The organism is Altererythrobacter sp. H2, from assembly GCF_035319885.1.
Taxonomy (GTDB): domain Bacteria; phylum Pseudomonadota; class Alphaproteobacteria; order Sphingomonadales; family Sphingomonadaceae; genus 34-65-8.
Genome location: NZ_CP141285.1, coordinates 1,907,953 through 2,817,129 on the forward strand (window position 1 = coordinate 1,907,953; position 909,177 = coordinate 2,817,129).

The 909,177-nt window shown below is 64.1% G+C and carries 866 protein-coding genes, 14 tRNA genes, 1 other RNA gene, 3 pseudogenes and 1 riboswitch (2 of these 885 cut by a window edge); of the genes and pseudogenes, 377 read left to right on the plus strand and 507 right to left on the minus strand.

From position 1 onward, the window contains the following. Positions 1–260, plus strand: the end of a protein-coding gene (locus U4960_RS09585) for an urea carboxylase-associated family protein (protein ID WP_324260426.1). It extends 328 nt beyond the left edge of the window; the window shows 260 of its 588 coding nt (coding positions 329–588); its start codon lies off the left edge, out of view; the stop codon is at positions 258–260. Positions 261–350: 90 nt separating this feature from the next. On the opposite strand, the gene U4960_RS09590 is transcribed toward U4960_RS09585, so the two are convergent. Then, positions 351–2,660, minus strand: a complete 2,310-nt coding sequence (locus tag U4960_RS09590) for a putative bifunctional diguanylate cyclase/phosphodiesterase (protein ID WP_324260427.1) — start codon at positions 2,658–2,660, stop codon at positions 351–353. Beyond that, a complete protein-coding gene (locus tag U4960_RS09595; RefSeq protein WP_324260428.1) occupies positions 2,657–3,268 on the minus strand; it encodes a cupredoxin domain-containing protein in 612 nt (203 codons plus the stop codon). Before U4960_RS09595 ends, U4960_RS09590 begins: the two co-directional genes overlap by 4 nt. 86 nt (positions 3,269–3,354) lie before the next feature. Here U4960_RS09595 and U4960_RS09600 point away from each other — a divergent pair, with 86 nt between their 5' ends. Together U4960_RS09600 and U4960_RS09605 are read left to right on the plus strand one after the other, a co-directional pair. Beyond that, positions 3,355–4,230, plus strand: coding sequence for a DUF3034 family protein (locus U4960_RS09600; RefSeq protein ID WP_324260429.1), 876 nt, complete (start codon positions 3,355–3,357; stop codon positions 4,228–4,230). Between the two features lie 12 nt (positions 4,231–4,242). Further along, a complete protein-coding gene (locus tag U4960_RS09605) occupies positions 4,243–4,770 on the plus strand; it encodes a group I truncated hemoglobin (protein WP_324260430.1) in 528 nt (175 codons plus the stop codon). Between the two features lie 55 nt (positions 4,771–4,825). Here the strand turns inward: U4960_RS09605 and U4960_RS09610 are convergent, their stop codons facing one another. Continuing rightward, positions 4,826–5,485, minus strand: coding sequence for a hypothetical protein (locus tag U4960_RS09610; protein WP_324260431.1), 660 nt, complete (start codon positions 5,483–5,485; stop codon positions 4,826–4,828). 687 nt (positions 5,486–6,172) lie between these two features. Between U4960_RS09610 and U4960_RS09615 the strand changes: the two genes are divergently transcribed. Both U4960_RS09615 and U4960_RS09620 read left to right on the plus strand, forming a co-directional pair. Continuing rightward, positions 6,173–6,547 (plus strand): hypothetical protein, encoded by a 375-nt coding sequence (locus U4960_RS09615; RefSeq protein ID WP_160727658.1) that lies wholly within the window; start codon positions 6,173–6,175, stop codon positions 6,545–6,547. Positions 6,548–6,753: 206 nt separating this feature from the next. Further along, the gene (locus U4960_RS09620; RefSeq protein WP_324260432.1) at positions 6,754–7,254 is read left to right on the plus strand and encodes an MgtC/SapB family protein; all 501 of its coding nucleotides are present in this window, start codon (positions 6,754–6,756) and stop codon (positions 7,252–7,254) included. A gap of 57 nt (positions 7,255–7,311) precedes the next feature. Here the strand turns inward: U4960_RS09620 and U4960_RS09625 are convergent, their stop codons facing one another. Both U4960_RS09625 and U4960_RS09630 read right to left on the minus strand, forming a co-directional pair. Continuing rightward, a complete protein-coding gene (locus tag U4960_RS09625; protein WP_324260433.1) occupies positions 7,312–8,199 on the minus strand; it encodes a DUF6929 family protein in 888 nt (295 codons plus the stop codon). 302 nt (positions 8,200–8,501) lie between these two features. Then, positions 8,502–9,923 (minus strand): NarK family nitrate/nitrite MFS transporter, encoded by a 1,422-nt coding sequence (locus U4960_RS09630; protein WP_324260434.1) that lies wholly within the window; start codon positions 9,921–9,923, stop codon positions 8,502–8,504. A 98-nt stretch (positions 9,924–10,021) separates the two neighbouring features. Between U4960_RS09630 and U4960_RS09635 the strand changes: the two genes are divergently transcribed. The 8 genes from U4960_RS09635 (at position 10,022) to cobA (ending at position 19,855) form a co-directional block, all read left to right on the plus strand. Continuing rightward, positions 10,022–10,600: an ANTAR domain-containing response regulator gene (locus U4960_RS09635; RefSeq protein WP_324260435.1), complete on the plus strand. Its 579-nt coding sequence runs from the start codon at positions 10,022–10,024 to the stop codon at positions 10,598–10,600. Positions 10,601–10,602: 2 nt separating this feature from the next. Next, positions 10,603–11,814: an ABC transporter substrate-binding protein gene (locus tag U4960_RS09640; RefSeq protein WP_324260436.1), complete on the plus strand. Its 1,212-nt coding sequence runs from the start codon at positions 10,603–10,605 to the stop codon at positions 11,812–11,814. A 285-nt stretch (positions 11,815–12,099) separates the two neighbouring features. Next, on the plus strand, positions 12,100–13,311 hold the full coding sequence (locus U4960_RS09645) for an alginate export family protein (RefSeq protein WP_324260437.1): 1,212 nt from the start codon (positions 12,100–12,102) through the stop codon (positions 13,309–13,311). 17 nt (positions 13,312–13,328) lie between these two features. Further along, entirely contained in the window at positions 13,329–14,159 is an 831-nt protein-coding gene (locus U4960_RS09650; protein WP_222554654.1) for a formate/nitrite transporter family protein, read from the plus strand. Then, positions 14,149–15,942, plus strand: a complete 1,794-nt coding sequence (locus U4960_RS09655) for a bifunctional protein-serine/threonine kinase/phosphatase (RefSeq protein WP_324260438.1) — start codon at positions 14,149–14,151, stop codon at positions 15,940–15,942. Before U4960_RS09650 ends, U4960_RS09655 begins: the two co-directional genes overlap by 11 nt. A 189-nt stretch (positions 15,943–16,131) precedes the next feature. Next, complete coding sequence (nirB, locus tag U4960_RS09660) at positions 16,132–18,642, plus strand: nitrite reductase large subunit NirB (protein ID WP_324260439.1); 2,511 nt, start codon at positions 16,132–16,134, stop codon at positions 18,640–18,642. After that, positions 18,639–19,028, plus strand: a complete 390-nt coding sequence (nirD, locus tag U4960_RS09665) for a nitrite reductase small subunit NirD (RefSeq protein WP_222554651.1) — start codon at positions 18,639–18,641, stop codon at positions 19,026–19,028. Before nirB ends, nirD begins: the two co-directional genes overlap by 4 nt. Then, positions 19,025–19,855 carry a uroporphyrinogen-III C-methyltransferase gene (cobA, locus tag U4960_RS09670; protein ID WP_324263090.1) on the plus strand — a complete coding sequence of 277 codons (831 nt, stop codon included), beginning with the start codon at positions 19,025–19,027 and terminating at the stop codon, positions 19,853–19,855. Before nirD ends, cobA begins: the two co-directional genes overlap by 4 nt. Here the strand turns inward: cobA and U4960_RS09675 are convergent. From U4960_RS09675 to U4960_RS09690, 4 genes are all read right to left on the minus strand, one after another. Continuing rightward, entirely contained in the window at positions 19,824–20,045 is a 222-nt protein-coding gene (locus U4960_RS09675; RefSeq protein ID WP_324260440.1) for a hypothetical protein, read from the minus strand. The genes cobA and U4960_RS09675 overlap by 32 nt on opposite strands. Before the next feature lie 407 nt (positions 20,046–20,452). Then, positions 20,453–21,181 (minus strand): superoxide dismutase, encoded by a 729-nt coding sequence (locus tag U4960_RS09680; RefSeq protein ID WP_324260441.1) that lies wholly within the window; start codon positions 21,179–21,181, stop codon positions 20,453–20,455. Between the two features lie 10 nt (positions 21,182–21,191). Further along, entirely contained in the window at positions 21,192–22,502 is a 1,311-nt protein-coding gene (gene chrA, locus U4960_RS09685; protein WP_324260442.1) for a chromate efflux transporter, read from the minus strand. A 244-nt stretch (positions 22,503–22,746) separates the two neighbouring features. Next, complete coding sequence (locus tag U4960_RS09690; RefSeq protein WP_324260443.1) at positions 22,747–23,379, minus strand: tyrosine-type recombinase/integrase; 633 nt, start codon at positions 23,377–23,379, stop codon at positions 22,747–22,749. A 270-nt stretch (positions 23,380–23,649) separates the two neighbouring features. Here U4960_RS09690 and U4960_RS09695 point away from each other — a divergent pair, with 270 nt between their 5' ends. Genes U4960_RS09695 through U4960_RS09710 form a run of 4 tightly spaced genes read left to right on the plus strand, consistent with a single transcriptional unit; the run spans position 23,650 to position 27,480 of the window. Then, positions 23,650–24,015, plus strand: a complete 366-nt coding sequence (locus U4960_RS09695) for a response regulator transcription factor (protein WP_324260444.1) — start codon at positions 23,650–23,652, stop codon at positions 24,013–24,015. Positions 24,016–24,056: 41 nt separating this feature from the next. Further along, entirely contained in the window at positions 24,057–25,025 is a 969-nt protein-coding gene (locus U4960_RS09700) for a YaiO family outer membrane beta-barrel protein (RefSeq protein WP_324260445.1), read from the plus strand. Next, positions 25,022–26,047 carry a HEAT repeat domain-containing protein gene (locus U4960_RS09705; protein ID WP_324260446.1) on the plus strand — a complete coding sequence of 342 codons (1,026 nt, stop codon included), beginning with the start codon at positions 25,022–25,024 and terminating at the stop codon, positions 26,045–26,047. The genes U4960_RS09700 and U4960_RS09705 overlap by 4 nt, the downstream gene beginning before the upstream one ends. Beyond that, a complete protein-coding gene (locus tag U4960_RS09710; protein ID WP_324260447.1) occupies positions 26,044–27,480 on the plus strand; it encodes a glycosyltransferase family 2 protein in 1,437 nt (478 codons plus the stop codon). The genes U4960_RS09705 and U4960_RS09710 overlap by 4 nt, the downstream gene beginning before the upstream one ends. Here the strand turns inward: U4960_RS09710 and U4960_RS09715 are convergent. The 9 genes from U4960_RS09715 to U4960_RS09755 form a co-directional block, all read right to left on the minus strand. Continuing rightward, complete coding sequence (locus tag U4960_RS09715) at positions 27,477–27,719, minus strand: Hpt domain-containing protein (protein ID WP_324260448.1); 243 nt, start codon at positions 27,717–27,719, stop codon at positions 27,477–27,479. The two genes, U4960_RS09710 and U4960_RS09715, sit on opposite strands and share 4 nt — an antisense overlap. Before the next feature lie 29 nt (positions 27,720–27,748). Further along, positions 27,749–28,111: a response regulator gene (locus U4960_RS09720; RefSeq protein WP_324260449.1), complete on the minus strand. Its 363-nt coding sequence runs from the start codon at positions 28,109–28,111 to the stop codon at positions 27,749–27,751. Beyond that, a complete protein-coding gene (locus U4960_RS09725) occupies positions 28,108–28,464 on the minus strand; it encodes a hypothetical protein (RefSeq protein WP_324260450.1) in 357 nt (118 codons plus the stop codon). Before U4960_RS09725 ends, U4960_RS09720 begins: the two co-directional genes overlap by 4 nt. An 84-nt stretch (positions 28,465–28,548) precedes the next feature. Further along, positions 28,549–29,900, minus strand: a protein-coding gene (locus U4960_RS09730) for an IS3 family transposase (RefSeq protein WP_149036422.1) whose coding sequence is annotated in 2 segments (ribosomal slippage) — positions 28,549–29,562 and positions 29,565–29,900 — 1,350 coding nt in all. Because the reading frame shifts where the segments join, the coding sequence is not laid out codon by codon here. 39 nt (positions 29,901–29,939) lie between these two features. Further along, the gene (locus U4960_RS09735) at positions 29,940–31,043 is read right to left on the minus strand and encodes an MFS transporter (protein ID WP_324260451.1); all 1,104 of its coding nucleotides are present in this window, start codon (positions 31,041–31,043) and stop codon (positions 29,940–29,942) included. Positions 31,044–31,371: 328 nt separating this feature from the next. Further along, a complete protein-coding gene (locus U4960_RS09740; protein ID WP_324260452.1) occupies positions 31,372–32,295 on the minus strand; it encodes a fatty acid desaturase in 924 nt (307 codons plus the stop codon). Between the two features lie 229 nt (positions 32,296–32,524). Beyond that, complete coding sequence (locus U4960_RS09745; protein WP_324260453.1) at positions 32,525–33,022, minus strand: aromatic-ring-hydroxylating dioxygenase subunit beta; 498 nt, start codon at positions 33,020–33,022, stop codon at positions 32,525–32,527. Next, positions 33,019–34,194 carry an aromatic ring-hydroxylating oxygenase subunit alpha gene (locus tag U4960_RS09750; RefSeq protein WP_324260454.1) on the minus strand — a complete coding sequence of 392 codons (1,176 nt, stop codon included), beginning with the start codon at positions 34,192–34,194 and terminating at the stop codon, positions 33,019–33,021. The genes U4960_RS09745 and U4960_RS09750 overlap by 4 nt, the downstream gene beginning before the upstream one ends. A gap of 28 nt (positions 34,195–34,222) precedes the next feature. Next, positions 34,223–35,209 (minus strand): dihydrodipicolinate synthase family protein, encoded by a 987-nt coding sequence (locus U4960_RS09755; RefSeq protein WP_324260455.1) that lies wholly within the window; start codon positions 35,207–35,209, stop codon positions 34,223–34,225. Positions 35,210–35,375: 166 nt separating this feature from the next. Here U4960_RS09755 and U4960_RS09760 point away from each other — a divergent pair, with 166 nt between their 5' ends. After that, on the plus strand, positions 35,376–36,161 hold the full coding sequence (locus tag U4960_RS09760; RefSeq protein WP_324260456.1) for a 1,6-dihydroxycyclohexa-2,4-diene-1-carboxylate dehydrogenase: 786 nt from the start codon (positions 35,376–35,378) through the stop codon (positions 36,159–36,161). 27 nt (positions 36,162–36,188) lie between these two features. On the opposite strand, the gene U4960_RS09765 is transcribed toward U4960_RS09760, so the two are convergent. Both U4960_RS09765 and U4960_RS09770 read right to left on the minus strand, forming a co-directional pair. Then, a complete protein-coding gene (locus tag U4960_RS09765; RefSeq protein ID WP_324260457.1) occupies positions 36,189–37,415 on the minus strand; it encodes an NAD(P)/FAD-dependent oxidoreductase in 1,227 nt (408 codons plus the stop codon). 112 nt (positions 37,416–37,527) lie between these two features. Beyond that, positions 37,528–39,168 (minus strand): sigma 54-interacting transcriptional regulator, encoded by a 1,641-nt coding sequence (locus U4960_RS09770; RefSeq protein ID WP_324260458.1) that lies wholly within the window; start codon positions 39,166–39,168, stop codon positions 37,528–37,530. 211 nt (positions 39,169–39,379) lie between these two features. Between U4960_RS09770 and U4960_RS09775 the strand changes: the two genes are divergently transcribed. The 8 genes from U4960_RS09775 (at position 39,380) to U4960_RS09810 (ending at position 46,409) form a co-directional block, all read left to right on the plus strand. Next, positions 39,380–40,726, plus strand: a complete 1,347-nt coding sequence (locus U4960_RS09775) for an SRPBCC family protein (protein ID WP_072673746.1) — start codon at positions 39,380–39,382, stop codon at positions 40,724–40,726. Continuing rightward, a complete protein-coding gene (locus tag U4960_RS09780) occupies positions 40,719–41,246 on the plus strand; it encodes an aromatic-ring-hydroxylating dioxygenase subunit beta (RefSeq protein ID WP_324260459.1) in 528 nt (175 codons plus the stop codon). The genes U4960_RS09775 and U4960_RS09780 overlap by 8 nt, the downstream gene beginning before the upstream one ends. Then, entirely contained in the window at positions 41,158–42,639 is a 1,482-nt protein-coding gene (locus U4960_RS09785; RefSeq protein WP_324260460.1) for an aromatic ring-hydroxylating dioxygenase subunit alpha, read from the plus strand. The genes U4960_RS09780 and U4960_RS09785 overlap by 89 nt, the downstream gene beginning before the upstream one ends. Positions 42,640–42,653: 14 nt before the next feature. Continuing rightward, on the plus strand, positions 42,654–43,205 hold the full coding sequence (locus U4960_RS09790) for a 3-phenylpropionate/cinnamic acid dioxygenase subunit beta (RefSeq protein WP_072673749.1): 552 nt from the start codon (positions 42,654–42,656) through the stop codon (positions 43,203–43,205). A 162-nt stretch (positions 43,206–43,367) separates the two neighbouring features. Then, positions 43,368–44,441, plus strand: coding sequence for an alkane 1-monooxygenase (locus U4960_RS09795; RefSeq protein ID WP_324260461.1), 1,074 nt, complete (start codon positions 43,368–43,370; stop codon positions 44,439–44,441). 130 nt (positions 44,442–44,571) lie between these two features. Further along, positions 44,572–45,612 (plus strand): 2Fe-2S iron-sulfur cluster-binding protein, encoded by a 1,041-nt coding sequence (locus tag U4960_RS09800; protein WP_072673751.1) that lies wholly within the window; start codon positions 44,572–44,574, stop codon positions 45,610–45,612. Positions 45,613–45,732: 120 nt separating this feature from the next. Next, positions 45,733–46,020: a DUF1330 domain-containing protein gene (locus U4960_RS09805; RefSeq protein WP_072673752.1), complete on the plus strand. Its 288-nt coding sequence runs from the start codon at positions 45,733–45,735 to the stop codon at positions 46,018–46,020. A 23-nt stretch (positions 46,021–46,043) separates the two neighbouring features. After that, positions 46,044–46,409 carry a DUF2834 domain-containing protein gene (locus tag U4960_RS09810; protein ID WP_072673753.1) on the plus strand — a complete coding sequence of 122 codons (366 nt, stop codon included), beginning with the start codon at positions 46,044–46,046 and terminating at the stop codon, positions 46,407–46,409. An 80-nt stretch (positions 46,410–46,489) separates the two neighbouring features. Here the strand turns inward: U4960_RS09810 and U4960_RS09815 are convergent, their stop codons facing one another. The 9 genes from U4960_RS09815 to U4960_RS09855 are packed head-to-tail and all read right to left on the minus strand — an operon-like array spanning position 46,490 to position 56,603. After that, complete coding sequence (locus U4960_RS09815; RefSeq protein ID WP_324260462.1) at positions 46,490–47,485, minus strand: alpha/beta fold hydrolase; 996 nt, start codon at positions 47,483–47,485, stop codon at positions 46,490–46,492. An 8-nt stretch (positions 47,486–47,493) separates the two neighbouring features. After that, a complete protein-coding gene (locus tag U4960_RS09820) occupies positions 47,494–49,086 on the minus strand; it encodes a flavin-containing monooxygenase (protein ID WP_324260463.1) in 1,593 nt (530 codons plus the stop codon). A gap of 29 nt (positions 49,087–49,115) precedes the next feature. After that, positions 49,116–50,729 carry an acyl-CoA synthetase gene (locus tag U4960_RS09825; protein WP_324260464.1) on the minus strand — a complete coding sequence of 538 codons (1,614 nt, stop codon included), beginning with the start codon at positions 50,727–50,729 and terminating at the stop codon, positions 49,116–49,118. Between the two features lie 59 nt (positions 50,730–50,788). Further along, positions 50,789–51,880 (minus strand): acyl-CoA dehydrogenase family protein, encoded by a 1,092-nt coding sequence (locus U4960_RS09830; protein ID WP_324260465.1) that lies wholly within the window; start codon positions 51,878–51,880, stop codon positions 50,789–50,791. Further along, positions 51,880–53,100: an acyl-CoA dehydrogenase family protein gene (locus U4960_RS09835; RefSeq protein ID WP_324260466.1), complete on the minus strand. Its 1,221-nt coding sequence runs from the start codon at positions 53,098–53,100 to the stop codon at positions 51,880–51,882. The genes U4960_RS09830 and U4960_RS09835 overlap by 1 nt, the downstream gene beginning before the upstream one ends. A 7-nt stretch (positions 53,101–53,107) precedes the next feature. Further along, positions 53,108–53,569 carry a Zn-ribbon domain-containing OB-fold protein gene (locus tag U4960_RS09840; RefSeq protein WP_324260467.1) on the minus strand — a complete coding sequence of 154 codons (462 nt, stop codon included), beginning with the start codon at positions 53,567–53,569 and terminating at the stop codon, positions 53,108–53,110. Then, a complete protein-coding gene (locus U4960_RS09845) occupies positions 53,566–54,756 on the minus strand; it encodes a thiolase C-terminal domain-containing protein (protein ID WP_324260468.1) in 1,191 nt (396 codons plus the stop codon). Before U4960_RS09845 ends, U4960_RS09840 begins: the two co-directional genes overlap by 4 nt. A gap of 24 nt (positions 54,757–54,780) precedes the next feature. Then, positions 54,781–55,923, minus strand: coding sequence for an NAD(P)H-dependent flavin oxidoreductase (locus tag U4960_RS09850; RefSeq protein WP_324260469.1), 1,143 nt, complete (start codon positions 55,921–55,923; stop codon positions 54,781–54,783). A gap of 44 nt (positions 55,924–55,967) precedes the next feature. Continuing rightward, the gene (locus U4960_RS09855) at positions 55,968–56,603 is read right to left on the minus strand and encodes a FadR/GntR family transcriptional regulator (RefSeq protein ID WP_235588053.1); all 636 of its coding nucleotides are present in this window, start codon (positions 56,601–56,603) and stop codon (positions 55,968–55,970) included. On the opposite strand from U4960_RS09855, the gene U4960_RS09860 reads away from it, so the two are divergent. The 5 genes from U4960_RS09860 to U4960_RS09880 all read left to right on the plus strand — a co-directional run bounded on the left by U4960_RS09860 (position 56,520) and on the right by U4960_RS09880 (position 60,886). Then, the gene (locus U4960_RS09860) at positions 56,520–56,729 is read left to right on the plus strand and encodes a hypothetical protein (protein WP_324263175.1); all 210 of its coding nucleotides are present in this window, start codon (positions 56,520–56,522) and stop codon (positions 56,727–56,729) included. The genes U4960_RS09855 and U4960_RS09860 overlap by 84 nt on opposite strands. A 169-nt stretch (positions 56,730–56,898) precedes the next feature. After that, on the plus strand, positions 56,899–58,161 hold the full coding sequence (locus U4960_RS09865) for a cytochrome P450 (protein WP_324260470.1): 1,263 nt from the start codon (positions 56,899–56,901) through the stop codon (positions 58,159–58,161). Between the two features lie 26 nt (positions 58,162–58,187). Continuing rightward, the gene (locus U4960_RS09870) at positions 58,188–58,517 is read left to right on the plus strand and encodes a 2Fe-2S iron-sulfur cluster-binding protein (protein WP_324260471.1); all 330 of its coding nucleotides are present in this window, start codon (positions 58,188–58,190) and stop codon (positions 58,515–58,517) included. 68 nt (positions 58,518–58,585) lie between these two features. After that, complete coding sequence (locus tag U4960_RS09875; protein WP_324260472.1) at positions 58,586–59,797, plus strand: acyl-CoA dehydrogenase family protein; 1,212 nt, start codon at positions 58,586–58,588, stop codon at positions 59,795–59,797. A gap of 18 nt (positions 59,798–59,815) precedes the next feature. Then, the gene (locus U4960_RS09880) at positions 59,816–60,886 is read left to right on the plus strand and encodes an acyl-CoA dehydrogenase family protein (protein WP_324260473.1); all 1,071 of its coding nucleotides are present in this window, start codon (positions 59,816–59,818) and stop codon (positions 60,884–60,886) included. Positions 60,887–60,919: 33 nt separating this feature from the next. Here the strand turns inward: U4960_RS09880 and U4960_RS09885 are convergent, their stop codons facing one another. Both U4960_RS09885 and U4960_RS09890 read right to left on the minus strand, forming a co-directional pair. Then, the gene (locus U4960_RS09885) at positions 60,920–61,690 is read right to left on the minus strand and encodes an NUDIX hydrolase (protein ID WP_324260474.1); all 771 of its coding nucleotides are present in this window, start codon (positions 61,688–61,690) and stop codon (positions 60,920–60,922) included. A 187-nt stretch (positions 61,691–61,877) separates the two neighbouring features. Further along, the gene (locus U4960_RS09890; RefSeq protein ID WP_324260475.1) at positions 61,878–62,096 is read right to left on the minus strand and encodes an alpha/beta fold hydrolase; all 219 of its coding nucleotides are present in this window, start codon (positions 62,094–62,096) and stop codon (positions 61,878–61,880) included. Positions 62,097–62,170: 74 nt separating this feature from the next. On the opposite strand from U4960_RS09890, the gene U4960_RS09895 reads away from it, so the two are divergent. Then, entirely contained in the window at positions 62,171–62,623 is a 453-nt protein-coding gene (locus tag U4960_RS09895) for a MarR family winged helix-turn-helix transcriptional regulator (protein WP_324260476.1), read from the plus strand. Between the two features lie 434 nt (positions 62,624–63,057). On the opposite strand, the gene U4960_RS09905 is transcribed toward U4960_RS09895, so the two are convergent. Continuing rightward, the gene (locus U4960_RS09905) at positions 63,058–64,032 is read right to left on the minus strand and encodes an alpha/beta fold hydrolase (RefSeq protein ID WP_245790108.1); all 975 of its coding nucleotides are present in this window, start codon (positions 64,030–64,032) and stop codon (positions 63,058–63,060) included. Positions 64,033–64,057: 25 nt separating this feature from the next. Here U4960_RS09905 and hpaH point away from each other — a divergent pair, with 25 nt between their 5' ends. From hpaH to U4960_RS09920, 3 genes are read left to right on the plus strand one after another with little or no spacing between them, the layout of a single operon-like run. Further along, entirely contained in the window at positions 64,058–64,900 is an 843-nt protein-coding gene (hpaH, locus tag U4960_RS09910) for a 2-oxo-hept-4-ene-1,7-dioate hydratase (protein ID WP_324260477.1), read from the plus strand. A gap of 8 nt (positions 64,901–64,908) precedes the next feature. Next, positions 64,909–65,706 (plus strand): HpcH/HpaI aldolase family protein, encoded by a 798-nt coding sequence (locus U4960_RS09915; RefSeq protein ID WP_324260478.1) that lies wholly within the window; start codon positions 64,909–64,911, stop codon positions 65,704–65,706. Continuing rightward, entirely contained in the window at positions 65,703–66,875 is a 1,173-nt protein-coding gene (locus U4960_RS09920) for a CaiB/BaiF CoA transferase family protein (RefSeq protein WP_324260479.1), read from the plus strand. Before U4960_RS09915 ends, U4960_RS09920 begins: the two co-directional genes overlap by 4 nt. Positions 66,876–67,018: 143 nt before the next feature. On the opposite strand, the gene U4960_RS09925 is transcribed toward U4960_RS09920, so the two are convergent. From U4960_RS09925 to U4960_RS10015, 19 genes are all read right to left on the minus strand, one after another. Then, positions 67,019–67,399 (minus strand): hypothetical protein, encoded by a 381-nt coding sequence (locus U4960_RS09925; protein ID WP_324260480.1) that lies wholly within the window; start codon positions 67,397–67,399, stop codon positions 67,019–67,021. Positions 67,400–67,457: 58 nt separating this feature from the next. After that, positions 67,458–68,258 (minus strand): 3-(cis-5,6-dihydroxycyclohexa-1,3-dien-1-yl)propanoate dehydrogenase, encoded by an 801-nt coding sequence (gene hcaB, locus U4960_RS09930; RefSeq protein WP_324260481.1) that lies wholly within the window; start codon positions 68,256–68,258, stop codon positions 67,458–67,460. A gap of 39 nt (positions 68,259–68,297) precedes the next feature. After that, positions 68,298–69,797: an aldehyde dehydrogenase family protein gene (locus U4960_RS09935; protein WP_324260482.1), complete on the minus strand. Its 1,500-nt coding sequence runs from the start codon at positions 69,795–69,797 to the stop codon at positions 68,298–68,300. Positions 69,798–69,815: 18 nt separating this feature from the next. Further along, positions 69,816–70,097: a 2Fe-2S iron-sulfur cluster-binding protein gene (locus U4960_RS09940; RefSeq protein ID WP_324260483.1), complete on the minus strand. Its 282-nt coding sequence runs from the start codon at positions 70,095–70,097 to the stop codon at positions 69,816–69,818. Position 70,098: 1 nt separating this feature from the next. Next, complete coding sequence (locus U4960_RS09945) at positions 70,099–70,311, minus strand: 2-hydroxymuconate tautomerase (RefSeq protein ID WP_324260484.1); 213 nt, start codon at positions 70,309–70,311, stop codon at positions 70,099–70,101. After that, on the minus strand, positions 70,312–71,082 hold the full coding sequence (locus U4960_RS09950; protein ID WP_324260485.1) for a 2-keto-4-pentenoate hydratase: 771 nt from the start codon (positions 71,080–71,082) through the stop codon (positions 70,312–70,314). A gap of 9 nt (positions 71,083–71,091) precedes the next feature. Next, on the minus strand, positions 71,092–72,123 hold the full coding sequence (gene dmpG / locus U4960_RS09955; protein WP_088443855.1) for a 4-hydroxy-2-oxovalerate aldolase: 1,032 nt from the start codon (positions 72,121–72,123) through the stop codon (positions 71,092–71,094). Continuing rightward, on the minus strand, positions 72,120–73,058 hold the full coding sequence (locus U4960_RS09960) for an acetaldehyde dehydrogenase (acetylating) (RefSeq protein WP_088443924.1): 939 nt from the start codon (positions 73,056–73,058) through the stop codon (positions 72,120–72,122). The genes dmpG (U4960_RS09955) and U4960_RS09960 overlap by 4 nt, the downstream gene beginning before the upstream one ends. Positions 73,059–73,080: 22 nt before the next feature. After that, entirely contained in the window at positions 73,081–73,893 is an 813-nt protein-coding gene (locus U4960_RS09965; RefSeq protein WP_088443857.1) for a 2-keto-4-pentenoate hydratase, read from the minus strand. Positions 73,894–73,897: 4 nt separating this feature from the next. Continuing rightward, positions 73,898–75,382: a 2-hydroxymuconic semialdehyde dehydrogenase gene (locus tag U4960_RS09970; protein WP_324260486.1), complete on the minus strand. Its 1,485-nt coding sequence runs from the start codon at positions 75,380–75,382 to the stop codon at positions 73,898–73,900. Between the two features lie 39 nt (positions 75,383–75,421). Next, positions 75,422–75,841 (minus strand): GlcG/HbpS family heme-binding protein, encoded by a 420-nt coding sequence (locus tag U4960_RS09975; RefSeq protein ID WP_324260487.1) that lies wholly within the window; start codon positions 75,839–75,841, stop codon positions 75,422–75,424. Positions 75,842–75,855: 14 nt separating this feature from the next. Next, on the minus strand, positions 75,856–76,779 hold the full coding sequence (locus U4960_RS09980; RefSeq protein ID WP_324260488.1) for a catechol 2,3-dioxygenase: 924 nt from the start codon (positions 76,777–76,779) through the stop codon (positions 75,856–75,858). Positions 76,780–76,799: 20 nt separating this feature from the next. Further along, positions 76,800–77,651, minus strand: a complete 852-nt coding sequence (locus U4960_RS09985; protein ID WP_324260489.1) for an alpha/beta fold hydrolase — start codon at positions 77,649–77,651, stop codon at positions 76,800–76,802. A 179-nt stretch (positions 77,652–77,830) separates the two neighbouring features. After that, on the minus strand, positions 77,831–78,436 hold the full coding sequence (gene gstA / locus U4960_RS09990; protein WP_324260490.1) for a glutathione transferase GstA: 606 nt from the start codon (positions 78,434–78,436) through the stop codon (positions 77,831–77,833). A 42-nt stretch (positions 78,437–78,478) separates the two neighbouring features. Further along, positions 78,479–78,958 carry an aromatic-ring-hydroxylating dioxygenase subunit beta gene (locus U4960_RS09995; protein ID WP_072673781.1) on the minus strand — a complete coding sequence of 160 codons (480 nt, stop codon included), beginning with the start codon at positions 78,956–78,958 and terminating at the stop codon, positions 78,479–78,481. After that, entirely contained in the window at positions 78,955–80,235 is a 1,281-nt protein-coding gene (locus U4960_RS10000; protein ID WP_324260491.1) for an aromatic ring-hydroxylating dioxygenase subunit alpha, read from the minus strand. The genes U4960_RS09995 and U4960_RS10000 overlap by 4 nt, the downstream gene beginning before the upstream one ends. Further along, on the minus strand, positions 80,232–81,254 hold the full coding sequence (locus tag U4960_RS10005; protein ID WP_324260492.1) for a PdxA family dehydrogenase: 1,023 nt from the start codon (positions 81,252–81,254) through the stop codon (positions 80,232–80,234). The genes U4960_RS10000 and U4960_RS10005 overlap by 4 nt, the downstream gene beginning before the upstream one ends. Next, on the minus strand, positions 81,238–81,732 hold the full coding sequence (locus tag U4960_RS10010; protein ID WP_324260493.1) for an aromatic-ring-hydroxylating dioxygenase subunit beta: 495 nt from the start codon (positions 81,730–81,732) through the stop codon (positions 81,238–81,240). Before U4960_RS10010 ends, U4960_RS10005 begins: the two co-directional genes overlap by 17 nt. Continuing rightward, positions 81,729–83,141 carry a Rieske 2Fe-2S domain-containing protein gene (locus U4960_RS10015; RefSeq protein WP_324260494.1) on the minus strand — a complete coding sequence of 471 codons (1,413 nt, stop codon included), beginning with the start codon at positions 83,139–83,141 and terminating at the stop codon, positions 81,729–81,731. Before U4960_RS10015 ends, U4960_RS10010 begins: the two co-directional genes overlap by 4 nt. Before the next feature lie 303 nt (positions 83,142–83,444). Here U4960_RS10015 and bphC point away from each other — a divergent pair, with 303 nt between their 5' ends. From bphC to U4960_RS10085, 14 genes are all read left to right on the plus strand, one after another. Then, the gene (gene bphC / locus U4960_RS10020; protein WP_324260495.1) at positions 83,445–84,344 is read left to right on the plus strand and encodes a biphenyl-2,3-diol 1,2-dioxygenase; all 900 of its coding nucleotides are present in this window, start codon (positions 83,445–83,447) and stop codon (positions 84,342–84,344) included. Between the two features lie 53 nt (positions 84,345–84,397). After that, entirely contained in the window at positions 84,398–84,724 is a 327-nt protein-coding gene (locus U4960_RS10025; protein WP_088443878.1) for a non-heme iron oxygenase ferredoxin subunit, read from the plus strand. Position 84,725: 1 nt separating this feature from the next. Further along, positions 84,726–85,214: an aromatic-ring-hydroxylating dioxygenase subunit beta gene (locus U4960_RS10030; protein WP_324260496.1), complete on the plus strand. Its 489-nt coding sequence runs from the start codon at positions 84,726–84,728 to the stop codon at positions 85,212–85,214. 21 nt (positions 85,215–85,235) lie between these two features. Beyond that, positions 85,236–86,498, plus strand: a complete 1,263-nt coding sequence (locus U4960_RS10035) for an aromatic ring-hydroxylating dioxygenase subunit alpha (RefSeq protein ID WP_324260497.1) — start codon at positions 85,236–85,238, stop codon at positions 86,496–86,498. Next, on the plus strand, positions 86,495–87,082 hold the full coding sequence (locus U4960_RS10040; protein ID WP_324260498.1) for a 2-hydroxychromene-2-carboxylate isomerase: 588 nt from the start codon (positions 86,495–86,497) through the stop codon (positions 87,080–87,082). The genes U4960_RS10035 and U4960_RS10040 overlap by 4 nt, the downstream gene beginning before the upstream one ends. Before the next feature lie 347 nt (positions 87,083–87,429). Then, entirely contained in the window at positions 87,430–89,886 is a 2,457-nt protein-coding gene (locus tag U4960_RS10045) for a TonB-dependent receptor (protein ID WP_324260499.1), read from the plus strand. Positions 89,887–90,023: 137 nt separating this feature from the next. Beyond that, positions 90,024–90,641, plus strand: coding sequence for a UbiX family flavin prenyltransferase (locus tag U4960_RS10050; RefSeq protein WP_324260500.1), 618 nt, complete (start codon positions 90,024–90,026; stop codon positions 90,639–90,641). 131 nt (positions 90,642–90,772) lie between these two features. Further along, positions 90,773–91,210, plus strand: a complete 438-nt coding sequence (locus U4960_RS10055) for a hypothetical protein (RefSeq protein ID WP_324260501.1) — start codon at positions 90,773–90,775, stop codon at positions 91,208–91,210. Next, positions 91,207–92,766, plus strand: coding sequence for an FAD-binding oxidoreductase (locus U4960_RS10060; RefSeq protein ID WP_324260502.1), 1,560 nt, complete (start codon positions 91,207–91,209; stop codon positions 92,764–92,766). Before U4960_RS10055 ends, U4960_RS10060 begins: the two co-directional genes overlap by 4 nt. 43 nt (positions 92,767–92,809) lie before the next feature. Then, on the plus strand, positions 92,810–94,255 hold the full coding sequence (locus tag U4960_RS10065) for an aldehyde dehydrogenase family protein (RefSeq protein WP_324260503.1): 1,446 nt from the start codon (positions 92,810–92,812) through the stop codon (positions 94,253–94,255). A gap of 24 nt (positions 94,256–94,279) precedes the next feature. After that, complete coding sequence (locus U4960_RS10070; protein WP_324260504.1) at positions 94,280–95,734, plus strand: non-oxidative hydroxyarylic acid decarboxylases subunit C; 1,455 nt, start codon at positions 94,280–94,282, stop codon at positions 95,732–95,734. Further along, positions 95,731–95,955: a non-oxidative hydroxyarylic acid decarboxylases subunit D gene (locus tag U4960_RS10075; RefSeq protein ID WP_324260505.1), complete on the plus strand. Its 225-nt coding sequence runs from the start codon at positions 95,731–95,733 to the stop codon at positions 95,953–95,955. Before U4960_RS10070 ends, U4960_RS10075 begins: the two co-directional genes overlap by 4 nt. 18 nt (positions 95,956–95,973) lie before the next feature. Next, on the plus strand, positions 95,974–97,440 hold the full coding sequence (locus tag U4960_RS10080) for an FAD-binding oxidoreductase (RefSeq protein WP_324260506.1): 1,467 nt from the start codon (positions 95,974–95,976) through the stop codon (positions 97,438–97,440). A gap of 32 nt (positions 97,441–97,472) precedes the next feature. Then, on the plus strand, positions 97,473–97,829 hold the full coding sequence (locus tag U4960_RS10085; protein ID WP_324260507.1) for a c-type cytochrome: 357 nt from the start codon (positions 97,473–97,475) through the stop codon (positions 97,827–97,829). Here U4960_RS10085 and U4960_RS10090 read toward each other — a convergent pair. The 5 genes from U4960_RS10090 to U4960_RS10110 all read right to left on the minus strand — a co-directional run bounded on the left by U4960_RS10090 (position 97,822) and on the right by U4960_RS10110 (position 103,852). Beyond that, on the minus strand, positions 97,822–98,373 hold the full coding sequence (locus U4960_RS10090) for a TIGR02444 family protein (protein ID WP_324260508.1): 552 nt from the start codon (positions 98,371–98,373) through the stop codon (positions 97,822–97,824). The two genes, U4960_RS10085 and U4960_RS10090, sit on opposite strands and share 8 nt — an antisense overlap. Positions 98,374–98,414: 41 nt before the next feature. Next, positions 98,415–99,737 (minus strand): LLM class flavin-dependent oxidoreductase, encoded by a 1,323-nt coding sequence (locus tag U4960_RS10095; protein WP_324260509.1) that lies wholly within the window; start codon positions 99,735–99,737, stop codon positions 98,415–98,417. A gap of 220 nt (positions 99,738–99,957) precedes the next feature. After that, positions 99,958–100,761: an IclR family transcriptional regulator gene (locus tag U4960_RS10100; RefSeq protein WP_324260510.1), complete on the minus strand. Its 804-nt coding sequence runs from the start codon at positions 100,759–100,761 to the stop codon at positions 99,958–99,960. 238 nt (positions 100,762–100,999) lie between these two features. Then, the gene (locus U4960_RS10105) at positions 101,000–102,901 is read right to left on the minus strand and encodes an AMP-binding protein (RefSeq protein ID WP_324260511.1); all 1,902 of its coding nucleotides are present in this window, start codon (positions 102,899–102,901) and stop codon (positions 101,000–101,002) included. Positions 102,902–102,931: 30 nt separating this feature from the next. Beyond that, positions 102,932–103,852 carry a DMT family transporter gene (locus tag U4960_RS10110; RefSeq protein ID WP_324260512.1) on the minus strand — a complete coding sequence of 307 codons (921 nt, stop codon included), beginning with the start codon at positions 103,850–103,852 and terminating at the stop codon, positions 102,932–102,934. A 124-nt stretch (positions 103,853–103,976) separates the two neighbouring features. Between U4960_RS10110 and U4960_RS10115 the strand changes: the two genes are divergently transcribed. The 4 genes from U4960_RS10115 to U4960_RS10130 all read left to right on the plus strand — a co-directional run bounded on the left by U4960_RS10115 (position 103,977) and on the right by U4960_RS10130 (position 108,766). Continuing rightward, complete coding sequence (locus U4960_RS10115) at positions 103,977–105,341, plus strand: aromatic ring-hydroxylating oxygenase subunit alpha (RefSeq protein ID WP_324260513.1); 1,365 nt, start codon at positions 103,977–103,979, stop codon at positions 105,339–105,341. A 40-nt stretch (positions 105,342–105,381) separates the two neighbouring features. Further along, on the plus strand, positions 105,382–105,906 hold the full coding sequence (locus tag U4960_RS10120) for an aromatic-ring-hydroxylating dioxygenase subunit beta (RefSeq protein WP_324260514.1): 525 nt from the start codon (positions 105,382–105,384) through the stop codon (positions 105,904–105,906). Between the two features lie 36 nt (positions 105,907–105,942). After that, the gene (locus U4960_RS10125) at positions 105,943–107,040 is read left to right on the plus strand and encodes an NAD(P)-dependent alcohol dehydrogenase (protein WP_324260515.1); all 1,098 of its coding nucleotides are present in this window, start codon (positions 105,943–105,945) and stop codon (positions 107,038–107,040) included. Positions 107,041–107,347: 307 nt separating this feature from the next. Continuing rightward, positions 107,348–108,766: an MFS transporter gene (locus tag U4960_RS10130; RefSeq protein WP_324260516.1), complete on the plus strand. Its 1,419-nt coding sequence runs from the start codon at positions 107,348–107,350 to the stop codon at positions 108,764–108,766. 375 nt (positions 108,767–109,141) lie between these two features. Here the strand turns inward: U4960_RS10130 and ppdK are convergent, their stop codons facing one another. Together ppdK and U4960_RS10140 are read right to left on the minus strand one after the other, a co-directional pair. Continuing rightward, positions 109,142–111,808, minus strand: a complete 2,667-nt coding sequence (gene ppdK / locus U4960_RS10135) for a pyruvate, phosphate dikinase (protein WP_324260517.1) — start codon at positions 111,806–111,808, stop codon at positions 109,142–109,144. A 168-nt stretch (positions 111,809–111,976) separates the two neighbouring features. Next, positions 111,977–112,374 (minus strand): annotated as a pseudogene (locus U4960_RS10140) (transposase); the annotation flags it as partial. 401 nt (positions 112,375–112,775) lie between these two features. Between U4960_RS10140 and U4960_RS10145 the strand changes: the two are divergent. Beyond that, a complete protein-coding gene (locus tag U4960_RS10145) occupies positions 112,776–113,435 on the plus strand; it encodes a TetR/AcrR family transcriptional regulator (protein ID WP_324260518.1) in 660 nt (219 codons plus the stop codon). Between the two features lie 154 nt (positions 113,436–113,589). Here U4960_RS10145 and U4960_RS10150 read toward each other — a convergent pair whose 3' ends face one another. From U4960_RS10150 to U4960_RS10160, 3 genes are read right to left on the minus strand one after another with little or no spacing between them, the layout of a single operon-like run. Continuing rightward, positions 113,590–113,862, minus strand: a complete 273-nt coding sequence (locus U4960_RS10150) for a helix-turn-helix transcriptional regulator (protein WP_324260519.1) — start codon at positions 113,860–113,862, stop codon at positions 113,590–113,592. Continuing rightward, the gene (locus tag U4960_RS10155) at positions 113,852–114,274 is read right to left on the minus strand and encodes a hypothetical protein (protein ID WP_324260520.1); all 423 of its coding nucleotides are present in this window, start codon (positions 114,272–114,274) and stop codon (positions 113,852–113,854) included. Before U4960_RS10155 ends, U4960_RS10150 begins: the two co-directional genes overlap by 11 nt. Then, entirely contained in the window at positions 114,186–114,740 is a 555-nt protein-coding gene (locus U4960_RS10160; protein WP_324260521.1) for an Arm DNA-binding domain-containing protein, read from the minus strand. The genes U4960_RS10155 and U4960_RS10160 overlap by 89 nt, the downstream gene beginning before the upstream one ends. A 272-nt stretch (positions 114,741–115,012) precedes the next feature. Between U4960_RS10160 and U4960_RS10165 the strand changes: the two genes are divergently transcribed. Continuing rightward, on the plus strand, positions 115,013–116,209 hold the full coding sequence (locus tag U4960_RS10165) for a tyrosine-type recombinase/integrase (protein WP_324260522.1): 1,197 nt from the start codon (positions 115,013–115,015) through the stop codon (positions 116,207–116,209). Here the strand turns inward: U4960_RS10165 and U4960_RS10170 are convergent. Together U4960_RS10170 and U4960_RS10175 are read right to left on the minus strand one after the other, a co-directional pair. After that, a complete protein-coding gene (locus tag U4960_RS10170) occupies positions 116,184–116,378 on the minus strand; it encodes a helix-turn-helix domain-containing protein (RefSeq protein ID WP_324260523.1) in 195 nt (64 codons plus the stop codon). The two genes, U4960_RS10165 and U4960_RS10170, sit on opposite strands and share 26 nt — an antisense overlap. After that, a complete protein-coding gene (locus tag U4960_RS10175) occupies positions 116,375–116,581 on the minus strand; it encodes a helix-turn-helix transcriptional regulator (protein WP_324260524.1) in 207 nt (68 codons plus the stop codon). The genes U4960_RS10170 and U4960_RS10175 overlap by 4 nt, the downstream gene beginning before the upstream one ends. Before the next feature lie 652 nt (positions 116,582–117,233). Between U4960_RS10175 and U4960_RS10180 the strand changes: the two genes are divergently transcribed. Continuing rightward, entirely contained in the window at positions 117,234–120,152 is a 2,919-nt protein-coding gene (locus U4960_RS10180; protein ID WP_324260525.1) for a class I SAM-dependent DNA methyltransferase, read from the plus strand. Positions 120,153–120,259: 107 nt separating this feature from the next. Further along, positions 120,260–120,538, plus strand: coding sequence for a zf-TFIIB domain-containing protein (locus U4960_RS10185; protein WP_324260526.1), 279 nt, complete (start codon positions 120,260–120,262; stop codon positions 120,536–120,538). Positions 120,539–120,722: 184 nt separating this feature from the next. Here U4960_RS10185 and corA read toward each other — a convergent pair whose 3' ends face one another. The 4 genes from corA to U4960_RS10205 form a co-directional block, all read right to left on the minus strand. Beyond that, positions 120,723–121,700, minus strand: a complete 978-nt coding sequence (corA, locus tag U4960_RS10190) for a magnesium/cobalt transporter CorA (RefSeq protein WP_324260527.1) — start codon at positions 121,698–121,700, stop codon at positions 120,723–120,725. Beyond that, positions 121,678–122,445, minus strand: a complete 768-nt coding sequence (locus U4960_RS10195) for a class I SAM-dependent methyltransferase (protein WP_324260528.1) — start codon at positions 122,443–122,445, stop codon at positions 121,678–121,680. Before U4960_RS10195 ends, corA begins: the two co-directional genes overlap by 23 nt. Before the next feature lie 85 nt (positions 122,446–122,530). Next, positions 122,531–122,752 carry a conjugal transfer protein TraD gene (locus U4960_RS10200; RefSeq protein ID WP_324260529.1) on the minus strand — a complete coding sequence of 74 codons (222 nt, stop codon included), beginning with the start codon at positions 122,750–122,752 and terminating at the stop codon, positions 122,531–122,533. A gap of 22 nt (positions 122,753–122,774) precedes the next feature. Further along, complete coding sequence (locus tag U4960_RS10205; protein WP_324260530.1) at positions 122,775–123,080, minus strand: conjugal transfer protein TraD; 306 nt, start codon at positions 123,078–123,080, stop codon at positions 122,775–122,777. Between the two features lie 172 nt (positions 123,081–123,252). On the opposite strand from U4960_RS10205, the gene traA reads away from it, so the two are divergent. Continuing rightward, positions 123,253–126,138, plus strand: a complete 2,886-nt coding sequence (traA, locus tag U4960_RS10210) for a Ti-type conjugative transfer relaxase TraA (RefSeq protein ID WP_324260531.1) — start codon at positions 123,253–123,255, stop codon at positions 126,136–126,138. Positions 126,139–126,148: 10 nt separating this feature from the next. After that, the gene (locus U4960_RS10215) at positions 126,149–126,967 is read left to right on the plus strand and encodes a DUF6118 family protein (protein WP_324260532.1); all 819 of its coding nucleotides are present in this window, start codon (positions 126,149–126,151) and stop codon (positions 126,965–126,967) included. Positions 126,968–127,067: 100 nt separating this feature from the next. Here the strand turns inward: U4960_RS10215 and U4960_RS10220 are convergent. Next, positions 127,068–127,144: transfer RNA gene (locus tag U4960_RS10220), tRNA-Met, on the minus strand. 167 nt (positions 127,145–127,311) lie between these two features. Then, on the minus strand, positions 127,312–127,836 hold the full coding sequence (locus U4960_RS10225; protein WP_324260533.1) for a 2'-5' RNA ligase family protein: 525 nt from the start codon (positions 127,834–127,836) through the stop codon (positions 127,312–127,314). Between the two features lie 99 nt (positions 127,837–127,935). Here U4960_RS10225 and U4960_RS10230 point away from each other — a divergent pair, with 99 nt between their 5' ends. Then, a complete protein-coding gene (locus U4960_RS10230; RefSeq protein WP_324260534.1) occupies positions 127,936–129,894 on the plus strand; it encodes an alkyl/aryl-sulfatase in 1,959 nt (652 codons plus the stop codon). A gap of 6 nt (positions 129,895–129,900) precedes the next feature. On the opposite strand, the gene mltG is transcribed toward U4960_RS10230, so the two are convergent. From mltG to aspS, 8 genes are all read right to left on the minus strand, one after another. After that, entirely contained in the window at positions 129,901–130,872 is a 972-nt protein-coding gene (gene mltG / locus U4960_RS10235) for an endolytic transglycosylase MltG (protein ID WP_324260535.1), read from the minus strand. 1 nt (position 130,873) lies between these two features. Beyond that, positions 130,874–132,133 (minus strand): beta-ketoacyl-ACP synthase II, encoded by a 1,260-nt coding sequence (gene fabF / locus U4960_RS10240; protein WP_324260536.1) that lies wholly within the window; start codon positions 132,131–132,133, stop codon positions 130,874–130,876. A gap of 110 nt (positions 132,134–132,243) precedes the next feature. Beyond that, positions 132,244–132,480, minus strand: coding sequence for an acyl carrier protein (locus U4960_RS10245; protein WP_160610148.1), 237 nt, complete (start codon positions 132,478–132,480; stop codon positions 132,244–132,246). Positions 132,481–132,586: 106 nt separating this feature from the next. After that, on the minus strand, positions 132,587–133,099 hold the full coding sequence (locus U4960_RS10250) for an OmpA family protein (RefSeq protein ID WP_324260537.1): 513 nt from the start codon (positions 133,097–133,099) through the stop codon (positions 132,587–132,589). Beyond that, positions 133,080–133,808 carry a GGDEF domain-containing protein gene (locus U4960_RS10255; protein WP_324260538.1) on the minus strand — a complete coding sequence of 243 codons (729 nt, stop codon included), beginning with the start codon at positions 133,806–133,808 and terminating at the stop codon, positions 133,080–133,082. The genes U4960_RS10250 and U4960_RS10255 overlap by 20 nt, the downstream gene beginning before the upstream one ends. Before the next feature lie 29 nt (positions 133,809–133,837). Next, complete coding sequence (locus U4960_RS10260; protein WP_324260539.1) at positions 133,838–134,311, minus strand: CHASE sensor domain-containing protein; 474 nt, start codon at positions 134,309–134,311, stop codon at positions 133,838–133,840. Further along, entirely contained in the window at positions 134,308–134,808 is a 501-nt protein-coding gene (locus tag U4960_RS10265) for a YfiR family protein (RefSeq protein ID WP_324260540.1), read from the minus strand. The genes U4960_RS10260 and U4960_RS10265 overlap by 4 nt, the downstream gene beginning before the upstream one ends. A gap of 119 nt (positions 134,809–134,927) precedes the next feature. Then, positions 134,928–136,724, minus strand: coding sequence for an aspartate--tRNA ligase (aspS, locus tag U4960_RS10270; RefSeq protein WP_324260541.1), 1,797 nt, complete (start codon positions 136,722–136,724; stop codon positions 134,928–134,930). Positions 136,725–136,891: 167 nt separating this feature from the next. Here aspS and rnd point away from each other — a divergent pair, with 167 nt between their 5' ends. The 3 genes from rnd (at position 136,892) to U4960_RS10285 (ending at position 140,088) form a co-directional block, all read left to right on the plus strand. Continuing rightward, the gene (gene rnd, locus U4960_RS10275; protein ID WP_324260542.1) at positions 136,892–138,100 is read left to right on the plus strand and encodes a ribonuclease D; all 1,209 of its coding nucleotides are present in this window, start codon (positions 136,892–136,894) and stop codon (positions 138,098–138,100) included. Positions 138,101–138,732: 632 nt separating this feature from the next. Further along, positions 138,733–139,641, plus strand: coding sequence for a hydrogen peroxide-inducible genes activator (locus U4960_RS10280; protein WP_324260543.1), 909 nt, complete (start codon positions 138,733–138,735; stop codon positions 139,639–139,641). Positions 139,642–139,728: 87 nt separating this feature from the next. Next, positions 139,729–140,088, plus strand: coding sequence for a PilZ domain-containing protein (locus tag U4960_RS10285; RefSeq protein ID WP_324260544.1), 360 nt, complete (start codon positions 139,729–139,731; stop codon positions 140,086–140,088). A gap of 4 nt (positions 140,089–140,092) precedes the next feature. Here the strand turns inward: U4960_RS10285 and pgsA are convergent, their stop codons facing one another. Beyond that, positions 140,093–140,686: a CDP-diacylglycerol--glycerol-3-phosphate 3-phosphatidyltransferase gene (pgsA, locus tag U4960_RS10290; RefSeq protein WP_324260545.1), complete on the minus strand. Its 594-nt coding sequence runs from the start codon at positions 140,684–140,686 to the stop codon at positions 140,093–140,095. Positions 140,687–140,800: 114 nt separating this feature from the next. Between pgsA and U4960_RS10295 the strand changes: the two genes are divergently transcribed. Beyond that, positions 140,801–142,117 carry an MFS transporter gene (locus tag U4960_RS10295; RefSeq protein ID WP_324260546.1) on the plus strand — a complete coding sequence of 439 codons (1,317 nt, stop codon included), beginning with the start codon at positions 140,801–140,803 and terminating at the stop codon, positions 142,115–142,117. Between the two features lie 9 nt (positions 142,118–142,126). On the opposite strand, the gene U4960_RS10300 is transcribed toward U4960_RS10295, so the two are convergent. Both U4960_RS10300 and U4960_RS10305 read right to left on the minus strand, forming a co-directional pair. Next, on the minus strand, positions 142,127–142,318 hold the full coding sequence (locus U4960_RS10300; RefSeq protein ID WP_324260547.1) for a hypothetical protein: 192 nt from the start codon (positions 142,316–142,318) through the stop codon (positions 142,127–142,129). 88 nt (positions 142,319–142,406) lie between these two features. Next, entirely contained in the window at positions 142,407–142,799 is a 393-nt protein-coding gene (locus U4960_RS10305; protein ID WP_324260548.1) for an EVE domain-containing protein, read from the minus strand. A gap of 173 nt (positions 142,800–142,972) precedes the next feature. Here U4960_RS10305 and U4960_RS10310 point away from each other — a divergent pair, with 173 nt between their 5' ends. Genes U4960_RS10310 through U4960_RS10330 form a run of 5 tightly spaced genes read left to right on the plus strand, consistent with a single transcriptional unit; the run spans position 142,973 to position 148,180 of the window. Continuing rightward, positions 142,973–144,577: a putative bifunctional diguanylate cyclase/phosphodiesterase gene (locus tag U4960_RS10310; RefSeq protein WP_324260549.1), complete on the plus strand. Its 1,605-nt coding sequence runs from the start codon at positions 142,973–142,975 to the stop codon at positions 144,575–144,577. A gap of 54 nt (positions 144,578–144,631) precedes the next feature. Next, positions 144,632–145,438, plus strand: coding sequence for a diaminopimelate epimerase (gene dapF / locus U4960_RS10315; RefSeq protein WP_324260550.1), 807 nt, complete (start codon positions 144,632–144,634; stop codon positions 145,436–145,438). Beyond that, positions 145,438–146,616: a MiaB/RimO family radical SAM methylthiotransferase gene (locus U4960_RS10320; RefSeq protein ID WP_324260551.1), complete on the plus strand. Its 1,179-nt coding sequence runs from the start codon at positions 145,438–145,440 to the stop codon at positions 146,614–146,616. The genes dapF and U4960_RS10320 overlap by 1 nt, the downstream gene beginning before the upstream one ends. Next, positions 146,613–147,539 carry a signal recognition particle-docking protein FtsY gene (gene ftsY / locus U4960_RS10325; RefSeq protein WP_324260552.1) on the plus strand — a complete coding sequence of 309 codons (927 nt, stop codon included), beginning with the start codon at positions 146,613–146,615 and terminating at the stop codon, positions 147,537–147,539. The genes U4960_RS10320 and ftsY overlap by 4 nt, the downstream gene beginning before the upstream one ends. Then, positions 147,539–148,180: an inner membrane-spanning protein YciB gene (locus U4960_RS10330; RefSeq protein WP_324260553.1), complete on the plus strand. Its 642-nt coding sequence runs from the start codon at positions 147,539–147,541 to the stop codon at positions 148,178–148,180. The genes ftsY and U4960_RS10330 overlap by 1 nt, the downstream gene beginning before the upstream one ends. Before the next feature lie 14 nt (positions 148,181–148,194). Here U4960_RS10330 and U4960_RS10335 read toward each other — a convergent pair whose 3' ends face one another. The 10 genes from U4960_RS10335 to U4960_RS10380 form a co-directional block, all read right to left on the minus strand. Beyond that, positions 148,195–150,126: a potassium transporter Kup gene (locus U4960_RS10335; RefSeq protein WP_324260554.1), complete on the minus strand. Its 1,932-nt coding sequence runs from the start codon at positions 150,124–150,126 to the stop codon at positions 148,195–148,197. Positions 150,127–150,225: 99 nt separating this feature from the next. Next, positions 150,226–150,876, minus strand: a complete 651-nt coding sequence (locus tag U4960_RS10340; protein ID WP_324260555.1) for a tetratricopeptide repeat protein — start codon at positions 150,874–150,876, stop codon at positions 150,226–150,228. After that, positions 150,873–151,283: a cytochrome c-type biogenesis protein gene (locus tag U4960_RS10345; RefSeq protein ID WP_324260556.1), complete on the minus strand. Its 411-nt coding sequence runs from the start codon at positions 151,281–151,283 to the stop codon at positions 150,873–150,875. The genes U4960_RS10340 and U4960_RS10345 overlap by 4 nt, the downstream gene beginning before the upstream one ends. Beyond that, positions 151,280–151,804, minus strand: coding sequence for a DsbE family thiol:disulfide interchange protein (locus U4960_RS10350; protein WP_324260557.1), 525 nt, complete (start codon positions 151,802–151,804; stop codon positions 151,280–151,282). Before U4960_RS10350 ends, U4960_RS10345 begins: the two co-directional genes overlap by 4 nt. After that, on the minus strand, positions 151,804–153,750 hold the full coding sequence (locus tag U4960_RS10355) for a heme lyase CcmF/NrfE family subunit (protein ID WP_324260558.1): 1,947 nt from the start codon (positions 153,748–153,750) through the stop codon (positions 151,804–151,806). Before U4960_RS10355 ends, U4960_RS10350 begins: the two co-directional genes overlap by 1 nt. After that, positions 153,747–154,208, minus strand: coding sequence for a cytochrome c maturation protein CcmE (ccmE, locus tag U4960_RS10360; protein ID WP_324260559.1), 462 nt, complete (start codon positions 154,206–154,208; stop codon positions 153,747–153,749). Before ccmE ends, U4960_RS10355 begins: the two co-directional genes overlap by 4 nt. Next, positions 154,205–154,345, minus strand: a complete 141-nt coding sequence (locus tag U4960_RS10365) for a heme exporter protein CcmD (protein WP_324260560.1) — start codon at positions 154,343–154,345, stop codon at positions 154,205–154,207. Before U4960_RS10365 ends, ccmE begins: the two co-directional genes overlap by 4 nt. After that, complete coding sequence (gene ccmC, locus U4960_RS10370) at positions 154,345–155,067, minus strand: heme ABC transporter permease CcmC (RefSeq protein ID WP_324260561.1); 723 nt, start codon at positions 155,065–155,067, stop codon at positions 154,345–154,347. The genes U4960_RS10365 and ccmC overlap by 1 nt, the downstream gene beginning before the upstream one ends. A gap of 54 nt (positions 155,068–155,121) precedes the next feature. After that, entirely contained in the window at positions 155,122–156,183 is a 1,062-nt protein-coding gene (locus U4960_RS10375) for a Leu/Phe/Val dehydrogenase (protein ID WP_324260562.1), read from the minus strand. Positions 156,184–156,224: 41 nt separating this feature from the next. Continuing rightward, positions 156,225–156,301: transfer RNA gene (locus U4960_RS10380), tRNA-His, on the minus strand. A gap of 310 nt (positions 156,302–156,611) precedes the next feature. Between U4960_RS10380 and U4960_RS10385 the strand changes: the two genes are divergently transcribed. Then, entirely contained in the window at positions 156,612–156,929 is a 318-nt protein-coding gene (locus U4960_RS10385; protein WP_324260563.1) for a TraR/DksA family transcriptional regulator, read from the plus strand. 67 nt (positions 156,930–156,996) lie between these two features. Here the strand turns inward: U4960_RS10385 and rpmE are convergent, their stop codons facing one another. The 10 genes from rpmE to U4960_RS10435 form a co-directional block, all read right to left on the minus strand. Continuing rightward, a complete protein-coding gene (rpmE, locus tag U4960_RS10390; protein ID WP_324260564.1) occupies positions 156,997–157,224 on the minus strand; it encodes a 50S ribosomal protein L31 in 228 nt (75 codons plus the stop codon). Between the two features lie 97 nt (positions 157,225–157,321). Beyond that, complete coding sequence (locus U4960_RS10395) at positions 157,322–158,260, minus strand: D-2-hydroxyacid dehydrogenase (RefSeq protein ID WP_324260565.1); 939 nt, start codon at positions 158,258–158,260, stop codon at positions 157,322–157,324. Beyond that, positions 158,257–159,774 carry a cysteine--tRNA ligase gene (cysS, locus tag U4960_RS10400; RefSeq protein WP_324260566.1) on the minus strand — a complete coding sequence of 506 codons (1,518 nt, stop codon included), beginning with the start codon at positions 159,772–159,774 and terminating at the stop codon, positions 158,257–158,259. The genes U4960_RS10395 and cysS overlap by 4 nt, the downstream gene beginning before the upstream one ends. A 58-nt stretch (positions 159,775–159,832) precedes the next feature. After that, positions 159,833–174,652 (minus strand): beta strand repeat-containing protein, encoded by a 14,820-nt coding sequence (locus U4960_RS10405; RefSeq protein WP_324260567.1) that lies wholly within the window; start codon positions 174,650–174,652, stop codon positions 159,833–159,835. A 13-nt stretch (positions 174,653–174,665) separates the two neighbouring features. Continuing rightward, the gene (locus tag U4960_RS10410; RefSeq protein WP_324260568.1) at positions 174,666–176,441 is read right to left on the minus strand and encodes a ShlB/FhaC/HecB family hemolysin secretion/activation protein; all 1,776 of its coding nucleotides are present in this window, start codon (positions 176,439–176,441) and stop codon (positions 174,666–174,668) included. 56 nt (positions 176,442–176,497) lie between these two features. Further along, a complete protein-coding gene (locus U4960_RS10415) occupies positions 176,498–179,566 on the minus strand; it encodes a CHAT domain-containing protein (protein ID WP_324260569.1) in 3,069 nt (1,022 codons plus the stop codon). Between the two features lie 148 nt (positions 179,567–179,714). Continuing rightward, positions 179,715–180,392 (minus strand): nitroreductase, encoded by a 678-nt coding sequence (locus tag U4960_RS10420; protein WP_324260570.1) that lies wholly within the window; start codon positions 180,390–180,392, stop codon positions 179,715–179,717. After that, on the minus strand, positions 180,389–182,206 hold the full coding sequence (gene cobT, locus U4960_RS10425; protein ID WP_324260571.1) for a cobaltochelatase subunit CobT: 1,818 nt from the start codon (positions 182,204–182,206) through the stop codon (positions 180,389–180,391). Before cobT ends, U4960_RS10420 begins: the two co-directional genes overlap by 4 nt. Before the next feature lie 3 nt (positions 182,207–182,209). Then, the gene (gene fsa, locus U4960_RS10430; RefSeq protein ID WP_324260572.1) at positions 182,210–182,863 is read right to left on the minus strand and encodes a fructose-6-phosphate aldolase; all 654 of its coding nucleotides are present in this window, start codon (positions 182,861–182,863) and stop codon (positions 182,210–182,212) included. A 97-nt stretch (positions 182,864–182,960) separates the two neighbouring features. Continuing rightward, complete coding sequence (locus U4960_RS10435) at positions 182,961–183,653, minus strand: DUF4197 domain-containing protein (protein ID WP_324260573.1); 693 nt, start codon at positions 183,651–183,653, stop codon at positions 182,961–182,963. Between the two features lie 57 nt (positions 183,654–183,710). On the opposite strand from U4960_RS10435, the gene U4960_RS10440 reads away from it, so the two are divergent. The 3 genes from U4960_RS10440 (at position 183,711) to U4960_RS10450 (ending at position 188,184) form a co-directional block, all read left to right on the plus strand. Continuing rightward, a complete protein-coding gene (locus U4960_RS10440) occupies positions 183,711–185,876 on the plus strand; it encodes a primosomal protein N' (RefSeq protein WP_324260574.1) in 2,166 nt (721 codons plus the stop codon). 99 nt (positions 185,877–185,975) lie between these two features. Then, positions 185,976–186,614 (plus strand): glutathione S-transferase family protein, encoded by a 639-nt coding sequence (locus tag U4960_RS10445; RefSeq protein ID WP_324260575.1) that lies wholly within the window; start codon positions 185,976–185,978, stop codon positions 186,612–186,614. A gap of 7 nt (positions 186,615–186,621) precedes the next feature. Beyond that, positions 186,622–188,184: a cryptochrome/photolyase family protein gene (locus U4960_RS10450; protein ID WP_324260576.1), complete on the plus strand. Its 1,563-nt coding sequence runs from the start codon at positions 186,622–186,624 to the stop codon at positions 188,182–188,184. Here the strand turns inward: U4960_RS10450 and U4960_RS10455 are convergent. The 4 genes from U4960_RS10455 to rsmI form a co-directional block, all read right to left on the minus strand. Continuing rightward, positions 188,181–189,062, minus strand: a complete 882-nt coding sequence (locus tag U4960_RS10455) for a CPBP family intramembrane glutamic endopeptidase (RefSeq protein ID WP_324260577.1) — start codon at positions 189,060–189,062, stop codon at positions 188,181–188,183. The two genes, U4960_RS10450 and U4960_RS10455, sit on opposite strands and share 4 nt — an antisense overlap. Before the next feature lie 155 nt (positions 189,063–189,217). Next, a complete protein-coding gene (gene gshB, locus U4960_RS10460; RefSeq protein WP_324260578.1) occupies positions 189,218–190,168 on the minus strand; it encodes a glutathione synthase in 951 nt (316 codons plus the stop codon). Between the two features lie 10 nt (positions 190,169–190,178). Beyond that, positions 190,179–190,529, minus strand: a complete 351-nt coding sequence (locus U4960_RS10465; protein ID WP_324260579.1) for a YraN family protein — start codon at positions 190,527–190,529, stop codon at positions 190,179–190,181. Beyond that, entirely contained in the window at positions 190,526–191,380 is an 855-nt protein-coding gene (gene rsmI, locus U4960_RS10470) for a 16S rRNA (cytidine(1402)-2'-O)-methyltransferase (protein WP_416379064.1), read from the minus strand. The genes U4960_RS10465 and rsmI overlap by 4 nt, the downstream gene beginning before the upstream one ends. 32 nt (positions 191,381–191,412) lie before the next feature. Here rsmI and U4960_RS10475 point away from each other — a divergent pair, with 32 nt between their 5' ends. From U4960_RS10475 to U4960_RS10490, 4 genes are all read left to right on the plus strand, one after another. Further along, positions 191,413–192,588 (plus strand): penicillin-binding protein activator, encoded by a 1,176-nt coding sequence (locus U4960_RS10475; RefSeq protein WP_324260581.1) that lies wholly within the window; start codon positions 191,413–191,415, stop codon positions 192,586–192,588. 56 nt (positions 192,589–192,644) lie between these two features. Beyond that, positions 192,645–194,636 carry a DNA topoisomerase IV subunit B gene (gene parE, locus U4960_RS10480; protein WP_324260582.1) on the plus strand — a complete coding sequence of 664 codons (1,992 nt, stop codon included), beginning with the start codon at positions 192,645–192,647 and terminating at the stop codon, positions 194,634–194,636. 149 nt (positions 194,637–194,785) lie between these two features. Beyond that, positions 194,786–195,163, plus strand: coding sequence for a hypothetical protein (locus U4960_RS10485; protein WP_324260583.1), 378 nt, complete (start codon positions 194,786–194,788; stop codon positions 195,161–195,163). A gap of 143 nt (positions 195,164–195,306) precedes the next feature. Further along, a complete protein-coding gene (locus U4960_RS10490; RefSeq protein ID WP_324260584.1) occupies positions 195,307–196,161 on the plus strand; it encodes an AAA family ATPase in 855 nt (284 codons plus the stop codon). Between the two features lie 12 nt (positions 196,162–196,173). Here the strand turns inward: U4960_RS10490 and U4960_RS10495 are convergent, their stop codons facing one another. Next, complete coding sequence (locus U4960_RS10495; protein ID WP_324260585.1) at positions 196,174–197,580, minus strand: methyl-accepting chemotaxis protein; 1,407 nt, start codon at positions 197,578–197,580, stop codon at positions 196,174–196,176. 127 nt (positions 197,581–197,707) lie between these two features. Here U4960_RS10495 and U4960_RS10500 point away from each other — a divergent pair, with 127 nt between their 5' ends. After that, positions 197,708–198,892, plus strand: coding sequence for a vWA domain-containing protein (locus U4960_RS10500; RefSeq protein WP_324260586.1), 1,185 nt, complete (start codon positions 197,708–197,710; stop codon positions 198,890–198,892). 205 nt (positions 198,893–199,097) lie between these two features. Beyond that, on the plus strand, positions 199,098–199,943 hold the full coding sequence (locus tag U4960_RS10505; protein ID WP_324260587.1) for a DUF817 domain-containing protein: 846 nt from the start codon (positions 199,098–199,100) through the stop codon (positions 199,941–199,943). Here the strand turns inward: U4960_RS10505 and U4960_RS10510 are convergent. Further along, positions 199,940–200,410: an SH3 domain-containing protein gene (locus U4960_RS10510; protein WP_324260588.1), complete on the minus strand. Its 471-nt coding sequence runs from the start codon at positions 200,408–200,410 to the stop codon at positions 199,940–199,942. The two genes, U4960_RS10505 and U4960_RS10510, sit on opposite strands and share 4 nt — an antisense overlap. A 102-nt stretch (positions 200,411–200,512) precedes the next feature. Between U4960_RS10510 and U4960_RS10515 the strand changes: the two genes are divergently transcribed. After that, entirely contained in the window at positions 200,513–201,529 is a 1,017-nt protein-coding gene (locus U4960_RS10515; RefSeq protein ID WP_324260589.1) for a 2-hydroxyacid dehydrogenase, read from the plus strand. A gap of 3 nt (positions 201,530–201,532) precedes the next feature. Here U4960_RS10515 and U4960_RS10520 read toward each other — a convergent pair whose 3' ends face one another. From U4960_RS10520 to U4960_RS10540, 5 genes are all read right to left on the minus strand, one after another. Beyond that, on the minus strand, positions 201,533–202,939 hold the full coding sequence (locus tag U4960_RS10520; protein WP_324260590.1) for an NAD(P)H-dependent flavin oxidoreductase: 1,407 nt from the start codon (positions 202,937–202,939) through the stop codon (positions 201,533–201,535). Positions 202,940–202,963: 24 nt separating this feature from the next. Beyond that, positions 202,964–203,707 carry a class I SAM-dependent methyltransferase gene (locus U4960_RS10525; protein WP_324260591.1) on the minus strand — a complete coding sequence of 248 codons (744 nt, stop codon included), beginning with the start codon at positions 203,705–203,707 and terminating at the stop codon, positions 202,964–202,966. 49 nt (positions 203,708–203,756) lie between these two features. Continuing rightward, positions 203,757–204,884: a peptide chain release factor 2 gene (gene prfB / locus U4960_RS10530; protein ID WP_324260592.1), complete on the minus strand. Its 1,128-nt coding sequence runs from the start codon at positions 204,882–204,884 to the stop codon at positions 203,757–203,759. A gap of 85 nt (positions 204,885–204,969) precedes the next feature. Continuing rightward, entirely contained in the window at positions 204,970–207,483 is a 2,514-nt protein-coding gene (locus U4960_RS10535; protein ID WP_324260593.1) for a penicillin-binding protein 1A, read from the minus strand. 111 nt (positions 207,484–207,594) lie between these two features. Beyond that, positions 207,595–208,464 carry an N-acetylmuramoyl-L-alanine amidase family protein gene (locus U4960_RS10540; protein WP_416379065.1) on the minus strand — a complete coding sequence of 290 codons (870 nt, stop codon included), beginning with the start codon at positions 208,462–208,464 and terminating at the stop codon, positions 207,595–207,597. 435 nt (positions 208,465–208,899) lie between these two features. Between U4960_RS10540 and U4960_RS10545 the strand changes: the two genes are divergently transcribed. After that, positions 208,900–211,704, plus strand: a complete 2,805-nt coding sequence (locus U4960_RS10545) for an Rne/Rng family ribonuclease (RefSeq protein WP_324260595.1) — start codon at positions 208,900–208,902, stop codon at positions 211,702–211,704. A gap of 85 nt (positions 211,705–211,789) precedes the next feature. On the opposite strand, the gene U4960_RS10550 is transcribed toward U4960_RS10545, so the two are convergent. Then, on the minus strand, positions 211,790–212,425 hold the full coding sequence (locus U4960_RS10550; protein ID WP_324260596.1) for a class I SAM-dependent methyltransferase: 636 nt from the start codon (positions 212,423–212,425) through the stop codon (positions 211,790–211,792). Between the two features lie 61 nt (positions 212,426–212,486). Between U4960_RS10550 and U4960_RS10555 the strand changes: the two genes are divergently transcribed. Further along, a complete protein-coding gene (locus tag U4960_RS10555; RefSeq protein WP_324260597.1) occupies positions 212,487–213,383 on the plus strand; it encodes a haloalkane dehalogenase in 897 nt (298 codons plus the stop codon). 9 nt (positions 213,384–213,392) lie between these two features. Here U4960_RS10555 and U4960_RS10560 read toward each other — a convergent pair whose 3' ends face one another. Continuing rightward, positions 213,393–214,142, minus strand: a complete 750-nt coding sequence (locus tag U4960_RS10560; RefSeq protein WP_324260598.1) for a nucleotidyltransferase family protein — start codon at positions 214,140–214,142, stop codon at positions 213,393–213,395. Then, positions 214,139–215,476, minus strand: coding sequence for a lipopolysaccharide biosynthesis protein (locus U4960_RS10565; RefSeq protein WP_324260599.1), 1,338 nt, complete (start codon positions 215,474–215,476; stop codon positions 214,139–214,141). The genes U4960_RS10560 and U4960_RS10565 overlap by 4 nt, the downstream gene beginning before the upstream one ends. A gap of 139 nt (positions 215,477–215,615) precedes the next feature. Here U4960_RS10565 and U4960_RS10570 point away from each other — a divergent pair, with 139 nt between their 5' ends. Together U4960_RS10570 and U4960_RS10575 are read left to right on the plus strand one after the other, a co-directional pair. Continuing rightward, the gene (locus U4960_RS10570; RefSeq protein WP_324260600.1) at positions 215,616–216,824 is read left to right on the plus strand and encodes a CDP-glycerol glycerophosphotransferase family protein; all 1,209 of its coding nucleotides are present in this window, start codon (positions 215,616–215,618) and stop codon (positions 216,822–216,824) included. Next, positions 216,821–217,882, plus strand: a complete 1,062-nt coding sequence (locus U4960_RS10575) for a glycosyltransferase family 2 protein (protein WP_324260601.1) — start codon at positions 216,821–216,823, stop codon at positions 217,880–217,882. The genes U4960_RS10570 and U4960_RS10575 overlap by 4 nt, the downstream gene beginning before the upstream one ends. On the opposite strand, the gene U4960_RS10580 is transcribed toward U4960_RS10575, so the two are convergent. Further along, entirely contained in the window at positions 217,869–218,513 is a 645-nt protein-coding gene (locus tag U4960_RS10580; RefSeq protein ID WP_324260602.1) for an HAD family hydrolase, read from the minus strand. The two genes, U4960_RS10575 and U4960_RS10580, sit on opposite strands and share 14 nt — an antisense overlap. Positions 218,514–218,756: 243 nt before the next feature. On the opposite strand from U4960_RS10580, the gene U4960_RS10585 reads away from it, so the two are divergent. Beyond that, positions 218,757–220,907, plus strand: a complete 2,151-nt coding sequence (locus U4960_RS10585) for a TonB-dependent receptor plug domain-containing protein (RefSeq protein ID WP_324260603.1) — start codon at positions 218,757–218,759, stop codon at positions 220,905–220,907. Here U4960_RS10585 and U4960_RS10590 read toward each other — a convergent pair. Continuing rightward, positions 220,904–221,644, minus strand: a complete 741-nt coding sequence (locus U4960_RS10590; protein ID WP_324263091.1) for an SDR family NAD(P)-dependent oxidoreductase — start codon at positions 221,642–221,644, stop codon at positions 220,904–220,906. The two genes, U4960_RS10585 and U4960_RS10590, sit on opposite strands and share 4 nt — an antisense overlap. A 64-nt stretch (positions 221,645–221,708) precedes the next feature. On the opposite strand from U4960_RS10590, the gene U4960_RS10595 reads away from it, so the two are divergent. From U4960_RS10595 to U4960_RS10620, 6 genes are all read left to right on the plus strand, one after another. Continuing rightward, the gene (locus U4960_RS10595; protein ID WP_324260604.1) at positions 221,709–222,491 is read left to right on the plus strand and encodes a succinate dehydrogenase iron-sulfur subunit; all 783 of its coding nucleotides are present in this window, start codon (positions 221,709–221,711) and stop codon (positions 222,489–222,491) included. Then, on the plus strand, positions 222,488–222,943 hold the full coding sequence (locus U4960_RS10600; protein ID WP_324263092.1) for a PaaI family thioesterase: 456 nt from the start codon (positions 222,488–222,490) through the stop codon (positions 222,941–222,943). The genes U4960_RS10595 and U4960_RS10600 overlap by 4 nt, the downstream gene beginning before the upstream one ends. Further along, entirely contained in the window at positions 222,940–224,061 is a 1,122-nt protein-coding gene (gene zapE / locus U4960_RS10605) for a cell division protein ZapE (RefSeq protein WP_324260605.1), read from the plus strand. Before U4960_RS10600 ends, zapE begins: the two co-directional genes overlap by 4 nt. A gap of 100 nt (positions 224,062–224,161) precedes the next feature. Then, positions 224,162–225,145: a GNAT family N-acetyltransferase gene (locus U4960_RS10610; protein WP_324260606.1), complete on the plus strand. Its 984-nt coding sequence runs from the start codon at positions 224,162–224,164 to the stop codon at positions 225,143–225,145. A 196-nt stretch (positions 225,146–225,341) separates the two neighbouring features. Then, a complete protein-coding gene (locus U4960_RS10615) occupies positions 225,342–226,340 on the plus strand; it encodes a GNAT family N-acetyltransferase (protein ID WP_324260607.1) in 999 nt (332 codons plus the stop codon). 9 nt (positions 226,341–226,349) lie between these two features. After that, positions 226,350–227,822, plus strand: coding sequence for a lipopolysaccharide biosynthesis protein (locus U4960_RS10620; protein WP_324260608.1), 1,473 nt, complete (start codon positions 226,350–226,352; stop codon positions 227,820–227,822). A gap of 3 nt (positions 227,823–227,825) precedes the next feature. Here U4960_RS10620 and U4960_RS10625 read toward each other — a convergent pair whose 3' ends face one another. From U4960_RS10625 to U4960_RS10685, 13 genes are all read right to left on the minus strand, one after another. Continuing rightward, complete coding sequence (locus U4960_RS10625; RefSeq protein WP_324260609.1) at positions 227,826–228,785, minus strand: crotonase/enoyl-CoA hydratase family protein; 960 nt, start codon at positions 228,783–228,785, stop codon at positions 227,826–227,828. Between the two features lie 172 nt (positions 228,786–228,957). Continuing rightward, complete coding sequence (locus tag U4960_RS10630) at positions 228,958–230,850, minus strand: XrtA/PEP-CTERM system amidotransferase (protein ID WP_324260610.1); 1,893 nt, start codon at positions 230,848–230,850, stop codon at positions 228,958–228,960. Between the two features lie 10 nt (positions 230,851–230,860). Continuing rightward, positions 230,861–232,423 (minus strand): exosortase A, encoded by a 1,563-nt coding sequence (gene xrtA / locus U4960_RS10635; RefSeq protein ID WP_324260611.1) that lies wholly within the window; start codon positions 232,421–232,423, stop codon positions 230,861–230,863. Next, on the minus strand, positions 232,413–233,639 hold the full coding sequence (locus tag U4960_RS10640) for a TIGR03087 family PEP-CTERM/XrtA system glycosyltransferase (RefSeq protein ID WP_324260612.1): 1,227 nt from the start codon (positions 233,637–233,639) through the stop codon (positions 232,413–232,415). Before U4960_RS10640 ends, xrtA begins: the two co-directional genes overlap by 11 nt. Further along, complete coding sequence (locus tag U4960_RS10645; RefSeq protein WP_324260613.1) at positions 233,639–234,703, minus strand: FemAB family XrtA/PEP-CTERM system-associated protein; 1,065 nt, start codon at positions 234,701–234,703, stop codon at positions 233,639–233,641. The genes U4960_RS10640 and U4960_RS10645 overlap by 1 nt, the downstream gene beginning before the upstream one ends. Then, entirely contained in the window at positions 234,700–235,584 is an 885-nt protein-coding gene (locus U4960_RS10650; protein WP_324260614.1) for an XrtA system polysaccharide deacetylase, read from the minus strand. Before U4960_RS10650 ends, U4960_RS10645 begins: the two co-directional genes overlap by 4 nt. After that, positions 235,581–236,738, minus strand: a complete 1,158-nt coding sequence (locus U4960_RS10655; protein WP_324260615.1) for an XrtA/PEP-CTERM system-associated ATPase — start codon at positions 236,736–236,738, stop codon at positions 235,581–235,583. Before U4960_RS10655 ends, U4960_RS10650 begins: the two co-directional genes overlap by 4 nt. A 12-nt stretch (positions 236,739–236,750) precedes the next feature. Continuing rightward, complete coding sequence (locus U4960_RS10660; protein WP_324260616.1) at positions 236,751–238,406, minus strand: preprotein translocase subunit YajC; 1,656 nt, start codon at positions 238,404–238,406, stop codon at positions 236,751–236,753. A 4-nt stretch (positions 238,407–238,410) separates the two neighbouring features. After that, positions 238,411–239,490 (minus strand): capsular biosynthesis protein, encoded by a 1,080-nt coding sequence (locus U4960_RS10665; protein WP_324260617.1) that lies wholly within the window; start codon positions 239,488–239,490, stop codon positions 238,411–238,413. Positions 239,491–239,500: 10 nt separating this feature from the next. After that, complete coding sequence (locus U4960_RS10670) at positions 239,501–241,018, minus strand: XrtA system polysaccharide chain length determinant (protein ID WP_324260618.1); 1,518 nt, start codon at positions 241,016–241,018, stop codon at positions 239,501–239,503. Between the two features lie 19 nt (positions 241,019–241,037). After that, positions 241,038–241,682 carry an XrtA/PEP-CTERM system exopolysaccharide export protein gene (locus U4960_RS10675; protein WP_324260619.1) on the minus strand — a complete coding sequence of 215 codons (645 nt, stop codon included), beginning with the start codon at positions 241,680–241,682 and terminating at the stop codon, positions 241,038–241,040. Between the two features lie 169 nt (positions 241,683–241,851). Next, on the minus strand, positions 241,852–243,078 hold the full coding sequence (locus U4960_RS10680) for a pyridoxal-dependent decarboxylase, exosortase A system-associated (protein WP_324260620.1): 1,227 nt from the start codon (positions 243,076–243,078) through the stop codon (positions 241,852–241,854). Beyond that, entirely contained in the window at positions 243,075–244,601 is a 1,527-nt protein-coding gene (locus U4960_RS10685; protein ID WP_324260621.1) for an acyl-CoA ligase (AMP-forming), exosortase A system-associated, read from the minus strand. The genes U4960_RS10680 and U4960_RS10685 overlap by 4 nt, the downstream gene beginning before the upstream one ends. A 28-nt stretch (positions 244,602–244,629) precedes the next feature. Here U4960_RS10685 and U4960_RS10690 point away from each other — a divergent pair, with 28 nt between their 5' ends. The 4 genes from U4960_RS10690 to U4960_RS10705 are packed head-to-tail and all read left to right on the plus strand — an operon-like array spanning position 244,630 to position 247,386. After that, positions 244,630–245,577, plus strand: a complete 948-nt coding sequence (locus U4960_RS10690) for a GNAT family N-acetyltransferase (RefSeq protein WP_324260622.1) — start codon at positions 244,630–244,632, stop codon at positions 245,575–245,577. 50 nt (positions 245,578–245,627) lie between these two features. Further along, positions 245,628–245,897 (plus strand): phosphopantetheine-binding protein, encoded by a 270-nt coding sequence (locus U4960_RS10695; protein ID WP_324260623.1) that lies wholly within the window; start codon positions 245,628–245,630, stop codon positions 245,895–245,897. 53 nt (positions 245,898–245,950) lie between these two features. After that, positions 245,951–246,586, plus strand: coding sequence for a hypothetical protein (locus U4960_RS10700; protein WP_324260624.1), 636 nt, complete (start codon positions 245,951–245,953; stop codon positions 246,584–246,586). Beyond that, the gene (locus tag U4960_RS10705; RefSeq protein WP_324260625.1) at positions 246,583–247,386 is read left to right on the plus strand and encodes a hydrolase 1, exosortase A system-associated; all 804 of its coding nucleotides are present in this window, start codon (positions 246,583–246,585) and stop codon (positions 247,384–247,386) included. Before U4960_RS10700 ends, U4960_RS10705 begins: the two co-directional genes overlap by 4 nt. Here the strand turns inward: U4960_RS10705 and U4960_RS10710 are convergent. The 6 genes from U4960_RS10710 to U4960_RS10735 all read right to left on the minus strand — a co-directional run bounded on the left by U4960_RS10710 (position 247,383) and on the right by U4960_RS10735 (position 253,772). Further along, a complete protein-coding gene (locus U4960_RS10710) occupies positions 247,383–248,594 on the minus strand; it encodes a class I SAM-dependent RNA methyltransferase (RefSeq protein WP_324260626.1) in 1,212 nt (403 codons plus the stop codon). The genes U4960_RS10705 and U4960_RS10710 overlap by 4 nt on opposite strands. Then, the gene (locus U4960_RS10715; RefSeq protein WP_324260627.1) at positions 248,591–250,024 is read right to left on the minus strand and encodes an NAD(P)H-hydrate dehydratase; all 1,434 of its coding nucleotides are present in this window, start codon (positions 250,022–250,024) and stop codon (positions 248,591–248,593) included. Before U4960_RS10715 ends, U4960_RS10710 begins: the two co-directional genes overlap by 4 nt. Continuing rightward, positions 250,008–250,379: a hypothetical protein gene (locus U4960_RS10720; protein WP_324260628.1), complete on the minus strand. Its 372-nt coding sequence runs from the start codon at positions 250,377–250,379 to the stop codon at positions 250,008–250,010. Before U4960_RS10720 ends, U4960_RS10715 begins: the two co-directional genes overlap by 17 nt. Further along, positions 250,360–252,081, minus strand: a complete 1,722-nt coding sequence (ilvD, locus tag U4960_RS10725) for a dihydroxy-acid dehydratase (RefSeq protein ID WP_324260629.1) — start codon at positions 252,079–252,081, stop codon at positions 250,360–250,362. Before ilvD ends, U4960_RS10720 begins: the two co-directional genes overlap by 20 nt. A 75-nt stretch (positions 252,082–252,156) precedes the next feature. Further along, positions 252,157–252,885 carry an N-formylglutamate amidohydrolase gene (locus U4960_RS10730; protein ID WP_324260630.1) on the minus strand — a complete coding sequence of 243 codons (729 nt, stop codon included), beginning with the start codon at positions 252,883–252,885 and terminating at the stop codon, positions 252,157–252,159. Continuing rightward, positions 252,882–253,772, minus strand: coding sequence for a 4-(cytidine 5'-diphospho)-2-C-methyl-D-erythritol kinase (locus U4960_RS10735; RefSeq protein WP_324260631.1), 891 nt, complete (start codon positions 253,770–253,772; stop codon positions 252,882–252,884). The genes U4960_RS10730 and U4960_RS10735 overlap by 4 nt, the downstream gene beginning before the upstream one ends. Positions 253,773–253,926: 154 nt before the next feature. On the opposite strand from U4960_RS10735, the gene U4960_RS10740 reads away from it, so the two are divergent. Further along, positions 253,927–254,319, plus strand: coding sequence for a hypothetical protein (locus U4960_RS10740; RefSeq protein WP_324260632.1), 393 nt, complete (start codon positions 253,927–253,929; stop codon positions 254,317–254,319). A gap of 10 nt (positions 254,320–254,329) precedes the next feature. On the opposite strand, the gene U4960_RS10745 is transcribed toward U4960_RS10740, so the two are convergent. After that, complete coding sequence (locus tag U4960_RS10745; RefSeq protein ID WP_324260633.1) at positions 254,330–255,979, minus strand: electron transfer flavoprotein-ubiquinone oxidoreductase; 1,650 nt, start codon at positions 255,977–255,979, stop codon at positions 254,330–254,332. 89 nt (positions 255,980–256,068) lie between these two features. Between U4960_RS10745 and U4960_RS10750 the strand changes: the two genes are divergently transcribed. The 4 genes from U4960_RS10750 to U4960_RS10765 are packed head-to-tail and all read left to right on the plus strand — an operon-like array spanning position 256,069 to position 260,293. Beyond that, complete coding sequence (locus U4960_RS10750; RefSeq protein ID WP_324260634.1) at positions 256,069–256,845, plus strand: hypothetical protein; 777 nt, start codon at positions 256,069–256,071, stop codon at positions 256,843–256,845. Between the two features lie 16 nt (positions 256,846–256,861). Then, positions 256,862–258,622, plus strand: a complete 1,761-nt coding sequence (locus tag U4960_RS10755) for a lytic transglycosylase domain-containing protein (protein ID WP_324260635.1) — start codon at positions 256,862–256,864, stop codon at positions 258,620–258,622. A 13-nt stretch (positions 258,623–258,635) separates the two neighbouring features. Next, positions 258,636–259,175, plus strand: a complete 540-nt coding sequence (moaB, locus tag U4960_RS10760) for a molybdenum cofactor biosynthesis protein B (RefSeq protein ID WP_324260636.1) — start codon at positions 258,636–258,638, stop codon at positions 259,173–259,175. Between the two features lie 44 nt (positions 259,176–259,219). Further along, positions 259,220–260,293 (plus strand): PA0069 family radical SAM protein, encoded by a 1,074-nt coding sequence (locus U4960_RS10765; RefSeq protein WP_324260637.1) that lies wholly within the window; start codon positions 259,220–259,222, stop codon positions 260,291–260,293. 10 nt (positions 260,294–260,303) lie between these two features. Here U4960_RS10765 and U4960_RS10770 read toward each other — a convergent pair whose 3' ends face one another. The 3 genes from U4960_RS10770 to U4960_RS10780 are packed head-to-tail and all read right to left on the minus strand — an operon-like array spanning position 260,304 to position 262,838. Further along, on the minus strand, positions 260,304–260,735 hold the full coding sequence (locus U4960_RS10770; protein WP_324260638.1) for a DUF1330 domain-containing protein: 432 nt from the start codon (positions 260,733–260,735) through the stop codon (positions 260,304–260,306). Continuing rightward, positions 260,732–261,250, minus strand: a complete 519-nt coding sequence (locus U4960_RS10775) for a GNAT family N-acetyltransferase (RefSeq protein WP_324260639.1) — start codon at positions 261,248–261,250, stop codon at positions 260,732–260,734. The genes U4960_RS10770 and U4960_RS10775 overlap by 4 nt, the downstream gene beginning before the upstream one ends. Then, positions 261,243–262,838 carry a long-chain fatty acid--CoA ligase gene (locus tag U4960_RS10780; RefSeq protein ID WP_324260640.1) on the minus strand — a complete coding sequence of 532 codons (1,596 nt, stop codon included), beginning with the start codon at positions 262,836–262,838 and terminating at the stop codon, positions 261,243–261,245. Before U4960_RS10780 ends, U4960_RS10775 begins: the two co-directional genes overlap by 8 nt. 83 nt (positions 262,839–262,921) lie before the next feature. Here U4960_RS10780 and U4960_RS10785 point away from each other — a divergent pair, with 83 nt between their 5' ends. Continuing rightward, complete coding sequence (locus U4960_RS10785) at positions 262,922–263,314, plus strand: hypothetical protein (protein WP_324260641.1); 393 nt, start codon at positions 262,922–262,924, stop codon at positions 263,312–263,314. Here U4960_RS10785 and dnaE read toward each other — a convergent pair. From dnaE to U4960_RS10810, 5 genes are all read right to left on the minus strand, one after another. After that, complete coding sequence (dnaE, locus tag U4960_RS10790) at positions 263,243–266,722, minus strand: DNA polymerase III subunit alpha (protein ID WP_324260642.1); 3,480 nt, start codon at positions 266,720–266,722, stop codon at positions 263,243–263,245. The genes U4960_RS10785 and dnaE overlap by 72 nt on opposite strands. An 88-nt stretch (positions 266,723–266,810) precedes the next feature. Continuing rightward, positions 266,811–267,146 carry a hypothetical protein gene (locus U4960_RS10795; RefSeq protein WP_324260643.1) on the minus strand — a complete coding sequence of 112 codons (336 nt, stop codon included), beginning with the start codon at positions 267,144–267,146 and terminating at the stop codon, positions 266,811–266,813. A gap of 32 nt (positions 267,147–267,178) precedes the next feature. Next, positions 267,179–267,658 carry a glutathione peroxidase gene (locus tag U4960_RS10800; protein ID WP_324260644.1) on the minus strand — a complete coding sequence of 160 codons (480 nt, stop codon included), beginning with the start codon at positions 267,656–267,658 and terminating at the stop codon, positions 267,179–267,181. Positions 267,659–267,660: 2 nt separating this feature from the next. Beyond that, positions 267,661–268,356: an ABC transporter ATP-binding protein gene (locus tag U4960_RS10805; RefSeq protein WP_324260645.1), complete on the minus strand. Its 696-nt coding sequence runs from the start codon at positions 268,354–268,356 to the stop codon at positions 267,661–267,663. Next, positions 268,349–269,590: a lipoprotein-releasing ABC transporter permease subunit gene (locus tag U4960_RS10810; RefSeq protein WP_324260646.1), complete on the minus strand. Its 1,242-nt coding sequence runs from the start codon at positions 269,588–269,590 to the stop codon at positions 268,349–268,351. The genes U4960_RS10805 and U4960_RS10810 overlap by 8 nt, the downstream gene beginning before the upstream one ends. 177 nt (positions 269,591–269,767) lie before the next feature. Between U4960_RS10810 and purF the strand changes: the two genes are divergently transcribed. From purF to U4960_RS10825, 3 genes are all read left to right on the plus strand, one after another. Beyond that, the gene (gene purF / locus U4960_RS10815) at positions 269,768–271,234 is read left to right on the plus strand and encodes an amidophosphoribosyltransferase (protein WP_324260647.1); all 1,467 of its coding nucleotides are present in this window, start codon (positions 269,768–269,770) and stop codon (positions 271,232–271,234) included. Then, complete coding sequence (locus U4960_RS10820) at positions 271,234–271,947, plus strand: SDR family NAD(P)-dependent oxidoreductase (RefSeq protein WP_324260648.1); 714 nt, start codon at positions 271,234–271,236, stop codon at positions 271,945–271,947. Before purF ends, U4960_RS10820 begins: the two co-directional genes overlap by 1 nt. A 109-nt stretch (positions 271,948–272,056) precedes the next feature. Further along, entirely contained in the window at positions 272,057–272,407 is a 351-nt protein-coding gene (locus tag U4960_RS10825; RefSeq protein WP_324260649.1) for a PilZ domain-containing protein, read from the plus strand. On the opposite strand, the gene U4960_RS10830 is transcribed toward U4960_RS10825, so the two are convergent. The 7 genes from U4960_RS10830 to U4960_RS10860 form a co-directional block, all read right to left on the minus strand. After that, the gene (locus U4960_RS10830) at positions 272,404–273,597 is read right to left on the minus strand and encodes a serine hydrolase domain-containing protein (protein WP_324260650.1); all 1,194 of its coding nucleotides are present in this window, start codon (positions 273,595–273,597) and stop codon (positions 272,404–272,406) included. The genes U4960_RS10825 and U4960_RS10830 overlap by 4 nt on opposite strands. 21 nt (positions 273,598–273,618) lie before the next feature. After that, a complete protein-coding gene (locus U4960_RS10835; protein WP_324260651.1) occupies positions 273,619–274,884 on the minus strand; it encodes a cyclopropane-fatty-acyl-phospholipid synthase family protein in 1,266 nt (421 codons plus the stop codon). 41 nt (positions 274,885–274,925) lie between these two features. Beyond that, complete coding sequence (locus tag U4960_RS10840) at positions 274,926–276,299, minus strand: cryptochrome/photolyase family protein (protein ID WP_324260652.1); 1,374 nt, start codon at positions 276,297–276,299, stop codon at positions 274,926–274,928. A 114-nt stretch (positions 276,300–276,413) separates the two neighbouring features. Next, positions 276,414–277,328 carry a metal-dependent hydrolase gene (locus U4960_RS10845; protein WP_324260653.1) on the minus strand — a complete coding sequence of 305 codons (915 nt, stop codon included), beginning with the start codon at positions 277,326–277,328 and terminating at the stop codon, positions 276,414–276,416. Between the two features lie 89 nt (positions 277,329–277,417). After that, entirely contained in the window at positions 277,418–278,047 is a 630-nt protein-coding gene (locus U4960_RS10850) for a hypothetical protein (RefSeq protein WP_324260654.1), read from the minus strand. A gap of 120 nt (positions 278,048–278,167) precedes the next feature. Beyond that, positions 278,168–279,199, minus strand: a complete 1,032-nt coding sequence (locus tag U4960_RS10855; RefSeq protein ID WP_324260655.1) for a 2-oxoacid:ferredoxin oxidoreductase subunit beta — start codon at positions 279,197–279,199, stop codon at positions 278,168–278,170. Then, positions 279,196–281,154: a 2-oxoacid:acceptor oxidoreductase subunit alpha gene (locus U4960_RS10860; protein ID WP_324260656.1), complete on the minus strand. Its 1,959-nt coding sequence runs from the start codon at positions 281,152–281,154 to the stop codon at positions 279,196–279,198. Before U4960_RS10860 ends, U4960_RS10855 begins: the two co-directional genes overlap by 4 nt. A 175-nt stretch (positions 281,155–281,329) precedes the next feature. On the opposite strand from U4960_RS10860, the gene U4960_RS10865 reads away from it, so the two are divergent. Then, on the plus strand, positions 281,330–282,283 hold the full coding sequence (locus U4960_RS10865; protein WP_324260657.1) for an alpha/beta hydrolase: 954 nt from the start codon (positions 281,330–281,332) through the stop codon (positions 282,281–282,283). Then, positions 282,280–282,768, plus strand: a complete 489-nt coding sequence (locus tag U4960_RS10870) for an RNA pyrophosphohydrolase (RefSeq protein ID WP_324260658.1) — start codon at positions 282,280–282,282, stop codon at positions 282,766–282,768. Before U4960_RS10865 ends, U4960_RS10870 begins: the two co-directional genes overlap by 4 nt. Before the next feature lie 8 nt (positions 282,769–282,776). On the opposite strand, the gene U4960_RS10875 is transcribed toward U4960_RS10870, so the two are convergent. Genes U4960_RS10875 through U4960_RS10895 form a run of 5 tightly spaced genes read right to left on the minus strand, consistent with a single transcriptional unit; the run spans position 282,777 to position 288,320 of the window. Continuing rightward, positions 282,777–283,331, minus strand: coding sequence for a tetratricopeptide repeat protein (locus tag U4960_RS10875; RefSeq protein WP_324260659.1), 555 nt, complete (start codon positions 283,329–283,331; stop codon positions 282,777–282,779). 11 nt (positions 283,332–283,342) lie between these two features. Then, a complete protein-coding gene (locus U4960_RS10880) occupies positions 283,343–284,524 on the minus strand; it encodes an RsmB/NOP family class I SAM-dependent RNA methyltransferase (RefSeq protein WP_324260660.1) in 1,182 nt (393 codons plus the stop codon). After that, positions 284,521–286,020, minus strand: coding sequence for an IMP dehydrogenase (gene guaB, locus U4960_RS10885; protein ID WP_416379066.1), 1,500 nt, complete (start codon positions 286,018–286,020; stop codon positions 284,521–284,523). Before guaB ends, U4960_RS10880 begins: the two co-directional genes overlap by 4 nt. A gap of 40 nt (positions 286,021–286,060) precedes the next feature. Continuing rightward, the gene (locus tag U4960_RS10890; protein ID WP_324260662.1) at positions 286,061–287,533 is read right to left on the minus strand and encodes a M28 family metallopeptidase; all 1,473 of its coding nucleotides are present in this window, start codon (positions 287,531–287,533) and stop codon (positions 286,061–286,063) included. Positions 287,534–287,564: 31 nt separating this feature from the next. Beyond that, complete coding sequence (locus U4960_RS10895) at positions 287,565–288,320, minus strand: 3-hydroxybutyrate dehydrogenase (RefSeq protein ID WP_324260663.1); 756 nt, start codon at positions 288,318–288,320, stop codon at positions 287,565–287,567. Between the two features lie 117 nt (positions 288,321–288,437). Between U4960_RS10895 and ypfJ the strand changes: the two genes are divergently transcribed. Beyond that, positions 288,438–289,310 carry a KPN_02809 family neutral zinc metallopeptidase gene (gene ypfJ / locus U4960_RS10900; protein WP_324260664.1) on the plus strand — a complete coding sequence of 291 codons (873 nt, stop codon included), beginning with the start codon at positions 288,438–288,440 and terminating at the stop codon, positions 289,308–289,310. A gap of 16 nt (positions 289,311–289,326) precedes the next feature. Continuing rightward, positions 289,327–289,935 carry a hypothetical protein gene (locus tag U4960_RS10905; protein WP_324260665.1) on the plus strand — a complete coding sequence of 203 codons (609 nt, stop codon included), beginning with the start codon at positions 289,327–289,329 and terminating at the stop codon, positions 289,933–289,935. A gap of 8 nt (positions 289,936–289,943) precedes the next feature. On the opposite strand, the gene U4960_RS10910 is transcribed toward U4960_RS10905, so the two are convergent. Further along, positions 289,944–291,482: a M56 family metallopeptidase gene (locus U4960_RS10910; protein ID WP_324260666.1), complete on the minus strand. Its 1,539-nt coding sequence runs from the start codon at positions 291,480–291,482 to the stop codon at positions 289,944–289,946. Continuing rightward, positions 291,479–291,847 carry a BlaI/MecI/CopY family transcriptional regulator gene (locus U4960_RS10915; protein WP_324260667.1) on the minus strand — a complete coding sequence of 123 codons (369 nt, stop codon included), beginning with the start codon at positions 291,845–291,847 and terminating at the stop codon, positions 291,479–291,481. Before U4960_RS10915 ends, U4960_RS10910 begins: the two co-directional genes overlap by 4 nt. Positions 291,848–291,958: 111 nt before the next feature. On the opposite strand from U4960_RS10915, the gene U4960_RS10920 reads away from it, so the two are divergent. Genes U4960_RS10920 through U4960_RS10945 form a run of 6 tightly spaced genes read left to right on the plus strand, consistent with a single transcriptional unit; the run spans position 291,959 to position 296,778 of the window. Next, the gene (locus U4960_RS10920) at positions 291,959–293,113 is read left to right on the plus strand and encodes an alpha-hydroxy acid oxidase (protein ID WP_324260668.1); all 1,155 of its coding nucleotides are present in this window, start codon (positions 291,959–291,961) and stop codon (positions 293,111–293,113) included. A gap of 26 nt (positions 293,114–293,139) precedes the next feature. After that, positions 293,140–293,760 carry a peptidylprolyl isomerase gene (locus U4960_RS10925; protein WP_324260669.1) on the plus strand — a complete coding sequence of 207 codons (621 nt, stop codon included), beginning with the start codon at positions 293,140–293,142 and terminating at the stop codon, positions 293,758–293,760. Positions 293,761–293,817: 57 nt separating this feature from the next. Beyond that, entirely contained in the window at positions 293,818–294,255 is a 438-nt protein-coding gene (rpiB, locus tag U4960_RS10930; protein WP_324260670.1) for a ribose 5-phosphate isomerase B, read from the plus strand. An 11-nt stretch (positions 294,256–294,266) separates the two neighbouring features. Then, complete coding sequence (glyA, locus tag U4960_RS10935; protein WP_324260671.1) at positions 294,267–295,577, plus strand: serine hydroxymethyltransferase; 1,311 nt, start codon at positions 294,267–294,269, stop codon at positions 295,575–295,577. Continuing rightward, positions 295,578–296,057, plus strand: coding sequence for a transcriptional regulator NrdR (nrdR, locus tag U4960_RS10940; protein ID WP_324260672.1), 480 nt, complete (start codon positions 295,578–295,580; stop codon positions 296,055–296,057). A 7-nt stretch (positions 296,058–296,064) separates the two neighbouring features. Next, positions 296,065–296,778 carry an RNA methyltransferase gene (locus tag U4960_RS10945; RefSeq protein ID WP_324260673.1) on the plus strand — a complete coding sequence of 238 codons (714 nt, stop codon included), beginning with the start codon at positions 296,065–296,067 and terminating at the stop codon, positions 296,776–296,778. Here the strand turns inward: U4960_RS10945 and U4960_RS10950 are convergent. Further along, a complete protein-coding gene (locus tag U4960_RS10950; RefSeq protein ID WP_324260674.1) occupies positions 296,768–297,079 on the minus strand; it encodes a chorismate mutase in 312 nt (103 codons plus the stop codon). The genes U4960_RS10945 and U4960_RS10950 overlap by 11 nt on opposite strands. 237 nt (positions 297,080–297,316) lie before the next feature. On the opposite strand from U4960_RS10950, the gene rpsD reads away from it, so the two are divergent. Both rpsD and U4960_RS10960 read left to right on the plus strand, forming a co-directional pair. Continuing rightward, positions 297,317–297,931 carry a 30S ribosomal protein S4 gene (gene rpsD, locus U4960_RS10955; RefSeq protein ID WP_324260675.1) on the plus strand — a complete coding sequence of 205 codons (615 nt, stop codon included), beginning with the start codon at positions 297,317–297,319 and terminating at the stop codon, positions 297,929–297,931. A 99-nt stretch (positions 297,932–298,030) separates the two neighbouring features. Next, positions 298,031–298,663, plus strand: coding sequence for an NAD(P)H-dependent oxidoreductase (locus U4960_RS10960; protein WP_324260676.1), 633 nt, complete (start codon positions 298,031–298,033; stop codon positions 298,661–298,663). On the opposite strand, the gene tgt is transcribed toward U4960_RS10960, so the two are convergent. The 4 genes from tgt to U4960_RS10980 are packed head-to-tail and all read right to left on the minus strand — an operon-like array spanning position 298,660 to position 302,945. Then, on the minus strand, positions 298,660–299,793 hold the full coding sequence (tgt, locus tag U4960_RS10965; RefSeq protein ID WP_324260677.1) for a tRNA guanosine(34) transglycosylase Tgt: 1,134 nt from the start codon (positions 299,791–299,793) through the stop codon (positions 298,660–298,662). The genes U4960_RS10960 and tgt overlap by 4 nt on opposite strands. Positions 299,794–299,812: 19 nt before the next feature. Continuing rightward, positions 299,813–300,580: an ABC transporter permease gene (locus U4960_RS10970; protein ID WP_324260678.1), complete on the minus strand. Its 768-nt coding sequence runs from the start codon at positions 300,578–300,580 to the stop codon at positions 299,813–299,815. Next, complete coding sequence (locus tag U4960_RS10975; protein WP_324260679.1) at positions 300,577–301,515, minus strand: ABC transporter ATP-binding protein; 939 nt, start codon at positions 301,513–301,515, stop codon at positions 300,577–300,579. Before U4960_RS10975 ends, U4960_RS10970 begins: the two co-directional genes overlap by 4 nt. A gap of 5 nt (positions 301,516–301,520) precedes the next feature. Then, entirely contained in the window at positions 301,521–302,945 is a 1,425-nt protein-coding gene (locus U4960_RS10980) for a carotenoid oxygenase family protein (RefSeq protein ID WP_324260680.1), read from the minus strand. Between the two features lie 56 nt (positions 302,946–303,001). Between U4960_RS10980 and U4960_RS10985 the strand changes: the two genes are divergently transcribed. Then, complete coding sequence (locus tag U4960_RS10985) at positions 303,002–303,568, plus strand: TetR/AcrR family transcriptional regulator (protein ID WP_324260681.1); 567 nt, start codon at positions 303,002–303,004, stop codon at positions 303,566–303,568. A gap of 5 nt (positions 303,569–303,573) precedes the next feature. Here U4960_RS10985 and queA read toward each other — a convergent pair whose 3' ends face one another. The 5 genes from queA to U4960_RS11010 all read right to left on the minus strand — a co-directional run bounded on the left by queA (position 303,574) and on the right by U4960_RS11010 (position 307,036). Next, positions 303,574–304,602: a tRNA preQ1(34) S-adenosylmethionine ribosyltransferase-isomerase QueA gene (queA, locus tag U4960_RS10990; RefSeq protein WP_324260682.1), complete on the minus strand. Its 1,029-nt coding sequence runs from the start codon at positions 304,600–304,602 to the stop codon at positions 303,574–303,576. Positions 304,603–304,611: 9 nt separating this feature from the next. Next, positions 304,612–305,280: a peptidylprolyl isomerase gene (locus tag U4960_RS10995; RefSeq protein ID WP_324260683.1), complete on the minus strand. Its 669-nt coding sequence runs from the start codon at positions 305,278–305,280 to the stop codon at positions 304,612–304,614. Between the two features lie 88 nt (positions 305,281–305,368). Continuing rightward, a complete protein-coding gene (coaD, locus tag U4960_RS11000) occupies positions 305,369–305,881 on the minus strand; it encodes a pantetheine-phosphate adenylyltransferase (protein ID WP_324260684.1) in 513 nt (170 codons plus the stop codon). After that, positions 305,881–306,798, minus strand: coding sequence for a polyprenyl synthetase family protein (locus tag U4960_RS11005; RefSeq protein ID WP_324260685.1), 918 nt, complete (start codon positions 306,796–306,798; stop codon positions 305,881–305,883). Before U4960_RS11005 ends, coaD begins: the two co-directional genes overlap by 1 nt. Continuing rightward, the gene (locus U4960_RS11010; RefSeq protein WP_324260686.1) at positions 306,785–307,036 is read right to left on the minus strand and encodes an exodeoxyribonuclease VII small subunit; all 252 of its coding nucleotides are present in this window, start codon (positions 307,034–307,036) and stop codon (positions 306,785–306,787) included. The genes U4960_RS11005 and U4960_RS11010 overlap by 14 nt, the downstream gene beginning before the upstream one ends. Before the next feature lie 61 nt (positions 307,037–307,097). On the opposite strand from U4960_RS11010, the gene U4960_RS11015 reads away from it, so the two are divergent. The 4 genes from U4960_RS11015 to U4960_RS11030 are packed head-to-tail and all read left to right on the plus strand — an operon-like array spanning position 307,098 to position 310,807. Then, the gene (locus U4960_RS11015; protein ID WP_324260687.1) at positions 307,098–307,499 is read left to right on the plus strand and encodes a DUF2177 family protein; all 402 of its coding nucleotides are present in this window, start codon (positions 307,098–307,100) and stop codon (positions 307,497–307,499) included. A gap of 4 nt (positions 307,500–307,503) precedes the next feature. Then, positions 307,504–308,160 carry a hypothetical protein gene (locus U4960_RS11020; RefSeq protein WP_324260688.1) on the plus strand — a complete coding sequence of 219 codons (657 nt, stop codon included), beginning with the start codon at positions 307,504–307,506 and terminating at the stop codon, positions 308,158–308,160. Between the two features lie 32 nt (positions 308,161–308,192). Beyond that, positions 308,193–310,433 (plus strand): phosphoribosylformylglycinamidine synthase subunit PurL, encoded by a 2,241-nt coding sequence (gene purL / locus U4960_RS11025; RefSeq protein WP_324260689.1) that lies wholly within the window; start codon positions 308,193–308,195, stop codon positions 310,431–310,433. Positions 310,434–310,477: 44 nt separating this feature from the next. Next, positions 310,478–310,807 carry a DUF6122 family protein gene (locus tag U4960_RS11030; protein WP_324260690.1) on the plus strand — a complete coding sequence of 110 codons (330 nt, stop codon included), beginning with the start codon at positions 310,478–310,480 and terminating at the stop codon, positions 310,805–310,807. Here the strand turns inward: U4960_RS11030 and U4960_RS11035 are convergent. Continuing rightward, positions 310,804–311,607: a Coq4 family protein gene (locus tag U4960_RS11035; RefSeq protein WP_324260691.1), complete on the minus strand. Its 804-nt coding sequence runs from the start codon at positions 311,605–311,607 to the stop codon at positions 310,804–310,806. The two genes, U4960_RS11030 and U4960_RS11035, sit on opposite strands and share 4 nt — an antisense overlap. A 94-nt stretch (positions 311,608–311,701) precedes the next feature. On the opposite strand from U4960_RS11035, the gene U4960_RS11040 reads away from it, so the two are divergent. Beyond that, positions 311,702–312,373, plus strand: a complete 672-nt coding sequence (locus tag U4960_RS11040; RefSeq protein ID WP_324260692.1) for a nitroreductase family protein — start codon at positions 311,702–311,704, stop codon at positions 312,371–312,373. On the opposite strand, the gene serB is transcribed toward U4960_RS11040, so the two are convergent. After that, complete coding sequence (gene serB, locus U4960_RS11045) at positions 312,370–313,254, minus strand: phosphoserine phosphatase SerB (RefSeq protein ID WP_324260693.1); 885 nt, start codon at positions 313,252–313,254, stop codon at positions 312,370–312,372. The genes U4960_RS11040 and serB overlap by 4 nt on opposite strands. Between serB and miaA the strand changes: the two genes are divergently transcribed. The 5 genes and pseudogenes from miaA to ilvC all read left to right on the plus strand — a co-directional run bounded on the left by miaA (position 313,247) and on the right by ilvC (position 317,962). Continuing rightward, positions 313,247–314,194, plus strand: coding sequence for a tRNA (adenosine(37)-N6)-dimethylallyltransferase MiaA (miaA, locus tag U4960_RS11050; RefSeq protein WP_324260694.1), 948 nt, complete (start codon positions 313,247–313,249; stop codon positions 314,192–314,194). The genes serB and miaA overlap by 8 nt on opposite strands. An 86-nt stretch (positions 314,195–314,280) precedes the next feature. Then, entirely contained in the window at positions 314,281–316,041 is a 1,761-nt protein-coding gene (gene ilvB, locus U4960_RS11055; protein WP_324260695.1) for a biosynthetic-type acetolactate synthase large subunit, read from the plus strand. A 13-nt stretch (positions 316,042–316,054) separates the two neighbouring features. After that, positions 316,055–316,567: pseudogene (gene ilvN / locus U4960_RS11060) on the plus strand (acetolactate synthase small subunit); the annotation flags it as partial. Next, positions 316,547–316,933, plus strand: coding sequence for a winged helix-turn-helix domain-containing protein (locus tag U4960_RS11065; protein ID WP_324263093.1), 387 nt, complete (start codon positions 316,547–316,549; stop codon positions 316,931–316,933). The pseudogene ilvN and the gene U4960_RS11065, both read left to right, overlap by 21 nt. A 9-nt stretch (positions 316,934–316,942) precedes the next feature. Continuing rightward, a complete protein-coding gene (gene ilvC / locus U4960_RS11070; protein ID WP_324260696.1) occupies positions 316,943–317,962 on the plus strand; it encodes a ketol-acid reductoisomerase in 1,020 nt (339 codons plus the stop codon). A 34-nt stretch (positions 317,963–317,996) separates the two neighbouring features. Here ilvC and U4960_RS11075 read toward each other — a convergent pair whose 3' ends face one another. Together U4960_RS11075 and U4960_RS11080 are read right to left on the minus strand one after the other, a co-directional pair. After that, complete coding sequence (locus U4960_RS11075) at positions 317,997–319,118, minus strand: epoxide hydrolase family protein (protein WP_324260697.1); 1,122 nt, start codon at positions 319,116–319,118, stop codon at positions 317,997–317,999. Continuing rightward, positions 319,115–319,555, minus strand: coding sequence for a PaaI family thioesterase (locus U4960_RS11080; RefSeq protein ID WP_324260698.1), 441 nt, complete (start codon positions 319,553–319,555; stop codon positions 319,115–319,117). Before U4960_RS11080 ends, U4960_RS11075 begins: the two co-directional genes overlap by 4 nt. A 236-nt stretch (positions 319,556–319,791) precedes the next feature. Between U4960_RS11080 and leuA the strand changes: the two genes are divergently transcribed. The 3 genes from leuA (at position 319,792) to U4960_RS11095 (ending at position 323,690) form a co-directional block, all read left to right on the plus strand. Next, positions 319,792–321,471 carry a 2-isopropylmalate synthase gene (leuA, locus tag U4960_RS11085; protein ID WP_324260699.1) on the plus strand — a complete coding sequence of 560 codons (1,680 nt, stop codon included), beginning with the start codon at positions 319,792–319,794 and terminating at the stop codon, positions 321,469–321,471. 121 nt (positions 321,472–321,592) lie between these two features. Further along, positions 321,593–322,642 (plus strand): amidohydrolase family protein, encoded by a 1,050-nt coding sequence (locus U4960_RS11090; protein WP_324260700.1) that lies wholly within the window; start codon positions 321,593–321,595, stop codon positions 322,640–322,642. Positions 322,643–322,718: 76 nt separating this feature from the next. After that, positions 322,719–323,690, plus strand: a complete 972-nt coding sequence (locus tag U4960_RS11095; RefSeq protein ID WP_324260701.1) for an NAD(P)H-dependent flavin oxidoreductase — start codon at positions 322,719–322,721, stop codon at positions 323,688–323,690. A 14-nt stretch (positions 323,691–323,704) separates the two neighbouring features. On the opposite strand, the gene U4960_RS11100 is transcribed toward U4960_RS11095, so the two are convergent. Both U4960_RS11100 and U4960_RS11105 read right to left on the minus strand, forming a co-directional pair. Continuing rightward, on the minus strand, positions 323,705–324,535 hold the full coding sequence (locus U4960_RS11100; RefSeq protein WP_324260702.1) for a hypothetical protein: 831 nt from the start codon (positions 324,533–324,535) through the stop codon (positions 323,705–323,707). Between the two features lie 52 nt (positions 324,536–324,587). Further along, positions 324,588–325,079: a flavodoxin family protein gene (locus U4960_RS11105; protein WP_324260703.1), complete on the minus strand. Its 492-nt coding sequence runs from the start codon at positions 325,077–325,079 to the stop codon at positions 324,588–324,590. 80 nt (positions 325,080–325,159) lie between these two features. Here U4960_RS11105 and recJ point away from each other — a divergent pair, with 80 nt between their 5' ends. The 8 genes from recJ to phoB all read left to right on the plus strand — a co-directional run bounded on the left by recJ (position 325,160) and on the right by phoB (position 333,385). After that, positions 325,160–326,947 (plus strand): single-stranded-DNA-specific exonuclease RecJ, encoded by a 1,788-nt coding sequence (gene recJ / locus U4960_RS11110; protein WP_324260704.1) that lies wholly within the window; start codon positions 325,160–325,162, stop codon positions 326,945–326,947. 92 nt (positions 326,948–327,039) lie between these two features. Next, positions 327,040–327,114, plus strand: a tRNA-Glu gene (locus tag U4960_RS11115). A 93-nt stretch (positions 327,115–327,207) separates the two neighbouring features. Next, complete coding sequence (locus U4960_RS11120; RefSeq protein WP_324263094.1) at positions 327,208–328,404, plus strand: sensor histidine kinase; 1,197 nt, start codon at positions 327,208–327,210, stop codon at positions 328,402–328,404. 150 nt (positions 328,405–328,554) lie between these two features. Next, on the plus strand, positions 328,555–329,940 hold the full coding sequence (pstC, locus tag U4960_RS11125; protein WP_324260705.1) for a phosphate ABC transporter permease subunit PstC: 1,386 nt from the start codon (positions 328,555–328,557) through the stop codon (positions 329,938–329,940). Continuing rightward, entirely contained in the window at positions 329,933–331,183 is a 1,251-nt protein-coding gene (gene pstA, locus U4960_RS11130) for a phosphate ABC transporter permease PstA (RefSeq protein ID WP_324260706.1), read from the plus strand. The genes pstC and pstA overlap by 8 nt, the downstream gene beginning before the upstream one ends. Positions 331,184–331,221: 38 nt before the next feature. After that, a complete protein-coding gene (gene pstB / locus U4960_RS11135; RefSeq protein WP_324263095.1) occupies positions 331,222–331,968 on the plus strand; it encodes a phosphate ABC transporter ATP-binding protein PstB in 747 nt (248 codons plus the stop codon). 13 nt (positions 331,969–331,981) lie between these two features. Then, positions 331,982–332,650, plus strand: a complete 669-nt coding sequence (phoU, locus tag U4960_RS11140; RefSeq protein ID WP_324260707.1) for a phosphate signaling complex protein PhoU — start codon at positions 331,982–331,984, stop codon at positions 332,648–332,650. Between the two features lie 48 nt (positions 332,651–332,698). Continuing rightward, positions 332,699–333,385 carry a phosphate regulon transcriptional regulator PhoB gene (gene phoB / locus U4960_RS11145; protein ID WP_324260708.1) on the plus strand — a complete coding sequence of 229 codons (687 nt, stop codon included), beginning with the start codon at positions 332,699–332,701 and terminating at the stop codon, positions 333,383–333,385. Between the two features lie 28 nt (positions 333,386–333,413). Here phoB and U4960_RS11150 read toward each other — a convergent pair whose 3' ends face one another. Genes U4960_RS11150 through U4960_RS11165 form a run of 4 tightly spaced genes read right to left on the minus strand, consistent with a single transcriptional unit; the run spans position 333,414 to position 340,612 of the window. After that, on the minus strand, positions 333,414–334,136 hold the full coding sequence (locus tag U4960_RS11150; protein ID WP_324260709.1) for an extensin family protein: 723 nt from the start codon (positions 334,134–334,136) through the stop codon (positions 333,414–333,416). Positions 334,137–334,138: 2 nt separating this feature from the next. After that, the gene (locus U4960_RS11155) at positions 334,139–337,888 is read right to left on the minus strand and encodes an error-prone DNA polymerase (protein WP_324260710.1); all 3,750 of its coding nucleotides are present in this window, start codon (positions 337,886–337,888) and stop codon (positions 334,139–334,141) included. Position 337,889: 1 nt separating this feature from the next. Continuing rightward, positions 337,890–339,371: a UdgX family uracil-DNA binding protein gene (locus tag U4960_RS11160; protein WP_324260711.1), complete on the minus strand. Its 1,482-nt coding sequence runs from the start codon at positions 339,369–339,371 to the stop codon at positions 337,890–337,892. Further along, on the minus strand, positions 339,368–340,612 hold the full coding sequence (locus U4960_RS11165; protein ID WP_324260712.1) for a putative DNA modification/repair radical SAM protein: 1,245 nt from the start codon (positions 340,610–340,612) through the stop codon (positions 339,368–339,370). The genes U4960_RS11160 and U4960_RS11165 overlap by 4 nt, the downstream gene beginning before the upstream one ends. An 87-nt stretch (positions 340,613–340,699) precedes the next feature. Here U4960_RS11165 and U4960_RS11170 point away from each other — a divergent pair, with 87 nt between their 5' ends. Then, the gene (locus U4960_RS11170) at positions 340,700–341,014 is read left to right on the plus strand and encodes a hypothetical protein (protein ID WP_324260713.1); all 315 of its coding nucleotides are present in this window, start codon (positions 340,700–340,702) and stop codon (positions 341,012–341,014) included. Positions 341,015–341,018: 4 nt separating this feature from the next. On the opposite strand, the gene U4960_RS11175 is transcribed toward U4960_RS11170, so the two are convergent. After that, entirely contained in the window at positions 341,019–342,482 is a 1,464-nt protein-coding gene (locus U4960_RS11175) for a DUF6504 family protein (protein ID WP_324260714.1), read from the minus strand. 22 nt (positions 342,483–342,504) lie between these two features. Next, positions 342,505–343,293, minus strand: a complete 789-nt coding sequence (locus U4960_RS11180; protein WP_324260715.1) for an ImuA family protein — start codon at positions 343,291–343,293, stop codon at positions 342,505–342,507. 124 nt (positions 343,294–343,417) lie between these two features. Here U4960_RS11180 and U4960_RS11185 point away from each other — a divergent pair, with 124 nt between their 5' ends. Further along, positions 343,418–343,912, plus strand: coding sequence for a pyridoxamine 5'-phosphate oxidase family protein (locus U4960_RS11185; RefSeq protein ID WP_324260716.1), 495 nt, complete (start codon positions 343,418–343,420; stop codon positions 343,910–343,912). Between the two features lie 66 nt (positions 343,913–343,978). Here the strand turns inward: U4960_RS11185 and U4960_RS11190 are convergent, their stop codons facing one another. Beyond that, the gene (locus U4960_RS11190) at positions 343,979–345,550 is read right to left on the minus strand and encodes an amino acid permease (protein ID WP_324260717.1); all 1,572 of its coding nucleotides are present in this window, start codon (positions 345,548–345,550) and stop codon (positions 343,979–343,981) included. 153 nt (positions 345,551–345,703) lie between these two features. Between U4960_RS11190 and panB the strand changes: the two genes are divergently transcribed. After that, positions 345,704–346,573: a 3-methyl-2-oxobutanoate hydroxymethyltransferase gene (gene panB / locus U4960_RS11195; RefSeq protein ID WP_324260718.1), complete on the plus strand. Its 870-nt coding sequence runs from the start codon at positions 345,704–345,706 to the stop codon at positions 346,571–346,573. A 4-nt stretch (positions 346,574–346,577) separates the two neighbouring features. Here the strand turns inward: panB and U4960_RS11200 are convergent, their stop codons facing one another. The 7 genes from U4960_RS11200 to U4960_RS11230 form a co-directional block, all read right to left on the minus strand. After that, a complete protein-coding gene (locus U4960_RS11200) occupies positions 346,578–347,537 on the minus strand; it encodes a bile acid:sodium symporter family protein (RefSeq protein ID WP_324260719.1) in 960 nt (319 codons plus the stop codon). 49 nt (positions 347,538–347,586) lie between these two features. After that, the gene (locus U4960_RS11205; protein WP_324263096.1) at positions 347,587–349,311 is read right to left on the minus strand and encodes a tetratricopeptide repeat protein; all 1,725 of its coding nucleotides are present in this window, start codon (positions 349,309–349,311) and stop codon (positions 347,587–347,589) included. A gap of 34 nt (positions 349,312–349,345) precedes the next feature. Beyond that, a complete protein-coding gene (gene prsR / locus U4960_RS11210; protein WP_324260720.1) occupies positions 349,346–350,710 on the minus strand; it encodes a PEP-CTERM-box response regulator transcription factor in 1,365 nt (454 codons plus the stop codon). Then, positions 350,710–352,806 carry an XrtA/PEP-CTERM system histidine kinase PrsK gene (gene prsK / locus U4960_RS11215; RefSeq protein ID WP_324260721.1) on the minus strand — a complete coding sequence of 699 codons (2,097 nt, stop codon included), beginning with the start codon at positions 352,804–352,806 and terminating at the stop codon, positions 350,710–350,712. The genes prsR and prsK overlap by 1 nt, the downstream gene beginning before the upstream one ends. Beyond that, a complete protein-coding gene (locus U4960_RS11220) occupies positions 352,803–354,188 on the minus strand; it encodes a TIGR03013 family XrtA/PEP-CTERM system glycosyltransferase (protein ID WP_324260722.1) in 1,386 nt (461 codons plus the stop codon). Before U4960_RS11220 ends, prsK begins: the two co-directional genes overlap by 4 nt. 106 nt (positions 354,189–354,294) lie before the next feature. Beyond that, positions 354,295–354,579, minus strand: a complete 285-nt coding sequence (locus U4960_RS11225; protein WP_324260723.1) for a type II secretion system protein — start codon at positions 354,577–354,579, stop codon at positions 354,295–354,297. A 39-nt stretch (positions 354,580–354,618) separates the two neighbouring features. Next, a complete protein-coding gene (locus U4960_RS11230; RefSeq protein ID WP_416379119.1) occupies positions 354,619–356,007 on the minus strand; it encodes a helix-turn-helix domain-containing protein in 1,389 nt (462 codons plus the stop codon). A 149-nt stretch (positions 356,008–356,156) separates the two neighbouring features. Here U4960_RS11230 and U4960_RS11235 point away from each other — a divergent pair, with 149 nt between their 5' ends. The 3 genes from U4960_RS11235 to U4960_RS11245 all read left to right on the plus strand — a co-directional run bounded on the left by U4960_RS11235 (position 356,157) and on the right by U4960_RS11245 (position 358,618). Next, complete coding sequence (locus U4960_RS11235) at positions 356,157–357,755, plus strand: isocitrate lyase (RefSeq protein WP_324260725.1); 1,599 nt, start codon at positions 356,157–356,159, stop codon at positions 357,753–357,755. Between the two features lie 34 nt (positions 357,756–357,789). Next, positions 357,790–357,960, plus strand: coding sequence for a hypothetical protein (locus U4960_RS11240; RefSeq protein WP_324260726.1), 171 nt, complete (start codon positions 357,790–357,792; stop codon positions 357,958–357,960). A gap of 127 nt (positions 357,961–358,087) precedes the next feature. After that, positions 358,088–358,618 carry a hypothetical protein gene (locus tag U4960_RS11245; protein WP_324260727.1) on the plus strand — a complete coding sequence of 177 codons (531 nt, stop codon included), beginning with the start codon at positions 358,088–358,090 and terminating at the stop codon, positions 358,616–358,618. 10 nt (positions 358,619–358,628) lie between these two features. On the opposite strand, the gene U4960_RS11250 is transcribed toward U4960_RS11245, so the two are convergent. Further along, positions 358,629–359,966, minus strand: coding sequence for an amidohydrolase (locus tag U4960_RS11250; RefSeq protein ID WP_324260728.1), 1,338 nt, complete (start codon positions 359,964–359,966; stop codon positions 358,629–358,631). 320 nt (positions 359,967–360,286) lie between these two features. Here U4960_RS11250 and U4960_RS11255 point away from each other — a divergent pair, with 320 nt between their 5' ends. After that, positions 360,287–361,078, plus strand: coding sequence for an alpha/beta fold hydrolase (locus tag U4960_RS11255; protein ID WP_324260729.1), 792 nt, complete (start codon positions 360,287–360,289; stop codon positions 361,076–361,078). Positions 361,079–361,244: 166 nt separating this feature from the next. Here U4960_RS11255 and U4960_RS11260 read toward each other — a convergent pair whose 3' ends face one another. The 9 genes from U4960_RS11260 to U4960_RS11300 all read right to left on the minus strand — a co-directional run bounded on the left by U4960_RS11260 (position 361,245) and on the right by U4960_RS11300 (position 375,765). Further along, the gene (locus U4960_RS11260) at positions 361,245–361,544 is read right to left on the minus strand and encodes a hypothetical protein (protein WP_324260730.1); all 300 of its coding nucleotides are present in this window, start codon (positions 361,542–361,544) and stop codon (positions 361,245–361,247) included. 364 nt (positions 361,545–361,908) lie between these two features. Then, on the minus strand, positions 361,909–364,914 hold the full coding sequence (locus U4960_RS11265) for a type I restriction endonuclease subunit R (RefSeq protein WP_324260731.1): 3,006 nt from the start codon (positions 364,912–364,914) through the stop codon (positions 361,909–361,911). Next, entirely contained in the window at positions 364,911–366,737 is a 1,827-nt protein-coding gene (locus U4960_RS11270) for a DUF262 domain-containing protein (RefSeq protein WP_324260732.1), read from the minus strand. Before U4960_RS11270 ends, U4960_RS11265 begins: the two co-directional genes overlap by 4 nt. After that, positions 366,734–367,603: an abortive infection family protein gene (locus U4960_RS11275; RefSeq protein ID WP_324260733.1), complete on the minus strand. Its 870-nt coding sequence runs from the start codon at positions 367,601–367,603 to the stop codon at positions 366,734–366,736. The genes U4960_RS11270 and U4960_RS11275 overlap by 4 nt, the downstream gene beginning before the upstream one ends. Beyond that, positions 367,600–368,664 carry a restriction endonuclease subunit S gene (locus tag U4960_RS11280; protein ID WP_324260734.1) on the minus strand — a complete coding sequence of 355 codons (1,065 nt, stop codon included), beginning with the start codon at positions 368,662–368,664 and terminating at the stop codon, positions 367,600–367,602. Before U4960_RS11280 ends, U4960_RS11275 begins: the two co-directional genes overlap by 4 nt. A gap of 146 nt (positions 368,665–368,810) precedes the next feature. Further along, entirely contained in the window at positions 368,811–370,829 is a 2,019-nt protein-coding gene (locus tag U4960_RS11285; protein ID WP_324260735.1) for a type I restriction-modification system subunit M, read from the minus strand. Between the two features lie 657 nt (positions 370,830–371,486). After that, a complete protein-coding gene (locus tag U4960_RS11290; protein ID WP_324260736.1) occupies positions 371,487–372,341 on the minus strand; it encodes a hypothetical protein in 855 nt (284 codons plus the stop codon). Positions 372,342–372,517: 176 nt separating this feature from the next. Beyond that, complete coding sequence (locus tag U4960_RS11295) at positions 372,518–375,115, minus strand: type IV secretion system DNA-binding domain-containing protein (RefSeq protein ID WP_324260737.1); 2,598 nt, start codon at positions 375,113–375,115, stop codon at positions 372,518–372,520. After that, entirely contained in the window at positions 375,112–375,765 is a 654-nt protein-coding gene (locus U4960_RS11300; protein ID WP_324260738.1) for a hypothetical protein, read from the minus strand. Before U4960_RS11300 ends, U4960_RS11295 begins: the two co-directional genes overlap by 4 nt. 337 nt (positions 375,766–376,102) lie before the next feature. Between U4960_RS11300 and U4960_RS11305 the strand changes: the two genes are divergently transcribed. The 4 genes from U4960_RS11305 to U4960_RS11320 all read left to right on the plus strand — a co-directional run bounded on the left by U4960_RS11305 (position 376,103) and on the right by U4960_RS11320 (position 377,557). Then, the gene (locus tag U4960_RS11305) at positions 376,103–376,357 is read left to right on the plus strand and encodes a hypothetical protein (RefSeq protein WP_324260739.1); all 255 of its coding nucleotides are present in this window, start codon (positions 376,103–376,105) and stop codon (positions 376,355–376,357) included. A 122-nt stretch (positions 376,358–376,479) separates the two neighbouring features. Further along, entirely contained in the window at positions 376,480–376,776 is a 297-nt protein-coding gene (locus tag U4960_RS11310) for a nucleotidyltransferase family protein (protein ID WP_324260740.1), read from the plus strand. Continuing rightward, on the plus strand, positions 376,776–377,144 hold the full coding sequence (locus tag U4960_RS11315; protein ID WP_324260741.1) for a HepT-like ribonuclease domain-containing protein: 369 nt from the start codon (positions 376,776–376,778) through the stop codon (positions 377,142–377,144). The genes U4960_RS11310 and U4960_RS11315 overlap by 1 nt, the downstream gene beginning before the upstream one ends. 41 nt (positions 377,145–377,185) lie before the next feature. After that, entirely contained in the window at positions 377,186–377,557 is a 372-nt protein-coding gene (locus U4960_RS11320; protein ID WP_324260742.1) for a hypothetical protein, read from the plus strand. A gap of 146 nt (positions 377,558–377,703) precedes the next feature. On the opposite strand, the gene U4960_RS11325 is transcribed toward U4960_RS11320, so the two are convergent. From U4960_RS11325 to efp, 4 genes are all read right to left on the minus strand, one after another. Beyond that, positions 377,704–377,788 (minus strand) — tRNA-Leu (locus tag U4960_RS11325). A gap of 93 nt (positions 377,789–377,881) precedes the next feature. Next, a complete protein-coding gene (locus U4960_RS11330; protein ID WP_324260743.1) occupies positions 377,882–379,042 on the minus strand; it encodes a tyrosine-type recombinase/integrase in 1,161 nt (386 codons plus the stop codon). A gap of 199 nt (positions 379,043–379,241) precedes the next feature. Beyond that, positions 379,242–380,063 carry an inositol monophosphatase family protein gene (locus tag U4960_RS11335; RefSeq protein WP_324260744.1) on the minus strand — a complete coding sequence of 274 codons (822 nt, stop codon included), beginning with the start codon at positions 380,061–380,063 and terminating at the stop codon, positions 379,242–379,244. A 99-nt stretch (positions 380,064–380,162) separates the two neighbouring features. After that, on the minus strand, positions 380,163–380,726 hold the full coding sequence (gene efp, locus U4960_RS11340) for an elongation factor P (protein ID WP_324260745.1): 564 nt from the start codon (positions 380,724–380,726) through the stop codon (positions 380,163–380,165). A 142-nt stretch (positions 380,727–380,868) separates the two neighbouring features. Between efp and U4960_RS11345 the strand changes: the two genes are divergently transcribed. Further along, positions 380,869–381,228 carry an elongation factor P gene (locus U4960_RS11345; protein ID WP_324260746.1) on the plus strand — a complete coding sequence of 120 codons (360 nt, stop codon included), beginning with the start codon at positions 380,869–380,871 and terminating at the stop codon, positions 381,226–381,228. On the opposite strand, the gene thiE is transcribed toward U4960_RS11345, so the two are convergent. Together thiE and U4960_RS11355 are read right to left on the minus strand one after the other, a co-directional pair. Beyond that, the gene (gene thiE, locus U4960_RS11350; RefSeq protein WP_324260747.1) at positions 381,225–381,836 is read right to left on the minus strand and encodes a thiamine phosphate synthase; all 612 of its coding nucleotides are present in this window, start codon (positions 381,834–381,836) and stop codon (positions 381,225–381,227) included. The genes U4960_RS11345 and thiE overlap by 4 nt on opposite strands. A gap of 34 nt (positions 381,837–381,870) precedes the next feature. Further along, positions 381,871–382,758, minus strand: a complete 888-nt coding sequence (locus U4960_RS11355) for a fructose bisphosphate aldolase (protein ID WP_324260748.1) — start codon at positions 382,756–382,758, stop codon at positions 381,871–381,873. Between the two features lie 134 nt (positions 382,759–382,892). On the opposite strand from U4960_RS11355, the gene U4960_RS11360 reads away from it, so the two are divergent. Continuing rightward, positions 382,893–383,651 (plus strand): flavodoxin family protein, encoded by a 759-nt coding sequence (locus U4960_RS11360; RefSeq protein ID WP_324260749.1) that lies wholly within the window; start codon positions 382,893–382,895, stop codon positions 383,649–383,651. A gap of 23 nt (positions 383,652–383,674) precedes the next feature. Here U4960_RS11360 and U4960_RS11365 read toward each other — a convergent pair whose 3' ends face one another. The 4 genes from U4960_RS11365 to tkt all read right to left on the minus strand — a co-directional run bounded on the left by U4960_RS11365 (position 383,675) and on the right by tkt (position 388,489). Continuing rightward, a complete protein-coding gene (locus U4960_RS11365; RefSeq protein WP_324260750.1) occupies positions 383,675–384,127 on the minus strand; it encodes a PaaI family thioesterase in 453 nt (150 codons plus the stop codon). Then, positions 384,124–385,323 carry a phosphoglycerate kinase gene (locus U4960_RS11370; RefSeq protein WP_324260751.1) on the minus strand — a complete coding sequence of 400 codons (1,200 nt, stop codon included), beginning with the start codon at positions 385,321–385,323 and terminating at the stop codon, positions 384,124–384,126. Before U4960_RS11370 ends, U4960_RS11365 begins: the two co-directional genes overlap by 4 nt. A 145-nt stretch (positions 385,324–385,468) precedes the next feature. Next, positions 385,469–386,476 carry a type I glyceraldehyde-3-phosphate dehydrogenase gene (gene gap, locus U4960_RS11375; protein ID WP_324260752.1) on the minus strand — a complete coding sequence of 336 codons (1,008 nt, stop codon included), beginning with the start codon at positions 386,474–386,476 and terminating at the stop codon, positions 385,469–385,471. Positions 386,477–386,491: 15 nt separating this feature from the next. Further along, a complete protein-coding gene (gene tkt, locus U4960_RS11380; RefSeq protein WP_324260753.1) occupies positions 386,492–388,489 on the minus strand; it encodes a transketolase in 1,998 nt (665 codons plus the stop codon). A gap of 185 nt (positions 388,490–388,674) precedes the next feature. Between tkt and U4960_RS11385 the strand changes: the two genes are divergently transcribed. The 6 genes from U4960_RS11385 to U4960_RS11405 all read left to right on the plus strand — a co-directional run bounded on the left by U4960_RS11385 (position 388,675) and on the right by U4960_RS11405 (position 391,627). Next, complete coding sequence (locus tag U4960_RS11385; protein WP_324260754.1) at positions 388,675–388,869, plus strand: hypothetical protein; 195 nt, start codon at positions 388,675–388,677, stop codon at positions 388,867–388,869. Continuing rightward, on the plus strand, positions 388,866–389,510 hold the full coding sequence (zapA, locus tag U4960_RS11390; RefSeq protein WP_324260755.1) for a cell division protein ZapA: 645 nt from the start codon (positions 388,866–388,868) through the stop codon (positions 389,508–389,510). Before U4960_RS11385 ends, zapA begins: the two co-directional genes overlap by 4 nt. A 10-nt stretch (positions 389,511–389,520) precedes the next feature. After that, a non-coding RNA gene (ssrS, locus tag U4960_RS16105) (6S RNA) lies at positions 389,521–389,689 on the plus strand. A gap of 36 nt (positions 389,690–389,725) precedes the next feature. Beyond that, entirely contained in the window at positions 389,726–390,280 is a 555-nt protein-coding gene (locus U4960_RS11395) for a 5-formyltetrahydrofolate cyclo-ligase (protein WP_416379067.1), read from the plus strand. After that, positions 390,280–390,495: a DUF2842 domain-containing protein gene (locus U4960_RS11400; RefSeq protein ID WP_324260757.1), complete on the plus strand. Its 216-nt coding sequence runs from the start codon at positions 390,280–390,282 to the stop codon at positions 390,493–390,495. Before U4960_RS11395 ends, U4960_RS11400 begins: the two co-directional genes overlap by 1 nt. A 55-nt stretch (positions 390,496–390,550) precedes the next feature. Further along, on the plus strand, positions 390,551–391,627 hold the full coding sequence (locus U4960_RS11405) for an MBL fold metallo-hydrolase (protein ID WP_324260758.1): 1,077 nt from the start codon (positions 390,551–390,553) through the stop codon (positions 391,625–391,627). A gap of 16 nt (positions 391,628–391,643) precedes the next feature. On the opposite strand, the gene U4960_RS11410 is transcribed toward U4960_RS11405, so the two are convergent. Continuing rightward, positions 391,644–391,720 (minus strand) — tRNA-Asp (locus tag U4960_RS11410). A 211-nt stretch (positions 391,721–391,931) separates the two neighbouring features. Between U4960_RS11410 and U4960_RS11415 the strand changes: the two genes are divergently transcribed. After that, positions 391,932–392,378, plus strand: a complete 447-nt coding sequence (locus U4960_RS11415) for a hypothetical protein (RefSeq protein WP_324260759.1) — start codon at positions 391,932–391,934, stop codon at positions 392,376–392,378. 4 nt (positions 392,379–392,382) lie between these two features. On the opposite strand, the gene U4960_RS11420 is transcribed toward U4960_RS11415, so the two are convergent. The 4 genes from U4960_RS11420 to thyA all read right to left on the minus strand — a co-directional run bounded on the left by U4960_RS11420 (position 392,383) and on the right by thyA (position 397,091). Further along, positions 392,383–393,687: a dihydrolipoamide acetyltransferase family protein gene (locus U4960_RS11420; RefSeq protein ID WP_324260760.1), complete on the minus strand. Its 1,305-nt coding sequence runs from the start codon at positions 393,685–393,687 to the stop codon at positions 392,383–392,385. 5 nt (positions 393,688–393,692) lie between these two features. After that, the gene (locus U4960_RS11425) at positions 393,693–394,691 is read right to left on the minus strand and encodes an alpha-ketoacid dehydrogenase subunit beta (protein WP_324263097.1); all 999 of its coding nucleotides are present in this window, start codon (positions 394,689–394,691) and stop codon (positions 393,693–393,695) included. 65 nt (positions 394,692–394,756) lie between these two features. After that, on the minus strand, positions 394,757–396,058 hold the full coding sequence (locus U4960_RS11430) for a 3-methyl-2-oxobutanoate dehydrogenase (2-methylpropanoyl-transferring) subunit alpha (RefSeq protein WP_324260761.1): 1,302 nt from the start codon (positions 396,056–396,058) through the stop codon (positions 394,757–394,759). 76 nt (positions 396,059–396,134) lie between these two features. Continuing rightward, positions 396,135–397,091 (minus strand): thymidylate synthase, encoded by a 957-nt coding sequence (gene thyA, locus U4960_RS11435; protein WP_324260762.1) that lies wholly within the window; start codon positions 397,089–397,091, stop codon positions 396,135–396,137. A 110-nt stretch (positions 397,092–397,201) separates the two neighbouring features. Here thyA and U4960_RS11440 point away from each other — a divergent pair. Continuing rightward, positions 397,202–397,278, plus strand: a tRNA-Pro gene (locus U4960_RS11440). A 34-nt stretch (positions 397,279–397,312) separates the two neighbouring features. On the opposite strand, the gene recG is transcribed toward U4960_RS11440, so the two are convergent. Further along, positions 397,313–399,373 (minus strand): ATP-dependent DNA helicase RecG, encoded by a 2,061-nt coding sequence (recG, locus tag U4960_RS11445; protein WP_324260763.1) that lies wholly within the window; start codon positions 399,371–399,373, stop codon positions 397,313–397,315. Positions 399,374–399,429: 56 nt separating this feature from the next. Here recG and U4960_RS11450 point away from each other — a divergent pair, with 56 nt between their 5' ends. Then, a complete protein-coding gene (locus U4960_RS11450; protein WP_324260764.1) occupies positions 399,430–399,696 on the plus strand; it encodes a succinate dehydrogenase assembly factor 2 in 267 nt (88 codons plus the stop codon). Positions 399,697–399,698: 2 nt separating this feature from the next. Then, on the plus strand, positions 399,699–403,187 hold the full coding sequence (gene mfd, locus U4960_RS11455; RefSeq protein WP_324260765.1) for a transcription-repair coupling factor: 3,489 nt from the start codon (positions 399,699–399,701) through the stop codon (positions 403,185–403,187). Here mfd and U4960_RS11460 read toward each other — a convergent pair. Continuing rightward, complete coding sequence (locus U4960_RS11460) at positions 403,173–403,994, minus strand: EAL domain-containing protein (RefSeq protein WP_324260766.1); 822 nt, start codon at positions 403,992–403,994, stop codon at positions 403,173–403,175. The genes mfd and U4960_RS11460 overlap by 15 nt on opposite strands. 117 nt (positions 403,995–404,111) lie before the next feature. On the opposite strand from U4960_RS11460, the gene U4960_RS11465 reads away from it, so the two are divergent. Together U4960_RS11465 and U4960_RS11470 are read left to right on the plus strand one after the other, a co-directional pair. After that, complete coding sequence (locus U4960_RS11465) at positions 404,112–404,900, plus strand: NAD kinase (RefSeq protein ID WP_324260767.1); 789 nt, start codon at positions 404,112–404,114, stop codon at positions 404,898–404,900. Between the two features lie 67 nt (positions 404,901–404,967). Next, a tRNA-Asn gene (locus U4960_RS11470) sits at positions 404,968–405,042 on the plus strand. A 552-nt stretch (positions 405,043–405,594) separates the two neighbouring features. Here U4960_RS11470 and U4960_RS11475 read toward each other — a convergent pair. Genes U4960_RS11475 through U4960_RS11485 form a run of 3 tightly spaced genes read right to left on the minus strand, consistent with a single transcriptional unit; the run spans position 405,595 to position 406,405 of the window. Beyond that, complete coding sequence (locus U4960_RS11475; RefSeq protein WP_324260768.1) at positions 405,595–405,795, minus strand: hypothetical protein; 201 nt, start codon at positions 405,793–405,795, stop codon at positions 405,595–405,597. Further along, entirely contained in the window at positions 405,780–405,977 is a 198-nt protein-coding gene (locus U4960_RS11480; protein WP_324260769.1) for a hypothetical protein, read from the minus strand. The genes U4960_RS11475 and U4960_RS11480 overlap by 16 nt, the downstream gene beginning before the upstream one ends. Continuing rightward, on the minus strand, positions 405,974–406,405 hold the full coding sequence (locus U4960_RS11485; protein ID WP_324260770.1) for a hypothetical protein: 432 nt from the start codon (positions 406,403–406,405) through the stop codon (positions 405,974–405,976). The genes U4960_RS11480 and U4960_RS11485 overlap by 4 nt, the downstream gene beginning before the upstream one ends. A gap of 234 nt (positions 406,406–406,639) precedes the next feature. On the opposite strand from U4960_RS11485, the gene U4960_RS11490 reads away from it, so the two are divergent. After that, positions 406,640–407,224, plus strand: a complete 585-nt coding sequence (locus tag U4960_RS11490; RefSeq protein ID WP_324260771.1) for an acetyltransferase — start codon at positions 406,640–406,642, stop codon at positions 407,222–407,224. 218 nt (positions 407,225–407,442) lie between these two features. Here the strand turns inward: U4960_RS11490 and U4960_RS11495 are convergent, their stop codons facing one another. The 10 genes from U4960_RS11495 to U4960_RS11535 all read right to left on the minus strand — a co-directional run bounded on the left by U4960_RS11495 (position 407,443) and on the right by U4960_RS11535 (position 415,408). Beyond that, positions 407,443–407,733 (minus strand): hypothetical protein, encoded by a 291-nt coding sequence (locus U4960_RS11495; RefSeq protein ID WP_324260772.1) that lies wholly within the window; start codon positions 407,731–407,733, stop codon positions 407,443–407,445. Next, positions 407,733–407,867 carry a plasmid mobilization protein gene (locus U4960_RS16090; RefSeq protein ID WP_416379068.1) on the minus strand — a complete coding sequence of 45 codons (135 nt, stop codon included), beginning with the start codon at positions 407,865–407,867 and terminating at the stop codon, positions 407,733–407,735. Before U4960_RS16090 ends, U4960_RS11495 begins: the two co-directional genes overlap by 1 nt. Positions 407,868–408,181: 314 nt before the next feature. Continuing rightward, positions 408,182–408,691 (minus strand): hypothetical protein, encoded by a 510-nt coding sequence (locus U4960_RS11500; protein ID WP_324260773.1) that lies wholly within the window; start codon positions 408,689–408,691, stop codon positions 408,182–408,184. A gap of 840 nt (positions 408,692–409,531) precedes the next feature. Next, positions 409,532–409,888, minus strand: a complete 357-nt coding sequence (locus tag U4960_RS11505; protein WP_324260774.1) for a hypothetical protein — start codon at positions 409,886–409,888, stop codon at positions 409,532–409,534. Then, positions 409,875–410,084 carry a hypothetical protein gene (locus U4960_RS11510; protein ID WP_324260775.1) on the minus strand — a complete coding sequence of 70 codons (210 nt, stop codon included), beginning with the start codon at positions 410,082–410,084 and terminating at the stop codon, positions 409,875–409,877. Before U4960_RS11510 ends, U4960_RS11505 begins: the two co-directional genes overlap by 14 nt. Next, a complete protein-coding gene (locus U4960_RS11515) occupies positions 410,077–410,274 on the minus strand; it encodes a hypothetical protein (RefSeq protein WP_324260776.1) in 198 nt (65 codons plus the stop codon). Before U4960_RS11515 ends, U4960_RS11510 begins: the two co-directional genes overlap by 8 nt. A 171-nt stretch (positions 410,275–410,445) precedes the next feature. After that, positions 410,446–410,673 (minus strand): hypothetical protein, encoded by a 228-nt coding sequence (locus U4960_RS11520; protein WP_324260777.1) that lies wholly within the window; start codon positions 410,671–410,673, stop codon positions 410,446–410,448. A 187-nt stretch (positions 410,674–410,860) separates the two neighbouring features. Further along, entirely contained in the window at positions 410,861–412,048 is a 1,188-nt protein-coding gene (locus U4960_RS11525) for a tyrosine-type recombinase/integrase (protein WP_324260778.1), read from the minus strand. 239 nt (positions 412,049–412,287) lie between these two features. Then, the gene (gene secA / locus U4960_RS11530; RefSeq protein ID WP_324260779.1) at positions 412,288–415,041 is read right to left on the minus strand and encodes a preprotein translocase subunit SecA; all 2,754 of its coding nucleotides are present in this window, start codon (positions 415,039–415,041) and stop codon (positions 412,288–412,290) included. A gap of 94 nt (positions 415,042–415,135) precedes the next feature. Next, complete coding sequence (locus U4960_RS11535; RefSeq protein ID WP_324260780.1) at positions 415,136–415,408, minus strand: hypothetical protein; 273 nt, start codon at positions 415,406–415,408, stop codon at positions 415,136–415,138. A 140-nt stretch (positions 415,409–415,548) separates the two neighbouring features. On the opposite strand from U4960_RS11535, the gene argJ reads away from it, so the two are divergent. Both argJ and U4960_RS11545 read left to right on the plus strand, forming a co-directional pair. Beyond that, positions 415,549–416,775: a bifunctional glutamate N-acetyltransferase/amino-acid acetyltransferase ArgJ gene (gene argJ / locus U4960_RS11540; protein ID WP_324260781.1), complete on the plus strand. Its 1,227-nt coding sequence runs from the start codon at positions 415,549–415,551 to the stop codon at positions 416,773–416,775. After that, entirely contained in the window at positions 416,772–417,575 is an 804-nt protein-coding gene (locus U4960_RS11545) for an inositol monophosphatase family protein (protein WP_324260782.1), read from the plus strand. Before argJ ends, U4960_RS11545 begins: the two co-directional genes overlap by 4 nt. On the opposite strand, the gene trxA is transcribed toward U4960_RS11545, so the two are convergent. From trxA to ahcY, 8 genes are all read right to left on the minus strand, one after another. Beyond that, the gene (gene trxA / locus U4960_RS11550) at positions 417,572–417,892 is read right to left on the minus strand and encodes a thioredoxin (protein ID WP_324260783.1); all 321 of its coding nucleotides are present in this window, start codon (positions 417,890–417,892) and stop codon (positions 417,572–417,574) included. The genes U4960_RS11545 and trxA overlap by 4 nt on opposite strands. A 47-nt stretch (positions 417,893–417,939) precedes the next feature. Next, a complete protein-coding gene (addA, locus tag U4960_RS11555) occupies positions 417,940–421,443 on the minus strand; it encodes a double-strand break repair helicase AddA (protein ID WP_324260784.1) in 3,504 nt (1,167 codons plus the stop codon). After that, positions 421,440–424,412, minus strand: coding sequence for a PD-(D/E)XK nuclease family protein (locus tag U4960_RS11560; RefSeq protein ID WP_324260785.1), 2,973 nt, complete (start codon positions 424,410–424,412; stop codon positions 421,440–421,442). Before U4960_RS11560 ends, addA begins: the two co-directional genes overlap by 4 nt. Further along, positions 424,405–425,121, minus strand: coding sequence for a nucleotidyltransferase family protein (locus tag U4960_RS11565; protein WP_324260786.1), 717 nt, complete (start codon positions 425,119–425,121; stop codon positions 424,405–424,407). Before U4960_RS11565 ends, U4960_RS11560 begins: the two co-directional genes overlap by 8 nt. Then, complete coding sequence (locus tag U4960_RS11570; RefSeq protein WP_324260787.1) at positions 425,118–426,107, minus strand: aminoglycoside phosphotransferase family protein; 990 nt, start codon at positions 426,105–426,107, stop codon at positions 425,118–425,120. Before U4960_RS11570 ends, U4960_RS11565 begins: the two co-directional genes overlap by 4 nt. Next, positions 426,104–426,541 (minus strand): tRNA (adenosine(37)-N6)-threonylcarbamoyltransferase complex ATPase subunit type 1 TsaE, encoded by a 438-nt coding sequence (gene tsaE / locus U4960_RS11575; RefSeq protein ID WP_324260788.1) that lies wholly within the window; start codon positions 426,539–426,541, stop codon positions 426,104–426,106. The genes U4960_RS11570 and tsaE overlap by 4 nt, the downstream gene beginning before the upstream one ends. After that, positions 426,538–428,868, minus strand: coding sequence for a PAS domain-containing sensor histidine kinase (locus U4960_RS11580; protein WP_324260789.1), 2,331 nt, complete (start codon positions 428,866–428,868; stop codon positions 426,538–426,540). Before U4960_RS11580 ends, tsaE begins: the two co-directional genes overlap by 4 nt. A 111-nt stretch (positions 428,869–428,979) precedes the next feature. After that, complete coding sequence (ahcY, locus tag U4960_RS11585) at positions 428,980–430,386, minus strand: adenosylhomocysteinase (RefSeq protein WP_324260790.1); 1,407 nt, start codon at positions 430,384–430,386, stop codon at positions 428,980–428,982. 183 nt (positions 430,387–430,569) lie between these two features. On the opposite strand from ahcY, the gene U4960_RS11590 reads away from it, so the two are divergent. Next, positions 430,570–431,049 (plus strand): peroxiredoxin, encoded by a 480-nt coding sequence (locus U4960_RS11590; protein WP_324260791.1) that lies wholly within the window; start codon positions 430,570–430,572, stop codon positions 431,047–431,049. 73 nt (positions 431,050–431,122) lie between these two features. Here the strand turns inward: U4960_RS11590 and folE are convergent, their stop codons facing one another. Genes folE through U4960_RS11605 form a run of 3 tightly spaced genes read right to left on the minus strand, consistent with a single transcriptional unit; the run spans position 431,123 to position 433,777 of the window. Next, the gene (folE, locus tag U4960_RS11595; protein ID WP_324260792.1) at positions 431,123–431,734 is read right to left on the minus strand and encodes a GTP cyclohydrolase I FolE; all 612 of its coding nucleotides are present in this window, start codon (positions 431,732–431,734) and stop codon (positions 431,123–431,125) included. Beyond that, on the minus strand, positions 431,731–433,260 hold the full coding sequence (locus tag U4960_RS11600) for a phospholipase D-like domain-containing protein (protein ID WP_324260793.1): 1,530 nt from the start codon (positions 433,258–433,260) through the stop codon (positions 431,731–431,733). Before U4960_RS11600 ends, folE begins: the two co-directional genes overlap by 4 nt. Before the next feature lie 25 nt (positions 433,261–433,285). Then, the gene (locus tag U4960_RS11605) at positions 433,286–433,777 is read right to left on the minus strand and encodes a hemerythrin domain-containing protein (RefSeq protein ID WP_324260794.1); all 492 of its coding nucleotides are present in this window, start codon (positions 433,775–433,777) and stop codon (positions 433,286–433,288) included. 166 nt (positions 433,778–433,943) lie between these two features. Here U4960_RS11605 and U4960_RS11610 point away from each other — a divergent pair, with 166 nt between their 5' ends. Next, a complete protein-coding gene (locus U4960_RS11610) occupies positions 433,944–434,303 on the plus strand; it encodes a metallopeptidase family protein (protein WP_324260795.1) in 360 nt (119 codons plus the stop codon). Here U4960_RS11610 and U4960_RS11615 read toward each other — a convergent pair. From U4960_RS11615 to U4960_RS11625, 3 genes are all read right to left on the minus strand, one after another. After that, entirely contained in the window at positions 434,300–434,605 is a 306-nt protein-coding gene (locus U4960_RS11615) for a PilZ domain-containing protein (RefSeq protein WP_324260796.1), read from the minus strand. The genes U4960_RS11610 and U4960_RS11615 overlap by 4 nt on opposite strands. 96 nt (positions 434,606–434,701) lie before the next feature. Then, positions 434,702–434,778: transfer RNA gene (locus U4960_RS11620), tRNA-Arg, on the minus strand. A 48-nt stretch (positions 434,779–434,826) separates the two neighbouring features. Further along, positions 434,827–435,336 carry a (deoxy)nucleoside triphosphate pyrophosphohydrolase gene (locus U4960_RS11625; RefSeq protein ID WP_324260797.1) on the minus strand — a complete coding sequence of 170 codons (510 nt, stop codon included), beginning with the start codon at positions 435,334–435,336 and terminating at the stop codon, positions 434,827–434,829. Between U4960_RS11625 and U4960_RS11630 the strand changes: the two genes are divergently transcribed. Together U4960_RS11630 and U4960_RS11635 are read left to right on the plus strand one after the other, a co-directional pair. Next, on the plus strand, positions 435,330–435,509 hold the full coding sequence (locus tag U4960_RS11630) for a Flp family type IVb pilin (RefSeq protein WP_324260798.1): 180 nt from the start codon (positions 435,330–435,332) through the stop codon (positions 435,507–435,509). The two genes, U4960_RS11625 and U4960_RS11630, sit on opposite strands and share 7 nt — an antisense overlap. Positions 435,510–435,633: 124 nt before the next feature. After that, positions 435,634–435,810, plus strand: a complete 177-nt coding sequence (locus U4960_RS11635; RefSeq protein WP_324260799.1) for a Flp family type IVb pilin — start codon at positions 435,634–435,636, stop codon at positions 435,808–435,810. Positions 435,811–435,891: 81 nt separating this feature from the next. Here U4960_RS11635 and U4960_RS11640 read toward each other — a convergent pair whose 3' ends face one another. The 5 genes from U4960_RS11640 to U4960_RS11660 form a co-directional block, all read right to left on the minus strand. After that, positions 435,892–437,361 (minus strand): M48 family metalloprotease, encoded by a 1,470-nt coding sequence (locus U4960_RS11640; RefSeq protein WP_324260800.1) that lies wholly within the window; start codon positions 437,359–437,361, stop codon positions 435,892–435,894. Positions 437,362–437,448: 87 nt separating this feature from the next. Next, positions 437,449–438,396: an acetyl-CoA carboxylase carboxyltransferase subunit alpha gene (locus tag U4960_RS11645; RefSeq protein ID WP_324260801.1), complete on the minus strand. Its 948-nt coding sequence runs from the start codon at positions 438,394–438,396 to the stop codon at positions 437,449–437,451. 9 nt (positions 438,397–438,405) lie between these two features. Next, entirely contained in the window at positions 438,406–439,284 is an 879-nt protein-coding gene (locus tag U4960_RS11650) for a tyrosine recombinase (RefSeq protein ID WP_324260802.1), read from the minus strand. Between the two features lie 13 nt (positions 439,285–439,297). Continuing rightward, positions 439,298–441,136, minus strand: a complete 1,839-nt coding sequence (locus tag U4960_RS11655; protein WP_324260803.1) for a hypothetical protein — start codon at positions 441,134–441,136, stop codon at positions 439,298–439,300. Continuing rightward, on the minus strand, positions 441,133–441,270 hold the full coding sequence (locus U4960_RS11660) for a hypothetical protein (RefSeq protein ID WP_324260804.1): 138 nt from the start codon (positions 441,268–441,270) through the stop codon (positions 441,133–441,135). Before U4960_RS11660 ends, U4960_RS11655 begins: the two co-directional genes overlap by 4 nt. Positions 441,271–441,355: 85 nt before the next feature. Here U4960_RS11660 and U4960_RS11665 point away from each other — a divergent pair, with 85 nt between their 5' ends. The 3 genes from U4960_RS11665 to U4960_RS11675 are packed head-to-tail and all read left to right on the plus strand — an operon-like array spanning position 441,356 to position 443,797. Further along, positions 441,356–441,925 carry a shikimate kinase gene (locus tag U4960_RS11665; RefSeq protein WP_324260805.1) on the plus strand — a complete coding sequence of 190 codons (570 nt, stop codon included), beginning with the start codon at positions 441,356–441,358 and terminating at the stop codon, positions 441,923–441,925. Further along, positions 441,916–443,022, plus strand: a complete 1,107-nt coding sequence (aroB, locus tag U4960_RS11670) for a 3-dehydroquinate synthase (protein WP_324260806.1) — start codon at positions 441,916–441,918, stop codon at positions 443,020–443,022. Before U4960_RS11665 ends, aroB begins: the two co-directional genes overlap by 10 nt. Before the next feature lie 4 nt (positions 443,023–443,026). Beyond that, positions 443,027–443,797 carry a cyclase family protein gene (locus U4960_RS11675; protein ID WP_324260807.1) on the plus strand — a complete coding sequence of 257 codons (771 nt, stop codon included), beginning with the start codon at positions 443,027–443,029 and terminating at the stop codon, positions 443,795–443,797. 265 nt (positions 443,798–444,062) lie between these two features. Here the strand turns inward: U4960_RS11675 and U4960_RS11680 are convergent, their stop codons facing one another. The 11 genes from U4960_RS11680 to U4960_RS11730 form a co-directional block, all read right to left on the minus strand. After that, complete coding sequence (locus tag U4960_RS11680; RefSeq protein ID WP_324260808.1) at positions 444,063–444,434, minus strand: tRNA-binding protein; 372 nt, start codon at positions 444,432–444,434, stop codon at positions 444,063–444,065. Next, complete coding sequence (locus tag U4960_RS11685; protein WP_324260809.1) at positions 444,434–446,455, minus strand: acetyl/propionyl/methylcrotonyl-CoA carboxylase subunit alpha; 2,022 nt, start codon at positions 446,453–446,455, stop codon at positions 444,434–444,436. The genes U4960_RS11680 and U4960_RS11685 overlap by 1 nt, the downstream gene beginning before the upstream one ends. Next, positions 446,455–446,856: a lysozyme inhibitor LprI family protein gene (locus U4960_RS11690; protein WP_324260810.1), complete on the minus strand. Its 402-nt coding sequence runs from the start codon at positions 446,854–446,856 to the stop codon at positions 446,455–446,457. Before U4960_RS11690 ends, U4960_RS11685 begins: the two co-directional genes overlap by 1 nt. Continuing rightward, entirely contained in the window at positions 446,853–447,878 is a 1,026-nt protein-coding gene (bioB, locus tag U4960_RS11695) for a biotin synthase BioB (protein WP_324260811.1), read from the minus strand. The genes U4960_RS11690 and bioB overlap by 4 nt, the downstream gene beginning before the upstream one ends. Next, positions 447,875–448,336, minus strand: a complete 462-nt coding sequence (locus U4960_RS11700) for a DMT family transporter (protein ID WP_324260812.1) — start codon at positions 448,334–448,336, stop codon at positions 447,875–447,877. Before U4960_RS11700 ends, bioB begins: the two co-directional genes overlap by 4 nt. After that, the gene (gene scpA, locus U4960_RS11705) at positions 448,333–450,474 is read right to left on the minus strand and encodes a methylmalonyl-CoA mutase (protein WP_324260813.1); all 2,142 of its coding nucleotides are present in this window, start codon (positions 450,472–450,474) and stop codon (positions 448,333–448,335) included. The genes U4960_RS11700 and scpA overlap by 4 nt, the downstream gene beginning before the upstream one ends. Before the next feature lie 138 nt (positions 450,475–450,612). Next, on the minus strand, positions 450,613–451,398 hold the full coding sequence (locus tag U4960_RS11710; RefSeq protein ID WP_324260814.1) for an enoyl-CoA hydratase-related protein: 786 nt from the start codon (positions 451,396–451,398) through the stop codon (positions 450,613–450,615). Next, a complete protein-coding gene (mce, locus tag U4960_RS11715; protein WP_324260815.1) occupies positions 451,398–451,835 on the minus strand; it encodes a methylmalonyl-CoA epimerase in 438 nt (145 codons plus the stop codon). The genes U4960_RS11710 and mce overlap by 1 nt, the downstream gene beginning before the upstream one ends. Continuing rightward, positions 451,832–452,308, minus strand: a complete 477-nt coding sequence (locus U4960_RS11720) for a hypothetical protein (protein WP_324260816.1) — start codon at positions 452,306–452,308, stop codon at positions 451,832–451,834. The genes mce and U4960_RS11720 overlap by 4 nt, the downstream gene beginning before the upstream one ends. Positions 452,309–452,315: 7 nt before the next feature. Next, positions 452,316–453,842 (minus strand): acyl-CoA carboxylase subunit beta, encoded by a 1,527-nt coding sequence (locus tag U4960_RS11725; RefSeq protein ID WP_324260817.1) that lies wholly within the window; start codon positions 453,840–453,842, stop codon positions 452,316–452,318. A gap of 111 nt (positions 453,843–453,953) precedes the next feature. Next, positions 453,954–454,676 carry an SDR family oxidoreductase gene (locus U4960_RS11730; protein ID WP_324260818.1) on the minus strand — a complete coding sequence of 241 codons (723 nt, stop codon included), beginning with the start codon at positions 454,674–454,676 and terminating at the stop codon, positions 453,954–453,956. Positions 454,677–454,750: 74 nt separating this feature from the next. Between U4960_RS11730 and U4960_RS11735 the strand changes: the two genes are divergently transcribed. Continuing rightward, complete coding sequence (locus U4960_RS11735) at positions 454,751–455,848, plus strand: NAD(P)/FAD-dependent oxidoreductase (RefSeq protein WP_324260819.1); 1,098 nt, start codon at positions 454,751–454,753, stop codon at positions 455,846–455,848. 1 nt (position 455,849) lies between these two features. Here the strand turns inward: U4960_RS11735 and gorA are convergent, their stop codons facing one another. The 5 genes from gorA to pgi form a co-directional block, all read right to left on the minus strand. Further along, entirely contained in the window at positions 455,850–457,199 is a 1,350-nt protein-coding gene (gene gorA, locus U4960_RS11740) for a glutathione-disulfide reductase (RefSeq protein WP_324260820.1), read from the minus strand. Between the two features lie 107 nt (positions 457,200–457,306). After that, positions 457,307–458,686, minus strand: coding sequence for a DEAD/DEAH box helicase (locus U4960_RS11745; protein ID WP_324260821.1), 1,380 nt, complete (start codon positions 458,684–458,686; stop codon positions 457,307–457,309). A 204-nt stretch (positions 458,687–458,890) separates the two neighbouring features. Then, a complete protein-coding gene (locus U4960_RS11750; RefSeq protein ID WP_324260822.1) occupies positions 458,891–459,616 on the minus strand; it encodes a CDP-alcohol phosphatidyltransferase family protein in 726 nt (241 codons plus the stop codon). Between the two features lie 105 nt (positions 459,617–459,721). Next, positions 459,722–460,546, minus strand: a complete 825-nt coding sequence (locus tag U4960_RS11755) for a universal stress protein (RefSeq protein WP_324260823.1) — start codon at positions 460,544–460,546, stop codon at positions 459,722–459,724. 115 nt (positions 460,547–460,661) lie between these two features. Beyond that, a complete protein-coding gene (gene pgi / locus U4960_RS11760) occupies positions 460,662–462,215 on the minus strand; it encodes a glucose-6-phosphate isomerase (protein WP_324260824.1) in 1,554 nt (517 codons plus the stop codon). Between the two features lie 125 nt (positions 462,216–462,340). Here pgi and lepB point away from each other — a divergent pair, with 125 nt between their 5' ends. From lepB to U4960_RS11780, 4 genes are read left to right on the plus strand one after another with little or no spacing between them, the layout of a single operon-like run. Beyond that, complete coding sequence (gene lepB / locus U4960_RS11765) at positions 462,341–463,195, plus strand: signal peptidase I (RefSeq protein ID WP_324260825.1); 855 nt, start codon at positions 462,341–462,343, stop codon at positions 463,193–463,195. Further along, positions 463,192–463,863: a ribonuclease III gene (gene rnc, locus U4960_RS11770; RefSeq protein ID WP_324260826.1), complete on the plus strand. Its 672-nt coding sequence runs from the start codon at positions 463,192–463,194 to the stop codon at positions 463,861–463,863. The genes lepB and rnc overlap by 4 nt, the downstream gene beginning before the upstream one ends. Next, a complete protein-coding gene (era, locus tag U4960_RS11775; protein ID WP_324260827.1) occupies positions 463,860–464,762 on the plus strand; it encodes a GTPase Era in 903 nt (300 codons plus the stop codon). The genes rnc and era overlap by 4 nt, the downstream gene beginning before the upstream one ends. A 28-nt stretch (positions 464,763–464,790) precedes the next feature. Next, positions 464,791–466,044, plus strand: a complete 1,254-nt coding sequence (locus U4960_RS11780; protein ID WP_324260828.1) for an MgtC/SapB family protein — start codon at positions 464,791–464,793, stop codon at positions 466,042–466,044. A 3-nt stretch (positions 466,045–466,047) separates the two neighbouring features. Here the strand turns inward: U4960_RS11780 and U4960_RS11785 are convergent, their stop codons facing one another. The 5 genes from U4960_RS11785 to plsY all read right to left on the minus strand — a co-directional run bounded on the left by U4960_RS11785 (position 466,048) and on the right by plsY (position 471,397). Next, positions 466,048–466,230, minus strand: coding sequence for a hypothetical protein (locus tag U4960_RS11785; protein WP_324260829.1), 183 nt, complete (start codon positions 466,228–466,230; stop codon positions 466,048–466,050). Then, positions 466,230–468,845 carry a type I DNA topoisomerase gene (topA, locus tag U4960_RS11790; RefSeq protein WP_324260830.1) on the minus strand — a complete coding sequence of 872 codons (2,616 nt, stop codon included), beginning with the start codon at positions 468,843–468,845 and terminating at the stop codon, positions 466,230–466,232. The genes U4960_RS11785 and topA overlap by 1 nt, the downstream gene beginning before the upstream one ends. A 116-nt stretch (positions 468,846–468,961) precedes the next feature. After that, positions 468,962–469,675 (minus strand): hypothetical protein, encoded by a 714-nt coding sequence (locus tag U4960_RS11795; protein ID WP_324260831.1) that lies wholly within the window; start codon positions 469,673–469,675, stop codon positions 468,962–468,964. Between the two features lie 25 nt (positions 469,676–469,700). Continuing rightward, complete coding sequence (gene dprA / locus U4960_RS11800) at positions 469,701–470,810, minus strand: DNA-processing protein DprA (RefSeq protein WP_324260832.1); 1,110 nt, start codon at positions 470,808–470,810, stop codon at positions 469,701–469,703. Further along, a complete protein-coding gene (gene plsY / locus U4960_RS11805) occupies positions 470,807–471,397 on the minus strand; it encodes a glycerol-3-phosphate 1-O-acyltransferase PlsY (protein ID WP_324260833.1) in 591 nt (196 codons plus the stop codon). The genes dprA and plsY overlap by 4 nt, the downstream gene beginning before the upstream one ends. Positions 471,398–471,501: 104 nt before the next feature. Between plsY and murI the strand changes: the two genes are divergently transcribed. The 6 genes from murI to U4960_RS11835 all read left to right on the plus strand — a co-directional run bounded on the left by murI (position 471,502) and on the right by U4960_RS11835 (position 479,105). Further along, positions 471,502–472,308, plus strand: coding sequence for a glutamate racemase (murI, locus tag U4960_RS11810; protein ID WP_324260834.1), 807 nt, complete (start codon positions 471,502–471,504; stop codon positions 472,306–472,308). Positions 472,309–472,409: 101 nt separating this feature from the next. Continuing rightward, entirely contained in the window at positions 472,410–473,630 is a 1,221-nt protein-coding gene (gene hemA / locus U4960_RS11815; protein ID WP_324260835.1) for a 5-aminolevulinate synthase, read from the plus strand. Between the two features lie 71 nt (positions 473,631–473,701). Beyond that, positions 473,702–475,915, plus strand: a complete 2,214-nt coding sequence (locus U4960_RS11820; RefSeq protein ID WP_324260836.1) for a putative bifunctional diguanylate cyclase/phosphodiesterase — start codon at positions 473,702–473,704, stop codon at positions 475,913–475,915. Between the two features lie 68 nt (positions 475,916–475,983). Then, positions 475,984–476,682, plus strand: a complete 699-nt coding sequence (locus U4960_RS11825) for a nitroreductase (RefSeq protein ID WP_324260837.1) — start codon at positions 475,984–475,986, stop codon at positions 476,680–476,682. Positions 476,683–476,799: 117 nt separating this feature from the next. Next, a complete protein-coding gene (locus U4960_RS11830) occupies positions 476,800–477,792 on the plus strand; it encodes a hypothetical protein (RefSeq protein WP_324260838.1) in 993 nt (330 codons plus the stop codon). A gap of 536 nt (positions 477,793–478,328) precedes the next feature. After that, positions 478,329–479,105 carry a hypothetical protein gene (locus tag U4960_RS11835; protein ID WP_324260839.1) on the plus strand — a complete coding sequence of 259 codons (777 nt, stop codon included), beginning with the start codon at positions 478,329–478,331 and terminating at the stop codon, positions 479,103–479,105. Between the two features lie 47 nt (positions 479,106–479,152). Here U4960_RS11835 and U4960_RS11840 read toward each other — a convergent pair whose 3' ends face one another. The 4 genes from U4960_RS11840 to U4960_RS11855 all read right to left on the minus strand — a co-directional run bounded on the left by U4960_RS11840 (position 479,153) and on the right by U4960_RS11855 (position 483,408). Then, entirely contained in the window at positions 479,153–480,355 is a 1,203-nt protein-coding gene (locus tag U4960_RS11840; protein ID WP_324260840.1) for a type III PLP-dependent enzyme, read from the minus strand. A gap of 146 nt (positions 480,356–480,501) precedes the next feature. Further along, positions 480,502–481,674: a carboxynorspermidine decarboxylase gene (locus U4960_RS11845; RefSeq protein WP_324260841.1), complete on the minus strand. Its 1,173-nt coding sequence runs from the start codon at positions 481,672–481,674 to the stop codon at positions 480,502–480,504. 59 nt (positions 481,675–481,733) lie between these two features. Beyond that, positions 481,734–482,120: a GxxExxY protein gene (locus U4960_RS11850; protein ID WP_324260842.1), complete on the minus strand. Its 387-nt coding sequence runs from the start codon at positions 482,118–482,120 to the stop codon at positions 481,734–481,736. 52 nt (positions 482,121–482,172) lie between these two features. Then, positions 482,173–483,408, minus strand: a complete 1,236-nt coding sequence (locus U4960_RS11855) for a saccharopine dehydrogenase family protein (protein WP_324260843.1) — start codon at positions 483,406–483,408, stop codon at positions 482,173–482,175. A 232-nt stretch (positions 483,409–483,640) separates the two neighbouring features. Between U4960_RS11855 and U4960_RS11860 the strand changes: the two genes are divergently transcribed. From U4960_RS11860 to U4960_RS11870, 3 genes are all read left to right on the plus strand, one after another. Then, positions 483,641–484,597: a threonine ammonia-lyase gene (locus tag U4960_RS11860; protein ID WP_324260844.1), complete on the plus strand. Its 957-nt coding sequence runs from the start codon at positions 483,641–483,643 to the stop codon at positions 484,595–484,597. Between the two features lie 66 nt (positions 484,598–484,663). Beyond that, the gene (locus tag U4960_RS11865; RefSeq protein ID WP_324260845.1) at positions 484,664–485,113 is read left to right on the plus strand and encodes an MAPEG family protein; all 450 of its coding nucleotides are present in this window, start codon (positions 484,664–484,666) and stop codon (positions 485,111–485,113) included. Beyond that, positions 485,110–485,541, plus strand: a complete 432-nt coding sequence (locus U4960_RS11870) for an MAPEG family protein (RefSeq protein WP_324260846.1) — start codon at positions 485,110–485,112, stop codon at positions 485,539–485,541. Before U4960_RS11865 ends, U4960_RS11870 begins: the two co-directional genes overlap by 4 nt. Before the next feature lie 9 nt (positions 485,542–485,550). On the opposite strand, the gene trxB is transcribed toward U4960_RS11870, so the two are convergent. From trxB to U4960_RS11900, 6 genes are read right to left on the minus strand one after another with little or no spacing between them, the layout of a single operon-like run. Beyond that, the gene (gene trxB, locus U4960_RS11875; protein WP_324260847.1) at positions 485,551–486,531 is read right to left on the minus strand and encodes a thioredoxin-disulfide reductase; all 981 of its coding nucleotides are present in this window, start codon (positions 486,529–486,531) and stop codon (positions 485,551–485,553) included. A gap of 35 nt (positions 486,532–486,566) precedes the next feature. Further along, positions 486,567–487,346: a tyrosine-protein phosphatase gene (locus U4960_RS11880; RefSeq protein WP_324260848.1), complete on the minus strand. Its 780-nt coding sequence runs from the start codon at positions 487,344–487,346 to the stop codon at positions 486,567–486,569. Positions 487,347–487,395: 49 nt separating this feature from the next. Beyond that, positions 487,396–488,490, minus strand: a complete 1,095-nt coding sequence (locus U4960_RS11885; RefSeq protein ID WP_324260849.1) for an LLM class flavin-dependent oxidoreductase — start codon at positions 488,488–488,490, stop codon at positions 487,396–487,398. Beyond that, positions 488,490–489,404: an aldo/keto reductase gene (locus U4960_RS11890; protein WP_324260850.1), complete on the minus strand. Its 915-nt coding sequence runs from the start codon at positions 489,402–489,404 to the stop codon at positions 488,490–488,492. Before U4960_RS11890 ends, U4960_RS11885 begins: the two co-directional genes overlap by 1 nt. Further along, positions 489,401–490,414 (minus strand): LacI family DNA-binding transcriptional regulator, encoded by a 1,014-nt coding sequence (locus tag U4960_RS11895; RefSeq protein WP_324260851.1) that lies wholly within the window; start codon positions 490,412–490,414, stop codon positions 489,401–489,403. Before U4960_RS11895 ends, U4960_RS11890 begins: the two co-directional genes overlap by 4 nt. Next, on the minus strand, positions 490,411–492,456 hold the full coding sequence (locus U4960_RS11900; protein WP_324260852.1) for an alpha-glucosidase: 2,046 nt from the start codon (positions 492,454–492,456) through the stop codon (positions 490,411–490,413). The genes U4960_RS11895 and U4960_RS11900 overlap by 4 nt, the downstream gene beginning before the upstream one ends. A gap of 106 nt (positions 492,457–492,562) precedes the next feature. Here U4960_RS11900 and U4960_RS11905 point away from each other — a divergent pair, with 106 nt between their 5' ends. The 6 genes from U4960_RS11905 (at position 492,563) to U4960_RS11930 (ending at position 500,154) form a co-directional block, all read left to right on the plus strand. Next, a complete protein-coding gene (locus U4960_RS11905; protein WP_324260853.1) occupies positions 492,563–494,872 on the plus strand; it encodes a TonB-dependent receptor in 2,310 nt (769 codons plus the stop codon). Between the two features lie 99 nt (positions 494,873–494,971). Beyond that, complete coding sequence (locus tag U4960_RS11910; protein WP_324260854.1) at positions 494,972–496,237, plus strand: MFS transporter; 1,266 nt, start codon at positions 494,972–494,974, stop codon at positions 496,235–496,237. A gap of 164 nt (positions 496,238–496,401) precedes the next feature. Further along, positions 496,402–497,484, plus strand: a complete 1,083-nt coding sequence (locus tag U4960_RS11915; protein ID WP_324260855.1) for a YeiH family protein — start codon at positions 496,402–496,404, stop codon at positions 497,482–497,484. Then, the gene (locus U4960_RS11920) at positions 497,484–498,971 is read left to right on the plus strand and encodes a glycerol-3-phosphate dehydrogenase (RefSeq protein ID WP_324260856.1); all 1,488 of its coding nucleotides are present in this window, start codon (positions 497,484–497,486) and stop codon (positions 498,969–498,971) included. Before U4960_RS11915 ends, U4960_RS11920 begins: the two co-directional genes overlap by 1 nt. After that, the gene (locus tag U4960_RS11925) at positions 498,968–499,540 is read left to right on the plus strand and encodes an NADPH-dependent FMN reductase (protein ID WP_324260857.1); all 573 of its coding nucleotides are present in this window, start codon (positions 498,968–498,970) and stop codon (positions 499,538–499,540) included. The genes U4960_RS11920 and U4960_RS11925 overlap by 4 nt, the downstream gene beginning before the upstream one ends. After that, on the plus strand, positions 499,537–500,154 hold the full coding sequence (locus U4960_RS11930; protein ID WP_324260858.1) for a 3,4-dihydroxy-2-butanone-4-phosphate synthase: 618 nt from the start codon (positions 499,537–499,539) through the stop codon (positions 500,152–500,154). Before U4960_RS11925 ends, U4960_RS11930 begins: the two co-directional genes overlap by 4 nt. Here U4960_RS11930 and U4960_RS11935 read toward each other — a convergent pair. The 7 genes from U4960_RS11935 to U4960_RS11965 form a co-directional block, all read right to left on the minus strand. Then, positions 500,151–500,894, minus strand: coding sequence for a peptidase (locus tag U4960_RS11935; RefSeq protein ID WP_324260859.1), 744 nt, complete (start codon positions 500,892–500,894; stop codon positions 500,151–500,153). The two genes, U4960_RS11930 and U4960_RS11935, sit on opposite strands and share 4 nt — an antisense overlap. Position 500,895: 1 nt before the next feature. Next, positions 500,896–501,711, minus strand: a complete 816-nt coding sequence (locus U4960_RS11940) for a transglutaminase family protein (protein WP_324260860.1) — start codon at positions 501,709–501,711, stop codon at positions 500,896–500,898. Continuing rightward, positions 501,711–502,655, minus strand: coding sequence for an alpha-E domain-containing protein (locus tag U4960_RS11945; RefSeq protein WP_324260861.1), 945 nt, complete (start codon positions 502,653–502,655; stop codon positions 501,711–501,713). The genes U4960_RS11940 and U4960_RS11945 overlap by 1 nt, the downstream gene beginning before the upstream one ends. Positions 502,656–502,662: 7 nt before the next feature. Beyond that, the gene (locus U4960_RS11950; RefSeq protein WP_324260862.1) at positions 502,663–504,090 is read right to left on the minus strand and encodes a circularly permuted type 2 ATP-grasp protein; all 1,428 of its coding nucleotides are present in this window, start codon (positions 504,088–504,090) and stop codon (positions 502,663–502,665) included. A 101-nt stretch (positions 504,091–504,191) separates the two neighbouring features. Continuing rightward, positions 504,192–504,968: an esterase/lipase family protein gene (locus U4960_RS11955; protein ID WP_324260863.1), complete on the minus strand. Its 777-nt coding sequence runs from the start codon at positions 504,966–504,968 to the stop codon at positions 504,192–504,194. Between the two features lie 106 nt (positions 504,969–505,074). Beyond that, positions 505,075–505,374, minus strand: coding sequence for a DUF3617 domain-containing protein (locus tag U4960_RS11960; RefSeq protein ID WP_324260864.1), 300 nt, complete (start codon positions 505,372–505,374; stop codon positions 505,075–505,077). Continuing rightward, positions 505,299–505,616 carry a hypothetical protein gene (locus U4960_RS11965; protein ID WP_324260865.1) on the minus strand — a complete coding sequence of 106 codons (318 nt, stop codon included), beginning with the start codon at positions 505,614–505,616 and terminating at the stop codon, positions 505,299–505,301. The genes U4960_RS11960 and U4960_RS11965 overlap by 76 nt, the downstream gene beginning before the upstream one ends. Positions 505,617–505,745: 129 nt before the next feature. Between U4960_RS11965 and uvrB the strand changes: the two genes are divergently transcribed. The 3 genes from uvrB to U4960_RS11980 all read left to right on the plus strand — a co-directional run bounded on the left by uvrB (position 505,746) and on the right by U4960_RS11980 (position 510,219). Then, positions 505,746–507,932, plus strand: a complete 2,187-nt coding sequence (gene uvrB / locus U4960_RS11970) for an excinuclease ABC subunit UvrB (protein WP_324260866.1) — start codon at positions 505,746–505,748, stop codon at positions 507,930–507,932. Positions 507,933–508,163: 231 nt separating this feature from the next. Continuing rightward, complete coding sequence (locus tag U4960_RS11975; protein ID WP_324260867.1) at positions 508,164–509,654, plus strand: S10 family peptidase; 1,491 nt, start codon at positions 508,164–508,166, stop codon at positions 509,652–509,654. 28 nt (positions 509,655–509,682) lie between these two features. Next, a complete protein-coding gene (locus tag U4960_RS11980) occupies positions 509,683–510,219 on the plus strand; it encodes a hypothetical protein (protein ID WP_324260868.1) in 537 nt (178 codons plus the stop codon). Here U4960_RS11980 and U4960_RS11985 read toward each other — a convergent pair. Next, entirely contained in the window at positions 510,128–512,284 is a 2,157-nt protein-coding gene (locus tag U4960_RS11985) for a protein-disulfide reductase DsbD family protein (RefSeq protein WP_324260869.1), read from the minus strand. The genes U4960_RS11980 and U4960_RS11985 overlap by 92 nt on opposite strands. Before the next feature lie 46 nt (positions 512,285–512,330). On the opposite strand from U4960_RS11985, the gene U4960_RS11990 reads away from it, so the two are divergent. Further along, a complete protein-coding gene (locus U4960_RS11990) occupies positions 512,331–513,560 on the plus strand; it encodes an FAD-dependent monooxygenase (protein WP_324260870.1) in 1,230 nt (409 codons plus the stop codon). Positions 513,561–513,569: 9 nt separating this feature from the next. On the opposite strand, the gene U4960_RS11995 is transcribed toward U4960_RS11990, so the two are convergent. The 3 genes from U4960_RS11995 to hemC are packed head-to-tail and all read right to left on the minus strand — an operon-like array spanning position 513,570 to position 516,152. After that, on the minus strand, positions 513,570–514,478 hold the full coding sequence (locus U4960_RS11995) for a hypothetical protein (protein ID WP_324260871.1): 909 nt from the start codon (positions 514,476–514,478) through the stop codon (positions 513,570–513,572). 49 nt (positions 514,479–514,527) lie between these two features. Continuing rightward, positions 514,528–515,211: a uroporphyrinogen-III synthase gene (locus U4960_RS12000; RefSeq protein WP_324260872.1), complete on the minus strand. Its 684-nt coding sequence runs from the start codon at positions 515,209–515,211 to the stop codon at positions 514,528–514,530. Further along, positions 515,208–516,152 (minus strand): hydroxymethylbilane synthase, encoded by a 945-nt coding sequence (gene hemC, locus U4960_RS12005; RefSeq protein ID WP_324260873.1) that lies wholly within the window; start codon positions 516,150–516,152, stop codon positions 515,208–515,210. Before hemC ends, U4960_RS12000 begins: the two co-directional genes overlap by 4 nt. Before the next feature lie 46 nt (positions 516,153–516,198). Between hemC and tsaD the strand changes: the two genes are divergently transcribed. The 8 genes from tsaD to U4960_RS12045 all read left to right on the plus strand — a co-directional run bounded on the left by tsaD (position 516,199) and on the right by U4960_RS12045 (position 524,205). After that, on the plus strand, positions 516,199–517,239 hold the full coding sequence (gene tsaD, locus U4960_RS12010) for a tRNA (adenosine(37)-N6)-threonylcarbamoyltransferase complex transferase subunit TsaD (protein WP_324260874.1): 1,041 nt from the start codon (positions 516,199–516,201) through the stop codon (positions 517,237–517,239). Continuing rightward, a complete protein-coding gene (locus U4960_RS12015; RefSeq protein ID WP_324260875.1) occupies positions 517,236–518,240 on the plus strand; it encodes an NAD(P)H-dependent glycerol-3-phosphate dehydrogenase in 1,005 nt (334 codons plus the stop codon). Before tsaD ends, U4960_RS12015 begins: the two co-directional genes overlap by 4 nt. After that, positions 518,237–519,733 carry a lipopolysaccharide biosynthesis protein gene (locus tag U4960_RS12020; RefSeq protein WP_324260876.1) on the plus strand — a complete coding sequence of 499 codons (1,497 nt, stop codon included), beginning with the start codon at positions 518,237–518,239 and terminating at the stop codon, positions 519,731–519,733. The genes U4960_RS12015 and U4960_RS12020 overlap by 4 nt, the downstream gene beginning before the upstream one ends. 49 nt (positions 519,734–519,782) lie before the next feature. After that, entirely contained in the window at positions 519,783–520,523 is a 741-nt protein-coding gene (locus U4960_RS12025) for an OmpA family protein (RefSeq protein WP_324260877.1), read from the plus strand. Between the two features lie 126 nt (positions 520,524–520,649). Beyond that, a complete protein-coding gene (locus tag U4960_RS12030) occupies positions 520,650–521,129 on the plus strand; it encodes a hypothetical protein (protein ID WP_324260878.1) in 480 nt (159 codons plus the stop codon). 68 nt (positions 521,130–521,197) lie between these two features. Then, positions 521,198–522,373: an acyl-CoA dehydrogenase gene (locus U4960_RS12035; RefSeq protein WP_324263098.1), complete on the plus strand. Its 1,176-nt coding sequence runs from the start codon at positions 521,198–521,200 to the stop codon at positions 522,371–522,373. Positions 522,374–522,550: 177 nt separating this feature from the next. Continuing rightward, positions 522,551–523,198 carry a maleylacetoacetate isomerase gene (gene maiA / locus U4960_RS12040; protein ID WP_324263099.1) on the plus strand — a complete coding sequence of 216 codons (648 nt, stop codon included), beginning with the start codon at positions 522,551–522,553 and terminating at the stop codon, positions 523,196–523,198. Then, positions 523,195–524,205: a fumarylacetoacetate hydrolase family protein gene (locus U4960_RS12045; RefSeq protein ID WP_324260879.1), complete on the plus strand. Its 1,011-nt coding sequence runs from the start codon at positions 523,195–523,197 to the stop codon at positions 524,203–524,205. The genes maiA and U4960_RS12045 overlap by 4 nt, the downstream gene beginning before the upstream one ends. Positions 524,206–524,215: 10 nt before the next feature. Here U4960_RS12045 and U4960_RS12050 read toward each other — a convergent pair whose 3' ends face one another. Continuing rightward, positions 524,216–524,452, minus strand: coding sequence for a DUF6356 family protein (locus U4960_RS12050; RefSeq protein WP_324260880.1), 237 nt, complete (start codon positions 524,450–524,452; stop codon positions 524,216–524,218). A gap of 108 nt (positions 524,453–524,560) precedes the next feature. Between U4960_RS12050 and U4960_RS12055 the strand changes: the two genes are divergently transcribed. Continuing rightward, entirely contained in the window at positions 524,561–525,031 is a 471-nt protein-coding gene (locus tag U4960_RS12055) for an Lrp/AsnC family transcriptional regulator (RefSeq protein ID WP_324263100.1), read from the plus strand. Positions 525,032–525,075: 44 nt separating this feature from the next. Beyond that, entirely contained in the window at positions 525,076–526,053 is a 978-nt protein-coding gene (locus U4960_RS12060) for a quinone oxidoreductase family protein (RefSeq protein ID WP_324260881.1), read from the plus strand. 4 nt (positions 526,054–526,057) lie between these two features. On the opposite strand, the gene U4960_RS12065 is transcribed toward U4960_RS12060, so the two are convergent. From U4960_RS12065 to U4960_RS12090, 6 genes are all read right to left on the minus strand, one after another. Then, positions 526,058–527,899 (minus strand): SulP family inorganic anion transporter, encoded by a 1,842-nt coding sequence (locus tag U4960_RS12065; RefSeq protein ID WP_324260882.1) that lies wholly within the window; start codon positions 527,897–527,899, stop codon positions 526,058–526,060. Beyond that, positions 527,896–529,137, minus strand: coding sequence for an NAD(P)/FAD-dependent oxidoreductase (locus tag U4960_RS12070; RefSeq protein ID WP_324260883.1), 1,242 nt, complete (start codon positions 529,135–529,137; stop codon positions 527,896–527,898). Before U4960_RS12070 ends, U4960_RS12065 begins: the two co-directional genes overlap by 4 nt. A 76-nt stretch (positions 529,138–529,213) precedes the next feature. After that, positions 529,214–529,627 (minus strand): DUF6691 family protein, encoded by a 414-nt coding sequence (locus U4960_RS12075; RefSeq protein ID WP_324260884.1) that lies wholly within the window; start codon positions 529,625–529,627, stop codon positions 529,214–529,216. Further along, a complete protein-coding gene (locus U4960_RS12080; RefSeq protein WP_324260885.1) occupies positions 529,624–529,827 on the minus strand; it encodes a YgaP family membrane protein in 204 nt (67 codons plus the stop codon). The genes U4960_RS12075 and U4960_RS12080 overlap by 4 nt, the downstream gene beginning before the upstream one ends. Continuing rightward, a complete protein-coding gene (locus U4960_RS12085) occupies positions 529,824–530,273 on the minus strand; it encodes a YeeE/YedE family protein (RefSeq protein WP_324260886.1) in 450 nt (149 codons plus the stop codon). Before U4960_RS12085 ends, U4960_RS12080 begins: the two co-directional genes overlap by 4 nt. Continuing rightward, on the minus strand, positions 530,270–531,202 hold the full coding sequence (locus tag U4960_RS12090; RefSeq protein WP_324260887.1) for an MBL fold metallo-hydrolase: 933 nt from the start codon (positions 531,200–531,202) through the stop codon (positions 530,270–530,272). Before U4960_RS12090 ends, U4960_RS12085 begins: the two co-directional genes overlap by 4 nt. 75 nt (positions 531,203–531,277) lie before the next feature. Between U4960_RS12090 and U4960_RS12095 the strand changes: the two genes are divergently transcribed. After that, the gene (locus U4960_RS12095; protein ID WP_324260888.1) at positions 531,278–531,934 is read left to right on the plus strand and encodes a peroxiredoxin; all 657 of its coding nucleotides are present in this window, start codon (positions 531,278–531,280) and stop codon (positions 531,932–531,934) included. Further along, positions 531,931–532,263, plus strand: a complete 333-nt coding sequence (locus U4960_RS12100; RefSeq protein ID WP_324260889.1) for an ArsR/SmtB family transcription factor — start codon at positions 531,931–531,933, stop codon at positions 532,261–532,263. Before U4960_RS12095 ends, U4960_RS12100 begins: the two co-directional genes overlap by 4 nt. Positions 532,264–532,265: 2 nt before the next feature. Here the strand turns inward: U4960_RS12100 and U4960_RS12105 are convergent, their stop codons facing one another. Genes U4960_RS12105 through U4960_RS12120 form a run of 4 tightly spaced genes read right to left on the minus strand, consistent with a single transcriptional unit; the run spans position 532,266 to position 536,430 of the window. After that, positions 532,266–532,703: a response regulator gene (locus U4960_RS12105; protein WP_324260890.1), complete on the minus strand. Its 438-nt coding sequence runs from the start codon at positions 532,701–532,703 to the stop codon at positions 532,266–532,268. Next, entirely contained in the window at positions 532,688–534,667 is a 1,980-nt protein-coding gene (locus U4960_RS12110; RefSeq protein ID WP_324260891.1) for a sensor histidine kinase, read from the minus strand. Before U4960_RS12110 ends, U4960_RS12105 begins: the two co-directional genes overlap by 16 nt. Before the next feature lie 3 nt (positions 534,668–534,670). Beyond that, positions 534,671–535,321, minus strand: coding sequence for a response regulator transcription factor (locus U4960_RS12115; protein WP_324260892.1), 651 nt, complete (start codon positions 535,319–535,321; stop codon positions 534,671–534,673). 2 nt (positions 535,322–535,323) lie between these two features. Continuing rightward, positions 535,324–536,430 carry a sensor histidine kinase gene (locus tag U4960_RS12120; RefSeq protein WP_324260893.1) on the minus strand — a complete coding sequence of 369 codons (1,107 nt, stop codon included), beginning with the start codon at positions 536,428–536,430 and terminating at the stop codon, positions 535,324–535,326. Between the two features lie 190 nt (positions 536,431–536,620). On the opposite strand from U4960_RS12120, the gene U4960_RS12125 reads away from it, so the two are divergent. The 6 genes from U4960_RS12125 to accC all read left to right on the plus strand — a co-directional run bounded on the left by U4960_RS12125 (position 536,621) and on the right by accC (position 541,192). After that, positions 536,621–537,220 carry a hypothetical protein gene (locus tag U4960_RS12125; RefSeq protein WP_324260894.1) on the plus strand — a complete coding sequence of 200 codons (600 nt, stop codon included), beginning with the start codon at positions 536,621–536,623 and terminating at the stop codon, positions 537,218–537,220. Positions 537,221–537,350: 130 nt separating this feature from the next. Continuing rightward, entirely contained in the window at positions 537,351–538,028 is a 678-nt protein-coding gene (locus tag U4960_RS12130; protein ID WP_324260895.1) for an OmpW/AlkL family protein, read from the plus strand. An 88-nt stretch (positions 538,029–538,116) separates the two neighbouring features. Then, the gene (locus U4960_RS12135; protein ID WP_324260896.1) at positions 538,117–538,773 is read left to right on the plus strand and encodes a DUF2490 domain-containing protein; all 657 of its coding nucleotides are present in this window, start codon (positions 538,117–538,119) and stop codon (positions 538,771–538,773) included. 69 nt (positions 538,774–538,842) lie between these two features. After that, positions 538,843–539,277, plus strand: a complete 435-nt coding sequence (locus tag U4960_RS12140; RefSeq protein ID WP_324260897.1) for a type II 3-dehydroquinate dehydratase — start codon at positions 538,843–538,845, stop codon at positions 539,275–539,277. A gap of 75 nt (positions 539,278–539,352) precedes the next feature. Further along, positions 539,353–539,838 (plus strand): acetyl-CoA carboxylase biotin carboxyl carrier protein, encoded by a 486-nt coding sequence (gene accB, locus U4960_RS12145; RefSeq protein WP_324260898.1) that lies wholly within the window; start codon positions 539,353–539,355, stop codon positions 539,836–539,838. 4 nt (positions 539,839–539,842) lie between these two features. Further along, positions 539,843–541,192: an acetyl-CoA carboxylase biotin carboxylase subunit gene (accC, locus tag U4960_RS12150; RefSeq protein WP_324260899.1), complete on the plus strand. Its 1,350-nt coding sequence runs from the start codon at positions 539,843–539,845 to the stop codon at positions 541,190–541,192. Here accC and U4960_RS12155 read toward each other — a convergent pair. Together U4960_RS12155 and U4960_RS12160 are read right to left on the minus strand one after the other, a co-directional pair. Further along, positions 541,189–541,542, minus strand: coding sequence for a hypothetical protein (locus U4960_RS12155; RefSeq protein WP_324260900.1), 354 nt, complete (start codon positions 541,540–541,542; stop codon positions 541,189–541,191). The two genes, accC and U4960_RS12155, sit on opposite strands and share 4 nt — an antisense overlap. A 17-nt stretch (positions 541,543–541,559) precedes the next feature. Then, a complete protein-coding gene (locus U4960_RS12160; protein WP_324260901.1) occupies positions 541,560–542,024 on the minus strand; it encodes an Lrp/AsnC family transcriptional regulator in 465 nt (154 codons plus the stop codon). A 230-nt stretch (positions 542,025–542,254) separates the two neighbouring features. On the opposite strand from U4960_RS12160, the gene U4960_RS12165 reads away from it, so the two are divergent. The 4 genes from U4960_RS12165 to U4960_RS12180 all read left to right on the plus strand — a co-directional run bounded on the left by U4960_RS12165 (position 542,255) and on the right by U4960_RS12180 (position 545,356). Next, on the plus strand, positions 542,255–543,952 hold the full coding sequence (locus U4960_RS12165) for a sensor histidine kinase (RefSeq protein WP_324260902.1): 1,698 nt from the start codon (positions 542,255–542,257) through the stop codon (positions 543,950–543,952). A gap of 40 nt (positions 543,953–543,992) precedes the next feature. After that, entirely contained in the window at positions 543,993–544,991 is a 999-nt protein-coding gene (locus U4960_RS12170) for a polysaccharide deacetylase family protein (RefSeq protein WP_324260903.1), read from the plus strand. A gap of 106 nt (positions 544,992–545,097) precedes the next feature. Further along, positions 545,098–545,171 (plus strand) — tRNA-Ile (locus U4960_RS12175). 108 nt (positions 545,172–545,279) lie between these two features. Beyond that, positions 545,280–545,356: transfer RNA gene (locus tag U4960_RS12180), tRNA-Pro, on the plus strand. 54 nt (positions 545,357–545,410) lie between these two features. On the opposite strand, the gene copC is transcribed toward U4960_RS12180, so the two are convergent. Genes copC through U4960_RS12195 form a run of 3 tightly spaced genes read right to left on the minus strand, consistent with a single transcriptional unit; the run spans position 545,411 to position 548,631 of the window. Continuing rightward, positions 545,411–545,800 (minus strand): copper homeostasis periplasmic binding protein CopC, encoded by a 390-nt coding sequence (gene copC, locus U4960_RS12185; RefSeq protein WP_324260904.1) that lies wholly within the window; start codon positions 545,798–545,800, stop codon positions 545,411–545,413. 30 nt (positions 545,801–545,830) lie between these two features. After that, the gene (locus tag U4960_RS12190) at positions 545,831–546,844 is read right to left on the minus strand and encodes a copper resistance protein B (RefSeq protein WP_324260905.1); all 1,014 of its coding nucleotides are present in this window, start codon (positions 546,842–546,844) and stop codon (positions 545,831–545,833) included. Further along, positions 546,841–548,631 carry a copper resistance system multicopper oxidase gene (locus tag U4960_RS12195; RefSeq protein ID WP_324260906.1) on the minus strand — a complete coding sequence of 597 codons (1,791 nt, stop codon included), beginning with the start codon at positions 548,629–548,631 and terminating at the stop codon, positions 546,841–546,843. The genes U4960_RS12190 and U4960_RS12195 overlap by 4 nt, the downstream gene beginning before the upstream one ends. Positions 548,632–548,703: 72 nt before the next feature. Here U4960_RS12195 and U4960_RS12200 point away from each other — a divergent pair, with 72 nt between their 5' ends. From U4960_RS12200 to U4960_RS12210, 3 genes are all read left to right on the plus strand, one after another. Next, the gene (locus tag U4960_RS12200; protein ID WP_324260907.1) at positions 548,704–548,976 is read left to right on the plus strand and encodes a metal-sensitive transcriptional regulator; all 273 of its coding nucleotides are present in this window, start codon (positions 548,704–548,706) and stop codon (positions 548,974–548,976) included. A gap of 27 nt (positions 548,977–549,003) precedes the next feature. Further along, positions 549,004–549,747: a glutaredoxin family protein gene (locus U4960_RS12205; protein WP_324260908.1), complete on the plus strand. Its 744-nt coding sequence runs from the start codon at positions 549,004–549,006 to the stop codon at positions 549,745–549,747. Between the two features lie 74 nt (positions 549,748–549,821). Then, positions 549,822–550,076, plus strand: coding sequence for a hypothetical protein (locus U4960_RS12210; RefSeq protein ID WP_324260909.1), 255 nt, complete (start codon positions 549,822–549,824; stop codon positions 550,074–550,076). A gap of 102 nt (positions 550,077–550,178) precedes the next feature. On the opposite strand, the gene U4960_RS12215 is transcribed toward U4960_RS12210, so the two are convergent. Then, positions 550,179–551,549: a M28 family peptidase gene (locus tag U4960_RS12215; protein WP_324260910.1), complete on the minus strand. Its 1,371-nt coding sequence runs from the start codon at positions 551,547–551,549 to the stop codon at positions 550,179–550,181. 113 nt (positions 551,550–551,662) lie between these two features. Here U4960_RS12215 and ettA point away from each other — a divergent pair, with 113 nt between their 5' ends. Beyond that, positions 551,663–553,336 carry an energy-dependent translational throttle protein EttA gene (gene ettA, locus U4960_RS12220; RefSeq protein ID WP_324260911.1) on the plus strand — a complete coding sequence of 558 codons (1,674 nt, stop codon included), beginning with the start codon at positions 551,663–551,665 and terminating at the stop codon, positions 553,334–553,336. 51 nt (positions 553,337–553,387) lie between these two features. Here ettA and U4960_RS12225 read toward each other — a convergent pair whose 3' ends face one another. From U4960_RS12225 to dapA, 3 genes are read right to left on the minus strand one after another with little or no spacing between them, the layout of a single operon-like run. After that, on the minus strand, positions 553,388–554,677 hold the full coding sequence (locus tag U4960_RS12225; RefSeq protein WP_324260912.1) for a hypothetical protein: 1,290 nt from the start codon (positions 554,675–554,677) through the stop codon (positions 553,388–553,390). Beyond that, entirely contained in the window at positions 554,677–555,192 is a 516-nt protein-coding gene (locus tag U4960_RS12230; RefSeq protein WP_324260913.1) for a hypothetical protein, read from the minus strand. The genes U4960_RS12225 and U4960_RS12230 overlap by 1 nt, the downstream gene beginning before the upstream one ends. A gap of 11 nt (positions 555,193–555,203) precedes the next feature. Continuing rightward, on the minus strand, positions 555,204–556,085 hold the full coding sequence (gene dapA, locus U4960_RS12235; RefSeq protein ID WP_324260914.1) for a 4-hydroxy-tetrahydrodipicolinate synthase: 882 nt from the start codon (positions 556,083–556,085) through the stop codon (positions 555,204–555,206). A gap of 101 nt (positions 556,086–556,186) precedes the next feature. Here dapA and U4960_RS12240 point away from each other — a divergent pair, with 101 nt between their 5' ends. From U4960_RS12240 to U4960_RS12250, 3 genes are read left to right on the plus strand one after another with little or no spacing between them, the layout of a single operon-like run. Then, positions 556,187–558,145 carry a lytic transglycosylase domain-containing protein gene (locus U4960_RS12240; RefSeq protein ID WP_324260915.1) on the plus strand — a complete coding sequence of 653 codons (1,959 nt, stop codon included), beginning with the start codon at positions 556,187–556,189 and terminating at the stop codon, positions 558,143–558,145. A gap of 24 nt (positions 558,146–558,169) precedes the next feature. Then, positions 558,170–558,646, plus strand: a complete 477-nt coding sequence (locus U4960_RS12245; protein WP_324260916.1) for a GreA/GreB family elongation factor — start codon at positions 558,170–558,172, stop codon at positions 558,644–558,646. Between the two features lie 28 nt (positions 558,647–558,674). Beyond that, positions 558,675–559,130 (plus strand): hypothetical protein, encoded by a 456-nt coding sequence (locus U4960_RS12250; protein WP_324260917.1) that lies wholly within the window; start codon positions 558,675–558,677, stop codon positions 559,128–559,130. 57 nt (positions 559,131–559,187) lie between these two features. Here the strand turns inward: U4960_RS12250 and U4960_RS12255 are convergent, their stop codons facing one another. Then, complete coding sequence (locus tag U4960_RS12255) at positions 559,188–559,856, minus strand: outer membrane protein (RefSeq protein ID WP_324260918.1); 669 nt, start codon at positions 559,854–559,856, stop codon at positions 559,188–559,190. A gap of 223 nt (positions 559,857–560,079) precedes the next feature. Here U4960_RS12255 and rlmN point away from each other — a divergent pair, with 223 nt between their 5' ends. From rlmN to U4960_RS12285, 6 genes are all read left to right on the plus strand, one after another. Continuing rightward, a complete protein-coding gene (rlmN, locus tag U4960_RS12260; protein ID WP_324260919.1) occupies positions 560,080–561,327 on the plus strand; it encodes a 23S rRNA (adenine(2503)-C(2))-methyltransferase RlmN in 1,248 nt (415 codons plus the stop codon). Then, positions 561,324–561,974 (plus strand): MOSC domain-containing protein, encoded by a 651-nt coding sequence (locus tag U4960_RS12265; RefSeq protein ID WP_324260920.1) that lies wholly within the window; start codon positions 561,324–561,326, stop codon positions 561,972–561,974. The genes rlmN and U4960_RS12265 overlap by 4 nt, the downstream gene beginning before the upstream one ends. A gap of 127 nt (positions 561,975–562,101) precedes the next feature. Continuing rightward, positions 562,102–562,473 (plus strand): glycine zipper 2TM domain-containing protein, encoded by a 372-nt coding sequence (locus tag U4960_RS12270; RefSeq protein WP_324260921.1) that lies wholly within the window; start codon positions 562,102–562,104, stop codon positions 562,471–562,473. Positions 562,474–562,553: 80 nt separating this feature from the next. After that, a complete protein-coding gene (locus U4960_RS12275; RefSeq protein ID WP_324260922.1) occupies positions 562,554–563,315 on the plus strand; it encodes an SDR family oxidoreductase in 762 nt (253 codons plus the stop codon). Beyond that, positions 563,312–563,974, plus strand: coding sequence for a cytochrome b/b6 domain-containing protein (locus U4960_RS12280; RefSeq protein WP_324260923.1), 663 nt, complete (start codon positions 563,312–563,314; stop codon positions 563,972–563,974). The genes U4960_RS12275 and U4960_RS12280 overlap by 4 nt, the downstream gene beginning before the upstream one ends. Further along, the gene (locus U4960_RS12285; protein WP_324260924.1) at positions 563,971–564,711 is read left to right on the plus strand and encodes a molybdopterin-dependent oxidoreductase; all 741 of its coding nucleotides are present in this window, start codon (positions 563,971–563,973) and stop codon (positions 564,709–564,711) included. Before U4960_RS12280 ends, U4960_RS12285 begins: the two co-directional genes overlap by 4 nt. Here U4960_RS12285 and U4960_RS12290 read toward each other — a convergent pair. From U4960_RS12290 to U4960_RS12310, 5 genes are all read right to left on the minus strand, one after another. Continuing rightward, positions 564,708–565,145 carry a DUF1801 domain-containing protein gene (locus U4960_RS12290; protein ID WP_416379069.1) on the minus strand — a complete coding sequence of 146 codons (438 nt, stop codon included), beginning with the start codon at positions 565,143–565,145 and terminating at the stop codon, positions 564,708–564,710. The genes U4960_RS12285 and U4960_RS12290 overlap by 4 nt on opposite strands. Before the next feature lie 41 nt (positions 565,146–565,186). After that, the gene (locus tag U4960_RS12295; protein ID WP_324260925.1) at positions 565,187–566,227 is read right to left on the minus strand and encodes a hypothetical protein; all 1,041 of its coding nucleotides are present in this window, start codon (positions 566,225–566,227) and stop codon (positions 565,187–565,189) included. Then, positions 566,208–566,486 (minus strand): ETC complex I subunit, encoded by a 279-nt coding sequence (locus tag U4960_RS12300; protein WP_324260926.1) that lies wholly within the window; start codon positions 566,484–566,486, stop codon positions 566,208–566,210. The genes U4960_RS12295 and U4960_RS12300 overlap by 20 nt, the downstream gene beginning before the upstream one ends. Before the next feature lie 15 nt (positions 566,487–566,501). Then, positions 566,502–568,919 carry an ATP-dependent helicase HrpB gene (gene hrpB, locus U4960_RS12305; protein ID WP_324263102.1) on the minus strand — a complete coding sequence of 806 codons (2,418 nt, stop codon included), beginning with the start codon at positions 568,917–568,919 and terminating at the stop codon, positions 566,502–566,504. 110 nt (positions 568,920–569,029) lie between these two features. Continuing rightward, complete coding sequence (locus U4960_RS12310) at positions 569,030–570,040, minus strand: polyprenyl synthetase family protein (protein WP_324260927.1); 1,011 nt, start codon at positions 570,038–570,040, stop codon at positions 569,030–569,032. 86 nt (positions 570,041–570,126) lie between these two features. Here U4960_RS12310 and U4960_RS12315 point away from each other — a divergent pair, with 86 nt between their 5' ends. Both U4960_RS12315 and U4960_RS12320 read left to right on the plus strand, forming a co-directional pair. Beyond that, a complete protein-coding gene (locus U4960_RS12315; RefSeq protein WP_324260928.1) occupies positions 570,127–570,420 on the plus strand; it encodes a chorismate mutase in 294 nt (97 codons plus the stop codon). A 102-nt stretch (positions 570,421–570,522) separates the two neighbouring features. After that, entirely contained in the window at positions 570,523–570,879 is a 357-nt protein-coding gene (locus tag U4960_RS12320) for a PilZ domain-containing protein (protein WP_324260929.1), read from the plus strand. A gap of 10 nt (positions 570,880–570,889) precedes the next feature. On the opposite strand, the gene U4960_RS12325 is transcribed toward U4960_RS12320, so the two are convergent. The 4 genes from U4960_RS12325 to U4960_RS12340 form a co-directional block, all read right to left on the minus strand. Then, on the minus strand, positions 570,890–572,203 hold the full coding sequence (locus U4960_RS12325) for a sensor histidine kinase (RefSeq protein ID WP_324263103.1): 1,314 nt from the start codon (positions 572,201–572,203) through the stop codon (positions 570,890–570,892). A gap of 94 nt (positions 572,204–572,297) precedes the next feature. After that, positions 572,298–572,975 (minus strand): response regulator transcription factor, encoded by a 678-nt coding sequence (locus tag U4960_RS12330; RefSeq protein WP_324260930.1) that lies wholly within the window; start codon positions 572,973–572,975, stop codon positions 572,298–572,300. Between the two features lie 108 nt (positions 572,976–573,083). Then, positions 573,084–573,386, minus strand: coding sequence for a hypothetical protein (locus U4960_RS12335; RefSeq protein WP_416379120.1), 303 nt, complete (start codon positions 573,384–573,386; stop codon positions 573,084–573,086). Between the two features lie 83 nt (positions 573,387–573,469). Then, positions 573,470–574,174 (minus strand): SIMPL domain-containing protein, encoded by a 705-nt coding sequence (locus tag U4960_RS12340; protein ID WP_324260932.1) that lies wholly within the window; start codon positions 574,172–574,174, stop codon positions 573,470–573,472. 97 nt (positions 574,175–574,271) lie between these two features. On the opposite strand from U4960_RS12340, the gene U4960_RS12345 reads away from it, so the two are divergent. Further along, positions 574,272–576,080 (plus strand): ABC-F family ATP-binding cassette domain-containing protein, encoded by a 1,809-nt coding sequence (locus tag U4960_RS12345; protein ID WP_324260933.1) that lies wholly within the window; start codon positions 574,272–574,274, stop codon positions 576,078–576,080. Position 576,081: 1 nt separating this feature from the next. Here the strand turns inward: U4960_RS12345 and U4960_RS12350 are convergent, their stop codons facing one another. Then, positions 576,082–576,555 carry a DUF6456 domain-containing protein gene (locus U4960_RS12350; RefSeq protein WP_324260934.1) on the minus strand — a complete coding sequence of 158 codons (474 nt, stop codon included), beginning with the start codon at positions 576,553–576,555 and terminating at the stop codon, positions 576,082–576,084. Between the two features lie 110 nt (positions 576,556–576,665). Here U4960_RS12350 and U4960_RS12355 point away from each other — a divergent pair, with 110 nt between their 5' ends. Both U4960_RS12355 and U4960_RS12360 read left to right on the plus strand, forming a co-directional pair. After that, a complete protein-coding gene (locus U4960_RS12355; protein WP_324260935.1) occupies positions 576,666–577,238 on the plus strand; it encodes a helix-turn-helix domain-containing protein in 573 nt (190 codons plus the stop codon). 62 nt (positions 577,239–577,300) lie between these two features. Further along, positions 577,301–578,422, plus strand: a complete 1,122-nt coding sequence (locus U4960_RS12360) for a glycosyltransferase (RefSeq protein WP_324260936.1) — start codon at positions 577,301–577,303, stop codon at positions 578,420–578,422. On the opposite strand, the gene secF is transcribed toward U4960_RS12360, so the two are convergent. The 3 genes from secF to yajC are packed head-to-tail and all read right to left on the minus strand — an operon-like array spanning position 578,415 to position 581,359. Then, a complete protein-coding gene (gene secF / locus U4960_RS12365; protein ID WP_324260937.1) occupies positions 578,415–579,392 on the minus strand; it encodes a protein translocase subunit SecF in 978 nt (325 codons plus the stop codon). The two genes, U4960_RS12360 and secF, sit on opposite strands and share 8 nt — an antisense overlap. Before the next feature lie 12 nt (positions 579,393–579,404). After that, positions 579,405–581,003 (minus strand): protein translocase subunit SecD, encoded by a 1,599-nt coding sequence (gene secD, locus U4960_RS12370; RefSeq protein ID WP_324260938.1) that lies wholly within the window; start codon positions 581,001–581,003, stop codon positions 579,405–579,407. Between the two features lie 29 nt (positions 581,004–581,032). After that, positions 581,033–581,359, minus strand: a complete 327-nt coding sequence (gene yajC, locus U4960_RS12375; protein ID WP_324263104.1) for a preprotein translocase subunit YajC — start codon at positions 581,357–581,359, stop codon at positions 581,033–581,035. Between the two features lie 204 nt (positions 581,360–581,563). On the opposite strand from yajC, the gene U4960_RS12380 reads away from it, so the two are divergent. The 3 genes from U4960_RS12380 (at position 581,564) to U4960_RS12390 (ending at position 583,136) form a co-directional block, all read left to right on the plus strand. Further along, positions 581,564–581,640: transfer RNA gene (locus tag U4960_RS12380), tRNA-Pro, on the plus strand. Between the two features lie 83 nt (positions 581,641–581,723). After that, positions 581,724–582,650, plus strand: coding sequence for an HpcH/HpaI aldolase/citrate lyase family protein (locus U4960_RS12385; protein ID WP_324260939.1), 927 nt, complete (start codon positions 581,724–581,726; stop codon positions 582,648–582,650). Positions 582,651–582,722: 72 nt separating this feature from the next. Then, positions 582,723–583,136 (plus strand): holin family protein, encoded by a 414-nt coding sequence (locus tag U4960_RS12390; protein WP_324260940.1) that lies wholly within the window; start codon positions 582,723–582,725, stop codon positions 583,134–583,136. 23 nt (positions 583,137–583,159) lie between these two features. Here U4960_RS12390 and U4960_RS12395 read toward each other — a convergent pair whose 3' ends face one another. Both U4960_RS12395 and U4960_RS12400 read right to left on the minus strand, forming a co-directional pair. Next, complete coding sequence (locus U4960_RS12395) at positions 583,160–584,593, minus strand: DEAD/DEAH box helicase (RefSeq protein WP_324260941.1); 1,434 nt, start codon at positions 584,591–584,593, stop codon at positions 583,160–583,162. 132 nt (positions 584,594–584,725) lie between these two features. Further along, the gene (locus tag U4960_RS12400; protein ID WP_324260942.1) at positions 584,726–585,283 is read right to left on the minus strand and encodes a hypothetical protein; all 558 of its coding nucleotides are present in this window, start codon (positions 585,281–585,283) and stop codon (positions 584,726–584,728) included. A gap of 152 nt (positions 585,284–585,435) precedes the next feature. Between U4960_RS12400 and U4960_RS12405 the strand changes: the two genes are divergently transcribed. Together U4960_RS12405 and U4960_RS12410 are read left to right on the plus strand one after the other, a co-directional pair. Beyond that, on the plus strand, positions 585,436–586,884 hold the full coding sequence (locus U4960_RS12405) for an FAD-binding oxidoreductase (protein WP_324260943.1): 1,449 nt from the start codon (positions 585,436–585,438) through the stop codon (positions 586,882–586,884). A gap of 64 nt (positions 586,885–586,948) precedes the next feature. Further along, entirely contained in the window at positions 586,949–587,743 is a 795-nt protein-coding gene (locus U4960_RS12410) for a SapC family protein (RefSeq protein WP_324260944.1), read from the plus strand. Positions 587,744–587,933: 190 nt separating this feature from the next. Here the strand turns inward: U4960_RS12410 and U4960_RS12415 are convergent, their stop codons facing one another. Next, positions 587,934–588,893 carry an N-formylglutamate amidohydrolase gene (locus U4960_RS12415; protein ID WP_324260945.1) on the minus strand — a complete coding sequence of 320 codons (960 nt, stop codon included), beginning with the start codon at positions 588,891–588,893 and terminating at the stop codon, positions 587,934–587,936. Positions 588,894–589,043: 150 nt separating this feature from the next. Here U4960_RS12415 and cpdR point away from each other — a divergent pair, with 150 nt between their 5' ends. Together cpdR and U4960_RS12425 are read left to right on the plus strand one after the other, a co-directional pair. Next, positions 589,044–589,424, plus strand: coding sequence for a cell cycle two-component system response regulator CpdR (cpdR, locus tag U4960_RS12420; protein ID WP_324260946.1), 381 nt, complete (start codon positions 589,044–589,046; stop codon positions 589,422–589,424). A 73-nt stretch (positions 589,425–589,497) separates the two neighbouring features. After that, positions 589,498–589,572, plus strand: a tRNA-Val gene (locus tag U4960_RS12425). A gap of 89 nt (positions 589,573–589,661) precedes the next feature. Here the strand turns inward: U4960_RS12425 and U4960_RS12430 are convergent. Beyond that, entirely contained in the window at positions 589,662–591,050 is a 1,389-nt protein-coding gene (locus tag U4960_RS12430; protein WP_324260947.1) for a DcaP family trimeric outer membrane transporter, read from the minus strand. Between the two features lie 145 nt (positions 591,051–591,195). Here U4960_RS12430 and acs point away from each other — a divergent pair, with 145 nt between their 5' ends. Together acs and U4960_RS12440 are read left to right on the plus strand one after the other, a co-directional pair. Continuing rightward, on the plus strand, positions 591,196–593,121 hold the full coding sequence (gene acs, locus U4960_RS12435) for an acetate--CoA ligase (RefSeq protein ID WP_324260948.1): 1,926 nt from the start codon (positions 591,196–591,198) through the stop codon (positions 593,119–593,121). A 4-nt stretch (positions 593,122–593,125) separates the two neighbouring features. Then, entirely contained in the window at positions 593,126–593,761 is a 636-nt protein-coding gene (locus tag U4960_RS12440; RefSeq protein WP_324260949.1) for a response regulator transcription factor, read from the plus strand. 133 nt (positions 593,762–593,894) lie between these two features. Here U4960_RS12440 and U4960_RS12445 read toward each other — a convergent pair whose 3' ends face one another. The 5 genes from U4960_RS12445 to U4960_RS12465 all read right to left on the minus strand — a co-directional run bounded on the left by U4960_RS12445 (position 593,895) and on the right by U4960_RS12465 (position 601,958). Beyond that, positions 593,895–597,098, minus strand: a complete 3,204-nt coding sequence (locus tag U4960_RS12445) for a hybrid sensor histidine kinase/response regulator (protein ID WP_324260950.1) — start codon at positions 597,096–597,098, stop codon at positions 593,895–593,897. Between the two features lie 145 nt (positions 597,099–597,243). Next, a complete protein-coding gene (locus U4960_RS12450) occupies positions 597,244–599,022 on the minus strand; it encodes a sodium:solute symporter family protein (RefSeq protein WP_324260951.1) in 1,779 nt (592 codons plus the stop codon). 13 nt (positions 599,023–599,035) lie between these two features. Next, positions 599,036–599,314, minus strand: coding sequence for a DUF4212 domain-containing protein (locus tag U4960_RS12455; protein ID WP_324260952.1), 279 nt, complete (start codon positions 599,312–599,314; stop codon positions 599,036–599,038). Between the two features lie 103 nt (positions 599,315–599,417). Next, positions 599,418–600,095 (minus strand): exonuclease domain-containing protein, encoded by a 678-nt coding sequence (locus tag U4960_RS12460; protein ID WP_324260953.1) that lies wholly within the window; start codon positions 600,093–600,095, stop codon positions 599,418–599,420. Next, a complete protein-coding gene (locus U4960_RS12465; protein ID WP_324260954.1) occupies positions 600,096–601,958 on the minus strand; it encodes a DUF294 nucleotidyltransferase-like domain-containing protein in 1,863 nt (620 codons plus the stop codon). Between the two features lie 117 nt (positions 601,959–602,075). On the opposite strand from U4960_RS12465, the gene U4960_RS12470 reads away from it, so the two are divergent. Next, complete coding sequence (locus U4960_RS12470) at positions 602,076–603,194, plus strand: NAD(P)H-dependent flavin oxidoreductase (RefSeq protein WP_324260955.1); 1,119 nt, start codon at positions 602,076–602,078, stop codon at positions 603,192–603,194. 67 nt (positions 603,195–603,261) lie between these two features. Further along, positions 603,262–604,596 carry a cyclopropane-fatty-acyl-phospholipid synthase family protein gene (locus U4960_RS12475; RefSeq protein ID WP_324260956.1) on the plus strand — a complete coding sequence of 445 codons (1,335 nt, stop codon included), beginning with the start codon at positions 603,262–603,264 and terminating at the stop codon, positions 604,594–604,596. On the opposite strand, the gene U4960_RS12480 is transcribed toward U4960_RS12475, so the two are convergent. Both U4960_RS12480 and U4960_RS12485 read right to left on the minus strand, forming a co-directional pair. Further along, positions 604,597–605,532: a hypothetical protein gene (locus U4960_RS12480; protein WP_324260957.1), complete on the minus strand. Its 936-nt coding sequence runs from the start codon at positions 605,530–605,532 to the stop codon at positions 604,597–604,599. A gap of 84 nt (positions 605,533–605,616) precedes the next feature. After that, positions 605,617–607,116, minus strand: a complete 1,500-nt coding sequence (locus tag U4960_RS12485; RefSeq protein ID WP_324260958.1) for an alkaline phosphatase — start codon at positions 607,114–607,116, stop codon at positions 605,617–605,619. Positions 607,117–607,294: 178 nt separating this feature from the next. Here U4960_RS12485 and U4960_RS12490 point away from each other — a divergent pair, with 178 nt between their 5' ends. The 3 genes from U4960_RS12490 to U4960_RS12500 all read left to right on the plus strand — a co-directional run bounded on the left by U4960_RS12490 (position 607,295) and on the right by U4960_RS12500 (position 611,538). Continuing rightward, on the plus strand, positions 607,295–608,848 hold the full coding sequence (locus U4960_RS12490; protein ID WP_324260959.1) for a cation:proton antiporter family protein: 1,554 nt from the start codon (positions 607,295–607,297) through the stop codon (positions 608,846–608,848). 94 nt (positions 608,849–608,942) lie between these two features. Then, the gene (locus U4960_RS12495) at positions 608,943–610,157 is read left to right on the plus strand and encodes an argininosuccinate synthase (protein ID WP_324260960.1); all 1,215 of its coding nucleotides are present in this window, start codon (positions 608,943–608,945) and stop codon (positions 610,155–610,157) included. Positions 610,158–611,022: 865 nt separating this feature from the next. Then, on the plus strand, positions 611,023–611,538 hold the full coding sequence (locus U4960_RS12500; RefSeq protein ID WP_324260961.1) for a septal ring lytic transglycosylase RlpA family protein: 516 nt from the start codon (positions 611,023–611,025) through the stop codon (positions 611,536–611,538). A 50-nt stretch (positions 611,539–611,588) separates the two neighbouring features. Here U4960_RS12500 and U4960_RS12505 read toward each other — a convergent pair whose 3' ends face one another. Further along, a complete protein-coding gene (locus U4960_RS12505) occupies positions 611,589–612,563 on the minus strand; it encodes a hypothetical protein (protein WP_324260962.1) in 975 nt (324 codons plus the stop codon). A gap of 286 nt (positions 612,564–612,849) precedes the next feature. Here U4960_RS12505 and U4960_RS12510 point away from each other — a divergent pair, with 286 nt between their 5' ends. Both U4960_RS12510 and U4960_RS12515 read left to right on the plus strand, forming a co-directional pair. Then, complete coding sequence (locus U4960_RS12510) at positions 612,850–613,938, plus strand: ParB N-terminal domain-containing protein (RefSeq protein WP_324260963.1); 1,089 nt, start codon at positions 612,850–612,852, stop codon at positions 613,936–613,938. Positions 613,939–613,943: 5 nt separating this feature from the next. Beyond that, positions 613,944–614,810, plus strand: coding sequence for a restriction endonuclease (locus U4960_RS12515; RefSeq protein WP_324260964.1), 867 nt, complete (start codon positions 613,944–613,946; stop codon positions 614,808–614,810). 659 nt (positions 614,811–615,469) lie between these two features. Here U4960_RS12515 and uvrA read toward each other — a convergent pair. Next, positions 615,470–618,397: an excinuclease ABC subunit UvrA gene (gene uvrA, locus U4960_RS12520; protein ID WP_324260965.1), complete on the minus strand. Its 2,928-nt coding sequence runs from the start codon at positions 618,395–618,397 to the stop codon at positions 615,470–615,472. Between the two features lie 144 nt (positions 618,398–618,541). Here uvrA and U4960_RS12525 point away from each other — a divergent pair, with 144 nt between their 5' ends. The 5 genes from U4960_RS12525 (at position 618,542) to U4960_RS12545 (ending at position 624,306) form a co-directional block, all read left to right on the plus strand. Then, positions 618,542–619,543 (plus strand): hypothetical protein, encoded by a 1,002-nt coding sequence (locus U4960_RS12525; protein WP_324260966.1) that lies wholly within the window; start codon positions 618,542–618,544, stop codon positions 619,541–619,543. A gap of 110 nt (positions 619,544–619,653) precedes the next feature. Then, positions 619,654–621,900, plus strand: a complete 2,247-nt coding sequence (locus tag U4960_RS12530) for a M3 family metallopeptidase (RefSeq protein ID WP_324260967.1) — start codon at positions 619,654–619,656, stop codon at positions 621,898–621,900. Between the two features lie 250 nt (positions 621,901–622,150). After that, positions 622,151–622,555 (plus strand): hypothetical protein, encoded by a 405-nt coding sequence (locus tag U4960_RS12535; RefSeq protein ID WP_324260968.1) that lies wholly within the window; start codon positions 622,151–622,153, stop codon positions 622,553–622,555. Beyond that, a complete protein-coding gene (locus U4960_RS12540) occupies positions 622,555–622,836 on the plus strand; it encodes a hypothetical protein (protein ID WP_324260969.1) in 282 nt (93 codons plus the stop codon). Before U4960_RS12535 ends, U4960_RS12540 begins: the two co-directional genes overlap by 1 nt. A 316-nt stretch (positions 622,837–623,152) precedes the next feature. Then, positions 623,153–624,306 (plus strand): IS3 family transposase gene (locus U4960_RS12545; RefSeq protein ID WP_324260970.1). Its coding sequence is split into 2 segments (ribosomal slippage): positions 623,153–623,411 and positions 623,411–624,306, totalling 1,155 coding nucleotides; the frame shifts between segments, so codons are not numbered across the junction. A gap of 208 nt (positions 624,307–624,514) precedes the next feature. Here the strand turns inward: U4960_RS12545 and U4960_RS12550 are convergent. The 4 genes from U4960_RS12550 to U4960_RS12565 are packed head-to-tail and all read right to left on the minus strand — an operon-like array spanning position 624,515 to position 628,929. Beyond that, positions 624,515–625,237 carry an ABC transporter ATP-binding protein gene (locus U4960_RS12550; protein WP_324260971.1) on the minus strand — a complete coding sequence of 241 codons (723 nt, stop codon included), beginning with the start codon at positions 625,235–625,237 and terminating at the stop codon, positions 624,515–624,517. Further along, the gene (locus tag U4960_RS12555; RefSeq protein WP_324260972.1) at positions 625,237–626,202 is read right to left on the minus strand and encodes a FecCD family ABC transporter permease; all 966 of its coding nucleotides are present in this window, start codon (positions 626,200–626,202) and stop codon (positions 625,237–625,239) included. The genes U4960_RS12550 and U4960_RS12555 overlap by 1 nt, the downstream gene beginning before the upstream one ends. Beyond that, positions 626,199–627,011, minus strand: coding sequence for an ABC transporter substrate-binding protein (locus U4960_RS12560; protein ID WP_324260973.1), 813 nt, complete (start codon positions 627,009–627,011; stop codon positions 626,199–626,201). The genes U4960_RS12555 and U4960_RS12560 overlap by 4 nt, the downstream gene beginning before the upstream one ends. Before the next feature lie 40 nt (positions 627,012–627,051). Continuing rightward, positions 627,052–628,929: a TonB-dependent receptor plug domain-containing protein gene (locus tag U4960_RS12565; RefSeq protein ID WP_324260974.1), complete on the minus strand. Its 1,878-nt coding sequence runs from the start codon at positions 628,927–628,929 to the stop codon at positions 627,052–627,054. A gap of 121 nt (positions 628,930–629,050) precedes the next feature. Then, positions 629,051–629,237: riboswitch (cobalamin riboswitch) on the minus strand. A gap of 258 nt (positions 629,238–629,495) precedes the next feature. Between U4960_RS12565 and U4960_RS12570 the strand changes: the two genes are divergently transcribed. The 14 genes from U4960_RS12570 to U4960_RS12635 all read left to right on the plus strand — a co-directional run bounded on the left by U4960_RS12570 (position 629,496) and on the right by U4960_RS12635 (position 645,132). Next, positions 629,496–630,587: a cell wall hydrolase gene (locus U4960_RS12570; protein WP_324260975.1), complete on the plus strand. Its 1,092-nt coding sequence runs from the start codon at positions 629,496–629,498 to the stop codon at positions 630,585–630,587. A 106-nt stretch (positions 630,588–630,693) separates the two neighbouring features. Next, positions 630,694–631,011: a hypothetical protein gene (locus tag U4960_RS12575; protein WP_324260976.1), complete on the plus strand. Its 318-nt coding sequence runs from the start codon at positions 630,694–630,696 to the stop codon at positions 631,009–631,011. Between the two features lie 102 nt (positions 631,012–631,113). Beyond that, on the plus strand, positions 631,114–633,075 hold the full coding sequence (locus tag U4960_RS12580) for a putative bifunctional diguanylate cyclase/phosphodiesterase (RefSeq protein ID WP_324260977.1): 1,962 nt from the start codon (positions 631,114–631,116) through the stop codon (positions 633,073–633,075). Positions 633,076–633,283: 208 nt separating this feature from the next. Continuing rightward, positions 633,284–634,246 carry a malate dehydrogenase gene (gene mdh / locus U4960_RS12585; RefSeq protein WP_324260978.1) on the plus strand — a complete coding sequence of 321 codons (963 nt, stop codon included), beginning with the start codon at positions 633,284–633,286 and terminating at the stop codon, positions 634,244–634,246. Beyond that, on the plus strand, positions 634,239–634,742 hold the full coding sequence (locus U4960_RS12590; protein ID WP_324260979.1) for a hypothetical protein: 504 nt from the start codon (positions 634,239–634,241) through the stop codon (positions 634,740–634,742). Before mdh ends, U4960_RS12590 begins: the two co-directional genes overlap by 8 nt. Continuing rightward, positions 634,726–635,616 carry a succinate--CoA ligase subunit alpha gene (sucD, locus tag U4960_RS12595; protein WP_324260980.1) on the plus strand — a complete coding sequence of 297 codons (891 nt, stop codon included), beginning with the start codon at positions 634,726–634,728 and terminating at the stop codon, positions 635,614–635,616. Before U4960_RS12590 ends, sucD begins: the two co-directional genes overlap by 17 nt. A 32-nt stretch (positions 635,617–635,648) precedes the next feature. Next, a complete protein-coding gene (locus tag U4960_RS12600) occupies positions 635,649–638,492 on the plus strand; it encodes a 2-oxoglutarate dehydrogenase E1 component (RefSeq protein ID WP_324260981.1) in 2,844 nt (947 codons plus the stop codon). 12 nt (positions 638,493–638,504) lie between these two features. After that, positions 638,505–639,743, plus strand: a complete 1,239-nt coding sequence (gene odhB, locus U4960_RS12605; protein WP_324260982.1) for a 2-oxoglutarate dehydrogenase complex dihydrolipoyllysine-residue succinyltransferase — start codon at positions 638,505–638,507, stop codon at positions 639,741–639,743. A 38-nt stretch (positions 639,744–639,781) separates the two neighbouring features. Then, positions 639,782–640,111 (plus strand): hypothetical protein, encoded by a 330-nt coding sequence (locus U4960_RS12610; RefSeq protein ID WP_324260983.1) that lies wholly within the window; start codon positions 639,782–639,784, stop codon positions 640,109–640,111. A 53-nt stretch (positions 640,112–640,164) separates the two neighbouring features. After that, on the plus strand, positions 640,165–641,562 hold the full coding sequence (gene lpdA, locus U4960_RS12615) for a dihydrolipoyl dehydrogenase (protein WP_324260984.1): 1,398 nt from the start codon (positions 640,165–640,167) through the stop codon (positions 641,560–641,562). Next, positions 641,562–642,416: a hypothetical protein gene (locus U4960_RS12620; RefSeq protein WP_324260985.1), complete on the plus strand. Its 855-nt coding sequence runs from the start codon at positions 641,562–641,564 to the stop codon at positions 642,414–642,416. Before lpdA ends, U4960_RS12620 begins: the two co-directional genes overlap by 1 nt. A gap of 67 nt (positions 642,417–642,483) precedes the next feature. Next, positions 642,484–643,818: an amidase family protein gene (locus tag U4960_RS12625; protein ID WP_324260986.1), complete on the plus strand. Its 1,335-nt coding sequence runs from the start codon at positions 642,484–642,486 to the stop codon at positions 643,816–643,818. Next, positions 643,811–644,506, plus strand: coding sequence for a PepSY domain-containing protein (locus U4960_RS12630; RefSeq protein WP_324260987.1), 696 nt, complete (start codon positions 643,811–643,813; stop codon positions 644,504–644,506). Before U4960_RS12625 ends, U4960_RS12630 begins: the two co-directional genes overlap by 8 nt. After that, the gene (locus U4960_RS12635; protein WP_324260988.1) at positions 644,503–645,132 is read left to right on the plus strand and encodes a trimeric intracellular cation channel family protein; all 630 of its coding nucleotides are present in this window, start codon (positions 644,503–644,505) and stop codon (positions 645,130–645,132) included. The genes U4960_RS12630 and U4960_RS12635 overlap by 4 nt, the downstream gene beginning before the upstream one ends. On the opposite strand, the gene U4960_RS12640 is transcribed toward U4960_RS12635, so the two are convergent. From U4960_RS12640 to U4960_RS12685, 10 genes are all read right to left on the minus strand, one after another. Beyond that, a complete protein-coding gene (locus tag U4960_RS12640; RefSeq protein WP_324260989.1) occupies positions 645,129–645,860 on the minus strand; it encodes a hypothetical protein in 732 nt (243 codons plus the stop codon). The genes U4960_RS12635 and U4960_RS12640 overlap by 4 nt on opposite strands. 111 nt (positions 645,861–645,971) lie before the next feature. Continuing rightward, on the minus strand, positions 645,972–646,547 hold the full coding sequence (locus U4960_RS12645; protein WP_324260990.1) for a hypothetical protein: 576 nt from the start codon (positions 646,545–646,547) through the stop codon (positions 645,972–645,974). A gap of 133 nt (positions 646,548–646,680) precedes the next feature. Beyond that, a complete protein-coding gene (locus tag U4960_RS12650; RefSeq protein ID WP_324260991.1) occupies positions 646,681–648,033 on the minus strand; it encodes a serine hydrolase domain-containing protein in 1,353 nt (450 codons plus the stop codon). A gap of 86 nt (positions 648,034–648,119) precedes the next feature. Further along, positions 648,120–648,539, minus strand: a complete 420-nt coding sequence (gene rplQ / locus U4960_RS12655; protein WP_324260992.1) for a 50S ribosomal protein L17 — start codon at positions 648,537–648,539, stop codon at positions 648,120–648,122. Positions 648,540–648,626: 87 nt separating this feature from the next. Next, positions 648,627–649,682 carry a DNA-directed RNA polymerase subunit alpha gene (locus tag U4960_RS12660; protein ID WP_324263105.1) on the minus strand — a complete coding sequence of 352 codons (1,056 nt, stop codon included), beginning with the start codon at positions 649,680–649,682 and terminating at the stop codon, positions 648,627–648,629. A gap of 103 nt (positions 649,683–649,785) precedes the next feature. Then, positions 649,786–650,175: a 30S ribosomal protein S11 gene (gene rpsK, locus U4960_RS12665; protein WP_324260993.1), complete on the minus strand. Its 390-nt coding sequence runs from the start codon at positions 650,173–650,175 to the stop codon at positions 649,786–649,788. A 62-nt stretch (positions 650,176–650,237) separates the two neighbouring features. Next, positions 650,238–650,606 (minus strand): 30S ribosomal protein S13, encoded by a 369-nt coding sequence (gene rpsM / locus U4960_RS12670; protein ID WP_324260994.1) that lies wholly within the window; start codon positions 650,604–650,606, stop codon positions 650,238–650,240. Between the two features lie 338 nt (positions 650,607–650,944). Beyond that, positions 650,945–652,300 carry an NADP-specific glutamate dehydrogenase gene (gene gdhA / locus U4960_RS12675; RefSeq protein ID WP_324260995.1) on the minus strand — a complete coding sequence of 452 codons (1,356 nt, stop codon included), beginning with the start codon at positions 652,298–652,300 and terminating at the stop codon, positions 650,945–650,947. Between the two features lie 196 nt (positions 652,301–652,496). After that, on the minus strand, positions 652,497–653,495 hold the full coding sequence (locus tag U4960_RS12680) for a 5'/3'-nucleotidase SurE (protein WP_324260996.1): 999 nt from the start codon (positions 653,493–653,495) through the stop codon (positions 652,497–652,499). Positions 653,496–653,515: 20 nt separating this feature from the next. Continuing rightward, the gene (locus U4960_RS12685; protein WP_324260997.1) at positions 653,516–656,116 is read right to left on the minus strand and encodes a TonB-dependent receptor; all 2,601 of its coding nucleotides are present in this window, start codon (positions 656,114–656,116) and stop codon (positions 653,516–653,518) included. 220 nt (positions 656,117–656,336) lie between these two features. Between U4960_RS12685 and U4960_RS12690 the strand changes: the two genes are divergently transcribed. Both U4960_RS12690 and U4960_RS12695 read left to right on the plus strand, forming a co-directional pair. Continuing rightward, complete coding sequence (locus U4960_RS12690; RefSeq protein ID WP_324260998.1) at positions 656,337–657,443, plus strand: TetR family transcriptional regulator; 1,107 nt, start codon at positions 656,337–656,339, stop codon at positions 657,441–657,443. A gap of 148 nt (positions 657,444–657,591) precedes the next feature. Next, positions 657,592–658,941, plus strand: coding sequence for a sensor histidine kinase (locus U4960_RS12695; RefSeq protein WP_324260999.1), 1,350 nt, complete (start codon positions 657,592–657,594; stop codon positions 658,939–658,941). Positions 658,942–659,059: 118 nt separating this feature from the next. On the opposite strand, the gene U4960_RS12700 is transcribed toward U4960_RS12695, so the two are convergent. After that, on the minus strand, positions 659,060–660,784 hold the full coding sequence (locus U4960_RS12700; RefSeq protein ID WP_416379121.1) for an N-acyl-D-amino-acid deacylase family protein: 1,725 nt from the start codon (positions 660,782–660,784) through the stop codon (positions 659,060–659,062). Between the two features lie 125 nt (positions 660,785–660,909). Between U4960_RS12700 and U4960_RS12705 the strand changes: the two genes are divergently transcribed. Continuing rightward, positions 660,910–662,082 carry an acyl-CoA dehydrogenase family protein gene (locus U4960_RS12705; RefSeq protein ID WP_324261000.1) on the plus strand — a complete coding sequence of 391 codons (1,173 nt, stop codon included), beginning with the start codon at positions 660,910–660,912 and terminating at the stop codon, positions 662,080–662,082. Here U4960_RS12705 and U4960_RS12710 read toward each other — a convergent pair. From U4960_RS12710 to otsB, 4 genes are read right to left on the minus strand one after another with little or no spacing between them, the layout of a single operon-like run. Next, positions 662,079–663,041, minus strand: a complete 963-nt coding sequence (locus U4960_RS12710; RefSeq protein WP_324263107.1) for an NAD(P)H-binding protein — start codon at positions 663,039–663,041, stop codon at positions 662,079–662,081. The genes U4960_RS12705 and U4960_RS12710 overlap by 4 nt on opposite strands. Before the next feature lie 50 nt (positions 663,042–663,091). Further along, positions 663,092–664,477 (minus strand): alpha,alpha-trehalose-phosphate synthase (UDP-forming), encoded by a 1,386-nt coding sequence (locus U4960_RS12715; RefSeq protein WP_324261001.1) that lies wholly within the window; start codon positions 664,475–664,477, stop codon positions 663,092–663,094. Positions 664,478–664,484: 7 nt separating this feature from the next. Further along, positions 664,485–666,311, minus strand: a complete 1,827-nt coding sequence (locus U4960_RS12720) for a glycoside hydrolase family 15 protein (RefSeq protein ID WP_324261002.1) — start codon at positions 666,309–666,311, stop codon at positions 664,485–664,487. A 2-nt stretch (positions 666,312–666,313) separates the two neighbouring features. Then, the gene (gene otsB / locus U4960_RS12725; protein WP_324261003.1) at positions 666,314–667,057 is read right to left on the minus strand and encodes a trehalose-phosphatase; all 744 of its coding nucleotides are present in this window, start codon (positions 667,055–667,057) and stop codon (positions 666,314–666,316) included. Between the two features lie 104 nt (positions 667,058–667,161). Between otsB and U4960_RS12730 the strand changes: the two genes are divergently transcribed. Together U4960_RS12730 and U4960_RS12735 are read left to right on the plus strand one after the other, a co-directional pair. Beyond that, positions 667,162–667,521 (plus strand): hypothetical protein, encoded by a 360-nt coding sequence (locus U4960_RS12730; protein ID WP_324261004.1) that lies wholly within the window; start codon positions 667,162–667,164, stop codon positions 667,519–667,521. Positions 667,522–667,601: 80 nt separating this feature from the next. Then, a complete protein-coding gene (locus U4960_RS12735) occupies positions 667,602–669,473 on the plus strand; it encodes an ABC-F family ATP-binding cassette domain-containing protein (RefSeq protein ID WP_324261005.1) in 1,872 nt (623 codons plus the stop codon). Between the two features lie 267 nt (positions 669,474–669,740). On the opposite strand, the gene U4960_RS12740 is transcribed toward U4960_RS12735, so the two are convergent. From U4960_RS12740 to U4960_RS12790, 11 genes are all read right to left on the minus strand, one after another. Then, positions 669,741–671,570 carry an alpha/beta hydrolase gene (locus U4960_RS12740; protein ID WP_324261006.1) on the minus strand — a complete coding sequence of 610 codons (1,830 nt, stop codon included), beginning with the start codon at positions 671,568–671,570 and terminating at the stop codon, positions 669,741–669,743. A gap of 416 nt (positions 671,571–671,986) precedes the next feature. Beyond that, positions 671,987–673,015: a 4-hydroxy-2-oxovalerate aldolase gene (gene dmpG, locus U4960_RS12745; protein WP_324261007.1), complete on the minus strand. Its 1,029-nt coding sequence runs from the start codon at positions 673,013–673,015 to the stop codon at positions 671,987–671,989. After that, positions 673,012–673,953, minus strand: a complete 942-nt coding sequence (locus U4960_RS12750) for an acetaldehyde dehydrogenase (acetylating) (protein ID WP_431193971.1) — start codon at positions 673,951–673,953, stop codon at positions 673,012–673,014. Before U4960_RS12750 ends, dmpG (U4960_RS12745) begins: the two co-directional genes overlap by 4 nt. 2 nt (positions 673,954–673,955) lie before the next feature. Continuing rightward, complete coding sequence (locus tag U4960_RS12755) at positions 673,956–674,741, minus strand: 2-keto-4-pentenoate hydratase (protein WP_324261008.1); 786 nt, start codon at positions 674,739–674,741, stop codon at positions 673,956–673,958. Positions 674,742–674,779: 38 nt separating this feature from the next. Next, complete coding sequence (locus U4960_RS12760; RefSeq protein WP_324261009.1) at positions 674,780–675,547, minus strand: FAD-binding protein; 768 nt, start codon at positions 675,545–675,547, stop codon at positions 674,780–674,782. Next, positions 675,544–676,287: an electron transfer flavoprotein subunit beta/FixA family protein gene (locus U4960_RS12765; protein WP_324261010.1), complete on the minus strand. Its 744-nt coding sequence runs from the start codon at positions 676,285–676,287 to the stop codon at positions 675,544–675,546. The genes U4960_RS12760 and U4960_RS12765 overlap by 4 nt, the downstream gene beginning before the upstream one ends. After that, positions 676,284–677,642 (minus strand): FAD-dependent oxidoreductase, encoded by a 1,359-nt coding sequence (locus U4960_RS12770; protein WP_324261011.1) that lies wholly within the window; start codon positions 677,640–677,642, stop codon positions 676,284–676,286. The genes U4960_RS12765 and U4960_RS12770 overlap by 4 nt, the downstream gene beginning before the upstream one ends. Then, positions 677,642–678,442 (minus strand): aspartate/glutamate racemase family protein, encoded by an 801-nt coding sequence (locus U4960_RS12775; protein WP_324261012.1) that lies wholly within the window; start codon positions 678,440–678,442, stop codon positions 677,642–677,644. The genes U4960_RS12770 and U4960_RS12775 overlap by 1 nt, the downstream gene beginning before the upstream one ends. 5 nt (positions 678,443–678,447) lie before the next feature. Further along, a complete protein-coding gene (locus U4960_RS12780) occupies positions 678,448–679,650 on the minus strand; it encodes an acyl-CoA dehydrogenase family protein (protein WP_324261013.1) in 1,203 nt (400 codons plus the stop codon). Positions 679,651–679,669: 19 nt separating this feature from the next. After that, positions 679,670–680,242 (minus strand): flavin reductase, encoded by a 573-nt coding sequence (locus tag U4960_RS12785; RefSeq protein WP_324261014.1) that lies wholly within the window; start codon positions 680,240–680,242, stop codon positions 679,670–679,672. 1 nt (position 680,243) lies between these two features. Further along, positions 680,244–681,143, minus strand: a complete 900-nt coding sequence (locus tag U4960_RS12790) for a VOC family protein (protein WP_324261015.1) — start codon at positions 681,141–681,143, stop codon at positions 680,244–680,246. A 116-nt stretch (positions 681,144–681,259) separates the two neighbouring features. Between U4960_RS12790 and U4960_RS12795 the strand changes: the two genes are divergently transcribed. Continuing rightward, positions 681,260–682,162 (plus strand): LysR family transcriptional regulator, encoded by a 903-nt coding sequence (locus U4960_RS12795; protein ID WP_324261016.1) that lies wholly within the window; start codon positions 681,260–681,262, stop codon positions 682,160–682,162. Between the two features lie 15 nt (positions 682,163–682,177). Here the strand turns inward: U4960_RS12795 and tcuA are convergent, their stop codons facing one another. Then, entirely contained in the window at positions 682,178–683,638 is a 1,461-nt protein-coding gene (gene tcuA / locus U4960_RS12800) for an FAD-dependent tricarballylate dehydrogenase TcuA (protein ID WP_324261017.1), read from the minus strand. A gap of 137 nt (positions 683,639–683,775) precedes the next feature. On the opposite strand from tcuA, the gene U4960_RS12805 reads away from it, so the two are divergent. The 6 genes from U4960_RS12805 to U4960_RS12830 are packed head-to-tail and all read left to right on the plus strand — an operon-like array spanning position 683,776 to position 692,041. Further along, positions 683,776–686,100, plus strand: a complete 2,325-nt coding sequence (locus tag U4960_RS12805; protein WP_324261018.1) for a TonB-dependent receptor — start codon at positions 683,776–683,778, stop codon at positions 686,098–686,100. 43 nt (positions 686,101–686,143) lie between these two features. Further along, positions 686,144–686,737, plus strand: a complete 594-nt coding sequence (locus U4960_RS12810) for an isochorismatase family cysteine hydrolase (protein ID WP_324261019.1) — start codon at positions 686,144–686,146, stop codon at positions 686,735–686,737. Between the two features lie 3 nt (positions 686,738–686,740). Then, complete coding sequence (locus U4960_RS12815) at positions 686,741–689,020, plus strand: FAD-dependent oxidoreductase (RefSeq protein WP_324261020.1); 2,280 nt, start codon at positions 686,741–686,743, stop codon at positions 689,018–689,020. Then, positions 689,017–689,769, plus strand: a complete 753-nt coding sequence (locus U4960_RS12820) for an SDR family NAD(P)-dependent oxidoreductase (protein WP_324261021.1) — start codon at positions 689,017–689,019, stop codon at positions 689,767–689,769. The genes U4960_RS12815 and U4960_RS12820 overlap by 4 nt, the downstream gene beginning before the upstream one ends. A 29-nt stretch (positions 689,770–689,798) precedes the next feature. Next, a complete protein-coding gene (locus U4960_RS12825; protein ID WP_324261022.1) occupies positions 689,799–690,641 on the plus strand; it encodes an alpha/beta fold hydrolase in 843 nt (280 codons plus the stop codon). Positions 690,642–690,652: 11 nt separating this feature from the next. Then, positions 690,653–692,041 carry a sulfatase family protein gene (locus U4960_RS12830; protein ID WP_324261023.1) on the plus strand — a complete coding sequence of 463 codons (1,389 nt, stop codon included), beginning with the start codon at positions 690,653–690,655 and terminating at the stop codon, positions 692,039–692,041. Positions 692,042–692,050: 9 nt separating this feature from the next. Here the strand turns inward: U4960_RS12830 and U4960_RS12835 are convergent, their stop codons facing one another. Then, positions 692,051–692,929, minus strand: a complete 879-nt coding sequence (locus tag U4960_RS12835; protein ID WP_324261024.1) for an SMP-30/gluconolactonase/LRE family protein — start codon at positions 692,927–692,929, stop codon at positions 692,051–692,053. Between the two features lie 2 nt (positions 692,930–692,931). Beyond that, complete coding sequence (locus U4960_RS12840; protein WP_324261025.1) at positions 692,932–695,310, minus strand: TonB-dependent receptor; 2,379 nt, start codon at positions 695,308–695,310, stop codon at positions 692,932–692,934. 595 nt (positions 695,311–695,905) lie between these two features. On the opposite strand from U4960_RS12840, the gene U4960_RS12845 reads away from it, so the two are divergent. After that, on the plus strand, positions 695,906–698,473 hold the full coding sequence (locus U4960_RS12845; RefSeq protein ID WP_324261026.1) for a TonB-dependent receptor: 2,568 nt from the start codon (positions 695,906–695,908) through the stop codon (positions 698,471–698,473). An 81-nt stretch (positions 698,474–698,554) separates the two neighbouring features. Here the strand turns inward: U4960_RS12845 and U4960_RS12850 are convergent, their stop codons facing one another. Both U4960_RS12850 and U4960_RS12855 read right to left on the minus strand, forming a co-directional pair. Further along, positions 698,555–700,690, minus strand: coding sequence for an FAD-dependent oxidoreductase (locus U4960_RS12850; protein ID WP_324261027.1), 2,136 nt, complete (start codon positions 700,688–700,690; stop codon positions 698,555–698,557). After that, positions 700,687–701,766 (minus strand): alkene reductase, encoded by a 1,080-nt coding sequence (locus U4960_RS12855; protein WP_324261028.1) that lies wholly within the window; start codon positions 701,764–701,766, stop codon positions 700,687–700,689. Before U4960_RS12855 ends, U4960_RS12850 begins: the two co-directional genes overlap by 4 nt. Before the next feature lie 84 nt (positions 701,767–701,850). Between U4960_RS12855 and U4960_RS12860 the strand changes: the two genes are divergently transcribed. After that, positions 701,851–702,603: a glucose 1-dehydrogenase gene (locus U4960_RS12860; RefSeq protein WP_324261029.1), complete on the plus strand. Its 753-nt coding sequence runs from the start codon at positions 701,851–701,853 to the stop codon at positions 702,601–702,603. Between the two features lie 81 nt (positions 702,604–702,684). Here U4960_RS12860 and U4960_RS12865 read toward each other — a convergent pair whose 3' ends face one another. From U4960_RS12865 to U4960_RS12935, 15 genes are all read right to left on the minus strand, one after another. Further along, positions 702,685–703,767, minus strand: coding sequence for a Rieske 2Fe-2S domain-containing protein (locus U4960_RS12865; RefSeq protein WP_324261030.1), 1,083 nt, complete (start codon positions 703,765–703,767; stop codon positions 702,685–702,687). 123 nt (positions 703,768–703,890) lie between these two features. Further along, on the minus strand, positions 703,891–704,394 hold the full coding sequence (locus U4960_RS12870; protein ID WP_324261031.1) for an Lrp/AsnC family transcriptional regulator: 504 nt from the start codon (positions 704,392–704,394) through the stop codon (positions 703,891–703,893). Beyond that, on the minus strand, positions 704,391–704,870 hold the full coding sequence (locus tag U4960_RS12875; protein WP_324261032.1) for an Lrp/AsnC family transcriptional regulator: 480 nt from the start codon (positions 704,868–704,870) through the stop codon (positions 704,391–704,393). The genes U4960_RS12870 and U4960_RS12875 overlap by 4 nt, the downstream gene beginning before the upstream one ends. Positions 704,871–704,941: 71 nt before the next feature. Further along, complete coding sequence (locus tag U4960_RS12880; RefSeq protein ID WP_324261033.1) at positions 704,942–705,418, minus strand: nuclear transport factor 2 family protein; 477 nt, start codon at positions 705,416–705,418, stop codon at positions 704,942–704,944. Beyond that, positions 705,418–706,686: a spinster family MFS transporter gene (locus U4960_RS12885; protein WP_324261034.1), complete on the minus strand. Its 1,269-nt coding sequence runs from the start codon at positions 706,684–706,686 to the stop codon at positions 705,418–705,420. Before U4960_RS12885 ends, U4960_RS12880 begins: the two co-directional genes overlap by 1 nt. Beyond that, on the minus strand, positions 706,686–707,444 hold the full coding sequence (locus U4960_RS12890) for an SDR family NAD(P)-dependent oxidoreductase (protein ID WP_324261035.1): 759 nt from the start codon (positions 707,442–707,444) through the stop codon (positions 706,686–706,688). The genes U4960_RS12885 and U4960_RS12890 overlap by 1 nt, the downstream gene beginning before the upstream one ends. Positions 707,445–707,456: 12 nt before the next feature. Next, a complete protein-coding gene (locus tag U4960_RS12895; protein WP_324261036.1) occupies positions 707,457–707,750 on the minus strand; it encodes a hypothetical protein in 294 nt (97 codons plus the stop codon). Then, complete coding sequence (locus U4960_RS12900; protein WP_324261037.1) at positions 707,747–709,189, minus strand: amidase; 1,443 nt, start codon at positions 709,187–709,189, stop codon at positions 707,747–707,749. Before U4960_RS12900 ends, U4960_RS12895 begins: the two co-directional genes overlap by 4 nt. A 77-nt stretch (positions 709,190–709,266) precedes the next feature. Continuing rightward, positions 709,267–710,373: a Rieske 2Fe-2S domain-containing protein gene (locus U4960_RS12905; protein ID WP_324261038.1), complete on the minus strand. Its 1,107-nt coding sequence runs from the start codon at positions 710,371–710,373 to the stop codon at positions 709,267–709,269. A gap of 49 nt (positions 710,374–710,422) precedes the next feature. Then, a complete protein-coding gene (locus U4960_RS12910) occupies positions 710,423–711,289 on the minus strand; it encodes an amidohydrolase family protein (protein ID WP_324261039.1) in 867 nt (288 codons plus the stop codon). A 1-nt stretch (position 711,290) separates the two neighbouring features. Next, the gene (locus U4960_RS12915) at positions 711,291–712,958 is read right to left on the minus strand and encodes a class I adenylate-forming enzyme family protein (protein WP_324261040.1); all 1,668 of its coding nucleotides are present in this window, start codon (positions 712,956–712,958) and stop codon (positions 711,291–711,293) included. Further along, positions 712,955–714,544, minus strand: a complete 1,590-nt coding sequence (locus tag U4960_RS12920; protein WP_324261041.1) for an AMP-binding protein — start codon at positions 714,542–714,544, stop codon at positions 712,955–712,957. Before U4960_RS12920 ends, U4960_RS12915 begins: the two co-directional genes overlap by 4 nt. Before the next feature lies 1 nt (position 714,545). Then, complete coding sequence (locus U4960_RS12925) at positions 714,546–715,415, minus strand: SDR family NAD(P)-dependent oxidoreductase (protein WP_324261042.1); 870 nt, start codon at positions 715,413–715,415, stop codon at positions 714,546–714,548. Between the two features lie 138 nt (positions 715,416–715,553). Continuing rightward, the gene (locus U4960_RS12930) at positions 715,554–716,255 is read right to left on the minus strand and encodes an EthD domain-containing protein (protein WP_324261043.1); all 702 of its coding nucleotides are present in this window, start codon (positions 716,253–716,255) and stop codon (positions 715,554–715,556) included. Further along, positions 716,255–717,016, minus strand: a complete 762-nt coding sequence (locus U4960_RS12935) for an SDR family NAD(P)-dependent oxidoreductase (protein ID WP_324261044.1) — start codon at positions 717,014–717,016, stop codon at positions 716,255–716,257. The genes U4960_RS12930 and U4960_RS12935 overlap by 1 nt, the downstream gene beginning before the upstream one ends. Positions 717,017–717,160: 144 nt before the next feature. On the opposite strand from U4960_RS12935, the gene U4960_RS12940 reads away from it, so the two are divergent. The 3 genes from U4960_RS12940 to U4960_RS12950 are packed head-to-tail and all read left to right on the plus strand — an operon-like array spanning position 717,161 to position 720,455. Beyond that, the gene (locus U4960_RS12940) at positions 717,161–717,934 is read left to right on the plus strand and encodes an SDR family NAD(P)-dependent oxidoreductase (protein ID WP_324261045.1); all 774 of its coding nucleotides are present in this window, start codon (positions 717,161–717,163) and stop codon (positions 717,932–717,934) included. Between the two features lie 17 nt (positions 717,935–717,951). Continuing rightward, entirely contained in the window at positions 717,952–719,646 is a 1,695-nt protein-coding gene (locus U4960_RS12945; RefSeq protein ID WP_324261046.1) for an FAD-dependent oxidoreductase, read from the plus strand. After that, a complete protein-coding gene (locus U4960_RS12950; RefSeq protein WP_324261047.1) occupies positions 719,643–720,455 on the plus strand; it encodes an SDR family NAD(P)-dependent oxidoreductase in 813 nt (270 codons plus the stop codon). The genes U4960_RS12945 and U4960_RS12950 overlap by 4 nt, the downstream gene beginning before the upstream one ends. Here U4960_RS12950 and U4960_RS12955 read toward each other — a convergent pair. The 3 genes from U4960_RS12955 to U4960_RS12965 are packed head-to-tail and all read right to left on the minus strand — an operon-like array spanning position 720,452 to position 723,671. After that, positions 720,452–721,096, minus strand: a complete 645-nt coding sequence (locus U4960_RS12955) for a nuclear transport factor 2 family protein (RefSeq protein ID WP_324261048.1) — start codon at positions 721,094–721,096, stop codon at positions 720,452–720,454. The genes U4960_RS12950 and U4960_RS12955 overlap by 4 nt on opposite strands. Next, positions 721,093–722,337 carry a cytochrome P450 gene (locus tag U4960_RS12960; RefSeq protein ID WP_324261049.1) on the minus strand — a complete coding sequence of 415 codons (1,245 nt, stop codon included), beginning with the start codon at positions 722,335–722,337 and terminating at the stop codon, positions 721,093–721,095. Before U4960_RS12960 ends, U4960_RS12955 begins: the two co-directional genes overlap by 4 nt. Continuing rightward, positions 722,334–723,671, minus strand: a complete 1,338-nt coding sequence (locus U4960_RS12965) for a DUF1254 domain-containing protein (protein ID WP_324261050.1) — start codon at positions 723,669–723,671, stop codon at positions 722,334–722,336. Before U4960_RS12965 ends, U4960_RS12960 begins: the two co-directional genes overlap by 4 nt. 146 nt (positions 723,672–723,817) lie before the next feature. Here U4960_RS12965 and U4960_RS12970 point away from each other — a divergent pair, with 146 nt between their 5' ends. Genes U4960_RS12970 through U4960_RS12985 form a run of 4 tightly spaced genes read left to right on the plus strand, consistent with a single transcriptional unit; the run spans position 723,818 to position 728,263 of the window. After that, positions 723,818–726,142 carry a TonB-dependent receptor gene (locus U4960_RS12970; protein ID WP_324261051.1) on the plus strand — a complete coding sequence of 775 codons (2,325 nt, stop codon included), beginning with the start codon at positions 723,818–723,820 and terminating at the stop codon, positions 726,140–726,142. A 3-nt stretch (positions 726,143–726,145) separates the two neighbouring features. After that, positions 726,146–726,646 (plus strand): nuclear transport factor 2 family protein, encoded by a 501-nt coding sequence (locus tag U4960_RS12975; protein WP_324261052.1) that lies wholly within the window; start codon positions 726,146–726,148, stop codon positions 726,644–726,646. 13 nt (positions 726,647–726,659) lie between these two features. Then, complete coding sequence (locus U4960_RS12980) at positions 726,660–727,400, plus strand: SDR family NAD(P)-dependent oxidoreductase (protein ID WP_324261053.1); 741 nt, start codon at positions 726,660–726,662, stop codon at positions 727,398–727,400. 29 nt (positions 727,401–727,429) lie between these two features. Beyond that, entirely contained in the window at positions 727,430–728,263 is an 834-nt protein-coding gene (locus U4960_RS12985) for a TauD/TfdA dioxygenase family protein (RefSeq protein ID WP_324261054.1), read from the plus strand. On the opposite strand, the gene U4960_RS12990 is transcribed toward U4960_RS12985, so the two are convergent. From U4960_RS12990 to U4960_RS13025, 8 genes are read right to left on the minus strand one after another with little or no spacing between them, the layout of a single operon-like run. Next, positions 728,235–728,714, minus strand: coding sequence for a nuclear transport factor 2 family protein (locus U4960_RS12990; protein ID WP_324261055.1), 480 nt, complete (start codon positions 728,712–728,714; stop codon positions 728,235–728,237). The genes U4960_RS12985 and U4960_RS12990 overlap by 29 nt on opposite strands. Continuing rightward, positions 728,707–730,167: an FAD-dependent oxidoreductase gene (locus U4960_RS12995; RefSeq protein ID WP_324261056.1), complete on the minus strand. Its 1,461-nt coding sequence runs from the start codon at positions 730,165–730,167 to the stop codon at positions 728,707–728,709. The genes U4960_RS12990 and U4960_RS12995 overlap by 8 nt, the downstream gene beginning before the upstream one ends. After that, on the minus strand, positions 730,160–731,200 hold the full coding sequence (dmpG, locus tag U4960_RS13000; RefSeq protein WP_324261057.1) for a 4-hydroxy-2-oxovalerate aldolase: 1,041 nt from the start codon (positions 731,198–731,200) through the stop codon (positions 730,160–730,162). Before dmpG (U4960_RS13000) ends, U4960_RS12995 begins: the two co-directional genes overlap by 8 nt. Next, a complete protein-coding gene (locus U4960_RS13005; RefSeq protein WP_324261058.1) occupies positions 731,197–732,123 on the minus strand; it encodes an acetaldehyde dehydrogenase (acetylating) in 927 nt (308 codons plus the stop codon). Before U4960_RS13005 ends, dmpG (U4960_RS13000) begins: the two co-directional genes overlap by 4 nt. 8 nt (positions 732,124–732,131) lie before the next feature. Next, positions 732,132–732,917, minus strand: coding sequence for a fumarylacetoacetate hydrolase family protein (locus tag U4960_RS13010; RefSeq protein WP_324261059.1), 786 nt, complete (start codon positions 732,915–732,917; stop codon positions 732,132–732,134). Continuing rightward, positions 732,914–733,408, minus strand: coding sequence for a flavin reductase family protein (locus U4960_RS13015; RefSeq protein WP_324261060.1), 495 nt, complete (start codon positions 733,406–733,408; stop codon positions 732,914–732,916). The genes U4960_RS13010 and U4960_RS13015 overlap by 4 nt, the downstream gene beginning before the upstream one ends. Further along, the gene (locus U4960_RS13020; protein WP_324261061.1) at positions 733,401–734,219 is read right to left on the minus strand and encodes an alpha/beta fold hydrolase; all 819 of its coding nucleotides are present in this window, start codon (positions 734,217–734,219) and stop codon (positions 733,401–733,403) included. The genes U4960_RS13015 and U4960_RS13020 overlap by 8 nt, the downstream gene beginning before the upstream one ends. A gap of 11 nt (positions 734,220–734,230) precedes the next feature. Then, positions 734,231–735,445, minus strand: coding sequence for an acyl-CoA dehydrogenase family protein (locus U4960_RS13025; RefSeq protein WP_324261062.1), 1,215 nt, complete (start codon positions 735,443–735,445; stop codon positions 734,231–734,233). 192 nt (positions 735,446–735,637) lie between these two features. Here U4960_RS13025 and U4960_RS13030 point away from each other — a divergent pair, with 192 nt between their 5' ends. Genes U4960_RS13030 through U4960_RS13110 form a run of 17 tightly spaced genes read left to right on the plus strand, consistent with a single transcriptional unit; the run spans position 735,638 to position 751,295 of the window. After that, a complete protein-coding gene (locus U4960_RS13030; RefSeq protein WP_324261063.1) occupies positions 735,638–736,411 on the plus strand; it encodes an SDR family oxidoreductase in 774 nt (257 codons plus the stop codon). Next, positions 736,411–737,331, plus strand: coding sequence for a VOC family protein (locus U4960_RS13035; protein WP_324261064.1), 921 nt, complete (start codon positions 736,411–736,413; stop codon positions 737,329–737,331). Before U4960_RS13030 ends, U4960_RS13035 begins: the two co-directional genes overlap by 1 nt. After that, positions 737,331–738,215: a CoA transferase subunit A gene (locus tag U4960_RS13040; protein ID WP_324261065.1), complete on the plus strand. Its 885-nt coding sequence runs from the start codon at positions 737,331–737,333 to the stop codon at positions 738,213–738,215. Before U4960_RS13035 ends, U4960_RS13040 begins: the two co-directional genes overlap by 1 nt. Further along, positions 738,215–739,003 carry a CoA-transferase subunit beta gene (locus U4960_RS13045; protein ID WP_324261066.1) on the plus strand — a complete coding sequence of 263 codons (789 nt, stop codon included), beginning with the start codon at positions 738,215–738,217 and terminating at the stop codon, positions 739,001–739,003. Before U4960_RS13040 ends, U4960_RS13045 begins: the two co-directional genes overlap by 1 nt. Then, complete coding sequence (locus U4960_RS13050) at positions 739,000–739,902, plus strand: enoyl-CoA hydratase (RefSeq protein WP_324261067.1); 903 nt, start codon at positions 739,000–739,002, stop codon at positions 739,900–739,902. The genes U4960_RS13045 and U4960_RS13050 overlap by 4 nt, the downstream gene beginning before the upstream one ends. Positions 739,903–739,904: 2 nt before the next feature. After that, positions 739,905–741,005, plus strand: a complete 1,101-nt coding sequence (locus U4960_RS13055; RefSeq protein ID WP_324261068.1) for an NAD(P)H-dependent flavin oxidoreductase — start codon at positions 739,905–739,907, stop codon at positions 741,003–741,005. Then, positions 741,005–741,760, plus strand: coding sequence for an enoyl-CoA hydratase family protein (locus tag U4960_RS13060; RefSeq protein ID WP_324261069.1), 756 nt, complete (start codon positions 741,005–741,007; stop codon positions 741,758–741,760). The genes U4960_RS13055 and U4960_RS13060 overlap by 1 nt, the downstream gene beginning before the upstream one ends. Before the next feature lie 2 nt (positions 741,761–741,762). Continuing rightward, positions 741,763–742,926, plus strand: coding sequence for an acyl-CoA dehydrogenase family protein (locus U4960_RS13065; RefSeq protein ID WP_324261070.1), 1,164 nt, complete (start codon positions 741,763–741,765; stop codon positions 742,924–742,926). Further along, positions 742,926–743,858 (plus strand): acyl-CoA dehydrogenase family protein, encoded by a 933-nt coding sequence (locus tag U4960_RS13070; protein ID WP_324261071.1) that lies wholly within the window; start codon positions 742,926–742,928, stop codon positions 743,856–743,858. The genes U4960_RS13065 and U4960_RS13070 overlap by 1 nt, the downstream gene beginning before the upstream one ends. Further along, positions 743,851–745,002, plus strand: coding sequence for an acetyl-CoA C-acetyltransferase (locus U4960_RS13075; protein ID WP_324261072.1), 1,152 nt, complete (start codon positions 743,851–743,853; stop codon positions 745,000–745,002). The genes U4960_RS13070 and U4960_RS13075 overlap by 8 nt, the downstream gene beginning before the upstream one ends. A 2-nt stretch (positions 745,003–745,004) precedes the next feature. Beyond that, the gene (locus U4960_RS13080; protein ID WP_324261073.1) at positions 745,005–745,910 is read left to right on the plus strand and encodes an SDR family oxidoreductase; all 906 of its coding nucleotides are present in this window, start codon (positions 745,005–745,007) and stop codon (positions 745,908–745,910) included. Beyond that, a complete protein-coding gene (locus U4960_RS13085; RefSeq protein ID WP_324261074.1) occupies positions 745,910–746,968 on the plus strand; it encodes an acyl-CoA dehydrogenase family protein in 1,059 nt (352 codons plus the stop codon). The genes U4960_RS13080 and U4960_RS13085 overlap by 1 nt, the downstream gene beginning before the upstream one ends. After that, complete coding sequence (locus tag U4960_RS13090; protein WP_324261075.1) at positions 746,965–748,143, plus strand: acyl-CoA dehydrogenase family protein; 1,179 nt, start codon at positions 746,965–746,967, stop codon at positions 748,141–748,143. The genes U4960_RS13085 and U4960_RS13090 overlap by 4 nt, the downstream gene beginning before the upstream one ends. After that, on the plus strand, positions 748,140–748,922 hold the full coding sequence (locus tag U4960_RS13095) for an SDR family oxidoreductase (RefSeq protein ID WP_324261076.1): 783 nt from the start codon (positions 748,140–748,142) through the stop codon (positions 748,920–748,922). The genes U4960_RS13090 and U4960_RS13095 overlap by 4 nt, the downstream gene beginning before the upstream one ends. 2 nt (positions 748,923–748,924) lie before the next feature. After that, the gene (locus U4960_RS13100) at positions 748,925–749,386 is read left to right on the plus strand and encodes a MaoC family dehydratase (protein WP_324261077.1); all 462 of its coding nucleotides are present in this window, start codon (positions 748,925–748,927) and stop codon (positions 749,384–749,386) included. Further along, positions 749,383–749,763 carry a nuclear transport factor 2 family protein gene (locus U4960_RS13105; protein WP_324261078.1) on the plus strand — a complete coding sequence of 127 codons (381 nt, stop codon included), beginning with the start codon at positions 749,383–749,385 and terminating at the stop codon, positions 749,761–749,763. Before U4960_RS13100 ends, U4960_RS13105 begins: the two co-directional genes overlap by 4 nt. Continuing rightward, a complete protein-coding gene (locus tag U4960_RS13110) occupies positions 749,760–751,295 on the plus strand; it encodes a FadD3 family acyl-CoA ligase (RefSeq protein ID WP_324261079.1) in 1,536 nt (511 codons plus the stop codon). Before U4960_RS13105 ends, U4960_RS13110 begins: the two co-directional genes overlap by 4 nt. Positions 751,296–751,435: 140 nt before the next feature. Here U4960_RS13110 and U4960_RS13115 read toward each other — a convergent pair whose 3' ends face one another. The 8 genes from U4960_RS13115 to U4960_RS13150 all read right to left on the minus strand — a co-directional run bounded on the left by U4960_RS13115 (position 751,436) and on the right by U4960_RS13150 (position 760,912). After that, complete coding sequence (locus U4960_RS13115) at positions 751,436–753,781, minus strand: TonB-dependent receptor (RefSeq protein WP_324261080.1); 2,346 nt, start codon at positions 753,779–753,781, stop codon at positions 751,436–751,438. Between the two features lie 106 nt (positions 753,782–753,887). Next, positions 753,888–754,937, minus strand: a complete 1,050-nt coding sequence (locus tag U4960_RS13120) for a helix-turn-helix domain-containing protein (protein WP_324261081.1) — start codon at positions 754,935–754,937, stop codon at positions 753,888–753,890. A gap of 42 nt (positions 754,938–754,979) precedes the next feature. After that, complete coding sequence (gene dld / locus U4960_RS13125; RefSeq protein WP_324261082.1) at positions 754,980–756,725, minus strand: D-lactate dehydrogenase; 1,746 nt, start codon at positions 756,723–756,725, stop codon at positions 754,980–754,982. Then, the gene (locus tag U4960_RS13130) at positions 756,625–757,080 is read right to left on the minus strand and encodes a cupin domain-containing protein (RefSeq protein WP_324261083.1); all 456 of its coding nucleotides are present in this window, start codon (positions 757,078–757,080) and stop codon (positions 756,625–756,627) included. The genes dld and U4960_RS13130 overlap by 101 nt, the downstream gene beginning before the upstream one ends. 25 nt (positions 757,081–757,105) lie before the next feature. Then, entirely contained in the window at positions 757,106–757,645 is a 540-nt protein-coding gene (gene gloA / locus U4960_RS13135; protein WP_324261084.1) for a lactoylglutathione lyase, read from the minus strand. 215 nt (positions 757,646–757,860) lie between these two features. After that, positions 757,861–758,907 carry a glutathione synthetase gene (locus U4960_RS13140; protein WP_324261085.1) on the minus strand — a complete coding sequence of 349 codons (1,047 nt, stop codon included), beginning with the start codon at positions 758,905–758,907 and terminating at the stop codon, positions 757,861–757,863. A gap of 8 nt (positions 758,908–758,915) precedes the next feature. Continuing rightward, positions 758,916–760,124 (minus strand): flavohemoglobin expression-modulating QEGLA motif protein, encoded by a 1,209-nt coding sequence (locus tag U4960_RS13145; protein WP_324261086.1) that lies wholly within the window; start codon positions 760,122–760,124, stop codon positions 758,916–758,918. Next, positions 760,121–760,912, minus strand: coding sequence for an N-formylglutamate amidohydrolase (locus U4960_RS13150; RefSeq protein WP_324261087.1), 792 nt, complete (start codon positions 760,910–760,912; stop codon positions 760,121–760,123). The genes U4960_RS13145 and U4960_RS13150 overlap by 4 nt, the downstream gene beginning before the upstream one ends. A gap of 313 nt (positions 760,913–761,225) precedes the next feature. Between U4960_RS13150 and U4960_RS13155 the strand changes: the two genes are divergently transcribed. The 7 genes from U4960_RS13155 (at position 761,226) to U4960_RS13185 (ending at position 766,203) form a co-directional block, all read left to right on the plus strand. Next, a complete protein-coding gene (locus U4960_RS13155) occupies positions 761,226–761,840 on the plus strand; it encodes a hypothetical protein (protein WP_324261088.1) in 615 nt (204 codons plus the stop codon). A 691-nt stretch (positions 761,841–762,531) separates the two neighbouring features. Next, positions 762,532–763,308 (plus strand): ZIP family metal transporter, encoded by a 777-nt coding sequence (locus U4960_RS13160; RefSeq protein ID WP_324261089.1) that lies wholly within the window; start codon positions 762,532–762,534, stop codon positions 763,306–763,308. A gap of 117 nt (positions 763,309–763,425) precedes the next feature. Continuing rightward, positions 763,426–763,734 carry a DUF1778 domain-containing protein gene (locus U4960_RS13165; RefSeq protein WP_324261090.1) on the plus strand — a complete coding sequence of 103 codons (309 nt, stop codon included), beginning with the start codon at positions 763,426–763,428 and terminating at the stop codon, positions 763,732–763,734. Beyond that, positions 763,724–764,269: a GNAT family N-acetyltransferase gene (locus U4960_RS13170; protein ID WP_324261091.1), complete on the plus strand. Its 546-nt coding sequence runs from the start codon at positions 763,724–763,726 to the stop codon at positions 764,267–764,269. The genes U4960_RS13165 and U4960_RS13170 overlap by 11 nt, the downstream gene beginning before the upstream one ends. A 17-nt stretch (positions 764,270–764,286) precedes the next feature. Continuing rightward, entirely contained in the window at positions 764,287–765,006 is a 720-nt protein-coding gene (locus tag U4960_RS13175) for a hypothetical protein (protein WP_324261092.1), read from the plus strand. A gap of 176 nt (positions 765,007–765,182) precedes the next feature. Continuing rightward, positions 765,183–765,632, plus strand: coding sequence for a helix-turn-helix domain-containing protein (locus U4960_RS13180; RefSeq protein ID WP_324261093.1), 450 nt, complete (start codon positions 765,183–765,185; stop codon positions 765,630–765,632). Beyond that, the gene (locus tag U4960_RS13185; RefSeq protein ID WP_324261094.1) at positions 765,577–766,203 is read left to right on the plus strand and encodes a PIN domain-containing protein; all 627 of its coding nucleotides are present in this window, start codon (positions 765,577–765,579) and stop codon (positions 766,201–766,203) included. Before U4960_RS13180 ends, U4960_RS13185 begins: the two co-directional genes overlap by 56 nt. A gap of 26 nt (positions 766,204–766,229) precedes the next feature. Here U4960_RS13185 and U4960_RS13190 read toward each other — a convergent pair whose 3' ends face one another. Further along, entirely contained in the window at positions 766,230–766,856 is a 627-nt protein-coding gene (locus U4960_RS13190) for a DeoR family transcriptional regulator (protein WP_324261095.1), read from the minus strand. A gap of 177 nt (positions 766,857–767,033) precedes the next feature. Here U4960_RS13190 and U4960_RS13195 point away from each other — a divergent pair, with 177 nt between their 5' ends. From U4960_RS13195 to U4960_RS13205, 3 genes are read left to right on the plus strand one after another with little or no spacing between them, the layout of a single operon-like run. After that, positions 767,034–768,551, plus strand: a complete 1,518-nt coding sequence (locus U4960_RS13195) for a recombinase family protein (protein ID WP_324261096.1) — start codon at positions 767,034–767,036, stop codon at positions 768,549–768,551. After that, positions 768,551–769,450 (plus strand): plasmid partitioning protein RepB C-terminal domain-containing protein, encoded by a 900-nt coding sequence (locus U4960_RS13200; RefSeq protein WP_324261097.1) that lies wholly within the window; start codon positions 768,551–768,553, stop codon positions 769,448–769,450. The genes U4960_RS13195 and U4960_RS13200 overlap by 1 nt, the downstream gene beginning before the upstream one ends. Next, positions 769,447–770,397: a plasmid partitioning protein RepB C-terminal domain-containing protein gene (locus U4960_RS13205; RefSeq protein ID WP_324261098.1), complete on the plus strand. Its 951-nt coding sequence runs from the start codon at positions 769,447–769,449 to the stop codon at positions 770,395–770,397. Before U4960_RS13200 ends, U4960_RS13205 begins: the two co-directional genes overlap by 4 nt. A gap of 224 nt (positions 770,398–770,621) precedes the next feature. Here the strand turns inward: U4960_RS13205 and U4960_RS13210 are convergent, their stop codons facing one another. The 5 genes from U4960_RS13210 to U4960_RS13230 form a co-directional block, all read right to left on the minus strand. Beyond that, positions 770,622–770,858 carry a hypothetical protein gene (locus tag U4960_RS13210; RefSeq protein WP_324261099.1) on the minus strand — a complete coding sequence of 79 codons (237 nt, stop codon included), beginning with the start codon at positions 770,856–770,858 and terminating at the stop codon, positions 770,622–770,624. Positions 770,859–770,888: 30 nt separating this feature from the next. Beyond that, positions 770,889–771,299 (minus strand): DUF302 domain-containing protein, encoded by a 411-nt coding sequence (locus U4960_RS13215; RefSeq protein ID WP_324261100.1) that lies wholly within the window; start codon positions 771,297–771,299, stop codon positions 770,889–770,891. A gap of 24 nt (positions 771,300–771,323) precedes the next feature. Next, positions 771,324–771,749 carry an OsmC family protein gene (locus U4960_RS13220; protein ID WP_324261101.1) on the minus strand — a complete coding sequence of 142 codons (426 nt, stop codon included), beginning with the start codon at positions 771,747–771,749 and terminating at the stop codon, positions 771,324–771,326. A gap of 125 nt (positions 771,750–771,874) precedes the next feature. Further along, entirely contained in the window at positions 771,875–772,531 is a 657-nt protein-coding gene (locus tag U4960_RS13225; protein ID WP_324263109.1) for a DUF924 family protein, read from the minus strand. A gap of 19 nt (positions 772,532–772,550) precedes the next feature. After that, positions 772,551–772,877 carry a TraR/DksA family transcriptional regulator gene (locus tag U4960_RS13230; RefSeq protein ID WP_324261102.1) on the minus strand — a complete coding sequence of 109 codons (327 nt, stop codon included), beginning with the start codon at positions 772,875–772,877 and terminating at the stop codon, positions 772,551–772,553. 259 nt (positions 772,878–773,136) lie between these two features. On the opposite strand from U4960_RS13230, the gene U4960_RS13235 reads away from it, so the two are divergent. Further along, complete coding sequence (locus U4960_RS13235) at positions 773,137–773,379, plus strand: YdcH family protein (protein WP_324261103.1); 243 nt, start codon at positions 773,137–773,139, stop codon at positions 773,377–773,379. Between the two features lie 210 nt (positions 773,380–773,589). Here the strand turns inward: U4960_RS13235 and U4960_RS13240 are convergent, their stop codons facing one another. After that, positions 773,590–774,090, minus strand: a complete 501-nt coding sequence (locus tag U4960_RS13240) for a S1 RNA-binding domain-containing protein (protein ID WP_324261104.1) — start codon at positions 774,088–774,090, stop codon at positions 773,590–773,592. Between the two features lie 60 nt (positions 774,091–774,150). Continuing rightward, on the minus strand, positions 774,151–774,576 hold the full coding sequence (locus U4960_RS13245; RefSeq protein WP_324261105.1) for an RrF2 family transcriptional regulator: 426 nt from the start codon (positions 774,574–774,576) through the stop codon (positions 774,151–774,153). An 86-nt stretch (positions 774,577–774,662) separates the two neighbouring features. Here U4960_RS13245 and U4960_RS13250 point away from each other — a divergent pair, with 86 nt between their 5' ends. The 8 genes from U4960_RS13250 to U4960_RS13285 all read left to right on the plus strand — a co-directional run bounded on the left by U4960_RS13250 (position 774,663) and on the right by U4960_RS13285 (position 779,667). Continuing rightward, on the plus strand, positions 774,663–775,073 hold the full coding sequence (locus tag U4960_RS13250; protein WP_324261106.1) for a group III truncated hemoglobin: 411 nt from the start codon (positions 774,663–774,665) through the stop codon (positions 775,071–775,073). Between the two features lie 2 nt (positions 775,074–775,075). Further along, positions 775,076–775,348, plus strand: coding sequence for a DUF1971 domain-containing protein (locus U4960_RS13255; protein ID WP_324261107.1), 273 nt, complete (start codon positions 775,076–775,078; stop codon positions 775,346–775,348). A 42-nt stretch (positions 775,349–775,390) separates the two neighbouring features. Beyond that, on the plus strand, positions 775,391–776,602 hold the full coding sequence (gene hmpA, locus U4960_RS13260; RefSeq protein WP_324261108.1) for an NO-inducible flavohemoprotein: 1,212 nt from the start codon (positions 775,391–775,393) through the stop codon (positions 776,600–776,602). A gap of 132 nt (positions 776,603–776,734) precedes the next feature. Next, complete coding sequence (locus tag U4960_RS13265) at positions 776,735–777,391, plus strand: HPP family protein (protein ID WP_324261109.1); 657 nt, start codon at positions 776,735–776,737, stop codon at positions 777,389–777,391. A 78-nt stretch (positions 777,392–777,469) separates the two neighbouring features. Further along, the gene (locus U4960_RS13270) at positions 777,470–778,399 is read left to right on the plus strand and encodes a DMT family transporter (RefSeq protein WP_324261110.1); all 930 of its coding nucleotides are present in this window, start codon (positions 777,470–777,472) and stop codon (positions 778,397–778,399) included. 133 nt (positions 778,400–778,532) lie between these two features. Next, on the plus strand, positions 778,533–778,832 hold the full coding sequence (locus U4960_RS13275; RefSeq protein WP_324261111.1) for a DUF1153 domain-containing protein: 300 nt from the start codon (positions 778,533–778,535) through the stop codon (positions 778,830–778,832). A gap of 75 nt (positions 778,833–778,907) precedes the next feature. Next, positions 778,908–779,318 (plus strand): DUF4332 domain-containing protein, encoded by a 411-nt coding sequence (locus U4960_RS13280; RefSeq protein WP_324261112.1) that lies wholly within the window; start codon positions 778,908–778,910, stop codon positions 779,316–779,318. Between the two features lie 43 nt (positions 779,319–779,361). Further along, the gene (locus U4960_RS13285; protein WP_324261113.1) at positions 779,362–779,667 is read left to right on the plus strand and encodes a hypothetical protein; all 306 of its coding nucleotides are present in this window, start codon (positions 779,362–779,364) and stop codon (positions 779,665–779,667) included. Between the two features lie 132 nt (positions 779,668–779,799). Here the strand turns inward: U4960_RS13285 and U4960_RS13290 are convergent, their stop codons facing one another. After that, entirely contained in the window at positions 779,800–780,000 is a 201-nt protein-coding gene (locus U4960_RS13290) for a dodecin family protein (protein ID WP_324261114.1), read from the minus strand. Positions 780,001–780,048: 48 nt separating this feature from the next. After that, positions 780,049–780,432, minus strand: coding sequence for a DUF3597 domain-containing protein (locus U4960_RS13295; protein ID WP_037474711.1), 384 nt, complete (start codon positions 780,430–780,432; stop codon positions 780,049–780,051). 131 nt (positions 780,433–780,563) lie between these two features. Between U4960_RS13295 and U4960_RS13300 the strand changes: the two genes are divergently transcribed. From U4960_RS13300 to U4960_RS13330, 7 genes are all read left to right on the plus strand, one after another. Then, positions 780,564–781,166 (plus strand): DUF937 domain-containing protein, encoded by a 603-nt coding sequence (locus U4960_RS13300; RefSeq protein WP_324261115.1) that lies wholly within the window; start codon positions 780,564–780,566, stop codon positions 781,164–781,166. 56 nt (positions 781,167–781,222) lie between these two features. Beyond that, a complete protein-coding gene (gene aqpZ / locus U4960_RS13305) occupies positions 781,223–781,978 on the plus strand; it encodes an aquaporin Z (RefSeq protein WP_324261116.1) in 756 nt (251 codons plus the stop codon). A 13-nt stretch (positions 781,979–781,991) separates the two neighbouring features. Then, positions 781,992–782,258, plus strand: coding sequence for a GlsB/YeaQ/YmgE family stress response membrane protein (locus U4960_RS13310; protein WP_324261117.1), 267 nt, complete (start codon positions 781,992–781,994; stop codon positions 782,256–782,258). 148 nt (positions 782,259–782,406) lie between these two features. Next, positions 782,407–782,874 carry a hypothetical protein gene (locus U4960_RS13315; protein ID WP_324261118.1) on the plus strand — a complete coding sequence of 156 codons (468 nt, stop codon included), beginning with the start codon at positions 782,407–782,409 and terminating at the stop codon, positions 782,872–782,874. A 51-nt stretch (positions 782,875–782,925) separates the two neighbouring features. Then, a complete protein-coding gene (locus U4960_RS13320; protein WP_324261119.1) occupies positions 782,926–783,369 on the plus strand; it encodes a hypothetical protein in 444 nt (147 codons plus the stop codon). 66 nt (positions 783,370–783,435) lie between these two features. Further along, complete coding sequence (locus tag U4960_RS13325) at positions 783,436–784,014, plus strand: hypothetical protein (RefSeq protein ID WP_324261120.1); 579 nt, start codon at positions 783,436–783,438, stop codon at positions 784,012–784,014. Between the two features lie 145 nt (positions 784,015–784,159). Further along, on the plus strand, positions 784,160–784,621 hold the full coding sequence (locus tag U4960_RS13330) for a hypothetical protein (protein ID WP_324261121.1): 462 nt from the start codon (positions 784,160–784,162) through the stop codon (positions 784,619–784,621). 361 nt (positions 784,622–784,982) lie between these two features. Here the strand turns inward: U4960_RS13330 and rnk are convergent, their stop codons facing one another. The 3 genes from rnk to U4960_RS13345 all read right to left on the minus strand — a co-directional run bounded on the left by rnk (position 784,983) and on the right by U4960_RS13345 (position 788,418). Beyond that, positions 784,983–785,387 (minus strand): nucleoside diphosphate kinase regulator, encoded by a 405-nt coding sequence (gene rnk, locus U4960_RS13335; protein WP_324261122.1) that lies wholly within the window; start codon positions 785,385–785,387, stop codon positions 784,983–784,985. 235 nt (positions 785,388–785,622) lie between these two features. After that, a complete protein-coding gene (locus tag U4960_RS13340; RefSeq protein WP_324261123.1) occupies positions 785,623–786,627 on the minus strand; it encodes a rod shape-determining protein in 1,005 nt (334 codons plus the stop codon). 201 nt (positions 786,628–786,828) lie between these two features. Further along, a complete protein-coding gene (locus U4960_RS13345) occupies positions 786,829–788,418 on the minus strand; it encodes an FMN-binding glutamate synthase family protein (protein WP_324261124.1) in 1,590 nt (529 codons plus the stop codon). Between the two features lie 128 nt (positions 788,419–788,546). On the opposite strand from U4960_RS13345, the pseudogene gdhA (U4960_RS13350) reads away from it, so the two are divergent. The 5 genes and pseudogenes from gdhA (U4960_RS13350) to U4960_RS13370 form a co-directional block, all read left to right on the plus strand. Beyond that, a pseudogene (gene gdhA, locus U4960_RS13350) lies at positions 788,547–789,764 on the plus strand (NADP-specific glutamate dehydrogenase); the annotation flags it as partial. Between the two features lie 13 nt (positions 789,765–789,777). Next, entirely contained in the window at positions 789,778–790,746 is a 969-nt protein-coding gene (locus U4960_RS13355; protein WP_324261125.1) for a class I SAM-dependent DNA methyltransferase, read from the plus strand. After that, entirely contained in the window at positions 790,739–791,761 is a 1,023-nt protein-coding gene (locus U4960_RS13360; protein WP_324261126.1) for a virulence RhuM family protein, read from the plus strand. Before U4960_RS13355 ends, U4960_RS13360 begins: the two co-directional genes overlap by 8 nt. Further along, positions 791,748–792,977 carry a restriction endonuclease subunit S gene (locus U4960_RS13365; RefSeq protein ID WP_324261127.1) on the plus strand — a complete coding sequence of 410 codons (1,230 nt, stop codon included), beginning with the start codon at positions 791,748–791,750 and terminating at the stop codon, positions 792,975–792,977. Before U4960_RS13360 ends, U4960_RS13365 begins: the two co-directional genes overlap by 14 nt. Then, the gene (locus U4960_RS13370; protein ID WP_324261128.1) at positions 792,974–794,053 is read left to right on the plus strand and encodes a type I restriction endonuclease; all 1,080 of its coding nucleotides are present in this window, start codon (positions 792,974–792,976) and stop codon (positions 794,051–794,053) included. Before U4960_RS13365 ends, U4960_RS13370 begins: the two co-directional genes overlap by 4 nt. A gap of 69 nt (positions 794,054–794,122) precedes the next feature. On the opposite strand, the gene U4960_RS13375 is transcribed toward U4960_RS13370, so the two are convergent. From U4960_RS13375 to U4960_RS13385, 3 genes are all read right to left on the minus strand, one after another. Next, a complete protein-coding gene (locus tag U4960_RS13375; protein WP_324261129.1) occupies positions 794,123–794,488 on the minus strand; it encodes a hypothetical protein in 366 nt (121 codons plus the stop codon). Between the two features lie 192 nt (positions 794,489–794,680). Next, positions 794,681–797,872 (minus strand): toprim domain-containing protein, encoded by a 3,192-nt coding sequence (locus U4960_RS13380; protein WP_324261130.1) that lies wholly within the window; start codon positions 797,870–797,872, stop codon positions 794,681–794,683. A gap of 217 nt (positions 797,873–798,089) precedes the next feature. Then, the gene (locus tag U4960_RS13385; protein ID WP_324261131.1) at positions 798,090–798,779 is read right to left on the minus strand and encodes a hypothetical protein; all 690 of its coding nucleotides are present in this window, start codon (positions 798,777–798,779) and stop codon (positions 798,090–798,092) included. Positions 798,780–799,218: 439 nt separating this feature from the next. Between U4960_RS13385 and U4960_RS13390 the strand changes: the two genes are divergently transcribed. The 3 genes from U4960_RS13390 to U4960_RS13400 are packed head-to-tail and all read left to right on the plus strand — an operon-like array spanning position 799,219 to position 801,358. Beyond that, a complete protein-coding gene (locus U4960_RS13390; RefSeq protein WP_324261132.1) occupies positions 799,219–799,671 on the plus strand; it encodes a DUF2924 domain-containing protein in 453 nt (150 codons plus the stop codon). Further along, a complete protein-coding gene (locus U4960_RS13395; protein ID WP_324261133.1) occupies positions 799,668–800,963 on the plus strand; it encodes a recombinase family protein in 1,296 nt (431 codons plus the stop codon). Before U4960_RS13390 ends, U4960_RS13395 begins: the two co-directional genes overlap by 4 nt. Further along, on the plus strand, positions 800,960–801,358 hold the full coding sequence (locus tag U4960_RS13400) for a hypothetical protein (protein ID WP_324261134.1): 399 nt from the start codon (positions 800,960–800,962) through the stop codon (positions 801,356–801,358). Before U4960_RS13395 ends, U4960_RS13400 begins: the two co-directional genes overlap by 4 nt. Positions 801,359–801,591: 233 nt before the next feature. Here U4960_RS13400 and U4960_RS13405 read toward each other — a convergent pair. Beyond that, positions 801,592–801,682: transfer RNA gene (locus tag U4960_RS13405), tRNA-Ser, on the minus strand. 106 nt (positions 801,683–801,788) lie between these two features. Between U4960_RS13405 and U4960_RS13410 the strand changes: the two genes are divergently transcribed. Both U4960_RS13410 and U4960_RS13415 read left to right on the plus strand, forming a co-directional pair. Continuing rightward, a complete protein-coding gene (locus U4960_RS13410; RefSeq protein ID WP_324261135.1) occupies positions 801,789–802,907 on the plus strand; it encodes a peptidylprolyl isomerase in 1,119 nt (372 codons plus the stop codon). 217 nt (positions 802,908–803,124) lie between these two features. After that, the gene (locus U4960_RS13415; protein WP_324261136.1) at positions 803,125–803,478 is read left to right on the plus strand and encodes a DUF1905 domain-containing protein; all 354 of its coding nucleotides are present in this window, start codon (positions 803,125–803,127) and stop codon (positions 803,476–803,478) included. On the opposite strand, the gene U4960_RS13420 is transcribed toward U4960_RS13415, so the two are convergent. The 3 genes from U4960_RS13420 to U4960_RS13430 all read right to left on the minus strand — a co-directional run bounded on the left by U4960_RS13420 (position 803,475) and on the right by U4960_RS13430 (position 808,317). Continuing rightward, positions 803,475–805,565 (minus strand): RelA/SpoT family protein, encoded by a 2,091-nt coding sequence (locus U4960_RS13420; protein ID WP_324261137.1) that lies wholly within the window; start codon positions 805,563–805,565, stop codon positions 803,475–803,477. The two genes, U4960_RS13415 and U4960_RS13420, sit on opposite strands and share 4 nt — an antisense overlap. 92 nt (positions 805,566–805,657) lie before the next feature. Next, on the minus strand, positions 805,658–806,035 hold the full coding sequence (locus U4960_RS13425) for a hypothetical protein (protein ID WP_324261138.1): 378 nt from the start codon (positions 806,033–806,035) through the stop codon (positions 805,658–805,660). A 272-nt stretch (positions 806,036–806,307) separates the two neighbouring features. Beyond that, on the minus strand, positions 806,308–808,317 hold the full coding sequence (locus U4960_RS13430; RefSeq protein ID WP_324261139.1) for a YadA C-terminal domain-containing protein: 2,010 nt from the start codon (positions 808,315–808,317) through the stop codon (positions 806,308–806,310). 337 nt (positions 808,318–808,654) lie between these two features. Here U4960_RS13430 and U4960_RS13435 point away from each other — a divergent pair, with 337 nt between their 5' ends. Further along, a complete protein-coding gene (locus U4960_RS13435; RefSeq protein ID WP_324261140.1) occupies positions 808,655–808,957 on the plus strand; it encodes a hypothetical protein in 303 nt (100 codons plus the stop codon). 245 nt (positions 808,958–809,202) lie between these two features. On the opposite strand, the gene U4960_RS13440 is transcribed toward U4960_RS13435, so the two are convergent. From U4960_RS13440 to hemF, 3 genes are all read right to left on the minus strand, one after another. Then, complete coding sequence (locus U4960_RS13440; protein WP_324261141.1) at positions 809,203–811,023, minus strand: M1 family metallopeptidase; 1,821 nt, start codon at positions 811,021–811,023, stop codon at positions 809,203–809,205. Between the two features lie 74 nt (positions 811,024–811,097). Next, entirely contained in the window at positions 811,098–811,985 is an 888-nt protein-coding gene (locus tag U4960_RS13445; RefSeq protein WP_324261142.1) for a Rieske (2Fe-2S) protein, read from the minus strand. Continuing rightward, complete coding sequence (gene hemF / locus U4960_RS13450) at positions 811,976–812,833, minus strand: oxygen-dependent coproporphyrinogen oxidase (RefSeq protein WP_324261143.1); 858 nt, start codon at positions 812,831–812,833, stop codon at positions 811,976–811,978. The genes U4960_RS13445 and hemF overlap by 10 nt, the downstream gene beginning before the upstream one ends. 44 nt (positions 812,834–812,877) lie before the next feature. Between hemF and pdeM the strand changes: the two genes are divergently transcribed. The 6 genes from pdeM (at position 812,878) to U4960_RS13480 (ending at position 819,024) form a co-directional block, all read left to right on the plus strand. Further along, a complete protein-coding gene (gene pdeM / locus U4960_RS13455) occupies positions 812,878–813,570 on the plus strand; it encodes a ligase-associated DNA damage response endonuclease PdeM (RefSeq protein WP_324261144.1) in 693 nt (230 codons plus the stop codon). 97 nt (positions 813,571–813,667) lie between these two features. Next, positions 813,668–814,189 (plus strand): translation initiation factor IF-3, encoded by a 522-nt coding sequence (gene infC / locus U4960_RS13460; RefSeq protein WP_324261145.1) that lies wholly within the window; start codon positions 813,668–813,670, stop codon positions 814,187–814,189. Between the two features lie 38 nt (positions 814,190–814,227). Beyond that, a complete protein-coding gene (locus tag U4960_RS13465; protein ID WP_324261146.1) occupies positions 814,228–815,643 on the plus strand; it encodes an SLC13 family permease in 1,416 nt (471 codons plus the stop codon). 156 nt (positions 815,644–815,799) lie between these two features. Continuing rightward, a complete protein-coding gene (locus U4960_RS13470) occupies positions 815,800–817,119 on the plus strand; it encodes a cystathionine gamma-synthase family protein (protein ID WP_324261147.1) in 1,320 nt (439 codons plus the stop codon). Between the two features lie 4 nt (positions 817,120–817,123). Further along, positions 817,124–818,008, plus strand: coding sequence for an ATP-grasp domain-containing protein (locus U4960_RS13475; RefSeq protein ID WP_324261148.1), 885 nt, complete (start codon positions 817,124–817,126; stop codon positions 818,006–818,008). Between the two features lie 224 nt (positions 818,009–818,232). Continuing rightward, positions 818,233–819,024, plus strand: a complete 792-nt coding sequence (locus tag U4960_RS13480) for an SDR family NAD(P)-dependent oxidoreductase (protein ID WP_324261149.1) — start codon at positions 818,233–818,235, stop codon at positions 819,022–819,024. 6 nt (positions 819,025–819,030) lie between these two features. Here the strand turns inward: U4960_RS13480 and U4960_RS13485 are convergent, their stop codons facing one another. From U4960_RS13485 to hisB, 15 genes are all read right to left on the minus strand, one after another. Further along, complete coding sequence (locus tag U4960_RS13485; RefSeq protein WP_324261150.1) at positions 819,031–819,564, minus strand: J domain-containing protein; 534 nt, start codon at positions 819,562–819,564, stop codon at positions 819,031–819,033. Between the two features lie 46 nt (positions 819,565–819,610). After that, positions 819,611–819,793 carry a hypothetical protein gene (locus U4960_RS13490; RefSeq protein ID WP_324261151.1) on the minus strand — a complete coding sequence of 61 codons (183 nt, stop codon included), beginning with the start codon at positions 819,791–819,793 and terminating at the stop codon, positions 819,611–819,613. Between the two features lie 136 nt (positions 819,794–819,929). Next, complete coding sequence (gene pal, locus U4960_RS13495) at positions 819,930–820,445, minus strand: peptidoglycan-associated lipoprotein Pal (RefSeq protein ID WP_324261152.1); 516 nt, start codon at positions 820,443–820,445, stop codon at positions 819,930–819,932. 60 nt (positions 820,446–820,505) lie between these two features. Beyond that, entirely contained in the window at positions 820,506–821,897 is a 1,392-nt protein-coding gene (gene tolB, locus U4960_RS13500) for a Tol-Pal system beta propeller repeat protein TolB (protein WP_324261153.1), read from the minus strand. After that, positions 821,894–822,763: an energy transducer TonB gene (locus tag U4960_RS13505; RefSeq protein WP_324261154.1), complete on the minus strand. Its 870-nt coding sequence runs from the start codon at positions 822,761–822,763 to the stop codon at positions 821,894–821,896. The genes tolB and U4960_RS13505 overlap by 4 nt, the downstream gene beginning before the upstream one ends. A gap of 12 nt (positions 822,764–822,775) precedes the next feature. Further along, positions 822,776–823,216: an ExbD/TolR family protein gene (locus U4960_RS13510; protein ID WP_324261155.1), complete on the minus strand. Its 441-nt coding sequence runs from the start codon at positions 823,214–823,216 to the stop codon at positions 822,776–822,778. Between the two features lies 1 nt (position 823,217). Further along, positions 823,218–823,919, minus strand: coding sequence for a protein TolQ (gene tolQ, locus U4960_RS13515; protein ID WP_324261156.1), 702 nt, complete (start codon positions 823,917–823,919; stop codon positions 823,218–823,220). Next, positions 823,916–824,377 carry a YbgC/FadM family acyl-CoA thioesterase gene (locus U4960_RS13520; RefSeq protein ID WP_324261157.1) on the minus strand — a complete coding sequence of 154 codons (462 nt, stop codon included), beginning with the start codon at positions 824,375–824,377 and terminating at the stop codon, positions 823,916–823,918. The genes tolQ and U4960_RS13520 overlap by 4 nt, the downstream gene beginning before the upstream one ends. A 103-nt stretch (positions 824,378–824,480) precedes the next feature. Beyond that, positions 824,481–824,861 carry an HIT domain-containing protein gene (locus U4960_RS13525; protein WP_324263110.1) on the minus strand — a complete coding sequence of 127 codons (381 nt, stop codon included), beginning with the start codon at positions 824,859–824,861 and terminating at the stop codon, positions 824,481–824,483. Beyond that, on the minus strand, positions 824,861–825,175 hold the full coding sequence (locus U4960_RS13530; protein WP_324261158.1) for a phosphoribosyl-ATP diphosphatase: 315 nt from the start codon (positions 825,173–825,175) through the stop codon (positions 824,861–824,863). Before U4960_RS13530 ends, U4960_RS13525 begins: the two co-directional genes overlap by 1 nt. 53 nt (positions 825,176–825,228) lie before the next feature. Further along, the gene (locus tag U4960_RS13535) at positions 825,229–825,402 is read right to left on the minus strand and encodes a PEP-CTERM sorting domain-containing protein (RefSeq protein WP_324261159.1); all 174 of its coding nucleotides are present in this window, start codon (positions 825,400–825,402) and stop codon (positions 825,229–825,231) included. A 75-nt stretch (positions 825,403–825,477) separates the two neighbouring features. Next, on the minus strand, positions 825,478–826,245 hold the full coding sequence (gene hisF, locus U4960_RS13540; protein ID WP_324261160.1) for an imidazole glycerol phosphate synthase subunit HisF: 768 nt from the start codon (positions 826,243–826,245) through the stop codon (positions 825,478–825,480). Then, positions 826,242–826,976: a 1-(5-phosphoribosyl)-5-[(5-phosphoribosylamino)methylideneamino]imidazole-4-carboxamide isomerase gene (gene hisA, locus U4960_RS13545; protein WP_324261161.1), complete on the minus strand. Its 735-nt coding sequence runs from the start codon at positions 826,974–826,976 to the stop codon at positions 826,242–826,244. Before hisA ends, hisF begins: the two co-directional genes overlap by 4 nt. Positions 826,977–826,986: 10 nt before the next feature. Then, positions 826,987–827,613 (minus strand): imidazole glycerol phosphate synthase subunit HisH, encoded by a 627-nt coding sequence (gene hisH, locus U4960_RS13550; protein WP_324261162.1) that lies wholly within the window; start codon positions 827,611–827,613, stop codon positions 826,987–826,989. Then, complete coding sequence (gene hisB, locus U4960_RS13555; RefSeq protein ID WP_324261163.1) at positions 827,606–828,199, minus strand: imidazoleglycerol-phosphate dehydratase HisB; 594 nt, start codon at positions 828,197–828,199, stop codon at positions 827,606–827,608. Before hisB ends, hisH begins: the two co-directional genes overlap by 8 nt. Before the next feature lie 84 nt (positions 828,200–828,283). Here hisB and U4960_RS13560 point away from each other — a divergent pair, with 84 nt between their 5' ends. Further along, positions 828,284–828,769 (plus strand): SspB family protein, encoded by a 486-nt coding sequence (locus U4960_RS13560; protein ID WP_324261164.1) that lies wholly within the window; start codon positions 828,284–828,286, stop codon positions 828,767–828,769. A 7-nt stretch (positions 828,770–828,776) separates the two neighbouring features. Then, positions 828,777–829,076, plus strand: a complete 300-nt coding sequence (locus U4960_RS13565) for a hypothetical protein (protein ID WP_324261165.1) — start codon at positions 828,777–828,779, stop codon at positions 829,074–829,076. On the opposite strand, the gene U4960_RS13570 is transcribed toward U4960_RS13565, so the two are convergent. From U4960_RS13570 to flgB, 13 genes are read right to left on the minus strand one after another with little or no spacing between them, the layout of a single operon-like run. Beyond that, positions 829,073–829,912 carry a flagellar motor protein MotB gene (locus U4960_RS13570; RefSeq protein WP_324263111.1) on the minus strand — a complete coding sequence of 280 codons (840 nt, stop codon included), beginning with the start codon at positions 829,910–829,912 and terminating at the stop codon, positions 829,073–829,075. The genes U4960_RS13565 and U4960_RS13570 overlap by 4 nt on opposite strands. Before the next feature lie 58 nt (positions 829,913–829,970). Then, positions 829,971–830,834, minus strand: coding sequence for a flagellar motor stator protein MotA (gene motA, locus U4960_RS13575; protein ID WP_324261166.1), 864 nt, complete (start codon positions 830,832–830,834; stop codon positions 829,971–829,973). A gap of 19 nt (positions 830,835–830,853) precedes the next feature. Then, on the minus strand, positions 830,854–831,783 hold the full coding sequence (locus tag U4960_RS13580; RefSeq protein ID WP_324261167.1) for a flagellar biosynthesis protein FlgL: 930 nt from the start codon (positions 831,781–831,783) through the stop codon (positions 830,854–830,856). After that, positions 831,783–833,120, minus strand: a complete 1,338-nt coding sequence (gene flgK / locus U4960_RS13585; RefSeq protein WP_324261168.1) for a flagellar hook-associated protein FlgK — start codon at positions 833,118–833,120, stop codon at positions 831,783–831,785. Before flgK ends, U4960_RS13580 begins: the two co-directional genes overlap by 1 nt. Positions 833,121–833,126: 6 nt before the next feature. Beyond that, positions 833,127–833,411 (minus strand): rod-binding protein, encoded by a 285-nt coding sequence (locus tag U4960_RS13590; RefSeq protein ID WP_324261169.1) that lies wholly within the window; start codon positions 833,409–833,411, stop codon positions 833,127–833,129. Further along, entirely contained in the window at positions 833,408–834,505 is a 1,098-nt protein-coding gene (locus U4960_RS13595) for a flagellar basal body P-ring protein FlgI (protein ID WP_416379122.1), read from the minus strand. The genes U4960_RS13590 and U4960_RS13595 overlap by 4 nt, the downstream gene beginning before the upstream one ends. An 11-nt stretch (positions 834,506–834,516) precedes the next feature. After that, positions 834,517–835,176 carry a flagellar basal body L-ring protein FlgH gene (locus U4960_RS13600; protein WP_324261171.1) on the minus strand — a complete coding sequence of 220 codons (660 nt, stop codon included), beginning with the start codon at positions 835,174–835,176 and terminating at the stop codon, positions 834,517–834,519. 26 nt (positions 835,177–835,202) lie between these two features. After that, positions 835,203–835,991: a flagellar basal-body rod protein FlgG gene (gene flgG, locus U4960_RS13605; RefSeq protein ID WP_324261172.1), complete on the minus strand. Its 789-nt coding sequence runs from the start codon at positions 835,989–835,991 to the stop codon at positions 835,203–835,205. 26 nt (positions 835,992–836,017) lie between these two features. Further along, the gene (locus U4960_RS13610; RefSeq protein WP_324261173.1) at positions 836,018–836,761 is read right to left on the minus strand and encodes a flagellar basal body rod protein FlgF; all 744 of its coding nucleotides are present in this window, start codon (positions 836,759–836,761) and stop codon (positions 836,018–836,020) included. A gap of 5 nt (positions 836,762–836,766) precedes the next feature. Beyond that, on the minus strand, positions 836,767–837,585 hold the full coding sequence (locus tag U4960_RS13615; protein WP_324261174.1) for a flagellar hook-basal body protein: 819 nt from the start codon (positions 837,583–837,585) through the stop codon (positions 836,767–836,769). Between the two features lie 10 nt (positions 837,586–837,595). Continuing rightward, positions 837,596–837,916 carry a flagellar hook assembly protein FlgD gene (locus tag U4960_RS13620; RefSeq protein ID WP_324261175.1) on the minus strand — a complete coding sequence of 107 codons (321 nt, stop codon included), beginning with the start codon at positions 837,914–837,916 and terminating at the stop codon, positions 837,596–837,598. A gap of 2 nt (positions 837,917–837,918) precedes the next feature. Then, positions 837,919–838,323 carry a flagellar basal body rod protein FlgC gene (flgC, locus tag U4960_RS13625; protein ID WP_324261176.1) on the minus strand — a complete coding sequence of 135 codons (405 nt, stop codon included), beginning with the start codon at positions 838,321–838,323 and terminating at the stop codon, positions 837,919–837,921. A gap of 2 nt (positions 838,324–838,325) precedes the next feature. Further along, positions 838,326–838,673 carry a flagellar basal body rod protein FlgB gene (flgB, locus tag U4960_RS13630; protein ID WP_324261177.1) on the minus strand — a complete coding sequence of 116 codons (348 nt, stop codon included), beginning with the start codon at positions 838,671–838,673 and terminating at the stop codon, positions 838,326–838,328. A gap of 218 nt (positions 838,674–838,891) precedes the next feature. Here flgB and U4960_RS13635 point away from each other — a divergent pair, with 218 nt between their 5' ends. Both U4960_RS13635 and U4960_RS13640 read left to right on the plus strand, forming a co-directional pair. After that, complete coding sequence (locus U4960_RS13635) at positions 838,892–839,554, plus strand: MotA/TolQ/ExbB proton channel family protein (RefSeq protein ID WP_324261178.1); 663 nt, start codon at positions 838,892–838,894, stop codon at positions 839,552–839,554. Then, positions 839,551–839,988, plus strand: coding sequence for a hypothetical protein (locus U4960_RS13640; RefSeq protein WP_324261179.1), 438 nt, complete (start codon positions 839,551–839,553; stop codon positions 839,986–839,988). The genes U4960_RS13635 and U4960_RS13640 overlap by 4 nt, the downstream gene beginning before the upstream one ends. Here U4960_RS13640 and U4960_RS13645 read toward each other — a convergent pair. Beyond that, entirely contained in the window at positions 839,922–840,761 is an 840-nt protein-coding gene (locus U4960_RS13645) for a GGDEF domain-containing protein (RefSeq protein ID WP_324261180.1), read from the minus strand. The two genes, U4960_RS13640 and U4960_RS13645, sit on opposite strands and share 67 nt — an antisense overlap. Positions 840,762–840,935: 174 nt before the next feature. Here U4960_RS13645 and U4960_RS13650 point away from each other — a divergent pair, with 174 nt between their 5' ends. After that, positions 840,936–841,445, plus strand: coding sequence for a flagella basal body P-ring formation protein FlgA (locus U4960_RS13650; RefSeq protein WP_324261181.1), 510 nt, complete (start codon positions 840,936–840,938; stop codon positions 841,443–841,445). Between the two features lie 21 nt (positions 841,446–841,466). On the opposite strand, the gene U4960_RS13655 is transcribed toward U4960_RS13650, so the two are convergent. From U4960_RS13655 to U4960_RS13795, 29 genes are all read right to left on the minus strand, one after another. Continuing rightward, entirely contained in the window at positions 841,467–842,381 is a 915-nt protein-coding gene (locus U4960_RS13655; protein WP_324261182.1) for an NAD-dependent epimerase/dehydratase family protein, read from the minus strand. Continuing rightward, the gene (gene proB, locus U4960_RS13660; protein ID WP_324261183.1) at positions 842,378–843,511 is read right to left on the minus strand and encodes a glutamate 5-kinase; all 1,134 of its coding nucleotides are present in this window, start codon (positions 843,509–843,511) and stop codon (positions 842,378–842,380) included. The genes U4960_RS13655 and proB overlap by 4 nt, the downstream gene beginning before the upstream one ends. Positions 843,512–843,553: 42 nt before the next feature. Next, positions 843,554–844,612, minus strand: a complete 1,059-nt coding sequence (gene obgE, locus U4960_RS13665; RefSeq protein ID WP_324261184.1) for a GTPase ObgE — start codon at positions 844,610–844,612, stop codon at positions 843,554–843,556. An 80-nt stretch (positions 844,613–844,692) separates the two neighbouring features. Beyond that, positions 844,693–844,768, minus strand: a tRNA-Ala gene (locus U4960_RS13670). 106 nt (positions 844,769–844,874) lie between these two features. Continuing rightward, positions 844,875–845,771, minus strand: a complete 897-nt coding sequence (locus U4960_RS13675) for a hypothetical protein (RefSeq protein ID WP_324261185.1) — start codon at positions 845,769–845,771, stop codon at positions 844,875–844,877. A 149-nt stretch (positions 845,772–845,920) separates the two neighbouring features. Then, positions 845,921–846,667, minus strand: a complete 747-nt coding sequence (locus U4960_RS13680) for a Bax inhibitor-1/YccA family protein (RefSeq protein WP_324261186.1) — start codon at positions 846,665–846,667, stop codon at positions 845,921–845,923. A gap of 114 nt (positions 846,668–846,781) precedes the next feature. Next, a complete protein-coding gene (locus U4960_RS13685) occupies positions 846,782–847,603 on the minus strand; it encodes a pyrroline-5-carboxylate reductase family protein (protein WP_324261187.1) in 822 nt (273 codons plus the stop codon). Positions 847,604–847,612: 9 nt separating this feature from the next. After that, the gene (locus tag U4960_RS13690; RefSeq protein WP_324261188.1) at positions 847,613–848,119 is read right to left on the minus strand and encodes a YbjN domain-containing protein; all 507 of its coding nucleotides are present in this window, start codon (positions 848,117–848,119) and stop codon (positions 847,613–847,615) included. 144 nt (positions 848,120–848,263) lie between these two features. Then, positions 848,264–850,084, minus strand: coding sequence for a tetratricopeptide repeat protein (locus U4960_RS13695; RefSeq protein ID WP_324261189.1), 1,821 nt, complete (start codon positions 850,082–850,084; stop codon positions 848,264–848,266). Positions 850,085–850,220: 136 nt separating this feature from the next. After that, a complete protein-coding gene (gene ftsZ / locus U4960_RS13700; RefSeq protein ID WP_324261190.1) occupies positions 850,221–851,930 on the minus strand; it encodes a cell division protein FtsZ in 1,710 nt (569 codons plus the stop codon). Between the two features lie 127 nt (positions 851,931–852,057). Then, positions 852,058–853,359: a cell division protein FtsA gene (gene ftsA / locus U4960_RS13705; protein ID WP_324261191.1), complete on the minus strand. Its 1,302-nt coding sequence runs from the start codon at positions 853,357–853,359 to the stop codon at positions 852,058–852,060. Beyond that, positions 853,359–854,264 (minus strand): cell division protein FtsQ/DivIB, encoded by a 906-nt coding sequence (locus tag U4960_RS13710; RefSeq protein ID WP_324261192.1) that lies wholly within the window; start codon positions 854,262–854,264, stop codon positions 853,359–853,361. The genes ftsA and U4960_RS13710 overlap by 1 nt, the downstream gene beginning before the upstream one ends. Beyond that, positions 854,257–855,228 (minus strand): D-alanine--D-alanine ligase, encoded by a 972-nt coding sequence (locus U4960_RS13715; protein WP_324261193.1) that lies wholly within the window; start codon positions 855,226–855,228, stop codon positions 854,257–854,259. The genes U4960_RS13710 and U4960_RS13715 overlap by 8 nt, the downstream gene beginning before the upstream one ends. Then, positions 855,225–856,133 (minus strand): UDP-N-acetylmuramate dehydrogenase, encoded by a 909-nt coding sequence (murB, locus tag U4960_RS13720; RefSeq protein ID WP_416379070.1) that lies wholly within the window; start codon positions 856,131–856,133, stop codon positions 855,225–855,227. The genes U4960_RS13715 and murB overlap by 4 nt, the downstream gene beginning before the upstream one ends. Continuing rightward, positions 856,130–857,551 carry a UDP-N-acetylmuramate--L-alanine ligase gene (murC, locus tag U4960_RS13725; protein ID WP_324261194.1) on the minus strand — a complete coding sequence of 474 codons (1,422 nt, stop codon included), beginning with the start codon at positions 857,549–857,551 and terminating at the stop codon, positions 856,130–856,132. Before murC ends, murB begins: the two co-directional genes overlap by 4 nt. After that, a complete protein-coding gene (murG, locus tag U4960_RS13730) occupies positions 857,548–858,729 on the minus strand; it encodes an undecaprenyldiphospho-muramoylpentapeptide beta-N-acetylglucosaminyltransferase (protein WP_324261195.1) in 1,182 nt (393 codons plus the stop codon). The genes murC and murG overlap by 4 nt, the downstream gene beginning before the upstream one ends. Beyond that, positions 858,726–859,967, minus strand: a complete 1,242-nt coding sequence (locus U4960_RS13735) for an FtsW/RodA/SpoVE family cell cycle protein (protein WP_324261196.1) — start codon at positions 859,965–859,967, stop codon at positions 858,726–858,728. Before U4960_RS13735 ends, murG begins: the two co-directional genes overlap by 4 nt. After that, positions 859,964–861,295 carry a UDP-N-acetylmuramoyl-L-alanine--D-glutamate ligase gene (murD, locus tag U4960_RS13740; protein WP_324261197.1) on the minus strand — a complete coding sequence of 444 codons (1,332 nt, stop codon included), beginning with the start codon at positions 861,293–861,295 and terminating at the stop codon, positions 859,964–859,966. The genes U4960_RS13735 and murD overlap by 4 nt, the downstream gene beginning before the upstream one ends. Beyond that, positions 861,292–862,362, minus strand: coding sequence for a phospho-N-acetylmuramoyl-pentapeptide-transferase (gene mraY / locus U4960_RS13745; RefSeq protein WP_324261198.1), 1,071 nt, complete (start codon positions 862,360–862,362; stop codon positions 861,292–861,294). The genes murD and mraY overlap by 4 nt, the downstream gene beginning before the upstream one ends. Then, the gene (locus tag U4960_RS13750) at positions 862,363–863,820 is read right to left on the minus strand and encodes a UDP-N-acetylmuramoyl-tripeptide--D-alanyl-D-alanine ligase (protein WP_324261199.1); all 1,458 of its coding nucleotides are present in this window, start codon (positions 863,818–863,820) and stop codon (positions 862,363–862,365) included. It lies immediately after the preceding gene. Next, positions 863,817–865,304: a UDP-N-acetylmuramoyl-L-alanyl-D-glutamate--2,6-diaminopimelate ligase gene (locus tag U4960_RS13755; RefSeq protein WP_324261200.1), complete on the minus strand. Its 1,488-nt coding sequence runs from the start codon at positions 865,302–865,304 to the stop codon at positions 863,817–863,819. Before U4960_RS13755 ends, U4960_RS13750 begins: the two co-directional genes overlap by 4 nt. Beyond that, a complete protein-coding gene (locus U4960_RS13760) occupies positions 865,301–867,025 on the minus strand; it encodes a peptidoglycan D,D-transpeptidase FtsI family protein (protein ID WP_324261201.1) in 1,725 nt (574 codons plus the stop codon). The genes U4960_RS13755 and U4960_RS13760 overlap by 4 nt, the downstream gene beginning before the upstream one ends. Next, entirely contained in the window at positions 867,022–867,543 is a 522-nt protein-coding gene (locus tag U4960_RS13765; RefSeq protein ID WP_324263113.1) for a hypothetical protein, read from the minus strand. The genes U4960_RS13760 and U4960_RS13765 overlap by 4 nt, the downstream gene beginning before the upstream one ends. After that, positions 867,543–868,475 (minus strand): 16S rRNA (cytosine(1402)-N(4))-methyltransferase RsmH, encoded by a 933-nt coding sequence (gene rsmH / locus U4960_RS13770; RefSeq protein WP_324261202.1) that lies wholly within the window; start codon positions 868,473–868,475, stop codon positions 867,543–867,545. Before rsmH ends, U4960_RS13765 begins: the two co-directional genes overlap by 1 nt. Next, positions 868,472–868,978: a division/cell wall cluster transcriptional repressor MraZ gene (locus U4960_RS13775; RefSeq protein WP_324261203.1), complete on the minus strand. Its 507-nt coding sequence runs from the start codon at positions 868,976–868,978 to the stop codon at positions 868,472–868,474. The genes rsmH and U4960_RS13775 overlap by 4 nt, the downstream gene beginning before the upstream one ends. Positions 868,979–869,167: 189 nt before the next feature. Further along, on the minus strand, positions 869,168–869,938 hold the full coding sequence (locus U4960_RS13780) for a DUF4350 domain-containing protein (RefSeq protein WP_324261204.1): 771 nt from the start codon (positions 869,936–869,938) through the stop codon (positions 869,168–869,170). Positions 869,939–870,032: 94 nt separating this feature from the next. After that, entirely contained in the window at positions 870,033–870,452 is a 420-nt protein-coding gene (locus U4960_RS13785; protein WP_324261205.1) for a hypothetical protein, read from the minus strand. Beyond that, positions 870,430–871,431, minus strand: a complete 1,002-nt coding sequence (locus tag U4960_RS13790; protein WP_324261206.1) for a cysteine synthase A — start codon at positions 871,429–871,431, stop codon at positions 870,430–870,432. The genes U4960_RS13785 and U4960_RS13790 overlap by 23 nt, the downstream gene beginning before the upstream one ends. Positions 871,432–871,473: 42 nt before the next feature. Next, positions 871,474–871,791: a 2Fe-2S iron-sulfur cluster-binding protein gene (locus U4960_RS13795; RefSeq protein WP_324261207.1), complete on the minus strand. Its 318-nt coding sequence runs from the start codon at positions 871,789–871,791 to the stop codon at positions 871,474–871,476. Positions 871,792–871,921: 130 nt separating this feature from the next. Here U4960_RS13795 and U4960_RS13800 point away from each other — a divergent pair, with 130 nt between their 5' ends. From U4960_RS13800 to U4960_RS13810, 3 genes are all read left to right on the plus strand, one after another. Continuing rightward, positions 871,922–872,539, plus strand: coding sequence for a DNA-3-methyladenine glycosylase family protein (locus tag U4960_RS13800; RefSeq protein ID WP_324261208.1), 618 nt, complete (start codon positions 871,922–871,924; stop codon positions 872,537–872,539). Positions 872,540–872,628: 89 nt separating this feature from the next. Next, on the plus strand, positions 872,629–874,683 hold the full coding sequence (locus U4960_RS13805; protein WP_324261209.1) for a S9 family peptidase: 2,055 nt from the start codon (positions 872,629–872,631) through the stop codon (positions 874,681–874,683). Positions 874,684–874,796: 113 nt separating this feature from the next. Beyond that, the gene (locus U4960_RS13810) at positions 874,797–875,603 is read left to right on the plus strand and encodes an SDR family oxidoreductase (protein ID WP_324261210.1); all 807 of its coding nucleotides are present in this window, start codon (positions 874,797–874,799) and stop codon (positions 875,601–875,603) included. Here U4960_RS13810 and U4960_RS13815 read toward each other — a convergent pair. Both U4960_RS13815 and U4960_RS13820 read right to left on the minus strand, forming a co-directional pair. Continuing rightward, the gene (locus tag U4960_RS13815; RefSeq protein WP_324261211.1) at positions 875,600–876,706 is read right to left on the minus strand and encodes a hypothetical protein; all 1,107 of its coding nucleotides are present in this window, start codon (positions 876,704–876,706) and stop codon (positions 875,600–875,602) included. The genes U4960_RS13810 and U4960_RS13815 overlap by 4 nt on opposite strands. Next, positions 876,703–877,005: a 4a-hydroxytetrahydrobiopterin dehydratase gene (locus U4960_RS13820; RefSeq protein ID WP_324261212.1), complete on the minus strand. Its 303-nt coding sequence runs from the start codon at positions 877,003–877,005 to the stop codon at positions 876,703–876,705. The genes U4960_RS13815 and U4960_RS13820 overlap by 4 nt, the downstream gene beginning before the upstream one ends. 50 nt (positions 877,006–877,055) lie before the next feature. Between U4960_RS13820 and ccmA the strand changes: the two genes are divergently transcribed. The 3 genes from ccmA (at position 877,056) to U4960_RS13835 (ending at position 879,143) form a co-directional block, all read left to right on the plus strand. Then, the gene (ccmA, locus tag U4960_RS13825; protein WP_324261213.1) at positions 877,056–877,640 is read left to right on the plus strand and encodes a heme ABC exporter ATP-binding protein CcmA; all 585 of its coding nucleotides are present in this window, start codon (positions 877,056–877,058) and stop codon (positions 877,638–877,640) included. Continuing rightward, positions 877,637–878,299, plus strand: a complete 663-nt coding sequence (locus U4960_RS13830) for a heme exporter protein CcmB (RefSeq protein WP_324261214.1) — start codon at positions 877,637–877,639, stop codon at positions 878,297–878,299. Before ccmA ends, U4960_RS13830 begins: the two co-directional genes overlap by 4 nt. Positions 878,300–878,369: 70 nt before the next feature. Continuing rightward, the gene (locus U4960_RS13835; RefSeq protein WP_324261215.1) at positions 878,370–879,143 is read left to right on the plus strand and encodes a DUF2189 domain-containing protein; all 774 of its coding nucleotides are present in this window, start codon (positions 878,370–878,372) and stop codon (positions 879,141–879,143) included. A gap of 24 nt (positions 879,144–879,167) precedes the next feature. Here U4960_RS13835 and map read toward each other — a convergent pair whose 3' ends face one another. After that, positions 879,168–879,995 (minus strand): type I methionyl aminopeptidase, encoded by an 828-nt coding sequence (gene map, locus U4960_RS13840; RefSeq protein ID WP_324261216.1) that lies wholly within the window; start codon positions 879,993–879,995, stop codon positions 879,168–879,170. A gap of 146 nt (positions 879,996–880,141) precedes the next feature. On the opposite strand from map, the gene U4960_RS13845 reads away from it, so the two are divergent. The 6 genes from U4960_RS13845 to U4960_RS13870 all read left to right on the plus strand — a co-directional run bounded on the left by U4960_RS13845 (position 880,142) and on the right by U4960_RS13870 (position 885,974). Continuing rightward, the gene (locus U4960_RS13845; protein WP_416379123.1) at positions 880,142–881,527 is read left to right on the plus strand and encodes a leucyl aminopeptidase family protein; all 1,386 of its coding nucleotides are present in this window, start codon (positions 880,142–880,144) and stop codon (positions 881,525–881,527) included. A gap of 65 nt (positions 881,528–881,592) precedes the next feature. Then, entirely contained in the window at positions 881,593–881,931 is a 339-nt protein-coding gene (locus U4960_RS13850) for a hypothetical protein (protein ID WP_324261218.1), read from the plus strand. Beyond that, positions 881,928–882,857 (plus strand): N-acetyl-gamma-glutamyl-phosphate reductase, encoded by a 930-nt coding sequence (gene argC, locus U4960_RS13855; protein ID WP_324261219.1) that lies wholly within the window; start codon positions 881,928–881,930, stop codon positions 882,855–882,857. The genes U4960_RS13850 and argC overlap by 4 nt, the downstream gene beginning before the upstream one ends. A gap of 184 nt (positions 882,858–883,041) precedes the next feature. Beyond that, a complete protein-coding gene (locus tag U4960_RS13860) occupies positions 883,042–883,380 on the plus strand; it encodes a P-II family nitrogen regulator (RefSeq protein WP_324261220.1) in 339 nt (112 codons plus the stop codon). Positions 883,381–883,455: 75 nt separating this feature from the next. Continuing rightward, the gene (gene glnA / locus U4960_RS13865) at positions 883,456–884,865 is read left to right on the plus strand and encodes a type I glutamate--ammonia ligase (protein WP_324261221.1); all 1,410 of its coding nucleotides are present in this window, start codon (positions 883,456–883,458) and stop codon (positions 884,863–884,865) included. 155 nt (positions 884,866–885,020) lie between these two features. Further along, complete coding sequence (locus tag U4960_RS13870; protein WP_324261222.1) at positions 885,021–885,974, plus strand: calcium/sodium antiporter; 954 nt, start codon at positions 885,021–885,023, stop codon at positions 885,972–885,974. 6 nt (positions 885,975–885,980) lie between these two features. On the opposite strand, the gene U4960_RS13875 is transcribed toward U4960_RS13870, so the two are convergent. Both U4960_RS13875 and U4960_RS13880 read right to left on the minus strand, forming a co-directional pair. Then, positions 885,981–886,640, minus strand: a complete 660-nt coding sequence (locus U4960_RS13875) for a hypothetical protein (protein ID WP_324261223.1) — start codon at positions 886,638–886,640, stop codon at positions 885,981–885,983. Continuing rightward, on the minus strand, positions 886,637–886,879 hold the full coding sequence (locus U4960_RS13880) for a helix-turn-helix transcriptional regulator (protein WP_416379071.1): 243 nt from the start codon (positions 886,877–886,879) through the stop codon (positions 886,637–886,639). The genes U4960_RS13875 and U4960_RS13880 overlap by 4 nt, the downstream gene beginning before the upstream one ends. Positions 886,880–886,920: 41 nt before the next feature. Between U4960_RS13880 and U4960_RS13885 the strand changes: the two genes are divergently transcribed. Further along, positions 886,921–887,877 (plus strand): IS1595 family transposase, encoded by a 957-nt coding sequence (locus U4960_RS13885; protein ID WP_324261225.1) that lies wholly within the window; start codon positions 886,921–886,923, stop codon positions 887,875–887,877. Between the two features lie 485 nt (positions 887,878–888,362). Here U4960_RS13885 and U4960_RS13890 read toward each other — a convergent pair whose 3' ends face one another. Continuing rightward, positions 888,363–888,491, minus strand: coding sequence for a hypothetical protein (locus U4960_RS13890; protein ID WP_324261226.1), 129 nt, complete (start codon positions 888,489–888,491; stop codon positions 888,363–888,365). Between the two features lie 380 nt (positions 888,492–888,871). Here U4960_RS13890 and U4960_RS13895 point away from each other — a divergent pair. Then, positions 888,872–890,223 (plus strand): IS3 family transposase gene (locus tag U4960_RS13895; RefSeq protein WP_149036422.1). Its coding sequence is split into 2 segments (ribosomal slippage): positions 888,872–889,207 and positions 889,210–890,223, totalling 1,350 coding nucleotides; the frame shifts between segments, so codons are not numbered across the junction. Between the two features lie 35 nt (positions 890,224–890,258). Here U4960_RS13895 and U4960_RS13900 read toward each other — a convergent pair. From U4960_RS13900 to U4960_RS13915, 4 genes are all read right to left on the minus strand, one after another. After that, a complete protein-coding gene (locus U4960_RS13900) occupies positions 890,259–891,653 on the minus strand; it encodes a hypothetical protein (protein ID WP_324261227.1) in 1,395 nt (464 codons plus the stop codon). Next, on the minus strand, positions 891,653–893,764 hold the full coding sequence (locus U4960_RS13905) for an autotransporter assembly complex protein TamA (protein WP_324261228.1): 2,112 nt from the start codon (positions 893,762–893,764) through the stop codon (positions 891,653–891,655). The genes U4960_RS13900 and U4960_RS13905 overlap by 1 nt, the downstream gene beginning before the upstream one ends. Before the next feature lie 19 nt (positions 893,765–893,783). Beyond that, complete coding sequence (locus U4960_RS13910) at positions 893,784–894,629, minus strand: arginyltransferase (protein WP_324261229.1); 846 nt, start codon at positions 894,627–894,629, stop codon at positions 893,784–893,786. Between the two features lie 175 nt (positions 894,630–894,804). After that, positions 894,805–896,061 (minus strand): threonine ammonia-lyase, encoded by a 1,257-nt coding sequence (locus U4960_RS13915; RefSeq protein WP_324261230.1) that lies wholly within the window; start codon positions 896,059–896,061, stop codon positions 894,805–894,807. Between the two features lie 133 nt (positions 896,062–896,194). Here U4960_RS13915 and U4960_RS13920 point away from each other — a divergent pair, with 133 nt between their 5' ends. Together U4960_RS13920 and U4960_RS13925 are read left to right on the plus strand one after the other, a co-directional pair. Continuing rightward, a complete protein-coding gene (locus U4960_RS13920) occupies positions 896,195–897,856 on the plus strand; it encodes an amidohydrolase (protein WP_324261231.1) in 1,662 nt (553 codons plus the stop codon). 359 nt (positions 897,857–898,215) lie between these two features. Next, positions 898,216–898,455, plus strand: a complete 240-nt coding sequence (locus tag U4960_RS13925) for a hypothetical protein (RefSeq protein ID WP_324261232.1) — start codon at positions 898,216–898,218, stop codon at positions 898,453–898,455. Between the two features lie 150 nt (positions 898,456–898,605). On the opposite strand, the gene tatC is transcribed toward U4960_RS13925, so the two are convergent. The 9 genes from tatC to U4960_RS13970 form a co-directional block, all read right to left on the minus strand. Beyond that, positions 898,606–899,397: a twin-arginine translocase subunit TatC gene (tatC, locus tag U4960_RS13930; RefSeq protein ID WP_324261233.1), complete on the minus strand. Its 792-nt coding sequence runs from the start codon at positions 899,395–899,397 to the stop codon at positions 898,606–898,608. A gap of 9 nt (positions 899,398–899,406) precedes the next feature. Further along, complete coding sequence (gene tatB, locus U4960_RS13935; protein WP_324261234.1) at positions 899,407–899,751, minus strand: Sec-independent protein translocase protein TatB; 345 nt, start codon at positions 899,749–899,751, stop codon at positions 899,407–899,409. Between the two features lie 23 nt (positions 899,752–899,774). Further along, positions 899,775–900,005, minus strand: a complete 231-nt coding sequence (gene tatA / locus U4960_RS13940; RefSeq protein ID WP_324263114.1) for a twin-arginine translocase TatA/TatE family subunit — start codon at positions 900,003–900,005, stop codon at positions 899,775–899,777. 71 nt (positions 900,006–900,076) lie between these two features. Continuing rightward, positions 900,077–900,676 (minus strand): SMC-Scp complex subunit ScpB, encoded by a 600-nt coding sequence (gene scpB / locus U4960_RS13945; RefSeq protein WP_324261235.1) that lies wholly within the window; start codon positions 900,674–900,676, stop codon positions 900,077–900,079. Continuing rightward, a complete protein-coding gene (locus tag U4960_RS13950; protein ID WP_416379072.1) occupies positions 900,673–901,479 on the minus strand; it encodes a segregation and condensation protein A in 807 nt (268 codons plus the stop codon). The genes scpB and U4960_RS13950 overlap by 4 nt, the downstream gene beginning before the upstream one ends. Next, complete coding sequence (gene nagZ, locus U4960_RS13955; protein ID WP_324261236.1) at positions 901,476–902,495, minus strand: beta-N-acetylhexosaminidase; 1,020 nt, start codon at positions 902,493–902,495, stop codon at positions 901,476–901,478. The genes U4960_RS13950 and nagZ overlap by 4 nt, the downstream gene beginning before the upstream one ends. Before the next feature lie 67 nt (positions 902,496–902,562). Next, complete coding sequence (locus U4960_RS13960) at positions 902,563–903,306, minus strand: SPOR domain-containing protein (protein ID WP_324261237.1); 744 nt, start codon at positions 903,304–903,306, stop codon at positions 902,563–902,565. Between the two features lie 2 nt (positions 903,307–903,308). Further along, entirely contained in the window at positions 903,309–905,066 is a 1,758-nt protein-coding gene (argS, locus tag U4960_RS13965; RefSeq protein ID WP_324261238.1) for an arginine--tRNA ligase, read from the minus strand. Between the two features lie 65 nt (positions 905,067–905,131). Continuing rightward, on the minus strand, positions 905,132–905,782 hold the full coding sequence (locus U4960_RS13970; protein WP_324261239.1) for a hypothetical protein: 651 nt from the start codon (positions 905,780–905,782) through the stop codon (positions 905,132–905,134). A gap of 72 nt (positions 905,783–905,854) precedes the next feature. Between U4960_RS13970 and ispH the strand changes: the two genes are divergently transcribed. Genes ispH through rnhA form a run of 3 tightly spaced genes read left to right on the plus strand, consistent with a single transcriptional unit; the run spans position 905,855 to position 908,281 of the window. After that, positions 905,855–906,847 carry a 4-hydroxy-3-methylbut-2-enyl diphosphate reductase gene (ispH, locus tag U4960_RS13975; protein WP_324261240.1) on the plus strand — a complete coding sequence of 331 codons (993 nt, stop codon included), beginning with the start codon at positions 905,855–905,857 and terminating at the stop codon, positions 906,845–906,847. A gap of 7 nt (positions 906,848–906,854) precedes the next feature. After that, positions 906,855–907,835: a homoserine kinase gene (thrB, locus tag U4960_RS13980; RefSeq protein WP_324261241.1), complete on the plus strand. Its 981-nt coding sequence runs from the start codon at positions 906,855–906,857 to the stop codon at positions 907,833–907,835. Further along, positions 907,832–908,281, plus strand: coding sequence for a ribonuclease HI (rnhA, locus tag U4960_RS13985; RefSeq protein ID WP_324261242.1), 450 nt, complete (start codon positions 907,832–907,834; stop codon positions 908,279–908,281). Before thrB ends, rnhA begins: the two co-directional genes overlap by 4 nt. Positions 908,282–908,307: 26 nt before the next feature. On the opposite strand, the gene U4960_RS13990 is transcribed toward rnhA, so the two are convergent. Together U4960_RS13990 and U4960_RS13995 are read right to left on the minus strand one after the other, a co-directional pair. Further along, positions 908,308–908,484 (minus strand): YegP family protein, encoded by a 177-nt coding sequence (locus U4960_RS13990; protein WP_324263116.1) that lies wholly within the window; start codon positions 908,482–908,484, stop codon positions 908,308–908,310. Positions 908,485–908,553: 69 nt separating this feature from the next. Then, positions 908,554–909,177: the 3' portion of an NAD(P)/FAD-dependent oxidoreductase gene (locus tag U4960_RS13995; RefSeq protein WP_324261243.1), read on the minus strand. It continues 471 nt past the right edge of the window; the window shows 624 of its 1,095 coding nt (coding positions 472–1,095); its start codon lies beyond the right edge, outside the window; its stop codon occupies positions 908,554–908,556.

The window sequence follows — 909,177 nt, forward strand, 5'->3', positions numbered from 1 at the left end:
GCTTCGGCAACCTTGCCGCAGCTCTCCGCCCCTACGGAATTGACGAGGATGCCATCCCGACCGCGTTCAATATTTTCATGAACGTGCCCGTTTCGCCCGAAGGAAAGGTCTCGGTCCTTCCACCCACAACCAACCCCGGCAGTCTCATCCGGTTGCGGGCCTGCCTGCCGCTGATCGTGGGAGTTACGGCCTGTTCCGCCTATGCATCGAATGGCGGCACATTCAAACCCATCGACATTTCGGTCGAGAGAGTAAGCTGAGGATTTGGGAGAACGGCCCCGGCAAGGGCGGCGCCGGATTTCATCGCCGCCTTGCTCAGTGCCGCGGCAACACCGGGATGACCTGTCTGGTCAGGCGACCCGCGCAAAGTTTCCGATCTGGCCGAATGACAGCAGGTTTTGCACTTCAGCCACTGTCAGCGGTTTGCTGAACAGGTATCCCTGGATATTCCCGCAGCCTTCGCGCTTGAGCACTTCGAGCTGGCCGGTTTCTTCGACCCCTTCGGCCAGTGTTTCCATCCCCAAAGCGTCCGCCAGCGTCGTGATCGCCCGGATGACGGCGTGGGCGTTCGAGCTGCTGTTCAGGTCCTGAACAAAGCTGCGATCGATTTTCACTTTGTCGAACGGGAAAGAGCGCAGGTAGCTGAGCGAAGAATAGCCCGTTCCGAAGTCGTCCAGGGCGATCCGGACGCCGAGGGCACGCAGGCCATGCAAGGCAGCCAGGGTCTTTTCGACATTGGCAATGAAAATGCTTTCCGTGATTTCCAGCTCAAGCCGCTCAGGTGCAACGCCGCTGGTAAGCAGCGCCTGCATGATGCACTTTGACAAACCCGCCGCCGTAAACTGCTTCGGGGAGATGTTGACTGCAACGCCCATGTTGTCGGGCCAGGCCGAGGCCTGCCGACATGCTTCCCGGATAACCCATTCTCCGATCGGAATGATGAGACCGGTCTCTTCAGCGAGAGGGATAAACTCGGCCGGGCTGATCATGCCCAGCGTCGGGTGGGGCCAGCGCAGCAGCGCCTCGAAGCCTTTGAAGCGATCTTCTGCAAAATTGTAGAGCGGCTGAAAATGCAACTCGAACCCGCCGTCCCGCAAGGCCGTGCGCAAGTCGAGTTCCATCTGCCGCCTGCGGCGGGCTTCCTCGTCCATGCCTGGCTCGAAAAAGTGGTAGGTGGATTTGCCGTCTTTCTTGGCGCGATAGAGCGCAAGATCGGCATGTTTCATGAGGGCAATGCCGTCGCCCCCGTCGCCGGGCCCAACCGCCACGCCCAGACTGGCAGCAGAGGATGCTTGCTGGCCGTCAAGGATAACCGTCCTTGCGAAACAGGCATGAACCTTCTCGGCAAGGGCAGACATCCGGTGCTGGTCCTCGATATCCTCGATGAGAATGGCGAACTCGTCCCCGCCAAGCCTTGCTACCAGGGCGTCAGGCAGTTCCTCCCGCAGATGCGCCGCCACGGTGCGTAGGAGCGCGTCGCCTGCAGGATGTCCAAGCGTATCGTTAACAACCTTGAAATCGTCGAGGTCGGCATAAATGACCATCAGCTGCCGCGCCCCGCGCAGCCGACCGACCGCCTGGTCGAGCTGCTCCACGAAGAGCTTGCGATTGGGCAGGCCCGTCAGGCCGTCGTGCAGCCCGACATGGACGATCCGGCGTTCGCGCTCTTCGATGGCGCTGACCATCTGGTTGAAGCTCCTCGCAAGGCGGCCAATCTCGTCATCGGTTTCCACCCTCAGCTCGATATCGCGCCCTTCCCCGATCAGCCGGGTCGCTTCATCGAGCCTGCTCAGCGGCGCAGAAATGGTGCGGGCAACCCGCCAGCTGAGGGCAACGACAAAGGCTACAGCCGCAAGCGCCAGAGCGATCAGCAGCCAGCGGAGCGACTGATACTGCTCCAGCGATTTCGTGAGGGAGTGATGCAGGACAAGGCGGGGTTCCAATCCTTCTTCAAGGGCCGCAATCCGGGAGAGGTGGTAGAGGAAGTGATCGCCATCATGGCGCGATACCACTTCGCCTTCCCTGACAGTCTTCATCCAGGGAGCTATGGTTGTCGACGTTTCCACCTTTGCTTCGAGGTCGACCGCTGCAAGCTGCTTCAGACGCTCCATCTCGGTAGAATCAAGCCGCTGCGCGAGAACCAGCCAGCCGATCAGGTCAGGTGTCTCGATCGGTGAAGCCGCTGCCAGAGCGAGCTCTCCTCCGAGGCGGATCATCCCGCGCTGCTGCCCTTCGTCCAGCGGGCCCCACAAAGCCTCAGGGGAGTCCACCTTGGCCGCACCACTGGTGACCAGAGCGCCATCCATTCCGACCACAAATGCGGCGCTTACGCGGGACCGCCCTTTCAGGCTTTCCAGCGCGCTGTTGATGGTTGCCGCGTCATTGGTGGCAACGGCTTCCCGAAAACCGAAGTCCCGCGACAGGACGTCTGCCGAGCCACGCAACTGGCGCGCCCGCAGTTCCAGCAACTCGTCGAATACGCGGGCGTTTGCTGCCAGATCGCGCGATGCGCTTGCTTCGGCGAAGCGGGCAAGGCCCCCACCGGCGATCAGCAGGATGGCAGACAGGACAACGGCAAAAAGTCCGGCATACAGTACCGCAATCCGCATTCGCAGAGAGCCGAACCGGAACAGGTCCGCGTTGACCAGACTGTTCGTCATCGCAGCTTGACCGTGATCTTGCGAGCCTGCTTGCCGGACGCAATCTGAAGTGCTTGCACAAGCTCGTTGGCCGGCGATCGCAGGCGTGGATGCCAGACGGTCAGACGGGCTGCCCCCACCGGCACGGCATTCAGATCGACGTAGCCGTTCAGATCCGTCCTGGCAGCGTGGGGTGTGTCAGTGACCCTGATGTAGCCCCGCATATTGTCATGGATGTTGCAGCCGAGCGAAACGGACCCGGGCACATTGAACGTATGCGTTCGCGTCTGATCGCGGCCATAGAGATCGATCTTGAATCTGGCCGGCTTGGAGAAGCTGTAGATCGAATGGCGGACCTGATCGAGATTGGGAAACGCAACGGTTGAACCCTTCGCCACCACGATCGTGCCCGGTGTGAACTCAAGGTTCCTCTGCGCCATTGCGGCGCGGGCCGCCGGGCGAAGCGCCACGTCCTTGCCGGAAGAATGAAGCTCGATGATGGCATCCCGCAGCGGCATGCCCCGCTCATCCACCACCTGCACGCGCAGCGAAGTTCCGGCCTGGGCATGGACATAGCTGGCGATACTGGCCAGCAAAACCGCCATTGCGAAGGTGATCTGCTTGCCCATCAGGGGGCGCTTAACAGCGGGCCCCTTAAGATTTGGTCGTGCAGCGCTTAACCTGAATTTTACCGTAACCACGCCATAGGGTGATCATGCGCTGGTTACTCATCGGAAGCCTGTGGGCGACCTTCCTCACCAGCGCACATTCTGCGTCCGCTGAAGAACTCGACTGGTTTTCCGGCGACAAGCTGGTCCTGACCAATGGCGTTTCGACAATAGAAGGCACCAGCGGCGGCGGCCTCGCCACCTGGGCCACCATCGCCGGGCGGGCAACAGATGCCGGCGTGGGTATATCCGGGCACGTTACCGCGATTGAGCTGGCTGACTTCCGCTGGCAGAGCCACGGCATCGCCATCGGCATCGCCAACCGGATCGAGCTGTCTTACGCCCGGCAGAACTTCGACACGCTCGACGCAGGCACCACGCTTGGGCTGGGGCGCGGATACACTCTCAATCAGGATGTGTTCGGCGCCAAGGTGCGGATCGCCGGTGATCTGGTCTATGGCAGTCCTGCCCTGCCGCAGATTGCCATCGGGCTTCAGCACAAGCGCAACCTCGATTCCCCGGTGACGCAGGCGGTTGGTGCTGCCACGCACCAGAGCACCGACGTGACCATAAGCGCGACCAAGCTGATCCTTTCACGAAGCCTGCTGGTCAATGCAACCTTGCGCCTGACGGAAGCCAATGAAGGCGGCCTGCTCGGCTTCGGCAGCACCACCGGGAAGGGTCACTCGGTGCAGATCGAAGGATCACTGGGCTATCAGTTGTCCCGCCGCGCCCTGATCGGCGCCGAGTTGCGGACCAAGCCGGACAATCTGGGTCTCGGCGAAAGCAACTGGTTCGACCTGTTTGCGGCCTATGCCGTGACCGACAATGTCACGGTGACGGCAGCTTATGTCGATCTGGGCAAGGTTGCGACGTTCGAAAAGCAGCACGGCGCATTCCTTTCCGCGCAAGTGGCATTCTAGGGGCCAACCACCATGTCATGGATCATCCTTGCGTTACTGGCCGGGCAGCCTGCGGCCGTGCCGGAAATCGACTGGGACAAGGAATTCGGCGTCGAAGCCAGGGTGCCGGATCCTGTCACCGGTGAACTGCCGGTCGATCCCTATGTCCGGTCAAACGATAACGCAGGTTCAGCCCCGTTCAGGGGTGACCGGATGGCGGCCGCCTTCAAGGGCAAAGACGGCATCCGCCGCATTGTCGAACGCACTGTTGAGCTGAGTACGGCCGATCCGCGGATTGCTGACATCTTTGCAGCGCATGACATGATCCGCTTGCGCAGAACGCTCTTCGAGCAGTTCTGCTTCGTGCTGAACGCGGGGTGCGACTATACCGGGCGTTCCATGAAATCTGCACACACCGGCATGGGTCTGCGCATGGCAGACATGAATGCACTCGTAAAAAACCTGCAAGTGGCGATGAAGGAAGAGGGCGTGCCGTTTGCTGCGCAGAACCGTTTTCTCGCCAAGCTCGCGCCCATGTCCCGGGATCTGGTGGAACGCTGACAGGCTTGGATTGCCGACAACGTAGCCCCGGTCAATCGGCCTCCCGCTCTTTTCGCTACGCATCCGCAACACCCTCATGACCGGCAACGTCTCGGGCCCTGAGCCATCCCGCCTTGATGGCCTCCAGGCGCCTTGCTCTGCCAGGATGCGTGGCTGTGTCTTGCTGCTGCGCCAGGGCAGCGGTCGATCTCTGCGCCTCTTCGAGCGTGGCACCCATGCGGTACAACACGAACCCGGAAAACTCGTCAGCTTCGATTTCGAACTGATGATAGTCTATGTCGACGCCTCTGAAAATGTGGCCCTGGAGATGATGACCGATCTCATGGGCTGTAATGTCCATAATGCCCCAGTCCTTGCAGACATTATCAAAAACGTCTTCCATGAACATCGGGTTGTACAGCAGCAGTCGACTTCCATCCCGCCCGATATAGGCCAGGGCATTGGCCACATTGGCCGGCGCCACGGTGAAGTTTGACTTTATTCCCGTATGGCTGACGATTTCATCCGCGGCTTGCTGAACCCTCACATCCAGCATACTCGGAATATTCTGTAGCAGCGAAGCCGGTTCGTAGCGCTCGTCAAACTTTTCGGACTTATCGCCTGACAGCCAGGGAGTTCCGATCGTTCCAGTACAAATCGGCCCAGACTGAAGTAATATGGCCGCATAGATCAAACCTGAAGAAGTCATTTTTGATCCCCAGCCAAGTTTTTTCATCGTCGGTCAAGTTATCCTATTAGAAATCCCTAACCATACGGGAATCCAACCAAGATTTATTGACATATATCAAATATCATCATGAAGCCTTCCGGTCAACGATATTGGTCGCGAAAAATCGGGCCTGTTTGAGCTGGAGAACCCCGCCTGATTGGATAAAAAATCGGCGCAGCTGGCCACGATTGGGAGCCACGCACCGCCGCGTTTATCGAAGTTTCTCATGGGCTTGCTCTGCGAGCATGCGAACCTGGCAAACGCCGGACATCATCCCTTACCGCCCCCGCACGTCAGCCCAAGGCTGTGCAAAAGTGTGCCGCACAGATGTGGGGGGCACGCTGAACGCAGTGGCTGCGATGGATGGACCAAGCGTTGGTAGCGGAGGAGGAACATATAGCGAACATATAACGTTCTGACATTACTCGTTTTTTCCGCCCAACTCTTGGAAAATACCCCCACCGATACCCCCAGAATCCCGAATTTGCGCCAAACCGTTACAAGGGTGCGATCGGCCGACTAATGTTCGAAAATTGGCAGTTCAACCGCCTCATTGAACGGCGGAAGTTGGGCCGTAAGCGGTCAGTCCGCTCCCAGGTGCCGCGACGACCAAGGCCGACGTTCCGCAAACGACGCCGTTGCGGACGTCGGACTTCGATGGAATAGTCGAAGGATGCAGTTAAGATTAGAAATATGAATCCGCGTAAATTGATCGGCGGAACAGCCTTCTGCATGCTCCTGCTTTGGGGCTGGGCCGCCAGTTACATTGGAGGAATTTCCCAAGACGATTGGGGACTCCTCTGGCGATTAGCATATGTCATTTGGTTATGCGTGACCTTTGTCATGGCATTCTATGACCGGAAGAACCTTCCAGAGAAAGCATGGGATTTTAACCCGAAGCGAGGCGTTCTATATTTCTTTCTGGGTTGGATCATCTTCCCGGTGCTTATTGGAGTGGAGGCGCTATCTGGAGCCGACTTCACACTAAGTCGAATGTTGGTAGGCACGCTTGCGATGTCGGTGCTGATTGGCATCCTAGGCATCTTCACGGAAAACGTTGGGGTTTAAGCAACGAATGTCTGTTTCCCACCCCCTTCTTGCCTCTAATGGCGAGTGCGGTTCGTACCAAAAGCAGACTGACCGAGAGCGACGCCATTGCAGACTTTGAGCCGTCTGCTAGGGCGAATTGTGTGAATTCAGGGCCAAGACGCGTCTAACTATCTGTAAAGCCCACCCTCCTCGAACCACGATCGCGAATCTGGGAAAACCGAAAAATGTTCGATCAATTTCTCGCCCAGGATCGCTTCGATTTGGTGCCCCATCTTGTCGCCATCAGCATCGCCTACATTCTAGCATTACCGATAGGTTGGAACCGAGAGAAAGCGGAGCGAAGTGCGGGTCTGCGAACTTTCCCCTTGGTCGCTGTGGCAAGCTGCGGTTTCATCCAAGCTGCGGAGGGGATCACCGCTGACTCACCGGAAGCAATGGCGCGAATAGTGGAGGGATTGATCACGGGTATGGGCTTCATCGGTGGCGGGGCAATCCTGCGGAGGAATGACTCGGTCAAAGGTACTGCCACTGCTGCCAGCCTCTGGATCACAGGCGCCATTGGCGTCTCGGTAGCGTTGGGGAGCCTAGATGTTGCAGTGATGTTGTCTCTTATTACTGTGGGAACGCTATGGTTCATGGCACCATTGAAACACGGCAAATCAGATCGCACTACGGCTAATGAAGTCGACGCTAGCGGCGGAATTGACGCCGACGTTGGGCCCTAAAGTCATATATCCCGAAACCGGCTTTGGTGGACGTCGAATGCTACTGTGTGCGGCTCGTCAGCCGCGCATAGGGAAACCTCCACCATACAAAGCCGACGCCCGCGCGGGATCGTCGGAATCCGTCACGCACAGCAGGTGCAAACCGTCCTCGGCAGCCTGAGCGGCAATGCCCTCTACTTTAATTGGTGGGTCGAGCGGTTGGACCGCGAGCAAGTTGAAATGCCAGTCCAACTCCGCAATTGCCGCGCCCAGCAACGCGCCGTCGGTGTAGCTGTCGGCGGTCGCCTCGGCGACGGCAGAGAGCAGGATATGACCGTTGTCCAGTGCGCAGGCATCGGTGACGGAGAGCGGAACGCCCGACACCATTGGCAGCGACAGTTCCGCACGGAGCGATACTGTGACCGGCCCACCTTCGACCACGGCCGCGAGCGATACCTCCAGGATATGCGACGCCGGGAATTGCATGTTGCCACGATTGAACAGCAGCAGCCGGTCGCCCCACAGCACCGCGCCCTCGAGGTTGATCTCGGCCACCAAGGGGGCGAGCGAAGCAAACAGGGGTCGCAGGTCTAGATGGCGAACGCCAGGCGCTTCGCCTAAAGCGGATAGATCGACGATCGCCCCGCGCATTCGCGTTGACGTCGATCCCGAGCCCAATACCAGCAGTCGGCCCACGCCCGCGCCGGGGAGCGCCACCAGTATTTCGAAATCGGGCTTCGCCCTTTTGCGCTGCGCAGCGTCCCTTGGCAGGTCGCCCTCGATCAGTCTGACCAGCTTGCCGGGCGCCGAATCGTCGAGCGCGAACAAGGCGAGGCAATTCACATCATCGCCGATCACGAACAGCTGATCGCCGCGCACCACCAAGCCGCTTGCCGCCGACAAGAAGGTGTGCCCCGATGCGAGCGCTGTTTCGACTGCCAGGTCGCGAATGTGAATCAGTCGCATCGGCCCCCTCGCTTTATCTGACCGCCGGGCCACTGCGAACGTGATCGTTGACGCGGTGCGCTCCAACGGCCGAAATCGAGCACGTGCGCGCACCTAGCCGCGAGCACAACGAGATTCACATGTTGGAATGGGAATGACAGCTTTCCACCCTCTCTGCGGTCATAAGCGGGAACGCACCGCGATCCTGACACCTGCCGGGCCGCTTCGACGGATTTCTCGCCAGAAGCGGAAATTCGCAAACCGACCCCCTTTTGGCCAGAGGACTTGGTCGATCCTGCCGGGCAGTCGCCTTTGTATCACGATCATGACGCGTGGCCCGCTCCGCGTTCGATGTCGTGGAGCAGACCGCCGCGGCGGTTGTAGACGAACCACGTCAGCGCGGCGCAGCTGGCGTAGAAGATCAGGAAGCCCCACAAGGCCGCCATCGGCGATCCGGTCGCCGCAATAGCGCTGCCAAAGCTCTTGGGGATGAAGAAGGCGCCGTAGGCCGCAATCGCCGAGATGAAGCCGATGATCGCCGCCAATTCCCGCTCGGCCTGCCGCAGCGCGGCATCAGGGGCGAGCTCGGGCATCAGGTGCGGAACTTCCTGCCGCATGATGTTGGGGATCATCTGGAAGGTGGAGGCATTGCCCACCCCGGTCATGAAGAACATCAAGATGAACATGCCCAGGAAGCCCCACCAGCTGGCAGCTTCAAGGAAATACATCACCCCCAGCACGCCCAGCATCATCAGCACGAACACCCAGAAGGTCACTCGCGCACCGCCCCACTTGTCCGACACCCAGCCGGTCGCCGCCCGGCTCAGCGCGCCCACCAGCGGGCCGAGGAACACGAATTGCAGCACGTCCACTTGCGGAAACTGCTGCTTGGCGAGCAGCGGCAGGCCGGCGGAAAAGCCGATGAAGCTGCCGAATGTGCCGGTATAAAGCCAGCACATAAGCCAGTTGTGCTTGCGCTGGAAGATCACCGCCTGGTCGGCAAAGCTGGCCTTGGCATCGGCAATGTCGTTCATCCCGAACCATGCGAGCAGGGTGCTGGCGATGATGAACGGCACCCACACAAAGCCTGCGTTCTGCAGCCACAGCGGGCCGCCATCTGCCGTCTGCTGTGCAGCCCCGCCGAGCGCGCCGAACACGCCTGCGGTGATGATCAGCGGCACGGCGAACTGCATCACCGACACGCCCAGATTGCCCAGCCCGGCGTTGAGCGCCAGCGCGTTGCCCTTCTGCGCCTTGGGGAAGAAGAAGCTGATGTTCGACATCGACGAGGCGAAATTGCCCCCGCCAAGCCCGCACAGCAGGGCTACCACCACCAAGGTGGTGTAGGGCGTATCAGGGCTGCGCACCGCATAGCCGATGCCGATGGCCGGGATCAGCAGGGACGCGGTGGATATTGTGGTCCACAGCCGCCCGCCGAAGATCGGCACCATGAAGCTATAGACGATGCGGAAGGTCGCCCCCGAAAGGCCGGGCAAGGCCGCCAGCCAGAACAGCTGATCAGTGCTATAGGCAAACCCGACCTGCGGCAGTTTGGCCACCACCACCGACCACACCATCCACACCGCAAAGGCCAGCAGCAGGGCGGGGATCGAGATATAGAGGTTGCGCCGCGCGATGCGTTCGCCCTGGGCCTGCCAGAAAGCGGGATCTTCGGGTCGCCATTGCGTGAGGCGATGTCGATCGCTGCTGTGTTCACCTGGTTGCAAAAGCCTTGCCCCGATCATGTCCGGCACAGTGCCGACCGCGATACCACAGGCGTAACCGGCTTCTGACTATCGGCAAAGCTGCTTGTTTTCGCGCAATCGGGGTGCAATGTGGCCGTATGAAGATCGCCATCGTCGATGAAAGCTCCATACGCGCTTCGATCATCGAAGAAGGTCTGGGCCAGCTCGAAAATGCCGAAATCTTCACGCTCACGCAGCGCCACGGGCTGCTCGCCGCGATTGAACGGATCGCGCCGGATGTGGTGCTGATCGACCTCGGCAACCCGTCGCGCGATGTGCTGGAGGAATATTTTGCGGTCAGCCGCGCTTTGTCGCGCCCGATTGCCATGTTCGTCGATGAAAGCGACGATGCCTCCATCGCCGCCTCGATCGATGCGGGGGTTTCGGCCTATGTGGTTGATGGCCTCGCCAGTCACCGGATCAAGCCGCTGCTCGATCTGTGCATCAAGCGGTTCCACGCCTTTGCCCGGCTGCAATCCGATCTGGCCGACGCGCAGGGCAAGCTGGCCGAGCGCGACCATATCGACCGTGCCAAGCGGATCCTGATGCGCAGCCGCAGTATCACCGAGCCGGAAGCCTATGCCGAATTGCGGCGCAAGGCGATGTCTTCGAACAAGCGGATCGCCGAAATCGCCGAAGCGGTCGTGACCGCGCATGATCTGCTGGGAGGGGACTGACCATGGCCGACGCGACGCTTACCATCGGGTTTCTGCCGCTGGTCGATGCCTGCCTGCCGATTTTGGCTCACGAACATGGCTTTGCCGCTGACGAGGGCGTGGCGCTGACCTTCGTGCGCGATGTGAGCTGGGCCACCGTGCTAGACCGGCTGCTCTACGGCCATACCGACGGCGCGCACATGCTGGCGCCGCTGACGATTGCCACCACGCTGGGGCTGGGCCGCCCGGCGCAGCCGCTGGCCGCGCCCTTTGTGCTGGGTCTGAACGGCAATGCGATCACCTTGAGCAAACCACTGGCCGCGATGGTCGCATCGCCGGGCGAATATGGCGATCCGGCGGCTGTCGGCGCGCGGTTGCGCGAAGCGGCGATGGCGGCCAAGGCGCAGGGGCGGCGGCTGCGGTTCGGGGTGGTGCACCGCTTTTCCAGCCACAATTACAAGCTGCGTTACTGGCTCGCCGCCTGCGGTATCCGGCCTGATCACGATGTCGAGATCGTCACCATCGCCCCGCCGTTTGTCCCCGATGCGCTGGCCAGCGGGGAGATCGACGGGTCTTGCGTGGGCGAACCGTGGAGTTCAGTCTGTGTCGAGCGTGATGTCGGCACAATCGTGCTGGCTTCCGCGCAAATCTGGCGGCGCGGGGTGGAAAAGGTGCTCGCGGTGCGCGAGCCGGTGCTGGCCGACAAGGCCGAAGCCTTTGCTGCACTGATCCGGGCCATGCGCCGGGCGGGCCGCCATTTCATCGACCCGGCCAATTTCGCCGAGAATGCCCGCATCCTTGCCTCGCCCCCCTATCTCGATGCCAACCCTGCGCTGGTGCTGCGGGCGATATCGGACCGCTTGGTTCTGGCCCACGGCGCTGCGCCGGTGCACCTGCCTGATCTGATGTTCCAGCACAGCGAGGCGGCCAATTTCCCGTGGATGAGCCAGGCCGCGTGGCTCTATTCGCAGATGGCGCGCTGGGGCCATACCGCCTTCGATCCGGCCGATGCGGCGCGGGCGATGCGGGTGTTCCGGCCCGATATCTACCGCGCTGCGCTGATCGATACCGGCGATGATCTGCCCAATGCCAGTTCCAAGGTCGAAGGCAGCGTCACGCAGATGACACAGGTCGGCGCGCAGCAGGGCACGCTGACGCTGTCGGCCAACCGTTTTTTCGATGGGCTGACCTTCGATCCTGACCAGATTGAAGCCTATCTCGCCAGCTTGCCCTGAGTTGAAAAATTTGCTGCGCTGCAAAAAAGGCCTTTACGAGGCTGCACAAGCTGGCGTAGTCTTCGCGATGTTGCTGCTGGGTGATCCAATGTCGGACCCGCAATACGAGCAGCCACCCACGAATTCTTAAGGCAACGACGCCGCCCGAGCCGCTTCTGAAAGGTAGCGAATCGTGGCGGCTTTTTTGATTTCCGGCGTCGGCCCTGGCTGATGCTTCATCCGGCGGGCAACGGCGCTCGCCTCTCGTGGCCGGTCATGGTCCGGCTTTAGCCAGAGAGGTGATCCATGCGCGCATTTGCCTACTGCCTGTTTGCCCTGTCAGCATCCGCCACCAGCGTCCCGGCGCTGGCCACTCCCGGCGACCCGATTACCCTCGCCGAAGGCGTGACGCTCGACCCGATCCTCGCCCTAAAGGTGCGCCGCGAGACGGTTGACGAGGACAAGCCGATTGAGCCCGCCAATGCACTTACTGCGCGCCTTCATGCAGGGTTTGAAATCGCCAGCGGTGCGGTCTCGCTGCTGATCGAGGGCGAGGCAACAACGGAGCTGACCGACAATTTCAACAACACCATCCCCGGCAATGGCCGGACGCGCTTTTCGGTGGTGGCCGATCCTGAGAACCTCGAACTCAACCGCGCACAGATCGCCTGGCGCGATGGCGCAAGCAGCGTCACGCTGGGTCGTCAGCGGATCATTCTTGATGATGCCCGCTTCGTCGGCAATGTCGTGTGGCGACAGAACGAGCAGACCTTTGATGCCGTGCGCGGGCAGACCGCGCTCGGCCCGGTCCGCGTGGATGCAACCTATGCCAGCGCGGTGCAGACCGTGTTTGGCGCGGACAGCCCCAATTTCCGCTATGACGGCGATCTGGTGTTCCTCAACGCCGGGGTGAAGCTGGCCCGCGGCGAGATCACTGGCTTTGCCTATCTTCTCGATTTCGACACCCGCCTGAACGCGTCAAGCAACACCTTCGGCGCCAAGGCTGCGTTCAAACTGCCTGTCGGCCCGGCGACCCTGACCGCCAGGGCGACGCTGGCCACCCAGTCCGATACCGGTGGCAACCCGGTCGCCTATACCGCCCATTACCTGCAAGGCGAGCTGGGTGCGACTTGGGCCGGATTTTCGCTGGGGGCCGGGGTAGAACAGCTCGGCAGTGATGGCGGGCGCGGCGCGTTCCAGACCCCGCTGGCCACGCTGTTTGCCTTTAATGGCTGGGCCGACCTGTTCCTGCGCACGCCCGATGCCGGGCTGACCGACACTTTCGCCCGCGCGGGCAAGAAATTTGCCGTGAAGGGCCTCGGCACGGTCGATCTGCTGGCCGTTTACCACCGCTTCGACAGCGATTTCGGCAGTCGGCATTACGGCGACGAGATCGATCTGTCCGCCGGCCTTGCGGTGGGCCGCGCATCCTTCCTCGCCCGCTTTGCCAGCTACCGGGCCGACGGCTTTGCCGCCGACACCCGCAAATTCTGGCTCCAGACCGAAATCGCATTCTGACCTCAAGGAGACGCAATATGGCCTATCTTGCCCCAAGTGAATTCGTGCCCAAGCTGATTGAAGCGGGCGAATCCAAGATCATGATGTCGACCAAGGACACGCTGATCCGCGCCTTCATGGCAGGCGCAATTCTGGCGCTGGCGGCGGCGTTTGCGGTGACGATCAATGTTCAGACCGGCCAGCCACTGGCGGGCGCGGTGCTGTTTCCGGTGGGGTTCTGCCTGCTCTATCTGCTGGGCTATGATCTGCTCACCGGCGTGTTCGTGCTCGCCCCGCTGGCGGTGTGGGCCAAGCGGCCCGGCTGCACCTGGGGCGGCGTGCTGCGCAACTGGGGACTGGTGTTCGTCGGCAATTTTGCCGGTGCGCTGGTGACAGCGGTGATGATGGCGATCTACTGGACCTATGGCTTTGCCGCAGAGGTTGATCCGGTCGGCCAGGCGATGGCGATCACCGGGGAAAAGCGCACGCTGGGCTATGCCGAATATGGCGCGGCAGGGTGGCTGACGATCTTTGTGCGCGCGGTGATGTGCAACTGGATGGTATCGACCGGCGTGGTCGGCGCCAGCATGTCGAGCACGGTCAGCGGCAAGGTGATTGCGATGTGGATGCCGATCATGCTGTTCTTCTACATGGTGTTTGAACATTCGATCGTGAACATGTTTCTGTTCCCCACCGGACTGATGCTGGGCGGCGAATTCACCATCGCCGATTACCTGTTGTGGAATGAAGTGCCGGTGGTGCTGGGCAATCTGGTTGGCGGGCTGACGTTCACCGGGCTGATGCTCTATTCGACCCACTACCGCACTTCGCCCAAGCGCAATGCGGCGGAGTTGAAGATTGCCGCCTGAACGGGCTGAACCTGTGGGGGCGGCGCAAGGCAATGCGCCGCTCGAAAGGCTCACCGTGACGGTGGGGCAATATTCCTGTGCCGGGGCCAAGCTGGCCAATCAGGATTTTTACGGCTGCATCCTCCCCGATGGCGATCTGCTCATCTACAAGGGCATGGCCTTTGTGGTGGCCGACGGGATCAGCACCAGTCGCCGCGGGCGCGAGGCGGCGGAAACGGCGGTGGCGGGCTTTCTCACCGATTACTATGCCACCCCCGATGCCTGGTCGCCCCAGACCAGCGCCCAGCGGGTGATTGCAGCGATCAACAGCTGGATGCACGGCCAGAACGCCGCGCTCGGCGGAATGGCTGCCGGTTACGCCGACAGTGACCGGGCGCGTGAGGCCGAGGGTCTCATCACCACCTTTACCGCGCTGATCCTGCGCGATGCCGCCGCGCACATCCTGCATCTGGGTGACGGGGTGGCAGCGCGGGTGAACGCGGGCGGCCTCGAACGGCTGACCGAGGCGCACCGTGTGCCCGCTGGTGGCGGCACGCATCTGCTCGCCCGCGCCTTGGGCATGGGCCGCCATGTCGAGATCGATCACAGCCGCATCTTCGTCCAGCCTGGCGATATCCTGCTGCTGGCGACTGACGGGCTTGGCGACGGCCTGACAGACCGCGAGATTGCGCAGATCGTCCACGCCAACCCGGATATGAGCGCTGCCGCCCGCCAGATGTGCGAGGCTGCACTGGCGGCAGGGGCCGAGGACAACCTCACCGTGCAGCTGGTGCAGGTGGACAGCGTTCGTCAGGGCGCGGCGGATGATCTGCTCGCGGCCGAAGCCCGGCTGCCCGATCCGCCGGAATGGCAGGCCGGGCTGGACTGCGATGGCTACACCCTGCTGCGCCCGCTCCATATCGGTGGCCGCAGCCACGTATGGCTCGCCCGCGACAATTCCACCGGGGCTGCGGCGGCGATCAAGCGGCTCTCGGCCGAACGCGCGGGCGATCCGCAGGCGCGCAGCGAGCTGCTGCTGGAGGAATGGGCGCTTGGCCGGGTGCGCAGCCCGCACGTGCTGAGCGTCCCGCCGCGCGCCCGCCCGCGCCGGTTCCTTTATGCTGTCAGCGGCTATTGCAATGGCATCACGCTGGAACAATGGCAGCGCGATCACCCCCGCGCTGATATTGCTGCTGTGCGCGCAATCATCACTCAGGTGGCGCGCGGGCTGTATGCGCTGCACCGCCGCCAGATCATCCACCGCGATCTGCGCCCGGCCAATGTGATGATCGATGCCAATGGCACGGCGAACATCATTGATCTGGGGTCGGCCCGGATTGATGGCATGACCGAACACGCGCCGAGGGCGGGCGAGGATGCCTTTGCCGGAACCCTGCAATTTTCCGCACCCGAACTCTATCGCGGCCTGCCCGCCAGCGAGCAGAGCGACCTCTATTCGCTCGCCGCGATGGCCTATTTCCTGCTGACCGGGCACCTGCCTTATGGCCCGCGCGCGGGCGCGGCTGACACCCTGTCGCGCCAGCGCCGCATGCGGTATGTGCCGGTCGCGACATATCGCGATGACGTGCCTGACTGGGCCGATGCCGCCATTGCCCATGCGCTGCACGTGGAACCGCATCTGCGTTACCAGCACGTCAGCGCCTTTGTGCATGATCTCAGCGTCCCCAACACCGCGCTGACCCATCCCCAGCCTGCGCCGCTTCTGATTCGCAATCCGGTTGTGCTGTGGCAAGTGGTCAGCGCAGTGCTGGCGGCGGCGCTGATGATCGCGCTGATCCGGTGATTATGCTGCAATGCAAAAAGGAGGTTGGCAAGCCGGTGCGACTCAGGTAGTTTCCAACTCGTCAGCGTTCCAACGAAGGAACGCGCCTGACCTTACCTTCTCCCCATCACAACGTGGCAATGGCGCCGCCGGTCTTTCGGATGACCTGGCGGCTTTTTTGCGTGCGTTGTCGGCACAGGATCACAGCGCATGAACGCGATTTTTCCCTTTCCCGATACGCCCGGCAGCCGCGAAAAGCTGGTGGTGATCGGCAATGGCATGGCCGGGTGCCGCACGGTTGAAGAGGTGCTGGCCCGCGCGCCCGGCCGGTTCGACATCACGATCATCGGGGCCGAACCGCGGGTCAATTACAACCGCATCATGCTGTCACCCGTGCTGGCGGGCGAGAAGGCGTTTGACGACATCATCATCAATGGCCCGCAGTGGTATGCGGACAATGCCATCGCGCTCATCAGCGGTGATCCGGCAGAGATGATCGACCGCGAGGCGCACACTGTCGTCACGCGTGGGGGCTTGGTGCTGCCGTATGACAGGCTGGTAATCGCCACCGGCTCTGATCCCTTCATCATCCCGGTGCCGGGGCATGATCTGGTCGGCGTCGTCACCTTCCGCGATCTGGATGATGTGGACCGCATGATCGCCGCTGCCGAAGCGGGCGAGACCGAAGGCAGCAACGCCGCTGTGGTCATCGGCGGGGGCCTCTTGGGGCTGGAGGCAGCGCACGGTCTTGCCCTGCGCGGAATGCAGGTGACCGTGGTGCACCTGATGTCCACCCTGATGGAGCGTCAGCTGGATGAAGCGGCCGGATGGCTGCTGCGGCAGGAACTCGAACGGCGCGGGCACACCATTCTTACGAGCGCCAACACCAAGGCGATCCTTGGCGCGGCGGGCCGGGTGGCAGGCATCGTGCTGGAGGACGGCACCCGCATCCGCGCCGACCTGGTGGTGATGGCGGCCGGGATCAAGCCTTCCGTGGTGCTGGCGAAAGCGGCGGGCCTTGCCTGCGAGCGCGGCATTGTCGTGGATGATCACATGGTCACCAGCGATCCCGCGATCCTCGCCGTGGGCGAATGCGTGCAGCATCGCGGGGCGTGCTATGGTCTGGTCGCTCCAATCTGGGAGATGTGCCGGGCGCTGGCCGACTGCCTCACCGGCGTCGGCAGCGGGCGCGGCTTTGAAGGCTCGGTCACCTCAACGAAGCTCAAGGTTTCCGGCATCGATGTTTTCTCTGCGGGCGATTTTTCGGGCGGCGAGGGGAGCGAGGATGTGGTGATGCGCGATGCGGCGCATGGCATCTACAAACGGCTCGTTATCAAGGACAACCGGCTGATCGGCGCAGTGCTTTATGGCGATACGGCGGACGGCAACTGGTATTTCGATCTTCTGCGCCGGCAAGAGGACATCGCCGCCATCCGCCAGTCGCTGATCTTCGGGCAGGCCTATGCCGCAGGCGGCGCGGGCGGCGATCCCCATGCCGCTGTCGCAGCGCTCTCCGATGATGCCGAGGTGTGCGGCTGCAATGGCGTCTCCAAGGGCGCCGTCATCAGCGCAATCAACGAAGGCGCGCACAGCGTCGCTGCCCTCCGTTCGACTTGCAAGGCTTCGGCGAGCTGTGGATCGTGCACCAACATCGTCGAAAGCCTGCTCGCACTGACGCTCGGCGCTGAGGTCGAAGCCGGACCTAAAACCCTGTGCGGCTGCACCAGCTTCACCCATGATGACGTGCGCCGCCTGATCCTTGAGCGTAATCTCAAATCAATCCCGCAGGTGATGCAGGAGCTGCACTGGTCCACCCCCGAAGGCTGTGCATCCTGCCGCCCGGCGCTCAATTACTACCTGCTGTGCGCCTGGCCGGGCGAATATGCGGATGACGAGACCAGCCGCTTCGTCAACGAACGGCTCCACGCCAATATCCAGAAGGATGGCACATATTCCGTCGTCCCGCGCATGTGGGGCGGCATAACCTCTCCGCGCGAATTGCGGGCGATTGCCGACGTGGTGGAAAAATACAACGCGCCGATGGTGAAGGTCACCGGCGGCCAGCGGCTCGATATCTTCGGCATCAGGAAAGAGGATCTGCCCGCCGTCTGGGCCGACCTGAACGCCGCAGGGATGGTATCGGGCCACGCCTATGGCAAGGCGCTGCGCACAGTGAAGACCTGCGTGGGCAGCGAATGGTGTCGGTTCGGCACGCAGGATTCGACCGGGCTCGGCGTCAAGATCGAACAGGCCACCTGGGGCAGTTACATGCCGCACAAGTTCAAGATCGCCGTCAGCGGCTGCCCGCGCAACTGTGCCGAGGCGACAATCAAGGACTTCGGCATCGTCTGTGTCGACAGCGGCTATGAACTCCATGTCGGCGGCAATGGCGGGATCAAGGTGCGGGTCACCGATCTTTTGTGCAAGGTCGAGACCGAAGCCGAGGCGATGGAGCACTGCCTCGCCTTTATCCAGCTCTACCGCGAGGAAGCGCACTATCTCGAACGCACCGCGCCTTGGATCGAACGCAAGGGGCTGGAATGGCTGAAAGCGCAGCTGTTCACTGATCCTGACCGCATCAGCAGGCTGGCTGCGCGGTTCCGGCTGTCGCAGAAATATTGGCAGATCGACCCCTGGGCAGGCCGCGCGGCCGGAGCGCATCGCGATCTGCACCAGAACCTCGCCGAAGTCCGCCCGCTTGCTTTGGAGAAGGCGCAATGAACAGCGATACTGTGGGCCAATGGCTCGATATCGGCCCCGTCACCCAGATCAAGGCTGGCACTGGGCGCACGCTTCCCGTGCTGGGAGGCGAGGAAATCGCGGTGTTCCTCACCACCCGCGGGGAATATTTCGCGCTTGTCAACAAATGCCCACACAAGCATGGGCCCTTGAGCGAGGGACTGGTTCACGGCGACAGCGTCACCTGCCCGCTGCACAACTGGCGCATCTCGCTTCGCACGGGCGAGGCGCTGGGGGATGATCGCGGCTGCACGCCGACGATCCCCTTGAAAGTGGAGAGCGGGCGCCTGTTCCTGCTGCGCGAAGCGGTGCTGGCGCCGCGCCGTCAGGCTGAGGCAGGCACGTGCGCCTTGGATACCGCCGCATGATCGTGCCGGGCGAGGTGTGGCTGGTGGGCGCTGGCCCAGGCGATCCCGATCTGCTGACGGTCAAGGCGGCGCGCCTGATCGCATCGGCCAGCGTGGTGTTCCACGATGCGCTGGTAGGCCCCGGCGTGCTCGATCTGATCCCAGCGGGCGTGCGCCGGGTGTCGGTGGGCAAGCGGTCAGGCCGCCATTCCAAACCTCAGGAAGCGATCGACGCGCTGCTGGTCGCCGCCGCGCTGGCGGGCGAGCGGGTGGTGCGGTTGAAGGGCGGCGATCCCGCCATCTTCGGGCGGGCAGCAGAAGAGCTCACCGCCTGCCGGGCCGCAGGCGTGCGGACGCACATCTGCCCCGGTGTGACCGCCGCCAGCGCGGCGGCCGCCAGCCTTGGCACGTCGTTGACCCTGCGCGGGCTGGCCCGGCGCCTGACCTTCGTAACCGCCCATGCGCGCGGCACCGAACCGCTCGATCTCGATTGGAGCGCGCTCGCCGATCCTGCCGCGACCCTGGCGATCTACATGGGCAAAGCGGCAGCCCCGCTGGTCGCCCGCGAATTGCAGCGCGCTGGCCTAGATTGCGATACGCCGGTGGCGATGGTCGAAAACGCCAGCCTGCCGGAGGAACGGATCTTCACCACCTGCCTCGAACTGCTGCCGCTCGCCGCACGGACTGCGCTGGGGGATGGTCCGGCGCTGATTCTGGTGGGAGCCGCGATGTCGCTTGCGCGCGCACCTGCTGCACAGGACAACCGAATCGAAGGAACCGCAGTCTGCGTCCCGGCAGAGCGCCTTGCGAGAGGGGCTATGCCTCTCGCCGGAACGCGCACCAGCTGAATTTCTGCGCGGCGCCCCACGGGGTGAGGTGTTCCTCGCGCCAGTCGCCCAGCAATGTGAACGCACTCCCGAGCGCAGCGGCAAGGCTTGCCGCATCGTGGCGCTGCACCGGCAGGCCGCTGCATTTTTCTGGCCCATCAGGCGCAAAGGTGGCGATGATGACGAGCGCATCGGACGCGGTTCCGGCCACCAGCGCACGGCGATAGGCGTCCCGCTGCTCCGGCTCTGTGAGAAGTGGAACACGGCCCGGTCATGCCACACCCCATAGCGGCGCGGCGGGTTCCAGCGGGTTATGTCAGCGATCTCCCAGTGGACGCCCGCTGCCGCCTCTCCCAGTCGGGCCTGTGCCGCCGCCAGAGCCGGGGCGGCAATATCGACCACCGTCACATCGCGCCATCCACCCGCCAGCAGGGCATCAACGGGATTGGAGGCGCCCCCTCCGATATCGACGAAAGGGGCCCTGTGGGGCACATCAAAGCTTACCAGCGCGGCAAGCGAAGGGCGCGGTTCGCTCTGGAACCAGCTGACCTCGCCGGGTGCCTTGTCGGAATAGACCCGGTCCCAGTGCCGCTGGGGTTCTTCTGTCATCGTGCCCTCCTACGCCATCGCCGCCTGATACCGTGCCTCCACCACCTCCCAATCGAGGTTGGCCAGGAAGGAATCGACATATTTCGCTGCCGCCGCACCGTAGTCCATGTGAAAGCTGTGCTCATACATATCGAGCGCGATCAGCGGCGCGCCGGTAGCTGCACCATGCATGTGATCGAAGGCCCAGTAATTACGCAGCGACCGGGTGTGGCGGTTGTAGCTGAGGATGCACCAGCCCGATCCACCCGCGAGTGACATTGCGGTGCGGCGGAATTCGGCTTCCCATGCGGCGAAGCTGCCAAACCAGCCATCGAGCGCCTCGTAGATCGAGCCTGCCGGATTGCCGTTGCCGCCCAGCGCATCGAAGTAATATTCGTGCAGCACCACCGATCCGGCGCGGTGCAGTTCCTCGCGCTTCAGCCCGGCATAAGCAACCGGCGGAAAGTCGGGATCGGCCATGGCGGCGGCGAGGCGGGTCTCGATGGTGTTGAGCCCGCGCACTGAGCCCTGATAATTGTTCTCCCAGTGCGAGGTAATCAGCCGCTCGGACAGGCCGGTGAGCTTGGCGGGGTTGAACCGCAGCCGCTTCGGCGTGTGCTTGCCGGCAAAGGCAGCGGCACGGGAACCGGCTGCGGCAGGGTCTTGCGCCGCCGCTGCGCTTGCCGTTCCTGCCAGCGCGATACCCGTGGCCGAAAGGGCTGCTGTGCCGATGGCTTGCCTGCGTGTGATGATGCTCATGTCGTCCTCCTCAGATTGCCAAGACCAGAACCATGCCGCCCAGCGCGGCGGCCATCAGAACCCGCAGCACTGACCATTTCAGCCCGAACACCATTGCGCAGGCGATTGCCGCCAGCACGCCTGCGCGCCATTCGAAGCTCGCCGGGTCCGGCCAATATAACCGCAGCGGGCCGAATTGGCGCTGGCCCACCTCAGCAAACAGCACATGCAGCGCAAACCATGCGGTCAGGTTGGCGATGACGCCCACAACCGCCGCCGTCACTGCTGCGAGCCCGCCCTTCAACCGCACGGCGTTACCCAGTCGGTCGATCCACGGCGCGAAGGCAAAGATCCACATGAAGCACGGCGCGAACGTCACCCACGTGGTCAGCCCCGCCCCCAGCAATCCCGCGACGAAAGGCGTGAACGGCTCCGGCGCACGGAAGGCCGCGAGGTAACCGACGAATTGTGTCACCAGGATCAGCGGCCCAGGCGTGGTTTCCGCAAGGCCCAGCCCATCGGCCATTTCGCCGGGTTTCAGCCACCCGAACCCCTGCACCGCTTCCTGCGCCATGTAGGCGAGCACTGCATAAGCCCCGCCAAAGGTGACGATGGCGAGCTGCGAGAAGAATGCGCCGATCTCCCACAGAACGTGTTCGCGGCCCAGCGTCAGCGCGATCAGCGCCATTGGCGCAGCCCAGACCGCTCCCCAAAGGACGATCGACAGGATTGTGGTGCGCCACGGTCGTTCGGGTAAAGCACCGCCAGTTGTAGTGGGTTTCAGCGCCAACAGGTCAGGACGCCAGGCCGCAATTGCCATTCCAATCACCCCGGAACCCAAAACGATTAGCGGAAACGGCAGGTCGAATAGGAACAGCCCGATGAACGCGGCCACCGCCAGCGCACGCTTCAACACCGTATCCAGCGCACGTCCGGCAATTCGCAACAAGGCCTGCACCACAATCGCCAGCACCGCCGCTTTCACGCCGAGGAACAGTGCTTCGACCCATGCGAGATTGGCGGCAATGGCATACAGGACCGACAGCGCCAGAATGATGGCCGCGCCCGGAATGACGAACAGCAACCCCGCTGCCAGACCGCCGCGCCAGCCATGCAACCGCCAACCGATCCACGTGGCAAGCTGCTGCGCTTCGGGGCCCGGCAGCAGGTGACAGAAATTGAGCGCGTGGAGAAAATCTTCCTCCTCGACCCACTTGCGTTCATCCACCAGCTCGCGGTGCATCAGCGCAATCTGCCCAGCAGGCCCGCCAAAGCTGAGCAGGCCGATGCGGGTGAACGCCCGGAGAAGTTCGGTGAAGGTGATAGGAGGGGTGAGAGCCAAGGACGCCAAGTGAACCTCGCACAATGCACCTTGCCAACAAGGACAAGGCTACGAGGCAACGCTTGGGCTTTTCTCAGCCTGAGCGGGAGGTTGCTTTGCCCCGCTGAACAACGGGATAACGGCTCAGACTCGCGAGATCAAGCGATCTCATGGATATCTGGAATCCACCCCATTGCAGCCAACTGCACCTTTCCAGGCGCAACCCGAAAGCGGTCGACCAGGTGAGGTCGACCGCCCGAAGGTGTCAGATTTCCGTGCGCTCCGCCAGTAGTAGTGCGTCTTCGACATCGACCCCAAGATAGCGAACGGTGTTCTCGATCTTGGTGTGACCTAGAAGTATCTGAATTGCGCGGATGTTGCCCGTAGCGCGGTAGATCATCGCGGCCTTCGTCCGTCGAAGCGAGTGCGTCCCGTACTCAGATTTCCGTAGGCCAATCGCAGTAACCCACTCATCCACCAAGCGCGCATACTGGCGCGTGCTCATGTGTCCGGCGTGGTCGATCCTGCTTGGAAAGAGGTACTCGCTGGTCGAGCCGCCCCGACGTTCTAACCAGGAAAGCAGGGTTGAACGGACATCGGCTGTGAGCTCGAACTGAACTGGCCGATTGGTCTTCTGCTGGACGACAATTGCCCTAGTGCGGATGTCGGTCCCAGCTATGACGTCGCCGATCTTTATCTTGACCAAGTCGCATCCGCGCAACTTGCTATCGATTGCTAGGTCGAATAGCGCCTTATCCCGTAGCCGACCTTCACGATCCAGATGGAAGCGTATTGCCCAAATCTGTTTTTGTGTCAGTGGTCGCTTTGTGCCGACGGTCTTGCCAGCATTCCACACTGCACGCGCCTGTATGGCAGGATCAAATCTCGAATAGCCCATTGTCGTTCTCCTCGGCCATGATTGGCCACAAAGAGAACGGTTGCAGCTTGGCGGGAGGTGGGCCGGCTACGGACTGTCCGCTTGTTGCGATTAGGGCTCGGAAGCGGACCTTTGGCTAGCAACCAACTGCGGACATTGTGGGATGGAATGCCGTGAACTATCCCAGAAAAGCCGAAGCTCCGTCGTAACTCTCTACCAACTCGTCGTGTTAGGGCAGAATTAACCATGTGGACGGTATCGCATTCGAGGGATTTTTCTATCTAGGCTGCCATGAACACGATACTAGTCGCCGACGACGAACCCCTGATGAGGGAGCTTCTGGAATTCCGCTTGGCGCAGCGGGATTATCACCCGGTCACTGCTGCTGACGGTCGCGAAGCGCTTGCTCGTCTCGAGGATTCATCGCCCGATGCGGTGGTCCTTGATGCCATGATGCCGGTGCACGATGGGTTCGAGGTGCTAAGGCGCATGCGCGCTTCATGCCAACACGCACATACGCCGGTAATCATGTTGACCGCCCGGCGGGGCGAGAAGGATATTGTTGAGGCGCTGGAAATCGGTGCCAGCGACTATCTCGTAAAGCCATTTATGCCCGAAGAACTACTCGCTCGTCTCGCGCGCTTGTTAAAGGATTAGTGACTTTGCGCACGCTCTTGGCAGGAATGCTTTTCGTTTCCTTGGCGAACGTTTCGGCATCAGCTCAGGACAGTCTCTATGATCGCGCTGTCACTGCGCGACTGGCGGACGATCCGGCGCTCGCGGCATCGCTTCTCGAAGACTGGCTTGCGGAGAAGCCCGAAGATGTCGATGCGCTCGTCCAGTACGGCTTCGCACTGCTGGCGTTAGGCAAGCTCGAAGACGCGGAATTCGCTTTCCAGAAAGTACTCCGACTGGCTCCGGAATACGCTGACGCTTCGCAGGGCTTGGCGCTGGTCGCGGAGCGCCGAGAGACCGAGCGCGCTGCGCGGGGCGGCTTCGTCCTCGTCGAGGGGGCCGTGAGCAATCCCGGCGGTGGGCAGGATGACTGGCAGGAGCTTGGCGTACTTGCGTCCCTCCCGGTCGGCACACGCACAACTCTCGACCTTGGCGGGACTTGGCATCGGCGCGTCGGTACTGAAGATGTGGAGCTTGGCGCACTCGCCACCCACATGGCGACGGAGAACCTATGGCTAAGGGCCGGAGCATCTGTGACCCCGAATGCGGATTTCCGCCCGGCTACGGGTATTTCGGCAGGCTTCGATTACAGGATCGCTCCTAGCACCGTCGCCAGTCTCGATAGCAGTTGGCAAAGCTACTCTCTGCAAGAGGTCTGGACCGTGCGGCCCGGCATCACACAGTATTTCGGCGGCGGTCGCTTCGCTACGTCCCTGCATGGTCGCATCGTCGCAGCGGATGGTGAAGATCTGCAGATCGGTGCCAGCTTGCGTACAGACTATTTGCCAATCGCCCGTACCCGTTTGTTTATCGGTGCAGCGACTGGGCCAGACACCGAACTCGGGGTGGTTCGCGAAACTACCAGCATATTCGCAGGCGGAGAATTTCCGCTTACACAAGACCTCTCGCTAACCGGCAGTATCGCGCAAGAATGGCGCGAGAATGGATTCGACCGCATTGAGGGGCGTATCGGGGTCAAGCTTTCGCTGTGACGACATTGCGTGCTCTCTGGGAGGTTTCTCTCGCGCTTTGCCTGCTGGCCATGCTCGCGTTGCTGACTCTGCTACTGGCGCGGGTGCTATCTGCTCGGCTATTCGACCGCACCAGCGCGGCGCGACAGCGACTCCTACCACTTCTGCTTGACGGCGATCCTGCAGAATTAGCGCCGCTCAGGAAGCGCGAGCTGCAGGCGGCTGCCGACCTAGCGGTTGAGATCGCAGAGATGACGAGGGGCAGCGAGCGTGAAGCCTTGCTTGCCCGCGCAACAGCGCTTGGTGTGACAGATCTGCTAATTGTCCGGCTGCGTTCGCGCAAAGCCCAATCACGGCTCAACGCGGTCGAAGCGCTTTCGATGTTCGAGGGTTCGCATCAGCATGTGATCGGCGCTCTGGACGACCGTAATCCGGATGTCAGGCTCGGTGCTGCCTTGGCTTTGGCCCAGCACGCAAATGCACCGGCACCGATCGATATCGTAAACAAGCTGAACGTAGGAACAGAGGAAAATTCCCTGCTGTTGGTTTCGTTGATGGTTGATCTTGCCGAAACAGATTCGGAAGCTGTTGCTGGCCTATTGTTCGAGAAAAACCTGTCCCACCGCGTCAAGGTTGCCGCGATGGATGCCCTTTCGCAGCGCGGCGGCGAATATGCCCCGCTGCTAGCGCACATGGCACGCGATTCCGGCAACGAACCGGAACTGCAACCCCGCATCTTTAGGGCCCTGGGCCGCACCGGTCATCCTGCGGGGGCGGAGGCCATCATGGAGGGGCTTACGAGCGCCAACTGGACGGTGCGCGCTGCCGCAGCCGAAGCGGTTGGCAATACACGTCTCGTCGTCGCCGCGGATAGGTTGTCCACACTGCTCAATGATCCTCAATATTGGGTGCGGTACCGGGCCAGCGAGGCCTTGCTGCGCATAGGAACGCGCGGCCATTCTGTACTTCGAGAAGCGAGCCGGAACGAGGACCCGGTCGTCCGTTCGGCCGCGTTGAAGATGCTGGCGGAGGGCCGCGCTTGATCTTCGATTTCGCCATTCCCGAACCCGCAGAGTGGATGGTCGCGTCGGCCGAAGCGATTGCTCTGGTGGCGATCGTTGCGGGACTGTTGCAGATCGTCTTCTACTTCGTGCTGCTGCTTTATGCAGGCGCAGCACTCGGAACGCGGCCGCCTGTGCCTCGCAGTGCAACGTTATGGCGTCGTTATTCCGAGCAGGCTCCAGCCATTTCGGTACTGGCCCCTGCCTTCAACGAAGAACTCACTATCGTAGAAAGCACGCGCAGCCTGCTGGCGCTGCAATATCCCGATTTCGAAGTGATCGTCATCAACGACGGGTCGAAAGACGGTACACTGGCCCGCCTTATCGCGGAATTCGGCCTGGAGCAGGTGGACCGCTTCGTCGATCGCAGCGTCGAGCACGTCCCGATCCGCGGTTTTTACGCGTCGTCGCGTCTGCCTCGCCTGCTGGTTGTGGACAAGGAAAACGGCGGGAAAGCCGATGCCCTCAATGCTGGGATAAATTGCAGCCGCACCGCGCTCTTCTGCGCCATCGACGCAGATTCCATACTCGAATCCGATGCCCTACTGCGGGTTGTCCGGCCCTTCATCGACGAGCCTGACCTCACCATAGCGGCGGGAGGCACGATCCGTATTGCCAACGGTTGCAAGGTCGATTCTGGGCGCATCAGCGATATCAAGCTACCCCGCAACTTTCTGGCCCTGGTGCAGATCGTTGAATACCTGCGCGCCTTCCTCATGGCGCGGGTCGGTCTTGCCAAGATGCAGGCGCTCACAGTCATTTCAGGCGCTTTTGGCCTGTTCCGCCGCCGTCAGGTTGTCGAGGTCGGTGGCTATAGCCACGGCACGGTGGGCGAGGATATGGAACTGGTGCTCAAGCTCCATCGCCTGATGCGCGAAGCGAAGCGAGATTACCGCATCAATTTCATTGCTGAACCGGTTTGCTGGACCGAATGTCCCGACACGCTGTCCGTGCTTGGGCGTCAACGCGCCCGGTGGCAACGTGGTGCGCTTGAATGCTTCGTCAAGCACAAGGACATGCTGTTCAATCCGCGCTACGGCCGGATCGGCATCGTCGGCTTCGGTCATATCCTCCTCATTGATGTTCTCGGGCCGTTGTTGGAAGTGCTGGGCTATATTCTCGTGCCACTGCTCTGGGCTCTTGGACTGCTGGCGCTGCCCTGGTTGCTCGCCTTCCTCGCGGTAACTTTCATGTTCGGCGTATCTCTCTCGATCGCAACGCTTGTGCTGGAGGAGATACAGCTGCGCCGCTTTCCCAAGGCACGCGAATTGGCCGTGCTGGCGGTAATCGCAGTGCTGGAGAACTTTGGCTACCGCCAGCTCTCGAATCTCTGGCGTCTCCAGGGCTGGTGGCAATTCATTCGCAAGCAGCAAAGTTGGGGAACGATGACCCGCAAGGGTTTCTCCGCAACCTAATTTTGCAGATCGCGGAGCAAGGCTGATAGCCGCTCTGCCGCGGCGAGGTAGTCTCCATTGGCCTCGAAAATGTCTTCAAGCTCTGCAGCGGCTTCGCCGATCTGTGGCTGCCCGAACATTCCCGCGATACCTGCCAGCCTGTGCGCTTGGCTAGCGATTGCCTCCCGGTTGTCGGCGTCAATTGCGGCTTGCAACGCAGCTTCGTGTTCGCCGGCACGGGCCGCAAAGCGCGCAGCCATTTGCGCCATCCTGCTTTCCAGTTCTGAACTCATCCGATCAACTCGCGAACCTTGGACGAGAGCGTCATCGGATCGAACGGCTTGGCGATGACGCCTACGGCATCCATCATGGAAAAGTTCTGCAATTCGCTGCGCTGGGCCCGCGCGGTCACAAAAATTACTGGCAGGTTGGAAAAGCGAGCGTCCTGCCTGAGGTGCGTCAGCAAGGTCGGCCCGTCCATCTCCGGCATCATCACATCGAGCAGCGCCACATCGGGCATCCAGTCCTCGATCAGCGCCAGCGCTGCCGAACCCGACGCCGCAGTTTGCACATGAAACTGGGGGTCGAGCTCCAGCGCCATCTCGGCGATCTCGCGAATGTCGGGTTCATCGTCGACATAAAGGATATTCATCGCTGGGCCTCCTGCCGGCGCCTGATGACGAGATCGAGCGTTGCTTCGACAAGGTCGTCAACCGAGGCGCGGCTCTTGATCAAAGCCCTGTCAGCAACGCCGGTGTGGGCACTCTCGTCGAACGCCGTGAAGAACAACAAGGGCAATGCGGGGAATTTCTCACGCAGTTCCCTGGCGAAATCGGCGCAGCTCTCTTCACCCAGAGAGACATCGATAATCGCCGCCACCAAATCCTGGGAAGCAATCGCGGCGCGGGCATCGGCAACACTTTGGACGGATATGACCCGTGCCTTGCCAGCAAACGTGCTGGCGACGACAGTCAGTGTATCGTCGTCATCATCCAGATGCAGCACAAGTGGCAGGTGTCCGTCGTCAGAACATTTGGCACAACTCGCGGCGTAGATCAGCGGAGTGTGGGCCTCGTCTCGGATTGATGTTTAGGCGGCGAGCTTGCAGTGTTGCAAGCGCCGATGTTCGAGTGTCTTTCGCTTGATCCTTTCTCTTCGTTTGATGATGGCGGCAGCCCTGCCGAAGTAGGCATCGGCGGGTGTCACATTGTCCAGGCTCTCGTGGTAGCGCTGGTGGTTATAGTGCTCGACGAAGGCCTCGATCTGCTGTTGGAGATCGCCGGGCAGGAAGTAGTTTTCCAGCAGCACGCGGTTCTTCAGGGTCTGGTGCCAGCGTTCGATCTTGCCCTGCGTCTGCGGATGGAAGGGAGCGCCGCGCACATGGCTCATCCTGTTTGCCTCGATGTATTCGGCTAGTTCCCCGGCAATGTAGCTGGGGCCATTGTCCGACAGCAGGCGGGGCCTGTGCAGCACGTTGGCGTGGTTGCAGCCTGAAGCTGCCAGCGCCATATCGAGCGTGTCAGTGACGTCCTCGGCTCGCATGGTGGTGCAGAGCTTCCAGGCGATGATGTAGCGTGAGTAATCGTCGAGCACGGTCGAGAGATAGACCCAGCCCCATCCGATGATCTTGAAGTAGGTAAAATCCGTCTGCCACATCTCATTGGGTCGAGAGGTCTGCGTGTGGAACGCCTCTGCCGCCTTGATCACCGTGTAGGCCGGGCTGGTGATCAGATCATGGGCCTTCAGCAGCCGGTAAACCGTGGCTTCGGACACGAAGTAGCGCTTCTCGTCGGTGAAGCGCACCGCCAGCTCGCGGGGACTGAGATCGGTCTGCTCCAGAGCCATCTCGACGATCTGGTCCTGCACCTCGGGCCCAATACGGTTCCACACCCGGCTCGGCGCTGAAGGACGGTCCTGGAGCGCCTCCGGCCCACCTTCGAGGTAGCGGTCATACCAGCGATAGAAGGTCCGCCGTGCCACGCCGAGCTGGTCCAGCGTACGCTTGGCGGGCAGGTGCGACTGCTCGACGATCCTGATGATCTCCAGCTTCTCGGATGCGGGATACCTCATTCGTCGTCTCCCCCATCCGCGATCATGCTTTTTTTGAGCAGACGGTTCTCCAGCGTCAGGTCCGCCACGCATTCCTTCAGATCGCGCGCTTCACGGCGCAGATCCTTTACCTCGTCGGTGGTAGCAGCACGGGCTGTATCGCCAGCAAGCCTGCGCTTGCCGGCCTCCATGAACTCCTTGGACCAGGTGTAATACAGGCTCTGTGCGATCCCTTCACGGCGGCACAGCTCGGCAATGGAGTCATCGCCGCGTAGGCCATCGAGCACGATGCGGATCTTGTCTTCAGCAGAGAAATGCCGACGGGTCTTGCGGCGGATGTCCTTCACCACCTGCTCGGCAGGCAATTTGGGCTTTGAGGATTTGGGCTTCATCTTCGTTCCTTCGTCACTACGACGAAGCCCAAATCCTCCTTAAATCACAACCTCTAATCTGTGCCATAGGTGCTGACGGGGGACAAACGCCAAGGCTCCCCCGGCACCGCCAAGCGCCATAATCAGCATTGGCAACCGCGACCCGGTGAAAAGGATTATCCAGGATACCAGGACCGCAGCCACAATCGCCCCCACATTAAACGTCAGCAGGCCGCGGCTCGATGTCGGAAGGTCGAAGCCGGCGTCGGCGAGCATGGTCGGAAGCCAGTTAAACGACATGAACACCGCCAGCAGGCAGCCAAAGAATGCCAACCACAAGAGCAATGTATCGCGCAAGTAAGGAGGGCGGAGAAGGGTTGCCGTCGATATCTTGTCGACTCCCGATTCGGCGCGATCGACAAACACTGCGTCCGACGGCACGTCTAGCCGCATCCGTTCGCATATCCGGCGCAATTCGTTCGACCGTTCCGGCCGGGTCACCAGAAATCGCGGAGATTCCGGCAGCAACAGAAACAGCGCCACTGCCAGCACCAGCGGCAAGACGCCGGCCACAGCGAACAATCCCCGCCAGCCCAATGCCGGAAGCGCTTCAGCAGATACGAACCCGCCGATCACTCCGCCGACCGCCATGCAAATCAAACTAAGCGTAACCGCAAAACTCCTACGGTGTTGGGGCGTATACTCTGCGACCAGTGCGGTGACATTCGGGAGCGCGCCGCCCAGACCGATACCCGCAATAAAGCGGAATAGTCCCAGTGTCGGCAGGTCATTGGCGAAAGCGATTGCGCCCGTCATAGATCCGAAGATGATTGTGCTGGCCAACAGGGCTATCTTGCGTCCAAACTTGTCGCCGAGGATCCCGCCGATTGTGGCACCTATGGTCATGCCGATCAGGCCGATCGCCAGCACCGGCGCAAGTTCTTCCTTGGTAAGGTTAAGGTCGGGCAGCATCGCCGGGGCGGCAAACCCGAGTGCCAGTGCATCGAAACCATCGAGCACTATCACCAAAGAGCACAGCAGCAGCACCAGTTTCTGATAGGGCGTCCACGACGATGTGTCTGAAGCAAACCCGACGTCGAATTCGGGGCGACTCGCCGGGATGGCATTAGATGGCACACCGCCCCCAATCTCTTTGGTACTCATAATGGACATCCTCGCCGTTGCCATTTTCGGTGGCCTACATAATTGAGCAAAGTTGCACCGTCCTGCCTAACGCTCCTTTGCGTGGCACCCAATTACTCTTCGTCGGCCGACTTGCTTCGTTCTAGCTTCCTGGGGATGATGCTCGGCCCCGTCGATTGTGCCAACACCTTAACCCGCCGGGGCTGCTGATTGCTGGCTTGTGCCTAGCGATCGGCGCAGTGGGGCGGCGGGAACTCGCGCAGAATTGCGCCCGCCCACGATTCGCCCGGCCTTAGCCGGTCACGGCGACGACAGCAGTGATCTTATCGAGCAGCGTGCGAGCCACCTATTATTCAGCTGGCTGCAATGCCGTGTCCTTTTCCTTGCGGTAGGCCAGATGGGATTCCATGTTCTCCGGTTTGAGCCCAAAGGCTGTCTGCCTGCTGATGTTCTCACGGTTGATCTCATCGAACTTGACGAAATAGGCCTTGTGCATCCTGTAAAAGGGGATCTCTGGATAGAGATGATGGATGAGATGGTAGTTCTGATAGACCAGCAACGGTGTCAGCAGCCATTCCCATCCGTAGCGCATCGTCGTCGCCATATAGGGCTCTTCATCTTGGGCGACCATTGCCGGATAGTGGGGCAGGATTACGAAAACGACGGCAATCATGAAAAGCGTGATCCTCGAGGGAAGGAACCACAACATGAAGAGTTCAAAACCGAACCCAAAATAAAGGGCCGCTACAAACAGCGCAAGCAAGCCTGAGTAAAAGGCGACGAGTTCCCTGCCGTGCCTTTTTCGAACATTCTGGCCGTACTTGATGAAATAATAAATGTAGGCGCCGTCAAACAGAGTCCAGCGAAACGGTACCTGCCACCATGGCGATTCGTGTTCAAAGAGATCAGGGTCTAGCGGTCCGTTGGCATAGCTGTGGTGTTTGTTGTGCACCCAACGCAGAAGTACCATCGGCGCATAGGGAAACAAAAAGAAAAGGCCGATCGCCCCGATCGTCTCGTTTAACCACTTGACCCTTGAAAGGGACATATGGGCCGCATCATGTATTACGCTGAAAAGCAGATAAGTGATCAGGCCGTTGGCGATGGTTCCGGACCAGATCGGCATTTGCCCCGTCATTACGAGATACCAGACAATTCCGATGCCACCCATCGAGGCAACGAAAAGCAAGGCGGTCGGCAGCGCCAGTAACGGTGCCCTTCGCAACTGCTCGAAATACTCTTCCTGGTTTTTTGGAAAAACACTCGCCGCCATATAATCTCTCCCAGAATCTGGCCCAGCCATGGCCGCCAATTCGTTTTACCTGTCCATGATAAGCCATCGCTCGCCAAGCGCGCTCAGGACTCGAATGATAGCCGTTTGTTGGACAATATGCAATTCTTATCCCGCAGTGCCCGCGCAATCGAGTAGGCCATTGGACCCCCGATTGTCCTGTACTCAAACAGTCGTTCTGGAAACGAGCGATGAACCTTTGGTGGCTCCGTCAGATTGGATAAACGAGGTATCGCGGCAATACCGAGGTATCGAGTTCAGCGCGCCGAGATAGCAGCTTGAGTTCACCATTCTTACCTTGGCGCACCGTATCGAGGTACTGTCCCGCAGCCAGGACCTGGGTGATCCCGCTGTCCGTAGGCGTCATGAACACCGAAAAGTTGGATCGCATTTCCAGGGTGGTTGCATCGATGCGATCAAAGCTGGTGAGCTGGACGAAATGACGGGTGCGATAGTCCTGAAAGGTTCCGACCCAGATGTCGTTCACGAAGGTAACGCGATCCTCGAGCCTGGAGCGGCAATCGTCGTACATGAAGCCGATCGCTAACCCGTGCTCCGAATTCTCTGCCGAACGACAGTAGTATGAGGCAGCCTCCTCTTCCGCATAATTACCCAGCCATCCCAGCATATCCTTGCCGTCGAGTGCGCGCGCATCAGCCAGCAGCAAGGCGTTGAGCGCCGCTTCGAGCGATATATCTGTCTGCGTCATGCCGCCGCCCTTTCGAAACCCATGACCGAACGGTAATATTCCCAGCGCGGCAGGTTGCCGCTCTCATCATTCTGAAGAAATTCAGATTCCAACTTCAGAGGGTCGTGCACGCCCTTCTGGAAAATAGCCGAGCCGGGGGTGTGGTTTCCGATGTGGATGCGGTGAAAGACCGAAGCATCCTCCATGCTGATCAAGCCGCACGGGCCGAGAAGGTTGGAACTTTGCCGCAGGCGATGGCGGACCATTTCCTCGTCGTCATCCTGATGGGCGAAATAGGCATAGTGGACTTCAACCGTCTCCGCATCGATCGGTGTCGCGAAGCGCAAGTTAATGACGTCAAGATGCTTCGTCGAAACGAAGGTTGGAAACAGCGAGACGATCCGGGATCCGACCGCCGGGTCCTGCCCTTTGAACTCGATCAGCGACGGGTCCTTGAGCACGGAAGGCCCGGTTGCCACAGAAAGGGCCGATTCGAAGCAGATGTGGCCGCGGTGCGTTGCCGTGTACTGGCGACCCTTGCCGCCTTGCCAGTTGAGCATCTTGAACGCCTGATGCAGCAACGGAGCATGATAGCCATCGTTATCGGTATACGACTTCCAGTTCGTATCATAACGGACCTTCTGGTAGCCAAGTAGCTTGAGCCGCCCGTCGCCCGCAAGCAGCTCGCGCAAGCAATTCTGCGAGTCGCCCAGAAATTCAAGCAGCGGCTCGGTTTCCGCCGAAAGCGTCACGAAGATCAGGCCAAAATAGATGTCGAACCGCGGCTGGGCCAGCGGATAGTCAGCTTTGTTGAAGCCGGGCAGAAATTCCCGTGGGTTAGGACACCCAACCAGGTCACCCTTCGAATCGAAGAGCCAGCGGTGGTAAGGGCATTCGAATTCGGTCTTGTTGCCCATGACCGCCGTCTCGAGCTGATTGCCGCGGTGCGAGCAAGCGTTGTAGAACACCCGCACCACGCCCTCAACGTCGCGCCCGATAAGCAAAGGCACGCCGGCCAACCGGAAAGTCTTGAAATCTCCGGGGTTGGGCAATTCGCTTTCATGGGCGACCGGGTGCCATTCGGTGCCATGAAAAATGCGCTTGACCTCTTCCGCATAGATGTCTTCGCGAACGAAGGCTTCCTTAGGAACTTCATTATAGTTCTTCGGCCAAGACAGTTTGATGTCCGTCACCCGCTCTCTCCCAATTTTCATGCTTATTCTATTTTTCGGCCGCAAGCGCCTTGCCAAGTTCAGCCCACATTTTGCCCGACTTGCGTGCCCCCTCGAGATACGGTTCCGGGCAAAGATGGTACGGCGGCCGAACCGGGCCGGCATTCATCCACCCGCCAGCATTCATCCGCGCCTTTTCAAGCGCGATGTTGTAGGTCGAGAATTCCCTGAAGCTGCCGTTAGGGAACAGCGGCGCTGCCGTTGGGCCGAGCCGGCCCATAAAGGCCCGCGCCGCGCTCCACTCACCGGTCGCGCGCGCTTGCGATACAAGGTCACGCAATGTCGTGGTCACCAGCGGGTCACACACGGCACCGCTCGACCAAAAGGCGTCGATCGAGTCGTCCATACGGGCTGCGCCGTAGTAATCGAAATCGATCGGCAGCAGCTTGATACGGCCCCGAATCGCGGCAAGGTCTGGCAACAGGTTGCCGACGCCGATATACTTTGCAGTAACGACCTGCGGAAGCTCAGCCACCTGGGCCCAGAATGAACGCGGGAAATCGAACTTGAATGCCTCGGGATTGGCGTAAATGGCAATGTTCATCTCAGGCACGGCTTCAGCGACATCCTTGTAGAACTGCACCGCAACATCAACGCTTGGCGCGCACCACATCGGAACGCCCAGCATCGTGCCATCGGCGCCAATATCAAGCGCTTGCTGGGTCAACGCGACCGTGTCGCGCGTGTTGAGGCAGGTGGTACCAACGAAAATCGGCACCCTGCCGGCTGCTGCATCGACCAGCGACTTCATGAAATCGAGCTTTTCGTCGTGGGTCATGGTCGCCGCTTCGCCAAGCGTCCCCATGCTGAGAATTCCGTTGATCCCTGCATCGATCAGGCCGTTAACCACGCGCGCGGTCTCATCGAGATCCACCGTTTTTGTCGCGCGCCAATCCGAGGCGTTATCCTTCGCCGGGGTGGGAATAATCGCCCACGCACCTTTCACGTCGTTGGGATCAATAAGTGTACGGGCCATTTCGTTTCTCTCCTCAAATCCTGTCCGGTGATCGCCACTGCAACGCCCGATCATTCGCCATCGCGCAACGCATTTCCTTGCGCGGCATAGAACAAGAATATAGGCAAGGCAACCACCCAGCCTTGCGTTTCGTTGCAGGAATGAGGGCTAACGGAGGAGCAGGATTATGACTTTTGCCAAGCGGTTCGACAACCAGATCGCGGTTGTGACCGGTGGAGCTCAAGGCATCGGGTTAGCCACGGCCCAGCGTCTGGCTGAAGAAGGCGCGATCGTCATCATTGCCGACCGAGCGGCTGACGCCACGCAGGCTACGGTCGATCGCCTGCGGGACAAGGGCTGCGATGTTCACGCCGCCATCTTCGACCTCGAGAAATGCGAGGGAGCGACCGAACTTTACCGGACGGTTGCCGATCAGTTCGGCCGCATCGACGTGGCAGTCCACAATGTCGGCGGGACGATCTGGGCCAAACCCTTTTGGGACTATACCCCAGACGAGATCGTGGCTGAAATCAACCGTTCGTTGTGGCCGACACTTTGGTGCTGCCACGCGGTGTTGCCGTACATGCTCGCGGCCGGGCGCGGTTCTATCGTAAATATCGGTTCAGTGGCCACGCGCGGCGTGAACCGGGTTCCCTATGCCGCTGCCAAAGGCGGGGTTGCCGCGCTGACCGCAGCCTTGTCGCTGGAACTGGAAGCCAGCGGCGTGCGCGTGAACTGCGTTGCGCCGGGCGGAGTCAACGTCACCCGGGTCACTCCGCGCGATCCTGCACCGATGAGCGAAACCGTCAAGGCAGGTTTTGCAGGCGTGATGGAGCAGACCTTGCGCGACACCCCTATGGCCCGCTTCGGCGAGCCTGAGGAACTGGCCGCTGCAATTTGTTTTCTGGCCTCTCAGGAGGCTTCCTACGTCACCGGGCAGACACTCTTCGTCGCGGGCGGCGGGATCGGATAAGACCGCTCCCGCGCCGCCAACGCACCGTCAGGCAGACTGCTTGAGCAGTTCGCGCAGAGACACGTCCGCATCAGCAAGCCGATCCGCGCTCGCGCTAACCCGCCGTTCGACCAGCCGCTTGCCAATCCCCATATCGGGCGCGCGGTTGACTGTCAGCACGCCGTCAATTGTATCGCCGGACAGAAAGAAAGCGACGAAAGCGTTGCTTTCGATATCGCCGCGAAGGACAACCTCGGCCTGCACCGGAATTTGCCCACAGAACTGGATGTTCAGATCGAACTGGTCGCTCCAGTACCACATCGGTTTGCAGTAATCGACTTCGTGACCAAGCATCGCCAAGGCCGCCGCCTGGGCCTGGTCGGCGGCGTTCTGATAGGTTTCCTGCCGCAAGCGTCCGCCAAAAAAACTGTCCTGCTCGGCCACGTCACCGGCGGCAAACACCGCCGGATTGCTGGTCTGGCATCGACGGTCGACGATGATCCCATTGTTTACAGCCAACCCGGCATCGACCGCCAGCGAGGTTGCCGGAATGATGCCCACCCCAACAACGACGGCATCACAAGGGATGATGGTGCCGTCGTCGATCTCGACCGCGGATACGCGGCCGTCCGCGAACTTGAAACCCGTTACGCCCCGGCTGAAATGGGTCTTGACCCCGCGCTTGCGGTGTTCCTCACCCAGCCACTGACCGAAACGTTTGCCCAGTGCACGTTCCATCGGAGCCGCCAGCGGTTCTACCGCCGTCACATCGCAGCCCAGCTTGATCGCGCTGGCAGCCACTTCGGCCCCGATCACGCCCATGCCAACGATCACCACCCGTGCGCCTGGACGAAGGTCGAGGGCCATTCTGGCGGCATCGTCCTGGGTGCGCAGATAATGCACGTTGGCGCAGTCGGCTCCGGCCAGATTGAGCTTTCGGGCGTGTCCGCCGGTCGCCAGCAAAACCTTGTCGGCGGCGACCAATTGGCCGCCCGAGAGGCGCACGCCGCTCGCAGCTAAATCGATCGCTTCGGCCCGGGTGTTGAGCAGCAAGTCGATCCGGTTGTCGGAGTACCAGCTTTCATCCTGCAGGAAAAAATTGTCCGGCACTTCGGCTGGATTCCACAGGAACTCCTTGGACAGCGGCGGGCGCTCATAGGGCCTCCAGGGTTCTTCACCGATCAGAGTGATCCTACCGTCGAATCCTGCTTGCCGCAGCGTTTCCGCCGCTCGCCCACCTGCTAGATTTGCGCCTACGATTGCAACTGAACGCATTCTAAAGTCTCCCAAATTTCCGGCCCCGCCCTGCCCTTCCTTCCCTCTCGCGAAAATCGCAGGTCATTGCAAATTATCCAATGCGTCGTAGAATCATCAACGCCCGGCTGGTCTAGTCGCAACTTTGCATTTTCTCAACTTTGTAAGAGAGCTGTCGACGCGTCAGTCCCAATTCCCGGGCCGCTTGTGCAACATTGCCGCCAGCAGCATCGATCGCAGACCGTACAATCGCATCTTCTATCGTCGTAAGCGTTGCTCCGTTTTGGCGAAGTAGTCCCACCATGTGAGAAAGCGAGAAGGGCTCTCCGTCTACGGGTTGCTCTTCGGCGACGCGACCGTCGCAGGTCAGCGTAAGACCGCGACGCACATGCACATTATTTGTCCCGATAAAGAGATGACGCAAATCGATGGCCCCGGATTCGTCGGCAAGAAGCACGGCACGCTCGACCATCCGTTCCAACTCCCTGACGTTCCCAGGATAATCATGCAATAACAGCGCATTGATTGAACGTGCTGTGAAGCCTTCTACCGCTCGTCCATGACGCTTTGCATATTTTCGCCGGAAGTGCTCCATCAAACCCGGGATGTCCTCACGCCGCTCTCGCAGCGGCGGAACCCGGATAGGAAGAGTTGAAAGCCGGAAATACAAGTCAGCACGAAAGGTCCCTTCGTCCATCGCAGCCTCGAGATCGACGTTGGATGCCGCGATCAGGCGGACGTTCACCTGGATGGTCCTGGTGTCACCCACACGCTCAAACTCGCCTTCCTGTATGGCCCGGAGGACTTTGCTTTGCGCCAGCGGCGAAAGCATCGAAATTTCGTCGAGAAACAGCGTGCCGCCGTCGGCGAGTTCGAATCGTCCCGGCCGGTCTGCTCCAGCTCCGGTAAAAGCGCCCTTGGCCACGCCGAACAGCTCGGCTTCGATGAGGCCTTCGGGAATGGCCGCACAATTGAGCGCGACAAACGGCGCATCATTGCGAAGGCTCAGCCGGTGCGCCAGCTTGGCAAACACCTCCTTGCCGACACCCGTCTCTCCGAGAAACAACAGGCTGGCATCGGTTCGTGCCGTGCGTTCTATCAGGTTGCGTACTGCGTTGAAGCCTGCCGATACCCCGGCGACGAAATGTTTGTCTTGGTGCCTGGACACTGCCGGATCGAGTGGAACCGCATTGGTTTCGACATCGTCCAGGTTTGGCCACTCGGCTTCAGGCTTGCCATGGAGCAGGCAGGCCCGATGCCCCATTCCCTGGCACTCTATTTCACGCATGATTATGGGCTGACCTGCGAATGTGCTCGCAAAGCCGCTGGCAAAACCGGTTTGCAACCAGCACACCGGATCTGTGTGGACGCCTTCGGTGGCGAGATGAATCCCAGCCTCGATAGAATCGTGTACCAGGAACCGACCTTCAAAATGTCCGTTCTCAGTATCGGTCTCCAGGGTTTCGATTTCTGTCCAGCCAAACCCGGTCACTGCGTGGGCTTGTGGGCCAACTGCGAAGGCATCTAGGAAACTGCTGCCTGGCCGCAAATGTTTTGCTTCAACCGCGCAACGCGCGCCTTCTGCGAAGCCCAGTTCCCAAAACAGCCGACGCGCTTTGACAAGGCCCAGTTGGACGACCAGTTCGTTGCGCAACATGGTCAGCGCGGAATTGCTCAACAATACGCAGCGCTCGCTGTCACGCCAAATGCGTCCTTGCTCAGGCGAAAACCGTAGTCGGCTGGTAAGGTCGGTATAGGCCGGAAGATGCTTCATGCCGAACCATAACAAATATGTGAACCCAGCGCTATATCATCTCCCCAGACTTGACAGATATGTCAATCATGGGGAGGGCGAACAGACGGGTCGTCAGTTACAATGATGAAAACAAACTGATTTTCGAGACTGGCACATTCCGTGCTCGGGAGGTTATAACTCAAGATAGACTGACCAAAAAAACAGCGGCAGCGAGTGAGTGGAGAGAGCAATGGATGTTTCCGACCTGGTCGATACGACGACAGGCCGTCAAAAGCGGACGATCTACTCGAACGAGGAGCTCTACAAGCAAGAGCTTGAACGCATTTTCGGTCGCTGCTGGCTGTTCCTCGTTCACACCAGCCAGATCCCCAAAGCTGGTGACTATTTCCGCACCTTCATGGGCGAGGACGACGTCATCGTCATTCGCCAGAAAGACGGGTCGATCAAGGCCTTCCTCAACAGCTGCACCCACCGCGGGAACCGCATTTGCCGCGCCGATCGCGGCAATGCCAAGGCCTTTACCTGCAATTATCATGGCTGGTCGTTCGCGCCAGACGGGTCGCTCGCCGGGGTTCCGCTGGAAAACGAGGCCTATTTTGGCGAACTGGACCGCAGCAAGCTGGGCCTGGTTCAGGTAACCCATGTTGCCGAATACAAGGGCCTGGTCTTCGGCTGCTTCGATCCAGATGCGCCCTCGCTCGAGGATTACCTTGGCGATGCAAAATTCTTCCTCGATGTCTGGCTGGATGCGATGCCAGGCGGAACTTCGCTTCTCGGCGAAACCCAGAAGATGGAGCTGGGCAGCAACTGGAAGCTGCCGGTTGAGAATGTCTGCGGCGATGGCTACCATCTGGGTTGGGCGCATGCCGGAGCGATGTCGGCCGTCCAGTCGATGGACCTTGCTGGTCTCAGCGTCGGCAATTCGAGTACCAACCTCGAAGGCGGGCTTTCCGTCGCAGGAATGAACGGCCACATGGCGCTGACCTCGCTCGACGGGGTTTCGGGCTACGCCTTCTACCCCGAACCGAAGCCCATGATGGATTATCTGGAGGCCAATCGTCCCACGGCGATCGAGCGGTTGGGCAAGGTGCGCGGCGAACAGCTGTGGGGTTCGCAGATCAACATCACGATTTTCCCCAACCTCCAGTTCCTGCCAGGCCTGAACTGGTTTCGGGTCTATCATCCCAAGGGTCCGGGCAAGCTCGAGCAATGGACCTGGGCGATGGTGGAAAACGACATGCCCGAAGAAATGCAGGCAACGATCCTCGACAATCAGTGCCTAACCTTCGGTCTCGCTGGTCTGTTCGACAATGACGATGGAGACAATCTCGCTGCCTGCACCGAACAGTCGCGTGGCTGGCGGACGGCGCAGATGGACGTGTTCACTAACATGGCGCTCGGCCGTTCTGGGCCGCGCGATGGCTTTCCTGGCGACATCGCAGCCGGATTGGTGAGCGAGCACAACCAGCGCTATTTCTATCGCCGCTGGCAAGAACACATGCAGGCTGAAAGCTGGGCCGAGGTTCCCACCTACAACATTAACTCGCTCTCCGTTGAGGAGCCTGAGAATGCCTGAAATGAACCCTGCCCCGGTCCCGGTAGAGGACATGATCGCTCTGACGCAGCGACTGTATCACGAAGCGCGTCTCCTCGATGCCGAACGCTTCGAGGACTGGCTGGAGCTGCTGTGCGACGATGTTACCTACCGAATGGACCTCAAACGGCGGCGCTTCCGGGCGGATCGGTCGCCGCCGGCGCCAGTCGGCGCTGGCGTTGTTTTTAACGAGAACATCGCGCGCCTTAAACTCAGGATCGATCGCCTGCGCTCGGGATATGCCTGGGCCGAGGATCCGCCCAATTTCGTGCGCCGCGTCATATCGAACGTCGAAATCGAACCTGCGGATGCCGAAAACGAGATGATCGTACACTCGGTAATCGTCATTCATCGCAACCGCATCGACGGCTTGGCGCGTCAATTTACTGCGGGGCGCACCGACCGGTGGCGCCATGGAACGCAGGGCTGGTGCCTCGCTGCGCGTGACATCGCGCTTGACCATACGGTGCTGCCAGACAGCAACATCAACGTGTTTTTCTAGAAGAAATTATCGGGAGAAGAATGACATGCGAATCGAACGGATCGGCCGTGAACCAGATTTTTCGCGTTACATGGACCTCAAGGAAGGCTGGCTCGACCGCCGGATCTTCAGCGATGCCGAGATTTACGAGGAAGAACTGTACCGCATCTTCGCGCGGTCCTGGCTGTTCGTGGCCCACGAAAGCCAGCTGCCCAAGGCAGGCGATTTTCTAACCACCCACATGGGCGAAGACGCCGTGATCGTCGCGCGTCAGCCTGATGGCTCAATCAGGGTCTTCCTGAATTCCTGTCCGCATCGCGGCAACAAGGTGTGCTTTGCCGACGCCGGAAACACCCGCCGGTTTGTCTGCAATTACCACGGCTGGGCCTTTGATACCGGCGGTGAACTGAAAGGCATGCACGAGGAATATTGCTACGACGAAAACGATATCGATCGGAAAAAGAACGGCTTGAAGCAGGTAGCCCGGGTTGCCAGTTACAAGGGGCTGGTTTTTGCGACCTTCGCCGAAGACGGCCCGAGCCTCGATGCCTGGCTGGGCGACTTCCGCTGGTACCTCGACATGCTGCTCGACAACGAAGAAGGCGGCACCGAATTGATCGGCGGCTGCATCAAGTCGGTGATGAACGCCAACTGGAAGTTCGGCGTCGAGAACTTCATCGGCGATGCCTACCATGCTGGCTGGACCCATGATTCCGGCTGCCGTTCGATGAACAACGGTGAGCCCTTCCCGCCGATCGACATGGAAAATTCCTACCATGCCAGCGTTAACGGCCACGGGTGGGAATTCGGCACCGAAGGGGTGGGCGATCTCTTCCTCCTCGGCCGGCCAAAAGTTCTCGAATATTATGAGAAGATCCGCCCCAAGATGGCCCAACGGCTAGGCGAGATGCGCTCGAAGATTTTCGGATCGGTCGCCTCCGCGTCGATTTTCCCCAACGTGTCGTTCCTTCCAGGCATTTCGACCTTCCGTCAGTGGCAGCCCAAGGGACCGATGGAATTCGAACTCAAGACCTGGGTGATCGTCAACAAGGCGATGCCAGATGACATCAAGGATGAAATTACTAAAGGGGTCATGCAGACCTTTGGCCCAGGAGGCACGTTCGAGATGGACGATGGCGAGAACTGGAGTAACTGCACCACAGTCAACCGCGGTGTGGTCACCCGCCACGAACGCCTGCACTACCGTTGCGGCATATCGCGCCAGATCGAGCACGATACCCTGCCGGGCATCGTCTACCGCGGCCAGTACAATGACGCCAACCAGCGCGGCTTCTACCAGCGTTGGCTCGACATGATGCAAGCCGACAAGCTGGAGGCTATGCCAGACCGGCCGGAATCACGCCTTTCCGGCGTTGGCGAGACGCGCAACCTCCCCGGCCTGTTCGCGCTCTGAAAGGGATCATTACTATGACACAGAACGCCACGTTGGAACGCCCCCAGACGGGCCAGAGCGCCTCGCTCGAACTGACGCACGCCTTGACCCAGACGGTCTACCGCGAAGCGCGCATGCTCGACGATGAGAACTATGTCGATTGGGTCAAAATGCTGGCCGACGATTTGCTCTATCATATGCCCGGTATTGAAACACGCTATCGCCGCGACAAGACCGACCAGGTCAACGACCTGACCCGGATGGCCTATTACAACGACAATCTGGAGGAGATCAAAAAACGGCTTACGCGGCTGGAAACCGGAACGGCATGGTCAGAGGATCCGGCCACGCGCTACACGCACATCATCACCAATGTTGAGGTAGAGCTGACTGAAAAGGCCGGAGAATACCGGGTCTATTCCAACTTCTACGCCTATCGCAATCGCAATGAGCGTGAGGAAGATTCACTTATCGGCAACCGTGTCGATATCTGGCGCGAAGCGGGAGCTTCCTTTCAGCTGGTCAAACGGCGGATCATACTCAAGCATAATGTCCTTCTCAGCAAGAACCTGAACATCTTCCTTTAGGGATGCGGCGGCACGAAATGCGGAGCCAGTCGCATTACGTGCCGCTAACCATGCGCTCCTTGGCGCGGGGCATTCCTGCACACGAACAACAATAGAGCTGGCCTGCGGACCGGACGGATCGGAGAGAATAAGGTGGACGCATTACGGTATTATCTTGTGCCGATGATGACTCTGACGGGCATCGCTGGGTTTGTCCTCGGCGGCCCGTTCGTGTGGCTCGGTTTTGGCACCTTCCCTGTTCTGATGCTGCTGGATATTGCCCTTCCCAGTGACAGCAAAATGCGCGCACGCGGCATTTCGTCCGTCGCCGATTTCGCGATCTATCTGCAGCTACCTCTGATGATCGCACTCTATCTGGTTTTCGCCGACTCGGTAAACTCCGGCACAAATTCGATATTGGGTGATGCGGCTTCAGGTTGGCAGATCGCAGGATCGATCGCCAGCCTTGCCTGGCTTTCCGCGGTTCCGACCCTGCCCGTCGCGCACGAGTTGATGCATCGCCGGCACTGGCTCCCGCGCGCGGTCGCAAAGGGGTTGAGCGCCTTCTATGGCGATCCCAATCGCGATATTGCACACATTGTCACCCATCATGTGCATCTCGACACAGCGAAAGATAGTGACACCCCCTTGAGAGGGCAGACCATCTACAGCTTCGTATTTTCAGCCACCTGGGGTTCGTACAAGGACACCTGGGACAAGCAGGCGGAGATCCTTTCGCGTCTGGGTCATTCGAAATGGAGCTGGCGCAATGCGATGTGGTTGCAACTGGTGCTGGTTGGCGCAATTATCGGTGCGATGGTCGTTCTCGCGAGCCCGGTTGCTGGCCTGATGACGGTAGCCGCGATGTTCTTCGCCAAAATGCTGGTTGAAGGCTTCAATTACTTTCAACATTATGGCCTGCTGCGGATCGAGGGAGAGCCGATCGCCAAGCATCACGCATGGAACCATCTTGGCATGATCGTGCGTCCGATCGGGGTCGAGATCACCAATCACATCAACCACCACCTCGACGGGCACACCCCATTCTACGAACTGCGGCCCGAGCCCGAGGCGCCGCAGATGCCGTCGTTGTTTCTGTGTTTCCTGTGCGGACTGGTCCCGCCAGTCTGGAACCGGTTCATCGCCCAGCCGCGCCTCAAAGACTGGGACCAGAGGTTTGCATCACCTGACGAGCGCAAACTTGCACAAGCCGCCAACGCGAGGGCCGGTTGGCCGCAGTGGCTCGCCATCGAATGACACAGTCCACCAACATGACGATGTATCCGTCCGGTCATCTGCATGTTACTCGAGCGTCGTCCCTCCGGGGATGACGCTTCCTTTTTCTTTCATCCCACTTGCCGCAGATCGAACAGAATAGATCGCATTCATGTTTTCCTTCCTGAAAAAACCCAAGCCCAGCAAGGTGACTGTGACCTCCGAAGCGCGGGAGTTGTTTGTCGCCCAAGACAAAACCCTGCTCGAAGCAATGCTCGCCGAGGGCATGGCCATGCCGCACGATTGCAAAGTCGGTTCGTGCGGAACCTGCAAATTCAAGCTTCTGGACGGCAAGATACGGGAATTAAGTCCCTCCGCGCTGGTTCTGGAGCGCGACGAACTGTCGGCTGGATACAGGCTTGCTTGTCAGGCCCTACCTCGCTCGGACTTGACGATTGCACTCGACGCTCCCTTGTTGAGCCAGCAAGCGGTCAAAAACTATCCGGCAACGATTGTCGCAGCCACCCGGCTTTGCCCGGACATCGTAAACCTCATTGTCGAGCTTGACCGACCGCTGTCCTTTACCCCAGGCCAGTACGCCGATCTGAGCCTGACTGGCATCGACGGTCCCCGAAGCTACTCCTTCGCATTCGCACCCAAAAACGGGTCGGCAAAGCAGTTGCAATTCCATGTCCGCCATGTTCCGGGAGGCGCTTTCACCGACTGGTTGTTTGGCGGTGAACGCATCGGAACGCAGCTGGAGGTGGCGGCGCCCTATGGCGCGTTCCACCTCAAGCCAAGCAAGGCGCCAATGCTCTGCATTGCGGGTGGCAGCGGCCTCGCTCCGATCATGGCGATTTTGCAGGAGGCCCATGCGCTTGGCGCCAATCGGCCGGTTATCCTGTTGTATGGTGCCAGGACCAAGGCGCATCTTTATTGCCTTGATGAAATCAGCGCACTCGCCGCCGACTGGAATGCGCCGTTCGAATTTATACCGGTCTTGTCCGAAGAGACACCGGATAGCCCCTGGCAAGGCGCGCGGGGGTTGGTGACGCAGCAGATCGCCGCCATACCGGACAAGGCGCAATGTGAGGCCTATCTCTGCGGTCCGCCCGCGATGGTCGACCACGCCGAAACAGAGTTACTCAGCGCGGGCGTGCCTCGCGATGCGATATCAGCAGATCGTTTCCTCGACCGCAGCAGCGCGCGGTAATGTTTGTATACGTTCCTGCACCTGCCATGCTTCCATGGCCTGCCTGCAACGACAGGTTTCGACCAATACGCCCGCAAAATTTGGCATTCAGCCAAGCACCTTCAACCAGGAAAGAATGACATGGCAGCTTACGTCATCATTGTAACACAAACGGTTTCAGATCCGGCCCTGTTGAACCAGTACAAGGAACAGGCAAGAGAGCATCTTCGGGCGCAGGGCATCTCTTTCACCGCGGGTCCAGTTGTGGCCGAAACGCTGGAAGGAACGGCTCCGCATGGAGCGGTCGTGCTCAAATTCGGAGACCTCAAGCAAGCACAGGACTGGTACAGATCCGACGATTATCAGAAACTTTTGGAAATGCGGCTTTCGGCTACTTCCAGCACGGCGATTATCGTCGAAGGACCCTGAATAAAATAGCAAGAGAAGCCGAAATGAAAAACCTTTTGCCAAGACATGCCCTGTTCGTGGCGGCAGCTGCAATTTCCCTGGTCTGGGTATGGACCAAGGGATTCGGCTGGCCGGCTGAGGGCGGCAATCTGATCAACCTGCCAGGATTCTTCATGGATGCCTACAACAGCGGCAACGCGGCTGCATTTCTGACGATAGGCAACCTATTTGTCTGGGGCGTATTCTTGGTCTGGGTCATCGCCGACGCCAAGCGCATCGGCCTGGGAACCGGTACCGGCGTGACATTTGCCATGCTTTCACTGCTTGGCATGTGTTTCGCCTTCCCGCTCCATCTGGTGCGGCGCGAACGATGGCTTGAACGCCGCAACGGTTTAGCCGACGCACGGTGAGCGGCAGTACTTGTTTTCCGACAAACAATGTCTGGCGAGCACCGCACCTGCGGGAACTCCGGGACAAGATACCACTAGCATCAGCCTGCGAATGGCGGTGCAGTGTGCGTTCCCCAAAGAGCCAGAACAGAGCGCAACGCGGTTACGAATGCCAATGGCTGGTCGAGCATCAGATGGTGTCGCGCCTCAGGAACGGCAATTATCGGAATGTCACCTCCACCCAGTTCGCGAACATATTCGGCTGATTCCGGTGTGAAAAGCAGGCTCAAGCCGCCGTGTACGATAGCCTTTCGGCCCGGTGCCTGCACCAGGCGCTCGCCCATGGTGAGCCATTCGTCGGGCTTGTTGCTCCTCCGAAAGACCTCGGTCGAGAACTTCCAAGTCCACTCGTCTCCATCCTGCCGCAGGGAGTGATAGGCCATGTAGTCCAGCAGGAATGGCTCGCCGACCGGCTGGGGCGGGGAAAGGATGTACCGCCCGCGCGCCGCTTCATAGCTGGAATAGCGCTTGCTGGGCCTGTCCGGATCGCCAGAACCTGGGCTTGATCGCCTGAGGTTCCAGTACTCGTTCAGGAGAGCAGGACGCATGATCATGAGATCGCAAACCACCACTCCGGCAAAGGTCCCGGGCGATTGGGTCACGGCTGTCAGGGCCGCTCCCGATCCGAAGCTGTGCGCGATAATCGTCGGCTTTTGGCCATCGGCAAACATATTCAGCGCCTCGGCAATCTCGCGAAACTCGCCCCCTCTTGCCAAGAGGTCGGCGCGCCCGCGCATCTCGCTGTCGCCCATGCCGGCCAGATCGAACGCCACCACGTCGTAGTCTTCGGCAAGAAACGGTGCAATGAAGGCGAAGCAGCGCGCATGGGCGAGAAAGCCATGGGTCATAAGCACCTTGGGCTTGCCAGGGTCACCCCAGCGAAAATAGTGCGCCTTGGCCCCATCGATTTCCACATAACCCTCTTCGCGCGGCACCTTGAGGGCCGACACGAACCATTCGGGCAGATGCGAACCGTCACCAGCCCAGAGAGGATCGATGTCGGCCGGAAAATCCTCTATTCTCACCATCTCGTTCATCAGGTTACTCAGTCCTTGTTCGCTGGTGTGCTGGCGGTGAAGCCTCGGTAGGCATCGAGCGCCACTTGGTCGCAAATCGCGGCATAGGCCGACACGCTTGGGAAATTGATGAGCTGACGTTTCTTGCCCGGGATGTTCGCGCCCATGTACCAGGAGTCCGCTTCGGGAAAGAGCGTCATCGCGCCAGCTTGGGCGACCATTTCGGTCCAGCCCGCCTCGGCTTGCGGTTCAGCGTCGAAAAGGTCGAAACCGTTGCTTCGCAGCCAGACCATGAAGTCGCAGATCCAGTCGCCCTGCATTTCCGCGCTTGTCGGCCCGTTGGAAAAGCCCGAGGGGCTGAGGGGGCCGTGAGTGAACAACATATTGGGGAAACCCGATACCGCCATTCCTAGATAGGCGCGCAAGCCGTCTTGCCAGGCTTGCGAAAGTGATTGGCCGCCTCTGCCGGTGATGTTCATGTCGATCAACCCGCCCCGCCCGGCGTCGAAGCCGGTGGCAAAAACGATGAGATCGCATTCGACCTCGCCGTCTTCGGTCGTGATTGCGTACGGCCCGACACGGGTGATCGGGTTCGCCTTCAGATCAACCAGCGCAACATTGTCCTGCGCGAAAATCTCGTAATATCCCTGTTCGAGCGAAGGGCGCTTCGTGCCGAACGGATGTGGCGGTTCGGATGGGGCGAGTTTCTCGGCCAGATCGGGATCGGCGATCCTCGCGCGAACCTTGTCGCGCCAGAAATCGTAGGCGTAACGGTTGGCTTCACGATTGGTAAGAATGTCGGCGAAATTGTGATACCAGAACCTCAATCCGCCCCGCTGCCACAGATCTTCGAAGTGTGCATTGCGCTCTTCTTCGCTGACTTCGAGCGCCGACACCTCAAGCGACTGGCATTCAAACCCAGCACTCGTCTGCCGACGCTGTTCGAAACAGGCGGGATAGCCATGCTTTTCGCGCTCCTGAGCTTCCCTCGTCAGCGGCTCCTGACGCATCGGCAGGGCCAGGATCGGGGTTCTTTGGAACAGGGTCAGCGCCTCCGCACGTTTGGCTGCTTCCTGGGCGACCTGCACTCCACTCGCTCCGGTTCCGATCAGGGCAACTTTGCGCCCATCCAGATCAATACCCTCCTGCGGCCAGCGCGCCGTGTGGCACCATTCGCCCTCGAAAACCTCAATGCCCGGAATGTCGGGGATATATGGCTTCGACGCGAAACCGAGGGCTGGGAGCAGGAAGCGCGTCTTTATGGTTTCACCGCCCTCAAGCTGTAGAGTCCATAGTCCCGGCCCTGTTTCAAAATCGGCGCTTTCGACCCTCGAGCCCATCCGCATCAGCGGCCAAAGGTTCAGCGTATCGCAGACATGGCGGAAATAGGCCCTGAGTTCTGCCCAGCCTGGAAAGCGCTCACTCCAGGTCCATGGCCGCCACACTTCGGGGATCGAGAATTCATATAGCGGAATCTGCGAATCCACGCGTGCGCCGGGATAGCAATTCCAGTGCCAGATGCCGCCCGGATCGGCCGCCGCATCGACCAGCAGCACGTTGAACCCGGCGTCACGCAACTTGTGGAGCAGGTAGATCCCGCTGAAGCCGGCACCGACGATCACCGCGTCGTAATCGGGCGAAGTCTGGGTCGTCATGATGCGGCAGTCAGGCTCTCGGCAATTGCCTTCGCCGTTGCGTAGTCGGCCTTGCCGTTCGATGCGCGCAGGGGTGTATCCGTTGGATATATGGCCTTCGGCGTCTTGTATCCTGCCAACTGCCCCCGCACATGATCCTTGACGGCTTGCTCGTCGAACGGAGCGTCGCCGCTGAGGTGGACAACAGCGGTGACGGCTTGGCCCCATTTCTCGTTCGGCACGCCCACGACCAGCGCGTCACCAATGGCGGGATGGGTCTTGAGAATCTCCTCGACTTCCTCGGGGTAAACTTTCTCGCCAGCAGTGTTGATGCAAACGCTGCCACGGCCCAGCAAGGTCAGGCTGCCATCGGCCTCGACCGTGCACCAGTCGCCCGGAATCGAATAGCGGACCCCATCGATTGTGCGGAACGTCTTGGCGGATTTCTCGGGATCCTTGTAATAACCTGCGGGAATCGCACCCATGAGAGCGATAAATCCCGGTACGCCGCTTCCCGGCGTCACTTTCTGGTCGTTTTCGTCAAAGACATCGCAGAATTCGCCAATCGCAAATTTCGCGGTGTTGGTGCCCCCTTGCGCGGTTGTGATGGAGCGGCCGAAGCCGAGCCCTTCGGAAGCGCCGAAGCTGTCCATCAGCACCACCTGGGGGATATGCTTGCACAGCCCAGCCTTGACTTCCTTGCTCCACATCACGCCGGATGAAACGATGGTAACGAGGCTGCTGGTATCCCAGCGGCCGGGATTCTCGTCCAGCGCTTGCAGCATCGGCTTGGCAAATGCATCGCCCACAATTGCGATGCTTTGCACCTTGTGCTTATCGACTGTTTCCCACAATTCCGTCGCATCGAAGGACGGGTCTGCAAGTGTAACGATGGCGCCGCCCGACATAAGTGTGCCGATCGCGGTGATGAAGCCGGTCCCGTGCATCATCGGGCAGGAGGGCAGAGTGCGGTTGCCGGGCCCTTGACTTGTGATCAGCGCGACGTGCTCTTCGAGTGTCTTAGGAACGGGGGCGAGCAGCTTCTGGGCCTCGAGCTGTGCTTTGCGCATTTGGTCGTGATGCCACATCACGCCCTTGGGCATGCCGGTCGTGCCGCCGGTATAGATGAAGAGCTGATCTTCGGGTGAGCGCACGATGCCGAGCGCCGATCCGTCGCCTTCTTGCGCGAGTGTCTCGTAAGGGATCGCAAAAGGCGCGATTTGCGACGCCTCGCCAATTTCCACGAAGGTGTGAACCTTCCCGAGCCGATCCTTGAGCTCGACGATACAGTCGCGGAATTCCGAGCTGTAGACGATCACTTCGCTGTCGGAATCGTCGAAGATGTAGAAGACCTCCTCGGCGACATAGCGGTAATTGATGTTCACATGGATCAGGCGCCCCTTGAAGCAGGCTGCCATCAACTCGCCGTATTCGGGTCGGTTGCGCATATAGAAGGCAACCTTGGCCCCATTGCCGGCTCCGCGTTGACGCAGCGCGCGGGCGACATTGTTCGAACGCGCGGACAATTCGGGCCAGGTAATGATCCGGTCACCGTGGATCAGGGCCGGCGCATCCTTTGGCATGGCAGGCTCGAAAGCGTCGAGAATGTCGCCGAGATTCCAGTCGGTCACATCAGTTCTCCTCTCCGAACGGGCGGCTGCTTTAGCGCGCGCGTCTCCCGGTAGAAACATCAAGCAGCCTTGGCCCAGCCCTGAAGTGCCGCAGCCTCTGCCCGTACCGCTTCTGGCCCACCCAGGACCTGCCGGTCGAATCCGATCCGTTTGAACCAGTAGTGCAGGCCAAGCAGGTCGGTGAATCCCATTCCGCCATGCACTTCGGTGGAAGTGCGTGCGACAAATCGATGGACCTCGGCCGTGTGCGATTTGACATGGCAGGCAACCAGCGATGCCTCATTCGGCACCGCGTCGAAGGCGTGGGCGGCGTACCAGACGAGCGAACGGCACGGTTCATGCCGCGCGGCCATCTCGGCGCACATATGCTTTACGGCCTGGAAGCTGCCGATCAGGCGGCCGAACTGTTCGCGCTGGCCAGCATAATCGACAGCCTTTTCGATCATGGCCTGACCAGCGCCAAGACTGTCGGCGGCGAGGATAACACGACCCGCAGCGCGCAACCGGGCCGTTGCAACTCCGCCATCGTCAGCCAATGGTTCCGCCGCGGTTCCATCAAAACGCAATTCCCCGACGCTGCGGGTGCGATCGATGGTAGTCAACGCGATAGCCTCCAGGCCCGACGCCTTGGCACCGACAAGGTGCAGCCTGCCACCGGAATCGGCGACGATGTAGGCATCGGCTCCTTCGAAATCGAGCGCGAACAGGGCGGTGCCGTTGAGCTTCCCGGCGGCAGAGGTAACCCCCGCGCCGTCGCGCGCCTCGACCGTCTCGGAAATCGCGATACCGATACGCGCCTCTCCACTCGCGATCTTTGGCAGCCAGTGGGCCTTTTGCTCCTCGTTGCCCGCATCGCGCAAGGCGATCGGTGCGAGAACCTGACTGGCGAGAAACGGCACCGGGGCGACCGCATAGCCAAGCTGTTCCGCCACCACCGCCGCGTCGAGCAGGGTCATGCCGAGCCCGCCATGCTCTTCGGGGACCAGCATTCCGGCAACGCCCAGATCGTTGAGGGCCCGCAGCACCTGGTCGCTCAACGGATTGTCCCGCTCCGCACATTCGCGGACGTGACTGAGCGGGCTGGTATCGGCAAGGCACCGCGAAACCGCGTCACGCAACATTTGCTGGTCCTGCGAAAGTCCAAAGTCCATCAGACTGCTCCCTGCTTCTGACGCGCCATGTCCGCGGTTTTCGGCTCACGTGGCATTTCAAGGCCGCGTTCGGCGATGATGTTCTTCTGGATCTGAGCGGTCCCACCGCCGATGATGAGACCGAGCTGGAACATATAGTTCCATTGCCAAGCCCCGCCGTCCCGCTCACGCGGACTGTTGTGATAGAGAATGCCCAGTTCGCCCATGGCGTCGATTGCCAGCGCGGATATCTGGTGAGCGAGTTCACAGCTTTGCAACTTGACGATCATTTTCGCCATGCCACCCGGCTCGCCCCTAAGGCTGTTCGAAAGGATCCGCATCCCATTGTATTTCATCGCCGCCACTTCGGCCTGAAGTGCCACCAACCGGTCGCGCAGTACCGGATTGTCGATCGCGCGACCCTGACCCAAACGCTCTTCCTGCATCAGTGCGATCAGCGCCTGCAGCCGGTTTTCGAGCGCGTCGGGATCGCCCAGCATTCCGCGCTCATGGCCAAGGGTTGCATTCGCGACGAACCAGCCCTGGCCCCGCTGGCCGACGATCTGGTGCATCGGGACCCGCACATCGGTGAAGAACGTCTCGTTGAACTCGGCGTGACCGGTCATCGTCTTCAAGGGGCGAACCTCGATGCCCGGCGTGTCCATCGAAAAGATCAGGTAGGAAATGCCGCCATGCTTGGGTGCGTCAGGCTCGGTCCTGACCAGGCAAAAGATCATGTCTGCCTGCTTGGCGGTGCTGGTCCAGATCTTCTGGCCATTGATAACAAACTCGCCGTTTTCGATGTGCGCGCTGGTCTTGAGGTTGGCGAGGTCCGACCCGGCACCGGGTTCGGAATAGCCCTGGCACCAGACAATATCGCCTTTCAACGTGGGTTCGATCCAGCGCCGTTTCTGTTCCTCGGTGCCGAGTTCGAGCAGGGTCGGCACGAACATCGAGATTCCCTGGTTAGCAAGCCCGCCCGCCACCCTGGCCCGCGCAAATTCCTCTGCGATGATGCGCGATTGGAGAATGTCCGGCTCGGCTCCATAGCCGCCATACTCCCGCGGGATCGTTCGCGCGGTATACCCATGCTCGATCAACAGCCTCTGCCATTCGACCGCCTCGGGCGAAGGGCGGGCCGCCCGGTCAGAAGAAGGCGGAGCGAGATGGCTATGCGCTTCGATGAAAGCCCGCACTTGCTTGCGGAAGACATCGTATTCGGGCCCGTAATCAAGATCCATGGTGCTTCTAACTTTCACGCAGGCGAAAAACAGGAAGGCGGAAGTCCTCACCGATAAGTTCGAACTCCACTTCCACCGGAAGATCGAGCGCCAGGCGCTCGTGATCGCAACCAATCAGGCGCGTGGCCATGCGCACGCCCTCTTCCAATTCCACCACCGCCGCCACGAAGGGAATTTCGGCGGCAAAAGCCGGGTGGAGGGCCTGGTGGGTAACGGTCCAGGAAAACAGTGTGCCCTTGCCGCTGCTGCGTCCCCAGGAAAACTCCGGCGAGCCGCACTTTGCGCACATATAGCGCGGCAGGTGGCGGAAGCAGCCGCAACCACTGCAGCGCTGGAAATAGAGATTGCCGTCCTGGCACCGCTTCCAGAATTCCTGCTCAACCGGGTCTTGCGGGCGAGGTCGCGGTTTGGGTGGTACATCCTGCGCGGAGGGCCGCATTTTGGGGGGCAGATCGCTCTCGCTGCTCATGCAAACCTCCTGAGAATGGCAATGCTTCCGTCGCCGAGGTCACCCCAGCCGGTCACCAGGCCGGTCTGGGCTCCTAGCACCTGGCGCTCGCCGCAGTCGTGACGAAGCTGGCGCACTGCCTCGACCACGTGGTTGAGTCCCCAGACATGCGCCTCGCTGAGCAAACCGCCATGGGTGTTGATCGGATAGCGGCCACCCAGCTCAATCTGGCCATTGGCTACGAATTCGGCCTGTGCACCCGGTTCGCAATAGCCCATCGCTTCCAGTTGCAGCAAAACGACATAGGTAAAGCAGTCGTAGATCTGCAGGAAATCCATGTCCTCGCGCTTGACGCCTGCCATATCGAAAGCGCGCGGGGCGGCATAGCTGAGGCCGATCTTGAAGGGATCGGGCCGCGAAGGGATGTCGTCGGCGGGATAGGGGTGGCCTTCTGCGGCACCGGCGATGCTCACAGGCACATGCGGCATATCCTTGGCCCGATCCATTCGCGATATGACTACCGCGCAAGCCCCATCGGTTTCAAGGCAGCAATCGTAAAGGCGGAAGGGCTCGGATATCCAGCGCGCCGAATGATAGGTTTCCGCGTCGAGTTCGCGCCCATAGGTAAAGGCCTGCGGATTCAACTGCGCATGACGACGGCAGGCTAGCGCTACCGCTGCCATCGCATCCGCGCCCACGCCGTAAAGCTTCGAGTTACGGGTCGCCAGCCAAGCATACATCTGCACCGGCAGGAACACACCATAGGGGATGTAATAGCCCTGGATGGTATTGGTCAGCGTGTTCATGTTCATCGCCCGAGTGGGCGGGGCACCCGGCTTGGGCCTGAGGGCCGAATAGCCGTTCCAACCGAGCGTCACCAGCACGTGATCGCAAAGCCCGCTGGCGATCGCCATTGCCGCGTTCTGCAGCGCCGTCGTCGGGCTGGCGCCGCCCATGTGAACGGTGGCCGCATAGCGCAGCACATCAATGCCGAGATTGGCGGCCATTTCCTCCGAGGTCGTATAGATCGGCGGCGGCACCATGCCGTCGATGTCGGAAGGTTTCAGCCCGGCATCTGCGATTGCGCGGCGCGAGGCTTCCAGCATCATGTCCACCGCGGTCCGTTCGGTGCCCTTGACGAATGCGGTTTCGCCCACACCGGTTATGGCCGCCTTGTCGGCAAAGGATAAGGTCTGCGAAGCGTTCATACAGCGTACCCGTGTTGCCGCAATTCAGGAATAGAATCTGGCATCGGCCAGCGCCCTTTCGGCCCCATCGACAAGATCGCGCATGACCTCTGCCGCCGGACGGATCGAATGGATCAATCCAATTCCCTGCCCCGCGAAGCCGGGCATGATATCCTTGCGCTGAGCCTTTATGCCCGAAGCCATGACCGGCCCTGAAATCATCGACTGGTAAGGCATGGGAAGCGGCTCCTTGCCCGCCGCAACCCAGGCATCGGCCCATTTGTTGCGGATCATCCGCGCAGGCTTGCCGGTCAACGAACGGCTAACGACGGTATCTGCATCGCCGCCGTCGGTTATTGCTTCCTTCTGGAACCGTTCAATCCCTGCCTCTTCGGTTGCTAGGAACGCCGTTCCGACCCACGCGCCCAGAGCGCCAAGCATCATCGCTGCGGCGACTCCGCGGCCATCGGAGATTCCACCTGCTCCGATCACGGGAACCCGATCGCCCACCGCGTCGACTACCTGCGGAATCAGCGAGAAGGTTCCGATCGGGGAGTTGTGCCCGCCGCCATCGTGGCCCTGCGCCACAATCATGTCGATGCCGGAATCGACCACCTGCTGGGCGTGCTTGACCTTGCCGATCACCGCCATGACCCTGGTGCCATTGGAATGAAGGCGGTCCATCCACGGTCCGGGATTGCCGAGGCCGGCGGCATAGACTGGCACCTTTTCCTCGATTACCACTTCCATCTGCGCCTCGAAAAACTCCCGTGTGAACAGCTGCGGACCGCCCTTGCCCATTTCCGGCGCGCCAGCCGCGCGCATGGCCATTGCGGCATCCACTTCGGGCAGATCCTCGCGTTCCATGAAATCGCGGGTGAACTGCTGATATTCGCCAAGCAGTGCCATCGGGTTTTCGGGCGAGGCGCCGCTCTGCGGTGCCGAACCGCGCCTGACGGAGGCAGGCAGAAGGGTGTCGACCCCAAATGGCTGATCGGTCAGTTCGCGGGTCTGGCGGATCCAGCTGCGCAACTGGTCTGGCGAGCAGGCCGCAGCGCCAAGAACGCCAAGTCCCCCGGCATTCGATACTGCGGCCGCGAGCGCGGGGACACTCGCCCCGCCCATTCCGGCCAGAAGGATCGGGTATTCGATCCCGAGAATTTCGCATATGCGGCTCTTGAGTGCCATCGTAATACCCTCTCCATCCAGCGCCACCCACCGGCGCCCGTTTTTTACGTCTGTCCCCACCTGACCTTCTGGGACACAAGCTCAGGGCTTCTCTGTGCGAGATAGGAGGCGGAGCCCGCCACGAGACGCGCCATAGCCTGCCGCGCTCCTTCGGCATCGCCTTTGCGCACAGCTTCAAGGACGCGGCGCAAGAAACGCAACTGGACCGCACGCTCTTGGGCCGAATACCCCAGCGAGAGCGAGAATTCGCGGGTAAGCATGTGCAACGCGGAAGTCAGAAGGCCGAAAAGCGGATTGCCGCTGGCCCAGCCGAGCATATCGTGAAAACGGCGATTCAGTTCCTCGAACTGGCTGCTCGCTTCGTTTCGCTCCAGCTCTTTGAGGCAATCGGCAAGTGCGCTCAAATCACCCGTGGTCGCGCGCTGGGCGGCATAGGCTGCAACATCCGCCGCAATCGCTTCGCGCAATTCGAGCAAGCCCCTCAAGTCCGCCTCCATGAAATGCAGGATCAGCGAGAGGCTGTTTGCGAAATCGCCAGTCTGCGGGCGGGCGACCACCGGCCCGCCACCGCGACCTAGTTGAAGATGGATAACGCCTTGGAGTTCAAGGAAGCGAAGCGCTTCGCGCAAGGTCGCTCGGGCGACATCGTATCGCGCAAGCATTTCGTCCTCGCGCGCCAACCTGTCGCCCGCAACATGCGCCCCGGCTTCGATATCGCGTACGATGTCCTGCGCAAGCGTGAGCGCACGCTTGGCCTTCCTCGAATCATCGACCTTCGGTTGCATCTCTGGGAATCGCTCCTCTGATAAAACCTTATAAGAGTTTATCGGATGACATGTCCAGCATCAGTCTATGAAGTTTGCAGTGCGGGCAAATGTCGCAACAATCCTTATAAGCTTTATTGACCACACCCTGCGAAACATCTACCTGTTTGAAAGTGAGGCGAGCCTGCTTGCCTGTGATGGAGGACGAGACATGAGCTTCGACACGATGGAGCTGGATACTGCCGGAAAAGTTGCAGCCATTCCGATCGACGAAATTGATGTCGCACGGCCGAGTCTTTTTCAGCAGGACACGATCGGCCTGTATTTCGACCGGCTGCGCAAGGAGGAGCCGGTCCACTATTGCCGCGAAAGCTATGTTGGGCCTTACTGGTCGATCACCAAGTTCGACGACATCATGGCTGTCGACACCAACCACAAAGTCTTTTCGTCGGAGGCAAAGCTCGGCGGTATCGCCATTCAGGACATGCATTCGGTGGAAGGCGCGCTCGAACTTGAAATGTTCATCGCCATGGATCCTCCAAAGCACGACCAGCAACGCAAGGCCGTCACCCCCGCTGTAGCGCCGTCCAACTTGCTGTTGCTCGAACCGACAATCCGCGAACGAGCGTGTCAGATTCTCGATGATTTGCCGATAGGCGAGGAATTCGATTGGGTTGACAAGGTCTCGGTTGAATTGACCACGATGACCCTTGCCACCCTATTCGACTTCCCGTGGGAAGAACGCCGCAAGCTCACGCGCTGGTCCGATGTCACCACCGCCGCTCCTGAAACCGGCATTGTCGAATCGTACGAAGCGAGGCGTGAAGAACTCATCGAGTGCGCGATGTATTTCAAAGGCCTGTGGGAGCAGCGCATCAACGAAGAACCGAAGAACGATCTGATTTCCATAATGGCGCATTCCCCGGCGACACGGGATATGCCCTTCCTCGAATTTCTGGGTAACCTGCTGCTGCTGATCGTGGGCGGCAACGACACCACACGCAATTCAATCAGCGGCGGGGTGCTGGCGCTCAATCAGAACCCCGACGAATATCGCAAACTGAATGACGACCCATCGTTGATCACCAGCATGGTGCCGGAAATCATCCGCTGGCAGACGCCGCTGACTCACATGCGCCGCACTGCGCTGCAGGACTGGGAGATTGGCGGCAAGCAGATCAAGAAGGGCGACAAAGTCGTGATGTGGTACCTGTCGGGCAACCGCGACGACACGGTTATCGACCAGGCCGACCGCTTCATCATTGACCGCAAGAATCCGCGCCATCACCTGTCATTCGGTTATGGCATCCACCGCTGCATGGGCAACAGGCTTGCAGAACTGCAACTACGGATCATCTGGGAAGAGATTCACAGGCGGTTCGCCAAGGTCGAAGTGACCGGCGAACCCGAGCGCCTTTTCTCAAACCTTGTGCGCGGGATCACCAAGCTGCCGGTGCGGCTGTACGCGCGCTGATTTGCTGAAGCAGACATACGGAGTTTATGATGGTCAAAGTGACGTTCGTATCCAGCGATGGAACGCGGCGGGAAGTCGAAACGGCTGAGGGCGAAACCGCGCGCGAGGCGGCGCTCTTCAACGATGTACCGGGCATCGACGGCGATTGCGGCGGTGTCTGCGCCTGTGCGACCTGCCATGTCCATGTCGATCCGGGCTGGATCGACAGGGTTGGTCGTCTGAAGGAAGGCGAAGCGGAGGCCGAACTCCTGCAGTTTGCAGAAGGGGCCAACGAATACAGTCGCCTCGCCTGCCAGATACCCATCGAGGCTGGAGTGGAAGGTTTGGTTTTGCACGTTCCCGAGCAGCAATACTGACCAGCCAGAGCGCGGCCTTATCATTCGTCTGGGGCACCACGAATTCAGTTTTTTGAACGGAGGTTTCCGTGCCAACTCATCTAGAATCCGATGTCCAGGCGAGCGAAGACGCATTTCGCACCGAAGTGCACCACTTCCTCGCCGCCCATTTCCCTGACGAACTCAGGGGCACGGGCAATATGCTGGCCGGGCTCGACGGTCCGACCAACGAGACCCCTGTGCAGAAGAAATGGCGCGAAGCCGTGGGCGAGCGTGGCTGGGGTACACCGACCTGGCCCAAGGAATATGGCGGCGGCGGACTGACCAAAGGCCAGGCCAGGCTCATCGAGCACGAGTTCGCCAAGGTCGGTGCCTACAATCCGATCGGCGGAATGGGTGTGATGATGTTCGGCCCGACCCTGCTCGAATACGGCGATGAAAAGCAGAAGCTGGAGCATATCCCGCCAATCTGCCGTGGCGAAATTCGCTGGTGTCAGGGTTACTCGGAACCGAATGCCGGATCAGACCTCGCGAACCTGCAGACCTTCGCCGTCGACAAGGGCGATCACTACCTCGTTAACGGCCAGAAGACCTGGACCAGCGGTGGCCAGTGGGCGGACAAGTGCTTTGCCATCGTCCGCACCGACCGGTCAGACAAGCACAAGGGCATCAGCTTCATGCTGATCGACATGGATGCACCGGGCGTTGAAGTCCGCCCGATCACCATGATCAGCGGAACGAGTCCGTTCTGCGAGACCTTCTTCACCGATGTAAAGGTGCCGAAGGAAAATCTCGTGGGCAGGGAAGGCCAAGGCTGGACTATCGGCAAACGCCTCCTTCAGCACGAGCGCACGAACATCTCAGGCGGCGGGCGCCTTGCCGGCATGATGGGCCAGAGCCTTGCCGATGTCGCCAAGAAATACTGCGAAACCGGCGGTGATGGCGCGCTCGTCAACAAGGTCCTGCGCGACAAGATCGCCGATTTCGAGATCCGATGGAACAGCTTCCTGCTCACCGCGCGTCGTGCGGTCGAGGAAAGCAAAGCGCAAGGCGGCGTTTCAGAGATCAGCTCGGTGCTGAAAAAGGTCGGCACCAAGTTGGCCCAGGAACGCAGCGAGTTGCTGATCGAAATCCGTGGCCTTCAGGGCCTCGGCTGGGAAGGCGACGAATTTGGCGATGACGAACTCGAGGATGTGCGCGGCTGGCTCTTCGGCAAGGCAGCGACGATTTATGGCGGTTCGACCGAAGTCCAGAACAACATCATTGCCAAGCGGGTGCTCGGCATGCTCGACCACCAGTAAGCGAGGGGAGCAAGGACAATGGCAGTTCTCAGCGAAGAACAGGAAATGCTGCGCGACATGGCGCGAGACTGGGCGACCAAGGAAAGCCCGGTATCCGAATTCCGCAAAGTCCGTGCAGCAGGCCAACCGCAGGCCTACAACTCCAGCGCCTATGCCGCGATGACCGAAATGGGTTGGGCCGGGATCATCATTCCCGAGGCTCATGGTGGATCGGATTTCGGCTTCATGTCGGCCGGCCTCGTGGTCGAGGAACTCGGCAAAACGCTGACCGCAAGTCCGTTGGTGGCCACAACTATCGCGGCTAGTGCAATCCTGCTGGGCGGAAGCGACGAGCAGAAGGCCAAATGGCTACCCAGGCTTGCCAGCGGCGAAACCGTGGCAACGCTGGCTGTCGACGAAGGCGCGCATTGCGATCCCTCGGCAATCGAGACAAGCGTTGCGGGCGGCAAGTTGACCGGCAAAAAGGCATTCGTTCACGAAGCGCATGGCGCGAACCTCTTCGTTGTCGCAGCCAAAGACGGCCTTTACCTGGTCGAGAAGGGCGATGGCGTTTCACTGACCACGCGCAAGCTCACCGACCAGCGCAGCCACGCCGATGTCTCTTTCGCTGGCGCTGCCGCCGAGAAGCTCGAGGGCGGAAGCGACAGTCTGCTTGACGACGTGCTCGACCGGGCGCGCGTACTTTCGGCGGCCGAAATGCTCGGCATGGCGCAAGCCGTGTTCGACACGACCCTCGACTATCTGAAGCAGCGCGTACAATTTAATCAGGTGCTCGCCACCTTCCAGGCGCTGCAGCACCGCATGGCGGACCTGTTCGCCGACCTTGCGCAGATGCGCTCCGCAGTCGAGGCGGGATTACAGGCAGTCGACAGCGGCTTTGGTATCGCGCGTGCAGCGACCATCGCCAAGGCCGAGGCAAATCGCGTTCTGCACGCGATCAGTAATCAGGGTATCCAGCTGCATGGCGGCATCGGGATGACCGATGAATTCAATGTCGGCTTCTACCTCAAGCGTGCTCGCGTGCTCGAGGCGAGTTGGGGGTCGTCGAGCTACCTCAAGGACCGTTTTGCGCAGCTATCCGGCTACTGACGACAAAGTTTCCTCGCCGCTGGCAGCTTGCTCTCAGCCCATGATTTCGTGGGCTGGGCCGTATCCGGCATCAGCTGGGATCGTAAGGACGTTTTTGCCGTCTCTCTGAATGATTTCCGGCAGAACCGTTACGATATCGCGGGCTTCAGCCTGCGCCACGCAGTCCGCTGCGCTTGCGGCTTTGGCCAGCAATTGCAGGTTCAAGCGCGTAGGAAAGATAATGGTTCGCTCGCCAGTTGCTTCCATTTCCAATGCCTTATGCGGCGAAAGCCATTCCGCATCGACGGTTTCGTATCCATCGCATGCGGCAATCTGGCGTTCGGGCGCGCGAACAACGAAGAAATGGGTGTCGAAGCGCTTGGGCATGAAGGTGGGCGTTATCCACCTTGCGAATATGCTGAGCTGATCGAGGCGCAAGTGCACACCGGCCTCGCGAACGACGTCAAGAAATTCACGCTCGCCTCGCTCCACCGCTTTGCGGCTTTCAAGATCACATGTATCTTCAAACGCGCCGCCGTCACGATGATCAGCCAGCAAGATCCCGGCTTCCTCGTACGCTTCGCGGATCGCGGCGATCCGCAAAGTGCGCTGTGTAGCGTCGAAAGTGCCCCAGCCCCTGCAATGATCGGCCCATTCAACAATTTCATCCCCGGACGAAGGCTTTCCTCCGGGAAATACCAGCGCGCCGGAGGCAAAGTCGATCTGGTGATGGCGTTTGACCATCAGAACCTGAAACTCCGGCGCGTCGCGAAGCAAGAGCATGGTGGCCGCGGGGACCGGATCGACGGGCTGCTGTATGGTCATCGGTTTCTCCAGTAGTCTTGGCTCAGACCCATACGAAATGTTGGGGTACGGATGCCGACAAGCACAGAAGTTGGCGGCGAAGCTTCTTCAGATTGAGCAAAGCATTTGCCAAGGGGAAATCCATCCGCGAACGGCGCTAACAAAGCCGAAGGGATCTTTTGGGCAATCTTGTGATTGGGTGCTATACTCATATCAATGCCCGTTCGCTGTTCCCGTGAACTCGCAGGTCCAATGCAATCGCGTGAAAGACATGACTTGCGAGAAGCATTGAAATCCTCTTCCAGGCAAGGTGGGTTTGTCCCCCGCCATGCGCGAGGATGACCGGCATTTCATCGCTTGCGCCTTCGACACTGGCGGAAATGGCAAGAGCAGATTGACCGGCCAGTTTGATCGATTCTTTCGCCATGATGGCAGCTTACTGTAATATATCTTACAGTAAAGTCTTTTCAATCCTCTGCCCGTCGCGTAAGGCACAGACCAATGCCGGACGAAATCAGCCAAGATAGCTATGTGACCGAGGCCGACGAGATCGTTTTTCTCGTCGAGGAAGTTCCGCGCAAACTGCGCAGGCTGTTTGATGCGTCCACGGCAAAATTCGGCCTGACTCGCACTCAATGGCGCGCCCTTGCCTATATATTCCGCTCACCGGGACTCACCCAGACCGAACTTGCAAGACACCTCGATCTTGAACGCGCGAGTGTGGGTCATGTGATCGATCAGCTGGAAAAGGCCCATTTTGTCGAGCGGCGCTCAATCGAAGGGAATCGCCGCGTCTGGAGCCTGCACCTGCTTCCCAAGGCTATCGAGATACTTCCATCGCTCAGGCTAGAGGCCGACGCGATATACACTCAACTGCTGGCCGGGATTTCCGCAACTGAGTATAACACAGTCAAGACCCTGCTGGGGAAAATGTCTGGCAACATTGCTGACTAAACCAGGTTGGACTCGTTATTACTTTAGAGCGAGATTGCATCGTTTATCTGAGGCAGAAGGCATCGGCAGAGTGATTTGCTTCAAACCGTGGATTCTGAGACGAAGCAGGTGAAGCGCATCGCAAGTTCGCGGGGGCTCGTTTCGGTCTCTTCCAGCGCCATTTCGACGAGCTGGCTTTGGATTTTTCCGCCATCTCGGAGACACACCCGGCTCGGCGCCAGTGCCCGTTATCCCAGCGCTTCCGGCCCGCATTCAAGATAACGGGCATGCCAGCTTTAGAACGTCCGGCAAAGCGTGCCAATCTGGTCCAGTGAAAACTGCCAAAGCACCGAGGCTGTAGTCTGATACATGCTGGTCGTTCACACGCCGGACCGGGCTAACAGATGCAGTTGACTGCGTCCGTCAGGACCCGAACCGTCAAAGCCCAAGGAGCGTCAGAAGCTACGCGCGCCGAAATGGATTTCCATCATCGGCCGCATGACGTCCCAACGCTCAAGCTGCGACCAATGGCCCGACCGATCGAGCACGTAAAGCTCGGCGTGTTTCAGATGCTCGATCAGATAGAGGCTGGTATCAAGCGGTACGATGCGATCCTGCCGGCCGTGGAAGATCAGCACCTTGTGCGGCATCTTGCACAGGATAGAAGGCGGCATGTTGAGCCCGTCCATCCCCTGTTTCATCGAATCGATCATCTTGACCGCAGTTTTCATGATCTCGGGGTCGGTGGCGATCTTGAAGCGATTGTTGACGATCTCTTCCATGCCTTCGAACTTGTCGGCGTCATAAGCGAAACTGTGCATCAACTGGCGGTAACGTGAGTGCCGCGGATCGGAATAGAACGACAGCAGGCGGATAAGCTCAGGAGTTTTGGGGCCAGGGGCACCGATCGAACCCATCAGCACCACCCGATCAAGCCGGTCAGGCTCTTCGCTCATCATCTGCAGGGTAAGCGCGCCGCCCATCGAATTGCCGACTACATGGGCCTTCTCAATCCCCAGCGCGTCGAGCACGCCAAAGCATTGTTCGACCCGAGTGCCGATCCATCCCATCACATTGTCTGGCCATGGGTCGGGGATAACCGACTGCCCGAAGCCGATCAGGTCGGGCGCGATCACGAAGAAGTTTTCTGCCAGATCCGGCATCAGGTGCAGCCAGTTGGAAGCGGCATGCGCCCCTGGCCCTGCACCGTGCAACAGAAGAATGGCGGGCTTGCTCGGGTCACCTGCAAGCAAGGTGTGGGAAGTCAGCCCACGGCCAGTAATTTTTTCTTCTCTTACGCTCGTATCGCCTGGCATCCTGCTCTCCTCTGTTAAGTGTTTGTTGCGGCCGTTTACGGGCTGTTGTGCAGCGAGGATGTAGACGAGCGTTTCCAATTGTGCAATGCATTTACCCAGAAGCGGCAGAGCCAAAATCGCAAGGGACGAGGAGCAATTTATGGACCGCAATGGAAGCCGACCCGACGCTGCAGCGACGATCCTCAGCGAGGCAGAGATCGCGGCGTTTGCGGCCGAGCTCGATCAGGCCGAACAATCGCGCCAGCAGATTCGCCAGTTCACGGCGCGCCACCCGGAAATGTCGATCGCAGATGGCTACAGCATCAGCAAGCGGTGGGTTGACCTTAAACTCGCCTCGGGCAGGAAAATCGTCGGCCACAAGATCGGCCTGACTTCGCGGGCCATGCAGCAGGCCGCCGGGATTACCGAACCTGATTACGGCACCCTGCTCGATGATATGGTGTTCGAGCAGGGGGGTGACGTGCCAATCGGCCGGTTCATCACTCCCAAGGTCGAGGTCGAGCTGGCTTTCGTCCTGGGAAAGCGCATCGAAGGCCCCGGTGCGACCATGTTCGACGTGCTACGGGCGACCGAATATGTAATCCCAGCGGTCGAGATCATCGACAGCCGCACCTTTCCCGTCGATCCTGAAACCGGCGCGCGCCGCAAGGTGCAGGACACTATCAGCGACAATGCTGCCAATGCCGGGATCATCGTCGGCGGATTGCCGATGCGGCCCGACAAGATCGACATGCGATGGGTTAGTGCCCTGCTCAGCCGCAACGGTGTGATCGAGGAATCCGGCGTTGCCGCAGGCGTGCTCAACAATCCGGCAATCGGCGTGGCATGGCTCGCCAACCGGCTCTCGCCCTGGGGCCAGACTCTAGAACCGGGCGAGATCGTGCTGGGCGGATCATTCACCCGGCCGGTTGAAGCCCATGCGGGCGATGTGTTCAACGCCGATTTCGGGCCGTTGGGCGCCATCGGTTTTCGGTTCGTTTAAGGCAGGGAATGATGCAGACACCGCAAAACTGCTTCAAGGATCGTCTTGGCGACGGTCCGCCACAACTTGGTTTCTGGCTGGCGCTCGCCAATCCGGACATCGCTGAAATTTGCTCTGGCCAGGGCTATGACTGGGTTCTTATCGATGGCGAGCACGCCGCCCAGACCCTGCCCGGGATGGCCAACCAGCTACGCGCGGTCGATACCGTTCCTACCTGCTCTGCCATCGTGCGCGTGCCCGGCCACGATCCGGTGACGATCCGCCAGATCCTCGATCTTGGTGCCCAGACAATCATGGTCCCGATGGTTGACACCGCACAACAGGCGGAGGCTATCGTCAAGGCCTCGCGCTATCCGCCGACGGGTGATCGCGGGATCGGCGGCGCGCGCGCCGCACGTTGGGGCCGCTACCCTGCTTACGTAGCTGAGGCCAACGAGCGCCTGTGCATCATCGCCCAGATCGAGACCGTCGAAGCGCTCAACAATCTGGAAGCTATCGCAGCAGTCGATGGCATTGACGCCCTGTTTGTCGGACCGGCTGACCTGGCTGCATCGCTCGGCCTGCTTGGTTCCGCCAATGCAACAGCTCTCGCTCAAGTGACCGGCGAAGCCCTAGCCCGCATTCGCGCTACCGGCACTCCCTGTGGTATCCTTTCACGCGACGAACGGCTGGTGCAGCAATATCTGGACGGCGGCGCCCGGTTCCTCGCGGTGGGGATAGACTCTTTCACCCTGGCCAAAGCAGCCGGCGATATGGCGCGAGACTGGCGCAAGCGCATTGCTTCGGCAGTGGCAGGTGCGCAATGACGGGGTGTGGCTGGGCCGCAACGCCAACAGAGGCATCCACAAAACCGCTAAGCGGCATCAGGGTTCTCGAACTCGCGCGCATTCTTGCCGGCCCGTGGTGCGGACAGTTGCTCGCCGATCTCGGTGCCGAGGTTATCAAGATCGAGCGCCCCGGCAGTGGCGACGACACTCGCCACTGGGGGCCTCCGTTTGTGATGTCGGACGCGGGCGAAAATCTGGGTGCCGCCTATTATCATTCGGCCAACCGGGGAAAGCGGTCCATCGCGGTTGATATCGCGACGCCAGCAGGTCAGGATATCATTCGTGGCCTTGCGGCAAACGCCGACATCATAATCGAGAATTACAAGGTGGGTGGGCTCGCCAAGTATGGGCTTGATCACGCGGCATTATCGCAGATCAATCCGCGCCTCATCACCTGTTCGATCACCGGCTTCGGACAAACCGGGCCCTATGCCAACCGACCGGGATACGACTATATCGCCCAGGCCATGGGCGGGCTTATGTCCATGACTGGAGAGCCGCAGCGCGAGCCTCAGAAGGCCGGTATCGCGGCCGCCGACTTGTTCACCGGGGTCTACAGCGCGGTTGCGGTCCTGGCGGCGCTTAACCGGCGGAACGAAACGCAGGTCGGCGCGCACATCGACATGGCGCTGCTCGATACCCAAGTCAGTGTCATGGGCAATCAGGCACTGAACTGGATGACCTCGGGGGTGGTGCCGCGCCGGGTCGGCAATGGGCATGCCAATCTGGTACCCTATCAGGCATTCCCCACTCGCGATGGCGATCTGATCATCGCGGTCGGCAATGACGGCCAGTTTGCCGCCCTCTGCCGCGTGCTGGATATTGCACTCGACCGGGACGAGCGCTTTATCACCAATCCTCAACGGATCCGCAATCGGGCAGACTTGATTGAAGCGCTCGAAGTGATCACGGTGCAATGGGGCCGGGAAGAGCTTTTCGAACAACTCGAACAGGCAGGAATTCCCGCAGGCCCGATCAACGAATTGGACCAGGTCTTTGCCAACCCACAGGTCATCGCACGGGGCATGGCGATTGAACGCCACGGCCGCCCCGGAGTAGCCAGCCCGATCGTCATCGATGGTGTCCGAATGGCATCGGACCGTCCCGCGCCCGGGCTTCCAGAAGAGATCGAGCCGGATTTTCAGTAGTTTCGGGTCAAGGTTGCAGTGAGGATCCAAAAGGTATCGTTGACCTTATTGGGCAGCGATCTACTGGGTAAGGGTGGGATGAAGGTTCCCTCGCTCCCCATCCCCAACCCTTCAATACCAGCGAAGGGGGAAACGAGCCCGCGTCAGTTATCGACCCGGATCATTTTGCTGACCATTTCCTGAATATCCACCTTTTCGGCATTGTCGAGCAGAACTGCCACGCGGTTCATGGTCGCAATGACCGACGTGTATTGACCATGCGCGTAATAGGCGTCGATCGGATAGACGACCGTCTTGTCAACCGGCGCGCGATGGTAGCTGAGTTGCCCGATGCCATAAATTGCGAGCCCCCCGGCTTCAGCGTGAGCCATCATCCGTTCCGCACGATCTCTTGTGAGATTACCATCGAATTCAACCAGTTGGGGAGGGGCAACAGTGCGTCCAAGATACGTTGGCTTCCATCGTGCAGCTCCGATGACTCCCGAAATGACGAGCAAGTCGGAAAATTGAAATCTCTCAGCCATGGCCTCTATCCTCCTGTCATGCGCTTGCTTCTAACGACCCTGGCTCAATGCAGAGTACTCACCCTTCCGGACGTTTGCCGATACCGATACCGCCATCGCTGAGCAGAACCGTGCCAGTCATATACGAAGAGTCCCGCCGCGAAGCCAAAAGCGTGTAGAGACCAGCATGGTCGGCCGGTTCGGCTATCCGCCCGAGCGGGGTCATGCTGGAAATCATTTCGTCAAGCCCTGGCATCTGTTCCATCTTCGTCTCTGCAAAGCCACCCGTCTGAGTGCCGCTAAGCGGGGTCCGTGTCCCTCCCGGTGCAACGCCGTTAACCCGGATGTCCGGCGTCAGTTCCCAGGCCAGTTGCTTGATCAGCCCGAGTACCGCGTGCTTGGAGGCGACGTATAGCGTGCCGCCGCCTCCGGTATAATAACTCGAGGTCGAGGCCGTGAAAATGATGCTTCCCTTAACCTTCCTGAGTTCGGGGATGGCGGCGCGGGCACCAAGGAAATAACCCTTCAGGTTGACGTCGAAGATTTCGTCGAAGACCTTGCCGAGTTGCTCGGGATCCTGCTGTTCGAGCGGGACCATAAAATCCCAGATCCCAACGTTCCCGACAAATACATCAAGCTTGCCGAAAGCCGCCACGGTTTCCGCCACGGCGCGGGCATTGTCTGCATAGGAACGCACGTCTCCCGCCACGGCCACCACGCTGTCCCCATGCCGCGAACGCACGAGTTCTACCTGCTCATCGTCCTTGACCAGGACGCCAACCTTGGCGCCCTCCTCAATATAACGCGCGACTACCGCCGCCCCGATCCCGGTGGCGCCACCGGTAAGTAGCGCCACCTGTCCATCAAGCCTGTTAGACAATTTTCTCTCCTCCGTCTCCGGTTATCGATCAGTCTGGGATTACTGATCGAACATCCCGGTGCGACCTTCTTGCAAGTTCACCACGACCGACTTGGTCTGGGTGTAGTGGTTGAGCACTTCATGGCTGAATTCACGGCCAAACCCGCTCTGCTTGTACCCGCCGAGTGGCATGTTGGCCTTCAGATTGTAGTAGCGGTTGATCCACACCGTGCCGGTTTCGAGCTTGCGTGCCATGCGGTGCGCGCGCGCAATGTCGCGGGTCCAGATGCCGCCGGCGAGGCCGTAATTGGTATCGTTCGCCACCTTCATCATGTCGTCTTCGTCCTTCCAGCTAATCACGCTGGTAACGGGGCCGAAGATCTCTTCACGCGCAATACGCATCGAGTTGTTGACGTTGGTAAAGACCGTCGGGCTGATGAAGTGCCCATCGGCAAGATTGTTGTTGCGGCTGCCGCCTGTCAGAACGTTGGCGCCTTCTTCAGTCGCCAGTTCGAGATAGCTTACGACCTTGTCCATCTGCATCTGCGACGCCTGCGCGCCGAGCTGTGTGGCGAAGTCGAGCGGGTCGCCCTGGCGAATGCCTTCGAGCGCGACCTTGAACTTGGCGAGGAACTCATCCTGGATCGACTCGTGCAGGAACAGTCGCGATCCGGCCAGGCAAACCTCGCCCTTGTTGAGCACTGTCGACATCGTGGCGCTTTCGACCGCGGCATCGATATCAGCATCAGCGCAAACGATGTGCGCGGACTTGCCACCCAGTTCGAGTGTCTGCGGGATGATATTGGCGGATGCATACTGCATAACCCGGCGGGCCGTCGCCACCGACCCGGTGAAGGCGACCTTACGGACGTCCTCATGAGTCACAAGCGCCTCACCGACGTCAGGACCGTAGCCGGTGACCACGTTGATCACGCCTGGGGGCAAAAGATCCGCCATTTCCACGAAGAATTCGATCACCGAAAGGCAGACCGTCTCGGCGGGTTTAAGCACAACTGTGTTACCCGAAGCGAGCGCGGGCGCGATCTTGCAGGCCATCATCAGCATCGGCACGTTCCACGGGATAATCTGGGCGCACACGCCCAGCGGCTCGCGGTGAACGATGCCGACAGCATCGGGGAAATCCAACGTCTGACCATGAAGGCCATACGCCGCGCCGGCAAACAGCTCGAACTGGCCGATGGCCTGGGGCATGTCGAAATGCATCGATTCGCGGATTGGCTTACCGTTGTTCAGGGTCTCAAGCGTAGCGTAATGCTGATGGCGCGCCTTGAGCCGACGCGCGACCTCGATCAAAATTTCCTGACGTTCGGCAGGCGAGCTTTCGGACCACTTGGGGAAGGCAGCCTTGGCAGCTGCCACTGCACGCTGGATATCCTTAGCATTGCCAGCCTGGATTTTGGTCAGCACCGCCCCGGTGGCAGGGTTAATCAGGTCGATCGTCTTTCCGCTATCACTGGAAATCCACTCGCCGCCGATAAAGTGACCGTATTCGCTCTTGATTCCGTACTCGTTGGTACCACTTTTCAACTGTGTAGCCATTGCTTCTCTCCTTAGAATTCATCCAACTTCGATCAAAAGGTCGCTCACCGGAAACACTCTGCAGGCTAGGACAAAGCCCGCTGCGCGCTCGGTCTCCGAAATCTTCGCCGCGCTCATCTTACCGGTCGTGTAATCTCCGCCGACCACCCTGACCCGGCAAATTCCGCACCCGCCGCCGCGGCAACCAACGCCGATATCGCTCGATCCGCATCGCTCCATGGCGAGCAAGATCCGCTCGTCCTCACCGCAGCTGAACTCTCCGCCGCCGACAATCCGGATCCTGTGCAGCCCGGTTGTCATGCTATTGCTTCCCGGCGGCCTTTGCAGCCGCTTTCGCCGCAAAGGACTGTCCGCCGATCGCGAAATGCCCGGGCGGCATTTCGCGCAAGATAATGCGAACCGATTCACGCGGTGCCCCGATCGAAGTGATGGCAGCATCGGTCAGGGCTTGGATAAGCCGTTCTTTGTCGTCCGGCGATCTCCCCTCGAGCATGTTGACCTCGATGATTGGCATTTACGCCTCCACCTGAAACATGACCGAGCCAAGCCCCTGAATCGTCGTGCGGACGGTTTGACCGGGCGCGAGATTGGGAGCGGCGGTGATGCCACCTGCCATGACGATGTCGCCTGCTGAGATTTCTTCTCCGCCTTCAGCGACAAGTCGCGCTGCGGCGACCAACGACCGCAAGGGATGGCCGAGAATAGCTGCAGTCGAACCGACCTCGATCACATGGCCGTCGATTTCGAGAATAACCCCGAGGTTCGAGAAATCCTTGGCCGGATCGTTCCATTGTCCGATCACAAGGCCAGAGGACGAGGTGTTGTCAGCAATAACATCAGACAAAGCGAACTTGAAGTTCTCGTACCGGCTATCAATGATCTCCATTGCCGGAGCAATCGCTTCGACCGCCGCCAGCGCCTCCATCGCTGTGACCTTTCCGGAAAGCGGCGCCTTCATAAGAAAGGCCACTTCCGGTTCAACCCGTGGGTGAACGAAACGTGCGCGAGACATCGACGCGCCTTCCTCGATCAGCATCGCGTCGGTCAGGCGGCCCCATGCCACCTCGTCGACTCCGACCTGCAGCATCTTGGCCCGGCTCGTCAGACCCATCTTGACTCCGATTCGGCGTTCACCGCGGCTGAGGCGACGATCGACCGACAGCTTCTGCACCAGATAGGCATCTGCCACGCTCAGGTCGGGGTCGGTATGCGTCAGTTGGGGTGTTGCGCGCGCATGAAGCGCCGCGCTGTCCAGAGTTTCCGCGTAACGTTCAATCTTGTCCATTGCCATCGCCTATGCTGCCCGCGCGGAAACGAGGTCGAGCGCAACATCGACAATCATGTCTTCCTGCCCGCCAACCATACGCCGTTTACCCAGTTCGATCAGAATTTCGCGGGTGTCGAGGCCGTATTGTTCGGCCGCCTTTTCCGCGTGACGAAGGAAGCTTGAATAGACCCCGGCATAACCCAGGCTCAGCGTCTCGCGGTCGACCCGCACCGGGCGATCCTGAAGTGGACGGACCAGATCTTCCGCTGCGTCCATTAGTGCCATCACGTCGCATCCATGGTTCCAGCCCTTTCGGTCGGCCGCAGCAACGAACACTTCGAGCGGGGCGTTGCCCGCCCCTGCCCCCATACCTGCAAGGCTGGCATCGATCCGTACTGCGCCTTCCTGAGCGGCAACGATCGAATTCGCGACACCGAGCGACAAATTGTGGTGGGCATGCATGCCGCGCTGGGTTTCTGGCTTGAGAACGCGGTCGTAAGCCCGCAGCCGATCGCGCACACCGTCCATGTCGAGCGCGCCGCCGCTGTCGGTCACATAAACACAGTGCGCGCCGTAGCTTTCCATAAGCAAGGCCTGCTGGGCCAGCGCCTCGGCGTCGATCATGTGGCTCATCATCAGAAAGCCCGATACATCCATACCAAGATCGCGGGCGATACCGATGTGCTGCTTGGCAACGTCTGCTTCGGTGCAATGGGTTGCGACTCGTACCGAGCGAACACCCAATGCGTAAGCGCGGCGAAGCTCTTCGACAGTGCCGATGCCGGGCACCAGCAGTGTGGTCAACACCGCCCGTTTGATCACGTCAGCTGCCGCCTCGATCCACTCCCAGTCAGTGTGGCAGCCAAAGCCATAATTGAAAGACGTGCCGTTAAGACCATCGCCGTGTGAGACTTCGATGGCGTCGACACCGGCATCGTCCAAGGCCTTGGCGATCGTGCGGACGCTGTCGGTGCCGTACATGTGGAGGATGGCGTGCATCCCGTCACGCAGGGTGACGTCCTGGATGTAAAGCTTGCCGGTTTCAGGGTTGAAGGTCATGCTGCCACCTTTTCTAGGTTCTGCAGTGCAAGCCGCTCGCCGGCCGCCTTGGCCGCAGCGGTCATAATGTCGAGGTTGCCGGAATATTTGGGCAGGTAGTCGCCCGCCCCCTCTACCTCGAGGAAAACACTGGTTTTGAGACCGGCGAACTCGCCATAACCAGGGATTTCGAGGGGCCGGTTCGAGCCGAACCGTTCGAACTGCACTTCCTGCTTGAGGCGATAGCCGGGGACGTATGACTGGACGGTCTGCACCATGTCCTGCACCGACTGGCGGATAAGATCCTCGTCAACCTGATCGGTCAACGTGAAGATCGTATCGCGCATGATCATCGGCGGTTCAGCCGGATTGAGGATGATAATCGCGCGTCCGCGGCCCGCACCGCCGACGACCTCGATCGCCTTTGCTGTGGTCCGGGTAAATTCGTCGATATTGGCGCGGGTGCCCGGCCCTGCCGAACGCGATGATACCGATGCGACAATTTCTGCGTAATGGACAGGACTCACGCGCGATACGGCGGCAACGATCGGGATGGTAGCCTGGCCTCCGCAGGTGACCATGTTCACGTTGCGGACGCTGCTGTCGAGCACATTTCCTACCGGGGGCACGAAAAACGGCCCTAAAGCAGCAGGCGTCAGGTCAACGACCAGCTTGCCGTCCTGCTGTAGCGCGGCATCATGCACTTTGTGGGCGTAAGCCGAGGTTGCATCGAAGACGATTCCGATCTCCGGATAAACCGGCAGCTTGCGCAGCCCGTCCATCCCTTCATGGGTGGTCGTCACACCGCGCTCGCGGGCCATCGCCAGCCCTTCCGATGCTGGGTCGATGCCGACCACCGCAGCGAGTTCGAGCACATCCGAACCCTTGAGCATCTTGATCATCAGGTCAGTACCAATATTGCCTGAGCCGATGATCGCACATTTCATCTTGGGCATACGCTTGCCTTTCATCAAATCTTCAGTTGCCGTCCGCGGCGAATTCTGCGCGAACTGTTCCAACTCCGTTGATTCTCGCCTCGACGACATCGCCGCGTTTTACCCCGGCCATCGGGCCGAGCGCACCGGACAGGATCACATCGCCTTCGAGTAGCGGCCGGCCGACCCGCGCCATGACCCGCGCCAGCCACAACGATGCGGTGATCGGGCTGCCCAAGCAGGCGATACCAGCGCCGACCGAAATGGGTTCGCCCTTGATCTCCATCACCATTCCGCATTCACGCAGATCGAGCCCATCGAGCTTGCGCGGAACCGCGCCCAGCACGAACAGCCCGCTCGAGGCGTTATCGGCCACGGTGTCCCAGATGCGGATGTCCCAGTTGGCCACCCGGCTGTCGACGATCTCGATCGCCGGCACGACATATTCAACCGCGCGGATCATTTCTGCGGTCGTCAGATCGGGATGCGGCAGGTCGCGACCGATGACAATCGCGATCTCGGCTTCGACCTTGGGCTGAATCACCTGATCAAGCGAAACCGGTATGCCTTCAGGCACGTCCATGTCGGCAAACAGCATGCCGTAATCGGGCTGGTCGACGCCAAGCTGCCGCTGGACCGCAAGCGAAGTGAGGCCGATCTTGCGGCCTACCAGTCTTCGTCCGCTGTCGACATAGTGCCGGGTATTGACCTCCTGCACGGCATAGGCAGCATCAACCCCGCCCGCCGAAATGAGATCGCGAACTGGCGCCACGGGTGTTCCGCTTGTCGCAGCTCCACGCAGCATTTCGGCGGCTTGTTGAATGACCCGAGGGTCTATCGTGGTTTCCATGGTCATAATCTCAGAGCTTCACGCAAATGTTTGCGGTTTCGGTGTAGAATTCGAGGCTGTGGACACCGCCCTCCCGGCCGATCCCGGAATGGCCAGACCCGCCAAACGCCGTGCGCAGATCGCGCAGGAACCAGCAATTGACCCAGCACACACCGACCTGCATCGCCGCTGCCACCCGGTGCGCGCGCGAAAGGTTTTCGGTCCACACGGTCGCGCACAATCCGTAGTCGGTGTCATTGGCCAGCGCGATAACCTCGTCTTCGGAGTCGAACGGGATTACCCCGCAGCACGGACCGAAGATTTCCTCGCGCATCACCGTGGCGTCGTGCGCAAGTCCGGTCCACAGCGTCGGCTCCACGTAGAAGCCGCGCGCCTGATCGCCATCGACTTTCGGAACGCCGCCGCCGGTGACAACCGTCGCCCCTTCTTCGACCGCTTTCGCGTAATAGCCGAGCACCTTATCGCGGTGCTCTGCGCTGCTCAGTGGCCCAAGGTAGGCCGGATCCTCTATGGCACCGGGCTTGAATGCCTGCGCCGCCAGCGTCATCCGCCGGACGAACTCATCAAACAGCGGCCGCTCAACATAGACCCTCTCTGTGCCGAGACAGACCTGCCCGGTGTTGAGGAAGACCGAGCGTGACAGGCCCTCTATCGCCTTGTCGAGATCAGCGTCGGCGAAGACGATCGCCGCGTTCTTGCCGCCGAGCTCGAAAGAAACGTCGCGGACCCCGACTGCAGCCTTTTGCATGATCGCCTGCCCGGTTCCGGTCTCGCCGGTAAAAGTGATCGCATCGACATCCTTGTTGGAGGTCAGAAACTCGCCTGCCGAGTCGCCGCCGAAACCATGGACGACGTTGTAGACGCCTTCGGGCATCCCGACCGCGTTCATGACTTCGCCCAGAAGCGCTGCTGTTCGGGGGGTTTCCTCCGAAGGCTTGACTACCACTGTGTTTCCGCAGGCTAGCGCCGGTCCGACCTTCCAGGTCATTAGCAGCAACGGGAAGTTCCACGGGCAGATCACCGCGATCACGCCCTTGGGCTTGCGCACGGCATAATTGATCGCCTGCCCACCATCGGGCGTCGGTGTGGTGAAGGATTCACCTGGCATCGTCGCGATAACGTCGGCGAACATGCGGAAATTCGCCGCGCCGCGAGGAATGTCGATGTGCGAAGCCACCTGACGGGGCTTGCCGGTATCGGCCACCTCGGCATCGAGAAAATCATCCGCACGGCGCTCGATTTCGGTGGCCACCGCGACGATCAACTTGACCCTCTCGGCAGTCGTCATCTTTCCCCACGGTCCGTTGAGCGCCGCCCTCGCCGCCGCCACTGCATCGGCGACATCGGCTTCGCTTGCCTCATGAACCGTGCCGATCGTTTGTCCGGTTGCAGGATTGACGTTGTCAAAGGTCTTTCCCTGGCTGCCCTTGCGAAAGGAGCCCCCAATGAAATTGAGTATGGTGTCGGTTACAGGTCGAGGCGGATTGGTAGTCATTTGATTTCTATCGTTCCAATGTATTGAGGCACCGGCCGCTCACTGCTGCTCTGCGCCGATCGCAGAGAGGCCGGCATTGGCGCAGGAAATATCGAGTTCTTCAGATCCGCCAGATACGCCGATTGCGCCGACGAATTCGCCATCGATAACGATCGGCAGCCCCCCGCCAAACATCACGATGCCCGGTCGCGCGGTAATTCCGGTGCACAGCGCCGGATTGCCCGAAACCATCTGGTACACGTCAGGCGTCGCAACCCGAAAGCTGGCGGCGGTATTGGCCTTGTCCTGGGCAATTTGTGACGAGGGAAAGGGTGTGCCGCTCGCACGCAGCAAAGCCACCAGTTCGCCCCCTCCCCCGATGACGGCGGCAACGACCGGGCAACCGGCTTCCTCGCCCTTGGCGACGGCGGCCGAAACCGCTTGTGCGGCCAAGCCGTGTCCGATTGTCCGGATTGTCACCAAACCGTCCATGATCAGGTGTTCACCGTCATGAAACGGTCGGTCAGCGCTTTCTCGTAATAGAAAATCGCCTTGCCCGCGTTTTCTGCCTGCCACATGCGGCGCGGGTTGTCGGGGTAGTAGAAATAGCCGCCGCTGAACGTCTCGTTGCGGTTGCCTGACGGATCGAAGAAATAGATCGTCTGGCCGCGAGTGATCCCGTGGCGCGTCGGGCCGATGTCGAGCGAGATATCGTAGCGACTGATAATGTCAGCCGCGTGCCCAACATCGTGCCAGGATTCGAGGTTGAACGAAGTGTGGTGGATCCGGCCATCTTCCGGATAGCCCAGAAAGGCGACATCATGGGCCTTGTTGCTGCATGAAAGGAAAATACCGAGACGTGCCCCCGTACTTTCGTCGACCAGTTCCTCGGTGACTGAGAAGTCGAGAACTTCCACGAAGATCTTGGCGCTCGCCGAGATGTCCACGCCGTTGAGCGCGCAGTGATCAAAGCGGATTGCCCGCATGCCACGCGGTTCGGCTATCCAGACATCAGGATTGCGGACCGCCGGCCCGGTTTCGGACAGCTCCATTTCTGCGTATAGGTCAAACACATGCGAGGTCGGCGTGTTGAAGCGGATTTTGCGTCCGACACCCGGATCTTCGCCAGCGGGAATGACATCGACGTGCACTCCCGCGTCGAGCAGGCGTTCGGCAAAATGATCAAGATCGGAGTCTTTCGCGACCTTGAACGCCATCCGGTCAAGCCCAGCGGTATCGGCTTCGCGCAGGATAATGCTGTGGCGGTCGAATTCGTCGAACGCCTGGAAGAAGGCACGCCCATCCTCGACGCTGACGAGATTGAGACCAATTCGGTCACGATAATGAACAATAGCCTCGTCGAGATCGAGGACCCGCAGTTGCACATATCCAGGGCGAATTACACCGGTCAAAGCCATTTCAGTTCTCCTTGTATGCGTCAGCCCTTGAGGCCGTTGGTGAAAAATTCAGACACAACTCGGTTAAAGCTGGCCATGCGCTCAATCTGAACCCAGTGCCCGCATTCGCCGAACACGTTCAGGTCAGCACGAGGCAGCAGCGTTGCCAAGCGTACGCTCGACTCCAGTGGAATAACCTGATCGAACCGGCCATGCAGCACCAGCATTTCGTGTTGCAGCGCAGCAATGTCTTCTTCGCGGCTTGCCAGCATCGCGATATTGGCTTGACGGTTCGCGCCGCCAAACGTCGCATGATACGGTTCCTGTGCACCAGGACGCATACTTGCTTCGTATCGCGACTTGATCAGATCGTCGGTCAGCCTGCTGTGATCCCAGGCAAGATATTCGAGCGACGAGCGCATGGCCTCGACCGAGGGAACATAGCCCCAGACCTCATCGAGCGCAGGCGTGATCGGGAACTCAAGACCGGCCGGCCCCATCAGTACCGCCCGATCGACTCGATCCGGATGCGCGATCGTGAAAGCCAGCGCAATGCCGCCACCGAACGAATTGCCCACCATCGACACCTTGTCGATGCCAAGCCCGTCGAGCAGGCCGGCAATCTGGTCGACCCAGATCTGCTTGTCTTCGATACGGCCCTTGGAATCGGAATAACCAAATCCGTACATGTCCGGCGCAATCACCCGGAACTGTTTCGCAAGAGCTGGCATATTGAGCCGCCAGTTAGCCCATGCCGTGACACCTGGTCCCGATCCATGGATAAGCAGGACCGGCGGACCTTCGCCCACATCATGGTAGTTGGTAACACTGCCATCGACCACCAGCGACTTGCCGATCTCGGGGCGTGCATCTTCTTTCGTTGCGGTGGCCATATCTCTCCCGATCGCGCCTTTACCGCCTTCAATCCTAAGCGCCTCCCGTCGTCTTTACGGAAGACATTATAGGCGGGCGCTAGAATCGCTTTCCCAATGTATTGCACAAAACAGAACGCATTGGCAATTAGTGAATGTGCTTTACTCGCCGTATGTCCGCGAGCGGTTCACGCGCTGCCTCATGCCAGACCTTCGGCTTTTAGCGCTGCACCCACAGCGGGACGCTGCGCGATCTTGCCGGCATAAGCGCCGAGCGCGGGATATGCAGACATATCGATGCCCACATGTCCAGGCCATCCGAGCATCACGAAAAGGTAGATATCGGCGACGCTGAACGAATCGCCGGCGAAATGATCCCGCCCGGTCAGTTCCTTGTCGAGCGCTGCCAGGTGATTCTCGACCGCCACTGCGGCCGCCGCCTTGGCTTCATCGGATGCTCCGGGAGCAAACAAAGGCACAAAGGCCTTGTGGAATTCCGAGCCGAGGAAGCTGAGGCGGCTCAACAGCTGATAACGCTCAAAGCTGCCCTCGGCTGGCGCTAGGCCGACTTTGGGATTTTGATCGGCGATATAGAGCAGAATAGCTGGGTTCTCGGTCAGGCTCTGACCGTTGTCCAGGGTCAGCGCCGGGACCTTGCCGGATGGATTAACGGCCAGAAAATCGTCGCCTGCTTCGGTTTTGCGGGTTGCGAGATCGACCTTGACCGCCTCGAAAACCGCGCCGGCTTCGCGCAGGGCAATATGCGGTGCAAGCGAACAGGCGCCGGGACTGATGAACAATTGCATTGTGTTTCTCCTCTTGTCTCTTGTCGGTAAAAATTACGGCCGTCAGATCGGGGTCGCCAGCAGGGTCGCGATCCGGTGGGTGTCGTAGACGCAAGTCCGGCTGACCAACCTTGCCGCGCCGTCCTTGACCAGCAACCTGTCGATATACTTCCCGGCATTATAGATGCGCGTTTCACCGTCGTTGCGGGTTTGCAGCACGGCATAGCTGGCCTCCGCCGTGACCGTGTTCCCCTCGCTACCGGTCACAACCGCCCGAGAGATTAGATGACGACTGAAATGTTCGGGGAACACGTTGGCATGGCGCAGGGCCACCACGCGATCCACCAGCATCCCCTTGCTATCACAATACATCACTGCGGCAGGCAGGCCATTGTCGACATTCTCGCGAGCGATCACCTGATAGAGGCAATCTTCAACAAAGAACTCGGGCCAATCTTCAAGACGCCCGTCATCGAGGCATAGGCCGTAAGCGGCGTTCAGGGAATCGATCAGACCTTGCAGAACGGGATCGGCGATCGTCATGCCGGCACCTCCGCTGTCGAGGCCGACAAGGCATCACCCATCAATTCCAGATACCCTTTCCAGAATCCACGCACGGCGTTCTCATCCATGCCCATCGGCGCGTAGTATTCGCGCACATCGTCGCCACCCATTTCGATGAAATTAAACTTGCCTTCCGCCCCGATGGTCCCCTGCTGGCAAAGCTCGACTGCTTCGCCGTCCTCCATCGATATCAGCCCGGAAGGCCCAACAAGATTCAGGTTGCGCAGGCGGTGCCGCGTTGTTTCCTCATCATCGTCGGCATAGCCAAAATAGGTCCAGACCAGCTCTGTCTTGTCAGGGCCAAGCGTCACGATCTGACGGGTCGCCAGCGTGTTCTGGATTTGCTGCAGCACCACGTTGGGGAACAGCGACTGGATGTGCAGCCCCACATCGTCGTCAATTTCGGGCCGGAATTGCAACAGTCTTTCATCCTGCAATTTCGTCGCCCCTTGCATCTCCCGATTGGCTTCGTCGCCGAACGACGTGTAATCGATGTCGCCCTTGGGCTTGGACACCGTAAAGACATTATGGAAGCCCTGCTCCGTAAGCTCTCCGGCGCTGTCCTGGCTTTGGCGGTAAATGCCGAAGGTGGGGTAGAACAGATGCAGCAAGGCGCCGTGATAGCTATCCCGGCTGTTTTCGGAATAGAGCTTCCAATTGCCCGCCATATACTGCCGCGAATAGCCCAACACTTTGATCGGACGATGGAAAACCCGGTCGATATATTTGCGCATCACGGGGCCTAGAAAATCCTCGAGCGGCTCTATCTCGGACGAAAACGTGCCGAAAACCATGCCCTTGTAGCTCTCAACCCGCAGCTTCTCGAGCGAGTGATTGGCCGGATCGAAATCCTTGTCATAGCCGCCGACGCCCTTCATGCCGCGCCGGAACGGCACGCCAACCAGCGTTCCTTCGGAATCGTAAGCCCACTGGTGATAGACGCAGACAAAAGCGCCATCGGCCTGGTTACCGCGCAGCGAGCGGCACACGGTCGCCCCCTTGTGTGCGCAGCGGTTTACCCAGGCGAAGATCTTGCCGTCCTGACCGCGCACCAGTACCACCGGTGTTTCACCGACATGGCTCGTCCGAAAATCGCCTGCATTGGCAATTTCGGCTTCTAGTCCAAGGTAACACCATGTGCGCCCTTTGAAGACGTTGCTCTGTTCCGCAGCGAAGATTTCGGGATCGTGATAGACCTTATAGTCGATCGCCGTGGGGATTGATCGCTGGGCCTCAACCCGCACTTGAGTGTTCATTTCGCTTCTCCTTCAAGTTCAAATCCCTGCCCAGATGCGAGCCGCCCACAGGTGCGCATCGCACTGAGCATCATCGCTGCGTCCGCTATGCCTGAACCGACAATGTCGTAGGCGGTGCCATGGGCGACCGACATGTGGAGATAGGGCGGCCCCATTATGATTACGCAGTTGCCCGAAAATCCCCAGGTCTTGACAGCAATATGGCCCTGATCGTGGAACATCGCGAGAACCATGTCGTAGCGGCCCTCGATGCACTGGCGGAAGACCGAATCCGGCGCGACCGGCCCTTCTACGGCAATCCCCATGGCCTTGGCCCGCTCGACACCCGGCGCGATGGCCAGCCGCTCCTCATCGCCCATAGCGTGCGGATTAAGCCCGGCAACCGCAATGCGCGGTTTGGCAATGCCCCAAGACCGCATGGCATCATTCATCTGACCGATGGCCTTGGCCACCAGATCAGCGGAAATGACATCGATCACCTGACGCAAGGACATATGATCAGTCAGATGCGCAACCCGCAAGGGGCCGGTCAGCAAAACGAGATAGCTCTCGCCGGGCGTGGGGCTGATAACCTTGTCCAGCTTGCCGGCCATCTTCAGCGAACCGGTACTGATCGGTCCCATGATCGTCGCCGCAAAGGATCCGTCCCGCGCCAGCGCATCAAGCTCATCAAGCCACTGCGCCGTCGCGTGCCCCGCCGCCTCAGTGTCTTCGCCCAGCGGCAGAACCCCGGCAGGCAAGGCACCCGTGTCGATCACATCAATCACGCCCGGATCGTCACTGGGCGTCTCGAGCGACTTCATGGCACGCACGCGCGCTTTGACCCCAGTCATGTCGATGGCCCGTTCGACGGCCGCAGACGACCCGACCAGAACCGGGACCGACACCTCGTGAACCTGCCCGCTCGCAAGCGCCTTGACCGCAACCTGCGGACCGATCCCGGCAGGGTCGCCGATCAGCGTTCCAACGACCGGCCGTGCGCCAAGCGAACCCATTGGCCGGTCAGATACTGTAGACATCGAGCATGGTCTTGGCGACGTCGTTGATCACGATCGTCTTCTTGCGCTTGATCACAAAGGAATTGCCTGCTGGCGCAAGGTCGTAGTGCGCGGATCCGCTATAAATGGTGACATCTCCTTCAAGCACCGAAGTGACAGTCCAGGAGGTTCGCACCTGCAAACCAGCAGCGGTATCCTCGACCGACAGCAGCGTGAACATATGCTGCGTCCGCGGAGCAGGCGTACTGGATGAGGACCGGCCGGTTCGGATGCGAAACACCCGGTCTTCCAGCCCACCCCTGTTATGATAATAGATGAGCGAGATTTCGCGCTTCGGATCGGCGGTCAGGCGTTCGCTATCATCCCAGGCAGGCACCCAATATTCAGCCTCCTCGTCGTACAGCGCCAACCAGGAATCCCAGTCCTTCTCGTCCAGCGCGTCGGCCTCTCGTCCAAGGAAGCGCAACACCGACAGCCATTTTGCATCTAAGTCAGTCACAAAACCGGCTCCTTGTCCCCAAACGCCATCAGTTCAGCGCTTTCGCGATCGATCGCCGAATTCATGCGGTTCACCCACTCATCATGGATCGCAACATAAAGGCCTTCGTCGGCCACGGCGGGACTGCTGAGGACGGCGTCTACATCCAGTCCTGCACCGAAACGCCCAGCGCCCTTCTCCCATCTGGGAGCGCCGCGCGACATGTCGTTCACCCGGCCTTCGCCGGCAGCGAAAGCTATCTGACAATTGTTGAACTCGGTCAGGTCATCGGGTGTCGCCATGCCGCTGGCGTTGAAGAAGTCTTCATACTGCCGAATCCGCAAGGCCCGGGCCTCAGCACTCTCACCAACAGGCGCGATGCAATAGGTCGTGACTTCCGTTTCATCGACCGAAATCGGGTGAATGATTCTGATCTGGCTGCTGGTCTGGTCCATCAGGAATACATTGGGGAAAAGCTGGAGGTTGCGGATCCGTTTGTTCATCCACAATACCTTCTCTTCCCCGTGGTTGGCAGTCAGCCAATCGATCCACTGAAAGTTCGGTCGGTCCTTGAAATTGGCATAGTCAGCCCACAGGACCGTATGGCCATTCTTGAAAGAGAACGACCCGCCATCCTGCTGATTGAAATTGGCAAAATCGATCGCCTTGGTATCGTTTTTCGATTCGCCCAGAACACGCCGCTGAACGGTCATGAAGTAGTTGGCGTGGACAGTGCTGACGTGATATCCGTCCAGACCGTTTTCAACCTGCATCTTCCAGTTGCCCTGATAACGATATCGGGTGGCACCAGGGATTACCTCAAGCTCTCCGGTCTGGGATTGATCGACAAGCAGATCAATGAACGTTTTCGACCCTGCCAGATAATCCTCAAGCGGCAAGACGTCGTCGGAAAGGCTTGCGAATATGAAACCGCGATAGCTTTCAAGGCGCGCAATTTTCGGCAGACCAAAATCAGCCTTGTCGAAGCCCGGCGCATAGCCGCCAGCCGCTTCTTCGGTGACGTCCAGCAAATCGCCTGCCGATGAATAGGTCCATCCATGAAACGGGCACATGAAATTCTTTTTATTTCCAGCCTTTTCACGGCAGACGCGCGCGCCCCGATGCGCGCAGGCATTGATCATGCCACGAAGGCTCCCGGCCCTGTCTCGCGTAATAAGGACAGGCACCCTGCCGATTTTTGTTGTGATGAAATCGTTGGGCTTAGCGACCTGACTTTCATGCGCAACGAACACCCAGTTGCGTTCAAAAACGTACTTTACCTCAAGCTCAAACATTTCCGGGTCGGTAAAAGCGGCACGATCTACCTGATAGATGCCGCGCGTTTTATCCTTGGCCAACCAGGATTGCAGTCGCCCCCGCAGGACCTGCAGGTTGGCAATACGCCCCACCAGTTGTTCTTTCGCGTTCATTATCTGTCTCTCCCGCATCTTCCTCTTGGCCCGACGTCGCTTCTGCGATCACTTGGCCCCGCTGCCGTTACTGAAACCGGTCGTTGAACGGTTACCTGTACGCCAATCGCCTATCGGCGAATCGACCAGCCAATCGCAGAGAGCCGAGTCCTACCGCTAAAAATAATTTTGTGCAACGTATTGCACCCTGAGAAACATTCGACTAGAAAATATCTCGAATCTGGTAGCCGAAGCCGCATGTTTAGCGTCGTCGAGCATGCCTTACAGAGCGCCAAAAGGCGGCAATTTTGGGAGAATCAGGTAATGTCATCGGTCACCGAACTTGGATATCTGGGCATGTCAGTGACAGATCTCGATGCGTGGCGAGCCTACGCAGCCGAGGTTGCCGGAATGGAAGTCGTCGACGAGGGTGAGGGCGATCGGATCTATCTCCGGATGGATCTGTGGCATCATCGCATTGCACTTATCAAAGGCGACACTGACGATCTGGCCTACATGGGCTGGCGGCTTGGTGATCCGACCGAGTTCGAGGCAATGGTTGAAAAGCTGACCAACGCCGGGGTAGCAGTGACTGTGGCGAGCGAAGCCGAAGCCCGCGAGCGCCGCGTGCTCGGCCTGGCCAAGTTGACCGATCCCGGTGGAAACCCCACCGAAATCTTCTACGGCCCGCAAGTGGATGCCCACAAGCCGTTCCACCCCGGACGCCCCATGTTCGGCAAATTCGTCACCGGATCAGAAGGGATCGGTCACTGCATCCTGCGCCAAGACGATGTCGAAGCAGCAGCCGCGTTTTACCGCCTGTTAGGGCTGCGCGGATCGGTTGAATACCAGTTGCACCTGCCCAACGGCATGGTGGCCATGCCGTACTTCATGCATTGCAATGATCGGCAGCACTCGGTCGCCTTCGGCCTCGGCCCGATGGAAAAGCGCATCAACCATCTGATGTTTGAATATACCGAACTGGACGACCTCGGGCTCGCCCACGACATCGTGCGCGAGCGGCAGATTGATGTCGCGCTTCAGCTCGGCAAGCATGCCAACGATTTGGCCCTCACCTTCTACTGCGCCAACCCTTCTGGCTGGTTGTGGGAATTTGGTTGGGGTGCTCGCAAGGCGCCCGCCCAGCAGGAATTCTACACCCGCGACATTTTCGGTCACGGCAATGAGGCCCAGGGGTACGGCATGGATATTCCTCTCCAGTAAGCCGCCCCCAGAATCGCTGTTATATCAAATACATCAAAGGATTACGAAGCGCGATGACAAGTAAGGTGCGTCTTTGCCCGGTTGCTGACGTCAAGGATGGCGAACCGGTCGGCGTGTTTGTGGAGCAACTGCCGGCGCTGGCTGTCTACAACGTCGATGGTGACATCTTCGTGACCGACAACATGTGCACCCATGGAAACGCAATGCTGACTGATGGGTACCAAGATGGCGGCATCATCGAATGCCCTTTTCATGGTGGATCGTTCGATATCGCCACTGGGGCGGCGAAGGCCTTTCCATGTCAGGTTCCGGTCAAGACCTACCCCGTCACGATCGACGACGAGTGGGTTTGCATCGATCAACCAGACGGAGTTGCCTGAGATGGATCTCGCCATCTTCGAGCGCCTTCGCTTGCAGCATCTCGCAACCGAACTCAACGCCATCCACGCCGAGTGGATAGATGATGATCGACTTGAGGAATGGCCAGACCTGTTCACGGACGATTGCATTTACAAGGTTATTGCGCGCGAGAACCATGAGCGCAATCTGAGCCTCTCGGCGATATTCTGTGATAGCAAAGGCATGCTGGTCGACCGCATCATATCGCTGCGCAAAGCAAATATCTTTCCGGTGCACAGCTATCGGCATATTCTTGGGCCTACTCGCATCGTGTCAGAACACGAGTTAAAAATCACGGCACAAACAAATTACACCGTATTCATGACGCGAGCGGACGGCCGTACGGAAATATACAATTCCGGGAAATATATCGATGAGATCGACTGTAGCGGAGAGAAACCGCTTTTTACATCGAAAGTCGCTGTATTTGATACGAATGTCATAGATACAATGATGGTACGCCCAATCTAAGCCAATTTTGAGATTTTACTTATGCCAGAAACAACGCTTAGGGACAGTCAGAATTCCGATGCATCGGAAGTCGCGGGATGCCGCGTGCCGTATCGCGTATTCACCGATCCTGAATATTATCGGCGAGAGCAGGAGAACATCTTCCAGGGTGAAACGTGGTCTTTTGTTGCCCTGGAAGCGGAAGTGCCCGAACCGGGAGACTTCAAGTCAACCTTCGTCGGCGAGACTCCGGTCATAGTGACCCGTGCCAGTGACGGTAAAGTGCACGCCGTGGTCAATCGCTGCGCGCACCGCGGTGCGCTGGTTTGCCGCGAAGTGCGCGGCAACCGCCCGAATCTGGAATGCGTATACCATCAGTGGGCCTATGATCTGGAAGGCAACCTGATCGGAGTCCCATTCCGGCGCGGCCTCAAGGGTCAGGGCGGCATGCCCGGTGACTTCGACATGAAGCAACACGGTTTGAAAAAGCTCCGCGCGGAAAGCATTGGCGGTCTGGTTTTCGCCAGTTTCTCTGAAACCGTTGAGCCGCTGCGCGATTTCCTGGGGCCGATCGTGATCGAGCACATCGAACGCATCATGTGCAAGCCAATCAAGGTGCTGGGCGACCAGCGTCAGCATGTGCACGGCAACTGGAAGCTTTACGCGGAGAACACGCGCGACCCTTATCACGCAAGTCTGCTGCACCTGTTCCACAACACTTTCGGACTGTACCGTTCAACACAGACGGGCAAAAGCGTGATGGACGCGAACAAGCGTCATTCGCTGCTCTACTCAATCGCTGCCAGCAACGACGATGCTGCGGATAAGCAGGCCTATGGGGATTCTCGCACCTTTGACACCGAATTCAAGCTGCAGGACATGTCGCTCCTTAAAGGTCGGCAGGAATTCGATGATGGCATAACCCTCGTTATCCTCGCAGTGTTCCCGAACCTGGTGCTCCAGCAGATTCAGAACACCCTGGCGGTGCGGCAGACCGTAACCAAGGGCACCGACGGCTTCGAGCTTGTCTGGACCCATTTCGGCTACGCTGATGATGATGCAGAGATGCAGGCTATCCGGCAAAAGCAAACCAACCTGATCGGTCCGGCCGGGCTGGTATCCATGGAAGATGGTGAAGCTGTCGAAATCGTCCAAAGGGCCATCATCGGCGAAATGGAAGCAGAATCGTACATCGCCATGGGCGGAGGCCGTGCGGAGGATGCAGATCACCTGGTCACCGAGGGTTCAATCGTTGGATTCTGGGAAAACTACGAAAAGCTAGTGGGTTACGGAACCACGTCATGACGAAAACGATCGATTTCTATTTCGATTTCATCAGTCCGTTCAGCTATCTCGCGCAGCTGAAACTGCCGGACCTGGCCCGCAGGACCGACAGCGTTATCGAATATTGGCCGATCGACATTCCGGAGGCGAAGATTGCTGCCGGAAACTATGGCCCGTCCAACCGCGAAGTTGCTCCAAAGATAAAGGTCCTGATGGCCGATCTGGAGCGCTGGGCGGCCAAGTACGAGGTGCCTTTGACCTTTCCTGCGAGCTTCGCCTGCGCAGATTGGAACTGTGCCGCGCTTTATGCCCGCAGCCAAGGGCGGGCCGAAGCATTTGTTACAGCGGCATACCACCTGATCTGGGGACTCGGGATCGATCCGCGCGATCCAAGTGAGTTGCGCGGCTGTGCCGAAGACGTTGGCCTCGATGCCGATGCACTGTGTGAATTCGTCGCTTCACCCGCGGGCCAGGGCGAATATCGCAAGGTGCGTACGCAAGCCTACCAGCGGGGCGTATTCGGCGCACCGATGATGTTTATCGATGACCAGATATTCTGGGGCAACGATCGCCTCGATTTTCTTGAAAGTTATCTTCTTTCTTAAATTGCAAAGTATAACGTTTACAAAAGAATAATGCGGTTGGGAGGGCTTTAGGGTGTGGGTGCAAAAAATATCGTCACTCTCAACAGCACGGCGTCTGGCTGCGCGCGATGCAAAGCCGCACGTATTTAGCATCGTAATAACTGCTTTCGGAGAGAAGGTGTTGAGGGCAATGAATCAATCTTTCCTTAACAATTTCAAGAAACGTGTTGCCCGACTTTTGGCAGCGATAGTGTGGTCAACAGGAGAAATCCTTCTAACAAAACCGCTCCTAAAAGACAGGATATTTTCTAACTGAATTTCTCACAACATAAACATAATTTTAGAACAATATTTCACGGGAGATAGTAATGACTAAAATTAGGCGCACAACTAACAGAGCATTGATGCTAGCAGGCAGCGGCTTGGCTATGGTCATGTCATCGGCCCCCGCTTGGGGGCAGGATGCGGCAATTGACGAAACAGCTGTTGAGCAGAGCAGTGGCGGTCTCGACGTCATTGTGGTGACCGCACGCAAACGCGAAGAAGACAATCAGGAAACCCCGATCGCAATTACCGCGATGACCGGTGACATGATTGAAAACCGGCAGATCACCAACGTCGCTCAGGTTGCGTCCTATGCGCCGAACGTCAATATCCAGCCGGTTGGGAATATCTCCGGATCAAGCGCCTCGCTCACCGCTTTCATCCGAGGCGTTGGCCAGACTGACTTCAATATCACGGTCGACCCTGGCGTGGGCATCTATGTTGATGGTGTCTATGTGGCGCGGTCGGTTGGCGGTCTCCTGGAAATGGCAGACATCCAAAGTGTACAAGTCCTTCGCGGCCCCCAGGGTACGCTGTTCGGCAAGAACACCATTGGCGGCGCGATCATTGTCAACAGCCGCGAACCTTCAAACGAATTTGAGCTCAAGCTCGAGGCTGCTACCGGTCGGTTCAACCGGGCAGACTTCAAGGGGATCATTAATGTTCCCATCAGCGACACGCTCGCCATGCGAGCGGTCGCATCCTATGAAACGCGCGACGGCTATCAGTTGCGGCTGGTTGACGGTGACCGGCAGGGTGACAAGGACAGTTTCTCAGGACGCGTAGCCTTCAAATGGGAACCAAGCGCTGATTTCACCGCGACACTGGCAGGCGACGTTAACATCCGTCGCGAAGGGACCGCAGCAAGCACTCTTCTCGAGAACCGGGATTCGCCCGATCTGCTGCAAATCGTCACGCTTCCTGACGGCAGGACAGTCGCATTCCCAAGTTCAAATTTTGGCTACAACAAGCTCGGCGGCGGTGCCGGGCAATGCGGCCTGCCTGGAGAACTGGCCCCGGTCAGCAATCCCAATTGTGTCTCCTCTCGCTGGGTTACCGGCGACATCGACACGACATGGGCGGGCGGACCCAACCAATCCGATTTCGACCTATGGGGCGCGAATCTGACGATGGAGTATGATCTAGGGAATGTAACCCTGAAATCGATCAGCGCCTATCGTGATCAGAAATCGACCATCGAATTCGACTTTGACGCCACCCCTCATGAAGTGTTGGGGCTCACCAACAATATCGACCTGTGGCAAGCTTCACAGGAACTTCAGCTGGTCGGAAGCGTGCTCGACGACAGGCTGAAGTTTACATTAGGCGCTTTTTACTTGAAGGAAAAAGGCGAGGATATCGAGCCATTGCGGTTCGGATTCGCCAATTTCTTCAGCGGCGGCAAGATCAACAACGACAGCTACGCCGCTTTCGCTCAGCTGACATTTGATGTGACGGACCGGCTATCGATCACCCCGGGAATTCGCTACACGGACGAAACAAAGCGCTTCGATCCGTCGGCGCAGGTCATTACCCGCGACTTTACCGCCGGCCTACTGCCGCCATACCCCGATGGTGTGTTCATCCAGTTTGCTCGCTGTATCACCGGACAGGCTGCTCCGCAGCTCGTGCCTGGTGGGTTTCCTGATCCGGCCTGCGTTCCCTCGGCAACCAATCCGGGCGGTAACCACCTTCTCCCGGCGGTAGAGGTTTCCGCAAAAGCCAAAGAGTGGACCCCGGCGATATCGGCAAACTACTCGTTCAGCGACGATATCCTGGGCTATATCTCTTATTCGAAAGGCTTTAAGAACGGCGGCTTCACCCAGCGCATCTTCCCGGGCGAACTGGTAACCCCCGCCTTCACGCCCGAATTCGTCGAATCCTACGAACTCGGCCTCAAGACCGAGCTGCTCGATCGCCGTCTGCGGTTGAACCTGGCGGTGTTCCAGTCTGATTATTCCGATATCCAGATCGTCGTGAACGAGGGCATTGCCCCCAAGGTTCGCAACGGTGGTGTCGGACGGATCAAGGGCTTTGAAATCGAGGGGCAGGCTGCCCCGACCGATTGGCTGCGGATTGACTATGGCATGGGCTATCTGGATGCCGGCTATCGCGCGGTGGATCCGAGCGCGTTTCCTGTTAACCTCAACTCCAAGTTCGCTTTCGTGCCTGAATGGACAGGAACCGTTGCAGTAAATGCGACTGCATTCGACGATGAAAACGGCAAGCTGGTACTCCGTGGCGATTGGTATCATCAGAGCGGCAGTTTCAAGGACGCTGCGAACAACCCGCAGCTTTTCCAGCCCGCTTACAGCGTGTTTGGCGCGAACGCTTCGTACACCCTCCCGGGAGATCAGATCACGATCACCGCAGGCGTTACCAATCTGACTGATGAGCGGTACATCCAAGGTGGCTATGTAGATCTGGATGTTGGCGGCGTTGCATTGGCGACTTATTCCCGCCCACGGGAATGGTTCCTCAGGATCGGTTATGAATTCTAAAACTTAGGGTCGGGGGGCGGCTTAACTTGCCGCCCCCTTTTAACTCGGACGAAGCGGAAGGGTGACAGATTGATGACAAGTGTATCTTGCCCATTCGTTGAAGTTTCAGAACCAACCTTTGTTGCCGCTGTGCGCGCGTGAAACGGATCGTCGTTGCCATAACCGGAGCGACCGGTGCGATCTACGGGTTGCGCCTGTTGACAATGCTGAAAGATCAAGCTGGCTGGGAAACGCATCTGGTCATGTCGCAGGCTGCCTTGCTCAACATCCGCGAAGAGCTTGTCGATGGGCGGCAGCAATTCCAGGATGCTGCAAACGTCGTGCACAGCAGCCGCAATGTAGGGGCTAGCATCGCGAGCGGTTCGTTCCTGTGCGAAGGCATGGTGATCGCGCCATGCTCCATGCGGACATTGGCTGCAGTCGCCAATGGTCTGTCCGACAATTTGATCACCCGCGCGGCGGACGTCATGCTCAAGGAACGGCGCAAACTGGTGCTGATGACGCGAGAAACGCCGCTTAATCTGGCGCACCTTCGCAATATGACTGCGTGCACAGAAATGGGCGCGGTGATCTTCCCTCCCGTCCCAGCGTTTTACAATCGCCCACTCAACATCGAAGAAATTATCGATCACAGTTGCATGCGGGTGCTCGATCAGTTCGGACTTCATCGCAACCTGGAGGATCGCTGGCAGGGATTGAATGGCGAAAACCCCGATCCGGCATTGCCACTCAAGAAAATCGAAAGGCAGGCATGATGGCTTGGAATCTAAGGCGTAGGGATGTTTTAGGAGCCGGAGCGCTCGGCACCGCTGCCGTTGGGCTTGGCACCCTTGTGCGGTCTGAACCGGGCCGGAGCCGCACTGTCACCCTGGTTGAGGAAAGTGGCGTGCCTGAAAGCCGCCAGTTCGCTTCCGCTCTGATCGACAGCGGCTTTGCAAGCGAAGTGATCCGCATCGACCAATCCCTCAATGGCTTGCTGCACGAACTTGAAGCAACCACCGGGACGATCATCGGGATGACATCTGATCCCGTCGCGATGATCGCAGGGCAGTTGCTGGGCGAACGCGGCGCCCTTGCGCGGCAGTTCTGGCAGCATCACTTTGCGGGCGGCAGATGGCGTCATCGGACCGAAGGAAGCGTACGCCTGATTGAGAACACGACACACGCCTGGCCGGTGGCAGTTGCTCACCAGTTGCAGAGCGCAATTGGCAACAGATCACCTCAAGTCTCAAACGACTGCACCTCCGGGTCCTGCGCGTTACTTGCCAGCAGTCCTGGTATGCTGGTGTCGTGGGTTTATGAATTTGAAGGATATCAATCGTGAGCAGCAGTGTTCCCCAAGGGGTTGCCGCCGCCGATTTCTCCAATGCGCTCAAAGAGTTCGCAGGAGTCGTCGGCAAAGACCGTGTTTATGTCGATGAACAACCGCTGTCGAGCTACAGGGATGCTTATTCTCCCCTTGCCGACGGTGAATTTATGCCTTCAGCGGCCGTTGCCCCTGACGGTGTCGAACAGATTCAGAAAATCCTCAAGATCGCCAACGCTTACAAGATTCCGCTCTGGACAATCGGCACCGGGCGCAACTTCGCTTATGGCGGCCCTGCCCCGCGCAAGTCCGGCTATGTGATGCTTGACCTGCGCCGGATGAACCGGATTATCGAAGTCAACGAAAAATACGGGTATGCTCTTGTCGAGCCCGGCGTTTCGTACATGCAGCTTTACCGGCATCTGCGTGCGATCGGCAGCAAGCTCTGGATCGATCCCGCGGCGCCAGCATGGGGCGGCGTGATGGGCAACGCGCTGGAACATGGTGCAGGCTACACCCCTTATGGCGATCATTTCATCATGCAATGCGGCATGGAAGTGGTCCTGGCTGACGGTGAAGTCGTGCGGACCGGCCAGGGCGCACTCGCGGGATCGAAGCACTGGCAGGTAACCAAACACGCCGCCGGTCCGCAATTTGACGGCATGTTTACCCAGTCGAATTTCGGCGTTGTCACGAAAATGGGCATCTGGCTGATGCCCGAACCTCCCGGCTACAAACCCTTCATGATAACCTACGAGCGTGAGGAGGATCTCGAGGCGATCTTCGAGATCACCCGGCCGCTGAAGGTTAACCAGATCATCCCGAACGCCGCCGTTGCGGTCGATCTTCTGTGGGAAGCATCGGCGAAGGTCACACGTCGCCATTACTTCGATGGCAAGGGCCCGCTCCCGCAGTCGGCCCGCACGCGGATCGCCTCGGACCTCAAGCTGGGGATGTGGAACTACTACGGTGCGCTCTACGGACCACCCCCTATTATCGAGAACAACTGGAAGATCGTCGAGGAAGCCTTGATGAGCATCCCCGGCGCGAAGCTGTACCTCGACCGGGAGAATGACCCTGCCTGGGATTACCGCGTGCGGCTGATGCGCGGCGAGCCGAATATGACCGAATTCAGCATTATGAACTGGATCGGTGGTGGCGGGCACGTCAATTTCTCGCCGATCTCAGCGCCAAGCGGCGCGGAAGCGCTCGCTCAGTACAACATGATAAAGCGGCGCTGCCACGAGTTCGGTTTCGACTACATAGGGGAGTTCCTTGTCGGTTGGCGGGACATGCATCACATCCTGATGATCATGTATGACCGGGCCGACGAGGCGATGCGCAATAGAGCCTACGATCTCTTCGGTCTGTTGGTCGATGAGGCGGCAGAAATTGGGTTCGGCGAATACCGCACCCACCTCGCCTTCATGGACCAGATTGCCAAAACCTATAAGCACAACGATGGAGCATTGTGGGACCTTCACCACCGCATCAAGGACGTGATGGACCCCAACGGCATTCTTTCACCGGGCAAGCAGGGCATCTGGCCCAAAGCGATGCGAGAAACATCGTGAGCGAAACGGCAGCTTGGACCCCTAAGTCAAGGATGGAAGAAGTATGAAGAATATAGACCACTGGATAGGTGGAGCCCGGGTAGCGCCAGGCAGTGGTGCCTATTTTGACGACCTCAATCCAGTCGATGACAGTGTCTACGCAAGGGCCGCTGCAGGCACCGCCGATGATGTCAACCGCGCGGTTGAAGCTGGCTTGGCAGCATTCCGCATGCACCGCAACCTACCTGCCGCAGTTCGTGAGGGCTGGATGTTCAAGGCGGCGGAGATCATGGAACGCGACGTCGCCAAGTTCCAGGAAGTGGTGATCGATGAGGTCGGCTCGCCGGTTGCCAAAGCAGGCTTCGAGACCCGGTTCGCGATCGGGTTCCTGCGTGCTGCCGCCGGGGTTCCGCGCCGGGTCCGAGGCGAAACCATTCCTTCGGACACACCGGGCCGTTTCAGCATGAGCCTGCGCCAGCCGGTTGGTGTCGTTGCCGGCATAACGCCGTTCAATGTTCCGCTGATCAAGGGGATCAAGCAGTCCGCCATGGCGCTTGCAACCGGCAACGCCTTCGTTCTGCTCCCCTCCGAAGCCGCACCGCGCCTGGCTGACTTGCTCGCAGATCTGTGGCGTGAGGCGGGCGTTCCTGATGGCCTGTTCAACATCGTCTACGGCAATGGTGCCGAAATCGGCGATGCGCTCACCGGTCATGCCAATGTCGCTGCGATTACTTTCACTGGCTCCTCGCGCGTCGGCAAGCACATTGCCGGGATCGCAGCCAGGAACCTCAAGAAATATACGCTTGAGCTTGGCGGCAAGAGCCCGCTGATCGTCTGCGCCGATGCCGACCTGGAAAAAGCGGTTGGAGCGGCACTCTTCAGCATTTTCATGTTCCAGGGCCAAGTCTGCATGGGCGCGTCGCGCATCTATGTCGAACGCTCCATTTTTGATGATTTTGCGAAGGCCTTCGCCGCCGCAGCTTCCAAAGCCAAGATGGGCGACTTGCGCGAACCCACCACCATGCTTGGCCCCATCATCTCCGAACGCCAACGCGATCGGGTGCGCAGCCACGTCGATGATGCCCGCGCAAAAGGGGCCGAAGTGCTGGCCGGTGCGGAGTGGACTGGCAACTGCTGCTCCGCGACGGTGCTGCGCGGCGTTACTGCCGACATGACTGTCTGCTACGAAGAAACCTTTGGGCCGGTCACCTCGCTCTATCCGTTCGACACGCTCGAAGAGGCGATCGAACTGGCGAACGATACCGAGTACGGCCTATCCGCCTCGATCTTCACCCGTGATCTGGACAAGGCCTTGCGCTTTGCTCACGAGGCCGAAAGCGGGATGGTCCATATCAACGCCCCGACCCTTCATGACGAGCCGCACGTACCGTTTGGGGGGACCAAAGCTTCCGGCTTCGGACGCGAGGGCACCGAAGCCGACCTCGAGATCATGACCGAGTGGAAATGGGTTACGATCCAGTCCGCCACGGCCAATCCCAGTGGTCACTAATCCCGCTCGCGTTAGGAACCGAATATGAACGACTTGGCCAATAAAGCGCGCGGCATTTCCTCGTTGCGGGACTTTCTTGAACTTCTTGAAGGCGAAGGCCAGGCGATCACCTGGAGCGAACGGGTGCTGCCGGAACCCGACCTGCGCAATGTCGCGGTCGCGGCTTCGCGCGATGCCAATGGTGCGCCCGCGATCTTGTTCGACAACATCGCCGGCTATCCCGGCAAGCGTACCGTCGTAGGCGTCCACGGTTCATGGGACAATATCGCGTTGCTGCTGGGCCGGCCCAAGGGCACGACAATCCGCGAGCTGTTCTTCGAGATCGCCGGTCGCTGGGGCGATGCCGAGGCTCAGATCAGTTACGTTCCCGAAGGCCAGGCTCCGGTCCATGAGTGCCGGGTCGAAAGCGGAATCAATCTCTACGACATCCTCCCGGTTTATCGCATCAACGAATACGACGGCGGGTTCTTCATGGGCAAGGCTTCGGTCGCGTCACGCGATCCCGAAGATCCCGACAATTTCGGCAAGCAGAATGTCGGCATCTACCGGCTGCAAGTACAGGGCCCGGATAGCTTCAGCCTGATGACTATTCCGTCGCACGACATGGGTCGGCAGATCATGGCGGCCGAACGCAACGGCCTGCCGCTGAAGATCGCGGTCATGCTCGGCAACCACCCGGGACTTGCGGTCTTCGCCGCCACGCCGATCGGTTACGAGGAATCTGAGTACGCCTACGCCTCGGCGATGATGGGCGCGCCGATCAGACTTACCAAATCTGGCAATGGCGTAGATATTCTCGCCGACAGCGAGATCGTGATCGAAGCGGAAATGCAGCTGGGCGAGCGTGTGCTGGAAGGTCCGTTCGGCGAATTCCCCGGTTCTTACAGCGGGGTCCGCAAGGCGCCGATTTTCAAGGTTACGGCGGTATCGCATCGCCGAGATCCGATCTTCGAGAATATCTACATCGGCCGTGGCTGGACCGAACACGACACGCTGATCGGGTTGCACACCTCCGCGCCTATATATGCCCAGTTGCGCAAGGACTTTCCCGAAGTCACGGCTGTCAACGCGCTCTACCAACACGGTTTGACCGGGATCATCTCGGTCAAAAACCGGATGGCCGGCTTCGCCAAGACCGTTGCTCTGCGTGCGCTGAGCACGCCGCACGGCGTAATGTATCTCAAGAACCTGATCATGGTCGATGCCGATGTCGACCCCTTCGACCTCAACCAGGTGATGTGGGCGCTGTCGACGCGTACCCGCGCCGACGATATAATCGTACTCCCAAATATGCCTGCCGTGCCGATCGACCCGTCTGCGGTCGTGCCTGGCAAGGGCCACCGGCTGATCATTGACGCGACAAGCTACCTGCGGCCCGATCCCATCGGCGAGGCGCATCTCGTTAGTCCACCGACTGGCCCGGACCTTGATGCGTTGAGCAACGCAATCCGGTTACTTCAGCAAGGAGTTGCAAAATGAGCGAGACGCTCTGTCCGCGCTGTTCGAGTACAGGCGCAATCGAAGACTATCAGGGGCGCGAGGACAACACCGTTGTCTGGACGATCTATCGCTGCGTGACTTGCTGCTTTTCATGGCGTGACAGCGAACCGGCCAGCACCATCGGGGCCGGGGTCCGCTCGGCAGACTTCGCCGTCGATGCGGGAAATCTCGATCGCTATCCCAAAATACTTCAGCAATAGGCAAATGAGGAAACAAGGATGATAGATCAGGCTCGCCAGGCGGCTGCACTGACAGCAATTGAAGCAGCTCTGGGCGCCGGAGCGGTCGACCAATCGCCCGCTGCGCTGGCCCGCTACGCCACACCCCTCGCCATTCCGGTCGGTGTTGTCCTGCCCGCAAATGAAGCGCAGCTGGCAGTTGCGCTAAGTGCGGCGAAAGGCGCTGGCGGGGTATTGCAGCCTGTTTGTAATGGCGCGCATGGTCTTGAGAAAACCGGGCTGGACAAGGTTATCGTGCTCGATTTGCAGCGCATGAACCAGGTCCTCGAGGTGAACGAGGAACTGGCTTACTGCCTGGTCGAACCCGGCGTCACCTTCCGCGAGCTCGATGCCTATATCAAAAGCAAGAATATCAAGCTTTGGGTGGATTTCCCCGGCAATCCCGATGCGAGCGTGGCCGCCAGCTTCGTGGAACGGAGCGCGGGCTACACACCCTATTCGGATCATAGTCTGATGCAATGCGGCCTTGAAGTCATGCTCGCCGATGGCAGGCTGGTCCGCACCGGCATGGGCGCCATGCCCAAAAGCACCTGCTGGCAATTGTTCAAGTTCGGGTACGGCCCGTGGGTCGACGGACTGTTCTCACAATCCGATTTCGCCGTGCCAACCAAGGTCGGCACGTGGCTGATGCCGGAACCGCCTGCTTTCAAGACATTCATGGTTACCGTGGAAAACGAGGACGGGCTGGCTCCGCTGCTCGATGTGCTCGGCCCCCTCAAACTGAACATGGTTGTGGCAAATGGCGTTGCCGTAAGTAATGCGCTTCACGAAGCCGCCTTGCTCGGCAAGAAGCGTAGCGACTACGCCGGTCAGGGCCCGATGGCGGCCAGCGCGGTCAAAGCGGCTGGTAAGGCGATGGGTTTGGGTTACTGGAATCTCTACGGTTCGCTCTACGGTCTGCCAGACAACGTCCCGATCCTGTGGGATCTGGTCAACGGCGCCTTCGGATCGGTCCCCGGGGCGAAAGTCATCGCAGACGGTCGTGGCGTCGATCCCCGGCTCTGGTCATGGCGAATGGGGACTATGACAGGGGCTGTGGCCAGCCCTCCGGCACCAATCGCACAGTGGAACGGCAACCAGGCGCTGACGGTCAACCCGGTTAGCCCGGTCGATGGTGAAGACGCGATGCGTCTTTACGAGCTTTCACGCGATACCTGCGCAGAGCATGGTTTCGATATGGTCAGTGAAGCTGTCGCCATATGGCGTTCAGCCAACCACCGCCAGTTCCTCCCAAGCACTGGGTCGGACCAGCGCAGCGGAGCGCGCGCTCGCGCCTGCGCCGAAGCCTTGATCGAGGCACAGGCGGAGGCCGGTTTCGGGCAAGTATTCACCGAACCGGGCCTGAGCGCCACGGTCGATAAGACATTCGCTTCGGGCGGACTTTCGACACTCCACTCGAGGGTCAAAAAGGCCCTTGACCCAACTGCGCTGTTCGCGTCCGCCTGATCTGCCCTGCAATCAATCGAGTTAGAGGCATAATGAAAAAACTGATCGCCATTTCGCTCCTTGGCATATTGAGCGCCTGCAACAGCGACCCGACGGTCGAAAAACCCGACGGCGCAGAGAATTATGCTTTGATGTGCGCGGGATGCCATGACCCCGGCCCGGGTCACCCTGGAACCATGCTACTTGAACAAGCAGGACGACCGGTGGCATCGCTGTTCGGCAGAGACGACCTTGATCGGGAATATTTGCGCACGATCGTGCGTCAGGGGCTTATCGAAATGCCGCCATTCCGCCCAACTGAGCTGAGCGACGCAGAGATCGATGAGATTTACGCTCACATCATGAGCGCAGAACCGCCCGTGACGACACCGGCGATGCCGGTTAAATAAGGGCCTTGAGGGCCAACCGCGTCAGCAGTGCGGCAGTATCTTTCGGAGCCGCAATTGCCGCGCGATAAGCTTCCAGGCTCAATCGCGCGGCGGATTGTGCGGACAAGTCCAGTGGTTGGCCCTGTTGCTGGCCATCATAGGCAAGAAATCGGACCAGTTCGATCTGGATCTGGCGCTCCATCTGAAGTTCGCTCGCCTTCAGGCTGGTGTAAAGCTTGTCTCTTGCAGCTTCCGCTTGCAGGTCCGGTGCCTGCTGGAGCCACGACTTGGCCCACCGCCGCGCACCGCGCACCGGCCAGACCATGTTTTCGTTCAATGCAGCAACACCACCCAGCAGGTCACCGATCTCGAATTGGCTGAGAGTCCTGCCCTCGCCTTGCGCCAACCATAGACATAACAGCAAAACGTTGACATCGAATCCATGCTCGTCCTGCAGGGCCAGACACAGGTCAGCGACTTGCGGCTTCGCATAGACTTCCAGCGAAAATTGCCAGAATTCGTCAGCAGCGTCCTTGCTTGTCATCTTCCCCATTGCCGTGACCAACTTTCATCCTGCGTTGCCCATCCGCTTGCGGACAAGCGGAATTAGAAGAAGCGATTTTCGGGCCGTGGAAGTCCGAAATGGTGGCGCAATGTCGTACCTTCGTATTCTTTGCGGAAAATGCCCCTGCGCTGCAATTCGGGCACGACCATATCGACAAAGTCGTTCAGTCCTTCCGGGAGATAGGGGAACATGACGACGAACCCGTCTGACCCACGCTCCTCCAGCCAAATTTCCATTTCGTCGGCGATTGATGCCGCCGTGCCGACAAAGGCGAGCCCCCCATAGCTGCCGGCCTTTGCGGCGAGCTGGCGGATCGTCAGATTGTGCGCCCGCGCATCCTCGATAACCTTTTCCCGCGCAGTCTTGCTGGCGTTGGTTTCGGGAATTTCCGGAAGCGGGCCATCGGGATCAAAGCCCGACACGTCAAACCCGAGCATGCCGCAAAGCGATTGAATGCCGCTTTCGTAATGGACCAGACTGTCAAGCTGGGCGCGCTTGGCCTGGGCCTGTTCGACCGTTTCGCCGACGACGACGAATGCTGCGGGCAGAATTTTCAGATGATCGGGATTCCGCCCGACCTGCGCCATGCGCCCCTTCACATCGGCATAGAAACGCTTGCCACCATCGAGATTCGATTCTGCAGCGAAGACAACCTCAGCCGTTTCGGCGGCGAGCTGACGCCCCGCCTCCGAGGCCCCGGCCTGAAAAATGACCGGCCATCCCTGGACCGGGCGAGCAATGTTGAGCGGGCCGCGAACTGAAAAATGCGGTCCCTTGTGATCGAGCACGTGCATCCGTTGAGGATCGAAATATATTCCGCTCTCGGCATCGCAGACGAAAGCATCCTCCGCAAAGCTGTCCCACAGGCCGGTCACCACATCGTAGAATTCGCGGGCGCGCAGATAGCGGCCTTCATGTTCCGGCTGCACTTCGTAACCAAAATTTTTGGCATTGTCAGGGTTTGCAGTGGTAACGACGTTCCAGCCAGCTCGCCCGCCGCTGAGATGATCAAGCGAAGCAAACCGACGCGCGACATGAAAGGGTTCTTCAAAGGTGGTCGATGCAGTCGCAACCAGGCCGATCCGTTCGGTAGCGCCCGCCAGGGCTGACAGCAGGGTAAGAGGTTCGAACGAGGTGACGGTGTGGCTGCGCCGCAGAGCATCGACCGACATGTTCAGCACGCCGAGATGATCGGCCATGAAGAAGGCATCGAACTTTCCCTCCTCCAGTTTGCGCGCAAATTGCCTTATGGCCGGGAAATTGAAATTGGCGTCGTGGATTGCTCCGGGATAGCGCCAGGCGCCGGTGTGGATGCTGACCGGTCGCATGAACGCACCGAGGTGAAGTTGGCGCTGACGAGACATCAAATTTCGCTCCTATGGCTTTGCAAATGCGATACCCGACACTCGTTTGTCCAGAATTGGCCTGATCTGGCTAACGGAGCTGCTGCTACCGGGGTTTGGGTCAGGCGGGGCTCTTCGGCTCGGCGTTCGGTACGTCGCAATGGCCCAATGCTGCGTGCATACGCCTTGCCCTCAACTATTTTACTTCTCACCCTGACAGTCTGAGTGATCTGGTGTCGGCCTAACCCTGCCAACCGATGGCCCTGCTTGCACTGCGCGCCACACCAGTGATCCTATCGATTTTGGCCTTGCTGAAAAACGTCTTTTGTTCCGCACGAGCCAAGACACTCATCGTCGCGACCAAGCGATCTTGTGAATCCAGAACCGGCACCGACGTCGCCGATAGTCCCGGTACGACAGTTCCGTAAGTCCTGGTAAAACCCACCCGCCTGGCCTCCTCAATTTGCGCGGCAAGTTCGAGGTCATCGACGACAATACCCTCAGCCCGCTCGCGTTCGACCCGTTCCCTGGTCTGTTCAGGAGGGCAATGCGTCAGAAAGAGGATCCCGGTCGACGATGTCTGCAATGGCAAGACCGATCCCGTGTGCAGAGTTGTAAACAGCGGCATTCCACCATCGATCCAGCGAATGACAGTTGGGCCGTAATCGCCCCACACGGAAAGCAAGCCGGTAGTTTTCATTTCTGCCAAAAGATCTTCCAAATGCTGCGCGGCTATGCGCACAGTGTCCAGCCGTGCCATTGCCGCCAGGCCAAGACGGACCGTGAGGCCGCCTAAATAATACCGCCCGCTCCTTTCGTCCTGTTCGGCCACCCCGGTATTTACAAAGGAAAGCAAATACCGGTGGGCTTGGCTGCGGGACAGACCTGAATGTTCTGCCACTTCGCGGAGAAAGGCCCCTTCATCTCCTCCTGTCTCCACTAAAGCCAATAAAACGCGCACACCAAGTTCAACTGACTGAATAGATTTCCTCTTATCATTATTTTCATTGATCCCATTATCAAATTCTTCACTAGTTTTCTTCATGTCTTGGTCCAATATTTCAAATTTATCAAATATGGTGATGATGAGTGAGATGCCAGGCGCTTTCCCTCAAATGTGGAACGGCGTCGAGCAAAATTCGGTGCACGGATTCGTCTGAAAAGATGATCAGCGACGTGTAGTGGGTTCATCTGCTGCCACAACCTCCTTGAGCCGGAATGTCGCGCGGAGGACTTCGGTAGGTATGGTCGATAGCGACTTTCAAGACTGGCCTGGCTGAGGATCAATGTTCATCAAACTGCGCGGCGATAGCTTTGGGTATGGCCGGGTCATCGATCGTTGGCGGCACACTGAAAGGTTCGCGATCAACGATCTTGCGCAGCAGATTGCGAAGGATCTTTCCCGATCGGGTCTTCGGCAATTGATCAACCACATACACGGTCTTTAATGCCGCGACGGCACCCAGTTCAGCGCGCACGGCCGAGATTGCAAGTCCGGCAATCGCGCCTTCATCCGCTGCCCCAGACTGTGCGGTTATGAAGGCGACCGGCGCCATGCCCTTGACGGCGTCTTTTGCGCCCACCACCGCGCATTCGCTGACCTCCGCAAGGCGCGCCACAATTTCCTCCATCTGACCGGTAGAAAGTCGGTGGCCTGCGACATTGATGATGTCATCGGTCCGCCCCATGATGTGGAGAAACCCGACGCCGTCACAATAGCCAGAATCGCCCGTTTCGTAATAGCCTGGAAAACTGGCGAAGTTTTTCGCAAAGCCAGCTTGGTTGTTCCACAGCGTCCGAAAGGCTCCAGGCGGCAGGGGTGTCTGAATGACAACGTTGCCGCTTTCGCCCTCGTCCACCGCGGTGCCATCGTCGCGCAGAATTGCAAATTTGTAGCCGGGCACTGCAAGCCCCGCGCTGCCTGGTTTGCGCCGCAAATCGCCCATCGCGAAACATGAGGCGATGGCCGGCCAACCCAGCTCGGTCTGCCACCAGTGATCAAACACTGGCAGCCCGCTTTCCTGCTCAAGCCATTCAATGGTTGCGGGGTCCGCGCGCTCACCTGCGAGGAAGATCGCGCGGCATTCGCCCGTGCCGATCTCTTTCAAGGATCTTGCTTCGGGATCTTCCTTGCGGATCGCCCGGATCGCAGTGGGTGCAGTAAAGAAGGTTCTGACCTTGTTGCGTGTAATCGTCCGCCAGAAAGTGCCAGCATCGGGCGTGCCAACCGGTTTCCCCTCGAACAAGACAGAGGTTCCTCCCACCAGCAACGGCCCATAGACGATGTAACTGTGGCCAACGACCCAGCCAACGTCCGATGCCGCCCAGAACGCGTCACCCGAACCAATGCCATAGATATTCTCCATGGACCACGAAAGCGCAACAGCATGGCCTCCATTGTCGCGCACGACACCCTTGGGAATGCCGGTAGTTCCCGAGGTGTAGAGGATATAGAGCGGGTCCCCCGAAACGAGCGACACACAGGCTGGCATTGGATCGCTTGCGGTGCGGTTGCGCAGTTCCTGCCAATCAATATCCCGCTCATGGCCAAGGTCGGCCGTCAGCCGCTCGCGCTGCAGAAGGACGACATGTTCAACGCTGTGCAACGAAAGTTCGACCGCCTCATCAACCAAAGGTTTGTAGGCAATGACCCTCGCCCCTTCGAGCCCGCACGAAGCGGTCAGGATTACCTTGGGTTTGGCATCATCAATCCGCTTGGCAAGTTCCGGTGCGGCGAATCCGCCGAAAACCACCGAATGGATCGCGCCCAATCGTGCGCAAGCCAGCATCGCGAAGGCCGTCTCGGGCACCATCGGCATGAAGATGACGACCCGGTCGCCCTTCGACACACCCAGGCTGGCAAGCATCGCCGCCACCCGTCCCGTTTCCATCAGCAGCTGTGAATAGGTGAAGCTGCGAAAGGCACCTGTAGAAGGGCTGTCGTAGTTCAGTGCAACTGCATCGCCGCGTCCTGCCAGGACATGCCTGTCCAGGCAATTGTGGCAGGTGTTGAGAATCCCGTCGGAAAACCAGCCCTTATCTTCGTCATAGGTCAGCCGGGGCTCCGAAAACCAGTCCAACGTCTGCGCGGCGTCCGCCCAAAAGCCTTCAGGGTCTTCGGCAGCGTGACGAAACGCTTCGGCATATGACTGATTGTGCTGTTTTTCGGTCACGGCTTCATGCATCCTGGGTTGCGCATTCGAAGAGTCTCGGGGCTATCGACGTGAAATGGCGATCGCGGCGATGATCATGATCGCGCCCACAAAATGATATGAAGATAAATATTCATCAAGGAGCGGTATGGCGAGTCCGACCCCGAACACCGTCGGCAAGTTCATGTAAACCCCTGCGCGAACCGATCCGATCAACACTACCGAACGGTTGAACAAGCCATAGGCGGCAAGCGAGGGAAATATCCCAACATACAGAACGGTAGCCACGACTTCGACCGACGGCAACGACAGGCCTTCGCTGGCCAGCATGGCGAAATAGGGTGTTGCCAACGACGCCGCGCCGATCGCAAAAAGGGCGGCGAGCAAGCTGAGGTGATGCACGGCCGGCGCCTTGCGAAGGAAGGTGGCGTAGGCCGAATAAAGGAATACAGCCGTCACCGCGAGCAAATCCCCGCGGTTGAGTGCGCCCCATTGCAGGGCAAGCGGATGCCCTTGAGTGACGATCCACACGACCCCCGCAAACGATAGTCCGGCGCCGAGAGCAAGAAGTGGACGCAACCGCTCCCCGAACACAACCGCAGGTATCACCATCGTCATGATCGGCATGATGGCTTGCAGCATCAGGCTGTTGGTTGCAGTAGTATACTGTAGACCCGCATAGACGAGGTAGCTGAACAGCCCGACACCAAAAAAACCGAGCGGCATAAGCACTGGCCATGACTCGCGCAGAGTTTGCCTATCGTCCCTGATATGTCGCCAGGCGAAAGGAAGCACGAACAGAAAAGCAACCACCCACCTCCAGAATGCAAGCGACATTGGTGAGACCAAGTCACGCGCTGCGCGGGCGACAATCGGATTCAAAGCCCAGAAAAAGGATGCCAGGCAAAGCAGCAAGGTTGGCGAGTTCCAGACTGCCGATCGCGCGTCTCGCCAGACAGAGAGGCCACGGGCAAGCGTGCTCAAAACCAGGGCCCAAACAGGCCAAACAGCACTTGCGCAAGCGCAGTTTTTTGCATATCGTGCATCGCATTGCCTATAGTGTTTGAATTTTTTAGATTCAAGCCAAGAGAGCCGTACGGAGAGAAGTATGCCTGGAACCACCAACCTTGTCGACAATGTCGAATTGAATCAGTCGCGCGAGATTTTCTGGGACAAGGACGTATACAACCTTGAGTTGGAGCGCATTTTTGGACGTTCGTGGCTGTTTCTGGGCCACGAGTCGCTCCTTCCCAAGCCCGGCGATTTCATCACCACCTATATGGCTGAAGACAAGGTCATCCTGTCGCATCAGCAAGATGGCTCGTTCCGGGCGTTCATCAATTCGTGCACCCATCGCGGCAACCAGATTTGCCATGCCGACAGCGGTAATGCCAAGGCGTTCGTCTGCAACTACCACGGCTGGGTTTTTGGTCAGGACGGCAGTCTGGTTGATGTCCCGCTCGAAACGCGGTGCTATCATGGCCAGCTCGACAAGGCGAAGCTGGGTGCCAAGCACGTTCGGGTAGAGACGTACAAGGGCTTCATTTTCGGCTGCGGCGATGCCGACGCTCCAGGCCTGGAGGAATATCTGGGCGAATTCCGTTGGTACCTCGATACGATCTGGGAGGGTGCCGGTGGCGGGATGGAGCTGCTGGGTCCGCCGATGAAAAGTCTTCTGGCCTGCAATTGGAAGGTGCCGACAGAGAATTTCGTCGGCGATGGCTACCATGTCGGCTGGACCCACGCCGGCGCCTTGGCCCAGATCGGCGGCGAACTTGCCGGTCTGTCCGGGAACCGGGCGGACCTGCCCTTTGAAAGTCTGGGCTATCAGTTCACAACCCGGCACGGGCATGGCTTCGGAGTGATCAACAACGCCGCCCCGGCGATCCACGTAAAGCGCGATGGCTGGGCAAAATTCCTTGCCGACACCCGCGCTGAAGTTGGCCGAAAGTTCGGACCGGAGCGTGAAGAACTTTATGTTGGCCACTGGAACTGCTCGATCTTCCCGAGCTGCTCGTTCCTTTACGGAACCAATACGTTCAAGGTCTGGCATCCGCGTGGCCCGCACGAGATTGAAGTGTGGACCTACACGATGGTGCCGCGTGACGCCGACGCGGAAACGAAGAGCATGATCCAGCGCGAAGCCACCCGGAGTTTCGGCACTGCCGGAACGCTGGAAAGCGACGATGGCGAGAACATGTCGTCGTCCACCTTTGTCAACCGCGGAACCATCACCCGCGACGGCCGGATCAACTCCAGCATGGGTGCCGGCTTCGAAGGTCCGCACCCCGTTTTTCCGGGGATTGTTGGATCCAGCTTCATCGGCGAAACATCCCATCGCGGTTTTTATCGCTTCTGGAAGGAAATGCTGGACGCGCCCGATTGGAAAGCGGTGAAGGCAAACGACGACACCTGGGATTCGATTTTCACCAATCGTAATTACTGGAACGACAAAGCCGACGCAGCCGAGTAATTCACAAACTTTTTCAAACGTATCGAATGCCGGAGAGTTTATGTCGGGTAAACAGACCTTAGCGGGATTGGATGTCCAATCCGCGATTGAAATGCATTATCGTGCCGAAGTCCGGATGCTGCAGAACGGGCAATACCGAGAATGGTTAGCGGACATGGTCGCCGAAGACATCCATTACTGGATGCCGATTTATGAACAACGCTTGATCCGCGACCGTCGCCCCGACCCGACACCCGACGATGCTGCAATTTATAATGACGATTATGGCGAGCTCAAGCAACGCGTAGAGCGGCTTTATTCCGGCACCGTCTGGATGGAGGATCCGCCGTCCAAGATCCGGTACATGGTAAGCAACGTCGAAGCTTTCGATGCAGGCAATGGCGAGTTCGACGTTTATTCAAACGTGGTCGTCTATCGCAACCGCCGCCAACTTGAAGTGACCGTTCATACGCTGGGGCGTGAGGATAAGCTGCGCCGGGTTGGTAATGGTTTCCAGGTGTTCCGGCGCAAACTGCTGATCGATGCGCGCGTGACGCAAGACAAGAACCTGTACTTTTTCTGCTAATAAAGCGCCCAAGAGCGCAATAAGAGGAGAGCCTTTATGCAAGCCTATGCCGCAATCATTGAAAGCCAGGGCGGGAAATTTGTCCTCGATAACGTCGATATCGAAGAGCCCCGTGACGGTGAAGTACTCGTCAAGATTGCGGCGGCTGGGATGTGCCACACCGATCTTACCGTCCGCGACCAGTATTACCCGACCCCTCTTCCCGCCGTTCTGGGCCATGAAGGTTCTGGCGTTGTCGAAAAGGTAGGGCGCGGTGTCACCACGGTCAAGCCGGGCGACAAGGTGGTGCTATCGTTCAGCTATTGCGGGACTTGCCCTTCGTGCATGAAGGGTCACCAAGCCTATTGCCCAAGCCTTTTTCCGCTCAATTTCATGGGCCGTCGGCTTGACGGATCGACCCCGATCACCCGCAACGGGGAAGATGTGAATGCCTGCTTCTTCGGACAGTCTTCATTCGCGACCTACTCGATCGCAACTGAAAACAACTGCGTCAAGGTTGCCGACAACGCACCGATTGAACTTCTCGGCCCATTAGGCTGCGGAATTCAGACCGGCGCAGGCACCGTCCTCAACGCGCTGCAGCCTGCCCCCGGCTCGTCGATTGCAATCTTCGGCGTCGGCTCGGTTGGTCTCAGCGCGGTGATGGCTGCAAAGGCTTCCGGTTGCCTCAAGATTATCGCGGTCGACCGCAATCCAACGCGTCTGCAGTTGGCCCGTGAACTTGGTGCGACCGATATTATCGACGCAACAACCACCAATGCTCAGGAAACGATCATTGCCATGACGGGGGGCGGCGCGGACTATGCGATTGATACTACCGCCATTCCGCAGGTTCTGCGCAGCGCGGTAGACAGTACCCATACCATGGGTGAAACTGCCGTGGTTGGTGGGGCAAAACTGGGCACTGAATTCTCGCTCGACATGAACAACATGCTTTTCGGCCGCAAATTGCGCGGGGTGGTCGAAGGTTCGAGCACGCCGCAAGTCTTCATCCCGCAACTGATTGCGATGCGCGAGGCCGGTCTGTTTCCGTTCGAACGGCTCTGCACGTTCTACGATTTCGACCAGATCAATCAAGCCGTCGAGGAAACGGAAGTTTCCGGCAACGCGATCAAGGCCATTCTCAAGATGTAATGCGGCCTTTGCGCCCACTCTGCGGTCGATCACCGCAACAGAGTGCGGCGCAGGGCTAGACCGATTAGGGGCCGATCGACCAGCAGGGCCACAAAATGGGAGCGAACGGACAGGAGCATCGCCTGCCGTTCGCTCTTAGTGTTCCATGCGGCAAGCCGCACGTCGATGACCAAGGTTGGGCTTATAATTCTGAAGTCGAATAGAGACCTGCAAACCGCGTGCCTCGCACTTGGCGGATGACGCTAAGGACCGTCATAATGTTTGGGAAGTGCAAAAAGATGGGCCAAAAGCCCCAAGCCGCGGCGTCATGAGCTCGATCGACGGAGCGCCCCAAGTCGGGACGTCAACTATTGCGGACGGATCCCAACCTACAACCGGGCTTCCAGTTCCTCGTCGGTTCTGGGCGGCACTCTCGATCTGGAGTGCAATATTTCTTACCATTATGGACGTATCAATTGCTAACGTAGCCCTGCCTTTCATCTCGAAAGGTTTGGCCATAACTGCGGCAAAATCGGTATGGGCAATCAACGCCTATCAGATCGCCATCGTGATGGCGCTTTTGCCGATGGCAAAGGCCGCCGAAATCCTTGGCTACAAGAAAGTCTATCTGGGCGGCCTCTTGCTTTTCATGCTTGCAGCCTTTGGCAGTATCAACGCAAGCAGTTTGGCAGTTCTGGCGTCGTCGCGCTTTGTGCAAGGTATCGGTGCCGCGGCAGTAATGGTGGTCAGCGGGGCATTGGTTCGGACAATCTACCCTCCTGCATTGGTCCCGCGCGGCATAGGATACAATACCATCGCCGTTTCGATTGCTTCGGCCGCCGGACCGGCGGTCGGTGCGCTCGTCCTTTCGATTGCGGGATGGCACGCCATTTTTGCAGTGGGGCTTCCGTTCGGCTTGCTTGCGCTTGCGCTCGGATTCTGGGCAATCCCTTCGACCGGGTCGCAAAAAAAGGCATTCGATTACCGTTCGGCCTTGTTGTGTTGTGCGGGCTTTGCGGCCTTATTCCTCTTCCTCAATGATCTGGCTCAAGATTCCGCTTCTCGGTGGACTTTGCTTTCAATCAGCATCGCGATCCCGGCCATATGGTTCCTCGGTAAACGCACGACAGCCAACCAGGACTCGATGGTACCGCTCGATTTGCTGAAGCTGGACTCGCTGCGCACAGCTTATGCTATGTCTGCAACAGCCTATGCTGTCATGATGCTGATCACATTGTCATTCCCATTCATTCTGCAACAACGGTTTCACTTCAAACCTGAGACTATTGGCCTTTTCATGGTGCCACTGCCGCTCGGCATCGTGATTGCAGCGTTCGTTTCCGGGCGTCTGGTCAATCGCTATGCGTCAGCCTGGCTGTGCGCTTCGGGGTTGATCGTCCTAACCGGTGGCGCAATTTGGCTGTCATTGTTGCAACCGGGCGTTTCGACGTTCCAGCTCGTCGCAGCGGCAGCGATTTGCGGCATCGGCTTCGGCATTTTCCAGGTTCCCAACAACCATAGTATGATCGCTATTGCTCCACACGCCCGCGCTGGAGCGGCTTCGGCAATGCTGTCGTTGTCAAGGCTGATTGGTCAAACGTTAGGGGCCATTCTGGCCGCATTGATGTTTCGCAAATTTGGCGCGCAGAGTGACGCGCCAATCGTAGCTGCGGCCTTGATTGCTCTGGCGGTGGCTAGCGCAACCCTGCTGCGAAAAGATCGGAGCAGGACCACAATGGTTGAGTGACCCCTAGCCGCCTGCAACCGTTCGATCATCGCGCACGTAGGCCCGCAAATATGCAGCATCAGTCTCAAAATTTGTCATAATCGGCACAGCCATATCGTCCCATGCTACCGCACTGAGGCCATTACCTAGCTGGTCGATTGGCATCAGTGCTAAGCGCTCGGTCTGGGCGGCCTTCCTAACACCAAGGATCGCCTCCAACGCTTCTATGGAGTTCTCGCTAGGTCCGGACGCGAATTCGACCTTAGACTATGACGATGTCTTTAGGCAAAAAAGGTCTGATCGAACTGATCGAGCAAAAGGCTGATGGTGATTTTGTAACCGAGAAACTTTTGATGGACAGTGTAAGAATATTCACCGGCGTAAGGAGCCTGTCCTTCATTTCTGCAAAATTGCCTGGGCTGCGGCCAGCCTCGCGATCGGTACCCGGAAGGGCGAAGCGCTGACATAGTCCAGCCGGACCTCCTCACAGAAGGCAATGCTGTCCGGATCGCCGCCATGCTCGCCGCAGATCCCCAGCTTGATGTCGGGCCGCGTCGACCGCCCGCGTTCGGCCGCCAGCCGGACCAGCTGGCCGACCCCTTCGATATCCAGGCTGACGAACGGATCGCGCGGGAAGATTCCCTTTTCGACATAAGCGCCAAGGAACCGCGCGGCATCATCGCGGCTGACGCCCAGCGTAGTCTGGGTCAGATCGTTGGTCCCGAACGAGAAGAATTCACCAACTTCGGCAATCTCGCCAGCCATCAGCGCCGCGCGCGGCAGTTCGATCATCGTGCCAACCTGATAGGCCATTGTCCGGCCCTGTTCTGCGAACACCGCCGCCGCGGTCCGATCGACCAGGGCCTTGAGGATTTCCAGCTCCTTGCGGGTGGCGACCAGCGGGATCATCACCTCGGGCACCACGGCCTGGCCGTGCTGGGCTTCCACCTCGCAGGCGGCTTCGAAAATCGCCCGGGCCTGCATCTCGTAGATCTCGGGAAAGGTGATCCCCAGGCGGCAGCCGCGATGGCCCAGCATCGGGTTGAATTCGTGCAGTTCGTTGGCCCGGCGGCGCAGGGTTGCCGCCCCTACTCCGATCATCTCGGCCAGATCCTCGAACTCGGCATCTTCGTGCGGCAGAAACTCGTGCAGCGGCGGATCGAGCAGGCGGATCGTCACGGGAAGGCCCGCCATGACCTCAAAAATCGCGTGAAAATCGGCGCGCTGTTCGGGCAACAGCTTGGCCAAGGCGGCGCGTCGCTGGCCATCGTCTTCAGCTAAGATCATCTGGCGTACCGAGGCGATCCGCTTGGCGTCAAAGAACATATGCTCGGTCCGGCACAGGCCGACCCCTTCGGCGCCAAACTGACGCGCGGTATGGCAATCGGCCGGGGTTTCGGCATTGGTGCGAACCTTCATCCGGCGGTGCCGGTCGGCCCATTCCATCAGGACGCCGAAATCGCCGACCAGTTCGGGCTCGATCGTCTTTACCAGCCCGGCCATAACCTCGCCGCTGGCACCGTCCAGGGTGATGACATCGCCTTCCTTCAACTCGCGGTTGCCGATCCGCAGTGACCGGCTGGCGAGGTCGATCGAGACGGCCGAGGCGCCAGAAACGCAGGGCCGCCCCATGCCACGCGCCACCACCGCGGCGTGGCTGGTCATGCCCCCGCGCGCGGTCAGAATGCCCTTGGCGGCGTGCATGCCGTGAATATCTTCCGGACTGGTTTCCACCCGCACCAGGATTACCGCCTCGCCCATCGCCGAACGCTTTTCAGCGCTGTCGGAATCGAGCACGATCGCGCCCGATGCCGCCCCGGGCGATGCCGGCAGGCCGTGCGTCAAGACGTCACGCGGGGCCTGGGGATCGAGCGTTGGGTGCAGCAGCTGATCAAGCGCCATCGGATCGACCCGCAGGATCGCGGTCTTTTCGTCGATCAGCCCTTCGTGGACCATGTCGACCGCCATCTTCAGCGCGGCCTTGGCGGTGCGCTTGCCGCTGCGGGTCTGGAGCATCCACAGCTGCCCGCGTTCAACCGTGAATTCGATGTCCTGCATGTCGCGGTAGTGTTTTTCAAGCAGCTCGAAAACCGCAGCCAGTTTGCCGTAAGCTGCCGGCATTGCCTCTTCCATCGATAGCGGCTTGGCCTTGGCCCGCTCGCGCGCGGCCTTGGTCAGGTATTGCGGGGTACGCATCCCGGCGACCACGTCTTCGCCCTGGGCATTGACCAGCCATTCGCCATAGAACGCCCGCTCACCAGTGGCTGGATCGCGGGTAAAAGCCACACCTGTGGCGCTGGTATCGCCCATATTGCCGAAGACCATTGCCTGGACGTTGACCGCGGTGCCCCAGTCGCCCGGGATGTTATTTAGCCGGCGATAGACCTTGGCCCGGTCGGCATCCCAGCTGTCAAACACCGCTCGAATCGCTCCCCACAACTGTTCGTGGACATCCTGAGGGAACGGGCGGCCCAGCTCAGCCTCGACAATCTCTTCGTATTCCTTGACCAGCGCCTGCCAATGCTGCACCTCCATCTCAACATCGGAGTAAAAGCCGTTGTTCTCCTTGACGATTTCCAGTGCGCCTTCAAACAGGTGGTGGTCCACACCCAGCACCACATCGGAATACATCTGGATGAAGCGGCGATAGGAGTCCCAGGCAAAGCGCGGATCGCCCGAAGTTTGCGCCAGCCCCGCAACGGTGGCGTGATTGAGCCCTAGATTGAGCACGGTATCCATCATCCCGGGCATCGACACGCGTGCGCCCGAACGGACCGAAACCAGCAAGGGATCGGCCGGATTGCCAAAGCTTTTGCCAACCGCAGCCTCGATATGGGCCAGCGCTACGGCCACTTCGGCCTTCAGACTGTCGGAAAAGTCATTTCCTTCCGCCAGATAAAACACGCATTGTTCGGTGGTGATGGTAAAGCCCGGGGGAACTGGCAGGCCGATTCCGGCCATTTCCGCCAGGTTTGCGCCCTTGCCGCCGACAATCGTCTTGTCGCGGCTGCGCGGATCCTGGCTGTTGGCGCCGCCGCCGAAGGCGTAGACTTGATTGTTCATAATGAAGCTGGTTTCCTTGAACGTGACAAGATTTGCCCGTTAGCCTTCGAATCGCAAGAAGGTCCGCCACATAGTGCAACGCATTGCACAAAGGCGCAAGTGACCTGAGGCGGAATGGGCGTCTCTGAGCTTCGGCATCATTGACGGTCGTCCGTCGTCAGTGCACTGCTACCCAACCTCGGTCCACTCGGGTCTGGAGTATTCCGCCTTGCTCATGTCCGATGGGCTGGTTGCACCGGCTGAGTTTGCCAGCATGATCGGGGGGATATTCCCGATCGCGCTGTGCGGTCGCTCTTCGTTGTAATGTTTGCGCCACGCCTCCAGCGTTTCGCAAGCATCTTCCAGCGATAAGAACGAGTGCGCGTTCAGGCATTCGCTGCGCAGCTTGCTGTTGAATGCTTTGATGAATGTCCCTTCGACAGGCTCAGGGCAGGATTATCTGTGGGCTTACCAGGACGGGAGAAGTCAAGGGTCACCCCGCGTTGGTAAGCCCATAGGTCCATGTCCCGAGAGATGAACTCGCTGCCATTGTCCACCCTGATCGCCTTCGGGTACGATGGTGATCGATGCGTCTGGCTGGGTCGTGCGGATTTGCGGACTGCTACCAACGAAGCCGACGAACGCAACTGTGTCCTTCATGGGGCAGGACAATCAAGGTACTATCGTCAACACCAATGACGCTGACCCCTCGAGGTTCCCCTCAGGCGCGTGGATGGTAGTGCCGGATTACAAATGGTTTGCTGCCCATTCGACACCCTTCACCCCGCGCACCCGTACGGGCGCCTTTGATGGTATGGGAAAGACAACATCGGTGGTGCGAGATGCCGGATCCATCACCGACAAATCGACCGTACCGATATTTTGTACGGCAGAGGCGCCGCGCCGGATCAGGTTGACAAAAATAGCTACCTGCTGGGTGGCCTTCCGCCCTACTTGTCGATATTAGATAATAGACGCATGCGTCAAATTGAACGCCTGCGCTCATAATGCAAGGCAGCAAGATGTGAATGCAGGAAAATGGCCAAGGCACCGCCCCATCGACCTTGCCAAGCGTGAGGCGATTTTGGACGCGGCGCGCGACGAATTTTTCATGCATGGCTTTGCTGGTGCCTCAATCGAAACCATCGCCAGCCGCAGCGCTGTTTCAAAAGTCACGGTGTACAACAGGTTTAAGACCAAGGAGGCCCTGTTCACAGCCATGGTACAACGCGAATGCGTCATGATGGGAGCGGATTTTGTCTCACCTGAAGAAGCCGGTGGCGACCTCAGGGACACACTGATGACTTTTGGACAAGCGGTGATCCACTTCCTTACCCAGCCCCACATAATTAGTTTTGGGCGCCGAATCGGTGCCGAAGCGGAATTGCGGCCAGAAGTCGGCGAATTGTTCCTGAATACCGGACCGCGGCGGATGCAGCGCGAATTGACCGCGCTGTTGGAGGCGTCAGTCGCAAACGGAAAAATCCGCTGCCATGACTGCCGCCTCGCGGCAGGCCATCTTTTTGGACTACTGTGCGGCTTCGACATGTGCATGGCGCGCTTTTCAACCGAAGAGCCCGACCGGGAAAAACTGTGCGCGAACGTGAGTGATGCCGTAGACCGGTTTCTAAAGGCCTATGGCGTTTAAAGACATGCCCCCCGCTTTCCCCCGGCTGGGATTAGAGCAGGGCGGTGGTTGTGCACTGCTACCCAACCTCGGACCACTAGGGTCTGGAGTTTTCCGCCTTGCCCAGATCCGGTGGGCTGGTTTCACCGGCTGAGTTTGCCAGCATGATCAGCGGCTACAGATCTATGGTTCGGACGGCTTGAATCCATTCGTCGACTTCGGATTCGACCCACACCGTACACCTGGTTCCCAGTGATCGAGGCTTTGGAAAGCGCCCCTCTTTTGCTCGCTGGTAAATTGCGGTGCGTTTGAGGCCGACACGCTCGATAACATCTGGCAGGCGAAGCAGACGTTCCGGCTGAGCAAAGCCTCCCGGAATCGGCTTGTCATGCGCTTCACTTGCGATCGTGCGACATTCGTTGGGCAGTGGATCGGGCTCATTTCGCATAGAGCGTGTCCCGTCGCTCGAGTTCGTCGATATGCTCGGCCAGAAGGCTCGCCACCCGGTGCGCCGCGCCCTTGGCCCATCGAGGCCTGACCTCGTGTAGTTGATTGCCCAGACTTCGCTCGAGTGCTTCCGGGAGCTCTTGCAGGAATATCTCGAGGAAATATCCGAGATCGGTATCCATCCAGTCTGTAGCCTTGCCGCTTTTCCCGAGCAGCTGAAGCGCCAGAGCCGCATGCGGCTTGGCGCCGCTGGCAGACAGAATACGGATGGCCTCGTCAAGCGTGGCAGCGCGCTTACCTTCGAGAATCCGGCGAAGCGCATCCTTATGGATGCGCGCCTCTTGTGCAATGTCCTGGCGCGCCCTCCCGCTTGCGATCACAGCGGAGACAATCGTCCAGCAAGCGAGCCGCATGGAGATCGATAGCGACAAGTTGGCGGCATCTTGCCACCATTTCGTTGAGGCTTTGCCCTGACGAAGCACTCTCGTCCAATCGAACATTTGCAAGGTAGAGTATCGAATGGGGCGCTTCTCTACCTTCGACAAGAGTCGCCTTCGCGAGCTTCTTCAGTTCGCGAGCTGCCGCGATACCAATGTCGGGGTAAGGACCAAACGAGAGAAGCTTCTCTTTGCCCCTGAAGCGATACTTCAGGCGCCAAAGCTTCGAACCATTTCGCTGAACCAGAAGGTACAATCCCTCCCCGTCCGCCAGCTTGTAGGGTCGATCGGTGGCTTTTGCCTTTCTGATTTGAATCTCGCTCAGGGCCATTGGGGGTATCGCTCCTTTTCGGTACCCCCGGAAAATACCCCCAAAATACCCCCACGCCAAATCCGGCTTCAAGCGAATGCAAGCGGACGCATGCGGACGCGAATCACGCATATCATTCTGAATTAATTAGATTTTACGGACGCATGCGGCAGCAAACGAACCCATGCGGATTCGAGATTGGTAGCGGAGGAGGCGCTATAACTTTCGTCTCAGGCAATTTCAGAGCGTCCCCAACTACTCTGTAAAATCAGCGATTTATCTTGTAACGTGTTCGCGGTCGGTCGCCCTGAATCGCCTGAATTCCCGCTGAAATGTGGGAACGATTGTGGGACCAAATACCACCGTTTTTGGCGGTATGAATCCCTGACAGGGGCTCGAACCTGATGGCGTTGACAGTATTGAAAGTGAAGAACGCAAAGCCCGGTCGCCATGTCGATGGCAGGGGCTTGTGCCTCGTCGTAAAGCCCAGCGGCGCGCGCACCTGGGTGCTGCGCATGCAGTTAAAAGGCCGCCGCCGCGACTATGGGCTGGGATCGGCGCATGATGTTTCGCTATCCGATGCCAGAACAGCGGCAGCAGAATTGCGCCGCCGAGTTCGTGAAGGCTTCGATCCTGTCGCCGAACGGCGAAAGGCGCGCAAGGTCATTCCGACCTTTGAGGCCGCAACCCGCACATGCCATGAGACATTGGGCGACGGGTGGAAGGATGGCCATCATGCCCGGTGGCTGTCTGGTTTCGAGCGGCACCTCTTTCCGCGCATCGGCAAAAAGCCGGTCGACAAGGTGGACAGCGCCTGCGTCGTCGAGGCGCTTTCCCCGATATGGCTGGAGATACCGGAAACAGCGCGGCGCTTGCTCCAGCGCATCGGCGTAGTGCTCGATTTCGCGCATGTGAAAGGCTGGGTGCCAGAAGAAGTGTCGTTGCGTTCGGTGCGCAAGGGCTTGCCGCGTCAGAACGACAAACGCGGGCACATGGAGGCCATGCCCTATGCCGACGTTCCGGCGCTGATGCAGAAGCTTGCCAGCGCCGCCCCGACGACCGGGCGCGACGCCTTGCGCTTCACGATTTACAACGCCGTGCGGTCCAACGAGACGCGCCTTGCGGTATGGGCCGAGTTCGATCTCGAAAAGGCGGTATGGACCATTCCGGCTGAACGGATGAAAGCGGGCGAAACCCACGTCGTGCCGCTTTCGACACCGGTTGTGGCACTGCTGCGCAAACGCTGGGATGAGCGGACCAGCGATACAGGCTTGGTCTTTTCCAACGACGGCAAGAAGCCGATCAGTGACATGACCATGACCAAGCTTCTGCGCGACGATGGCTTCGCCAGCATCACGGTGCACGGCTTCCGATCCACCTTCACCGACTGGGCCGCCGAATGCACCGACTTCCCCAAAGAAGTCGCTGACAAGGCCCTCGCCCACAAGCTGCCTAACAAGGTCGAAGCCGCCTACCGCCGAACCGATTTCTTCGAGAAGCGCCGCAGACTGATGAAGCAATGGGCGGATTATCTGAGCAATCGCACACGAGCAGCGAATACGGCGGCAGCCGAGCCTACTTCGGCTCGCGCTGCCGCATGACCAGTTCGTGCAGACTGGCAGTCGTGATACGGGTCGATTTGCCGAGCTTGATGACCTCAATTTCGCCAGACGCAATCAGTTCGTAGAGCTTGGTGCGGCCGACGCCGATCATGCGCGCAGCGTCATTTACCTTCACGCAGATCGGCTCGACCGGAGGCGGCGCTATCACCGCGCAGCGCTCTCATTCCGATACGACACCGGATCATCGATCCAGCGGTTCACGGCGGATTCCCGCCAGCCCGCGCCGTGGACGCTAATCTTCACCTGGGACGGGAAAGTCCCCTCTGCGATCTTGCGATACATGGTGGAGCGGGACAGGCCGGTGCGGGCGAGAACGGTTTTGAGGCGGATGATCTTGTCGGTGTTGGGCATGGGACGTGCTTCCATTCATTGGCAGTTACTGGTGCCCCCTGATCCAAGAATTTCGTTTCGGGTCATCGAGTGCAATGGAATTCGCAACCACTGTGCCCGTGTTCGCAAACGCGGATAGAATAACTTGCGGAGGGACAGGAACGGTTATGGAAGAGTAGAGAAGGGGGCGGACGCAAGTTCCGGGTGGCTTGATGCGGCACCATGCAGCCTGCTCGACTGGCCAATTTCTCGAAACGCGCATCTGATTTTCATCAGAGCCGGAAATCCGCGCCGAGATTGACGAAGATTGCGTGCGAATCAGCGCAAATTCATCGCCTCTGATTGATGCGCTCACGCGATGACGTGTGCTAAGACCATGCCATGGCAAATCACTCGATCACTTCTGAGAAAGCCGGAACGTCCTCTCCATCGCCTGCTTCACAGCCACATGAGGCGTTGACCTACGTCGTCAGCAATCCCTTGCCGCCATCAAGGATTTCCTGGCTCAGACAGCAGTCAAAGCATGTGGCCGAGGTTTTTCGACAGCGATTGAACCAAACGACTGACTGAGAAACCATTTCGTGGAAAGCGTCCCTTCAGCCTGCTAGGCGTTAACAATGCTTTCGATTGCCTATTCCCCCTGCGCGCCCCACGTTTCGAGCACCCGCGCTGTATGACGCCCGCCCAATTCATCGCCAAATGGCGCAGTGCCGAGTTGAAGGAACGTTCCGCATCACAGGAACACTTCCTTGACCTGTGCGAACTGCTCGACATTGAAAAGCCCGCCAGCGCCGATCCGAAAGGCGATTGGTTCACCTTCGAAAAAGGCGCATCCAAGACAGGCGGCGGCGAAGGCTGGGCCGATGTCTGGCGCAAGCATTGCTTTGCGTGGGAATACAAAGGCCGCAAGAAGGACCTCGACCGCGCCTTCGCCCAGCTCCAGCAATATGCCATCGCACTGGATAACCCGCCACTGCTGATAGTCAGCGACATGGACCGGTTCCGCATCCACACCAACTGGACCAATACGGTGCAGGAGGTGCACGAATTCGCGCTCGATGATCTGCTGGACGGGGCGAAGCGCGATGTGCTGCGCGCCTGCTTCCTCGACCCCGAACGGCTGAAGCCGGCCAAGACCCGCCAGATGCTGACCGAAGAGGCAGCGGAAGAATTCTCGCAGCTGGCACAGCGCCTGCGCGCACGCGGGCATGCTCCCCACTTGGTCGCACATTTCGTCAACCGGCTCGTGTTCTGCATGTTCGCCGAGGATGTCGGCCTGCTGCCCGATCACATGTTCACCGCCATGCTCAAGGCGAGCGCGCCCAAGCCTGACACCTTTGCCACCAACGCGGCGATCCTGTTCGGGGCGATGAAGTCGGGCGGGCTGGTCGGCTTCACCAAGGTCGAGTGGTTCAACGGCGGGCTGTTCGACGATGACAGCGCCCTGCCGCTGGAACGCGCGGACATCGACAATCTGATCGCCGCCGCCGCGCTTGACTGGTCGGAAATTGACCCATCGATCCTCGGCACGCTGTTCGAACGCGGGCTGGACCCGGACAAGCGCAGCCAGCTGGGCGCGCACTACACTGATCGCGACAAGATCATGCAGATCGTCGAGCCGGTCATCATCCGTCCCCTCCTCACCGAGTGGGAAGCGATCCGGGCCGAGATCGAGGATCTGATCGCCAACGCCCCGCAACAGACTGCGGAAAAGCTGCTCAAGGGGGCCGAGCGGACCAAGCGCGACCGGGCCTTTGCCAAGGCGCAGGAGCTGCTGCGCGGGTTTCTTGAGCGGCTGCGCAATTTCCGCGTGCTCGATCCCGCCTGCGGATCGGGCAATTTCCTCTACCTCTCGCTGCTCGCGCTCAAGGACATCGAGCACCGCGCCAATCTTGAGGCAGAGGCGCTGGGCTGCACGCGCGAGTTTCCCGCTGTCGGGCCGGAATGCGTGCTGGGGATCGAGCTGAACCCCTATGCCGCCGAACTGGCGCGCGTGTCGGTATGGATCGGCGAAATCCAGTGGATGCGCCGCAACGGGTTTGAGGCGGCGAAGAACCCGATCCTGCGCAGCCTCGGCAATATCGAAAACCGCGATGCCGTGCTGGTGACGGATGGGCATGGGAACCCTGTGCTGGATGCCAATGGCAAGCCCCGGCGTGCGTCATGGCCAGATGCGGATGTGGTGGTGGGCAACCCGCCGTTCCTTGGAAACAAGAAGATGATCGCCGAGCTTGGCGAGAGCTATACTCTCGCTCTGCGCAAAGCATGGCCGCAGGTGCCGGGCGGGGCTGAACTTGTTTGCTATTGGTTCGCGGGTGCATGGGACCGGATGATCGCGGGTAAATTGAGCCGCGCCGGGTTGGTCGCCACCAATTCCATTCGCGGCGGCGCGAACCGCGCAGTGCTCAAGCCAATCGTCGAACATGGCCGGATTTTCGAGGCTTGGAGCGATGAGTCTTGGACCGTCGATGGCGCGGCGGTCAGGGTATCCCTTGTCTGTTTTAGCTCTGAAAAAGAGGGCCTGACGAGGCTTGAAGGCATCGCCGTTGAGAGCATCAGCGCTGATCTCGAAAACTCGTCTGCCAGCATTGACCTAACAAAGTCGCATCGTTTGCCAGAGACTTTTGGCCGTAGCTTCATTGGACGCCAGAAGGACGGGCCACTCGATATTGAGGGTGATTTGGCGCGCCATATGATCACCGAGAGTCACAATCCACACGGTCGGAGCAATGCCGAAATTGTAAGGCCTTGGCGGAACGGAATGGATCTGACGCGGCGCCCAAGCGACAAATGGCTTATCGACTTCATGGCGATGGAAGAGGCCGAAGCCGCGCTCTTTGAGCTGCCCTTCGAATTTGCTCGCACTCATCTGAAGCCGATCCGTGACCAAAATCGAGACCCTAAGCGACGGTCACATTGGTGGAGGCCTGGTCGGACTGGCGATGACATTCGGAACGGCTTGAAAGGTTTCCCAAGATTCATCGGAACCCCCCGAGTTTCTAAACACCGTCTATTCGTCTGGTTGCATTCATCGGTAAATCCGGACTCTGCGACCGTGGCCATTGGTCGGGATGACGATACCAGTTTCGGCATCCTGCATAGCCGGTTCCATGAAATCTGGTCGCTTCGGATGGGCACATTTCTCGGTGTGGGCAATGACCCGCGCTACACCCCCTCAACTACCTTCGAGACGTTCCCCTTCCCCGAAGGCCTGACGCCCGACATCCCCGCCAGCGATTACGCCGCTGACCCTCGCGCGCAGGCCATCGCCACTGCCGCCGAGCGCCTCAACACCTTGCGCGAGAACTGGCTCAACCCGCCCGATCTGGTCAAGCGCGTGCCGGAAGTCGTCCCCGGCTATCCCGACCGCATCCTGCCGAAGGACGAAGCCGCCGTGCAGGAACTCAAGAAGCGCACGCTCACCAACCTCTACAACGCCCGCCCCGCCTGGCTCGACCACGCCCACCGCGCGCTCAATGAAGCGGTCGCCGATGCCTATGGCTGGGGCGAAGACTACCGCACCGGCACCCTGACCGACGACGAAATCCTCGCCCGGCTGTTCCGGCTCAATCAGGAGCGCGCTGCGCGTTGATCTGCGCCGCAGCGCCTCTGCCTGGCCGATCATGCAACGGCAGGTATTGGTTTTTGGCCTGCGCGGCTTATCTCGACGTGGTCAAACGAGGTAGGAGATCAAGCAGGATGAGCAGCAATCACGGCCCCATGGCGTGCCCCTTGGACGGAACCACTCTGGTGATGAGCGAAAGATCGGGGATCGAGATTGATTATTGCCCAACCTGCCGCGGCGTGTGGCTCGACCGCGGGGAGCTGGACAAAATCATTGAGCGCAGCATTCAGCCAACTCCAGCGCCGACGCAGCCAGCCCCCGCACAGCCCGGCTATGACCGTGGCCATCAGCAGGGCCACAGCTATCCGCCGCGCAAGCGCAAGAAATCATTTCTGGAAGAACTGTTCGACTGATTAGCTGCTCCGAATGGCCAAGGTGATCCATGAGCCGCCGACAAGCCCGATGAAGCTCCGGTCTGGAGCGCCGTGATCAGGCCGCTGTATCCGTCCGGATGTTCGTACCGGTGCACAGGGCGCGCGTTATCGCTCTGCTTCTAAGGAATTGGCAGGTGCATTTCGGAAATGACAAAGTGCGGCGTCAGAGCCAGCCCGATTTCCTGAACCGGAGGTATAACAGGACACAAATCGCAGCGATTACGCCAAGCACCACGAAATAGGCATATTCCATTCGCAGTTCAGGCATGTTGTCGAAATTCATGCCGTAAATCCCGGCAATTGCTGTCGGAACGGCGAGGATCGCCGCCCATGCTGCCAGTTGCCGGGTGATATCACCCTGCCGCTGCTGCTCGATCAGGGCGCTGGTTTCCATCACCGAATTGAGCATTTCGCGATGCAGCGCAGCCAGCGACGCGACCCGCCGGACATGATCGAGCACATCGCGGAAATAAGGCCGCACATCCGCATCGACATTAGGCAGATCGAGACTTGCCAGCTTGGCGCAGACATCCTCCATCGGTATCAGCATGCGTTGCAGTAGCAGCAAATCCCGGCGCAGGTTGAACAACTCGCGCATTTCGGTGCGCGTGAGCGCGGATTCGAGCGCGCTCTGTTCAAGCCGCTGTACGATTTCTCCCGCCGCGTCGATGACGGGAAAATAATTGTCGGCGATCATGTCGAGCAGGGCATGCAGAACATAGTCCGTTCCATGCGCAAGTTGCGCGGGGCGGGCTTCCAGCTTCTGGCGAAGTGCAGAATGGCCCTGATCGGAGCCATGCCGGACAGTGACAATGTGATGGCGGCCTACAAAGAAAGCTGTTTCGCCATAGGCAATGTGACCCCCTTCCATCTTGGCGGTGCGCGCCGCGACAAAGAGCTGTTCTCCATAAATCTCGAGCTTCGGGAGTTGATGGGCATGAAGCGCATCTTCCACAGCAAGCGGATGCAGGCCGAACGCCTTTGCGCAAGCGTCCATCTCCTCGAGCGTGGGGTCAAACAGCCCCACCCAGGAAAATGTGCCTTGTGGGCTTTCCTGCGAAATCGGGGAATCGCTGGCTGCGAGGGTTACCTCGCCAATCGGGAAGCCTGCGTGATATTCACGCGCCGCAATGATCGTCACTCGTCCTCCTCCTCCGACCCACCAGCAACCCCTTGGTTCCAGCGCCCTCGTAGGCGAATTCGAAACTGGTCCATTTGCGTCGCCAACGCCGGGCGACGATCCTTTCGCCGGGACGCGCGGCATCATCCAGAAAAACCACTCCACCCGGTGCCACACGGGAAAAAAGGCGTTCCGCGATACCCCTCGCAAAGGGGTGAATAGCCCAGGGCGGCCCATCGATCACCAGCATGTCGATCACCGGCGGAACCTCAGGAAGCGAATACCACAACCCCGGCCATGCCGGATCACGCTGAGTTAGCGGGGCATGATGGAACTGCGCCGACAAATCATGTTCGCCCAGCCACTCGCGCATATGCGAGACGAAGGGATCGTACTGATCGAAGCTGTGCAGGCATCCGCCGCCGTTGAGCGAGAGGGCCTGCGCTATCACAAGTGAAGTCGCTCCCGATCCCAACTCCACCACGTGTTGAGGTCGCCGCTGTTCGATTTCATCAACAAGGCGGTGCAGGAGGTAGGTATCGGCCTTCCAACTACCCAAATGGGGCAGCGCATCTTGCGGCAAGCTGAGCCGTTCCAGAAGTGCAAACTTCTCGGCTTTGGTTCCGCCATACAGGCTCTTGAGCAACCAGGGCCATTGCACCAGAGAGAAGGCAAGCTGAAACAGTCTCTCGCCCAAAGTCCGCGATGCATCACCAGATTGAGGCATTTCCTTGGCCAGCAGGCCGGTCAGGTATTTTGTGGTCAAAGCTGATCATTCCAATCGCGGTTTGCGGCCTCTTAGGAGAATAAGCCTCGATTGGCGAAGCCTAATTGACCGCAACAGGCTGCGGTTATTGATTACGTTCAAACGCCCGCTTGCCTTTCCGCTTCCACAACACCAGTGCCTGTTCGCGTTCATCGCCGCCCAGCTTGGCCGCGACGGTAAGGAACGCGCCGTAGAGCGTAGCGCGATCATCGTCGGCGAGTTCGACCAGCCCGGCCTTCACCACCAGGCCGCCCAGTTCGATCAGTTGTCGCGTGCGTTCGCGTCGTTTGACTTGCCATTCACGCATGTCGGTTCGCGCCTTTCGTGCCTCAAGCCGATGCCGCGCCGCCGTCAAGCGGGAGAGTGCCGTCCGGCTGGCCTCGAGGTCCATCGCCACGCTTGCGCGCCTTGCTTTGAAAGAAGGCCGCGCCCCGCTTGCGCCACGCCTCCTTCTTTTGGGCATCGCTGCTTTCCGCAATGACGAGCAGCGCACCGGCCAACGTTTCCGCATCGGTCGCATCGGCCCCGGTGGCGATCACCAGTTCGCCAAGCTGTTGCACGCGGCGTTCCTTCAGTTGCTTCGCCTTGTCGGCGAGCGCCTTCAGTTCCGAATCAAAGTCACGGGGTTTGCGCATCGAAGTTCTCCATTGAGAGGTGATGCGCTGATGATAATACCTATTTCCCCCCAATGCTGTAGAGTCGTCGGGACGGCCTGATACTGAATAGTCCCGAGCAGGATTTTATCATGGGAGGGCGCGCTTATACGTCGTGCCGACGTGCGCTTGGTGGCGTAGATGGATTGCCGTCATGGCGATCTTCCACCTCTCCGTCAAAGTCATCAGCCGGTCGAGCGGGCGCAGCGCCGTGGCCGCCGCAGCCTATCGCGGGGCTGAGCGGCTGCACGACGAACGGCTCGACCGCGATCATGATTTCACCAACAAGGACGGGGTCGTCCATTCCGAAGTGCTGCTGCCGGAAGGCGCGCCGGAGGAATTCGCCGACCGCGAAAAACTCTGGAACGCGGTCGAAGCCGCCGAGAAACGCAAGGACGCGCAGCTTTCCCGCGAGGTCGAATTCGCCATTCCGCGTGAGCTTACCAAGGAACAGGGCGTCGAGCTGGCGCGGGAGTTTGCCGAGGCAGAATTCGTCGAAAAGGGCATGATCGCCGATCTCAACGTCCATTGGGATATTGGCGCAGACGGCCAGCCCAAGCCCCATGCCCATGTCATGCTCACCATGCGCGAAGTCGGCAAAGATGGCTTCGGCGCGAAGGTGCGCGAGTGGAACAAGGCGGAGTTGGTCGAGCAATGGCGCGAACGCTGGGCCGATCACGTCAACCAGCGTCTTGCCGAACTCGATATCGATGCGCGGATCGATCACCGCAGCCTGGAGGCGCAGGGCATTGGGCTGGAGCCGCAGGACAAGATCGGCCCCGCCGCTTCACGCATGAGCGTGCGCGGGCTTGAGGCAGAGCGGATCGAAGAACACCGCGCCGTCGCGCAGCGAAATGGCGAGCGGATCATCGCCAACCCCGCTGTCGCGCTCGACGCGATCACGCACAGCCAAGCCACGTTCACGGGCCGTGACCTATCGATGTTCGTGCACCGGCACAGCGACGGGAAAGAGCAGTTCGATCAGGCGATGAGCGCGGTGCGCGGATCGTCTGACCTGATTGCGCTGGGTAAGGACGGACGCGGCGAAGACCGGTTCACATCGCGCCAGATGATCGAGACCGAACAGAGGCTTGGGCGCGCATCGGAATTGCTGGCCGAACGCGAGCGGCATCAGGTCGAAGATCGTGGCCGGGAAGGAGCGCTGGCGCGCGCGGCGGAGCGCGGGCTGGTGCTATCCGGCGAGCAGCGCGCGGCGTTCGATCATGTGACCGATAATCGCGGCCTCAGTGTTGTCGTCGGCTATGCCGGGACCGGCAAGAGCGCGATGCTGGGCGTTGCGCGCGAGGCTTGGGAAAGCGCGGGCTATACAGTTCGCGGCGCAGCACTATCCGGCATTGCAGCCGAGGGCTTGGAACACGGTTCGTGTATTGCATCACGCACGATAGCCAGCCTTGAGCACCAGTGGAGCCAGGGCCGCGAACAGCTCACTTCGCGCGACGTTCTGGTGATCGACGAGGCAGGCATGGTCGGCACGCGCCAGATGGAGCGCGTGCTCTCCCATGCCGCCGATGCTGGCGCAAAAGTGGTGTTAGTTGGCGACCCGCAGCAGCTTCAGGCCATCGAAGCCGGAGCAGCCTTTCGCGCGATCCATGAACGGCACGGCGGCGTCGAAATCAGCGAAGTGCGCCGCCAGCACGAAGGCTGGCAGCAGGATGCCACGCGGCACCTTGCCACGGGGCGCACCGGACTTGCCATTCAGGACTATGGCGAACGCGGTATGATCCACGCAGGTGAGACGCGAGAAGCTGCACGCGGCGAGCTGATCGAGCGCTGGGATCGGGACCGGCAGGCCAGCCCCGGCGATACGCGCATCATCCTCACCCATACCAATGACGAAGTGCGCGAACTCAATGACGCGGCACGCGGAAAGCTGCGCGCTAATGGCGAGTTGGGCAATGAAGTGACCATCCGCGCCGAGCGCGGCGAGCGTCTGTTCGCCAGCGGCGACCGCATCATGTTCCTGCGCAATGAGCGGGGCCTGGGCGTCAAGAATGGCACACTGGGCACCATTGAGCAGGTGACGCCGCAGCGCGTGGCCGTGCGCACCGACGATGGCCGCAACGTCGCCTTCGACACAAAAGACTATGCTCACCTCGATCATGGCTACGCCGCGACGATCCACAAGGCGCAGGGCATAACAGTGGACCGCACACATGTGCTGGCAACGCCGGGGATGGACAGCCACGGGGCCTATGTCGCGATGTCCCGCCACCGTGATGGCCTTGCCCTGCATTATGGGCGCGAAGACTTCGCCGATCAGTCCAAACTTGTCCGCACGCTCAGCCGCGAACGCGGCAAGGACATGGCGAGCGATTACAAGCCCGAGCAGCAGTTTGCCGAACGGCGCGGCATCACTTTCCGCGAGCGGATCGTGGAGCTCGCCCGGCAATTGCCGGAACGGGCGAAGTCGATCTTCGCTGGCTTCCGTCCGCAGGCCAACCGGCTCGAACCCCTGCCGACCGATCAGGCTGGCCTGTCCGACCAGCGCCGGGCGGTCGAGCGCTATGTACGTGCTGCCAACGACATCGGGCAGATGCGCGAACAGGGATTGCCCGTCCTGCCCCACCAGCGCGACGCGCTGGAGAAGGCAGGAAAGGCACTCGACGCGATCCGGCCCCATGGCACAGCCGACCTTGCCAGCGCCTTGCAGCGCCAACCCTCGCTCGCCCGTGAGGCCGCCGATGGTCGCAGCCAGGGTGCAATCCGCGCCATGCAGCTTGAGGCCGAAATCCGCGTCGATCCCGCGCAGCGTGCAGACCGCTTTGTGAGCGACTGGCAGCGGCTGGGACAAGCACGGCAAGCGATGCAGCGCGATGGCGACAGCAACGGTGCGCAGCGGCTCACGGGCCGCATGACGGACATGGCGAAGGGGCTGGAGCGCGATGCGCAGGTCGAATCCCTTCTGCGCAGCCGCACCCGCGAGCTTGGCATCAAGACAGAACTCGGTCGCGATCTGGCCCGCGACCTTGCCGCCTCCATCTCGATGGAGCGGAGCCGGTCAATCGGCATGGGCCTTTAGGAGAAACACAATGGATACCGACACGGATGACGTGGAATTGACCCTGGACCTTGAGCCGGAACCCGACCCTGATCCGCTCACCCCGGATACCGCAGGCGATCCCGCCGCCGAGGCGTTTGCCCGCCTTGAGGGCGAGATGGCCCTGATGCGCCGGGCGGTGCAGCACCTTGCCGCCGAACGCGCAGACATTGTCATCCCCGACTACGGTGCGACCCTGACCGACTTATTCAAGCGGATGGGCGCGATCAGCGAGAGCCTGAAGGGCATGGCGCGCCATCCAGCATTGCAGATGACACCTGAGAGCATTGGTCAGCGGATCGCCGCAACAGCAGAATCAGCGCGGCGCAGCGATCAGGACAGGATCAGTCAGGCCCGGAGCGACTTGATCCACGCCGCTCAGGAGATGCGCAGCGTCACGGCCCATGCGCGCACTGCCGCCGAGCAGCAGCATCAACTCTACCAGGTAGCAGGCGGAGCCGTGCTCGCTGGTATCTTGCTCTGGTCTTTCCTTCCCGGCACCATTGCTCGCGCGATGCCGGATAACTGGCACTGGCCAGAGCGCATGGCGGCGCGGGTCGTGGGCGCGCCCTCACGCTGGGATGCAGGCGCGCGGCTGATGCAGAGCGACAGCCCTGAGGCATGGAATGCACTGGTGCAGGCCTCTGACATCCAGCGCGACAACAGAGATACCATTGACGCTTGCCGGAAGACCGCTGCAACATCGCAGCAGCCAGTGCGATGCACCCTCAAGATTCGTCCGGACAGCTCAGAGAGCAAGACAGCAACAACGCGAGAGGGGGCCGCGCAACGATCCCACAGAGGAGCATAACAGCCCATTCCGACCCGCACAAAATGTGGGAACAAATGTGGTTTCGATTTTCCGGAAAAGTCATTTTGTCTTTTGAAAACAAACCGATAAATGACTTGAATGGTAGCGGAGGAGGGACTCGAACCCCCGACACGCGGATTATGATTCCGCTGCTCTAACCGGCTGAGCTACTCCGCCCCGTGGGCAGGCCGTGCGTTGAGCAGGGCCCCGGTTGGTCTGCACCCGATGAGTGCAGGCGGCGCATTTAGGGCCGGGATCGGGTCCGGTCAACTGGCCAGAAGACGATTTTCAAGCAGGCTGGCAAAGCAGGAGGGCAATCCGCCAGAAGGCTCAGGAACGTGACCTCATGCGCCCTGCCCTTTGCCTCTGAACGGAAACTCCCCAGCAGCCTCCCACGGACCGCCCCGGTAAAGGTGGAGCCCCAGGCCCCGGAAGGCAAAAGCACGCGGTTCAATGACCGGTTCGAGCTGCTCTTTCAACGTGCGCGCTTCGGCAGGGGTGACCTTGTTCTGGATCGTGACGTGCAGGCGCGGCCGATGGCTGTCCTGAGGTGTCAGGATGCCGTGAAACCGCTCTGCCAACCGGTCCCGCAGGGAAAGCATGGCCGGGCTTTCGATCCGCAAGGCTGTGCCCCGGCCGAGAGAGATCAGGCCGCTCAGCCGCGCCTGGACGGGAGCCAGCGCAGACGCCTCCCCGGCCAGCGCCGCCCTGACTTCGCGTTCGCTCGACGGAGGCAGCGCATGAAACAGGGTGACGTGGGCTTCCAGATAGTTGCGCTCGGGCGGGAAATGCTGCGTTCGCAATGCGGTGGCCCAGCGATGCAGATCCGCCGGAAGCAAGGCTGTCACGATCAGGGGCGGCAGGACCATGGGGCGAGCTTAGTGCGAATTTGCCCGCTCGCCCAGCCGCACCCTTGTAAGAAATACTTAGGGTTGGCAGAAACGGCGCAACAATAAGGGGAGAGGGTCATGAAAAAGGAATGGCGCCGGGCAGGCGCAGGGTTGGCAGCGCTCGCTTTTGCGACAACGGCGAGCGCCGCACAGGCCGAGGTCAAGCCCGCATCGGGCACAACCACGGCCGCGCAGGAAGCAGCTGCGGGCATCCTGCCGCCGGATGGTACCCGCGATGCCGCGTTCTCGACCCAGGGCTTCCTTGCCACCCGCAGCGACCCGATCATCCGCAATGCGCAGGGCCAGCCAGTCTGGAACCTGGCCGGCTATGCCTTTGTCGAGGGCGAGGCTCCGGCAACCGTCCATCCCAGCCTGTGGCGGCATATGCGCCATCTGAAGCACCACGGGCTGTACCAGGTGTCCGACAACGTCTGGCAGGTGCGCGGGTTCGACCTGTCCAACATGACCGTGGTGCGCGGCCATAATGGCTGGATCGTGATCGATCCGCTCACCGGTGTGGAGGTCGCAAAGGCCGCGATGGAGCTGGTCAATGCGACGCTGGGGCAACGCCCGGTCAGCGCCGTGATCTATTCGCACAGCCATGCCGACCATTTCGGCGGGGTGCGCGGGGTGATTGATCCGGCAGATGTCGCCGCGGGCAAGGTTGCGGTGATCGCGCCTGAAGGCTTCATGGAAGAAGCGACCTCGGAAAATGTCATGGCCGGCGGCGCGATGATGCGGCGGGCCGCTTATCAGTTCGGCACCGGGCTCACGCCAGGCGCGACCGGGACGATGGGCAGCGGGATCGGCATGGCGGTATCGGGCGGCACACTGTCGCTCATCGCGCCGACCGAGACCGTTGCCCGCACCGGCGAGACCCGCGTGGTGGACGGAGGGGAGCTGGAGTTCCAGATCGTTTCGGGCAGCGAGGCTCCGGCCGAATTCAACGTGTTCGTGGCGCCCGAGCGGATCTTCCTCGCCGCCGAAATCGCCACCTGCACCATGCACAACATCCTGACCCCGCGCGGGGCCAAGGTGCGCGACACGCGGGCCTGGGCACATTTCCTTGACGAGGCGGCGACGCGTTATGCGCCGCGCAGCGAGGCGGTAATTTCCAGCCACTGCTGGCCCATCTTCGGGCAGGACGAAGGCACGGCGTGGCTGGCCGCCCAGCGCGACAACTACCGCTATCTCCACGACCAGACCGTGCGGCGGATGAACCGGGGCGAGACCATGGCGGAGATCGCCGAGGCGCTCGCCCTGCCCCCGCAGCTGGCGGGCGAATGGGCCAACCGCGGCTATTACGGCACCTACAGCCACAACGCGAAGGCGATCTACCAGTTCTACCTTGGCTGGTACGACGCGGTGCCGGCCCACCTTCACCCCCACCCGCCGGTGGAGCGGGCACGGCGGATGATCGAGGCGATCGGCGGCGCAGACCGTGCGCTGGCACTGGCCCGCACCGCCATGGCGCGAGGGGATTACCGCTGGTCATCGGACCTGCTCCAGAACCTGGTGTTCGCACAAGCCGATCATGCCGAAGCGAAGGCGCTGCTGGCGGACAGTTACGAACAGCAAGGCTACCAGTCGGAAAGCGCAATCTGGCGTAACCAGTTCCTCGCCGCCGCCAGTGACTTGCGCGGTGGCCCGCGCCAGGTGTCCAATTCCCAAAGCGCAGATCTGATCGGGGCCATTTCGACAGCGGAGTTGCTCGATTCGGCCGCCACCCGGTTCGCGCCGGAGCGGTTCGGAATGCGCAAGCTGATCGTCGCGCTCGACCTTACAGACCGAAAGGAGCTCGCCGCATTGGAAGCCAACGGCAGCGTGCTGATCGGGCGGGTCGGGCAGGCCCCGTCCCGGCCCGATGTCACTGTGCGCGGCCCGCGCGCCCTGGTGCTGGCAATGCTGTTCCTGAAGCAGCCGGTTGCCGCGATGCAGGCAGCGGGCCTGCAGGTGGAAGGCGATGCCGCGGCCCTGCAGGGCCTGATCGATGCGCTCGACCCGGTTCCGTCTGGCTTCGCGATCGTCGAACCCTGAGCGGGGCTACATCTCGCCCCGTTCACGGCGCAAGGCATACCACTTGTCCACCGCACGCTGGTGGGCGGCATAGTCAGCATTGAATTCGTGCCCGCCGCTGCCGTCAGCGACCATGTAGAGCGCGTCTGTCTTGGCTGGATCGAGCACGGCGGCAATGCTTTCGCGCCCGGGGTTGGTGATCGGCCCCTTTGGCAGGCCGGCCATCGAGTATGTGTTGTAATCGTTTATCGCGGCAATTTCCGACTTGCGGATACGCCGCCCCAGCGGCTTGCCCTTGGTAATGGGGTAGATGATCGTGGGGTCAGCCTGCAGGAACATGCCCTTTTTGACGCGGTTGGAATAGAGGCCCGCGACCATGCGCCGCTCGCTGGGCGTGCCGGTTTCCTTCTCGACGATCGAGGCAAGGATCACCGCGTCCCTGACATTGTCGACCGCGATGCCAGGGGCACGCTTGGGCCAGGCTTCGGCAAGGTAGTTCTGCATCGCCGCCTGCATCCGGGCGAGCACGGCCGTCCGCTCCTCGCCGGACTCAAAGTCATAGGTATCGGGCAGGACCGAGCCTTCCACCGGCACCGGGATCTCTCCGGTCAGCTTCTCTTCCGCCATCAGCCGCTCCCAGACGAGGATCGAGGGGATTCCTTCGGGGATGGTGATGAACCGGCGAATTACGTCGCCGCTCTGGAAAGCAGACAGGATCTCGCCTTGCCCCATGCCCGGCGTCAGCAGGAACTCGCCCGCCTGAATCGGGCGGGAACCGCCCAGCAGCTTCGCCCGGAGCAGGAAACCCCGGCCGGACGAAACCAGCCCTTCATTCTCCAGCTTGCCCGCGACCGAGGTCAGGGTCGAGCCCTGGGGGATGATGAACGAGGTTTCCTTGTCGATCGTGGCCGAACCAAAGGCGAATGTGCCGGCCAGAACGGCCAGCACCAGCGCCACAGCTGCCAGGATCGCGCCGCCTTTCCAGCCGATCCGGCGCATGTCAGTCGACCTTCTTCAACACCAGCGAGGCATTGGTGCCGCCAAAGCCGAAGCTGTTGTTGAGCACGGCGCGCACGGTGCGCTTCTTGGCTGTGTGCGGAACCAGGTCAACGCCCTCGGTGCCCTCATCCGGATTGTCGAGGTTGAGCGTGGGCGGCACGATCTGGTCGCGAATGGCAAGGATGCAGAAGATTGCCTCCACCGCGCCGGCACCGCCCAGCAGGTGGCCGATGGCCGACTTGGTGCTGCTCATCGATGCGCCGGTCAGGTCGTCACCCAGCACCCGCTTGACTGCGGCCAGTTCGATCGTGTCGGCCATGGTGCTGGTGCCGTGGGCATTGACGTAGTCGATGTCGCCCGGGGTCATGCCGGCCTTCTTCAGGGCCATGCGCATGGCAAGCTCAGCACCCTTGCCCTCAGGGTGAGGGGCGGTGACATGGTAGGCATCGCCCGACAGGCCATAACCGACCACTTCGGCATAGATCTTCGCGCCGCGCGCCTTGGCGTGCTCGTAATCCTCCAGCACCACCACGCCTGCACCTTCGCCCATGACGAAGCCATCACGGTCCTTGTCATAGGGGCGGCTGGCCTGCTCGGGCCGGTCATTCATGCTCATGTTGAGCGCGCGTGCCTGCGCAAAACCGGCCACGCCAAGCGGGTTGATCGTGCCTTCCGCCCCGCCCGCCAGCATCACGTCGGCATCGCCATCGCGGATCATCCGGGCGGCATCGCCAATAGAGTGTGCGCCCGTGGAACAGGCGGTCACCACGGCATGGTTCGGCCCCATCAGGCCATACTTGATCGAGACCTGACCGGAGATCAGGTTGATCAGGCGGCCATGGACGAAGTGCGGGCTGACCCTTCCCGGGCCCTTTTCAGCCAGCACCAGCGATTCGCTTTCGATCCCGGGAAGGCCGCCGATGCCCGATCCGATCGAGCATCCGGTACGCTCTTTCAGATCATCGCTCATGACTGAAAGACCGGCGTCTTCGAGCGCCTGCCCTGCTGCATCGATCCCGTAGATAATGAACGGATCGACCTGGCGCTGGACCTTGTGGTCAACGCGCTTGTCCGGATCGAAGCCCCAGGGATGATCCTTCGGCTTGACCTCGCAGGCAATGGTGCACTTCTGGTTCGAGGCATCGAACCGGGTGATTGGCCCGGCTCCGCTCTTGCCGGCGATCAGGTTCGCCCAGGTCGTCTCGACATCGCCGCCAAGGGGAGTGACGAGTCCCAGACCGGTTACGACCACACGACGCATGTTGTTCTCCGCCAAAGGGAAATTCTCCGCTAAATGACAACAGGCCCGGCCCGCGGAGGGGTCGGGCCTGTCAGGTCCTGCCCGTCAGGGCAGGTGAAGCGCAAGGACTATCAGCCCTTGTGCTCTTCGATGTACTTGGTCGCGTCACCAACGGTGGTGATCTTCTCGGCCGCATCGTCAGGGATTTCGACGCCGAATTCCTCTTCGAACGCCATCACCAGCTCGACGATGTCGAGGCTGTCTGCACCCAGATCGTCGATGAAGCTGGCTTCCTGGGTCACCTTGTCGGCTTCCACGCCGAGATGCTCGACAACAATCTTCTGCACGCGTTCAGCGGTGTCGCTCATGTACGAATTCCCTTTTGGAGCTGTTGGTTTCTTTGCTGTCGCCCTAATGAACGCCGGGGCCGCTGGCAAGTGCCGAGCCTTGGCAATTCACACGCCTCGCCAAACCCTATTTCAGCGCCATCGCATCGGCGGGGGTGACGACGATCACCACCCGGCGATTTTGCGAGCGGCCTTCCTCGCTGTCGTTCGGCGCCACCGGATCGAGCGCGCCCATTCCGCGCACGCGCATGGCCGTGCCGATGAGCCCGCCATCCACCAGGGCACGGCTTACCGCCTCGGCGCGCCGCTGGGACAGGAGCAGGTTGTATTCCGCCCCGCCCTCGGCGGAGGCATGGCCTTCCACCCCGGCGCTGCGGATGCCGACGCCCGCCAGCTCGCGGCCCAGTTCACCCAGCATGGCGCTTGTCTCTCCCTGAAGCTCGCTGCTGTCGAACCCGAACAGCACCCTGTTCTGCAGGCCGAGCAGGTAATTGCCGCCCTGCTCGCGGAACCCCTTACTCTCCAGCACGGCAACCTGCTGCGCCGAGAACGGCGCAGGCGGCACGGTCTGGCACGCCGTCAGGATTGCCGAGGCCAGGACGGACAGGATCAGCGCCCTCCTAGGAAACTTCGCACTCATCCGATTTCTCTCCCCGTTTTTCCTGGTACATCCGCTTGTCGGCCGCCCGCACCAAGGCGCGGGGTGTGGTGCCATCGAGCGGGTAGGTGGCAACGCCAATGCTGAGTTGCAGCGTCCGCTCGACCTGCAAGGCAATGCTGACCGGCTCTTCCATCATCGCGCGAACCCGGGCCGTCACCCGGCTGATCGCTTCGGTCGACACCAGATTGTCGAGCACGATGGCGAACTCGTCTCCGCCCAAACGGAAAACACGGTCTTTCTCGCGAATGCTCCGCCGCAACCGTTCGGCGATGGTACAGATGACCGCATCGCCGACATCGTGCCCGTGGCTGTCATTGATCGCCTTGAAATCGTTGCAATCGAGATAGAGCAGCGCGACCTGGCGGCCTGACAACTGGGCAATCTTGAGCGCCGCTTCCAGCATCCGTTCGAACCGGGCGCGGTTGCCCAGGCCTGTCAGCGGGTCATGATCGGCGCGTATCGCCAGTTCCGCATTCTCGCTCGCCAGGCTGTCATACCAGCTCTCAAGTTCCTCCAGCAGGGCATTGAAGTCACCGGCGAACCGGTCGATCTCGACCACGCCGGATTGTTCGAGACGGCGGGAAAAACGCCGCTCGTTGCGCACTTCGTGGGCGATCAGGGCCACACGTTCCAGCGGCGCGGCAATGCTTTCCTCCAGCCGGCGCGCCAGGATGCGCGTTGCCAGCACGGTAATCCCCAGGCAGCACAGGGCGATGATCAGGGCCGAAAGCGCGTGAGCATGGTCTTGAGGCTGCCCGTCACGGTCACGCTGCCGATCCGCTGGCCCTTGAAGGAAATGTCCTGGGTGACCGGGCCGAGCCAGAGCGCGCTGGCCCACGAGGGCCTTGTCTCGATCGGGCTGGTGCCCGGGCGCTGCCAGCGGGCGAAGCTCTGCCCCTCGCCATTGCGGACTTCCACCAGCGCGAGATTGTCGCTCTTGCCGAGGTGGTCGATCAGTGTCTGGGCCGCCTTGCGGTCACCGAACACCAGTGCCGGCTCGACCGAATAGGCCAAAGAGCGGGCAGAGAGCATCACGTTTTCGGCCGCATAACCCCGGATCGCATAAATCCCGCTGACCATCAGCGACACCGAAGCGAGGAACACGGCCAGCAGGACCAGCCGCAGGTGCCCCCTTGAGAGGATAGCCCTCAGTGTCTGGGTCCTGCTCTCTCTTGCCGACAACCTGTTCATCGCGACACTCCCGCCCCAAGCCGCAGCACCCGTGGATCAATCCGCACCTGCGAATTGGCCACGGCATCGATATCCAGCCGGAACGACAGCGCGTCGGCCTCGAACAGCAGGCAGAACATCGCCCGGCTGCGGCAGGCCGGGTCGTTCTCGGCGATGGTCAGGACAGCCGACCCCCGCATACGGGCGGTAACTGCGCGCTGCTGCTCCAGCGAAAGGCGCCCGAGATAGACGATTTCGCAACCGGCCGGCCCGGCTGCCTCGGCGCTGACTTCGCTGGCCCGGATTCCGGCAGCGCGAAGAGCCGCCCCGGAGAGAAGGTCGCCCGCATGGTCCGCCGGCCCCACCACACAAGCGCGGAGGCTGGCACGGTCGCCCGGCCAGCGGGTGTATTCCACCACCGAACGCACCAGCCGGGCCACAGCCGGGCTGTACGGGTCAGCCTCGTTGCCCAGCGGCAAGCCGACTTCAGTCGGTGCCGGTGCCGCAGCGAGCGACAAGGGCAGCAGCCAGCCTGACAAGGATGATGCAATCGCGACCAGTTTTCCCCCCAACCTGCCGAGACGATGGCGCCCGGCTTTCCGGTGCGCCCCGCCAAGGCTGGCTCATTCCTGCAAGTCTAGCCCTGCCCCGTGCCGCTCCCGGCGGGCTGCACGACCCGCATGTGGAGTTCGCGCAACTGCTTGGGTTCGGCCACGCTTGGCGCGCCCATCAGCAGGTCTTCCGCCTTCTGGTTCATCGGGAACAGCGTGATCTCGCGCAGGTTCTTGGCATCGCACAGCAGCATCACCACCCGGTCCACGCCTGCCGCCATCCCGCCGTGCGGCGGAGCGCCATAGCGGAACGCGCGATAGAGACCGCCGAAGCGCTCCTCCACGTCCGCCTGGCTGAGCCCGGTGATCTCGAACGCCTTGACCATGGTTTCCGGCTTGTGGTTCCGGATGGAGCCGGAGGCGATTTCATAGCCGTTGCAGACCAGGTCGTACTGGTAGGCCTTGATTGTCAGCGGGTCCTGCGTTTCCAGTGCTTCGAGTTCGCCTTGCGGCATCGAGAACGGGTTGTGGCTGAATTCGACCGACTTCGTTTCCTCGTCATATTCGTAGAACGGGAAGTCGATGATCCACGCCAGTTCGAACCGGCTACGGTCGATCAGGTCGAGCTCCTCACCCACCCGGATGCGCGCCGCACCGGCCAACTTGGCGGCATCGGCTTCCTTGCCGGCAGCAAAGAACAGGCCGTCATCATCGCCCAGTCCCAGTTCGGCATAGAGCTGCGCCATGCGCTCAGGCCCGTGGTTCTTGGCAATCGGCCCGCCGAACTCGCCCTGCTTGCGGGTGACGTAGCCGAGCCCAGCGAAGCCTTCCTTGCGGGCCCAGTCGTTCATGTCGTCGAAGAACTTGCGGCTCTTGTCGGCAGTGTTGGGCGCAGGGATCACGCGCACCACCCCGCCCCCGCCGACGATCTTCTCGAACAGGCCGAAGCCCGACTGTTCGAAATGCTGCGACACATCAGAGATGACCAGCGGGTTGCGCAGATCAGGCTTGTCGGTGCCGTACTTGAGCATCGACTCGGCGTGCGGAATGCGCGGAAAGCTTCCCGCCGGGGTCACGTAACGCCCTTCGGCAAAGGCTTCGAAGGTTCCGGCCATGACCGGCTCCATCGTGTCCCACACCTCTTCCTGGGTGACGAAACTCATTTCGAGGTCGAGCTGGTAGAACTCCCCCGGCAGCCGGTCGGCGCGCGGATCTTCATCGCGGAAACAGGGGGCGATCTGGAAATAGCGGTCAAACCCGGCCACCATCAGCAGCTGCTTGTACTGCTGCGGCGCCTGCGGCAGCGCGTAGAACTTGCCCGCATGGATGCGGCTCGGCACCAGGAAGTCGCGCGCGCCTTCCGGGCTGGAGGCGGTCAGGATCGGGGTCGAGAACTCGGTAAAGCCCGCCGCGCCCATCCGCGCCCGCATGTCGGCAATGATCTGCGTGCGCTTCATGATATTGGCGTGGAGCGTCTCGCGCCGCAGGTCGAGGAAGCGGTACCTGAGGCGGATGTCCTCCGGATACTCCTGCTCGCCTGCCACCGGCAGCGGCAGCTCGTCGGCCGCGCTCTGGATCACGGCGGCGCGGGCAAATACCTCGATCGCGCCGGTCGAGAGACTGGCGTTGACCGTGCCCTCGCTGCGCGCCTTCACCACACCATCGATGGTGACGACGCTCTCCAGCCGCAGCCCTTCCAGCAGCGGCAGGGCCGGGCTGTCCGCATCGGCGACGATCTGGGTCATGCCGTAATGATCGCGCAGGTCGACAAACAGGACCCCGCCATGATCGCGCTTCTTGTGGACCCAGCCCGACAGGCGGACTTCTTCGCCGACATGGCTCTGGCCGAGCTGGGCGCAGGTATGGGTGCGGTAGGCGTGCATCGAAAGTCTTTCCAATTTCGCGAGTGTGCGGCTAAGGCCGCGCGCTAGGCGCGAGGCGGCCGTTATGCTGCGCGCGCTAACAGGGGATGCGGGGGGTTTTGTCAAGCCGCGCGCGCCCGTGGGACCAAACCCGAGTGGCGGCACTCCGCCCGCAGACAGACAGAACCATGAAAATCCACGACCTGATTACCGAAACCGCCCCGCTCGCCGAGCTGTGCACCCGCCTCGCCCAATCCGATTTTGTCTGCGTCGACACCGAGTTCATGCGCGAGAACACGTTCTGGCCGGAACTCTGCCTGATCCAGATCGGCAACGAGGAAGAAGCCGCCGCGATCGACCCGATGGCACCCGGCATCGACCTCGCTCCGCTGCTCGACCTGATGTGCAACAACGAGGACGTGCTCAAGATCTTCCACGCCGGCGGGCAGGATGTCGAAATCATCTTCAACCTCACCGGCAAGACCCCTCATCCGATCTTCGACACCCAGATCGCGATGATGGCCATCAGCCAGAACGAGCAGATCGGCTATGCCAACCTGGTCGAATCATGGCTGGGACTGACCATCGACAAGGGCGCACGTTTCACAGACTGGGGCCGCCGCCCCCTGTCCGAGCGGCAGATCGAATATGCCATCGGCGACGTTACCCACCTCGCCAAGATCTTCCCCAAGATCCTCAAGCGCCTGATCAAGACCGGGCGCGGCGAATGGCTCGATGCGGAAATGGAAAAGCTGGCTGATCCCGCCAACTACCGGACCGATCCGGACACGGCGTGGCAGCGCATCCGCTCCGCCGGGCGCAACCCGCAGGTGCTCGGCCGGCTGAAGGCACTGGCCGCCTGGCGCGAGCAGGAAGCCCAGCACAAGAACATCCCGCGCGGCCGGATCATGCGTGACGAAACCCTGGCCGATATTGCCAGCCACCCCCCCAAGAGCCAGGCCGACCTCGCCAAGGTGCGCGGCCTGAGCAATGCGTGGAAAGACAACGATATCGGCAAGCGCCTGCTCAAGGTGCTGGAAAAAGCCGAACCGATGCCCGCCGACGAGCTGCCCGCGCGCGAACGGCGCGGCGCCCCGCTGGGCAAGGAAGGTGCGCTGGTGGCCGACCTGCTCAAGCTGCTGCTCAAGATCCGCAGCCGCGAAATCGACGTCGCCTCCCGCCTGCTGACCCGCACCGACGAGCTGGAATTGCTCGCCGCCGGGGTCCGCGACCTGCCGATGCTGCAAGGCTGGCGCTTCGAGGTATTCGGGCGCGAGGCGCTGGAACTGGTCGAAGGCAAACTCGCCTTCGCGGTCCAGCGCGGCAAGCTGCTGATGACGCACATCGACACCGTCCACGCCCAGATGCGGGAAGCACAGGGCGAAGCAGCGGAGTAGCGAGCAGTTCGGGCGTGGCGAAAGTCACACCCTCCGCCCCCATATTCGTCACCCCGGCCCCCGAGCCGGGGTCCCGCTGTTCTTCGATCCGCACGCGGCTGCGCTCCACCCCAAAGCGGGTAATCAGGCCGTCATTGCGAGCCACCGCAGGTGGCGCGGCAATCCAGAGCCCAACGCGATACGGCACTGGATTGCCGCGGCCTTCGGCCTCGCAATGACGATGAGGGTCTGGTGGAGTGAGCGGTTTGGACGTGGCGAAGACCCGCCCTGTATCCCTCCCTTACGTTATCCCGGCCCCCGATCCGAGGCTGTGCGTTTCTTCGATCCTGCGCGCTGGCGCAAAGTAGCGGGGCCCCGGATCAAGTCCAGGGTGACGATGCGGAGTGCCGGGCCTCTTTCCTGCTCGGGCCCATGCTGCCAGCATCCCCCATTTTCCTACAACCGGCAGGTGGTGTATGCTGCCCGCTTCAAAGCCGCCATAAACCACTTGGATGCCAATTTTTCTCTTTCGCCACCTTGTCCGTCCGCCGCGTCATACAGAAATAAAAGCCGATAAAGCAGTGAGTTCCAACCCGTACCGAAGGTGACACCGTGTCACCTTTGTCACCCTCCCCGGAAGCCAGCAGCCGCCCATGTCCACCTATCTCCCCACCATCAAGCAGTTGCAGTATCTCGTCATGCTGCACGAGCACGGGCATTTCGGGCGCGCGGCGGAGGCTTCGTTCGTGTCGCAATCGACCCTCTCGGCAGGCATCCGCGAGCTGGAGACGCTGCTGGGCGTGACGCTGGTCGAGCGCAGCCGCCGGGTGGTGCGCTTCACCCCGCTGGGCAACCAGGTGGTGGCCAAGGCGCACCGGCTGCTGCGCGAGGCGGAGGAACTGGCCGACCTCGTTCAGGCCAGCGGCAAGCCGCTGACCGGCACGGTGCGGATGAGCGTGATCCCCACCATTGCCCCGTTCATGCTGCCGCGCATCCTGCCCCGCCTGAAGCGCGAGCGGCCTGACCTCAAGCTGTTCCTGCGCGAGGAGACCAGCCACGACGCGGTCGAAAGCCTGCACCACGGGCGGGTCGATTGCGTGCTGCTTGCCCTGCCCTATGCCATCGGCGAGGTCGAGACGGCGCACATTGCGGACGATCCGCTGCTGGTTGCCTTCCCCAAGGACGATCCGCGCGATCCGCCCGCCAGTATCCCCCCGTCAATGATCGACGCCATGGGCCAAGGCGGGCGCCTGCTGCTGCTGGAAGACGGGCATTGCCTGAAGGAACACGCGCTGGCGGCGTGCAACCGGCCTGAGCTGCGGGCCTCGGCCACGATGATCGCCACCTCGCTCCACACGCTGGTGCAGATGGTCGACAATGACCTGGGCCTGACCATGCTGCCGCAGATGGCGCTCGATGCAGGCATTCTGGAGGGCACCAATGTGGTGGCGCGGCCACTGAAATCGACCGTGGCGAGCCGCCAGATTACCCTGATCTGGCGCAAGAACTCGCCCCGCTCGGCCGAATTCGAGCTGCTGGCGGAGGAGCTGCGGGCCGGGTGAACCGGGAGGGAAAATAGGCAGGTTTCATGATTTGTTGGTGAATTTGGCCGTAACCGTTGGCCGGGTTAGCAGACAAGGAACACGGCGATGCGCGCCTTCAACCGGTTCAAGACAGACGAGATGATCGATTGCGCGGTCAGCGGCAAACGCGGCAAGGTTGCGCTCTACAACCTCTCGTGCGGCGGCTGTATGATTGAAAGCGGCAGCAAACTGCTCAAGCAGGGCGCGAGCGTGTCGCTGGTCATGCGCGAGAAGATCGAGGTCAGCGGGCGGGTTGCCTGGCGGATCGGCAAGAACGCCGGGATCAAGTTCGACCAGACGCTGCACCCCAGGGTGGTCGAGCAGTTCGGTTACACCGAGGAGGAGTTCGACCGGAATGACCCGCGCGACCGGTTCGGCATTCCGCTGGTCGAGATGCTCCACGCCAGCGCGGGGCGGCTCGACTGAGGCTTCAGTCCATGTGCCTGAGGCCGACGCGGAGGTAGTCCCACCCGGTCACCAGCGTCAGGATCGCGGCGGCCCAAAGCGTGGTCAGACCCACCGTGTGGGGGACATTGGCCTCGATCGAGCCCAGCGTCATGGTCCACTCCGGCAGACCCTTGCCCAGGATCAGCGCGCCGAGGCAGACCAGCTGGAAGGTCGTCTTCCACTTGGCCAGCCGCGAAACCGGCACGGAGACCTGTATGCCGCCGAGGAACTCGCGCAGACCGGACACCGCAATCTCGCGCACCAGGATGATCAGACCCGCGATCACGTGCAGGTCACCCACATAGGGCCCGCGCAGCACACCCTGCGCGGTCAGCACCAGGATCACGGCGGCGACCATGATCTTGTCGGCAATCGGGTCGAGGAACACCCCCAGCCGCGACACTGCCCCGCTGCTTCGGGCGAGGTACCCGTCAAAATAGTCCGTAATCCCCATCGCGCAGTACAGCACGAAGGCCACCAGATAACCCGTCGTCCAGTCCGGCCACCACAGCAGCGCAACCAGGAAGGGCAGCGCCACAATGCGCGACAGGGTGAGGAGGTTCGGCAGGCTCAGCATGGTGACTTTCCCCCTAGCGTCTTTGCCCGTCCGGCAAAAGCGACCATCCGCCCTTGTTCCCCAAGCCGATGCCGCTAAACCGGCTGCACCACAGGGAGGGGCTGCGGCACCGGCATGACCACATCGACGCATCTGCTGCGACAGCGCCGCTTCCTGCCGCTGTTCATCACCCAGCTTTTCAACGCCTTCAACGACAATCTTTACAAGAACGCGATGGTGCTGTTCGTCGTTTACAGCGTCTACAATTCCGAAGAGGCGGAAGGCATGTTCAGCGCCGTCGCGTCTGGGCTGTTCATCCTGCCGTTCTTCCTGCTGTCAGCCATTGCCGGGCAACTGGCCGACATGCGCGACAAAGCCGCAGTGATCCGCGCGGTCAAGCTGCTCGAAATCGCCTTGATGCTGATCGGTGCGGCGGGCCTGTTCCTTGCCTGGCGGGGCGTTGCAGTCGAGGCCTTTGCGATCCCGCTGATGCTGCTGGCGCTGTTCCTGACCGGAGTCCAGTCGACATTTCTCGGGCCGATCAAGTACGCCATCCTGCCCCAGCACCTGAAGCGGGATGAAGTGCTGGCCGGGACAGGGCTGGTCGAAGCGGGCACCTACATTGCCATTCTGGCGGGCACCATTCTGGCGGGCTGGATTCCGGTTCAGTGGGCCGCGGCGGCAATCATCGGCATCAGCGTGCTGGGCTACATTTCAAGCCGCCAGATTCCCGCCGCCCCCCCTCTCGCCCCGCCGGAAAAGCTCGACTGGCATATCCTGCGTGCCTCGATCGGGCTGGTGCGCGAAACAATGCACAACCGCGAAGTGTTCTACGCAATCCTGTCGATCAGCTTCTTCTGGACCATCGGTGCAGTGCTGTTCATCCAGTTCCCGCCTCTGGCCAAGAACGTGATCATGGCGAGCAAGGAAGTGGCGAGCCTGTTCCTGGTGGTCTTTTCGGTGGGGGTGGCGATCGGCTCGGTTGCGGTCAACGCCCTGCTCAAGGGGACGGTATCAGCCCGCTACGCCCCTGCCTCGGTGCTCGTCATGGGGTTGTTTGTGGTGGCCTTCTATGCCGTCTGCAGGCTGTGGCAGGCCGACCAGCCGGCCGAGTTGCTGGACGTCGCCGACTTCATCTCCTGGCCCATGGCCAGTGTCCTGATGCTATGCCTGCTGGGCATTGCCGTGTCAGGCGGAATGTTCGTCGTACCGCTCTATGCCTTCCTGACGACCCGGGTGGCACCCGAGCGCGCCTCACGCACGATCGCGGCGAACAATATCGTCAACTCGGGGGCCATGGTCGGCGGATCGCTCCTGGCAATGGGCCTGAGCGCAGTCGGCGTGGCAATCAGCGAGCAGGTGCTGCTGAGCGCCGCCATGTGCCTGGTGTCAGCCTGGCTGGGGCAGCGGCTGCTGACCGCAGAGCGCGCGGCGACGCCGACGACATACTGAACAGGCTGTTCAGGCGATGAATACGCCGAATACCACCAGGCTGGCAATGTAAGTCGCGAAGAATCCGCGAAGATCCTCTGCCGAAAGGCGCCAGCCTGCCCGTGCCTTGCGCGGCATGGTGCCCCCGCGAACACGCGGTGGCAGGGACGCCAGGAACGGATGCCGGGCGGTTTCGTCGGTCAGGACCAGGGATCGTCTCATCCCCGGTCATTAACCCGATCCTAACCATGATGCGCGGCTGCAATAGCCCATGTCGCAAGATGGGACACCTAGCGCAGCGCCGGGGTTTTCAACTGTCTGCAAGCTTCAGGATGTGCGCCCACTCCCCCGGCCTCACCTCGCTGACTGACAGACGCGACAGCTTGACCAGCTCCATCTCCGACAGAGCGGGATCCGCCTTGACCTCCTTCAGGGTCACAGGCCGCCCCAGCTTGCGGACCGGCTTGACCTTGACCGCCGCCCACTTGCCATCGGGGTCAGTCGGGTCGGCTATCCCGGAAACGGACACTTCGGCAATGCCGACGATCTCCAGCCCGATGTTCGAATGGTAGAAAAAGGCCTGTTCGCCCACCTGCATGGCAGCCAGGTTGTTCTTAGCGCGGTGGTTACGCACCCCGTCCCAGGTCCCTTCGCCTTCGGCCACAAGATCATCCCAACTGTAAACATCGGGTTCGGACTTCATCAGCCAGTATCGCGGCACAGGGGTCTCCGGGTCGGGTTGATTTACGATTGTCCCTTGGCAGCATCTTAACCGGTTGTTCAAGCCACTGTGCGATGTTTCCGCTGATACAGAAAGGTGGGCAAGGCTGCGACGTCAGCCAGCGGGACATGGCAAACCCAACTGAGAACAGGGATGTGAGCAAAGTCCGCGCGGACCGCGACGTGGTGGCGCTTGGCATCGCTGCGTCTGCCATAATCATGTTTGTCGGCACGGGCGGCGCCATCATGCCGCAGATCCTGCGCAGCTGGATGGGCGTTGGCAACGGCCCCAGCGCTCTTCTGATCAATGCCGTTCTGCTCAACATTGCTCTGATCATCTTCGGCTGGCGTCGCTATCGCGAATTGCTGGCCGAAATCGAAGAACGCCGCCGGGCCGAAACCAAGGCCAGGGAGCTGGCAGAAACAGACGCTCTGACCGGATGCCTCAACCGGCGCAGCATAGGTCCGGCGACCGACCGTCTGATTGCCGAGCAGGCCGCAAGCGGGGGCCAGGTGGCTTTCCTGATGATCGATCTCGACAACTTCAAGCAGGTCAATGACTACCACGGCCATGCCAGCGGAGACCGGATGCTGGTGACCGCGGCACAGCGCATCCGCGACTTGCTGCCGCCCGGCGGCATTGTCGCGCGGATCGGCGGAGATGAATTCGCCTGCGTCGTGCCGTCGAACCCTTGCGAGCCTGACAAAGTATCGGGATTTGCTGCGCGCCTGGTCGACGCTGTCTCGGCTCCGGTCCGGTTCGAGGAGCACCCGGTCGAAATTACCGTTTCGGTGGGCGTGGCCATCAGCGAAGAGGGCAATGAAAACGCCTCTACCTTGATGCATTTCGCAGACGTCGCGATGTACCATGCGAAGAAATCGGGGAAAAACCGCTGCTGCTGGTTCGAGCCATCGCTCGAAAATGCCCTGCGGCAGCGCCAGCGGCTGGAACAGGGCATCCGCCGGGGGATCGAGCGCAGCCAGTTTGTGCCGTTTTACGAACAGCAGGTGGATATCAAGAGCGGCCGCCTGACCGGGTTCGAGATGCTGGCCCGGTGGGAAAGCCCCGAAATGCACGGGACAGGGCCGGATGTCTTCATCCCTGTTGCCGAAGAAATGGGCCTGATTGCCGACCTGTCATTCATGGTCATCGGCAAGGCGCTTGACGATGCCATGGAGTGGGACCCATCACTGACGTTATCGGTCAATGTCTCGCCCTTTCAGCTGCGCGATCCGTGGTTCTCCCAGAAGCTCCTCAAGCTCATGATCGAGCACAATTTTCCGCCCGAGCGGCTCGACGTGGAGATCACCGAGAACGCCCTGCTGGAGAACGTCGGCCTTGTCCGGTCAATGATCACCAGTCTGCGCAACCAGGGGGTGAAGATCAGCCTGGATGACTTTGGCACCGGTTATTCGAGCCTGGCCCAGTTGCGCAGCCTGCCGTTCGACCGGCTGAAGATCGACCGCAGCTTCGTCAGCGAGCTGCGCGAAAGCGGATCGGGCGCGAAGATCGTCGATGCCATCATCCGCCTCGGCGACGGTCTCGACATGCCCGTCACCGCAGAGGGTGTGGAGGATGAGGCCATTCTCGCGGCCCTGAACCGGTTTGAAAACCTGAAGGCACAGGGGCATCACTTCGGAAAGCCCGAAAGTGCCGCAGCGGTGCGAAAACGCCTGTCCGATCTGGGATTGCTGGTCCAGCCTGTTCGCAGTCTCGCCGTCGCCCGATCTTTCGATCCTGACGCCCGCAAACTCGGCTGATTGCCGGCTCCCGACTGGACGCCGCTGCCCCTGCTCCCTAGATGCGCTGACACAATGCGTGTCCCGTTTGTCAAAATGCATGGCCTCGGCAACGACTTCGTCGTGCTGGATGCCCGCGCCAGTGCCGTGCCGGCGCTCGACCATACTATCGCCGCTCGCCTCGCAGATCGCCATACCGGCATTGGCTGCGACCAGCTTATCCTGCTGGAGCCTTCCGCCATTGCCGACTTCAGGATGCGGATATTCAACGCGGACGGGGGCGAGGTCGAAGCCTGCGGCAATGCCAGCCGGGCTATTGCCCTGCTGCACGGCGCGCCGGCAAGGGTCGAGACCAGCGGCGGGATCATCGCACTCCAGCCGGTCAGCGGCGGCGCCCGGGTGGATATGGGTGTGCCGCGATTTGACTGGGACGCCATTCCGCTCGCCTATCCGATGGACACGCTGTCCATGCCGGTCGGTTGGGAGGACCTCTCCGCGCCCGCGGCGGTGAACGTCGGCAATCCCCATGTCATTTTCTTCGTAGCCGACCCGGCCCGGGTGGATCTTGCCCGCCTCGGCCCCCTGATCGAACGCGACGCGCTGTTTCCCGAGCGGGTCAACGTCAATGTCGCCTCGGTTGACGATGGTCGCATCGCGCTGAGGGTATGGGAACGGGGCGCAGGCCTGACCCGTGCGTGCGGCACCGGGGCCTGTGCCACCGCTGTCGCAGCAATCCGGCGCAAACTGGTCGCTTCGCCGGTCACCGTCTCCCTGCCCGGCGGAGAACTGGTGATCGAATGGGATGGCGCCGGCCCGGTCTTGATGACCGGCCCCGCCAGCGAAAGTTTCCGTGGTTCGTTCGAATGGGGCGATTTCTCCTGATGACGGCGCGCGCAGAGGTCATCTCGCTCGGTTGCCGGCTCAATCTGGCCGAAAGCGCGCAAATGCGCGAGCTGCTGGCGGGCGAGCCGGACATCGTCGTGGTCAACAGTTGCGCCGTGACTGCCGAAGCCGTCCGGCAGACGCGACAGGCCATCCGCCGTGCCCGCCGCAGCCGGCCGAACGCTCGGTTGCTGGTAACTGGCTGCGCCGCCGAAACCGAGCGCGAGACGTTGGCCGCCATGCCGGAGGTCGATGGGCTGGTTGCCAATGCGGACAAGCTCGATCCCCGGGCCTGGAACGTTCCTGCAGCAGCATACCCAGCCCCACGGCAGCATACCCGCGCCTTCGTCGGGGTCCAGAATGGCTGCGACCATGCCTGCACCTTCTGCGTGATACCGCAGGGGCGCGGCGCAAGCCGCTCCCGGCCGATTGCCGAGGTGCTGGGGGCGATTGCGCGCGACCTCGAACAGGGTGTGGCCGAAGTGGTGCTGACCGGGGTAGATCTCACCAGCTGGGGCCAGGATCTGCCGGATGCGCCGAAGCTGGGGCATCTGGTCGAGGCGATCCTGGGCGCCTTTCCGGCCCTCCCGCGGCTCAGGCTGTCCTCGGTGGACGGAATCGAGGTAGACCCTCTGCTGTTCGATCTGCTGGCCTGCGAAGAGCGGCTGATGCCGCATCTTCACCTGTCCCTCCAGCACGGGGCAGACCTGATCCTCAAGCGGATGAAGCGGCGGCACTTGCGGGCAGATGCGCTTGATCTGGTCCGCCGCCTGCGCGCAGCCCGGCCGGAACTTGCCGTCGGCGCCGACCTGATCGCCGGATTCCCGACCGAAACCGCCGATCACCATCGCGCAAACCTGTCGATCATCCGCGAGCTGGATATCGTCCATGGCCATGTCTTTCCCTATTCGCCCCGCGGCGGAACGCCCGCCGCGCGGATGCCGCAGCTGGACCACACCCTGATTCGCGACCGCGCCGCCGAGCTTCGTCAGGCAGTCGCAAACCAGCGTGACAGGTGGCTCGGCACCCTTGTGGGCAAGCCCCATCCGGTCCTCGCGGAAAAGGACGGCACCGGCTACACCCCGCATTACGCGCGGGTCGTCCTGCCCACGGGCACGGCGGCCGGCACCATTGTCACGGTCACCCCCGGCCAGGTCCAACAGGGCATTCTCGGATGAACGACAAGCAAAGCTGGGCCCAGCGCCTGTTCGGCGGTTTCCGCAAGACTTCGGAGCGGCTCAGCGAGAACCTCACCGCGGTGGTCTCCACCGCCAAGCTCGACGATGCCACGCTTGACGAGGTCGAGGATGCACTCATCATGTCCGATCTGGGGCCCAGTGCAGCCCGGCGCATCCGTGAACGGCTGCGGGAAAAGCGGTTCGGGCTGGAAATCAGCCAGCAGGAACTGAAGGAAGCCGTGGCCGAAGAGATCGCAGCCATCCTGCGCCCGGTCGCCAAGCCGCTTGAGGTCACCGCCTTTCCCCGCCCGCAGGTCGTGCTGGTGATCGGCGTCAACGGCAGCGGCAAGACCACCACCATCGCCAAGCTCGCGCACCTGTTCAAGGAAGACGACTATGCTGTGATGCTGGCGGCAGGCGACACCTTCCGGGCCGCCGCCATCGGCCAGCTGGCAACCTGGGCGGAGCGCGCGGGTGTCCCCATCATTCGTGGTGCCGAAGGCGGCGACCCGGCCAGCATCGTATTCGATGCGGTCAAGGCCGCAACTGACATCGGCACCGACGTGCTGATCGTCGACACCGCAGGGCGCCTGCAGAACAAGCGCGAGCTGATGGACGAGCTGGCCAAGATCCGCAAAGTGCTCGGCCGCCTCAACCCCGAAGCGCCGCACGACGTGGTGCTGGTGCTCGATGCCACCAACGGCCAGAACGCGCTCAGCCAGATCGACGTGTTCAAGGAAGTCGCCGGCGTTACCGGCCTGATCATGACCAAGCTCGACGGCACCGCCCGGGGCGGGGTGCTGGTGGCAGCGGCAGAGCAGTACGGGCTGCCGATCCATGCCATCGGCGTGGGCGAGAAGATGGACGACCTGCGCCCGTTCGACCCGGATCTGGTGGCGCGCGTGATTGCAGGAGTAGCCTGATGGCAGACGAAGCGAAGAAGCCCTCCGGCTGGCTCAACATCCTGGTCGACTACGGCCCGCTGCTGGTCTTTCTCGGCGTCTACAAGCTGACCTCGCCGGAAGAGCCCGGTCCGCTGGGGGAGATCGCAGCCGTAATCCAGGGCACGATCGCCTTCATGATTGCCGCAGTGATCGCACTGGTCTTTTCCAAATGGAAATTCGGCCGGGTTTCACCGATGCTGATCCTATCCACTTCGCTGATTGTCGGCTTCGGCGCGCTGACGATCTGGCTGCAGGACGAAAGCTTCATCCAGCTGAAGCCGACCGTGATCTATCTGTTCTTCGGCGTGGTGCTCCTGATCGGCTGGCTGCGCGGCAAGGCGCTGCTTCAGATCTTGCTTGAGGCAGCATTCGAGGGGCTCAGCCGCGAAGGCTGGCTCAAACTGTCGCGCAACTGGGCGGTGTTCTTCTTCGCCCTTGCCGGTCTCAACGAGGGCCTGCGCGCCACGCTTACCTTCGAAAGCTGGCTCTGGGCCAAGTTCTGGGTATTCATGCCGCTGACCTTCCTGTTCACCTTCAGCCAGATACCCATGCTGCTCAAGCATGGTCTGTCACTGAATGAGGGAGAAAAGGAAGCGGAGGTCCCTCCCCCCACTTCCTGAGCGCGCTTTCCAGGTCAGATCTCGACCTGGCTGCCCAGCTCCACCACGCGGTTGGTCGGCAGGCGGAAGAATTCCATCGCCGTGGCAGCGTTACGCAGCATCCAGGCGAAGATCTTCTCCCGCCACAATGCCATGCCCGGGTTGGCCGATGGCAGCAGCGTCTGACGGCTGAGGAAGAAGCTGGTCTGCATCATGTCGAACTCGCCGCCGCAGCGTTCCATCTTCTTGAGGCCAAGCGGAACGTCGGTTTCCTCCATGAAGCCATAGTGCAGCACGGCGCGATAGAAGCCGTCACCGAGCTCGTGATATTCGCACCGGGCTTCGGGATCGACATAGGGCACATCAGCGATCAGCACGGTCAGGATCACCACCCGCTCGTGGATCACCTTGTTGTGTTTGATGTTGTGCAGCAGGGCCGAGGGCACCCCGCCGGTGGTCGATGCCATGAAGATCGCCGTGCCCGGCACACGGGTGGCGCTGTTCTTGGCGGACTTAGCGAAGATCTCCATCGGCAGGGCCACCTCGGTCATCCGCTCGCGCATCAGGCGGCGGCCCTTGGCCCAGGTGGTCAGCAGGGTAAAGGCGATGGCTCCGATCAGCAGCGGGAACCAGCCACCGTCAGGCACCTTGACCAGATTGGCGAGGAAATAGGCTCCGTCGACCACGAGGAACAGGATCACGACCGGGGCGGCGTACCACCACTTCCACTTCCACACCCCGATCAGCAGCACGGCCATCAGCAGCGTATCGAGCGTGACGGCACCGGTCACGGCGATCCCGTAGGCCGATGCGAGATTGGACGAGTTCTGGAAGGTCAGGACCAGAACGATGACGGCGATCATCAGGGCCCAGTTGATCGTCGGAATATAGATCTGTCCGCCCTCGGTTTCGCTGGTGTGCCGGATCGAAAGCCGCGGGATATAGCCCATCTGGATCGCCTGGTGGGTGATCGAGAACGCTCCCGAAATGACCGCCTGGCTGGCGATGAAGGTCGCCATGGTCGCCAGGATGACCAGCGGCAGCCGCCACTCCTCGCTGGCGAGGAAGAAGAAGGGATTGCGGATAGCCTCAGCCGCCTCCGCCGTGGGCAAGGCGATGATCATCGCCCCTTGCCCGAAGTAGTTGAGCAGCAGGCACGGCATCACGAACCCGAACCACGACAGACGCATCGGGCCGCGCCCGAAGTGGCCCATGTCGGAATAGAGCGCCTCCGAGCCGGTCACTGCCAGCACTACCGAGCCGAGCGCCAGGAATGCGAGCCATTTGTCGACCAGGAAAAACTGGACTGCATACCAGGGATTGAGCGCCCAGAGAATTTCCGGATGCTGGACGATCTGGACCGAACCGAGCGCTGCAATGACGCAGAAATAGACGATCATCACCGGCGCAAACAACGCACCGACCTTGGCCGTGCCACGCTTCTGCAGAATGAACAGAAAAATCAGCAACGTCAGGGCAATGGGAATTACGAAGGGATCAAGCCGGTGATCCACCACTGTCAGGCCTTCGACGGCTGAAAGCACGGAAATCGCCGGAGTAATCATGCTGTCGCCATAAAACAGCGCAGTCGCAAAAACCCCCAGCAGCACCGCGAGCCAGCCATAGCGCGAGGTACTGATATGGCTGGAGATGAGCGCCACCAGCGCGAGACTGCCGCCCTGCCCCTTGTTGTCGGCCCGCATCAGGATGGTGACATACTGGATCGAAACCACCAGCGTCATCGACCAGAAGATCAGGCTGACCACGCCGAGAATATGCAACTGGTCAATAGCCAGTGGGTTGGGCCCGACAAACGTTTCGCGAAATGCGTAGAGCGGGCTGGTCCCGATGTCGCCGAAAACCACACCGATTGCGCCGAAGGCCAGAGCGGCTTTCGTCGCCCCCTGCTTGCCATGCGTTCCATGCGCCGGCGGCGCTACTCCGGATGCGGGGGTGGTTTCGCTCATGGTCGCGAACGTCCAGTTGCGCCCCGCAGAAATCGCGGAGCAAAGGCAGGGGCGCTTAGCAGCATGATTTGTGCGCTGCAATAACGCGCTAAATTGACGCTACTGCGGCCCCGGCGCTGCCTGCGGCATGGGTTGGGCCAGCATGGCATCGAGCTGGGCGAGGCGTTGTTGCATGGCGGGCAACCATTCGGCCCCTTCCGGCGCGCGTTCGATCATCTGCGCCCAGACGCCGCGCGCGTCAGCGAACCGTTCCGACCGCAGCAGAGCAACCCCCAGGAAATAGGGTGCTGCCGGGTGATCGGGATCGGCCGCCTCAGCGCGTGAATAGGCAAACATGGCCGCTGCCGTCGGGACGCCCTCGGCATGTTCCACCAGAGCATTGCCGAGAGCGATCCATGCCTCGGCGTCGTCCGGGTTTTCCCGCACCGAGACGCGCAGGATACCGGCCGCATCGTCAAATTGCCCTTTGCGGGCGAACCCGTCAGACAAGGTGATATCGGCGGAGGGCGGCTGCGAGGGATCGAACAGCAGGCGCCGCGCCTCGATCATTGCCGGCCCTGCCTCGGTCGGCGTCGGGACAGCGTCTTTCGGCGCTCCGGCGAGCTGCGGGTTACCCTGCGTGGCATAGCCCGTCAGGCCAAACAGCAGGCCCGCCCCGAACAGGGTCCAGCCCGTCCGCGGCAGCTTTGCCAGGAAGGCAGCAACCAGGAACGCCGCCAGTGCCAGGGCAAGAATCGGCAACCAGTTCATTGCGATTTCCTCAGACGCAGGCGGCGCCACAGAATGATAACCGCCACCAGCACCAGCATCAGCGGCATCACGAACAGAGGCCATGTCGTGCTGCTCATGGTAGGCTCGTAGCTGACGTAATCCCCGTAGCGTTCCACCAGCCAGGCCCGGATATCCTCGGGTTCCTCACCCGCCAGGATGCGGGTGCGGACCTGATGGCGCATGTCGCCTGCCATGGGTGCATCGCTGTCGGCAATCGACTGGCTCTGGCATTTGAGGCAGCGCAGTGCGTGCATCAGCTTCACGGCGGCTTCCTCCTGCGCCGGATCGTCGAGCTGGCGATAGGCATAGGGCGCCGGCGGGAGGGTCTGCTGCGCGACCACCGGAACGGCGAAGATTGCCGCGACCAGGATCAGCAGCGCCCTCATGCCCCGGCCTTGCGCAGCTCTTCGAGCAGGACAGGCACGTCGCTCGCCCGGATATCGCCCATATGCTGGTAAGTGATCGTTCCCTTGCCGTCGATCACGAAGGTTTCGGGCACACCTTGCGAGCCGATGCCGAGCATGACTTCAGACAGGTCGTCGGCACCGATACGGGTATAGGGATTGCCATGGCGCGCAAGGAATTCCGCAACATCTTCAGGCCGGTCCCGAATGGCGATCCCGACGATTTCCACGCCCGAAGCGCGCAGCTGCTCCAGATAGGGAGCTTCGGCAATACACGGCAGGCACCAGCTCGCCCACACGTTGAGCAGACGCGGCTTGCCATCGCGCAGGTCGGCATCGCTTGCACCGGGTAACCCATCGAACGCCGGCTCCAGCGCAAAAGCGGGCAAGGTCTTGCCGATCATGGTGCTGCGGACGAACTCTTCCTTCGGCTGGCTGAGCTGGTAGCCCGCCAGGCCAACGAACAGAGCGAACAGGCCCAGGGGAATCCACCACCAGCGCATCAGGCCCGGGCCTCCCGCCGGCGCTCAGCCATGCGTGTGCGCACGCGGCGGCGCTTGAGGTCTTCCAGCACCCGGCCAACCAGGGCCAGGGTACCGCCCAATGCGACCAGCAGGCCGCCATACCAGATCAGGGTGACCCAGGGCTTCCACCACAGCCGCAGCTGCCAGCGCCCGTCTTCGCCCTGGTTGCCGATCACTGCGTAGAGCTGGCCATTCCACCGGGTCGCGAGCACACTCTCGTTGGTTTCCTGGATCGGGGCCCAGAAACTGCGGGCTTGCGGGCCGAGCACGATCGGCTCGCCTCCGTCATAGCTGGCCAGCAGACGTGCCTCGATCGCAGTCCAGTTCGGCCCGGCAACCGGCTCGACCCCGGCCAGGGTGACGGACCACGGCCCGACATCGGTGGTTCCGCCCGCCTGGACAGCAGCCAACCGCTCCTTGTTGAAGGCCGTTTCGCTGGCCATGCCGAACAGAGCCACCGCGATGCCGAAATGGGCCACGACCATGCCCCACGTCGCAACCGGGACCAACCGCAGGTTCCGGCCGCGCAAGGGCAGGAAACTGGCAATTGCGAGACCGGCTGCGAACGCCAGGCCGAGCAGCGGCAGGATGCCCGTGTCATACAACGCGAGGACCAGCACCAGCACTGTCAGGGTCACCAGACCCACCAGTATCAGCGGCGTGCGTACCCGCGCCAGCTTGTCGCGCCGCCAGTGCAGCAGGGGGCCGACCGCCATCACCGCCAGCATCGGGAACGTGAAGATCGCTCCGACGGGGTTGAAATAGGGCGGCCCGACCGAAACGCGGACGTCGAAAGCCTCGGTCACCAGCGGATAAAGCGTGCCCATCAGAACCACGCCGAGGATGGCGCAGAGCATGACGTTGTTGAACACCAGTGCGCCTTCACGGCTGGCCGTGGTGAAACGCTCGCCCTCAGCCACGCTGCCCGCCCGCAAGGCGAACAGCGCCAGCGCACCGCCAATGTAGATCGTCAGCAGGATCAGGATGAACGAGCCGCGCTGCGGATCGACAGCGAAAGCGTGGACGCTGGTCAGGATGCCCGAGCGGACGAGAAACGTGCCCAGCATGCTCATCGAGAAGGCGATCACGCCCAGCATGATCGTCCAGGCCCGCAGGGCATCGCGCGCCGCCAGCACGCTGGCCGAATGGAGCAGTGCCGTTGCCGCAAGCCACGGCATCAGCGAGGCGTTCTCGACCGGGTCCCAGAACCACCAGCCGCCCCAGCCCAGTTCGTAATAAGCCCAATAGGAACCGGCCGTGATGCCGACAGTCAGGAACACCCAGGCACCCAGCACCCACGGGCGCATGGCGCGGGCAAATTCAGGGGTGACCTGCCGGGTCAGCATCGCCCCGACGGCAAAACTGAACGCGACCGACAGCCCGACGTAGCCGAAGTAGAGCGTCGGCGGATGGAAGGCGAGGCCGATGTCCTGCAACAGCGGATTGAGGCCCAGCCCCTCCGTCGCGGGCATCGGCAGGCGCTCGAACGGGTTGGAGCTGAGCAGCAGGAAGGCATAGAACCCCAGCCCGACGAAAGCCTGGGCGCCCAGCGTCGCCAGCATGGTCTTCTCCGGCAGGCGGCGCTCAACCAGCGCGATCAGGCCGCCGGCCATGGCCATGACGGTGATCCACAGCAGCATTGAGCCTTCGTGGTTGCCCCAGGCACCCGAGAGCTTGAAGATCATCGGCTTCATCGAGTGCGAATTGGTCGCAACCAGTTTCACCGAAAGGTCAGTGACCGCGAACAGCCACAGCAGCACGCCGAACGCAAAAGCGCACAGCACCCCCTGCACAATGGCCGCAGGGCGGACCAGTTGCGCCAGTTCCCCGGTTGGATGACGGATCGACAGGAACCCTGCGATCAACTGGAGGGCGGCCAGCGCCGCCGCCAGCCACAGTGCGGCCAGCCCGAGTTCTGCGATCACTCGGCTGTCTCCTGGATGAGAGCGGCCTGCTGGTGCTGGCTCATCTCCTGCAATTCGCGCGGCACGTAATTCTCGTCATGCTTGGCAAGCAGGTTGTCCGCTATGAACACCCCGTCGGGCCCGAGTTTGCCTTCCGCTACCACGCCAGACCCTTCTACGAACAGGTCGGGAAGGATACCAGTGAAGCGAACCGGCACCATCGCCGCGTCCTGGTCTGTAACCCTGAAGGCCACTGTGACTCCGTCCGGCAAGGTCTTGATGCTGCCCTGCTCGACCATCCCGCCCAGGCGGACCGCCTGCCCTACTTCGGGCGGATCAGACACCATCTGCCCGGGAAGATAGAAATAATTGGCCTGGCTGCGCAGCGCCCATGCCGCAAGCAGCCCCGCCCCGACCAGCGCAACCAACGCCACCACGATCAGGATCAATCGCTGATGTTTTGCCTTGAGCGCAGTCATTTCCGCCTCGTTTCCTCGCGCAGTCGCTCTGCCCGCCGCATTGCGTACCAGCTCCACGCGATCATCGCCAATGTTGCAACGATCGTGACGGCGTAGGCCGCTATCACGAATGGCCAGTGATCGAGCCCTTCGCGCATCAGACCGCTTCCATCGCCTTGCGCCGCAAACGCGCTTCGGCCTGCGTTTCCGCAAGCAATGCCCGCATCCGCGCCAGCACCACGCCGCCGAACATCAGCGAGAAGCCGAGCACGGCAACCAATAGCGGAACAAGAAATTCGGGATCGATCGCGCTTTTGCCCACGGTGATGCTGGGCGGTTGATGCAGCGAGTTCCACCACACCACCGACCGGTTGATGATCGGGATGTTGATCGCCCCGACCAGGCCGAAAATCGCCGGAATCCGGGGAGAAATCCCCTCCCGCTCGGCCGCCTGAGTCAGGGCCATATAGCCGAAATACAGGAACAGCAGCACCAGCATGCTGGTCAGCCGGCCATCCCATTCCCACCAGGTCCCCCAGGTCGGGCGCCCCCAGATCGAACCGGTCGCAAGGCAGACGGCGGTAAAAACGGCGCCCGGCAGCGCTGTGGCGCGGGCAGCCAGCGCCGCCAGCGGATGGCGCCAGATCAGGTAAACCGCGCTGGAAATCGCAATCGCGCTCCACCCCCCCATGCCCAGCCAGGCAGTCGGCACGTGGACAAACAGGATGCGGACAGTTTCGCCCATCAGCCGATCCGGCGGAACGACGGCCAGGCCCCACGCCAGCGCCCCCCCGGTAAGCACCAGCCCGCTGACCAGCAGCAGGGGGGTGAGCCAGGTTGCGAGCGCAAGGAAGCGCTTGGGGTTGGCGTAGCCGTGCATGAAACCGTCCGGGGATGGTGTGGCAGTGACGCGCCAGTCCCGCAAGAGCGCGAATCAGCGGCCGATGAGTTTTTGCGCCATCCGGTCCGCCACGAGGTCAGGCGAGATACCGGTTTGCTCGCTTTCCTGCCAGATCTGCTCCAGCCGTACCGGGATCTGGGCGATCCGCTTGCGCACCTCGTTGATGTCGCAGGGCTGGCCATCGCGGCGGCACAGGTACTCGAGCGCGACGCTGATAATCCCGCCCGCATTGATCACATAATCGGGTGCGTAAAGGATGCCCCGGGCCGCCAGCTGCGCGCCGTGATGCGCGCGGGCCAGCTGGTTGTTCGCGCCTCCCGCCACGATCGGCGCCTCAAGCCGGGCAATGCCTTCATCATCAAGGATGGCGCCAAGGGCATTGGGGCTGAACACATCGCAGGCCACACTCATGATGGCGTCGCTGGAGACTGCTTCGCCGCCCAGTTCCTCGGCCAGTGCGGCAGCCCGGTCCTGGTTGATGTCAGCCAGGGTCAGCCGCGCGCCATCTCGCGCCAGCAGCCGGGCCAACCCGCCACCGACGCTGCCGGTGCCCTGCACTGCCACATGGACGCCTGCCATGTCGCCCCGGCCCAGCTTGTGCCGAACCGCCGCCTTGATACCGTGGAAAATGCCCATTGCGGTGAACGGGCCGGGATCGCCGCCTGCCGCCCCGTCGGCGACCGGCAAGCCGGAGACATGCGCCGTTCGTGCCGAGACCGCCACCATGTCCGCCTCGGAAATGCCCACGTCTTCAGCCGTGACGTACCGCCCGCCAAGTGCATCGACCGCGTCACCAAAGGCCGCCAGCAATTCCGGCGTCTTGCTGCGCGCAGCATCCGCCAGGATCACCGCCTTGCCGCCGCCCATAGGCAGGCCGGCCATGGCATTCTTGTAGCTCATGCCGCGGCTGAGGCGCAGGGCATCGCGCAAGGCATCGCCCGGCTGGGCATAGTGCCAGAAACGCGTACCGCCCGCACCGGGCCCGAGATGGGTCGAATGAAGGGCGATAATCGCGGTCAGGCCCGATTTCGGGTCACGCACGAGCTGGACCAGCTCGTGATCGTCATAGTCCGGCTCGGTCCAGAAAGCGGTCATGATGAAAGCCCCGTCCTCGGAGCGGCGCCGCAGGAGCATGATGGGGCGATCGACGGGGTTTGAACCCGCGACCTCCGGTACCACAAACCGGCGCTCTAACCAGCTGAGCTACGATCGCCACATGCTCCTGCAATGGGCGGTTGCCCGGCCGCAGGAAGGGGCCTGTTACGCCACGTCGCGCCCCGGTCAAGGGGTGGCAGCAGCGGGAGCGGCCTGTTGCACAAGGCACCGCATTTGGGAAGCGAAAAACCACAGGGCAGGTTACGCCCCGCAATATTCTTGCGATCTCGTCCAGTGGCATCTGCTTGCGAGTTGCCAGTCAGGCGCGAATCCGTAAAATTCCAGCCAGAGTAATTTTGACGCACATCAAGGAAACGGCGCGCGCTGCTGCTAGTTGTAAGGCTGTTCAACCCCGGAAAGGAAATGCGATGCCTGATTTCAGCGAACTCGAGAAAGACCTGAAAGCGCGCCTTGCCGATCTCAATGAGCGCGTCGAGGACATCGAGGATGACATGCACCAGCCCCTCGACCGTGACCTTGAAGACCAGGCCATCGAAATCGCGGACGATGACTCGCAAGTGGGCGTCGAACTGGTGCTGGAACAGGAAATCGCGCAGGTCCAGGCCGCCCTGCATCGCATTGCGCAAGGCACATATGGCTTCTGCACAGTGTGCGGGGAAGAGATCGGATACGAACGTCTGAAGGCCCGCCCGATCGCAACGCGCTGCATCGAACACGCCGCCTGAATGCTCGGCCCAAAACAAAAGGGCGGCCCTTGCGGGGCCGCCCTTGCTGTCCTCTGGCCGGGGCCGATCACCCCTTCTTGAGGGTGAGCCCGCCGAACCGCTTGTTGAAGGCTGCCACGCGGCCACCTTCCTGGATCTGCTGCTTGCCGCCGGTCCACGCCGGGTGGCTGAGGGGGTCGATTTCAAGCGACATCACATCGCCTTCCTTGCCCCAGGTCGACCGGGTCTGGTATTCGGTGCCATCGGTCATCTTGACCGTGATCATGTGGTAATCGGGGTGACCTTCGGCCTTCATGATGTCTGTCCTTCGTAGCTGGTGCCCGGTTCCGACCGGACTCGCTGTGATCTTGGAAAGGCGCGCCCCTACAAAGAGCCGGGGCAAATGGCAAGGATTAGTATCCTCTGGTCGGGTCGAATACCGGCCCGACCGGTTCGCCGCGCAGATACCGCTCCAGATTGTCGAGGAAACGCTGGGCGGACCGCTGAAACATCTTGTCCTGCGCCCGGCCTGACAGGTGCATGGTGATGTGCGCGTTGTCGAGCGCCCAGAGCGGATGATCAGCCGGCAAAGGCTCAGGCGTGGTGACATCAAGGAATGCCCCGCCGATGCGCTTCGCCTGCAGGGCCTCTACCAGCGCCGGCTGGTCCACCACCGCCCCGCGCGCGATATTGACCAGCACGGCATCGCTTTTCATCGAAGCGAGTTCTGTCGCGCCGATCATGCCGTCGGTTTCGGGGGTCGCGGGCACGGCCAGGATAACCCAGTCGAACTCACCCAGCTTGCCGCGCCACTGATCGGGGGTGAGGACGCCTTCGCCGCCGGACCGGCGAACCACCGTTACCTCGACTTCGAACGCCTCCAGCCGCGGCTTGATCAGCTGTCCGATCGCTCCGTAACCGAGCAGCAGGGCCTTGCTGCCCGCCAGCTCGCGTTTGCCGGGGCTGTCGAGCAGCCATTCGCGCCGGTCCTGTGCGCGAACAACATCGCGGTATCCCTTCGCCGTGGTCAGCATCCCCATCACCACATATTCGGCAATGGTTAGCGCATTGATCCCAGCCCCGTTGGTGACGGTGATGCCGCGTTCGATCAGCACATCCATCGGCATGAAATCGAGCCCGGCATAGATCGAGTTCAGCCATTTCAGATTTGTCGCCGCCCGCAGGGTTTCGGCCATGGCCTGCTGATCATGCATGTCGAACCAGCCGATCTCGGCCTCCGGCACGATCTCCAGCGCGTCTTCTTTCGTCATGAACCAGCGCACGTCGAGCCCCTGCGGCAGGCGCGGCTCAAGCAGCGGGCGGATCAGGCCGGACAGCGCAAGTATCGTCATAGTTTCCACTCCCAACCCAGCGGGTCGCCATCCATCACGTCCACGCCCTGCGCGGCCAGTTCATCGCGGATCGCATCCGACGCGGCGAAGTCCCTGGCGGCGCGCGCCTCCGTGCGGCGGGCAAGCGCCGCGTCAATTTCAGCCTCGGTGATGGTTGCAGTGACCGGTCGCAGACGCAGGTCCGCGCGGGTGAGGTTGAGGAGGTCAAGGCCGAGGACCGATGCCATCGCCGCGGCCAGATCAGCCTTCGTACCAACATCAACTTTCTTGGCCGCCAACACATCATCAAGCGCGGTGAGCGCGACGGCAGTGTTGAGATCGTCGGCAATGGCAGCATCGAACTTGTCGAGCATCGGCTGCAGCTTGCCCCAGGCGCCACCCTGAATCTGTTTCAGGGTCCATTCCGCTTTCTGCTCCAACGGCGCATCTAGATCGGTGGATGCCGCCGCAAGTTCAGCATGACGGGCTTTCAGCGCCTCTACCGCCATTACCATCCGCTTCAGCCGCGTCAGCGCCGCGCCCAGCCCTTCCCAGCTGAACTCCAGCTCACTGCGGTAATGCGCTTGGAGGCACATCAGGCGGTAGGCGAGCGGGTGGTAACCCTTGTCGATCAGCAGTTGCAGCCGCAGGAATTCGCCCGCGCTCTTGCTCATCTTGCCGCTGCGCTCGACCAGGAAATTGTTGTGCATCCAGATGCGGGCGCCGCTGTTTTCAGCCCGGTCCAGCCCGTTGGTGCAGCAATGCGCCTGGTTCTGCGCGATCTCGTTCGGGTGGTGGATTTCGCGGTGGTCGATGCCGCCGGTGTGGATATCGAACGGGAAGCCGAGCACCTCTCCGCTCATCACCGAGCACTCCAGATGCCAGCCGGGCGCGCCCTTGCCCCACGGCGAGTCCCACTCCATCTGCCGCGTCTCGCCCGCGGGGGTCCTGCGCCAGATGGCGAAGTCGGCGGCGTTGCGCTTGCCCTCCACGCTCTCGATCCGGCCCTCTCCGTCTTCGGTAACAGCACGCGCCAAACGCCCGTAATCGGCCACGGTGGACACATCGAAATAGAGCCCGCTCTCCAACTCGTAGCAGTGCTTGTCCGCTATCCCCTTGGCAAATTCGATCATCTGCTCGACGTAATCGGTGGCCACCGTCCACTGCGCCGGCTGGCGGATATTCAGCGCCCGCACGTCGGCCCAATAGGCCTGCTTGTAATGCTCGGCGATGCCCCAGATAGACTGCGCTTTCTCCGCAGCCATCTTCTCCATCTTGTCCTCGCCCGCATCGGCATCGTCCGTCAGGTGGCCGACATCGGTGATGTTGATCACGTGGGTGAGCTTATACCCCTTCCATGACAGCGCGCGCCCCAGCACATCGGCAAAAACATAGGCGCGCATGTTGCCGATGTGCGGGTAGTTGTAGACCGTCGGCCCGCAGGTGTAGACCCGTGCCTCGCCGGGGTGGACGGGCTCGAGCGGCTCGATCTGGCGGGTCAGGCTGTTGAACAGCTTGAGAGGGGTCTCGGTCATGGCCGGTGCGCTCTGCCCGCACAGGGCGAGCGAGGTCAAGCGTTCCCGCTCGCCGCGCTCACTCTGCTGGCTCCGCGCACAGGGCGGATTCCGCCGCTTCGCCTTCGCATTCACCGACCCACAGATCCTCGTTACCAGCCCCGGTGACCGGATCGTCGATGAGCGGATCGTTCCGGCCATCTGCCGCCTCGCGCAGTTCGAACAGCGGAGTGTCGAGCAATCCCCCCCCGATGGTTTCGTCGGGGTTGGTGGTGTTCTCGGCCAGTTGCTCCTCGATCAGATCCTGCACGGGGAACGACCCTTCGCCCAGGAATTCGGGGATTTCGATGCATCCGGCCGGGTTGGCAATCAGGCATCCGTTGATGGTCGCGCCCGGATCGAAGGCACTGCTGATCTGGGCCAGTGGCACCGCATTCACTCCGGTCACCCCGGCGATGATCCCGTTGATTACGATCGGCTGGTTGGTGCCGGACGGATCGGAAATCAGCAACACATCGACGGTAAATCCGCGCCGCTCGCCAAAGCGCCTGCCCGGGGCGGTGTTCTGGATGAAGACCTCGCTGCTGACCGTAGTGATGTCGAGCGTACCGGTGCGGATGACGCCATCGGGATTGTCGATCCCGTCATTTCGCGCCAGCCGATCATTGATCGCGGCGATGCCAGACGCCCCCTCCACGTCCGCCAGGGCCTGTTCAGTCAGAGCGTAGAAGTTCGACGCCACCACCGCGATGGCGCCGAGGAAAGTGCCCGAGCCGTCATTCACTTCCAGCAGGCCGGTAGCGGCATTGAGGAAAACGTTGCCACCCGTTTCAAGCCCGAGTGCATTGTCGGCCGTGGCCCCGGTCATCACCACTTCGCCGACCACCTCGATCCCTTCGGCGGCACGGAAATCCACCCGTCCTTCGCCGCGCAGATTGCCGTTCGCGCTGGTGCCCGATGCGACCCGGATGTCGAGATCGTCGAGCATGATCGCGGTGCTGGCGCTGATGGCGATGCTCTGGCTGGCAGCGATCCGGGAGAACTCGTCGTTGTCGATGGTGAACCCGCTGGCGCTGCCCGCCTCTCCGCCTATCCGCGCGATGCCGCCGCCGGATATGTCGATTGTCTCCGTCGCATCGAGGCTGCCCAGCGACCCGGCTGAACTGATCGCCAGATCGGCTGCCTGCAGAACGATGTCACGTCCGACCGCTGCGGCCCGAAGATCCGCCCGCTCGCCAGCACGCATCGTGAGATCGGCCGCCGCGTCAACCTCACCGGAGACTGCCAGATTTTCGCCTGCTTCGATCAGCACGTTGCCGCCGGTCCCGGGGCTGGATTCCCGGGCGCGGACATTGGCCAACGTGGCGTTCCCGCCGCTGCTGACCAGCCGCACATCCCCGGCAACAGCTTGAGCACCGCTCATGTCGAGATCGCCCGAAGTCTCGATATCGATGTCGCCAGAGGATGCATTGGCAAGCGCCGCCAGGTTGCCAGTGGACCGCAAGAACACACTCTGGCCGGAAGCGTCGACGAGCCCGCTCATGTCGATATCGACATTGACCCGAACCGCACCGCCAGACGCCGCGAGCAGCGCGGTATTGCCGACCAGCGTATTCAGGGTGATGCCGGTAACCGCGGCGATGTCGACCACTCCGGTGCCGGACTGGCTCGCCGTCACGCTGTCAGCCATGAAGCTGCCGTCGGTTGCGATAGTGACGTCTGCACCCGCTGTGATGGTTGTGGCGGCGATATCTCCAGCACCGCTGGAGGAAAGCCCGACCGACGCGCCAGCTGCAACGCTGTCGAAGGCTATCCCGGCTGCGGAAGCGACGGTCAGCGCGCCATCCGCGACCAGCGTGGTCCCGCTGAACCCGCCGGTTCCGGCATCGATCGCGATGGCGTTCCCGGCCACCAATGCGCCGCTGACAATCCCGTCGCCGAGGCCGCTCGCAAGCGTGACAGACCCGCCTGCGGTTCCGGTGCCGAGGTCGATCGCGCCGCCAGTAACCGCCAGATCGGTCGCAGCAGCAAGCGAGTCCGCCGTCACCGCTGTTGCACCCTGCAGGTCGATCGCGCCGCCGGTCGAGGTTATGCCGCCGGCCGAGAACGCACCGCTCCCGGCGATTCCGGACACCTCGCCTGCAGCGGCAATCAAGGCGAGGGTGACGGCCTCGCCGTCCACCGTCACGCCGGCACCCGAGGCAATGTTGCCGCCGACAATCTCGCCAGTCTCGGCCAGCAGCGAAACCGGTCCTGCACTGTCGATACCGGCGAAGTCCACACTGCCGTCGGCCGTGACTGACACACCGGCACCATCGGCCCCGGACACGTTCCGCACCGCGATATCACCGCCGGAAACCAGGCTTGCGCCGCCGCCCGACAGGATCACATCGCGCAGGGCCATGTCAGCCGCCGAAATGGCCGAGACTCCGGCGCCAGCGACCAGGTCGCGCGCGGCAATTGCGCCCGTCTGCGCCCGCAGCGCCACCGTTCCACCGGCATCGAGGTCGCCTGCAAGGCTGATCGACTGGCCGGCGTTCAGGCTCGCGTCGCCACTGGCCGAACCGGTCCCGATCGAAATGTCACCGCCCGCGCTGGCAAGGAGATTGCCGCCCAGGACATTGACGGTACCCAAGGCAATGTCGGCATCGGCGACGACCGACAGACCGCCACCGACGGTCGTATCTCCCGCGATCGTGACCGAACCGAAGGTGGAGGCGATCGAACTTGCGCCCGCCCCTGCGGTCAGGCTGTCGCCGGTCACATTGCCATTGCCGAAGGCCGTCTGGCTGGAGGATTCCGTCAGCAGGGTTACGATCTCGCCCGCCACCAGCGCGGCGAAGTCGATCTGGCTGCCGGTTACGGCGATCAGCCCGCCAGCACTGGAATTGCCCAGCGTGACCGGTCCGCCCGCATTGATCACGATATCGCCGCCGGTGATGATGGAGTCGGGTCCGGTGACGAAGGCTGCCGCCGCCGCCGCGGTGAAGTTTCCGCCTGCTTCGGCAAGGCTGACATCGATCCCGCCCGCACTGTCGAGAGCAATATTGCTGCCCACTTCCAGCCTGGCAAAGCTCATGTCGCCCGCCGTGGTTTCCGCCGTGACTGAACCTGCTGCATCGACCAGCCCGAGGGCGATGGACTGCGCCACCAAGCTTACATCGGCATCAGTCACAATGTCACCCGCACCGGTATTGGCACCGATCCGGCCATTGCTGGCCGTTAGCGAAACCGCGTCATTCGAGCGGATCAGGTTGAACAGGATGTCGCTCCCGCTGCTCAGATTGACGGTGCCCGCAAGCACATCGCCCAGCAGCACCCGGCTGCCGGTCACAGAGACCGAACCGGGCGAGGACAGGTTTCCACCGGCAACTTCACCAGCTGCCACAAAGGCAAGCGCTCCGCTTGCGGTGGCCTGGTCGAAGGTGAGCCCGCCTCCGGCATCCACGGTAAACGCCCCGCCCTGCGCGGCGATCGTGCCGAGCCCGATATTTCCGGCGGCCTCAAGATCGATGGCGCCGCCAACCGTGATTGCACCGGTCGCGGCGATATCGCCCGCCGTCGCCCGCAGGCCGAGATTGCCGCCGACCGAACCGTTGGCCAGCGACACCGAACCGCCAGACATTGTGGTGCTCCCGCCGCTGGCAAGGCTGGCCGTCGTTGCCGTTCCGGCTGCGGTAATCGCGATCGCGCTGACTGCATCGAGAGCGCCGAATGCCGCATCCGCGAGCGTCGCCGTGGCATTAATCGAACCGTCCGACGTCACGTCGCCCAACGCAATGGCCTGCGCGAGCAAGGTCACATCGGCACCACTCACAATGTCGCCCGCGCCGGTGTTGGCTGCAATGGTGCCGGCACTTGCGGCAAGATTGATCGCGCCGCCGGATTGGAGCCTGTCGAACACGATGTCGCTGCCGCTGGCAAAGGCGAAGGCGCCTGCCTTGCCGTTACCGATCGCAATGCTGGCTGCCTCCAGCGTAACCTCGCCAGGCGCTTCAAGATCGCCGCCCGCGATGCTGCCGCCTGCCGCCATCGTGATGCTGTCGCTGCTTTCGGCAGCGTCGAAGGCGATGGTCCCTCCGGCATTGACCGCGAAGCCGCCTCCTGCCGCTGACAACGCGCCAAACGTCACGTGATCGCTCGCCGCAAACGCAATTGCGCCGCCTACTCTGGCTACTTCGGTTGCATCGATGCTGCCGGCGCTCGCCGTCAAGCCCAGGTTGCCGCCGATCTCGAGTGCGCTGAGGCCGATCTCCCGGGCAGAAAAGGCAAGGTTGCCTCCGGCCAGGCTTGGGCCGCCCGACCCGGGCAGCAGGGTGATGGTGCCATCGGCGGCTGCAACCCTCACATTGCGTCCGGCAGTGATGCCAGCGCCAAACATCACGCTGCCTGCCACCGGGTCATCGGCCAGCCCGGTCAGGTCGCGGCCGGCAGTGATTGCGCCATCGAACAGGAAATCGCCCGAGCCGCTGAAGACCACGTCATTGCCCGCGCTGGTCGTGCCAAGCACCCGCGTCACCCCGCCGCCCGCGTTGAAGATGGTCACGTCACCAACAGTGGCGAGCGCGCCGACCGTTATATCGCCGCCAAAGGCGCTGAGATCGATGACCGTCGGCAGGCCGAAAGCCAGCACCGGATCGAAGGCGGTGAGTGTCCCGGCGACCAGATTGCCGCCTTCCGAAACGATCGTCATCCCCGGTGCGGTGACATCGCCGATCTGCACAGAGCCACTGGTTGAATTGACGGTGACAAAGCCTGACAGACGGCCCGCTGGAGCAGGCGTTACGCCGGTGACCTCCACGTCTGCCAGTGTCACATTGGCGCCCAGCAGGTTGAGGTTGCGGACGGCGCTGGCGAGGCCAGTCAGCACCAGATCGCCCGCGCCGCTGCCGTCCCGGTCCGCCTGGAGATCGCCATCGCGCCCGGCGTCGAACGAGAAGCCCGTAACCTCACCTGCCGCCGAGACCGATGCATCGCGGCCAGCTGTGAGACTGCCGAACCCCATCCCGCCCGCGACAGCGAGCAAACGGACGTCATTGGCAGCCGTGATATCAGCAACAGCAATGCCTCGCGCGGCATCTGCCACCACATCGCCCGTCGCGCTGGCGAGATCGCCGGCAGCAATCGTTGTCCCCGCAGCAAGGCTCAGCAGACCGCCCGCGGAAGTCTGACCGCCCAGAGTGATCGCGCCGCCATTGGCTGTGAGGAACAGGTCACCGTCTGCGCCCGCATCACCGGACAGGGTGATGTCCCCGGCCGTTGTGACAAGGCTGCTCACCCCTTCCCCCGCCTGCACTGCCCCGCCCGTAATATCGCCCGTGCCGCCCGCAGTGATGCCGGGCGCGACGGTCGAAAGCTCTATCGTCGTGCCTGCCACCAGGCTGGCGAAGTCGATCTGGCTGCCCCTGACGTCGATCAGGCCGCCGGCGCTCGAATTTCCCAGCGCAGCCGGACCGCCCGCATCGATCACGATGTCGCCCCCGGTGATGATCGAATTGAGCGAAGTGGTGAACGAAAGGCCTGCGATGGCGGTAAAGTCCGTCGCCGTCTCGGCATGGTCGACCAGAATGTCGCCTGCACTCCGCAGGCTGACGGAATTGGCCAGCACCTCGCCCAGCACGATCCGGGATCCTTCGACCCGAAGGTCCGCGCCGGTGTCGACCGCATCGAGCTGCGCCAGACCGCCAGCCGTGAACGCAGCGAGTCCACCCGGTGCGGAGAATGCGCCGAGGACGATGTCTCCGCCCGCGCGATAGTCGATCCCGCCCGACCCGGCGCGGACCTGCCCGACCAGGAAATCACCGGGAGTTTCGAACAGGCCCTCAAGCGCGCCGCCGACCCCGGCAGCACTGGTCAGCTCGCCTCCTGCAGAAATCTCGGTCGCGATGACATCCTGACCGACCGTGATTCCGATATCGCCGGTGCTGGTGAGTGAAGCACTGCCGAGCAGGCTGCCGGCAGCCTCGATCACGATCTGGCTGCTGGCAATCCCGGCGTCCCGCAGATCGACATCACCCGTGCGGCTGACGGCGCTGAACAGTTCGCTGGCATCAAGCGTGGTCGCAATGCCGTTGCTGCCCATGACGATGTCGTTGCGGGTGGTGATGCGGATTGCGCGCGCATTGACCGTGCCCTGCTCGATAGTCAGGGCAATGACATCGTTCGCGCTGGCCTGTCCGATGTCGATCACGTTGTCCGCAGCGATACTGCCAAGGCAGATGTTGCCTTCGAGGCAGGGCGCGGTCAGCAGCCCGTTGTCGTCCGAACCGGCAACGCCGGAAGCCGGGGCATTGTCGATATCGAACGAGAGCGAGCTGGCGGCGAAACTACCGTCAAGCCCGTCGATTGCAGCGGCGCGGGCGATCACCGCACCACGTCCGCCGTCCAGCCTGCCGTCCACCACCAGCGACGCGATCGGGGTGGCCGGGGTGCTGAACAGGTTGGTCAGCCCGCCAGCGTGGAGATCAATCGAACCGGCCCCGTCAAAGGGGTTCGCCGGATCAATCGCGAGTGCTGCATCGCGGGCAGATTGCAGCAAAGCGCCGGTGTCGATGATGATATCATCACCCGTTCGAACAACAATCGCGTCACCAGTCAGTGCCTGCGACCCGGTGGCGAACCGTGCGCTGCCACCGGCGTTGACTGCGATCGAGGCATAGGAATCGACCGTGCCGGTAATCAGCACATCGGCCAGATTATCGTAGGCCGAGCCGCCAAAAGGGTCGAGCCCGGCATCGATCCGGATGCCGGAAGCGTTGCTCGCCCCCTGCGGGCCGGTCACCCGGGCATTGCCCAGCGTCACATCGCCCCCGGCGGCGATCACCAGCGCCGGTATCGCTCTGACATCGGCCAGATCGACCGCGCCGCCGGCGAGCAGGACGACTTCGTTACCGGACAGGATTGTCCCCGCGGCCGCTGTGATCGCGCCGCCTGCCTGCGCCAGCACGTTGCCGGTGCTGCCGAGAGAGACGAGCCCGCCCGTGTTGCCGCTATGGCTCAGCAGGATGTCACCACTGGCATCGAGGCTGGTGTTGCCGCCAACCCGGATCTGCCCCGCCCCGTCGAGGACCAAAGCGATATCGCCTGCCGTTGCAGTGACTGACAGGTTACCGCCCACATCCGCCGCTCCGAGTGTCACCCCGGCCCCTGTAATGCTGGTATCGGTGCCGCTTGTCAGGCTGGCAAACGACGGCGTCCCGGCCGCAGCAATCGTGATCGCATTTGCGGCATCGAGCGCGCCAAAGGCTGCATCACCAACCGTGGTCGTGGCGCCAATCGAACCGCCCGAGGTCACATCACCGACGGCAATGCTCTGCGCCAGCAATGTAACGCTGCCGTCACTCTCGATATCGCCTGTGCCGACGTGCGCGCTGATCAGGCCGCTGCTGGCGGTGAGTGTGACCGGGCTGGTCGCGCGGATCAGGTCGAAAAGGATGTCGCTCCCGCTGGTCAGAGTGACGGCGCCCGCGATCACATCGCCCAGCACAATCCGGGTTCCGGTTACGAAAACCGCGCCGGGCGAGGACAGGTTGCCGCCCGACACTGCGCTGCCTGCGACAAAGGTAAGCGCGCCAGTCGCACTGGCCGCATCGAACGTAATCCCGCCCCCGGCATCGGCCGTGAACCCGCCGCCTTGTGCAGCCAGCGTGCCGAACCCGATACTGCCGGTAGCGTCGAGATCGATCGAGGTGGCGACCGTTACGGTGCCGGTCCCGGCGATATCGCCTGCGATTGCATTAAGACGCAGCGCGCGTCCGACCGATCCTGAGTCAAGGCGCACTGACCGGGCAGTGATGGTGGTGTCGAGGCCGGAATCGGACGATCCGACTACCGCGTCACCACCAAGGGCTGTCACCCGCACACTCAAGGCTGCCGAAGCCTCGCCGATCAAGGCGTCGCCGGTTGTGGCGACGGCAGTGGCGTCAAGGAAGGTGGAGGTGAAGCTGTCGATCTCGATCGATGCGGCATCGATGGTCGGCGCTGCCCCCTGGAAGGCGCCGCCGGTCAGGGCGCCACCCACATCCAGGTCAAGGCCATTACTGCTCAGCAGCGACGCAATATCGGCATCACCCGCAACATCGACAATCACAGTCTGGTTGGTCGTACCCGAAGCCAGGGCGCCGGCGGCCAGGTTGCCGCCCGCCTGTATCGTCAGCACGGCCCCGGCCGAGAGATCGGCCAGCAGCATGTCACCGGCGGAAACGAGGTCCACCCGGCCGACTGCGCTTACGCCACCCAGCGAAAGGGCATCGGCTGACGTGACCGCGAACCCGAGCGCGGAATCGACCGTGCCGACTGCAATCGAGCCAGTCGTCGAGATCAGGGTGGAATTGGCCCCCGTCCCGGTCTGTTCCAGCGTACCGATCTCCATCGACCCCGCCTCAGCCAGTATCCGGCCTCGTGACAGGAGCGCGTCGGCGGCAAACGCACCGCCGACAGTGATATCGGTAATGTTGTTGCTGGTGAGCGAGGTGATGGTGGCATCGCCGCCAACCGACAGGCTGGCCGCCTGAGTGAATGTACCGGCGACCAGGTCGAGCGCCGTCAGGTCGCCGCCTGCCGTGAGAGCAAAGGCCGCCCCGGCTGACAGATCGCCCAGCGCCATATTGGTGCCGGACGTGAGATTCACATTTCCAGCAGCGGTGACTGCACCTGTTGCCACAGCACCGGCGCTGTTCACCGTGATCCCTGACAGGGACGCAACAAGCTCTTCAGCAGTCAGATCGCCGCTGGTTGATTCAAGGTCAATAAATCCGGCTGACGAAGTGACTCGACCAAGCAGGATCGAACCGGCCGTCACATTGATGTTCGAACCTGCGAGAATCGATCCGCCAGTGATCGACCCGCCGGTCAGGCTGACCAGTCGGGCGCTGTCTATGCCGGTGAAGCCGATATCGCCGGCCGCCTCCACTGTTACATCCGACGAGGCCCCGGTCGTGGTCAGTTGGCCAACGGTAAAGTCGCCGCCCGCATTTGCGGTAAAGGCGAGGCTGTTGACCGTTGTCAGCGAGATGGCAGCAGCACTGGTCAGGCTGACGGCACCGGTGGTTGCCATGATGCCGACAATGAGATCGCCAGCCGAAGTTGTCAGCGTGGTCTGCGCGGTGGCTCCGACTGCACCGATTTCCATGGCCGTGGCGTCGGCGGTTATGATCCGCCCGTCGATGCCCGCAGCGTCAAGGCGTCCGCCAGCATCGAGCAACACATCGAGACCGGAGCGGGCCAGGCCCAGGCCGATCGAGCCGCCTGCCGCAGCATCGATGGTGCCGGTGGTGGTCGTCAGATTACCGGTGGAGATCGCACCGACTGCGTCGAGGTCGATGGTGCGCGTCGCCACAATGTCGGCATCACCCCCACCGGTGATGTCGCCCGCAATGGCATTGAGCACCACATCGCGGCTGGACCTGATCGCGGTAAAGGCAATGTTCTGCGCCGTGATGACGACATCGGGGCCCGCGCCGATCAATGCGCCGGGTCCGGCGCTGAAATCGCCGCCTGCAGTGGCAGTCAGCGTACCGCCGAGGTCGAGCGACGCAAGGTTGCCCACATTGCCCGTGTGGGTGACGTCGATATCGCCGCCCGCCTGAAGGATCGTGTCGCCACCGACCGCGAACTGGCCGCTGGCGGTGAACTGAAACGCAATGTCCCCCGCCACATTGGCATCGACGGCCCCCGTAACGGTAATGGGCCCGCTGCCACCCGCAATCGTGAGGGACGGCGTGCCGGGAGCCGTGCCGGGTCCGCCGGCGGTCACGGCAAGTGACCCCATGGTAATGAGCCCGGCGGGATCTGCCGAGGCATCGGTGATAGTGATCCGGCCCCCAGCCGTGGACCCGGCGACGGTGCCGCCACCGCCAATGCCGCTTGCATCGATCACGACCGTTCCCAGCGAAAGAACTCCGGGACTGCCATCAAGCGTTTCGAGCAAGGGGGTTCCACCAGTGCCGAGGCCGCCATTTCCGCTCGCACCGAAGACGCCTGTTCCCTCGTCTCCGCCCAGGCCGCCGGCACCACCTGTGCCAGTTGCCAGGATCCGGAGGTCCGGTGCGACAATGGTTCCGCCCACCGCTCGCAAGGTCGGTGAACCGCCGGTGCCACGGCCCCCGTTGCCGCCCGCACCGGGGCTGCCGCCGCTGACCATGTCCACGCTGCCGCCCTGGCCGCCGGCGCCCCCGGTCGCGCCCACGGCAAGGATGAAGGTGCTTCCGGAAATGCCCTCCAGCGTCAGCGTTGCCCCGCTGCCGGCTTCCAGAGCAAGGGTGCCGCCCGTGGCGTCGCCGCCGGTGCCGCCGTTCCCTACCGGGCCGCCAATATCGTTACCCCCGCCAATCCCGCCAGCCCCGCCTGTAGCGATCGCGCTGGCGGTGACCAGCGACGGATCCAGTGTCAGCATGGCTCCCTCGCCACTGATCCGGAAACGCGAAGTGCCACCAATCGCCGCACCGCCAGTGCCGCCCAGACCGCCGGGCGTTACCGAATCACCGGATCCGCCGATCCCGCCGCTGCCTCCGGTTGCGTCCGCATCAAGGGCAAGATTGCCCAGCGCAAGCGTGATCGTCGGCCCGTCGGCAACGTCGAGCGCGGCAGTGCCGCCTGTGCCAACCCCGCCGGAGCCGCCTTGACCACCCGAAGCACCTGTGCCTCCAATCCCGCCAATCCCGCGCGCACGGGCAATCAGGCTGTTGAGCGTCAGATCGCCCCGGGCAACAAGCTCGATGGTGCCGCCAGTGCCATCGCCGCCGGGACCGCCGCTGCCGCTGGACGCACCGTTCCCACCGATTCCCCCGGTGCCAATCGACGTGAAGAACGCATCGTTGATGGTCAGGCCCGAAGCCGCGTCGGACGTGATCCGGATGTCTCCGGCCAGTCCGGACCCGCCTGCCGCACCAGCGCCGCCCTCCCCGCCCCGGGCATCGAGCACAATGCTGGCGTCACCGACATCGACCTGAGAGCCGATAACGGTCAGACTGAAATCGGGTGCTGTCACATCCGCCCCGGCAAAGCCGAATGCCGCAGTGTCCGTGGAAGCTTCGTAGCTAACGTCAAAGACCGGGATATCGACCGTGCTGTTTTCGATCCGCAGCGCGATGCTCCCGCCCCGGACACTGCCGAGCGGGCCAGTCGGTTCAGTATTGTAGAAACTGCCGAGGAAGGACGACAGAGCAATGTCGCCCGCAAAGCTTGATCCGTTCAGTATCGAGATGCTCTGATTGCCGCCAAGCGCAAGTCCGGCCGCTCCTCCCGCCCCGTCACCGCCGACCGCTTCGCCGAACGCAAACAGTCCTATGTTGCCAGTATGGGTTGAGCCATCGAGCAGATAGGTCAGATCGCCCGACCGGGAAGAGCCGCCTGCCAGGGCAAACCCGCCACCGGCAAAGGTATCCATGGTCAGGTTGCCATCAATAGCCGACCCGTTGCGCGCAAGCAGGCCGATGCTGCCACCGGTCACGGGGCCGCCGGTGCTGTTGGGCACGATGCTGGTAAAGAAAATGTCCGACGTGATCGAGGAGCTGTCCAGTCCCACCCGCACGTTGCCGGTCGTCACGGGCGTGGCCGATGGCCCGTGCAGGTATTCAGCATAGAGCGCGGTGAAACCTGCCGTCAGGCTTGAACCGTTGATGAGGTCAATGACGATAGCATCGGACAGGCTGTTGGTTGTCGCCCCGACAACGGTTGTGGAAAACGAGAAACCCGCACCGGCGTCCAGCGTGGCATTGTCCAACATGACCCGGATCGTGCCATCGGTCGCGTCGCCGCCAGGCGCGTACGTTTCCAGGGTGGCGTCGAAGGAGCCCCACTGGTGGGTGCTGTTCGCCAGAGTGACGGTAATCGAGCCGCCAGTGGCGGTGGCATCCCCGGGAAACAGGTTCGGTGACGGTGGGCCGGCGCTGGCCGGATTGTCCCTGCCCGCGCCCGCCAGCAACTGCGACTGGCTGGCAATCGTCGACGAACCGCCCGTAAAGGCGAGGTTGATCTCGCCGCCAAAGGTGTCACCCCCTGTCAGCGTCTGGAGCAGCGGGTTGCCGGACTGGGGCTCATAGGCTCTCGCATCAACAAACAGGCTCCGCTGGCGCGGCCCCACCGGGAACCCGGCAATGGGGAACTGGCCCTCGATGTCGAAGCTCGACCCGGTTCCGCTCATCAGGAGATCGACCGTGCCGCCGCGTCCGGCGCCGGCATTGAGCTCACCGATCGCCGCCTTTGCGCTGGCATCAATCCACAGACCGCCCGTGATTGTGAGAGCTCCGGCGCTGGCGACATCGACCAATGCCGTGCCTCCGGTCGCATCTGCGCCAGTGGCTCCGCCTCTCAAATCGGCATGGCCGGCCGCATTGACGTACGCGACGAGGTTGCCGAAGATATTGAGGGCGCCGCCGGACGCGAGCAGGCTGGCTGTTCCGCCAGAGGAGGCGCCGTTGCCGCCGGGCGCGCCGAACACACTTGGCCCGCCCCCCCCGTCACCGCCGACGCCCCCGCGCCCACCGGCGTCAAGGCGCACCGTTCCGGTAAGGTCAGTGATGCCCAGCGACCCTGCGTTCAAGGCGGCAACGGTGATTGCGCCACCCTGGGCATTGCCGCCAGACCCTCCATTGCCGGGGGCGAAGAAGGGGGCTGCACCCCCGACGCCACCGGTCCCGCCAGTGCCGGTTGCAAGAACGGCGCTGGCAAGGCTCACAGATGTCGCTGCGCCATCGGCTACAAGATTGACACTGCCGCCAACCCCTGCGCCACCGGCGCCGCCATTGGCCGCAGGGTCAAAATCATTGGGGGTCGCACCGCCCGTCCCGCCGTCGCCGCCGGTTCCGGCGGCCGCCAGGGCAAGCACGGGGTTGCCGGTAAGCGTACCGCGGTTGGCGATGCTGATCGAACCGCCCGTGCCTATGCCTCCGCCTCCGCCCGCCACCAGATCAGAACCGTTGCCACCTGCCCCGCCGGAACCGGAGACGTCGACACTGAGCGTCGCCAGATCGAGGGAGCCGCCAGCCAGATTGCTGATCGACACAGTCCCCCCGATACCGCCACCACCGGCGTCGCTTGTCGCCAGTGCCGCACCACCACCACCGCCCAGCCCGATCGCACTGATCGACAGCCCGTTGCCACTCAGGCGTGCGCTATTGTTGACCGTGACCGTCCCGCCTTGCGCGCCGTTTGCCCGCCCCGTGGCAGCGAGGGAATCGTCTGCATCGGCGTCGGCTCTCAGAATCAAATTGCCGAAGGTCAGCGCGCCGGAGGCCAGGGTGAGATCGACCGTACCACCGGTCACCGTGGTGCCGGACGTCACCGGGCCCGGGGCAGACCGGTTCCCGGACACATCGATCAGCATGTCACCAAGGTTGATCCGGCTGTTGTTGCCCGACAGGCCGATATTGATACCACCGCCCGTCGCGGTGCCGGACCGCAGGCTGCCAAAACCCGCGGTAGCCCCGGCTGTCAGCGTGGTGTTCCCGTTGACCAGCAGTTCGCCACCCTGCGAGACATCGATGTTGATCGAGCCACCGATGCCGTCGCCGCCGAACGTCGGGCCCACGGAAACGCCGATCGGACTCACCGGGATATTGTCCACCCCGTTGCCGAATGCCGAAAGAAACAGGTTCCCGCCAACGATCAGACCGGACAAGCTTGCGTCGTCGTTCCTGCCCGCATCATCGACAATTACCGAAAGGGTGCCGCCCTGCCCCGGGACAGCGGCCTGGGCAGTGAAATTGTCGAACGCGAGAACCGAAGCACCTGAAGTGGCCCGGATGGTCAGCTCGTCCCCGGCCAGACCGATGAAGTCGGCCCCGTTCGTGGCACTGCCAATGGTCAGGTTGTTGCCGATACCGTCAAGATCGATGATCAGGTCACCGCTGGCCTGTGCGATAGTCGAGGAATTGAGTGTCGCCGGACCCAGTGTGATATTGCCGGAACGGGCCAGCGCCCCATCGCCCGCGCTCAGGACGATGATCCCGTTGCCGGCAGTGGCGACCGAGGCATCGGCGTAGCCGACATTACCCCCGACCAGCAGGTTGACGAAGTCATTCTTGGCGACGGTGGCCAGCGTGAATGCCCGGCTTGGGTTGTCAGCGGGCGTGGCACCGGTGGTGGTCCCGGTATGGACGACGCCGTTAGGATCATCGGTGCCGACATCGATCACCATGTCGAACAGGCCGCCGGTCACCGTCAGCGTGCCGCTTTCGGCGCCCACGTACGACACGTTGCCGCCGGAGATGACCGTTCCACCCTGCACCACCCGCGGGGCCCACATGACCATATAGTTGGTGGCAAGAAGCTGCGCCCCCGGAAGCACGGTTACCCCGCTCCCGGGCTGGCTCACGCCCAGGAAGTCCATCCCTGTCCCGGCACCACCGATGCCGGTCAGGTTGCTTGAGGTGAGCACCAGCCCGCCCACGGCAAACACGGAAGTCGGCCCGGCAATGATCCCCCCGGGGCTGTAGAACCAGACGTTGCCCCCGACCGCGCCCCCCACGAGGCTGACGACACCGCCGTTGAACTGGATCGCGCGGCTCGGATCGTCCGGGATGATCCGGTTGAGCACTGTATAAGTGCCATCCCCCGTAAACCCGAGGATGTTCCCTGCCGGCAGGATATCGATCACGTTCGTGCTTGTGGCGATATCATCCGGCCGCCAGGTGATGATCGCCTGAGGTGAATTTACCTGCACGACATCGCTGGTCGCGCTCCGGCTGATGTTGACCGTGCCGGTAACGGCGACCGGATCGGCCTTGAACGCTTTCACTCCCGGTGCGACCTGCGCCTGGGCCGACGGGGGGTTGAGCAGCATGGCCACGGCCGCAGCGACAACCGAGGCACTGCCCAGCAGCCCCGTCCGCCGCTGAAGGCGTGTGCGGCGAAGGGCGGAAGGCGAAATCTGGGGCGGGCGTCCGGGGGAATGCTTCATCGCGCGTACTCCCTCAACGCCGCCACGGCGCGAGCTGTATGGTTAGGTTGACGAGCAGGCGGGCATCGCCCCGGCTGGCCTGGAACGGGCCTCGCTCCAGCGGCACCGCACCGGTCACGTCGAGGAAGGCGCGCTGGCCGAGCATGGCGCGAAGGCCGCCGCCGACCGCAGTGATGGTGCGCGGATCGCCGGGCAGGTTCTTCGTCCCGGTCGCCAGCAGATCAAAGAAAACATAGGGCTGAAACGCAACGCCGCGCGGTGTTTTCGGGATCAGTGACCCATAAGCCAGCTCTACTGTCCCGCCGATCCCGCTGTCGCCAATGGTGGCACCGGGGTCGTATCCGCGCCCGATCGTGTAATTGCCGCCCGAAACCTGTTCGTAGCTGTAGAGCGCGTCGGGCGACCATTGCGCCCGCGGCTGGAACGAGATCGCCAGCAGCGGATGGGGGCGCACGTCCAGCCGCGCCTCGGCCCTTACCACAAACGCCGTCGGATCAGCATCAAGCCGTGCCGGGGGGACGACCCCCGGGCCGACGCAGTTAGCGAAAGTCGGGCCGCAATCCCGGCTGGCCCCGAGTACCGAAATGCCCTGCCGAAGCTCAAGCAAGGCAGCGAAAGCCAGTTTCGGTTCGACGGCGGAATAGCCACCCGCACCGCGCAGACTTCCCGCATCGATGCTATCATATTGCAGCCGTGCGAAGGCGACACGCAGGCGGTCGCGGCTCAGCGGCAGCGAACCGAAATCGGTGTCCTGATCAATCAGGTCGAACCCGGCAGTGGCGGACAGGTTACGGGTCTGGCTGCGCAGGACCGGGTAACGCGCCCAGAGACTGGCCACCAGCGTTTCGGAACTGAACGGGTCCGGCCCGGGCAGGTCCGGCGTGGTCCAGGCATATGTGAAGTCGCCGCCGAGCGTCAGCCCCTCGCTGCCGACGCGGAATTCATGGCCCAGCTGGGCGAGGTGCTGCTCATCCCAATCAGCCGTTGTAAACAGACCGAGCGTTGTCCGGTCACCCAGCCCCGTCAGCCCGTTTAACGTCACGCGGCCGAACGCGCCAATCCGGCCCACGCTTTTCGACCCGTAGTTCTGGACGTTCAGATCAGCGGTTACCGGGGTGCGCTCCACATCGAACACCCCGACCACATCACCCGGCGTGCCACCTTCGCCCACCGGCTGGAGCGACAGGCGAACATCCAGCCCGGGTATGTCCCGCGCCAGCAAAAGATACCGTTCCGCTTCGGCGATGTTGAACAGCGGCTGGCCTGAAAGCCGGTCGATATAGCGTTGCAGGACCCTTGCCGAAGGGCCGGCCTCTCCCCGTATCTGGACTTGCGCAAGGCGGGCGACGATCACGTCGAAATCGACCCGCCCGTCATCGATTTCCTGCACCGGAACCCGGACTGCTGCAAGGTAGCCTGACTGGCGCAGGATAGTGGCTGCCCGGTCGCGAATTTCGCAGATTGCAGCCACGGGCAGCTCCTGCCCCACGTATGGCTGCCACGCACCGGCCAGCATGCCCGGATCGATTTCACCAAGCCCGCTGAATTCCGCTCCGGAAAACGTGAAGCGCAGGTCGGCAAAGCGGGGGTCCGCCAGCGGGCAAGCGGCCCGTTCGACAGCATCGCCAACCGCTACGGGATCGCCGTCGAGACGCAGGCGCTGGTCGAGTTGCTCGCGGCGAATTTCCTCCCGCGTCGGCGGCGCAGGCGGGGCAATCTGTGCCTGTGCCGCCGAAGCCAGTCCCGAACCAAGTACGAGCGCGAACAGGAATTGCCTCACCAGTATCACGCCTCGCTCATGTCTGGCTGTTCCGGCCATGGCAGCACATGAGTTCCGGGGGCGGCTCATTGTCCCATGCCCGAGGTCAGGTCAGAAGCCAGCGCAGTGTCCAATCGCACCTCCCGAAGCAGCGGGCGGGCGGCGTCGCCGATGAGCGAGAAACCACCCCAATAGTAAGGATGCGAGGTGAGCGGATCGTCCATCAATGCCAGGCGGGATCGGCCAAGCGCATCGCCGATCGTGGAGCCGGGCCCTTCCCGGAACATCTGCGAGATCAGCCGTTCAGTTGCGCTGTAGTCGTCCGGAGCGGGCCAGTGACTGGCCATGACCGCTCTGCCGCCGGCCCCGATGAATGACCGGACCAGGCCATCGAGCGCGGTTCCGCCGCCACTGCCCACCCCGGCAGCCCTTGTGGCCTCGATGCTGGCTTCACCGGCCGTGTCGCAGGCAGACAGGATTACGATATCGGCGTCGAGATCGAGATCGAAGATTTCCTCGAACGAAAGCAGGCCGTCGGACGTGCCTGAGCCGAACGAAGTCAGCAGCGCAGGCCGCGCCGGACACCCTGGTTCGGGCGGAGTGACCAGCCCATGGGTCGCGAAATGGAGCACGCGGAACTCATCCAGATCGCTACGCGCGGAGATGGCGCTATCCGTGAATTCGGCGCGGGTGAGTATCTCCGAACCGGCATCGCCGATCAGCCCTCGGGCGATCCTCAATTCCGCATCGTCGATCGGCTGGTTCCAGATGCCCGCGCTCCAGCCGCACCGGTTGCTGCCTCCGGCAATGACGGCACGGGCCTGCGGCGGCGGATCGACCCCGATGGGTTCGTTGCGACCAAGGCCGAGGTATTCGTGGGCGGCCTGCGAAACGCTGGCCTTGCGCGCATCGACAAAGGCCTGCGCCGATACGGCGGTGCTGATCTGCCGGCCCCGGCCAAGCCAGGCAACGCCGGTAAAGTCGTATTCGTCGCCCCCGGCAGCAACCCGTGCATCATAGCGGGAGACCGAAGCGGGATCGGTCACCAGAATATCCACGGGCAGCCGCAGGAAGGCACCGTCCGGCTCGAAGATCAGGTGGCGCACGGCGCCCAGATCGTCCGCTACAGGCGCGAACAGCCGATTGAACAATCGGTGTGCGCCGGAAATGTCATAAGGGTAGGTGACGAACTGCCCGCTTTCGAACAGCGAAATCGAGGCACGCAGCATATCGACTTCGAAGTCGAGGTCGCGCTCTTCCAGCATGACCTGCCAGGCGCGCGGGCCGCTGCGGTCGAGCCAGAAGACATAAATATCGGAGCCGACCAGTGCGAGCTTGGCGTAAGCTTCGCCCTCGCCCAGCGCGTCGCGGAAATCGGTCAGCGACAGCGCACGGGGTGCCACGACGCGATATTCGGGATAGTCGTTGAGCTGCACCTGGGTGCGCTGCTGCTGCTGTTCGAGCAAGGCGATCTGCTGCGCCATTTCGGCGACCATCGCCTCTGTGCCCGCGGCCGGTTCGGCCCGGCCAAGAGCTTCGTAACGAATCCGTGCGCGCTCGATGTCGCGCCCGAGGTCGGTCGACTGCCGGAACAGGCGTGCACCTTCGTCGGAACGGGCGCTGAGCTGACGGGCCAGCACTGCCTGCGTCTCCGCTACGCCAGGGCGAACCAGGATCTGGGTCGCCTTGAAGAAGTCTTCCGCCGCGACCGGATCTGTCGCCACGCGCCCCGCCAGCAAGCGGAAATAGGGGGCAAGACGGTTAGCAAATCCGGTCGCCGCGTTGCGGGTGCCGACAGTGCGGTTCACCAACCCGCGATAAAGCCCGAGAGCTTCCTCCTCCCGACCGGAATCTAGCAGGAGTTCGCCCAGCCGGGCTTCCATGGCGCTCACCGCGCGCCGCTCGGGATATTGGGCCTGCAGGATGGCCAAGCCGTTGCGCAGGTAGGTTTCAGCCAGTGCGAGGTCACCCTCTGCCTCGGCCATTGTCGCCAGCTCGCCCAGCACCTGGGCGCGCAGGCGGGTTATCGATGTGACCCGCCCGTCCCGCACGGCAGTCGCCCGGCTATAGGCATCAAGCAGCGATCTGCGCGCACCGGCGAAATCCCCACCCATCCGCTGGGCCGTACCGCGCAGTTGCAGGGCCTGCGCGTCGATGATTTCGGCGCGTTCCTCGGGCGAAAGCTGCAGCTCGTCCACGAAGCCGAGCGCGCCAGCCGTATCGCCGTTGAGACGGGCCGCGAGCGGGCGGTTGATCGCCAGTCGCCCTTCCAGTTCTTCGGCCCCCGCCAGCCTGCCGCTCAACCCGCGTTCAAGACGGGCCAGCGCAGAATCGTATTGCCCCTGATTGAGCAGGTGGATCGCTTCAAAATTGCGCTGAAGCCGTTCGGCAACGGGATCCCCTGCGGTCTGGCCCTCCGCCTCGGCAAACAGGCGATCGGCCTCCGCCGCTTCGCCCAGATTGCTCTTCTGCAAGGCCCGGTTGACCAGGAACTCGCCCGGATTGATGCCGCTGTCAGCCTCGCCCTCAAGCCTTTGTTGAAGGGTTTCGAAATAGGCTGCTGCCTCGGCATATTCTCCGCCCAGATTGCGGCGGTATCCTTCGGCCAGGGCCTGCGCGGGTTTGAGGGTTTCCGCCTGCACGCGGGCAAAAGCCAGCGGGTCAGCCACGGAAGTCGAGGCCACGTCGATCGCTCCACTGGCAACCGCGTTGTCGATGACCGAGCGCAGCGCGAGGCTCGTCGCGCTGTCATAGGCGGAAAAGCCGTCGGCCACCCACGTGGTGATGCCGCTGCGTTCAATCCGGGTGGTCCAGCCCAGTTCGGTGCCTGCAACCTTGCATGTGCCACCGGAACATTCGACCGCTTCCCGACGATGAGGCGCAATTCTTGCCGCGGGATCGCCCTCGAAGTTCCTGAAGGCGTAGACATTGGCAACCGGCAGCGCGGAATCCCGGCACACCACGGCCCAGCGCCGATCAAACGGAGACTGTCGCGCCGGGTTGCCGACGCTGCGGTCCTGCACCTGGCACAGGATTCCATCGCCGCTGCCGATCGCAAAACTGTCGCGCAGCAAGACAGGTCGCTCCTGCGCGGCAAGCGGCGCGGCAAGCGCGCTGGCCAGCATAAGGACGGCGTAGGATCCGCGTCGGACCATGCCAGGCAACCCTTCATTCCCGTCCGCGCCGCAGCGGCGCGAACCTCAGGTTGCGACCAAGTTTCTGTTTATCGTGCGAGCGAGCCTAGATAGCGCGTCGATTCGCACCTAGGACGTTTCGGACAATCGCAGGGGTCAGACCCGAATACTAGCTCCAACCGCCCCATCTGACGGATTCGTCCAGCGGAGCACGCGCCACTGGAAAGGCGTTGACCGGTGCTTGAGGATCACGGTAGCCGATTGCGACCCCGCAGAAAAAGATGTGATCCTCCGGGATGTCGACGACTTCCCGGATCTGCGGCGCATAGACCGCCCAGGCTTCCTGGTAGCAGGTGTCCAGCCCCGCCTCCCGGCAGAGCAGGCCGATGGTCTGGAGCCACATGCCAATGTCCGACCACTGCGGCGGGCCCATGTACTTCGGCGTGTGAACCAGCATCAGCACCGGTGCACCGAAGGCCTGGAAATTGCGCGCGAACCACATCAGGCGGCCGGTCTTGTTGTCCTTGGGGATGTCGAGCGCGCCATACATGGCTTCACCCACACCGCGCCGACGCACTTCATAGGCACCGTCAAGCTCGGGCGGGTAGACGTTGTATTCGGGCGCAAAAGCATCGCGACCTCTGGGCAATTCCAGCGCCACCCGGGCGAACAGGCTCTGGAGCGGTTCGCCCGTCAGCACGATCCCGTGCCAGGGCTGGGTGTTCCCGCCCGAGGGGGATCGACGGGCCTTTTCGAGGATAGCGGCCAGCACTTCGCGCTCGACCGGCTGGTCGAGGAAAGCGCGGACGGAGCGGCGTGTCTGGACAGCTTCGGTTACGTTCATCATTCCACCTCGAACAATCCGGCCAGCTGCTCGATGATCGTGCCGCCAAGCTGCTCCACGTCCATGATCGTGACCGATTTCTTGTAATAGCGCGTCACATCATGGCCAATGCCGATCGCGGCGAGCTGCACGGGCGAGCTCTTCTCGATCCATTCGATCACCCGGCGCAGGTGCTGTTCGAGGTATCCGGCGTTGTTGACGCTGAGCGTCGAGTCATCGACCGGCGCACCATCAGAAATCACCATCAGGATGCGGCGGTCTTCGGTCCGGCCCAGCAGGCGTTGGTGCGCCCACAGCAGCGCCTCGCCGTCGATGTTTTCCTTCAGCAGCCCCTCGCGCATCATCAGCCCGAGGTTGCGGCGCGCGCGGCGCCAGGGTTCGTCGGCCTTCTTGTAGATGATGTGGCGGAGGTCGTTGAGGCGCCCGGGGTGCGGTGGTTTGCCATCGGCAAGCCAGGCTTCGCGGCTCTGCCCGCCTTTCCACGCACGGGTGGTGAAGCCGAGTATCTCGGTCTTGACCCCGCACCGCTCAAGGGTGCGGGCCAGGATGTCGGCGCTGATCGCGGCAATGCTGATCGGCCGGCCCCGCATAGAGCCGGAATTGTCGATCAGCAGCGTAACGATCGTATCCTTGAACTCCTGGTCGCGCTCGACCTTGTAGCTCAGCGACTGGCCAGGGCTGATGACGACGCGGGCGAGCCGTGCCGCATCGAGCAGGCCCTCTTCCTGGTCGAAATCCCAGCTCCGGTTCTGCTGCGCCATCAGGCGGCGCTGGAGACGATTGGCGAGCCGGGTCACGATCGACTGCAGGCCGGTCAGTTGGCTGTCGAGGTAGGCACGCAGGCGGTCCAGCTCCTCGCTGTCGCACAGCTCGGGCGCTTCGACCACTTCATCGAACCGGTCGGTGAAGTACTTGTATTCGAAATCGTTCGGAATGTCGGTCCAGGGGCGGTTCGGGCGGACCGGCAACATGCCTTCCTCGCCATCCTCGCCCTGCTCGCCTTCGGCCATGTCCGAAGACGATTCCATCTCGGTCTGACTGTCACTATCCCCGTCGCCTTCAGCCATCTCCCCGGCCATTTCGGTGGTCTGGGGTTCATTGCCGTCGGACTGGTCCTCACCCTCGTCCTGCTGCTCGTCCTGGCCCTCATCCTCGTCGCCATCGTCCTCGTCGGCGGAGCCATCATCATCAGGACGGGTCAGCTCGAGATGCTGCAACATGTCGAGGGCAAGCGACTGGAATGCCTTCTGGTTGTCGATTGACAGGGCCAGCGCCTCGAAGTCCCCACCTGTCCTGGCCTCGATGAATTCGCGGACCATTTCCACACCGGCCCGCGCCCGTTGCGGCACCGGCGCACCGGTCAGCGCCTCGCGCAACATCAGCGCCAGCGCGGTCTGGAGCGGAACCTCCCCTTCGCCCTGCGCACGGGTAATCGGATCGGTCGCCGTGCGCAGCTCGACTGCGGCATCAAGATTGCCGCGCATCCCGCTGAAATTGTTGGCACCCAATGCTTCATAGCGGACTTGCTCGACCGCATCGTAGCAGGCCCGCGCGACCGGTTCGCTCGGCGCGTTGCGGTCATGCAGCCCGGCGTTGTGGTGCCGCAGCCGCAGGGCGAAGCTGTCGGCAAAGCCGCGTGCCTCGGTCGCCTGTTCCGGCGGCAGGGCGCGCCCCGGCAAAGGCACGCGGAAATTGTTTCCCGCAGCGCTCGGCGCGTCGGCGCTCCAGGCGACCTCGACCTCAGGTTCGCGCGCGACGGCACGTGCCGTAACGGTCAGCGCCTGCTTGAACAGCTCGAGAGGTGTCTTGTCGGCCACGAGCTAGAGAATGCTCTGCCCGGTCTTGGCCCAGTCGGCGAGGAAGCCTTCGATGCCTTTGTCGGTCAGCACGTGCTTGAACAGGCTCTTGATGACGGCAGGGGGTGCGGTCATAACGTCCGCACCGATCCGCGCGCTTTCCAGCACGTGGACGACATGGCGCACGCTGGCGACGAGGATTTCGGTTCGGAAATCGTAGTTGTCATAGATCAGGCGGATATCGCGGATCAGGTCCATCCCGTCGAACCCGTTGTCATCATGCCGGCCTACGAACGGGCTGATGAAGGTAGCCCCCGCCTTCGCCGCCAGCAGCGCCTGGTTGGCGGAGAAGCAGAGCGTGACGTTGACCATCGTGCCCTCGCCCGTCAGCGCCTTGCAGGTCTTCAGCCCGTCAATCGTCAGCGGCACCTTTATGCAGACGTTGTCCGCGATCTTGCGCAGGACTTCAGCTTCTTTCATCATCGTTTCGTGGTCGAGCGCAACGACCTCGGCGGAGACCGGCCCATCCACGATGCCGCAGATTTCCCTCGTCACTTCCATGAAATCCCGCCCGGACTTGGCGATCAGGCTGGGATTGGTGGTGACGCCATCAAGCAGGCCAGTGGCGGCCAGATCCTTGATGTCAGCGATTTCGGCGGTGTCGACGAAGAATTTCATGGCGCGGCAGGCTCCGGGAGAGATCGATTCCCCCGATGCTCTAACGAAGCCATGGCAGAGCCGCTAGCCCCGAGGGCCAATCAAAAAGCGCAGGTCCTCAAATGCGGGCGGCGAGTGCGAACACCCCGATCAGCAGGGGATCGTTAGTCGCGCGCGGGTTGCGGCGGATGGCGGCTTCCTCCGCGCCAATCTCGCTCCAGATCGCCTCGTTGACCGTATTCGAGAATCGCGCAGCCACCGCCGGCACGTCGATACCTGACAGGCGGGCAATGGCATCGCCGATCACCGGATCGCGGGCGACACGGATCGCCTGCCCAAGTTCGGGCACCATGGCCTCAACCAGAGTGCCGCCCATCTCTCCGCGCAGGAATGCCGTTGCTGCAGTCGGCCCGCCGCGCACCAGCGCCTCGGCCGCATCAATGCCCACCACGCGAACTGCGTCCGCCACAAGCGGAGCGGCCCGTTCTGCACCTTCGATGGCAAGATCGGCGAAAGCATCCTCCAGCCGGTCCTTGAACAGGGTCGAGGTCAGGATCGAAGAGAGGATGTCTCCGCGCGTACCCATGATGTTGCCGAGACCCACCTGCGCGACCTGCGCGTCCCAGAACCCGCCCGGGGCGACGAGCCGGGCAAAGGCGCGCTCGCTGGAGAGGAACAGCAGGCGGCGAATGGCCTCGGTCAGGCTGTAGCCGCCCGTGCTGGCACAGCCGCTGACGAGCAGCGCGCCACTCGCCAGGGTGCCCGCGATAAATGCCCGCCGCCCGGCCCTGCCATTCTGCAATCCAGTCATTTCCTCACTCCTTGCCTTGCCGCCACCGGCATCCACTGGCCATATGGCGCGCATATCATGAACCGTGTCCGACTCCTTGTCCTCAATGCAGCGCTTGGCGTGCTCGACTACCGGGTGCCGCAAGGGATGACGGTGGAACCGGGCAGCGTGGTGGTCGCGCCGCTCGGTCCGCGTCAGATTATCGGCATTGTCTGGGAGGCGGAACGCCTGCCGGGCGCGGAAGTGCCCGAGGCAAAGCTGCGCCCCCTGCTGGAGGCCTTGCCGGTTCCGCCGCTCAAGGCCCCCTTGCGCCGTCTGGTTGAATGGACGGCTGACTATTATTGCGCCCCGATTAGCGCGGTTGCGCGGATGGTCATTGGCTCGGGCAGTGCCCTGCGCGGCCCCGCCACCACCACGGAGTATCGCCTCACCGGCCGGGAACCTGATCGCATGACGCCCAAGCGTGCCCAGGCGCTCGATGCGCTGCAAGGCGAACAGGCCACCATGCGCGAACTTGCCGAGCTGACGGGCGTTTCCGAGGCCGTTCTGCGCGGGCTCGCCTCGATGGGCGTGCTGGAGCCGGTCACGGTGGATTGCGACCGGCCCTATCCGCAAGCGGACCCAGCGCACACCGATGTCACGCTGAGCGCCGTGCAGGCCGAGGTTGCGGCCGAATTGGTCGACGCGGTCGAGGCCGGCGCCTTTGCCCCGTTCCTGCTCGACGGCGTCACCGGATCGGGCAAGACCGAGGTTTATGGAGAGGCCGTGGCCGCAGCGTTGCGGGCAGGTCGGCAGGTGCTGGTCCTGCTGCCCGAAATCGCGCTGACCGAGGCTTTCCTGCGCCGGTTCGAGGACCGCTTCGGTGCGCCGCCGGTGACCTGGCATTCCTCGCTCAAGTCATCGGAACGCCGCCGCGCCTGGCGCGCGATTGCGGGGGGCACTGCGCAGGTCGTGGTGGGCGCCCGCTCGTCGCTGTTCCTGCCTTATGCAAACCTGGGCCTGATCGTAGTCGATGAGGCGCACGAGGTAAGTTTCAAGCAGGATGACGGCGTGCGCTACAACGCCCGCGACGTGGCCGTGATGCGCGCCCGGTTCGAACGCATCCCGGTGGTGCTCGCCAGCGCCACGCCTGCGCTGGAAAGCCTGCAGATGGCCGAAGCGGGGATCTACCGCAAGCTGGACCTGCCCGCCCGCTTTGGCGGTGCGCAGCTGCCGGAAATCGAATTGGTCAACCTGACCGAAGAGCCGCCCGAGCGCGGCCACTGGCTCTCGCCCAGACTGGCGGCCGCGCTGGCGGACCGGCTTGAGCGTGGGGAGCAGTCGCTGCTGTTCCTCAACCGGCGCGGCTATGCCCCGCTGACCCTGTGCCGCAAGTGCGGATACCGGTTCCAGTGTGCCAATTGTTCGGCCTGGCTGGTCGAGCACCGGTTCAGCCAGCGGCTCGCCTGCCATCACTGCGGGCATGAGGAAAAGCCGCCGCTGGCCTGCCCAGAATGCGGCGAACCGGACTGCATGGTCGCCTGCGGCCCAGGGGTGGAACGGATCGCGGACGAGGTCTCAGGCTTACTGCCCCAGGCCCGGATCGCGGTGGTTACCAGCGACACCCTTGGTTCGCCGGAAAAGGCCGCTGCCTTTGTCGCCGAAGCCGAAAGCGGCGCAATCGACGTGATCGTCGGCACCCAGCTGGTCACCAAAGGCTTCCACTTCCCAGAGCTGACTCTGGTCGGCGTGGTCGATGCCGACCTCGGCCTCGAAGGAGGGGACTTGCGCGCAGCGGAGCGCACATACCAGCAGATCGCCCAGGTGGCCGGGCGGGCCGGGCGCGGCACCAAGCCGGGCGAGGTCCTGATCCAGACCCGCCATCCCGAAGCCGCCGTGATCGCCGCCCTCGCCGCCGGGGACCGCGACGCCTTCTATGCCGCCGAAACCGAGGCCCGCCGCCATGCCGGTGCGCCGCCATTCGGCCGATGGGCTGCGATCATCGTGTCGAGCGAGGAAGAAGCCGAGGCCCGCGTGGCGGCCAACCGGCTCGGCGCAAGCAGGCCCGTCCTGCCCGATATCGCCGTGCTCGGCCCCGCCCCGGCTCCGATGGCACTGCTGCGCGGACGATACCGTTATCGCCTGCTCCTCAATGCCCGCCGCAGCGCGCAGGTGCAGGACGTGATCCGCGCATGGCTTGCCCGCCTGGAGTTTCCGCGCGGGGTGCGGGTGAGCGTTGACATCGATCCCTACAGTTTTGTCTGACCGTGCACGGACGGACTATCGACATTCCCCCTTGCAGCACGATAAGCAAAGCGGCGGCCGCCGAGAGGATCTGTGCCGCGCAGCTTTCGGGAGAATGCCATGCTCACTGTCCACCATCTCGGGATTTCGCAGTCCGAACGCATTGTCTGGCTCTGCGAGGAGCTGGAGCTAGACTACACGTTCAAACGCTATGACCGCCGCGCCGACAACCGGCTCGCACCTGATGAATACAAGGCGCTTCACCCCGCCGGCATGGCTCCGGTGGTGGAGGATGACGGCATGGTGCTCGCCGAGAGCGGGGCGATTTGCGAATATATCGACCGCAAATACGGCGGCGGCAAGCACTCGCCGGGTCCGGAGCATCCCGATTTCGCCCAGCATTTGTTCTGGTTCCATTATGCCAACGGCACCTTCATGACCAACGGCATGATGCAGCTGATGCTGGCCATGGCTGAGCCGCAGAACCCGATGCCCGCCGGATTCGTCGCAGACCGGACCGCCAAGGCATGGGCTCAGGTCGAGGAACGGCTGGGCGAGGCTGAATTCCTCGGCGGCGGTCAACTGACTCTGGCGGACATCATGATGGTCTATTGCCTGACCACGGCGCGGATGTTCCGCGAATCCACGCTGGATGGCCTGCCCAACACTGCCGCCTATCTCCAGCGGATCGCCGCGCGGCCCGCCTACCAGCGCGCCTGGGCCAAGTGCGAGCCGGGCGTAGCGCCCAACCTGACCTGACCGCAAAGTGAGCCCCCGCCCCGTCCTCGTTCCCTTGCTGGGGGACCAACTCAGTCACGGGCTGGCGTCGCTGCTAGATTGCGCTCCGGACAGTACCGTGATCCTGATGATGGAGGTGTGGGACGAGGCGACCTACGTGCGCCATCACCAGCAGAAGATCGCGCTGGTGTTTTCTGCCATGCGCCATTTTGCACAGGAGTTGCAGCAGGCCGGGTGGACAGTCGATTACATCCCGCTGGATGCCGCCGGCAATTGCGGCAGCCTGATCGGTGAGGTCACCCGGGCCATCGAACGCCACAATCCACGTCTGGTGCGTGTGGTCGAGGCGGCTGAATGGCGGGTGCAGCAGGCGATCGGCGAATGGGCCGACAAGTTCCCCTGCCCGGTCGAAGTGCTGGCCGATGACCGGTTCGTCTGCGCGATTCCCGAATTCGCCCGCTGGGCCGAGGGGCGCAAGGCGCTGCGGATGGAGTTCTTCTACCGCGAGATGCGCCGCAAGACCGGTCTGCTGATGGACGGGAAGGAACCTGCTGGCGGACAATGGAACTATGATGCGGACAACCGCAAGCCGCCCAAGGCCGGGCTGGCCTTTCCCGCCCGACCCCGGTTCGCACCCGACGCCATCACGCGCGAGGTGATGGCACTGGTCGCGGAGCGCTTCGGCGAGCACTTTGGCACGCTCGACACTTTCAACTGGCCTGTCACCCGCGCCGAAGCGTCAGCCGCGGCCGAGGTGTTCTTCACCCAGTGCCTGCCCCGCTTCGGCGACTATCAGGACGCCATGGTCGATGGGGAGGACGCGTTGTTCCACGCCCTGCTCTCCACCAGCCTCAACCTTGGCCTGCTCGATCCGCTGGAACTGTGCCAGAGGGCGGAAGCGGAATACCGCAGCGGCCGGGCACCGCTCAACGCGGCCGAGGGGTTCATCCGCCAGATCATCGGCTGGCGGGAATATGTGCGCGGGTTCTACTGGCTCAACATGCCGGGGCTGGCCGAAGCCAACGAACTGGCCGCCACCCGCCCGCTGCCCGAGTTCTGGTGGACCGGCGAGACCGACATGCGCTGCCTGTCGGAAGCAATCCGCAACACCCGCGACAATGCCTATGCCCACCACATCCAGCGTCTGATGGTGTTGGGCAACTTCGCCCTGATCGCCGGGATCGCCCCGCGCGCGGTGCAGGACTGGTTCCTGGCAGTCTATGCCGACGCCTACGAATGGGTCGAACTGCCCAACGTCGCGGCGATGGCGCTCTATGCCGATGGCGGGACCCTGGCGAGCAAGCCCTATGCGGCGAGCGGCAACTACATCAACCAGATGAGCGACCATTGCCGCCGCTGCACCTACTCACCGGCGATAAAGACCGGCGACGGGGCCTGCCCGTTCAACCCGCTTTACTGGCACTTCATGGTCCGCAACCGCCAGCGGCTGGAAGCCAACCCGCGGATCGGCCGGATCTTCGCCACCTGGGACCGGATGGCCGAGGCCAGGCGCGACGAGTATTTCGCAAGCGCCGAGGCATTCCTTGACCGCCTCGAACCGGCCCGGCCCGGCTGGGCGCGCCAGCCCTAGCCCCGCCGCCACATCGGCGGCACCACATTGCCCTGCTTGTGCGCCTGCCACACCATCCACAGGCCCGCCCCGGTCGCCACCACCAGCGCGAAGACCGAGGCTTCCAGCCCGAAGGCCCCGCCGGTCAGCAGGTCGACGCCCCTCATCCCAGCTTCGACCAGCCCGTCAACCTCGATGCCCGACACGCTGACATCGAACACCAGCCCCTGAGTCAGGTTCCACCCGGCGTGAATGCCGATCGCCAGCCACAGCGAGCGGGTCAGCATATAGGCCCCGCCGAGCAGGATGCCCGCCTCCAGCGCGATCGCGAAGGATGAGAACGCCGTCGCCCCCGGATTGGCCCAGTGGCCCAGACCGAACAGCGCGGAGCTGAACGCGAGTGCAATCCAGCTCCCGGCCAGTTCCTCGACAAAGCGGAACAGGATGCCGCGGAAGATCACCTCCTCCACGAACCCGGCAAAAACGCCGCCAGCCATCAGGAACGGCAGCCAGCCCTCCAGCGTACCCCAGCCGAACACGCGATAGACGCCGAACACCGCTGCGGCCCCGACCACTACCGCGAAGATTGCCGCCCCGGCGCCAAGGCCCAATGCCGTGTCGCCCAGCGCCCCGGCCATCGGCAGGTCGTCCTTGGGGTGGCGGCCCAGCCGGGCAACCACCAGCTTGTAAGCGAGGAACACTGCGCCCACCGCCACCAGCCCGCGCAGCACCGCGTCCGACCCTTCGCTCAGGCCCGGCGGCAAGGCGAAGTAGAGCGCCCATTGCGCCGCCCACAGCGACAGACCGACAGCCATCAGCCCCACCACCATGGCGACCAGCGGGAATTCCCAGATCTTGCGCCACAGCGGGCGGTCATCGGTGGCAACGGTAGCGGTCATGCGATCCCTCATGGTACAATTTGGCGCGAGGGAACGCATATCGCGCTTCCTGTCAATCCGCCCGGGCGGGATGTCCCGTTTCCGTGCGCTGACGGGGGCGATCCTTGCTGCCGGGTAGCCAGGATGGGACTTGCGCCCCCTTCCCTGTCATCGTCTCAGTTCAGGCGCGCCTCGATCGCATCCCAGATCATACCCGGAGTGTCGGTGCCGTTGAAGCGGTCGATGGCAATGATGCCGGTTGGCGAGGTCACGTTGATTTCGGTCAGGTATTTCCCGCCGATCACGTCGATCCCGACAAAGATCAGGCCGAGCCGCTTCAGCTCCGGCCCCATGGCCGCGCAGATTTCCTCTTCGACCGCGGTCAGGGTCGTCGCCTCGGCATAGCCGCCGACAGCCAGGTTGGAGCGGAATTCACCCTCCCCGGGTTTGCGGTTGATCGCACCCGCCACTTCGCCGTCGATCAGCACGATCCGCTTGTCGCCCTGGGCCACTTCCGGGAGGAACGGTTGCACCATGTGCGGCTCAGGCCAGGTCAGGTTGAACACCTCGAACAGGGCGGAAAGGTTATCGCCCGATTCCGGCACCCGGAAGATGGCCTTGCCGCCGTTGCCGTGGATCGGCTTGACCACCACCGCACCGTGCCGTTTCATGAATTCGCGCACTTCGTCGGCCGACCGGGTGACCAGCGTTGGCGGCATGAACCGGCGGTAGTCCAGCACCATGACCTTTTCCGGCGCGTTACGGACGCTGCGCGGGTTGTTGACCACCAGGGTTTCCTGCTCGATGCGCTCGAGCAGGTGCGTGGCCGTGATATAGCCCATGTGGAACGGCGGATCCTGCCGCATCAGCACCACATCGACATCGCGCCCCAGATCGAGCCGCCGGGCCTCGCCTTTCTCGAAATGATCGCCGGCCACCGGCCGGACCGTTACCGGGTGGGCCAGTGCATGCAGCCGGTCGTTCTCATCGAGCGTCAGCGCGCCGACATCGTAATGGAACACCTCGTGCCCCCGCTTCTGCGCCGCAAGCATCAGCGCGAACGAGGAATCCCCGGCGATGTTGATCGATTCGATGGGGTCCATCTGGACCGCGACGCGCAATGTCATTCGGATTTCCTCAAGGCTGCCAGGCGTTGACGATGTGGCGCGGGAACAAGTTCGGCGCAAGCAGCAGCACGTCGATCCGGATGTCCTCGCCATCTTTCGCATATTCGTGAGCGACCGCTTCGGCTGCCGCCGCCACCCGCGCAAGGCGGCGTTCGTCGATGGCGAGGTCCAGTTCGGCTGCGGTCGCTCGCCACTTCACTTCGACGAAGGCCACGACATTGCCGCGCTTGGCCACGAGGTCGATTTCACCGAGTGGGGTCTTGCGCCGCCGATCCAGGATGCGCCAGCCCTTGACCTGGAGCCACAGAGCGGCTCGTCCCTCACCCGCACGGCCCTGTTTCTCCGCCCGCTGGCGCTTCACGGGCGGCCCAGTTCCAGCGCACGGGCATAGAGCACCTTGCGATCAAGCCGCGTCGCCTTTGCCACCTGCGCTGCTGCCTGCGACGGCTTCAGCGTAGCCAGGGCCTCGCGCAGCAGAGTGTCGGGATCAAGATCACCGGGCGGTGCCGAAGATGGCGGGCCGACCAGCAGCACAATCTCGCCCCTTGGCGGATGCGCCGTGTAATGCGCGGCCAATTCTTCCGGAGAGCCCGTGCGGCATTCCTCATGCAATTTGGTCAGCTCGCGCGCCACGCTCACTTCACGGCCAGGCAATGCAGCAGCAAGGGCAACGAGCGTTTTGACCAGCCTCGGCCCCGTCTCATAGAATACCAGCGTGGCAGGAACCGATGCGAGGCCGGCGAGCACATCGGCCCGCGCCTTCTCCTTGGTCGGAAGGAAACCGGCAAACAGGAACCGGTCATTGGGCAGGCCGGACAGGGTCAGCGCCGTGATCGCCGCGCAGGCACCGGGCAGGCTGGTGACAGCAATCCCTGCTTCGCGCGCATCGCGGACCAGGCGGTAGCCCGGATCGGAGACCAGCGGCGTGCCGGCATCGCTCACCAGAGCGACCGCCGAATCCTGCATCAGGGCCAGCAGCCTGGCCCGGGCAGTTTCATCGCTGTAGTCGTCATAGCGCCACAACCGTTTCGAAAAGCCCAGATGTTTGAGAAGCTTGCCGGTCACGCGCGTATCTTCGCAGGCGACCAGATCGCACCGCTGCAAGACCTCGATCGCCCGCACGGTCATGTCACCAAGATTGCCAATCGGGGTGGCGACAATATAGAGGCCCGGTGAAAGCCGCTGGTCGGATAGATTGTGCGCCACGCGCATTGTCTTGGCGGTGCAATCAGGGAGTCGCAAGCATGAACATAAGCCAGAGCTTCTGGAAAACAGGCCGCCGCGCCATGATTCTGGCCGGGGCGACAGCGCTGCTGTCGGCCTGTCAGGTCATTCCCAAGACCGGTCCTACTGTCGCCGGTCCGGCGCCCGACACCTCCGGGCCGAGCGCCGATGCGCTGCCGCAGGATGAAACCCGCCACCGCATTGCCCTGCTGGTGCCGATGAGCGGCGACAATGGTGCGGTCGGCCAGTCGATTGCCAATGCCTCGACCATGGCGCTGCTCGATACCAATGCCGACAATCTGCGGATTACTACCTACGATACCACCCAAGGCGCACGCGCGGCGGCGCGCAGGGCCGTGGCTGACGGTAACAAGCTGATCCTCGGCCCGCTGATGGCGGACGAGGTTGGGCAGGTTCTGACGGAAACGCGGGCGGCCAAGATTCCGCTGATCTCGTTCTCCAACGATCCCTCGGTCGTATCGCCGGATGTGTTTGTCATTGGCCATGTGCCGGACCAGTCGGTCGAGCGGACTGTGGCCTATGCCCGCCAGCGCGGCTCGGCGCGGTTTGCCGCCATTCTGCCCACCGGGGAATATGGCCGCCGGGCGGAAGCAGCCCTGCGGGCCTCGCTCGCTGCCAGCGGCGGGACGCTGGTAACGATCGAAACCTACGACCGTGGCAACACCTCGATCGTCAGCGCAGCCCAGCGCCTGCGCCAGGCGGGCGGCTTTGACACGGTCCTGATTGCTGACAGCGCCCGGCTTGCTGCACTTGCTGCAGGCGAGCTGAAACCGCGCGGCGCAGGGGCAACCCAGTTGCTCGGCACCGAACTGCTGAGCGGTGATTCCGCCGTGACCCGCTCCGCTGCGCTGCGGGGAACGTGGTTCTCTGCCGTTTCCGACAGCCGCTACAAGCGCTTCTCGGACAGCTACAGCCAGCGCTTCGGGGGCCAGCCCTATCGCATCTCCACCCTTGGCTATGATGCTGTCCTGCTGACTTTGCGGGTGGCGCGTGACTGGCGGGTAGGCCGCAGCTTCCCGACCGCGCAACTGCGCGACGAAGGCGGATTTCTCGGCCTTGATGGTGCTTTCCGGTTCCGCCCGAGCGGAGTGGTGGAGCGGGCGCTGGAGGTGCGCGAGGTGCGCAATGGCGAGGTGGTCATCGTCAACCCCGCGCCCGAGGCTTTCGGCAACTGACGAAAACGCCCGCGCGCCGCTTGTAGGCCGCGCGCGGGCCCCTATAGCCTTGCATCATGTCTGATGACCTGTTTGCCGGAACGCCCGCGTCGAGCGGTGATTACAATGCTTCCTCGATCGAGGTGCTGGAGGGGCTTGAACCCGTCCGCCGCCGCCCCGGCATGTACATCGGCGGGACCGACGACCGCGCGCTGCATCATCTGGCGGCCGAAGTGCTCGACAACGCGATGGACGAGGCGGTCGCCGGCCATGCCACCCGGATCGAGGTCAGCCTTGATGTCGGCAACCGGCTGACCATTGCCGACAACGGCCGCGGCATTCCGGTTGACGAACACCCCAAGTTTCCCGGCAAATCGACGCTCGAGGTCATCCTGTCCACGCTCCATTCCGGCGGCAAGTTCTCGGGCAAGGCTTATGCCACCAGCGGCGGCCTGCACGGAGTCGGCGTCAGCGTGGTCAATGCATTGTCCAGCCATACGCGGGTGGAAGTGGCGCGTGACCGGCAGCTCTACGCGCAGCAGTTCGCCCGCGGGCAGACACTTGGCCCGATCGAGCCGCTCGGCCCCACTCCGAACCGGCGCGGCACCACTGTCGCCTTTACGCCTGATACAGAGATATTCGGGGACCGGCAGTTCAGCCCCAAGCGCCTGTTCCGGCTGGCCCGGTCCAAAGCCTATTTGTTCGCCGGAGTGGAAATCCGCTGGAAGTGCGCCGCCCCCCTGACCAGCGACGATGTGCCACCCGAAGCCGTGTTCAGGTTTCCGGGCGGCCTGGCGGATCATCTGGCCGAGCAGGTTGGCACGCGCGAATGCGTCACCACCCAGCCTTTCGCCGGACGGCAGGATTTTCCTGCCAATGACCTGGGCGAGATCCAGGGCAGCGTCGAATGGGCGATTGCCTGGCCGTTATGGTCGGATGGTTCGACCAGCTGGTATTGCAATACCGTGCCCAACCCCGATGGCGGCACCCACGAACAGGGCCTTCGCGCGGCACTGACCAAGGGCTTGCGCGCGTTCGGCGATCTGGTGGGCCAGAAGAAGGCCAAGGACATCTCGGCCGACGACGTGCTCACCGGCGCGGAAATCATGCTCAGCGTGTTCATCCGCGAACCGCAGTTCCAGAGCCAGACCAAGGACCGGCTGACCAGCCCGGAAGCGACCCGCCTGGTGGAGAACGCCGTTCGCGATCACTTCGACCATTTCCTGTCCGACAACATGGAGCGCGGCAAGGCCCTGCTCGGCAACGTCATGGAGCGGATGGACGAGCGCCTGCGCCGCAAGCAGGAACGCGAGATCAAGCGCAAGACCGCCACCAGCGCGAAGAAGCTGCGCCTGCCCGGCAAGCTGACCGACTGCTCCGGCGAAGGGCCCGGCGAAACCGAACTGTTCATCGTCGAAGGGGATTCGGCCGGCGGCAGCGCGAAGCAGGCCCGCGACCGCAAGACCCAGGCCATCCTGCCGATCCGGGGCAAGATCCTCAACGTCGCCAGCGCCACGGCGGACAAGATCCGTGCCAACTCCGAAATCGCCGATCTCGCCCTCGCGCTCGGCTGCGGGATGCGCAAGGACTGCGATCCGGAAAACCTGCGCTATGACCGCATCATCATCATGACCGATGCCGATGTCGACGGCGCGCATATCGCCACCCTGCTGATGACCTTCTTCTTCCAGGAGATGCCCGAGCTGGTCCGCCGCGGGCACCTGTTCCTGGCCCAGCCCCCGCTCTACCGGCTCACCGCCGGCAAGGAGAGCCGCTACGCCCGTGATGACGCGCACCGGGCGGAGCTGGAGGAAACGGTGTTCAAGGGCCGCAAGGTAGAGGTCAGCCGCTTCAAGGGCCTGGGCGAAATGAACCCCGGGCAGCTGCGCGAGACGACCATGAGTCCTGCCTCCCGCAGTCTCGTGCGGATCACCCTCCCGCCCGAATTCGAACAGCGCGCGGCGGTGAAGGAACTGGTTGACCAGCTGATGGGCCGGAACCCCGAGCACCGCTTTAATTTCATCCAGAACCGCGCAGGCGAAATCGACCGCGACCTGATCGACGCCTAGGTTCTCCACCACAATCGAAGGCCTGCCCTGCCCGGCGATGACGATTGGGGATTGTGGAAAAAACCGTCCGGTGCAAGCAACGCACACAAGAGCGCCGCAAGGCCCCGGGGTCGCGCAGGGTTCCCGAATTCGGAGGAGGAGAAACGACAATGAAGCATTACCTGATTCCAGCCAGCCTGGTGCTGGCCCTGGCCATCCCGGCTGCTGCAAATGCCCAGCAGGTGGGCGACTGGGTCCTGTCCCCGTGGCAGGACAGCTCGATGGATTTCCCGGGCGTGATCGTGGCGCGTGGTGGTGACAGTGTGACCATCCGCTTTGACGACGGTACCCGTGAAACGCGGCACGTCAGCGAAGTTCGCCCGTTCGATTGGCAGCGCGGCAGCCGGATTGCCTGCCAGTGGAGCGATGGGGAGTGGTACAAGGCGACCATCCAGCGCATCGATTCTGACGGCTACACCATGCAGATCCGGTATGACGACGATGGCACGGTGGAAAACACCAACACCGGGAAGTGCCATTCGCGCTGATTGCTTGACGGGGAGCGGAACCTGCGTGGCCGGAGGACGCCCGGCCCCGGACGCTCCCCCAATTCGATAGCTGTGGGCTCTGCCCCCTTGCGCCGCGCGCCGGCTCCCCTTAACGCGCACGTAAAGTTGCAAGGGACCACCGGATGACCGACAAGACACGTTTCGAGGGCACCAGCTCGTACATCGCCACCGAGGACCTGAAGGTCGCGGTCAACGCAGCCGTAACTCTGCGCCGTCCGCTGCTGGTCAAGGGTGAGCCCGGCACCGGCAAGACAGTGCTGGCCCACGAAATCGCCAAGGCGATCGGCGCGCCGATCATCGAATGGAACGTCAAGTCGACCACCAAGGCCCAGCAGGGCCTGTATGAATATGACGCGGTGGCCCGCCTGCGTGATGGCCAGCTGGGCGACGAGCGCGTCCATGACATCAGCAACTACATCCGCAAAGGCAAGCTGTGGGAGGCCTTCACCGCCCCCGAACTGCCCGTGCTGCTGATCGACGAGATCGACAAGGCCGACATCGAGTTCCCGAACGACCTGCTCCAGGAACTCGACCGGATGAGCTTCGACGTTTACGAAACGCACGAGCGGATCGAGGCGAAAGAACGTCCGATCGTCGTCATCACTTCGAACAACGAGAAAGAGCTGCCCGACGCATTCCTGCGCCGCTGTTTCTTCCACTACATCAAGTTCCCTGACCGGGAGACGATGCGCGAGATCATCGAGGTCCACTTCCCCGGCATCCAGAAGACGCTGGTGAGCAAGGCCATGGATGTCTTCTACGACCTGCGTGACGTGCCTGGCCTGAAGAAAAAGCCCTCCACCAGCGAATTGCTGGACTGGCTCAAGCTGCTGCTGAATGAAGACATGCCTCTGGATGTCCTGCAGAACCAGGATCCGACCAAGGCAATCCCGCCACTGCATGGCGCGCTGCTCAAGAACGAACAGGACGTGATGCTGTTCGAACGCCTCGCTTTCATGGCGCGGCGCAATCCCTGACCACTTACGGGCTCAGCTTCCGTCGAAGCTGTAGGCCAGTTCCGAATCGCCCCAGCGGCGGCCGTTAATCACCAGCGGCACATAGACGTTGCGGACGATCTCGTACGACTGGCCGTCGCCTTCCTGCCGGTACACCGCCATCATGTAGGGCGCGGTGCTCTGCTTGGCCTTCCGGTCAATCGGGTCGAGCAGGATGCGGCCGTTGCGGCAATACTTAGTGTCGTGGGCGATATCCCCGGTCGGCGCGCGGGAGCGGTCAGTGACGTGGGTCGGCAGGAAGCCTTTCATGTCGGCCGGCGAGCACATCCTGACTGCCCCGCCCTCGGCCACCACCGCGTCGATGACCGGGCGCCAGTGGGCGTCTGCCCAGTCTGACAGGCGGGTGCGATAGCGCGGCGGATTGCTGCCGGGAACCGGGCGGTAATCCTGGTCGAACAGGGCCTCCATCGTCAGCGTTCCCGCTGCAATCGCCCGCTCCGCCACATCGGCAAGGTTGCGGGCGTGCTGGAGCGCGCGCTCCACCACCAGGCTATCCTCGGGCGAGAGGCCAGCCTTGACGATGCCGTCGAACATTTCGCTGGCGGTCAGTTCAAGCGCCTCCATCCGGCGGTTGGCGACCTGAAGCTTGCCCTCATTCTCCAGCGCGGCGGCATCGAAGCTGTGCAGCACGTCCTGCACAGCGTGAACATGGCCGCTGATGGTGCCGGTGGCGCGGGCGATCTGGTCGTTCTGGCGGTCGACTTCCTCCACCAGTTGGGCCACTCCGGTAATGGTTTCCTCGATCCGTGCGACCGAGCTCTTGGCCTCACCGCTGGCGCGCGCGCCGCTTTCGATCCGCTCGATCACCTGCTGGGCTTCCAGACCCAGGGCGTCGATAGTGCGGGTGATCTCGATGGTTGCCTTGCGGGTGTCGGCCGCAAGGCCCTTCACCTCGTTGGCGACCACGGCGAACGTCCGGCCCGCCTCGCCTGCACGCATCGCCTCGATGGTGGCGTTGAGGGCGAGGATGTTGGTTGTCTCGGCGATCTGTTCGATGTCCTGCGAGCAGGTGCGGACCTGCTCCATGGCGGCAGCAAAACCGGTCACGTGCTGGGTCAGCGTCTCGACCAGCTCCAGCAGGCCGGTAATCTGGCCGAGCGAGGAATGAATGAGGTCCGTTCCCTGTGACAGCCGGTCAATCGCGCGCTCCGACAATTGCCGTGCCTCGTCGCTGGCGTCGGAGACCTTGCGCTGATCCATTTCCAGCGCCTCAACCGTGCCGCGCAGGGCGTTGTGCTCGGCCCGCAACCGTTCGGAGGAGTTGATCACCGCCTGCACAATCCCGGCAACGTCAGTGCAGCCAACGGTGACCTCGCCGCATTTTTCGGAGATGCGGCCGATCGCTTCGCTGCCTTCGGTGTCGATTACCAGATGCTTCATGCGCGTGTGCCCCTCGGGTGATGCGGGAGGGTCTAACCGGGCATGGTTAGCAAGCACTTAAAGCGGCTGGCTGGCCTGCCCAAATTACGCACTTGGCGCGGGGCCGCCGGTGCGGCAAAGGTGGGCCATGTTCTTCAACTTCATCGACGAGCTCAGGGCTGCCGGCATCGGGGCCAGTTTCAAGGAGCACCTCACCCTGCTTGAGGCGCTCGACAAGGACGTGATCGAGCAGACGCCGGAGGCGTTCTACTACCTCAGCCGCGCGACCTTCGTGAAGGATGAGGGCCTGCTCGACCGGTTCGATCAGGTGTTCAACAAGGTCTTCAAAGGCCTGCTCACCGATTACGGCCAGAACCCGGTCGATATCCCGGAGGACTGGCTGAAAGCGGTGGCGGAGAAGTTCCTCACCCCGGAAGAGATGGAAAAGATCAAGGCCCTGGGTGACTGGGACGAGATCATGGAGACGCTCAAGAAGCGGCTCGAGGAACAGCAGAATCGCCACCAGGGCGGCAACAAGTGGATCGGCACCGGCGGCACCAGCCCGTTCGGCAATTCCGGCTACAACCCGGAAGGCGTGCGGATCGGCGGCGAAAGCAAGCACAAGCGCGCGATCAAGGTGTGGGAAAAGCGCGAGTTCCAGAACCTCGACAACACCAAGGAACTGGGCACCCGCAACATCAAGATGGCGCTGCGCCGGCTGCGCAAGTTCGCCCGCGAAGGCGCGGCGGACGAGCTCGATATTCCCGGCACGATTGACGGCACCGCACGGCAGGGCTGGCTCGACATCAAGATGCGGCCCGAGCGGCGCAATGCGGTGAAACTGCTGCTGTTCCTCGATGTCGGCGGGTCGATGGACCCGTTCATCAAGCTGGTGGAGGAGCTGTTCAGCGCCGCCACGGCGGAGTTCAAGAACCTCGAATTCTTCTACTTCCACAACTGCCTGTATGAAGGCGTGTGGAAGGACAACAAGCGCCGCTGGCAGGAACGGACCAAGACCTGGGACGTGCTCCACAAGTTCGGGCACGACTACAAGATCGTGTTCGTCGGCGATGCGGCGATGAGCCCCTACGAGATCACCCATCCGGGCGGCAGCGTCGAGCATATGAACGAGGAAGCCGGCGCGATCTGGCTCAAGCGCGTGACTGATACCTACCCCGCGACCGTGTGGCTCAATCCCGTGCCGGAAAAGCAGTGGAGCTATTCGCAAAGCACCAAGCTGATCAAGCAGCTGGTGGGTGACCGGATGTATCCGCTGACGCTGGACGGACTGGACGATGCAATGCGGGAACTGAGCCGGAAGCACGGGGCCTGAACGCTTGACACCTGCTTGACGAACTTGACACCCCGTCAAGCAAGTACAATTGTTCTATTATTCTGTTTTATAACCTTTTTTCGGAACCCCGTCTAGCCCCTTGCCACCACCCGCCCCCGGGGCCGGGCGCATATCCGGCCCATACCCAACGCGATGTCCAGATCATGTTTTGCCCGAGTAGGAAAGTGATTACGGTCCCCCGGCGATGACCCGTGCCGTCCACACCCGCTTCGAGGCCGTCCGCCTCCGGCTCGAAGCCTTCGATCCCGGCACCGGCTGGCGGCTGTGGCTGTATGAATTCCTGCTGTTCGGGTTCAAGCAGGCCTGGGCCTGCCTGTTCGGCGCCTTGCTGCTGGCGCTGCTGCTGGGGACGCACCTGTTCTACCCGGATGACACCCCGCTCCACCGCTACGATTTCCTCACCCTCGCCGCCATCGCCATTCAGGCCGCCATGCTCGCCTTCCGTCTGGAAACCTGGCGCGAGGCGCGGGTGATCCTGATCTTCCACGTCGTCGGCACCGTGATGGAGCTGTTCAAGACCGCCGCCGGATCATGGACCTATCCTGAGGCGAGCGGGCTCCACATCGGCGCGGTGCCGCTGTTTTCCGGCTTCATGTATGCCGCGGTGGGCAGCTATATCGCGCGGGTATGGCGGATTTTCGATTTCCGCTTCAGCCACTATCCGCCCGCGTGGGCGACCTGGCTGCTGGCAGCCGCGATCTACGTCAACTTCTTCGCCCATCACTGGACGGTCGATATCCGCCTCGGCCTGTTCGCGGCCACGGCGCTGCTGTTCTGGAACACCCGCGTCCATTTCCGCAACTGGCGCGCGCACCGCTGGATGCCGCTGCTGCTCGGCTTCGGACTGGTCGCCCTGTTCATCTGGTTTGCCGAGAACATCGCCACCTTCGCCAACGCCTGGCACTATCCCGGGCAGGAGGACGGGTGGGAGCCGGTCTCGATTACCAAACTGGGCAGCTGGTACCTGCTGATGCTGATCAGCTTCGTACTGGTGGCGCTGGTGCAGCCGGTGCGGCAACCGGACCGTTAAAGGTCGCTCGACCCCCACAGCCGCTCCGCGCGGACCCAGCCCACCCGGCCGCCGACATCGAACTTACACCAGCCATATTCGCATTTGCCGAGCTTGCCGATCACGCCGGGTTCGGCATTCCAGCGCAGCTTGGCGCTATCATCCGGCCCGGCCCGCAGGGCGGCCAGCCCTTCCCCGATCACCACGGCACCGCGATCAGGGCTGAGCAGGCTGGCCGAAACCCACCCCTGCTCCCCTTCCGGATCGACCACCAGGCGCCAACCCTGCGACACCCGCACCACCTTGAGCGGCAAACCCGGCCGCTTGTAGACCCAAGCGATCTTGTAGTCCGGGCTCGGCCCGACGCGCATGTAAAGCTCGGGCGCGCGGATGGTGGCCCAATAGGGCACCTCGCGCTGCTGCGCCGCCAGCGGCGCCCCCATGATCAGGGCAAGAAGGGCGAACAGCGAAAGAATGCGTGGGGCCATACATGAAACACTAGCGCCCGGCGCAGGGCCGTAACAAGCGATTCGGCATCCCCAAGCCAGCCTTGCTTGACCAGTCCGCCCCGGACCGCCTAGCGAACGGGCATGACCGACCACTCTTTCCCCCCGACCCGGCGACTCGAAGGCAAGCCCCGCGTGGTCGTGACCCGTCACCTGATGCCTTCGGTCGAGGCCCGCCTGGCCGAGCTGTTCGATACCTCACTCAACACCGATGACGTGCCGTTCTCGCGCGAGCAGCTGGCCGATGCCATGCAAAGCGCCCACGTGCTGGTGCCGACCGTGACCGACCGGATCGATGCCGCGCTGATCCAGGGCGCCGGGCCGCAGCTCGGGCTGATCGCCAGCTTCGGGGCAGGCACCGATCACATCGATCTGGCCGCAGCCCATGCCCGCAAGATCATCGTGACCAACACTCCGGGCGTGTTTACTGACGATACCGCGGACATCGCGATGGAAATGATCATCGGCATCCCTCGCCGCGTGCGCGAAGGCGTGGCGATGGTGCGCCGGGGCGAATGGACCGGCTGGACCCCCACCGCCCTGCTCGGCCGCAAGCTGGCCGGCAAGGTGCTCGGCATTGTCGGGATGGGCCGGATCGGGCAGGCCGTGGCCCACCGCGCCCGCGCCTTCGGGCTGGAGATCGCCTACCACAACCGCAAGCGGCTGCCCGAGGCGCTGGAGCGGATGCTGGGCGCACGCTATGTGGAATCGCTCGATCTGCTGGTGGCTGAGGCGGATATTCTCTCGCTGCACTGCCCCGCCACGCCGGGCACGCAGCACCTGATGGATGCCCGGCGGTTCGGCCTGATGAAGCCCGGCGCCTGCCTGATCAACACCGCGCGCGGAGACCTGGTGGACCAGCAGGCGATGATCGCAGCCCTCGCCTCGGGCCAGCTCTCCGGCGCCGGGCTGGACGTCTATCCCGACGAACCCAACGTTGATCCGCGCCTGCTCGATCTGCCCAACGTCATGACCCTGCCCCACATCGGCAGCGCCACCCGCGAAGGACGCGAAGCATCGGGCGAGAAGGTGATTGCCAACATCCGGTTCTGGGCTGACGGCCACCGCCCGCCCGACCAGGTGCTGGAAGGGCTCGTCTGAGCCTCAATCCCCTGTCAGGATGCGGTCCACCAGTTCCTTCACTGTCGGCGTGTAGTTGTTGGAATAGAACGGGTCCTGCTTGAAGCGGTAGGCCGCGTGGCCGGCGAAGGCCAGGTTGTTGTCCGGATCTCCGCCGTGGGCGATGTCCTGCAGGGTCTTCTGGATGCAGAAGCTGCGCGGATCGGCAAGGCGGCCGGTGGTGTGATCGTCATGGTCCTTCCAGCTGGAAAAACCGCAATGGCTGAGGCAGCCCATGCAGCCCTGCTGGTCGGCGCGGATCTGCTCGGCGCTTTCGGGCGTGACGAACACCACGGTGTTGTCCGGCGTCTTCAGGGCTTCGGTGAAGCCTTCCGCGATCCACGCCAGTGCCTTGCGCTGGTCACCCGGATGGACCCAGAAATACTTGGCCTTGCCGTGATCGGAAAGGGGCACGGTGCCCTCTTCCTCGTCGCGCTTGAAGATCGGGATCTGCCGTTCGCTGCGGTGCATCAGATCATAGAGGAAGGGCGTCTTCACCGCGCTGGAATAGAACCCCGTGGGTGAGAACTTGTGCAGCAGCACGTCGCCCGGTTCGACCGTGCGGAGCATGTCCTTCCACACCTGGGGGATCGGGCTCTCCTGCGTCAGCAGGGGCCGGGTGCCGAACTGGAACAGGATCTTGCCCAGTTCCGGATTGTCGATCCAGTTTTCCCATTCGCGCAGGAACCAGACGCCGCCGGCCATGACGATCCCGGTATCTTCGCTCACGCCCTCTGCCCGCATGGTATCGCGCAGCGCCTTGACCCGGGGGTACGGGTCTTCCGGCACCAGCGGATCCTCGGCGTTGGACAGGCCATTGTGCCCGCCGGCCAGCCACGGGTCTTCATAGACCACCGCCGCCATCAGTTCAGGAACCTTGGAATAGCTGCGCTTCCACAGCGCGCGGAACGCGCGGGCGGAGCTGACGATCGGCAGGTAGTGGACGTTGTGGCGGGCGGCGATCTCGGCCAGCTTGTAGGGCATCCCTGCACCGCAGGTAACGCCCGTTACCAGGCCGGGGCAGTTCTCCAGCACCCCTTCAAGGACCTGCTGCGCCCCGCCCATTTCCCACAGGACGTTGATGTTGATCGCGCCCTTGCCGCCGGAGATTTCATGCGCGCGCCGCACTTGCTCGGTCGCTCCGTCGATGCCGTAGCGGACCAGCTGCTCGAACCGTTCCTTGCGGGTGGCCTGGGGATAGACCTGCGGGATCGGGACGCCGTCCTCGTCGTAACTGTCAGCGTTGACCGCGCTGACCGTGCCGATGCCGCCAGCGGCGGCCCAGGCGCCCGAGCTCATGTGGTTGGTCGCCGATACGCCCTTACCGCCTTCGACCAGCGGCCACACTTCCCGGCCACCATAGACAATCGGCTGCAAACCCTTGAAATTCATTATATTTCCGATCTCACTCTAAATTCACTTGCGCCCGTTGCTGGCGCTACTGGCGATCCCGCGGCAGGGCTTGATCGCGCCCGGCTCGGGCCTGTTAGCGGCTGCTTCGAACTGTGCATAGTAACCTGCCAGCTCCGGCGCGTCACGGAAAGCGACCAGGCGGAACCCCGCCGCCTTGAATTCGCAGGCGAGCAGGAGGGGCGCAATGCCGTGCTGGTCGGTCGGCCGGTCAACATCGACCACGCTCACCTGCCCGCCCTCACGCAGCGCTGGCCAGAGGCGCCAGAGGAAGGCGTAGGGTTCGCGCACCTCGTGGTACATATGGACCAGGAATATCCGGTCAAAGCTGTCCGCAGGCAGCTTCGGATCATCCCCCTCGCCCAGCTTGATCGAGACATTGTCGAGCCGCTCGCGCTCGACCCGGTTGCCGAGCCGGTCGAGCACCTCGCGATCGATGTCCTGCGCCAGCACGCGGCCCCCGGCCCCGACCCGCTCGGCCAGCCGCACGGTGTAATAGCCTTCGCCTGCCCCGATGTCGGCCACCGTCATGCCCGGTTCGATCCCGGCCAGGTCCATCACGGTTTCAGCCTCGCCCCGGTTGTCCCGCGCGGTCTCGGTCGAGAACTGGTTGGAACCGAGGTCGGAAACGGGCCGGTCAGCCTTGGGAAAATCGCGCGCACTGTCCGGCCGGTCGCTCTCACCCGGCTGGCAGCCGGCGAGCGCCAGCGACGCGGCCAGGCAAAGAAGGGCGAGCGGACGAACCAACATAGTTCGCGCCTTAGCGGGCGGCATGGGCGTTGGCAAAAGGTCGGTCGCCCTATTCGACGTCTTCCACCGCCACCGCCTCGCCGGTTACGCGCTGCGCCAGGGCGGCAGAAATGAAGATGTCGATCGCGCCGTCAAGCACGTCATCCGGGGCGGTCGAGGTGGCACCGGTTCGAAGGTCTTTCACCAGCTGGTACGGCTGGAGCACGTAGGAGCGGATCTGGTGGCCCCAGCCGATGTCGGTCTTGCTGGCGTGTTCGGCACTGGCCGCTTCCTCGCGCTTGCGGATCTCCGCTTCGTAGAGCCGCGCTTTGAGCATGTTCATCGCGATTTCGCGGTTCTTGTGCTGGCTGCGGTCCTGCTGGCTGGCGACAATCACCCCACTGGGCACGTGGGTGATGCGGACGGCGGAATCGGTGGTGTTGACGTGCTGGCCGCCGGCGCCGCTGGCGCGGTAGGTATCGATCTTGAGATCGGCCGGGTTGATGTCGATGTCGATGTTGTCATCGATCACCGGGTAGACCCAGATCGAGCTGAACGATGTGTGGCGGCGGGCCGAGCTGTCGTAGGGGCTGATGCGGACCAGGCGGTGGACACCGCTTTCGGTCTTGGCATAGCCGTAGGCGTTTTCGCCCTTGATCAGCAGGGTGGCCGACTTGATGCCGGCCTGTTCGCCCGCGTGGTAATCGACCAGATCGACCTTGAACCCGCGCCGCTCCGCCCAGCGGGTGTACATCCGCTGAAGCATCTCGGCCCAGTCCTGGCTCTCGGTGCCGCCTGCCCCGGCATGGATTTCGAGATAGGTGTCGTTGCCGTCCGCCTCGCCCGACAGCAGGGCCTGAACCTTGTCGTTATCGGCGCGCTCGGCCAACGCTGCGAGCGAAGCGAGCCCGTCGCTGACCACGGCCTGATCGCCTTCCATCTCGCCCAGTTCGACGAATTCGATCGCATCGGCCATTTCCTGCTCGATCGCGCGGACCGTTTCCACCGCCGACTTCAGTTGCTTCTGTTCACGGGTGATGACCTGTGCCTGCTTGGGATTATCCCACAGCGTCGGGTCCTGAACCCGGGCGTCAAGCTCGTCGAGCCGACGCAAGGCGCGCTCCCAGTCCAGCGACTGGCGGACCAGTGCCAGTGCGGCTTCGATCCGGGCGATGTGGGCCTGCCCTTCGGCACGCATGGTCAGTCTCCGTCAGGTTACCGGTCAGTCGGGTGGCCCGCTTAGCGGACCCGAACCGGTTGTAAAGCCGCGGCGCGGCGAGCAGTCAGTAGAGCCCGCCCTGCTCCTCGACAAAGCCCTCAGGCGGGGTTTCGTCGTTCTCGCGGCTGGACTGGGTGACAGCGGTGCGCCCGCGGCGGATCAGTGCCAGGATCTCGGCACGCCGTTTTTCAACCTCGTCCGCCCGCGTAATCCGCGGCGGCTCAGTGTCAGGCTTGAAAGCTTCCCAGATGACCGCAGCCTTGGGATCGCTGCTGCCCCCGCCATCCAGCACCCGCTTGCCGCTGGCGCGGTCAATCCGCACCATGCGGATACCCGCCGGGGCAACGAACGGATCGGGGCGCCAGCGATCCTTGGTTTCGACCACGAACTGGCGGAATATCGGCACGGCGGTGTTCCCGCCCTGGACATAGCCGCCCAGGTTCTTCGGCTGGTCGAAGCCGAGATAGAGCCCGGCCACGAATTCCGGCGTCCCGCCCACGAACCAGGCATTGGTCGGCCCGCTGCTGGTGCCGGTCTTGCCGAACATCGGCAGATCGAGGTCGCGCAGGCGGGTCGCGGTTCCGCGCTCCACCACGCCGGTCAGCATGTGCAGCACCTGGAAGGCAGTGCGCGCATCCATCACCTGCTTTCCATCCGGCTTGATACGCGGCATCGGCTGACCGTCCCAGTCGGCCATGTTGCAGCCCGTGCACTCGCGCTTGTCCGCTTTCCAGATAACCTTGCCGCGCCGGTCCTGCACATAGTCGATCAGGCTCGGCTCATGCTGGCGGCCATGGTTGGCAAGCGCGCTATAGGCATTGACCATCTTGAGGACGGTGGTGTCTCCGGCACCCAGCGCGAAGGCTGGATAGGGGTCGTACGAGCCGATTCCGACCCGTTCGAACGCCTTGATCACGTTGGGCATCCCGGCGTCCATCGCGATGTGAACGGTCATCAGGTTCTTGGACTGCTCCAGCCCGTAGCGCATGGGATGAACCCCGCCGCCGCGCGATCCGCCGAAGTTGGTGAAGCATTTCTCGCCCAACTTGGCGCCCTGGTAGAAGCAATATTGCTGGTCAGGCACGGCGCTGGCCGGGGTCATGCCGTGGTCAAGGCCGGCAGCATAGACAAACGGCTTGATCGTGGAACCCGGCTGGCGTTCCGCCTGGGTGGCGCGATTGAACGAACCGAGCCGGTCGTCGAAGCCGCCCTGGATGGCAAACACGCGCCCGGTCTGCGGGTCTTGCGCCACGAAGCCGCCGGACACGCCCGGCACGGTGCGGACGCGCCAGCCATTGCCTTGCGGGGAAACGGCGATCACGTCGCCTGCCTTCAATGCATCAGGCATGCCGGACAGCGGCGCCGTGCTGCCATCGGCGAAACCGACCTGGCCACTGGCGCCGGCGCGCTCTGTCACCACCCCGATCCGCCAGTCCTTGTAACCGATGCCGAGGTAGGAGCTCTGCAACTGCGTCGCCCAGTCTCCGTCACCGAAATCGATCGTGGCAATCGGCCCGCTCCAGCCCCGGTTGCCGTGGTAACGCATGATGCCATCGCGCAGCGCATTGCGGGCGGCATCCTGCAGGTCCGTGTCGAGCGAGGTCCGCACCCACAACCCGCCAGCATAGACGCTGGTTTCGCCGTCATCGGCGGTTTCGCCAAACCGGGCAATCAGCTGCCGGCGCACTTCCTCGAGGAAATAGCCGGCATCGGCCGAACGCTGGCTGCGCTGCGTGACAAGGCCGAGCGGGCGCGCCTTGGCCTCGGCCGCTTCTGCGGCGGAAACGAACCCGTCTTCGACCATCCGGTCGAGCACGAAGTTGCGGCGCTCCATCGCGCGCTCAGCGTTCTTGGCCCGGCCGTAGGTCTCAGGTGCCTTGGGCAGGATCGAAAGGAAGGCCACCTCGTGCAGGGCCAGGTCGCCCACGTCCTTGTCGAAATAGGCGCGTGCTGCCGCCTGGACCCCGAAACTGCGCCGGCCGAGCGGAATTTCGTTGAGGTAGAGCGTGAGGATTTCCTCCTTGCTCAGGACCCCTTCGATGCGGCGGGCAAGGATCATTTCCTTGAGCTTGCGGGTGACGGAGTATTCATCACCGAGCAGCAGGTTCTTGGCCACCTGCTGCGTGATGGTGGAGCCGCCAATCGCCCGCTCGCCCGAGCCGAGCTTGCTGGCATAATCGAACACGGCATTGGCCGTGCCAGTCAGATCGACCCCGCCATGGCTGAAGAAGGTCTTGTCTTCGGCTGACAGGAACGCCTCGATCAGCGGCTGGGGGAAATCGGCATATTGCAGCTGCACGCGCCGTTCGCGCGCATAGGAGTGGACGATCTCGCCATCGATCCCGCGCACAACCGTGGGCAGCGGGGTTTCGTAATCGGCCAGCTTTTCTGCATCGGGCAGGCCCCAGGCCAGCACGGTCCACAGGATGATGGCCAGGAACAGGCCGATACCCGCCGCGGAAGAGAGCCAGCGAAACCAGCGCTTCTCTTCCCAGTTGGTACGGAACCAGGAAATGGCACCGCTCGCGTCGCGGCGGATGCGATAGCGGATATGTTCGATCGTCAATTGTTCGGCCATGGTCGGGGGCGCTTTAGCATGAGCGCCGCGCCTCGCACCAGCCGGATTTGCCCGAAAACGCCCGGCCCCGCCAGCACACTCTCCTGCGCGCTTGCCTGCGCACCCGGCTGCTCAGGGGCGCGATTGCCGCGCCAGGAAAACCCGGATTGCCTGCGCCATGGAATCCGCGAACGCAGTCTTGCCCTCTTCCGAGGTCAGCCGCCGCGCTTCGTCGGGATTGGTGATGAAACCGGATTCGAACAGCACCGCCGGCACGTCCGGCGCGCGCAGCACGGCCAGCGATGCCGAGCGCCTTGCCTGGGGATGGAAGTTCAGGCTGTCGGCCCCCTCACGCACGATCAGCCCGGAAAATTCGGACGAGGTTTCCTGCACCCGGCGCTGGGCCAATTCGATCAGGATGGTCCCGACAGAATCGGACTGGTCGGCAATCACCACGCCATTGACGCGGTCGGCAGCATTTTCCCGCTCGGCAAACCGCGCAGCGGCCTCGCTCGAGGCCTGGTCTGACAGGGTGTAGATGCTCGCCCCGCGCACCCCCTCCACTTCGCCGGCCGAATCGGCGTGGAGGGAAATGAACAGGTCAGCCCCCATCCGGCGGGCGATTTCGGGCCGCTCGCCCAGCACCAGAAAACGGTCGTCCTCCCGCGTCAGCGCAACCCGGATTCCGCCCTGTTCAACCAGCCGGTCACGCAGGGCCAGCGCCAGACCCAGGACGACGTCCTTCTCCTTGAAGCCGAACCCGCTCGCCCCCGGGTCCTTGCCGCCGTGCCCGGGGTCGATCACCACCAGCGGGCGGGACCGGTCATCAGGGCCATAAATGGTGGGCAGGTCAACCGGCGCACCGGGTTCCGGCAGCTGGATGCGCACCACGTAATCGCGGCCCAGCACCGGAACGGGAATCGTCAGCCCGAGCGCGAACAGCCCGGCCAGCACCACCACCGGAGCAAGAAAAATCAGCCATAACTGGGCGCGCATCGGCATAGGAGGAACGTGTTAGGGGTTTGTCGCTACACCATGCAATATAGTTGCGGCGCTTAACCCACGGTGCTAGCCCTGTGACAGCGGGTTCCTTGCTTTGTCATGGAGCATTCCGGCATTCATGCAGGAACCGACTGAAATCCGCAGACCGCGCGGCCAATCAACCGCGCAAATGACAACAGGTTGATGCACGAATGAGAATCTGCCCCCTGCCCCGGCCAAGCGTGACGGATAGTCGCGTGTTGGCCCACGCAGGCCGGTGTGCGCCCTCAGCGCGCTTTCTCGTTCGCGCAGACACATCACGCCGGGCCGTTGCACTTCAGCAACCGGCCCGGTTCGAACTTGCCGCCGGTGGCCTATCCCATGGCGGCTTCCACCATAATTGGCGCAGATTCCCGGCGGGCAATGCCCCGCCCGGTCGCGCCTGGAGACTATACGATGTCCACGCGCATGCTTATCGATGCGCGCCACCCGGAAGAAACACGGGTGGCGGTGCTCAAGGGAAACCGGATTGAGGAATTCGATTTCGAATCTGCTGAACACAAGCAGATCAAGGGCAATATCTATCTCGCAAAAGTAACCCGGGTCGAACCGTCGCTGCAGGCGGCATTTGTCGATTTCGGCGGCAACCGCCACGGGTTCCTCGCCTTCAGCGAGATCCATCCTGACTATTACCAGATCCCCAAGGAGGACCGCGAGGCCCTGCTCGCGGAGGAAGCTGACGCGGCCGAAGAAGAGGCCCGCCTGCGCGCCGAAGAAGAAGACAGCGGCGACATGCCCGGCGACGAATATGACGCCGACGATGAAACCGGCGAATCGCTGGTCGAAGAGTTTGCCGAAGACGGGGTCGAGGAAATCGACACGTCCGAAAAGGACGACGTCTCGACCATCGAGGAAGGCCAGCTCGACGACAACGATGACGATGATGACGACGACAGCGAGGACAGCGAAGGCGGCGATAATCGCAACCGTCGCGGCCGTGGTCGCCGCCAGGGCAAGGGCCGCGGCAGCCGCGCCAAGGAAGTGGACGAAGTCCGCGCCCGCCGCCAGGCTTTGCGCCGTCGCTACAAGATCCAGGACGTCATCCAGCGCCGCCAGGTCCTGCTCGTCCAGGTCGTCAAGGAAGAACGGGGCAACAAGGGCGCTGCCCTCACCTCCTACCTCAGCCTGGCCGGCCGCTACACCGTGCTCATGCCCAACAGCAGCCACGGTGGCGGGATCAGCCGCAAGATTTCCAGCGCCGCCGATCGCAAGCGGCTGAAATCGATTGTCGGCGATCTCTCGCTGCCGCGCTCGATGGGCCTGATTGTCCGCACCGCCGGGCTCCAGCGCAACAAGACCGAGATCAAGCGTGACTTCGATTATCTCGCCCGCCTGTGGGACGAGATCCGCGAAAAGACCCTCGCTTCCTCCGCCCCGGCGCTGATCCATTCGGACAGCGACCTGATCAAGCGCGCAATCCGCGACATCTACAACCGCGATATCGAGGAAGTGGTGGTCGAGGGTGAGGACGGGTTCCGTTCGGCCCGCGAATTCATGAAGCTGCTCATGCCCAGCCATGTGCGGCGGATCAAAGCCTATTCCGATCCCGTTCCGCTGTTCCAGCGCTATGGCGCGGAAGACCAGCTGCGCGCAATGTACGAGCCGATGGTGCAGCTCAAGAGTGGCGGCTATCTCGTGATCAACCCGACCGAGGCCCTGGTCTCGATCGACATCAACTCCGGTCGCTCGACCAAGGAACACGGGATCGAGGCGACGGCGCTCAACACCAACCTCGAAGCGGCGCGCGAGATCGCCCGCCAGCTGCGCCTGCGCGACATGGCCGGGCTGGTGGTGATCGACTTCATCGACATGGAATATTCGTCGAATATCCGCAAAGTCGAAAAGGCGATGAAGGACGCGCTCAAGAACGACCGGGCGCGCATCCAGGTCGGGCGGATTTCCGGCTTCGGCCTGATGGAGATGAGCCGCCAGCGGCTGCGCACCGGCGTGCTTGAGGCAACCACCCGCGAATGCCCGCATTGCGACGGCACCGGGCTGGTCCGCACCGCCTCCAGCGCGGCGCTGTCTGCCCTGCGCCTGATCGAGGACGAAGCCGCTCGCGGCAAGGGCTCGATCATCCGCCTCGCAGCCAGCACCGAGGCTGCCATCTACCTGCTCAACGCCAAGCGCGGTGACCTGGTCGAGATCGAGGACCGCTACGGCGTGTCGGTCGAGATCGTGCCGGAGGGCGAGCAGGAAGGGGCCAAGATGCACGTGTCGAGCGCCGGTCCGCGCCCGACCCAGGCACCCAAGTTCGAACCGATCGTGATCGAGGACGACGACGAAGACCTGCCGGAGGAGGACTTCGACGACGAAGCCGAAGACAACGGCGACGACCGTGACCGCGGCGACCGCCAGGAAAGCGACGCTGAAGAGCGCGCGCGCAAGAAGCGTCGCCGCCGCCGGGGTGGCCGGGGCCGCAAGCCCGGGGATGCCGAAGATTCGGGCGAGAACGGCAACTCGGACGAGAACGGTGATGACGACCGTGACGACCGTGACGAAGGCAGCGAACCCGCCGAAGATGCAGACGCGGCTCCGCGGGCCGAGGGTGAGGACGATGACCGTCCGCGCAAGAAGCGCCGCCGCCGTGGCGGTCGCGGTCGCCGCGGCCGTGACCGGGATGAGAACGGTGCATCGGACGACGAAACCGGCGAAAGCGACACCGGCGAGTCTTCCGAAGAACCGGCGCCGGAAGCTGCACCTGCGGCAGAGGCGGAAGCCGAAGAACCGGCCAAGCCCAAGCGCCGCTCGCGCAGCAGGAAGGTAGTCGCCGAGCCGGAAACGGAAACGGAAACGACCGAACCGGCCGCTGACGTTGCGGCAGAAGAGGTTGCCGCCGAGGAAGCCCCGCAGCCGAAAAAGCGCACCCGTCGCAAGAAGGCCGAGGTCGTGACCGAAACAGCGCCAGAGCCTGCGGAAGCCGTGGCTGAGACGGCTGTGCCAGAAGCGCCTGCCGTGCCGGAAGCGGACGCCAAGCCCAAGCGTACCCGTCGCAAGAAAGCTGAACCGGTAGCAGCCGAAGCGCCCGCACAGGCGCAAGCCACCGTGGCTGAAGCCGCAGCAGAGCCGGTGGCAGAAGCCCCGGCAGCGGCTGAGGCGGCCGAGGCCAGCGCACCTGATGCTCCGGCTGCGGAAGGCGCTGCCGGGCAAGGGTCCGGCACCTCGCGCCGTGGCTGGTGGCAGCGCACCTTCGGCGCCTGACCCAACCACATGACAGGAAAGAAAGGCCCCCGCCGGATCACACCGGCGGGGGCCTTCTTCGTTTCAGGCCCCAGCGGGGTGCGGACTAGGCGCCCTGCCTGATCCCCACGCCCCATTCGTTCCAGCCGACCGGGCGCGGCGTCTTGGGCAGGTAACGTGCGCCCAGCGGCTCAATCGCAAACCCGCCTGCCCGCACCGCTTCGGTAATCGGACGGGTCAGGTGGCAGCCGCCGGCCACCGGTTTCCACCAGGGCTCGATCCGCTCCTGCCAGCGCAGGACGTCAGCATCGGGCGCCCGGCCATGCTCGAGGAACAGCAGGCGGCCGCCTGGACGAAGCACCCGGTGCATCTCGCGCACGACCTGCGCCTGATCCTGCACCGAGCACAGGGTATAGGTACACACCACCGTGTCGAAGCTGCTGTCGGCAAACGGAATGGCTTCGCCGATCCCCTCCCGGATATCGGCACGCCAGCCCTTCTTGCCGGCTTCGGCCCGGGCGTATTCGAGCAGCTTGCCGCCCGGGTCGATCCCGGCGAAGCTGGTGATGGCGCCGGCATTGTAGAACTGCTGGTTGATCCCGCCGCCGCAGCCGAGTTCGAACACGTCACCGCTGGCGAGCGGGATGACCTGGCTGCGCAGCTTCATGATCGCAGGTGCCCCGCAGGCAAGCTTGATCACCCGCGGCACGCCATGCCGGTCCCACCAATTGCCCAGCCCCATCGGTTTACCCTTCCCTTTCGTGTTTCCCACGCCATGCTAGCGGGCACGAGGGAGGCTGACCATGTCCAAGGTTCATCGCACACCGGATGCCCGCTTCGCGGCCATTCCCGATTATCCGTTCGCGCCGCATTATCACGATCTCGCCGGGGGCTTGCGGCTGCATTACGTCGATGAGGGTCCGCGCGACGCCACGCCGGTCCTGATGCTCCATGGCGAGCCGAGCTGGAGTTTCCTCTACCGCAAGATGATCGGCCCGGTGGTGGGTGCCGGATACCGGGTTCTGGTTCCGGACCTGATCGGCTTCGGCAAGTCTGACAAGCTGACCGACAAGAGTGCCTATACCTATGCGCGCCATGTCGCCTGGATGCGCGAATGGTTCGAAGCACTGGCGCTGGACCGGGTCGTGCTGGCCTGCCAGGACTGGGGTTCGCTGGTGGGCTTGCGGCTCGTCACGGCCATGCCCAACCGTTTTTCAGCCGTCGTCCTGTCCAACGGGGGGCTGCCGGAGGGACAGGACGCCCCGCCCGCATTTTCCGCATGGCGCAGTTTCTCGAAATACAGCCCGGTCTTCCCGGTCGGCCGCATTCTCCAGCGGGCCACGACCAGCGCATTGCCCCCCGAGGTCGTCGCTGCCTACGACGCCCCCTTTGATACCCGGGCGAGCAAGGCCGGCGCCCGGATCTTTCCCAGCCTCGTGCCGCTCGGACCGAACGAAGCCGTGCCCGACCAGAAGGCGGCGTGGGCGGTGCTGGAGCAATTCGACAAACCCTTCACCTGCTGCTTCTCCGACGGTGATCCGATCACGCGCGGCGGGGATGCCCTGTTTCTCGACCGGGTTCCCGGCGCGCGCGGCAACCCCCTGCACCGCACGCTGAAGGGCGGTCACTTCATCCAGGAAGACGATCCGGCAGGTTTCGTCGCCGCCATTCTCGACACGGCGGGCATGGCGGGAGTTTAGGGCAGGGGTTTAGGGCGCGAGCAGTCTGCGCACGTCTTCCAGATCGCTGACCTTGTCGACATCGACCGCCGCCAGCCCGTCAGCCGCGGCGACGAGGCTGACACTGATGCCGATCCTCTTGCCGAGGCGGGCCAGCCCTTCGGCCAGGCTCAGGCGGCCCCGACCGTAGGCAAGCAAGGTGCTGAACCCCAGGCCGATCACGATCCGCCATGGCCGCTTGCGGTTGGCTTCGATGCCCTGCCACATGTCGATCGCCTTGCTGGCCCCGCCCCGGTTGAGATAGAACAGGTTGCAACCGGACCATTGCCCGTCGGCAAAGCGCAGCCAGGTGCGCTTGCTTCCCGGCAGGGCGGCCTCGACCTTCACCCGTTCCGCCAGCATCAGGGCCACATCGGCATCGGCAGGTGTCTCGTCGACCAGCTGGCGAACCCATTCCGGCTTCAGCAGGGCGTGGTCAACCGTGGTGACGACCAGCGGCGCCCCGCAGGCCTCGAAAGCGTCGCGAACACTGGCGCTGGGCCCTGACCGGTTTGCCAGGCTGACCGTGCAACCGTGCGCCCGCGCAAGCTCTGCCACCGGCCCTTCATCGCAGGCGACCAGCACCTGCGCTGCACCGGCTGCGCGCAACCCCTGCGCCACCCGGACCAGCAGCGGCACACCATGGACCATGATCAGGCCCTTGTGCGCCACCCCCAGTTCACGCGCCAGCGGATCGCCGCCCGGCCGTGTGCCCGCGAGAATCAGGGCGCAGAAGCTCATCGATCACTGCTCCCGTCACTCCGGGCCCGTCCCAGACGGCGCATTGCCAGCCACACCAGAAGGCTCAGGACCAGGTATTCGAACGCCTGCACATAGGCCACCACCCAGCCCACACCCAGCGAGTTTTCCGGGATGGTGAAGACAGCAGTCAACAGCAGCGCGACCGCCGCAATCCGGGTCCACAGCAGGTAATGCGCCTTGCTGACGGAATGCAGCACCGGCTCATAGGCTACACTCGCCAGTTCGAGCGATGCAGCCATGACCAGCGGGACGAGGATCAGGCCGCCGGCCTCGAACCCCGGTCCGGATATCAGCATCAGCAGGTCGGACCCGAACGCCACCGAGAGACCCGCTATCATCGCGGCCATCGGGATCACCGCCAGGTTGACCCGGCGCACGACCGTGCGGAAATCTTCCACCCGGGGGGCGTGGCGCTGGCGGTTCACCTCGGGATAGACCGCGTCGGAAATGAGCAGGGCGAACTTGCCCAGCCCCTTCGCCAGCTGATCCGCGATGCGATAGATACCGGCGGCGCTGGTTCCGAACAGGTATCCGACGGCCAGCAGCGGCCCCTGCTGGACCACTGCCTGAAGCGAGGTGTTCCAGTACGTCACCCACAGGAAGCCGCGGATGCCTTCGTTTTCCGCCACCGCTGTGCGCCATTCGCGCACCCGTGACAGGCGCATCCATTCCGGGCCCAGCCGCCAGGCGGTGAACCACATGGCAATGGCGGTAATCAGTTCGACAATTGCCCAGGCCAGCAGGAACCGTCCGACACTCGGCCCGGTCAGCCAGATACCGATGGCCGCGAGCAATCGCCCGGCCGGGGTAATGGCGCCCACCCAGACGGACAGCTCGAACCGGTTGAGCGCGCGGATGATGCCATATGGCGCTGAGACCCGGGTCAGAAGCATGGCGCAGATGAAGGCGAGGGCCATCTCGTCGTAGGCCGGATTGAGCTCCAGAGCCTCTCCGAACGTCAGGATTATGGTGGTTACCGCCAGGCAGCCGAACAGTGCAGCCACGCCATCCACCACGCCGCCAAGGACTGAGAGCCGCGAAAAGGCGTCCCGGTCGCCCCGGGCAAGGTGCGGGATGCCGAACTTGACGATGGCCTGCCAGGTCTGGAACCCTGCCAGCGATACAAACGCTTGTGAAAGCCCGAAAATCAGCGCGAAGTGGCCGAAGTCCTTTACGCCGAGCGAGCGGGAGAGAATGGCGAGATAAATCAGGCTGCTGACCGCGCCGAAGCCCTTGCCGCCAAGCAGCCAGCCGAAATTGCTGAGAATGCGCCGCAAGGCCAGACGGCTGTCGTGTTCTGCGCTTGCGGGCATGGTGCGGCCTTGCCGCAATCCAGTCACCATCGCAAGCCAGCAGTCTGCGGCCCGGTCCAAGGGCAAGCCCGCTTCCAAGTTGCGGATTTTCCATCTAGACGCGCGGGCATTCTGCATAACGCCCGCAGGTTGATGTCCAATGCCCCCTTCGATGCGGCCGCGCGCGGTCTTCCTGTTCAATCACGACGCCGCGCATCAGGCCGCCCACATTGCCGGAATCATGGCTTCGCTCGCGCTGAAGGAATCCGGGGTGGAGTGCATTGCCGCCTATGGCACGCCCCGGATTGCCGAGGAGCTGCGCCGCCTGGTCTCGCCGGAGGCAGCGGCGCGGATCACCTGGCATGACCTGTCGCTCCCTCCGCTGCTTGACGCTGCGCTTGCCTTGCCCAATGCCGTGCTGCCCGCTCGGCGGCTTGCCCGGCTGCGGGCCTCTCGGAGCTTCTTCGCTTCGGCCGACCTGGTGGTCTCGACTGAGCGGACCTGCCTGCGCGTGCGCCGCCGGCTGCGCGCTGCGCTTGGCGAAGCGGCCCCGCGCTTCGTCTATGTTCCGCACGGTTCGGGCGATCGCAACGTGGCCTACCACCCGGAACTGGCACAGTTCGATCATATGCTGCTGAGCGGCCAGAAGCTGGTCGACGAAATGGTCGCGCGCGGAATTGCCACCGCTGACCGGTGCCATCTGATCGGCTATCCCAAGTTTGACGCGATTGACCGCAACCGGCGGCAACGGTTCTTTGCCAACGATCGCCCGACCTTCGTCTATAACCCGCACTTCGACCCCAGGCTGTCATCCTGGTACGACCATGGCCCCGACCTGTTGCGGCGCGCAGCGGCGAGCGACCAATACAACCTGATCTTCGCCCCGCATGTCATGCTGTTCCGCAAGACGCTGCATATCTCGCCGGAATACCGCACGGCGCGGCGGCGGCCCGAGATCCCGGCCGAGGCCCTGGCGGCGGCAAACGTTTTGATCGATATCGACGGCCCGAACCTGTTCAACATGACCTATACCCTGTCTGCCGATGGCTATATCGGCGACATGTCTAGTCAGGTTTACGAGTTCCTGATCAGGCGGCGGCCGGTGTTCTTCATCGACACGCACTCAGCCGATTATCCGCACGAGGCGGCCAACCGGGCGTTCTGGGCAAACGGGCCGGTGGTTACTTCGGTGGACGAGCTGGTGCCGCTGCTGGAGGATTACCAACGGGTGGGCGAGGAATACCGCCCGGTGCAGGACCGGCTGTTCGCCTATACCATCGATGACCGCCCCCGCGAACGCTCGGTCGATCGCGCCGCCGGGGTTCTCGCGCGCCTCGCGCATTCCCGCCACACCGAAAGTTCCCGATGACCCAAGCGCCCGCTTTCACGGCACCCGATCACGCCGCCGGCCACCGCTTCTGGCTCAGTGTGCTGGTGCCGGTCTACCAGGTCGAAGCCTACCTCGAGGAATGCCTTCAATCGATCCTCGACCAGGCTGACCCGGGGGTAGAGGTCGTCATCTGCGACGATTGCTCGCCTGACGGATCGGCGGCCATCGCGCAGCAATTCGTCGCGCGATACCCGCAGCAGGTGCGCATGATCCGGCATGAGGCGAACCGGGGCCTTTCAGCCGCGCGCAATTCGCTGCTGGAGGCATCGCACGGCGATTATGTGTGGTTTCTGGATTCCGATGACTGGCTGCGACCGGGCGCAATCGCCGCGGTTTCCCGGGAGGTGCGCCGCCATGTGCCTGACCTGATCGGCTGTGACTATCGCAAGCGCCGCATCCACAAGCTCGCGTTCTCCGGCCCTTATGGACGGTTGCTGACAGACCGCGACCGGATCGCCGGCGGCATCTGCGCTTCGCGCAAGATGTATGCCTGGATCAGGATTTCGCGGCGGGACCTTTGGGCACAAGGGCTGCGCTTTCCCGAAGGGCGGGTGTTCGAGGACGCTGCCGTCACGCCCTGGCTCGGCCTGCAGGCGCGCAGCTATGTCCATATAGGCCGCGCTCTGGTGCAATACCGCATCCGGGCCGACAGCATCCTGTCCGGCATCACCCGGACACCGGGGCGCTTCAACGTCGACAAGCACCGCGACCTCGCCCGCGCCCTGACGGGTTTTGCCGCAGCGCTGGATCGGGAAAAAGAACCCTTCCCCCGCACCCGCTTGGCTGCAAGCCACTTCGTTGCGATGGAATTTGCCAAGATTGCCAGGCGCATCGAACGGGCTGGTCCGCAAGGGACGGGCGTGGCCGATACCATGGCCCTGATCCGGGAGTTTCGCGAGATCATGGAGCCTACTTCCCCGATCCCCTTCAGCGACTTGCTCCGGCGCTATCTCGGCCGTGGGCGCTTCATTGCCTGGCATCAGCTCCGCAAGGCGCTGGCGCTGAGCGAACGCCAGGGCCGCGTCATGGCTGCATGACCGCCCAGCCGCGCTTCGCGGCGCGGGCGGCCTGACTGCGCGACGCGGTTACGAACACCGGCTCGTCCGCCAGTTCGAACAGGGGCGCATCGGCGAAGCTGTCACTTACGAAGCGAAACCGGGCCGTGGCGGGATCGATGCCCTGGTCTGCGAACCAGGCGAGAACCCGGTCCCGCTTGGCTGCGCCATAGCAATTGCCCCCGGGAATGGCCCCGCTTTCCCACCGGGTTCCGATCACCGTATCGACCCTCAGGAGCCGGGCGAACTCCACGGCGTAAAGCTCGAAGGCAGCGGTCGCGATCAGCACTGCCCGTCCGGCTGCCCGATCCTGCTCCAGCATTGCGAGCACCGGTGCGTTGAAGCCCGAGCGTTCCGCCCGCCGCTTCGCAAACCGGTTCGCCACCTCAAGCAGTTGCCCGGCGGGGACCGGGCCGATCATCAGCCCCATCCCGAAACGCTTGAGCTGAGTGCGATTGCACAGGCCCGCGCGGTAAGCTGCCATCGCTGCCACCCACACCGGCAGCAGCGCAAGGCGCCACGGCGCAAGCTGGCGCGCGGCAAAGCACAGGAACGGCGTGAAGGTGGGCTTGCGCGTCAATGTCCGGTCAAGGTCGTAGATGGCGAACTGCATAGTTCGGCCCTGCCAGCCTGCCGTGCGGTTTGCAAACCCGGCCCGGTGCACATCCAGCAGTGGCCGATTGCCGGTGCCGGACAAAGTCGCTGGCCAGCCAAAATGCCGTTGGTCGATTGGTGAAGGCGTTGGTCGGCTGCGCATCCGGCTGGTCGAATGCTGTTCATTTTTGAAAGAAGATTGCGCACGGAAAGAGGCCCGCACTGGCAGGGCGGCCTTGTCGAGACGGGAGCGGCACAGAGCATGACATCGGCATTGCATATCCGGCGCCTGGCCGCCTCGAGCGCACTCGCTGCGGCTCTGGCGCAGGCCGTGCCCATAACGGCAGTCGCGCAAGAATCGGTTGATGGCGCCGCACTCGATGAATCCGCAGCCTCTCCGGCTGCCCCGGCCGCACCCGCAGCCATAGCCAGTGACCGCCGCGTATACGGCCCGGGCGATTTTGCCCGGTTTGCCCCGCGCAACGCGCTGGACATGCTGCAACGGGTGCCCGGTTTCAACATCCGTGGCAGCAGCCAGCAGCGCGGCCTGGGCCAGGCGACCGGCAATGTGCTGTTCAACGGCGCCCGCCCCTCTTCCAAGTCTGACGATATCGGTGACCAGCTGACCAGGATTTCGGCCGACGCTGTGACCCGGATCGAAATCCTCGATGGTGCCGGGCTGGGTATTCCCGGCCTCTCCGGCGAGGTGGCCAATGTCATCTACGAAGGGGCCAGCGGCTGGTCTGGCCAGTTCAGCTGGATTCCCGAGGCCCGGCCGCACAACACCGACCCCCTGCTCTGGCGCGGTGACATCTCCGCGAGCAGGACGAGCGGCGCAACCACCCTGGAAGTGGCGCTGAGCAACGCGGACGCGGGCCGCGGCGGGGCGGACGGGCCGACCCGGATCGTTGGCGGAGACGGCACACTGCGCCAGTTGCGCCAGGAGCGTGTGACGTCGGATTACGATTCCCCCAAGCTGTCGGCCAAGCTGACCTGGGACCCGGATGGTGCGCAGGCGCTCAACCTGACCGGGCAATACCAGCGGATTTACGACCGGTTCCGGGAGGACAGCTTCCGCACCGGGCCAGGGCAGGCAGACGAATTGCGCACCGTGCGCCAGAACGAGGACCGCTGGAACTATGAGGTCGGCGGCGATTATGCCTTCCCGCTGGCGGGCGGCACGTTCAAGGCCATCGGCCTGCTGCGCCGAAGCCACGAGCCGTACACTGTCGACGTTATCAGCCAGTCCGGCACCGCCACCGGCACCGGCACGCCTGCGACCGGCGAGCGATTCACCCAGACAGGGGATCTCGACGAGAAGGTCGCCCGGGGCGAATTCGGCTGGTCCATGCTCGGCGGGGAGTGGCAGGTGGCTGGCGAAGCGGCGTTCAATGCGCTCGACAATGTCGCCGCGCTGTTCACGCTCGATCCGGCAGGCGAGTTCGTCGAGGTGCCCTTCCCGTTCGGCACCGGAGGCGTCAGCGAGGACCGGTATGAAGGGTCATTAAGCCACAGCCGCAGCCTTGCTTCCAACTTGTCGGTACAGCTGAACCTTGCCGCAGAACATTCGACCATCGTGCAGGACGGCGCGAACGGGCTGGAGCGCAGTTTCCTGAGGCCCAAGGGCAAGCTCAGCCTTGCCTGGAAGGCAGCAAGCGATCTTGATTTTGCGCTCAGCGTTGAGCGGCGCGTCCTGCAACTGTCGTTCTACGATTTCCTGGCCCGCGCCTTCATTGACGACGGAAACCAGAATGCGGGCAACAACGATCTGCGTCCGCAGCAGGACTGGAGCTTCGAAGGCGAGGTCAACAAGGCCCTCGGCCCCTGGGGCAAGACACAGCTCAGATTCATCTATCGCGACGTGTCCGATTATGTCGATATCATCCCGGTCGGCGGGGGCGGCGAGTCGGTCGGGAACGTGGCCAAGGCGAGCGCGGCTGCGGTCATCTCCACCAGCACCCTGACGTTCGACCCGATCGGCCTGAAGGGCGTGCGGCTCGACGGGACGTTTGTCCTCCAGCGCTCGCGGCTGGTCGATCCGTTTACTGGCGTGGCGCGGCAGTGGAGCGGGTTTACCAACAGGCAGGCCAACCTCAACCTGCGGCATGACATCCCCGCCAGCCAGTGGGCATGGGGCATGGGGGCCAGTCACAACCACAACCTGCCCCGCTATCGCAGCAACCAGACCGACCGCAACTGGGAGGGCCCGTGGTTCGTGTCCGCCTTCATCGAGCACAAGGATGTGCTGGGCCTGACCGTGCGGGCCCGGGTCGGCAACATCCTGGGTGCCCGCCAGTATCGCGAGCGAATCGTCTATTCCGGCCTGCGCGGTGAAAGCCCGGTCGATTTTGCCGAACTGCGCGATCGGCGGGTCGGGCCGATCTTCACGCTGACCGTGCGGGGCAACTTCTAGGGATCGATCCGCTCCCCCCGCCAGTCAAACACGCCGCCGCTGTCAGCGGCCGAAAGCGCCCGGCACACATTGAGCAGGTGCGCGGCGCTGGCGGCAGTGCTGGTCAGCTGCCCTTCGGGCAAGCCGCGCTGGAACGGGGCGCTGAGGCCGGTATCGACCGTGCCGGGATGCAGGCCCGCTACCACCGCCAAGGGATGGGTCCGGCCAAGCTCAATCGCGAAATTGCGCAGCAGCATGTTCAGCGCGGCCTTGCTCGCCCGATAGGAATGCCACCCGCCGATGCGGTTGTCGCCAATCGAGCCGACCCGGGCAGACAGGGCCGCAAACAGCGCCCGCCGGTCACGGGGAAAGAGCGGCAGCATATGCTTGGCCACCAGTGCAGGGCCAATCGTGTTGAGGCGAAACACCTGTTCCATCGCCGCTCCGTCAATCGCCTTGTAGCTGCGTTCGGGCCCGGTCCCGTCGGGCAGGGTCAGCACCCCGGTGGCGACGATGACCAGATCTGGCGGCGCGTCGCGCATGGTGGCGGCCGCTGCGGCAAGAGTGCGTTCGTCCTCAAGGTCGAATGCGAACTGTCGGGCACCGGCCAGTCCGGCCACGGCCCCGCTGCGCGATCCCGCCCAGACCTCGCAGCCCTCAGCCGCAAGCTGGGCGCACAAGGCCCCGCCTATGCCGCCGCCTGCGCCGAACACGGCGGCCACGCCGGGCCACAGCGAACTATCGCTTTTCTCCTGCATCACTCACCTTGCCCTCTCGAAACCAGACGCTAGATAGGTGGCGCAAAGCAACAGGAATACGGCGATGGCAACCTTCACCCTCCCCAAGAACTCGACAATCCGCAAGGAAGGCAAAGTCCACAAGGCGGACGGGGCCAAGCGGGTCAAGAACTTCAAGGTCTATCGCTACGATCCCGACAGCGGCCAGAACCCGCGCTATGACACGTTCGAGATCGATCTCGACGCCTGCGGACCGATGGTGCTGGACGCGATCATCAAGATCAAGAACGACATCGATCCGACCCTGACCTTCCGCCGCTCCTGCCGCGAAGGCATCTGCGGTTCGTGCTCGATGAACATCAACGGCAAGAATGGCCTCGCCTGCACCACGGCGATCGAGGATCTGTCGGGCGATATCCGCATCACCCCGCTGCCGCACATGGAAGTGATCAAGGACCTGGTCCCCGATTTCACCCACTTCTATGCCCAATACGCCTCCATCCGCCCCTGGCTGCAGACTGTCACTACCACCCCCAGCGGCAAGGAGCGGCTCCAGTCGCCCGAACAGCGCGAGAAGCTGGACGGGCTGTATGAGTGCATCCTGTGCGCCTGCTGCTCGACCGCCTGCCCCAGCTACTGGTGGAACAGCGACAAGTTCCTGGGCCCGGCCATCCTGCTCCAGGCCTATCGCTGGCTGGCTGACAGCCGCGACGAGATGACCGGCGAACGACTCGACCAGCTGGAAGATCCGTTCCGGCTCTACCGCTGCCATACGATCATGAACTGCGCCAACGTCTGCCCCAAGGGCCTGAACCCGGCCAAGGCGATTGCCGAAACCAAGAAGATGATCGCAGAACGCGCGATCTGAGCGTGGACGAGCAGTTTTTCGAGTATCGCGAGCATCCCGGCCATCCGGGATGGCACATGTGGCGCCTGCGGGACGAAACCCGCTTCAATGGTGTCGTCATGGGCGAGTTGATCACGCGGGTGGAAGGCAGCAGGTGCCGCCTGCGGATGTTTCCGGAGCGCAAGCACACCAACCTGCAGGAAATGATCCACGGGGCCGTCACTCTGGCCCTGATCGACATTTCGCTGTTTTCGGCCATGCGCACGCTGACCACCGGCGATCCCGGCCCGGCCGTGACACTGGAACTGTCGACCCAGTTCATCGGTGCAGGCAAGCCGGGCCAGCCACTCGATTCGGTGGTCGAGATCGTCCGGGAGACCGGGCGACTGCTGTTCCTGCGCGGTGACGTGGTCCAGGGCGATCACGTGGTCGCGGCTTTTTCGGGGATGGTGCGCAAAGCCAACCGCCGATGAGCGGGCTGGCCGCGCGTTACGCAGGCCTGGTCGAGGCCGGTGAACTGCGGCCCGATGCAGAGCAGGCGGCAGCGGTCGAGCATCTGACAGCACTGCAATCGGCACTGGAGCGGGAACCTGACCGGCCCGGGTTGTTCAGCCGTCTGTTCGGCGCGAAGGAAGCGCCCGAGCCGCGCGGGGTCTACATGTGGGGCGGCGTAGGGCGCGGCAAGTCCATGCTGATGGACCTGTTCCACGACACGCTGGCAATCGCCGACAAGCGCCGCGCACATTTCCACGCCTTCATGCAGGAGGTTCACGCCCTGCTGCGCGAGGAGCGGGCCAAGAAGCTGGGCGACCCGATCCCGCCGGTGGCGGCCCGCCTTGCCGAAGGTGTGCGTTGCCTGTGCTTTGACGAGATGGTCGTCAACAACACTGCCGACGCGGCGATCATGAGCCGCCTGTTCCGCGCGCTGATGGTCGATCTTGGCGTGACCGTGGTCACCACGTCCAACCGCCCGCCCGATGACCTCTACAAGGATGGCCTCAACCGCGAGCACTTCCTGCCGTTCATCGCGCTGGTCAAGGAACGGCTCGACGTGCTGCCGCTCAATGGCCCGGTCGATTACCGGCTGGAGCGCATGGCCGGGCTGGACACCTGGCATTGCCCGCTGGGTGACGAAGCCACCGCCAAAGTGCGCGAAGCCTTCTTCCGTCTAACCGACTATGCGCCGGAAGATGCAGCGCATGTCCCCTCCGCCGAACTGGACGTGGGGGGCAAGCGCACACTGCACGTGCCCAAGAGCCTCAAGGGCGTGGCGGTGTTCAGCTTCAAAAAGCTGTGCGCCGATGCCCGCGGCGCGCCCGATTATCTGGCCATTGCGCGCACTTATCACACCGTCATCCTGGTCGGCATTCCGCAGATGGGGCCGGAAAACCGCAACGAGGCGGCCCGGTTCGTGACGCTGGTCGACGCGCTTTATGAGCACAAAGTCAAGCTGTTCGCCACAGCGGCCGCCGCTCCGCAGGACCTCTATCCGGCCGGCGACGGGGCGTTCGACTTCGAGCGGACCGTCAGCCGCCTGATGGAAATGCAGAGCGCCGATTACCTCGCGCTGGGGCATGGCAGCGAAGGCTGAATGGCCTAGGCCGAATCATGTTCGCCGCACGACAACATGGCTAACCGAAACTTTACGCCGCTGAGCGATATTCCTGCGCATGTCGGCGCTTCCCCCACCGATGGCCCGGTCAGTCTGGACCGGTGCGCCGCCCGCTGCGACCCGCTCGCAGGCCGGGCCGGTGGCCGCTGCCGGAAACGACTTCATTCTCGCCGATGTAATCATCGCTTTCGACGTCTCCGGGCGCAGGCTGGGGCGGATTGTCCTGCCGCTGTGGCGCCATTCGATGACCCTGGCCGAAGCCATGGCGGAACATTGCCCCACCCTGCCCCGGCTGGTTGACACCGCCCAGGGCTACAAGCTCAGGGCCTTGCCAGAACAGCACGCAGCCGAACTGCTATCCGATAGCCATTATCTGCCCCTGCTGCGGCAGCGCTACGAGCGCAGCTACGTAGATCTGCAAGCGGGATACGACGCCTGGCTGGCCGGCCTGTCCGGCAACACGCGGCAGGCCCTGCGGCGCAAGCACCGCAAGCTGGCGCAATATTCCGGCGGTGCGGTGGATGTCCGGGTTTATCGCACCCCGGCGGAAATGGCCGCGTTCTTTCCCCATGCCCGGGCAATTTCGGCGGCCAGCTATCAGGAGCGTCTGCTCGACTCGGGCTTGCCGGAGAACAGCCTGCCCGTGATGACTGCGCTGGCCGAGCAGGACATGGCGCGCGGGTTCCTGCTGTGGCTTGACGGGCGCCCGGCAGCCTATCTCTATGCCCCGGCGCAAGGCGATACCCTGCTCTATGCCCACCTCGGCTACGACGATACGCAGGCCAGCCATTCCCCCGGAAGCGTGCTGCAGATGGAAGCCCTGCGGCTGCTGATGGAAGAAGAGCGGTTCCGCTGGTTCGATTTTGCCGAGGGGGGCGGCCAGCACAAGCAGTCGTTCGCCAGTGGCACGATCCCGAGCGTGGACCTGCTGCTGCTCCGGCCGACGATGCGCAACCGGATGACCCTGTGGTCACTTTCCGCGTTCGACCGCACCGTTGCCACGGTCAAGGGGCTGGTGAACCGCCTCGGCCTGCGCGGTCTGCGCAAGCTGATCCGGCGATAGGCGGCCCGGCATGAAGCACTGCCTGATCACCCCTGCTGCGCTGACTGCCACCCTGCACCCGGGGTTTCCCGGCGCAATCGACCACCTTGCAGGTCTGGCCGACCAACCGCACCCGTTCCTGCGTTGAGCGTGGTATCGCGCTGGGGCACAGTGCGGCGGGCAGACCCTGACCGGAGCCCGGGCTGACGGCGCAATCGTGGCCGCCATCCCTTTGACCCGCATGGGGCCGGACCTGCTCGGCGCGAAAGGTGTACCCGGCAGTTACTGGCCCTGTCGCTCCCCCCTGTTCAGCCCCGATCTGCACCGTGAGGAACTGGCTGACTTGCTGGCCGATCCGCTGGCAGCCACAGCCCTCGCCCCGCTCTGGCGCATCGGCCCGGCCAATGCAGCGGACCGGGCCACCCGGATGGTGATGGAAGCCTCTGCCCTGGCCGGATGGACGGTGCTGGTGCGCGAACTGGGCGAGACCTGGCTATTTGATCTCGCCGGGGCAGCACAGGAAAACGGCGGGAACTGGCCGCGAAAGTCCACCCGCAAGCGGCTGACCGGCTACGAACGCCGGTTGGCGCAAGAGGGCGAGGTCAGCTGGCTCCAGATAAGCGGGGCCGACTGGTCTGCCAAAGTGCTCGAACAGCTCGGCAGGATCGAGGCTGATAGCTGGGTCGGCAAGACAACTGACGGTTCGGGCGCCAAGTTCCTCACCCCGGCGCAGCGCGCAAGATGGCAGACCGCTCTCTCCGACCCGGTCATTGCGGATGCGCTCTCAGCGACCATCCTGCTATTGCACGCACGTCCGATCGCCTTTTCCTTCGATCTGCGGTCCGGCGACAAGCAATACGCGATTGCCGGAAGCTATGCCGAGGATATGGCTGGCTTCCGCGTCGGCAAGATCGTCACCTGCCGCCAGCTCGAAGGCGCACTGGCACAGGGTGTCAGGCTGGTCGATCTCGGCTCAGGCGACAGCGGATACAAGCGCGAGATGGGGGCTGTGTGTGGCCCGGCGCTGTTCGACCTGCTGATCGTCCGGCAACGCAAGGCGGCTCTGCTGCTTGCCCGCAACTGGGGCCACGAACCGGCCGACCTGCGCCAGATGACGCTGGCCTCGCCCCACCGGGTCGACCTGCCCTTGCCGAGCCTGAAGCACATTGCCGCTGCCGCCGCCCTGGCCGGAACGGCCGTGGTGGTGGCCGAATAGAGGCCCTGAATGGCAACCACCGATACGACAGATATGAGCCGCAAGGTGCGCTCGGCTGTCATCTGGCGCTCAGGCAGCCAGATTGTTGCACAGGCGATCGCCTGGCTGTCGACCTTTCTCGTCATCCGCCTCCTTGCGCCGGAGGATTATGGCCTGTTTGCCATGACTCAGGTCATGCTGGTGTTCCTCAACACCATGAACGGTTATGGCATCGCCAGCGCCCTGATCCGCGAACAGGACGTGAGCGATCATCGCCTGCGGCAGGCGCTGGGCTTGCTGCTGATGCTGAACGGCGCGCTGGGGGCGATCCAGTTCCTCGCTGCGCCGCTGGTCGCCAGCTACTTCGCACAGCCGATGGTGGCAGACCTGCTGCGGGTTCAGGCGGTCATGTACCTGCTTACCCCGTGGCTGGCGCTGCCCCACGCCATGCTGAGCCGCAAGATGGACTTCCGCCGCCCGGCGCAAATCCGGTTGCTGGCATCGCTTGCAGGGGCCGGAACCGCGCTCGCCTGCGCCCTGGGTGGGGCAGGCGTTTGGACACTGGTGGCAGCCCCGATGGCCCTGTTCCTGACCGAGGCAGTCGGCATGACCATCGCCGCGCGCGCGCCGCTGCGGCCCAACTTCGATTTCACGGGGCTGGGAGGAATTGCCGGATTCGGCGGCCTGATGACAGCCACCCAGTTCTTCTGGTTCGTCCAGAGCCAGGCTGACGTGATCATCGCCGGGCGCGTGCTCGATGTCCGCAGCTTGGGCATCTACACCACCGGCCTGTTCCTGGCCCAGTTGCTGGCGACCAAGTTCGTGCCGCCGGTCAACGAGGTCGCCTACGCCGCCTATGCACGGATGCAGGGAGCCGGAGGCGAGGCCTTGCTGGCCACCGTCAGGCTGGTCCTGCTGGTGGCACTGCCAGCCTACGCCGGGATGGCCGTGATTGCTGATCCGCTGGTGCTGGTGCTGCTGGGCAAACAATGGACCGGCATCGCCGCGATCCTGCCGATCCTGTCACTGGCCATGGCCATGCTGACCCTGCAGATCCTGTTTGCCCCGGCCACCAACGCCCTCGGCAAGCCTGGCATCGCGCTCAAGGTCTCGATGATCGGCAGCGTGGCCATGCCGCTGGTGTTCCTCGCCGCCATCCCGTTCGGGCTGACCGGCTTCGCCTGGGCCTGGGTGGGCGGCGTGGCAGTGATGCTGGCAGTGACCATCGCACTGTCTGTCCGCACCCTGGGGCTATCCCTGAGGAAGCTGGCGGGTGCGGTGTTGCCGCCGGGGCTTGCGGCAGGTGCGATGGCAGCAGGTGTTGCGGCGATAGCGCAAGTCCTGCCGCCGATGCCGGCCATGGGCCAACTTGGCTTGCTGATACCGCTGGGCGCGGCCTTCTATGGCGCAGTGCTCTGGCTTATCGCACGTGACCGGCTGGTGGAGGCCTACCGGTTCGCCGTGGGAACCGCAGCGGGAAGCGCCGCACCGGCCAGCGGCTAGCCCTCAGGCCGCATCCGCCAGACGAACCTGCGCCGAAACAAGCCGGCTCATGACCTTGAGGTCCTGCTCGCGCAGTTGCAGCGCCGCGTCGGCCCACAGTTCAGTGATGCGGTTCAGTTCGTCGAGTTCGAGATGCCAGGAAATCTTCATCGCCCTGCGCGCGTTGACCAGCCCGGCATGACGTCGCTCAGCCTTGCGGATGAAGTCACGGCACGCCTCCAGCCCCTCGCCCGCTTCGGCCAGCTGGTGGACCAGGCCAAGGTCGTACATTTCCTCGGCCGTATAGGTCTGGTTCGAGGTGATCAGCCGGTCTGCCATCGCGCTGCCGATCTTGCGGCTGAGCAGGGCATGGGCGCCCATGCCCGGGAACAGTCCGAACATGATCTCGGGCAAGCCGAAGGTCGCGCCCCGCTCGGCCACGATATAGTCGAACGACAGCAGTGCCTCGAACCCGCCGCCTAGCGCGGCCCCTTCAACCAGGCCAATGGTCAGCATCGGAATGTCGAGGGTCTGGATGTTGCGGTGGAGGATTGCGCAGCAGCGGTGCCCGTAATGGACCAGCCCGTCGCGATCACGCGTCTCGATCAGATGTTTGAACAGTTTGAGATCGCCGCCGAAGCAGAACACACCGGGCGAGCGGCTGCCGAGCACGAGGTAGCGCAGCGGCACGCGGTCAGGCCCGAACCCTTCCGCGATCAGCCGCTGCCAGGCCTCGAAGTCCGCCAGCATGGCAGGCGTGAAACTGGGGCGACCCTCAGGCCGCATATAGCTCCACAAGGTCTGGTGCTCGATTTCGTAGAACACGTCGAGCTCGCGCAGGGCGAACAGCTCTTCCGGGATTGCCAGCCGGACTTCGCTTTGGGCGAGCAGCTGATCGCCTCCATCGCCCAGAGCAAATGCCGAGCCTTCGGACCGGTCCATCCCGCCCTGTTCCTTTACCACCTGGGTACTCATCCGATCCATCGCGACCCCCGAAAGTCCTGTAGTTTTGCGATCGACAGCACCAATTCCAAGGAAAGCTAGGCCACAGCAGACTCGCTTGGCAATCGATTATTTTCCCCGGGGGATTTATTGCAGTCCCGAAACGGGCCATCGCGATATTTTGTTACTGCACTGTGGCTAACGGGACTCAGGTCTAGACTCCAAGTCCGCGCATCGACTTGTCGAGCATGAGCAACTGCCACAGCACGCGCGAATTATCGCGCCGACCGGCGATGTGATCCTCCGCGATGGCGGCCAGCGCCTGCGGGTTGAACCAGCCGGTCCGGGCGAGGCCACCCGCCGAGACAATCGTCCGCGCGGTTGCGGCGAGCGGGCCGCGAAACCACTCCGCCAAGGGGGTCACAAACCCCTGCTTGGGCCGGTAGAGGATGTCCTGCGGGAGATAACGCTCCATCGTGTGCTTGAGCAGCCACTTGCCCTGCTTGCCGCGCACCCGCTCGCGGTGGGGCAGGCGGGCGGCAAATTCGATCAGCCGGTGATCGAGCAGAGGCTCGCGCGCCTCAAGGCTCACGTTCATGCTGGTCCGGTCAACCTTGGTCAGGATATCGCCGGGCAGCCAGAACTTGAGATCGGCGTATTGTGCCCGGTCCAGCCCGCTGCGTGCAGGCGCCGCGCGCATCATCTCCACCAGGGGCGTTTCCGCGCGATACTCGCCGAGCCCTCTGGCAAAAGACGTGCTGTAGAGGGCAAACCGGCCCTCGGGCGGGATCACTGACAGAGCCCGGGCATAGCCGGTGGCACCGTCCTCGGCCAGGGACAGCAGGGTCGCCTTCGCCCGCAGAGGGCGCGGGGCCCAGTCAGCCTTGGGCCAGACCCGGCCGAGCGCACCGAAAACCGGACCGCGCAAGGCCTGCGGCAAGGCAGAACGGGCCTGTTCCTCCCGCAGATGGAACACCTGCCGCCGATAACCGGCAAAGGCCTCGTCCGCGCCGTCACCCGACAAGGCCACCGTCACTGTCTCGCGGGCCAGCTGGCATACCCGCCAGGTCGGCAGGGCCGAGGCATCGGCGAAAGGCTCGTCGAACATTCCGGCCAACTGATCGACGAGCTGGAAATCATCGGGGGCCACCATGCGGCTGCGGTGCTCGGTCCCGAACCGCTCGGCCACCTGCTGCGCATAGGCGGTCTCGTCGAGCGCGGCGACGTCAAAGCCGATGGAGCAGGTGCGGACCGGATCCCGGCTGATCTCGGCCATCAGGGCGACCACGCTGGAGCTGTCTACCCCGCCCGACAGGAACGCACCCAGCGGCACGTCTGACACCATCCGAGAGGACACGGCTTCCCGCATGTGGTGGAGCAATTGCGCCGACAGGTCCGCCGTCTTGCCCTGATCGCGGTCGGCAAAGCTGACGTCCCACCACTGGCGCGGCGCGGCAGGCGGGTTATCATGCCGGAGAAGGCGGAAATGCCCGGCCGGCAGTTTCTCGACACCTTTGAGGAAACTGCGGTGATCGGGGACATAGCCCCAGGCGAGATAGTCCTCCACCGCCAGCGGATCGACCTCGCGCCGCAGCAGCGGGTGGGCCAGCAAGCCCTTCAGTTCAGAGGCAAATGCCATGCTGCCATCGCTCAGCATGGCGGTGAACAGCGGCTTCACCCCCAGGCGGTCGCGGGCAAGGAACAGCTCCCGCCGGTCCAGATCGTAGAGCGCGAAGGCGAACATGCCGTGCAGGCGGGGCAGACAGTCGACGCCCCAGCGCTGCCATGCGGCCAGGATCACCTCGGTATCGCCATCGGTGCGGAAGCGGGCACCCTCGTCCTCCAGCTCGCGGCGCAGCTCCCGGAAGTTGTAGATTTCGCCGTTGAAGACGATCACGGCCCGCCCGTCTGGCGAATGCATCGGCTGGGGCGACCCGGCCACGTCGATGATCGACAGGCGGCGATGGCCCAGCCCCACGCCCGGGGCAGTCCACACCCCTCCCCCGTCCGGCCCGCGATGGACCAGGGCATCGGTCATCGCCTCCACCCTATGCGGATCGACCGGCTTGATCGTGCCGCAATGGAAAATGCCCGCAATCCCGCACATGGCGCGCGCCCTAACGCAAGCCTGCCGCGCGGTCCATCCATGCGTCCCGGTCGCCCATGGCAGCAGTGAACCGGGCGAGCCGGGCAGCGATCGCGTGGGCATCGTCGCCCTCGGCAGAGACGATCAGGGTGGCAACCGGGCGCGCCCGCATCAACGTGCGGTCGCGCATCACGGCCAGCTTCAGCGCCATGGAACTGGCGGTGGAAAGATCGCCGCTGCGCCACTGGGTATAGGCGACACGCTTGATTGCTCCTTGCGCGAACAGCGCGTCGCCGGTCATCCCGGCGGGGGCCGGGGCCGGGGCGAGCCAGCGCCAGTCGGTATCCGGCGGCAGCGCGCCTTCGCCAAAGCCAGTCGCATCGGCACGGTCATTCTGGCTGGCATAGAGCGCGAGGAACACCTCGACCCGCTCGCCATTTTCGTCTGCGAACTGCATCAGGAGGCGGCGGTCTGCCCCGCGTGCGCGCGGTTCCCAATGGAGCAGGTTCTCCACCGGCGCCGGTTGCCAGCCGGGAATAGCCGGGGCCTCGATGACAGCCGGCAAGTCGGCACTCTGGCGCGACGCGGCCGCTTGCCATGCTCCGGCCAACAGCACCATGCCCAGCATGGTCAGGACCGCGCGGCGTCCCGACATGGCATTCCTCTCCAGTGCCGCCAGCACGGGCGAAGCCAGGATCACACGGCCGTCGATCTGCGGCGCGTCAGGATCGCGGTCGAACCAACGCCAGGCCACGCCCAGCAGCACCGCGATCACGATCCCGAAGAACACCCAGCCATAGACGATGTGATCGAACCCGACCGCAAACTCGATCCCCTGCGACTGGGCGATGAAGATCGTACCCCAGGCGCGCACGCCATTGGCCAGGATCGGCATGGCCACCGCGGCCACCATGAACAGCGTCCGCCGTTTCCAACTGGTGAAACAGCACTGCGCCACCAGCACGCCGAGCGCGATCATCGCGATCAGGAACTTCACGCCGGAGCATTCCTCGGCCACTTCGAACAGGCCTGCGGGGGTGTCGATGAACACCCCGTCGACCACCGCCGGCACCCCGCTCCACAGCGTCAAAGCGATGGTCATCTTCGCGGTGATCATCTGCAGCGCGGGCACCAGTTCGTCTCCGAACGGGACCAGGAACAGCGCGTAGGTGAGCGGGAACAGCAGGGCATAGCCCACCCGCGGGCCGAGCACGGCGAGCAGCGCCATCTGCATCGCCAGCACCGCGCCAAGCTGGCTGCCGATGTCGAGCCCGCCCAGCCGCGCCACCAGCCACAGCAGCAGCGCCCCGGCCAGGGGGACGAGCGCTGGCCACCACGGGCCCGGCGTCAGGCGCGCCAGTTCCCCGCGCCGGTGCCACACCAGCCAGCCAATGATAACCGGCACGAACAGAATGTGGTTGTAGGTCGAGACATCCCACCATAGCCGCGCCATGGCTGCCCAGTCCCGCGCGGTCAGGGCAACCAGCGCCGCCCAGACCAGCGCAAGCCGTAGCAGGGGCTGGCGCCAGCTGGCCGGTATCCGCCCCAGCCATTCGTCAATCCGGGAACGGGACAGGACGAGTTCAGGCCGCATCGCGGCACCCCTGCGGCGCGCTCAGCATCCCGGCGAGCGGAGCCAGCATGGCCTCCCACCCCTGATTACGGACCACGAAATCGCGGGCCGACTGGCCCATTGCCTGCGCGGCGGAAGGATTGCTAAGCAAGGCAAGCGCGTGCCTCACCAGCGCGGCATCATCCTGGCCGACAGCAAAATGTTCTCCGTCGCGCGCATCGATACCGGTCGCGGCGTCTGTGCTCAGCACCACTGGACGGGCCATGGCCATCGCCTCCAGCACCTTGTTCTGGACCCCGCGCGCAATGGTGAGCGGGGCCACGACCAGATCGGCCGAGGCGAGGAAAGGCTTTACGTCCGGCACTTCACCCCACACCCGCACCCCGCCCTGCCCGTCCAGGTTGCGGACCTCTGCCGCCGGGGCACGGCCCACCACATGGAACTGCGCCGTCGGGTGCTGGAGGCGGATGTGCGGCAGAATCGTGCTTGCCATGCGGGCCACGGCAGCCACGTTCGGCGGGTAATCCATCTGGCCCGTGAACACGAGGTGCGGGCCGGTATCGGGCGCAAGCTCCGGATGCCGATCGACCCGTGCCGGGTCATAGCCGTCGGTATCGATCCCGTTGCGGAGCGCGCGGACATCTGCCCGATCAGGCGCTTGCAAACGCGAACGGAACAGCGTCGCCTCGGCCTCGGTCACCAGCAGGGTAACATCGGCGCGCTGCGCCAGCCGCTCTTCCTCACGCGCCAGCAGCCGCGCCTCGCGCCGGTCCAGAGTGGCGCGAGGCCAGCTGTGATCCCTGGCATAGGCTTCGAACTTGGCGGAATCGACATCACACAGGTCGATCACCACCGGCCCGTCGAAACCGGCTGGCACATACTGGCCCATCTGGCCGGAGAACACGACGATCCGGTCTATGGTATAGCGGGCAAGCGTCTCGGCCACCCAGCCGTGCAGCCGGGGCGACGCGAACGCCGTCAGGCTCACCGGTTTGCCGCTCGCCAGCGCCTCCAGCCCGGCTTGCGGCAGGGGCTTGGTGCGGCGGACAAGGCAGTGCGAGCGTGCCACGCCAGCCAGTTCCACCTCGCAGGCCATGTCCTCGTCGGTTTCGCCGAAGGTGCCCAGGTGCACCGGCCCCAGCGCCGCCACCGCCTTGAGCAGGTGATGCGAGCGGATCTTGTCCCCCCGGTTGGGTGGGAACGGCACCCGGTGCGCCAGGAACAGGGTTTCGCCCATCAGGCGAGCCCGCGCGCGATTGGAGGCCCCAGCAGATTGGCCAGCGGCAGCGGCAGCTTCTTCCACAGTTCGATCCGGGCGGAATAGGTATCGCTGGTCGGGTCGATATTGCGCGGCCTCAACCCCGGCGCCGTCCAGCTGGCATAGCTCAGCGGCTCGGGCACGAAGCCCCAGTTCTTCTTGTAGCTGTATGGCCCGCTGCCGGTCTTGGAGCGGCCAAAGTCGAACCGGTCATACCCGCGCCGCCGGGCATGAAGCATCAGTTCGTAATACATCCGCTCGTTCGCCCGCAGCGCGCGTGCGGCAAAAGTGCCGCCGCCCCAGTAGGGCATCACCGCGCCGCCATGGTAGAGCGACAGCACGCTGGCCACGGGCACGCCCTGATAACGCACCGTCAGGATATCGGCCTGGTCGCCGAACTGGTCCAGCACCGCATCGAACAGGCTGCGGGGGAATACCGGAGTGCCCAGGTTGCGGACACTCTGCGCATAGACCGAATAATGCGCCGCGCGGTCCTCTTCCGAGGTTCCGACGGAAACGGCCAGATCAAGCTCCAGGCTCTTGCGCACTTCGGCCCGCTGCTTGCGCGGAATGGCGAGCAGCTGCGCCTCGTCCGTATCGGCGAGGTCAGCCACGAAACCGCAATGTTTGTCGCGCGTGACGGCCCAGTCAGGCGGTGCATCGCCGCCGCGTAGCTCCACGCTGGCGCACGTGTTCCGCGCTGCCAGTTCCGCGGCAAGGCGGCACAGCGCGCGCGAGGTCTTTTCCGTTTCCGCCAGCGGCCCGCCGGCAACGGCGAAACCGCTGGACACGAGCGCGCGGCCAAACAGCGGAGAATGGACCTCGGTGAGCGGAAGCCAGCCGGTCAGGATGCCGCACTTTTCGGCCACCAGCCCCAGCCCCCGCTGGCCGGTGCCGCCTTCGACGGCCCTGAGCCAGGCCGGCCGGTGGAAAGCCGTGCCGTCCAGCTCGGCGACGAATCCCTCGATCCGCGCGACCTCCCCGGGATCGCGCAAGTCGACCAGGCTCACCTGCTCACTGCTCAAAGGAAACGGCGCATTCACGCAGCCAGGTCCTCCGCCCGCATCGCCTCGCGATGGGCCAGGATGTCCATTCGGCCCCACTGGAATTCATGGACCAGTTCGCGCAGCTTGTCCGCCATCACCGACAGGTTGGTATAATGCCGCAGACGCGACCTGACCGGTGCATGGCCGACCCGCGGCTGGTCGGGGTCGATTTCCCACGGGTGGAAATAGAATACTGCCGGGCGCCCCTCGCGCCGGTTAACCTGGCGGATGGCCCAGCGGGAAAAAGCATAGGGCAGCACGCGGAAGAACCCGCCCCCGCCCGCAGCCACCCGGCGCCCCCCGAGCAGCGCGGTGGTCACAGGAATCTCGACCAGGCCGGACCACGGCAGCGGCTTGAAGGCAAACCGGGGCGCTTCGCGCCAGCCGTAATGGTCATGCGCCACCGGAGCCACGCTCGAGGAATAGGCATAGCCCTGCTCGGCCAGCTCCATGTAAGCCCAGGGGGTGCGCTGGTCGATCGAGAAGCTCGGCGCGCGGTAGCCTGTCACCGCCACCCCGGCTGCATCTTCCAGGATCGTCCGCGCCTTGCGGATATCCTCGGCGAACTGGACGCGATCGAAGTTGAACACGCGGGCATGGTCGTACCCGTGGCTGGCAACCTCGTGCCCCGCATCGGCAATGCGCCGCATCAGCGCCGGATTGCGCCGGGCGACCCAGCCCAGCGTGAAGAAGGTGGCTTTGACCTGTGCTTCGTCAAACAGGTCGAGAATGCGCAGGACATTGTCTTCGACCCGCAGGGAAAGCCCGTCCCAGTCGGCGCGATCGATCACGTTCTCGAACGCACCAACCTGGAACCAGTCTTCCACATCGACCGACAGGCCGTTGGTAATCACGGGATGATCCACCGGGCGCGTCATGCGACGGCGCGGGGCGGCTGCCCGGTCTCGACCCACTCGATCAGCATGGTCAGCACATGGCGCACGGTCCGCTCCTGGTCCTCCAGGCGATGTTCCAGCGCGGCCATGCGCTGCATGACGTCGGCCGGTGGCTGCCCGTCGCCGACCCGGCGCGACAGCTCGAGCACGGCCTGCTGCAACTCTGCAACCTGCGCGTCCCGCTGGGCCAGGGCCGCCTCGATATCGACAGACAGGGCGGCGGGCGCTTCGGCTGGCTGCTGGTAAGCCGCGTGCTTGACCGGACCGGGCGCAGGGGCGTGATCGATCCGAGGCATCGGGCTGGGCGCAGCTTCGGGAAAGGCATTGTCGCTGCGCATTTCCTTGAGGACGGCGCTGAGCATGGCGGCATCGATCCGGGTACGCTGCTCGACCGCGCCAAGCAGCAGCAGGCGGGTCGCCACCTGGTTGATCCGGCGGGGAATGCCGCCAGTGGCCTGGTACATTTCGGCAAAGACGCGCTGGTCGAATTCGGGATTGCCCTTCCATCCGACACAGGCGAGGCGGTGCCTGATGTAAGGCTCAAGTTCGCCGGGCTCCATCGGCTCAAGGTGGTGCGCCGCGATCACCCGCTGGCGCAGCTGCTCAAGCGACTGGTGCTCGGCCAGCACTTTCTTGAACTCCGGCTGGCCCAGCAGCAGCACCTGCAGCAGCGGATGCGCGCCGAGTTGGAAGTTGGACAGCATCCGCAGCTCTTCCAGCGCCTCGACTGAAAGGTTCTGCGATTCATCGACGATCAGCAGGCACCGGCGGCCCTCGCGCGCTTCCTCGTGGAGGAAATTCTCGATCTCGCCGAGTGCGCTGGCCTTGTCGTGCCCCTCGATATCGAGGCCGAAGCTCTGCGCGGCGAGATGGACCAGTTCCCCGCCATCGAGGTTGCTGGTGACAATCTGGCCGACCGTGATCCGCTCGCGATCAATCCGCTGCATCAGATGTGCAACCAGGGTGGACTTGCCCGCCCCCACTTCGCCAGTGATGACAATGAAGCCTTCGGACTGCGCCAGGCCATAGCCCAGGTACGACAGCGCCTTGCGATGCGTGCCGCTCTCGAAGAAGAAGTTCGGATCAGGCGTGAGCTGGAACGGGCGTCCGGTCAGGCCATAGAAATCGTCGAACATGCGTCAGTCCCCTTAGAAATCGTAGCGCAGGCCGAGCAGCGCGGATGCTGCGGTCAGGTCCTGGTCGGCAATGTCGCTGTCGAGATGATCGAGCGCGACTGCGGCGCGGGCCGAGAGCCCGCTGACGATGCGGCGGCTGTAGGAAGCCGATCCGCCGGTGGCAAACACATCGCCCGCGTTGGCGAAGCCGCTTTCGAGCCAGTTGGCATAGGCATTGGCGGAGAACCCGCCGCTACGCCCCAGCTCCCCGCTCAGATAAGCGGCAAGATAGTAGCTCTCGTCGGTCACGCCGTTGGCGGCTGCCAGGATCGTGCCGGGTGCAGCGATGAACCGGCGGCGATCATACCCTGCCCCGATCCCGGCGCTCATCCGGCCAAGCTGCATGGCATAGCTCGCCGCGACCCCGCGCGAGCGGAACACGCCTGAACGGATCGAGCCGAGCGCGCCGGTAAGGCAATTGTTGCCTTCCAGGCTGGCGACGCAGCCCGACAGGTCACCGGTCAGCGCATTGCGGGTGGCGGTGAATTCGGTCGGGAGGTTGGCCAGGGCATTGGTCAACTGGTTGCCGAAGCCGGAAATGGCATCGTAAACGTTGACGTTGAAACTGCTGCGCGCGTTCGGCGCGTAGGACAGGCTGCCGTAGTATGTGGTCGAATCGTAGCGGCGCCCCACGGCTGCCTGCAGCGTGGTGCGGCTGCTCGGCCGCCACATCACGCCCACATCCCAGATCAGCCCGTCGGTCTCGTAGGCAATCCGGCGCGGCTGGCTGGTGTCGGTCACCAGGCGGCCATCCGGGCCGACCACCGGAAGACCGTTGGCATCGCGCACCGCATCCCGGGCCGAAACCTGTACGTCCTCATAGCCGACCCCGCCGATCACGGCGAGCGACTGGCTGACCGGGACAGTCACGTCAGCACGCACGTTGAGATCGCGGACTCGCTGGTCGAGGTTCGAAACATCCTCCTGCAGCCAGCCCGCCCCGATCCCGACGCCGATTGGCAGGGATTCACCCGGACGGGTACCGAGGCGCACCGCGGCGCTTTGCACCAGACTGTCGTCGAACACGTCAACGGGCTCTGCACCAGGCGCGGTCACCAGCGCATCGGGTGATTCCACCTTGGTGTAGCCCACGCGGTAGTTGGCCGAGACATCGACGTCTCCGGCGCGGGTCGCCAGGTTTGGCCCGGCGTAGACGGAATAGACCCGGCTGTCCGAGCCTTGGTCGATCAACGGGTTGGGTGTCACCGCCCCGCTGCCATCGACCCGCGTCCGGGCGGCGAGCGCGCCAGCCTCGACCGTCAGGACTTGCGGGACGACCGAGGCATAGCCCCGGGCCACACCGCTGACAGTGTTCGAGTCCACCGCGTCGCCGTAGCCGACGTTGTACTCATAACGGATCGAGACCGAGCCGCCGGTATTGCGGCCGGTTACGCTGGCATCGACCCCGGCAGCCAGCTGGGTGAAGGTCACCACATCGTCACCGGGTGACAATTCGGCAACGACCAGCTGCGAAGCCTCGATATAGGGGCTGACCCGCACATTGCGCGATCCGCTCTGGCGGTCGCTGCGCTCGGCGCTTTCGGCTCCGTCCCGGCTCTGGGCCATCGCGGGTGCCGATACAGCGAGCGCGGCAATCGCGCCGAAGCTGGCAAAAACGATGCGTTTCATCGGTTTACTCCCCGTAGCCATAGTAATTGCCGAAGCGGCGACCACTGGGGCTGAAATTGACCGCGTTGAGCAGCAGCTTGATATCGGGGCAGGCCGAGAGCAGTTGATAGGAGTCTTCCAGCGCGGTCTGGCCCGTCCGGTCGGCCCGCGCCACCAGCATGGCCTGGCCCACGTGCTTGGCCAGTTCCGCAGCAGGCGAAGCAGCCAGTGCGGGCGGCGTGTCGAAGATCACGATCCGGTTGGGCGTACCCAGCGTCAGGCGGTCGAGCACCTCGACCGTGCGGGACGACCCCAGAAACTCGCTGTCTGCATCGGTGCGGTTGCCCGCTGGCAGGACCCACAGGCCGGGCACATCGGTGCCCATGACAAGGTCTTCAACCTGCAATGCGGGGTCTGCAAGACAGTCCATGAAACCCGGGCGCTTGGGCAGGCCGAGGGTCGAGAGGATTGACGGCTTGGCGAAATCGGCATCGACCAGCAGCACTTCGGTCTCGCGCTCGTTCGCCATCGACAGGGCCAGGTTGACCGAGCAGAAGGTCTTGCCCTCGCCGGGCAGCGGTGAGCATACCAGAACCCGGCGCGATGCTGCCGTTCCCCGCTCCCGTGCAGTCGAGAGGATCTGCCGCTTGACGATGCGGAACTCTTCCAGCAGCCGGCTGACCGGGGCGCCCGGCACAATCATGCCCTGTTCGCGCAAGCCGTCACGATCGACCTTGTGTTTGCGGCCGGAGAACCGGACCGGCTCGAACCCCTGGGTCAGGGTCATTTCGGCGGGCACGGCGGGTAAAGTAACCGGCAGCGAATCAGCCACCGCCGCTACGATCGGGGCGGCGACGTGCTGCGGGGCAGCTGCCGGCGCTTCGGAAACCACGGCCGGTTCAGCCGGAGCAGCGTTTTCTGCCGACGCTGAATCCTTGCGCTTGCTGCGCACCTTGGCCCGCTTCATCGGTTCCTCGGGCAGCCGCACCGGCAAGGGCGCCGGTTTGAATGCGTCGAACCCGAAGGCGCCGCTGGCGCGCTCGAACAGCGAGCTTTCATTCTTGTCCGGTTCGCCGGGGAGCGGGATCTTGGTGTGTTCGGTCATGTCCCTCTCCTCAGGCCACCGTGCCGCGCTGGAAGATGTCCACCGCAAGCAGGATCACGCACAGTCCGGCCAGCGCCGCACTGGCACCGTAGAACTGGCGCTGGCGACGGCGCCGCAACTCGCGGCCCGCATCGTTGACGACCTGCGAAATGGCACCCAGCACAGGCAGGTCCATCGCGCGTTCAAGCTTGATCGTGGTCGCAAATGTGGAGCGTAGCTGCCCCATCGCGAACGCAGTCCCGGCCCCGGCAGCAAGCCCGGCCAGCAGCACGCCGATCAGCAGGATCGGCCGGTTCGGCGCAGCCGGTGCATTGGGCACGGTCGGCGGGTCGATCACTTCGAAACGGAACGAACTGCGCTCGTTCTCGACCTGGCCGCGCAGGCGCATTTCCTCGCGGTTTTGCAGGATTTCGTCGTACTTTTCCTTGAGCACTTCGTAATCGCGGCTGATGCGGTTGGCTTCGGCGGCGACAGCAGGCTCGCTGGCCTGGCTGGCCATCACGCCTGACAGTTCGGACTGGAGCGCCGCCTTGCGCGCCATCAGCGCCTGGACATTGGCTTCCCGCTCTGCCCGGATCGAGACCAGCGAGGTATAGGCCGGGTTGGCCACCCCGCCGCCGCCGCCTTCGCGCGCTGCCTGCGGTTCGAGCAGGCCGATCCGCTTTTTCGTTGCGACCACGTCCGGGTGGCTGTCAGTCAGGCCGCGTGCCTGCAGGCCTGCCAGTTCCGATCGGGCCTGGGCCAGCGCCCCGCTGGCGCCTCCCGCACCCGCCCCGCCCGCTACCGTGCGCGGCGTACCGGAGAGCTGGCCATTGATCGCTGCCAGCGCGCTCTGTGCCGCGGCAAGATCGGCCTCGACCCCGCGCACTTCGGTCCGCATGGCAGTAAGCCGCCCGGAAAGGGCAGCACTGCCGCCGATCAGCTCGGGATTTTCGGCTTCGAAAGCGAGGCGGCGCTGCTCGGCTTCCTCAAGCTCTTTCTTGCGCTCTTCGAGTTGCTGGTCGAGAAACACCACCGTTTCCGCCACTTCGCCCCGGTTGCCGGCAATGTTCTCCTCGCGGAAGATGTCGATCAGCTTCTGAACGACTTCCTGCGAAAGCTTGGCGTTCTCGGCATCCGAGAGGTCACCCCGACCGGCGGTGGCGGACAGCTCGAACAGGCTGCCTTCCTCGCTGGTGACGGAGACCTTCTCGGTCAGCCCGGCAATGGCCTTTTCCATGTCCCGCTGGGACTGGACGGTCTCGCCCAGCTTGGTCGAGCGGATGACCTTCTCCAGGTTGACCGCGCTCACCAGCGTCTGGCGAACCCGCTCGATTTCCTTCTGCCCGCTGTTGGCAATACCGATCTGTTCGGACAGCACGTCATCGAGCTGGACGAAGATGCGCGCCTTGGCCTCGTAGGTATTGGGGATCATTGCGACCACCAGCCAGCCGACCACGCAGACAGCCCAGGCCACTGCCAGCGCCAGCCAGCGACGGTGCCAGACCGAGTGGATCGCCGAGCGGAATTCGTCGAAAACTTCGTTCATGCTTCACGCCGATCCTGGTTCAGAACATGCTTTCGGGGATGATGATCACGTCGCCCGGCTGGAGCATGACGTTGGCGCGGCTGTCGCCCTTGCGCAGGAGGTCGGCCAGCCGCAGGGCGAATTCGCGCTGGCGGCCCGCCTGCTTGTCGAACCGGATCAGGCGCGCACGATTGCCGGCCGCAAATTCGCTGAGACCGCCCACCGCGATCATTGCATCGAGCACAGTCATGTTCGCGCGGAACGGTATCGAGGCCGGTTTCTCTGTCGCGCCGACGATCCGCACCTGCTGGCTGAAGGTCCCGGCGAACTCGGTGACGATCACCGAAACGAGCGGTTCCTCGATGTACTGCGACAGCTGCAGGCGGATATCCTCCGCCAGCATCGAAGGGGTCTTGCCCACCGCCGGCATGTCGGTCACCAGCGGGGTGGTGATGCGTCCGTCCGGACGGACCTGGATCTTCTCCGCGCCCAGTTCGGGATTGCGCCAGACGTGAATGGTAAGCTGGTCAAGCGGGCCGATCACGTATTCTTCGCCCGGCCCCTCCTGCATGGAGACAAAGGCAGCAGCGGGCAACTCGGCGCCGCCAGTGCTGGCGCAGCCTGAGAGGGCAAGCGCCGCCAGGGCGCTTCCTGCGAGCAGCTTGGAAAACCGGTATTCGGGCATCGACGCGCATCCTTGCCTTGCTGCGGGCATTCAGGCGCAAGGGAGGAGCGACCTCACCTTCCGCACCCGCGGTTCAGACAGGCTTCCTCGCCAAAATAGGTGAATATACCGTTAGCTTTCCGGTATTTCGGAGGCGCAGTCCCGCTGCGGGACAGGCTGGTTGTAAAGGTTAAACCAGCATTTGCCTTGCCGGACCCTGGCCGAGAAACTCCATCGGCGAGGCGCTGGCACCATAGGCCCCGGCACAGAACACCGCCACCAGATCGCCCACTTCGGCCCGGGGCAGCAAGGCCTGGTCTGCGAGACGGTCAAGCGGCGTGCACAGGCAGCCGACCACACTGGCTTCCTCGGTTGCAGGCTCGGCGAACCGGCTGGCGATGGCGAGCGGGTAATTGCGCCGCACCACCGTGCCGAAATTGCCAGATGCTGCCAGCTGGTGGTGCAGGCCTCCGTCAGTCACCAGGAACACCTGGCCGTGGCTCTCCTTGCGATCGACAATCCGGGTGAGATAGACCCCGGCCTCGCCCACCAGATAGCGGCCAAGTTCGATGCAGATGTCGGTATCCGCGAGCAATTCGGGCAAACGGGCGAAGCGGTCTGACAGGGCCTGCCCGATTGTCCCGATGTCGACCGGCTGGTCGCCATGGAAATAGGGAATGCCGAACCCGCCGCCCATGTTGAGCTTGGGCACTGGCTGGCCGACCTCCCCGGCCAGCCTGTCTGCCAGTTCGAGGACGTTGCCCTGGGTTTCGACCAGTGCCGCGGCATCCAGCGCCTGACTGCCGGCGAAGATGTGCCACCCGCGCCATTCTGCCCCTGCGGCGATGATGGTCCGGGCAAGCGCGGCTGCATGGCTTTCATCGACCCCGAATTGCTTGGCCCCGCCCCCCATTTTCATGCCCGAGCCGCGCAGTTCGAACGACGGGTTGACCCGGATCGCAATGCGCGGGGTCATCCCCAGCCTTTCGCCAGTCGCGAGAGAGCGGCGGGCTTCGCCTTCGGATTCGCAATTGAGTGTGACCCCGGCCCGGATGGCCGCTTCCAGTTCCCGGTCGCGCTTGCCCGGCCCGGCAAAACTGATCCGTGACCCGGCGATTCCGGCCTGTTCCAGCAGGCGAAGCTCACCGTCAGAGGCGATGTCGAACCCGTCCACCAGCCCTGCCATGTGGCCAATGACCGGAGCAAAGGGGTTGGCCTTCACGGCGTAGTTGAGCCCCAGGCGGGCAGGCATGGCTGCGCGGAGCATGGCCACCCGCGCATCGAGCCGTGCCCTGGAATAGACGAACAGCGGTGTATCACCCGCTTCAGCCACAAGGCTGGACGCCGTACGGCCGTCAACGGCGAGTTCGCCAGCAATCACTTCGAACCCATCCGGGATCGGCCCCAGCGGCTTCATGCCCCGTACTCCTGTGCCAGTGCGGTGCGGTCCAGCTTGCCGTTCGGGTTGAGCGGCATGGCATCGCGCCAGTGGATGACCTGCGGCTGCATGAAATTGGGCAGCTCCTGCATCAGCGCCTTGGGGAGCAGGACGGCAGCATCGGATGCTGCCGCATGGGCCCGCACCACCAGATGGACCGCCTGCCCGAGCCGCGCATCGGCCACGCCGAAAGCCACAGCCTCAGCCACCAGTCCGGTCGCAAGGGCGGCGTCCTCGATTTCCTGCGGGCTGATCCGGTTGCCCGCGCTCTTGATCATCGCATCGCGCCGTCCGGCGAAATAGAGCAATCCCCCGGCATCGCGGCGAACCCGGTCTCCGCTCCACACGGCCATGCCGCCATAGAGCGACATGGGCGGGGCGGGCCGGAACCGCTCGGCCGTGCGCTCTGCATCCCTCCAATACCCCTGCGCCACCAGTGGGCCGCAATGGACCAGTTCACCCTCTTCCCCGTCAGCAGCCAGGTCACCAGCATCATTGATCACCAGGATCTCGGCAAAGGGAATGGCCTTGCCCATCGAGGTCGGGTGCGAATCCACCAGTGAAGGGTCAAGATACGTCGAGCGGAACGCCTCGGTCAGGCCGTACATCGGGAACAGGCGCGCCTGCGGAAATTGCCCGCGCAATCGCCGCACGAGATCTTCGGTCAGCGCCCCGCCGCTGTTGGTCAGGCGGCGCAAGGGCGCAGCCGCCTCGGGCGGCCAGTCCAGCTCGGTCAGCTGCACCCATAGCGGGGGAACAGCCGCCAGTGTGGTCACCCCGTGGCGGGCGCAGGCTTTGGCCACGTCGCGCGGAAACAGGTAGTCAAGCGGCACCACGCAGCCCCCGGCGCGCCAGGTGCTCAGCAACTGGTTCTGGCCGTAGTCGAAGGACAGCGGCAAGACCGCCAGCGTCACGTCCTCCCGCTCAAGCCCAAGGTAGTCGGCCACGCTGACCGCGCCGAGCCACATGTTGGCATGGCTCAGCATCACACCCTTGGGCCGGCCGGTGGAACCACTGGTGTAGAGGATCGCCGCCAGCTCGTCCGGATCGGCCATTGACGGACCCAGCCCTTCGGGCGCGGACATGGCCTCGCCGATGGCAGCGGCTTCTTCCCACACGGCGCAATCGTGCGGGACATCGCCTTGCGCCAGCGTATCGAGCCGGCTGCCGGTAGCGATGAGCAGGCTTGCCCCGCTGTCGGCAAGAATATGCGCCACTTGTGCACGCTTGAGCAGGGGGTTGACCGGAACATGCACCGATCCCGCGCGGGCCGCCGCAAGCGGAAGCAGACAGGTCAGTTCGCCCTTGGCCGCCCAGCTGGCGACCCGTGCGCCGGGTGCCGGGGCGCGATGTCTTAACCAGGCGCTAAGGCGGCCCAAACGCTCCCTTAATTCCCGGAAGCTAAGGGTGCCCGAGCGAAGCACCAGTGCCGGATCGCCGTCTGCCCCGAATTCGGCGCAATGGTCGAGCGGGCGCGGGGCAAAATGAGGGGCAACGGACATCGGGGCTCCGACGAAAACGGACAGGCGAATGACGGCCAGCTATCACGACAGGGTTAACGTCTTGCAAGGCACAACGGCAAGCTCGCCGTTTGACCGGGCGGACTGGTTTGCCCTGCTCGCTGCGAGCGGTATCGCTCCGCTGGTCGTCTCCGCGGGTGCTGGCGATGGGGCGGCGGCTCTCGCTCTGACCGCAACCAACGGGCGGATCGAGCCCTTGCGCAACTGGTACAGTTTCACCTGGCGGCCGCACGGCGAAAGCCCGGCCGCCCTGGCCGAGATTGCCCGCTCCCTGAAATCCCGCTCGCACCGGGTCACGCTGTGGCCCGTGCCGGACGAAGATGGTTCGGCAACGCGGCTGGAACAGGCCTTCCGCAAGGCGGGATGGTCAGTGGCACGCGAGGCCTGCGATCATAACCACGTCCTGCCGGTGGGCGGCCGCAGCTTCGCCGAGTACTGGCAGGGCCGCCCCGGGCAAATGCGCACCACCTTCAAGCGCAAGGCGAAGAAAGTCGCCGTCGAACTGTTTACCCGGTTCGATCCCGGCGCGTGGGCGGAGTACGAGGCGATCTACGGCGAAAGCTGGAAGCCTGAGGAAGGGAACCCGGGCCTGCTGCGCCGCTTCGCGGAACAAGAGGGCGCGGCGGGCCGCATCCGGCTCGGGATCGCCCGCGCTGAAGGCCGGGCGGTCGCGGCACAGTTCTGGACCGTCGAGCACGGCACCGCGCATATTCACAAGCTGGCGCACCGGGAGGACGCTAAACCGCTTTCAGCGGGCACGACACTGTCTGCGGCCCTGTTCGAGCACGTGATCGACATCGACAAGGTGGAACTGGTGGATTTCGGCACCGGTGACGATCCCTACAAGCGCGACTGGATGGAACTGGACCGGCCCCGCTTCCGGATCGACTGCCTCGACCCGCGCCAGCCCCGGGCATGGCCCGCCCTGGCACGACGTACTTTGGGGCGGGTTGCCTGAATTGTGCACCGGCGCTAGGGCGCGGCTCGAAACGGGGGGAGTTCAAAAAGATGACTGACCGCAGCCAGACCGATGCAACCCTCCGCGCGATCCTGTGCGATGTGCTGGGGCTCGATATCGACCATGTCGACACTTTCGAGGCCGGGACCGGCCTGTTCGGCCATCTGCCCGAACTCGATTCGATGGCGGTGGCCGGGTTGCTGACCGAAATCGAGGACCGGTTCGACATCGTGATCGACGATGAAGACGTCGACGGCGAAATGCTGGAAACTTACGGCGGTCTGCTGGCCTTCGCCGAAGCAAAGGTGGCGGTGCGCTGAGCAACCGGGGCTACACCCAATGGCCCTGCCCGACGATCGGCGGCGGCGTCCATATGGAAAGCGCGCTCAGCTTCCTGGCTGACCGTCCGCGCCGCCTGCTCGTCCTGCCTGCGCTGTTCGATGAAGCCAACAAGCTGCGCCGACAGACGGCCGAGGTGATGCACCGGCTCGACCTCTCGGGCATCGACAGTGTCCTGCCGGACTTGCCGGGCTGCAACGAAAGCCTCCAGCCGCTCGAGCAGCAGACTCTCGAGCACTGGTGCGAATCCGCCATCACCGCGATGGAACATTTCCGGCCCACCCACGTGCTTGCCATCCGCGGCGGGGCGCTGCTCGATACCGGCAACCTGCCCGGCTGGCGCTTTGCCCCGGTCAACGGCCGCTCGGTCCTGCGCTCGATGCTTCGGGCGCGCACCATCGCTGCAAAAGAATCGGGCCGTGAGGAAACGCTGGAGGCGCTGCAAGCCACCGCGCGCAGACACGGGATTGAACTGGCGGGTTGGCGGATGGGGGCGGAATTCTTCCGCGAACTGGAACAGGCCAGCCCGCCCGAAGTCACCCGCCTGACCGACCTCGGGCTGGCGGATACCGGCGGCAGCGGCTTGTGGCTGCGGGCCGAGCCGGATCAGGACAGGGCGCAGGCCGATGCGCTGGCGGCCATAATCGCCATCGGGATGCGCCCGGCATGAACCGCCTGCCGCTGACGTTCGACAACGGGGCGACCCGGCTCGCGGGCACACTGGATGCAGCTCCCGGCTCGACCGGGCTGCTGCTGGTTACCGGCGGCAACGAGATCCGCGCCGGGGCATTCTCGGGTCAGGCCCTGCTCAGCGCAAGAATCGCCCAAGCAGGCTATCCGGTGTTCCGCTTTGATCGCAGCGGCACCGGAGACAGCGACGGCGCCAACGCCGGCTTTGAGGCAAGCAAAGCCGATATCGAGGCCGCCCTTGCTACATTCCGGGCCATGTGCCCGGCCATCACCCGGGTTATCGGCTTCGGCAATTGCGATGCAGCCAGTGCGCTCATGCTGGCAGGCGGGGCGGGCTGCGAGGCCCTGCTGCTCTCGAACCCATGGACCATCGACGGGAAGGCCGAAAGCGGCACCGGCGAGTGCGAAACGGCTGAGGCACCGCCGCCCGAAGCGATCCGCGCCCGCTATCTCGAAAAGCTCAGGAACCCGAGGGAAGTCCTGCGGCTGCTGCGGGGCGGAGTGGACTTGCGCAAGCTGTTCGGCGGGCTGAAGCAGGCCGCGCGCGCCGCTCCCCCCCCCAGCTCGCTGGCGGAAGCCATGCGGCTGGGGATCGACAACTTTGCTGGAGAGGTGACTTTCCTCGTCGCCACGGCTGACCGCACCGGCCAGCTCTTCGAAAGCCGATGGGGCAAGGACGATCCCCGCATTCGCCGCTGCGAGGGCGCGAGCCATGCCTATGTCGAACCGCATGCGCGGGACTGGCTGTTTACGCAGGTACTGGAAGCCTTGAAACGCTAACGCACGAACAGGCTGGTCAGCTCGACATGGGTCGACCAGCGGAACTGCCCGACCGCGCGGACCTGATCGAGCCGAAAGCCAGCCTCTACCAGCCGCGCTGCATCACGTGCCCAGCTCGCCGGATTGCAGCTCACATAGACCACCCGCGCAACCGGACTCGCGGCAATCTGCTCCACCTGCTCGCGCGCGCCCGCGCGGGGCGGATCGAGCAGCACGGCATCGAACCGCGCCAGTTCCTCCGGGCGCAGGGGATTGCGGAACAGGTCGCGGTGGACCGCTTCGACCGGCAGGCGCGCCCTGGCGGCAGCACTGCGGCAGGCAAGGTGTGCATCGCGCGCCGCCTCGACAGCCACAACCGCAGATGTCCGGGCCAGCGCAAACGCGAACGTCCCCAGCCCTGCGAACAGATCGGCCACCATGGCGCTGCCGACCAGCCAGTCGCGGGCGTCCCCCGCCAGCCGCGCTTCGCCGTCTGCCGTCGCCTGCAGGAACCCACCTGAGGGAAACGCTACCGGCTGGCCCGACAGGGTGACGGTCACCGGCTCCGGTTCCCACATCGATTCCGAGCCATAGCCCTGATCGAGCGACAGGCGGGCCAGCCCCTGATCGCGGGCAAAGTCGATCACCCCCTCGGTCTGGGCCAGGCCGTCAAGCTCCAGCCCTTTGACTGCGCAATCGACACCCTGATCGGTCAGCGCCAGTGCCACGTCGACCGAATGCTTGCCCCGCCACAGCCCGAGCAGGCGGCGCAGCGGCTCGACCAGCGCCCAAAGTTCGGGCGCCAGCACCGGGCATTCCGCCAGCGCAACAATCCGGTGCGAGCGTTCCTCGCGATAACCGAGCAGGGGCCGCTTACCGCCGGTCTGCGCGTGAAGCGTGGCACGGCGGCGACTGCGCGGGGAAGAGAGATGGGTCGGCAGCAGATGGCCTATCGCCAGCCCCTGCCCTTCCGCCGCATTGGTCACCCGTTCAGTGACGAAGCGTGCCAGTTCCTGCTCGTCGACCTGCTGCAACTGGCACCCGCCGCAAATGCCGAAGTGGCGGCAAGGGGGCGCAACATGATGCGGGCCGTGCAACAGGCTGCCGTCAGGCGTCATGACGTCACCCGGTGCGGAGCGGGCGACAAAGCGTCCATCCGCCGTGACGCCATCGCCCTTTGCAGCAAGGCGGACCACGCGGCCGGGATCGTTTAGAGGGAGGTCATTCACAGGCAGGCCGCGTAGGCCTCGGCTATCCGCTCTGCAAGCCCGGAGGCGGTGAAGACCGGCCCGGCCAGCCGCGCGGCTTCGCCATGGAGCCACAATGCCTCGCCGGCAGCGGCAACCGGGTCTCTTCCGGTGGCGAGACGACTGGCGATCAGTCCCGCCAGCACATCGCCTGTCCCGGCGGTCGAGAGCCAGCTTGATGCGGCAGGAGCCAGCACCATCCCCAGGTCGCGCTGGAACACCACGGTGTCCGGCCCCTTGGCCACGACTGTAGCATTGGTCTGCCCGTCAAGTTCGATCGCCTGATGCACTTTGTCGGCAAACGGCCTCTTGTTTGGTGAGGAGCCAAAAACTTGCGCCATATTGGCGAGTTCCCCGCCATGCGGGGTGACGACGATGGTCCGGTCGCTCGGAGCAGGCCAGCGATCCGGCCCGATCAGCATGAGAGCATCGGCATCGAGCACCGTGGGCACATCGCGACCGAGGCTGAGTACTTCCTCCAGCCGGGAGGCCGCCGTAGCATCGCGCCCCAGCCCGGGCCCGATCAGGATGACGGCGATGCGCGGGTCAGCCAGCGCCTCACCAAGAGGCCGCCGGTCCACCACCAGATCAGCAGGCGCGTCCACCTCGCCCTCGTCGGTCAGCAGCTTGACGTAGCCCGCCCCGCTATGTTGCGCGGCTTGTGCGGCCAGCAGGGCAGCGCCCGGCATGGCTCCTGCCACCACGGCCACGAGCCCGCGGGTGTACTTGTGTGCGCTGCGCGGAGGCACGGACAAAGTCGGCTTCGTCAGCACGCGCGCCGTGGTGAAATCGCGCTGCGCCGCTGCATCGACCCCGATCCCGACCAGCCGCAGCGCGCCCATGTGCTGCGCGGCGGGCATCAAGTAGTGCGCCCATTTCCACGCTCCGAGCGCCAGCGTCAGGTCATAACGCGGCAGCGGGGAAAGCACCGCGCCGCTGTCGCTCTGCACACCGCTCGGCAGATCCACCGCGATGCACTGGTGATGGCGGCTGGCAAGGCCGATCAGCAGATCACAGAGTTCATCCGACAAACCCCGCGTCAGCCCGCTGCCGAACAGGCAATCGACCAGCACTGCGGCTGAAATGCCGTTTCCCTCGGTGCTGATGTCGCCCTGGTACCGGGCGCGGGCATTGCGGGCGGCATTGGTCTTCGGCTCCATCGGTGCAATGACACGCACCGCGAGCCCGCGCGCAAGCAAAGCCTCCGCGATCACATAGCCATCGCCGCCATTGTTGCCGGGGCCGCACAGCACGGTCACTGCCCTGCCCGCCGCCATGCGCCAGACATATTCCGCCGCCCCGCGCCCGGCCCGCTCCATCAGTTCGTCGACCGACACACCGGCATGGAATACCGCCTGCTCCGCCGCCTGCATCTGAGCGACGGTCAGGACGAGGTCACTCCCCTGCGGCATTGTCTTTCGGACGGGCCGGGAACCGGTAACGGTCACCGCCGACTTCCACCACCAGCGTCTCGTCCTCAAGCGATTGCGCTACCGGATCGGCCCCGTCGAACGCGGCAAGGCCCGCGCCGTCGGGCAGCTGCTCGAACCGGCGGAAACCGCCGTTGGCATGGCGCACCACCAGCACCTGGGCATCGCCATCGGTGGTGCGCTCGACCAGGCAGTCCGGCCCGAAGTCGGAACCGGGCCCGATGGCACATTCGATCGTATCGGCACCTGCTTCCGCCTGCGCCTGCACTTCCTCGCCCTGGGAGCAGGCCGACGCGACCAGCGCGATGCCGAGAGCGCTAGATATCCGCAAAGACATGTTTCTCCGCTTTCGCTCCCGGATGGGTCACAGCCCCCTTGCTGGCAGGGCCAACATTCTGGGCAAAGCGCCACAGGGCACCGGACTGGTAGTCGTTCTCGCGCGGGCGCCAGTTCTTGCGGCGCTCATCGAGCGTGGCTGGATCGACGTTGAGATCGATCACGCCCTCGACCGCGTCGATGATGATCTCGTCACCGTCCTCGACCAGCGCAATCGGGCCGCCATCGGCGGCTTCCGGCCCGACATGGCCGATGCAGAAGCCACGCGTCGCGCCGGAGAACCGTCCGTCAGTGATCAGCGCCACCTTTTCACCCATGCCCAGGCCATAGAGCGCAGCGGTGGTGGACAGCATCTCGCGCATCCCGGGGCCGCCCTTGGGCCCTTCGTAGCGGATCACCACCACGCAGCCTTCGGCAATATCGCGCGCCTCGACCGCGGCAAAGGCGTCTTCCTCGCAATCGAACACCCGCGCCGGGCCGGTGAAGCGCAGCCGCTCCATCCCAGCCACCTTGACGATGGCCCCATCGGGCGCAAGCGAGCCGCGCAGGCCGACCACGCCGCCGGTGGGAGTGATCGGCGTCTTCACATCGTAGAACACCTTCTGGTCAGGGTTCCAGGTGACTTCCTCGATGTTCTCACCCAGCGTCTTGCCGGTCACCGTCATCGGCTCAGGATCGATGAACCCGCCATCCAGCAGCGTCTTCATCGCCATGTAGACCCCGCCCGCCTCATGCATGTCTTTGGCAACGTACTTCCCGCCAGGCTTGAGGTCTGCGATGTAAGGCGTTGATTTGAATATCTCGGCTACATCGAATAGGTCGAATTCAATCCCGCACTCGCTCGCCATGGCGGGCAGATGGAGCGCAGCGTTGGTCGAGCCGCCGGTGGCCGCGACCACGCGTGCGGCATTCTCGAACGCAGCGCGGGTGCAGATATCGCGCGGGCGCAAGTTCCGCTCGATCAGTGCCATGACCTGCCGGCCAGCCGCGACCGCGATTTCCTCGCGCGTCCTGTAAGGAGCAGGCGTCATGTTGCTGTTGGGAAGGGATAATCCGATTGCCTCGCCGACACAGGCCATGGTGTTGGCGGTGAACTGGCCGCCGCAGGCACCGTGCCCGGGGCAGGCCACTTTCTCCAGTGCGATCAGTTCCTGCAAGGGGCAGTTGCCCGCCGCGTGCTGGCCGACCGCCTCAAACACGTCGACCACGGTCACGTCCTTGCCGTGGAACGTGCCCGGCAGGATCGAGCCGCCGTAGACGAAGATCGACGGCACATTAAGCCGCAGCATCGCCATCATCATCCCGGGCAGGCTCTTGTCGCACCCGGCAAAGCCGACCAGCGCGTCATAGCAGTGCCCGCGCACCGACAGTTCGACCGAATCCGCAATCACTTCGCGGCTGACCAGCGAGCTTTTCATCCCCTGGTGGCCCATGGCGATGCCGTCGGTCACGGTGATGGTGTTGAACCGGCGCGGCATCCCGCCCGCCTCGTTCACGCCCCGGCGGCAGATATCCGCCTGCGCATCGAGCGTGGTGTTGCAGGGCGCACTGTCGTTGCCGGCACTGGCAATGCCGACGAAGGGGCGGCCAATCTCCTCCTCGGTCAGCCCCATCGCATAGTAATAGGAACGGTGCGGCGCGCGCTCCGGTCCGACCGACACATGGCGGCTGGGCAGGCGGGATTTGTCGAACTTTGCGGTCATGGGCCCCTCGTTGTCTCTGCTGTTTCCATCGCGGGCTTGGCGCGCCCGGTCAAGCGAGACGAACTAGGGCGCGCCCTAGCCCTGCTGCAGGCGGCGCACCACTTCCGCCAGCACCGGCGCGAGCAGCGCGGCCCAGCGCGCCTGCCCCTCGCTGCCGGCGATCAGGTCCTGCCGGATCTCCAGCCCGAAATAGGGATGGCCGTTTGCCTCGGCATGGCGGTTCATGGTCGCGTTGAGCAGCTTGCCCGAATAGGGCTGCTGGTCGCCGACGATCACGCCGGTCTCCGCCAGCAACGGGATCGCCAGCCGCGCCCCCCGCTCATCCGCATTGTAGAGCACGCCGCAATGCCACGGGCGCGGCTCGTCGCTGCTGGCAAGCTGCGGGGTGAAGCTGTGCAGCGACAGGATCAGCGCCGGGGGATGGTCCTCCAGCAGGGCTTCGAGCGCATCGTGATAGGGCCGGAAGAACCGCATGAGCCGCGCCTCGTTCGCCTCATGGTCCAGCGCATTGCCGGGGATGGCATGGCCGTCGCTGGCGATCGGGATGACGGCGGGCTGGTGCTCGTCACGGTTGAAGTCGCACACCAGGCGGCTGACATGGCCGAGGAAGGCCGCGCACCCGGTGTCGCGCACCAGCAGTTCCGCCACTTCGGCCACCCCGATATCGACCGCGATATGCTGGCCGAGCAGCGCCGGGTCGATGCCCAGATCGATGTCGGCAGGCACCCGATTGGAGGCGTGGTCGGATACGATCAGCACCCCGCCCGCGCGCGGCGTGCCGAGGATGCGACAGGCTTCGCTCATCGCAGCGCCCCTGCCATGGTCCACCAGTCGGACGGCATGGCGGCCTGCGCTGCGTCACGCTGCTCTGCACTGTCATAGAGCGCAAAACAGGTCGCGCCGGAGCCGGACATCCGTGCGAGCCATGGGCTGGTTGCGCTGAGGGCGGCGAGCACTTCAGCGATCACCGGGCAGAGCGAAATGGCGGGCGCTTCGAGGTCGTTGCGCCCTTCCTGCGCGATCTTGCTGGCAGGGCCTTTGGGCAGCGCCCCCCTGTCCGCGCCGTCCCACGCCTGGAACACCGGACCGGTCGAAAGCGGCACGCGCGGGTTGACCAGCAGCACCGGGGTACCGGCGAGGTCGTCCTCGACCTCAACCTGCTCGGTGCCGGTGCCGAGACCGATATGCGTCTTACTCAGGACGCAGGCGGGCACATCCGCGCCGAGCTTTGCCGCCCGCGCTGGCCAGTCATCGGGCAAGCCATGGAGTGCCTCAACCATCCGGAACACCGCCCCTGCATCCGCCGACCCGCCGCCGAGACCAGCCGCGACGGGAAGGTTCTTCTCCAGCGTCACCGCAAGGCCCTGCGCGCGCGGGAGGGCATTGAGCGCGCGGGCAACGAGGTTGTCACTCCCTCCCCCTTGAGGGGGAGGGTCGGGGTGGGGGTGTTCTGCCGCCGATAGGGCAGAGCCCCCACCCCCAACCCCTCCCCCAAGGGAGGGGGGTGAAGGAGCGAGCAATCCGGAGAATTCACCCACAACGTACAGGCTATCTTGCGCGGCCGGCTTCGCCGTCAGCACATCGCCCGCATCGACGAAGGCGAACAGGGTTTCGAGCTCGTGATACCCGTCCTCACGCCGCCTGCGGACATGCAGCGCAAGGTTGATCTTGGCGTAAGCGGTTTCGTTCATGTGCACAATTTCTTGAGGTTCGATCGAACTAACACGGGACCCTTGGTCCAGCGCCGCCTTTAGATAAACTTAAGCAATCGCAGCTAAAAAACACAGCTTAGGCTTTCCTGACGGTAACTCCATGCGCGTTGAACGATGGTCACTCTATGGCTTCATGATCGGCGCTATCTCCGGATTTTTCGCCGTTCTTACTGCCGATGAATTCCTGACAGGCCTCCTTGTAGGATTATTCTGGCTATTCCTAATTCCCGGATTTTTCGCAGTTGCAGCCATGTTCTTCGATTATGTCGTTCTCGATCAGCCAAGCAGTCCTACGAAGAAGATTCAAGAGTTCCATTTTCATTCGAAAGACTTTGAGGTTTACACACTGAATCAATATCAGGAACTGGAACGTGTTATTGCCCGAACAAATCCAGATGAACTTGAAAATATTTCAGCGCAAATATCACGAAAAATAGGGCGAAATACCCCGAACGATCCCCAATCTTTCCTAATGTCTTACTACATTCAGTTCCGTGCCTACTTACTCGCGGTTGGTAAGCTCTAAAGCTTTCGTCTCACATATTCGGATAGTTCGGCCCGCCGCCGCCTTCCGGCGTCACCCAGTTGATGTTCTGGTTGGGGTCCTTGATGTCACAGGTCTTGCAGTGGACGCAGTTCTGGCTGTTGATCTGGAACTTCCGCGCGCCGGTCGCTTCGTCCACCAACCACTCGTACACACCTGCCGGGCAGTAGCGGGCCGAGGGTCCGGCAAACACGCCCAGCTCGCTCACCTTCTGCAGCTCCAGGTCCTTGACCTGCAAGTGCACCGGCTGGTCCTCCGCATGGTTGGTGTAGCTGAACGCGACCGAGGTGAGCCGGTCGAAGCTGATCACCCCGTCAGGCTTGGGATAGGCGATCGGGCGGAACAGGTCGGCGCGGCCGGTGTAGCTGTAGTCCGGATGGTGCTTCATCGTGATCGGCAGGCCGATCTTGAGCGTGCGCATCCACATATCGATCCCGGCAATCACCGTGCCGAGATCGCCGCCGAACTTGGCGACGGCGGGCTGGGCGTTCTGGACCAGCTTCAGCTCCTTGGCGATCCAGCTCTCGCGCACGGCGGCGTCGTAATCCGCCAGCTCGGTCTTTTCCTGGCCTGCTCCGATGGCCGCCGCAATGCTATCCGCCGCCAGCATCCCGCTCTTCATCGCGGTGTGGCTGCCCTTGATCCGGGGCACGTTCACGAACCCGGCCGAGCACCCGATCAGCGCCCCGCCCGGGAACGCCAGCTTCGGCACGCTCTGCCAGCCGCCTTCGTTGATCGCCCGCGCGCCGTAGGCCACCCGCTTGCCCCCTTCGAGGTACTCGCGGATCGCCGGGTGCTGCTTCCAGCGCTGGAATTCCTGGAACGGCGAGACGTAGGGGTTCTTGTAGTCGAGCGCGGTGACAAATCCGACCGCCACCTGACCGTTGGCCTGGTGATAGAGGAACCCCCCGCCCCAGCTGTCACTCTCGGTCAGCGGCCACCCCTGCGTATGGATCACGCGGCCGGGCACGTGCTTTTCGGGATCGATATCCCACAGTTCCTTGATGCCAAGGCCATAGACCTGCGGCTGGCAGTTCGCCTCCAGGTCGAACAGGGCCTTCATCCGCTTGGTCAGGTGGCCGCGCGCGCCCTCGGCAAACAGGGTGTACTTGGCGTGGATTTCCATCCCCGGCTGGTAATCGCCCTTGTGGCTGCCATCGGCGGCCACGCCCATGTCCTGCGTGATCACCCCGGCGACAGCGCCGTTCTCGTCGATCATGACCTCAGCCGCCGGGAAGCCCGGGAACACCATCACGCCCAGGCCCTCGGCCTGTTCGGCCAGCCAGCGGCACATATTGCCGAGCGAGCCGGTGTAGTTGCCATCGTTCGACATGAACGGCGGCATCATCAGGTGCGGCATGGACGTCTTGCCAGAGGCGGAAAGCACCCAGTGCCAGTTATCCGTCACCGGAACCTCTGCCATCGGGCACCCTTGCGTGCGCCATTCCGGCAGCAGTTCATCAAGCGCCTTGGGATCGACCACCGCACCCGACAGGATATGCGCGCCGATTTCGGAGCCCTTCTCCAGCACGATCACTTCGAGATCGGCGTTGATCTGCTTCAGGCGGATCGCGGCGGCGAGGCCGGCCGGGCCGCCTCCCACGATCACCACATCGCACGGCATGGATTCGCGTTCGCTCATCTCGGGGTCTTGTCCTTCGCTGGCACGGGGTAGTAATTGCCGGATTTCCTTGATTGCTGGAACGGGGCAGGTCAAGACCCGCAAACGCGATGACCGAACCTTGCCGCCTGCCCGATCGAGACGAATTCGCTGCTGCGCTGGCCTGGTGGCGCTCGGCAGGCGTCGATCACGACTTCGCCGATGACGCCACGGACTGGCTGGCAGAGCCGGACCAGCCCGCCGCAGCAGCCACCGCGAGTGTGGGCGGCAGCGGGCCGGCCAGTGCAGCCCGCCCCCCGGCGCCTCCTGTCGAAATCAGGAGCGCGCCGGTGCTCGGCGGCGAACAAGGCGGCTGGCCGGAAGACCTCGCCACCTTCCATCACTGGTGGCTCACCGAGCCTCTGCTCGAAGCAGGCGGGACGGGTCCGCGCATCGTGCCGCGCGGCGCGCAGGGTGCCGCACTGATGGTGATCGTGGCCCACCCGGAGGAGGAGGATCGCGAGGCGCTGCTGTCCGGGCCCCAGGGCCGACTGCTCACCGGGTTCCTCCGCGCAACCGGCATCGGGGCCGAACAGGCTTACCTCGCCAGTGTCGTGCCGCGTTTCACGGCCGCGCCGGACTGGGCCAGTCTTGGCGCAAGCGGGGCCGGACGACTGCTGGCCCACCACATCGGGCTGGTCCAGCCGGACCGGATCGTTTTCCTCGGGCGGAACATTCTGCCGCTTCTTGGCCACGATACAGCGCAAGAGGGTAAAACTTTACGTCGCTTTAACCACAAGGGTCGCAACTTCCCCTTTGTGGAAGGCCAGGGCCTCGCCCGGCTGCTGCGATCGGCAGCTGCGCGGCGGGATCTGTGGCAAAGCTGGCTTGACGGGACCGATGGCTGAAACGAAGAAACCCTTTATGAGACCTGTCCTCGCGGCACTGGCAGTAGCCGGGGCCACGCTGGGACTGGGGCTGGCGATGCCGGCGCAAGCCAACAGCAGCGCTGCCGACTATTTCCGCGCCCGCGCCGTCACCAGCAAAGTTCCCGATCTTCTCACCCGTCCCGATCGCGAATATTACCGCGATCTGTTCGGCGCGATTGACCGGCAGGACTGGGCCCGCGTCGATGCCATGTTCGCCGAGCGGGCCGAGGGTCCGCTCCATGCCGTGGCTCGGGCCGAATACTATCTCCACGCCAATAGCCCGCGGGTCGAGCTCCCGCAGATCCAGGCCTGGCTGGCCGAAGGCACAGTCCTGCCCCATGCCGACCGCATCGCCGCGCTGGGCAGCAAGCGCGGCCTGATGGCGGCGCCGTATCTGCCGCAGCTACAGTCGTTCGTCAGCCAGCCCTATGCCAGCAAGCGGCTGCGCCCTCGCTCGGTCGACGATGGGACGATGCCGGGCTCGGTCAGCGATGCCATTCTCGAACGGATCAAGAATGACGATCCCGATGGTGCACGGTTGCTGCTCGACGGGATCGATGCGGGCCTCAGCGCTGAGGCCCGTGCCGAGTGGCGCCAGCGCGTGGCCTGGAGCTATTACATCGAGAACAACGATCCGGCCGCTCTCGCCATCGCCATCTCGGCGCGCCAGGGCGCAGGCGCCTGGGTGGCTGAAGGCGATTGGGTCGCCGGGCTCGCCGCCTGGCGCCTGGGCGATTGCGAGACCGCCGCTGACACTTTCCAGCGCGCTGCCCGCGGCGCGCACAACGTCGAACTGGTCGCAGCCGGGCATTACTGGGCCAGCCGCGCGCTGATCCGTTGCCGCGAACCGGAAAAAGCCACCGAGGAGCTGCGCGGGGCCGCCCGGCTCGACGAGACGCTCTACGGGATGCTGGCGCGCGAACAGCTGGGGCAGCACCTGCCGCAGGATCATGCCCGGGCCGACTTCTCCCCGGCCGACTGGCAGCGCTTGCGGGACAATGCCAACATCCGCGCAGCCGTGGCACTGGCCGAAATCGGGCGTGACGAACTGGCTGACGAAGTGCTGCGCCACCAGGCGCGGATTGGCGATCCGGGCCAGTACGATTCGCTGTCGCGCCTGGCACGGGAAATGGGCCTTCCCTCCACCCAGCTGTGGATGGCGCACAACGCCCCGCGCGGCGCACAGGCCGAGCCTGCGCTGCGCTATCCCGCGCCGCGCTGGCAACCGGTCAACGGATGGAAGGTCGACCCCGCGCTGGCCTATGCCCACACCCTGCAGGAATCGGTGTTCCGCGCCAGCGCCGTCAGCCCGGCAGGGGCACGCGGATTGATGCAGATCATGCCGGCTGCGGCGAAGGATCACGCGGGCAAGCTCGGCGTGTCCGGCAATGCCAGCGAGCTCAACCGACCTGACGTCAACCTCGCCTTCGGGCAGGAGCATCTTGCCATGCTGCGAGACAGCCGCGCCACCCAGGGCCTGCTGCCGAAGATCATGGCCGCCTACAACGCCGGCCTCAGCCCGATCACCCGCTGGAACAGCGAAGTGCGCGACCAGGGCGATGCCCTGCTCTACATGGAGAGCATCCCTTATTGGGAGACACGCGGCTATGTCTCCATCGTGATGCGCAATTACTGGATGTACGAACGGCAAGCAGGCGGACGCTCTGAAAGCCGCGAGGCGCTGGCCCAGGGCCAATGGCCGACCTTCCCAGAATTGGGAGGGGGCGGCGGCGTTTACCTGACCCGCGCGGACTGATACCCACCTGCGCATGGCCATCGATCCAGAGCGCACCTTCAAGCCGATCAACATTGCGGTCCTGACCGTGTCGGACACCCGCACCCCTGCTGACGATACCTCCGGCGATATCCTCGCCGAGCGGGTCAAAGCAGCGGGCCATAAGCTCGCCGCGCGCGCCATCGTGCGCGACGATGCGTCCCTGCTGGCGGGCAAGCTCAATGACTGGATTGACGATCCCGCAATCGACGCGGTGGTTTCGACCGGCGGCACCGGGCTGACCGGGCGAGACGTGACCCCCGAAGCACTCGACCGGCTCAAGGCGGGCGGCAATGTGCGCGACATTCCGGGGTTTGGCGAACTGTTCCGCATGATCAGCTACCGCTCGATCGGCACTAGCACGGTGCAAAGCCGGGCCTGCGCAGTGGTGGCGCGGGGCACCTACATCTTCGCCCTGCCCGGCTCCAACGGCGCAGTGAAGGACGGATGGGACTGGATCCTCGCCGAACAGCTCGACAGCCGCAACCGGCCCTGCAATTTCGTGGAACTGATGCCTCGGCTGAGAGAAAAGTAGGCGGCATCTGGCGGACGACCTTTTTGTTCGCTATATGTTCCGATATGAGTAATCCCATCCACGGCCGCGGCGCGCAGTCCAGCGCGGTGACGACGCGCTTCGGCCTCGCCACTCGCGAGGCCGATGGGGATTGGCGGGATCATGTGCAGAGCCTCGATGGCCCCCCGGTCAAACTCCGCACCACAGTGACCCAGGAACGCCCGAAGTCGATCCTTACCTTCAACCAGTCACCCGATGTGCCGTTTGACCGCTCGGTCAACGCCTATCGTGGGTGCGAGCATGGCTGCGTTTATTGCTATGCCCGCCCGACCCATGCCTACCATGACCTCTCCCCCGGCCTCGATTTCGAGACGCGGCTCTTCGCCAAGCCCGATGCGGCGCGGCTGCTGCGGGCGACGCTGGCGAAAAAAGGCTATGTACCGCAGCCGATTGCGATGGGGACCAACACCGACCCCTACCAGCCGATCGAGCGAACCTATCGCCTGACCCGGCAGATGCTGGAGCTGTGCCTGGAGGTGCGCCATCCGGTGACGATCACCACCAAGTCCGACCGGGTGCTCGACGACCTCGACCTGCTGGTGGAGCTAGCGCGCGAGCGGCTGACGGCGGTGGCAATTTCCGTAACCAGCCTCGATCCGGTGCTGTCAGGCAAGCTCGAGCCGCGCGCAGCCTCGCCTGCCAAGCGGCTGGCGGCGCTGGAGAAGCTGGCGGCGGCGGGCGTCCCGGCGCATTGCTCGGTCAGCCCGGTGATCCCGGCGATCACCGATGAATTCATGGAAAGCATCCTCGCACGCGCAGGCGCGGCGGGCGTGCGCTCTGCCAACTGGATTCCGCTGCGCCTGCCGCATGAAGTCGCCCCGCTGTTCCGCGAATGGCTCGCCGTTCATTTCCCGGACCGGGCGGGCAAAGTGATGAGCGTGGTGCAGGATATGCGGGGCGGGCGGGACAACGACCCCCGCTTCGGCACCCGCTTCAAGGCGCAAGGCCCCTGGGCCGACCTCTTCCGCACCCGCTTCCGCCTCGCCCGCAAGCGCGCCGGAATCGGGAATGAGGCTTATGAGCTGGATTGTTCGGGGTTTGTTGCGCCGGAGGTAGGCGGGCAGATGCGGTTGTTGTGAGGTCTCTGGCCTAAAACCCTTCCCCCGAACTCCCCGGCTGGAACCGAATCAGCCGGCTGTCCACCAGCGCAGCGGTGCGGTTGACTACGGCGAGCTGATAGTCCGGGTCCTTGATCATTTCGAAGAAGGCGGCACTGCTCGGATACTGCGCCACGAACCCGTCGTGCCACGCGCGCTCTTCCGGCCCTGTCACCATCGTCTGGAACGCGCCGCGCCACACGATGCTGCCGCCCACCCGGCGGAAGATCGGGCCGCTGGTCTTGCCATATTCCTCGTAGGCGCGTCGCCCGCTCCAGCCCTTGGCGTGGTGCTCGTGCCCCTCGGGATACTCGGCCAGATCGCGGTAGAGCAGCAGGTTGAGCATGTGCATCGGCTCGTCGCGCGGCAGGGCCTTGAAGGCGGCGAAGTTGGCGGGGCTGGGATCGATAAAGACATCGCTCATGCAGATGGGTCCTCTCCGGTCAGGTCGCGCTGCATGTAGACCGTATCGAGTTTGCGGCCGAACTTGAAGCCGACATTGCGCAGGCGCCCGGCATGGAAAAATTCGCATTTGGCGTGAAGCGCGACCGAGGCCGGCTCGCCGCCGCCGATCACCGCGATCATCTGCTCGAACCCGCTGGCCCGCGCGGCGTCGATCAGGCTGCCGAGCAGCGCCGAGCCGACACCCATGCCCCGCGCCGCATCGGCGACGTAGATGCTGTTCTCGCAGGTGCGCGCATAGGCCGCACGCGGTCGGAACACAATGGCGTAGGCATAGGCCAGCATTTCGCTGTCCTTCTCGGCGACAAGGAAAGGCCAGCCGCTCGACCGGATTGCGGCCATTTTCTCAAGCCATTCGGCTGCGCTCGGCCCCGTGCTGTCGAACGAGGCCGTGCCGTGGGCCACGTGGTAATCGTAGATCGCCTGGATGGCCCGCGCATCGCTGTCACGCGCGGGCCTGATCCGCAGGTCAGGCAAGCCTATAGTCCTTGAACCGCTCGCGCAGGTCCTTCTTGCTGATCTTGCCGGTCGCGGTGTGGGGGATGTCGTCGACGAACTCGATCGCATCGGGCAGCCACCACTTGGCCACCAGCGGCTTGAGATGCTCCAGCACCTCGTCCGCCGTCACCTCCGCCCCGGCCTTCTTCACGCAGAAGAGCACCGGGCGTTCGTCCCACTTGGGGTGAGCAATGCCGACTGCCGCCGCTTCGGCCAGGGCCGGGTGCCCGACTGCGGCATTTTCCAGCTCGACCGAGCTGATCCATTCGCCGCCGGACTTGATCACGTCCTTGGTACGGTCGGTCAGCTGCAATGTGCCATCGGGATGGAGGATGCCGACATCGCCGGTATCGAACCAACCTTCGTTGCTGGCGGCATCCTGTTCCGCCTTGAAGTAGCGGCGGATGATCCAGGGGCCGCGGATCTGCAGCGCCCCGCTGGTCTTGCCGTCACGCGGCAGCTCGGTGGCCATGTCATCGAGGTCGACCGTGCGCAGCTGCACCCCGAAGATCGGGCGGCCCTGCATCGCAGTGCGCTCCACCTTTTCCTCGAAGCTGAGCTGGTCCCAGTCCCAGGTCGGCGCGCCGACCGTGCCGATGGGCGAAGTCTCGGTCATGCCCCAGGCGTGCTGTACCCGGGTACCGTTCTTCATCAGCCGCTCGATCATGAACTTGGGGGCCGCCGAACCGCCGATCGTGGCCGCCTTGAGCGGCGGCAAGTCGAACCCGTTGGCGTCGCAATACTGGAAGTGCGCCAGCCATACGGTCGGCACTCCGGCGCTGTCGGTCACCCCTTCGCGCAGCATCAGTTCGTGCAGCACCGCCGGATCGTTGACCGCGCTGAGCACGAACTTGATCCCCGCCATCGCCCCGGCATAGGGCAGACCCCAGCTTGCGGCATGGAACATCGGCACGACCGGCAGCATGACCGAGGAGGGGCTGAAATTGAACGCGCTTGGCTGGAGCCCGGCCAGCGCATGCATCATGGTAGAGCGGTGCTCGTACTGCACGCCCTTGGGATTGCCGATGGTGCCGCTGGTATAACACAGCATGCAGGGGTCACGCTCGCTGCCCTCGACCCATTCGAAATCGCCGTCCTGCTCGGCGATCCAGTCCTCGAACGCACGCGAATGGGCGCCGGAATCGTAGCAGACGTAATGCTCCACCGTGGGCCAGCGGCTCTTCATCCGGTCGACGATCGGCTGGAACGCCGCGTCATAGCAGAGCACGCGGTCTTCGGCGTGATTGACAATATATTCGAGCTGGTCGTCGAACAGGCGCGGGTTCACGGTGTGGAGTACGCCGCCCATGCCCGCGACTCCATACCAGCTGACCAAGTGGCGCGAGTGGTTCATGGCGAGGCTGGCGACCCGCTCGCCCTTCTTCAGCCCCAGCGCCTGCAGCGCCTGCGCCATCTTCAGCGCGTCGCGGCGGATCCCGGCCCAGTCGGTCCGCGTTTCGCTGCCATCCGCCCAGCGGGTGACAATCTCGCGCGCGCCGGCCTCGCGCGCCGCGTGATCGATCACCGCGGTAATGCGCATGGTCCAGTCCTGCATCGCTCCAAGCATTATTGTGTCCTCTCCAGTCGAATCCTCGTGCCGGTTCATGCCCATGCTTGCGCCTGTTGGCAATCGCCGCCACAGGCAGCGCGATGAGCTCCTTCCAGTCCGCCAAGTCGTTTCTTGTCGACCATACGCACCTCGCCCACGATGCCCTGCACGTCTATGTCGGGCTTGGCGTATTCCTGGGAAGCTGCCTGCTGTTCCGGTGGAAGGTGGTGGATTGGAAGCCGTGGCTTGTGGTGCTGCTGGCAGCCCTCGCCGGCGAGGGCTGGGACTATCGGGACAGTGTCCTGCAAAACAACCCGCATGACCGGGCCGAAGCGATCAAGGACCTTGTGAACACGGTTCTGGTGCCCAGCGCCTTGCTGGTGCTCGCCCGGTTCACGACCGTGTTCGAACGCCGGAGCCGCTCAGGCAACAAGGCGCAGGTTGCCAACCCCGCGGCGGGTGCCCAGGGCAACGTTGCTGAGCCCAGGGACTGAGGCGAGCAGTTCGGCCAGATCGCCATCGAGCGCATAGTCGCGGCCCAGCCTCAGCAGTGGCTCGTGCTCGGCGCCGGTCCGCAGACGCACCAGCACTTCGCCATGCCCCGGCGTGCCGGGCGCGAGCGCCATCCGCAGCTCCTGCAAGGCCCCGGCGTCGTGCGCGTCAAGCGTCAGGAGCATCCGCGCAGAGCCGCGCACATCGTCGAGCGGGCGCGCGCCGCGCACCGTGATGCGCGGGGGCTCGTCAGGGCTCGGAGCGTCGAGCTCCACCGTAAGCAGGACGCAGGTGGCATCTGCCGCCCAGCGGGTGAAATTCTCCACCATGCTTTCCTCGAAGCAGGCGGCGCTGAACTGGCCTGTGTGGTCCGAAAAATCGGCGCGGATAAAATCCTTGCCCTTGCGCGTCTGCCCCTTGCGCGCACTCTCGATCATCGCCGCCATCACGGCTTGCGTGCGGCCACCGGCTGCACCAGCGCCGCCGCCCTGCATCAGGCTCTGATACGTCCGCGCGCCGTTGGCGGAGGCGACCTGCCAGTGCTGCTGGACCGGGTGTGCGGAGAAGTAGAAGCCGAAGTTCTCTCGCTCCTGCGCCATCCGCTCGGGCCGGGTCCAGGGCTTCGCGTCCCGCAGGCGCAGGTCTTCATTGGCGGCATCCTCGCCGCCGAACAGGCCTGCCTGTCCGCTTTCCCGTTCGCGGCTTGCAGCGTCAGCCACGGCCAGCAGCAGGTCCACATTGCCATGGAGCCGCGCCCGGTCCGGATCGAGCGCATCAAGCGCACCGGCGCAGACCAGCCCTTCCAGCTGGCGGCTGTTCATCGACCCCTTGGGGACGCGTTCGAACAGGTCTTTCAGGCTGGCAAAGGCCCCGCGCGCCTGCCGTTCTTCCACCAGCGCTTCCATCGCCTTTTCGCCGACGTTGCGGATGCCGGCCAGCGCATAGCGGACAGCATAGCCTTCATCGGTCTGCTCGACCGTGAACTCCGCCTCGGACGCATTGACACAGGGCGGCAGCACCGCAATCCCGTTGCGCCGCGCATCGTCCACGAACAGCGCCAGCTTTTCCGACTGGTGCATGTCGAAACACATCGATGCGGCGTAAAACTCCTCCGGGTAGTGCGCCTTGAGCCAGCCGGTCTGGTAAGCGAGCAAGGCATAGGCTGCCGCGTGCGACTTGTTGAAGCCATAGCCGGCAAACTTGTCGATCAAGTCGAACAGCTCGGACGCTTTCCTTGCCTCGATGCCGGAAACCTCGGCGCTGCCAGCGATGAAGCGGGCGCGCTGCTGGTCCATTTCAGCCTGATTCTTCTTGCCCATCGCGCGCCGCAGCAAGTCCGCTTCGCCAAGCGAATAACCGGCCAGGATCTGCGCCGCCTGCATTACCTGTTCCTGGTAGACGAAAATGCCATATGTCTCGGCCAGGATGGTTTCGAGCTTGGGGTGCGGGTACTCGATCGGCACCTCGCCCGCCTTGCGCTTGCCGAACAGCGGGATGTTGTCCATCGGGCCGGGTCGGTAGAGCGAAACGAGTGCGATGATATCTTCGAACTTGGTTGGCTTCACAGCAGTGAGGGTGCGCCGCATTCCTTCGGATTCCAGCTGGAACACCCCCACCGTGTCGCCTCGCTTGAGCAGGTCGTACACAGCCGGATCGTCCCATTCGAGCGCGCCCAGGTCGACCTCGATACCCCGCAGCGCGAGCAGGTCCACCGCCTTGCGCAGCACCGACAGGGTCTTGAGACCGAGGAAGTCGAACTTGACCAGCCCGCTGCTCTCGACATTCTTCATGTCGTACTGGGTCACCGGCATGTCCGAACGCGGGTCGCGGTAGAGCGGCAGCAGTTGCGCCAGCGGCCTGTCACCGATCACCACGCCCGCCGCATGGGTGGAGCTGTTGCGGGGAAAACCTTCGAGCTGCATCGCCAGGTCGACCAGCCGTTTGACCTCGTTGTCGTTCTGGTACTCTCGGCGGAAATCGGCGGCGCCGTTGAGGGTGCGGGGCAAGGTCCACGGGTCGGTCGGGTGGTTGGGCACCATCTTGCAGAGGCGATCGACCTGGCCATAGCTCATCTGCAGGATACGGCCGGTATCGCGCAGCACCGCGCGGGCCTTCAGCTTGCCGAAGGTGATGATCTGGGCGACGTGGTCGTGCCCGTATTTCTGCTGCACATAGCGGATCACCTCGCCCCGCCGCGTTTCGCAGAAGTCGATATCGAAGTCCGGCATCGAAACGCGTTCGGGGTTAAGGAAGCGCTCGAACAGCAGGCCCAGGCGGATCGGATCGAGATCGGTGATGGTCAGCGCCCAGGCGACCAGCGAGCCCGCGCCCGAACCGCGCCCCGGCCCCACTGGAATGCCCTGCTCCTTGGCCCACTTGATGAAGTCGGCCACGATCAGAAAGTAGCCGGGAAAGCCCATGCCGACGATGACTTCGACTTCGAAGTCGAGCCGGTCAAAGTAGGTCTTGCGCTCCTCCTCAGGCAGGTCGCCATAAGGTGCCAGCCGTGCTTCCAGCCCGCGACGTGCGTCGTCCGCCAGCATCCGCGCCTCGCCCGAGAGATCGCCGGCAAGGCTTGGCAAAATCGGCTTGCGGTCAGGCGGAGCAACAGCGCAGCGCTGCGCGATCACCAGCGTGTTGGCAGTGGCTTCAGGCAGGTCGGCAAACAGCTCCTCCATCATCGGAGCGGACTTGACGAAGGCCTGCCGGTTGGAGCGGCGGCGTTCTTCCGCCTCGATGTGGGTCGAGCCGGCAATGCAGAGCATGGCATCGTGTGCGGCATGCATGTGCGGCTCGGCGAAACAGGCCGGGTTCGTGGCGACCAGCGGCAGGTCACGCTCGTAGGCCAGATCGACAAGCGCCGCTTCTGCCGCTTCTTCGACCGGGTTGCCCTGGCGGGAAAGCTCGACATAGAGGCGGCCGGAAAACAGTGCCTCCAGCCTGCCCAGCAAGTCCAGCGCATGATCCCGCTGGCCTTCGGCCAGCAGCCGCGCCAGTGCACCCTCGCCCGATCCGGTCAGCGCCAGCAGGCCATCGGCATGGCCAGCGAGATCGCCCAGCGTGACGTGCGGCGCCAGTTCCAGCGGGCGGTCAAGATGCGCCCGGCTGGTCAGGTAGCAGAGGTTGTCATAGCCCGCTTCATCCTGGGCATAGAGCGGAATGTAGTCGATCGCCGCCTCGGGCCCTTCGCGGGCCACGCCAAGCAGTGCGCCGATGATCGGCTGGACACCTTCGGCCAGGCACGCCTGCGCGAACATGACCGCCCCGTAGAGCCCGTTCCGGTCACAGATCGCGATGGCCGGAAAGCCGCGTTCTTTGGCCAGTTTGGCCATGGCCTTGGGCTCCACCGCGCCTTCAAGCAGCGAGTAGGAGGACAGGACACGGAGGGGGACGAAGGGGGCGAATGCCATGCCCACGTTATGCGGCGGAGGAAGGGATTCGCCAAGGCCGGACAGCCAGCTTTGCCCGGCCAGCTTTACTCATCCGCGTGATCAGGGTTCAATCAGCCTGACGGGCAGCGGCAATCTTGCGGCGTGTGTCGCGCACGGTCGAAACGGCCCCGTAGATCACCAGTGCCGCGAGGAATATCCAGACCCACAGGGGAATGTTCTCTCCCACAACGGCCAGGTAGAGATAGGCGGAAACAAAGCAGAACCCCGCGCACAGGGTTGGCACCACGGTAGAACGATGGGCCCGCGCCCGCTTTACCAGCCAGCCGATCGAAAGCAGGAAAAACGGGATTGCACCCACGTAAATGGCACCGAACACATAAGGGTTGACCCCGTATTCCGCGCCAAGCGCGAGAAACCACTGGTTGAAGGATTCGATCATCATGCTCGTCCGTTTCGCCTGGTTAGGCGGGGAAGTTACAGCAGGGCTTCGACATCCTTGGCGATCCGCTCGGGCGTATCCTGCGGCGCATAGCGTTTCACCACATTGCCCTGACGGTCGATCAGGAACTTGGTGAAGTTCCATTTGATCCCCTTGGAGCCCATCAGACCGGGTGCCTCGGCCTTCATCCAGTCAAACAGCGGGCTGGCGTTCGCGCCGTTGACATCCACTTTGGCCATCAGCGGAAATGTGACCCCGAAGTTGAGCTTGCAGAATTCGGCGATTTCATCCGCGTCGCCCGGTTCCTGGCCGCCGAACTGGTTGCAGGGGAATCCCAGCACCTCGAACCCGCGATCCTTGTAGCCTTCGAACAGCTTTTCCAGGCCATCATACTGCGGGGTGAAACCGCATTTGCTGGCGGTGTTGACCACCAGCAGCACCTTGCCGAGCTTTTCCGAAAGGTCGAGCGGCTCGCCTCGGTTGGTGGTGACGGTGAAATCGGCAATGGTCGTCATCGTTACAATCCCTGTTCCAGCAGGCCGTCATGCAGCCGCACTACCCGGTCCATCCGCGCTGCGAGCCGTTCGTTGTGCGTGGCGACGAGGGCTGCGCTGCCTTCCTCACGAACGAGTTCGAGAAACTGGGCCAGAACCTTGTCGGCGGTGTGTTCATCAAGGTTGCCGGTCGGTTCATCCGCCAGCACCAGGGTGGGCTTGTTGGCAAGCGCACGCGCCACCGCAACCCGTTGCTGCTCCCCGCCAGAAAGCTGGCTGGGCCGGTGAGTCAGCCGGTGTTCCAGCCCCAGCGCCGCCAAAAGTTCACGCGCCCGCGCGTCGCATTCCGCACGGGGGCGCCCGGCCACCAACTGCGGCAGGACGACATTCTCCTGCGCGGTGAAATCGGGCAGCAGGTGATGGAACTGGTAGACGAAACCCAGATGATCGCGGCGCAGGGTGGTCCGCGCGTCGCTGGCCACTTCGTGTGCGGGCGTACCGGCGATCTCGATCTGGCCGCCGAAGCCGCCTTCCAGCAAGCCGACCGCCTGCAGCATGGTCGACTTGCCTGAACCCGACGGCCCAAGCAGTGCGACAATCTCGCCCGGCTGGATGTCGAGATCGACACCGCGCAGCACGTCGATCCGTTCGCCACCCTGCTCGAAGCTGCGGGTCAGGCCGCGCAGGCGCACAATTGGCGCGGCACCAGTTCTATTCATAGCGCAGCACCTGTACCGGATCGGTGTTCGCCGCCTTGTAGGCGGGGTAAAGCGTGGCAAGGAAACTGAGGCCGAGCGCGAGCGCGGCGATGCCGAGGATCTCCATCGGATCAACCCGCGCCGGCAGTTCGGTCAGGAACCGGACCTGCGGATCCCAGATGTTTCCGCCGGTCACGAATTCGATCGCAGTCACGATCGGCTGGCGGAAGGCCAGCACCAGGAACCCCAGCGCCAGCCCTGCCATGGTGCCGATCATCCCCACGGTGAAACCGGTCGTGACGAATATCTTGACCAGGTTGCGCCGCGTCGCCCCCATTGTTCGCAGGATGGCAATGTCCCGCGTCTTGGAGCGGACCAGCATGACCAGCGAGGACAGGATGTTGAACGCGGCCACCACCACGATGATGGAGAGCGCAAAGAACATGGCCACCCGCTCCACCTCCAGCGCTTCAAAGATGGATGCGTTGATGCGCTTCCAGCTGTTGACCTCTGCCCGCCCGGCAAGGCTCTGCGAAACCGGCGCGAGGATTTCGTCGACCCGGTCTGCATCCACTGTGACGACCTCGATCATGCCGATGGTGTCGCCCGTCAGCAGCAGGGTCTGCGCGTCAGGGATCGGCATGATGACAAAGGCTTTGTCGAAATCGTAGACGCCGGTTTCGAACACGGCGGCCACGCGATAGCCGATCTGGCGCGGCACAGTGCCGAACGGGGTCGATCGTCCGGCCGGATTGATGATCGTGATCGTATCGCCCACGCTGGCGCCGATGTTCATCGCCAGCCGCGCCCCGATCGCCACGTTCCCGTCGTTGGCGCGCACTTCGGCAAGGTTGCCCATCACCAGCTTGTCTGCCAGCCCGGCGATATCCTCGGCGGTGTTGCCGCGCACCACGACGCCCTCGACCCGCCCATTGGCCGTGCCGAGAAGCGGCTGTTCGATCAGGGGCGAGGCACTGACCACGCCTTCGGTTGCCTGGGTCCGCTCCAGCACGTCCTGCCAGTCATCCAGCCGGCCACCATAAGCCTGGATGATCGCGTGGCCATTCAGCCCGACAATCCGGTCAAGCAGTTCACCGCGAAAGCCGTTCATCACGCTCATCACGATCACCAGCATCGCGACCGAGAGCATGACCACCACCACGCTGATACCGGCGACGAGCGCAATAAATGCCTCGCTGCGGCCGGGCAGCAGGTAACGCCGGGCGATAGTCCATTCAAAAGGGTTGAGGATCAAGGGAGCGCCGCTTCCGCTGGTTATGGTTTACGCCTGCGCCGCATGTAAGCAGGCTTGCCCCACCGCGCAACGAATTCCCTCGAACCGCGCACAACCTGCCCCAGCCCGTGCTTGTAATTGACCCGTAACATCGCCAAAGAGCCCGCGAGACGCGCCACGCCCAGCCCGGAAACCGTCATGAACCTCACCCACCCTTTTCTGGACCTCGACGGCGACAAGCTGCGCGAGGAATGCGGCGTATTCGGCGTCATCGGCAATCCCGAGGCCGCCGCCGTTACCGCGCTTGGTCTCCACGCCCTGCAACATCGCGGACAGGAAGCCTGCGGCATCGTCAGCTGGGACGGGCACGAGTTCTTTGCGCGGCGCGGGCTGGGGCATGTGGCGCAGGTCTTTTCGGACCAGGTCATGCTATCGGAGTTGCCGGGCCACATGGCTTCAGGCCACGTGCGCTATTCGACCACCGGCGGACAGGGCCTGCGCAACGTCCAGCCGCTCCACGCCGACTTGGCGCGCGGCGGGTTCTCGATTGCCCACAACGGCAACATTTCCAACGCCATGCACCTGCGGCAGGAACTGGTGGAAAAGGGCGCGATCTTCCAGTCGTCCTCGGATACCGAGGTGATCATCCACCTGGTCGCGACCAGCCGTTATCCCACGTTGCTGGACCGGTTCGTCGATGCCCTGCGCATGGTCGAAGGCGCCTATTCGCTGATCTGCATGACGCCCAAGCGGATGATCGCCTGCCGCGATCCGCTCGGCATCCGCCCGCTGGTGATGGGCCGGATCGGCGATGCAGTGGTCTTTGCGAGCGAAACAGTGGCGCTCGACGTGGTCGGCGCAACCTTCGAACGCGAGATCGAACCGGGCGAGATCGTCGAAGTGCGGCAGGACGGGCGCGTCACCAGCCACCGGCCCTTTACCCCGCAAGGGGCCCGGCCCTGCATTTTCGAACACGTCTATTTCAGCCGCCCGGATTCGCTGTTCGCGGGCCGCAGCGTCTATGAAGCCCGCAAGGCGATCGGCGCGCAACTTGCCATCGAAAGCCCGGTCGAGGCCGATCTGGTGGTGCCGGTGCCGGACAGCGGCGTGCCCGCGGCCATCGGTTATTCCCAGCAGTCCGGCGTGCCGTTCGAGCTGGGAATCATCCGCAGCCACTATGTCGGCCGGACCTTTATCCAGCCATCGGACGGTGCCCGCCATTCCGGGGTCAAACGCAAACACAACGCCAACCGTGCACTGGTGGAAGGCAAGCGGATCGTGCTGATCGACGATTCGATCGTGCGCGGCACCACCAGCATGAAGATCGTCGAGATGATGCGCGATGCCGGTGCCAGCGAGGTCCATTTCCGCGTCGCCAGCCCGCCCACGGCGCACAGCTGTTTCTACGGCGTCGATACGCCGGAGCGGTCCAAGCTGCTCGCCGCGCGAATGGAGCTGGAACCGATGCGCGAGTTCATCAAGGCAGACAGCCTCGCCTTCGTCTCGATCGAAGGCCTCTATCGCGCAGTTGGCGGCATCGAACGCAGCGCAACGGCCCCGCAGTTCTGCGATGCCTGTTTCAGCGGTGATTATCCCACTTCGCTGACCGATCTTGCCCAGCGCACTCAGCGCGAATCCCAGCTTTCTTTCGACAAGGTAGCCTGATGTCCGAGAACCGACCGCTCGAAGGGCGCGTAGCGCTCGTTACCGGTGCGAGTGAGGGTATTGGAGCGGCGACCGCGCTGGCACTGGCCAAGGCCGGTGCCCACGTGGTTCTGACGGCGCGGACGGTGAAAAAGCTCGAAGCGGTCGAAGATGCCATCCATGCGGTGGGCGGCACCTCCACCATTGCCCCGGTCGACCTGACCGAAAGCGAAGGCGTTTCGCGGCTCGCCAGCGCCATGGCGTCGCGCTGGGACAAGCTCGATGTCCTGGTGATTTCGGCGGCATATTTGCCGACGCTCACGCCCGTGACGCAAATTGACGCCAAGCAGTTCGGCCAGGCCGTCACCATCAACCTGCTGGCGACCCAGGCCCTGCTGGCCGCGTTCGACCCCATGCTCAAGCGCAGCGGTCAGGGCCGGGTCATCGGGCTGACCAGCTCGGTCGGCTCAAACCCGCGCCCCTTCTGGGCCGCCTATGGCGCGACCAAGGCGGCGTTCGAATCGCTGCTCGAAAGCTACGCTCAGGAAGTCGAGAAAATCGGCGGAGTGCGGGTGGCCCTGCTCGATCCCGGTGCCACGCGCACGGCGATGCGGGCCAAGGCTTATCCGGGAGAAGATCCGGCCACAGTCAAGGAACCTGCTGTGGTCGCGGACCGGATCGTGGCTCTGCTGGCCGAGGACTTCCCGACCGGCCATCGCGAGCGGGTTGGTTAAAACCCCTTAACGGTCGATCCTTACCGGCAGGTAATCAGGCTCTGTGACAGTGCTGGTCGCTCGCTCCCTTCGGGGCGGGCCAAACCAGTGCTGCAAAGGTATGCCAGTCATGATCGTGAACTCGCAAGACCGCTACGAATTCGCTGCGCAGGAAGACCGCTGCTCGCCGCGCACGCGCCTGACAATCCCCGCGCAGCTGCGCGCATCGGGCGGTCGGGCGTTCCAGACTGTGGTCCACGACCTGTCCATCTCAGGCTTCAGCGCCGCTGCGATCAGCCGGATGCACCCGGGCCAGCTGTGCTGGATCACCCTCCCCGGCCTCGAGTCCCTCCAGGCTGAGGTCGTCTGGTGGGACAACTCGATCGTGGGCTGCGCCTTCGAGCAGCTCCTCAGCCCGATCGTGCACGATAATATCCTGGCGCGATATGCGCCCAGCACGGTCTATCGCTACACCGGCTAGTCGGTCGAGGGCTGGCGCGCATCGATGGCCGCCTGCACCTGCTTGTAGAACGCCTCCCGCGCCTTGCCTTCCGGGCCCATGCTGGCGCGCGGCCAGTTGCTGTTGGACGCAATCACCAGCTTGCGGGCCGGGTCGATGAAGATGCCCTGCCCGAAGATCCCCTGGGCAGCATAAGTGCCATCATCGTAAGTCCACCACTGGTAGCCATAGGCCTTGCCCGGTGCGCCGATATCCGCCTGCCGGGTGGTTGCCTCGGCAATCCAGCCCTCCGGCAGAACTTCCTCGCCTCCGGCCACACCGCCGCCCAGCATGAACAGGCCGAAGCGGGCCATGTCGCGGGTGGCGGCCTGAACGCAGCAGCCGCTGATTTCGCGTCCCGTGGAGCCGAGCAGCCAGGTAGCGTCCTGCTCCATCCCGAAGGGTGCCCAGACCTTTTCCGAAAGGTACTGCGCCAGCGGCTTGCCAGTGGCCTCGCTCACCAGCACCCCGATGAGGTTGGTCTCGCCAGTCTTGTAGACCCACTTTTCCCCCGCCGGGGCTTCGCGCCCGAGCGTGCGCATGTAGCTGACCGTCACATCGAGCCCGTCTTCTGCCTGATGCTCGTTGAACCGGGCGACATCGGACTTCGGGTCTTCGTAGTCCTCGTTCCAGCGCACCCCGCTGGTCATGGTAAGCAGCTGGCGCACGGTCACGTTGTCGTATTCCGAGCCTTCCAGCCCCTTGATGTACTGCGAGACCTTGTCGTCGAGGCTCTTGATATGCCCGTCCTTCACCGCCGCGCCGACCATGGTCGAGGTCAGGCTCTTGGCGACGGAGAAGCTGGTCCACTTGCCTTCCGGCCCGAAATCGAGCCCGTATTCCTCCAGCACCACCTTGCCGTCATGGACGATCACCAGCGCGGCCGTGCGCTGGCTCCTCATATAGTCGGCGACATCGAGATCGAGCGGCTCGCCCTGGGGCAGCGGATAGACCGTATCCCCGGCTTCGATCACCCGCGCCTTGGCGAGAATGGGGATGGCATCAAGCGTACGGAAGGCAGCATCGCGCTGATCCTGCGACCAGAACAGCACGTTCCGGTCGGTCGGCATGTGTGCCAGCAGGTTGCGCTCGTCCTTGCTGAGCGAGAACCAGAACAGCCCGCCCCCCACCAGCGCCACCAGCAGCACCGCGATCAATGTCCGCTTGAGCATCCTCTTTCCCCCTTGAATCCTCTATCGTTTGACCAGCGTAACCTGGTGCACGTCAATCCCGCCGCCGCGAAAGCCGCCTTCGCAATACATCAGGTAGTAACGCCACAGGCGGATGAAGCGCCCGTCGAACCCGGCCGGCAGGTGGCCAGTGGAGACGGCAAGATCGAAGTTCTCCCGCCACAACCTGAGTGTCTCGGCATAGTCGAGCCCGAAATCGTCCTGATCACACCAGCGCAGGCCCCGCTCTTCGGCCAATTGCCGGAACTCGCTGGTGCGGATCAACAGTCCGCCGGGAAAGATATAGGCCTGGATGAAATCGGCGCTGGCAGCATAGGCATCGAACAGGTCGTCGCGCATGGAGATATACTGGATCGCCGCCCGCCCGCCCGGTTTGAGGTTGCGCGCGACGCAGTCCATGAAATCGGGCCAGTATTCGCGCCCGAGGGCCTCGACCATCTCGACGCTGTAGATCCCGTCGTACTGGCCGTGAACATCGCGGTAGTCCTGCTTGCGGAACTCCAGGTTGGGCAGGCCGGCGTGACGTTCGCGTGCCCAGGCCAGCTGCTCGTCCGAGATGCTGATGGCAGTCACACCAACCTCGAACTGGTAAGCGAATGCCCACGACAGGGTGCCCCAGCCGCAGCCGATTTCCAGCAGCTGCTTGCCCGGATCAGGCATGATCCGTTCCGAAATCGCGCTCATCTTGAACTGCTGGCCAGCTTCGAGATCGGGCGAGATGCGCGGCGGTTCGAGGAAGCGCGCGCTTGAATAGGTCATCGTCAGGTCGAGCCACGCAGCGTAGAAATCATTGCCGAGGTCGTAGTGCGCATGGATATTGCGCTGCGCCCCGGCCTTCGAATTGCGGTTGAGCCAATGCGCCGCCTTCGCCATCACCCGCCACGGCCCCTGTGCCCGCGCCGTGCCGCCGAGAGTTGCCGCATTGGCCATGAACAGCGCAAATAGTGAAACCGGGTCTTCGCTCGACCACTCGCCCGCTTCCCACGCCTGATACCAGCCGATCGAGCCGTTGGTGGCGAGCCGCAGCAGCGCGCGCCAGTCGTGGATCGTGACCGTGACCTCGAACCCGGGCGCGCGGCCACCCATGCGGCGGGTCGTGCCATCGGGCAGCACGCCGGTCAGCGTCCCGGTGGCGAGCCCGGCATCGATCCGGTCGAGCACTTTGTGAAAGCCGGGCGCGAAGGCCCGCGCGATCAGCCCCGGCTGGCGCTCGAACCGCGCCGCGCTGCGCAGCAGGCTACCCCCGCGAATATCCGCTCCCCTCGACATGGCCTTGCTATGGCGTTGCACCCGAAACGGGGCAAGCGCGATCAGCCTGCTTTCACCGCCTTGTAGGCAGACAATGCCCGCTCGCGCGCTTCGCGGTGCTCGATGATCCGGCGCGGATAGCGCCCGCGGCGATTGTCGGCCGGATCGTGGATCTCGCTGTCGGGCAGGTGCTTCAGTTCAGGCACATAGGCGCGGATATAGCCTGCGGCATCGAACTTCTCGCTCTGGCTGAGGGGCGCCATGATCCGCACGAACATGTTGGAATCAACGCCCGTGCCCGCGACCCACTGCCAGTTGCAGGCGTTGCTGGCATAGTCGGCATCGACCAGCGTGTCCCAGAACCACTTCTCGCCCACGCGCCAGTCGATCAGCAGGTGCTTGATCAGGAAGCTGGCGGCGATCATCCGCACCCGGTTGTGCATCCACCCGGTCTGCCACAGCTGGCGCATCCCGGCATCTACGATGGGGTATCCGGTCATGCCCTGCTGCCATGCCGCAAGGTCTGCGGCGGCCTCGCCGGTATGATCGCGCCACTGGAGCTTGTCGAATTCCTCGCGATAGCTCTGGGTGGCATAGGCCGGGAACTGGCAGATCGCGTTCTGGGCATAGTCGCGCCAGATCAGTTCCTTCTCGAAGGTTTTCCACCCGGCCGAGCGCCGGTCCTTCAGTGCGTGCCAGATCTGCACCGGGCTGACCTCGCCAAAGTGCAGGTGCGGCGAAAGCTGGCTGGTCTTGTCGACCAAGGGGAAATTGCGGCCTTCGTCGTAGTCGGCGACGTGATCGGCCCACCAGTCGAGCCGCTCGTGCGCCGCCGCCTCGCCAACCTGCCAGAAATCGCGCATCCCACCCGCCCAGTCGGGTCTGGTCGGGAGCAGGCTCCAGTCTTCCAGCGCATCGCTCGCGGGCCATGTCTCGGGCGAGGACAGCGTCTCCAGCTCGGGCAGCGCATCGCGCGGCGGGAGTTGCTCCAGCGTCGCTTTCGAGAACGGGGTGTAGATCTTGTACGGCGTGCCGGAGCCCGTCGTCACCGCGCCGGGCGGGAGCAGGTAATTGGCGTCGTGCAGCTGGAGGTCGAGCCGTTCCTTCAGTTCGCTCTGCGCCTTGCGCCACCATGGTTCATAATGCCGGTTGGCGTGGACCGTGGTTGCGCCGACTTCCGCCGCGACCTTCGTCAGTTCCTCCACCGCATCGCCGCGGCGCAGGATCAGGCGGCTGCCCTTTGCTTCCAGCGACCGGGCGAGGCTCTCAAGCGAATGGTGCAACCACCAGCGGCTGGCGCCGCCATAGGCGTGCCCCTTCGCGCGGGCATCGTCGAGCACATAGACGCACACCACCGGCCCGGCCTTGGCCGCATGATGCAGTGCGGGGTTGTCGCCCAAGCGCAAATCGCGCCGCAGCCAGACGATTTGGATCATCACATTCCTCGGTTGGTTCGTCATTGTGAGGCGACGCAGTCGCCGCGGCAATCCAGAGCCTCTCGCCCCAAACTCTGGATTGCCGCGCGGCTGCGCCGCTCGCAATGACGGGGACTATTGTAATGGCTCACACTTCAGATCCGGCAGCGCGACCGAGAACCGGTCCCGCGCGCGCGGGTCGTAGAACCGTGCATCGAACAGGCGATAGATACCGTCTTCCCCCGGCTCGATCATCGGAGCGCGTGCCCAGAACATGAAAGCACCTACCTGCGTGTCCCTCTCTGCCAGTTCGACCAGATTGCAAGCCGAAATGGGCACTCCGGGCAAGGCCGTACCGTTGATTGCGTACAGGCCATCCGATCCGGTGATTACTTCCCGGCGCGCAGGAAACAGCGGCACAGGGCTGGCGATCACCATGCTCGATCCGGTCGGAGCATAGGAATATGTGGTAGCCGCTACGTGACTGATCGCCCCATTGAAACCGATATACCCCAACGCCGCCACCATCGCGATCCGCGCCGGCTTTATCCACTCCCCGCCCCGCTTCTCCCGCCGCAGCGAGAACCACGTCGCCACGCCCAGCAGCGCCCACAACCACACGTCGATGATGAACAGCGTATCGCCATAGAACCACTGGCTGGAAAAGGGCTCCAGCAGGCGGATGCCGTAGACGTTGAGCCAGTCGAGCGCAGGGTGAGTCAGGCAGCCGAGTGAGGCGAGGCCGTAAAGCCAGCCGAAATGGACCGGCAACCGCCCTTCCGGCCGTTTCCCGCGCCTGGCCTGCCAGCGGTCGAAACCCCACAGCACCCCCGCGAGAATCAGCGGCAGCAGCACCAGCGCGGGCGGGCCATGGGTAATCCCCCTCCGGAAGCCGAGATGCTCGACTCCGTCCAGCCAGAAGAAGCATGCCGCATCGACATCGGGCAGGTTCGCCCCGATGATCAGCGCCGGCATTGCCAGCCCCGTCTTCCGCTTGAGCCCCGCCTGTCCGATCAGTGCGCCGACGAGGCTGTGGGTGAGATTGTCCATCGCCGCACCATGGCGGGAACAGGCTACATTTCAACGAAAAAGGGGCGGCAGGTCATACCCGCCGCCCCTCTTGCGCGCCGTGACGAGGATCAGTTCACGTCACCGCCGCGGCGGGCGTTGTTGAACTCGACCTGCGACAGATAGCCGTCTCCGTCCTGATCATAATAGAAGAACGAATCCGCCGCCCGATTGGCCTGGTCTGCGGTTACATAGGGAGTGGTATCATCGTTCGGCCGGGGCGCATTCGGGTCCATCGGAATGGCCCAGATCGCATATTCCGCCACCGACAGACGGCCGTCGGAATTGCGGTCAAGATAGCTCCAGTTCATGGCGCTGCGCTCCATCAACCCGCTGCCCGTTCCCATCTGGCCGGTCGTGGTGGTGGTGGAACCGGGGCTGGTTGTCGTCGTGGTCCCGCCGGTCGTTGTCGTGCCAGTGGCGCTCCCCGACTGCGCGAGCTCATTATGCAGTTCGCGAAATTGGCTGTTGAATTCGTCCACGTCGAATTCGGCGCGGCGTTCCTGCGCCTCGGCTGACAGGGTATAGTCCCGCTCAAGCGGATTGAACTCATCCGAACTGACGGTGCTGTCAGCCACAGTGGTATCGGTCACTGCGGTGTCTGACTCGAGCGTGTCTGCATTGTCGGGTTCATTGCCGCAGGCGGCCAGCGACAGGGCAAGCCCGGTCGCGGCGGCAAGGGTGATCTTGAGGTTTCGCATAGTAATCTCCGTGCGTTGAGGCATTGCTGCCCCCCTCCGTCCCCGAAGGAACGCACGGAGCCCAAATCTGTTCAAAAAAAGGCGCGAAAGTTTCCGGCTGCGCGGCGCACCGTGCCCTGTCTAGGCTGGGTGCCCATCTGGCTCGACCTTCCACGTCTGCCCCTTGGCGAGCAGTGCGGCGAGGTTGGGCTCCTTGCCTTCCGACAGGCGCTTGTTCTCGGCCACCACTTCGCTCTCGAAGCTCGGGCGCGGGTCATCGTAAAGCACACCGAGCGCCATCGGGAACGGGCCGAACGGCAGTTCCACCAGCATATGCGCGATCGAGCGGTTGGTGACGTTATGGACGATCACCTTGGCCGCCTGCCAGTCACCGTCCACGACATCGACCACTTCCAGCGACAGGGTCTCGTGGTTGAGGGTGATGCCCTTGGTCCCGCCAGCGAACAGCATCGGCTGGCCGTCTTCCAGCCACAGCTGGTTCTCCTCCGCCCCCTTGGGCGCGGCGAAATCGTTGAACACGTCCTTGTTGTAGACGATGCAGTTCTGGAAGATCTCGATGAAAGCCGCGCCCTGGTGGGCGTGAGCAGCCTTGAGCACGTCGGGCAGGTTCTTCGACACGTCGAACCCGCGTGCCACGAACCGCGCCCCGGCGCCCAGTGCAAAGGCACAGGCCTGAGCCGGCCGGTCAATCGAGCCGCCGGGGGTCGAGGGGCTCAGCGTGCCGGGGCGGCTGGTGGGCGAGTATTGCCCCTTGGTCAGGCCGTAGATCTCGTTGTTGAACAGCATGATCTGCATGTTCACGTTGCGTCGCAGAACATGCATCATGTGGTTGCCGCCAATCGAAAGGCCGTCGCCGTCACCGGTCACCAGCCAGACGTCGAGTTCCGGATTGGCCAGCTTCACTCCGGTCGCCACCGCCGGTGCGCGGCCATGGATGGTGTGGAAGCCATAGCTTTCGATATAGTACGGGAAGCGGCTGGAGCAGCCGATCCCGCTGATGAACACCGTCTTGGCCGGATCGCAACCGAGCTGCGGCAGCGTGCGCTGCACGGCCTTGAGGATCGCGTAGTCCCCGCACCCCGGGCACCAGCGCACTTCCTGGTCGGTTTCCCAGTCCTTGAGCGTGGTTTCGAACTTCACCGGCGCGTTCATTGATCGACTCCGATCGGGTTGGGCAGTTGCTGGTCGTTGGGCTCGACGTTTTCGCCCCCGGCATCACCCGGAATGCCGTCAAAATAGGTTACGATCGCTGCTTCCAGTTCGGCAATGGTGAACGGCTGACCGCTCGTCTTGGTCAGCGGCTGCGCGTCGATCAGGTACTGGTCGCGCAGGATCGTCTTGAACTGGCCGGTGTTCATTTCCGGCACCAGCACCTTGTCGAAACCGCGCAGCAGGTCGCCGAGGTTGGCCGGGAGCGGCCAGATGTGGCGGACGTGGATGTGGCTGACGTCGTGCCCGGCCTTGCGGGCCCGGGCCACGGCCTGGTGGATCGGGCCATAAGTGCTGCCCCAGCCGACCACCGCCAGCCTGCCAGTCTTTTCGCCCAGCGCAACCTGCTGGTCCCGCACCTTGATGTTGGCGATCTTGCCCATGCGCGCATCGGTCATCGCCTGGTGGTTGCCCGGCGAATAGTCGATGTGCCCGGTGTCGACCTGCTTCTCGATCCCGCCGATGCGGTGCATCAGGCCCGGCGTGCCCGGCTTGATCCACGGACGGCCGCCCAGCTCATTGCGCTTGTAGGGCAGCAGCGCGGCCTTGCCGTTTTCGTCGGCGGGCCCGTTGGGTTCGGTCAGGAACTGCGCCGGGAAGCGCTCGAAGTGGTCGGGATCGGGCACCTTCCACGGCTCGCTGGCGTTGGCGATATAGCCGTCGGTCAGCAGCATGACCGGAGTCATGTACTGCACCGCAATCCGGCACGCCTCGATCGCGCATTCGAACGAATCGGTCGGGCTGCGCGCGGCGATCACCGGCATCGGCGCATCGCCGTTGCGGCCGTAGACAGCCTGGTAGAGGTCGCTCTGCTCGGTCTTGGTCGGAAGGCCAGTGGAGGGCCCGCCGCGCTGGCTGTTGACGATCACCAGCGGCAGCTCGGTCATGATTGCCAGCCCCATCGCTTCGCCCTTCAGCGCAATGCCCGGGCCGGAGGAGGAGGTTACGCCGAGGCTGCCGGCATAGCTCGCCCCGATGGCGGCGCAAATCGCGGCGATCTCGTCTTCCGCCTGGAAGGTAGTGACGTTGAATTCCTTCAGCCGCGCCAGGTGGTGCAGGATCGCGCTGGCGGGCGTGATCGGATAGCCGCCGAAGAACATCGGCAGGCGCAGCAGCCGCGCGCCCGCAACCAGGCCGAGCGAGACCGCCTCAGCCCCGGTGACGGTGCGATAAAGCCCCGGGTTGGTCGGCACCGGATCGAGATGGACCTGCCGCAGGGGCCCGGCCAGCTCGGCCGTTTCGCCATAGGCATGGCCGGCGTCGAGCGCGGCAATATTGGCTTCCGCCAGTTCGGGCTTGTTCCGGAACTTGCCCTTGAGCCATTCATGCAGAGGCGCGCGTTCGCGGTCGAACATCCACAGGGCCAGGCCCAGCGTCCACATGTTCTTGCAGCGCAGGGCATCCTTGTTGCCGAGGCCGAACGGCTTGACCGCCTCGATCGTCATGGCGGAAATATCGAGCTTCAGCACATCGTGCCGGGCCAGCGTGTCATCCTCCAGCGGGTTGACCTCGTACTTGGCCTTTTCGAGGTTGCGCTTGGTGAATTCGCCAGTGTCGATAATCACCAGACCGCCGGGTTTGAGCGCAGGCAGGTTGGTCTTGAGCGCGGCCGGGTTCATCGCCACCAGCACGTCTGGCGCATCGCCTGCGGTGCTGATTTCCCTGCTGCCGAAGTTGATCTGGAAGGCCGAGACACCAAACAGCGTGCCTTGCGGCGCGCGAATTTCAGCCGGGAAATCCGGGAACGTGGCAAAATCATTGCCCGCCAGCGCACTGGAGAGGGTGAACTGCCCGCCGGTCAGCTGCATCCCGTCGCCGGAATCCCCGGCGAAGCGAACAACAACGGATTCGGGTGAAGCGGCAGTCTGGTGCGGCCTTTCGGCGGCTGTCGTAGCCATTGGCTTTCCTTGTCGCGCGCCGTGAGCCGGCGCATCATGTGCATCGAGCGCGGCACCTATGTACCCCGCCCCGCTCCCGCAATGAAGTTTTTCTCCCATGGTTGCAAAATGTCGAGTGGAAAAGCGCAGCGGTGCGGCCTAACCTGCCGAAAAGAACAGGATGGGAGAACGACCAATGGCCGAAGCCGAACATTACGTGCGCGAGGATGTGCGCGCCTTTCTGACGATGCTGGAGCAGATCGGCGGCAAGGGGGTGGACGAGGTCGGGCACATCGAAGGCCGCCTGCAGATGCGGGCCATGTCCGGCATGGCAGAGGCTGACGCTGTGCACCTGCCGGTAGTCCGTGACCTCACCTGCCCCGGCCCGGCTGGCCCGATTCCGCTGCGGCTCTACGATACGCAGGAAACGCGTGCCCCCGGTCCGGTGGTGGTGTTCCTACACGGCGGCGGGTTCGTGATCGGCGATCTGGAAGTCTACAACAGCCTGTGCACCGAGATCAGCCACCAGCTCGACCTGCCGGTGGTCTCGGTCGATTACCGGCTAGCGCCGGAGCACCCCTTCCCGGCTGCGCCAGACGATTGCGAGGCTGCGGCGCGGTGGATTGCGTCCTCGCCCGCCGAACTGGGCCGCCAGGTCACCGGCCTCGTCATCACGGGTGACAGCGCCGGCGGCAACCTGACCATCGTCACCACCAACCAGCTGGTCAACGAACCTGCGGCGGTGCCGGTGCTGGTGCAGGCGCCGATCTATCCGGTCGCCGACGACGTCAGCAAGCACCAGAGCCTGAAGGACTTCTTCGAAGGCTTCCTGCTGACCGGTGCGGCAATGGCCTGGTTTACCCAGCAATATGGCGGCGATCCCAGCGATCCGCGCCACACCCCGATGGTCGGGGATTGCGCCAACACCCCGCCAACAGTGATCTGCACGGCCGGGCTCGACCCGCTGCGCGATTCCGGCCGCGCCTATGCCGCGCACCTGATCCGGCAAGGCACCGAGGTGGCCTACTTCGAGTTTCCCGGCATCATCCACGGCTTCGTCACACTGCGCAAAGCGGTGCCCAGCGGGCAGGCAGACCTCACCGCATTCCTTGGCGCGATCAAGTCCAAGCTGGCGCGCATCGCACAATGAGCAGGGCAGACATCGAAGATCTGGGCTATCGCTTGTGCGTGGGCGTGATGCTGGTGAACTGTGACGGAAAGGCGTTCGTCGGTCGCCGGATCGACACCAAGGAAGGCGACTGGTGGCAGATGCCCCAGGGCGGTGTCGATGACGGGGAAGACCTCAACGGGGCGGCGCTGCGCGAACTGGCCGAAGAGACAGGCGTTCAGGCTGACCGGGTCAGCATCATCAAGGCCATGACGGAACCGGTGCGGTACGATCTGCCGGAGGAACTGCAAGGCAAGCTTTGGGGGGGCAAGTATCGCGGGCAGGAGCAGGTCTGGTTCCTCGCCCGCTTCAACGGGACCGATGCGGACATCGATCTTGAAGCGCACGATCCGCCGGAGTTTTGCGACTGGCGCTGGGTCGAGCCGGAGCAGCTGCCCGAGCTGATCATTCCCTTCAAGAAGCGCGTCTACCGCACTGTGCTGGAAGCCTTTAGCGACCTGATTTAGCTTGCGCCTTAATTGGCCTGGGTGACCTGCGCATCGGGCATGACCGCTTCAGCGGCAATCATGCGCGGTTGCGGGCCACGAGCAATGACGGCCGACAGGGCCCGGGCTTCGGGGCAGTTACTGCCGCACATCTTCTGCAGCCGGGCAAGGTTCGCCTTGGCCTTTTCGACTGCGCCCTTCTCCAACAGTGCAGCCCCTTCGCCCGAAATTGCCGCCAGGTTCTCCGGCTCGCGGTTGAGAGCCTCCCGGTAGTACCGGATCGCCTTGCCCTGCAGCCCTTCGCGGCGGGCTGCCTCGGCCAGGTCGAGGAAAATCGGCGTATGGCCGGGATCGACTGCGAGCGCCGCTTCGTAGGCATCAATCGCCTGCTGCGGCTGCCCGGCTTCGAGCGCGGCGCGGCCTTCCATGATCAGCACCGCCGCGCGGGGATCGACCGCCCGGTCCGCAGCAGAACCGATACTCGCGCTGACAGCAAGGACCAGCGACAGGGCAGCGGCAGGAGCAGCAAAGCGCATCACGATCTCCTTGAGCGCATCAAGACGAAAAGACTCGGACAGAGCCATAGTCCCAAGGGTTAACACGGCGAAGTGAAACGGGCGATGAAAAATCCGTCCGTGTCGTCATGGAACGGTGTCAGGCGGATTCCTTCCCCATGCGCACGGCCAAGCGGCAGGTCGGGTCGATCGGCGCACCAGCCGGGATGTCGCTCAAGAAAGGCGGATGCCTGCTGTGCGCCTTCACGATCGAGCAGCGAACAGGTCACGAAGACCAGCCGTCCGCCGGGGCGGACCAGCGTGGCGGCCAGATCGAGCAAGTGGACCTGCAAGGCAACCAGCCGGTCGAGCATGGCGGGCGTAAGCCGCCAGCGTGCCTCCGGATTGCGGCGCCAGGTGCCGGTGCCGGAGCAGGGCGCATCGACCAGCACCGCGTCCGCATTGCCTTGCCATGCAGACAGTGCCGCAAGTTCCTGACCAGGGTCGAGCAACAGGGTTTCGATTAGCCCTGCACCGGCGCGATGGGCGCGGGGCGGCAGATTGCCCAGCCGTCGCTTGTCCGTATCGCACCCGATCAGGATACCTGCGTTCTCCATGGCTGCCGCCAGAGCAAGCGTCTTCCCCCCTGCCCCGGCACACAGGTCGATGACTGTTTCCCCGGGTTGTGCCCCCACGGCCAGACAGGCAAGCTGGCTGCCGTGGTCCTGCACCTCCACCTGGCCGTCGCGGTAGGCGTCCCACTGCTCGACCGGGGTGCCCGATGGCAGGCGAAGGCCCTGGGGTGCCGCGAGCGGTTCAGCGGCCCGCGGCAAGTCGAGCGTCACGCGGTCAGCTTTCAGCGTGTTGACCCGCAGGTCAAGCGGTGCCCGGCCCAGCAGTGCCGCCGCTTCATCGCCCGCCAGTCCGGAACTCGCCAGCGCGCTTTCGATCCACTGCGGAGCGAGGCCACCCCGGGCTGCCGTTTCCCCCGCCACCACAGGCGCAGGTCCATGACCGGTGCCATCGAACAAGGCCGATATCGCCGGGTCGGCTTCGGCCAGTCGCAGCATTGCGGCGCGTCCGCTGGCGGGGACCGGCCCACACGCACGGATTGCGTCATAGACCAGCTCGCGCACTGCGCGGCGGTCCTTGCTCCCGGCATAACGGCGGGCACGGAAATACTCGCTAATCAGGCGGTCAGCCGGTGCGCCCTGCCCCTGTGCCGCCTCGATCACCGCGTCAAGCAGCTCGATCGCAGCCTGTACCCGCGCGGCGGGGGTCATCGGGTCGGGTAATTCGGCGCCTCGCGGGTGATCGCCACGTCGTGAACATGGCTCTCGGCAAGGCCTGCATTGGTGATGCGCACGAATTCGGCCCGTTCCTGCAAATCGGCAATCGTGGCGCTGCCGGTATAGCCCATCGCCGCCTTCACCCCGCCGACCAGCTGGTGGATCACGTCGGCTGCCGGACCCTTGTAGGGTACCTGCCCTTCGATTCCCTCAGGCACCAGCTTCATCGCCGAAACATCCTGCTGGAAATAGCGGTCCGCACTGCCGCGCGCCATCGCGCCGACGCTGCCCATGCCGCGATAGCTCTTGTAGGCACGGCCCTGGTAAAGGAAGGTCTCGCCCGGCGCTTCCTCGGTTCCAGCCAGCAGCGAGCCGACCATGACGCACGATGCGCCTGCGGCCAGCGCCTTGGCTGCGTCGCCGCTGGTGCGAAGGCCACCATCCGCGATAATCGGCACGCCTGACTTGGCCGCTTCCTCGGCGCTGTCCATGATCGCTGTCAGCTGCGGCACGCCAACCCCGGCAACCACGCGCGTGGTGCAGATCGAGCCCGGCCCGATACCCACCTTGACCGCGTCCGCTCCGGCGGAAATCAGCGCGCGGGTGGCCTCGGCTGTGGCGACGTTGCCGGCAATGACCTGGACGGAATTCGACAGCGTCTTGGCCCGTTCGACCGCCCGTGCAACGTCACGGTTGTGGCCGTGGGCGGTGTCGATGATGATGACATCGACTTCCGCCTCGACCAGCGCCCTGGTCCGCTCGAAGCCCTTGTCACCCACTGTGGTGGCCGCAGCCACCCGCAAGCGGCCCGCCGCGTCCTTGGTGGCGCTGGGATAGTTGACCGCCTTTTCAATGTCCTTGACCGTGATCAGGCCGATGCATTTGTAGGCATCGTCCACCACCAGCAGCTTTTCGATCCGGCGGCCATGCAGAAGGCGGCGGGCGGCCTCCTGGTTGGTCCCGAGCGGCACAGTGGCCAGATTCTCGGTGGTCATCAGCTCGCGCACCGGCTGCGCCGGGTTTTCGGCAAAGCGCACGTCGCGGTTGGTAAGAATGCCCAGCAGCTTGCCGTCCCGGTCGGTCACCGGGATGCCGCTGATGCGGTGCTGCTGCATCAGGGCCTGGGCATCGCCCAAAGTCGCGTCGGGCGAAATGGTGATCGGGTTGATCACCATGCCGCTTTCGAACCGCTTGACGACGCGGACCGCCGCGCACTGCACGTCAATATCAAGGTTGCGGTGAAGCACGCCCATCCCGCCGAGCTGGGCCATGACAATCGCCATGTCGGCTTCGGTGACGGTGTCCATTGCGGCGGAGATGACCGGGATATTCAGGCCGATTTCCCGCGTCAGGCGGGTGCGGGTGTCGGCCATGCTGGGCAGGACATCGCTTTCACCCGGGCGCAGCAGCACGTCGTCAAAGGTAAGGCCGAGGGGGATATCCTTGTATGCCACTGTCTGTCTTTCACCGGAAGATTCGTGGCGGCCCATGTAACCGCGCTTGGGGGCAGCGGCTAGAGGCGGCGCCGAATTATTCGGCGGCGGGTGTGAAGCGTTCACGATCGGCGAAGTGACGCACCAGCGCAAGGTGGAGCAAAACGTCCTCCGCCGCCCCGCCCAGTTCCAGCCCGTCGGCCGTGTCGCCCGGCTGGTGATAGCGGGTCTGGATGAACCTATCGAGCAGATCGGCATCGGCGTAGCTGCCCGACACGAGCACCGTCGGCACATCGGCCTGGAGCAGCGCCCAACCATCCTGCCGCCGGAGATACTGCGCCGCAACGTCCTGCCCGGCTACCGCGCGGCCGGTCGCCGCGATCACCCGCAAGACTTCCGCATCGAACGGGGCCAGCCCCTGCATCACGACTGCCACCGGCTTGCCCCGCGGGGCCAGGGCCCCGGTATCGAGGTTGAACGCGCCCACCACGCTGGAGAGCGGCACCGGCGGCTCCGCCACAAAGGCCGAAGCACCCAGGAGCCCCCATTCTTCCGCCGTGGTCGCCAGAAAATAGACATCACGGTCCAGCCGCGGTCCGTCGGCCAGAAGGCGCGCCAGCTCGGTCATCATCGCCAGCCCGCTGGCATTGTCGACCGCACCATTGCAGATGCGGTCAGGCTCACCTTCCGGGCGGCACACACCGAAATGGTCCCAGTGCGACAGGATCAGCACGGCCCCCAGCTGCGGATCGCGACCCGGCAGGCGCGCGATCAGGTTGTGAGTCCGCACGTCCGCCAGCTGTGCCCGCGTATCGAGCGACAGGGTAACAGGCAGCGCGGTGGGGCGAAAATCCTCCCGGTCGGCGTCCCGGAACCGGCCGGAAAACGGCTGAACCCCGGGCTGCGCCAACGCCGCATCCCGATCAACCAGGACAATCGGAGCCAGCGGCCGATCATCCGATGCGAGCCGGTAGGCACCATGGCTTCGCGCTTCGATGAGCGGGGCCAGTTCCGCCCTTGTGCCCAGCACCATGACAGCCGCAGCGCCCGACGCTGCCAGTTGCTCGATCCGGTCCATGCTCTGCGGCCCGGCAAAGTTCAGCGTGGGCACCCGGCCAACCAATTCGATCGGCTGGACTTTCGCCACATTGCCCACGAACAGCAGCGGCGCGCCCTTGACCAGATCCCGCCGCTGGGTGCCGAAGACCGTCACGGCTTGTTCCGGAAGATCCACCGTCCGGCCCGCCGATGTGAATGACACCACTCCAGCCGAGGGCATGGCCATCACCAGGTCCACCGGAGCGTACCAGGGGTTGGCCGGATCATTCGTCCCCGATTCGAGCCCGATGGCTTGCCATTCGCGCGCGAGGTACCGCAAGGTCAGGGCTTCGCCCTGGGTTCCGGGCCGCCGTCCTTCGTATTCATCGCTGGCGAGCACGCCGATGTGCCGGCCCAGCGCAGCCTCGATCGCATCCAGTTCGGCCCGTGGAGCAGAATTGGGGCCACTCATCGGGGCGCACGCACTGCCCAGCAGCGCGAGTAGCCCTGCGAGCCATGCCTTGCGTGTCACCCTGTGTGCCCCTGCTTTCCTGCCGCGCTGGCTATCCGGCGGTCCACCCGCCGTCGATACTCCAGTTGGCACCCGTCACATTGCCAGCTTCCGCGCGGCAGAGGAAGGCGGCAAGTGCGCCAACTTCTTCCGGCTGGACGAATTTCTTGGTCGGTTGTTTTGCCAGCAACACATCGTTGATGACCTGCTCGCGAGTCATCCCGCGCGCCTTCATCGTATCGGGGATCTGCCCCTCGATCAGCGGGGTCCAGACATAACCGGGGCTGATGCAGTTGGCAGTAACCCCGCTCTGCGCCAGTTCCAGAGCGATCGTCTTGGTAAAGCCCGCTATTCCGTGCTTGCTGGCATTATAGGCGCTCTTGAACGGGGACGCGGTGAGCGAATGGGCACTGGCGGTGTTGATGATCCGGCCCCAGCCCTTGGCCTTCATGCCCGGCACGGCCAGCCGCACGGTGTGGAAAGCGGCAGTCAGGTTGAGGCCGATAATCGCGTTCCACTTGTCGACCGGGAACTCCTCGACCGGGCTGACATACTGCATCCCGGCATTGTTGACGAGAATATCGACCGGGCCGAACTTTGCCATCATGGCCTCGATCTCGGCTACATCCAGCAGGTTTGCAGGGCTGTGAAGCGCGCCAAGTTCGCTGCACAGCGCGTCGATCTCGGATGCCTCGCCAAAGCCGTTGAGGATCACGTCCGCGCCGTCCGCTCGCAAGGCGCGCGCAATGGCAAGGCCAATGCCCGATGTGGAACCGGTTACGAGGGCGCGCTTTCCTACTAGGGTCATTGTCGACTCCGGTGCTTGTGTGGAGAGGGTTGTCCCGCCATGCTTTTGCCGCGAAGGGGCACACTGTCCAGCGATATCAAAGGCAAGCCATGGCCATTATGCGTGGGAGGGACTGCAATGAGACTGAACCGGTTTGACCCGAACAATATCCGTGTCGGCACCACCAGCGGCGGTGGCAGCTTTCCCGGCGGAGGGGGTGGCAAGCTGGGCTGCGGCACCGTGCTAATCGCCATTATCGGGGCCCTGGTGTTCGGGCTGGACCCGGCGCAGACAATCGGTGCCCTTGGCGGCGGGGAACCCGCAGAGGTCCAGCAGCAGGCGGACACCGAAGGGCAGAGCACCGAAGAGCTATGCACCTCGAACCAGTATTCGCTCGAGACGTGCAATGCGCTCAGCTCGCTCAACCAGACGTGGGAGCGAATTTTCCAGGAACAGAACGCGGCGTTCAGCCAGCCGACCCTCAAGTTCGTCGCCAGCAACCAGTTCAACAGCGGCTGCGGACCTGCTTCGACCGGCATGGGGCCGTTCTACTGCCCCGCCGACCAGGGCATCTACATCGATACCGGCTTCTACGAGCAGCTGGCGCAGATGGCCGGAGAGCGCGGCGACTTTGCCCGATACTATGTGGTCGCTCACGAATATGGCCACCATGTGCAGACGATAACCGGGGTGGCGGAGCAGATCCGCAGCGCCCAGCAGCAGAACCCGCGCGCAGCCAATCGTCTCCAGACCCTGATGGAATTGCACGCCGATTGCTATGCCGGCGTCTGGGCCGGCCGCAACCGCAACCTGATCGAACCGGGCGACATGGAAGAAGGCATGAACGCCGCCGCGTCGATCGGCGATGACACCTTGCAACGAAATTCCGGCCAGCGCGTTGATCCCGAAAGCTTCACGCACGGGTCCAGCGCACAACGCATGCAGGCCCTGCGGCTCGGATTGGAAACAGGTGATGATCGCAGGTGTGACGGGATTTTCGAAACGGGCTAGCGCCTGCCTGCTGTTGATGGCGACCGCTGCCCCCGTTTTCGCGCAGGAAGCACCGGAAAATGTGCGCGATCGCGAACCGGACGTGCAGAACATCGCCACTACCCCGATCCGGGACCTGAACCTGACCCGCGACCCGATCCCCCAGGTGCTCCTCAGGGCGAGCGAAGCGGCCTACGATACTGTAGGGCTGGCGCGGTGCGAAGATATTGGCATGGCCATTGCCGAGCTGGACGCCGTACTGGGGCCGGACATCGATATCGCGGCCGAAGATCGCGACCGGCTGTCATTCGGGCGAATCGCCAAGAGTGCAGTGGGTTCGCTCATCCCTTTCCGCGGCATCGTGCGCGAGATTTCGGGAGCAGCCGACAACGAACGGGCGTTTGAGGCGGCGATCTATGCCGGATCGGTCAGGCGCGGATTTCTGAAGGGGCTGGGCCAGCAGCGTGACTGCGCCTATCCGGCCCGGCCGGCCTTCGCCAGGGTGCAGGTTACCAAGGCGGATCGGATCGACACCGCGGAAGAACGCAGGCCCGCCGACAACAAGCCCGCCGACAACAAGGAAGAGCGCGCCGCGGACGGCACGCTCTTCATGTCCGAACCGGTGGTTCAACCGGTCGGGGACTAATCGCCCGGCTACTCCGGTGCGGACATTTTCGCGATCTGATCGTCGAGCGCCTTGAGTACTTCGGCGCGCACTTCTCCGGTAAGGTTCTGGTCACGGGCAAGCGCCTCGCGTGCCTCGCGCAGGCCCGACAAGGCAGAGGCAGAGGCGGTCACGTTGGTCCGGCACAGGACCATGACCTTTCTGCCATCCTTTTCCTGCCAGCCGCCTTGGCCGGCGGCATCCTTGCAGTCCACATCGATGCGGCTCATTTCCTCGCCCACCGAACGGCGCATCTCGATCATCGCAATGCGCCGGTCCTTTCGGGCTTCGGCAAGGTCGCCTTCCATTTTCAGCATCTTGCCATCGAGCTCTGCGTGCAGTCGGGCTCGCTCCTCTTCGCTCAGGCCCTTGCCATCAAGGATGATGATCCGACGGTTCTCGTCAAGGGAGACGCCGGGTGCGCGCTGGCTGTCGCTCTCGCCATCCTTGCGCTTGATGACAATGACCTTGCGCTCGACTCGCTCGCTGTCTTCGGGTGCCTCCGCCGCGATCTCGCCCCCAGCCTGCAACAACAGCGGGGCCGCCGGCGCGTCGGACGCAACCGGCGCTGCAGGGACAAGTTCGACAAGCGGCGCAGCGGGAGCCTGATTGCCTTCGGCATAGCTGATCGAGGCCGTCAGCGGCAGAGCCAGCAGCCCCCCGGCCAGAAGCAGGCGACCCAGCAGGCGACGGCGCGGGGAAATATCGGTCATGGTCAGGCTCCTCAAACGTTGAATGATGCTTTTCTCGCCCAGCACCGGGCACGCCATCGGCGCGGCAAGGGCAATGTTTGGTCCGGCGGCAAGACCGGCGATCAGGGTGGCATAGGCCGCGCGCTCCGCGCGTTCGCAATGCTCGACCACCCGGGCATCGCAGGCTGCCTCCTGGTCGCGGCGCATCGCTGCCCATCCTGTCCAGCCGAGCGGGTTGAACCAGTGCAGCGCGAACAGCGGCTGCACAGCGAAGTTGGCCAGCAGATCGCGGCCGCGATGGTGCGCCAGTTCATGCGCCAGCGCGAGATCGCGAGCCGTGCGGTCCGGCCATGCCATGAAGCCCGGCGGAAGTGCGATGACCTTGTCGATCACGCCGAAGGCCACAGGTGAGGTGGCGACCGGGGTTTCCACCAGCCTTATGGCGCCGGACTGGCCAACCGGCCGGGCATCAGCCAGCAGGACCCTCCGCATCCGCGCATAGAGCACAAACCGGCGAAACAGGAACAGCCCCGCCCCGCCCAGCCACAATGCCAGCAGCAGCGCGCTCCAGTCGACCGGCTCGGCCGCCACCGGCACAGATAACGCCAATGCGGTGACGTCGCCAGTCAGCACGAAGATTGTTTCCGGCGGTTGCGGTGCAGGAGCCAGCATCGCTGGCAGCTCGATCGGTGGCAGCACCATCCGCGCGAACGGCAACAGCCACAGCGCATAGGCTGCCCGGGCCCCGAGCCGGGCCGCGACCGGTCGACGCAAGACCAGCACCAGTGCGATCAGCACGCCGGTCCACACCAGCGTGTCGGTAAGCCAGCCCGTCATGGCTTCAACTCCCTGAGCAAGGCCTCGATCTCGGCGATGTCCTGCGGCGTCAGAGCCTCCGCTTCGGCGAGGTGGGCGAAAAGCGGCGCCGCCCGTCCGCCGAAAAGCCGGTCAACCAGCCGCTGCGATTCCTCGCCGACATAATCGGCCCGCTCAAGCAGCGGCGAATAGAGGAAACGCCGACCGTCAGGCCGGGTCTCGATCGCACCTTTCTGAACCAGCCGCGAGAGCAGCGTCTTGACCGTAGGCAAGCTCCAGTCCCGCTCGCGGCAGACCTGCTCGCACACTTCGGTCGCCGTCTGGGGGCTGCGTTCCCACAGCGCCTCCATCACGGCATGTTCCGCTTCGCTGATCCGTTCCGCCAAGACGCCCTCCCGACACTTCAATTACGTGTGTAAGCGTATCGATTACGTCTGTAAACCTGAAGCCTGCATGAATGGATTGGTTCGCGCTCGCGGGGCTGTTAGAGCCGCCGGATGCGCCTGTCCGACTGCCACAACATCGCCGATCTCCGCATCCTCGCCAAGCGGCGCCTGCCGTGGCCGGTGTTCGACTATATCGACGGCGCTGCCGATGATGAACTCACCAGGCGCCGAAATACCGCCGCGTTCGATGATGTGGACCTCGTCCCCAACGTGCTCGCCGGGGTCGAACAGATCGATACCCGCTGTACGATCATGGGACGGCAAAGCGCCCTGCCCCTTGTCCTCAGCCCCACCGCGCTCCAGCGCGTGTTCCACTGGCAGGGTGAGCGCGCGGTGGCCCGTGCGGCAGAGAAGTTCGGCCTGTGGTTCGGCATCTCCAGCCTGGCGACCGTCAGCATCGAGGAGATCGCGGCACTAACCAGCGGACCGAAGATGTTCCAGCTCTACGTCCATAAGGACAAGGGGCTCAACACCTCGATGATCGAGCGGTGCAAGGCGAGCGGGTTTGACGCCATCGCACTCACCGTCGACACCATCGTTTCGGGCAAGCGGGAACGGTGCCAGCGGTCCGGCTTCACCACCCCGCCCAGGTTCACCCCGCGCGCCGTCTGGTCCTATGCCACCCGCCCGCGCTGGGCGCTCGACTACATGTTCCACGAGAAGTTCCGCCTGCCCAACCTCGATAGCCACGTCAGCGAAGGCACCGGCAAGGCGGTGAGTATCGCGGAGTATTTCAACACCATGCTCGATACCAGCATGGACTGGGATACCGCGGCGCGTATCCGGCAGGACTGGGGCGGAACCTTCTGCCTCAAGGGCGTGATGAGCGTGGCCGACGCCCGCCGTGCCGTGGAGATCGGCGCGAATGCGATCATGGTCTCCAACCACGGCGGGCGCCAGCTCGATGGCAGCCGCGCCCCGTTCGACCAGCTCGAGGAGATCATCGACGCGGTTGGCGGGCAGATCGAGGTGATCTGCGACGGCGGCGTCCGACGCGGCACCCACGTGCTCAAGGCGCTCGCTACCGGAGCCACTGCGGCATCGGGCGGGCGGCTCTATCTCTACGCCCTCGCCGCAGCCGGGCAGGACGGGGTGGAGCGCGCGCTGACCCTGCTGAAGGACGAGATCGAACGCGGAATGCGGTTGATGGGGGTGACCGAAGTCCGCCAGTTGAACCGCGAAATGCTGCGCCGCCGCTCGCAATGACGGGATAAGCGAGTAGACTTGCACCCATGCTCCGCCGAATCATCCTCGTAATCGCCGCCTTCCTGACCGCTCCCCTTGCCGCGCAGGAAACTCCACCGCCGCGCACCGACCTGGTCGCGCTGGAAACAACCCTCGGCACGATTACCGTGCGGATCGAAACCGAACGCGCGCCGATCACCGCGGCCAACTTCCTGCGCTATGTCGATGAGAAGCGGTTTGACGGAATCGTGTTTTACCGCGCCATGCACCTTGACCGGGAGCCCAAGCCAAATGGCCTGATTCAGGGCGGCACCCAGTGGGATCCCAAACGCATTCTGCCCGGCATCCCGCATGAGCCGACCTCGGTCACCGGCCTCAGCCACACCAACGGCGCGCTGTCGATGGCGATGGAAGAGCCGGGCACTGCCAACGGCGACTTCTCGATCATGGTGCAGGACCAGACCGGCCTTGATGCCGACCCTGCCTCGGACGATCCCGTCTGGCGCAACGGTTATGCCGTGTTCGGATATGTCGTCGAGGGAATGGACGTGGTCCAGGCGATCCACGCTCTGCCGCCAGATCCCGACAAGGGCGAAGGCTGGCTGAAAGGGCAAATGCTGGCCCAGCCGGTCAAGGTGCTGCGGGCCAGGCGAATCCTGCCGAACTAGTCTAAAACCCGCGCGTCCGGGGTGGCGGAACGTCGCCTGAGCCACTATGGGGCCGCCATGCGTATCGCCATAGCCTCAGACCATGCTGCCATCGCCCTCAAGGCTGAACTGCGCGACTGGTTGATCGAGCACGGTCACGAAGTGGCCGACCTTGGGCCGGACAGTGCTGAAAGCGTCGATTATCCGGACTACGGCTACACCCTCGCTTCGGTGATTGCAGACGGCACGGCGACGCGCGGCATTGCCCTGTGCGGCAGCGGGATCGGCATTTCCATTGCGGTGAATCGCAACCCGGCAGTGCGCTGCGCGCTGGTGTCCGAACCGCTTTCGGCGGCTCTTGCCCGCGAACACAACGACGCCAATGTCCTTGCCATGGGCGCGCGCCTGACTGGGATCGACATGGCCAAGGCCTGCGTCACCGCCTTCCTCGAGACACCGTTTGCCGGAGGCCGGCACCAGCGCCGCGTCGACAAGCTTTCCACCCCCAGCTGCTGAGGCATTTTCCGATGACCACCGCTGAAATGAGCACCGCCGACCTGATGACCCGCTTCTGGCAGGATGACCTCGCCACGGCCGATCCGGAAATTGCCGCTGCGGTGCAGAACGAACTCAAACGCCAGCAGAACAAGATCGAGCTGATCGCGAGCGAAAACATCGCCAGCCGCGCGGTGCTTGAAGCGACCGGCAGCGTGTTTACCAACAAGTATGCCGAAGGTTATCCCGGCAAGCGTTACTACGGCGGATGCGAATATGCCGACGTGGTCGAAACGCTGGCCATCGAGCGGGCGAAGGAGCTGTTCGGCTGCAACTTTGCCAACGTCCAGCCCAACAGCGGTAGCCAGATGAACCAGGCGGTGTTCCTCGCCCTGCTCAATCCGGGCGACACGTTCATGGGGCTGGATCTCAATTCGGGTGGCCACCTGACCCACGGATCGCCGGTCAACATGAGCGGCAAGTGGTTCAACCCCGTCGCCTATGGCGTGCGCAAGGACGACGAGCAGATCGACATGGATCAGGTCGCTGCCACCGCCCGCGAGCACAAGCCGAAGCTGATCATCTGCGGCGGCACCGCCTATTCGCGCACCTGGGACTTCAAGCGGTTCCGCGAAATCGCCGACGAAGTCGGTGCCTACCTGCTGTGCGACATGAGCCACATCTCGGGGCTGGTGGCTGGGGGCGCGCACCCCTCGCCCTTCCCCCATGCCCACATCGTCACCAGCACGACCCACAAGTCCCTGCGGGGGCCACGCTCGGGCGTGATCCTGTGGAACGACGAGGCGCTGACCAAGCCGCTCAACATGGCGGTCTTCCCCGGCTTGCAGGGCGGCCCGCTGATGCATGTGGTCGCGGCCAAGGCAGTTGCCTTCCGCGAGGCGCTGCGCCCCGAATTCAAGGCCTATGCCCGCGCCGTGGTCGAGAATGCGCGCGCACTTGCCGCCAGCCTCGAAGAGCATGGCCTTCGGATCGTCTCGGGCGGGACTGACAACCACTCGATGCTGGTCGATCTCACGGCAAAGAACGTGACCGGCAAGGACGCCGAAAAGGGCCTCGACCGGGCCTGGCTGACCTGCAACAAGAACGGCATCCCCTACGACACGCGCAGCCCGTTCGTGACCAGCGGCGTGCGGCTCGGCACCCCGGCGGGCACGACCCGCGGGTTCGGGGTCGAGGAGTTCCGCGAAGTCGGCAAGCTGATCGCTGAGGTGGTTGACGGCCTCGCCAAGAATGGCCCCGAAGGCGATGCCCAGGTGGAGGAAAGCGTTCGCGGCCGGGTCGAGGCACTCTGCACCCGCTTCCCCGTCTATCCGGGACGATAAATGCGCTGCCCGTTCTGTGCCCATGACGACAGCCAGGTAAAGGACAGCCGCCCGACCGAGGACAACACCTCGATCCGGCGGCGGCGGCAGTGCGACAGCTGCGGCGCACGCTTCACCACATTTGAACGGGTGCAATTGCGCGAAGTGGTGGTGGTCAAGAGCGGCGCCGAGGAAAACGAAGGGCGCCGCGAGGCATTCGACCGGCGCAAACTGGAACAATCGGTCGCCCTCGCCTGCCGCAAGCGCGGGGTGGCGCAGGAACGGATCGACCAGCTCGTCTCCGGCATCCAGCGCCAGCTCGAAGTGTCCGGCGAGAGCGAAGTGCCGTCTTCCCGCATCGGCGAGCTGGTGATGGAAGGGCTGCGCCAGATCGACAGCGTCGCCTACATCCGCTTCGCCAGCGTCTATCGCGATTTCAGCGAGGCAAAGGATTTCGAGGAATTCGCCAGCACTGTGCAGGAAGCAGCGGGCAAAGGTTGATGTCAGCGTGAACGCGCCCGTGATCGTCCTCGTCCGCCCGCAGCTGGGCGAGAATATCGGCAAGGCGGCGCGGGCCATGCTCAATTTCGGATTGACCGAAATGCGGCTGGTCTCACCGCGCGATGGCTGGCCCAACCCATCAGCCGGGCCGGCCGCGGCGGGTGCAGATGCGGTGCTGGCCCAGGCAAAGGTCTATGAGACCACGGCCGAGGCCGTGGCCGACTGCGCCCATGTCTATGCCACAACCGTGCGCAAGCGCGGCGTGACCAAGCCCGTCGTGACCCCAGAGTTAGCTGCGCAGCAAATCCACGCGCAGCCAGGGCGCAATGCCATTCTATTCGGGGCCGAACGCTCCGGGTTGGAAACCGAGGATGTCGCTCTCGCCCGCACCATCGTGACCGTGCCGATCAACCCGGACTTCGGCTCGCTCAACCTAGCCCAGGCGGTCGTCCTGTGTGCCTATGAATGGTCCAAATCACTGGATCTGGCTTCACCGCCGGAAGAGGAAATTCTGCCGCCGGCACCGCAGGAAGAGCTGGAAGGCCTGATCGCCCACTTCGAAGCCTTGCTGGAGCCGCGCGGCTATTTCCTCCCCGAAGGAAGGGCCGAAGCGACCCGCCGCACCTTGCGCGGGGTGCTGACCAAGCCGGGCTGGAACCACTTCGAAGTCCGCACCCTGCGCGGGGTGCTGACGACGCTGGGGCGCAGCGTCAGGTCCTGATCCGGTCCCACTCGACCAGTTCATAGGCAATCGAAGCCTCGACCAGCTGCTCCCAGATGGCTGCCAGTGCATCCGCAGGAAGGCCCCGCACGGCGGCATCGGCGCGGGCATTTCCGATAACCTGTGCTTTACGCGCCTCATCGCGAACCACGCCGCGATCGGCTTTGATCCGGGCGGCGGCGCGCATGTAGCCGAACCTGCGGTCGAGCAGGTCCATCAGTGCGCGATCGGTTGCATCGACCCCGGCCCGCACTTCGGCCATGGTCGCGCAGTCCTCGGGGGCTTTCGACTGTTCGTTCATGGTCGCGCGCCCTGCCCCGCGCACGGCCATTTGTCGAGTGCCGGATTGGCTTGCCCCCCAACCACCTTGACGGGGGCGGCAATCCTGCTAGGGCGCGCGCTCGCAATTGGCCCCGCACCCCGGTGAAGCGGTGGCCGCGCATGACAGCAAGTCAGGTGGTGCGATGCCGGGTTGAATGGCCAGCTCCAGTTCAAAGTGGATTGGGGGGATGGTTCAGCAAATCGAAGGATGCGACACATGTCGAAGCGCAAAAGCGCCAAGTACAAACTCGACCGCCGGATGGGAGAAAACATCTGGGGTCGTCCCAATTCTCCGGTTAACAAGCGTTCCTATGGCCCCGGCCAGCATGGCCAGCGCCGCAAGGGCAAGGTCAGCGACTTCGGCCTGCAGTTGCGCGCCAAGCAGAAGCTCAAGGGCTACTACGGCGATGTGACCGAGAAGCAGTTCAAGCGCACCTACCAGGAAGCGTCGCGGATGAAGGGCGATACTTCGCAGAACCTGATCGGCCTGCTCGAGCGCCGCCTTGACATGGTGGTCTACCGCGCCAAGTTCGCACCGACCATTTTCGCTGCGCGCCAGATCGTCAGCCACGGCCACATCCACGTCAACGGCGTGAAGTGCAACATTGCGAGCCGCCGGATCGACGTGGGCGACGTGATCAGCCTCGGCAAGAAGGCCCAGGAAATGGTGCTGGTGATCGAAGCGCAGAGCCTGCCCGAGCGTGACATTCCCGATTATGTTGCGCCTGACGGCACCGACAAGATCACCTTTACCCGCGTTCCCAAGCTGGACGAGGTGCCTTACCCCGTCACCATGGAACCGAACCTGGTGGTCGAATTCTACTCGCGCTGATCCTGAGGGACAGCGACGAAACAAGAGGGCGGTCCTGCGGGGCCGCCCTTTTTCGTTCAGCAGATATGCGATAACCCTCCTCCGAAAGGGGGGTGCACTATGCGGGTACTGATGATTGACGGACATCCCGACAGAGATCGGTTGTCCGCCCACCTGCTCGATACTTACGCTGCGGCTTTGCCAGCCTCGGTATCGGTGGTGCGGTTCTCACTGGCTGATCTCGTTTTCGATCCGGTTCTCAAGCATGGATACGCAAAGCGGACGGAATGGGAGCCGGACCTGCATCGCTTTGCCGAAGCACTTGACGCCTGTGACCATCTCGTCCTGGCATTCCCGATGTGGTGGGGCGCCGAACCGGCCCTGCTCAAGGGATTGATCGACCGGCTGCTGCTGCCCGGCTTCGCGTTTTCCTATCACGCCGACGACCCCTGGTGGGACAGGCTACTTGCAGGGCGATCTGCCGATGCACTCATCACGATGGACACCCCGCCACTCTTCCTGCGGCTGAGTTACGGCAACGCCGTGATCAAGCGATGGCGCAAGCAGGTGCTGGAATTCTGCGGCTTCCGGCCAGTGCGCATTCTCGCGCTCGGGCCAGTCCGCAAGGGTGCAGCGGAAAAATCACTGCCCGGCTGGGAGGCGCGGATTGCGAAGCTGGCACGATCCATCCGGCCGAAGGAGCCGGGCAAGAAGTCACCGCGGCTCGCGGCATTCCTGGGCCGCAACCCTTAGCCTGTCCCCAGATACCCGCGCCGGAACTCGCTCGCGAACGGAGCGAACCGCCCTGCTGCTATCGCCTCGCGCATCGATTGCATCAGGTGCTGGTAGAACGCGAGGTTGTGCTCGGTCACCAGCATCGCACCAAGGATTTCACCTGATTTCTGCAGGTGATGAAGGTAGGCGCGGCTGTAGCTGGCACAGGTCGGGCACGGGCAGCGCTCATCCAGCGGGCCGGTATCCTCTGCGTGGCGGGCGTTCCTCAGGTTGCGCGGGCCGTTCCAGGTGAAGGCCTGCCCGTTGCGCCCGGAGCGGGTCGGAAGCACACAATCGAACATGTCGATCCCGCGCTCGACCGCGCCGACCAGATCGTCAGGTTTCCCCACCCCCATGAGATAGCGCGGGCGGTCTGTGGGAAGCATATCGGGCGCGAAATCGAGCGTGGCGAACATCGCCTCTTGCCCCTCGCCCACGGCGAGGCCGCCGACGGCATAGCCATCGAAGCCGATCTCGCGCAGCTTTTCGGCCGAAATGCGCCGGAGGTCCTCGTCGAGCGCGCCCTGCTGGATGCCGAACAGCGCTGCACCTTCCGCATGTTCGCCGCCTGCATCAAAGCCATCGCGGCTGCGCCGTGCCCAGCGCATCGACAGTTCCATGCTCGCGGCGATTTCGTCACGCGGGCGGTCCGCGCGCGGGCATTCGTCGAAGGCCATGACGATATCGCTGCCGAGCAAGCGCTGGATTTCCATGCTCCGCTCCGGCGTCAGCATGTGTTTCGAGCCGTCGAGATGGCTGCGGAACTCCACCCCCTGCTCGGTCAGCTTGCGCAGGTCGCTGAGGCTCATCACCTGATAGCCGCCGCTGTCGGTCAGGATCGGGCGGTCCCAGTTCATGAACCGGTGGAGGCCGCCGAGCCGCGCCACCCGCTCTGCCCCCGGCCTCAGCATCAGGTGGTAGGTGTTGCCGAGGATGATATCGGCACCGGTCGCGCGCACGCTTTCAGGCTTCATCGCCTTGACCGTCGCCGCAGTGCCGACCGGCATGAACGCGGGCGTGCGGATCTCGCCCCGACGCATCCGGATCAGGCCGGTGCGGGCCTTCCCGTCAGTGGCATGGAGTTCGAAAGCAAAGCGCGGGCTGGTCATGGTCCGCGCCCCTAGCGCGTCAGGCCCGCAGCCGCCAGCCGGTGCGGAAAATCACCGCAATGATGGTCGTGCACAGCGCCAGAAAGCCGAGCGTGATGCCCAGCGACACGGCAAAAGACACGTCCGAGCTGCCGTAGAAGGTCCACCGCAATCCGTTGACGAGGTAGACGATCGGATTGGCCAGCGCGAGCATGTCCCACGGCTTGGGCAGCATCTCGATTGAATAGAACGTTCCGCCGAGGAAGGTCAGCGGCGTGAGGATCAGCATGGGAATTATGCCCAGCTTCTCGAAATTGTCCGCCCAGATACCGAGAATGAACCCGAACAGGCTGAAGGCGGCGGCAACCAGCATGATGTAGAGCACCGCCCACAGGGGGTGGGCGATGGTGTAGTCGACGAACAGCGTTGCCGTGGCGAGGATGATCGCGGCGAGGATCAGGCTCTTTGTGGCGGCGGCCCCGACGAAACCGACCAGGGTTTCAGCCACACCGACCGGCGCGCTGAGCAGTTCGTAAATCGTGCCGGTGAACCGCGGCATATAGATCCCGAAGCTCGAATTGCTGGTGGTTTCCCCCAGCAGGGTCAGCATCAGCAGGCCGGGGATGATGAAGGCGGCATACTCGACCCCGCCAAGGTCCGGCATCCGTCCGCCAATCGCCGCTCCGAAAACGATGAAATAGAGCGAGGTCGTCAGCACCGGCGAGAGGATCGACTGGAATGCCGTGCGCAGGAACCGCAGCAGCTCGCGCTGGTAGATCGCCCAGGTGCCGCGCCAGTTGAAGCTCATGCCGCCTGCCCCTCTGACAGAAGGCCGACGAAAATGTCCTCCAGCGAAGATTCGTGGATGTCGATCCCGGCAAAGTCGATCCCGGCCGCCACCAGCGCCTTGACCAGCGCGGCTATCTCCGCCTTGCCCTTGCCGGTCCCGTCCCCACCGCGATAGCACAATCGGTGGCCATCCTGCTCCAGATGGACCGGGAACCCCTGCAAGGCCTCGGGAAGCGAAGCGAGTGGCTGAACCAGATCGATGATCGCTTCAGTCCGCCCGAGTCGGGCCATCATGGCCGCCTTGTCGTCCACCATCAGGATCCGGCCGCCGCGAATGATTCCCACGCGGTCCGCCATTTCTTCGGCTTCCTCGATGTAGTGGGTGGTGAGCACGATGGTCACCCCGCGCGCGCGCATGGCATCGATCTGGCGCCACATGTCGCGCCGCAGTTCTACGTCGACGCCGGCGGTCGGCTCGTCGAGGAACAGCAGGTCAGGCTCGTGCGCCATAGCCTTGGCAATCAGCACCCGCCGCTTCATCCCGCCTGACAGCGCCATGATCCGCTCGTCACGCTTGTCCCACAGGCTGAGCGAGCGGAGGATTTCTTCGATCCGGGCCTTATCGGGCGGCAGGCCGAACAGCCCGCGCGAATAGCTAACCGCGCGGATGACCGGCTCGAACATATCAGTGGCGAGTTCCTGCGGTACCAGCCCGATCCGGGCCCGCGCGCGGCGCCAGTCGGTCGCGAGGTCATGCCCGAAGGCGCGCATCGTTCCGGCCGTGGGCCGCACCAAGCCGCAGACCGCACCGATCAGCGTGGTCTTGCCCGCACCGTTGGGGCCGAGCAGCGCGAAGATTTCGCCCTTGTGGACAGTCAGGTCGACCGAATCGAGCGCCTTCAACCCACCCGGGTAGGTCTTGCTGAGCCCTTCGAGTTCGAGAATCGCATCCACCTGCCTCAGCTAGCGGCAATCCAGTTGCCGTGGAACCCCGGCGGAACGAGATGGGGGATAGCGACTGAGGCAACCGGGCCCAGCGTCATGGCATCAAGGATTTCCAGCACGCTGGTGCGGGCGTTGCGGTCGATCACATAGCCCATAACCCAGCCATCGCCTTCAGGGGCACTTTCGTTGCGCGGGACGAAGACGAACTCGCCAGGAATGCGGCCCTCGCCGAAATCATGCGCGATCCGCTCGCCGGTTACGAGGTCGTGGCGATAAAGCGGCATCGGCGCGACGAATTCCAGATCCCCATCCTCCGGGAGGCCCATCGACCAGAGGTAGCGATAGGGCTTGGTGAAGTAGCGTTCGTCCGGACGCGGGAACTCCTGCCCGGCCCGGTCCAGCGTCATCCGGGAAACCGTGCCGGTTTGTGGGTCGATGGTCCACCGCTCGAGCCCAAGGGGGCGGCCGTAGGGCCCCGGCATATCGCCATCGAAAATCGTCTCGTAAGCGCACAGGTCGATCACGACCCGGCCAGAATCATCCTCGAAGCTGTTGCCAACGTGGAAAACGTAGCAGGGATCAACCTCGCACCAGATCGGCTCACCGCCCTGGCGCGGCACCAGCCCGACGCGTGCCTTGTGGTCCGCGTTCCAGCGGTATGGGAACTGGTAACCGTTGATCACCGCCTTAATCGAGAAGGTCACCGGCAGATCCAGCACCACCGCGTAGTTTGCGGTCAGCGCGCAGTCATGAATCGAGGGGCCGTTGACCACTGTGACAGGCGTTTCCCGCAGGACCTTGCCCGCACGATCAAGGACTACGTGGCGGATCGTGTCATGGACCATCCCGTCATAGCAGATCGCATGGAATTCGCCTGTGTCAGGGCACTGGTGCGGATGGGCCGTAAAGCTGCCGGTCAGGCCGCCGCCGAAGTCGGAATAGGCCACCGATTCGAGATTATCGTCCAGTTCGACCGGAAACGATCCGGCCTCGACCAGGGCCATGATCTTGCCGCCCACGCCCAGTACATTGGTGTTGACCGTGTCAGCCCGCCCCCGTCGCGGACCGGGAACGGCCGCCGGACCACCCTTGCCCTCCAGTTCCTGCGAACGGATGTAGCGGTTGCGATACCACTCAGCCTTCCCGGCGCGCAGCCGGACGCCGTGAACCATCCCGTCGCCCAGGAACCAGTGATGGCCCTTGCCGGGATCACGAAACGGGTTCGGACCGATCCGCACATAGCGACCATCCAGTTCAGCGGGGATTGTACCAGTCACCGTCAAAGCGTCGAGCGTCAATTCGTCGGCCATCGGTGTGTGGACGCCGTTGACGAAGGGATTGCGGTCGGCCCCATCGAGCCGGGTGCGGTTCATTCCTGCAACGGCCATGATGGCCGGGGTAACCGCCTTGCGGATGGTTCTCTCGATGACACTTGCCATGACCGACTCGCCTTCCCTATAAAGTGAACGACGTTAACATAGCCGCAAAGATAACAGTGTCAACATCGCCTGAAACCTACCACCACGGCGCCCTGCGCGAAGCCCTGATCGAGGCGGGACTGGCTGCGCTTGAGAAGGATGCTGGGGACGTCGACATCTCGCTGCGGGCGCTGGCCCGCTCGGTCGGCGTCTCGCCAACCGCAGTCTATCGCCACTTTCCCAACAAGAGCGCCCTGCTTGCTGCCCTCGCCGCCGAAGGGCTGGACCGGCTTGCATCTGCGCAACAGAGGGCGGCCGAAGAAGCTGGCGGCGGCGCGGCCGGTTTCAGTGCCTCTGGGCGGACCTACGTCCGCTTTGCCCTGGCCCATCCCGCCCTGTTCCGTCTGATGTTCTCGCATGGAGTCCCGGAAAGTCACGCCGGTCACAAGGAAGACCGCGCCTGGCTGCTGCTGGTACAGATGACTCGGAGCCTCACACCCGATGAAGACAGTGCGGAACGCATGGCCCTGCAAGCCTGGGCGATCGCCCACGGCATCGCCATGCTCATGCTCGATGGACGATTTCCTGCCGATGACGCCCTGATTGACCGGCTACTCGACACCGAGGGGCTGTTTCTCCGCTGATCGGATCAGGGAATCAGCAGACTGGAATCCCCGTAGCTGTAGAAGCGATATCCATCGCGGATAGCGTGGGCATAGGCCGCCATCATCCGCTCGCGGCCCATCAGCGCACTGACAAGCATCATCAATGTTGATTTCGGCAGGTGGAAATTGGTCATCAGTCCGTCGACCGCGCGGAAGCTGTAACCGGGCGTGATGAAGATGTCGGTGTCGCCCGCGAACGGGCGGATGACGCCGTCCTCTCCGGTCGCGCTTTCAAGCAGGCGCAGGCTGGTGGTGCCAACCGCGATCACCCGGCCACCTGCCGCGCGCGCTGCGTTGAGGCGATCAGCGGTGGCAGCCTCGATCCGGCCCCACTCGCTGTGCATCTGGTGGTCGGCCGTGTCCTGCGCCTTCACGGGAAGGAACGTACCTGCGCCAACATGCAGGGTGAGCGTCTCGCGTCTGAACCCGCGCGCATCGAGGGCCGCCAACAGCCCGGGTGTAAAATGAAGCGCGGCCGTAGGCGCAGCAACCGCCCCATCCTCGCGCGCGAACATGGTCTGGTAATCCTCGCGATCACGCTCGTCGATCGCGCGCTTCCCCGCGATATAGGGCGGCAGCGGAACCTGCCCTGCCCTTTCCAGCAGCACCTCCACCGGCTCGTCGCCCTCAAACCGAAGGGTGAAGCTGCCATCAGCGAGCCGAGCCTCGGCAATCGCGCAAACTCCGGCAGGAAATTCGATCCTGTCCCCTTCGCGCAGGCGCTTGGCATTGCGGATGAAGGCCTGCCAGCGGCGCAGGTCGAGCCGCTTGTGCAGCGTTGCGCCAATCCTGGCCTCTCCCCGCAGCCCCTCCAGTTGCGCCGGGATCACGCGGGTATCGTTGAACACCAGCACGTCGCCCGGCTGTAGCAGGTCGGGCAGGTCACGCACGGTTCGATCAGTGAACGGTCCGTCTGCGGTGACATGGAGCAACCGCGCGGCATCGCGCGGCACGGCCGGCCTCAGGGCGATCAGCTCCTGCGGCAGGTCGAAGTCGAACAGGTCGACCTTCATGGCTGAATCTTACTGGCTGATCGGGGCGTTGAGATCGTCGACCGAGATCGCCTCCGGCGCCGCCGGCGGCGGGGCAAGGCGTGGCGGCTTGTTGTCTGCGGCGATCGAGGCCTGCAGGATCGTGGTCGGGTTGGCGGGCGGCTCGCCGCGCTGGATCGCGTCAACCGCATCCATCCCCGCTATCACCCGGCCGAAGTTGGTGTACTTCTTGTCGAGGCTGAAGCGCGGGTAAAAGACGATGAAAAACTGGCTGTTGGCACTGTCATCCGACGCCGCACGGGCCATCGACACAGTGCCGCGCAAGTGCGGCATCGGATTGAATTCAGCAGTGAGGTCCGGCAATTCCGATCCGCCACGGCCGGTTCCGGTCGGGTCGCCGGTCTGCGCCATGAATCCGTCGATCACGCGGTGAAAAATCACCCCGTCATAGAAGCCCTGCCGGGCGAGAGTCTTGACCCGGTCGATATGGGCAGGTGCCCAGTCCGGCATTAGGCGGATCGCCACCCGCTTGCCGTTGGACAGGTCGAGCAGGAGAATGTTCTCCCGGTCCTCTTCGATGTTGAAGTTGATCGGCTGGTATACGCGCGGCGCAGCCGGCGCTTCCTCCTGGGCACGGGCAACGGCGGGTGTGGCAACCAGCGCGGCAAGCGCACCAGCAGCAATCAGGGCTTTGAGCATGGAAATCCCGTACTGTCCTTCGGTATCGAGGATGCGGTCTAGCCGCGCGCGGCTGTCACTTCAATGAATAGCTGACGGGCAATGGCGTTCAGTAGTCCCCGAGCTGGCCCAGGGTTTCCACCCGGGCGATCACATCGTCACACACGACCTTGCTGACGAACGGCGTTATGTCACCGCCAAACAGAGCGATTTCCTTGACCAGTTTCGACGCGATCGGCTGGAGCGAGACGTCGGCCATAAGAAAGACCGTCTCGATCGAATGGTCGAGCTGCTGATTCATGCCCGCCATCTGGTACTCGTATTCGAAGTCAGCCACCGCCCGCAGGCCCCGCACCAGAACATTGGCACCCTTTGCCCGCGCGAACTTGACCAGGAGCGCGTTGAAGCCGACCACCTCGACGTTATCGAGGCCGAGCGCAGCCACCTCGCGCTCGACCATGGCGAGGCGCTCCTCGGTCGAAAACATCGGGTTCTTGCTGGGATTGGTAGTGACGCCAATGATCAGCGTGTCGACCAGCTTGCTGCCGCGCCGGATAATGTCGGCGTGGCCCAGCGTGATCGGGTCGAATGTGCCCGGATAGATGCCGATGCGTTGGCTCATCAGTGGTCCCTCTCCACAATATAACGGGCAAGTGCGCGCAAAAGGTCCGCCTCGCGGCCATGCGCGGCGAGATGGCCCACTGCCTGCTCGACCAGAGCATTCGCCTGCGCCCGCGCCCCCGCGACTCCCATCAGGGTGACGAAGGTCTGCTTGCCCTGTTCCTCGTCCTTGCGCAGCGCCTTGCCGGCCTTGTCTGCGTCGCCCTCAACGTCGAGCAGATCGTCGGCGATCTGGAAAGCGAGGCCGATGTCACGGGCATAGGCGCGCAGGTGCCCGCGCCCCTCGGGCGACAGATGGCCCAGGATTGCCCCCATCTCGACCGAGGCGGCAAGCAGTGCGCCGGTCTTGAGCTGTTGCAGGCGGGTGATGGTGTGGAGGTCATAGTCCGCCCCGTCTGCCATCATGTCCATCATCTGGCCGCCGGCCATGCCGTTCATCCCGCTCGCCGTCGCCAGCGTGGAGACCAGTTGTGCCCGCGTAAAGGGATCGCCGCTGAGCATGGGATCGGCCAGGATCTCGAACGCCAGCGCATGGAGCGAATCCCCGGCCAGCACCGCGGTTGCCTCGTCGAACGCCTTGTGCAGCGTCGGTTTGCCGTGGCGCAGGTCGTCATCGTCCATACACGGCAGGTCATCGTGGATCAGCGAATAGACGTGGATCGCCTCGACCGCGCAGCCCGCCCGGACCGCGATATTGCGCTCGACCCCGTACATGCCGGCAACTGTGGCCACCAGCAACGGGCGGACCCTCTTGCCGCCGCCAATTACGGCATAACGCATGGCCTCCACCAGCCGTGCACGGGTATCCGGCGGCACTGGGAGCATGGAGTCAAAAGTTCCGTCGACCTCGCTCTGAATGGCCGTCAGCGCTTCGGACAGGATGGTCGGAGCGGCACCCACCGCGTCAGCCGTCGGCATCGAACGGCACCGCCCCGCGCGCTTCGCCATTGGCGCCGGTGACGATCTTTTCGATCCGGGCCTGAGCCGCGTCGAGCCGCGCCTGGCAGTGCTTGCGCAGCGCCTCGCCGCGTTCGTAGAGATCGATCGACTGGTCGAGCGGCACTTCGCCGCTTTCGAGCTTGCGCACGACTTCTTCGAGCGCACGCAGCGCATCCTCGAAGCTCAGCCCTGCGATATCCGGGGAACCCTCTGCCATGTGCAGGAGCATTGACCGGCGGCCCGCGCTTGGTCAAGCTGCGCAAAACGGGGAAAGCCAAATGAAGTGGATTATCGCCTATCTTGCCGCCGCCATTTCGTTCGGCATTCTTGACGCCTTCTGGCTGCGCTGGGCCGCGCCCAATCTCTATCGTCCGGTGATCGGCGCGATCATGGCGAGCGAGGTGCGCTGGGGCGCGGCCATAGCATTTTACCTGATCTACGTTGCCGGGATGGTCTGGTTCGCGATCAAACCTGGCATCGCCAGCGGACAGGTATCCATCGCAGTCCTCAATGGCGCGCTGCTGGGCGCCCTGTGCTACGCCACATTCGACCTGACCAGCCAAGCGGTGCTCAAGGTGTGGTCGACCCAGATCAGCGTGATGGACATCGCCTGGGGCGCATTCGCCACGGCGGTTGCCTCCGGCGTCGCCTGCTGGGCCACGCTGAAATTCGCCAGCTAGCCGCGTGTTCATCGGTCACTGGGCCCCTGCCCTCGCCGCTGCGGCGGTCAGCAAGAAGTCACCCGGCCTAGGCACGCTGTTCGTCGCCGCGCAACTGGTCGACTGGGGATTCTTTGCCCTCGCCTGGGCTGGCATGGAGCACATGCGGGTGGTGCCCGGTCTGACGGTGATGAACCCGATTGATTTCTATCACATGCCCTATACCCATAGCCTGCTGGGGAGCGCGGTATGGGCTGCCGGCTTTGCTGGTCTGCTGTGGGTGATCGTGCGTGACCGCACTGCGGCAATGATTGGCGGCGCGGTGGTGCTAGCTCACTGGTTCCTTGATCTGCTGGTGCACGCGCCTGATCTGACACTGGCGGGCAGCCCGCCGCCGCTGGGTTTGGCGCTGTGGGATCACCCGATGATCGCCATGCCATTGGAACTGGTGCTGACCTTCGGCGCGCTCGCCTGGTATGTGAAAGTGCGGCGCGGGCCGTTACTGCCGGTTATGGCGCTCGGCGGCGTGCTCGCGCTCATCCAGGCCGTAAACTGGTTCGGTCCGCCCCCGACCGAGGCCGGGCCGGAGCTCTACGGCACCGCGCTGATTGCCTACGCACTGGTTACGGCGCTCGCCTGGTGGGTGGGGAGAACCCGCACGCAGGCGTCTGCGCGGGGCTAGCGGGAAAGCCCGCCGCCCGCTAAGGGCGCGCCATGAGCCAGATCACGCCCGAAATCGTCGAGTCCCACGGCCTCTCCCCGGAAGAATACGAGCGCGTCCTGCATGCGCTGGGGCGCGAGCCCAATACGGTGGAGCTCGGCATCTTCTCGGTCATGTGGTCGGAGCATTGCTCGTACAAGTCGAGCCGCCTGCACCTCAAGAAACTGCCGACCGAGGCCCCGTGGGTCATTTGCGGCCCGGGCGAGAACGCGGGCGTGATCGACATCGGCGATGGTCAGGCGGCGATCTTCAAGATGGAGAGCCACAACCACCCCAGCTACATCGAGCCCTATCAGGGCGCGGCAACCGGTGTGGGCGGCATCCTGCGCGACGTGTTTACCATGGGCGCGCGCCCCATCGCCAACGCCAACGCGCTGCGCTTCGGCCGGCCAGAGCACCCCAAGATGCAGCATCTGGTCAAGGGCGTGGTCGCGGGGATCGGCGGCTACGGCAATTGCGTGGGCGTGCCGACTGTGGCGGGCGAGACCAATTTCCACCCCGCCTATGACGGCAATATCCTCGTCAACGCGATGACCGTCGGCGTCGCGGATGCGGACAAGATTTTCTACAGCGCCGCCACCGGGGTCGGCAATCCGATCGTCTATGTCGGCTCCAAGACCGGGCGTGACGGCATCCACGGAGCAACCATGGCCAGCGCGGATTTCGGCGAGGATGCCGATGCCAAGCGCCCCACGGTGCAGGTGGGCGATCCCTTCACCGAGAAGCTGCTGATCGAGGCCTGCCTCGAACTGATGGCCACGGATGCCATCGTCGCGATCCAGGATATGGGCGCGGCGGGGCTGACCAGCTCCAGCGTCGAAATGGCGACCAACGGCAAGGCCGGCATCCGGCTCGACATGAACATGGTCCCCTGCCGCGAAGAAGGCATGACGCCCTACGAGATGATGCTGAGCGAGAGCCAGGAGCGGATGCTCATGGTCCTCAAGCCCGGCAAGGAGCCGATGGCGGAAGCGATCTTCAGGAAGTGGGAACTCGACTTCGCGGTGATCGGCGAAGTGACCGATACCGGGCATATGGTGCTGGAATGGAACGGCGAGGTCGTGTGCGACATTCCGCTGGGGCCCTTGGCCGCCGACGCGCCGCTCTATGACCGGCCCTATCTTTCCAAGGAAGAATACAAGGCCTGGGCGCAGATCAAGCCGCTCGGCGAGGTGCCCGAAAGCACCGATATCGGCGCGGATCTGCTCAAGCTGATGGCCACGCCCAACCTCGCCAGCAAGCGATGGATTTACGAACAGTATGACAGCCAGGTCGGGGCCGACACGCTCCAGACCGGCGGTGATGCGGGCGTGGTGCGGGTGCATGGCACCAGGAAGGCGCTGGCAATCACCACCGACTGCACCCCGCGCTATGTCTATGCTGACCCCTACGAAGGCGGCAAGCAGGCGATTGCCGAGGCTTACCGCAACCTCTGCGCGGTGGGCGCGCGGCCGCTGGCGGTGACCAACTGCCTCAACTTCGCCAACCCGCAGCGGCCCGAAATCATGGCGCAGCTGGTCCATGCGCTTGAAGGCATGGGCGACGCCTGCCGCGCGCTCGACTTTCCGATCGTGAGCGGCAACGTCAGCCTCTACAACGAGAGCAAGGCGACCGGCGGCGGCTCGGCCATCCTACCCACCCCCGCGATCGGCGGGGTCGGCATCATCGATGACTATTCCAGGATGATGACGATGGGGTTCAAGAACGACGGGGATGCGATCTATCTGGTCGCGCCCGACTTCTGGGCCAAGCCCGACCCGACCCGCTCTCACCTCGGTAAGTCGCGCTGGCTGCTCGACGTCATGGGCCGCGATGAAGGCCGCGCACCTCCGGTCGACCTGCAAGCGGAACTGGGCGTCGGTTTGATCGTACGCAACTTGATCGCCGCCGGGCTGGTCAATGCGGTGCATGACATCTCAGATGGCGGTCTGGCAGTGGCGCTGGCAGAAATGGCCCTCAAGGGCGGTATCGGTGCGACCGTCATGCAAGACAAAGCCTACACCCCAGCACAGTGGTGGTTTGGCGAGGATCAGGCCCGTTATGTGGTGACGGTTTCTGACACCGATATCGACGCCTTCAACGCCATTCTTGCCGAAGGGCCGGAGTCCGAGGCGGCCTCTCTGATCGGTTTCCAGCGCATCGGGACAGTCGGCGGAGAGGCTGTGCTAGACGTTGCGCTATCTGACCTGCGAGCCGCGAATGATCACTTCTTTGCGGAGTGGATGGAGGGGTGAGGCCCCCGCGCAGGCGGGAACTTACGGACTGACGGTGCGTGACCATGCCTGACCTCCTCCCAGCCCTGGTCCACTACTCCGGCCATTTCCTCGCGCCGTTCGCACTTGGCTGGCTGTTCTGGCGGGAGAACTGGCAGCGCGCGGGGCTGGTGATCCTCGCCGCCAACCTGATCGATTTAGACCACTTGCTGGCCACCCCGATGTTCGATCCGGACCGCTGCTCGATCGGCTTCCACCCGCTGCACACGATCTGGGCTGCCGTGATCTACGGCCTGTTGCTGCTGGTGCCGAAATGGTGGGCTCGCGCGCTTGGGCTCGGTGCGCTGTGGCACCTTGCGGTCGACTGGGGCGATTGCCGGATGATGGGGCTTTAGGCCGCCCTGGCTTGCGATTCGGGCAACTGCACCTGCCACCCGCCCTCGCGCGTCGGCAGGTCCTCGAACAGGCGCAGGCACTGGCGATAGGCCTCCGGCTTGCCGATCTTAAGCCGCGCACGCACTGCATCGATATCATCAGGCAGCGTGGTGAGCAGGTCAGCATGGGCCAGCTTGTCGGCCTCGCGCCCCAGCCTGCGCCCTTCGGCCAGCGCCTCCATGACCGGCGCCCTCATGCCCGTTTCCTTCGCCATCTGCCGTGCGCCCATCCAGGCAATGAACAGCACGCCGGGCGAATGGTTCTGCTCGTAACTGAAGCCGAGCAGGCACAGTTCGCCCAGCGGATCGCGGCCATAGCCGGTCAGCACGTGAAAGAGGTCATGCGTATCGCGCAGCCGCTCGATGTACCATTCGTAGAGGTCCTCGAACCGCTCGTCCTTCGGCTTGAACTTGTGGCTTTCCGCCACCAGCCCGGCCGCGGTCAGCCCTTCGCGCTCCATGAATTCGACATAACGGCGGGCGAGCGAATTGGGCGCGCATTTGGCCCAGCGGGCATGATCGTCGAGCAGCGGCGGCAGCGCCTCGCCCCGCTCCAGCAGCATCCTGGCCTGCGGGGTGGCGATGAAATCAGCCATCTGCCACACACTCTTGCGCCCCTTGAGCGCATCGATGATCTGGAACACCTGCTCGGTGTCTTCCTTGTCCGCCACCAGCTTGCCGAAATGGCGCATCGCCTTGATCGGGCGAAAGCCAGTGACCTTGCGGCGGGGGTGTACGAGCGGGCGGTCGATCAGTTCCATCGGGCACTCCATGCACGGGTGTACTTACAATACTGTCAATAGTGCTCCGTAACAAGACCCTCGCGGCGGGCGAACAGGCGGGATAGAAAGCCCCATGCGACCGCACCAGACCCTGCCCTACACCCTGCCCGACCTGACCGATGCCGAGCGCATTGCCCGCGCCACGGCAATGCGAGAGCGGCTGGCAACCCGGCGCAGCTGCCGTTATTTCGCCGATGCCCCGGTGCCGCGCCAAGTGATCGAACACGCGATCCTTGCGGCTGGCAGCGCACCCAACGGCGCCAACCACCAACCGTGGCACTTTGCGGTCATCTCCTCGCCTGAAACCAGGCGCGCAATCCGCGAAGCAGCAGAGGCGGAAGAGCGCGCCTTCTATGCAGGCAAGGCAAGCGATGAATGGCTCGATGCGCTCAAGGATCTCGGCACCGATGCCGACAAGCCGTTCCTCGAAACCGCGCCCTGGCTGATCGTCGTGTTCGCCCAACGCAAGGGCGGGATCGAGGAAGACGGCAAGACGCAGAACTACTATATCAACGAGAGCGTCGGGATCGCCTGCGGGCTGCTGCTGGCGACCCTGCACGAAGCGGGCTGCGCGACACTGACCCACACGCCCTCCCCGATGGGTTTCCTGCGGAAGATCTGCGGCCGGCCGGAGCACGAAAAGCCTCTGATGATCGTGGTTACAGGCCTGCCCGCCCCCGACGCGACCGTGCCCGCCCATGCCGTGCGCAAGAAGCCGCTGGAGCAGATCACCAGCTGGCTCTAGGCCGCCGTCCAGTCGCTGCGCGGGATGCCGAGCAGCTTCAAGACGCTGGTCAGGTCGCCCCGGTCAATGCGGCCGTTGGCGGCGAGGCGGGCCTTGGGCTTGGCCCGGTAGGCAACGCCATAGGTCGCCGCCTCGATCATCGGGATGTCGTTGGCCCCGTCGCCGGTCGCCAGGGTGACGACATTCTCCCCAAGTTGCGCCGCTTCATCCTGTAATACCCGCAGCTTGGTCCCACTGTCGGCGACATCGCCGAGCAGCCCGCCGGTCAGCTGGCCCGCGCCCACTTCCAGCCGGTTGCCGACCACTCGCTCAAACCCCAGCAACTCGGCCACCGGGTCGGCAAAGTGGTGAAAGCCGCCGGTCACCAGCACTGTCCGCACCCCATGCGCCCGCAGGGTGGCAACGAGGGTGCGCGCGCCTTCCATCGGGCGAATCCGGTCGGTCAGGCATTGATCAATCGCCTCCTCACCCAAGCCCGCAAGCAGGCCGACCCGTTCGCGCAAGGCGCTTTCAAAATCGAGTTCCCCCTGCATGGCCCGCTCGGTGATTCCGGCGATCTGATCCTTCAGCCCGGCATAATCGGCCAGCTCGTCAATGCATTCCTGCCCGATCATGGTCGAATCCATGTCGGAGACGAACAGGCGCGGCAGGGTGATCAGATCCTGCGCGGCCAGCATGTCGGCGGAATCGAAATGGCTGTCCAGCACCGCCAGCAGCGCCGCAGGATCGCCTTCCGGCAAAGTCAGTTCAACCACGCCTTCAACTCGTTCGAGCAGCGCGGCCGAGGCCACCCGCAGACTATTTTCCTCCAGCGCAGCAATTGCCGCGTCGAGGCGCGTTTCAAGTGTGGCCGGGTCTGCTATCAGCCGGGCGATGAGCACTGCCTGTTCTCCTGAGCGAAATCCGGTCGCGCTCATCGCAGGGCCGACCGCCAGCGGCAAGAGCGCATTGGCCGTCGCGCTGGCTCAGCGGCTGGAGCAGGCCGGCCGGCGAGCGGTGATTCTCAACGCCGACAGCGCCCAGGTTTATGCTGACCTTGCCGTACTGAGCGCGCGGCCCACGCCGGAGGAAATGGGCTGCATCGAGCATCGCCTGTTCGGTGCATGGGATGGGGCCAGCGCCTGTTCCGCCGCAGACTGGGCCGCAGCGGCGAAGCGCGAGATTGGGGTTCTCCATACCGAGGGTGCCGTGCCAGTGCTGGTCGGCGGGACCGGGCTTTACCTGCGCACCCTGCTGGACGGGATCGCGCCAATCCCGGCAATCGAGCCGGAAGTGCGCACCGCCGTTCGTGCCCTACCGGTCGAGCAGGCCTATGCGGCACTTCAGACAGAAGATCCCGAACGCGCTGCGCGGCTCGCCCCGGCTGACAGTCAGCGAATCGCCCGGGCGCTGGAGGTGGTCCGCTCCACCGGGCGGCCGCTCGGTGAATGGCAGGGCCGGATCGAGGGCGGGATCGCCAGCCAGATTGCGCTCCACCCGCTCGTTCTCCTGCCCCCGCGAGAATGGCTGTTCGCACGGTGCGACCGGCGGTTTGCACAGATGCTCGAACAAGGCGCGTTGGCGGAAGTAGAGGCCCTGCTGGGGCGAGCACTTGATCCCGCCCTGCCCGTCATGCGCGCCATTGGCGTTCCCGAAATCTCGGCGCTGCTGAAAGGCGAGGTTTCGCCGGAGCAAGCCTTGGCTGCTGGACAGCTTGCCACCCGTCAGTATGCCAAACGGCAGTATACCTGGTTCCGCAACCAGCCACCCCGGGAATGGCCCCGCATCGAGTTACAAAATGATTCGATTGAGCGGCATTTCGCATCATTGTTTCATTTTTAGACGTTGACAGGATATTTTTCGTCTCCTAGAGGCACCCACCTACCCGGTGCGGCCTCGCGCCGGGTTATGTTTATGTGGAGGTTGCAATGTCGGCTGGAGAGCAGCGACAGGAAAGATGCGGAGCGGCGCTGCTGGTCGATTGCCTGGCAGCGCAAGGCGTGGAGTTCGTGTTCGGCTATCCCGGCGGGGCAGTGCTGCCGATCTATGACGAGCTGTTCTCTGATCAGCGCATCCGCCACATCCTCGTCCGGCACGAAGCAGGTGCAGCCCATGCCGCCGAAGGCTATGCCCGCTCCACTGGCAAGCCGGGCGTCGTCCTCGTCACCTCCGGCCCGGGCGCAACCAATGCGGTGACCGGCATCGCCGACGCCTTCATGGACTCGATCCCGATGGTGGTCATCACCGGCCAGGTACCGACTGCGCTGATCGGGACCGATGCGTTCCAGGAAGCCGATACGATCGGAATCACGCGCCACTGCACCAAGCACAACTATCTGGTCAAAGATCCGGACGAACTGCAGTCCGTGATTGAAGAGGCGTTTCGCATCGCCACCACCGGCCGCCCCGGCCCGGTGCTGATCGACATTCCCAAGGATGTGCAGATTGCGATGGCCGCATCCGGCCGCGGCAAGGTCGTGCCGGCCACCGCGCGCTATCAGCCGCAGATGGCGGGCGCAGAGGCACGCATTGCTGAAGCGATCGAACTGCTCGTCCGTGCGGAGCGGCCAATCCTGTACACTGGTGGCGGCGTGATCAATTCCGGCCCGCGCGCCAGCGAGCTGCTGCGCCAGTTGCAGGCGCTGACCGGCGCGCCGGTGACCTCCACCTTGATGGGCCTTGGCGCGTTCCCGGCCGACCATCCCGACTGGCTCGGGATGCTGGGCATGCACGGGACCTTTGAAGCGAACATGGCGATGAACCGGTGCGACGTTATGCTGTGCGTCGGCGCGCGCTTCGATGACCGGGTCACTGGAAGGCTCGACGCATTCAGCCCGGATTCGAAGAAGATCCACATCGATATTGACCGGTCTTCGATCAACAAGACGGTGGCGGTGGACGTGCCGATCGTGGGCGATTGCGCCACGGTGCTGGAACAGCTGATCGCCGCGTGGGGTGGCCGCAAGGCGCAGGACCTGGGCGAATGGAAAGCGCGCGTCGCAGGATGGCGGGCCCGCGAAAGCCTCGCCTATCCTGACCGCAAAGGCGAATTGATGCCGCAAAGGGCGGTCGAGCGCCTGTTCGCGCTCACCCGCACGGCTGATCCGGTCATCACCACCGAAGTCGGCCAGCACCAGATGTGGGCGGCGCAGTATTTCGGCTTCTTCGGCCCCAACCGCTGGCTCACCAGCGGCGGGCTTGGCACCATGGGCTATGGCCTGCCCGCCGCAATCGGCGCGCAGCTCGGCAATCCGGGGCGGCTGGTGATCGACATTGCGGGTGAAGCGAGCATCCAGATGAACATCCAGGAACTCGGCACCGCCAGCCAGTATCGCCTGCCGGTCAAGGTGTTCATCCTCAACAACGAATACATGGGCATGGTCCGCCAATGGCAGGAACTGACCTATGAGAGCCGTTATTCCAATTCCTACAGCGACAGCCTGCCCGATTTCGTCAAGCTGGCTGAAGCCTACGGCTGGAAGGGCATCCGGATCGAGGACGAAAGCCAGCTCGATGCCGGAATCGAGGCGATGCTGGCGCACGATGGCCCGGTGATCGTCGATTGCATGGTGTCGAAAAGCGCCAACTGCTTCCCGATGATCCCCAGCGGCGCGGCCCACACCGACATGCTGCTCTATGGCGACCATGTCGAAGGGACGATGGACGACGAAGCGAAGGCTTTGGTTTAGGGGCTCTGGTCTAATGAAAATCAAGCAACAGAGTGCCGAGCGCCACGTGCTCGCCATCACGGTCGATAACGAGGCGGGTATCCTGGCCAAGATCGCCGGGCTGTTCACCGCGCGCGGCTACAACATCGACAGCCTGACCGTGGCCGACATCTCCGATGACCATGCGGTAAGCCGGATCACCATCGTCACCAACGGGCCGCCGGCGGTGATCGACCAGATCCAGGCCCAGCTCGAACGACTGGTGCCGGTACACAAGGTGGTGGACCTGACCGAGGAAGGCCCGCACGTCGAGCGCGAGCTTGCGCTGGTCAAGGTCGCCGGCACGGGAGAGAAGCGGGTCGAGGCGCTGCGGCTGGCAGACATCTTCCGCGCCCGACCGGTCGACACCACCACCGAAAGCTTCATCTTCGAAATCACCGGACCGCCGGACAAGCTCGACAGCTTCATCGCCCTGATGCGGCAGTTGGGGCTGGTCGAGGTGGGCCGGACCGGGATCGTGGGCATGATGCGCGGGGCGCAGGGGGCCGATACTCCCAGGTTCAACTCGCAAAGTCCGATTAGCGAAACGCCAAAGCAACCCGATGAGGTCACTGTCTCACCGTTGGCGGGGCGAACGCACGGCAGACCCCTCGATGACGTAGGACTACCAGGACAAAGTGATGTCACCGATGCCCTACTCGCCTTTCTTTATCGTCAAAACGACTGGATCAAACCAAGTGTGACCTACTCCGCACTGTCAGATCATTTCGGACTAACGTCCGCGGCTCTGTCTGCCGCAATGAATGACGGTCGGAACCATTGGGAAAATCGCGTTCAGTGGGCGCGGAAAGAACTTGTTGACCGTGGCTTGCTGGACAACAGCCGTCACGGATTTTGGAAGCTTTTCAAGTAGGATAGAGCAATGAAAGTTTACTACGACGCCGATGCCGACCTGAACCTGATCACCGGCAAGAACATCGCCATCCTCGGCTATGGCAGCCAGGGCCATGCCCATGCGCAGAACCTGCGTGACAGCGGCGTGGCCAATGTCGCCATCGCGCTGCGCCAAGGCTCGGCCACCGCGAAGAAGGCCGAAGCCGCCGGATTCAAGGTCCTGAGCAACAAGGCCGCCGCCGAATGGGCAGACGTCCTCATGATCCTCGCGCCGGACGAGCATCAGGCGGCGATCTGGGAAAACGACCTAAAGGGCAACATGAAGCCGGGCGCCGCGCTTGCCTTCGCTCACGGGCTCAACGTCCACTTCGGCCTGATCGAACCGCCCGCCGATATCGACGTCATCATGATCGCGCCCAAGGGTCCGGGCCACACCGTCCGCAGCGAATACCAGAAGGGCGGCGGCGTGCCCTGCCTGATCGCGATCCACCAAGATGCGACCGGCAACGCGCATGACGTGGCGCTGGCCTATGCCAGCGGCGTCGGCGGCGGCCGCTCGGGCGTGATCGAGACCAACTTCAAGGAAGAGTGCGAGACCGACCTGTTCGGTGAGCAGGCCGTGCTGTGCGGAGGGATCACCCACCTGATCCAGGCCGGGTTCGAAACCCTGGTCGAGGCCGGTTACGCGCCAGAAATGGCCTATTTCGAGTGCTTGCACGAAACCAAGCTGATCGTGGACCTGCTTTACGAAGGCGGCATCGCCAACATGCGCTATTCGATCAGCAACACCGCCGAATATGGCGACATTACGACCGGCCCGCGGATCATCACGGACGAGACCAAGGCGGAAATGAAGCGCGTGCTGGCCGACATCCAGTCAGGCCGGTTCGTGAAGAACTTCGTGCTCGACAACCGCGCCGGCCAGCCGGAGCTGAAGGCCGCCCGCAAGGCCGCCGAAGCGCACCCGATCGAGCAGACCGGGGCCAAACTGCGCGCGATGATGCCGTGGATCGGCAAGAACGCGCTGGTCGACAAGTCGAAGAACTGAGCTGCATCTGGCCTCTCCCCATCCGGGGAGAGGCTCATAGCATTTTGCCGAAGCACGCCCGAAGTTCAGCTGCGAACACTTCCGGTTGCTCCCAAGCGGCGAAGTGCCCGCCCTTGTCGAGGTCGTTCCAGTAGATGAGATTGGGCATCCCCCGCTCCGCCCACGCGCGCGGGGCGGGGATGACTTCCCGGGGAAACGCGCTCGCCCCGGCAGGAAGCTGCACCACCCCTTCGCCAACCTTGCTGAAGCTCTCCCAGTAAAGCCGCGCTGCCGAGGCGCCGGTGGCAGGCAGCCAGTAAAGCATCAGGTTGTCGCAGATCTGGTCCTTGGACAGGGCATCGAACGGCGAGCCGTCGTTGTCGGTCCAGGCATGGATTTTCTCGAGGATCCAGCCGGCCAGCCCGACCGGTGAATCGACCAGCGAATAGCCGATCGTCTGCGGCCGGGTGCCCTGCTGCTTGGAGTAGCCGGAATCCCATTCCTGATAATGACCGAGCCGCTGCAAGGCCGACAGCACGGCCGGGTCATTGCTCTGCATATCTTCCGGGGTCGGGCGGCCAAGCGGCATGTTGACATGGATACCTGCGCAACCCGCCGGGGCTTGCCGCCCGATCATGGTGGTGACGACCGAGCCCCAGTCCCCGCCTTGCGCCACCCAGCGGTCATACCCAAGCCGCGCCATCAGCTTGCCCCAGGCAGCGCCGATCTTTTCCACGCCCCATCCGGCCTTTGCCGGCTTTCCGGAAAACCCGTACCCCGGCAGCGACGGTGCGACGACGTGGAACGCCATGCCTTCTTCAGGCTCGGTCAGCAGCGGGATCGCCTCGAGAAACTCGATCACCGAGCCGGGCCAGCCATGGGTCATCACCAGCGGCACAGCATCCGCGCGCGGAGAGCGGACGTGGAGGAAGTGAATGTCGAGCCCGTCAATCTCGGTCACATACTGGCCGAATGCGTTGAGCCGCGCCTCGCACGCACGCCAGTCATAATGGTTGCGCCAGTGGTCAACCAGTTCACGCAAGGTGGCCAGCGGCGTGCCCTGGCTCCAGTCGTCCACCGGCTCCTTTTCCGGCCAGCGCGCCGTGTCGAGGCGGCGATGGAGGTCGTTGATCTCCGCTTGCGGAATATCGAGGTAGAAGGGCCGGACCTCGCTCATGCCTGTTCTCCTGTTGCAGCCTGCGCCGCCGCCTCAACCTTGCGCCGGTCGGCCAGCATGATCGTGCTGCTGGCCTTGGCGAGAACGGTTCCGTCCGCGCTACGCAGTTCGCCTTCGTAAAAGCAGGTGCGGCGCCCGTGGCGCACCACCCAACCTTCCGCGATCACCGGGCCTGGGCGGGTCGGGGCAAAGAAGCTGACCTTGAGTTCAAGCGACATCGGGGTCACGTCAGGGCCGTTCAGCGCAATCGCGGCGTGGGCCATGGCCGCATCAATCCACCCGGTGACGAAGCCGCCCTGCACCACCCCGCCGGAATGGCACATATGTGGCCCGGCTTTGTACTCGATCACTGCCCGGCCCGCCGGGTCCATGCTGACGATCCGTTCCAACCCCATCGTTTCGTACAAAACGTCTGCTGGCACTGCCGCTTCGGCCATATTCCTCCCCTTTTGCACCGTATTCGCGCAATTTTCCGAGCGATGCCGCGCGCGGCGGGGCTTTACAAGCTGCGATTGTGCCAGCATAGGCTTGAGCCATGATCACCGGTCCGGCCCTGCTTCTGCGACTTACACGCCCTTGGGCGTGACCTGCGGCGTGGCCTGAGCGGCGCGCCGGTCGCCCAAGGGAACCGAGCCGCCAATCCTGACCTGACCTGATCCGAAGACCATCACCCATGACCATGCTCAAGCACCCGGCGTCGAAGTACTGCGCCTTTCCGCAAGTGCCGCTGGAAAACCGCCAGTGGCCTGCCCGCACCATCACCACCCCACCGCGCTGGCTCAGCACCGATCTGCGCGATGGCAACCAGTCGATCATCGATCCGATGGACGCAGTGAAGAAGAACCGGTTCTTCGACCTGCTGGTGGAAGTGGGGCTCAAGGAGATCGAAGTCGGCTTCCCCAGTGCCGGGGCGACCGAATTCGATTTCATCCAGGGGCTGGTCCGCTCTGGCCGTATTCCCGACGATGTTATGGTGCAGGTCCTCACCCAGAGCCGTGAGGATCTGATCCGCACCAGCTTTGCCAGCCTCGAAGGAGCACGGGCGGCAATCGTTCACCTTTACAATGCTGTAAGCCCGGCCTGGCGCGATATCGTGTTCCGCATGAGCAAGGCCGAGGTGATCGAGATCGCCCGCACCGGGGCAAAGGTGATGCGCGACGAGGCCGGTAAACGGCCCGGCACGGACTGGCATTTCCAGTACAGCCCGGAAACCTTTTCGACTGCCGAACTCGACTTCAGCATCGAGGTCTGTGAAGCGGTGATGTCGATTTTGCAGCCCACCCCCGAGCATCCGATCATCCTCAACCTGCCGGCAACGGTGGAGGCGGCAACGCCCAACATTTACGCCGACCAGATCGAGTACTTCATCCGCCACTTGCCGAACCGCGAAAGCGCGGTGATTTCGCTCCACACCCACAACGATCGCGGCACGGGCGTGGCGGCGGCGGAACTGGGGCTGATGGCCGGCGCAGACCGGGTGGAAGGTTGCCTGTTCGGCAATGGCGAACGGACCGGCAACTGCTGTCTCGTCACCATGGCTCTCAACATGTACACTCAAGGCGTTGATCCGGGTCTGGATTTCTCCGACATCGACCGGGTGATCGAGACGGTGGAGTATTGCAACCAGATCCCCGTCCACCAGCGCCACCCCTATGGCGGCGAGCTGGTCTACACCGCCTTTTCAGGCAGCCATCAGGATGCGATCAAGAAGGGCTTCGAGGCTGGCGCCACCCAGAACGACGAGATCTGGCGCGTCCCCTACCTGCCGATCGACCCGGCTGACCTTGGCCGCAGCTACGAAGCGGTCATCCGGGTCAACTCCCAATCCGGCAAGGGCGGGTTTGCCTGGGTGCTGGAGCAGGACCAGGGCCTGAAACTGCCCAAGAAGCTGCAGGCCGATTTTTCGCGCCATGTCCAGCGGGTGGCGGACGAACTGGGCCGGGAGCTCAACGCTGCCGACATCTGGGAAACCTTCAAGCGCACCTATCACGTGCAGACCTATCCCAAGCACTTCCAGCTGGTCGAGTACGAGGAAAGCCGGGCCTCTGACGGCACCCGGGTGTTCGCCGGCAAGATCGAAGTCGAGGGCAAGGCGCAGAGCGTCTCAGGGCGCGGCAACGGCCTGATTTCATCGGTTGTCGGCACGATCCGCGAGCACTTCGGGGTCGATCTGGAGGTGCTCGACTACACCGAGCACGCGCTCGGCACAGGCACGGATGCGCGTGCCGCTGCCTATCTCGAATGCCGTGACGGAGAGGGACGCGCCGTGTGGGGTGTCGGCATTGACGAGGACGTTGCCACCGCCAGCGTTCGTGCGGTGCTGAGCGCGGCGAACGGAGCAGTTGCCCGGTAGTGAGGTTGGCCAGCGATGGCGGGGCCATCTGGTCCTGCAATCGCGGCAACCATTTTCCTTGCCAGAACCGGCCCCTGTGTGTTCCACCTTCCCGCAACGTCAGTGGGGAGGCTGAATACAGATGACCGAAGAGATCCTCGAACCGCAATTGCCGATCATCGATCCGCACCACCACCTGTGGGATCTGCGGCCACTGATTCCCCACTTTCCCGAGCCCCGGCACCACTTCATCGCCGCGATTGCTCAGAAGCCCTACTACACGTTCAATGAGCTTCAGGCTGACGTGACGACCGGCCACAACGTGATCGGCACCGTGTTCATGGAATGCGGCGCGTTCTATAATGCGGATCGCGGCGAAGACCTGAAGGTTACGGGCGAGGTCGAGTATGTGAACGGCGTCGCCGCACAATCGGCCAGCGGTCTCTATGGCGACTTGCGCGCCTGCGCCGGGATTGTCGGCCATGCGAACCTGCTGCTGGGGGACCGCGTCGGCCACGTGCTTGAGGCGCTGGAAGCCGCCGGAAACGGTCGCTTCAAAGGTATCCGCCACCAGGGGGCGTGGGATGCCGACCCAGAGGTGCTCGGCCCGCCGTTCCATGCACCGGGCGAGCTCTACCGTGATGCCACGTTCCGCCAGGGGTTCGCCGAACTCGGCAAGCGCGGGCTCACCTTCGATGCCTGGGTGCTGGAGCCCCAAATCGGTGACGTGATCGATCTCGCCCGGGCTTTTCCCGACCAGCCGATCTGTCTCGACCACTGCGGCACCCCGCTCAATGTAGCCTGCTACCACGGCAAGCTGCATGAGCGGTTCGACCTCTGGCGCCATGCCATCCGTGAACTGGCGCAGTGCGAAAACGTGACGGTGAAGCTGGGCGGCCTGGCCATGGCCTTTTGCGGGATGCCCGAACAGGGCCCGGCCGCCGGGCTTGGCTCGGAAACGCTGGCCGCCATGTGGCGTCCCTATATCGAGACCTGCATCGATGCCTTCGGTCCGGAGCGGGCGATGTTCGAAAGCAACTACCCGGTCGATCACTGGGGGGCGAGTTACCCGGTGCTGTGGAACGCCTTCAAGCGCCTCGCCCACGCCCATTCGGCGGACGAGAAGCGTGCGCTGTTCGCTGGCACGGCGGCACGGTTCTACGGGATCGAAGATATCCTTCCCCCCGCCTAACATTTGTGCCCCCTCGACAGCGGCGCAAGGGCATCATATGCGGCTTGCCGATAACGTAAACGTCAAGGAGACCGCGATGCCCCTCCCCGCCCCGTTCGACCGCCTGCGCCTCCCGCTGATCGGCAGCCCGCTGTTCATCGTGTCCGGCCCGGAACTGGTGATCGCGCAGTGCAAGGCGGGGATTATCGGCAGCTTCCCGGCCCTGAACGCGCGGCCCCAGTCGCAGCTCGATGAGTGGCTCCACCAGATCACCGAAGAACTGGCCCAGCATAATCGCGACAATCCGGATCGCCCTGCGGCTCCGTTCGCCGTGAACCAGATCATCCACAAGACCAACGACCGCGTGGATGCCGATATGGCGACTTGCGAGAAGTGGCAGGTGCCGATGATCATCACCTCGCTCGGCGCGCGCGAGGAAATCTTCCAGGCTGTGCGCAAATGGGGCGGGATCACGATGCACGACGTGATCAACAACCGCTTTGCCCGCAAGGCAATCGAGAAGGGTGCGGACGGGCTTATTCCGGTCGCGGCGGGTGCTGGTGGCCACGCCGGGGCGCAGTCTCCGTTCGCGCTGATGGCAGAAATCCGTGAATGGTTCAGCGGCCTGGTTGCCCTGTCGGGCTCGATTGCCAACGGTTATTCGATCCTTGCAGCGCAAGCCTTGCGCGCCGACTTTGCCTATGCCGGAAGCGCCTTCATCGCGACGAAGGAAGCCAACGCTGATGAACGCTACAAGCAGGCGATCGTGGAGAGCAGCGCGGAAGGCATCGTCTACACCAACCTGTTCACCGGAGTGCACGGCAACTACCTGCGCAACTCGATCGAGGCAGCAGGGATGGACCCGGACAACCTGCCGGTCAGCGATCCCAGCAAGATGAACTTCGGCAGCGGCGGCAACACCAAGGCCAAGGCGTGGAAAGACATCTGGGGCTCGGGCCAGGGAATTGGTGCCATCAAGCAGGTCGGCACGGTGGCCGACATGGTCGACCGGTTCGAGCGTGAATATCGGGACGGCCTTGCCCAGCTCAAGGCCCGCACCGGCGGCTGATCAGGCTGCCTCAGTCAGTTTGACCAGGCCCGGACGAACCGCCCGTTCGCGGACGGTTCGATCCGCACCTGTTCCCCTGATGGACCGGTGAACAGCTCCGCTTCGAACACGCGCCCCCGGTGGATCAGCATTTCGGCCAGCCGCAAGCCAAGGCGCGCGGCGTAGCCGGGATCGGTCACCAGATCAGCCTCGATCCGCAGCTCCTGGCCGGTAAAAAACGCCAGCCCGCGGCTCTGGAGGGCGTGCCCCATCGCGCTCCGGAAAGTGACAAGGCCCGGGGAGGGAATCGGGCCACCTTTCTCCCATCCCGCCACCAGGGCGCAGAAAGCCTCCCGGCTGACAAGCGAAGCCGATGGGCCCCACCCGGCGGCCAGAACGCCCGGAAGCACAGTGCACAGGCGCATGGCCAGACGGAACTGCCCACGCACGACCGGCAGGCTGTGCGGGGCACCGTCGAGATGCGGGCCGGGAACCAGCCTTAAGGCCACTGCCGACATATCGCGGGGCAGGATGTCCGGCCGGGACTCGTACACCGGCCCGCCTTTCGTTCGTTTCACATGGGTCAGACAGGCGTCATACGTCAAACCATCGAGCAGGAGCTCAAAGGCGGGCCGCAGCTCGCCCGATTGATCGGAAATGCCGGTAACCGGCCCGAAGTCGTGACTCAGCAATTCTGGCCCGTGCCTCGCAAACGCCTGCCGCAATGTCTCGTGACCGGCATCAGTCCCGGCCATGAAATGAAGCCAGAGTCCGGACTTGGGGTCAGATCCGTCCGATGTTCCCCCGCTGGCGATGATGGTGCACCCCTCGTGCTCGATAACCGGGGTTTTCTTGCCGCGATTCAATGCCCCCGTCGAGTCCTGCGGCCGACGAAACCTCCGAAATCGAGGCGATTTTTCAAAAGATTCCCTGTTCCAGAGCCGCCGCGAAACCTGCCCCGAGATCACGTGCGTGGGCCAGATCGCGGGGCGGCACGATTTTCCGCGCCAGAATGGCTTCCGGCGTTTGCGCGGCGAGATTGACAATGGCCGGCTCGGCAATCCGCCTCAGGCGCCAGCCTGTTGCGATGCGGTCGATCTGGCGCTGTGCGCCCTCGCCGTCCGACCCGGCGGCGATGATCGTGGCATAGCCCCGCCCCTCGATCCGGCCCAGCACCGGGTAATAGCACCGGTCGAACATGTCCTTCATCAAGCCGCTCATCGTGCCCAGGTTTTCGGGGCAGACGAACAGGTATCCGGACGCGGCGAGGAAATCGTCAAACGCGACCCGGTCGCAGGCAATCAGGCGCGCCCTCTCCCCGGCACCGCTGGCAGCAGCCTGAGCCAGCGCCTGCGATGCACCGGTCCGGCTGTGCCATGCGATCAGGAGGTGCGGATCGGTCTTTCCCATCCGCCGAGCTTCGTTCGATGCTACCACTTGTCAACCGCCCCGCGTTTGCCCGTTGGCGCAAGCCGGGCTAGAGGGTCGCCATGGCCTCTCGCTCCATCGCCCCTGTTTTCGGTGTCTCGCGCTCGATCACGGGCAAGGCCTGGCACTGGCGGGGCGGTAACATGGAACTGGGCGCCGACGCCCGGGACCTCGGCAATGACATCGTGCGCCAGCTGCTGCTTTCGCGCGGGGTGGCGCCGGACGATATCGAGCGGCACCGCAATCCCACCTTGCGCGATTTCCTGCCTGACCCTTCGCTGTTCCGCGACATGGACTCCGCCGCCGAGCGCCTCGCACAGGCTGTTCTCACCGGCGAAACCGTCACCGTCTATGGTGATTACGATGTCGATGGCGCAACCAGCGCCGCGCTGATGATCCGCCTGCTGCGGATGCTGGGCCACGACGCCCGCTACTACATCCCCGACCGCCTGCTGGAGGGATACGGCCCCTCAGGCGAGGCGCTGGTCCGCATTGCACAGGACGGCAGCAGCCTGATCGTCACGGTCGATTGCGGCGCAATGGCGCACGAGGCACTGCAGATGGCGCATGACGCCGGGGTCGACGTGATCGTGGTCGATCACCACAAATGCTCGCCTGAGCTCCCGCGCGCTGCGGCTCTGGTCAATCCCAACCGGCTCGATGAGTGCGACGAAGGTGCCGCGCATGGCCATCTGGCGGCTGTGGGCGTCGCTTTCCTGCTGGCGGTGGCGCTGGTGAGGACGCTGCGCCAGCGCGGATATTTCAGCGAACGCAAGGAACCGTCGCTGATGGGCCTGCTCGATCTGGTGGCGCTGGGCACGGTAGCGGATGTCGCGGCCCTGCACGGCTTGAACCGCGCTTTCGTGGCCCAGGGCCTCAAGGTGATGGCCCGCCGCGAAGGCACCGGGATGGCGGCACTGATTGACGCCAGCCGCCTGACCCGCGCGCCCAAGTGTAGCGATCTGGGCTTTGCCCTGGGCCCCCGAATCAACGCCGGCGGACGGGTTGGCGAATCGACCCTGGGGGTGCGCCTGCTGACCACTGAAGATCCCGGCGAGGCGCAGGCCATCGCGGCCCAGCTCTCCGTCCTGAACGAGGAACGCCGGATGATCGAAGCGGCTGTGCAGGAAGCGGCCGAGGCGCAGCTGACGGGCCAGCACAATCGAGCCGTGCATCTGGTATCCGGGCGCGGCTGGCACCCCGGGGTGATCGGGATCGTGGCCGGAAGGATCAAGGAGAAAACCGGCAAGCCATCGCTGGTGATCGCGCTCGATGATGACGGCAAACTCGGCAAAGGCTCCGGTCGTTCCATATCCGGCGTCGACCTTGGCGCAGCCATCATCGCCGCGCGCGAGCAAGGCCTGCTGGTGGCTGGCGGCGGACATGCCATGGCAGCCGGACTTACCATTTCAGCCGAGCGTCTCGGCGAATTCACGGACTGGATCGATTCGCACCTGTCCCGCGCGGTCGAACGGGCAGTGGCAGAACAGATCGTCGCGTGCGACCTTGCCCTTGCCCCGGGTGGGTTGACGCCCGAGCTGGTCGAATCGCTGGAAAGCGCGGGGCCGTATGGTGTTGGCTGGCCCGGCCCGCGCGTTGCCGTGGGGCCGGTGCGGCTGATCAAGGCCGACATCGTCGGGACAGATCATCTCCGCCTGATCGCCGGCGGCAAGGACGGGCGCTCGTTCAAGGCGATTGCCTTTCGCGCGGCTGAAACCGAACTGGGCCAGACATTGCTGCATGGTGCCCGCAACCGGCCGCTGTGGCTGGCCGGACGGGTCAAGCTGGACGATTGGGGCAGCCGCCCGGCAGCGGAGCTTCATCTGGAAGACGCGGCCTGGGCCGATTGAGACGACTTTGTGAAGAGCGGCGGCAATGCGGGGTTGACCGGTGCGCGCCGCATGCTAATGGCCCCGCCACGCCACCGGCCGATATCGGCACTGGCCCCTTCGTCTAGCGGTTAGGACGCGGCCCTTTCACGGCTGAAACACGGGTTCGATTCCCGTAGGGGTCACCACGGTGGCGCAAATCCCGGCATTTCTGCAACTGACAAGAGCCAAGGCGATTCTGTCTTGGCGCAGTCATGTTCCAATGGCTAAAGCGCCCCGTGATGGAGCCCCGCTCGCCCCTTCCCCTGGCAGGCCTGCTGATTGCGCTGCTGACCGCGGTTTCCATCTGGGCCGCCGGGGTCGGGCTGTGGCTGAGCGCGGTGATCCTGCTGGTCTGGCTGGGCACGCTGTGGCTGGCCGGCAGCAATCCCCCGCCCGCGCGCGAACGGACCGACGATCCCCCCATCAGCCGTGACCGGATGAGCGGGCTGATCGAGAACTCCAGCGCGCCTGTCCTGCTGGTCGAAAAAGGCCGGGTCACGGTGGCCAACCGCAGTGCCCGCGAAGCACTGGGGCAGCATATCCTGGGCCAGGATGCACGTGTGGTGTTCCGCCAGCCTGCCGCGATCAAACTGCTCGACCGTGCGAAGAACGGCTCTGCCACCGTCCGGGGGCTGGTCCGCCGCCGCGACATCTGGCGGCTCAACCTGCAGCTCCTGTCCGAGACCCTGAGCGTGGTGGAGCTGGTCAACATGACCGGCGAGGCGGATATCAGCCGCGCCCACACGGATTTCGTCGCCAATGCCAGCCACGAACTGCGCACCCCGCTGGCTTCGATCATCGGCTATGTCGAGACGCTGATGGAAGATGATGGCGATCTTTCTTCCGATACGCGTGCGCGTTTTCTCAAGACGATCCTGTCCGAAGCCAACCGCCTGCAAAGCCTGGTCAGCGACCTTATGTCCCTCTCCCGCGTCGAAGCGGAAAAACACGATGCGCCGGGGCAGACGATTGCGCTTCGCCAGCACGTGGTGCGGGCTGCAAAGGACGCCGCCGGGCCTGACCGGCAGCACCGCCTGCTGATCGAGGGGGAGCAGGATTTCTCCATCGAAGGTGACCCGCGCCAGATCGAGCAGCTGGTGCGCAATCTGGTCGATAACGCCTTGAAGTATGGCGCGGACAGCGAATCGGTGGTGGTCACGCTCGACGAAGCCCCGAGCGGCGATGCCCGTCTGACCGTGCGCGATTTCGGTGATGGCATTGCGCCCGAACACCTGCCCCACCTTACCCGGCGCTTCTATCGCACCGATCCTGGCCGGAGCCGTGCCTCGGGCGGGACGGGTCTGGGCCTTGCCATCGTGAAGCATATCGCGGAGCGGCATCGCGCACGATTGGACATTGCAAGTGTCCTCGGTGACGGAACCAGTGTGACGGTTCGCTTTCCGGTGGTAAAGGCGGATGCGGAACCCTTGTCATGATAGTGTCATCCACTATCAGCACGGACGAGTGGGCGGATTCGCTCCCGTCGCAGCAATCGTGAGCCTGATGACCTTTTCCGAATTTCGCCTCACCAGCACGACAGCCACCGCCTGCGCAACCCGGGTTGCGCAAGGGATAACCATCGCCTGATGTCTGTGACCCTCCTCCTTCTGCTGGTACTGGGGCTTGCCCTGGCCGCCTGGCTGGCTGCACGCGCCCGGGCATGGTCGTTCCAGCGCGAACACGGCGCCCGCGCGCTGAAGTCCCTGCCCAATTACCACGCATGGTACGTTGCCCTGTGGGTGGCCGTGCCTGCGCTGGTGTTTCTGACGATCTGGTCGAATGTCGCGCCGCAACTGGTGCTCCAGTCAGTGCTGGCGAGCGATGCAGCCAACCTGCTGCCCGAGTTCGGCTTCAAGCGCGACTCGATCCTGGCCGAGGCCCGCGCCGTGGCGACAGGTGCCGCCCCGGCCGTCTTCAATCCCGAAGCGCAGGGTCTGATCGAACCTTTTCGCGAGGCGATCGGGCAGTTTAATCTGATCGGCATGGCTGTGACCGTGCTGATCGCCTTTGCCGCCGGTGCCTGGGCATTCCTGCGCCTCAACCCGGGTTTTACGGCACGGACACGGGTCGAACGTGCGGTGATGGTGCTCCTGCTGGTGGCCTCGCTGGTGGCGATCCTGACCACGCTGGGCATCTTCGCCAGCCTTGTGTTCGAAACGGCGCGTTTCTTCGGCATGGTCAGCCCGATCGATTTCCTGTTCGGCACCCATTGGGCCCCGGACCCGATGGCCAATGCTGAAAGTCCCGACGGATCGCGTTACGGCGCCATCCCGCTGTTTTGGGGCACCATCTTCATCGGCGCGATCATCGCCATGATCGTCGCCATTCCGCTCGGCCTGATGAGCGCAATCTATCTCACCCAATATGCCGATCCGCGGGTCCGCGCCTGGGTCAAGCCGATGCTGGAAATCCTCGCCGGCGTACCCACTGTCGTCTACGGCTATTTCGCCGCACTGACCGTTGCGCCGGCCATCCGCGATCTCGCGCTGGCAGCGGGCATGTCCAACCCGTCGAGCGAAAGCGCACTGGCGGCCGGCGTTGTGATGGGGGTGATGATCATCCCGTTCGTCTCCTCGATGGCTGACGATTCGATTACCGCCGTGCCCCAGGCCATGCGAGATGGCAGCCTCGCGATGGGCGCGACGACGTCCGAAACAATCCGCCGGGTGCTGATCCCGGCAGCGCTGCCGGGGATCGTCGCGGGCGTCATGCTCGCCATCAGCCGGGCGATTGGCGAAACCATGATCGTGGTCATGGCGGCGTCGACCGCCGCCAACCTCAGCGCCAACCCGCTGGAAGCGATGACCACCGTGACGGTACAGATCGTCGCGATGCTGACCGGCGAAGGCAGTTTCGACCATCCGGCCACGCTCAGCGCCTTTGCGCTGGGCTTCGTCCTGTTCATGGTCACGCTCGCACTCAATTTCATCGCCTTGCGCGTCGTCAAGAGGTTCCGCGAAGCATATGACTGAGCGTGTCGCCCATACCCGCACTCCGGCCTTCGAGGCGCGCCTCAAGCAGCGCTACGCGGCTGAGCGCCGGTTCCGCGTCATCGGCCTGTCCGCCATTGTCTTCTCACTGGCCGTGCTGGCTTTCCTACTGGTATCAATGACGATCAACGGCATCGGCGGTTTCCAGCGGTCCGAACTGACCGTGCCGATCAACTTTGCCGAAGCCGGAATCGCCGGGGATGCCACCACCCTGTCGGGCCGCGCCGGGGTCAGCGCGCTCGAGACGCAGGGTCTGCCCCAGGTGGTCGATTTCTATGCCGAGCAGGCGCTTGGATCAGACGGAGCGGAGGAACTGGCGGCCAACGCCTGGCGCGAGGTGGCCGAAGCCGTGGTGGCTGATCCGGAGCTTCTGCGCGGAACCACCACCTTCAACCTGCCCGCAAGCTCGGCTCTCGCTGCCGCGATGCGTGGGGAGGGAAGTCCTGAGGACAGCCAGCTGGCCAGCCGGCTGGAAAGCGAAGGCAAGCTCGCACGCAATTTCGACTTCGGATTTCTCCAGCGTTCCGACGCGACCGACCCGCAACAGGTCGGCATCTGGGGGGCGCTCCAGGGCTCGATGCTGACCATGTTCGTCACGCTGCTGCTGGCGTTTCCGATCGGGGTCATGGCCGCGCTGTACCTTGAGGAATATGCCCCCAAGAACCGCTGGACCGACCTGATCGAGGTATCGATCAACAACCTGGCGGCTGTGCCATCGATCATCTTCGGCCTGCTCGGTCTGGCGGTATTCCTGTGGATTTTCCCGACCTACCGCTCGGCACCTCTGATCGGCGGCCTGACCCTGGCGCTGATGACCATGCCGGTGATCGTGATTTCCGGCCGCAATGCCATCAAGGCGGTGCCGCCATCGATCCGCGATGGTGCGCTCGCAATTGGCGCGTCTCCCGTGCAGGTGGTGTTCCACCATGTCCTGCCGCTTGCCTTGCCCGGCATCCTGACCGGGACCATCATCGGCATGGCGCGCGCCCTGGGCGAAACCGCCCCGCTGCTGATGATCGGGATGCGCGCCTTCATCGCCACCCCGCCGGACGGTTTCACTTCGCCGGCCACTGTTCTTCCGGTACAGATCTTCCTGTGGTCGGACGAGGTCAACCAGGGCTTCGTCGAACGCACTTCGGCTGCTATCATCGTACTGCTGGTGTTCCTGCTGCTGATGAACGGCCTCGCCATCTACCTCCGCAACCGATTCGAGAAAAAGTGGTGACAGTAGTCCATCCCAATCTGGAAGATTCCGACGCCAAGATGAGCGCCCGCAACGTCTCCATCTATTATGGGGACAAGAAGGCGATCGACGAGGTGTCGATCAACATTCCGACCAAGTACGTCACCGCCTTCATCGGCCCGTCAGGCTGCGGCAAATCCACCTTCCTGCGCGCGCTCAACCGGATGAACGACACGATCGCCTCGGCCCGCGTGGAAGGCGAGATCACGCTCGACGGAGAGGACATCTACCGCTCTGGCATGGACGTGGTGCAACTGCGCGCCCGGGTGGGGATGGTGTTCCAGAAGCCCAACCCCTTCCCCAAGTCGATCTATGACAACATAGCCTATGGCCCGGGCATCCACGGACTGGCGGAAAACAAGGCCAAGCTTGACGAAATCGTCGAGACCTCGCTCCGCCGCGCCGGCCTGTGGGAAGAGGTGAAGGACCGGCTGTCGGATAGCGGCACCGCCCTGTCTGGCGGGCAGCAGCAGCGCCTGTGCATTGCCCGCGCCATTGCGGTCGATCCCGAGGTGATCCTGATGGACGAACCCTGTTCTGCGCTCGATCCGATCGCCACCGCGAAAATCGAGGAACTGATCGACGAACTCAGCGGTAGATACGCTATCGTGATCGTGACCCACTCGATGCAGCAAGCGGCGCGGGTTTCGCAACGAACCGCCTTTTTCCATCTCGGGAAGATGGTAGAGTATGGTCGTACTACGGACATATTCACCAACCCGCTGGAAGAGCGGACCAAGGACTACATCACCGGCCGATACGGCTAAGATACGGATTTTTATGGCAGAACACACCGTCAAGGCGTTCGATGAGGACATTACCCGGCTGCGTGGCCTGATCGCCGAAATGGGCGGTCTGGCCGAAGTCGCGCTGCAGGAGGCGATGGACGCACTCGTCAAGGGTGACGACGAACTGGCGGAAAAGGTCATTCGCGGCGACAAGAAGATCGACGCACTCGAGAGCGAGGTCGACAAGCTTTCGGTCAGGATCATCGCTCTGCGCGCGCCAATGGCGGATGACCTGCGTGAAGTGATCGCGGCACTCAAGATTGCCGGCGTGGTGGAGCGGATCGGCGACTATTCGAAGAATATCGCCAAGGCGAGCCGGGTCATCGGGGATCGCAAGAAGTTCGAGCCGCTCACCCTGCTTCCGGCCATGGCTGACGTTGCGGGCGAAATGGTGCACGATGTGCTGACCGCCTATGCGGCCCGCGATGCCTCCCTCGCGCGCGAAGTGATCGCCACCGACGAAAAGGTCGATGCCTTCTACAACTCGATCTTCCGCAATGTCGTGACTCACATGGTCGAAAACCCGGCAACGATTTCAGCCGGTGCACAGCTGCTGTTCGTGGCCCGCAACATCGAGCGGATCGGCGACCATGCGACCAATGTGGCCGAGATGGTTCACTTTGCCGCCACCGGGAATTATCCCACTGACGAGGACGCCTGACACGCTTTTGTCGTGAAGGTGTAATATTGCGGGGGTTAAGACGACATCATGACCGCCGCCAAGCTGCTCCTGGTCGAGGACGACCCCTCCCTTGCCGAATTGCTCGAATTCCGGTTCGAGAAAGAAGGCTATGACGTGCGCGTGACCGCCGATGGCGATGAAGCGCTGGTCATGGTGGCAGAAGACACGCCCGATCTCATCATCCTTGACTGGATGATCGAGGGCACCAGCGGCATCGAGGTCTGCCGCCGCCTGCGCCGCGACAAGCAGGCCGCCCATGTCCCGATCATCATGCTGACCGCGCGCGAATCCGAAGATGACCGGGTGCGCGGGCTGGAGACCGGCGCCGACGATTACCTGACCAAGCCCTTCAGTCCGCGTGAACTGCTTGCGCGCGTGGCCGCAGTGATGCGCCGCATCCGACCCGCGCTTGCAGGCGAATCGATCACCGTCGGCGACATCGTTCTCGACCCGGTGGCGCACAAGGTCGAGCGGCGCGGCCGTACCCTGCGGATGGGGCCGACCGAATACCGTCTGCTCAAGTTCCTGATGGAAAACCCGGGCCGGGTGTTCAGCCGGAACCAGTTGCTGGACGGGGTCTGGGGCACCGGAAGCGATATCGAGCTGCGCACGGTTGACGTGCACATCCGCCGTTTGCGCAAGGCGCTGGAGATCGAGGGCGCGAAAGACCCGGTCCGCACCGTCCGGTCCGCCGGCTATTCGATCGAAGCCTGACTTGCGCCCAGCTTGCCGGTCAGGGTGCCTATCGGCACACGCCGCCGATCATCCGCTCGGCCTGATCGAAGTGGAAGTGATCGGCGTGGGCAGCGTTGTAATCCGGCGATAGTACGGTCGCGAAGCTGCCGCAGGCGCCGTCCCGCACCTGGCGCAGGAAGGCCTGCTCTTCCGGGCTCCCGCCCCAGTCCGCCAGCACACTGATCCGGCGCCCGTCTTCGAGCACGAACGCGGCAATATCGATCGCATTGCCGGTGGCATGTTCGCTCCAGTTGCCCTGCTCGCCGCCGCCGATCCGGCGGCAGCTCCAGGTGCCGAGGTGCTCGATCCTGCGGACGGGGGAGCCCAGGATGTTCTCGGCCGCCGGGTTGACCGAATGGCGCAGCCACAAGGCCAGGCCGGTTGCGACCGGGCAGGTCATCTGCGGGCCCGACGGGGCGAGTGAAAGGCCGGTCAGCGCGGTTCTGTCGAAGCGCGCGCATTGGCCTTCGCCAGCCGGAGGCAGTGCCGTAAACGCCACCTCGCCGCGTTCGAGCACAGCGCGGCAAGCCGACAGGTCGCTGCGCAGGGCGCTGATCTTGGTGGCGGTTGCCCAGCCCGGCGGATGATCAATCTCCAGCGGCGCCCAGGGGTTGTGCTGAGGATGGTCGTGCAGCCACCCCCGCGCCGCCAGGGCGAATGCGGCCAGAACAAGCAGCCCGATCAGGCGGCGGTCGAGCACAAACCTGCCGATGGTGGTGCGCAGCTTCATACTCAATGGAAGTCGCGGGAGGGCGGAATGATCCGCACATCGCGGGGATGCCCGCCAGAACGTGTGCCGGTGCGGCCTTCCAGCGGCCGGTTCACCTCGTCGGCGCGGGCAAGCGAAGCGGGCAGAAGGTCGTCTGCGAGCGCGTGGAGCGCAGCTGTGGCATCGGTCAGGTGCTGGGCGATGACGTGGATCACCTCATCATCGTACTCCACCCGCCCGCGCACTTCCATCAGCCGCGCGCCCATGATGACCTTGCGCTGCTTCTCCATCAGGTCCGGCCAGATCACCAGATTGACCACCCCGGTCTCGTCCTCCAGCGTGATGAAGCACACCCCCTTGGCCGATCCCGGGCGCTGACGGATCAGCACCACGCCCGCCACCTGCACCATCGCCCGATGCTTGCGCGCGCGCAGGTCAGCCGCTTTCACGAACCCGCGCTCGGCCAGGATGGGGCGCAGGAACGCCAGCGGATGGGCCTTCAGGCTGAGGCGAGTGGTCTGGTAATCGGCCACCACTTCCTCACTCGGCGCCATGGTGGGCAGCCGGGTTACCGCACGCTCTGCCCCCTCATCGCGCGCACGGGCATGAGCGAACAGCGGCAGGTCTGGCGCAGCGATCAGGCTGCGCGCGTCCCACAGCGCCTGCCGCCGGGTAAGGCCGAGCGACCCGAAGGCATCGGCACTGGCCAGCCGCTCGATATGCGCCGGTGACAGCCCTGCCCGGTCACGCAGCTCCGTGACGTCAGAGAACGGCCCATTGACGTCACGCTCAGCCACGAGCCGTGCGGCGACATGCTCCGGGAGACCATCGATCTGCCGCAAGCCGAGACGAAGGGCGATTTTTGTTTCTCGCAGAGAGGCAGAGGAGAAGGGAGACGCGGAGATGTCGCACGTGCCGAAGGCACAGTCAGTATCAGCAAGCGTTCGGTCCGGCGCACAGTGATAAGTGGAATGCCGCTTTGCCGCAGGAGCCAAGCTTTTTTCTGTCTCTCTTTCCTCTGCGTCTCTGCGAGAAACCAATTCCTCCAGGGAGCAGTCCCAGGCCGAACAGTTCACATCCACCGGCAGCACCGGCACCCCGTGCTCCGCCGCGTCGCGCACGATCTGCGCGGGCGCGTAAAACCCCATCGGCTGCGAATTAAGCAGCGCCGCCGCGAACGCCGCTGGGAAATGGCATTTGAGCCAGCTCGACACGTAGACGAGGTGCGCGAAACTGGCCGCGTGGCTTTCCGGGAAGCCATATTCGCCGAATCCCCGGATCTGGTTGAAGCACCTCTGGGCAAAGTCGCGGTCATAGCCGCGGGCCACCATGCGTTCGACCATCATGTCCTGCAGTTCATCGACCATGCCGCGGCTGCGGAAGGTGGCCATTGCTTTCCTCAGCCGGTTGGCCTCGCGGCTGGAGAACTTCGCCGCGTCGAGCGCGATCTTCATCGCCTGCTCCTGGAAGATCGGCACCCCCAGGGTGCGGCCCAGGATGCTGGTCAGCTCGTCCGGCGGGCCGTGCTCGGGCGCGGGTGCCGGGATCTGGACGGCCTCCGCCCCGCGCCGCCGCTTGAGATAGGGGTGGACCATATCCCCCTGTATCGGCCCTGGCCGCACGATGGCCACCTGGATGACCAGGTCATAGAACTCGCGTGGTTTAAGGCGCGGCAGCATGTTCATCTGCGCCCGGCTTTCGACCTGGAACACGCCGAGCGAATCTCCCTTGCGCAGCATGGCGTAGGTGACGGGATCCTCGCGCGGGACCGTGGCCAGCGTCAGCGCCTTTCCATGATGCTTTTCAAGCAGATCGAGGCATTTCCTGATACAGGTCAGCATCCCCAATGCCAGCACGTCGACCTTGAGGATGCCCAGCGCCTCGATATCGTCCTTGTCCCATTCGATGAAACTGCGGTCCGCCATGGCACCGTTGCCGATCGGCACGGTCTCGGTCAGCGCCCCTTCGGTGAGGATAAACCCGCCGACATGCTGGGAAAGGTGCCTTGGCATTCCAATAAGTTGCTCAGTCAGCTTGAGAACACGCCGCAAGTAAGGATCATTGAGATCAAGCCCGGCCTCGGCAACATGCTTCTCCCCAATCTCGCGCCCCCACCCGCCCCAGACGGTGCGCGCGAGAGCGCTGGTGACATCCTCGCTCAGCCCCATCGCCTTGCCGACCTCACGGACGGCCATGCGCGGGCGGTAGTGGATCACCGTCGCGCACAGCCCGGCGCGGTGGCGGCCGTACTTGCGGTAGATGTGCTGGATCACTTCCTCGCGCCGCTCATGCTCGAAATCGACGTCGATATCGGGCGGCTCCTTGCGCTCTTCGGAGATGAACCGGTCAAACAGCAGTTGGTGCCTGGCCGGATCGACCGATGTGATGCCGAGGCAGTAACACACCGCCGAATTGGCCGCACTGCCCCGCCCCTGGCACAGGATCGGTGGATCGACCCCGCGCGCGTAGTCCACGATATCGCGGATGGTCAGGAAGTAGCGGGCCAGGTCGAGCTTATCGATCAGTGCCAGTTCGCGCTCCAGCGTGTTCCGCACAGCCTCCGGCACGCCCTCTGGCCAGCGCCAGTCTGCACCCTCAAAAGTCGATTTTTCAAGGTATTGCTGTGGCGTCATGCCGCCGGGCCAGGCTTCCTGCGGGTATTCATAGCGCAGTTCATCGAGGCTGAAGGTGCAGGCATCCGCCACCTGCCGCGCCGCTGCGATGGCATGGGACCAGCGCGCGAACAGGCGGGCCATCTCGGCAGGCGATTTCAGGTGCCGCTCGGCATTGGCGAGCAACAGATGCCCGGCCTGAGCCACGGTCGTCTTGTGGCGGATCGCGGTCATCACGTCATGCAGCGGGCGGCGGTCCGGGGTGGCATAGCGCACATCGTTGGTTGCCAGCAGACCGAGGCCGTGCGCCCGCGCCAGCGCATCGAGCCGGTCGATCCGGGCCATGTCATCGCCGGAGTAGAGATAGCTCGCCGCAAGGTGGCGCAAGCTGGGAAGCTGGCGGGCGATATGGGGAATAAGCTCTGCGAATGAAGCGGTTAGAGAAGTGGTTTCACGCAGAGGCCGCAGGGAAGAAGAGAGACGCAGAGAGGCCGCGCTTGCGGCGCAGCCGCTCTCCTCTTCAAACGGCTCCGACAGAGGCAACGATGCGGCCAGCGAAGGTGCCTTCGGCACGAAGGATGTCTCCGCGTCTCCCTTCTCCTCTGCGTCTCTGCGAGAAACAGGAAAGGGTACGACATTGCTCGGCACGGCGATGGTAAACTGCCCGTCGAGATCGTCCGGCGGCAGGAGCACCAGTTGAACATGCCCCTCACCTTCCTTGGCCGAATGCTCTGCCAGCATCGCGAGCGAAATGTCGCACGCACCCTTGGCCTGCCATTCTCCACCGAGTGTACGCATCCGCCCGGCGCTGATCAGGCGGCACAGGCGGCCATAGGCGGTGCGGTCCACCGGATAGGCGAGGAAGGCCAGCCCCTCGACCGTCTCGATCCGGCACCCGATCACCGGGCGCAGCCGCAGGGTCCTGGCCTCGCCATGCAGCCGCACCACTCCGGCCATCGAATTGGCATCGGCAATCCCGATCGCATCATAGCCGAGCGTGCGCGCCGCTGTGACCAGATCGACCGCGTCCGACGCGCCGCGCAGGAAGCTAAAGCACGATACCAGCCCCAGCTCCACAAACGGGCTGGGGGATGGCGGCGCTATGGAGTCAGGATCAACCTCGATCCGGCGCTTGTCTGGAGTGAGCGGGGCGTCGGGCACGTCACCCCTCCAGCTCCGCCAGCCGCGCGGCCACTTGCGCGAGATCCCCGGCAAAATGCCGCTCCTGCTCGGCCTGCGCCTCCCCCTCGAGCCGGAGGAGGTAGGACGGGTGGACCGTCAGCCACAGCTCGCTGCCGTCCTCCAGCGGGATCGCCTGGCCACGCTCACGCCCGACGCTGACCGTGCGCCCCAGCAGCGCCCGCGCCGCACTGGCCCCCAGCGCCAGCACCAGCCGGGGCCGCACCAGCGCGCGCTCACTCTCCAGCCACCAGCGGCAGGTGTCGATTTCCTTTGCGGTGGGCGACTGGTGCAGCCGCCGCTTGCCGCGCCCAGAACCCCGCACCACATACTTGAAATGCTTGACCGCGTTGGTGACATAAGCCGCGCTCCGGTCGATCCCGGCTGCAGCGAGATGCCGGTCCAGCACCTGCCCCGCCGGGCCAACGAACGGGCGCCCGGCCTCATCCTCCTGGTCGCCCGGCTGTTCGCCGACGATCATCAGCCCGGAAAATCCATGATCGTTACCGCGCGCCCCCTCGCCTGCCACTGCCCGGTTTTCGAGCGCCCCGATCGGGCAGGCGCGGCAGGCGTGAATCCCCTCTCCCAGCGCCGCCAGGGTGGCAGGCCGTTCGCCAAACTCGCTGCTTCCGGCTGCCACCATGCGCGATTCCCGGGCCTGCGCCCCGGCGATCAGCTCAGGGATGAGCGCAGCCTCGGGCATATTCTTCCAGTACTTGCGGGGCATTTCCTTCAGCATGGCCCCGATCTTCAAACGTGCCGGGTTGAAAATCGATGCATAGTACGTGCGCCACAGATCCTCTGCCGGATCGCCTTCCGGGGCATCGCTATGCTGGGCCGGTGGCCCCTCTTCCAGCACCGCGCCATCCCAGTGCAGGCAGCCTTGCGGGGTCAGGATCGACCAGCGCATCGAGGCGAAACGGCGGACAAAGAAGGCCGCATTGGCGCGCAGGATATGATGCTCCGGCTCGAACCAGGCGACATAGTGTTCACCCACTTCGGCTTCGTCTGATTCCACCAGCCTGAAACGCAGGAAGGCGCGCATCTTGTGAATGTCGCGCCGCACGGCCTTGGCCAGATCCTCGGCCCGCCGCACGTCAAGGTCTGCCTTGTCCTCCATGATCCCCGGACTGCGCTGGAGCCGCCATAGCAGACGGTAGAGCAGGCCGAAGCGCGCGGGGTCCTTGTGCAGCACCACGTTCTTCGCCAGCTCGACAAACCGGCGGCTGGCGCGCACCGGCGAGGCGTCGCGAGGGGGAGCGGGCAGGCGCAGCGCGGCATTGGCCGGTCCCTCGTACGCGAACAGGTCCCCCACCCCGCCCGGCTCGGCCCACATGACCCGATCGGGTGGGACGTCGGCCTGCACCAGCGCCCGCGCCCGTTCCCGCCACAGGTCGAAATCGTCCGGCTCAGGCAGGTGCACGGCATAGTGGCTGCCGGCAGCGAGATGCTGAAGCGCGGTCATGCCGCGAACAGTTCCAGCTGTTCCTGCCTGGGTGCCAGCAGCGCGCGCAGGTCGGCGCGGTCGGTCAGCGTGACCGGGCGCCAGTCAAGCGTACAGATGAACGGGCGGACCTTGGCAATCGACTGGGTCAGCCGCGCCACGTCGTCCAGCCGCAAGGTACGGTGGCGGCGACTGGCGAGGATCCGCTGGACCGCCTTGACGCCCAGCCCCGGCACCCGCAGCAGCTGCTCGCGCCCCGCGCGGTTGACATCGACCGGGAAAGCCTCGCGGAATTTCAGCGCCCAGGCCAGCTTGGGATCGATATCGAGCGGCAGCATCCCGTCGGCCTCGGTCGCCTGCATTACCTCGGCGGGCTGGTAACCATAGAACCGCATCAGCCAGTCCGACTGGTAGAGCCGGTGCTCGCGGATCAGCGGCGGGCGCTTCAGCGGCAATACGGCGCTGGCATCGGGAATGGGGCTGAAGGCACTGTAATAGACCCGGCGCAGGCGGAAATTGTCATAGAGGCGGCTGGCCTTGCCGACGATATCGGCATCGGTCGCAGCATCGGCACCGACGATCATCTGGGTCGACTGGCCCGCGGGGGCAAATCGCGGGGCGTGGCGAAAGCGTTTGCGCGCATCCTTGGCCTCGACGATGTCGCTCCTGAGCTTGCCCATCGCCCCTTCGATCTGGCGCGCGCTCTTGTCCGGCGCCAGGCGGACCAGCCCGGCATCGGTCGGCAGCTCGACATTGATCGACACCCGGTCAGCATAGAGGCCCGCCTGGTGGACCAGCTGCGGGTCTGCCTCGGGAATAGTCTTCAAGTGGATGTAGCCGCGAAAGTCGTGCTCCTCCCGCAGGATACGGGCCACTTCTACCAGCTGCTCCATGGTGTGGCTGGAGCTCTTCACGATGCCGGAGGAGAGGAACAGCCCCTCGATATAGTTGCGGCGGTAGAAGCTCAGCGTCAGGTCGACCACTTCCTGCGGAGTGAAGCGCGCGCGGCGCACGTTGCTGCTCTTGCGGTTGACGCAGTAATGGCAGTCGAACACGCAGTGGTTGGTCAGCAGGATCTTGAGCAGCGAGATGCACCGGCCATCGGGTGCATAGGCATGGCAGATGCCCATCCCCTCGGTCGAGCCAATCCCTTTTCCGCCCAGGGAGTTGCGCTTGGCCGTGCCGGACGAGGCGCAAGAGGCATCGTATTTCGCCGCATCGGCGAGGATTTCGAGCTTCTGGAGAGTGGTGAGAGACGACATTTGTTCTTTATATGTTCCGATGCTGAATTCGCCAACAGGATTGTGCAGCCGGGCAAATCGGCGCATGGTTGAGAGGAGGAGATTGCCGTGCACACCGCCCCTGCCCCCCAGTCACGGCCCAATGCCGCGCTGCGCCGCCTGATCTGGGCCGGGGCCATCGCGCTGCTCGTTCTGCCCGCCATCGCCATGCTGTTTACCAGCGAAGTGAACTGGGGGCCGGAGGATTTCGTGGTCGGCGGCGTGCTGCTGCTGGGCACCGCCTTCGTGCTCGACCGCGTGATCGGCAGTGGCTGGAGCAGGCGCACCATTGTGCTTACCGGAGGCGCTGTGGTGTTCGTGCTGGTGTTCGTATGGGCCGAACTTGCGGTCGGCCTGATCGGCTCGCCCTGGGCAGGCAGTTAAACGCTCAGGCACCCAGCCCCTGCAGGAACCATTCGGGCGGGCCGCCGCGCCCGTCGCCGGCAAGGCCGAGGCGATAGATCCAGTAGCGCCGCCCGGCATCGTCCTCGACCCGATAGTAATCGCGCAGCCGCGCCGCGCCGCGTTCGCGCCACCATTCCGGTGCGATCCGCTCCGGCCCTTCGACCCGGGCGACTTCGTGCACCTGCCCGCGCCAGCGGAACGAGCGCGGGTGCCCGTCCGGGCTGGCGTAGAGCACCGCGATCGGTTCCGCCCGGTCGAGCAGCTTCAGCGGCCGGGCATGGAAACGCAGCTGTTCCTGCGTGGCGGGTTCGGGCGCGAGCGGCGGCTGCCAGCGCTGAGCGCGCTCAGGCACATGGCTGGCGTGGAGCACCGGGCGGCTGACAGCCTTGTCCCCCAGCCGCACCCGCAGCCGGTCAACCATGGCGGCAAGCGAGGTGCCATGCCGCTCCGCCGCAGCCTCGATATCGCCCTGGGTCATGGCGACAGGCTCGCACCAGCTGGCGCGCAGGCGGGCCAGCTCGATCCCCAGCCCGGCGTCGACATCGTCCAGGCGGCTGGCGAACAGGCGGGTGAGGTGCGCCGCATCGCGGCTCGCCGCCGCCAGTTCCAGCTGGCGCACCACCACCATCCCGTCGACCCGCCACAGGCCCAGTTCCAGCCGCCGCACACCCTGCCCGCGCCGCTCCAGCTCGCGCACCATGTCACCCGCCAGGTCGGTCATGACCTGGTCCAGCAGCGGGCGATGCCGGATCGGCTCCATCAGCCGCCGCTGGACCAGCGGCAGATCCTGCGCCGCCACCGGCAGCAGAGGCTCCGGCACCCGGCCCAGCAGCTGGTCGAGCCGCACCAGCGGGTTGGCGGAAGGCGACGTGCGGTTGCGAAACCGCCGCACCAGCGCATCGCGCCCGATACCCCACAGGTCGCCCAGCCGCTTGAGGCCGAGGCGGCGCAGCACCGTCAGCACATCGTCATCAAGCCGCAGCGCGGCAACGGGCAGATCGGCCAGCGGGCGCGACCAGTTCTCGTCCGCCCCCAGGACCGCCCGCGCTGGCCCGTAATGCGCCAGCGCCCAGGCTGCCCCCGCCGTGGGCGCAATGGCGCAGCGCGCAGCCAGCCCGCGTCTGGCAAAGGCGGCCTGGACATCGGCCAGCAACCGCGCCTCGCCGCCGAACAGGTGGGCAACGCCGGTAACATCGACGAGCAGGCCATCCGGCGGGTCGAGTGTGCTCCAAGGCCCCCAGCGCTGCCCCCACAGCGCCAGCTTCTCCAGCGCATCGCGGTCCCCTGCGGGATCGGTCGGCACGGCCCTGATGTGCGGACACAGGGCGCGGGCATCGGCCAGCCGCATCCCGCCGCGCGCACCCGCTTCGCGCGCGGCACGGTTGACGGCGTCGATCCGGGGGCCGTGGGCAGTGTCGGTAATGAGCACGACCGGCGCCGCATCCACGCCCTCGCCCGGCGTGCAACCCTCAGCCAGCCGCCAGCGATCGAGCGCCAGACGCGAAAGCCAAACCGAGAGGATACGGCGCCCCCGATTGTGCGGCGGGGGTTGCACCTGGCTTTGCGGGGCGGACAGCAAGGCTTTGCCCGTCATCATCGAGGGTCCATTCACCGGGGGGATGGTTGCGGGCACGGAATAACGTGGCGCGCCAGGCTGGGGGCCCCGGCGCGCGCGCATCCCAGGGCGACGCGGCTGAGGGGGCGGCGCGCACCTCCCATCGCATCCGGGCCGATGACAGGTCACGCGCGGCGTCCATCCGCACCAGCCATAGCGGCACGCCATGCTTTTCAGCAGCGAGGCTGAGCCGGCGCGAGGCGGTGAAATCGAGCGCGCGCGGATTTCCGCCCAGCTCTCCCACCACACAGGCCAGATCACGACAGCGCAGCCCCTCTTCCAGCGCGAACAGCGCATCCTCCGGCTTGTCGGCCGCGACATGGATCAGGCGGCCCTGCAGCCATGGCGGCAGGCCGGGGCGGTAGGGCCGCCCGCCCAGACGGATTGCAGTGCGATCCTGCACCCACAACACGCAGCGGCGGTCCTCGGCCTCCTGCACCGCGTTGCCTGGGGCATGGCTCAGCGCATCGCGCGCCAGGGCCAGCGCCAGCCCCGCCCCGCTTGCCGCGCGTGAGCACGCGAAAATCTCGTTATGCAGCGCACCCTCCGCCAGGCCCGGCCTCCAGCCGGAGGCCTGCACGAAAGACAGACCAAGGCTGCGGGAGGGGCCGGGAAGGCCAAAAGAGGAAGCGGAACAGTCCATATGTTCCACTTATGTTCTATTTCGGACCGATTCGCAATTCGTCCGGTCCAACGCCTGTTCACAGCCTGCCCGGAACGGCAAGGCGGGCCATGGGTTGCCATCCCATAACCAGAAGGAGCAACCGATGAAGCACACCACCACCGATACCGCAGCCAAGGCCGATGAACTGAAGCAGGCGTTCTGGCGCGAACTGGCCGGTTCCCCCTACCTTTTCCTGCAACGGCAGGGGGACAGCACCAGCGCGGTGCCGATGAGCCCGCAGCTCGACAAGGATGCCGACAGCGCGATCTGGTTCTTCACTCACAAGCACAGCGCGTTCGCCGCACTCGGCCCGGTCACCGCTACCTTCGTCTCCAAGGGCCACGACATGTTCGCGCGCTTCGACGGCACACTGACAGTTGAACCGGACCGCGCCCGCTTCGAACAGTTCTGGAACAACTTCGTCGCCGCCTGGTACGATCAGGGCAAGGATGACCCCGACCTCCTGTTCCTGCGCATGGACCTGGGCCGGGCGGAAATCTGGAGCGGCGAGATGGGCCTGCTCGATACCGCGAAAATGGCCCTGGGCATGAACGTCCACGACAGCGCGGAAGAGCGCCACGTCCAGACCGCGCTCTGACCGAAACCATCTCCCAATGAAAAAGGGCCGCCCGATGGGGCGGCCCCTTTGATCATCTACCGGAAATCAATTCTTCGGCGGGTCGATCGGAACCATGGTTTCCTGGCCGCCGATATCGTCCACCACCTCGATGATACCCTTGCCCAGATGGCTCCTGCTCCGGCTGTAGCCGAAATAGATCGCCAGGCCGATCCCGGCCCAGATCGGCAGCACGAGCTGGGCATCGAGCGGCAGGTTCACGAACAGGAAGATGCACCCGGCCACCGTCGCCGGCCCGACGAACCACAGCGCCGGAGTGCGGAACACCCGCTTCCGGTTCGGCTCTTTCTTGCGCAGCATCATGACCGCAATCCCGACCATCATGAAGGCATAGAGCGTGCCGGCATTGGCGATATCGGCCAGTCGGCCCACCGGCAGGAAGGCTGCCGCCACAGCCACCACCACCCCGGTGATCGCGGTCACGACGTAGGGCGTCTTCCACTTGGGGTGAATCTTCGACAAACCTTCCGGCAGCAGGCCGTCCCGCGACATCACGAAGAAGATGCGGGTCTGCGCAAACAGCAGCACCAGAATGACCGACGGCAGCGCCACGAAGGCAGCAATGCCGAGCATGTTGCCCACGCTTGACCAGCCAATCTGGCGCAGGACATGCGCCAGCGCCTCATCCGAACAGACCAGCGGCAGGTTCGCTGCGGCATAGGTGGCGCACTGGCGCGCCAGCTCTTCGGAACCAGCCGGGAAAGGAACGCCGTTGGGGCCCATGATCGGCTGGCCACCAATCGTGCCGATCGCTCCTGCGGCAACCAGAATGTAGAACACGGTGCAGAAGAGCAGCGATCCGATCAGGCCAATCGGCACATTCCTCTGCGGGTTCTTGGTCTCCTCCGCCGCTGTGGAAACAGCGTCGAACCCGACATAGGCAAAGAAGATCGTGGCAGCCGCACCGACAGCACCCAGCCCCGTGCCAAGCCCGCCGAACACTCCGGCCGGCAGGAAGGGATTGAACTTCTCGATCTCCACCTCCGGCAGCGTAAGCACGATGAACGCGGTCAAGGCACTGACCTTGATGGTAACCAGCACCGCGTTGACCTTGGCACTTTCAGACGTGCCGACGATCAGCAAGGCCGTGACCAGAAGGGCAATGAATACCGCTGGCAGGTTGACGAAGCCGCCCTCCACCCCGCCCAGTGCCAGCGGTGCGCCAGCCAGATAGGCAGGCAAGCCGGTGCCGGTAAATTCCGTGATCAACCCGTTGAGATAGCCCGACCAGCCGACCGACACTGCACTGGCTGCCACGGCATATTCCAGCACCAGCGCCCATCCCACGGTCCAGGCCAGCAATTCGCCCATGACCGAATAGGTATAGGTGTAGGCAGATCCCGCCACCGGTATCATCGATGCAATTTCGGCATAGCAGAGCGCGGCCACGATGCAGATCGCACCGGCGATGGCAAAAGCCAGCATCAGCCCCGGCCCGGCCTTTTGCGCACCAGCGGCAGTCAGCACGAAAATTCCGGTGCCGATAATGCAGCCGATGCCGAACAGCATCAGCTGGAAGCCGCTCAACGTGGGATGCAACGACTTTTTTGCCGCCGTTGCCAGAATCGCATCAAGCGGCTTGATCCTGTCTAGGAACATGTGATTTTGTCCTCCCGCTGGCTCTCGAATGCCTGACCTTGCCGGCCGGGCCCGAAGCCCGTCAATGAGGCGCGAAACTAGCGGAAGCCCTTACCAATACAAGGCGCAACTTGCGGGGTTTCCCCCGCCGGTTCGGCGGACTAGAACGGCCCCATGTCCACAACCTTCCAGCTCGACACCGCGACCAGCCGCGCCAATCCCACCCCTTCGCCGATGAAGCGCCTGACGGTGCCGAAAATCCGCGCCCACAAGACCGGCGGCACCACGGCCGAGCCGCTGGTGATGCTGACCGCCTACACCGCCCGGCAGGCACAGCTGCTCGATGCCCATTGCGACATCCTGCTGGTCGGCGACTCGCTCGGCCAGGTTATTTACGGCCTGCCTTCGACCGTGCCGGTCACGCTGGAAATGATGGCCAACCATGGCGCTGCCGTGGTCCGGGGCAGCTATCATGCGGTGGTCGTGGTCGACATGCCGTTCGGCAGCTACGAAGCCTCGAAAGAGAAGGCCTTCGAAAGTGCATCCTGGCTGCTCAAGCAGACCGGCGCAGCGGCGGTGAAGCTGGAAGGCGGCGCGGCGATGGCCGAAACGGTCGCCTTCCTCAACCAGCGCGGCATCCCGGTGATGGGCCACGTCGGGCTGACCCCGCAAGCGGTTAACGTCCTTGGCGGCTACATGGCGCGCGGCCGCAGCGATGCCGAAGCGGACAAGATCGTCAGCGATGCCAAGTCGCTCGACGAAGCAGGAGCCTTCGCCATCGTGGTGGAGGGCGTGGTCGAACCGATCGCGATTGCGGCCACCGAAGCCGTGTCCTGCCCGACCATCGGTATCGGTGCGTCAGCTCGCTGCGACGGGCAGGTGCTGGTCACCGACGACATGCTCGGCATGTTCGACCGCGTGCCGCGGTTCGTGAAGCAGTACGAGGATATTGCCGGCGTGATTGAACGGACGGTGGAACGCTATGCGTCGGAAGTGCGCAGCCGCGCATTCCCGGGGCCGGAACAGACCTACCAGCCCAAATAAGGGCTCAGCCTTTCGCCAGCCTGCTCGCCAGCGGCGCAGCGACCACCAGCTGGAACAGGTGGTAGAGCAGCAGCGGCAGCAGGACGAACCCGGCGATCTCCACCGGGAAGATCAGTGCGCCAAGCGGCACGCCGATCGCGGCACTTTTCTGCCCGCCTGCAAACAGGAACGCGATCCGGTCCGCCCGGCGCAAACCCAAAGCGCCAGAAGCGAGCCACGCCCCGCCATGGCCGACCAGCAGCATCATAGCCATGCCCGCCAGCACCAGCAGCCACGTAAGCGGCTGGATCCTGTCCCAGATGTCCTGCTCCACCGCGCCGGAGAAAGCGACATAGACCGCCAGTGCGATGACCAGTCGGTCCACCCAGACAATCTGCTGCTTTCGCCGGGCAATCCTTTCCCGGAACCAGCCCTGCACTGCCTGCCCGATCAGGAACGGCAGGATCAGGATCAGGCCGATCCGCATGATCACCTCGTTGCCCAGTTCGGCCTGCACGCTCCCCGCAATCAGCGCGAACAGCGGTGCCGTGACGAACACGCCGGCGATGTTGACCAGCGCGGCCGCAATGACCGAAAGTGCAGCGTTGCCGCCCGCCAGCATGGTATAAGAGGTCGCTGACTGCACGGTTGACGGCAGGGTGCCGAGAAACAGGAACCCGAGCGCCACCAGCGGCGGCACGAGGCCGGAGAGCGAGGCTGAAACGACCCATCCGATCAGGGCCATTGCGCCGAAAATCCACAGCATCAGCGGCGCCAGGAAACGCAGATTGGCCGCACCACGAACGATCTCGGCCCGGTCGATCCGCAAGCCATTGAGCAGGAACAGGATGAAGATGGCGATGTTCGAGGCGTTCTGCGCGTGAACCCGCGCCTCGCCAGTGGCCGGCAGCAAGAACGCCAGCAGGATCGCCAGCGCGAGAACGCGCACCATCAGGTCTATACTGCCGAACATCCTGCCGATCATCCGCCATCGCTGCCCTTGCAGGACAGCAAAGTCGAGCCGGAAGCGCGGCTTATCCGCCCATCCGCGAGAGTTTCTGCCTGAGCGCTGCCGCGGTTCGGGTCTGGCTCTGCTGCTCGAGCACGCTGGCAAGCAGTTCCGATGACCTGGCAGACATGGGCTGCAACCCGTAGGCATAGACCGCCGCGTCAAACGCCAGATCGATGTCGCCCGATTTCTGCGCTACGAAGGCACGCTGTCGCCACAGCACCGGATCCCGCGCCGCAGCGCGATCAAGCGCGTGATCGAGCAGGATGGCAGCACGCGGCCAGTCCTGCTGCTCGATCGTGATGACAGCCAGCGCTGCGGCGGCTTCCGCATTGGCAGGATGCCCAGCCAGGTATTGCGCAAGCTGGCGTTCCGCCACCCTGCCCTGCCCCGTTGCACGCTGCGCCACCACCATCCGCCGGACCAGCGGCCAGGTCAGGCGAATTGCAGCGGCCTCGCGGTAAAGCGTCAATGCGTCCGCCGGTCGGCGGTCTGCCAGCCGGGCATCACCGGCCAGGCCGAGGGCATCGGCCGAGCCCGGGAAACGGCGGCGGAAAGTATCCATCTCGGATATGGCCGATCCGGTTTGCCCCGCCTGAATCCTGCCCCGCACCAGTGACTGGATGGCACTGCCACCTTCCTCGCGCCGCATCTGGGCTATTGCCAGCGGCATACGCCCCCGGATAGCAATGAGGCTGGTCGGCCGGGCCTGCACTGCACGGCCAAGCAACGGCTCCCCGTCGGCGCGCCGGTCGATCGCCTCATTATTGCGGCCCACCAGCTCGCGTATGTAGGGCGAGGCGCTGGGCAAGCTCGCCATGCCACCAAACCGGTGAACCAGTTCGCGATCATTCAGGCCCATCGCGACTGCCCGCACCAGCAATTCCCGCACCCGCTGGTTATCAGGCTGGATCGTGGCCAGCCGGTCCAGCACTTGCGCTGCACTCTGGTAGTTGCCGTTTTGGATATCGACCACGCCGCTCAGCAGCATTCCCGCGGGACTTTCCCCGATTCCCGGCCCCGCCCTGTCCAGCAGCGAGCGGGCCAGCATGAAATCGCCACCACGCGCAGCGAGTACTGCCTGGAGGTAATACAGCCGCGGATTGCGGTCATCGATCTCGGCCATGCGCCGGATGGTCACCAGCATGTCACCCGCCCGGCCGAGATCGCCCAGGGTAGCCGCATACTCGCCCAGCAATTCCAGATTATCAGGCGATTGCTCCAGTCCGGCTTCCAGCCAACCCAGCGCTGCGCTCAGCCCTTCGCTGTCACGGACCAGTTGCGCCCGCAGCAGCAGCGCATCGGGGTTCGTGGGATCGAGCTCAACCGCCCGCTTGCTGGCCTCGATCGCCTGCTTCTGCTCTCCGCCGCGAAAGCGCAGGCGGCCAATATCCACCCACAGATCCGAATTTTCCGGCATGACCGCATGGGCCCGGTCAAAAGCCTGTCCGGCGGCTGGGAGGTTGCCGCTGCGCATTTCCAGCCGGCCCAGCATGTGATGGCCATGCCCGGCGGTTGCATCGGAAAAATTGCCCTCGCCCAGCCATCGCCGCGCCTCGACCAGTTGTGCTTGCAGAAGCTCCGCCTCGCCGAGGTAAGCCGCGATCTCCTCTTGGGGCGTCCCGCTCGCCAGCATGTCGCGCAAGGTGATCTCCGCGCCAAGGCCGTCACCAGCCTCAAGTGCTGTCCTTGCCTTGTCGATCGGCTGCAGATCGACCGGTTCGTTGCTGCAAGCCGCAACGGCCAGCATACTGATCACAGCCAGCAGCGTCCGCAGTCCGTGCTCAGGCCTGCAAATCATACTGCTTCAACAGGTCATAGAGGGTGGGACGGCTGACCCCCAGCAAGCGGGCCGCGCTCGATATGTTGCCCTCGGAGCGGGCCAGCGCGTGGCGGATGACCTTGCGGTCGGCCTGCTCGCGCGCTGCCTTCAGGTTGAGCAGCAATGTCTCCTCGTCCCCGTTCTGGTCGAGATCGAGGTCCTCCGCCGTCACCAGCTTGCCATCGGCCATGATGACTGCCCGCTTGACCCGGTTTTCCAGTTCGCGAACATTGCCGGGCCAGCCCCAGGCGTCGATGGCCGCCAGCGCATCGGCCGCAAAGCCCCTGACCTGCGGATTGATCTCGGCACTGAACCGCTTGAGGAAGGCCTTGGCCAAGAGCACCGCATCGCCGGGCCGCTCCGCTAAGGAGGGGATCTTCACCACGATCTCGGCCAGCCGGTAGAACAGGTCCTCCCGGAACAGCCCGCGGCCGATCATCCCTTCAAGATCCTGATGTGTGGCGCAGACGATCCGCGTGTCGACCGCGATCGCCTTGCGCCCGCCAATCCGCTCGATCGTCCGTTCCTGCAGGAAGCGGAGCAGCTTGACCTGCAGGGGCAGCGGGATGTCGCCCACTTCATCAAGGAACAGCGTGCCGCCGTGCGCCAGCTCGATCTTGCCCTCGGTGGTCTTGACCGCACCGGTGAAGGATCCCTTCTCGTGCCCGAACAGCTCGCTTTCAAGCAGGTTCTCCGGGATCGCGGCGCAGTTGATGGCGATGAACGCGCCGCCCTGCCGCCCGCTGGCATCGTGCAGCCCGCGCGCCAGCAGTTCCTTGCCGGTGCCGCTCGCCCCCAGCAGCATGACCGACGCGCTGGTTGCGGCAACACGCTCGATCATCCGGGTTACTTTAAGCATTTCCGGCGCGGCGGTGATCAGTCCACCCAACGCCTGATGGCTTTCAGTCGAACGTTCCACCAGCCGCCGGTTTTCCCGTTCGATCCGGTGGAGGTTGAGGGCCCGCCTGACAATCAGCCCCAGCGCCTCGATATCGACCGGCTTCTGGTAGAAATCGTAGGCGCCGAGTTCGATTGCCCTGAGCGCACTCTCACGAGCACCGTGGCCGGATGCGACCACCACTTTGGTGTCAGGCTTGAGCGCCATGATTTCCGCGAGAATGGCAAAGCCTTCGGTCGTGCCATCCGGATCCGGCGGCAGCCCGAGATCGAGGGTCACCACATCAGGCGCCTCGTGCCGCAGGGCTGTCAACGCGCTTGCTCGGTCACCGGCGATGACCACCTCGAAGTCCTCGTAAGCCCATTTGAGCTGGGCCTGGAGACCGGGATCGTCTTCCACGATCAGCAGCTTCGGGCGCTGTTCGACCATCACGCGGCTTCCATTTCCGGATAGGGCATGCCCGCCTCGGCCAGCGGCAGCCGGATGACGAAGCGCGTTCCAAGACCTTCGCGCGAGTCGACTTCAAGCGAGCCGCCCATCGCGCGAACCAGTTCGCGCGCTTCGAAGGCCCCGATGCCGAAGCCGCCGTTTTTCGAGGACACGAACGGCTTGAACAGCCCGTTCCGGACAAATTCGGCCGACATGCCCGTGCCTGAATCGACCACCTGGATGATTGCCGAGCCCTTTTCCGCCGAGACCTCCAACAACACCGCCGCCCGCGGATCGCTGGCTTCGATGGCATTCTGGACGAGGTGTGACAGCGCCTGCTCCAGCGCCTCGCCAGCGGCATGTGCCATGCACGGGGCATGGATGATCGCACTGACCGGGTGGTTGGCCGTGTGGCGCTGTGCCAGACGGTTGGCCAGCCCGGCCAGGTCCACCTCGCTCCGCACGTCACCGCCGCCCGCGCCATACCGCCCCAACCGGGCGAGCAAGGTGGTCAGCTTTTCCGAGCTGTTGCGCAGGGTGACGAGCATATCGGCGCGGAAAGCCGGGTTGTCGGCATGCTTTTCAGCATTGCGAGCCAGCAAACCAAGCTGGCTCGCCAGGTTCTTGATGTCGTGCAGCACGAAGGCCATCCGGCGGTTGAACTCGTCAAACCGCGCCGCGTCCATCAGGGCCTGCTGGGTCTGCTGTTCGGCCAGATAGCTTGCCAGCTGCTGTCCGGCGACTTTCAGCAGATCCAGATCCTCCCAGTCGAGCCGCCGGCTTTCCGCCGGTCGGGAGAGCAGGACCACCCCGGTCAGCCGGTCGAAATGGAGCAAGGGGACCAGTGCCCAGCAGCGTGGATCGGATTTCAGCCAGTCCCCAATCACCGCCGCCTCGCCGTGCCGCCCGGTTCCGGCACGGACCTCGTCCATTTCGACGATGTAGCTCTCTTTCGTCATGAGCGCAGCCAAACCCGACGAAAGTGCCTCGCCCGGCACGGCGATATCGGGCCATTGCCAGCGAGCAACGTGGACGAACGCCCCGGTTTCGTCCGGCAGCAGCAGCAGACCGGACGGGCTTTCCGTAATGTCGGCGAGCGCGCGGATCACCCGCTCGGTCAGCGGCACCGTTCCGCCCCGGCCGACCGTCTGGTTGAACCGCAGCCATTCCGCGCGGTAGTCGTAGCGGTGCTGGAACAGGTTTTTGAGCACGGTCACGCGCACCCAGTCCCGCAGGCGCTTTGACGGCATCCAGTAAAGTGCGGTCATTGAGCCGAAGAAAACGAAGCCGACCTGTGCCAGTCGCCCGAAATCGCCGCCAAGAGCGTCCAGCCACTGGGCGAAGGCGATCATGAACAGCAGGTATGCCGCGATCACCAGCAGCGACAGGCTCTGGAACGCCATGGCGCGCGATGGTTTGAGTCCGGCGCGGGCGCGGCGCGGGCTCAGCCCGATGGCGATCGCGCAAACAGCAAACATAACCAGCAATCCGTGGAGCGATTGCAGCTGTGCGGACTGCCCGCCAAGATAGGTCACTGTGTATAGGTTGAGATCGTAGAGCCACAGGGCCGAAAGGCCGATGGCGCTCCACCGCAGAACCTGACGCGCTGCGCCCGTGGCCCCGGCGTAGAGGTTGTGCAGCATGACCAGTGCGCCGATCGCGACCAGCATGTTGAACATCGCCTGGATCTCGAACGCAAGGGCCGCCACTGGCGGTGTATCCGCGAATTCAGCACGGACAAGCAGCACGGCGGGCTGCAACCCTTCGACAAAGGCGAGCGCGGCAATCACCGGCCGGATTGGCCTCAGGCTGCGGTGGCGTCCATCGACCTCGAACAGACGATAAAGGACATGCAGCCAGGCAATATCCCGCACTGTTTCGCCGAACGAAGCAGAGGGGCTCTGCGGGCCGAGCGCCGCGACGATCACGCACCAGCCAGCGGTGATGGATAGCGCCGCCATAGTCGCCGTGCGGTCGGGCCGGTCACTGTCCTTGACCCCGGCCAACCACAAGGCGGCCCCGGCGCAGGCCAGAGCAGCCAGGAGGTGTGCGCCGAAACTGGCCAGTTGCCAGCCGCTCGATGCGATCTCGCTCACCGCGCCCCCTCCGACCACAGCACGACGCGCAGGGTCTGGAGCAGGATCAACAGGTCAAGGAATGGCGTATAGTTTTTGGCGTAATACAGGTCGTATTCGAGCTTGTTGCGCGAATCTTCCACGCTGGCCCCGTAAGGGTAATTGATCTGCGCCCAACCGGTGATGCCTGGTTTGACCATGTGGCGCTCGGCATAATAGGGCAGGTGTTCTTCCAGTTCAGCAACGAACTTCGGCACTTCCGGGCGGGGGCCGACGAAACTCATCTCGCCCTTGAGCACACTCCAGGTCTGGGGCAGTTCGTCGATCCGCACCTTGCGGATGAACCGTCCCAGCCGGGTAATGCGCGGATCGTCCTTTTCAGCCCACTTGACCCCGTCCTTCTCGGCATCCGTGCGCATCGAGCGCAGCTTGATCACCTCGAATGTTTCGCCATAAAGGCCGACCCGCTGCTGGCGGAAGAATGCCGGGCCCTTGCTGTCGAGTTTCACCAGCAAGGCAAACAGCGCAATCACCGGCAAGGTCAGCAACAGCAGCAGACCACTGGCCAGGATATCGAACACGCGCTTGGCCGCGCTCGACACCATCCGGCCGGAAGAAAACCCGTCGGAAAAGATGAGCCAGCTCGGATTGACCGAATCGAGATCGACCCGGCCCGTCTCCCGCTCCATGAAACTGCTGAAATCGTTGACGTGCACCCCTTGCGTCTTGATCCGCAGCAAGTCCTTCAGTGGAAGCGAATTGCGCCGCTCCTCAAGCGCCAGGACGACTTCGCTTACGCCCAGCTTGGCCACGAAGGCCCCAAGATCGTGAATAGCGGATCGCGGAATGGCCTCTGCCACGACGGGCGCCCCGTCGCTCATCTTGATGAAGGCAACCAGCACGAACCCGCTTTCGGGCCGCTCAGCCAGCAGCCGCAGCCGCTCCGCCCGTGCGCCTGCGCCAAGCACCATGACCCGGCGCCGGAAGGCGGTTGTTCCGATCAGGGATCCGGTAATCAGGCGGTTGAACAGCAGCAGCACGACCGCGATGATCATCGCGAACAGCAGGGTGGATCGCCAGAAAGTGCTCCCGGGGAACAGGAAATCCAGCACCGACAGGGCGATGATGCCCAGGCTGACTGCCACAAGCAGCCTCGCGCCTGCATAGCGCACGGAACGCAAGGCCATGCTGCTGTAGACGCCAACCGCGATCATGGCGGTCCAGACCACCAGCGCAAAGCCGACCATCGGAACGAGCCGGTTGGCCAACTGGCCAGGGTCTATCCCGGCTCGGGAAGCCCGCAGCTGCCAGGCGATTTCACCCGTCACCAGCAGGATGAGCAGGTCGAGCAGCCCCAGCAGCAGCACTGCATGCGGAATATAATGCTTGAACAGGCGGATCATCGGCCGGTGTCCGGACTCCTCTACAGAAGTCCGGACTAGCGGGCAGAAATGAAATGTCGGTAAACTTTACATCGCTCTGGTTAACCGCCGGGTAGGAACCGGCAGATCAGCGGGCAACCTCGTCCGCCGCATCCTGCGCCGCATCACCCACCTGCTGGGCCGCATCGCCCACGTCCCTGGCGGCATCGGCGACGGCCGTGTCCTTGGCGCTTTCTGCGGCACCAAACTGACCAAACAGGAACAGTGCTGCAATCGCGGCGATGATCAGCACCACGATCAGCAGCCATCCGCCGCCGCCGCCGCGGCGCTCTGCGCTGTCATGAATCACGGTCGTATTGGTGTGGGTGTTGCCATCGGCGTCACGCGTTTCAGTGATACGTTCTTCGGTCATGTTCTCTCTCCGCTCATGAGCCGCCAAACGCGGGAAGCATCAGCCGGTTCCACCCTCCCCGAAGGTAAACGAGCTGCCACCGCGGCTCAATCGGTCGAAAGACAGCGTGGCTCCGCGCGGCGGCAATGACCGCTGGCGGCAGTCCCTGATATGGCAGCGGGCGCAGCCGGGCCCGATGCGGACGGCATCTTCGCGCCGCAACGACACGCCGCGGGCATGAGCCAGCTGGTCAGCAAGCTTGGCCTCGATCCCGATCGTCACGGCAAACCGGACATTGCTCCCCGCTCCTGCACCAACGGTGCGGGACATCGTCAGCCAGTGATCGCGCCCTACCTCGGCCCCGTCAACCAGCACGGCCTGGACCCGCAGCTCACTTTGCTGCTCGAAAGTGCGGTTCAGTTCCCACAATGGGCAGGTCGCCTCGCTTTCGAGCAAGGTGGCACCGCTTGCACCGGCGAAGCGTTTCGACACCTGCCCGGCCCGGTCGATCCGGGCCATGAAGAACGGCAGCCCCCGCTGACCGACCCGCTGGAGCGTGGTAAGCCGGTGCGCCAGCTGTTCAAAACTGACATTGAAGCGGCGCATCAGTACCGGAATATCATAACCGGTTGCATCGCAGGCGCGCAGGAAACGGCCATAGGGCATGATCAGCCCTGCGGCGAAATACCCCGTCAGGTGGCGCTCGAACAGCTGGCGCGCCGCGCCGTCAGCAAATCGCGGCCCTGCGGCGAAATTGGCGATCGCCTCGCCCTGCTCCAGCACCGCCAGCTGCTGCGCGACATGGAACGTCCGCGAGCTCGGGTCGAGCATCTCCGACAGTTGCAGCTGGCGCGCATGAAGGTCGAGCCTGCGGACGGCACTGCCCATCACCTCTGCCGGCAGGATCCGGATGGTCAGTTGGTGCCGTTCCCGCAAACGCTCTGCCAGCGCGGGCCCGATTTCAGCCCGCGACAGCCGCAGTTCATCCGCGAGGTGTTCGGCGCTCGTATCGAGGTCGGCAAAGTGGTTCCGCCAGCGTTCGATTTCTCTCCGGCACTGCTGTAGCGGGTCGTCGGCCTCCGCCGGACCGCGACCTGCCGTGTCGAACAGCCGGGCAAAGGCCGCTGCGGCAGCCGGCGCTGCTGCGAGCAATTCGGCCGCATCGTCCCGCGCCAGTCCGAGGTCGGCGAAACGTTCATCGGCAAAGCGGCGCATCAAGCCATCGACCCCGCCAATCGATTCGTCCTCGCGCAGCAGGCGAGGATCGAAATCGAATGCTTCCACGGCCCGCATGATGACGCGTGCGGTCAAGGGCCGCTGGTTGCGCTCGATCAGGTTGAGGTAGCTGGGCGAGATGTCGAGGCGCTGGGCCATTGCGGCTTGTGTGAGCCCTTCGCGCTTGCGGAGGCGGCGCAGGGCGTGGCCGGCAAAAATTGCTGCTTCTGTCATCATTTGTAAATATCAATACAAAATTACAAACTCAACTGCGGATTTCCGCAGCGCAGACATATTATTCTGTAATTTTCCCTGTCTCTCCGCGCCGCTCCCCTCCACATGGACCTCAAGGGCCTCAGCCCACCAGTTCGAGGAGATTCGCCATGACCTACCAGACTGAAATCAGCGCGCTGCGCACCGCCATCAACGAACAGGGCGCCCCCTGGAATGCCATCGATGCCGAGAATGCCGCGCGGATGAAGCTGCAGAACCGCTTCCCCACCGGCCTCGACATCGCCCGCTACACCGCGAAGATCATGCGCGAAGACATGGCGGCCTACGATGCCGACCCGGCCAACTACACCCAGTCGCTCGGCTGCTGGCACGGTTTCATCGCACAGCAGAAGATGATCGCGATCAAGAAGCATTTCGGCAGCACCAAGCGCCGCTACCTCTATCTCTCGGGCTGGATGATTGCCGCGCTGCGCAGCGAATTCGGCCCCCTGCCCGACCAGTCGATGCACGAGAAGACCAGCGTTCCCGCCCTGATCGAGGAACTCTACACCTTCTTGCGCCAGGCAGACGCCCGCGAACTGGGCATGATGTTCCGCGATCTCGATGCAGCGCGCGAGCGCGGTGACGAGGTCGAGGCCAAGCGCATCGAGAAGGCAATCGACGAGCATGAGACCCATGTCGTGCCGATCATTGCCGATATCGACGCCGGGTTCGGCAATGCCGAGGCAACCTACCTCCTTGCCAAGAAGATGATCGAGGCCGGTGCCTGCGCCATCCAGATCGAGAACCAGGTTTCGGACGAAAAGCAGTGCGGCCACCAGGACGGCAAGGTCACCGTGCCGCACGAGGACTTTCTGCAGAAGATCCGCGCCGTTCGCTACGCCTTCCTCGAGCTCGGCATCGAGGACGGGATCATCGTCGCCCGCACGGACAGCCTCGGCGCCGGCCTGACCAAGCAGATCGCTTTCAGCAAGGAAGCCGGCGATCTGGGCGACCAGTACAACAGCTTCCTCGATTGCGACGAGGTCGATGCCAGCCAGATCGGCAACGGGGATGTGCTCATCACCCGCGACGGCAAGCTGCTGCGGCCCAAGCGCCTTCCCAGCAACCTGTTCCAGTTCCGCTCGGGCACGGGCGAGGACCGTTGCGTCCTCGACTGCATCACGTCGCTCCAGAACGGCGCCGACCTGCTGTGGATCGAAACCGAAAAGCCGCACATCGGCCAGATCGGCGGCATGGTGAACCGCATCCGCGAAGTCATTCCCAATGCGAAGCTGGTTTACAACAACTCGCCCAGCTTCAACTGGACCCTCAACTTCCGTCAGCAGGTCTATGATGCCTGGGCCGAAGCCGGCAAGGATCTCGCCGCCTATGACCGGGCCCGACTGATGAGCGTCGACTACGACGGCACCGAGCTTGCCAGCGAGGCAGACGAACGCATCCGCACCTTCCAGCGTGATGCAGCCGCGCAGGCTGGCATCTTCCACCACCTGATCACCCTTCCGACCTATCACACCGCCGCCCTGTCCACTGACAACCTGGCGCGGGAATATTTTGGCGAAGCCGGGATGCTGGGTTATGTGAAGAACGTCCAGCGGGAAGAAATCCGCCAGGGCATTGCTTGTGTGAAGCACCAGAACATGTCGGGCAGCGACATCGGTGACGATCACAAGGAATACTTCGCCGGCGAGGCGGCGCTGAAGGCCGGTGGAGCGCATAACACAATGAACCAGTTCGCGGCCGCCTGACCGGCAGCTGCGGGTCACGACAGGAAGCCAAGCTATGACTGACGAAACCACTCCGCGCGAACCGGGCCGGGCCCGTGCCCTGCTCTCGACGGCCGACTTCAAGCTGCTGCGGCGTGCGCTGGAAAGCCACGCCAAGGCAACCGAGGATCGCGAGGAACTGGCCCGCATCAACGCGCTGCACCATCGTCTGGGCACTTACAGCTAAGGCGAGCCAATCATCTCCTGGGGAGGAGACACGGCCGTCGGGGTTTATCGCCCCGGCGGCCGTAAACTTATCCGAAACCATAGAGGCTCGGCCATGGTTAACCGGCGTCTGCTAGGCCTCGCCTTCCATGATACGCAAGCAATCCGCCAAGCCGGTGACCGCCAGGATGTACCGCCATTTCGCGGTGGTGACCCTGTTCGCCACCGGCGCGCTGGCGGTTGCCACAAGCGATTCGAGCGCGGACCAGCTTAATTCCACGCTGGACGAGAAGCAGGCCGGTGTCTCTGCCAGTGGCCAGGAGCTGGGCGCACAGGCACAGCCCAAGGTCGTCAAACGGATCAGCAAGGCCAATGCAGCCCCGCGCACCGCGTCTGGCTGGGGGCCGGACGAATCTGTCGATGGCGGCGGTGGAGGAACCGCCTCCTCCTACATCCCGCAGGGGATCGGCGGAAAGGGCGTTTCGGTCGGAATGCTGCGCCAGGTCAAACTGACGCCGGAACAATTCCTCGCCCTGTCCGCCGAGGAGCAGGAAAAGGTGCTTGCCCGGCTGAACGGCGGGAATACGACCTCACCTGCCGAACAGGCCCGCAACCAGCAGGCCATTGTGGCCGCATCGTTGCAACGGTCAGGCTTTGAAGGCAGCTGCAGCGACTGCTGAGGCGTAACCCTCAGCCTCCGGACGCGGGCATCAGGTCGAGCGTCGCGGCCGCCATTGCTTCGGCAGCGGTCGAAATCACCGCCTCGGCATCCGGCGCCCAGAACGGGCTGTGCAGCGAAGGCAGTTCAAGCTCGCCCTTTTGTGCCCGGGCGAACTCCTCCTGTGGCACGCCGCCAACCCAGAAGATCAGCGATTTGGTATCGTCCGGGCTGGCGCGCAGGAACTGGCCGAAATCCTCGCCGCCCATGACCGAAGGCACCTTCATCACCCGGCTTTCCCCGAAACGGGTGCGGAATCCGGCCATGACTTCTTCAGTAAAATCGGGCGTGTTGAAGGTCGACGGAGTATAGGGTTCCTGCACGGTGACCTTCGGAATCTTGTCATCGGGCATGCCGGCCGCCATCGACTCGGCCCGGGCAATGCGGGCGATCCCGTCGAGCAGCGCCTTGCGGGTCTCGTCACTGTAAGACCGCACCGTCAGCTGCAACCGCGCCTCGTCCGAAATGATGTTGTGCTTGGCCCCGGCCTGGAATGAGCCGACCGTTATGACTGCCGGGTCGAGCGGGTTGCGTTCACGGCTGATCAGGGTCTGGAGGCGCATCACTATCGCGCTGGCGATGACGATAGGGTCCTTGGCGGTGTGGGGATAGGCGCCATGCCCGCCGATGCCGGGGACGGAAATGTCCACGCTGTCGACATTTGCCAGTGCATAGCCCGGCGAATAGCCGATCATCCCGGCTGGAAACTGCGCCGCATCATGGAAACCGAGTACGTAGTCCGGCTTGGGGAATCGCGTGAACAGGCCATCCTTGAGCATGGCCAGCGCCCCCTCGCCGATTTCCTCGGCAGGTTGCCCGATCAGGACGAGCGTCCCGCGCCACTGGTCCTTGCGATCGACCAGAAGCTGCGCCGCGCCAATCAGGCCGGTCATGTGGGTATCGTGCCCGCAGGCGTGCATCACACCGGTCTCGACCCCTGAGGCCGGTGTCGCCACCCGCTTCGAGGCATAGGGCAGGCCGGTCTGCTCGACCACCGGGAGGCCGTCCATGTCCGCGCGCAGCATGACGGTTGGCCCGTCACCATTGCGCATGACCGCCACGACGCCGGTCTTGCCAACCCCTTCGGTGACGTCAAAACCCATGGCCCGCATCCGGGTGGCCAGCTTCTTGGCAGTTTCGAACTCTTCGAAACTCAGTTCAGGATTGGCGTGGAGATCGCGATACATCTCCATCAGCGCAGGCATCTGCGCGCGAACACCATCGCGCAGTTCATCCGCCTGGGCTGGCGCGGCCAAAGCCAGCACCATTGCCCCGATGCCAACCTGACCTGCAAAGCGCTTGAACGACATACCCGTCTCCCCCTGTACTGGGGGAGACTGTGCCACCGCTTGCCAGCGAAATGCAAGAAGGTTGGTGCCCCTGGCCCGACTCGAACGGGCACTCCGTAAGGAACTCGATTTTGAGTCAGGTAGTGACTACTCCAAGATACTGGATTTTATAGAGTTTTCAAGGGATTTTGCGCTAGTGTGCTAATATTTGTGCTAAATGCACCGTATTCCGATATCATTACGTATGGGCACAGGCCCGCACTGCATCGCTGACCTTCGCCTTTAACCCGAGAGGCTGCGCGATTGCGCGCGCCCGTGTCAGTGTTCCTTATGGAGACTTCATGACAGAATTTGAAAAGCAAAGTCTCGATCTCGAAACGCCCGACGGCAGGCTATCTGCCGCGATATGGAATCGTGACGCGCTGACCGCTGGCTCCACGCCGATCATTCTTTTCCATGAGTCGCTTGGTAGTGTCGCCAGTTGGCGGAATTTTCCCAAGAAGCTCGCCGAAGTAACTGGGCGGCCTGTAATTGCCTATGATCGTTTAGGCTTCGGACAGTCGGACGCGCGCATTGACAAGCTGCCAGTCAGCTTTGTTACCGATGAAGCGGCTTGGGTGATTCCCACAATGCAGCGCGTCTTGAGCTTCTCGCACTTCATCGCCTGCGGCCATAGTGTCGGCGGCGGTATGGCCGTAGGCGCAGCCTCTATCTATCCCAAACAATGCAAGGCGGCCATCACGATGGGTGCCCAAGCCTATGTCGAGGATTGCACCATCGCGGGCATTTTGAAGGCGCGTGATAAATTTCGTGATACCGATGCCTTGGGACGGCTAGCCAGATTCCATGGCGATAAAACCCGTTGGGTGGTCGATGCATGGATTGATACCTGGCTCGATCCCGCCTTCGCTGACTGGTCGCTCGATCGGGCGTTGGATGGCGTGGAATGTCCTGTGCTCGCCATACACGGCGAGAGCGATGAATATGGCTCAGCCGAGCATCCCAAGCTCATCGCAGGTGCCAAAGGTCGGGCGGTGATCCTGCCGAAAATTGGCCATGTTCCGCACCGTGAAGCGGAAGCGGAAGTGCTGAAACTGATCGCTGACTTCTTGAACGCTTCATTGAGAGAATAATCGGAAAACAAAGAAAGCGGCATGGCTGCTTTCGTTCGGGAGTTCAAAAGGCCACGGGCCTCTCTGCTCCATGAAGGCTGGGCGTTCCACCTACTAGGGCGGGGGTTACGGGGCTTGGGGCGTATCGAAGGCCGCGCGGCAACGCGCGTGGCCTTCCCTCACCGGCTTAAAACAGCACGCCTTGGCGGCTGTTTTCGACATAGCGTTGCCAGTCCGGCTTTGTCGCCTCCTCGTCCAGCCACGCCATGACCTGTGCCACCACATCGCCGCCGTTGGCTTCGACCGTGCCGCATGGGTGAAAATGCGAGCGGTAGCCCGTTTCGGTGATCGGCAGCGGTGCGCGCGGCGGCTGGATGCTGTTGATTTCCAGATGGGCGATGACGCCGCCCCACAGGCAGGGGCGATAAGTGGCCTCGATCTCGATACCCTGCCATGTGAAGCGGCGAACTTGGGGCTGCTGCTCCATTGTCAGCACCCCGCGAAAACATGCACCACGTCCCACGCGGTGCTGACGGTGAACAGGTCGGGGCCGTTGCCGTCCACGCGGTAGAGCATGAATGCGGGGCTGTTGGTGGTTTCGGTGGTCATGTCGGTTCTCCTTTTGGCTCTGAGCCGCAACCGTTGCGGCCGATGTGGAGAACAAGGCGCGGCCAATAGGTCGCGGGGTCATGCCGGTCAAAGACCGCCCGACAGGGGAAGCTGCACAAACGAAGTGCGGAAGCGCCCGCGATTGACGCCCGATCTGGCTAAGCCAGTGAATCCACGCATGAGGCCTATGACGTTCGCGGCTGCCGACAGAGAGAACGAAGCTATCGTAACCAGTAAGCCTGCTATGCCGGAGGTGAAGCACCGCCGGGGTCACGCACCTGCCGAAGCGCACGGTTGAAGAAGTGGCGCGTGGCCTTGTCCCGCGCCTCGGCATCGGTCAGCACGATATTGCGCATTTCGTTATCGCGCTGGAACATGCGAACTGCACCCTGAAAGAAGGCTTGGGCGAAGGCGGCATAAACGACATCCGGCGGGTTGTTGCGGAGCATGTCCGCAAGGTCATCGCCAAGGATTTCCTCATTCACCTGCTCAAAGCGGATCATGTCGGCCTGGGTGAACTGCGTGCCGTGGCGCTCATTGAACGCCTTGACGATCTCAGAAAGCTCTTTCTTTTCATCCTCTGTATAGGGCTTGGCACCAAACTCGCTGATCGCCTTGAGCGCCGCCGTGTCGCCGGCAGCGAGTGAGGCGTCACCCTGCTCTTTTTGCTCTACTTTGAACTTTTGCAACCGGAGCATGTCGTCGGTGATCTCGATCTCGGGCGGAATCTGTCGGTTTGGAAGCAGACGGGCAAGCCATGCGCCATAGGAATACAGCTTTTCGAGGCTGGTATCTTCCAGCTTCATAACTTGCGCGATGAAGCTATAGAAACGCATGTAGCTGCGCAGAAGCTGGCGGAACTCCTCCTGCCGACCCTCATCGTCATCGGCTTCAAACCGAGCGACGGCCTGACGGACGAGTCCTTCGAGCCGCGCGCGGTCATGTCCGTCGAGCGCACCCTGATAATAGGTTGCTGCAAACCGTTCGATCTCGTCCTTGTCGAGATAGGCGAATTTGAAGAGGCGCCCTTCAAGATCGTAAACGAGATTAGGATCAGAATTGGCTTCGAGCGCCGTCACCTCGAAATAGGGCCGGAAGGCGTCCTGTATGTCTTCGATGGCGTTCTGGAAGTCGAGAATATAGGTCTGATCCTTGCCGGGCCGGGTGCGGTTCAAGCGAGACAGCGTTTGCACCGCCTGTAGGCCCGCCAGCTTGCGATCTACATACATGGCGCAGAGCTTGGGTTGGTCGAAGCCGGTCTGGTATTTCTCGGCGACGATCAGGATTTGATACTGTTCGGGATAGGGTGTGCCGTCCGGCTTGAAGCCGTCGAAGCGACCCGGAAGCTCGGTTTCGGCAAAGCCTGTCAAATCGGCTTCTGTATAGGTTTGACCATCAAAATTTAGCTCGCCGGAGAAAGCGACAAGGGCGCGAAGGTCGGTGTAGCCCTGCGCCTTGATGTAATCACGCACACCGAAGAAGTAGCGCAGCGCATGATCGCGACTACCAGTGACGATCATGGCCTTGGCCTGTCCGTCCAGCATTTTGGCGACATGGCGGCGGAAATGCTCGACTATGATCTCGACCTTCTGGCCGATTGCTGTGGGATGAAGGTTGGCGTAGCGCGCAACCCGGCTCTGACCACGCCGCCCGCTCAATTGCGGGTCATCCTCAATAGCCTTTTCCAGCTCGTAGTAGGCTTTGTAAGTCATGTAATTCTGGAGAACGTCCAGAATGAAGCCCTCTTCGATGGCCTGACGCATAGAATAGAGATGGAACGGATGCGGCAGCCCGTCCGCACCTTTCGTGCCAAAGCGTTCGAGCGTGACGTTGCGGGGGGTCGCGGTGAAGGCAAAGAAGCTGATATTCGCCTGCGGGCCGCGCGCCTTTTGATAGGCGGCGATGATGTCCTCAATGTCGTCACTGGAATCCGCTGCGCGGGTGAGCGCGTCGGTCATGGCCTGGGCGGATTTACCGGATTGGCTGCTGTGCGCTTCGTCCACGATGACGGCGAAGGTGCGATCACCCTGACCAGAAATCTCTTTCAGATGCTCAGTTGAAAATTTCTGGATCGTGGTGACGATGATGCGGGCACCCTTGGCGATAGCCTGCTTGAGTTGCTTCGATGTGCCGTCGATCTTGCGCACGACGCCTTGCGTCTGCTCGAACTGCGACACGGTATTTTGAAGCTGGCGGTCCAGCACGATACGGTCGGTGACGATAATCGCGGTGTTGAATACCGCTTTGTCGTCCGTGTCGTGCAGGTTGATCGCGTGGTGCGCAAGCCAGCCGATAGTGTTGGATTTGCCCGAACCGGCAGAGTGCTGGATCAGGTAATTGCGCCCCGCGCCAAACTGCCCCGCGTGCGCCATGAGCTTGCGCACGGCGTCAAGCTGCTGGAAGCGCGGAAAGATCAGAGCCTCGGACTTGCCACTGGTGTCGAGGTGGATGAAACGTCCGATGATGTCGAGCAATACGGCACGAGAAAAAATCGCCGCGCCCCATTCACCAGAGTTATAGAGGTAGGCGACGCGGAACTCGTCCTCGATGTCGGGATTCCCCGCCCCCCCATCGCGGCCCCGATTGAACGGCAGGAATCGGGTGCGGCCATTTTGCAGCCGCGTGGTCATGGATACGTTGTCTTCATCCAGCGCGAAATGAACCAACGCCCCGCGCTTGAAGGTCAGCAACGGCTCGCCTGCTGGGGAGCGGTCCTGGCGATATTGCTTCTCGGCGTGCCGAAAATTGGAGCCTGTAAGGAGGTTCTTGGCCTCCATCGTGGCAACGGGCAGGCCATTAAGGAACAAGGCTACGTCCAACCGCCCGCCGTGGCGTTCGCTGTATTCGACCTCCTTCATCACCGAGAGGATATTGGCCTCGTATTCGGTGACGCGCTTGGGTTCCAAGCCGCTGGCGGGGCGGAAGTAGCACAGCGCGAACTTAATGCCGGGAACAATCTTGATCCCCTGCCGAAGCACATCCAGCAGCCCGCGATCCTTGAGGGATTTTTCGAGCTGTTTGAAGAATGTGTCCTCCGCCGCCGACGTGTAATGCCCTTCTAGCTTGGTCCATTCGTCGGGTTGGGTGTTTTGGACGAAGCGCAGGATCAAGGCCCTGTCCATCGCCAGTGCCCGGTCATAGTCAGCCTTGGCATCACGTAATTCATAGCCCTCACCGGCGACAAGCCGGGCGATCAGGTGATCCTGCACCACCTGTTCCTTGTGGGCATTATGCGCGGCGGTGCTCATTGCGCCCCCATTTCTAAAAGGTCTTGTGGGTTCCAAACGCGCTCCGCCAAACTCTGATAAAGTCGTCCCCGATCATCAAGATTCACCTTCGCAAAATCCGGAACGGCCTCGAACGGCAATCCAGACTCCTTCACGAAACGGACGAAGCCCGGATTTCGGTCGTAGCAATCGGGGTGAAGAGAGTGCGCCAGTAGGTTCTGCGTCCGGTAGTGCAGAAGCTTGTCTTTGTAGGGAAGATCGCCGTAGCTAGCATTAAAGGCTTTCGGCAGGAGCAGAAGTCCGCCGATACGATTGCGATACTCCGCAAAGTCGGCGGGATGCGAGAACTCGTCAGTATGCCGTTCGGCATGGTTCGCCCAAATATGTTCGACCTCGTAGCGTTCGCGCCCTTCGGCAACATATTCAGGATAGCGAGAAGGCTGTCCCGACTGCGTTTCCACATACTCAGTCAGACGTGCCAGTAGCCGGTGGATCAGGTATCGGTTCTGCTGGTGCACATAGAGTCGGTCATTACTCTCGAACGTCTCATCCTGCTCTGAAAGCTGCTCGACCAGCTTGGCAGCCAAAGCTTGAACATCGAGGCCCCTGATCTCGCGCATAACCAGGAACATTGCGTATTGCATCGTCGAATATGCGATACTGCGAAAATTCCAAATGCGCCGGGCAATCAGGATGTCCACGAAACGCGCGACTATATTCATTTTCAGCTTGGCGATGTTGGGGTCGTCCTCCGGTTTGAGCGGAGCAAGCAGAAGCATGTATTGAAGCGTGAACCCGTTTTGTGAATTGTATTGAACAGCTTCCAGCCCCGGCACGCGCGTTTGGGATGCTTTCATAGCCAGCAGATAGTGTCGCGCGTAAAAGTCGAAATCGCGCTCGATGAAGCGGAAGAAGTCATCCTCTCCGATCAAGCCGTTCGCTCTGCTGGTGTCGCGTAACCATCGGTGGAACTCCGTGCCAATGCGGTCGAAGTCCTCTGGTTTGGCTCCGCGCTTGCGCTCACGGATTTTTGTAGCGAACTGACTGCGAAGCCATGCCTTGAAAAAGTCTGATTCCACTTCCTTGCCCGCTTCGTTCAATTCAGCGATGCGGGAACGCCAACGGTTGTTGGCGGCGACACGCTTGTTCTCAGCGATATTCGCCAGCAGATATCCTTTGAGCATATCCGTTGGGCTGAGTGACAGTCCGCGATCATTCATCGTCTCGAAGATCGTGTAAGCGTCGTCGTCTGAATACGCTGTGATTTCTACCAAATGGACGTTTTCCATCAGCCAGTCGATGAAGTAAGGGAGCGCATCACCGCGCAATTCTTCCGGCCACGCACTCTTCATGTCCTCGTATCGCGCATACAGGTTCTGCACGGATTCCGAACGGTCGGTGGGGTCAAAGTCCTCCTGCTCGAAGAGTGCAGCCATGCACGGCGCGCGCTCATCAACGTCCAAGTTGAATGATTTTTCGCCGAACTTTTCGGAGACAATCAGCTCATCGACGTTCACGAGGTCATCGCGTTCGCGCTGAAGATTTCGCAGAAGGATCAGAAGCAGGGTAAGGCTGGTGAGGCGTTGTTGCCCGTCAACGAGATAGTTGGCCCCCTCCTTCTTACTTACGATAATCGCGCCGAGGAAATAGTGGGGATATTCGGCAATCTTCTTGCGTGCGTGGGTGGGCTGATATTCTTCAAGGAACTTGCCGGTGAGATCATCGATCAACTCGCGGGCTTGCTTCTCGCCCCATTTGTATTCGCGCTGATAGTAGTCAATGGAATACTTCTCGCCTTTCAGAAGCTTGCGAACTGTTTTCGCTTCCCCAACAATTCCGCTCATGCCGCATCCTCTTTTTCTAGAGCATTGGCCGCCCGTGCTTTCTGATAGTCTCGACTCTCAACAAGAAAATCGCAAAGAGCGAAGGCCGCATTGACGGCTAGCTTAGCGTGATGCCGCGCGGGATTGAAGCGACGAGCGTGGCGATCGCTGCCCTTGTTGGCCATTTCGTAAAGTCCGCCGATCAATGACTGGAAGCCGCCCGCTATCGGCTTTAGCGGCTCCTCAAGTTTGGCAGGGTCAAGGTTTAAGGATGGCTGTAGCGCCTTGTAGAGCGCCCTGATATCACCCTCGGTTTCCTTGAAAGCTGTGGCCGTTTCTGCGAGCAAGAGCTTTAGGAGGTGCTCAACCAAAGTATAGGCGTTGGTGATCGCACCAGAGTAATCGCCGGACTCAATTTTCTGACTGGCCTTGCGCACTTGCTCGGTGATGGCCTCATGGCTGATCGCGACAAGGCTTGTAGGTGCCATGACGCTTTGCCCAATGGAGCTGACTTCAAAACGTGGATTGATCCTGACTTCCCTATCCCCTTCCATCCAACCGTAATCATCTTTCTTGACAAGTCGGAAGCCATCACGGGACAGAATTTGATTGAACTGATAGGCCACGTTCTCGGCATTGAAACCATCTTCGCCGATAAAATCAAAGGCTGTGGACACGATATCCTTCATCGTGTCCGTGCCATTAAACTTGTCCAATTTGGCGCGCGCGAATTGAGCGCGTGAGGGAAAACCCTGCCCATAGAGGTCGCTTTCGCCGAAATCATTGAAAAAGCCGACAAGCTGAGGGCCGGACCGATATGGACTTTTTCGGGAATCGCCCGTGATGATTCCAGTCAGGGATTCAAGAGATTTAGCGGTCAATCTCATGCCCGCAAGGCCTCCTCAATCCGGTCAAGGCGACGATCTGTCTGACTATGCTTGCCCCAAGTCGCCACGTCGATTTGTCCGGTCACGGCTGCGGTGATGAGCGCGGCACGGAACTCCTCTAACCGGGCAATCGACTGTTCTGTTTTTCCCTTTAACCGCCGCTCGAAATCGACCGCTTGCTCAACGGCCTGCTGCAATGCCAATCCGGCAACCGGGATTTTTTCCTTTCCAAGTCGGCGGATGTTCAGGGGGCGGTTGCGACCAGCCGAACCTCTCGACGCTTCATTGAGAAGGAAATCACCGTAGCTGCTGCGAAAGAGACCGAGTAAATACGAGGTGCTAACCCCGGCCTTGCCGCGATAAACAGGGTATCGGTGCGAGACGACGCAGCCTTCTTCCTCGGCGGTCGCGATGGCGACTGCGCCCTCCCATGCGAATTGGCCGCTGAGGATTAGGTCGCCAGCCTCAACGAAGCAGAACTCGGAATCGCCCATGCCTTCTTCATCGGCAGCGGGCTTTTTGAAAATGCCGCGCCCCCGGTTATAGAGGCCAAGCCGAACCAGCTCATCATGCTCGGATAACGTAACCGGACGAGAAACGCGATGCGTGAGGTGCTCAAATCGTATGCGTGGAACATCGGCGTCTGAAATTGCTTGATCCACAAGCGCCTCAATCCGACGCGCCACGCCGGTCACGAAAAGGCGTTTCTTCTCGATCAACTGGTCGATGCGGGCGGTTTCACAGTCTAGGAAATCCGCAACTACGCTTGCGGCATCAGCATCTGGAACGGGAATTTTAACATAGCGCACCCTATTCCATTGAAGCCGCTGACCTTGCCGGATGCCATTTCGGAACACGGTTAGCTGTTGGATCAGAAAATCGGATTTCAAGGAATATCTAAGAAACCTGCCAATTTGCTCATCAAAGCGGGGGCGCAGCAGGGTGTAGTCAGGAGAAATACCGCCGTAGCGCGTGCAATATTCAAAACCGTGAAGGAAGCTGCTCATGGAGATCACAAAATCTCCCGGCATGGCAGGATGCACCTCATATCCCTCGCGCATGACTTGGTGAGGTTTTGAGGGGAGCGAAGACTGGGGCACGACACCATACACTGTGCTGGGCGTTAGAAGTTCCGACTCCGCGAGCGGGATCGTCTGCTTTACCTCGCGGAACAAGTGGTCGAGACGATGGTGCTGAAAAATTAGCGTCACGCCGCAACCTCTTGCAGTAGGCCCGCGATCTCTACTTCCAGCGCCTTAAGTTCCGCGTCGATTTCATCAAGCGGGCGCGGCGGAGTGTAGCGGTAGAAATAGCGATTGAAGTTGATCTCGTAACCGACGCGGCCGATTTCGCGGTCGCGGGCGTCGCGGTAGGATTCATCCACCCACGCATCGGCAGCGAATGGCTTCACCTCTCGCGCCACATACTCGCGCCAGTCTTCATTAAGCGGCACAAGCTCATGATCGCGCAAATCTGTGTCCGGTTCTGGATTGCCGTCCTTGTCAGTGCAAATGTCAGCTTCCTCGTCGCGCTCGGAGAGTGCTGAAAGAATTGCTTTTTTGACTGGCCCAGCAATCTTCACACCATCTGCCTTGAGCGCCTTAGCCAACGTATTCTCGAAGGCCTCGCGGTTGGTGAAAAGCTTGTCTCCCATCCCCAGCAAGGCGACTTCGATCTCTTCCCGCTCGTCTTCTGCCAGGCGCGCATACACCTTCTCCGCAGCGAGGCGGGCGATCCGCTCTTGATTTGCCTGAAAATTCAGGCGCAGCGGGCGTTCGACGCGGATTTCACGATAGCCGAAGTCGGCAACGTCAAAGATTTTTGCAACGTCGCCTGCACCGCTATCACCGTTCAGGAACCCTTCGTAAATGCGCACGATGTCGGCGCGAGCTTCTTCGGGTATCTCTCGGCGCTTGGAGCCTAGAGATTTGCGCATGGAGCGCCAGAACCGTTCGCCGCTGGCGTCGATCAGCTGCACCTTGCCCCGGCGATTGGCGGGCTTGCGGTTGGTTAGTAACCATACATAGGTCTGAATGCCGGTGTTATAGAACAAGTCGGTGGGGAGAGCTACAATCGCCTCAACCCAATCTTTCTCAAACATCCATCGACGGATTTCGCTTTCACCGGACCCCGCTCCACCAGAAAATAAGGGCGAACCGTTCATGACGATGCCAATGCGCGAGCCAATTTCATCGTCTCGCATTTTAGAGATCATGTGTTGAAGGAAGAGAAGCTGGCCATCGGAAATGCGCGGCGTCCCTGCACCGAAGCGGCCATCGGAGCCCATTAAGTCAGCTTCGGCCTTAATCGCGTCTTGATACTTTTTCCAGTCCACGCCGTAAGGCGGGTTCGACAACATGTAGTGGAATCGCTTATCCTTATGTGCGTCATGCGTGAGCGTGTTGCCAAAGGCGATCTGCTCAGGATCGTGGCCCGTCACGAGCATGTCGGATTTACAGATGCCGAAGGATTCACCGTTCAATTCCTGCCCGAACAATTCGACGCGGATTGAAGGATTAAACTCCTGTAAAGCAGCTTCTGTAAGTGCGAGCATACCTCCCGTACCGCAGGCCGGGTCATAGACCTGCCTGATGATGCCGCGCCCAGTCAGCTTGGTATCGTCGTTGGCGATCAGCAAATCCACGATCAGGCTAATCACCTCGCGAGGGGTGAAGTGCTCACCCGCAGTCTCGTTAGAAATTTCCGAGAAGCGGCGGATTAGCTCCTCGAACAGGTAGCCCATCTCAATGTTGCTGACGGCATCTGGATGCAGGTCGATTTCTGTGAAACGCTCAAAGACGTTCCAGAGGATATCCCCCTCTTTGAGACGCTTGAGCTGGTCCGTGAACAGAAACTTGTCGAGAAAGATGTCGCGGACGTTAGTCGAAAACTTGGTGATATAGTCGACCAGATTGGCATGAAGCTGACCGGGGTCTTGGCCCTTGAGGGTGGTCAGCGTGAAACGGGACAGGTTGTAAACTTTCACGTTATCCCCCACCGCGCCGAACAAAATCATGTCGCGAGTGGCGTCGTCCACGCCTTCGGGAATCGAATTTGCAGCTTCGAGAACGGCGTCCTTGGCAGATTCAAGGATGCAGTCCAGTCGGCGCAATACGACAAAAGGAAGGATAACTTTGCCGTATTCAGACTGCTTGAAGTCCCCACGAAGTATATCCGCGACTGACCACACAAATCCGCTAAGGCTGCGGATTTCCTCTCTTTGCATCTATTAATCCCCTGTCGTTTCCGCACGAAACAAAACATGGGGTTTCGCCCCATGTCTCTATTCTTTTTCCGGATGACGCGCCCCTACTGCTGCTGCACTCGGAGCGCTATCGGTTCCCACTTTGGCCGGTATCATGCCACAGGGCAAAGGTAATTTTCTTTCAATGTGTCGGGCGGATGCTCCCCGTTGCAGTCGGTGCCGCGAAATTTGTCAGAACAAGCTCATCTTGCAAGATCAGCATCCATGATCGCCAATAGCGCGTCGCTCCCTAGCGCATCCAAGGCGGTTTCAGGAACTGCCGTGCGCGGAATCTGGAACGCAGGCGACGGCGCACCGCGCGCGGTGGTTTCGGGCGTGGAGCCAAGGGGGGAGCAAGGAACATCGACCCCAAGTCGGCACCGTCAGCCACGCCCTCGGATGTGTTGCCGGAAGTCGAAAAGAAACTGGATGTGATTTCGGTATGGCTGGCGCTACCAGCCCCGCCCTTGGCTTTCTTGGCGCGTCGGGCAACCGCCATGAAGCGTGATACAAGGCTCGGCACAAGCGCAAGCGCCGTGCCGCGCACGAAGCGCGATACCGATTTGGCGGCTTGCGGCACTAGGCTGGCAATCTGTCCTAGCAGCAGGCCCGGTTGTGATTGCAGGAAACGCGAGCCTGTCAGCGTGCGCGGGGATCTCGCTCCGGCCCTTCACGTTCGCGCGCTAGGGCTTCGCGCTGCCGTTCTTCATACTCGCGCGCAAGATGGCGAGCGCGCTCGTCGTCCTCGATGGCGCGTTTAAGGTCGCGCGCCTGCTCGTTTAGCAGGTCGGCGCGCTCTCTGCCCTGACGATCAACAAGGGTGTTGATCTCCGCGCGTTGGGCAGCGTCAATGCCGGACACCATGATGCGGATTTCATCGCTGCGGCGATCCTCAAGGTCGGTTGCTCGCCTTGCTTCGTCGGCAATGCGCTGACGGCGGGCTTCCTCGTCCACAGCCTCGCGGATGTTGCGCCACATACGCTCAAAGCCGCCCGGCTCCGGCGGGCGCTCCGCAACCACGCGCTGCGCCTGCTCCTTGGCGAAGTCCTCAATGGCCTTGTTAGCTGCGGCCTGTTGACTCTCTTGTAGCTCAGTCACCTCGCGGGCGTGGCGCTGCTCTTGTTCCTTCAACTCGGTGGCGTGACGCTCCATGACGGCACGGCGCACAGCGTCGATATGCTGGCGCTCGGCTTCTGCCGCCACATCCTGCGGCGACGTTGTATCGCGTTCGGCTGGGGTCGGCTCCTGACGCGGCGGCTCTGCGGTGGTGTCGGGCAGGCCGGACAGATCGGCCTCCGGCGATAGCGCGGTGCGGCCAGCCTCTCGGATGGCGGCGCGGGCTTCCTTGACGCTTGGCAGGCTCTCGGAATCTACATCGGCCATGAAGGCGCGAAGGTCTGCGGCCTTCACGCCGGAAAGCTGGCGGCCAAGGCTATGCACCTTGGCGTCGTCATCGAGGATGACGAAATCGCGGCGGTCACCGCGCGCCAGCACATAGCCCGCATCCTCAAGTGCGGCCTTGAAGGCTGGGCCGGTGTCGCTGGCTTCATACAGCGCCTTGACCTGCGCCTTGCGCTCGCGGTGGTCGATACCGCCCCGCTCGGCCTGCTGCCATTCGCCGTGTTGGGCATCGGCGGTGGGGAACTCTGGCTGCGCGTCACGGTTGCGGGTCAGAACTCGTGCGACAGTGCCACTACGTCTTGTCGTGCTATCCCTGCCCGTTGGATATGGGCGTATGCGTGCCAGCGCCCCATTGCGATGAAGTCCGCCGGAGTCATTGCGGGTGCCATCGCGTTGCCTTCTGAGCGGTATTGGCGGTCACGATCCTCTTGCCGCCATGCCGCTTGCTGTTGGGCGCTCAAGGCCGCAAGCTGGGTGGCCTGATCGGTCGCTTCCGGCACGAAGCGCATGTCTGGTGCATAGGTCGGCTTGGCGGTTGCCGCGCCAATGGCCGCACTGTCCAAGAAGCCCCGCGCGGCCTTAAAGTAGAACCCCGCCCCGCCCGCATTGGGTGGCGGGGCGTCATCGTCCAGCGGTGCAAAGGGCGACCAGCCGCTTATCAATTCCCGCTGATCTAAGCTCTCCCATTGCCCCTCGCCAAACACGCGGTTGCGCTCGAACTCTCCCGCCAGCCAACAGGCATAGGACACGGTGGCCTGATCTTCGCTACGCAGGAATATCTTGCTGCGGGCCTGTTGCATGAAGTTTTCGGCGGCGTCTTTGCCCATTGCCTGCGTCAGCGCCGCCACCGTCTGCGTAGCGAATACGCCCGCTATTCCAGTGGAGCGCGCGACGTTCCAAAACGTCGCGTCGCTGAGGCCGGATGTGGGGTCAACGGTCGCAAGTTCCTGCACCTCGTCCATCATCACAATGCAGGGATTGGCCTGCGGGCTGCCGCCCTGCTTTTTCAACGTAGCCTCGCGCCGCCGCGCTTCCCGATACAGCACCGTCTTGAGCAGGATGGCGACAAGGCGCGCGGGCAAGCCGTCCTCCATCGTATTCAGGGTCACAAGCGCGATTTTGCCATTGAGCGGCGCGTCCAGGCTGGCGGTATCCTCATTCAGCCCGCACAAGAAACGCTCGCGCAAAGCAGGCGCGCCCGCGAACCCGTCCATAAGCTGCGAGATATTGGCGGTGATGCCCGTCTTGGTGTCCTTTGCCATGTCTTTCCATGTGGCCGTCACATAGGACTGGCTGGCAGCAACATCGGATGATGACAGCACGCGCGTAAGGTCGATCTGGCGCAAAAGCGCGTCTTGATCGCCCGCCTTGCGGGCTTCCTCCATGACTTCAAGGCAGGCTTTATTGGCGCGGCTTATCGCGTCGCACGCCGATTGCAGCCGCTTGTCGTCCAGCACTGCCTGATACGCCCACCACAGGCTCGACGGATGCAGGCGCTTTGACTCGCCTTCACCCTCCGGCGTCGCGGCATAGGCACGCCCAATAGTGAGCGCGTGGCGCATCAGGTTTGCGGCCATGTCAGGCCAGAAGGTGTCACCCTGCGCTCCGCCGACCTGTGCGAGAACCGAGCGCAGGACGGCGGCGATATGATTGGGCGCAAGGCTGGCGGTGATATTCACGCCAAGTTCGCCCGTGCCTGTGCCGATACGCAGCACGTCACCCGACCGCCCCGCAGCGGCGGCGATTTTTTCCGCGTCATGCCACAGCACGCCCTTGGCATCGGTGATGTATGCGCCGCACTCCGGCTCCGCGAATACCTGACGCAACAGGGGTTTGAGGATTGCGGTGGTTTTGCCGTCGCCGGTGCCACCGAACACCAGCAGATGCTGGAACAAGGCCTCTCCATCGAGCGCGAGGGTTTGTCCTTTGCTTGGCGCGGCCATATCGCCGCGCACACGGAAGGTGCCCGTGCCTTTGCCGATCTCAAAGAGCGGCGCGTCTTCCAAAAACCCCGTGGCATGAGCGACCTGTCGCACATAGCCTGCGCGGGCAATTTCTCGCGCTTCGGCGCGGTAGGGCCAGCGCACGTGAGCGTCCTTGGACAGCACCTCGTAAGGTGCAGATGCTTCACGTCGCCAATGTTCAATCGCGGCGATGGCGACAAGAATGCCGATGCCTATAGCGATCAACAGCCACGCGGCCAGCAAGCCAAAAACGGTGATGGCACCGCCAAACAGGCTGGCGGCAAAATCTGCCGCGACGGCCTGCCATACATCCCAGCCCGAAACATAGGCAGGCTCTTCGCCGGGGAACTGCTCATATAGAACAGGCGCGGCAGTCACGTCCGGCGACGTGACGCCCTTCCACGCCAGCAGTAACAGCGGTTGCGCGATCAGCGCGATGATGGTTGCTGCGAGGCCGCATTGCCCTGCGGCTTTGGTCATCCCTGCGCCGAAATGGCGGTCGGCCGCCCACGGAATATCTTGACCGCCAACGAGCTTGCCGTCCTCCCATAAGGGGCGGCGAATATCGTCCGGCACCTCTTGATAGAGGAACGGATAGAGTTGTTCGGGCCACAGCTCCCGCGCGATCGCCGCGCGATCGCCAGCGGGCAATCCGGTCTTGCGAGTGCCGATGCGCTCCACCCCTGCCGCGAAGCGTTCGCTTGCGTTGGCAAGGAAGGGCACGCGCGCAATAAGCCAATTGACGGGCCTCCACAGCACGTAGGCGGCAAGGCCGATAACAAGCAGCGCTAGCGCTGGAATGAGATTGAGCGCCTTGCGCAAGAGTCTGCGGGTGGGCGCAAATAGCAAGGCCAGTCCGAGAGCAATGGCAATGGCAACGGGGATGATCCAGTCTGGCATCATTCCACCTCGAAGGCAGCAGCGGGCAGCAGGCCGCGCATGGTTGCGGGGATGGTGGTCGGGTCGATAGAGGCCGAGCCGCACGGCTGCGCGCCCTGCACTGCGAGGCAATAGACCCGCCATGTGCCTTCATCGTCGCGCCGCAACAGGCTGAAGATGCGTCGCACCTGTGGCCGTTCGCCATAGTTGGGATTGGCAACATCAACGTAATAGCCAAGCAAAATGCTGCGCTCATCCTCGACGGCATGAATGCCTTCGGCCTGCCAGTCACCGCGCCAGAACGCATCCGGGGTCTGGCGCGTTACGGCTTCGGGCAAGCGGCCTGTTCTGCCTAGCGCCTCAATTGCGGAGGTTGCCTCCGCTTGGGCTTCGACTGGCGTTGGTGCCTGAACAACGCGCTGGGGCGGCTGACTTAATCTCGCGCCGATCTCCTGCATATACTGGCTGACGGCGCGCCGCTGCGCGTCGGCGTATGCGTTTTTGGCCTCGGCCACGCGCGTTGACGGCGGGGAGTCCGGCAATGACAGAGCGAGAAAAACGCCAAGGATGATCGCGGCCACCGCACCCCAAAACAAAAACGGCGCGGCCTTGCGCCAGCGTGCCGCCCGCACATGGCCATGTGTTACTAGCTGTTCCCATTGCAGCACGGCCAAGCCCTCCAAAGCCTGCCACGACTGCGACCGCTGGCACGACAAGCCAATGATTCAGGCGGTCATATTAAGCGGGAAGTCGGAACGATCAAGCATTCAGCTTATTACTCTCATTGATGGGCGCACAGGAGAGCGCGTGATTGGCGCTGTTCTTTCATTGCAGCACGTCTGACGGTTCGCAATTGAACGCCTGCCCTCCCTGCCAGCCCGCTACTCACGACCTTCTTTGTTCGCATCCTTGCAGGGGATTCGCCTTTACGTCCGCAAGCCGCGCAAGCGCGGCTTCTCAACTGCGTTTCGTCGAGTGCGGCCAAGGCGAACGCCCTGCCTCTGTCTGCTTATGAAGGCCGCGATGGTCGCGGTTCAGACAGGGAGAAAGAGCATGTCACAATTCATCGCCCCCAACGAGCTGCACGGCATGAACGAACAGGAACTGCGCGCGCTTCGTGGTCGCATCATGGCCGATCTGCGCAGCATGGGTCAGTCGGTCTTTCTGAACCCGCATATTTACGCTTCGCTGCAAAACATCGACGCTGCAATCCTGCGCCTGCAACAGCAGCCAAAGTCGCGTGGGCCAAAGCCGCCGGGTTTCTAAGGGCTTTGCACCCCTGATGGCCTCGCCAGCGCATACGATAATATGCTTATTATCAATATGTTATCTGTAGCCGCGCATCGTAGCACCTTGCCTACTGCGCCGCTCTGTGCAAGAATTGGAGTATGGAACGAGAGGTAGCATTGGCCCGGTTGAGGCCGTTGGAACAAAGGCTGCGCCAGCAAGGCGTTTCGGCCCTGTATCTCTTTGGCTCTACGGCGCGCGGCGAGGCGGACGATAAATCGGACCTCGACCTTCTTTTTGAATATGTGCCGGATCGTGGGTTTAGTTTGTTCGATCAAGCCGGGCTTCAAGTGGAGCTTTCCGAATATCTGAATACCAAGGTCGATTTCATACCCCGCAGAGGATTACGCGATAGGGTCAGGCAGCGAGTAGAAGCTGACATGGTGCAGGTCTTTTAATGAGCCGCGACCTGAGCGATAACCTCGACAATCTCCAAGTGTTGATTCAACGCATAGAGGACAGTTTGAAGGATAGGTCTTACGAGGACTATCTGAATGACCAAGACCTTCAGGATGCAACCACTTATCGTCTATCAATGCTTGGGGAAATAACGGGCAAGCTGCCTGACGATGTGAAAGAGCGGCATCCAGACATACCTTGGAATAAGATACGCGGTTTGAGAAACGTCGCCAGCCACGACTATTTCAGCAACATGCCTGACATGGTGTGGGAAGGAACGCGGTCGCTCGAACCTATCAAGCAAATGATCCGCGAAGAACTAGCGCGCATCGAAGCGGAACAGCGCGACGGTGGCCGCAGGCGCTAACAGCTTCCATTGCGTCCGGCACGGGCGCTGAACAGGACAGCATGGAGCAATGGATAGAGGCACAGGACTTTATCGCGGCTGACGTCATCCGGTGGAAGGAAGGCGTCTTTCACAATCGCCGCAAGGGCAAGGCCCTCCGAATTGGCGAGCGCCAGGTTGCCGCAGAAGTGTTGCAACGGGGTGAGGACGGTTGGGTGAAGCTCCTCGTGCGGGGGTGCACGATCACGAAAGACGAAGCTGCCGGAAAGACTGTTCAGGCGCTCAAGGCGGGCGAACAGATACGGCGTGCCGCCAAGACTCTCCTGCGAGGCAAGGTCGAGCGATTGCTATGGGATGATGAAACCGCGCGAGCGGCGGTGCTGGCGAGCAAGCCCGCCAAGTCGCGCTTCGCAGATTTGCTTGTAGAGGAATAAGAAGGCGATGGGCGGTTCCCGTTCGGGAACCTGATGCCCAACGGTTCAGCCTGTTCAGGCTGAACCTTCGCAAAAGGCCGACGCCATCGTTCTGGCTTTCGGCCAAGGGCAAGCGCCGTTCGGCGCTATTTCAGGGACAATAAAGATGGTGCCGGTGGTCGGACTCGAACCGACACTCCTCGCGGAACTGGATTTTGAATCCAGCGCGTCTACCAATTTCACCACACCGGCTAGCGGTTGCGCATATGCTGCGTGGCAGCGGCTGCGTCAACCGATAAGACGATGATATGATACCAAATAGGCGATTCCGTCAATATCACAAAGTTACCGTTTTGGTCGTCGTGTATTGATCGCCGATGCGTCGATCATATCCTTAATATGGGAAGCATAGAATTTCTCAATCATTTCGACGCTGGTGCGGCAATTCTTGGCGACTTGGTAGATGTCTGCCCCTTCTATCAGGCGGAATGAGATATAAGTATGGCGCAGGCTGTAGGCCGTGCGCGGGTTGCCCTCGCGGTCTGATTTCATCCCCAGTTCGTCCAAAATGGTATTGAACAGCTCGCGCTGAATTTTCGGAAAAATGAGGTCCGTTGGACCGAGGTTGTGACGTTTCTTCATGCGCTGGAACGGCAGCACCGCCCCTGGCATGGTTTTGCAGTAGCCGACGCCGCGCTTGCCGCGCACGGCGATGTGAAGGATTTTCTCGTCCTTTGGCCCGTCTGCGACAATCTCCACGTCGCGCAGCTCGATGCGCTTGGCCTCGTCGGGACGTAGGCCGCTGTTCACCATGAACAGCACATAGTCGTGGAGATCTTCGCAGGCTGACCGCCACCGCTCCTTCTTGGGGTTTTTCGCCCGTTCGCCGGTGGCCTTGTAAAGCTGCTTATATTCCTCGGGTGAGAACCATGCGCGGTGCGCGATCTTACCAGAGGTTTTGTATGGTGCAGAAATGTCCGGCAGGTAGGCCAGCCATCCGTGCCGCTGGGCTGTTTTCAGCACGTGCCGCAGCGTGATGATTTCTGAATGGATGGTCGAGCGCGATGGGCGCTTAGGCTTGCCCTCTTTGTCGAGGCGCGAGGTCATGCGGTGGACGCGATACTCTTGCACAAGGCCGGGGGTGATCTCCTCCACCATTTTGTCGCCAAAGAACGGTAGCAGATGGACACGGAGACGGATGCCATGGCCTTCGACATATTTCGCGTTGCGTTCGCCTTCGGTGATGATGGTGTATTCCGAGAGGAAGTGTTGGGCCGCCTTCTTGAATGGCGTGCCTTCTTTGATTTCACCGGCACGGTATTTGCCCATAAGACCGAGATACCAGTCGCGGGCGACATCCTTGGCTCGGGCTAGGCTTTCTTCCTTGGTGGACGTTCGCATCTGCTTCCCTGCAATTGAGCAGGAGCATTGCCAATGCGGACTGTTGGTCCGCATGTAGAGCTGAACTTTTCCGTCAAGAAACTTGTGGCGGGCTGTATCCTTCATGGCTGACACCTCGTGAGCAAAATTGTGCTAGATGTGCGCTAGGCGTCCATCTTACTATTTTGCCACTAACCGACTGATTTTGCTATATTTATATCATAACTGATTGATATAAATATGCTTTTGAGTCGAGCGCGTCTACCAATTCCACCACAGGGGCACTGCAGGGCGGCCCCGCCGATAGCGGCGGCCGCGCGTTGCTTCAAGCCTTGAGCGCGCCGGCCAGCAACTTGTGCAAGCGCGAATGGAGCGCATCGTTGGCCGCCAGAACCTGCGCGGCATGGACCGGCTGAGACCGTCCGCGGAAATCGCTGACGAAGCCGCCGGCCTCGCGCACGATCAGGCATCCGGCCGCCGTATCCCAATCCTTGAGGCCGCTTTCCCAGAAGCCGTCAAACCGGCCTGCTGCGACCCAGGCCAGATCGAGCGAGGCGGCGCCAAACCGGCGGATGCCAGCCACTTCCGGGCCGATCTCGTTGTAGATCTTCGACCACTCGGCCGGGCTGCCCGCACCCTGGAAGGGAATGCCGGTGGCAATCAGGGCATCGGACAGGTGCGAGCGGGCAGACACCCGCAGGCGGCCGTCATGCAGCCAGGCACCGCGGGTCTTCTCGGCCCAGAACGTCTCGTCCGTGATAGGCTGGTAGATCACGCCCGCAATCACATCGCCCCAGCCTGAGCCATCGAGCTTTGGTTCCTGGGCTGCGATGGAAATGGCGAAGTGCGGGATACCGTGGAGGAAATTGCTGGTGCCGTCGAGCGGGTCGATGATCCAGCGCGGCTTGCCCGGATCGCCTTCGATCACGCCGCCTTCTTCCAGCACGAAACCCCAGTCAGGGCGCGCGGCCAGCAATTCGTCATAAAGGGTACGCTCAGCGATCTGGTCCGCCTTGGAGACGAAATCGGCCGGCCCCTTGCGGCTGACCTGGAGGTGTTCGACCTCCCCGAAATCGCGCCGCAGGCGGCCGCCCGCCTTGCGTGCAGCCTTTTCCATGACCCGAATGAGACCGGACAGAACGGCCATAAATCAATTCCTTTGCCGTTCGCCTCGAGCGCAGTCGAGAGGCGGGAGAGCGGCGCTAGGGTGTCTCGACTTCGCTCGACACGAACGGAAAGGCGTCCGTCAGTTCGCCTTGCCGACGTAGCTCTGCTCGTACACGTCGACCACGATCCGCGTGCCGCTTTCGATGTGCGGGGGAACCATGATCCGCACCCCGTTGTCGAGCATGGCCGGCTTGTAGCTGGACGAGGCGGTCTGCCCCTTCACCACGGCGTCGGCTTCAACAATGGTGGCTTCGACCTGGTTGGGCAGTTCCACACTGATCGGGCGTTCGTCCCACAGTTCCAGCATCACCTGCATCCCGTCCTGAAGGAACGGGCGGGCATCACCCAGCAGGTCGCTCGGCAGCGTGATCTGCTCGTAAGTGTCCTGGTCCATGAACACCAGCATTTCGCCGTCTTCATAGAGGAACTGGTAGTCCTTGGTGTCCAGGCGGACCTTCTCGATCGTGTCGGCGCTGCGGAAGCGGACGTTCGTCTTGCGGCCGTCGATCAGGTTCTTCATCTCGACCTGCATGTAGGCGCCGCCCTTGCCCGGCTGGGTATGCTGGATCTTGGCGACCTTCCAGATGCCGCCTTCGTATTCAAGGATGTTGCCGGGACGGATGTCCACGCCGCTGATCTTCATGTTGAAAGAGCCTTTGCCTGGGAACTGGGCACGGGCGTTGCCGCCCGCTGCTGCGGCGCCGCCCTTAGCCGAGCAGGGGGCAAGGGGCAAGGTCAGTGGCAATATGGCGCGCGGCGGCTATAGTGGCGCGATGCGCACCATCATGATCGCTCTTATCGCTGCCGCAGCTGCAGCCTCGCCGCTCGCAACCGCGCCGCTTGGTGCCATGGCGGGCGGAAAGCTCCAGACCATGCCGCAGGGGCGCTACATCTGCTCGCTTCCCGGAGACGCCCTGGGCAAAGCGTGGGAAGAGATACCGGACAAGGATTTCGTGATCGACAACGGATCGACCTATCGCACCGAAGCGGGGACCGGCACCTACCTGCTTACGGGCAGACAGGTGCAATTCACGCGCGGGCCGATGAAGGGCATGGCGTTCGAGCGCATCAGCGGCGGCACCCTGCGCTTGCTGGACGAGAACGGCCAGCCAGGCCGGGTCCGCTGCGTGCGCTCAGCTCGTTAACCCAGTTCCCTGGCGAAGGCGGCGACTGCTGCCGCCTCGTCGCCGCTCCACACGGCCCCCGATACAGCAAGGAAATCGGCGCCGGCTTTTATCAGGGGCGCGCAGTTGGCCGGTGTGATCCCGCCAATGGCCACGCAGGGTATCTCGAACACCTGGCTCCACCATTCCAGCGTCTCAAGCTCGGCGCGATGTTCGGCGTCCTTGGTGGACGAAGGATAGAAGGCGCCGAAGGCGACGTAATCTGCCCCGGCCTCACCAGCTTCCATCGCCAGGTGACGGCTGGCGTGGCAGGTGACACCAATCTGGGCCTCCCGACCGAGCTCCTCCCGCGCCTCCTTGACGCTGCCATCCTGCTGCCCGAGATGGACTCCATCAGCCTTGAGCCTTTTGGCCAGCCCGATGCTGTCATTGACGATGAACGCCACATCGCGCGCGGCGCAGATTTCCCGCAACGGCCCGGCCAGCCGCGCCGCCTCGTGCTGGTCGAGGCCCTTCACGCGATACTGGAAAGCGGCAACCGGCCCGGCGGCAAGCGCGCGCTCCAGCCGGTCCGGGAAGGTCCCCGCCACGTCGAGCGGGGAAATGAGATAGAGCTGGCATTGAGTCATGATCCCGGGTGCCTAGCCGCACCCGGAGCCATGCTCAAGCGACAGAGGCCGCGCAGATCTGATCAATCGCTGCCCCGAGTGTCGCGTCGAACTCGGCATCGCTCTGCCCTGCACGCAGATCCTGCAACAGGCCGCGGCTGAAGCTGGCGATCATGCCGGGGTTCTTCGCCAGATGTTCGCACGCCTCATCGGTCGAATAGCCACCCGACAGCGCCACCACACGCAGCACGCGTGGGTGGTCGATCGCCGGCTGATGAAGACCGGGCTCGACAGGGATCGACAGCTTGAGCATGACCTGCTCACCTTCCGGCAAGGCATCGAGGTGCTTGATGATCTCGCCCAGCAGCACCTTTTCGCCCTCTGCCCGGTCGCTGGCGGTGATGTCGTACTCGGGCTCAAGGATCGGCATGAGCCCGCGCGCAATAATCCGGCGCCCTTCAGCAAACTGCTGCTCCACAAGGGCGACAATCCCGGCGGCATTGTTCGACTTGATCACCGAGCGCATCTTGGTTCCGAACACACCCTTCGCGCGGGCACGGTCGAGCAGCGCCTCGAGATCGGGCATGGGCTTCATCAGCTGCACGCCCTCGGCCTCGTCTTCGAGGCCCTTGTCGACCTTGAGGAAAGGCACCACGCCGCGCTCGGCCAGACGCGCCGGAACCGGCCTGCCGCCGCTTTCCCCGTCCATCGTCTTCTCGAACAGGATGGCGCCGATTACCTTGCCACCCCCGAAGCTGGGCGTTTCGATAATGCGGCTGCGCATTTCGTGGATCTTCGCGAACATCTCGTCATCGCCAGACCATTCGCTGTCGTCGATGCCATAACCGCGCAGTGCCTTGGGGGTCGAACCGCCCGACTGATCCAGCGCAGCGATAAAGCCTTGCCCGGTGGCGATACGATCGGTCATTTCGTCGAAGGTCATGCTGTCGTTCCTGTAATGGCGTCCGGTCTGCATACGAATGCAGAGGCGCACTTAGCGAGGCAGGCAGCGCTCGGCAACAGGCCCCGGGACCCCATTTCAACGCTCGTGCGTAGATGAAGGCGAAAGGACCCCCAATGCTCGATGAAACGCAGGAGCAGCTTTGCTCCGGACACCATTTCGACTTCAGCGACCTGCGCGCGCTGACGATAAACTGCACGCTGTCGCCCTCACCGAAGGACTCGCACACCGACCGCTTGCTGGACATGGCGCAGACCATCTTCAGCCGAAACAAGGTATCGGTCGAACAGGTCCGCGCAGTCGATCACCAGATCGCCCCCGGCGTTTCGCCCGACATGACCAGGGAAGGCGCGGAAAGGGACGACTGGCCCTTGCTATGGGAGAAAGTCTCCGCCGCAGATATCCTGATCCTGGCCACCCCGATCTGGCTGGGAGAGAAAAGCTCGGTCTGCTCCCGCGTTATCGAGCGGCTCTACGCCCATTCCGGGCAGACGAATGATCGGGGCCAGTATGTCTTCTACAACAAGGTGGGCGGATGCCTGGTGACGGGCAACGAGGACGGCATCAAGCACGTCGGAATGGGGGTGCTCTATTCGCTCCAGCACATTGGCTACACCATCCCGCCCCAGGCCGACGCCGGCTGGGTGGGTGAGGCGGGCCCCGGCCCGAGCTTCGGCGACGAAAGGGAGGATGGCGGAGGCCGGGTCGGCTACGACAACCCCTTCACCCGCCGCAACACGACCTTCATGGCCTGGAACCTGATGCACATGGCGCGCATCCTGAAGGACGCGGGCGGCATACCCGCCTGGGGCAATTCGGTTGACCTGTGGGAGGATGGCCGGCGGTTCGATTCGCCCAATCCGGAATATCGCTAGCGTCGGCCCTGCCCCGGCGCTGCTCAGCCCTTGCGAATCTTGCGGATGATGCCGTTGAAGGCGAACACCGGCTTGCCGTCGCCGGTGATGACCCCGCGCACGAAAATGGTCTTGCCTCCAGCACGGGTCACTTCCCCGCGCGCTTCCATCAACTGGCCCACATGAGCCGGATCGAGGAAGTCGCCCGACAGGGTCAGCGTGACCGCATGGCTGCCCTCCAGCTCCTTCGTCGCAATGGCGAACAGGGCAAAATCGGCAAATGTCATCAGGCAGCCGCCGTGCATGAACCCGCCGCCGTTCATGTGGCGCGGCTCGGCGCGGAAGGCGCTCACCACTGAACCGTCAGGTTCAGCCCGGTAATAGAACGGGCCCGAGCGCGACTCGAACGGATCGTGCGGCCAGTGGGTCCAGCCGTCGAACTCGCCGCCGCTGACCCGTTTGGGCCCGTGATCGGTGACGCCCTGATCTTCGCTCATGCTTGCAGCGCCACCACGCTCGGCAGCTCGCGCCCTTCCATCCATTCGAGGAATGCACCGCCCGCGGTTGAAACATAGGTGAAATCGCTTGCCACACCGGCATGGTTGAGCGCGGCGACGGTATCCCCGCCCCCGGCCACCGAGACCAGCGATCCGTCCTGCGTCAGCGCCGCAGCCGTGCGCGCCAGGGCGACCGTTGCTGTATCAAACGGCTCGATCTCGAACGCGCCCATCGGCCCGTTCCACACCAGCGTGCGGCAGGTTTTCAGCACGTCGGCCAAGGCCTCGACCGCCTGCGGGCCAACGTCCAGGATCATCTCGTCGGCGCCCACTTCGTGGACGTTGCAGGTGCGCAGACTGGCCGGATTGGCGGCAAACTCGGTCGCCACCACCACGTCATAGGGCAGGTGGACGGTGCAGCCGGCATGGTCAGCCTGGTCCATGATCCGGTTGACCGTTTCGGCCAGGTCGTGCTCGCACAGGCTCTTGCCGACATCGACCCCGCGCGCGGCGAGGAACGTGTTGGCCATGCCGCCGCCGATGATCAGGTGCTGCACCCGCCCGACGAGGTTTTCCAGCACCGCCAGCTTGGTTGAGACCTTGGCCCCGCCCACCACTGCCGCAACCGGCGCCTTCGGGGTGCCGAGCGCGGCATCGAGAGCCTTGAGCTCCGCTTCCATCGCCCGCCCGGCATAGGCCGGCAGCAGATGCGCCAGCGCCTCGGTGCTGGCATGGGCGCGGTGCGCGGCGGAGAAGGCATCGTTGACATAGATATCGCCGTGGGCCGCAATGCCGCGGGCGAACGCCATGTCGTTGGCTTCCTCACCCGGCCAGAAGCGGGTGTTCTCCAGCATCCCGATATCGCCGGGGCGCAGGATACCGATCGACTGTTCGACCACGGGGCCCTGAACTTCCGGAATGAACATGACCTCGCGCCCGAGCACGGCCTGCACTGCATCCAGCGTCATGCTGACCGAGAGGACCGAGCTGCGCTGCCCCCTGGGTCGCCCGAAATGCGCCAGCAGCAGGACCTTGGCGCCCTTGTCCGCCAGTTCGAGAATGGTCGGCGCGCTTGCCTCGACCCGGGTGGCGTCAGTGACCGAGCCATCGTGCATCGGCAGGTTGAGGTCGACGCGGACAAGCGCGACCTTTCCGGTCAGATCATCAAGGTCGTCTAGGGTTTTGAAAGTCGGCATGAGTTCTGATCCGTTCCTCCCCCTCGGGGGAGGGGGACCGCGCGCGAAGCGCGGAGTGGAGGGGCACCCTCCGATGGTCCGAATGGTGGCAGGTGCCCCACCACCACCTTCGGTGGTCCCCCTCCCCGTACCGGGGAGGATTAAATCACATCAGCTTCGCCATCACCCCGGCGGTGTCGATCATCCGGTTGGAGAAGCCCCATTCGTTGTCGTACCAGCTGACCACGCGGGCCAGCTTGCCTTCCAGCACGGCCGTTTCCAGGCTGTCCACGGTCGAGCTGGCCGGGTGGTGGTTGAAGTCGCTGCTGACCAGCGGCTGGTCGGTGTAGTCGAGCACGCCCTTCATCGGGCCTTCTGCAGCGGCCTTGAGCGCGGCGTTCAGTTCCTCGGCGGTGGTGTCGCGGCCCGGAACAAAAGTGAGGTCAATCAGGCTGACGTTCGGGGTCGGCACACGGACCGAGGAACCGTCCAGTTTGCCCTTCAGTTCGGGCAGGACCAGGCCGACCGCACGCGCCGCGCCAGTGGTGGTCGGGATCATGTTCTGCGCCCCGCCGCGCGCCCGGCGCAGGTCGCTGTGGATCTGGTCGAGCATCCGCTGGTCGTTGGTGTAGCTGTGGATCGTGGTCATGAAACCGCGCTCGATCCCGACGAGATCGTGCAGCACCTTGGCCACCGGTGCAAGGCAGTTGGTGGTGCAGCTGGCGTTGGAGATAATATCATCGTCAGCAGTCAGCGTATCGTGGTTGACCCCGAAGACGATGGTCTTCGACACACCGGTCGCCGGTGCCGAAATGATCACCCGCTTGGCCCCGGCGGAAAGATGCGGCCGCGCCGCCTCGTCCGACTGGAAGAAGCCGGTGCATTCCATCACCAGATCGATGCCGTTTTCCTCGTGCGGCAACTTGCCCGGATCGCGCTCGGCCGTGACCTGAATGCGCTTGCCGTTGACGACGATGTCGCTGCCATCGACCTCGATCTTACCCGGGAAACGGCCATGGGTGCTGTCAAAGCCGAACAGCAGCGCATTGGACTTCGTGTCCGACAGGTCGTTGATCGAAACGAGGTCCAGATCGTGGTCGGTCCGCTCCAGGATCGCGCGTGCTACCAGGCGCCCGATGCGCCCGAATCCGTTGATTGCAACCTTGGTCGCCATGTCAAAGCTCCTCTGTCAGGAATTGAGTTTGTTCAGGATTTGCGGAACGATCGCGTCCGCGGTGAAACCGAATTTTTCAAACAGCACTTCTGCCGGAGCGGAGGCGCCGAAGCGGTCGATGCCGATGTTTATACCGTCCATGCCGGTATAGCGTTCCCAGCCATGGGTTACGCCCGCTTCGATGGAGACCTTGAGGGCGTCAGCGGGAAGCAGGTCGGACCGGTAGCCTGCGTCCTGCGCCGCGAACAGTTCCATGCACGGCATCGACACGACATCCGCGCCAATGCCCTGCCCTTCGAGCGTGTCCGCCACGGCGCAGGCCAGTTCGACTTCCGAGCCGGTCGCCACCAGCACCACCTTGCGTGCGGCCTGAGCGGCGCGCAGGCGATAGGCGCCGCGCGCAGAACGGTTGCCTGAAGCGGACCAGTTTTCGTCGCCCTCGCCGCGCATGGGCGCAAGGTTCTGGCGGGTCAACGCGAGTACCGAGGGCGTTTCCGGCGTTTGTAGGGCCAGGGCCCAGCATTCCGCCGTCTCGATCGCATCGCACGGACGATAGACGTTGAGGTTGGGGATCAGGCGCAGGCTCATCACCTGCTCGACCGGCTGGTGCGTCGGCCCGTCCTCGCCCAGCCCGATGCTGTCATGCGTCAGAACATAGACCACCCCGGCCTGCTGCAAGGCGGAGAGGCGGATGGCGTTGCGGCAATAGTCGCTGAAGATCAGGAAGGTGCCGCCATAGGGCACTACACCGCCGTGCAGCAGCATCCCGTTCATCGCCGCCGCCATGCCGAATTCGCGGATGCCGTAATAGACATAGCGGCCGGAATAATCGCTCGCGCTGAACGGAGCAGTGGAAGGGGTCTTGGTGTTGTTCGAGCCGGTCAGGTCGGCCGAACCGCCGATCAGCTGCGGCAGCTTCTCGGTGAGCGGCCCGAGCGCCATCTCGGATGCCTTGCGGGTCGCCACCTTGGGCGGGTTCGCTGCGAGGCTGCGGATGTAGTCTTCGAGCGCAGGCGCAGCGGCATCCGCGACACCGGCAAGCTGGCTCTCGAATGCGGCGCGCCTGGGCGAGGCGGCCAGTCTGGCCTTCCAGTCGCCATGGGCGGCAGCGCCGCTCGTGCCGGTTGCCTGCCAGTCAGTCAGAATCTCCGCCGGCACCTCGAAGGGCGCGGCGCTCCAGCCCAGATACTCGCGGGCAGCGGCAATCTCGTCAGCGCCGAGCGGCGCACCGTGGACATTGTGGCCGCCCTGCTTGTTGGGCGCACCCTTGCCGATCACCGTGCGGCAGGCGACCAGCGAGGGACGATCATCCGCCATCGCTTCCTCGATCGCGCGAGCGATGTCAGCAAAGTCATGCCCGTCACACGCCGTAACGTGCCAGCCGGTTGCGGCATAGCGCGCGGCAATGTCCTCGCTGGTGGAAAGGTCGGTGTCGCCGTCGATGGTGATGCGGTTATCGTCCCACAGCACGATCATCCGGCCGAGCTTGAGGTGCCCGGCAAGACCGATCGCCTCGTGGTTCACGCCTTCCATCAGGCACCCGTCGCCAGCCACCACCCAGGTGCGGTGATCGACCAGATCGTCCCCGAACACGGCATTGAGATGGCGTTCGGCCATCGCCATACCGACCGCCATGGCCAGACCCTGACCCAGCGGGCCGGTGGTGCATTCGACCCCGTCGAGCAGGAAGTTCTCCGGGTGGCCGGCGCACGGGCTGCCGAGCTGACGGAAATTGCGGATGTCGTCCATCGTCGGCCGGGCATAGCCGCTGAGGTGGAGCAGGCTGTAGACCAGCATCGAGCCGTGACCGGCACTCAGCACGAAGCGGTCCCGGTCTGCCCAGCCGGGCGCGGCGGGGTCAAACTTGAGATATTTCGACCACAGCACGGTGGCCACATCGGCCATGCCCATGGGCATCCCCGGGTGCCCCGAATTGGCAGCCTGCACGGCATCCATCGACAGCGCCCGGATTGCATTGGCCATAGGGTTAAGACGGGCGGGATCGAGGCTCATGCGGGTAGGCTCCTGCCGAAAGGCTCCGCGCGCGCGATTCGCACGGTTGGCGCGTCTCTTGCGGACCGGGCTGGCGAGGTCAACAGGCGCAGCGGCAAGCTTTTCCCCACCCCGCGACAAGCCAAGTTATCAACAGCCCGCCCCAAGCCTTTGCAGCAGCACACCAACTGGCTATTTCCGGTGCCATGGACGAGGAGCGCATCGAAAACGCCGTAAAACGGATCGAGGCCGCCCTTGCGCGGATCGGGGCCGCGGCCGATCAGGTCTCGCCGCAGCCGGCGTCCGTCTCCGCCTTGCTCGAAAAGCACGAGACATTGCGCGAAACCGTCTCCAACTCGCTGAAAGAGCTGGATGAATTGATCGGGAAAATCGAGGCGTGAGCGAGGTCCGTCTCTCGATAGGTGGCCGCAATTACACCATCGCATGCGCTGACGGGCAGGAAGATCACGTTGCCGGTCTCGGCGCGCTGGTCGATTCCAAGCTTGCCGAATTCGGGCCCAACCGCGCGCCGCAGGAAGCGCAGAATCTGCTTTTTGCCGCGCTCCTGATTGCCGAAGACCTGCACCAGGCCCGCAGCACCGCCACCGCCCAGCAGGCCGAACTTGCTGCTGCGGTGCGCGAGCGCAATGTCGCGATGGGCCAGCATGACCAGCACAAGGCCCGTATCTCCGAGCTTGAAGTGGAGCTTTCGAACCTGCAGAGCGCCCAGCAGGCCTCTGCCCGCGAAAGCGACGACATCAAGGCCGAGCTGACCAGACTGCGAACCGAACTGGTCGATGCAGAGCAGGTCGAAGCCGAGCTGCGGTCCGGGTTGGCGGGGCTGGTCGAGGAACGGGACGCTCTCCAGCTGGAACTGGACGAAGCCCTTGCGCGAGAGGCGGCAATGCCCGCCGCAGAGGGGCCATTTGCGCGCGTCGCCACGGCCGATCACGAAGCGGGCCTTGCCCCGGCGCTTGAGCGATTTGCCGAATTGCTCGAAAATTGTGCCGACAAGCTTGAGGGCAAGGTCCAGACTTCCTAAATAGGGTGCGGCGGGACTGCCCGATACGAGCCGCATGAATATCCCTGAGGCTATAAGCAATCCATGGGAGCTGTCCCTGTCTCAGTCCACTGGTTCGTCCGGAGGGTTGGGACATACGGTGCCCACCTGACGTCATGCGTCAGAGGATTTTCCGGCAAACGATCCATGGTGGTTCCGCCACTCGCGCTAAGGATATGATGCAAAGCAAGGCCGCCTTGAGGAAGCATCTGCGGGCTGAACGCCTGGCGCACGTCGCCGCGATCCCCGAAACGACGCTGGGCCTGCTGTTTCGCCATCCCCCTGCCCCGCTTCTTCGCCACATCCCCGCAGGCAGCACGATCGGTCTTTACCGCGCGATGCCGGGCGAAGCGCCTGCTGCACGCTATGCTGCTTTCTTTGCCGAGCGCGGCCACGCGATTGCCCTGCCCCGCTTCGCGGGGGCGGCAGCGCCGATGGAATTTGCCCGGCACACCGATCCCTTTGATGAAGCAGACCTGCAACCCGGGCCATACGGCCTGCTCCAGCCACCGCCGGACGCGGACGTGCTGGTGCCCGATGTGCTGTTTGCCCCGCTGGTCGGCTTCACGGCTGACTGTCACCGCCTTGGCCAGGGCGGCGGACACTATGATCGCTGGCTGGCAGAGCACCCCGGCACGGTGGCCATCGGACTGGGATGGGACTGCCAGCTCTGTGCCGAATTGCCGGTCGAACCCCATGACATGCCGCTTGCCGCGGTGGTCACCCCTACCCGCCTGTTCGGAGAGCTCTGATGCGTGATCAACCCACCTGGCGCATTCCGGTCGGCCTGCTCGGCCTGCTCGTCGCGCTGACTGCCTATGGCCTGATCATCGCACGCTATGTGCCTGAACTGATCGGCACCTGGCCGGGCCTCGCCCAGGCCCCGGTCTATCTGGTGCTGGGCCTGATCTGGCTGCTGCCCCTGCGCCGCTTCCTGATCTGGATGGAAACCGGCCGCACCCGGTAGCGCTGTTGCCCGCAGGGCCGCTGGGGGTTAGCCTGCCTGACAAAGGGGCAGGACGATGGCGAAACGGATTGGACTGGCACTGCTCGCCCTGATCGGGCTGCTGGCGCTGGTTGCCTTGCTGGCTCAGCGCCAGATCGGCGAATGGCTGTTCGAGCGGGCGGTCAATTCGACCGTCGGGGTCGACAGGAGTTCGGATCTTCCGGACGGGCTCCACGCCTATATCTGCGGCAGCGGCTCGCCCATGCCCGACGCCGACCGCGCCGGTCCGTGTATTGCCGTGCTGGCCGGCGAGCGGGGCTTCGTGTTCGACGCCGGTTCCGGCTCGATCCGCAAGCTCGGGCGGATGGGCTTCCCGATGGACCGGCTCGATGCCGCCTTCCTGACCCACCTCCATTCCGACCACTTCGACGGTCTGGGCGAGCTGATGCTCCAGGCATGGATGGCGGGCGGGCGCGGCTCGCCGCTGCCGATCTACGGACCGGAAGGGACCGAGCGCGTCGTCGCGGGGTTTGTGGAGGCCTATACCATCGACCGGGGGTTCCGCATCGCCCACCATGGCGAGGCCGTGGCGCGCCCGGGCGGGTTCGGCGGAGAAGCGCGGACGATCAGACTGGCTGGCTCCGGCAGGCGCGGAACGGTCGTCTACGAGGGCGACGGCGTGACCATTCGCACCTTGCCCGTGGATCATGCACCGGTTGACCGGGCTGTCGCTTACCGGATCGATTATGGCGGCCGCAGCCTGGTCATCAGCGGCGATACCGTGCGATCACCTCAGCTGGCCCGCTTTGCGCGGGGCGCCGATGTTCTCTTTCACGAGGCGCTCAATCCCGGGATGGTCGGCCGGATCGGCGAACAGCTGGCTGAAAGAGGCGATGCCGACGGAGCCAAGATCATGGCCGATATTCCCGATTACCACACATCGCCCGAAGATGCGGCGCGGGTGGCCCGCGATGCGGGGGTTCGGCACCTGGTTCTTTATCACCTGGTGCCGGCCCCACCGGTCAAGCTGATGGAACGGGTGTTCCTGGGGGAAGCGACCAAGCGGTTCGATGCGATCGACATCGCTTATGACGGGATGCGCGTCAGCCTGCCTGCTGGCACGCGGGACATTGCGCTTTCCGATCAGCTGTAACGGTGCAGTTCCCAAGTGGCGCGAGTGACGGGGCTCGAACCCGCGACCTCCGGCGTGACAGGCCGGCGCTCTAACCAACTGAGCTACACCCGCATGAAAACTTGGCTTCAAGGGGGGCGAAGCGCCGCTTGGGAGCGCCGCCACTAAGGCAGGTGTGCAGGGCTGTCAATGGCCCGCCTGCGCAATTTTCGAACACATTTTCCAGGGCCCTGACCGGCCGCCCGGCAACCGCGCATTAACCTTATTTTCGCCTCTGCCTGTCACACAGCCTGCGATAGCCAGCCATGGTTGTGACGGGGGCGACATGAAGAAAATCCTGCTGACTCTGGTGGCGGCATCGCTCGCCGCCGGTGCAACCGCCGCGCAGCCAGGCGTGGAAATTTCGCGCGCCGTGTTCATCGAGCGCAAGGCAGCAGTGGCACCGGGGCGGATGGCGCTGTCACTCGAACCGGCGACCACGCTCAAGCGCGGCGACGTCGTTGTCCTGATGCTCGAATGGACCGCACCGGGAAGGCCGGATGCCTTCGTCGTGTCGAGCCGGGTCCCGCGCGACCTCGCGTTCCGGCGCAGCGGCGGCATGAACCCGCAGGTTTCAACCGACGGCGGAAAAAGCTGGGGCGAACTCGGAACGCTGCGGATCGGCCAGCGCAAGGCCACGCCGGAAGATGTGACCCACCTGCGCTGGCACGTCAGCGATACCGAGGCCGCGCTGGGCCGCGGCACCATGACCTACAGCGCGATCGTGCGCTGAACCTCTAGTCCGCCAGCAGCAACACCGGCGCTTCGATCAGGCGCTTCACTTCCTGCACAAAGCTCGCGGCATCGTGGCCATCGACCACGCGGTGGTCACAGCTGATGGAAATGTTCATCAGCTTGCGCTTCTCGATCCGCTCGCCGCCCATACCGTCGGGCACGAACATGGGGCGTTCAATGATTCTGTTGGGTCCGATGATCGCCACCTCAGGGCGGTTGATGACCGGCGTGGTCGCCACCCCGCCCAGTGGCCCGAGCGAGGTAATCGTCAGGGTCGAACCGCTCAGCTCCTCGCTGGTCGCCTTGCCGCTGCGCGCGGCCTCGGCCAGGCGGCCAATCTCGTTGGCCAGCTGCCACAGGTTGCGGGCCTGCGCGTCGCGGATGACGGGCACCATCAGCCCGCCGCCGGTCTGCGCCGCCATGCCCAGGTGCACGGCGCCATAGCGGGTGACCACGCCCGCCTCGTCATCATAACGGGCATTGATCATCGGAAATTTCGGCACGGCCTTGCAGATCGCGGCGATCAGCAGCGGCAGCATCGTCAGTTTCGCCTTACCCCCGCGCGAATCGTTGAGCTGGGCACGCAGCCGCTCCAGCTCGGTCACATCGCATTCCTCGACATAGGAGAAGTGCGGGATGTTGCGTTTGGCCTCGGCCATGTTCTGGGCGATGCGCTTGCGCAGGCCGATCACGCGGATTTGCTCGTCCGCCCGGGCCTTGCCCGAAGGGGCGAACCCGCCGCCGGCATTGTAGGCGAGGAAGGCGTCGAGATCGGCGTGGCGCACGCGGCCATCTTCGGCCGGTTTCACTTCGGCCAGGTCAATCCCCAGGTTGCGCGCGCGCTGGCGCACGGCCGGGGTGGCGAGGACTTTCTTGCCAAGTCCGGTGGTATCGGGGGCCGTCGAGGCGGGTTGCGCTTCGGGCTCCGTCCGGGGCGTTTCAGTCGCACGAGGTGTCTCGACTTCGCTCGACACGACCGGGTCCTGCGAGGGCACGTTCATTACGTCCTCCGCATCGGGCGTCTCTGCCTCGATCCGCTCTGCTACGTTGTCCGCAGCCTCTTCTCCCTCGACCTCGATCACCACCAGGGCCGAGCCGATCGCGACCATGTCGCCAACCTCGCCCGCCACTTCCAGCACAGTGCCGGTAACGGGGCTTTCCAGCGGCACGGTGGCCTTGTCCGTCATCATGTCGACGAACTCCTGGTCTTCCTCGATCCGGTCACCCGGCTTGACGTGCCAGGCCACGATTTCGGCCTCGGCGATGCCTTCGCCGATGTCGGGCATGTTGAAGATGAATTTCGCCATGGCGGTCAGTCCTTGAGGAGCTTGTCGATGGCCTCGCCGATGCGGATCGGGCCGGGGAAATAGGCCCATTCGAGGCTGTGGGGATAGGGCGTGTCGAAGCCGGTGACGCGTTCGACCGGGGCTTCGAGATGGTAGAAACACCGCTCCGTCACCAGCGCGGAAAGCTCTGCCCCGAAGCCGGACGTGCGGGTCGCCTCGTGCACGATCAGGCAGCGTCCGGTACGTTCGACCGATTGCTCGATCGCTTCGATGTCGAGCGGCACCAGCGTCCGCAGGTCAAGAATATGGGCGTCGACGCCCTTGGCCGCGCAGACCGCTTCAGCCACGTGCACCATGGTGCCATAGGCCAGCACGGTCAGCGCATCGCCTTCGGTTACCGTGCGCGCCTTGCCCAGCGGCACTCGGTAATGCCCTTCCGGCACCACGCTGTCCTTGTGCCGCTTCCACGGCTCGACCGGCTTGTCATAGTAGCCGGTGAACGGCCCGTTGTAGATCCGCTTGGGTTCGAAGAAGATCACCGGATCGTTGTCCTCGATCGCGGAAATCAGCAGGCCCTTGGCATCGTAGGGGTTGGAGGGGATGACCGTCTTGAGACCCGAAACATGGGTGAAGATCGCCTCCGGGCTCTGGCTGTGAGTCTGCCCGCCGAAGATGCCGCCGCCGAACGGGCTGCGCACGGTCAGGGGGGCAATATAGTCGCAGGCCGAGCGGTAACGCAGCCTGGCCGCTTCGGAAATCAGCTGGTCCAGCCCGGGGTAGATATAGTCGGCGAACTGGATTTCCGGCACCGGGCGCAGGCCATAGGCCCCCATCCCCACCGCCACGCCAATGATCCCGCATTCGGAAATGGGGGTATCGAACACGCGCGTCTTGCCGTGCTTCGCCTGCAATCCGGCCGTGGCGCGGAACACGCCGCCAAAGTAGCCGACATCCTCACCCATGACGACCACATCAGGGTCACGCGCGAGCATGATGTCGAGGGCCTCGTTGATTGCCTCGATCATGTTGAGGCGGCGCTCGGCCTCTGCCGGTGCGGCGGTATCCGGCGCCTGGGCTTCGGGGGCAGTGCTCACGAGTTGGGCCTCCCTTCGGGAAACTTGATCAGCCGTTCGCGGGTCGCCTGCGCGGCCTGTTCCTTGAGGTGCCAGGGCAGTTCCTCGAACACGTCCTCGAACATGGTGCGGAAGGGATGGTGCAGCCCGTGGCCGAGGATGCCGTTCTTCTCCGCCTCGCGAGTGGCCTCCTTGACCCGTTCGGCGGCGGCGAGGTCCATTGCGGCGTGCCGCTCCTCGTCCCATTCGCCCAGCGCGATCAGGTGGTTGCGCAGCCGGGCAATCGGATCGCCCAGCGGCCAGTCGATCCCTTCCTGCACGCTGCGGTAGGCGCTCGGATCGTCGGAGGTGGAATGGCCCTCGGCACGGTAGGTGAAGTATTCGATCAGGGTCGGCCCGCCATTGGCGCGGGCGCGGTTGGCGGCCCATTGCTGCGCCGCGAACACCGCCAGCGCGTCGTTGCCGTCCACCCGCAGACCAGCCAGGCCATAGCCGAGCGCGCGGGCGGCAAACGTTGTCCGCTCCGCCCCGGCAAACCCGCTGAAGCTGCTGATCGCCCACTGGTTGTTGATAACGTTGAGGATAACCGGTGCATTATAGACCGTGGCAAAGGTGCACGCGCTGTGGAAATCGCCTTCCGCAGTGCTGCCCTCGCCAACCCAGCTTGCGGCAATCCGGCTGTCACCCTTGATCGCGCTGGCCATGGCCCAACCAACCGCCTGCGGGCACTGCGTGGCCAGGTTGCCGCTGATCGAGAAGAAGCTGTGTTCCCGGCTCGAATACATGATCGGCAGCTGGCGGCCCTTCAGCTTGTCACCCTTGTTGGAGTAGATCTGGTTGATCATTTCGACCAGCGGATAGCCGCGCGCGATCAGGATGCCCTGCTGGCGGTAGCTGGGGAAGACCATGTCATCGCTCGCCAGCGCCATCCCGGCGGCGACCGAGGTCGCCTCCTCGCCGGTGCACTTCATGTAGAAGCTGGTCTTGCCCTGGCGCTGCCCGCGGAACATCCGTTCGTCGAACGCGCGGACCAGCACCATGTGGCCCAGCATGGTCCGCAGCGTGTCCGGATCGAGCTTCGGGTCCCACGGGCCGTGGGCTTGGTTGTCATCGCCAAGCACGCGTACCAAGTCATAGCACAGCGACGCCGTCTCGCTGGCGTGGCAGGCCTCGTCGGGGCGCGGCTGCTGGCCCGCCGCAGGAATGGCGAGGTGCGAGAAGTCCGCCGCGTCTCCGGGGCGGAAGCGCGGTTCGGGAACGTGGAGCTGCAAGGCGGGCTTGTTGCTTCCCGCCGCACTGCCCTCGGGCCGCTCGGCCATATCGATTCTCCCAGACGCAATATTTTACGCGAGCGTTATTTTATTTCACGCTCGCCTCTGGGTCAAGGCGAACGACTCACACCGCCACGGGTGCGCTGAGGGGCGCTTGCGGGCAGTAATCCCGCACTGCGAAATCGCTGATTTCAAATTCGAAAATCGAAGGCGGACGGCGAACAAGGTCAAGCACCGGCGATCCGGAGGGGGCGCGCGTCAGTTGCTCGCCCACCAGATCGGCATGGTTGAGATAGAGGTGGACATCGCCCCCCATCCACACGAATTCGCCCGGTTCCAGATCGACCTGCTGCGCGATCATCCGCGTCAGCAGCGCCCCGCCCCACAGGTTGAACGGCAGCCCCAGCGCGACATCGCAGCTGCGCTGGTAGAGCGCACAGTTGAGCCGGCCGTCAGCGACATGGAACTGGTAGCTCTTGTGGCACGGCGGCAGCGCCATCCAGTCCAGCTCGGCCACGTTCCAGCCTTCGATGATATGGCGGCGGCTGCCGGGATTGGTGCGCAGCGAATCGATCACCTGCGCCACCTGGTTGATGCCGGGCCCCCGCTCGTACTTCCCGTCCGGGCCATAGCGGTAAGTCGGCCAGTCGACCCATTGCTTGCCATAGACCGGGCCAAGATCGCCCCAGCGTGCGGCGAAAGCCTCGTCTTCGGCGATGCGCCGGACGAACTCATCCAGCGTGATCGCATCGCCCGTTTCGCGCACGTAATGGGCGTGGGGCCACTCGTTCCAGATCTTCACGCCCTGGAGCACCAGCGGCCGGATATTGGTTTCGCCGGTCAGGAACCACAACATCTCGCGGGTGGCGGTCTTCCAGTAGACCCGCTTGGTCGTGATAAGGGGCATCCGGCCACCCCCAAGGTCGAACCGCAGCATCGCCCCGAACAGCGACCGGGTGCCGATACCGGTGCGGTCAATGCGTTCGCTGCCGGTCTCCCAGATGGCGCGCATCAGGTCGAGATATTGCCATTCGGGATGGTGGGGATCGCTCCGCAGAGCAGGATTCGCGGCAGTGGCCATGAATGTTCCCTAGACCGGCAAATGCCCGCTTGCCACCCCGCACAACGCTGCCTATAGCGCGCGCCTTGCCTCGACCCGCCAGCCTTTCGGGCCAGCGGGAACGACACGGTCGGGGAGTAGCTCAGCCTGGTAGAGCACTGTCTTCGGGAGGCAGGGGCCGGAGGTTCGAATCCTCTCTCCCCGACCAACGTCATTCTGCCCCAATCGCGGCTTGTTTCCGCTCAGCCCCCGCGCAAGAGCTGCACGCCCCAGTCGCGCTCGAACAGGTAGAGCAGCACCCGCGCTGCCTCACCGCGCGGGCCGGTCAGCCCGCCATCTCGCTCGATCAGCAGGCGCGCATCGTCGTGCGCGGCGGGCAGCAGGCGGGTGATCTGTTCCAGCGTGGCGATGCGGAACGGGGCGTCGCCCGACTGGCGCGTGCCGAGCAGTTCGCCCCCGCCGCGCAGGCGCAGATCCTCTTCCGCCAGCCGGAACCCGTCCTGCGTCTCGCGCATCAGGGCGAGCCGCTCGCGCCCGGTTTCTGACAGCGCTTCGCCCCGCAGCAGCAGGCAGGTTGACTTCTCGCTCCCGCGCCCGACCCGCCCGCGCAGCTGGTGCAGCTGGGCGAGGCCAAACCGCTCGGCCTGCTCGATCACCATCAGGGTGGCGGCGGGAACATCGACCCCGACTTCGATCACCGTGGTCGCGACTAGCAGACTTGCCGCGCCACTTGCGAAACGTTCCATCGCCGCGTCCTTGGCCTCGGGGCGCAATTGCCCGTGAACCAAAACCACGGCATCACCAAACCGTTCGCGCAGCAGGGCATAGCGGGCCTCGGCAGCGGCAATGTCCTCCGTCTCGTGCTCGTGCACCATCGGGCAGACCCAGTAGGCCTGCTGGCCACCGGCAATATGCCGCCCCACCCCCTCGATCACGTCGGCCAACCGCTCCTGCGAGACAACGCGGGTGTCGATCGGCTGGCGACCGGGCGGCATTTCGTCGAGGCGGCTGACGTCCATTTCGCCATATTGCGCCAGCGTCAGCGTGCGCGGGATCGGGGTGGCCGTCATTGCCAGCGTGTGCGGCGCCGCGCGGCCCTTGCTCGCCAGCCGCAGCCGCTGGGCCACGCCGAAGCGGTGCTGCTCGTCGATCACCACCAGCCCCAGATCGCGGTAAGCCACGGTGTCCTGAAAGATCGCATGGGTGCCGACCACGATCTGCACCGATCCGTCCATCAGGCCCATCAGCACGCTTTCCCGCGCCCGGCCTTTGTCCCGCCCGGTCAGGATCGCGATTGCGACCCCGGTGGGGGCGAGCATGCGGCGCAGGGTTTCGTAATGCTGGCGGGCCAGGATTTCGGTCGGGGCAAGCAAGGCGGCCTGCTTGCCCGCCTCGACCGCCACCAGCATGGCCATCAGGGCGATCACCGTCTTGCCCGCGCCGACATCTCCCTGCAGCAGGCGCAGCATCGGTGCCTGCTGGGCGAGGTCGCCCTCGATCTCGGTAATCGAGCGGGTCTGCGCCCCGGTCAGCGGGAACGGCAGGTCCAGCCGCGCCCGCAGCGACCCGTCGCCACACAGTGCCTGCCCGCTGCGCCGCCGGTTGTGCGCCCGCACCAACAGCAGGGCAAGGCTGTTGGCAAGCAGTTCGTCATAGGCCAGCCGGTCACGTGCGGCGGCGTGTTCGCCCTTGTGGGCAAGGTGCAGGGCATCCTGCCAGGTGGGCCACCCTGCCCGGTCCAGCTGGCCCGGTTCGATCCATTCGGGCAGGTGCGGCAGACGGGCGAGCGCCTGCGCGGCAAGGCCGGCGACTTTCGGCTGGGTCAACCCTTCGGAGAGCGCATAGACCGGCTCGCACATGCGACCCAGCCCGGCTTCTTCCTTTTCCTCGACATGGTCGGGATGAACGATCTGGAGCATGTCGCCATAGCGGTCGATCCGTCCGGAAACCCGGCGCATTTCCCCCACCGGCAGCAGCTTCTTCGCACTGTAGGCGGCCCGGCCGAACCAGGTCAGCGAACAGACATTGCCCACGCTGTCCTGCGCCAGCACCCGATAGGGGCCGCGCGGATTGCGCGGCGCGCGATGCTCGATGGCGGTCAGGGCGATGACCACCTGCTCGCCCTCGGCCACATCGTCGAGGCTGGCGACCGGGCGGCGCGAGACGAATCGTTCAGGCAGGTGATAGGCCAGATCGCGCACCCGCGTGAGGCCGAGCTTGTCCAGCGGCTTGCGCAGCTTCGGACCGACGCCATCGAGCGTCTCGGTTTCGGCAAACAGGGGGTTGAGAATGTCCGGGCGCATCGCGCGCAGTCTATACCGGCTTGCGCCGCCAATGCGAGTGCCCTACCCGCCCGGCCATGCCCGATCCTGTACGCCTTGCCCGAGCCAAGTTTCGCGCCTGGCATCGTGGTACCCGCGAGGCCGATTTTACTATTGGCGGGTTCTTCGACCGCTATCACCCCACGTGGGGCGAAGCCGAGCTCGACTGGTTCGAGACCCTGCTCGATGAAGACGATGTCGATGTGCTCGCGTGGGCCTTCAGCACCGCGCCCGTGCCTGACCGGTACGCGGGGCCGCAGATGGCGCTGATGCAGCGGCTCGACTACGTCTCCATTCCGCGCTGACCATGCCCGATATTGCCCGCATCCTTTCGGCCAGGGAGCCGCTGACCCTCGCTTCGGTGGCGCGCGGGGCGCAGCCGCTGCTGATGGCAGACCTGGCCCGGGCCGCCAAACAGCGCGCGGTGTTCATCGCGCCCGACGAAGCGGCGATGCGCGCGGTATCCGAAGCGGCGCACTATTTCGCCCCTGAGCTGGAAGTGCTGGAATTCCCGGCATGGGACTGCCTGCCTTATGACCGCGCAAGCCCGGCGCTGACCGTGAGTGCGCGGCGTCTCGCCACCCTCTACCGGTTGCAAGCTGGCCGCAAAGGGCCGCAACTTCTGGTGACCACGGTCAACGCGGTGCTGCAGCGCGTGCTGACCCCGTTCCGGGTGCGCGAGAGCGTGCGCGATTTCCGCCCCGGCACGGAGTTCGGGCGCGAAAGCCTCAGCGCCCTGCTCCAGCGCCAGGGCTACAGCCGCACGGATACCGTGGTCGACAAGGGCGAATACGCGGTTCGCGGCTCGATCGTCGACATCTTCCCGTCCGGCCTCGACGAAGGATTGCGGCTCGATTTCTTCGGAGACGAGCTGGAAAGCCTGCGCAGCTTCGATCCCTCGACCCAGATGAGCACCGGCGTGCTCGGCTCGCACCTGCTCCTGCCAGCCAGCGAAGCCCTGCTCGACGAAAACAGCATCAAGCGGTTCCGTACCCGCTATCGCGAAAAGTTCGGCGCCGCCGCCACCCAGGACCCGCTGTACGAAGCGGTCAGCGAGGGGCGCCGGCTCGCCGGGATGGAACACTGGCTGCCGCTGTTCGAAGACCGGATGGTGACATTATTCGACTACTTCGTCGATGATGATGTCATCGTCGTTGATAATGCCGCAATCGGTGCGGGCGAGGAACGCCTGGCCGATATCGCCGACTATGCCGAGCAACGCCGCTCTGCCAGCGGGCAGGCGAAGGGCAGTTACCGGCCGCTTGGCCCCGACGCGCTCTACCTCACGGCCGACGAGTTCTCCGCCAAGCTGGAGTCCGCCCCGGCCCACCGCGCCTCGATCTTCGCCGAACCGGAGAGCGTGAAGGTTCTCGACTTCGGCTTCGCCTCAGCCCGCGATTTCGCTCCTGAACGCGCCCGTGGTGACAACATCTACGAGGCAGCCGCAGCCCATCTCAAGGCCGTCACCAGGACGGGCCGCAAGGCCCTGCTGGCAGCTTATTCGACCGGCAGCCGGGCGCGGATCGCCTCGATCCTGGGCGAAGCGGGAGCGCCGACACAGCTGGTCGAAAGCTGGCAGGAAGCCCTGGGCATGGCCGCCAAGGGGCAGCCGGTGGCGATGGTCCTGCCGCTCGAAAGCGGCTTTGCGAGCGACCAGATCGAGCTGCTGACCGAGCAGGACCTGCTAGGCGACCGGCTGGTGCGCCGCCGCAAGAAACGCAAGGATTCCGATGCTTTCCTGGCCGAATTGCAGGCGCTCAACCGGGGCGACCTGGTGGTTCATGTCGAACATGGCATCGGCAAGTACCTGGGCCTTGAACCGATCACCGTCGGCAAGAGCAAGCACGACTGCGTGATGCTGGAATACCGGGGCGGCGACAAGCTCTACATCCCGGTCGAGAACATCGACGTCCTCACCCGCTACGGCAGCAGCGAAGAGGCGGTCATGCTCGACCGGCTCGGCGGGGAAGGCTGGCAGAAACGCCGCGCCAAGCTGAAGGACCGCATTCGCGAGATCGCCGGCGAGCTGCTCGCGGTTGCGGCCCAGCGGGCCTTGCGCAAGGCCCCGGTGCTCGAACCGGAAGATGCCAGTTTCAACCAGTTCGTCGAGCGTTTCCCGTGGCAGGAAACCGACGACCAGGACCGCGCAATTGCCGACGTGCTGGAGGATCTGGCAGCAGGCCGGCCGATGGACCGGCTGGTGTGCGGCGATGTCGGCTTCGGCAAGACAGAAGTCGCGATGCGGGCGGCCTTCGTCGCGGCGATGAGCGGGCGCCAGGTCGCGGTGGTGGCGCCGACCACCCTGCTCGCGCGCCAGCACTACCAGAACTTCGCGGATCGCTTTGCGCCCTTCCCGCTCACCGTCGGACGGCTCAGCCGGCTGGTTCCGGCAAAGGAGATGGCGGAAACCCGCGAAGGGCTGGAAAAGGGCTCGGTCGACGTCATCGTCGGGACCCACGCGATCCTCTCCAAGACCACCAAGTTCCGCAACCTGGGGCTGGTGATCGTCGACGAGGAGCAGCGCTTCGGGGTCAACCACAAGGAGCGGCTGAAGCAGTTGCGCGCTGACGTGCATATGCTCACCCTTACCGCCACGCCGATCCCGCGCACCTTGCAGATGGCGATGAGCGGATTGCGCGAACTCTCCACCATCCAGACCCCGCCGGTTGATCGCCTCGCCGTCCGCACTTACGTGATGGAGTGGGACGAAATGGTGATGCGCGAGGCCTTGCTGCGCGAACACCATCGCGGCGGGCAGAGCTTCATCGTGGTGCCCCGCATCTCCGACATGGAAGGCGTGGAAAGCTGGCTGGCCGAACACGTACCCGAAGTGAAGGCGATTGCCGCCCACGGCCAGATGGGCGCGACCGAGATCGAAGAGCGGATGAGCGCCTTCTACGAAGGCAAGTACGATGTGCTGCTCTCCACCACGATCGTCGAAAGCGGGCTCGACCTGCCGAGCGCCAATACGATCATCATCCACCGCGCCGACATCTTCGGCCTGGCCCAGCTTTACCAGCTGCGCGGCCGGGTCGGCCGGGCGAAGCTGCGTGCTTATGCCTACCTCACCACCGCGCCTGATAACCAGTTGTCAGAAGTGGCGGAAAAACGCCTGAAAGTGCTCGGTGATCTGGACAGCCTTGGGGCCGGGTTCCAGCTCGCCAGCCACGATCTCGACATTCGCGGCGCAGGCAACCTGCTGGGCGATGAGCAATCCGGCCATATCCGCGAGGTCGGCTTCGAGCTCTACCAGTCGATGCTGGAAGATGCGATCCTCGCCGCCAAGGCCGGTGCCGCCGGGCTCGAAGCCAAGGCTGACACGGTCAGCCCGCAGATTACGGTCGATGCGCCGATAATGATCCCCGAGGAGTATGTCCCGGACCTTACGGTGCGGATGGCGCTCTACCGCCGCCTGAACGACGCGGCCGACAAGGCCGAGGTCGAAGCCATGGCGGCCGAGATGATCGATCGCTTCGGCCCCCTGCCCGCCGCTACTGCCAACCTGGTCAAGCTGATCGAGATCAAGCAGCAGGCCATTGTCGCCAACATTGCCAAGGTTGATGTGGGTGCGCGGGGTACACTGGTGGCGTTCCACAACGACAATTTTCCCGACCCGGCGGGGCTGCTCGCCTGGGTCGCACGGCTCGATGGCACGGCCAAGCTGCGGCCGGACATGAAGCTGGTAATCAACCGTGCCTGGGCCGACCCGCAGAGCCGCCTCAATGGCCTGTTCCAGCTGACCAAGGGCCTCAGCGCCATCGCCCGGCGCGCTGCCAAGGCCTCAACCGGAGGCTAGCTCGAGAAATTCGTTGGCCGTGATTGGCGCGGATCCGTAGAACCCCTGCCAACGATCGCACCCTTCCCTGCACACCGCTGCGCGCTGCGACGGGGTTTCGATCCCTTCTGCAATCACGCGCAGATCCAGGGCGCGGGCCATGGCCATGATCGCCCGGAACACGGCAAGGTCGCGCCGGTCGGTCGTAATCCCTTCGATCATTGACCGATCGAGCTTCAGCGCTGCCAGCGGCAGCACTTTCAGGTAATGGAAATTGCAGAAACCCGCACCGAAGTCGTCCAGCGCGATGGCAATGCCCTGATCGGTCAGGGCCCGCAGCATCATGGCCGCCGCGTCAAGCCCATGCACCAGCGCCTGCTCGGTAATCTCCAGCGTCAGGCGCGAGGCAGCAAAGCCTGTCTTGGCAAGGCTCTGGTGAAGCATGGCCGGATAGCCAGGGGAGGCCAGATCGTCTGCCGTGGCATTGATGGCCAGGCGCAGGTGATCCGGCCATGGGGCCGCGCTGGCCATCGCGCTCTCGCAGACATGCTGCGCCAGGCGGTCTGCAAGGCCGGCATCCTTGGCGAGGCTGAAAACCCGATCACCGGACAGCAGCCCTTCGGCAGGATGCTGCCACCGTACCAGTGCCTCGGCCCCGGCCAGCGCCCCATCGGCGCAGAGATACTGCGGCTGGAACAGCACCTCGATCTCACCATGTTCGATCGCGGCGGCCAGCTCTGCCACCTGCGCCGGCGCAGCCCGCTGGCGCCGATCAAAACGGGTGCGTCGATCAACCACGGGGGAAACGGGCTCGGCTGGGATCATCATGCGCCTTGCCTAGCCTATGTCGGCGGCCCTTGGCCTGTCATTTCACATGCGTTGCCAAATGGCACAGCCGCCCATAGGTAGGGGAGCGCCAGATCGCGCGACGGAGGGGACCCGGCTTTGGGCAGCAATCACGGTTTTTCGCGGCTGGCACTGGTCGCGTCCGACACGGATCGGGCGCAGGAAGCTGCCGCCGAACTGGCCGGAGTGCATGACTGGGTGCCGATGGCGCAAGCCGATGCCGTGGTCGTGCTGGGCGGTGACGGCTTCATGCTCCACACGCTCCATGCCATGCTCGATGCAGGGGCAATCCTGCCCGCCTACGGCCTCAACCTCGGCACAGTGGGTTTCCTGATGAACCGCTATCGCAGCGGCAGCCGGATACTCGACAAGGTCAATCGTTCACGCTCCATTGCTATCGCGCCGCTGCGGATGGAAGCCGTGACCCAGACCGGCGTGCGGCATGTGGCCTGCGCCATCAACGAGGTCTCCTTGCTGCGTGAAACCCGCCAGACCGCGAAGATCGAGGTTTCGGTGGACGAGCGGATCCGGATCAAGGAACTGGTCTGCGACGGTGTGCTGGTGGCCACTCCTGCCGGTTCGACCGCCTACAACCTGTCCGCCAACGGGCCGATCCTGCCGCTCGATTCGCAATTGCTGGCGCTGACGCCGATCAGCCCCTTCCGTCCGCGCCGGTGGCGCGGGGCAATCCTGCCCGACCGTTCGACCATCCGGCTGCGGGTCAACGAGCCGGACAAGCGCCCCGTTTCCGCCGTGGCTGACCAGAAGGAATTCCGCGATATTGCCGAAGTCTCGCTCGAGATCGCGGGCGATTCCGAGCTTACCCTGCTGTTCGATCCGGGCCATGCGCTGGACGAACGGATCGTTGCCGAGCAATTCCTCGCCTGAACGCCACTGGGCACTTGCCAAACAAATCCGCCGCCCATATAGGCGCGCTCTGCCCGCAAGAGGCTGCTCCCCGATAGCTCAGCGGTAGAGTAGGTGACTGTTAATCACTTGGTCGTTGGTTCGAATCCAACTCGGGGAGCCATACACTTTTCTTAGAGCTTTGAATTACCTAGCCTTCTGAGGCCGGTCGCTAATTCGCTCCCACATTCTTTACCACATCGCGCTATGAAACTGGTCTTCCATCGCTCAAGGCCAGTGCCAAAGCTCTATTATGGGTGGGGTCAAAGGAGTTCCACAAACAAAGTGATAAACCACCCTGCAAAAAAGAGGCCCCATAGGCCCCAGGCTAGCGGTTGTCCGTAATTGTCACGCGCGCCCCGTCCTGCCTTCCGAACGTGTAGATTCTCCCAAAGGAAAAGGAGGCAACCGCTCGACAGGGTAAGAGCCACGCCGGTTAATATGCCTGTGAACGCGTCGTCTGACATGCCTCCTGCCTAACGTGCTATTTTGTCAGATAGAAGCCTATTTGAGACCGACCAGCCGGATAAGCAACGGCTCTGCATCGCTAGGGCCGTAGCGCGACCGCCATGCAGCAAGCTCCGCCTCCACATCGGTTTCAGGCGTTACAAGCAGGACAGGTCGCAACGTGGGCGGCTGGCTTACCGTTTCCAGCTTTTGAAGTCTGGTAGCTATTCTAGACATGACAACCCGGCTTTCGGATAATCACACGCAGGATGGAATTGCTCTCACCGATAGGGCCATGCTCTGCCTCATAGGCTGCCGTGGCCTCCGCCTCGCTCTCGCCTTCGTGCTGGATAATGCGCACCCACGGAACGAACCCGCCGAGCGTTCGCGTTTCCAAGGCTTCCAGCCTCCGCTTTATTGCTGCAACCATTCTCGAACCTCCTTTGAAAAGCCGCTTAGATCGCCATCAAATTCGGGCGGGCTTTCATTATCGACCCGCTCTTGTTCTTCGCCCGTCAACTGAATGCCGAGCCACTGCTTTGCCCAAGGTGACAGGGAGCTTTCACGCCTTGCCCCCTCCAGTGCGGACAGCCTTCGATTAAGTGCACTCATTGTTTTGCCTCCAGTGCGGCCAATCGGGTTTCGAGGTCGCAGGTTTCCACCAGCTGCTTGTGCGAAGTCAGCAGCGACATGACCCGCCCCCCTTCATCGGGAGTAACCTCACCAGCCGCCACAGCAGCCAGCAGGGCGGACGAGGCAGTTACCGCATCCTCAATGGAGCGAATTGCAGGCAGGGCGAACGTGACCGGCGAGTCTTTCCTAGCCGGGGCGATGCGATCCAAGCACAGGCGAATAGCGGCAGTGTCACCTTCCAGCGCCTTGTCGATTGCTGCACGCGTCAACGCTTCGTGCTCACCTTCCAGCAGCGCCTCAATTGCTACCGTTGTCTTGTTACGCGAGCCGGGGGTGCGGCCCCCAAGCGAATTGCCCGGAGCAAAGGTGCCATCCGTTTTTCTGCCGTTATCTTTCGGTTCAGCCATCAGCGCGCCCCTGCCGGATTAGGGCGCTTAACGCCCACCGCCAGCACCAGGAGAGCGAACAGCGTAAGCACGCCGATTGCGGCTAGAATCTCGATCATCACAGCCACCCCGAGAAAGCGCGGTTAAGCGAACGGTTGAGACGCACCGCGCCTATCGCCAGAGCGCCAGCAAGAAGAGTGAGGACGAGGCGGGTCATACGCTTGCCTCATTCCTGCCTTGTGCTAATGCCGCCCTATGTTGGCTATTTACGGCGCAGGCGGCTACGCCTTGCAGATGCTCGATACGGTCGAGACCCTGCTCGCAAACGGGCGCCAGGCCTGTTTTGTCAGCGACAACGGCCCCGATGAACTTTGCGGCGTTCCGGTTCTCCGTCCTGCCGCAGTCCCCGAGGGTGCAAGTTATTGCATCGCCATTGCCGGTAGCGACACCCGCAAGCGCATTGCCAGCGGCCTGCCTCGCTTCTCCACTCTTGTTTCCCCCACAGCGATTATCTCCGATCATGCGACAATCGGTGAAGGAAGCATTATTGCGCACAACACCATCATCGAGGCGAAGGCGCGCATCGGCAGGCACTTCCACGCCAATATCTATTCCTACGTCGCCCACGAATGCACCATCGGAGATTTCGTGACATTTGCCCCCCGCGTGAACTGCAACGGGAATGTCACCATTGGCGATGGTGTTTACATCGGGACAGGCGCGATGATTAAACAGGGCGTAACCATTGGAGAGGGCGCAGTAATTGGCATGGGCGCAGTCGTCACGAAGGACGTTCCTGCTGGCGAAACATGGGTCGGCAACCCAGCCAAGGCTCGCTAACTCCATCATGCCCACTTGTTGAACACGATACGATTGCCAGACGATGCCGTAGTGGGCGGCGCGGTTGTAAGTGTAACCGTTGTTCCCGAGAGTGCTGAAATGTCCGACCAATGCGCTTCGCCGCTATCCAGCCAGACCCCGGCCCCATACGTGCGCCGGGCGGCACCGCTTGGGAGTTCGTCTTGTCCTGTGTGTTTCATGTTCCCCGCCATCGTCTCTTAGTGGACCGCTGGAGCATAGCCCGTAGGCGCTCGCCTGAGATCGTCCGCGAGATAGGCAGCCAGTGCCGACCAGCCTTGCGGATGATCCAGAAGTGAAAGCATGTTGTCCGGAATGAGGGTGAGGCTGTCCCACACCTTCCCCTGATCTTCGCCAAGCTCGCCAGCCACATCGGCAGCAAGAGCCTGTGCCGATACAAAGCGCGCAAGTTCCGCCAGCCGCTCGCACTGAGCAACCGGGGGATGCGCCGCATTTGAAGGGGCAAAGGCTTGAGCGTCAGGCTGGTGCACTACTGCAACCCAACCTTCTCACGCACCATCGAACGGAGATATTCGGATACGGAGCAGCCTGCCCGTTGAGCACGAAGGGCCAGCGCCGCCTCAATGGACGGGCTGGCCCGGAATGAAATTCGCGAAGCCTGCATTCCCTCTCCCCTTCTGTCATCGCGACGATGGGCGCACGCTCAATAATTCATCGAAGTGCAGGGGTTCGCCTAGCACATTTTGCCGTGTCTGTCAAGTGACTGACAGGCTTCCACGAATCATTAGTTCCCGTATTGTTCTGCCGATGAGTTCCAAGCGTCTAGAAACCCTAGCAGACTATGCCACCCCCGCAGGGATCGCGGGGCGCAAAAAGGGCCAAATATTTTGAGCAATGTTTGTGGCGCGGTTTCTTGTTATCTTTCGGTCACTTAAATAGCTGGTGTTTCCACAATGGTAAGTAGACCGTGTATGTAGTCTATCCTTGCAACTCCACTATTGGACCACTCAGACCATAATCGAGGGCCGTTTCGGCCATAATATCCTCTAGATTCTGCGCGTGGCAATTTTTGGCGATAAATCCGTCATGCATCGAGAGGGCGAGGAACCCCTGCCTCAACGCTTTGAGCATTACGCGCTCAGCCATTTGGCTTTCGATGTGCTGGAGGCGCAGGCCCACACCAGAATGAAAGGCCTTTGCAATCGGGCGGTGCGCGTCCTTAATGTCGTCGATCAGCTGATTGGCTTGTTTCTTGGCCTCAATATCGGGCAGGCCCATCGCCTTCATTGCATCGCAGTTGACGATTGCACCTAGAGCCTTGCGCTTGGTTAAGGCGTTCAGAAGTATCAACATTGCCCGCTTCACCAACTGACGAGGCCACGCGCCTATGTCGTAGCAATCGGAAGGAGGAACCGCCCCTATCTCAGCGTAGAGAATGCGAGGGTGTAGATTTTTGTAATCCGCCTCGCTGGTGGCCTCACCGTCCATTGTGAGATCCCTACGCAATGCCCGTGGCACGTTCTGATAGGACGACCCTTGGCAGAACAGCCGTCCCCCCATCCCCATGCAGTGCTTGAACATTCGACACATTGGCGCGGTCATCAACGGGCCTAGTCCAATCCTCAAATCAGCCGATGCCTGCCCCTCATTCAATTCCGCCATGCGCTTAATCATCCGAGAGATTGCCCGCGTGTTCGGTAACCGCTGCGGAGTGCCGTTTGCATCCCGCAAGATGACCCCCGGAGAAGGGCGCACCAGCCGAAGTAGAGGACTATCACCGAGCAGATTTCCCACTAGGTCAACAAGAGCAGGCTTTGCAGTGAGCGTGCTTTGCCAGCCTCGTCGACCTGGAGTAGGAACAAAAGACTCGCACAAATCACTTTGCGCCCTGAAATAATCAGCAGCGCTGGCAACTCCGCGATATGAAAACGCATGGTGGGCGGTCCAATGCCCCATGTGGCGACTGTAGGATAGACTGCGGCCTAGGGCCTTAGCCTCAACCATACCGAGGGCCATATGTGCGCCGGTATCGCAGCACCCAAGAGCGCCCCGTAGTTCCTCGCCAACCTCGCCCAGCTCGTATTTTCGCGCCAGTGGAATGTCTCGTATTGTGTCGTCATCGTGGCCCCCGCCCATACCCCTAGACCCCCTTAGTCAGGTCGATCTTTCGACGACCGAGGACTAGGCGCAGACCACCCATCGCGCCGCGTGCATCACGTATGTCCGAGAAGCGTTGTTCTGGTGCGTGAATGCCGCCCGGTTCAGGAGGAACAAGCCTCACGACATATTCCGCCCCTTCCTGCGATAGTATCACCTCGCCCCGATCCATTACGCCACCTCGCCTTCTGGCGGGGGAACGATGCTAAACGCGGTCACATCGCAGCCCATACGCCCCGGACGCTTGCCGACCTCATACAGCAGCTTTCTGGTGCGAAGCTCACCGCATCGAGGACGGACAACGTGAACCGGCAAGTCCAGATCGTTTGCCACCTCTTCCGGGATAGCACCGGCAGCGCCGTAGGTCGCAAATGCCTCCACGACTTGCCTGTGACGACGCGGAAGCGTCTGTGTGACCTCAGAGGCCGCAGCCTCGCTATTCGCCTTGGCAGTGGGCGTATTGCCCTTGGAGCCAGCAGCAGTCCCGCGCCCGTAGTGGTTGCCGTTCTCGTTCTCAGCCTTCGACATAATCAAACCCCGCGAATTGTTCAGACATTCCCCCTTTGTCGGCCAGCTTTCCCAGCCAGCTCCATTGCTTGGGGGTGAGTGGGTAGTGGTCAGGGGCGCAGAGCTGCCCGAGGAATTGCCCGCTCTTGCGGGTGATCCCTTCACCGTTCTGAAGTAGCGCCAGAGCCAGCGCCCGCAGCTTCGCCCGCTCATCCATTGCCGCGCCCTCCAAACTTGGAGAGAGAGTTGCGCTTGCGCTTCTCGACTTCCCATTGAGAGGCAGCCGCCATCAATGCGATAGCCCAGCGGCGCGTAGGCTCTAATCTGTCTGGTGTGGCGCAGTCAGGCAGACCGCACAGCAATTTCTCAACGCCCGGATTACGAGCGGAAAGCACAACTCTGTTCATGAAACGTTCCTTCCGTCACTTTTCGATGCGAGGAAGCGAACAGAACGAACCCAACTAGGTTGACGTAAACGTAAACCTGTTCTATAAGGATCGAATGGAAACCGTTTGCTACCACGCAGACACTTAGACCCCTTCCCTTGCTCAGAGGGTTGGGGTCTTTTCTTTGAGGCTTCACGCAGCCTCCACTACCGGCAGGCTGTTGCGCCACGCCATCTCATCCTCCAGCTTGATCCGAGTTGCGCGCCCAACCTTTGTGAAGCGCAAGAGACCTTCCCGATGGGCGGTGTAAACGTAGCTGCGGGACACATCGTTATCAGCGCAAAAGGAAGCGATGGACTTCATCCCGCCCATAAAGTTCGCGCCCTGCGAAGATTCCGTTTGCGTTGTAGATTTTGACATGATAGGCTTTCCCCGAAGGACGTGTTGTGAAGCTCATCCATACACGGTGAAGCACAAAAAGCGAACATCGCTGGGGCAGTAATCCCCAGTCCCTTCGTGGTTGGTCGCAAATTAGGCACGGCCTAGCGCACTGACCCTATCTTTGTTTTTGCAAATCAGCGTGGCCGACGACTCCGGGCGTCCTGTGCTATCCGAGAGACCGCAAGGAAAGCGGAAGCTGGACCACATCGCCAGACGTTCCGGCAGCATACCTGCCCCACGCATCGAGCAGGGTTCTCCGCATCTCTAGAAACTTGGCCCTGTTGTAGGCACGCACAACCTTGTCCGGGATCTTGTGTGCCAATGCCGCCTCAGCGACAGCCTCAGGGATCGAGGGCATACGTTCCGCCGCCCATGTCCGGAATGTAGAGCGGAAGCCGTGCACCACGTAAGGCAGCGCGGCCATTTCTTTGCCAATCGTCATATCGGATAGACGCTTGCCGCCCTTGCCGGGAAACACATGGCAGTCCGCCTCGATGGTCCGCCACCGCTTTGCCCGTTCCAGTATCACCACCGCTTCCGGTGACAGCGTAATGGTGTGGGCCTCGCCGTTCTTGCGCATCATAGAAGCCGGTCGCCGCCATTCGCCAGCTTCAAGGTCAATCTGTGACCACATCGCGTCTCTAACCTCCCCATTACGGGCAGCAGTCAGGATCGTGAACAGCAGGGCCAACCGCCCTATCGTTTCCGTCTTGGCCTCCAGCTTCGCGATAAATGCGGGCAATTCCTCATAGGGCATGGAAGAGAAGTTGCCGCCCTCCTGTTGCTTCGACAGCAGCGCCGAGAGGCTTTGACGCGGAGCGCCCTCATTGCGCCACCCGCTTGCCTTCGAGTAATCGAGTATCAGGCCGATCCGGTGCCGTAGCTTCTTCGCCAGCGCAGGCTTGCTATGCCATACAGGCGACAGCGCAGCCGCAACATCGCGCTCCGTAATGCTATCCACCCTCAGCTTGCCAATCTTGGGGTGCACGTGGGCCGAGAGGGATGACAGGAACGCGGCAGCAGTCTTATCGGACCAGCCTGGAGCCTTCGCGTCATGGCAGGCCTGTGCGGCATCCTTGAACGAGGGCGGCGCGTTACTATCCCTGTCACGCTCTGCAATCGGGTCACGCCTTTGCTTAGCAGTCTTGCGCAACTCGCGGGCGCGGTCCCGAGCTTCCGCCAGACCGTAAGCCGCCAGCGATCCTAGGCCAATGTCCTTGCGCTTGCCATCGACTTGCACCCGGAGAACCCACGACTTCGCCCCTTTGGACGAGACGAGCAGGTTCAGGCCATCGCCATCGCTATGCCTTCCCGGCTTCGCATTCTCGACTTGTTTGTTTGTCAGTTTGCCCACGGGCCAGCGCTCCCACACTTCTTACCACACTATGCGCTGGATAGAGGAACGCGTCAATGCGCGCCCAAATACAAACTCCCCCCCTAAGCCCCTAGGATTCAGGGACTTCCAAAATGCCGAGAATCACCCAAACACAAGAGTTGCAATCCAACTCGGGGAGCCACTTTCTAGCACCGGACATGAAAAACCCCGCGCAAGGCTCTGGCCTCGCGCGGGGTTTTCCGTTTCCGGGGGGCCGTTCAGGCAGCGGCGCCGTGGCAGTGCTTGTACTTGCTGCCCGAACCGCACGGGCATGGGGCGTTGCGGCTGATCTCCATTCCCGCATAGGGATTGTCCGCTGCCGTCGCCGCTCCGCCGGGCGAAAACGCCGCGCGCGGGCTGCCTGCAAGCGAGCCGAACAGTGCTGGCTGGCTTTCCGAACCGTCACCGTCGCCCGAGTTGTCGAGCCCCGTCAGCGGGTCGATATGGCCGGTCAGGAAATCGGGCAGTTCGGGCAAAGCCGGTGCCGCAGGCGGGGTGATCCGCAGCTCGCTCTTGACCAGAATGCCCGTCACATCCTCGCGCAGGGTTTCCAGCATCCGTTCGAACAGCCCGAACGCTTCCTGCTTGTACTCGTTGATCGGCTGCTTCTGGGCATAGGCCCGCAGGAATACGACCTGGCGCAGCGCATCGAGCGTGGCGAGGTGTTCCTTCCAGTGATGATCCAGCCGCTCCAGCAGGATCGACTTTTCCACCCGGCGCCAGATCTCGGTGTCGGCACCGGCGAACTTGCGCTCCATGATGGCATCGGTCTCGGCGCGGATCCGTTCCTCGAACAGGTCGGGCTCAACCGCGTCTTCCTGCAGCCAGGCGTCAATCGGCGGGGTGATGCCGAGCACTTCCTCGACTTTGGTCTTGAGGCCTTCGATGTCCCACTGCTCGGGGTAGGACCCGGCCGGACAGGAGGCAGCGACGATCGCGTTGACGGTGTCATGGCGCATATCGGCCACAACTTCGCCCACTGATTCGCTGTCCATGATCTCGGCGCGCTGCTCGTAGATGACCTTGCGCTGGTCGTTCATCACGTCATCGTATTCGACGACCTGCTTGCGGATATCGTAGTTGCGCGCCTCGACCTTCTTCTGGGCGGTTTCGATCGCCTTGCTGAGCCACTTGGAGCCGATCGCCTCGCCATCTTCGAGGTTGGAGTTCATCATCCGCGAAAACAGCGTGTCCGGCCCGAAGATGCGCAGCAGGTCATCCTCGAGGCAGAGGTAGAACCGGCTGAGCCCCGGATCGCCCTGACGGCCGGAGCGGCCGCGCAGCTGGTTATCGATGCGGCGGCTTTCGTGCCGCTCGGTGCCCAGCACGAACAGCCCGCCGGCCTGCTTGACCTGCTCGCGCTCGGCCGCGACTTCCGCCTTGATCCGCTCGATCGCTGCGTCGCGTTCCGGCCCTTCGGGCATGTCGGACAGTTCGTCATTGATGCGGAATTCGACGTTGCCGCCAAGCTGGATGTCGGTCCCGCGCCCGGCCATGTTGGTGGCGATCGTGACCGCGCCCATGCGCCCCGCCTGCGCCACGATGTGCGCTTCCTGTTCGTGGAAGCGGGCATTGAGCACCGCGTGCTTCACGCCCTCCTCGTCGAGGAATTTCGACAGCAGTTCCGATTTCTCGATTGAGACCGTGCCGACGAGGACCGGCTGGCCGATCTTGCTCTTCTCGGCAATCGCCTTGGCAATCGCCTGGAACTTGTCCTGCGTGTTCTTGTAGAACTCGTCCTGCTCGTCGATCCGCTTGACCGGGACATTGGTCGGGATCTCGACCACGTTCATCTTGTAGATGTCCCAGAACTCGCGTGCCTCGGTGGCGGCGGTGCCGGTCATGCCGGACAGCTTGGGGTACATGCGGAAATAGTTCTGGAAGGTGATCGAGGCGAGCGTCTGGTTTTCCGGCTCGATCTTCACCCCTTCTTTGGCCTCGACCGCCTGGTGCAGGCCGTTCGACCAGCGGCGACCATCCATCATGCGCCCGGTGAACTCGTCGATGATGACGACCTTGTCATCCTTGACGATATAGTCCGTGTCGCGCTTGAACATGATGTTCGCCTTGAGCGCCTGGTCAAGGTGATGGACAACCTGGGTGTTCTCGACGTCATAGAGGTTGTCGGTCGCGAGCAGCCCGGCTTCGCGGAGCATGTCCTCGATCTTCTCGTTGCCGTCTTCGGTGAAGCTGACGTGGCGGCTCTTTTCGTCCTTCTCGTACCAGTCCGCCGGCACCTGCTTAACGATGGCGTCAAGCTGGGTGTAGAGTTCGCTCTTGTCCTCGGTCGGGCCGGAGATGATCAGCGGGGTCCGCGCTTCATCGATCAGGATGGAGTCGACTTCGTCGACAATCGCAAAGTTGAAGGGGCGCTGCACCATCTGCCCGCGATCATGCTTCATGTTGTCGCGCAGGTAGTCGAAGCCGAACTCGTTGTTGGTGCCGTAGGTGATGTCGGCCGCATAAGCCTCGCGCCGTTCGAATTCGCCGATATTGGGCACGATCACGCCCACGGTCAGGCCGAGCCAGCGATAGATCTGCCCCATCCAGTCGGCATCGCGGCGGGCCAGGTAATCGTTGACCGTAACAACGTGGACGCCCTTGCCCTCGATGGCATTGAGATAGGTCGCCAGCGTGGCCACCAGGGTCTTGCCCTCACCGGTCCGCATTTCGGAGATTTCGCCCCGGTGCAACACGATCCCGCCAACCATCTGGACGTCGAAGTGCCGCATCCCGAGCACCCGCATGGAGGCTTCACGAACCGTGGCGAAGGCTTCAGGCAGGATATCGTCGAGCTTCTTGCCGTCAGCCAGCTGGGCGCGAAACTTGGCGGTCTGCGCCTGCAGTTCGGTGTCGCTCAAGGCCTGGATTTGCGGCTCCAGTGCATTGATATGGTTGACGATCTTGCCGAGCGATTTGACGTAGCGATCGTTGGACGAGCCGAAGATCGATTTGACGAGTGACTGAATCATGGAATGGATTTCCCTTGCGGGCGGATAGGGGAATAGCCACCCCTGCGCTCATGGCGCGAGGTGGCGTGACAGAAACCGGGTATGGCTGGCGGCTCTATTCGAGCGCGCGATCAGGGCCGTACTGGACTGTCGGGATGGTGATGACGATCGCGCGGCGGTGCTTGCACTGCGGCGCAACGTCCCGCTTTGCGGGGTTGGTGCCGCGCTGGGGCGAACATTCGCGCCGTTCCGCCGATGGCGTACCGGATGCCGCTTTGCTGACGCCAACCTGTGCGGACAGCGTCTCGGCAAAGGCCGCATTCGCCGGGGTGCCGATGGCGGCAAGCCCGGTCAACAGCGCAAGGCAGGCTAGGAGGCGGCGGAACATACCATTGGCAGATAGGCGCGAAAGGCCGCTTCGTCCACCGTGAATGGCGTCAAGTCACAATGCGGTGTCGCTCGTCATCGATTAACGCCCCTTGCAGCAGGGAATTGCGGGCGGGCTCTCCAGCACCTATGCGCGCGATCATGGACATCGCCAGAAGCCCGCTCGCCCAGACCTTTCCTGCCATGCCGCCCGTCGAAGGCGTAACGCTGCGCGTTGCCCGCGCACGCTACAAGGCGTGGGACCGGTGCGACCTGACTCTTGCTGAGCTGGCCCCCGGCACGGCCGTGGCCGGGGTATTCACCCGAAGCGCCTGCGCTTCCAGCGAGGTCGAACTGGGCCGGGCCCATGTGGCGCAAGGCCAGGCCCGCGCACTGGTCGTCAACGCGGGCAATTCCAATGCCTTCACCGGCTATCGCGGACGCGAGGCAGTGGAGGCCATCATGGCGCAGGTTTCGGACCATCTCGGCTGCCCGGCAGAACAGGTGTTCGTTTCCTCCACCGGGGTAATCGGGGTGCCGCTGCCGCAAGATAAGGCGCGCGCAGGGATCGAGGCTGCTCTCGCGGCAGAGCCTTGCGGATGGGAAGCCGCCGCCAGTGCTATCGGGACCACCGACACCTTCACCAAGGGCGCCCACACATCGGCCATGATTGCCGGCAAAAGGGTGGAGCTGTGCGGGATCATCAAGGGCAGCGGGATGATCGCGCCGGACATGGCGACCATGCTGGGCTATGTCTTCACTGACGCGGCAGTGGAGCCGGCATTCCTGCAACATCTGCTGGAGCGCGCCAACGGCCGGACCTTCTCCTGCATTACGGTGGATGGCGACACCTCGACCAGCGACACCGTGATGGCCTTTGCCACCGGCGCGGCAGGCAACGCTCCCCTCGCCTCGTTCGAGGATGCCGGGGCCGATGCTTTTGCGGCCGCGCTGGAAGACATCTGCCGCCAGCTGGCCCACCTGGTGGTGCGCGATGGTGAAGGCGCGCAGAAGTTCATTGAAATCGCCGTGCGCGGTGCCGTGTCAGATGACAGTGCCCGGCGGGTCGGCCTTGCCATCGCCAACTCGCCGCTGGTGAAGACCGCCATCGCGGGCGAAGACGCCAACTGGGGCCGCGTGGTCATGGCAGTGGGCAAGGCGGGCGAACCGGCTGACCGCGACAGGCTTTCAATCGGATTCGGCGGTGTCTGGTGCGCGCGTGACGGGCAGCCGCTGGCGGGCTATGACGAAGCACCGGTGGCGGCGCATCTCAAGGGGCGGGATATTCGCATCGATGTCGATCTGGGCCTGGGGGAAGGTCTGGCGACTGTCTGGACCTGTGACCTGACCCACGGCTACATCGCCATCAACGCGGACTACCGTTCATGAGTGCCACGCTGGACGGTGCCATTCACGCCCTGATGCAGCGGGTCAGCGAACAGGTTATCCTGCCGCGCTACCAGTCTCTCGCCAGTGGTGAGGTTGTTGCCAAAGGGCCCGGTGACGTCGTCACGGTCGCCGATCACGAGGCCGAGGCGATCCTGAGCGAAGCACTGGCGGCCCTTGATCCGGGCCTGGCCATTGTCGGCGAAGAAGCCACTCATGCCGATCCGGCGGTGCAGGATGCGCTCGGCCGCGATTGCTGGATTATCGACCCGCTCGACGGGACCCGCAATTTCGCAGCCGGCAAGCCGCCCTTCGGGATCATCCTTGCCCGTGCTTCCGGCGGGATCTGCACGTCCGGCTGGGTCTATGACTGCCTGACGGGCCGGTTCTGCGCCGCCCATGCAGGCCAAGGGGCCTGGCTTGACGGCGAACGGGTAGCCGCCCGGCCTACCGGGCTTGCGACCCCCGTCGCCGCAATCTCGCTGATCTACATGGATCCTGCTCACCGCGAGGCAGTCAAGGCGCAGGTCGCGCCCCACTATTCGCTGGTCGACATTCCCTACTGCGCAGCCGAACAGTATCCCCGCCTTGGCCTGGGCGTGAACGACGTGTCGATCTTCGAGCGCACCCTGGCGTGGGATCACGCCGCTGGCGTGCTCTGGCTGAACGAGGCGGGCGGCAAGGCAGCGCGACCCGATGGCTCAGCCTACCGGGCCGATGAATGGGATCGCCGCGGCCTGATCGGCGCGGCCAGCCCCGCCCTGTGGGAGGAACTGGCCGTGCGCATGGCGGCCCTGGCTTAAAGCACGCTCTCGAGCCAGGCCTTGAGCTGGCTCTTGGGGCGGGCGCCGGTCAGTTCGGCGGCTTTCTCGCCGTTCTTGTAGAGCACCAGGTAGGGGATGCCCTGCACGCCCAGCTTGGCCGGGGTATCGGTGTTTTCCATGATGTCCATCTTGGCGATGGTGACCTGCCCGGCCAGCTCCTCGCTGATTTCTTCCAGCGCGGGGGCAATCATCTTGCACGGGCCGCACCATTCGGCCCAGAAATCGACCAGCACGGGCTTGTCGCTGCCCAGCACATCGGTGGGGAAGCTGGCGTCGGTGACGGTAACGGTAGCCATCGCAAATCTCCTGTCAGGTTGGTCGCCAAAGTAGGAACTGGCGCCGCTTACTCAAGCAGCAACGGATCAAACCTTTGCTGCGCTGTGGACAACGCGGCCTTGTGTTCATCCAGCACCACCGCCGGAATCTCGATCAGCTGCGGCGTCTGGGTGTAGAGCAAGGCGGCGCGTATGGTGCGACCCGGGTAGATCTGCTCCAGCACTGCCGCATAGGCAGCCATCTGCCTTCGTGTGTTGTCAGGCACCTGCTCAAGTGATGCGGGCGGGCGGCGCGCGGTCTTGAAATCGACCACGGTGACGCAGTCCGGTGTGACCAGCAGCCGGTCAGCCACCCCGGCGATGACCTGCCCGCCAACGGTCGCTGCCAGCGGCACTTCGGCCAGGGCATCGGGGCCGAACAGGTCGGCAAAGCCGGGATCGGCAATCACCAGCAATGCCGCGTGAAGCAATTCGTCACATGCCGCCGGTTCGAGATCCGCTGCGGTGCGGGCGAGCCATGCGCGGGCCTCTTCTGACCGGCGCGCAGGCGGAACATCTGGCAGCCGTTCCAGCAGCCGGTGAATCAGCGCACCGCGGCGCGCGGCTTCAGCCAGAGAGGCGCTTGGCATCGGCGGTTCCGCTCCGCGATCCTCCCCGACCGACGAGGGAGCAAGCGGGCGCGGCGGACGCGGCTCCTTGCCAACCGGCCGATAAGCCCATTCGGGCAGCGAAGGCCGGGCCGACGGTTCACCGGAAGTTCCCGACGGAACCGGCGACGGGGGCAGGCCGTGACGGATCACATTGCCCCACACCGGGTCCTCCAGTGCCTCGCCGCCGGGCAGTGCGGCCAGCCGGGCATACCAGCTGTCTTTTGCGGGTTCCTTCTCGCGCTTGCTCAGCGCACCGCCGATGAACAGCGCCTCTTCGGCGCGGGTCATGGCGACGTAGAGCAGGCGCCAGTGTTCTTCGCGTTCGGCCCGCTTCGCGCCCTCCTCTACTTCGGCCACCGGGCCGACCTTCTGGTCCTTGCGCAAGGGGGGCAGCGGGATTTCCGCCTGACCCGAATGCGCATCCGGCAAGGCAAGCCCGCGGGTCGGCGACCGGTCCGGGTCGCCGGTTGCATCGGCCAGGATCACGATCGGCGCCTGCAGCCCCTTCGATCCGTGCGCGGTCATGACCCGGACCAGCCCTTTGCTCGCCCCCGCCTCGCGCTTCAGCTCGCCCTCGCCGCTGTCGAACCAGCGGATGAAACCGGCAAGGCTGGCAGTGTGGCTGGCAGCATAGGCATTGGCCGCGTTGAGCAGTTCGTCGATCGGATCGTTGGCTTCGGTCCCGAGGCGGGCAACCAGCTTGCGCCGCCCGCCCCACGGGCCAACCAGAAGCCAGTAGAGCAAGGCCTGCGGCGGCTCTGTATCCGCGCGCCGCAGCAGATCGCGCAACTGATCGGCCACCGCCATCGCATCAGGATGATCGGAACGGCGGAGATGGTCCCACAGGGCCTCGCCCTTGGGCCGCCATCCATGCTCCAGCAGTTGTTCCTGCGTCCAGCCCAGCAGGGGCGAGACAAGCAGGTTCGCCAGGCTCAGGTCGTCGAGCGGCTGGGCGGCGAAGCGCAGTGCCGCCATCAGGTCTTTCACCGCCAGCGGCGCGCCGAGCCGCAGCCGGTCAACCCCCGCCACCGGAACTCCCGCTGCATAGAGCCGGGCCACGATCAGCCCAGCGAGTTCCCGCCGCTTGCGCACCAGCACCATGATATCGCCCGGCCCGGCATTGCGGGGATTGCCTGCGTCCTTGACGAGGGGAAACCCGTGGTCGAGCCAGTGCCGGACCTGATCCGCGATCCGGTCTGCCATGCGCCGTTCGGGTTCGGAAAACCAGTCCGGCCCTTCGGCTTCGCTTTCGTCCCCTTCCTCATCATCGGCCTGTGCGCGCAAGGCGGGCCAGACCACCACCTGGCCCGGCCGGTCGAAGCCGGTATGCGTTTCCGCGCCCTGCCGCAGTCCGAAGTTCGGCCCACCGATTGCGGCGATCGCGGCATCGACGAAATCCAGCACCGGCTGCGACGTGCGGTAGGACCGACCGAGGCCAAGTGCCTGGAGCCCCTTGCGCTCGACCGGCGGCCTCATCGCCCCGGCGTTGCGCGCAGCCGCGCCGATCACCAGGTCAAACTCCTCGCGCGCTTTCTCGAAGTTGTCAGGGCTCGTACCCTGGAACCCGAAGATGGCCTGCTTGTAATCCCCCACCACGAAAATGGTGCGCTGCCGGCCTTCGCGCTGCCCTTCCCCGCTGAAAAAGTCGTCGGTCAGGGCTCTGATGATCGACCATTGCGCGGCGTTCGTATCCTGCGCTTCGTCGATCAGGATGTGGTCGAACTGGCGGTCCAGCTTGAAGCGGATCCACGGGCCCAGGTCAGGCGAAGCGAGCAGGCTGGCGGCGCGGCGAATCTGGTCGTCGAAATCGATCAGCCCCTCACGCGATTTGGCTTCTTCCCACGCCAGCGCGAAGCGGCGCCCGGCGGTGAGTGCGGGAACAAGGTAATCGACAAGGGCGAGCAGGGAAGCCTGTGCGGCGACAGCATCAAGCCAGCCGAGCGCATCCGCCGCCAGCGCAGCGGCGCCTTCGACCTTCTTCTCGAGGTTCGACTGGTACTTGAGCTTGCCTTCGTCGTTGAAGATCGCGCCCCTGAGTGTACCCGCGCTGGCGAAGCGAACGTCTGGCGAACTCATGAGCCAGTCGCCAATCCGTCCGGCGAATTTCTGCCCGCTCGCCGCGCCCCATTGGTCATAGGCCCACATGACCTGGCGGAGGAGATTGACCCCCGCCTGGCCATCGGCACAGCCACCGGCGAAACTGGCCGCGCTCGCATCCGCTGCCAGCCCAAGGGCACTGCGCACCCGCGCCGCGATGTCGCTGTCCTGCCATCCGGCCGGGCCGTGCCACAGGTCCCGCGCTTCAGCGCACCGCATCAGCCACTTGCGCGTGCCGTCCGGGCCAAGGCGCACGCTCAGCATCTCGATCGCATCGGTCAGGTCACGCTCGCCGTGCGCCTCCCAGTCGGCCAGCAGCGCGGCAAGCACCTCGTGCGCCAGCAGGTCGCGGTCGCGGTCCTCCATCGGGCGCGTGCCCGGGACCAGCCCGGCTTCCTCCGGAAATGCGGCCAGCAACCACTGCGAAAAAGCGTGGATCGTATCGATCCGCAGCCCGCCGCCGGGGCAGTCCAGCACGCGGGCGAACAGGCTGCGCGCCCGCTCGCGCGTCGCAGGGCCGTTGTCGGCCCCCAGCGCCACCAGATCGGCCCCGAGCTGCGGGTCTGGCATCCGCACCCAGTTGGCCAGCACCTCGCTCACCCGCACCGCCATTTCCGCAGCACCGGCCTTGGTGAAGGTCAGGCACAGTATCTGTTCGGGAGCGACATCCTCGCGCAGCAGCAACCGCAGCACGCGGGCGGACAGAACCTGCGTCTTGCCTGTGCCAGCCGAGGCGGACAGCCAGACGTTATCCAGCGGGTTGACCGCCGGCAGCTGGTTGCCCTGAAGCGGGAACACCCGCCCTGTCTTGCCTGCGCCGCTCATTCCTCGCGCCCCATCCATTCATCCAGCCGCATCAGCTGGTCATACGTGGCATAACCCTTTGCATCGGGGTTCAGGCGGGCGGTGAACGGCTGGTCGCCGAGGATCCATTGGTCGAGCGCCTCGTCGAGATATCGCTGCGCCTGAGGCAGGAAGTCTGCGGCTGGAATGCCCGTGCGATTCGCGCCGACCAGCAGCGGCGTATCGCGATATCCGAAACCGGTTTCGCTCTTGTCGCTCTTGCCCAGCGACCAGTATTCGTACCCGGTCGTCTGGCCGGTCACGTCCTTGAACCCGCCCGCCTCGACGATCAGGCCGAGTGTCCCGAGCTGGAGGGCAAAACCTTCCTCCACCTGCTTGCGGCTGGGAGGTTTTCCGGTCTTGTAGTCGATCACCACGAAGCTGCCGTCCGCGCACCGGTCAAGCCGGTCGATCCGGCCGAACACGCGCACGCCGCGCAAGTGCATATGGCCCCACTGCTCCCACCTGAACGGCGCGCGTGATCCATCCCGGGCGATCTCCCCCTCAACCCATTCGAGCGCCTTCAGCAGCCGCGGGCGCCATAACGCCCGGGTGAGCGGGTGCGCGTTCATGGCTTCGAGCTCAGCTGCCGCAATGTCGGCGAGCGAACCCTTTCCGTCGTGCCACTTTTCGAGAATCGCGTGGGCCAGCTGGCCCTGCCAGGCCGGGGTCGGCTCGGCATCAAGCGGCTCCAGTTCCTTGAGCCGCAGGATGGCCGAGGCATAGAACTGGTAAGGATCGGAACGCAGCCGGTCGAGCGCGGTCACGCTCACATCGACCTTGCGCTGTTCCGGCGAAGGGCGCGGCTCGGGCCGCGGGTACCGCTCCGCCGGTTGGGCCCAGTCGATGGCCTTGGCCCATTCGACCGGCGCCGGATCAAGATGCCGCTCCAGCAGGTCTTCCCCCAGCAGCGCGCGCACGCGCAGCAGGAAGCGTGAAGGGATTGTCGGCCCGCTCTCGTCGCGCTGGGCGCGGGTCAGGACGACTTCAGGCGCGCCAAGCATGGCGGCAAGGTCATGTGCGGACAGGCCGATCCGGAAATCCGCCCCCGGCACCCCGAGCGCACGCAGGACCGACGGCGCGACCAGCGGGTCAGTCGCCGGGCGGGCTGGCCAGACGGCCTCGTTCAGGCCAGCACAGATGGCGAGGTCGGCACGAGCCATCCGCGCCTCCAGCAAGCCGTAGATGGCGACGCGCGGGTGGCCGCCATAGGGCGGGCGGACGGCGACCTGCTCCATCGCATCGCGCAACACGGCATGGAGATCGCCCCGTTCGACGACCGTGCCAACTTCGCGCGCCTGCTCGCGCAGGTCCTCAACGAAGCGGGCCAGTGCGCGGCCATCCTCGCGTGCCCACAGGGCCTCGCCGCACAGGGCCTCGCCGGCTTCGGCAAGCCAGTCAAGCCACTGCGCCAGGGATGCTTCCTGCGCGGCGCAGATTGGCGCCAGCAGGGGCTCAACCCCGCCCCACCATTCCCGGACCTTCGCCTCGTCTGCGGAGTCACCCAGAGCGGCGAGGCCCGGCTCACTTCGGGGGCCGCGCAGGACCAGCTCGAAAGCCCGGACTGAACCGAGCCAGTCACCCCGGCCTTCACCAATCCGCACCAGCGGATGGCTCAGCAGCCCCACCAGCGGCACGGGGGCTGCATCATCCCCTGCCGTTTCGGCAAGCAACAGCAGCAGACGACCGGCCGCCGTCAACGACAGGGGGCGACCTGCGGAATCGTCTGCCACCACGTTCCAGCGGCGCAAATGGCTGGCGACCCGGCGGGCCAGCGCGCGGTCAGGCGTGACCACGGCCACGCGCCGCTCAGGCACTTCCAGCGCCTCGCGCACCAGCAGCGCGATTGCCTGAGCCTCGCTCTCGGGATTGGCCGCCTCGACCAGCCGCACCCCGGCGAGACGGCGGCGATCGGGCGGCAGGCCGACCCAGCTCTTGCTGGCCTCGGGCGGCAGGAACAGGCTCGAGAGGGCATGGCTGCGATCAGGGTCGGCCGCCGACAGACCGCGCCGGTGCCACGGTTGCACTTCCTCGCGCGCCACGCCCATGCGGTTGAGCAGGAGCTTGAGATGGTACTGCGGATGGGTCACCGCATCACCGCGTCCGAACGGCGGCTGGCCAGGTTCCTCCGGCGCGCCCGCCACGCCCAGCTCGTCCCACACCGTGCCATCGAGCGAGAGGTCGAGGTCAGGCAGGACGACAGAGCCCAGCGGCAGGTCGGCGACAACCCGCAGGAGCCGGGCCAGGGCCGGGGCTGCGCTGGTTACCCCGGCGGCCACGATCGGGCTGGCGGGCGGCACATCCTGCCAGCGCGCAGCGGCCCGGCGGAACAGCAGGTTGCGCCGCTGCGCCGCATCGACTTGCGCGCGCTGAGCCAGTTCGGCCAGCCAGAGCTGCTGCACGGTGGCGAACGTGTGCAGGTTCTTCTGCCAGTGCTCCGAAAGGTCCTTCTCGAACAGGTCGAGCACCCGGTCAGCAAGCAGGTCTTCCGGCGCGATCTCTTCCGCCAGCAGCCGGTCCATCGTCCGGGCCAGATCTGCCGCCAGCCGCAGCAGGGCGCTTCCGCCGGGTGCCTTGTCACCCATATGCGCGCGCAAAATCTCGGCAATTCTCAGCCAGCGGTAAGTCGGATCGCAGGCAGGCGGGATATCTGCCGCGCCCAGTGGATCGAGCAGGCTGCCGAGCGTCTCGTCGAGATCAAGATCGCCGACCGCGGCCATGCGCGGCATGAGGAGCCCCCCGCGTCCCTGCTCTCCGAAGTGACGGATGAAGGCTTCCTGCACGGTCCGCATGGCGCGGCTGCTCGGCAGCAGCAGGGTCAGCCGGGCAAGGCCCGTCTCGGGATCGGCGTAACGCGGCACCAGCCCGGCCACCAGCGCATCGGCAAAGCCACGATGGGCAGCAATCGAATAGACGCGCGGGCCCGGCCGGGAAGCGGGCCGCTCAGGCACTCCGCAGCGCCTCTTCGGTCGGGCCGATCGCCTGCGGCGTGCCGACCTCGAACCACAACCCGGTAAAGCTGGCCCCGAACAGCCGCCCTTCGGCAGCGGCGCGATCCCACAGCAGATTGGTGGAGAACCTGCCGGCCGGCGCATCGCGCAGCAGACGGTGCGATACCAGCTGGATGCCGGTGTAGATGAAAGGTGCTATCCGCCCCGGGCGGCGGCGGGCAAGCCGGCCAACCGGGTCCATGGTGAAATCGCCCTCGCCCCGGAAATTGAGCGCCCGGGCATGGGGGACCACCAGCAGCAGGGCGTCCATCTCGGCCGGGCTCCAGCGCGTGGACAGATCGTGAAAGGCGCTGCGCGGGCCGTCGAGCCAGATATTGTCGGCGTTGAGGCAGAAGAACGGGTCAGGCAGATGCGGCAGGGCCTTGACCATCCCGCCGCCGGTTTCGAGCAATTCGGACCTCTCGTCGGAGACGATCACTGCCGGGCTGGCCCGAGACCCGAGGTGGGCCTCGAGTGCATCGGCCAGATAGTGGACATTGACCACCGCCCTGCCAACCCCGGCATCGGCCAGCCGGTCAAGCGCATGGTCGATCAGCGGCTTGCCGCCGACCCGGACCATCGGTTTGGGCTGAGTGGCGGTCAGCGGGCGCATCCGCTTGCCCAGCCCGGCGGCCATGACCATGGCCGTGTCGGACGCAAGCCCGGTCACCGGACTCCGCCTCCGTGTGCGGCACGCACCTCGTCCGGGATATTGGCCGAAAACCAGTCCGCTACCGGGCCGAGCGCCGGATGGGCGAGGTCACGCTCCAGCGCCTGCCAGACACGCGGGATCAGCGAAAGATAGCGCGGCTTCCCGTCGCGCCGGGCCAGCCGGGTGAAAATGCCCACAATCTTGGCGTTGCGCTGCGCCCCGAGGAGGGCATAGTCGGCCTCGAACTGGTCGTCCGCCCCGGTCGAGGCGCGGTAACGGTCCAGCATCCGCCGCTCCAGTTCGGGGGCAACATCGCGCCGGGCGTCCTGCAGCAGCGACACGAGATCATAGGCCGGGTGGCCCACCAGCGCGTCCTGGAAGTCAATCAGGCCCTGCTCCCCGCTCCCGTCGGCAGCCGGGGACAGCAGCATGATGTTTTCGGCATGGTAATCGCGCAGCACGGTCACACCGGGCTGCTGACGGTCCAGCAACGGAGCGAGCGCCTTGCCCCAGGCAGTGCGATAGGCCGCCGCGTCTGCCGCGATCTCCCGGGCCGGGCAATACCACTCGGTCAGCAGATCGGCTTCGCGGTGGTAAACCGACATATCGTAAGGCGCGAACGGCCCCGGCGGGGACTGGTGAAGCTGCACCAGGGCATCGATTGCCTGGGCATAGGCCTGTTCCTCGCCAGCCGGATTCGCATCGAGCCAGTCACGCATCCGGTCATTGCCGAAATCTTCAGTCAGAACCCAGCCTTCCGCCGGCTCGGCAGCGTGGATGGCAGGGGCGCGATGGCCGTGCTGTGCCAGCCAGCGCGCCACATCGAGGAAAGGCTGCGGATCCTCATGCGGTGGCGGAGCGTGCATCAGCATGGCCCGCCGCCCCCCGTCAGCCACACGGAAATAGCGCCGGAAAGAGGCATCCCCCGGGATGGGGTCAATGACCGCTCCGGCCCAGCCGGCGTGTTCCAAAAATGCGAAGAGGCCGTCAGGCAGATTGTTCATGGCCAGCGGGTTAGCCAATCGGCCCCCGGGCGAGCAATCGCAATCCGCCCTGCACCCACAGTTTGCAGCTCGATCGACAGGCATCCCGGCTCGTGCGCGAAGCCGCCGGCGTGGTCTGGCCATTCAGCGATCAGCGCGGCCCCATCGCGATAATCATCCAGCCCAAGCTCATGCGCATCTTCCGGGCGGCCGAGGCGATAGAAATCGGCGTGGATCACAGGCGGATCAAGCGAGTCGTAGGTTTCGATCAGGGTAAAGGTCGGCGACGGGACCTCGCCCCGATGGCCGAGCGCCGCGATGATCGCCCGGGCCAGCGTCGTCTTGCCTGCACCCAGCCCGCCGGTAAGGGCGACGACGTCGCCCGGCCGGAGCTGCGCCGCTATCCGCGCACCCAGAGCGTCCATCGCTGCAAGGTCAGGCAGATCGATGGTCACGGCAGAGTGATCGTCACCGTGGTGCCCTCGCCCTGCCGGGAAAGGATTTCCATCCGCCCGCCGTGCGCCTCCACCAGCTGCCGCGCGAGCGGAATGCCCAGCCCCTGGCGCCGCTCGCCGGGATCGGCGCCCGGCCGCAGCGACCTGGCCAGTTCCTCCTTGCTCATGCCCCGGCCATTGTCGGACACGACGATCCGCGCGGCGCCCTGCACCCGGGCAAGGTCGATCAGCACCTTGCCACCCGCCGGTGTGGCCGCAATCGCGTTATCGAGGATCAGGCCGACCGCCTTGCCCAGCTGGCGCGGGTCTGCCTGGACCGTGCCGCTGGCCTTGCTGCCACGCAGGTCAAGGCTGAGCCCGGCATCGAGAATCGCCTTCTCGCGTTCACGCACCAGTTGCGCCGCAAATCCGAACAGCTCCAGCCGTTCCTTGTTGAGCGGCATCAACCCTGCTTCGCTCTGCGACAGGTCCAGCACGTTTTCGACCTGTGCGGTCAGGCGTTCAACCGATTCGAGAATGGCCGCCACATAGTCATGCGCCTGGTCGCTGAGTTCGCCCGCCACCCCGCTGTGAAGCAGTTCGGCAAAACCGCCGATGGAGGTCAGCGGCGTGCGGAACTCGTAGCTCATGTTGGCGAGGAAACTGGTCTTGACCTGATCAGCCTGTTCGAGCGCCTGATTGCGTTCGCGCAGGGCGGATTCGGCCTGTTCGTTGGCCGTCACATCCAGCACGGTCAGAAGCCCGTTGCCATCGGGCAGCGGCACACCCGCGTATTCGAGCGTGCGCCCGTCCGCCAGCGCAATCCGGCCAGCCCGCTGCCGCCGGTCAAGCGTGGCCGCGCGGATCGTTTCGCCGATCAGGCTGGACTGCCCCGGCCGATGGAGATTGGGCGCAATGGCCGCGAGCAGGGCCTCGGCAGACGGGTGCGCGTCGAGCAGCTCAGGCTCCAGCCCCCAGGTGCCGGCGAAACTGCGGTTCCAGAGCTGGAGCTTCCCATCGGGCGCAAACACCGCCAGCGCTTCGAACAGGCTGTCGAAGGTGGCCGTGCGGGTGCGCAGCAGCGTGTCGCGGGTCGATGCCAGCGCCAGCTGTTCGGTCCGGTCCTCGGCGATCAGCACCATCCCCCCGTCGGGCATTGGCTGGGCGACGATCCTCAGATGGGTGCCATCGGACAGGGGCCAGGCCTCTTCCCGCGTCCCGCCACTGGTGAACCAGCCCGCGTGCTCCGCCCGCCAGGCCGGAAAATCGCGCACTTCCGGTGTTCGCCCGGCCTCGCGCGCGCCGCTGAGGACGCGCTCGAATTCCAGCTTGATGCCGACCGCACCGGGAGGGAGGGCGAAGATCCGCCCGAACGGCTGGTTGGCGAACACCAGCTGGCGCTTGCTGTCGAACTGGGCAACCCCGACAGAAAGCTGGTCCAGCATCTGCCGCTGCGCTTCGCGGAAAGCGCGAAACTCGCGGCCCAGCTCTTCCATTTCCTCGATGTCGACCGCGTAACCGGCCACGCCTTCGCTGCCCAGCGGCAGGTCGCTGACCCGCAAGGCCCGCCGTTCCCCGCCGATCGTCGCGGCGACAATCCGCTCGATCGGCATTTTCTGCGTGGCGGCCTGGCTGGCGACTTGTGCGGCGGACAGGCCGTCAACCGGTTCAACCAGTTCAATCCGGCCATCGACGACCGCTTCTGCGCTGTCTGCCCCCACGGCGTCGACATAGGCCTGGTTGACCAGCCGCAGCGCGCCATCCTCGCCGCGAAACCACATCGGCATCGGCGCCGCCTCGATCAGGCCGACCAGCGCGGCGAAATCATTCCGCGCACGGTGCGCCTCGGCCCGCAGACGGGCAATTTCCGCTTCGCTGTCGCTGAAATCGAAGATCCAGACCAATGCCGCGCCGCCCGGTGATACCTGCGGATCGGCCAGCGCCCCGCGAAACGCCATGCTGCGCTGTGCCCCCGGCTGTGTCGCCACCATCCGGAAAGGGGCGGCGGTTTTCTGAGTGGTGCGGACCAGAAGCTCCAGCTCGCGCAGCTGGGTTTCGGTCAAACCCTTGCCCGGCCCGGCCGAGAGTTCGGACAGGAACTTGGGCGGCTTGTCGAGGTCGAGCCAGCTCGCCAGACGGTCCGACACCTCGATCCGGCCGTCAACACGCACCAGCATGGGAATGGCCGGTGCTTCCTCGATCATCCGCGCCATCTGGCGCGCGGCCCGCCGGCCACTCTCGGCCCGCCGCGCCTTGCCGACCGACCACAGCACCGCCCAGGCCGCCGCCACGGTCCAGGCGGCGAGCAGGACCCCGATCAGGGTCAGTGCGGTGGGGGAAAGATCCATTCGCTGTCAGCTATGCGGTACTTGCCGCGGTTGCAACGGCGGCTGCGGCCGAATGCACCAAACGCCGCCTCCCATGAATGGAAAGCGGCGTTCGATGGAACCAGCGCGGGCTCAATAACGGTAATGATCGGGCTTGAACGGCCCCTGCTGCGGCACACCGATGTAGTCCGCCTGCTTGGCGCTGAGCGTGGTCAGCTGGACACCCAGCTTTTCAAGGTGCAGCGCCGCCACCTTCTCGTCGAGGTGCTTGGGCAGGACATAGACGTCGTTGTCGTATTCGTCCGACTTGGTGAACAGTTCGATCTGCGCCAGCGTCTGGTTGGTGAAGCTGCTGCTCATCACGAAGCTGGGGTGGCCGGTGGCGCAGCCCAGGTTCACCAGCCGCCCCTTGGCCAGCACGATGATCGACTTGCCGTCCGGGAAAGTGACCAGATCGGTGCCGGGCTTCACTTCCTTCCAGGTGTAGTTGTCGAGCGCCGAAATCTGGATTTCGCTGTCGAAGTGGCCGATGTTGCAGACGATCGCCATCGGCTTCATCGCCATCATGTGCTCGGCCGTGATGACGTCCTCGTTGCCGGTCGCGGTGACGAAGATATCGGCCCGGCTGACGGCGTTCTCCATCGTCACCACCTCGAACCCGTCCATCGCCGCCTGAAGCGCGCAGATCGGATCGATTTCGGTCACCAGCACGCGGGCACCGCCATCGCGCAGCGAAGCGGCCGAGCCCTTGCCGACGTCGCCGTATCCGGCAACGCAGGCGACCTTGCCGGCCAGCATCACGTCGGTCGCGCGGCGGATCGCGTCGACCAGCGATTCCTTGCAGCCATAGAGGTTATCGAACTTCGACTTGGTGACGCTGTCGTTCACGTTGATCGCGGGGAACGGCAGCTTGCCCTGCTTGGCAATCTGGTAAAGCCGCATCACGCCGGTGGTGGTTTCCTCCGAAACGCCCTTGATGTTGCGGACCGTGTCCGTGAGGTAGCCCGGCTTGGCCGCGACGAACGCCTTGAGCGCGCGCTGGAATTCGATTTCCTCGGCATTGGTGGGCTCGGGCAGTTCCTCACCCGCCTCGATCCGCGCGCCCCACAGGGCGAACATGGTGGCATCGCCGCCATCATCAAGGATCATGTTGGTCGTCCGGCCATGGCCGTCATCCCAGTCGAAAATGCGGCCGACATAATCCCAGTATTCGGCCAGGGTCTCGCCCTTCACGGCGAAGACCGGGATGCCCTGCGCGGCAATTGCGGCTGCGGCGTGATCCTGGGTCGAGTAGATGTTGCAGGTCGCCCAGCGCACGTCGGCGCCCAGTGCCACCAGCGTTTCGATCAGGACCGCGGTCTGGATCGTCATGTGCAGCGAGCCGGTGATGCGCGCGCCCTTGAGCGGCTGCGCGGCGCCATATTCCTCGCGCAGCGCCATCAGGCCGGGCATCTCGGTCTCGGCGATGCTGATTTCGTCCCGGCCATATTCGGCCAGGGTGATGTCGCGAATGATATAGTCCTGCTGGGCGTGGGCCACGATAATGCTCCTGAAATCCGGCTTCGGGGCACCGGACCGGCACCCGCCATAGCCACACGCATCTAGCGACGGGCCGCTGGCGAGGCAAATATAAAGCGATCTTTATATCCTTCTGTGTTGCCGCATCGGTCTACGTGTCTATATCGGGTGCGGATGGGTTTGCAGACGAAAGGATATTACCCGATGACGATTTCCGTGGGCGACAAGCTCCCTGACGTAACGCTGATCAAGGCGACCGAGGAAGGGCCGCAGAAGGTCCAGAGCAGCGAGTATTTCGCGGGCAAGAAAGTGGCCCTGTTCTCCGTGCCCGGTGCCTTCACGCCGACCTGCTCGGCCCGTCACCTGCCCGGCTATGTCGACAAGGCAGCCGAGCTGAAGGCCAAGGGCGTGGATGAAATCGTTGCCACTGCGGTCAACGACCCGTTCGTGATGGGCGCCTGGAACAAGGCCGCCGGCAGCGAGGACATCACCATGCTGGCCGACGGCAATGCCGAATTTGCCGAAGCACTCGGCCTGACCATGGACGGTTCGGGCTTCGGCCTGGGCAAGCGCGGCCAGCGGTTCTCGATGGTGGTCGAGGACGGGGTCGTGAAGGAACTGAACGTCGAAGCACCGGGCGACTTCTCGGTTTCCAGCGCTGAGCACCTGCTCGGCCAGCTATGACCGGCCAGCTCTGACGGGAACGCCCGACTGACAAAGAAAAAGGGCGCCTCATCTGGCGCCCTTTTTTGTGGCTTCAGCCGTAGCCCATCAGGCCGAGAACTTCCTCACGGCTGCGATGATCGTCGAGGAAACAGCCGAGCAGCCGGCTGGTGATCATGCCAACCCCCGGTGTGCGGACCCCGCGGCCGGTCATGCAGCCATGCTGCGCCTCGATCACCACCGCCACGCCGTGGGGGTTGAGATTGTCCCAGATGCACTGCGCCACCTCGGCCGTCAGGCGCTCCTGGATCTGGAGACGCCGGGCATAGGCGTGCAGCACCCGGGCCAGCTTGGATATCCCCACCACCTTGTCGCGCGGCATATATGCGATGCAGGCCTTGCCGGTGATCGGCGCCATGTGGTGTTCGCAATGGCTCTGGAACGGGATGTCCTTGAGCAGGACGAGCTCGTTGTAGCCCCCCACTTCCTCGAACTGGCGGGCCAGATGCGATGCAGGGTCTTCCAGATAGCCCTGGCAATATTCCTTCCACGCGCGGCCCACACGCTTGGGCGTGTCGAGCAGCCCTTCACGGGTCGGATCATCACCCGCCCAGGCGATCAGGGTACGAATGGCATCCTGCACTTCGACGGGAACCGGCAGCTTGCCCGAAACGTCATCGTCATCCGGATCGATCGAGCAATTCATGCAGCCTTCTTCCTTGTCCTGTTCCTGATGCGACTCAGGAACATCCCTTTGCGGAACAGGCCGCCTTTCGCAAATGGTTCCAGCAATTCGTCAGGGCGCTCAGGATCGAGCATTGCCGATTCCGCCAGCGTTTCGGCCATGCCGTTGAGCTGTTTGAGATCGAACCGGCGCAGCGTCCTGGTTCGCTCCTGTCCCAGCGCCTGGATCATGGCGTGCATCGATCCGGCTTGCTCAATCAGGCGGGGAACTTCGTCGATTTTGAGCCCGCAATGCTCTGCCAGCAGGGAATGGCGCAAGTTGGCGATTGCCCCCCGGGCATGGGCATTGCCCGGCCGCCGCGCATCGATGAACACGTCGCATTCGCTGTCCAGCCCCATCGAACGGTTGTTCATATTGGCGGAGCCGATCCGGATAATTGCGTCATCGACAATCATGATCTTGGAATGGACGTAGATCGGCGTTTCGCCCGTATAGGGCACATAGAGGTTGAACCGGCCCGCCTGGTCGACTTCGCCCAGGGTCCGGACCAGCTGCGCCCGTGCATGGTCCATCGCCTGCTGCTCTAGCCAGCCGTCGGCATTGGCAGGATGGACGATCAGAACTTCCGGCGGGTCCGGCTCGGCCATCCGCCTCGCAATCGCATCGGCAATCCGGCGCGAGGCGAAATACTGGCTTTCGGCATAGATGAAATGGCGCGCCTCCCTGATCTGCCGTTCGAACAGGTCGGCAATCTCGCACACCTGCGGCGAGTTCTCATGGGCTGCGCGGGTACGGGCGATGCCGATTTCGACGTTCTCGAACTGCGGCTCCAGCCCCTCGGGCCAGCATTTGCCCGTGGTCGGGTTCACGGGGGTCAAAGCGTCCCCCCCGGCCCTGCACCACCGGTCGCGCCCCAGTTCGTCCAGGTCTTTCACGATGGCCCCCGCCATGATCATGGTTGCATCATGCCAGGGGCCGTATTGCTTCCAGCGAGACCATCTGCGCCGCGGATCATCCTCGACATGGTCCCGGGTGTCCCACCGGCCCCTCGTCATGTCGATGCCGCCGCAAACGGCCAGCTGATCATCGATCACCACGATCTTCTGGTGATGGCAGGCGCCCATGGGATGGGCACTGTCCCACTTGAAATCGATCCGCCGGCGCGGTGCCCAGCGCAGCAGGTCGAGCGCCATTGAGCCGCGCAGGGCCATCGGGATCATACCCATGCCCCATTTGAGCATCTTGATGTCGAGCCCCGGCCGATGCCGGTTGAGCCAGAGGATAAAACTGCCGAGGCGGGAAGGATGGCTCCGGTCAGTGCCCTTCCGCCACCATCGCCGCCCGGTTTCAAGGTGAATGCGCGTGTCGAAATCCCAGCCGATCATCAGGATGCGCTGCTCGGCCCTGAGCATCGCGTCCTGCATGAAACGGAAGTAATCCTGCGCATCAATGACCACGCTGGCCTTGTCGGCACGCGCAAAGCGCCAGACGCCCGGCTCTACCGGATCGTCATCGAAATCGTCCAGTCCATCGCTGCTGGCATCCAAGTTCGATATCCCCCGCGTTGCCGCCCTACTCCTTGGCGTCTTCGGCCTTCTCGGGTGTCACTTCCGCGTCGGCCTTTTCCACCTTCTTCCGGCGGTCGAACACCGCTGTCATATGAACCTCGTCCTCGGCGGTAAGGTGTTGAGCGAAATCCGGGAAGTGCTCTTCTTCCTCCTCCTCGATATGGTGGAGGTAACGGTGCTCCAGATCACGGAATTTCGTCATCCATTCGTCGCTCGCCATGTCTGTCGCGGCGAGGTCGTTGAGCATTTCGTCGATTTCGTGATGCTCCGCCACGGAATGGCGTGTTTCATCGGTGGTCGGGGGCTTGCGCATCATGGTGGAATAGAGCGCCTGCTCCTCGGCGGCGGCGTGCCCTTTCAGCTCCTTGGTCAGTTCGGTGAAGAGCCCGGCCTTGGCTTCGCCATCATCCCCGGCTGACCCGATTTTCTTCAGCAAAGCACGGTGGTGGTCATGATCCTGCTTCAGGCGTACGAAAATGGCTTCGCAATGCGACATCGATGGTTCTCTTTAAAAATGTTAATCCCTGCCACCCAAACAGGCGAACAGGCGCCAGGTTCCTGAGCGGTTTTGCAAGGGAACTTCTCTTTGCCAGACAGACACCCATATCACCGTGATGAACCGCCCCATGCCACCCCCACCGACCGCTGCCGACATGGAAACAATGGCGTTCGCGTCAATCCGCGCGCTGCCGGAGCATTTCCGCGACCAGCTCATTGACGTGGTGATCAAGGTGGAAGAATTCGCCACGCGGGAGCAGCTCGATTCAGTCGGGATCGAGAGCCGCTGGCAATTGACCGGCCTCTATGAAGGCCGGCCGATTGACGAACAGTCCTTGTGGGATTCGGGCGACCTGCCACCGGTCATCACCCTTTTCCGCCAACCGCTGATCCGGGAATGGCGGGAGACAGGGGTCGATTTTGCCGCGCTGATCCACCACGTCACGATTCACGAGGCGGGACACCATTTCGGCTTGTCGGACGAGGATATGCACGCGCTGGAAGAGGCTGCGGAGGAAAACTAGCCTTCGCGCTTGCGGGTATCGAGCTCGTCACGGATATGTTCGAACACCGGCCCGTAGAGCGGCTTTTCGAACTCGACGCCGACCACTTGCTGGCGGCACCACCGCACGGTGGCGATGACCGGGCCGATGGCGCCGATGCGCAGGCTGATTTCCGTTCCCGCGATCATGCGGCCGAACCGGTCGAAAAACCGGCAGCCAGTTTCGGAAAGGTCGAGAATATCGACATCCTTCGCCACCCCGGAGCCGGTCCGATACCGGCCCGGCACCGAAATCGGATGCCTGGGTTTGCCGCGATCTTCCATGTGGATGAACACTAGGCTCTGATGAGCCGACAAACAACCGCCGATGCGGAAAGCCCCCGGGGCGTTCGCGGGGCTGGATAACCCCGGTGGAAGAAATGGCGCGCCCGGAACGATTCGAACGTCCGACCCCCAGATTCGTAGTCTGGTGCTCTATCCAGCTGAGCTACGGGCGCCTGTGAGGCAGGGCACATAGGCAGGGTGGCAGGCCTTGGCAATCCCTATCATTGCTGTTTTTGCGCCAATTGCAGCGCCAGCACCTGATCGAGCGGCGGCTTGTCGAGCGCAGCGATCTCGTCTGCGTTGCACCAGGCTACCGCGCCGCCCTCCATCGCCACCGGCTCTCCCTGCCATTGGCGGCACGCGTAAGGAAACAGGACAATCGCTGACCCGCCCTCTGTCAGCGAACCGTCTGCAAACCCCACGGGCTCAAGATCATCCAGACGAACAACGATATCGAGCTCCTCGGCTGCTTCCCTGACCAGTGCAAGTGCGGGAATTTCGCCGCTTTCCACCTTTCCGCCTGGAAACTCCCACAGCCCCCCGTGCTGCTTGCCGAGCGGCCGCCGGTGCATCAGCCATCGCCCCGCTCCATCATAAAGCGCCAGTGCCACCACGGGCTGCCATGTCGGATTATTTTCCAACCAGTCTGACTCCTTCAAACATTTATTAACCGATAGGACGGATACCGCAGCCTGTCTGGACCATATCCGGGGGCCTTTTTTCCATGTCATTGCGTACTCTGCTTGAAAGTATCGGAGCCGACAATGGCGGGGCGACAGCCATCGAATACGGCCTGATACTTGCTCTCATCGCCATCGCCGCCATGGGCGTCATGAACAGTCTCGGCAACGAGACCACGACCCTGTGGGAGACGGTAACGGAGCAGGCCACCGCAGTGCTGTGAACGGCAGCGTCGGAGATTTTTCCACGTTAGGAAATTCTCAACGCCTCGTTCCTAGAACTGCAATCACTCCTTCCGGAAGACCACTGGAATGAGACGGGTACCGAAGACCAACAGGAGACTGACCATGAAGTTCATCAACAAGCTGCTCCGCGACGAGCAGGGCGCCACCGCCATCGAATACGGCCTGATTGCTGCCCTGATCGCCATCGCCGCGATCACCGCCATGCAGAGCCTCGGCAACGAACTCGAAACCACCTTCTCGACCGTGTCGAGCGAGCTGTCGGCTTCGAACACCGTCTGATCGGTCTGACGATACGACAAGAAAGGGCGGCAGGAGCAATCCTGCCGCCCTTTTCTTTTGCCCTAAACAGGGCCCAGCCGGTTACCGGCCCTTGACGACGATCTTGACCTTCTGGCCGGCCCGCAAGGTGGCGTTCGAGGCGAGCCCGTTGAGCACGCGGAACCGGGTTTCCTGCGCCGTGTCGAATGCCATGCGGCGTGCCAGCGAGGCCACCGTATCACCGCTGCGAACGGTCACCACCTCGATCCGCCGGGGCACGACCTGAGCCGCCTCGTTCGCCGAGACACGGCGCATCGAATTGAACATCGGCGAAAATGCGTCGGCCGAGCCCGCCTGACTGATGGCGGTGAAGTGATAGGCCCGGTCGCGCGCAAATTCATAGGCGAACACCACCACGTCCACCTGGCTGCCCCCGCTGTTGACGCGGGCCTGACCATAAGCGGCCGGTATGCCGTTGACCGTGGTTCGCTGCATCGTGGCCGGTGCAAGCTGCTGCTGGTCCCCGCCAAGCGCAGTGAAGACGCTGCGGACATAGGTCTCCAGGTTGCCGTTATAAGGGGCAAGGGTGAGCTGGGCCCGGCCGCTCTGGCCATTGATGGTCACCGCGCGGGTGCCGTTGACCATGTAGAAGCCCTGTGGCGCGTTGAACGCCAGCCGCATGTCGGGATGGATGAAGGTGTTGCCTTCGATCACGCCCTGACGCGGATCGTCTCCGTAGGTCATCCCGTTGATGCGCGTAAGGAACGTATCGGCGTTGGTCTGGCCGGTAGAGGCACCCGCCTTGGAAAGCGCGCTCTGCACCCGGCTTGCCGGGTCTGGGTGGGTCGATGCCCATTCCGGCATCCGCGCATCGCGGCCCTGCAGCTGCGCATCGAGCGTGTTCTGAGCGGCCAGGCTGGCGAGCACTGTGCCCATCGCCCGCGGATCATAGCCCGCGCGGTTCAGGTACTGGATGCCGAGATCATCGGCCTCAAGTTCCTGGTTGCGCGAAAACTTCAGCGTCAGCATCTGGGAACCCTGCAGGAACCCGCGCGACAGGGTGTTGCCCACGCTGCTGTCGCCCAGAAGGACGCCTGAAAGAATTGCGCCCGCTGCCCCCAGCAAGGTGTTGCGCTGCGCCGCAGCCTGCCGGCGCTGCGCATGCCGCGCCGCCACGTGGCCAACTTCGTGCCCTAGCACGGCGGCCAGTTCCGCCTCGTTGTTCATCAGCCCGACCAACTGGCGCGTGCCGTAAACATAGCCGCCGGGGATGGCGAACGCGTTGTTCACGGGGCTGTTCAGGAGGGTGACGGTGAAGTCAGACCGGGCGTTCCCCAAGCCGGAATGCACCGCAATGTTCTTACCGACGCTTTCGACGTAAGCCGACTGCGGGCCTTCGTAAGCCCCGCCGAACTCGGCCAGGAACTGCGGGTGATACTGCGCGCCCTGCTGCGCTTCGGACTGGGTTATGGGTGTCGAAGCGTCAGGAACTTCCCCTGCACCCATGCAGCCGGACAGCAGCAGGCTGGCCGAGGCCGTTGTGGCCAGTGCGACGGATTTGAATCGGATCATGGTCTGGTATCCTCCATCGGTGCGGCCCCACCTTCCGCCGTTCATCAATGCTGCGCCTCCAACGGCTCAATGCGGGCACAGTTCCCTTCAGAGCGAACCTATCCGAAGGAAGCGATCCTCGCGCACCTGCCGCAGGGCAGCGGCGTCCTTGCCAGCCAGCCCGTCAAGCTCTTCCCCGATCGCCTTCGCCAGCGATTTCGCGGCGGCGGCCGGATTACGGTGGGCCCCGCCCGATGGTTCGCCGACGATCCGGTCGATCACGCCCAGCTTGTGGAGATGCTGCGCGGTAACCTTCATCGCTTCGGCTGCGTCGGGGGCCTTTTCTGCCGTGCGCCACAGGATCGAGGCGCAGCCTTCGGGCGAGATCACCGAATAGACAGCGTGTTCGAACATCAGCACCCGCTCGGCACTTGCCAGCGCGACCGCCCCGCCCGATCCGCCTTCGCCGACGATGGTCGCCACCATTGGCACCGGCAGAGCAAGACACGCCTCGGTCGATCGTGCGATAGCCTCGGCCTGGCCGCGCTCTTCAGCCTCAACCCCGGGAAACGCGCCCGAGGTGTCGACCAGAGTCACCACCGGCAGGCCGAACCGGCCGGCCATTTCCATCAGGCGGATCGCCTTGCGGTACCCTTCGGGCTTGCCCATGCCGAAATTGTGGCGAAGGCGGCTTTCGGTATCGTTGCCCTTCTCGTGCCCGATCAGCATCACGCGGCGCTCACCCAGCCGGGCAAAGCCCCCCATGATCGCCTCGTCCTCGCCGTAATGGCGATCCCCGCCGAGCGGGATGAATTCGTCGAAGGCATGGTCGACGAAATCCCGGAAGTGCGGGCGGGCCGGATGGCGGGCCACCTGCGTCTTCTGCCAGGGTGAGAGCGAGGCATAAGTGCTCGCCAGCAGATCGGCGCTCTTTTGCTCGAGCCGGGCGATCTCTGCCGAGATGTCTACGTCATCATGCACGGAAGCGGCACGAAGCTCGGCGATGCGGGCTTCGAGCAAGGCGACCGGCTTCTCGAATTCGAGGTAGGAAATCATCCTGCCCCGCTAGTCGCGCTGGCGCTTCTCTGCAAGCGGATGCCGTTCATTGACCAGCGTCACCAGCCGTGCAGCATCGACGTGGGTGTAGATCTGGGTCGTGGCAATATCCGCATGGCCGAGCAGGGTTTGCAGCACCCGCAGGTCTGCCCCGCCCTCCAGCAAGTGCGTGGCAAAGGCGTGGCGAAGCACGTGCGGGCTGACCTTTTCCGGGGTGAGCCCGGCGCGGACGGCGAGCTCTTTGAGCAACTGGAACAGCCGCACCCGCGTCAGGTGCTTGCCGCGCGAAGGAAACAGGTACTTCGATCCGCCAGGATGCAGCGCCAGCCAGCCCGCAAGAGCCGTCTTCGCCCTGCCGCTCACCGGGACCATTCTCGCCTGGCCGCCCTTGCCCGTCACGGTGAGGAACGGGGCATCGCGCGGCACGGCTGACAGGGGCAGGCTCATCAGCTCGCTCGCCCGCAGGCCCGATCCATAGAGCAGTTCGATCAGCGCCAGCAGGCGAACTGCGGAAGCCGTGCCGCCCTGGGCTTCCTTTTCGGCGCGTGAGAACAGCGCCTCGACTTCGGCATGGGACAGGATCTTGGGCAATTGCCGCCGCGCCCCGGCACGCGGCAGCGCAGCCGAGGGATCGTCGCTCCGCCAGCCTTCATCGACGAGAAATCCGTAGAACTGGCGCAGGGCCGAAGCCTTCCGCGCGACAGTCGCAGGCGCAAGATCCGACCATTGCTGGCCCAGCCCGCCCAGATCGGCCTGCTTCACCGTGACCAGGTTGCCAAGCGCGCCTTCGACCGCTTCAAGATCTCGCCGGTAGGCGGCCAGCGTATTGGCAGCTGCCCCCCGCTCTGCCGCCAGCATGGCGAGAAAGGCATCGACTGCCTCGCTCATGGCACGGCGCGCGTCACCCGCGCGCCACCGCCTCCGCCGCGATCATCCGGGCTTCCGCAGTCATGCCCACCCGGTTGAGGGCGGAGACGATATGATAGAGATGCCGCGGGGTCATCCGCTCCCAGCTGCTGCCCTGCATGCCTACCCCTGCGAGCAGCGCGACCAGCCCCGGATTGCCGCTATCGGCAGCCTGGTCGATCAGTGCGCTCCACCGGGTCTCGCGCGAAAAGTCGGCTCCCAGATCGGCGGCAAAGCCTTCAACCGCCCCGTCTTCAATCCGGCCCAATCCGGCGAGCCCGGCCAGCAGGAAGGCCGATTTGCGCTGGCCAGCGCTTTCATCGTTTCCGCTGAAGCTGTCGAACGCGCCCGAGCTGACCGGCGTGGCGCGATTCGGCTGGGCGAACACCAGCAGGGCCCAGCCCTCGCTGCCCTGGGGAACCAGGCTTGCCCAGCGCAAGGCATCGCGCTCCAGCCCGGCTGCCAGCATCGATGCGATCAGCGCCGGTGCATCGTCCAGCAGCGCCTCGTCCGGCTCAAGCCGGGCTGCCGCATAGGCGGTCAGAACGAGGCGGCCATAATCGGGATCGGCACCGCCCCACACATCCTTGATGGCAGCCACCCGCGCGGCCGGATCGGCCAGCACATAGGCATCCCGCAGGCGGGCAGCGACGCGCGCAGCATCGCCTTCCTGCGCCCCTTCCGCCCGCAGTTCGGCGTAGAGATCGACAAAGGCCCCGGCTGAGAGAATGCCCTCACGCGCCGCCCGCTGAGCCCCGTCGAGGCGCTGGCTGAGCGGCAGCATCGGCGCAATGGCGGCCATCCGCTGGAGCGTGGGCGACGGGTTGGCCAAAAGCGATTCGGGGATCTCTGCCCCGACCGCGTTGGCCAGCGCAAAGCGCCACGGGGTCAGCTCCCGGACCTCTTCCCATTCCAGGTTGACCGCCCGGCGGCCGTCCCCGGCTGCTCCGGCGAAACGCTGCGCCAGCAGCACGTCGATCGGGTCGGCCCGCCCGCGTGACAGCATCCGGCTGAGATCGCTCCCGGCGCGGGCACCCTGGCCCGAATAGGCAGTGCAGATCGACCGGGCCATTTCCCACTGCGCGTCCTCACGCGAATGGCTGCCAACCTGAACGCGCGGGCAGATGCCCACCAGGTCGGCAGTGTGGAGGTATGAATCGAATGCAGCATTGGTCAGCGCGCCGTTCCAGTTGCCGGTATCGACATCCTGCGCCAGCGCGCGGGCCACGGCCCATTCGCCCATGGTGTTGAGGACCCGGGCCCGCAGCGCAGCAAATTCGACCGGGTCCATACCCGAAGGTGCCTCAAGCCGGCTGGCGAGTGCACGGCGCAACATGATGTGGCCCCAACGCGACACCAGCGGCCGCTTTGTCCCGGCCAGGGCCGCGCGGACTAGCGCGGCCGGCTGGTTCGCCAGCGACGCCGTCGGCAGACCGCCTTCGGCCATGTCGAGCAGGCCGACCCGTTCGGTCGACCGGCGCGCGGCTGGCGGAATGTCGAACTTCGGCTTGAGGCCGAGCAGCTCGTCCAGCTCGTCAGTATCGAGCTTCTCGAGCTCTTCCAGCGAGGGCAGGTTGCCCGGAATGGGCAGATCGGGCACGGCCGCAGGCGTGCCCGCACCGGCCCCGGGAAGCGGCTGCACCACGGGAGTGCCGGTGGAAGGCGCAGGGGTTGACGGGTCGGGCTGCTGGGGTCGTGGTGTTGGCGAGGCAGTGGGCGCAGGTGCCGGATCATCGAACCCCGGGGGGAGCAGCGATTCGGGGCGTTGCTGCGCCATGACCAGAGTCGAGCACAGGGCCAGCGCGGCCCCGCCAAGCAGCCAGCCGCGCCTCATTGCGCGCGATCCGGCACAGCGACAGGCTGGGCAATCGGACGCAGCGCCTGTTCGCCGCCATCGATCCAGGCATAGGCGAGCAAGGCCAGCAACAGCCCCGCCCCGGTCCAACCGATCCTGCGCGAATTCGTCAAAGCGGCGATCCCCAGTCTTCTAGCTAGCAGCGCCTGCGGCGCCGGTGGTTGCGCCGCGTCTAGCGCATCTATAGGCGCTGCATCAATGACCCAGCCGCCGCAATTCCTTTCCGATGACCGGATTACCGCCGTCGCCCGGCGGATTGACCGACCGGTCGTGCTGGTGGGGCTGATGGGCGTGGGCAAATCGACCGTCGGCCGCAGGCTGGCCGCGCTGCTGCGCCGCAGCTTCGTGGATGCCGACGACGAGATCGAAAAAGCCGCGCAGATGAGCATCGCGGAAATCTTCGCCCAGTTCGGCGAAGGCTATTTCCGTGACGGCGAGCGGCGCGTCATCGCCCGCCTGATGGATCAGAACCACGGCGTGATCGCCACCGGCGGCGGGGCTTTCGTGAATGATGAAACGCGCGCGCTGATCCTTGATCGCGGCATCGCGGTCTGGATCGACTGCCCGGTCGAAACCCTGGTGGAACGCACCGCGCGCAAGAACACCCGGCCGCTGCTGCAAGGCGGCGATCCCCACGCGATCCTCACCCGGCTGCACGCCGAACGGCAACCCTTCTATGCCGAGGCGCCGATTCACGTCTCAAGCAGGCATGGACCCCATAGCGAGACAGCTCTCGCCATCATCGGAGCAATTGACCAATGGCTGTGATCCCCGTCGCGCTGGCCGGGCGGCCGTACGAGGTGCGCGTGGCGCGCGGCCTGATCGGCAACGTGGCGCAGGAAGCGCAGGCTTTCGTGCGCAAGGATCGGGTGGCCGTGGTGGCAGACGCCAATGCGCGGCATTTTCATGGCGCAGCACTGGAAGCCTCGTTCGCGTCCGCAGGCCTGGCCCTGGACTGGCTCGAACTTGTGCCCGGCGAAGGGGCCAAGAGCTGGGATGGCTTGCGGCTGCTGGTTGACTGGCTGCTCGCACGCGAAGTCGAGCGCGGCGACCATGTCTTCGCGCTCGGCGGCGGGGTAACCGGCGACCTGACCGGTTTTGCCTGCGCCATCCTCAAGCGTGGCTGCGGCTTCGTGCAGATCCCCACCACCCTGCTGGCTCAGGTCGATTCGAGTGTCGGCGGCAAGACCGCGATCAACACCCCGGCGGGCAAGAACCTGGTCGGCGCCTTCCACCAGCCATCGCTGGTGCTGGCAGACCTGGCGGCGCTCGACACCCTGCCCGACCGCGAAATGCGTGCAGGTTACGCCGAGGTGATCAAGTACGGCATCCTCGGCGATGCGGCGTTTTTCGACTGGCTCGCCGATAACGGCGCGGCGGTGCTGGCGCGCGATCCAGCGGCGCTCGAACACGCCGTCGCCACCAGCGTTGCGGCCAAGGCCCGGATCGTGGCGGAGGACGAGCGCGAGACCACCGGGGCCCGCGCGCTGCTCAACCTGGGGCACACGTTCGGCCATGCACTGGAGGCGGAGACCGGCTTTTCCGACCGCCTGCTGCATGGCGAAGGCGTGGCGTTGGGGATGGTGTTGGCAGCGCGCTATTCCGCACGGCGCGGGCTGATCCCGGCAGCCGATGCAGAGCGGGTGGCACTGGCGATCGCCGCAGTCGGCCTGCCCGCCAGCCTCCCTGCGCTGGGCCTCGATTGCGATGGCGCGCGCCTCGCCGACCACATGCGCCATGACAAGAAGATGGACGCGGGCACCCTGCCCTTCCTGCTGCTGCGCGGCGTGGGCGAGGCGTTCCTGGCCCGCGATGTCGAACTGGCCGATGTGGCCGCATTCCTGGACGAACAGTTGAAGGGATAACCGGATGCCCCGCTTCATCGATCTGTCGATTCCGATCACCAACGACGTGATCTCCGACCCGGAGGTGATGCGGCCCAAGGTCACCTACATGAACCACGAAAGCACGTGGGCCCAGATCGCCATGTTCTTCCCCGGGCTGGAGCAGGCCGACCTGCCCGATGGCGAAGGCTGGGCCGTCGAATTCGTCGAACTGTCCACCCACAACGGCACCCACATGGACGCGCCGTGGCATTACCATTCGACCACGGATTCGGGCGCGACCCCTGCCCCCAGCATCGACGAAGCGCCACTCGACCGGTTCTTCCGCCCCGGCGTGAAGCTCGACTTCAGCCACCTGCCGCATGGCCACGTGGTCAGCGCACAGGAGGTTCAACAGGCGCTCGAAGCGATCGGATATGACCTGCAACCGCTCGACATCGTGCTGATCCAGTCGGGTGCAGTCTACGGTACGGAGAATTTCACCGACCAGGGCGTCGGCCTCGGTGCGGAAGCGACGCTGTGGCTGACGGAACGCGGCATCGAAGTGGTCGGCACCGATGCGTGGAGCTGGGATGCGCCGTTCAGCCACACCGCGAAGCGCTGGGCCGAGACGCGCGACCCTTCGATCATCTGGGAAGGCCACAAGGCCGGACGCATCCGCCCCTATTACCAGATCGAGAAACTGACGGGCCTCGCCGCCCTCCCCCCGCACGGATTCACTCTGAGCTGCTTCCCGGTGAAGATCGAACGCGCGAGCGCGGGCTGGATCAGGGCGGTGGCGCTGGTGGAGGACTGATCGCATACCGGCCCGAGGCCGACCTCAGCGCAAAACCATTTTCCTACACCGCGGAAATATGGCTCATGCTCGGCGATGGTCGATCCCGCTTCCCTTGCGTGCCCTGCTAACCGGACCCCGAACGGCGCCCCCCCCCCGGGGACCTCCCTGCGAAAGGGCGCAGCGTGCCTATGCATTTTATTATTTTTATAACAGATAGTTATGTCCATTCGCCAAGCTTGACAGGGTGTCAACTTCGTCAAGCAAGTGTCAAGCAAACCCGCGTTCAGAACAGGCGTGTACCGTCGGGCACTTTCACGTCCGGCGCGAACAGCACCACCTCGCCGGCCTCGTCGGCAAAGCCCAGTGTCAGCACCTCGGACATGGCCGGGCCGATCTGGCGCGGCGGGAAATTGACCACTGCGGCCACCTGCCGCCCCGGCAGTTCATCGACATGGTAATTGGCTGCGATCTGGGCGCAGCTCTTCTTCCGGCCGATTGCCGGGCCGAAATCGATCACCAGCCGGTAGCTTGGTTTGCGCGCCTCGGGGAATTCCTCGGCCGCCACGATGGTCCCGATGCGGATATCCACCTTGAGGAAGTCGTCGAACGCGATTTCCCCCGCAGCAGGCGCATCGGGATCGTGGCGGAGGTGCATTATTCCAGCTCGAGGATGACCGCATCGACCGCCAGGCTGTCACCCTCGGCCGCGTTGATTTTCGCCACCACTGCCTGCTTTTCGGCGCGGAGGATGTTCTCCATCTTCATCGCCTCGACTGTAGCGAGCGGCTGGCCGGGCTGGACTTCCTCGCCCTCGGCCACGTGCAGCTTCACCAGCAGGCCGGGCATGGGGCAGATCAGCAGCTTGGACAGGTCCGGCGGGATCTTTTCGATCATGTGTCCGGCCAGATGCGCCACCCGCTGCGGCAGCACACGCAGGCCGTGAGTCGCCCCGCGCGTGGTGATGGCATAGCCGGCGCGGGTGGGCTTCAACTGGATGGTCATCGCCTCGCCATCGAGTTCAAGGTCCACCATGGTATCGCCGGGGGTATAGTCGAAGCTGACCTCGACCGGCATGCCGTCAACGGTGATCGCCTCTTCCTCCAGGCTGACCGCGTAATCGGTTTCGCCGATCCGCACGGCCCAGTCACCCGGAGGCGGGTTGGCGCCATTCAATTGCTGGTCGATCCGCCGGGCACGGTCCGCGTCGGCCGTCGCCAGCACCCCGCCGATGGCGGCAAGGCCGCGCAGCAGCTCAGGCGAGGCGGGCGCGCCGGTGAACCCGTCCGGATATTCCTCGGCAATGAAGCCGGTGGTCAGCTCGCCGCTGCGGAAGCGCGGATGCTGCATGATCGCGCTGAGGAAATCGACGTTGTGCCCCAGCCCGTCCAGCCGGAACGCGTCGAGCGCCTGAACCTGCAGGTCGGCCGCTTCATCGCGGGTCTTGCCCCAGGTGATCAGCTTGGCGATCATCGGGTCATAGAACATGCTGACTTCACCGCCTTCGTAGACGCCGTCGTCCACCCGCACGCCGTCAATGCCCCGCCGCCCGTTGGCGCTGCCATCGTCGGTCCAGCCGTCGACCGGCGGCTGATAACGCACCAGCCGCCCGGTGCTGGGCAGGAACCCGCGATAGGGGTCTTCGGCATAGACGCGATTCTCGATCGACCAGCCGTCGATCCCGATATCGTCCTGCGTCATCGCCAGCGGTTCGCCTGCGGCAACCCGGATCATCTGCTCGACCAGGTCGACCCCGGTGATCGCCTCGGTAACGGGGTGCTCCACCTGCAGGCGGGTATTCATTTCGAGGAAGTAGAAGCTCTCCCCCGTCGGGTCCGCCCCGCTGACGATCAGTTCGACCGTGCCCGCCGAGTGATAGCCGACCGCCTTGGCCAGCGCGACGCACTGCTCGCCCATGGCCTTGCGCATCTTGGGCGTGACGAAGGGCGACGGGGCTTCCTCCACCACCTTCTGGTGACGGCGCTGGATGCTGCATTCGCGCTCGTTGAGGTAGAGCACGTTGCCGTGCTTGTCGCCGAGGATCTGGATTTCGATGTGGCGCGGGTTGAGGATGAACTTCTCGATGAACACGCGGTCATCGCCAAAGCTGTTCAGCCCCTCGCGCTTGGTCGCTTCGAACCCTTCGCGGACATCGGCTTCGGAGAACGCCAGCCGCATCCCCTTGCCGCCGCCGCCGGCACTGGCCTTCATCATCACCGGATAGCCGATTTCCGACGCGATCCGCACCGCGTGCTCGGTGTCGTCGATCTCACCGAGATAGCCGGGGACGACGTTGACGCCCGCTTCCTTGGCCAGCTTCTTGGATTCGATCTTGTCACCCATCGCAGCAATCGCGTTCACCGGCGGGCCGACGAAGGCGATGCCCTCGGCCGCCAGCGCCTCAACGAAGCTCGCCCGCTCCGACAAGAAGCCATAGCCCGGATGGACCGCATCGGCCCCGGTCTGCTTGCACGCGGCGATGATCTTTTCCGGGATCAGATAGCTCTGCGCCGCCGGAGCCGGGCCGATATGGACCGCCTCGTCCGCCATCTTCACGAACGGCGCGCGGGCATCGGCATCGGAATAGACCGCGACGGTGGCGATACCCATGCGGCGGGCGGTCTTGATCACCCGGCAAGCGATTTCGCCGCGATTGGCGATGAGGATTTTCTTGAACACTAGCCTTCGATCTCCGTTAGCTCACGCAACTGAGCGGTGCGCGCCTTGGTCAGGGACGTCTTGCAGAAGCTGACCAGCATCGGCTCCATCGAGCCCCCCCGTGCAAGATAGCCCTCGCTGGCGCAATGGGCGTCACGATACCTGAGCCAGGCACGCTGGCCGTCGAGCAGGGTCTGGAAGTAGCCCGGCCGGCCGTCGTCCAGCATGTCGCCCACGTCCTTGTCCCGCTGCTTCATCACCTCTGCCACCAGCTTCCACTGCGCGTTCAACTCGGCATCGGCGACAAGGAAATCCTGATGGGCGCAATAGTTCATTTCCTGCTGCACCAGCGGATCGGCGCAGTTCCACTGCGGTGCTTCCGAGGCAGCCTGCACAGCGAGCAGCAGCGGCAGCACGATCATGCGGGCTCTGCTTGCAGGCAGGCCGAGGACTCGCGCTGAGCCTGACGAAGGGGCTCCTCGCCCTTCAGCGCGGTCAGGCCGAGCTTGGCGAACAGGGCTGCGTCCTTGTCATCGCCGGCATTGGCAGCGGTGAGCAGCTTGTCGCCGGTGAAGATCGAGTTCGCCCCGGCCATGAAGCACAGCGCCTGGGTCGCCTCGCTCATGCTCTCGCGTCCGGCGGAAAGGCGGACCATGGAGAGCGGCATGGTGATGCGGGCCACCGCGACGGTGCGGACGAATTCGATGTCGTCAATCTTCGCCAGCGGCGTATCCGCCAGCATGTCGCCCAGCACCGTGCCCTTGATCGGCACCAGCGCGTTGACCGGCACGCTTTCGGGATGCTGCGGCAGGGTGGCCAGCGTGTGGATGAATCCCACCCGGTCATCCCGCGTCTCGCCCATGCCGACGATGCCGCCGGAGCAGACGTTGATCCCCGCCGCGCGGACGTTGCCGAGGGTATCGAGCCGGTCCGCCATGGTGCGGGTGGAGATCACCCGCTCATAATACTCAGGGCTGCTGTCGATGTTGTGGTTGTAGTAGTCGAGCCCGGCCTCAGCCAGCATCTCAGCCTGGTGCGGTTCGAGCATCCCCAGCGTCATGCAGGTCTCAAGACCCATGGCTGAGACGCCCTTCACGATCTCCACGATTGCAGGCATGTCGCGGTCCTTGGGATTGCGCCACGCCGCGCCCATGCAGAACCGCTGGCTGCCCGCATCCTTGGCCTGCGCCGCGCGCTGGAGCACGGCCTGCACGTCCATTAGCTTGGTCGCTTCGACGCCGGAGTCGGCCTTGACCGACTGCGAACAATAGCCGCAATCCTCCGGGCACCCGCCGGTCTTGATCGAGAGGAGCGTGCAGAGCTGGACCTGCTCAGGCGGATGGTTCGCGCGGTGGACGCTGGCGGCCTGAAACAGCAGCTCGGTGAAGGGAAGGTCGAAGAGGGCCGCGATTTCGGCGCGGGTCCAGTCGGTACGGGTATTCATAGGGGCTTCCTTGCCAGATACAGTCCAATCGCCATGATGGCGATGCCGAGCATACGGCGAGGTGTCAAACTGCTCTGGATCGCTCCAAGCCACCCGAAATGATCAATTGCTGCTGCCGCCACGATTTGCCCCAGCAGCACGAAGAAGATCGCGTTACCCAGTCCGATCCTTGGGGCTGCGAAGGTTACCGAGACGCCGTAAAACAAGATGAAAACTGCGCCGAACCAGATGTAGGGCACCTCGAAGTGCAGGGTGGAACGCTGCGGCAGGCCCGTGAGTGCGAGCAAGGCCAGTGCTATTGCCAGCCCCACGGCGAATGCTGCTGCGGTTGCAGCAATCGGGCCGCCCAACTGCTTGCTGAGTCCAGAATTGAACGCGGCGAAGACCGGAATTCCAATCCCGGCTGCAAACATCATCGCCGCAATTGGCAAGAACGCACTGGACTGGGGCGTGTTCACTCCGCCGCCTCGTCCAGTTCATCCCCTGCAGGCGGCATATTATGACCCAGCAGGCGCAGCATGTCCGCGCCGCATTCGACCACGTTGCTGCCCGGGCCGTAGATGCCCTGCACCCCCGCCTCGCGCAGGAAGTCGTAATCCTGCGGCGGGATCACGCCGCCAGCGACGACCTTGATATCGCTGCGCCCGGCTTCACGCAGGAGCTGGATCAGCTCGGGGATCAGCGTCTTGTGCCCGGCGGCGAGGCTGCTTGCACCGATGGCGTCGACATCCTGCTCCAGCGCCATTGCCACGGTTTCGCGCGGGGTCTGGAACAGCGGGCCGGAGACGACCTCGAACCCCATGTCGGCAAAGGCGGATGCGATCACGTTTGCGCCGCGGTCGTGCCCGTCCTGGCCCATCTTGGCGACCATGATCTTCGGCTTGCGGCCCAGGCGGCGCTCGACCGCCTGCACCCCATCCAGCACCTGCTGCCAGCGGCGGTCGAATTCATAGGCGCTCTTGTAGACGCCGCGCACCGGCTTGGGCGTGGCGTCATGGCGGCCGAACACCTGCTCCATTGCAGCGGAAATCTCGCCCAGCGTAGCATCGTGCCGCGCCGCATCGACCGCGAGGGCAAGCACGTTGGCCCCGCCCGCCGCGCCTTCGGTCAGGGCCTTGAGCGCCGCCTGGCAGGCCGCCTCGTCACGCCCGGCCCGCACCGCTTTCAGCCGCGCGATCTGGCTGTCGCGCACGGCGTGGTTGTCGACCTCCAGCGTGTCCATCGCGTCTTCGGTTTCGCGGCGGTACTTGTTGACGCCGACGATCACCGCCTCGCCCTTGTCGATGGCGGTCTGTTTCTGCGCCGCCGCCGTTTCGATCGCGGCCTTGGGCGCGCCGGTGGCAACATAGGCGGTCATCCCGCCAGCCGCCTCGACCTCGGCCATCAGCGCCTCGGCCTGCTCCACCAGCGTCTGCGTCAGCGCCTCGATGTAGTAGGAGCCGCCGAGCGGATCGACCACGTTGCAGATGCCGCTTTCCTCCTGCAGCACCAGCTGGGTGTTGCGGGCAATGCGGGCAGAGAAATCGGTTGGCAGGGCAATGGCTTCGTCGAGCGCGTTGGTGTGCAGGCTCTGCGTCCCCCCCAGCGTCGCGGCCATGGCCTCGATCGTGGTGCGGATGACGTTGTTGTAGGGGTCCTGCTCCTGCAAGCTGACGCCGCTGGTCTGGCAGTGGGTGCGCAGCATCTTGCTGCGTTCGCTCTTCGCGCCCAGCCCGTCCATCACCCGCCACCACAGCGTGCGCGCGGCGCGCAGCTTGGCGATCTCCATGAAGAAGTTCATGCCGATGCCGAAGAAGAAGCTCAAGCGACCCGCAAACGCGTCCACGTCCAGCCCCGCCGCCATCGCACGGCTCGCATATTCCTTGCCGTCGGCGATGGTGAAGGCGAGTTCCTGCACCGCCGTCGCCCCGGCTTCGTGCATGTGGTAGCCGGAAATCGAAATGCTGTTGAACTTCGGCATCTTGGCCGAGGTATAGGCGATGATGTCCGACACGATCCGCATCGAAGGCTCAGGCGGATAGATGTAGGTGTTGCGGACCATGAACTCCTTGAGGATGTCGTTCTGAATCGTCCCGTCGAGCTTGTCCTGGCTCACCCCCTGGCGTTCTGCCGCGACGATGAAGAAGGCCAGCACCGGGATCACCGCGCCGTTCATCGTCATGCTGACCGACATCTGATCGAGCGGGATCTGGTCGAACAGGATCTGCATGTCGGCGACGGTATCGATGGCGACCCCGGCCTTGCCGACATCGCCGACCACGCGCGGGTGGTCGCTGTCATAGCCCCGGTGGGTGGCAAGATCGAACGCGACCGACAGCCCCTTCTGCCCCGCCGCCAGGTTGCGGCGATAGAAGGCATTCGATTCCTCGGCGGTGGAGAAGCCGGCATATTGCCGGATCGTCCACGGGCGGCCTGCATACATGCTCGCCTTCACCCCGCGGGTAAACGGCGCGAAGCCCGGCAGGCCGGGATCGGTGGTCACGTCCTCCGCCGTGTAGAGCGGCTTGATCGGGAACCCTTCCGGCGTGTGCCAGGTGAGGTCCTTGCCCTTCACTTCCTTGTCGGCTGCTGCCTGCCAATCTTCGAACTTAGCCATGTCTTACCTCAAAGCTCTCTCCCCTTCAGGGGAGAGATACGCAGGCTTGCGGGCTTGCCCCGCTAGCCGGAGTTGAGAGGGGCGGGCAACGCGCCTCCCCCTCTCCCAACCCTCTCCCCTGAAGGGGAGAGGGCTATCTTACTTCCCCTTGAATTCCGCCTTGCGCTTCTGGAGGAAGGCCATCCCGCCTTCCATCGCGTCCGCGCTCGCGCCTGCAATGCGCTGGCCTTCGGCCTCGGCCACCAGCACTTCCGGCAGGGTGCCGTCCATCGCCAGGGCAATGTTCTTCTTCATCGTGGCGTAGGCGAGCGTCGGGCCGTTGGCCAGCTTCAGCGCCAGCGCGCGCGCCTCACCCATCAGGTCGGCGTCTTCCACCGCCTTGTAGATCAGGCCCCATTCCTCGGCCTGTTCGGCACCGATCTTCTCGCCCAGCATCATCATCCGGGTGGCGCGGGCGCGACCGATCGCGCGGGCGAGCAGCCAGGTGCTGCCGCCGTCGGGCACCAGCCCGATGTTGACGAAGGCCTGGAGGAAATAGGCGCTCTTGCTCGCGATGGTGAAATCCGCCGCCAGCGCAAGACTGCAGCCCACGCCCGCCGCCGGGCCATTGACCGCGCAGATCACCGGCACTTGCAGGCGCATCACGTGGCCGACCGCCGGGTTGTAATGGTTCTGCAGCGCCCGGTGGCTGCCGCCCTTGGCCGCCAGCGCGCTGGCCTCGCCGCGTGCGGCCAGGTCCGCGCCTGAGCAGAAGCCCTTGCCCGCCCCGGTGATCAGCACCGCGCGCGCGTCACCCAGATCATACAGCGCCGCGCCGATCTCGTCCGCCATCGCCGGCGGCATGGCGTTCAATCGCTCGGGCCGGTTGAGGGTAATGGTCAGCAGCGGGCCATCGCGTTCTGCGAGGATAGTTTCGTAGGACATCAGTGCTCTCCTGCGGGTGTTTCCATGATCTCTGTCAGCATGCCCTGCATGTCCTTGGGATGGACGAAAAAGATAGGCGTGCCATGCGCGCCGATCCGGGTGGGGCCGAGGATGCGCTTGCCCTGCCCTTCGAACCATTCGCGCGCGGCGGCAATATCAGGCACTTCGAAGCAGACATGGTGCTGCCCGCCCAGGGGGTTCTTGTCGAGGAACCCGCGAATGGCGGAGCCTTCGCCGAGCGGCTCGATCAGTTCGATCTGCGTGCCGTCCATTCCGGAGTGCGTGGGGGTGTTGACGAAGCACACCTTCACCCCCTGCTCCGGCAGGTCGAACGGCTCGGTAATATCGGTCGCGCCCATGGCGTCGCGGTAGAACGCGATCGAGTCCGCGATGGAGGGCGTGGCGACCCCGATGTGGTTGAAACGGCCTAGTTTCATGCTTTTTTCTCTATCTGTGTTTGATCGACGGGCAATTGGCCGATTTCGTAAGCCGCGAAGCCGATTCCGACCATAAATGCGGCGATTGAGAGTCCCAGCAACACAGCGCCAACCACAATGGCACCGCTAGGTTCTGGATCATACGTATCGTTTTCGCACGTATCGAGCCCTTGTCCCTTCCAGAGACTATTGGTTAACTTCCCCGCATAGTCCGCAGCACCAATAGCAAGGACGATACCGCTACCTAACGTCAAGCCAATACCTCCCAAAAAAGCCCACGCTGGCCCAGCAAACATTATCGGGGCAAACTGCGTCGAATTGAATCCCGCGATAAGCGCTGCTGAATGGAAAACAGCAGTGCTCGTAAGGACCCATTTCAATAGCCCGATCGATCCTTCGAAAAAGCGCGAAATTGCGTCGCGTGCAATTGCTTTACGCTCTTCAAAAACCCAATCTGGAAGTTTGTCAGTCAAGAGCTACTCACAGCGGAATATTGTCATGCTTCTTCCACGGGTTCTCCAGCACCTTTCCGCGCAGCCTTCTCAGCCCTGAGGCGATCCGGCGGCGGGTCGAGTGGGGGTAGATCACCTCGTCGATATAGCCGCGCTGGGCGGCGACGAAGGGGTTGGCGAAGCGGGCTTCGTATTCCTTGGTGCGCTCGGCGATTTCCTCCGGCGTCTTGCCACGGAAGATGATCTCCACCGCGCCCTTTGCGCCCATCACCGCGATCTCGGCGGTCGGCCAGGCGTAGTTGAGATCGCCGCGCAGATGCTTCGATGCCATCACGTCGTACGCCCCGCCGTAGGCCTTGCGGGTGATCACGGTGATCTTGGGCACGGTCGCCTCGGCATAGGCGAACAATAGCTTCGCGCCGTGCTTGATGATCCCGCCCAGTTCCTGCGCCGTGCCGGGGAGGAAGCCGGGCACGTCGACGAAGGTCAGGATCGGGATTTCGAACGCATCGCAGAACCGCACGAACCGCGCCGCCTTCTTCGACGAGTTGATATCGAGACAGCCCGCCAGCACCATCGGCTGGTTGGCGACCACGCCCACGGTGCGCCCTTCGATCCGGCCGAATCCGCACAGGATATTGCCTGCGTGCCCCGGCTGGATTTCGAAAAACTCGCCTTCGTCCAGCACCTTGCGGACGACTTCGTGCATGTCATAGGGCTGGTTGGCGTTGTCGGGGATCAGCGTGTCGAGGCTCGGCTCCTCCCGGTCCCACGGGTCGCTGGTCGGCCGTTCGGGCACGGTCTCGCGGTTCGACAAGGGCAGGAAATCGAAGAAGGCGCGGGTGGCCATCAATGCTTCGATATCGTTCTCGAACGCCACGTCGGCCACGCTGGTCTTGGTGGTATGCGTCACCGCCCCGCCCAGTTCCTCCTGCGTCACCACTTCGTTGGTCACGGTCTTGACCACGTCCGGCCCGGTGACGAACATGTAGGAGCTGTCCTTCACCATGAAGATGAAGTCGGTCATCGCGGGCGAGTAGACCGCCCCGCCGGCACATGGCCCCATGATCAGGCTGATCTGCGGCACCACTCCCGATGCCAGCACATTGCGCTGGAACACTTCGGCGTAGCCGCCAAGCGATGCCACGCCTTCCTGGATTCGCGCCCCGCCCGAATCGTTGAGGCCGATCACCGGCGCGCCGACCTTCATCGCCATGTCCATCACCTTGCAGATCTTCTCCGCATGGCGCTTGGAAAGAGAGCCGCCGAACACGGTGAAATCCTGGCTGAACACGAACACCAGCCGCCCGTTGATCGTGCCGCTGCCGGTGACCACACCGTCACCCGGGATCTTCTGCTGCTCCATCCCGAAATCGACGCAGTCATGCTCGACATAGGTGTCCAGCTCCTCGAAGCTGTCCTCGTCGAGCAGCACTTCGAGGCGTTCGCGCGCGGTCAGCTTGCCCTTGGCGTGCTGCGCGTCGATCCGCTTCTGGCCGCCGCCCACGCGGGCGGCTTCGCGGCGCTTTTCCATTTCGGCGATATTGGCGGACATCGGCGCTCCCTGAGTGGTGCCTGATTCACGGGCAGGCATTCGTATGCATGGCTTGGTTGGGGCGGTTAGCCATCCCCTTGCCCCAGCGTCAAGCAAACGCAGCTTGGGCTGTCAAAAGCGCAGTGTGATGCGCCGGGCCAGCGCGGGCGAGATCGATTCGGCCCAGCGCAGGGCGCGGGTCATGCCGATATTGGCCTCGTACCGGCCCTGCTCGATCGCCGTTACGATCTGGCGGGCGCATTCAGCGGCGGGCATCTTCTTCATCGGGTTTCCGGCGTTCATCTGGGTGTCGACCACCGGCGGCAGCGCCTCAATCACCCGCACCGTGCTGCCTTTGAGCTGCTCGCGAAGGGCCAGGGTGTAGAACCGCAGGCCCGCCTTGGTGGCGCAATAGACCGGCTGGCGCGCCGCCGGGGCAATGGCGAGGCCGCTGGTAACATTGACGATGGCCGCCTCCGGGCGGGAACGGAGCCGCTCGATCAGCGCGGTGGACAGCCGGATCGGGGCGGAAAGGTTGGCGTAGATGCAGTCGTCGGCCGCGTCGGCATCGGGCGTGCCCTTGCGGACATCGTGATCGACCAGTTGCCCGGCGTTGTTGATCAGCACGTCGATGTCCTCATCGACAATCTGGGCGACCAGTGCGTCAACTCCGGCCGCGTTCGACAGGTCGGCCGCCCGCGCGTCGAATCCCTCGGCGCGCATGAAGTCGAGCCGTTCACGATTGCGCCCGGTCACGATCACCCGCGCGCCTTTCGCTTTCAGCTGCCGCGCCAGTTCACGCCCGATCCCGGCGCTGCCGCCGGTCAGCAGGACTGTCTTTCCCTCAAGCTGCATCGGATCCACCCTCCTGCCCACCGGCCTACGCGCAAGCCTTGCCGCCCGCAACGCAATGCGCGACACGGGCGAACATGGAACAGGTCGACTTTCTGGTGATCGGGGCAGGCATTGCGGGGCTTTCCGCCGCCGCACGCCTGGCCCGGCACGGGCGCACGGTGGTGTGCGAGGCAGAGGCGGCGCCGGGGGTCCATTCCTCCGGCCGCAGTGCCGCCTTTGCGCACTTCGACATGGATGCCCCGCTGGTACGCGCCCTCACTGCCGCCAGCCTGCCGCTGCTGGAAGAACCCGGTGCAAGGCCGCACCCGGCGCTGTTCATCGCGCTGCAGGGGCAGGAAACCGACCTCGCGCGGGTCGAGGCGGGTTACCGCGAATGGGCCGAGGTGGAGCGGCTGACGGTGGCCGAGGCGCAAGCGCTGGTTCCCGTGCTGGAGAGCAGCAAGATCATCGGCGCACTGCTCGATCCCCACGGCCGCAAGCTCGATGCCCATGCCCTGCTGGAGGGGCACCGGCGCGCTCTGATGCAGGGCGGCGGAGTGCTCGCCACCAACGCGCAGGTCACAGGAATCGCATTCACCGGCCAGCGCTGGCAGGTCGATACGCCGGGGCAGAGCTATAGCGCGCGGGTGGTCGTCAACGCGGCCGGTGCCTGGGCGGACGCGGTCGCCGCACTGGCCGGCGTGGCAGGGATCGGCCTGCAACCGATGCGCCGCACCGTGATCACCTTTGACGTGGACAATGACGTCTCCGCCTGGCCCTTCACCAAGACGGTCGGCCCCGGCTTCTACATCGAGCCGGAAGGCCGCGGCCGCCTGCTCGCCTGCCCGATGGACGAGCACCCCTGCGCGCCGTGCGATGCGCAGCCGGAGGAAGAGGACGTGGCGCTCACCGCCTGGCGGGTCGAGCAGGCGACCACCCTCACCATCCCGCGCCTCGCCAGCAAGTGGGCGGGCCTGAGGAGCTTCACGCCGGACCGGCTGCCGGTGGCGGGGTTCGACCCGGACGCGCCGGGGTTCTTCTGGCTCGCGGGGCAAGGCGGGTTCGGCCTGCAGACCTCGCCCGCGATGGCGCTCGCCGCAGAGGCGCTGGTAGCTGGCGGAGCATGGCCGGAGGAACTGCGCGCCGTCGGCGTGGCGGCCAGCGATCTCTCGCCAGCCCGCCTGCGCCGCTAGGCTACTTCAGCAGCACCAGTTCTTCCGCCATGGTCGGGTGGATCGCCACGGTCGCGTCGAAGTCGGCCTTGGTCAGCCCCGCGCGCACCGCCACGGCGAAGCCCTGGAGGATTTCCGGCGCATCCTGCCCGATCATGTGAATGCCCACCACCCGGTCGGTCGCCGCATCGACCACCATCTTGTAGAGGCTGCGCTCGTTGCGCCCGGCCACCACGTTCTTCATCGAGCGAAAATCGGACTGGTAGACCTTGACTGAGCCGAGCGTGTTGCGCGCCTCGCCTTCGGTCAGGCCGACCGAGGCAATCGGCGGGTGGCTGAACACCGCGCTGGGCACGCAGCTGTAATCGACCGTGGTTGGGGTTCCCCCGAACACAGTATCGGCAAAGGCCTGCCCCTCGCGGATCGCCACCGGGGTCAGCTGCACCCGGTCGGTCACGTCGCCAACCGCATAGATGTGATCGACATTGGTCTTGCTGAAGCGGTCGACCAGGATCTCGCCCCGGGCGCCCTGCTCCACGCCCGCCGTTTCGAGGCCCAGCCCCTCCACATTCGGCACGCGCCCGGTGGCATAGAGCACCAGGTCCACCTCGCACGGTTCGTAATTGGTCATGTGGACGCGCAGCTTACCGCCTTCGATCTGCTCGATTTTCTCGAACAGCGCGTTGAAGCGGAAGTCGATGCCCTTGGTCAGGCTGATCTGGAGCAGCCGGTCCCGCAAGGCCTCGTCATATCCGCGCAGCAGCTGGTCGCTGCGGTTCATCAGGCAGACCTTGGAGCCGAACTCGTTGAAGATCCCGGCGAACTCGTTGGCGATATAACCGCCGCCCGCGATCAGCACTTTCTCCGGAATGGCCTCGAGATGGAACACCTCGTTGGAGGTGATGCCGTGCTCGCTGCCGGGAAACTCGGGCACGTGCGGCCGGGCGCCGGTAGCGATCAGGATATACTTAGCGGTCACCACCTCGCCGCTGGCCAGGGTAAGTTCGTGCAGGCCGGTGATGGTGGCGCGTTCGTTGAAGATGGTCACGCCGTGGTTGTCGAGCGTCTGGGTGTAGAGGCCGTTCAACCGGGTCACGTCGTCCTGCACGATATCGCGCAGGCGCGGCCAGTCGAATATCTTGCCTTCGACGTCCCAGCCGAACCGCTGGGCGTCGACCAGGTCTTCGGCAAAGTGCGCGCCGTAGACCAGCATCTTCTTCGGCACGCAGCCGCGGATCACGCAGGTGCCGCCAACGCGGTATTCCTCCGCCACCGCCACTTTCGCGCCGTGCGCAGCCGCAACGCGGCTGGCGCGGACCCCGCCGGAGCCCGCGCCAATCGTGAACAGATCGAAATCGTAAGTATCGGCCATGCGTGTTCTCCGTCAGGCCGGCGATATGGCGGGTGGAGGCACGCTTGCCAACCTCCCGCCATCACACCGGCTGTGCGGAAACCTGTTCGCAGGCCTCCCGGCAGCGGTTACCGCTGGCCGGGACGGCTCCGGCGGCGATCGGCCGGGCGGCGCTGTTCGCCCTGGCCGCCACCACCGGCGCCTTCGCGCCGGGGCTGACCCGGACGGGCCGGACGCTTGGCCTTGTTGGCAGCACCGCCCTCGCCCCGTTCACCACCGCCACGCGGCGTGACCCGGGGGCGGGCCATCTTCTGCTGCACTTCGCGCTTGGTCGGGCCAACGCCCTCGACCACGGCGCGGAAGTTGTCCGGCAAGGCCAGCCGTTCGAACTCGGCATCGGTCACCTTGCGGATGTCCTTGAGGTGGGCGCGTTCGTCCTCGGCGCAGAACGCGATCGCGATCCCGTCCTTGCCCGCACGCGCGGTCCGCCCGATCCGGTGGACATACTGTTCCGGCACATTGGGCAGTTCGTAGTTGATCACGTGGCTGACGCCGGGAATGTCGATCCCGCGCGCGGCCACGTCGGTTGCTACCAGCACCGGAACCCGGGCCGACTTGAACTCGGCCAGAGCGCGTTCACGCTGCGGCTGGCTCTTGTTGCCGTGGATGGCGTTGGCGGGAATGCCGATCTGGGCCAGCTTCTTCACCACGCGGTCCGCGCCGTGCTTGGTGCGGCTGAAAACCAGCACCCGCTCCAGCTTGCCCGGAACCGGGTGGCGGCCCTGCAGGATCATTTCGAGCAGCGACTGCTTCTCGTCCTGCTGGACCATGAACAGGTACTGGTCGACCCGCTCGGCAGTGGTCGCCGCCGGGGTAACCGCGACCTGCGCCGGGTTGTTGAGGTAGTTCTTCGACAGGTCGCGGATGCTGGTCGGCATGGTCGCGCTGAACAGCAGGGTCTGGCGCTCCTTGGGCAGCATCGGCACGATCTTGCGCAGGGCGTGGATGAAGCCGAGGTCAAGCATCTGGTCCGCCTCGTCGAGGACGAGGATTTCAACGCCGCCGAGGCCGAAAGCCTTCTGGTCGATCAGGTCAAGCAGGCGGCCCGGGGTGGCGACAAGGATGTCGGTGCCGCGGTGCAGCTTGTTGCGATCCTTGCCGACGGACGTGCCGCCGACGATCGACTGGACCTTGAGCCCGCACAGCGCGCCGTAATCCTTGGCCGACTGGGCAATCTGCCCGGCCAGTTCGCGGGTCGGGGCCAGCACCAGCATGCGGCAGGACTTGAACGGGGTCTGCCGGTCGGCATCGCGCAGCCGGTCAATGCTGGGAAGCATGAAGGCGGCAGTCTTGCCGGTGCCGGTCTGGGCGATACCGAGCAGGTCGCGCCCTTCGAGAAGATAGGGGATCGCCTGTTCCTGGATCGGGGTCGGCGTGGTGTAGCCCTTCAGGTCAAGCGCCTGGAGGATGGGCTGCGACAGCCCGAGTTGTTCGAAAGTGGTGGTCATGGTTTACTCGCATTCAATGCGGCGCGCTGACCGATTCCAGACGGAATCGTCGCGCGGCGCGGGTGTCAAAACGACCCGCGTGAAAAGGGAAGTCTCTTGGAAAACCGAAGTGCGGCCGGGGCGATGGATGTTTCAGATCATCGCCACTTCACGCTGGCTAGCGCGCTTCGTTGGAGCGGCATATGGCGAGGAACCTGCAGAAAGTCAATCGCCTTGCTGTTCCTTGCCCTGCCACTCGTCATTGCGGGGCGGCTCCATCGCGGCCAGCCGGCGCGAGGTGACCCCGGTCTGGATCACGAACAGCACGATCAGGATCGTGCCCACCACGCCGGTAAAGACGTCGAACCCTGAAATGGCCCCGAACCACCCTTCGCCCTCGTGTCCGAACCACATCATCGCCAGGGTCAGCGCGATCAGCAGGAAGCGCAGCTCGGTCGGCCCGGCGTTGAGGTAGGACAGCTTCAGCTCTCCCAGCACCCGCACCGACAGGAAGGCGTGGATCGACAGCAGCAGGTACCCCGCCAGCGCCACCAGGGCCACTTCCAGCGTGACATAGGGGCTCAGCCCGATCCCGGCCACGACCAGCGTGGTGGCGAGGCCATCGCAGCTATGATCGAGGAAATAGCCATAACGCGGCCGCTCGATCTTGCGGAAGCGGGCCAGGCTGCCGTCGGTGCTGTCACCAAACCACTGCACCGCGTAACCGGCAATCGAGAGCCAGAGCCACTCTTCGGCCAGGTTGCTGGCAAGATAGCCGCCGAACACCATGAACGCGCCCGCCATGCCGATGAAAGTCAGCAGGTCAGGCGAAATCCAGCGCGGCATCCGCGCGCAGATCCAGTTGAGCAGGCGCCGCTCGGACCGGGCCAGCAGGTTCTCCTGGATACGGTCAATCGGCGTGGAAGAAGTCGGGGCCTTGGGGGCTGCCAATGAAACTACCTTTGCAACTCGCGGCGCTATGCATGGCGCCTGTAGTCGCAATTCCGTAACCGTGTTGCGGTTCCGCGACAAGCAAACCCTCGCCGCGCCGCGCCCTCAGGAGGCGGGAACCTCAGGCGGCACCACCAGCATGTCGATCGGCACCCATTCGAGCAGATCGGAGGCAATGCTGCCAAGCGTGGCACGCCTCCAGCCGCCCTTGCCGTGGGTGCCTGCGACCAGCAGGTCCGGCTGGACCTGCTCCATCGCGGTGCGGATGCCCTTGGCCACCCCGCCGTAGCACAGGCGCCACTGCACCCGCTCGCCCAGCCCGGCCAGCTCCGGGCGGGCGAGGAACCGGCGCATCTCGTCGCTCACATCCGCTTCGACCTGTTCCTTGACATGGCCGGCCTTCTGGAACCCCTCGAACGGGACATGGAAAGCGTGGACCAGGTGCAGTTCGGCATCGGGAAACATCTCCGCCGCCACCGCCAGAGCATGGGCCGAGAAATCCGAGAAGTCCGTGGTCACGAGGATCTTCGCATAAGCGCGGTGCGGGCGCTGCTTGACCACCAGCACCGGTCGATGGCCGCGGGTGATGATGTGGTCCACCGCTGTGCCGGAGAAGTAGTCTCCGATGCCGTTGAACCGGGCAACCCCGCACACGATCAGCGCAGCGTCGAGCGTGTCCGCAGTCTTGGCGATGACCTCAGGCGCCGGGCCGACCGGCATCCGGATTTCCACATCGGCCGCAGGATCGGGCAGCGCGGCCCGGCCAAGGGCGACCAGCTGTTCCGCCGTCTCGTCGTTGATTGCGGGCGAGCGGGCATGGACCAGGCTCACGGTCCGCCCCATGGCAGCGCCCAACTGGAGCGCGCGGTCAACCGCGCGGTCATTCCGCGGGCTGAGGTCGGTAGCGACGATAATCGGGCGTTCGGACATCGGGTTTTCTCCTTGATGTTCTTTCGCCCTCCCCGAAAGTTACGATGCCCAAACAGGTTTGGAGCCGCAAGCAAAACCGGCCTTCAACGCCCGGATTTCGACCTCATCGGCTGGATCAGGACAACCCCGCCGCTGCCAGCAAGGCCTGCGTGCTTGGATCGAACTCGCCGCCGCCCGCCTCGATGTCGTTCGCCATCTTCTTGCCGAGTTCCACCCCGAACTGGTCGAACGGGTTGATGCCCATCAGCACCGCGTTGGCGAAGGTGCGATGCTCGTGGAAGGCGATCAGCGCGCCGAGCGTGGCGGCATCGATATCGTCGCACAGGATGGTGGCGCTGGGGCGGTCACCGGGGAAGGCGCGCGCGGGGTCCCCAAGTCGATTGGCGCCATCCGCCGCCATGTTGCCGCCCGCCATCAGCGCAGCCCCTTGCGCAAAACAGTTGGTCAGCAGGATCGCATGGTGCGCCGGGTCCAGCGTGTCCCCGGGCGCGATCGAGGCGATGAAATCGACCGGCACCAGATGCGTGCCCTGGTGGAGCAGCTGGAACACCGCGTGCTGGCCGTCAGTCCCCACCCCGCCCCAGGTGATCGGTGCGGTCGGCCCTTCCACCGGGGCACCTTCTGCCGTCACGCGCTTGCCGTTGCTCTCCATCTCGAGCTGCTGGAGATAGAACGGCAGCAGTCCCAGCCGCTCGTCATAGGCGAACACCGCGCGCGTCTGACAGCCGCGCACGCGGGTGTAGTACTGGTCAGCAAAGGCGGCGCGCAGGGCCAGGTTGGCGCGGCCGTCGTTATCGCGGAAATGCAGGTCCATCGCCTGCGCGCCTGCCAGCATGGCTTCGAACTCGTCCCATCCCGCTGCCAGTGCCACGGGGAAGCCGATGCTCGACCAGAGAGAGTAACGCCCGCCCACGCTTTCCGGGAACGGCAGGACGCGGGTCTCGTCCACACCCCATTCGACCGCCTTTTCGGGGCTGGCGGTGAGTGCGATGACCCGGCCGTAAGGATCAGCCACGCCATTCTCGCCGAGCCACTTGAGCGCGCTGAGCGCGTTGGTCATGGTCTCTATGGTGGTGAAGGTCTTGCTCGCCACGGCGACCAGCGTCGTCGCCGGATCGCAGGCGGCGAAGGCCTGCTCCAGCGCGAGGCCGTCGATGTTGGAAACGACATGGCAATCGACCAGCGCCAGGTCACGGGTCAGGGCGTCGATCGCCAGCTTGGGGCCCAGTGCGCTGCCGCCGATGCCGATGTGGATCAGGTGGCGCACTTCGCCCAGCGCGCCTTCATGGATCGCCTCGACCAGGATCCGCATCCGGGCGTGGAGCGCCGCGGCTTCCTCCACACTGGCATCCGCGCCCACGCCGCGCTGCGCGGTGTGCTCAGCCGCACGGCCTTCCGTCACGTTGATCCGGGCACCGGAAAGCAGCTGGCCCCGATTGCCTGCAAAATCGCACGCATCGGCCAGCCCTTCGAAAGCGGCGAGCAGATCTTCGTCAAGATGGGTCTTGGACCAGTCAAACAGGACACCGCCCGCCGTCTCCCCCTCACCCCAGGACAGGCGCGATGCGAGCGTGCCCACCCGGCTGGCATCAGCAGCAAACAGTTCCGCCAGCGTCCTGCGGGGCAGCCCCGAGATGCGGCTCCATGCGGCGGGGACAGCGTCGACCATGCGAAAATCCTTTTCCGATTGCGGGCCATGGGACTAGGGACTTGGCCCATGCATTTGAAGCCCCTCATCGCGCCCGCCATGCCTGAATTGGTATGCCTGCCTCTTGGCCACGGCAGATGCCCCGCATGACCGACCCGACCGAAGCCGCACCCGCCGCCGAGCCGGAAGAGAAGGAATCGCTCGCCAGTTTCATCTGGTTCGTGGTCAAGCTGGCGATCCTGGCGCTCGCCTTTCGCAGTTTCCTGTTCTCGCCCTTCTCGATCCCGAGCGAGTCCATGCTGCCCCGGCTGATGATCGGGGACTATTTCGTCGCCGCCAAATGGCCCTACGGCTATTCGCGTTACTCGCTACCGCTAAACGCACCCCTGATCCCCGGGCAGGTGTTCGCCGGGCTGCCCGAGCGCGGCGACGTGGCCGTGTTCAAACATCCGGTCGACAAGGTCGATTACATCAAGCGGGTCATGGCCTTGCCTGGCGACACGGTGGAAATGCGCGGCGGCGTGTTCGTGCTCAATGGCGAGCCGGTGACCAAGGAACCGATTGCCGATTTCGTCCAGCCGGTGGACCAGCACCTGCTCAACGCCGCGGCGCTGTCCGGGCGGCCCTCGCCCTGTTCCTGGGGCGGACTGGAGGAGCAACGCAGCGATGGCCAGCGCCAGTGCCGCTACATGCGCTTCCGCGAAACGCTGCCCTCGGGCGTGTCCTACGAAGTGCTCGATTTCGGCGAGTCCGGGGCCGATACCTGGGGCCCCAAGATCGTGCCCGAGGGCCATGTCTTCATGATGGGCGACAACCGCGACAATTCGCAGGACAGCCGCTTTCCGGCCCGCAGCGGCGGTGGGGTTGGCTGGGTGCCGACCGATCATCTGGTGGCGCGGGCCAGCGTGATGGTGTGGTCCACCGATGGCAGCGCCGAATGGATCAAGCCGTGGACCTGGTTCACCGCCGCCCGGTGGGAGCGGATCGGAGACGGGGTATGACCGGGCTTCCCGAACCTACCCGCCAGTGGCTCGCCGACCACGGCTTCTCAGTTCAGGACGAGCACCTCTGGCGCGAGGCGCTGACCCACGGCAGCACCGGCCACGCGCGCGATTATGACCGGCTCGAATTCCTCGGTGACCGGGTTCTGGGCCTGGCCATTGCCGACTGGCTCTACAGCGCTGGCGACGACGATGAAGGCAAGCTGGCGCAGCGGCTCAACGCGCTGGTCAGCAAGGGCGCCTGCGCCAAGGTTGCCCGGGTGATGGGCCTCCCCGACCACGTGCTGCTGGGCAAACAGGCCCGCGACGACGGCGCGGCGCAGAGCGACAATATTCTGGGGGACGTGATGGAGGCGCTGCTCGGCGCGGAATTCATCGAAGCCGGTTTTGACAGCGCGCGCGCTATCGTGCGCCGCCACTGGCACGACGATGTGCAGGGCAAGGCAGGCCATTCCAAGCACCCCAAGAGCGCGCTGCAGGAATGGGCCGCCGGAAACCAGCGCCGCCCGCCGGAATACCAGCTGGTCGACCGGTCCGGCCCGGATCACAAGGCGCGCTTCACGGTCCGCGTCTCGGTCCACAACGTGGGCCAGGCTGATGCGACGGCCGGAAGCAAGCAGGAAGCGGAAACCGCGGCAGCGCGGCTATTCATGGAGCGGTACGGATGAGCGACAAGCAACCCCATTGCGGCCTGGTCGCCGTGATCGGCGCCCCCAATGCGGGCAAGAGCACTCTGGTCAACGCGCTGGTCGGGCAGAAGGTGGCCATCACCAGCGCAAAGGCGCAGACCACCCGCGCCCGAATGCTGGGCATTGCCCTGCACGACAATGTCCAGATGATCCTGGTCGATACCCCCGGCATCTTCGCGCCCAAGCGGCGGCTGGACCGGGCCATGGTCAGTGCCGCGTGGGAAGGGGCGGAAGCGGCCGACGCGGTCCTGCTGATGGTCGATCCGATCAAACAGCGCCGGCACGAACTGGAGCCGCTGCTGGAGGCCCTCGCGAGCCGGCCGGAACGCAAGATTCTGGTGCTCAACAAGGTGGATATCGCCAAAAAGGAGCCGCTCCTGGCGCTGGCCGAGGAACTGGCGGCAAAGGTCGATTTTACCGAGATCTTCTTCATCTCCGCCCTGACCGGAGACGGCGTGCCCGAGCTTAAGAACCACCTCGCCGCTCTGATGCCGGAAGGCACCTGGCACTATCCCGAGGACCAGGTCTCGGACGCCAGCGAGCGCCTGCTCGCGACCGAAGTGACCCGCGAACAGCTTTACCAGCAACTGCACGAGGAGCTGCCCTATGACAGCGCCGTGCGGCCCGAGAAATACATCCAGCGCAAGGACGGCAGCGTCGAGATCCACCAGCAGATCGTGGTCATGCGCGACAACCAGCGCGCGATCGTACTGGGCAAGGGCGGCAGCCGGATCAAGGCTATCGGCGAGGCCGCACGCAAGGAACTTTCCGAAATGCTGGGCGTGAAGGTCCACCTGTTCCTGCACGTCAAGACCGACGAACGCTGGAGCGAGGACAAGGAACTGTTCGAGGAAATCGGGCTGGACTGGGTTCGGTGAGAGCCGCGCGGCCCGATTTGCTGCCCCCGTGGACCTGACCGCTTACGGGCTGGGCCTGGGCGCTGCGCTGGCCAGCGGCCTGCTGATCGGGATCGAGCGGGGATGGACCCTGCGCGAAGCACAGGCGGGTTCCCGGGTTGCCGGCATCCGCACCTTCAGCCTGTTTGGCCTGCTTGCCGGAATCGCCGGCGTGGTGGGGCAGAGCGGCTATCCCGTTCCGGCTTACCTGATGCTCGGCGGAACAGTGGCGATCGTGGTGATCGGCTACTGGCGCTCGACCATGGCCGACCGCAAGCCCGATGCCACTTCGTCCGTCGCGGCGATGGTGACGCTGGCGCTGGGCTTCCTCGCCACGAGCGGACAGCCGGCGCTGGCCATCGCGCTGGCCGCCGTGGTGACCCTGCTGCTCGCCATGCGGAGCCAGACCCACGGCCTGATCGACCGGCTGGACGAAGCCGATATCAAGGCGCTGGCCCGCTATGCGGTGATCGCGCTGGCGATCTACCCATTCCTGCCGGAAGGGCGCTACGGGCCCTATGACGCGTGGGAGCCGCGCACCCTGTGGCTGGTGGTGGTGCTGGTCACCGGGTTTTCCTTCCTCGGCTACATTGCCAACCGCCTGTTCGGGGCGCGGCGCGGGACCATCGCCACGGCGGTAATCGGGGGCCTCTACAGCTCCACGGCGGTAACCCAGTCGCTTTCGCAACGGCTTGGCGCGGGCGAGGGAAGCGCAGCCGAGAACGCAGGGATCGCGCTGGCAACAGCAGTCATGTACCTGCGGGTGCTGGTGCTGGTGGGCGTGCTGGCGGAGCGGCTGTTCCTGCCATTCGCATTGCTGCTCATGCCGGCCGTGCTGACCGGGCTCGCGGCCAGTTACCTGATTTTCCGCCGCGCACCTGCCACCACCGGACCTTCCCCGCCAGGCAATCCGATTGCCCTGCTCCCTGCCCTCAGCTTCGCTGCTTTCGTCGCCGTGGCAGCAGTGGCTGCGCGCTGGGCCGAGGGGCAGTTCGGCGAGCAGGGCATCGCCGTGCTGCTGCTGGTGATGGGGGTGATGGACGTCGACGCGGCGATCGTCACCGCCGGGGGCCTGGGGCCGGACACGATCTCCGCCGGGCTGGCGGCGCTCGCCATAGCGGGCACGATCCTGGCCAATATGTCGGTCAAGCTGGGCGTGACGCTGGCCTATGGCCGCAGCCATGCCCGCCCTGCCGCACTGGCACTGGCGGCAAGCATGGTGGTGCTGCTGGCTTCCATCGCTTTGGGCGCGGTGCGCCTGTAGCCCCTACCGCTTCTTGAGGATCTCGATCCCGTTCTTCTTGGCGAAATCCTTGGTCGATTCCTCGCTCCGGTTCAGCGCCTTGGCAATCTCGCGCAGGCCCTTGCCCTTGGCGGCAAGAGTGCGCAGCTGACCCGCTTCGTCCGATTTCCACGGTTGCTTGTGGCGCTCGAAGTTCTCCTTGCCCATCAGTCCGCCTTGGCCTTGGCCGCCGCTTTCTTGGGAGCGCCCTTCTTCTTGACCGCAGCCTTCTTCGGGGCCGCTTTCTTGGCGGCTGCCTTCTTGGGGGCCGCCTTCTTGGGGGCCGCCTTCTTCCTGGCACCCTTCTTCTTGACCGGGCCCTTGGCAATGCGGGCATCGATCAGCTCGATTGCCTGCGCCTCGGTCAGGTCTTCGGGCTTTACATCCTTGGGGATGGTGGCGTTGTTGGTGCCATCGGTCACATAGGGGCCATAGCGGCCCGGCATGACCTTCATCTCGCCGCCGCTGGTCGGGTGCGCGCCGAAGCTCTTGACCGGCTCGGCCTTAGCCCGCCCTTCCCCGCGTCCGCCGCGGTTCTGCGCTTCGGCCAGCAGGGTGACCGCCGCGTTCATGCCGACCTCGAACACCTCGGCGGTGCCGGTAAGCTTGGCGTACTTGCCATCGTGCCGCAGGTATGGCCCATAACGGCCTATATTGGCTTCGATTTCCAGCCCCGTCTCAGGATGTGCGCCGACGATGCGTGGGAGCGAAAGCAGCTTGACCGCCCAGTCCAGGTCGAACTCAGGCAGATCCTTGGGAATGCTCGCCCGCTTGGCTTCCTTGCCGCTGCCCATTTCGACGTAGGGGCCGAAGCGCCCGGTCTTGCGGTTGATGTCCTCGCCCGTATCGGGATGCTGGCCCATCACGCCGTCGTCCGCGCCTGCCGTGCCGCCGCTACCCGCCTGGGCAAAGCGGCGGGTGAACTTGCATTCGGGATAGTTGTTGCAGGCCACGAAGGCCCCGAACTTGCCACCCCGCAGCGAGAGCCGCCCGGTGCCGCAGCTGGGGCATACACGCGGGTCGCTGCCGTCCTCGGTCGGCGGGAACAGGTAGTCCGACAGGTATTCATCGAGCGCCTCGGTCACTTCGGAGGGGAGTTTGTCCATCACCTCGTCGGCCTTGGGCTTGAAATCGGCCCAGAACCGGGTGAGCAGCGCCTTCCACTCCTCGCGACCGCCGGAGACCTCGTCGAGCTCGTTTTCCATGCCCGCCGTGAAATCGAACGCGACGTAATTGGGGAAGAAACGTTCGAGGAACACCGTCAGCAACCGGCCCGATTCCTCGGCGAAGAAGCGGTTCTTTTCCATCCGCACGTATTCGCGGTCGCGCAGGGTCTGGATGGTCGAGGCATAGGTGGAAGGGCGCCCGATGCCGAGCTCCTCCAGCCGCTTGACCAGGCTGGCTTCGGAGAAGCGCGGTGGCGGCTGGGTGAAATGCTGCACTGCCTCCACGCCTTTCTTGGCCGGGCAGTCGCCCTTGCGCATGGCCGGGAGCAGGCCGCTGTCGTCATCGTCACCGCTGTCGCCGCGCTCGTCGAAACCTTCCTGATAGACGGCGAGGAAGCCGGGGAATTTCACCACCTGCCCGGTCGCGCGCAGCTCGTTCATCCCGGTCCCGTCAAGCAGGCTGACCGTGGTCCGCTCCAGCCGCGCGGCGGCCATCTGGCTCGCCATGGCGCGCTTGAAGATCAGCTCGTAAAGCTTGCCCTCGTCGCCCGAACCGGCGCGGTCCCGCCCGAAATCGGTCGGCCGGATCGCCTCGTGCGCTTCCTGCGCGTTCTTGGCCTTGGTGGTGTAGAGGCGGGGCTTGTCCGGCAGGAAGCCGGGGTCAGAATACCGCTCGCTGATCGCCTTGCGGCAGGCATTGATCGCGCTGCCATCCATCTGCACCCCGTCGGTCCGCATATAGGTGATGGCGCCGGCTTCGTAGAGGCTCTGCGCCAGTCGCATGGTGTGGCTGGCCGAATAGCCGAGCTTGCGCGCCGCTTCCTGCTGCAGGGTGGAGGTGGTGAACGGCGGGGCCGGATTGCGGGTGAGCGGCTTGGTCTCGACCCCCTCCACGGTGAAGCGCCCCGCTTCGACGGCAGCCTTGGCCGCCATCGCGCTGCCCTGGTTGCCGAGGGTCAGCTTGTCGAGCTTCTTGCCCTCGAACCGCACCAGCCGCGCAGCGAACTCGGTCCCGTCCTGCTCCATCATGGCGGCGACCGACCAGTATTCCTCGGCCCGGAAGGCCTCGATCTCGCGCTCGCGGTCGACGATCAGCCGCAGGGCGACGGACTGGACCCGGCCCGCGCTCTTGGCACCGGGCAGCTTGCGCCACAGCACCGGGCTGAGCGTGAAGCCGAACAGGTAATCGAGCGCGCGACGGGCCAGGTAGGCGTCGATCAGATCGGTATCGAGCGCGCGCGGGCGGGTCATCGCCTCGGTCACCGCCTGCTTGGTGATGGCGTTGAAGGTCACCCGGTCGACCACCTTGGGCAGCGCCTTGCGCTTGGCCAGCAGCTCCTGCACGTGCCATGAAATCGCTTCACCCTCGCGGTCAGGGTCAGTGGCGAGGACCAGCCGGGTGGCCGTCTTGGCCGCGTCGGCGATTTCCTTGAACCGGCTCTGCTTGTCGCGATAAAGTTCCCAGTCCATCGCGAAATCCTCGTCCGGGCGGACGCTGCCATCCTTGGGCGGCAGGTCGCGGACATGGCCGTAGCTGGCGAGAACCTTGAAGTCCTTGCCGAGGTATTTCTCGATGGTCTTCGCCTTGGCCGGCGATTCGACGATGACAAGCTGCATGGAGTTGAGCGAAGTCCCTTACGCGTATGTGTGTACGTATACGCGAGGGTGGCCCGCGTTTCCCGATGCCGTCAAGGCACCTGTTTGCTCCCGGCCGCGCGCCGGGTGGAGCGAAGTCAGGCGAAGACCTCGCTGATTTCGTTGCTGTTGTCGGCGACCAGCAAATAGACGGCAATGCCGAACGCCAGGCCCAGGGCATTGCCTGCCATTTCCATCATGCTGGAAAACAGGGCAACCATCAGTGCCGAACCGGTGAAATCGATTGCGCTTCCCACTATGCCGCTGGCGAGGCCCAGGCCGAGGAACAGCACCAGACCGGCGAAGAAGATCGGCCAACTGTGGCCACGGGTCGCTTCCCAGCTTGCCTTGAGGCTGTCGATGATGCCCAGCCGGCCTACGAGCAGGTAGCCGCTCGAAGCGGACCAGCGGACCAGCAGGATCACGCCAGGTACCACGAACAGCAGGAAACCGAAGATCATGCCAATGACCGAAACGATCGTGATTCCCACATAGGCCCAGATGCGGGTATCGCGAACGGGCAGGCGCCCGCGGCTTTCGAGAAAGCGGGCGAGGAGAAAATAGGACGCGACCACCGAAAGAACCGCCGCCAAGATCTGGAAAAGACCTGCAATCCAGCCAACTGCAGGGTCGATGTTGAAGCCAAAGCCCAACGAGGCAAACGTGCCGTCAGGATCGACATAGCCCAGCATCAGGCCAACCGTGTTCAGCCCGCCCAGCACCAGCACGAACAGCAGGATCGGCACGGCATTCTGGCCGACCAGATCGAACGTCTCGCCCAGAAATCCGCTGAAGCTTTTTTCCCTGTTCATGCCTGTGCCCATTACCCCGCTGCTTTCATGCCGCCCGCGAAACCCGCCCGGCCGCATGGCGCACCAGAAGCCCCGCCAGCTCCAGCTCCAGCAGTGCCAGTTGCACCGCCGCCGCGCTCGTGCCCGACTGGCGGATCAGTTCATCCACGGGGACCGGCGCGGTGGTGAGCAGGCTGGCGATATCCGCCGGCTGCGCATCGGCCAGTTCGTCGACATCGAAATCGAACCGCGCCGTGCTCTCGCGGAAGGTCGAGCGCGGGGTGCCGTCGAAATGGCTCACCAGTTCGATCACTTCTGCGGGCGACTGGACCAGCACTGCGCCTTCCCGGATCAGCTGGTTGCACCCTTGCGCGCGGGCGTCGAGCGGGCTGCCGGGGATCGCCATGACCTCCCTGCCCGCCTCCGCCGCCAGCCGCGCAGTGATGAGCGAACCGCTCTTGGGCGCAGCCTCCACCACCAGCGTGCCCATGGCCAGCCCGGCAATGATCCGGTTGCGGCTGGGAAAGTGGCTCCCGCGCGGCTCAGTGCCGGGGGGCTGTTCGGCCAACAGCAGGCCTTCGGTGGCGATCCGTTCCTGCAGCGCCTCGTGATGTGGCGGATAGGTCACGTCGATCCCGCTGGCGATCACACCCACGGTCGCCGGAAGCGCACCTTCATGCGCCGCGCCGTCGATCCCCCGCGCAAGGCCGGAGACGACCGCGAACCCCTCGCCCGCCAGTTCCCCGGCAAATTCACGCGCCAGCTTGACCGCCGCCGCACTGGCGTTGCGCGCGCCGACCATGGCCACACAGGGGCGCTCCAGCAGCGCCAGATGACCGCGCCAGGTCAGGATCGGCGGTGCTCCGTCGATCTCGCGGAGCAGGTGGGGATAGCCCGGCTGGTCATGGAACAGGTATTTCGCGCCCGCGCGGCGGACCCCCTCCACCTCGCGCTCAACCGCATCGCGCAGGGCCGGGCGATAGGGCTGCCCGGTCTTTCCGGCGAGATCGGGCAAGGCTTCGAGCGCCGCCACCGCATTGCCGAACCGGGCGAGCAGGTGGGTATAGGTAACCGGGCCGACGCGAGGCGAGCGCAGCAGCCGGATGCGGGCGAACGCCTCGTCCTGCGACAGGGGGGCCTGCGACAGCGCGGTCATTTTTTCCCGCTGCCCACCTTCGGTTCCTCGCCGCGCATCAGGCGGCCGATATTGGCGCGGTGCTGCACCAGCACGATGGCGGCGATGGCGATCAGCGGCACGATGATCTGCGGGTAGCCCAGCGCCCATGCCGCGACCGGCGCCAGCACCACGGTGGTCATCGAGGAGACCGAGGAAATCCGGCTCACCGCCAGCGTTGCCGCCCAGATTGCCGCGCAAACCAGCATCACCGGCCAGGCCAGCGCCAGCAGCACGCCCGCTGCGGTAGCAAAGCCCTTGCCGCCCTTGAACCGCAGCCACGGGGTGAAACAGTGCCCGGCTACCGCCGCGACCGCCGCCCACCCTTCCGTGCCCGGCCACAGGTGCGCCGCGAGCAGGACCGGAAATGCGCCCTTGGCCGCGTCGAGCAGCACGGTCGCCGCTGCCAGCCCCTTGTTGCCGGTGCGCAGCACGTTGGTCGCGCCGATGCTGCCCGAACCGATATCGCGGATGTCGCCCAGCCCGGCGGCGCGGGTCAGCAACAGGCCGAACGGGATCGATCCGCCCACGAAACCGAGCAAAACCGCAAGCAGAATGTCCTGGTTCATGTCCCTACCCGGCAAGAAATGTTCGCTCCACCATAGGCGCATCGCTTGCATTCGGGCCACGGAAAAATAAGGAAGATCGCTCCGAACCGGGGGAACCAGCCGCGATGCCCAGCACCGTTGATCCAAGCGCCCCCGTGCTGCTGTTCGATTCCGGCGTCGGCGGGCTGAGCGTGCTGGCCGCCCTGCGTGAAGTGCTGCCGCAAGCCCCGGTGATCTACGCCGCAGACGAGGCCGGCCTGCCCTATGGCACCAAGAGCGAGGCGCAGGTGACCGCGCGGGTCGCCGGGCTGCTGGGGCGGATGAGCGAACGCTACCGCCCGCGCCTCGCCTGCATCGCCTGCAACACCGCCAGCACGATTGCACTGGGCATGGTGCGCGAGGTGCTGGAGATCCCGGTGGTCGGCACCGTCCCTGCGATCAAGCCCGCCGCCGCGCTGACCCGCACCGGGGTGATCGGCCTGCTCGGCACCGAAGCGACCGTGCGCCAGAGCTATGTCGACGATCTGGAACGCGCCCATGCCGCAGGCAAGACGCTGCTGCGCCATGCCGCGCCGGAGCTGGTGACGCTGGCCGAGGCAAGGTTGCGGGGCGAGGCCGTCCCGCTGGATGCCGTGCGCCGCGCGGTGTCCGGCCTGCTCGACCATCCCCGCGCAGCCGAAATCGACACCGTGGTGCTGGCCTGCACCCATTTCCCCCTTCTGCGCGACGAGTTGGGCGCCGTGTTCGGCCCGGGCGTCACGCTGGTCGACGGCGCGCTAGGCATTGCCCGCCGTATCGCTGCGCTGACCGAAGGGCAGGCGTTCGAACGCCGCGAACCCGATCTCGCGGTGACCACCGGGCCGCTCGACGAATTCCGGGCGCTCGCGCCCAGGCTGTGCGAATTGGGGCTCACCCGGATCGAAAAGTTCTAGCTGCGAACGTCTCGCAAAGATCGTGATGGAAATGCAGCCGTTCTGCGCCTAAATCGCTGCTCGGACAGCCGCAGACGGGGCGGCGCTGACGCAGGCTAGCGATGAACTACGATCAGATTTTCGAGCAAGCGATCGACCGCCTTCACTCCGAAGGGCGCTACCGCGTGTTCATCGATATCCTGCGCAACAAGGGTGCGTTCCCCAACGCGCGCTGCTTCCACGGCCATAACGGCCCCAAGCCGATCACCGTGTGGTGCTCGAACGACTACCTCGCCATGGGCCAGCATCCCAAGGTGATCGCCGCCATGGAAGAGGCGCTGCACGATGTCGGCGCCGGTTCGGGCGGCACCCGCAACATCGGCGGCAACACCCATTACCACGTCGAGCTGGAGGCCGAGCTGGCTGACCTGCACGGCAAGGAATCGGCCCTGCTGTTCACCAGCGGCTATGTCTCCAACGACGCCACGCTCTCGACCATTTCCAAGCTGCTGCCCGGCTGCGTGATCTTTTCGGACGAACTGAACCACGCCAGCATGATTGCCGGCATCCGCAATTCCGGCTGCGACAAGCGGGTGTTCCGCCACAACGATGTGGAACACCTTGAAGAACTGCTGGCAGCGGAAGACCCGGACACGCCCAAGCTGATCGCCTTCGAAAGCGTCTATTCGATGGACGGCGATGTGGCCCCGATCCACGCGATCTGCGACCTGGCCGACAAGTACAACGCCTTGACTTACATCGACGAAGTCCACGCCGTCGGCATGTACGGCGCGCGCGGCGGCGGCATCTCGGAACGTGACGAGGCGGCTGCCCGGATCGACATCATCGAAGGCACGCTGGGCAAGGCCTTCGGCGTCATGGGCGGCTACATCGCGGCCGACACGAAAATCGTCGACTGCATCCGCTCCTACGCCCCCGGGTTCATCTTCACCACCTCGCTCAGCCCGGCGCTGGTCGCCGGGGTGCTGGCCGCCGTGCGCCACCTCAAGGGCAGCAGCGAAGAGCGCGACGCCCAGCATCGCAACGCCAACCTGCTGAAGGCGAAGTTCGCCGCTGCGGGCCTGCCGGTCATGTCCACCACCACCCACATCGTGCCGCTGATGGTGGGCGATCCGGTCCGTGCCAAGAAGATCAGCGACATCCTGCTGGCCGAATACGGTGCCTATGTGCAGCCGATCAACTTCCCGACTGTCCCGCGCGGGACGGAGCGGCTGCGCTTTACCCCCGGCCCGGCCCATACCGAGGCGATGATGGACGATCTCACCGGTGCCCTGGTGGAAATCTGGGACCGGCTCGAACTGGAACTGCGCAAGGCCGCCTGAACAGACGCCATTGCCCTGCAAAGCAGCGATAATTAAGCCAAAATCAACCATCGCGCGCCTACACCCGCGCGATGGCCATCAATTTCCTCAAAAGCCTGAAAAGCAGCCCGCCTGCCCAGCCCCCGGCAAGCGAACAGCCAGAAGCGCAGTCCGGCACCTCCAGTCCTCTGCGCGCACGGGTGCTCGACGAATTCGAACGGGCCGGAAGCGTCTGGGTCTGGGCCACGGATGAACAAGGCCGGCTGCTCTATCTGACTGAAAAGGCCAGCGAGACCCTGGGTGCAAAGCCGGAGGCACTGATCGGCCAGCCACTCGAAAGCATCTTCGAGGCTGACGAGGCCAACCCCACCAATGGCGCGGGTCGCTCGCTGCGCTTCCAGCTCAAGGCCCATGCCACCATCCGCGATCAGATCGTGCGCTTCACCGTCGGCCGCCCAGCCGATGATCTGCGCCAGACCTGGTGGTCGCTCTCCGGCCAGCCGGTCCGCAACGAAGAAGGCACCTTCACCGGGTACCGCGGCAGCGCCAAGGACGTGACGGCCGATTACGAACGGCAGATCGCCGATTCGCGCCTCGCCGAGTTCGATTCGCTGACCGGCCTCGCCAACCGCCATTCGATCAACCGCCACCTCGACGGGTGCGTCAACGCCTACGGTTCGGCCCCCCGCCCCTGCACGCTGATGATGCTCGATCTGGACAAGTTCAAGTACGTCAACGACACGCTGGGCCATCAGGCCGGTGACGAACTGCTGGTGCAGGTGGCCGAGCGGCTGACCAGCATGGTCGGTTCGCGCGGCAAGGTCGCCCGTCTTGGCGGGGACGAATACCAGGTCGTGCTGCCGGGCGAGGATGACCGGGGCAAGCTGGGCGAACTGGCCGACAAGATCATCCAGATCCTGACCCAGCCCTATCCGCTGGAGGATGGAAAGCGCGCGGTGATCGGTGCCTCGGTCGGCATCGCGGTGTTTCCGTTCGATGGCGATGACCGGGAAAAGCTGACCCGCAGCGCCGACCTCGCGCTCTATGCCGCGAAGAACGGAGGACGCGGCCAGTTCCGGTTCTATTCCAGCGACCTCAAGGACGAAGAAGAGGTCCGCCAGCAACTGCTCGACGAGTTGCGCGAGGCCCTGTCCGCCGGGCAACTGTCGATGCATTACCAGCCGGTGGTCTCGGTCGAGACCGGGGCGGTGGTCTGCCTTGAAGCCCTGATGCGGTGGGAGCACCCCGAACGCGGAATGATCAGCCCGGGCGCCTTCATCCCGGTGGCTGAGGAAAGCGACCTGATCAATCCACTGGGCGAATGGGCGCTGCGGCAGGCCTGCGAGGCGGCGATGCGCTGGCCCGAAACAGTCAAGGTGGCGGTCAACGTCTCGGCCAACCAGTTCGTCAACGCGGGATTTCCCGATGTGGTGGCCAACGCGCTGGCCAGCACCGGGCTTGCCCCGGACCGGCTGGAGCTGGAGCTGACCGAGAGCGTGTTCGTGGGTGACAGCGAAGCGACCGAAAAGACCTTCGCCGTGCTCAAAGGCCTGGGCGTGCGGCTGGCGCTGGATGATTTCGGCACCGGCTATTCCTCGCTCAGCTACCTGCGTTCCGCGCCGTTCGACAAGATCAAGGTGGACCGCAGCTTCGTCGATTCCTGTACCCAGAAGGATCGCAACAGCGCCAAGATCATCGCCGCCATTGTCGGCCTGGCCAATGCGCTGGGCATGGAAACCACGGTCGAAGGGGTCGAGGCATTCGACCAGCTGGAGGTGGTTCGCAACAAGGGGGCCAAGCTGATCCAGGGCTACCTGTTTGCGCGGCCGATGCCGGAATCGGAGATTCTGGCCGCGTTCGAGCGGGGCGAATACCGGATCGAGCCGAAGGGCCCGGAAAAATTCCGGCCTGACCGGCGCTCGGTCTACCGCCGGATCGGTGCGATCCACGAGGATTACTACTACAACCTGGTCATGCGCGATCTGTCGCGCACCGGTGCCGGGCTGGAGGGCATTGTCGGCGTGCCGGTTGGCACCGCCCTGGTCCTCGATCTGGGCGAAGGCCAGCTGGCGGTGTGCCAGGTGGTTCATGCGCACGGAGACGAGATCGGGGTGGAGTTCGAAACCCCGCTGGTCAGCGATGGAGCTGGCGGGCTGTGCACCCGCCACCGGGTTTCACCCTACATGATCTCCGCCGCCGGCTTGCCGAAAAAGCCGGGCACGGCCGGACCGGACGAAGGCAGGCGCAGCGAATCGAAACCGCAGTTTCTCGAAGTCGCGCCGGGCTCTGCCGTTTCGGCGGCCTGACAGATTGGCGGCTCGACAGCCGCTTCCGGATTGCTATGCGCTCCTGAACAACATTCCAGGGAGAGAACATGGGCGATCAGGGGCCAGGTTACGACGAGGTAGTTCTCGGGCGGCGCAGCATCCGGGGCTATCTGGACAAGCCGGTTCCGCGCGCACTGATCGAGGAAGTGCTGGCGCTGGCCGTGCGCTCGCCCACCTCGATGAACACCCAGCCGTGGCACTTCCACGTCATCACCGGCGAACCGCTGGACCGCATCCGGCGCGGCAACACCGAGCGGATCCTGGCCGGCGAGCCCGACAGCCGCGAATTCCGCCGGGGCGAACCCTTTGCCGGGGTGCACCGCGACCGGCAGGTCGAGGTCGCCAAGCAACTGTTCGGCGCGATGGGGATCGCGCGCGACGACAAGGACGCGCGGCAGGACTGGGTGCTGCGCGGCTTCCGCCAGTTCGATGCGCCGGTCTGCGTGATTGTCGCCTACGACCGCGCGCTTTCCGGCAGCGATGACACCGCGTTCGATTGCGGCGCGGTGACGACTGCGCTGGTCAATGCGGCATGGAGCCGGGGCCTGGGCTGCGTGATCAACAGCCAGGGAATCATGCAATCGCCGGTGGTGCGCGAGCACGCCGGGATCCCGGACGATCAGGTCATCATGAAAGCCGTTGCCATGGGCTGGCCGGACCCGGATTTCCCCGCCAACGCCGTGGTCAGCCACCGCAAGAGCGTGGCGGAAGCGGCGCGATTCGTGGGGTTCGGGGAAAATTGCTGAGCTGCGCACCGGGCTGGCAAATTGCCGTGGACAGCCAATTTCGGCGATATATATACTTCTGAATTGAGGGCAGAATCACCGGAATCAGGTCCGGGCCCTCAACGGGAGGGTCGCATCATGAATTTCAGAAATGCGGCAGGCGTGGTCCTGCTGTCTCTAGCCGTGGTCGCGTGCGGTGGTGGTGGCGGTTCGGCGCCGCCCCCGACCGGCGGTGGTGGTGGTGGCACGACGCCGCCTCCACCGCCGCCACCGCCACCGCCACCGGCGATCACCTACACGAAGTTTGCGGATTTGACCGGAAACCAGACCTTCAAAACCGCTTGCGGCGGCGTTGAATTCCAAGGCGGCGCTCGCCCCATTACGGCAAGTGATTTTGGTGAAGGGGTTTCTCAGGGGCGCAGCCTCGACATCGCTTTTGTGGGATCGACCAGCACCTGGAACATTACCGGGCCGGCATTTACAACAAGCTTCGGGCCATCAGACCTGTCCGCCACGCCGCCGGCCAACACCGTCCTGTACCAGCGGACCAACTTTGTCGGCGGTACTGACCGGTTCGCGATCGCTGCTCGGCCTTTTGGTACGCAGCCAGCCGAATATGTCAGGGGGAGCCGTCTGTTCATCGTCCCTGCTACGGGACGCACCCTGGATTTCTGGTGCGTGTTTGGCGTCCCGACGGTTTTGAGTGACAGTCGACCTGCATCGACGATCACCTTTACCTCATTCAACATCGGCGGAAGTATTTCGGCGGTCAGCTCGACCGGATTGACCCAGTTCGATCTGGGCGACAGCACGGTTACTCTGACTTCAAACCCGACAACTGGCGCAGTGACGACACGACTCACTTTGGTTGGGCGTCAGTTCACTCCCAGCGGGCTATCGACGACACAGACACAGTTCGGCACCTATGATGGGGTTGCCACCGTCAACGGCACGACCGACACCTTCCGCAACCGCCTGACAAGCAGCAGCAAGGTAAGCGTGGATTCCAATTTCGGGGGCTGGTTTTTTGGCCCTCAGGGGCTCGAAGCAGGTTTCGCCTTCAACATCGCCGTAGATGAACCCGACGGCACCAGACTGTTAGGCGCCGGGGCCGTGACCGCGCGCCGCTAGCCCCGCTGGGAAAAAGTGGCTCCGCTTCCCCCGCTGCAATCTGGCAATCGGGGAAGCTGAGCAACTGGACAGCGCGAGTTCACTCCGTTGTCCGCAACCGGGCGGACCCGATCATCGCGGTCGAGGCTGGCTACCGCAAAAGCGTGGCCGAAGCGGCGCGGTTTGTGGGGTTCGGGGAAAACTGCTGAGCTGCGCACCGGGCTGGCAAATTGCCGTGGACAGCCAATTTCGGCGATATATATACTTCTGAATTGAGGGCAGAATCACCGGAATCAGGTCCGGGCCCTCAACGGGAGGGTCGCATCATGAATTTCAGAAATGCGGCAGGCGTGGTCCTGCTGTCTCTAGCCGTGGTCGCGTGCGGTGGTGGTGGCGGTTCGGCGCCGCCCCCGACCGGTGGTGGTGGTGGGGGCACGACGCCGCCTCCCCCTCCTCCACCCCCGCCGCCGCCGCCGCCGCCGCCGCCGAGCTATCAGACTTTCGCGCAGCTGACAGGCACACAAACATTCAAGACGACCTGCGCAGGCACCGTGAATGTGAACACCGGCATTATGGCAGTCACCGCAGCGCCGTTCGGCCGCGGGGTCACCATCGTTTCAGATCGCAGTGTCCCGACCTATGACATCACATCGGATGGAACCGGACTGTTCGGTCCGTTCCAGCTGAACCTTACCCAGGCCGACCGTGACACTACGATCACCAGCGCCGAAGCCTATCGCAAGCCCAACCCCAGCGGTCCGAGCAGCCTGTTCGCAACCTTTGCGCCGCTGCTTTCAGGGGGTTCGTACCAATACGCGAAGTTCGCTCAGATCATCACACCGGTGCAGAACAATCTGACCAGCCTGTTTTGCGCCTATGGGGTGCCGACTTTGCTGAGCGACCGGCCGACGACCACTGCCGCCTACACCAACACTTTCACTTCAGGGAACCTGGCGATCACCGAGAACGTCGGCGCGGGCCCGCGTTCGGATTACGCGATCTCGAGCACAGCGATCAGCCTCTCCGGCAACCCCACCACAGGCCAGATCAGCGTGACCATCAACCTTAAGGGACGACTACGCACTGGCGGCACCACCTCCACCACGGTGACCGACATCGCTACCTATACGGGGCAGGTCACGATCGATGGCAGCGAGCAGTCATTTGATGGGGTCCTGGTCGATTCGACCAACACCGTCGCCGGGACGTTCGCTGGCTGGTTCTTCGGCCCCCAGGGCCGCGAAGCCGCGCTCTCGTTCAGTGTCCAGCAGCGCCGGGCCGACAACAGCGACGTGACCGCTGGCGCGGTAGCGTTCCTGACGCCGGGCAGCTGAGCTGTTTCTCCGGGCCGGGTGCGACCCCGGCCCGGCCATTCACCGATTTAGCGCAGGCTCACCACGTTGTCGGTGACCGGGCGCACCCGATCGCCGCGGTAGAGGCTGGCCATCGGCTCGTCCTCGACCACGAACTGCTCGGCATTGCCGAAGCCGTTGAAGCCGGTCTTCATCGCCGCACCATAGGCGCCGAGCATCCCGATCTCGATGTAGTCGCCGGCCTGGATGTCACCCGGCAGCAGGAAGGGCCCTTGCATGAAGTCGGCATCGTCACAGGTCGGGCCGTAGAAGCTGAACTCGCGGTCCGCATCGCGCAGGTCGTCTTCCAGCGCCGCCACCGGGAAGCGCCATTCGACGTGCGCAGCATCGTAAAGCGCGCCGTAGGCACCGTCGTTGATGTAGAGTTCGTCGCCCCGGCGCTTGTCCACGCGGACCACGAGCGAGGAATACTCGGCGCACAGCGCACGGCCGGGCTCGCACCACAGCTCTGCGTTGTAGGCAATCGGCAGCGCCTCGTAGTGGCGGTGGATCACGTCAAAGTAATCCTCCAGCGGCGGCGGCTCCATGCCGGGATAGACGCTGGGGAAGCCCCCGCCGACGTCGATCATGTCGATCACCACGCCCGCTTCAGCCACGGCCGCACGGACGCGCTCCAGCGCCTGGACATAGGCGAACGGAGTCATCGCCTGGCTGCCGACGTGGAAGCATACACCCAGCCAGTCGCAGTGCTGGCGGGTCGCTTGCAGCAGCGGGGCAGCATCGGCGAGGTCAACGCCGAACTTGGCCGCAAGGCTCAGTTCGGAATACTCGCTGGACACGCGCAGGCGCACGCACAGCCGCAGGTCGAGCGCCGGTTCACCGGCCTCGCTGGTGCAGGCAGTGACGATCTTCTCCAGCTCCTCGACCGTATCGAGGCTGAAGGTGCGCACGCCATGCTCGAAATAGGCCTCGCGGATCGCCCGCTCGGTCTTGACCGGGTGCATGAAGCACAGCTCGGCCCCGGGCAGCGTAGCGCGGACAAGCCGCACTTCGGCAATGGAGGCGACGTCGTAATGCGTAATGCCATTGTCCCACAGGACCTTGATCAGGTCCGGCGAGGGATTGGCTTTGACCGCATAGAGCGACTTGCCCGGAAACTTCTCGGTAAAGAAGCGGGCAGCGCGCGCAGCAGCTTGCGGGCGATTGAGGATGACCGGTTCGTCGGGCGAAAAGGCGCGAACTACAGACCGTGCGTCAGGATAATGGTGCAACTCAAGGGACCCCCAATAGGCCTTTCGGCCAGAACGACTACAGGTTGAAGCTGCCTTGCGGTTTGGAAGTCCCCATGGGGCAGCGAGGTGGGGCATATAAGCCGCGCTGCGTGAACCGCAAGTGAAAATCCCCCCTTGCCGGGGGCTTAGCTCAGGCGGTCACGAAACGCCTCGTAACCGAATGATTTCACACAATCGAGCTGGTCGGTCTCGCTGTCCCACAGCCAGATCGAAGGCAGCGGCACACCGTTGAAAGTGTTGGTTTTCACCATCGAATAATGGGCCTGGTCAAGAAAGGCGATTCGCTCGCCCGGCTCGCACGGCACGGGCAGGCGGTAATCGCCGATCACATCGCCCGCCAAGCACGAGGGGCCGCCGAGGCGAACCGGCTCGCCCTCCCCCACCTCATGCAACATCGCCGGGCGATAGGGCGCCTCGATCACGTCGGGCATGTGGCAGGTGGCGGAAATGTCGGTGATCGCCACCGGCATTCCGTTGTCGTGGCTATCGAGGATCGTGCCCACCAGAATCCCGGCATCGAGCGCCACCGCCTCGCCCGGTTCGAGGTAGATCTCCGCCCCGGTGTCGGCTTTGGCATCGCGCAGGAACTCGACCAGCTCCTCGCGCTGGTAATCGGCGCGGGTCACATGGTGCCCCCCGCCCATGTTGATCCACTTGAGCTGGCCGAACCACGGCTCGATCGCGTCGAACACCTTGTCCCAGGTCTGCTGCAGCGGCTCGAAATCCTGCTCGCACAGGTTGTGGAAGTGGATCCCGTCAACCAGCTCCATCACCTCGGGCGTCAGCTGGTCGAGCGGGAAGCCGAGCCGGCTGCCGGGGCTGGACGGGTCATAGCGCGGTACTTCGCCGGTTGGCACCTGGGGGTTGATGCGCAGGCCAATGTCGAACGTCTGCCCGCTCGCCCGCGCCGCATCGAGGATCGGCGCCATGCGGATCAGCTGGCCGGGCGAATTGAAGATGATGTGGTCCGACAGGCGGCAGATTTCCGCGAGGTCATCCGGCTTGTAAGCGGCGCAGTAGGTGGCGATCTCGCCGTCATAGAACTCGGACGCGAGGCGCGCTTCGTATAGGCCGCTGGTGCACACGCCGTCGAGATATTCCCCGATGATCGGCGCGACCGAGAACATAGAAAACGCCTTCAATGCGGCAAGCACCTTGATGTCCGCCGCATCGCGGATGTCGGCCAGCACCTGGCAATTGGCGCGCAACTTAGCCGCGTCGACGACAAACGCGGGGCTGTCTACGCGGGTGAGGTCAAACTGGGCAAACGCCCCCGGATCGCCGGCTTTGGTTTCCATTCGCAAACGGTCCTTTTGGTTTCTCGCAGAGACGCAGAGGAAAGAGAGACGGAGAGAAGTTAATTAGAGTTGTGATCGTTGGAGACCCTGCGGACGCCGTCTTTCATTGTTCCATGAGAGAAATTGAGCAGTAGCCCTACGGGCTGTTTGAGGAGTCTCAGATAGGTCAGCAACTGGCGGATATGGGTCTGGGAAAGGCGTTCCACAGCCTTGATTTCCAGAACGAGCCTGCTCTCTACCAGAATATCAACACGAAAAGCCGGATCGAAGATCTGCCCGTCAATTTCCACCGCAACGGGAAATTGCCGAGACACTTTCAGTCCCCGCCTTTCAAGCCGTCCTGCAAGGACGGCTTCATAGACATTCTCGAACAGACCCGGTCCAAGCTCGCGGTGAAGGGCGATGCATTCGTCGATTACGATGCCCGAAAGTTCATCAATCTCCATGCCCCCTTCTCTCCGTCTCTCTTTCCTCCGCGTCTCTGCGAGAAACAAAAACTCAAAACTCGACTGGCCCGTCCAGCTCCTCGACGGTCCACGGCAGGCCGTGCTGGTTAAGCATGTCCATGAACGGATCGGGGTCCATCTGTTCGATGTTGAACACGCCCTTCCCGCTCCACACGCCCTGCACCACCAGTGCGCTGCCGATCATCGCGGGCACGCCGGTCGTGTACGAAACAGCCTGGTTGCCGGTTTCCTCGTAGGCCGCTTCGTGGCTGCAGATGTTCTTGATGTAGAACGTCTTCTCGCCCGAACCGTCGAGCGCTTCGCCGGTGGCGATGCAGCCGATGTTGGTGTTGCCCTTGGTCGTCTCGCCCAGCGTTTCCGGCTTGGGCAGCACGGCGGCGAGGAACTGGAGCGGGATGATGTCCTTGCCCTGGTATTTCACCGGCTCGATGCTGGTCATGCCGACGTTCTGCAGCACGGTGAGGTGGGTGATGTAGGCATCGCCGAAGGTCATCCAGAACCGCGCGCGCTCCATTTCGGGCACGAACTTGGCCAGGCTCTCCAGCTCCTCATGGTACATCAGGTACATGTTCTTCTGGCCGACCGCCTCAAAGTCGAACGGCACCTTTACCTGCATCGCCGGGGTTTCGACCCACTGCCCACCTTCCCAGTGCCGCGCCGGGGCGGTCACTTCGCGGATGTTGATTTCCGGGTTGAAGTTGGTGGCGAAATGCTGGCCGTGATCGCCGCCATTGCAGTCCAGAATGTCGAGCGTGCGGATGGTCTTGAGCTTGTGCTTCTTGAGCCACATCGTGAACACGGATGTCACGCCCGGATCGAAGCCGGAGCCGAGCAGCGCCATCAGGCCCGCATCCTTGAACCGGTCATGGTAGGCCCACTGCCATGAGTATTCGAACTTCGCCTCGTCCTTGGGTTCGTAGTTGGCGGTGTCGAGATAGCTCACGCCGGCTTCAAGGCAGGCGTCCATGATCGGCAGGTCCTGATAGGGCAGCGCGAGATTGACGACGAGCGAAGGCTGGACCTTGCGGATCAGGTTGACCATCGCCGGGACTTCCTCGGCGTCGATCGAGTAGGTCGCGATGTCGCGTCCGCAGCGTTCCTTGACGCTGGCGGCAATCGCGTCGCACTTGGACTTGGTGCGGCTGGCGAGGTGGATATCGCCGAAGATATCCGGGTTGAAGGCCATCTTGTGGACGCAGACCGAGCTGACGCCGCCGGCACCGATCACGAGAACAGTCGATTTGGCTGAGGAATTGGCTGAGGGCATGAGGGGAGTTCTCCGAAACTGATTCTGGCGAGTTCTCTAGTCGAATGCGGAAGGGGCGTAAAACGATCCGCGTTTCCTACTCGGCTGCGATGCGGCATAGCGGTGACATGATCGTGAAACGCCCCTCCCCAGCACACCGGAACCGGCGCTGCTGCGGCCCGGACTTTTTTGCCCCAGGACAGTGTAACATGTGGTCCATGTCTCCCCCCAAACCCATCGAAAGCTGCACCCGATGAGCGCGCAGCGGATGCCGACACGCGAGGGTGTGCTGCTGGCGGCGGAGCGGGTTGCGGCCATCCTGCCACCGACCCCGCTGCTGCCGCTGGAGATCGGCGGCGTGCAGCTCTGGGCCAAGGCCGAGGTGCTGCAACCGATCGGGGCATTCAAGATCAGGGGGGCGTGGCATCGCCTGTCCGCGCTGAGCGACGAGGAGCGCACGCGCGGCGTGGTCGGCGTCTCCAGCGGCAACCACGCGCAAGGGGTGGCCTGGGCGGCGCGGCGGCTGGGGATAGCGGCGACCATCGTCATGCCGACCGACGCGCCGCGGACCAAGCTCGATGCGACCCGCGCGCTGGGGGCGGACGTGGTGCTCTACGACCGCCCCGGCGGCGAGGACCGGGACGAAGTGGCCGCGCGGCTGGTCGCCGAAAGCGGTGCGACTCTGGTCCATGCTTTCGCCGATCCGTGGGTGATCGAAGGGCAAGGCAGCGCCGGGATCGAGATCATGGCGCAGCTCGGGCATGCACCCTCGCGGATCGTCGCCTGCTGCGGCGGCGGCGGGCTGGCGGCGGGGCTGGCGCTCGCCTGCCCGGACAGTGCCGTGGTTCCGGTCGAGCCGGAGGGGTGGGACATGGTCGGCCGGGCGATGGCTGCCGGCGAGGTGGTCCATGTCGGCCCCAACCCGCCCGCGACAATCTGCGATGCGCTCCAGCCCCCGGCAACCAGGCCGGTCAACCTCGCTGTGCTGCGGGGCCGGGCCGAACCGGGCGTGACCGTGACCGACGAGGAAGTGCGCGCGGCGCAGCGGTTTGCCTTCAGGCACCTGCACCTGGTGGTCGAACCCGGCGGCGCGGCGGCGCTGGCGGCGGCGCTGGCCGGCAAGGTGCCGCTTGATGGCGATACGGTGGTCATGCTGACCGGCGGCAACGTCGATCCCGCCGCCTATGCCGCCACCATCAGCGCGGGATGAGTTGCATTTGACAATCGACCGTTCGCCCGCCACGTTCCGCCGCAGAGGTCAAAGGGAGGGATAACCGTGCAAGCCCAAATGCTCGCACCGGCGGCGATACTCGTCGCGTGGTCACTGATCATGCTGTTCTGGATGGCGGGCACGCGCCTGCCGGCGATGAAGGCGATCAAGGCCGACATGGGTGACCGGCCCGGCGGCCGCGGGCAGGATCTGGAGGGCCGGATCCCTGACTCCATCAACTGGAAGGCGCACAACTACAGCCACCTGATGGAGCAGCCGACCATCTTCTACCCCACCGTCGTGATCATCGCGCTGCTGGGCGCCGGTGCGGGCGACGTGCTGGCGGCGTGGATCTACGTCGGAATGCGGATCGTCCATTCGGTGTGGCAGGCAACGGTCAACAAGGTGCCGGTGCGCTTCCTGCTGTTCCTGGTCTCGACTTTCGCGCTCGTCTACCTCGCCTATCGCGCAGTCGCCCTTACCCTGTTCGCCGATCCGGGAGCCATTCCGCAATGATCCAGTCTGCCATCCTGCAACCCGTCGTCGCGCTGGCGGCATGGACCATGGTCATGTGGCTGTGGATGTACGCCACCCGCATCCCCGCGATGAGCAAGGCCGGGATCGACGGGACCAAGCTGGTCGGCTCCGATGGGGCCAGCCTGCGCGCAAAGCTGCCTGAGGACGTCAGCTGGAAGGCCGACAACTACAACCACCTCCACGAAGCGCCGACGGTGTTCTACGCCGTCGCGCTGGTGCTGGCTCTGGTTGGCGCGGGCGACGGGCAGAACGCGCTGCTGGCGTGGATCTACGTCGGCCTGCGGGTTGCGCACTCGCTGGTGCAGGCAACGGCTAACCGGGTGCTGGTGCGGTTCGTGCTGTTCGCCCTGTCCAGCCTGGTGCTGATGGTGCTGATCGCCAAGGCGGCGCTGGCGGTGTTCGGCTAGGCTGTTCTGCTACGCTGTGGCAGCAGCGTGGGCATGTCCCTGAACGTCGATGGCAAGGCCGGACAGGAACCGCTCGGCATCGAGCGCGGCCATGCAGCCGGTGCCGGCCGCGGTGACGGCCTGCCGGTAGGTGTGGTCCATCACATCGCCGCAGGCAAACACGCCCGGGACCGCCGTCTTGGGCGTGCCCGGTTCGACCAGCAGGTACCCGCTCGCATCCATCGGCAGCTTGCCCTTGAACAGCTCGGTCGCGGGCGCATGGCCGATGGCGACGAAGGCCCCGTCGACATGCAGTTCGCTCGCCTCGCCCGTCACCGTATCACGCAGGGCAAGGTGGGTAAGGCCGCCGGATGCAGGGTTGCCCTCGAAGCTCGACACCGCCTTGTTCCACAGCACTGTGATCTTCGGATTGGCGAACAGCCGCTCCTGCAGGATCCGCTCCGATCGGAGCGAGTCGCGCCGGTGGATCAGGGTCACATCGTCGGAATGGTTGGTGAGGTAGAGCGCTTCCTCGACCGCGGTGTTGCCGCCGCCGATCACCGCGACCTTCTTGCCGCGGTAGAAGAACCCGTCACAGGTCGCACAAGCAGATACGCCCTTGCCGCCCAGTTCCTGCTCGCCCGGCACGCCCAGCCACTTGGCCTGGGCGCCGGTGGCGATCACCAGCGTTTCGCCGATGTACTCGTCACCGCTGTCGCCGATCGCGCGGAACGGCGGGCCGGACAGGTCAACCGAGACGATCGTGTCCCACATGGTGCGGGTGCCGACGTGTTCGGCCTGCTTCTGCATCTGCTCCATCAGCCACGGCCCCTGGATCACATCGGCAAAACCGGGGTAGTTCTCCACATCGGTGGTGATGGTCAGCTGCCCACCCGGCTGGATGCCCTGCACCACGATCGGTGCCAGCATGGCACGCGCGCCATAGATAGCGGCGGTGTAGCCGGCCGGGCCGGAGCCGATGATGAGCATCTTGGTGTGGTGGGTTGCCATGGGTCGGGTCCGTGTTCGCGTGAGGCGGAATGTGGTTACGCTTCGAGGAGGCGCAAGCGCAGCGCCTCGCGGGTCTCGGGGGTCACTCCAAGCACGTCTTCGAGGAAGGCGTCGAGGCTGCCGTGCGCGGCTTCCACAGCTTCGCGCATGGCTTCGAGATAGCGCGCATCGACTCCCATCAGCACACGGATGGTCTCGTCGCTGATCTGGCCATACTTGCTGCGGATTGCATGGCTCCCGGCGGCAATTCGCGCGTCAATATTGCCCGCGGTGTTGGTGAGGAGAAAGTCCTCGATCGCGTCGTCCCAGTGGACACCCAGCGCATGATGCAGCAGGGCGACGGACATACCGGTGCGGTCCTTGCCCGCGAGGCAATGGACCAGGCTTGCCCCCTCGCTGCCGGCCAGCACCGCGAAGTAGCGCCGCATCACCCACAGCACCGGCTCGCGACCCGGCAGGTTGCGGTAGATCCGCTCCATCGCGCGATGCGCCCCCTCTTCATCGAGCACACCGTTTGCGGCCTCCAGATGAGGCGCAAGATTGGCGGTTTCGCCGTCGTAGAAATGCACTTCCGCCGCGAACCCTTCCGGGCGGCGGCATGGCGCATGGCTGCGCTCGCTGGCGCCGCGGAAATCGATCACATGGGCCAGCGCCAGCCGGTCAAGTGCGGCCAGATCCGCTTCGGTCGCATCGACGTGCTGGCCGGAGCGCCACAGCACACCGCGCTTGAGCCTCCCGCCCCCGGCAAGCGGGTAGCCGCCGTAGTCACGGAAGTTGTGGACGCCTTCGAGCGGCAGGACGCGGTTGTCATTCATGCCCGGGCGCTTGCCAGCGCCCACGCATCAACGCAAGCGCCCGTGCCGCTTACCCGAAATCGAGCGGCGCGTGCTGGATATGCGGCAGGACATGGCGCGAAAACAGGTCGCACTCCGCCGCGTGGGGATAGCCGGACAGGATGAACGCCTCGATCCCTTCCGCCTGGTAGGCTCGCAGCTTCGCCAGCACCTGGTCCGGCGTGCCGACAATCGCCGCCCCGCAACCCGAGCGCGCCCGGCCGATGCCGGTCCACAGGTTGTCTTCGACAAACCCGTCACCGCCGGCGGCGCCGCGCAGCTCCTGCTGCCGCTGCACGCCATAATTCTTGGCATCGAGCGACTTTTCACGGATTGCCCGGCCGGCCTCGTCATCGAGCTTCGACAGGAGGCGGTCCGCATAGGCCCGCGCTTCCTCTTCGCTTTCCCGCACGATCACATGGGCACGGTACCCGAACTTGAGCGTGCGGCCGTAGGCCCCAGCCCGCGCCTTCAGGTCCGCGATATTCTCCCGCACCTTGTCCATGGTGTCAGGCCACATCAGGTAGACGTCGGCTGCCTCCGCCGCGCACTCGCGCGCTTCATGGCTCAAGCCGCCGAAATAGAACGGCGGGCACTTGCCATTGAGAGTGGTGATCCGGGCAGGGTCGAGTTCCAACTGGTAGAACTCGCCCTGGAAATCGAGGTGTTCCCCGTTCAGGAGCGTACGGACGATTTTCATGATCTCGGTGCCGCGGCGGTAACGCGGGCCGCTCTCGATCTTTTCCCCCGGCATGTCGGAGGAGATGATATTCACGTTCAACCGGCCGCCGGTGCCCGCAGCATTGGGGCCGAGAATACGGTCGAGCGTGGCAATGCGCCGCGCCAGTTGCGGCGGCCAATCCTCCCCCATGCGCGTTGCCCACAGCAGTTTGATCCGGCTCAGGTAAGGCGCAATGGCCGCAGCAAAGATCGTGGTGTCCAGACCAAGCTGGTAGCCTGACGGGAGCAGGATATTGTCGAATCCGCCCTTCTCCGCCTGGAGCACGATGTTCCGGCAATGCTCCCAGCTCGACTTTAGCCGTTCGTCGGGCACGCCAAGGAACTCGTAGTCGTCGTCGCACAGCGCGGAAAACCACGCGATTTCGCATTGTTGCTTGTCGGTCATCAGGGGAGCCTCTCTCCACGCGCGGCGACCAGCACCGCATACCAATCCTGCCGCGTCCAGCGCATCGTGCGTGCCTGGCCCGCTTCGGCGATCCGTTCGGCGTTCTGCGAGCCGATAATGGGAATGATCCGCGCCGGGTGCGCCATCAGCCAGCTGTAGGCAGCCACGCTGCGTGAAACGCCCTGTTCGCCGCCGACACGATCAAGTTCGGCTGCAACCGCGCGGTCCCGCTCGCTTTCCGGCGCAAGCAGACGTCCGCCCCCAAGTGGAGACCAGGCCAGCGGAGTGAGGCCAAGCCGCATCGCCTGGTCCAGCTCGCCGTTTTCAAAGCAGTCGATCCGCAGCGGGCTCACTTCAGGCTGAGTCGTCGCCAGCGGGGTGTCGAGGAAACGGGCCAGTGCCTCGATCTGCTGGATGGTGAAGTTGGACACGCCAATCGCGCCGATCTTGCCCGACGCGAGAGCGTCTTCCAGAGTGCGCGCCACTTCCTGCGGATGGGCGAGGATATCGGGCCGGTGGATCTGGTAGAGGTCGATCCGCTCGGCCTGCATCCGCCGGAGCGAAGCGTCGATGGCTGCGCTGAGGTATTCCGCCGACTGGTCGTAAGGCAGCGGCGGGATGATCCCGCCCTTGCTTGCCAACACCATGCGTCCGCGCAGGCCCGGTTCGGTCGCAAACACCTCGCCCAGCAGCGCCTCGGCATCGCCAAACCCGCCGGTCCCGTCGAACCCGTAGATGTCTGCCGTGTCGAGCAGGGTGATCCCCGCATCGAGCGCGGCATGGACCAGCCGCGCGGCCTGGGCGGCGGTACGGCCGCCCTCGGCCAGGCGCCACATGCCCCAGGCAATCGGCGCAACCGACAGGCCGGACTGGCCCAGCGCCACAGTTTCAGGGGGTGCGGGTAGTAGGCTCATCCGGGTTTCCTTGCAGGTGGGGCGACAGAGGATCGCTCAACCAGTTGATGGGGCAGGCGGCGGTGGGTGATATCCCCGCCGCCAATCAGGATTTCCGCCGCCGTGCGGGCCAGTTCGGCCATCGGCTGGTGGATCGTGGTCAGGGGCGGCCAGACAGTCCGCGCCAGCGTGGTATCGTCAAACCCGGCGACCGACAGTTCGCCCGGCAGGTCGATACCCCGGTCATGCGCAACGGACAGAACCCCTGCCGCCATGTCGTCGTTGGCGGCGAAGATCGCGGTCGGGCCGGGTTTCAGGGACAGGAAATACTGGCCCGCCGCAACGCCGCTTTCGAAGTCGAATTCGCCATCGGCCACCAGCTGCGGTTCGAACGCGATCCCCGCCCGGTCAAGCGCGCGGCGATACCCGAACAGGCGATCATCCGAAGCCATGTGGTTGGGATGCCCCTTGATGAACCCGATCCGGCGATGGCCGAGATTGATCAGGTGTGTGGTCATATCGTCTGCCGCCTGGGCATCGTCCATGAACACCGAGCTGGTCAACGCATGGTTGGTGCCGGGCGAAATACGCACGAACGGCACGTCCATCGCTTCGAGCGCCTGCAGCACCGCTTCACAATCGGTGACGGGGGAAGACAGGATAATGCCATCAACCTGCGTTTCACTGACCAGGCCGCGGACCTGATCCCCGACACGCGGATCGGCCACATTGACGGGCTGCGCCAGCAGGCGGATGCCGTTTTCCTGGCATACGTCCCAGCAGCCCTTCTGGATCTGGAACATGTAGTAAGGGCTGTGGTTGTCGTAGATCAGCGCGACCTGGTTGGACTTGGCACCGGACAGGATGCGCGCGGCGATGCTGGGCCGGTAATCGAGTTCGGCCATGGCCTGCTGGACCTTCTGGCGCAGGGCATCGCTGACATAGGGATGGCCGTTCAGCACCCGGCTGACAGTCTTCACGGCCACCCCGGCTTTCGCCGCAACATCGCGGATGTTTGCCCGGCTGCTCATTTCGGTAATTCTCCGAACAAGGCCGCAAACCGGCTTTCAGGCCGAAAGAAGGCTGGCGGCTGGCCTATGGGAGCGGCCACCTCATGCCAACCGGGTGCCCGGTCTGCCCCGCTCCACACATGCCGCCAGACCTGCCCTGCCTTGCCCGGCAGGTAAACCCGCCGCGAAACAGCGCCTTGTTCGATTACCGGTGCCACCATCAGGTCTTCACCATAGAGGAACTGGTCCTGGATGGTGAAGGTATCCCGGTCATCGGGATAGTGGAGGAACAGCGCCCGCTGCGCAGGCAGGCCGGTCGCCTGCGCCTCGGCAACGAGATGAGCAACGTAAGGAGCGAGGGTGGCGTGAACCCTGCTCCAGCGCGCGAAGGCCGCCAGCAGTTGCGGCGTCGAATCGATCTGCAGGTTGTCGTCCGGCCGGTTGCCCTCGTGCGTGCGCATGACCGGGCTGAATGCACCCAGTTCGTACCAGCGCAGCAGCAATTCTTCTGTCCGCACGTTGTCGAACAGGCTGGTGTAGCCGCCCACGTCCGAATGGCTGAAGGCATTACCGACCAGACCGGAGGACAGCGCGGCGGTAATCACCGTACCAATGCCGTCATGGCGGCTGAAGTCGACCGACTGGTCGCCCGCCCACAGCAGGGGACAGTGCGCATGCACCCCGGTATGCCCGGCGCGCATGAACCACAGGACGTCGCCCTCCCGCCCGCGTGAGGCGACCGCGCGGCGGTTGACCTCGGCCCAGCGCACCGGCCAGCGGTTGTGCTCCTGCATCGGATCGCCATCGAACAGGCGCAGGTCGACCGGCAGGTACTCGCCGAAATCGGCCATCCACCCGTCGAGCCCGAAATCGAGCATCCGCTTGCCGATTACTTCTTCAGCGAACCAGTCGGCTGCGGCGGGGTTGGTGAAATCGACCACGCCTGCATCGAACTCACCGAAATCGACCAGATAGGGCTCGTCGCTGTCGAGCCTGCGGGCAAAATAGCCTCGCTCCGCCGCTTCCGGGTAGAGCGGCCCATCGACTGCCAGATAGGGGTTCACATAGCCAAGGAAGCGGATTCCCCGCGCCTTCAGTGCCGCAATCCGCGCGGGCAGATCGGGATAGCGATCCGCATTCCACTGCCAGTCCCAGAACAGGCGGCGGCCGAAGCTGGTCTGGCGAACGCCGACCCAATCCTCGCACCACAGGCCCGAGACCGCAGCGCCCGCCTCGATGATCTGCTCAAGCCGCTCGAAACTGCGGGCCCCGTCCTTGAGGCCGACGACAGCCCCGCCCAGCGCCCACTGAGGGAGCGGCTGACGCGGCCCGAAGCGGGCACCCAGTTGCTGCACCAGACTGGCGGGATTGCCTTGGTAAAGGGTAATCGAAACTGCGCCGGCCCAGACATGGAGCCGCAGCCGGCCAGCCGCGGTGCAATCGAGTTCGCAGTATTCCGGATTGCCCAGCGACAGCGCCCAACCTGCTGAAGACAGCACCGTCGGCTCAGGGTAATTGGTGGTCCAGTAATCGCCCCCGGCAAAAGACCCGTCCGCGCTGGCGAGATCGGTCAACGCGGAGCCTGGTTCGCGCCCGACCCCGGGTTCGCTGGTCCAGACCGGAAACTTGCGTCCGTTGAGCGCGAGGTAGCTCATCTGCTCGCCGCCGCCCCAGAGGACCTCGTCATCGCCCAGCGCGAAATCGATGGTCATCCGGTCGAAGCTGTCCGCTGCGCGAAAGGTGATTGCAGAGCGGGCCTGATCTGCCTCGACAGACAGGATGGCATCGGATTCCCCCACTCCAAGGCGAACGGTGCCGTCCGGCCCTCTCTGGCACACCTGAAGCACGGGAGCGGACACCGGAGCATCGGCCATGCGGAAATTGCCGCGCACCATGGCCACGTCGGGATTGCCGTGTGCCAAGGCCAAGGCCGGAGAATCGGCCCGGTGGGCGAGCAGGACCCGGCCGCCGAAATGCAGCTCGAACCCGTCCTTTTCCTCTCGCACACGCAATTCCAAAACCTTAGGCTCCCCTCTGCCCCGTCGTGTGACACCGCTTGACATATCTGGCCGGAAAGCGCAATTCAAGCCTCGCATCGCTGCCACAGAAGCGGCGATCTTGCACGTCCGGCCAGATCACATGGCCGGGGCACAGGGAGGAGAAACCAGGATGCCTGCCAACACCCGAATTGCGCTTCGCGCGCTCGCCGTTTCAGCCAGCACGCTGGCCATGATTCACACTGCACCGGCTATGGCCCAGGTTGCAGAAATCGTCGTAACCGCCCAGAAAGTCGAAGAAAATGTTCAGGATGTGCCGATTGCCATCACGGCCGTCACGTCAGAACGACTCGAGCAGGCCGGCGTCACCAGCCTCGAAAACATCGGTGCTGTCGTCCCCTCGGTGACCTTCCGCAAGGGCACCACCAGCGCCAACAGCGCGATCGTGATGCGCGGCGTCGGCACGATCACCTTCTCGGTCGCGGCCGAACCCAGTGTGTCCACCGTTGTCGATGGTGTTGTGCTGTCCCGCTCGGGCCAGGCTTTCATGGATCTGGTCGATGCCGAACGGATCGAAGTCCTGCGCGGGCCGCAGGGCACCCTGTTCGGCAAGAACGCTTCGGCCGGCCTCGTCAACATCGTCTCCAAGGGCGGGACGGACGAGCTTTCGGGCGAATTGCGGGCTGAGGCATACGAAGGCGACGAATATCGCCTGCGCGCTTCGCTCGCTGGCCCGCTCGGCGACGGCCTCACCGGCCGCATGACCGGCTTCTACGGCAGCTACGATGGCAACATCACCAACATCAACGGCGGCAGCAACGAGAAGATCAACGGTTACGAGCACTACGGTGTTCGCGGGATCGTCGATTACTCGAGCGGCAGTGCCGACCTGCGCCTGATCGCCGATTATTTCCGCGCCAACGATGATTGCTGTGCCGATGTGACCGGTGCCAGCCGCGGCGCGGTGCTTGATGCGGAACTCAACCTGCCCGGCGGCGCAGCGCAGGGTGAAGACCAGCGCTTCGTGAACCACAATCTGGTAACGCAGACCCGCGACCGGCAGTGGAGCCTGACCGGATCGGGCGACTTCGGCATCGGCGAAAGCCACACGCTGAGCGTGGTTGCCGGATACCGCAACTGGTTCAACGAAGAAGTGCGCGAAGGCGACTTCCTGCCGCGCGCGCTGGTCGGCACCGCCGAGCTGCACGACGTGGGCGAAGTGCGCACCAAGCAGATCTCGCTTGAGGCCCGCATTGCCTCGGACCAGGCGCAGCCGTTCTTTTATCAGGTCGGTGCGTTTGCCTGGCAATCGGACAACAGCCAGGTTTTCACCCGCGAGAACATCACCTGTGCCAGCTCGACCTTGCCGGTCGATCCGCGCACGGGCGGCCGCCCGTGCAATGTGGCCGATACGGTCAACACGATTTTCCCAACGGCCACCTCGTTCAGTGATGTGACCTCGAAGAACTTCGCGCTGTTCGGGCAGGCAACTTACCGCTTTACGGAGCAATTCTCGCTCACGGCGGGCCTCCGCTACACGTGGGATGACCTCAGCTACACCCATGTGCGCGCGCCGGGCGTCAACGCCACCAACGGCACCCCGGCAACCGGACCGGGCGTGTCTGGCAACCCTGCCGGCGGCACTGTGGCCAGCGGCGGAAACGGGACCAACACCTCGTCAGGATCGAGCGACAACGGCAACCTTTCCGGCAAGGCCGTGCTCCAGTTCACGCCGAGTGACGACGTGATGCTCTACGGCAGCTACACCCGTGGCTACAAGGGCCCGGCCTTCAACGTGTTCTTCAACCACACTGCCCCGGTCAACGCGATCCCGATCGACGAGGAAACGTCCGATGCGTTCGAAGTCGGCCTCAAGTCCCAGTTCTGGGATCGCAAGGTCCAGCTCAACCTGGCGGCCTTCATGGTTGAATATGACGGCTTCCAGGCAAACAACTTCGTGCTCCTCAACGGCGCGGTGGTGTCGAACCTGACCAACGCCGGGACCGTCAAGAGCGAAGGCTTCGAGGCAGACCTGATCGTCGCCCCGAGCGAAGGTCTCTCCTTCCGGGCCAGCGCGGCCTATGCAGATGCGCGGGTCAAGGAATTCAATCCCAACCCCGGCAACAACGCCCCCGACGCGCGCAACGGCACGCAATTGCCGCTGGCGCCGAAGTTCACTTACACCATCGGGGGTGATTACGAGACCGACCTGGGCGGCTTCAAGGCCTACCTGTCGACCGATTATCGCCACGTCAGCCGGCAGTTCTCCGACCTCGGCGAGCAGGGCGTCATCGATCCCTATGGCATGTGGAACGCCTCGGTCGGGTTCTCCGATGCAGAAGACATGTACCGCCTGACCTTCCACGCCCGCAACATCACCGATGACAGCTACGTGATGCTCAATGTGTCGAACGGCCAGCGCTTGCAGATCCCGCGCGATGCGGACCGCTACTTCGGCGTCAGCCTGCGTGCGCGGATGTGATGGCAAGCCAGCCGCAACTCTGATCAAGCAAAGGGCCGCCGGAGCAATCCGGCGGCCCTTTGCTTGCCCCCTTCCGCCGCCCCCCGCTAGGAGCAGGCCATGGCATCCCCTACCCCGCACATTTCCACCCGCCTGCGCTGGTCGCTGTTCACGGTCCTGTGCATCGCGGGCGTGTTCAACGCCATGGACCGGCCGATCATCGCGATCCTCAAGCCGGACATGATGGCCGATTTCGGCTGGACCGACAGCGACTTCGGCGATCTCGCCGCCGTCACCCAGTTTTCCGCCGCCTTCGCTTTCCTGGCCACCGGCTGGCTGGTTGACCGGCTGGGCGTCCACCGCTCGATGCAATTGGGCGCCACGGCATGGAGCTTTGCCGCCATGGCCCACGGCTGGGCGATGACCACCTGGCAGGTGGTTGCCGCGCGGGTCGGCCTGGGGGTGACCGAAGCGGTCCAGACCCCGCTCACCATCAAGACCGTGGCCACCCTGTTCGAACCCGACCGGCGCTCGCTTGCCTTCGGTTTTGCGACCTTGCTGGCCGGGGCTGGCACCATTGCCATGCCATTCCTCATTCCTGCGCTGGCGCTGGCGTTTGGCTGGCGCGGGGCACTGGTCGTGGGCGGGATCGGCGGGCTGGTCTCGCTGGCTGCATGGATGTGGCTGGCGCGCGGGCTGGCGCAGCTGCGCCAGTCAAACCTGCCGATGGACGGGGCGGAAGCCGAAGAAGACCGCTCGACTTACGGGCCGATCCTCACGAACCGCCGGACCTGGGCCATCGTCGGTGCCAAGGCCCTGTCGGACATGACCTGGTGGTTCATGAATTTCTGGCTGGCGGATTACTACCGCAAGGAATTCGGCCTCACGACGCTGGAGCTGGCCGTGCCACTGGCCATCGCCTTTGCCGGGTCCGGCCTTGGCGCATTCCTGGCCGGCTGGGCATCGACCCGCCTGCTGGAGAGCGGCTGGTCCGTCAACCGCGTCCGCAAGACGGTGATGCTCATTTCGGCGCTTGTTGTCGCGCCGCTGCCGCTGGTGCTGGAGCTCGATTCCTTCTGGCCGGTGGCGGTGATGATGGGGGTCGTCATGGCCGGGCATCAGGGCTTCTCGCTGTCGATCTTCTCGACCATCACCGATGTCGTTCCCAACGCCAAAGTCGGGCGGGTGACGGCCTTCGGGGCCTTCATGGGCAACATGGGCGGGGTTGCGATCAGCCTGATTGCCGGCCGCGTGCTCGATGCAGGCCTGGGGTTCGTCCCGCTGTTCCTGTTCGCAGCGTCATCCTATCTGCTGGCCCTGGCCTGGTTCCAGTGGTTGCTGCCTGTCATCCGCCGTGACGAAGGGGCGTTGGTTTCGGTCGACTGACAGGCATGGCCGCAGCGCGCTGCTGATTCCGAGGTGGCGAGTGGCGAACAGGGCATTTCGGGCCTATGGCCATATTGCATGGCCGGGCAGAGCCGGTTAGGGCTATGACACCGTAGGACATAGAAGGTGGGAACGGTTTTGGCAGAACACCTGGCGACGGATTGATGAAAGCGGACCGCGGCCCCGATTATGACGCTTACGCCGGCGATCTGTTCGGCGAGATCATGCTCGCCGATGCGCCGGCGCCTGCCGCGCGGCGCCCGCTGGCCCGCTTCGTGCCCGGATTTGCCATCTGCGCCATCGCCGGCGCAGCGGCCGCCTGGTTCAGCGATCAGTACGGGGTGCCGATAATCCTCGCGGGCCTGCTGCTCGGCCTCGCGCTCAACTTTGTGGCCGGTGACAGCCGGACCCACGAAGGGCTCGATTTCGCGTCCCGCCACGGCCTGCGGATCGGGATTGTCCTGCTGGGATTCCAGGTCACCGTAATGCAGATCGGCGCGATGGGCGTGGTGCCCTTTGCCGGGCTGGCGCTGGTCATGTTCGCCGCTGTGGTCGCCGCCATGCTGGCAGCGCGGGTCACCGCGCAGGGCCCCTCCGTCGGGCTGCTGGCGGGCGGTTCAACCGCGATCTGCGGGGCCTCGGCAGCGCTGGCGCTTTACGGCGTGATCGGCCGCCAGCGGGTGGATCAGGCGCAGTTCACCCTGACCCTGGTCATCCTGGCCGCGGCGAGCGCGATCGCACTTATCACCTACCCGGCACTTGCTGCCTTGCTGGACCTCAATGAAGCGCAAGCCGGTTTCCTCGTCGGGGCCTCGATCCACGATGTCGCGCAGGCAATCGGCGCAGGCTTCGCCATTTCCGATCCTGCCGGGGCGCAGGCGACCGTGGTCAAGCTGACCCGCGTCGCCCTGCTCGCCCCGCTGGTGGCGCTGGCTGCGCTGTCCATCGGCAGGCTGCACCCGGTTTCCGCCCCCACCGGGACCGCCCGGGTGCCACTGCTGCCGGGGTTCATCCTTGCCTTTCTCGCGCTGGTCGGGGTCAATTCGCTGTTCGCCATGCCGCCAGAGGTGGCCGAGGGCGCGCTGGTCGCTTCCAAGGCGCTGCTCCTGCTCGCCGTCACCGCCACCGCCATCCGGACGCGGACCGACCTGTTGCTCGAGCTCGGGTGGCGCTCGGTCATGCCGGTGCTGGCGGCCACTGTGGCCTCGCTGGTGGTGGCGCTCGCTTTCGCCAAGTGGGTGATCTGATGGACAAGCTCTACGATCTGGCCGTGATCGGCGGCGGAGTGAACGGCGCCGGCATCGCCCGCGATGCTGCCGGACGCGGGGCCAGCGTGCTTCTGCTCGAACGCGGCGACCTTGCGACCGGTACCTCGTCCAATTCGACCAAGCTGATCCACGGCGGCCTGCGCTACCTCGAGCATTACGAATTCGCCCTGGTGCGCGAGTCTCTCAGCGAGCGCGAAGTGCTGTGGGGCATCGCGCCGCACATCGTCTGGCCGATGCGCTTCGTCCTCCCCCACCGCCCCGGCCTGCGCCCGCGCTGGCTGCTGCGGCTGGGCCTGTGGCTCTACGACCATATCGGCGGGCGCAAGGAGCTTCCGTCGGCGCAATCGGTCGCCCTCGCCCGGCATCCCGCCGGTGCGGTGCTCAAGCCCGAATATGCCCACGGTTTTCTCTATTCCGATTGCTGGGTTGACGATGCCCGGCTGGTCATCCTCAACGCCCGCGATGCCGCTGACCGGGGCGCAGATATCCGCACCCGCTGCGAAGTCAGCGCGCTGGAACGGCAGGGCGATTGCTGGCAGATCACCGCCGGGGGGCAACAGTTCCGCGCCAGCTGTGTCGTCAACGCCGCTGGCCCGCGCGTGCTCGACCTGCTGGGCCGCGCAGGCGAGCCGAGCAGCCAGCGGATGCGGCTGGTACGCGGCTCGCACATCGTGGTGCGCAAGCTGTTCGACCACCCGTTCGCCTATTTCTTCCAGCTGCCCGACGGGCGGATCTTCTTTGCCATCCCCTACGAGCAGGACTTCACCCTGATCGGGACGACCGACGTCGACCATGATGCCGATCTTGACAGCGTGCAGGCCAGCGCGGAGGAAATCGCCTATCTCTGCGCCGGGGCGAGCGAATACTTCCGCACTGCCGTAACCCCGGCGGACGTGGTGTGGACCTATTCCGGCGTGCGCCCGCTGATTGACGATGGCTCGGGCAAGCCGGAAGCGGCAACGCGCGGCTACCGGTTCGAGCTGGATGGCGAACCGGGCGAGGCCCCGCTGCTGTCGGTGTTCGGCGGCAAGATCACCACCTACCGCCACCTCGCCACTGAAGCGGTTGATCGGCTGGCACCGCTGTGTCCGGTTTTCGATGGCCCGGAGTGGACCCATGCTGCCCCCCTCCCCGGCGGCGACTTCGGCCTGCACGAAGCGGACGACCTGGCACGAGAGCTCGCTGCGCACTATCCCTTCCTCGACCACGCTCAGGCACAGCGCCTGATCCGGCTCTATGGCACCCGCGCCCGCAACATTCTCGGCCAGGCGACCAGCCCGGCCGGCCTTGGCGAGCAGTTTGGCCACGGGCTGACCGCCGCCGAGGTCGATTATCTGGTCGCGCAGGAATGGGCGCGGACGGCGGAAGACATTCTGTGGCGCCGGACCAAGCTGGGCCTTCATTTCACCGCAGGCGAAACCGCGCGCCTTGAACAGTACCTCATTGAAAGGACAGCACTGGCATGACCCGCATCGTGGCCCTCGGCGGCACGGTCAATCCCGGCAGCTCGACCGAGCAGGCCTTGCGCCTCGCCGCTTCCATTGCGGGCGAGGAGGGGGCGCAAGTGCAGGTGTTCGGGGGGGAATACCTGACCTCCCTGCCCCACTATCTGGGGCCGACGCACAATGCCACGTGGGGCGCCGAAATGGTCGAGGCCGTGCGCCAGGCAGACGGGCTTCTGATTGCTGCGCCCGGCTATCACGGCACGATTTCCGGCGTGGTCAAGAACGCGCTCGACTATCTCGAAGACCTTGCCCGGGACGAGCGCCCCTATCTCGATGGCCGCGCGGTCGGCCTGATTGCCACTGCGTTCGGCGACCAGGCATCGATGAGCACCCTGCTGACCATGCGCGCCATCACCCATGCCCTGCGCGGCTGGCCCACGCCGATGGGGGCGACCATCCGCACCTATCGCGGGCTGTTCTCACCCGATGGCGAATGCCTTGACGAGCGGGCGCGCGGCCAACTCGAACTGGTGGGCAAGCAGGTCGTGCTTGGCGCCCGCAGCTTCGCTGCCGGGAGGGCGCTGGCGTGACCACGCAAGCAGACTTCGACCGGGCGCTGGCGGATGTGGCAGCCGGGCGGATCGTGGTGCTGAGCGGCGACAGGCTGCGTGGCGGGGACGTCGATCTCATGATTGCTGCCCGCCATGCCGACGCCGCTGCCATCAACTTCATGGCCACCCATGGCCGGGGCCTGATCTGCCTGACGGTGACCCCGGATCACGCAATCAGGCTGGGCCTCAGCCTGGTGAACGCGGGCACCGAGCGCCAGACGGGCCGCCCCTTTGCCCGCTCGATTGAAGCGAAGACCGGTGTCTCCACCGGCATATCCGCGGCTGACCGCGCCCGCACCGTGCAAGTCGCCATCGACGCAGCGGCCACTGCCGACGACATTGTGTCGCCCGGGCACGTGTTCCCGCTGATCGCCCAGTCAGGCGGCGTGCGTGCGCGCCAGTCAGCGGTGGAGGCGTCGATTGACCTGTGCCGGATGGCCGGTGCGGGGGAAGCGGCCGTAATCTGCTCGATCCTGCGGGACGACGGCGAAATGGCGCGGATCGACGACCTGGCCGACCTGATTGCGGAACACAGCCTTGCGGTCGCCGACATTACCGCCCTTATGGCGCGGCTGGAGGGAGCGCCGGGCTAGCTGTCTTCCAGCGTGTACTCCGGCAGCGAGTTGAAGGCGTGCTGAAGCGCCCTGCCCCAGCCGGTCGAAATCGCCTGGTAATAGGGATCGTCGTGCGTAATCCGCCGCTCGTGCGTGGCGACGAATTCGTCCTTGCCGATCACCAGCAGGTCCAGCGGCAGCCCGACTGACAGGTTCGCCTTGAGGGTGGAGTCGAACGAGACGAACAGCAGCTTGATCGCTTCCTCAAAACTCATGGAACGGTCATAGCCGCGCAGGATGATCGGGCGGCCATACTTGGTTTCGCCGATCTGGAAGAACGGCGTATCCAGACTGGCTTCGATGAAATTGCCTTCCGGGTAGATCAGGAACAGGCGCGGCTCCATGCCGGCGATCTGCCCCGCCACGATCATCGAAGCGGTGAAGCGCCCTTCGCCTTCCTGCCCGTTGGCGGTTTGCTGGCCGAGCACGGTTTCCCGCAGCAAGCGCCCGATGTCGGTCGCCACCTGGAACATGGTCGATGACTTCAGGACCGAGTTCTGCCGCTGGTCCGGCGTCTTGGTGCGCTCTTCCAGCTGGCTGACCACGGCCTGGGTGGTGGCGAGGTTTCCGGCCGTCATCACGGCGATGATCCGCTCGCCCGGCACTTCCCAGCGGAACATCTTGCGGAACACCGAGATATTGTCGACGCCGGAATTGGTCCGCGTGTCGCTCATAAGCACAAGCCCGCGATCGAGCATCATGCCGACACAATAGGTCATTTCACTGTTCCGCCTGCTGCTGTTCCACTCCGATCGCGACGTGAAGGTTCTCCTGGCTCGTTCCGAACAGGATCCCCGTCACCGGAGCGGCATCGCGATAGTCGCGGCCAGTTGCAACCCGGATATAGCGCGGATCGGGACTTATCCCGTTGGAAACGTCGAATCCGACCCAGCCCAGCCCGTCAACATGGGCTTCGGCCCAGGCATGGGTCGCTTCCTGGTCGATCCGGTCGTTCATCATCAGGTAGCCGCTGACGTAACGCGCGGGCACGTCCATCGCCCGCGCTGCGCCGATGAAGATGTGGGCATGGTCCTGACACACCCCGTGCCCGGCCACGGCAGCCTCCTCGGCAGTGGTCTCGACCCCGGTCCGGCCCGTCTCATAGGCGACGTGTGCCGCAATCTCGCGCGAGAGGAAATGCAGCCGTTCGAGCGGATCGCTACCCGATGCCAGGGCATCGCGGGCCAGAGCGCGCAGGCGCACTCCCGGCCGGGTCAGTGCGGTCTGGCCCAGGAAACTCCACAGCGGCAGATGGCCGGAATGACGGCCGATGATGCCGGCATTGTCCTGCGTTTCGACTTCGCCGGAACAGCGAACCATGACCTCGCGCGCGCCCGGCTCGATCGACAGCAGAGTGACATGGTTGAAATGCTGGTCGTCATATTCCAGCTCGACCCGGGCGTGCTCCAGCTCCATGTTCCAGCGGATGATTTCCTGCCCCTGGGTGCGCTTGGGGGTAAGCCGGATACGCTGCAAGGCGTGCACCACCGGTTCGGTGAAGACATAGCGCGTGGTATGGGTGACCGAGAGGCGCATCAGACGAGGAACCGGTAATCTTGCGCGATCGCTTCGGCGATGGCGGCGTTGCGATCAACGAACCGGGTGAGGAATTCGTGCAGCCCGATCTCGAATATTCCGTCCACCGTCATGTGGTCCAGAATGGTAGCGGCCTCATGCATCAGTTTATGGCAGTGCGCTTCATGCCCGTGGATGGCGGCAAGGCAGGCCAGCTCCTCGTCCAGTTCGCCATGGCAATAGGCCAGGCTGCGGGGGAAGCGCCGGTCAAGCACCAGGAATTCCACGATCCCGCGCGCCTCGATCCGGCCTGCGTTGAGCCAGTGATAGGCGCGGTCACCCGAGACCGAGCGAAGCACCTGCTCCCACTGCCCGGTATCCATCGTGCTGCCCACGTAACGCAGCGAGGGCAGCAGCAGGTAGTATTTCATGTCGATGATGCGGGCGACGTTGTCGGCCCGTTCGACAAAGGTGCCGACCCGGGCGAAATGGTATCCCTCGAACCGCAGCAGGGTGCCTTCCATCGCCCCGTGGGTGAGTGTTCCCGCCCTCCGGATGGTTTCCACCACTTCCCCCACCTGCCCCTGTGATACCGGGCGCTTGAGCAGGGCGGTGATTTCCATCCAGCTGGTGTTGATCGCGGTCCACAGCTCGGTGGTGATGGCGGTGCGGGTCACGCGTGCATTGGCCCGCATGGCATCCATCATCCGGGCGACGCTGTTGGGGTTCTCCCGGTCGCGCAGGATGAAGTTCCACACCTCGTGTCCGATGTAGCTGTCGTGGTGCCGCTCGTAGACTTCCTTCAGGCCCAGGGTATGAACCAGCGAGCGCCATTCCGCCTCTGCCGTCTGAAGGTCACGGGTGAGCGCCATGCGAAAGCCGGCTTCCAGCAGGCGGGCAGTGTTCTCGGCCCGCTCAAGATAGCGGAACATCCAGAAAAGGCCGTTGGCGGTCCGTCCCAGCATTGCCCGCTCAGTCCTTCAGCACCCAGGTATCCTTGGTGCCCCCGCCTTGCGACGAGTTGACCACCAGCGATCCCTTCTTGAGCGCCACCCGGGTGAGCCCGCCGGGGGTAATGTCGATCTTGTCGGGCGAGACCAGCACGAACGGGCGCAGGTCCACATGGCGCGGGGCCAGCCCCTTGGCGGTGAAGATCGGGCAGGTCGACAGGGCCAGCGTCGGCTGGGCAATGTAGTTGCCCGGCTTGGCGCACAGCTTCTGGCGGAAAGCGGCGATTTCCTTCTTCGAGGCGGTCGGGCCGATCAGCATCCCGTAGCCGCCGGAGCCGTGCACTTCCTTGACCACCAGTTCCGCCAGGTTGTCGAGCACATAGGCAAGGCTGTCCGGCTCGGCACACCGCCAGGTCTGGACGTTGGGCAGCAGCGGCTTGGAGCCGGTGTAGAACTCGACGATTTCCGGCATGAAGCTGTAGATTGCCTTGTCGTCGGCGATCCCGGTGCCCGGTGCATTGGCAATCGTGATCCCGCCTGAACGGTAGACGTCCATGATCCCCGGCACCCCGAGCACGCTGGCCGGATTGAAAGTGAGCGGATCGAGGAATTCGTCGTCGACCCGGCGATAGAGCACATCGACCGGCTCGTAACCGCGCGTGGTGCGCATCTGCACCCGGCCGCCCACCACCCGCAGGTCGCTGCCCTCGACCAGCTCGGCACCCATCTGGTCAGCCAGAAAGGCGTGTTCGTAATAAGCGCTGTTGTAGATGCCAGGAGTCAGCACGGCCACCGTCGGCTTGCCCCGCGCCGCATCGGGCGCGCAGGCGGCCAGGCTTTTGGCGAGGCGGCGGGGATAGTCTGACACGCTGGCAACCGGCACCCGGGTGAACAGTTCCGGGAACATCGCCATCATGGTTTCGCGGTTTTCCAGCATGTAGCTGACACCCGAGGGCGTGCGCGCATTGTCTTCCAGCACGAACCAGTCGCCCGGGCCGGTCCGCACCAGGTCAATTCCGACGATATGGGTGTACACCCCGCCCGGCGGCGTGAAGCCGACCATGTGCGGCAGCCAGGCTTCGTTATGGCGGAACAACCGCTCCGGCACCCGCCCGGCGCGGATGATTTCCTGCCGGTGATAGAGATCGTGGATAAAGGCGTTGAGTGCGCTGACCCGCTGCTCGATCCCGCGCGTAAGGCGGCGCCATTCGGCAGCCGTGATCACGCGCGGCACCATGTCGAACGGGATCAGCCGCTCCTCGGCCTCGCCCTCACCATAAACATTGAACGTTATGCCAGTGCGGCGGAAACTGCCTTCGGCATCCTTGTGCTTGCGACGGAGAAGATCGCCGGGCTGCTGGTCGAACCATTCGCAATAGTCAGCGTAAGCCGGACGCACACCGCCGCCCTCATGCCGCATTTCATCGAAGGTATTCGCTGCCTGCTCCATGTACCCCGTCAATCGCCCTGTTGCAGTGCACAATCCCCGCCTTGGGGGCGGGCGTCAAGAGCAAACGGAAAACGCGGCAAATCTGCGCTCTGGCAGGCGGATCACCCCGCCCGATCAAGCTCCGCCAGCACGGCATGGATCGCCTCGGGGGCATAGCTGAACCCGATATGGGTGCAGCGCAGCGCCACCGCCCGGTCGCGCTCGTGCGCCAGACCGCGGGCGCTGCGCGGGCTGATGATCCCGTCACGCGGGCTCCACAGTGCGACGGTCTCGACCGGCGGTTTTTCCGCCACCACTGTCTCGATCGGCGGCTGGTCCACCCGGTGCCCGGCGACGAACTGATAGATGCGCCAGGCGTTGTTCGCGCGCGGATTTCCCGAAAAGGGCGTGCCCATGGTCACCACCTTGGCCACCAGGCCGGGGCGGCGCTTGGCCAATTCCCGCGCGAACAGGCCGCCCAGGCTCCACCCCACGAGCACCACATCGCGGCCATAGCGGGCGTGCACTTCCTCCAGCCGGGCTTCGAGGAACGCCAGGTTCTCCTCGGTCGGGCCGAAATTGAAGCCCATCCCCCAGCGCTTCACCGTGTGACCGGCGCGTTCAAGCTGGCGCGCCAGATAGCGCATGCGCACCGGGTGCGTGGCAAAGCCGGGCAGCAGCATGACCGTGCGCGGCACTGCCGCCGCCGGGATGGCAAGCTTGCGGAACGGACGGCGCACCGGCTCCCTGAGCACATCAAGCTCACCTGCCAGGTACCGCAGACCGGGCCGGGCAGTCTCGTCCTCGACCGCTTCACGGGCAAGCTGCACCCGGCGCGTGAATTCCTCCCGCGAGGCAGGCAGCATTGCGAAAGAGGAAGGGGCGGGTCTGGTTGCCATCGAACTGCAATATATCGTGCAGCCCGACTAACGCCACCTGAACAGCCCGGTTGTCTTGGAACTGCAATATTGGCCGGAATGGGCGTGTATGCCCTCCGCCGAATGCCTACTTGCAGTCGCCGATCCGCTCGGATTTCACTTCCATTGCCATGCGCATTTCGCCGCCGGGGAGCTGCGGGTTCTTCTGGCTCATCCGCATGGTGATGGCGCTTCTGGTGGGTTCGATCGTGCCGTCCATATCCATGTTCACATTGACCCCGCCCGGCCCGGTGCAGGCCAGCGTCGATTCAAGTTCCGAACCGGATGCCTCGAACTTGGAAAACTCGCAGGTTACCCCTTCCTGCCCTCGCCGAGTTCCCGGGCGACGCTCTTGAATCCTTCCTCGGCCTGGTCGGGCGTCAGGCAAAATTCGCTCGACTGACTGGCGGAAGAGCCCATCATTTCCTTCATTTGCGCCGCCTGTTCCGCGGGCAGTCCGGGAATTTCGAACTCGGTAATGTTGGCGGTGCTGCGGTAAAGGCCGGGCGTCGGCTTGACCATGCTGTCGGCAGCCTCCGCCACTTCCTCGGCGGTTTTCGGGCCGGAAGGTTCACTGCCACATCCAGCCAGGGCAATCGCGCTTATCGGGATCAGCAGGTGCCAACGCATTCCATTCCCCTCCTTGGGTGCTTGCAGGTCTGGCGAGGCTAGCAAGCTTGCCTGAAGGTGCCAAACGCTATCGCTCCCTCGGCCACCCGGGGCATTGCAGAACGCACCGTGAACGGCCATATTGCCGCCATGGCCGAACTCGTTATCCGCCGCGGTCTGGAAGAACCCGACACGTCCGGCAACTTCACGCCCCACAAGCCCGTCCGCCCCGACAAGTCGATGGGTGGGCGGCCGTTCGAGCTGGTCAGCGAGTATTCCCCCAGCGGCGACCAGCCGACCGCAATTGCCGACCTGGTCGAAGCGGCGCGGGCCGGCGAGCAGACCCAGGTTCTGCTGGGCGTTACCGGCAGCGGCAAGACCTTCACCATGGCCAAGGTGATCGAGGCGCTGCAGCGCCCCGCCCTGATCCTGGCCCCTAACAAGATTCTCGCTGCCCAGCTCTATGGCGAGTTCAAGAGTTTCTTCCCCAACAACGCGGTCGAGTATTTCGTCAGCTACTACGACTACTACCAGCCCGAAGCCTACGTGCCGCGCAGCGATACCTACATCGAGAAGGAAAGCTCGGTAAACGAGGCGATCGACCGGATGCGCCACTCGGCCACCCGCGCGCTGCTGGAACGCGATGATGTCATCATCGTCGCCTCGGTTTCCTGCCTCTACGGCATCGGCTCGGTCGAGACCTATTCCGCGATGATCTTCGACCTCAAGCAGGGCGAGACGCAGGACCAGCGCGAGATCATCCGCAAGCTGGTCGCGCTGCAATACAAGCGCAACGATGCCGCCTTCCAGCGCGGCAACTTCCGCGTGCGGGGAGACAATCTGGAAATCTACCCCAGCCACTACGAAGACATGGCCTGGCGCATCAGCTTTTTCGGCGACGAGATCGAGGAAATCAGCGAATTCGATCCCCTGACCGGCACGAAAGGTGCCAGGCTCGACAAAGTGCGGGTCTATGCCAATTCCCACTACGTCACGCCCGGTCCGACCATGAAGCAGGCGGCTGAAGCGATCCGGTTCGAGCTGGCCGAGCGGCTCAAGGAACTCGAAGCGGAAGGCAAGCTGCTGGAGCATCAGCGGCTGGAGCAGCGGACCAATTTCGACCTCGAAATGATTGCCGCCACGGGAAGCTGCGCGGGGATCGAGAACTACAGCCGGTTCCTCACCGGCCGCCTTCCCGGTGAACCGCCGCCGACACTGTTCGAATACCTGCCCGAAAACGCGCTGCTGTTCGTCGATGAAAGCCACCAGACCGTGCCGCAGGTCGGCGCGATGAGCAAAGGCGACCACCGCCGCAAGATCACCCTGGCCGAATACGGCTTCCGCCTGCCGAGCTGCATCGACAACCGCCCGCTGCGCTTCAACGAGTGGGACGCGATGCGCCCGCAGACGATCGCGGTTTCGGCCACGCCCGGCTCATGGGAAATGGAACAATCGGGCGGCGTGTTCGCCGAACAGGTGATCCGCCCGACCGGGTTGATCGACCCGCCGGTGGAGATCCGCCCGGTCGAGGACCAGGTGCAGGACTGCATCCAGGAATGTCTCGCCACGACGAAGCTGGGCTACCGCACGCTGGTGACCACCCTGACCAAGCGCATGGCGGAAGACCTGACCGAGTTCATGCACGAGGCCGGCGTTCGGGTGCGCTACATGCACTCCGACGTCGAGACATTGGAACGCATCGAGCTGATCCGCGACTTGCGGCTGGGCGTCTATGACGTGCTGATCGGAATCAACCTGCTGCGCGAAGGGCTCGATATTCCCGAATGCGGGCTGGTGGCGATCCTCGATGCGGACAAGGAAGGCTTCCTGCGCTCCGAAACCTCGCTGATCCAGACCATCGGCCGCGCCGCGCGCAACGTCGATGGCCGGGTGATCCTCTATGCCGACCGGATGACCGGCAGCATGGAGCGCGCCATCGCCGAGACTGACCGGCGGCGTTCAAAGCAGGAGGCCTACAACGCCGAACACGGCATCACGCCGACCACGATCAAGCGCAACATCCACGATATCGTCGCGCATTCGGCAGCGCAGGACGGGGTGCTGGTCGACATCGGCGATCCGGAGCGCAACAACCTGGTTGGCCACAACCTGCGCGCCTACATCGAGGACCTCGAAAAGCGGATGCGCAATGCGGCGGCGAACCTGGAGTTCGAGGAAGCCGGACGTCTGCGCGACGAAATCCGCCGCCTGGAAGCAGACGAACTGGGCATCCCCGACGGCGAGAAAAAGGCCCCGCTGGTGGGCCGCAGCAACGAGGGCAAGCCCGGCACGCGCAAGATGCGATACGGGAAAACGCAGCGGAAGTGGGGGAAGTAAGAGGAGCACATCCCTGCTTCGTCATGCTGAACGTGTTTCAGCATCCATCCCTCGGCCATGAATGTCGGGCGAAACCGCAGAATGGACCCTGAAACAAGTTCAGGATGACGGTCATGAGCTTGCATAAGGGCAGGCAAGGGAACTGCCGATCCCTGAAGCCAGCCATGGGCCAGCCATTTACGCTGCAGCCTGACGATTTACCGGCACGTTCTGCCCTGCCATAGAGCGCCCATGAACCGCACCATTCTCGCCGCCGTCGCGGCTCTCTCGTTCGCTCCCCCTGTGCTCGCTCAGGACAAGCCGCCGGAGCAGGCCGCGAAAATCGACGATTACCAGCCCCTTTCAGCCTCGCGCCAGTTTACCGGCGTGTTCGGCGGGCAGCGCGTGGCCTATACCGCCACCATCGAGGAGCAGATCCTCAAGGATGACAAGGGCCATCCGAAGGCCGCGATTGTCACCACCTCTTACGTCGCCAATCCGCGTGATCCGGCACGGCCGGTCACTTTCCTGTTCAACGGCGGTCCCGGCTCAGCCTCGCTGTGGCTCCAGATGGGCGCGTTCGGGCCCAAGCGGGTGGCGATCCCCTCGGACGCGCGTGATGACGGGGCGCCGCCCTATCCTATCCTCGACAACCCCGACGCCCTGCTTGATGTGACCGATCTGGTGTTCATCGATCCGGTCGGCACCGGCTTCAGCAAGGTGATCGGCGAGACCGATCCCAAGGACTACTGGGGCGTGACCAAGGACGCCAGATCGGTCGCCCTGGTCATCCGCCAGTGGCTGTCTGCCAACGGGCGCTGGAACAGCCCCAAATTCCTTGGCGGCGAAAGCTATGGCACCACCCGCTCGGCCGCCGTGGTGCGCGAGCTGGAGGGATCATACAACGATGTCGCATTGAACGGGGTGATCCTGATTTCCACCGTGCTCGATTTCGGCGCCGGGGCCGAGACCGAAGGAGCGGAACTGGGCTATATCACCACCCTGCCCAGCATGGCGGTGACTGCACTCTATCATGGCAAGGCGAGCAGCGTCTCGCCGGAAGCCTTCGCCGAGGAAGCGCGCCAGTTCGCGATCGGGCCCTACGCCGCATTCCTGCTGAAGGGCCAGCGCGCGGGGGCTGAGGAGCGTGCAGCCGTGCGGCGCGAGCTGGCGCGATTCACCGGCCTGTCGGAAGACTATCTTGACCGGGCCGACCTGCGCGTCACCAGTGGCCGGTTCTACAAGGAACTGCTGCGCGATCGCGGGCTGACAGTGGGGCGGCTCGACAGCCGTTATACCGGGCGCGACTATGACAATGCGGGCGAAACGCCTGACAATGACCCCAGCTTCTACGGGATCGATGGGGGATATACTGCCGCAGCCAACGCCTATTTCCGCGAAACGATCGGATTCAGTCCGGAACGGCAATATGTCACCATCGGCGGCGTGCGGGACTGGGACTGGCGGCTGGAAGGCGGGCGTGACACCAATGCCTACCTCAACGTCACCCCGTTCCTGGGCAAGGCGCTGCGCGAGAACAGCGGGATGCGCATTTTTGTCGGCCAGGGCTGGTATGACTTTGCCACCCCGTTCTTCGCTGCCGAATATGCCCTGACGAGGACCGGCATCCCGCAGGACCGGATCGTCTACTCCTATTACGATTCCGGCCACATGATGTACGTGCGTGACCAAGACCGCAGCAAGCTGTCAGCCGATGTCCGCGCCTTCATCCGCGGCCGGTAGGCGGTTGGCCTTGCGCGCCCTGCCTCTGGTGCCCTTGCTCGTTCTGGCCGCCTGCAAACCGCCGGCGGCCGACGGGTATGTCGAGCGGGTCGACCTGGCGAAAGCGGGGCCGTTTCCGAGCGAGCCGCTGCCCTCGCCTGACACCGCTGGCGCGCTGTGGGCACAAAGTGCCACGGCCGGGCAGATCATTTATGGCCAGCCCGGCAAGCCGCCGCTGGTCGCGCTCGCCTGTGCCCGGACGCAGGACGGGGCCAGCATCCGTCTGACCCGCTATTCACCGGCCGATCCGGAGGCACAGGCCTTTGCCGCCCTGATCGGCAACAGCCACATGCTGCGGCTCCCGGTTGATGCCGTGCGCGAAGGCCAGCTGTGGATCTGGCGGGGCGAGATCCCGGCCGGTGATACCCGGCTGGAGGCGCTGACCGGCGCCCGCGAAGTCGAACTGACCATTCCCGGCGCGGGAACGACCGTCCTCAATCCGTCGAGCGAGCCGGCGCAGCTGATTGACCGCTGCCGGGGGACAGCGGCACTGCCTCTGCCCGCTCCACCAGCAACCCCGCAGTAAGCACCTGCGGCAGCTGCTCGGGCGCGCGGTTCGGCGCATACCACAGGTAGAGCGGCACGCCCGCCGCGCCTTGTCCGGCCAGGAATTCGGTAATCGCCGGATCGCGGCGGGTCCAGTCACCGCGCATGGTGACGACCCCGGCGCGGTCGAACGCCTGCTTCACCGCTTCCCGCTCGATCGCGGCGCTTTCGTTGACCTTGCAGGTCACGCACCAGTCGGCGGTGAACCACACGAACACCGGCTTGCCCTGTGACTGGACCGTGTTCATCAGTACGAATTCGTCGAACGGAACCGGATCGTGGATCGACTCCGCTGCGCCGGCAGACGCCGGGTCATGGCTGGCCGGGAGGGCAAAGGCGGCAAAAATCGCGAACGGCGCGGCAATCAGGCCAAAGGCGGGCCAGGCCAGCTTGCCATGGCGCTGCAACCGCCCGACGACCGCCAGCGCCAGCAGCACCCCGAACAGCGCGACCAGCGCGACCAAGGCGAAGCCCTGTCCCCCCAGCCGCGCGGTGAGCCAGACCAGCGCCAGCGCGGTAAGCCCCATCGGGATCGCCATCGCCTTGCGGAACCGCTCCATCCACGGCCCCGGCCTGGGCAGGCGGCGGCGCAGGGCGGGCGAGAGGCCGATCGCCAGGAACGGCAAGGCCAGCCCCAGCCCCAGGGCGGCGAACAGGAGCAGCGCCTGCGCTGCCGGCAGGACCAGCGCCGCGCCCAGTGCCGCCGCCATGAACGGGCCGGTGCAGGGCGTGGCGACGAAAGCGGCGAGGAAACCGGTCGCAAAACCACCGGCAGACTGCCCGCCGCGCGTCAGCGGCAGCGAAGGCAACTGGAACAGGCCCGCAAAATTGGCGGTGATGACCGCCGCCAGCAGCAGCAGCGCCACCACCACGCCCGGTTCCTGCAACTGGAACGCCCAGCCAACCTGCTCGCCCGCCGCGCGCAGGGCCAGCAGCACGGCGCCGAGGCCGACGCAGGCGAGCACCGCGCCCGCCGTGTAGGCAATCCCTTCACGCCGGGCGACCGCCTCGCTCTGCCCGGACTTTACCAGGCTGATGGCCTTGAGGCTGAGGATCGGGAAGACGCAGGGCATCAGGTTCAGGATCAGCCCACCCGCCAATGCCGCGAGGAGCAAGGCCCACAGGGCGGGCTCTGCCGGTCCGGCCAGCGGTGCCTTGCCTTCGAGCGGAACCTCGCCTGCCCGCGCCCCGAACCGTACCCCTTCGCCCTCGGCAAAGGACAGGATGCCCTGCACGGAAGCCGGTTCGGGCGGCACTGCCGCGCCCTCAGGCAGTGGCAAGCGCCGCAAGGGCACTTCGGCGACAAGCAGGTCGCCTTCGCGCCGGAAAGTCTGCGCCTCGACATAGGCGGGCTGCCAGCCCTGCCCCAGGTCGGTCGTTTCGAGGAAGACATGCGGCCGGGCCAGATTGACCGCAGCAGGCAAGGGAATGCCGATCCGGAGCAGCGCGCCGGTCCGCTCCCACGCGCCGTCCTGGTCGAGCGGCGGCACAAGAGCCGCCCGCCATGCGCCGAAAGCGCTGCTGGCCGGCACATCACCGAGCCTGCGGGTGACAGTGGCCTGCTGGGGCACGCAGATCGTGTCGGTACAGGCCAGGTATTCGAGCGTGACCGACACCATCTGCGCCGGGTCGATCCGGCTCCCCGCAGGCACCCGCACCGGGACGAAGACGGTATAGGCGCCCTTGAACACATGGTTCATCAGGCCGCTGGTCACCAGCGTGCGCGGCATCGGATAGAGCGGCGCGCCCGCCTGCCAACCGTCCGGCAATTGCCAGTCGAGCGTCATCCCCAGCCCGGCGTCGCCGGGATTGGACCAGTAGCCGTGCCATTCGTCGGCCACCGGGATGAAGCGGAAGGCAAGCAGCCATTCCTCGCCTGCACGAGGCGGCCCGTCCGCATAAAGTTCCACGGAAATCCGGTCGTCGCCCGGCCCGCTTCGCACCGCGGCCGGTTGCGCCTGCGCAGCAGCGCCGAACAGCGCGAACGCCGCAACCAGCACGAGCCAAATCGCGCGCCAGCCGCCCAATGTCCTTGCCTCGATCACGCGCGACCCTCTAGGGCTATTGCCACCCGATGACAACGAGGCTGCAATGGTCGACACGAGCATGGACGAGAAGCGCGATCTCCTGATCCTGGGCGGCGGACTGGTCGGCATGACGCTGGCTCTGGCAGCGGCCACGCGCGGGCTGTCCAGCCATGTGGTGGACCGGGCCGATCCGGCCGAGCTGACCGCTGACGGTTACGATGTGCGCGCCTCGGCCATTTCCACCGCCAGCTGGAACCTGTTCACCAATATCGGGATCGCCGACCGGCTCGAGCCGCTGGGTTGCCCGATCGAGGCCATCGCCGTCACCGACCAGATGAAGCCCGGGCGGATCGACTTCCGCCCGGAACCGCACGAGGGCACGCTCGGCCGGATGTTCGCCAACCGCGATCTGCGCCTGGCCCTGTTCGAAGCCGCCGCCGCCCAGCCACTCATCGCCTGGCACAGCAATGCCCGGATCATCGACCGGGACCGCGCCGAACACGGCGTCAGCGCGACGCTGGCCGATGGCGCGGTGCTGCGTGCCGAGCTGCTGGTCGGCGCCGAGGGGCGTGCCTCACCCACTCGTGACGAGGCAGGCATCTCGCTGGCAAAATGGGGCTACGGCCACCGCGCGATCATTGCCGGGCTGGTCCACGAAAAACCGCACGGCGGGGTGGCGTGGGAAATCTTCTATCCGGATGGCCCCTTCGCCTTGCTGCCCCTGCGCGACACGCCCGAAGGCCGCCATCGCTCCGCGCTGGTGTGGACCGTCTCGGAGAAAGACGCTGCCGGTGTCCTCGCCCTTTCGCCGCGTGCCTTCCTGGCAGAAGTGGCAAAGCGGATGGGCGACGTGTTCGGCACAGTGGAACTGGTGGGTGAACGGTCGTCCTATCCGCTCAGCTTCCAGCACACCGCGCGGATGGTGGAACAGCGCATGGTGCTGGTCGGCGATGCGGCGCACGGGATGCACCCCATAGCCGGGCAGGGCCTGAACCTGGGCCTGCGCGACGTCGGCGCGCTGGTCGAGGTGCTGGCAGAAGCACGGCGACTGGGGCTGGATCTGGGCGATGCCGAAATGCTGCGCCGCTACGAAACCTGGCGGGGGCTCGATACCTTCAGCGTCTCGTTCGCGACCGACGTGCTGACCCGCCTGTTCGGCCTGCCCGGACGCACGGCTTCGGCAGTGCGCCGGTTCGGCATGGGCGGGGTCCAGCGGATGCCGGTGCTGAAACGCTGGTTCATGGACGAGGCGCGCGGCGTTTCTGGCGAAGTGCCCGAACTGCTCCGGGCCTAGCCTCCGGCCTTACCCCGCCGGGCTGGGCTGCTCCACCGGCGTGCCGGAACTGTCCCGCAGTCGCCGCGGTTCAAGCACGGCCGAGGTTTCGATCAGATCGAGCGCGCGCTGTGCTTCGGCATAGCGCGCCGCATCCCTGGTCCAGGCGTCTGCGTTGGTGGCCCCGGGCAGGTTGCGGACTTCCTCGATCGCCTTGTTGACCCGCCCGCTTTCGAGGAAATAGCGCGCCCGTTCGATTCGCATAGCCGGTTGCGGCGAAGGGGTGCTTTCGCGCCGGATGACAAACAGGCTGGTCACCTCGCGCCGGACCCGTTCGACCAGGTTCATCTGCGCCGGATCGGACAGTTTCGGCGCAAGGCCATCAAGGCGCGCCATCAGCTCATCCAGCGTCACAGGCTCGCGCGAGAAGGCGATGACCGTCTCGACCGCATTGGGCAGGGCATCGCCAAAACGCAGCCGCAACTGGTCTGCCAGATAGCCGAGCTCCGCGCCCCGGCTGATCGACCGGCGGGTGGCGAAGGCGATCAGCAGGCCTTCCGCCCGCGCTGCGTTGCCGGAAGCGGCCTGCGACTGGAGATCGAGCCGGGCAAGCCGTTGCTCGGCTGCTGCAAGGCGCTGTTCGATGCCACCCTGTTGCTCTGCCACCCGCTCGACCGTCGCTTCGGCTGCGGCCTGGGTCGCGGTGACGCTGGGCACAGGTGCCGGGATAGCCATGCCGGATGCAACCGCCGCAGGGGTTGAGCTGCGCCGCTCGACCTGTTCCTCAGCAGGTGCACCAAATCCGAACAGGCCGGGGTCACTGCGCCACGCAAGGTAACCTGCCAGCATGGCCCCCAACACAAAGCAGGCAAGCCCGACCCAGAGATAGGGTTTGAGCGATGTGCGGGCTGGGCCCTGGGTGCTGTACTGGTCCATCATTATCCGTTCTGCGCCCCGCATGGGCCTTGTGAGCGGCCCTCCGCCGGAATCATTGGCACATGTCGCGCGCCATTTCCAGCAAGGCACGGTCGTTCGCTTGCGCCGCAACACCAACCTGGCGCCAGCCGTGGCCTGCCGACTCGGCAATGCGGGGGGCCAGCGCGGCAATCGCGATTCCGGCCCGCTCCAGCCCGGCGCGGTCACACTCCGCCGCGAAATGGCTCGCCGCCTCGCCCGAATGGAGCAAGGCCAGCGCGCCACCTTGCAGGGCCTCGACCGCTTGGGGAGCGAGCGGGAAGTAGGCGACCCGGTAGACCACCCGCGTCTCGATCAATACGCCGGCGGGCGCGCTCAGGGGCACCCGGTCTTCTCCTGCCAGGCGCAAAAGACGTTTGAATTCGGAGCCTGCAATCCGGTCAAGCACCGACTGAAGCCCGCCCGTGCCGGTTGCCACCACGTCCAGCCCCGCATCGCGAGCGACGCGTGCAGTCGCCTCGCCCACCACCAGCGCGCGGCACCCCCGATAGTCCGCCAGGGCAGCGCCGCCATGCCGGATTGCATTGGCGCTGCCGAGCAGCAGGGCATCAAAGCTGGCAGGCGGGGGAACCTGCCACGCAACCGGCTGAACCTCTGCCATGGGGGCCGCGGTCACGGTGAAACCATCTGCCCGGGCAAGGTCAACGGTGGCCGAAAGTCCGGGCTCGGGCCGCAAGACCACGAGTGCGCCGCTCATGCAGCGCCGTCGAAAGCAGTCCCGTCGAACAGGGCCTGGATGGCGGGCGGTGCCTGGCCGAGCAGTTCACGCGCCAACCGGGCCGGGCCGGCCGCATCGTGCGCCGCGAACCGTGCCTGCCCTTCGACCCGCTCGATCCCGTCAGCACTGTAGATTGCCGCGCGCATGACGATGGAATCGTCATCGATCCGGGTCAGCACGGCGATCGGGCTATGGCAATTGCCCCCCAGCGCCGCCAGCAGCCCGCGCTCGGCCATGACCTGCAACCGCGAAGACGCATGGTTGATGGCACCGATCAGGTCGCGCACCCGGCTGTCATCCGCGCGGCACTCGATTCCGATCGCCCCCTGCGCCGGGGCGGGCAGCCAGTCATCTTCCGGCAGCGGTGTACCCACGCCGCTTTCGCCCAGCCGCGCCAGCCCTGCGGCAGCGAGCAGAGTGACATCTGCCTCTCCCGCCGCGAGCCGCGCCAGCCGGGTGGCCACATTGCCGCGGAACAGCACCACGGAGCAGTCCGGGCGGGCATGGAGCATCTGGGCGGCGCGGCGCGGGGCGCTGGTTCCGACCCGTGCCCCGGCCGGAATTGCCGCCACGCTCGGCGCGCCAACCAGCACGTCCCGCACGTCCTCGCGCGGCAGAATCGCACCGATGGTGAGCCAGTCCGGACGCAGTGTTTCCACATCTTTCATCGAATGGACCGCTGCATCGATCCGGCCTTCGTGCAGCCAGCCATCGAGTTCCTTGGTCCACAGCGCCTTGCCGCCAATCTCTGCCAGCGGGCGGTCAAGCACCTTGTCGCCGCTGGCCCGGACGGGGACCAGTTCGACGGCATCCTCCGTCCATCCATGGGCGGCGCACAGGCGCTCGCGCGTTTCGCGGGCCTGGGCCATGGCAAGCGGGGATTGGCGGGTTCCGAGGCGGATCGTGGGCGTCTTGGTCATGGTGCAACGCTTGCCCTAGCGGCGCAATTTGTTCAGGGGAAGCACCATGGGCCTGGTCCTCGGCATAGAATCAAGCTGCGACGAGACGGCAGCAGCCCTGGTGACCACCGGGCGGGTGATTCTCGCCCAGCGGATTGCCAGCCAGGACGCGGAACACGCCCCCTACGGCGGCGTCGTGCCGGAAATCGCCGCCCGCGCCCATGTCGAGCGGCTGGCTCCGATGATCGAGGCCGTGCTGGCCGATGCCGGGGTCGAACTGCGCGATTGCGATGCCATTGCCGCCACCGCCGGGCCCGGCCTGATCGGCGGGGTGATGGTGGGGCTGGTCACGGCCAAGGCGCTGGCCATGGCCAGCGCAGTGCCGCTGATCGCGGTGAACCATCTGGAAGGGCATGCCCTGTCCCCCCGGCTGGCCGATCCGGGGCTTGAATTTCCCTATGCCCTGCTGCTGGTTTCGGGCGGACATTGCCAGATCCTGCGGGTGGACGGGGTTGGCCAGTATCGCCGCATCGCCACCACGATCGACGATGCGCTGGGCGAAGCCTTTGACAAGACCGCCAAGATCCTCGGCCTCGGCTTTCCCGGCGGCCCGGCGGTAGAGCGGCTGGCGCAGCAAGGCGATCCGCGCGCCGTTCCCCTGCCCCGCCCGCTCAAAGGCAGCGCCGAGCCGCATTTCAGCTTCGCCGGGCTGAAGAGCGCGGTTCTGCGGGCCAGCGAAAGCGGGCTTCACGCTGACGCCGATATTGCCGCCAGCTTCCAGCAGGCCGCGCTCGACTGCGTGCTCGACCGGCTGACCCGCGCGCTTGACGCGATGGAGCCGGTCCCGGCGCTGGTCGTGGCGGGCGGCGTGGCGGCCAACCAGCGCATCCGCACCGCGCTGGAGGAACTGGCGGACGAGCGGGGAATGCGTTTCGTTGCCCCGCCACTGGCCCTGTGTACCGACAATGCCGCGATGATCGCCTGGGCGGGATGCGAGCGGTTGGGGCTGACGGATTTCCGCGCCGACCCGCTCGATTTCGTCGCCCGCCCGCGCTGGCCGCTCGATCCGCTGGCTGAACCGGTGCGCGGTGCGGGGTACAAGGCATGAGTGCGGCAAGCGAACGGGTCGGCGTAATCGGCGCCGGTGCCTGGGGCACGGCACTGGCGCAGATGCTTGCATCGGACGGGCGCGAGGTGATCCTGTGGGCGCTGGAACCGGAACTGGTCGAGGCGATCAACCGGGACCGGCGCAACCCGCTCTACCTGCCGTCTGCCACGCTGGCCGACACGCTCAAGGCCACCGGCGATCTGGCCGATCTGGCCGCGTGCGAGACGGTGCTTGCCGTTACCCCGGCCCAGCATCTGGCACGGGTCCTGGGCGGGCTGGCACCGGCCCCGCGCGACCTCGTCCTGTGCAGCAAGGGGATCGAGGCAGGCAGTGGCCGGCTGATGAACCATGTCGCCAGCGAAGCCATGCCGCAGAGCGCCGTCGCCGTCCTGTCCGGCCCGACGTTCGCGCACGAGGTGGCCGCCGGATTGCCGACAGCGGTGACCCTCGCCTGCAGCGGCGGTCAGGCGCAATGGGCGCGGCTCGCCCCTGCCATCGCAAGGCCCGCGTTCCGGCCCTACTATTCCGACGACGTGACCGGGGCGGAAATCGGCGGCGCGGTCAAGAACGTCCTCGCGATTGCCTGCGGGGTGGTCGACGGGCTGGGCCTGGGGCAGAACGCCCGCGCCGCGTTGATTGCGCGCGGCTATGCCGAGATGCTGCGGTTCGGCGAGGCGCTGGGCGCGCGGGCAGAAACGCTGTCGGGCCTGTGCGGCCTCGGCGATCTCGTGCTGACCTGCTCCTCCACCGCCAGCCGCAACTTCTCGCTCGGCAAGGCGCTGGGCGAAGGCGGTTCGGCGGCCGCGCTGATGGCTGACCGGCGCACCGTGGCCGAGGGCGCGCATACTGCCCCGGTGCTGCGCGACCTCGCCCGCCAACACGGTGTCGACATGCCGATTGTCGCCGGTGTGACTGACCTGCTCGCCGGTGCCCCGGCCGTCGCCGTGGTCACCGCTCTGCTGAACCGCCCCTTGCGCGCCGAAAGCCACCCGGCAGCGTGACCGAACAGGCCAACCAGGGCGATATCGCCGCGCTGGCCAAGGGCGGGCGGACCAATTTCATCGGCTTCCTGCTGCGCCTGCTGGCGCGCCTGCCGTTCCTGTTCATCGCCGGTCGGCTCTACGGGGCAGACGCGCTGGGCCGGTTCGCCTCGGCCCTGGTGGTGGTCGAACTGCTGGCGATGCTGTGCTCGCTCGGCGAGAAGCGCGGGCTGGCCCAGCGGCTGAGCGAGGGCGAAGGCCTGCGCCCGGCCAACGTGGTGTTCGACGGCATCCTGCTGGCGCTGGCCTATTCGGTGGTTGCGGGCATCGTGCTGTGGTTCTTTCCGGAACCGATGTTCCCGTCGGGCCAGTACAGCGAGCTCGACAAGCTGCTGGTGCTGGCCATCCCCGCCTTTGCCCTGACCGAGATCCTGCTCGCGGCGCAGGCTTACCGCTATGACATAGCCACCACCGTCCGCGCCCGCGCGGTGATCGAGCCGTGGACGATCTCGATCATGGCCGGCGTGTTTTTCTACACCGGTTTTCGCGAAGCCGGGCTGTCACTGGCCTATATCGTTTCGATCTACGCCGGGCTGGCCGCCGCGGCCTGGTCGTTCCTGCGCGACTACGGCCTGCCGAAGGACTGGCGGCCGCAACCGCAGGCCCTGTGGCGCCAGACCATGCGCGCACTGCCGCTCGCCACGGCCGACGCGGTCGAGTGGGGCACCCGGCGGCTCGACATCTTCATCCTCGGCTTTTTCGCCGCTCCGGCAGCGGTAGGCATCTATTACATCGCCCAGCAGGTCGCCAGCCTACCGCAGAAGCTGAAGACCAGCTTCGAGCCGATCCTCGGCCCGGTCATCACCCGCAATCTCAAGGAAGGCAATCTCGGCGCGATTGCCAAACAGGTCGCGCAGGTCGGCTTCTGGATTGTCGCCGCGCAGGCCGGTATCGCTCTGGCGCTGGGCGTGCCGGGCGAAGCGGTCATGGGGCTGGTCGGGCCGGAATTCGTCGGCGGCACGGGCGCGCTCGCATTCCTGCTCGCCGCCGAAGTGGTTGCCGCCACTGCGGTCGTCTCCGAAGCGGCACTGGTCTATGTCGCCCGCAAACGGAACCTTGCCATCTCGCTTGCCACCATCGCACTTCAGGCCGCGCTGACGGTGGGCCTGATCGTGCTGGTCCAGAACCTCGGCTACGGCGAGCCCCACAAGGCAGCAGCAGCGGCCATTGCCCTGATGCTGGCGCTTGGCGCGGCCTCGCTGGTCAAGGCGTGGCTGCTGTCCCGCATCCTGGGCCACCGGGTCAACAACTGGCGCTGGGCACTGGTCTGGGCTGCGGCACCGGCGGTGCTGGTCGGCTACCTCGCCACCCTGATGCCCGAATGGGTGGAACTGATCGTCGGCGTGCCACTGATCCTGCTGACCTATGGTTGGGTGATCTGGAACCGCGGGTTCGGCCCGGAAGACCGGGTGCTGTTCCGCAAGAACCTGAGCGGCGACAAGCCACAGGATTAGGCGCATGTGCAGGGTTCCGTCTGCGCCCCTCCCCCGCTAAGCCGGACCAATGCCGATCCGCCCCGCCCTTGCCCTGACTGCCGGTGCCGTGCTGACCGCAGCGCTGGCCGTTACCGGCGCGCGCGTCACCACCCCGGCATTGCTGGAACGGTTCGAACAGGATGCGGTTGCGGCCATTGCTGCAGCGGGCGGCACGCCAGTCTCGCCCGATTTCCGCGGACTCGGTGACCTCGCATCTCGCCACCCGACCCTGTCAGGCGGGGAAGCGATGGACGATGCTCTACGCGAACAGATTGCCCGCGCGATCGCTGCCGTACCTGGCGTCGGCGGCGTGCGCTGGGCCGACAGCGAAATGAAGGCACAAGGCAACGAACCGGTGTTCGCGCCGCTGCACTGCCAGGATGACGTCAATGCCCTGCTCAAGGCGCGCAGCATCCGGTTCGACGAAGGCCGCAGTTCCATCGATGCAGGCAGCCGCCAGTTGCTGGATGAAGTTGCCGCCGCGCTGCGCCCGTGCCTGGGCAGCATTATCGCGATCACCGGCCACACCAACGGCACGGGCAACGAAGCCGCAAACCTGGCCCTGTCTCAGGAACGGGCCGATGCGGTGCTGGCCGCGCTGATCGCGCGGGGCATCCCTGACGAAGGCTTGCGTTCGGTGGGGGTCGGCTCGGCCCGGCCCGTCATCGGCCTGCTGCCCGAAGACCCGGCGAACCGCCGGATCGAGTTTTCCGTGGTTGCGACAGTGCCGCTGCAACCGACCCCGATCGATACGCCGAGCGCGCGGTAGGAGCCCCGGGACCATGCCGATCGTGTTCGAACTCGTACTGATGGCGCTGGCGGCTTATGCTGCAGGGTTCGGGCTCGGCTGGCTCGTCTGGGGGCGCGTCGGCCGCAAGGAAGGAGAAGACACCGCATGATGGAACTGGTGGAAGCAAACTGGATATTGCTGGTCGCCGCGCTGCTGATCGGCCTGCTGGTGGCATGGTGGATCTTCGCCGCCAGCCGCAAGACGCGGGTCTCGGGTGACAGGCGCGATGTGCTTGACGAGGGTGCCGATCCGGCCACGCGCAACCAGGCGCTGATTGACAGTGCGGCGGCAGCCCGGGCCGATACACCCGTCCCCATTCCGCAGGCGATTCCGGTTGCGGCCGCCGCAGGGGACGACCTGACCCGGATCAAGGGCATCGGCCCCAAGCTGCGCGACGTGCTGGTCAGCCTGGGGGTGACCCGGTTCGACCAGATCGCAGGGTGGAGCGATGAGGACATCGACCGGATCGACGCCCGGCTAGGCCGGTTCGAGGGGCGCATCCGGCGCGACAACTGGGTTGAACAGGCAAAACTGCTCGCCGCCGGCGACACGGCAGGATACGAGAACCGCTTCGGCAGACTCTGACCCTTGCAGGCATAAGCCATCCCTGCAAAGGGGCATAAAACTAGTTACAGGAGAAACTTGTGGCAGGCATGGTTCCCTTCAATTGGGAAGATCCGTTCGACCTCGAAACCCAGCTGACCGAGGACGAGCGGATGATCCGCGATGCCGCGCACGGGTTCGCCCAGAGCGAACTCCAGCCGCGCGTGCAGCAGGCTTTCCGGGATGAAGCCGATGCCCCCGAACTGTTCCCGCTGTTCGGGCAGGCTGGCCTGCTCGGCGCGACCATTCCGGTTGAATATGGCGGCGCGGGCGCCGGCTATGTCGCCTACGGCCTGATCGCGCGGGAGATCGAGCGGGTCGATTCCGGCTACCGTTCGATGGCCTCGGTCCAGTCGTCGCTCGTGATGTATCCGATTTATGCCTACGGTTCGGAAGATCAGCGCCGCAAGTACCTGCCCGGCCTTGCTTCGGGCCAGCTGATTGGCTGCTTCGGCCTGACTGAGCCCGACGCTGGATCGGACCCGGCCGGGATGAAGACCGTCGCCCGCAAGGATGGCGATGGTTACGTGCTCAATGGCACCAAGACGTGGATTTCCAACGCGCCCTTTGCCGACGTTTTCGTGGTCTGGGCCAAGAGCGAGGCACATGGCGGCGGCATTCGCGGCTTCGTGCTGGAGAAAGGCATGGCCGGTCTTTCCGCCCCTAAGATCATGGGCAAGGTTTCCCTGCGCGCCTCCACCACCGGCATGATCGTGATGGAAGACGTGAAAGTGGGCGCCGACGCACTCCTGCCCGATGTCCAGGGGCTGAAGGGGCCGTTCGGCTGCCTCAACCGCGCCCGCTACGGCATCAGCTGGGGCGCGATGGGCGCGGCCGAGTTCTGCATGGCCGCCGCGCGCCAGTATGGTCTGGACCGCAGGCAGTTCGGCCGTCCGCTCGCCGGAACGCAGCTCTACCAGAAGAAGCTGGCCGATATGCTGACCGATATCGCGCTGGGCCTGCAAGCCTCGCTGCGGGTCGGCCGCCTGATGGACGAAGGCCGCTTCGCGCCCGACATGATTTCGGTCGTCAAGCGCAACAACGTCGGCAAGGCGCTGGAAATCGCCCGCGCGGCGCGGGACATGCACGGCGGCAACGGCATTTCGGACGAATACCACGTGATCCGCCACATGGTGAACCTGGAGACGGTCAACACCTACGAAGGCACGCACGATGTCCATGCCCTGATCCTGGGGCGCGGGATTACCGGGATTCCGGCATTCTGATGCGGGCCGGCCGCAAGCTCTGTCCTACATCGCCGCAATGTGTCACGGTGATGCCATGATGCACTGTTCTTCCGCTTCGGTCTGGCTCGTTTCCGGGCAGCAGAGGCCCCTGACTTTTTTGCTTCAGGACAGTGTAACATGTGGTCCATGTCTACCGCCGAGGGGGGTGACCGCATGATACGCCTGCACGGCTACTACCGCAGTTCGACCACCTACCGCCTGCGTATCGCGCTGGAGCTCAAGGGGCTCGCCTACGACTACGTGCCGGTGAACCTGCTGACCTCGCAGCAGAAGGACGCGGGCTTCACTACCCGCAACCCGTTCGGCAGCGTGCCCTTGCTGGAAGCGGGCGGGCGTGACCGGGCGCAGTCGATGGCGCAGCTGGAATGGCTGGAGGAAGCCCACCCCGCGCCGCCACTGCTGCCTGCAGGGCTGGAGGACCGGTTCACTGCGCGCGAGCTGACCTACGCCATCGCGACCGAGCTCCATGCGCCGCTCAACCTGCCGGTGCTCAAGTACCTCAAGGACCCGCTGGGCCATTCGCAGGGCGAGATCGACGTGTGGTATCGCCACTGGCTTGCCCGCACCCTCGGGCCAGTCGAGCAGCGGCTGGCCCAGCTTGGCACCGGTGACTTCCTGTTCGATGCGCCCGGCCTGTTCGAGGTCGTGCTGCTGCCGCAGGTCTACAATGCGCAGCGGTTCGCGTTCGACTTTGGCGCCATGCCCCATATCCGCCGGATCGAGGCGGCCTGCCTCGCCATGCCCCAGTTCCAGCGCGCCCATCCCGACAACCAGCCGGACAACCCGGAAAGGACCATGCCATGAAGCTCGCCAGCCTGAGAGACGGAACCCGCGACGGCAAGCTCGTGGTGGTATCCAGGGACGTGACCCGGTGCTGCGCGGCGGACAACATCGCCCCTACGCTTCAGGCCGCGCTCGACGATTGGGACAACCTCGCCCCGCTGCTCGAAGCGCTCTACCGCGACGTCGAGCACCAGACCGTGCCGTGCGAGCGGTTCCACGAGCGCGATGCGCTCTCGCCCCTGCCCCGCGCCTACCAGTGGGCTGACGGCTCGGCCTACATCAACCATGTCGAGCTGGTGCGCCAGGCGCGCGGGGCCAAGGTGCCGGAGAGCTTCTACCACGATCCGCTGATGTACCAGGGCGGCAGCGACGGCTTCCTCGCTCCGCGTGAGGACATCCCGCTCGGCGATGTGGCCTGGGGCTGCGACATGGAAGGCGAGATCGCCTGCATTACCGGCGACGTGCCGATGGGCGTGACCAGCGCCGAGGCACTGGGCCACATCCGCCTGCTGACGCTGGTCAACGATGTGAGCCTGCGCGGGCTGATCCCGGGCGAGCTGGACAAGGGCTTCGGCTTCTTCCAGTCCAAGCCCGCCAGCGCCTTCTCGCCAGTGGCCGTAACGCCCGACGAGCTGGGCGACGCCTGGGCGGACGGCGTGATCAGGCTACCGCTGAATGTCGACCTCAACGGACAACCGTTCGGCCGCGCGAACGCGGGTGAGGACGCGACCTTCAGCCTGGCGGACCTTGTCGCTCATGCGGCCAAGACCCGCAGCCTGTGCGCCGGTTCGATCATCGGTTCGGGTACGGTTTCGAACAAGGGTGCCGATGGCGGCCCCGGGAAGCCGGTGGCGCAAGGCGGCCTCGGCTACAGCTGCATCGCCGAAATCCGCATGATCGAGACGATCCAGCAGGGTGCGCCCAAGACCCCGTTCATGCAGCCGGGGGACCGGGTGGCAGTGTGGATGGACGACGAGCACGGCCACTCGATCTTCGGCAAGATCGAGCAGACCGTGGTGCCTGTCTGAAAACTTGGGTCTAGATCACGAAGTCCATCACGCTGGGCATCTTGGAGCGATTGACCACCATCCGGTCATGCAGGGTGCGGATCTGCTGGCTGCCGGTCTTCACGAACAGGAACGGCAGCAGCCCGTGGAGGAGGCAGGCAATCCCGCCCGCAATCATCCGCAAGCCAAAGCCGCTCGCATGGGCGAGATGCTCGCCATAGGTCTCGCCGACTGATGCGGGGTGTTCGGTGAATGCCTTGCGGATCATGCGATGCGTCTCCCTGTTGAGGGGCACAATGCCACTGGTGCCGGGCAATATCATCCCAAATGCATCGCTTTCATCCGAAAAATGTGCAATACCATCCCAATGAAGGACATTACCTCGCAAATTGATGCTATCGACTGGCGTATCCTGCGCGTCCTGCAACGCGACGCCAGCCTGCCGGTCGCGGCGGTTGGCGAGCAAGTGGGCCTGTCTGCCAATCCGTGCTGGCGGCGCATCCGGCGGCTGGAGGAACTGGGTGTGATCCGCGGCCGGGTCGCTCTGGTTGCGCCTGAGGCGATCGGGCTCGGCACCTCGGTGATCGTCGCCATCCGCACCCGCCGGCACGATCCCGAGTGGCTCGAAGCCTTCTCCCGCGCGGTCGAGGCGATCGACGAGATCGTTGAATGCCACCGCATGGCGGGCGACATCGATTACCTGCTGAAACTCCGCGTGCGCGACATTGCCGACTATGACCGCATCTACCAGCGCCTGATCGCCCGCGTGCCCGACCTGTCGGACGTGACCTCCAACTTCTCGATGGAGCGGCTCAAGGAAACCACCGCCCTGCCCCTGCCGCTCTAGATTGGCAGTTGGACCCGCCCGCCAATCCATGCACAAGGCAGCCCATGACCTATCAGCGCGCGCTCATCACCGCCCATGGCGGCCCCGAAGTGATCGAATGGCGGGAGGAACCCCTACCCGCCCCAGGCCCCGGCGAAGTGCTGATCGCGCACGAGGCAGTGGGGCTCAACTTCATCGACACCTACCGCCGGCGCGGCATCTACCCGATCCCGCTGCCGAGCGGCCTGGGCATCGAAGCGGCCGGGCGGATCGTCGCGCTGGGCGAAGGGGTAACCGGCCATGCGGAGGGTGACCGGGTCGCTTACATCGGCCCCGGCCTGGGGGCCTATGCCACCCACCGGGTGATGCCCGCCGCCGCGCTGTTCCCACTCCCCGATCACGTCTCGTGCGAGGTGGCTGCTGCCGCACTGGTCAAGGCGTTTACGGTCGAGGCGCTGGTGGAGCGCTGCGCCCACGTAAAGGCGGGTGACACCGTACTGGTCCACGCGGCGGCCGGCGGGGTCGGCCTGCTGATGGTGCAGTGGCTGACGCATCTAGGGGTCGAGGTGATCGGCACAGTCTCCAGCGCGGCGAAGGAAGGGCTGGCCCGGGAAGCCGGGGCGGCCCACGTGATCCGCTATGACCGCGAACCGGTCGCGCCGCGCGTGCGAGACCTGACCAGTGGCAAGGGCGTGCCTGTGGTATTCGACGGGGTCGGCATGGACACATGGGAAGCCTCGCTCGATTCGCTCAGCCCGCGCGGATTGCTGATCAGTTATGGCAACGCCAGCGGCCCGGTCGAGGGCATCGGCCTCGGCGCGCTCGCAGCGAAGGGCAGCCTGTTCGTCACCCGGCCGACGATCTTCCACTACTACGCCACACCGGAGGAGCGCGATCTTGGCACCAGCCGGGTTTACGACCTGCTGCGCGCAGGCGCCCTGACCGTCACCATCGGTCAGCGTTATCCGCTGCTGGAAGCAGCACAGGCGCACCGCGACTTCGAGGCTCGGGTGACGACCGGCTCAGGCGTCCTGCTGCCCTGATGCCTCAGATCATCCCGCGCGCCATGTCGGGCGTCGGTTCGTCGCCCCTGCCGTCGTCGGCGGCCAGCTCTGCAAAGGCGCGGTCCTGCGACAGGTAGACCCGGCCGTTCAGCTCTTCGAGGAAATGGGTCCGCTGGAGGTGGTCCATCACCGGCCCCTTCACTTCCGACAGGTGCAGGCCGATGCCGCCATCGACAAGGCGGTGGTTGATTGCTTCCAGGCTTTCGAGGCCTGACGCGTCGATCTCGTTCACTGCGCTGCACATCAGGATGACATGGCGCAGCTCGGGCCGCTCAGCGACGCGCTCCAGCACATATTCCTCCAGCCAGCGGGCGTTGAGGTAGGTCAGGCTCTCGTCGATCCGGATCGACACCACGTGCGGCACGGTGAACACCTTGTGCCGCAGCACATTGCGGAAATGCTCGGTCTCCGGCACCCGCCCGACAATCGCCGCGTGCGGCCGCGAGGCGCGCCACAGGTAGAGCAGCAGGCCGACGCCAACGCCCGCGATCACGCCAAGCTCGACCCCGGCCAGCAGGGTAATCCCGATGGTCGCCATGTGCGCGGCGAAATCCGGCTTCGAATAGCGCCACAGCTTGCCGGGTGTCTGGAAATCGACCAGGCTCAGCACCGCGACGATGATGGTTGCGGCCAGCGTGGCAATCGGCAGGTAGAACAGCAGCGGGGTCAGGAACAGCGAGGCGAGCGCGATGCCCACCGCGGTATAGGCCCCGGCGGCAGGTGTTTCCGCCCCCGCATCGAAATTGACCACCGAACGGGCAAAACCGCCCGTCACCGGGTAGCCGCCCGAGAAGGCGCTGGCGATGTTGGACGCCCCCAGCCCGACCAGCTCCTGATCCGGGGCAATCCGCTGGCGCCGCTTGGCAGCCAGTGTCTGCGCCACCGAGACGCTTTCGACAAAGCCGATGATGGAGATCAGCAGGGCGGGCACCCATAACTGTTCGATCAAAGTCAGGTCCGTCGATGGCAGGGCAAACGGCGGCAGGCCTTGCGGCACCGCGCCAACCAGCTTGACGCCCTTGCCCGACAGGTCGAGCAGGACCGCTGCCAGGATTGTCAGCGCCACTGCGACCACCGGCCCGGCCTTGGCCACGATATCGGCCAGGCGCGGCTTGAGCCCCAGCCGCACCAGCGCAGGCTTGGCCCCTTTGCGCACCCAGAACAGGAACAGGGTGGCGGGGACGCCAATCGCCAGTGTCCAGGAATTGGTCTGGGCAATCGACCGCGCCAGCGCGCCGAGCATTTCCGGCCAGGTCTCCCCGCCGGCCGACACGCCGAGGACATGCTTCAGCTGACTGGTGGCAATCAGCACGCCGCTTGCACTGATGAAACCGGAAATGACCGGATGCGACAGCAGGTTGGCAAGGAACCCCAGCCGCAGCAGGCCCATGATCACCAGCATCACACCCGAAAGCGCGGCCAGGGTGATCGCCGCCTCAAGATAGAGCGCGGTGCCCTGCGCCGCCACCGCGCCGGCGGCCGAGGCGGTCATCAGCGAGATCACCGCCACCGGCCCCACCGCCAGCGTGCGGCTGGTCCCGAACACGGCATAGGCGAATAAAGGGAGGATCGAGGCATAGAGGCCGACCACCGGCGGCAGGCCTGCCAGCAAAGCATAGGCAAGGCTCTGCGGGATCAGCATGATGGTGACGATCACCGCCGCCACCAGGTCGCTGGTCAGAACGCCCGTGTTGTAGGTTCGGCCCCATTCGAGAATGGGGAAGTAGCGCACCAGGGCCGGAGCGAACGGCCCCGGCCCCGGCGCGCGCCCGTTATGCGGGGCACCACCTTGCGGTGACGCTTGCGACCCGTCGGGCATTGTCATGCGGCATCCCGCAGCGTGAGCCTGGGTTTCGGCCGCACCAGCCACTCATGCCCCTTGAGCATTCCGTTCCAGTAGACCCACGGCAGCACTTCAGATTTGAGCAACCACGAAAGCCGCGCCGGGCGGGTTCCGTCGATCAGCCATTCGGGAAAACTCGGCAGGAGTTTCCCGCCATAGCCGAACTCCGCCAAGATGATCTTGCCGCGTTCGACCGTGAGCGGACAGGAGCCATAGCCGTCATAATCGATCGGCGGTGCCTTGCCGTCCAGCACGGCCAGCGCATTGACTGCGACCAAAGGCGCTTGCTTGCGGGCGGCGGCAGCGGTCTTCGCGTTGGGCATCGAACCGGCATCACCGGCACCGAACACGTTGGGATAACGCACGTGCTGGAGTGTGAACTGGTCGACATCGACGAAGCCGCTTTCCGCCGCCAGCGGGCTGTCGGCCACGAATTGAGGAGCCACCTGCGGCGGAACCACGTGCAGCATGTCGAAGGTGCGCTGCACTTCACCCTCGGCGGTCGCGAATGTGGCCGTGCGGGAGGGCCCGTCAACTGCAACCAGATTGGATCCCAGTTTCAGCTGGATTCCATAGCGTTCGACATATTCCATCAGCGCCGGGACATAATCGGCCACGCCGAAAAGCACGGCGCCCGCATTGCGGAACTCGACGTCGATATTGCCCAGAACGCCCGCTTCCTCCCACGCATCGCACGAGAGATACATCGCCTTCTGCGGCGCACCGGCGCATTTGATCGGCATCGGCGGCTGGCTGAAGATTGCGCGGCCAGACTTGAGGCCCTGCACGAGCTCCCAGGTGTAAGGCGCCAGATCATAACGGTAATTGGAGGTGACGCCGTTGCTGCCGAGCGTCTCTTCCAGCCCCGCGATCTTTTCCCAAGCGAGGCGGATGCCGGGGGCAACGACCAGGACCTGGTAAGTCAGCGTAGCGCCATCTGCCAGTGTCACCTGGTTGTGGTCGGGCTGAAACGTGGCTGCTGCCTGCCGTACCCAGGTTACCGCCTTCGGCATGACGCTCGCCATGGCCCGCCGGGTGACAGGTGCCTGGAACACACCGGCACCGACCATGGTCCAGCCAGGCTGGTAGAAGTGGTCCTCGCTTGGCTCGATGACGGCGATATCGAGCGACGGCCTGCGCCTGAGCAGCGAGGACGCGGTCGCGATGCCGGCAGCTCCTCCGCCAACGATGACGATATCATGATGCCTGGCAGTGGTCATGGGTCTCTCCTTCCCGTGAGAGGGGGCACATGACAGCGAGGCCAGACGGGGAAACCGGCCTTGCTGGCGAATACGCTTACCGTTCGACCAGGCGAACCAGACCCATCCCGGCGAGCATGGCGGCAATGAAGGTTGCTGCCCCTGCGGGCTCCAGCACCAGCGCTGCAACGCCTGGCCCGGGGCACAGGCCGGCAATGCCCCAGCCGATTCCGAACAGGGCAGACCCTGCAACAAGCTTGAACGTGAGGTCGCTGCGATCAGGCAGGGCGAACTTTTCCGCGAACAGCGGATGGGCCAGGCGCGGCTGGATGCGCCAGGCAATGGCCATCACGATCACCGCCCCGCCCATCACGAACGCCAGCGTCGGATCCCAGGCCCCGAACAGGTCGAGGAAGCCGCGCACCCGGGCCGGATCGGTCATCCCGCCCAGCGCCAGACCGGCACCGAACAGGCTGCCCGATGCCAGAGGCGGCAGCAGCCGCCGAATCATGCCTTCCCGCATGTGTCCATCCCCATCAGCCGGTAGAGCGGGCAGAAGCTCACCAAAGTGGTTGTTACGAAAACCGCCACCACGATCCAGGCCCCCAAGGCGAGCGGGCCGGCCAGGGTGCCGTTCAACGCCAAGACGGCCAGTATGGCAGCCACGATCAGCCGCATGGCACGGTCAAGCGGGCCCATGTTCTTCGTCATTGCAGGATCTCCAGTCCAAGAGCGTTCATCGCCGCCACCGTGGCAATGCCTGCCGCCATGAATGTGGCGGTGGCGACAATCGAACGTTGCGACAGGCGGCTCACCCCGCAAACGCCATGGCCGCTGGTGCAGCCGCTGCCGAGCCGGGTGCCAATCCCGACCAGCACGCCGGCAATGACCAGCGGCACCGGTCCGGCGAAGCTGGCTGGCAAACCGCCCGACGCCAGCGCGACAATCAGCGCACCGAGCGGCAGGCCGAGCAGGAACATCCACGCGCTCGACTTCGACATGCCGCTGTCGCTGAGGCCGGTTGCGCGAGCAGCAATGCCGGACACACCAGCGATCCGCCCTGCTCCAAGCAGCATCAGCGCAGCGGCCAGGCCGATCAGCACGCCGCCGCCCAGCCCCGCCAGCGGAGCCGCATCGGGAAATCCGGCCAGAGTCATACCGCGTTCACCGGAATCTTGAGGTAGCGCACGCCGTTGTCCTCCGGCTCAGGCATATGGCCGGCGCGCATGTTGACCTGCACGCTCGGCATGATGAGAGTGGGCATTCCCAGCGTCTTGTCGCGCGTGGTCCGCATGGCGACAAATTCGTCTTCCGAGATGCCGTCATGCACATGGACATTGGCGCGGCACTGCTCACCCACGGTGGTCTCCCACGCAAAGTGATCGCGTCCGGGTGCCTTGTAATCGTGGCACATGAACAGCCGGGTTTCCTCCGGCAACGACAGCAGGCGGCGGATCGACTGGAACAGGTGCCTAGCGTCACCCCCGGGGAAATCGGCCCTCGCTGTCCCGTAATCGGGCATGAAGATCGTGTCGCCGGCAAAGACGGCATCACCGATCACGAAGGCCATGTCGGCCGGGGTATGGCCGGGTACATGAAGGGCTATGCCTTCCAGCGCACCAATCCGGAACGTGTGGCCGTCCTCGAACAGGGCATCGAACTGCGATCCGTCACGCACAAAAGCACTGCCTGCGTTGAACAGGTTGCCGAACACTTCCTGCACAGTGGTGATGTGGCGGCCAATAACGATCTGCCCGCCGAGGATCCCCTGCAGGTAAGGTGCGGCCGACAGATGGTCGGCGTGGGCATGGGTCTCGATCAGGAGCACGACTTTCAGATTATTTGATTTCACGTAATCGATGATTGAATCAGCTGAATGGGTCGAAGTGCGGCCGGAAGGCGCATCGTAATCGAGCACCGAGTCGATAATAACCGCCTCGCTCGATGCAGCGTCGTGCACGACGTAGCTGACGGTGAAGGTCGCCTCGTCAAAGAATGCCTTGATTTCCGGACGGAGGGACGGGTCTGCTTGAGCGCGGGCCACCTGTCCGGCCGCCGCTTGAAGCACTGTGTCAGCATGTTCCATCGGGCATCTCCAATTTACTTTCGTAAAGTGTGTATATGTCTTGATTTCTGTCTGTCAAGCGGTATTGGAGAATGCATGACTGACCCCACCTCCCGCCCTGCCCCTTGTGCCGGCCTCCGCATTGGCGACCAGGCCCCTGATTTTACGGCGCGCAGCACGACCGGGCAGATCCGCCTGTCTGATTTCCGGGGCCAGTGGTTGATCCTGTTCTCGCACCCGGCCGACTTCACCCCGGTGTGCACCACGGAGTTTGTGGCGCTTGCGCGCAACGCAGCCGCGTTCGAGAAGCGCAGGTGCGCACTGATGGCCCTCTCGGTCGACAGCCTTTTCTCGCATTTCGCGTGGCTGAGACTGATCCGTGACCGGTTCGGGCTGGAAGTGCGCTTTCCCATAGTCGAAGACCCGACCCTGGTGATCGGCCGCGCCTACGGGATGGTTTCGGCGTTCGATACCGACAGCGCGACAGTCCGCACGACGTTCTTCATCGATCCGGAAGGCACGATCCGGGCGATGACGTGCTACCCCGCCAATGTCGGCCGCTCGACAGCGGAGATGCTGCGCATCCTCGATTCCTTGCAGGCAGTCGATGCCGAGGACGCGCTGGCCCCGGCCAACTGGGTGCCGGGCGAGCCGCTGCTGCGCCAGCCTGAAGCAACGCTCGACCGGGTCTATGCAGCAGATGGCGAAGCCGACTGGTTTCTTGGTGACGCCGGCAAAAAGGGTGCGCAATGAATCGCGACGGCCTGATCGAAGCGCTCAAGGCGCTCGCCCATCCGCTGCGCTACCGCATTCTGGAAGTGCTGCAGGATGCCGAACGCAATGTCGGCGAAATCGAGGAACTGACCGGCATCGGGCAGCCAGGCCTGTCACAGCAGTTGGCCGTGCTGCGCAGCGCCGGGCTGGTGCATACACGCAAATCGGCCAAGCTGGTATTCTATCGGCTCGATCCCGCCACCATGGGCGAAGTGCGGGGCGCGATCGGCAGGTTCGCGCGAGCGGCAGACGCGCCCAAACCGGCAAGGGCAGCCCCGGGCGCGGCCAATTTCGCCCGGTTGTCCTGACTTCAGACGGCCCGCAGTTTCTCGTAAAGCACGCGCGTTTCGAGCAGGTTGGAAATGCGCAAGGCGACCTCGATGACGTCGAACGGCTTGGCGACAAAATCCTTGGCTCCAAGTGACAGCGCCCGCCGACGGGCCTGAATGGTGGTATCGGCAGTCAGGACAAGAACCGGGCGGAACTCGTCCGGCCGATCATGCCGGGCAAAGGCTTCGAGCAACTGGAAACCATCGACCCCGGGCATCATCAGATCGAGCAGAACGAGGTCGGGCTCAAGCTCGACATAGGCAGCCAGCGCCCTTTCCGGATCGGTCAGGCCGTACACGTCGCTGTATCCTTCACGCTCCAGCAGGCTGCGTAGCAGGAGCACGTTGGCCTCCTCGTCATCGATGGCGAGTATTCGGCGCGACAGGATTTCGCTGCTGTCGATCAGGCGGGCGGGCATGGTTTGACCTCTGGGGATGCAGATGAAACACTGGAATTCGCGACAGAACCGGCGGCGTTTGCCATTGGCAATGTGAACCAGAAGCACGCTCCGTGCCCGGGCGCCTCGTAGCCGATCCTGCCGCCCATCGATTCGACCAGGCCTTTGGACAGGGCAAGCCCCAGCCCGGTGCCCTCGACCTTGGCCCTGTCCTCATGGCCCAGGCGGTCAAACGCCGTGAAGAGCCGCGGCACATCGGCCGGTTGTATGCCGGGGCCATCGTCCACCACCTCGACCCTGATCTCGCCGTTTCGCGGTTCGCTCGAGAGGCGGACAAAGGTGCCGCTGCGATTGTACTTTGCCGCATTGGCCACGAGGTTGAGGATGACCTGGATAACCCGGCGCCGGTCAGCCTGCGCGGCGGTGGGTGTGGAAGGGCGGACCAGATTGAATTCAAGCCCGGCATTGGCAACAATCGGCGCTGCCAGGGCATGGACCTCTTCCAGCAGGTCGTGGAGATCGATCTGCTCGATCCTCAGTTCTGCCCCGCCGGCCTCGATGCTGGAAATGTCGAGCAGGTCATTGATCAGCGAAAGCAGGTGGCGGCCCGCCTTGGTTATCTGGCCAATCGCCACGCGGTGCCGTTCGGGAAAGTCATCCTCGTCGATCTCCAGCAATTGCCCGAAACCGAGAATGGCATTGAGCGGTGTGCGCAGTTCATGGCTGGTGCGCGACAGGAATTCGCTCTTGGCGAGATTGGCCGAGACTGCCTCTTCCCGCGCCAGGCGCAGCGCCACTTCCGAGCGGCGCCGTTCGGTCATGTCGCGGGTCACCTTGGCGAAGCCCTGGAGCCGGCCCCGATCATCCCGCAGCGCGGTGATCACCACGTTGGCCCAGAAACGCGAACCGTCCTTGCGCAGCCTCCATCCCTCATCTTCGGCGGTGCCTCCCTCGCGCGCACGGTCCAGCATCCGGGCCGGTAGGAATGCGCGTGTTTCAGGCGGGTAGAACCTGCTGAAATGCTGGCCGAGAATTTCCTCGGCGTGCCACCCCTTGATCCGTTCCGCGCCCAGATTCCAGCTCGCCACCACCCCATCCGGATCAAGCGCGAAGATGCCGTAATCGCGCACCTGCTCCACCACCAGCCGGAACCGTTCCTCGCTCTCGCGGAGGGCCTGCTCACGCGCCCGCAGCAGGGCGCTGGCACGCGCGAGCCGCTGTGCAAGTCGGCCAAGTTCGTCGGCTTCCTCGGGCAACTGCGTCAACGGCTCGCCCCGGGCCAGGCTTTCCGCATTGCTTTCGAGGTTCCGCACCCGGCGGACAATGCCGGTCGAAAACAGATAGACTGCGGCAAAGCTTCCAAGCAATCCGACCAGCGCACTGATGGCCGTGAGCAGCAGGAAACGGTCCCGCACATCCTGCACCCGCCCGCGCCGCTGGTCGAGCAGCACGGCCTCACGACGCTGGATGTTCTCGATCTCGGTCCGCATCCGGTCGAGCACGATCTTGTTGGCGATCAGCGCCTCTTCCAGCTCCGGCGCACTGTTGCCTGCCGGCCCCGCCAGTTCAACGATCCGGCGCAAGCCTTCCCGCTTGCGCACGGCCAGGGCGCGCAATTGCTCGAACTGGCGGCGCACCACGGGATCGCGAATGTCACCATCGAGCCGCGCCATGGTTGCAGGCAGCACGTCCTCGGCCTTGCGGTAGGGTTCCAGAAACCGCTCTTCGCGGGTCAGCACATAACCCCGTGCCCCGGCGGCGGCTTCTGCCAGCAGGGCATGGACCTGATAGGTGTCGCGCTGGATGGCGAAGGCACGGCGCACATCGTCTTCAGCCCGTTCCTCGGCATTGCTGGCCAGATAGAGCGATCCCAGCGCACCGAGCAGGATCGCCAGCGGCAGGGCAACCACGACCAGCCCCTTGAAGGCCAGAGGTCGGTCGGTCCAGTACCGGGTCAGCGAGCGGGCGGGGCGAGCAGGAAGCAAGGGTCAGCCGTCCATCGCCTGCATCCGGGTGGCCATGACGGCGGCCTGGGTCCGGTCGGCCACCCCAAGCTTGCTGATGATGCGCTCGACATGGACCTTCACCGTGGCCGGGCTGATCCCCAGCCGCCGCGCAATCTCCTTGTTGGTCAGGCCATCCGCGATAAGCCCTACGACGTCCCTTTCCCGCGCGGTCAGCAAGGTGGTCACGTCGGCATTGCGTCCGGGCAAGGGTGCTGCCCGCATGGCGGCATTGACCAGATCAAGCGGAATGGCAGAATTTCCGGCCATGACCTGTTCGATCGCGGTAGTCAGGCCGCCGATGGCGGTGTCTTTCAGCACATAGCCAGATGCTCCGGCCGCCAGCGCCTCGCGCACATAAGCGGGCATATCGTGAAGCGTCAGCACGATGACTTTCACCTCAAGCCCCAGCGCAGCGATCTGCCGGGTAGCTTCCAGCCCGTCGATGCCGGGGCCGAGCCGGACGTCCATCAGCACCACGTCCGGCATCAGTTCGCGCACCAGGCCAATCGCTTCTTCACCGGTCGCAACTGCGCCCACGACCTCGATCCCGCTGGCCGAGAGCACTGCCCGCAACCCTTCGCGGGCCAGTTGGTGATCGTCGACGATCACGATGCGCGGGGCGGCCTTCGCCATTGTTACAGATTCTCCGGGAGATGGGCGGTCACGGACACCCCGCCTTGGATGCCCGCCAGCCAGTCGAGCGAGCCGCCAATGGCGGTCATCCTTTCCCGCATGACCTCGATTCCGACGTGGTTCCCGCCTGCTGTGCCATCGGCAGCCGCATGATCCGCAGCCAGCCCCCGTCCGCCGTCGCGGATGCGCAGAAAGCGGGCTCCGTTATCACCGGGTATGCGAAGCTCCAGCGCCACCATGCACGGTCCGCCAGCGTGTTTGCGAATATTGGAGACGGCTTCCTGCGCCACACGGAACAGAGCGGTTTCGACATGTGGCTGCAACAGCGCCACTTCGCCTTCAACGCTGAACCGGATGGTATAGCCGTCCGCCGCCAATCCGTCGGCCAGCGCGCGCAGGGCCGCCTCCAGCCCGAGATCGTCCAGCAGGGTCGGCCTGAGATTGCCGATCACCGCGCGCAATTCTGTCACCAGTTCGCGGGCGACGCCTGCCAGCCTTGCCCGATCGGTTACAGACAAAGCCTCGGCCCGATGTCCTTCTGCTCCTTCGAGAATGCGGACCAGAGCAGTCGCAGTCTGGGCAACGCCGTCATGCAGTTCGCGCGAAACCCGGCGGCGTTCGTCTTCCTGCGCGCTGAACATCCGTCCAACAAGAACTCCAAGACGTTGCTCCCGCTCTCGCAGGGCGGCGAGCAGCCGGGTGCGTTCGTGCTCGCGGCCGATACGGTCGATTGTCGCACCCATCAGTTCAAGATGCATTCGCACGGCGTCGCGATCTTCGGGATCGGGAATGCTCTCCAGCCCGGGCAGACCTTCAATCGATATCCGGCCAACCGGTTCGCCCCTGGTGCCAGGCCCCGGGATTGCGATACCCTCGCCGACACCACCCAGACTGACGGCAGCTCTGCGGGCGCCGACGAAAAAGGCCAGACGCTCACCGCTGCGCCTGAGCGCTTCTTCGATTGTGCTGGCCTCTGCCCGCGCCAGGTCCTGGGCCGTCTGCGACAGGAAGCGCATCCGGGCGGCGCGCGATTCTGCTGCGCGATAGAGCTCCCGCAGTTCGGCAATCGTCTCGATTGGCGGTTCCAGATGCTGCAGGTCGTCGCGCATGGCGCCTTTCTACCTGCTGGCGCGCAAAGCGCATAGGCCATCCGGCCTATGTCGGACGGCTCGCCAAGCGGCAGATTTTCGCCCTGTCCCGCTCACCTATCTCGCTGCCGATGGACAGGAGAGTGGCCCGGCGACCCCGGGTGACCGAATTCTTGTTCACACCGCCTGATCTTGCACAAGGAGCTGTGACATGAAGACTTTTTCGATCAAGACCCTCGGCCTCGCCGCTGCCCTACCTCTCGCTGCACTCGCTTCGCCGGCCATGGCACATGACCACGCCGGCCACAGTGCCGCCATGACGGCTGCCACCTACGCCCCCATAACTGTTCAGGAAGTCGAAGCAGCCCAGCGCGCCTGGGGCGATGCCCTGGTTGCGATTGCCACCGAATACGACACCAAGGGCCACGCTGCGGCCAAGAAGCTGGCTGGCGACGTGCTCGACAGCGCCTATGGCTACAACATGGGCCCGGTCCTGTTCAAGCCGACCCTGGCTGCCGCGCCCCAGACCTTCCGCACCGAGCGGGAAGGGGCGTTGGCCTACTTCGTGGGCGGGGACAGCAAGTTTGCCGGTGATACAGGCTTCGCGCTGAAGGGCTGGCGCAGCTACGAGATCAAGAACGCCGGCATCCTGATCGCCGGTAACTCTGCCACCTCGATGGGCAATGTCACCGTGATTGACGCCAAGGGCAACCGCACCACCGTCGACAAGACCTGGGGCTATGTCCGCGGGCCGGACGGCAAACTGCGCATCGTGCTGCACCACTCCTCGCTGCCGTATCAGGCCAACTGACGGCAGCCTCCCCCGTCCGGTCATGCCAGCGCGCCTCCCGCCATTGGCGCAGGCATGACCGGGCACCCCCTTCCCTGATCCCTCCCCACCCTTCCCTGGCATTGCCGTCGGGGAACAAGGAAAGCGCGTCATGAACACCAAGCGTAGTCTGGCCATCACCCTTGCTGCTGCGACCATGTCGTTGGCCGCCCCTGCCGTTGCCCAGAGCAATGACGTGGCCATTCAGATCAAGGGCTTCGTCACCGGAGTCCTGCCCGACGGGGCCATCACCGATGTCGAGACCGACCTGATCGGGCTGCCGGCCGGTTCGCAGACCCGCGCTACGGACTCGGTGGTACCCACGGTGGCAGTCGAGTACTTCCTCTCGCCCGGCTTCTCGCTTGAGACCATTTGCTGCATCACACCGCATGATGTGCGAGGCACAGGTGCGCTGGCCGGGGCCGAACTGATCAACAACGCGATCATCCTGCCCGCCACCGTAACCGCCAAGGTCCACTTCGATCTGGGCGGCGTGAAGCCCTATATCGGCGCAGGCCCGACCTACTTCCTGATCTTCAGCGAAGACGTAGGCGCGGATGCCGCCACGCTGGGCGCCACCGATGTCGACCTGTCGGACGAGCTCGGCTTCGTGTTGCAGGCCGGAATGGATATTGCGCTTAACGATCGTGGCCTCGGCCTCTCGCTCGATGCCAAGCGTTATTTCATCGGCACCACCGCCACCTTCCGCGCCGGGAACACGGTCGCACTCCAGACCGAGCACGACCTTGACCCATGGGTCCTCAGTGGCGGTCTCAGCTACCGCTTCTGATCTCTCACGAGCATGGCCGGGGGCAAGCCGACCTCCCGGCCATTTCGATTCTCACCAGCTTCATCGTGTCCATCAATGGAGTGTTGCCGTGCTCAGACCCCTTATCGCACTCTCCGGCTTTGCCTTGATGACTTCCCCGTCATCCGCCCTCGCCAGTGACGAAGCGTTCGAATTCTGGCTCAATCCCTCGGTCAGCACCGGCCTCGATGAAAATACCGGCATCGAAATCGAAACTGCCCAGCGTTTCCGCGATGCTGATGACGGCCGCGCTGACACCTACTTTGCCCGCCTGTGGCTGAACCAGCAGGCCAGCGATACGGTTACCGTGAGCGGCGCGTTCGAACGGCGGATCAATGATGGCAGCGCGAACGAAACGCGCCTGATCCAGCAGATCACCACCCGCCACAGCATTGTGCGCACGCGGTTGCGACTGGAGCAGCGTTTCGTCGACAGCGCCGACCGGATGGGACTGCGCCTTCGCCCTCGCCTGGGTTTGTCCGTGCCACTGGACATCGATGGACGCTGGAGCCTGAAAAGCGATGCCGAGCTGTTCCTGACCTTGCGCAGCAACAACCGCGGAGGGGACCAGGGTCTGACCGGGCTTCGCACCCAGGTCGGGATTGGCTATGATTTCAACGATCGCCTGTCGATCAGTGCGGCGTATCTGCGCCAGCAGGACTTTGTGGATCGCGGGCCAGACGATGTGGGCCACGCCCCGGTCATCGGCCTGGAGTTCGCCTTCTGACCGGGCCCGGACCTGAACGCTGTGCCCGAAAGGCTTTCTAAGTTCCCGGGCAAACGCTAACCGGCGCCCATGACCAGCACGATCTATGTCCTCAACGGCCCCAACCTCAACCTGCTCGGCCTGCGCGAGCCGGAGATCTACGGCACCGCCACGCTCGACGATATTGCGGGAATGCTGGAAGACCGCGCGCGTGATCTGGGCTTTGCCATCGACATGCGCCAGTCCAACCACGAGGGGCACCTGATCGATTGGTTACACGAAGCCCAGGCTGAAGGCGCGCGAGCGGTCTTGCTCAACGCTGGCGGATATACCCATACTTCGGTTGCCCTGCACGATGCGATCAAATCGATCACGGTGCCGGTGATCGAAGTTCACCTGTCCGACCCCAAGGCACGCGAAGCGTTCCGGCACCATTCCTTTGTTGGCCTTGCTGCAGCGAAAACAGTGGAGGGCCACGGCCCGCAGAGCTACCTGCTCGCGCTTGAGGCCGTAGCGGAATTGTAACTTTCCCGCTCCGCCCCCTTGCCAGCCACGCCCCAGCCGCGCATAGGCGGCGCGACATATTAACAAGGGGCTCTCATGGCCGATACCAAGGGCGCGTCCGGGCAAAAGTCCGGCATGAATGTCGATACCGCACTCGTGCGCGAGCTGGCGGAACTGCTGGCCGAAACAGGCCTCACGGAAATCGAGGTGGAAGACGGGACACGCAAAGTCCGCGTCTCGCGCGGTGGCAGCGTTGCCGCCCCGGCGATGTATGCTGCCCCGGCGGCAGCGGCCTCTTCGCATGCGCCGGCAGCACCTGCGCCTGCTGCGCCCGCCCCGGCGAACAACGCCAATGCGGTGAAATCGCCGATGGTGGGAACGGTCTATCTTGCCGCCGAGCCGGGTGCCGCGAACTTCGTCAGCGTTGGCCAGACGGTCAAGGCGGGCGACACGCTGGTCATCGTCGAGGCGATGAAGGTGATGAACCCGATCATCGCCGACCGTGCAGGCACGGTCGAAGCGATCCTGGTCGAGAATGCCCAGCCGGTCGAGTATGACCAGCCGCTGGTCGTGATCGCGTAAACCCATGGGCATTTCGCGCATCCTGATCGCCAACCGCGGCGAGATCGCCCTGCGCATCCACCGCGCAGCGCACGAAATGGGGATCGAAACGGTCGCGGTTCACTCCACTGCCGATGCCGATGCAATGCACGTGCGGCTGGCGGACCACGCGGTATGCATTGGCCCGCCGTCGGCGACCGACAGCTATCTGAACGTCGCTGCGATCATCTCGGCCGCAGAAATCGCCCACGCCGACGCCATTCATCCGGGCTACGGCTTCCTGTCCGAGAACGCCAAGTTCGCCGAGATTGTCGAAGCGCACGATCTCAAATGGATCGGCCCCAAGCCCGAACACATCCGGACCATGGGCGACAAGGTCATGGCCAAGAAAACCGCCGGCGACCTTGGCCTGCCGCTGGTGCCAGGCTCTGCCGGTGCCGTGTCCGAAATCGGCGAAGCACGCCAGATCGCGGCCGAGATCGGCTATCCCGTCATCATCAAGGCCGCCAGCGGCGGCGGCGGGCGCGGGATGAAGGTCTGCGAGAGCGAAGACACGCTCGAAACCCTGATGCAGCAGGCCGGAAGCGAGGCCAAGGCCGCATTCGGCGACGCCACCGTCTATATCGAGAAGTACCTCGGCAACCCGCGCCACATCGAATTCCAGGTATTCGGCGACGGCAACGGCAATGCCATCCACCTCGGCGAGCGTGACTGTTCGCTCCAGCGCCGCCACCAGAAGGTGCTGGAAGAAGCCCCCTCCCCGGTTCTGACCTCGGAAGACCGGGACCGGATGGGGGAGGTCTGCGCCGACGCCATGCGCAAGATGAGCTATCGCGGTGCCGGGACGATCGAATTCCTGTGGGAAAACGGCGAATTCTACTTCATCGAGATGAACACGCGTCTGCAGGTGGAGCATCCGGTAACCGAAGCGATCACCGGGGTCGATCTGGTGCGCGAGCAGATCCGCATAGCCGACGGCAAGCCGCTGTCGGTCACGCAGGACCAGATCGAATTCAAGGGCCACGCGATCGAGTGCCGCATCAATGCCGAAGATCCGTGGACCTTCGCCCCCAGCCCCGGCAAGATCACTGCCTATCACGCGGCCGGCGGGATGCATGTGCGGGTCGATTCCGGGCTCTACGCCGGTTACTCGGTGCCGCCTTATTACGACAGCATGATCGCCAAGCTGATTGTCTACGGCCGCAGCCGCGAAGGGTGCATCATGCGCCTGCGCCGCGCGCTGGAGGAAATGGTGGTCGAAGGGGTCAAGACCTCGATCCCGCTCCACCAGGAACTGCTGCGACAGCCCGACGTACTGAGCGGGGACTACAGCATCAAATGGCTGGAGGACTGGCTGCGGGAGCGGGCGGGCTAGACGCCGGACTTTTCGGCGTATTCGATACAGGCGACAACTGCTGCCCGAAGTTCGCCCGGCTGCACTGACCCCAAGAGCTCGTCTCTCAGTTGATTAAGCGCCGCGAACGCCTCCGGCTCACCGATTCCTTGCGGTATCGCGTAGGCATTCAGGTGCGTCATCAAGGCTACGAGCGACTTCGAGACGATTTGCGGATCGCGCTCGGCCTCACCGCTTGCCATCAGCCGATCGTAACTGCTGATCTGAGCGGCACAGCGCAGATGATCGTCATGCGACATCGCGCCGAAGGAAATGGCGCCAGCACTTTCCGCTGAGCATCCCGCCAAAGCGCTGGCGAGCGCGGCGACCATGACGGTGCAGGCCCCTCTCATTCCAGCGGAACCCCCGGCTCGTGCTTACTGGTACGGATCGTAAGGCTGGTCTTCACGCTAGCCACGTTGGGGGCCGGCGTGAGTTTGCTGGTGAGGAATTCCTGAAAGCTCTGCAGGTCACGGCTGACGATCTTGAGGATGAAATCGATTTCGCCGTTGAGCATGTGCACTTCGCGCACTTCAGGCAGCATCTTCATTGCCGCCTCGAATTCGCGCAGCGCATCCTCAGCCTGGCTCTTCAGGCTGACCATGGCGAATACGGTAATGGCAAAGCCGAGCTTGGTTGCATCGAGTTCGGCGTGATACCCCTTGATCACCCCATCTTCCTCGAGCGAGCGGACCCGCCGCAGGCACGGTGGTGCCGTCAGCCCCACCCGCTGGGCGAGTTCGACATTGGTAATCCGGCCCTCATCCTGCAATTCGGCCAACAGCCGCCGGTCGATGAAATCAAGATTGGACATGCACTCACCCCTGTAAACTTACGCGGAGAAGGCATATTCGCTCCACCACCCGCAACGAATGCCACGCTCCAGGTCGGGTGGCGATAATATTGTTGTTTCTGGCAGCAATTGTCCCGCTTTGCAACGCCTGCCATGTCTGTGCATACGCCCGGCCCGCCCCTTGCTAGTATCCAAGCGGGCAGGCACCTCGCGGAGGTTCGAGCGTATTCACCTCGCCCGCCGGAGAACCCATGCGTTTCGATGACCGCCTTGCCACTGTGCTGCGCCACCGCGCCGCCGGTGCGCGCGCGGCGCGTACGCAGTTTCGGCAATTGCTCGATCTGCTCGATCAGCCGCGCGATTCGCGGGACCGGAGCCTGCTGGCATCGGCGTGGCTGCGGCTCGGTGCGCTCGGGGAAGCTATCCCTGCCAGCGAACGGGCGGCCCTGCTGCGCGATCCTTCGGTGCGCATCCGCAACGCCGAACTGGCCGCCCATTTGGCCGAGGACGAGCCGGACGTGGCCGCTGCTGCACTGGCGAGAGCACACCTGTCGCAAGACGACTGGGAGGCCCTGATCCCGCGCTTGCCGATCCGCGCACGCGGATTTCTGCGCTTTCGCCGGGATTTGCCCGAGGGAACGGTAAGGTTGCTTGACCGGCTGGGCATTCATGACCGGGGCCTGCCTCAACCGGTAGCGACTGAACTGGCGGCGGCCCAGCCGGATGCCGGAACTGCCCCGCCCCCTCCCACCGATGCGGATCCCGAAGAGACAGCGTTGGCCGAAGCCGAAGCAGAGGACAGCGAAATCGGCGCGCTGGTCAAGCGCATCGAGGCGTTCCGCCAGGCCCGCTTTGCGCCTTCATCGGTTGTCGAAGCCCCGCGCCTCCCCCTCGGTGATCGGACGGGCGAGAATGATCGCCCACGGGTTGCCAGCTTTGCCTTCAGCACCGACGTCGCAGGCCAGCTTGACTGGGCCGATCCCGCCATTGCCCCGGCAGTTGTCGGTATGCACCTTGCCGATTGCATTGTCGGTCGGGTAGCCCCGCTCGCTCTGCGGCAGCCCTTGCGTAGCGCCCCGGCCACAGTGGCGGGGGCCCCCGCGATTGCGGGCGACTGGATCATCGATGCAGCCCCGCGCTTTGCCCGCGAAACAGGCGCGTTCGCCGGCTTTGTCGGGCGATTCTGCCGGCCGCCGGAACCGGCTGCGAATGATGCGGCCGCAGAACCCTCCGAAGGCGATCGGATGCGCCAGCTGCTGCATGAATTGCGCACCCCGGTAAACGCGATCCAGGGATATGCCGAAATCATCCAGCAGCAATTGTTCAGCGCTGTGCCGCACGAATACCGCGCGCTGGCGGCCACCATCGCAGGCGATGCCGCACGGATCATGGCCGGCTTCGACGAGATGGACCGGCTGGCCCGGCTGGAGACCGGATCGTTCGAGATCGAACCCGGCGCCTGCGATCTGGGCGCCGTGATCGAGCGCCAGCTCGCGTTGTTGCGCCCTGTCATCGAGCCGCGCATGGCCGATATACATGCCACGATGGCGACCGGGCCCTGCCCGGTAGCCCTCGCCCCGGCTGACGGCGAAGCGCTTGCCTGGCGACTTCTGGCAACCCTGGCAGGATCGCTGGCTGCCGGCGAGCGTCTGGTGTTGTCGCTCAGCCGCACCTCGCGCGAAGTCCTGCTCAGCTGCGATCTGCCTGCCGCCCTTGCTGGCGAAGACGACGTATTTGCGGCGACTGCGCGGGCGGCAAGCGGGGCGCTCTCCGCCGGTGCGTTCGGTGCAGGCTTTGCGCTGCGGCTGGTCCGCGCCGAGGTGCGGGCCGTCGGCGGTTCGCTTGCCCGGGTTGACGACAGCTTGCTGCTGGTACTTCCACTCTTGACCGGCATCGTGCCGGTTCCTAGCGCTCTTGCCGGTGCCGGAGGGGAAGCCGGGACCGGGTAACAGCCGCGGATGTGTGCGGCCAAATACGGGAACCAGCCAGGTGGGACCATCGCTGCGCGAACCGCCCGCCCGTGGAGCGCGGGCACGATTTGCTGACGGGTTCGGCCAGCGGGCCTTGCTGACAATCGATACCGAAGAAGAATTCAACTGGGGAGGCGAGTTCTCCAAGAGCGGCTATGGTCTTGACCATGTGACCCGCCTGGCGAAGTTCCAGGAGTTCTGCGAGAACCTCGAGGTCGTGCCGGTCTATCTGGTGGACTGGCCGATTGCGACGTCGCGCGAGGCAATCGATATCCTTGCGCCTGCCGCTGCCGCTGGCAAGGCAGAGATCGGAGTGCAGTTGCACCCCTGGGTCAACCCCCCGCACCAGGAAGACGTCAACACCCGCAACTCGTTTGCGGGCAACCTTCCTTACGAGCTCGAACGTGCGAAGCTGCTGCGCCTGCGCGACGAAATTGCCCGCGCCTTCGGCGTCAATCCGCTGATCTACCGCGCAGGCCGTTACGGCACCGGCCCACGCACCGCCGAAATCCTGATGGAGGCGGGTATCGCGATCGACACCTCCGTCCGCAGCAATTTCGATTACAGTGCTCAGCAGGGTCCGGATTACAGCAGTCACCCGCTGGAGCCCTACTGGCTGGGCAAGGACAAAGTGCTGCTCGAACTGCCCGTTACCACCGTGTTTTGGGGCATTCTGAGGCGGCAGGGCCCGATGCTCCACCGGCTGGCGAAAAACCTGCCGCTGTTGCGCGGAGCACTTTCGCGCCTGGGCCTGCTGGAAAAGATCGCTCTGACGCCTGAAGGCGTGCGGCTGGATGAGGCGATCCGTGGGATCGATATCGCGATTGACGACGGGCTTCCGGTGATCGTGCTGTCTTTTCACAGTCCTTCGCTGGTGCCAGGCTTCACGCCTTACGTTCACACGGAAGCCGACCTCGACCGGCTCTATGGCTGGTTGCGCGGGGTCTATGCCTACCTGCGCCAGCGAGGGATAGCACCCACGACGGTTACGGAAATCATGCAGGCCGTCGCACGATAAAAGCGGTCCTGCTGCGCACCGGGTGCCGAAATCGTGGCTATGCCTCCAGCCTGCTTGCCCTCCGCAGGGACAGCGGCTAGGGGCCACAGGCCTCTCGGCATCGGGAGGGCCTGTAGCTCAGTTGGTTAGAGCTGGCCGCTCATAACGGCTAGGTCGCGGGTTCGAGTCCTGCCGGGCCCACCGGATGCAAAAGGCAAGTCAAGTTGGCCCTCAGGCCGCCGCAAGGTGGTAGGCCAGAAAGAGCATTGGCCTCAAGCAGCCGCGAGGCGGTAGGCCAGAAAAGAGCGTCGGGGAGTGGCGCAGTCCGGTAGCGCGCCTGCTTTGGGAGCAGGATGTCGCAGGTTCGAATCCTGTCTCCCCGACCACTTTCTACAATCCGCCGCCTCCGGAAGATATGGGCCGCAGGCTCAGGCCCTCGATCACTGCACCACGAAATTGACCGTTCCGGTCATGCGGTGCGCATCGGCTCCCACGGCATGCCATCGCACCTCGTACGTCCCCGCCCGAAGGGGTTGCCGCAGGTTGAGCGTCATGGTCCGGTTTTCATCCGACCAGGCCGTGGTGAAATTGCGGATCGCCATCTCGCCGTGGTTCTTCACCCCCGGCATGGCCGTCATCACAATGCTGGCGGCGGTGGTGGCAGGTTGCAGCGGATCGCTGAACGTGAGCGTGATCACCCGGGGCGACGAGACTGTCGAACCGTCCGCCGGGGTGGACGCCGCCACATCGGCCTGGGCAAAGGCAGCGTGCGGCATGGCGAGCGAGCTTGCAACGAGAGCGAGGGCGGCAAACCGGAAGGGACGTGTCATGAGGCTATTCCTTGTTCTTCAGGGCGTTCTTCAAAACCAGAAGCGTACGCCGACGACGTAGTGGGTGACGCTTGAATCTTCGCCGGCTGCCCGGGCCAGGCGGGCACTGCGGCCGGTGCGCCAGCTTTGCTCAACGCCAATGTACGGGGCGAACTCGCGCGTGATTTCGTAGCGGAGCCGCACTCCTGCTTCAACTTCATCAAGTCCGGCACCAATGCCAAGCTCCGGCACGTCCTGCGCGGCAAGCTGGACTTCGGCCCGGGGCTGAATGATCAGGCGCTGGGTGATCCGCTGATCAAGTTCGGCCTCGACCTTGGCGGTAATGTCCCCCCGGTGGGAGAGAAATACCGCCGCATCGATCTCGAACATGTAGGGCGCCAGCCCTTGCACACCGAGCACCCCATAGGTCGTGTCGTGCTCGCCGAAATCCTGCCGCACACCTGCCTGCACATCCCAGAACGGGTCTATCGCGGCCGAATAGAGCGCCTGGAGCCCGGCCTCTTCGATATCGCCGCCAAACGCGCCCTCGCCTTCGCTCTTGAACCAGAAGCGACGGGTTGGGCCGCCATAATAGCCCTGCAAATCCCACAGGTAGCTCTCGCTGCCTTGGCTGAACTGAGCTTCGAACCGGTCCGCCTGGAACCAGAATGTGGCGAAATCGCCATGGGTCCGCCGCAGCTCGTCGCGTGCCGCCTGCATCGCCGCTGCGCCCCAGATCGCATCGGCGGCGCGCGGCGGCCCGCTGCCTGCTTCGGGCGGCGCGGGGGTCTCCATCGTCGGACCGGGCGACGGATCTCCCGGTTCATGGTTCATTTCGGCATGATTCATGTCGGCATGGTTCATCGAGCCATGATTCATCGCGTCATGATTCATGGTGGAGTGATCGGGTTCGCTTGGCTCGGGTGCGTGCCCTTGGTGGGCCTCATGGCTCTCGGCACGTAGCGCTTCCTCAGACTGATGGGCAGAGTGGTCCTGCGCCACTGCGGAAACGGACCAGCCCAGAAGGGACAGGGCGGCTGCCGCAAAGGTGATACGCGCGATCATGCCCCACCCTCCGGCCCGACCACGGTGACTGTCTGCATCATGCCGCCATGCATGTGGTAGAGCAGGTGGCAGTGAAACGCCCAGTCGCCCGGCTCATTGGCGGTCAGGTCGAACGTAGCGCTGGCCCCGGGCTGCACCACAACCACATTCTTGCGCGGCTGACGGGCGGGAACCTGGCCGTTGACCACTTCGAAGAACATGCCGTGGAGGTGGATCGGATGCGCCATCATGGTGTTGTTGACCAGCTTCACCCGCACCCGCTCGTTCCAGGCAAACCGGATCGGCACATCGCTGACCGCGCTGAACATCTTGCCGTCGAACGACCACATGTAGCGTTCCATGTTCCCGGTCAGATGGATTTCCAGCAGGCGGCTGGGCTCCCGCGTATCGCGGTTGGGTTCCAGCGCGGCAAGCATACGGTAGTTGAGCACGCGGTGTTGCACGTCGCGCAAGCCGAGCCCGGGGTCGCCCGTCTTGTCGACCGGCGCCATAGAGACCATGTCGAGACCTGGGCCAATGGCCACATCCGGCGGCAGCAAGGCGGTATCGCGCATGCTCATGCCATCCATGCTGTGACTGGCCTCAGTTTCCGGGCTGGCGTTCCCGTGATCACCGTGTCCGCCGTGTCCTCCTGCATGACCTCCGTCCCCCTCGGCCGGGCCGTGGTTCATCCCCATATCGGCCATGGTAAGCAGAGGCGGATCGCGCAGCGCCGGGACTGTTGCCCGTGCGCCTGCGCGGCTCGCCAGCATTGCCAGAGCCATGCCGGAGCGGTCCATGCTTTCGGCCACGATCGGGTAGGCTTCGGCCGAGCCGCATTCGATGATCACGTCATAGGTTTCAGCCGTGGCAATCTGAAGCTCGTCGACTTCGACCGGCCGCACGTTCTGCCCGTCAGCGGCGATCACGGTCATTGGCAGGCCCGGTATGCGGACGTTGAAAAAGGTCATGGCGGACCCGTTGATCAGCCGCAGCCGGATGCGCTCACCGGGTCGGAACAGGTATTCGAGCCCTTCCTCCGGACCGCGCCCGTTGGCAAGATAGGTGTAGGTCGGCGCGCTTACGTCCGCGATGTCGGTCGGCATCATGCGCATCTGCGCCCACATGCGGCGCTCTGCCCCGCTCATCGGATATTCGTCGGTCCAGGCCGAAAGCTGGCGGTTGAAGTAGCCTTCTCCGGTGCGCAGCCTGCTCATGATGAAATGCGGGTGGAGCGGGGTAAACTCGCTCAGCAGCAGGATGTAGTCGCGATCGTATTCGACTGGTTCGGTACCTGCGGGATCGATCACCAGCGGCCCATAATGGCCTGCCTGTTCCTGGAGCCCGGAGTGGCTGTGATACCAATAGGTGCCTGATTGCCGGATCGGAAACTCGTACCCGAAAGTCTCATGCGGCTTGATGCCCGGAAAGCTTACGCCGGGAACGCCGTCCATCTGGAACGGCAGCAGCAATCCGTGCCAGTGGATCGAAGTGTCCTCACCCAGATGGTTGGTCACGTTGAGCCGGACGTTCTGCCCCTCGCGCAGGCGGATCAGCGGCCCGGGCACGCTGCCGTTGACGGCAATGCCATGCCCCCTGCGCCCCTGCACCACGCGCCGCCCGCCGGCCACGGAAAGATCGATAACCTCTCCGCTGAGCTGGTCGAAGCCGACGCGGATCGGGGGGCCATCGTGGTTCATCAGGCTGTGCCCCTGCGCCCAGGCCGGCAACGCCGGGAGGCTCGCCAGCGCAGCGCCTCCGCCAAGTCCACCAAGCACAGCACGGCGCGAAAGATTATTCACTGTCATTGACCCTTGATTCCGGATTGGCACGGGACATATAGGATACCCCAGTAGGGTATATCAAGTGGGGAATGGGCGATGGCCAGGGACAAGCAGGATACGATCAACCGCCTCAGGCGGATCGAAGGACAAGTGCGTGGTGTGGCGCAGATGGTGGCGGATGATCGCTATTGTATCGACATCATGCACCAGATGCAGGCCATCAAGGCTGCGCTGGCGAAAGTCGAAAGCGGCATTCTGAAGGAGCACGCTGCCTGCTGCGTTGCCGAAGCCATTGCCTCTGGCGACGTCGCCGAACAGCGGGACAAGTTCAATGAGCTCATCGACCTGTTCGAAAAAGTAAGACGCTGAGCGGGCCCGGGCCCAGGAGAATCTGCCATGAGCAAGTCTGCCACAATTTATCGCATGGTCATGGACGGCCACATCTGCCCGTGGGGGCTGAAGTCGCTCCATGTGCTGCGGTCCAACGGCTTTGCTGTCGATGATCGGTGGCTTGCAACCCGCAGCGAAACAGATGCCTTCAAGGAACAGCACGGGGTAACGACCACGCCCCAGGTGTTCATCGATGGCCAGCGGATTGGCGGGCATGACGACCTGTTGCGCTATCTCGGCAAACCCGTCCGCGATCCCGAAGCGCTGACCTATGCACCGGTGGTGGCGATCTTCGCCATGGCGGCTTTCATGGCCCTGGCGGCCCACTGGGTGGTAGCCGGGACCTTGTTCTCGGTACTCGCTGCGGAATGGTTTATCGCCTTTTCGATGTGTCTGCTGGCGCTGCAGAAGCTGCGCGACGTGGAAAGCTTTGCCACCCAGTTCCTTGGTTACGATCTGCTCGCCCAGCGGTGGGTACCCTATGCCCGGCTCTATCCGTGGCTGGAAGGGCTGGCAGGCGTACTGATGATTGCCGGTGCGCTCCACTGGCTGTCAGTGCCGGTGGCGCTGTTTATCGGTTCGATCGGTGCGGTGTCGGTGTTCTACGCCGTCTACATCCAGAAGCGGGAACTCAAATGCGCCTGCGTTGGGGGCAACTCGAACGTGCCTCTCGGATTTGTTTCCCTGACTGAAAACCTGATGATGATCGCCATGGCGCTGTGGATGGTGGCCAAGCCGCAGCTTCTTTAAGCTGCGGCGCCGCTGGAACGAGCCTGCGCGTGCTGCGTTACCATCCTATCCTGAACCCAGAATAGGAGAGTTCGATGCTCTACCGCGCACGCAAAATGGTATCTGTCTTCGCTGCTTCTGCCGCCGCCCTTGCACTGGGCGCCTGCGATGTGGAGCAGACCGAAGAAGGCGAAATGCCGGAGATCGAGGTCGAAGGCGGCAACATGCCTGAATACAATGTCGATGCACCCGATGTCGACGTCACGACCGAAGAGCGCACGGTCGAAGTGCCCGTGATCGACGTAGAGCCAGCGGACGCGAGCGAGGAACCCGCCGCAGAGCGCGAGTAACGCGCAACTCATGGGTAGGCCCGGCAGAACAGCCGGACCGCCTGCCAATCCAGCGAAAACAAGCCTGCCGGAGCGCCAGTTGTCGCTCCGGCAGTGCCTTGTTTAAGGCTTGATCGTGCCAGCCTCGTTGGCGAGGATGCCGACCACCTGAGTCCAGACTGCCACATTCTGCCTCAACTGGACCGGGTCGATCATGTCCAGAGTATCATTGGCTGTGTGGTGAAGATCGAAGTAGCGGGTGCCGTCCTGCTGCAGATCGATGATCCCCGTCTTCTGGTCTCGGGCAATGTCAATGTCCGCACCGCCCGTTGCCACAATGGCCGAATCCGCCACGCCGAACCGTGCGACAGATTTCGCGATGCGATCATGCAAGGCGCGGTTGCCATCGCGGAAATTGCTTTCAAAGCGCCAGATCCGGTCTGCCCCGAAATCGCTTTCCAGGCCTACCGCAATCGGTTCATCGATGTGCGCCGCAGAATAGGCCTTGCTGCCCCACAGGCCGGTTTCTTCCGCGCCTGCCATCAGCACGCGGATCGTGCGCAGCGGCTGTCCGGTCAGGCTGACATGCTTTGCCGCCGCCGCCACGATGCCGCAGCCGGCACCATCGTCGATCGCGCCCGTGCCGTTCCACCAGCTGTCGATATGACACGCCACCAGCACCGGCGGCAGCGAGGGATCGCGCCCCACGATCTCGCCCACGACGTTGCCGCTCATCGTGGTGCCCAGGCTGCGCGGGGTGAGGGTCAGCTTCATGGTAACCGGCTTGCCGTCTGCGCGGGCGAACATCCGCTCAAGGTTACGCGCATCGGGCATTGACAGCGCCCCTGCAGGGGTCGGTGCAACACCTTGCGGGAAATCGGTCCCGCCGGTGTGCGGTGTGCGGTCGCTATCGGTTCCTACCGACTTGATGACCGTTGCCACCGCCCCCTTGCTGGCCGCGATCCCGGCACCGACCCACCGCGCCGGCCCGGCAAAGCCATACTGGCTGCCGTCCTGCGTTTGGGTCATGGAATGGCTGATATAGGCGATCTTGCCCTTCAGGCTGCCAGCCGGGGCAGCGCGCAGTTCATCCACTGTGCGGAAGAAGACGACCTCGGCCGTTACACCTTCCGGTCCGGTCGAAGCAGTATCGCCCAGCGCCAGCACTTCGAGCGGCTGGGGGAACGGGCTGACGATTTCGGCCTTCGCCTCGCCCGGCACCCAGGTTTGCATCGGGAACGGTTCGTCTGCCACGTTGGCAAAGCCATGGCGCGTCAGCCAGCGCATCGCCCACTCACGCCCGCGCTTCTCCGCTTCGGTGCCGGCCTGCCGCGGACCGACTTCGGTGGTGATGCCTTCCACGAAATCCCACGCCAGCGCGTCGGACTTCAGGGCCATGTCGGCCTGCTGGTCCAGCGTCCGGGGCATGGGGGTGGTGGCCAGTGCCGGTGCGGCAAGCGAAAACGCGGCGAGCGCGAGGAGCGATGTCTTCATGCGGCAGACTGCTATCGCTGTGCCACAGCCAAGTCCAGCTTGCCCCCGCGTCGTCCACCGCCTATCTGCGCGCCAACCCTGCAACCGCTGAAATACCCGAAGGACCCCGCCCGATGGCCGCGCAATATGCCTATGTCATGAAGGACATGACCAAGACTTTCCCCGGTGCCCCCAAACCGGTGCTGGCGAACATCAACCTGCAATTCTACCAGGGCGCCAAGATCGGCATTGTCGGCCCCAACGGCGCAGGCAAGTCGACGCTGATCAAGATCATGGCCGGGATCGACAAGGATTTCACCGGCGAGGCCTGGCCAGGCGAAAACATCACCGTCGGCTATCTGGAGCAGGAGCCGGAACTCGATCCGACCAAGACGGTGCTCGAGAACGTCAAGGATGGTGCCCGCGCAGTTGCCGACATGGTCGAGCGGTTCAACCAGATCGGCATCGAAATGGGCGAAGACGGCGCCGACTTCGATGCGCTTGGCGCGGAAATGAGCGAACTGCAGGACAAGATCGATGCGGTTGACGGCTGGACGCTCGACAACCAGCTCGAAGTGGCGATGGAAGCCCTGCGCTGCCCTCCCGGCGACATGGGCGTGGAAAGCCTCTCCGGCGGGGAAAAGCGCCGCGTCGCGCTCACCCGCCTGCTGATCCAGAAGCCGGGCATCCTGCTGCTGGACGAACCGACCAACCACCTGGACGCCGAAAGCGTCCAGTGGCTGGAAAACCACCTGAAGGAATACGCCGGCGCGGTGCTGATGATCACCCACGACCGCTATTTCCTCGACAACGTGGTCGGCTGGATTCTCGAGCTCGACCGGGGCAGCTACTACCCCTACGAAGGCAATTATTCGACCTACCTCGAAAAGAAGGCCAAGCGGCTGGAGCAGGAAAGCCGCGAGGAATCGGGCCGTTCCAAGGCGCTCAAGGAAGAGCTGGAATGGATCCGGCAGACCCCCGCCGCGCGCCAGACCAAGTCCAAGGCGCGTATCCGCAAGTTCGAGCAGCTGCAGGACGCGCAGAACGACCGCAAGCCGGGCAAGGCGCAGATCGTAATCCAGGTGCCGGAACGGCTTGGCGGCAAGGTGATCGAAGCCAAGAACATCACCAAGGCCTACGGCGACAGCCTGTTGTTCGAGGACCTGAGCTTCACCCTTCCGCCGGGCGGCATTGTCGGCGTGATCGGGCCCAACGGCGCGGGCAAGTCCACCCTGTTCAAGATCCTGACCGGCAAGGAAACGCCCGACAGCGGCACCGTGGAAATGGGATCGACCGTCCGGCTGGGCTATGTCGACCAGAGCCGCGATCACCTGGACCCCAAGAAGAACGTGTGGGAGGAAATCTCCGACGGGCTCGACTACATGAAGGTCAATGGACACGACACCAGCACCCGGGCCTATGTCGGCGCGTTCAACTTCAAGGGCGCGGACCAGCAGAAGAACGTCGGCAAACTGTCAGGCGGAGAGCGCAACCGGGTCCACATGGCCAAGATGCTCAAGCAAGGCGGCAACGTGCTGCTGCTTGACGAGCCGACCAACGACCTTGACGTCGAAACCCTGGCCGCATTGGAAGACGCGATCGAGAACTTCGCCGGTTGCGCGGTGGTCATCAGCCACGACCGCTTCTTCCTTGACCGTCTCGCCACCCACATCCTCGCCTTCGAAGGCAACAGCCACGTCGAATGGTTTGAGGGCAACTTCGAAGCCTACGAGGAAGACAAGCGCCGCAGGCTGGGCGATGCGGCCGACCGGCCGACCCGCCTGGCTTACAAGAAGCTGACGCGCTGATCCGGTAAAATCAGGGAACGGAAGGGACCGGCCGCGCCGGTCCCAGCGTAGTCACAAATCCCCCGGCAGGGTCGGCTCGCTCAGCAGGCGGATCATCCGCGCCCAGCGTTCGGCCTGCCCCGGTCCGGACCGCTCGATGCTCGCCTGCACCATGTCGCGGCCCAGACCGTAGTTGATGATGTAGCTGCGATAGGTGTCGGTGAAACGCAGCGATTGGGCCGCGCGCTCGGGCGAGAGAAGCTGGTATTGCTGGAGCAGCGCCTTCGCTTTTTCCGCATCGATTTCGCCGGCGAGATACTGCGCGGAAATGGTGTAGCGCGCGGGGCCAAGCGCGCGGGTGGCGGCATTCAGCTTGCGGTAAGTGGCAAGGTCCGCGCCTTGCAATCCGGCCAGCGGGGCGAGCACGCGGGTCTCGAACTCCAGCTGCTCGTTACCCGGAAAAGCCAGGTCGATACCGTAATTGGCCGAGCCTTCCGCGATCAGCGACTGCGGCGAATAGAGCGGATAGACCGCGAATTCGACCCACCCCTTCCCGTTGACCAGATCGCGCTCCAGCAGGGCGTTGAACACGTGGTGGCCGGGGTAGCCTTCGTGGCAGCCGAGATCGACCGCGCGGTTCAGCCGGGTCGGCAGGTCGGTGTTGATCTCGATCCGCGAATGGTACTGGCCCTTGTAGTAATTGTACCCGCTCCACGGCTTGTCGGTGACATAGCCGAGGTCGAAGCTCTCGCCCGCCGGCAGCGTGAGGTGTTCGAGCGTACGGCGCTTGCATTCGGCAATCGCGGCATCGAACACGTCGGACAGACGGTCGGCGGGAATGTCGAACTGGCGGTTGAACCTGTCGAGCCGCTGCCACAGCGGGCCTTCGCCGGGGACCAGCGCGTCGATTTCAGCCAGCGCCGGGTCGAAGCTCTCCAGCGGCGGCGTTTCCGGGGTCACCCCGAACAGCCCCTGCGCTTCCTCCACGAACGAGAATTGCTCCCCGCGCATCATCCGGATGCGGGTGCGGGCGGCGGTCATCTGCGCGGCAAGGAAGCGCGCGCGGCGCTCGTCCATGCCGAGGCCTTCAACTCCGTCGTCGGCGAACTGCTCAGCCCGGAGCTTGAGCGCGGCCGTGCGCGCCTCCAGCATCGGAAGGCTCTGGCCGGGCGCCTCGGTCTTCGCCTTGTCCTGCACTGCCGGATCGCCGTAATAGGCGTCGATATAGCCAGCTTCCTTCTCGCCAATGGTCAGCTGGAGCAGGACGTAGTCGCTGGCGATGGCATCGAGACTGTCTGTCTTTGCCGGAACAGTGGCACAGGCGGACAGGGCGAGCGCACAAAATACTGCTAAGGACCGCATCACTCGCCTTTCCCGGTAAGCCAGCGGAACACGTGTTTCCAGAACCGTGCCTCGGCCAGCATGAGGTTCACGACAATGGGCGGGATCCCTTGGTCAATCAGTGCCTGCTCATTCGGGCTTTCACCGTAGACATAGCGAACCACCGCGACCAGCGCCGCAAGTTCGATGGCAATGATTACCGGTAGAGCGACCCACCGGAGCCATGCAAGGATCGGGAGCACCTCCCCTTCGCCGATTGGCATCAGCCATGCTGCGAGCGCGAGGCCCGCTGCCGCCATCCCAACCGAACGAATCAACGCCGCGCGCAGGGTGACGCGGCTGCGAAGGAACACGAAATAGAGCAGCGGGAGAAACACCCCGAAATCGAACAGGAACACGCGCTCCATCATGATCGGGTCGGCGATCGCATCTGGTGTGGTCGACAGGTTCCACCCGGCCGCAAGCCACAGCGGGAGCAGAAGATAAAACCAGTGGTTCCGTGCCGTTTCGACAATCCGAGAGTGTACTCTGACCATTTCGTCTTCTCCTACAGCAGCCCCGCAATCTCGAGCGCTTCGTCCACCGCCTTCTTCGCCGCGTCAGAACACTCGACCAGCGGCAGGCGTACCTGCGGGCGGAGCCAGTCGTGCACCCGGCTCAGCGCGTATTTCACCGGCGCGGGAGAGGCATCGCTGAACATCGCATAGTGGAGCGGGAACAGCCGGTCGTTCAGTTCGCGCGCCTTTTCCAGTTCGTTGGCAGCAATCGCGGCATGGAATTCGGAGCACAGCTTCGGTGCAACGTTGGCGGTAACCGAGATGCAGCCCGAGCCGCCGGCTGCCGAGTGCGGCAGCCACAGCTCGTCATTACCGGACAGCTGGCAGAAATGCTTGCCGATGCCCATCCGGTGGTCCGCCACGCGGGAAAGGTCGCCGCTGGCATCCTTGATACCCACGATCCGGTCGGGATACTTGGTCACCAGTTCGACCACGGTCTCGTCGAGCAGGTCGGTAACGGTGCGCCCGGGCACGTTGTAGAGCACGATCGGCAGATCGCTGTGCTCGGCCAGATAGCTGAAATGCGCGATCAGCCCCGCCTGACTGGGGCGGTTGTAATAGGGCGCGACGCACAGCCCCGCCTTGGCCCCGGCCTTGCGGCTGAACTGCATGTGCAGCAGCGCGTTCATCGTGTCGTTGCTGCCGCACCCGGCGATTACCGGCACGCGCCCTGCGGCCTGTTCGATGCAGACTTCGATCACCCGGTGATGCTCGGCATTGGACAGGGTCGAGGCCTCACCCGTGGTGCCGCAGGGGACCAGCGCGCTCGATCCGTTCTCGATCTGCCAGTCAACCAGCTTGCGAAAGGCTGCCTCGTCAAACACTCCGTCGCGAAAAGGAGTCACCAGGGCAGGGATTGAACCGGAGAACATTTACACGCATCCTCAAACACCGCATGACCGGGGCGAACCTGCCCAAGCCACCCGAACCGGCGCAAAGCCATTCAGCGCCTGATAAGGAGCCGCCTACCATTATGTCCAGCATGGACCGCTTTTCTGCCTTTTCGCTGCTCGCCCTCACCGCTTCCCTGCTGGCTTCACCAGCACCGGCCCTGGCGCAGGATGCGGCGTCGTGGGATCGTGCCCGGGCAGATATGGTGGCCAAGGCGCCGACACGGATGGCGCAGGCGATCGAACGCTGGGAGCACCTGACCAAGTACGACAATCTCGGTTTCGAGCCCTACGCCGAATTCGTCATGGCCTATCCCGGTTTTCCCCGCGAAGACCTGCTGCGGCGCCGCGCCGAGAAGGCTCTGGCGGACGAGCCGCTGCTGCCGGAACGGATTGTCGCATACTTTGACCAGTACCCGCCCCTGACCAATCAGGGTCGGGCGCGCTATGCCCTTGCCCTGTCGACTCTGCAGCGGCCACAATCGTTCGACATCGCACGCGAAGCATGGCGCGGCGGGCCGATGAGCGGCCAGTCAGAGCTCTATATCGAGGGCGTTTACGGCATCCGCTTCAATGGCCGCGACCATGCCGAGCGGATGGACGCGCTGCTATGGAACGATTCGCTGGAGGCAGCGGGTCGCCAGCTCCTGCGCCTGTCTGACGAGCAGCAGCCGATCTATCGCGCACGCCTGCGGATCCTGACCGGCGGGCTCGAACAGTCGGGCGAAATGGGCGTGCCGGGCGAAGCCATGCGCGACGCCGGTTTCGTCTACGACCTCGCCCGCCATTACCGCAAGACCGGGCAGGCGGGGCGCGCCGCCAACCTCCTGGCCACCCGGCCGCAGCTTGACCGGCCAGCCCGCTATCCGGAGCGGTTCGTCAGCGAGATGCTCAGCGTCGCGCAGGGAGCGAGCGCCAGCGAAGCCGCCCGCATCGCGGCGCGGATCGACGACCTGTTCGAACCGGGCGCAGACATTTCGCGCATGTCGTTTGCCTTGCGGGACGATTACACCTCGCTGATGTGGCTCGGCGGAACCAAGGCGCTGTGGACCAATGGCGATGCGCGATCTGCCGCCCCACTGTTTTACCGCTACGGGGCGGCCGCGCAGACCCCGCAAACCCGCTCCAAGGGGTTCTACTGGGCCGGGCGCGCGGCCGAGCAGGCAGGCGACCGCGCTGCCGCAGAGAATTATTATGCGCAGGCCGGGCAATACCCTGACCGGTTCTACGGTCAGCTGGCTCTCGGCAAGCTGGGCCGGACACCGGTCATTCCGCCGGAGGACAATTCTGCCCGGCCAAGCGCCGAACAGGTTGCCGCTTTCCGGGCCGCCCCGCTCACCCGGGCGGTGGAGGAACTGGCCAAGGGCGCGCCCTGGCGCACCGGCATCCTGTTCTACCGTGAGCTTGCGCAGTGGGCCACGACGCCCGAAGAACATGCCATGGTCGCCGATTTCGCCCGACAGATCGGCAGGCGCGATCTCGCCGTGAACCTGGCCGATGCGGCCGGGTCTGACGGGCACAGCCAATTCATCGCGCAGGGCTATCCCACGATTCAGACACCGCCGGGCGGCGAATGGACGATGATCCATGCGATCAGCCGGCAGGAAAGCCAGTTCGCCCAGAATGCCATCAGCCACGCCGGGGCGCGCGGACTGATGCAGCTGATGCCCGGCACTGCGCGCGAAGAAGCAGGCAAGGCGGGGATGCAGTACATGGAAGCCTCGCTGATCCAGGATGCGGGCTACAACGTTCAGCTTGGCAGCAATCACATCCAGCGACTGCTGGCGCGCTACAACGGCAGCTATCCGCTCGCCATCGCGGCCTACAACGCCGGGCCCGGCCGGGTGAACCAGTGGCTGCGCGCCAATGGCGATCCGCGCACCGGCTCGATCGACTGGGTGACATGGATCGAGCGGATCGGCATCACCGAAACGCGCACGTATGTGCATCGAGTGATCGAGAACGCAGTGGTCTACGAACAGTTGCACCCCGAGCGCGCGCCCTACGGCAAGCCGCGCACCGCTGCCGACTTCCTGCGCTAGGCAGACAACGGCGGGGGCAAGGCATTGAACGGCAGTAATCCAATCACCCCGGCGGGATATTCTGCCATGCGCGCGCGCTACGACCTTTTGCTGGGTACCGAGCGGCCCGCGATCGTGGAGATCGTCAGCTGGGCTGCGGGCAACGGTGATCGCAGCGAGAACGGCGATTACCTCTATGGTCGCAAGCGAATGCGGGAAATCGACCGCGAACTGGCGCACCTCGCGCGGCGGATGAAAACAGCCCGGGTGATCGAACCATCCAGCCAGCCGGAGCAGGACCGGGCCTATTTCGGCGCCACCGTCACCATCCTCGATGAGGACGACAGCGAGAAAGTGGTCACCATCGTCGGCGACGACGAGCAGGACGCCAGTGCCGGGCGGGTTGGCTGGTCCAGCCCGCTTGCCCGCGCGCTGCGCGGGGCGGCTGTGGGTGACGTCCGCCAGGTCAGGCTGCCGGTGGGCACCAAGGAATGGGAAATCACGGCCATCCGCTATGATTAAGCGCGGCGCGATAGCAATGGCGGTTCTGATGATCCTCGCCGCCCCTGCCTCAGCGCGGGACAGCCTGGGTGTATTTTCCAGCTGGGGCGCTTTTCGCGATCCGCAGGTGCCGCGCTGCTATGCCATCGCCAAGCCGCGTCCGGGCGAGATCCGGCGTGATTACCAGCCCTATGCCAGTGTCGGAACCTGGCCCAGGCGCAACATTCGCGGCCAGGTTCACTTCCGCCTTTCCCGCAAGCTTGCCACCGAGCCTCGCATCCAACTCGCGATCAGCGGCAAGCGCTTCACCCTGACGGGCGGCGGCGGGGACGCCTGGGCCCCCGACCGCGCAACCGACGCAGCGGTAGTGGCCGCGATGCGCTCTGCCGGATCAATGTCGGTCAGTGCGACCGACAGCCGGGGCCGGCGGTTTTCGAACATCTATGATCTTGCCGGGGCTGCGACCGCGCTCGATGCCGCAACCGTCGGCTGCGCCCGGCGGTAAAAAGCAAACGGCCGAGGCAAGTGCCCCGGCCGCTGCCTTTACCCGTTGCGTTTCCGATCAGAAGCGCATCCCCAGACCAACCGCCACCTGGTGACGGTCAAGGTCAACCTTGAAGCGTTCGGTATCGGGCAAGGTGCCCTCGAAATCGACTTCGGCCTTGGAATAGTTCGAATAGCGGTACTCGGCATTGATGAACATGTTCTGGCTCAGAGCCACCTCGACGCCGCCGCCGATGCGGTAGCCGTCGGTGTCATACCCTTCGCGGAACTCCCGCGTGCCATCGTTCGAGCGGATGTCGAATGTGGCGTTGGTGTAGCCACCCTTGACGTAGGCCAGAGCATTCTCGCCCACCTTCGCGCCGATCCGGGCACCGAGGTAAAGGTCACGCTCTGCCGAGACATTGCCGAAGCCGAAATTTTCGAAATCGCCGTCGTTGAAATCGGTATCGGCGCTCGAAAAGGTGAATTCGGCTTCCGGCCCCACCACCACACCGCCAAAATCGATGTCGTACCCGACCGCGGCACCATAGAGGATGCCATCGGCCGTCTGATCGTTGTTGTCGTTGATATCATCGTCGTCATCGCTGCCGGCGGTCACGCTGTCGTAACCGGTGACGGCCTGAACCCGCAGGCCGGTGAACGGCGATTCATCGACCGCCTGGGCCGATGCGGGGACTGCCACCAGAAACGTGCTGCCGGCAAGCAGAGCTGCAATGGTCTTTTTCATGGGACTATCTCCATTCATGCCGCAGGCGAGGTGCCTGCATGGGCAATCAAATGGATGGCGAGAGGTCCGGTTTCATGAACCTCACACAACAACAAAGTGTTGTTTTCAGGTTACATTCTTTCGACAGGGCGATAATCGTCAACGACGAACGGATGGAACGAAGCTGATCGCAGCGGCAGTTCGCTGGATTTCGCAGGCCAGCAAGACTATATGCGCGATCTCCATGGCCGACACAGCTCTCATGCCGATCCCCGGACAGGTGGATCCCGTTCCCATTGCGCGCGACATCACGCCGCGTGCCGATGGGCGTATCGACCTGCTGGGCCTGCCAAAGGCCCGCATTCGCGAACTGTTCGAGGCTGCGGGGCTTGATACCCTGCAGGCCAAGCTGCGGGCCAAGCAGGTGTTTCACTGGCTCTACCATCGCGGCGTGACCGACTTCGAGGCGATGACCGATATCGCCAAGACCATGCGTCCGTGGCTCGCTGAGCGCTTCGTGATCGGGCGGCCCGAGGTGGTTGAGGCCCAGCATTCGGTTGACGGCACCCGCAAGTGGCTGCTGCGCACGGCGGACGGCCACGATTTCGAGATGGTGTTCATCCCCGATGCTGACCGGGGTACGCTGTGCGTGTCCAGCCAGGTCGGCTGCACGCTCAACTGCACCTTCTGCCATACCGGCACCATGAAGCTGGTCCGCAACCTCACGCCCGGCGAAATCGTCGGTCAGGTCATGCTCGCCCGCGATGCACTGGGCGAATGGCCCAAGGGCAGCATGGCCAGCGACGCTGATGACCAGGATGACGAAGCGGGCCACTACACCGCCGACGGGCGCCTGCTGACCAATATCGTGATGATGGGCATGGGCGAACCGCTCTACAATTTCGACAATGTGCGCGATGCGCTCAAGCTGGTGATGGACGGTGACGGGCTGGCCCTGTCCAAGCGCCGCATCACCCTTTCGACCAGCGGCGTGGTCCCGATGATGGCCCGCTGCGGCGAGGAAATCGGGGTCAACCTGGCAGTCAGCCTCCACGCGGTGACCAAGGAAATCCGCGACGAGATCGTGCCGATCAACCGCAAGTACGGCATCGAGGAACTGCTCGGAGCCTGCGCCGCCTACCCCGGCGCCAGCAATGCGCGGCGGATCACCTTCGAGTATGTCATGCTCAAGGACAAGAATGACAGCGATGCGCACGCGCATGAACTGGTACGCCTGATCCGGGAGTACGACCTGCCTGCCAAAGTGAACCTGATCCCGTTCAACCCCTGGCCCGGTTCCGCCTATGAATGTTCGACGCCGGAACGGATCCGGCGCTTTTCGGATATTGTCTTCGAAGGCGGGATCAGCGCGCCGGTCCGCACCCCGCGCGGGCGCGATATCGATGCTGCCTGCGGCCAGCTCAAGACCACGGCGGAAAAGAAGAGCCGCGCCGAACGCGACCGCGAGGCGGCAGAAGCAGCAGCCGGGTGAACCCGCTCGTCAGCGCGATCTGCATCGGCCAGCCGCGCCCCTTCCGCGGCGAAGAACAGAGCGCGTTCGCCAAGCAACCGGTCGATGGTCCGGTGACTTTCGGGCCAGAAGGCATCCTTGGCGATGCACAGGCTGACCGCAAGCACCATGGCGGGCCGCATATGGCAGTGCATCTCTACCCGCTTGCCCACCATGCCTTCTGGGAAACCGAACTGGGCGGGCACGAACTGCTGGCCGAACCCGGCGCGTTCGGCAGCAACCTGGCCGTTGACACGATAACCGAAACCGAGGTGATGCTGGGCGATCGTTTCCGGCTTGGCACTGCTCTGCTGGAAGTGAGCCAGCCACGCCTGCCATGCTGGAAGATCGAGCACCGCTTCGGCTGCAAGGGCATGGTCCGTACGATCATCCGGACCGCCCGCTGCGGCTGGTATTTCCGCGTGATCGAACAGGGCATGGCGCAGGCGGGAGACAGCCTTGAGCGGATCGAAACCGGGTGCACCCCGTGGACAGTTGCCGAAGTGTTTGCCGAGATCGCCAACCCGAAGGCAGGCACCACATCCACGCGCCTTGCGGCAATGGCCCGGAGTGACGTTCTCTCGCCCAGCTGGCGCGAAGCCGCCCGCGAGAAAGCGGCCGCGCTTTAGCAATCCGTCCCGCCAGGGCCACAGCTGGTCCCGCCCTACCGGCGGCACGCCGTCCGTTCATCAGGCGTTGTGGACCTGCGGCACAGTTCGTTGGTTAAACCCGCAACACACGTTGAGGAGACCTGCGATGAAGAAAGCATTTCTGGCAATTGCGGCTGCGGCCCTGGCCGTTCCCACCGCCCCGGCCATGGCTGATCCCCCGCCATGGGCACCGGCCCACGGCAAGCGCGCGAAGGACCGCGCCTATGACTCGCGCGGCTATTATGTCGAACCGCGCCGGATCACCCGCAACTCGCGCATCTGGCGCGGTGACGACGGGCGCTATTATTGCCGCCGCGACAACGGCACCGCCGGCCTGGTGATCGGCGCGGGCGTGGGCGCACTGGCCGGGCATGAGCTGGCCGGGCGCGGAGACAAGACCCTTGGCGCCGTTCTGGGCGGAGTCGTAGGCGGCCTCCTTGGCCGCGAGATTGACCGGGGCAGCCTGCGCTGCCGCTAAGGCTGCGCCACCACCCAACAATTGCATGACGCCGGCGGCGCGGGCTTTCCAACGCCGCCGGGTTATGCTCCAAGGCGGGGATGCCTCGCCCCTCCGTCCTCATCACCGGCGCCGCGCGACGCCTTGGCGCAACCGTGGCCCGGGCGTTTGGCGAATCCGGCTGGCACGTCGTGCTTCACTACGGCAATTCCGCCCGCGAGGCCGAGGCATTGGCTGCCAGCCTGCCGAGCGCCGAAGCGATCCACTGCGATCTGGCCGACAGCTTGGCATCCTCGCAAATGGTAGAGCGGCTGGCGCTGCGGCTCAATGACTGGCGAGTGCTGGTCAACTGCGCGGCAATTTTCCGCCCGGACGATGTAACCGCGCTCGACTCGAACACCTATGACCGGTCGATGGCCATCAACGCCAAAACCCCGGTGCGCATGGCGCAGGCGTTCCTCCGGCTCGCCCGGTCGAAACAGGGGCGCACGGTAATCCAGTTCACCGACCAGAAGCTGGAGAACACCAATCCGGATTTCTTCAGTTATACCCTCAGCAAACATGCCGTCGCCGGGGCCCTGCCCATGCTCGCCATGGGGGCCGGTTGGCCGGAGGACCGGATCTATGGCCTCGCCCCCGGCGCGATCCTCGCCAGCCATGACCAGACCGAAGAAGAGGTGGAAATATCTCACCGGCTCAATCTGCTGCAGCGCAAGACCGGGGCGGACGAAATCGCCGATGCCTGCCTGTTCCTGGCGCAAGGTCATCTCGCCAGCGGTGAGACCCTGTTCATCGACAGTGGCCAGCACCTGATGCGCCAGCCGCGCGACGTGATCTATCTCGCCCGCGAGCACATGGAATGAAGCGCCACCCGCTTTCGACGCGGGTCTGGCACTGGGTCAACCTGCCCTGCCTGGTCGTGCTGTTCATGAGCGGGCTGACCATCTCCAACGCGCACCGCTATCTCTACTGGGGTGACTGGGGCTTCGCGCCGGAGCAGGCCTGGCTGGCGGTCCCGCGCTTTCCCGGCTGGATGACGATCCCCGCGAACTACAACCTGGCCGAAGCGCGTGACTGGCACATCCTGATGGCCTGGCCCTTCGCGCTCGGGCTGCTGTTCGTCTGGCTCGCCATGCTCGGCAACCGGCACTTCTGGCGGCGCCTGCGCACCCGGCGCGACGAATGGTCCCCGGCGGCAGTCTGGCGTGAGGTCAGGGCCCACCTGCGGCTCGATTTCGACCATCCCGGCGGCGGCTACAACTTCCTCCAGCGGCTGGCTTACGGGCTGGTGCTGGGGGTGATGCTGCCGATGATGGTGTTCACCGGCATGGCGATCAGCCCGGGGATCGAACCGGCCATGCCGTGGCTGGTCGATGCGCTGGGCGGGCGACAGAGCGCGCGCAGCCTGCACTTCCTGTTCGCCTGGGCACTGATCGCGTTCCTCGTCGTCCACGTGGTGCTGGTCCTGCTCAACCGGCCGCTGGCCCTGCTGCACGACATGGTGACGGGGGGCAGCCGATGAGACGCCGCAACGTCCTCGCCGGCCTTGGCGCACTTTTCGCGGGCGGATGCGCCAAAGTGGCCGACACCGGAACGGCGCAGTCGCTGTTCGATCTGGCGGAAGGCTGGCACCGCAAGGCGCACCGCCTGCTGGCCAATCGCGAGGCGCTGGCCCCGGAATATCCCCGCGCAGCGATCTCGCCCTATTTCCGTGGCAATGGTTCGCTTACGGTAAGCAGCGATTTCTACCGCGCTCAGCTCACCGCCGGTTTCCCCGACTGGCGGCTGGAAGTGCGCGGGCTGGTCAAAAGCCCGCTCAGCCTCTCGCTAGACGATCTGCGCGCCCTGCCCCAGCGCACCCAGGTCACCCGCCACGATTGCGTGGAAGGCTGGAGCGCGATCGGCGAATGGACCGGGCCGCAGCTTTCCACCCTGCTCGAAATGGCCAGGTTGCGCGAGGACGCGCAGTTCATCGTGTTCCGCTGCGCTGACCGGCTGGCGAACCGCGACTATTACGAGAGCGTTGACCTGGTCGATGCCTGGCACCCGCAGACAATCGTCGCCCACGCATTGAACGGCCAGCCGCTGCCGGAAAAGAACGGCGCTCCCTTGCGGATGCGGATCGAACGCCAGCTCGGCTACAAGCACGCCAAATATGTCACCGCGATCGAAGCGGTCGCCAGCCTCGACGAGATCGGTGACGGCAAAGGCGGCTATTGGGAAGACCGCTCCGGCTACCAGTGGTATGCGGGGATTTAGGGATAGAGCCGTGCCATCGTCGCCCAGTCGGCGGCGGCAATCTCCTCCAGCACCGCCATATCGATATCGGCCAGCTTGTTCACATAGAGGCAACTCGCCCCGGTCGAATGCCTGCCCAGCCGGGCGAGCAATTCGTCGCGGTGCTTGCCGGTCAGCGCGTCGCAATAACCGCCCATCAGGTAAAGCGAGAGCCGGGCCTTGCGCGGGCTGAACCCGATCCGCATCCAGTGCACGTCGCGCCCGCTGGCATAGGTGGTGCGGTATTCGCCATAGCCGATCATGCTCGGCCCCCACATTTTCGGGACCTCGCCGGTTACCCGCCGGAACAGGGCATCGAGCACAAGTGCTTCGTCACGACGCCGTTCAGGCTCGACTGATGCAATAAAGTCGGCCGGATCAACCGGCGTGATTTGCGTCTTGGCTTCGCCCATCATGGCTCTCCCCGTACGCCAGTCTAGTGCGCCGGGAGAGGGTTTCAATCGATCGCGATGCCAAGCTTGCGCGCTTCCGCTATCCGCACCGCGTTGGCTCTGGCGATCCGGCGCGCCTCGCGCTCTCCGGACTCGCGGGCCCCGGCGAACAGCGAGCGTGCCGCCGTGCACCGCGCCTTGCCATCACCACCCTTCTGCGCTTCGATCAGCGCAGTGGCGGTCAAAAGGAAATCGGTAACATCTTCGGCGGATTCGCGGCTATCATAAGAAACCGCGCGATCCTCGATCTCCAGGCTTTCCTCGAAAGAGAGTTTGCCAGAGGTGCGGATTTTCCACCGCAACCACATTTCAAGTCGGCGCTGATAGTCCCCCTCCGCCCCTAGATCGGGCGGCTGGCCGATATGCGCGATGACAACCGGTGCGGTCTGATCGAGCTTTTCCACCTGATCAAGCCGCGCAAGCAATGTATCGTCATCACAATCGAAACGCGCCAGCCAGGAATCGGCTACGTTCGCCCAATCCGCTGGCGGCGGCAGTGGGCGCGGAGAACCTTCGGCCAGATCGCCCAGGGCCTCTGCCGCCGACAGGTCCAGCAACGCCGCATCACCGCACGTCAGTTCGAAGTTCCCATTGCTGGCAGCCTTGACCGCAAATGTGCGCGGTCCGTCCGCAGTGGCAATTTCCTTGCGGTATTCGACAGGCTCGAACAGGCCATCTTCTTCGCCGTGGAGAGACCATCCCGCCGCTTCCAGCTCTTCCGAGATCCCATCAAGCCATGGGAAATGTTCCATCCCTTCGAACCCCGGACCTTGCCACTCGATTGCAGCCAGGCGGTTCGACCAGGTCGTGAAGATCAACGAGGCATCAACCAGCGGAGCGGGCGCCTGCGTTTCGACTTCGGCCAGTTCAGCCCAGTGCGCGCTGGTTTCGACCGCTCCGAGCAGGTAACCATTGAGCCCGATTTGCGGGCAAAGCAGCTCTATCTGCTCCACATCCGGGATGAAGCGGCCCTGCGCGGATGCCGGGGTCGTCAGCGGCAGGGCAAGCGCTGCGAGCGCCAGCGCATTAACGGAAATTGTCCGCATAAGCCTGCAACTTGATCGCCTTGGGCGGAGTCGCATGGACACGGGCAGCAATCCCGTACCGCTCGGCATAGGCTTTCGCCTCGTCCTTGCTCGGGAACGTGAGCACGACCTGCGACTGGGTGTCGGCGCTGCCGGTCCAGCCCATCAGCGGATCGGGGCGGCGCGCTTCGGACTGCTCGAATTCGAGCACCCACTCCTCGGTGCGGGCCTTGCCGGACTGCATCGCGTTTTTCGGGCGTTGATAAATGCGGGCGCTCATGGGCTGCGCTCTAAATCACGAATCGCTGCGTGAAAAGGCGTTCTTGGTCTTCAGGCTGGGCTTTTCCGCCCATGGTTCATCGGGCCAGCGGTGCCTGGGGTAGCGCCCTTTCATCTCTTTCTTCACGTCCGCCCACGATCCGCGCCAGAAACCGGGCAGGTCGCGGGTCGACTGGAGCGGGCGACCAGCCGGACTGGTGAGCTTGAGGAGCAGGGGCGTATCGCCCACCATCGGGTGGCGCTCAAGCCCGAACAGCGCCTGCACCCGGACCTCGACGCTAGGGGCATCATCCCCGGCATAGTCGATCGCATGGTGCGTGCCTGCAGGCGAGGCGAACTCGCGCGGGGCGAGCCGGTCGAGCAGTTGGCGCGCATCCCAGTCGAGCAGGGCCAGCAGGGCGTCGGCAAGCTTGCCCCTGGACACATCGAGATCGCGGCGACCGGCGAGCAGGGGCCGCAACCACTGGTCGGCACTGGCGCGCAGCGCAGGCTCCTCCCACCCGACAATCCCGGCGTAGCGCCCGCGATTGACCAGCTCGCGCGGGAGAATGGCTGACAGGTTGTCCAGCGCCTTGTCCACAAGCATGTCCACAACCGCCACCGGGTCGGGCGCGGGATCAGGACCGGTAGCCAGAGTGATTGCGCCGAGCCGCCGTTCGAGCCGGGCTTCAACACGCTCACCGGTCCAGCGCAACACGCTGCGCCGCTCGATGCGGGGTGCCAACCAGAGTTCGACCTCGGTTTCCTCCAGAGCCAGCGCTGCGGTAATTCGTGCGCCCTTGGCCTGCCCCTGAGCATCGCCGATCACCAGCCATTCGGCGCGCGCCAGCGAGCTTGTGGGATCGAGCACGAACCCCCGCCCGCCCGCTGAAAGCCAGTGCTCGCCCGAAGGATCGCGGCGGCGCGCCACATTGTCTGGGTAACCTGCCGCGAGAAGGACGGCGGGGGGCGGCTCCTGCCTTGCCGGCGTTGCCTTGCCTGCCAGTTCATCCCACCGTGCGGCGAGCTTGCGGCTGGCCTCCGCGCGCGGGGAACGGTCGGCATCCCAGCGCTGGAGGCGCGCGGCGAGGTCCTCGCCCCGCCCGCCAAGACCACGCTCCTGCAGCAGCAGGGCGAGCCTGGCCGCCGTGCGCCCTGCCCCATGCTCCGCCCCGTAAAGCACCATCGCCGCCTGCGCCGGGTCGAGCGGCAAGGCGGCCAGCGCTTCCCCCCGCCCGGTAATCCGCCCCGAATCGTCCAGCGCGCCGAGTGCTTCCAGCCGCGCCCGTGCCGCCGCGACCGAGGCCGCAGGCGGCGGGTCAATCCACGGCAGGCTGGCCGCGTCCGCCGTGCCCCACCGTGCCAGCGCCAGGACCAGCGGCGCGAGGTCGGCGGTCTCGATCTCCGGCGGCGCGAACGGCGGCCTGCCCGCGTGCCCGGCCTCTTCCCACAGGCGATAGGCCACCCCCGGCCCCTGCCGCGCTGCCCGGCCCGCGCGCTGGGCGGCCGAGGCCTGGCTGGCGCGCCGGGTGACAAGATGGGTGGTCCCGGCAGCCTTGTCGAATTCGGCATGGCGAGCGAGGCCGCTGTCGATGATGATATCGACACCGTCGAGGGTCAGCGACGTCTCGGCAATCGCGGTCGCGAGCACGATCCGCCGCCGCCCTTGCGGGTCACGCCGGATCGCCGCGCGCTGGGACGCCGGTTCGCACTGCCCGTGAAGCGGGAGGATCGGCACCTCGGGCAAGCGCTCGACCAGCCGCTCGCGGGTGCGCTCGATTTCGCCTACGCCGGGGAGGAACGCGAGAATGTCGCCACCCTCTTCGCGCCAGGCAGTCAGCACGGCACCCGCCATGGCGTCTTCAATCCGTTTCTCAGGAGCGGAGCCCAACCAGCGGATTTCAAGCGGGAAAGCCTTGCCTTCGCTTTTGACAACCGCCGCACCATCGCCCAGCAGACGTGCGAACCGCGCGCCGTCGAGCGTGGCCGACATCACGCAGACCCGCAGGTCCTCGCGCAGCACGGCGCGGCTCTCCAGTGCCAGCGCGAGGCCAAGGTCGCTGTCGAGGTGGCGTTCGTGCGCCTCGTCGAACAACACCGCAGACACACCCGGCAGTTCGGGATCGGCGACGATCCGGTTGACGAAAATCGCCTCCGTCATCACCAGCACCCGCGTCTTGCCTGAGGCCCTGCTGTCGAGCCTCGTCAGATAGCCGATTGTTTCTCCCGGCTTTTCGCCCAGCAACTCGGCCATCCGCTCGGCCGCTGCGCGGGCCGCCACCCGGCGCGGGCTGAGCAGAATGACCTGCCCCGTGCACCAGCCCTCGCCCAGCAGCGCGGGCGCGACCGCCGTGGTCTTCCCGGCTCCCGGCGGCGCGATAAGTACGGCAGCACCCTTGTCGGCAAGGGCGCCGAGAAGATCGGACAGGACGCCGTGGATGGGGAGGTCGGGGATCACGGCACCGCCATATCCGGTCGTGCCGAGCGAAGTCGAGACACGATGCACTGTGCGCGATGTCTCGGCTGCGGCCTACGGCCTGCGCTCGATACGAACGGGCCGGGTAATCAATACCCCCGCGCGACCGCGAATTGCGCCGCTTCGGCCATCGCGGCGCGGGCTTTGCTGTCGGGGAAGATCGATATGGCGTTGATCGCCCGCTCGGCAAAGTGGCGTGCCCGTTCGCGGGTGGTTTCGACGGCGTCATACTTGCCGATCAGGCGGATCGCCTCGGCAAGTTCGGCATCGCCGGCGCGGTGGCCTGCGATCGCCAGCTGCCAGAACTTGCGTTCTTCTTCCGTCCCGCGGGCATAGGCGAGGATCACGGGCAGGGTCATCTTGCCTTCGCGGAAATCGTCGCCCTGGTCCTTGCCCATTTCGGCGGCGTCGGAATCGTAATCGATCGCATCGTCGACCAGCTGGAACGCCACACCGAGGTTGCGACCATAGTCTTCCAGCGCCCGCTCCTGCTGTTCGTCGCACTCAGCCACCACAGCCGCAATCCGGCTGGCCGCGGCGAACAGGGCGGCGGTCTTGGCGCCGATAATCGACAGATAGCGTTCCTCGCTGGTGCCGATCTGGCGCTGGGCGGTAAGCTGCGACACCTCGCCTTCGGCGATGATGGCGCTGGCGCTGGAAAGGATCTTGAGCACCTTGAGGCTGCCGTCCTCGGTCATCAGCTCGAAGGCGCGGCTGAACAGGAAATCGCCGACCAGCACGGTCGCCGGATTGCCGAAGATGATGTTGGCCGCAGCCTTGCCCCGGCGCAGTTCGCTGCCATCGACCACATCGTCATGCAGCAAGGTGGCGGTATGGATGAATTCCACCGCGGCGGCGAGCTTGTGGTGGCGGGCGCCCTGGTAGCCGACCAGCTCCGCCCCCGCGAGCGTCAGCATTGGGCGCAGCCGCTTGCCACCACCCGAAATCAGGTGTCCTGCCAGCGCCGGGATGAGCGGAATCTCGCTCTGCATCCGGTCAAGGATCACCGCATTGACCGAATTCATGCCCTGCGCGGTCAGCGCCAGCATCGGGTCGAGCGAGGGCCGCTTGCGCGGCAGGGGGACGATTTCGGCAGTCATCGCCCCGCCATGCGACTGCGGGGCGGGCTTGGCAAGAGTTGAGAACACTTGGAAACCCGGCTGCCCCCGTGATAGGCAGCGCCGCGATGACCGACACAGCTCCCGATCCTCAGCTCGCCGCTTTCCGCCGCAGCATCGACAATATTGACGCCGCGATTGTCCATATGCTGGCAGAGCGGTTCCGCATCACGCAGGCAGTCGGCGCCTACAAGGCAGCGAATGCCCTGCCCCCGTCCGACCCCGGGCGCGAACAGGCCCAGATCGAACGACTGCGCAAACTGGCAGAGGAATCGGATCTGGACCCGGAGTTCGGCGAGAAATTCATCCGCTTCGTGATCGATGAAGTGATCCGTCACCATGAAAAGGCGCGGCAAGGATAGGCAGAGGCCCCTGCCCCGCGTTTACGGCTCTTTCATGGTTGCCGCGCTATTAACCATGCCATGGCAAGCGCACCGCATCTCCCCCTGGCATCGGCACCGGACTTGTCCGCCGTTCTTGGCCGCCGCCGTTCGGAACGGCTGACGGTCTGCCTGCCGGGCAAAGTGGTCCTGCTCGATGGCGAGTTTGACTGTGCGCTGGACGATGTTTCCCAGACCGGCGCCCGAATCATTACGGATGCGCCGCTGCCGGTTGGCCGACGGGGCATCCTTTCCTGTTCTCCGCTTGAGGCGGTCTTTTCGGTCGTCTGGACCAGAGGCCGGTTTGCGGGGCTCGAGTTCGAGGAAGATGAGCCGCTCGGCACCATCCGCCTGCTGCGCTGGCACAATGACCGTGATCGTGAGCGGCATGATGCCACCTTGCGCCAGCTGGTCCAGAGATGGGGCTCGGGCGGCTGGTAAGGCGGCCGTTTCAGGCTGCCCGCGGCAAGCTCAGCTTGACCAGCAGGCCGCCAAGATCCTCGCTCTCGCCCAGCGAAACCTCCCCCCCGTAGATTTCCGCCACGTCCCGCACGATCGCCAGGCCGAGGCCCGTTCCGGGCTTGCCGGTATCGAGCCGCGCGCCGCGATCAAAGATCCGCGGCCATTCCGCTGCCGGAATACCGGTTCCGTCGTCCTCGACCCAGATCACGCACTGTTCCGCCTCGCGCTCGGCGTCGACCGTCACAAACACGCTGCCGCCGCCATATTTGGCGGCATTTTCAATCAGGTTACCCAGGATCTCGTCCAGATCCTGCCGTTCGATCGCGACTTTCGCGGCGCGGTTACCGTCAATGTCGAACCGGACATCGGGATAGAGCCGCTCGACCGCACGCCGCACGCCCTCTGCGCTGTCGCACACCGGGGTGCTGGCCAGGCCAACCGCGCGCCGCCCCACGGCCCGCGCCCGTGCCAGATGGTGCTCCACATGGCGCTGCATGGTCCGGGCCTCGCGGATCACCGTTTCCGCCAGATCGGGCGCATGGGCGGTGGCCGCATTGGTGACCACGGTCAGCGGAGTCTTGAGCGCGTGGGCCAGATTGCCGGCATGGGTCCGGGCTTCCTCCGCCTGCTGTTCCGAATGGGCCAGAAGCATGTTGAGTTCCTGCACCAGCGGCTGCACTTCCAGCGGCAGGGGATCAGTCACCCGGTTGGTTCCGGTGGTGCGGATGCGCTGGATTGCCGCCCGCACGCGCCGCAGGGGACGCAGGCCATACCAGCTCTGCAGGGTGGCCATCAGAAACAGCCCCAGACCCAGAACGATAAAGCTCCACAGCAGGATGTTGCGGATCTGCGCCTGCTGCGCCTGGCGTTCTCCGGTGGCGGAGGCAACGGCGAAGGTCCAGCGCGTCTCGCTGTCAGGCAGGATCACGGTGCGCTCGACCACCCGCAAAGGCTCGCCCGGGAACTGGTTACTGTCGTAATAGTGGGGATCGTTGTCGACATGGTCGCCCTGAACACGGAGCGTGCGATCCCACAGGCTGCGCGAGGGCCAGGAATCGTGCCCGGCGCCGTCGATCTGCCAGTAGAGCCCACTGTTCGGTTCAAGGAACCGCTGGTCGCCCAGCGCGCGGTAGAACAGCACCTCTCCGTCCTGCCCGATCTCGGCCGAGGCGATCATGGCGGTAAGCATGTATTCGAGCTGGTCGTCGAAATTGCGCTGGACCAGGTTGCTGAGGGCCCGGTCCAGCGCGAAGCCGCCGGCCAGCAGGAGGACGAGAATCCAGCCCGCCGCGATCATCATCATCCGGCGCGAAAGGCTGCCGGTATGCGGCGTGCCCCCGATGGGCGGGGTGTCGGATGCCCCTGCGGAATTCTCGGCCGGGGCGCTCACATCACCCTCAGCCGCGCGTGCCTTCGGCCGGATCGTCGAGGCTGTAGCCCAGGCCGCGGATGGTGGTAATCACATCGGCTCCCAGCTTTTTCCGGATGCGCGTTACGAAGACTTCGATCGTATTCGAATCACGGTCGAAATCCTGATCGTAAATGTGCTCGATCAGCTCGGTCCGGCTGACCACCTTGCCCTTGTGGTGCATCAGGTAGCTGAGCAGCTTGTATTCCTGCGCAGTCAGCTTGACCGGCTCGCCGTTCAGGGTGACCCGGCCGGAGCGGGTATCGAGCCGCACGTCGCCAGCGGTCATTTCGGCAGAGGTGTTGCCGGAAGCGCGGCGGATCAGCGCCCGCAGGCGGGCGATCAGCTCTTCCGTGCGGAACGGCTTGGCCAGGTAGTCGTCAGCACCGGCATCAAGGCCGGCCACTTTGTCGGACCAGGAATCGCGCGCAGTCAGCACCAGCACGGGAAACTTGCGGCCTTCCTTGCGCCACATGCCGAGCACGGTCAGCCCGTCGATCTCCGGCAGGCCGAGGTCGAGGATCACCGCATCATATTCTTCGGTCGAGCCCATGAAGTGGCCGTCTTCGCCATCGGTCGAAAGATCGACCGCATAGCCGGTCTGTTCAAGCGTGGACTTGAGCTGTTTGCCGAGTGTTGGTTCATCCTCAACGATCAGGATACGCATCGATGCTGGCTCCCCTGTGGTGCCGATGATTAAGGTTGCTCCTAAGTGGTCGCTTGAAGGAATGGCGTCAACACGGCCGACATCTGCTGCCCCCGCCTATTCGCGATGCTATTGGGTGCGCCGAAGCACCCGACCGGTGCGCGCATCGACATCGACGAACAGCACCCGCCCCTGACGGATGAACTTGAGGCGATAGGCCATTGCGGTGGCATCGTAGGCGAACCCCAGATATTCCGAACCGCGCATCGTCGGCAGGATACGCGCCTCGATCTCGCGCGAACGCAAGATGTTGCCCGCCTGCATTTCCTTGCGCGCCTCACCCTGATCAGAGCGCGGCTGGGCCAGTGCAGGTGCGGCCACGCCGGTAAACACAAGCGCACCGGCCAGACAGGGGAGGATGAGCTTTTGCATCATGCTTTCCTGCCTAGGCCTGAGGCATTGAACAAGTTCTGAATGCTGCGGTTGCCGCCCATTCAGGTTTGACGCACTTAATATTAACGTGTCATTTCATAGGTGACTGATACGCTGACGGACGTCCCCACCAGACCGGGCTCCACCGGAGTGGGCGCGGAGGAAGCTTCCATCGCCTGCGCGCGCATATAGGGCACAGGCATTCCGCCCTGCATGGATTCGCTGATCTTGAGCACCCTCACGCCCGTATAGCCGCTCCATTCGGCATATTGCCGCGCCATCGCCCCGGCCTTTTCCACGGCTGCCTTGCGAGCCTGCGCCTGGGCGGCCGTGTCATCCTCGATCGAGAAGCTGGGGCCCGACAGATCGGTCGCCCCGGCTGCGACCAGCGCATCCAGTATCCGCCCGGTTTCGTCCACCTTGCGCAAGGTTACACTCACCCGGTTGGACGCCTGATAACCGCGGAATACCTGACGCTGGCCGTTGTAATCGTAAGCCGCGTTGAGATTGATCCCGGTGGTCTGCACATCGTCTGCGGCAATTCCGAGCGAGCGGATGCGCTGGACAACGCGCGCCATCTGTTCGGCATTCAGCCGCATGGCCTCGACTGCCGTGGCGGCTTCGGTCGTCACCCCTGCGCCGACCTCAACCAGATCGGGCCGGCCCTTGACCGTCTCGGTCACGCTGAGCTCCACAATCGGCCCTTGAGCGGTGACGGTGACTTCCGCCGCCGCAAGCGGGGAAGCGGCCATGGTCAGGGCGGCAAGAGGCAGGGCAATTCGGGTCATAAGCAAGGTCTCCTTGGTCTGTGCCCATCGGCGCAGTGCCCTTACGCGTGGCTGAACCGCTTGTTCCAGTGAGCCGCGCCGTCTAGTGCGTCGCGCCATGGCGCAACCCCCCGTTCTCTCGCTGGAAAACATGGCCCTGCAACAGGGCGGCAAGTGGCTGTTCGGCGATGGCGCCGGTGCTTCGCTCGACCTGCATGTGGGCCCGCGCGACCGGCTTGCCCTGATCGGGCGCAACGGCGCCGGGAAGACGACGCTGTTCCGGCTGATTGACAATCGCATCGAAGCTGACCGGGGCGAGCGCAAGATCAAGCCGGGCCTGCGCATCGTGCTGCTGGAGCAGGATCCCGACCTTTCCGGCTGCGCGACGCTGATGGACTTCGCCCTGGCTGGCAGCGATGCCCCGGCAGTCCATGAGGTGGAGGCCATTGCCGGCCAGCTCGGTATCGATATGTCCACGCCCGCTGCCGGGGCGAGCGGCGGCGAAAAGCGGCGGGCCGCGATTGCCCGCGCCCTGGCGCAGGACCCGGACCTGCTGCTGATGGACGAGCCGACCAATCACCTGGACCTCGCCGCGATTGACTGGCTGGAAAGCTGGCTCGACCGGTACAAGGGGGCGTTCGTGGTCATCAGCCATGACCGGACCTTCCTCAAGCGCCTGACCAGTGCCACCATCTGGCTCGACCGGGGCCAGTTGCGGCGCAAGGAAGTGGGCTTCGGCGGCTACGAGGCCTGGGAGGATCAGGTTTACGCCGAGGAAGCGCGCGCCGCCGAGAAGATGGACGCCAAGCTCAAGATCGAGGCGCACTGGCTCGAACGCGGGGTCACGGCGCGGCGCAAGCGCAACCAGGGGCGGCTGGAAAAGCTGTGGCAGATGCGCAGCGCCCGCGCCGCGATGATTGCACCCAAGGGGACGGCGAAACTCGGCCTTGCGACCGAGGAAGAGTTCAAATCCAAGTCGGTCATCGTGGCTGAGGGTGTGTCGAAGAGCTTTGGCGAGCGCCGGATCATCCGCGATTTCACCTTTCGCATCCAGCGCGGCGACCGGATCGGCGTGGTCGGATCCAACGGTGCCGGCAAGACCACCCTGCTCAAGCTGCTGACCGGCGAACTGGCCCCTGATAGCGGCACTATCGACATCTCCCCGAAGCTGACCGGCGTGATGATCGACCAGCAGCGAAGCCTGATGACGCCCGACAAGACCGTGCGCCAGGTTCTGGCCGAAGGCGGCGACTGGATCGACGTGCGCGGCGTGCGCAAGCACGTTCAAGGTTACCTCAAAGAGTTCCTGTTCGACCCTCGCGTGGTGGACATGAAAGTGGGCGTCATGAGCGGGGGCGAACGCAGCCGCCTGCTGCTGGCGCGCGAATTTGCCCGCAAGTCCAACCTGCTGGTGCTCGATGAGCCGACCAACGACCTCGATCTGGAAACGCTCGACCTGCTCCAGGAAGTGATCGCGGATTATGAAGGCACCGTTCTGATCGTCAGCCATGATCGCGACTTCCTCGACCGGACTGTCACGGTCACCCTGGGGCTAGATGGAAGCGGCTACGTCGACATCGTCGCAGGCGGATACGAGGACTGGCAGACCAAGCGGATCGCGCGATCCACCAAGCCTGCTCCTGCGCGGGCCGAGCGAAGCCGCGAAACGCCCGCCGCGCCGCCGCCGAAAAGCACCAAGCTGACCTATAAGGACCAGCGCGATTACGAGCTGCTCCCGGCCCGGATCGAGGAGCTCGACGCTGCAATCGCGCGGGGCGAGGCCTTGCTGGCTGACCCGGACCTCTACACCCGCGATCCCGCCCGCTTCGCCACCATCAACAAGGGGCTTGAGCACGCCCGCGCCGAAAAAGAGGCGGCAGAAGAACGCTGGCTGGCACTGGCAGAAGCGGTCGAGGGCCAGACCTGAGTCACGGGATCCGGTAAAAATCCGCCACGCGCTCCAGGGCGATGCGGAGCACCAGCTTTCCGCTGCGCGCAGGCCATTCGAGCGCGCGTTCGGCATGTGGCAGACCCTCGCAGGCACAAACCACCCGCCACAAGATATCCTCCAGGCCCTTGCCCGCCGCCGCGATGGCGCCATCGAAGCGTTGGCGCGCGGCGATCTGCCGCTCGGTGGGCGAAAGCCCGCCATTACCGCCGCCACTGATCCGCACCGGATCCCACCGCATGGTCACGTTCGGACCAAGCTGAGCGCGCTCGTAATCGGCGCGCAGGCGCTCGCCCGCATCGAACAGGCGCGCCTCAAGATGGCCCCGCGCATGGAGCCAGGCGATCGGGCTTTCAGCGAGGTTGACGGTCACAGTGTGCCGCTTGCCTTTCGCCCCGCCCCGGCGGCGCGGGCCTTCATCGGTCAGTTCGCGTTCCACGAGGATGCGGTTCACGGCAGTTCTCCTTGTTTGTGATTCGACAGCCAGGCTCGACAGCCGAGCCTTGCAATTATTGGGTTCGTGTAGGAAAGAGATAAAACCATATTGGTTATCGGGCTTCCTTCATGATCAACCGCATCCGCGATATCCGCCGCCAGAAGGGCCTGACCCTGGCCGACCTTGCTGCCGCCTGCGACCCGCCGACGACCGCGCAGACGATCGGCCGGCTCGAAACGGGAATGCGCAACCTTTCGACCAAGTGGATGGACCGGATCGCGGCGGCGATGGATGTCGATCCGGAGTCGCTCGTGCGGTCTGGCCTGTCGGCGCAGCCGCAAGTTGTTGCAGTGCTTGCACCCGGCGGGGCTGAAGCCCTTGCTTCTCCTCGTGAGGCAATCCTGCCAACCGACGTCGGCAGCGGCGGCCCGCTCCTGGCACTTGAGGTCGAAGCTGCCGCCGGGCCTTACCAGGCAGGCGACCTGCTGTGGCTGCGGCAGGTAGCTCCGGAGGACTTCGCACGTGCAATCAACCGCGACGTGCTGGTTCCCCGCAGCGGAGGGCGGTTCGCTTTCGGCCGGCTGATCGACCGGAAAGGCACGATGGTCGGCATCCTGCCGCCCGGACAGGGGCAGAAACAGCAGGTCGTCGACAATCCCGCCTGGATTGCCGTGGCAGAGATGCTGGTGCGCCCGCTGTGAAGCGCGTCCTTTCGATATCGACCCTTTACCCCAATTCTGCGTCGCCGCGGTTCGGGACGTTCGTGGCCCGCTCGATGGAGGCCTTGGCCGCTCAGGGCGACTGGCAGGTGACCATGATCAACCCGATCGGGGTTCCACCACTCGCTTTCGGCCGATACCGGGCGCTGCGCAGGGCGGCAATGGGAGGGGTTGAACAGGGGGTTGAGGTTCACCGGCCGACCTTCACCCTGATCCCGCGCCTGGGCGCAAGGATCAACCCCGGAGTCATTGCCCGTACGATACTGCCGCTGGTGACGCGGCTGCATCGGGACCAACCCTTCGATCTGGTCGATGCGCAGTTCTTTTATCCGGACGGTCCGGTTGCAGCGCGGATCGCAGAAAAGCTTGGCCTGCCCTTTTCCGTCAAGGCCCGGGGCAGCGATATCACGTACTGGGGCGGGCGCGGATTCGCTGCCGAGCAGATGGTAGACGCCGCCCGCCGTGCAACCGGTTTGCTCGCGGTGTCACAAGCTCTGGCAGAAGACATGGCCGCGCTCGGCATGGATCGGAACAAGATTACCATCCACTACACCGGGCTCGACCGGGAGCGCTTCCGGCCGCTGGGCCATGCGGGGCTCCGTACCCGGCTCAATGACACGCTTGGCCTGTCATTGCCGGAAACCCGGCCCGTCCTGGCAACTGTCGGCGCGCTGCTGGAACTCAAAGGGCAGCATCTGGTGATAGGTGCGCTGCCGGCCTTACCCGGAATGCATCTGATGCTGGTCGGCAAGGGAGAGAACGAGCGCCAACTGCGCGATCTTGCCGCCAAGCTGGGCCTGACAGACCGAGTCCATTTTCTCGGATCGATTGATCATGACATGTTGCCACTGGTGCTTTCGGCGGCAGACGCGATGGTCCTGCCAACCCGCAATGAAGGCCTGGCCAACGCCTGGGTGGAGTCCCTCGCCTGCGGAACCCCGGTGGTGACCTGCGGCGTCGGTGGCGCAGGGGAACTGGTAACCGAGCCAGCCGCCGGCGAACTGGTTGAGCGGTCCATCCCCGCCATTGTCGCAGGAATCAGAGCCGTGCTCGCCCGCGAGGCGCCGCGCGAAGATGTTGCTGCAACGGTCGACCGGTTCGACTGGCGGATACACTCTGCCGAACTGGCCGCTTATTATGATCGGCTCGTCGCGCAGGTCAGCTGAGCTGCCGAGCAGCCTTTTCCTGCGCCTCGGTGGCTGTTTCATCAGGCACGAAACTGTCCGAGTTCACACCCAGCCAGATCAGGATCGGAGCTGCCATGTAAACCGAGCTGTAGGTCCCCACGACCAGGCCGAGGAAGATCGCCGCAATCATGCTGAACAGGCTTGCAGGGCCGAACAGCAACAGCGGAAGCAGAGCCACGCCGAGGGTGAGCGAGGTCATCACGGTGCGGGCCAAGGTCTCGTTTACCGACAGATCCAGCAGTTCGACCAGCGGCATCTTGCGATACTTTTTCAGGTTTTCGCGGATGCGGTCATAGACCACGATCGTGTCGTTAAGCGAATAGCCGATGATGGCCAGAATGGCAGCAATGCTCTGAAGGCTGAACTCCATTTCGAACAAGGCAAACATGCCCAGCGCCAACGAGACGTCGTGGAATAGCGCGAACAAACCGCCGACCCCGAACTGCCATTCGAATCTCACCCAGATGTAAAGCGCCACGCCCAGCATCGCGAGCACGAGCGCCAGCACTGCGTCACCCCGGAATTCATCCGAAACCTTCCCGGAAACGTTGTCATTGCCATCCAGCCGGAAATCGGGGTGCCCCTGCTTCATCTCCTCGACAATGCGGTTGGCGATGACCTGTGCGGCTTCCTTGTCCTGGGCCACCTCGTCCGGCAGCTGCACCCGGATCGAGACCTGGTTCGGATCGCCGAACTGCTGGACGACGGGCGTTCCGTAACCCAGGTTGCCCAGACGGTCGCGGATTTCCCCGATCGGAGCTTCGCTGCTTTCGGTAAAAGTGGCACGCAATTCCATGCCACCGGCGAAATCGACCCCGAAGTTCAGCCCTTTGCCCAGAATGAGCGCCCAGGCCCCGACAATCAGCAGGCAGCTGAAGATGTAAAACGGGACCCGTAGCCGCAGGAAACGGATGTTGGTGTCATCGGGGACGAGCTTGAGAAGACGCATGGTCTGTGCCCCTTACAGATTGAGATCGTTCGGCCGCGCCTTGCGCAGCCAGTCGGCAACCCACATCCGGGTCAAGGTAACGGCAGTGAACACGCTGGTGAACAGCCCGATCACCAGGACCACGGCAAAACCGCGCACCGGCCCGGATCCGAACATGAACAGCAGAACCCCGGCGATGAAGTTGGTCACGTTCGCGTCGTAAATAGCGCGACTGGCTTCCTTGTAGCCGGTTTCGATGGCCGCAATCACCCGGCGCCCGCGTTTTCGCTCTTCCCGGATTCGTTCATTGATCAGCACGTTGGCATCGACGGCTGCGCCAATGGTCAGGACAAAACCGGCGATGCCAGGCAGGGTCAGCGTCGTGCCGAGCAGGGCCATGATCCCCAGGATCATCGCCACGTTGAACACCAGTGCGACTGTCGCATAGACGCCGAACCGGCCGTAGCTGGCAATCATCAGGGCGATCACGGCCACCGAGCCGACCATCATTGCCAGCATCCCGCGCCGGATCGAGTCCTTGCCAAGGTCAGGGCCGACGGTGCGCTCTTCGACAACTGCAAGGTCAACCGGCAAGGCACCGGAGCGCAGAGAGATTGCCAGCTGGTTGGCTGATTGCGTGGTGAAGCTGCCGGCAATCTGTGCGCTGCCGCCCAGGATTGGTTCGTTGATATTCGGCGCAGAAAGCACCTTGCCATCGAGAATGATCGCGAACGGCTTGTTGACGTTCTCCTGCGTCAGCTTGGCAAAGCGCGCGCCGCCCTGCGAATCGAACTGGATCGTGACCACTGCCTCGTTGGTCTGCTGGTCGAAACTCTGCTGGGCGTTGATCAGGTTGTCGCCCTTGATTCCGCCAAGCCGGCGGACAGCGATCGACTGTCCGGCAAAATCGCTGCCTTCGGCATAGGGAAAGATCTGGCTTCCCGGCGGCGCAATCCCCTGCGCTACGTCAGCAGGCAACGCGGTCTGGTCGACCAGCTTGAATTCGAGCTTGGCCGTTTGGCCAAGCAGCGCCTTGAGTTCATCGGGGTTCTGCAGGCCGGGCACCTGGACCACGATGCGGGTATCGCCCTGGCGGATGATGGTCGGTTCACGCGTACCGAGCGCGTCGATGCGTTTGCGGACGACCTCTGTCGCGCTGTCCATGGCATCGGTCACTGCCTGCTCGAGACCATCGCTGGTCGGCGTCAGCACCATCCGGGTCTCGTCGAGAACCTGCAGATCCCACTCGCGGGTCAGCCCGGTCCCGTTGACCAATGGCATCAGCAGTTCGCGCGCCCGGTCCACATCGGCCGGACTTTCGACCATAAAGCTGAGCTGCCCGTTGGCGGTGGACACGTCACCGATGCGAATGCGGGGTTCGGCATTGCGCATTGTGTTGCGCACGGCCTCTTCCATATTCTCGATCCGCTGCTCACCAACCTGGCTGGCATCGGCCTCGAGCAGAATATGGCTGCCCCCGGCAAGATCGAGCCCGAGATTGACCATCGGGTCGGGCAATGCATCGGGCCAGCGGGCGTTGCCCATCGACACGAGCGAAGGGATCGCGGCGGCCGCAAAGGCCAGCGTGATCCCCCACAACCAGACCTTTTTCCAGGTCGGAAATTCCAGCATCGGTGCGGTGCTCCTGCGGCTCGCTGCGCTCAGTCGTTGGCCGGTGTGCCGCCGGGGAGCACGATGTCGCCAATGGTGTGCTTGACCACCTTGACCTTGACCCCCTGGGCAATCTCGACATCCGCGTAGGTGTCATCAACACGAGTCACCTTGCCCACGATCCCACCCGACGTGACAACCTGATCGCCCTTTTTGAGACCGCCGATTTTTTCGCGGTGGGCCTTCTGCTGCTTCATCTGCGGGCGGATGATCAGGAACCAGAAGATCGCAATCATGCCGACAATCGGCAGCCAGCCCAGCCAGGCGGGCGGAGCATCGGCAGATGCGGCGGCGGCAGCAGTGAGGAAATCGAACATCGGATCGGACCTGTGTAAACGGTTGTTGCGACCATCGCGGGCCAGGTCCGGTAAGGCTTTTGCCTGGCCGACACCCGCTCCCATGCGGCAAGTGGGCGCGCCTAGCAGCAATACAAGGGCATCGCAACGCAAGCCCGCAAGCTGCTGTCGCAATCCGGCTTGCCAGTGCCGGACACGCCCCTTATAGGCGCACCTCCACTGGAACGGGACGTAGCGCAGCCTGGTAGCGCATCACACTGGGGGTGTGGGGGTCGGAGGTTCGAATCCTCTCGTCCCGACCAGTGGTTTTCCCCCTAACATCCCCCGCCCGGCATCTTGCCCCGGACCACGCCCGCGCCTAACCGGCGTGCGAGGAGTGCCCGAGATGCCTGACACCGCCGCCCTGCCCCATGCTCTGCCCGATACCTTGCCGCGGATGCGCAGCTGGCTGTTCGCGCCCGGCGACAGCGAGCGCAAGATGGCCAAGGCCGCCGATGGTGAAGCCGACATTGTCCTGCTCGATCTGGAAGACTCGGTTCTGCCCGAAGCGAAGCCCGCCGCACGCGAGGCGGTGGCCGCGTTTCTGGCCAGCCGAACCGATTCTGCGCGTCTGTGGGTTCGGATCAACCCGCTGGCCGGAGGCGAGACGGCGGCCGATCTTGAAGCTATCATGGCTGCGGCCCCTGGCGGCCTGTTCCTGCCCAAGGCTGAAGGCAGCACTGACATTGCAACGCTCGACGCCATGCTCACTGTACTGGAGGAGCGCCATGGCCTCGCTCACGGCTGCACCCGGGTCGCAGCGCTGGTGACGGAAACGCCGCGCGCGATGTTCCTGTGTGGAGACTATGCCGGGGATTATCCCGGCTCACAGCGCCTGGTGGCGATGAGCTGGGGCGCAGAAGATTTGTCTTCGGCGCTCGGCGCCCGGGTCCAGCATCGCGCTGACGGCAGCTATATGCCGACTTACGAGCTGGCCCGCAGCCTGTGCCTGCTCGGCGCCGTTGCGGCCGGCGTTACTCCGGTCGAAACCGTAATGCCCGATTTCCGAGACCTCGACCGGCTGCGCGAACGGGCACTGATGGTCCGCAGCCAGGGCTACCGCGGGATGCTGGCGATCCACCCGGCGCAGGTGCCGGTGATCAACGCCGCGTTCACTCCCTCTGACGAGGAAGTGGCCCATGCCCGCGCCGTGGTAAGGGCCTTTGCCGAGAACCCCGGCAAGGGCACGGTGGCGCTTGATGGGGCGATGGTCGACATTCCGCACCTCAAGCTCGCCCGCGCCTTGCTGGCCGACGCCGGACTGGCGGAATAGGCACTATTCCTTTTCCTACATGAACCGATTTGGTTATCCATCGGCGCGACTCGCATAGCTGGAGCGCGGACCATGGCCCTGATCGAATCGCTTATCGGACCCATCGCCTCGATCATCGACAAGGTGATTCCGGACAAGGAAGCGCGGGCCAGGGCCAAGCTCGAACTGCTGGCGCTGGAAGGGACGCAGGAGCTCAAGCAGATCGAGGTCCGTCTGGCGGCGATCGTCGCGGAAGCCAGTTCCGCCGATCCCTGGACCAGCCGCGCCCGCCCCAGCTTTCTCTACGTAATGTATACGCTGCTGCTGTTTGCCATCCCGATGGGGTTGCTGGCGGCCTTCAATCCTGCGGTGGCCGGCGAAATCGCCAAGGGCATGAACGCATATCTGAACGGCCTGCCGGAACCGCTCTATGCGTTGTTCGGCACCGGCTATCTCGGCTACACCGCCGCGCGGCAATGGGGCAAGGTGAAGGGCGTCGAGCGGTAAGACTCTAGAGGGACGAAGCCCTCTTAACGGAATCCCACATCCAGAAAACCAGGCTTTGGCCCGTTCCATTCCCCGGCGGGAACCGGCGCATCGTCTTCGTCGCGGTAACGGCGCGGACGATCGGCAGCCTGTTCCGCCCTTGAGCTGCGCTCAGGCCGGGGAGCCCGTTCCTGCCGGTCGGCCCGTTCCGGTCGCGGCTTGCGCTCGCCACGTTCCGGCCGAGCCTTGCGCGGGCGCTCCTCGCGCGGCTCCTCTGGCTGCGGCCGATCTTCGCGGCTGCGCGCTTCGCGGCGGGGCTTTTCTTCCGCTGCGACCTCGGGCACGGTCAGTTCGACCCGCACGTCTTTCTTGCCGAACACCGGGATCTGGGCCCCGGTCAGCTTTTCGACGTTGGCAATCGCCTCACCATCTTCTTCGGCCACAAAGGTGAAGGCGCGGCCCTTGGCACCGGCGCGCCCGGTCCGGCCGATCCGGTGGACATAGTCGTCGGGATGCCAAGGCGTGTCGAAGTTGAACACGTGGCTGACGCCCTTGATGTCCAGCCCGCGCGCTGCAACGTCGGATGCAACCAGGATCGTCACCTCGCCCGCCTTGAAGCGGGCCAGTTCCTTCAGGCGGCTGGACTGATCCATGTCACCGTGAATCTCGCTGCTGGCGAAACTATGGCTCTGCAGGCTCTTGTTGATCTCGCGCACCGTCGTCTTGCGGTTGGCAAAAATGATTGCCGTCTCGACCAGGTCGTTGCGAAGCAGCCAGCGCAGCGTGTCACGCTTGTCGCGTGCCTTCACCGGCACTTTGAAAGCAGTGATGTCCGCATTGGTGCTGGCCGCACGGCTGACTTCGATCCGCTTGGGATTGGTCAGGAACTTCTTGGACAGCTTTTCGATCGGCGGCGGCATCGTGGCCGAAAACAGCATCGTCTGGCGTGTTTCAGGCAGCTTCGAGCAGATGAATTCGATATCGGGAATGAACCCCATGTCGAGCATCCGGTCCGCCTCGTCGATCACCAGCAATTCGCAACCGTTCAGCAGGATCTTGCCCCGTTCAAACAGGTCCATCAACCGGCCGGGGGTTGCGATCAGAACGTCGACGCCGTCAGACAGGGCCTTGAGCTGGTCCCCCATCTGCACGCCGCCAATCAGCAGGGCCATCTTGAGATCGTGGTTCTGTCCGTACTTCTCGAAGTTCTCCGCAACTTGGGCTGCAAGCTCACGGGTGGGCTCCAGGATCAGGCTGCGCGGCATCAGAGCGCGGCGGCGGCCGTTGGAGAGGATGTCGATCATCGGCAGGACGAAGCTGGCCGTCTTGCCTGTGCCCGTCTGGGCAATGCCGATGATGTCTTTCATCATCAGGACTGGGGGAATTGCTTCGGCCTGGATCGCGGTCGGCACGGTATAGCCGGCGTCATTGACGGCCTTGAGCAATTCATCGGAGAGGCCGAGGTCGGCGAAAGTCATATCTGGCAAGGGTATCCGTTCAGGAAATCGCCGCCGAAGCGGCTGCGCGCAGCCGAGCGTTCGCAGCTGCACAATCGCTGCCGCCCATGCGCGCCGAAGCACGGATTGTCAAGGTTGGCGCGTGTTTGAACGCTAGTCGTCGGCGACCAGCCAGTTGATCTCTTTCATCTCGCAGTTGGCCCCCGTGCGCGAACGCAGGATGTCGCGATCTACGCACAACATCCCGTCTGCGCGCGGCTCTACGTAAAAGCCGGAATAGAAGTCCTGGGCCCGGCAGGTCTTCTTCATGCGAACGGTCATGACCCTCTGGTCGCGCAGATAGAGCAGCAGGCGATTGTCACTGGTCGACTGCACAGCCCGGATGGAACGCAGCGGCACACACCGGCCTGCATCGCGTTCGTCCATATCGCGCAAGTCGATCCGCGGCGCGTCAGGCATGAGGCTCTGGCGGGGAGAAGTTCTGATCGGCGAAATGCGAATGGTCACCCGCTGCTCGATCCGCACCTGGTTCTGCAGCGGCGTTGCAGCCATTGATTCGATGATTTGCCAGCCGAGAGCCGGTTCGGCACCTCGCACCGCTTCTTCGGCACCACTTTTTTCCGGAAGCAGGTGCACGGGCACGTCATCCTGCACCGCGGGAGCGGGCAGCAAAAGTGCGAGCGGAGCAACATAGAAAAGGACATTGGGCATGGGCCCGAATTGTGCCTCCCTGGCGTGGGGCCAGTAACGACTGGTCTTCGGTGGCTGGCCTAGCAGCCCGGCTTGAACGGACGCTTAATCTCCTTCACCAACCATGCAAGTGCTGGCGCACCCCGCGTCCGCTGTGGCATAGCCATTGCACCATGGCTGAACCCACCCTGTTCCTCGTCGAGGTAGTCCATTTGCTCGGCCCGCGCGGCTGGACGCGCGACGAAGATCTGGTCTTGCCCTGGCTGACCGACTGGAGAGGCCGCTATACCGGTCGCGCCCTAGGCCTGGCCTCGCCGGCATCCACGGCTGAGGTAGCCGCACTGGTGCGCCTATGTGCATCCCATAATGTCCCGATCGTCCCGCAAGGCGGCAACAGCGGCATGTCAGGCGGCGCCACGCCGGACGATAGCGGCACGGCAATCATCCTGTCCCTGCGCAGGATGAACGCAATCCGCTCGATCGACGGCGAAGCCGGACAGGCGGTTTGCGAGGCAGGGGTGATCCTGCAAACGCTGCATGATGCTGCGGCTGCGCACCGGATGCGTTTTCCGCTTACGCTGGGCGGCAAAGGATCGGCCACTGTCGGAGGACTGGTTTCGACCAATGCCGGGGGCACTCAGGTCCTGCGGCACGGAACAATGCGCGCCCAGGTGCTCGGGCTGGAGGCAGTCCTCGCCGACGGCACCGTGCTCGATACCCTCACCCCGCTGCGCAAAGACAACCGCGGGTTCGATCTCAAACAGTTACTGATCGGTTCGGAAGGCACGCTCGGCATAGTCACCGCTGCCACCCTGCGCCTGGTGCCGGAAGTGACCGGGCGGACGGTTCTGTGGGCGGGTCTTGGTTCGATTCCCGATGCCCGGCGCTTGCTCGCTCTGGCCGAGAAGCAGGTGCCCGATGCGCTCGAAGGCTTCGAGGTCATGCCGGCGCATTGCCTTGATTCCGTGCTGGACTACCTGCCCGATGCGCGCGCACCGCTGGCGGGCGAGCACGCCTGGCACGCCCTGATAGAACTCGTCGCCACGGGAAAGGATTCGGAAGGCCTGGCGGAAAAGGCCGAACAGCTGTTGGTGGCGGGCCTGGAGGCCGGTCTGGTAGAAGACGCCACGATTGCCGCCAGCGAGAGCCAGGCCGAACAGTTCTGGCTGCTGCGGGATTCGGCCGCTCCGGCAGAACGGGCGATCGGCCCTGCCATGCAGCACGATATCTCCGTTCCGGTTGAACGGATGGCTGATTTCGTGGAGGCCTCCGTACCCGCAGTGGAGACGCGCTTTCCCGGTTGCCGCGCCGTTGGCTTCGGGCATCTCGGCGATGGCAATATCCATTTCCACGTGCTCGCACCAGCGGGTGCTGCACGCGGTGCATGGGAAGAGAGCGACGGCAAGAAAATCAGCCGGTTCGTGCATGATCTTGTGACGGAATGGAACGGATCGATCAGCGCAGAGCACGGCATCGGGCAGATGAAACGGGACGAACTGGGGCGTCTGGGTGATCCGGTGGCGCTGGCGACGATGCGGGCAGTAAAGGCCGCCCTCGACCCCCAGGGTCTGCTCAATCCCGGCAAGCTGGTGCCGCTTGCGCCCGAGGGAACAAGCCCGTAAAGCGCGCGCTTCGCGCGGGTGGCGTGCTACCCGAACCGACATTCCTGACCGACCGGAGAGACCCATGGCAAGCGCGCCGCAGCCCAACCTGCCCCTGTTCTACAACGACCTCATGCCGCTCAACAGCCGCGATCATGCGAAGTATCGTAGCTCGTCGATGGACCACGCCAAGTGGTTGATCAACGTTCACGCGATCCCGCTGACCGTGGACGAATTCGTTCAGGCGCAGCGTGATTTCCCGATCGTGTTCTCGTCCGGCGACAACCCCCTGCCGCTGGCGCTGATGGGCCTGAATGAAGGCGTGAACACCTTCGTCGACGCGGATGGCAAGATCACCGATCCGGTCTACCTGCCCGCCTATATCCGTCGTTATCCGTTCCTCCTGGCGAAGCTTCGCCCGGACACGGAAGAGCTCTCGCTCTGCTTCGACCCGACTTCGGATATCCTGGGCGAGGACAAGGAAGGTGAAGAACTCTTCACGGAAAACGCCGAGCCGACTGATGCCACCAAGCGGGTGCTTGAGTTCTGCCAGCACTTCGAAGAAGCGGGTCAGCGGACCAAGGTGTTCATCGACGAGCTGAAAAAGCATGACCTGCTGATGGAAGGCGAAATGGCCATCACCACTCAGGCCGATGGCACCAATCCTTATGTCTATCGCGGTTTTCAGATGATCAACGAGCAGAAGCTGCGCGACGTGCGCGGCGACGTTCTGCGCGGATGGAACCAGAACGGCATGCTGGCGCTGATTTACGCCCACCTGATGTCGCTCGACCTTATGCGCGCGGTCTTCGCCCGTCAGCAGCAGCAGGGCAAGGGCCCGCAACTGCCCAATGCGGCTGCGCCTGCGACCGCGCAGTAAGTCATCGAGGCCGATCACAGCCGGTTTTTCGGGCGGGCCCGTTAGCCCGCTTGAAACCGGCGCGCATCGATCCTAAATTCCCGGGGTCCGGTGCGCGTCTCCCCTCATGGCGCACCCGGATTGGTGCATTTCGATGCACCACCTCCCTGAACCTTGGCCACCTCGTGCTTGTTTGCACGAGGTGGTTTTTTCATTCCGCGGCGAGCGGAACAGTCCGGTCCCGCCCGAGCACGGCGACCGCCGCAGCCAGTTCCCTGACCAGCCCCTCGATCAGCCGCGCGACTGAGCCGAGCCGGGCGGACGGTTCCGCAAGTCGCGCGTCCAGGTAGGTGGAGCGGCATACCTCGATCTGGATACAGTGAATGCCACGCTGCGGCTGGGCGTGGCGATCCAGCACATAACCGCCGGCATAAGGCCGATTGAGTGCGCAGGGTCGCCCGTTCCTGGCAAAGAAGGAACTGGCACGTGCGGTGAGCGAAACGTGGCAGCTGGCACCGAAGCGATCGCCGATCACGAATTCCGGCGCCGGCTCATCGGGAAAACGAGCCTTCAACGGCGGCATCGAGTGGAGGTCTATCAGCAGGGCTGCGCCCCAGCGGTCACGCAGGGATTCCAGCGCCAGACCCAGCGCCTGGTGATAGGGCCGGTGCACCGTCTCCATCCGCCGCTGGACTTCCTGGTGGGCAAGCCGTGTTTTCCATATCTCGCCGAGCCCGGCAAGCCTGCGCGGGACGAGCCCCAGCCCGCCGCGCGAACGCCTGCTCGCCGAAAGATGCCGCCCGGGACGAGCCGGGCCATCAGCCACCATGTCCCAGTCGATATCGTCGGGTGATCGATTGAGGTCGATCACTGCGCGCGGCGCATCGGCAAGCAACAGACCGGCCCCGGTCCGCGTTGCGACCTCGTGTGCCACCCGGTCAATCAACCGGTCTTCCAGGCGAAGGATCGACCAGGCAGGATCACGCATGGCCTCAAGCACATCCTGCGGATAGCAGCGCCCGGCATGGGGTGCGGCAATGAGCACGGGCAAGGGGCAGCCGCAAGCCTCGAACAACCGGAAAGCTGCCACCTCGGTGCCGGGAGTCAGCCCCCCGGGGGTGCATTCGAACGCATACTGCGAATCGTCGGCGGAAGAGTGCGGCTGCTCCATCGGGCTCCAACGCTGGCGGCAAAACGCCAAGGTGTCAAAAACAGGGTTCCTGCCAAAGTCACTTCACCCCTCGGCTGACCTGTCTCATTGCAGGGCAATAGCGATCACGCCAAAGAATTGTTAAGTGCAAGCGGGTATGGACAGCCACCTATGAGCACCTCTTCACCCCGAATCCTGCTGGCCGAAGACGACCAGGCCATGCGCAGCTATATCGAGCGCGCACTCCAGAACGCCGGTTATGAAGTCACGGCGGTCGATCGCGGGACCGAGGCTCTGCCCTTGCTGGAAGCGCAACACTTCGACCTGCTTCTGTCGGATATCGTCATGCCGGAAATGGACGGCATCGAACTGGCCCAGCGATGCGCAGAGGTCAGCCCGGCGACCAAAGTGATGTTCATCACGGGCTTCGCTGCCGTGACCCTGAAAGCGAGCCGCGAGCAGCCCCGCGCCAAGGTTCTGTCCAAGCCGTTTCACCTGCGCGATCTGGTGCTGGAAGTGGAGCGGGTGTTCGCCGATCAGGCCGCAGCCTGAAACAGCGCTTGCGCGCACCGGCATGGCTCGCTAATGGGCGCGCCTGCCACGCGAGTGGCTGATCCGATGGACCGGGCGTATAGCTCAGTGGTAGAGCACTATGTTGACATCGTAGGGGTCGCAAGTTCAATCCTTGCTACGCCCACCATCGAACTCTCGTGAAAACGAACAAAGCCCGCCGGTAACGGCGGGCTTTGCGTTTCGGGGACGCGAAAAAGCGACCAGCCGCAATTCGGTTCAGAACGAATATTTGGTCGACAGCTGGACCTTCTGCAGGTTGCCGGAGCGGCCATCCTCCAGTGTCCGTTCTGCGTACATGTACTCGATCCCGATATCGAACGGCTTGACCGGCGACCAGATCAGGTTCGCCAGCGCATTCCAGCTCTCGTCGGTCACCAGATTGCCGGTCAGCACCACCGGGTTGTCAGCCTTGAAATAGGATCCGGCCACGGTCGAGCGCAGGTTGCCGCTCCAGAAATGGCGATAGGCGGCAAACCCCGACCAGGTCGCAATCGGGTCGAGATCGCCCGCCAGTTCGAGCGCTGCGTCGTTGACAATGTTGATCCCGATATAGCGTCCCAACCCTTTGCCTGCGGTTGCCATCAGGCGAAGATCGTCTTTCGGCCCGATGTTGATCTTGCCCGACAGACTCAGGCCATAGCCTAGCGCGCTCTGCTTGCCCGTGCCGAAATCGTCGTTGCTGATCCGCAGGTTGCGCAGGATGCCAGCTGCCGTGAAAGAGCCCCGCTTGCCCGCCAGGTTATAGCGCGCCACCACATCGGGTAGGGTGTCATCACCGGCCACGACCCGTCCGCCGGTACGCGAGGTCACGGTGGTTTCAGATTGCTCGACCGCCAACTGCAAACCACCCCTGGTGTACCGGATCATCGGCTGGCGCACGAACACCGTACCCGGCGTGGTACCGATAAAGTCGAGACTGTCAGGCAGTGCGCCAACGTCCTGGAAGGTCGACCAGGCCTGGCCGAACAGCCAGTTATCGTAGGTGATGAACGCCTGCCGCATACGGGGGACGCAGCTGTTCGACACCCGCTCATCGCCACCATCGGTCACCATGAAGTCGAGTTCGATATGCGAATTGAGCGTGTGCTCGGCCCCGACGTCGGTTGCAGTCTTGAGGATGAAACGCGACTGGCGGGCACTGAAGTCCTGATCCCAGCCTGATGATGTCCCGCCGACCGGGATCGCGCCCGGAATCAGGAAATCGCGAGTGAAGGCACTGGTCGGCAATTGCCCGCCGCTGGTGCGCTGGGCGATGGCGTCCATCTTGACATAGCCGGCATAGGCCACGGTTGTATTGCCGACGCGGAACCCCTTGTCTTCCTGCTTTTTCGGCGCATCGATCTGAGCGGCCAGCTCCTGCTGACGCACCTGCATCGCACGGGTGTCCGCCAGCGCCTGCTGCGTCATGGCGATCGTTTCGGCTTGCTGGGCGTCGATGTTGCCTTGTTGTGCATCAAGCCGGGTGACCAGTCCTTCGACGAGGCGTTCGAGCCGGGCGAGCCGGTCCTCGATGCTGCTGTCCTGTGCGGCGGCGGGTGCTGCGGTCATGCAGGTGGCTGCCAGCAGGAATGCCCGCGCCAAGCTGCGCGAAACGCGAAGTGCCATCCGATTTCTCCCCTCGTCCGTTATCGTGGGGAATGTGCCTGCAAGCGCGCCCTGCGCCCATCTAGCCGATGGTCTTACGACGTTTGTCTGAAGGCGTTATGGTGGCAAAAGGCGCTATGACAGGCGCGAAAGGGAGACTTGCCAGATGAGCGACTTTGTCCGCCGCCCCGCCACTGACCGCGCCACCGGCTGCACCGCCGCGCAGTACGATGCCCTCTATCAGCGCTCGATCGAGGATCCGGACGGTTTCTGGCTGGAACAGGCGCAGCGACTCGACTGGAGCAAGTCGCCTACCCAGGGTGGTAACTGGTCCTACGATCCGGTCGACATCCAGTGGTTTGCCGATGGCGAGCTCAACCTGTGCCACAACGCGGTCGACCGCCATCTCGCCAGCCGGGGCGAGACGACCGCCCTTATCTTCGAACCGGACGACCCGGCGTCGCCCGGTCGCAGCCTCACCTACCGCGAGCTCCACGGCGAAGTGGTGCGCATGGCCAATGCCCTCAAGGCACTGGGCGTGCAGAAAGGCGACCGGGTCACGATCTACATGCCCATGATCGTCGAGGGGGTCCTGGCAATGCTCGCTTGCGCAAGGCTGGGCGCAATCCACTCGGTGGTGTTCGGCGGTTTCTCGCCCGAGGCACTGGCTGGGCGGATCATTGACTGCGGAAGCCGCTTTGTCGTCACTGCTGACACCGGCCTGCGCGGCGGCAAGACGGTGCCGCTCAAGGCCAACGTTGATGACGCGCTGGCCCATGACGGGATCGGGGTCGATGGTGTGCTGGTGGTGAGGCACACCGGCGCCGATGTGCCGATGATCGAAGGGCGTGATCACTGGTTCCACGATCTTGCCAGCGATGCCCCCTGCCCGTGCGAGCCGATGAATGCGGAAGACCCATTGTTCATCCTCTACACCTCCGGTTCGACCGGGAAGCCCAAGGGCGTGCTCCACACCACCGGCGGCTATGGCGTCTGGACCGCGACAACCTTTGCCTACATCTTCGATTACCAGCCGGGCGAAGTGTTCTGGTGCACCGCCGATATCGGCTGGGTCACCGGGCACAGCTACATTGTCTACGGTCCGCTCATGAACGGGGCGACCGCAGTCGTGTTCGAAGGCGTGCCCAATTACCCGGACCATGGGCGGTTCTGGGACGTGGTCGACAAACACCAGGTCAACATCCTCTACACAGCGCCGACTGCGATCCGCGCCCTGATGCGCGAAGGCGACCACTTCGTGCGCTCCCGCAGCCGCAAATCGATCCGGCTGCTCGGCACTGTCGGGGAGCCGATCAATCCGGAAGCCTGGCGCTGGTATTTCGATGTGGTGGGCGAAGGCCGCTGCCCGATCATCGACACCTGGTGGCAAACCGAAACCGGCGGCACCATGATCACCACCCTGCCCGGCGCGCACGACATGAAGCCGGGCAGCGCCGGCCTTCCGTTCTTCGGCGTGCGCCCCCAGCTCGTCGACGGTGAAGGCGCAGTGCTGGACGGCGCGACCGACGGCAACTTGTGCATCACCCACAGCTGGCCGGGCCAGGCGCGAACCGTCTATGGCGATCACGAACGCTTCGCCCAGACCTACTTCAGCACGTACCCGGGCAAGTATTTCACCGGTGACGGCTGCCGCCGCGATGCTGACGGTTACTACTGGATCACCGGCCGCGTTGACGACGTTATCAACGTCTCCGGTCATCGCATGGGCACGGCCGAAGTCGAAAGCGCGCTGGTGCTGCACACGCTGGTGGCAGAGGCGGCGGTGGTCGGGTACCCGCACGACATCAAGGGGCAAGGCATCTACTGTTACGTTACGCTCAACGCTGGCGAGGACGGTTCCGACGCCCTGCTGGCCGAGCTCAAGCAGCACGTGCGCAAGGAAATCGGCCCGATCGCCACGCCCGACCATATCCAGTTCACCGACGGCCTGCCCAAGACCCGTTCCGGCAAGATCATGCGCCGGATCCTGCGCAAGATCGCTGAGAACGATTTCGGGTCATTGGGAGACACCTCGACCCTGGCCGACCCTTCACTCGTGGAACGGCTGGTCGAAGGGCGGAAAGACGGCTGAACCTATGGCTGCCCGGATCATCATCGCTGACGACCACCCGCTGTTCCGCAGCGCCCTGGGGCATGCGGTCTGCAAGGTGTGGCCGGAAGCGGAGGTGGTGGAGGCCGGTTCGGCAGGCGCGGCGCGTGCCGCGCTGGCGGACGGTGCGGAAGCCCTGCTGCTTGACCTTCATATGGAGGATTCGCACGGCCTCACCGTGCTGATGGACCTGCGGCAGGACTATCCCGCCCTCCCCATCGTGATCGTCTCTGCCAGCGAGGAACCGCGGGTCTATGCCGCTGCCAGCCAGCTGGGCGCGGCGGCGTTCATCCCCAAGTCGGCGAGCCTCGACGACATGCGCGGCGCGCTCGCGGCCGTACGCGAAGGGGACAGCTGGTTTCCTGAAACCGATGTCGATGCGGACGATGATCTTGCCCGCATGGCCAGCCTCACCCCGGCCCAGCGCCGTATCCTTGGGCAGATGCGCGCAGGCCTGCTCAACAAGCAGATCGCCTGGGAACTCGAGATCAGCGAAGCGACGGTGAAGGCCCACATCACTGCCATTTTCCGCAAGCTGGGGGTGGTCAGCCGGACCCAGGCAGTGCTGCTGGCGACCAAGCTCGACGTCGATCAACCAGCGGCCGACGCCGCCGCATCCTGAGCACCGGAACGCCGGCCCCGCGCCACGGCATCCGAGATCAGCGCCCGCAGGGATGCCGGTGATGACGGCTTGAGCAGGCGGCGCGCATCCATCCGGCGCGCGGCCTGCTCGGTTTCCTCGCTCGCCTCGGCCGTCAGCAGGATCGCCGGGGGGTACCGTCCCCCCCCTCGCACAGTGCATGATAGACAGCATCGCCCCGTGCATCGTCATCCAGCCTGAAATCCATGATCACGGCATCGGGGGCAGCTGGACAGGCCACGCGCGCGCCGGGAAGGCCGCTGGCCGCAACAACCTCCAGCCCCCATCTGCCCAGCAGCGCGGTGGTCGCGCAAAGCGCAGCAGGATCGTTGTCCACCACCAGCACCCGGGCATGGCCGAGGGCTGACGTCGCCGCGACCCTTCTCGGCGCCTGTGGCCTGGCTCCCCAGCGCAAAACCGGCACCCCGACCGCAAACAGACTGCCGCGACCGATCCTTGAGCGGATCAAAACCGGCATTCCGAGCAGCCTCGCCGTACGTCGCACGATGGCAAGGCCAAGCCCGAGCCCCTCCCGGTCTCCGGCTGCGCGCTGGAACTCTTCGAAGATCCGCTCCTGGTCGGCCTCGGCAATGCCCGGACCGGTATCGTAGACGCACAGCAATATGTTCCCGCCTGACCGGCGCACCCCGATCAGCACCTTGCCAGACCGGGTATAACGCACTGCATTGCTGACGAGGTTGCGCAGCACACTGGCGAGCAACCCCCGGTCGCTTTCAATCCAGGCAGATGAGGCGACCCGGCGCAGTTCGATCCCGCGCGCGCTGGCCTGCACCGCAAAATCACGCACCAGATCGTCCAGCAGGTCGTTGACTGCCAGGGGCTCATGGCGCGGCTCGATCCCGCCCCCATCCAGCTTCGAAATGTCGAGCAAGGTCCGGATCAACCGGTCGGCCGAAGCAATGGAACCGTCAAGATCGCGGACCAGCCGGGACAGCGGTTCGCTCGCTTGCACTTCCTCGCCCAGGGCCGACGCAAACAGCCGCGCGGCATTGAGCGGCTGGATCAGATCATGGCTGGCGGCGGCGAGAAAGCGGGTTTTGGACCGGGTCGCCTTCTCCAGCGCGGCATTGGCCTCGCTCAATTGTGCGGTCCGCTCCGCCACCTTGCTCTCGAGCGCCTGCTCGGCAAGGCGGTCGGCCGTGATGTCGGTGTAGGAGGTCACATACCCGCCGCCCGGGGCCGGATTGCCGACAATCCGCATGATCCGCCCGTCATGCTGCTCGCGCTCCATGCGGTGTTCGCGCCCGGCGCGCATATGGTCCAGTCGGCGCGCAACCTGGTCCTCGATCTCGGTGTCGTCGATCTTTCCCTTGCGCATATTGTAGCGGATCAGGTCGGCAATCGGGGTACCGACATTGACCAGTTCGTCCGGCAGTTCAAACATCTGCTGGTAGCGCCGGTTCCACGCGACGAGGTTCATCTCGGCATCGACCAGTGCCACCCCCTGGTCGATGTTCTCGATCGCGATCTGCAGCAGGTCACCGCTGAAGGTCAGCCGCCGCCCCGTCTCGTCGAACATCGCCATGACTTCGGCCAGGGGCACCGGCTCGCCCTGTGCCCAGCTCGCCACCAGCATCCGGGCGGAGGAACTGCCGACAACTCCCGCAATCATCCGTTCCGCCATGCTGAGCAGCTCTGGATCGGCCTGATCCGCATCGCGATAGGAACGCGGCATGGCGAGCAGCGCCGCAGCGGCCCGCCGCTTGCCCACGAACTGGGTCAGCAGCAGGCGGATGTCCGCCACCCGCTTGGCCGTGCCGTAGGCATGGGTTTCTCCCGGCAGGCTGGCACCGACAAAGCTGGCCGCCTGCACCGCATCGCACAAACGGGGCCGGAACATGGCCGAACCGATCCAGTAGGCGGCAAGGTTCGCCCCCAGACTGATCAACACGCCCGACACGAGAGCGTCAGGATGGATCGACAGGACCGGCGGTTGCCCGGCTGCAGCAGGCATGATCAGCAGGCAGAGCCACGCGGCAAAACCGGTCAGCAGCCCGGCAATCATGCCTGCCCGATTTCCCGCGCGGCTCAACACGCCGAGGACCAGCCCCGGTGCAAACTGGGCAGCTGCGGCAAAGGCCAGCGTGCCCAGTCCGGCCAGATTGGTCGCCCCACCGAAGCCGCGGTAGAACAGGTATGCCAACAGCATCAGCAGGCAGATGACCAACCTCCGGATCAGCAGCAGGCGGTGCGCGAGGCCGGCGCGGTCGGCCTCCCCTTGCAGCACTCTGCGGAAGGCCACCGGAGCAATCAGGTCATTGGTGATCATGGTCGACAGGGCCACGCTGGCGACCACAATCATGCCGGTGGCGGCAGAGAACCCGCCGATGAACACGAGCAAAGCGAGCGCCGAGTTACCGACATTGAGCGGCAGCGCCATGACGAGGGCATCGGCGTCGGTCCCCGCTGGCAGCACGGCCACACCTGCCAGCACGATCGGCACGATGACCAGCGAAGTCAGCACCAGATAGGCGGGAAACACCCACTGCATGGCCGGGCTGGCCCGGTCGGTTGTTGCTTCGACAAAGGTCATGTGGAACTGGCGCGGCAGACACAGGATCGCACAGGCGGCAAGCAGGGTCAGCACCGCAAAGCGGGCGTCGATCTGGGTGGCTGCGAACAGGGGCTCCACCGGTTGAGCCGGGCCGTTCGCCAGCAAGGCAATAGCCAGCGCGGCGACAGCAAGCAGCGCGGCCAGCTTGACCACCGCCTCGACCGCGATGGTCAGAACCAGCCCGGCGTTGTCGCCCGCCCGGTCGGCGCGGCGTGACCCGAACAGGACCGCGAACAGCGCCATCAGTACCGCCACGGCAGCGACGATCTCGTCCCGCGCCAGCGCGCCAACCTCCGCCCCGCCGACCATGACCAGTGCAGTGCCGACCGATTGCAGCTGAAGGGCCATGTAGGGCAACGAACCGACCGTCGCGATCACTGTGACCAGCGCCGCCACCCCTGCACTCTTGCCATATCGGGCCGACAGGAAGTCAGCGATCGAAGTCGAATGCTGTGCCCGCGACTGGGCAAGGATCCGTCGCACCAGTCCGAAGCCGAAGGTGAACACCAGGATCGGCCCGAGATAGATCGGCAGGAACTCAAGGCCCGCCGTGGCCGCAGTGCCGACCCCGCCGAAGAAGGTCCAGCTGGTGCAATAGACCCCCAGCGACAGGCCATAGACCCAGCCCGACAGGCCCGGTCGGGCAAGCCATCCTGCATTGCGCACGCGGTCCCGCCAGGCCGCGAGCCAGAACAGCCCGGCCAGATAGATCGCTGCCGCCGCGATGGCCGCTCCGAACAGCATCGGATGCGCTCCTCCTCTCCCTTGTCAAAGGCTAGCCGAACCGCGCTGACTTTCAAAGGTAAAGGGAGCAAGAGTGATGGGGCAAGAAAAAGAGGGCGGCACCCTGCGGCACCGCCCTCCCTTCTTGCGACCCGGTTGACCGGTATCAGTGGACGTGGGCTTCCCCTGCTCCGCGCGGCACGCGGATCGAGTCGACAAGCTTGCGGATTTCCACCGGCGGGCTCTTGGTCACCTTGGACACCGCGATGGCGATGACAAAGTTGATCACCATGCCGACCACCCCGATCCCTTCGGGCGAGATGCCCAGGAACCAGTTGTCCGCCACATTCATCGCCGGATCCACCACCAGCTTGAAGTAGAAGATGTAGCCAAAGGTGAACACCAGCCCCGAGATCATCCCGGCAATCGCGCCTTCCTTGTTCATCGACTTGGAGAAAATCCCCATGAAGATGGCCGGGAAGAGCGAGGCTGCGGCCAGACCGAAGGCGAAGGCGACCACCTGCGCCACCCATCCTGGCGGATAGATGCCGAGATAGCCTGCCACCACGATCGCCGCCGTTGCGGCGAGACGTGCCGCCATCAGTTCGCCCTTCTCCGAGATGTTCGGGCGGAAGGTGCTCTTCAGCAGATCGTGGCTGATCGAGCTGGAAATCACCAGCAGCAGACCAGCCGCAGTCGACAACGCTGCCGCGAGACCGCCTGCCGCCACCAGAGCAATCACCCAGCCCGGAAGATTGGCGATCTCCGGGTTGGCCAGAACCATGATGTCGTTGTCGACATAGAGCTCGTTGGCGTTGTCGGCCACGCTCTCGTTCCTGACCTGGCGCTCACCCGAGGGGCCGGCCCCTTCGGTGAACTCCGGCTTGCCCTTGAACACGTCGCCCTTGGCGATCTGCACCTTGCCGTCGGCATTCTTGTCCTGCCACACGATCAGGTCGTTCGCTTCCCACTTCTTGAACCAGCCCGGCGCTTGCGCGTAGCTCGTCTCGTTCATCGTATCGATGAGGTTGATGCGCGAGAACGCCGCCACAGCCGGGGCCGTGGTGTAGAGCAGGGCGATGAAGATCAGCGCCCAGCCAGCCGACTTGCGGGCGTCGGACGCCTTGGGCACGGTGAAGAAGCGGACGATCACGTGCGGAAGCCCCGCCGTGCCGACCATCAGCGCCATGGTGATGCAGAACACGTCGATCATCGACTTGCTGCCGCTGGTGTAGGCGGTGAAGCCCAGGTCGGTCAGCACCAGATCGAGTTTCTGCAAGACGTAGAGGCCCGATCCATCATTCACGGTGGAGCCCAGCCCGAGTTGCGGAATCGGGTTGCCCGTCACCATGAAACTGATGAAGAAAGCCGGCACCATATAGGCGAAGATCAGCACGCAGTATTGCGCCACCTGGGTGTAGGTGATCCCCTTCATCCCGCCGAGCACGGCATAGACGAACACGATCCCCATGCCGATCACCACGCCGAGGTCGATCGGCACGTCGAGGAAGCGCGAAAACACGATGCCCACGCCCCGCATCTGCCCGGCGATATAGGTGAAGCTGATGAAGATCAGGCACACCACCGCCACCACCCGGGCTGCGTTGGAGTAGTACCGGGTGCCGATGAAGTCCGGCACGGTGAACTGGCCGAACTTGCGCAGGTATGGTGCCAGCAGCAGCGCCAGCATCACGTATCCGCCCGTCCAGCCCATCAGGTAGACCGAGCCGTCATAGCCCATGAAGGCGATCAGGCCGGCCATTGACAGGAAGCTGGCCGCGCTCATCCAGTCGGCTGCGGTAGCCATGCCGTTGACGATGGGGCTGACCCCGCCGCCGGCGACGTAGAACTCTTTCGTCGAACCGGCCCGCGCCCACAGCGCAATGCCGATATAAAGCGCGAAGCTCGCGCCGACGAAGAGATAGATCAGGGTCTGTGTGTCCATGGTCCCGCCCCCCTCAATCGTCGAGATCGTACTTGCGCTCGATCTTCCGCATCTTGACGACGTAGTAGAAGATCAGCGCAATGAAGATGTAGATCGAGCCCTGCTGCGCGAACCAGAAACCGAGCGGGTATCCGCCGATCATGAACTGGTCGAGAAAGCCGCGAAACAGGATGCCCGCGCCGAAGGAACAGGCGAACCAGATCGCCATCAGGGTGACCAGCAGGCGGATGTTCTCGCGCCAGTAGGCACCCTCCGCCGCATTGGTCTCGTTGTCAGGTGAATTGTCGGCCATGGCCTCCCCTCCTTTTTCCCCGCACCCATTGCGGGAGCGTGGCCGAAGGCTAGGGAACCGGGCGCACGACGGGGAGCGCGACATTGGTCTAATGCGGCCAGAGCTAGCGGTGGACAGCCATCCCTTCGAGCGTGCCGAGCCGGATGTCGGCAGGGAGCCGGGCGAGTTGCGCAAGGAACAGTTCGGCGGCCGCCAGCGCATCGGTCAGGGCATCATGGGCGTCGTAGGGGGGCAGCCCGTGCCGCACACGCGCGGCTCCAAGCCGGTAAGGCCCGCTTCCCACCAGATTGGGGGAAAGGTACCGCTCAATTGCCAGGGTGCAGATGCTGCGGATGGGCAGCGCAAACCCGAACAGTTTGCGTACCGCACCTTGCAGCGCCTCGCGCTCGATCGAGGCTCCGTGCGCCACGATCACGCGCCCGGCGAGGTCGGCCAGCAGCGCCTCGATGGCCTCGGCCAGCGGCGCCCCGGCGCGGGCGCGCTGCTCACCAATGCCATGGATCGTCACCGCCGTGTCGTCGAGCCGCTTGTCCGAACGGATATCGAATGACCGCGCACCCGTAAGATCGATCCCCGCCGCCGTGAACGGCACCCAGCCCACCTGCAGCAGGTGCGCGCCTTTACCCAGCCCGTCGAGTTCGAAATCGAGCGCGACGAACTGCGCATCGCGCGCGGGGGCAGCGCGGTCGGGCCAGTCGGCCGCCGCATAGGCCTGCAAGGCTGAAACCGGTGACTGCGCCAGTTTGCCCAGCCCCTGGCGGAAACGCCAGTCGGCAAACACTCAGGCGATCCCGCCCGCAAGGTTGCGCCGCAACGAATCCAGCCCGCGCCGGACGACCGAGAAACAGTCCTTCAGATGTTCGCGCTCAAGCGGCGAGAGGCTGTCAGGAGCTATGGCATTGTCAGCCCGCTGCCCCGCGCCGGCCTGCGCCGCCTGGTGGGCGATCCGCAGTTCGTTGACGAAGGCCAGAGCATCGACCAGGCTTTCGCTGTCCTCGCCCGCCATGTAGCCGTGTTCGGCCAGCGCGCGCAGCCTCGCGACGGTTCCCACGGCGTCAATGCCGTGGGCCAGCGCCAGCGTCCGGGCAATGTCGACCACCGGCACCACCGCCTGCCCCTTGGCATCGAACACTTTCTCCCCGCTCTCGCTGCGGTCGAGCACCAGATTGCGGAAGATGCCGAGCGGCACCTTGCTGCGCTGCGCGTCACGCGCAAGATAACTGATGAAGATCCGGTTGGCGGCGGCAGCGGCGACGGTTTCCTGGTGGAGCCGGTGCACCAGGTGGCTCTCGCCATGGATGCAGCGCATGTCGAAGAAGATCGTTGCGCGCAGGATCGCGTCCTCATCCGGATTATCGATCCAGCGGGCATAGCGCGTCTGCCACTGCCCCAGCGTGAGGCGCTGGTCGGCGTTTTTGGCCATGATCCCGCCCTTGCAATAGACGAACCCGCAGGCATCGAGAATGTCGGAGATACGGGTGCCGAGCGCCTCGAAATAAGCCTCCTGCCCCGGCTCCATTGTATCGTTGATCACCAGGCCATTGTCCTGGTCGGAGCCGATCAGCTGCTCCTCCCGCGCCAGCGAGCCGAACACGACCAGAGCGTAGGGCACCGGCGGTGGCCCCAGTTCGCGCTCGGCCAGTTGTGCCGCCCGGCGGTGAGCCGCCTCGCCAAGCGCGGAGGTAAGCCGGGCCATCTGCCCCGGCTGCATCCCGCTGCGGGCCATGGCGACGAAGTTCTCCGGGATGCGGCGTGCCGCAGCCGCAAGGGCTTCGGCATCCTGGGCCCGGGCAATCGACAGGCCATGATCAATCGCGTTGTTGCCCAGGTGCGCGAGAATGTCGGTCGCGCTCAGCATGCCGGCCGGCCTGCCCGCATCGTCAACCAGCGGCACATGGCGAAACCCGCCCGAGGCCATCAGCGCCACCGCTTCGGCCAGGCTGGCACTGGCGGGCAAGGTGCGCGGGTTTGCGCTCATCACGTCCCTGATGGGGCGGGATGAGGGCACGTCGGCAGCCACGACCCGGTTGCGCAGGTCCTTGTCGGTGAATATCCCCAGCAGGCGGTCACCTTCGCACACGGTCAACGTGCTGACCTTATGCTGGCGCATCAGCCGCGCCGCATCACCGATGATGGTTTCGGGCGGGCAGGAGACCGGCGCACCGATATGCGCAACATCGCCCACCGTGGCGCCGTCAAACCCGCTCGCCCGCTCGCCCGCCCGCTGCTCCAGCGCGTGGCGAAGGCGGCGCTGTTCATCATTGCTGAAGAAAGCGCGGAAAGGCTCGGACGCATCACGCAGCCGGTGAAACTCGGCCGCCGGAACGAGGTAAAGCAGCGTGTCTTCCAGTGCCACCGTCTCGTTGCGGACCTCGCCCCCGCGCAGCAGCGAGGGGTAGGCAAACGAGCCGCCCCGGGTGATGCGGGCGGTCAGCTCCTTGCCCGCAAGCCGCAGCTCGACCGCGCCTGAGCGCACCACGAACAGCCAATCGTTGTGCTGCCCCGCCTCCAGCACCCGGTCGCCCGCCCGGGCATAGCGCACCGTGACCTTGCGCGAGAGCGCCGCAACCTCTTCCTCGCCAAGACTGCCGAACGGCGGTGTTTCCCGCAGGAAGGCGGCAACCTGGGCGATTTCGCTGCTCATCCCGTGACATTAGCGCATTTGCCAGCGCCGCGCGCCTGCGACCTAAGTCTAACGCTTGCAGGGCAAGCAGTTCAGCGGCACATCCCTGCCAAAGACAAATAACGGGAGTGAACACCAATGCCCTTTCGCATGACGGACATGGTCGGCTGCGAGTTTCCGCTGTTCGCCTTCTCGCACTGCCGTGACGTGGTCGCTGCGGTCAGCCGCGCCGGCGGCTTCGGCGTACTCGGCGCCGTCAGCTTCACACCCGACCAGCTGGAGCAGGAACTGGCCTGGATCGACGATCATGTCGACGGCAAGCCCTATGGGGTCGACGTGCTGATACCGGAGGTCCAGGCCGTCGAGAAGCAGGTCACGGCGGACGAGATCGTGGCCATGATCCCGGCGCAATACCGCGACTTCACCCGCCAGATCCTGCGCGAGGCAGGGATCGGCGAGGACGCTGCCAGCCCGCTTGGAGGGAGCCAGCGGCCCAACACCTCACTCGGGCCGGAATTGCTCGAAGTCAGCTTCCGCCATCCGGTGCGCCTGATTGCCAACGCGCTCGGCACTGCCCCGCCGGAGATGATCGCGGCAGGCAAGAAGCACGGCATCCCGGTCGCCGCGCTGGTCGGCGCCAAGGAACACGCGATGAAGCAGATCGACGCCGGGGTCGACATTATCGTCGCCCAGGGCGGCGAAGGCGGCGGGCACTGCGGCGAAGTGTCCACCGTGGTGCTGATACCCGAAGTGATCGAAGCGATCCGCGATGCCGGCAAGGACATTCCCGTGCTGGCTGCGGGCGGCATCATGAACGGGCGGCAGATGGCCGGGATGATGGCAATGGGCGCCGCCGGGGCCTGGTGCGGCTCGGTCTGGCTCGCCACCGCCGAAGCCGAAACCCACGACGTGTTCCGCCAGAAGATGATCGAAGCCACCAGCCGCGACACCATCCGCTCCAAGCACCGCACGGGCAAGTTCAGCCGCCAGTTGCGCAGTGACTGGCACGGGAAGTGGGAACAGTCCGGTATCCCCGCCCTGCCCATGCCGCTGATGATGCTGCTGAGCGAACCGGTGCTGCGCGCGATCGACAAGGCGGCAGTAAACGGCAACGCGCAAGCTCAGGGCCTGGCGACCTACTTCGTCGGGCAAGGCGTCGGCCTGGTGCGCGAAGTGCGGGGCGCAGGGGCTGTGGTGCAGGACTTCAAGCAGGGGTTCGCCGAAGGGTTCGAGGCGCTGTCGGAAGCTATCGGCTAACGTCCACGCAATTGACAGCCACGCCCTGGCCGCCCAGTCTGTCCCGTGGTCGGGGGATGGAGGCCAAATGTACCTGCTCGACAAATTTCTGACCAAAGCCATCGGGACCGGGCGATTTGTCGTCACCGATCATGACGGCAAGGAATACAGCTACGGCCCGGGCTCGGGCGAATACCCGCCGCATGTCGGCGGGCGGCCGGGCCCGATCCGCATCCGCCTGACCCACCCCAAGGCCGCCAACCATATTGTCCGCTACCCGCAGCTGGGCGCAGGCGAGGCTTTCATGTGGGGCTGGCTCGAGGTGGAACCTCCGCACGATATCCGCGACATGATCCTGTTCGTGACCATGAACGCCAAACGCCTCGGTAACGGGTCGCTCAAACCCAAGGGTCCGCTGCGCAAGGCCTTGCAGAAAACGGTCGCCAGGCTTGACGGCATCAACCAGCGCGCCTCGGCCCGCAAGAACGCCGAGCATACCTACAATCTCACCCGCGAGTTGTACGAACGGTTCCTCGACGAGGACCGCCAGTACACCATGGCCTATTACCGCGAGGATCCGCACTCCACCTCGCTGGAACAGGCGCAGATGGACAAGAAGGCACACCTTGCCGCCAAGCTGTTCCTCAAGCGGCCCGAGGACAACGGCGGCAAGCCGATGAAGGTGCTGGACATCGGCTGCGGCTGGGGCGGGTTCGCGCTCTATCTCAACCAGATGTACGGGTGCGAAGTGCTGGGCGTGGCCTTGGCGCCTGACCAGATCGCCTTCTGCCAGGAACGGGCACGGGCGCTCGGCGTCGATGGCCAGGTAAAGTTCGCCCTGTGCGATTACCGCGATGTTCAGGGGGAATTCGACCGCATCTCCAGCGTCGGCCTGCTCGAACACGTCGGCACGATCCACTACCCGCAGTTCTACGAACACACCAACCGGCTGCTCACAAGCGACGGGGTGATGATCAGCCACTGCTGTGGCCGTTCCGGCCCGCCCGGCTTCACTGACGCCTGGACCCGCAAGTACATCTTCCCCGGCGGCTACATCCCCGCACTGAGCGAACTGGTCACCCAGAGCGAGCGCCACGGCTGGCAGGTGATGGATGTGGAAGCGATGCGGTTCCACTACAGCCATACGCTGGAGGAATGGTACAACCGCACCGTGATGCATCGCGAGGAAATCACCCGCATGTATGACGCGCAGTTCTACCGGATGTGGCTGTTCTACCTCGCCGGGGCCGAGCAGAGCTTCCGCAACGGCACCATGGTCAACTGGCAGGTCCAGTATGTGAAGGACCGTGCCGCCCTCCCCATGACCCGTGAGTACATTCACGAGGAGAGCGCGCGACTGCGCGCGATGGGCGAAGTTCCGGCGTGGCGGTTCGATCCGCGAATGAAGGACGCTGCCGAGTAGCTATTCGCTCCGTCGGCGGCTGCGCTCCTCCTCCAGCGCAAGCGCGGCCATCGTGCCCTGCACGCGCCGGGCTGCTGCATTGGCATCGCGGTCTCCGGCCATGGCCTCGAACCGCGCCAGAGCGGTTTCCCAGTCGCCCCGCATTTCGGCACAAAGCGCGGCGTTGTACGCCAGGGAACGCTGCGACGCTGCCTCGGCAGCCAGGTCGTCAAACAGGCGGCAGGCTTCCCCGGCGTCCGTCTTGGTCGCCTTGAGCGCCGCCTTGAAGCGATTGCCCTGGTCCTTGCTCAAGCCCTTGCGGCTTTCCAGCACCCGCACTGCCTGGTTTTGCCAGAGTGGCGTGAAGTCATCCGCAAAGTCGGCTGCCACATCCCCGATCATCCGGCTGATCACATCTTCGCTGGCGGGCGGTGCGGCATCGGCCGGGCACCAGGTCACTTCGTCACGGCGGGGCAAGGCCCGGCTGTAGATGATCCGCCCGTCCAGTTCGCGTGCGGCGCGCAGATCGCTGGTCAGGGCAATCACGCGCTGACGGCAGGTGACCTCGCGCTCTTCCTTGACCTTGTCCTCGCAATCGGTGCGGGGCTTCTCCGCATCCTTGCAGTAGCGCCGCTTCTGCTGCGTGCGGCGCTCTTCGACGGAGGCACTTGCACCGCCTTCGAACACCACTTCGACCCGGTCAGCGGCGCCGGGCGATTGCAGGGAGTAGATGGCGAAATAGTCAGCGCCGGCGCGGTCGGTCGCACGCGCCAGCTGCCGCTCGAATGCGGCGGCCAGTGCCCGGCCGTCACTGCCCGAAAACTGATCGACTGCCACCCCGTGCATCATGGCAACCTCGGCTGCCGAAGCGGGCTCACCGGAGATGATGGGCAAGACTTCCGCCTGCGCCCCTGCACTGAAACCAAGTGCCACCAGCATCGCCGCCTTGCGCAACATACACTCCCCTCCACTAAACATGCCGGGCCAGTCAATCGCAGTCGGGCGCATCTGGCAAGGGGTTTAGGGCATCTTGCTACAGGGTCATTCGTCCGGCCTTGGGGCCAGCAGCGCATCTTCCATGATGTAGTAGATCAGCGGCTGGTCAATCGTCCCCCGGAACAGGTGTGCGCCGGGGCCGGACGCGCGCACCACAACGTCTTCGCCGGCGTGGGTTTCCGTCGAGAGCGGCACGGCCGCGTGCTGGCGGTAATTGAGTGCCAGCGTGTCATCCTCTGCCGGATCATGCCGGTCATGGCCCTCCGGCGCGCCCGGGCCATTGGCATAGATCAGCGTGGTATAGGCCTTGCCGTCGCGCGCCTTGTGCGGCTGCTCGCCGTCATGGCTGACCACGCCCAGGATCGGGGTACCGCGCGCGGTATAGCCGCCCATGGTAATCGTATGACTGTGATCGGCCGTGGTGAGGACAAGGGTCTCGTCCAGATCGACCAGGCGAAGCGCGGTCGCCACCGCATCATCCATGGCCACGGTATCGGTCAGCGCACGGCGCGCGTTGCCGCCATGGTGGGCGTGATCGATCCGCCCGCCTTCGACGAGCAGGACATAGCCCTGATCCGAGCGGGACAGTGCGGCGATCGCCGTCGCCACCATCTCAGCCAGCGACGGTTCACCGCCCTCGCCTGCCGTGCGGTCTTCCTCGAACTGGAGGTGGCTCGGCTCGAACAGGCCGAACAATTTTGTATGCCGCGCCGGATCGAAAGCGGCAAACTGGCCGCTGTTCCAGGCATAGTGACCATCCGGATTGGCAGCGCGCCATTCGGCCACCAGATCGCGCCCGTCGCGCCGCTTGCCAGCCTTGTCCGGATACTCGGGGTCGGCCTGGCCTTCCGGGGCAAAAGCTGCCCGGCCGCCGCCGAGGATGACGTCAAGCTGCCGCCCGACCGGCCCCTCGACCAGCTGTCGTGCCAGGTCGATGCAGCCCTGCTCCAGCGCGAGCGGCGGCATGTCCGCATCGCTTTCCCAGTTGCGCTGGACGGTCTGGCCGAAAGTCGCCGCGGGCGTCGCATGGGTCACGGTGGTGGTGGTCACGATACCGGTCGCCAGCCCGCGCTGCTGCGCCAGTCCGAACAGCGAAGGCAGCTCGTACCCCCTGCCCGAAGCGCAATCGCCGTTCTGCGCTTCGGGCCCGATCCCGATAACGCCGCTGCGGGTTCGCACACCCGACATGATCGCAGTGGCCGTCGCGGCGGAATCCGACACCTGCGCATCGAAGGAATAGGTTTTTACCAGCGCCGCATGGTCAAGCCCGTCCATCGTGGTCTCGTGGGATTCCCCGTCTCGCCCCAACCGCTGCCCGGCATGGATACGGGCGGCGGTAATGGTCGAGACACCCATCCCGTCGCCGATGAAGATGATCACGTTGCGTGCCCTGGTCCGCGGCTCCGGTGCGGCCTTGAGCCGTTCCAGCGCGGCGCGGCCCTGCTCGACAAAAGCTGGAGCAGTTGCGGGGACATCCTGCGCAGCCAGGCTGGCGCCAGAAACGGCAGTCATCGTCGCGGCAAGACCGCAGGCAAGGTATTTCATGCGAATCGTCTCCTTGTGCCGTCCTTACCGGCCCGTCCCCGGCCCATGCCAGACCAGGCTGACCGGATCATGACAGCAATGGCAGGGCTTCCCCTTGCTCCTGCGGCGCTTTGCCGTCATCCCGTTCCGATACGCATAACGGCATCGTCAACATCCATTCCGGGACGCCCCGCGCACCATGTTCGAAGTGATCTGCATTACCTTTGCCTATGCGTTCGGCATGGTCGTGAAGCGGGTTGGCCTGCCGCCGCTGGTCGGCTTTCTGGCGGCCGGCTTTGCCATCAATGCTCTCAGCCCCTCGCTCAACCTGCCCACGGAAACCGGCGACATTATCGGCCATATTGCCCATCTCGGGGTCTTGCTGCTGCTGTTTACTGTCGGCCTCAAGCTCAGGCTGGGCCAACTGGTGCAACCGCAGGTGCTGGGCGGATCGCTTATCCACTTCGTCCTGACAACGGCTGCGTTCACGCTCGGGCTGGTCCTGTTCATGGACCTCGACCTGCAGACCGCCCTGCTCGTCGCGATGGCCCTGTCGTTTTCCTCCACCGTTCTGTCGGCGAAAACGCTGGAGTCACGGCGCGATCTGGGCACGTTCTATGGCCGCACGGCCATCGGCATCCTGATCGTGCAGGATCTGATCGCCCTCGCTGTGCTGGCTGTCTGGGGTGATCAGTCACCAACCCCATGGGCCTTGCTCGTGTTCGCCCTGCCGCTGCTGCGCCCGCTCCTGCACCGCCTGCTCGACCTGTCAGGCCATGACGAACTGATGGTGCTGCTGGGCATGTTCCTCGCCCTGGTGCTGGGCGGCATGGGGTTTGAAGCGGTCGGCCTCAGCTCCGAAATCGGGGCGCTCGCCATGGGCTTGCTGCTCTCGACGCATGACCGGGCCAAGGAGCTTTCGAAATCCCTCTGGGGCCTGAAGGAAGTGTTCCTGGTCGGGTTCTTCCTGCAGATCGGCATGTCCGGCCTGCCGGACTGGAGCGACCTGACCTTCGCCCTGATCGTGGCGCTGATCCTGCCGCTCAAGGGCGCACTGTTCTTCCTGCTGCTGACACGTTTCCGTATGCGCGCGCGCACCGCCTTTCTGGCCGCCGCCAGCCTGACCGCCTACAGCGAATTCGGATTGATCGTGGCCGCCGGAGTGCTGGAAGAATGGCTGGTGCCGCTGGCCCTCGCCGTCAGCCTCTCATTCGTCTTTGCGGCCGTCCTCAACAACTTCGGGCCGGATATCTACCGCTCCCTTGCGGACGCCCTGCAACCGTTCGAGACCCGGACCACCCACCGCGACGAGGCCCCCACAGATCTTGGCGATGCACGGATCCTGATCCTCGGCATGGGCCGGACGGGCACGGCCGCCTACGACGCGCTGGCACCCCTTGGCGAGCCCCTGATCGGCATCGACTCCGATACCTACAAGGTGCAGTCCCACACCGATGCCAATCGCAATGCCGCCTATGCCGATGCCGAAGACGAAGAGTTCTGGCGCGAGCTCGATATCGGCAAGCTGAGAGCGGTGGTCATTGCGGTCAACGACGCGACGGCGAAAGAGCAGGCCGTGGTTTCACTGCGGAAGAAAGGCTTCGAAGGCCCGATCATCGCCCACGCCATGTGGGAGGACGAGATCGCCATGCTGGAACAGGCGGGAGCAACCCATGTCTGGCAGACCATGAACCAGGCCGGATGGGGTCTGGCGCGGGATACGGCCCGTTCGCTTGGCCTTGAATCGTCCTGACAGCCCGGCGCGCCTCTGTTTCAAACCCTATTCCGTTGCACCTTGCGCCCCGCACTGATAACCGCGCGCCGCCCTTCCAGCGGAGACTATACCCATGTCCGATATCAAGCGGGTCGTCCTGGCCTATTCCGGCGGCCTCGACACGAGCGTGATCGCCAAGTGGCTTGAGGTGGAGCGCGGGCTGGAGGTGGTTACCTTCACCGCCGATCTCGGCCAGGGCGAAGAGATCGAGCCTGCCCGGGCCAAGGCGCGCGCGATGGGTATTCCGGACCAGCACATCTACATCGAGGACCTGCGCGAAGAATTCGTCCGCGATTTCGTCTTCCCGATGATGCGCGCCAACGCCCGCTACGAAGGTGACTATCTGCTCGGCACCTCGATTGCCCGCCCGCTCATCTCCAAGCGACTGGTCGAAATCGCGCACGAAACCGGGGCCGATGCCATTGCTCACGGCGCGACCGGCAAGGGCAACGACCAGGTCCGGTTCGAACTCAGCGCCTATGCGCTTGATCCGGACATCAAGGTGATCGCCCCCTGGCGCGAATGGGACCTGACCAGCCGCACTGCCCTGATCGCCTGGGCCGAAGCGCACCAGATCCAGGTTCCGAAGGACAAGCGCGGCGACAGCCCGTTCTCGACCGATGCCAACCTGCTCCACACCTCCAGCGAAGGCAAGGTGCTGGAAGACCCGTGGGACGAGACGCCCGACTACGTCTACTCGCGCACCGAGCACCCTGAAGATGCGCCCGACACGCCGGAATACATCACGATCGATTTCGAGCGCGGCGACGGCGTTGCTCTCAACGGTGAAGCGATGAGCCCCGCCACCCTGCTGGCCGCGCTCAACGAGCTGGGCCGCAAGCACGGCATCGGCCGGCTCGACCTGGTCGAGAACCGCTTCGTCGGCATGAAATCGCGTGGAATGTACGAAACCCCCGGCGGCGAGATCTACGCCCGCGCGCATCGCGGGATCGAGCAGATCACCCTCGACCGGGGCGCGGCGCACCTCAAGGACGAGCTCATGCCCAAGTATGCCGAGCTCATCTACAACGGCTTCTGGTTCAGCCCGGAGCGGGAGATGCTGCAGGCCGCCATCGACCTCAGCCAGGAGAAGGTCAGCGGCACGGTGCGGCTGAAGCTCTACAAGGGGCTCGCCAGCGTGGTGGGCCGCAAGTCGGCCAATTCGCTGTACTCGGAAGCGCACGTCACCTTCGAGGATGACGCCGGCGCCTATGACCAGAAGGACGCCGCGGGCTTCATCAAGCTCAACGCCCTGCGGTTGCGGCTGCTGGCGAAGCGGGATCGCTAGGCCTTTCGCGGGCAGTGCGACGAAGCGTTGACTTATCCACCCGTGTCCACAGCGAAATCCGGGGAAAGTGGATAACTCGGCCTTGCAAAGCTTGAACGACTCATCCTGCGGGTGCAGCTTCGGTCTATCGGAAGGGTACGGAAGCCGCAACGGATGAAGGTCTAACAGCCTGAAACCGAAGCGAAATCCGAACCCGGAAGAGGTAGCGGGAACTGTCCGCGCGGTCTTCGAGGACCAAGTGCCGAAGGTTTCGACCGGACGCAAGTGGGCCGATTGAGAAGAACGCGAAAGCGTTCCGCTGCGGGCCGGGCAACCCGGTCGCTCATCGATGGCAGGCGCAGATGCCCCAGGGCAGACGCGTCGACCGCTTGAGATGGACGGCCAACACGGGTTGATCGGTCTCGGTTTCGACCAGGCCACAGGGGCGATCTTCGGATCGCGCACTGGGCAGGCAGGAACCGGATGCCGGTGCGAGCGCCGGTGATACAGCCGGATGGTCCGGTTCGCCGGACCGAAGGGGAAACCATCGGGCGCCAAGCGCTCGCCGGAACGGGACGCCGCAAGGCGGAACAGGAAGGCAGCCCACGCGCTGGCGAGAGTGGGGTCGGCAGCGATGCCGGCCCCATTTGCATGGGCCTCCACCCGCAGCCGGCAAGCCCAATCCTCTCCCACCTCATGCTCCCTCTCCTTGCGCGCGGAGGCCCGATTCTCGGCCGCCGTGCACTTGTCCGCACGCCCTCCCAAACGGCATGTGGCCGTGTTTCGGCCCCATTTCAGCGCCGAGACGAGCCCTGCTATCGACCAGCCGTTGCGCCCGTTTGGTTCCCGCCAGCTTCCGGGCGTAAAGGCCGCGCCCAACGCAGCTATGACGACCCTTCACACCTCTCTCACCCGCACCCGGCGGTTTGCGCTCGCCGCCACGCTGGCCGTGCTGCCGCTCGGCTCGGCGCTGGCGGAGAGCAGCGCCAGCGAGGCCGCCATCCCCGAGCTCGCCGCCCCCGTCACTGCCGCCCCCGTCACCGCAGTCGTCGTCCCGACAGTCCAGCCGCTCCCCGAACCGGCACCGGCCCCCGCATCCGCCACCCGCGCGCTCGGCAGCGGCGTCGCCAGCTTCTACGGCGCGGAGCTGCACGGCCGCCGCACCGCCAGCGGCGAGCGGTTCGACATGCACGCCCTCACCGCCGCGCACCGCACCCTGCCGTTCGGCACCCGCGTGGTGGTGACCAACCCGGCCAACGGCCGCTCGGTCACCGTGCGCATCAACGACCGCGGCCCGTTCCACGGCGGGCGGGTGATCGACGTCAGCCGCGCCGCCGCGAGCGAGCTCGGCCTGGTCGCGCGCGGCCACGGCACGGTCGAGCTGGCGCTGGTCGAGGGCTGAGGCCCCCGCACCCGCTCACCTACCCGCTCGCGCCCCCGCTCTCGCCGCCCCTACCCCGCGCTTCGCGCACCCTTCCCCGCCCCCTCCCCCTGCCCCTTGACCGAACGCCTGCCGCGTGAGGCGCGCCCGCGTGCTTCCTCCCGCTCGTGCTCGGCGCGGTCGACCGGGGGGAAGTGCGGGCACGCGCGGCATTGCGGCCAGCGCGGGTAGTCACAACACACCGCATAGTGCCCGCCGGGGTTGGAGACCGGCTCCGGCCCCTGCGCGGTCATGCGCCAGTGCGGCTGGCCGCCATCGGTGCCATGGCGCGCACCCGGGCAGTCACACGGCATGGCCGCCAGCGCCTGCTTCTGGGTCAGCGGAGCCGGAGACATGGACCGCTTGTTACACTGTCCTGGAGAAGAAAAATCACCCTGCCCCGGCTCGCCCGGTTCCTGCCCGGTCGAGGCCGCGTGGGCAGGCGCTGCGGCCACCACCGGCTCCTCCTCCCCGCGCGCGAAGCGGTCGAGCGCGGCTTCGAAATCCTCGGCAAAGGCATGGGCGGCGGCGTTGGCGGTGAGCCGGTCGAGCCGCGCGAGGTGCGCCAGCAGCAGGCGGGAATCGAACCGGCGGCGGGTGGCGACCTCCTCGCCGTGGTAGAACACCTTCTCCTCCACCCCCTCGATCGCGCGCACCGCCAGCACATCCTCCGCCACCGCCCGCGCGGCGAGCATGGCCGCATCCCACGCCAGCCGGAACGCCGGATTGGCGCGGCGCATGCGGTACGCGGTCTGGTGACTAATCCCGGCCGCCCGAACCGCCCGCCGCGCCGCCCCGCCCGCGGCCAGCGCGGAGAGGAAGGCGACCTGCTTGTCGCGGGAGAACTTCGCCCCTTCAGCAGAAACGGGAACCGGTTCTGCGCCCGGAAGGGGCGAGGCGCATTGCAGGGAACCCCGGTTCCCTGCCGCATCAGTGCTTTGCGGGGGATGCGCGGAGTCGGGCGGGAGAATGTCGAGGAGCGCGGGGAGCGATGTATGCGCGTTCATGCCGCACCTCCCGAACATTTGGTCTGGCGATGTCCGGTCCGCGACAAGCGGACCGCAAGGCCGACCGGCCGCCCGAGCTTATGCGAGGGAGCCAAGGCGCACGGACGTGCGCCGCCCGGCGTGTGAGGGCGTAAACAAGAAACTGCGTTCATCGCGGTGGTCCTTCTGTGGGGAGAGGGACCGGGGGATTTATGGCAGGTGGGGGGCTGTAGGAAAGGGCGTTGTCTGTTGCCAATTGTCGTAGCCATCACATCGCTCTAATGTCTCCCACGAAACGGAGTACGCCATGCAATCCCGCGAGATACCACTCGATCAGCTTCTTCTCGATCCCAATAATTATCGCTTGCAAGAATCTGACACCTTTATGATGGTGAACACAGAACGATTTTCTGAGGAGGGTGTGCAAGATCGCACACTAACGCGCCTCGGACGTCACTCTCTTCGGGAACTTGTTAATTCCATTAGATCAAACGGTTTCCTGGAAATTGAACGAATCGTAGTAACTCCATACGAACATGACGATGAGAAATTCTTAGTTATTGAAGGAAATCGACGAATAGCAGCTCTTCGAATATTGAGAGAAGAGCACCGGGGAGGCATTGACGTGCCAGATCAGGTAATTGCAACATTCGATGCTGTTCCTTGCTTAGTAGCCGACAATGAGGGCGAGGCGTTCTTCAAAGAAGCCCTAATGGGAATTAGGCACGTAGGCGGTATCAAGGAGTGGGGCGGTTTTCAGCGAGCCAAATTAATTGCGGATTTGCGCGACGGTCACGATCTTGAGGCTGGCGAGGTTGCAGATCGTCTTGGAATGCATGTTCAGGAAGTTAACCGACGCTACCGGGCGTACAAATGCCTTCAACAAATGCAAAACGACGAAGAATACGGCGAGTACGCAAACCCAGCGATGTATCCAATATTTCACGAGGCTGTATCACTACCAGTCCTCAGAGAGTGGGCGGGCTGGGATGCTGCTACAAATGCATTTAAGAACGATGAAAATAGAGATCTTTTCTATTCGCTCATAACACCGCACATCAACGAAGAAGATCCCAATCCTGATGCGGAACCAGCCCAGCCTAAGATAAAGTCGTATGGAGATGTTCGTCAATTACGAGATATTCTACCCAACGACGAAGCGAGAGCTTGCCTTCTTCAAGACGATAAATCCTTGCTTGATGCACAGACGATCGCCAAAAGAGACGAAATTTCGCGAAAATGGCGCAGCGAAGTTGGGGAAGCCAGTACCGCCCTAAAGAAGATAAGCGCGATTGAGGTTGAGGGCTTTGACGATGACGATCTGACAATCATTAACGCACTGGTCGAGACGGCTAAACGGGTAATCGCCATACATAAGCGACTGAAAGGTGGATAAGAAAAGTGGTTCCTGGCCCGGCCGCAGCGCTGGACGCGATTGGCCGATATCTCGAAATCGAAGCCGGACCGATAGCGGTACGAGCGCTCCTAGTCAATATTATTGTAGGAGAACGATGGCTTGTTGGCGATGAAGCGGCTGAGAAGGCCCAGAAATGGGAAAGAAGCCTACTAGTGCGAGCTCGCGCTCACTTAAACGCTTGTATAAATGACGGATCATTTATTGCGTTTACGTTCAACACGCTAAATCCTGAATATATCCAAGGAGCTTGTTACTGCGAACCTAGCGATCCGCCGGACATCGTAGAAGCCAAAAGGCGGCGCAGGAACTCAATCAAGCTATTCGATGCCATTCGCGTCAAAACGGCAAACGATTTGGAAATACTATGCGTTCGCCTACTAACGTTACTTGGTGTCAAAGACCCACGCCATACTCCTCGTAGCGGCGATGGAGGCATTGATTTTTATGGATTTTCTGACTTCGGCTATATCCTTAAACCAGAGATCTTGCCAGCAGGCGCTGAAAAAAACATGCGAGTCTGGTTTGTCGGGCAGGCGAAGCATTTTGACAAAACTGGAGTTTCGACGAAAGATATACGTGAAATAGTTGGATCAGCTGAACTGGCTAGAGCAAAGCTCTTTGCAGGAAAGAATGATCCAGTTCGATTTTTTTCAGCGAAGTTGTGTGACCCAGTATTCTCAATGTTTGTGACAACTGGAGAGTTCTCTCGAGATTCCAAAGACCTTATGAAAAAATCTGGGATCATCCCGATGGATGGGCCACAGCTAGGGCAGTTTCTTGCCGATAACAATGTAGGATTGATCGGCGAGGAATTTGACGACAGTGCTTTCGACACATGGTTATATGGCTAGCTTATCGGGCTCCTCCGCCCCCTCTGCGATCATGCCTGACAACTCCATGGATGCTTTTTTGGCCGCCTCGGCCTTTACGTGAGCAAACCGGCACTGCGCGTGGCGACCTAACACCCATTCCCGTTATCGCGAACGCAGCGGGGCGATCCAGGGCGCTCTCGATCGCCGTCCTTCGGCCGACGGGCAAGGCCCCCCGCTCAGGACACGCTATGCCCTGGGGGCTCCTCACAATGACGGCGGGTGGGTAGTGCGGCCTCTTCGCCGCCCTTCGACAGGCTCAGGACAGGCTTCGCGTGGACCAAAACAAGCGGGACCCCGGATCTCGTCCGGGGTGACGTGGTCGTTCTGGCCTTCGCAGGGGCAGGCAAGTCCGGGGTGGCGAAGGGAGAGCAGCGGTTGCCGGTTGCGGGGCCTCTCTGCGCCTTGTCTTTCCTCTGCGGTCTCTGCGTGAAACACACTGGGGCGAGGTGTGGGGTCAGGGTGGCGCTTCGCCACTGCGTGGTCCCGCTGTCCCAAGGGGGAGGAATACCAGCCTGCGGCTGGCCCCCTCTCCCAACCCCGGATCAGGTCCGGGGCAGGCTCCTCTCGCGCAAGGGGAGAGGGCCTTTGTGCCCCCTCCGTCCGTGCTGCGCACGGCCGCCTCCCCCAGCGGGGGAGAATTATTCGACCGCCACCGCCGAGCGTTCACCAACTTTGGCCAGCAGCGGGGCGAGGTAGTGCCCGGTGTAGCTGCGCGGTTCCTTGACCACTTGCTCCGGGGTGCCGACCGCGACGATCTCGCCGCCGCGCACGCCGCCGCCGGGGCCGAGGTCGAGCACCCAGTCGGCGGTCTTGATCACGTCGAGGTTGTGCTCGATCACCACCACGGTGTTGCCCTGATCAACCAGCCGGTGGAGCACTTCGAGCAGCTTGCGCACGTCCTCGAAGTGCAGGCCGGTGGTCGGCTCGTCGAGGATGTAGAGCGTCTGCCCGGTGCTGCGGCGGCTCAGTTCCTTGGCCAGCTTGACCCGCTGCGCCTCGCCGCCGGAGAGCGTGGTCGCCTGCTGGCCGACCTTGACGTAGCCGAGGCCGACTTCGTTGAGCATGTGCATCTTGTCGCGGATCGGGGGGACGGCCTTGAAGAATTCCTCCGCATCCTCGATCGTCATGTCGAGCACGTCGGCGATCGAGTGGCCCTTGAACTTCACCTCCAGCGTTTCGCGGTTGTAGCGGCGGCCGTGGCATTGCTCGCAGGTGACGTAGACATCGGGCAGGAAGTGCATCTCGATCTTGATCAGGCCGTCGCCCTGGCACGCCTCGCACCGGCCGCCCTTGACGTTGAAGCTGAAGCGGCCGGGCTTGTAGCCGCGCGCCTGGCTTTCCGGCAGGCCGGCGAACCAGTCACGGATCTGGGTGAAGGCGCCGGTGTAGGTGGCGGGGTTGGAGCGCGGGGTGCGGCCGATCGGGGACTGGTCGATCTCGATCACCTTGTCGCACAGCTCCAGCCCGGTGACCTTGTCATGCGCGCCGGCGATCACCCGCGCCCCGTTGAGCGCGCGGGCGGCGGCGGCGTGGAGCGTGTCGATGGTGAGGCTGGACTTGCCCGAGCCGCTGACCCCGGTGACGCAGGTGAAGGTGCCGAGCGGGAACTTCGCCGTGACATCGCGCAGGTTGTTGGCCCGCGCGCCGTGGACCGTCACGTGGTGGCCGTTGCCCATGCGGCGCGTGGCCGGCACCTCGATCCGGCGGGTGCCGTTGAGGTAGGCGGCGGTGAGGCTGGTCTTGCTCCTGAGCACTTCCTTGAGCGTGCCCTGCGCCACCACCTCGCCCCCGTGCACCCCGGCGCCGGGGCCGAGGTCGACCACGTGGTCGGCGGTGCGGATGGCGTCCTCGTCATGCTCGACCACGATCACCGTGTTGCCGAGATCGCGCAGCCGCTTGAGGGTTTCGAGCAGCCGGTCGTTGTCGCGCTGGTGCAGGCCGATGCTCGGCTCGTCGAGCACGTAGAGCACGCCTGACAGGCCGGAGCCGATCTGGCTGGCGAGGCGGATGCGCTGGCTCTCCCCGCCGCTGAGGGTGCCGCTGGTGCGGTCAAGGTTGAGGTAGTCGAGCCCGACGTTGTCGAGGAAGCCCAGCCGCTCGTTGATCTCCTTGAGGATGGCGCGGGCGATCTGGCGCTGGGTCTCGCCCAGCTGCTCCTCCAGCGCGAGGAACCAGGCCTTGGCATCGGCGACGCTCATCTTGGTGGGGGTGGCGATGTCGGTCATCGCAACCTTCACGCTCAATGCCTTCTCGTTGAGCCGCTTGCCGCCGCACGCCTCGCACGGCTGCGCGGTCTGGAACTTGGACAGCTCCTCGCGCATCCACGCGCTTTCGGTCTGCAGCAGGCGGCGGTTGAGGTTGCCGATCACCCCCTCGAACGCCTTGGTGACGGTGTATTCCTTGCGCCCGTCCTTGAAGGTCAGCGGCACCGGCATCCCGCCCGTGCCGTGGAGGATGATGGTCCGCTGATCGGGCGCGAGTTCCTGCCACGGGGTGGTGAGCGCGAAGTCATAGGCCTTGGCCAGGCTCGCCAGCACCTGCATGTAATAGGGGCTCGGCGGGTTGGACTTGGCCCACGGCACCACCGCGCCCTGCTTGAGCGACAGCGCCTCGTTCGGCACCACCAGCTGCGGGTCGAACAGCATCTTCTCGCCCAGGCCATCGCAGGTCGGGCAGGCCCCCTGCGGCGCGTTGAAGGAGAACAGCCGCGGCTCGATCTCCTCGATGGTGAAGCCGGAGACGGGGCAGGCGAACTTCTCCGAAAAGACGATCCGGTTGGCAGGAATGCCCGCCCCCTTCATGGCGCCGCCCGCTTCACCCTCGCCCTCGCGCCCCGGCACCACGCCGTCAGCCAGGTCGACATAGGCCAGTCCCTCGGCCAGCTTGAGCGCCTGCTCGAAGCTGTCAGCCAGCCGCGTCTCCACGCCCGGCTTCACCGCTATCCGGTCAACCACCACCTCGATGTCGTGCTTGAGCTTCTTGTCGAGCGCGGGGGCTTCCTCGATGCCGTAGAATTCGCCGTCGATCCGCACCCGGGTGAAGCCGGCCTTCTGCCATTCGGCCAGTTCGCGCCGGTATTCGCCCTTGCGCCCGCGCACCACCGGGGCAAGCAGGTAGAGCCGCGTGCCTTCCGGCAAGGTCATCACCCGGTCGACCATCTGGCTGACAGTCTGCGCGCTGATCGGCAGGCCGGTGGCAGGTGAATAAGGCACGCCGACGCGGGCCCACAGCAGCCGCATGTAATCGTAGATCTCGGTCACCGTCGCCACAGTGGAGCGCGGGTTGCGGCTGGTGGTCTTCTGCTCGATGCTGATGGCAGGAGAAAGCCCGTCGATATGCTCGACATCGGGCTTCTGCATCATTTCGAGAAACTGGCGCGCATAGGCGCTAAGGCTCTCGACATAGCGCCGCTGCCCCTCGGCGTAGATCGTGTCGAACGCCAGGCTGGACTTGCCCGACCCCGAAAGCCCCGTGATCACGATCAGCGCATCGCGCGGCAGGTCGATATCGACCCCCTTGAGGTTATGCTCGCGCGCGCCGCGCACGGAAATGTGGGTCAATGCCATGGGTCGTGCTGTTCCATATTTGTTCGGATTCTGCAAGGCAGCCGACCGGGCGGGCGGGACAACCTGGAAAGGCAGCAGGTGGGATTGACAATGATCCATTGAAAGGGCGTGGTGCAGTAAATCTTGCAAACAGGATGAGACCTCATGCGTATCTTGTTGCCTGCCATGCTCGCGTTTGCCGCCCCTGCCTCCATCGCAGGGCTGAATTTGGCGTGGGCGCAGCCAGCACAGGCCCAGGCCGCAATCGATCCGGCGTTTCTGGCCGAGGTGCAGGGGCGCTGGGTGTCTCGATTTCCCCACAGCGACATAGAGTTCGAAGTCAACGGCACCGAGATCCGCCTCGTCGTGGCAGAGGAGAAAGTCCATGGCAGCGGGCGGTCGCAGTATGTGCCTCGTGCTGGCGATCTGGTTGCGGTGATCACCGGCGCTGAACGGACCGGCGCCAAACAGGGGGTCGATGGCAAAGACTATCCGGAATATGTCTTTTACGTCCGCAGCATCTCCAATCATGGAGACGGCTGGCGGATTTCCGAAAGTTCCACCACCAGGCACCTGACATTCAACACGCAGTTTTGCCGGGACGGCTCGTCCGGCCCCACCAAGCCATTCTCCAATTACTACACCCTGTCTTCGCCGGCAGTGGTGACCAATGACGGTTGGCGCGCCGAAGCCAAGGGCCGGATTTTCCCGCCGCGCGGCAGTGTGCCCAACTGGGCCGATCCGATCGTGCCAGGCTGCAAGGATGGCCCGTCAAGTCGCCCGAACCGCATGACGGGCTCGGCCAGCACAGCCACCGCCGCGCAGCCTGCGCAGGTGTCCTCTGACCCTGTTCCGCCCTTATCCGTTCCGGTTGCCTCCGAGCAGGAGCAGCGCGAGCAGGCCGAGCGCGAGCGCCTGAACCGGGAACAGGCCGAGTTCGGCACCCGCCAGCTGGCCGAGAACGAAGCCAACCGGCAGGCCTACGAGCAGGCCCTGCGTGACCGGGAGGCCACCATCGCCCGCCAGGCGGCCGAGCACGAGGCGGCGGTCGCGGCGGTCGAGGCTGAACGGCTCCGGCGCGAGCGCGAACACGAAGCCGCCATGGCCCGCTGGCGCGCCGACGTGGAAGCCTGCCGGAAGGGCGACCGGAGCCGATGCGCCCAGTGACGGAAATGCACCCGGTTGCATTTGTAATCAATCTCAGGTTCAAGCGCGGTCAGCTAACAGCCCGGCCAACACCGGGTAAGACCCGACCATGATCCGATAAGGAGTCGCCGATGAAATCCCGCCTCATGCTCGCCGCCGCTGCCGGCGCGCTGCTCACCACTGTTGCCATCATGCCGGAGCCCGCCATGGCCCAGACCAAGCCTGCCGCTTCCTCCGCCAACCTGTCTGGCGACGAGCTGGACAAGGCGATTGCCTATTTCGCCAATGACAGCGTGCTGCCTTTCCACGCGCCCGATTTCACCAGGGTGCCAGACGCGGTCTACCTGCCCGCGTTCGAGAAGGCGATGGCAGTCCACAACGGCGAGATCGCGCGGATCAAGGCCAATCCGGAGGCGCCCACGTTCGAGAACACCATCGTCGCGCTGGAAACCTCGGGGCGGATGCTGGGCCGGGTCGCGACCATGTTCTTCGCCCTGACCGGCGCCAACACCAACGACACGCTTGACGAGACGCAGACCTTGGTCGGCCCGAAGCTGTCGCAGCATGGCGATGCGATCACGCTGGATCCGGTGCTGTTTGCCCGCGTGAAGGCGGTCTACGACAACCGCGCTTCGATGAGCATGACGCCGGAGCAGGCCAAGCTGCTGGAGGAAACCTACGAAGGCATGGTCAACGCCGGGGCGCAGCTGACCCCGGCCCAGAAGGAGCAGGTCAAGACAATCAACTCCGACCTGTCCAAGCTGACCACGGACTTCAGCCAGCGGGTGCGCGCGGCGACTGTCGCCAATGCGCTGGTGGTTGACAGCGCGGCGGAGCTGGCCGGCCTGTCGCAGGCCGACATCGATGCCGCGGCCAAGCTGGCAGCGGAAAAGGGGATGCAGGGCAAGTTCGCCATCGCGCTGCAGAACACCACCCAGCAGCCGCTCCTGCCCGCGCTGGAAAACCGCGCCACCCGCGAAAAGCTGTTCAGGCTCTCGCTCACCCGCGCCGAGCAGGGCGGGCCGAACGACACCCGCGAACTGATCGCCCAGATCGTCCGCCTGCGCGCCGAAAAGGCCGCGCTGTTCGGGCATGACAGCTGGGGCAGCTATGCCCTGGTTGACCGGATGGCGAAGAAGCCGGAAACCGCGCTGGGCTTCATGACCGACATGGTCCCCGCCCTCGCCGCGACCCAGCAGCGCGAGGCGGCCCTGCTCAACGAGATGATCGCAGCCGAAGGCGGCAATTTCTCGGTCGAGCCGTGGGACTGGTACCGCTATGCCAACAAGGTCAAGGCGGAACGCTACGAGCTCGATGAAGACAAGGTCATGGAGTACTTCCAGATTGACCGGGTGCTGGAAGACGGGGTGTTCTACGCTGCCAACCAGCTGTTCGGGCTCGACTTCAAGAAGCGCACCGACCTGCCGGTCTATCACCCGGACGTGACCACCTACAGCGTGTTCGACCGCGACGGGAGCGAGCTGGGGATCTTCTACTTCGACCCCTACCAGCGCCCGAGCAAGCGTGGCGGCGCGTGGATGAGCAACTTCGTCGACCAGAGCTATCTCTACGGCACCAAGCCAGTGATCTACAACGTGCTCAACATCCCCAAGGCGGCCGAGGGCGAAGTCCAGCTGGTCAGCTTCGACAACGTCAACACGCTGTTCCACGAATTCGGCCACGCGCTGCACGGCTTCTTCGCCGATCAGCAGTATGCCAGCCTCTCCGGCACCGCCACCGCGCGCGATTTCGTGGAGTATCCCAGTCAGGTCAACGAGATGTGGGCCACCTGGCCCAGCATCCTCGAAAACTACGCCAAGCACTACAAGACCGGCGAGACCATCCCGGCCGAGCTGATCGCCAAGATCGACGCGGCGAGCAAGTTCAACCAGGGGTATGACTTCGGCGAAGTCGTTGCCGCCGCCCTGCTCGACATGAAGTGGCACGCGCTTTCGGTGGACGAGGCCGCGAAGATCCGCACCGCCGCCGATGTCGACGCGTTCGAGCGGCGCGCGCTGGAAGAGCTGGGGCTGAAGGTGGACCTGGTGCCGCCGCGCTATCGCAGCAACTACTTCAACCACATCTTCAGCTCGCCGGCCGGCTATTCGGCGGGCTACTACAGCTACCTGTGGACCGAGATGCTCGACCGTGACAGCCGCAAGTGGTTCCGCGACAACGGCGGCCTGACCCGCGCCAACGGCGACCACTACCGCGCCACCGTGATCAGCCGCGGCGGCACGATGGACTACTTCGAGATGTTCGAGAACTTCGCCGGGCGCCAGCCCGACGTGACCCCGATGCTCGAAGCGCGCGGCCTGACCGGCGGCGGCATCGAACCCAGCGGCGAACCGATCATGGAAGCGGTCGGCGGGAAGTAAGACCTCCACCCGCCGCCCTCGCCCCAAGGGGCGATGGTGGCGGGTGTTTGCTAGGCCAAGTGTCTGGGCACCTGCCATCCGCTTGCCAGCGCAGGCTGGATCAGCGGACCGGAACAGCGTATCAGGAGAACACTCGGCCCCGGCGAACGAGGCCCGAAGCGGAAGAAGAATTTAGTATAGTCCACCCCGAAATTGTTGCCGGATTGTCCAGCGGATCTACTAGTATCGCGCGGGCATCGAAAATTTCCGCTTGGATGACAAGATGGGCGACTTACGAGACAATTGGTGGACGCTCGATATCGGAGAGAGCATCGATGTCGGCCTTCCAGGCATCTACGAGTGGCGCATTGGCGTCGACAGCCTTTACATCGGCAAGTCAGCAAGGCTGCGAGGGCGTATCCGCGAATATCCCAACAACGTCCGCAAGCTGATTGCCGGAGATGCGTACAGGAAGGGAAAACCCACTTCCTATCGCGAAATCCACCGCGCACTGCGCATCGCACATGACGACATGATCGAGGTTAGTCTCACTGTACTGGAAAACTGTGGACGTGAAGTACTGAACCAACGTGAGCGGTATTGGATTGCAACCCGCAGAGCCGAGGAGGCGCAAGGTGGTCCTCGCGTTCTCAATGCGGCCAAGTGGAGTGTGTGATGGCACGCGAATTGTACTGTTGGCGCTGCAAAGTTAAAATGCCGATGCTGGATGAGGACGAATGGGAGCGTATCGGCCCGCTTCTTTCCGGGTCGGCCGATCCCATAATGAGAGATGCCGCCCTCGATCTTTTCGAGCTTATGACCGGCATGCGTGAAACCAACATCAATGCGATTTGGCATCACCGGATCAAGGAGCATGGTCCGCCCTGCACCACATGCGGGAAACCATTGAGGACGCCGAAAGCGAGCTTCTGCGCTGCCTGCGGCGGCATGCGCTGAGATCACGAGTTGAGCGGCGATAATTCCGGGGACACATACTATAATTCCGGGTACAGTATATCAACTTCCTCTGCGCCTCTCTTTATCTCTGTGCGCTCTGCGTGAACCAATCGGCGGTGTGCGTGGGGTCAGGGTGCCCCTCCACCACTTAGTGGTCCCCCTCCCCGGCACGGGGAGGAATGGCCTCCATCCGTCCGGCACAATCGGTTTTCCTACTCGTCCCCGATCTGCCACCACGGCGCGATGATCGTTGACCTGCCCCCCGCTGGCTCCCTCGATTTGATGTAGAGTCTGCCCTGAGCGAAGGAGCAGATGAATGAGGAAGAGTCGTTTTACCGAGGAGCAGATTATCGGCATGATCAAGGAGCAGGAGGCCGGACTGCCGACTGCCGAGGTTTGCCGCAAGCACGGGTTGAGCCCTGCGACCTTTTACAAGCTGAAGGCCAAGTATGGCGGCCTGGAGGTGTCGGAGGCGCGGCGCCTGCGACTTCTCGAGGAGGAGAATAGCAAACTCAAGCGGCTGCTGGCCGAAAGCGTGCTGGACAATGCGATCCTCAAGGATCTCTTGGGAAAAGTCTGACGACGCCAGGCCAGCGACGGGACGTGGCGCTCGGCGTGATGCGGGATTACCAGATCTCACAGCGCCGGGCCTGCGGGCTGGTTGGCGTCGACCCCAAGACGGTCCGGCGAGAACGTCCGCCTGATCATGCCGAGATCCGCGAAGAGATGCGCGAGATCGCCGCTCAGCGCCGCCGGTTCGGCTACCGGCGCGTGGGCGTCATGCTCGAACGCAAGGGGCACGTGATGAACCACAAGAAGCTCTACCGGTTGTATCGCGAAGAGGGCTTGTCGGTGCGGCGGCGGCGCGGGCGCAAGCGGGCACGCGGCAGTCGGACGCCGATGCCTGTGCCGCTGCGGCCGAACGATCGCTGGTCGATGGACTTTGTGGCTGACACCTTCGGCGCTTCCCGCAGGCTGCGTATCCTGGCGATCAACGATGACGCCTGCCGGGAGAACCTGTGCTTGCTGGGCGACACCAGCATCTCTGGCGCTCGGGTTGCCCGGGAGTTGGACACGCTGGTGCGGCTGTATGGCAAACCGGCCTGCATCGTCAGCGACAACGGGACGGAGTTTACGAGCCGGGCGATCCTGAAGTGGGCGAGCGAGAACCGGGTCGAATGGCACTACATCGATCCGGGCAAGCCACAGCAGAATGCGTTCATTGAATCGTTCAACGGATCGCTGCGCGACGAGCTGCTCAATGAGGAGCTGTTCGACAGCCTCGCCGATGCCCGGCGCAAACTGGCGGTCTGGCGCTACGACTACAACAACGTCCGGCCGCACTCATCCCTTGGGAACCGGACGCCGACACAAGCGCGCCGGACGTTCCAGCAAGATGGAAGCGTCACGCCCGGCGCGCTTGTGCCGGCCGGCGAGCACGAATATCAAACCGGCAGACTCTCGTTATGACCGCGGGATCACCGGGGGGCAGGTCATCGTCAGTCCGCCTTGCTGTAAGCCGAGCGCAACGATCCTTGCCCGCACGCGGCGGATTTTTTCCGCTCAGGACAGTGTAACAAGTGTAACAGGTTGCAGGGCTTGCCCCCGGCCACTCCAACATTGGCAGTCTGTTCCCGGCGCAGGGGTCGTCGTCCGCCGGGGCAGGTGCTTGCGGGGCCTAGACAGCCAGCGCCCGCGCGCCCGGCTCGCCCAGCCAGCGCGCCTGCACGCCCCAGATCCGCGCGATCACCTCTGCCGAGAGCGCATGGTCCGGCGCGCCCTCGGCCGCCAGCCTGCCCTGGTCCAGCACCAGCACCCGGTCGGCATGGTTCATGGCGAGCGCGAGGTCGTGCAGCACCAGTACCACGCCGGTGCCCGCGTCCGCTGCCCGGCGCAGGTGGCCGAGCAGGGCGAGCTGGTGCGCGAGGTCGAGCGCGGCCAGTGGCTCGTCGGCGAGGATCCAGCGCGGCTCGCCCGCCAGCACCCGCGCCAGCAGCGCCCGCGCCCGCTCCCCGCCCGACAGGCGCGAGACCGGGCGGTCGGCCAGGCCCAGCAGGTCGAGCGCGGCGAGCGCGGTCTCGACCGGCTCGGCGCGTGCATCACGGTGTGGCAGGCGGCCCAGCGCGACGAGGCTGCGCACCGCCACGTCCCACGCCACTTCGCCGGTCTGCGGCAGGTAACCGATCGCCCGCGCCCGCTCCTGCGGGTGGAGCGCCAGCAGCGGCTCGCCCTCCAGCAGCGCCTCGCCAGTATCCGGCACCAGCAGGCCCGCAAGGCATTCGAGCAGGCTCGACTTGCCCGCGCCATTGGGCCCGCAGATCGCGGTGATCCGGCCCGGCTCGAGCGTGGCGGAGACCCCGGCAAGGCGGCCTGCGAGGGCCAGCGAACGGGCTTGGAGCATCACGCCAGCCCTCGCCTCATCCGCAGCAGCAGCCACAGGAAGAACGGCGCCCCGATCAGGCTCAGCGCGATGCCCAGCCGCAGCTCGGTGACGAAGGGGATCACCCGCACCGCGCTGTCCGCCACCAGCACGAGAAGCGCGCCCGCCAGCGCACTCGGCACGATCAGCTGCGACGGGCGCCGGTCGGTCAGCGGGCGGACCAGGTGCGGCACCACCAGCCCGACAAAGCCGACGATCCCGGCCACTGCCACCCCGCTGCCCACGGTCAGGCCCACGCCGAGCACCAGCCACGCCAGCAAGCGCCCCGGCTCCACCCCGAGCGAGCGGGCCGCCGCCTCGCCCAGCGTCAGCGCGTCAAGCCCGCGCGCCGCCATCAGGAGGCAGGCGATCCCGGCCAGGGTGAGCGGCGCGGCGAGCCAGACCTCGCGCCAGCCCCGGTCAGTCAGCGCGCCCATCAGCCAGGTGACGATCTCGCTCATCGCGAAGGCATTGGGCGCGGTGCTGATGGCGAGGCTGGTAAGCGTGCCGGCAAGGCTGGCGACCATCAGCCCGGCCAGCGTGAACAGGGCGATGCCCGAAGTACCATTGGCACTCCGGCCTGCGATCAGCGCCAGCAGCGCCATCCCCGCGCCCGCGCCGAGCAGGGCCAGCAGCGGCAGGGCCCAGGGCTGCGCGGCGTATCCGAGCCAGAAGCTCGCCACCGCGCCCAGCGCCGCCATCGGGGCAATGCCGAACAGGCCCGGATCGGCCAGCGGGTTGCGCAGGTAGCCCTGCATCGCCGCCCCCGCCGCCCCCAGCCCCGCGCCGATCACCAGCGCCAGCACGCTGCGCGGCAGGCGCAGCTCGGCCAGGATCAGCGCGGCATTGGGGGTGCTCGCCGGGTCTATCCACACGCGCCCTGCGAGCAGCGACAGGGGGAAGGCCAGTGCGAGCAGGAGCAGGAGGAGGGGGATCGGGCGGGTCATCTCAGCGCGTATCCATGATGGGGGCTCACGCCCTCGCGCACCTCCCCCAGCCGCGCCGCTGCCCGGATCACGCTCGGCCCGCCGCAATAGAGCAGCGAGGGGTCGAACGCCGCGCGCCGGGTCTGCGGCAGGGCATCAAGCACCGGATGGCGCTGCGCCCGCTCGGCACCGGCGACCAGCAGCAGCGCGGGCGGGTCGGCCAGCACTTGCTCGAGCGAGAGGTAATCGGCCTGGTGCATCCCGCGCGCGGCGGTGTGGCTGGCCAGCCCTGCGCGGTGCATCAGCTCGCCGACCAGCGTGTCCTCACCCGGCACGATGCCGCCGGGTTGCCACAGCACGGTCGCGGGGGCGGCCCTTGCCCGGCCCTGCTCCAGCTGCGCCGCCGCCTGCCCGATCCGCGCCGCCAGCGCCTCGCCCCGCTCCGGCTCGCCCACGGCGGCTGCGAGGGCGCGCACCTGCGCCTGGCTTTCGGCGACTGTGCTGGCAATGCCGAGCGTCTCGACCCGCAGCCCCATGTCCGCCAGCGCAGCGCGGGTGGCCGGCGGCATGAACACGCTGCCGACGACCATGTCCGGATCGAGCGCCAGCACCTCCTCCACCGTCCCCCCGGTTGCCCGGAAGCTGCGGGCGAGCGCAAGGTCCATCGAGGTGCCCTGCGGATCGTGGCTGTAGTGGCTCACCGCCAGCAGTCGTTCGGGCGGGAGCACTTCGGCCAGGATCGCATCGCTGCACGGGTTGAGGCTGACTACGGTGGGGGCGTCCGGTGCAGGCGGCTGAACCGTCGCAGGACCGCATCCTGCAACGGCCACAGCGGCGAGGAGACCGGCCCAGCGCACTACTCGCATCGTGTCATAGGGCCAGCCGCGCCCCGACAAACGCGCCCCGCCCGGCCTGGGCGTATCCGGCAGCCGTCTGGTACTGCGTGTCGAACAGGTTCTCGACCCGGCCAAACAGCTCCACTGTATCGCCCACCGGCAGCGAAGCGCGCAGCGTCACCACCTCGTAACCGTCGAGCGGGACGGTATTGGCAGCATTGTCGAAGCTGTCACCCACCAGCCGCACGTCCGCGCCCAGCGTCAGGCCGGCCAGCGGAACCTGCCAGTCTGCCGAGACCGTCAGCGCATGGCGCGGACGGCGGGCGAGCGTATTGCCCAGCCGCGCGCTGCCAAGGGTGCGGTTCTCGGTCTCGACATAGGCGTAAACCGCCCGCGCGGTCAGTCGCTCGCTGGGCCGTGCCCCGAGTTCCAGCTCGAACCCCTGCGCGCGCACCCTGCCCAGGTTCTCGTAGAACCCGAACGGGCGGGTGGCACAAAGGGGCGCGGTCGAACCGAAGCAGCTGGCGAACTCGATCTGGTCTTCTGCATCACGGCGGAACACCGTGGCGGCGCCATGGAAGCGGCGGCCGGACATGGTCCGTTCGCCCAGCGCCAGGCCAAGGTCGAAGCTGGTGCTCTTTTCCGGGGTCAGGGCTTCGTTACCGAAATCGCTGAACAGCTGGAACAGCGTTGGCGCCTTGAACCCTTCGCCCACGCTGGCGCGCAGGCGCAGGTCATCCGCCAGTTCATAGCTCAGGTCCGCGCCGAAGCTGGTCGCGGTGCCGAACCGGGCATGGTCGTCAATTCGCCCACCAACCCGCGCGGAAATGCCGCCGTATTCAATCCCGAGCTGGGTGTAGGCCCCGAAGATGCGCGTGCTTTCCCCGGCATCGAACAGGGTGCGGTAATCGCTCCACTCGTGCTCACCGCCGAAATGGACCAGCAGCGGGCCGATAGGGCGCCATTCGCCGCGCAAGGCAATCCGGTCGGACGTCCCCTTGCTGGTGAAGGTCGGCCCGAATGCAGGGTCGAGGTTGTCACGCTCGGTTTCGGCAAGGCTATAGCTGGCCTGGAGGTAGAGCGGGCCGCTGTCATAGACCGCCCCGGCGCTGGCGGCGATCTGGCGGGTCTCCTGTGTTTCAAGCGTATCGGCCAGCGCGAACAGGGGTGAAGGGAACCCGTCGAGATCGAGTGTTCCCTCGGCGTAGCGCCCGCGCGCAAACAGTTCAAAGCTGTCCGAGAGGTAGAGCCGCCCCTGCCCGTTCAGCGCCCACTGCTCGAACCCGTCGGCCTCGGTGCCGCTGGCAGCCGAGGAGAACCCGTCAGTACGGAAGTAGCTGGCCGAAGCGCCAAGGAAGCCGCGCTCCCCGCCGATCCCGCCCGAGACGGCTCCGGTCGCGGTATCGCGCGCGCCATATTCGGCGCTGGCGCGCAGCCCGCTGGCCGCGCTGGTCGAGGCCACCACGACGCCGCCAATGGCATCCGATCCCCAGACGGTGGAGTTGGACGAGCGCAGCACCTCCAGCTTTTCGAGGTTCATCGCCAGCAGGTTGCCGAAGTCGAACCCGCCGCCGGGCGAGGCCGGGTCGGCCACTCGCACCCCGTCAAGCACGGCCAGCGTCTGTTCCGCCTCGGCGCCGCGCAGGCGCACCCCGGTGAAGCCGCCGGCCCCGCCGTTGCGGCTGACGGTGAGGCCGGGGACGCGCTCCAGCACCCGGGCAAGGTCCGCACCCTGCACGCTGGTAATCTCGGCCTCGCCCAGCACGGTGACCGGCTGGCCGGTCGCCTCGACCTCCATCCGGGTGCCGGTGGCAGTGACGGTGATGGTGGCTTCATCCAGCTTGCGGTCAGCGATGACCACGCGGTCATCAGCCTCGTCCTGCGCCCATGCGGGGGCAGAAACGAACGCCAAAGAACTCAAAAACAGGTATTTACGCATAATTCCTCCAGTCATGTGCGAACGTCGCCCATGACGGAGGACAGCCTGCGAATTCAGGCTTTCCCCGCAACTTCCGGTACACCCCGCCCGGCCGCTCGAACGACACGCACAGGCAGGTCTCCTGGCTCCCGGATCAACGCTACTCCGCCGCCTTCCCGGGCCGGAGCCCAGTGGCATGTGGCGGGATCGCTCCCCGGTCACAGTTGCGGGGGCAGCGGGGGATTTGAACCCCCTTCCCTCTTAGGCCCGCTCTCGCGGGCAACCCGTGACGTCGGGGCGAGCCATAGAGCGGTCGCCGCCTGCGGGCAAGCGCGGCGGCATTAACCGGTTGTTTGCCGTGCGCCTTAACCGCGCTGTGGAGGCTGTGCCCCTATGGGACAGGCCCCTTCGTCCACCTCGTCCGCCTGCCCCGCCCTTGCTACGCGCTTTGCGCGTATCGCCGCTCTGCCAGAGGAACCCGCTTGACCCGTCGCTCTGCCCACCCTGCCCAAGCCCCGCGGGTCCATGCCGGACCGCGCCCTCGCGCGCCGCGGCAGAACTTGGCGGCGCGGCTGCGGGCGGCGTTTTCGGGCAGACACCGCGGGCGGAGCCTCCTGGCACTGGCGGCAGCGATCGGGGTTCCGGCGATGGCCGCGCCGCTCGATTGGGGTGCGGAAGCAGACACCGGCTTCACTGCCCCCGCCGCCGTCACCCCCATGGCGTTCGAGCAGGCCGGGCAGAATTTCCCCGGTTCGGCCTTCTACTTCATCGAGGATGAAGCGCGGCTCAGCTATGATGTGGATACCGCGCCTGCCGTATTGTTCGACCAGACCGGCACCGGCAATGCCGAAGTGGCCGAGCTCGCCCTGCGCGACACGGTCGGCCCCTCGGCCCGCGCGTTCTTCGGCGGCGGCAGCGGGCTTGACCGCACCCGCGCGCTCGATTGCCTCGCCACGGCGATCTATTACGAAGCGGCGAGCGAATCGATCGGTGGGCAACGCGCGGTGGCGCAAGTGGTGCTCAACCGTGTGGCCCACCCAACCTATCCCAACACGGTCTGCGGCGTCGTTTACCAGGGCAGCGAGCGCAAGACCGGTTGCCAGTTCAGCTTCACCTGTGACGGATCGCTGCGGCGTGTGCCTTCTGCCAGTGCGATGGCACGGGCCCGGATGGTTGCGCGCGATGCGCTGGCGGGCGACGTTTACACCCCGGTCGGCCTCGCCACCCATTATCACACGATCTGGATCTACCCCTACTGGGCGCCCAGCCTCGACCACATCGGCACCATAGGCGCCCACCGCTTCTACAAGTGGAAGGGGCCGGCCGGCACTCCGGCTGCATTCCGCTGGGCCTATGCCGGCGGAGAGCCGGTCTCGGCCCCCAATGCCCGGCGGACCGAGGACTACGCCACCGCCGCAGCCGATCCGATCGCGCTGGCCAAGGTGTTCGAGGAAGAGCGCCGCAAGGCTGAGGTGGATAGCAGGGGCGCCGGCCCGGTTCGCGCGGCTGCGCCCGCCTATGCCCCGGCCATCGAACAGCGCGGCGGGGATGCGATCTTCACCGCCGAAAACCTGCCGGCTTCGGGCGGGGTGAAGCAGGAATATGCCAATTCCGGCCGCTGGATTGCGGAGCCAGGCAAGCCTGCGCGGTAACCCGCAACGGGGGTTAATACGCCGTCAACCTTGCGCCGGAACCGATCCTTAGCAGCCCTGTTGCTACAACGGTCGCACTCCTCCGAATGACTGGAACCGTCTCCGCATGACCCTGCGCTTTGCTGCCGCCCGCACCCCCGCCGCTTCGCCGCTAGCCCGTGTCCTGGCCCGGCGCACGGCTGGCCAGCCCGCCAATGACAACGGGGCGGAAACGCTCGACCAGATGCTGCACGCTGCCCTGCGCCATTTCGCCGAACACGGCCTCGGCGCAGCGGGCGACGCGCACCGCCGGGCGGAGCAGGCCTTCTTCGCCGGTGACCGCGAGTCCTATCAGTGGTGGCTGGGCGTTTGCCGAACGCTGGACAAGCGGCTCGCTGCCCGGCTGGAGCACAAGGCGTCGACCTGCAACGGTCCACTGCTCTGACGATTCGGGCCCCCGGTCTAACAAACCCCAACAAAATCTACAGGGTGTTCGGGTAAGCCCCATTTAACCAATAAAAGAGGATTGCGCGCTATCCCGGAAGGCATGGCGACAAGTGCTCTCTGGCGGAAAATCAGCACGGTTTTCCCGCGCACCGGTGCCGACGCGCTCAATGAGCGGGTCCGGCGGAACCTGGTGCGCACCCTTTATACCCAGCCGAGCAGCCTGGCGATCGGGGCTTTCAACGGGATCGCCGCCAGTACCATCGCAGCCTATGTCAGCGGGTCGGAGCTTCTGGCTCTTGGCGCCATCATCCTCAGCGTGATTGCGGTGATCCGCGTGGGTGCCGCCTACGCCCTTTCGGCGGAGGAAGACGGCCCGAGCACCAACCTGCTCGAACTGACTTATGAAATCGGTGCGTTCACGTATGCCCTCGCGCTCGGTTCCATTGCCGCGCTGACCCTGGTGATTCAGTCGCCAGCGGCGGTCGAGGTGCTGATGATCGCCAACGCGACCTGTTACGGCGTGGGCATCTGCGCCCGCAACGCCGGCCGTCCGACCATTGCCCTGGGCCAGTTGTTCCTGACCTGCGGCCCGATCTTCCTTGCCGCGCTCTATATCGGCAGCCTGCCGTTCATCGCGCTTGCCGCAACCCTGTTCCTGCTGTTCCCGGCGATGGCCTCGATCACCATGAACCTGTTCCGCGAGCTGCGGAACAGCATTCGCGAGGCCGAACGCAACGCCGAGCTGGCCGAGACCATGCGCCTGCTGGCCCGCACCGACGTGGTGACCGGGCTCACCAACCGGGCCGGGCTCAACCACGAACTGGTCGAACAGCTCATGGCCTTGCCTGAAGGACGCCGGGCGGCGCTGTTCTGGGTCGATCTTGACCGGTTCAAGGAAGTGAACGACCTGCTGGGCCATGCCGTGGGTGACCGCCTGCTGCGACAGATCGCCCGGCGACTGGGCGAAATCACGCCGGAAAACGCCATTGTCGCCCGCTTCGGCGGCGATGAATTCATCGTCTTCTGCGAAGTCGAAACCCGGCAGGAAGCCGAACGCATCGCCAGCGAGGTTCATGCCGAGATCATGCGCCCGGTACGGATCGACGGCGACCGGATGGAAGTCCGCGCCTCGCTCGGCATCGCAGTGTTGCCCGAGGACGGAGACGATGCCGACAAGCTGATGCAATCGGCCGACCTGGCGCTCTACCACGCCAAGTCGAACGGCCGGGGCCAGACCTGCTTCTTCAACGAATCGATGAGCCGCGACCTCATCCGCAGGCGCGAGATCGAGGCCGAACTGCGCGCCGCGATCCAGAAGGATGAGCTGTCGATCTTCTTCCAGCCGATCGTTGATCTGGCCACCGGGAAGATCCGCAGCTTCGAGGCGCTGGTGCGCTGGTTCCACCCGGAAAAGGGCGAACTGCGCCCCGACGAATTCATTCCCGTGGCGGAAGAAACCGGCGTCATCGTCACGCTGGGCAACTGGATCACCGCGCAGGCGGCCAAGGCAGCCGCACAATGGCCGGAAAACGTCACGATCGCGGTCAACCTTTCGCCCCTGCAGATCCACGCCCCGGGCGCCGTGCTCGGCATCCGCAACGCCCTGCGCGAAGCGGGCCTTCCGCCGCACCGGCTGGTGCTGGAGATCACCGAGACAGTCCTGCTCGACGAAAGCGAGGCGACCACCTTCTTCATCGAGACGCTGGCGGCTGACGGGGTCAAGTTCGCGCTGGACGATTTCGGCACCGGCTATTCCTCGATCGGCTACATCAACAAGTTCCCCTTCTCCAAGATCAAGGTCGACCGCAGCTTCGTGTCCGGCCCCGGGGTCGGCCGCAAGACCCAGGCGATCATCCATGCCGTGGCCGAAATGGGCGCACAGCTTGACATGGAAATCGTGGCCGAGGGCCTCGAGACGATCGAGCAGGTCCAGGCCGTGCGCGATGCAGGCTGCACGCTGGGCCAGGGCTACTACTTCAGTCGCGCGGTGCCCGATTACCTCGCCGCGATGCTGCTGGCGCAGGAACGCGATGCCGACGATGAGGACCGCATGACCGCCTGATCCGGGCGCTTTGCATCGGCTTTAATGCAACTGCGAACCAGTTGCAAAGATAAGTGCCCTCTCATACCTTTTGACGGTTGCTTTCAGCATTATGCAGGCTTAGTCGCTTGGCATTCGCCGGGCGCAGCTTACTCGCGGGACGTGAGGTGTGCGCCATATCCGGTTCACTCGTTTCGGTCCCGCGCGTTTGGAAGGACGGAAATCCCGTATGGCCCGCAAGAAGATCGCCCTCATCGGCGCCGGCATGATCGGCGGCACCCTCGCCCACCTCGCAGCGAAGAAGGAAATGGGCGACATCGTCCTGTTCGACATCGCCGAAGGCATGCCCCAGGGCAAGGCACTTGATCTGGCCCAGTGCGGCCCGGTCGAAGGCTTCGATGCCAACATCAAGGGCACCAACGACTACGCCGACATTGCCGGGGCTGACGTGGTGATCGTCACCGCCGGTGTGCCGCGCAAGCCCGGCATGAGCCGCGACGACCTGCTCGGCATCAACCTCAGCGTGATGAAGGCGGTCGGCGAAGGCATCAAGAACCACGCGCCAGATGCGTTCGTGATCTGCATCACTAACCCGCTCGATGCGATGGTCTGGGCGCTGCGCGAATTCTCCGGCCTGCCCCACAACAAGGTCGTCGGCATGGCCGGTGTGCTCGACAGCGCGCGCTTCGCCACTTTCCTCGCATGGGAATTCGGTGTTTCGGTCAAGGACGTGAATGCCTTCGTGCTCGGCGGCCACGGCGACACCATGGTGCCGGTCACCAGCTACACCACGATCAGCGGCATCCCGGTCAACGACCTCGCCAAGATCAAGGGTATCGACCCGGCCCGCATCGACGAGATCGTGCAGCGCACCCGCAGCGGCGGCGGCGAAATCGTCGGCCTGCTCAAGACCGGCTCGGCCTACTATGCCCCGGCGACCAGCGCGATTGCCATGGCCGAAGCCTATCTCGGAGACCAGAAGCGCATCCTGCCCGTCGCCGCCTATGTCGACGGCAAGTACGGCCTCGATGGCCTCTATGTCGGCGTCCCGGCCGTGATCGGCGCGAACGGCATCGAAGAGGTTGTCGAAATCGCCTTGTCGGATGAAGAAAAGGCCAACCTCAAGGTCTCGACCGACGCGGTCGAAGAACTGCTGGTTGCGTGCAAGGCACTGGAAAGCAGCCTTGCATAAGAGCCTTGCCCTGATGGTGGCCCCGCTGGCGCTGGTTTCAGTGCCAGCGTCGGCGCAGATGCGCCCGGCCACCCTCGGAGAGATCTTCGAAAGCTACAACGACTGTCTCGTGGCGACGGCCAGCGGGCGGCTGGATCCGGCCGAGCTGGACAGGCTGGGGTGGAAGCTCGCCGCCCCTGCGCCCCAGCCGGGCCAGGCACCGGATGCTGAACCGATCATCTACAACCGCGAAGACCGGGCCACGATGATCCTGCTGAGCCGCCTCGGCCGGAGCGGCGCCTGCATCGTAAGTGCCAGGATCGAATCCTTCCAGAAGTACGAGGACTTCCGCAGCGCCTTCGGTGACAGTCTTCCGCCAGCCGGGCGTAACGGCGCAACAACTTATCGCGCAAAGGGCCGGACCGTGCAGATGGCCCCGGCCGGAACCAGCGACAGACCGGGCCTCAGGCTGGTTGTCGCAACTCCAGTGGAGAGCACCAATGTCAATTCTCGTTAACAAGAACACCAAGGTCATCACGCAGGGGATGACCGGCGAAACCGGTACCTTCCACACCCAGCAGGCGCTCGCCTACGGCACGCAGATGGTTGGCGGCGTGACCCCCGGCAAGGGCGGCACCACGCACATCGACCTGCCGGTCTATGACACCGTGGCCGAAGCCAGGCACGCCACCGGTGCGACCGCATCGTGCATCTACGTGCCGCCGCCGTTCGCGGCCGATTCCATCCTTGAAGCGATCGATGCCGAGATGGAACTGATCGTCTGCATTACCGAAGGCATCCCGGTGCTCGACATGGTCCGCGTCAAGCGCGCGCTGTCTGGCAGCAAGAGCCGCCTGATCGGCCCCAACTGCCCCGGCGTGCTGACTCCGAACGAGTGCAAGATCGGCATCATGCCCGGCTCCATCTTCAAGAAGGGCACCGTCGGCGTCGTCAGCCGCTCGGGCACGCTGACCTATGAAGCCGTGCACCAGACCACCATGGTCGGCCTTGGCCAGACCACCGCGGTCGGCATTGGCGGCGATCCGGTCAACGGCACCAACTTCATCGACGTGCTGGAGCTGTTCCTGGCCGACGACGAGACCAAGAGCATCATCATGATCGGTGAAATCGGCGGCAGTGCGGAAGAAGAAGCGGCCGAATTTATCGCCCACAAGGCCAAGCAGGGCATCAAGAAGCCGATGGTCGGCTTCATCGCCGGGCGCACCGCCCCTCCGGGCCGTCGCATGGGCCACGCCGGTGCGATCGTCTCCGGCGGCCAGGGCGGCGCGGATGACAAGATCGCGGCGATGGAAAAGGCCGGCATCCGTGTCAGCCCTTCGCCATCCGAACTCGGCACCACGCTCGACGCGCTGCTGAAAGAGCTGGTGTAGCCCTCTCTCCTCTCCCTCCCCCGGAGCCGACCATGGGTAACGAAAACCAGACCTTCCTGCCCGAGCTTTCCGACCAGGAAGGCCCGCAGCCCGGCCCGTCGTGGGGCAACCCGCGCTGGCTCGATACGGTGTCGGGCAGCAGCGCCGACCTGACTGCTGCGCTCGACCCGACGCAGATGCGCCTCGTGGTCGAGCAGGCGGCGAAGAAGGCCGGCAAGGCCGCCGATCCGCGCGCGATCGAAGAGGCCGCGGCCGACTCGATCCGCGCCATGCTGCTGATCCGCACCTTCCGCGTTCGCGGGCACCTGGCGGCGGACCTCGATCCGCTGGGGCTGTCGAAGCAGGAGCTTCCGGCCGACCTCGATCCGGAATACCACGGCTTTTCCGGCGCTGCGCTGGACCGGCCGGTCTATCTTGGCGGGAACCTGGGGCTGGAATGGGCCAGCGTGCGCGAGCTGGTCGAGATCCTGCGCCGCAACTACTGCGGCAAGATCGGCTTCGAATACATGCACATCGCCGATGTGGAGGAGCGCCGCTTCATCCAGGACCGGATCGAGGGCGGCGACAAGTCGATCGACTTCACCCCGCAGGGCAAGAAGGCGATCCTGGCCGCCGTGATCCGGGGCGAGCAGTACGAGCAGTTCCTCGGCAAGAAGTACGTCGGCACCAAGCGTTTCGGGCTGGACGGCGGGGAATCGATGATCCCCGCGCTCGAGGCCGTAATCAAGTACGGCGGCCAGCGCGGCGTGCGCGAGATCGTCTACGGCATGGCCCACCGCGGCCGCCTGAACGTCCTCGCCAACGTGATGGCCAAGCCCTACAAGGTGATCTTCCACGAATTCTCCGGCGGTACCGCCAATCCGGAGGACGTGGGCGGCTCGGGCGACGTGAAGTACCACCTCGGCACCAGCACCGACCGCGAATTCGACGACGGGATCAAGGTCCACATGAGCCTGGTCCCCAACCCCAGCCACCTCGAAACAGTCGATCCGGTCGTGCTCGGCAAGGCCCGCGCTGGCCAGGCTTTCCGCGACGATATCGGCCAGGGCAAGCACAAGCAGGTGCTCCCCGTCCTGATCCACGGCGACGCCGCCTTTGCCGGCCAGGGCATCGTGTGGGAGTGCTTCGGCTTTTCGGGCGTGAAGGGCTACAACACCGGCGGCTGCATCCACTTCGTCATCAACAACCAGATCGGTTTCACCACCAGCCCGCAATTCTCGCGCGGCTCGCCCTACCCGTCCGACGTGGCCAAGGGCGTCCAGGCCCCGATCCTGCACGTCAACGGCGACGATCCGGAAGCGGTGACGTTCGCCTGCAAGCTGGCAATCGACTACCGCCAGACCTTCGGCCGCGACATTGTGGTCGACATGTGGTGCTATCGCCGCTTCGGCCACAACGAAGGTGACGAGCCCAGCTTCACCCAGCCGCTGATGTATGCCCGCATCCGTCAGCACCCGCGCGTCTCGGCGATCTACGCCAAGCGGCTTGCCGAAGAAGGCGTGATTGTCGCCGGTCATGCCGAAGAAGTGCAGCAGGCCTTCATCGCGGAGCTGGAAGACCAGTTCGAGGCTTCCAAGAGCTACAAGGCCAACGAGGCGGACTGGTTCGCCGGCCGGTGGAGCGGGCTTCACGCGCCGGCCGATCCGGAAACCGCGCGCCGCAACGTGCCGACCGGGATCGAGCCCAAGCTGTTCGACAGCCTCGGCCGCACGCTGACCACCGTTCCCGACAGCATGACCATCCACAAGACGCTGGCCCGCGTGCTCGATGCCAAGCGCGACATGTTCGCCAACGGCTCAGGGTTCGACTGGGCCACCGGCGAGGCGCTGGCATTTGGCTCGCTCCTCTCGGAAGGCTACGGCGTGCGCCTGTCCGGCCAGGATTCGGGCCGCGGCACCTTCAGCCAGCGCCACGCGGTGTGGGTCGACCAGACCGACGAGCACAAGTACGTGCCGCTCGCCACCGTGCCGCACGGCAAGTTCGAGGTGCATGACAGCCCCTTGAGCGAATACGGCGTGCTCGGGTTCGAGTACGGCTATGCCAGCGCCGATCCGAAGAGCCTGGTCCTGTGGGAAGCGCAGTTCGGCGATTTCGCCAATGGTGCGCAGATCATGATCGACCAGTACATTGCTTCCTCGGAATCGAAGTGGCTGCGCGCGAATGGCATCGTCATGCTGCTGCCCCACGGTTACGAAGGCCAGGGGCCGGAACATTCCAGCGCCCGGCTCGAACGGTTCCTGCAGCTGTGCGCGCAGGACAACATGCAGGTGTGCAACATCACCAGCCCGGCGAACTATTTCCACGTGCTGCGCCGGCAGATGCACCGCCCCTTCCGCAAGCCGCTGATCATCATGACGCCCAAGTCGCTGCTGCGCCACGCGCTGGCCAAGAGCGAGGCGAAGGACTTCCAGACCGGTTCGCACTTCATGCGGATCCTCAGCGACCTGAACGGCGCCGCGGACGAGAATACCCGCCGGGTCGTGCTCTGCTCGGGCAAAGTGGCCTACGACCTGATGGAGGCGCGCGACGCGGCCGGGATGGACGACACCCAGATCATCCGGCTGGAACAGCTCTATCCCTTCCCGGGCGAGCCGCTGGCCCTGCGCCTGTCGCGCATGGCCCATCTGGAAGACGTGGTCTGGTGCCAGGAAGAACCGCGCAACAACGGCGCGTGGTTCTTCGTCGAGCCGCTGATCGAGGAAGCCCTGGCCGCGGCCGGGGCGCAGGTCGAACGCGCGCGCTATGCCGGCCGCACCGCCAGCGCCTCACCCGCCACCGGCCTTGCCAGCCGCCATGCCAGCGAGCAGGCTGCGCTGATCGCCCACGCACTCGGCACGTCGGTCCGCACGGAAATCCGCCGCAGGAAGAAAGCCTGAGGAAACAGTATCATGAGCACTGAAGTCAAAGTCCCCACCATGGGTGAATCGGTCACCGAAGGCACCATCGGCGAATGGCTCAAGCAGCCTGGCGATGCCGTGGCGCTCGACGAGCCGATCGCAAGCCTCGAAACCGACAAGGTCGCCATCGAGGTGCCCTCCCCCGTGGCCGGCATCCTCTCCGAACATCGCGCCGCCGTGGGTGACACGGTCGAAGTGGGCGCAGTGATTGCGATCATCGAGGACAGTGTCGCCGCCGCCGGGGCAACTCCGGTCGAGGCCCGCGAGCAACCGGCCGCCGCCCCAGCGGCTGCTGATCCCGCGCCGGAATCCGCCGCGACCGGCACAGATACGACCACCTTGAGCCCGGCAGTCCGCCGTGCCGTGCTCGAGCACGGGGTCGATCCGAGCACGATCAAGGGCACCGGCAAGGATGGCCGCCTGACCAAGGAAGACGTGCTGGCCGCCGCCAAGGCCAAGGAAGCGGCGCCTGCTCCTTCGACCAGCGCACCTGCCCCGGTACCAGCGGCTGCGCCCGCCGCTGCGGGCGAGCGCCGCACCGAACGGGTCAAGATGACCCGGATGCGCCAGACCATCGCCAAGCGCCTGAAGAGCGCGCAGGACAACGCCGCGCTGCTCACCACGTTCAACGATGTCGACATGAGCGCGGTGATCGAGGCGCGCGAGAAGTACAAGGACCTGTTCGCCAAGAAGCACGACATCAAGCTCGGCTTCATGGGCTTCTTCGCCAAGGCCAGCTGCCTGGCGCTGAAGGATGTGCCTTCGGCCAACGCCTACATCGAAGGCGACGAGATCGTCTATCACGACTACGTCGACATTTCGGTGGCGGTTTCGGCGCCGAACGGTCTCGTGGTACCGGTGGTGCGTGATGCCCAGGCCAAGAGCTTTGCCCGCATCGAGAAAGACATCGCCGATTTCGGCGCGCGCGCCCGTGAAGGCACGCTGACCATGGCTGACATGAGCGGCGGCACCTTCACCATCTCCAACGGCGGCGTGTTCGGCAGCCTGATGAGCACCCCGATCATCAATCCGCCGCAGAGCGCGGTGCTGGGCCTGCACCGGATCGAGGACCGACCCGTGGTCCGCGACGGCCAGATCGTCATCCGCCCGATGATGTACATTGCGCTCAGCTACGACCACCGCCTGATCGATGGCCGCGAGGCAGTCACCGCATTGAAGATCATCAAGGAAGCGATCGAGGATCCCACCCGGATGCTGATCGATTTGTAGTATACGCTTACGCCCGCTGCCCGAAGGAAGAGACCATTATGGCTGCTCAGGATACAATCGGTGTGAAAACCATGCGTCCGGCTTATCTCCTGGTTGCGGTATTCGTACTGGTTGGCTGCGACGCAGCCACGGAGATCGCAGGCGACACCTTCGAGAGCGAGATCCGGCGGGGAATCGTGGCTCAATGCGAACAGGTCGCTGAGGGCGCCGGAATTGCCGCAGGGCGGATTTCGGCGGTCTGCCAGTGCAGCGCAGACAGCCTCGTCGCGGACGGTGCACCGACACTGTCCGACATCAATCCCGAACGCTTGCAGGGCATCATCGACGGATGCGTTGCACAGACCGATCCTGACGGGGTCGGGCAGTAAGGCGCAAAGCAAGTATCGCGGCCCGCCAGATGGGACTGCGCACGGAGTTGGAAATGGCTGAATACGATTACGACGTCCTCATCATCGGCGCAGGCCCCGGCGGCTATGTCGCGGCTATCCGCGCGGCGCAGCTGGGACTGAAGACGGCCTGCGTCGAAAGTCGTGCAACACTCGGCGGCACCTGCCTCAACGTCGGCTGCATTCCCTCCAAGGCCATGCTCCACGCGAGCGAGTTCTTCGATGCGGCGGCCAACGGCACCATGGCGAGCATGGGCGTGGAGGTGACCCCGAAGCTCAACCTGCCCAAGATGCATGAGCAGCGGATCGACGCAGTCGAAGGGCTGACCAAGGGCATCGAGTTCCTGTTCAAGAAGAACAAGGTCGACTGGAAGAAGGGCCACGCCACGTTCGTTGACGCGCACACGGTGAAAGTTGGCGAGGAGACCGTCACGGCGAAAGACATCGTGATCGCCACCGGCTCCAGCGTCACCCCTCTTCCCGGAGTCGAGGTCGACAACGACAAGCAGGTGGTGGTCGATTCCACCGGTGCGCTGGAACTGAAGGCCGTGCCGAAGACCATGGTGGTGATCGGTGGCGGCGTGATCGGGCTGGAAATGGGCTCGATCTGGCGCCGGCTCGGGGCCAAGGTCATCGTGGTCGAATACCTCGACCAGCTGCTCCCCGGCATGGACCTGGACGTACGCAAGGAAGCGGCCAAGATCTTCAAGAAGCAGGGTATGGAGCTGCGGCTCGGCACCAAGGTGACCGGCTGCACCGTGAAGGGCAAGAAGGCCACCCTGACCCTGGAACCTGCCGCCGGCGGTGAAGCGAGCACGCTCGAAGCCGACTGCGTGCTGGTGTCGATTGGCCGCCGCCCCAACACATCCGGGCTGGGCCTGGAGAACATCGGGCTTGAGGTCAACCAGCGCGGCCAGATCGAGATCGATCACGACTTCCGCACCAAAGTGCCGGGCGTGTGGGCAGTGGGCGACATCGTGCCCGGCCCGATGCTGGCGCACAAGGCCGAGGATGAAGGCATTGCCGTGGCCGAGAACATCGCCGGGCAGACCGGCATCGTCAATCACGCGGTGATCCCCGGCGTCGTCTACACCTGGCCTGAATTCGCCGGCGTGGGCATGACCGAGGAAGAGGCCAAGGCGCGCGGCCCGGTGAAGACCAGCAAGTTCCCGATGATGGCCAACAGCCGTGCCAAGACCAACCACGAACCGGACGGCTTCGTGAAGGTGATCGCCGATGCCGAAACCGACCGCGTGCTCGGCGTGTGGGCCATCGCCTCGGTCGCGGGCACCATGATTGCGGAAGCTGCGATCGCGATGGAGTTCGGTGCGACCAGCGAGGACATTGCCTACACCTGCCACGCCCACCCGACCCATGCCGAAGCGATCAAGGAAGCGGCAATGGGCGTTCGGGGCAAGCCGATCCACATCTGATGCCGCGAGAGCTGACAGCGCGGGCCGGCCTCCTGAGGGAGCGCCTCCTGGCTGTCATCGCGCTGGCCCTGCCTAGCCTCGCCGGGTTGGTCTATCTGGTCACCCATGGCGCGCCGGAAAGCTTTCCCCTGTTCAACGCGGGCGCGCTGCTGGCCGCAGCAGCGCTGATCTTGCTGTGTCCGCCGGTTGCGCACCTGGCCCTGAGGCGGGTGCTTGTGGTGATGCTCCTCGCCCTGCTGTTCGCCCCGCTGCTGACCGGCCCCTGGGTGAGCGGTGTCATGCGCTGGTTGCCGCTCGGCCCGTTCGTGCTCCATTCCGGAATGCTCCTGGTTCCGGCGCTGGTTGCTCTGGCCGCGCGAGACCGGGACTATGCTGCACCGATACTGCTGACCGGCGTGCTGGCGGCGTTCTTCCAGCCGGACGCCGCCACGGGCTTTGCCCTGACCTTCGCTGCGGTTGGCCTGCACGACGTGACCAGGGACTGGAAGATCGGCGTCAGCGCGATCGTGGCCTTCTTTGCCACGCTGGTCATGGCGATGCGGGGCGAGTTGCCGCCGCAACCGTTTGTCGAGCGTGTCCTGGCCGACCTGTCGTTCAACGCACCGCTGGTTGCGCTCGCCCTGTTCCTGGCGCTGGTGGCGGCCTTCTTCCTGATCCTGCGGGCCAGCGGCGGCGATCGCGGGGCGCGCTACGCCATGGCCGGATCGCTGTTCGGCTTCACGATCATGGCCATGATCTCGCATTATCCCACCCCCCTGATCGGCTACGGTGCGGCGCCGATCCTGGGCTATGGCCTGGCGCTGGCGCTCAACCGCACGGCGCCGACCGGCCCCGCACGGGAATCCCCGGCCTGACCGCAAACGCATTTGCTCCCCAGGCCTTGCCCGCCTAGAACCGCGCGGCACTGAGGGAGGAGCGTTCATGGCCTATCCACAACTGACCCGCGAACCGGGGGCGATCGCACTGGCGGCGCAGATCCGCGCGGGCGACCTGTCCCCGCTCGACGCGGTCGAGGCAGCCATCGCCCGGATCGAGGACCTCGACATCGGCATTGACGCGGTGGTGGTGTGCGATTTCGACCGTGCGCGCGATGCTGCCAAGGCGCTTGGCCACGAAAAGCCGCGCGACAACCAGCCGCTCTACGGCGTGCCGATGACCATCAAGGAAAGCTTCGACATCGCCGGTTTGCCGACCTGCTGGGGCCACGAAGCCTATCGCCACCAGCTCGCCACCCGCGACGCCCGGGTTGTCCACCAGCTCAAGGCGGCCGGAGCCATCCTGCTCGGCAAGACGAATGTGCCGGTCGACCTCAGCGACTGGCAGAGCTTCAACCCGGTCTATGGTCGCACCGGCAATCCGCATGATCCGGCACGCAGCCCCGGCGGGTCTTCGGGCGGATCAGCCGCAGCGGTCGCAGCGGGGATGGTGCCGTGCGAGTTCGGCACCGACATCGGCGGCTCAGTCCGCGTCCCGGCGCATTTCTGCGGGGTCTGGGGCCACAAGTCGAGCTGGGGCCTGATCCCCAAGCACGGGCACGATCATCCGGCCATGGCAGGCCGTGACGCGCACGACGGTGTGCTGTCGATTGCCGGGCCCCTGGCGCGTAATGCCGAAGACCTCGCCTTGTTGCTGGAACTGACGGCGGCAATCCCCTTGCGCCGGAGCGGCAAGCCGCTGCGCGAATGCCGCCTGCTGGTTCTGGCAGATCATCCCGCCAGCCCCATCGACGCGGCCGTGCGGGGGCCAACCGAAGCCGCGATCGCGATGATCGAGGCGGCCGGCGTGCGGATTGATCGCGCCTCGGCCCTGCTGCCCGACCTGCCGCAGCAGCAGCATGACTACCTCAAGATGATGAACATCGCGATGGCTCGCGGGATGCCCGCCCCTGATGGCAGGCGCGCCAACGCAACCGACTGGTTCGACTTGCTTGACGCGCAGGCGCGGAGCGAGCTGGCATGGGCCGCACTGTTCGAAACCTACGACTTCGTGCTCGCCCCGCCCGCCCCGGTGCTTGCTGTTCCGCATCGCGACGAGGCCGTGTTCAAGGGCGAAATCACCATCGATGGTGCGCAGCACCGGGCCGCCGACGGGCTGTTCTGGGCCGGACTTGCCACTTTCCCCAACTTGCCCGCGACTGTCCTGCCGATTGGCGGGACGGACGGCCTGCCCTGCGGGATGCAGGTCATCGGGCCGCGCTGGGGCGATCTGGACTGCATTGCCGCCGCTGCAGAAATCGGCACGATCCTGCATGGCTAGCGTGGCACGGCACCTGCGGCTGATGCGTCAGTTCGCCCGGTGGCATATCTGGCTCGGATGGCTGGTCGGCGTACCAATCCTGATGTGGACGCTGACCGGCCTGTTCATGGTCGCCCGCCCGATCGACGACGTGCGCGGTACCAGCTTGCGGACGCAAGCAGAGCCGCAGGCGCTTGTCCTGCCCGGCACCGCCGCAGGCAGCGGGCCGGTCCGGGAGATGCGCAGCTTCATGCAGCGGGGCCGCGCAATCAGCCTGGTGAACCGGATGGACGGCACCGTGCAGCGTTATGACCTGGCGACCGGGCAGCCGATTGCCCCCATCGGCGCCACCGAAGCGCGCGCCATCGTGGCCGAGGGCGTGATCGGCGGTGACACGGTAGCCCGCGTCACCCTGTACGAGGCCGACCAGGTTCCGTTCGATTTTCGCCGGCCCATGGCGGTGTGGCAAGTCGCGCTCGACAATGGCACCCACGTCTATGTCGGGCGGGATACCGGCGAAATCGAGGCTGTACGCACCCGTTGGTGGCGGGTGTTCGACCTGATGTGGGGGCTCCATATCATGGATCTGGAAGCCCGCGAGGATACCAGCCACCCGGTACTGATCCTGTTCGCAGCCTTGGCCGCATTCGGCGCACTGCTGGGGTGCATCCTGATGTTCCGCCGGCGCCGGGCCCGGGTGGCGACATGACACCGGCGGTCCTTCCTCCCGCGCTCGATCTGCTGGGGACAGCGGTGTTCGCCCTGACCGGGGCCCTGCTGGCTGCGCGGCTCAGACAGACCTTCGTAACCATGGCTTTCTTCGCGCTGGTGACCGGCGTGGGCGGCGGCAGCTTGCGGGACATGCTGATTGGCGCCCCCGCTTTCTGGCTGCACGATCCCTGGGTCGCCCCGGTGATCTTCGCCACCGCGCTGATCGCGTGGTTCACGCCGACGCGCTGGTGGGAGGGATCGCTGCTGGAGTGGGCCGATGCCGCCGGGCTGGCCGCGTTCGCGGTGCTCGGCACGGCCAAGGCAATCCAGTTCGGCGTTGCCCCGGTGCCTGCGGCGGTGCTTGGCGTGGTGACGGGATGCGCCGGCGGCGTGGTGCGGGACGTGATCGCGGGCGTGCCGTCGATCATCATGCGGCCGGAACTCTATGTGACCGCTGCGGCCCTGTCAGCACTGCTCACCGTGGCCGGGACCTTGGCTCATCTGCCATCAGCACTGGTCTGGGGGCTCGCCTGGCTGGGTGGTTTCACCTTGCGGGGGGTGGCGATCCGGTGGCAGCTGGCCCTGCCCAGCTATACTGCCGGACAGGGCCAGAAACCCGATTAATCGGCGCGTTCTTCGCCCGGCAGCGGACCACCGGGATAGGCCGGCAGAGGGCCGTCGGCCGTTGCTGCAGGAACAGCACCCTGACCAGAGCCGACCTGCGCCCAGGCAGCGGCATAGCGCTCGTCATCCCATTGGCGATCATTGGCTGCGCCACTGTAGGGCATTGCGGTGCCTTGGCCGTAGCTGATCCCGTCGACCCGGCCATTGCCATCGATCCGGCACGAGAACCCGTCACCGTTGTAGACCGTACCGGTGACCAGCCAGCCAGCGGCATTGCGGTCCACCCCGTCCACGCTCGCCACCCGCACGTCACGCTCAATCGCGCCCACGCAGAGGTTTACCGCGTTGTCGATGCCGCTGCCCGCAGTGGCGCGGCTGTTCGGACGATAACGGTAGCTGTCATCGCTGGGCCGATAGCGATAGTCCGTGCGATAGCGATCATCCCGATAGTCACGGTCACGCTTGTTGCCGGACGCTGCGCTGGCAATCGCGGCGATCCCGCCGAGGATCAGCACACCGGCGAGCACGTCGCCCGCGTCTATCCGGTCGCGATGGCGGCGATGGCGATAGCCATCGGCGTTGACATCATCGGATTTGAACACGGTCGCGGCGGGTTGCTGGCTGCGCGCAGCCGATACCGGAAGGTCAACCGCTGCGGCCGGAGTGGCCGCCATGGTGAGCGCCGCGACCATCGCCAACGTGCCGGAAACTGCTTTGAAACGAGGCATTTGTGTCCCCCTGTCTGCTTGGGGCACACTGCCCCGCTAACTACCACGCGCTAGGCGGCCCAGGCTTTCATCAGCCTGAACCGCCCCTGGCTCGCCACTCAGCCTGATCGATCAACGCAGGCCACGAATGCCGCTGAAGTCGAGATAGGTCACCCGGCCACGCTCGATCCGGCAGTCGAACCGGCCGCTGTCGCTGCGGTTGTTGTTGTAGCCCCAGCGGCTGTCATAGCGATCACGCCCGTTCCAGCCACGGTTGCCATCGACCACCACGTTACCGCGCACGCGCCAGCCATTGCGGGTATCATCGACGTCCCGGATCTGCGTCACTTGGGCGTAGCGATAACCGGCGCGGCGCGCGTCCTGCCGGGCGGCGTTAACACAGCGCTCTACGGCGGCACGGGGGTTGCCGCGTGCCTGCCAGCGGTCGCCGCCGCGATAGTTGTCACGGTAATTGTCACGATAGCCGTAGGAACCATCCCGGTAGCGGTCATCGCCGCGGTTGCCCACAGCAGCCGCAATCGCAGCAATTCCGCCGATGATCACGGCACCGGCAATCACGTCGCCGGTCGAAATACCGCCGTCACGGTGGTCGTTGGCCAACGCCGGAGTGGCGGAAGTCATCGCCAGCGCACCGGCAGCGACGGTTCCGAGCGTCCCTTTGGCCAGGGCCTTGGTAATGGTCTTCATCGCACGTTCCTTCGATACCGGCCTGCGGGAGTGCGTCCGGCTTCGAAGCCTGTTGTAGCGATTCGCGGTGAGATCACGCTGAACTGCGCTGACAGGAAACGTTCAGAAATATGACAACTTTACTGAACGTTCCTTAATTGAGGGCCGCGAGCACGCCGCGGGTAAAAGCGGCGATATCAAACCCGCTCCCGACAGGGTCTTCGCCCCGGCGGACGATCACCACGTTGCGGCTCGGCACGATCACGACATACTGCCCCCGGTTGCCGAAGGCCGCGAAGGTGTCGGGCGGTATGCCGTCTGACTTGTTCATCAGCCAGAACCCGGCACCATAGCCGAACTCGCCCTGGGGCTGAGGGCCAGACGGGGTAGACACATATTGGACCCAGCCCTCGGGCAGGATGCGGGTGCCGTCGGGCAACTTGCCGTCATTGAGATAGAGCTGGCCGAACCTGACCAGGTCAAGGGGAGTGGCCCAGACCTGACTGGAGAGCACATAGCCGCCCTGCCAGTCTGCTTCGGCAGTCGTGCCAGTCATGCCGATTAGCCGGAGCTGCTCCGCCACCGGATACCTTTCAAACGAGGCCGAGATGGCCGCCGAGGCCATCAGCGTGTCATTGTTGGCATACCGGAAGACCGAGCCGGGGGAATGGATCAGGGGCCAGTGGGCCGCGCTCTCGCCGACGGTCGCACCGCCGAAGTAGAGCGGGTCAGTGCGATTACCCGGCGTATCGGAATAGCGGCCCGATGCCATGCGCAGGAGGTGATCGACGGTGATGGCACGGCGCGGATCGTCCGCGCTTTCACCAAGCCCTGCCGATGCAGTGACTTCAGCCTCGCCGCGATGGACCGCCATACCGACCAGAGTAGCAGCGAGACTCTTTGCCACCGACCATGTGCGCTGGGGCACAAACGGCCCAAAGCCGTCGGCAGATACCTCGTCCACCACGTCATCCGCCCGATAGACAATGACCGAGGTTGTCCGGCTGCCCTTGCCGTAGCGATCACCCATCGCCGCCAGCAACTCTGACCGGACAGGTGTTCGCACCTTCGTGTGCCAGTTGGCCATCACGGCATCTCGATACCGTGGCAGTTCATGCCCGGTGACAGAGGGCTGCATTCCCATCGGCATCAGCGCGCAGCCCGCCTCCCCCCGATACCGGGCAAAGCGGGCCGGACTGTCCTCAGCCCAGTCGACGGCGACATAATCGATCACGCCACTGGCATTGACCCTGATGGAATGGGGAAGGCCATTTACGATGCTGTTCAGGGGGGCCTGAATGCCGGTCAGTTCCCACTGCGCCACATGTTCTGGCGAGCGATCCTGCCCGATCCGCTCCGCATTGGCTATCGCGCCGCACAGCATCAGCGCCTTGTAACCCGCTGCCAGGGCGCGGTCGTACCTGGCGTCGAGAGCCTCCTGCTGGCTTTGTGCTGCGGCGGGAGCGGCGAAGAGCAGCGTTGCGGCTGCAAGGGCGGTGCGGATCATGGCTGCACCCTACCCGGCGCAGGGCAAAAGAAAAGGGCCGCCGGATTGCTCCGGGCGGCCCCTTTTCCCGATTGCGAAAACGCGGCTTACGCGTCTTCGAATTCTTCTTCGTTCTGCACCGGGCCGCTGTCCTGGCCCTTGGCGCTGACATCGCGGTCAACCAGCTCGATCACCGCCATCGGGGCGGCGTCGCCAGCGCGGATGCCAGCCTTGATCACGCGGGTGTAGCCGCCTTCACGGTCGGCATAGCGCGCTGCCAGGACGTCAAACAGCTTCTTCAGCTGGGTCTCGTCAAGCAGGCGGGCCTGAGCCAGACGCCGATTCGACAGGCCGCCACGCTTGGCGAGCGAGATCAGCTTTTCGACATAGGGGCGCAGTTCCTTGGCCTTGGGAACCGTGGTCATGATCTGCTCATGCTTGATCAGCGCGGCTGCCATGTTGCGGAACATGGCATTGCGGTGGCCGGTCTTGCGCTGCAGCTTGCGGCCGGAAATCTTATGACGCATTTTTCAGTCCTTCGTTCGTAGGGAGCCCGTATCAGGTTGCTCCATCCTGGTCGGTAAGGCCGACCGTCCTTTGTCGTGGGGGCCGGATCAGCCGAGCAGTTCCTGCTCGAGCTTCTTGGCCATTTCCTCGATGTTTTCCGGCGGCCAGCCAGGGATGTCCATGCCGAGGCGCAGGCCCATCGAGCTCAGGACTTCCTTGATCTCGTTGAGGCTCTTGCGGCCGAAGTTCGGGGTGCGGAGCATCTCGGCCTCGGTCTTCTGGACCAGGTCACCGATGTAGATGATGTTGTCGTTCTTGAGGCAGTTGGCCGAACGGACCGACAGTTCCAGCTCGTCGACCTTCTTGAGCAGGTAGCGGTTGAGCTGGTTGGCATCCGATTCCTGCGGTTCTGCCGCATGGCCGATCATCACGCCCGGAGCAGCCGGAATGCTGTCGTCGAAGTGGACGAACAGGGTCAGCTGGTCCTGCAGGATGCGGGCGGCGTAAGCCACTGCATCGTCAGGGGTGATGGTGCCATCGGTTTCGACCGTCAGGCTGAGCTTGTCGAAGTCGAGTTCCTGGCCAACGCGGGCCTTCTCGACCTTGTAGCTGACCTGGCGCACCGGCGAGTAGAGCGAGTCGACCGGGATCAGGCCAATCGGCGCATCGATCGGGCGGTTGTGCACGGCCGGCACATAGCCGCTGCCGGTATCGGCCGTCAGTTCCATGTTCAGCGTCGCGCCTTCGTCAAGCTGGCAGATGACGAGACCCTTGTTCATGATCTCGATATCGCCGCTCACGGCGATGTCTCCTGCGGTGACGGCGCCCGGGCCGGTGGCGGAAAGCTGGAGGCGCTTGGGGCCTTCGCCCTGCATCCGGATCGCGATCTGCTTCACGTTGAGCACGATGTCGGTCACGTCTTCGCGCACGCCGGCAAGCGAGGAGAATTCGTGGAGCACGTTCTCGATCTTGATCGAGGTGATAGCCGCGCCCTGGAGCGAGGAGAGGAGCACGCGGCGCAGGGCATTGCCCAGTGTCAGGCCGAAGCCGCGCTCGAGCGGCTCGGCCACGAAGGTCGCCTTGCGGGTCCGGTCACCAGCGTCCTTGATTTCAAGGTTGCTGGGCTTCTTGAGTTCCTGCCAGTTCTTGGTGTTGACGGACATGGATTTCCCCTGGGGTTCGAAATGCGGGCGGACCGGGGCGCTGGTCATGCGCGTCCGGTCCGTGAATGGTCGGCGGGGACTCGCCCCGCCGGGCAGGTACGGATCAGACGCGACGACGCTTCGACGGCCTGACACCGTTGTGCGGGATCGATGTCACGTCGCGGATCGAGGTGATGGTAAAGCCCACCGCCTGCAGCGCGCGCAGGGCGCTCTCGCGACCCGAACCGGGTCCCTTGATTTCCACTTCGAGGGTGCGGACGCCGTGCTCGGCGGCCTTCTTGCCAGCGTCGTCCGCAGCCACCTGAGCGGCGTAGGGGGTCGACTTGCGGCTGCCCTTGAAGCCCATCATCCCGGCGCTGGACCAGCTGATCGCATTGCCCTGGGCATCGGTGATGGTGATCATCGTGTTGTTGAAACTGGCATTGACGTGCGCGACGCCGCTGCTGATGTTCTTCTTGTCGCGCCGCCTGATCCGGCCGGGTTCGCGTGCCATGGTTCGTATTCCTTTTCAGTATCGGATGAAGGCAAAAGCGTGCGGGAAGTTCCCCGGAACGCTTACTTCTTCTTCCCGGCGATCGGCTTGGCCTTGCCCTTGCGGGTGCGGGCATTGGTGTGGGTGCGCTGGCCGCGAACAGGCAGGCCGGAACGATGACGCAGGCCGCGATAGGACCGCTGGTCCATCAGCCGCTTGATGTTCATCGCGGTTTCACGCCGCAGATCGCCTTCCACCGTATAGTCGGCGTCGATCGTTTCACGGATGCGAAGAACTTCTTCGTCATTCAGGTCCTGCACCCGGCAGGCCTGGTCAATGCCGAGCTTTTCAGCAATTTCCAGCGCCTTGGCGCGACCGATACCGTGAATATAGGTGAGCGCGATAATCACGCGCTTGTTGGTGGGGATATTGACCCCGGCAATACGAGCCACTTACTTCTCCATGCTCCACAGGGGACTGGCATTGTCGGCACAAGGCCGGGCCACCCCTATCTCATCGCGGTTACTCACCGACCACCCCGGGCCACTACGGCAAAAAGTCCGGTTGGCGCGCACAAAGGCTATCGCCTGCCGGACTTGTCCGAGACTGTCGAATGAACGGGCCGCTTAGGACGATTCGGACCACGCGTCAACAGGCAAGCGCCTGTGCGCAGTGCCAGCCCCGCGAAGTCGCGCGCGGCAGAGATGCCCGTTACCTTGCACTGGCCTCCGGGCCTGTCAAGACAGCAAAGCCACCCTCGCCGCGCGCGCGCCTCTCGCTCAGCCCCCCGTCAGACGACGCCGAATGCCAGCATGGCATCGGCCACTTTCTTGAAACCGGCGATGTTCGCACCCTTGACGTAATCGACATAGCCGTTGCCGCGATCACCGTAGGTAATGCACCGTTCGTGGATCCCGTGCATGATATCCTTCAACATTTGCTGGAGCTCCGCTTCGGACCAGCTGCGCCGCTCCGAATTCTGGCTCATTTCCAGCCCCGAGACCGCGACCCCGCCAGCGTTGGCCGCCTTGCCCGGCGCGAACATGATCTTCGCATCCTTGAACACGTGCACGCCTTCAAGATTGGTCGGCATGTTGGCCCCCTCGCTGACCGCGATGCAGCCGTTGGCGACCAGTGCCCTGGCATCCTCGCCCAGCAGTTCGTTCTGGGTCGCACAGGGCAAAGCCACGTCACAGGCAACGTTCCAGGGAGTCTTGCCGGCATGGAAGGTGGAGCCCTTGAACTCCGCGACATACTCCTCGATCCGCCCGCGGCGATGGGTCTTGTGGGCCTTTACCCAGTCAATCTTCTCCTGCGTGATGCCGGCCGGATCGTGGATGAAGCCGCCCGAATCCGACAGGGTCAGGACCTTGCCCCCAAGCTGGACAATCTTCTCCGCCGCATGGGTTGCGACATTCCCGGAGCCGGAAATCACCGCCGTCTTGCCGTGGAGGTTCTGCCCCTTGGCCGCGAGCATGTTCTCGAGGAAATAGACCGCGCCATAACCGGTCGCCTCGGTTCGGATCAGCGAGCCGCCCCATTCGAGGCCCTTGCCGGTCAGCACCCCGGTAAACTCGTTGGTGATGCGCTTGTACTGCCCGAACATGTAGCCGATCTCGCGCCCGCCCACGCCGATGTCGCCAGCCGGCACGTCCACATCCGCGCCGATATGGCGATAGAGCTCAGTCATGAAGCTCTGGCAGAAGCGCATGATCTCGCGCACGCTCTTGCCCTTGGGGTTGAAATTGGAACCGCCCTTGCCCCCGCCCATCGGCAAGCCGGTCAGGGCGTTCTTGAAGGTCTGTTCGAAAGCCAGGAACTTGAGCACGCTTTCGGTGACGCTGGGATGGAAACGGATGCCACCCTTGTAGGGCCCGATCGCATTGTTGTTCTGCACCCGCCAGCCCCGCTGGACGCGGATATTGCCGTTGTCGTCTTCCCAGCAGACGCGGAAACTCACCACCCGGTCGGGCTCAGCAATGCGCCGCAGGATCTGCTGCGAATGGTACTCTTCCTTGTCGGCCATGAATTCGAAGATGTCTTCGGCCACTTCCTGAACCGCCTGGACAAACTCCGGCTGGCCCGGATTGCGCTTTTTCACGCCTTCCATGAATGTCGGAAAATCTACATGATCGGATACTGCCACGGTCGCCCCCTCCTGCTGGTGGCGCTGCTTCCAAAGTTGGAAGACAGCGATTGCGACCCGGCATCAACCGGCGCGATTGCGACTCGCGCTCTGATCCCGATGTGTCGGGCATGGTAGCGCGCTTTTGCGGCGCGCCAAGCGCTTGCTTGTGCTGCTTTGGTTATTTGCAGGAGGGCAGTGCGGCAGGGCACATGACCTACTGCCCCTTTGCAGGAAGTAGTGCGGCCAGTTCCTCTCGTGTCAGAACTGCGCCGCCGGCGGGATAGGCATAGCCGGCCTGCATCGGACTCACCGCAATTGCGCTGCGATAGACCACGCTCTCATCGTCCATCTGCTCGGGCGCGGGGGCGGCGGTATTGAAATCGAAGCTGACGCCCGGAAGCGCCGGGATATCCATGCCGCGCGACTTCGCCATCATCTGCATCATCGGTGAAGCGCTGGCCGCCATGTCATTGGTGAAGCCGACCTTGTAGGCGTTGTAGGAGCCGATATCGCTCAACTGCCAGCGCGCGCCTGCAGGCTGGTCAGGAAAGTTTACATTAAGCGCGAGACCGGCCGGCAGCAGCGCACCGCTGCCGGCGCGGGCATCGAGATGGGTAAGCAGTTCGACTGTGCGGTGCGCAACCTCGTCCGAAAGGGGATTGTCCAGATTGGCGCTTTCGGTACCCGCCCCGGCGCTGAGTGCTATGGCGGGGACGCCGCTGACAGCGGCATATTGGGCTGCGCTCACCGTACCTGATGACAGGATGATCGCACCAACATTCTGGCCTTCATTGGGGCCGGACAGCACCAGATCGGGCATCTTGCCCCAGCGCGCCTTCCCGACCACGTCCAGTCCGTGGAGCAGCGCCGCCACCGGAGTCCCATCGACATAGTGGAAATCGCCCGTCGGCAGTCCCGCACGGGTCATTTGCCCGGCGCCCGGATCGCCGGCCTGTGCCGCAGCGTTCAGGCAGGCTGTCTTGAGCGGCGCGATCGGACGGGCGATCCCGAGCGCGGCCCCCTGTCCGCTTTGGTTGGTGCAGGGCACCGATACCACGACATCATGCCCCGCCTCCTTCAGTGCCTCATAGAGCGCCACGACATTGCTGGTCAGGCCGTCGTCATTGGTCAGCACGATATTGCGCGCCGATGCCGATGCCGGGGCGATGCCCAGCGCACTTGCGGCGAGAAGAGCGGTGAGGAAGTGACGCATGATAGATCCCCTTGGGCTGATCAGAAGTTGAAGCGCACGCCGAACAGATAACGCTCGCCAATTCGCTCCACCTCGGATGGGGTCGCTGGCGTGCCTTCATAGGCAACATAGGTTTCGTCGGTGAGGTTGGCGAGATCTGCGAACACGGTGATGTTGGGTGTCAGCGCATAGCGGACGGTAACATCAAGGTTTTCGAACCCCTGCCGGAACTCGCCCGCGCCCAATCCGCCGATGGTGTCCAGGAAATCGGTGCGTTTCTGGTAGGCAACCCGCAAGCTGAGCCCGGCATATTCATAGAACACCGAGGCGTTCAACACCGTGTCCGACAGCCCCTGGAAGGCGAGCCGCTCAAGTTGACCGGCCGCATTGCGCGCCTCGAAATCACCCCCCAGCAGCGTCAGGTTGCCCTGCACCCCCAGGCCAGCGAGCGCGCCGGGCAGGAAATCGAACTGGGTCTCGATATTGAATTCGACCCCGTAGAGCTTGCCGCTTTCGCCGTTGAAGGTCGATCCTAGCAGATAGTCCGACCGGTCGATCCCGCCGCTGTTGTAGAGGTCCGATCCGACCCGCTGCTGGCTCTGGTACAGCACATCCTCGACCCAGCGGTGGAAGCCGCTGATCGACGCGATGCCGTTGCTGGAGAAATAGTATTCGACGGCCGCATCCACGCCCCAGGTATACTCGGGCGTGAGGAAGGGGTTGCCGCCGCCGATGGTGGCGCCTGTGTCACTGATCGAGGCGCCGACGCGGATCGCGGCATAGGCGGGGCGCGAAACCCCGCGCTGCCCGCCAAGGCGCAGCACGACATTGTCGCTGGCCTCGTAACGGATGTTGAGGCTTGGCAAGAGATCGAAGAAGTCCTGCGACACGGCCAGCGGGGTCTGGACCGCGCCGGTCAGCACGGTGCCGGCATTGTCGATATCATACTGCTCGGCGCGCACGCCGGCGACCAGTTGCAGCGGCCCGGCATCCCATTGCGCCATCGCATAACCGGCAATGTTGCGTTCTTCCTGATCGTAGAACGAGGTCGGAAGGACGAAGCGGTTGGGGTCAATCCCGGCGCGCCCCAGCGCGGCCTGCAACTCGCGGTTCATCGCGCGGGTATCGACATAGTTGATCCCCACGCCGAGCGGGAACCGGGTGTCCCACGGCCGGTCAGTTGCGAAGCTGTTGGGGTTGAACCCGGTCGCCGCCAGCGGCACCACGCCGCCGATACCGATGTTGTTGCCCACGATGTCACGCTTGGTCGCATAGACACCCGCGCTGATCTTGAGCTCATCGAGCTGCTTCCAGGCATCAAGCCGCCCCGACCAGGCATCAGAGGTCACGCCCTGAATGATCGGAATCAGCAAGGTCCGCGGCAGGTTCTGTTCGGTGATCGGGACCGACGTCAGCTCTGCCCCGCGCGACAGCACGCCGCCGGTATTGATCGTGCGGAACAGCCGAACGGTGGGGAAACGCGCATCGGCGGTGCGATCATAATCGACGCTGACCGACCGGATCGAGGACTGGATCAGCGGCAGATCCGTGGTATTTTCGGTGCGGGTATAGCCGATGATGGCCTTGATGCCGCCTTCGGGCGTTTCATAGTCGAACCCGGCCGATCCGATGTAGTTCTGGTTGAGGTAGAGCCCGTCATTGTAATTGGTGGTGATCGAGACATTGTCGAGGCTGCCAGTCAGCAACCCGCGCGTGCCGCGCGCGGCGGCCTCGCCAATCTCGATTTCGTAGGCGTGGCGTTCCTCACGGTCCCGGAACTCGGTGAAGATGCCGTTGACGAACAACTTCAGGTCAGCGCTGGGGCGGACCTCAAAGGCACCAAACAACCCGTTGTTTTCACGGGTCAGTTCGTAATTGCGAATGTCGATGTCGATGGGAACGCCGTTCGCATCGTAACCGGCCTCGCGGTTGTCGGTGACCTGGTTGCGACGGTAATGCGAGCCGCCGATGGCAAAGCCGATGCGGTCATTGGTCCATGAGAGGCGCAACGAGCCCTGACGCTGCGGCCCTTCGCCAAGGCTCATCAGGCCGTAGCCCGCATCGCCGGTGATACTGAAACCCGCCTTGCCGTCATCCAGCGGCGAGAAGGTTTGCAGGTCGACCAGGGCGGTGATCGCCTCGGCAGTGATGTCGGGGGTGAGCGATTTGTTGACCACCAGCTGCTGCAATAGCACCGCAGGCACCGCGTCGAAGCGGAAAGCACGTTCCCCGCCGCCTTCGTCGGTGCCGGTCTGCGGAAGGCCGTCGATGCTGACCGAGGTCCAGCGGTTGGGGGCACCCCGCACCTGAATGTAGCGCGCCTGGCCCTGGTCGAGCTGCACCGCAACCCCTGGGAGGCGGGCAAGTGCGGCCGCAATGTTCTCGTCCGGGAAGCGCCCGACAGAGTCGGCGGTGGCGACATCGGTGACGTTGAGCGCGGCACGCTTGGTCTCGGTCGCATTTTCGAGCGAGCCCCGGATGGATCCGGTGACGACGATGACATTGCCAACCTCGCCCTCGCCAGCAGCGGTGGCCCCGGGCGAGACGTTGTCCTGGGCGGCGACCGGCAGCGCCAGAAGCAACGCTCCCAGCGCACCCCCGCTCAGCATGGCGGCCCGGAAAGACTTGGTTACAAGCGACATTGACGATACCCCTATTGCCTCGATTCGCCGCCTAGCTAGAACGCTTGTAAGTAATCTGAGTGACAGCGATACGACCGGTTCCCGGAACCGAAGAACGGGAGGGTTTTCTGTGTCGGACAACAGGGGAGAGGTCACAAACCGATCACAGTTTACCCGAAAACCCGTCTTTAATCCGACGCAGTTCCGTCTCATTGAGGCGCTGCTCGACGTCTGGTGCACAGTGCCCGCAGATGCGATTTCCGTGCGGCTGGTGGTGCAGAAGGCCGCCGCCGCGCAGTCTTCGATCCATTATCACTTCGGCGATATGGAACGGTTGTATCTCGCGGCGGCGGGCACCGCACTGCGTGAGGGCCAGGCATGGATGGAAGCCCAGCTGATGCGACTTGGCGCGCTCGCCGGGGAACCGCTTTCGGCCGAGTTGCAAGGCTCGCTGATTGCCTCGACCATTGCGGACTGGACGGCCGGGCAGCGGCGACTGGCAATGGCATGGCGCCATGCCCCCGATGCGGAATGGCAGGCCGCGTGGGACGGGTTCTGGCGCCGCCTTGCAACCATCCTCGGCCTTGGTGAACACGCGGATTGCATCGCCTGCTTTGCCGCAGGAGAAGCTGCGCGCCACCTGCTGGTATGGAATCCGCTGCTCGACCGCGCCTTGCTGGAAGAAACGGCGGCCACCTTGACGCTATGGTTAAGCGAGCAGCGCCGTGGAACGGAACGTGTTCGCCCCACTTATCGTACCCTCGCCCAGCGCGGCTATAATGTGCCCGTGCTGCATCTCGATGGGTCGGCACCCGGGATTGCAGATGCAGCCGCCGGGCTGCTGGCAGACAAGGGACATGCCGGCGTCACCTTCCGCGCGGTCGCGAACCAGGCCGGGGTTACCCTCGGCAAGGTCATTCACGTCTTCGGCACCAAGAGCGCCCTGCTCCATGCAGCCCTGCACAGTCTCTACGCGCGCGAGGCTCTGGGCGGCGACCCTGACCAGCTACTGGTGCGCACGTTCGCCCCCGAAGCGATGCTCGAACGGCTGCTCGAAGCGGTCATCGGCAGGCATCAGCCGGTCCTCACAGCCTATGACGAGATCGAGCGCGCGATCTACAATGGCGACGATTACGTTTCCTTGCGCGGCCTCGTGCGCGCCATGGAGGATCCCAGCGGGACATGGGCGTTGCAACAGATGCTGGGCGGGATGCGGCCTGATGCATCGCTCGTCGCGGTATTTTCCGCTGTCATTCGGGGGGTTGGCTATCGTGCGGTCCATGGCCGACTGGACGAAGACGAACTGCAATCCGGTGCGCGGATGGCACTGCGGCCCTTTCTGCTCTGACCAGAGGCGATCGCTTAAGCCAGCCGCGGGCGCCAGGGTCGCAACCAGGCAGCAGACCGCGGGATTGACCGGCCGCCCCCCTGCTTGTGGTCCCGGAGTGCTTTCGATATCCAGTGGCCGGATCGCACAGATAAACAGGGGGCCTTGCGTGCCAGACACTCCGCTCGACCTTCTACTGCTGATCGAAGACACTCCCGCGATGCTCTGGCGCGGCGATCGGGAAGGGCGATGCGTCTTTCTCAATCGGGCTCAACGGGAATTCTGGGGTATCGCAAGTCCGGTGCTTGACGAGTTCGACTGGGCAACCACCCTTCTGGAGGAGGATCACGACAAGGTGTTCGGCCCCTTCAGCGAAGGCATGATGCGCGAACAGCCGTTCATGTGCGAGGCGCGCTATCACCGAGCTGACGGCGCTGTTCGCGTGCTGCGAACGAAGGCGTCTCCCTACTTTTCCCAGTCTGGCGTGTTTTGCGGAATGATCGGCGTCAACGAGGATGTAACTGACCTCAGGGAGGTGCAGGCGAGCCTTGATAAGCAGAACGAGGAGCTCACCGACAGCCTTCGCATGGCGAGCAGGGTCACCAGCCGGTTTGAGCTGGCCGCTCAGATCTCCGGCCTGGCGATGTCAGAGCATGACGAGCTTTTGCGATATACATGGTCCCACAACCTGCCGGGCAGTTGTCTCGGCCAGACGCCCGCAGAGTTCATCAGCGGTGATTTCGGCACGAGGATTGAAGCAATTTTGCAGGAAGTGCTGACCTCCGGTGAACCGGCCGCGACAGAGATCGATTTTCTGCTGGATGGGCGCCGGCACTGGCTTGAAATTCAAGCCTGCCGCATCACCACCGACGCGAACGAAATCCGGATCATCGCCAGCGCCCTTGATGTCACCGCCCGCAAGCTCAACGAAGCCAAGCTGGAGTTATTGGCCAAAGAGTTGGCGCATCGGGTCAAGAACATTTATTCGGTGAACGAAGCGATCATACGCCAATCAGCAAAGTCATCGAATGTAGATCCGGAATTCCTCGAATCCATAACGGATCGCCTGCGCACGCTTTCGCGCGCTCAGGATGCACTGCTGGCAAGCCCGCATGACCGCGTCTCGGTGAAATCCATCGTCGATGTCAACCTGGGGCATCTCAATTCGATCGACGTTACTGGTGATGATGCGACAATTCCCGGTCGTTCAGCACCATACCTTGCCCTGGCCCTGCACGAACTGGGGACCAACGCGACCAAATATGGGGCGCTGTCGGACGATGCCGGGAGGGTGTCCCTGGATTGGCACGAAGATGACAAAGGTTATCTGCATATTACCTGGACAGAGGCTTCAGACACAGACCCGATGTCCGCGGAGAAGGAAGGATTTGGAACGGCATTGCTGACCCGCGTCTTCGCGGCTGCAACGAATGGAAAGGTAGACCGCAGCTTCAGCCCTGCCGGACTTCGCTGGTCTGCCATAATTCCGACGGCACCCGAACTCGGCGTGTTTGACTAGCGCAGCCCGCAACCGCTGCCAGTTCTCTTCGCACCCAGCGCTGCGCTATCTGATGTGCACGATGGGATACCCGCCGGATACCGTCATGCGTGGAGGGACGATACCATCGGCGGCAAGGTTAGCCCGCGTAGCCCGCGCCCCGCACCAGCTTTCCCGGCCTTGCGCCGGTAGACTGATCGAACCGGCGGATCACTTCACCCGAAACGATCGTCGCATCATAGCCGGTCGCGCGCTGATGCAGGCGGCGGCCGCCTGCGGGCAGGTCATGGACGATTTCGGGCAGATGCGGGCGCAGGTTGTCGAGGTCGATCACGTTGAGGTCGGCCTTGGCGCCGACCGCGAGCATCCCCCGGTCAGTGAACCCGACTGCGCGCGCAGCCTTGGCTGACAGCATGTAGACCGCCTCGGCCAGCCCGAACTGCAGCGCCCCGCGCTTCTGCACGAACTCGCTCAGCAGGTAGGTCGAATAGCTCGCATCGCAGATCGCGCCGTAATGCGCGCCGCCGTCGCCCAGCCCCGGAATGCAGTGCGGGTGTTTCAGCATTTCGTGCGCGCTCGCCAGCGAGGCGTTCTCGTAATTGCCCAGCGCGGCGAGGAACAGGCCCTTGCCGCCCGTGGCCAGCACCCGGTCATAGGCCACCTCTTGCGGGGTGCACCCCCGCGCCGCCGCCTGGCCCGCCATGCTCATCTCGCGCGGCGGGGCATAGTCCGGCGGATCGTCGAGCGGGAACAGCCAGTCCCAGTTGCGCGCGAGCGCATTGAACGGGTGGCCGGGGGCGAAATCCTCGCTCAGCAGCGCGGCGCGCAGACCGGGGTCGCGCATGGCCTCGACCTGCTGGTCAATCGGCAGGTGCGCGATCTTTGCCCAGCTCGGGCACAGCACGAACGGATGGACGGTCAGCTCCAGCCCGGCAATCAGCCCGATCGGGCGCGGCATGACCTGCGCAGTGGCCTGCCCGCCCGCATCATTGGTCCGCTCCAGCATTTCCAGCACGCGCCGCCAGCGCGGCGGCGCATCATTGCCGGAAGCCAGCGTGAAGGTCGCCGGGCGGCCGCTCGCGGCAATCACCCGCTCGATCACCTGGTATTCCTTGTCCCACCCCACAAAGGCATCGAGCACGACCTGGAAGGTCCCTGCACCCGCATCAGCCATGCCGCCGGTGATCGCTTCGAGCTCAGCCACCTCCGCCTCGAAGGTGGGGATGGCCTCGCCGTCAGCCGTCTTGTGGATCGACAGGCGCGAGGTGGCGAAGCCGAGAGCACCTGCCCGCATGGCTTCGGCAGTCAGGCGGCGCATCAACGCCAGATCGTCGCTGGTCGCCACTTCACGCGCAGCGCCCCGTTCTCCCATGGCGTAGACGCGCAAGGGCGAGTGCGGGAGGTAGGCGGCCACGTCGATATCGCGTTGCCCGCGCGCCACGGTGTCGAGGTATTCGGGGAAGGTCTCCCAGTCCCACGGCAGGCCTTCTGTCATGACCACGCCGGGGATGTCCTCCACCCCCTCCATGACGTTGATCAGCATGTCGTGATCAGCCTTGCGGCACGGGGCGAAGCCCACGCCGCAATTGCCCATCACCGCTGTCGTCACGCCATGGGCGGACGAGGGGCTCAGTTCCTCGGCCCAGATGCATTGCCCGTCATAATGGGTGTGCACGTCGATGAACCCGGGGGTGACGATCCGCCCGCGCGCGTCTATTTCCTCGCGCCCCGAGCCTGAGACAGCGCCCAGCGCCGCGATGCGGCCGCCGCTGATCGCAACATCGCCCTCGATCAGGTCACCGCCTCTGCCGTCAACAATCGTGCCGCCCCGGATTACCAGGTCAAAGTCGTTGGCCATAAGCATCATCCCATCCTCTCCCCTCGCTTGCAGCGGGCCATTCCGGTGGCAACTCGCACAAATGGGGGCGTCCCGAACCTTTCGCATCCTGAGCCTTTGGCTTACGCGAATGCAAGAGAGGAACCACGCCCATGAGCATATCCGAACGTGCCACCGCGATTGCCGAGAAGGTCGAGGCGTTCGTTCGCGAAACGGTCATCCCCTACGAACGGGACCCCCGCCGCGATCATCACGGCGCACCGACCGACGAACTGGTGATGGAAATGCGCGAGCTTGCCCGCGCCGCCGGGGTACTTACGCCGCATATCCTGCCCGATGGCAGCCACCTGACGCAGCGCGAAACGGCGGTGGTGCTGATCAGGAGCGGCCTCTCACCGCTCGGCCCGCTTGCCTGCAACACCATGGCCCCGGACGAAGGCAACATGTACCTGCTGGGCCACAAGGCCACGCCGGAACAGAAGGAACGCTTCCTCAAACCGCTGGTCGAAGGGCGCGCCAGATCTGCCTTCTTCATGACCGAGCCGGCCGAGGAAGGCGGCGCCGGGTCCGATCCGTCGATGATGAAATCGACCTGCCGACTTGATGGCAACCACTGGGTGGTGAACGGCCGCAAGACCTTCATCACCGGCGCGCAGGGCGCCAGCGTCGGGATCATAATGGCGAAATCGGACGAAGGAGCCTGCATGTTCCTGGTCGACCTGCCCGACCCTGCCATCAGGATCGACCACGTGCCCAACACGATCGACAACTCGATGCCCGGCGGCCACGCCACGCTGACGATCGACAACATGCGCATTCCGGCTGACCAGATGCTGGGCGATGCCGGCGCCGGGTTCACTTACGCGCAAGTCCGCCTTTCACCTGCCCGCCTGTCGCACTGCATGCGCTGGCTCGGCTCGTGCATCCGCGCACACGAGATCGCCACCGACTATGCAAACCGCCGGGAGGCCTTCGGCAAGCCGCTGATCGACCATGAAGGCGTAGGCTTCATGCTGGCAGAAAACATGATCGACCTGAAGCAGGCCGAACTGATGATCGACTGGTGCGCGGGCGTGCTGGACACCGGCTCGCTCGGGACGGTCGAAAGCTCGATGGCCAAGGTGGCGGTCTCAGAAGCACTGATGCGGATTGCCGACCGCTGCGTGCAGGTGATGGGCGGCCTTGGCGTGACCGACAAGACGATCGTCGAGCAGGTGTTCCGCGAAGTGCGCGCCTTCCGCATCTATGACGGGCCGACCGAAGTCCACAAGTGGAGCCTGGCAAAGAAGATCCGGCGGGACTGGAAGGCCTCCCTCCAGCCCTAGAATACTGCGTGATCGCGCCGCTCGGGCACGGCCGTGCCGTCAAGCACGGCGCGGTAGTAGTCGAACAGCGTGTCGCTGCCGGTGGATGGCGTCACAGCAGCGTCATAGCGGCCCGTCACCGGGTCCAGCACCAGCATCGACTCGGTCGCGTAGTAGCGGCCGATCCTCGCCAGTTCGGCCTTGTCCGCCAGCGGCGGGATTACGCGACCCACGATGCCGAGCGCGCTTGCAATTGCGCCCAGCAGGGCAACCGGAACTGACCGGAACTGCGGCTCGCGCCCCAGCATGGCGAACAGCGCCTCGCCCTGCTGACGCGGGGTGATCGCCTCGCCCGGGCCGCCAACCGGCAGGATCCGGTTCCATCGCGCCTCTTCGCTCAGGCAGTCCACCAGATAATCGGCGAGGTCGCGATCGCTGATGGGTTTGCAGGCGGTCAGCGTGCCGTCACCGAACAGCAGGAACGCCCTGCCCTGCCGGACCCGCTCGATCTGGCCGGAAAGCGACTTGAAGAAGGCGGTCGGTCGCACGATCGAATAGCGCAGGCCCGATCCCGCCAGCGCTGCCTCGAACGCCAGCTTGGCGTGCTGGAAGGCCAGCAACGGCCTCTGCACGCAGATGGCGGAGAGGAGGACGAAGTGCCTCACACACGCCTGTTTTGCCGCCTCAAGCGCCGCAAGATTGGCATCGTGATCGATCGCCCAGGCATCGCGCGGTACGCCGGTGCGGGAGGCAAGGCAGGAGATAACCGCGTCGAACCGGCCCCCGGCAAACCCATCCTCGGCTAACGCCCGCCGATCAGTCACATCGACCAACCGAACTTCTGCACCCGCGAAACCGGAAGTATTGTCGAGTGGGGTTCGGACCAGGCAGACAACCTCGTGCCCCCGGCGAAGGAGCGCCGCAACCGTAGCCCGGCCAATCGTGCCGGTCGCCCCCAGAACACAGACGCGCTGCGCCATTGCCACGTGTTACCCGCTCCCCCCGGACAGGCGGTTCCTGCCGGACAACCCTATTTGCCCGCCTGCGACAGGTCGCTGGTGAACCGCTCGGTCCAGCGGGTGACATTCTCGTCACGCACGCAGGCGTGCATCTTTTCCCAGCGTGCTTTGCGCTCGTCCAGCGGCATGTCGAGCGCCAGCCTGATCATGGAGGCAATGTCGTCAGGGCTGTAGGGGTTCACCAGCAGGGCATCGGTCAACTGCTGTGCCGCGCCGGCAAAGCGTGACAGGATCAGCACCCCGGGATCATCCGGATCCTGCGCGGCGACATATTCCTTCGCCACCAGGTTCATCCCGTCGCGCAGCGGCGTGACCAGTCCGATCTTCGAGGCGCGGTAGCAGCCGAACAGCTCGGCCATGGTATGCCCCTGGTTGACATAGCGAACCGGCACCAGATCGATCCGGCTGCGTGCCCCGTTGATCTGCCCGGCTTTCTGTTCCAGTTCGGCGCGGATCTTCTGGTAGGAACCGATGTCCTCCCGGCTGGGCGGTGCGATCTGGATGAAAACCAGATCGTCCACCCGTTCCGGATGCCGGTCGAAGAAGCGCGCAATGCCGTCCATCCGCTCAGGCAGGCCTTTGGAATAGTCCAGCCGGTCAACTCCGATCATTGCCGTGCGGTAACGCGTGCTGGACAGGACGCGCTGCGCCGTCTGGCGGGCCTCGCCAGAGTCGCCCTGGGCCATGAAATGCGCGTAATCGATGCCGATCGGATAGGCCCGGGCGATGACCGTGCGGCCGTCGATATCGATCCGCCCGGTGGCATCGTCCACCTGCGCGCCCAGTTCCTTGCGGCAGTAATGGAGGAAACTCTCCAGCCACTCGTCACACTGGAACCCGATCACGTCATAGGCGAGCAGGGTGCGCACCAGCCGCTCGTGATAGGGCAAGGACACGAACAGGCGGGTGGGCGGCCAGGGAATGTGCAGGAAGAACCCGATCCGGTTCTTGACCCCGCGTCGCCGCAGGCCGTCACCCAGCGGGATCAGGTGATAATCGTGGACCCAGATCAGGTCATCAGGCTGAACCAGCGGGGTGAGGCTGTCAGCGAACAGCTCATTGACCCGCTCGTACCCCATGGCCGTGTCACGCTCGTACTCGGTCAGGTCGAGCCGGTAATGGAACAGCGGCCAGAGCGTCGAGTTGGCATAGCCGTTGTAGTATTCATCAATATCCTGCCGGGCGAGGTCGATGGTGGCCATCGTCACCCCGTCGTAGTCGGCCACCTTCGGTTCAACCGAGGGTGTTTCCGCCTCCTGGCCTGACCAGCCGAACCAGACGCCGCCAGTTTTCTTCAGCGCCGCATTCAGCGCCCCTGCCAGCCCGCCCTGGGCACCGGCAACGCCGCGGGCTGTGGGCATGGCGACGCGATTGGATACGACGAAGAGACGGCTCATGTTTTGGTCATCGAATTGTATTCCAGCTTTTTGACAACAGCCCGGCGCAGTTGATCACGCCAACCAACGAATAGGTCTGGGGGAAGTTTCCCCACAGCTCGCCGGTTTCGAAGTCCATGTCTTCGGACAGCAGGCCGGAACGGGTGGTATGGCCAAGCATGGTTTCGAACAGTTCGCGCGCTTCATCGACGCGCTCGCTCCGTGCCAGCGCATCGATCAGCCAGAACGTGCAGATGTTGAAGGCGGTTTCGGGTGCGCCGAAGTCATCCTCCTGCGCGTATCGCAGCATGTGTTCGCCCCGGCGCAGGGCCTTCTCGACCGCCGCAAAGGTGGAAACAAACCGGGGATCGTCCGGTGCAAGATAGCGCAGCTCGACCATCTGCAGCAGGCTGGCATCCAGGTAATCACTTTCGAAGCTGGCCCCGTAATGCCCGCCATCTGGGTGATCGACCCAGGCTTCGGCCTCGATCTTTGCCCGAATGGCGTCTGCCCGCTCGGCCCAGAATGTGGCGCGGTCTGGCCGGCCCATCCGCTGCGCCGCGTTGGCCAGCCGGTCGCAGGCCGCCCAACTCATCACGGCAGAGTAGGTATGGACTTCCTGACGGGTGCGGAATTCCCACAGTCCGGCGTCGGGCTGGTCGTGCTTTGCCCAGGCCATCTCGCCGACTTGTTCCAGACTTTCAAAGTCGTGTTCGTCCGCCATGCGGAGCAGGCGCCGGTCGAAGAAGCCCTGTACCGTGGGCAGCACGATCTGGCCGTAGCAATCATATTGCACCTGCAGGTATGCCGCGTTGCCCACCCGGACCGGGCCCATCCCGCGATAGCCTGCCAGATCGGGGGCAAAGTCTTCATCCAGTTCGCCTTCGCCCATCACGGAATAGAGGGGCTGGATGTCTCCCCCGTTGGCGTTGTCGACAATGTTACGGAGGTAAGCCAGATACTTCTCGAGCACGTCCAGCGCGCCAAGCCGGTTGAGGGCCTGCACGGTGTAATAGGAATCGCGGATCCAGCAGTACCGGTAATCCCAATTGCGCTGGCTGCCAGGTGCTTCGGGAATCGAGGTGGTCAATGCGGCCACGATCGCCCCTGTTTCCTCGTGCTGGCACAGCTTGAGGGTAATGGCGCAGCGGATCACCTCGTCCTGCCATTCAAGCGGAGTGGCGAGGCCGCGCACCCAGAGCTGCCAGTACTTGCGGGTCAGGTCCTCCATCTCGCGCAGCTCGGCACGGACGTTCCCGCTGAACGCCTCGTCCGGGCCCAGGAAGAAGTGCTGGTCGCTTTCCACCCGGTAGGCACGGCCTTCCAGAACGTAGCCGACCGGCGCGTCGGTCGACAGGCGCATGGCCTGATCGCCCACCAGATAGCGGATGTGATTGGTGCCATTGGTGGTCTGTGCCGCATTCGCCCCGTAATCGTGCCTGGGCCTGAGCGTGATGGTCATCCGGGGTGTACCGGCCACCGGGCGCACCACGCGGACGAAGGCCACTGGCCGGTACATCCGGCCCGAACGTTCGAACCGGGGGCAGAAGTCGGTGATCTCGACCGCGCTCCCATCCTCCGCCTCCAGCCGGGTGACCAGGATCGGGGTGTTGCGGACATAGTGTTGGGTGGTTGAAACCTGGCCGACCAGCTCGAACCGCCAGACGCCCTCTGCCCGGTTCTCGCCATTCAGCAGCGAACAGAACACCGGATCGCCATCGACCCGCGGGATGCAGCCCCACACCAGCCCCGCCAACTCGTCGATCAGGCCGGACACCTGGCAATTGCCGATCGGCCAGAGCTGGAGGGTGGGCTGCTCGGACGATGCTGAAGCCGGTACGGGGGAAGCGGGCATTCTTACAACCTCAACCAGGAATGGACCGCTTGGGGGCCGGAGAGAAAAAACGCTGCGTGGTCACTGGACCGCTCCCCCACGGCAATTCCGAAGCCGCCAAGGCGGGTGCAGGCGGCAAAGCCGTCTTCGTCCGTCACATCGTCACCGATGAAGACCGGCATCGCGCCGTTGAAAGGCTCTTCGGCCATGAACAGTTCCACTGCCGTGCCCTTGTCTGCGCCCGGATGGACCAGTTCGACCACCCTCTTGCCGGGTTTGGCGGTCAGGCCATGTCTCTCTGCCAGGCCAGTCATGAAGGAAAGGCAATCAGCCTCCCTGTGCGGCGCGGCGCGTGAGTGCAGCGCGGCGCCATGCGGCTTGTGCTCGAACCCGACGGCTTCGCGCAAGGCGAAAGCTTCTACTTCGGCAACAACTTGGGCCGGAATGGGTGCAGGGCCGGTGCCGCAGCCCTTGCCATCCGCGGTTCTGAGAGCCGCGCCGTGGGAGCCTGCCAGGGCAACGGCCAGCGCGCCGCAATGCCGTTCGATATCGTCAATGCCCCTGCCCGACACGAGAGCGAGGCGTCCATCCAATGTGGCTGCAAGCGCCACAAGGCGCCGCGCCAGCGAACCCGGCACAACGATGGCATCCGGCGATGGCGCGATCTCGACCAGGGTTCCGTCAAAATCGACGAAAAGGGCCAAGGGTCCTTGCGCCAGCAGCGCGGAGAGCGGCGGCGGCGCGGGTCTGGTCGGTTTGGCTGGCATTGCCTGTCAACATAGGTCTGTGCGTGGTCAGGTCAACGCAAGGCCGCGCGGGGCTGCCCCTGCGATGACTTGCATTGAGGGGGTCAACGTTGTCTGATGGCAGGATGCAGCCCCATACCCGCGCCATAGTTGCCGCCGCCGCCCATGCCTTCGTCATCGGCAAGATAGTTTCCGGTGTGTTCGACCACGCGCGGCAACAGGATCTCCAGATCGCCGCCGAGGCCCGCGGCCAGCGCCTCCAGCTTCAGGACGGGGATCGCGGCGTGCGCTTCGGCGGCACCCTGCCCGAACTCTACGACGCAGGAGACAAGGCCTTCGTTTCACTCGAAATTTCCGGAAACAGGGCCACCGGCTATGATCGGCAATCGTCCGGCCACTTCGTCGTCACCGTAACCGAGGAACAGGCGCAGCTCTACGATTACAGTGCGGAAGCGTGGTTCGCCTTCGATATCCGGGTGGTCTGACCCCAAGCGCCACCGCCCTTGGCGAATTTGCAGTCGGAATTTTGGTTGGGCAGGCCATGACTCGCTGTTAAGGGCCGCCCATGCTCACCATTGACGGTCTCACCGTCCGGCTCGGCGGCCGGACCATCCTCGAACGCGCCAGCGCCACCGTACCACATGGCGCGCGGGTGGGGCTGATCGGCCGCAATGGCGCCGGGAAGTCGACCCTCATGAAAGCCGTGATCGGCGAGATCGAGCCCGATGACGGCGAAATTTCCAAGCCCGCCAGGGCCCGGATCGGCTATATCGCGCAGCAGGCCCCGAGCGGGTCGATCACGCCTGAAGAGGTGGTGCTTGCTGCCGACGTCGAGCGCGCACGATTGCTGGCAGAAGCCGATACCTGCACCGATCCCGACCGGCTGGGCGAAGTGCATGAGCGACTGCTCGCCATCGACGCCTACAGCGCGCCGGCGCGGGCCGCGAAGATCCTCAGCGGGCTGGGCTTCGATGAAGAGATGCAGCGCCGCCCGATCGACAGCTTCTCCGGCGGCTGGAAGATGCGCGTGGCGCTGGGTGCGCTGCTGTTTTCCGAACCTGATATCCTGCTGCTGGACGAGCCTTCGAACCACCTCGACCTGGAAGCCACGCTGTGGCTGGAAAACTTCCTCAAGAGCTATCCGGCCACGCTGCTGGTAATCAGCCACGAACGCGATCTGCTCAACAAGGTGGTGGACCATATCCTCCACCTCCAGGGCGGCCAGCTCACGCTCTATCCGGGCGGCTATGATGCGTTCGAGAAGCAGCGGGCAGAGCGTGCCGCGCAACTGGCAGCGGCCAAGGCCTCGCAGGATGCACAGCGGGCCCGCTTGCAGGACTATGTCGCACGCAACAGCGCCCGCGCCTCCACCGCCAAGCAGGCCCAGTCGCGCGCCAAGATGCTCGCGAAAATGCAGCCGATCGCGGCCCTGATGGAAGACCCCTCGCTCAGCTTCGATTTCCCCGATCCGGGCGAACTGCGCTCCCCCATGATCACGCTGGACAAGGCGGCGGTCGGCTATGGAGACGGGCCGCCCGTGCTCCAGCGCCTCAACCTGCGGATCGATGCCGACGACCGGATTGCATTGCTCGGCCGTAACGGCAACGGCAAGACCACGCTGGCGCGCCTGCTGGCGGCGCAGCTCGCCCCGGCAGATGGCGGGATGAATGCGCCGGGCAAGCTGAAGGTCGGCTACTTCACCCAGTACCAGGTCGAGGAACTGGCAGGCGATGACACGCCGCTGGCGCTGATGGCGCGGGCGATGGATGGCAAGTCGACGGGCGCGATCCGCGGGCAGCTCGGCCGGTTCGGGTTTTCCGGCTCGCGCGCCGAAACAAAAGTGGAGAAGCTGTCGGGCGGGGAGCGGGCGCGGCTGGCGCTGGCGCTGATCACCCGCGATGCGCCCCATCTGCTCATCCTGGACGAGCCGACCAACCACCTTGATGTCGATGCACGCGAAGCGCTGATCCAGGCGCTCAATGGCTATTCGGGCGCAGTTATCCTGATCAGCCATGACCGACATATGGTGGAGCTGACAGCCGACCGGCTGGTGCTGGTCGATGAGGGAACCGCGCGGGAATATGCTGGCAGCATTACCGACTACATCGACTTCGTGCTGGGCCGCAACCAGCCGAAAAAAGACCCGAAACCTGCCCAGCCCAGTGCGCCCAGAGCGGCCAACCCGTCAAAGGATCGGGCCCAGGCACGCTTCGTCCGCTCCGAACAGGCCAAGGCCGAAAAGGCCATGGCGAAGCTGGAGGCGGAGGTCGCCGCGCTCGATCAGGCATTGATCGATCATGGCAGCTCAGCCGCAGCAGGTGGCAAGTCGATGGAAGAGCTGGTTGCCGCACGCGAACGGGCGAGCGGAAAGCTGCAACTGGCCGAAGCCGAATGGCTGGCGCTGGGTGAGAAGCTGGACAAGCTCGATCACGCCTGAGGCGCGCTGACGCGGGCAGGTGCCGACAAGAAAAATGGCCTCCGCCCGAATTTCGGACGGAGGCCTTGAAGTTCGAAGAGAAGGAGCAAGCCCCTTCCCCCCACGGGTCGCCTCGGTGGCAGTCAGGGCTGCCGGATCCTGTTCAGGCGTACGGCGCGCGTTCGCCGCGAAAGGCGGCGATCTGCGGGCGGAACGCTGCATTCATGTCTCGCCCGGCAGTTACCCGGCACCCATGCAGGCGCATATCCCCATCTGTAGTGATGCGGCCTAGGAAGTGCGCAATTTCCGGATCGTCTGGGCGATGACCTGCGGATGGGTGAAGGCGAGCATCCTTCCGGCATCTGCCAATCGTGTGACCGATGCTGCCGGGAGCACGTCCTGCCAGTAGCGTTCGACATCTTCCGCCCGGTGAAGGGTGTCCTGTTCGCCAATGATGATGTCCCATGGCCAGGTGATCTGCCGGATCGGGTCGTCGGCTCCCTTTGCCAGCGCAGCCTGTTCCGCGATGTAGCCGGTCACCCTGCCGGTCGAGAGGCTGCGGGTCGCTCTCCAGTAATCGCTCACGACTTCCGGATTGGTAAGGGCTTTTTCGTCGGCAGGGCTGCCCTTGAGGGACTTCGCCAGCCAGTCAGCAAGCCTGTCAGAGGTCAGGCGAGAGGCCAGCAGCCGGGCCACCGGGGCGATGATCTGCGGATTGCGAAAGAACATCTCCTTCGCAGCACCCAAAGGGCCCCACCGCGCCTTGGAAGACGGAGATCTGGGGTCCGGATTGATCAGCACAGCACCGCCCAGCGCCAGGGGATCGAGACGGGCAATGGCCAGCACCGCTTGCGCGGCCCCGCGGGCGACAGCAAGCGGTCTGGAGATACCCAGCTTTTCCCGCACGATCTGAAAATCCAGCGCAGCCGCTTCGAACTGGCTGTGGGGCGCGGGGTCGGTCAGTCCGAAGCCGGGCCGGTCGATTGCAATCACCCGGCACCCGATCGCTTTGAGCTCGCGCAGGATTGCCTTGGGCACCGGACGGCTCGTCATGCTGGAGTGGAAATAGAACACCGGCTGGCCGCAGGGGGGGCCATGGTCGGAATAGGCAATTCTCGATCCGTCACCGCGATAGGCGAAGCGGAGCGGCTCGGAATGCAGGTCAGTCAATTCCTTGATATCCGCAGAAAACCGGGCCAGCAAACTGACCAGGACGTGCTGGCGCAACATGATCGACAGACCCAGCGCATTCCTGATTCCAAAAGTCTCGAAGACCGTGCTCATTTCCTTCTTTGCCACGGCAGGCGAAATGCGCAGGGCCCGTGCAGCCTGATCCCTCGTCAAACCGTCCGCAATCAGGCTGGACAAGGCGATCTGTCGTCCTGAAAGGCCCCAGATGTCCATCAGCAGAGCCTCATGCGAGGCTGACTGCGGGGTCAGGCCGATCGAGATATCGGCGATCTTCCGGGCCAGTTCGGCCATGTTGCTGGATGCCGTGCGTTTGAGGGCGCCCGAAACAAGCGCCCGCGCCCTCTGATAGGAAATGCCGATCGTTGCGGCAGCAGCCTGGATGTCACCGAGTTTCATGGCCGCAACCGCGATGCGGGTCTCCGCCAATGTCAGGCCGAGCGCAAGGCAGGCGTGTTCGAGCGACTGGCTTGAGCGGAAGTGCGGCAGAATGGCCAGCAAACTGCCGGGGCCCATCTTTTCCAGCCATTCCTTGGGAAAGGCCCAGCCGTCCAGCGCCTCAGGCCGCGCATAGGCGACAAGCGTGGCTCCCGCATCGGTGGCCATTTTCCGGAATACCACCCCATCGCGTTCCAGCGCCTTCTCCGAAGGGGCAAAATCGAGGCTGTCGATCAATCCGATCTCGGTGAACAGGGGGGTCCGCTCGATCACGCGGCCGGTACTATCCAGCAGCGCAACCGCAAATGCTGTTGTGTTCAGGATTGCCCCTTCAACCAGTTGCACCTGGCCTGACTGCAAAATCAGCGCAGCTTCGAGCGCGGACGGATTGTCCTGAACGGTCGTCAGTGCCTGCTCGGGATTGTCAAAAAACCATTGAAGCAGATCATCCGACGAACTTGCCGGTGAGGGCTGCAATACTGGATCACTCATTCACACATGCGCCCGAATTTCACTTTCGTCCCGTGACTGGTCTCCGAACGTCGGCAATCGTGGACCTTGCTCGCCATCAAGGCCGCTCGCCCCCAGGGTCCTTTTGCCGGTTTCCCCATGGCGCCGCGCGGCCGATGTCTTTGAAGAGGGCGCGAAGCGATTTGTCCAGCCTGCCATCCGGGTTCCGGCAAGAAGGGTGGGCAAGGGCGTCCAATCGCGGCCTCCCGGCCACACCCCGGTCTGTCTCGCCGGGGCGAGCGCATCGGGCGGCAAGTGTTTACAGCCCCGCCTGCGTTGTCGCAGAGCGTGGTACTGTTTTTTCCAGAGCCAACTCAGATCGGAGCGACAGACGCCGCCCGCGAAGTTAGCCGCAGAGGCTGTCAGGCAGTCCGCAGCCCGTCAGGGCGCACCGGATATCAGCGGCGGGCCTCGACCATATCGAGCGCCACATCCACGATCATGTCTTCCTGCCCGCCGACCATCTTGCGGCGGCCCAGTTCGACCAGGATCGAGCGGGTGTCGATGCCGTATTCGGCGCTGGCCTTCTCGGCATGGCGCAGGAAGCTGGAGTAGACGCCGGCATAGCCCAGCGTGAGCGTTTCGCGGTCGACCTGGACCGGGCGGTCCTGCAGCGGGCGGACCAGTTCCTCGGCCGCGTCCATCAGCGCGAACAGGTCGCAGCCGTGGTTCCAGCCCATCCGATCAGCAGCGGCGATGAACACCTCGAGCGGGGCGTTGCCCGCACCTGCACCCATCCCGGCGAGGCTGGCGTCGACCCGGATCGCCCCGCCCTGCACCGCGACGACAGAGTTGGCGACGCCGAGGCTGAGGTTGTGATGCGCATGGACCCCGCGCTGCGTCTCGGGCTTCAGAACCCGGTCATAGGCGGAAAGGCGCGCGGCATACTGGTCCATGGTCATGGCCCCGCCGCTGTCGGTGACATAGACGCATTGCGCGCCATAGCTTTCCATCAGGAGGGCCTGCTGCGCGAGCGCATCGGGCTCGCTCATGTGGCTCATCATCAGGAAGCCCGAAACATCCATGCCGAGATTGCGCGCAGCCTCGATGTGCTGCTTCGATACGTCTGCCTCGGTGCAGTGGGTCGCGATCCGGACCGAGCGGACACCCAGTTCATAGGCGTGCTTGAGATCGTGCACCGTGCCGATCCCCGGCAGCAGGAGCGTGGTCAGCACCGAACGTTCGAGCACTTCGGCCACGGCTCCGATCCAGTCCCAATCGGTGTGAGCGCCGAATCCGTAGTTGAAGCTGGAGCCGGACAGACCGTCTCCGTGCGCGACTTCGATCGCATCGACCCCGGCCCGGTCGAGCGCGCGGGCGATGGCCCGGACATGATCGAGCCCGTACTGGTGGCGCACGGCGTGCATCCCGTCACGCAAAGTGACGTCCTGGATGTAGAGCTTGTCGGTGGCTGGATCGAAGCTCATGCCATGGCTCCTTCATGCATACGGGCGGCGATCTTCTCCGCGGTTTTCATCGCGGCCGAAGTCATGATGTCGAGATTGCCGGCATAGGCGGGCAGGTAGTGCGCCGCACCTTCCACCTCGAGGAATACGGTGACCTTGAGCCCGGTGAATTCGCCGTCCATTTCGGGAATGCGCAAAGGGCGGTTGGAGCCGATGTGCTCGAACTGCACCGCCTGCTTGAGCCGGTAGCCGGGAACATAGCCTTGCACTTCGGCCACCATGTCGTGCACCGACTGGCGGATCGCTTCCTGGTCGGCGTCGTCGCACAGACAATAGACCGTATCGCGCATGATCAGCGGCGGTTCCGCCGGGTTGAGCACGATGATCGCCTTGCCGCAGGTTGCCCCGCCCACGTCCATGATCGCCTGGCTGGTAGTTTCGGTGAACTCGTCGATATTGGCGCGGGTGCCAGGTCCGGCACTCTTCGAGGCAATCGAGGCAACGATTTCGCCATAGTGGACCTTGGCCACCCGGTTGACCGCCGCCACGATCGGGATCGTCGCCTGGCCGCCGCAGGTGACCATGTTGACGTTCTTCGCATCAAGGCACTTGTCGCCGTTGACCGGGGGTATGACATAGGGCCCGATCGCTGCCGGGGTCAGGTCGACCATCCGCTTGCCCGCCGCCAGAACCAGTTCGCTGTTGCGCTTGTGCGCGCCGGCGCTGGTGGCGTCGAACACGATTTCGATGTCGTTCCACTCGGGCATACGGAGCAGGCCGTCGATCCCCTCGTGCGTGGTCGCCACGCCCATCCGCGCGGCGCGGGCGAGACCGTCGGAGCCCGGATCGATCCCGACCATCACGCCCACCTCAAGCGCCTTGGACAGGCGCATCACCTTGATCATCAGGTCGGTGCCGATATTGCCCGAACCGATGATCGCCACTTTCGTCTTGCCCATGATCAGGCTCCCGCAAAGGTAAAGGAACAGGCGCCGATCCCGGCGACCTCGGCACAGACGTGATCGCCCGCGTTCAGCGTGACCATCGGCCCGAGCGCGCCTGCCAGCAGGATGTCACCCGCCTTGAGCGGCTCTCCCGCCTCGGCCAGCGTCCGCGCCAGCCAGGCGGCCGCGTTGAGCGGGTTGCCAAGCGCGGCGGCTCCGATCCCGGTCGAGGAGACCGTGCCATTGACAGTCATGCTCATCGCCGCGCCCTCAAGGTCGAGGCCCGCGAGCGGCAAACCCTGGTCCGCCAGCACGAAAAAGGCCGAGGAGCCGTTGTCGGCCACAGTGTCCGCAAAAGTGATCTTCCAGTCGGCAATGCGGCTGTCGACGATCTCGATGGCGGCGTGCACGGTGGCGATGGCAGCGGCGACCTCGGCAGGGGTGGACACTGCCGATGGAAGGTCTGCCCCCAGCACGAAGGCGATCTCCGCCTCGGCCTTGGCCTGGATGCAGCGCGCGGGATCGAGGTGCCCGCCGTCTGCCACCCGCATATCATCGAACAGCACCCCGAAATCGGGCTGGTCGACGCCGAGCTGCTTCTGCACCGCCTTTGCCGTCAGCCCCGCCTTGCGGCCGACGATCCGGCGGCCCTGCGCTTCCCAGAAGCGGGTATTGACCGCCTGCACCGCATAGGCGGCAGCAGCATCGGTCGGCTCCAGCCAGGCGCGCAAGGGCGCCACCGCGCCGCCGGAATAGGCATCGCGAAGAATTGCTGCGGCATGATCGTACCGGGGGTCAGTCATCGGGGTTCCATTCTGCAATTGATCGGCGCCAATCCGGGTCATCGATGAGCCCGCTCCCGCTGCACGGTCAGCCCTGCTCTGCGTTCGAGTTCATCGGCGACCAACGGCAGCAGCTGGCGCGCATCGGCAACCGCCCCGGCTTCGGCAAATCCGAAAATCGGCGCCTCGGCATCACTGTTGACCGCCACGATCCGCGCCCGCGCGCCGACGCCCGCGAAGTGCTGCGGCGTGCCTGACATGCCGGCAGCAAAGTAGATCGCCGGATTGACGAACTTGCCTGACTGGCCGACCTGCCGCGCCACCGGGGCGAGGCCGAGGTCGACGGCGGGAAGGCTGGCGGCAACCGCGCCACCCACTGCGCTCGCAATCCGCTCAAGGGCCGCAAAACTGTCCGGGTCCAGCCCGCGTCCGCCGCCGATCACGACTGCCGCCCCTTCAAGGCTTGCGCTTTCTCCCTCAAGAGGAGCGCGCACGATCGGCAGCGCCGAGGATGTGCCGAGCGGGATGAAGCCATCTGCGACGGCAAAATCATTGGCGGTGGCCACTGCCAGACACGGCGCAATCCGCAAATCGAGCGACAGGCGGCCGCCATGCGTGCTGCGCGAAACCACCAGGTCCGGTCCGTCGCGCTCAATTTGCGTGATCCGGCCGAGCAGCACTGCCTCGTTTGCAGCAGCGAACGCTCCGGCCAGGGCTTCTCCGTCCGCGTCGGCGGGAAAGACCAGCAGCAGCGGACGGTGGTCCTCATGCATGGGCGTGGGATTGGTCCCCTCGCAGGTGACGGAAAGAACGCGCCACTGGCTCACGCCCGCCCCTCCCACAGGATGTCTGCCAGCGCCTGTGCCTGCACATGGGGCGGACCGTCCAGCATGGCGCAATCGGTTCCGGCACGGCTGTTCACGCACGGGAGGAGCCCGTCCAGAGACAGGCCGGGGCTTGGTGGAACCTTGGCCGGAACCATTCCAATCTCGGCCTGCCGCGCCTCCATCACGTTCTTCATCAGCGGCTTGCGTAGCCGCGTGCGGCGATCATTGGTGACGCTGGCCACCAGCGGGCCGGAAAGGGTCAGGCTTTCGACATGGCTGCCAGCTTCGCGCATCAATTGCACTCCAGCGCCCGCATCGATGGTTTGCGCGCGGCCGAAAAACGGCCAGCAGACTATCCCGGCGAGCATGGCAGGCACCAGCCCGTCATCGAAATCGCCGAATTCGCGCCCGATCAGGACCATGTCCGCGCCTTGGCACAGCGGAGCAAGCGCGCGGGCCATGGTGGCCTGATCCCACGGGTGCTGGCACGAAAACGCAGCCAGATCACTGATCCGCAGGGCAGCAACAGCGCGTGCGATTTTGGCCGAAGCCTCGCCGCCTGCCACCCGCACTGCAATCGATGTCGCAGGTTGGGCATCGCGCACCCGCAAGGCCATTTCCAGCGCCGCCTCGTCAAACGGGCTCATGATCCGGTGGTCCGATTCCCCTGCCAGCACGGCATCCGGCGTAACCGGCCACTTGGGATCGTGCACCCCGGCGACGAGGACCACGATTTTCATGCCCCGGCTGCCTCGGCCCCGGCAATCCGCCCGAACACCACCGCCTTGCCCAGCGCGGAGCCGGTCATGTAGGCCGCCCCGTGGAAGCCGCCGGTGACCTCGCCTGCCGCATAGAGCCCGTCAATGCCCGAACCGTCCGCCCGCAGCACCTGCGCAGAAGTGTCGATCCGCAGACCGCAATAGGTCCCGAACACCACCGCGGTCGATGGGTAGGCATAGAATGGCCCGGTCTCGATCCGGCGCAGCGCCCCGTGCTTGTGGACGAGGTTGCTCCGCCCGAATTCAGGATCGTGCCCGGCGTCGACATAGCCGTTGTAGCGTTCAACTGTGGCCACGAGCACGTCGGGATCGATCTCGATCTGGGTGGCGAGTTCCTCCAGCGTGTCGGCGACGTAGAACAGGCCTTCTTCCAGCCGCCGCCCGAAATCGAGGATACGGACCCGGTCATCGCCAGTGTCGAAAATGCCCTGATCCATGATCTGATAGGCGGTGTGCCAGGGCTGGGCCATGACCGCATCGCCCAGCAGCTTGTAGGAGATGCTCTCGTTGACGAACCGCTGGCCGTCCTGATTGACCGCGATCGCGCCCTTGTAGACGGCCTGAAGACTGTGATCGTTGGTTTCGTCGGTGGGGTGCTTGCCGAAAGTGCCTTTGACATAATCCATGTCACGCACATCGGCACCTTGCTCCAGCCCCATGCGCAGCCCGTCACCGTGCGAACCGGCCCCGGCCACGAACACGGCCTCGGCATATTGAGGAGCGTAGTGCATCAGCAGGTCGTGGTTCTTGGCAAAGCCGCCGCTGGCGAGGATTACGCCCCTGCTGGCAGCAACGGATGCGCCGCCCTCCAGGCGAGCTCCGCATACCCGGCCGGTGGGATCTGTTTCGAGCGCGGCTACCGCCTCGTTCGGATGATATGCGATCAGTCCGGTGCGCTCCGCTGCCGCCTTCAGCGTTCGGACCATGTCCGCCGGATCGACCGTGTGGACGCGCGGAACTGACTGGCCGGAGGCCGTCTCGATCACCGGGCTGAATCGCACCCCTGCCTGCCGCAGCCAGTCACAGGTCTCCAGCTGGGCATCACAATAGGTGCGCACCAGGGCAGGGTCATTGACCCCCTGCCCGACTTCCACCAGATCGCGGTAGAGCAGGTCCGGGCTGTCAGTGACGCCCTGCGCCCGCTGCAGGTCAGTGCCCGCAAAGGCGAGGCAGCCCCCGCTCAGTGCGGACGATCCGCCGGACTCGCCAAGTTTTTCGTAGAGCGCAACGCGCGCTCCGGCCTCAGTGGCCGCAAGTGCTGCCGACCAGCCGGCTGCACCACCGCCGACAACCACAATGTCCACCGGAGATGCCATCAGCGCGGGTCCAGTCCGTAAAAGGCGAGAACTTCATCGCGGCGGACGGGATCGACGGTTGCCCCGAAATAACCGCAACCGGCCGTGTCCTCGCCAGCCCGGCGGGCCAGCACCGCCGCCTCGGCCGCGCGCACCCAGGCACCAAGCGAGTCGACGATCTCGACGCCGTCGACTTCGTTCACACCGTTCATGGCGAGGAGCACGTTGAGCGGCGCTTCGCCTGGCACGATCGCTTCGGCCCCTTGGGCGATCAGCATTCGCGCCGCTGCGCGGAAACGGTCGATCAGGGCTTCCGGTCGGTCGAACGCGGCCAGGACATCGTTAAAGCGAAAGCCCACATCGCCCGCCCCGACCAGCCGGCAGCCGAGCCCATGACGGCGCACATTTTCCCGGTACAGCTCGGCCAGTTCGGGGATAAAGACAAGCGCCCCAAAGCGGCGCCCGTCGCCCACGGCTGCCCGGGCCGCGCATTCGCCGTACCCCACCACCGGGATCGAAACGAGCGTGCGGATATCATGCAAGCCCGGTTCAGGCAGAGTGCTGAGAGCGAAGGCATCGTAGCCCTGCCGCTCCGCCATGACCGCGCCCTGCATGAACTGGAGCGAGTGCAGGTATTGCATTCCGGCATGGCGGATATCGTCACCGGGGTAGTTGGTGCGATAGGTTCCTTCACGCATTCCGTGCATGTCGATCACCGTATCGGCGCGCGACACGCGGCGGAAATGGGCCCTCAGCGCCTCGTCATAGGCGGCGAGATCGCTGAGGACCGTGAAGCTTTGATGCCAGATGCGGATCGACACGAGGTTCAGCCCTGCTTCGGCTTTTCGTAGAGCATCGGCGGCAGCTCACCGCTGAGCAGGTAACCGCCCAGAGCACCGGCATTGTTGTCGGCATCCTGGGTGATGTGGTTGGCAGCTGCCAGCGTGTCTCGCAGGTAACGCTGGATCGGGTTGACCTTGTACAGGCCGCGCGCACCGGTGCACTTGTAGATCGTCAGCACCGCCTCTTCGCACTCGCGCCCGATGCGGGCCATGTCGAGCATGTAGTGGATGCGATCATCGACCGTGACCAACTCGCGCCGTTCGACGATGGCGGTGCAGTGCGCCATCATCTGCTCCATCCGTGCACGGCACGAACGGACCTTGGCAACAGCATTGGCCAGCCGGTCCTTCACATAGGGGCTGAGACGCGTCGCTGCGCCGCTGCCGTTGTCGACCCGGGTCGACATCTGTTCGATGAAGACGTCGATCGCGCCCTGGGCGAAGCCGATGATCACCGCCGAGACCGAGGAATAGAACACCATCGCGAACGGGAACAGGTAGTTGGTGCCGCGATCATCGAGCTGGTAATCGATCATCGAATGGGCGCGATGCTCGGGGATGAAGGCGTCGCGGATGATCAGGCTGTTGGAGCCGGTGCCGGACAGGCCGAAGGTGTCCCAGTCATCGAGGATCTCGTAATCCTCGCGCTTGACCAGCAGCGCGTGGCGATCGATCGGCATGCCCTGCTCGTTCTTTTCCAGCGCGCCGATGAAGCACCAGTCACCGTGCCCGCCGCCGCTCGACGTGGGCCAACGGCCCTTGAGGCGCCAGCCGCCCTCGACCTTGGTCAGTTCGCCCATCGGGGGATAGGAGGAAGCGATAATCGCCTCGTCGTCCTCGCCCCACACATCCTGCGCGGCGCGTTCGTCCATCAGGCCAAACTCCCAGTTGTGGACGCCCAGGATCATCATCACCCAGGCACTGGCGCAGCAGCCGCGGCCAAGTTCGCCAAGGACGCGCATGAACACCACCGGGTTCATTTCCCAGCCGCCGAACTTCTTCGGCTGCACGATGCGGAAGAACCCGGCGTCCTTGAACATCTGGATAACGTCATGCGGAACCTGTCGGGCTTTCTCGATCTCGTCCGCCCGCGCGCGCAGACCCGGAACCATCGCGGCGGCCCGGGCGACAAGTTCCTCGCTGGTGGGGATTGCAACGCTTTCGCGATGAAGAGCTACTGTAGCCATGGTCTTCTCCCTTCGGTTGTCAGTGAGACGGGGCGGGACTGGGTTCGCCCAGGAACGCGCCATCGAAATAGATCAGCGGGTCGCCGCCGGGCTGGCGGAGCAGCACGCCGAGAACGTCGCAGATGAAAATGTCATGGGTGCTGGCCTCGATGCTCTCGCTGACGAGGCAGTCGAAGCTGGCCAGCGCCGTGCCCAGCAGCGGTGCACCTGATGTCGCCGTCAGCCAGGCGCCCTCGGCGAACTTCTCTTCCGGGCGGACCCCGCCGGCGAACCGGTTGGCCAGCGCCAACGCATCCTGCCCCAGCACGTTGACTCCAAGGACCCGCGACTGCGAGATGATCCCGTGCGCCCAGGTCGAGCGGTTGATGCACACCAGCAGCCGGGCCGGTTCGGCAGTGACGGAGACGACCGCTGTTGCCGTCAGCCCGGCCCAGCCTTCACGCCCCTGCCCCGGAGCGACGGTGGTGATGATGGTGCAGGCACCCGCCAGCCGCCGCATCCCCTGACGGAACAGGGCAGCGGTGTCCGCCTTGACCGCAGCCGCACTGGCGGCCGGTGCCGGCGCGTCCTGAAGGGCTGCCTGCGCGCCCATGTCAGTCGACCATCGCCATGTTGCGGGCGTGGCCCCAGTCCGACATGACGTCGAAAAGCTTGGGCTCCCAGCTCTCGGTATCGATTACCAGCCCGCCATGGCCCAGCTCGATGCCGAAGCCTGAGGGCGTGCGCATATAGAAGCTGAACATCTGGTCATTGGGATGGTGGCCGAGCTCCAGCACGATCGGAATACCGGCCTTTTTCGCCCGGTCACAGGCCAGGCCGACGTCGTTCATGTCGCGGTATTCGAGCATCAGGTGGTTGAGCCGCTTGGGCGAAGGGAACTGGCCCGTAGCCAGCGAATGGTGCCGCCCGGTGGCGCTGTGGAAGAAGGTCGCATCAGCAAACACACCGGGGGCGATTTCCTGCCGGATGCGGTCGCTGTAGCGCAGACCAAGCACGTCCTGGTACCAGCGCACCCCTTCGGCATAGTCTTTCGATACCGGCAGGATGTGGCCGATGCCCAGGTCGCCGGTCACGAACCCGTCGCCCCGCAGAACGCCGGAAAGCGCGCCGCCATCGTCGGTCACGCCGGTGCGGCCGCAGAAAAACTCGTGGCGATACCCGTTGGGGTCGGCCAGGCTGAACAGCCGCTCGACACAGCGTGCCTCAGCCAGCGCCGCAGACTCCTCGCGCACGTCGGCACCGCGAGCGCGGAGCTGGGCAACATATTCATCCAGCAGTCCGGGTGAGCCAAGGTCCCACCCGGCGTGGGTCAGGTCATCGTCGTCACCCCGGGTCACCAGCATGCGCCACGGGTGACCGTCCAGCCTCAGGCCCAGCGCGCCGTCACTGGCGTCACACACACCGGCACCAATGATTGTTTCACCGAAAGTGCGCCATGCTGCCAGGTCGCTGGCTGCGACCACGACATAGGCAAGGTTCTGCAATTCAGCCATTGTCCACTCCCACACGCCACCGATTCGTGGCTTGCAGAAGTGTTAGTCCAACCCCCTCTATTGCATTATACGATATGTTTGGATACTAACTATCGCTCATAACGATAGGAGGTGTCATGCATCTGCGCGACTTCGATGTGAACCTGCTGATCACGATGGAAGCAATCTGGACGACCCGCAATGTCTCCAACGCAGCCAAGACGCTCAATCTTGCCCAGTCCACCGTCAGCGCGGCCCTGAACCGGCTGCGGCTGGCCCTGGGCGACGAGCTGTTCAACTGGTCCGGCAGCGAGATGGTGCCGACGCCGCTGGCCGAGCAGATCATGCCTGACGTGTCCAAGCTGCTCAACGGCGTGCGCACGGTATTGACCAAATCGCTCGGCCAGGTCGACACGGTGGAGCGGCGCATGGTGATCGCCACGGCCGACTATGTTGCGGCCCTGTTCGGCGCACGCTTGCTGGAGCGGGCGGCGGCGGAAGCGCCGCAGATCTCGTTCGATTTCGTCGACATGCGTCCGCAGTTCATCAACCGGGCAGCGCGCCCGGATATCGACATGTTCCTGCTCCCCGCCAGCGCGCTGCGGACCTCGGGCATGGAAAAGACGATCCTGTATCAGGATAGCTATGTCTGCATCGGCGCAGCCGGCAACGATGCCCTGCAGGAAGGGATGGACCCGGATGCCTTCCTTGCCCTGCGCCATATCGGCTATTCGGCCATGCCCCGCATCGCCTTCAACCACGAGATGATGCTGTGGGACGAACTGGGCAAGGAAGCCAACCTGCGCCTGACCATGGGCAACTACCTGATCTTTGCCCGGATCGTGGCCGGGAGCGATGCTGTCGCCATCCTGCCCAAGCGGCTGGCCCAGACCCTGACCGGGGAATGGAACCTCAAGTGGATCACCCCGCCCCTGCCCACGCCCGAGCTGGAAATCGCCGCACTGTGGCGGCCCGATCAGGCCAAGGATATCGCGCTGTCATGGCTGCGCGACACCCTGATCGACATCTGCGCCACCTGACCGAGGCCCGCCCGATCAGGCAGCGGCCTGCTGCCCGGCGATCCGGCCGAACACCGAACCGCTGGTCAGGCCGGCCCCGCCCGGATAGCGGTCGTAATAGAGCCCGCCGACCAGTTCGCCCGCTGCATAGAGGCCATTGATCGGCCCGCCCTCCTCGCTCTGCACCCGCGCCTGCTCGTCGATGGCGAGGCCGCCATAAGTCAGCGTGATCCCGCAAGTGACCTGATAGGCGACAAATGGCGGCTCGGCGATCGCCCGCGCCCAGTTGCTCTTGTCGATCGCAAGCCCGTGGGTGCGGCGTCCGTCCTTCACCGCCGGATTGAAGGGCACGCTGTCATCGATCGCTGCATTGAAACCGGCGACCGTGCGCAGAAACGCGTTGCGGTCGATCCCTTCCAGCTTGTCGGCCAGTGCCTCCAGCGTCGGTGCCTCGAACCGGGCGGCGCGCGGGGTGCGGTACTCATCGGGCAGGATCGCAATGCTGCGCGAATCGAAAATCTGCCACCCGGTCCCGCCCGGTTGCTTCAGGATCGCGGCACCCATTTTCGAGTAGGTGTAGTTGCGGAAATCGGAGCCTTCATCGAAAAACCGCTCGCCCGCCGTGTTCACCACCACCCCCAGGGTAAAGTAGTTCTTCTGCTGGTTGAGCACGGCAAGGTCGCCGAAGTCCGCTGCGCCGGCATCGAAGAACACGCTGTGGCAGCCGGACCAGTTGCCATGGGCCCGCGCCCCGATATCCAGTGCAGCCTCGATGACATTGCCGGTGTTGTAGCGTGAGCCGCGCACTTTCGCGAGATCCCAGCCCGCGCCGAGATACTTCACCCGCGCCTCGGTGTTGGCATGGTATCCTCCTGCGGCGAGGATGACCGCATCGGCGCCAAGCTCCTCACCGTTGACCACCACCCCGCGCACCAAATGGCGGTCGCCCAGCAGGCGCTCGACCTTGGCGTCGTAGCGGACGGTCACGCCCAGTGCCTCGGCACGTCGGAAGAGGGCGTCGACCAGGCCCATCCCGCCACCGGCGGTCTCGATCGTCAGGCCGCCCCAGAACACGTTGCGCCCGTCCACCTTGAACGACTGGCGGCCATAGGCGGGGAGGAACCGCACCCCATGCTGCTGCATCCACAGCATGGTCGGCAGGCTCTCCGCCACCAGCAGTTCGATCAGCGCCGGGTCGGCCCGGTAGCCGCTGAGGCGGCACAGATCGAGGAAGAAGGTCTCGGCATCGTAGCTACCGAAGTCGCTCCCGGTCCGCTCTTCCTCGGTCAGGTCCGGCACCAGCCGCGCGATGTCCGCTTCCCCGTCATATACGGTGCGGAAGCAGCCCCCGGTAAAGGCCGAGTTTCCGCCCCGGGCAAGGTGCGGCGCCCGCTCCAGCACTGTGACCCGGGCACCATGCTCGGCCGCAGAGATAGCTGCACAAAGAGCGGCGTTTCCTGCGCCAACGACAATCACATTCTTCGCAATGGCTGGCATGGTATCTATCCTATCGATACTAGCAATCAATACATATCGCTTCCTTCAATGATGACGATGTTCTAACCGGTTCGTCAAGTGCCAAGCAGGCACAGGGCGATTCCACTTGTCGCCCCCGGTCGGGAGAGGAACAGACCATGATAAAGCTACGCCTTGCCGCGATGCCATCGTGCCTCGCGATTGCCATCTGCACAGTACCCGCAACCGTGGCCGCCCAGTCCACCGATGGCGGAGAGACTGCTGCCCAGGCATGGAATGACGAGATCATCGTAACCGCGACCAAGCGGTCGGAGTCGGTCAACGACGTGCCGATGTCGATATCAGCGGCCTCGGGCGATGAACTTGCCGCCGCAGGCATCCGCAGCGCGGACGATCTCGGCAAGCTGGTTCCCGGCTTCACCTTTACCCAGTCAGCCTACAGCACGCCGGTCTATTCGCTGCGCGGCGTCGGCTTCTACAACTATGATATCGCCTCGACCCCGACCGTCACCGTCTATCAGGACGAAGCGCCGCTGCCGTTTTCCGCCATGTCGCGCGGGGCCGGGTTCGACCTCGAACGGGTCGAAGTGCTCAAGGGCCCGCAGGGCCTGCTGTTCGGCTCGAACTCCACCGGCGGCGCAGTCAACTACGTCGCTGCCCGTCCGTCCGACACGCTGGAGGCCGGGCTCGATGCCAGTTACGGCCGGTTCAATGCCTGGGAACTAGGCGGGTTCATCTCCGCCCCGCTGAGCGAAGGCGTGGGCGTCCGCCTTGCCGCCCGCCATGAGGGTTCCGGCGAATGGCAGCGCAGCGCAACCCGCCCGAACGATGGCAACGGCAAGCGCAATTTCACCCAGATGCGCGCGCTGGTCGATATCGAAGCCGGCGACCGGCTGACCATCAAGCTTGGCGCCAATGCCTTCTGGGACAAGTCCGATGTGCAGGGCGCGCAGCTGATCCAGATCAACCCGCTGATCCCGCCCTTCGTCAACCCGCAGACGCTGGTGCAGCCAATCGTCAACGACGATGCTCGCATCGGTGACTGGACAGCCGGTACCAATCCCAGGCGCGATGATCGCCAGTGGCAACTGACCGCACGGCTGGATTACGAGCTGAGCGATGCGATCACGCTGACCACCCTCACCTCCTATGCCGATTACAGCCAGAGCGATCTGGTCGATCCGGACGGAACGGCGCTGGTGCTGGCCGATACGCTGGCCACCGGGGCAATCGAATCCTTCTTCCAGGAACTGCGTTTGTCGGGCGAATTCGGCAACGGCAGCCGCTGGATTGTCGGTGCGAACTTCGAGAATAACACCGTACAGGAAACGCAGGTCCTGAGCGCCACCGACGCATCGGGCTTTGCGCCGTTCGCGATCTTCTTCAACTTGCCGATCCCGGACCTGATCCCGCTTTCATCAGAGCAGCGGTTCAAGAACTACGCCGCCTTCGCCAACCTCGATCTCGCGGTCTCGGACACCGTCACGGTGCATGCCGGCCTGCGCTACACCGACACCTCCGACCGGTTCACCGGCTGCACCGGCAACTCGGCCAACGGCAGCCTTGCGATCGGCCTCGGCATCCTGAGCCAGGGCAACCCGTTCGCGCTCGGGCCGAACCCGGCCTGCACCCAGCTCGACGCAAACCTGCAGCCCACCATCACCAATGCACGGCTGGCGGAGAACAACCTCTCCTGGCGCTTTGGCGTGGATTTCGAGCCGAACGATGACACGCTGCTTTATGCCAATGTGAGCCGCGGCTACAAGATCGGGGCCTTCCCGCTGATCCCGGCCTCGTCGGTCACGCAGTACAGCCCGGTCACGCAGGAAAAGCTGACCGCCTATGAAGCCGGCTTCAAGCTGAGCCTGGCCGACCGGATGGTCCAGCTCAACGGCGCGGTGTTCCACTACGATTATCGCGACAAGCAGACGCTGGGCAGCGTGATCCTGACACCCGACATCTTCGGCCCGCTCAACCTGCTGGTGAATATCCCCAAATCCAAGGTCACCGGCGCGGAACTGCAGGCCGTGGTGCGCCCCACCGAAGGGCTGACGCTCAACGCCGGGGTGACCTATGTCGACAGTAAAATCGGCACTTTCACCAACTTCGACCCGTTCGGCGTGGTGCGCAACTTCAAGGGCGAGGCCTTCCCCAACACGCCCAAATGGCAGTGGACCGTGGCGGCGGACTACGCCTTCCCGCTCAGCGCCAGCCTCAACGGCTTCGTCGGCGCCAACGCCAGCGGCCGCAGCGATGCCAACGGGGCGCTGGGCGAAAATCCGATCCTGGCCATCGATGGCTATACCCTGCTCGACCTTCGTGCCGGGATCGAAAGCGAAGACGAGCGCTGGAAGGTCACCCTGTGGGGCCGCAACGTCACCAACCAGTACTACTGGACCAACGCCTACAAGATTTCGGACGTCTCCGCGCGCTTCGCCGGAATGCCCGCGACCTACGGCGCCTCACTCTCTTTCCGATACTGATCCCCCTACGCCCCGATGCGGGCCCAATCCGGAGTAATCACGCATGAAATCCGCCCTCCTGCTGCTCGACCTGCAGAATGAAATGGTCGACCCGGCCGGCAAAGTCGGCGCGCACGGCCTCGCAAAGATCGTGGAGGATCGCGGCGTGCTGACCAATGCGCGCAAGTGCCTCGATGCGGCACGGGCGGCGGGCATGCCGGTGGTTCATGTGCGGCTGGGCTTCCGGCCGGATTACGCCGACTGCCTCAGCGTTGCGGCACGCATCGGCGGGCTGAAGAGCAACCGGGCGGCGATTGTCGGTGAATTCGGCACCGAATTCCATCCGACTGTCGCTCCTGCCGATGACGAACTCATCATCACCAAGCAGTGCGTCAACCCGTTCTTCAACACCGGCCTGATGACCTGGCTGATGCAGAACGGGATCAAGCGGCTCTACCTTGGCGGGGTGGCGACGCACCTGGTCGTCGAAAGCTCGGCCCGCTTTGCCGACGACGCCGGCTTTGCCCCGGTGGTGATCGAGGACATCTGCGCCGCGCCCAACCCCGCACTGCACGACCACTTCATCACCAACATCGCCCCTGCCGTCGGCACAGTCACCACCACCGAGGCGTTCTGCGCCGAGGCAGCGCAGGGCTGACCGATGAGCCTGCGTGACATCGTCTCCCGACGCCAGGCCGTCCTCGCACCCGGCGCAGCCAATGCGCTGTTCGCCCGGGTGATCGAGGATCTGGGGTTCGAATGCGTCTATGTGACCGGCGCCGGCATCGCCAACATGGCGCTCGGCGCGCCGGACATCGGCCTTACCTCGCTCGATGACATTGCCCAGACCGTGTCCCGCATCGCCGATGCCGTGGCCCTGCCGCTGATCGTCGATGCCGACACCGGGTTCGGCAACGCGGTCAACACCTGGCGGACGATGAAAGTGCTGGAGCGCGCCGGTGCGTCCGCGATCCAGTTGGAGGATCAGGAGTTTCCCAAGCGCTGCGGGCATTTCAACGGCAAGAGCGTGGTGCCGCTCCACGACATGCTGCCCAAGATCCGGGCCGCCGCCGATGCCCGCACCCGCGACACGCTGATCATCGCCCGCACCGATGCGCTGGCGGTAGACGGTATCGATGCTGCGCTCGAACGGGCCGTGGCTTTCATCGAAGCCGGGGCCGACATGACTTTCGTCGAAGCCCCGCGCGATGCAGACCAGATGCGCCGGATTGCCGCGCTCGGCGTGCCGCAGGTCGCCAACATCGTCCACGGCGGCAAGACCCCGGCCCTGCCGCAGGCGGAGCTGGCCGACATGGGCTTCGGCGTGGTGCTCTATGCCAACGCCGCCTTGCAAGCTGCCGTCCGCGCTTCTGCGGAAGTGCTTGGCTCACTCAAGGCGACTGGTTCGCTTGAGGCGGTTCACGACCGGCTGGCGAGCTTCGAGGAACGCCAGTCTGCCGTCGCCAAGGAGCACTGGGACCGGCTCGAAACGCAATTCGAAAACAGGCAGGCAGGCAAGCTGATGCATATCGTCGTTGTCGGAAGCGGGATCGCCGGTTTGAGCGCCGCGCTGAGTGCCGCCGAAGCGGGGGCCCAGGTCACCGTGGTCGAGCGCGCCACAGAGGGCGAGCATGGCGGCAACACCCGCTACACCGAAGCCTACCTGCGGATGAAATCGATGGATGAAGTGGCCGACGATTTTGTCGATCACTTCATGGACAACGCCGGCGGCTATACCGACCCGTCAATCGTGCAGGAAATGGTCCGCGATCCGGACGACTGGTCACCGCTGGCGCGCAGCCAGTCGACCGTCGATCCGGACCTGCTCGGAGCCTTTGCCGAACAGGCCGGGCCGACCCTGCGCTGGCTGGAGCAGGCGGGCCTCAAGTTCGATTTCCTGCCGACCGCGTTCATCACCACCACCACCACCCGGCTGCTGCCCGTGGGTGGCGGCCTGGCCATGGTCGAGACCCTGACAGAGGCGTGCAAGGCCGCGGGGGCAAACTTCCGCTTCGCCACCACCGCCCGGTCGCTCGCCACAAATGACGGGACGGTCACCGGTCTGGTCACCTCCGCCGGGACAATCGCCTGCGACGCCGTGATCCTTGCCTGCGGCGGGTTCGAGGGCAATGCCGAGATGCTGTCACGCTATGTCGGTCCGGGCGCGATCAATCTGCGCCCGGTGGCGCGCGGCGGGCACTACAACAAGGGTGAAGGCATCCGCATGGCGCTGGATATCGGCGCGGCGCCCAATGGCGATTTCGGCAGCTATCATGCCGAGCCGGTCGACCCGCGCTCAGGCATTGCCGAGCCGGCGATCTTCACCTTCCCCTATGGCATTCTGGTCAACAAGGCGGGGCAGCGCTTCACCGACGAAGCACCCGGCACCGTCGATGCCCACTATGAAAGCGTCACGCGCCGGATCTACGAACAGCGTGACGGCCTCGCCTGGCTGGTGACCGATGCCCGGCTGGACGACGTACCCAACTGGCAGAAGGGCAGCCGCACCGACCAGCCGCCGGTCACCGCCGGCAGCATCGCGGAACTGGCCGAAGCCATTGCCGTGCCTGCCGATGCGCTGACGCAGACCATTGCCGCCTACAACGCGGCGTGCGGCGCGGGCACGTTTGACCCGCTCAAGGCTGATGGCCTTGCTACCAGCGGCCTCACCCCGCCCAAGTCCAACTGGGCACGTCCGATTGACACGGCACCCTATCGCGCCTGGCCGGTCATATCCGCCAACGTGTTCACCTTCGGCGGACTGAAGGCCGACCGGCACGCGCGGGTCATAGACCATGACGGCCACCCCATCCCCGGTCTTTACGCGGCAGGCGAGACCATGGGCATCTACTACCGCACCTATACCGGCTCGACCTCGGTCCTGCGGGGCGCGGTGTTCGGGCGACAGGCGGCGCTGCACGCCGCAGGTCTGGCTGCGTGACACGCTTCGGCCTCGACGGTCTGGTCGCCCTGATTACCGGCGGTGGCGGGATGATCGGTCAGGCCGTGGCCCGGCGCATGGCCGCAGGCGGAGCTCGCATGGCGCTGGCTGACATGGCCGAACCTGGCCCGGTCGAAGGGGATTGCCGCACTTATGCCGCTGACCTCGCCGACATAACGCAAGTGCGCGAGGTCATCGCGCGTACGCTGGCCGATTTCGGGCGGATCGACTGCCTGGTCACGGCCGCCGGCGTCACCTCGCTCGGTTCGTTCGAAAGCATCACGCCGGAGGAATGGGACCGGGTCCACGCGATCAACCTGCGCGGTGTATTCCTCGCCAATCAGGCGGTGATCGCCCCGATGCGGGCACAGAGTTCAGGCCGGATCGTCAACATCGGTTCGGTGCTGGCCAAGAACGGCGGCAATCCGCGCCCATGGATTGACCCGGGCGAGCAGGAGCGGGCCGGCAACGCCGCCTATGGCACGGCCAAGGCCGGGGTCCACGCTCTGACGCTCTATCTGGCGAAGGAGCTGGCCGCCCACGGCATTACCGTCAACGCGGTCGCGCCCGGGCCGATTGCCAGCCCCATGACCACCAGTTTTCCCGAGGCACTGGTCCGGCAGATCCCGGCCGGGCGCATGGGCCAGCCGGACGAAGTGGCCAGCGCAGTCGCCTGGCTGTGCACACCCGAAGCCGCCTTCGTCACCGGCGAGATCATCGACGTCAATGGCGGCCTGTGGATGGACTAGGCCCGAATTATTCAAGGAAGGAAAACCACATGGCGATCACCAAGGAACAGGCCAGCCGCGACATCCAGACCAGGAACTGGAAGCTGCGCTATTACGAAGCAGGCGAAGGCCACCCGTTGATCCTGATCCACGGCTCGGGCCCGGGCGCAACCGGATGGAGCAATTTCTCGGGCAACATCGAGGCTCTGGCGCAGCATTTCCATGTCTATGCGCTCGATATGCCGGGTTGGGGGGACTCGCAGGCCTGCACCAAGGAGACGCTCGATCATACCGGCGCCACCATCGAATTCATGGACGCGCTTGGTATTGAGAAGGCGGCGCTGGTCGGCAATTCGATGGGCGGGATCGTGACGCTGTCTGTCGCCGTCGAACATCCGGACCGCGTCAGCCATGTCATCACCATGGGTTCCGGCTCCAGCCCGATGCCGAAGCTGTTCAGCGCAGGCGATGGCCCGACCGAAGGCCTCAAGTATCTCCAGCAGGCCTACCGCACCCCCACACCGGAAGCGATGATGGCGCTGGTCAACATCATGGTGTTCGACAAGACCTTCGCCACGCCCGAATTGTGCAAGGCCCGTTCGGATGCGGCCATGGCGCGGCCCGATCACCTTGAGAACTTTCTCGGCATGCTCGCCAAGGGCGGCCCGATCAACCATTGGGCATCGATGGAAAAGCTGATGCAGATGCAAATCCCTGCGCTGCTGATCCACGGGCGTGACGACCGCGTCGTGCCCTACGAGCATTCGCTGATCCTGTGCGCCCACATCCCCAATTCGCGGCTCGTCGTGATGAACCGCTGCGGCCACTGGGCGATGATCGAGCATGCGGCCGAGTTCAACCGCATGGTGACCGACTTCGTGCTCAACAACTGAGGTATGCTCACATGACCTTCACGCTTGACCGGCGCACCATGCTGGCGGCCTCGGCGGCCAGCCTCGCAGCCCCCGCCCTGGCGCGGACGCCGGTCAAGCGGCCCAATGTGCTGTTCATCCTCGCCGACGACATGGGGTATGCCGACCTGTCGTGCTATGGGCGCCGCAATTACGAAACGCCCGCGATCGACGCACTGGCGGCGCAGGGGATGCGGTTGACCTCCGGCTATGCCAATAGCCCGGTCTGTTCGGCCACCCGCACTGCCCTGATGACCGGGCGGTACCAGTATCGCCTTCCGGTAGGCCTCGAAGAACCGCTCGCCTTCCGCGACATGGGCCTGCCGCCGGACGAGCCGACCCTGCCCTCCCAGCTGCGCAAGGCGGGCTATGCCACCTCGCTGATCGGCAAATGGCATCTGGGCGCCGCGCCGAAGTTCGGGCCGCGCCTCAGTGGTTATGAGCACTTCTTCGGCATCCAGGGTGGCGGGGCGGACTATTTCACCCATGCCTCCGGCCGGGGCCACGATCTGTGGGACAATGAAACCACTGCCGGCGAGCATGGCTATCTGACCGATATCCTCGCGCGCGAAGCGATTGAGCAGCTCGGCCGCCATGCGGCGGACAGTCGCCCGTTCTTCATGAGCCTGCACTTCACCGCGCCGCACTGGCCGTGGGAGGGGCCGAACGACCAGGCCGAATCTGCCCGCCTCGCCGCCACAGGCGAGCCCGCCGCGATCTTCCATTATGACGGCGGCACCATGGCGACTTACGCCGCGATCATGCGGCGGCTGGACGAGAAAGTCGGCGAAGTGCTCGCCGCCCTGCAGCAGCTGGGGCTGGCCGACGATACCATCGTGGTCTTCACCAGCGACAACGGCGGCGAGCGTTTTTCCGACAACTGGCCATTCTCCGGCCGCAAGACCGAGCTGCTGGAAGGTGGGGTGCGGGTGCCGTTGATCGTACGCTGGCCCGGCCGCATCACCGCTGGCTCCGAAAGCGCGGTGCCCGTCATGTCCATGGACTGGCTGCCGACATTCTTGGGACTGGCGGGATCAGCGCCCGCTCCTGAACGACAATCGGACGGAGTGGACGTGCTTCCAGTGTTGCTCGGCAGTTCCATGCCCGTCCGCCCGTTGTTCTGGCGCTATCGCCACCTCGACCAGGCGAGCTGCCGCTTCGGTGATCACAAATACCTGCGGATCAATGGCAACGAGTTCCTGTTCGATGTGGTGCAGGACCCGCTCGAACGGGGCAACCTCAAAGCCCGTCAGCCAAGTCTATTCGCCGACCTGAAGGCACGCTGGACTAGCTGGAACGAGACGATGCTGCCGTTTGATCCGGACAGCTTCAGCCACGGCTTCCACGCGAAAGACATGGCTGACCGGTTCGGGGTCGAGTGAGGCAGTCCCTCAGTCGAGCCTGACTCGCCAGACCACGCCTTGCGCCGCCTCGGTGACATAAAGCCACCCGTCTTCCACCAGAACATTGGTGACCAGCAGGCCCGCTTCGGGCGGCAACTTGAGGTCCGGCAGCGGCGCACCTGCAGGGGTCCAGCGGGACACAGTCCCGGCTTCGATGTTGGCGGCATACAGAACGCCGTCTGCATCAAACGCCAGCCCATCCGGCCCCACCCCGCCCACTGTATGGGCAAACACGTGCGGCACGTTGAATTTCAGTGTCGAGTGGCGTGTCGGGATCCACAGGATGCGCTTGGCGGCAAATTCGGCCACCCGGATGCTATTGCCATCGGGCGCAACCGCGACTCCGTTGGGAAAGGCAAGCCCGCCGGCAACCAGATCCGGCTCGCGTGAACCGGCCGGCAGGTAGAACACCCGCCCGTCCGGCCTGAGCAGGTTGGAGCGGCCAGGCACGGTGAAGTAGATGCCGCCATGCCGGTCGACCGACAGATCATTGGCGATGTCGAGCGGTTCGCCTTCGAACTGCTCGACCAGCGGCGTTATCGTGCCGGTCACCGGATCAACCCGCATCAGGCCGCCGCGCCGAGCCACGATCAGGTTTCCGTCTGCATCGATCGCCTGCCCATTGGGCAGGTCGTCACTGCGAAGCAGCTCATGGCACTGCCCGTGCGGATCGATCCGCAGCAACCGGCCATTCAGGGGATCGCTGACCGCCAGATCGCCCGAAGGAAGACGGGTCGGTGCCTCGAGAAAGCCGCCGCAGCGGGCGACCTGTTGCCAGTCCTGCTGCGGTTCACCCGGCGTGGCGCCGGCCGCCACCGGAAATCCGGCAGCAGCCAGCAGGAGCAGCGGGCCTGACAAGGCGCGCATCGTCAGAACTTGAACGACGCGGCCAGAGCAATCGACCGCGGACGATCCGGATAGACAATCGTTGCACCATTCGACGTCGGCAGCGGCGCGATGAAGCTGGACGTGGCCTTATCCGTCAGGTTGCGGGCAATTACCGCCAGCTCCCAGCTCCGGTTGTCCGGGCCCACACCCACGCGCAGGTCGACCTTGGCAAAGCCGTCCTGGCTGAGCAGCGGATCCGCCGTGGCCGACATGAAGTACTTCGAAGAGAAGAACAGGCTGGGGTCGATCCGCAGTTGCAGCGTGTCGCCAAGCGGCACATTGACGTTTGCACTGAGCGTCCCGGTCCATTCCGGCGCATAGCCGCGCCGCTTGCCGGACATGTCCTGCACGCAGTTCGGGTTCTGGGCCGTCCCCAGGATGGTGCACGAGGCATTGGGGAAATCGGTGTACGTGGCATCAAGATAACCCAGGTCGGCATTGATCCGCAGCCAGTCGGCAGCCTGGATCGACCCGCTCAGTTCAATGCCCTGAACCCGCGCACCGGCCGCGTTGGCGGTGACAGCCGTAATCCGCTGGGCTTCCCCAACGCCGTTGAAGACAATGGTGGTTTCCTGAAGGTCCGAATAGTCCGACCGGAACAGAGCGAGGCTGAACGTCCCCAGACCCCCGGCCATCGATCCCTTCAGTCCCAGCTCGTAGGCGTTGACCGTCTCCGGACCATAGATGCCGCCCTGAGCGCTGGCATCATATCCGCCAGCCTTGAAGCCGTAGCTGTAGGTGGCATAGGCCATGATGTCGCCGGTAAGGTCGTATTCGATCCCGACCGAGGGCATGAACTTGTCATCGGTGCGGTTGGTGATCGGATAGTCGGTCATCGACACGCCGCGGTTGGCGCCAATCGCCAGCTGGTCAGCCTGCGGGAACGGCGTGAACGCCTCGCCATCAGGGCCGCCCAGTTCACCATCGATTATCCCCCAGGTCATGGTGCGGTTGGCCCGCTTGTCGACCTTGGAATAGCGCGCCGCGAGGTTGAGCCGCAGCGCTTCTGTCGCCCGCCAGGTGATCGAGCCGAAGGCGGAATAGACATCATCGCGCTGAGACATGGTCGGCCGTCCGCCCACCGGGGTATTGGGCGCCAGCGGGGTGGTAAGGCCCGGCACGATCAGCACGAACGGCACGAAGTGGAAACCGGTGCGGTTGCGGGCCTCCAGCTTGCCGTGGGCATAGTAGCCGCCAACCATCCAGTCGATCGTGTTGCCGGTGTCCGACTGCAGGCGGATTTCCTGGCTGAACTGTTCGAATTCCTCGAGGTTGCGGGTGGGCAGGATGCCGCTGCCGCCGAAGCCGACGTTGGGCGTCGGGATCAGCTGGATCTTGGCATCGTTGTCATGCTCGAAATAGGCCGTGATGGAGGTGAGCGTGGTTGAACCCAGCTCCAGCGTGTTGGTCCAGGCGGCCTCGGTATAATCGTAGTTGAAGTAGGTTTCGCGGCCCGAAGCGGTGTAGTCGAAGCGCGATTCCGGGGTGGCGCTGCCGAGCAGCTGGCCGCAGGCAAGGCCAACACCGCCATAAACAGCCGGCGGCGGACAGCCGACGATTTCGCCCGGAAAGGCATCACGCGAGCGCAGTCGCGCCATGTCCACCCTGAGGTCGCTGGTGAAGTTGCTGGTCGGCTCGAACCGCACGGAAACCCGGCCGATGGCATCGCGCATCCGCGGCCCGTCCCGGCCAAGGGTGACGTTCTCGACAAAACCGTCCATGCCGGAAAGTCGGCCCGCAGCCCGGACCGACAGGGTGTCGGCCAGCGGCACTGTCACACCTGCCTCGAACGAGTACTCCCCATGCTCCAGTTCATAGAGCGCACTGCCGTTGGCGGCGAATTCATTGCCGGGCTTGCGGGTGATGATGTTGAGCGCACCGGCCACGGCATTGTGTCCGAAGAAGGTCGTCTGCGGACCGCGCAGGACCTCGACCCGGTCAAGATCGAACAGCGCCGCGCGGGTGGCCCGCGAACGGCCGCGATAGACGCCGTCAACGAATGTCCCGACCGCCTGCTCGAACCCGACATTGGCACCCGAGCCGACGCCGCGCACCACCAGCACATCAGTATTGGTGCCGTTGTTGATCTTGACGTTCGGCAGCCGCGCAGTGACGTCCTGCAAGCTGCGCAGATCGGCCCGCTCCAGTTCGGCGCCGGACACGACCGAAACAGCCACCGGCACGTCCTGCAAACGTTGCTCCCGGCCACGCGCGGTCACGACGATCTCGGTCGGCAGGGATGCAGCCCCGTCGGCAGCCTCCGTTTCCTGCGCGATAGTCACAGCGGGGGCCGCGAATGCGGCCAAGGCCGCGCCGGCGAGCAACATGAAGCGCGCATTGCGCGAGTAAGTTTGGGTCATTTGTCCTCTCCTGATCCGGGCGCTGCACTTGCGACAGCTTGCCCTCAAATCTGTAGAGCGGGGGCTTAACGCCCGGCAGCCATCGTGCGTAGCGATAATTTTTGATAGCCTATATCGACAAAGACACTACCTGCGCTGTTGCGGGACATCCCGATCGGGGCAACCCGGGCAATCCGGGAGAAACAAGTCCCTCCTATCACAGGCTTAGCGTCGGCGGGGGCCGGCAGTGCCATGACCGACCCTTATCCGTTTGAGGGCACTTTGGAGGCTATCGGTACCTGGTCGTGGATCTGGGGCGAAGATTGACATTGATACTGACGAGGCGTTTGCGCCGACAGGGCCTTTCCTGACCGCGCGGGATGATCGCCAGCCCGCGCTTCAGCGCCCGGCGCTGCCGACGCAGGCATCGGTCCGGGGCCAGGATCTGATGTGGCGGGGATTCGAGCGACGAAATCAGCATCAAATGCAATCTTTTTCGACTGATTTCCCATACCGCTTCGGCATATCGTGGCGCATTGCGCATTCTGAATTGACATTTTCTACGCATTCGCGCATTGGGCACGCATAACAAGACTCAACGGTGAGGGGATATTCGATGAATTTTGTCCGGAGCTCGCGTGCGATTGCCCATCTGCTGGTCGGCACAAGCCTCGCTGCAATAGCCATGCCGGCTGCTGCGCAAGAAGGCGGTGACGCCCCCGCCACAGGCATTGGCGAGATTGTGGTTACTGCGCAGAAGCGCGAACAGAACCTGCAGGACGTGCCGATCGCGATCAGCGCCATCGGGGCTGAGAAGCTCGAGCAGCTTCAGGTAGCCGATGCCCGCGACCTGAGCGGCCTTGCCCCGAACGTGACCATCGTGCCCGGCCAGTCAAGCAACAGCGCGGCAGTGATCTCGATCCGCGGCATCACCACCCCGGCGAGCGAGACGTTCGGCCTCGATACCTCCAACGCGCTCTATGTTGACGGGATCTACATCGCCCGCTCCGGGGCCAGCGGCCTCGACGTGACCGACATCGAACGGGTCGAAGTGCTGCGGGGTCCGCAAGGCACCCTGTTTGGCCGCAACACGACCGGCGGCGCAATCGCCTTCATCTCGCGCACACCCGACAACGAGTTCGGCATTCGCGGCGAAGCAGGATATGGCAACTTCAACGCCTGGCACGGCAAGCTGGCGCTCGATACCGGCATGATCGGCGATGCGGTCAAGGCAACCTTCTCATACTCGCACCGCGAGCGGGACGGGACAGTCGACAACCTGCTCGAGCCTAGCGATTCCCGTGATCCGGGCTCGCGCAAGTCGGACGGTTTCCGCGCCGCTGTGCGGTTCGAGCCGACCGACACGGGCTATATCCAGTACATCTTCGACTGGTCGAAGGCGACCGGCAACCCGTTTGCTTTCCAGGTGACCAATGTCGCCGATGGCACGCCGCGCCCGGCCCTCAACATCAACGGGGTGCAGGTAAGCCAGACCCAGCAGGCTCCGGTTGCCCAGTACCTGGCTCGCGCCACGTTCCTCGAGCCGCAGTGCGCCCCGCTGGCAGTTCCCACCCGTGAATATCGCGACGAGATCTGTCTCAACACCGACGATCTGACGACCGACAAGATTTGGGGCCACAACCTTCAGGCCTATAACGATTTCGGGGGCTTTGCCGCCAAGCTGACCGGGGGCTACCGCAAGTGGAACAGCCTGACCCGGGGCAGCGATTTCGATGGCGTGGGCACGATGCGTGGTCCGCTGTTCTCGCAGGCGAGCCTGTTCAACGGCTTCGCCGGAACCCCTGCGGCCGCTTTCCTGCCCTTCGTTTTCCCGGCCGGCACGCCGCAGTCCACCATCAATTTCGTCGCCGGATTGCCGGTCCCGACCACCACGGCCGGGCTGTTCGACACGAGCAATGACCGCCGCCATGAGCAATTCAGCACCGAGCTGGAAATCTCTGGCGACACCGATTCCCTCGACTGGGTCGTGGGCGGGTTCTACTTCTGGGAGAAGGGTTCCGAGGACAATCCGCAGACGAGCGGCTTCGTACTCGATACCAATGCGGCCGTGTTCAGCCAGTTCGGCCCGCTCTCGCCGGTATTCCAGGCCTCCAACCCGGCCCGCTATCGGCTGGTCGTGACCCCGGCCAAGCTGGCCTACAGCACGACCTCGGAATCCAAGGCGCTCTACGGCCAGTTCACCTTCTATCCGGGCGGACGGGACAGCGGCGCCAGCATCACCGCCGGCGGACGCTACACCTGGGACGACAAGTCGATCGTGCGGTCGCAGAATGGTACGGCACCGCATCCGATTGCTCACACTGGGGATGCCACCTTCAACAAGTTCACCTGGAACGTGATGGGGCGCTACGAATTCAGCCCTGACGTGAGCGTCTACGCCCGCGCCGCAACCGGCTATCGCTCCGGCGGATACAATGCGTCGGATCCGGTACCGACGGGCACCACGACCATCCCGGCCTTCAACGAAGAATCGGTCATGTCCTACGAACTCGGCCTGAAGACCGAGCTGTTCAACCGGCGCCTGCGGTTTAACGTTGCTGCCTATCACAACATCTACGACGATCTGGCCATCAACGTTCCGGTACTGACCGGATCGGGCACATTCCAGTCGCAGATCGTCAACGCCGGCAAGGTGCAATACACCGGGATCGAGGCAGACTTCATCGCTTCGCTGAGCGACGTATTCTCAATCGATGGTTCGATCGGGTACGTCGATGTAAAATACAAGGAGTTCCGCGCTGGACAGCCGGTCAACCCGGCCGACGGGGTGCAAGACATCGCCGACTTTGCCAACGCCACCTACAGCTCGCCCCTAACGGGCAATATCGCTTTCAACGCGGTATTCCCTGTCGGCGGAAACGGAATGGAGCTGCGAGCTCGCGTCGGCTACACCCACGAGGACGGCAAATACAGCTTCAGCAACGGCATCACCTCGCCCTTCAACGAGCAGATCCGCGGCGATGACAGCGACATGGTCGACGCACAGCTGGTGCTGGACAAGATCCCCCTCGGCAGCGGCGAAGGCCGCCTGATGATCTGGGGCAAGAACCTGACCAACGACAACAACCTGGTCCGCGGGATCGATTTCGGGCCGCTCGGCTATGCAGGCGGGATCTTCAACGATCCGCGCACCTATGGCGTGACACTCGGCTTCAAGTACTGATCCCGTTTTCCAGGGAACGAAAAAAACCGGCCGGAGCAGCGATGCTCCGGCCGGTTTTTCATTTCGGCAGTGGTTCCGGCGTCAGGCTGCCAGCACCCGGTCGACCGCTTCGGCGGCGCCCCGGATAGCCCCTTCGATGTAGCCGATGCCATTGCAGTCCCCGACAGTCTCGACCGCGAAGCCGGCTTTACGCAGGCTCTCGGCCAGAGCGTTGTCTCCGCCTGCCCCCATCGCCACGATCACGTGGTCTGCCGGCACAAGACGGGCTTCGCCGCCGACATCGGTGAAACTGACGTCGCTCTTGCCGATCGAAATGTCCTTCACCCCGCCGTGCAGGGCAACGCCGTGTTCCTTCAGTTCCGCGAGAAGCCGCATCCGGCGCACCAGCAGCAGGCCCTTGCCGAGGCGGGGGGCTGGCTCAATCACGGTCACCTCGCGCCCGCGCTCGTGCAGGAACTCGGCCAGCTCGACGCCGACCAGTTCGCCCCCGACAATCACGATCCGCTGGCCGAGCGGCATCCAGGCCTTTGTGGCGCTGCGGACAAAGTCGAGGTTGGCCGTAATTCCGGTCGCGGCACCAATCTTCGTCGCCAGCCGGGTGGCCAGGCCGGTCTTGCGCCTGAGTTCCTGAGAACCCTCGCCCAGCATCAGATTGCGCATGTCATCACCGCTGAACACGTGCGCCTGGTCTGCACCGGGAAGGGCGGGCATATCGCGCCGCGCTCCGGTGGCAACAATCACGCCGTCCGGAGCCAGTTCGCCCAGCAGGTCCGGCGTGGCGGTGGTTTCGAGCCGGATATCGACCGATGATTGCTCGGTCTCGCGGATCAGCCAGTCCAGCAGCCGCTCGTTGGCGGGATAGGCCAGCGAAGCAAACCGCAAGGTGCCGCCAAGGCGGTCCGACCGTTCAAGCAGCGTCACCCGGTTACCGGCTTCGGACAGCCGGCAGGCCGCCTCCATTCCGCCAGGCCCGCCGCCTATCACCACGAAATGCTTTCCGGTGCGTACGGGAGCTTGCCGTTCACACTCGAAACCGGTTTCCGGATTGACCGCACATCGCAGCGGCTGGCGGACATAGGCGGTCGAGACGCAAGTGTAGCAATAGATGCAGGGCCGCACTCCCTCCGGCGCATTGCCTGCCAGCTTGCGCGGAAGATGCGGATCAGCCAGCAGCTTGCGGCCCATGGCGAGGAAATCGTACACGCCCTGTCCGATCTGCCGGTCACCTGCCTCCGGTTCGACCCGCCCCGAGGCAATCACCGGCACGTCCACCGCCGCCTTGATGGCCTTTGCGGCGGGGATGTTCGTTTCCGGTTCGTGCGGGATGTTGGACGCCGAGTGGAGCTTGCCCATTGCCGCGTTGTGATAGGCGCTGACCGTAATCGCATCGACCCCGGCCGCTTCAACCATGCGCGCGGTTTCGATCGCGAGATCGAGAGTGATCCCGCCCTCCTTCCCGACTTCAATTGAATCAAGCTTCACCCACAGCGGGAAATCCGGGCCGACCGCCTCACGAATGGCAGCGATAACTCGCAGCAGCAGGCGCGCGCGATTCTCCAGCGGGCCGCCGTACTCGTCGGTCCGGCTGTTCGTCTTGGGTGAAAGGAAGGACGAGATCAGGTAGCCGTGCCCGCCATGCAGTTCGATCGCGTCAAACCCGGCAGCCCTGGCCCGCGCCGCCGCCGCACCGAACTGAGCCACGACCGTATCGATATCTTCGGCGCTGAGCAGCCGGATCGAAGGCATCTTGCCGCTGAACCCGGCCATTTCCTCCGGCAGGAAATAGTCGATGAAATCGCCCTTGAACTGCGGCGGGTAGCATGGTGCCCACAGCTCCTCATCAAAGGCGTCGGCCGAGTATCCGGCCACCAGCCCCCCGTGGTGAAGCTGCGCCGCGATCTTTGCCCCATGCCGGTGAACCCGGTCGACCAGCCGGGTCAGACCCGGCAGGAAACAGTCATCCGAAATCGCGGTCTGATTAGGCTGCACGGCGCCTGTCGGCCAGGCGACCCCGGCAACCCCGGTCACGATCAGCCCAGCACCGCCCTTTGCCTGCTCCTCGTGATAGGCAATCAGGCGCTCGCCGACATGGCCGTCCGCTTCCGACAGGCTGACACCCATGGCGGTGACGAAGATGCGGTTGCGGACCTCCAGCGAGCCGATCCGCCCCGGCGACAGCAGGTGCGGGTACCCGTTACCCAATTTCTTGCCGCTCATGATCGCGTGCCCCCTTCAAACGCCGGATAATCGGTATAGCCCCGCTCTTCGCCCGTGTAGAGCAGCGCGTAATCAGGTTTAGCCAGCGGTGCGCCGCCCGCGATGCGCTCGACCAGATCGGGATTGGCGATGAAGGCGCGGCCAAAGCTCACCGCCTCGGCCCGGCGCTCGGCGATCAAGGCTTCAGCACCATCCGTCTTCAGGTTGTTGTTGGCAATCACCGGCCCGCTGAAATGAGCCCGCAGCATGGCGAGCGTATCGAGTTCCGGCAGCCCCATGTCGACGACGTGCAGATAGGCCAGCCCCAGCGCGTCAGCCGCCGTCACGAACGGCACAAACGTCTCCTCCGGATCGGATGGATCCATCCCGTTGTAGGGATTGCCGGGCGATATCCTGAAACCCACCCGGCCCGGCCCGATGGCATCGGCCAGTGCCTCCAGCACCGTGACCGGGAAGCGGATGCGGTTGGCGGGCGCACCGCCGTATTCATCTTCCCTCCGGTTGCTCGCCGGGTTGAGGAACTGGTTGATCAGATAGCCGCTGGCGCAATGCAGTTCCACCCCGTCTATCCCTGCCGCGATGGCATTGCGGGCAGCCTGGGCGAATTCCTCCGCCAGCCCCGCCAGCTCCTCTGCGCCAAGGGCGCGGGGCAGGGTGCAGTCCATCGGCGTACCGTCCGGTCCGGGCACCTGCACCGGACAGGTCACCGCCGAGGGGGCGATCACCTCGGCCTCGAACCCGCGATTGGCGGGTACCACCACCCGCCCGCAATGCATCAGTTGCATGACGATCCGCCCGCCCTGCGCGTGGACGGCATCGGCAACGGCCCGCCAGCCCGCCACCTGTTCCGGGGAATGGATGCCCGGTGTGCGCCAATAACCCTTGCCTGAAGGGCTTGGCTGGACGCCCTCGGTCACGATCAGGCCGGCACTGGCGCGCTGGGCATAGTATGTTGCCATCAAGGGGGTGGGCACGTCGCCCGGCCCCGCCCGGTCGCGTGTCATGGGGGCCATGACAATACGGTTGGCCAGCGCTATGTCGCCAAGCGATACAGGAGTGAACAGAGCGTCATGCATTCGAGTTTTCCGGCTTTGATCGCACATTGACCTTTATTTGCGTTATCCTGTAAGCAAATTTCTACGCATATCAAGGAGGGGATCATGAACTACGGTTTCGATGGCAAGGTCGCGCTGGTGACCGGCGCAAGCGGCGGGATCGGCCGCGCCACCGCCCTCGGCTTCGCCGCCTCGGGCGCGGCGGTGGTGGTGTCCGATGTGAACGATGCGGGGGGCGAGGAAACGGTTGCCCTGATCGCCGCTGCCGGGGGCAGGGCCGTTTACCAGCGGTGCAACGTCGCCGCAGGGGCGGAGGTCAAGGCGCTGGTCCAGCGCGCGGTGAGCGAGTTCGGGCAGCTCGATTTCGCCCACAACAACGCCGGCATCAACAACATGGGCTCGGATGAATACGACGACGCCGTGTGGGACCGCGCGGTGGCGATCAACCTGTCGGGCGTAATGTACTGCATGCGTGAGGAAGCCGAGGTCATGCTGGCCCAGGGCAAGGGGGCGATCGTCAACACCTCCTCGATCAACGGGCTGGTCGGCAACGGCGCACAGCCCGGCTATACCGCGACCAAACACGGCGTCATCGGACTGACCCGGCACGGTGCGCTGCGCTGGGCCAAGGCGGGCATCCGGGTCAACGCGGTTTGCCCCGGCGTGATCGAGACCCCGATGACTGCGCCGCTGACCGCCAACCCGGAGATGAAGAAGCTGCTCGACGGGATGACTCCGATGGGCCGGATGGGGCAAGCCGAAGAAATCGCTGCCGCTGTCCTGTGGCTGTGCTCGGACCAGGCCAGCTTCGTCACCGGCCATCCGCTGGTGGTCGATGGCGGGGCCACCGCCACCTGACCACCTGAGGGCACGCCCAACGAAAAAGGCCCGCGCCGTCAAGCCGGAGCGGGCCTTTTCTCTATCCTCGGACCGCTTTGGTCAGGCCGCAGTTTCCCACGGCGCCGACTTGGTCCCCCGGGTGGTGTAGCGACCATTGACGCGCTTCTGGAACGTCTCCGCCTGCGCGCGGGGATTGTAGAACTGCTTGTACCACACCCGCACCTTGTCGAACGGGCCGTCGCCGCGCACCATCATGGGGTGAAGGCAGGGCCGCTTGTTCGACCAGATCTCGAAGTCCTGGGCAAAGGCATCGACGCCTGCCTCTTCATAGCCGCTGGCCAGCGCCCGGTCGTCCGCAGTCGGCTGAGCATTGTCGACCTTGACCATGAGGCCGTACCAGACCTTGATCACCCCGTCGTCGACCGGGGTGTGGGCGATCAGCATGTGCGACGGGTTGGCCCCCACCATGACCGACTGGAGGATGCCGGGGCCGGTGTACCAGGTGTCGTTGGTCATCGGTTCACCGCCATCGGCGGCCAGTGTCTTGTGCCCGGCGGAAAGGATCTGGCGGCAGACGTGCCCGTCAAATTCGTTTTCGAACGATTCCATCGCGATCGAACCATGGACTGGCTCGAGGTGTGCCTTGTCCGCCATGTTGTCGACCACCTCCTGCGGGTGGCAGTTCAGTTCGCCCAGCTCGCGGACGTTCCAGTTGACCCAATGCGGCGCATCGTAGGCCTCGAACGGCGGCAGTTCATGGTCAGGCTGCTCATTCTCGGGATCGTGCCAGACCCACAGGCATCCGGCCCGTTCGACGACTTTCCAGCTCTTGACGCAGGCCGCCTTGGGAATCGGCGCTGGGGAATAAGGAATCTGGTTGACCCGACCGTCCGGCCCGAACCGCCAGCCGTGATAGGGGCAGCGGATATTGTCACCTTCCACATGCTCCCCGTCCTTGACGACATAGGAGGTGGTGTTGCGCGCGAGGTGGGTGCCCATGTGCGGACAATAGGCCTCGATCATGAAGACCTTGCCGCTCTGCGCGCCGCGATAGATCACCATGTCTTCGCCGAAATAGCGCACCGCGAGCGGCGTGGTGGTCACCTCGTCCGACCGCGCGACCATGAACCACCCGCGCGGGTAGGTAAATTCGCCCAGACCATATTCTGCTGTCGTTGCCATGCATCTCTCTCCGGCTAGTTCCGGGAGCGTTACACGAAACGCAATAGCATATCAAGTCAGTTACGAATGGACGGGTTTGAAGCCAATAAATTCGCTCTTATGCGTAGCACATGGACTTATCTGCTACGCATCCCCGTCCACCAAATCTGCCCGCAGGCGATCGGCTTCTGTGATCCGCACAACCCTGGCGTTGTACTTGACCGTCTTGACCGCAATCGAGGTCTCGACGTGATGGACGCCGGGCAAGGCAAGAATCTGGTTCGATGCCAGTTCCAGCAGGTTATCAAGCGTATTGAAGAGGCAGATCGCCAACACGTTGAACCGCCCCATCGTGACCATGACCGCGTTGACCGATGGCATTTCGGCAATCTTTGCCGCGACATCGCGCACTTCGTTGACGTTCACTTCGACGCCGATGAACGCCATCCGCGCGGAATCGGCGAGGCCGAAGCTGGTGATGGCCGTGAACGAGATCAGCCCGTCCTGCTGCAACCGCTTGATCCGGCCACGCACGGTGCCTTCGGTCACCCCCAGATCGACGGCGATCTTGCGGTTCGACACCCGTGCATCGCGGGAGAGCAGCTCGATAAGCTGGCGGTCAAGGTCGTCGAGTTGCGGTGCGCTCACTGCCCGGCCCTCGCGTCAATCGGTGCCACATCGAACTTGTACTTGATCACATCGACCGCGATTGCGGGTACCATCGACCGGATGCCTTCGATCTTGGAGAACTTCTCCAGGAACAGGCCCGGCAGCTCGTCAAAGTCCCGCAGGACCACCAGCATGTCGATATCGTACCGTCCGGTCACCAGGTGCGCGGCAAAAACCTCGGGAAATTGCGCCAGCTCCTCGACCACATCCGCAGCCGGGCGCCCGTCAACCTCGATCGCCACTTCCATCAGCACATTGTAACCATGGGCGGAGAAGTCGGACACGGCTACTACCCGCAGCTTGTCCGCATCCTCCATTCGCCTGATCCGGGCCGAAACCGTCGCAGCGGTCAGGCCGAGCGTATTGGCAATCTGCTGGTTGGTCGCCCGCCCGTTCAGGCGCAATTGCTCGACAATTGCCCGGTCGGCATCGTCGATGGTGAAATCGTCGCTCATGGGTTCCTGCAAACCCCCATTTCGGCGGCGCGTCAAGCGAGCGTCTTGCGTGCGGTGGGATTTGGCTGTGGTCACCGGAACCCCGCCAGTTCCCGGCCCAGCATGGCAGGAGAAAAACGGCGGACCGGCCGCCTTTCCACCCACACCACTTCCAGCCGCCGCTCGGCAAACTTCCAAAGCCCCTGCTCCATGGCGTACCGGTTATGGTAGCGCATGGCGAAATCGAGCACCGCCAAGTCGCTTTCCTCCTCCCCGACCAGATGGCTGGCGATGCCGGTAGTCAGCCCGCGCACAGTGCCATGCGCATCCTGCTCGAAGGTCTGGTTGAAGACGTTGTGCATGGTCTCGCCAAAACTTGCGGCCACTTCGGCAATCATCTGTGCCCAGCCGGCGGCACCGCAATAGCGAACGATTCCATCAGGATAGGAACCAATCCTGCCATCTGCCGTGAACAGGGATCCAAGCTCCTCCGCGTCGCGGGTGTCGACCGCATGGCCATAACGGAAGGCAAGATCGTGCAGCTCCTGCGGCGCGGTGAAACACGCCATCACTCCGCGTCCGCCAGCCGCATCCGGTCCCGCTCCAGCCGGCTCGCAGCCACGAAAGCAAGGGTGGCGCCGAGCAGGCCGACCGGCACGATCACTGTAAGCGCCAGTCGTAATGAATGTGCGTCGTCACCGAAGGCCTGGCTGAGTGCACCGGTCAGCCACGGGCCGACGAAATACCCCAGCATCGTGGTAGCGGCGATGAACAGGGCGGTGGCGCTGGCCCGGTAGCGGACTGGCAGCATATATTGCAGCGCCGCGAACAGCCCGACCGACCAGCCCCCGCCCAGCAGTCCGCAGGGAATCGCGAGCCACTTGGCGGAAGAGAAGGTGGGCGCCCAGATCGCGGCCACCACCAGCAGCGTCGCCGAACCCAGCGCGAGCGCCGACAGCATGGCCGGCCAGGCACGGCTGCGCTGCGACAGTTTGTCGGATACGGCGCCGAAGCACAGCATACCGATCAGCCCGGCGAGGCCGAAATTGACCGCGAAGGCAGTCTTCGCGGCAACGGGGTCGATGGCGTAATTGCGGGCGAACAGTTCCGGCCCCCAGTATCCGAAGGATACGCCGGAGAGCGCGCCCAGCCCGAAACCGAGCGACATCAGGACGAAACTGGGTGTCCGGACAAGCAGCCGGACGAGATTGCCGAGCGGGATGGTCAGCGGGGGTGCTTCCCCTGCCCCCTGCCCTTCCCGCTGCGGCTCACGCACCAGCAACAGGGCCAGCAGGCCGAGGAATACCCCCGGGATACCGATGGCGAAAAAGGCCATGCGCCAACCATGCTCGGCTGCAATCGCGGGGCCGCCGGCCTGTCCGCCGATCTGGCCGATGTAGGTGGCAAGGCCGAGAATCGCGAACGCCATCCCGCGCTTCTCCGGCTTGAAATAGTCCGACAGCAGCGAATAGGCCGGCGCCACGAAGGCAGCTTCGCCCACGCCCACGCCGATACGCGCGATGGCGAGGGAAACCGGCCCGGCCGCAAGGCCGGTGGCCGCCGTGGCGAGGCTCCAGATCATGCACCCGGCCGCAATGATCCGGATCCGCGAACTGCGGTCGGCCAGACGGGCGAAAGGCACGCCCATCAGGATGTACAGCAGGACAAAGGCCGGCCCCATCAGCAGGCCCATCACATTGTCGCCGACGCCGAATTCCTCCTTGATCGGCCCGACCAGCCCGGTCAGCAGATAGCGGTCCGCAAAATTGAAGATGTAGATCACCAGCAGGGTGGCAAGCACCACCCAGGGGTTCGAGCGAGGGGCGGCGGTGTCCATCAGTCGCGCTTGATCATGCCGCCGTTGACATGCCAGACCTGCCCGTTGACCCATTCCCCGTCGTCCGAGGCAAGGAAGGCAACGGCTCCGGCAATATCCTCGCCCCTGCCCAGCCGGGTGTGCGGCACTGTCTTGAGCGCAGCCTCGACATATTCGTCGGTCAGGTGCTGTTTGACTGCTTCGGTCAGTACCACACCCGGACAGATGCCGTTGGCGCGGATGCCCTTCTTGCCGTATTTCGCCGCGACATGGCGCACCAGCGCGTGGATCGCGTTCTTGGTCATCGGGTAGGCGACCTGGAAGGCGTTGCCGCCGATTGCTGCGCCCGACGAGGTATAGATCATCGCCCCGCTGCCGCGCTCCAGCATGACCGGCAGTGCGGCCTGCGTGGCGAACATGTGGCTCTTGGTGTTGATCGCGAAGGAACGGTCCAGCACCTCTTCCGGGCAGTGGAGCGCATCGATATCGCCTTCTGTCCCGCCGGCGAGGTTCGAGTGATAGAAGTCGAGCCCGCCGAACTCATCCAGCGCGGCCTGCACGATCGCGGCTTGCGAAGCGGCCTTGGTGCCATCGAGATAGACACCGATGGCCTTGCCCCCGGCAGCGCGGATCGCCTCGGCGGTTTCCGTGGCCCATTCCTCGGTAATGTCGCCAATGACCACGGCGGCACCTTCCTCGGCCAGCCGGTGCGCGGTCGCGGCGCCAATTCCGCGCCCCCCGCCTGCGACCACCCCGACCTTGCCCTGCAATCCCCGCATCAATGCCTCCTGTCAGCCGGCCACATGCCGGACGATGAAATAGATCCCGATCGGAAAGACCAGACCGGGCAAGGCCCAGCGGGCCAGCTTCGGATTCTGGTGGTTCCACAGGCCGAGCGCACCCGCTGCGCCAAGCGCCCCTGCCCCGTCGATCCACAACCCGGCGAACCCGCCCAGGCCCAGAATCCCGAGCAGCCGCATCGCCGCACCTGCCTGCGTTTTGGCGACCGGGTTTTTGAAGCCGGCAAGTCCGGCGAGGCCAATCAAGCCCAGCAAGCCGGCAAATTGCGCAATCGCATCGCTCATGACAGCACCGGCCTGCGCGCCGCCCAGGGTGCAGCGCGTTCGAGCTGGCCGGCAAGGCTGTAGAGCAGTGCCTCCTCGCCGTAACGACCGGTGAACATCATACCGACCGGCAACCCGTCGCTGCTCTCCCCCATAGGCACCGACATGCTCGGCTGTCCGGTGAAGTTGGCAATCTGCGTGAAGGGCGAGAATGTCGCGGCGCGCTGGCCCCACTCCTGAAACGACACTCCGGGCGAAAGGCCGATCTGCCCGATCTCCAGCGGCGGCTTGGCCACCGTGGGCGAGAGGATCACGTCGTAGTTCTCCATGAACTGCGCCACCGCCACCGCTGCGCGCTGCATGGTATTGTTGGCACGGGCGAAATCCGCGCCCGTCGTGGTCTGGCCATAGCCGACGAAGCCGAGGGTTATCGGCTCCAGCACATCGGGCCCGAGCTCGATCCCGAGCGACTTTGCCCGGTCGAGGAGGTCCGCCGCCAGCGACGAGGCGATCAGGACAAAGCTTGCCTGCCCCATCGCGCCGGCATCCAGTTTGGGCGCGGCCTCCTCCACGTGGTGGCCCATGGTTTCGCACAAACGCGCGGTCGCGTTCAGCACTGCAAGGCACTCCGGATCGACCGGGGCGCCGCTGGCAGGCTTGTTCATCAGGGCGATCCGCAGCCGGCGCGGATCCCGCTCGGCATGGGACAGGAACGTCCCGTCGGACGACGGGGCCGAATAGCGCGATCCCGCTTCCGGACCGTGAGTCGCGTCGAGGAGAGCAGCCGAATCCCGCACCGAGCGGGTGATGACGTGGTGGGTGGAAAGCCCGCCCCAGCCTTCGGTGCGATAGGGGCCCATCGGGGTGCGGGCGCGGCTCGGCTTCATCCCGAACAGGCCGCAGCACGATGCCGGAATGCGGATCGAGCCGCCGCCGTCGGTGGCGTGGGCCGCCGGGATGACCCCGGCCGCCACGGCCGCTGCGGCCCCGCCGGAGGACCCGCCGGCAATCCGCTCAGGGTTCCACGGATTGCGGGTGGCGCCCATCAGCACGCTTTCAGTGGTCCCGGTCAGCCCGAATTCCGGCGTGGTCGTCTTGCCGAACACCACCAGGCCGGCGCGGCGATAGCGCTGGACCAGTTCCGTAGTGAACAGGCCGACCTGCCCCTTGTTGAGGCGGCTGCCGCCCTCGGTCGGCAGGCCCTCGATATAGGCAGCCAGATCCTTGAGCAGCCATGGCACGCCGGTAAACGGGCCATCGGGCAGCCCACGGGCAATTTCGGCGCGGGCGAAGTCGTAATGCTGCTGCGCCATGAAATTGAAGCGGGGGTTCATCGCCTCGGTCCGGGCAATGGCAGCTTCGAGCAGTTCGCCCGGAGAAACCTTGCGCTGGCGCACCAGCTTTGCCAGCCCCATTGCATCGTGGGTTTGCAGCACGCCGTTCGCGGAAGTCGCTGTCATTGCCTTCGCTCCACCCGCAATACCAAGGGCCGCCACGGCTGCGCCGCCCGCCATCACCTCGCGCCGCGTCGCCACCCTCAAGCCGCCTGCTGCTGCGAAGCGGGGACACCGTCACCCGCAGCATAGAAGCGCGCGTAGAACTTGCGGAAGTGCGGGATCGGCCCATCACCATCGCAGATGATCGGATTGGGCTCATACCGCATCCGGTCCCACACCACCTTGTCCTGGTCGAGCTGCTTGTTGACGTCCTTGATGATCGCACGGGCGAGCCCTGCCATCGGGCCTTCGGTCTGCTCGCGCGGCTGGGTGTAGCAATAGACCACCTGCAACTGGTCAAACTCGACCGGGATGATGCAGGCCACCAGCAGCGTCTCGCAGATGCCGGTAAAGCGCACCCAGGCCTGCCCCGGCCCGACCGAATTGCTGGTAATGGTGCCATCGACCATGCCCTTGGGCGTGCCCATCTTGGCGCGGACGATCCCGCAGCGATCCCACTCGCCCCAGCTCAGCTCGGCGGTCGGCAGCTCGGCCGTGCCGTGGATGAACTTGAAGTGGGCGAAGTCGACCCCGTTCTCGGCCATGTTCTGCAAGCTGCCGAATATCTTCCATTCGACAATGTCGTAAGGCGTCCATTCGGGGTCGCTGGCTTCAGGCAGGTGGACCACTTCGTAAAGCGGTGCCTCATCCTCCGGATGATACCAGACCCACAGCCACTGGTTGGCTTCGCGGATATGCCAGGTGCGGGTGCACTTGCGCTTGACCTGCGGCGGGACGGCGCGGGCGTAGGGGATTTCCTTCACCACGCCCTCTTCGCCGTCATACCGCCAGGCATGGAACGGGCATTCGAGCAGGTTGCCGTGCACCTTGCCGCCGTGGCCCATGTGCGCACCGAGGTGCTTGCAATAGGCATCGACCATCCGGACCTGCCCGTCCTCCCCGCGCCAGACGGCCAGATCGCGGGCGAAATAGCGGGCCGGCTTGACCTCGCCCACGGCCAGGTCACTGGCCAGCATGAACGGATACCAGCCGAACGGAAAACCGATGTCGAGATTGCGCTCGGCTGCGGAAGGACGGCCGGCAATATCCGCGACGCGCCAGGCCTCGCGCTCGTCCTTGCTCATCTTTTCCAGCACCTGCCACACGGCAACAGGGGCGGTGCGGGCGTCGGTTGCGGCTTCAGTCATGTCATTCTCCCCGGCTGTTCCGGAACGTGAGGTGTGGGGGGTGAAGGGGTTACAGCTTGAACACGCGGCGGGCGTTCTCGCGCAGGAACTTGGGCCAGACTTCGTCCTTCAGCGGGACGTGCTCCATGTCGGACATGATCCGTTCAAGGCTGAGGCCCATCGGGAAATATCCGGCGTAGATGATCTTGTCCGCGCCGCGCGTGTTGGCGTAGTCGATGATCGCCTTGGGATAGTGCTTGGGGGCGAAGGCGCTGGTCGAATAATAGAGGTTCGGCCACTTGAGCATCAGCTTGACCGCCAGATCCTGCCACGGCTCGGCCCCGTGGCGCATCACGATCTTGAGGTCAGGGAAAAACCAGCAGACTTCGTCGAGATGCTCGACCTTCTGCGTTTCCATCGGAATGCGCGGGCCGGGAATGCCGACGTTGAGGCAGATCGGAATGTCCAGCTCCACCGCACAGGCGTAGAGCGGGAACATGTATTTGTGGTTAATCGCCACCTGCGGCAGCGTTCCGGCGGGGAACACGCTGATCGCCGATAGCCCGACTTCGGCATGGATCCGCTTGATCCGCCGCACTTCCTCCATCCCCTTGTTGGGATCGCACGGCAGATCGAAGAAGAAGCGGTCGCCGTAGAGTTCCTTCGCGCGGCGCGAAGTCTCGTTCTCGTTCCAGCCGATCAGGGCCTGGGCAATGCCATGCTTGTCCATCTGCTCGACCGTCCACTTGACGTAGTCGTCGGCATGGCCGGTCTGGGGCACATCCTTGAACATGTACTGCGCGGGCATGGAGAACTGCTGCAGCGTCTCCGCATCCTTGATCAGCGGACGGAAGGCCGTGAACCAGTCGGAACGGTCTTCCGCCTCGGGAATGCCGAGCATGCAGTCGATGATGCCGATATCCTTGGGCATGCCCATGTCACAGTTCTCCAATCAGGTTCGGCCAGGCCGCGCGCAGGGCGACCTTGTTGACCTTGCCCACGTCGTTGCGCGGCAGCGGGTCTTTCACGATGGCAACGCGGCCCGGCGCCTTGTACCGGGCCAGCCGTTCACCGACCCAGTCGATCACGGCCTGTTCGCCCGGGCCCTCGCCCTTGACCACGGCGACCAGCAGTTCGCCCAGCCGTTCGTCAGGAATGCCGAAGGCGGCGCATTCCCCAACGCCGGGCATTTCGCCCATGACGCGCTCTACTTCGGCACAATAGATGTTCTCGCCGCCGGAAATGACCATGTCCTTCACCCGGTCGACGATGAAGATATAGCCCTCGGCATCGACGTAGCCGACGTCCCCGGTCTTGAGCCAGCCGTCGTCGGTGAAGGCAGCGGCGGTTTCGTCCGGGCGGTTCCAGTAGCCGGCCATGACCATCGCGCCCCTGAGCTGGATTTCTCCGCTCTGGCCGGTCGGCATGACCGTCCCATCGGGTGCGACAATCCGCACCTGCGCCAGCGGCAGCACCCGGCCGGCCGAGGCGCGATTGCGGATGAAATCCTCGCCCACGGCCTGCGCCAGCGAGCCAGATGCCTCGGTCATGCCATAGCCGGTGCCCATGACCGCCTGAGGGCAGACCGCGCGTATTTCGTCGAGCAGGTTGACCGGCAGGGCCTGCCCGCCGGAAGCCACATTGCGCAGTGATGAGAGGTCCGCATCGCCCAGCTTTGCCCGGTGCAGCAGGTCCCACATCATCGTCGGCACGGCAGAGAACAGGGTGATCTTCTCTGCCTCGATCAGCCGCACCGCCTCCTGCGCGTCCCAGCGGCGCATGATCACCACCTTGGAACCGGCGAACAGGGGCGAAAGGAATGCTGCGCCAAGCCCCGATATATGGAACAGCGGATAGACCAGCAGCGCCGATTGCTGCGGCAGGTTGGCCATCAGCGTCTCGGCCGGGATGCCGTGCGCCCTGGCCATGTTGTGCAGCACCATCACGCCCGAAAGCTGCATCAGCATAAGGCCCGTGATCAGGCTGCGGTGGGTCAGAACCGCGCCCTTGACCCGTCCGGTGGTGCCCGAGGTGAACAGGATCGTGACCGGATCGAGCGGCTGGGCAAGGCCGGGATCAGGCAGGTCCTGGGCCGCGCGGCGCTCGATTTCCTGCCCGTCGAAGGGCTTGGTCAGATCGAGCATCCGGCCCTGATAGCCGCCCTCGCGGATCAGCGCTGCGCGGCGGCTGTCAGCCAGCACCAGCGCAGGCGTGACATCGTCCAGCATCGCCACCAGCTCGGCGGGCAAACCGCGGCTGTTGAGCAATGCCGCGATTCCCCCGGCCTTGACCACCGCCATGAAGGCGACGATCCACTCGGCCCGGTTCCGCATGCAGATCGCCACCCGGTCGCCGCGCCTGATCTGCAGCATCGGCACGAGCTGGTCACGCCAGGCGAAGACCTGCTCGAAGGTCAGGCGCCGTTCGGCCCCGTCGGAGGAGAAGTCGACCAGAAACGTCCTGTCGCCGTGCCGCCGGGCATGGTCGATCATCAGGGCAAGGTCGGGCGCGGCGTTGGCGAACTGCAGCAGCCCGTCGCGCTCGGTCAATTCAAACGGCGTGCCGGGCGCTGTCACCGCAGCGAACAGGGGATCGACCTGGGTCATGCCACCTCTGCCGCCAACTGTTTGGCCCAGCGGTAGTCCTGCTTGCCAGCCGGAGAGCGCTTGACCTCGTCCACCCAGACCAGCGACTTGGGCACCTTGTAACCGGCGAGCCTGGCCGCGAGGTAGGCCTTCACCTCGGCATATTCAGGCGGCGCCGTGCCCTGACGCGGCGAGACCACTGCTATCACCCGCTCGCCCCAGCGCGGGTCCGGTTGCCCGGCCACGACCGCATCAAAGATCGCCGGGTGTGTCCGCAGCACCTCTTCCACTTCCTCGGGAAAGACCTTTTCGCCGCCGGTGTTGATGCAGGTCGAACCGCGACCGAACACGGTGATCATGCTGTCCGCATCAAGCCGCCCCGCATCGCCGGATACCGCCCACAGCGTGCCATCGATCGTCACGAAGGTCTCGGCAGTCTTCACCGGGTCGTTGTAGTAGCCGATCGGCGTATTGCCGGTCCGGGCGATCAGACCGGTTTCGCCGACCACGCCGATCCGGCCATCGACGATGATCTGCTGCTGCGCATTGGCAGGCAGGCGCATGACGCCTTCGTCAGACTTCTCCGCCAGTCCCGACATGCCCGTCTCCGACGAGCCCAGCCCGTCCGTGATCGCGGCCGTAGGCACCAGCGCCTTGAGGTCGTCCTTGAGGTGCTGCGAGAACACGGCCCCGCCCGAGCCGAAGTTGATCACGCCCGACAGGTTCCAGCGCCCCGGATTGTCACGCAAGGCATCGCGCAGCGGGGTGGCCATGGCATCGCCGACGAACTGGATCAGGTTGGCACCCTCGCGCTCGGCCATGTCGAACACCCGCTCGGCATCGAACTCGCGGCCTTCGTCGAGGATGATCGCAAGGCCATTGAGCAAGGCGCTCCACACCGCCCACATCGCCGCCATGTGCATCAGCGGGGCGAGCGGAAACAGCTTCAGCGGATAGCCGTCACGCGCGCGGCTCTCGATATCGGAAGGGTCGGTGAGCGGCCCATGCGGGTTGAAATAGCCCGCCCCGCCAGCGCAGGCGAACAGGAAGGCCCGGTGCGGCCACATCACGCCCTTGGGCATGCCGGTGGTACCGCCGGTATAGCAGAGCAGGTAATCGTCCTCGCTCCGCTCCCACGGCCCACCCGGCTCGTGCGCCAGCAGGGCGGCATAGGGGACGGACCCGGAAATCTCGGCATCCGAACCATCGTTGACGGCCACGGTCACCTTGAGCGTCGGCACATCGCCCCGCACTTCGCGGATGACCGGTGAAAACTCCGCACCGTGGATGATGGCCGCACTGTCAGCATTGGCGAACAGGTATCGCAGCTCGTCTGCGCGGTAGCGGTAATTCACGTTGTAGGGCACCGCACCCAGCTTGCAGGCGGCAATGAAGCCCTCGAGATAGGCTGGCCCGTTGTAGAGGTAGAGGCCAACCGCATCGCCCCGCCCCACGCCATGCGCCGCAAGCCCGGCGGCGAGCCGGTCACAGCGGTCGTTCAGTTCGGCAAAGGTCAGGCGCTCGTGCGCACCGATCACCGCCAGCCGGTCGGGAACCGTCCGGGCGACAGTCTCGAACAGGTCGGCAAGATGAAACCGGCTGGCCATGTCAGTAGACGGCGGCCGGGTTCTTGGGCTGCGGGCTGCCCAGCATGTCGCGATAGCTCGGCTTCTCGCGCCCGCGGTCGGTCACGCCGAGCTCCCTGGCGATCTCGGCCCCGATCAGGGTCTGGCCGGACAGCTCATCCCGGTTCGGCGCGCGGTCGATGGCGTCGATGATGTGGGCGGTGAACTCGGGGTTTTCGGCGGCCTCGATGAAGCCCTCGTACTGCTCAGGATTGGTCTTCTGCGCAATCAGCGAACGCTCGGTCACCAGCGGCCCCATCCAGATCGAGACCGCGATCACGCCGCTGCCGCGCAGGTCATGCTCCATGTCATGGGCAAACTTGTCGACCCCGGCCTTCTGCGCGCCATAGGCAGGCCCGTGCATGTAACACGAACCGCCAAAGGACGAGCCGAAGGCAATCACGCCGGAACCCTGCTTCACCATCATCTGCGCGGCATGCCAGCTCGCCACATATGCCGAGCGCAGCCCGACATCGAGGATCTTCACCGCGTCGAGATCCTTTTCCCAGAACGGCTTCTTCTCGATCAGCTGGTGATGGATATAGGTCGCGTTGTTGACCAGCACGTCGAGCCGGCCCTGCTCCCGGGCAATCTGCGCAAACAGCGCGGCGACCTGCGCATCATCGGCATGGTCGCACATCACGGCGATACCTGTGCCGCCAGCGGCGGTCACTTCTGCGGCGGTTTCGGCAACGGTGCCGGGCAGGACCGTGCCGTCCCACCCCTTGGCATCGCCGGGCGCGACAGTCCTGCCGGTGACATAGACCGTGTATCCCAGCTCGCCGAAGCCCCGGGCAATGCCCCGACCGGCCCCGCGGCTCGCACCGGTAACCAGCGCTACCCTGCCTGACATGCAATCCTCTCCCTCGATTCGACGCATTGAAGCGCTTTGTGTCTCGTATAACTGCATTTTGCGGATTTGGAAGATTATATTTTTACGCAAATGCGGCCAGAAGCGACCATTTCTTCGACGTTCGCGCCGCGTTCGCCCTCAAAAGCTGTACTGCCCGGTCGGGATTACGTCGATGGTGCCGCGATCGATGAAGCGATCGCAGCTTTCCATCATCCGGTCGAGGTTCGCCTGGAACTTCGCCGGATCGCCCACCGCGTCGAAAAACACAAAGGGATCCCTCAGCGCCGCCTCGGGAAAACACTCCTCCACGATCGCCGTATAGGGCGGTGCGCCGTCCGTCAGCGCCCGGACGACGAGGTTCTGGACATATTCGAAATTGGCCTGGGTCTCGACCGCCACCTGCGTGTGGCAATCCTGCCATAGCTCAAGCCATTCGGCATGGGTCAGCCATGCCGGCAAGGTCAGAAAGGCGAGCTGGGCCCAACCGGCGGTGCGCTGGCCGGGCTGCGCCGGATGCGCCGCGTTGGCGATAATGGTCGATTCCGCTACCACCCAGCCGTGCCATCGTGCGCAGCATCCATCAAGCACGTGGTCCACACCGCCTCGCCGTGCCTGATTGGCCGAGTGCAGCCAGAACTGCACCGCCGCATCATGCTGCCGCGCACCGCGGGTCTGGCGCAGATGCGCGCCGCCTGCGCTGATGGCATCCTCGAGATTGATCCGAATATCGCTCGCACCGGCAGCACGCAGGGCGCCCGGCAGGTGCGCGATCAGCCGGTCATTGAAAGCAGCGCGATCAGCGCCGTCTTCGCTCCACAGCAGGCAGATGACCTTCTCCATCAGTCGAAATTCGCCTGGCCGCCGTCGAGCGGGATCGTTGCGCCGGTAAGATAGGCCATGTCATCCGAACACAGCGCGGCAACAGCCCGGCCGATATCCTCCTCCAGTTTACCGATCCGGCCCAGCGGGATGGTACGGAAGAAGGCCTCGGCCTCGTCCGGGTTGTTCGCAATCCACCATTTGAGCCCCGGGCTTTCGGCATGGGGTGCAATCGTCAGCACGCGGATGCCCTGCCGGCCCCATTCGGCCGCCGCCGCGCGGGTCAGCACGCGGGTCGCCTGCTTGACCGCACCGTAAGCGCCATAGCCGGACATGTCCCACCGGATACCGGCCGACGACGCGAGGTTGACGATCACCCCGCCCCCGCGCGCGACCATATGTGGATGCACCAGCTTCATCAGCCGGAAGCTGGCCAGCGGACCGGACTCGAATCCGGCGAGGAAGGCCTCATCGCTGACATCAAGCAGCTTGCCATTCGGCACTTCCTGCGCGTTGTTGACCAGCACATCGAGCCCGCCGAACCGTTTGATCGTTTGCTCGACCATCTCCGCAAGGTTGCCGGCATCCTTCACGTTGCCGGCAATTGCCTGCGCCTCGCCGCCGCGCTCGGCTATCAGCGCGCAGGTTGCTTCCAGCTTGGCCAGGGTCCGGCCGGTAACAGCGACTTTCGCGCCGGCCGCAGCAAGCGCAAGGGCAATCCCCTGCCCGACCCCTTGCCCGGCCCCCGTTATCAGTGCCACTTTGCCGGAAAGATCGGCCATCCGCATTTCCTTTTCGATGGATTCGTAAATGATAGCTTTATGAATTACGCATTTGGTTGACATGGAACGGCCAACTGCGTCAATTGCGTTTTCGAAGAATCCCCGCGCCGCGCTCGACCGGTAGCGGGTTGGAGAGGAGAGGATATGAGCCAGGATCTGACCGGAAAGGTCGCGCTCGTGACCGGCGGAAGCGACGGCATTGGTCTTGCCACCGCCGCGCTGCTGGCCCGGCGCGGCGCGCAAGTGGTGATCTGCGGGCGACGGCAGGAATTGCTCGACAGTGCCCGTGCCCAGATCGAAGCTGAAGGCGGCAAGGTTGAAGCATTTCAGCTCGACGTGACCGACTTTGCTGCCTTCGAGGCCTTGATTGAAGATGTCGCCACCCGCCACGGCCGGCTCGACATGCTGGTCAACAATGCCATGTCGACCCACTACGCCCCGATCAGCCGCCTGAAGCTGGAGCACTGGCGCAAGGACTTCGCCGTCAACGCCGACGCGGTATTCGTCGGCACCAAGGCCGCGATGAAAGTGATGGCGGCGCAGGGCAAGGGCTCGATCGTTAACATCTCCTCCACCACCGCAATTCGGGCCATGGCCAACTATTCCAGCTATTCGGCATCGAAGGCGGCACTGATCCAGTTCACTGCGGTGGCGGCAATGGAAGGGGCGCGGCAGGGCATCCGGGTCAACGCCATCGTCCCCGGTCAGGTGAACACCGCCGCCACGCTGGACTTTGCGACCAAGGCCCCCGAACTCGCCGCCAAGACCGCCGATGCCATCCCGATGGGCCGGGGCGGCCAGCCCGAAGAACTGGCAGAAGCGATCGTGTTCATGTTGTCGGATGCAGCCAGCTATATCACCGGTGTTGCCCTGCCGGTCGATGGCGGCAAGGCCGCGCAACTCTACATTCCGTCCTGAACCGCAGGAGACAGGCGATGAGCGTAGGTTGGGATCAGGAAGTCGATGTCCTCGTTGTGGGATCGGGCGCGGGCGGAATGCTGTCGGCGCTGGTCGCAGCAAAGAACCATGCCGAAGTACTGATCGTCGAGAAGGAGCCGCAGTGGGGCGGCACCTCAGCCACTTCAGGGGCCGGCATCTGGATTCCCGCCAGCGACCAGGCGGCAGCAGCGGGCTTTCATGACAGCGTCGAGGATGCGTTCAAATATGTCCGTGCCCTGTCAGCCGACAATGTGCCGGACGAGAACATCCGCGCCTATGTCGAAAACGCTGCGAAAATGCTGCGCTGGATGGGCGCAAACACCGAGATCGATTACCACGCCTTCCCCTACCCTGATTACCATGCCGAAAACCCGGGCGGCTCGCCCACCGGTTATCGCACCCACATGCCTTCCCCGCTCGACGGGCGCAAACTGGGCGACGATGTGCGCACACTGCGCTTTGCCTCGCCGGCGGCGTCGCTGTTCGGCTATCTCAACTGGCACTTCGACGAGACCTACATCCTCTTGTTCCGGGCCAAGGGCTGGTGGTGGCATCTGGCCAGGAGCCTGATGCGCTACTGGTTCGACTGGCCGTTCCGTTTCACCTCGCGCAAGGACCGACGGCTTACGCTCGGCAATGCACTGGCGGGCGGACTGCGGCTGGCCCTGAACGAGGCCAAAGTGCCGCTGTGGCTGGAAAGCCCGCTGGTCGAACTGATCGAGGAAGACGGCCGGGTTACCGGCGCGGTGATCCGTCACAGGAAGCGCGATCTGCGGGTGCGCGCGCGCAAGGGCGTGGTGCTGGCAGCCGGGGGCTTCGACAAGAACCAGGCCATGCGTGACGAACACGCGCCGCTCTATCCCAATGCGCTCTATTCCGGCGGGACCGGCGGCAACACCGGTGACGCGATCCGCGCCGGACAAGCGCTGGGTGCCGAGACGATGAACCTGCAATCGACCTGGGCGGCCCCGGTTTTCTATATCCCGGGCGAGGATCGCGGGCGGCTGTGCACGATCGAACGCGCCCTGCCCGGCAGCCTGATGGTGAACCAGCGCGGCGAACGTTACCTCAACGAGGCGGCATCCTATCACGTGACCGGCCAGCAGATGGCCCGCCGCCAGCGCGAGCATGGCGATGCCAGCCCGAGCTGGTTCGTGTTCGACCACACCTATCGCCACAACTATCCGGTCGGCCCGGTCTATCCGCTGCTGCCCGACTGGGCGCAGAACGGCATGGTCAAGACAGTCCTCAAGAAGGGCAGGACCATCGCCGAACTCGCCGAAGCGATGGGCGTTGACGCCGGTCGTCTCGAAGCGACGATGACGCGGTACAATGCCCACGCCGCCAAGGGTGAAGACCCTGACTTCCACCGCGGCGATGCGGCCTATGACCGGATGTACGGCGATCCGCGCGTAACCCCCAATCCCTGCCTGCGCCCGCTCGACAAAGGGCCGTTCTATGCCATGCCGATCTATCCCGGCGATATCGGCACCAACGGCGGGCTGAAGACCGATGCGCGGGCCCGGGTGCTGGACGGCAAGGGCCAGCCAGTCGCCGGCCTCTACGCCATCGGCAACAGCGCGGCTTCGGCCATGGGTGAAAGCTATCCAGGTGCCGGTGTAACCATCGGCCCGGCACTGACCTTCGGCTATATCGCGGCGAATGACCTGACCGGAGCCAACGCCCAATGACCGGGCGACTGGCAGGACGCGCCGCCATTGTCACCGGGGCCGGCCGGGGGATCGGCGCGGCCGTTGTCCGGCGGCTGATGGACGACGGGGCCCGGGTGGCCGCACTCGATCTGAACCAGGCCGAAGCGGAGGCGAGCGGCGCCACGCTGGCGCTGGGCTGCGATGTCGCGGATTCCGGTTCGGTCGCCGCTGCCGTCAAGGCTGCGCGCGAGGCGTTCGGGCGGCTCGACATCGCAGTCAACAACGCCGGAATCGGCCGCGCTGCCGATGACGGCTCGGACGAGTTCTATGCCAGCATGGCCCGGCGCAATGCCGAACTGGCCGAGCAGGGCAGCTCGGACGTGATCGTCGATCAGGTGATCCACATGGGCGACGACGGCTGGGCCGGGGTGCTGGCGGTGAACCTCAACGGCACGTTCTATGTCTGCCGCGAATTCGCCCGTGTGCTGGCCGCAGACGGCCATCCCGGCACGATCATCAACATAAGCTCGACCAGCGCCCAGTCGGGCGAAGGCAGCGCGCATTACTGCGCCAGCAAGGCCGCCGTGATCGGCCTGACCCGCCAGCTCGCACGCGAACTCGCCCCGCGCAGGATCCGCGTGAACGCAGTTGCGCCGGGGCCGACCAACACCCCGATCATGCAGGGCATCCCGGATGATTGGATCGCCTCGATGGAAGCGGCGATCCCGCTGGGCCGGATGGCCGACCCGGCCGAAATTGCTGCAACAGTGGCGTTCCTGGCCAGCGACGACGCCAGTTACGTGAACGGATCGGTGCTGGTTGCCAATGGTGCCAGCTACTACTTCTAGTCCGCCCGCACCTTGATCCTGGGCGCAGCCGCACCGCGCCGCATGGTTTCCAGGAACTTCTCAAGCGGCGCGGGTTCGGGCACCGGGCCGCCGTGGTCCCCCTCGCGCGCCCAGAACTCGGCATAGCTGGGGAACAGCTTGTGGAAGGTCCCTTCCGCCCAGTCCGTACCCGGCCAGCGCATCTTGTTTGCGCCCACCGGTGGCTTGTTCAGGTCGGTCGCGTACCAGTAGAGCGGCAGGCGCCGGGCAAAGTACCAGCGCCCGTCCTGGCGGACATAATCGTCAACATACATCATCTGCATGATGACCCATTCGTCCGCCCCGCCTTCCACCGGGGTCTCGTGCTCGTTCTTGGAATAGACCACACCGTGGGCATGATCCGCATCGTCGAATTCGATCACGTGGCCGCCGATATGGTGGCTGGTGCCGGTGAACGGCGAGCGCAGGGTGCGGTCCATATAGGCGCGCAAGGCCTGCCTCCCGCTGGCGTCCTTGCCCACCCGCACATCGGCCGGAAACAGGCTGACCATCGCGTCCATGTCGCGCATGTCGAGCGCAAGCGCATATTTGGCGGGCAGCTGGCGGATCGCATCGAGCGATTCCAAACGGTCTATCCGCGCTTCCAGAGTGCTATCGGTCATTTCATCCTCACCCGCACTGGCAAGTGCTTCAGTCCGCCGGTGTGATTGGTCTTCACCCACTCGGGCTCACCGGCAAGTTCAATGGTATCGACCCGTGCGGCGATCTCGGCGAACAATGCCTCCACTTCCATTTCCGCCAAAATCCGCCCCAGGCAATGGTGGGCCCCATAGCCAAACGCGAGGTGGCGGTTCGGGCTGCGATCAATCCGGAATTCATCGGGAGCGTCGAACGCCCGCTCATCGCGATTGGCGGAGAGGTACATCAGCGCAACATGTTCACCTGCCTTGACAGGCTGCCCTGCAAGTTCCGTATCAACCGCTGCCGTTCGAAGAAAATGCCGGACCGGAGTGGCCCAGCGGAACATTTCCTGCGCCGCCGGGGCAACCAGAGCGGGGTTAGCCCTGAGCTTGGCAAACTCGGCGGGATTGCGCGCCAGCTGCATCATGCCCACGCCCACGCTTGAACTGGTGGTGTCATGTCCGGCTGCGGCCAGCAGCATGCCATAAGACAGCGTTTCCATGTCGGACAGCGGCGCGCCGTCGATCGTAGCGGTCGCGATGACCGACATGAGGTCATCAAGCGGCGCATTGCGCCGTTGCTGTACCACACCGCCGAGATAACCGAAAAATTCCATCGCAGTGGCCAGGCCGAAATCGCCATTGGCATTGCGTTCAGGGTCACTGGCACCGAACAGTTCCTGCGTCAGCCGCAGCACCAGCGGGGCATCGCTGTCCGGCAAGCCGAGGATCGTGGTGATCATGATCAGCGGGTAAGGAACCGCGACTTCCTCGACGAAATCGAAGGGGCCGCTGGCGGCCAGGGTCTCGATCCGGTCCACATAGTCCTTCGCCAGCAGGCGCATCCGTTCGCGCAGGGTGTCGAGGTACTTCGAGTTGAACCATGATTGCGTAAGCTGACGGTGCTTGCGGTGATCGGGCTCGTCCATGTCCAGCAGGGTGCGGACGGGGCCGGTACGGTTGCCGAACTGTGCAATCGTTCGGTCCTCAAACCAGGACGGCAGCAGGGTCAGGCGCGGTTCGTTCAGCCAGACCTTGTTGTTGCGCTCCACCTCCATCACGTTGGCATGGCGCAGCACGGCCCAGAACGGACGATAGGGGTCCTGCTCGATCCACAGCACATCGCCCTGCCCGCGCATGGCGGCGAGGCGCGCGGCGATCTCGCCGTCGTCGGCATAGACCTCGGGGGAGAACGCATCGATGGTGGTGGTGGGCCGGGTCACGGTTCGATCCTTTCGATCTGGGGCGGCGCATAGTGGCCGTCGAGCGCGTCCTTCTGCGGCAGGTACATGCGCAGGACGACGTGGAACGGCGTGGCGGGAACCGGCAGCCAGTTCGCCTTGCCTTCCGGCGGCTCCGAGGAAGAAAGGTGGAGCGTCAGCGAGCCATCTTCATCGCGCACCAGACCGTCGGTACGGTCTCCGATGGTGTAGCGCCCGATCGCGTTCGGCATCAGCTGCGAGGTTGCGCGGTCATAGGCGGTGATCGACCAGAACGCATCGACCGGGGGCAGGCCGTCAGCCGCGAAGCGGATGCGATAGCGGCGGCCGCCCTGCAAGGGCTCACCCCGGTGATCGGTAATGGCGGCGGGGTAGATCGATTCTTCCGGATCGTTCACATAGCCGCCCCGCGCCGCTTCGGCGCGGAGCAGGTAGTCGAACCCGGGATCGGCAATGTTCGACGACCACATCCAGCCATTGCGGACATGGGTCGGCCGGAAGCCGCGCTGCGACAGCACCCCCGGCCCCGATCGGAGTGCACAACCGAGGCCGAGCTTCTGCCCTTCCGACAGGCTGGCCGGATCGAACGCGGCGCCCGGCCCGAAACCGGCCTTGTCGAACATCGCCATCAGGCCCGCCTCGCCCGCACGGACCGGTACCCCACGAAGCGCCTCGTTCAGCAGCGCATAGAACAGCAGGCTATCGAACGGGCGCAGGGGCTCGGCCGCCTCGACCGGTGGACCGGACGGCCCGTCAAACCGGATCGCGGCGGAAAGTTCGCGGGCGCGCTCCAGATCCGGCCCGGCCACAGCGAGCACCCGGCCCAGCATCCAGACGGTATCCGTGGCGAGGCGAATAACCTCCGCGCCTTCCGGTGCCGGGGTGCCAGGGCCGACCAGCGCATAGCGCGTGGTCGCACCGCCGTTGGTGCGCGTCCCGATATGTAGCGGCCGGCCATAGAGGTCCATGAATGCCAGCGTGTAGTACCGGTCCCCCATTGCCGGCACGTCCAGCATGACCGGCCCCTTAGAGAGGTCCAGCCAGGCGTTGAGATAGAGCGTATCGACATTGGCCGCGCGCAGCTGCCCCTGCGTCTCCGGCGTCAGCAGATGGGGATAGATCGCCATGGTGTTGGCCGGCGCGGCCACTGGCTGCTCGGCGGCGACGCGGTGCGTTTCGTTGTGACGCTGCCGCAGCAGGTCGACCATGGGATAGCCATAGATATAGCCCTGCAGGCCGATGGACTGCGCCAGCGCGGCCTCGGGGTTGCCCGCCACGGCCCGGCATTGCTCGGCCGATGGCAAGGCCGCGGCAAGGGCAAGAGCCAAAGTCAGCATCCCCGTTCTCCAATGCGTATGTTTTTCAGTGCCTGACTGCGATAACACGTATTTTCTTGCGTCGTAAGCTATTTTCGCGTAGCTCAATACCCATAATTATTACGCATAACACGGCCAGACACTGCATCCGGCCAAGGGGAGAGAACATGAAAGCACTGCTTGCCTGCGCATCCATCGGCGCGCTCGCTCTGGGTCTCACAACACCTGCGCTGGCGCAGGACTCCGGCGATTCCGGAGCGGAGAGCGATGGCCTGGGCATGATCGTGGTCACCGCGCAGAAGCGCAGTGAGAACATCCAGGACGTGCCGATTGCCATTTCCGCGGTTGGCTCCGAGTTTCTCGAAAGCCGCGGCATCGATTCGATCGACAAGCTGGGCACGCTGGCCCCGAACGTGAAGATCGAGCGGGCGCCGGCCTCCAAGTCGATCTCGCAGATCGCCATCCGCGGCTCGGTCACGATCAACCCTGCGATCACCTGGGAACCGGCCGTCGGCCTCTACCTCGATGGCGTGTACATCGCGAAGGCGCAGGGCTCGATCTTCGACGTCGCCGACCTTGAGCGGATCGAGGTCCTGCGCGGTCCGCAAGGCACGCTCTATGGCCGCAACGCGCTGGCGGGGGCGGTCAACCTGATTACCAAGAAGCCCAGCGGCGAAGCCGGCGGCCTGGCCGAAGTCACCTATGGCAGCTTTGATGAGATGCGCCTGCGCGGGGTCATCGACCTGCCACAGATGGGCGCCTTCTCGGCCAAGGTTTCCGGCCAGTACCGCAAGCGCGACGGCCTGATCGACCTTGCGCCGAACAACCCCTCGGGCCGCAACAGCACCGACTCGATCGATTCCGGCAGCTTCATGGTCCAGCTGCGTGCAGAGATCGCCGACAACGTGACGGCGGACTACACCTACGACTATTCCAAGATGAGCCAGACGCCGCCCTTCTCGCAGCTCCTGCGGGTCAACCGCAACGGCGATCCGCGCGACATCTTCGATCCCAACGGCCCGAGCTATGCCTTCGGCGGCGCGTTCTTCCCGCTCGATACCATCGCCAACCCCGACCGTGTGACCTCCGCCTCGATCGATGCGCCGGCCTACGAACGCTCGCGCAGCTATGGCCATGCCCTCACGCTGACGGTCGGCCTGGGCGACGCCGAGATCAAATCCATCACCGCCTATCGCGACATGGCCTGGGCGGACGGGCTCGATCTTGACGGCTCGCCCTTTCCCGTCGCCTTCACCCAGCGCATTTCCGACTACAACGCCTTCAGCCAGGAGCTTCAGCTGACCGGGCAGGCGTTCGATGACGCCCTGAGCTATGTTCTGGGCGGGTTCTATTTCAAAGAGCAGGCCGAAACGCTCAACCCGCAGACCTACTTCGGTGGCGGCGTCGACCTCGATTCGAACTACGGCTCCAACACCGAGGCCTATGCGCTCTACGCCCAGCTCGATTACAAGCTGACCGAGGCGCTCAAGCTGACACTGGGCGCCCGCTACACCCACGAACGCAAGGACATCAGCCGCTTCTTCCGGGTCAACTTCGATCCGGCCAACGGCATCCTGGCGCCGTTGGTGGTGGCCGACCTGCCCTATGGCAGCATCCCGGATGCCACCTACAACAACTTCTCGCCCGCAGTGACGCTGGCCTACAAGGCGTCGGAGAACGTCAACGTCTATGCCCGGTTCGCCCGCGGCTTCAAGTCGGGCGGGTTCAACGGCGAGACCAATGTCTTTGCCGCGCCCACTGCCGCTTGCCCGAGCGGCGCACTGGAACTGTGTTCGCCCTATCGCCCGGAAAAGGTCGATACCTTTGAAGTCGGCCTGAAGAGCCAGCTGTTCGACAACCGGGTGGTGTTAAACGTCGCTGCCTTCCGCGATGAGCGCAAGGACATGCAGCTGTCGGTCTTCACCGCCACCACCGGGGCAGCCTCGATCATCCAGAACGCCGCTGCCGCGCGGATCCAGGGGCTCGAGTTCGAGACCGTGATCCGGCCGGTTGATGCCCTGACCATCAATGCCTCGCTCGCATTCCTCGATTCCGACTACAAGCGCTTCATTGACGGCGGGGTCGACGTGTCGAACAACCGGGCTTTCCCGCACGCCCCCAAGACCACCGCCGCCATCGGAGCCGACTTGCGGGTGGCCGAAGGTGACTGGGGCAAGTTCAACCTCTATGCAGACCTCAGCTATTCTTCGAGCTACTTCACCTTCCCCTATGCGCTGACCGCACCTGCTGCGTCTGACCAGGTGGCCGGATCGAGCAAGTCGGCCGGGCGGACAATCGTCAACCTGCGCGCCACAGTGGCGGAAATCCCCCTTGGCGGGGTGGATGCGGACCTGTCGGTGTTCGTGCGCAACCTGACGGAGGAGGACAATCCGTCGAACTTCATCGACTTCGGCCCGGGCTTCGGCGGCATCCTACTGGGATACTTCCCCGAGCCGCGGACATTCGGGGTGACGGCCGGGGTCAAGTTCTGACCCGTGCCCGCCTCGCTTGAGCAGCGGCTGCAACGGCTGGAGGATGACCGCGCGATCCGGGATCTGAAGGCGCGCTACCTGCGAGCCTGCGATGCCAAGGACCCGGACACGGTGCGCGATTGCCTGTTCCCCGAAGGAGCGGTGATCGCGTACGACGGGTTCCCTGCGTTCAACAGCCGGGATGCCTTCGTGGCGGTCTATGCTGCGATGGGCTGCGCACCGGGGGTGTTCGACATCCACCATGGCGCCAACGGGGTGATCGTGTTCGACGATTCTGACCGGGCCACGGGCCAGTGGTCGCTGCTGTTCCACAGCATCAACCTGGCAAGCCGCACCCTGACTCAGATGGGGGTCGAATACGACGACGCCTACGTGAAGCGGGATGGCCGCTGGTGGATTTCGGAAACCCGGTCGCGACGCCTGTCATGCCTGATCCATGCGGTCGATGACGCGGGCCGGCCTACAGTTACCGTGATGGGCGAACCGCCCGCAACGTTCGGATAGGGGGAGAATGGCCATGCGCTTTGCAGGCAAGCGGGTACTGGTCACGGGCGCAGCATCGGGTATCGGGCGGGCCACCGCCCTGCTGATGGCCCGCGAAGGGGCGCAGGTGACCATCGGCGATATCAACGAGGCTGGCCTTGCCGAAACCGCAGCGATGATCGGCGATGCGGCCCACGCCGTGCCCTACAACGCCGAAGATCACGCTTCCTGCCGCGCGCTGGTCGAAGCCGCTGCGCAGGACAGGCTCGACGTGCTGTGCAACGTCGCCGGAATGCTCAAGTGGGGGCCGACCGACGCCTTTGCCGTCGAGGACTTCGAGCGGATCCTGCGGATCAACACGACCAGCGTGTTCGTGCTTTGCCAGGCAGCCTTGCCGCACCTGCTCGCCAGCAAGGGCAACGTGGTCAACATCGGTTCGACCTCGGGCCTGCGCGGCATGATCTACACCGCCGCCTATTGCGCGTCGAAGCACGCGGTCGTGGGCATGACGAGCGCACTGGCCGCAGAGTATGCGGCGCAGGGCGTGCGGGTGAACGCGGTCTGCCCCGGCCATGTCACCACGCCGATGACGCAGCAGGCCCCGCCCGAAGGCGAACTCGACTGGGACATGGTCATGCGCGGCATGCCCAAGCTGGTTGATGGCAGCTGCGCACCGGAAGATATCGCCGAGGCGGTCGCCTATCTGGCATCCGAAAAGGCGAGAAAAGCCACCGGTACGATTCTGGTGGTGGATGGAGGCCAGCTGGTAAGCTAACCTCCGGAAAAACCGGGGAGAGAGGAACAATGAATCAGGATCAGATCAGGCCGATGTCGCGGCATGTCGGCAGCGAAGTGCATGGACTGCGGCTCGCAAGCGCCAGCGACAGCGACATAGCGGGAATCAAGCATTTGCTGGCTGAACGCGGTCTGGTCGTTTTCCGCGACCAGGACCTGTCGGAGGAAGACCATATCGCCTTTGCCCGCCGGATCGGGCCGATCGTCGTCAACAACTATTTCCCGGCCAATGGCGGCCATCCCGAAATCGCTGAAGTCCGCAAGAGCGAGACCCAGCAGGTCAATATCGGCGGTGGCTGGCACACCGATCACAGTTACGACCAGGTGCCGGCGATGGGTTCCATCCTGGTCGCCCGCGAATTGCCGCCCAGCGGCGGCGATACGCTGTTCGCCAGCATGGCAGCAGCCTACGATTCGCTGTCAGACGCCTTCAAGGCGACGCTGGAGACCCTGCGGGCCGTCCACACCGCCGACCATATCTACGGCCCGGACGGGTTCCTTTCCAATTCGGATCAGGGTGCGGATCTCAAAGGACGGGACCTGAAGACCCGCGCGGTCCATCCGCTGGTCATCCGCCATCCGGACACCGGGCAGAAGCTGCTCTACGTGAACTCCGGCTTCACTACCCATATCGAAGGCTGGACCCGGGACGAGAGCCTCTCACTGCTCAACTACCTGTTTTCCGTCGGCATGCGCGAGGAATTCCAGTGCCGTCTGCAATGGGCGCCGGGCACGGTGGCCATGTGGGATAACCGGTCGACCTGGCACTATGCGCTCAACGACTACCACGGCCATCGCCGCCTGATGCACCGGATCACGATTGACGGGGTACCGATCCACTGATTGCGAGGAGCGTGCGGGCAGCGGCCCTGCCGTCGAGCAGGGCGTTGTCCCGCCGCGCCGCCCGCCAGCCTTCGCTGGTTCGCACGAACTGCCAGTTGTTGGCAGCCACGCGCACCGTGTCCCACCCTGCCCCGGTTTTGCGGAAGACGATGCTGTGGCACAGTGCCGTCGCCTGATCGCCCGCCAGCGTGATAACGGGCGGGCTGAGCACGTGGGCGCAACCGTCGCTCATCAAATCCCGGTGGACTGGTCCCTCGATCAGGGCTGCAATCGCGGCGTGGCCGCGCGCTTCGGGAAATCCGTCGACCGCATAGACGCCATCGCTGGTCCACAGGGCCGCCACCGCCTGCGCGTCACCGCTGTCTGCCATCGGGCCGTAGGACGCGATGAGATTACCGATCGCTTCGCGGTCTTCCAGTGCCTGCAGGCGCTCGTGGATGGTATCAGCCAAGCGCGGCCGCGCGCCCGGCCTGCCGTCCGAAGAAGGTGCAGTCAGCCAGGCTCATGCCGGAAGAATAGCCGTGCCCCCAGGCAGGCAGGCCGCTGGTGCAGCGCCCGGCAGCGTAGAGGCCCGGGATCGGCGTTCCGCCCCGGCCCAGCACTTCGCCATCGGTCGAGGTATGGAGCCCGCCGAGGGTGAAGAAGCTGAAATAGCTGGACTGGAAATTGAGCTCCAGCGCCACGAACGGCCCCTGGTCGAGCGGCATCAGGATCGGCGGGCGCTTGTCGAACAGCGGATCGCGGCCTTCGCGGGCATGGGCGTTGTAGAACGCCATCGTGGTGCTGAGCGTGCCTTGGGGCATCTCCAGCTCGGTCTCGACCTCTTCCCACGTGTCCCCGGTCCCGGCGATGTCGGTCCGGGCGAAGTCCATCGGCTGGACGAACTGCGCGCTGTCCAGCAGTAGGTAGACCTTGCCGCCCGGCTGGTCGACCGCGCAGCGGCTGACCCGCCCGTGGTAGCAATCCTCGTTGATGAACCGCTGGCCGTGGACATTGACGAACACCCCGTTGGCGTGACTTTCCGGCATGGTCCACGGGCAAGTGGTGAAAAACTGATCCATGTGGATCGCCTCGCCGCCAGCACCGACCCCCAGCAGGATGCCGCTGCCATCGTCCTTATCGCCGATCGGGTCGTTGAGCTTGAAAGTGTCGGGGCAATGCTTGCGCCGCAGATCATCGTTGAACACGAACCCGCCGGTGGCCAGCACCACGCCTTTGCTGGCGCGGACAAAGCGCGGCTGGTTGTCGATCCGCATGATCACGCCGACGATCCGGCCCTCGTCCTCGATCAACGCCAGTGCGCGGGCGTCGACGACGATCTCGACGTGTCGATTCCGGGCGCTGGCTTCCAGAATGTCGACCAGTGGCCGCCCCCCGCCCCAGCCCATGTGCTGGATCACGTGGCCGCGCGGGGCCGGTCTGGCAATGTCGCAGAACGGCGCGGCGGCCTCGCTGCCGGACCAGATCAGGGTAGAATCGTCGGTCGGCTCGATATGCTTTCCGGGCAGGTAGTTGCCGCGATAGGGCACGCCCTCCGCCTTGAGCCAGGCGTAGTGGTTCAGGGCCTCGCGCCCGTAGAGTTCGCACTTGGCAATATCGACGCAAGGGCCGCCCGCCGCCTTGAGATAAGCGGTGAAGTCCTCGGTGCTGTCCTCGAAGCCCGCCGCGCGCTGTGCATCGGTGCCGCCACCGCCGCCGATGTAGATTTCCCCGCCCGACAGGCCCGAGGCGCCGCCGCTGCCCGAATTGCGCTCGAACAGCATGACCTTTGCGCCCGCATCAGCGGCTTCGATCGCGGCGCAGGCACCCGTGGCACCGAACCCGATCACCGCAACATCGGTTTCGAAATCCCAGCGCCCGACTTCTGCTGCCGGATAGGGCCGGTGGAGCGAAATCTCAGCCATCGGTACCTTGCGCCTTGAGCATATCGAGCGCGACGTCGACGATCATGTCCTCCTGCCCGCCGACCATCTTGCGACGGCCCAGTTCGACCAGGATGGCACGGGTATCGAGCCCGTAATCCCCGGCGGCCTTTTCCGCATGGCGCAGGAAGCTGGAATAGACCCCGGCATAGCCGAGCGCGAGTGTCTCGCGGTCAACCCTTACCGGGCGGTCCTGCAGCGGTCGAACCAGGTCTTCCGCCGCGTCCATCAGTGCCATGACGTCGCAGCCGTGGTTCCAGCCCTTGCGGTCAGCGGCAGCGATGAACACCTCCAGCGGCGCATTGCCCGCGCCTGCCCCCATCCCGGCGAGCGAGGCGTCGATCCGCACTGCGCCATATTGCGCCGCGACGATGGAGTTCGCCGTGCCGAGGCTCAGGTTGTGGTGCGCGTGCATTCCGCGCTGGGTTTCAGGCTTGAGCACCCGATCATAGGCTTCGAGCCGCTCGCGCACCCCGTCCATGTCGAGCGCGCCGCCACTGTCGGTGACATAAACGCAGTGAGCGCCGTAGCTTTCCATCAGCAATGCTTGGCTAGCGAGCGCCTCGGCGTCGATCATGTGGCTCATCATCAGGAACCCGGAGACGTCCATGCCGAGATCGCGGGCGATGCCGATATGCTGCTTCGAAACGTCCGCTTCGGTGCAGTGGGTTGCCACCCGGACCGAGCGCACGCCGATGTCATAGGCACGGCGCAGTTCCTCGACCGTGCCTACGCCGGGCAGGATCAGCGTGGTCAGTACGCTGCGCTCCAGCACATCGGCCACGGCCTCGAGCCATTCCCAGTCGGTGTGTGCGCCGAAGCCGTAGTTGAAGCTCATGCCCGAAAGGCCATCGCCATGGGCGACCTCGATTGCATCGACGCCCGCCTTGTCGAGTGCGGCGGCAATCTCGCGCACGCTGTCGATGCCGTACATGTGACGGATCGCGTGCATCCCGTCGCGCAGGGTCACGTCCTGGATGTAGAGCTTGTCGCCCCGTTCGACATCGAAGCTCATGCCGCGATCCTTTCAGCAATCAGTTCGCCGGTGGCCTTGGCCGCCGCGGTCATGATGTCGAGATTGCCTGAATAGCTGGGCAGGTAGTCGCCCGCGCCCTCGACTTCGAGCAGGATCATGGTCCTGATCCCGGTGAACTCGCCCATGCCGGGAATGCGCAGCGGATTGTTGTCACCGAAGCGCTCGAACTGGACCTGCTGCTTCAACCGGTAACCGGGGACATAGGCCTGCACCCGTGCCACCATCGCTTCGACCGAGGCGCGGATTGCCTCCTCGTCTGCCCCTTCGGACAGGGTGAAGACGGTATCGCGCATGATCATCGGCGGTTCGGCCGGGTTGAGAATGATGATCGCCTTGCCCCGCGTCGCCCCGCCGACCGCCTCGATGGCGCGGGCGGTTGTGCGAGTGAATTCGTCGATGTTGGCGCGCGTCCCCGGCCCTGCCGAACGCGAGGAGACCGAGGCAACGATCTCGGCATAGTGGACCTTCGCCACCTGGCTCACCGCCGCCACCATCGGGATCGTCGCCTGCCCGCCGCAGGTCACCATGTTGACGTTGGGCGCGTCGAGGTGCGCGTCCATGTTGACCGTCGGCACCGTGAAGGGCCCGATCGCGGCGGGCGTCAGGTCGACCACCCGGATGCCATCCGCCTGCAAGGCCGCGTCATGAACCTTGTGGGCATAGGCGCTGGTGGCATCGAAGGCGATGCGGATGTCCTTGTAGCAATCGAGCCGCTTCAGACCCTCGATGCCCTCGTGCGTCGTTGCAATCCCGTGCTCGCGCGCCATGGCCAGGCCTTCGCTGGCCGGGTCGATCCCGACCACCGCCGCCAGCTCCATGTTCTGCGGATACTTGAGCATCTTGATCATCAGGTCGGTGCCGATATTGCCCGAACCGATAATCGCGGCTTTCACCTTGGTCATTGCTTTTCCTAGACAAAACGCGCGGTGCAAGTGCCCACGCCATGCAGTTCCATTTCGAACACGTCGCCCGCGACCGCCGGTTCCAGCGGCACCAGCGATCCCGACAGGATCACGTCGCCCGCATCGAGCGTCACGCCGTACTGGCCGAGCGTGTTGGCGAGCCAGGCGACGGCCTGGGCCGGATCGCCCTGCACCGCCGAGCCGAGCCCTTCGGACAGTGGCTGGCCGTTCTTGGTCACCGTGACCCGCAGGCCGGGCAGATCATGGCTGCGCGGATCAGCCCGCGCCGCGCCGAGCACGAACACGCCGCAGCTGGCGTTGTCGGCCACAGTGTCAACAATCCCGATTTTCCAGTCGCGAATGCGGCTGTCGACGATCTCGAAGCACGGTGCGATGGCGGCGGTGGCGGCGATCACCTGTTCCGCCGTCACGCCTGGCCCGGTCAGGGGCTCGGCGAGGATGAAGGCGATCTCGGCCTCGGCGCGCGGCTGGATGAGGCGGCGTCCGGCGACGTCGATCTCGCCTTCCGCCAGCATGGCATCGGTGAGGAATCCGAAATCGGGCTGGTGAACGCCGAGCATGTCCTGCACGGCCTTGCTGGTGACGCCGATCTTCTTGCCGACCACGCGTTCGCCATCGGCCAGCCGGCGGGCGAGGAAATCGAGGCTGATGGCGTAGGCATCGTCGATCGTCAGCGCAGGATCGCGTTCGATCAGCGGGGCCAGCGTGTGCCGCTCGCGCAAGGCGCGGTAGAGCTGCTCTCCATGGAGAGCGGCGAAGTCGGTGCGGCTCACAGGTAGCCTCCATCCTGATAGATCAGCGGATCGACCGCGCCGCTGACCCGGGCCCGGATCACGCGGGCAATGACGATGCTGTGGGTGCCGTAGGCGAGCATGGCGTCGATCACGCATTCGAGCTGCGCCTGCGCATCGGCGAGCGCAGGCAGGCCATTGGCCCCGTCCTGCCAGTCACCGACCTTGAACCGCTCCTCGCGCGGAACCCCGCCGCCGAAGGCCATAGAGACATCGCGGTGGTGCCGCGCCAGCAGGTTGACCGACAGCGGCGCGGTGGGCACCAGCAGCGCGTGCAGGCTGGTCATCCGGTTGACGCAGACCAGCACCGCGGGCGGATCGACCGTGAGCGAAGTGATCGAGGTCGCCGCCATGCCCACCGGGCCTTCATCGCCCTTGGCCACCACGATCGAGACCGAGGCCGCCAGCCGCCGCATGGCCGACTTGAACACGTCCGGCAGGTCATCCGGGATCAGGGGATAGCCTTCAGCCACGCAGGAAGCCGATGGCATGGGTGTTGAACTCGCCGGCTCGTTCGACCTGGACCCAGTGGCCGACATGGTTGAACGTCATCGTGCGCACATCGCACCCGGCATTGAGGAAATGGCGCGCGCCGCTTTCCGGGCAGAACTCGTCCTGCAGGCCCCACATGACCAGCATCGGGTTGGGCAGCTCGCCCAGCCTCGGCGCAAGGTTCGGCGTGCGCATCCGCATCAGCACGTCCTTGGGCTGGGTCCGGGCGACAGCAAAGCGTTCCTGCACCAATGCGTCAGGGATGTTCGCGGCGAAATCGGGATGGACCAAATTGCTCACCAGCCGGCGCTGTTCGTCGAGGTTGAAGTCGGGCCCGCCGAAGTTTGATACCATGCGGGCAATGCCGGGCATCGTGAAGTAGTGCGCCTGTTCCTCGATACAGCCAGGTGCCATCAGCACCAGCCGCTCGGCAAACCCGGGGTGGTCGAGTGCGATCTGGAGCGCGATGCCCCCGCCCAGCGAGTTGCCGACCATGCTGGCGCGTTCGATGCCGTGGGCGAGAAGGGCCTCATAGACCGTGTCCGCAAACAGCTGCAGGGTATAATCGATGCCTTCCGGCTTGGAGGAGGCACCGTATCCGATCAGGTCTGGCAGCACGACGCGGAAACCCGCATCGACAAACACCTGCCAGTTGTCGCGAAAGTTCGACGCACCCGAAGCCCCCGGTCCGCTGCCGTGGAGGAACACCACCACGGGGCCGGACCCGGCATCCTTCACATGAATCGAATGCCCGCCGGTTACGGTATAGGTCGCTTCGCTCAATCCCCCCATGCCCGTTCTCCTTACAGGAACGGGTTGAGCGGTTGTTCGCCCAGCATGGTGCCGATCGCGTCACCGGTGCGGTTGTTGGGATCGTTGGCCACATGGGCGCGGCCTGCGTGGAGATCGAGCCAGGGCTGGATGATCTCGCTGGTCATGTAGATCGCCCGGCCGCCGAACAGCTGGACCACATCGTCGATCAGCCGCGCCAGCCGCCGCACCACCGTGCTGGACTGGTAGGTGAAGAAGGCCCGTTTCTCCATCGGAATGGCCTCGCCCCGTTCGGCATAACCCATCAGCTCGTCAAAGGTCAGCCGCAGCGTGACCTCCATTTCCCGCTTTTCGGAAATCGCCCGCGCCAGCGCCGCATGCAGGATCGGATCCTGCTTCGAGGCCTTGCCGGTATTGGTCGACACCCGGTCCTGCATGATCGCCAGGCCGGCATTGATGGCAGCCTGAGCCCCGCCGAACGCGGCGGTCGAGACCGAGCGGGTAAAGACCTGCGCCCACGGCAGCCGGTAAAGCGGCCCGGTGTTCACTTCCTGCCCCGGGTTCTGGCACAGGAAGCCGTCAATCGAGCGGTGGGTGCGATATTCGGGGATGAACGCATCATCAACGATGATGTCATGGCTGCCGGTCCCTTGCAGGCCGAAAGTGTGCCACGCGTCTTCATCGATTTCATAATCGCTGCGCGGCAGCAGGAAGGTGCGCATTTCCGCTGGGGTGCCGTCATCCTTCGGCGGGCAGAACGCGCCCAGCAGGATCCAGCCGGAGTGGACCGAGCCGGTCGAGAAACCCCAGCGGCCCGACAGACGGAAGCCGCCTTCCACATGGGTCACCTTGCCGACCGGCTGGTAGGTCGAACAGACCAGCATGTCCGGGTCCTCGCCCCACACCTCTTCCTGCGCCTGTTCATGGAACAGCGCCATCTCATAGGGGTGGCAGCCCAGCACACCGTACATCCATCCGGTCGACATGCAGCCTTCGGCCAGCACCTTCTGCACTTCGAAGAAGTCATTCGGATGCATTTCGTAGCCGCCGAACTTTTCCGGCTGGAGGATGCGGAAGAAACCGGCCGCCTTCATGTCGGCAATGGTTTCTGCAGGCACATTCCGGGCGCGGGTACACGCCTTGGCGCGGGCCTTGAGCGACGGCACCATGTCGCGGGCCCGTTGCAGCAGTTCCTCCGCTGTCGGCTTCGCACTTCCGATATCAACCCGCTTCACGGCAACACCCATGTTCCGGCTCCTCACCACGCAGTTACTGGTCGAACCATATCGACTCAGCGGCAAAACCCATGCTTCGTAATTTTTTTTATCGTTTGATACGCAAATCGTCAATTGAAAAGCCCTTTACCTTCCGATAATGCAGTTTTGATAGCGGTGCTGTGCCGCGATTCAGGAATTAAGCCGGGAAGAGGGGTGGCCGAATTGGCCCAAGCGCCAACCATAGACCTGACAGGCCAGGTGGCCCTGGTAACGGGCGGCTCGCGCGGGCTGGGCCGTGCGGTTGCGCTGGCGCTTGCCGGGGCCGGTGCGACCTTGGTGATCTGCGCCCGCAATGCTCCGGCCGATGCCATGCCCGGGATCGACTTCCAGTCCGCCGACGTGCGCGATCCGGACGCCGCGAAAGCGCTGGTTGACGGGATCGTGGCCCGGCACGGGCGGATCGACATCGTGGTCAACAATGCGGGCGGCTCGCCTGCGGTGGCTGCCGCCGAAGCCAGTCCGCGCTTTTCCGAAGCAATTGTCCGGCTCAACCTGCTGGCCCCGCTCTATCTCGCGCAGGCCGCCTATCCGCACATGGCGCGCCTGGGTGGCGGCAACATCATCAACATTGCCAGCGTCTCCGCCATCCGCCCTTCCCCCGGCACCGCTGCCTACGGCGCGGCCAAGGCAGGCCTGCTCAACCTGACGCAAAGCCTGGCGCAGGAATGGGGTCCGCAGGGCGTTCGGGTCAACGCGATCATCGCCGGGCTGATGGCCACGGAAACCGCCGAGGCAACATATGGCGATGCGGCAGCGCAGGAAGCGGTCGGGCGCTCGATGCCGCTGCAGCGGATGGGCACGGGCGAGGATATCGCCGGGGCGGTGCTGTGGTTGTGCTCGCCGTTGGCCAGCTGGGTCAGCGGAGCGCGGATCAATGTCGATGGCGGCGGGGAGCGGCCATTTTTTCTCGATCTTGTCAAAGGGGCTGGGGCCTGATGGGTGTGAAATCGCTTGGTTATGTCGTGGTGGAAACCACGCAGCCGGAAGAATGGGACCGGTTCCTGACCAGGGTTGCCGGGGTGATGCGCGCGCCCGATGCTGCCGACGGCGCTGCGCTGTACCGGGTCGACGAGCGCCCCTTCCGCTTCCGCATCGAGCAGGGAGCCAGCGACCGCCTGGTCGCCCCCGGCTATGAAGTGGACAGCGCAGCAGCATTGGACGATCTGGCGGCACGCATCGCCGCTGCCGGTCGCCCGGCCGAGCACGCAACCGCCGGGGAAGCCGCGCTGCGCGGCGTGGAACGGATGTTCCGCACGGTTGACCCCGCCGGAAACGGCGTCGAGTTCTACTGCGGCGACAGCCGGACCGAGGAGCCCTTCGTCTCCCCGCAGGGCATTTCGCATTTCGTCACCGGCGAACTTGGCATGGGCCATGCGGTGCTCAGTGCCCCGAACTTTGACGAAACGGTGGCGTTTTATTGTGACGTGGTGGGGTTCCGACCGACCGACCTTCCCCGGTTCTATTTCCAGGGCGGGCCGCCGGAAGATTCCGGCATCGGCTTTGCCTTCCTTCATGCCAGCAACGGCCGCCATCACAGCCTCGCCATTGGCGAAGGACCGGTGCCGCCAAGCGGCTGTGTCCACCTGATGCTGGAAATGCCCAGCCTTGTCGAAGTCGGCAAGGCGCATGACCGGATGCGGCGCGAGGGGTTTCCCGAATCCGCTACCCTCGGCCTCCATGTGAACGACGAGATGACCAGCTTCTACGTCCAGACCCCAAGCGGGTTTGACCTGGAGATCGGTTGCGACGGGCTGGTGATCGATCCCGCTACCTGGGAGACGACGCGGCACGAATCGATCAGCGTCTGGGGCCATGTATGGGCGTGGCAGGAAGCCATGCGGAAGGCGGCCGACTGATGGCCGCGCTCGACAAACGCATGACCGCTGCCGGGATCGTCGGCCGCTTGCGCAGCGGGATGACGCTGGGCATCGGCGGCTGGGGCCCCCGGCGCAAGCCCATGGCGCTGGTGCGCGAAATCCTCCGCTCCGACCTGACCGACCTCACCATCGTTTCCTACGGCGGTCCGGATGTCGGGATGCTGTGCGCAGCCGGCAAAGTGAAGAAGCTGGTGTTCGCCTTCGTCTCGATGGACGCGATCCCGCTCGAACCGTGGTTCCGCAAAAGCCGCGAGGCCGGCGCGATCGAGGTGCTCGAACTGGACGAAGGTATGTTCCAGTGGGGGCTCAAGGCTGCTGCGTTCCAGCTGCCGTTCCTGCCCACCCGTGTGGGTCTCGGCACCGATCTCATCGAACTGGGCGGGCTCAGGACCGTGCAGTCCCCCTATGACGATGGCGAAGTGATGGTCGCCATGCCCGCGCTGAAGCTCGACGCGGCCCTGATCCATGTCCAGCGGTGCGACCATCGCGGCAATGTCCAGGCGCTGGGGCCGGACACCTATTACGACGAATGGTTCGCCAAGGCGGCAACCGAATGCTTCGTCTCAGCTGAGGAACTGGTCCCGGCCATGGAAGACGCTTATCCCGAAGATGCCCGCGCCAACCTGTTCGAGCGGTGCTTCGTCACCGGCGTGACCGAGGCGCGTGGCGGTGCCCATCCCACCTCCCTGCCCCCGTCCTATGGCTGGGACATGGGATGGATGAAGCGCTATGCCGCTGCGGCGAAGGATCCCGGGGACTGGAGCGCGGTATCGGCGCAATTTGTCGGCGCGAGCGAGGCGGAATACCTCGCCTCGGTCGGCGGCATCGAGGCGGTAGGGGCACTCCCCCTGCCGATCTTCTGATGGCGACTCTGGCAGAACTGTGCATCGCCGCGGTGGCAGAGGCGTTCCGCACGGACCGCGAACTGGTCGGCACCGGCATCGGACCGATCCCGCGTTTGGGCGTGGGGCTGGCCAAGCTGACCCATTCGCCCGGCCTGATGATGACCGACGGCGAGGCCTTCCTGGTCGAACAGCCGGTGCCGCTCGGCCCGCGCAGCTATGATGACCGCAAGCCGGCCGGCTACCTCCCCTTCAGCCGCTTCTTCGACAGTGCGGTGTGGAGCGGGCGGCGCCATGCAATGGTCACGCCGACTCAGGTCGACCGGTTCGGGCAGACCAACCTCTCGGCGCTGGGCGGCACCCATGCCCAGCCGAAGACCCAGATGCTGGGCGCGCGCGGCTTTCCCGGCAACGGGATCTATCACGCCAATTCGATGTTCATCCCGGCGCATGGCCCCCGCGTGTTCGTGACCGGTGAGGTCGACCGTATCTCCAGCCCCGGCTACAATCCGGCGCGCCGGATCGCAGGCGGGAATTACTCCGCCATCGACCTCAGGCGGATCGTCACCAACCTGTGCGTGATGGACTTCGGCGGGCCGGACAACGCGATCCGGGTCGTCTCGCTCCATCCCGGCGCCACATTCGACGAAGTACAGGCCGCCACCGGCTTCCCGCTGATCGATGCGGTTGCGGGCGAAACGCCCCTCCCCTCTGCCGAACAGCTCGACATCATCGCTGCGCTCGATCCGCACGGCATCCGTCACACCGTTCTGCCCGAGAACCCGCCTGCCCAGAGGAGCACGCCATGAGCGACGCCATCGTTCCCAAGGTTGACCAGCCGCCGGTCTACGAGACTGACGAGCCGGTGCTCTATGCTGCTGCCGACGGCGTGGCGCGGATCACACTGAACCGCCCGCAGTTCCACAATGTGCAGAACAGCCAGATGACCTATGCGCTGGACGACGCATTCCAGCGCGCCGTCAATGACGATGACGTGAAGGTCATCGTGCTGAAGTCCGACGCCAAGCACTTCACCGCCGGGCACGACATCGGCAGCCCCGGGCGGGACTTCCATTCGAGCTTCGAGCGGCGCCTGATGTGGTACGACCATGCCAACAAGGGCGGCGCGGAAAAGGCCTATATCCGCGAGCAGGAAGTCTACCTCGGCATGTGCAAGCGGTGGCGGGCGATCCCCAAGCCGACCATCGCGCAGGTCCACGGCGCCTGCATCGCGGGCGGTTTGATGCTGGCCTGGGTGTGCGACCTGATCATCGCCAGCGACGATGCCTTCTTCCAGGACCCGGTCCTCCAGATGGGCTTCCCCGGGGTCGAGTATTTCGCCCACGCGCATGAGCTCAACCCGCGCATCGCCAAGGAATTCCTGTTCCTCGGCGAGCGGATGAGCGCCGAAAGGGCCTATCAGATGGGCATGGTCAACCGGGTGGTCCCGCGCGCCGATCTGGAGGCAGAAGTGGCCCGGGTGGCGGGCCGCATCGCCGAGCAGCCGCGCCTTGCGCTGCAACTCGCCAAGCAGGCAGTCAACCACATGGAAACGCTGGCGGGCAAGGAAGCGGGCATCGACGCCAGCTTCGGCTATCACCACTTTGCGCACGCCAACAACCAACTGGTTTCCGGCGACTACATCGCCGGTTTCAGCGGCAAGTCGATGGCCGAAAAGAACAAAGAGCGCGAGGCGGACAAGGGCTGATCATGGCAGCCTTGCCCCCCTCCCCCTTGGCGACGCCGCTGACCGAATTACTCGGTTGCCGCCTGCCGGTGATCCAGACCGCGATGGGCTGGATCGCCACGCCGCAGCTGGTGGCAGCGAGCAGCAATGCGGGTGCCTTCGGGTTCCTGGCAGGCGCGGTGATGCAACCGGGCGAACTGGCGGCAGCGATCGAGGAAACCGGCCGGCTCACCCCGCACCGGTTCGGGGTCAACTTCCACAGCTTCCAGCCGGGAGCACGCGAGATTGTCGAGGTGATCCTCGCCCATGCCGACCGGGTGCGTGCGGTCAGCTTCGGGCGCGGACCGGATGCCGGGATGATCGCCCGCTTCCGGGAGGCCGGGATCGTCTGCATCCCTACCGTGGGTGCGGTGAAGCACGCCGAAAAGATGGTTGCCCTGGGTTGCGAGGCAATCACCGTCCAGGGCGGCGAAGGCGGCGGGCACACCGGCGCGGTCGCCACGACCGTGCTGCTGCCGCAGGTGCTGGATGCGGTTTCCGTTCCGGCTGCGGCGGCGGGCGGATTTGCCGACGGGCGCGGCCTTGCGGCTGCACTTGCCTACGGCGCGAGCGGCATTGCCATGGGCAGCCGCTTCATGATGACCAGCGACAGCCCGGTGCCCGATGCGGTCAAGGCGGCCTATGCCAGCGCTGGCACGCAGGACATTTTCGTCACCAGCAAGATCGACGGCATTCCGCAGCGCATGATTCGCAATCCCATGCTCGACCGGATCGAGGCTGGCGGTGCGCTGGCAAAATGGCGGCGCGGGATGCTCGCAGCCGTCGCCATGAAGCGCGCCACCGGAGCAAGCTGGGGCGAACTGCTCGCCGCTGCGCGCGGGATGACCAGCCATGGCGAGATGTCGCTGCCCGAAGCCATGCTCGCCGCCGCCGCGCCGGTGCTGCTGCAGAAGGCGGTGGTGGACGGCGATGCAATCGGCGGCCTGATGGCGTCGGGCCAAGTCGCAGGGCGTCTGACCGACCTTCCAAGCTGCGCGGACCTGCTCAATCATATCGAGGCGCAGGCGCTGGAGCGGATTGCCGCGCTCGTCCCCGCCACAACCTCACTCAAGGGAGCGGCCTGATGCCGATCACCACCACCATCTCCGACCGGATCGCCGAAATCGTATTCGACGTGCCCCCGGTCAACGCCTTCGACAGTGAAACCTGGCTTTCGATCCCCGACATGATCACCGCCGTCGCGCGCAATCCCGACGTCAACTGCGTTCTAATCCGCGCTGCGGAGGTATCGCGCGGGTTTTGCGGCGGGGTCGATATCAAGGAAATGCAGGCGCATCCGGAGCGCATCACGCTGCTCAACCGGGGCAATTACCTGACCTTCAAGGCGATCCGCGATGCCGAAGTGCCGGTGGTGAGCGCGGTCCACAAGTTCGTGATCGGCGGCGGCATCGGGATCTGCGGCGCGAGCGACACGATCATCGCCGCCGACGATGCCTATTTCAGCCTGCCCGAAGTCGATCGCGGCGCGATGGGCGGGGCCAGCCACCTCTCGCGGATGTTGCCGCTGCACAAGGTGCGCGCGGCCTTCTTCACCGGCGGCAATATTCCTGCGGAAGAAGCCTATCGCCTTGGCGCAGTCGAGAAAGTCCTCTCGCGCGCCGATCTGGTGGCCGAAGCACGGGCCTTCTGCGCGGTGATCGCCTCCAAGAGCCGCAAGGCGCTGGTGATTGCGAAGGAGGCGCTCAACGGCCTCGAACCGCGCGATGTCGACCGCGGTTATCGCTGGGAACAGGGCTTCACGCTCGAAATGTACATGCACGAGGACAGCCAAAGAAGCCGCGATGCCTTTGTCGAGACCGGCAAGGCAGCAGAGTTCTGATCATGCAGCTGGCTTACACCCCGCAGCAGCAGGCGTTCCGCGCCGAGGTCCGCACCTGGCTGGCCGGGCATGTCCCCGCCGATCCTCTGCTGACGCTTGAGTGCGAGGAAGGCTACCACCAGCATGTCGCGTGGGAACGGCAGCTTGCCAGCGGCAACTGGGGCATGGTCACCTGGCCGGAAGCCTACGGCGGGCGCGGCCTCGACCTGATCGAATGGCTGATCTTCGAAGAGGAATACTGGGGCGCAGGCGCACCCCTGCGGGTCAACCAGAACGGCATCTTCCTGCTCGGCCCAACGATCATGGAATATGGCACCCCGGAACAGAAAGAGCGTTTCCTGACCCCGATGGCGGCCGGCGAAAAGATCTGGGCGCAGGCCTGGTCCGAACCCGGTGCCGGGAGCGACATGGCGGCGATCAAGACGACAGCCTTCCGGGATGGTGACCACTACGTCATCAACGGGCAGAAGACCTGGTCCAGCCGGGCCAGCTTTGCCGACTGGGGCTTTGGCCTGTTCCGCACGGAGGAAGGCAGCCAGCGCCACAAGGGGCTGTCGTTCATCCTGTTCGATCTCGACACCCCCGGCGTGACCCGCCGCCCGATCCGCCAGCTGCACGGCCACCCCGGATTTGCCGAACTGTTCTTCGACGATGTGCGCGTACCGGTGGAAAACCGCCTGGCCGGGGAAGGCGAAGGCTGGAAGGTTGCCATGGCCACTGCCGGGTTCGAGCGCGGGCTGATGCTCCGTTCGCCGGGTCGCTTCCAGGCAACTGCCCGGCGGCTGATCGAGCTGTTCCGCCAGCATGAGCGCGAAGCCTCACCTTCTGCGCGCGAGGCGGTTGCGCGGGCGTGGATGGATACGCAGGCCTATGCCTACAACACTTATGCGGTGGCCGCGAAGATCATGGCCGGTGGCAGCATTGGCGCCGAAGCCAGCCTCAACAAGATCTTCTGGTCGGAACTCGACCGCGCCATGCACCGCACCGCCATGCACCTGCTGGGCGCGGCGGCGGAGCTGCGCCAGTTCGCCGATGGCCGGATGAACGACTGGCTCGAAGGCTACATGTTCTCGCTGTCAGGGCCGATCTACGCCGGATCGAACGAGATCCAGCGCAACATCACCGCCGAGCGGCTGCTCGATATGCCCCGGGTAGGAGCAGGCTGATGGATATGCTGATTGCTCCCGAACGGCTCGAACTCGCCGAAGCCGTGCGCGATTTCCTGTCCGGCACCCATGGCCCCGAGGTTCTCCGGCGGCTCGACGCTGGTCCGAACCGCGATCCCGCCATCTGGCAGGGACTGGTCGAGATGGGCCTTACCGGTCTGCTGGTGCCCCAAGACCATGGCGGGCTGGGTATGGGCCTGCTCGATGCCGCCCTGATAGCGCGCGAATGCGGCCGGGTGGCGCTCGCGGAGCCGCTGGTGGAGAGCGCCTTCGTCGCGGTGCCGTGGCTCGTCGCGAATGGCCGAACGGAGGATCTGGCGGCGATTGCCGCAGGTGGGCGGAAGGTCGCACCCGCGCACCAATTGAACGGCTGGGTTGCGGATGGGGAAGGTGCGGCGCTCGACAGCATCGACCCGCTGCGCAACCTGACGGCCCTGCCCGCCACCGCCAGTAACGATCCGCTGCTGCTCGACCTCGGCGCGCTGATGGCCGCCGCGCAGCTGGTCGGGCTGGCCGAGGCCATGCTCGACCAGGCGGTCGAATACTCGAAGATCCGCACCCAGTTCGGCCAGCCGGTCGGCGGCTTCCAGGCAATCAAGCACAAGCTGGCCGATGTTGCGGTGGCGCTCGAATTCGCCCGCCCCGTTCTGTGGCGCGCGGCGCAGGCGCTGGATGACGCCATTGAAAGCGCCAGCCTGCACGTCAGCCATGCCAAGGTCGCCGCGACCGACGCGGCCTATCTCTCCGCCGAGAGCGCAATCCAGGTGCACGGGGCGATGGGCTACACCTACGAAGTCGATCTGCATTTCTGGATGAAGCGAGGCTGGGCGCTCAGCGGCGCATGGGGCAGCCACGCCTATCACCTGCGTCACATCGACGCCGCAATCATCGGCGGCACGCACCCAATTGGCCCGGAGAACACCTTTGCCTGAAGCCTATATCATTGACGCCGTGCGCAGCCCGATGGGCCGCAAGAAGGGCTCACTTGCCGCGCTCCATCCGGCTGACCTTGCCGCGCATCCGATCCGCGAACTGTTCGCCCGCAATGACATCGATCCGGCCCTGGTCGACGACTGCGTCTGGGGATGCTGTGACACCATTGGCCCGCAGGCGGGCGATATTGGCCGCACCGCATGGCTGGTGGCGGGCCTGCCGCAGCACGTGCCCGGCACCACGGTTGACCGCCAGTGCGGATCGAGCCAGCAGGCCGTCCATTTCGCGGCCCAAGGCGTGATGAGCGGCACGCAGGACCTGGTCGTCGCGGGCGGCAGCCAGGCGATGAACGCCATTCCCATTTCCGCCGCGATGTTCGCCGGGCAGCCTTATGGCTTCGACAACCCGTTCAATACCTCGCCCGGTTGGGTCGCGCGCTATGGCGACGGCTTGCTGAACCAGATCGCATCGGCACAGATGATCGCCGACAAGTGGGGCGTGAGCCGTGAGGACATGGAAATGTTCGCGGTCGCCTCCCACGCCCGGGCACAGGCCGCGACCGACAGCGGCGCCTTCGCCCGCGAGATCGCCCCGCTCGAAGGGCTGGCGCAGGACGAAACCATCCGCCCCGGCACTACGATGGAAGGGCTCGCCGCCCTGAACCCGGTCGGCGGCGAAGGCACCATCACCGCCGGGGTCGCCAGCCAGAACTGCGACGGCTCTGCCGCGCTGCTGTTTGCCGGGGAGCAGGCGGTCAAGGACCACGGCCTGACCCCGCGTGCGCGCATTCACCACCTCACTGTCCGCGCCGACGACCCGGTGTGGATGCTGACCGCGCCGATCCCCGCCACCCGCCATGCGCTGGCCAAGGCCGGGATGACCGTGGACGATATCGACCTGTTCGAATGCAACGAGGCCTTCGCATCCGTGCCGCTGGCATGGATGAAGGAGCTCGGCATCCCGCATGACAAGGTGAACGTGCGCGGCGGGGCAATTGCGCTCGGCCACCCGCTTGGCGGCACCGGCGCGCGGCTGATGACCACCCTGCTCCATGCGCTGGAGGACACCGGCGGCCGCTATGGCCTGCAGACCATGTGCGAAGGCGGCGGACAGGCCAACGTGACGATTATCGAGAGGCTTTGACTATGGGTATCTGCGAAGGACGGACCGTCATCGTGACCGGGGCGGCACGCGGGCTGGGCCGCGCCTATGCGCTGGCCTTTGCCGCCGAAGGCGCGCAAGTGGTGGTCAACGACATCGGCACTTCGCTCGGCGGAGAAGGGCGCGACACCAGCGCGGCGGACGGCGTGGTCGAGGAAATCCGCGCCGCTGGCGGGCAGGCTGTCGCGAACTACGACGATGTCACCGACTGGGTTGCTGCCGGGCGGATCGTCGAGGCTGCGATCAGCGCATTTGGCGACCTGCACGTGGTGGTCAACAACGCCGGGATCGTGCGCGACCGGATGTTCGTTTCCGCCACGCTGGAGGAATGGGACGCGACCATGCACGTCCACCTGCGCGGGCATTTCTGCATCAGCCGCCACGCGGTCAACTACTGGCGCGCCAAGCAGAAGGACGGGCGCGATCCCGATGCGCGGATCATCAACACCACCAGCGGCGCAGGGCTGCAGGGCTCGATCGCGCAGGCGGCCTATTCCACGGCCAAGGGCGGCATCGCTTCGCTCACCCTGGTGCAGGCGGCAGAACTGGGCCGCTACGGCATTACCGCCAACGCGCTTGCCCCCTCGGCCCGCACCCGCATGACCGAGCAGGCCTTTGCCGACAAGATGGCGACCGAAAGCCAGGCGTTCGACGTGATGGACCCGGCCAATATCGCGCCGACGGTGGTGTGGCTCGGCAGCAGCGAGAGCCGCGAGGTGACCGGCTGCGTGTTCGAACTCGAAGGCGGCAAGATCATGCTGGAAGACGGCTGGCGCGAGGGACCATTCGTCGATCTCGGCGCGCAGTGGGAGCCGGGCAAGGTCGGCGAAGCAGTAGGGGCACTGCTGGAACAGCGGGTGCCGCCACGCAAGGTCTGGGGGACGGCATAATGGATTTCGCCTTCACTGACGAACAGGTGATGATCGCCGAAACCGCCAGGGCCTTCTTCACCGAGAATGCCACCAGCGAGCGGACCCGCGCGGCCATGGCCGCGGACGGGATCGATCAGGCGCTGTGGCAGGCCTTCTGTCAGGAGCTTGGTCTGTCCGGGATCGGTATTCCCGAAGCCGCAGGCGGCGCCGGTCTCGGGCTGGTCGAGCTTGCCATCATCGCGGAGGCAGCAGGCGCGCAGGTCGCGGCTCTGCCGCTGCTGGGATCGTTGGCGCTGTGTGCGCAGGCGATTGCGGCCGGCGGAAGTGCCGGACAGCAGGAACAGTACCTGCCCGGCCTGCTCTCTGGCGAAGTGATCGCGGGCTATGTCCATGACGCGGCGCTCAAGGCAGATGGCGATGCGCTCACGGGCGAGGCAGGTTTCGTCGCCCATGGCGGCTCCGCCGGGCTCATGGTCGTGACCAGCAACACCGGGGCATGGCTGGTTGCGGCGGACGCGCCGGGCGTGACCGTCACGCCGCTCACCACCATGGACCAGACCCGTCCCTTTGCCCGTGTCACACTTGATGGTGCACAAGGCGAACCTCTGGCTGATCCGGCCGCGGCCATCGCCGCGGCTCATCGTGCCGGATTCGTGACTGTCGCCGCCGAGGGGCTTGGCGTGGCCCAGGCCGCGCTTGACCGCACGGTCGCCTATGCCCGCGAGCGGGTCCAGTTCGGCCGCCCGATCGGCTCGTTCCAGGCCTACAAGCACCGCCTGGCAGACATGGTGGTGGAGATCGAGCAGGCCCGCAGCGCGGTCTACTGGGCCGCTTGTGCGGTCGACGAGGGATCGGACGAAGCAGGCCTCGCCGTTCACGCCGCCAAGTCCTTCGCCGCCGACACCGCGTTCAAGTGCGCAGGCGACATGATCCAGCTCCACGGCGGGATCGGCTTCACCTGGGAGCACGACGCGCACCTCTATTTCAAGCGCGCGCGGGCGCTCCAGTCCATTCTCGGTTCGGGCAACTGGCACCGCGAACAGGTTGCCGCGATGATCCTTGGAGAAGCAGCATGAGGCTCGGGTTCAGTCAGGCGGAAGAGGATTTCCGCGCCGAATGTGCCGACTGGCTCAATGCCCAGATGGCCGGTGAATTCGCCGACATCAAAGGCATCACCACGCTCACCGAAAAGGCCGAGCGGCGCAAGGAGTGGGAGCAGCACCTCGGCGCCAATGGCTGGGGCTGCATCGGCTGGCCGAAGGAATGGGGCGGGCGCGATGCGACGCTGGCCGAGCAGGTCATCTTCGCCGAGGAATATGCCCGCGCCGGGGTTCCGGGCCGGGTGAACCACATCGGCATCGAACTGGCCGGGCCGACCCTGCTGGCGCTCGGCACGGAAGAACAGAAGCGCCGCTTCCTGCCGGACATTGCGGCGGGCAAGACGATCTTCTGCCAGGGCTTTTCCGAACCGGGCGCCGGATCGGACCTCGCCAGCGTGCGCACCAAGGCGCGGCTGGAGGGCGATGAATGGGTGGTCGAAGGCCAGAAGATCTGGACCAGCCTCGCCCATATCTCCGACTGGATCTTCGTCGTCGCGCGCAGCGAGGAAGGCTCGAAAGGCCCCAAGGGTCTGACCTTCCTGATGATGGAACTGGGCCAGCCCGGCATCGAAATCCGCCCGATCCGCCAGATCAACGGCGATGCCGAATTCAACGAGACGTTCTTCGACGGCGCGCGTTGCCCGGCCGACAGCCTGATCGGCGCGGTGGGCGATGGCTGGCGGGTGGCGATGACGTTGCTCAGCTTCGAGCGGGGGGTTTCCACCCTCGGCCAGCAGATGGCGTTCCGCAACGAGCTGGACGGGATCATCGCGGCGGCAAAAGCCAACGGCACCGCCAATGACCCGCTGGTCCGCCAGCGCATCGCCAGGGCAGAAATCGGCTTGCAACTGATGCGCTACGGTGCGCTGCGGATGCTGTCGAACACCGATCACAGCAAGGTCGACGGCGCGGCCCTGACCTACAAGATCCAGTGGGCGACCTGGCGCCGCAACCTGGGTGAGCTGGCGATGGACGTGCTGGGGCAGGCGGCGGAAGTCACCGACAATCCCGAATACGAATGGGACATGCTGCCCAACCTGTTCCTCTATTCCCGCGCCGACACGATCTATGGCGGGACCAACCAGATCCAGCGCAACCTGATTGCGGAAAGAGGGCTTGGAATGCCCCGCGAACCGCGAGGTGACGCATGAGCCTCAATCCAGTCTACCCCCCGCCCCGCAATCTGCTGGCCGGCAAGACAGTGGTGGTCACCGCCGCCGCTGGCACCGGCATCGGCTTTGCCGTGGCCAAGCGTGCCGCCGAGGAAGGTGCGCAGGTGCTGATCTCCGACTTCCACGAGCGCCGTCTTGGCGAAGCGGCAGACCGGATCGCGGCCGAAGTCGGGTGCGAGCGGCCTGCCACCTGCCTGTGCGATGTCACCCAGCAAGACCAGGTCGATGCCCTGCGCGATGCTGCGCTGGCCAGCCTTGGCCATGTCGATGTCCTGATCAACAACGCCGGGCTCGGCGGGGAAGTGCCGGTCACCGATATGACCGACGAGCAATGGCACCGCGTGCTCGATGTCACGCTCACCAGCGTGTTCCGCATGACCCGCGCTTTCCTGCCGCACATGCAGCAGCGGCAGACCGGCGCCATCGTCAACAACGCCTCGGTGCTAGGCTGGCGGGCGCAGAAGGGGCAGGCGCACTATGCCGCCGCCAAGGCCGGGGTCATGGCCTTCACCCGCTGTTCGGCGGTGGAGGCGGCCGAATTCGGGGTGCGGATCAATGCGGTCGCGCCGAGTATCGCGATGCATGCCTTCCTCGCCAAGGTCACGACAGACGACCTGCTGGCCGAGCTGTCCGCGCGCGAAGCCTTCGGCCGCCCGGCCGAGGTGTGGGAAGTGGCCAATGCCATGATCTTCCTCGCCAGCGACCTCGCCAGCTACATGACCGGGGAAGTGCTCTCGGTTTCCAGCCAGAGGGCCTGAGCATGACCAGGGTTTTCGACACACCGCACGATCTGATCGGCAGCGAGAGCACTGTGCTCGGCCCGTCCGACTGGCTGGTGATTGCGCAGGACCGGGTCGACGGTTTCGCCGAAGTGACCGAGGACCGGCAGTGGATCCATGTCGATGCCGAACGCGCCAAGGACGGCCCGTTCGGCGGGACCATCGCCCACGGCTATCTGACCATGAGCCTGGTCAACCACTTCCTGCCGCAGCTGATCGAAGTCCGCGGGTTCAGCCATGCGGTCAACGTGGGGGCAGACCGGCTCCGCTTCCTCAACCCGGTCCGGGTGGGTGCGCGCATTCGCGGCACCGGAGAGATCGTATCGGTCGAGACAATCAAGGGCGCGATCCAGTCGGTCGTCCGGGTGACAGTGGAGATCGACGGCGAGCACAAGCCCGCCTGCGTGGTCGACACCATCAGCCGCTATTACCCGGATGCATGACCATGGCGACAGCGGACCAGATGGTGGCGGCGGTGCAGGCCTATATCAACAGCTACAACGCCGGCGATCTGAACGGCATCGTGAACGTGTTCGCCGCCGATGCCACGGTCGAGGATCCGGTCGGCACCCCGGTAAAGCGGGGGCATGACGAACTGCGCGCGTTCTTCCACGTCGGTGTGGAGGCCGGGGCCAGACTGTTCCTGGACGGGCCGGTCCGCTGCGCTGACTGCTTCGCCGCTTTCCCGTTCCATGTCGAACTGACCTGGGACGGCGCGGTGACCCGGATCGACGTGATCGACGTGTTCCAATTCGACGGTGGCGGCAAAGTCACGGCGATGAAAGCCTATTTCGGCCCCGGCAACATGGGGCCTGCATGAGCGCCCTGCCCCCCACCATTCCCCACGCGGCCGAGGCCGCCGCGCGCCGCTGGCCAGACCGCCTGGCGCTGGTCGAGGGTGAGGACCGGCGCACGTTCGCCGAGCTATGGCAGGAATGCCGCACGGCAGCCTCCGCCCTGCTGGAACGCGGTGTCACCACCGGTGACCGGATCGCGATCTGGGCACCCAACCGGCGCGAATGGGTGGTGGCTGCGGTCGCTGCACAAACTTGCGGGGCGGCTATCGTTCCGCTCAACACCCGGCTCAAGGGCCGCGAGGCGGGCGACATCCTGCGCCGCACCCGCGCGCGCATCCTGTTCACGGTCAGCGGCTTCCTCGACATCGACTACCCAGCCCTGCTGGCCGGCGAGGACTTGCCGTATCTTGGCGAGACGGTCCTGCTTGACCGGGACTGGGGCGCATTCCTGGCCAGCGGCACCGGCCCCGACGATACGCGCATCGATGCGCAGCTTGCCACGCTCACCCCCGATCACCTGTCCGACGTGATGTTCACCAGCGGCACCACCGGCGTGCCCAAGGGCGTGCTGATGACCCACGGGCGCATCCTGCCGCAGGTGGGCGTGTGGATCGGCAACACCGGCCTCGGCGAGGGCGAACGCTACCTGATTGCCAACCCGTTCTTCCACAGCTTCGGCATGAAGGTCGGCTGGGTCGCCTGCCTGCTCGCTGGCGCGGTGATGGTTCCCATGCCGCAGTTCGACGTGGCCGAGGCTGCGCGCCTGATCGCACAGGAACGGATCGCCTTCCTGCCCGGCCCGCCGACCATCTTCCAGATGTTGCTGGCCGAACGCGAGCGTGCGCCGTTCGACTGTTCATCGCTGCGGGGCGGCACCACCGGAGCGGCAACCGTGCCCCCCGTGCTGATCGAACGCATCCGCAACGAGCTTGGCATGAGTGACATCATCACTGCCTACGGGATGACCGAATGCGTCAACATCACTTCTTGCCGGCCCGGCGATCCCGTCGAACTGATAGCCGGCACCTGCGGCGCTGCCATTCCGGGTAACGAAGTGATCATCGCCGACGAGGCCGGCAGCGAGCTGCCACGCGGAGAAACCGGTGAGATCCTGGTCCGCGGCATCGGCGTGATGCAGGGTTACCTCGACGACCCGGAAGCCACCGCCGAGGCAATCGACGCCGAGGGCTGGCTCCACACCGGCGACGTCGGAACGATGGACCAGGCCGGTTACCTCCGCATCACTGACCGCATGAAGGACATGTTCATCTCCGGCGGATTCAACGTCTACCCCGCCGAGGTCGAAAAGCTCCTCTCGGCCCACCCGGCGGTCGGCATGGTTGCGGTCATCGGGGTTCCGGATGAGCGCATGGGGGAAGTCGGCAAGGCTTTCGTGGTCAGACGGCCTGGTGGAACTGTTGAAGCGGCCGAGCTGCTCGCCTGGGCTCGCGCCAACATGGCCAACTACAAGGTGCCGCGACACTTGGTCTTTCTGAGTGAACTTCCCAGAAATGCCGCCGGCAAGGTCACCAAGATTGATCTGAAGGGCAACTGAAGCAGTAAACCGCCCCCATCCCGAAAGATGGCGACTGGCCAGGACAGCCCGGCCTTCCATAACCCGCAAACCGATTCCGGTCTGCCGCGATGGCCTTTCAGAAAAATCGCGCGATTTAACCCTCGGTAGCTGGCGTCCGGCTACTCCGCAGACCGGAATGCGGGCCCGGAACGGTGCAGCAATCGGGGGCGTCTGGGATGGCCGTTGACGGTGCACCTGCTCTGCCAGAGCCCTAAAGCGTAGAGGACCGAGCCTATCACCCGGCGGACCTGACCTAGCGTTCCGATGACGATATTGCCCGGTTCCCCGGGGTTGAGCCCGCCTGCAAAATTGGGGAATTCCTGCACATCGTTGAAATAGCGCTTGTCGAACAGGTTCTCGACCGTGAACCCGGCTTTCAGCGGACCGAATTCAACCCCGGCGGAAAGGTCCGCCACAAAGTAGGCCGGGTTCCTGAAGATCGGATAGGCATCGCCGGGCGTATCGAAGAACTGGGCATTGGTGGTGCTTGCTCCCTTGTAGCGCCCTTGGGCTCGCAAGAAGAATTCACCGGCGCCGAGGCTCCCGTCATAATCCAGTGCTCCGCTGGCGCTGAATTTGGAGACGTTGGGCGGCTGAAAACCGGAAAGATCACGGCCGGTGACCGGGGACACGACACCATCATCCCATGCGGCGTCGATCCAGCCTGCTCCACCTGACATGGTGAACCCTTCGGCCAGCGCCCAGGTGAAATCGAACTCGATGCCCTTCTGCGTTGAATCGCCCACGTTGACGACGCCTTCGACAAACCCGCCGGTTGCCGGGTCCAGCGCCTGAAGTTCGAACTGGCGGTCACGGTAGTCGATGTAGAAAGCGGCAATTGTGAAGACCAGGGCGTCGTCCAGAAGACGCCCCTTGTAGCCGATTTCAATCTGGTCTGCGGTTTCCTTATCGTAGCCGAGGAGCGTGCCTGCGCCCGTGAGATTGGTCAGCGAGAAGTCGGCCGGCTCGAAGCCTTGCGACACGTTGATGTAGACCAGCGATGTCTCATCCGGGTTTGACCATGATAACGAGGCTCGGCCCAGAACCACTGTTTCCTCGGCAACCCCTGAAAGCCCGGTATCGAGATTGGCCCGGCGGGAACTTGTCCGGTCGATCCGCAGCCCTCCCCCGAGTTCGAAACCGCTGCCCAGTTCATAGGAGGCGTTGACAAAGCCGGCGATCTGCTCGCGCTTGCGGCGGCTGATTTCGAATGGGACCTCAGCCAGCACGATGTCGTCTTGCTGGCTCAGCGGATCACAAGTGCCGGGATCAAGGTAACAGAATGCCTCGCGGATGATCAGAACACTGTCGAGATCGCGGTCAACCTTCGAATAATACCCCCCGATCTGCCAGACGAACGGCCCGGAATCGTCCGATGACAGACGCAGTTCCTGCGTGAATGCGGTGAAATCCTCAGGCCGAAACAGATCGAGGACAAATTCCGGAAGGATGTCGAGATCGGTTTCCCGGCGGGACTGTGTCTCGGACCACGACGTGATCGACTGGATGGCCATATCGCCCACCGGGATGTCGATATGGCCAGTCAGGCCGAAGGTCTCCCGCTTGTTGCGCGGGTTGTAGCTGGTATCCACCAGACGGCTGTAGTTGAAATTGCCGTCCAGTTCCCGGATCCAGGGATCATTCGGAGCATCCAGTTCGTTGTAGCGCGCGGTCAGATAGATTTCCGCCCCGTCCAGATCGCCATAAAGCGCCATCCGCGCGCCGAATTGCTCCCGCTTCCCGTTATTCTCGCTGGCATCAGCCCGGCGTCCGTTCTGCCGGGGCGTGCGCGGATTGATGAGAAAACCGTCGTCAGTTTCGGCATAACCGAACAGTTTCATCGCCCAGCTTTCGCCCAGCGGCAGGTTCAATTCGACCTGGCCATCGTAGTAACTGTCGCTGCCCGCACGAACTGAGACCTCGCCATAGAACTGGCCAGGGTCAGGGCGCTTGGTGACAAACTTGACTGCCCCGCCAATGTTCGAGCCGCCATAGAGGATGCCTTGTGGGCCCTTCAGCACCTCGATCCGTTCCAGATCGCCGAACCGCGAAGACGCGTCGGCATAGAGCTGGACGTCATCCAGATAGAAACCGACGCCCTGAGTGTTTCCGAAGCCGCCCAGGCCACGCACGGTAACGTTGGGAAAACCGTCGGTGCGGGTGCTCAGCTGCAAGTTGGGCACCGCAAGTCCGACGTCATCAATGTCCTGGATGTTGGCGCGCTCAAGCTGAGCCTCGCCGAATGCGGTGACTGTTTCCGGAACCTCGAGGGTAGACTCCTCCCGCTTGCGGGCGGTCACGATGATGATGATGCCCGGATTGGATTCGGCGCGCCCTGCCTCCGCATCTGCCATCTGTGCCAGTGCCGGGGCCGCCGGAGCGAGTGCAAGCAACGGCAGCGCCGTCGCGCTTCGAAGTGCCCAGAGCGGCTGCGTGCGGCAACGCGGTGCGATCGTGCGTGACATGGTTCTCTCCCTGACCGTGTTTAGGGAGAGAATGGCGCATTGACGCCGGTCGCGCTGCACAGTGCGTGCAATCTGGCGAGCGCAAAAGTGAAGGATAGCGCAGACCTTAATGGGTCGAAATGGCTTGAGTGCGCAGTTCACTCGGTGTCATGCCGAATTCGAGCCGACATTTGCGGCCGAAATGGGCGACGCTGGAAAAACCCCAGGAGAAGGCAATGTCGGTAATGCTCCGGTGGGCGAAGGCCGGATTAACCAGGTCGCGACGGCACCCTTCCAGACGTTGTCCAACCACATAACGCCACGGCGTGCAGGCATCGGCCTCGAACAGCCAATGGAGGTAGCGTAGCGAGATCCGGCATTCCGCTGCAATGTCATTGAGATTCAGCTCCGGATCGCGCAGCCGCCGCAGGATCCGCGATTTGACCAGTTCGAGTTGTGCAAGCCGGTGGTTGCCCTCGGAGGGCCGGGCCGGGATCGGCGCAACAAGCATGGCAATTGCAGCCTCAATCAGCGCATTGTAGCGCATGGGGCTGTGGGAATAGTCGATCCGAGAGATTGACCGCACATAGTCGGCCAACAGCTCTGTGCCAGGTTCACCGCCGCGAAGATGACGTGGGAGTTCCCGCCAGTCGGTCGGTATCCAGTCCTTGAGGCGCTGCAGAGGCATTACCAGCGACAGCTTGTGGAGCGGTTCGAGAACTTCGAACTGCATCGGTTGGGTGTTGTCCCAGACGAAGATATCGCCCGAACTCAGCATTGCTTCCTGGTCACCCAGACGCATGTATTCACGCCCCGACAATACAAGCTGGATGGTCAGTTGCTCCTGATCGACGTCCTGCGTGTCACGACGCGAACGGTTGGCTCCGCAGGGGTCGCAACGACAATCAACCAGAGCGATGCCAGGCAAGGTCTGCAGCCGGATGTCTGCCGCAAACTGCTGCTGGGACGGCTGGTTCGCCTGCCACTTGCCGAAAGTTCGGTTCAGTTTGTCGACCCAATCGTCGTAGTTCTCGGCAAGAGTTCGCGATGCACCTGATGCAGACGCAAAAGCGGCGTCAACCTTATGAGCCATGGCATCCTCCCGCAATTCGTCCGGCATTTCTGTCAACCAGGCCCCCGGGAGGAAGCCGATGCCGAACGAATCGTCGGCGGACATTGTGCGCGCAATTCCGGCCTTCGGCAAATCGCAGCCCTCACATCACGCCCAATTGCGCATCCTGGACGTGCCCCCGATGCCAGGGTTAAGCGAATTGGTCGGATCAAGCTGGCGGTAGAAATCGACAACGTGGGGCGGTGCTTTGTAGAGGTGACCAAAGTTGTGTTCCGCAGGCATCTGGCCGCCCAGAGCCTCGACAAGTGTTTTGACATCTGCCTCGAATGCACAGCGTTCGACCCCCGGTTTGAGCAGAAAATCGCAATGGAAAACGTGGCACAGGAAGTGCCCGTAATCAGCGCGCAGCTTGACCTGAGCGGCAAGTGCAGGCGGCAGTTCAAGCCTGAAATCGCGCCTGTTGCGCGGGAGAGCAATATCGAGCGCAGCCAGGTCGCCTCCATCGGCCAGAAGGTCGCGGCACCGTACTCCCGCCCCCGCCACGGCAAAGCGCACCCGCATGGCTGCAGCAGCCTCCGATGGATCCAGTTCCGTCACCACGAGGTTTGGGCTGTGCGATTCCAGAAGCGCGCGCACCGGTCCGATCGCTTCGTCAACTGCCGTCAAAAGAAGGACATGTTCATAGCTGGCAAACAGTCCGCGCAAACGCCGCGGCAATGGATGGGGCGCCACGCGTGACAAGAGGTGCGCCAGCCTGTGGGTGGCATGCTTGCCGATGGCGGTACCCAGGCGCCGCTGCAGCCGGAGCACCTTCGGCATGGCCCCGGCTCCGAACAGTTGCAGCAGCACGGTCACGTCGTTTCCGTATGCAAGCGCCAGCGAAGTCGCGTCGCGATGAAGATATTCGCACTGCTTCGGCAATGGCACTCCCGGATCAAGAAGCGCCCGGCGGAGGTCGGCCAAGGCGTCGCCCTGATCAGTCGCGACAATGAAGGTCAGTTCCTTGTTTGGTAAGGAAAACGTCGGGACGCGTACGGCGAACACAATCACCTTGCCGGCGCTCCCGGAGGCATCACGGAGACCGCGGGGATCGGCGTTGTAACGCGCCGGGCTCGGCTCCTCCACTTGCCTGACATGGTGCTCGTAATGCGAGACTGGTTTCTGTCGGCGCGGAATCTCGGGGAATGTGCCAGCCTCAACAGCGCGCAGCACCGATTCCGGTTCGCCATCGAGCGCGATCCCGAGGCGATTGATCAGTTCCAGCGAACCATCACTACGAATGCGCGCGAACAAGGCCTCGTCGGTAAAGGCCGGGCCGCGTTCGACCAGCGCCCCGCCCGAGTTGTTGCAAATACCCCCGACGACCGAGGCGCCAATGCAGCTTGATCCGATCACAGAATGGGGTGCGCGGCCAAACCGGGAAATTGCAGTTTCCAGCTCGGTCAGCGTGCTCCCGGCAAGACAAATCGCTTCTTCACCATTGGCAATCGGGTGAACACCGCCAAGCCGCTCGGTCGAGATGACCACGACCGGTCGATCATACGCGCCGTCAGGGGTCGAGCCACCCGTGAGGCCGGTGTTGGCTGCCTGGACAATGATGATTGCACCATGTCGCGCGCAGCAGACGGCGCACTGCCATAGTTCGACCAGGCTGCCGGGCAGCGCGACCGCCGCTGCCCGACCGGACCCGTGACGGTAACCAGTGGTATACTGGCCTACGCGCGCATCATCGTGCAGTACGTGCGCGGCCCCGACGACGGCACGCAGGGCCCGCCGCAATGGTTCGTCCGGGTCAGGCAGCCTGCGATGCCTCCCACGCCGCCTGGGCAACGTCCCAGGTAACGAGCGCCAGGGTCTGCCCCCCCGGCTCGTTGACGAACTGCAAAGGGCCAAGGAAAGTCATGTAGAACTCGGAGTCCTCAGGAAAATAGGTCTTGCCATGGAACGCACTGGTCGCCTCGTAACCATAGGCCGGCGCGACAACGGTGTCGCCGCCATCATCAGTACCGCCGCGCACCTCCATCCGGCCCTTGGTGAGATAATATTCACCCGGCCCGATGTGATGATGACTGTTGAACGAGGACCCTGCCGGACAATCGAACACCGCGGCCCATGATCCGAGCTCAGGCGCCACGTTGAGGAGTTTCCAGCGTATCCCCCCTTCGCTCAGCGCGTCCGGGAAAGGGACCCAGGCGACCTTGTCGAGTTCCACGGCGCGGCATTCTGCCGGCGAAAAGCTGCGATTCATTTCTCCACTCCCTTCCAGTGCCAGTTCAGGAAACCGATGCGACTACACCGGCGATATTGCTGCTGCTCAGGATTTCGATCCAGTATCCGTCCGGGTCCTTGATAAAGGCGATGCCCTTCATCTTGCCATCATCCGGGTGCTTGACGAACTCCACGCCCAGTTGTTCGAACCGCGTACAGGCTGCCTCGACGTCGGGGACGCAAAAGCCGATATGACCAAAGCCCTGTGGAGAGGAATTGCCATCGTGATAGACGGGGCCTGACTGGTTTTCAGTACCCCAGTTATGGGTCAGTTCGAGCATGGCGGGCTGCCCGAAAGCGTGCACGAAGCGCCCATCGTCGGTGGTCGGATAATCGGCCGGCCCATCGATATACCCCATGAAGTACAGCGTGAATGAAAAAGCCTCGAACGGGATGGCCTTCACCAGCTGCATACCCATGACATCGCGGTAGAATGCCACCGAGACCGCAGGATCCTTTACCCGCAGCATAGTCTGATTGAAGACGTAGCCGCGCGTCTCTTTCGCTGGCTCGCGATAGCATTCGTCAAGTGAGCTGGTCTGCATGGGCGGGAGGATAGCGCGCTGTCGTCGCGGTTCTCGCGTCTGGGTGCAGACAGATGCGACCAAACGCGCAATTTGATCGCATGACCCGTTCGTCCACGAGCCGTCCATATCCTGCCCTCGCCGCCAATTTGCGCAATCTTGTCCGCTTTCAGGCGGCCATTTTCCAGTCGGCTTCGGCCAAGATTGGGGCGCAAGCCAGGTGGGATCGCATATTCCTAGATGATTGCGAGATGCCGATTGCTGAAGTCGTGCGGATAATCGGCCTTCGCTTTCACCTTTCGCTCGACCGCTGCGATGATCGGCTCCGAGAAGTCGACCCCCGCCATTTCGGAACAGCTCACGAGGTTACCGGGAGAGAAGACGTTCACTTCGAGAATCTTGTCGCCCACAATGTCAATGCCCACGAGGAACATCCCATCGGCGATAAGCTTGGGACGTATCAATTCAGCAACTTTTAGTTCGCGATCCGTGATCTCGACTGCTCTGGCTTTGCCTCCGGCATGAATGTTCGAGCGAATATCGTCCTTGGCTTGTTCGCGGCGAAGAGCGCAATACCTGTCATCGATTGCCAGCGGATGTCCATTAAGCATGAAAAGGCGGATGTCGCCTTTCTTCGCAGCGTCGACATATTCCTGCGCGATAACGTAGCCGTCGCGTTGGATCGCTTCGATCATCTGGTTAAGGTTCGATCTGTTGCCAGAGTCCACCTTGAACACTCCCGACCCGCCCGAACCCTGCAATGGCTTGAGGATAATCTGATCCTTGTGCTTCTTGGCGAACGCCTTGATGTCGTCCGGGTATCGGGTGATGATCGTTTCAGCACGAACCTCAGCCGGGAAACTTTGGAAGTAGAGCTTGTTCGTTGCCCGGCCCAGGCTGTCGGGATCATTGAGCACGATTACCCCTCGCTTGACTGCCTCACGACCGAAAAGGATGCCACTCTCAGCCGCCCACGGTCGTTCTTGTGCGTCGTTTGCGGGGTCATTTCGGAGCAGGACGACGTCAATCTGCGACATGTCGATCTTTTCCCGCTTTGTCTTGTCGGACCGGAGAACCTTGAAGAACTCGTGGTGATCTTTGGATTTGCCTTTGGGGACTGAACGGACGTGCGCCTGGAGTGTTTCGTCAGACTCAAGCACCCAGTCGTCAGGGGTCACATAGAACACCTCGTGCCCACGCTGGCGCGCCTGCCATGCCAGCAGCGTTGTGGCGTAATTCGCAAATTCGGTCGCGAGGTCGTTGACAAAGAAGGCGATGCGCATCGGATATTTTACTCCGCGTCGAAAAGACGTTCGATTGATGGGGTTTTGGCATAAGTATCGATGCGCTTGAGGGCGCTTTCCCGCAGCATGAACTCAGGTGTCAGGCGCGCACCGTGAAGCAGCCCGCTTTCGCACAGTTGTTCGATCACGGGCACGTGGACCATAGCGATTTTTGCGCCCCAGAATGGGTCCAGGGCACCGCCGTCAGCAACCCATTCCATCACCCGGAAAAACCCGCGCAGGTAGATCGCGTCCTTAGCGAGCCCACCCGAACGATATACCCGCGCGGTAACCCCGAACGCGCGCCGGGGGCGAATGCCGCACTCGTGATGAAGCAGCCGGTAGCACTCCACGAAGTCAGCGCCCGCCAGCATGGCGTGCACCGCGACCACGCGTCCGGCGAGCAGCCGAAGGCGCGGGGCCGTAAGCCCCCCGACTGCCCATTCAGCGAACACCCCAAGGCCTTCTTGGACTTCCTCGTACCCGGCGAGACCGGTCGAAAAAATGGAAAGTCCCTGCTGCGCGCCATTGAACCCAGTGACCAGGTGGACGCTGACTTCGTGGCACAGCAGCGGATCGACCCGGCGCTCGCTGACCTTCGCGGACTCGTCGATCATCAGCTTCGGGTAGGAAACGAGCATGCCCGCGATGTCATTGCGGATTTCGATTACTGGAGCGAACTCCGGCGCCTGTGCGTGATAGTGCCCGATCAGCACCTCGGCCCGGTGTCTGATTTCTCGGGCGCCGACCGTCTGCTGCTTCCCCCGATGCGGAAGTGCGACGGCAAGGATTTGCCTCGCCGCCGCGAGCAATTCCTCCGACACTGAGCCGTAGAGTCCTTGCGAGTATTCCTTGAAGCTCGCCTCACCGCGGCTTTCAAGCATATGCAGCTGTGCATCGAGTTCGCGTCGCTTCTCGAGCAGTAATCCTTCGACAAGCGGCTCGTGTAGCTGTCCGAAGTCGATCTTCTGCAAACGGTGGCGGAGCGCAACGGGGTCGAAGCCAAGCGGGCGATAGGCGAATTCGGGAGCCGTGTCTGCGTGCCCCTTGAGAAACGCGACCATCGCTTCGTTGGTGTTGATGGGCGAGATCGCGAGCAGGAAGTCAAACGTGCCGGCAACATCGTTGATCTGCGCATCGGCGCTGTTGCACGACGCTATCAGGGCTTCGTGGTCGCGGTGTGCAGGGACCGGATTGCGGGAAGCGTGAGTGCTCATCCCCGTTCAAGCACGGTCTTGGCAGTCTGGGCGACGTGCGTCAGGAGGCCTCGCATCGCCGATAAGGCCCGATGATCGGGCTCGCCGGTCCACTCGTCCATGTAGAATTTCTTGAATTCGAGCGCGATTGCGCAGGCCCTGCCCGGATAGCGGTCGTGGACGAAGCGCGTTTGCTCTCCTCGGCCTTCGAACGCGACATTCTCGCGCACGTCCAGCTTCCGGCCAGCGAAGTCGTAATTACGCATTGCGTCCATCAGGGGGTCGAGGAGGAAGCCCCATTCGGCACGCGGCATCGAGATCGTCCCGATATTGATGTCGGGTGCTTCTTCTTGCGGTGTAGGGGCGGCGTTGGCCCCGCCACGGCGGTGGTTGTAGCTATGCACATCCAGTAGCACGAACTTGTCGTGGCGGGACGCTACGCTGTCCAGGACTGCGGCGATATGCGCATAGTACGCGTCATAGTAGGCGAGAGCCTCCTGGCAGACCGCGTCGGATGGTTCGGTCTGCCAAACGCGCAGACCCCAACTCTGCTCAGGTTTGCGATAGATCGCGGTGTTGCGGGCGCGGTTAAGGTCGATCTCGAAGCGTGATCTGCAAGCCACTGTGTATGTTGGCAGATCTTTGAGCGCCTCGCCGGTAAATGGATCTTCCTCGCGCAATCGCTCCGCATCATCGAGCGACATCTCGGCAAGTGCGGCCTTTCCGACGTGGTGACCATCGTGAATTGCGGTTGCAACCACCGGCCCTGCACCGCGTCGATGAAACCACCACCCATCTTGATTTTCCATTCCTGCAATACCTTTCAGAAATGGGTTTGTTCCTCGGCAAATCTTCCTTTTGTTGGCAGGAGCCAGAGCTCGGCGCGTTTTAGAGCCTGTCCGCGAGTTCAGATGGAACAGGATTCCGTCCAGTCGAGCAGCCCCGGCGTCACTAGAAGTCCCCCGCCGAGCCGTGCGAGATCGTTTTCCGCGCCAACTTACAGATCTTGGATGAAGCCCGGAACAATCATGAACAGCTGCCGTTCATGATTACCATCCTGCCCCATCGTTCCCGAATTGGGATGGCTGGTTCGTCCAGGTCGGTCCTCATGAGGAGATGTCCGTGATGCTTACCAACACAGAGATGGCGCTGTTACTAGCGGTCGTGGTGCTTGCTGCTATCGCTATATGGATGTGGATGCGAAGCCGCAAAACGGCCGCATTGAAGGATCGTTTCGGGCCGGAGTATGAGCGGACCGTTCAAGCTGTTGGCGATGAACGAAAGGCCGAAAACGTGTTGGCGACGCGTGAGAAGCGCGTGGCTGCGTACAGCGTAAAATCTCTGCCAGAGGATATGCGCGAGCATTTTGTGGAAACCTGGCGCCAGGTCCAAGCTCAATTCGTGGACGACCCGAAGTATGCAGTGACGAGGGCAGACGATCTGTTGGGCGAAGTGATGAGGGCACGTGGCTATCCGGTGTCGGAATTTGATCACCGTGCTGAAGACCTCTCCGTGGATCACCCTCAGGTCGTGGAGAATTACCGGACGGCGCACGCCATCGCGGATCGCCATTCCCGCGGGGAAGCGACCACTGAGGACCTGCGCACTGCAATGATTCATTATCGAACGTTGTTCGACGATCTGGTGAACGAGCCTCAGCTGACCGGACGCAGAGACGGGGGAGCTGGTCACACACAGGATCAACAGTCCGATGGAGCGGCATCCCGGAACCCATAGCCTGCGGGGCCTCCGTCTAGCCAGTCCGAAGGGCGTGTAGCGGGGACCGTCGCTGCAATCCCGTTCAGCTACACGAACGGCAGTTTTCGGGAAGATACGAGCAACAGCGACGGCTCGCCAGGAACCCTCAGCTGGATAAACTCAGGAAAATCAAGCCAGTGGCGAAACCGTGCGAACGGCCCCAAACAGGGTATTGGCGGTGGGAACGAGACCATATTACAACCTCATCCAGCCCAGTACTTGACTGGTACCATCGAGAGATAATTCGGGCCTCAGATTTTCATCAAAAACCGGGACTGCGCAGCCTCTTTTTTATACGATTTCTGCTTCAAGACTGAAACTCCAGACGGATTTCTGCGTGTGGGTAATTCGATTTCAGGGGGCAGCTGCAAAGCATGAGGCCCCATCGATCCCTCGATGAGGCCTCAAAAAAGTAACCCCCCGGTGTTGGGCAAGCCGAGGCTCTAGGCCTGGGGGGTGTTGTTGTCGCACATTTATGCTCTCGATTCCTGAAGGTCAATTAACGCCCCCGGGGCGGCGAGCCAACGCGACATCTCAGGTGGGATCGGGGCGCCTCAGCATTGCCCAATTCCGTCTGACCCGCGCGAGCATCGGTGGATTGCTTTGACAGCGCCAGCCGAGATGATCCATCCCCCTAGCCTCGAGAGGTTTCGCAATCGCGGCGGGGGAAGTGGCAGATAGCAGTTTCACCTTTTTGTGGCTTGCCGCCGGGGCATCCCTCGCATCGCCGTTAGGCGGTTGGTTGGGATCCCGTGGAAAGACCGGAACACTATTTCTGTCGATCTCGGTAGGTATGGCCGCTGGCGTGCTGTTGGGAACTTTCGCGTTCGAGATGATGCCGAGCGCTGGATCTGCTGCCGGCAAGATCCCCACTATTGTCGGCTTCGTCGCAGGCTTTCTGACCGTCTATGCCTTCGATCTCTACATCAATCATGGATTCATGGCGGGGAATGAATCCGACGAATGGCACAAACTTTCCCGCCGGCATCGCATCCATCGAGCGCGAGGATCCAAGGTTACCCTGCTTGCAGGCAGTACCGCGATTGAAGAACTTATCGAGGGGCTAAGCATCGGCGTAGGTCTGGCCGCTGATCCCAATTTGGGGATAATGGTCGGGGCGGCCATCATGCTGGACAACGTCGTCGAGGGCATGAGCATCGCTGAAATTATACGGGCCGAACAAGGAGAGAATGCATCTCGGCCGATATTTGCCTGGACCGGGATGATCGGACTGGCCCTGTTTTCTTCTGCCACTGTTGGTTGGGTTTTTCTGAGTGACGTATCCACGAGCGTGCTGGGCATTCTCCTTGCAATCGGCGCAGGAGGCATGTTCTATCTCACTGTTGCAGATCTTTTGCCCCGATCCGCAAAGACGCAATACCAGCAGTCCGCAGCACTGGCCGTGGCTGTGGGGTTCTTGTTGATCTTCGCGCTGACTCAGAGGTGACCGCCGGGACACAATTCCGTCCTGCCCCTGTTCCGGTGGCCCAGAGCCACCTGCGAGAGCATCGTCATTGACGTGTACGGCGTTTTGCCGTACACGATGGCAACAAGGAGATTGACCATGTTCGCCCTGGAAACCGTTACCCCGACCCCGGGCAAAATGGAGGCCCGCAAAGAGGTGCGCATGCACCGTGCCGACGAAGAGCGGATCAGGGCTGCAGCAGCTGCCACCGGTCTGCAGGAGGCAGACTTCATTCGTCAGGCTGCTCTGCTCCGCGCGCAGGAAGTTGAGCAACGCATGTCCCTGTCGATTTTGCCGGTTGCGGCATTCGAAGCGTTCAAAGCCGCTGTGGATGCACCGGGCAAGAAGATCCCCGGCCTCGCCCGCGCAGCGAAGGCCACGAAGGGCCTGCTCAAGGATGCCGGCTGAAACCGGGGCTGAACTCCCGGCCCTGACAATCGCCAAATTCGACAAGGCGCTGCACGACCGCAGCGCCTTTTCATGTGGCTTTGCACCGATCGACAATTTCCTGAAATCGTCCCTGTCCGACCAGGTCAAGGACGGCATGGTCACCGCGTGGATCGCAACGGCCGACGGGGATAGCGCGGTACTCGGCTTCTACACGCTTGGCGCCATGGCCGTGCGCGCGGAATTCGGCCCGAAGAAATGGCAGCGTGCTCGAGTTCCGGATGTCCCGGTAATCTACATTCGGGCGGTTGCCGTCCGCGAGGACATGCAGGGCAAACGCCTTGGCACCGCGCTTGTCATTGATGCGATGCAGCGGTGCCTTGGGATTGCTGACCAGATGGGTGCCGCCGCCATAGTGCTCGATGTGCTCGACGGGGATCACTTCGACCGGCGGTGGAGATTCTACGCGGACCTTGGTTTCCTGCCGCTGGGAGACCCGGGAAATCCCCGACGCGTTTACATTCCCATGTCCGATGTGCGGGCGACATTGGGCTAAAGCTGGCCGTTGGAAGCATGATCCAGTTCACCCCTGTCGCTGACGACAATCCAGATCTGGCCTTGTCACCGTTGCTGCGAGGGGCGCGACTGACACTCGACTACATTGAAGCCAACGCCCCGATCGGGCTGACGCCCTTGAAAGCGCTGAAACGGTATTTTGTGCAATGGGCGGCCGAAGCCTTCGCCTGGCCTTTCTATGAGCCCGAGGACCTTTATTACCTCAACAAGGTCCTCAACGAGCAGGACTTTCCACCGCTGATGGTTTTGCACGACGTGCTGCTCAGCGCGAAGTTGGTGCGTCACGCCAAGGGCGCGATGCATTGCACAAAACTCGGCAAACAACTCAAATCCAAGCCCGGGGAGCTATGGACAGTCCTGGCCGATCACCTGCTTGCCCTCGATCACGCCCCATATACGCGCCATGAAGATACCCTCGTGGGGAACTGGGACATTTTCCTCAATGTCATCAACGTGGAAGCGCACAATGGGGCGACCAAGGATCGCCTGAGCTCAGTGCTGTTTGGCAGCGGATCCGAGGACGGGCGTAATTATCATAGACTGAGGGCAGCTTTCTACATCCACGTGCTGCGTCCGCTGACATGGTTGGGCCTTATGCAAGAGCACCGTATCGGCAGCGGGCGGGAGCGACAGGAAGTTTTCACCAAGACGCCCCTATGGGCTGCAGCGCTTGCGTTGGAGACCGACAGACACCTTGAAAATCTGACCCGACATTGACGGAAGCGGGCGAGATATCTTCAATCGCACAGTTGCCTGATGACCAGCGCCAGCCGATCTCGGCGTCGCCACTGCCCGATCCTGCCTGCCCTGGTGATGGCGTCATCATCCGTTAAGGCCGTTTCGTTTATTGCGTTTGTATTCTGGTTGCGCGATAGGAGTGACAGGAGACAAACATGACCGACTTACTCGACCATGCCGACACCTCAGTGGTGCCGAACGCACAGGACAGCGAGCTGGCTGCGACCGCAAGCCGCGCGCTTGCGCGTGCCAAGAAGGACGCCGTCCATGTTCGCCTGGACGACGGGACGGACCTCCCGTTGCCCAAAGCAGTCACGCCGCTCCTGATCCACCTGCTGACCGAGATGGCGAACGGCAATGCTGTAACGCTGATTCCTGTGCATGCGGAGCTGACCACGCAGGAGGCTGCGAACCTTCTGAACGTGTCGCGGCCTCATCTCGTCCGGCTATTGGAAGAAAAGAAAATACCCTTCCACAAGGCAGGGACGCACCGCCGGGTCAAATTTGTCGACCTCGAAGCTTACAGGGCTCGGTTCGAGCAGGAACGCCGTGCTGCGCTTTCCGAACTGGCAGCACAGGCCCAGGAGTTGGGGATGGGCTATTAAGCTTTCGCGCTACACCGTCGTTTACGACGCATGCGTATTGTATCCGGCGCCACTGCGGGATTTCCTGCTGGAGCTGGCAATGACGCAGCTGTTCCGTGCGAAGTGGACGGACGAAATCCATGATGAGTGGATCCGCAATGTTTTGAAGAACCGACCGGATCTCACGCCGGAGCAATTGGCGCGCACGCGCGCCCTGATGGACGCAGCCGTCATGGATTGCCTGGTGGACGGCTACCAAGCTCTTGTTCCTGCGCTGGCACTCCCCGACGAAGATGACCGCCATGTGCTGGCATCAGCCATTCATTGCGGCGCGGATGCTATCGTCACCTTCAATCTGAAGGATTTCCCTGCCGCGGAGCTCGAGAAGTACGACATCGAGGTGCTGCACCCCGATGACTTCATCCATCACCAGTTTGGGCTGGCGCAGGCGGCTGTCATCGTCACAGCACAACGCTGCCGGTCCCGGCTGACGAACCCTCCCAAAAGCGTCGAAGAATATCTGGACACGCTGGCCAGTCAGTCACTTCCCAAAACGGTAGCTGAACTCCAGCCTTTCAGCGGTGTAATCTGACATCATGCCGCGCTGACGAGCGTGTCCTACCGAACCCTGACGGCGATATAATGCCCTCGGCGCAAGGTGCCGACAAAACAGATCAGCTCCCACTCCTTCAGCAAAGCGATGTCCCGCCGGGCCGTCTTCTCGCTGACGTTCCAATGCTCAGCGAGATCGGCTGCGCGGCAGTGGTCCCCATTTTCGACTCGGGTCAAAAACCACGCCTGGCGTTCATTCAGCAGGTGACTATTGGGGCCATCGCTGTCCCTAATGATGTCCCTGTTCGTGTCCCTATTGGCTTCCGGGACCGCACACTCCGGAGGGCAAGAAGCTGCACTCGCCGCCCTCGCGGATAAGGCCTCGATCAAGCCCTCGCCAAGAGGTGGAGCAATCATGTCAGGCTCTGCCAGCAGTTCCACCACCAGCCCCCGCACAGCCGGCGATTTCACGCAAAGTCTCATAAGAAAATAACCGCTTGGCCCGAAATCCCCACTGAGCCAGTTCTTCACGCTGCGCTCGCTGGCACCGGTCCAGCCCATGATGGTTTTGACCGTCCGGTGGGTGTTGCCATGCTCCTGCCGCAAAGCGTCGGCGATCAATTCCGCATAGTCCTTCGCTGACCTCGCAAGCCCGTTCCACGGGTGCAACATTCTGCCCTTTTTCGGCAACATCCTCCGTTCCCTTCACCGCTAAATTGTCGTGCGTGCGGAACGGTAGGCAGAGGTGCGCTTCGGGCTGCAGTTGGTGGATGCCCTGAACTGCTGCAGCGGCTGAACCGGAAAGGGCGAAGCTTGAAGGAATGGCAAGACGAGGAAGATCGGCACGATTCCCCAGGATCTGCACCCTCCGTGCGGGCCGCCGAATACGTCCGCATGTCGACCGATCACCAGAAATACTCGACTGAGAACCAGGCCGACGCGATCCGGCATTACGCCGCCGCGCGAGGCATCGAGATCGTCCGCACCTATGCCGATGCGGGCAAGAGCGGTCTCAAGATCGAAGGCCGCGACGCCCTCAAGCAGCTCATCGAAGACGTACAGTCAGGGAACACGGACTACACCACCGTTCTCGTCTACGATATCAGCCGCTGGGGCCGTTTCCAGGACGCCGACGAAAGTGCCTATTACGAGTACATCTGCAAACGGGCCGGCATCGCAGTCCAGTATTGTGCCGAGCAGTTCGAGAATGACGGCAGCCCGGTCTCGACCATCGTCAAAGGCGTCAAACGCGCCATGGCTGGTGAGTACAGCCGGGAGCTCTCTACCAAGGTGTTTGCCGGTCAGGGCCGGCTGATCGAGAAAGGCTACCGCCAGGGCGGTCCGGCGGGTTTCGGGCTGCGCAGAACGCTGATCGATGAGACCGGCACCATCAAGGGGGTTCTGGGGCGCGGCGAACACAAGAGCATCCAGACCGATCGTGTCATCCTGACGCCGGGCCCTGACGAGGAGATTGCTGTCGTGCAGGAGGTCTACAGGGCCTTCGTTCACGACGGCCGGACCGAACGGGAGATCGCCGTCGACCTCAATTCCCGGGGCATTCAGACTGATCTCGGCCGCCCCTGGACCCGCGGTACCGTGCACCAGCTACTGATCAACGAGAAATATGTTGGCGACAATGTCTGGAACCGCCGCTCGTTCAAGCTGAAGAAGAAGCGGGTGCGCAATGCGCCGGACATGTGGATCCGGGCCCCCGGGGTCTTCGAAGGGATTGTCGAGCGCGATCTGTTCGATGCTGCCCATTCAATCATCCACGCCCGATCGTTTCGGTTGTCCGATGCCGAGATGCTCGGGGCGCTTCAGGCCCTCTATGACCGCAAGGGGCTGCTGTCGGGCATCATCATCGATGAATGTGACGGGATGCCCTCGAGCAGTGCCTACAGCTCACGGTTTGGCAGCCTGCTGCGCGCCTACGGCCTGGTCGGGTTCACCCCGGACCGGGATTACCGCTACATTGCCATCAACCGGGCCCTGCGCAGGCTGCACCCCGATATCCTGCGGCAGGTGCTTGAAGGCCTGCGCGACCAGGGCAGCGATGCCTGGCAGGACCTTGCCACCGACCGCGTCGTTGTGAACGACGAGTTCAGCCTGTCGATTGTCATTGCCCGCTGCACGCCAACACCGACGGGCCTGCTGCGCTGGAAGCTGCGCTTCGATACTTCGCTCATGCCCGACATCACGATCGTGGTGCGCATGGACGCGGACAACCGCGCTCCGCTCGATTTCTACCTGTTCCCCCGGCTTGATGTGGCGTCGGATCGCGTGCGGTTGGCCGAGGAAAACGGTCTCAGCCTCGACGCGTACCGCTTCGACACGCTCGACTATCTCTTCGACATCGCAGCGCCGATCAGCATCGTGGAGGCAGTCTGATGCCGGACGCCCGTCCCCAACAGATCGAGATGATCCCGATTTCGCGGATCACGGTGCTCAATCCGCGGGCCCGCAACAAGCGGCAGCACCGCGAGATCGTCAACAACATCGAGGCGATCGGCCTGAAACGCCCGATCACGGTCAGCCGGCGCCCCGGCGAAGGCAGTCCCCGATATGACCTGGTTTGCGGCGAAGGCCGGCTCGAGGCCTTCCAGATGCTCGGGCAAACCGAGATCCCCGCCGTCGTGATCGAGGCCGCCGAGGCTGAATGCCTGGTGATGAGCCTGGTCGAGAATATCGCGCGCCGACAGCACCGGCCGATCGACCTCATGGAGGAAATCGGCAGCCTGCACCGGCGCGGCTACAACGATACCGAGATCGCCGCCAAGATCGGGGTGACACCCAGCTGGGTCAACATGATCGTCACCTTGCTGGAGCGCGGCGAGAACCGGCTGGTGGCGGCTGTCGAGACCGGGCTCATTCCGATCAGCCTCGCAGTCGACATTGCCCGCGCCACTACCGACGAAGCCCAGAACCTGCTGATCGATGCTTACGAGAGCGGCCAGCTCAGGGGCAAGAAGCTGGGCGCGGTGCGCCGGATGCTCGACCAGCGCATGAAGCGCAACGGCAGGGCGGCTGCCGTCCATGGCCTCGGGCGCCGCAATGCCCACCGGCGCATGACCTCCACTGACCTGATGCAGATCTATCAGCGCGAAGCCGAGAAGCAGCGCATCCTGGTCAAGAAGTCCGATTTCACCCAAACGCGGCTCCTGTTCATCGTCGAGGCCCTGCGGGACCTGCTTAGCGACGACGGCTTCACCACACTGCTGCGCGCCGAACAGCTCGAAACCATGCCGCGCGCCCTTGCGATGCGGATATCCGGGGACATGGACGCGTGAAGGATCGGATCGGTCAGCCGCCCACTGACGGCAGCGGCCACGACGGGGTCAGGCTGGCTTTCCAGACCACCAGCGTGACGCTGGGTCTGGACCAGCTGGTGCCGCTCAAGACCCTCCGGCCTGACACCCGCGAAAGCAAGAAGTACGCCCAGATCCTCGGGTCGGTAAAGGCGATCGGGCTGGTGGAAGCGCCTGTCGTCACGCCCGATCCACAAAACAGGGAGCGGTATTTTCTGCTCGACGGGCATGTGCGGATCGAGGTCCTGCGCGATCTCGGCATCGACACGGTCGAGTGCCTGATTTCGACCGATGATGAGACCTACACCTACAACAAGCGGATCAACCGCCTGGCCGCGATCCAGGAGCACCGGATGGTGGTCAAGGCTGTCGAGCGCGGCGTGCCCGAAGCCAGGATCGCCGAAGCCCTCGGGCTAGACATTGCCACGATCCGCCGACGGTTCCGGCTACTCGATGGCATCTGCCCCGAGGTCGTGGAGATGCTCAAGGACGTTGCCTGTCCGATGAAGGTTTTCGACGAGCTGCGGCGGATGACAACCATTCGCCAGATCGAAGCCGCAGACCTCATGGTCGGGCAAAACAACTTCACGGTGCCCTTCGCCAAGGCCTTGCTGGCCGCCACCCCTGACAACCAGCTGGTGAAGCAACCCAGGAAACGGCGTGACGGCGCCAATGCTATCAGCACCGAGCAGATGACGCGGATGGAACGGGAACTGGCTGCGCTGCAGGCCCAGGTCAAATCGGTCGAAGAAACCTACGGCCTCGACAACCTGCATCTCACCGTAACCCGCGGCTACATCGCCAAGCTGCTCGGCAACGCCCGCATTGTCCGGTGGCTCTCGCAGAACCGGCAGGAATATCTTGGCGAGTTCCAGCGGATCGCGGAAATCGACAGCATCAGTCCCGCACCCACGCCGGTGCAAGAGTGAGCTGGATGGGGACCCGGACCCGATAAGCGCGGGGACCATGGGAGACGCCGCACGACGGGGCGGATCGAGCATGGCGGTGGGAATGGCGGCGAACCCGCATGCAGCCCACCAGGCCGGCCGTCATAGGGACCGGCCGCATGCGCAGGCCAATGCTTGCGCATGACGGAAAACCGGGCGTGCCGGCATTGCGGGTTGCCGGCACGCCCATATCGAGAAAAATTGGCTCAGAGCGCCTTCTTCAGCCGCTCGTAGGACGCACGCAGCTCGTCAGCCAGGATCTCCAGCGCCGACTTGATGTTCTCTCCCGTCTCATGAAGTCCTGCTTCGGACACGAAGTGGTTCCATTTGGCTTCTGCTTCCTGCCATTCCTGCTGAGCTTCCATGCTGCCCAGATGGGCCTGCACCTTGGCCTCATCGCGCAACGCGGCGAGTTCCGTCTTCAGATTTTCCAATGCGCTCATTTTCTTCCTCCTGTGCTGATTTTCGATGGTCTAAATTTCGGATTGCCGCAGCCGGTCGATCGCGCGCGCGAGCTTTTCCCGGACTACCTCGGCCGCCTTTACCAATTCAGGATTCCTGATGGCCTGCATGGACGCCACCGGGTCAATCGCCGCGACTTCAACTTCGTCCGAACCTGACTGCTGCACGATAACATTGCAGGGCAGCATCAGGCCGACCTTGTCTTCCAGTTGCAGCGCCTCGTGCGCCAATGTCGGGTTGCAGGCCCCAAGGATCGTATAGGGGCGGAAGTCGACGTCGATCTTGGATTTGAGGGTCTGCTGGATGTCGATCCGGCTGATCACGCCGAACCCTTCAGTCTTGAGCGCTGCCTCCGTGCGCGCGATGGCGTCATCGAAGGGGACCTTCAACCTGGCGGAAATATAGTAGCTCATCGCCTGCATTCTCCTGTCTGGGTGCGGGTTTCGTCAGCTTGCCGCAACCGTAGTGATTACCGGCGTGCCCTCCAGCGTGCGCTGTACCGGGCAGCGTGCCGCGACCGTGATCAGCTTTTCCCGCTGCTCATCGGACAGATCCTCGCCAATGACACGGATTGTTTTGGCGAAATGATCCGTCTTTGCCGGCTTTCCTTCGACCGTGCCCTTGGCATGCGTCAGGGTGACTTCCACGCGTTCGAGCGGCCAGTTCTGCTCACGGGCATACCAGCGCACCGTCATGGCCGTGCATTCGCCCAGTGCTGCCAGCAACAGGTCATAGGGCGCCGGTCCCAGGTCCCCGCCACCCTGTTCGACGGGCTCGTCGCCGATGAGGTGATGGCCGGACACATCAATGCTGACTGCAAAAGCACTTTCACCGGTCTCGACGATGTGCGCTGTTGTCGTGCCTGTACTCAAAGAGCGTCTCCCCTCATGCCGTGGCCCATGCTGGGACCATAACAGGTCATTTCTCGAACTGTCTGACAAAATGCCACTTGCTTGGCGTGAAGGTTGCAGTGGTCGAGAACAGTGCGGGCCTGCCGTCACAGGCGTTCTGGTTGAAATGCGCGCAGGTGCGGAAAATCGCCCTTTCCAAGGTACTCCTGTTCCGCAGGCATCGATTGCCTTCCAAGGATCTCATTGCGGTGCGGGTGACGGCCAAATGCTGCAACGACCTGGCGGACGTCTTCGGCCTGTTTCACCAGGGATCGATAGATCGACTGCAAGTGTTCCGGGGCGGTGGAAGCAATTTCTCCGCGCAGGCGGATGAGGAGGTCGATGCGATCGAGGTGGTCGGGGCCTTCGCAGTGACCGAGTGGCTGGGTGAAGGCGATCTTGAACCACGGCGTATCGAGAGCTTCATAGTGGCCAGTTGCCAAGCCCGTCAGCGCCAGTTTCAGTGCGGCAGCATCCTGCGCGAATGCCCGCGTCGTGCCCCGCCAGAGTGACCGTGAAAACTGATCCAGCAGAATGATCAGTGAGAGGCGTCCCTCCGGATCGCTTGCCCAGTGATCGAGCCCGCCCTGCGCTCCACGCACCGTCAGTTCTGAAAACCGGGCGACGATCGCCTCATCTGCACCGCCCTGCATTCGCCAGAACCAATGCTTGCGATGAGTTTCTGCGTCCATATCAACGTTGCGCCCTTCCGGAAACCAGAAATCCAGAACGTCACGCCACGGCTTAAGTGGGCTTGGGATCATGCGGTTCAATCGGATGAAATCACTGTTCGCTGCTTGCACAAGAAATGCAGAGTGCCGCTTCCGGGCGGGCCTCAAGACGCTTGGGAGGGATGGCATCGCCGCAGCGAACACATTCGCCGTAGGTGCCGTTTTCGATGCGCAACAAGGCCCGGTTTACCGACGCGATTTCGCGGGCGACCAGCGCGGCCTGCGCTTCGAGAGAGGCGTCATCCTCCATCTCGACCGCCTGCTCGGACGAGTCCGGGTTCAAGGGCTCCGCAAGATCCTGAGCGAGGCGCTGCTGCCGGCCTTCGAGTTCGGTGAGTTGTTGCGAAAGGCGTGCTCGGGCGGCGTCGGCATTCGGCATGGACAATAATCCTTTCAAGTCTCCTGCCCTTTGGTAGCAAGTGCCGCCGCTGTCTGACAACGAGAAGTCCTTCGGCGCAAAACCGGCATGCAAGGATTCGTTGTCTATGCCGGCCTGCAGGATTTCTTCCGGCGTTCAAGCGACGTCGACAGCTGTGCTCGCCATCCCTAGGGTTAGGGAACGGCCAGCTCCGGCGCGGCGCGAGGGATTCATCTTGCCGCATTTGAGACCGGGCCGTGATTGCGATTGGAGAATTTGAATGTCGAATACCCCCCACACTCTGGGCGAAGAATTTCCTGACCAGATGGACCAGATCCACGCACTGAAGGTGTCGAACACCCGGTTCGCCAAGCTCCTGGTGGACTATGACGCAGTTAACGACGAGATCCATCGCGCGGAAACCAACATCGCGCCGGTGTCGCAGGATCGCGAAACCGAACTGCGCAAACAGCGCCTCGCGCTCAAGGACCAGATTGCCCAGGCTCTGGCTGAAAACGCCTGATCCGGGTTTGAAGGTTCGCCTTCCGCATCATGCCCGTGGTCGTGCGGGAGGCGAACTATCCCTTGTTGCCTTGACCATGCACCATAGATTCGCCTGAAAACATCTCCGCAGAAAGTCTTCTTGGCTCAACGCCGAAGGGTTGAGTTCGGTCGTTTGGGATACACGCACCCGCAACCAAACACAGGCTATGCGCTCGTCTCGATCGTAGCCTCAGACATACCCGCAAAGCGCAAGTCTGATGCGGCGCCTGTCGCTGTCAACCTGCAGCACGATGACGGCGACTTCCTGGAAGTTTGAAACGATCTCACTGGGGTCGGCGAAATGTTTGCCCCAGTTCATGTCAGCAACATGGGCGAGCCCTTCAACGCCGGTTTCCAATTCGACAAATGCACCGTATTTGGTCACGCCTGTTACTACGCCGCGAACCTTGCCGCCAATTGGGTACCGGCTGCTTGCTCGCTCCCATGGATCGCTCTCCAGTTGCTTCATTCCGAGCCAGAGGCGCTGCATCTCATGGTCAACTTGAAGAATCTGGACGCGGACCACATCGCCGACTTTGACAACCTCACCAGGATGCTTGAGCCGCTTGTAACTCAAATTGGTGATGTGCAGCAGGCCATCGAGGCCGCCAAGGTCGATGAAGGCGCCGTATCGCTTGATGCGTTTCACCACGCCATCGACGATCTGACCTTCGCGCAGGCCAAAGATCACTTTCGATGGTTGCTTATCGCCCACTGAGTCAAGACCGACCGGCCGGCACACCGCCCATCACTATGAGGCTGTCTGATGCAGGAACCGGGAAAAATCAGGTTGCCGCGCCAGGACATCTGCAAGCGTATATCCATTGAGTACCTCGAGAAAGGCAGCAAGCGCCTCATCCAGCATGCTGGTCAAACCGCAGGCTGAAGCGATGAGGCACGACGAGCACTCCACCAGCTCGAAGTCCTCCTCTGTATGGCGGATCAAGGCTCCGACATTGATCTGTTCCGGTGGTCTGGCGAGCCGAATTCCCCCGTGGCGCCCCCGGGCACTCTCCAGGTAGCCTGCGCCAACCAGATCGCTGACCACCTTCATGAGATGGTTCTGGGAGATAGCATAGGCACCAGATATCTCCGCGATAGAACACAGCTTTTCCGGTTGCCGTCCCAAGTAGAGAAGGACCCTCATGGCGTAGTCCGTGTAGCGCGTCAGGTGCATCTGATTACCCTAATGATGCATCTATATTGCATGATTTTCACGGGAGGTATAGATGCATCAAAAGAGCATGTTTTGGAGTCGCCTCTATGGAACGACTGGATCTGTCCGAAAACGGGTTGACCACCCTTGTTGAAGCCTTTTATGCAAGGGTTCGGGCCGATGCCGAGCTGGGCCTGATTTTCGACGATGCCATCGACGACTGGCCCGAACACCTCGAGAAATTGGCGGCTTTCTGGTCGTCAATCATGCTGACAAGCGGACGCTACAAGGGGCGGCCCGTGCCTGCCCATATGAAGCATCGCGACCGGATTACCCCGGCACTGTTCGGCCGTTGGCTGAACCTCTGGAAAAGAACCACCGATGATCTGATGTCCGCCGATGCAGCCGCGGCCCTTCAGGCGAAGGCTGAGCGGATTGCTGAAAGCCTGCAGCTTGCCATGTTTTTTCGGCCCGGCAGGGCGCAAGATTACGTCCAGGCAAAGCCTAAGGCAGCCTGATCATGGCCGCGATCACACCCTTTCGCTCGACCCCGATATTCGATCAGGACACCCTCCCTGCGGCGCTTCGACGCCGCCATGACACGAAGGCAGGCGTGTGGGGAGTGATCCGGGTGCTTGAGGGCGAACTCAGGCTCACCATTCTCGACCCAGTCTCCGAAGGCGTTCTGACGCCGGACAAGCCGGGATTGGTGCTGCCAAAGCAGCCTCATTTCGTCACCGCGACAGGGTCCATGAAAATGCAGGTCGATTTCTATGACCAGCCGCCTTTCTGATCAGTTCTCCCGCTTCACAGATCAACCAACCGGAGTTTATGTATGACCCAACCGCTCAGTGAGCAGACGATCGCTCTCGTCAAGGCGACCGTTCCGGCGCTCGAAGCCCACGGCCTCGACATCGTTCATGAAATGTATTCGCGCATGTTCAAGAACCCCGACATCCGGGATCTGTTCAATCAGTCGCATCACGGCGTTTCCGACGCGCAGCCGCGCGCACTGACCGGCGCTATAATGGCCTATGCCAGCAATATCGAGAACCTGTCCGCCCTCGCTCCTGCCGTGGAGCGAATTGCCCAGAAGCATGTCGGACTGCAAATCCTTCCAGAGCATTACCCCCATGTTGGCGAAGCGCTTTTGGGCGCAATCAAGGCCGTTCTGGGCGATGCGGCAACAGACGAAATCCTCGAAGCCTGGGGCGAAGCCTACTGGTTCCTGGCCAACATCCTGATTGCACGCGAAGACCGCATCTATACCGAGCAACGCGACAGCGGCGGTGGCTGGAATGGTTGGCGGGATTTCCGGATCGAGGAAATCATCGAGGAGAGTAGCGTCATCAAGTCCTTCATTCTGCGTCCTGCTGATGGCGGGCCGGTCATGGAGCACAAGCCTGGGCAGTATCTGACCTTCTGGTTCGAAATCGACGGCCATCCGCCGGTGAAGCGCAACTATTCGATCTCGTCCGCCCCCAACGGGGCAACGTATCGCATATCTGTCAAGCGTGAGCCGATGGGGCTGGCGTCGGGCTGGTTGCATGACAAGGCCGGCACGGGCACCGTTCTCAAGGTGGCCGCGCCGGCTGGCGAGTTCTTCCTTGCAGACAATGCGGAGCGGCCAATCGTGCTGCTGTCGGGCGGTGTGGGCCTGACGCCAATGGTGGCCATGCTGGAAGCTCTGGTCGCCCGCGAGGTCGATGTCCCGGTGCATTATCTGCACGGCACGCATGACCGAGCCACTCATGCCATGCGCGATCATGTACGCCAACTTGCCAGCAAATCCTCGCTGGTCCGGGTTACGGATTTCCACCAGACGCCGCAGGCAGATGAAGTGGCGGGACGTGATTACGATCATGCCGGGATCATTACCGACGAGTGGCTGATCGCGAACACCCCGGCCACTGACGCCGATTACTATATCTGCGGACCTCGTCCGTTCCTCCGGCACGCCGTGTCGGCCCTGTCATTGGCAGGCGTGCGCTCCGACCGGATCCATTACGAGTTCTTCGGCCCGGCAGACGAGTTGCTCGCAGCCTGAACGCCTGCTGCACCAGTATGGCAAGCCCGGGGCTACTCTCAGCCTCGGGCTTGCATCATCAACGCCCTTTCCGTTGTAGCCAGTTGCTGGGCTCGGGCGGCATTCCACCTGACTGAAAAAGGATGAACTGGCTTGCGACTGTTCAAGCCCATTCTTGCCGGCGTCCGCACCGGCGACCGACTGCTGGCCTGTCTTGGCGCATCGGGCGGCATTGCCGTTTCTATTCTGATCTGTTCGTTGCTACCGCTTCATGGGTCGGATTTCCCCTTGGTCGTCGCACCCTTGGGAGCGTCGGCCGTGCTGGTGTTTGCTGTGCCCTCTAGCCCGATGGCGCAACCTTGGCCCGTCATCGGTGGCAACATCACCTCAACCGTGGTTGGCGTGCTGATTTACCGGGCGATCCCGGATATCGGGCTTGCAGCCAGCCTTGCGGTAGGCGCCGCCATACTGATCATGTCGCTGCTGCGTTGCCTTCACCCGCCCGGGGGCGCATCAGCTCTGACAGCTGTAATTGGATCAGACGCGATTCATACGGCGGGGTTTGGCTTTGCGCTGCTGCCGGTCGGCATCAATTCGGCCACGCTGGTGATAGCTGGTTTGCTGTTTCACAGGCTGACCAGCCATTCCTACCCGCATCGACCCGCACCAGCGCCCGATGCAGGCCTGCATCTTGCCGACATCGATGCCGCGCTTGAAGATATGCACGAAAGCTTCGATATCAGCCGTGAAGATCTGGATGCGCTGCTTTCCCGCGCCGAGATGCATGCAGCAAATCGCAAGGGGACATGACAAGTCTCCTGGCCAGATGTTTCGTACCCGAATTCGCTGCAACCTTGATCCAGCCATAACCCGGATGCCTTCCCTGCCATGCCTGCCATTCTTGTCCGTACGCTTGGTTGGATCTGGGAAAGGCCCTACCTGTTGCTGACATTCACGGCATTGTTCTGGGCGGGAAATTCAATCGTGGGGCGAGGCGCACGCGATTTGATTCCGCCCGTCGCACTCGCTTTCTGGCGCTGGAGTCTGGCGCTTCTCCTGATGCTGCCATTTGCCTGGCCACATCTGCGACGTGATATGGCCCGCCTAAAAGAGGCATTGAAATCAGTGCTCGTGCTGGGGATGCTCGGCATTGGCGCTTTCAACACCCTTCTCTACACTGGGCTGCAGACCACTACCGCAGTCAACGGTCTGCTCCTGCAATCGATGCAGCCGGGCCTTATCCTGTTGCTCGGCGCGATACTGTTTGGCGATCGCACTGGCCTGCTGCAGCTGATCGGTATCGTGCTTTCGATCATCGGCGCCCTGATGATCATCCTGCAGGGCGATCCTGCGGCGCTCATTGGAATGAAGCCCAACGAAGGTGATTTGGTGATCAGCGCCGCAGTCATCATATGGTCGCTCTATACGGTCCTGCTGCGCAAACGCCCCAAGGTCCACCCCATGAGTTTTCTGGCCGCGACAGTTGGTATCGGTGTGGCCGCATTGTTTCCGCTCTATATCGCGGAGATCGCCAGCGGGCGACTGATCCTCAACCATGCGGAAAGCTGGCTGGCAATAGCCTATGTCGGCCTGTTTCCTTCGCTAATCGCATACTTATGTTTTAACCGCGGGGTCGAATTGCTTGGCCCTGCCACAACCGGCCTTTACCTCAACATAATGCCGGTAATCGGCGCGCTGCTCGCAGTCATTTTCCTCAACGAGGCAATCCGCTGGTTTCACTTCCTCGGCATACTCCTGATTGGGGCGGGCATTATCTGTGCGGTCCGACCCACCCAGCCCCAGTCACCGAGGCCTTGAGGCGGTCGATGCCATGTCCAGGCAGCCCCCGCCGCATCATGCAATGTTAACCTCCACCGGCCATGGTCATCGATCCCGCATAGCTGACAAAGGAGGCGGCGCCGGCATAGGTGGCAGGCGATCGATATGCTCAATGATTGAGAACCAGAAAATCCGTCCCGCTGCGGTCATCGGGCCGCTCGGCGAACCGCTCACCCTGGAGTCCCTGCCGCCAAGAGACACCCGACGCTGGGTCGTCCGGCGCAAGGCCGAAGTGGTTGCTGCCGTCAACGGCGGATTGCTGACCATCGACGAGGCCTGCGAGCGCTATGACCTGACCATCGAGGAGTTTGCCGCCTGGCAGCGCGCCGTCGACCGGTCTGGTATGCAGGGGCTGCGGGTCACGAGGCTGCAACACTACCGTGACCTCTATGAGCGCCAGCAGAAATATTGACCGGCGTTTGCATGGCCTGATCTGTCCGGTTAGGCTGTCAGTCGCAGAATAGACAAGGCGTAATGCAAGGAGTGGATGATGGCGTACAAGATCGAGGAAATCGAAGGCATTGGAGCGAAGTACGCCGAACGCCTGCAGGCAGCGGGCATCAAGACTTCGGACGACCTGCTCAGCGCCTGCGGCAGCCGCAAAGGCCGCGACGACGTTGCCACGCAAACCGGATTTTCTGCCAGCCAGCTGCTCAAGTGGGCCAACATGGCCGACCTGATGCGGATTTCGGGCGTGGGCGAGGAATATTCCGAACTACTCGAGGCCGCCGGCGTCGACACGGTCAAGGAACTGGCCACCCGCAATGCCGAGAACCTGGCAGCGAAAATGAAAGAGGTGAACGAGGCGAAGAAGCTTACCCGAGCAGTGCCTGCTGCATCGCAGGTCCAGAAATGGGTCGACCAGGCCAAGTCCATGGATCCCGCGATCAGCCATTGATCGAGGGGCATTGCATCCGGACACCAGGAAATCGGGAGGGGCCATGAGCGAGAATCCGGCTCAAAAGCAAAGTGTCGAACGCCTGCCTGACCAGCGGTCCTCGTTGATCACGGACGAACTGAACAAGATCCTTGCCATGCTGCAGGGCGCATGCCCCAAAGACGCGATCATCAGCTTCGATTTCGATGGCAGGCTACACGTCCATGTCGACGTGCACAGCTTCGAAGACCTGCTGAAAGTCGAGGGGATCCTGCCGATCCTGGGCGGCGGCATGCTTCACGACCTCACGCGCGGGGAAACCCCGCACCGCCCCTTCCACCATCGGCTGAGCGCCATCGTCGATCGTTGATGATAGCCGACAGCTGCCTCTCAAGCCAAAGAAGCAGTCGCCAATGAAAAGCCGAGGATCTGCAGGGCAGATCCTCGGCCTTGTCGTGCGTGACCGGCTGCGGCTACCCGTGCCGACAGTCGTCAGGGCGCGTCATTTGACGATGAAGGTGATCGACAGGATCACCCGCCATTCGCTGATCTTGCCATCGCTGACGGTGACCTTGGTGTCCTTGACCCAAGCGCCTTCAATGTTTTCGACGGTCTCTGCTGCCTTGGAGATGCCGCTGGAAACCGCATCCTCAAAACCCGTCGTCGAGCTGGAAATCACTTCGATTACTTTGGCGATAGCCATGGTGCTTCTCCTGAAAATCCCCTGTTTGGGTTACCCCGAGCCTGACGATCAATCCAGAAGTTCGGCCGGAACCTTGCCGCCATTGGCCGCCAGTTCCCGCATGACCTGCTTGTGCAGCCAGATGTTCATTTCAGCGCTACCGTCAAGCGCACCGGTGTAACCGAGTTCCTGGGCGAGGCCCTTGCGCTCGGTGAGGCTGGAATCGAGGCCGAGCAGCTTCATCAGGTCGACAATCGAGGTTCGCCAGTTGAGTTTCTGGTCGGACTTTGCCGCAAGGCCACTGAGGATGGCTTCCACGTCGACTTCGGAAACCGGCTGCGGTGCGACTGGGGTCGGTGCCGCGGGAGCCGCCGTGGTCTGCGCGGGTGCAGCAGGAGCCGCCTCTGCCTTCTTGCCGAAAATGGCGTCCTTGATCTTACCGAAAAAACTCATCGCGCTTCTCCTTGCTCTCTGACATCATCCCGAAACGAGTGTGTGGGAGCCATGTTGCTTTGGCAAGTCATGGGCGATGATCATGACGCCTGTCGGACACGTCTGGCGTCGTTTTAGAACAGGAGGCCGCAGTGAATATTGCAGACATCATGAAACAGACTGGGGCGCTTGATTCGATTTCGCGTGAACTGGGTGTCGATCCTGCGACCGCGCGCAGCGGGGCAGAGGCGCTGCTGCCCGCCATCCTCGGCGGCTTCAAGAAGCAGGCGCAGCCGGCGCCGGGTGGCCTTGGCGGGCTGATCGACATGCTGGGCGGAGCCGCCGGCGGCGGCCTGCTGGACGCGGTGACCGGCAGCGCCCCCACGCCTGCGGAGCCGGGAAATGAGATTCTCGGCCAGATCTTCGGCTCCAAGGATGTCAGTCGGACCGTAGCGGGCCAGGCAGCGCAATCGACCGGAATTGATCCCGCACTGCTCAAGAAGATGCTGCCCCTGCTCGCCATGGCGGTCACAGGCTATCTGGCCAGCCAGAAAGCGGGCGGCGCATCCAGCGACACTGGACAGGGCGGCCTCGGCGGCGTGCTGGGTCAGGTTTTGGGCGGCGTGATGGGTGGCAGCCAGAGTGGCGCGCCCCAGAGCGGCAATGTTGGTGGTCTCGCGTCGCTGATCGACCTCGACGGTGACGGCAATCCACTCGACGACATCCTGGGCATGGCGGGACGCCTTGGTCGCTGACACCGGCAGCTTAGCCAACTGATCTGGAGAGCAGACAAGCGCAAGGGGGAGATATCATGATACGCAAATTGTCTGCCGAACTTTTCGGCACTTTCTGGCTGGTATTCGGAGGCTGCGGTTCTGCCGTTCTGGCGGCGGCTTTTCCGGAGCTCGGTATCGGGTTTGCCGGTGTTGCGCTGGCCTTCGGCCTCACCGTGTTGACGATGGCCTATGCAGTGGGCGGGATCTCTGGCGGCCATTTCAACCCTGCGGTTTCCTTGGGCCTCGCGCTGGCTAACCGGTTCTCCTGGAAAGAACTGATCCCCTACTGGATCGCCCAGGTGGTCGGCGCGATTGCCGCTGCCGTCGTGCTGTACGCCATTGCCTCAGGCAAGAGCGGGTGGAGTGCGGGTGGCTTTGCCTCGAATGGCTTTGGCGACCTGTCACCTGGCGGCTACTCGATGCAGGCAGCCCTGCCCATCGAGATTGTGCTGACGGCCGGGTTCCTGATCGTCATCCTTGGTTCAACCTCGAAAGCAGCCCCTTCCGGTTTTGCGCCGATAGCCATCGGTCTGGCTCTGACGCTCATTCACCTGATCTCGATCCCCGTCACCAACACTTCGGTCAATCCGGCCCGGTCCACGGGCGTCGCCATCTTCGCCGACACCGCAGCGATGGGACAATTGTGGTTGTTCTGGGTTGCCCCGCTCGTGGGCGCGGCCATTGGTGCCGTGATCTGGCGAGTGATGCTATCGCCCGGCGAGGCACCGGAAAACATAGGCAACGAAGAATTCGTGGACGTCAGCGTGACGCACCTGGAAATCCGCAACTGAGGAGGAAAATACTATGGGCTGGATCATTGCACTGATCGTGGGCGGCATCGCCGGCTGGCTGGCCAGCAAAGTGATGAACCGGGATGCCTCGATGGGCATCTTCTGGAATATCGTCGTCGGCTGCGTCGGCTCGCTGATCGGCAATGCCGTCGCCGGGCCGCTGCTCGGCATCAGCGGCAGCGTACAGCAGTTTTCGCTAACCGGACTGATCATCGCCTTCGTCGGCGCCGTGATCCTGCTCGGGATCGTCAACATGGTGCAGCGCCGGAATATCCGCTGAACGAAGCGAGGTATCGGGTGATCTCACACCCTCACCCGATACCTTTACCTGCCCTTTGGTCCGATTTGCCCGCTTACGTGCTCAGCAGTTCTGTATTTGAGAGAGGTTTGCCATGCGTCGCTTCCTGATATCTGCGCCCATCTTTCTGTTGATTACAGCGTGCTCCGGCGAGCAAGCAGATGAGGCTGCAGCGGCAGGCGGCGGTTCGGACGTCGCTGAACCTTACCGCACATCTTTCGACAGAGCGTGGCAGAGTGCCAGCGAAGGGCGCAGCCCCTCACAAGCCTGTGCCGGCGTTGTCGGCAAGGCAGCAGGACTGCTGAAAACAACGGCGACTGGCGGGCAGGAACGCACGGACGCGATTGCGGCACTCGATGCCTGTTATGTCGGTGCCATGGCGCACTTCGTGGATACGACCCTGTCCGTCGAGAATCCCGGGACGACACAATGCATAAGCCTGCTGAAGGCCCTGCCTGTCCACCGCAGTTCGCTGGGCGGATTTATCACTGACGTTGGCGAGGATGTTGCAGCCTACGATCGCCGCCTGAACGAGCGGATCGAGGCGAAAGTGCGCTCGGCCTGCCCCGACACTGCCGCCGTCATTCTTGGGGCTTGATCCTGTCGCCGGAATGACGCCCCCCCCATCCGCCGTGAAAAGGAGAGTCTCATGAAAATGCCCCAGATCGCGAAATTTGCCGCCGCTCCTGCCCTGCTTGTGCTTGCTGCGTGCGGGCAGGATGCCGCAGTTGAAAATGAAGCTGTGGCTGACGAGACGGAAATGTCGGCCACAGGCACCTCGGCCTCGGGCAAACGGGACTGGATGCCGGCGGGCGTCGCCCTGCCAAATGGCCACACAGTGATCCAGGACACCAAGATCGGCATGCGGACATACTTACTGCAGGTCAGTGTCCCCAATGATCCCAAGTCAGAATTCCCCGAATGGAAATCTGCGCTTGAGGCGGCTGGATACCAGGTCAACGACGGAATGCTCTCCGATGGCCGGTTGCTGTTCGACGGCGGCAACGTCGAAAGCGGCCAGATCTCCGTTTCGCAGCCCGAAGATGTCGAAGGCTACATGATTCAGATCGATGTCACTCAAACCGAGCAATAGCGGTCATACCTTTACGCTGAAGGCGTAAGACGCACTGCGATCGCCGTTTATCTCCAGGAGCCCATCATGTCATTTCGCCCATCCAAACGCAGTGCCATCCTGTTCCCGATCGCGGCCCTGCTCATCACAGGGTGTTCGCCCGATGGACAGGAATCCGGCGCCAGCCCCGCTGCGCAATCCAGTGGTGCCGGCGATGGCGCTGCCAGCACTGGCAGGCAGGATGAGGGCACACTGATCACCGGCACAGTCAATGGGCAACCTGCCAGCTGGTCACTGTGGACAATGCAGTCGGATTTCACAGGTGATGCCAGCAGCGGCACGGTGTCTGTCATGGCCCGAAAAGTGAGCGGGCCTGACGACATCGGCAATATTGCTTTCGGCTTCGAACTCGGAGGCGGGAAGCCAAACAATCCGGAAATTACGCTCGACAATGGCGAGGGGAAGCGGACCTTCTACCTTTCATCATCGTCGACCGCACCCGTGACATTGAACAAGGTTGAGAAATCCGGCGAGCAATTGCACCTTAGTGGTTCTGTGTCCGCGAAACTCGGTCATTCAACAGACTTCGGGCGGACCATTGATGACAGCAAAAGCCATGCAGTCGAACTGACGTTTGACATCAAACTGGACAGTCTCAGTCAGTAAAACAGCAAGTCAAGCTGCCTCGGCCGGCAGGGCCAGGGCCGGCGCGCCTTGGTGCAAGGGTAATATTTCCCGGAAGGTAGCAGCTCCCTTTGGCGAAACCATCACAAGGGACAGCGCCTCGAAGCGAGAGAAAGGGGACGGCTAGATGAAATCGATACAATTGGCAGTGGTCGTCGCGCTCGCTGTGACCACCTGTCCGGCTGCCGCCGCTGCTCAAACGGTCACGGCAGAATCGCCGCATGAAGTAACGTTCAGCCCACAGATCCTTGATCGTGAAAACCACTGTATCGTTGGCTTTTCTGTCACTTATCCGAAGGAAGTCGCGCCACATAGCCGTCACGTTCGCATAACCACGCTCTGGTCAGAGGCGAGCCAGGACAACCCCTGGCCTATCCCTTCGCTCGGAGCGCCTGACAGCTTCACTCACAACGAGGACGGGACAGTTACCTTTTCCGGCGGGGTAAATGAAAGCATTGGCGGATGTGACCCCGAACTGACCGCTCGCACATTGGCAATCGGCCCCTGTGCAGACGGCGAATGCCCTCCAGCACGCTTCGTCCCGGATGAGGCGGCCGCGAGCCTGGGGCTTCACGAAGCGGAGTATTGAAGAGCTAGACTTAGCCTTGATGGTATCGCGCACCGTCGTTTCTCCACAAAGGGCCAACCGTGAACGCACCACAAATATTTGGTCAGCGCCAAGCCCCAAAAGACTGGAAGATATCGGCCTTTTTGCTCTGGTCTTTTTAATGATGTTCGTCAGCGCTGTCCGGCGCCTGATTTGCGTAATGGAAACATAGCGTCGAGCTTCGACACCCTCATTGGTCGGGAGAGTGCACTCCCACGATGATTATTTCGGGTGAAGATCCTGCGAGTAGACCCCACCCAAAAATCCCCGCCCTTTCCGGCTGGGCCCCGAATGCCCTCAAGCGCTTTGCAGGATAGCGTTTGGCGATGTGCCGTTTTCACTATTATCCTTGAATGACATCAAGGATCCGCAAGGGCCGCTGCTTCCCGGCACGATCGGGCCATGCGATCGACTGCCCCGGCCTCAGGCCGAGCAATCCAGCCCCAACCAGCGACAGGATCGAAATGCGTCCCGCTTCGATGTCGGCAGCTTGAGGGTAGACAAGTTGCAGCGTGCGCTCGGCGCCACTCGCCTCGTCAACAAACTTTACAGTCGATTGCATGGCGACGACATCCCCCGGCAGCCGGGAATCCTGCACAATCCTGGCGCGGTTGATCTCGGCGAGGAGCAGTTCGGCCACCTGCGGCAGCCGCTCTTCCGCCTCGATGGCAAGATTCCCGATCCGTTCCGCGTCGCTTTCACGAATCTGGATCGGTGGCCGGGCCCGGGCCTTGCGATGGGTGGTCATGGTGTTCTCCGTCAGCGCCGGTCATGCAGGCGCGGTGCGCTGGAAAAGCGCGATGTAAAGGCTGATGGTCGGTTTTGCCCCGGACTGCGCCGGACGTGGCTCTCGCTGTCCGGGGCTATTGGCCCACGAGAAGCGAACTCGCATGGCAGCGCTGACGCTGACGTGTGGCAAACCGGAACATGACACGATGATGGCCGCAAGCGATCTTCAAGTCAAACCAGGTGTCACGCCCCGATCAGTGCAGGAGCGCCTTTTGCAGGCCGCTTGCCACGCAATAAGCGCTGTTCGAAGCAAGGGCGACATGCAGCCCGGTGGCCTGGGCCAATGCCGGCCGGACAAGATTGATGGCTGCACTGCCGCCGGTCAGGACAATGCCGTCATCGTGGATATCGCGGCTCAGTTCGGGCGATATCTGGCCCAGCAGGTTCACAACCATCCTGGTGATGCCGGCAATATGCTTTTCGACCACGGGGAGCAGATCACCTATCGGCAGTTCCAGGGCTGCGGGCAATCCGTTCACGAGGTCGCGTCCCTTGAACCGGATCGTGGCGGCAGGGGCTGCCTGATCCTGGAGCATCCTGACGATGTCGCGTTTCGCGTGTTCAGCAGTGTTCATGCCGATGAGAAACTTGTGCTGAAAATGGAGATGATCGGCAATCGCGCGATCAAGCGCATCGCCTCCGCCGCGTAGGGATGCAGTCGCGCAGATTCCGCCCAGTGACAGGACGGCCGCCTCCGTCGTACCGGCACCGCATTCCACGATCATGGAGCCGCGGGGATGATCGACCTGAAGGCCTGCTCCCCACGCGGCAGCCAAGGGTTCCGTCAACAGTGCGACAGCCCCCAGACCAGCATCGTTTGCCGCGGTGAGCAGCGCGCCACGCTCTGCGTTGGTTGCATCGGCTGGCACTCCGATGATTGCGCGAAAGGAGCGGAGCCTGCGCTGGCCGACACTCGATCGCACGGCATAGGCCAGATAGTCGCGGGCCGCCGCGATATCGCAAAGCACCCCGCGATGCAGAGGGCGCACGATCCGCAGGTCTCCGGATGCACGCTCCTGCATGGGGCCGACGGCAGCTCCGGCAGTGACCAGTTCACCGGCATCGACGCGCCCCGCGAAGCAGCAGAGCGACGGCTCATCGAACAGGACACCGCCATCAGCCGACACCACCCGCGTATTGGCCGTGCCAAAATCAATCGCGAAATCGGCCTTGCCAGCGCCGGGAAACAGTCTTCTCATCTCGGCCCGATAGCAGTTGCTCCAGGGGAAGTCTCCCGAGAGCTTCCAACCTCCTGTTGCGGGCTCACAGATCCAATCCTACCCCTGCCTTCAGCCTCCTTCAGGCCACTGCAAAGCCGTTCGGCCAGCTTGATTTGACATACGTGCACCCAGTGGCCGGACTATCAATTATCCAGGCTTCACGCTGCGCCGGAAAAGATGTCACAACAACTCGAAGCTGTCGGCACGAGCTATGTCCCACACGTTCTTGTAGAAACTGGAGTGACAGCTTCCGCTTAGCAATTCTCCTTCGGCCAGGAAGGTATGAAGTTGCGAAAACAGGCGGACCTCGGTCTGACTGACCCGGCGCACCAAGTGATGCGGACCGATCTGGCTGGGATGATCGAGGCCTGCGGCGGCCAGCATTTCCGCCAGCGCATGAAGCGTATTCCTGTGAAAATTAAACACGCGTTCGGCCTTTTCGGGCACCACCAGGGCGCGCTGGAGCAGCGGATCCTGCGTCGCGACGCCGACGGGACAACGGTTGGTATTGCAGGACAGCGATTGAATGCACCCCAGAGCGAACATGAACCCTCGCGCGGCATTCACCCAGTCGGCTCCCAGGGCGCGCGTCGCAGCGATGTCGAAGGCGCTGACTATCTTTCCCGCAGCGCCGATCCTGATCCTGTCGCGCAGGCCCGTGCCGACCAAGGTGTTGTGCACAAAGAGCAGGCCTTCCCGCATGGGCATGCCGAGATGATCTGAAAACTCGAGAGGCGACGCGCCTGTCCCGCCCTCTGCACCATCGACCACGACGAAATCAGGCAGGATGCCTGTGTCCATCATGGCCTTGACCATACCCATGAATTCCCACGGCTGGCCAATGCACAGCTTGAACCCGACAGGCTTGCCGCCGGAAAGCTGCCTGAGCTCCGCGATGAAGGCCATCAACTCGTTCGGCGTGGAAAAGGCACTGTGCCGGGCAGGAGAAACGCAGTCCTGGCCCATTGGCACACCGCGGGTCTGGGCGATTTCTTCGGTGATCTTGCTCGCCGGCAGAATTCCGCCGTGGCCAGGTTTGGCGCCCTGGCTGAGCTTGATCTCGATCATCCTGACCTGTGGATCCGTGGCTTTCTCCTCAAAGGCTCGTGGGTCAAAACCACCATCGGCGCTCCTGCATCCGAAATACCCGCTGCCGATTTCCCAGATCAGATCGCCGCCATGGTGCCTGTGGTGCGGACTGATACTCCCCTCGCCGGTGTCATGGGCAAAGCTTCCCAGCTTTGCGCCCTGGTTCAGTGCAAGAATGGCGTTGGCACTCAGCGATCCGAAGCTCATCGCCGAGATGTTCAGGATGGATGCTCGGTAGGGTTGCCTGCAATCGCCGCAGCCAATGTCGACGCGGAACGTGGCGGGATCACCGGGGGGAACCGGGCGGTTCGAATGCCCGATAAATTCATAGCCGCTTTCATAAACATCGAGTTGGGTGCCAAACGCGCGCTCGCTGCTTTCGTTCTTTGACCGCGCGTAGACCAATGACCGCTGGCTCCGGGAAAACGGCAGCTGCTCATGGTCATCCTCGATCAGATACTGGCGTATCTCCGGACGAATATCCTCGAAAAACCAGCGCATACGACCAATGATCGGGTAATTGCGCCGGATCGAATGGACCGGCTGCGCGAGGTCAAACAGGCCGATCAGCGCCAAGACCCCCGAAATTGCGAAAACGGAGACGGCCCAAGCCGCAGGGAGAAAAGCACCAGAGACAACAGCCGCAAGAAGGGCGCAGCCAAAGACCGAGAAACGTTTCAAGAACAATGCAAAGCTCCGTCAGCACGACCACAATTGCCAGCACGGTAGCACGTCTATCGAAAAGTCGGTCACTCTCGCTTATGCACGCAAGCAGTAGCCCACCCCAGCGTCGGACCCAGGAAATTTCAATGACCAAGATTGATGAAAAGCTTGAACCCATCCTCGCTGAGGTGCTGCGCCGCAATGCCGGCGAAACCGAGTTTCACCAAGCCGTCATCGAGGTGCTGGAAAGTCTCGGGCGCGTGATCGCCAAGAAGCCCTATTATGCCGATCATGCCCTGATAGAGCGTCTGTGCGAGCCTGAACGTCAGATCATTTTCCGCGTGCCATGGGTTGACGATCAGGGCCAGGTGCAGATCAATCGTGGCTTTCGCGTCCAATTCAACTCCGCGCTCGGCCCCTACAAGGGTGGCCTGCGGTTCCACCCTTCGGTCAACCTCGGGATCATCAAGTTCCTTGGGTTCGAGCAGATCTTCAAGAATGCGCTTACAGGACTGCCGATTGGTGGTGGCAAGGGCGGCTCGGATTTTAATCCGCGTGGACGCTCCGATGGCGAGGTCATGCGTTTTTGCCAGTCATTCATGACTGAATTGCAACGACATCTGGGCGAATACACCGATGTGCCTGCTGGCGACATAGGCGTTGGCGGGCGCGAGATCGGTTACCTCTTTGGCCAGTTCAAGCGCCTGACCAATCGGTACGAAGCCGGGGTGCTGACCGGCAAGGGGCTGGTCTACGGCGGCTCGCGTGCCCGCACCGAAGCCACGGGGTTCGGCGCGACCTATTTCGTCTCAAGCATGCTTGCCACCAAGGGCATGGATTTCGACGGCCGCAAATGCGTGGTGTCGGGTTCCGGCAACGTGGCGATCTACACGATTGAAAAGATCCGGCAGTTCGGCGGCATTGTCATCGCCTGCTCGGACTCCAATGGCTACATTGTCGATGAAAATGGCATCGATCTCGATCTGGTCAAAGATATCAAGGAGATTCGCCGCGAACGGATCTCGCAATATGCGCGCAGGAAAGGCAACGGCACCCATTACATTGAGGGCGGTTCGATCTGGGATGTTCCGTGCGATGTTGCCATGCCATCGGCCACGCAGAACGAGTTGACCGGCAAGGATGCACGCACACTGGTCAAGAACGGGGTGGTGGCTGTGGGCGAAGGGGCGAACATGCCATCTACGCCAGATGCCGTCCGCGTCTTCCAGGGCGCGGGAGTGCTGTTTGGGCCGGGCAAGGCGGCCAATGCTGGCGGAGTTGCGACTTCAGCCCTGGAAATGCAGCAGAATGCCTCGCGCGATAGCTGGAGCTTCGAGAAAACCGAGGAACGCCTCGCCGCCATCATGCGTAACATTCATGATACCTGTGCCGAGACCGCCGAGGAATACGGCGCCCCTGGCTGGCGCGAAGCCGGGGGACACGATCTGCGACCCTGCCTGCGGTTCCGGCTCGCTGCTGGTTCAGGCCGCGCAGGAAGTGGGATCGGACAACTTCGCCCTGTTCGGGCAGGAAGTGAACGGCGCGACATGGGCGCTGGCCCGCATGAACATGTTCCTGCACGCGAAGGATGCTGCGCGCATCGAATGGTGCGACACGCTCAACAGCCCGGCCCTGGTCGAGGGCGATCATCTCATGAAGTTCGACGTCGTCGTCGCCAACCCGCCGTTCAGTCTCGACAAGTGGGGCGCGGAGCATGCCGACAGCGACCAGTTCAACCGCTATTGGCGCGGCATCCCGCCCAAGTCGAAGGGCGATTACGCCTTCATCACGCACATGATCGAGATCGCCAAGCGGCAGAGCGGGCGCGTCGCGGTGATCGTTCCACACGGCGTGCTCTTCCGCGGCGGGGCCGAAGGGCGGATCCGCCAGGCCCTGATCGAGGAAAACCTGCTCGATGCCGTGATCGGCCTTCCCGCCAACCTGTTCACGACCACCGGCATTCCGGTTGCCATCCTGATCTTTGACCGGTCGCGCGAGCAAGGCGGGGCGAACGAGGCGCGCAAGGACGTGCTGTTCATCGATGCATCCAAGGAATTCACGCCGGGCAAGACCCAGAACGTGATGAACGAGGACCACATCGCGAAGGTTCTGGAAACCTACCGCAACCGGACGGAAATCGAGAAGTACTCCCATCTCGCCACCCCAGCGGAGGTTGCCGAGAACGACTTCAACCTCAACATCCCGCGCTATGTCGACACCTTCGAGGCGGAGGAGGAAATCGACGTTGCCGCCCTGCAGCAGGACATCAACCGCATCGAGGCCGAACTGGTCGAAGTCCGTGCGAAGATGGCCGGCTATCTGAAGGAGCTTGGCGTCAATGTCTGAAGGCGACCTGATCCTTTACAGCACCGAGGACGGCGCTGCGACCATTGGACTACGGGCAGTCGGCGGCACAGTCTGGCTGACGCAGCTTGAGATGGCGGAACTGTTCGACACCACGAAACAGAATGTCAGCCTGCACCTGAACAACATTCTGGCCGAAGGGGAACTGGTGGCAGAGTCAGTTGTCAAGGAATCCTTGACGACTGCTGCGGATGGCAAGTCCTACCGCACCAAGGTCTATAACCTCGATGCCATCCTGTCGGTTGGCTACCGCGTGCGTTCGCCGCGCGGCACTCAGTTCCGCCGGTGGGCGACGACTGTCCTGCGGGAATACCTGATCAAGGGCTTCGTCATGGACGATGCCCGCCTGAAAGATTCCGCTTACGACTATTTCGACGAGCTGCTGGAACGCATTCGCGATATCCGGGCGTCGGAAGCGCGGTTTTACCAGAAGATCCGCGATATCCTGGCGCTGAGCGAGGATTACGATCCCAAATCGGGCGCCGCGCAGGAATTTTACGCGACAATCCAGAACAAGATGCTGTTCGCGGTTGCCGGCGGCACCGCGGCCGAACTGATCAAGTCGCGCGCCAATCCCGCTGCGCCCAACATGGGGCTGACGACATGGAAGGGCGCTGTCGTGCGCAAGGGCGATGTAACCACCGCCAAGAACTATCTGGGTGAAGCGGAAATCAAGGAACTCAACCTGATCGTGACCATGTTCCTTGATACGGCGGAACTGCGCGCCAGCCGGCGGCAGACGATGCGGCTGGCAGAATGGGAAGGCGTGCTCGACACCTTCATCACGTCCAACGAACTGCCGCTGCTGCGCAATGCCGGCAGTATCTCAGCCAAGAAGGCCGAGCAGATTGCCCATGCGCGCTATGCGGAATTCGAGGGCAAGCGCCGGGAAGCCGAGCGGCTCGCGGCACAGCAGACGGATGATCTGGCGGAGCTGGAGCGGATTGCGAAGGCCTCCAAGGGCGGGAAGAAGGGAGGCGACGATGCGCGAGATTGAGTTTCAAGCCGCCGATTGGGCAGAAGTCGCTCTTGGAGATATTTGCACGTTCCGTGGCGGAAGCGGATTCAAGGAAGAATACCAAGGCAGTGACTTTGGCGAATACCCTTTCATTAAAGTCAGCGACATGACGCTTCCTGGGAATGGAAAGTACGTCACGACCTCAAATAACTGGGTTTCATCGGCGATTTTGAAGAAGCTTCGAGCAAATCTTCAGCCCGAAGGCGCCACGGTTTTCGCGAAAGTCGGTGCTGCGCTGAAGCTGAATCGACGCCGTTTGCTCTCAAGGCCGACTGCTATCGATAATAATATGATGGCAGCGATTCCAGATGAAAGCCGTCTGGACTCCGAATTCTTGTACTATTTCATGCTGGTTCAGGATTTGGGGCGGTTCAGTCAAGAAAGTGCAGTGCCCTCGGTAAACCAAGGGCACCTATCATCGATCGAAATTGGGCTCCCCCCTCTCCCTGAACAGCGCAAGATCGCTGCAATCCTGCGCACATGGGACTTGGGGCTGGAGAAGCTGGAAGCGCTGCGGGCGGCGAACTTGCGTCGTCGGATCTGGATGCGTTCGCACCTGTTCACTGGGCGAGCACGGCTGCCCGGCTTTTCCGGCGAATGGCGCGAAGTTGCATTGGGCGAGGTGCTGACCGAGCACGGGCTGCAAGGCACCGGAGCGGAAGAAGTCTTCTCGGTCTCGGTCCACAAGGGGCTGGTCAACCAGATCGAGCATCTGGGCCGCTCCTTTGCTGCCGCCGAAACCGGGCACTACAATCGCGTTCTGCCCGGCGACATCGTCTATACCAAAAGCCCGACGGGCGATTTTCCTCTCGGCATCATCAAGCAGAGCAAGATTTCGCAGGAAGTCATCGTCTCGCCGCTCTACGGGGTATTCACGCCCGCAACTCGCGAACTGGGCGTCATCCTTGATGCGTTGTTTGAATCGCCGCTGGCCGTTCGCAACTACCTGCACCCGCTGGTGCAAAAAGGCGCCAAGAACACGATCGCCATCACCAATCGTAGGTTTCTGGAAGGCCGATTGCGCCTGCCGATGGACCCGGCCGAACAGGCTGTCATCGCTGCGGTTGTTGAAGTCTCTCAGGCAGAACTGAACGCCATTGTCTCGGAAATCGATCTCCTCATCCGCCAGAAGCGCGGCCTGATGCAGAAGCTGCTGACGGGCGAATGGCGCGTGCAGGTGGAGGAGGCCGCATGAGCTTCAACGCCGCCGAGAAATTCCAGTCGCAGATCCCCGCGCTGCAAATGCTGGTGGCGCTGGGCTTCCAGCCGCTGAGCCAGGCAGAGGCCCTGCGCCTGCGCGGGGCACGGCTGCGCAATGTCGTGCTCGACGATATCCTCGTCGAAAACCTGATGCGCATCAACCGCTTCACCCACAAGGGGCGTGAATACCCCTTCGATCTGGAAGATGCGCACGAGGCGATGCGCAAGCTGAAGCCAACGCCGGACAGGCTAAAGGGCCTGCGCGGCACCAACCAGGATATCTACGATACGCTGGTGCTCGGCACGACGATCACCAAGACCATCGACGGGGATAGCAAGAGCTATTCGTTCCGCTTCATCGACTGGGAAACGCCCACCAACAACGCCTTCCACGTGACGGCCGAATTCTCGGTCGAACGGACAGGCAGCACCCAGACGAAGCGCTGCGACATCGTGGCCTTCGTGAACGGCATCCCGGTGCTGGTGATCGAAAACAAGCGCCCGACGGAAAGCCTGAAAAAGGCCGGCAGCCAGCTGATCGGCTATCAGAGCGAAGACCGTATCCCGCAGCTGTTCCACTTCGCCCAGCTGCTCCTGACGACGAACAGGGTTGAAGCGCGCTATGCCACAGTGGGCACGCCGCAGAAGTTCTGGGGCACCTGGCGGGATGAGGAAGACACGGACGAAGCAATCGCACCGTTTGCCAACCGAGCGCTGACCGCTGCGGAGAAAGACGCGATCTTTTCCGGCGATTTTGCCGATGCGCGCCGGTATTTCGATGCAATGGCGGCCGAAGGGCCGCGCGCCATCTCACCCCAGGACCGCACTATCTTCGCCCTGTGCCGGCCCGAACGGCTGCTCGACCTGATCCGCCGCTTCACCGTGTTTGACGGGGGCGTGCGCAAGGTGGCGCGCCACCAGCAGTTCTTCGGCATCCGCAAGGCAGTGGAACGGGTCAAGCAGGTCGATGATGGCACCGGCGCCCGCAAGGGCGGCGTGATCTGGCACACGCAGAAGCAGTGCGGGAATGATGATCGGCAGGAAGTTGCGCAATGTTGGATCCCCGACTGATGGCAGGCATGCAGGGTATACCATCGCTTTTTTATCGCGAAGAGTATCCGGGATCCAAGCTCAGCGCCGTCAGTCGGCCTGTTCGGCCTCGATTGCGAAGTGGGTCACGAAGCCAGTCAGGTAGGGCAGGCCCTTGGGGATGCCGGTTTCGCGCGATGTGGTGCGGCTGATGGTCCAGCCCATCCAGCGGGTGATGGCAGCGTTGATCGCCGCCTCGAGGACGAGGCCGGCGTGGATCCCGTTGTGCACGTCGTCGGCGAAGTGGCGGCCGTGCCTGCTGTCGAGAAAGTCCCGAACCCCTTCGGCGGTGGCGCCGGTGACCTTGGCAACCGCCGGAAAGGCAATACCCCACGCTGCGTCCGCGTCCGTGAACCCGGCGGTGGCGCCATAAAAGCCCCAGGATTCGTTGCGGGTCGGGAGGATCGAGGCGGTCATTTCAGTCTCCGTGCTTTGCGGAAATCAGTAATGCTCTGTTCGCAGGCACTATCCACTCAAATCAGCGGACTTCTGCCATTTTTCCGCTTTGACCCCCGGTCGCTAACTCGCGGGTGTGAAAACTTTGGATCGGGGGCGGTTACCGCTTTGCAGGTTGCGAACTATCTCCCTCCCCCCATACCCCCGTGCACGTCATGACGCGGGGCACGCAGCCAGTTCCCGCTCCGTCACCACCTCGCAGCTCGCCAGTTCACCGAGATGCTCGACAAGCCACGATCGCGGGTCGGGTATCAGGTCGAGATCGAAGGTGGCCGTCCGTGACTTCTGTCCGGCACCGGCTGGTCGATAGGTCACCACGGCCGAGGAGTGGGACATTCTGCTATTATAGGAACTTCTATAATAGCAATTTGTCCCACTCCTCTGCCCATCCTTTCTTGCGGCATCGTGGTTCGGCCACAGGTCGGGGAAGCAGCGAGCCCGGTCCGCGGCGTTGTCGAGGATCACGCCGCGCGCGGCCATCATGTCGATGCGGCTGGGGGCTAGGTCGTCCCAGCTGATTACCTCGTCGGCGGTGACCGGCAGCACGATGTCGGTGAGCAGGTCGATCTGGAGCGGATTGTCGGCCGTGCGGTTCACCCCGCGACCACGACCCAGCGCCTGGATCAGTTCGGCCTCGCAGATACTCCAGCGGATGGCCTCGGCGATCGGGTCGGGGTGATACTCGCCGTGAGTGGGATGGGAGCGCCCTTTGGGCCGACGGATGACCCGTTCGGTCGACGGATACCACCAGCTCTCGTGGTCTGCGTCCTCCTTGGGCGGTGTGCCGGTCAGCGCAATCTGCAGCTTCGCGATCACGGACGGAGCCGGCAGCGTACGCCCCATGACGACCATGCCGGCGACATTGCCCCAGCGGTCGAGCCCGCTCAACGCATTGAAGTGGGCGGTCTCCAGATTGGCTGGCAGGTCGCCGGTGGTGAGAGCCGAGACGGCCCGCATCTGTCCGATGACAAGCACCGGCGCTGTCCCACCACCCATCTGCCTGGATCGGACGGCAAGGTAGGTCCGCAAGGCGCGCAGGTTATTCGCCGATGTGGTGTGCTGTCGGTCTTTCGCGTGTGGCCCCGGCACCAGCGCCTTGCTGCTCACGGGCGCACCCAGCACCTGGCGGATCCGGACATGTGGTGTTTTCGCGCTCACGGCGGGCGCCACGGCAATGCCCGGCAGAAAGGGCGTCACCAGCTCCTGCCGCATGGTCGCATCGATGTGCAGGACCGGCACCTTTTCGACCCAGCCGGTGCGGATCGATGACCGCCAAAGCAGGTCCAGCGACCTGACCGTTCCGTTCGAAGTATGCATCCTTCCAACCTGCACGCCCCAGGCGTCATGACCTGCGTCCAGCGCCTGGGCGAGGATCGACCACATCGCCGCGGCCCGTCCGGGCGGGGTCCAGGCAGTGCTACGGCGCGGCATCACCGCGCTCAATCGCTTGGCTCGTTCTTCGGTGGACATGCCCGGCAGGATGTCCGGATCCCGCAGCCTGCCGCGCTCGAGCTTTGCCGCGTCCCGGCAGATGGCAGGGGTCAGCCTGGCCGCCCGCAAGTCTGCGAGGCGCAGGGGGCCTTCCCGGGTTCGCTCCAGCACTTTCCAGAGCTTCAGCCGGTGTTCGATCAGGAACTGGGTCTCGGGATAGTCATAGGCATTCCTGTAATCGTAGCAGCGCAGATCCGCGTCGTAAGGATCGAGGCTGTCGATGGTAATCTGGACCGGACTGTCCGTACCACGCAGGCCCGACTGCCAGAACCCTTCGTCGATCACCAGCAGGGCCGGCCGGCCGATGACCTTGGGCATGGCGTGGAACAGGCTGTCATGGGCGCAGATGATGACCTGCGCGGACTTGGCGAGCCGCTTCTGGCGCTGGTAGCCACAGACCTCGTAATGGGGGCACAGGTACGTCTGGCCGTCGCGCTTGACCCGGCACACGGCCTGCTCGACCGAGAGTTCGGCCGCGAGCGCGTCTGCCTGCGCGTCAGGATCGAGACACATCCGCTGGTCGGGCTTGTCCGGCGTAGGGTCAGGCGCCGTGCGCCCCTTCCAGAGCACCGCAGCAATGCCGGCGGCCGCAAAGGCCTCGACCTGCTCTTCGCCGAGATCATGGCGCGGCACCGCAAACACCACCTTGCGGCCGCTGAGCCTGCCCGCTGCCAAGGCCGCGATGATCTGCTCGCGCACCTGGCTGGTCTTGCCGAGCCCGACATCGACGGGCAGTCCCAGCATTGGCACGGGGGTGGTGTCGGTGCTTCCGGTATCATCCGGTTCGGCCAACATCTGCTCATGGTACGCAACCGTCGCATCCATGAATCCGCTGATCTGGCCAGCAAGTTCAGCCCGGGCCTCTGCGACATCATGGCGGGGCTCGGGATAGGTCGGTTCCCTGGCCGCCACCCAGCGGGCCGAGGCGATACAGTCCCGCAGGGCTTGCTGCCCCATCGCCTGCACCAGGTCATTGGCGTCGCCAGCGATCGGCGGGATGGCCAGCCGCGCATCATTGTCACGCGCTGCCTGGGTCGCTGCGGTCACGCCCGGGTTGTCGGTCCGCCCCGGCTTGTCGTCGTTGTCCGCAACGACGGTGAGATCGATTGCGGGATGGCACTGGCGCAGGACCCGGGCGACCCGCTGCAGGTTACCGGCATCGAACGCGACGATCACGGTCTCGCCGACCGCCTCGTGGATACTGGCCCCGGTCGCCCAGCCTTCGCAGACCAGCAGGTGCGGTGTGTTCTCATCCCAGTCACCGATCACCGCGAAGTGGTCGGCCTTGGCGCCGCCGGCGAGGAACCGTTTATTGCCTTGCGCGTCGATGCGCTGGACCGTGTGCAGGGCGCCGTCGATATCGCGCAGGCCAATGACCAGCCGCCTGTCGGCATCGACTAGCAGGCCGTGCGGCTGGATGCCCTTGGCCTGGAGATAGGCGTGCGTGGACGGAGCGGGCGCCGCGCTGGCCAGGATCCGCTGTGCTTCATCGCGCGCCTTGGCGGCGAGATCGGCCTGTTGAGGTTCAAAGGTCCGAGGTTGCGGCCGGAAAGTGGAGCTTGGAGTTGCCGTGCCCGACAGGGTGATCCCGGTTCGCTCGGTCACCCAGGCCCGGGCCCGGTCGCTGTCGCAACCGAGTTCCTGGGCAACCAGGGCCACGAACCCGCCGCCGTGCCCTGCCTCGTGGTCGAACCATTGCCCGGCCTTGGTCCGGTCCACGCGGACCGCGAGGCTGCCCTTGCGCCGATAGCGCCATTCAGTGCCCGACTTGCCCGACGGCTTGCCCAACAGCTCGTAGAGGAGCTGGGGCAGCCGATCGGCCAGGGCAGCGTGGAAGTCGGCGGTGCGGCTCACGCGAGGCAGTGCTTCCCGGGGCGCAGGCCCACGCGGTCGTGCCCGTTCGCCAGAACAGGCAGGAATGCATCAGGAAAGGTTGCGTGAACCACGCGTTGCGTGCCCTCGAAGTGTCAGAGGGCACGACAAACATCATCAATTGTTGGCCGCCGAAACGTGCCAAGCGGTCAGCGTTCGGGACCGGTTTCGGAGTGTTGAAGGGGTGAAGGGTTCAACCCTACCAGGACCGCTTGCCGCCCCCGCGCTGGGATGCTGGCAGCCGCATGATCGTGGCCATGGCCTTGGCCAGGTTGTCGGATACCGGCTCGCCTTCTACATGCTGCTCCTTGAACCAGTCGACCAGGCACTCCTTCTTCGACTGCTCGTTTTCCGTGATCTGGAACTCGGCAATCGCGGCCCTGATCAGCTCGAGGTAGGGCGTGGTGTAATCGCTGGGCTCGACCTGCTTTGGCGGCGGCAGCGTCCAAATGGACTCGACCATGAACCGCGGCACCTGGATATCTATGTATTCGCCGTCAGACATCTCCAACCGTTCAGGTAGTCCACCGTCCTCATTATGCAGCAGGCCGCTGATCCAGTGTTCGGGCGGGATCCAGACAAGATGACTCGAATGGAAAATCCATTCGCGGGCATCATAATTGGGGAACGCCGGATTGCGGTGCTGCGACAGGCGGGCCTGGGCATGTAGGCTACCCTGCCGCAAAGCCTGCCACAGCTGGCGCGAGGCGTTGAGGTTGATACTTTCCCAGATTGACCTGCCGGCAACCGCGGGCAGCAGAACCTTCCTGACATCCAGTTCGACCTTCTGCCCGGTGACTGCCTCATGCCGTGCGCGGCAGATCCTGGCGATATGTCTGTAGGCCTGGTCAAGCGACCAGACGTCGCGGTTGAGCGTATCGATGGACATTGATGTTCCGAATCATGAGCGGGCGAGATTGGAACATAAATAGAACAGTTGAACCCATCAAGAGCACTGCGGTGCAATGGGTTGAACCGTTCAACCCTCGTACGGGATGACGATGGCAGCGGGGCAAAGCCCCTTCGAAGGTAGATCGGGCAGGACCGAACCGCGAAACTGCGCCCATGATCAATGCCCATTCCCTCCAGCCGGCCGGCGCCTCCGCCCACCCGGACGATCGGCGTCGCGCCGTACGCCCGAATGCCCTCCAACCCTCCTGCATGACTCCAGCCGAACGCCGCGCCGAACTGTGCACGATCCTGGGTGTCGGCCTCGTCCGGCTGCGCCGCCGCGGAAGCAGTGAACTATCTGCGGGCATTGGAGAATTTACGCTACACAACGCCCTAGAACAGAGCGGTAGTGCGGATCCAACTCACTGGAGAACCGCATGACCAGGACCGATCCTATCCCCGCCCGCATTGCCGCCTTGAAGACCGCCTCGACGGCTGAACTGAAGAAGCAGTGGCGCGCCCTGTTCAACACCGAACCGCCCGCGTTTAATCGCCGCTTCCTCGAGACGCGCCTCGCCTATCGCATCCAGGAACTGACCTACGGCGGACTCAAGCCCGACACGGTCAAACGGCTGGAAGCGCTGGGTGAACAGTTCGACGGCGGCAGTCCCATGACCCGCCGGATCCGGACGGACCTCAAGCCGATCACCGGAACCCGGCTGATCCGGGAATGGCAGGGCGTCGAGCATGTCGTGACCGTGACCCGCGACGGCTACGAGTGGCAGGGCCGGCCCTACAAGTCGCTGTCGTCGGTGGCCCGGGGCATCACCGGCACGCGCTGGAGTGGCTGGGTCTTCTTCGGCCTCAAGAACCACCGGAGGGCAGCATGAACAAGCCTATCCCCCGCAAGCTGCGCTGCGCGGTCTATACGCGCAAATCCTCGGAAGAAGGGCTCGAGCAGGAGTTCAACTCGCTGCATGCGCAGCGTGAGGCCTGCGAAGCCTATATCGCCAGCCAGCGCTCCGAAGGCTGGGTGCTGGTACGCGACCAGTACGATGACGGCGGTGTCTCGGGCGGCACGCTGGAGCGACCGGCCCTGCAGCGCTTGCTGGTCGACATCGAGGACGGGCTGGTCGATGTCGTGGTGGTCTACAAGATCGATCGGCTGTCCCGTTCGCTGATGGATTTCTCGAAGCTGGTCGAGGTGTTCGATCGCAACGACGTGACCTTCGTCTCGGTCACCCAGTCGTTCAACACCACGACGTCCATGGGGCGGCTGACCCTCAACGTCCTGCTGTCGTTCGCCCAGTTCGAGCGCGAGGTGACGGCCGAGCGGATCCGCGACAAGTTCAAGGCCAGCCGCATGAAAGGCATGTGGATGGGCGGGAGCCCGCCGCTGGGCTACGACGTGCAGGCCCGCAAGTTGGTCATCAACCCGGTCGAGGCCGAGCATGTGCGCTGGATCTTCACGCGGTTTGCGGAATGCGGATCGGGCACGGTCATGGTGAAGGAACTCAAGGAGCGGGGGATCGCCACCAAGAAAGGCAAGCCGATTACCAAGGGGTTCCTGCACCGCCTGCTCAAGAACCGCGTCTACATCGGCGAGGCCGTGCACAAGGGGGCCAGTTATCCTGGCGAGCATGAACCAATCGTGCCGCTCGACCTGTGGGACAAGGCGCAGGCCATCCAGCAGGTAAACCCGCACCGGCGCGCCGGCTACACCCGTGCCCAGACCCCGGCGCTGCTGAAAGGCCTGCTCTGGGGGCCAGACGGTGCGGCGTTCTCGCCGACGCATACCCGCAAAAAGGACAAGCTTTACCGCTACTACATCAGCCAGAGCGTCCTGCGGCACGGTGCCGGTGCCTGTCCAGTCGGCCGGGTGCCTGCAGCCGAGATCGAAAGCGCAGTGATCGACCAGCTGCGGGCCATCCTGCGCCAGCCGGAAATCATGGCGGGCGCCACCCGGGCCGCGGAGGGCCACCATGCAGCCATCAGCGAGGACGAGGCCCGCGCCGCGCTCACCGCCCTCGATCCACTGTGGGATGAACTGTTTCCGGCCGAGCAGGCGCGCATTGTCCAGCTGCTGGTCGAGCGGGTCGATATTGGCATCGACGGCCTAGACATCCAGATGCGGCTCGACGGGATGGCCAGCCTCGCCAGCGAGATGAGGCAGGCCGCATGACCCAGCCGAACCTTCCCTCCGAAACCGTCACGGTGCGCGTACCGTTCCACATCCGCAAGCGCGGCGGGCGCAAGGAGATGATCCTGCCCGACGATGCCGCCAGCCAGCACCGGCATGTCGACAACACGCTCATCAAGGCGCTCGGCCGGGCATTCCGCTGGAAGCGGCTGCTGGACAGCGGCGAGGTCTCGACCCTCGACGAGCTGGCGAAGCGCGAGAAGATCTCGCCCTCCTATCTCACCCGGGTCCTGCGACTGACCCTGCTGGCGCCCGAGATCATCGAGGCCATCCTCGACGGTCGGCTCGGCCCGCAGGCGACGCTCGCCGCCCTGATGGACCCGTTTCCGCCACTCTGGGCCGACCAGATGTTTGATCCCAGATTCTCTCGGCCTTGATCGGACTCGCGCCCAACCACCAGAAGCCAAGTCGTAAAAACCACATGACTACAGGTAGTTACAATTCTTCACCGAGGGCGGTGGCGGCAAGAGGTGCGGAGAATATCGGGCCTTGGAGAACGCTTCCGGCGACCTGGCACCAAGCAGAGGTCAACAGCCAGTCGCTATAACCCTTGAATACAAGGGGATTTTTCTAGCCCATGCGGGAAAGAGAAGGATTCTCAATAGGATAATGGCGGAGCGGGTGGGATTCGAACCCACGATACGCTTTTGGCGTATACACACTTTCCAGGCGTGCGCCTTCGACCACTCGGCCACCGCTCCTATTCCCCGACGCTCCGGCAGCAACGCGGCGGTGCATCGGGAAGCGGCGCGGATAGCGGGGCAATCGCTCTTTCGCAAGGCGCATTCCGGTGGCAGACTGCAGTGCATGATCCGCACCCTTGCCAGCGCGCTTGCGCTCACCGCCGCCTTCTGGGCTCCCCTCCCCCTCACCGCACAGGACGCCTCGCCCTCAAGTAGCGAAGTGGTAGGGCAAACACGGGCTCCCGCACTGGCCCCTGGCGAAATCATCGCTCAGGCCAGGGCAGAGGAGTGGGTGGCGATCCCGGCAGAAGATCTGCTGGTCATGACCCTCGCCCCCGATACGGACGGCAATCCGCGGCAGGTGGTGATCCAGCTGGTGCCCGCGCCCTTCAGTCAGGGCTGGGTCCACAACATCCGCCTGTTCGCGCGCAGCGGCTGGTATGACGGAATTTCGGTCAACCGGGTGCAGGACAATTACGTCACCCAGTGGGGCGATCCCAATTACGACAATCCCGAAGCGACGGGGGAGGCGAAGAAGCTGCCCGAGGGGCTGAAGGTGATGGGCGAGGCAGAGTATACCGCCAGCCTTGACGAATGGCAGAACCGCAATGCCGAACGCAACAGGGCACGACAGGACAAGGAAGCGGCGGGTCTCGTGCTGCGGCCCGCAGAAACAGCCCCCTACCCCGCGTGGCTCAGCACCGATGCCTACGCCAACAACGTGAATTTTTATGACGGCTGGCCGGTCGCCACTGTGTGGAGGGACAGCTTTCCGCAGCAGTGGTGGCCCGTCCACTGCTACGGCATGGTCGGCGTGGGGCGGAACTATTCGCCGGATACCGGCTCAGGCGCGGAGCTCTACACCGTAATCGGCCATGCGCCGCGCCACCTCGATCGCAACATTGCGCTGGTCGGGCGGGTGATCGAGGGGATGGAGCACCTCTCCTCGCTCCCGCGCGGCAAGGGCGAGCTGGGGTTCTATGCCGAGGATGAATTCGACAAGCGCACCCCGATCCTGACCGTGCGCGTGGCGAGCGACCACGCGGCTACGGACACGGCCTCAAGCAGCGAAGCGGTAGGCCAGCAAACACGCCCAAGGTTCGAATATCTCTCCACCGAGGGCGAGACATTTGCCCGCTATGCCGAGGCCCGTGCCAACCGGCGCGATCCGTTCTTCATCGCGCCCGCCGGGGGAGCCGACATCTGCAACATCCCGGTGCCGGTGCGCCGGGTTGCGGAGTGATATTTGGTTCACGCAGAGGCGCAGAGAAGACAGGGAGACGCGGAGAAGAAGTATGCGACGAAGCCGCAGTATGGTTCACACGAAGCCACGAAGAATGCAGTACGGATGCCAACCAGCCTGCCCTCTTCGTGGCTTCGTGTGAGAAAAATGCCGCTGTGCGGCGGGCCCAATCCCTCAGCGTCTCCCTGTCTTCTCTGCGTCTCTGCGTGAAACCCGAATGAGCGACACCCTCTCCCTCACTGCCAACCTCACCCGCTGGCAGGGTGAGCGCGGCACCTATCACCTGATCGTCATCACCGGAGCCCCGGCCGAGGCGCTGGCGATGCACGCGCGGCTGCAGAGGCTCGAATACGGGCGCCAGCGCGGGTTCGGCTCGGTCAAGGTTGTCGCGAAGATCGGCGACACGGCGTGGAACACCTCGGTGTTCCCGCAGAACAAGTCCTCGCGCTCAAGCAGCGAAGCGTTAGCGCATAAAGAGCGTGAATGGGTGCTGCTGCTCAACCGCAAGGTGATGCGGGCTGAGGGGCTGGCGGAAGGGGATCCAGTCAGGCTCGAACTGGGGCTACCCTAGATCCGCTCCGCCTGTGCGATCGCATCGCTGGCGCGCAGGGCGCTGAGGATGCGGGTGAGGTGGGCGAGATCCTGCACTTCCAGATCAACTTCGTAGCCGGAGAAGGGATGCTCTTTCTGCACGTGGAGCAGCGTTTTCACGTTGGCCAGGTTCTGGGCGAAGATGCCGGCCATTTCTGCCAGCGTGCCGGGCCGGTCATAGAGCGTCACCCGCAGCCGCCCGACCGCGCCGATGCTTTGCTTGCCCCAGGAAAGGTCAAGCCAGTCGGCATCGATGCCACTGGCAAGCTCGATGCAGTCGATCGCGTGGACCTCCACCCGCTTGCCCGGCAGGCGCAGTCCGACGATCCTGTCACCCGGAACGGGATGGCAGCACTCGGCCAGCTGGAAACCGACCCCCGGGGTAAGCCCGCGGATCGAAATCACCCGCTCCTGCCGGGACCAGTCAATCGGCACTTCCAGATCCGCAGTGCACCCCGGCACCAGCGCTTCCATTACCGCGCGATCATCGATCCGGCCGGAGCCGATCAGATACATGAGCTCATCCTCGTCCTCGAGATCGAGCCGCTTCACGGCGTCGCGGGTGGCCTTCTTGCCGATCTTGGCCGGAACGCGGGTCACGATCTCGTCGAACAGCATCCGGCCGATGCTGGCGACTTCGTCCCGCTCCTTCAGCCGCACCGCGCGCCGGATCGAGGCGCGCGCCTTGCCGGTGACGACGAAAGCGAGCCAGGAGAGCTGTGGCTCGGGCGACTTGCCTTTGATGATCTCCACCACGTCGCCATTGTTCAGCACGGTGCGCAGCGGCATGTGGCGGCCATTGATCTTGGCGCCGACCGTCTGCGCCCCGAGATCGGTGTGAACGGCAAAGGCAAAGTCGACCGGGGTTGAACCCTTGGGCAGCTGGTGCAGCGCCCCCTTGGGGGTGAAAGCGAAAATCCGATCCTGGTAGATGGCCAGACGCGTATGCTCGAGCAGCTCCTCGGCATCGTGGCTCGCATCGACGATCTCGATCAGGTCCCGCAACCACCCCACCTGCCCGTCCGGCGTGTCGCCCTGCTTGTATGCCCAGTGTGCGGCGAGGCCGAACTCATTGGTCTGGTGCATGTCGCCGGTGCGGATCTGCACCTCGACCCGCATCGAGTTCTCGTAGATCAGCGAGGTGTGGAGCGAGCGATAGCCGTTCGATTTGGGGGTGGAGATGTAGTCCTTGAAGCGCCCGGGAATGAACTGCCAGGTGGAATGCAGCACGCCGAGGGCGCGATAGCAGTCACTGTCGCTCTCGGTGATGACGCGGAACGCGAAGATGTCCGTCACCTGCTCGAACGACACATGCCGCTCGGCCATCTTCTTCCAGATCGAATAGGGGTGCTTTTCGCGCCCCGAGACCTCCACCTTGAGCCCGGCTTCAGCCAGCGCCTGCTTGATCGCCAGGGCGATCGCATCAACTTGCCCGCCATCCTGCTGGCGGATCTGCTCCAACCGCCCGGTGATGGTGCGATAGGCTTCAGGCTCGATCTGCTCGAACGCGAGCAGCTGCATCTCGCGCATGTATTCGTACATGCCCACCCGCTCTGCCAGCGGGGCATAGATATCCATGGTTTCCCGGGCGATGCGCAGGCGCTTTTCCGGCGATTTGATGAAATGCAGCGTGCGCATGTTGTGCAGCCGGTCCCCCAGCTTCACCAGCAGCACGCGGATGTCCTCGCTCATGGCGAGCAGGAACTTGCGCAGGTTCTCGGCGGCCCGCTCGTTGTCAGGCATGGCTTCGATCTTGCTGAGCTTGGTCACGCCGTCGACCAGGCGGGCGACATCGGGGCCGAAATTTTCCTCGATGTCCTCAATCGTTGCAAGCGTGTCCTCCACAGTGTCGTGGAGCAGCGCGGTCATGATGGTTTCCTGGTCCAGCTGCAGGTCAGTCATCAGGCCGGCCACTTCGACCGGATGGCTGAAATACGGGTCGCCGCTGGCCCGCTTCTGGCTGCCGTGCTTTTGCACGGTGTAAACATAGGCACGGTTAAGCGCCGCCACATCGGCGTCAGGGTCATAGCTGATGACCCGCTCTACGAGTTCGTACTGGCGAAGCATGGCCGATTGATGTGCGGTGCCGCGCCAGCCACGGCAAGAGAAGATTTGGAACCAGCCGTGCTTTTTTCAGGCGCTTGCCCGCTGGTTAAGCCTCAACCGCCATAGGGGGCGCACAATTCCTGGTAGGACGTGAAGACCTGGAACACCGCCACTGTATCGTCGGCTTCCATCTTCCCTTCAATTTCCCGGGTCAGAGCATTGGCCGCCGCCTCGAAATCGGTCGCCGCCTGTTGCGGCTGCTCCGCCTTATCCGCCATTACCAGCATGACCCAGCCCTCCGCACGGGCTTCTGCCGCCTTGCCTTCGTCGGTGTCCTCGCCGTTGAAACCGGCCATGAAGGCGTTGAACACACCGCATTTGAGCTTGGTCTCGTACGGAGCGTCGGTCTGTTGCAGCATCTGCGCACTGACAGGTGCGGCAAGTGCAGCGAGAGCCGCCGCCGGAGCAAAGAGCAGACGGAGTGTGCGCATGAGACATGGACCTTTTGCAAACAGAGGCTGGAACAACGGCGGCAGCCGGACGGGTTGCCTGGCTTTCCCATCCTTCATTCAGGATGACCCCTGGCTGAAGGGGAATTCATCTGCCCCCTTTGGCTTGTCCAGTAAATAACGAAGGGGCAGCGATCCACCGCACGGCCAGGTTGGCGCGAGGCGGCAGATAACCCGGCCGCAAAACGAAAAATGCCCGGCAACTTTCGTTGCCGGGCAAGGCGATGCGTCTCGTGTATTAAGTGTGGCGTAGATCAGAAGCCGAAGATGACTCCGACCCGGCCGCCAAGCTTGCCGTCCTTGTTCAGACCGCCAGCGAGGCCGGCGGTGACAGCAACCGAGTCAGTCACCCGGTAGCCGAGCGAAGCCGAGACTGCCTGTGCGCCTTCGTAGAAGCCGAAGTTCATCGCGAGGTTGAACTTCATGTCAGGCAGGAAGCCGGCGCCACCAAGAGCGATTGCGGTAGCAGTCGCGCTCGAAACCTTGTCGTCAAGCCGGTCAACGCGGTTCTCGAGGATGCCAACGCGGCCATCGAGAGCGGTGATACGGTTGGACAGGCTGGTGTCGGCAGCGATGCGTGCAGTCTGCTCAGCGGTGACCCGCTCCAGCAGCTGGGCATCGCCAGCCTGGCGAGCAGCCACTTCGGTGTTGAGATCACCACGCAGGACAGCTTCTGCTTCCTGGGCGCGGACGCTCTCAGCCACGATGTTGGCCTGCAGCTGGACGTCAGCGGCAGCGCGCACTTCGGCTTCTTCGACGATCAGCTCGTTGAGGGCGATATCAGCCGCTGCACGGGTGGCAGCTTCGTTATCGATCCGGCCACCGAGGGCGATGTCAGCAGCTTCGCGAGTTGCAGCTTCGTCATCGATGCGCACACCAAGGGCGATGTCAGCAGCTTCGCGAGTTGCAGCTTCTTCGTCGATGCGGACACCGAGAGCGAGGTCAGCCGCTGCGCGGGTTGCAGCTTCGTCGTCGATGCGGACACCGAGGGCGAGGTCAGCCGCTTCGCGGGTTGCAGCTTCGTCGTCGATGCGCACACCAAGGGCGAGGTCAGCAGCTTCGCGGGTTGCAGCTTCGTCGTCGATGCGCACACCGAGGGCGAGGTCAGCAGCTTCGCGGGTTGCAGCTTCGTCGTCGATGCGCACACCGAGGGCGAGGTCAGCAGCTTCGCGGGTTGCGGCTTCGGCAATCAGGCCGTCTTCGGTCGCGGTGATGCGGCCTTCATGATCGACCAGAGCAGCCACAGCTTCAACCACGAAGTCGGTGTCGTCGGCGCGCGCATCACCCGTCAGGGCCTGAGCGGCCGCAGCGATCGCCGGGTTGGCATTTTCGGAAGCCGGCGTGAGGACTTCGTCAGCACGCACAAGCGAGGCCACCTGGTCAGTGATGACCTGCTCTGCCTGTTCAGCGACAGCCAGGTTATCAACCGAAGCATCAGCCGCATTGCTCAGGTCGGTGAGACCTTGTGCGTTTGCCGTCTCACCAGCAAGCGTGATCGCGTCGACAAAGTCGGTGTTGCTGGCCAGCGAGGTCGACAGAGCGGTATTGGCCGCGGTCAGCGTCGTATTGGCATCAGTCACCACCGCAGCGGCGTCTGCAAATGTGTCCTGCGAGAGCAGCAGAGCGTCAGCCGCAGTATTCGCAGCCGTCAGAGCAGCATCACGAGCGTCGGTTGCTGCGGCCACGGCGAGCTGTGCCTCGGCTTCTGCTGCCAGGGCAGCATTGAGCGCAGCCAGGTTGGCAGGCGACTCATCAGCGTTAAATGCATCAGAAGCAGCCGTAACGGCAGCCTGAGCAGCGGCCAGATCTGCGTTGGCAGCGCCCAGATCGGTGTTTGCAACCGTCAGAGCGGCAGCAGCATCATCGAAAGCGGTTTGGGCGGCAGTCAAGGCGTCGTTGGCAGCGTCCAGGTCAGCCTGTGCGGCAGCCAGAGCAACAGCGGCCGCCTCAACGTCTGCAAAAGCCGCAAGGTTGTCTTCGTTCAGAGTCGCGCTGACGGCTGCAAAAGTCGCAGCCGCTTCGTCAGCGGCAGCCTGTGCGAGAGCTACGGTCTCTGCCGCAGCGGTAACCTGCGCTTCGGTCGAAGCGACCTTTTCGGCGAGATTGTCATAGGCGCCATCACCGGGGGCACCGATGCCGAAATTGCCGTCAAACTTCTGGTCGTTATCACCGGTGCTCGGATCGAAGCAGAACGACGAACCATCACTGAAGATCGTGCAGGCTTCCTGCGCGTTTGCAGTAGCCGACAGGGACAATACGCCCATTGCCGTTGTTGCCAGCAGGATCCCAGCGCGCCGACGTCCAACGGCACCTCCCTTAATGCTCCTCATTCGTAAATCCCTTTCTAACTCTTTCCAAATTCCGAGAGCGGGAGGTTCCCTGCTCCGTTTTCCGGTTAAAGATTTCGTCTGGGAAAGCCTACAAGTAAAGAGTGTCCGATTTATATGTACACATTCGGTGGCTGCATGAAATCAATATATGTGTATATACGTAGGATATATACTCGATTAACTAACTTGACAGGGATAGGAATCTCCCTGAACTTCCGCCTCCAGGTGGGGCATGATCGGCATCGTCCGTTGTTAGTGGAAAAACGCGGCAATGAATTTACAAGCAAAGAACGACGATAGCGGCCAGTTTCCGGATATTACAGTGGACCAGTTCGTCGATACATACGAGAAGATGAATGTCGCGCCACTGACCATAGAAGGCAGGATAATCTTTTACCTTACGAAGAAAGGTAAATCCCGCATCAAGGAGGTCATGATCGCCTCCAGATCGTCTTATCGCGGATTTTATCTTGCCCTGGGCAAGTTGAAGAGCAAGGGCGTGGTTCATATTTCAGACGACCCGGGAGACAAGCGCGCGCGGCTTGTCCAGCTTAGCGCCCCTGAAAAAGGTTAACGCGGTCTAATTGGCCGTTGCACGCCCGGTCATGGCAACAGGTACTCGGCCCCAGCCTGATCCCAAGTAGAACGCAACACCCTAGGCCGCAGCATGTTTTCGGGCCGGCGTGACTTTTTAGTCACTGTTTTTGCTGCATGCTTCGGCTTGGGCCGTCTTTGGAAGACGAACCCGCCGCACGTCTGCAATTTGCTTCGAACCACTGGGTGCAAAGTCGACCGTCGCTGCTGCCCGTCAACCCGGCGTCAGTCGGCAACCACGATCCGGTCCACTGCCCGCTGGGTTACCGTGTGATAGCTGCTGCGGTTCGCGGCGTAGATCCTGCGCGCAGTGGGTTGCCCCCATTCGCCTTCACCCATCAGGGTGGCGAACAGGGGGCGGACGAACTTGGTCCGCCCGACACTGGCCAGGAACCGTTCCGCCTGCGGCACAGCGGGCTCGAACCGGTTGGCCAGCGCCAGACGCAGCCACAGGAACAGTTCTTCGTTGTTGCCGGTCCGGGACAAACCCAGCGCGGCGTCAAGGCGGGCGAGCTCTGCCGCGTCACGTTCTGCGGGCAGATTCTGGAGAAAGCGCTGCCGCTCGGCCGATGTCCATGCCCCCCAGTCGGCGGGCAGAGACCCGGTTTCGATGTATGCTTGTGACGCCGCATCGGTCATTGCAAATGCGGCCGGATCGGGCCGGGCGAAGTTGGCGGGAAGGCCGGGCGCATAGATCCATTCGCGCAGCCGGAGCCGTTCCGCCTCCGCCGCGCTTCCGGCGAGGTTGGCTGTGAGGTCTTCGAGGATCATCGCGGAGGTCGCGGGCTGGAAGGCGTGCTTGTCAAACCACTGCCGCAGCCAGGCGTCGAACCGTTCACGCCCGACTTCTCTCTCCAGTGTCCGCAGGAATGCGGCGCCCTTGTTGTAAACGATGGCAGAGCCGGCGCTGTCGGTGCCATCGGGCTGGTGCAGCGCGGTGCCGGGCGCATCGGCGCCGACCTCTGCCAGGGTTTCCATGATCGCCATGGTATCGAGCGCCACTTCCTGCCGGGCGCGCTTCGGGCCATAAATTTCCTCGACGATGCGGTTCTCGAAATAACTGGTCACCCCTTCGTTGAGCCAGCCATCGCCCCACACCGCATTGGTCACGAGGTTGCCCGACCACGAATGCGCCAGTTCATGCGCGACCAGCCCGGTCAGGCTGCGGTCGCCCGCGATGAAGGTGGGGGTGAGGAACGTCATCACCGGGTTTTCCATGCCGCCATAAGGGAAGGCGGGCGGCAGCACGATCATGTCATACCGACCCCAGCGGTAGGGGCCGTAAAGCGCTTCGGCCGCCTCCACCATGGCCTCGGTCTCGACCACTTCGGCGTGGGCCCGGTCGAGCATGGCTGGTTCCGCCCAGACCCCGGTGCGCGGGCCGATCGCGCGGAAGTCGATATCGCCTGCGGCAATCGCGATGAGATAGGGCGCGACCGGCTTGTCCATGGCGAAACGGAAAGCGCGCCTGCCGCCCGCAAGCTCTTCCGGCTCCCCTTGCAGGATGCCGGACATGACCACATCGAGCGGCTTGGGGGCGACAATCCGCGCCTGCCAGGTCTGGCGGATGCCGGGGCTGTCCTGCGTCGGGATCCAGCTGCGATTGAGGATCGCCTGCCCCTGGCTGAACAGGAACGGATGCTGCTTGCCGGCAGTCTGCTCAGGGCTGAGCCATTGCAGCGCCGAGGCTTGCGGATTGGCTGCGTAATGGATGACAATCCTGCGCGCATCGCCCAGGGTGACCGCCAGAGGCGCACCCTTTTCGCCGCTTGCCGCCCCCATGCGCCAGACGAGCGGCCGGCCGCCAGCGTCGGTCACGCGGGCAATCTGCAATCCTTCACTGTCGAGCACCAGTTCCTGCGCGCCCGGCCTGGCCAGCACGTCGAGCACCGCCGTGCCGCGCACCGCCTTGCCGGCGAAATCCAGCTCCAGATCGAGCGCGACGTGGGTCACCCGCGCCTCGTGCGGGCGCGCATGGGTCAGGATGTCGACCGCATCGGGCGTCGCAAGCACCGGCGCGACCATGCGCGCTGGCGCCTCAGACATGGACGGGGTGCATCCGGCTGTGAACAGGGCGAAAGCAAGGCAAAGGGTAGAGGCAGCAGGTGATAAGCGCATGGTCAATCCGTTGTCTGGGTATGTGGCCGAACCGTTGCTACCAAATGGTCGTCAACCAGCGCGAGTTCCGGCGCGCGGGGCAAGGGGCCGCACCGGCCCTGCACCTCTCCCCCGTCCGCTAGCGAAAAGCGATAGCCATGCCAGGGGCACATGACCAATCCATCGGCACTGATTGCACCCTGGTCGAGCGGCCCCAGCATATGGGGGCAGATCGCCGCATGGGCAATCCAGGCGCCCTCATGATAGCGGGCCACGAACGCCCCCGACCCATGCCGGAACGGGTGCGGCTTGTCTCGAGGCAAGGCGGCCTCGGGACCGAAATCATGGACCGCCGGGGCCGCCTCCACCCGTCGCCCGGTCAGCCCGTCAAGCGCCTGCTGGCGCGCCACCATCAGGGCTTCGTCCTCGTCGTAAAGCTGCGTGTACTGGGACCGCAGGACGCCCAGCACCATCTCGCCATATCCGGGCGTGTCCGGAGCAGCCGGGAGATGAAACCGCACGTCGATCGCAATGCCGCCCTCGGCGCGTTGTGTAGCGATGGTGTGGATACGGATGCCCTCGCCCATGCCGGCGACGATCGTTGTCACCCAGGCCTGACCGCACGCATCCAGCAGCAGTTCCACCAGCTGCTCTGCGCCCTGCCCGCCCGGCAGCTTTGCCTTGGCGCGCCAGCCCCAGGATCCCCCTTCTGCCGGCACGATGTCGGCAAATGAACCGGGATGGACATGGGGCAGGTGTTCCCAGTCCAGCGCATTTTCCATCATCCGCGCCATCGAAACCGGCAGGTCGCGCCGATAGCGACCGATCAGCGGCAAAGTTTCCAGCGCGGCGTAGTCGATGGCCTTCGGCCGGGCAGCAAAGGTTGCCAGCTCCGCCGGTGTCAGGTCCACACCGCCTCCGGCGGCAGGCTCATCAGGATAGCGTCGATATTGCCGCCGGTCTTGAGGCCGAACAGGGTGCCCCGGTCATAGACGAGGTTGAATTCGGCATAGCGGCCGCGCCATTCCAGCTGGGTCAGCTTGTCCTCCGGAGTGAACGCGCTCTCCATCCGCCGCCGCACCAGCCGGGGAAAGACATCAAGGAAAGCCTCGCCCACGTCGCGGGTGAAGTGGAAATTCCGCTCGAATGAGGGATCATCTTCGCATTCGAGGTGGTCATAGAAGATTCCCCCGACCCCGCGATGGACCCCGCGATGAGGGATGAAGAAGTAGTCGTCCGCCCACTTCTTGTAGCGTTCGTAATAGGTCGGGTTGTGCGCAGCGCAGGCAGCACGGAAGCGGGCGTGGAAATCCTCGGTGTCATCCTCGTAGGGAATCGGGGGATTGAGATCCGCCCCACCGCCGAACCATGCCTTGCCGGTGGTCAGGAACCGGGTGTTCATATGGACCGCGGGCACATGCGGGTTGGCCATGTGCGCCACCAGGCTGATGCCGGTGGCGGAAAAGCCCGGATTCTCGGCACTGGCCCCGTTGATCGAGGCAGCGAACTCAGGCGCGAAGTTGCCGCGGACAGTGGAAACGTTGACGCCGACTTTCTCGAACACCTTGCCCTTCATCAGCCCCTGGGTGCCGCCGCCGGGATCGGCGTTGCCGTCTTCCTCGCGGGTCCACGGTGTGTACCGGAAGGCGGCGTCGGAACCGGCTTCGCGTTCGATCGCTTCGAACTCGGCGCAGATACGATCACGCAGCGATTCAAACCATTGGCGGGCGCGGGCGGTGTGGGGTTGCCAGTCTGTCATGCGCTTCTCTTGCCAAGGTCAGGGGCTTGCGGCAAGAGCGCGCCATGGTTCCCCTTTCGTTCGCAGATCAGGAATTCGCGCTGGTGCAGGGCCGCGCCCTCTACTGGCCGCGCGAGCAGGCCCTGCTGGTGGCCGACCTTCATCTGGAGAAAGCAAGCTGGTTCGCCGCGCGGGGCCAGATGCTGCCGCCCTACGATTCGCGCGAAACGCTGGAACGGGTTGCGCTGGCGATCCGGGAAACCGGCGCGCGGCGCGTCTACACCCTGGGTGACAATTTCCACGACCAGGCCGGCGCCACCCGGCTGGAACCCCACGCCGCCGGGATGCTCGCCGCCCTCACCCGGGTGACGGAATGGGTATGGATAACCGGCAACCACGATGAGACCCTGCCACCGACCATCGGCGGCACAGTGCTTGACGAACTGCCGGTCGGAGGGATTGTCCTGCGGCACATCGCACAGCCGGGCGAGAGCCGGGCCGAACTGTCGGGCCACTTCCACCCCAAGCTGCGGCTGACCGTGCGCGGACGTGCCCTGGCCCGCCCCTGCGCGGTCATCGGGCGTGATGCGGCGGGCGGGGAGCGGATGATCTTGCCGGCCTTCGGCGCTTTGACCGGAGGTATGGATGCAGGCGCGCGGGAGATTCTCGATGCGCTCCAGCCTGCCCGGAGCATCGATGCGGTGTTGCCCGCAGGTCGCAAGCTGGCACAATTCCCGCTATGGCGCGCCGCTGCGTGATCATTGAGGCTGGCGAATCCGCAATGACCCGCCTAGATAGCCCGCACTATTGTCTGAAGCTTCAGGAGATAAACCCATAGCCCGTCCACCCCGGCGCATGTTGCAGCCGCCCGTCAAGAGCGGTCCGCGCTTTGACCAGATGATCCAGGTGCCCAAGGTCCGCGTGATTGACCATGAGGGCGAAAACCTTGGTGTCATGTACACCCGCGAAGCCATCGAACAGGCCGCAGAGCTTGGCCTTAACCTGGTCGAAGTCTCGCCCAACGCCGATCCGCCGGTGTGCAAGTTCCTCGATGTCGGCAAGTTCCGTTACGAGGCCCAGAAGAAGGCCAACCTCGCCCGCAAGACGCAGAAGACGCAGGAGATCAAGGAGATCAAGATGCGTCCGAACATCGATGACCACGATTACGATGTGAAAATGCGCAGCGTGACCAAGTTCATCGAAAACGGCGACAAGGTGAAGCTGACCCTGCGTTTCCGTGGCCGCGAAATGGCCCACCAGCAACTCGGCATGGACCTGCTCAAGCGGGTGCAGGACGATGTTGCCGAAATCGCCAAGGTGGAGGCATTCCCGCGCCTCGAAGGCCGCCAGATGCTGATGGTGCTGGCTCCCAAATAGCCGCTTGACGCGCGGGGGCGCAACTTAGGGGGGTGACGATGACAGCCAATCGGATTGGCCTGATGATCGGCACCCTCGGCCTGCTGGCCGGTATCCTCCTTCCCGTGCCTGACGGCATGACGCGGGAAGCCTTCGTGGTCGCCGGACTGGTCGTCCTGATGGCGGCCTGGTGGATGACCGAAGCGATCCCGCTCACCGCAACCGCGCTGATGCCGTTCCTGGTCCTGCCACTGGCCGGGGTGATGGGGGCGAAGGACACCGCCAGCGCCTACTATGCCCCGATCCTGTTCCTGCTGCTGGGCGGAGCGTTCCTGGCGCTCGCGATCGAGCGGACCGGCCTGCACCGGCGCTTGAGCCTTGCCATTCTCAAGACCATCGGCAGCGGCGGCGGACAAGGGCGGCTGCTGCTCGCTTTCATGCTGAGTGCGGCAATCCTGTCGATGCTCATATCGAACACGGCGACGGCGTTGATCATGATGCCGATGGCGCTGGCCGTGCTGGTTGGCGGGGGCCTGAAGCAGGGCGATACGGAAGGCCTGTCGGGCGCCTTGCCGATGGGGATTGCCTTTGCCGCCAGCATTGGTGGGCTCGGCACCATTGTCGGCTCGCCAACCAACGGAATTGCCGTCGCCCTGCTTGACGAAATGCTGGGGATGGAGATCAGCTTCGTCGAATGGATGGCTTACGGGGTGCCCGTGGTTCTGGTTGGCATCCCGCTGGCCGCATTCATCATCGCCCGGGTGCAACGGGTCTACGCCCATCCTTTCGACGTGGGCGCGGCGCGGGCCGCGATTGACGATCATGCCCCGTGGACCAGCGCGGAAAAGCGCCTGATGCCGGTCATCGCCCTCGCCTTCGCCGCCTGGGTCACGCAAATGTGGGTGGCGCCGCTGCTGCCCGGTGACAGCTGGACCGACGGCACCATCGCCATCATCGCGGCGCTCGCTCTGTTCCTCGTCCCCGACGGGACGGGACGCCCGCTGCTGGTGTGGCAGGAGGCTGACCGGGCACCCTGGGGTGTGATCCTGATGTTCGGTGGCGGGCTGGCACTTGCCGCCGGGATGGAGGCATCCGGCCTCGCCGAATGGCTCGGGCAGGCCCTGCTGCCGCTGGCCGACGTGCCCCTGATTCTGGTTGCGCTGGCCATTGTCGCCATGGTGATCCTGGTCACGGAATTCGCCAGCAATGTCGCCACCGCCAGCGGGATCATGCCAGTCGTCGCCAGCCTGGCCGCCGCACTCGGCTTGGGCGAACAGGCCCTGCTGCTGGCCATGCCTGCCGCACTTGCTGCAAGTTGGGGCTTTATCCTTCCCGCCGGAACCGGACCCAACGCGATTGCCTGGGCGACCGGTCACATCCGCATCGGGCGGCTGGTCCGGGCCGGCATCTGGCTCGACCTGGCAGGCATGTTCCTGATCGTGGGAATGGTGTGGATGATGGCCCGGGTTGTGTGACCAGCGCGGTTGAACAGCCGCACCAACGGCGGTAATTACAAATGAAACCATCGCCACCATGCGGAGAGGCGTTCCTGTGGAGGTTAGGGACGGGCGCCGCCGGTTGGCCTGCCAGCTCCTGCCTTCCTGGGAGCGCTGTTTAAGGAAGGACTTCCCATGCCCGACGCCACTGACGCCGTCGAAACCCCCACCCCGCGCCGCAAGCCCAAGGCGCCGGTTACCACCATCGGCGGCCGCACGATGAAGCCGTCCACGCTGATGATGGGCTACGGCTATGATCCGATGCTGTCGGAAGGCTCCTTGAAGGCCCCGATTTTCCTGACCAGCACCTTCGCGTTCGAAAGCGCGGCGGCAGGCAAGCGCCACTTCGAAGGCATTACCGGCCAGCGCCCCGGCGGCGCCGAGGGGCTGGTCTATTCGCGCTTCAACGGCCCGAACCAGGAAATCCTCGAAGACCGGCTCGCCATCTGGGACGGGGCGGAGGACGCGCTGAGCTTTTCCAGCGGGATGACCGCGATCTGCATCCTGATGCTGGCCTATTGCTCGGCGGGCGACGTGATCGTCCACTCCGGCCCGCTCTATGCCGCCAGCGAAGGCTTCGTCGCCAAGGTGCTGAGCCGGTTCGGCGTCACCTATGTCGATTTCCCCGCCGGGGCCACCCGTGCTGAGCTGGACGCGGTGATGGAGAAAGCCAAGGCGCAGGCCGCATCCAGCGGCGGCAAGGTGGCCATGATCTACCTCGAAAGCCCGGGCAACCCGACCAATGCCCTGGTCGATGTCGAGGCGGTGCGCGATGCCCGCAATGCCGCGCTCGACCCTGCAGTGACCCCGATTGCCATCGACAACACCTTCCTCGGTCCCCTCTGGCAGCGCCCGATCGACAACGGTGCCGATATCATCTGCTACTCGCTCACCAAGTATGTCGGCGGCCATTCCGATCTGGTCGCAGGCAGCGTTTCCGGTGCCAAGCGGTGGATGGACCCGGTGCGCGCCCTGCGCAACACCATGGGCGGGATCGCCGATCCCAACACGGCGTGGATGCTGCTGCGTAGCCTCGAAACGGTCGAACTGCGGATGGAGCGCGCAGGGCGCAACGCGGAAAAAGTCTGCGCCTTCCTCAAGCAGCACCCCAAGGTGGAGGGGCTGGGCTATCTCGGCATGGTCGACGACCCGCGCCAGCAGGACATCTACCACCGCCACTGCACCGGCGCGGGCTCGACTTTCTCGGTGTTCATCACGGGCGGCGAGGCGGAATGCTTCCGCTTCCTCGACAGCCTCAAGGTCGCCAAGCTGGCGGTCAGCCTGGGCGGCACCGAAACGCTGGCGAGTCACCCGGCGAGCATGACGCACCTGTCCGTCCCCCCTGCCCGCAAGGCTGTACTGGGCATTACCGACAACCTCGTTCGCATCTCAGTCGGCATCGAAGACCCGGACGACCTGATCGCCGACTTCGAACAGGCGCTGGCGGCGGTATGAGGCCATGACGCGGATCGGCTTTCTCGCCTGCCAGGGCACCTTGCCGGGATCGCCGGTCCGCCGCGCTGACGCGCATGAGCACGATTGCCAGGTCGAGGCCTTGCGCGCGGGGTTCGATCCCGCCGGTCTCGAACTGGTCGAGCTGGACTGGCGCGCGCCGCTGGAAGCCTTCGCGGGCCTGCCACTGGTCCTGCTCGGAACGGTGTGGGACTATCAGGACCACGAGGCCGCATTCCTCACCCGGCTGGAACAGTTGGCCGCGCTCGGCATCACGGTCTGCAATCCTGCCAACATGGTCCGCTGGAACATCGACAAAAGCTACCTGCGGGATCTGGCAGCGGCAGGCGCGCCGGCCATCCCGACGCTGTGGCCGGATGACCCGACCGGCACCGACATTGCCGCCGCGTTCGATCACTTCGGCTGCGATGATCTGGTGATCAAGCGCCGGGTCGGCGCGGGTGCAGAAGGGCAGTTGCGCTTCACCCGCGAGACCGCCCCGCCTGCCGACTGGCGCTATGGGAGCCGGGCCATGGTCCAGCCGTTCCTGCCGGAGATCGTCGCGGACGGGGAAACCAGCTTCCTGTTCGTCGACGGGCAGTTCAGCCACGCGGTGCGCAAGACGGCGGCGCCGGGCGATTACCGCATCCAGTCGATCTACGGCGGGCAGGAGCGGGCGGTCATGCCGCCGCCTGAAGACATCGCAGCGGCAAAATCGGTGGTCGAAGCCGTCCCCGGCGAGACACCGCTCTACGCCCGGGTCGACATGATCCGGCAAGAGGGCGCACTGGCAGTGATGGAGGTGGAGCTGATCGAGCCCTACCTCTACCCCCGGCAGGGGCCGCGCCTGGGGGAAATGCTGGCGCAGGCGGTGCTCAGGCGACTAGGCTGATCTCGGTGCCTTGTCTTCACTCTGGCTGAAACGCTTTCCTACATCGGCGCGGTGTGGCAGCCTGTTCTGATCAATGCCGGTTGTCGCTACCCCCCCGCCCCCGGAGGCACAGGTGTCAAGTGCGGTAAACCACATCAAGTCTTTGCAAATACACATGAAATAGGCGCAAAAGCGCACTTGACAGGGTGTCAAGTTCGTCAAGCGCCAAGTGAGGGGGAAGAACCATGACCGACAACCGCAAGCCCGTGTTCCTGGTCATCGGCGCCGGAGGGGGCATCGGCGGGCACTGCGCGATGCGCTTTGCAGCAGGCGGGTATCATGCGGTCTGTGCGCGGCGTTCGGACGCGGACGGGCTCGGCGAACTGGTTGGCAGGATCGAGGCCGCAGGCGGCACGGCGACCGGGTCCCTGCTCAACGCCGCCGAAGACGGTTCGATCGAGGAACTGGTCGAGCGGATCGAGCGCGACATCGGCCCGATACACGCCGCGCTGTACAACCTCGGCGCGCAGATCGGGAACCGCACCCTCGAGAACACACCGCACCGGATTTTCGAACTCGGCTGGCGGCTGGGCACCTTCGGATTATTCCGGCTTGCCCATGCCATGTTCCCCGCGATGGTTGCGCGCGGGACTGGCACCATGCTGGTCACCTCTGCCACCGCAGCGGTGCGCGGCAATGCCGGTCAGCACAGCCATGCCGCTGCGATGGGTGGACGGCGGATGCTGTGCCAGACCCTCAACGCCGAATTCGCCCCGCAGGGCATCCACGTCGCCCATGTGGTAATCGATGGGCCGGTTGACTCTCCGCCCCTGCGCAAGCTGCTGGGCGACCGGTGGGAGGGGTTTGCCGCAGCCAAGGGCACAGGCGGGATTATCGATCCGGCGGTTCTGGCGGAAACCTACTGGCACCTCGCCAGCCAGCCGAAAAACTGCTGGACCCACGAACTGGACGTGCGGCCGCACAGCGACGTGCCCTGGTGGAATGACAACCCTGCGCCCGAGATTGATGCGCGGTAAGGCCTGCTAACCCTTCCACTCGCGCCGTTCCTCGGCGGCGCGGAGCACTTCGTAGGCGACCTGGATGGCGTGGAACTGCTTGGCGGCTTCGGCATCACCCGGCTTGACGTCCGGGTGGACCAGCTTGGCCATGTCGCGCCAGGCCTTCTTGATGGCGGTGAAGTCGGCATCCGATTCCAGCCCCAGCAGCTCAAGTGCGCGCATTTCGTCAGCGCTTCGGCTTCCGTCGCCACTGCCGGCCCAACTGTAATGCGCGGCCTCGGCGTAACCCGCGTTGTCGCGCTGCTCGGCCTGGGTGCGCTGCTGCCGCTCGGCTTCCTCAAGCCCCTCGAAATAGTCCCACTTGGAGTTGTATTCGGCCGCATGGCGCTGGCAGAAATACCACCGCTCCGGGCTGTTGGGCGCCTTGGGGGCCGGACAATCGCCGCGCTCGTCGCACCCGAACCGGTCACACAGCCGCACCGTCACCGCATCACGCGCCGAGCCGTACCCGCGCCAGCGCGGGAAACCCCAGTCATTCGAGCGGCCGCCGCGGGCCATCAGCGCACCCGCCCCGCTGCCTTACAAGTCGTTGGTCTCTTGGTCATCACGGTCCGTCTAGGCGCACTTGCTGCGGGGCGAAAGGCGCTGCAATACGTTTCGACTTGAAATGTTGCATTGCAATACAAATTTCATCACTTCCCGCTAGCAGCCGGCGCGGGTGGGCGGAGACACGAGCGACCATGAGCAGGCAATTGTCCATTTCGTCCGCCGTATCGGTGCTGGCCATGGCGCTGTTCGCGATGGCTTACGGGCCCTCCGCGCACGCACCGGCCACTAATGCATCGACGTCGCCGATCGTCTTGCTGGCCGCCCAATAGGCCGCAGGCCGGCCCGCAACCGGGCCGGACCCGCAGAATTCAGGGTCAGTTGATCACCACGCTAACCGCGCGGCGGTTACGGGCCCACGAGGCTTCGTCCGAACCCAGCGCAACCGGGCGTTCCTTGCCATAGCTGACTGTCTGGATACGGCCCGCGTCGACACCCAGGCTCACCAGGTAGTTCTTGGCCGAATTGGCCCGCCGCTCACCCAGCGCCAGGTTGTATTCGCGGGTGCCGCGTTCGTCAGCATGGCCTTCGACGGTGATCGTGACCGAGGGGTAGCGCGCCAGATACTGCGCCTGCGTCTGGAGCGCGGCCGCGTCGGCACTGTCGATGTTGTACCGGTCGGTATCGAAATAGATCACGTTCTGGCCGTTGATGGTCTGCTCGAAATGCGCCTGCGAGCCGACTGCCGGACCTTGACTGGTCGTGCCGCCGGTCGATGTGTCGCCGGTGCTCGGAACCGGATCAGGCGGGAGCACGTCAGGCGCGGTCGTCTTGCAGGCTGACAGCGCCAGTGCGCCGGCCATGACGGAGAGGGAGGCAAAGGTCCTGTTCATTGTTCTTACTCCTTACCCAGTTGTGATTGTATTGGTTCCCCAACCTATACGTGAATGCAGTTACGGCAGAATCGGTCCCCAGGCGGGGTCGGACCCGTCGACCGGCGTTTGCAGGCGCCGCTCGTTTTCGCCGGTGAGATCGACCTGCCACAGCCCGGTGCGGCCCGATCCGCGCTCGGTGCGGAAGAATTGGATGATGCGGCCGTTGGGTGCCCAGGTCGGGGCCTCGTCCTGCCATCCCCGCGTCAGACGTCGGAAACCGCCACCTTGCGGATTGATAACCGCGATGTTGAAATCGCCCGCGATGTGGGTGAAGGCGATCTGGTCGCCGCGCGGGCTCCATTCCGGCGTTGCCGCGCGCCCGCCCATGAAGCTGATCCGCTTCTGGTTCGATCCGTCCGCATCCATCACGTAGATCTGCTGGCTGCCCGAGCGATCACTCTCGAACACGATCTTGCTGCCATCGGGCGAGTAGGACCCGCCAATGTCGATTCCGGGCGTATTGGTGAGCCGCACGCTAGGCCCGCCTTCGGCAGAGACGCGGTAGATGTCGGTATTGCCCGCCACTGCCATCGAATAGAGCACCCACTTGCCGTCCGGGCTCCAGCGCGGGGCGAAAGTCGGGTTGGTGCTCTGCGTCACCAGCGTCTGCCGCCCGGTGCCGATGTCGTAGACATAGATCCGCGGGTTGCCGTCGACATAGCTGAGGTACATCAGCTTGCGGTAATCGGGCGAATAGCGCGGGGTCAGCGCGGTTGCCCGCCCGGTGGTGATGAAGCGGTGGTTGGCCCCGTCGCTGTCCATAATCGCGAGCCGCTTGACCCGCGCGTCCTTGGGGCCGGTTTCGGCGATATAGGCGATCCGGCTGTCGAAGAACGGGCTTTCACCGGTCAGGCGGCCATAGACCATGTCGGCGCACTTGTGCCCTGCCCGTCGCCAGTCGGCCGGCTCGACAATCCAGCCGCCGCGCACCAGCTCGCTCTGCAGCGCCATGTCATAGAGGTAGCAGCCGACCACCAGCTTGCCGTCACCCCGCGCGCGGACATAGCCGTGGACCAGCATTTCCGCCCCGCGGTTGGACCAGGTGGCCCAGGTGGGTGCAGTGATCTGGCCGAAGGTCGGCTGCGGCAGACTGTCCGGCCCGGCGGGCTTGAACAGGCCGTTGTTCTTGAGGTTGTTGAAAACGATCCGCCCAAGTTCGCGCCCAAGGGCGCCTGTGCCGCTGGCATTGGCAGGCGTCGGCCGGTCCGCATCAGTCGCAAAACCGGGAATGGCGATGCCGAGATCATCCAGGCGGCCTTCAAAGGAAACAGAGCCGGTCAGCCCCCCCTCTTCTGCCTGCGGTTCCTCTACGGCCTCGACGGCACTCCCCACCGGCACGGGTGCACCGAGATCCTGCGCCAGCGACGGCGTCGCGAAGGTAAAGACGGTCAGGAGGAGCAGTTTCTTCATTGCGAGAGTTTCCAGTCAAAGCTGAAGCCTGAGACGTTCTTCCAAGCCTCGTAATATTGCGGCGGTAAGTCAAATGGGGCGGCAAGTTGCACCGCCCGGATAGCCTGCTCCGCGTGCCGGCCCGCCTGGGCGCGATTGGTATCGTTGACCCCTGTCTGCCGCACCACGCTGGGACGCCCGGCAAGCGAGCCATCTTCGTTCAAGCGGAACCGCAGGACCGTCACGATCTGGTCTACATCCTGGCCGTTGGGGGGCTGCCAGTGGGGCTTGATTTCGCGGGCAATGCCATCGACCAGCGAAGCCCTTGCACTTGCGCCAATCTGGCTCGCCGGAACCCGCGTCTCAGTCGTGGTCGTGCTGCTGCCGCTGCCGGGCAGGAAGTCGTCACCGATGCGGCTACCCCCGCTTCGGGTTGGGGCGGCGCTGGGGCGCGGGGCCGGGCGTACGGTCTGGCGCGGAGCGGGCGCGCGCGAAGCGGTGGGGCGCGGTACGGGCCGCGGGCTGGCGGTCGCGCGCGGGCTTGGTCGGGCGGTGGGGCGCGCAGTGGGAGCAGGTCGCGGTGCGGGCGCGGTGGTCTGCACCGGGCGCGGTGCGGGAATCGGTTCCGGCGCCGCCGTGGCAGGCTGCGGCGGCGCAGGCTCCTCCGCCAGGGTGGGCGCGATCGAGGCGCGGCTTTCGGACACCGGCTCGGGCGATTGCGCCGTCAGCCCCACTTCGCTGGTCAGGTTGACCGTCATCCGCTCCGGCAGCGGCGGCGGATCACGCGGGGCCGGTTGCAGCAGGAGCATTGCGACCAGCGCGGCATGAAGCGCCACGGCCACGCCAAGGCCGAGCTTCTCCTCACGCTGCAGGGTTGCGGTCGCCATGATTCTTTCGGGCTATGGGCTGGCGTCTGAACCGCTGGTGACCAGCGAGATGGTGGTGAAGCCAGCGCGGTTCAGTTCTCCCATCACGGCCATCACCCGACCGTAATCGAGCGTCCTCTCGGCACGCAGGGTGACGCTGGGCAGGGCATCGTCGGCATTGCGCGGAACATTTGCCAGACGGTCGGCCAGTTCGCCGGGGGCGAGCGGGCTGTCATCGAGATAGACCGTGCCATCGGCGCCAACGGTCACGGTCAGCGCCTCCTGCTCTTGCGGCAGCGCATTGGCGCGGCTTTCCGGCAGTTCCACCGGCACGCCCGCGTTCAGCATCGGGGCCGTGACCATGAAGATGATCAGCAGCACCAGCATGACATCGACGAACGGCGTGACGTTGATCTCCGCCATCGGCGCACGGCGCCCCCTGCGGGGCCCGCGCTTGAGCACACCCATGGCCATGTTACATCCGCTCCAGTTCGCGGCTCAGGCTGGCATGGAAGCGGTCAGCAAAGCGCTGGAGGCGGGCCTGGAGCTGGTCCACCGAATAGCTGAAGCGGTTGTAGGCAATCACCGCCGGGATCGCCGCGAACAGGCCGATTGCGGTAGCAAACAGCGCTTCGGAAATGCCTGGAGCAACGACCGCCAATGAAGAGCTTTCCTGCGCGCCGATCTGGAAGAAGCTGTTCATGATGCCCCAGACAGTGCCGAACAGGCCGACGAACGGCGCGACCGATCCGGTCGTGGCGAGGAAGTTCAGCCGCGCGGCCAGTTCGTCCGATTCCTGCGCGACCTGGCTTTCCATCGCCAGCGCCATCCGCTGGCGCAGCCCGTCACGATCCTTGACCCCGCCCTTGGTCGACTTGCGCCATTCGGCCATTCCCGCGCTGGCAATGCGGGCCGAAGGGATATCCTTGCGCGCCCTGTTCTTCATGAAGCTGTCGAAATCGTCGGTTTCCCAGAAATCGTGTTCGAATTCATCCGCGCGCTTGCGCACCTTGCTCATCCGCAGGCTGAAGGCGACGATGATCATCCAGGTCCATATCGAGGCCAGCACCAGCCCGACCATCACCGCCTGGACGATGATATCGGCGTCGAAAAACAGCTGGACCGGATCGAGCCGGTTATGGGCTGCAGCGGGGGCAAGGACAGCAAGCACGCTCATCGGGTCGGTTCTTCCTCGGAAAGAATGGTCTGGAACGCGGCCCGCCATGCCTCTGGCTGGCGCACGGGGCGGCCATCGGGGGCGACGAAGCCGATACGCAGGGTCGCTTCGGTCAGCAGGTCACCGCCACGCAGGGCGCGCTGGTGCATCCGGCAACTGGCAGCGCGCATCTCGGTGCAGCGGGTTTCGATCAGCACGTCATCGTCGAGCTTCGCCGGGCGCAGGTAACGGATCGCGAGGTCGGCCACGGCATAGGCACCGGTCCCGGCCTCGATCGCGGCCCGCTGGTCGATGTCAAGCAGGCGCAGCAGATCCGACCGGGCGCGCTCGAACCAGCGCAGGTAATTGGCATGGTAGGTCACGCCCGACAGGTCGGTATCCTCGTAATAGACCCGCACGGCATAGAGATGCCGCGAGCCATCGAGGATTCCGCCGGGGGGTGTCGGGAGCAAAGTCATCGTTAATCGCGGCCTTAGCCGAGCGCCGAGTCGCGGGGCAACCTTAACCGACCGAAATAGGCTGAATGGCCGACGAAATGCGTTGAGCGACGCTACGAAAAGCTCAGCGCCGCACCAGCATCGGCCCCAGCGGGTGCCCGCCGAAGATGTGCACATGGAAGTGCGGCACTTCCTGATGCCCGTGCCCGCCAATATTGGCGAGCAGGCGATAGCCCGGCTCGACGAGGCCCTTCTCCCGCGCGACATGGCCGACCGCGCGGACAAAACCGGCGATTTCCTCGGCACTGGCGCGGGCGGAGAAATCATCCCAGCTGACGTAGCGGCCCTTGGGAATCACCAGGGTATGGATCGCCGCCTGCGGGTTGATATCCTCGAAGGCATAGGCCCATTCATCGTCATACACCTTGGTAGACGGGATCTGGCCCCGCAGGATCTTCGCGAATATGTTGTTGTCGTCGTAAGGCTGGGTCGCGTCGATTGCCATCATTCGCTCCTGCTTGCTTTTTCGACCAGGCCGGACACGCCTTCCCTCCGGTCAAGCTCTGCCATGACCTCGGCCAGAGGCACGCCCTTTTCGGCCAACAGCACGGTGAGGTGGAACAGAAGGTCGGCAGCTTCGCCGACCAGTTCCTCGCGGCTGCCGGAGAGCGCGGCGATAACCGTCTCGACCGCTTCCTCGCCCAGCTTTCGCGCGATCACCGGCAGGCCGCGTGCGTGCAGCTTGGCGACGTAACTCGCGTCCGGATCGGCGGCGAGCCGGGCTGTGACGGTCTGTTCGAGGCGGGTCAGGGTGTCCATGCGCCGTGCATGGAAGCAGTGCGCGTGCCAGTCAATCCGGCATCAATCACGGCTTATTCGTCGTCAGGGTTCCGGCGGGCGCGCGAAAAGCGGCGGCCAATCGCCACCCCGGCGAGGCCAAGCGCGAACAGTGCCAGGTTGCTCGGCTCAGGGATCTGCACCCCGGCGAAAGCCTGGGCGGAAGCCGGCAGTGTGATCAGGAGAATCGCGAAGGGGAGGTACCGCATGGTCTGGCCAAGCACCAACTGCCTGCGCAGGGCAAACGGGATTTCAGCCCCGTCCCGCAATGGGGCGGGCGCAATTCAGGCCCGCGCGGGCAAACCTGCCGCACGCAAGGCGGCGTGCGCCTCGCCAATCGTATGCTGGCCGAAATGGAAGATGCTGGCCGCCAGCACCGCGCTGGCATGGCCGCGGGTCACGCCTTCGACCATATGCGCCAGCGTGCCGACCCCGCCGCTGGCGATGACCGGCACTGGCACCGAATCCGCAATCGCGCGGGTCAGCTCGACGTCATACCCGTCGCGGGTGCCGTCGGAATCCATTGAGGTAACCAGCAATTCGCCCGCGCCCAGCTGCGCCAGCCGGACCGCGTGCTCGACCGCGTCGATCCCGGTCGCCTTGCGCCCGCCGTGGGTGAACACCTCCCACCCGCGCATGCCCTCACTGGCAATCCGCGCATCGACGCTGGCGACGACGCACTGGCTGCCGAACTTCTCCGCGATTTCGCTGACCAGCTCGGGCCGAGAGACCGCCGCGCTGTTGACTGCGACCTTGTCTGCCCCGGCCAGCAGGAGCGCCCGCGCATCCTCCACGCTGCGCACCCCGCCACCCACGGTCAGCGGCATGAAGCACACCTCGGCCGTGCGCCGGACCATGTCGAGCAGTGTGCCGCGCCCTTCGTGGCTGGCGGAAATGTCGAGGAAGCACAGCTCGTCCGCCCCCGCCGCGTCATAGGCCCGCGCCGCCTCGACCGGATCGCCGGCATCGCGCAGGTCGACGAAGTTCACGCCCTTGACCACGCGGCCATCGGCCACGTCGAGACAGGGGATGACACGGACACGGACAGTCATGGCTGAGCTCTTCCCGCCATCTCGATCGCCGCCGCCAGATCGAGCTTGCCCTCATAGAGCGCCCGCCCGGTAATCACGCCCTCGATCCCGTCGCTGGCGTGCATCGACAGGACGTAGATGTCGTCCAGGCCCTTGACCCCGCCGCTGGCGATCACCGGGATATCGACCCGGCGGGCCAGCTCCACGGTGGCGTCGATGTTGACGCCCTTGAGCAGGCCATCGCGGCCGATATCGGTGAACAGCAGACTGGCGACGCCCGCGTCCTCGAACCGCCGGGCAAGATCCACCACCGGCACGTCGGACACTTCGGCCCAGCCCTCGGTTGCGACCATGCCGTCCTTCGCGTCCACCGCGACCACGATCCCGCGGGGAAAGTGCTTCGCCATGTCCTTGACGAAATCCGGGTCCTTGAGCGCAGCCGAGCCCATCACCACCCGGGCCACGCCCAGATCGAACCAGCCCTCGACCGCTTCGCGCGTGCGGATGCCGCCGCCCAGTTGCACGTAGCCGGGAAACGCCGCGACGATCGCCTCGACCGCTGCGCGATTCTCTGCCCGCCCGGCGAAAGAGCCGTCGAGGTCGACCACGTGCAGGTGCTCGGCCCCGGCCTCGGCAAAGAGCAGCGCCTGCGCCGCCGGATTATCACCGTAGACGGTGGCGCGGGCCATATCGCCCTCGGCCAGGCGCACGACCTGACCGGCCTTGAGGTCGATAGCAGGGAAGACGATCATCTCGGAAACCTCACGGCCGCCACTCCAGAAACCGTTCCAGCAGCGCGAGGCCGAAACCCTGGCTCTTCTCCGGGTGGAACTGCACGCCGAGGTAATTGTCCCGCCCGACCGCCGCGACCAGCCCGCCGCCGTGGTCGGTCATCGCCAGCACATCTTCATGATAGCGCGCCTTGAAATGGAAAGAGTGGAGGAAATAGGCCTCGCCCGCGTTCACCACTTCGTGTCCGCGCGCGTGCGGCATCGGAGCGACGTCGTTCCAGCCCATGTGCGGCACCTTCACGCTGGGGTCGGTCGGCTCGATCAGGCGGACGGTGCCGTCGATCCAGCCGAGGCCGGCCGTCTCGCCATGCTCCAGCCCGCGCGCGGCCAGCAATTGCATCCCCACACAGATGCCGAGGAACGGTGCGCCGCCGACGAAGACCCGCTCGTGCATCGCCTCGATCACCCCCGGCACAGCCCGCAGCCCTTCGGCGCAGGCCCGGAAGCTGCCCACGCCGGGCAGGACAATCCGGTCGGCCGCCCGGATCACGTCCGGGTCCGACGTCAGCGAGACATTCGCCCCCACCTTGCGCAGCGCGTTCTCGACTGAGTGCAGGTTGCCCGCGCCGTAATCAACGAGCGCGGTGACTTCACCCACCGAGCTGCCCCTTGGTGCTGGGAATTGCCCCGCCCTTGCGCGGATCACGCTCCACCGCCTGCCGCATCGCCCGGGCAAAGCCCTTGTAGATGCTTTCGCAGATGTGGTGGTTGTTGCTGCCGTAGAGCAGTTCGATATGCAGCGTCAGCCCGGCGGTCTGCGCAACCGAATGGAACCAGTGCTCGATCAGCTCGGTGTCCCACTCACCCAGCCGCATCTGGGTGAAACCTGCCCGCCAGACGAGATAGGGCCGCCCGGAAATGTCCAGCGCGACCCGGCTCAGCGTCTCGTCCATCGGCGAATAGGCAGTGCCGTAACGCCCGATCCCGCCCTTGTCGCCCAGCGCCTGCACCAGCGCCTGGCCCAATGCGAGCGCGCTGTCCTCGGTCGTATGGTGCTGGTCGACATGGAGGTCACCTTCGACCTTCATCGTCACGTCGATCAGGGAATGGCGGCTGAACTGCTCGACCATATGGTCGAGAAAGCCGATCCCGGTGTGGATGTCATAGGCGCCCGTCCCGTCGAGATTGACCTCGACAAGGATCTTCGTTTCCGCCGTGTTGCGTTCGATCCGGCCTGTTCGCATGATGGCCGCGCTATAGGGGGAAAGCGTGATGGTGCAAGCATTCTGCGCTTGACCGCGCGCCGCCACCCCGCCACCTAGCACCCCATGAGCGAGACGCCCGACAGCCTGATCCCCTACGACGAAATCGTGCAGGAGGCCCTGCGCGCAGTGGTCGGCCGGGTGCTGGGTGAGGTCGAGCGCGGCGGGGGCAACCTGCCGGGCAACCACCACTTCTACATCACCTTCAAGACCGCGGCCCCGGGCGTGCGCATCCCGCCACACCTGACCGAACGCTTCCCTGACGAAATGACGATCGTGCTGCAGAACAAGTTCTGGGACCTGGCGGTGACCGAGGACGGTTTCCAGGTCGGCCTCAGCTTCAACCAGGTGCCGAGCAAGCTGGAAATTCCGTTCTCCGCCATCACCGCGTTCGTCGATCCGGCGGTCGATTTCGGGCTCCAGTTCCAGGCCAGTGTGGCCGACATGGCGCCCGAGGCACATGACGATGCCGAAAACGATACGCCGGACAGCCCGGTTGGCCCGGGTGACGGTTCCAACGTCGTCACCGTCGACTTCGGACGCAAGAAGTAGGCCCGGCGTGGCCCGGCCGCCCGCCAAGCCGGAATCCGGGAACGGCCTGCTGGCCAACCCGGCCGTTGCTGCGCTGGTGACCGACATAGCCCTGAAAGCCGGAATCTTCGTCGTCCGGCGGGGGGTCGATCGCCTGCTTGGCCAGACGGCGCAGGCTGAAAAGCCGCGCAAGAAGAGCAAGATGCTGGCAATCGCGGTGCCGGTTGCCGCCATCGCGGGAACGGGCGCGCTCGCGCGGTTCCTGTACCACCGCAGCCAGTCACGCCGGGAACGTCTGGCGCGAATCCCCCCCAAGTCCGGGCGTTAGTCCACCACCAGCAACGACATGCGCCGGTTGCGCGGGTCGGCAGGGTCATCCGGCACCAGAGGTTCGCGCTCAGCCACCCCTTCGATCCGCTCGAAGCGGGTCTCGGCAATCCCGCGTCGGCGCAGTTCCTGCCGGGTTGCCTCGGCCCTTCCGGCAGAGAGCGACCAGTTGCTCGCGCCTGAACCGGCCCGCCATGGCAGGGCATCGGTATGGCCGCGCACGATCAGGCGCGAGCCATCGTCACCGATCGCCCCCGCCACCACCCCGATCAGTTCGCGGGCTTCGGGCACCAGCACGGTTGTGCCGAGCGCGAACATGGAGAATTCGGCATCGTCCATCAGGTCGATCCGTACGCCCCGCAAGGTGCGCACGACCTTGACCTGGCGAACCAGCCTGCTCAGGTCTTCGCGGGCGCGCAGGCGCTGCTCGATCCGGGCCTGCAAGGCGGCTCTGCGGGCCTCGGCTTCCTCGGCGCTGGCAGAACCGTCTTTCTCCGGCCCACCCCGCGCGCTGCGCGGAATGGTGATCGTCTGGTTGCCCGTCTGCCCTTGCCGGTTGGGATAATTGTCAACGTCGGTGATCGACGAGCCACCCAGCATCCCGTCTGCCCCAGCGCTCTGCTCGCGCATCTTGACCAGCGTGGGGGTGAAATAGTCGGCCAGCCCCTTGCGCTGCGTCTCTGTCGTCGCGCCCAGCAGCCACAGGAGCAGGAAGAAGGCCATCATCGCGGTGACAAAGTCGGCATAGGCGACCTTCCAGGCCCCGCCGTGATGTCCGCCGGCCACGATCGTGACCTTGCGCACGATCACCGGCGCTGGCCCGGCAGCATGGGGAATGCTGGCGGAGGAGGGGGCTACTGCGTCACCGGTGTCGATCAGGGTCTCGACCGTCACCTCATCGCCCTCGCATCAGGTCGAGCAGCTCGGTCAGGCGCGGTCGGTGTGCCGGGGGCAGGCCCGAACGCGCCGCCTCCAGCACCAGTGGCTGCGGGTAGCCATGGAGCGAGGCAATCACCACCTGCTTGATCGAATGGTATATCTGCTGGTCATGCGCGTTGACCTGCTTCAACCGCCCGGCCATCGGCCCGACGAAACCGTAGGCCAGCAACACGCCCAGGAAGGTGCCGACCAGGGCAGAGCCGATCATCCCGCCCAGCACCGCGGGTGGTTCGTCGATCGAGCCCATGGTCTTGATCACCCCAAGCACCGCCGCAACGATGCCGAGTGCCGGAAGCCCGTCCGACAAGGACTGAAGCGCATGCGCAGGCTCATCCATTTCGTGCAGCTCGCTCTTGATCGCGTTGTCCATCACGTCTTCGACCGCGTGGGTTTCCAGCGTGCCGCTGGAGACCACCAGCAGGGTGAGTGCATCGCACAGCAGGTTGCAGACCGGCGGATCGCCCTGCAGGCGCGGGTATTCAGAGAAAATCGCGGAGTTCTGCGGCTCCGTAACATGGCTCTCCAGCGCCACCGCGCCTTCCGCACGCAGGATCTTCATCAACCGGCTGGACAGCGCGATTGCATCAATATGGTCCTGATCGGTGAAGCGCGGCCCCTTGAACACCTTCACAAGGGCACCGCCCAGCAGTTTCAGCTCGTGCATCGAGTTGCCGATGACCGTCGCGCCCAGGGCCGCACCGCCGATGATGAGCATCTCGAACGGCAGCGCCGCCAGCACCGGGCCGAGCGATCCCCCGGCGATGACAAAGCCGCCAAAGACCATGACCAGCAGAATAACGATACCGATAGCAGCGAACATTGGGATTCCTTGTCGAATATCAGAGCCGGTCGAACAGGCTGAGCGAGGCAAGACGGGCGTAACTCGCCTGGCTCGCTTCAAGCGTAGTCATGACCTGTTGCAGGCGGGAAATGGTGGCAGCGAGATCGGCCCCGCCGACCTCGGTGGCTTCAAGCGCCCGCGCCTCGCCCGACTGGCTGGCGATCGCTTCGACTGTCTCGACCCAGGCAAGGCGGCTGCCGACCCCGGTCTGCCCCCGGCCCAGGCTTTCCAGCGCGGCGTCGAACCCGGAAAGACTTTCACGCGCAGCACCAGCCGGATCGCCCGCTGCGCCGCGCAGGCCCTGTTCGAGCCCGCCGAGCAAGACGAAGACGTCGCTGGAGCCGCCGCTGTTCTCGAACGACAGGAAGGCCGGCCCTGCCAGCCCCCGCTGCACGACAATGCCGGGGCCGATCTCCAGTTCGCCAGCCTCGCCGCTGCCGGCGTAAGTGACGGAACCGTCTGCCGCTCTGGTGTATGCCGCGCCCGCGCCCTCGCCTGCGAACAGCGGTTCGCCGGCCGCACCAGTGGCATTGGCGAGCGTGAACAGGGTATCGCGCAAGGCGGCGATCTCGGTCGCGATGGCGGCCCGCCCCTGAGGTGAAGTCGCGCCATTGGCCGCCAGCAACGCCAGTTCGCGCGCCCGGACAAGGGTGCTGGCCATCTCGTCCATCCGCGAAGAGGCAGCGCCGAGTTCCTCCCGGGCGCGCAGGGCATTGCCCGCTTCGACCCCGGCGAGGCGATCGGCGCGGGCGAGCGAACGCAGGCGGGCGGCGGCAACGGGGTCATCCGAGGACCGCTCGAGCCGCTGCCCGGTGGCAACCTGACGCTGCAGGCCCTCGGCCTCACCTCGCAGCGACGCCTGCTGCGCTTGGGCATTCCGGTGGAAACCCGGTCCGGAAATTCCGGAAATCGACGTCGATATCGTCATCAGCGGATCCCCAGAATCGTGTCAAAAATTTCAGCAGCGGTCTGGATGACGCGGCCCGAGGCCTGGAACGCCTGCTGGAAGCGCAGCAGGTTGGCCGCTTCGGCATCGAGGTCGACCGCAGTTTCGCGGGACAGGGCAGCGTTTGCGCTTGCGGCCACGGTTGCCAGCACTTCGTGGCTCACGGTTCGCCCGGCCACAGTTTGCGAGAGGCGCGACAGCAGCGCATCGGCAGCGGCGCTCGGCCCGCCCGTGGCAAGCGCGCTTCGCAGCGCATCGAGGTTGCCCGTAGAGCGGCTCTGTAACCCGGCCCCGGCCGGAGCGGTCGCCAGACCTGCGCCATCGGGCAGCACCATGGCGATGTCGCGGGCCGAGGCTCCGGCAAAGAACGCCTGCCCGGCACCCCCGACAGGTGTGGTGCCAGCAGCCTGCGCGGCGTTGACCAGCGTCACCAGTTGCACGGCCAGCGCATCGAGTTCACCGCGCGCGTCGCGCTGGGCGGCAAGCGCCTGCGCCTGCCCCGCCAAGGCACCGCCCGCCATTGCCACCGGCGCGCCGCCGAGCGTGAAAGCCAGGGTGCCATCGGGCTGCGCCTGAGCGTCGAGCGCGGCAGCCGTGGTGCCGCTCACCAGATAAGGACCTGAGCCATCGCCCAGCCGCACGTTGACGGTGCCACGCTGACCATGTTCGACGGTAATGCCCGTACTTTGCGCCAGCCGGCCCAGCAGCGCATCGCGCCGGTCCAGCAAGGCGGCATGGCCCGAGGTGCCTTCGCGGGCGCGCAGCAGGCTCTCATTGAGGCGGGCCAGTTCGCCCGCGTCGGCGTTGAGGCTGGCGACGCCCGCCTGGCCTGCGAACCGCGCGGCCTCCATCGCACCTGCCAGCCCGCTGTCGCCCAGCCGCACGCTGTCGGCAAGCACCCGCCCACGCTCCAGCACGGCTGCGCGCAACGAAGGGCTGAGCGGATCGCTACGCAGCGCGCCGAGGGCCGCTTCGAATTCCACCAGCGCCGGGTAGATGCCCGCCTGTTCGACCGACCGTTCCGCTGCAAGCAGGCCATCCAGCTCGGCGCTGGCGCGGGCAAGGTCGCTGCCGGACTGGCGCGCCTGCGCGAACAGCATCGTCGCTTCGCTGCGCGCGACGCGGTCAATCCGCACCCCGCTGCCACCAGTGAAACCTTGCGCGAAAGCAACCGCCCCGTTGGGGGTCAGGTCCGCCAGGGCAAGGCTGCGGCGCGCGTAATCGGCATTGCCCGCGTTGGCGATATTCTGCCCGCTCAGCTCAAGCGCCGCGCGCGCAGCCATGGCCCCGTTCTGGCCAATCTGAAGGAGGTTGGCCATGGCCGCCTAGCCGCCCTGCTGCCGGACCATGGCGGAAAGCTGCCGCTCGATCTGGTCAGCCAGGCCGAAGCCACGGCTCTTGGCGGCAATATCGGCCACGTGCTCGTCGCGCATCGCCGTAAACTGTTCGAGGCCGGGGCCGGAGAACGGTGTCTCGCCCGCCAGCGAGCTGTCGCGCGCAGCAGCCAGCAGGCGCCGGACGAAGATCGCCTCGAAGGCCTGTGCCGCTTCGCGCAATTCGTTGCGTTCAGGGGCGCGGGCGGGGCCAGAGCTGATCGGCGCGATCGTCACAGGATCACCATTTCTGCCTGCAAGGCCCCGGCCTGCCGCAGCGCTTCCAGGATCACGACCAGGTCCGATGCGCCCACGCCCAGCAGGTTGAGCGCGGCGACGACATCGGAAAGCGAGGCCGCGCCAGGCATCTCGATCAGGGCGCCGCCCTGCTCTTCCACCACGATGGTGCTCGCTTCCTCCACCGCCGTTTCGCCCTGGCTGAACGGCGCAGGCTGAACCACGGCCGGGGCCTCATCGATCCGGATGGTCAGCTTGCCGTGGCTGATCGCCGCGGGGTTCAGGCGCACTGCCTGGTTGATGACTACCGTCCCGGTGCGGCTGTTGACGATTACCCGCGCGGCCTGAGGCGCCGGGGTCACCTCCAGCATCTCGATTTCGGCCATCACGGCAGAGCGCGCATCCCGGCCGAACGGCATGACAATGGCGAGCGACACCGCGTCAAGCATTTGCGCCGCGCCGGGAAAGCGCGCGTTGATGGCGTCGCGCACCCGCTGGGCGGTCAGGAAATCGGCATTGTGCAGATTGAAGTTGAGCTGCCCTTCGGTATCGAACCCGGTCGCCACGGCGCGCTCCACGCTGGCACCGCTGGCGATGCGGCCCACTGTCGGCACGTTGACCGTCAGTTGCGAACCGTCCTTGCCCGATACGCCCAGCCCGCCGACGGCAACATTGCCCTGCGCCATGGCGTAGATCTGCCCGTCCGCGCCATAGAGCGGAGTCAGGATCAGCGCCCCGCCGCGTAAGGATTTGGCCTTGCCCATGGTCGAAACGGTGATGTCGATGCGCTGCCCCGGTTTGGCGAAGGCAGGCAGCTCGGCCGTGACGATCACCGCGGCGGCGTTTTTCAGCCCCGGCGAAATCCCCGGCGGAAGGGGCATTCCCAGCCGGCCAGAGACGCCCTTCATTGCTTCGGTCAGATAGGCGAGGTTGTCATCACCGGTCCCTTGCAGGCCGACGACCACGCCATACCCGGTCAGCTGGTTGGCGCGCACGCCATCGAAGGTGCCCAGATCGCGCACCCGCTCGGCCTGGGCAAGCGTGGGCGCCAGCAGAGCCAGCAAAGCGAGCAACGAAGCGAACAGACGGCGCATCATGGCCCCCTTCAGAACGGCGAAATGAGGTTGAAAAAGCGCGACAGCCAGCCCGGCTTGCTCGCCTGCTGGATCGCGCCCTGCCCGGAATAATTGATCCGCGCGTCGGCCACCTGGGTGGAGAGCACGCGGTTGTCGCCATCGATATCCGCCAGCCGCACGATCCCGGCGAACTGGACCCATTCCCTGCCCTGGCTCAGTGACATGTGCCGTTCTCCGGTGATCAGTGCGGTGCCATTGGGGCGGACTTCGGCGATAGTCACCGCGATCGCGCCATTCAGGGTGCTGCGCTGCGACGCGCTGCCCCCACCCTTGAACGACGAATCCGCCGCAGCCTTAAGGGCTTCAGGGTTGAGGAATGACAATGGGCCGGCAGTCGGCGGAGTCACGCCGAAGGATCCGTTCTTCGCGGTCTGTGCCGATGTGCTCTTGGATGTGCCGATGCTTTCGACCAGCACCACGGTGACCAGATCGCCCACCCGGCGGGCGCGCTGCCCTTCGTGCAGCCCGGCATAACCATTGGCCGCCTGGAAGATCGCACCGTTGGCCGCCACGGGCGGAGCCACGAGAACGGGTGTGGGCGGGGCAAAGCCGGGATGCGGCCCTGCCCCGCCCATGCCGCAGGCACCGAGCAGCGGCAGGAGAACAAGAAAAGCGGACTGGCGGATCATGGCGGATATCCTCCCCGGGAAGCGGGTCAAAGCGTCTGGTTGGCGTTGCGCAGCATTTCATCGACCGCGCTGATCATCTTGGAATTGATTTCGTAGGCCCGCTGCGCCTCGATCATGGCGACCAGTTCCTCGACCACGTTGACGTTCGAGGCCTCCAGCATTCCCTGACGGATCGAACCGCGGCCGGCCTCTCCGGCAGGGCCGATCTCGGCCGCGCCGCTGGCAGCGGTTTCAACCAGGAAATTGTCCCCGATCGCCTGCAGCCCGGCAGGGTTGGCAAAGCTGGCAACGGTCAGCTGGCCCAGCTCGGTCGGCTCAGCCTCGCCCTGCAACACGGCAGTGACGGTGCCATCGGGAGAAACGGTGATCGACTGCGCGCCTTGCGGCACTTCGATCGCAGGCTGGACGGGATAGCCCTGAGCGGTGACCAGCTGGCCGGTCGCACTCAGGGTGAAGTTGCCCGCGCGGGTATAGCCCTGCTGGCCGCCCGGAAGCTCGACCTGGAACAGCCCGTCGCCATCGAGCGCCAGGTCGAGCGCATTGCCGGTGGTGTTGAGCGTGCCTTGCGTATTGATCCGAGTGGTGCCCTGGACCGAAACCCCGTTACCGAGGTTGAGCCCGATGGCATAAGCCGTCTCGCCGGTGGAACGCTGCCCCGCGACGCGGGTATCCTGATAGGCCAGCGTCTGGAAATCGGCCCGGTCGCGCTTGAAGCCGCTGGTCCCGACGTTGGCCAGGTTGTTGGCGATGACGCGCATCCGCGCATCCTGGGCCTCAAGCCCGGTGCGGGCGACGTGCAGGGCAGAAGTGGGCATGGTCGGTTCCTTTCAGGAAAAACGGTTCAACCGCGCAGCGACATCAGGCGCGCGCCGGACTGGCTCAGATCGCTGGCGGTGGAGAGAATGCGGGCGCGCTGTTCGAACGCGCGCTGCGCCTCGACCATCTGCACCAGCGTGGTGGCAGTATCGACATTCGACCCTTCGAGCGCGCCCGAGACGATCCGGGCAGTCGGGTCATCCGGCAACACGCCGCCGCCGGGCACGCGCAGGAAGCCGTCAATGTCCTTCAGGATCGCGCTGCCGGTGGGATCGACCAGCTTCAGCCGCGCCACTTCCTGCGGCGGAATGTCCGGCGCGGCCGGATCGCGCGCCAGCACTGCGCCATCTTCGGCAATCGAAAGCTCTGCGCCAAGGGGCACGGTAATCGGCCCGCCCTCACCCAGCACCGGCAAGCCATCGCCGTTTTCCAACACGCCGGTGGCGGCCACTCGCAGGTCCCCGCGACGGGTGTAGATTTCCCCGCCATCGGCGGCCTGCAAGGCCATGAGCGACTGGCCGACCAGCGCAATATCGAGCGGCTGGCCAGTCTGGCGGACAGTCCCGCCCGCCATGTTCGCACCGTGGACGGCCCCCTGCGCCATGCTGCGCGCTTCGAGCTGGCCGCCCTTCACCGTGACCGGGGTGACCGAAAATTCCTCTGCGCGAAAGCCCGTGGTCGAAGCATTGGCGAGATTGTTCGCCACCACCCGCTGCCGGTCCATCGCGGCAGTCATGCCGGTCATGGCGGTGTAGATCAGCCGGTCCATTGCGCTCAGCTCCGCAGGTTGATGATGGTCTGGGAAATCTGGGTGGCGGTATCGATGGCCTTGGCGTTCGCCTGGAAATTGCGCTGCGCGGTGATCAACGCGACCATCTCTTCGGCCAGGTCCACATTGGACCGCTCCAGCGCACCGGACATGATCTGGCCGGCGCGCCCGACGGTGGGCGTCGTGAAGGTCGGCGCACCGGACAGGCCGGTCGCCTCCCACCGGCTCGAGCCGATCGACCTCAGGCCATCGGAAGCAACGAAGTTGGCAATGGCGACCCGCCCGACAGCCTCGATGCTGCCGTCGGCATAGGCGGCAAGCACCACCCCGTTGCGTTCGATGGTGAGGTTGGCAAGTTCCGCCCCCGCTGCGTTCACGACCGGCACCTGCCCGTCAATCACGGTGCCTGGTGCAGTTACCGCACCGCTCGGGTCGGTCGGGGTCAGCTGCAGGCGCGCACCGGTTGCGTCGGTCAGGGTTCCCGCATCATCGATACGGAAATTGCCGTTGCGGGTGAAGAAGGTCTCGCCCGTTTCGGCATTGCGGACAGCGAAGAAGCCGTCGCCGTCGATGGCAAGATCGAGGCTGCGCCCGGTCTGCTCGATACCGCCCAGCGCAAAATTCTGCGTGACCGCAGACACGGTCGCGCCAATTCCAGTCGCCAGCCGCGGGTTGGACAGCGAGCCGTTGGCGACCAGATCGGCGAAGTGAGCGTTCGACTTCTTGAACCCGTTGGTTTCGGCATTGGCAATATTGTGGGCGATCACGCCGAGATCGGTCTCGGCATTGCGCAGCCCGTTCAGGGAAGTGTAAAATGACGACATGGCTGGCTCCTCAGCTGATGGTCGGTTGGGGAAGGGAAAGCGCGGCGGCCCGTTCCTGCGCCGCAATCAGCGCGTCGAGCTTTTCGGAAATTTCGCCAAGGCGCGCATTGGCGCTGGTGCTGCCGGCCAGGGCGGAGAACTGCGCCAGCTGAGCCAGCATGTCCTTGTTGTCGACCGGCTCGAGCGGGTCCTGCTGGCTCAGTTGCACGGTCAGCAGGCGCAGGAAATCGCCCTCGCCCAGATTGCCCATGGCACTTTGCGGACGGGCGGCGCCGGGCGCATTGAGCGCCGCGAGTGCGGGATTGACGGCATTGGCAGTGGCAGGGGCCATGTTCAGGAACTCCTCATTGTATCGAGCATCAGTTGCTTCGCGGTCTGGAGCGCCTCGACCAGGTTCTGATAATTGCGGGCGCTGTCCATGATTTCGACCATCTCGCCGGTCTCATCGACCGGTGCTTCCCAGACGTACCCTTCGGCATCGGCCAGCGGGTGGTCGGGATCGTGGCGGCGGATCGGGCTCGCCTCGCCCGGCGTGATAGCGGACACCCGCACCGAGCTGAGGCCGGTGGCGCGATCAACTTCGGCAGCGAACACCGGGCGGATCGGGCGATAGGCCCCCGGCTCGCTTCCGGAGACCGAGCCGGCGTTGGCCAGGTTCGAAGTGGCGGCGTTCAGGCGCACCATCTGCGCCGACATGCCGCGCTGAACCATGGTGAACAGGCTGGCGGGATTGCTCATCGCTATTCCCCCTTCAAGGCGCGCTTGAGGGTGTCAGCACGGCCCTGAAGGAACGACAGCGTGGCGCTGTAAGCCACCGCGTTCTCGGCAAAGGCCATCTGCTCTTCCGCCAGGTCCACCGTATTGCCATCGGCCGCAGCCATCAGCGGCACGCGAAAGCGCAGGCTGCCCTCGACCGCGCGGGCGGTGTCGGCGCCGCCGGTGCGGGCCGCCAGCGCGCTGGCAAAGTCCATGTCACGCGCCTTGAACCCCGGCGTCGAGGCATTGGCGATGTTGGCGGTAAGCAGGCCCATGCGCTGCGAACGCAGTTCCAGCGCCGCGCCGTGGATACCGAACAGTCTCTCGCTCATGGCCTTAGTGCCTTTCGCAGCTTCGCCCCGGAGGGCCGTCGGCATACGTTCAGCAAAGGCCGTGCCAATTCGGATTTCGAGACGGTTTGCCGGGTAACGCGCGCCTCGGGCGGCAAACCCCTGCCGCACCGGTTGCAGGCCCGGCAGCGCACTGCCGCCCCTAAATGATCGCTCCGCGCCAGCCGTTCTGACTGTCAGACCTTGCCGGGAGTGAACCATTGGAAAGCCTGTACCTGTTCGACCCGGCAAGCGCGGCGCTGGTGGCGGGGGGCACCCTGCTGGGCACCCTGGTACGCTCCGGCTGGCGCGACACCGCCCTGACCCTGCGCACCATTGCCGCGCTGGCAACGCCCGCCTTCGACCAGGCGAAGGCGCGCGCCACCCTCGCTGCCGAAGTCGAGACCATCCGGCATGACGGGTTGCTCCGCGCGCAGATCCACCCGGTCGACGATGAGGAACTGACCGCAGCCACAGCCGCCCTTGCCCGCTACCGCTCGGTCGATGCTCTGGTGGCGGAGCATGAGCAGTATCGTGCCGCCCGGGAACTGCGGCGTGCCAGTGCGCTGCGCACGCTCGAATATGCCGCCGAACTTGGCCCCGTGTTCGGGCTGATCGGCACGCTGATCGGGCTGGGGCAGCTGCCGGCCAGCGGCCTCGACAGCGAAGGCGCGGTGATGACGGCGGTCTCGACCGCTATCCTGACCACGCTTTACGGCCTGCTGGTTGCGCACCTGCTGATCCTGCCGCTTGCCGGGATGATCGAGCGGCGCGGCCGGGCCGACGAGGATGGCCGGGAGCACCTGATTGCCTGGCTCGCCGCGCAGGTGGGGCCAGCCTGCCCCAACGCACGAACCCCGGCGCCCGCAGAGCTGGCCGCATGACAGGCAGGGGCATCCCCGCGTGGCAGGTGGTGCTATCGGACCTGGCGCTGATCCTGTTCCTGACGACCCTGGCCGCGCTCGCCCGAATGCCGGAGGGCGCGGGCACATTACCGGTCGCAGCGGAGCGATCGAGCGAAATGGCGGTCTACCGCGACGGAGCGGGCGGCCTGACCTTGGTGCAATGGCTGGCGCAGGAGCAGCCGGACGCGCGCGTGCAGGTGACCGTGCTTGGCCGGTTCGCACCCGCCGATTTCGCCCCGGTGTCGGAGCGGGCGGAGCGGCTGGCGTTGCAGGTGCAGCAGCTGGGCCACGCACCGCGGCTGGTGCTTGAACCGGGCAGCGGCAGCGAAGTCATCGTTTCGCTGGCTTACGATGCGCCGGCATTGTCCCAGGCGCAAACGACACGGTTGCGGCCCGATTCCTTGGCCCGGTAAAGCGCGGCATCAGCGCGCGCCAGTGCCGCCCGGGGGCCAGCTTCGGCCAGCACATCGGCAATCCCGGCGGAAAAGCTGATCGTCCCGATCGACTGTTTGGTCTGCCGCGAAATGAAGCGGCGCGCGGCCAGGGCCCGGCGTACCGTTTCCAGCCGCGCGAAGGAATCCCCGCGCGCCAGTCCACGCAGGAGCAGGACGAACTCCTCTCCGCCATGGCGGGCGACGAAGCAACCATCGGCCGCACATTCGCCCAGCATCGCCGCAACTGCGCGCAGCAGCCCGTCGCCGGTCTCATGGCCGAACCGATCGTTGACGCTCTTGAACCGGTCGATATCGCAGATCGCCACGTGCAGCGCGCTTCCTTCGGAACGGGCTTTCTCGATGGCCTGGGTATATTCGCGCTCGAACGCCCGGCGGTTCGGCAACCCGGTCAGGCAGTCGACGTTCGCCTCCCGTCGGGCTTGCTCGAGATCGACCCGTAACTGGTCGGTTTCGGCCTGGCTGCGGAGCATGTTGCGCTCGATCTGGCCCAGGGTGGCCAGCATGGCCCGCGCCAGATCCACAATCTGCCGCGTGGAAGGATCGGGGGCCAGCCCTTCGGCAACATCGATCTGGTTGCGGAACTGCTGCTGGCACGCCCCGGTCTGGTCGCTGGCGCGCGATGCCGTTTCGGAAAAGCGGCGGATGGCCTCTTCCAGCCGGTCGAACAGGGGCTCAATGCCGCTGGCGGACGCCTGACCGGTGAAAGCGGAATCGGGATCGTGCAAACCCATCGGCGGTGGCTCCGTGCGCCACTCCGGGGCAACGGGCCCTCGGTAGTGCGGTGCGGCAGTCGAATGCCAGATGATGGTTAACACGATGGCGGCACGCCGTTAGGCACCACTCCCTAGGTGAAGCTGGCACAGACTTTGCTGCGGTTGCGGGACGTGTTGAATGGAGAAACAACCATGTTCCGATCAATCATCCTGCCCGCACTTTCGGCCCTGGCGGCCCCGGCGGTGGCACAAAGCACCCCTATCCCGCACGCAGAACTGGATCGGATCGTTGCCCGGTTTACCGGCATGGCGATCGGCCAGCCGGGCGGGGCACGCGAGCCGGTGGATCGCCGCCTGAGGTTGCGGGCTTGCGGATCGGATCCGGTTGCTTCCTGGCATGGCGCTCCGGGCCGGACGGTGCAGATCGCCTGCCCGGATGGCGGTGGCTGGCGGATTTTCGTCAATCTGGTGGTTGGCCCCGCAACCACGAGCCGGCAACCTGCCGTCCGCCGGGGCGAAAGCCTGACAGTCGCAGTGACCGGCAGGGGGTTTACCGTCCGCCGCACCGCACAAGCGCTGTCGGCCGGAGCGGTCGGAGACTGGATCCCGGTCCGCACCTCGGACGGCAGTGAGCCCGTCCGCGCCCGGCTGGTCCAGCCCGGACTGGCCGAGATTCCGCTGGACGGGAGTCAGGGCGGGTAACGCACCGCAACGCCTTGCGGCTTATGTGAGCCAGCCCTTTTCCCGATACCAGCGGGCCGTGCCCTTCAGCCCCGCCCGCGTGGGCACACGCGGGGTCCATATGTCCGGGGGAACGCTGCGGGCTGGATCGCACACCCAGTCCGGGTGGACCATGTAGCGGACCCGATCAGCCGTCAGCTTCGCCTTGTCGCGCCGGAATGTGCGGTCAAGGCGGGCAAGGCGCGCCAGTGCCCGGGCGGAAAGGTGCGGCACCCACGGCCTGGTGCCTACCGCCCAGCCGATCGTGCGGGCCAGTTCGCGATGGCTCCAGCCCTGCTCGCGGCCGTCGTCGGGCTCGAACAACTCACCCGTAACCCCCTCGCCACCAGGCAGCAGGGCCACCAGCAATTCGGCCAGATCATGCACATGGATGAGCGAAGTGCGCCCGGGCGGCGGCATGGGCACAAACCCGCGCCGGGCCATGCGGAACAGCTCGAACATGTCCTTGTCGCGCGGGCCATAGACAGCGGGCGGTCGCACAGTGGTCCAGTCCAGTCCGCTCGCGGCGACGATCTTTTCCGCCTTCGCCTTGGAAGCGCCATAGGCCGAAAGCTCCGGCTCGCGCGCGGCCAGCGAGGACACGAAGACGAACCGCTTCACACCCGCCTTGCGTGCGGCTTCCACCAGCGCCAGTGTACCGGCCACATTGGCCGCGTCCAGATCGGCCGGATCATGAGCGGTCGTCAGCCCGGCAATGTGGAGCACGGCTTCGGTCCCCGTGAGGAGGTGCGCCAGGGCCTGCGGATCGGACAGGCTGCCGGGTATCCAGTCAACAAAAGCGTGTGTTTCCGCAGGCACCGTGCGGGCGAGCGCGCGTGCCAGCACCTTCTTGCGCGCCAGCACATCGAGGACGGCCTGTCCGACGAACCCGGTCGCGCCGGTCAGCGCGATCGTCACAGCAGCACCATGTGGTCGCGGTGAACAACACAGCTGCGCGGCGCATAGCCGAGCAAGGCGGCCTGTTCGCTTTCGCGCTTGCCGGCAATCGCCATGCAATCGTGCGCGTCATACTCGCTCAGACCCTGCGCCAGCGCCTTGCCCCTGAGATCGCAGATCTTGACAAGGTCGCCCCGGCGGAAGCTGCCGGAAACCCCGATTATGCCGGCCGCCAGCAGGCTGGCACCCTTGCCCAGCGCATCGGCGCATCCGGCATCGACCCGCAATGTGCCTGACGCTGCCATCCGCCCCCCCAGCCAGGCCTTGCGTGCCCGGTCACTGCGCTGGGGCAGGAACAGGGTGCCCAGGCATGTCGTCAATGCGGTGGAGACAGGCTGCTCGTGAATGCCGTTGATGATCGCGAGGGATATCCCCGCGCGTTCGGCAATCTGCGCCGCCTGCAGCTTGGATGCCATCCCGCCCGAGCCAAGGCCGGAAGACGATGCGCTGCTGGCCATGGCCATGATTGCAGGCGTGATCCCGTCCACCGTGGGCACCAGCACCGCGCCCGGCTCGCGCGGGTCACTGTCGTACAGGCCATCGACGTCGGACAGGAGCACCACGGCATCGGCATCCGCCGCCTGCGCCACGCGGGCAGCCAGCCGGTCATTGTCGCCGAACCGGATTTCCTCGGTCGCTACACTGTCGTTCTCGTTGATGACCGGCACGGCCCCCGCTTCCAGAAGCCGGGCCAGCGTGGCAGAGACATTGAGATAACGGCGGCGATCTTCCAGATCGGCCAGGGTGAGCAGCAGCTGCGCGGCCGGAATCCCATGCCCGCCCAGGCTATCGGTCCACAGACCCGCCAGTTCAATCTGGCCCACCGCCGCTGCCGCCTGTGCATCGGCCAGGCTGCGCCGCCCCCGCTCGGGCAAGCCCAGTCGCACCGCGCCAAGCGCAATCGCGCCAGAGCTGACCACGATCACTTCCGTGCCGCTGCGCCGCAAGGCAGCAATGTCCTGTACCAGCGAGACGAGCCACGCCTCCCGCGCCCGGCCGGCGCCGTCCACCAGCAGCGACGAGCCGACCTTGAGCACGAGGCGCCGGCAGATAGCCGGGTCGGCCAGTTGAGAGAGCGCAGTCAAAGGCATCGCGCGCCGCTTATCGCCTGCGCGCGGTTGCGGCTAGCCCCCTCAGATCGGCGACCAGTCTCCGCCATCGTCGGGCACGTCCTCGCGCTCGGCCCCTTTGGTTTCGGTCGAGGTGCGGTCGGGCAGGTAGCCGAGCACTGCGTCAAGCAACTTGTCGACCCCGGCCCCGGTGGCGCCGGAGATCGCGAACACCTTGTCCGCGCCTGCCGCCAGCAGTTCATCGGCAAAGCCTTCCCCCAGCTCGCGGTCTGCCAGGTCGAGCTTGTTGAGCACCACCAGCCGGGCCTTGTCGGCCAGGCCGGCGCCGTAGGCCTCCAGTTCGGCCTGGATCACCTGCATCGCTTCGACCGGATCGGTGCCGGAGATATCGATCAGATGGATCAGCACCCGGCATCGTTCGATGTGACCCAGGAACCGGTCACCAATCCCGGCCCCGTCTGCCGCGCCTTCAATCAGGCCCGGAATGTCCGCGAGCACGAATTCGCGCCCTCGGTGGCGCACCACGCCCAGCTTGGGCACCAGCGTGGTGAAGGCATAATCGCCCACTTTGGCCCCGGCGTTGGACACCTGGTTGATGAAGGTGCTCTTGCCTGCGTTCGGCAGGCCCAGCAGGCCGACGTCAGCGAGCAGCTTCAGCCGCAGCCAGACCCACATTTCCTGCCCCGCCTCTCCCGGCTGGTGCTGCCGGGGCGCGCGATTGGTGCTGGTCTTGTAACTGGCGTTGCCGCGCCCGCCCATCCCGCCTTCGAGGAAGACCATCCGCTGGCCGACTTCGGTGAAGTCTGCCAGCACCTCTTCCTTGTCCTCCGACAGGATCTGCGTGCCGACCGGAACCGGGATGATCAGATCGGGCGCGCCCGCACCGGTCCGGTCCTTGCCCATGCCGTGCGAGCCGCGCAGAGCCTTGAAATGCTGGGCGTAGCGGAAGTCGATCAGCGTGTTGAGACCGGGCACCGCTTCGAACACGATGTCCCCGCCCTTGCCGCCGTTGCCACCGTCCGGCCCGCCGTATTCAACGTATTTCTCGCGTCGGAACGACACGGCACCTGGGCCGCCGCCGCCGGATTTGAGATAGATTTTTGCTTGATCAAGGAAATGCATGTCGGGTGTCTAACGGGTCTGAGGGCTGATGTCGCCTGTAGTGTCTCGACGGGGCTCGACACGAACGGAGTTCAGGCCACTGGTGGAGCCGAGGGGGATCGAACCCCTGACCTCGTCATTGCGAACGACGCGCTCTCCCATCTGAGCTACGGCCCCGTTCCAGTCCTGAAGCGGCACGGTCATGCCCTCGCCGCGAGCGGGCGCTTTACCGAAATGCCGCCACACTGCAAAGAGGGTATTCGCCGCCCCGAAGCGGAGCGGGTCAGTTCGCCCCGTTGGGGTTATCGAGCACCGGCTGGATTATCGGGGTTGCTTCCTGCGTCGGATCAACCGGCAGAACAGGCACGGCCAGCCCGGTTTCCGGATCGACCACCGAGCCGCCACCCTGGATCGCTTGAAGTGTCGTCAGCGAGGGGTCGCCTCCGCCTGCATCGATCAGGGCCTCCAGCCGAGCCTGCTGGACCGCGACATAGCCCGGCTGCGATGCGCCATATCGCGCGCCATACCGTGTATCCCAGTCAGCCGAGGCACGCTCGTACTGCTCGTAGGCGCGGAAGAAATTGTCGAACGGCTGCAGGATCGTGGGGAAATAGACCCGCGCAAATTCCGTGTAGTCAGACTTCGGGCTGGCGAGCGAGGCATTGGCCATGGCGAGCGCGGCGTTGCAGAACTCGCCGCGTGCTGCCGGCAAGGCGAAGAAGTTATAGACCATGGTCATGCGCTTGTCGCGCTCCCGGTGGCCGGCCTGGGTTCCGCCATGCTGCCGCCGGTAGGACTGGTCAATCCGGCTGTTGATTGCCGAAAGCGTGCGAGACTGGTCCTTCAGGAAGGCGCGGTAGCCATCCAGGATCGCCGTATGTTCGGCATCGACACAGTTGAGCGCAGCCACGTTCCAGGCCGCGCGCAGGTTCCACGCCTTCTCGTCATCCGACAAACCATAATTGACGGTGAGGCGGGATCCGTCGGGCGCAACCGGAGGAATGGCCATGAGGTAGGCCGCGCCATTGGGCGGGATCGGGCGCGAAGGGATGATCTCGGCCTGGACCGGCGGCGGAGGAGGCGGAGGGGGCGGCGGCGGAGGCGTTGCGCATCCGGCCAGTGCCGCAACTCCGGCGGCCACAGCCATGATCTTCACGCCTGCGCGATTGGTGCGCTCCATCTGGTTTCGTCTCCCGGTCATATGTGCAATCGTGCGCCCGCGATGCTTTCGCCGCGCTTAAGCATCCTGTCTACCGCGCTTCTCCGGCAAAGAAAATGCCCGGAGCGCACTTGGCGCCCCGGGCACGATGAAGCGAATCCTGTGTGCGACTATTCGCGGTTGCCGAACAGGCGCAGGATGAACAGGAACATGTTGATGAAGTCGAGGTAGAGGCTCAGCGCACCCATGATCACGGCCTTGCCCGCGAACTCGGTGCCCTTGAGCACGGCATACTCTTCCTTCAGCCGCTGGGTATCGTAGGCGGTCAGACCAGCAAAAATCAGCACGCCGAGTACGCTCACTGCCAGGCCCAGGGGGCCGGACTGGAAGAAGAACGTGTTGAGCAGGCTCGCCACGATCAGGCCGACCACACCCATCACCAGGAAGCTGCCCCAGCCACTGAGGTTCTTCTTGGTGGTGTAGCCCCACAGGCTGAGCCCGGCAAAGGCCGCAGCCGCCGAGAAGAATGCGACCGCGATCGAGCCCTGGGTATAGACCAGGAACAGGGTGGAGAGCGACAGGCCCATCAGCGTCGCAAAGCCCCAGAACAGGATCTGAAGCGTGGCCTTGCTGAACTTGTTGGCGCCAAAGCTCATGGCGAACACGATGGCGAGCGGCGAGAGCGCCACCAGCCACATCATCGGTCCGCTGGCAAAGGTCATGGCCAGGCCCGAATTTGCGGTAAGCATGGCGACAATAGCCGTGAGCAGCACGCCGGAAGTCATGTAGTTGTAGATGGCCAGCATATGCCGGCGCAGGCCCTCGTCAAACGTGGTCCGTGCGTCGAGGCCGCCGAGGCTGCCGGGGGTCGCACCGAATCCCGTCTGTTTGGGGCGGGGTTCGTTCCATTGAGCCATTTCGATCCAAACTCCTTAGAGGCTGACCGTCAGAATGGACGGCCGCCGTAGCCGCAATATCATGTTTCCTGCCCGCGTTTTCAAGCAAAACCGGACGGGCCGTCTTGACGGGCGTTAACCCTCGCCCCGTGCAGTGCGCGCCATTTCCTCACCGCGGTCACGGGCCGCGCGCAGGGTATCGCGCACCAGCAGATCGAGTGCCTTGCCGCGATCGAGCACGTCATACCCGCGCTGGGTCATTCCTCCGGGGCTTGCGACCCGCCGCGCCAGTTCGGCCGGTGAATGCGGCGATCCGGCGGCCAGAGCCCCTGCACCCTCAACCATGGCCACCGCCAGCCGTCCGGCCTGATCCGGCTCCAGCCCGAGCGCCGCCGCCCCCTTCGCCAGCGCCTGGATAAAGCGGAACAGAAAACCGGGTCCTGATCCAGCGAGCGCGGTGACCAGTTCAAACTGGCTCTCGTCATCCAGCCATTCGGCACTGCCCAGAGCTGCTGCCAGGGCGGTGACCTTGTCACGCAGCGGCGTGCTGAGCCCTTGCGCAACCAGCGCATTGGGCGACTTGCGCAGGGCCACGGCGAGATTGGGCATCAGCCGCACGATTCCGCCCGTGCGGGGAAACCGCTGCCGCAAGCTGGCCAGTTCCACCCCTGCCAGGATGGAAACCAGCATCGTTTCCGGCCCCAGCAGCGGTTCAAGCTGCGGCGTCACAGCGTCCAGCATCTGCGGCTTGACCCCCAGCACGACCGCAGCGAACGGACCCTGCGGCACTGCCGTGCAAAACTGCACCCCGGCAGGGGCAGGCTTGAGCCGGGGATTGTAAATGGCAAAATCTTCGGCCGCCATCCCGGAGGCCAGCCAACCTTCCAGCATCGCAGCTGCCATGTTGCCGTAACCGAACAGCAGGATCGGGGTGCTCGCCATGTCAGCCTCCATCATTGGGGAGGATTAGGCCTCGCCAGCAGCATCGACAAGCGCCGCATCGAGCGCTTCGCGCGGGCTCTTGTCGCCCCACAGCACGAACTGGAAGGCGGGATAGAACCGGTCACATTCGTCGACCGCCGTTTCCACCAGCGCCTGGGCCTGGTCCAGCCCCAGCAAACCGTCACTGCCCAGCATGACCCCGTGCCGGTACAGCAGGACCTTGCCATTGGACCAGATGTCGAAATGGCCGAGCCAGACCTGTTCGTTGACCAGGGCCAGCAGCTCGTTGGCATCGCGCCGCTTGGCGTCGGACACGCGGATATCGGGCAGGCACAGCAATTGCAGCACCCGGTCTTCCGGGCGCCAGATCCCGCGCAGCTGGTAGTTGGCCCAGCTGCCCTGGATTTCACCGCTGATCTCATCATCCCCGACCGATTCGAACGGCCAGCCCCGCGCATCGAACAGCGCGGCCAGCATGTCGAGCGGAGCAGCGTCATGACCGCCGGAGTCGCTGTCGTCGGCCGCTCTCATGCGGGGGGTGTTCTGGTACTGGGCATCGCCACGGGATACCGCGAGGTTGCGGGGGAGCGCCATTGGCGGGGCCGGAACCGCTGGGGACAACCTTAATGGTCTGTTCAAACCCTGTGCAAAACCCGTAGCGCGCGTCGGTGGCTGTCAGGGAAGGCGATCAACCGCCTGGCCTGCCTCGCTGGTAAAGGTAAACCCGTCGAGCCCTTCCTTCTTAAGCGCCGCGAGGGCAGCATTGGCCGCGCGCGCAGAGTCGTAGGGCCCGGCCAGCAGACGGTTCGCCTGCCCCCAGGGCGTGACGTGCGGCGTCAGCTTGCCGAGCACATCGGGCGCCTTCCCTGCGAAGCGCCGCCAGTCGAAACGGAGCGCAGCCTTGTCGCGCCCGGTGGCCAACTGGACCCAGTGCCGGCTGGGATGCGACGGCGGAGGGGGCGGCTTGGCCGCAACCGGTTCCGGCTTCTTCTCGATCTCGCGGGGCGGCTTGATGCGGGTGATGTCCACCGCGTCAGGCGCGCGGGCGACAACCGGCAAAGGCGCGGTAGCCAGATCGGCGAACGCGTCTGCGACCCGCGCTGGGGCTGGTTGCGGAGCGGGATCAGGCGTTGCAGCAGGCGCCGCCATTGTCGCGGGCAGCAGCAATGCCGGAGGCGCGGAGGCGGCCAGATCCTGCTGCGCCGGGACCGGCGGGCCGGCAACGCGGGCAAGATCGAAGCCCGGCTGCGGCATGGTAATGGTAGCAGACGCCGGCTCCGGTGCTGAGGTGGCGACCTGGACCTGAACTGGTGGCTGCACTGGTGCCGGGGTTTGGACCGGGGTCTGAACGGGCTGAGTCGTGGCGGCCGGGGCAGGCGCTGGCTGCGCGGCTGCTACCGGGGGAAGTTCCTGCACGGTGCTGGCCTGCTGAAGCACAGGTTGCGCGGGCGCTGGCGGCAAGGATTGCTGTGCCGGTGGCGCCGCCACGGGTGCTGCCGCCGGCGTTGCCCGCGCGACGGTCGCGACGACCGGGGCCCGGACCGGCGCTTCTTCCACCCGGCTTGCGCGGCGGCCCGGGCGGCGACGCTGGGCGGCACTCTCGGTGCGGGTGGCAGCAGCGACTGCCTGCCCGCCGAGGGGGCGGCCACTGGGCGCCAACGCCGCATCGGCTGACCGGACAGTGCCGGTCGATGCGCGGTAAGCGGCAATGGCGGGATCATCCCGCCCGATCTGGGCGGCGCGCGGAAAGCTGCCCAGATTGGCCGCTGCCGCCTGCTGCGCCGGAGTCAGGCGGCGCATGAAATTGAGGTAGGGCGATATCCGCGCCGCCAGATCGGCGGGCATGACCGCCTCGGTGATGGCGATCGCTTCCTTTTCCTCGCCCAGTATCGCCAATGCAAAAGCGCGGGTGCGATAGGCAGCAAAATCCTGCTTCTCGAGCAACGGATAGAGCGTTCGCTCAAAACCTTCGCGGTTGCCCTGGATGGCCTGGCTCAGGGCCAGGCGGCGGCGCACCTCGTCCGCATTGTCACCGGTCAGCGCGCGGGCATATTCCTGCTGCGCGGCTGCATTGTCACCCACCAGATCGTAGGCGAGGCCGCGATCCGCCGCCATGGTCTGGCTTGAAGCACCGGCCTGCTCGGCGGCCCGGTAAAACTCGATCGCTTCAACCGGGCGATCGGAGCGCAGGTAGGCACCGGCAAGCCCGAGCTTCGCCTGTGCATTGCCCGGCTGGATTTCCTGCGCCCGGGTGAAAAAGCCCACTGCCGCCTCGACATCGTCCAGCCGCAGCGAGGCAAAACCGGCATCGAGCAGCGCATCGAGATCGCGGGCATTGCGAGAGATGCGGCGCAGGGCAGAATTGAGCTCACCGACCGCGGGAGATGGCAAGGGCTGGACAACCGCACGCGAACCGTCGCGCGCGGTCTGCGCCGCAGCAGGGTTGGCCAGCAGCGCGGCTGTGGCGATCAGAACAAGAAGTTTCCCGTGCATCATGACCCGTTTAGCCGGGTGTCGGCCGGGCAGACAATCCGCCCCGCCGTACCCGCTCGTAGTAAAGCACCGGTGTGTCGCACCTGCGCTGAACCGGAACGGAACGACGCGCGCCGGGAATGCTCGGTGCCTGACACCCTTACTGGTTGTTCTGCCGCCCCAGGAAACGCGGGATGCTCAGCGACGAGGCGCTGTCGTCCTCATCGTCTTCCTCGTCATCCTTGGACGATGACGAACCGCGCGAGAGGTTGGCCATACGTTCGAACAGCGTGCTGCCACCGCCGCCTGCGGCTTTCCCGTCGCCGTCAGAAACCAGCCCGCGGCGGCGTCCTCCGGCAGGGGCCTGAAGCGGCTGGTCCTGTTCGGCGAGCCGGTCTGCATCGAGCAGGAGTTCGTCCTGCCGGGGAGACGCCTGAGGCGGTTCTGCTTCCGCCCCGTCGTCAACCTGGCCGCCACTGAGGTCGAGCGGCTGCTTGCGGCGGGTTGCCTGATCGTCCGCATCGCCCCAGTCATCATCGCTCTCACTGCCATGAGCCGCATCGTCTTCCCATCCGCCTGCGGCACCGCCGGTCAGGCTGGCAGGCGCGGCGAGGCCGGACAGCCCGTCGTCCGCATCGTCATTGCGCATGCCGCCCAGCGGATCGACGATGCCGTCGACATCCTCATCGCCCTCTTCATCGAACTCCTCGCCATATTCGTCATATCCGGCCAGAGACATGGGCTCGGCTTCAGGGGCAGCGCTGCTCCCGGCAGAGAGGCCGGCGTCTTCGCCCTGATCGAGAAACTCATCTTCATCCGGCAATTCGAGCACCGGGCGCTTGGGCGGGCGATTGCCACCGAGGCGAAGTCCGTGCGAATCGTTGTCGGTATCGCGCATCCCTGCCGCCGACTCGATTCCGGTGGCAACCACCGACACGCGAATCTTGCCCTGCAGGTCGGGGTTGAAGGCAGAGCCCCAGATGATGTTGGCATCCTCGTCGACCAGTTCGCGGATGTGGTTGGCCGCCTCGTCCACTTCGAGCAGCTTCATGTCCTCGCCGCCGATGATCGAGATGATCACGCCCTTGGCACCAGCCATGCTGACTCCGTCAAGCAGCGGGTTGGCGATTGCCCGTTCAGCCGCTTCCAGTGCGCGGTTCGGACCTTCACCTTCGCCGGTGCCCATCATCGCCTTGCCCATTTCCTCCATCACCGACTTCACGTCGGCGAAGTCGAGGTTGATGAGGCCGGGCATGACCATCAGGTCCGTGATCGAGCGCACGCCCTGCTGCAGCACTTCGTCTGCCAGCATGAACGCTTCCTTGAAGGTCGTTTCCGCCTTGGCCACCAGGAACAGGTTCTGGTTGGGAATGACGATCAGGGTATCGACGTGGCGCTGGAGCTCTTCGATCCCGGAGTCCGCTGCGCGCATCCGGCGCGTGCCTTCGAACAGGAACGGCTTGGTCACCACGCCGACCGTCAGCACGCCCATGCGACGGGCGGCCTCGGCGATGACCGGGGCCGCGCCTGTGCCGGTGCCGCCGCCCATCCCGGCCGCAATGAACACCATGTTCACGCCCTGCAGCACGTTCTGGATGGCCTCGACCGTTTCCTCGGCCGCCGCCTTGCCCACTTCGGGGCGTGCCCCTGCACCCAGGCCACCGGTGATTTCCGGCCCGAGCTGGATGCGGGTTTCAGCCGGAGAGGTGTTGAGCGCCTGCGCGTCCGTATTGGCGACGACGAAGTCGACCCCTTCGATCTGGGCGGCGATCATGTTGGCGATGGCGTTGCCTCCAGCTCCGCCGACACCGATCACGGTAATGCGGGGGCGCAGTTCGTCCGAATGCGCGGGGCCGATGCTGATGCTCATGGATGTTCCTTCCACAGGATTGCCTGCGACAGTCGATATTTGGCGTTACTGTGACATATTCCGAATCGGGCGGGCATAGCCATGCCGTTCTTTTCCACAGCGGTCAGTACGGGGTTGCCCCTTCGCATCAGAAGTATTCCCGCATGGCGCGCGTAATCCTGCCCCACAGCCCCTTGTGGGCGAACCGGGTGGCCTCCTGATAGCGCGACCCGACCGAACGGATATCGACCGGGTCTTCGGCGGCGTAGAGGCACAAGCCGGCGAGCGTGGCAAAGCCGGGGGTCGCATGGGCTTCCGGCAGGCCCCGCAGTGCAACCGGCTTGCCGATCCGCACCGGGCGGCCAAGCGCGGTCTGGGCAAATTCCGCCATACCGGCCAGTTCCGCCCCGCCACCGGTCAGCACCACCTGCCCGCCGCGCGCGCCGGAGAAACCCATCGCCTTGAGGGCCTTGCCAATCTCGCCGGTCAACCGGGCGAGTTCCTCGGTCACGACGGAGACGAGCTCGGCGCGGGGGATCTGGCTTGTCTCCGCAGCGCTGCGCCCCTCATCGGCGCCATTGCCAAGCCCACCGCTCATTCCGGTTTCGCCCGGTCCGAGAATGGGGATCATTTCGCGGTGATCGGTGCGACTGGCGATCGCCGATCCTGAAACGCATTTGAGCCGTTCGGCCTGGAACCGGCGAATACCGAAGGCCGAGGCGACAGCATCGGTGATATCGCCCGAACCCATCGCGATCGGCTGGAGGCCCAGCAGCATCCCGCCTGCGTAAACCGAGACATTGGTGACTTCGCCGCCGATCTCGACCAGCGCCGTTCCGAGGTCCCGCTCTTCCGGCGAAAGGCAGGCGAAGCCCCCCGCAATAGGTGCAGCAATCACTGCCTCGACCGACAGGTGCGCGTTTTCGACCGCCTCGATCAGATTGCGGATCGGTGCGCCATCGGCGAGCATGACATGGATATCGACCCCCAGCCGCTCGGCATGGAGGCCCTTGGGGTTGGCGACACCATGCGCGCCGTCGAGCGTATAATGGGCCGGCTGCGCGTGGAGCACCATGCGCCCGTCGGGCTGGATGCTTTCGCGCGCCAGCACCAGCAGCTGCTCGATGTCTTCTTCCTCGATCCGGCGGCCGCCGATGTCGATCTCGACCCGCGCCACCTGGCTGGCGAGACCTGCCCCGGCGCAGCCGACCCAGACGCTGGATACGCGGGTGCCGGAGGCCTTTTCCGCCCGCTCGACTGCATCGCGGATGGCATAGGTTGCCGCCGCCATATCGGTCACATAGCCGCGGCGGATGCCCTGGCTGGCGCGGTGCCCGGTTCCCAGCACGATCATCTCGCCGGTTTCGGAAATGCCCAGGATCATCGCCGAAATGCGGAACGAACCGGCGTTTACGGCGGCGAAGACCTTCGAAATGCGCGGCAGAGCCATCAGTTCGCTTCCTTCGCCTGCAACTGTTCCTCGGCCCGGCCGGGTACGCGCATGATCACCCGGTCAGGCACACGCATGTCAAACCGGGCGACCTTGCCGCCGATCAGGCGGTTCTGACCATCAAGCCGGGCGAATGCGACCAATGCCCCTGCCGCCGGGTCGTCTCCCTGCGGCAGGGCAATGATCTGCCCGGTCTTGAAGGTCAGGTTCCAGCGCCGGTTGCCGATCCATTCGGCCCCGGCCACTTGCGGACGCAGCGCAGGTGCGCTGTCGAGCAGTTGCCCCAGCGCCGGGATCTGCATGGCAGCGCCCGGCCCTTCCACGATCAGCATGCCCTTGGCATTGGCCTTGGAAACGGGTTCCAGTTCCACGCCCTGGTCATCGATCAGGACCAGTCGGTCAGGCTTCTTGAGCACCGCGTGTGGAACGCGCTCGACGATGTCGATCACCAGCGTATCGGGCAGCTGGCGCGATACCCGGGCGTCCTTCACCCATGACAGGCCCAGCAGGTCCTGCCGCACGCCCTGCAGATCGACAAACGGCATCGGCTGGTCCCGCTGGGCCAGCGCACGCTCATAGACCTTGAGTTCATTCATCCGCTCGACGCCGGTGACACGGACGCGCCGGACTTCCAGCCCGGCATTGGCCGCGACCACGCCAAGCTGGTGCCGCGCCAAGGCCGGTACACCCGCCATGCTCGCCACGAACCAGGCCAGGGTTGCGGCCAGCGCCAGGACAATCGCCAGGAAGGCGCGCTCAAGCTGCTCCTGCGTGAACGGCAGCACCGCCAGCACCGATCCGAGGAACGATCCGGTGCGCGCCTGCGCCCGCCGTGCCACCTGTCGCCGCCCGTTGGCTGCGGCAACACGGCGCGCCGCCGGTGCCTTGCGCGTGACCTTAGCCATGCTTGCCCCCGCCCTTCTGATGCACCCGCATTGCTTCGGCCACGATCGCCTCGACCAGATCCTCGTAACTCATCCCGCAATGACGGGCCTGCTCCGGCACCAGGCTGAGCGGGGTCATGCCCGGCTGGGTGTTGGTTTCCAGCACGAACAGACCGTCCTCGCCCTGCTCGTCATCCCAGCGGAAATCGGTGCGGCTGCACCCCTTGCACCCCAGCACCCTGTGCGCGCGAACGGCATAGTCCAGACAGAGCGCCGCGATATTGTCAGGTATCTGCGCCGGGCACACATGCTCGGTCATGCCGTCGGTGTACTTGGCGTCGAAATCGTAGAAGCCGGACTTGGGAACAAGCTCGGTCACGGTCAGTGCCCGCGGACCTTCGGGCCCGTCGATCACCGCCACCGTCATCTCGCGCCCGCGGATGTAAGGCTCGGCCAGCAGGCTTGCGAATTCCTGCCACGGCCCCTTGGCGTCGCGCGCAATGGGGTTGCCGTAGTTGCCGTCGGCGGTGACGATGGCCACTCCGACCGAAGAGCCCTCGTTGACGGGTTTGAGCACATAGGGGCGCGGCAGCGGGTCGCGCTCGAACAGGTCCTCGCTCCGGACGATCCGCCCGCCCGGCATGGGCACGCCGTGCGGCACCAGCGCCTGCTTGGTCAGCTCCTTGTCAATCGCGATTACCGAGGTGGCAAGGCCCGAGTGGGTATAGGGAATGCCCATCAGATCGAACATGCCCTGAACCGTGCCATCTTCCCCCGGAACCCCGTGGAGCGCATTGAACACGACGTCGGGCGCCGCTTCAGCAATCCGCGCGGCAACCTGCCGGTCCATGTCGATCCGGGTAACCCGGTGCCCGCGCGCCTCCAGGGCCTTGGCCACGCCCTCGCCCGACATAAGCGACACGGGCCGTTCATTGGCCCAGCCGCCCATCAGGACGGCAACGTGGTATTTCCGGTCGAGGCTCATGCGCGTCCCACCCGCTGGATTTCCCATTCAAGGCTGACGCCCGACTTATCCTTCACCCGGCGGCGCACTTCCTCGCCCAGCGCTTCGATCTCGGAACTGGTGGCCTCGCCGGTGTTGATCAGGAAGTTGGTGTGCTTCTCGCTCACTTGCGCCCCGCCCATGGTGAGGCCGCGGCACCCGGCCTCATCGACCAGTTGCCACGCCTTCTTGCCGCCAGAAGATTCAGGGGCCGGGTTCTTGAAGGTCGAACCGCCGGTCTTGCTGCGCAGCGGCTGGCTTGCCTCGCGGCTGGCGGCGATACGGTCCATTTCCGCCTGGATGTCATCTGGGTTGCCCGGGCGTCCGCGAAACCGCGCGGCGACCACGATGGCCCCTTCCGGCAGTGCGCTGTGGCGGTAGGTATAGGCCAGCGCCTCGACCGGCAGCGTCACCACTTCGCCCGTTCGCAGCACCACGTCACAATCGACCAGAATGTCCTTCACCTCGCCGCCGTATGCGCCGCCGTTCATCCGCACGAACCCGCCGACCGTACCAGGTATCGACCGCAGAAACTCAAGGCCCGCAATGCTGTGGTCGCGCGCGGTGGACGACACCAGGATCCCGCTCGCCCCGCCGCCGCAGTCGAGCGTCTGTTCGCCGATCCAGCTGACCTGCGCAAACGCCTTGCCCAGCCGCACCACCACGCCCGGCACCCCGCCATCGCGCACAATCAGGTTGGAGCCGAGGCCGAGCGCCATGACCGGCACCGCCGGATCAAGCTCGCGCAGGAAAGCGGTCAGGTCGTCAAGGTCGGCCGGTTCGAACAGCCAGTCGGCCGCGCCGCCGCTCTTGAACCAGACCAGTTTGGCCAGCAGCGCGTTGGCGGTGAGCTTGCCCCGCACCCGTGGAAGCGTATCGGCCATCATCCGGCCTTCCTCGCGGCAATGGCATCGGCGAGGCCCGCGGCCCAGCGCGTGATGTCGCCCGCACCCAGGCAGACCACCAGGTCGCCCGCGCCGACTTCCCCTGCCAGTACATCGGCCAGGGCATCCATGTTCGCAACCGTGGCCGCCGAGCGATGCCCGCGCGCTTTCAGCCCGGCGACCAGTGCCTCGGCATCGACGCCTTCGATCGGCTCCTCGCCCGCAGTGTAAACGGGGGTGACATAGACCGTGTCGGCATCGTTGAAGCAGGTCTGGAACTCGTCCATCAGATCGCGCAGCCGAGTAAAGCGGTGCGGCTGGGCGACAGCGAATACGCGCCCGCCGCCATTGCCGGTCACGCTTTCGCGCGCGGCGGCCAGCACGGCGCGGATTTCGACCGGGTGGTGGGCGTAATCGTCAATCACCGTCGCACCGGCGACCTCGCCCATGCGGGTGAATCGCCGCCGGACACCGCCGAAACTGGCAAAACCGCTGCGGATCACCTCGTCCGGGCAGCCCATCTCGATCGCCACAGCGATTGCCGCGAGCGCATTCTGGACATTGTGACGACCCGGCATGGGGAGCTGGACGCCCTCGATCCGCCGGTCTTCCTGTCCGCGCTGGCGCACCACCACGTCGAACTGGTTGCCGCCGCCAACCGGGCGGACGTTGACCCCGCAGATATCGGCCTGGAGTGAGAAACCGTAGGTCACCACCCGGCGGTCCCGCACCTGGCCGACCAGATTTTGCACCTCTGGGTGATCGATGCACAGAATCGCCGCGCCGTAGAACGGCACGTTGTGGATGAACTCGACAAAGGCGCGCCGCACCCCGTCAAAATCGCCGTAGTGATCGAGATGCTCGGGATCGATATTGGTGACGACCGCAATGGTGCCGTCGAGCCGGAGAAAGCTGCCATCGCTCTCGTCGGCTTCGACCACCATCCAGTCACTATCGCCCAGCCGCGCATTGGAGCCGTACTGTTCGATGATCCCGCCGTTGATCACGGTGGGATCGATCCCGCCAGCGTCGAGCAGGGCGGCGATCATGCTGGTGGTGGTGGTCTTGCCGTGGGTCCCGGCAATCGCAACCGTGCTCTTGAGGTGCATCAGCTCGGCGAGCATTTCCGCGCGACGGACCACGGGGATGCGGTTTTCCAGCGCGGCGGCGACTTCGGGATTGGTGCGCCGCACGGCAGTGGAGGTGACCACCACCGCCACCCCGTCGACGTTTTCAGCCGCGTGGCCGACCATGACACTGATCCCGCGCGCGCGCAGGCGCTGGACGCTCGGCCCCTCGGCCAGGTCAGACCCTTGCACGGTGTAGCCCAGGTTGTGCATCACCTCGGCAATGCCGGACATGCCGATCCCGCCAATGCCGACGAAATGGATCGTACCAATATCAGTGGAGACGCCCTTCATCGTGCATCGTCCCTGGCAAGTGCCTCTTTCGATGAGGACGGGCGCGCCTCGCCGCCCATTCGGATCACGTCCATCAGTACATCGCCGCCGAAACTCTCTAGCAGGTCAGCCAGGTCTTCCACCGCGCGCGGACGGCCGCAATTCCAGGCGGCGTGGGCGGCGGTGGCGAGCGTCTCGGGCCGCTGTGCGAGCACCTGGATCTGCTTGGCCAGTTCCTTGCCGGTGAAATTGGGCTGCCGGATCATCCGCGCACCGCCTGCCTTGGTCAACTCGCGGGTGTTGGCAGCCTGATGGTCGTCGGTAGCAATCGGCAAGGGGACGAGGATGGCCGGGCGACCGACAGCGGTCAGCTCGGCAATGGTCGAGGCACCGGCCCGGCCGATGAACAGGTGCGCATCAGCCAGCCGCGCCGCCATGTTCTCGAAATAGGTGGCCAGCTCGGCCGGAATGTCGTGGCTGCGATAGCGTTCGCGGACCCGCTCGATGTCTTCGGCACGGCACTGCTGCGTGACCTGCAACCGCTGGCGCAGCGCCGGCGGCAGCATGGCAAGCCCGTCGGGCACCACTTCGGACAGTACGGTGGCCCCCTGGCTGCCACCGGTCACCAGCACCTTGAGCAGGCTGTCATCGGTGAAGGCGGGAAACTCCTCTTCCCGCAGACCGAGCACTTCCTTGCGTACCGGGTTGCCGACCAGGTGGACCTTGTCGCGGTGCTTCGCCTTCAGCCGGGCCACATCGGGATAGGCCGTGGCAATTGCGTTGACCCGCCCAGCCAGCAGCCGGTTGACTCGCCCCAGCACCGCGTTCTGTTCGTGAATCAGGCTGGGGATCTGTGCGGAGGTCGATGCCAGCAGCGCAGGCAGCGCCGGATAGCCGCCAAAGCCGATCACCGCGCTGGGGGCAAAGCTTTCAAACAGGCGCAGCGCCATCCGGCGCCCCTCCAGCACCGCACTGAGCCCTTTGGGCCAGTGCAGCGGGTTCTTGCCGAACCGCCCCGCAGGCAACACATGTGCGGGCAGGAAATCGGGCTTGCCGGGGATCTGCGCGCCCCGCTCGTCGGTAATCAGGGCCACGTGGTGCCCGCGCCGCTCCAGCTCCACGGCCAGTGCGAAAGCCGGGATCAGGTGGCCGCCGGTGCCACCGGCCGCCAGCACATAGTGTCGGTTTGCCTTGCTCATGACCCGGGCCCTTCTCGCTTCGGCAGGACTTCTGCAAGCCGTTCCCGGATACCGCCCTTGCCGCGTGACAGGAAGGGATTGCGCCGCGTGATGGCCAGCAGCAGGCCCACGGTAAGGCAAATGGCGATGGTTGATGATCCGCCATACGAAACCAGCGGCAGGGTCATCCCCTTGGAAGGGAACAGTTGCAGGTTCACCAGAATGTTGATGAACGCCTGCCCGCCAATCTGCGTAACCAGCCCGGTTGCGGCCAGCACGATGAACAGGTTGTCCTCGTTGGTCAGTCGCACCAGCACGCGGACCATCAGGGCCAGGTAAAGCAGCACCACGATCATGCAGATCAGCAGCCCGAACTCTTCCCCGATGACCGAGAAGATATAGTCGGTATGAGCTTCCGGCAGCTTGAGCTTGCGGATGCCGAGCCACATGCCGGTGCCGCTCCAGCCGCCGGCCAGCAGCGTCTTTTCCGCCAGATCAACCTGATCGTATTCCGTGCCGCCGCCGAAGAAGGCATCGATCCGGTGGCGGGCGTTGTCATAGAGGAAATAGGCTGCCGTCAGCAGGGCAAACCCTCCGGCAATCAACCCGCCCAGCCGCGGCAAGGACACGCCCGCAAGCATGATCATCACGAACCACACCCCGCCGAACAGGATGGCATCACCAAGGTTCGGCTGGAGCATCAGCAGCAGGCCGACAGCCCCCATCGCACCGCTGACGACGCCGATCACGGGCAGGTCCGGATCACGCAGGCGCCAGGTCAGCACCCAGGCGAGCGCGATAGCAAAGGCGGGTTTGAGAAACTCGCTCGGCTGGAACCGCATCCCGATGCTGATCCAGCGGCGCGCGCCATTGACCTCGACCCCCAGCACCGGAACCAGCGCCAGCAGGATGAACATGGCCCCGGCCAGCAGAATGCCGATCCGCCGCGCGTTGTCGAGCGACAGGGTCGAAGCGCCCAGCATCACCACTACGCCGGCGAGCTGCCATCTGATGTGCGCCCAGTAGAAATAAAGGTCAGGGAGCGTCACGTCTGCGGTCGACAGGCGCCGTGCGCTGGCCACCGAAGCAGTCGCCACTGCCGCCGTGCCGATCAGCATCAGGAGCAGGACAAGGCCCAGCAGCACCCGGTCGATCTCCCGCCACCAGACCCGCAAGTGGTCCATCCGCGACCGTCGGAACCGGTCGTGGCCCGAGACCCGCTCTCCGCTGCGCGGGATATAGGGCTGGGTCGCGCTCATGCCGGGTCTTGCTCCCCGCTCGTCAGCGCCTCGACGATGTTGCGGAAGTGCGCGCCGCGTGTCTCGAAATCGCGGAACTGATCGAAGCTGGCGCAGGCAGGCGAAAGCAGCACGACCTCGCCGGGCCGGGCGGCAGCAACGGCGAGGCGGGTGGCCTCACACTGCAGTTCGGCGCGCTCGACGTGAACGTGCGGCTCAAGCAATTCGGCAAAACGCGGCCCGGCCTCACCGATGGTATAGGCCGCTGCCACGTTGGCGAGATGCTGCGCGCAGGCGCCCAGTCCGTCTTCCTTTGGCAGGCCGCCGACGATCCAGTGAATGCGCGGCGCGCCGCCGTTGATCGCCGGATCAGGCGGATAGGCGGCGAGGGCGGGTGCGGCGCTGTCGGTATTGGTGGCCTTGCTGTCGTTGACGAACAGCACACCGCCGTAGGTGCCCAGCCATTCCATCCGGTGCGGCAGGCTCGCGTAGGTGGAGAGCCCCGCTTCGATTGCGGCATCGGACAGTCCCAGCTCGCGGCAGATTGCCCGCGCCACCCTGGCGTTTTCAAGGTTGTGCGGGCCCTGCAGCGCGGGCCAGCGGCTCTGGTCTTCCGGTTCATGTTCCGGGTCGATCGAGACGACGCGCTGGCTCAGACCTTCGGCCTGTTCGGTCGCAGCCGGTGTCGAGCACGAGACGATCGCAACGTGGCCCTCTGACTGCATCCGGAAAAGGCGCCCCTTTGACGCGGCGTAGCCGGCAAATCCGTCATAACGGTCAAGGTGATCGGGCGTGATGTTGAGCAGCACCGCCACCTCGCAATCAAGGCTCCGGGTCAGGTCGATCTGGTAGCTCGACAGCTCCAGCACATAGACCCCGCCTTCCGGCAAAGGCTCCTGCGCCAGGATCGGCAAGCCGATATTGCCGCCCATCAGCGCCGGAATGCCCGCCTGCTCCAGGATATGCGTGACGAGAGCCGTGGTGGTGCTCTTGCCGTTGGTCCCCGTAATGCCCACCACCTTGTGCGCGGGCAGGCTGGCGCGGGCCTGGGTGAACAGCTCGATATCGCCGATGACCGGCACCCCGAATTGCGCAGCACGGCCCACGATCGGATGGGTGTTGAGCGGCACACCGGGCGAGACGACCACCCCGGCACAGCCGGTCAGGTCCGCCTCCATCGGGTCGGCCAGCGTGGCCCTGCCGTCCAGCCTGGCGCGGGCGACATCCTGCCGGTCCCACGCGATCACATCCGCCCCGCTTGCCAGCAGGCACTCCGCCGCCGCCAGCCCCGACCGGGCGAGGCCGAGAACGGCGTAACGCTTGCCGGAGAAGGCGGGGGAGGTAATCACCGCAGTTTCAGCGTGGCCAGGCCGATCATCGCGAGCACGATGGCAATGATCCAGAACCGGATCACGACCTTGCTCTCGCTCCAGCCGAGCTGCTCGAAATGGTGGTGGATCGGGGCCATGCGGAACACCCGCCTGCCCGTGCGCTTGAACCAGAACACCTGGATGATGACCGATAGCGCCTCGGCCACGAACAGACCGCCCACGATCGCCAGCACGATCTCGTGATGGCTGGCCACGGCAATCGCGCCCAGTGCCCCGCCCAGCGCGAGACTGCCGGTATCGCCCATGAACACGGCCGCAGGCGGCGCATTGAACCACAGGAAGGCGAGGCCCGCCCCCATGATCGCGGCGCAGAAGATTGCCAGCTCCCCCGCACCGCGCACATAGGGAATGCCGAGGTAGTCCGAATAGTCGACCCGGCCGACAAGGTAGGCGATGATGGCAAAGGTGCCGGCAGCAATGATCACCGGCATGATCGCCAGGCCATCCAGCCCGTCGGTCAGGTTGACCGCATTACCCGCCCCCACGATCACGACCGCGGCGAAGACATAATAGAACCACCCCAGCTCGATGCCGAAATCGTTGAGGAAGGGCACATAGAGGAAGGTGTTGATCTCGCTGACGATGATCCACGAGGCGATCCCGGCGACGATGAATTCGAGCAGCAGCCGGACTTTGCCCGAGACCCCCTTGTGGCTGGCCTTGGAGACCTTGTCGTAATCATCCATGAACCCGATGATTCCGAAACCGACGGTCACGGCAAGGCAGGCCCAGACGAACGGATTGCGCAGATCCATCCACAGCGCCATTGCCAGAGTGAGCGAGACGAGGATCATCAGCCCGCCCATGGTCGGCGTGCCGCGCTTGGCAAAATGGGTTTGCGGCCCGTCCTCGCGAATCGGCTGGCCCTTGCCCTGGCGGACGCGAAGCATGTCGATGAAGCGCGGCCCGATGACCAGCCCGATCAGCAGCGCCGTCATCAGCGTCGCGCCCGCGCGGAAGGTCTGGTAGCGGACGAGGTTGAGCGCGCCCTCGAAGTTCAGCCATTCGGCAATCAGATAAAGCATTCAGCCGTCCCGGCTCGTAAAGTGGTTCACCAGCCTGCCAAGCCCGACCGAATTCGACCCCTTGACGAGAACCGCGTCACCGCCGGTGAGCCCGAACTCTTCCAGCGCCGCAATCGCCTCGGCAGGGTTATCGCAATGGGCGAAGGTGAGCCCGGCGGCAAGCGCCCCGCCCTCCCCTTTCCCCAGTGCCCGTGCCAGCGCGCGCATCTCCTCGCCAACCAGCACCGCATGGGTCACTCCCGCTTCCGCCAGTGGTTCGGCCAGTTGGGCGTGGAAACCATCGGCAAAATCGCCCAGTTCCTTCATGCTGCCCAGCACGGCTATGCGCCGTGTAGCGGGGGTCTGGCCGAGCTGGCGCAAGGTTGCCCGCATCGAGGCCGGGTTGGCGTTATAGCTTTCGTCGATCAGGAGCGCCTTGCCGCCGGGCACGCGCAACTGGTGGCGCGCACCGCGCCCCTTGAGCCCTCCCATTTCTGCCAGTGCCAGCCCCGCCGCACCAAGGTCACCCCCGGCAGCACGCACCGCGGCCATCACGCCGAGTGCATTGCCGACCCAGTGCTCGCCCGGCTCGGCAACGGAGAAGCACAGGCGGGTGTCGCCAAGGTCTGCGGTGACGAGCGAACCGCCATTGGCGGCAACGATGGAGTCGAGCAGGCGAACATCCGCATCGGCCGAGCGGCCAAAAGTCACGATCTTGTGGCCGAGGCGTTCGCCAGCCGCGCGCAGTTGCTGGCACCAGGGGCTGTCAGCCGGGATGACTGCCGTACCGCCGGGCATCAGGCTTTCGAAAATCTCCGCCTTGGCGTCAGCGATGGCCTCCATGCTGCCCAGGTTCTCGATATGGGCCGGAGCGATGGTGGTGATGAGCGCCACATGGGGGCGGACATGAGCGGTCAGTGCGCGGATTTCGCCCGCATGGTTCATGCCCATTTCGAACACGCCGAACTTGCTGCGGGCCGGCATCCGGGCGAGGCTGAGCGGAACCCCGACGTGGTTGTTGTAGCTGCGGACCGAGCGATGCGCGGCGCCGCGGCTGCCCCGGTCCAGCGCGGCGAAGATCGCTTCCTTGACTCCCGTCTTGCCAACCGAACCGGTTACCCCGATGCGGATGGCCTGGGCACGGTCGCGGGCGGCATGGGCCAGCGCGTGAAGCGCCAGGGTCGTGTCAGGGACCAGAACATGAGGGAAATCGACCGGGCGGTCGACCAGCAGCGCCCTGGCTCCCAGTGCGATGGCCTTGTCGATGAAGCGGTGGCCATCGGTCGTTTCGCCCTTGAGCGCCACGAACAGGTCGCCGCCGCGCACATCACGCGAATCCATTTCGACGCCGGAGACCTGAAAGTCAGCCGAGGCCCGGCCGCCGGTCGCCGCGGCGATCTCGGCCGAAGTCCACAAGGCGGTGCCCGTCCGGTCGCGCGGCAGCACCGGCCATTGGCGCAGGGCGGGATGCAGGCTCATGCGCCGGTGCTCACACCGGTGCTCCCGCCCGCACATTCGCGCGCCACCTCGACATCGTCGAACGGCAAGATCCGCATGTTTTCTTCTGCTCCGATAATCTGGCCGGTTTCGTGGCCCTTGCCGGCGATCAGCACGATGTCGTCCCTGCCGGCATCGGCAATGGCAGCGGCGATCGCGCTGCGGCGGTCTGCAACTTCGCGCGCATTGACGCCAGCACCGGCCAGCACGGCACTGCGGATAAGCGCCGGGTCTTCGCCGCGAGGGTTGTCGTCGGTGACAATGACGAGGTCCGAACCGCGGGCGGCAGCCTCACCCATGGGCCCGCGCTTGCCCTGGTCACGATCACCGCCCGCGCCAAACACGGTGATCAGCCGCCCGGACACATGCGGGCGCAGGGCCGCAATCGCGGCCTCCAGCGCATCGGGCGTGTGGGCGTAGTCAACATAGACAGGCGCCCCGTTCGTGCTGATCGCGGCCCGTTCAAGCCGGCCCCGCACGGGCTGGAGGCGCGCGACGCCGTCAAACGTCATAGAGGCAGAGCCGCCAGTGGCCAGCACCAGCCCTGCCGCCACCAGGGCATTGGCCACCTGATAGGCACCGATCAGCGGCAGGCGCAGTTTGCGTTCCTGCCCGTCGTGCAGAACGGCAATATCCTGCCCCAGCTGGGTTGGGGTACGGGCGAGCAGGCGGATGAAGTCCCCCCGCTCGCCCACCGTGAGCACCCGCAGACGACGAGCCTGCGCGTGCCCGATGGCCCGGCCGGCCCACTCGCTATCGTCGGCCCAGACCACCACGCTTGCCCCGTCCGACACCACCTCGTCGAACAGGCGCATCTTGGCCGCGAAATAGTCTTCCATCGTCGCGTGGTAATCGAGATGGTCGCGGCTGAGGTTGGTGAAGGCTGCGGCAGCAACCGGCAGCCCTTCGTTGCGATACTGGGACAGTCCGTGGCTCGAAGCTTCGTAGGCGACGTGAGTCACCCCTTCGCGGGCGAGACCGGCCATGTTGCCGAGAAAGGTGACAATGTCCGGCGTGGTCAGGCCGGTGGATACGCTCTCGTCAGGCGTGGTGACGCCGAGCGTGCCGATGCTGGCCGCCCGCTCGCCCGCCATGCGCCAGAGCTGGCGGGTCATCTCGACGGTCGAGGTCTTGCCGTTGGTGCCCGTCACTGCAACGATGGTTGGCGGCACGGGGCGGAAAAAGCCGGCCGCGATGCGGGCAAAGGCCTTCCGTGGCTCGGAATCGGTGATGTGGAGCGCGCCGGAAACCTCTGCTTCCGGCCGGGCGACGACGGCAATCGCGCCTGCCTCTACTGCAGCCGCGATGTAATCCTCGCCATTGAAGCGTGCACCTGCGAACGCCCCGAACACGGTGCCCGGGGCAACCTTGCGGTGGTCGATGGCAAAGCCGGTCACCTCCCCGTCAAGGGCGCCGTCAACGCTTTCGGGCCGGCCGGCTTGTGCCAGGAGGCGGGCCAGCTTCATTCGCCCACTCCGGGGAGCAGGGGGCGCAAGTCGCTGATATCGACGTCGCGGGTATCGTCCGGCATGACGCCCAGCATCGGCCCGATCCGGGGCACCAGCTTGCCTACGATTGGCGCGGCGTTCCACGCAGCCGTGCGCTGGAACGAGCTGGCGGTGGTACCCTGTGGTTCGTCGAGCATGGTCACGATCACGAACCGGGGCTTGTCCATCGGGAACGCAGCAGCAAAGGTCGAGACCAGCAGCCGCTTGGAATAGCGCCCGCCGACAGCCTTTTCCGCGCTGCCGGTCTTTCCGCCCACCCGGTAACCGGGCGCATCGGCGCTGCGACCGGTCCCGTCGGTCGAAATCAGGCGCAGCAACTGGCGCATCCGGTAGCTGGTCGATGCCTTGAACACGCGGCGGCCCTTGGGCACCTCATGCGGCTCCAGCCTGTGCAGCGTCGAGGGGCGCCAGATACCGCCGTTGACCAGCGCGGCATAGGCGCTGGCGAGGTGCAGCGGTGTGACCGATATCCCGTGGCCATAGCTGACGGTGATGTTGCGCAGGCGCGGCCACTTGTCTCCGGGCCAGATTGGCGCACCGCGCGCAGGCACTTCGATATAGGGCCGCTCGTGCATGCCCAGATCCATCAGCGTCCGCCGCATCCGCTCCGCACCGAGTTCATCGGCAATCTGGCCGGTGACGATGTTGGACGAATGCATCAGCGACTGAGCGACGTTCAGCGAAGCGCCCAGCGGATGGCTGTCCCGGATCCTGAACCCGCCAATCTCGAGGGGACGGCTGGCCTGATAGCGGCGGCCGAAATCACGGACTGTGCCAGCGTCGATGGCCGCAGCAACCGTGATCGGCTTGAAGGTCGAGCCCAGCTCGTAGACTTCGCTCGAGACCCGGCTGAACATCTGCTGGGCACCGTCGCTGTCGATCCGGTTCGGGTCGAAATCGGGCAGCGAGGCGAGCGCGAGAATCTCTCCGGTATCGACGTCGAGCACGATCCCACCAGCACCGGCCGCATTGGTCGCCAGCATCCCGCGCCGCAGTTCATCTTCCAGCGCACCCTGCACCCGCATGTCGATCGACAGGGGGACAGGCTGGGCGCGCGAGGCCGGGTCGGTCAGATGCTCGTTGAGCACCTGCTCCATCCCCACATGCCCGCGCCCTTCGGAGTCGACATAGCCGAGCACGTGGGCGGCAAGCGAACCCTGGGGATAGTGCCGCTCGGTTTCGCGGGGCAGCTCCAGCGCCAGTTCGCCCAGATCCTGCACCCGGTTGGCCTCTTCCGGCAGGACGCGGCGGCGCAGGTAGCTGGGGCGGCCCGAGGCAAGCCGGCGGGCGACGTCTGCTTCATCAAGGTCCGGAAAGACCAGCTTGAGTTCGGCCGCAACCTGTTGCGGGGTCCGGACCAGCGGGTTGTCCGGCTCGCCCAGTGCCCTGGGATTGAACCACAGGGCATAAGCCGGGAAGGCCCGCGCCAGCGGCACGCCATTGCGATCGGTGATTTCGCCGCGGGGCGGAAGCAGCGCCTCTTCCAGCGAGGTAATGCGCGTCGCCCGGTCGCTGAGGCCGAAATAGCCGATCCGGACCACCGCGATCAGCGCCACCCCGGCAAAGATCGCGGCAACCAGCAGGACACGCAATTGCGCCGTCAGCAACAGGTGCTGGCGAACAGTCGCGGCCTTGCTCCGTTTGGCGGGGATCGGAGTGCTGAGCGCCAGTGCCGTCATTGCGCCACCTGCAGACCGCGGTTGCCGATCGGATCGGGCCGGGCGAGACGCTCGGCCAGGGGCCTGGCTGCTGCTCCCGATTCCTGCGAAGGGGCAGGCTCTGGCGGCTCATCTGCCCCAATCGGCTTACCGGTGAGCGGCGAAACCATCGCCAACAGGCCTTCGGGAGCATCCTCTGCGGCCTGGGCGAAGCGGACAGGATCGGGCGCACCGTCGCCGCGCGCCATACCCAGGGCAGCCAGCTGGCGCTCGCTTTCCAGATATTGCCCGGCAGACGGCGCGACATAACCGTATTCCACCCGGTTCCAGTCAGCCAGCTGCTGCTGGTTGGAGCGCGCCTGAAATTCGATCTCGAGGATACGCTTCTCGGTTTCGAGGGCAATGATCTGGCGCTCTGCCAGGCGAACCTGGCTCTTGATCGTGTTGACCTTAAAGGTCAGCCCGGTCAGCAGGACCGCGCAGGCGAGCAGGATGACGATCCATCCGATCTGGCGGCGGCGGCTCTCGGAAACCCACATCACGCTGCCTCCCGCGCGGGGGCGGCTGTGCGCCGCGCAAAACGCAAGGTGGAGGACCGTGCGCGGGGATTGCGCGCCAGCTCTGCCTCGGAGGGCCGGATCGCCTTAGATACGGCAGTAAAGACCGGCTCCGGCCCGGCGGTTTCGGGCAAATAGCGCGAGGTAGCGGTCCGTTGCGAACCTTCGCGCAGGAACTGCTTCACGATCCGGTCTTCCAGGCTGTGAAAGCTGACCACAGCCAGCACGCCGCCTTCGGTCAGCAACGCCTCGGCCGCAGCGAGCCCGGCTTCGAGCTCGCCCAGTTCATCGTTCACATGGATGCGCACCGCCTGGAAGGTCCGGGTTGCCGGGTCCTTCTTGTCGTGCGGCTTGTAGCCCAGCGCGCGGCGCACGACCCGGGCGAGATCGCCGGTGGTCGACAGCGGGCGCGCGGCGACAATAGCGCGGGCGACGCGGCGCGACTGGCGCTCCTCACCATAGCGGTACAGCACGTTGGCAATGGCTTCTTCGTCAGCAGTGTTGAGGAAGTCAGCCGCGCTTTCGCCATCCTGGCTCATCCGCATGTCCAGCGGCCCGTCGTGCATGAAGGCAAAGCCGCGCTCGCCCTGGTCAAGCTGCATCGATGAGACGCCGATATCCATCACCACCGCATCGACCTGGGGGACCCCAAGCGCCGCCAGCTCGGCCCGCATGGCCGAAAAGCGCGCCGGGTGGAGGGCAAGCCGGCCTTGATAGTGATCGACCATCGCCTGTCCTGCAGCAATCGCGTCAGGATCGCGGTCGAAGGCATGGACGTTCGCACCTGCCTCAAGCAGCGCACGGGTATAACCGCCCGCGCCGAATGTGGCGTCGACAATGGTCATGCCCGGGACTGGCCGAAGCGCCTCAAGCACCTCGTCGAGCAGGACGGGTATGTGGGGAGCCGCCGTCACTTCGCCGCACCCTTGGCCGCAGCCTTGGCCCGGGCTTCCCGCTCCAGCCGGCGGCACCGCGCACGCATGAAGGCGGGGCCGCTCTCGTAAAGCGTTTCCGGATGGAACAGCACGATATGGTCGCCCACCGAATGCCAGTAGATGGCATCGTCAAACCCGTAGGTCTCGACCAGATCAGGCGGCATGATGAAGCGGCCGCTGTCATCGAAGGCCACCCGGTCGAAAGCATTGAGCTGGGCCTTCCAGGTCAGCCGATCGAACGGCTTGCCCGATTCTGCCGCATCCTGCCTTGCCTGCTCGATGATGGCATCGAAATCGGCGCGGCGGGACAAGCCGAAAGCGGAAGCACAGTCCCATTCCGGGTGGACATCGAGACAGATGGTCTTGGTGCCGCTGGAGGCCTTGAGATCGGCGCGGAAGTCCACCGGAATCGCGAACCGGCCTTTCTCGTCCTTCAACGAGAAGCCGTAGCCGCTGAAACCGAGAAATTCGCCACCTGACACTTCTTACCCCGTCCCCTCGCCCCAGGGCGCCGCGCTGAAGACATGCCTTCCCCGCTGCCGCCCGCGCGCAAACGCGGGTGACGCGAACCGCTGGACGGAACGCAACAGCAAACGACCTGCCTGATGGAGGACGGTATTAACCCTGCTCGAGCGGGGATGGAAGGGGTAAAATGGGGATGAATGGGGATATCACGGAATTTTGTTGTTAATCATACTCCTTTGCCCCTCCGCTTGCGCACCAGCCGCAGCTTCGCCGGCCTTTTGCGCCCCAGAACCCGCGTTCGCCCGCCTTGTCCCCGGCTGCGGCGCGGCAAGCGAGTCGACGAGCCGGGTGAGCGCAGCGGCTCGCTGGCCCGAAGCGTCCCCCTCGGCGTTCTCAAGCAGGGCTGCATCGGCCACGACCGTGACCGAGCCGAGCCCGACGGCACACCGGGCGACCAGCCCCTCCGCGGCGAACCGGCACTCCCCTTCTCCCGCCGCGCTGCTGCGCTCAGCGCGCAGCCGCCCTGCAAGATGGACCGGTATCGGCCCTGCCACAGGGTCTTCGACAAGCCGTTCTCCGGCGGGCTGATCCTCGTCGAATTCCAGCGCAATGCCCCATCGGGCCAGGATCGGCGACAGGAGCGCCACGTCCTGCGGCCGGCGGCGGTCTCCGATCGAAAAGCGGCTTTCCGCGGTCAGCATGGGATCAGCGAAGACCAGCGCCTGCCCGCCTGCCCTCACCCAGTCGTCCAGCGCCACATTTTCTTCAGCAGACAGCGGACGCGGCTGAGCGAGGATCACCGCCTGGACCCGCGCCACCCCGGCGGGGCCCGCCAGCGAATCAAGCGGAACCAGCCGGTGCCGCTGCTCGATCTGCTGGCGCGGCCACGGGATCTCCTGCTCCGGTTGCAGCATGTCGGCGAGATTCTCGCTTTCGGCCCAGTAAACCGGCAGGCTGGAAAGGAGCCCGATGTCCATGGCTGACACGGCTGGCGGTGGAGGCGGTGACACCGGTGCACTGTCGTCGCAACCACTAAGCAGGAACAGGCAGGCAGCCGCAATAACGGCCGGGCTACTGGTCTGGCGCGTCATTGCCCCGTTCCGGCACGATGGCCGGTTCCTGTGCCCGTTCGGAATCCCGCTGGGCCGGAAGATCGGGCACCACGCCTGCTTCTGCCAGCGGGTCGTTCTTCTTGGCGCCCGGCTGATCGGCCGCGACAGTGGCGGCGGCATCGGGCACAGACCCGGCCTCGGTCAGGTCGGCCCGTTGCATGATGACGCTGGCCAGACCGATCAGCAGCACCATGGAACCCAGTCCCGCCAGCCCGATCTGCAGGCGCTGGAGGGCTTCCGCGCGGCTGCGATCAGGCCGCGCCGCAAGATCGGCGACAAGCACCGCGTCATCGACGTTCATAAGGTTGCCCTGGCTTGCCATCACGCCGGTCTGGGTAACCGAATGGCAGCGCCAGTCAATCGGCCTTGAGCCAGTCAAACACGGGCAGCCCCTTGGAGGCCAGCCAGCCGGGATTGTAGAGAGTTGAAAGATAACGGAAGCCCGTGTCGCACAGGATCGTGGCGACCCGCGCACCCTTGCCGAGTTCGCGGCCGAGCGCGACCGCCCCGGCCACGTTGATCCCCGAACTGAGGCCGAGACACAGCCCTTCCTCGCGCAGCAGGCGGGCAACCCACATCAGCCCTTCCTCGTCGGAAATGCGGTACTGGGTGTCGATCGGTGCGCCTTCGAGGTTGGCGGTAATCCGCCCCTGCCCGATCCCTTCCGCGACCGAGTTCCCTTCGGCCTTGAGCTCGCCGGTGGCATAATAGCTGTAGAGCGCCGCGCCATGAGGGTCGGTCAGGGCAATGGTGACCTTCTCGTCCCGTTCCTTGAGCCCCAGCCCGACCCCGGCGATGGTTCCGCCGGTTCCTGCAGCGCAGGTAAACCCGTCAATCCGTCCTTCGAGCTGGTCCCACAGCTCGGCAGCCGTGCCTTCGATATGCGCCCGGCGGTTGGCAATATTGTCGAACTGGTTGGCCCAGACTGCGCCGGGGGTTTCTTCCGCCAGGCGGCGCGAGGTGTGGACGAAGTGCCCGGGGTTCGCGAACTTGGTGGGCGGCACGGTGACCAGCTCGGCCCCCAGCGCGCGCAGGGTGGCCATCTTTTCCTGGCTCTGGTTGTCCGGCATGACGATGATCGTCTTGTAGCCGCGGGCGTTGGCCACCAGTGCCAGGCCGATGCCGGTGTTGCCCGCCGTGCCTTCGACAATCGTTCCGCCAGGTTGCAATTCGCCCTTGGCCTCGGCGTCACGGATGATACCGAGCGCGGCCCGGTCCTTCACGCTGGCGCCGGGATTGGCAAATTCGCACTTGCCCCAGATTTCACAGCCGGCCGCCTCGCTCGGCCCCTTCAGCAGGACGAGGGGCGTGTTGCCGATGAGATCGAGCGTGTCGGTCGCGATATGGCCTGAGATCATGCCTTGCGAACTAGGCGTTCAGGCCGGTTGCCGCAACGAAGATCAATCTTCAGGGGCGATAGTGACCCTGAGGCCATCGAGGTCAGCCGTGAATGCCAACTGGCATGACAGGCGCGAGGTCTCGTCGCGATGGTCGCTGCTGTCGAGCAGGTCGTTTTCATCCTCGCTCATTGCCGGAAGCTGGCCGACGAAGGCGGGATCGACATGGACATGGCAGGTCGCGCAGGAACAACAGCCGCCGCACAGGGCCAGCAGTTCGTCGAACCCGTTGTCCCGGATCGCTTCCATCACGGTAAGGCCATCGGCAACGTCGATGGTCGATTCTTCCCCGGCACGGTTGACGACGGTCAGCTTGGGCATGATGGGCGTTCCCCTTGGATGGTCCGGCCGCAACGGGCCGCTTGGCGGCAGGCTGCTAGGGAAACCAGGCCCGTTTTGCAAGCGGCGAGCATGGGACAGGCAAAATGGAGAGGGCCAAAGGGAGAAGGCAATGGGATTGAGTGCACAGGCCTTGCGGGACGGTATCGATACCGTCGCTGCGATCGAGCCGGCCCTGGCTCGGGCGCTGGCAGCGGTCGGCTATCCCGAACCGCGCATCCGGCCGACCGGATACCAGACCCTGCTGCGCACGATCGTCGGCCAGCAGGTCAGCGTGGCAGCGGCCGCCTCGGTCTGGCGCAAGCTGGAGGCGGAACTGGGCGAGGAAATGGCCCCCGGGGATTTGCTCGCGCGCGATTTCGATGCCCTGCGGGCCTGCGGCCTCTCCCGCCAGAAGCAGGGCTATGTCCGCTCGCTGTGCGAACTGGTGGTTTCCGGCGCGCTCGACTTCGACACGCTGCCTGCCGATGATGAACTCGCCATTGCCGAATTGACCCGGATCAAGGGCATCGGGCGCTGGTCGGCAGAGATATACCTGCTGTTCGCCGAGGGGCGCGCCGACATCTGGCCGGCGGGTGACCTGGCAGTGCAGGCGGGCCTGGGCCGGATACTGGGTTTGCCTGCACGCCCTTCGGAAAAGGAAACCCGTGCCCTGGCAAGCGGTTGGCGGCCGCACCGGGGGGCCGTGGCGATTTTCACCTGGCACGCCTACAACAATCCGGCGCTTTAGACCTGCGCATTGGACCGTTGGTCGAATTGGGATGCAAATCCGTGGTTTAACGGTTAGTCTCCGCCATCAATTCCCAACCGGAGGACGCCATGAAAACCTTTGCCACCCTGCTGCTTGCGGCGAGCGCACTGACCCTGCCCGCTGCTGCCAGCGCCGATAACCATGCCCACAAGGGACACACGATGACGACACCCGCCTCCGCTGCCCCCCTGATCGACCGCGAGAAGCTGTTCGGCAATCCGTCCAAGGCAGGCGGCCAGATCAGCCCGGACGGCAAGTGGCTGAGCTGGCGCGCGCCGCATAACGGCGTGATGAACGTGTGGATCGCACCGGTATCCGATCCCGCTGCTGCCAAGGTCATGACCAGCTCGACCGACCGGCCGATTTCGCAGTATTTCTGGTCACCCGACAGCCAGAGCCTGATGTACATTCAGGACAAGGGCGGCGACGAGAACTTCCTGCTTTACGGCATCGACCTTGCTACCGGGGCAGAGCGCACCCTGACGCCGTTCGAGAAGACCCGGGTCATGGTTGTCGGTTCCTCCAATTCGATCAAGGACAAGATCCTGGTCGGCCTCAACAACCGCGACCCGCGCTTTCATGACGTGCACCTGCTGGACCTGAAGAGCGGCGAACTGACGCTGGTGATGGAAAACAACGCCTACGCCGGCTTCCTTGCCGACGACAATCTGGCCCTTCGCATGGCCGTGCGGCCGAATGCGGCGGGCGGGATGGATTATTTCCCTGTGGTCGATGGCAAGGTGGCAGACGCGCCGAGCGATACCACCGGCCTTGAAGATTCCCTCACCACCAACCCGGCCGGCTTTACCACCGACGGCAAGACCATGTACTGGATCGACAGCCGCGGCCGGAACACCGCCGCCCTGATCGCGCAGGACGTGGCCACCGGAGAAAAGCGGGTCATCGCCGAGAACGACAAGGCCGATATCGGGGGCGCACTCAGCAATCCCAAGACCGGCGAAGTGGAGGCTTACAGCTTCACTTACCTGCGGACCGAATGGACTGCGATCAAACCGGAGGTTCAGGCCTCGCTCGACTGGCTCGACAGCCGGCTTGAAGGCGATTTCGGGGTTCAGTCGCGGACCGAGGACGACACCAAGTGGGTGGTCTGGAACGATCCGGTGACCGCGCCGACCAAGGCCTATATCTACGACCGCGGCGCCAAGACCCTGACCGAATTCTACACCAGCCGTCCGGAACTGGTCGGCGCCCCGCTCCAGCCGATGCACCCGGTGGAAATCACCTCGCGCGACGGGCTGACCTTGCCGAGCTATCTCACCCTGCCGCCGGGCAGCGATGCCAATGGTGACGGGATGCCGGAAACCTCCGTGCCGCTGGTGCTGATGGTCCACGGCGGCCCCTGGGCACGCGATGGCTACGGCTACAACCCCTACCACCAGTGGCTGACCAACCGCGGCTATGCCGTGCTCTCGGTCAACTTCCGCGGCTCGACCGGCTTCGGCAAGGATTTCATCAACGCGGGCAACCTCGAATGGGGCCGCAAGATGCATGACGATCTGATCGACGCGGTGAACTGGGCGGTCGAAAAGGGCGTCACTTCGGCTGACAAGGTGGCGATCATGGGCGGCAGCTACGGCGGTTATGCCACGCTCGCCGGCCTGACCTTCACTCCCGATACCTTCGCCTGCGGGGTCGACATCGTCGGGCCGTCGAACCTGGAAACATTGCTCGCCACGATCCCGCCCTACTGGGCGCCGATTGTCGCCCAGTTCCACGAACGGATGGGCAATCCGAACACACCCGAGGGTCTGGCCCTGCTGAAGGAACGCAGCCCGCTCCACTTCGCAGACAAGATCACCAAACCTCTGCTGATCGGCCAGGGCGCCAACGATCCCCGCGTTACTCAGCCGGAAAGCGACCAGATCGTGGAAGCAATGAAAAAGGCCGGCATCCCGGTCACTTACGTCCTCTTCCCCGATGAAGGTCACGGCTTTGCCAAGCCTAACAACAACATCGCCTTCAATGCGGTAACCGAGGCGTTCCTTGCCACCTGCCTTGGTGGGCGGATGGAGCCGATCGGCGATACGGTAAAGAATTCCACCGCCCAGATTGTCGAAGGCGCAGACTACGTCGATGGGCTTGCAGACGCCATCGGTGGCTGACGCCCGGCACGATTGACGCCGACTTAATTGACGTTGGCGTAAACCTGTTGGCAAATGAGGCCGCGCGGGAGTAGTCACTTCGGCGCGGTTTCATTTTTTGGGGGGAACAGGACATGGCAGCCAAGAAAGCGATCTTCATTTCGGGCGGCGGATCGGGCATCGGGCGGGCTATCGCAGTCAAGTTCGGCGGCCAGGGCTGGTTTGTCGGCCTTGGCGATATCGACAGCGAAGGGATGAAGCAGACCGCCGCGCAGATCGGCAATGGCTTCACCTACAGCCACAAGTTCGACGTGCGCGATCGCGCAGCCTGGGATGTAGCGCTGGAAGCATTCTCGACCGCAGCAGGCGGACGGATCGATGTTTTGGCCAACAATGCCGGGATCCCGCTCGGCGGCTCGCTGTCGGAAAACACCACCGAGGAAATCGAGCGCTGCATCGACATCAACCTCAAGGGCGTATTCTGGGGCGCGCAGGCCGTGTTGCCGCACCTCAAGAAGACCGCGCCCGGCAGCGCGCTGATCAACACCGCCAGCGCGGCGGGGATTTACGGCACCGGCGGCGCGTCGGTCTATTCGGCGACCAAGTTCGGGGTGCGGGGGATGACCGAGAGCCTCGATGCCGAATGGTCAGAGTTCGGGATCAAGGTCGCATCGATCTGCCCCAGTTTCATCGAAACGCCGCTGCTCGACCATACCCCCAATCAAGGCAGCAACGAATCGATCCGCGAGCGGGTCAAGGCAGCGGGGCTGGAACTGACCAGCGCGGAGGATGTGGCGCAGGCGGTGTGGGATGCCGTCCACGGCAACAAGCTGCACTGGGTGGTCGGCAAGACCGCACGCCAGATCAGCTTTGCCGCGCGCTGGATGCCGGGCCGGGTCCGGGCCCAATCGCGCGGGATGGCGCGGCCGCTGGGGCGCTAACGCATCCGGGCGCGGGCAGCATTGCCCTCGTGCGACAGGTAGGGTTCGATCTCCGTCCACGGCACAGTGGCGGTTTCCTCGCATGCCGTCAGCACATGGGGAAAATCCGGCGTAAGGCTGAACCCGGCGGCGCTCAGGCCGAACGTCCAGTAGCTCTGGTCCAGCGCAGCTTGGCGGCATTCAGGCTCACTATCGTCCGGCCAGTGCCTCAGCGCCAGTTCGCGCAGCGCAGCGGCAAGCGGCCTCGTATCGTACTCGACCTCGCCCCAGGCCGCCGCGCCTAGCCAACCCTCCAGCTTCACTTCCGCTCCGGTCTCCCGGTCGAAGACCCGCTGGTAAGAGCCGAAATTGGGATGCGCCCCGCCGCAAAAGGTCCCGAGGCTGGTTTGAACTGCCAGAAACGCCTGGCTGACATAGGCCGGCGAACTGCTCTGCTCCCAGAAACCGTCGATGCCGAGCGAGCCGAGCGCACCGGCCATGCACTGGATGAATTCATCATCGACAGTGCCGCGCGGCAAGCCGGCCTCAAGCTCCCGTAGGATGGCCGCATCGCCCGGTTGCGACGGACCGAAGGTGAAATTCTCGATCGATACGTCAGAAAAGTGGGCCGGGGGCTTGTAGGTCACCCGCGTAAAAACCAGACCGGCGGCCGAATCCGCCGTCCGCTCAAATGCCACTGGCACCGCTCGCCTCGACAGGAATGCAGCAGAAGCGCAGGGAAAACCATCGGCGGCGCTGTCATCCATCACACCCCTGAGGGTGATCGGCAAGGCCCGCTTCCCCGCACGCCATGTTCCGGTTACGGTATCGCCGCCCAGCCCCGTCAGTGACCAGCGGGGCCCGGTTCGCACATCCCGATTGTCGCCTTCTGTCACCTCGATCCAGCGGGCCGGATCACCTGTTCCGTCAAGCCGGATCGGCTTGAGCTGGCTGTGGTAGTAGTAAGCCCCCAATGCGCTGCCATCGCCCCATGACTGGAGGCACACAGTCACCGGATAGCGGCCGATGGTCCCTTCATAGACCCCTGCCCAGGCCGCGTCCTCGGCCGCCTGTGCTGCAACCGGCGCGATGAAAGCCGCGACCGCAAGCAGCCGCGCGATCATACGAGCTTACCGATCGCCTTGGCCAGGCGGGTGTCGCGGTGAGTCAACCCGCCTGCCCCGTCATCGGCATCATGGGTGGTCAGTTCGATGGTTACGCGGTTGTAGACATTCGACCATTCGGGATGGTGATCCTGCTTGTCCGCCAGCAGGGCAACCCGGGTCATGAACCCGAACGCCTCGTTGAAATCGGCAAACTCGAACGTGCGGGCAATCGCCGCGCCGTCCCGCGCCAGCGACCAGCCGGGCAACGCCGCCAGCCAGGTTGCCAGATCTTCCTCACTGAGCTTTTCGACGGCCATGATCTGCCCTTTCTTGTGACCCGCCCGCCTTTCGCCTATCGCCCCAGCCCATGCAAGGCCCCACGCAAGCCTCTCTCGCCGCGACGGATATTGCCTGCCGGCGCGGCGATCGCCTGCTGTTTCGCAGAGTAACGCTGTCGCTCAAACCGCGTGAAGTGCTGCACGTCACGGGTGCCAACGGGATCGGCAAGTCCAGCCTGCTGCGCATTCTTGGCGGCCTGCTGCGCCCTTACGCTGGCGAGGTTGCCCGTTACGGCGCGGTCGGCCTGGTGGACGAGCGACCCGCGCTCGACCCCGAACTGCCCCTTGGGCGCGCGCTCGGCTTCTGGCGCACACTCGATCAGGCACCGGACACGAACTTCCCCTGGCACCTGGAAGACCTGCTTGACGTGCCGGTCCGCTATCTTTCCACCGGCCAGAAAAAGCGCGCCGCTCTTGCCCGGCTCACCGCGCAGGCCGCGCCGATCTGGTTGCTCGACGAGCCGCTCAACGGGCTCGATCACAAGGGCGTGAGCATGGTCGGCGCAATGGTTGAAAGCCATTGCCGGGCTAACGGGATCTGTGTCCTCGCCTCGCACCAGCCATTTCCGCTTGACGGGATGCGGGTGCTCGACCTGGCGGAGTTTACCGCATGATCCGGCTGATGGCGGCCCTGCTGTGGCGCGATCTGCTGGGCCTGCTTTCGGGCGGCGGGCGCGGCGGTGCGGGGTTGCCGCTGTTGTTCTTCATCGCGGTCGCCATGCTATTCCCGTTCGCGGTCGGGCCAGACCCCAAGTTGCTCGCCCGGACCGGCGGCGGGGTGGTGTGGATCGCCGCGCTGCTTGCGGCCATCCTGCCGCTTGACCGGCTGGTCGCGCCCGACCTTGACCTCGGCACCTTCGACCAGCTGGCGCTGCGCGGGGTGTCGGAGGAACTGGCCATGGCAGTGCGCCTGCTGGCCCACTGGCTGAGCTTCGGCCCACTCCTGCTGCTCGCCACCCTCCCGGCCTCTGCCCTGCTCGGGCTGGAGAACGAGACCACCCGCCTGCTCCTGCTCGGCCTGCTGGCGGGTACGCCGGGTCTCGCCGCGATCGGGATCATCATTGCCGCGCTGACCGCCACCTTGCGCGGAGGGGCGGCGCTGTCTGGCCTGCTGCTGGTGCCGCTGGCCGTGCCGATCCTGATCTTCGGCGCAGGCAGCCTGGCGCGGGGCGATACGACCGGGATTGCCCTGGCGGGCGCCATCAGCCTCGGGCTGGTAGCCCTGGCCCCGTTCGCCGCCGGAGCCGCGATCCGCTCCGCCCGCGAGCAGTGACAGGCTTGCGCCGCGCCCGCGGTTGAGGCACCTTTTGCGTCGGGGCGTCGCGAAGAGAGAGGATACGACCATGGCCACCAAGGCTCAGGTCGCGCCCGTTGCTGTCGCGCGCGACCTAACCATTGCCGATCTGCGCGCCGCGCTTGCGGGAGGCTGGCGCGATTTTCTCGCCGCACCTCTGTTCGGACTGTTCTTTGCCGGCATTTACGTCGGCAGCGGCCTGTTCCTGACCTACGCCCTGTTCGCGTGGGGCGAGGCCACCTGGCTGATCCCCGCCGCCGCCGGTTTCCCGCTGGTGGCCCCGTTCATCGCGGTCGGTCTCTACGAAGTCAGCCGGCGGCGCGAGGCCGGCCTGCCGCTCCGGTGGGGCGCAGTGCTTGGTGCGCTGCGAGGGCGCGGGGATGAGCAGATCCTGAGCATGGGGGTGATCGTGTTCGTGGCCTTCGGCTTCTGGCTGATGGTGGCGCATGGCATCTTCGCCATCTTCCTGGCCGAAAGCGGATTGGGTTCGGAATCGCTCGCGTTGTTCGGCACACCGGCCGGGATCGCCATGCTGGCCGTCGGCAGCGTGGTCGGCGGGCTGATGGCGCTCGCCTTCTACGCGATCACCGTGATGAGCCTGCCAATGCTGGTGGACCGTGAAGTGGACTTCCTGACCGCCATCATCGTCAGCCTCGCCACCATGCGGTCAAACGGCCCGATCATGCTGGTCTGGGCCATCGTGATCGCGGCAACGCTGTTCGTGGCGATGGTGCCGCTGTTCCTTGGTCTGCTGGTTGCCCTGCCAGTGCTGGGCCATGCAACCTGGCACCTCTACCGGCGGGTGGTCGGCCCGGCTCATTAAGGTGGCCCTCAGTAGAGGCGGCCCTCAGTAAGGCGGTTTGTCGAGGCCTTTCGGGCTCTTGGTGAAAATCTCGATGCCGTTTTCCGTGATGCCGAGCGAGTGCTCGAACTGGGCCGAGAGCGACTTGTCCCGCGTCACCGCCGTCCACCCGTCGCCCAGCACCTTGGCCCAGGGCTTGCCCAAATTGATCATCGGCTCGATGGTGAAGAACATGCCCGGCTTCAGCAGCGGCCCGGTGCCCGCCTGCCCCGCGTGGATCACTTCAGGGGCATCGTGGAACAGGCGGCCGAGGCCATGGCCGCAGAATTCGCGCACCACGCCATAACGGAACTGGCTGGCATGGGCTTCAATCGCAGCGCCGATATCGCCCAGCCGCGCACCAGGCTTCCCTGCGGCCTCGATCCCCAGCATCAGGCATTCGTAAGTCACGTCGACCAGCTTGCGCGCCTTGAGCGACGGCTCCCCGGCGAAATACATCCGGCTGGTATCGCCGTGCCAGCCATCAAGCAGCGGGGTCACGTCGATGTTGACGATGTCGCCGTCCTTCAGCGCCTTGTCACCCGGAATCCCATGGCAGATCACGTGATTGATCGAGGTGCAGCAGCTATGCGTGTAACCGCGATAGCCCAGCGTCGCCGGAACAGCCCCGGCATCGAGCATCATGCCACGCACCTTGTCGTCAATGTCCTGCGTGGTCACGCCCGGCGCGATGAAACCGGTCAGTTCGTCGAGGATTTCTGCGGCCAGCCGCCCGGCTTTCCGCATCCCCTCGAACCCTTCCGGCCCGTGAAGCTTGATGGTGCCGTCACGGTAGACGGTCTGCTCGCTGTCGATCACCTGATATTCGGTCATGCGGCGCGATGTAGCGTGGACCGAGCCAAATTGCGAGTGCTGAGGCACTCGACAGCGCGCAGGAAATCAGGAACAGCACCGGACTGGCTTTGCCAACCCTTGTGCTGATTTACCGGAGAATGCCCCGCATGGCCGACCCGCAACCGATGAACCGCCAACCGCTGATCCAGCCAGACCGGGGTCAGGATGCTGTCGCGATCCATCTGGTCAGCAAGGACGGTTTCGAAGCCTGGGTAAAGGGGCTCTCGGCCGGCCAGCGCGCATCGCTCGCAGCACAGAAGTTCGACGGCAGCGGTTATCAGGTCGGCATAGTGCCGGATGGCGACGGCTGGTTCGCAGTGGGCGGCGTGGCCGACCCCGCCTCCCTGTCGAGCTGGTGCATGGCCAAACTGGCCGAGGTCCTGCCCGGCGGCACCTACCGCCTGGCTTCGGGCGAACCCGGCCCTGCCCTCCACGGATGGCAGACCGCGCAGTACCGCTTTTCCCGCTACAAAGACGCCAAGGACGCGCCGGGTCCACGCGTGCTGCTGACCGGCGAGGTCAAGGCGATCGAGCCCGCGCTGGCCGAAGCACAGGCGGTCGGCCTGGTGTGCGACCTCGTCAACACCCCGGCCGAGGACATGGGCCCGGCCGCGCTGGAAAGCTGCGCCGAGTCAATCGCCAAACGCCATGGCGCGGCCGTCACGGTGATCAAGGGTGACGCGCTGGAAAAGGACTATCCGATGATCCATGCGGTCGGGCGAGCCGCAGCGCGGCATCACGCGCCGCGCCTGATCCGGCTGGAATGGGGCAAGCACAGCGACCCGCTGGTCGCCATTGTCGGCAAGGGGGTGTGCTTCGATTCCGGCGGGCTCGACATCAAGCCGGCATCGGGAATGCTGCTGATGAAAAAGGATATGGGCGGCGCAGCACATGCCCTCGCCCTGGCCGACCTGGTGATGGGGGCCGGATTGCCGGTCCGGCTGCACCTGCTGGTGCCGGCTGTGGAGAACGCGATATCCGGCAACGCTTTCCGCCCCGGCGACGTGCTGCGCAGCCGCCAGGGGCTGACTGTCGAAATCGGTAACACCGACGCCGAGGGCCGGCTGGTTCTGGGCGACGCGCTGACGAGGGCGAGCGAGGATAAACCTGACCTGATCCTCGACTTTGCTACCCTGACCGGGGCGGCCCGGGTGGCGCTGGGGCCGGACCTGCCCGCCCTGATGGCCCGCCGGGATGAAACCGCCGATGCCCTGCTCGCCGCCGGACGCGAGCGGGACGACGAATGCTGGCGCCTGCCACTACCCTCCGCCTATCGGGAGTGGCTCGCTTCCGACATTGCGGACACCAACAACACCCACAGCAACGGGTTTGCCGGAGCCAGCGTGGCCGGCCTGTTCCTTGACCGGTTCGTCGGCGAAGGGATCGACTGGGCCCACTTTGACACCTTCGCATGGCGCCCCGCCGCCAAACCGGGGCGACCCAAGGGCGGTGCCGCACTGGGCCTCAGGGCGGCCTTTCACATGCTGAAAGCCCGCTATGGCAAAGCCTGAACCTTGCCGTGGCGCCAGAACGCGGATAAGCGCCCGCACTGCAACGACAGGGTAACGGGTCAAGCGTGAGCGATCAGCCGGTATATCATGTGCCAGACGGGCAGCTTTCACTGTCCGGCCCGGTCGTGCGCCCGGAAGGCAGCGGGCTGCCGATCCGGGGCGATCTGGCCCATATCGCGCTGGCGGAACAGTATCTTGTGTCGAGCTACGTCATCCCGCTCGCTCGGAAGCTGGCTCGTGCAGAATCATTGCGCGCCGGCCCCCGCAGCGATGCCGAGACGGTGGCCCTGCTGGCCAAGGACAGTGCATTCGAAGTGCTGGACCTGGGCAGCGCCTGGGTGTGGGGGTGCCTCGGACCAAGCGGGCCGACCGGCTATCTGCCGCTCGAAGCTCTGGCTGAATGACCTTTTCGGTCTTCATCGACGGGGCCGCGGGGACGACCGGCCTCGAAATCCGGGAGCGCCTTGAAGGCCGTAGTGAATTTGCGCTGATCCTGCTCGATGATGCGCAGCGCAAAAGTGCCGATGCCCGCCGCGCCGCCCTCAACGAAGCCGATTTCGCTATCCTGTGCCTTCCCGACGAGGCGGCGCGCGAAGCTGTCGCGCTGATCGACCCGGCCGGCCGCACCCGCGTGATCGACGCCTCGAGCGCCCACCGCGTGGCTCAGGGCTGGACCTACGGTTTCCCCGAACTGGTCGGCGCCCAGACCGTGGCCGAGGCCCGCCTGGTAAGCAATCCCGGTTGCTACCCGACCGGGTTTCTTGGCCTGATGGCACCGCTGGTGCGCGCCGGCCTGCTACCGGCGGAATGGCCTTACACGGTCAATGCGGTCAGCGGCTATTCCGGCGGCGGCAAGGCCCTGATCGAACGGTTCGAGGCTGAGACCGACCTTGCTTTCCGAAGCTACGGCCTTGCCCTTGGCCACAAGCATATTGCCGAAATGCAGCAGCACGCAGGGCTGGCCCACCCGCCGGTGTTTGCGCCTGCTGTCATTCCCGCTTTTCGCGGAATGGTGGTGGAAGTGCCCCTGCCCCTTGCTGCCGTGACTGCGCCTGCGCCGGAAGCGCTCAGCGATTGCCTCGCGGCGTTCTATGAAGACAGCAGGATCGTGCGGGTCGTGGGCACGCCGCGTGATGAAATTGTTCTTCGCGCACAAGAACAGCCGCACGACGATCTGACCCTCCAGGTCTTCGGCAGCGCGGACGGATCGCAGGCGCGCCTGATCGCAGTGCTCGACAATCTAGGAAAGGGCGCCAGCGGCGCAGCCGTCCAGTCGCTCAACCTGATGGCCGGACTTGAGGAAACCCTCGGACTGCGGCTTCCTGCCTAAAATTTAGGCAAAATCTGGATTCGGTTTAGGCAGATGAGGGACTGACCTTGGAGGTCGCCCGTCTGCCTGCGGACGCTGGCGGCTTGGCACGATTCTTGATAGATTGTCATCACGATATTCCGGGCCGAGCGTGCCGGGCAACCGCCCGGTGCCTTGGCACAAGGTGCAGGGACGCGGGACCGACATGAAAAAGATCGAAGCGATCATCAAACCCTTCAAGCTCGATGAAGTGAAGGAAGCGCTGCACGAGATCGGCGTTTCCGGCATCACCGTGACAGAGGCCAAGGGCTTCGGCCGACAGAAAGGGCATACCGAGCTCTATCGCGGCGCCGAATACGTGGTCGATTTCCTGCCCAAGGTGAAACTTGAGGTCGTGGTCAATGACAGCATTGCCGAGCGCGTGGTCGAAGCCATTGCGGCAGCGGCGCAGACCGGGCGCATCGGTGACGGCAAGATCTTCGTCGTCCCGGTTGAGAGCGCCCTGCGCATCCGCACCGGCGAAAAGGACGAAGACGCGATCTGACGCGCTTGTGCGCCTCCACTCCAACCGATCCCAACCCCCGCGCACCAAGCCGGGGAACCAGAAGGAAGAACCCGAATGAGCAAGGCAAAGGATATCCTCAAGCAGATCAAGGACGAGGAAATCGAATGGGTCGATCTGCGCTTCACCGATCCCAAGGGCAAGTGGCAGCACCTGACGATGGTCGCCGGTATCCTGGGTGAGGACGAACTTGAGGACGGCCTGATGTTCGACGGCTCGTCGATTGCCGGCTGGAAGGTCATCAACGAAAGCGACATGATCCTCAAGCCCGATCTGGACCGGGCCGTGCTCGACCCGTTCAGCGCAACCCCGATGCTGGTGCTGTTCTGTGATATCGTCGAGCCTTCGACCGGTGACCTCTACAGCCGCGACCCGCGTTCGACCGCCAAGCGCGCCGAGGCTTACCTCAAGACCACCGGTATCGGTGACACGGTCTATGTCGGGCCGGAAGCCGAATTCTTCATGTTCGACGATGTGCGCTTTGAAGATGGCTATGCCGGTTCGGGCTTTGCCATCGACGACATCGAACTGCCGACCAACACCGGCAAGGAATACGAGAGCGGCAACCTTGCCCACCGTCCGCGTGCTAAGGGCGGCTATTTCCCGGTCGCCCCGGTTGACAGCGCGGTCGATATCCGTGCGGAGATGGTCTCGACCATGATCGAAATGGGCCTCAACTGCGACAAGCACCACCACGAAGTCGCCGCTGCCCAGCACGAACTGGGCGTGACCTTCGACACGCTGGTGAAGACTGCCGACAATATGCAGATCTACAAGTATGTCGTCCACCAGGTGGCTCACGCCTACGGCAAGACGGCCACGTTCATGCCCAAGCCGATCAAGGCTGACAATGGCAGCGGAATGCACACCCACATGTCGATCTGGAAGGACGGCAAGCCGACCTTCGCCGGGAATGGCTATGCCGGTCTTTCCGAAACCTGCCTTTACTACATCGGCGGGGTAATCAAGCACGCCAAGGCCTTGAACGCCTTCACCAACCCGACCACCAACAGCTACAAGCGGCTGGTACCGGGTTTCGAGGCACCGGTGCTGCTGGCCTATTCCGCCCGCAACCGGTCGGCCTCGTGCCGCATTCCCTATGGCACGGGCGACAAGGCCAAGCGGGTCGAGTTCCGCTTCCCGGACGCGATGGCCAACCCCTACCTGGCCTATGCCGCGCTGCTGATGGCCGGGCTCGACGGGATCGTGAACAAGATCCACCCGGGCGAGGCGATGGACAAGAACCTCTACGACCTGCCGCCGGCTGAACTGGCCGAAGTGCCGACCGTTTGCGGTTCCTTGCGCGAAGCGCTCGAAGAGCTGGCGGCCGACCACGACTTCCTGCTGAAGGGCGACGTGTTCTCCAAGGACCAGATCGAAGCCTACATCGAACTGAAGTGGGAAGAAGTCTCGCGCTGGGAAACCACCCCCAGCCCGGTCGAATTCGACATGTACTACAGCGCCTGATCCTTTTCGGGTTTGCATCTGGAAACCCCGGCGGGCGCGATCCGCCGGGGTTTTTCATTGCGCTTCCAATGTCCCGGGTGGTCCGACCGGCACTGGCGGAACTCCCGGCGCTGCCTTAATGGTCTGTCCCAGATGATAAGAGCTGAGAGCGCAAGATGACGACGACGATGCTGATTTTGGGCGGACTGGTGCTGCTGGCCGCAGGCGGCGAACTGATCGTTCGCGGTGCGGTCGGCCTCTCCCAGCTCCTGCGGATATCGCCTTTGCTGGCGGGCCTCACCATCGTCGGGTTTGGCACTTCCACTCCCGAGCTGGCGACCAGTATCCAGGCGGCAATGGGCGGATCCCCGGGCATTGCGCTGGGCAACGTCATCGGCTCGAACGTCGCCAACATCCTGCTGATCCTGGGCATCTCGGCGCTGATCATGCCACTGGCGGTCAATCCGGCCTCGTTCAAACGGGATTCGATTGCACTTGGCGGTTCGGCCCTGCTCTGTGCCGGGGCGATCCTGACCGGCCGGATCGAATGGCTGATGGGCGCTGTGCTGGTGCTGGCACTGACCGGCTATGTCTGGTGGGCCTATCGGTCAGAGGCACGGGCCGACGATGACGAAGCCCATCGTCATATCGAGGAAACGGCTGAAACCACCCCCAAGACGCACAATGGCTGGATACTCGGGCTGATGGTCGTTGCCGGGCTCGCCGGAGCGATCTTCGGAGCGCGGTTGCTGGTTGATGGTGCGGTCACGCTCGCCAGTGCGGCAGGCGTATCGGAAAGCGTGATCGGACTCACCGTGGTTGCCGTGGGTACGTCTCTGCCGGAACTGATCGCCTGCCTGATCGCAGTCTGGAAGCGCCATCCCGATGTCGCGCTGGGCAACATTGTCGGATCGAACATCTACAACGTGCTCGGCATCCTTGGCCTCACCGCGATCGTCCACCCGATTGAAGCACCCGCGGAAATCATTCGGTTCGACGTGCCAATTGTGCTGGCGGTCACCGCCCTGCTGCTGGTCCAGTTGCGCAGCGGCTGGAAAATATCTCGCATGGAAGGCGCACTGCTGATCACGCTTTATGCGGGCTACACCGTATTCCTGATCCTGCGCTGACCACCACTATCGCTGCTTGAGCATCCCGCGGCGTCCGGCTGCCCAGAACGCTGACACCAGCACCAGCGCCCAGAACAGGGTCAGCAGGTCAAGCATGGACGGCACCGGAACATAACCAAGGTAGCTCACCATGGCCCAGCCCCCGATGACCACGAACACGAAGTAATAAGCCGTCGCTGCCGCTTCATTCATCGTTGCCCGCATCAGTTCGTCCGCCAGCTTGACCGAACGCATCGAGAGCCAGGTGCCGATCGCCCCGAGCAGAACGGCCCCAACCAGCGCCACGTGCGAATCCAGCACTCCGCCCGGCCCACCCAATGCGATCAGCGCCAGCATCAGGCCCAGCGCGACCATCCCCCAGCCGCTGGCGGCGAGCACCTGCTTCTGTTCCAGCAGTTCATCCTCGTCCTCGACGTTGAGGAACTTCGCCCCCATGCGCGGGGCGGCCACGCCCAGTGCCGCCATCAGGCCGGTGAGCAGATATATCAGCGCCACGAGGAGGGCGATCACCTGCGAGGCGTCCGGTGTCCCGAAGGAACCTGCTTCAACCAGCGCGATGACGCCGGTTGCCCCCAGAAAACCCACCAGGCCACCAAAGACCAGCGACAGCACGGTCTTGCGGGTCTTGTTCGGCTTCGTCCCCGTCACGTCGAGATTACCATTCATTCGCTTGGCTCCCACTGGTCGATGAAAAGGTCAGGCACGGCGACGCCAAACAGCTTGGCCATCCGCAATGCCAGCGGCAGGGATGGATCGTACTTGTCGGTCTCGACCGCGTTGATGGTCTGCCGCGAAACGCCCAGCCGGCGCGCCAGTTCGCCCTGGCTCCAGCCTTCTGCCTCACGGTAGTCCTTTACGTGGTTCCTCACCGAATCGCTCCGTTGCCTGACAAGAACTCTGGACATTATATACTTGACAAAGCAACCCCTACAGGTAGGGTGAAGCCATGGAAAACATCTACGCCCCTCGCTTTCAGAACGAAGACGCAGCCCGCGAGCACCTTGAGGCGCTTCACTGGCCGATGGGGCCTGTCTGCCCGCATTGTGAAAGCAAGAACGCCAAGCGCCTTCCTCCACAACGTGGGCGCAAAACCAAGGCGCATCCCGAAGGCGTGATCCGCAAGGGCCTGGTCCAATGCAACGATTGCCGCCAGCAGTTCACCGTCACGGTCGGGACTGTCTTTGAATCTTCCAAGGTTCCGCTTCACAAGTGGTTGCTGGCCAACCATCTTATCGTTGCCAGTAAGAAGGGCATCAGCGCCCACCAGCTACACCGTATGCTTGGCGTGACCTACAAGACTGCATGGTTCATGGCCCACCGCATCCGCGAAGCCATGAAGCCCACGGACAACGAGCCGATGGGCGGTCCCGGTGTCGCAGTGGAGGTAGATGAAACCTACCTTGGCCGTGACAAGACCAAGCCCAAATCGCGCACGCCCATCCAGCACATGAACCGTATCGTCTCGCTGGTTGACCGTGCGACGGGCCGCGCTACCAGCGTTGTGTTCACCGAGTCCTTTGGCCCTGCCAACGTCTCGGCGCTTCTGTTCACCCGCATTGACCGCGCTAGCCGCCTCATCACCGATGAAGCCAAGCCCTACATTGCGCCCGGTCGCCAGTTCGCCGCCCACGAAACCGTAAACCATCGCACGAAAGAATATGCGCGCGGGGACGTAACCACCAACACCGTTGAAGGCTTCTTCGGTATTTTCAAGCGCGGGATGCGCGGCATCTATCAGCACTGCGGTCAGCAGCACTTGCACCGCTACCTTGCCGAGTTCGACTTCCGTTATTCCAATCGTTCAGGCCTTGGCATCAATGACGCCGAGCGCGCTGACCTTGCCTTGAAGGGCATCACCGGCAAGCGCCTTACCTATCGGCGGACTGACGCGCTCGCCGCTTAAGACGCCCATGAACCTGCCTCGCCGCAAAGGCGAGAGGCGCAGGCGCTGGGTAAGTTGACGGTCATTATCCCCAACGAATCGCGCGCAGAACAAAACAGGCCTAGACTCTCGGGCGAAAGCGCGGAATCGTAACAGGTGATTGTCTTGAGGGGCGAAAACCCCGGCGTTGGCGCGCCGGGGCTTCTCGGGGCAACTCCTGCCTATCCTTAGTCCGGCGGGCAGGAGCGGGATAATCCCCGTCTGATGTGGGGAATACCCACATCAGGGGATTTCCGTCAAGCCGGTCGTCGCATGGGAAAGGATAAAGCCATGCTTGTTGAACGACCCAATCGCCCTGAAAGGGCACCATACTCTCCCGAAGTATTCTGCGAGGTAAGGCAGAGGCTCGCGCGTGGCGAGTTTCAGCACGATATCGCAGCTGATCTCGGTTGGAACCAAGGGCGCGTGTCCGAGGTGAAGACTGGGAAACGCGGCGCTGACCCCAATCAGCCCGAACTCTTCTGATCCTGGGGGGCAGGCTTCGGCCTGTCCCCTTTTTTCTTGTGGGGTTTGTGTGACATCTGAAGGAGCCGCTTCAGCACCTCGTCCTCTTTCTCTTGATCGGTTTCAGTCATGTTATCTTCTCCCAAATCTCAAGAACGCCTTCTTGCCGAAATAGGTCGCACAACGCTAGCTGGTAGCAGCATCGACAACGGACTCGTTTTTCTGCTTGGCTCGTTTTTGTCGCCCAATCCAATGGCTGGACCCGCTGCCGAACTGGCGTCGGTCTATATCTACGGCGCAAAGAGCTTCCCACAGAGGCGCGAACTAATCAGCGGCACATTTCACGCCTACTTTTACAGAGAGTTCAGGGCGCACAAAAACGATAACCTCCGCCGATCGGTAGAGTTTTTCCAAAAGCTTAAAAATTGTCCCCCGTCAGCACCTATGGCACAGATTAGAGGTTGTGATTTAAGGAGGATTTGGGCTTCGTCGTAGTGACGAAGGAACGAAGATGAAGCCCAAATCCTCAAAGCCCAAATTGCCTGCCGAGCAGGTGGTGAAGGACATCCGCCGCAAGACCCGTCGGCATTTCTCTGCTGAAGACAAGATCCGCATCGTGCTCGATGGCCTACGCGGCGATGACTCCATTGCCGAGCTGTGCCGCCGTGAAGGGATCGCACAGAGCCTGTATTACACCTGGTCCAAGGAGTTCATGGAGGCCGGCAAGCGCAGGCTTGCTGGCGATACAGCCCGTGCTGCTACCACCGACGAGGTAAAGGATCTGCGCCGTGAAGCGCGCGATCTGAAGGAATGCGTGGCGGACCTGACGCTGGAGAACCGTCTGCTCAAAAAAAGCATGATCGCGGATGGGGGAGACGACGAATGAGGTATCCCGCATCCGAGAAGCTGGAGATCATCAGGATCGTCGAGCAGTCGCACCTGCCCGCCAAGCGTACGCTGGACCAGCTCGGCGTGGCACGGCGGACCTTCTATCGCTGGTATGACCGCTACCTCGAAGGTGGGCCGGAGGCGCTCCAGGACCGTCCTTCAGCGCCGAGCCGGGTGTGGAACCGTATTGGGCCCGAGGTGCAGGACCAGATCGTCGAGATGGCTCTGGAGCAGACCGATCTCAGTCCCCGCGAGCTGGCGGTGCGCTTCACCGACGAGAAGCGCTACTTCGTGTCCGAAGCCACGGTTTACCGGCTGCTGAAGGCCCATGATCTGATCACCAGCCCGGCCTACACGGTGATCAAGGCGGCAGAGGCGTTCCACACGCAGACCTCTCGACCCAATGAGATGTGGCAGACGGATTTTACCTACTTCAAGATCATCGGATGGGGCTGGGTCTATCTCTCGACCGTGCTCGACGATTACTCACGCTACATCATCGCCTGGAAGCTCTGCACCACCATGCGAGCCGAGGACGTCACTGACACGCTCGATATGGCGCTGGCAGCTTCAGGCTGCAACCACGCCAACGTGCTGCACAGGCCCCGCCTGCTGTCGGACAATGGCCCCAGCTACATTGCCGGGGAACTAGCCGAATACATCGAGGCAAACAGGATGAGCCATGTGCGCGGCGCTCCCTTCCATCCGCAGACGCAGGGCAAGATCGAACGCTGGCACCAGACCCTGAAGAACCGCGTGCTGCTGGAAAACTACTTCCTGCCCGGCGATCTCCAACAGCAGATCGAGGCCTTCGTCGAGCACTATAACCACCAGCGCTACCACGAGAGCCTGGACAATGTGACACCCGCCGATGCCTACTTCGGCAGGGCTGCCGCCATCATCAAACGAAGAGAAAGGATCAAGCGAAAGACACTCGAACATCGGCGCTTGCAACACTGCAAGCTCGCCGCCTAAACATCAATCCGAGACGAGGCCCACACTCCGCTGATCTACGCCGCGAGTTGTGCCAAATGTTCTGACGACGGACAGTTGAGTGCGATATCGTCGGAGCGAAGATCGTTCCCCTGAAGCACGAGCGTAGCCTTGAGGGTGCCATTCCTGAGGCGAGGATCGGCCAGGGCATTACCCGTTTCCACGGCCCCGAATGAGGCGTCGAGCGGGAACGTCCAGCGCACACCGTCATACCGCGCGATACCCTGCTGGGTAACCGGGGCAATGGTGGTGGTGCCAAACGCCAACCGGCCGGCGTTCAGGACATGCCTGATCTCAAGCTCGCGGAACGGCCCGTCAACGGTACCAGCAAGCCGGACATTGTCGAGCCGCAGGTCAGGTCCGAACAGCTCAGGCTGGCGCAGGGATGCGGCGATGGCGAGGCCGTCAAAGGCGTTTTCGGCAAGATCGACCGCACCCTTGCCAGCGGCATCGAGTGCACCGGTACGCATGGCAAAGCTACCCTCGAGCACGCTGTCCTCCAGCGTACCGTTGGCCAGCAGCGAGACCTTCTGCCCCACTGCTTCGGCCAGCAATCCCTCCAGCAGATCCTGCGGATAGGCCTCGCCCGCTATCCGGTATTGCCCAGAACGATTGGATATCTGGAACGCTGCCAATGGGGCATCATCGCGGCGGGCCACCAGTGCGCCGTTCCACGCGCTCCAGCGCCCGTCTCCAAGTATCCGCGCCCGATAACCTGCTTCGGCCCCGATCAAACCAGCCACCACCCCGCCGCGCGGCGCGCGATAATCGAGATCGATATCGAACCGGTCACGGTCCGGTTCGGCATCGAGCAGGAGCGCCAGCGTGTCCTGATCGCCCAGTCGGCCGTTGGCCTTTACCAGTGCGCGCCCGGCGCGAATGTCGACCCTTGAGTCAAGGTTGACCTCATGCGCGGCGCCATCGATCACTCCCGCCGCAACGATCAGATCTTCAATCGCGAAGCGGTCGATCCGAATGTCGAAATCGGGCAGGATTGGTGCGTCGGGATCGCCCGGCAGCAGCTCCGGCACCCGGGTGAGCGTACCTTCACGGGCAACCAGCGTGCGCACGTCCAGACCGCTTGAGAACCATGACAGCGGGCGCCAGTCGAGTTCGACCTCAGGCACCGTCAGGAACGGGCCTTTCGGGTCGGACAGGACCACGTCGTAAAGCGTGGCTGACCCGTAGAGATTGCCCTCAATGCGGCCAATCCCCACCCTCAGCCCAGATGCCGGTGCGACCTCGGCAATCCGGTCGACCACAAAGCGTTTGCCGACCTGGCTGTTCAACACCAGAACTGCGCCCGCCACGATTACGAGCAGCAGCGCAAGCGATCGCCATACCCACCGCCGTCGCCGGGCGCGCGGCCGCTCGTCAACCTCGGCTTCAGGTACCGGGTCCTCCTCCGACATCAGAAGGCCTGCCCAAGCGATACGTAGACCGCCACCGGGCTGTCTTCCGGATCGGGGTTGAGCGGAACGCCCACGTCGACCCGGATTGGCCCGAACGAGGTCTTGTAGCGAACGCCCAGGCCCGCCCCATACTTGATCTCGCGGAAATCGGGCGTGCTTGAGGTCGATACGGAAGCGGCATCGAGGAATGGCACAACCTGCAGGGCTCCATCGAAGAAGCCGGTATCGATTCGGGCTTCGACCGAGGCCTCCACCAGAGACCGCCCGCCGACCGGCTCGCCGAAGATCGTCTTCGGCCCGACAGCCTGGAAACCATATCCCCGCACCGAGCTGCCGCCGCCGGCATAGAGCCGCCGGGAGGGAGCGATGCCTTCCAGCTCCGCGCCCTGAACCGTCGCCGCCCGTACCCGGCCTGCCAGGACTAGGCGCTCGCCCACCGGGCGGTAATAGCTCGCATCCGCCTGGGCGCGCAGGTACGTGTAATCGTTGTCCAGCGTCCGCGAGTATTCAGGAGCGAGGAAACCGCTCAGACGAAATCCGGTGCGCGGATCGAGCAGGGAATCGGTCCCGTCGATGGTGGCACGGCCGAACATCGAGCCAATGAAATAGGTCTGGCGCGGACGGGGGCGCTCGCCGATCACCTGGTTGCGTTCGCCCGTTGCCAGTACTTCGGCCCCGACCGCCCAACTGAGCGGCTTCTGGAACAGGAGAGTGGATAGCCGCTCGTAACTCGCTCGCAGCGCCACGGTGCGCGCGTTGAACGCAACGTTATCTATGGTGGAGACGAACGCGTCGGCGGCGAACACCTTGTCCCGCCCGCCGAAGTTGTTGCGGCGGAACGTCGCACCAATCAGCTGTTCCTGCGTGCCGAGTATACCGCGCAGGCGGAGCGCGCCCTCAGGCGGGAAGAGGTTGCGGTGTTCCCAGCTTGCCTCGACCCGGAAACCTTCTTCCGAACCATAGCCGATCGCGCCAGCCACGGTTCGCAGCCGGGCAGGCTCCATCGCCACGTCCAGCGCGACCACGCCCGGCTGGTCGCCCGTCGGCGGGGCAACCTCCCGCTTGGTCACAGTAACGGTCGAAACAAGGCCGGTTGCTGTCACTGCTCTGCGCAGGTCCATTTCCAGGCTGCGTTGATAGGTATCGCCCGGCTCAAACCGGGCAATCGTCGCCAGATGGCGGCCGGACAGGAACCGCGGCCGGTCGCTGGTCACTTCACCGAACACGTACTTCCCGCCGGGCGTCACCAGCAGGGTCAGATCGCCCTCGGTCCGGTCATGGTCGATCAGAAGTTCCGGATCGGCGATTGCGGCAAAGGGATAGCCCGTCTCGCCCAGCGCAACATCAAGGTCGAACTGCTCCTCGACGATGCGGTAACTCGACAGGAAATCGCCGGACTGGATTTCGAAAGCCGCGCGCAGGGCCTCGGCGTCGGGAGCCGTGCCCAGTGCGCCCAGATTGACCTCGCCAAACCGGTACCGCGCCCCCGGAACAATATCGAACCGCACCTGCGGCTGCTCCGCAGTCGAACCTTGCGCATCGCCCTCAGCGTCGCTGCCTGCTACCGACCGGATAACCTGACCATCGTAGTAGCCGAATGCGCGCAGGAGATCGCCCAGCAGGGCCTCATCGGCGCGGGCCCGGGCGGCGAGCTGGGCGATATTGTCGCTGTTTGCCGAGAGCTCCTCAATCGTCGACAGCTCGCTGAAGCGGCGAAGAAAGTCGTCCCGGACGGGAAACAGCGCCTCGTCCTCGGGCAAGGCGAGGACAAGTGTGGGATCAATCTCGACCAGATTGGCTCGCGCAGTCACGGGCTGCTGCGGCAGGTCGATCTCGGCAAATTCGATATCGTTGTCCGGCTGAAGTTCCACCAGTTCGGGCAGGTCGACATCGTCAGGCCATTCGACCGCAAACTCGCCTGAATCATCCATTGGCGACGACGGATCGAGCTCGGGCTCGGGCTCAGCCGGCTCCGCCTCGGTTGCCCACCCTTCGGGATTGGAAACCGCCGCATCGGGGATCAACTCATCGAGGCTGGCGTCAGGGCTGGCGCTGACCGCCTGGGCGGCCAGCGGCCCGGCCAGGCAGACGCAGGCCGCCGCAACGATCAACCCGGCCCGAAACGACAGCTTATTCGGTGAGGCGGTACTGATCCTGGGCCCCGTCCTTGGCAGCGCCGCTCTGCCCGCGGGGCTGGGCAGCACTGCGAGCCACGGCCCGGGCAATAAGCGCCTCCTGCTCCTCACGACCAAGCCGACGCCATCCGTCCCGACCAAGCTGTTCGATCGGGCGATACCGGATCTTGTATTGCATTCGCTCGGAACCATCGACCCAATAGCCAAGATAGACGTAGGGCAGCCCTTGTTCGGCAGCACGGCGAATGTGTTCGAGAATGATATAACTGCCAAGTCCCGTGCGCGCCTCGTGCTCCGGATCGTAGAAACTGTACACCATCGACAGCCCGTCGGCCTGCCTGTCAGTCAGGCAGGCTCCGACCAGCCGTCCGGGGCGCAGCCCGTCCGCAGGTTCTCTGTACTCGGTCATAAACGTCGAGACGGGTGTATGTTCCACCATGTCGGCGAAATCCATCTCATCCATCGCCGTCATGCCGCCGCCGGGGTGGCGCCGCCCGAGGTAACGCTGGAGAAGTTCGAATTGTTCCTCGGTCGCCCACGGGCGGCATTCCGTGACCACCAGGTCCCCGTTCCGGCGCAGGTTGCGGGTCTGCGTCTTCGATGGTTCGAATGCTTCGGCCGATACCCGAACCGAGACGCAGGCCTGGCAGTCGATGCAGCTCGGGCGATAGGCCACTGTCTGGCTGCGCCGGAACCCGATCCGGCCCAGCGCCTCATTAAGCTGCTCTGCATGAGGCCCTTTGAGCTCGGTGAAGACCTTCCGCTCCGTCTTCCCTTCGAGATAGGGACACGGCGCAGGGCTGGTCACGAAAAATCGGGGGAAACGCACCGGCGCCGTCACGTTCGTGGCTGCTCCTCTGGCCAAACAGGAATCGGTCAATGACCGGTCAAGCCATCACTATGCCTGCCCTAGGCCTCCGGTAAAAGGTCTTTAACCAAACAGAGGCGCAGCAAATGGTTACTTTGCACAGATGGGCGGCAATGGGACGGCAAACCCGCCAGCCGTTACCGTCCGGTCAGGCAATCTCGACCGGGCTGACCACATAACCCTTTGCCCGCAGGCTTTCGACCAGGGCGTCGAGCTGTTCGGCATCGCGGGCCTCGCACTCAATGTCGGTAATCAGCCCCTTCGCCGGAAGGGTGGTGAATATCCGCTGGTGGTAGATCTCGATGATGTTGACCTGATGCTCGTTGAATTCGCGCATCACCTTGAACAGCGCACCGGGGCGATCCTGCAGGGTAATCCGGAGACGCGCGAGGCGGCCCGAACGGGCAAGGTCGCGCAGCAGGACATTGGCAAGCAGTCGCGGGTCGATATTGCCGCCGCACAGGACCAGCCCGATCTTGCGACCCTTGAACCGCTCCGGGTGGGCCAGAACGGCCGCCAGGCCAGCCGCGCCTGCCCCTTCGACAACAGTCTTCTCGATCTGCAGCAGCAGCGAAACCGCCTTTTCGAGGTAGTTTTCGCCCACAAGCAGGATCTCGTCGACCCGCTCCGCGATGATCCGCGCGGTGAACTCGCCCGGCGCCTTGACCGCGATCCCTTCCGCCAGCGTGTCTCCACCGCAGGCACAGTCCTCGCCGCGAATGCGGGCATACATCGACGGGAACAGTTCCGCCTGGACGCCAACCACATCCATTCCCGGCCTCAGCGCGCGCGCCACCGTGGCCATGCCCGACATCAGGCCGCCGCCACCGATCGGCGTGACGATACAGTCCAGTTCCGGTGCGTCTTCGAACATCTCCAGCGCAACCGTTCCCTGCCCTGCGGCCACATGGGGATGATCGAACGGATGGACGAAGGTCAGCCCGAGTTCTTTTTCCAGCTTGCGCGCATGGGCGTAGGCCTCATCGAAGGTCTCGCCTTCGAGCACCACTTTGCCGCCCACGCTCTCGGTCTGCATGATTTTCACCGCCGGAGTGGTGCGGGGCATCACAATCGTCACCGGCACGCCCAGCCGGGTGCCATGGTAGCTCAGCCCCTGGGCATGGTTGCCTGCCGATGCGGCGATCACGCCGCGGGCGCGCGTCGCTTCATCCATCAGCAGCAGGGCATTGAGCGCCCCGCGCTCCTTGTAGGCAGCCGTGAACTGAAGGTTTTCGAACTTCAGCCAGATCTCCGCGCCGGTGATCCGGGACAGCGTCTTGCTATGGAGGGTCGGGGTGCGGACCACCGCATCTGCGATCCGGGCCGCAGCGGCCCGGATATCGTCGATGGTCAGCGGCAGATCTGCGAGGCGCACGCTGGCGCTCTTGGTGGTGGTGACGGTCATGGCGGCAGGGCCGTAGGGGAAAAGCGCAGCGAGTGAAACCTGCCATCACACACCGAACGGCAAAGAATTGCATTGCGTCTGCTTTCGGGCGAGGCGAAACACTTGGCTTGAACTCGCACGCAAGGAACTCCCCATGAAACTGGCTTTCGCAACCTGCGCGCTTGCGCTGGTCTGGACTGCGCCCGTGCAGGCAGACACGCTGATCGACAACGTTCAGGGCATCGCGCTCGACGAAGAGGGCAAAGTGCAGCGGTTCACCGCGCTCTGGATCGACGACGAAGGCCGCGTTAAACAGCTCCTCGACCGCGCTGACAAACGCCCGCAGACTGATTATCGGGTGGACGGAAAGGGTGCCTACCTCATCCCCGGGCTGATTGACGCGCACCTTCACGTGATGGGCATTGGCTTCGGCGCCCTGACCCTCGACCTTTCGGATACGGCATCGCTGGCCGAAGCTCAGGCCCGCATCGCAGAATATGCCGCCGCCAATCCGTCGCGTCGCTGGATTATCGGGCGAGGGTGGAATCAGGAAAAGTGGGGGCTGGGCCGCTTTCCCACCGCCGCCGACCTCGACGCCGCCGTGGCAGACCGGCCGGTATGGCTGGAGCGGGTCGACGGCCATGCCGGATGGGCCAACACAAGGGCCCTGGAACTCGCCGGGGTCACTGCGGCCACCCGCGATCCTGCAGGCGGACGGATCGAACGAATCGGCCGCACCCAGGCCCCGGCAGGCGTCTTCATCGATGCGGCGAGCCAGCTGGTCCAGCGTGTCGTGCCCGTCCCCAGCCCGGGCGACCGCGACGTGGCACTGTCGATGGCGCAAGATATCCTGCTCGCCAACGGCATCACTGCCGCAGCCGACATGGGCACCAGCATCGAGGACTGGCAAAGCTTCCGCCGCGCGGGTGACGCGGGCGCCCTGAAGGTTCGGATCATGTCCTACGCTGGCGGCCCAGAGGCGATGGAACTGATTGGCGGCCCCGGTCCATCGCCCTGGCTCTATCAGGACCGGCTACGCCTGAACGGCGTCAAACTTTACCTCGACGGCGCGCTCGGCTCGCGCGGGGCATGGCTCAAGCAGCCCTATGCCGACGATCCCGGCAACCGGGGTCTGCCTCTGGCCAGCCCGTCCCAGCTGCGCAACATGATGAGCCGGGCAGCCCTGGACCGCTTCCAGATTGCGGTGCACGCCATTGGTGATGCGGCCAATGCCGAAATTCTCGCCACGATCGATGAACTGGCCCCGACTTACGTCGGCGAGCGGCGCTGGCGCATCGAACACGCGCAGATCGTCGATCCGGCCGATCTTGCCGCATTCGCACGTCATGGGGTGATCGCTTCGATGCAGCCGGTGCACCAGACTTCCGATCGCCTGATGGCCGAAGCCCGTCTCGACCCGCCTCGCCTGGAAGGGGCCTATGCATGGAAGAGCATTGCCGAAACTGGCGCGGTGCTCGCCTTTGGATCGGACGCACCGGTCGAATCGTCAGATCCCTTCGCGGGCCTCGCGGCTGCATTCACGCGGCAAGACGCAGACGCGCAGCCGTTTGGCGGGTGGTTTCCCAACCAGCGCGTTACCCGCGAATCGGCACTGTGGGGCTTCACCTATGGCGGGGCCTACGCGGGATTTGCCGAATCGCGGTTCGGGCGGCTGGCACCAGGCCTCTGGGCAGATTTTGCCCTGATCGACCGCGACCCGCTGCTGGCGACTCCGCAGGAACTGCGAACGACTCAGGTTCTGCAGACATGGGTTGGCGGTCAGCAGGCATTTATCCGCGAAGAGGGCGTGCGCTGAGACGCACCATTCGGCGCACAATCCTGTCACTTTATCGGGAATCGGGAAATACGCGCTTGTTTTAACCCACTTGTAACGAAAGGGTGCCACCCGCCTGTCCGAGGCACAAACGAAGTTAGGTTGAAGTTAATTTGCAGGGTTCGGGAACCGGTCTTCATGCACCACGTTCCCCACATCTGAGGCCGAACCACCTCAGATTATTCCGCACTGCACAAAAAGATTTGGAATGAAGCACGGGTCGTGCTAGATGAATGCCTCACCTGAAGCATTTTGAGACGTTTACGGGGTTGCAACCCTGTTTATCCGGGCCTAGTAGGCCCACGAGTTTGAACTAGAAGAGCTCTAGAGGAGACCAGAAAATGAAGATGCGCAACATTCTCGCCGCTACTGCTGCGATTTCGATGGCCGCTACCCCGGCCCTTGCCACCGCTGCTCCGGCTATCGAGCGCGTCTCGGCTCCGGTCGCTGGCGAAAGCGATTTCGGTGGTGAAACCGGTGGCTCCGCGATCATCCTCGCGATCCTGGCCGCTGCCGCGATTATCGCAGCGATCGTGGTTGCTGCAGATAGCGGCAACGATGACGAGCCGATCAGCAGCTGATCTGGCGACACATTGAATACCAAACGGGGCCTCACGGCCCCGTTTTTTTGTCTGCCGTTTGCTCGGCTGACCGATGTCTCGCAGTGATGCTCACTGGTCGAGGCTTCAAATTGAGGATCCGTGATGCGCGCGTCGGCGCAGCATGCGGAGCTATCGGCGCGTTTCCTGTTCGGCGGGCTTATCGGTCGAACCGCGTCGCTCTCCCAGCCACATGATCGCGAGCGAGCCTTCGAACAGCAGCAGCAGCGGGATCGCCAGGACAATCTGTGAACCCGGATCGGGCGGTGTGACGATTGCCGCGAGGATGAAGACCGCCACAATCACGTAACGTCTGGCACCGATGAGTTGCGCGCGGGTGACTATACCTGCCCGGTTGAGCAGCAGCAGCAGCACCGGCAGCAGGAAACTGATCCCGAAGGCCAGGATGAACTGCATCACCAGGCTGAGATAGTTCCCGGTACCGGGCAGCGCTTCAATCGCAAGCCCGCCAACCGTACCTTCGAAGCCCAGAAACCAGCGAAAGGCTGTTGGCATAACCACATAGTATGCCAGCGCTGCTCCACCCACGAACAAGATCGGCGTTGCGAACAGGAACGGCAGAAAGGCCTTCTTTTCGCGGGCATAGAGCCCTGGCGCGACGAACGCCCACAGCTGGTTGGCGATGACCGGAAAGCTGATGAAGAACGCAGCGAACAGCGCCACCTTCAGTTCGACGAAGAACGCCTCGTAAAGCTGGGTGTAGATCAACTTGCCCTGCCCCTCGGGGAAAGCGGCGGTCAGCGGGCGCACCAGAAAGCCGAAAATCTCATCAGCAAAATAGAGACAGACTGCAAACGCCAGCGCTATCGCGATGATACAGCGGACCAGCCGGCTGCGCAGCTCGATCAGGTGATCAAGCAGCGGCGCCTCGCTCTGGTCAATATCCTTGATCTGAAAAGCCATTGTCCGCCCTTATCCCTCACCGGGCTTGTCAGGCGGCTGCGTTTCGTTCGCCTTGTTGACAGCCGCTTCAGCCGATGCTGCCGGCGGATCGGTCTTTTGCAGTGGCCCCATTTCACCCGCAGGATGCTCGGCCATGATCTTGGCATTGCGTTCGCGCCAGGTCTTTTCCATTTCCTCCATTTCCGCCTCGCGGATCATGGCATCCATCCCAGTGCGGAAATGCGCCGACATCCGGCGGATCTTGCCGATCCAGCGCCCGGCCGTGCGCAAGGCCAGTGGCATGTCCTTGGGGCCGATGGCGATGACCGCCACGATCACGATGACCAGCAGTTCGGTCGCGCCGATGTCAAACATGGGCCGGTTCCGGCGAAACGGGATCAGTTGCGCGCGTCGGTCTTGTCCTGTGGCTGAGCCTCAGCGGAACCGGGTGCAGGCGACTCAATCCGCGCCGCTGGCTTGCGGTCGGCCTCGTCAGGCTCGTTCATGCCCTGCTTGAAGCTTTTGATACCCTTGCCGAAATCTCCCATCATTTCGGAAATCCGCCCCCGGCCGAACAGGACCAGGATGACAAGAGCGATGATGATGAGCTGGACCGGACCGAGCGACATGGCAGTGACCTTTGCGGGAAGCGTGTTGCCGCCAATATAGGCGTTGCCCGGCAGCAGCGCCAGCGGCGAAGTCAATCTTCTTGGGCTTGAGCTCCGGGCGTATCGTTTTGCACCATTGCCTCGTAAACGTCCTCCACCGGATCGAGCAAACCGGCGGCCCGCAAGTCATCAATTCCCGGCAGGTCGCGCCGCGATTCAAGCCCGAAGTGATCGAGGAATTCGGACGTGGTCGCATAGATCACCGGGCGGCCCGGCACTTCCCGCCGTCCGGCAACCCTGACCCAGCCCGCCTCCATCAGCACATCAAGCGTGCCGCCCGAGGTCTGCACGCCGCGGATCGATTCGATTTCCGCCCGGCTTACCGGCTCATGGTAGGCCACGATCGCCAGCACTTCGGTGGCCGCCCTGGACAGCCGCCGGACCTGCTCACGCTCCCGGCGGAGCAAGTGCGCGCAATCCGGTGCGGTTTCGAAATGCCACCGCCCGCCGCGCTCGACCAGCCGGACACCGCGTTCGGCATAATGGGCCGCCAGGCTTTCCAGCGCGGCGCGGACGTCAGCTGCATCAGCGTCGCCCAGATGAACCGCCAGCGCGGCAACGGTCATTGGCTGCTCAGACGCGAAGAGCGTTGCTTCCACCGCTCGCTCGAGCTCGCCAGGTCGCTCGCTCATACCGGGATCCGGCGCAGGCGCAGCGGCCCGAAAGCTTCGTCCTGCCCCAGTTCGGCCTTGCCCGTCCGGGCCAGTTCAAGCGCGGCAACAAAACTCGATGCAAGCGCGGACCGGCGCAGGCGCGGCTCGGCGTGGGGAGGGAGGAATTCCTCCAGCCGCATCCAGTCAAGCGTTAAGCCGAGCATGGCGGAAACCCGGTCGAGCGCGCTTTCAAGCGTCATCACCGGCCGGTTGCGGACCATATGGATCGCTGGCGCGGTGCGCGCCTTGACCTGCCCGTAAGCCTGCACCAGGCTGAACCAGTCGCAGGTCCATTGCAGCTTGCGGTCGATCCGCAACCCTTCCGGAGCGCCGCGCAGGAACACGTCCCGCCCGATCCGGTCACGCGCCATCAACCGGGCGGCAGCATCCCGCATGGCGCCAAGCCGTTGCAGGCGAAGTTGCAGCCGCAGAGCGAGTTCTTCCGGGCTCGGGTCTTCCTGCTCTTCGCGCGGAAGCAGCAGCGCCGACTTGAGGTAGGCCAGCCATGCCGCCATCACCAGATAGTCTGCCGCAAGTTCAAGCCGCAGTTCCCCGGCCCGATCGATGTAGCCGAGGTATTGGTCTACCAGCGCCAGGATCGAAATTTGCCGCAAGTCGACTTTCTGCCGACGGGCCAGATCGAGCAACAGGTCTAGCGGACCTTCCCAGCCGTCAAGTTCGAGATAGAGTGCCTCGTCGTCGCCCGGAGCGGAGGCAGGCCCCGCCCAGTCGTCTGCCTGACCTGCCGTTCCGCCGAGCAGCATCAGGCCTGCGCTGTTCATGCCAGAGTTCCGACCAGAGACAGCAGCTCGTCCCGTTTAGCCAGCAGTTCCGGCTTGCGGGCAGGATCGCCAGCGAGACTGGTGCCGACCAGGGCACGTTCGAGGCGGGCATGGCCAACCTCGCTCAGCCTGGGCAGACGCGCGGTCATGGCGGCCATGTCGTCCATCTTCGCCCAGCAGTTGAGCACCAGATCGCAGCCTGCGGCAATCGCCCTCTCGGCCCGCTCGGCCACCGAGCCGTCGAGGGCCTCCATGTCGATATCATCCGTCAGCAGCAGGCCATCGAACCCGATACTGCCCCGGATGACGGTCTCGACGATCCGGGGTGACAGGGTCGCCGGATTTTCCCTGTCCCAGGCAGTGAACAGCAGATGCCCCGTCATGCCGATGGGGGCGGTGTTGAGGGTGCGAAACGGAGCAAGGTCCATCTCCAGCTCCGCCTCGCTCGCCGTAACCGTAGGCAGGGCCTTGTGGGTATCGGTGGTGGTGCGGCCGTGGCCCGGCATATGCTTGATGCATCCCGCAACACCGGCCCGCGCCAACCCGTCGAGGATGGCGCGCCCGAGCGCGGCGACGCGCATCGGTTCGGAGCCAAGGGCACGGTCACCGATCACATCATGTGCGCCCGGCTGGCGCACATCGAGCGGCGGATGGCAATCGACCGTAATACCCGCTTGGGCGAGTTCGATTCCGATCGCCTGGGCATTGACCCGCGCCGCTTCGATGGCGCTGGCTGGTGCAACGTCATAGAGCGCATCAAACGCAGCGCCGGAAGGAAAGGCGGACCAGTGCGGCGGGCGCAGACGGGCGACCCGCCCCCCTTCCTGGTCGATGCAGATAAACAGCCGCTCACGCCCGTGGATCTCGCGCAGGGTATCCGTCAGCGCGCGCAGCTGCTCCGGGTCCTGGCAATTGCGACCGAACAGGATGTACCCGGCGGGGTCCGCTTCGCGAAAGAAGGCGCGCTCGTCATCCAGCAGGACGGGGCCCGACAGGCCGAAGATTGCAGGCGTCATGAAAAGCAGGTTCGCAGGAAGGGCGGCGGCCTGCAAGCGTTGCGGGCCGCCGCCATGTGCACAAGGGTCAGTTCTTGACCTGGCAGGGAATCGCCTGGGCTTTCAGCCTGGCGCAAAGTGCGTTGGCGGCTGCAAGGTCGCCCGGCACCGCTTGCAGGCGATAGACCGTGCCCGATTCGATCTGTCCTTCCATGATGCGGTATCGCACGCCTTGCAAAACATCGGTCTGGCGGTTGATCGCAGTCCAGCCCGCTTCGGCGGAGGCGCGGCTCGAATAGGCGCCAACCTGCACCCCGACACCGCCGGCCGCTGGCTCAGGCGTCTGCGAACCGGCAGCATTGATGCTCGGGCGCGGTGCAGCGGTGGCTGCCGGAGCAGTCGGGCTGGCCGCGTTATCGGTTGCAAGCCGACCCTCACGGGTCTCGCCTTCGCCGACGCCCGGAGCCACATCGCCCGTGCCTTCAAAGGTCTTGCCGCCGGGATCCTCGGGGCGTTCCTTCATCGGCCCTGCGGGCGCGGCAATGGTGCTGCCGTCAGCAACCAGGTCCGGATCAGGCCGGTTGCTCCACCACCACAGGCCGTAGAGGACCGCACCAATAACCGCGAGACCGATCGCGAAGGTCGCCAGCAGGCGCCCCAGACCGGAGCCTTGCTCCTCATCCTCGTAATCGCCGGACTCAAGCCAGGGGAGCGGTTCGTCATCGGCGGCCAGCGAGAACTCCTCGGTTCCCTCGTCGATCTCGTCCCACTCTTCTTCGCCCAGCGGCTCGTCGCCGTCGCGCTCGCGCCCGTTGTCCCCCAGCCCGATCATGCTCACATCTCCTCGACCGCCTCGACCCCGAGAAGGGCGAGACCATTGCGGATAACCTGCCCGATCTGGGCGGCGAGGAAAAGCCTTGCCCCGGTCAATTGCGGATTCTGTGCCACGATGAACCGCTTTTCCGGGTCATCGTTGCCCATGTTCCAGAATGCGTGGAAGGCGGCTGCCAGATCATAGAGATAGAAGGCCACCCGGTGCGGTTCGCGCGCTTGGGCGGCCGCCTCCACCAGCCGCGGAAACTGCGCCGCCTGCCGCACCAGCCCGCGATCCGCCTCGCCCAGCAGGTCGAGCCCGGCACCATCGGGCATGAAGCCCTCTGCCGCACCCTTGCGCAGCGACGAGCGGATGCGAGCGTGGGCATACTGGACATAGAAGACAGGATTGTCTTTCGACGCTTCGACCACCTTGTCGAAATCGAAGTCCATCTGGGCCTCCGGCTTGCGGGTCAGCATGGTGAAGCGGACCACATCCTTGCCGACCATCTCGACCACATCGGCAAGCGTCACGAAGTTCCCGGAGCGCTTGCTCATCTTGAATGGCTGGCCGCCCTTCAGAAGCTGGACCATCTGGACCAGCTTGACCTCGAACGGCTTGGGCCCAGTCGAATTCGGGCCTTGCCCGCCGGTCAGCGCCGCCACGGCCGCCTTGATCCGCTTGACCGTGCCGGCATGGTCGGCACCCCAGATGTCGACCAGTTCGTCGGCCGTCTGCGCTTTCTGGAAGTGGTATGCCAGATCGGCCCCGAAATAGGTCCAGCTGCCATCGCCCTTGCGGATCGGGCGGTCCTGGTCATCCCCGAAGCGGGTGGCGCGAAACAGCGGCAGTTCAACCGGCTCCCAGTCTTCGGGCGTCTTGCCCTTGGGCGCTTCGAGTTCGCCATCGTAGACCAGGTCCTGCGCGCGCAGCCAGGCTTCCGCCTCCTCCGGCTTGCCAGCGGCTTGCAGTTCGGCCTCGGACGAGAACAGGTCGTGCACGATGCCCAGCTTGGCCAGATCATCCCTGATCATCGCCAGCATGGCCTCGACCGCGCGGGTGCGGAACAGCGCCAGCCATTCGGCTTCCGGCGTATCGGCATAACGCGAACCGAACTCCTCAGCCAGTATCTGTCCGACCGGAACCAGATAGTCACCCGGATACAGCCCTTCGGGGATCTCTCCGACGGCCCGGCCCAGCGCTTCACAGTAACGCAGGTGCACCGAGCGGGCGAGAACGTCGACCTGACCGCCGGCATCGTTGACGTAGTATTCGCGAATGACGCTGTGCCCGGCGAATTCGAGCAGGCTGGCCAGCGCATCGCCGACTACCGCGCCGCGGCAGTGGCCCATATGCATCGGTCCGGTCGGATTGGCCGAGACGTATTCGATGTTCACCGTCCGCCCTGTGCCCATGGTGGAGCGGCCGTAATCAGGCCCCAGATCCGCGATGGCCCGCAGTTCACTGGTCCAGACGCTGTCTGCCAGCCGAAGGTTGATGAAACCCGGCCCGGCAATTTCCGCGCTGACGATATCATCGTCATGCGCCAGCTGGGCCGCGAGCTTTTCCGCCAGCGCCCGCGGGTTCGTGCCGGCGGGCTTGGCCAGGACCATCGCGGCGTTGGTGGACAGATCACCGTGGTCGGGATCGCGCGGCGGCTCGACCGCCACTGCCTGTCGGGGCGTTCCGGCAGGAATGACACCCTCGCCTTCCAGGGCATCGAGCGCGGCGGAAACTTTGGCCGCAAAAGCGGCATGAAGCGTTTTCGGTTCGGACATGCCGCGCGGTTAGCCGACCTGCGCAAAAGCGCAAGATGCGGGCAGGCCTGCCCGCCCGGACCCGATCAGCGCGTAGCGTTGTAGGCGAGCTGCTGCTCGGTCAGCTGGAAGCCGACCAGGAGTTCGAAGGTCGCACGGTTGAGTGCGGCGCGCACCTGAGGATCGGCCAGCGGATCGAGCGCCGCATCGGGATCGCCCGCCTTGCGCCTGCGGGTGATCTGTTCGCGGATGTCGGCAGGCAGGGTCGCTTCGTTGCGATCGACGAAAGCACCGGCCTTGGCGGAGGCGCTGGCCCGTTCCTGTCCGTCGGCAAAGTCGACCGCAACCGTCCCGATCCGCTTGGTCTGGACGGCTGCCCCGCCGCGCAGAACCGTGGCGAAAAAGGGCAGCTCGATCCGCCGCGCACCGCGCGTGTCGGTCCGGCGCACCAGGACATCGAAACTGGCTTCCGAATAGACCCGCGCACCCGAATCGTTGCAGGTGCTGCGAACGTTGGTGATCGCAGCGACGGCATCGATATTCGCAGCGGTGCGGTCACCCGGCGTGCGGAACAGGGTTACATCGCCGGTGTAGTCCGGCACCCCGACTGCCGGGCAGACGCTGCGGACAGCGGTGATGCCGACACCCTCGTCGATCACCAGCTCACCATCGCGCGCGCAGCCTGCCAGAGCGATAGCACAGGCCGAGGCCCAAAGCAGCTTGCGGGTCAATGTCATGCGGTACCGTTCCTCGAATTCATCGTTCGCACGCCCTAGCGGGCCATGCAGCAAAGCGCTAGAGGCGGGTTTATGAACGCGCCCTTGCCTGTCGCCGCCCAGAAGCCTGCCGCTGACCAGAGCGGAGTCCGCTTGCCCCTGACCGTGCTGGTCGCCGCGCCTCGCGGGTTCTGCGCCGGAGTGGACCGCGCGATCGAGATCGTCGAGCGGTCGCTCGAACGCTATGGCGCACCGGTCTATGTCCGGCACGAGATTGTCCACAACCGCTTCGTGGTTGACGGGCTGAAAGCGAAGGGCGCCATCTTCGTCGAGGAGCTGGACGAGGTGCCCGATGGCGCGCCGGTGGTGTTCAGCGCGCACGGCGTGCCCAAGTCTGTCCCTGCCGAGGCGCAGCGGCGCGGCCTTGCCTACCTCGATGCCACCTGTCCGCTGGTCAGCAAGGTCCACCGACAGGCCGAGCGGCACATCGAGAAAGACCTGCACATCGTGTTCGTGGGGCATGAAGGCCATCCCGAAGTCATCGGCACCATGGGCCAGGTTCCCGAAGGATGGATGACTCTGGTCGAAACCGTGGACGATGTCGCCAGGCTCGATTTTGCCGCAGACGCGCCGCTGTCGTTCCTCACCCAGACCACCCTGTCGGTCGATGACACCGCCGATATCATTGCCGCCTTGCAGGCAAAGTATCCGCACATCGTTGGCCCCAAGGCAGAGGACATCTGCTACGCCACCTCCAACCGCCAGGCAGCGGTGAAGGCCATTGCGCCGGACAGCGACCTGGTGCTGGTAATCGGCGCGCCCAATTCGTCCAACTCGCTGCGCCTGGTTGAAGTGGCTGAGCGCTGCGGGACCCCGGGCCGTCTGATCCAGCGCGCCAGCGAGATTGATCGCGAATGGCTCGAAGGCGTGCATACTCTTGGCCTCACTGCCGGTGCATCGGCGCCCGAAACGCTGGTCCGCGAAGTGATCGACCGGCTCACCGAATGGCGCGACGTCGAAGAACATACCCTGGTGACTGCCGAGGAGAAGATGGTCTTCAAGCTGCCGCGCCAGCTGACCGACTAAGCGGCTTGTGGCTGTTTACACCCACCTCGGCGCGGAAGACCTCGCAGAGCTGATCGCCGCCTACGATGTCGGTGAACTGCTCTCGGCCAAGGGCATTGCCGAAGGTGTGTCCAATTCCAACTGGCTGCTGGAAACCACGCAGGGCCGGTTCATCCTGACTATGTACGAGCGTCGGATCGACCTGGCCGACTTGCCGTTTTTTCTCGGCCTGCTCGATCATCTCGCCGCCAGAGGCTGCCCGGTCCCCCGGACCATCCATGATCGTGGCGGAGCGGCCTTCCGGATGCTGGGCGGCAAGGCCGTGGCACTGATAGAATTCCTGCCCGGTGTCTCGGTGGACCGGCCCACCGCCGATCAGGCCCGCAGCGTCGGGGCAGTCCTCGCCCGGATGCATCTTGCCTCGACCGACATGGCGGACGGGCGCGAGAACGTGCTTGGCCCCGACATGTCGGCACACGTCCTGGCAGGGTGCGGCGCCGTTGCTCTGGCAGGGATCGACCATGACCTGCCGCGCGCGATCGGCGTCGCGGCAGAGGTCGCCTCACGCTGGCCCGGTGAATTGCCGCGCTCGGTGATCCATTCCGATCTCTTCCCGGACAACGTGCTGATGCTCGGCAGCAAGGTGTCGGGCCTGATCGACTTCTACTTCGCCTGCACCGACATGATGGCCTACGATCTGGCTGTCACCCACGCAGCGTGGAGCTTTACCGCCGGTGGCGCGCGGCATCGCGCGGACGTGGGGCAGGCGCTGCTTGAAGGCTACGAAAGCGTCCGTCCGCTGGAACCGGCCGAGCGGGAGGCCATGCCACTGTTGGCACAGGGTGCCTGCCTCAGGTTTATTTCCAGCCGCGCGCAGGACTGGCTCGATACGCCGCCGGAAGCATTGGTGACGCGCAAGGATCCGATGGACTTCATGCGCCGCCTCGATTTCTATCGTAGCTCGGGCGCGGCCGCGTTTGCTCCGCCAGCCCGGGCCTCATCCCGATGAAGAAGGTCGATCTCTTCACCGACGGTGCCTGCAAGGGCAATCCCGGCCCCGGAGGCTGGGCCGCGTTGCTCCGGATGGGGCGTCATGAGAAGGAACTGGTCGGCGGCGAGGTACTCACCACCAACAACCGGATGGAAATGAGTGCGGTGATCAAAGGACTCAACGCCCTGATCGAACCGTGTGTGGTGACCGTGCACACCGACAGCCGCTACGTGATTGACGGCATGACCAAGTGGATCGACGGCTGGAAGAAGCGCGGCTGGGTCAATGCCAGCAAACAGCCGGTCAAGAATGCCGATCTGTGGCACGACCTGATTGCGGCTGCAGCCCGACACAAGGTCGACTGGCAATGGGTCAAGGGCCACAATGGCCACGTCGAGAACGAACGTGTCGATGTCCTCGCAAGCGACGAGGCTGACCGGCAGGCGCGGAGCCGGGGACGCTAGGCACCCCGCTCCGCGCGTATCGGCAACTAGCTGTTGTCTTCGACCGGCGCGCCGGGGCCGTTCTTTTTCATCGAATCGATGGCGTTCTGAGCGGATGCCTTGCTCGAATACCCTTCAGTGGAAAACATCGTTTCCGAATTGTATTTGAAGCGCACGCGGAACTCGCCTGCCTTGTCCTTGTAGATCTCAAACTTGTGAGCCATTTCAGCAACCTCCCGTTCCATCAGTGGAGGGAGCACCCTACCCGCGTTGGCCAGAATTGCCAGCCTTTCTCAGCCGAAGCGGGCGGGATCGTAGAGTCGGGGGTCGAGCCCTTCGGTCATGGCATCGCGTGGGTGGCCGAGCAGCAACTGCCGCGCCAGCCGGGCTGCTGCGGGCGAGGTCTGGATGCCATAGCCGCCCTGCCCCGCAAACCAGAAGAACCCTTCCACCTCGGGGTCGAAGCCATAGACCGGGCAACGGTCCGGTGCGAAGCTGCGCAGCCCGGCCCACTTGTGTTCGACAGCCTCGATCCGCCAGTCAACCACGTGTTGCAGGCGGTCGATCGCTTCGGCCACGGCGAGTTCCTCGGGCGCGGCATCGCAGGGCGGCGAAGGCTCTTCGTCGTGCGGGCTGAGCCATAGCCGGCCACTTTCCGGCTTGAAGTAGAACGAGCCGGCAATGTCGAGCACCAGCGGAAGATCAGCCGAGGGCGCGGGGTCCACCCGCAGTTGCACCACTGTCCGCCGCAAGGGCTGGATGCCGAGCGCGCGCGCTCCGGCAATCTCCGCCAGTTGATCGGCCCACGCTCCCGCGGCGTTGACCACTGTCCGGGCCAGGAACTGTTCGCCCCGCCCGGTCTCTATCCGCCAGAGATCTCCCTCGCGTGAAAGTGCGGCGACTTGTGCCCGCACAAC

Excerpts from the sequence above, each read along its gene's own strand:
- U4960_RS09590 (WP_324260427.1), bottom strand. The coding sequence starts at position 2,660 with ATGACGAACAGTCTGGTCAACGCGGACCTGTTCCGGTTCGGCTCTCTG.
- U4960_RS09595 (WP_324260428.1), bottom strand. The coding sequence starts at position 3,268 with ATGGGCAAGCAGATCACCTTCGCAATGGCGGTTTTGCTGGCCAGTATC.
- U4960_RS09600 (WP_324260429.1), top strand. The coding sequence starts at position 3,355 with ATGCGCTGGTTACTCATCGGAAGCCTGTGGGCGACCTTCCTCACCAGC.
- U4960_RS09605 (WP_324260430.1), top strand. The coding sequence starts at position 4,243 with ATGTCATGGATCATCCTTGCGTTACTGGCCGGGCAGCCTGCGGCCGTG.
- U4960_RS09610 (WP_324260431.1), bottom strand. The coding sequence starts at position 5,485 with ATGAAAAAACTTGGCTGGGGATCAAAAATGACTTCTTCAGGTTTGATC.
- U4960_RS09615 (WP_160727658.1), top strand. The coding sequence starts at position 6,173 with ATGAATCCGCGTAAATTGATCGGCGGAACAGCCTTCTGCATGCTCCTG.
- U4960_RS09620 (WP_324260432.1), top strand. The coding sequence starts at position 6,754 with ATGTTCGATCAATTTCTCGCCCAGGATCGCTTCGATTTGGTGCCCCAT.
- U4960_RS09625 (WP_324260433.1), bottom strand. The coding sequence starts at position 8,199 with ATGCGACTGATTCACATTCGCGACCTGGCAGTCGAAACAGCGCTCGCA.
- U4960_RS09630 (WP_324260434.1), bottom strand. The coding sequence starts at position 9,923 with ATGATCGGGGCAAGGCTTTTGCAACCAGGTGAACACAGCAGCGATCGA.
- U4960_RS09635 (WP_324260435.1), top strand. The coding sequence starts at position 10,022 with ATGAAGATCGCCATCGTCGATGAAAGCTCCATACGCGCTTCGATCATC.
- U4960_RS09640 (WP_324260436.1), top strand. The coding sequence starts at position 10,603 with ATGGCCGACGCGACGCTTACCATCGGGTTTCTGCCGCTGGTCGATGCC.
- U4960_RS09645 (WP_324260437.1), top strand. The coding sequence starts at position 12,100 with ATGCGCGCATTTGCCTACTGCCTGTTTGCCCTGTCAGCATCCGCCACC.
- U4960_RS09650 (WP_222554654.1), top strand. The coding sequence starts at position 13,329 with ATGGCCTATCTTGCCCCAAGTGAATTCGTGCCCAAGCTGATTGAAGCG.
- nirB (WP_324260439.1), top strand. The coding sequence starts at position 16,132 with ATGAACGCGATTTTTCCCTTTCCCGATACGCCCGGCAGCCGCGAAAAG.
- nirD (WP_222554651.1), top strand. The coding sequence starts at position 18,639 with ATGAACAGCGATACTGTGGGCCAATGGCTCGATATCGGCCCCGTCACC.
- cobA (WP_324263090.1), top strand. The coding sequence starts at position 19,025 with ATGATCGTGCCGGGCGAGGTGTGGCTGGTGGGCGCTGGCCCAGGCGAT.
- U4960_RS09680 (WP_324260441.1), bottom strand. The coding sequence starts at position 21,181 with ATGAGCATCATCACACGCAGGCAAGCCATCGGCACAGCAGCCCTTTCG.
- U4960_RS09690 (WP_324260443.1), bottom strand. The coding sequence starts at position 23,379 with ATGGGCTATTCGAGATTTGATCCTGCCATACAGGCGCGTGCAGTGTGG.
- U4960_RS09695 (WP_324260444.1), top strand. The coding sequence starts at position 23,650 with ATGAACACGATACTAGTCGCCGACGACGAACCCCTGATGAGGGAGCTT.
- U4960_RS09715 (WP_324260448.1), bottom strand. The coding sequence starts at position 27,719 with ATGGCTGCGCGCTTTGCGGCCCGTGCCGGCGAACACGAAGCTGCGTTG.
- U4960_RS09720 (WP_324260449.1), bottom strand. The coding sequence starts at position 28,111 with ATGAATATCCTTTATGTCGACGATGAACCCGACATTCGCGAGATCGCC.
- U4960_RS09735 (WP_324260451.1), bottom strand. The coding sequence starts at position 31,043 with ATGAGTACCAAAGAGATTGGGGGCGGTGTGCCATCTAATGCCATCCCG.
- U4960_RS09740 (WP_324260452.1), bottom strand. The coding sequence starts at position 32,295 with ATGGCGGCGAGTGTTTTTCCAAAAAACCAGGAAGAGTATTTCGAGCAG.
- U4960_RS09745 (WP_324260453.1), bottom strand. The coding sequence starts at position 33,022 with ATGACGCAGACAGATATATCGCTCGAAGCGGCGCTCAACGCCTTGCTG.
- U4960_RS09755 (WP_324260455.1), bottom strand. The coding sequence starts at position 35,209 with ATGGCCCGTACACTTATTGATCCCAACGACGTGAAAGGTGCGTGGGCG.
- U4960_RS09760 (WP_324260456.1), top strand. The coding sequence starts at position 35,376 with ATGACTTTTGCCAAGCGGTTCGACAACCAGATCGCGGTTGTGACCGGT.
- U4960_RS09765 (WP_324260457.1), bottom strand. The coding sequence starts at position 37,415 with ATGCGTTCAGTTGCAATCGTAGGCGCAAATCTAGCAGGTGGGCGAGCG.
- U4960_RS09770 (WP_324260458.1), bottom strand. The coding sequence starts at position 39,168 with ATGAAGCATCTTCCGGCCTATACCGACCTTACCAGCCGACTACGGTTT.
- U4960_RS09775 (WP_072673746.1), top strand. The coding sequence starts at position 39,380 with ATGGATGTTTCCGACCTGGTCGATACGACGACAGGCCGTCAAAAGCGG.
- U4960_RS09780 (WP_324260459.1), top strand. The coding sequence starts at position 40,719 with ATGCCTGAAATGAACCCTGCCCCGGTCCCGGTAGAGGACATGATCGCT.
- U4960_RS09785 (WP_324260460.1), top strand. The coding sequence starts at position 41,158 with ATGGAACGCAGGGCTGGTGCCTCGCTGCGCGTGACATCGCGCTTGACC.
- U4960_RS09790 (WP_072673749.1), top strand. The coding sequence starts at position 42,654 with ATGACACAGAACGCCACGTTGGAACGCCCCCAGACGGGCCAGAGCGCC.
- U4960_RS09795 (WP_324260461.1), top strand. The coding sequence starts at position 43,368 with ATGATGACTCTGACGGGCATCGCTGGGTTTGTCCTCGGCGGCCCGTTC.
- U4960_RS09800 (WP_072673751.1), top strand. The coding sequence starts at position 44,572 with ATGTTTTCCTTCCTGAAAAAACCCAAGCCCAGCAAGGTGACTGTGACC.
- U4960_RS09805 (WP_072673752.1), top strand. The coding sequence starts at position 45,733 with ATGGCAGCTTACGTCATCATTGTAACACAAACGGTTTCAGATCCGGCC.
- U4960_RS09810 (WP_072673753.1), top strand. The coding sequence starts at position 46,044 with ATGAAAAACCTTTTGCCAAGACATGCCCTGTTCGTGGCGGCAGCTGCA.
- U4960_RS09815 (WP_324260462.1), bottom strand. The coding sequence starts at position 47,485 with ATGAACGAGATGGTGAGAATAGAGGATTTTCCGGCCGACATCGATCCT.
- U4960_RS09830 (WP_324260465.1), bottom strand. The coding sequence starts at position 51,880 with ATGGACTTTGGACTTTCGCAGGACCAGCAAATGTTGCGTGACGCGGTT.
- U4960_RS09835 (WP_324260466.1), bottom strand. The coding sequence starts at position 53,100 with ATGGATCTTGATTACGGGCCCGAATACGATGTCTTCCGCAAGCAAGTG.
- U4960_RS09840 (WP_324260467.1), bottom strand. The coding sequence starts at position 53,569 with ATGAGCAGCGAGAGCGATCTGCCCCCCAAAATGCGGCCCTCCGCGCAG.
- U4960_RS09845 (WP_324260468.1), bottom strand. The coding sequence starts at position 54,756 with ATGAACGCTTCGCAGACCTTATCCTTTGCCGACAAGGCGGCCATAACC.
- U4960_RS09850 (WP_324260469.1), bottom strand. The coding sequence starts at position 55,923 with ATGGCACTCAAGAGCCGCATATGCGAAATTCTCGGGATCGAATACCCG.
- U4960_RS09865 (WP_324260470.1), top strand. The coding sequence starts at position 56,899 with ATGAGCTTCGACACGATGGAGCTGGATACTGCCGGAAAAGTTGCAGCC.
- U4960_RS09870 (WP_324260471.1), top strand. The coding sequence starts at position 58,188 with ATGATGGTCAAAGTGACGTTCGTATCCAGCGATGGAACGCGGCGGGAA.
- U4960_RS09880 (WP_324260473.1), top strand. The coding sequence starts at position 59,816 with ATGGCAGTTCTCAGCGAAGAACAGGAAATGCTGCGCGACATGGCGCGA.
- U4960_RS09885 (WP_324260474.1), bottom strand. The coding sequence starts at position 61,690 with ATGACCATACAGCAGCCCGTCGATCCGGTCCCCGCGGCCACCATGCTC.
- U4960_RS09890 (WP_324260475.1), bottom strand. The coding sequence starts at position 62,096 with ATGGCGAAAGAATCGATCAAACTGGCCGGTCAATCTGCTCTTGCCATT.
- U4960_RS09895 (WP_324260476.1), top strand. The coding sequence starts at position 62,171 with ATGCCGGACGAAATCAGCCAAGATAGCTATGTGACCGAGGCCGACGAG.
- hpaH (WP_324260477.1), top strand. The coding sequence starts at position 64,058 with ATGGACCGCAATGGAAGCCGACCCGACGCTGCAGCGACGATCCTCAGC.
- U4960_RS09915 (WP_324260478.1), top strand. The coding sequence starts at position 64,909 with ATGATGCAGACACCGCAAAACTGCTTCAAGGATCGTCTTGGCGACGGT.
- U4960_RS09920 (WP_324260479.1), top strand. The coding sequence starts at position 65,703 with ATGACGGGGTGTGGCTGGGCCGCAACGCCAACAGAGGCATCCACAAAA.
- U4960_RS09925 (WP_324260480.1), bottom strand. The coding sequence starts at position 67,399 with ATGGCTGAGAGATTTCAATTTTCCGACTTGCTCGTCATTTCGGGAGTC.
- U4960_RS09935 (WP_324260482.1), bottom strand. The coding sequence starts at position 69,797 with ATGGCTACACAGTTGAAAAGTGGTACCAACGAGTACGGAATCAAGAGC.
- U4960_RS09940 (WP_324260483.1), bottom strand. The coding sequence starts at position 70,097 with ATGACAACCGGGCTGCACAGGATCCGGATTGTCGGCGGCGGAGAGTTC.
- U4960_RS09945 (WP_324260484.1), bottom strand. The coding sequence starts at position 70,311 with ATGCCAATCATCGAGGTCAACATGCTCGAGGGGAGATCGCCGGACGAC.
- U4960_RS09950 (WP_324260485.1), bottom strand. The coding sequence starts at position 71,082 with ATGGACAAGATTGAACGTTACGCGGAAACTCTGGACAGCGCGGCGCTT.
- dmpG (WP_088443855.1), bottom strand. The coding sequence starts at position 72,123 with ATGACCTTCAACCCTGAAACCGGCAAGCTTTACATCCAGGACGTCACC.
- U4960_RS09960 (WP_088443924.1), bottom strand. The coding sequence starts at position 73,058 with ATGCCCAAGATGAAATGTGCGATCATCGGCTCAGGCAATATTGGTACT.
- U4960_RS09965 (WP_088443857.1), bottom strand. The coding sequence starts at position 73,893 with ATGACCATGGAAACCACGATAGACCCTCGGGTCATTCAACAAGCCGCC.
- U4960_RS09970 (WP_324260486.1), bottom strand. The coding sequence starts at position 75,382 with ATGACTACCAATCCGCCTCGACCTGTAACCGACACCATACTCAATTTC.
- U4960_RS09980 (WP_324260488.1), bottom strand. The coding sequence starts at position 76,779 with ATGGCTTTGACCGGTGTAATTCGCCCTGGATATGTGCAACTGCGGGTC.
- U4960_RS09985 (WP_324260489.1), bottom strand. The coding sequence starts at position 77,651 with ATGGCCACCGCAACGAAAGAAGATGCACGCCCCGAGATCGGCAAGTCG.
- gstA (WP_324260490.1), bottom strand. The coding sequence starts at position 78,436 with ATGCAATTGTTCATCAGTCCCGGCGCCTGTTCGCTTGCACCGCATATT.
- U4960_RS09995 (WP_072673781.1), bottom strand. The coding sequence starts at position 78,958 with ATGACGATCGCCGATCCCGTTCTGCAAGGTCTGATCGATTCCCTGAAC.
- U4960_RS10000 (WP_324260491.1), bottom strand. The coding sequence starts at position 80,235 with ATGAACACTCAAGTGCGGGTTGAGGCCCAGCGATCAATCCCCACGGCG.
- U4960_RS10005 (WP_324260492.1), bottom strand. The coding sequence starts at position 81,254 with ATGTCTACAGTATCTGACCGGCCAATGGGTTCGCTTGGCGCACGGCCG.
- U4960_RS10015 (WP_324260494.1), bottom strand. The coding sequence starts at position 83,141 with ATGAACGCGAAAGAACAACTGGTGGGGCGTATTGCCAACCTGCAGGTC.
- bphC (WP_324260495.1), top strand. The coding sequence starts at position 83,445 with ATGTCATCGGTCACCGAACTTGGATATCTGGGCATGTCAGTGACAGAT.
- U4960_RS10025 (WP_088443878.1), top strand. The coding sequence starts at position 84,398 with ATGACAAGTAAGGTGCGTCTTTGCCCGGTTGCTGACGTCAAGGATGGC.
- U4960_RS10030 (WP_324260496.1), top strand. The coding sequence starts at position 84,726 with ATGGATCTCGCCATCTTCGAGCGCCTTCGCTTGCAGCATCTCGCAACC.
- U4960_RS10035 (WP_324260497.1), top strand. The coding sequence starts at position 85,236 with ATGCCAGAAACAACGCTTAGGGACAGTCAGAATTCCGATGCATCGGAA.
- U4960_RS10040 (WP_324260498.1), top strand. The coding sequence starts at position 86,495 with ATGACGAAAACGATCGATTTCTATTTCGATTTCATCAGTCCGTTCAGC.
- U4960_RS10045 (WP_324260499.1), top strand. The coding sequence starts at position 87,430 with ATGACTAAAATTAGGCGCACAACTAACAGAGCATTGATGCTAGCAGGC.
- U4960_RS10065 (WP_324260503.1), top strand. The coding sequence starts at position 92,810 with ATGAAGAATATAGACCACTGGATAGGTGGAGCCCGGGTAGCGCCAGGC.
- U4960_RS10070 (WP_324260504.1), top strand. The coding sequence starts at position 94,280 with ATGAACGACTTGGCCAATAAAGCGCGCGGCATTTCCTCGTTGCGGGAC.
- U4960_RS10075 (WP_324260505.1), top strand. The coding sequence starts at position 95,731 with ATGAGCGAGACGCTCTGTCCGCGCTGTTCGAGTACAGGCGCAATCGAA.
- U4960_RS10080 (WP_324260506.1), top strand. The coding sequence starts at position 95,974 with ATGATAGATCAGGCTCGCCAGGCGGCTGCACTGACAGCAATTGAAGCA.
- U4960_RS10085 (WP_324260507.1), top strand. The coding sequence starts at position 97,473 with ATGAAAAAACTGATCGCCATTTCGCTCCTTGGCATATTGAGCGCCTGC.
- U4960_RS10095 (WP_324260509.1), bottom strand. The coding sequence starts at position 99,737 with ATGTCTCGTCAGCGCCAACTTCACCTCGGTGCGTTCATGCGACCGGTC.
- U4960_RS10100 (WP_324260510.1), bottom strand. The coding sequence starts at position 100,761 with ATGAAGAAAACTAGTGAAGAATTTGATAATGGGATCAATGAAAATAAT.
- U4960_RS10105 (WP_324260511.1), bottom strand. The coding sequence starts at position 102,901 with ATGCATGAAGCCGTGACCGAAAAACAGCACAATCAGTCATATGCCGAA.
- U4960_RS10115 (WP_324260513.1), top strand. The coding sequence starts at position 103,977 with ATGCCTGGAACCACCAACCTTGTCGACAATGTCGAATTGAATCAGTCG.
- U4960_RS10120 (WP_324260514.1), top strand. The coding sequence starts at position 105,382 with ATGTCGGGTAAACAGACCTTAGCGGGATTGGATGTCCAATCCGCGATT.
- U4960_RS10125 (WP_324260515.1), top strand. The coding sequence starts at position 105,943 with ATGCAAGCCTATGCCGCAATCATTGAAAGCCAGGGCGGGAAATTTGTC.
- U4960_RS10130 (WP_324260516.1), top strand. The coding sequence starts at position 107,348 with ATGAGCTCGATCGACGGAGCGCCCCAAGTCGGGACGTCAACTATTGCG.
- ppdK (WP_324260517.1), bottom strand. The coding sequence starts at position 111,808 with ATGAACAATCAAGTCTACGCCTTCGGCGGCGGCGCCAACAGCCAGGAT.
- U4960_RS10150 (WP_324260519.1), bottom strand. The coding sequence starts at position 113,862 with ATGCGAAATGAGCCCGATCCACTGCCCAACGAATGTCGCACGATCGCA.
- U4960_RS10155 (WP_324260520.1), bottom strand. The coding sequence starts at position 114,274 with ATGCGGCTCGCTTGCTGGACGATTGTCTCCGCTGTGATCGCAAGCGGG.
- U4960_RS10160 (WP_324260521.1), bottom strand. The coding sequence starts at position 114,740 with ATGCGTGATTCGCGTCCGCATGCGTCCGCTTGCATTCGCTTGAAGCCG.
- U4960_RS10165 (WP_324260522.1), top strand. The coding sequence starts at position 115,013 with ATGGCGTTGACAGTATTGAAAGTGAAGAACGCAAAGCCCGGTCGCCAT.
- U4960_RS10175 (WP_324260524.1), bottom strand. The coding sequence starts at position 116,581 with ATGCCCAACACCGACAAGATCATCCGCCTCAAAACCGTTCTCGCCCGC.
- U4960_RS10180 (WP_324260525.1), top strand. The coding sequence starts at position 117,234 with ATGACGCCCGCCCAATTCATCGCCAAATGGCGCAGTGCCGAGTTGAAG.
- U4960_RS10185 (WP_324260526.1), top strand. The coding sequence starts at position 120,260 with ATGAGCAGCAATCACGGCCCCATGGCGTGCCCCTTGGACGGAACCACT.
- U4960_RS10200 (WP_324260529.1), bottom strand. The coding sequence starts at position 122,752 with ATGCGTGAATGGCAAGTCAAACGACGCGAACGCACGCGACAACTGATC.
- U4960_RS10205 (WP_324260530.1), bottom strand. The coding sequence starts at position 123,080 with ATGCGCAAACCCCGTGACTTTGATTCGGAACTGAAGGCGCTCGCCGAC.
- traA (WP_324260531.1), top strand. The coding sequence starts at position 123,253 with ATGGCGATCTTCCACCTCTCCGTCAAAGTCATCAGCCGGTCGAGCGGG.
- U4960_RS10215 (WP_324260532.1), top strand. The coding sequence starts at position 126,149 with ATGGATACCGACACGGATGACGTGGAATTGACCCTGGACCTTGAGCCG.
- U4960_RS10225 (WP_324260533.1), bottom strand. The coding sequence starts at position 127,836 with ATGGTCCTGCCGCCCCTGATCGTGACAGCCTTGCTTCCGGCGGATCTG.
- U4960_RS10230 (WP_324260534.1), top strand. The coding sequence starts at position 127,936 with ATGAAAAAGGAATGGCGCCGGGCAGGCGCAGGGTTGGCAGCGCTCGCT.
- mltG (WP_324260535.1), bottom strand. The coding sequence starts at position 130,872 with ATGCGCCGGATCGGCTGGAAAGGCGGCGCGATCCTGGCAGCTGTGGCG.
- fabF (WP_324260536.1), bottom strand. The coding sequence starts at position 132,133 with ATGCGTCGTGTGGTCGTAACCGGTCTGGGACTCGTCACTCCCCTTGGC.
- U4960_RS10245 (WP_160610148.1), bottom strand. The coding sequence starts at position 132,480 with ATGAGCGACACCGCTGAACGCGTGCAGAAGATTGTTGTCGAGCATCTC.
- U4960_RS10250 (WP_324260537.1), bottom strand. The coding sequence starts at position 133,099 with ATGAGTGCGAAGTTTCCTAGGAGGGCGCTGATCCTGTCCGTCCTGGCC.
- U4960_RS10260 (WP_324260539.1), bottom strand. The coding sequence starts at position 134,311 with ATGAACAGGTTGTCGGCAAGAGAGAGCAGGACCCAGACACTGAGGGCT.
- aspS (WP_324260541.1), bottom strand. The coding sequence starts at position 136,724 with ATGCACGCCTACCGCACCCATACCTGCGCCCAGCTCGGCCAGAGCCAT.
- rnd (WP_324260542.1), top strand. The coding sequence starts at position 136,892 with ATGAAAATCCACGACCTGATTACCGAAACCGCCCCGCTCGCCGAGCTG.
- U4960_RS10280 (WP_324260543.1), top strand. The coding sequence starts at position 138,733 with ATGTCCACCTATCTCCCCACCATCAAGCAGTTGCAGTATCTCGTCATG.
- U4960_RS10285 (WP_324260544.1), top strand. The coding sequence starts at position 139,729 with ATGCGCGCCTTCAACCGGTTCAAGACAGACGAGATGATCGATTGCGCG.
- pgsA (WP_324260545.1), bottom strand. The coding sequence starts at position 140,686 with ATGCTGAGCCTGCCGAACCTCCTCACCCTGTCGCGCATTGTGGCGCTG.
- U4960_RS10295 (WP_324260546.1), top strand. The coding sequence starts at position 140,801 with ATGACCACATCGACGCATCTGCTGCGACAGCGCCGCTTCCTGCCGCTG.
- U4960_RS10300 (WP_324260547.1), bottom strand. The coding sequence starts at position 142,318 with ATGAGACGATCCCTGGTCCTGACCGACGAAACCGCCCGGCATCCGTTC.
- U4960_RS10305 (WP_324260548.1), bottom strand. The coding sequence starts at position 142,799 with ATGAAGTCCGAACCCGATGTTTACAGTTGGGATGATCTTGTGGCCGAA.
- dapF (WP_324260550.1), top strand. The coding sequence starts at position 144,632 with ATGCGTGTCCCGTTTGTCAAAATGCATGGCCTCGGCAACGACTTCGTC.
- U4960_RS10320 (WP_324260551.1), top strand. The coding sequence starts at position 145,438 with ATGACGGCGCGCGCAGAGGTCATCTCGCTCGGTTGCCGGCTCAATCTG.
- ftsY (WP_324260552.1), top strand. The coding sequence starts at position 146,613 with ATGAACGACAAGCAAAGCTGGGCCCAGCGCCTGTTCGGCGGTTTCCGC.
- U4960_RS10330 (WP_324260553.1), top strand. The coding sequence starts at position 147,539 with ATGGCAGACGAAGCGAAGAAGCCCTCCGGCTGGCTCAACATCCTGGTC.
- U4960_RS10335 (WP_324260554.1), bottom strand. The coding sequence starts at position 150,126 with ATGAGCGAAACCACCCCCGCATCCGGAGTAGCGCCGCCGGCGCATGGA.
- U4960_RS10340 (WP_324260555.1), bottom strand. The coding sequence starts at position 150,876 with ATGAACTGGTTGCCGATTCTTGCCCTGGCACTGGCGGCGTTCCTGGTT.
- U4960_RS10345 (WP_324260556.1), bottom strand. The coding sequence starts at position 151,283 with ATGAGGGCGCTGCTGATCCTGGTCGCGGCAATCTTCGCCGTTCCGGTG.
- U4960_RS10350 (WP_324260557.1), bottom strand. The coding sequence starts at position 151,804 with ATGCGCTGGTGGTGGATTCCCCTGGGCCTGTTCGCTCTGTTCGTTGGC.
- ccmE (WP_324260559.1), bottom strand. The coding sequence starts at position 154,208 with ATGACTGCGCTCAAGGCAAAACATCAGCGATTGATCCTGATCGTGGTG.
- U4960_RS10365 (WP_324260560.1), bottom strand. The coding sequence starts at position 154,345 with ATGCGCGAAGGGCTCGATCACTGGCCATTCGTGATAGCGGCCTACGCC.
- ccmC (WP_324260561.1), bottom strand. The coding sequence starts at position 155,067 with ATGCACGGCTACGCCAACCCCAAGCGCTTCCTTGCGCTCGCAACCTGG.
- U4960_RS10375 (WP_324260562.1), bottom strand. The coding sequence starts at position 156,183 with ATGACCGCTTTCTGGACCGAGCCGGACTATGACGATCACGAGCTGGTC.
- U4960_RS10385 (WP_324260563.1), top strand. The coding sequence starts at position 156,612 with ATGCCTGATTTCAGCGAACTCGAGAAAGACCTGAAAGCGCGCCTTGCC.
- rpmE (WP_324260564.1), bottom strand. The coding sequence starts at position 157,224 with ATGAAGGCCGAAGGTCACCCCGATTACCACATGATCACGGTCAAGATG.
- U4960_RS10395 (WP_324260565.1), bottom strand. The coding sequence starts at position 158,260 with ATGACGATACTTGCGCTGTCCGGCCTGATCCGCCCGCTGCTTGAGCCG.
- cysS (WP_324260566.1), bottom strand. The coding sequence starts at position 159,774 with ATGACCGAGACCCCTCTCAAGCTGTTCAACAGCCTGACCCGCCAGATC.
- U4960_RS10405 (WP_324260567.1), bottom strand. The coding sequence starts at position 174,652 with ATGAAGCATTCCCCCGGACGCCCGCCCCAGATTTCGCCTTCCGCCCTT.
- U4960_RS10415 (WP_324260569.1), bottom strand. The coding sequence starts at position 179,566 with ATGGTCCGACGCGGATCCTACGCCGTCCTTATGCTGGCCAGCGCGCTT.
- U4960_RS10420 (WP_324260570.1), bottom strand. The coding sequence starts at position 180,392 with ATGATGAACGTAACCGAAGCTGTCCAGACACGCCGCTCCGTCCGCGCT.
- fsa (WP_324260572.1), bottom strand. The coding sequence starts at position 182,863 with ATGAAATTCTTCGTCGACACCGCCGAAATCGCTGACATCAAGGATCTG.
- U4960_RS10435 (WP_324260573.1), bottom strand. The coding sequence starts at position 183,653 with ATGACTGGATTGCAGAATGGCAGGGCCGGGCGGCGGGCATTTATCGCG.
- U4960_RS10440 (WP_324260574.1), top strand. The coding sequence starts at position 183,711 with ATGAACCGTGTCCGACTCCTTGTCCTCAATGCAGCGCTTGGCGTGCTC.
- U4960_RS10445 (WP_324260575.1), top strand. The coding sequence starts at position 185,976 with ATGCTCACTGTCCACCATCTCGGGATTTCGCAGTCCGAACGCATTGTC.
- U4960_RS10455 (WP_324260577.1), bottom strand. The coding sequence starts at position 189,062 with ATGACCGCTACCGTTGCCACCGATGACCGCCCGCTGTGGCGCAAGATC.
- gshB (WP_324260578.1), bottom strand. The coding sequence starts at position 190,168 with ATGACATTGCGCGTCGCGGTCCAGATGGACCCCATCGAATCGATCAAC.
- rsmI (WP_416379064.1), bottom strand. The coding sequence starts at position 191,380 with ATGCGCGTGGCGCACAATCTATCCGACCAGCGGCTTTCACCGGGCCTC.
- U4960_RS10475 (WP_324260581.1), top strand. The coding sequence starts at position 191,413 with ATGAACATAAGCCAGAGCTTCTGGAAAACAGGCCGCCGCGCCATGATT.
- parE (WP_324260582.1), top strand. The coding sequence starts at position 192,645 with ATGTCTGATGACCTGTTTGCCGGAACGCCCGCGTCGAGCGGTGATTAC.
- U4960_RS10485 (WP_324260583.1), top strand. The coding sequence starts at position 194,786 with ATGAAGCATTACCTGATTCCAGCCAGCCTGGTGCTGGCCCTGGCCATC.
- U4960_RS10490 (WP_324260584.1), top strand. The coding sequence starts at position 195,307 with ATGACCGACAAGACACGTTTCGAGGGCACCAGCTCGTACATCGCCACC.
- U4960_RS10495 (WP_324260585.1), bottom strand. The coding sequence starts at position 197,580 with ATGAAGCATCTGGTAATCGACACCGAAGGCAGCGAAGCGATCGGCCGC.
- U4960_RS10500 (WP_324260586.1), top strand. The coding sequence starts at position 197,708 with ATGTTCTTCAACTTCATCGACGAGCTCAGGGCTGCCGGCATCGGGGCC.
- U4960_RS10505 (WP_324260587.1), top strand. The coding sequence starts at position 199,098 with ATGACCCGTGCCGTCCACACCCGCTTCGAGGCCGTCCGCCTCCGGCTC.
- U4960_RS10510 (WP_324260588.1), bottom strand. The coding sequence starts at position 200,410 with ATGGCCCCACGCATTCTTTCGCTGTTCGCCCTTCTTGCCCTGATCATG.
- U4960_RS10515 (WP_324260589.1), top strand. The coding sequence starts at position 200,513 with ATGACCGACCACTCTTTCCCCCCGACCCGGCGACTCGAAGGCAAGCCC.
- U4960_RS10520 (WP_324260590.1), bottom strand. The coding sequence starts at position 202,939 with ATGAATTTCAAGGGTTTGCAGCCGATTGTCTATGGTGGCCGGGAAGTG.
- U4960_RS10525 (WP_324260591.1), bottom strand. The coding sequence starts at position 203,707 with ATGTTGGTTCGTCCGCTCGCCCTTCTTTGCCTGGCCGCGTCGCTGGCG.
- prfB (WP_324260592.1), bottom strand. The coding sequence starts at position 204,884 with ATGCGTGCCGAAGGGCAGGCCCACATCGCCCGGATCGAAGCCGCACTG.
- U4960_RS10535 (WP_324260593.1), bottom strand. The coding sequence starts at position 207,483 with ATGGCCGAACAATTGACGATCGAACATATCCGCTATCGCATCCGCCGC.
- U4960_RS10540 (WP_416379065.1), bottom strand. The coding sequence starts at position 208,464 with ATGCCGATGCGCGCCCAGTTATGGCTGATTTTTCTTGCTCCGGTGGTG.
- U4960_RS10545 (WP_324260595.1), top strand. The coding sequence starts at position 208,900 with ATGTCCACGCGCATGCTTATCGATGCGCGCCACCCGGAAGAAACACGG.
- U4960_RS10550 (WP_324260596.1), bottom strand. The coding sequence starts at position 212,425 with ATGGGGCTGGGCAATTGGTGGGACCGGCATGGCGTGCCGCGGGTGATC.
- U4960_RS10555 (WP_324260597.1), top strand. The coding sequence starts at position 212,487 with ATGTCCAAGGTTCATCGCACACCGGATGCCCGCTTCGCGGCCATTCCC.
- U4960_RS10560 (WP_324260598.1), bottom strand. The coding sequence starts at position 214,142 with ATGAGCTTCTGCGCCCTGATTCTCGCGGGCACACGGCCGGGCGGCGAT.
- U4960_RS10565 (WP_324260599.1), bottom strand. The coding sequence starts at position 215,476 with ATGCCCGCAAGCGCAGAACACGACAGCCGTCTGGCCTTGCGGCGCATT.
- U4960_RS10570 (WP_324260600.1), top strand. The coding sequence starts at position 215,616 with ATGCCCCCTTCGATGCGGCCGCGCGCGGTCTTCCTGTTCAATCACGAC.
- U4960_RS10575 (WP_324260601.1), top strand. The coding sequence starts at position 216,821 with ATGACCCAAGCGCCCGCTTTCACGGCACCCGATCACGCCGCCGGCCAC.
- U4960_RS10580 (WP_324260602.1), bottom strand. The coding sequence starts at position 218,513 with ATGCAGTTCGCCATCTACGACCTTGACCGGACATTGACGCGCAAGCCC.
- U4960_RS10585 (WP_324260603.1), top strand. The coding sequence starts at position 218,757 with ATGACATCGGCATTGCATATCCGGCGCCTGGCCGCCTCGAGCGCACTC.
- U4960_RS10590 (WP_324263091.1), bottom strand. The coding sequence starts at position 221,644 with ATGCAGGAGAAAAGCGATAGTTCGCTGTGGCCCGGCGTGGCCGCCGTG.
- U4960_RS10595 (WP_324260604.1), top strand. The coding sequence starts at position 221,709 with ATGGCAACCTTCACCCTCCCCAAGAACTCGACAATCCGCAAGGAAGGC.
- zapE (WP_324260605.1), top strand. The coding sequence starts at position 222,940 with ATGAGCGGGCTGGCCGCGCGTTACGCAGGCCTGGTCGAGGCCGGTGAA.
- U4960_RS10610 (WP_324260606.1), top strand. The coding sequence starts at position 224,162 with ATGGCCCGGTCAGTCTGGACCGGTGCGCCGCCCGCTGCGACCCGCTCG.
- U4960_RS10620 (WP_324260608.1), top strand. The coding sequence starts at position 226,350 with ATGGCAACCACCGATACGACAGATATGAGCCGCAAGGTGCGCTCGGCT.
- U4960_RS10625 (WP_324260609.1), bottom strand. The coding sequence starts at position 228,785 with ATGGATCGGATGAGTACCCAGGTGGTAAAGGAACAGGGCGGGATGGAC.
- U4960_RS10630 (WP_324260610.1), bottom strand. The coding sequence starts at position 230,850 with ATGTGCGGGATTGCGGGCATTTTCCATTGCGGCACGATCAAGCCGGTC.
- xrtA (WP_324260611.1), bottom strand. The coding sequence starts at position 232,423 with ATGCGGCCTGAACTCGTCCTGTCCCGTTCCCGGATTGACGAATGGCTG.
- U4960_RS10640 (WP_324260612.1), bottom strand. The coding sequence starts at position 233,639 with ATGGGCGAAACCCTGTTCCTGGCGCACCGGGTGCCGTTCCCACCCAAC.
- U4960_RS10650 (WP_324260614.1), bottom strand. The coding sequence starts at position 235,584 with ATGACGCGCCCGGTGGATCATCCCGTGATTACCAACGGCCTGTCGGTC.
- U4960_RS10655 (WP_324260615.1), bottom strand. The coding sequence starts at position 236,738 with ATGTTCGACGATTTCTATGGCCTGACCGGACGCCCGTTCCAGCTCACG.
- U4960_RS10660 (WP_324260616.1), bottom strand. The coding sequence starts at position 238,406 with ATGAAACGCATCGTTTTTGCCAGCTTCGGCGCGATTGCCGCGCTCGCT.
- U4960_RS10665 (WP_324260617.1), bottom strand. The coding sequence starts at position 239,490 with ATGACCGAACACACCAAGATCCCGCTCCCCGGCGAACCGGACAAGAAT.
- U4960_RS10670 (WP_324260618.1), bottom strand. The coding sequence starts at position 241,018 with ATGAACGAAGTTTTCGACGAATTCCGCTCGGCGATCCACTCGGTCTGG.
- U4960_RS10675 (WP_324260619.1), bottom strand. The coding sequence starts at position 241,682 with ATGCCCGAATACCGGTTTTCCAAGCTGCTCGCAGGAAGCGCCCTGGCG.
- U4960_RS10680 (WP_324260620.1), bottom strand. The coding sequence starts at position 243,078 with ATGAAGCCGCTGGGGCCGATCCCGGATGGGTTCGAAGTGATTGCTGGC.
- U4960_RS10685 (WP_324260621.1), bottom strand. The coding sequence starts at position 244,601 with ATGTCCGTTGCCCCTCATTTTGCCCCGCGCCCGCTCGACCATTGCGCC.
- U4960_RS10690 (WP_324260622.1), top strand. The coding sequence starts at position 244,630 with ATGACGGCCAGCTATCACGACAGGGTTAACGTCTTGCAAGGCACAACG.
- U4960_RS10695 (WP_324260623.1), top strand. The coding sequence starts at position 245,628 with ATGACTGACCGCAGCCAGACCGATGCAACCCTCCGCGCGATCCTGTGC.
- U4960_RS10700 (WP_324260624.1), top strand. The coding sequence starts at position 245,951 with ATGGAAAGCGCGCTCAGCTTCCTGGCTGACCGTCCGCGCCGCCTGCTC.
- U4960_RS10705 (WP_324260625.1), top strand. The coding sequence starts at position 246,583 with ATGAACCGCCTGCCGCTGACGTTCGACAACGGGGCGACCCGGCTCGCG.
- U4960_RS10715 (WP_324260627.1), bottom strand. The coding sequence starts at position 250,024 with ATGCCGCAGGGGAGTGACCTCGTCCTGACCGTCGCTCAGATGCAGGCG.
- U4960_RS10720 (WP_324260628.1), bottom strand. The coding sequence starts at position 250,379 with ATGTCTTTGCGGATATCTAGCGCTCTCGGCATCGCGCTGGTCGCGTCG.
- ilvD (WP_324260629.1), bottom strand. The coding sequence starts at position 252,081 with ATGACCGCAAAGTTCGACAAATCCCGCCTGCCCAGCCGCCATGTGTCG.
- U4960_RS10730 (WP_324260630.1), bottom strand. The coding sequence starts at position 252,885 with ATGAGCGAAGCCTGTCGCATCCTCGGCACGCCGCGCGCGGGCGGGGTG.
- U4960_RS10735 (WP_324260631.1), bottom strand. The coding sequence starts at position 253,772 with ATGAACGAAACCGCTTACGCCAAGATCAACCTTGCGCTGCATGTCCGC.
- U4960_RS10740 (WP_324260632.1), top strand. The coding sequence starts at position 253,927 with ATGATCGGCGCTATCTCCGGATTTTTCGCCGTTCTTACTGCCGATGAA.
- U4960_RS10745 (WP_324260633.1), bottom strand. The coding sequence starts at position 255,979 with ATGAGCGAACGCGAATCCATGCCGTGCGATGTGGTGATCGTGGGAGGC.
- U4960_RS10750 (WP_324260634.1), top strand. The coding sequence starts at position 256,069 with ATGACCGAACCTTGCCGCCTGCCCGATCGAGACGAATTCGCTGCTGCG.
- U4960_RS10755 (WP_324260635.1), top strand. The coding sequence starts at position 256,862 with ATGAGACCTGTCCTCGCGGCACTGGCAGTAGCCGGGGCCACGCTGGGA.
- moaB (WP_324260636.1), top strand. The coding sequence starts at position 258,636 with ATGGCCATCGATCCAGAGCGCACCTTCAAGCCGATCAACATTGCGGTC.
- U4960_RS10765 (WP_324260637.1), top strand. The coding sequence starts at position 259,220 with ATGAGTAATCCCATCCACGGCCGCGGCGCGCAGTCCAGCGCGGTGACG.
- U4960_RS10770 (WP_324260638.1), bottom strand. The coding sequence starts at position 260,735 with ATGAGCGATGTCTTTATCGATCCCAGCCCCGCCAACTTCGCCGCCTTC.
- U4960_RS10780 (WP_324260640.1), bottom strand. The coding sequence starts at position 262,838 with ATGCTTGGAGCGATGCAGGACTGGACCATGCGCATTACCGCGGTGATC.
- U4960_RS10785 (WP_324260641.1), top strand. The coding sequence starts at position 262,922 with ATGAGCTCCTTCCAGTCCGCCAAGTCGTTTCTTGTCGACCATACGCAC.
- dnaE (WP_324260642.1), bottom strand. The coding sequence starts at position 266,722 with ATGGCATTCGCCCCCTTCGTCCCCCTCCGTGTCCTGTCCTCCTACTCG.
- U4960_RS10795 (WP_324260643.1), bottom strand. The coding sequence starts at position 267,146 with ATGATGATCGAATCCTTCAACCAGTGGTTTCTCGCGCTTGGCGCGGAA.
- U4960_RS10800 (WP_324260644.1), bottom strand. The coding sequence starts at position 267,658 with ATGACGACCATTGCCGATTTCACCGTCACCACCAACCGAGGCGAGCCG.
- U4960_RS10805 (WP_324260645.1), bottom strand. The coding sequence starts at position 268,356 with ATGAATAGAACTGGTGCCGCGCCAATTGTGCGCCTGCGCGGCCTGACC.
- purF (WP_324260647.1), top strand. The coding sequence starts at position 269,768 with ATGAACCTCACCCACCCTTTTCTGGACCTCGACGGCGACAAGCTGCGC.
- U4960_RS10820 (WP_324260648.1), top strand. The coding sequence starts at position 271,234 with ATGTCCGAGAACCGACCGCTCGAAGGGCGCGTAGCGCTCGTTACCGGT.
- U4960_RS10825 (WP_324260649.1), top strand. The coding sequence starts at position 272,057 with ATGATCGTGAACTCGCAAGACCGCTACGAATTCGCTGCGCAGGAAGAC.
- U4960_RS10830 (WP_324260650.1), bottom strand. The coding sequence starts at position 273,597 with ATGCTCAAGCGGACATTGATCGCGGTGCTGCTGGTGGCGCTGGTGGGG.
- U4960_RS10835 (WP_324260651.1), bottom strand. The coding sequence starts at position 274,884 with ATGTCGAGGGGAGCGGATATTCGCGGGGGTAGCCTGCTGCGCAGCGCG.
- U4960_RS10840 (WP_324260652.1), bottom strand. The coding sequence starts at position 276,299 with ATGATCCAAATCGTCTGGCTGCGGCGCGATTTGCGCTTGGGCGACAAC.
- U4960_RS10845 (WP_324260653.1), bottom strand. The coding sequence starts at position 277,328 with ATGGACAATCTCACCCACAGCCTCGTCGGCGCACTGATCGGACAGGCG.
- U4960_RS10850 (WP_324260654.1), bottom strand. The coding sequence starts at position 278,047 with ATGCGAAACCTCAAGATCACCCTTGCCGCCGCGACCGGGCTTGCCCTG.
- U4960_RS10855 (WP_324260655.1), bottom strand. The coding sequence starts at position 279,199 with ATGAACGCGCCGGTGAAGTTCGAAACCACGCTCAAGGACTGGGAAACC.
- U4960_RS10860 (WP_324260656.1), bottom strand. The coding sequence starts at position 281,154 with ATGGCTACGACAGCCGCCGAAAGGCCGCACCAGACTGCCGCTTCACCC.
- U4960_RS10865 (WP_324260657.1), top strand. The coding sequence starts at position 281,330 with ATGGCCGAAGCCGAACATTACGTGCGCGAGGATGTGCGCGCCTTTCTG.
- U4960_RS10870 (WP_324260658.1), top strand. The coding sequence starts at position 282,280 with ATGAGCAGGGCAGACATCGAAGATCTGGGCTATCGCTTGTGCGTGGGC.
- U4960_RS10875 (WP_324260659.1), bottom strand. The coding sequence starts at position 283,331 with ATGGCTCTGTCCGAGTCTTTTCGTCTTGATGCGCTCAAGGAGATCGTG.
- U4960_RS10880 (WP_324260660.1), bottom strand. The coding sequence starts at position 284,524 with ATGACCCCCGCCGCGCGGGTACAGGCTGCGATCGAGCTGCTTGACGCG.
- guaB (WP_416379066.1), bottom strand. The coding sequence starts at position 286,020 with ATGGGCCGCCACGAATCTTCCGGTGAAAGACAGACAGTGGCATACAAG.
- U4960_RS10895 (WP_324260663.1), bottom strand. The coding sequence starts at position 288,320 with ATGACCCTAGTAGGAAAGCGCGCCCTCGTAACCGGTTCCACATCGGGC.
- ypfJ (WP_324260664.1), top strand. The coding sequence starts at position 288,438 with ATGAGACTGAACCGGTTTGACCCGAACAATATCCGTGTCGGCACCACC.
- U4960_RS10905 (WP_324260665.1), top strand. The coding sequence starts at position 289,327 with ATGGCGACCGCTGCCCCCGTTTTCGCGCAGGAAGCACCGGAAAATGTG.
- U4960_RS10910 (WP_324260666.1), bottom strand. The coding sequence starts at position 291,482 with ATGACGGGCTGGCTTACCGACACGCTGGTGTGGACCGGCGTGCTGATC.
- U4960_RS10920 (WP_324260668.1), top strand. The coding sequence starts at position 291,959 with ATGCGCCTGTCCGACTGCCACAACATCGCCGATCTCCGCATCCTCGCC.
- U4960_RS10925 (WP_324260669.1), top strand. The coding sequence starts at position 293,140 with ATGCTCCGCCGAATCATCCTCGTAATCGCCGCCTTCCTGACCGCTCCC.
- rpiB (WP_324260670.1), top strand. The coding sequence starts at position 293,818 with ATGCGTATCGCCATAGCCTCAGACCATGCTGCCATCGCCCTCAAGGCT.
- glyA (WP_324260671.1), top strand. The coding sequence starts at position 294,267 with ATGACCACCGCTGAAATGAGCACCGCCGACCTGATGACCCGCTTCTGG.
- nrdR (WP_324260672.1), top strand. The coding sequence starts at position 295,578 with ATGCGCTGCCCGTTCTGTGCCCATGACGACAGCCAGGTAAAGGACAGC.
- U4960_RS10950 (WP_324260674.1), bottom strand. The coding sequence starts at position 297,079 with ATGAACGAACAGTCGAAAGCCCCCGAGGACTGCGCGACCATGGCCGAA.
- rpsD (WP_324260675.1), top strand. The coding sequence starts at position 297,317 with ATGTCGAAGCGCAAAAGCGCCAAGTACAAACTCGACCGCCGGATGGGA.
- U4960_RS10960 (WP_324260676.1), top strand. The coding sequence starts at position 298,031 with ATGCGGGTACTGATGATTGACGGACATCCCGACAGAGATCGGTTGTCC.
- tgt (WP_324260677.1), bottom strand. The coding sequence starts at position 299,793 with ATGACCAGCCCGCGCTTTGCTTTCGAACTCCATGCCACTGACGGGAAG.
- U4960_RS10970 (WP_324260678.1), bottom strand. The coding sequence starts at position 300,580 with ATGAGCTTCAACTGGCGCGGCACCTGGGCGATCTACCAGCGCGAGCTG.
- U4960_RS10980 (WP_324260680.1), bottom strand. The coding sequence starts at position 302,945 with ATGGCAAGTGTCATCGAGAGAACCATCCGCAAGGCGGTTACCCCGGCC.
- queA (WP_324260682.1), bottom strand. The coding sequence starts at position 304,602 with ATGAAGGTCGACCTGTTCGACTTCGACCTGCCGCAGGAGCTGATCGCC.
- U4960_RS10995 (WP_324260683.1), bottom strand. The coding sequence starts at position 305,280 with ATGCTCAAAGCCCTGATTGCTGCTGGTGCGCTTGCCGCGCTGGTTGCC.
- coaD (WP_324260684.1), bottom strand. The coding sequence starts at position 305,881 with ATGAGCCAACGCATCGGCATCTATCCGGGCACATTCGACCCGATCACG.
- U4960_RS11005 (WP_324260685.1), bottom strand. The coding sequence starts at position 306,798 with ATGCCGACGGCTGACGCGGTGGGTGCCGCTCCGACCATCCTGTCCGAA.
- U4960_RS11010 (WP_324260686.1), bottom strand. The coding sequence starts at position 307,036 with ATGGCAGAGGGTTCCCCGGATATCGCAGGGCTGAGCTTCGAGGATGCG.
- U4960_RS11015 (WP_324260687.1), top strand. The coding sequence starts at position 307,098 with ATGAAGTGGATTATCGCCTATCTTGCCGCCGCCATTTCGTTCGGCATT.
- purL (WP_324260689.1), top strand. The coding sequence starts at position 308,193 with ATGAGCCAGATCACGCCCGAAATCGTCGAGTCCCACGGCCTCTCCCCG.
- U4960_RS11030 (WP_324260690.1), top strand. The coding sequence starts at position 310,478 with ATGCCTGACCTCCTCCCAGCCCTGGTCCACTACTCCGGCCATTTCCTC.
- U4960_RS11035 (WP_324260691.1), bottom strand. The coding sequence starts at position 311,607 with ATGGAACTGATCGACCGCCCGCTCGTACACCCCCGCCGCAAGGTCACT.
- U4960_RS11040 (WP_324260692.1), top strand. The coding sequence starts at position 311,702 with ATGCGACCGCACCAGACCCTGCCCTACACCCTGCCCGACCTGACCGAT.
- miaA (WP_324260694.1), top strand. The coding sequence starts at position 313,247 with ATGAGCACTGCCTGTTCTCCTGAGCGAAATCCGGTCGCGCTCATCGCA.
- ilvB (WP_324260695.1), top strand. The coding sequence starts at position 314,281 with ATGTCGGCTGGAGAGCAGCGACAGGAAAGATGCGGAGCGGCGCTGCTG.
- U4960_RS11065 (WP_324263093.1), top strand. The coding sequence starts at position 316,547 with ATGCGCGGGGCGCAGGGGGCCGATACTCCCAGGTTCAACTCGCAAAGT.
- ilvC (WP_324260696.1), top strand. The coding sequence starts at position 316,943 with ATGAAAGTTTACTACGACGCCGATGCCGACCTGAACCTGATCACCGGC.
- U4960_RS11075 (WP_324260697.1), bottom strand. The coding sequence starts at position 319,118 with ATGAGCGAGGTCCGGCCCTTCTACCTCGATATTCCGCAAGCGGAGATC.
- U4960_RS11080 (WP_324260698.1), bottom strand. The coding sequence starts at position 319,555 with ATGGCCGAAGCGGCAGTGCCAGCAGACGTTTTGTACGAAACGATGGGG.
- leuA (WP_324260699.1), top strand. The coding sequence starts at position 319,792 with ATGACCATGCTCAAGCACCCGGCGTCGAAGTACTGCGCCTTTCCGCAA.
- U4960_RS11090 (WP_324260700.1), top strand. The coding sequence starts at position 321,593 with ATGACCGAAGAGATCCTCGAACCGCAATTGCCGATCATCGATCCGCAC.
- U4960_RS11095 (WP_324260701.1), top strand. The coding sequence starts at position 322,719 with ATGCCCCTCCCCGCCCCGTTCGACCGCCTGCGCCTCCCGCTGATCGGC.
- U4960_RS11105 (WP_324260703.1), bottom strand. The coding sequence starts at position 325,079 with ATGGGAAAGACCGATCCGCACCTCCTGATCGCATGGCACAGCCGGACC.
- recJ (WP_324260704.1), top strand. The coding sequence starts at position 325,160 with ATGGCCTCTCGCTCCATCGCCCCTGTTTTCGGTGTCTCGCGCTCGATC.
- U4960_RS11120 (WP_324263094.1), top strand. The coding sequence starts at position 327,208 with ATGGAGCCCCGCTCGCCCCTTCCCCTGGCAGGCCTGCTGATTGCGCTG.
- pstC (WP_324260705.1), top strand. The coding sequence starts at position 328,555 with ATGTCTGTGACCCTCCTCCTTCTGCTGGTACTGGGGCTTGCCCTGGCC.
- pstA (WP_324260706.1), top strand. The coding sequence starts at position 329,933 with ATGACTGAGCGTGTCGCCCATACCCGCACTCCGGCCTTCGAGGCGCGC.
- pstB (WP_324263095.1), top strand. The coding sequence starts at position 331,222 with ATGAGCGCCCGCAACGTCTCCATCTATTATGGGGACAAGAAGGCGATC.
- phoU (WP_324260707.1), top strand. The coding sequence starts at position 331,982 with ATGGCAGAACACACCGTCAAGGCGTTCGATGAGGACATTACCCGGCTG.
- phoB (WP_324260708.1), top strand. The coding sequence starts at position 332,699 with ATGACCGCCGCCAAGCTGCTCCTGGTCGAGGACGACCCCTCCCTTGCC.
- U4960_RS11150 (WP_324260709.1), bottom strand. The coding sequence starts at position 334,136 with ATGAAGCTGCGCACCACCATCGGCAGGTTTGTGCTCGACCGCCGCCTG.
- U4960_RS11160 (WP_324260711.1), bottom strand. The coding sequence starts at position 339,371 with ATGACCGCGCTTCAGCATCTCGCTGCCGGCAGCCACTATGCCGTGCAC.
- U4960_RS11165 (WP_324260712.1), bottom strand. The coding sequence starts at position 340,612 with ATGTCGTCTCTCACCACTCTCCAGAAGCTCGAAATCCTCGCCGATGCG.
- U4960_RS11180 (WP_324260715.1), bottom strand. The coding sequence starts at position 343,293 with ATGGACTGTTCCGCTTCCTCTTTTGGCCTTCCCGGCCCCTCCCGCAGC.
- U4960_RS11185 (WP_324260716.1), top strand. The coding sequence starts at position 343,418 with ATGAAGCACACCACCACCGATACCGCAGCCAAGGCCGATGAACTGAAG.
- U4960_RS11190 (WP_324260717.1), bottom strand. The coding sequence starts at position 345,550 with ATGTTCCTAGACAGGATCAAGCCGCTTGATGCGATTCTGGCAACGGCG.
- panB (WP_324260718.1), top strand. The coding sequence starts at position 345,704 with ATGTCCACAACCTTCCAGCTCGACACCGCGACCAGCCGCGCCAATCCC.
- U4960_RS11200 (WP_324260719.1), bottom strand. The coding sequence starts at position 347,537 with ATGATCGGCAGGATGTTCGGCAGTATAGACCTGATGGTGCGCGTTCTC.
- U4960_RS11205 (WP_324263096.1), bottom strand. The coding sequence starts at position 349,311 with ATGCTGGCCGTTGCGGCTTGCAGCAACGAACCGGTCGATCTGCAGCCG.
- prsR (WP_324260720.1), bottom strand. The coding sequence starts at position 350,710 with ATGGTCGAACAGCGCCCGAAGCTGCTGATCGTGGAAGACGATCCCGGT.
- U4960_RS11220 (WP_324260722.1), bottom strand. The coding sequence starts at position 354,188 with ATGATCCGCCTGTTCAAGCATTATATTCCGCATGCAGTGCTGCTGCTG.
- U4960_RS11225 (WP_324260723.1), bottom strand. The coding sequence starts at position 354,579 with ATGACCGAAGAACGTATCACTGAAACGCGTGACGCCGATGGCAACACC.
- U4960_RS11230 (WP_416379119.1), bottom strand. The coding sequence starts at position 356,007 with ATGACAGAAGCAGCAATTTTTGCCGGCCACGCCCTGCGCCGCCTCCGC.
- U4960_RS11235 (WP_324260725.1), top strand. The coding sequence starts at position 356,157 with ATGACCTACCAGACTGAAATCAGCGCGCTGCGCACCGCCATCAACGAA.
- U4960_RS11240 (WP_324260726.1), top strand. The coding sequence starts at position 357,790 with ATGACTGACGAAACCACTCCGCGCGAACCGGGCCGGGCCCGTGCCCTG.
- U4960_RS11245 (WP_324260727.1), top strand. The coding sequence starts at position 358,088 with ATGATACGCAAGCAATCCGCCAAGCCGGTGACCGCCAGGATGTACCGC.
- U4960_RS11250 (WP_324260728.1), bottom strand. The coding sequence starts at position 359,966 with ATGTCGTTCAAGCGCTTTGCAGGTCAGGTTGGCATCGGGGCAATGGTG.
- U4960_RS11255 (WP_324260729.1), top strand. The coding sequence starts at position 360,287 with ATGACAGAATTTGAAAAGCAAAGTCTCGATCTCGAAACGCCCGACGGC.
- U4960_RS11260 (WP_324260730.1), bottom strand. The coding sequence starts at position 361,544 with ATGGAGCAGCAGCCCCAAGTTCGCCGCTTCACATGGCAGGGTATCGAG.
- U4960_RS11265 (WP_324260731.1), bottom strand. The coding sequence starts at position 364,914 with ATGAGCACCGCCGCGCATAATGCCCACAAGGAACAGGTGGTGCAGGAT.
- U4960_RS11270 (WP_324260732.1), bottom strand. The coding sequence starts at position 366,737 with ATGAGCGGAATTGTTGGGGAAGCGAAAACAGTTCGCAAGCTTCTGAAA.
- U4960_RS11275 (WP_324260733.1), bottom strand. The coding sequence starts at position 367,603 with ATGAGATTGACCGCTAAATCTCTTGAATCCCTGACTGGAATCATCACG.
- U4960_RS11280 (WP_324260734.1), bottom strand. The coding sequence starts at position 368,664 with ATGCGCGAGGGATATGAGGTGCATCCTGCCATGCCGGGAGATTTTGTG.
- U4960_RS11285 (WP_324260735.1), bottom strand. The coding sequence starts at position 370,829 with ATGCAAAGAGAGGAAATCCGCAGCCTTAGCGGATTTGTGTGGTCAGTC.
- U4960_RS11295 (WP_324260737.1), bottom strand. The coding sequence starts at position 375,115 with ATGATGCCAGACTGGATCATCCCCGTTGCCATTGCCATTGCTCTCGGA.
- U4960_RS11305 (WP_324260739.1), top strand. The coding sequence starts at position 376,103 with ATGAAGGCCGCGATGGTCGCGGTTCAGACAGGGAGAAAGAGCATGTCA.
- U4960_RS11310 (WP_324260740.1), top strand. The coding sequence starts at position 376,480 with ATGGAACGAGAGGTAGCATTGGCCCGGTTGAGGCCGTTGGAACAAAGG.
- U4960_RS11315 (WP_324260741.1), top strand. The coding sequence starts at position 376,776 with ATGAGCCGCGACCTGAGCGATAACCTCGACAATCTCCAAGTGTTGATT.
- U4960_RS11320 (WP_324260742.1), top strand. The coding sequence starts at position 377,186 with ATGGAGCAATGGATAGAGGCACAGGACTTTATCGCGGCTGACGTCATC.
- U4960_RS11330 (WP_324260743.1), bottom strand. The coding sequence starts at position 379,042 with ATGAAGGATACAGCCCGCCACAAGTTTCTTGACGGAAAAGTTCAGCTC.
- U4960_RS11335 (WP_324260744.1), bottom strand. The coding sequence starts at position 380,063 with ATGGCCGTTCTGTCCGGTCTCATTCGGGTCATGGAAAAGGCTGCACGC.
- efp (WP_324260745.1), bottom strand. The coding sequence starts at position 380,726 with ATGAAGATCAGCGGCGTGGACATCCGTCCCGGCAACATCCTTGAATAC.
- U4960_RS11345 (WP_324260746.1), top strand. The coding sequence starts at position 380,869 with ATGATCGCTCTTATCGCTGCCGCAGCTGCAGCCTCGCCGCTCGCAACC.
- thiE (WP_324260747.1), bottom strand. The coding sequence starts at position 381,836 with ATGACTCAATGCCAGCTCTATCTCATTTCCCCGCTCGACGTGGCGGGG.
- U4960_RS11355 (WP_324260748.1), bottom strand. The coding sequence starts at position 382,758 with ATGACCTTCGACGAAATGACCGATCGTATCGCCACCGGGCAAGGCTTT.
- U4960_RS11360 (WP_324260749.1), top strand. The coding sequence starts at position 382,893 with ATGCTCGATGAAACGCAGGAGCAGCTTTGCTCCGGACACCATTTCGAC.
- U4960_RS11365 (WP_324260750.1), bottom strand. The coding sequence starts at position 384,127 with ATGAGCGAAGATCAGGGCGTCACCGATCACGGGCCCAAACGGGTCAGC.
- U4960_RS11370 (WP_324260751.1), bottom strand. The coding sequence starts at position 385,323 with ATGCCGACTTTCAAAACCCTAGACGACCTTGATGATCTGACCGGAAAG.
- gap (WP_324260752.1), bottom strand. The coding sequence starts at position 386,476 with ATGGCGACCAAGGTTGCAATCAACGGATTCGGGCGCATCGGGCGCCTG.
- tkt (WP_324260753.1), bottom strand. The coding sequence starts at position 388,489 with ATGAGCCTCGATCCCGCCCGTCTTAACCCTATGGCCAATGCAATCCGG.
- U4960_RS11385 (WP_324260754.1), top strand. The coding sequence starts at position 388,675 with ATGGACGAGGAGCGCATCGAAAACGCCGTAAAACGGATCGAGGCCGCC.
- U4960_RS11400 (WP_324260757.1), top strand. The coding sequence starts at position 390,280 with ATGCGTGATCAACCCACCTGGCGCATTCCGGTCGGCCTGCTCGGCCTG.
- U4960_RS11405 (WP_324260758.1), top strand. The coding sequence starts at position 390,551 with ATGGCGAAACGGATTGGACTGGCACTGCTCGCCCTGATCGGGCTGCTG.
- U4960_RS11415 (WP_324260759.1), top strand. The coding sequence starts at position 391,932 with ATGAAGAAAATCCTGCTGACTCTGGTGGCGGCATCGCTCGCCGCCGGT.
- U4960_RS11420 (WP_324260760.1), bottom strand. The coding sequence starts at position 393,687 with ATGGCGAAATTCATCTTCAACATGCCCGACATCGGCGAAGGCATCGCC.
- U4960_RS11425 (WP_324263097.1), bottom strand. The coding sequence starts at position 394,691 with ATGATCGAGGCAATCAACGAGGCCCTCGACATCATGCTCGCGCGTGAC.
- U4960_RS11430 (WP_324260761.1), bottom strand. The coding sequence starts at position 396,058 with ATGGCCGAGCGGCCCGAGGGCAGTGCGGCGGGAAGCAACAAGCCCGCC.
- thyA (WP_324260762.1), bottom strand. The coding sequence starts at position 397,091 with ATGGCCACTGCCGCGAATCCTGCTCTGCGGAGCGATCCCCACCATCCC.
- recG (WP_324260763.1), bottom strand. The coding sequence starts at position 399,373 with ATGCGCCCGGACATTCTCAACCCCCTGTTTGCCGAAACCGAGACGCTC.
- U4960_RS11450 (WP_324260764.1), top strand. The coding sequence starts at position 399,430 with ATGCCCGATCCTGTACGCCTTGCCCGAGCCAAGTTTCGCGCCTGGCAT.
- mfd (WP_324260765.1), top strand. The coding sequence starts at position 399,699 with ATGCCCGATATTGCCCGCATCCTTTCGGCCAGGGAGCCGCTGACCCTC.
- U4960_RS11460 (WP_324260766.1), bottom strand. The coding sequence starts at position 403,994 with ATGATGATCCCAGCCGAGCCCGTTTCCCCCGTGGTTGATCGACGCACC.
- U4960_RS11475 (WP_324260768.1), bottom strand. The coding sequence starts at position 405,795 with ATGGTTGCAGCAATAAAGCGGAGGCTGGAAGCCTTGGAAACGCGAACG.
- U4960_RS11480 (WP_324260769.1), bottom strand. The coding sequence starts at position 405,977 with ATGAGTGCACTTAATCGAAGGCTGTCCGCACTGGAGGGGGCAAGGCGT.
- U4960_RS11485 (WP_324260770.1), bottom strand. The coding sequence starts at position 406,405 with ATGGCTGAACCGAAAGATAACGGCAGAAAAACGGATGGCACCTTTGCT.
- U4960_RS11490 (WP_324260771.1), top strand. The coding sequence starts at position 406,640 with ATGTTGGCTATTTACGGCGCAGGCGGCTACGCCTTGCAGATGCTCGAT.
- U4960_RS16090 (WP_416379068.1), bottom strand. The coding sequence starts at position 407,867 with ATGCAGGCTTCGCGAATTTCATTCCGGGCCAGCCCGTCCATTGAGGCG.
- U4960_RS11500 (WP_324260773.1), bottom strand. The coding sequence starts at position 408,691 with ATGGACGGTGAGGCCACCAGCGAGGCGGATTACAAAAATCTACACCCT.
- U4960_RS11505 (WP_324260774.1), bottom strand. The coding sequence starts at position 409,888 with ATGTCGAAGGCTGAGAACGAGAACGGCAACCACTACGGGCGCGGGACT.
- U4960_RS11510 (WP_324260775.1), bottom strand. The coding sequence starts at position 410,084 with ATGGATGAGCGGGCGAAGCTGCGGGCGCTGGCTCTGGCGCTACTTCAG.
- U4960_RS11515 (WP_324260776.1), bottom strand. The coding sequence starts at position 410,274 with ATGAACAGAGTTGTGCTTTCCGCTCGTAATCCGGGCGTTGAGAAATTG.
- U4960_RS11520 (WP_324260777.1), bottom strand. The coding sequence starts at position 410,673 with ATGTCAAAATCTACAACGCAAACGGAATCTTCGCAGGGCGCGAACTTT.
- secA (WP_324260779.1), bottom strand. The coding sequence starts at position 415,041 with ATGATTCAGTCACTCGTCAAATCGATCTTCGGCTCGTCCAACGATCGC.
- U4960_RS11535 (WP_324260780.1), bottom strand. The coding sequence starts at position 415,408 with ATGTTCCGCCGCCTCCTAGCCTGCCTTGCGCTGTTGACCGGGCTTGCC.
- argJ (WP_324260781.1), top strand. The coding sequence starts at position 415,549 with ATGGACATCGCCAGAAGCCCGCTCGCCCAGACCTTTCCTGCCATGCCG.
- U4960_RS11545 (WP_324260782.1), top strand. The coding sequence starts at position 416,772 with ATGAGTGCCACGCTGGACGGTGCCATTCACGCCCTGATGCAGCGGGTC.
- trxA (WP_324260783.1), bottom strand. The coding sequence starts at position 417,892 with ATGGCTACCGTTACCGTCACCGACGCCAGCTTCCCCACCGATGTGCTG.
- addA (WP_324260784.1), bottom strand. The coding sequence starts at position 421,443 with ATGAGCGGCGCAGGCAAGACAGGGCGGGTGTTCCCGCTTCAGGGCAAC.
- U4960_RS11570 (WP_324260787.1), bottom strand. The coding sequence starts at position 426,107 with ATGAACAATCTGCCTGACGGCCTCTTCGCATTTTTGGAACACGCCGGC.
- U4960_RS11580 (WP_324260789.1), bottom strand. The coding sequence starts at position 428,868 with ATGGATCTTTCCCCCACCGCACTGACCCTGATCGGGGTCCTGCTCGCC.
- U4960_RS11590 (WP_324260791.1), top strand. The coding sequence starts at position 430,570 with ATGACGATTTCCGTGGGCGACAAGCTCCCTGACGTAACGCTGATCAAG.
- folE (WP_324260792.1), bottom strand. The coding sequence starts at position 431,734 with ATGAATTGCTCGATCGATCCGGATGACGATGACGTTTCGGGCAAGCTG.
- U4960_RS11605 (WP_324260794.1), bottom strand. The coding sequence starts at position 433,777 with ATGTCGCATTGCGAAGCCATTTTCGTACGCCTGAAGCAGGATCATGAC.
- U4960_RS11610 (WP_324260795.1), top strand. The coding sequence starts at position 433,944 with ATGGCGTTCGCGTCAATCCGCGCGCTGCCGGAGCATTTCCGCGACCAG.
- U4960_RS11615 (WP_324260796.1), bottom strand. The coding sequence starts at position 434,605 with ATGGAAGATCGCGGCAAACCCAGGCATCCGATTTCGGTGCCGGGCCGG.
- U4960_RS11630 (WP_324260798.1), top strand. The coding sequence starts at position 435,330 with ATGTCATTGCGTACTCTGCTTGAAAGTATCGGAGCCGACAATGGCGGG.
- U4960_RS11625 (WP_324260797.1), bottom strand. The coding sequence starts at position 435,336 with ATGACATGGAAAAAAGGCCCCCGGATATGGTCCAGACAGGCTGCGGTA.
- U4960_RS11635 (WP_324260799.1), top strand. The coding sequence starts at position 435,634 with ATGAAGTTCATCAACAAGCTGCTCCGCGACGAGCAGGGCGCCACCGCC.
- U4960_RS11640 (WP_324260800.1), bottom strand. The coding sequence starts at position 437,361 with ATGATCCGATTCAAATCCGTCGCACTGGCCACAACGGCCTCGGCCAGC.
- U4960_RS11645 (WP_324260801.1), bottom strand. The coding sequence starts at position 438,396 with ATGATTTCCTACCTCGAATTCGAGAAGCCGGTCGCCTTGCTCGAAGCC.
- U4960_RS11650 (WP_324260802.1), bottom strand. The coding sequence starts at position 439,284 with ATGAGCGAGGCAGTCGATGCCTTTCTCGCCATGCTGGCGGCAGAGCGG.
- U4960_RS11655 (WP_324260803.1), bottom strand. The coding sequence starts at position 441,136 with ATGAGGCGCGGCTGGCTGCTTGGCGGGGCCGCGCTGGCCCTGTGCTCG.
- U4960_RS11665 (WP_324260805.1), top strand. The coding sequence starts at position 441,356 with ATGACCCAGCCGCCGCAATTCCTTTCCGATGACCGGATTACCGCCGTC.
- aroB (WP_324260806.1), top strand. The coding sequence starts at position 441,916 with ATGGCTGTGATCCCCGTCGCGCTGGCCGGGCGGCCGTACGAGGTGCGC.
- U4960_RS11675 (WP_324260807.1), top strand. The coding sequence starts at position 443,027 with ATGCCCCGCTTCATCGATCTGTCGATTCCGATCACCAACGACGTGATC.
- U4960_RS11680 (WP_324260808.1), bottom strand. The coding sequence starts at position 444,434 with ATGCACCTCCGCCACGATCCCGATGCGCCTGCTGCGGGGGAAATCGCG.
- U4960_RS11690 (WP_324260810.1), bottom strand. The coding sequence starts at position 446,856 with ATGATCGTGCTGCCGCTGCTGCTCGCTGTGCAGGCTGCCTCGGAAGCA.
- bioB (WP_324260811.1), bottom strand. The coding sequence starts at position 447,878 with ATGAATACCCGTACCGACTGGACCCGCGCCGAAATCGCGGCCCTCTTC.
- scpA (WP_324260813.1), bottom strand. The coding sequence starts at position 450,474 with ATGGCTAAGTTCGAAGATTGGCAGGCAGCAGCCGACAAGGAAGTGAAG.
- U4960_RS11710 (WP_324260814.1), bottom strand. The coding sequence starts at position 451,398 with ATGTCCTACGAAACTATCCTCGCAGAACGCGATGGCCCGCTGCTGACC.
- mce (WP_324260815.1), bottom strand. The coding sequence starts at position 451,835 with ATGAAACTAGGCCGTTTCAACCACATCGGGGTCGCCACGCCCTCCATC.
- U4960_RS11725 (WP_324260817.1), bottom strand. The coding sequence starts at position 453,842 with ATGTCCGCCAATATCGCCGAAATGGAAAAGCGCCGCGAAGCCGCCCGC.
- U4960_RS11730 (WP_324260818.1), bottom strand. The coding sequence starts at position 454,676 with ATGCAGCTTGAGGGAAAGACAGTCCTGCTGACCGGCGGCAGCGCCGGG.
- U4960_RS11735 (WP_324260819.1), top strand. The coding sequence starts at position 454,751 with ATGGAACAGGTCGACTTTCTGGTGATCGGGGCAGGCATTGCGGGGCTT.
- gorA (WP_324260820.1), bottom strand. The coding sequence starts at position 457,199 with ATGGCCGATACTTACGATTTCGATCTGTTCACGATTGGCGCGGGCTCC.
- U4960_RS11745 (WP_324260821.1), bottom strand. The coding sequence starts at position 458,686 with ATGACCACCACTTTCGAACAACTCGGGCTGTCGCAGCCCATCCTCCAG.
- U4960_RS11755 (WP_324260823.1), bottom strand. The coding sequence starts at position 460,546 with ATGTCCGAACGCCCGATTATCGTCGCTACCGACCTCAGCCCGCGGAAT.
- pgi (WP_324260824.1), bottom strand. The coding sequence starts at position 462,215 with ATGGTCGACGCTGTCCCCGCCGCATGGAGCCGCATCTCGGGGCTGCCC.
- lepB (WP_324260825.1), top strand. The coding sequence starts at position 462,341 with ATGACCGACCCGACCGAAGCCGCACCCGCCGCCGAGCCGGAAGAGAAG.
- rnc (WP_324260826.1), top strand. The coding sequence starts at position 463,192 with ATGACCGGGCTTCCCGAACCTACCCGCCAGTGGCTCGCCGACCACGGC.
- era (WP_324260827.1), top strand. The coding sequence starts at position 463,860 with ATGAGCGACAAGCAACCCCATTGCGGCCTGGTCGCCGTGATCGGCGCC.
- U4960_RS11785 (WP_324260829.1), bottom strand. The coding sequence starts at position 466,230 with ATGGGCAAGGAGAACTTCGAGCGCCACAAGCAACCGTGGAAATCGGAC.
- topA (WP_324260830.1), bottom strand. The coding sequence starts at position 468,845 with ATGCAGCTTGTCATCGTCGAATCGCCGGCCAAGGCGAAGACCATCGAG.
- U4960_RS11795 (WP_324260831.1), bottom strand. The coding sequence starts at position 469,675 with ATGAACAGGGAAAAAAGCTTCAGCGGATTTCTGGGCGAGACGTTCGAT.
- dprA (WP_324260832.1), bottom strand. The coding sequence starts at position 470,810 with ATGACCGCGCTGTCGCAGGCCCCCCTGTCGCAGGACGAGGCGTTCGCC.
- plsY (WP_324260833.1), bottom strand. The coding sequence starts at position 471,397 with ATGAACCAGGACATTCTGCTTGCGGTTTTGCTCGGTTTCGTGGGCGGA.
- murI (WP_324260834.1), top strand. The coding sequence starts at position 471,502 with ATGCCCAGCACCGTTGATCCAAGCGCCCCCGTGCTGCTGTTCGATTCC.
- hemA (WP_324260835.1), top strand. The coding sequence starts at position 472,410 with ATGAACTACGATCAGATTTTCGAGCAAGCGATCGACCGCCTTCACTCC.
- U4960_RS11820 (WP_324260836.1), top strand. The coding sequence starts at position 473,702 with ATGGCCATCAATTTCCTCAAAAGCCTGAAAAGCAGCCCGCCTGCCCAG.
- U4960_RS11825 (WP_324260837.1), top strand. The coding sequence starts at position 475,984 with ATGGGCGATCAGGGGCCAGGTTACGACGAGGTAGTTCTCGGGCGGCGC.
- U4960_RS11830 (WP_324260838.1), top strand. The coding sequence starts at position 476,800 with ATGAATTTCAGAAATGCGGCAGGCGTGGTCCTGCTGTCTCTAGCCGTG.
- U4960_RS11845 (WP_324260841.1), bottom strand. The coding sequence starts at position 481,674 with ATGGAAACCAAAGCCGGCGATCCGGGGGCGTTTGCCCAGTTTGACCTC.
- U4960_RS11850 (WP_324260842.1), bottom strand. The coding sequence starts at position 482,120 with ATGGAGATTGATGAACTTTCGGGCATCGTAATCGACGAATGCATCGCC.
- U4960_RS11855 (WP_324260843.1), bottom strand. The coding sequence starts at position 483,408 with ATGCCCTCAGCCAATTCCTCAGCCAAATCGACTGTTCTCGTGATCGGT.
- U4960_RS11860 (WP_324260844.1), top strand. The coding sequence starts at position 483,641 with ATGAGCGCGCAGCGGATGCCGACACGCGAGGGTGTGCTGCTGGCGGCG.
- U4960_RS11870 (WP_324260846.1), top strand. The coding sequence starts at position 485,110 with ATGATCCAGTCTGCCATCCTGCAACCCGTCGTCGCGCTGGCGGCATGG.
- trxB (WP_324260847.1), bottom strand. The coding sequence starts at position 486,531 with ATGGCAACCCACCACACCAAGATGCTCATCATCGGCTCCGGCCCGGCC.
- U4960_RS11880 (WP_324260848.1), bottom strand. The coding sequence starts at position 487,346 with ATGAATGACAACCGCGTCCTGCCGCTCGAAGGCGTCCACAACTTCCGT.
- U4960_RS11885 (WP_324260849.1), bottom strand. The coding sequence starts at position 488,490 with ATGACCGACAAGCAACAATGCGAAATCGCGTGGTTTTCCGCGCTGTGC.
- U4960_RS11890 (WP_324260850.1), bottom strand. The coding sequence starts at position 489,404 with ATGAGCCTACTACCCGCACCCCCTGAAACTGTGGCGCTGGGCCAGTCC.
- U4960_RS11895 (WP_324260851.1), bottom strand. The coding sequence starts at position 490,414 with ATGAGCAGCCGGGCAAACATCCGCGATGTTGCGGCGAAAGCCGGGGTG.
- U4960_RS11900 (WP_324260852.1), bottom strand. The coding sequence starts at position 492,456 with ATGTCAAGCGGTGTCACACGACGGGGCAGAGGGGAGCCTAAGGTTTTG.
- U4960_RS11905 (WP_324260853.1), top strand. The coding sequence starts at position 492,563 with ATGCCTGCCAACACCCGAATTGCGCTTCGCGCGCTCGCCGTTTCAGCC.
- U4960_RS11910 (WP_324260854.1), top strand. The coding sequence starts at position 494,972 with ATGGCATCCCCTACCCCGCACATTTCCACCCGCCTGCGCTGGTCGCTG.
- U4960_RS11915 (WP_324260855.1), top strand. The coding sequence starts at position 496,402 with ATGAAAGCGGACCGCGGCCCCGATTATGACGCTTACGCCGGCGATCTG.
- U4960_RS11920 (WP_324260856.1), top strand. The coding sequence starts at position 497,484 with ATGGACAAGCTCTACGATCTGGCCGTGATCGGCGGCGGAGTGAACGGC.
- U4960_RS11925 (WP_324260857.1), top strand. The coding sequence starts at position 498,968 with ATGACCCGCATCGTGGCCCTCGGCGGCACGGTCAATCCCGGCAGCTCG.
- U4960_RS11935 (WP_324260859.1), bottom strand. The coding sequence starts at position 500,894 with ATGACCTATTGTGTCGGCATGATGCTCGATCGCGGGCTTGTGCTTATG.
- U4960_RS11940 (WP_324260860.1), bottom strand. The coding sequence starts at position 501,711 with ATGCGCCTCTCGGTCACCCATACCACGCGCTATGTCTTCACCGAACCG.
- U4960_RS11945 (WP_324260861.1), bottom strand. The coding sequence starts at position 502,655 with ATGCTGGGACGGACCGCCAACGGCCTTTTCTGGATGTTCCGCTATCTT.
- U4960_RS11950 (WP_324260862.1), bottom strand. The coding sequence starts at position 504,090 with ATGGAGCAGGCAGCGAATACCTTCGATGAAATGCGGCATGAGGGCGGC.
- U4960_RS11955 (WP_324260863.1), bottom strand. The coding sequence starts at position 504,968 with ATGGCAACCAGACCCGCCCCTTCCTCTTTCGCAATGCTGCCTGCCTCG.
- U4960_RS11965 (WP_324260865.1), bottom strand. The coding sequence starts at position 505,616 with ATGCGTTGGCACCTGCTGATCCCGATAAGCGCGATTGCCCTGGCTGGA.
- uvrB (WP_324260866.1), top strand. The coding sequence starts at position 505,746 with ATGGCCGAACTCGTTATCCGCCGCGGTCTGGAAGAACCCGACACGTCC.
- U4960_RS11975 (WP_324260867.1), top strand. The coding sequence starts at position 508,164 with ATGAACCGCACCATTCTCGCCGCCGTCGCGGCTCTCTCGTTCGCTCCC.
- U4960_RS11990 (WP_324260870.1), top strand. The coding sequence starts at position 512,331 with ATGGTCGACACGAGCATGGACGAGAAGCGCGATCTCCTGATCCTGGGC.
- U4960_RS11995 (WP_324260871.1), bottom strand. The coding sequence starts at position 514,478 with ATGATGGACCAGTACAGCACCCAGGGCCCAGCCCGCACATCGCTCAAA.
- U4960_RS12000 (WP_324260872.1), bottom strand. The coding sequence starts at position 515,211 with ATGAGCGGCGCACTCGTGGTCTTGCGGCCCGAGCCCGGACTTTCGGCC.
- hemC (WP_324260873.1), bottom strand. The coding sequence starts at position 516,152 with ATGACCAAGACGCCCACGATCCGCCTCGGAACCCGCCAATCCCCGCTT.
- tsaD (WP_324260874.1), top strand. The coding sequence starts at position 516,199 with ATGGGCCTGGTCCTCGGCATAGAATCAAGCTGCGACGAGACGGCAGCA.
- U4960_RS12015 (WP_324260875.1), top strand. The coding sequence starts at position 517,236 with ATGAGTGCGGCAAGCGAACGGGTCGGCGTAATCGGCGCCGGTGCCTGG.
- U4960_RS12025 (WP_324260877.1), top strand. The coding sequence starts at position 519,783 with ATGCCGATCCGCCCCGCCCTTGCCCTGACTGCCGGTGCCGTGCTGACC.
- U4960_RS12030 (WP_324260878.1), top strand. The coding sequence starts at position 520,650 with ATGATGGAACTGGTGGAAGCAAACTGGATATTGCTGGTCGCCGCGCTG.
- U4960_RS12035 (WP_324263098.1), top strand. The coding sequence starts at position 521,198 with ATGGTTCCCTTCAATTGGGAAGATCCGTTCGACCTCGAAACCCAGCTG.
- U4960_RS12045 (WP_324260879.1), top strand. The coding sequence starts at position 523,195 with ATGAAGCTCGCCAGCCTGAGAGACGGAACCCGCGACGGCAAGCTCGTG.
- U4960_RS12050 (WP_324260880.1), bottom strand. The coding sequence starts at position 524,452 with ATGATCCGCAAGGCATTCACCGAACACCCCGCATCAGTCGGCGAGACC.
- U4960_RS12060 (WP_324260881.1), top strand. The coding sequence starts at position 525,076 with ATGACCTATCAGCGCGCGCTCATCACCGCCCATGGCGGCCCCGAAGTG.
- U4960_RS12065 (WP_324260882.1), bottom strand. The coding sequence starts at position 527,899 with ATGACAATGCCCGACGGGTCGCAAGCGTCACCGCAAGGTGGTGCCCCG.
- U4960_RS12070 (WP_324260883.1), bottom strand. The coding sequence starts at position 529,137 with ATGACCACTGCCAGGCATCATGATATCGTCATCGTTGGCGGAGGAGCT.
- U4960_RS12075 (WP_324260884.1), bottom strand. The coding sequence starts at position 529,627 with ATGATTCGGCGGCTGCTGCCGCCTCTGGCATCGGGCAGCCTGTTCGGT.
- U4960_RS12080 (WP_324260885.1), bottom strand. The coding sequence starts at position 529,827 with ATGACGAAGAACATGGGCCCGCTTGACCGTGCCATGCGGCTGATCGTG.
- U4960_RS12085 (WP_324260886.1), bottom strand. The coding sequence starts at position 530,273 with ATGACTCTGGCCGGATTTCCCGATGCGGCTCCGCTGGCGGGGCTGGGC.
- U4960_RS12090 (WP_324260887.1), bottom strand. The coding sequence starts at position 531,202 with ATGGAACATGCTGACACAGTGCTTCAAGCGGCGGCCGGACAGGTGGCC.
- U4960_RS12095 (WP_324260888.1), top strand. The coding sequence starts at position 531,278 with ATGACTGACCCCACCTCCCGCCCTGCCCCTTGTGCCGGCCTCCGCATT.
- U4960_RS12100 (WP_324260889.1), top strand. The coding sequence starts at position 531,931 with ATGAATCGCGACGGCCTGATCGAAGCGCTCAAGGCGCTCGCCCATCCG.
- U4960_RS12105 (WP_324260890.1), bottom strand. The coding sequence starts at position 532,703 with ATGCCCGCCCGCCTGATCGACAGCAGCGAAATCCTGTCGCGCCGAATA.
- U4960_RS12115 (WP_324260892.1), bottom strand. The coding sequence starts at position 535,321 with ATGGCGAAGGCCGCCCCGCGCATCGTGATCGTCGACGATCACCAACTG.
- U4960_RS12120 (WP_324260893.1), bottom strand. The coding sequence starts at position 536,430 with ATGCGCGACGACCTGCAGCATCTGGAACCGCCAATCGAGACGATTGCC.
- U4960_RS12125 (WP_324260894.1), top strand. The coding sequence starts at position 536,621 with ATGAAGACTTTTTCGATCAAGACCCTCGGCCTCGCCGCTGCCCTACCT.
- U4960_RS12130 (WP_324260895.1), top strand. The coding sequence starts at position 537,351 with ATGAACACCAAGCGTAGTCTGGCCATCACCCTTGCTGCTGCGACCATG.
- U4960_RS12140 (WP_324260897.1), top strand. The coding sequence starts at position 538,843 with ATGACCAGCACGATCTATGTCCTCAACGGCCCCAACCTCAACCTGCTC.
- accB (WP_324260898.1), top strand. The coding sequence starts at position 539,353 with ATGGCCGATACCAAGGGCGCGTCCGGGCAAAAGTCCGGCATGAATGTC.
- accC (WP_324260899.1), top strand. The coding sequence starts at position 539,843 with ATGGGCATTTCGCGCATCCTGATCGCCAACCGCGGCGAGATCGCCCTG.
- U4960_RS12155 (WP_324260900.1), bottom strand. The coding sequence starts at position 541,542 with ATGGTCGCCGCGCTCGCCAGCGCTTTGGCGGGATGCTCAGCGGAAAGT.
- U4960_RS12160 (WP_324260901.1), bottom strand. The coding sequence starts at position 542,024 with ATGTCCAATCTTGATTTCATCGACCGGCGGCTGTTGGCCGAATTGCAG.
- U4960_RS12165 (WP_324260902.1), top strand. The coding sequence starts at position 542,255 with ATGCGTTTCGATGACCGCCTTGCCACTGTGCTGCGCCACCGCGCCGCC.
- copC (WP_324260904.1), bottom strand. The coding sequence starts at position 545,800 with ATGACACGTCCCTTCCGGTTTGCCGCCCTCGCTCTCGTTGCAAGCTCG.
- U4960_RS12190 (WP_324260905.1), bottom strand. The coding sequence starts at position 546,844 with ATGATCGCGCGTATCACCTTTGCGGCAGCCGCCCTGTCCCTTCTGGGC.
- U4960_RS12195 (WP_324260906.1), bottom strand. The coding sequence starts at position 548,631 with ATGACAGTGAATAATCTTTCGCGCCGTGCTGTGCTTGGTGGACTTGGC.
- U4960_RS12200 (WP_324260907.1), top strand. The coding sequence starts at position 548,704 with ATGGCCAGGGACAAGCAGGATACGATCAACCGCCTCAGGCGGATCGAA.
- U4960_RS12205 (WP_324260908.1), top strand. The coding sequence starts at position 549,004 with ATGAGCAAGTCTGCCACAATTTATCGCATGGTCATGGACGGCCACATC.
- U4960_RS12210 (WP_324260909.1), top strand. The coding sequence starts at position 549,822 with ATGCTCTACCGCGCACGCAAAATGGTATCTGTCTTCGCTGCTTCTGCC.
- U4960_RS12215 (WP_324260910.1), bottom strand. The coding sequence starts at position 551,549 with ATGAAGACATCGCTCCTCGCGCTCGCCGCGTTTTCGCTTGCCGCACCG.
- ettA (WP_324260911.1), top strand. The coding sequence starts at position 551,663 with ATGGCCGCGCAATATGCCTATGTCATGAAGGACATGACCAAGACTTTC.
- U4960_RS12225 (WP_324260912.1), bottom strand. The coding sequence starts at position 554,677 with ATGCGGTCCTTAGCAGTATTTTGTGCGCTCGCCCTGTCCGCCTGTGCC.
- U4960_RS12230 (WP_324260913.1), bottom strand. The coding sequence starts at position 555,192 with ATGGTCAGAGTACACTCTCGGATTGTCGAAACGGCACGGAACCACTGG.
- dapA (WP_324260914.1), bottom strand. The coding sequence starts at position 556,085 with ATGTTCTCCGGTTCAATCCCTGCCCTGGTGACTCCTTTTCGCGACGGA.
- U4960_RS12240 (WP_324260915.1), top strand. The coding sequence starts at position 556,187 with ATGTCCAGCATGGACCGCTTTTCTGCCTTTTCGCTGCTCGCCCTCACC.
- U4960_RS12250 (WP_324260917.1), top strand. The coding sequence starts at position 558,675 with ATGATCCTCGCCGCCCCTGCCTCAGCGCGGGACAGCCTGGGTGTATTT.
- U4960_RS12255 (WP_324260918.1), bottom strand. The coding sequence starts at position 559,856 with ATGAAAAAGACCATTGCAGCTCTGCTTGCCGGCAGCACGTTTCTGGTG.
- rlmN (WP_324260919.1), top strand. The coding sequence starts at position 560,080 with ATGGCCGACACAGCTCTCATGCCGATCCCCGGACAGGTGGATCCCGTT.
- U4960_RS12270 (WP_324260921.1), top strand. The coding sequence starts at position 562,102 with ATGAAGAAAGCATTTCTGGCAATTGCGGCTGCGGCCCTGGCCGTTCCC.
- U4960_RS12275 (WP_324260922.1), top strand. The coding sequence starts at position 562,554 with ATGCCTCGCCCCTCCGTCCTCATCACCGGCGCCGCGCGACGCCTTGGC.
- U4960_RS12280 (WP_324260923.1), top strand. The coding sequence starts at position 563,312 with ATGAAGCGCCACCCGCTTTCGACGCGGGTCTGGCACTGGGTCAACCTG.
- U4960_RS12285 (WP_324260924.1), top strand. The coding sequence starts at position 563,971 with ATGAGACGCCGCAACGTCCTCGCCGGCCTTGGCGCACTTTTCGCGGGC.
- U4960_RS12290 (WP_416379069.1), bottom strand. The coding sequence starts at position 565,145 with ATGATGGGCGAAGCCAAGACGCAAATCACGCCGGTTGATCCGGCCGAC.
- U4960_RS12295 (WP_324260925.1), bottom strand. The coding sequence starts at position 566,227 with ATGCGGACAATTTCCGTTAATGCGCTGGCGCTCGCAGCGCTTGCCCTG.
- U4960_RS12300 (WP_324260926.1), bottom strand. The coding sequence starts at position 566,486 with ATGAGCGCCCGCATTTATCAACGCCCGAAAAACGCGATGCAGTCCGGC.
- U4960_RS12310 (WP_324260927.1), bottom strand. The coding sequence starts at position 570,040 with ATGACTGCCGAAATCGTCCCCCTGCCGCGCAAGCGGCCCTCGCTCGAC.
- U4960_RS12315 (WP_324260928.1), top strand. The coding sequence starts at position 570,127 with ATGACCGACACAGCTCCCGATCCTCAGCTCGCCGCTTTCCGCCGCAGC.
- U4960_RS12325 (WP_324263103.1), bottom strand. The coding sequence starts at position 572,203 with ATGATGATGATCGCGGCGGGCTGGATTCTCGTCCTCCTGCTGGCCGGC.
- U4960_RS12330 (WP_324260930.1), bottom strand. The coding sequence starts at position 572,975 with ATGCGTATCCTGATCGTTGAGGATGAACCAACACTCGGCAAACAGCTC.
- U4960_RS12335 (WP_416379120.1), bottom strand. The coding sequence starts at position 573,386 with ATGCAAAAGCTCATCCTCCCCTGTCTGGCCGGTGCGCTTGTGTTTACC.
- U4960_RS12340 (WP_324260932.1), bottom strand. The coding sequence starts at position 574,174 with ATGACCCGAATTGCCCTGCCTCTTGCCGCCCTGACCATGGCCGCTTCC.
- U4960_RS12345 (WP_324260933.1), top strand. The coding sequence starts at position 574,272 with ATGGCGCAACCCCCCGTTCTCTCGCTGGAAAACATGGCCCTGCAACAG.
- U4960_RS12355 (WP_324260935.1), top strand. The coding sequence starts at position 576,666 with ATGATCAACCGCATCCGCGATATCCGCCGCCAGAAGGGCCTGACCCTG.
- secF (WP_324260937.1), bottom strand. The coding sequence starts at position 579,392 with ATGCGTCTTCTCAAGCTCGTCCCCGATGACACCAACATCCGTTTCCTG.
- secD (WP_324260938.1), bottom strand. The coding sequence starts at position 581,003 with ATGCTGGAATTTCCGACCTGGAAAAAGGTCTGGTTGTGGGGGATCACG.
- yajC (WP_324263104.1), bottom strand. The coding sequence starts at position 581,359 with ATGTTCGATTTCCTCACTGCTGCCGCCGCCGCATCTGCCGATGCTCCG.
- U4960_RS12385 (WP_324260939.1), top strand. The coding sequence starts at position 581,724 with ATGCCTGACACCGCCGCCCTGCCCCATGCTCTGCCCGATACCTTGCCG.
- U4960_RS12390 (WP_324260940.1), top strand. The coding sequence starts at position 582,723 with ATGGCCCTGATCGAATCGCTTATCGGACCCATCGCCTCGATCATCGAC.
- U4960_RS12395 (WP_324260941.1), bottom strand. The coding sequence starts at position 584,593 with ATGACTTTCGCCGACCTCGGCCTCTCCGATGAATTGCTCAAGGCCGTC.
- U4960_RS12400 (WP_324260942.1), bottom strand. The coding sequence starts at position 585,283 with ATGCCCAATGTCCTTTTCTATGTTGCTCCGCTCGCACTTTTGCTGCCC.
- U4960_RS12405 (WP_324260943.1), top strand. The coding sequence starts at position 585,436 with ATGGCTGAACCCACCCTGTTCCTCGTCGAGGTAGTCCATTTGCTCGGC.
- U4960_RS12410 (WP_324260944.1), top strand. The coding sequence starts at position 586,949 with ATGGCAAGCGCGCCGCAGCCCAACCTGCCCCTGTTCTACAACGACCTC.
- U4960_RS12415 (WP_324260945.1), bottom strand. The coding sequence starts at position 588,893 with ATGGAGCAGCCGCACTCTTCCGCCGACGATTCGCAGTATGCGTTCGAA.
- cpdR (WP_324260946.1), top strand. The coding sequence starts at position 589,044 with ATGAGCACCTCTTCACCCCGAATCCTGCTGGCCGAAGACGACCAGGCC.
- U4960_RS12430 (WP_324260947.1), bottom strand. The coding sequence starts at position 591,050 with ATGGCACTTCGCGTTTCGCGCAGCTTGGCGCGGGCATTCCTGCTGGCA.
- acs (WP_324260948.1), top strand. The coding sequence starts at position 591,196 with ATGAGCGACTTTGTCCGCCGCCCCGCCACTGACCGCGCCACCGGCTGC.
- U4960_RS12440 (WP_324260949.1), top strand. The coding sequence starts at position 593,126 with ATGGCTGCCCGGATCATCATCGCTGACGACCACCCGCTGTTCCGCAGC.
- U4960_RS12445 (WP_324260950.1), bottom strand. The coding sequence starts at position 597,098 with ATGCTGTTCGGAGCGGCCATCGCGGCGGCAGCGATCTATCTGGCCGGG.
- U4960_RS12450 (WP_324260951.1), bottom strand. The coding sequence starts at position 599,022 with ATGGACACACAGACCCTGATCTATCTCTTCGTCGGCGCGAGCTTCGCG.
- U4960_RS12455 (WP_324260952.1), bottom strand. The coding sequence starts at position 599,314 with ATGGCCGACAATTCACCTGACAACGAGACCAATGCGGCGGAGGGTGCC.
- U4960_RS12465 (WP_324260954.1), bottom strand. The coding sequence starts at position 601,958 with ATGAGCAGCGAAATCGCCCAGGTTGCCGCCTTCCTGCGGGAAACACCG.
- U4960_RS12470 (WP_324260955.1), top strand. The coding sequence starts at position 602,076 with ATGCCCTTTCGCATGACGGACATGGTCGGCTGCGAGTTTCCGCTGTTC.
- U4960_RS12475 (WP_324260956.1), top strand. The coding sequence starts at position 603,262 with ATGTACCTGCTCGACAAATTTCTGACCAAAGCCATCGGGACCGGGCGA.
- U4960_RS12480 (WP_324260957.1), bottom strand. The coding sequence starts at position 605,532 with ATGTTGCGCAAGGCGGCGATGCTGGTGGCACTTGGTTTCAGTGCAGGG.
- U4960_RS12485 (WP_324260958.1), bottom strand. The coding sequence starts at position 607,116 with ATGAAATACCTTGCCTGCGGTCTTGCCGCGACGATGACTGCCGTTTCT.
- U4960_RS12490 (WP_324260959.1), top strand. The coding sequence starts at position 607,295 with ATGTTCGAAGTGATCTGCATTACCTTTGCCTATGCGTTCGGCATGGTC.
- U4960_RS12495 (WP_324260960.1), top strand. The coding sequence starts at position 608,943 with ATGTCCGATATCAAGCGGGTCGTCCTGGCCTATTCCGGCGGCCTCGAC.
- U4960_RS12500 (WP_324260961.1), top strand. The coding sequence starts at position 611,023 with ATGACGACCCTTCACACCTCTCTCACCCGCACCCGGCGGTTTGCGCTC.
- U4960_RS12505 (WP_324260962.1), bottom strand. The coding sequence starts at position 612,563 with ATGAACGCGCATACATCGCTCCCCGCGCTCCTCGACATTCTCCCGCCC.
- U4960_RS12510 (WP_324260963.1), top strand. The coding sequence starts at position 612,850 with ATGCAATCCCGCGAGATACCACTCGATCAGCTTCTTCTCGATCCCAAT.
- uvrA (WP_324260965.1), bottom strand. The coding sequence starts at position 618,397 with ATGGCATTGACCCACATTTCCGTGCGCGGCGCGCGCGAGCATAACCTC.
- U4960_RS12525 (WP_324260966.1), top strand. The coding sequence starts at position 618,542 with ATGCGTATCTTGTTGCCTGCCATGCTCGCGTTTGCCGCCCCTGCCTCC.
- U4960_RS12530 (WP_324260967.1), top strand. The coding sequence starts at position 619,654 with ATGAAATCCCGCCTCATGCTCGCCGCCGCTGCCGGCGCGCTGCTCACC.
- U4960_RS12540 (WP_324260969.1), top strand. The coding sequence starts at position 622,555 with ATGGCACGCGAATTGTACTGTTGGCGCTGCAAAGTTAAAATGCCGATG.
- U4960_RS12550 (WP_324260971.1), bottom strand. The coding sequence starts at position 625,237 with ATGCTCCAAGCCCGTTCGCTGGCCCTCGCAGGCCGCCTTGCCGGGGTC.
- U4960_RS12555 (WP_324260972.1), bottom strand. The coding sequence starts at position 626,202 with ATGACCCGCCCGATCCCCCTCCTCCTGCTCCTGCTCGCACTGGCCTTC.
- U4960_RS12575 (WP_324260976.1), top strand. The coding sequence starts at position 630,694 with ATGACCCTGCGCTTTGCTGCCGCCCGCACCCCCGCCGCTTCGCCGCTA.
- U4960_RS12580 (WP_324260977.1), top strand. The coding sequence starts at position 631,114 with ATGGCGACAAGTGCTCTCTGGCGGAAAATCAGCACGGTTTTCCCGCGC.
- mdh (WP_324260978.1), top strand. The coding sequence starts at position 633,284 with ATGGCCCGCAAGAAGATCGCCCTCATCGGCGCCGGCATGATCGGCGGC.
- sucD (WP_324260980.1), top strand. The coding sequence starts at position 634,726 with ATGTCAATTCTCGTTAACAAGAACACCAAGGTCATCACGCAGGGGATG.
- U4960_RS12600 (WP_324260981.1), top strand. The coding sequence starts at position 635,649 with ATGGGTAACGAAAACCAGACCTTCCTGCCCGAGCTTTCCGACCAGGAA.
- odhB (WP_324260982.1), top strand. The coding sequence starts at position 638,505 with ATGAGCACTGAAGTCAAAGTCCCCACCATGGGTGAATCGGTCACCGAA.
- U4960_RS12610 (WP_324260983.1), top strand. The coding sequence starts at position 639,782 with ATGGCTGCTCAGGATACAATCGGTGTGAAAACCATGCGTCCGGCTTAT.
- lpdA (WP_324260984.1), top strand. The coding sequence starts at position 640,165 with ATGGCTGAATACGATTACGACGTCCTCATCATCGGCGCAGGCCCCGGC.
- U4960_RS12620 (WP_324260985.1), top strand. The coding sequence starts at position 641,562 with ATGCCGCGAGAGCTGACAGCGCGGGCCGGCCTCCTGAGGGAGCGCCTC.
- U4960_RS12625 (WP_324260986.1), top strand. The coding sequence starts at position 642,484 with ATGGCCTATCCACAACTGACCCGCGAACCGGGGGCGATCGCACTGGCG.
- U4960_RS12630 (WP_324260987.1), top strand. The coding sequence starts at position 643,811 with ATGGCTAGCGTGGCACGGCACCTGCGGCTGATGCGTCAGTTCGCCCGG.
- U4960_RS12635 (WP_324260988.1), top strand. The coding sequence starts at position 644,503 with ATGACACCGGCGGTCCTTCCTCCCGCGCTCGATCTGCTGGGGACAGCG.
- U4960_RS12640 (WP_324260989.1), bottom strand. The coding sequence starts at position 645,860 with ATGCCTCGTTTCAAAGCAGTTTCCGGCACGTTGGCGATGGTCGCGGCG.
- U4960_RS12645 (WP_324260990.1), bottom strand. The coding sequence starts at position 646,547 with ATGAAGACCATTACCAAGGCCCTGGCCAAAGGGACGCTCGGAACCGTC.
- U4960_RS12650 (WP_324260991.1), bottom strand. The coding sequence starts at position 648,033 with ATGATCCGCACCGCCCTTGCAGCCGCAACGCTGCTCTTCGCCGCTCCC.
- rplQ (WP_324260992.1), bottom strand. The coding sequence starts at position 648,539 with ATGCGTCATAAGATTTCCGGCCGCAAGCTGCAGCGCAAGACCGGCCAC.
- U4960_RS12660 (WP_324263105.1), bottom strand. The coding sequence starts at position 649,682 with ATGTCCGTCAACACCAAGAACTGGCAGGAACTCAAGAAGCCCAGCAAC.
- rpsK (WP_324260993.1), bottom strand. The coding sequence starts at position 650,175 with ATGGCACGCGAACCCGGCCGGATCAGGCGGCGCGACAAGAAGAACATC.
- U4960_RS12680 (WP_324260996.1), bottom strand. The coding sequence starts at position 653,495 with ATGCGTCACTTCCTCACCGCTCTTCTCGCCGCAAGTGCGCTGGGCATC.
- U4960_RS12685 (WP_324260997.1), bottom strand. The coding sequence starts at position 656,116 with ATGTCGCTTGTAACCAAGTCTTTCCGGGCCGCCATGCTGAGCGGGGGT.
- U4960_RS12700 (WP_416379121.1), bottom strand. The coding sequence starts at position 660,784 with ATGCTTATGGCCAACGACTTTGACCTGGTAATCCGGGGCGGCACGATT.
- U4960_RS12705 (WP_324261000.1), top strand. The coding sequence starts at position 660,910 with ATGAGCATATCCGAACGTGCCACCGCGATTGCCGAGAAGGTCGAGGCG.
- U4960_RS12710 (WP_324263107.1), bottom strand. The coding sequence starts at position 663,041 with ATGGCGCAGCGCGTCTGTGTTCTGGGGGCGACCGGCACGATTGGCCGG.
- U4960_RS12715 (WP_324261001.1), bottom strand. The coding sequence starts at position 664,477 with ATGAGCCGTCTCTTCGTCGTATCCAATCGCGTCGCCATGCCCACAGCC.
- U4960_RS12720 (WP_324261002.1), bottom strand. The coding sequence starts at position 666,311 with ATGCCCGCTTCCCCCGTACCGGCTTCAGCATCGTCCGAGCAGCCCACC.
- otsB (WP_324261003.1), bottom strand. The coding sequence starts at position 667,057 with ATGCCAGCCAAACCGACCAGACCCGCGCCGCCGCCGCTCTCCGCGCTG.
- U4960_RS12730 (WP_324261004.1), top strand. The coding sequence starts at position 667,162 with ATGCAGCCCCATACCCGCGCCATAGTTGCCGCCGCCGCCCATGCCTTC.
- U4960_RS12735 (WP_324261005.1), top strand. The coding sequence starts at position 667,602 with ATGCTCACCATTGACGGTCTCACCGTCCGGCTCGGCGGCCGGACCATC.
- U4960_RS12740 (WP_324261006.1), bottom strand. The coding sequence starts at position 671,570 with ATGAGTGATCCAGTATTGCAGCCCTCACCGGCAAGTTCGTCGGATGAT.
- dmpG (WP_324261007.1), bottom strand. The coding sequence starts at position 673,015 with ATGAGCTTCGATCCAGCCACCGACAAGCTCTACATCCAGGACGTCACT.
- U4960_RS12750 (WP_431193971.1), bottom strand. The coding sequence starts at position 673,953 with ATGGGCAAGACGAAAGTGGCGATCATCGGTTCGGGCAATATCGGCACC.
- U4960_RS12755 (WP_324261008.1), bottom strand. The coding sequence starts at position 674,741 with ATGACTGACCCCCGGTACGATCATGCCGCAGCAATTCTTCGCGATGCC.
- U4960_RS12765 (WP_324261010.1), bottom strand. The coding sequence starts at position 676,287 with ATGAAAATCGTGGTCCTCGTCGCCGGGGTGCACGATCCCAAGTGGCCG.
- U4960_RS12770 (WP_324261011.1), bottom strand. The coding sequence starts at position 677,642 with ATGGCATCTCCGGTGGACATTGTGGTTGTCGGCGGTGGTGCAGCCGGC.
- U4960_RS12780 (WP_324261013.1), bottom strand. The coding sequence starts at position 679,650 with ATGGCTACAGTAGCTCTTCATCGCGAAAGCGTTGCAATCCCCACCAGC.
- U4960_RS12785 (WP_324261014.1), bottom strand. The coding sequence starts at position 680,242 with ATGGGCGCGCAGGCAGCCCTTCAGGACGCGCCGGCACCGGCCGCCAGT.
- U4960_RS12790 (WP_324261015.1), bottom strand. The coding sequence starts at position 681,143 with ATGGCTGAATTGCAGAACCTTGCCTATGTCGTGGTCGCAGCCAGCGAC.
- U4960_RS12795 (WP_324261016.1), top strand. The coding sequence starts at position 681,260 with ATGCATCTGCGCGACTTCGATGTGAACCTGCTGATCACGATGGAAGCA.
- tcuA (WP_324261017.1), bottom strand. The coding sequence starts at position 683,638 with ATGCCAGCCATTGCGAAGAATGTGATTGTCGTTGGCGCAGGAAACGCC.
- U4960_RS12805 (WP_324261018.1), top strand. The coding sequence starts at position 683,776 with ATGATAAAGCTACGCCTTGCCGCGATGCCATCGTGCCTCGCGATTGCC.
- U4960_RS12810 (WP_324261019.1), top strand. The coding sequence starts at position 686,144 with ATGAAATCCGCCCTCCTGCTGCTCGACCTGCAGAATGAAATGGTCGAC.
- U4960_RS12815 (WP_324261020.1), top strand. The coding sequence starts at position 686,741 with ATGAGCCTGCGTGACATCGTCTCCCGACGCCAGGCCGTCCTCGCACCC.
- U4960_RS12825 (WP_324261022.1), top strand. The coding sequence starts at position 689,799 with ATGGCGATCACCAAGGAACAGGCCAGCCGCGACATCCAGACCAGGAAC.
- U4960_RS12830 (WP_324261023.1), top strand. The coding sequence starts at position 690,653 with ATGACCTTCACGCTTGACCGGCGCACCATGCTGGCGGCCTCGGCGGCC.
- U4960_RS12835 (WP_324261024.1), bottom strand. The coding sequence starts at position 692,929 with ATGCGCGCCTTGTCAGGCCCGCTGCTCCTGCTGGCTGCTGCCGGATTT.
- U4960_RS12840 (WP_324261025.1), bottom strand. The coding sequence starts at position 695,310 with ATGACCCAAACTTACTCGCGCAATGCGCGCTTCATGTTGCTCGCCGGC.
- U4960_RS12845 (WP_324261026.1), top strand. The coding sequence starts at position 695,906 with ATGAATTTTGTCCGGAGCTCGCGTGCGATTGCCCATCTGCTGGTCGGC.
- U4960_RS12850 (WP_324261027.1), bottom strand. The coding sequence starts at position 700,690 with ATGAGCGGCAAGAAATTGGGTAACGGGTACCCGCACCTGCTGTCGCCG.
- U4960_RS12855 (WP_324261028.1), bottom strand. The coding sequence starts at position 701,766 with ATGCATGACGCTCTGTTCACTCCTGTATCGCTTGGCGACATAGCGCTG.
- U4960_RS12860 (WP_324261029.1), top strand. The coding sequence starts at position 701,851 with ATGAACTACGGTTTCGATGGCAAGGTCGCGCTGGTGACCGGCGCAAGC.
- U4960_RS12865 (WP_324261030.1), bottom strand. The coding sequence starts at position 703,767 with ATGGCAACGACAGCAGAATATGGTCTGGGCGAATTTACCTACCCGCGC.
- U4960_RS12875 (WP_324261032.1), bottom strand. The coding sequence starts at position 704,870 with ATGAGCGACGATTTCACCATCGACGATGCCGACCGGGCAATTGTCGAG.
- U4960_RS12880 (WP_324261033.1), bottom strand. The coding sequence starts at position 705,418 with ATGGCGTGTTTCACCGCGCCGCAGGAGCTGCACGATCTTGCCTTCCGT.
- U4960_RS12885 (WP_324261034.1), bottom strand. The coding sequence starts at position 706,686 with ATGGACACCGCCGCCCCTCGCTCGAACCCCTGGGTGGTGCTTGCCACC.
- U4960_RS12890 (WP_324261035.1), bottom strand. The coding sequence starts at position 707,444 with ATGCGGGGATTGCAGGGCAAGGTCGGGGTGGTCGCAGGCGGGGGGCGC.
- U4960_RS12895 (WP_324261036.1), bottom strand. The coding sequence starts at position 707,750 with ATGAGCGATGCGATTGCGCAATTTGCCGGCTTGCTGGGCTTGATTGGC.
- U4960_RS12900 (WP_324261037.1), bottom strand. The coding sequence starts at position 709,189 with ATGACAGCGACTTCCGCGAACGGCGTGCTGCAAACCCACGATGCAATG.
- U4960_RS12905 (WP_324261038.1), bottom strand. The coding sequence starts at position 710,373 with ATGACTGAAGCCGCAACCGACGCCCGCACCGCCCCTGTTGCCGTGTGG.
- U4960_RS12910 (WP_324261039.1), bottom strand. The coding sequence starts at position 711,289 with ATGGGCATGCCCAAGGATATCGGCATCATCGACTGCATGCTCGGCATT.
- U4960_RS12915 (WP_324261040.1), bottom strand. The coding sequence starts at position 712,958 with ATGACCCAGGTCGATCCCCTGTTCGCTGCGGTGACAGCGCCCGGCACG.
- U4960_RS12920 (WP_324261041.1), bottom strand. The coding sequence starts at position 714,544 with ATGGCCAGCCGGTTTCATCTTGCCGACCTGTTCGAGACTGTCGCCCGG.
- U4960_RS12925 (WP_324261042.1), bottom strand. The coding sequence starts at position 715,415 with ATGTCAGGCAGGGTAGCGCTGGTTACCGGTGCGAGCCGCGGGGCCGGT.
- U4960_RS12930 (WP_324261043.1), bottom strand. The coding sequence starts at position 716,255 with ATGGAGAAGGTCATCTGCCTGCTGTGGAGCGAAGACGGCGCTGATCGC.
- U4960_RS12935 (WP_324261044.1), bottom strand. The coding sequence starts at position 717,016 with ATGGCCGATCTTTCCGGCAAAGTGGCACTGATAACGGGGGCCGGGCAA.
- U4960_RS12940 (WP_324261045.1), top strand. The coding sequence starts at position 717,161 with ATGAGCCAGGATCTGACCGGAAAGGTCGCGCTCGTGACCGGCGGAAGC.
- U4960_RS12945 (WP_324261046.1), top strand. The coding sequence starts at position 717,952 with ATGAGCGTAGGTTGGGATCAGGAAGTCGATGTCCTCGTTGTGGGATCG.
- U4960_RS12950 (WP_324261047.1), top strand. The coding sequence starts at position 719,643 with ATGACCGGGCGACTGGCAGGACGCGCCGCCATTGTCACCGGGGCCGGC.
- U4960_RS12955 (WP_324261048.1), bottom strand. The coding sequence starts at position 721,096 with ATGACCGATAGCACTCTGGAAGCGCGGATAGACCGTTTGGAATCGCTC.
- U4960_RS12965 (WP_324261050.1), bottom strand. The coding sequence starts at position 723,671 with ATGCTGACTTTGGCTCTTGCCCTTGCCGCGGCCTTGCCATCGGCCGAG.
- U4960_RS12970 (WP_324261051.1), top strand. The coding sequence starts at position 723,818 with ATGAAAGCACTGCTTGCCTGCGCATCCATCGGCGCGCTCGCTCTGGGT.
- U4960_RS12980 (WP_324261053.1), top strand. The coding sequence starts at position 726,660 with ATGCGCTTTGCAGGCAAGCGGGTACTGGTCACGGGCGCAGCATCGGGT.
- U4960_RS12985 (WP_324261054.1), top strand. The coding sequence starts at position 727,430 with ATGAATCAGGATCAGATCAGGCCGATGTCGCGGCATGTCGGCAGCGAA.
- U4960_RS12995 (WP_324261056.1), bottom strand. The coding sequence starts at position 730,167 with ATGGCTGAGATTTCGCTCCACCGGCCCTATCCGGCAGCAGAAGTCGGG.
- dmpG (WP_324261057.1), bottom strand. The coding sequence starts at position 731,200 with ATGAGCTTCGATGTCGAACGGGGCGACAAGCTCTACATCCAGGACGTG.
- U4960_RS13005 (WP_324261058.1), bottom strand. The coding sequence starts at position 732,123 with ATGACCAAGGTGAAAGCCGCGATTATCGGTTCGGGCAATATCGGCACC.
- U4960_RS13020 (WP_324261061.1), bottom strand. The coding sequence starts at position 734,219 with ATGGGGGGATTGAGCGAAGCGACCTATACCGTAACCGGCGGGCATTCG.
- U4960_RS13025 (WP_324261062.1), bottom strand. The coding sequence starts at position 735,445 with ATGGGTGTTGCCGTGAAGCGGGTTGATATCGGAAGTGCGAAGCCGACA.
- U4960_RS13035 (WP_324261064.1), top strand. The coding sequence starts at position 736,411 with ATGGGTGTGAAATCGCTTGGTTATGTCGTGGTGGAAACCACGCAGCCG.
- U4960_RS13040 (WP_324261065.1), top strand. The coding sequence starts at position 737,331 with ATGGCCGCGCTCGACAAACGCATGACCGCTGCCGGGATCGTCGGCCGC.
- U4960_RS13045 (WP_324261066.1), top strand. The coding sequence starts at position 738,215 with ATGGCGACTCTGGCAGAACTGTGCATCGCCGCGGTGGCAGAGGCGTTC.
- U4960_RS13050 (WP_324261067.1), top strand. The coding sequence starts at position 739,000 with ATGAGCGACGCCATCGTTCCCAAGGTTGACCAGCCGCCGGTCTACGAG.
- U4960_RS13055 (WP_324261068.1), top strand. The coding sequence starts at position 739,905 with ATGGCAGCCTTGCCCCCCTCCCCCTTGGCGACGCCGCTGACCGAATTA.
- U4960_RS13060 (WP_324261069.1), top strand. The coding sequence starts at position 741,005 with ATGCCGATCACCACCACCATCTCCGACCGGATCGCCGAAATCGTATTC.
- U4960_RS13065 (WP_324261070.1), top strand. The coding sequence starts at position 741,763 with ATGCAGCTGGCTTACACCCCGCAGCAGCAGGCGTTCCGCGCCGAGGTC.
- U4960_RS13070 (WP_324261071.1), top strand. The coding sequence starts at position 742,926 with ATGGATATGCTGATTGCTCCCGAACGGCTCGAACTCGCCGAAGCCGTG.
- U4960_RS13080 (WP_324261073.1), top strand. The coding sequence starts at position 745,005 with ATGGGTATCTGCGAAGGACGGACCGTCATCGTGACCGGGGCGGCACGC.
- U4960_RS13085 (WP_324261074.1), top strand. The coding sequence starts at position 745,910 with ATGGATTTCGCCTTCACTGACGAACAGGTGATGATCGCCGAAACCGCC.
- U4960_RS13090 (WP_324261075.1), top strand. The coding sequence starts at position 746,965 with ATGAGGCTCGGGTTCAGTCAGGCGGAAGAGGATTTCCGCGCCGAATGT.
- U4960_RS13095 (WP_324261076.1), top strand. The coding sequence starts at position 748,140 with ATGAGCCTCAATCCAGTCTACCCCCCGCCCCGCAATCTGCTGGCCGGC.
- U4960_RS13100 (WP_324261077.1), top strand. The coding sequence starts at position 748,925 with ATGACCAGGGTTTTCGACACACCGCACGATCTGATCGGCAGCGAGAGC.
- U4960_RS13105 (WP_324261078.1), top strand. The coding sequence starts at position 749,383 with ATGACCATGGCGACAGCGGACCAGATGGTGGCGGCGGTGCAGGCCTAT.
- U4960_RS13110 (WP_324261079.1), top strand. The coding sequence starts at position 749,760 with ATGAGCGCCCTGCCCCCCACCATTCCCCACGCGGCCGAGGCCGCCGCG.
- U4960_RS13115 (WP_324261080.1), bottom strand. The coding sequence starts at position 753,781 with ATGTCACGCACGATCGCACCGCGTTGCCGCACGCAGCCGCTCTGGGCA.
- U4960_RS13120 (WP_324261081.1), bottom strand. The coding sequence starts at position 754,937 with ATGTCCGCCGACGATTCGTTCGGCATCGGCTTCCTCCCGGGGGCCTGG.
- U4960_RS13130 (WP_324261083.1), bottom strand. The coding sequence starts at position 757,080 with ATGAATCGCAGCTTTTCGCCGGCAGAATGCCGCGCCGTGGAACTCGAC.
- gloA (WP_324261084.1), bottom strand. The coding sequence starts at position 757,645 with ATGCAGACCAGCTCACTTGACGAATGCTATCGCGAGCCAGCGAAAGAG.
- U4960_RS13140 (WP_324261085.1), bottom strand. The coding sequence starts at position 758,907 with ATGCGCATCGCCTTCTTTGTCAACGACCTCGCGACCGAATTTGCGAAT.
- U4960_RS13145 (WP_324261086.1), bottom strand. The coding sequence starts at position 760,124 with ATGAGCACTCACGCTTCCCGCAATCCGGTCCCTGCACACCGCGACCAC.
- U4960_RS13150 (WP_324261087.1), bottom strand. The coding sequence starts at position 760,912 with ATGGAAAATCAAGATGGGTGGTGGTTTCATCGACGCGGTGCAGGGCCG.
- U4960_RS13165 (WP_324261090.1), top strand. The coding sequence starts at position 763,426 with ATGTTCGCCCTGGAAACCGTTACCCCGACCCCGGGCAAAATGGAGGCC.
- U4960_RS13170 (WP_324261091.1), top strand. The coding sequence starts at position 763,724 with ATGCCGGCTGAAACCGGGGCTGAACTCCCGGCCCTGACAATCGCCAAA.
- U4960_RS13175 (WP_324261092.1), top strand. The coding sequence starts at position 764,287 with ATGATCCAGTTCACCCCTGTCGCTGACGACAATCCAGATCTGGCCTTG.
- U4960_RS13180 (WP_324261093.1), top strand. The coding sequence starts at position 765,183 with ATGACCGACTTACTCGACCATGCCGACACCTCAGTGGTGCCGAACGCA.
- U4960_RS13190 (WP_324261095.1), bottom strand. The coding sequence starts at position 766,856 with ATGTTGCCGAAAAAGGGCAGAATGTTGCACCCGTGGAACGGGCTTGCG.
- U4960_RS13200 (WP_324261097.1), top strand. The coding sequence starts at position 768,551 with ATGCCGGACGCCCGTCCCCAACAGATCGAGATGATCCCGATTTCGCGG.
- U4960_RS13210 (WP_324261099.1), bottom strand. The coding sequence starts at position 770,858 with ATGAGCGCATTGGAAAATCTGAAGACGGAACTCGCCGCGTTGCGCGAT.
- U4960_RS13215 (WP_324261100.1), bottom strand. The coding sequence starts at position 771,299 with ATGCAGGCGATGAGCTACTATATTTCCGCCAGGTTGAAGGTCCCCTTC.
- U4960_RS13225 (WP_324263109.1), bottom strand. The coding sequence starts at position 772,531 with ATGATCCCAAGCCCACTTAAGCCGTGGCGTGACGTTCTGGATTTCTGG.
- U4960_RS13230 (WP_324261102.1), bottom strand. The coding sequence starts at position 772,877 with ATGCCGAATGCCGACGCCGCCCGAGCACGCCTTTCGCAACAACTCACC.
- U4960_RS13235 (WP_324261103.1), top strand. The coding sequence starts at position 773,137 with ATGTCGAATACCCCCCACACTCTGGGCGAAGAATTTCCTGACCAGATG.
- U4960_RS13245 (WP_324261105.1), bottom strand. The coding sequence starts at position 774,576 with ATGCACCTGACGCGCTACACGGACTACGCCATGAGGGTCCTTCTCTAC.
- U4960_RS13250 (WP_324261106.1), top strand. The coding sequence starts at position 774,663 with ATGGAACGACTGGATCTGTCCGAAAACGGGTTGACCACCCTTGTTGAA.
- U4960_RS13255 (WP_324261107.1), top strand. The coding sequence starts at position 775,076 with ATGGCCGCGATCACACCCTTTCGCTCGACCCCGATATTCGATCAGGAC.
- hmpA (WP_324261108.1), top strand. The coding sequence starts at position 775,391 with ATGACCCAACCGCTCAGTGAGCAGACGATCGCTCTCGTCAAGGCGACC.
- U4960_RS13270 (WP_324261110.1), top strand. The coding sequence starts at position 777,470 with ATGCCTGCCATTCTTGTCCGTACGCTTGGTTGGATCTGGGAAAGGCCC.
- U4960_RS13275 (WP_324261111.1), top strand. The coding sequence starts at position 778,533 with ATGATTGAGAACCAGAAAATCCGTCCCGCTGCGGTCATCGGGCCGCTC.
- U4960_RS13280 (WP_324261112.1), top strand. The coding sequence starts at position 778,908 with ATGATGGCGTACAAGATCGAGGAAATCGAAGGCATTGGAGCGAAGTAC.
- U4960_RS13285 (WP_324261113.1), top strand. The coding sequence starts at position 779,362 with ATGAGCGAGAATCCGGCTCAAAAGCAAAGTGTCGAACGCCTGCCTGAC.
- U4960_RS13290 (WP_324261114.1), bottom strand. The coding sequence starts at position 780,000 with ATGGCTATCGCCAAAGTAATCGAAGTGATTTCCAGCTCGACGACGGGT.
- U4960_RS13295 (WP_037474711.1), bottom strand. The coding sequence starts at position 780,432 with ATGAGTTTTTTCGGTAAGATCAAGGACGCCATTTTCGGCAAGAAGGCA.
- aqpZ (WP_324261116.1), top strand. The coding sequence starts at position 781,223 with ATGATACGCAAATTGTCTGCCGAACTTTTCGGCACTTTCTGGCTGGTA.
- U4960_RS13310 (WP_324261117.1), top strand. The coding sequence starts at position 781,992 with ATGGGCTGGATCATTGCACTGATCGTGGGCGGCATCGCCGGCTGGCTG.
- U4960_RS13320 (WP_324261119.1), top strand. The coding sequence starts at position 782,926 with ATGAAAATGCCCCAGATCGCGAAATTTGCCGCCGCTCCTGCCCTGCTT.
- U4960_RS13325 (WP_324261120.1), top strand. The coding sequence starts at position 783,436 with ATGTCATTTCGCCCATCCAAACGCAGTGCCATCCTGTTCCCGATCGCG.
- U4960_RS13330 (WP_324261121.1), top strand. The coding sequence starts at position 784,160 with ATGAAATCGATACAATTGGCAGTGGTCGTCGCGCTCGCTGTGACCACC.
- rnk (WP_324261122.1), bottom strand. The coding sequence starts at position 785,387 with ATGACCACCCATCGCAAGGCCCGGGCCCGGCCACCGATCCAGATTCGT.
- U4960_RS13340 (WP_324261123.1), bottom strand. The coding sequence starts at position 786,627 with ATGAGAAGACTGTTTCCCGGCGCTGGCAAGGCCGATTTCGCGATTGAT.
- U4960_RS13355 (WP_324261125.1), top strand. The coding sequence starts at position 789,778 with ATGATACCTGTGCCGAGACCGCCGAGGAATACGGCGCCCCTGGCTGGC.
- U4960_RS13360 (WP_324261126.1), top strand. The coding sequence starts at position 790,739 with ATGTCTGAAGGCGACCTGATCCTTTACAGCACCGAGGACGGCGCTGCG.
- U4960_RS13365 (WP_324261127.1), top strand. The coding sequence starts at position 791,748 with ATGCGCGAGATTGAGTTTCAAGCCGCCGATTGGGCAGAAGTCGCTCTT.
- U4960_RS13370 (WP_324261128.1), top strand. The coding sequence starts at position 792,974 with ATGAGCTTCAACGCCGCCGAGAAATTCCAGTCGCAGATCCCCGCGCTG.
- U4960_RS13375 (WP_324261129.1), bottom strand. The coding sequence starts at position 794,488 with ATGACCGCCTCGATCCTCCCGACCCGCAACGAATCCTGGGGCTTTTAT.
- U4960_RS13385 (WP_324261131.1), bottom strand. The coding sequence starts at position 798,779 with ATGTCCATCGATACGCTCAACCGCGACGTCTGGTCGCTTGACCAGGCC.
- U4960_RS13390 (WP_324261132.1), top strand. The coding sequence starts at position 799,219 with ATGACCAGGACCGATCCTATCCCCGCCCGCATTGCCGCCTTGAAGACC.
- U4960_RS13395 (WP_324261133.1), top strand. The coding sequence starts at position 799,668 with ATGAACAAGCCTATCCCCCGCAAGCTGCGCTGCGCGGTCTATACGCGC.
- U4960_RS13400 (WP_324261134.1), top strand. The coding sequence starts at position 800,960 with ATGACCCAGCCGAACCTTCCCTCCGAAACCGTCACGGTGCGCGTACCG.
- U4960_RS13410 (WP_324261135.1), top strand. The coding sequence starts at position 801,789 with ATGATCCGCACCCTTGCCAGCGCGCTTGCGCTCACCGCCGCCTTCTGG.
- U4960_RS13415 (WP_324261136.1), top strand. The coding sequence starts at position 803,125 with ATGAGCGACACCCTCTCCCTCACTGCCAACCTCACCCGCTGGCAGGGT.
- U4960_RS13420 (WP_324261137.1), bottom strand. The coding sequence starts at position 805,565 with ATGCTTCGCCAGTACGAACTCGTAGAGCGGGTCATCAGCTATGACCCT.
- U4960_RS13425 (WP_324261138.1), bottom strand. The coding sequence starts at position 806,035 with ATGCGCACACTCCGTCTGCTCTTTGCTCCGGCGGCGGCTCTCGCTGCA.
- U4960_RS13430 (WP_324261139.1), bottom strand. The coding sequence starts at position 808,317 with ATGGGCGTATTGTCCCTGTCGGCTACTGCAAACGCGCAGGAAGCCTGC.
- U4960_RS13435 (WP_324261140.1), top strand. The coding sequence starts at position 808,655 with ATGAATTTACAAGCAAAGAACGACGATAGCGGCCAGTTTCCGGATATT.
- U4960_RS13440 (WP_324261141.1), bottom strand. The coding sequence starts at position 811,023 with ATGTCTGAGGCGCCAGCGCGCATGGTCGCGCCGGTGCTTGCGACGCCC.
- hemF (WP_324261143.1), bottom strand. The coding sequence starts at position 812,833 with ATGACAGACTGGCAACCCCACACCGCCCGCGCCCGCCAATGGTTTGAA.
- pdeM (WP_324261144.1), top strand. The coding sequence starts at position 812,878 with ATGGTTCCCCTTTCGTTCGCAGATCAGGAATTCGCGCTGGTGCAGGGC.
- infC (WP_324261145.1), top strand. The coding sequence starts at position 813,668 with ATGTTGCAGCCGCCCGTCAAGAGCGGTCCGCGCTTTGACCAGATGATC.
- U4960_RS13465 (WP_324261146.1), top strand. The coding sequence starts at position 814,228 with ATGACAGCCAATCGGATTGGCCTGATGATCGGCACCCTCGGCCTGCTG.
- U4960_RS13470 (WP_324261147.1), top strand. The coding sequence starts at position 815,800 with ATGCCCGACGCCACTGACGCCGTCGAAACCCCCACCCCGCGCCGCAAG.
- U4960_RS13475 (WP_324261148.1), top strand. The coding sequence starts at position 817,124 with ATGACGCGGATCGGCTTTCTCGCCTGCCAGGGCACCTTGCCGGGATCG.
- U4960_RS13480 (WP_324261149.1), top strand. The coding sequence starts at position 818,233 with ATGACCGACAACCGCAAGCCCGTGTTCCTGGTCATCGGCGCCGGAGGG.
- U4960_RS13485 (WP_324261150.1), bottom strand. The coding sequence starts at position 819,564 with ATGGCCCGCGGCGGCCGCTCGAATGACTGGGGTTTCCCGCGCTGGCGC.
- U4960_RS13490 (WP_324261151.1), bottom strand. The coding sequence starts at position 819,793 with ATGGCCAGCACCGATACGGCGGACGAAATGGACAATTGCCTGCTCATG.
- pal (WP_324261152.1), bottom strand. The coding sequence starts at position 820,445 with ATGAACAGGACCTTTGCCTCCCTCTCCGTCATGGCCGGCGCACTGGCG.
- tolB (WP_324261153.1), bottom strand. The coding sequence starts at position 821,897 with ATGAAGAAACTGCTCCTCCTGACCGTCTTTACCTTCGCGACGCCGTCG.
- U4960_RS13505 (WP_324261154.1), bottom strand. The coding sequence starts at position 822,763 with ATGGCGACCGCAACCCTGCAGCGTGAGGAGAAGCTCGGCCTTGGCGTG.
- U4960_RS13510 (WP_324261155.1), bottom strand. The coding sequence starts at position 823,216 with ATGGCCATGGGTGTGCTCAAGCGCGGGCCCCGCAGGGGGCGCCGTGCG.
- tolQ (WP_324261156.1), bottom strand. The coding sequence starts at position 823,919 with ATGAGCGTGCTTGCTGTCCTTGCCCCCGCTGCAGCCCATAACCGGCTC.
- U4960_RS13520 (WP_324261157.1), bottom strand. The coding sequence starts at position 824,377 with ATGACTTTGCTCCCGACACCCCCCGGCGGAATCCTCGATGGCTCGCGG.
- U4960_RS13525 (WP_324263110.1), bottom strand. The coding sequence starts at position 824,861 with ATGGCAATCGACGCGACCCAGCCTTACGACGACAACAACATATTCGCG.
- U4960_RS13530 (WP_324261158.1), bottom strand. The coding sequence starts at position 825,175 with ATGGACACCCTGACCCGCCTCGAACAGACCGTCACAGCCCGGCTCGCC.
- U4960_RS13535 (WP_324261159.1), bottom strand. The coding sequence starts at position 825,402 with ATGCGGTACCTCCCCTTCGCGATTCTCCTGATCACACTGCCGGCTTCC.
- hisF (WP_324261160.1), bottom strand. The coding sequence starts at position 826,245 with ATGACTGTCCGTGTCCGTGTCATCCCCTGTCTCGACGTGGCCGATGGC.
- hisA (WP_324261161.1), bottom strand. The coding sequence starts at position 826,976 with ATGATCGTCTTCCCTGCTATCGACCTCAAGGCCGGTCAGGTCGTGCGC.
- hisB (WP_324261163.1), bottom strand. The coding sequence starts at position 828,199 with ATGCGAACAGGCCGGATCGAACGCAACACGGCGGAAACGAAGATCCTT.
- U4960_RS13560 (WP_324261164.1), top strand. The coding sequence starts at position 828,284 with ATGAGCGAGACGCCCGACAGCCTGATCCCCTACGACGAAATCGTGCAG.
- motA (WP_324261166.1), bottom strand. The coding sequence starts at position 830,834 with ATGTTCGCTGCTATCGGTATCGTTATTCTGCTGGTCATGGTCTTTGGC.
- U4960_RS13580 (WP_324261167.1), bottom strand. The coding sequence starts at position 831,783 with ATGACGATATCGACGTCGATTTCCGGAATTTCCGGACCGGGTTTCCAC.
- flgK (WP_324261168.1), bottom strand. The coding sequence starts at position 833,120 with ATGGCCAACCTCCTTCAGATTGGCCAGAACGGGGCCATGGCTGCGCGC.
- U4960_RS13595 (WP_416379122.1), bottom strand. The coding sequence starts at position 834,505 with ATGCGCCGTCTGTTCGCTTCGTTGCTCGCTTTGCTGGCTCTGCTGGCG.
- U4960_RS13600 (WP_324261171.1), bottom strand. The coding sequence starts at position 835,176 with ATGATCCGCCAGTCCGCTTTTCTTGTTCTCCTGCCGCTGCTCGGTGCC.
- flgG (WP_324261172.1), bottom strand. The coding sequence starts at position 835,991 with ATGCCCACTTCTGCCCTGCACGTCGCCCGCACCGGGCTTGAGGCCCAG.
- U4960_RS13610 (WP_324261173.1), bottom strand. The coding sequence starts at position 836,761 with ATGGACCGGCTGATCTACACCGCCATGACCGGCATGACTGCCGCGATG.
- U4960_RS13615 (WP_324261174.1), bottom strand. The coding sequence starts at position 837,585 with ATGTCGTCATTTTACACTTCCCTGAACGGGCTGCGCAATGCCGAGACC.
- U4960_RS13620 (WP_324261175.1), bottom strand. The coding sequence starts at position 837,916 with ATGGCCCCTGCCACTGCCAATGCCGTCAATCCCGCACTCGCGGCGCTC.
- flgC (WP_324261176.1), bottom strand. The coding sequence starts at position 838,323 with ATGAGCAATCCCGCCAGCCTGTTCACCATGGTTCAGCGCGGCATGTCG.
- flgB (WP_324261177.1), bottom strand. The coding sequence starts at position 838,673 with ATGAGCGAGAGACTGTTCGGTATCCACGGCGCGGCGCTGGAACTGCGT.
- U4960_RS13640 (WP_324261179.1), top strand. The coding sequence starts at position 839,551 with ATGACAGGCAGGGGCATCCCCGCGTGGCAGGTGGTGCTATCGGACCTG.
- U4960_RS13645 (WP_324261180.1), bottom strand. The coding sequence starts at position 840,761 with ATGGGTTTGCACGATCCCGATTCCGCTTTCACCGGTCAGGCGTCCGCC.
- U4960_RS13650 (WP_324261181.1), top strand. The coding sequence starts at position 840,936 with ATGTTCCGATCAATCATCCTGCCCGCACTTTCGGCCCTGGCGGCCCCG.
- proB (WP_324261183.1), bottom strand. The coding sequence starts at position 843,511 with ATGCCTTTGACTGCGCTCTCTCAACTGGCCGACCCGGCTATCTGCCGG.
- obgE (WP_324261184.1), bottom strand. The coding sequence starts at position 844,612 with ATGCATTTCCTTGATCAAGCAAAAATCTATCTCAAATCCGGCGGCGGC.
- U4960_RS13675 (WP_324261185.1), bottom strand. The coding sequence starts at position 845,771 with ATGGAGCGCACCAATCGCGCAGGCGTGAAGATCATGGCTGTGGCCGCC.
- U4960_RS13680 (WP_324261186.1), bottom strand. The coding sequence starts at position 846,667 with ATGGCTCAATGGAACGAACCCCGCCCCAAACAGACGGGATTCGGTGCG.
- U4960_RS13685 (WP_324261187.1), bottom strand. The coding sequence starts at position 847,603 with ATGATGGAGGCTGACATGGCGAGCACCCCGATCCTGCTGTTCGGTTAC.
- U4960_RS13690 (WP_324261188.1), bottom strand. The coding sequence starts at position 848,119 with ATGAGAGCGGCCGACGACAGCGACTCCGGCGGTCATGACGCTGCTCCG.
- U4960_RS13695 (WP_324261189.1), bottom strand. The coding sequence starts at position 850,084 with ATGATGCACGGGAAACTTCTTGTTCTGATCGCCACAGCCGCGCTGCTG.
- ftsZ (WP_324261190.1), bottom strand. The coding sequence starts at position 851,930 with ATGAGCATCAGCATCGGCCCCGCGCATTCGGACGAACTGCGCCCCCGC.
- ftsA (WP_324261191.1), bottom strand. The coding sequence starts at position 853,359 with ATGGCTCTGCCGCGCATTTCGAAGGTCTTCGCCGCCGTAAACGCCGGT.
- U4960_RS13710 (WP_324261192.1), bottom strand. The coding sequence starts at position 854,264 with ATGGCTAAGGTCACGCGCAAGGCACCGGCGGCGCGCCGTGTTGCCGCA.
- U4960_RS13715 (WP_324261193.1), bottom strand. The coding sequence starts at position 855,228 with ATGAGCCTCGACCGGAAATACCACGTTGCCGTCCTGATGGGCGGCTGG.
- murB (WP_416379070.1), bottom strand. The coding sequence starts at position 856,133 with ATGATGGCCGATACGCTTCCACGGGTGCGGGGCAAGCTCACCGCCAAC.
- murC (WP_324261194.1), bottom strand. The coding sequence starts at position 857,551 with ATGAAGGGCGTCTCCACTGATATTGGTACGATCCATTTCGTCGGCATT.
- murG (WP_324261195.1), bottom strand. The coding sequence starts at position 858,729 with ATGAGCAAGGCAAACCGACACTATGTGCTGGCGGCCGGTGGCACCGGC.
- U4960_RS13735 (WP_324261196.1), bottom strand. The coding sequence starts at position 859,967 with ATGAGCGCGACCCAGCCCTATATCCCGCGCAGCGGAGAGCGGGTCTCG.
- mraY (WP_324261198.1), bottom strand. The coding sequence starts at position 862,362 with ATGCTTTATCTGATTGCCGAATGGCTGAACTTCGAGGGCGCGCTCAAC.
- U4960_RS13750 (WP_324261199.1), bottom strand. The coding sequence starts at position 863,820 with ATGAGCCTGCATCCCGCCCTGCGCCAATGGCCGGTGCTGCCGCGCGAC.
- U4960_RS13755 (WP_324261200.1), bottom strand. The coding sequence starts at position 865,304 with ATGAAGCTGGCCCGCCTCCTGGCACAAGCCGGCCGGCCCGAAAGCGTT.
- U4960_RS13760 (WP_324261201.1), bottom strand. The coding sequence starts at position 867,025 with ATGACGGCACTGGCGCTCAGCACTCCGATCCCCGCCAAACGGAGCAAG.
- U4960_RS13765 (WP_324263113.1), bottom strand. The coding sequence starts at position 867,543 with ATGTGGGTTTCCGAGAGCCGCCGCCGCCAGATCGGATGGATCGTCATC.
- U4960_RS13780 (WP_324261204.1), bottom strand. The coding sequence starts at position 869,938 with ATGGACATCGGGCTCCTTTCCAGCCTGCCGGTTTACTGGGCCGAAAGC.
- U4960_RS13790 (WP_324261206.1), bottom strand. The coding sequence starts at position 871,431 with ATGATCTCAGGCCATATCGCGACCGACACGCTCGATCTCATCGGCAAC.
- U4960_RS13795 (WP_324261207.1), bottom strand. The coding sequence starts at position 871,791 with ATGCCCAAGCTGACCGTCGTCAACCGTGCCGGGGAAGAATCGACCATC.
- U4960_RS13800 (WP_324261208.1), top strand. The coding sequence starts at position 871,922 with ATGGGATTGAGTGCACAGGCCTTGCGGGACGGTATCGATACCGTCGCT.
- U4960_RS13805 (WP_324261209.1), top strand. The coding sequence starts at position 872,629 with ATGAAAACCTTTGCCACCCTGCTGCTTGCGGCGAGCGCACTGACCCTG.
- U4960_RS13810 (WP_324261210.1), top strand. The coding sequence starts at position 874,797 with ATGGCAGCCAAGAAAGCGATCTTCATTTCGGGCGGCGGATCGGGCATC.
- U4960_RS13815 (WP_324261211.1), bottom strand. The coding sequence starts at position 876,706 with ATGATCGCGCGGCTGCTTGCGGTCGCGGCTTTCATCGCGCCGGTTGCA.
- U4960_RS13820 (WP_324261212.1), bottom strand. The coding sequence starts at position 877,005 with ATGGCCGTCGAAAAGCTCAGTGAGGAAGATCTGGCAACCTGGCTGGCG.
- ccmA (WP_324261213.1), top strand. The coding sequence starts at position 877,056 with ATGCAAGGCCCCACGCAAGCCTCTCTCGCCGCGACGGATATTGCCTGC.
- U4960_RS13830 (WP_324261214.1), top strand. The coding sequence starts at position 877,637 with ATGATCCGGCTGATGGCGGCCCTGCTGTGGCGCGATCTGCTGGGCCTG.
- U4960_RS13835 (WP_324261215.1), top strand. The coding sequence starts at position 878,370 with ATGGCCACCAAGGCTCAGGTCGCGCCCGTTGCTGTCGCGCGCGACCTA.
- map (WP_324261216.1), bottom strand. The coding sequence starts at position 879,995 with ATGACCGAATATCAGGTGATCGACAGCGAGCAGACCGTCTACCGTGAC.
- U4960_RS13845 (WP_416379123.1), top strand. The coding sequence starts at position 880,142 with ATGAACCGCCAACCGCTGATCCAGCCAGACCGGGGTCAGGATGCTGTC.
- argC (WP_324261219.1), top strand. The coding sequence starts at position 881,928 with ATGACCTTTTCGGTCTTCATCGACGGGGCCGCGGGGACGACCGGCCTC.
- U4960_RS13860 (WP_324261220.1), top strand. The coding sequence starts at position 883,042 with ATGAAAAAGATCGAAGCGATCATCAAACCCTTCAAGCTCGATGAAGTG.
- glnA (WP_324261221.1), top strand. The coding sequence starts at position 883,456 with ATGAGCAAGGCAAAGGATATCCTCAAGCAGATCAAGGACGAGGAAATC.
- U4960_RS13870 (WP_324261222.1), top strand. The coding sequence starts at position 885,021 with ATGACGACGACGATGCTGATTTTGGGCGGACTGGTGCTGCTGGCCGCA.
- U4960_RS13875 (WP_324261223.1), bottom strand. The coding sequence starts at position 886,640 with ATGAATGGTAATCTCGACGTGACGGGGACGAAGCCGAACAAGACCCGC.
- U4960_RS13880 (WP_416379071.1), bottom strand. The coding sequence starts at position 886,879 with ATGTCCAGAGTTCTTGTCAGGCAACGGAGCGATTCGGTGAGGAACCAC.
- U4960_RS13885 (WP_324261225.1), top strand. The coding sequence starts at position 886,921 with ATGGAAAACATCTACGCCCCTCGCTTTCAGAACGAAGACGCAGCCCGC.
- U4960_RS13890 (WP_324261226.1), bottom strand. The coding sequence starts at position 888,491 with ATGACTGAAACCGATCAAGAGAAAGAGGACGAGGTGCTGAAGCGGCTC.
- U4960_RS13900 (WP_324261227.1), bottom strand. The coding sequence starts at position 891,653 with ATGTCGGAGGAGGACCCGGTACCTGAAGCCGAGGTTGACGAGCGGCCG.
- U4960_RS13915 (WP_324261230.1), bottom strand. The coding sequence starts at position 896,061 with ATGACCGTCACCACCACCAAGAGCGCCAGCGTGCGCCTCGCAGATCTG.
- U4960_RS13920 (WP_324261231.1), top strand. The coding sequence starts at position 896,195 with ATGAAACTGGCTTTCGCAACCTGCGCGCTTGCGCTGGTCTGGACTGCG.
- U4960_RS13925 (WP_324261232.1), top strand. The coding sequence starts at position 898,216 with ATGAAGATGCGCAACATTCTCGCCGCTACTGCTGCGATTTCGATGGCC.
- tatC (WP_324261233.1), bottom strand. The coding sequence starts at position 899,397 with ATGGCTTTTCAGATCAAGGATATTGACCAGAGCGAGGCGCCGCTGCTT.
- tatB (WP_324261234.1), bottom strand. The coding sequence starts at position 899,751 with ATGTTTGACATCGGCGCGACCGAACTGCTGGTCATCGTGATCGTGGCG.
- tatA (WP_324263114.1), bottom strand. The coding sequence starts at position 900,005 with ATGTCGCTCGGTCCGGTCCAGCTCATCATCATCGCTCTTGTCATCCTG.
- scpB (WP_324261235.1), bottom strand. The coding sequence starts at position 900,676 with ATGAGCGAGCGACCTGGCGAGCTCGAGCGAGCGGTGGAAGCAACGCTC.
- U4960_RS13950 (WP_416379072.1), bottom strand. The coding sequence starts at position 901,479 with ATGAACAGCGCAGGCCTGATGCTGCTCGGCGGAACGGCAGGTCAGGCA.
- nagZ (WP_324261236.1), bottom strand. The coding sequence starts at position 902,495 with ATGACGCCTGCAATCTTCGGCCTGTCGGGCCCCGTCCTGCTGGATGAC.
- U4960_RS13960 (WP_324261237.1), bottom strand. The coding sequence starts at position 903,306 with ATGATCGGGCTGGGGGACAACGGGCGCGAGCGCGACGGCGACGAGCCG.
- argS (WP_324261238.1), bottom strand. The coding sequence starts at position 905,066 with ATGTCCGAACCGAAAACGCTTCATGCCGCTTTTGCGGCCAAAGTTTCC.
- U4960_RS13970 (WP_324261239.1), bottom strand. The coding sequence starts at position 905,782 with ATGACATTGACCCGCAAGCTGCTTTGGGCCTCGGCCTGTGCTATCGCT.
- ispH (WP_324261240.1), top strand. The coding sequence starts at position 905,855 with ATGAACGCGCCCTTGCCTGTCGCCGCCCAGAAGCCTGCCGCTGACCAG.
- rnhA (WP_324261242.1), top strand. The coding sequence starts at position 907,832 with ATGAAGAAGGTCGATCTCTTCACCGACGGTGCCTGCAAGGGCAATCCC.
- U4960_RS13990 (WP_324263116.1), bottom strand. The coding sequence starts at position 908,484 with ATGGCTCACAAGTTTGAGATCTACAAGGACAAGGCAGGCGAGTTCCGC.